The sequence below is a fragment of the Bradyrhizobium sp. CER78 genome (genome assembly GCF_029846235.1).
Taxonomy (GTDB): domain Bacteria; phylum Pseudomonadota; class Alphaproteobacteria; order Rhizobiales; family Xanthobacteraceae; genus Bradyrhizobium.
Genome location: NZ_JARVWP010000001.1, coordinates 1 through 697,006, shown reverse-complemented (window position 1 = coordinate 697,006; position 697,006 = coordinate 1). Strand labels below are relative to the sequence as shown.

Below are 697,006 nucleotides of genomic sequence, written 5' to 3'. Positions count from 1 at the left end.
CTCCAGGGGAGGGTGGCATGCCTTGCCACCCGCTCGCCTCGCATCTTATATGCGTTGGGCGTGCACGAGCCGCGCCCCGCATATGGCGGGTTCAATTCGCCCTGCTTTCGTGCAAGGATGCCTGCCGAACGCTTTCCGTTCCCCTTATCCATACGCCCCCTACAAGAGGTTTCCGATGGTCAATCGTATGCAATTCTACATCGATGGCGCCTGGGTCGATCCCGTCGTCAAAGGCAAGTCCACCCCCGTCGTCAATCCGGCGACCGAAGAAGCGATGTACGAGATTGCGCTCGGCTCGAAAGCCGATGTCGACAAGGCAGTCGCCGCCGCCAAGCGCGCGTTCGAGACCTATTCCAAGACCAGCCGCGAGGAGCGCATCGCGCTGCTCACCAAGATCGTCGAGGTCTACAAGGGCCGCATGAAGGAGATCGGTGCCGCCGTCTCCGACGAGATGGGCGCGCCGCTGCCGATGGCCGAGAAGCTGCAGGCCGGCGCCGGCCTCGGCCATCTCATGAACACCCTCGAAGTGCTCAAGAAGTACGAGTTCGAGGAGACCATGGGCACCGCCGTGATCGTGCGCGAGCCGGTCGGCGTCGTCGGCATGATCACGCCCTGGAACTGGCCGCTCAACCAGATCGCCTGCAAGGTCGCGCCCGCGCTCGCCGCCGGCTGCACCATGATCCTGAAGCCGTCGGAGTTCACCCCGACCTCGGCGCTGATCTTCGCGGAAATCCTCCATGAAGCCGGCGTGCCGAAGGGCGTGTTCAATCTGCTCAATGGCCTCGGCCCCGAGGTGGGTGCCGCGATGAGCGAGCATCCGGACATCGACATGATCTCGTTCACCGGCTCGACCCGCGCCGGCGTCGACGTCGCCAAGCGCGCGGCGCCGACCGTCAAGCGTGTCAGCCAGGAGCTCGGTGGCAAGTCGCCGAACGTGATCCTCGAAGGCGCCGACCTGACCAAGGCGGTGACCGGCGGCGTGATGCACATGTTCAACAACTCTGGCCAGTCCTGCAACGCGCCGTCGCGCATGATCGTGCCGCTCTCCAAGATGAAGGAAGTGGCTGCGATCGCGAAGGGCGTCGCCGACAAGACCAAGGCCGGCGATCCGCGTGCCGACGGCACCACGATCGGCCCCGTGGTCAACCGCGGCCAGTGGGACAAGATCCAGGCGTTGATCCAGAAGGGCATCGACGAGGGCGCAACGCTCGTCGCCGGTGGCCCGGGCCTGCCCGAGGGCGTCAACAAGGGCTTCTATGTCCGTCCGACCATCTTCGCCGACGTCACCAACGACATGACGATCGCCCGCGAGGAAATCTTCGGACCGGTGCTGACGATCATCGGCGCCAAGGACGAAGCGGAAGCCGTGAAGATCGCGAACGACACGCCGTACGGTCTTGCCGGTTACGTCTCGGCCGACACCGTGGAGACCGCGCGCCGCGTCGGCCGCCAGATCCGCGCCGGCAACGTCAACCTGCAGGGCGTGCCGAACGAGCGCACCGCCCCGTTCGGTGGTTACAAGCAGTCCGGCAACGGCCGCGAGTGGGGCCGCTACGGTCTGGAAGAATATCTAGAGGCCAAGGCGGTCGCCGGCTACAACGCCGCGTAAGCCGAAGCTTGCAGAGACGACATTCTGGCGCCGGAGCGGATCACCGCTCCGGCGTCAGACGTTTTGGGATGCAAGTTTGAAAGATCTTGGGTCGTTTGGAGGTTAGGTTCGTCATTGCGAGCGAAGCGAAGCAATCCATCTCTCCTCACGTGGGGAGGGATGGATTGCTTCGTCGCTTCGCTCCTCGCAATGACCGTCGGGTCAACCGCCGGGCGCACCCTGGGTGTTGACGTAGAGCGCATAGATCGACTGGCTCGCCGCCATGAACAGGCGGTTGCGCTTCACGCCGCCGAAGCAGAGGTTGGCGCAGCGCTCCGGCAGCGCGATGCGGCCGATCATGACGCCGTCGGGCGCGAACACGACGACGCCGTCGAGCTCGGGATCGCCCATGCCCCAGCCGCACCACAGATTGCCGTCGATGTCGCAGCGCATGCCGTCCGGCGTGCCGCGACCGGCATCGATGAACACGCGCTTGTTGGAGATCGTCCTGCCGTCGGCGGACACGTCATAGGCCAGGATCTTGCGGTTCGGCTCGCCGCGGGATTCCACGACGTAGAGGATCTTCTCGTCCGGCGAGAAGCACAGCCCGTTCGGGCCGAGCACGCCCTCGGCGACGATGGTCGCCTTGCCGGTTTCGGGATCGAGCCGGTAGACATTGGGCTCGATCTCCGGATCGGCCTTGTAGCCCTCGTAATTGCCGAGCAGGCCGAAGATCGGATCGGTGAACCAGATCGAACCGTCGGACTTCACCACCACATCGTTCGGCGAGTTCAGTCGCTTGCCGCCGAACGAGTCGATCAGCACCGTGATCGATCCGTCATATTCGGTGCGCACCACGCGGCGGCCGCCGTGCTCGCAGGTGATCAGCCGGCCCTGGCGGTCACGGGTGTTGCCGTTGGCGAAGTTCGACGGCTTGCGGAAGATGCTGACCGCGCCGGTCTCTTCCTCCCATTTGAGGATGCGCTGGTTCGGGATGTCGCTGCACAACAGATAGCGGCCGTCGCCGAACCACACCGGACCTTCGGCCCAGCGCAGGCCGGTGGCGATGCGCTCAACCGCGGAGAGCTTTAGCCAGTATTTCTCGAAGCGCGGGTCGAGCGCGTGGATCGCGGGATCGGGATAACAGGTCGCGGGACGCCAGCCGGCGGAATGAACATCGGACATTTGCTGTTCTCGTTGTTGTGTTTCGATGGTGTTTCCTTGAGCGCCTGGTTTGCTATCATTGTCGGCCTGCGACCGCAATTCGATCCAGGGATTGCGCTGAGCAAACAGGAAAGACGAGGGACGGCATGCCACGCATATTGATGACCGGCGCATCGGGGGGAATCGGCACGAGCCTGCGCAAGCTGCTGCCGCCGATCTATCCGGATCTCTTGCTGAGCGATATCAAGCAGCCCTCCGATCTTCGCAGCGACGAGAAATTCAAGGCGGCCGATCTCGCCGACCTCGCGCAAGTCGAGGCGATCTGCGAGGGCGTCGACGGCATCCTGCATTTCGGCGGCTATTCGGTCGAAGGTTCCTGGGACGCGATCCTGCAGGCCAACATCATCGGCGGCTACAATTTGTTCGAGGCTGCGCGCAAGCAGGGTGTCAAGCGCGTGATCTTCGCCTCATCCAACCACGCCGTCGGCTTCTATCCACGTCATCACCGCATCGGCACCGACGTCACCGCGCGGCCGGACAGTCGTTATGGGGTGAGCAAGGTGTTCGGCGAAGGCATCGGTGCGCTCTATGCCGACAAGCACGGCATCAAGGTGACCTGCATCCGGATCGGCAATTTCGGCGAGGCGCCGCTCGATCACCGCAGGCTCTCGATCTGGCTCAAGCCGGAAGACCTGGTGCAGCTCTGCCGGATCGGGCTCGAACATCCCGACATTCATTTCGAGGTGCTGTACGGCGCGTCCTACAATGAGCGTTCGTGGTGGGACAATCACCGCGCCTACGATCTCGGCTATCGCCCGACCGGCCGCGGCGAAGACTTCCGCGAGCACGCGATGGCCGAGCAGGCCAAGCTGCCGGCGGATCCCGTCGGCGACTACTACCAAGGCGGCACGTTCTGCAGCATGGAGTTCGACGGCGACCGGACGAGGGTGATCGACTGGAAGAAGTGATCAGTCGTCGCACTGCGGCAGCTGCTTCACGGCCTCGGTGTGCTCGCGCTGCGGCTCGTTCGCGCTTTTCCCGGATGCCTTGGGCACGCTTCCGGGCCCGTCATAGGTCTGGGAGAAATGCGCAAGCGGGAAGGTGAGGCTGATCTTCTGCCCGGTCAGGTTCTTGGCTTCCACCACCATCGTCTGCGCGTGCTTCAGCCGTTGGATCAGCTCGGCATTGGCCTCCAGCGTGCCGCCGCAGCCGAGCGTGTAGCAGTGCGTCCGGGCGATCTGCATCGGTTCGTCCTGGTCGATCCGCAGGCTGATCGTGCCTTCCAGCATGGTCCGCGTTCCGACATTGGCGGTGAGCAGCGCGCGCGTAGAGCTCTGCGGCGAGATGCTGATGGTGCCGCCGGATGGCGCGCACTGGCCGCGCGCGGCAGCGGCGACGAAGCAGCTCGCCTCGGTGAGGCAAGTCTTGCTCCAGGGCTCATAGGCGAGCTCGGTCGCGCGCGGATCCGCCGCCTGAGCAAGGCTGCCAAGTGCAAGCTGCACGGCGCATGATCCGATCAACAAAGCCACATAACGCATCGTCGTCTCCTTCACGAGGAGGCCGCGTATCGTGCTATTGCGGCTTTTTGTCGTTGGAGATGCGAACGAGATAATCCGCCTTGCTGTACTGCATGTGGTCGACGCAGAGCTGTGCCAGCGCCCAGCTGTCGCGGCCTTTCAGGAGCTCGATCATCAACTCATGCTGACGGCGCGACAATGCAAGGCCCTCGCTGTCGGCGAGATTCTTGGCGCGCATCGGCAGCGTCAGGTTCATGTAGTCCTGCAGCGAGCGGACCAGATAGGGGTTGCCGCAGGCGGAAAACAGCGCGAGGTGGAACGCATCGTTGGTCTCGTGAATGCCGCGCATGTCCTGCGCGTCGGCCTTGATGCAGTAATGCCGTTGCAGCTCGTTCAACTCGTCGATCAGGCTGTCCGGCGCGGGCAGCGCGATCATCAGCGCGGCCTGCCGCGTCAGCATCTCGCGCACCTCGTAAATCTGCCGGACTTCCTCGGCCGAATAGAACCGCACAGTGGCGCCGACATTCTTCTCACGCAGCACGATGCCCTGACGCTCGAGCTGGAACAGTGCCTGGCGGACGAAATGCCGGCTCGCGCCGTAGCGCTGCATCAGGGTATCCTCGACCAGCCGCAGGCCGGGCGCCAAGCGCCCGAAGATGATGTCCTCCTCCAGCCGGCGGATCACCTCCGCCTGCTCCTCCTCGCGCGAGGGGGCCTGGAGTTCGGGCAAGGTGGGCTCGGCTTTCATGCGCTCTCGGCTTCGGGTCGATGCCGGAGGTCAGCACGGCGCCATGGTTATTGTCAATAATAGGGGTGATTTTGCCGCAGGTCAGCCACGCTCTACCTCCGGATTATCTCATATTGACAATAATTCCGGCCGCTCCTTAAGTGCGGCCGAACAACCAACGGGACGAGAAGAAAATGGCCGACGGACTTCGCAAGGGACTGACCAGCTATGGTGACGCCGGCTTCTCGCTGTTCCTGCGCAAGGCCTTCATCAAGGCGATGGGCTATTCCGACGACGCGCTCAATCGCCCGATCGTCGGCATCACCAACACCTACAGCGACTACAACCCGTGCCACGGCAACGTTCCGCAGATCATCGAGGCGGTGAAGCGCGGCGTGATGCTGTCGGGCGCGATGCCGTTCGTGTTCCCGACCATCTCGATCGCCGAGAGCTTTGCGCATCCGACCTCGATGTATCTGCGCAACCTGATGGCGATGGATACCGAGGAGATGATCCGCGCCCAGCCGATGGATGCGGTGATCGTGATCGGCGGCTGCGACAAGACCCTGCCGGCGCAGATCATGGCCGCGATCAGCGCCGATCTGCCGACGGTGGTGATTCCGGTCGGCCCGATGGTGGTCGGCCATCACAAGGGCGAGGTGCTCGGCGCCTGCACCGACTGCCGCCGGCTGTGGGGCAAATATCGCGCCGGCGAGATCGACGACAACGAGATCGAGGCGGTGAACGGGCGCCTTGCGCCTTCCGTGGGCACTTGCATGGTGATGGGCACGGCCTCCACCATGGCCTGCATCACCGAGGCGCTCGGCCTGTCGCTGCCGATGAGCGCGACGATTCCGGCACCGCATGCCGAGCGCTTCCGCTCCGCCGAGGCCAGCGGCCGAGTCGCCGCCGAGATGGCGAAGACCAAGGGACCGAAGCCGAGCGAGATACTGACGCCGTCCTCGTTCCGCAACGCCCAGGTTGTCATGCAGGCGATCGGCGGCTCGACCAACGGGCTCATTCACCTCACTGCGATCGCTAACCGCTCGCCGCACAAGATCGACCTCGAGGCGTTCGACAAATTGGGCCGTGAGGTGCCCGTGCTGGTCGATCTCAAGCCGTCGGGCGAGCACTACATGGAGCATTTCCATCATGCCGGCGGCGTGCCGAAGCTGATGGCGCAGCTCGGCGACCTCATCGACCTCGACGCCAAGACCATCACCGGCCAGACCTTGCGTGATGTCGTCGCCAACGCCGAGGATGTGCCGGGACAGGATGCGATCCGCTCCAAGGCGAACCCGATCAAGTCCGAAGGCGCGATGGCGATCCTGCACGGCAATCTCGCGCCGCGCGGCGCCGTGATCAAGCAGTCGGCGGCGAGCCCGAAGCTCTTGCAGCACACCGGCCGCGCCGTGGTGTTCGAGTCGGTCGAGGACATGACGCTGCGGGTCGATGATCCCACGCTCGATGTGACCGCCGACGACGTGCTGGTGCTGCGCAACGCCGGCCCGAAGGGCGCGCCGGGCATGCCCGAGGCGGGCTACCTGCCGATCCCGAAGAAGCTCGCGCGCGCCGGCGTGAAGGACATGGTCCGCATCTCCGATGCGCGGATGAGCGGCACCGCGTTCGGCACCATCGTGCTGCACATCACGCCGGAGTCCGCCGTCGGCGGTCCGCTCGGCCTGGTGCGGAACGGCGACATGATCCGGCTCGATGTCGCCAGGCGCAGCATCGATCTGCTGGTCGACGAGGCCGAATTGCAGAAGCGGCGCGCCGCGCTCGTTCCGGCCGGCACGCCTGATTGGGCCAGGCGCGGCTACGCGCATCTCTTCAACGAGACCATCCTGCAGGCCGACGAGGGCTGCGATTTCGACTTCATGCGCGCCAAGGGGAAGTAGCGCGCAAAGTTCGGCGCACTAGCCGAATTGTCGATAATTTCTGCGATGTAGCGCTCGTTCGCGCCTACGACGACCTGATTACCTCTGTTTTATTGACAATCCCGCGGGACTGGTGGGATGATCGCGTCAATCAAAAACAGGGGGAACGTCGCGATGGGCACTTCAGCCAGGATCGTCGGGATCGCCATGGCCGCGGCAGCGCTGCTGCTGTCCGCTGGCGCCGGCGCGCAGGAGGTCAAGCACTTCCGCTTCGCCTACGACCAGCCGCGCAACACCGGCTATTCGGTTGCCGGCGATCTGTTCGCCGACAAGCTCAAGGAATTGAGTAAGGGGACGATGATCGTCGACCAATATCCCGGCGCGCAGCTCGGCCAGGAGCCGCAACTGCTGCAGCTCGTGAAGTCGGGCGATATCGAGTTCGCAATCATCTCCTCCGCCAACACCGCAACGATCTCGCCGCAGGCCGGCGTGATGTCGCTGCACTTCCTGTTCCGTAACGACGCCCATGTGATCAAGGCGCTGGCGGATCCGCAGGTGTTCGACGCCATCAAGACGATGATCGACGACACCGCCCAGGGCCTGCATGTGATCGGCACCGGCTCGCAGGGCGTGCGCCACATCTACAGCAAGAGGGAAATTCATAACGTCGGCGACCTCAAGGGCGTCAAGGTGCGGGTGCAGGCGACCGCGACCGAGGACACCATGTTCCCGGCCTACGGCGCGCAGACGGTGCACATGCCGTTCGGCAGTGTCTACACCTCGCTGCAGACCGGCGTGGTCGACGCCGCCGAGAACAGCATCAACGTCTATCTCGTCAACAAGCACTACGAGGTCGCGCCGGTGCTCTCGATCACAGAGCACGAGGCCAACAATGCGCTGCTGTTCGTCTCCGACAAGCTCTGGCAGAGCCTCTCCGCCGAGCAGAAGCAGTGGGTGCAGGCCGCCGCCAACGAGGTCAGCGCCAAGGAGCCGCAGAAGGCGTTCGAGCTGGAGCGCAACGCGCTGACCAAGCTGAAATCGTTCGGCGTCAAGGTGATCGAGAACGTGGACAAGAAGAGCTTTACGGCGGTCGCCGATCCCTATCTCGACAAGCTCGCCAAGGAGCTCGGCCCGCATGCGGAGAAGATCAAGAACCTGATCCGCGCGATCAACTGAAGCCCGGGTCGACGGGGAGCGCGCCATGGCCATCGCCGACAGACTGGTGCTGCAACGGCAGCGGCATCTGAAATGGCGGGCGCTCGACCGGCTCGAGCTGATCCTGATGATGCTGTGCGGCCTGCTGTGCTTCGGCTTCTCGCTCTCGGTCACTGCCGACATCGTCACCCGAACCATCGGTCACCCCTGGCTGTGGCTGCAGGAGGTGACCTCGACGCTGTTCATCTACGCGATCTTCATCGGTGCCGCGGTCGCGACCAGGCGCAACGATCACCTCTATCTCACCGCACTCTCGGAGGCGATGCATGGCAGGTCGCGGACATTCGTCGAGATCGTCATTCGGTTGGTCGTGCTGGGCGTCGCCTTCTGCCTGGTCTGGTATGGCTATCAGAATTACCTGCGCGGCTTCGGCAGTTTCCGCCTGCCGTCCGGCACACCGATCGCATCGCTCTATGCGGTGATCCCGCTGTCGGGAATCCTGATCGGCCTGTTCACGACAGAGCAGCTCGTCAACGGCATCCACAACGGCTTTGACCATCCGGAGCCGCCGGACGACGATCTTGCGATACCAGCCGTCAGCACCAGCGCGACCGCGGGGGTGCAGCCGTGAGCGCACCGGTCGTGCTTGTGCTGATGTCGTTCTGCTTCCTGTTCTTCGGCTATCTCGGCGTGCCCGTGCCGTTCTCGCTGATGGCCGGCGTGTTCGTCGGCGCGGTGCTGTCGGATGTTTCGCTGGCGGCGATCATCCAGAAGATCTTCGACGGCGTCGATTCCGAGGCGCTGCTTGCGATCCCGTTCTTCCTGCTGGTCGGCGAGCTGATGAGCTCGGCGAATGTCGTGGTCCGAATCGCCAATCTGTCGGTCTCGCTGGTCGGCCACATCAGGGGCGGACTGTCGCAGGTCGTCGTCGTGTTCAGCATGTTCTTCTCGGAAATGTCGGGTTCGACCACCGCCGACGTCGCGGTCATGAGCCGGGCGCTTGGCGGGCCGATGCGGCGGGAAGGCTATGAGCCGGCGTTCATCGCCGCGATCATCGCCTCGGCCTCGACCATCGCGGCGCTGGTGCCGCCGAGCATCACGGCGGTGGTCTATGGCGCGGTCGGCAATGTCTCGATCGCCGGCCTGTTCATGGCCGGCGTGGTCCCCGGCCTGATGATCGGCTTCGGGCTGATGATCTATTGCTATTTCTTCGGCCCGTCAGGCCTGCGCAAGCCGCGCGCGCCGCTGCGCCAGGTCGTGTTCGCCGCCGGTGACGCCGCGCTGCCGCTGATGATCCCGGTGATCCTGCTCGGCGGCATCCTGACCGGCTGGTTCACGCCGACCGAGGCTGGCGTGGTTGCGGTCGCCTACATCATCATCGTGGTGATCCCGGCGCTGAACCGCGGGCACCTGAAGAAGATCCCGTACGACTTCTGCCTCGCCGGCCTGATCTTTTCGCTGCCGCTGATCACGATCGGAGCGGCGAACGCATTTGGCTGGATGCTGGCCTATCTGCGCGGCGCCCTCTACATCGCGGACTGGATCACCTCGATCGCCGGCAATGATCCGCATCTCATCATGCTCTTGATGGTGCTGCTGTTCACCGTGGTCGGCGATTTCATCGAGCCGGTGCCGACCATCATCATCTTCATGCCGCTGGTCAACGCGCTGACCCAGGCCGGCGACATTAACGGTGTCCATATGGGCGTGGTGCTGATCGCGACACTCGCCTTCGGCCTGATCACGCCGCCCTACGGCCTCGTGCTGTTGATGGCGTCGAAATTCGTCGGCATCAGCTTTGCAAAAGCGCTGCGGGCGGCGCTGCCGATCTATGTCGTGTTCCTGGTCACGATCTGCTTCACGATCTACTTTCCGAAGGTCGTGCTGTGGCTGCCGAAGCAGGTGATCCCGGAATCGGTCGGCTGCTTCAAGGCACCCGGCGGCACGGGATACATCTGTCCGAATTAGCCAGACCGCTACTTCGATTTGCTGGTGAATTTCTTCACCGCGACACGGAAATCGTCGGTGTGCATCGACGTGATGATCTTGTGCTCCTCGGCATCGAGCTGCTGCTTGGTCGGCGTGGTGGCCGCCTGGTAGACCAGTGATTTGGTCGCCGCGATCGCGGCTGGCGGATTCTTTGCCAGGCGTTCGGCGAGCTGCCGGGTGGCCGCCTTCAGCTCGGTCGCGGGGACGGTCTTGACCACCAGTCCCCATTCATAGGCCTGCTGCGCGGTGAAGCCGTCCTCGGCAAGGAAAATCTGCAGCGCGCGACGTGTCCCGACCGTGCCGACGATGCCGACCGTGCTGCCGCCATCCGGCGACACGCCGATCTTGGCATAGGCGGGCGTGAAGCGGGCATCCTCCGCGGCGATGCACAGGTCGGTCACGAAGGCGAGGCCCATGCCTGCGCCGGCCGCCGAACCGTGCACGCTGGACAGCACCATCTTCGGCATCCGCCGTACGGTCTCGATGAAGGCGTGGTAGTGGTGCAGCATCTCGCTGACCACCGGGGTGACATTGTTGGCTTCGGCGGCGGCGCCGATGGTCTGCAGATCGCCGCCGGCGCAGAAGGCGCGGCCTTCGCCCTCGATGACCAGCACGCGGACGTTCTTGTTGGCTTCGACCTCGGCGCTGAGCTGCTCGAGCTTCCTGGCGATCGTCAGGTCGATCGCATTGAACGCGGCCGGCCGGTTCAGCGTGATGGTCGCGATAGCGCCGTCGATGCGGAGCAAAGCGGGATCGTTGGGGGAGGTGGGATCGGGCATCTCTAGGGACCTTGGGCTTGTTGGTTCCGGACATTTAAAGCCTTGGCGGGAGCCGTGGCAATGCGGCCCGGCGCCCAGAGGCGGTGTTCGAGCGCCCAGATTTGCCAGAGACCCCCTTGCATCGGCGCGAGCCATGAGGCCAAATGGCCGTCAGCCTTCGGTACGCAGACACGAGCGCTGTGGGGACGGGGCAAGCAAGCTAACATCGACAAGAGGAAACGGCATGGGTCGCTCCTGCGCGCGCGTATTTGGGTTGTTCCGATGACAGGCTCGGTCATCATCGTCGGTGCCGGACATGCCGGCTTCCAGCTCGCGGCGTCGCTGCGCCAGGCGGGCTTCGCCGACCGCATCATCCTGCTCAATGACGAAGGCCATCTGCCTTATCAGCGGCCGCCATTGTCGAAGGCCTATCTGAAGGGGACCGGCGGGCCCGAGACCCTGATGTTCCGGCCCGACAAGTTCTACCACGACAACAAGATCGACCTGATCACCGATCGCGCCCATGCGGTCGACCGCAATGTGCGGAAAGTGGCGCTCGCCTCCGGCACCTCGCTCGACTACGGCCATCTGGTGCTCGCGACCGGCGCACGGAACCGGCTGCTCGATATTCCCAACGCCAAGCTCGACGGGGTCCGCTATTTGCGCATCCTCGATGAGAGCCAGGCGCTGCGCGACTTGATCGCACCCGGCATGCGCGTCGTCGTGATCGGCGCGGGCTTCATCGGGCTTGAATTCGCGGCGACGGCGCGGGCCAAGGGCCTTGAGGTCGACGTGGTCGAACTCGCCTCCCGCGTGATGGCGCGCGCGGTGACCGCGGAGATTTCCGAGTTCTCGCAGTCGCGCCACGCAGCCGCCGGCATCCGGATTCACCTCGGCGTGCAGGTCACGGCGATCGAAGCCGATGGTGCGAAGGTCACCGGCGTCAGCCTGAGCAACGGCACGCATATCCCGGCCGATCTCGTCGTGGTCGGCGTCGGCGTGCTGCCGAATGTCGAGCTCGCCGCGGAAGCCGGGCTGCCGGTCGCATCCGGCATCATCGTCGACGAGCATCTTCTGACCGCCGATCCGAATGTCTCCGCGATCGGTGATTGCGCGCTCTACACCAGCAAGCGCTTCGGCGGATCGCTGCGGCTGGAGTCGGTGCAGAATGCGACGGACCATGCGCGCTGCGTCGCGTCACGGCTGACCGGCAAGACCGAGGTCTATGACGGCCTGCCGTGGTTCTGGAGCGACCAGGGCCCCGACAAGCTGCAGATGGCAGGCCTCACCACCGGCTACGATCGCGTCGTGGTGCGCGGCGACCGCGCGCAGGGCGCATTCTCGGCGTTCTGCTATCGCGGCGACAGACTACTCGGCATCGAGTCGGTCAATCGCGCCGGCGATCACATGTTCGGCCGCCGGCTGCTCGGCGCCGGTGGTTCGATCACGCCGGAGCAGGCGGCGGATGCGAGTTTTGATTTGAAGAGTGCGCTGGCCTAACCACTCGTCGTCCCGGCAAAGGCCGGGACCCATACGCCGCGGCCTCTCGATTTGAGGCGGTGCGGGTTGATGTCAATTCAAGACAATTGCGGCCAGTGGTTATGGGTCCCGGCTTTCGCCGGGACGACTCGTGGAAAGAATCGCGGCCACCTCCTGCGTCGTCGGCATCGACGGCGCAGCGCCCATCCGTTGTGCGCAAATCGAGGCCGCGGTGTTGGCGTAGGCCAGCGCGTCGCCGAGCGGCTTGCCGATGGCAAGCTGTGAGGCGAGGGCGCCGACGAAGCAGTCGCCGGCGCCTGTGGTGTCGACGGCCTTGACCTCGCGCCCGGGCACCAGCAGCGGCTGGTCCTCGACCAGTGCCAGCACGCCGCGCTTGCCGAGCGTGACGCAGACGATCTTGCCTCGCCCCAAGGTGCGCGCCGCCTCGGCGAAGCGCGACGGGTCATCGCTGTCGCGCAGCTCGGTTCCCGTAAGGAGGCTGAGCTCGGTCTCGTTGAGGATCAGGATATCGACGAGGTCGAGGAGCGCCTTGTCGGCCGGTTTCGCCGGTGCCGGGTTGAGGATCGTGGTGACGCCGGCGGCGCGGGCGCGGCGGAAGAATGCGGCGATCGTCGGCAGCGGGATCTCGAACTGGCTGACCGCGACGTCGCCTTTCGCGAGCACGGGTGCTGCGACATCATCGGCATCGACCAGCCCGTTGGCGCCCGGTACGACCACAATCGTGTTGTCGGCATTGGCAAGCGTGATGATCGCGGTGCCCGAATGCACGCCGTCGGTGTCTTTGACGAAGCTGAGATCGACGCCCTGCGCGGCGAGAAAGGCTCTCAGCTCCTTGCCGAACGCGTCAGTGCCGAGCCGGCCGACCAGCGTGGTCGGTACGCCCTGCTTGGCCGATGCCACCGCCTGGTTGGCGCCCTTGCCGCCGGGAAAATACAGCACGGCCTCGCCGGCCACGGTCTCGCCAACCTTCGGGTGGCGCTCGGCAGTCGCCACCACGTCCATATTGATGCTGCCGGCGACGAAGATGCGCCCCATGCCCAACCCCATTCAGCCCTGTCAAACCGCGGCGCCGAACTCCTGCTTCACCGCGGCGATATCGTCGAGCGTCGGCAGGCCGGCCTCGTTACCGAGCTTCTGGATCTTGTAGGTCGACGCCGCGCGCGCGAACTCGAAATGCTCATGCCAGGCTTTGCCGGGATTGGCGAGATAGGAATAGATGTAGGCGCCGTGGAAGACGTCGCCGGCGCCGTTGGTGTCGATCACGCGCTTGCGCGGGATCGGAAACGCCGGCAGCGTCTGCACCGTACCCGTCTCGTCATACCAGAGCAGGCCGCGCTCGCCCATGGTGACGCCGCCGATCTTGCAGCCGCGGCTCTTGAGATAGTCGAGCATCTGCTCCGGCGTCTTGTCCATCTGCTCGCACAGCCGTTCGGCGACGATCGCAACGTCGATGAAGGCGAGCAGCTCATGGGTGTTGGTGCGCAGGCCACCGCCGTCGAGCGAGGTCATGATGCCGTCCTCACGGCAGAGCTTCGCATAATGGATCGCGGCGTCCGGCTGGTGGCCGTCGATGTGCAGCGCGCGGCAGCCCTTGATGTTCAGCAGCGGAAAGGGATGGATGTGCTGGTCGTCGCGGCAGCGGACGATGGCGCGCTTGCCGTCGTTGGGCATGATGAAGGACAACGAGGAGGAGTTGACCTTGCGCGGGTGGAACGAGAGGCCATACCGGTCGGCCATGTCCCAGAACATCCGCCCCAGCCAGTCATTGGCCATGGTGGCGATCAGGTCCGGCTCGACGCCGAGCTTGGCGCAGCAGAACGCAGCGGTCACCGCGTTGCCGCCGAAGGAGACGGCATAGGCGTCGGCGACGTGTTTCTCGTCGCCGACCGGCATGTGATCTGTGATGAAGGTGACGTCGATATAGGTCTGTCCAATGAAGAGAGCCTGCATTCGCTTCCCGTCGTCGCTTGGTGTGGTCCCGGCCACGGACTAGACTAGCACCGCTGATCGGCCGATATCGCTGAAATTATTCGCAACCCTGCTTGGTTTACAGGTAGAGATGATGAATGTGTCGCCCGTTCTGGTATGCGGCATAACGGCCGGCAGCAGGTCGTGGTTCCGATACGCGCAAGGAGAAGCACCATGACGGCAGATTTGGGGAGGCCAACGCCATGATTACCGGTCTTGACCACGTCGTCGTCCTGACCGGGGACATCGCCGCCGCCAGCGCCGCCTATGAGACGCTGTTCGCGCGGGCGCCGGCCTGGCGCAACAGCGGCGACGGCGCCGACCGCGTGCTGTTCACGCTCGACAACACGACGCTGGAATTGATGGCGCCGCGCGGCGATGACGATGCTGCCCAGCGAGTTCGTACTGCGCTCGCGACCCAGGGCGAGGGGCTCGCGAGCCTCTGCTTCCGCACCAGCGATATCGCCAGGACGCACCGCAGGCTCGACCGGTTGACGCTGAAGCCCGAACCTGTCGCCGAGGTCGAAAGCCGCGACGAGACCAGCGGCGCCACGCTGTCGTGGAAACGCACGCGTGCGGCGACCGATGCGACGCGCGGCGTACGCATGTTCTTCCTGGAACGGGAGCAGGAGCGGCCGCTGTCGGTCCGCACCACGCCGGCCTCGATCACCGCGATGGATCACGTCGTGGTTTCGACGGCCGACCCGGAACGCGCCGCAGCGCTCTATGGCGCGCGACTCGGGCTCGACATGGCACTCGACCGGTCGCATCCTGAGTGGGGCCGGCTGATGTTCTTCCGCTGCGGTGACCTCGTCGTCGAGGTCACGCACCGGCCGGCCAAAGGGAACGACAAGGCGGCGACCGACGCGCCGGACCGGCTGCGCGGCATCTGCTGGCGCGTCGTTGATGCCGATGCTACGCATGCGCGGCTGGTTGCCGCCGGCGTCGACGTCTCGGAGATTCGCACCGGCCGCAAGCCCGGCACGCGCGTGATGACGGTGCGCAACGGTACCTGCGGCGTGCCGACGCTCCTGGTGCAGCCCTCACAGGGAAAGCCAGACTAGGCCGCGTTCAATCCGCGCGTCGTCCCGACAGCGTGCGCGGCGGATAATAAGCCTCATCGTCATTCCCCGGTGCGCAATTGCGCACCTGAGGGCGCGCCTCTTGGCGCGAGCCCGGAATCCATTCATCCAAGGAGCACGCAGTCCGATGGATTCCGGGCTCTCGCTTCGCGAGCCCCGGAATGACGAAGGGGCACTGTGAGAAATATTCCCGCATGGCCGTCACGACAACATTCGTTCTCAAACGTCGCGCGTCATGCTACATTCATCAGCTCAGCATCACCGGGCGATCGAATTGGCGAAGGCAAAGCGGATACAGAGATGGCAGCGCGACCCCCAGGGGATGCGGCTGCGGATTCTCGAGGCGGCCAAGCAGGAATTCGCCGCCCATGGCCTCGCCGGCGCGCGGGTCGACCGCATCGCGGCCAATGCCGGCGCCAACAAGCGCATGCTGTACTACCATGTCGGCAACAAGGAGGATCTCTATCTCGAGGTGCTGGAAGGCGCCTATGAGAAGATCCGCGCCGAGGAGCGCACGCTCGACCTCGAGCATCTCGATCCGCCCGAGGCGATCGGGCGCCTGATCGACTTCACGTGGAACTATTTTCTGCGCAACCCCGAGTTCCTGGCGCTGCTGAACACGGAAAACCTCGCCAAGGCAAAGCACCTGAAGCGCTCGACCAAGGTCAAGTCGATGCACTCGCCCTTTGTCGAGATGATCCGCACCGTGGTGACGCGCGGGGTCGAGAGCGGTGACTTCCGTGTCACGGTCGATCCGGTGCAACTCTATATCTCGATCGCGGGGCTCGCGTTCTTCTATCTCTCCAATAGCGCCACCTTGAGCGTGATCTTCGGCCGCGACCTGCTCAAGAAGGACGCCCGTGACGAGCGCCTAGAGCACATGACGGCGCTGGTGCTGGCGGCGCTGACCGGCAAGTCCACGGCCGAAGTCGGTAGCGCGATGCCGCTGCTGCGCACCAGCGAACACCGGGTGGTGTGAGGGCTCGCGGTTCGTCTGTAGTCATTGCCAGGCACATAGCTCGTAGCCCGGATGAGCGAAGCGACATCCGGGACCAGACCATCCGCGGACAGATTTCCCCCGGATATCGCTTCGCTCATCCGGGCTACAGTACTCAGCGATAATTCTCGTCTGACGAAAGTTGCACATTTCAGCGCGATTTTGCCGCGTGCGAGGGGCTGGACAGTATTTATCCAACGGGTTAATTTCTAACCGAAAACAGAGAAACTGCAAGGGAGCGTGACGTGGCGGAGGCAAAGAGCCCCTCAAGCCTATCGAAGGTGCTGAATGCGGCGTGGGTCCGCCCGTTCCTGTTCCTGGTGGTCATCGTGGTGGCGTGGGACCTCTCGATCCGCCTGTTCCACATCCCGGCCTATCAGATCCCGTCGCCCGGCGACGTCGTCGCGGTGCTGTGGAGCGACTGGCCGGAGCTGCTGCGGCAGTCCTGGCCGACCACGTACGCGACGATCTGCGGCTTCCTGCTCTCGGCGCTGTTCGGCATTCCCGTCGCGATGCTGATCGCGGGCTCGAAGACGGTCGAGAGCTACGTCTATCCGCTGCTGGTGTTCTCCCAGTCCGTGCCGAAGATCGCGATCGCGCCGCTGTTCGTGGTGTGGTTCGGCTTCGGCATCATCCCCAAGGTGATCTCCGCGTTTTTGCTCGGCTTCTTTCCTGTGGTGGTCTCGGCGGTGCAGGGCTTCAAATCCGTCGATCCCGACATGGTCGACCTCGCGCGCGCGATGCAGGGCAGCCGCTTCAAGGTGTTCTGCGCGGTCAACCTGCCGCATGCGATGCCCGCGATCTTCTCGGGCCTCAAGGTGTCGGTGACGCTCGCCGTGGTCGGCGCCGTCGTCGGCGAATTCGTCGGCTCCAATTCCGGCATCGGCTACGTGATGCAGCGCTCGATCGGCACTTTCGACCTGCCGACGATGTTCGCGGCGCTGGTGATCCTGGCGCTGCTCGGCGTCATCCTGTTCTGGATCGTCGACCGCATCGAGCGGCTGGTGATCCCCTGGCACGTCAGCCAGCGCGACGACATCAGTTTCGCTTCCTAACGCAGCGACCGAACAAGCGGCCCACACAAGGGCCGCGGACAATAAAGGGAGAACAACCATGAAGCGTTTGATTGCGGTCGCCGGCGCCGCATTGGCCTGGACCGCGCTCGCGGTAGCCCCGGCATCCGCCGCCGACAAGGTTGTGCTGATGCTGAACTGGTATGTCTATGGCGAGCACGCGCCGTTCTACTACGGCAAGGCCAAGGGCATCTATGCCGCCGAAGGCATCGACCTCGAGATCCAGGAAGGCCGCGGCTCGGCCGCAACCACGCAGGCGGTGGCGGCCAAGACCGCGGATTTCGGCTATGTCGACGTGCCGACGATGATGCGCGCGGCGGTGAAGGGCGCGCCCGTGATCGCCACCGGCGTGCTGCTGCAGACCAGCCCGATGTCGGCGATGAGCCTTGCCGACAAGAACATCAGGAAGCCGGAGGACATCAAGGGCAAGACGGTTGCGATCACGCCGGCGGATTCGATGACGCAGATCTGGCCGCTGTTCCTGAAGAAGACCGGCCTGAAGGAAAGCGATTTCCAGACCGTTGCCGGCGACGGCCAGACCAAGCTCAACGCCGTCATCAACGGCCAGGCCGATCTCTTGCTCGGCTACGTCATGGACCAGTCGATGAAGATCAAGGACGCCACCGGCAAGGACGTCTATCCGATCAAGTTCGCCGACTACGGTATCAACATGGTGTCGTCGGGCATCATCGCGAACTCCGACTATGTGAAGGCTAACGCCGACCTGGTCCGCCGCTTCATGTCGGCAACGACCAAGGCGGTCGAGGCCGCGGAGAAGGACCCCAAGGCGGCCGCGCAGTCGATCCTCGACGCCAATCCGAAGGGCGGCAAGATCGACACGCTGACCCAGGGTTTTGAGCTGACGATCCCGCTCTACCGCACGCCGGAGACCAAGACCAAGCGGCCGTTCCAGGTCACCGACCAGAACATGACCGAGTCGGTCAATCTGATGGTCGAGTATGGCGGCCTCGACGCCAAGGCCAAGGCCAATCCGAAGGCGTTCTACACCAACGACTATCTGCCAAAGGGCAATTCGTGAGGGCAATTGCCGCCGTCATTCCGGGGCGATGCGAAGCATCGAACCCGGAATCTCGAGATTCCGGGCCTGGTCCTTCGGACCATCCCGGAATGACAGTGAGGATTGGGCGCCTTTCGTTGGACCAGACACCATGAAATCAGCGATGAAGACAGTTGCCGAGCAGCCCGCCGCGCACCTGCGCCTGGTGTCGGACCGCGCGGCCGGTGCCGCGCCCGGCATCAAACTATCAGGCGTGTCGAAGACCTACCGCTCGCGCGACGGCGATGTGCCGTCGCTGAGGCCGCTCGACTTTACCATCAATGAGGGCGAGTTCTTTGTCGTGGTCGGGCCGTCCGGCTGCGGCAAGTCCACACTGCTGAAGATGATCTCGGGCCTGCTGCCGCCGACGACCGGCGAGGTGCTGGTGGACGGCGAGGTGGTGACCAAGCCGCACGGCAATGTCGGCATCGTGTTCCAGAACGCGCTGCTGCTGCCATGGCGCAACATCCTCTCCAATGTGATGCTGCCGATCGACATGAAGCGGCTCGCCCGCGACAAATATCTCGCCCGCGCCAAGGCGCTGCTGAAGCTGGTCGGGCTCGAGGGTTTCGAGAAGAAGCTGCCCTGGCAATTGTCCGGCGGCATGCAGCAGCGCGCCTCGATCTGCCGCGCGCTGGTGCATGATCCCAAGATCATGCTGATGGACGAGCCGTTCGGCGCGCTTGACGCCATGACGCGGGAGCGCATGAATGTCGAGCTGATGCGGATCCAGCGCGAAACCGGCAAGACGGTGCTCCTGATCACGCACTCGATCCCCGAGGCCGTATTCCTTGCCGACCGCGTCCTCGTGATGACCGAGCGGCCCGGCGCGATTGCGGCGATCTACGATGTGCCGATGCCACGGCCGCGCTCGCTCGAGACGATGTCCGATCCGGTCTTCACCGAGCTGGTGCAGCGGATCCGCAAGCATTTCTTCACGCAGGGGTCGCTGGACTGAACCGAGCCTTCGATGACGCTTCGCCTCAAAGTCAACGATATCGCCTTCTTCGAACGGCCGCTGGCCTTCGCACGGCCGTTCCGCTTCGGTGCGGTGACGATCACCGCGTCGACGCAGCTGTTCGTGCGGGTCGAGATCGAGGTGGAGGGCAAGGGCCGGGCGACCGGCGCCAGCGCCGAAATGCTGGCGCCGAAATGGTTCGACAAGCGACCGCATCTGACCGAAGCGCAGTCGCTCGACGGCCTGCGCCGCTCGCTTGCGATCGCACGCGAGCTCTATCTGGCGAACAAGGGCTTTGAGACCGCGTTCGGCCTGCATGCCCGGTGTATCGGTTCGCAGGTCGCGGCCTGCGCTGCGGAGGACATTCCGCCACTCGCCGCCGGCTTTGGCCCGGCCGAGATCGACAAGGCGATCCTGGACGCGTTGCTGCGCGCCGCCAGCGCGAATTTCTTCGACGGCATGGCCGGCAATATCGCCGGCATCGACGCGCGGCTGACGCAGGATATCGATGATGCAGCTGTTGTGCGCTTCCTTTCGACACGCAAGCGGCTCGATCGTGTCGCCGTCAGGCATACGGTCGGGATGGACGACAAGGTTGAAGGCGAGGGCGGCGTCGCCGACGCGAACGAGAACGCGGCAGCACGCTATTTCAAGCTCAAGCTGAACGGCGACCCGGCGCATGATGCGGCGCGGCTGGCGCGGATCGGCAACGAGCTCGCCAAGCTGTCTTACGCGGTCAAGGTCACGCTCGATGCCAACGAGCAGTATGCCGATCTTGCCGCGCTGAATGCGCTGGCGGACCGGCTCGACCATGACGCCGCGTTGCGGCCGATCGCGGCCAACCTGCTCTACATCGAGCAGCCGATGCCGCGCGATATCACCAAGGCTTTGCCGCTTGGCACGCTCGCCGCGCGGAACTTCATCATCGACGAGGCCGACGATTCATATGATGCCTTCCCGCAGGCGCGGGCGCTCGGCTATCGCGGCATTTCCTCGAAATCGTGCAAGGGCATCTACAAGTCGATTATCAATGCGACGCGCGCAGCGGCATGGAGTTCGGATCGCGATCGGTACTTCATCGGTGGCGAGGATCTGACCTGCCAGGCCGGGCTCGGCGTGCAGCAGGACCTCGCGCTCGGCGCGTTGATCGGCGTCACCCATGCCGAGCGCAATGGGCACCATTACGTCGACGGCTTTGCCGACACCCCGGCCGACGAGGCCGACGCCTTCCTCACCGCGCATCCCGATCTCTACACGCGCGCCGGCGGCAAGATCCGCCTCGCCATCCATGACGGCGATCTGCTGACCGGATCGATCGCCGCCACACCGGGCTTTGCCAGTTCGATCCATCCGGACTGGTCCACCATGCAGCCGCTCAAGCGGCCCACACCACGCGTTTCGCAGGAGCAGACAGTATGACGACCAAACGCCTCGGCCTGATCATGAACGGCGTCACCGGCCGGATGGGGCTCAACCAGCATCTGATCCGCTCGATCGTTGCGATCCGCGAGCAGGGCGGCGTGCAGCTGGCGAACGGTGACCGCATCATGCCCGATCCGATCCTGGTCGGCCGCGACGCGGAGAAGGTCGCTGGCCTCGCCAAGCGCTACAACATCGACCGCCACACCACCGATCTCGATCGGGCGCTGGCCGACAAGGGCGACACCGTGTTCTTCGATGCCGCCACCACGCAGGCGCGGCCCTCGCTGCTGACCAAGGCGATCAACGCCGGCAAGCACGTCTATTGCGAGAAGCCGATCGCGACCAATCTGGAGGAAGCCGTCGCGGTCGTGAAGCTCGCCAATGCCAAGGGGTTGAAGCACGGCACGGTGCAGGACAAGCTGTTCCTGCCCGGCCTGAAGAAGCTCGCCTTCCTGCGCGATTCCGGATTCTTCGGCCGCATGCTCTCGGTGCGGGGCGAGTTCGGCTATTGGGTATTCGAGGGCGGCTGGCAGGAGGCGCAGCGGCCGTCGTGGAACTACCGCGCCGAGGATGGCGGCGGCATCATCCTGGATATGGTCTGCCACTGGCGCTATGTGCTCGACAATCTCTTCGGCGAGGTCGAGAGCGTGGTCTGTATCGGTACGACCGATATCCCCGAGCGCTATGACGAGAAGGGCGGGAAGTACCAGGCGACCGCCGACGATTCCGCTTACGCCACGTTCAAGCTGAAGGGTGGTGTGATCGTGCATATCAACATGAGCTGGGTGACGCGGGTCTACCGCGACGATCTCGTCACCTTCCAGGTCGACGGCACCCATGGCTCCGCGGTCGCGGGCCTGACCGACTGCGTGATCCAGGCGCGCCAGGCGACGCCGCGGCCGGTGTGGAATCCGGACGAGAAGCGCATGCACGATTTCTATGCCGATTGGCAGAAGCTGCCGGAGAACGTCGTCTACGACAACGGATTCAAGGAGCAGTGGGAGATGTTCATCCGCCATGTCTGCGAGGATGCGCCGTACAAATACACCCTGCTCGAAGGCGCCAAGGGCGTGCAGCTCGCCGAATGCGCGCTGCAGAGCTGGAAGGAGCGGCGCTGGATCGACGTCGCTCCGATCGTGGTCTGAGAGAGGGCTTTCGTCATGAACAAGCCAGTCCTGCCCAAGCCTAACCTGACAAAGTCGTCGCTGTCCTTGTGGCTGCCAACCACCGACGGTGGCCTTGAAATCTATCGCCTGGCGGCGTCGCGGACCTTTCCGGCGAAGCTCGAGGGCACGCTCAATCGCGTGGCGTTCTCTGCCGCCCATGTGGTCGCCGATCCCCGCGCCGACGTCGATCCCTGGCTGACGGCTGCGATCGATTGGGACAAGACGATCGCATTCCGCGAGCACATCTGGGATCTCGGCCTCGGCGTCGCCGAGGCGATGGACACCGCGCAGCGCGGCATGGGGCTGGATTGGGCGACCTCGCTGGAGTTGATCCAGCGCTCGGTGAGGGCGGCGAAGGCGAGGGGCAACGCGCTGGTCTTCTCGGGCGCCGGCACCGATCACCTCGCGGTCGAAGATGCGAAATCCATCGACGACGTCATCCGCGCCTATGAGGTGCAGCTCGCGGCGGTGGAGAAGGCCGGCGGGCGGATCATCCTGATGGCCTCGCGAGCGCTGGCAAGGCTCGGCAGGAATGCGGAGGATTACGCTGGGGTTTACGACCGCGTGCTATCGCAGGTCCGGGAGCCCGTGATCATCCACTGGCTCGGCGACATGTTCGATCCGGCGCTGGCAGGCTACTGGGGCACGGCCGATCTCGACAGAGCGATGGACACGGCGGTTGCGATCATCAACGCCAACGCGGCCAAGGTCGATGGCGTCAAGGTGTCGCTGCTCGACAAGCAGCGCGAGATCGACATGCGGCGGCGGCTCGATCCGCGGGTGAAAATGTACACCGGCGACGACTTCAATTATGCGGAGTTGATCGCCGGCGACGACAAGGGATTCTCCCACGCGCTGCTCGGCATCTTCGACGCGATCGCGCCCGCGGCGTCCTACGCGCTGTCGCTTCTGGCGACGGGCGACGAGGCCGGCTTCCACGACGTGCTCGGCCCGACAGTGCCGCTGTCGCGCCACATCTTCAAGGCGCCGACCCGCTTCTACAAGACCGGCATCGTGTTCATGGCTTATCTGAACGGTCACCAGGATCACTTCACGATGGTCGGCGGACAGGAGAGCGCGCGCTCGACCCTGCATCTCGCCGAGTTGTTCCGGCTTGCCGACCAGGCGGGGCTGCTCGCCGATCCAGAACTTGCGACACGACGGATGCAGGCCATCCTGACAACACGCGGTATCGACGCCTGATGCGCGACTTTTCCAACGATCACCGCTGGCTGTCGCTGAACACGGCGACGGTCCGCAAGCAGGGCGATCTCCTCGCCATCATCGAGGCCTGCGCGCGTCACAGCATCCGCGCCATCGATCCCTGGCGCGACCAGGTCGCAGCCGTCGGGCTCGACCGTGCCGTGCGCGCGGTCAAGGATGCCGGACTCGATCTCTCCGGCTATTGCCGTGGCGGTATGTTCTCGGCTGATGACGCGCATCGCGGCGAGGCGCGGGACGACAATCGCCGCGCGGTCGACGAGGCCGTGGCGCTCGGCGCCTCCTGCATCGTGCTCGTGGTCGGCGGGTTGCCGCAATATTCGCGGCCGGGCAGCGCGGCCTCGAAGGACATCGCCGCGGCGCGCAACCAGGTCCATGACGGCATCGCCGAGATGCTGGACTATGCAAAGCAGGCAAAGCTGCCGCTCGCGATCGAGCCGCTGCATCCGGCCTATGCCGCCGACCGCGCCTGCGTGAACACCACGAAGCACGCGCTCGACATCTGCGAGGCCCTCGATCCCGGCCGCAGCGGCGCGATCGGCGTTGCGCTCGACGTCTATCACATCTGGTGGGATCCGGAGCTGAAGAGCCAAATCGCGCGCGCCGCCAGGGATCGCCTGCTCGCATTCCATGTCTGCGACTGGCTGGTGCCGACCAAGGACATTCTCAACGACCGCGGCATGATGGGCGACGGCGTGATCGACATCAAGTCGGTGCGCGCGATGGTCGAGGCGCAGGGCTTCGCCGGCTATTCGGAGATCGAGATCTTCTCCAATGATTGGTGGGGCCGGCCGCTCGACGAGGTGCTGCGGACCTGTATCGAGCGCCACCGGACGGTGGTTTGACCCGCCAGCCTGGTCCGGTGGACAAGGCGAGGCGTGCCCGTTATTCCGGAGGCTGTGGGTTTGAACGGCAGTGAGGGCCGTTGAAATCCGCGGCCCGGACCTTCGGAGCACGACATGCGCTTGAGCGATTGCCACAATTTCCATGACTTCCGCGAGCTGGCGCGGCGGCGGCTTCCGGGGCCAATTTTCGATTATATCGACGGTGGGGCGGACGACGAGGCGACGCTTCGGCAGAACACCGCGAGCTTCGAGCGGTGCGATCTGGTGCCGAATATCTTGCGCGGGGTCGAGAACGTCGACCTCTCGGTGACCGTGATGGGCCAGAAGCTGGCAACGCCGTTCTATTGTTCGCCGACCGCGCTGCAGCGTCTGTTTCACCATCAGGGCGAACGGGCCGTCGCTGCCGCCGCGGCGAAATACGGTACGATGTTCGGCGTGTCCTCGCTCGGCACCGTGAGCCTGGAGGAATTGCGCAAGGCCTACGCGACGCCGCAGGTCTATCAGTTCTATTTTCACCGCGACCGCGGCCTGAACACGGCGATGATGCAGCGCGCCAAGCAGGCCGGCGTCGACGTGATGATGTTGACGGTCGACAGCATCACCGGCGGCAACCGCGAGCGCGACCTGAGGACAGGATTCTCGATCCCGTTCAGGCTCACGCTCGGCGGCATGCTGCAATTCGCCATCAAGCCGGCATGGGCCATCAACTATGTCACGCATGAGAGCTTCAAGCTGCCGCAACTCGACGAGCACGTCGACATGAGCGGCGGCGCGATGTCGATCGGGCGTTATTTCACCGAGATGCTCGATCCCGCCATGACTTGGGACGACGTCGCGCAAATGGTCCGGCAGTGGAATGGCCAGTTCTGCCTGAAGGGCGTCATGTCGGTCGATGATGCCAAGCGTGCGGTCGAGATCGGCTGCACCGGCATCATTCTGTCCAATCACGGCGGCCGGCAGCTCGATGGCTCGCGGGCGGCTTTCGATCAGCTGGCCGAGATCGTCGATGCCGTGGGCGACCGGATCGATGTGATGATGGACGGCGGCATCAAGCGCGGCACCCATGTGCTGAAGGCGCTGTCGCTGGGCGCCAAGGCCGTCGGTCTCGGACGTTTCTATCTCTATCCGCTGGCGGCGGCCGGTCAGGCCGGAGTCGAGCGGGCGCTTGGTTTGCTGCAGACCGAGCTGGTGCGGGACATGCGGCTGATGGGGTATTCCTCGATCAGCCAGCTCTCTCGCACAAACCTGCGGTTCAGATAGCCGCCCGAATAGAGCATGATCCGAAAAAGTGCGAAGCGGTTTTCCGAAAAGATCATGCGAAAACAAGAATCTAAAGCGCGATGGCGATTCAAGCTCATCTCATCGCGCTTTAGTCCCGCATCGCGCTCACGAATCCTGATCGCTGTGCGTGATCTCGAGCGTCACGAGCCGCGCCAGCAGCGTTGCGGGATAAAGCTGGCCGAAGATCGCCTCGAGATTGCACAGGCTGCGCGCGATCGGATGCAGCGGGGCGACGTCGCCATAGCCGGTGGTCGTCAGCGTCATGAAGCTGAAATAGATCAGCTGGTTCGCCAGCGCCGGACTGTCCTCCATCTTCATCCCGGAAAAGGCGTTCGGCAGCAGCGTGCCGATGAAGGTGTAGAGTGCCGAGAAGATCACGGCAACGGATAGATAGAGCAGGACGGCGCCGATCACGCGGTGATAGGTGACGCGGCCCGGCGCAAATGTCGCGCGTGCCACCGTCACGGCCAGGGTGATGCCGACGATCAGCCACGAGCCGGCGAACAGATTGAGGTCGATGATCGAGGGCGAACGCAGCCTCAGGACTCCGCCCGTGACGATCATGGCAAGCGCAACCAGCATCGCGGCAACCGCGATTGCGCTCCCCGACATCAGGAACACGCCGCCGACCAGGAACAGCGCGAGCAGCAGTTCGAAGATCTGGAATTCGAACAGGCCGAGGGCCTGGAGCGGCGCTATCACGAACATCATGACCATGATCAGGGCCGTGAGCACGGTCAGCAGGGAATCGCCCCAGCGCTCGCGCAGCTCACCGATGCTCGTCCAACTGCGTTTCATTCCTGCCCCGTCATTCGACACCGCATCAGGATGCCGGTGCCGAACATTGCTGTGCGGCGGCCGCAAAGGCAAGACGGGGGACCGGCGTCGCGCGCGCCGTGCGGTGAGGATTGCAGGCCGGAGGCCTCAAGGGCTCGCGACCTGCTGCAGCGTGTTGAAGCGCGCCTTCTGCTCGCTGCTCAGCAACGCATAGAACTTGTCCAGCGCAGGCTCGATCAGCGTCGCCGCCTTCTGCATGGCCTCGAGCCGGCGCTGCATCGCTTCCAGCCGGCCGACCGGGGTCAGCGGCACATCGTTCGGGCAGGCCGCCTGCAGGTCCGCGATGGCCTTTGTGGTCGCATCGCTCAGGCGATCGAGCGCTTCCTTCTGCTTGCCCGCCGGATGCAGCGAGGCCTCTATCCGGTTGATCGGCAGTTGCGCCAGGTCGGATTTCGAATCGCCGCAATTGCCGGATTGCGCGGTCGTTTCCTGCTGTTGCGGCGAACGCTCGCCGACATGCGGACCGAGCGCATTGAAGCGGGCCTGCTGCTCGTCGCTGAGCGAGCTGTAGAAATTCTCGAGCGCAGGCCGCACGATCTTGATCGCCTCGAGCGTCGCGGCGATGCGGTTTTGCATCGACCGCAAGCGGCCGGTCGGCGTCATGGCATAGCTGTCGCTGCAAGTGTCCTTGAAGACGTTGGCGGCCTCCGTTGCGGCAGTCTTCAGATCGTCGAGCAGGACGCGCTGCTGCTGGCTCGGCCGCACTACTCGCGCGATGTCGGCAAGCGGCCAGGCCGTGACGCCCTTGTCGGGTTCACCGCACAGCTGCTTGATGGCCTGCGGGCTCGTATCGGCCCGTTGACGGGATCGCGTGCGGCCTGCGGTCGCCGGATAATCGCCAGGTTCGATGCTGGCATAGGCGGAGTAGGGACTGTTGGTGTCCCAGAACACGGTGTCGACGAAGTCGTCATAGGCGTAGGCCCAATAGCCCGGTTCGTAGGCATAGGACCAGAACGTGTAATCAAAGATGTCCGAATAGGCGTAAGGCAGGAACACCGGGCCAAGCCACGCCACGAACGCCGCGCGGTGGCCGCGCCGCCAGGCATTGCGGGGCGCCCAGCCACCTTGGCGCATCGCAAGCGCCGCCTGGCTTTGCGCGCCCGCCTGCTCGCGGAAGCGCGCGGCAAATCGCTCGCGTTGGGCGGCCTGCGTCGCGGCCGTCGTCGCGGCTGCAGCCGCTGTGGCGGCACCAACGGTCGCTGTCGGCGCCAATCGCTGCTGGCGGGCAAGGTCGGCTTGCTGTGAGCGCTGCTCGCGCTGCAGCAGGCGGTTCTGCGCCTGCAGCGCGCGGTCGTGGACGCGTTGCGCGCGTGCGCCTTGAACCTTCTGCGACTGCAATTGCTGCACACGTTGCTGCAGGCGATCGATCCGGGTCTGCCGCTCCGCGGTCTGACGCGAGAGCGTGTCACGCTGCCGCTGCTGCGTGGCCTGCTGGCGTTGCTGGACGAGCTGCTGCCGCTGCTGCGCACGCTGTTGAATTCGCTCCGTCGGCGACGGCCGTGCGCTCAAGCGCGACGGTGGGCTCGGGCGCGATGGCGTGGCCACATGAGGAGCAGGGCGCTGCGGTGCCCCACGACGGAATTCGGGCCGATGCGTTGCGACGCGCGGCGCGGTGATCCGCGGAGCCTGGCGCACTGATGGGGCGGCGAAATGCGGCGCCGGGCGCGGCGCCATCGCCGGTCGCTGCGGGGCATGGAACGCAGGTGCGGCCGGCCGAGCCATCGCGGGTGGCCGAGCCATTGCAGGCGGTCGCGCCATTGCGGGCGGGGCGGCGTGAACCATCGGCGCGGCAGGACGCGCCATCGCCGGTGGCGCGGCTGGACGTGCCGCTGGTCCACCCTTTTCGTGCGGCTGGGCGGACGCGCCGCCGCTCGCCACGAGCATTGAGGCACTCATCAAGAAGACAATAAATCCAGCGCGACGGGAAGGCATGACGTAGCTCTCCGTCCATACCCGCCCGCAGAGCTTCAACGCGCGGATGTTGAAATCGTTCTTGTTCGCTGTGGCCGGCCGTGCGGTCTTCCGACGCAGGGAACCGTCAGGAGACATCCTGCGTCAGAGCGGCAGCGATCCGCTCCAGAGCCCAGTCGACCTGGTCGGCGGTGATCACCAGCGGTGGGGCGATGCGGATGGCGTGCTCGTGGGTGTCCTTGGCGAGGATGCCACGGGCCTGCAGCGCGAGGCAGTAGCGGCGGGCGCCGCCGGCTTCCGGGTGCAGTTCGATCGCCAGCATCAGGCCGCGCCCGCGCACCTCGCGGATGACGTTGGCGCGGATGTCATGCAGTCCGGCGAGAAAGCGCGCCCCCTGTTGCGCTGCGTTCTCGATCATCCCTTCCTCGACCAGCACCCGCAGCGCGGCGCGCGCCACCGCGCAGGCCAGCGGGTTGCCGCCGAAGGTCGAGCCGTGCTGGCCCGGCCGCAGCGTACCGAGCACGGCGTTGTTGGAGAGCACCGCCGACACCGGATAGAAGCCGCCCGAGAGCGCCTTGCCGAGCAGCGTCACGTCGGCCTCGATGCCCTCGTGCTGCTCGGCGAGCAGCTTGCCGGTGCGGCCGAGCCCGGTCTGGATCTCGTCGAGCACCAGCATCACGTTGCGCGCGGTGCACAGCTCGCGTACGCGCGCGAAATAGCCGGGCGGGGGAATGATGACGCCGGCTTCACCCTGCACCGGCTCGACCAGGAAGGCCGCAGTGTTCGGCGTGATCGCCTGCTCGAGTGCCGCGGCATCGCCGAACGGGATGATCTTGAAGCCCGGCGCGAACGGGCCGAAATGGTCGCGCGACCCGGCGTCGGTCGAAAACCCGACGATGCCGAGCGTGCGTCCATGAAAATTATTGGCGCAGACGATGATCTCGGCCTGCCCGTCCGGCACGCCCTTGACCTCATAGGCCCATTTGCGCACCGACTTGATCGCGCTCTCCACCGCCTCGGCGCCGCTGTTCATCGGTAGCACCTTGTGCGAGCCGGTCAGCTCCGCGAGCTCGCGGTAGAACGGAGCGAGCTGGTCGTTGTGGAAGGCACGCGAGGTCAGCGTCAGCCGGTGCGCCTGCTCGATCATTGCTGCCAGGATCTTCGGATGACAGTGGCCCTGGCTCACCGCCGAATAGGCGGAGAGACAGTCGAGATACCGGTTGCCATCGGTGTCCCAGACCCAGACGCCTTCGCCGCGGGACAGCACGACCCCGATCGGCTCGTAATTGTAGGTGCCGAACTGCGCTTCGGTTGCGAGGAGATCAGTGACCGATGGACTCATCCTGTGTCACTCCCGCTGTCGCGCACCAGATTACATCAATGCGCGCCTGCAGCTGATTTGGGCATCAGTTCCTCCACAGGGAAGTGGGGTCACCGGCCAAATTCGCGGGGGACAATGCGCTCTATGCGTTGATGCTGCATGGCACGCTGAGGAAGCCGCGGAAGCGGACTCGGCCGCCGCGCACGGGCTCGCCGTCGAGCACATAGTTCGGGAAGCGTTTGAGGAAGCGCGAGATCGCGATCGCGCCTTCGAGGCGCGCCAGCGCCATCCCGGCGCATTGATGCGCGCCGGTGCCGAAGGCGAGGTGACGGTTCGGCGTGCGCGCAACGTCGAAGCCTTCGGGGTTGGGGAATTGCGCGCCGTCGCGGTTGGCGGCACCGATGCACAGCGTGACCAGCGTGCCGGCCGGCAGCGTGATGCCGCCGAGCTCGGTCTCCTCCACGATCATGCGGTTGCCGAGCTGGTTCGAGCTCTCGTAGCGCAGCATCTCCTCGACCCCGGTCTTGATCAGCTCGGGTTGCGCGAGCAGCCGCTGCTTCTCGTCGGGATATTGGGTGAGCGTCACCAGCCCGTTGCCGATCAGATTGGTCGTGGTCTCGTGGCCGGCGTTGAGCAGGAAGATGCAGTTGTGCAGCAATTCCTTCGCGGTCAGCCGCTCGCCATTGTCCTCACCCTGGATTAGCCGGGTCAGCACATCGCGTTCGGGATTGCCGGGCTTGGCGCGACGCCGTTCGACCAGGGTTTCGAGATAGGCGAGGAAATCCTTCACCGCGTCGTTGCCGCGATCGAACGCGTCCTTGCCGATCACCGGCTCCAGTGCACCCAAAATCGCCAGCGACCAGTCGCGCAGCGGCTCGCGTTCGTCGTGCGGCACGTCGAGCAGATTGCCGATCACCTCGACGGGGATCGCAGAAGCGAAGTCGCCGATCAGCTCGAAGCGGTCTTTGCTCTCGATCCGGTCGAGCAGGCTGTCGACCAGCGCGATCAGGTCCGGCTCCATGCCGGCGATCGCGCGCGGCGACAAGGCGCCCATGATCAGCCGACGCACGCGGGTGTGCGCCGGCGGATCGTTGAAGACGAGGCTGGTGGTGTGGTGCTCGTAGAGCAGCGAGTTGCCGTATTTCGGCAGGAACTCCTTCTTCTTGTCGGAGGAGAACGCCTTGGTGTTCTTGTAGGCGGCGATCAGGTCGTCGTAGCGGGTGAGAAAATAGCAGCCGTTCGGCAGCCGCTTGACCGGCGCATGCTCGCGCAGCGCGCGATAGGTCGGGTAGGGGTTGGCGTAGAACTCAGCCGTCAGCTTTTCCAGGTCGAACCCGTCAGCCAGCTCTCGCGCGTGCCCGTCCATGGCGATTCCAACCCAATTAGTTTCATTTGCAACTATCGTAGGCCGCGGGCGGCGGTCGCGCAACACAATTTGCGGGGAGTTGGGACCGGCACGGGCGCGCTGCGCGGTGCGAGTAAATCGCAGAGCCATATGCGGTATTGCGCTTTGATGAAGCGCGCGCGGCCCTCTACAGTTGCAGCCAAACAAAGAGAGAGCCGGAAACGCCAATGCATGCCCGTGCCGACACCGCGGCCTCCTGGCCCGAGGAGATTTTTTCGATATTGCAGCGCTTCGAGGTGCGCCAGGTGCCCTACGTGCCGGACGCCGGGCATTCCGAGCTGATCGAGCGGGTGCTGGGTTCGTCATCGATGCGCGGTATTGCGCTGACGACGGAGGAGGAGGGCGTAGCGCTGCTCGCGGGCGCCTGGGCCGGCGGCCAGCGCGGCGTGTTGCTGATGCAGTCGAGCGGGGTCGGCAATTGCATCAACATGCTGTCGCTGGTGCAGATCTTCCGCCTGCCGTTCCTCACGCTGGTGACGATGCGCGGCGAATGGGGCGAGTTCAATCCTTGGCAGGTGCCGATGGGCTCGAACACGCAAGGCATTCTCGAATTGTCGGGGATCAAGGTGTTGCGCGCTGCGCATCCTGATGAGGTGCGCGAGGTCGTCGAGGCCGGCGCGGCGCAAGCCTACAACGCCTGCACGCCAACCGCCGTCCTGCTGTCGCAGCGCCTGATCGGGGCAAAGGTCTTCACCAAATGAGCAAAGCCAATCTTCTCGACCGCCGCGCCGTGGTTGCCGAACTGCTGAGGGATCGCAAGGGCGCCTTCGCCGTCGGCGGCCTCGGCGCCTCGACCTACGACATCGCCGCGGCCGGCGACCACGACCGCAACTTCTATCTCTGGGGCGGCATGGGCGGCGCGGTGATGATCGGGCTCGGCCTCGCGCTGGCCCAGCCGAGCTTGCCGGTCGTCGTGATCACCGGCGATGGCGAGATGCTGATGGGAATCGGGAGTCTCGCGACCGTCGCGCTGCAGCAGCCCAGGAACCTCTCGATCATCGTGCTGGACAATGAGGCCTATGGCGAGACCGGCGGCCAGGCCAGCCATACCGGTGGAACCGCCGACCTCGTCGGTGTTGCCAAGGCCTGCGGAATCGCCGATAGCCGCTCGATCAGCACGATGGCCGAGGTCGAGGCTTTTGCTTCGTCTTTGCAAGACGTTACGGCAGGGCCGAGGTTCGCCAGCGCGAAGATCGACGGGGCCAATCTGGAACGCGTGCTGTCGAGCCGCGACGGCACCTACATCGTCAACCGCATCCGCGGGTCGATCGGACACACTCCGATATAAAGTGACTTTCGCGGTGCAATAGAACCTTGACTTTCGGTAAGGTGAGTGATTACTCACGACCCAAATGTCTACCTTACGCATGACGAGTGACTTGCGGCGTCAGTTGATCCTGAGCGCCGCAAAGCGGTGTTTCGCCCGCAACGGCTTTGCCGGCACCACGACAAAGAGCGTGGCGGCCGCGGCTGCCATTTCGGAAGGGCTTTTGTTCAAGCACTTCCCGTCGAAGGCCGCGCTCTACGCCGAGATCCTTGCCGAAGAGTGCGAGGCGGATCCCGATCTCGCGCATCTGCTCGGCCAGGAGCCGTCGACCGCGACGCTGGTCGAGCTGGTGCAGGGTATGGTCGGCCACTTCATGCAGCTGCGCGATGCGCCGGACCAGGAAGAGGCGCAGCGGATGCGGCTGATGGTGACGAGCCATCTCGACGACGGCGAGTTCGCGCGCCTGCTCTACGACAAGGTCGGCAAGCTGATCGGTCCGACCTTCGCCGCTTCGCTCGAGCGGGCGATCGCCGCCGGCGAAGCGACGCGGATCGGCGACGAGCCGCTCAACCTGTTCTGGTTTGCGCATCATACCGTGCTTATGGGCGCGCTGACGCAGCTGCCTGCGACACCATGTCTCCCCTATGGCGATGCCGCCGCGGCAGAGCAGCAGCTTTGCCAGTTCATTCTTCGCGGCATCGGACTTACCGAAGCCGCAATTTCAACTCATTTGGGCCGCCAGCCGTCGCCGAGCGCAGGACCGTCGGTAACTGCAGAAAGTGCATGACATGAATATTCAGACCGAAAGCCACATCTCGGGGCAACCGATCAAGGAGAAGCAAGCCAAGCGTCCCGTCCGTTTGGTGCGCTGGTTCATCATCGTAGGCCTGTTGCTGGCCCTGCTGGTCGGCGCGCTGGTCGGCTTCAACGCCTTCCGCAGCCACATGATCGCGCAGTTCTTCGCCAACAATAAGCCGCCGCCGTCGAACGTCTCGGCCGCCGAGGCGAAGACGGAAGTGATTCCGAACCTACTGACCGCTGTCGGCGATCTCGTCGCAGTGCACCAGGTCAACGTCACGACCGACGTGCCGGGCCGCATCACCGAGATCATGTTCACCGCAGGCAGCCATGTGAAGGCGGGCACGCCGCTGGTGCAGCTGTTCGACGCACCGGAGCAGGGCGACCTCGCCAGCTTCAAGGCGCAGGCGACCGTGGGCGAGCAGCAGCTCGATCGTGCCAAGCAGCTCGCGTCGCGCCAGTTCGGACCGCAGTCGACCGTCGATACGGCGCAGGCGACCTACGACCAGGCCAAGGCAGGCATCGCCAAGACCGAAGCGCTGATCTCGCAGAAGCTGGTGCGTGCGCCGTTCGAAGGCGATCTCGGCGTTCGCCAGGTCGAAGTCGGCCAGTATCTGACGGCCGGCACGCAGATCGTGTCGCTGACCGATCTGTCGGTGCTGTACGCCAACATGACGGTGACCGAGAAGCAGAGCTCGCAGATCAAGGTCGGCCAGACCGTGCGGATCGCGGTCGACGCCTATCCAGGTCGCACCTTCGACGGCAAGATCACGACCATCGAGCCGCAGATCGCGACCGATACCCGCAACATCCGGGTCCAGGCGACGATCCAGAATCCGGACAGCATCCTCAAGCCCGGCATGTTCGCGACCGCCACGATCGTGCTGCCTGAGACGTCGCCGGTCGTGACCATTCCGGAGACCGCGGTCGACTACACGCTGTACGGCGACTCCGTGTTCCTGATCACCGAGAAGAAGGGTGACGACGGCAAGACCACCCTGACTGCCGACCGCACCTTCGTGAAGACCGGCAAGCGCGTCGAAGGCCGCGTCGAGATCCTCAAGGGCCTGAAGGCCGGCGACAAGGTCGTGGCCGTCGGCCAGATCAAGCTGCAATCTGGCATGGCTGTCGCGATCTCGAACGATCCGCCGCCGCCGGTTCCGGCCGAGCCGCCGCGCTACTGATCTCCGCTATCTGAACTCGGAGGGCCGACTGGCCCTCCGCCACATGTTGCCGCAAACGGCAGACAACACGAATCGAGTTGGCGATGGCCTTCACTGATATTTTCATCAAGCGCCCGGTGCTGTCGGTCGTCGTCAGCCTGCTGATCCTCCTGATCGGCTTGCGCGCGGCGATGGTGCTGCCGATCCGGCAATATCCGAACCTGTCGAACACCGTCGTGACGATCACGACGTCCTATCCCGGCGCGTCGCCCGAGCTGATCAACGGCTTCATCACCACGCCGATCGAACAGGCGGTCGCCTCGGCCGAAGGCGTCGACTACATGACGTCGAACTCGGTGCTCGGCACCTCGACGATCCAGGTCTACGTCAAGCTCAATCACGATCCGAACCAGGCGCTCACCGAAGTGCTCGCCAAGGTCAACTCGGTCAAATATTTGATCCCGAAGGAAGCCTTCGATCCGGTCGTAACCAAGGCGACCGGTGACACCATCGCCGTGATGTATCTCGGCTTCTCCAGCGAAGAGCTGACCGGATCGGCGATCTCCGACTACCTGACCCGCGTCGTGCAGCCGGTGCTGTCGACGGTCGACGGCGTCGCTTCGGCCGACATCTTGGGTGGCCAGACCTTTGCGATGCGCGTCTGGCTCGATCCGACCCGGATGGCCGGACGCGGCGTGTCGCCCAACGACGTCGCCGCCGCGATCGCCGCCAACAACTTCCAGGCGGCCGCCGGCCAGACCAAGGGCTTCTTCATCGTCTCCAACGTCTCGGCCAATACCGACCTTCAGAACATCGATCAGTTCAAGCGGATGATCGTGAAGGCGAAGGACGGCGGCTTCGTGCGCATCGAGGACATCGCAACGGTGGAGCTCGCGGCGCAGTCGACCGACGCCAGCGTCGCCTTCAACGGCGAGCACGCGATCTTCATCGGCATCAAGGCGACGCCGCAAGGCAACCCGCTGAGTCTTGTGAAGGGCGTGCGCGCGCTATTCCCCGACCTCGAGCGCAATCTCCCGCCGTCGATGAAGATGAAGGTGGCCTACGATTCCACCAAGTTCATCCAATCGTCGATCGACGAAGTGGAGAAGACGCTCGGTGAAGCGGTCCTGATCGTCGTTGTCGTGATCTTCCTGTTCCTGGCCTCGTTCCGGTCGGTGATCATCCCGGTCGTCACCATTCCGCTGTCGCTGGTCGGTGTCTGCATCCTGATGCTCGCCGCAGGCTTCAGCTTCAACCTGCTGACGCTGCTGGCGATGGTGCTGGCGATCGGCCTTGTCGTCGACGACGCCATCGTGGTGGTGGAGAACATCCATCGGCATCTCGAGGAGGGGATGCCACCCGTGCAAGCATCGCTGAAGGGTGCGCGCGAAATCGTCGGCCCCGTGATCTCGATGACGATCACGCTGGCGGCGGTATACGCACCGATCGGCTTCCTCGGCGGCGTGACCGGCACGCTATTCCGCGAATTCGCCTTCACGCTCGCCGGCTCGGTGATCGTGTCGGGCGTGATCGCGCTGACGCTGTCGCCGATGATGTGCTCCGTGTTCCTCAAGAGTACGGAGGAGGGGCGATTTGCCAAGCTGGTCAATCGCGTGTTTGGCGCAATGACCCGCGGCTACGGCCGCATGCTCGACCGTTCGCTCGACTACCGGCCGATCACGGCGCTGTTCGCCCTGACCATCCTCGGCCTGGTCGGCTTCCTCTACATGCACATCCAGAAGGAGCTGGCGCCGCAGGAGGACCAGGGCATCGTGTTCGCGGTGACCAAGGCACCGAAATACGCCAACATCGACTACATCGATTTCTACGGCGACAAGATGGACAAGGAGTTCCAGAAGTTTCCCGAGACCGACCTGCGGTTCATCCTGAACGGCATCACCGGTCCGCAGGGCGGCTTCGCCGGGGCGCTGTTGAAGCCGTGGGACGAGCGCAAGCGTACCGCGCAGCAGTTGCAGCCGCTGATGCAGGCGGAACTGTCGAAGCTCGAAGGCATCAGCGCGTTCGCGTTCAGCTTGCCGCCGCTGCCCGGCGGCCCCGGCGGCCTGCCGGTGCAAATGGTGATCTCGTCGACGGCCGGCTTCCAGCAGGTGTTCGAGCAGATGAACAAGCTGAAGGATGCCGCGCGCAAGAGCGGCCTGTTCATCGTCACCGACAGCGACCTCGACTTCAACCAGCCGGTGGTGCGCGTGAAGGTCGATCGCTCCAAGGCGAGCGACCTCGGCATCACCATGCAGTCGATCGGCGGCGCGCTGGCGACGCTGCTCGGCGGCAACTACGTCAACCGCTTCAACCTCGAAGGGCGCTCCTATCAGGTCATCCCGCAGGTGCCGCGCGCCAGCCGGCTCGCGCCTGAGTCGTTCGACAACTACTACGTCCCGACCGCGACCGGGCAGCTGGTGCGGCTGTCGACGGTGGTGTCGGTCGAGACCGGCGTCGATCCGAACGCGCTGACCCACTACAACCAGCTCAACTCGTCGACCTTCCAGGCCGTGCCGATGCCGGGCGTCTCGATGGGCCAGGCGGTCGAGTTCCTGCAGGGTGAAGCCAAGAAGCTGCCGTCCGGCTTCAGCTACGACTTCCTGGCCGACTCCCGGCAGTACGTCCACGAAGGCAATCAGCTGCTGGTTACCTTCGCGTTCGCCATCATCATCATCTTCTTGGTGCTGGCGGCGCAGTTCGAGAGCCTGCGCGATCCGTTCGTGATCATGATCTCGGTGCCGATGGCGATCGTCGGCGCCCTGATCCCGCTGTTCTTCGGCGTCGCCACCATGAACATCTACACCCAGGTGGGCCTGCTGACGCTGGTGGGACTGATCACCAAGCACGGCATCCTGATGGTGGAGTTCGCCAACGAATTGCAGCTCAACGAGGGACTGGACCGCCGCTCGGCGATCGAGATGTCGGCCCGGATTCGTCTGCGGCCGATCCTGATGACGACGGCGGCTATGGTCACCGGCCTGCTGCCGCTGCTCACCGCCACCGGCGCCGGCGCCGCCAGCCGCTTCTCGATCGGGCTCGTGGTCGTCACCGGCATGACGATCGGCACGCTGTTCACGCTGTTCGTGCTGCCGATGGTCTACACGGTGATCGCGACCGACCACCAGGCCGCGGCGCGTTCGGACCGCGCCAAGCAGATCGCCGATTACGAACTCGAAGGCCGCGGCGGCGTGCTGAAACCGACCTGAGCCCTCCAGGCTCATGCTCACGGAGAAGGCGGCACTGGCGAAAGCCACTGCCGCCTTTTTCTTTGTCTCGTGATAGCCTCTGCCGGTGGGCGGGGCCGAATGTCCTCGCCATCTGGAGGAACAGGGCATGGCGAGTGAGTTTGCGACTGGCAATTACCGGTTCATCCCGGCCGTGTTCCAATATTCGAGCGGCGCGCAGGCGAACGCCGGCTATGAAATCGAGCGGGTACGTTTCGATCGGCTGCTGCCGCTTGCGGAAGGCTTTGCGCGGATCGCGGCCTACATCAAGGACGCCGGCCGGCCGCTGACTTCGTTCTGTGCCTGCGAACTGCGCTCGCCGGCTGCCTTCACCGAGGACGGTTTCCGTGCCTTCAACCAGCACTACGTCAAGACGCTTGCCGAATGGGGGCTGTTCGACGGCACCATCAATCCGGTAGCGCGCAGCAATGTCTGTCCCGAGATCGATCCGCCGGCGGAGCCGTCGTTCTATGCGTTCTCGTTCACGCAGCCGAGCACGAGCACGTCGCCGTCCTTCGTGATCGCGGGCGGCGCCGAGGCCCGGGGCGGCACGGCCAGCTATCCCGACCGCATCGTCTGCTATCGCGATCTCAGCCCCGGCGCGTGGCGCGAGAAGGTCCGCTTCACCGCCGGCGAGATGGAGCGGCGCCTCGCGGAGTTCAGCTTTGGCTGGCAGGACACGACCGCGGTGCAGGCGTACACCGTGCACGACATCCATCCCGTGGTCGTCGACGAGCTGGTCCGCCGCGGCGCCACGCGCTCCGGCCTGACCTGGCACTTCTGCCGCCCGCCGGTGGTCGATCTCGAATACGAGATGGACTGCCGGCGCGTGTTGCGAGAGGTGGTGATTTAGCGGAGCAGGTTAGGGTACGCACACTACCAGTTCCCCGTCATCCTGAGGAGCGCGTAGCGCGTCTCGAAGGATGCACGGCCCGGCCGGTGGCCGTCGATCCTTCGAGACGCCGCTTCGCGGCTCCTCAGGATGACGGGTAGGGATGGGCGCTCGCTGCGGCAGCGACGGCGCCGTGTCACCGCGCCTTCGGATCGAGCGCGTCGCGCAGGCCGTCGCCGACCAAATTGAAGGACAACACGACCAGGAAGATTGCAAGCCCCGGCCAGACCGCCATCCAAGGCGCGGTGGTCAGGAAGCGTTGCGCGGCGTTGAGCATGCTGCCCCAGGATGGTGCGGGCGGCTGCTGGCCGAGGCCGAGGAAGGACAAAGCAGCCTCGGCGATGATCGCGGCCGCGATCGACAGCGTGGCCTGCACCAGCAGCGCCGGCAGGATGTTCGGCAGGATGTGGACCAGCGCGATGCGCCAGCGCGGATTGCCCATCGCGCGCGCCGCCTCGACATAGTCCTCGACCTTGACGCTCATCACCTGGCCGCGGGTCAGGCGGATGAAGATCGGGGTGGCCGAGACGCCGATCGCGATCATCGCATTGCCGAGGCTCGGGCCGAGGAAGGCGGCGAGCGCGATCGCCAGGATCAGGAACGGGCAGGCCAGCATCGCATCGGTGATGCGGCTGATCAGCGCGTCGATGAAGCCGCCGCGATAGCCGGCGAGTAGGCCGAGCGGCACGCCGATCGCAAGCGCGATACCGACCGAGATGACGCCGGCGAGCAGCGAGGCGCGGGCGCCGAACACAACGCGGGCGAGCACGTCGCGGCCGAGCTCATCGGTGCCGAACCAGTGCTGCAGCGACGGCGCCTTGCGCACCAGCGACCAGCTGGTCGCGATCGGATCATAGGGCACGATCAGCGGAGCGAAGACGGCGAGCAGGATGAACAGCGCGATCACGACGAGGCCGAGCACCGCGCCCTTGCGCCGGATCAGCCGCCGCCAGGCGCGCCGCGCCGGGCTCTCCAGCGTCTCGGCCACGGCAAGCGAGGCTGATGTCCCGAGTGCAGTGTCCGTCATCCGGTCAGCCCCTCAGCCGCGGGTTGACCAGGATATTGGCGATGTCGGCGATCAGGTTCAGCGTGATGTAGATCGTTGCGGTCGTCAGCACCACGCCCTGCACGACGGCATAGTCGCGGTTGAACACGGCATCGACGATCAGCTTGCCGAAGCCCGGGATCGAGAAAATCTGCTCGGTGAGCACCGCGCCCGATAGCAGCGTGCCGAGCTCGAGCGCGCCGAGCGTGATGATCGGCGTCAGCGCGTTGCGCATCGCGTGCTTGAGGATCACGGTGCGCTCGGACAGGCCCTTGGCGCGCGCGGTGCGGACATAGTCGCTCTCCAGCACTTGCAACATCGCGCTTCGCGTATGCCGCATCAGGATCGCGGCGATCGCATTGCCGAGCACGAAGGCGGGCATGACGGATGCGGCGAGGCTGGCGCGCCAGTTTTCGCTGAGCGGTACGTAGCCGGAGGCCGGCAGCCAGCCCAGTTCGACCGAGAACAGGAAGATCAGCATGATGCCGAGCCAGAAGTTCGGCGTCGAGATCCCCCACAGCGCGAACAGATTGGCGCCATAGTCCCACGCCGTGCCCCTCTTCACCGCCGAGACGATGCCGGCGGGAATGCCGATCAGGAAGGCGACCACGATCGCCATGCCGGCGATTTGCATCGTCACCGGCAGCTTCTGCGCGATCAGGCTCGACACCGGCATCTTGTTGCGCAGCGACTCGCCCAGGTCGCCCATCAGCACTCCCTTGACCCAATAGGCGTACTGCACCGGAATCGGTTGATCCAGGTGGTATTGCTGGCGAATCTGCTCGATGACGGCCGGATCGCGCTCCTCGCCGGCCATCACGAGGGCCGGATCGCCGGGCAGCAGGTGTTGCAGCGAGAAGATCAGCAGCGAGACGAAGAACAGCGTCGGGACCAGCTGAGCCAGCCGCTTGGCGAGGAAGTTCAGCATTGTCGGCCCCGCGTGTCCTGCGCCGTGGCGATCATTTCAACTTCAGCCCGACCACGCGCACCAATCCATCCGGCATCTGCCGGTAACCCTCGACCTTGGTGGAGTGCGCGATCAGCAGCGTGCGGTGATAGAGATAGATGATCGGCTCGTCATTGAGCACGATCCTGGTCATCTTCTCGTAGATCGCCTTGCGCTGAGCGGGATCGTTGATCAGCCGCGCATCTTCCATCAGCTTGTCGGCTTCCGCATTGGAATAGCCACCGTCGTTCTGCGGCGCCTTGGTGTGCAGGAAGACATAGGAATTGCCGTCAGGATCGATCCGGCCGCTCCAGTTGATCTGAAACACCTGAAATTCGCCGGCCTGGGCCTGCTTGAACGTCGTCGCGAATTCGACCACGCGGATCTTGATGTCAAAGCCTGCCTCGGCCGCCATCGACTGCACGACCTGGGCCACGGCTTCGTTCTCGGCCCCCTTGGGGACCATGTAGTCGATGGCGACGGGCAGCGTGACACCGGCCTCCTTCAGTAGTGCCTTGGCCTTGGCAACGTCGCGTCCCCGAACCGGAAACGCCTTTTGATAGTAAGGATGCGTCGGAGAGACCCACTGATTGCCCGGCGTGAACTCGCCGTTGAAGACGACCTGGTTGAGCGCCTCGCGGTCGATCGACAGATCGAGCGCCTGGCGCACCTTTTCCGATTGGCTGAGCGGCCCTTTGTTCTTGTCGTTGCCGATGTTGATGGTGAGGCCGAGATAGCCGAGTTCAGGTGCGGTCGACAGCACGAGCCGCTTGTCGGCGCGGACGTCCTTGATATCGGTGGCGAGCACGCGCTCGATCAGATCTAGGCCGCCGGATTTCAGGTTGGCGAGCCGCACCGTGGCATCGACGATCGGAAGGAACACGATGCGATCGATGAAGACGTTGTCCTTGTTCCAGTAATCCTGAAATTTCTCGAACACCATGCGATCCTGCTGCACGCGTTCGACGAACTTGTAGGGGCCGGCGCAGACTGGATGCAGGCCGAATTTGTCGCCTGCTTCCTTCACGGCCTTCGGCGAGACCATCATGCCGGCGCGGTCGGTCAACTGGGCGATCAGCGGCGAGTAGGGCGTCTTGAGCACCAGCTTGATGGTCAGGGGATCGACGACGTCGACATGGTCGAGCGCGGCCAATTCCGGTTTGCGAAACGAGGTCGGCAGCGTGAGATGGCGCTCCAGCGAGAATTTGGCGGCTTCGGCGCCGAACGGCTCACCGTCGTGGAACTTGACGCCCGGCCGGAGCTTGATCGTCATCTCCTTGCCGTCGGCCGAATTCTCGTAGGACAGCGCGAGCTGCGGAACGATGTTCAGCTTCTCGTCAATGTCGAACAGCTTGTCGCAAAAGGCCGAAAAGACGATGCGGCCGACATAGGTGCGTCCGACTGAAGGATCGAGGATGTCGGGGTCTTCGGCGAGCCCGATGCGAAGCGTCGTCTCGGCACGCGCGCTCGTTCCGCACCAGGTCACGAGGGCTGCCATCAGGACCGCCAAGCGCCAAAATCTCATCGTCAACCCCTTATCTCTTGCGCCTTTAACCCTTGCGCCTTTGTTCCTACGAACTAACCCCGGGCCGCCCCGAGGCTTCCGCCGCATTGAACGCCGCCACCAGCTTTTCCAGTGTCGGCGAGAACCCGCCATCGGACGGCACGATCGCCTCCGCGCCGGGCAGCTCGCTTGTCCGGTGACAGGCCGTTGCATATCCGGTGCCATCTTCGCGCAACTGCGGCACTTCGCTGCGGCAGCGCGCGATCACATAGGGGCAACGGGTGTGGAAGCGGCAGCCGGAGGGTGGATTGAGCGCGCTCGGCAGCTCGCCCTCCAGCACGATTCGGCTGCGCTTGGCGCGCGGCTTCGGCACCGGGATCGCCGATAGCAATGCGCGGCTGTAGGGATGGCGCGGAGCGGCGAACAGCGCATGCACCTCGGCCGTCTCGACGACGGTGCCGAGATTCATCACGGCGACGCGGTCGGCGATGTGCTTCACCACGGCCAGGTCGTGCGAGACGAAGATGTAGGCGAGCTTCAGCCGATCTTGCAGGTCGCGCAGCAGATTCAGGATTTGCGAGCGGATCGAGACGTCGAGCGCCGACACCGGCTCGTCGCAGATGATCAGCTTCGGCTCGACCGCGAGCGCGCGGGCGATCGCGATGCGCTGGCGCTGGCCGCCGGAGAATTCGTGCGGATAGCGGCGCGCGAAACGCGGCTCGAGCCCGACCAGCCGCAGCAACTCATCGACCCGCTCGCGGCGTCGCGCCGCCGGAACGAGATTGTGCAGCGCCAGCGGCTCGGTCAGGATCTGGCTCACCGTCATGCGCGGGTTGAGCGAGGCGTAAGGGTCCTGGAAGATCAGTTGCGCGTCGCGGCGGAACGCGCGCAACTGCCCGGCATCGAGGGTGCCGAGGTCGCGGCCCTCGAAGCGGATGCGGCCGGCGTCCGGCTCGATCAGCCGCAGTACCAGCCGGCTGACGGTCGATTTGCCGCAGCCGGATTCGCCGACCAGCGCCAGCGTCTTGCCGGCCTCGACGGTGAAACTGACGCCATCGACCGCCTTCACATGGGCGGTCGGCCGGCCGAACACCGAGCGCTCGGCGACGAAATGCTTCACCAGCCCGTCGACCTCGAGCAGCGCGGTCATGACACCAGCCGTTCCAGCGGCGCGCGGATGCAGCGCGAGGCGTGGGTCGCGCTCAGCATCGCGAGCGGCGGAGGGGATTTTACGCAAGCGTCCTCCACGAACGGGCAGCGCGCGGCGAAGCGGCAGCCCACGGGCGGGTTCGCCATGTTCGGCACCATGCCCTCGATGGTGGCGAGGTGGCTGGTGCGACGGTCGAGCCGCGGGATCGAGCCGAGCAGGCCGACCGTGTAGGGATGCTGCGGATTGGCAAATAGCTCGTCCACGGGCGCCCGCTCGACGATCTCGCCGGCATACATCACCGCGACCTCGTCGCAGACCTCGGCGACGACGCCGAGATCGTGGGTGATCAGGATGATCGCCGCGCCACTCGCGGCCTTCAGCTCGCGCATCAGGTCGAGGATCTGCGCCTGCAGCGTGACGTCGAGCGCGGTGGTCGGCTCGTCGGCGATCAGAAGCTGCGGATCGCAGGCCAGCGCCATCGCGATCATCACGCGCTGGCGCATGCCGCCGGACAGCTTGTGCGGAAACTCGTCGATGCGCTTCTCGGGCGAGGGGATATGCACGCGGCGCAGCAGCTCGATGGTGCGCTCGCGCGCCGCGCGCCGGGATCCGCCGCGGTGGCGCAAAATCGTCTCGGTGATCTGGTCGCCGATGGTGAAGCTCGGGTTGAGCGAGGTCATCGGCTCCTGGAAGATCATGGCGAGGCGATTGCCGCGCAGGTCGCGCAGCGTCGCATCAGGCACGTCGAGCAGGTCGAAGCCGTCGAAGCGGATCGCGCCGGACACCGCGGCGGATTGCTTCGGCAGCAGCCCCATGATCGCGAGCGACGTCACGCTCTTGCCGCAACCGGACTCGCCGACCAGGCCGAGCGTGGCGCCGTTGGCGACCGAGAGATCGACACTGTCGACGGCATGCGTGATGCGGCCGTCGTCACCCTGGAAGGTGACGCGCAGGCCCTCGATCTCGATCAGCGGGCCGGCGGTCATTCGCGGCACTTGGATGCCGCTGCGATGCCGGCGTCGATCGTGGCGCGGTCGCTGGTTCCGGCCGGGTTGGCGCGGGTCGGCATGAAGCTCCGGAACGGCACCCAGTGCTCGCGGCTGACCGCTTCCAGCCGCTCCAGCTCGCGCAGGGGATCGGCGTGGTCGTCGACCCGCAGGTCGAGCAACGGCCATTCTTCAGTGCCGTGGATCAGAAGCGCCGCCGACTGCTTGCCGCGCTTGTCGCCGCCGGCTGCCTCGCCGGCGAACATCGCCTTGATCAGCCGCTCCGCGAACGGAAGCCCTTCATTCGCGGCATAGACGCGCGCAGTCTCATCGAGCACCGCAGGCCCGGCCAGCATGTTGCCGGCGACCGAGAAGCCGTCGCCCGCGATATGGCCGAACCAATCGATGCAATCCTTGCCGGAATGCGCGGCGATGCGGCCGTTGGCGTCGATGACATGCACCTGCCGGCTTTCGCGGCCGCCGTCGGGCGCGATGAGCGCCGCGATCACGTCATGCGGGCTCTTGCCGCCGCGCAACAGCGCAAGACCGTCGATGCCGTAGTAGGGATTGACCAGCGCCTGCGTCGCGATGGCGCCGATCCCGAGTGCGATGTGCGGTACCAGCGCGCCGACCGCAAAGAACCGCGTCGCGACGGCGATGCCGAGCTGGCCGGTGGCGCTGTCGCGGGCGATGATCGACCAGGTCATCTCATGTCTCTTCTCCCTCTCCCCGCTCTTCGCGGGGAGAGGATTGGGGTGAGGGGCTGGTTCCGCGAAGACGGTGCAAGTCGAGTACGCGGAGATTCCCCCTCACCCGGAATTCAAGCTGTGCTTGAATTCCGACCTCTCCCCGCAAGCGGGGCGAGGTGGAGTTGGGAGCTCGCTCTGCGATCCGGCCCGACGTCATCATGCTGCGGCGATCACCTTGTCTTAACGGCCTGCGGCGTAACCCTGCATGCCGCGCGGGTTGGCGGCGGCGCGGCGGCGGGGGCCGACCTTCGAGGCCGCGGTGAGACGGCCTTCCGACCAATCGGGGCCAATCTCCACCACATGGCCGCGGCGCTTCAATTCGTCGATGGTCGATTTCGGCACACGATTTTCCAGCACCAGCACGCCGGGGCGCGAGGTGCGCGGCCAGAACGAGATCGGGAAGTGCTCGGAGTGCCAGGCCGGCGCGTCGATCGCCTCCTGCAAATTCAGTTTCGCGTGGACGTGGCGCAGGAAGAATTGCGTGATCCACTGATCCTGCTGGTCGCCGCCCGGCGAGCCCCAGGAGAGATACGGCTCGCCGTCGCGCAGGGCCATGGTCGGCGACAGCGTGGTGCGCGGCCGCTTGCCGGGCGCCAGCGAGGCCGGGTGGTTTTCTTCCAGCCAGAACATCTGGGCGCGGCTGCCGAGGCAGAAGCCGATCTCGGGAATGACAGGCGAGGATTGCAGCCAGCCGCCGGACGGCGTCGCCGAGATCATGTTGCCGGCCTTGTCGATGATGTCGAAATGCACGGTATCGCCGCGCACCTCGCCGAACCGGCCGACGGTCGGCTCGCCCGCGCCCATGGCGCCGACCGCTTCGCGATGCCCTTCGGCGTGGCGCAGCTTCACGACACCGCCGAATCCTGCGACCGAGCCGGGGCGGAAGTCGAGCGAGGCTTTGTCCTTCGAGATCAGCTTACGCCGCTCGTTGTTGTAGGCGTCGGATAATAGCGTTTCGATCGGGATATCGGTGAACTTGGGGTCGCCATAGAACGTCTCGCGATCGGCATAGGCGAGCTTGGCGGCTTCGATCTGCAGATGGATGAAGTCGGGGCCGGCGGGATCGAGCCCGTCGAGCTCGAAACCCTTGAGCAGCGCGAGCTGCTGCAGCATCACCGGACCCTGGCTCCAGACCCCGGCCTTCTGCACGGTGTAGCGGCCGTAATCGTAAGTGAGCGGCGCCTCAATGGTCGGCTGCCAGCGCGCCATGTCGTCGGCCGAGAGCACGCCGCGATGCGGCGAGCCGGAGACGTCCATCACCTCCTGGGTGCGGCAGAATTTGTCGATCGCCTCGGCGACGAAACCCTTCGACCAGGCCTGCCGGGCGCGCTCGATCTGCGCCACGCGGTCGCCGCCTGCGCTCTCCGCCTCGGTCAGGATACGCGCGTAGGTCTCCGCGAGCTTCTTGTTGGTGAAGAGCGTGCCGGGCTTCGGCACCTCGCCGTTCGGCAGATAGACGTCGGCCGACGTGGTCCAGTATTTCCGGAACAGCTGCTCGACGGTCTTGATGGTGGCGGAGGCGCGCTCGACCAGCGGATGGCCGTCGCGGGCATAGCCGATCGCGGGCTCCAGCACGTCGCGCAGCTTCAATGTGCCGTAGTCGCGCAGCAGCAGCATCCAGGTTTCGAATGTGCCGGGCACGCAGGCGGCGAGCAGGCCGGTGCCGGGCACCATTTCGAGGCCTTCGCTGCGGTAATGCGCAATCGTCGCCTTCGCCGGCGCCGGGCCCTGGCCGCAGATCACTTCGCTTTTGCCGCGCTTGACGTCGTGCACGATGATCGGGACGTCGCCGCCGGGGCCGTTCAGATGCGGCTCGACCACCTGCAGGGTGAAGGCGGCCGCCACTCCCGCATCAAAGGCGTTGCCGCCTTTTTCCAGCGTCGCCATGCCGACCGCGGTGGCGATCCAGTGCGTCGAGGTGACGACGCCGAAGGTACCTTCGATCTCCGGTCTTGTGGTGAATGGATCGGGGTTGACGTTGCTCATGGCTATTCACCGTTCGGCGGCTTGTTGGGCTTTTTGCGCGCGCACTTGATCACAGCCGGGCTGGTATGCCAACCGCTTGGTGGACATGGCCGCTCCCATCCGCGTGATCATGCCGGGACGGCGGCGGCAGGGCTGTTGACGGCGTGGCAGGCGACGCCGTCGATCAGTTCCGGCGTCTTCTCGCGGCAGAGATCGAAGGCGAGAGGACAGCGCGGATTGAACGCGCAGCCCCGCGGCGGATCGATCGGATTGGGAATCTCGCCCTTGACCGGGATGCGCTGGCGGCCGGACATCGCAAGATCCGGAACCGCGCCGAGCAGCATCTTGGTGTAGGGCATCCGCGGGTTCTCGAACAGTTTTCGGCCCTCGGCGATCTCGACGATGCGGCCGAGATACATCACGCCGATCCGGCTCGCCATGTGGCGGACCACCGCGAGATTGTGGCTGATGAACAGATAGGTCAGGCCGAACTTGTCCTGCAGGTCGCGCATCAGATTGAGGATCTGCGCCTGCACCGAGACGTCGAGCGCCGAGGTCGGCTCGTCGCAGACGATGAACTCGGCCTCGGAGGCCAGTGCGCGGGCGATCGCGATGCGCTGGCGCTGGCCGCCGGAAAATTCGTGCGGGAATTTCTGGCCGTCGTCGGGGTGCAGGCCGACCAGCGAGAGCAATTCGCCGACCCGGGCCTTGATGTCGCGTTCGCCCTGGATCAGGTCGAAGGCGCGGATCGGCTCGGCGACGATGGCGGCGACCCGGTAGCGCGGGTTGAGGCTCGCATAGGGGTCCTGGAAAACCATCTGGATGCGCCGGCGCAGCCGGCGGCGCGCCTGGCCCTGCCGCGGATCGGTCATCGAGACGCCGTCGATGACGACTTCGCCCGAGCTCGGCGGCAGCAGGCCGACGACCATGCGCGCAACCGTGGTCTTGCCCGAGCCGGATTCGCCGACCAGCGCAAAGGTCTCGCCGCGCTTGATGTCGAAAGAGACGCCGTCGACGGCTTTGAGGAGTTCGGGATGACCGCCCTCGATCACGCGGTTGAGCCACGGCTTCGAGACGTCGAAGACGCGGCGCAAATTCCTGACTTCGATCAATGTCCCGCTCATGCCGCGGTCTCCTTCGCCGGCTCGAACAGGTGGCAGGCGACGGATTGCGTGCCCTGCCGGATCGGCTCGGGGCGTTCGACGCGGCAGCGATCGAACGCGAATGCGCAGCGCGGGTTGAACGGGCAGCCCGGCGGGATCGCCGACAGCCGCGGCATCGAGCCCGGGATCTGCACCAGGCGCTTGTCCTCGCCCGCGAGGGTCGGGATCGCGCCCATCAGGCCGCGGGCGTAGGGATGCAGCGGGTTGCGCACCACCTCCTGCACCGGGCCGATCTCGGCGATGCGGCCCGAATACATCACCGCGACGCGGTCGCAGGTCTCGGCGATCACGCCCATGTCGTGGGTCACCAGCATCACCGCCGTGCCGTGGTCGCGGCCGAGCCGCTTGATCAGCGCGATGATCTGCGCCTGCACAGAGACGTCGAGCGCGGTGGTCGGTTCGTCGGCGATGATCAACTCGGGCTCGGCGCAGATCGCGAGCGCGATCACGACGCGCTGGCGCATGCCGCCGGAGAATTCGTGCGGGTAGCCGTCGATGCGCTTCTCGGGTGCCGGGATGCCGACCTCGGCCAATAGATCGATGGCGCGCCTGCGCGCGGCACTTTCGCTTAAGCTGGTGTGGGTGCGGATGGTCTCGATGATCTGGTCGCCGATCCGGTACAGCGGATTGAGGCTGGTCAGCGGATCCTGGAAGATCATGCCGATCCGCTTGCCCCTGACGCGGCGGATCTCCTCCAGCGGAAGATGGTCGATCCGCGTGCCCGACAGCTCGATCTCGCCGGCCGAGATGCGGCCGGGCGGATCGATCAGCCTGATCACGGCAAGGCCGGTGACCGACTTGCCGGCGCCGGACTCGCCGACCACGCCGAGCACCTCGCCCTTGGCAATGTCGAACGACACGCCGTTGATGGCACGCAACGTCGCGCGGCGGGTGACGAATTCCACCTCGAGATTACGCACGGAGAGAACGGGCTGGGTCATCGGAGCTTTGGGTTAAGTGCGTCGCGCAGCCAGTCGCCGAGCAGGTTGATGGACAGGATCAGGCCGGCCAGGGCGATGCCCGGGAAGGCGACGATCCACCATTCGCCGGCAAACAGATAGTTGTTGCCGATCCGGATCAGGGTGCCGAGCGAAGGCATGGTGTCGGGCATGCCGGCGCCGAGGAACGACAGCGTCGCCTCGGTGATGATCGCGAGCGCGAGGTTGATGGTGGCGATGACGAGGATCGGGCCCATCGTGTTCGGCAGCACGTGCCGCAGCAGGATCTTCGGCGCCGGCAGGCCGATCAGCTGCGCCGCCGCCACGTAATCCTTGTTCTTCTCGACCATCACCGAGCCGCGCACGGTGCGGGCATATTGCACCCAGAAACTGAGGCCGATCGCGATGATCAGCACGCCGAGCGTGCTCATCTCGTCGAGCCGGTTGCCGAGCAGCGATTTGGCGACGCCGTTGACCAAAAGCGCGATCAGGATCGCGGGGAAGGTGAGCTGCACGTCGGCGATCCGCATGATCACGCTGTCCACCGCGCCGCCGAAATAGCCGGCGACCAGCCCGAGCGCGATGCCGAGCGCGCCGGCGAAGACGACGCCCGCCAGGCCGACCGCAAGCGAGATGCGCAGCCCGAAAAGGATCGCCGAGAGCACGTCGCGGCCCTGCTCGTCGGTGCCGAGCAGGAACGGGCTCTGGCCGTCGGCGGTCCACAGCGGCGCGATCCGCGAGTTCATCAGCTGCAGCTGCGCCGGATCGAACGGATTCTGCACCGCAAGCCATGAGGCGAAGATTGCCAGCAGGAAGAACAGCAGCGTGATCACGGCGGCGACCATCGTCAGGCGGGATCGGCGGAACGAATAGAAGATGTCGCTGTCGAGCGCGCGTTTGAACCAGCCGGCAGGTGCCTGCGGGTGATCTTCGGAGCGATGGGGGACGACGGCGTCGGACATCGGTTGCTCCCTCACGCCGCGCGGCTGACGGTCGAGCGCAAGCGCGGATCGACCACGGTGTAGAGAATGTCGACCACCAGATTGATGGTGACGAAGATCAGCGAGACCATCAGGAGATACGCGGCCATGATCGGGATATCGACGTTCTGCACGGCCTGCACGAACAGAAGCCCCATGCCCGGCCACTGGAACACGGTTTCGGTGATGATCGAGAAAGCAATAACCGAGCCAAACTGCAGGCCGGCCACCGTGATCACCGGAACCAGGGTGTTCTTCAGCGCATGGCCGAAATGGATCGCGCGCGTGGTCAGGCCGCGGGCGCGGGCGAAGCGGATATAATCGGTCCGCAGCACTTCCAGCATTTCGGCGCGCACCAGCCGCATGATCAGGGTCATCTGGAACAGTCCGAGCGTGATCGCCGGCATGATGATCGCCTTCCAGCCGGAGACGGTGAGCAGCCCCGTCGACCACCAGCCGAGCTTCACCACCTCGCCACGGCCGAAGGAGGGCAGCCAGCCTAGGGTCACCGCGAACAGATAGATCAGCAGGATGCCGATCAGGAAGGTCGGCAGCGAAATGCCGATCAGCGATATCGCCTGGAATAATCTGGCGAGGATGGTGTCGCGGCGCAGCGCCGAATAGACCCCCATCAGGATGCCGGCGACCATCGCGAGCACCGTCGCGCAGATCGAAAGCTCCAGCGTCGCCGGCAGGCGCTCCGCCAGCAGCGAGGAGACCGGCAGACGGAACTGGTAGGACACGCCGAACTTGAATTGCAGCGCATTGATGAAGTAGCGGCCGAACTGCACCAGCACGGGATCGTCGAGGCCGAGCGAGTGCCGGATCTCAGCGCGCTGCGCGGCCGAGGTGTCGATCGAGACCATCTGGTTCACCGGATCGCCGGCGAAGCGGAACATCGCGAACGCAATGACGCCTACGGCGAGCATCACGCCGATCGCCTGCAGGAGGCGGCGAAGAGTGAAAGCGAGCATCTCTACCTTTCACTGCTTTGACATTTGGCGCGCAGCTTTGCGCGGCCGGAAACCGCGAGGTCCCGGAAGCCTGCGCTTCCGGGACCCAATTCGCCGAAACCATTATTCACCCTGCTTGGTCGCCCAGTAGAGCAGCACCTGGTTGTCCGCACGCTGGGTCAATTTGACCTTTTTCGACACGCCCCACACCAGCGGTTGCTGATGCAGCGGAATGTAGCCGTAATCCTTGATGACGATCTCGTAGGCCTGCTTGATCAACTGGTCGCGCTTGGCCGTGTCGCTCTCGACCAGGACCTTGTCGGTGAGCGCGTCGACTTCCTTGTTGCAATAGCCGCCGAGATTGGCCTCGCCCCGTGTTGCATCCGTCGGATCGTCGCGGCAGCCGAGGATGTCGTGCAGCACGTTGTGCGAGTCTGATGTCGCGGGCGTCCAGCCCAGCATGAAGAACGAGGTCTGGTAGCCGCCGGGCTTCAGCACCTTGGCGAAATACTGCGCCTTCGGCTGCGCCAGCAGGTTCACCTTGACGCCGATACGGGCCAGCATGCCGACCACGGCCTGGCAGATCGCGGCGTCGTTGACGTAGCGGTCGTTCGGGCAATCCATCGTGACTTCGAAGCCGTTCGGATAGCCGGCATCGGCCAGCAGCTTCTTGGCACCATCAGGATCGAGTTTCGGCCGGGTGAATTCCTTCGACAGCGGATAGAGCTCGGGCGCGATCATCAGCGTCGAGGGCGTCGACATGCCGCGCATCACGCGGGTCTTGATCAGATCGACGTCGATCGTCTTGTAGAAGGCTTCGCGGACGCGGATGTCCTTGAAGGGATTCTTGCCCTTGACGTTGGAGTACAAAAGCTCGTCGCGCGCCATATCCATGCCGATGAAGATGGTGCGGATCTCCGGCGCGGTCATGACGGTGGCGATGCCGCTGGAATTGACGCGCTGGATGTCCTGCAGCGGAACCGGTTCGATGACATCGACCTCGCCTGAGAGCAGCGCGGCAACGCGGGTGGCGTCGGAGCCGATCGGGGTAAAGATGATCTCCTTGAGATTATGCTCGGGCTTGCGCCAATAGCCTGGAAACGCCTTGAACACGGTCTTCACGCCGGGCTGATGGCTCTCGATCGTGAACGGACCGGTGCCGTTCTCGTGCAGCGCAGCGTAGCTCGGTGTGGTTGCGGAGGCCGGCGTCGGTGCGACCGAGTTGTTCTCCTCGCACCACTTCTTGTCCATGATGTACCAGCTATCCCATTGCGAGGTCAGGATGGGATTGGGCGAGTCCAGCGTCACGTCGACGGTGTAGTCGTCGACCTTGGTGAACTTGGCGTCGGCCGGGACGTTGCTGAGGAAATTGGAGCCCTTGGCGCGGACGCGGTCGGCGGAGAACAGCACGTCGTCGGCGGTGAAGGGATCGCCATTGTGGAATTTCACGCCCTTGCGCAGATGGAAGCGCCATTTGGTCGGGCTCAGCGTCTCCCAGCTTTCCGCGAGTGCCGGAATGATCTTGAGGTCCTTGTCGCGCGCGGTGAGGCCTTCATAGACATGGGCGTGGTGCGCGATCGTCGTGGTTTCCTTCAGCGTGTAGGGATCCAGCGACTTCAGCTCGCCCTGGTTGGCATATTTCAGCGTCTGGGCCGATGCCGGCAAGGCAAGGGCAACAAGCGCGACGGCAGTCGCCGCAAACAAACTCCAACGTACCGACATGTGATCCCGCGTCCCCGTTTTTGTCCGCCGGTTGCTTTGTCCGGCTGGTATTATTGATGCATGTTGCCAGAGTTTACCGGCCGCGCAAGCGCGATTTCCCAAAGGGTTAATCGCCTCGCGCAGGTGCAGCGCAATGAATGCGATATGAGAGTAGGCGGTCGGCGAGGGCGCGTGACATTCGACTTTCGGAGTGCCGCTTGCTGGTCCCGGAATGACCGCCGGCGAGCCCCGTTCGCGCCGGTCGCTCGAAACGGTTCGGTTGACCATAACGGATGATTGAGGCCGACTGTCCACTATGGCGGGAATGGCTCGCTTGCGCGACGGACCCCGTCCCGGCGATACTGAGCTCGGCCAGGCAGAGCTGGGTCATGGCGCATTTGAGGAGGCGGATATGAAAGTCAACGTCGAGATAGATTGCACGCCCCTCGAAGCGCGGCAGTTCTTCGGCCTGCCCGATGTTCAGCCGATGCAGACCGCTGTGATGGACAAGCTGCAGCAGCAGATGCTGTCCAACATCGAGAAGATCTCGCCGGAATCGCTGATGCAGAGCTGGTTCACCTTCGATCCCAAGCTCGCCGAGCGCTTCCAGGACATGTTCGTCGCGATGGCCGGCTTCGGCGGCGCGAGCAAGAAGAAATAGTGGCCGGTATGGACAGGAGCATTGACGGGACCGAACGCCGGTTGCGCCCACCCAGCCTGTTCCTGATGCTGGCGGAAGCGCGCGGCGTGCTGGAGCTCAATTCGAGCCTCTTGCTGTCGCCGTTGCTGATGCAGGCGCCGAAGGGCGACGGTCATCCGGTGCTGGCGCTGCCGGGCTTCCTCGCCAGCGACCTTTCGATGGCGCCGATGCGGCGCTATCTGAAGGAGCTCGGCTACGACGCCTATGCCTGGAACATGGGCCGCAATTTCGGCGGGATCTCCGGCAGGAGGAGTGCGCTGCGCGACCTGCTGAAGCGGGTCCATGAGGCGTCGGGGCGCAAGGTCTCGATCATCGGCTGGAGCCTCGGCGGCGTCTATGCGCGCGACCTGGCGTCGCAGATGCCCGAGCTGGTGCGCTCGATCATCACGCTGGGCAGTCCGTTCGCCGACGACATCCGGGCGACCAACGCGACGCGGCTCTATGAGCTGCTGTCCGGCGAGGCGGTGGACGACATTCCCGAAATCCGCGCCGCGATTGCCGGCGACATGCCGGTGCCGGCCACCTCGATCTATTCCCGCACCGACGGCATCGTGAACTGGCGGACCTCGCGGGTGCGCCCGTCGGAGAGCGCCGAGAACATCGAGGTGCATCTCGCGAGCCATCTCGGCCTCGGCGTCAACCCCGCAGCTTTGTGGGCGATCGCGGACCGGCTGGCACAGCCGGAAGGCGAGTTCCGGCATTTTAACCGGTCGGGCCCCTTTGCCATTGCCTACGGGCCGGCAGAACAGGCACTATCCTAACGACGAGAAGCGCCGCCAAGGCGCCCGCGTGAGTTGGCTCTCGGGAGGAGATCATGAGCGACGCCAAGAAGCTGTCCTCGCTGGACGCATCGTTTCTGTATCTGGAAACGCCGGAAATGCCGATGCATGTCGGCAGCATGGCGATCTTCCGGCTGCCCGACGGCTACAAGGGCGACTTCTTCGAGGAGTTCAAGGCGATGATCGCCTCGCGGCTGCACATCGCGCCGATCCTCAAGGCGCGGCTGCAGAAGGCGCCGCTCGACATCGACCATCCGTCCTGGGTCGAGGACGACCAGTTCGACATCGACCGTCACATCTTCCGCGCCAGCCTGCCTGCGCCGCGCGATCGCGCCACGCTGGAGCGTATCGTCGGCTGGATGCACGCCAAGCTGTTGAACCGCGCCCGTCCGCTCTGGGAGTTCTACGTCTTCGAGGGCATGAAGGACAACGAGATCGGGCTCTATTCCAAGATGCACCACGCCTGCATCGACGGCGGCGCCGGCGCTGCGCTGACCAGCATGATCTACGACCTGACGCCGGTGCCGCGCGAGATCGAGCCGCCGGGCGCGAAAAAGGTCGCGCAGGAGCCGCGCGACATCGCGGCCAATTTGATCGACGCCTACCAACAGCTGTGGACCCAGCCGTTCGAGGCGGCCGCCGCGGCACAGAAGAGCCTCGAACTGCCGCGTTCCGGCAAGAGCGACCTCGGCTCGATCCTGTTCGACAACGCCATGTTCCAGATCGAGAGCGCCGTGAAGTTCGCGGGCTCGATGCCGACCGTCATGAAGAGCCTGTCCGACGTCGTCGCCAAGGTCGCCGATCCCCGGTCGCGCGAGAGCCTGCAGGCGATGGCCTCGCCGCCGACCATCCTCAACAAGGCGATCTCGTCGGAGCGCAGCTTTGCCGGCACCTCGATCTCGCTGTCGCGCGCCAAGGCGCTGGCGAAAGCTTCCGGCGGCAAGCTCAACGACGTCGTGCTGGCGCTCGCCTCCGGCGTCGTGCGGCGCTATCTGATCAGCCAGGGCGCGCTGCCGAACAAGTCGCTGACCGCCGGCGTGCCGATCTCGCTGCGCGAGGAGGGCAACGCCGAATCCAACAACCAGGTGTTCGGCATGATCTGCTCGATCGCGACCGATGTCGAAGATCCCAAGAAGCGGCTCGAGACGATCATCGCGCAGTCCACCAAGTCCAAGGAGATGTCGCATCCGCTGCGCGCTTTGGTGCCGCAGGTCTCCAACATCTCGCTGCTGGGCGCGCCGATCCTGGTGCAGATCCTGGCGCTGCTGTACAGCCGCTCCGATCTCTCCAACGTGCTGCCGCCGGCGACGAACATCACGGTCTCGAACGTGCCGGGGCCGCGGCAGACGCTGTATGCGGCCGGCGCCGAGCTGCTGCACATCTTCCCGGTTTCGATCTCGACCCACGGCGTTGCGCTCAACATCACCGTGCAGAGCTACCGCGATCAGCTCGATTTCGGTTTCATCGTGGGTGCCAACATCATTCCCCACGTGCAGGTGATGTGTGACATGCTGCCGCTCGAATTCGATGCACTCGAGGCGGCGTTCGCTCCCCCGCCTGCCGACATCAAGGGCGCGGCCGAATAGGAATTCCGTCGATGATAGAAATGCCACCGCTGCAGTTCGCCGAGACGAACGGCATCCGCATGGGGTTCTACGAAGCTGGCCCCAAGACCGACACGCCGCCCGTGGTGCTGTGCCACGGATGGCCCGAACTGGCGTTCTCTTGGCGTCATCAAATCAAGGCGCTGGGCGAGGCCGGCATCCGGGTGATTGCACCGGATCAGCGCGGCTATGGCGCGACCGACCGGCCCGAGCCGGTCGAGGCCTACGACATGGAGCAGCTGACCGGCGATCTGGTCGGCTTGCTCGATCACCTCAAGATCGACAAGGCGATCTTCGTCGGTCACGACTGGGGCGGCTTTGTCGTCTGGCAGATGCCGCTCAGGCACTCGTCGCGGGTCGCCGGCGTCGTCGGCGTCAACACGCCGCATTGGGACCGTGCGCCAATGGATCCGATCGCGCTGTTCCGCCAGCGCTTCGGCGACCACATGTACATCGTCCAGTTCCAGGATCCGGCGCGCGAGCCGGACCGGATTTTTGGCAGCCGGGTCGAGCAGACCTTCGATGCCTTCATGCGCAAGCCGGCGCCGCGTCCCGCGGATGCGCCGCCCGAACAGCCGATCGCGGGCGTCGGGGCGTCGGCCCGGCTCAATCTGGCGTTCCCGCAGATGATCGCGAATTACGACGCCAAGCACGATCCGCGCACCCCGATCCTGTCCGCCGAGGAGAAGAAGGTGTTCGTCGACACCTTCACCAAAACCGGCTTCACCGGCGGCATCAACTGGTATCGCAATTTCACCCGCAACTGGGAACGCTCGGCGGGGCTGGACCACAATGTGCGGGTGCCGTCGCTGATGATCATGGCCGAGAACGACGCGGTGCTGCCGCCCTCGGCCGCCGACGGCATGGAGAGACTGGTGCCGGATCTCGAAAAATATCTGGTCAAGGACAGCGGCCATTGGACGCAGCAGGAAAAGCCTGACGAGGTCAGCGCAAAGCTGATCGAATGGCGCAGGAAACGGTTTGGCTGACGACCAAGTCGTCATTCCGGGGCGATGCGCAGCATCGAACCCGGAATCTCGAGATTCCGGGTCTGGTCCTTCGGACCATCCCGGAATGACGGGGGTTCTACACAGGGGGCAATCTCAACATGGCGTCCGGCAACAGACTGAGTCCGATCCCGCATCCGCCGACGAAGCCGGTGGTCGGCAACATGCTGTCGCTGGATTCGACCGCGCCGGTGCAGCATCTGGTCAAGCTCTCCAAGGAGCTCGGGCCGATCTTCTGGCTCGACATGATGGGCGCGCCGCTCGTGATCGTGTCCGGCCATGACCTGGTCGACGAATTGTCCGACGAGAAGCGCTTCGACAAGGCGGTGCGCGGCTCGCTGCGCCGGGTGCGCGCGGTCGGCGGCGACGGGCTGTTCACCGCCGACACCAGGGAGCCGAACTGGAGCAAGGCGCACAACATCCTGATGCAGCCGTTCGGCAACCGCGCCATGCAGTCGTACCACCCGAGCATGGTCGATATCGCCGAGCAGCTGGTCAAGAAATGGGAGCGCCTCAACGCTGACGAGGAGATCGAGGTCGTCCACGACATGACGGCGCTGACCCTCGACACCATCGGGCTGTGCGGCTTCGACTATCGCTTCAATTCGTTCTACCGCCGCGACTACCACCCCTTCGTGGAATCGCTGGTGCGCTCGCTCGAAACCATCATGATGACCCGCGGCCTGCCGCTCGAGGGTCTGTGGATGCAGAAGCGGCGCAAGACGCTCGCCGACGACGTCGCCTTCATGAACAAGATGGTCGACGAGATCATCGCCGAACGCCGCGGCAACACCGACGTGACCGACGACAAGAAGGACATGCTGGCCGCGATGATGACCGGCGTCGACCGCGCCACCGGCGAGCAGCTCGACGACGTCAACATCCGCTACCAGATCAACACGTTTTTGATCGCGGGACACGAGACCACCTCTGGCCTGTTGTCGTGCACGATCTATGCGCTGCTGAAGCATCCCGAGGTGCTGAAGAAAGCCTACGAGGAGGTCGATCGCGTCCTCGGTCCGGACGTCAACGCGCGGCCGACCTATCAGCAGGTGACGCAACTCACCTACATCACCCAATGCCTGAAGGAGGCGCTGCGGCTGTGGCCGCCGGCACCGGCTTACGGCATCGCGCCGCTCAACGACGAGACGATCGGCGGCAAGTACAAGCTGAAGAAGAACACCTTCATCACCATCCTGGTGATGGCGCTGCATCGTGACCCGAGCGTCTGGGGGCCGAACCCCGATGTGTTCGATCCCGAGAATTTCAGCCGCGAGGCCGAGGCCAAGCGCCCGATCAATGCCTGGAAGCCGTTCGGCAACGGCCAGCGCGCCTGCATCGGCCGCGGCTTTGCCATGCACGAGGCCGCGCTTGCGATCGGGATGATCCTGCAGCGCTTCAAGCTGCTCGACGTGCATCGCTACCAGATGCATCTGAAGGAGACGTTGACGGTCAAGCCCGACGGCTTCAGGATCAAGGTGCGGCCGCGCGACGACAAAGATCGCGGCGCGTTCGCCGGTGCTACGGGCGCCGTTGCGGCTGCGCCGAAGCCGCAGCGCGCGCCGACCACGCGGCCCGGCCACAACACGCCGATGCTGGTGCTCTACGGCTCCAATCTCGGCTCGGCCGAGGAGCTGGCGACCCGCATGGCCGATTTGTCGGAGATCAATGGCTTCGCCACCCGGCTTGGCCCGCTGGACGATTATGTCGGCAAGCTGCCGGAGGAGGGCGGCGTCCTGATCATCTGCGCCTCCTACAATGGCGCAGCGCCCGACAATGCGACGCAGTTCGTCAGATGGCTGGAGAGCGACCTGCCGAAGGACGCCTTCGCCAAGGTGCGCTACGCCGTGTTCGGCTGCGGCAACAGCGATTGGGCGGCGACCTACCAGTCGGTGCCGCGCTTCATCGACGAGCAGTTGACCAAGCATGGCGCGCGCGCGGTCTATCCGCGCGGCGAGGGCGATGCGCGCAGCGATCTCGACGGCCAGTTCCAGAAATGGTTCCCGGAGGCGGCCAAGGTCGCGACCAAGGAATTCGGCATCGACTGGAATTTCACCCGTACCGCCGAGGACGAGCCGCTTTATGCGATCGAGCCGGTGGCGCAGGGCGCGGTCAACACCATCGTGACGCAGGGCGGCGCGGTGCCGATGAAGGTGCTCGCCAACAACGAGCTGCAGACCAAGGACGGCGCCCATCCGTCTGAGCGCTCGACCCGGCATATCGAGGTCGAGCTGCCCGCCAGCCTGAAGTATCGCGTCGGCGATCATCTCAGCGTGGTGCCGCGCAACGATCCGACCCTGGTCGATTCCGTTGCGCGCCGGTTCGGCTTCCTGCCGGCCGACCAGATCCGCCTGCAGGTCTCGGAAGGCCGCCGCGCGCAACTGCCGGTCGGCAACGCCGTGTCGGTCGGCCGGCTGCTCACCGAGTTCGTCGAACTGCAGCAGGTCGCGACCCGCAAGCAGATACAGATCATGGCCGAGCACACGCGCTGCCCGGTGACCAAGCCGAAGCTGATGGCCTATGTCGGCGACGACGACGCCTCGGCCGGGCGCTATCGCACCGAGGTGTTGGCCAAGCGCAAATCGGTGTTCGACCTGCTTGAGGAATATCCGGCCTGCGAACTGCCGTTCCATCTCTATCTCGAAATGCTGTCGCTGCTGGCGCCGCGCTACTACTCGATCTCGTCGTCTCCGGCCGGCGAGGCGCAGCGCTGCAGCGTCACCGTCGGCGTCGTGGAGGCGCCCGCCAGTTCGGGCCGCGGCATCTACAAGGGCATCTGCTCAAACTATCTGGCGCGCCGCAGAGCCGGCGACACCGTCCACGCCACCATCAAGGAAACCAAGGCCGGCTTCCGCCTGCCGGACGACAATGCCGTGCCGATCATCATGATCGGGCCGGGCACGGGCTTAGCACCGTTCCGCGGCTTCCTGCAGGAGCGCGCCGCGCGCAAGGCGCAGGGCGCGACGCTCGGCCCCGCGATGCTGTTCTTCGGCTGCCGCCATCCGGAGCAGGACTTCATCTATGCGGACGAGCTGAAGGCATTCGCCGCCGACGGCGTCAGTGAGCTCTTCACCGCGTTCTCGCGCGCCGATGGTCCGAAGACCTATGTGCAGCATCTCGTCGCCGCGCAGAAGGACCGGGTCTGGGAGCTGATCCAGAAGGGCGCGATCGTCTATGTCTGCGGCGACGGCAGCAAGATGGAGCCCGACGTCAAGGCGGTGTTGATGTCGATCTATCGCGAGCGCACCGGCACTGATGCCGATGCCGCCGCTCGCTGGATCGAAGAGATGGGCACCAGGAACCGCTACGTGCTCGACGTCTGGGCCGGCGGCTAGCCTTGCGCCTTCGTAGCCCGGATGGAGCGGAGCGAAATCCGGGGCCTTGCGAGTGGCGGGAGATTTCCCGGATTGCGCGGAGCCTGTCATCGGGCGCGCGTTTGCGCGACCCGTTGGCTCCATCCGGGCTACGGCCACGGTGCCGGCCATGCTACAAGCCGCCGCATGATTCCATGGGAAAAGATCGATACCGCGCGCATTCCCGGCACTGAGGGTGAATTGCGTCTGATGCGGCGCGGCTCCGAATTCTCGATCATGCTCGGCACCAACGAGCTGATGAACAGCCGCCTGTCGGGCTCGGAAGAGGCGCTGGCGACGCTCGCTGCGAAGAGGATCGAGAAGGTCGCACGGCCGCATTTCCTCATCGGCGGCCTCGGCATGGGCTTTACGCTGCGGGCGGCGCTCGCCGTGCTCGGATCCGATGCGCAGATCACGGTGGCCGAGCTGGTCCCGGCCGTGGTCGCCTGGGCGCGAGGCCCGATGGCCGAGATTTTCGGCGACAGCCTGAACGATCCGCGCGTCAGCATCCACGAGGTGGACGTTGCCGACGTCATCGAGCGCCACCCGCACAGCTTCGATGCCATTCTCCTCGATGTCGATAACGGGCCGGAGGGCCTGACCCGCAAGGCCAACGACGCGCTGTATGACGTCTCCGGGCTCAAAGCCGCGCACACCGCGTTGCGCCGCGGCGGCGTGCTCGCCGTCTGGTCATCGGGCCCGAATGCCAGGTTCCCGAAATCCCTGTCCCGGGCCGGGTTCGCCGTCAACGAGATTGCGGTCCGTGCCACGGGTCGTGGCCGCGGTGTCCGCCACGTGATCTGGCTTGCGGTCAAGGAATAGAGGCCCCGGCTATTGCGACGCAGCAAGGTCGCCGCGGGGAGCCGTCGGTTCGATTGTGTTGAAAATCCATGGCCGTTGGGTTTCACTCGACCGGCACGTGAGGCCTCGAGCCCTTGGACTGCCGGATGCAGGCGACGTCGAATTTTGGGGTGCAGGAGACGCACGGGATCCTGAACCGCTTCCAGGCCGATTTCCGCGGCTCGAGCGAAGGGCTCGGCTGGTCGTCGGCGTTTGCCTCGGTTCAGCGCGAACGGCCGTTTGACGGGCATTTCCACGCGCTGTCGGACAATCTGATGGTGCTGCACCGGGGCGGTCCGGTCGACATCACCTATGTGATGGACGGCAAGTCGGTGGCCCGGCAGATCCCGCGCGGCGGCGTGTTCTTCCTGCCGGCCGGGCACACCTGCAACGTGGTCTTGCGTGAGGCGCTGGAATCCACCCACATCTATCTGCGGTCCGACCTGTTTGCGGGCCGGGACGGGGCGTCCAGCCTGATCGGCGGGCTGGCGCCGATGCTCGGCGATCAGGATGCCGTGCTGGAGCATCTCGCCGCGGCGATCGGCGAGACCATCACCGGCGGCCTGCCGGCCTCGTCGCTGTTCGTCGATCCGATCGCGCAGGCGATCGCCAACCGCTTTGTCGCGATCAATTTCCACAAGCCGAGCGTGGAGGCCGGCAAGCATCCGAACCTGCTCAGCAACAGGCAGATGGCGCGGATCCGCGAATTCGTCGACGCCAATCTCGATACCGATATCCGGCTCGACCAGCTGGCCGAGCTGTGCGGCCGCAGCACCGAATATTTCGTGCGCCTGTTCAAGGCGACCAGCGGTGTCTCGCCCTACCAATACGTGCTAAACCTCCGCATCGAGCGGGCCAGGGCGATGCTCGCCGACGAGACGCAGAGTCTCGCCGACATCGCGCTGGCCTGCGGCTTCTCGCATCAGGAGCATTTTACGCGGATGTTCCGCCGCTTCACCGGCGTGACGCCGGGGCGCTACCGGCGCAGCCATTAGCGTGCAGCTGGCGGGGTCAGGCGAGGGGCGCTGCGCGCCGCATCCGGGCTGACGATTTTTCCGGTTTTGTGCAGATTCTCTCCGGTTTCGTGCAGGCCCGCGACCGCCGCCCGCCGCTAGCTTTCTCCCAACAAAGTGAAATTTGCCGGTCCGCCGGCTGGGAGAAATGCCATGAGCATCGCAGCGTCCGATGCCGTACGTCCGCCGATCGCGGCGGCTGGAGATGCCGGTCAGGGCGCCTTTGCCTATTGCTCGCAGCAATATCGCGTGGTGTTCGGCGCCGGCACCACGGCGCGGCTTGGCGAGGAGACCGAGCGCCTCGGCATCAAGCGGGCGCTGGTGCTGACCACGCCCGAGCAGCAGGATCTTGGACAAAGGCTCGGCGCAGGCCTCGGTGACCGGCTCGCAGGAACGTTTGCCGGCGCGCGCATGCATACGCCGGTCGAGGTCACCAACGAAGCGCTTCGCATCGTTGAATCCCGCGACATCGACGGGCTGGTCGCGATCGGCGGCGGCTCGACGGTCGGGCTCGGCAAGGCGCTGTCGCTGCGCACCGGGCTGCCGCATATCGCGATGCCGACCACCTATGCCGGCTCGGAGATGACGCCGATCTTGGGCGAAACCAGCAACGGCATCAAGACCACGCAGCACTCCCACGATCTGGTGCCGGACGCCGTCATCTACGACGTCGATCTCACCGTCAGCCTGCCGCCGCATGTCTCCGCCGCCAGCGGCCTCAACGCGATCGCTCACGCCGTCGAGGCGCTGTATGCGCCCGACGCCAATCCATTGACCTCGCTGATGGCGGAGGACGGCATCGCCGCGCTCGCCCGCGCACTGCCACGCATTATGACAGCGCCGGCCGATGCCGAAGCGCGGCGCGATGCGCTCTACGGTGCCTGGCTCTGCGGTGTCTGTCTCGGCGCGGTCGGGATGTCGCTGCACCACAAGCTCTGCCACGTGCTGGGCGGCATGTTCAACCTGCCGCACGCCGAAACCCACGCGATCGTGCTGCCGCATGCGGCCGCCTACAACGCCGCCGCCGCGCCTGACGCGATGACCCGGATTGCGCGCGCATTGCGCGCGAGTGACGCGCCGCAAGGGCTGTTCGACCTCGCGCGCCGGCTCGCGCTGCCGCGCCGGCTGGCCGACATCGGCATGCCCGAGGACGGCATCGCGCGCGCTGCCGAGATGGCGGTGCGCAGCCCCTATGCCAATCCAAGACCTGTGGAGCGCGTCGCGATCCAGGACCTGATCGCGGCGGCCTGGCGCGGCGATGCACCCGCGCAGCACTGACATCTCGAGATCAAGGGACAACATGATGGCCAATTTCAACGAGCACGATCTCACCGATGAGGTGATCCGCAGCTTCGCCAACACGCCGAACAAGCGGCTGAAATTCCTCATCGAGGAGACGGTCAAGTCGCTGCACGATCTGGTGCGCCGCACCGAGCTCACCTTCGAGGAATGGAGTCAGGCGATCAAATTCCTGACCCGCACCGGGCAGACCTGCACGCCGCTGCGCCAGGAGTTCATCCTGCTCTCTGACGTGCTCGGCGTCTCGATGCTAGTCGACGCCGTCAATCACCGCGAGCGTGAGGGCGCGACCGAGACCACGGTGCTCGGCCCGTTCTATGTCGGCGAGCACCGCGTCACGCCGCACGGCGCCAACATCTCCGAGGGCATCGACGGTGAAGTGATGTTCGTGCAGAGCCGCGTCACCGACCTTGCCGGCAAGCCGCTCGCCGGTGCCGAGATCGATGTCTGGCATGCCGATGATGACGGTTTCTACGATTCGCAGAAGGCGAACTACGCGGCGCACGGTCCGTCGCTGCGCGCGCGCTTCGTTACCGATGCCGACGGCCGCTTTTCGTTCCGAACCATCCTGCCGTGCAGCTATCCGATCCCGACCGATGGCCCGGTCGGCGGTCTGATCACCGCGACGAAACGTCATCCGATGCGGCCGGCGCATGTGCACTTCCTGGTCAAAGCCGAAGGCTTTGAGCCGCTGATCACCCACGTGTTCCTCGATGGCGACGAATATCTGCGCAGCGACGTGGTGTTCGGCGTCAAGGACGAACTCATCGCCCGCGTCGAGCCGAAGAGCGAGCCGGTGCTGCCGAACGGCGAGCGGGTTTCCGGCCCGTGGCACCTGATGACCTACGACTTCCAGATGCGGCCGGGCGCGGGCTTGGTGCCGCAGCCGATGATGGCCGCCGAATGACGATCACAACCAACGACACGACCAAGGAGAGGACCATGACCAGCAAAACTGTTGAGACCGACGTGCTTGTCGTCGGCAGTGGCCCGGCCGGCGCGACGGCGGCGGCACTGCTCGGCATGTATGGCGTCAAGCATATCCTGGTGACCAAATATGGCTGGCTCGCCGACACGCCGCGCGCCCACATCACCAACCAGCGTGCCATGGAGGTGCTGCGCGATCTCGGCCTCGAGGAGAAGGCAGTGGCGCAGGCGGTGCCGCAGCATCTGATGGCCAACAACGTGTTCTGCGAGAGCCTCGCCGGCGAGGAGTTCGGCCGGCTGTATTCCTGGGGCAACCATCCCTCGCGCAAGGCGGATTACGACCTCGCCAGTCCGGCGCGGATCTGCGACCTGCCGCAGAATTTCCTCGAGCCGATCCTGATCGAGGCCGCCGGCCAGCGCGGCACCTCGCTGTGCTTCAACACCGAGTTCGTCGATCTGGTGCAGGATGCCGACGGCGTCACCGCGACGGTGAAGGACCGCCTGTCCGGCGAGACCTATCAGATCCGCGCCAAATATCTGATCGGCGCCGACGGCGGCCGCAGCCGGGTCGCCGAAGTGATCGGGCTGCCGATGGAAGGCCAGATGGGCCGCGCCGGCAGCATGAACATCATCGTGCAGGCGGATTTGAGCAAATACGTCGCGCACCGTCCGAGCGTGCTGTATTGGGTGCTGCAGCCCGGCGCCGAGATCGGCGGCATCGGCGCCGGCCTGATCCGCATGGTACGGCCGTGGAACGAATGGCTGATCATCTGGGGCTACGACATCGAGCAGGGCGAGCGCAAGCTCTCCAACGATGAGGCGATCTCGATCGTCCGCAACCTGGTCGGCGACGAGACGCTCGAGGTCAAGGTTCGCTCGACCTCGACCTGGACCGTGAACGAGATGTATGCCGGCCATTACTCGTCCGGCCGCGTGTTCTGCGTCGGCGATGCCGTGCATCGCCACCCGCCGACCAACGGCCTCGGCTCCAACACCTCAATCCAGGATGCCTACAATCTCTGCTGGAAGCTCAAGCTGGTGCTCGAGGGCCACGCGGCGCCGTCGCTGCTCGAGACCTATTCGGCCGAGCGGCAGCCGGTCGGCAAGCAGATCGTGACCCGCGCCAACAAGAGCATCGGCGACTTCCCGCCGATCTTCGAGGCGGTCGGGCTCGTCGCCTCGACCGATCCGGCCGAGGCGCGCAAGGCGATCGCCGCGCGCAAGGCGCCGACTGCGGAAGGCAAGGCGCGCCGCAAGAAGCTCTATGACGCGATCGCCAACAAGAGCTACGAGTTCAACTGCCACGGCGTCGAGCTGAACCAGCGCTACGGCTCGACCGCGGTGGTCTCCGATGGCACGCCGATGCCGGCGTTCACCAGGGATCACGAGCTGTATTATCAGGCGACCACCTGGCCCGGCGCGCATTTGCCGCATGTCTGGGTCGAGCATCACGGCCAGCGCAAATCGACGCTCGATCTCACCGGCAAGGGCCGCTTCACGCTGCTCACCGGGATCGGCGGCGAGGGCTGGAAGACGGCCGCAGCCGCAGTCGAGAAGGCTTACGGTCTGCCGGTCGATGTGGTGACGATCGGACCGCAAGGCTGCGATGCGCTCGACATCTATGCCGACTGGTATCGCCAGAGCGAGGTGGACGAGGACGGCTGCGTGCTGGTGCGTCCCGACATGTACGTCGCCTGGCGCGCCAAGGAGGCGGCGGCCAATGCCACCGATGTGCTGCTGGACGTGTTCGGCCAGATCCTCGGCCGCAGCGCGCAAGCGAAGTCCGTCGCCGCCGCGTGATTGCGGCACAACGCCGGCAATTGTTTTCAGAACGAAATGAACGGCAGCCGGCGTGCATTCGGCTCGCCACAAGGAGGGGAAAATGACCAAGGACCATTTGAACGTCATGTCTTTCGATCGCCGCCGCGTGCTGCAGGGCATCGCCGGTGGTTTCGCGGCCGCAGGTAGCACGACGTTGTTCGCACCGACCGTGCGCGCGGCCAACAAGCCGATCAAGATCGGCTATATCTCGCCGAAAAGCGGCCCGCTCGCGGCCTTCGCCGAAGCCGATGATTTCGTGCTCGGCGAATTCCGCAAATTCATCAAGGACGGCGTCAAGGCCGGATCGCAGACCTATCCGGTCGAAGTCGTCACCAAGGATAGCCAGTCGAATCCGAACCGCGCCGCCGAAGTCGCCAAGGAGTTGATCACCCGCGACAATGTCAGCTTGATCGTGGTCGGCGCGACTCCCGAGACCAACAATCCAGTGGCGACGCAGTGCGAGCTCGAGCAGGTGCCGTGCATCTCCTCCGTGGCGCCGTGGCAGACCAATTTCATCGGCCGCCAGGCCAATCCCGGCGATCCCAAGAGCTGGAAGCCGTTCGACTACACCTTCCACTACTTCTGGGGCCTGGAGGACGTGATCGGCGTCTTCACCAGCATGTGGAGCCAGGTCGCGACCAACAAATCGGTCGGCGCGCTGTTCCCGAACGATGCCGACGGCAATGCCTGGGGTGACACCACGATCGGCTTCCCGCCCGTGATGGCCAAGCAGGGCTTCAAGCTCACCGATCCCGGCCGCTTCCAGAATCTCACCGACGATTTCTCTTCGCAGATCGCCGCGTTCCGCGGCGCCGATGCCGAGATCATCACCGGCGTGATCATCCCGCCCGACTTCACCACGTTCTGGAATCAGTCGCGGCAGAAGGGGCTGAAGCCGAAAGTAGTCTCGGTCGCCAAGGCGCTGCTGTTTCCGGCGTCGGTGCAGGCGCTCGGCAAGGGCGGCAACAACATCTCGACCGAGGTGTGGTGGACGCCGACGCATCCCTACAAGTCGAGCCTGAGCGGCGTCAGCGCCGCCGATCTCGCCAAGGGCTATGCGCAGGCCTCCGGCAAGCAATGGACCCAGCCGATCGGCTTCGTGCATTCGCTGTTCGAGGTCGCGATCGACGCGATCAAGCGCTCCGGCGATCCGAGCGACGGCGCGGCGCTGGCGAAGGCGATCGGCGCCACCAAGCTCGACACCATCGTGGGCCAGGTCGCGTTCGGCTCCAGCGCGGTGCCGCCATTCGCGGCGAAGAACATCGCCAAGACGCCGCTGGTCGGCGGCCAATGGCGGCTCAACGGCGACACATACGACATGGTGATCACCGACAACAGACTGGCGCCGCAGATCCCGCTCGGCGGCGACATGCAGGCGTTGAGCTAGCGAACCGCTGGAGGTTGTTGATCGGAGACGCGCATCGTCAGCGCATCTCCTCGAAGCAAATTCATGTGGTGAGCGAAACATGCTCGAACTCCATTCCGTCTCGAAAAGGTTCGGTGCCATCGTCGTCGCCGATGCCATCGACCTGACCCTTACGTCCGGCGAGGCGCTCGGCGTGATCGGTCCGAACGGCGCCGGCAAGTCGACGCTGTTCAACCTGATCACGGGGCTGCTCCGGCCGGATGCCGGCCGCATCGTCCTCGATGGCGTCGACATCACAGGGCTGTCTCCCGAGGCACGCTGCCGCGCCGGCATCGGGCGTTCATTCCAGATTCCGCAGCCGTTCGACCACCTCTCGGTGTTCGAGAATCTAGCCGTCGCTGCCCAGTTCGGCGGCGGACTGTCGGAGGCCGACGCGGTCCAGCATTGCGGCCGCATGCTTGATCTCACTGGCCTCGAAGCCAAGGCCAACCGGCTTGCGGGCAGTCTGCCGCTGCTCGATCGCAAGCGGCTCGAGCTGGCGCGGGCGCTCGCCACCAAGCCGCGCACGCTGCTGCTTGACGAGATCGCAGGCGGCCTCACCGACGCCGAATGCCATCAGCTGGTCGAAACCATCCGCACCATCCACGCCGAAGGTGTCGGCATCATCTGGATCGAGCATGTGGTGCACGCGCTGCTCGCGGTGGTGCAGCGGCTGGTCGTGCTGAATTTCGGCAAGGTGGTCGCGCAGGGGCTACCCGCCGAGGTGATGCGCTCGCGCGAGGTCGAGACCATCTACATGGGAGTGCCGGCATGACCGCGCTGCTGAACGTCACAGCGCTCGATGCGTTCTATGGCGACTTCCAGGCGCTGTTCGGCATCGATTTCGAATTGGCCGAGGGCGAGGCGGTCGCGGTGATCGGCGCCAATGGCGCCGGCAAGTCGACCATGCTGAAGTCGCTCGCGGGTCTCGTGAAGAACCGCCCGGATGCCATCCGCCTCGCTGGCCGGGCGATCGGCGATGCGTCAGCCGCCAGCATCGTGCGGCTTGGGCTTGCGCTGGTGCCGGAAGGCCGCCAGCTGTTTCCCTCGCTCAGCGTCGAGGAGAATCTCTTGATCGGCGCCTATGGCGGCGAGCGCAGCGCGCCGTGGGATCTCGCCGCGGTCTACCGGATGTTTCCGGTGCTGAAAGAGCGCCGGCGCGGCGCAGTCACGGCGCTGTCCGGCGGTCAGCAGCAGATGGTGGCGATCGGCCGCGCGCTGATGTCGAATCCCTCGGTGCTGCTGTGCGACGAGATCAGCCTCGGCCTCGCGCCGATCGTGGTCGAGGACATCTACCGCATGCTGCCGCAGATCCGCGCCGGCGGCACCGCGGTCGTGCTGGTCGAGCAGGACATCGCCCGCGCGCTGCGCGCCGCGGATCGCTTCTACTGTTTGCAGGAGGGACGGGTGACGCTGAGCGGACGGCCAAAGGATGTGGATCAGGGCACGATCCGCGCGGCCTATTTCGGAGCATGAGGGAGCGATGAGCGGATTCGACACCATCATCGAAGGCGTGCTGCTCGGCGGCGTCTATGCGCTGTTCGCGCTCGGCCTGTCGCTGATCTTCGGCATCATGCGCCTGGTCAATCTGGCGCACGGCGATCTGATCCTGCTCGCCGCCTATCTGGTGCTCAGCGCCACCACCGCGCTCGGCCTGCCGCTGGCGGCGGCATCCTTGCTGGTCGTCGCGGCAATGTTCGTGCTCGGCTTCGTGCTGCAGCGGCTGGTGCTGGAGCGGGTGCTCGGCGACGACATCCTGCCGCCGCTGCTCGTCACCTTCGGCCTGTCGATCGTGATCCAGAACGGGCTGCTGCTCGGTTATGGCGCGGACAGCCGCCGCCTGCAGGCCGGCGCCTTCGAATCCTCGTCGGTGACGCTGGCATCCGGCCTCAGCGTTGGCCTCGCGCCGCTGACGGCGCTGGTGACGGCGATCGCCGCCGTCGCGCTGCTCCAGCTCATCTTCTATCGCACCTCGCTCGGCCGCGCCTTCCGCGCCACCGCCGATAATCCCGCGATCGCGCAATTGATGGGCGTCAACGAGCGCAATGTCTATGCGATCGCGGTCGGGCTCTCGCTCGCGGTCTCGGTGATCGCCGCTGTTGTGTTCGGCATCCGCGCCAGTTTCGATCCGTCGATCGGCCCGGCGCGGCTGCTCTATGCGTTCGAGGCCGTGATCATCGGCGGCCTCGGCAGCCTGTGGGGCACGCTGGCGGGCGGCATCGTGCTCGGGCTGGCGCAGGCGATCGGCGGGCGGATCAATCCGGAGTGGCAGATTCTCGCCGGTCATCTCACCTTCCTTGCCGTGCTGATGGTGCGGCCGCGCGGTCTCTTCCCGGCGAGGCGGACATGAGCGTCGAGAGCATCGATATGCCGGCTGGCCGGGAGGAGTGCGCGACAGATCTGCCGGTGTGGCAAATCCGGGTCGGCACGCGCCTGTCGCGCATCGCCGCCGTGGCCGGCATCGTGCTGGTGGTTGCGCTTGCCGCGCTGCCCGCGATCGCATCGCGCAACCTGATTCAGGACCTGATCTTCGTCCTCACCATGTTGACGCTGGCGCAGCTCTGGAACGTGCTGGCCGGGTGGGGCGGGCTGGTGTCGGTGGGGCAGCAGGCGTTTGTCGGGCTCGGCGCCTATGCGCTGTTTGCCGGCATCGTGATGGCCGGGCTCGATCCCGTTGCGGCGATCCCGCTGGCCGGCCTGTTCGCGGCGCTGATCGCGGCGCTGCTCGGGCCGCTGCTGTTCCGGCTGGAGGGGCCGTATTTCGCGATCGGCAGCTGGGTCGCCGCCGAAGCGCTGCGGCTGATCTGCGCCCAGTTCAAGTCGCTCGGCGGCGGCACCGGGATGTCGATCTCGCCCGGCGAATTGTCGCAGATGTTCGGGCTGAAGGCGGTGCAGACGCTGCTCGGGCTGCGCCCGGCGGCGGCGCGCGACGTCCTGGTCTACTGGCTGGCGCTGCTGCTCGCCGTGCTGGTCACGCTCGGCATCTACGCCTTCATCCGCTCGCGCCACGGCCTTGCGCTGGCAGCGAGCCGTGACAATGCGGCGGCGGCGCGCAGCGTCGGCGTCCGCACCGGGCGGATCCGCCATCTGCTGTGGATCGCGGTTGCCTTCGCCACCGGCATGGTCGGCGCGGTGGTCTATCTGCAGAAGGCGCGCATCTCGCCCGACGCCGCCTTCAGCGTCACCGACTGGACCGCCTATGTGATCTTCATCGTCGTGATCGGCGGCGTGCGCACCATCGAAGGCCCGATGGTCGGCGTGCTCCTGCTCTGGGGGCTCGTCACCTGGCTCGCCCAGTATGGCAGCCTCTATCTCGTCGTGCTCGGCACGCTCGCCATCCTGATCATGCTGTTCATGCCGCGAGGGGTGTGGGGCGCGGCGGCGCGGCGCTGGCAGGTGCAGCTGTTTCCGACGCAGCGCTGGCTCGGCCGCAGCGCTAGAGCATGATGCGTTAGGCTTGAACGGTGCTGCGAAGGAGTTGTGCTCCCTCTCCCGCTTGCGGGGGAGGGTCGGGGTGGGGGCTTTCTCCACGAGTCACATCGTTGAGAGAGCCCCCACCCGCATCGCATCTTCGATGCGATGCGACCTCCCCCGCAAGCGGGAGAGGTGAGCCGCTCTGCGGCCCGACCGGTTCAACCTGATCGCATCGCGCTTTGGTGCTCAGAACATCGTGTTGTTGTTCGCCGGATTTTCCGGAATCGGCTGCACCACGTCCCAATGCTCGACGATCTTGCCGTCCTCGAGCTTGAAGATGTCGACGATCGCGTTGCCGCGGGTGCCGGGCTCGCGCACGGCGTGGACGTGCAGGATCACGTAGTCGCCGTCGACGAACGAGCGCTTGATCTCGCTGTGCGAGTTCGGAAACTTCTCGCGCAGGAAGCCGATGAACTTGCGGAAACCTTCGGGGCCGTCGGCCGCACCGGGATTGTGCTGCACATAGCGGTTGCCGACATAGGCGAGCGCAGCATCGGCGTCCTTCTGGTTCAGCCCCTTGTCGTAGAACGCCAGCACGGCTTTCCGGTTGGCTTCCTGCTGCGCTTCGCTGGTGGCGGCCATCGCGGTGGAAGACGCAAGCGCGAGGAAGAGAGCGGCGACGGCTGTCCGTGGCCGGAGAAGGGTCTTCATCTGGTGGCTCCCGAGGCTGATGCCGCGCGATGTGCGCGGTGCATCGCGCTCTCTACAGTGTCCATGCCGCGCCCGGAAGAACGCACTCCTGGCTCACATGGTTACCCGCAGATACCGGCTTTATGCCGCCTTCGCCGCGGCGCCATGCGCGTGCTTGTCGATGGCGTCGATAATCTGCGGCCACATCGGGATCGGCAGCGCGTGGCCCATGCCCTCGATCATCAGAAGCTTCGCGCCCGGGATCGAGGCCGCGGTGTCTTTGCCGCCTTCGGGATGCACCAGCGGATCGATGGTGCCGTGGATCACCAGCGTCGGCGCCTTGACGCTGCGCAGGCGCTCCTTCCGGCTGCCGGAGGCGAGGATGGCGCGCAGCTGGCGGCCGACGCCCTCCGGATTGAGGCCACGCTCAAAGGTGCGCCGCGCGCGTTCAGGATCGAGCGCCTCATCCTCCGGGAACGAGCCGTTGCGCAACACCTTCCAGGTCTGGCCGTAGCGGACGAAATACTCTTCCTTGCTCTTCGGCGGCGGCGCCATCAGCACCGCGGTCGCCTCGCGGGTCGGTCCCGGGATCTTCGGATTGCCCGTGGTCGACATGATCGAGGTCAGCGAACGGACGCGCTCGGGGAAGGTGATCGCAACCTCCTGCGCGATCATGCCGCCCATCGAGGCGCCGACCAGATGTGCTTTGCGGATGCCGAGCGCGTCCATCAGCCCGATCGTGTCCCGTGCCATGTCGGCCAGTCTGTAGGGCGCCGCGACCGGGATCTTCAGGAAGCGCAGCTTGATGAGCTCGAGCGCAGTCAGCCGCTTGCCGCCGCTCAGTCGGGACGACTTGCCGATATCCCTGTTGTCGAATCGGATCACGCGAAAACCGCGCGCGGCGAGCCGGCGGCAGAACTCGTCGTCCCAATGGATCATCTGGGCGCCGAGGCCCATGATCAGCAGCAGCGGCTCCGCATTGGCATCGCCAAAGATCTCGTAGCAGATGTCGATGCCGTTCGCGCGGGTTATTTGCGGCAACTGATGGGCGAGCGTGGTCACGGGCGTGCTCTCCGGGATTCGCGGTCAGGAACCTGCATGCTGCCATGGATTGACGCAGCGCAGAAGAGCTTCGACGTCGCTGGGCGCGCCGCGCAGTTGACCGATCAATGGCAACAGTGTCGTATGGCACAAACAAATCGAAGCGCGACAAGCGCTCGAGATTGCTGTGGAGGAGGGCCACATGGCCGACAAGGGCAACGACCCTGCCGTGATCTGGCAGGCGATGATTGGCGAGATGGAGAAGGGGTTCAACTCCTTCGGCAACCAGTTGATGAGCTCGCCTGAATTCTCGAAGGTGATGAATCAAGCCGGCGGCGCTGCGGCGGGTGCGCAGAAGCAGCTCGGCGAGCTGATGGAGAAATATCTGCTGGCGATGAACCTGCCGAGCCGCGCGCAGCTGGTCGGCATGGCTGAACGCCTGCAGTCGATGGAGAACCAGCTCAACGAGATCAAGACGCTGCTGCAGCAGGTGCATCACAATTCGCTGGCGCCGGACGACGGCCATGGCGCGTCGCCACGGCCGCCGCGCACCAGGCGTCCGCCATCGGAGGGAGACAGCAAATGAATGCTCCCACCCCGTTTGATTTCGCCTCGATCTCCGAGCGGGTCCAGTCCGAGGTGCAGCGCGCGATCCAGCGCAGCATCAAGGGCGTCGAGTATTTCTCGAGCTCGGGCCCCACGCTCGGCGAGACACCGAAGGACGTGCTGTACTCGCGCGGCACCATGAACCTCTATCACTACCGCCCGCTGTCCGATGAAGTCTATCGCGTGCCGGTGCTGATCGTGATGGCGACCACCAACCGGGGCTACATCCTCGATCTGGTGCCGGGGCAGAGCTTCATCGAATTCCTGCTCAAGCGCGGCTTCGACGTCTACATGCTGGACTGGACCGCGCCGAAGCCCGAGGAGAAATCGCTGCGCATGGAGGACTACGTCCTCGACTTCATTCCGGAATCGGTTCGCCGAGTGCAGCAGGATTCCGGCGAGAAGGACGTCTCGGTGATCGGCTATTGCTTCGGCGGCGTATTGTCGCTGCTCTATGGCTCGATCTTCAACGACGGGCCGATGAAGAATTTGATCTGCTTCACCACGCCGATCGATTTCCGCGAGATGAAGCTGTTCTCGAATTTCGCCGACCGCCGCTACTTCGATGTCGATCGCCTGATCGACAGCACCGGCAACATGCCGCCCGAGCTGATCCTGCAGTCGTTCGACATGCTGCGGCCGGCCGCCCGCGTCGTCGGCCAGATCCAGCTCTGGGACAACATCTGGAACGACGAGTTCGTCAAATCGTACCGGATGTTCGACCGCTGGGCGACCGACACGCTGCCGCTCGCCGGCGAGTATTTCCGCGCCATCACCAAGGACCTGATGTGGGACAACAAGCTCTACAACGACACCATGACGGTGGGCGGCCGCGAGGCCAAGCTTGCGAACATCAAGGTGCCGATCCTGCATGCGGTCGCCGAGCACGACCACATCGTGCCGTATGACGCGGCAAAGCACCTCATCACCAAGATCGGCTCCGAGGACAAGGAGGAGGTGATGCTGAAAGGCGGTCACGTCTCGCTGGTCGCCGGCGCCAATGCAATCAAGCGGCTGTGGCCGAAACTGGACTCCTGGTTGGGCAAGAGATCGACATGACCGAACAACGTTCCTATCCGCGCCACGTCAAGACCGAGGCCGGCGACATCGAATTCCGGCTGATGAAGCGGGCCGACGAGGCCGCGGTGCTGGCCTTCGCACAGAAACTGCCGACGCATGATCTGCTGTTCCTGCCGCGCAACATCAGCCAGCCGAAGGTGCTGTCGGCCTGGATCAACGAGATCGAGCGCGGCGACATCACGAGCCTGCTCGCGGTCAAGGACGGCACGGTGGTCGGTTGCGGCACCCTGGTGCGCGATCCGCATTCCTGGTCGCCGCATGTCGGCGAGATCCGGATGGTGGTGTCGCTCGACGTGCGCGGGCAGGGCGTCGGCCGGGCGCTGTCGCAGGAGACGTTCGCTATTGCCCTAGGCGCCGGGCTGGAGAAGTTCTCGGTGCAGATGACGGTCGACCAGCGGGCGGCGATCGCGCTGTTCGAAAGCCTCGGCTTCAAGGCGGAGGCCCTGCTGCGCGACCATGTCCGCGACGTCGAGGGCAAGACCCACGACATCGTCGTGCTCGGGCACAATGTGGCGCAGGTCCGGGCGCAGATGGAGGCCTACGGGCTACCCGGGGCGGTTGGCGGTGGTTAAATACCTCTAGTTGCTGGTCCCGCAGGCAATCTGCCGGTTATTCATGCTATTCACGAGTTCGTGATATCGCGCTGCAACATAGATGTTGCGGCGCACCATGGATTGTGACATAACACTTTTGCCCCGGGCCAATCCGGACGGGGTGAGCCCATAGCTCAAACCTGAGGATGGAGAGACCCCAATGACCACCGAAACCAATTCCGTGCTGAACAGCGTCAAGGAAGCCTTCGCGCCCGTCACCGAGGCGTTCACCAAGCTCCAGAACCTGGAAGTTCCGGAAGCCGCCCGTGAGTTCGTGAAGAAGCAGGCCGAGGCCGCCAAGACCCGCGCTGCCGATGCGTATGCCGGCTCCGAGAAGGTGACCAACGTGATCGAGACCGCTGTTGCCGGTTCGGTGACCGAAGCCGCCAAGATCAGCCGCAACATCCAGCAGGCGATCTACCAGGACGCCGAGGCGTTCTTCGCCGGCATCGACAAGCTCGCTTCCGCCAAGTCGCTGAGCGAAGCTGCCCAGATCCAGTCGGACCTGGTCCGTGCGCGTGGCGAACTGCTCGTCTCGCGGGCGAAGGCCACCACCGAGTATCTCGGCAAGCTCGTCACCGACGGTGCGAAGACCGCGCAGGACAACTTCGCCAAGGTCTACGGCAAGACCGCCTGATCGCGCTTGCATTGACCGACTGCCCTTTTCGAAGGCCCGCCATTTCGCGGGCCTTCTTTTTTGGCGGTGCTTCTCATACGTCTTCGTATCCCACCGTCATTCCGGACGACGCGAAACGGCGATCCGGAATCTCGAGATTCCGGGTTCGTGCTTCGCACGCCCCAGAATGACAGCGATGGGGACGTGCTATGGTTTGTTCGTCACTCCCGCGAAAGTCCCATGACCCTTCCCGCCGCCCTCATCGCAACCCCCGTTGATGCCGAACGCGCCGCCGAATTGCGGCGCGTGAAGTGGCTGGCGACCGGGGTGCTGGCGGCAACCCTGATCATCTTCATTGCAGCGAAGGCGCTGCTGCCGGTGCACCCCGCTTTCGGCTTCGTCGCGGCATTTGCCGAAGCCGCGACCATCGGCGGGCTGGCCGACTGGTATGCCGTCGTCGCGCTGTTCAAGCGGCCGCTGGGCTTGCCGATCCCGCACACCGCGATCATCCAGAGCAATCAGGAACGCATCGCCGAGAAGCTCGGCGAATTCATCGAGAACAATTTTCTGGAATCCGGACCGGTCGAGGCCAAGCTGCGCGAGATCGATTTCGGTTCGTTCATCGCCGACTGGCTGCGCGACCGCAAGCGTTCGGAGGATCTCGCCCGCTTCGTGCTGCGGATGCTGCCTGAAGCGTTCGCGGCGACCGAGAGCTCGGGGTTGATGCAGTTCATCAGCCGCCGCATCACGACGCAGGTGCTCGCGATCGATCTCGCGCCGCTCGCGGCCGGCGCGCTGCGCGGCTTCGTGCAGGAGGGCAAGCATGGCGGCCTGCTCGACGACATCCTGCGCGTGCTGCACCAGACGCTGACGCAGCAGGAGACCATGACCGTGATCCGCGACAAGGTTCGCGCGGAGATGCCGACGCTGTTGAGACTTTATCGCGCCGACAAGTTCGTGGTGAACCGGATCATCGCCTCGGCCACGAAGTTCTTCGAGGAGGTGCGCAACGATCCGCAGCATCCGTTCCGCGGCGAGTTCGACCGCATGCTGCTGTCGTTCGTCGACCGGCTCGGCAGCGACAAGGCGTTCGCCGATCGCATCGACGGTCTGAAGCGCGATCTGATGGCGCGGCCGGAGCTTGCCAATCTCGGGCGCACGATCTGGGCCAACGTCAAGGACTTCATCGAGCGCAGCGCCTCGGGCGAGTCGCAGGTGCTGCAGCATCAACTGGCGAGAATGTTCGTCGAGGCCGGCGAGGCGCTCCACGGCGACGCCGAGCTGCGCGGTGAAATCAACCAGGGCCTGGTCGCGATCCTGCGCACCGTCGTCGCCGAGCAGAAGAGCGGCGTCTCGAGCTTCATCGCCGATCAGATGAAGAGCTGGGACATGGAGCAATTGATCTCGCTGATCGAGGTCAATGTCGGCAAGGACCTGCAATACATCCGCTTCAACGGCTCGCTGATCGGCGGACTTGCCGGGCTCGCGCTTTACACGCTGGAATACGTGCTGCGGCTGCTGTGACCGATTGGGCACGGACATCACAATAGTTGTGGCAAGTGTGACCTGGACCGCTTGCACCAAAGTATCCGGTTCCCTAGCTTTTCAGGATTGATTGTTGCGTTGCGGAACGATTCCGCCGGGTTTGAGTCAACTCCGTTGACCTATTCCTGTTGATTCCATTGCCGGCCGCCGAGACGTCAGGGGCCGTCCGAAGAGGAGTTGAAATGTCCGTTGCTGCGCAGACGCTACGCCCGCCGTCCAGGACGCTGATGTTCCTGGAAGGCCGCGCCATTCATGAGCTCGGTGCCTTCCTTGGTGCATTGCCGCTGCTGAGCCTCGCGCCGCGCGGCGACGGGCATCCGGTGCTGGTGCTGCCCGGGCTGATTGCCTCCGATATGTCCACGCGTCCACTGCGCGACTTCCTCAAGAGCAAGGGTTACGCCGTCAGCGGCTGGCGCCAGGGCCGCAACCTCGGGCTGCGCTCAGGCGTGCAGGACGGGATGGTCGATCTGCTGCAGGAGATGAACGAGACCAGCGGCCGCAAGGTCTCGCTGGTCGGCTGGAGCCTCGGCGGTCTCTATGCGCGCCAGCTCGCCAAGATGATGCCGGAGCGCGTGCGCCAGGTGATCACGCTCGGCAGCCCGTTCGCCGCCGGCCCGAAATCGACCAACGCCTGGCGCGTCTACGAGATGGCCAGCGGCCGCCGCGCTGACGAAGAGGATTCGCGTTTCGGCGGCTCGCTCGCCAGCGCGCCGCCGGTGCCGACCACCGCGATCTTCAGCCGCACCGACGGCGTCTGCGCCTGGCAGGGTTGCCGCGAAGAGAGCTCGTCGATGACCGACAGCATCGAGGTCGAGAGCAGCCATTGCGGCATGGGTCATCACCCGGCCGTGGTCTATGCGGTGGCTGATCGCCTCGCCCAGAAGGACGGCGAATGGGCGCCGTTCGATCGCAGCGGCTGGCGCAGCCTCGTCTATCCGAATCCCAATCGCTGAGTCTTGCGAGCTCTCTCTTCACCTCGCCCCGCTTGCGGGGAGAGGTCGGATCGCATCGTGAGATGCGATCCGGGTGAGGGGGAGTCACCGCGAGTTGTCTCTCACGGCAGAGTGCATAGCCCGGATAGAGCCAACGGGTCGCGCGAACGCGCGCCCGATGACAGGCTCCGCGCAATCCGGGACGGATCCAGCCGCGAAACACCCGGATTTCGCTGCGCTCCATCCGGTCTACGTTTGCGGCGACATTGTCGTGAATCGACAAAACGCGCTATGCGTTGAGGCATGCCGCAGCCGCTAGCCCGCATCGTCGATCAGCTGAAGCGCGAGCCGTCACGCACCGGCTCGATCATCATCACCGTGTTCGGCGATTCCATCGTGCCGCGCGGCGGCGCGGTGTGGCTCGGCACGCTGCTCGAATTCTTCAAGTCGCTCGACATCGACGGCAATGTGGTGCGCACCGCGATGTCGCGGCTCGCCGCCGACGGTTGGCTGGAGCGCAGCAAGGTCGGCCGCAACAGCTTCTATCGGCTGAACGCCAAGGGCCGGCAGACCTTCGATACCGCGACCCGGCACATCTACGATCCGCCGCCGTCGGACTGGACCGGCCGCTTCGAGCTGCTCTTGATCGGCAATGCCGAGGACCGAGACGCCGCGCGCGAGGCGCTGAAGAACGCCGGCTTCGGCAGCCCGCTGCCCGGCGTGTGGCTCGCACCGTCAGGCGTGCCGATCCCCGATGAAGCGTCGCGCGCGATCCGTCTGGAAGTGTCGGCGGAGGACGACAGCGGGCGCCGGCTGCTCAGCGAAAGCTGGCCGCTCGATCGCACCGCGGACGCCTATCTGAAGTTCATGAAGACGTTCGAGCCGCTGCACGGCTGGATCGTGCGCGGCGAGAAGCTGAGCGACGCCGACGCCTTCACCGCGCGCATCCTCTTGATCCACCATTACCGCCGGGTCGTGCTGCGCGATCCGCTGCTGCCGTATCAGCTGCTGCCGAAGGATTGGCCGGGCAGGGCCGCGCGCAAACTCTGCGGCGAGATCTATCGCGGGCTGCTTTCGCCGTCGGAACAATGGCTTGACGACCACGCAACCAATGAGGACGGGCCGCTGCCGAAGCCCAACGGGGCGGTGGCGCGTCGTTTCGAGGGTATCTGAACATATTACAAAAACATCTTGCATTTGGAAAATTATGTTATATATTCCTGCCTAACAACACACCGGGAGGTCGGCCATGTATACGCAGGCGCTCAATTCATCCGACGGCGACGATCGCGGCGTCGAGGATGTTGCCCGTGCCAGTCAGTTCCAGGCCCGCATCGATGCCGATGAGCGTATCGAGCCCAACGACTGGATGCCGGCCGCCTACCGCAAGACGCTGACCCGGCAGATTTCCCAGCACGCCCATTCCGAAATCGTCGGCATGCTGCCCGAGGGCAACTGGATCACCCGCGCGCCGTCGCTGCGCCGCAAGGCCGCGCTGCTCGCAAAGGTGCAGGACGAATGCGGCCACGGGCTCTATCTCTATGCCGCCGCCGAGACGCTCGGCACCTCGCGCGAAGAGCTCGTCGACGCGATGCTCTCGGGCAAGGCGAAATATTCCTCGATCTTCAACTACCCGACGCTGACCTGGGCCGACATCGGCACCATCGGCTGGCTGGTCGACGGCGCGGCGATCATGAACCAGATCCCGCTGTGCCGCTGCTCCTACGGCCCGTATGCGCGCGCGATGATCCGCGTCTGCAAGGAAGAGTCGTTCCACCAGCGCCAGGGTTTCGAGATCATGGTGACGCTGTGCCGCGGCACCGCGGAGCAAAAGGCGATGGCGCAGAACGCGCTCGATCGCTGGTGGTGGCCGGTGCTGATGATGTTCGGCCCGCCCGACCAGGTCAGCCAGCACAGCGACACCTCGACCAAGTGGAAGATCAAGCGCTTCTCCAACGACGAGCTGCGGCAGAAATTCATCGACGCCACGGTGCCGCAGGCCGAGTTTCTCGGGCTGACGATTCCCGATCCCGGCATGAAGCAGAACGAGAACGGCAATTGGGTACACAGCCCGATCGACTGGGACGAGTTCAAGCAGGTGCTAGCCGGCAACGGTCCCTGCAACCGCGATCGTCTCGCCGCGCGCCGCAAGGCGCATGAGGAAGGCGCCTGGGTGCGCGAGGCCGCGATGGCCTATGCCGAGAAGCGCAAGAGCCGCCAGCTCGCGCAAGCCGCAGAATAAGGGAGCGCTCAAGATGGCCACGCCGAACGTTCCGCTCTGGGAAGTCTTCATCCGCAGCCGCAATGGCCTCGCGCACAAGCATGTCGGCTCGCTGCACGCGGCGGACGCGACACTGGCGCTGCAGGCCGCGCGCGACATCTACACCCGTCGCGGCGAGGGACTGTCGATCTGGGTCGTGCCGTCGAATGCGATCACCGCGTCCGATCCCACAGAGAAGGGCATGATGTTCGAGCCGGCGGAATCCAAGATCTACCGTCACCCGACCTTCTACGACGTCCCCGACGAAGTCGGGCATATGTGAATTTCACCCGTCATGGTGAGGAGGCGCGCAGCGCCGTCTCGAACCATGACGCCTTGATCGTAACCGCGGCCATCCTTCGAGGCGCCTGCTGCGCAGGCTCCTCAGGATGACGTCGAGCAAGTGGATGCAGGTGGATCAAATGGCAGTTGCCAATATCGAAGTCTCCGAAACGCCGCTGGTACTCTACGCACTGCGCCGCGCCGACGATGCGTTGATCCTCGGCCACCGGCTGTCCGAATGGTGTGGCCATGCGCCGGCGATGGAAGAGGACATGGCGCTCGCCAATATGGGGCTCGACCTGCTCGGCCAGGCCCGCGAGCTCTATACCTATGCGGCGAAAGTCGAGGGCCGAGGCAACGACGAGGACAAGTTCGCCTATCTGCGCGACGTCCGCCAGTATCGCAATCTGCTGCTGGTCGAGCAGCCGAACGGCGACTTTGCCCGCACCATGGTGCGGCAGTTCTTCTACGCGGCATTCGCCGATCTCTATTGGCGCGCGATGATGGCATCCTCCGACCCGACGTTTGCTGCGATCGCGGCGAAATCGGAGAAGGAGAGCGCCTATCATCTGCGGCATTCGTCGGAATGGATCGTCCGTCTCGGCGACGGCACCGAGGAGAGCCATCGCCGCGCGCAGAATGCGATCGACGACCTCTGGGCCTATACCGGCGAGATGTTCGCGGTCGACGACGGCGAGCGCGGCCTGATCGACGCCGGCATCGCGATCGATCCGGCGACGCTCAAGTCGCGCTGGCTGAAGACCATCACCGGCATCGTCGACGAGGCGACGCTGGCGTTGCCGAAGAGCGATTGGATGCAGCAGGGCGGCCGCGTCGGCAGCCACAGCGAGCATCTCGGCCATCTGCTCAGCGAATTGCAGTCCCTGCAGCGAACCTTCCCGGGGGCGACATGGTGACGGTTGCGCTCAGCGATGCCGACCTGCGCCGCCGCGCCTGGAGCGCCGCTGCGCAGGTGGTCGATCCTGAAATTCCCGTGCTGACCATCGCCGACCTCGGCGTGCTGCGCGATGTTGCGGTCCATGACGGCCATGTCGAGGTCGCGATCACGCCGACCTATTCCGGCTGTCCCGCTATGAACATGATCGCGCTCGAGATCGAGCTCGCGCTGGAGCGCGAAGGCATTCGCCGGCCGAAGGTCCGCACCGTGCTGTCGCCGGCCTGGACCACCGACTGGATGAGCGAGGACGGCCGCCGCAAATTAAAAGAGTACGGCATCGCGCCGCCGCTGCCGGGCTCCTCGCGCCGCGCGCTGTTCGGCGAGCAACAGATCACGTGCCCGCAATGCGGGTCAGGCGATACCGAGCTGCTGTCCGAATTCGGCTCGACCTCCTGCAAGGCGCTGTGGCGTTGCAAGAGCTGCCGTGAACCCTTCGATTACTTCAAGTGTCATTGACCATGTCGACACCACGATTCCACCGTCTGTCCGTCAGCGATCTGCGCCGCGAGGCGTCGGACGCCGTCTCGATGACCTTTGCGATCCCCGACGATCTGCAAGGCGACTATCGTTTCACGCCCGGCCAGTACCTGACGCTGCGCACCACGATGGACGGCGAGGAAGTCCGCCGCTCCTATTCGATCTGCTCGGGTCCCGACGACGGCGAGCTGCGCATCGCGGTGAAGAAGGTCGATGGTGGCGCATTCTCGAACTGGGCTGCCGACGAGTTGAAGGCCGGCGATGAGCTCGACGTGATGACGCCGACCGGCCGCTTCGGCGTCGCGCATGCGCCCGGCGAAGCGCGGACCTATGTCGGCTTCGCCGCCGGCAGCGGCATCACGCCGATCCTCTCGATCATCAAGGGCGTGCTGGCGCGCGAGCCGGACAGCCGCTTCTTCCTGTTCTACGGCAACCGCTCGACCGAAGGCGTCATGTTCCGCGAGGCGCTGGAGGAGCTGAAGGACCGCTTCATGCAGCGGCTGTCGGTGTTCCACGTCATCTCCGGCGAGGAGCAGGACATTCCGATCCTGCACGGCCGGCTCGACGGCGAGAAGGTGCGGGTGCTGCTGCGTTCGCTGGTGCCGGCCGCAACCGTCGATCATGTGTTCGTCTGCGGCCCGGCCGCGATGAGCGAGACCATCGAGGCCACCTGCCGCGAGATCGGCATTGCCGATGAGCGCATCCATGTCGAACGCTTCGTCTCGGAATTCGGCGGCAAGCCGCGTCCGAAAGTCGTCGTTCCCGCCGGCGCGCCGCCGAAGGCGATCGCCGGGCTGATCATCGACGGCAAGCGCCGTGAGGTGCCGGTGGCCGACGGCGAGTCGATCCTCGACGCCGCGCTCCGCGCCGGCATGGACTTGCCCTTCGCCTGCAAGGGCGGCATGTGCTCGACCTGCCGCGCCAAGCTCGTCGAAGGCGAGGCGCCGATGGATCTGAATTATTCGCTGGAGCCGTGGGAGCTGAAGGCGGGGTTCATCCTCACCTGCCAGGCCAAGCCGTGCTCGGAAAAGGTCGTGGTCGATTATGACCACGTCTAGGATTGATCGTCATTCCGGGGCGCGAAGCGAACCCTCAGGTGCGCAATTGCGCACCGAGAATCTCGAGATTCCGGGTCTGGTGCTGGCGCACCATCCCGGAATGACGGAAGCAGTGTTGACGTTGTAATCGCCGCACTGAAGACTTGACACCAAGAGGCCCGTCGCAATGGGCCCGTGCACAGGAAGTTCGATGTGAACGTGAAGGCCACGCTATCGCCTGAGGATGTCGCCCGCGCCTGCGCGGATGCGATGTGGAAGGAAGACGACGCCAGCAAGGGTCTCGGCATGGAGCTCGTCGAGATCAAGCCGGGGCACGCGACGATGGCGATGACCGTGCAGCCGCACATGGTCAACGGCCAGCGCATCTGCCATGGCGGCTACATCTTCACGCTTGCCGATTCCGCCTTCGCCTTTGCCTGCAACAGCCACAACGATCGCGCGGTGGCGGCGCAGGGCAGCGTCACGTTCATTCGGCCCGGCAAGCTCGGCGATCGCCTGGTGGCGACCGCGCGCGAGGTCTCGCGCAGCGGTCGCTCGGGAATTTACGACGTGCGCGTCACCGCCGGCGACAGCGTGATCGCCGAATTCCGCGGGCATTCGCGGGTGATACCGGGCACCTGGCTGCCGGACACGGACATCAAGGCATAAGGCTTCAGAGGAAACGTCGATGGCAACGGCAAAGCTTAGGGTTAGTGACAGCGGCTATCGCGCCGAGCTCGATGCGGCTGAACGCGCCTCGCGCGACGAGATCATGGCGTTGCAGACCAGGCGGCTCGCCTGGTCGCTCAAGCATGCCTACGACAATGTCGCGCACTACAAGAAAAGCTTCGACGCCGCGGGCGTGCACCCCACGGACTTCAAGCAGCTCTCTGATCTCGCCAAATTTCCCTTCACGGTGAAGACCGACCTGCGCGACAATTATCCCTTCAACATGTTCGCGGTGCCGCGCGAGCAGCTGGTGCGGGTCCATGCCTCCTCGGGCACCACAGGCAAGCCGATCGTGGTGGGCTACACCAGGGCCGACATCGACACCTGGGCTGATGTGATGGCGCGCTCGATCCGTGCCGCCGGCGGCCGCAAGGGCATGCTGATGCACAATGCCTATGGCTATGGCCTGTTCACCGGCGGTCTCGGCGCGCATTACGGCGCCGAGCGGCTCGGCTGCACGGTGATCCCGATCTCCGGCGGCATGACCGAGCGGCAGGTGCAGATCATCAACGACTTCCGGCCCGACATCATCACGGTGACGCCGAGCTACATGCTGGCGATCCTCGACGAGTTCAAGCGGCAGGGCCTCGACCCGCGCAAATCGTCGCTTAAGTTCGGCATCTTCGGCGCCGAGCCCTGGACCAACGCGATGCGCGTCGAGATCGAGCAGGCCTTCGATATGGACGCGACCGACATCTACGGCCTGTCGGAGGTGATCGGCCCCGGCGTCGCGCAGGAATGCGTGGAGACCAAGGACGGCCTGCACATCTGGGAGGATCATTTCTATCCCGAGGTGATCGATCCCCTGACCGGCAAGGTGCTCGGTGATGGCGAGAAGGGTGAGCTGGTGTTCACCTCGCTGACCAAGGAAGGTTTCCCGATCATCCGCTACCGCACCCGCGACCTGACGCGGCTGTTGCCCGGCACGGCGCGGCCGGGCATGCGGCGGATGGAGAAGGTGACCGGCCGCTCCGACGACATGATCATCCTGCGCGGCGTCAACGTGTTCCCGACCCAGATCGAGGAAGCGCTGCTGGCGACCGACTGGTGCGGCGGCCACTTCGTCATCGAGCTCACCCGCGAAGGCCGCATGGACGAGATGACGGTGCTCGCCGAAGCCCGTCCCGAGAGCTGGGACGGTGCAGGGTTGACCGCGCACGCCGAGAAGGTCGCAGCCTTCATCAAGAACACGATCGGCATCTCCACCCGCGTCCGCGTCGTCGCGCCCGAGACGCTGGAGCGTTCGCTCGGCAAGGCGAAACGGGTTTACGACAAGCGGCCGAAAGAATAGCCTTTCGCCCGGAATCCAAGAGGGCGCAGGCATGGCCGATACCAGTGAGATAACCGCTGCGGAGATCGTGGCCGATATCCGCAACGGCAAGGTGACGGCAGTCAGCGTCGTCGAAGCGGCGCTCGATCGTGCCGAGCGGCTCAAGCACCTCAACGCCTTCATCCTCATGAACCGCGACGGTGCGCTGGCCACGGCGCGTGAGGTCGATGCCGGAAAGCGGACCGGCGCGCTGGCCGGGCTTCCGATCGTCGTCAAGGACAACATCAACACGTCGGATCTGCCGACATCGGGCGGCACGCCGGCGCTGCAACACGCCCGGCCCGCGCGCAATGCGCCGTCGCTGCAAAAGCTGCTCGACGCCGGCGCCGTTGTCATCGGCAAGACCAATCTGCATGAGTTCGCCTTCGGCATCACCAGCACCAATCTTGCGCCGTTCGCGGGACCTGTGCGGAATCCCTATGACACGAACAGGATCCCGGGCGGGTCGTCCGGCGGAACGTCGGCGGCGATCGCCGCGCGGATCGCCACCTGCGGCCTCGGATCGGACACCGGCGGCTCGACCCGCGTGCCCGCCGCGCTGACCGGGACGGTCGGGCTCCGGCCTTCGGTCGGCAATGGCGGCGCCGAGCGGCGCTATCACGACGACAACCAGGTCGTTCCGATCAGCCACACCCGCGACACCGTCGGCCCGATGGGCCGCACCGTCGCCGACGTCGCGTTGCTCGATGCCGTGATATTAGGCACGCCACTAGCCACCGCGATTCCGTTACGCGGCGTGCGCCTCGGCATTCCCGCCTGTTTCTGGAGCGGCCTCGATCGCGATGTCGAGGCCGTCGCCCGCGCGGCCTGCGCACGGCTCACCGCTGCCGGCGCGGTGCTGGTCGATGTCGATATGCCCGACCTGTTCGAGCAGAACGGCAAGGTGTCGTTCGTGGTCGCGCTGCATGAACCGATCGCCGACATCCCGGCCTGGCTCACCGCATCCGGGATCGAGGGGATCACGCTGTCCGACATCGCGGCCGGTGTCGCCAGTCCCGATGTCGTCGGCGCCTTCGGCGCCATCACCGCGGACGCCTTCGGTGCCGCCTATGACGATGCCATCAAGGTGCAGCGGCCGGCGCTGCAGGCGATCTATGCCGCGTACATTAGGGACAACAGGCTGGACGCCATCCTGTTTCCGACCACGATCGCGCCGGCACCGCTCATCGACGAGAAGACCGGGTCCGGCGAGATGTCGGTCAATGGCGGCGAGCCGGTGCCGACCTTCGGCACCATGATCCGCAACACCGATCCCGGCAGCAATGCCGGCTTGCCCGGGCTGTCGCTTTATGCCGGCATGACGCCTGATGGCCTGCCGGTCGGGCTCGAGCTCGACGGTCCGGTCGGCAGCGATGCCAGACTGCTTGGGCTTGGCCTGTCGATCGAGGCGATCCTGGGCACGGCCCCGCCGCCGAAACTCTGAGGCCGCCTGTCGCAACAAGCCCCTTGAATTGATCGGTCAGTCCATTAGTCATGGCCTGAGGCCGTCAGGCCGCCACTTCATGATCAACACTGGACTCCTCATGCCGTCGGCCCCGCAAGCAAACCGTCAACCCGTCGACGCCCGCTGCGTCCGCCTGCTGACGAAGGCGGAGAATGCCGCCGCGGTGGCGCCGGTGGTCGAGACCCATGCACTCTTGCGCGGCGACAATGATGTCCTGATCTCGGTGAAGGCGGCGGCGGTCAATCCGTCCGACGTCAAGGCGGCGACCGGGCTGATGCCATATGCCGTCTTCCCGCGCACCTCCGGCCGCGACTATGCGGGTGTCGTGATCGACGGTCCGTCGGACATGATCGGGCGCGAGGTGTTCGGCTCGTCCGGCGATCTCGGCATCCGTCGCGACGGCACGCACGCCACGCATCTGGTGGTCGAGCGTGACGCCGTAGTGGAAAAGCCCGCCGGCATCTCCTGGGACGAAGCCGCCGGAATCGGCGTGCCGTTCGTCACCGCGATGGAGGGGCTGCGCCGCGCAGGCATTCCGAAGGCGGGCGAGACCGTGCTCGTGATGGGCGTCAACGGCAAGGTCGGGCAAGCCGCGGTGCAGATCGCGAGCTGGCACGGCGCGCGCGTGATCGGCGTGGTGCGCAAGAGCGAGCCGTACGAGGGCCACAGCAATGCGCCGGTCGAGGTGATCGATGCTTCCGCCGTCGATGTCGCAAGCCGGGTGCGCGAGCTGACCGGCGGCAGGGGCGCGGACGTCGTCTACAACACGGTCGGCGATCCCTATTTCCAGGCCGCGCACAAGTCGCTGGCGTTGCGCGGCCGCCAGATCCTGATCGCGGCGGTCGACCGCATCGTGCAGTTCAACATCCTCGAATTCTATCGGGGCCAGCACACCTATGTCGGCATCGACACGCTCGCATTCTCGTCGGTTGCGACCGGCGAGGTGTTGCGCGAGCTCGCGCCGGGCTTTGCCAGCGGGCATCTGAAGCCGTTTCCGATCCAGCCGGGCGCGATCTATCCGCTGGAACAGGCCAAGGCGGCGTTTGTTGCCGTGGCAGGCTCGTCGCGCGACCGCGTGATCCTACGACCATGACATGCCGTCATTGCGAGCGAAGCGAAGCAATCCATCGTTCCTCGGGCGCGGATGCTATGGAATGGATTGCTTCGTCGCGGAGTTTATCATCGGGCCGGCCGAAGGCCGGACCCGTTGGCTCCTCGCAATGACGAGAACTCTTGAGGATCTAGCATGGACCCAGCCACAACAGTCATCCTCGCCGCCCTCATCATCGGCTTGATCTACGGCTCGGTCGGGCTGCTCAGCGGCTTCTGCATGATGAGCGGGCTGCGCGGCTGGTGGGCGGAGGGCGATGGCCGCCTGGTGCGCACCTACGCGCTGGCGATGGGGGTTGCGATCGCGGCCTCCCAACTGCTGGCAGCCGCCGGCCTCGTCGATCTCGGCAAGTCGATCTATCTGCAACCTTCCTTCTCGGCGCCGGTGATGTTCCTCGGCGGGCTCTTGTTCGGCTACGGCATGGTGCTGTCGAACGGCTGCGGTTCGCGGGCGCTGGTGCTGCTCGGGCGCGGCAACCTACGTTCCTTCGTGGTCGTGATCGTGCTCGGCATCTTCGCTGAGATGACGCTGAAGGGCCTGATCGCCCCGGCCCGGATCGCGATGGTGCAGGCTTCGCAGGCCACGGTATCGGCCAATTCGGTGCCGGCGCTGCTGGCAGGCAGCGGCCTCGGCGCGGTGCCGGCGCGGATGGTTGCGGCCGCGATGCTCGCGGCCATTCTGATCATCTTCGCCTTTGCCCATGCCCCGTTCCGCAAGTCGCCCGGCCAGATCGCGGCCGGCCTGATCGTCGGGCTGCTGGTGGCCGGCGGCTGGTACGCGACCGGTTATCTCGGCGCCGATGATTTCAATCCGGTGCCGGTGACCTCGCTGACCTTCATCGCGCCGATCGCCGATGCGCTGCAATACGTCATGCTGTCGACCGGCTCGACGCTCAATTTCGGCATCGTCACCGTGTTCGGCGTGTTTGCCGGCAGCCTGGTCACCGCGATCGCCACCGGGCGTTTCAAGCTCGAAGGCTACCGCTCGCCGCAGCACATGCTGCGCTCGGCCAGCGGCGCCGCGCTGATGGGCGCGGGCGGCGTGATGGCATTCGGCTGCTCGGTCGGGCAGGGGCTGACCGGATTGTCGACGCTCTCGCTGTCGTCCTTCATCGCGATTGCCGGCATCATGCTCGGCACCGGCGCCGGCCTGCGCGGCGCGCTCCGGGTCAGGCCGCTCGCGACGGCATGAAGCCAAAAGAGCGATGATCTCCGCGCAAACGCGTTCGCGTTTGTCGCGAGGGAAAACCGCTTCGACTTTTCCGGATCATGCTTCGGAGCATGATGAGATTAGGACGTGTACGCATCGGGTACCCGCATGCGGGGATTGCGAGATACCGGATTGCCGTCAAAAAGCTGACATTGAAGATGCCCAAGTGAATGTCCGCTAAGGGCCACGGAAGTCGACCGCCCACGGATGGCTTCACTCGACCTGAGCGCCTTCTCCTGGTTCATTTCAGATTGTGTTAATTCGCATCCACTATCAAGGAGAGCAAAGCTCAATACCGATGTACGATGGAGTACGCCTTGCGGTTATTGTTGCCTTCGCTCTTCTGCCTTGTCGCCACCGCCGCGGCTGCTAAAGGCACGTTCATACCGCCCGGCGCGAAACCGCCCGACTATGCCATAACAATGGCTACCGGAGGATCCTTCTACAAATCCGGCAGTCAGATTGTGGTCCATCATGGCGACTGGACCAAGGTTGCCATTAATGCGGACTCACCGAACGTGACGTACTACCACGAGGACGCAAGAATATCGGTGAACGGTAGCTCCCTAGTGGTCATACGCGGCCCGGAGTTCGAGGAACTCATCGAATATGCGCCGCGCAACATCGGCGAACGACAGATCCACCTTGGCGAAAGCTGCACGGTGTGGGAAGTGTCGCGGAGTAGGCCGTCGAGCATATCGCGCGATTCGGGCACTATCGCTTTGAGCTGTGTCACCGACGACGGCATCGAGCTTTCGCAGAAGCTGTTAGGCCCCTCAAAAGACGTCATCTTTTCGGCCGAGGCAACGCGGATCGAGCGCCGACCTGTGTCGCCGGAAGAAGTGCAGCCGCCGGCCTCTGCCTTTGCGTTGGATTGGCCGGGCCGCGATACACTACCGCCAATCCCGCCGGAGAAGCCGGACCACGAGGTTGTCATGCAGGAGGCGCTTCCGCCTGAGAAGCTCGGAGCAATCCGCATCGTGCGCCGGCATGGCCCTTGGCAGTTTACGGAGGAAACCGCGGGCAAACTTAGGACGATCCGGGTCATTAGCGATCACGCACGAACATGGTTCGAGTATGCGAGCGATGCTTCGGGCGCGCCCAAACGTCTGATTATCAATAGATACACGCCTCCCCCCGAAGAGCAGGCACAGGTTCGTGCTCTACGTCCTCAACCAAAACGAGATGGTGGGACCGACACGGTGCTCGGTGAGACCTGTAGCTGGTTCAACATGACGCCGGAAATATTCGATAACAATACCCAATCATGCCTTACGGAAGATGGGATCTCGCTCAAGGAGCAATACTTATCGAGGAGCTCCCATCGCGCGTGGACCGCGATCCGGGTTGTGCGACGTCCCATCGCGATTGACGAGATAAAACTGGCTCCCGAGCTGCTTTCGCCGCAATTGTGGGGCGTCGAGTAGGTCAGGCGTGCCTGAGGCGATCCGCGAGCAGGCTGGCGCTGACGAAGAGCAGGCGGCTGGCGCTGGTGGGTACGAAACGTCCGGAGGTCCGCGTTGGACCGAATCCGTGGTCAAACCATTTCAACTTAACTTCATCCTGCTCTAGGCCCGCGCCGGCGCATCCGCGAGCGAGCTCAGCGCGATGCCGCCGACGATCAGGGCGGCGGCAATCGCCAGCGAGAGATCGATCGGCTCGCCGAGCAGCAGCGCAGCGCTCAGGATGCCGACGATCGGCGTCCCCGTCGTGCCGAGCGAGGTGGTCAGCGCCGGCAGGCTCTTGTTGACAACAGACATCGCCCAATAGGCCAGCGCCGTGCCAATGAAGCCGGAATAGAGGAACAGCAGCACGAGGTGTGATGACCATGTCACTGTGGGCACGCCCTCGGTGACCAGCGCGCTCATGGTCAACACCAGCGTCGCGACCAGCACCTGCCACAGCAGGAGTTGCAGCGGCGTTGCGATCCAGCGGTGCGAGCGGATATAGATGATGTTGCCAGCCCAACAGATCGCGGCGAGGATGATCATGCCGGCACCGGCGATCACGTGCAAATTGCTCCAGTCCAGCGATGCCGGGTTGAGGATCACGCAGAGGCCGGCGAGCCCCGACGCGACGCCGACGAGTTTCAGCGCGCCGAGCCGTTCAGTCCGCGCGGCGCCCGCGGCGAGCGCGACCCACAATGGCGTGGTGTAGCCCAGCACGATGCCCTTGCTGGCTGGCAGATAGCGCAAGCCGGCGGCGACCAGTGTCGAGAAGAACGTCATATGCAGCAGCGCCACGCTGAGCACGACCGGGACATCGGCGAGCCGCGGAATGATCAGATTGCCGCTGGCGCGCAGGATCACCAGCAGCGCGATCAGGGCCACCCAGCTGCGGATCGACGCGGTCCATAGCGGCGGCACCGCTTCGACCAGCGTTTTCGTCACCGACCAGTTGATGCCCCAGGCCAGCACCACGACGATGAACAGGGCAGCGGCCTTGGCGGGCGAGAGTGACTGGTTCACGACAGAATCCTTGCGGGCGATACCCCCTGTGAATAGGATCAGACTGGCTCTCTCGAAAGAGCCAGATTGTACAGAACAAAGGAGCCAGATTGATCCTCGCCGAATTGCTCACGCTGAAGCGGGCTGACGATGCCGCGTTGACCGCGCAACTGACCCAGCAGCTGCGCGCGCTGATGGCGAGCGGCCGGATCAGGAGCGGGACTGTGCTGCCGTCGAGCCGCACGCTGTCGGCCGAGCTCGACGTGTCGCGCAACACGGTGACGCATGCCTATGAGCAACTCGCGGCCGAAGGCTATCTGCGCGTCGTTGCGCGGCGGCGGCCGGTGGTCACCGACGACATCGAGGCGCGCTTCGCCAAACCGGCGCCGGCGCCAAGGCGGGAGGCGCCCCGCAAACCGCTGTTGTCGCCCTGGGCTTTGCAGCTCTCCGATACGGATTGGCCGCTGTCCTACCAGGCGAAGTTCCGGCCGCTGCGCTCCGGGCTGGCGGATGCGCGCGAGTTTCCGCACGAGATCTGGGCGCGCTGCCTGCGCCGCAGCGCGCTGCGCCGCCGCTTCAACGACCAAACCGTGGTCAACCGGCCGAGCCTGCGCGAGGCCTTGCGCGATTACCTCGAGGTCAGCCGTGGCGTGCATGCCGAGGCCGATCAGATCCTGATCCTGCCGGCCGCGCAGGCGGCGCTGACGCTGATCGCCGCGACCGTCATCGCGCCCGGCGACGCGGTGTGGACCGAGGATCCCGGTTATCCCGGCGCCGCGGCGGCGTTTCGCGCGGCCGGTGCCGACGTCGTCGGCGTCAGGCTCGATCAATGGGGCATGATGCGGATGCGCGCGGTGCGCGCGCCCAGGCTCATGTTCACGACGCCCTCGCATCAACATCCGACCGGACGGGTGATGCCGGTTGCGCGCCGCACCGAGCTGCTGGCGGCGGCCACGCCTGGCAAGACCTGGATCGTCGAGGACGATTACGACGGCGAGTTTCACTATGACAGCCGTCCGATGCCGGCGCTGCAGGGGCTCGATCGCGAGGGGCGCGTGCTCTATCTCGGCACGTTTGCAAAAGCGATGACCGCCGACATCCGGATCGGCTATCTGGTTGTGCCGCCATCACTGGCGCAGACGATGGAGATCGCGCAGCGTCACCTCGGACTGATCGCGTCCGTCCACGTCCAGGAGGCACTGACCGACTTCATGGCCGACGGGCACTTCCTGGCGCATGTCCGGCGGATGCGGCGCGTCTACCGCGTGCGCCGCGACCATCTCGCCGCGGCGCTGGCGCGGCACCTTGCGCCGGTGCTCACCGCCGAGGTCCCGCCCGGCGGCATGCAGCTGATCGCCCGCTTCAAGGATGGCGCTGCGGACCAGAATGCGGTCGCGCGGCTGGTGGCGGCCGGTGTCGAGGTGCGCGCGCTGTCGAGCCTCGCGCTGCAGCGGCCACGCGACCACGGCCTGTTGCTCGGCTTCGCCGCCTGGCGCGAGAACGAGATCGGCGCCGCGGTGCGGACCATGGCGAACTGCCTGACCGGCAAGCGCGCCGCGCGCGGGTAGACGGTGAGGGGGCTCGCATGATTTCGGAATATTAGAAATATATCCCTGAGTTGCCCGACGTGTCAAGTTGCTTGGTCGAACGCCGGCAGCCGCCGACTCCTTTGCATGGGGTTGTTTTCGATATTTTGGCGGCGCCCGCCTGCGGAGGGCCGCAAGCGGGAAAGGAACGCAGCTCCGATGCCGGTACCAGTCGACCAAGTTCCACTACGCCAATAGCTACTCCGCCGCCTTGGTGACGATGCGGACCTCCGATGTCAGCGTCTTGTGCACCGGACATTTGTCGGCGATCTCCATCAGCCGTTTGCGCTGGTCGGCATCGAGCTCGCCCTCGATCCTGATGACGCGCTCGATCTGGTCGAGCATGCCCTCGCGCGTCTCGCACTCCTCGCAATCCCTGGCGTAGATCTTGTTGTGCTGGAGCGTCACGGTGATGCGATCGACCGGCAGCGACTTGCGGTCGGCATACATCCGCATCGTCATCGAGGTGCAGGCGCCGAGGCCGGTGAGCAGGAAATCGTACGGTCCGGGGCCGGTGTCATCGCCGCCGACGGCGACCGGTTCGTCGGCGATCAGCCGGTGCTGACCGGTGGTGACGATCTGCTGGAACTTGCCATTGCGGGTCTCCTGCACCACGACGTTGCGCGGGGCGCCGCCGGTGTCGGCAGCCGGCTGCGGCGTGAGATCGACGTAGCGCTCGGCCCAGGCGCCGATCACATCGGCGACATAGGCGGCATCCTGCTTGCCGCTCAGAAGATGATCGGCGCCGGCGAGCGAAACGAAGCTCTTGGGGTGCTTGGCCGCGATGAAGATGTTGGTGGCGTTGTCGATGCCGACGGTGTCGTCGGTCGGCGAGTGCATGATCAGCAGCGCCTTGTGCAGCTGCTTGACCTGCGCCATCAAGTTCTGCTCGGCGACGTCGTCGAGGAATTCGCGCTTGATGCGGAACGGGCGACCGGCGAGCGATACCTCGCCTTCGCCCTGCGCGCGGATGTCCTCGATCCGGTCCTTGAAGAAATGCGTCACATGAACGGGATCGGACGGTGCGGCGATGGTGACGACCGCCTTTGCCTCGGGGATCCGGCCCGCTGCCGCGAGGATCGCGGCACCGCCGAGGCTATGGCCGATCAGGATTGCCGGCGCCTTGCGCGTCTCGCGCAGATGGTCCGCGGCGCGCACCAGGTCGGCGACGTTCGAGGAGAAGGTCGAGTTGGCGAAGTCGCCTTCGCTGGAGCCGAGGCCGGTGAAGTCGAAGCGCAGCGTGGCGATGCCTTTGGCCGCGAGCGCGACCGCGATGCGCTTTGCCGCCAGCACATCCTTGCCGCAGGTGAAGCAGTGCGCAAACAGCGCATAGGCCTTCATCGGTCCGTCGGGCGTATCAAGGGCGGCGGCAAGCTGATGGCCGCCCACACCGGTGAATTGAAAACGTTCGTGCGGCACGGGCGGGCTCCATCATTGCGTTGGTTTATCAGTCGCCAGAATAGCGCTGTTCGGTCCAGGGATCACCGCGATTGTGATAGCCGCGCACCTCCCAGAAGCCCGGCGCATCGTCGGTGAGGAATTCGATGCGCTGCAGCCATTTTGCGCTCTTCCAGAAATACAGATGCGGCACCACCAGCCGCACCGGGCCGCCGTGCTCCTGCTCGAGCGGCGTGCCCGACCAGCTGTGGGCGAGCAGCGCGTCCTCGGCGGCAAAATCCTCGAGCGGCAGGTTCGTCGTATAGCCGTCATACGAATGCAGCACGACGAACCGCGCGTCCTCGCGCGGCTGGCAGGCGGCGAGCAGGTCGCGCGTCGCGAGCCCCTCCCACTGATTGTCGTAGCGCGACCATGTGGTGACGCAGTGAATGTCGGAGACGAATTGGGTCTGCGGCTGCGCCGTGAATTGCGGCCAGTCCCAGTAGATCGTCTGCTCGACCGCGCCGTAGACGTCGAGCCGCCAGCGCTCCCGCGTCACGTTCGGCAGCATCCCGAGATCGAGCACAGGCCAGTCCGCGGTCAGGTGCTGGCCGGGCGGCAGGCGCTGCTCCTCCGGCCGGGTGATCTTGCCGGTCAGGAATTTGCCTTCGCGCGCCCAGCGCTGCTTGCTGCGCGTCAGCTTGCTCTGGGGCGGCTCCTGGTCGTCGGTCATCGGCGTTGCACTATCATTCGTGGCGATGCATCGCGGAGTCGTGCTTGGTGTCGCGCATGGTCGAGTAGATCAAGAGCGACAGGAAAATCATGCCGCTGAGATAATAATAGAACCAGTCCTCGTGCCCGATGCTCTTGAAATAGAGCGCGACCGCGGGCGCGGTGCCGCCGAAGATCGACACCGTGATGGCGTAGGGCAGGCCGACGCCGAGTGCGCGGACATTGGTCGGGAACAGCTCGGCCTTCACGATCGCATTGATCGAGGTGTAGCCGGCGACGAAGATCCAGGCGCCGCAGATCAAAAGGAAGGCGATGAAGGGCGACTTGGTCTCCTTCAGTGCGGTCAGGATCGGGATCGTCGCCAGCGTGCCAACGACGCCGAAGAAGATCAAGAGCGGCTTGCGGCCGATGCGGTCGGACAGCGCGCCATAGATCGGCTGCAGGAAGGTCGCGAAGATCAGCGAGCCGAAGATCACGAAGGTGGTCTGGTCTTCGGTGAGGCCGACCGACAGCTTCACGAAGGTCTGCATGTAGGTGGTGAAGGTGTAGAACGCCGCGGTGCCGCCGGCGGTGAGGCCGACCACCAGCAGCAATTCGCGGGGATAGTTCAGGAGGCCGACGATCGAGCCGGTCGGCTTGGAGACCTTCTTGGCCTCCTCGAACGCCTCGGTCTCGTGCAGGCCGCGCCGCATCACCGCGGCGAAGATCGCGAGCATTGCGCCGATCACGAACGGAATCCGCCAGCCCCAGGCCTTCAGCTCATCGGGCGTCAGGAACACCTTCTGCAGCAACAGCAGCACGATGATCGCGGTGAGCTGGCCGCCGATCAGCGTGACGTATTGGAAGCTGGAGTAGAAGCCGCGGTGCTTGGGATCGGCGACCTCGCTGAGATAGGTGGCGCTTGCCCCATATTCGCCACCGAGGCTGAGGCCCTCGATGATGCGGGCCAGCGCCAGGATCGCCGGGGCCGCAAAGCCGATCGTGGCATAGGTCGGCGTCACCGCGATGATCAGCGAGCCGAAGCACATGCAGACCACCGACAAGGTCAACGACAGCCGCCGGCCGTAGCGGTCGGCGATGAAGCCGAACAGCCAGCCGCCGAGCGGGCGCATCAGGAAGGTCGCGGCGAACAGCACCGCGGCATTGAGCTGCTGCACCACCGGATCGCTGTGCGGGAAGAACGCCGGCGCGAAATACAGCGCGAATGCGGTGTAGGCGTAGAAATCGTACCACTCGACGAGATTTCCGACCGAGCCGATGAAGATCGCCTTCACCCGCCGCTCGACGTCATGGATGTCGAGATGATCGCTCGCGGGTTGAGCGGTTTGTTCGGACATTGGCAGGCCTCCCCGGATTCTCTGGCACGATTCCGGGGCAACCTAACTCATTTGCGTGGTGCGATGTAACTGCTGTCCTGTTCTTCAGGCGTTCTTGCCGAACAGGACCGGCAGTTGACGCGGGCCGCGCACCGTGCCTTCGGACCAGGTGACCTTGCCGGCCGGGTCGAGGCGGAAATCCGGGATCCGCTTCAGCCATTCCTCGATCGCCACCTGCATCTCCATCCGCGCCAAATTGGAACCGACGCAGCGGTGGATGCCGAGGCCGAAGGCGGCGTGGCGGTTCTCCTTGCGGTCGATCACCACCTTGTCCGCATCGGGGAACATGGCGGGATCGCGGTTGGCCGCGGGGAAGGACAACAGCACCATGTTGCCCGCCTTGACCGGGCAGCCGGAGATCGTGGTCTCCTTCATCACCTCGCGCGCCATCGTCACCGGCGAATAGGCGCGGAGGAATTCCTCGATCGCGGTCGGGATCAGCGCCGGCTCCGCAATCAGGCGCTGGCGATCGGCCGGTGTCCTGGCGAGGTGCCAGAGCGAGGAGCCGATCGCGCTCCAGGTGGTATCGATGCCGGCAATCAAAAGCAGCCGCAGCGAGCCGAGCACGTGCTCGTCGGTGAGCGGCTGGCCGCCGGGGCCTTTGGCGCGCAGCAGTTGCGAGATCAGATCATCGCCCGGCTCGAGCTTGCGCTGTTCGAGATGGGTCATGAAATAGCCGGTCATCTCGCGCACGCCGCTCATCATCTCGTTCTCGTCCTTGATGCCGAGCTCGAGGATCTGATGGATCCACTTGATGAAGAGGTCGCCGTCCTTCTCCGGAATGCCCAGCATATGCGCGATAGCGCGCACCGGGATGTGCTTGGTGTAGCGCGCCGCGGCGTCGCAATGGCCGTCGGCGATGAACTCGTCGATCAGCTCGTTGCAGATCGCGCGCACCCGCGGCTCCAGCCGCTTCATCGCGTCGGGTGTGAACGGCGGCAGCAGCACCTGCTTGGCGGCCTTGTGCTCCGGCGGGTCGGAGGTGATCGGTGGTGCGCGGGCGGAGATCTCGGGGCGGACGTCGCGTACGATGACGCGGCGCGAGGAAAAATGCTCGGTGTCGTAGGCGATCTCCTTCACCGCCTGATAGGTGGTCGGCATGTAGCAGCCGAGGAAACGCTCGGTATGCACGATGGGCGAGGCCGCGCGCAGCGTCTCCCAGATCGGGAACGGGTCGTCGGTCCAGACCGGATCGGTATGGTCGAAATCATGGACCCAGTCGGTCACCGGGGGATGTTCGGGCAGATAGCTTGCGGACGGGGAATCGGACATCGGCTCGTTTCCTTCTCGTTCGATCAGACGTTGGTGGCGGAGCGGGAGGCGCGCGGCCATCCCCTGCCGGCCGCTATTCCTCGGTGACTTCGATCGCGATTTCCGGGCAATTGGTCTGCGCGAGCCAGGCCTTGTCCTCGAGTCCGGCCGGGACGGTCCCGTCGCCGACCTCATGGGCGTTGCCGTATTCGTCGAGCTCGAACAGTTCGGGGGCGAGCGATTTGCAACGGGCGTGACCCTGGCATTTGTCCTGGTCGACGCGGATCTTGAGCTTGGACATGCAAGCACTCTCCCTCGGCTCAGGCGCGCTGAAGCGCGCCGGGTTCCTCGTTTTTCACGATGCAAGTTCTAGCTTGCTTGGGCGGCCGGCCTGAATGGCCGGCTCACCAAGTTATAGCATATTACATTATTGTCTCGCTTTCCCGTCAAGCGAAAATTCGGGGTAGGTCACGGGTATCCGGCGACGGCCGCGCGACGCGATCGCCGATGCCTCCAGGGAGAGGCGGTTCCTCTAATGCTAATGCGCCGTCGGCGTTGGCGCAGTGAGCGGGCCCCAGGCGGCGAGGGCGGCTGCGGCGATCTGTTCGAGCTGCTTGCGGGTGGCACCGTCACGCGCCTGGATCGACATGCCCTGCTGCACGGTGATGTAATATTTGGCGATCGCGTCGAGATCGGCCGCGGGCGAGATCTCGCCGCGCTCGACGCCCCGGCGCAACCGTTCGCGCAGCTCCGTCACCGCCTGCGCGCGCCGCTGCACGAGTTCGCGCCGTACGGTTTCGGAATGCTCGTTCGGATGCAGCGCCGACAATACCACGAGGCAGCCCGGCGGGCGTGAGCGGCGGGTGAAGACACGCGCGGTCTGCATGAGGAAGGTTTCCACGGCCTGATGGGCCGTGTGCGTCTCGGTCACGGCACCCCAGATCAGACCACCCTCGCTCGCAACGTAATAGTCGAGCGCCTTGCGGAACAGATCCTCCTTGCTGCCGAAGGCGGCGTACAGGCTGGGCGAGGCAATACCCATCGCCGAGGTGAGGTCGGCCATCGAGGCGCCCTCGTAACCCTTCAGCCAGAACACCTCCATCGCGCGCGCCAGCGCGGCGTCCTTGTCGAAGTTCCGGGGGCGGCCACGCTCAGCCATCAGTGCGTCCATTTCTGTGTCGATCACTAAATAATTGGCTTGACGCTCCGGTGCAAGCTTCCTAATTTTGTGTCGATCGTTACATATATCGTCCCAACGAATGAGTTGAACATGACCCAGTCCCTGCAAGGAAAACGCGCCCTCGTCACCGGCGGCAGCCGCGGCATCGGTGCAGCCATCGCCAGGCGTCTTGCCGCCGAAGGCGCCGACGTCGCCATCACCTATGAACATTCGGCCGATCGCGCCGAAACCATCGGAGCAGAGATCAGGAAACAGGGCCGCCGCGCGCTGGCGCTGCAGGCGGATAGCGCGGACGCGAGCGCCGTGCGCGGCGCGGTGAACGCAGCCGCCAAGGCGTTTGGCGGCCTAGATATCCTCGTCAACAATGCCGGCATCTTCCGTGGCGGCGGCCCGATCGACGCCGTCACGCTGGAGGATATCGACACCACGCTGGCCGTGAATGTGCGGGCGGTGGTGGTCGCATCGCAAGCCGCGGTCGCCCATATGGGCGAGGGCGGCCGCATCATCAACATCGGCAGCAATCTTTCCAGCCGGGTGCCCGATGCCGGCATGAGCCTCTATTCGATGAGCAAGTCGGCGTTGATCGCCTGGACCCAGGGCCTCGCCCGCGACCTCGGCGGCCGCGGCATCACGGTCAATATCGTCCATCCCGGCTCCACCAACACCGACATGAACCCGGCCGATGGCGAGCAGGCCGAGGCGCAGCGCGCGCGCATGGCCATCAAACGCTACGGCAAGGCCGATGACGTCGCTGCCCTGGTCGCGTTTGTTGCCGGTCCCGAAGCCGGCTCGATTAATGGCGCCGGTCTCACCGTCGACGGCGGCGCCAACGCCTGACGACGTGGCTCGCCACAGCGTGGCGCGGCATTCCCTGCCTTTGGCCAGCCCGGGCCAAGGCAGGGAACCCGTTAAGCAAATCAGAATCCGCGACTGATTTGCTAGACTTTCCAATGGACGCGCTTGCCGGTTTCGCGGTTAATAGCCCAGCGGATGTCGTGTTCGGAAAGTGACCGAAGCGGCCGATGTCGCTATTGTGGCGGTCTCCGCCATGGCCTGACCGACCGGTGATCAGCATCTCGATGGGACAAATCGTACGTAAGCCGTTCAAGACCTACCACCATGGCGACCTCCGCGAAGCCCTGATTCAGGCCGCGTTGCGCGAGGTCGAGCTCGGCGGTCCCGAGGCGATCAGCATCAAGGCGCTGGCCAAGCAGCTCGGCGTCTCGCAGCCGGCGCCGTACCGGCATTTCGCCGACCGCGAGGCGCTGCTGGAGGCGGTGACCGCGGAAGCATTCCGGCAGTTCAACGTGATCATGCGCGAGGCGATCGAGCTGCCCGGCAAGGGCTCGAAACTGTCGCGCTTTGCCCAGGCTGCGCTCGCCTTCGGGCTCGAGCGCCACGGCATCTACCGGCTGATGTTCGCGTCCCGAACGATGGCCTGCGCGCCTGTCGGCAGCGAACTGCACGTTGCGGCGATGGAAACGCTGGCGCTTTTGATCGAGTCGTTCGAGGCACCGGCGGTCGGGCTGCTGCGCGAACGGCAGGCGCTGAAGATCTGGGCCGGACTACACGGCATCGTGATGCTCGCCGAGCAGGGCCTGCTCACCGGCGAGGTCGCCCAGATCAGCCGCGAGGAGCTGATGGACGAGATCGTCGAGCAGACCAAGCTCGCACTGTCAGTCGCGCTGCAGGCGACGGAAGACCAGGCGTAGGCCGCCTTATCGCGGCGGCCGCGGATCGATCGGGGTGGTGCCGCGCACGCCGAGAATATCCTCCAGCACTTTCGCGCCGGCCAGCAGCTGCGCCTCGGCGCGGGGCCTCGCCACCATCTGCAGGCCGACCGGCAGGCCCGACGCGGTGAAGCCGCAGGGCAGCGACAGCGCCGGGCAGCAGGCCAGCGTGATCGCATAGACGATGCCGAGCCATTCGACGTAGTTGTCGAATGTCTTGCCGTCGCATTCGGCGACATAGCGGTGCTCGACCGGGAACGGCGGCACGATGGTCGCGGGTGCCAGCAGCAGGTCATATTTGTCGAAGAATTCGAGCGCGCGCTGCGTTATAGCGACGCGCTGCGCCTCGGCGCGTTCGAGCTTCTCGACCGTGAGCTTCAATCCTTCCTCGATGTTCCAGATCACCTCGGGCTTCAGCAGATCGCGCTTGGTGCGCAGCAGTTCGGCCTTGGTGATCGCGAAGTCGAAGGCGCGCAGCACGTGGAAGCATTCATGGGCTTCGCTGAAATCGGGAGATGCCTCTTCGACGATCGCGCCGGCTTCCGCGAAACGCTCGGCCGCCTTGCGGGTCACGGCCTTGACCTCGGGATCGACAGGCGTGATGCCGAAATCGGGCGAATAGGCGATGCGCTTCGGCTTACCGCCCGCGCGCGCCGCCGACAGGAACGAGGTCGGCAGCGCGGGCAGCGAGAGCGGATCAGCGGCGTGCTCGCCGCTCATCGCGTCGAGCAGCAGCGCGAGGTCCTCGACATTGCGCGCCATCGGTCCCTGCTGGCCGAGCGTGCGGTCGACGCCGAATTTCGGCGTCTGCGCGACGCGGCCGATCGACGGCCGCAGGCCGACGATGCCGCAAAAGCTCGCCGGGTTGCGCAAGCTGCCGCCCATGTCGGAGCCATGGGCGAGCCACGCGGTGCCGCTCGCCAATGCTGCTGCTGCGCCGCCGGAGGAGCCTGCCGCCGAGCGGGAGGTGTCCCAGGGATTGCGGGTCGGGCCGAACACTTCATTGAAGGTGTTGGCGCCGGCGCCGAATTCCGGCGTGTTGGATTTGGCGTAGATCACGCCGCCGTTCTGCTCGATGCGCTCGACCAGGATGTCGGACTTCGCCGGGACGTTGTCCTTGAAGATCGGCGAGCCCAGCGTGGTCAGCACGCCGGAGACGGCGGTGAGGTCCTTGATCGGAACGGGAAGGCCCGCGAGCAGGCCGCGCTCGCCGGCCGGTTTCTGCATCAGGGCCTTGGCGTGGGTGCGGGCGCGGTCGAAGCAGAGGATTGGCAGCGCGTTGACCTTGCCGTCGACCTCGGCGATGCGCTGTTCCAGCACGTCGAGCAGATCAAGCGGCGTGACGTCGCCGGCTTTCAGTTTCTCGACGACGGCACACGCCGTTTCCTTCACCAAGCCCTGATCAGCCATGCGCCGTTGCTCCTATGTCTGCTGTTTCCTTGTGCTGTAGAACATTTCCTGCCGTCGTGGCAATGCGACGAGAACCGAAGGGGCAGGGATGGCAGCGTTGTTTTCCGCGCTGGACTGGCGCGCGATGAGCCAGCAGGAGCGCGACCTCGGCTTGAACAACGGCGTTGCCGTCAAGGGCAGCGCCGAGATCGCTGCCGGCTGGGAGCAGCGCTCGGCGGCATTGCGGCAGAAGCATCCCGATTATCTCGACCTCCGGTATGGCTCGCGCGAGCGCAACCGGATCGATTTCCTCAAAGTCCGCGACGGCGCGCCGACGCTGCTGTTCATTCACGGCGGCTATTGGCAGACCCGCGCCAAGGAAGTGTTCACGATCTTTGCCGAGGGGCCGATGGCGCATGGCATCAATGTCGCGTTGATCGGCTACACGCTGGCGCCCGATGCGACGCTCGACGACATCGTCGCGGAGATTCATGCCGGCATCGATTTTCTTGCCGGCCAGTTGCCCACGCTCGGTGCCGCTACTGACGGCGTCGTCGTGTCCGGCTGGTCGGCCGGCGGCCATCTGACATCGATGGCGCTGTCGAATGCCCATGTCCGGGCTGGCATGGCGATCTCGGGCATCTATGACCTCGAGCCCATCAGGCATTCCTACCTCAACGAGAAGCTCCGGCTCGACGAAGCCGCCTCGCGGCGCAATTCACCCATGATGCAGCAGGGCGGCACGGCAAAACCGCTGTCGCTGGTGGTCGGCAGCGCCGAACTGCCGCTGCTGCGCAAGCAGACCGCCGATTTCGCCGGCCACCGCGCCCGCTACGGCTTGCCGGTGACCTATGAGGAGATCGCCGGGGCCGATCATTTCTCGATCATGCACGAGATGCTGGCGCCGCAAGGGCGGATCACGACGCTGATCCGGCAGTTGTTCGAGCGGACGGCCACCTAAGCCGTCATTGCGAGGAGCGAAGCGACGAAGCAATCCATCTCTCCACAAGCGGCTAGATGGATTGCTTCGCGGAGCCTGTCATCCGGCGGCGCTTCGCGCCGACCGGGTGGCTCGCAATGACTAGGAGAGGGTCTAACCCCACCCTGACGTCAGCCCGCCGTCCACTGTGTAGATCACACCCGACGTGTACCCCGCGCGATCGGACGCCAGGAACGCCATCAGGTCACCGATCTCGCGCGCATGCGCGGGGCGGCCGAGCGGCAGGCCTTTCTGGAATTCCTTGTAGCGGTTCTCGTCGCCGAACTGGTTCTTGGCACGGGTCTTGAGCAGCGTGACGTGGCGGTCGGTACCAACAGGGCCCGGATTGATTCCGACGACGCGGATATTGTCGGCGAGGCTTTTTCCCCCGAGCGCGCGGGTGAACGACATCAACGCCGCATTGCCGGCGCTGCCGCAGATGTAGTTGGCGTCGAACTTCTCGCCGGCCGCGCCGATGTCGTTGACGATCACCCCGCCGCCGCGCGCCTTCATCTGGGCATAGATTGCGCGCGTCAGATTGACATAACCGAACACCTTGAGCTCCCAGGCATGCCGCCAGGTCGCCTCGTCGATCTTGTCGATCGAGCCGCCCGGGATGTCGCCGGCATTGTTGACGAGGATGTCGATGTCGGCGGCCTCTCTGGCCAGACGCGCGAGGTCCTCGGATTTGCGCAGGTCCACCACGCTGATCGCGGCATCGATCTGGTGCGCGGAGCGCAGCCGCTCGGCGAGCGCCTTGAGCTGGTCGCCGTTGCGGGCGGCGAGCAGCAGATTGGCGCCTTCCTCGGCAAAGGCTTCGGCGGCGGCCGCGCCAATGCCCTTGGAGGCGCCGGTGATCAGGACACGCTTGCCGCGCAGATGTAGATCCATGGGATGTCTCGCTGGTTGAGAGGAAAGAATGTCGGCGAATTTGGTGGGGCAGGGCCGCGCGGCGGTCAACACTGCACTGCAGCGTTGCGCTGGCGCGAAGTTTGGTCCATTGCAGGGCGATCAGGATAGGCGGCATTGCCGGCCGGGCAAATCACAAGGGTGTTCTCGATGAGCAAGAAGCAATATCGGATTGCGGTCATTCCCGGCGACGGCATCGGCAAGGAAGTGATGCCGGAGGGCCTGCGCGTCATCGAGGCGGCGGCGAAGAAGCACGGCGTCGACGTCAAGTTCGACCATTTCGACTTCGCCTCCTACGACTATTACGAGAAGCACGGCGAGATGATGCCGGCCGACTGGAAGGACAAGATCGGCAAGCATGACGCGATCTATTTCGGCGCGGTCGGCTGGCCGGCCAAGATCCCGGATCACGTCTCGCTGTGGGGCTCGCTGATCAAGTTCCGCCGCGAGTTCGACCAGTACGTCAACCTCCGCCCGGTGCGGCTGATGCCCGGCGTGCCGTCGCCACTCGCGAACCGCAAGCCCGGCGACATCGATTTCTGGGTGGTGCGCGAGAACACCGAGGGTGAGTATTCCTCGGTCGGCGGCCGCATGTTCCCGGACACTGACCGCGAATTCGTCACCCAGCAGACGGTGATGACCCGCACCGGCGTCGACCGCATCCTGAAGTTCGCCTTTGATCTCGCGCAGTCGCGGCCGAAGAAGCATTTGACCTCGGCGACCAAGTCGAACGGCATCTCCATCACCATGCCCTATTGGGACGAGCGGGTGGAGGCGATGGCCAAGAAGTATCCCGGCGTGAAGTGGGACAAGTACCACATCGATATCCTCACCGCGAACTTCGTGCTGCATCCGGACTGGTTCGACGTCGTGGTGGGCTCCAACCTGTTCGGGGACATCCTCTCTGATCTCGGCCCGGCCTGCACCGGCACCATCGGCATCGCGCCGTCGGGCAATATCAATCCGGAAGGCGATTTCCCCTCGGTGTTCGAGCCGGTGCACGGCTCGGCGCCCGACATTGCAGGGCAGGGCATCGCCAACCCGATCGGCATGATCTGGTCGGGCGCGATGATGCTGGAGCATCTCGGCGAGAAGCAGGCTGCGGATGCGATCGTCGGCGCGATCGAGCGCACGCTCGGCGAACGCACGCTGCGCACCCGCGATCTCGGCGGCAATGCCGACACCACGGCGTGCGGCAAGGCTGTCGCGGAGATGGTGGATTAAAGTCGCCTGCGTAGGGTGGGTTAGCGAAGCGTAACCCACCATTGCCTCCGCGGTCACAGAAGCGGTGGGTTACGCCTTCGGCTAACCCACCCTACGATCCCTGTCGTCCCTGCGAAAGCAGGGACCCATAACCACAGGGGCTTGTTGTCATAGCTCGCTGTGGCCCCAGCCATCGCTACAATGTGGAGCGGTGGTAATGGGTCCTGGATCGCGCTCGCTACGCTCGCTTGTCCAGGACGACGTCGAAAACTATCCCTTCACGATCCGTCGGCAATGCTCCCATGCTGCGTGGATCAAATTCTCGCTCGCTTCCGGCGTGCGGAACGCCGAATGCGCCGACAGCGTCACGTTCGGGATCCTGGTCAGTGGATGATCCTTCGGCAGCGGCTCGATGTTGTAGACGTCGAGGCCGGCGTGGCGGATGTGGCCGGAATTGAGCGCATCGATCATCGCCTGCTCGTCGACGATCGCGCCGCGCGCGGTGTTGATCAGCACGACGCCCTTTTTCATCTTCGCGATCTTCTCGCGGGTGATCATCCCGCGGGTCTCGTCGTTGAGCAGCAGATGGAGCGAGACCACGTCGCTGTTCGCCAGCACGGTGTCGAGATCGACGAATTCGACGCCCGGATGGCTCTTGGCCGACCGGTTCCAGGCGATCACCTTCATGCCGCTGCCGAGCGCGATGCGGGCGACCTCGGCCGCGATGCCGCCAAAGCCGACGAGGCCAAGCGTCTTGCCGGTGAGCTGCATGCCGTCCTCGCGCAGCCAGTTGCCGGCGCGCATCTCGCGGTCCATCTGCGCGATCACCCGCGCCGACGACCACATCAGCGCGATCGCGGACTCCGCCACCGCGGTGTCGCCATAGCCCTTGATCAGATGCACGGCGATGCCGAGTTCGGCGAGCTCCTCCGGGTTCATGTAGCTGCGCGCGCCGGTGCCGAGGAACACGACGTGCTTCAGGCCGGCGCACTTCTTTGCGATGTCGGTCGGCAACGCGGTGTGATCGACCACCGCGATCTCGGCGCCGTCGAGCACCGCCGGATAGTCCTCGGGCTTGATGTCCGGGTTGCGGTTGATCCGCATCTTGGGATCGCCGGGTTTCTCCAGGCGCTCGGTGATGACAGCGAGCGATTCATTGGCGTCGACAAACACTGCGCGCACGAAAGCCTCCATCGAAGGGGAGATATGAAGATCAGGATGCGACGCCGGCGAGCGCCAGCACCGTATGCAGCAGGACGTTGGCGCCGGCGGCGCAATCGGTCTGCGTGGCATCTTCCAGCTCGTTATGGCTGATGCCGTCCTTGCAGGGCACGAACACCATCGCCGCCGGCATCACCGTGTTGAGGTTGCAGGCGTCGTGGCCGGCGCCGGAGGTGATGCGGCGGTGCGAATAGCCGAGCTGATCGGCCGCGTTCTCGACCGCGTCGACCAGCTTCGGATCGAAATGCGTCGGCGCCTTGCGCCAGACGAGATCAAGCTGAACCTCGACCTTGCGCTTTGCTGCGATCTCAACGATGGCTGCACGCAGGTCACGGTCCAGCGCATCCATGATCGCGGCATCGGCGCTGCGGCAATCCACCGTGAAGGCGATCTCGCCGGGGATCACGTTGCGCGAGGGGCTTGCGATGACGGCCTCGCCGATGGTGCCGACCGCCTTCGGGCCATGCTTCCTGGCGATGCTTTCCATCGCCAGCACGATTTCCGACAGCGTCGCCAGCGCGTCGCGGCGCAGCGGCATCGGGGTCGAGCCTGCGTGGCTCTCGAAGCCCACGATCTTGCCGTCGTACCAAAGCACGCCCTGGCCGGAATCGACCACGCCGATGGTCTTGCCCTCGGCCTCCAGGATCGGGCCCTGCTCGATATGCAGCTCGACGAAGCCCGAGAATTTCTGCCGGCCGACCGGGGCGTCGCCGCGATAGCCGATCGAGTCCAGCGCCTGCGCCACCGTGACGCCTTCGGCGTCCTTGCGCGACAGGATGTCGTCGGTGGTGAAATCGCCGACATAGGCGGCCGAGGCCATCATCGCCGGCGCAAAGCGCGAGCCTTCCTCATTGGTCCAGTTGCAGATGCAGATCGGCAGCTCGGTCTCGATCCCCGCATCGTTCAAGGTGCGCACCAGCTCGAGCCCGGCGAGGGTGCCGAGGATGCCGTCATACTTGCCGCCGGTCGGCTGGGTGTCGAGATGCGAGCCGACGCCGATCGGCGGTTTCGACATGTCCCGGCCCTTGCGCAGGCCGAACATCGAGCCGAGCGCATCGACATGCACGTCCAGGCCGGCGTCCTCGCAGGCCTTGCGGAACCAGTCGCGCACCTGCTTGTCCTCGGCACTGAGGGTCAGCCGCCGCACGCCGCCCTTTGGCGTCGCACCGAACTGCGCGGTTTCATGGATGGTACCCCAGAGGCGGGCGGAATCGATCTGCAGGTTGGTTGCGGCTCGGCTCATGTCGTCAGTCCATTCCAGCTGTCATTCGGGGGCGATGCGTGAGCATCGAACTATGATGCGCAATTGCGCATCTGAGAATCTCGAGATTCCGGGTTCGGCTCTTCGAGCCGCCCCGGAATGACGGTTGATTGTCCGGCAATCGTCAATGACGCGCCACTCTCGCGCCGTCAACCGCCACGCTGGTCTGCGCGATCTGCCTGGCGAGATTGGCGACGCGCTCGATGGCGACCGCATCGGGGGAGGCGAGCCAGCTCGCAGTGAAGGTGAGGGGCGGCAGCTTGAGGTCGGTATCGAGCAGTTGCAAGCGCCCGTCAGCAAGCTCGTTCTCGACGATCGCCGACGGGATCACCGCGATGCCAAGCCCTTCATTGGCCATGTGGATCACGGTCGCGAGCGAGGTCGAGGCGTGCAGCCGGATTGGCGGCAGATCGGGGGCATTGAACAAGGCGCGTACGGTCTCGTAGGGCTGGGTCTTGCGCGGAAAGGTGATGATCGGAAACCGCGCCAGATCCTGCCGCGCCACCGGGCCAGAGCCGAGGCCGAGCGACGGGCTCGCCAGGAAACCGATCGGGTAATCGCACAGCACATGGTTGTGCGCGCCGGACGCGGAGACCGGTCCGAGCACGAAGGCGAGTTCGATCTCCTGCGCCAGCAGCCGCGGCGTCAGATTGGGTGTGATGTCGACCTCGATCTCGAGCGACAGGTTCGGGTAGATCTCGTTGACGCTCTTCACCAGCCGCGGCAGCCAGGTGTGCACGATGGTCTCCGCGACACCGAGCCGCAGCGCGCCGCGCATCGCCGAGCGGTCGCCGACCTCGGCCATCATCTCCGAGCGCAGGCCGATCAGCTTCTCGGCATAGATCAGCATCAGCCGCCCGCTCGGCGTCGGCGAGGCTACCCGGTGGTCGCGGTTGAGCAGCTTGACGCCCATCTCGCGCTCGAGCTGGGCAATGCGCTGAGAGATCGCCGGCTGGGTGGTGTTGAGCCGCTGGGCGGCACCGCGGAAGCTGCCGAGCTTGACGACCCAGAGAAATGTTTCGATCGAGCGGAAGTCCGTCATGGAAGCATTTTCCCGATCGATAAATTTGCTTTATCGATTTTGATTAGAAAGGACGATTAGACATTATATCACGCTTGGTGTTGGCTTGTCCTTGTCGAGATTATGGGCAGGAGAATCCCATGACTGTTTTTGCGGCAGTGCAGCGATCTCACGGGGAACCGGTGCTGGCGAGCGCTGAAGCGCGGCGCGCCTGCCGTGACGGCGAGGCGTCGGCGACGACCGCGGGTCTCGCCAACGGCTTCGTCCAGGGCAATCTGGCGATCCTGCCGGAGCAGCTCGCCGGCGCCTTCCACCGGTTCTGCCAGCTCAATCCGAAGCCGTGCCCGATCATCGGCATGTCCGAGGTCGGCGATTTCCGCATCCCGGCGCTCGGTCCCGACCTCGACGTCCGCACCGACGTGCCGCGCTACCGGGTCTGGCGCGACGGCGAGGTGGCGGACGAGCCGACCGATATCACAAAGTACTGGCGCGACGATCTCGTCACCTTCGTGCTCGGCTGCTCCTATTCGTTCGAGGAGGCGCTGCTGGAAGAGGGGCTGCCGATCCGTCACATTGAGCGCAATCTGCGTGTGCCAATGTACCGGACCAATATCGCCTGCCAGCCGTCGGGGCCGTTTGCGGGACCGATGGTGGTGTCGATGCGCCCGTTCAAGCCGGCGGATGCGATCCGCGCGGTGCAGATCACCTCGCGCTTCCCGTCGGTGCACGGCGCACCGGTGCATCTCGGCCATCCGCATGCGATCGGCATCAAGGATATCGCCAAGCCCGATTATGGCGATGCGGTGCCGGTGGCCGATGACGAGATCCCGGTGTTCTGGGCCTGTGGCGTGACGCCGCAATCGGTGATCGCAGCTGCGAAGCTGCCGTTCGCCATCACGCATGCGCCGGGGCTGATGCTGGTGACCGATCTCAGGAACAAGCAGCTCGCTGTGCTCTGAATAGGCAATTCGTGCAATTCATTGAGGCTTTACTGCGCGCTACAAGCGTCACATCGATAAGAACAAAGCTGAAGGGGAAATTTCGATGACGATCTCTCGCCGTAACGTATTGCTGGGTGCCACTGCCGCCGCTGCGCTCGGTCCGATGGCCGCACGCGCACAGACAAGCGAAGTGGCCATCGGCGTGATCTATCCGCTGTCCGGCTCCAGTGCCGCGATCGGCGTCGACGCGCAGCATGCCTTCAACACCGCGGCCGACATCATCAACAAGAACTACGATTTCGCGCTGCCGCTCGCCAAGGGCGAAGGCCTGTCCGGCCTCGGCGGCGCCAAGGTCAAGCTGGTGTTCGCCGACCACCAGGCCGATCCGCAGAAGGGCCGCGCCGAGACCGAGCGCCTGATCACCCAGGAGAAGGTCTGCGCCGTCGTCGGCACCTATCAGAGCGCGGTCGCCGTCACCGTCAGCCAGACCTGCGAGCGCTACGGCGTTCCGTTCATCTCGGCCGACAATTCCTCGCCGAGCCTGCATCGCCGCGGCCTGAAATACTATTTCCGCGCCTCGCCGCATGACGAGATGTTCTCGGCCGCGATGTTCGACTTCTTCGATGCGATGAAGAAGAAGGGCCAGAAGATCGAGACGCTGGCGCTGTTCCACGAGGACACCATCTTCGGTACCGATTCGGCGAACGCGCAAACCAAGCTCGCCGCCGAGCGGGGCTACAAGATCGTGGCCGACATCAAGTATCGCGCCAACTCGCCGTCGCTCACCGCCGAGGTGCAGCAGCTCAAGGCGGCTAATGCCGACGTGCTGATGCCGTCGAGCTACACCACGGACGCGATCCTCTTGGTCAAGACCATGGCCGAGCTCGGCTACAAGCCGAAGAACATCATGGCGCAGGACGCCGGCTTCTCGGAGAAGGCGACCTATGACGCGGTCGGCGACAAGCTCGAGGGCGTGATCTCGCGCGGCAGCTTCTCGCTCGACCTGGCGCAGAAGCGGCCGATGGTCGGTCTCATCAACGAGATGTACCGCGCCAAGTCCGGCAAGGACTTCAACGACTATACGTCGCGCCAGTTCATGGGCCTCATCATCATGGCTGATGCCATCAACCGCGCCAAGTCGACCGACGGCGAAAAGATCCGCGAGGCGCTGGTCGCCACCGACATGCCGGGCGACGTCACCATCATGCCGTGGCGGCGCGTCAAGTTCGACGAGATGGGGCAGAACAATTTCGCCGATCCGGTGCTGCTGCAATATTCCGCGAAGAACTTCGTGACGATCTTCCCGGAACAGGCCGCCGTCTCCGAGGCGATCTGGCCGATGAACAGCTGATCGGTCGGACGCTAGAGGGGGGGCAGAGGGCGGTGAGAGCCGAAGACATCACACGGAGTCTCGCATGTTCCGTCATTGCGAGCGAAGCGAAGCAATCCATCTCTCCGCAAAAAGGAAGCATGAATTGCTTCGTCGCTTCGCTCCTCGCAATGACGGGGGCTAACGACAACGCCTGGAACATGGAGCGTCAACGGTGACAGCCGAGACCATTATCCAGAGTTTGGCGAGCGGCCTGCTGATGGGGCTGCTCTACGGGCTGATCGCCGCGGGCCTCGCATTGATCTTCGGATTGATGGACGTTGTGAATTTCGCGCACGGCGAGTTCCTGATGATCGCGATGTATGCGACCTTCTTCCTGTTCGCGTTCTTCGCGATCGATCCCTTGCTGGCGGCGCCACTGGTCGCCGCGGCCTTGTTCGTGTTCGGCGCGGTGGTCTATCTGTTGGTGGTCCGCTTCGCGATGCGCGCCAAGGCCAATGCCGGCATGGTGCAGATCTTCTCCACCTTCGGCCTTGCGATCGTGATGCGGGGCCTCGCCCAGTTCTTCTTCACGCCCGACTACCGCAGCGTCACCAACTCCTGGCTCGGCGGCAAGACGGTGTCGATCGCCGGCATCTATCTGCCGGAGCCGCAGCTGATCGGCGCGATGCTGTCGATCGCGGCCTTCGTCGCACTCTACTTCTTCATCAACCGCACCGATTTCGGCCGTGCGCTCGAAGCGACCCGCGAGGACGCCGGCGCGGTGGCCCTCGTCGGCATCGACAAGAACCGGGTGTTCGCACTGGGCTGGGGGCTCGGCGCGGCTTTGGTCGGACTTGCCGGCGCCATCATGGCGATCTTCTTCTATATCTATCCCGACGTCGGCGCCTCCTTTGCGCTGATCGCCTATGTCACGGTGGCGCTCGGCGGCTTCGGCAGCGTGTTCGGCGCCTTTGCCGGCGGCATCATCGTCGGCCTGGTGGAGGCGACCACCGCGCTGATCCTGCCGCCGTCGCTGAAATCGGTCGGCATCTACGCCGTCTATCTGCTGGTCGTCTTCATCCGCCCGCGCGGCCTGTTCGGATCGATGTGATGGACACCCATTTCGCCCAACGCCGCAGGCGTGACCTGATCGTGGCGGCCTGCCTCGCGGTGATCGCTGCGCTGGTGCCGCTGTTCGTCAAGGACGTCTACGTCCAGAACATCATGGTGCTGACCCTGATGTATGCGGCGCTGTCGCAGAGCTGGAACATCCTGTCCGGCTATTGCGGGCAGATCTCGCTCGGCCATGCGCTGTATTTCGGGCTCGGTGCCTACACCACCGCGCTGCTGTTCACCAAGTTCGGCGTGCTGCCGTGGTTCGGCATGCTGGCGGGCGGGGCGATCTCGGCCGTGATCGCGATGGCGCTCGGCTATCCCTGCTTCCGCCTGCGCGGGCATTACTTCGTGATCGCGACCATCGTGATCGCCGAGATTGCGCTGGTTTTGATCCAGAACTGGGATTGGGCGGGCGCAGCGCTCGGCATCGACATCCCGGTGCGCGGCGACAGCTGGCTGAAATTCCAGTTCACCCGCTCGAAGCTGCCGTACTTCTATTTTGCGCTGGCGCTGGCCTGCATCGCCTGGTTCGTCACCTGGTGGCTGGAGGATTCCAAATGGGGCTATTGGTGGCGCGCGGTGAAGGACAATCCGGACGCCGCCGAAAGCCTCGGGGTGGTCGTGTTCAACTCCAAAATGGGCGCGGCCGCGGTCTCGGCCTTCCTGGTCGCGGTAGGCGGCAGCTTCTACGCCCAGTTCGTGTCCTATATCGATCCTGAGAGCGTGATGGGCTTCCAGTTCTCGCTGTTGATGGCGCTGCCTGCCGTGCTCGGGGGCATCGGCACCTTGTGGGGCCCGGTCCTGGGTGCGGTGATCCTGATCCCGCTCACCGAGCTGACGCGCTCGTTCATCGGCGGGTCCGGCCGCGGCGTCGACCTGATCGTCTATGGCGCGCTGATCGTCGCGATCTCGCTGGCGCTGCCGCGCGGTCTGGTCAGCGTGTTCAGCATGCTCACCGGGCGCAAGGAGGCCGCACGATGACGGCGCTTCTTGAAACGCGTGGCGTCTGGCAGCGCTTCGGCGGCCTCGTCGCCAACAGCGACGTCTCGATCTCGGTCGGGCGCGGCGAGATCGTCGGCCTGATCGGCCCGAACGGCGCCGGCAAGTCGACGCTGTTCAACCTGATCGCGGGCGTGCTGCCGCCGACCCAGGGCTCGATCATCTTCGATGGCGAGGACGTCACAAGGCTGCCGGCGGCGGAACGCTGTCAGCGCGGCGTCGGGCGCACGTTCCAGGTGGTCAAGAGCTTCGAGACCATGACCGTGATCGACAACGTCATCGTCGGCGCGCTGATCCGCAACACCAAGATGCGGATCGCGCGGCAGAAGGCCTATGAGGTGCTGGAGTTCTGCGGCCTTGCGGCGCGCGCCGACAAGCTTGCCGCCGACCTCGTGCCGTCGGAGAAGCGCCGGCTCGAAGTCGCGCGTGCGCTGGCGACCGAGCCGAAATTGCTGCTGCTCGACGAAGTCCTCACCGGCCTCACGCCAGTCGAGGCGCAGACCGGCGTCGAGTTGGTGCGCAAGGTGCGCGCCACCGGCGTCACCGTGCTGATGGTCGAGCACGTGATGGAGATCGTGATGCCGCTGGTCGACCGCGCCATCGTGCTCAATCTCGGCAAGGTGCTGGTCGAGGGCAAGCCCGCCGAGGTCGTCCGCAATCCGGAAGTCATTTCCGCCTATCTCGGGGATCGTCATGCTGTCGGTGCGTGAAGTCACCACCGCCTATCAGGGCCTGGTTGCGATCTCCTCGGTGTCAATCGACGTCACCAAGGGCGAGATCGTCTGCGTCGCCGGCGCCAACGGCGCCGGCAAATCGACGCTTTTGAAATCGATCGCCGGCGCCGAGCGTCCGCGCGCCGGCACCGTCACCTTCGACGGCAAGCGCATCGACGGCCAGCCGCAGCACGTTATCACGGCTGAAGGCATCGCCTTCGTGCCGGAGAACCGGCGGCTGTTTCCGCGGCTGTCGGTGAGCGACAATCTGCGGCTCGGCAGCTATCTTTATCGCAGCAAGGCTGACCGCGATGCGCCGCTCGATCTGGTGTTCAATCTGTTCCCGCGACTTGGCGAACGGCTCGAGCAGCGCGCCGAGACCCTGTCCGGCGGCGAGCAGCAGATGCTTGCGATCGGCCGCGCGCTGATGACGCGGCCGCGGCTCCTGATGCTCGACGAGCCGTCGCAGGGCATCATGCCTAAACTCGTCGATGAGATCTTCCAGGCCGTGAAGCGCATCCGCGACGCCGGCATGACGGTCCTGATCGTCGAGCAGCGCATGGCCGAGTGCCTCGAGATCGCCGACCGCGCCTACATCCTGCAAACCGGCCGCGTGCTGATGCAGGGCACCGCGGCCGAGATCAGCGGCAATCCCGACGTGCGCAAGGCGTATCTGGGGCTTTAGCGGCAATCTCCACGAACTCCGACGTCATCCTGAGGTGCGCGCCTCTTCGGCGCGCCTCGAAGGATGGGACGCGAGCGCTTGTGGCCCATCCTTCGAGGCTCGCTTCGCTCGCACCTCAGGATGACGGCGGTGCTTGCGGCGACCAGCTTGTAGCCCGGATGAGCGGAAGCGACATCCGGGAGCGGTGATCCCGCATATCGCTGCGCCCATGCGGGCTACGAGTCCAGCCTCCACTGCCTACTTGCCCTGTTCCTTGCCGTCTTCCACCTTCTCGACCTTCGCCGCAAGATCCGGCACGCGGCTGACGCGGTAGGTCGCGTTGCTGCAGGTCAGCGTCCAGGCCTCATTGTCGGGCTTCGAGAGCTTGTCGTCCCGTTCGGCCTTGAGCGGCTTGTCGCAGGCATAACCCTGCGCGCGCAGTTGCACCGCCAGCAGGTCCTGCAAAGTCTGCTCGGCCCGTGCGGTTGAGCCGGCAAGCTGGCCGGCGAACAGAACAGCGAGCGCCAAACTCGTGAACCTCATCATGACTGTCTTCCGCATATCTCACCTTTCCTTGATCTAGTGACGGTGATTCGGCAGTACGAGCCCGAATGTCCTGGTCAAATCCGCCACCTGTTCGGGCGAGAGATAACGCGGGTTGAGCCCGCGCAGCAGCAGATAGAGTTTGGCGGTCTCTTCAAGCTCCTCGGTCGCGAACACGGCCGCCTCCAGCGTGTCGCCGGAGACAACGGGGCCGTGATTGGCGAGCAGCACCGATGAATATTTCCCGGCCAGCCCCCTGATCGCATCGGCGACGGCGGGATCGCCGGGGCGATAGTAGGGTACCAGCGCGGTCTGGCCGCATTTCATCACATAGTAAGCCGTCATCGCCGGCAGCACCGCGCGCGGGTCGATCTCGGGCAGCATCGACAGCGCGACCGAATGGGTCGAGTGCAGATGCACCACGGCGCCGGCACTTGTGCGCGTCTGGTAGAGCGCGGTGTGCAACGGCACTTCCTTGGTCGGGGCATCGCCGGAGACCAGACGGCCGTTGCCGTCGAGCCGCGACATTTTCGCCGGATCGAGGAAGCCGAGCGACGCATTGGTCGGCGTCACCAGCCAGCCGCCGTCGTCGAGCCGGACGCTGATGTTGCCCGAGGAGCCCGGCGTCAGCCCGCGCTCGAACAGCGAGCGGCCGAAGCGGCAGATGTCTTCACGAAGCTTTGTTTCGCTCATCCGGTTCGCTCTTCCGGTCGCTCTTGGCGCCAACTTTGCCGCCATCCGTTTCCAGCTTTGTCTCATGCTTTGGCAGCGCGGCCAAGCCGTGATAGGCAGGCAGCAACGCGCATGATCGGGAAGGGTGAAAGCCGGTTTTCCGAAAATGCTCAAACAACCAAAAATCTTCAGGGATCGCCTTATGTCCAGTTCCGCAACACCGCACGTCGCCGTCATCGGGCTGGGCTCGATGGGATATGGCATGGCGACCTCGCTCAAGCGCGCCGGCCTCACAGTGACCGGCTGCGACGTCTCGGCCGATGCCGTCGCGCGCTTCGTGGCCGACGGCGGCAAGGGCGCGAAAACGCCGGCCGAGGCCGCCAAGGATGCCGACATCGTCGTCAGCGTCGTCGTCAATGCGGCGCAGACCGAGGCCATCCTGTTCGGCAAGGACGGCGCCGCCGAGACCCTCGCCAAGGACGCGGTCTTCATCTCCTCGGCGACGATGGATCCCGATATCGCGCGGCGTCTCGCAAAGCAGCTTGAGGCGACCGGCCGGCACTATCTCGATGCCCCGATCTCCGGCGGTGCCCAGCGCGCGGCGCAGGGTGAATTGACGATCCTCGCCTCCGGCAGCGCTGCGGCGTTCGCGAAGGCACGGCCGGCGCTGGATGCGATGGCGGCAAAACTCTACGAGCTCGGCGATGCCGCCGGGCAGGGCGCCGCGTTCAAGATGATCAACCAGCTGCTGGCCGGCGTACATATTGCGGCCGCCTCGGAGGCGATCGCCTTCGCGGCCAAGCAGGGCCTCGACATCCGCAAGGTCTATGAGGTGATCACGGCCTCCGCCGGCAATTCCTGGATGTTCGAGAACCGCATGCCGCACGTGCTCGACGGCGACTACGCGCCGCGCAGCGCGGTGGAGATCTTCGTGAAAGACCTCGGCATCATCCAGGACATGGCGCGCAATGCGCGTTTTCCCGTGCCGGTGTCGGCCGCGGCGTTGCAGATGTTCCTGATGACCGCGGCGGCCGGCATGGGCCGCGACGACGATGCGTCGGTGGCGCGGATGTATGCGCAAGTCACCGGCACCAAGCTTCCCGGCGCGAAATAAGAGGATTTTGCAATGCCCCGCTTTGCCGCCAACCTCACCATGATGTTCAACGAGGTCCCGTTCCTCGACCGCTTCGATGCGGCGGCGAAGGCGGGCTTCACCGCGGTCGAATTCCTGTTTCCCTACGACCATCCGGCCGAGGAGGTCGGCAAGCGGCTGAAGGCTGCCGGGCTGACGCAGGCGCTGTTCAACCTGCCGCCGGGCGACTGGAACGCCGGCGAGAAGGGCTTTGCCGCGCTGCCGGATCGCTTCGCCGATTTGCAAGCGAGCCTGAACACCGCGCTGCCCTATGCGCAGGCGACCGGCGTCAAGCGGGTGCACCTGATGGCCGGGATTGCCGACCGCAGCGACGCCAAAGCGGTCGCGGCGTTTCGCAAATCGGTCGCCCATGCCGCCGAGTTCTTCGCGCCGCACGGCCTCGACGTCGTGATCGAGCCGATCAATCCGCGCAACGTGCCGGGCTACTTCCTCAACGACTTCATCTTCGCGCGCGATGTCATCAATGAGCTTGGCATCCCGAACCTCAAGCTGCAATTCGACATCTATCACTGCCAGATCATCCATGGCGACGTCACCATGCGGTTGCGCGAGATGATGCCGATCATCGGCCACATCCAGATCGCCTCGATCCCGTCGCGCAACGAGCCTGACGGCGAGGAGCTGAATTATCCGTTCCTGTTCGGCGAGCTCGACCGGCTCGGCTATGGCGGCTTCGTCGGCTGCGAATACAATCCGCGCGGCAAGACCACCGACGGTCTTGCCTGGTTCAAGCCCTATGCCGGAGCAAAATCGTGACGCTCGCACTAGGTTGCATCGCCGACGACTATACCGGCGCCTCGGACCTCGCCAACACACTGACTCGCGCCGGTCTGCGCACGGTGCAGACCATCGGCGTCCCTGCTGATGATCTCGCGCTGCCTGAGGTCGACGCGGTCGTGGTGTCGCTGAAGAGCCGCTCGATCGAGGCGGGGCTTGCGGTCTCGCGCTCGCGCGCCGCGGAGACCTGGCTGCGTGGCCGCGGCGCCTCTCACATCCTGTTCAAGATCTGCTCGACCTTCGATTCCACCGACGCCGGCAATATCGGTCCGGTGATGGACGCGTTGCGCGCCGACTCCGCGGACAGCATCGTGCTGGTGACGCCGGCTTTCCCGGAAACCGGCCGCACCGTCTATCAGGGCAATCTGTTCGTAGGCTCCGTGCCGCTGAACGAGAGTCCGCTGAAGGACCATCCGCTCAACCCGATGCATGATTCCAACTTGGTCCGCGTGCTGGCGCGCCAGAGCAAGACCAAGGTCGGCCTGGTCGATCTGGCGACGCTCGCGCGCGGCACCGAAGCCGTGCGGGCGAAGCTCGCCGACCTCGCGGGTAGCGGCATCGGCGCTGCGATCGTCGACGCGGTGTTCGACCGTGACCTCGAGACCATCGGGCAGGTGGCGCTGGATCACCGTCTGTCGGTCGGCGCCTCCGGTATCGGGCTTGGATTGGCACGGGCGCTGGTCGCCGCTGGCAAGGCCAGATCGGCGGCTGAAAATGCAACGTCCAAGGCTGCGGTCGGCGGCCCGGCCGCCTGCCTCGCCGGCAGTTGCTCGCAAGCGACCCTGCGCCAGATCGCCAACGCCGAGAAGGTGATGCCGGTGCTGCACCTCGACCCCGAGCGGGCGATCGCGGGCAAGGACGAGGCGCAGCGCGCGCTCGCCTGGACCAGGGAGCGGCTTGGGAAGGGGCCAGTCCTGATCGCGAGCAGCTCGACCCCGGACCAGGTCGCGGCTCTGCAATCGCGTCATGGCCGCGATGCGGCTGGACATGCCATCGAGCAGGCCATGGCCGACATCGCGGAGGGGCTGGTGCAGTCGGGCGTGCACCGGCTGGTGGTCGCCGGTGGTGAAACGTCAGGCGCCGTGGTCGATCGCCTGGGCATCCCCGGATTCCTGGTCGGTGCGGAAATCGCCGCAGGCGTGCCGGTTCTGCGCGCGGTCGGTGCCAGGACTGGCGAGATGGTGCTTGCCCTGAAATCGGGCAATTTCGGCGGGCCGGAGTTCTTCTCGGATGCGCTGGCATTGATGCCCTGATGCGCCTCTTGCGCATCATGTCGCGGGAATGACGGGAGTCTCCGTAGTTCAACGGGTACGCAAATTAACCCTACTTAAGGAGGGGGGCTGGCTTTGATGTCTGTGGCGCACCGCCGCGCCCCCAGCCATTCGATTGGGCTTCGCGAGCCCGATACTCAAGAGACCCCACGATGTTCGCCAAATTCTCGATCCGCGCCAAGATCATTGCCGCGGTTGCGTTCCTGCTCGTCGCGCTGACGGGCATGGGCCTGCTTGCCGTGTGGAATATGCGGGCGATCAACGCCAGCACAGTCGACATCACGACCAACTGGTTGCCGAGCGTGCGCGTGCTGGGTGAGCTGCGCGCCGGGGTCATCACCTATCGCAACGTGATCCGCGAGCACATGCTTTCGGAGACGCTCGAAGAGAAGCTGGCGGCGGAAAAGACACTCGCAAGTGTCGTCGAGATGAACACAAAGGCCCGCGCCAAGTATGAGCCGATGATCGCCTCCGCGGAGGAGCGGGCGCTCTACCGGCAGTGGTCCGAGACCTGGGACAAGTACAGGAAGGGCACCGAGGAGGTGATGGCCATCTCGCGCAAGGAAGCGGGCAAGCTTCCGCATGAGGCGCACGAGCTCAACACCAAGGTTGTCAACAAGATCGGTCTCGAAGCGGACGAGATCCTGAACAAGGACATCGAGCTCAACAACGTCGGTGCTGAAAAGGCCGGCCAGGATTCCGCCAGCAATTACAGCTCGGCCCTGATGATGGTGGCGGTGATCCTCGGCCTCGCGATCCTGATCAGTGTCGGCGTCAGCTTCTACACCGTTCGCGACATCTCGGCCGGCATCGCCTCGATCGTGAGCCCGATGCAGGCGCTGGGCCGTGGCGATCTGACCGCCGTCGTGCCGCATCAGGGCGAGAAGACCGAGATCGGCGCGATGGCCGATACGCTGCAGGTGTTCAAGGAAGCCCTGGTCGCCAAGAAGGCGGCCGATGAAGCCGCGGCTGCCGATGCCGAAGCCAAGATCGAGCGCGGCCGCCGGGTCGACACCATCACCCGCAATTTCGAACAGATGATCGGCGAGATCGTGCAGACGGTGTCGTCGGCCTCGACCCAGCTCGAAGCTTCCGCCTCTACGCTGTCGTCGACGGCGCGGCGTTCGCAGGAACTGACCACCTCGGTTGCCGCGGCGTCCGAGGAGGCTTCGACCAACGTGCAGTCGGTGGCATCGGCGACCGAAGAGCTGTCGTCGTCGGTCACCGAGATCAGCCGCCAGGTGCAGGAATCGGCACGGATGGCGGGCGACGCCGTCGGCCAGGCGCGCACCACCAACGATCGCGTCAGCGAGCTGTCGAAGGCCGCCGCGCGCATCGGCGACGTCGTCGAGCTGATCAACACCATCGCCGGGCAGACCAATCTCCTGGCGCTGAACGCGACGATCGAGGCGGCGCGCGCCGGCGAGGCCGGCCGCGGCTTTGCGGTCGTCGCGTCCGAGGTGAAGGCGCTGGCCGAGCAGACCGCCAAGGCGACCGGCGAGATCGGCCAGCAGATCGCCGGCATCCAGACCGCGACCCAGGAGTCGGTCGGCGCAATCAAGGAAATCTCGTCGACCATCGAGCGGCTGTCGGAGATCTCGTCCACCATCGCCGCCGCGGTCGAGGAGCAGGGCGCGGCGACGCAGGAAATATCCCGTAACGTTCAGCAGGCGGCACAGGGCACCCAGCAGGTCTCGGCCAACATCACCGACGTGCAGCACGGTGCCAACGAAACCGGCTCGGCCTCGAGCCAGGTGTTGTCGGCGGCACAATCGCTCTCGGGTGACAGCAACCGTCTCAAGCTCGAGGTCGGCAAGTTCCTCGACGCTGTCCGCGCGGCCTGACCCGCGGCGGTCGGGGATCGCCCCGTCCGCACGGGCTGACTGATCCAAGCGTGGTGGGCTGACCGGCTCACCACGTTTTGCATTTTTGCAGGGCAGCGATGCGTTAGCCTTGCGGCGGCCGAAACCGCATCCTCAACCGGCTCGCTTTTGCAGCAGGGCTGTCTCTTTTTGATGACGATGTGATCGCGATTGGCCGCACGGCATCCCGGCGCGCCCGGCCCGCGCACGCAGCCTCACGAAGGATGCCAAGGAAGTGAAGGCCGACGCGGCTCCGCGGGTTGGCGTTTCGCACGGCATCGGGTAAATCGGCCGCTGCGGAATGGCTTTTGCAATGTCGATTCCTCTGCCTGGGCGGGCTTCATTTCGGGAATGCTGGTTTTATGATCGCACTGGTCCGTATCGCGCTGAGCCGGCCGTATACTTTCGTCGTGCTCGCGATCCTGCTCCTGATTATCGGACCGCTGGCGGCGCTGCGCACGCCGACCGACATCTTTCCCGAAATCCGCATCCCCGTGATCGGCGTGGCCTGGTCGTACACCGGTTTGCCTCCCGACCAGATGTCGGGGCGTATCACGACGCCGTTCGAGCGTACGCTGACCACGACGGTCAACGACATCGAGCACATCGTTGCGAACTCCTACAACGGCATCGGCATCGTCAAGATCTTCTTCCAGCCGAACGTCGACATCCGCACCGCCAACGCCCAGGTCACGGCGATCGCGCAGACCCTGCTCAAGCAGTTGCCGCCGGGCGCGACGCCGCCGCTGATCCTCAACTACAGCGCCTCGACGGTTCCGATCGTCCAGGTCGCGCTGTCGGGTGACGGCCTCACGGAGCAGAACCTCGCCGACATCGGCATCAACCAATTGCGCACGCCGCTGGTCACGGTGCCCGGCGCCGCGATCCCCTATCCGTATGGCGGCAAGCAGCGCCAGGTCCAGATCGACCTCAATTCGACCGCGCTGCAGGCGCGCGGCCTGTCGGGGCAGGACGTCGCCAATGCGCTCGCCGCGCAGAACCTGATCACGCCGGTCGGTACCCAGAAAATCGGCAACTTCGAATACACCATCAATCTGAACAACTCGCCGCTCAAGATCGAGGAGCTCGGCGACCTGCCGATCAAGACCGTCAACGGCGCGATGGTCTATGTGCGCGATGTCGCCACCGTCCGCGACGGCAACCCGCCGCAAACCAACATCGTCCATGTCGACGGCAATCGCTCGGTGCTGATGATGGTGCTGAAGGCCGGCGCGGTCTCGACGCTCGATATCATCGCCGGCATCAAGCAGAAGGTGATCGACGTCAAGGACCAGATGCCGGACGCGCTGAAGATCGGCTTCGTCGGCGACCAGTCGGTGTTCGTCCGCGGCGCGATCACCGGCGTCGCCTTCGAGGGCGTGATCGCGGCGCTGCTGACCAGCGTGATGATCCTGCTGTTCCTCGGCAGCTGGCGTTCGACCGTGATCATCGCGGTGTCGATCCCGCTGTCGGTGCTCGGGGCCATCATCATGCTGTCCCTGATCGGCGAGACGCTCAACATCATGACGCTCGGCGGCCTTGCGCTCGCGGTCGGCATCCTGGTCGACGACGCCACGGTGACGATCGAGAACATCAACTACCATCTCGAGCAGGGCAAGCCGGTCGAGCAGTCGATCCTCGACGGCGCCAACCAGATCGTGACGCCGGCCTTCGTCTCGCTGCTCTGTATCTGCATCGTGTTCGTGCCGATGTTCTTGCTCACCGGCGTCGCGCGCTTCCTGTTCGTGCCGATGGCCGAAGCTGTCATGTTCGCGATGATTTGGTCGTTCATCCTGTCGCGCACTTTGGTGCCGACGATGGCGAACTATCTGTTGCAGCCGCACGTGCATCACGAAGGTGCGCCGCCGAAGTCGCGCAATCCCTTCGTCTTGTTCCAGCGCGGCTTCGAAGCGCGGTTCGAACGCATCCGCGGCGGCTACCATGGCCTGCTTGCGATGGCGCTCGGCCATCGCAAGGTGTTCGTCGGCGGCTTCCTCGCGGTGGTGGCCGCGTCGTTCCTGCTGGTGCCGTTCCTCGGCCGCAACTTCTTCCCGGCGGTCGACGCCGGCAACATCCTGATGCATGTCCGCACCCAGGTCGGCACCCGCGTCGAGGAGACCGCCAACCAGATGGCGGATGTCCAGAAGGCGATCCGCAAGCTGATCCCGGGCGAGATCGAGACCATGACCGACAACATCGGCATGCCGATCTCCAGCATCAATTTGACCTACAACAACACCGGCGTGATCGGCCCGCAGGATGCCGACATCCAGATCAAACTGAGGGAAGGTCACAAGCCGACCGAGGAGCATGTGCGCGCGCTGCGTGAGCAGTTGCCGCGGCTGTTCCCGGGCACCAGCTTCTCCTTCCTGCCGGCCGACATCGTCAGCCAGATCCTGAACTTCGGCGCGCCCGCGCCGATCGATTTGCAGATCCGCGGCGCCAATCTCGAGGCCAACTACGCCTATGCCAACAAGCTGCTGGCGAAGATCAAGCGCATTCCCGGCATCGCCGATGCGCGGATCCAGCAGTCGCCGAACAATCCGACCTTCAACATCGATGTCGACCGCACCCGCGCGCAATATGTCGGCCTGACCGAGCGCGACGTCACCAATTCGCTGGTCGTCAACCTCGCCGGCTCCTCGCAGGTGGCGCCGACGTATTTTCTCAATCCCGATAACGGCGTGTCCTATTCGATCGTGATGCAGACGCCGCAATATCAGATCGACTCGCTGAGCGCGTTGCAGACCTTGCCGATCACCGCGACCGGCAACACCCAGGCGCCGATCCTCGGCGGCATCGCCGACATCAAGCGCGCGACCTCCAGCGCAGTGGTCTCGCAATACGACATCCAGTCGCTGGTGCAGATCTATGCCACGACGCAAGGCCGCGATCTTGGCGGCGTCGCCACCGACGTGCGCCAGCTGATCGCAGACACCGCGAAGGAAGTGCCGAAGGGCTCGTCCGTGGTGCTGCTCGGCCAGGTGCAGACCATGAACTCGGCCTTCACCGGCCTGCTGTTCGGCCTGCTCGGCGCGGTCGTCTTGATCTATTTCCTGATCGTGGTGAACTTCCAGTCCTGGTCGGACCCGTTCGTGATCATCACGGCGCTGCCGGCAGCGCTTGCCGGCATCGTCTGGATGTTGTTCACGACCCAGACCACGCTGTCGGTTCCGGCGCTGACCGGCGCCATCATGTGCATGGGCGTCGCGACCGCGAATAGCGTGCTGGTGATCAGCTTCGCGCGCGAGCGCTATGAGGAGCTCGGCGACCCCGTCGCGGCGGCGCTGGAGGCCGGCTTCGTCCGGTTCCGCCCGGTGCTGATGACCGCGCTCGCCATGATCATCGGCATGGCGCCGATGGCGCTTGGGCTGGGCGAGGGCGGCGAGCAGAACGCGCCGCTTGGCCGGGCCGTGATCGGCGGCCTGATCTTCGCCACCTTCGCGACCCTGATGTTTGTTCCCGTGGTATTCAGTATGGTACACAAGAAGCAAGGCGCCAAAGCCGCCGCCTCATCGGAGATTCCGCATGCAGCCCACTGAACAGCGCCCACCGGTGTCCGGCCGGAGGTTGGGCATATTCGGCGTGGTTGCACTGGTCGGCGCGGGGCTGATCGTCGGCACCGGCATCCGCGCCCGCGAGGAGCAGGACAACCGGCTGAAGGAATGGACCGACGACCAGGCCATTCCGACCGTCGCGGTAGCGCTGCCCAACGCCAAGGCGCTGAGCCCCACGATCGACCTGCCGGGCCGGCTCGAGGCCTATTCCCGCGCGCCGATCTATGCCCGGGTGTCCGGCTATCTGAAGAACTGGGACGCCGACATCGGCGCCCGCGTCAAGGCCGGCCAGGTGATCGCCGAGATCGAGGCGCCCGACCTCGATCAGCAATTGCTGCAGGCGCGCGCCGATCTCGCCAGCGCCCAGGCCTCGGCCAAGCTCTCCGAGGCGACGCTCGCCCGGCGCAAGACGCTGGTGGCCTCGAACTTCGTCTCGGCGCAGGAGATCGACGAGCGCACCGCCGACCTCTCCAACAAGAACGGTGCGGTCAAGGCCGGCCAAGCCAATGTCGAGCGGCTGGAAGCGCTCGCCGGTTACAAGAAGATCACGGCGCCGTTCGACGGCGTGGTGACCTCGCGCGATACCGACGTCGGCGCGCTGATCAATGCGGGCGGCAACTCGGGTCCGGCGATGTTCACGGTCTCCGACATCACCAAGCTGCGCGTCTATGTCAACGTGCCGCAGAACTACGTGCCGGCGATCAAGATCGGCGCCAAGGCCACGCTGTCGCTGCCGGATTACCCGAACCGCAGCTTCCAGGCGACCGTGGAAGCCTCCTCGCAGGCAGTCGATGTCGCCTCCGGCACGACGCGGATGCAGCTCGGGCTCGACAATTCCTCCGGCGAATTGATGCCGGGCAGCTACGCCAGCGTGAAGCTGAACCTGCAGCGCGACGCAACGCCGCTCAGCATTCCCGCCAGCGCGCTGATCTTCAACGGCAACGGCCTGCGGGTCGCAACCGTGACCCCGGACGACAAGGTGCTGTTCAAGACCGTGAAGATCGGCCGCGACCTCGGCAAGGAGATCGAGCTCGCCTCGGGCCTCGCGCCTGATGACCGCATCATCACCGCCCCGCCGGACGGTCTAGCCGACGGCGATCATGTCCGCGTCACCGGCGCCGGCGCCACCAAGGGCAAGCCGACCACGGCGTCCGAAAAGCAGGACGTGAAGGGGTAGGGCGCGCGGCGTCCTTCTCTTACCTCGCCCCGCTTGCGGGGAGAGGCATAGGCCGCCTTCGGCGGCCGTGTCTTTAAGAACGCTGAAGCTAGGCTTCAGCTGCGTCGCATGACAATGCGATCCGGGTGAGGGGGTACAGGTCCCACAGCGGTCACGGCTCGCGGTGAGAGCCCCTCACCCCAACCCTCTCCCCGCATCCGCCTTGGCCCGAAGGCGGGCTTCGGCGGACAAGAGAGCGGGGCGAGGGAGCTTAGAGAGCTAGCCCACCCGCCATTCCAGCATGCCGTCAGCGGCGGTGACGATGTTGCCCGTGCTGCCGACCGGCGTACGGTCGAGATTCTGCAGATACGCCAGTGTCGCCGCGTCGCTTGCCGGGATGCGGCCGAGCGTGCGGCGGCCGTCCTCGGTACGCAGCATGGTGACGCCGTGCTCGACCTCGCCATTGGCGCGATAGATCACGGTGAAGGCCTCGACCTTGCCCTTGCCACCGGCCTTGTCGGTGAACTCGGGCACATCGCGCCGGTTGCGATCAGCTTCCGCCTGTACGGATGTGTCCTGCTTGAGCGCCGTCGTCGGCGCGGCGCGCGACAGCACGAGGCCGTGATGCTTGGTGACGAAGCCGCCCTGGCCGTAGAGCAGGCCGAGCGTGCCGCCGCTGCGCAGCTTGCGCACCATCGCGCAAGCCGAATGCGTCATGTAGGTGTTGAGCGGCGCGCCGAAGAACGTCAGGCCACCGGTCACGGTCGGCTGCACGTCGGCGCCCAGGCCGAGCGTCCGGCGCGCCATCTTCGGCACGCAGGGGAAGCAGCTATAGAGCTCGATCGCGTCGAACTTCCGGCCGTCACCGCCGACGAGATCCATCACGGCCTTCAGCACCGCGGTCTGCGCGTGGCTCTCGACGAACTGGTCGCGGGTCAGATAGTCGCGCGGCTCTTCCGCCGAGGCGCCGCCGAGCGGATAGATCAGCTTGTCCTCCGGCACGCCGGCCGCGCGCGCTTTGGCGAGGCTGGTCAGGATCAGCGCGCCGCCCATGTTCACCGTCGGGTTCGCCACCATCAGCTTTGTATACGGCCAGGCGATCATCCGGTTGTCGGGTGTTGCCGTCGTGATCTCGTTGCCGGTGAACTTCTTCTTCAGCCAGGAGTTCGGATTGTCGGCCGCAATCTGCGCATAGGTCGACCACAGGTCGCCGGATTCCTCCAGCGCCTCGCGCGGTGTCTGGCCCCAATGCGCCGAGGTTGCGGACTCATAGAGCGGATAGACCGTGATCGGCCTGAATACGCCGAGCGTCACCGCCATCGGCTTCTGGAATGCGGCGCCGCGCTTCGGCTCCTCCACGTCATGCGCGAACGGCGTCCACGGCAACTCGACGCCGGCGCGCTGTGCCTTGGTCGCGGTCGACTGCGCCTCCGCACCGCACACCGCCGCCACGCTGCATTCGCCGCGCGCGATGCGCTGCGCCGCCTCGTGCAGATAGCGGATCGGGCTCTCGCCGCCGACCGGGCCGTAATAGAGATGCGCCGGCGCAATGCGGAGCCGCTGCGCCAGTTGCTTCTCGGGGTCGCGGTAACGCCAGCTCAGGAAGTTGACGACGTCGAGCGACTGCACATCGGCGAGCAGCTTTGCGCCGCTGTCGGCCTCGGCGCGCTTCAGCGCCTCCTCGAGCAAAGTGAGCGGCTCGAGGCCGGCGGCGATGTCCTTCGGACGATCGACGATTTCGCCGACGCCGACGATGACGGGAATGCGGTCTTCGGGGATACTGTTCGACATTCTTGCTGCTTCACTCTGGGGTATTGGACTCGATGGCTATTTGGTCGTCATTGCGAGGAGCGAAGCGACGAAGCAATCCATGCCTCCGCCGAGGCGAGATGGATTGCTTCGCTTCGCTCGCAATGACGGCGGGAACGGCTCGTCACTCCGCCACCAGCGCGTTCATGTGCTCGACGGCTTCGACAAAGTCTTCCTTGAACTCCTGCACCACGGCGCCCGCAGACTTCACGCTGTCGACCAGGCCGACACCCTGGCCGACGAAGTAGCTGACGAGATCGCGCGCCTTTTCGTTGCCGGCCGCGGCGGCGCGGTCGATGGCGTTGAAGGCGTCGCGGCTGATGATGCTTTGCAGCGGCATCGGCAGCGCGCCGGGGCTGTCCGGCGAGCGGTCCCAGGCGTCGGTCCATACTGAGCGCAATTGCCGCGCGGGCTTGCCGGTGCGGCCCTTGGAGCGGATCGCATCGCGCGAGGAGGCCGCGATCATCTTCTCGCGGAAGATCTCCGAGGTCTCCGACTCCACCGTGGCAAGCCACACCGAGCCGGTCCAGGCGCCGGCCGCGCCCATCGCCATGCACGCCGCCATCTGGCTTCCGGTCATGATGCCGCCGGCGGCGAGCACCGGCACGTCGCGGATTTTTTTGACCGCCTTGATCACCTCGGGCACCAGCACCATGGTCGAGACCTCGCCGCAATGGCCGCCGGCCTCGGTGCCTTGCGCGACCAGGATGTCGACGCCGGCCGCGACCTGGCGCAGCGCGTGTTCCTTGGAGCCGACCAGCGCCGCCACCGGCACGCCGTGCTGGCGGCCCATCTCGATCATCGCCTTCGGCGGCACGCCGAGCGCGTTGGCGATCAGCCGGATCGGATGGCGGAAGGAGACTTCCAGCAATTGCAGCGCGGTCTCGGCATCGAATGGCTGTGGCTGGTTGTCGGCGACGCTCTGTGCCGTGAGCTCGATGTTGTATTTCTTCAGCAGGTCGCGGGTGAAATCGCGATGCTCTTGCGAGACGCGTTTCTCGAGGCTCTTCCAGGTGACGTTCTTCTCACCTGCTGTCGAGATGTTTTCGGGGATCAGCACGTCGATGCCGTAGGGCTTGCCGTCGACATGCGCGTCGATCCATTTCAGCTCCTGCTCCAGCGTTTCCGGCAGATACCGGGTGGCGCCGAACACGCCGAAGCCTCCGGCGCGGCTGACCGCCGCCACCACGTCGCGGCAATGGCTGAAGGCGAGCAGGGGGAATTCGATCCCCAGCATGTCGCAGATCGGTGATTTCATGGGTTGGTTTTCTCCCGGCGGCCGCTTCTTGTGCTTGTTGGCATCAGCCCCTGCAACGCTAGCGCATCACGGTCAGCGAAGCCAAGCGGGTTTCGGCCGCGGCGATCTTGCGTGCAGACGCTGCTTGGCAGCATCGCTCGCAGTGCATTCCGCTGGATAGAAAATGCGATCCAGCGGGGTGGGCAAAGCATAGTGTGCCCACCATCTAGTGCGGATATGCGGATCGGCACGGCGGTTGCCGCGCCACGGAAAAACGTAAAACCGGGAGCCAACGACGTGACTGACGACACCTCTGCCTACGAGCCGCCGAAAGTCTGGACCTGGAACAAGGAGAGCGGCGGGCGCTTCGCCAGCATCAACCGGCCGATCGCGGGTCCCACCCATGACAAGGAATTGCCCGTCGGCCGTCATCCGCTGCAACTCTATTCGCTGGCGACGCCAAACGGCGTGAAGGTCACCGTGATGCTGGAAGAGCTGCTCGCGGCGGGCCACAAGGGCGCCGAGTACGACGCCTGGCTGATCAAGATCGACGGCAACCAGTTCGGCAGCGGCTTTGTCGCGGTCAATCCGAACTCCAAGATCCCGGCGCTGATGGACCGTAGCGGGAAGGAGCCGATCCGGGTGTTCGAGTCGGGCTCGATCCTGGTTTACCTGGCGGAAAAATTCGGCGCGTTCCTGCCGACCGACGTCAAGACCCGTGCCGAGACCTTCTCCTGGCTGTTCTGGCAGATGGGCTCGGCGCCGTATCTCGGCGGCGGCTTCGGGCACTTCTATGCCTATGCGCCGACCAAGATCGAATACGCCATCGACCGCTTTGCGATGGAGGTGAAGCGCCAGCTCGACGTGCTCGACCGCCGGCTCGCCGACAACGAATATCTCGCGGGCGACGTCTATACCATCGCCGACATGGCGGTGTGGCCCTGGTACGGCAGCTTGGCCAAGGGCCTGCTTTACGGTGGCGGCGAATTCCTCTCGGTGCAGGACTACAAGAACGTGCAGCGCTGGACCGATGCGATCGCGGCCCGGCCCGCGGTGAAGCGCGGCCGCATGGTCAACCGCACCTGGGGCGAGCCGTCGAGCCAGCTCCACGAGCGGCACGAGGCCAGCGATTTCGAGACCAGGACGCAGGACAAGATCGGGGAAGCGGCGGCGTCGTGATTGCGTAGGGCGGATTAGCGAAGCGTAATCCGCCGTCGTACGCGGGAGAAATTGGCGGGTTACGCCTTCGGCTAACCCGCCCTACGGACCAAGCCTAGCCCAGCAAATCATCATACTCCGGGTGCTTCTTCATGAAGCCCTGAATGAACTCGCATGTCACGACGAGCTTGATCTTCTGTGCGCGCACCGCGTCGAGCGTGGCGCGGGCGAGCTTGCAGCCGATGCCGCGGCCGCCAAGCTCCGGCGGCACCTCGGTGTGGACCAGCGTGATCGTGTCCGGCGTCTTGCGGTAGACCACGAAGGCGGTGTGGCCGTCGACGGTGAGCTCGAACCGGCTCTGCGCGGCGTTGTCGCGGAATGCTTCACTCATTGTCTGGTCCTCGGTTATTTTTGCTTCGCGCCTTCAGCCGCGGGAAACACCACGCGGTCGTCGGTGCGGCAATAGCGATCGGCGAACATGCGGCCGATCGGGTGATAGCGCTCCATATGAACGCGCATCGCCTCGCGGTCCCACAATTCGTCGCGGATGTGGAAATGGATGCCTTCGCCCATGATCAGCTGCCGGTCGCCGTTGACGTCGATCAGCTTCCAGGTCCGGCACTCCATCGCGAATGGCGCATCCGCGAGCCTGGGTACCGCGATCTTGCGTGAGGGCGCAAGCTTCAAACCGAGATAATCGGGCTCGCCGATCTCGGGCGGGAAGTCGCCCGAGCTCTCGTGCATCGCGCGCGCCAGCGGCTCGTCGGTGAGATTGACCACGAATTCACCGAGGCGCTGGATGTTGGCCAGCGTATCCTTTTCGCGGCCGTCGGGCCGTCGGTTGACCGCGAACATGCAGAGCGGCGGGTCCTCGCAGAACACGTTGAAGAAGGAGAACGGCGCCGCATTGACCACGCCGTCCGCACTCGTGCTCGTCACCCAGGCGATCGGCCGCGGCAGCACGAAGGAGGTCAGCACCTTGTAGCGTTCGCGCTGGCTGAGGTCGCTTGGGGCGTATTCCATGGGGCTGTCCGGAATTTCGGTGTGCGGGTGAACGAAGCGTAACCCGCCGCCGGCGGTTCGAAAAGCAAAAGGCGGGTTACGCTTGCGCGAACCCGCCTTGCAGACCTGCTCTTGCTTTCTTACCTCGCCCCGCTTGCGGGGAGAGGTCATATCGCATCGTTGGATGCGATATGGGTGAGGGGGAGTTTCCGCGAGTGCGTTTTTTACCGTCCTTGTGGAGACTCCCCCTCATCCCGACCTTCTCCCCGCAAGCGAGGAGAAGGGGAAGATAGGTTACGGCATGCTCAGCTCGTGACGGCCGACGACCATCCAGTGCACCTCGTCCGGACCGTCGGCGAAGCGGAGGTGGCGGACGTCCTGGTACATTTCGCCGAGCGGCGACCATTGCGAGATGCCGGTGGCACCGTGCATCTGGATCGCCTGGTCGATCACCTTGCAGGCGCGCTCGGGCACCATGGCCTTGACCATCGAAACCCAGACGCGGGCTTCCTTGTTGCCGAGCACGTCCATCGCCTTGGCGGCCTTCAGCACCATCAGACGCATTGCCTCGATCTCGCAGCGCGCTTGGGCGATGATCTGCATGTTGCCGCCGAGATGGGCGATCTTCTTGCCGAACGCTTCGCGGGTCAGACCACGCTGCACCATCATGTCGAGCGCCTTCTCGGCCTTGCCGATGGTGCGCATGCAGTGATGGATGCGACCCGGTCCGAGGCGCACCTGGGAGATCTCGAAGCCGCGGCCTTCGCCGAGCAGCATGTTCTCCTTCGGCACCTTGCAATTGTTGAAGCGCAGATGCATGTGGCCGCGCGGCGCGTGGTCATGGCCGAACACGTGCATGGGCCCAAGGATCTCGACGCCGGGAGTGTCGATGGGAACCAGGATCTGCGACTGCTGCTTGCTCGGCGCAGCGTCCGGATTGGTCTTCACCATCACGATCATGATCTTGCAGCGCGGATCGCCGGCGCCGGAGATGTAATACTTCTCGCCGTTGATCACCCACTCGTCGCCGACCAGCTTTGCGGTGGTCGAGATGTTCTTGGCGTCGGAGGAGGCGACGTTCGGCTCGGTCATCGCGTAGGCCGAGCGGATCTCGCCGTTGAGCAGCGGCTTCAGCCACTTCTCCTTCTGCGCCTTGGTGCCGACCCGCTCCAGCACTTCCATGTTGCCGGTGTCGGGCGCCGAGCAGTTCATGGTCTCGGAGGCTAGCGGGCTCTTGCCGAGCTCGGCGGCGATATAGGCGTAGTCGAGGTTGTTGAGGCCTTCGCCGGTCTCGGCGTCGGGCAGGAAGAAGTTCCAGAGGCCGACTTCCTTGGCCTTGTCCTTGGCCTTCTGCAGGATCGCGAGCTGCTCGTCGGTGAAGCTCCAGCGGTTGGTCTTCTTCTCGCCGGCGCGATAGAACTCGACCGACATCGGGTCGACGGTGTCGCGGATGAACTGCTTCACATGGTCGTAGAGCGGGCGGACCTTGTCCGACATGCGGAGGTCGTTGAGGTCGTCGCCCGGATTGAGTGTGTAGTTCGTGGTGCGCGGCACATAGGCATGTTTCATTGTCTTTTCTCCCTCGCGAAGGCGCGTTTCGCGGCGGACAATAGACGCGTGCGGCGCGAAGCGCGAGCACCGATTTTCGCAGGATCTCTACCGCATCGCGGAATTTAGCGACGGCGTTTCAAACGTTGTTTGAACGCCGCCGCGCACGATGCGTGCCCGATCGTTAGGTCATCCGATGCATTGCGCAGATCTTGTTGCCGTCGAGATCGCGTAAGTAAGCGAGGTAGAGCTTGATGCCGCCTCCTTCGCGCACGCCCGGCGGATCCTCGATAGGCTTGCCGCCATTGGCGACGCCGGCGGCGTGCCAGGCCTCGACCTGCTCCGGCGAGGAGCAGGCAAAGCCGATCGTGCCGCCATTGGCGTGCGTCGCCGGTTCACCGTCGATCGGCTTGGAAACCATGAAAATGCCGGCCTTGGTGAGGTACATAATGCGGTGACCGTCGACCCGGGCCGGCCGGACGTCGAGCGTGCCGAGCAGCGCATCATAGAACGCCTTGGCCTTGTCCAGATCGTTGGTGCCAACCATCACGTGTGAAAACATCTGAAATATCCTCCCTCTTGGTTACGAAAGCCGCCTTGTTGCGCCCTTGCAGCCGGAACGCTTAGCAGCAGTTTTGTCGCGACGGAAGCGACGCTGCGTCGCGCGTCGATGACGCGCTCTCAGAAGCCAACACCGTCATCCTGAGGTGCGAGCGGAGCGAGCCTCGAAGGATGCACGGCCACCGGCCGGGCCGTTCATCCTTCGAGACGCGCTACGCGCTCCTCAGGATGACGGGTCGGCCTGCGGGCCAGTGCTCAGAACGCCGTGTACCCGCCGTCGATCACAAAACAATCCGCCGTATGATAGGACGACGCCTTGCTCATGAGGTAGACGGCGATGCCGCCGAAATCGCTCGGCTCGCCGAAGCGGCGCACCGGGATGCGCGGCATCACGTTGGCGACGAACTTGTCGTTGGCCATGATGCCGGCGGTCATGTCGCTCTTGATCCAGCCGGGCAGGATCGCATTCGCGGTGACGCCGTGGCGGGCGAGCTCGACGCCGAGCGCGCGGCACAGCGCGTTCAGCGCGGCCTTGGTGCCGGCATAGTGCTCGTTGCGGGCGGTGCCGAACAGCGAGGCGAGGCTCGAGGTCGCGACCAGCCGGCCGAACTTGTCGCCGGCTTCGGAGCGTTCGGTCATGTGGCGTGCCGCAGCCTGGAATACGTGAAACACGCCGTCGAGATTGGTGGCGAACATCTTGCGCCATTCCTCCTCGGTGCGGTCGATGAAGGAGCGGCGTCCGCCGCCGCCGATGCCGGCATTGGCGAAGCAGCCGTCAACGCGGCCGAAGGTGTCGAGCGTCGCCTTCATCGCGGTCTTGACCGAGCCGGGATCGCTGACGTCGCAGAATTGGGTTGCGACCTTGCCGGGGCCGGCCTTCATCGAGGCGGCGGCGTTGGCGTTTTTTTCCGCGTTGCGGCCCCAGATCGCGACGTTGCAGCCGGCAGCGTTGAGCGCCTGCGCGATGCCGAGGCCGATGCCGCCATTGCCGCCGGTGATGACAGCGACGCGGCCGGTGAGATCGAAGATGGCACTCATTGGGGTTTCCATTTGGTTTGGTGCGCGCTAATCACGCGTTCACGGATGGGCTTGCCGCCGACCATGGACAAGCCCGGCACAAAAATCAAATATGGGTCCAAACATAGGTCGACCCATCGACCTACCGCGGTACCAAATGCCGCAACAACGTAAAGAGGAAACCATGCAGTTCAAACACGTCACGCTCGACTTCGACGGATCGGTCGCGATCCTCAAACTCGACCACCAGGAAGTCATGAACGCGGTCTCGATCGACATGCTGGGCGGCCTTGCCGAGGCGCTCGATGCGATCGACGACAAGCGCGACGAGGTGCGCTGCCTGGTCATCACGGGCGCGGGCCGCGCCTTCTGCACCGGTGCCAATCTGCAGGGCCGCAACCAGCAGCAGAAGCCCGGCAGGAGCAATGCCGGCGCGGCGCTGGAGACTGCGTTCCATCCGTTCCTGCGCCGATTGCGTAAGCTGCACTGTCCGATCGTCACGGCGGTGAACGGTCCGGCTGCGGGTGCCGGGATGAGTTTTGCATTGATGGGCGACCTGATCCTGTGCGCGCGCTCGTCCTATTTCCTGCAGGCGTTCCGCCGCATCGGTCTGGTGCCGGATTGCGGCTCGACCTGGCTGTTGCCGCGGCTGATCGGCAAGGCGCGCTCGGTCGAGCTGTCGCTGCTCGGCGAGCGGCTGCCGGCCGAGAAGGCGCTGGAATGGGGCCTCGTCAACCGCGTCTATGACGACGGTGCGCTGATGGAGGAGACGATGAAGATGGCGCACGATCTCGCCAACGGCCCGACGGTCGCGCTGTCGCTGATCCGCAAGCTCTATTGGGACAGCCCGGAGAATACGCTCGAGGATCAGCTCAATCTGGAATTCGAGTCGCAGCGGATCGCGGGCCGCGCGGAGGATTTCAAGGAGGGCGTTACCGCGTTCCTCGAGAAGCGGCCGGCGAAGTTCAAGGGCAAATGATCGAGACCGAACTCTCCCGCTGCGTCGCGGCGTTTCATCCAGGTGCGACGGGCGTCACCGGCGCCGCCAAGCTCTCCGGCGGCGCCAGCCAGGAGACCTGGACGTTCGACATCGTGCACCCGAACGGCAATATCGGCGCGATCCTGCGCCGCGCGCCGCCGGGCTACGGTGCCGCGCCCGGCCGCGCCGCCGGCCTCGATGCCGAGGCGACGCTGATGCAGCTCGCGCATGATGCGGGCCTGCCGTCGCCGAAGGTGATGCACGTCTTGAGGCCGGAGGACGGGCTTGGCCGCGGCTTCATCATGGCGCGGGTCGAGGGCGAGACCATCGCGCGGAAAATTTTGCGCGACGAGGAATTTGCCAAGGCGCGGCCGATCCTCGCTCGTCAGCTCGGCCGCGTCATCGCCGGCATTCATGGTCTGCCGCAGGCCAAGCTGCCGAAGCTGCGTGGTCTGACGGCGACCAAGGAGATCGAAGATCTCTCCCGCGAGTATCACAGCTTCAACTGGCCGCGACCGGTGTTCGAGCTGGCGCTGCGCTGGCTGCGCGATCACGATCCCGGGCCGTCGTCCGAGGTGACGCTCGTGCATGGCGATTTCCGCCACGGCAATCTGATCATCGGCCCCGACGGGGTGCGTGCGGTGCTCGACTGGGAGCTCGCGCATTTCGGCGATCCGATGGAAGACCTCGGCTGGATCTGCGTCAACTCCTGGCGCTTCGGCGAGATCGACAAGCCGGTCGGCGGCTTCGGCACACGCGAAGATCTGTTCGCGGGCTATGCGGAAGCCGGCCGCAAGGCCGATCCGGACCGCGTGATGTTCTGGGAAGTGATGGGCACGCTGCGCTGGGGCGTGATGTGCTGCGGCATGATGCAGCGCTTCCGCGCCGGCCCGGATCATTCGATGGAGCGTGCGATGATCGGGCGCCGTGCGTCCGAAACCGAGATCGATCTGTTGAGGCTGCTGGCACCGCGCGCGTGATCCCGAAAAGTGGTGTCCGGTTTTCGGAATCGATCACGCGCAAGAAGAGAGCAAATGAGATGCAGGACGAACCAACGCCCACCGAACTGATCAAGGCCGTCGCCGATTTCCTGCGCACCGAGATCGCGCCCGCGATCAAGGGCCACAACGGCTTCAAGCTGCGCGTCGGCATCAACGCGCTCGACCTGGTGACGCGGCAGCTCGCGCTGGCCGAGGCCGGTGATGCCACCGAGGCCGCGCGGCTGAAGGCGCTGCTCGGTGCGGACGGCACGCTGATGGAGCTGAACCGTGCGCTGTCGGAGAAGATCGCCAATGGCGAGGTCGATCTGAGAACGCCTGGCCTGCCGGAGCATCTCTGGCAGACCACGATGGACAAGCTCGCCGTCGATCAGCCGAACTACGCGTCCTACAAGAGGGAACTCGGAAAGTAAGATGGGTATCGCTGCGCTCCACCCATCCTACACCGTCATTGCGAGGAGCCACCCGGTCCCGCCTTCGGCGGGCCGGATGACAAACTCCGCGACGAAGCAATCCATATCTCCACAAGCCGTGAGATGGATTGCTTCGTTTCGCTCGCAATGACGAATGAGGCTTTACCGCCCCAGCCACTTCGGCGGCCGCTTCTCCGAAAAAGCCTTCGGGCCCTCGATGTAATCCTGCGAGGCGGCCATCGCCTTCACCGCCGGATATTCGCGCTGCTCGGTCATCGCCTGCTCGAGCGAGACTTCGAGGCCCTTCTGGATCGCCTGCTTGGAGGCGCGGATCGACATCGGCGAGTTCTTGGTGATGGTCTCGGCCCAGCGCTCGGCGGCCGCCAGCGCCTCGCCCTGCGGCACCACCTCGTTGACGAAGCCGAGCTCGAGGCCTTCCTTGGCGCTGACATGGCGCGCGGTCAGGATCATGCCCATCGCGCGCTTCAGCCCAATCTGGCGCGGCAGCCGCTGCAGGCCGCCGGCGAGCGCGGCGAGGCCGACGCGCGGCTCGGGCAGGGCGAAGGTCGCATTCTCCGCGGCGATGATCAGGTCGCAGGCCAGCGCGACCTCGAACCCGCCGCCCATCGCGACGCCGTTGACGGCGGCGATGATCGGCTTGTCGCAATCGAAGCGGGTGGTCAGGCCGGCGAAGCCGCCCTTGTCCCAGCCACGCTTGCCGCCTGCCGCCTGCCACTTCAGGTCGTTGCCGGCGCAGAACGCCTTGTCGCCGGCGCCGGTGACGATCGCCACCCACTGCTCGGGATCGGCGGAGAAATCGTCGAACACCTTGTTGAGCTCGAAATGCGCGTCGATGTGCAGCGCATTGTAAACCTCGGGCCGCGACAGCGTCACGATGGTGATGGGACCCTTGCGGGTCACCTTGGAGAATTTCAGATCCATGTTTGCTCCCGTCGATTTTCTGCGGCGAAGAATATTGCCGATATCCTAGCGCCTGCGCGCCGTTCCGTGCCATCCAATTACGCAACGCGACCGCGCGCGCAAGCCTCACTGGCCTGCTTGACTTGGCGGCGCGCTTCTCACCTTAATCGATCCGAACGCGGATGCGCGATAGCGTCTAAACGCAAAACCAGAATCAACAAGATCTTCGGGAGAGACCGCCTTGGATTTCAATCTGCCGGCTGACCTGACAGCCTATCTCGCCGAGCTCGACCAATTTATCGAACGCGCGATCAAGCCGCTGGAAGCGGCTGACGACAACATCCGCTTCTTCGATCATCGCCGCGAATGGGCGCGCACCGATTTCGACAAGGGCGGCCTGCCGCGTCATGAGTGGGAGCTGTTGCTGCGCAAGGCCAAGAACCTGGCCGACGCCGCCGGTCATCTGCGCTTCGCGATCCCGAAGCGCTACGGCGGCAAGGACGGCTCCAACCTCTGGATGGCGGTGATCCGCGAGCATTTTGCCTCGAAGGGGCTCGGCCTCCACAACGATCTGCAGAACGAGCATTCGATCGTCGGCAATCTGCCGATCGTGACCATGCTCGACCGCTATGGCACCGACGAGCAGAAGGCGATGATCGACGGCTCGATCACCGGAAAGTACCGCATCACGTTTGGCCTCACGGAGCCGGAACATGGCTCCGACGCCACGCATATGGAAACCCGGGCCGTCCCGGCCACCCGCGACAACGTCAAGGGCTGGATCATCAACGGCGAGAAGATGTGGACGACAGGCATGCATGTCGCCACGCACTGCGCGCTGTTCGCCCGTACCTCGGGCAATGACGGCGACGCGCGCGGCATCAGCTGCTTCCTCGTGCCGGCGAAGTCGCCGGGCGTGAAGGTCGAGGAATATATGTGGACCTTCAACATGCCGACCGATCATCCACGGGTCAGCTTCACCGACGTGTTCGTGCCTGAGGATGCTCAGTTCGGCGAAGTCGGCCGCGGCCTGTCGCTGGCGCAATGCTTCGTGCACGAGAACCGCATCCGCCAGGCGGCGAGCTCGCTTGGTGCCGCGGTCTACTGCATCAATGAGAGCGTGAAATATGCCCGCGAGCGCAAGCCGTTCGGCAAGGCGCTGGCGGAGAACCAGGCGATCCAGTGGCCGCTGGTCGAGCTCGCGACCCAGGCCGAGATGCTGCGGCTGCTGATCCGCAAGACCGCTTGGGAGATGGACCAGCTGACCCAGGCGCAGGTCGAGCACACGCTGTCGGACCGGGTCTCGATGTGCAATTACTGGGCAAACCGGCTGTGCTGCGAAGCCGCCGACCGCGCCATGCAGGTCCATGGCGGCATGGGTTATTCGCGCCACAAGCCGTTCGAGCACATCTACCGCCATCACCGCCGCTATCGCATCACCGAGGGCAGCGAGGAGATCCAGAAGCGCAAGGTGGCGGGCTTCCTGTTCGGCTACATGGGAGCCGGCAAGCACTGACTTATCTGCAAGAGGAGGCGGTACGACATGGAAGGTGGATGCACTTGCAGAAACGTCCGCTACCGCCTCACCGGCAGGCCGATGATCGTGCATGCCTGCCACTGCACCTGGTGCCAGCGCGAGACCGGCACCGTGCACGCGCTCAACGCGATGTACGAGGCCGAGCGGGTCGAGCACGTCGCGGCCGAGCCGGAGATCGTGGAAACGCCGTCGGCGAGCGGCAAGGGCCAGAAGATCGCCCGCTGCCCAGTCTGCAAGGTCGCGGTCTGGAGCAACTATCCGGGCTCGGGCCCCGCGGTGCGCTTCGTCCGCGTCGGCACGCTGGATGATCCGAGCCGGTGCCCGCCTGATGTCCACATCTTCACGTCGTCGAAGCAGCCCTGGGTGACATTCCCGCCGGGCGCCAAGGTGTTCGCGGAGTATTACGACCGGAGAGCGGTCTGGCCGCAGGAGGCGCAGGAGCGCTGGCGGGTACTGCGGGAGAAGATGAAGAAGGGGTGATAACTCTCTCCACCGTCGTCCCGGCGAAGGCCGGGACCCATAACCACAGTCGGATATTGGTGGAGCGAGCTGTGGCCCCGGCATTGTGCCGCAACGAACAGCGGTGGTTATGGGTCCCGGCTCGCGCGGAGCCTGTCATCGGGCGGCGCTTTGCGCCGACCCGTTGGCTTGGCCGGGACGACTGAGAGGGTTAATTCACCTGTCGGTCCTTGCCGACCCAATACGGTTCACGCAAGCTTCGCCGCAGGATCTTGCCCGACGGGTTGCGCGGCAGCGCGGGGATGAAGTCGACCGACTTCGGCGTCTTGTAGCCCGCGATGCGTTCGCGGGTGAAGTTGATGATGTCGGTCGCGCTAGCCGTCTTGCCGGGCTTCATCACGACGACGGCCTTCACCGCCTCGCCCCATTTGTCGTCGGGGATGCCGATCACGGCGGCCTCCGCTACGTCAGGGTGGTCGCACAGCGCGCTCTCGACCTCGGCCGGATAGATGTTCTCGCCGCCGGAGATGATCATGTCCTTGATACGGTCGTGAATGTAGAGATAGCCATCCTTGTCCATGTAACCGGCATCGCCGGTGCGCAGCCAGCCGTCGGCGTCGATCGTCTTCGCGGTGGCCTCAGGCAGATTCCAGTAGCCCGCCATGTTGGAGCCGGAGCGGGTGGCGATCTCTCCGACCTCGCCCGGTGGCAACGGCTTGCCGTTCTCGTCGAGGATGGCGAGCTCGACGCCGGGCAGCGCCTTGCCGGCCGAGCGCATCCGCTCGAGGCCCTCGACGTGATCTTCCGGCGGCAGCGCGACGATGGTGCCGGTGGTCTCGGTCATGCCGTACATCTGCACGAAGCCGCATTTGAAGACCTCGATGCACTCCTTCAGCAGCGCCGCCGGGATCGGGGAGGCGCCATAGAGCATGTATTTCAGGCGGGAGAAGTCGACCTGCCGCGCGCGCGGCTGCCGCACCACGAACTGCATCGCGGCCGGCACCATGAACAGTTTGGTGATGCCGGACTGCTCGAAGAAGTCGAGCACCTTGGTCGGATCGAACTCGCGGGCGATCACGCCGCGGGCGCCGTGATAGAGCCCCATCACGCCCCAGCCGGAGCCGCCGATATGGAAGATCGGCATTGCGACCAGCGAGACGTCGTCGGTGGTCCACCGGTTCCATTCCGGCTTCTCGGCCTCATTGCCGCTCTGCACCAGATTGAGGAAGTTGGCGTGCGACAGCATCGCGCCCTTCGGCTTGCCTGTGGTGCCCGAGGTGTAGAGCTGGATCGCGATGTCCTTCGGCTCGATCGCAACCCGCGGGTCGTCGCCGCTCTGCGCGTCGCGCCAGGCGAGAAAATCAGGCCATTCCGGCGCGCCGCCCTCGGTCGTGATGATGGTGCGGACGCTGGGCAGTTTGTCAGCGATGTTGCGCGCCTGGGTGATGAATTCGGGGCCGACGAACAGGACGGGTGCCTTGCAGTCGTCGACGATGAAGGCGACCTCGGGGCCTGCGAGGCGCCAGTTCACCGGCGCCATCACCACGCCGGCCTTCATCGCGCCCATCAATAATTCGAAATAGAAATCGCTGTTCTTGCCGAGATAGGCGATGCGCTCGCCCTTCTTGATGCCCATCGCGATCAGCGCGTTGGCGACGCGGTTGGTCTTGATGTCGAACTCGGCGAAGCTGGTTTGGCGGCCCTCGAACTCATAGGCCAGCGCAGCGCCGCGGCTCTTCGCGCGGTCGCGCACCATGTCGGCAAGGTTGTTCAGTTTCGGCGCGTCGGACATGTTTCCCCCGTGATGTTTTTTGTTGGCGCGGAGTGTGACGGCATCGCGCGCGAAAAACAATACGGGGTTGACGGGCACGATGGTTCAACGTCGTCCTGGCGAAAGCCAGGACCCATTGCCACGAATGCAAGTGAGGCGCGACGTTGCGGCCACAGCGTGCGCAATCGCGCACAGCGGTGGTTATGGGTCCTGGCTTTCGCCATGACGACGGCAGTGGTTGAGGCGCCTGCGCGGGCTTCAGCCCCGCGCCGCGCGATCCTTTTCGTTCTGGGCCTTGATCGACTCGCGCGCCTTGCTCCAGTCGTCGTCGCTCCAGTCGCGGAGCTGGTAGAAATTACCGCCCATTGCGAGCGCCTGCGCGCCGTCCATGGCGATGGTCTCGCCGTTGATCCAGTCGCAGCCGCCGGAGATCAGGAACACCGCGAGGTTCTGCAACTCTTCCATGGTGCCGACACGGCCCATCGGGTTCATCGCCTTGGTGCGCGCACCGGCCTCGTCGCCGGGCTTGATCCGCTTGCTCATGCCCTCGGTCGGAATCTCGCCGGGCGCGATGGTGTTGAGGCGGATGCCGTGGCGGCCCCATTCGATCGCAAGCGACATGGTCATGGCGTGGATCGCCGACTTGCTCATCGCCGACGGCACCACGTAGGGCGAGCCGTTGCGCACCCAGGTCACCGTGATCGACACCACGTTGCCACGATGCCCACCGGCAATCCAGCGTCGGCCGACCGCGTGCGTCACGTAGAAGGTGCCGTGCATCACGATGTTGGCCACCGCGTCAAAGCCTCGCGCGGACAGCTCTTCCGAGCGCGAGATGAAATTGCCGGCTGCGTTGTTGATCAGATCGGTGAGGGGACCGCTGGTGGTCCAGATCGCGTCGATCATCTCGTCGACCGCCATGGCATTGCGGATGTCGACGCCATGGCTGACCACGCGTCCGCCATGCTCGGCCATCAACTCGGTGGCGGTTTCGTCGCAGACGCTCTTGCGGCGGCCGCAGATGTGCACCTCGGCGCCGAGCTGGAGGAACCGCGAGGCCATGGCCTTGCCAAGGCCGGTGCCACCACCGGTTACCAGGATGCGCCGCCCGGCAAGAAGCTGATCAGAGAACATCGTTTCCTCCACGGGGGTTGTCAGTTAATTGGTCGATTGACTAAAAGCGGACAACGGCCTTTCTGTAAAGCGCCAACTCAAGGAACAAAGCGGAGGGAATGATGGAAGATCGCGTTTCGATATCGATTTCAGACGGTATCGCCGATGTCCGACTGGTGCGGGCCGACAAGATGAACGCGCTCGATGCCGCGATGTTCGAGGCATTGGTCGCCGCAACCGACCGTCTTTCCAAGGAAAAATCCATTCGGGTGGTCGTGCTGTCCGGCGAGGGTCGGGCGTTTTGCGCCGGCCTCGACATGGGCCGGTTCGCCGCCATGAAGGACGGCGGTAACGGGGTGCCGGGCGGCGCGAAGCGCGATCTCACGATCCGCACCCACGGCAAGGCCAATTTTCCGCAGCAGGCGGTGTGGGGCTGGCGCCAGCTCCCGGTGCCTGTCATCGCCGCGGTCCATGGTGTCGCGTTCGGCGGCGGCTTCCAGCTCGCGCTCGGCGCCGACATGCGCTTCCTCTCGGCCGATGCGCGGATGTCGATCATGGAGATCAAGTGGGGTCTCATCCCCGACATGGCGGGCACGCCGATCCTCGCGAGCCTGGTGCGCGACGACATCCTGCGCGAGCTCACCTACACCGGCCGCATCTTCTCGGCGCAGGAAGCCCAGAGCTATGGCCTTGCCACCCGCGTCTGTGACGACCCGCGCGCCGCCGCGCTCGAAGTCGCGCGCGAGATCGCCGGCAAGAGCCCGGATGCGATCCGTGCCGCGAAGCGGATGCTGAACAATCTGTCGGTCGATCCGGCGGCCGCGCTGCTCGCGGAATCCGTCGAGCAGCAGAAGTTGCTCGGCAGCCCAAACCAGACTGAGTCTGTGCGCGCCAATCTGGAGAAGCGCGCGCCGAAGTTTGCGGATGTGTGAGCGGCTTGCCGTCATTCCGGGATGGTCCGAAGGACCAGACCCGGAATCTCGAGATTCCGGGTTCGATGCTGCGCATCGCCCCGGAATGACGATCTAACTCCGAACCGACAAAAGATCGGACAACGACAATGGAAACGTCCAAACCCTTTCTCGGCATCATCTCCGGCGAGCGCCGGCGCGATCACGCTGCCGTCGCTGAGCGCACCGAGCGTATCGCCAGCGGCCTGAACAAGCTCGGCGTCAGGCCGGGCGACAGTGTCTGCATGCTGATGCGCAACGACATCGCCTTCATCGAGGCCGCCTACGCCGCGATGCGGCTCGGTGCTTATGGCGTGCCGATCAATTGGCATTTCAAGCCGGAGGAGATCAATTACGTGCTGACGGATTCCGGCACGCGCGTCCTGATCGGCCACGCCGACATGCTGCATCCGCTGCGCGGCGCGATCCCCGCCGACGTCACCGTGCTCAGCGTGCCGACGCCGCCGGAAATCCTCGCGAGCTACAAGATCAATCCCGATCATCTCGCGACACCCGATTTCGCAATCGATTTCGAATCCTGGCTGGCGCAATTCCCGCGCTATGACGGCCCTGTCGTGCCGCAGCCGCAGAACATGATCTACACTTCGGGCACCACGGGTCATCCGAAGGGCGTGCGCCGCTTCGCGCCGACGCCGGAGCAGACCGCGAATGCGGAAGCGATGCGCGCGATGATCTACGGCCTGAAGCCGGGAGCGCGCGCGATCCTGCCCGGACCGCTCTACCATTCGGCGCCGAATTCCTTCGGGCTGCGCTCGGGCAAGCTCGGCGGCGCGCTGGTGCTGATGCCGCGGTTCGACGCGGAGGAGTTTTTGGCGCTGATCGAGCGCGAGAGGATCGACACCATCTTCATGGTGCCGACGATGTTCATCCGCCTGATGAAACTGCCCGAGGACGTGCGCAGGAAGTACGACATGTCGTCGTTGCGCCACATCATCCACGCTGCTGCGCCGTGCCCGGCCGATGTCAAACGCGCCATGATCGAATGGTGGGGGCCGGTGATCTACGAATTCTATGGCTCGACCGAGTCGGGTGCGGTGACGTTTGCGACGTCGGAAGATGCGCTGAAGAAGCCGGGTACGGTCGGGAAAATCTCGCCCGGCGCCGAGCTTCGCTTCATCGGCGACGACGGCAAGGAGGTGGCGCAAGGCCAGATCGGCGAGATCTATTCGCGGATCGCGGGCAATCCCGATTTCACCTATCACAACAAGTCCGAGAAGCGCGCCGAGATCGACCGGCAGGGATTCATCACCTCGGGCGATGTCGGCTATATCGACGCCGACGGCTACGTCTTCATCTGCGACCGCAAGCGCGACATGGTGATCTCGGGCGGCGTCAACATCTATCCGGCCGAGATTGAGGCAGTGCTGCATGCGGTGCCCGGCGTGCATGATTGCGCGGTGTTCGGCATCCCCGATGCGGAGTTCGGCGAGGCGCTGATGGCGGTGGTCGAGCCGCAACCGGGCGTCACGCTCGACATCGCCTCGGTCCGCGCCCAGCTCAAGACTGCGCTCGCCGACTACAAGGTGCCCAAGCACATCGAGATCCAGACCAACCTGCCGCGCGAGGATTCCGGAAAAATCTTCAAGCGCCGGCTCCGCGATCCCTATTGGGAGCGGGCGGGAAGGCGGATTTAGGGGCCACAAAGAAACCCGTCGTCCCGGGCAAGCGAAGCGCGACCCGGAACCCATAACCACAAATCTCCGAGCTGCCCACGGCTGTGGCCCCAGTTCGCTTCAACCGCAGCCGTCTGTGGTCATGGGTCCCTGCTTTCGCGGGACGACGGCGGTGGTGCACCGCCCCCAAGATCATCTTGCGCTGCGGCAAAAAAAGCGCACACTCGGGAGGAGCCGGGCAGCCTCTGGAGTAGCCACGCCATGTCTCCCCAGACTTTGCCTCCCCAAACCATGCCCTCCGAGACCGAAATCCGTGCCAAGCGCGCTGCGGAGGCGCAAGCACAGGAGGAGGATGCACGGCTCCGGAACGACATCCGCCTCCTGGGGCGCGTCCTCGGCGACACCGTGCGCGACCAGGAAGGGGCCGGCGTGTTCGACCTGGTCGAGCGCATTCGCCAGACCTCGGTCCGGTTCCATCGTGACGAGGACAAGCTGGCGCGGCGGGAGCTGGAGGGCATCCTCGACGGCATGTCGATCGCCGAGACGCTGCGGATCGTCCGCGCGTTCAGCTATTTCTCCCACCTCGCCAACATTGCCGAGGACCAGAACAACATCCGCCAGATGCGCAGCTGCGGCCCGAGCGGGGCGCCGCGGCCGAGCACGCTGGAGCAGACGCTGGTGCACGCCCGGCAGGCCGGCATCAGCCCGGCCGATTTGCGCAGCTTCTTCAAGAGCGCGCTGGTCAGCCCGGTATTGACCGCACATCCGACCGAGGTCCGCCGCAAGAGCACGATGGACCGCGAGATGGAGATCGCGCACCTGCTCGACCGCCGCGAGCGGTTGCAGATGACGCCGGACGAGAGCGAAGCCAGCGACGAGCAGCTTCGTCGCGCGGTCGTGACGCTGTGGCAGACCAATCTGCTGCGCCGGACCAAGCTGACCGTGCTCGACGAGGTCGCCAACGGCCTGTCGTTCTACGACTACACCTTCCTGCAGGAGGTGCCGCGGCTGCATTGCGCGCTGGAGGACCGGCTGAACAAGGAGGGCGGCGAGGCCGGCGATCTCGCCTCGTTCCTGACGATGGGAAGCTGGATCGGCGGTGATCGCGACGGCAATCCGTTCGTCACCGCAGAGGTGATGCGCGGCACGCTGCGGCTGCAGTCAAGCCGGGTGCTCAGCTTCTATCTCGAGGAACTGCACACGCTCGGCGCCGAGCTGTCGCTGGCAGCGCACCTCGCTGACGTCTCAGAGGAGCTGCGGATCCTTGCCGAGCGTTCGCCCGACACCTCGCCGCATCGGAGCGGCGAGCCGTATCGCCTGGCGGTCTCCGGCATCTATGCGCGGCTCGCAGCCACCGCGACGCGGCTCGAGGTCGAGACCACCCGGCCGCCGGTCGGCAAGGCCGAGCCCTATGCGACCGTCAGGGAATTCCAGGCCGATCTCGATGTGCTCAACCGCTCGCTGATCGCGAACAATTCCGGCGTCATCGCGCGCGGCCGGCTGCGCCAATTGCGGCGCGCCGTGGATTGCTTCGGGTTCCATCTGGCGCGGCTCGACATCCGCCAGAACTCGGCGGTGCACGAGCGCACCGTCGCCGAGCTGCTCGACACCGCCAATCCCGGCATGTCCTATCTGGCGCTCGGCGAGGATGCGCGCGTCAGCCTGCTGCTCGGCGAGCTGCGCAATGCGCGGCCACTGGCCTCGCCCTTCGTCAAATATTCCGAGGAGACCCAAAGCGAGCTCGCGGTGTTCCGCGCCGCGGCCGAGGCGCACGCCAAATTCGGGCCCGAGGTGATCTCCCAATGCATCATCTCGATGTGCAAGGGCATGTCCGACATGCTCGAGGTCGCGGTGCTGCTCAAGGAGGTCGGGCTGGTCAATCCGTCCGGCCGCAGCGCCGTCAACATCGTGCCGCTGTTCGAGACCATCGAGGACCTGCAGGCCTCGAGCAGCATCATGGACCGCATGCTGGTGCTGCACGACTATCGCAAGCTGGTCGACAGTCTCGGCAGCGTGCAGGAGGTGATGCTCGGCTATTCCGACAGCAACAAGGATGGCGGCTTCGTCACCTCGGGCTGGGAGCTCTACAAGGCCGAGATCGGGCTCGTCGACGTGTTCGAGCGCCACGGCGTGCGGCTGCGCCTGTTCCACGGCCGCGGCGGCTCGGTCGGCCGCGGCGGCGGCCCGAGCTATGATGCGATCATCGCGCAGCCCGGCGGCGCGGTGAACGGCCAGATCCGCATCACCGAGCAGGGCGAGATCATCTCGTCGAAATATTCCAATGCCGAGGTCGGCCGCAGCAATCTGGAGATCCTCGCTGCGGCGACGCTGGAAACCAGCCTGCTGCAGCCGCGGCAGAGCGCACCGCGCCCCGAATATCTCAAGGCGATGGAGGAGATCTCCGCGCTCGCTTTCAAGGCCTATCGCGGGCTCGTCTACGAGACACCGGGTTTCGCCGACTACTTCTGGGGCTCGACCGTCATCAACGAGATCGCGACGTTGAACATCGGCAGTCGTCCGGCCTCGCGCAAGAAGACCCGCGAGATCGAGGACCTGCGCGCGATTCCCTGGGTGTTCTCCTGGGCGCAATGCCGGCTGATGTTGCCGGGCTGGTATGGCTTCGGCGCTGCGGTCGAGAGCTGGATCGCTGAGCATCCGGAGCAGGGCATGCCGTTCCTGCAGGAGCTCTACCGGGAATGGCCGTTCTTCCGCACGCTGCTGTCCAACATGGACATGGTGCTGGCGAAGAGCTCGATCGCGATCGCGTCACGCTATGCCGAACTGGTGCCCGACGTCGCGCTGCGCGAGAAGATCTTCGGCGAGATCCGCCGCGAGTGGCATCTGTCGATCGAGACGCTGCTCGACATCATGGGGCACGACCGGCTGTTGCAGGGCAACCCGCTGCTGGAGCGCGGCATCCGCAACCGCTTCCCTTACATGGATCCGCTCAACCATGTGCAGGTCGAGCTGTTGAAGGAACATCGCGCGCAGAACCCGGACGAGCAGGTGCTGCGCGGAATTCAGATCACGATCAACGGGATTTCGGCGGGGCTGCGAAACAGCGGCTAAGGTGGTGATGCTAACGCTGTCATTGCGAGCGCAGCGAAGCAATCCATTGGGCCGCAAGCGGTGAGATGGATTGCTTCGTCGCTTCGCTCCTCGCAATGACGAACGGAAGGCAAGTCCTTCAGCAGTTGTGCGCGCCCCGCGTCTCCACATACACCGCATACAGCGACTGGCTTGCGGTCATGAACAGGCGGTTGCGCTTCTTGCCGCCGAAGGTGAGGTTGGCACAGGTCTCCGGCAGCAGGATCTGGCCGATGCGCTGGCCGTCGGGTGCGAACACCTGGACGCCGTCATAGCCCGGTCCGACCCAGCCGGCGCCGACCCAGATATTGCCGTCGATGTCGACACGCATGCCGTCCGGGAAGCCCGACTTGCCGTCCAGCGTCATGTCGATCAGCGTGCGTGGGTTGGAGAGCTTGTCGCCGTTGAGGTCGTACTGCCAGACGATGTTCTTGGCGTTCGGATAATGCGTGATGCCGGTATCGCAGACATAGACCTTCTTGTAGTCGTGGCTGAAGGCGATGCCGTTCGGCTTGAACGGTTCGTCGCAGACCTTGGTGATCTGTCCGGTGGTGGCGTCGATCCGATAGACGGCTTCTTTCTGGTAGGGCTGGTTCGAGCCGGTGTTGGCGCGCTGACCTTCATAGATCGAGACCGCGCCGTAGCCGGGATCGGTGAACCAGATCGACTTGTCGTTCGGATGCACGACCATGTCGTTGGGCCCGTTGAGCTGCTTGCCGTTGGCCTGCTCCGCCAATGAGGTGACGGTTCCGTCGTGCTCGTAGCGCACCAGCCGCGTGCGCTCGGCGGTGATCTGTCGTCCCTCGAAATCGAAGGTCGAGCCGTTGGCTTCGTTCGACGGCTTGTGGAACTGCTCGGAGATGTGGCCGTCATCGTCGAGATAGCGCAACTGCCGGTTGGCCGGGATGTCGCTCCACACCAGATACTGACCCTGCGCATTCCAGGCCGGGCCTTCCGCCCACAGGCAGCCGGTGTACAGCCGCTTGATCGCGGTGTTGCCGACCTTGGCCTTGAAGCGCTTGTCGTCGATCACGACGATGTCTGGATCGGGATAACGCTGCGGTTCCGCGTTGCGGCCGTAATCGCGAGCGGATGCATCGGACGTGGCCATCGCGGTTGCAGCAAGCGCGGTTGCGCCGCGCAAGATGGTCCGACGGTCGAACGCCTTCGTTCCGTCGCTCTCGTGTTGCTCTGTGTTGCTTGGATTTGTCACGAAAGTCCTCCCAGTCTTTTTGTTATCGGGAGGAGGATCATACCCCCGCAATTCTGGCACAATGCGGGCACGCTATGAAGAAACAACCAAAGAGTGTGTCGCCCCCGCGGCTTCGCGGAGGCGACTTTTTCATAAAACTGTCAGATCGAAGTTCAGATCGGATCCCAGGTGAAGACATCGGCCGAGCGGTCGAGCTTGGCGAACGATCCCTTCAACGCCGGCATGCCGTGCTCGGCAATGGTCTCGGGCGTCCAGCCTTCGCCGCGATGCACCGAGCGCACCGGACGGTGTTGGCCGAACAGGAAGATCTCGTTCATGCGTACGCCGAAGATCTGGCCGGTGACGTCCTTGGCGGCGTCCGAGAGCAGATAGGCGCAGACCGGCGCGATCTTCTCGGGGCCCATCTGCTTGATCTTCTCGACGCGCGCCTTCTCGGCATCGGTCTCGGTCGGGATGGTGCCGATCATGCGGGTCCAGGCGAACGGCGACACGCAGTTCGAGCGCACGTTGAAGCGGCCCATGTCGAGCGCGATCGACTTCGACAGGCCGACGATGCCGAGCTTGGCGGCGGCGTAGTTGGCCTGGCCGTAATTGCCGATCAGGCCGGAGGTCGAGGTGAAGTGCACGAACGAGCCCGACTCCTGCTCACGGTAGATCCGCGCCGCGGCGTGGCTGACATAGAACGAGCCCATCAGATGCACCTTGATGACGGCCTCGAAGGCTTCCACGCTCATCTTGTGGAAGATCATGTCGCGCAGGATGCCGGCATTGTTGACGACACCGTCGAGCCGGCCGAAATGATCGGTCGCGGTCTTCACGATCTTGCTGGCAGGGATGGCTTCGGCGACCGACTCGAAATTGGCAACCGCCGTTCCGCCGCGCTTCTTGATCTCCTCGACCACCTCCTCGGCGGGCGCCGCGCTCGAGCCGCCACCGTCGGCCGCGCCGCCGGGATCGTTGACCACGACCTTGGCGCCTTCCGCCGCGCAAAGCAGCGCGATCTCGCGGCCGATGCCGCGGCCCGCGCCGGTGACGATGATGACTTTGTCCTGCAGTGATTTTGCCATGTGGGTTCTCCTTGGTTCTGTCCGTCGGGGCGCACGAAGTGCGAACTATGGTGCGCAATTGCGCACCTGAGAATCTCGAGATTCCGGGTCTGGTCCTTCGGACCATCCCGGAATGACGGAGGTTGCTACTTCTCGTTCGTAAAGATGATCGTGCCACTAGCGGCGAACATGCCGCCGACGCCGTGGCAGACCGAGATCTTGGCGTTCGGCACCTGCGCCGGCGCGATGCCGCGCATCTGCCGCACGCTCTCCTGCAACGCATACATTCCGTACATGCCGGAGTGCATGTAGCTCAGGCCGCCGCCATTGGTGTTGAGCGGCAGCTTGCCGCCGGGGCGGGTGTTGCCGTCGGCGATGAACTTGCCGGTTTCCTCATAGGGCATGAAGCCGAGGTCGCCGAGGCCGTACAGCGGCAGATGCGCGAAGGCGTCGTAGATCATCAGGTGATCGACGTCCTTGTGGGTGATGCCGGCTTCCTTGAACGCCAGGGGGCCCGCCACCTTGAAGGCGCGTGATGAATCGAACGTCTTCATCTGGCTGACCATCGGCGTTTCCACGCTCTCGCCGGTGCCGAGGATGTAGACCGGCTTGCGCGGAAAATCCTTGGCGCGGTCGGCCGAGGTCAGGATCAGCGCGCCGCCGCCGTCGGTGACGAGGCAGCATTGCAGCAGCCGGAACGGATAGGCGATCATCCGCGAGTTCAGGACGTCGGCGACCGTGATCGGATCCTTCATGGTCGCGCGCGGATTCTTCGCCGCCCATTCGCGCTGCACCACCGCGACCATTGCCAGTTGTTCGTGCGTGATGCCGTGCGTCTTCATGAAGCGCAGCACCGGAATCGGGAACATGCTCGGCGGCCCGTAGACGCCGAACGGCGATTCGAACTGGCCGTTGAGGCTGTCGGGCGCGGTGAAGCGCGGCTGCTTGCCGATCATCGACTTGCCGCTCTCGGCGTGCGTGATCAGCACGGTCTTGCAAAGCCCGGCCTCGATCGCGGCGGCGGCGTGGCGGACATGCAGCATGAAGGAGCAGCCGCCGACCGAGGTGCCGTCGACCCAGGTCGGCGTGATGCCGAGATAGTGCGCCATCTGCTGCGGGGTCTCGACCGCGGTGGCGAAGCCGTCGATGTCGGACAGCTTCAGACCGGCATCCGCGATCGCGTTCAGCGCCGCGTCCGCGTGCAGCTGGATCTGCGACATGTTCGGGATCACGCCGAGTTCGGTGGTTTCGGCCGCACCGACGACGGCAACCTGGTTCCTGCGCATCGCGTTACCCCTTCGCCGGACGGAACAGAGGAAGGGTGATCTTGTCGTCGAGTGCCTCGAAGGCGACCTCGAGCGGCATGTCGAGCTCGAGCGCTTCCGGCGTCTGCGGACAATCGATGATGTTGCTCATCATGCGCGGACCTTCGTCGAGCTCGACCACCGCGATCGCATAAGGCGGGGTGAAGCCGGGCGCGGCGGGACGGTGGTTGATGACGTAGCTGTAGAGCTTGCCCTTGCCGCTCGCCTTGAACACCGAGACCTTGCGCGAGGCGCAGGAGGGGCAGAACGGCCGCGGCGGAAAGTAGACATTGGCGCAGGCGTCGCAGCGCTGCAGGCGCAGCTCGCCGGCCTTGGTGCCGTCCCAGAAATGCTGGGTCTCAGGTGTCGGTTTTGGTTTCGCGCGCGCGGGCTCGGCCATGGCTGATGTCTCCTCCCGAAATCATTACAGTCTTGATGCGCCATCGGACCAACGGCCGTCAACGGTCCATCCACACCGCGCGCAGCGGCCTGTGTCCGGCGCATGCCGCATATTCCGCCCCTCGCACAATTGCTAAGGCCGCGATGCTTGTGTCGCTTCGATCCGGCGCGTAGAAGGGCCGCGTCCAAGACAGGCTCAAGACACGCCCAGACACGTCAGAAATACCCGGGAGGATAATATCATGCTGAGGATCATCGGCGCGGCACTCGCTGCCAGCCTCGCATTGGCCACGCAGGCCAGCGTTACGAAGGCTGTGGCCGCCGACGCACCGTCGGAGATCAAGATCGGCACGCTCTATGCGTCCTCGGGGCGCTATGCCTCGATCTCGATGCCGGTCTACAGCTCATTGAAATTGTGGGTCGAGCAGAAGAACGCCGAGGGCGGCGTCTTCGTGAAGGCGTTCGACAAGAAGATCCCGATCAAGCTCGTCTCCTATGACGACCAGAGCAACACCGCGACCGCCTCGACGCTTTATAACCAGCTCATCACCCAGGATAAGGTCGACCTGCTGGTCGCCGATTCCGGATCGGTGCTGACGGCGCCCGCGGTCGCGATCGCGCGCGATCACAAGATGTTCCTGTTCGACCAGACCGGCACCGGCGCGAGCTTCTTCTCCAAGGACAATCCCTACATCGCGCTGATGGCCGACCCGGTGTCGACGGTGTGGCCGAAGCCGGTCGCCGACTTCATCAGCCATGACGGACCCGGCCTCGGCATCAAGAAGGTTGCGATCCTCTATGCGACCAACGAGTTCACCGGCACCCAGGCCAACGCGTTCCGCAAATTCGTCAAGGAGTCCGGGGCGCCGATCGAGATCGTCTATGACCAGGGCGTTCCGACCGAGACCACCAACTACAACGTCATCATCAACAACATCAGCAACGCCAATCCCGACGCGGTGATCCATTTCGGCTACGCGCCGAACGACATCGCCTTCCTGCGCAACGTCCAGGACGTCGGCACCAAGTTCAAGATGCTGTTCGCGATCTATGCCGGCCTCGAGACCGAGCTGCTCGAGAAGAACGTCGGCGCCAAGGGCCTCGAGCACATCTGGACCTACGTGCCGCCGTCCGAGCTGGACTATCCCGTCAATTTCGGGATGAACATGAAGGATTTCCGCGCCGCCTGGACCAAGAAGTACAACGACGGCAAGATGGAGTTCGGCTTCAACGCGGTGGCCGGATACACCACAGCGCTGGTGATCGAGAAGACGCTGTCGGTTGCGACCAGCCTCGACCAGATGGAGCTGCGCCGCGCGGTGTTCTCGCTCAGCGGCCAGCTCAAGACGCTGGACGGCACCTTCGCGCTGGACGAGACCGGCGGCCAGATCGGCGAACTGACGCCGCTTGGCCAGCTCGCGGTCGACGAGCACGATCACATCAAGTTCGTCTCGATCTATCCGCATGAGACCGCCACCGGCAAGCCGATCTATCCGGCGCCGTGATGCAGGTGAGGGTGGCAGGCGTAACCTTCGGCGGCGAGCGATAGCATGACCTATGCGCTCGTTGCCGGCGTGCTGTTCGGGCTGTATTTCAGCCTGGTCGGCATCGGCCTCAATCTCGTGTTCGGCGTCATGCGCATCGTCAACCTTGCGCATGGCGACATCCTGATGCTGGGCGCATTCATTGCGCTGGGCGTGGTCGGCATCGCCGGCATCGACCCGCTGTTCGCGGTGCCGCTGGCCTTCGTGGTGTTCGTGCTGGCGGGCGTGCTGCTGTACTGGGTGCTGGTGCCGCGGCTGCAGGGCTCGGCCAATCCGGAAATGCTGTCGATCATCCTGTTCTTCGGCCTGTCGCAGGTGATCGAAGCTGTCACCACGATCTTCGCCGGCACCAGCGAACGCTCCATCCAGAGCCGGCTGCTCGGCACCGTGTTCACGACCATCAAGGTCAAATGGTTCGGCGGCAAGGCCGGTGGGGCAGGGCCGATCCAGATCTTCGGGCAGGGCTTTCCCGCGCCCTGGGTGATCGCAGCGATCACCAGCCTGATCGCGATCGGGCTGGTCTACCTCTATCTCTACCATACGCGGCTCGGCACCCTGACCCGCGCAGTGATGTCACGCCGTGACGAGGCGCTGGCGACCGGCATCGATGTCGACCGCGTCTCGGCGGCGGCGTTCGGCATCGGGCTCGGAATTGCGGCGGTCGCCGGCGTGTTCGCGCCCTTCATGTTCGGCTCGGTGACGCCGGCGTTCGGCGCCGATGCGACGGTGACGTCGTTTGCCATCGTCGTGCTGGGCTCGCTCGGCAATCCCCTCGGCACCGCGCTCGGCGGTGTCGTCTATGGTCTCTGCTACATGCTGGTGCAGACCTATCTCAGTTCCTGGGCCGATCTTTTGCCCTATGTGTTGTTGATCGTGATCCTGTTGCTGCGCCCGAGCGGTCTGCTCGGAAGGCGGGTGCGCGTTGCATAACGCCTCGAAACACCTGCTGTTCATCCTGGCGCCGCTGGTGGTGGTGTTCGCACTGCTGCCCGGCGTCTATCAAAACCATCTGCTGCTGTTCAACTTCGTGATCTTCCTGATCCTCGCGCAAGGCGTGAACATCATCTATGGCTTCACCGGCTATCTGCCGTTCGGCTATGTCGGCTTCTTCGGCGCCGGCGCCTATGGCTTTGCCATCATGGTGATGCATCTGCAGACCCCGGCGCCGTTGGCGGTGCTGGTCGGCGGCGTGGTCGCGATTTTGCTTGGCCTGTTGCTGACGCCGCTGCTGCGGCTGTCGGGCGCGTATTTCGCGATCGCTAACCTCGCGGCCTCGCTCGCGGTGCTGCACTTCGTCGCCAACCCGGCGCTGGAGGGGATCACCAAGGGGCCCTACGGCGTCTCGCTCACCGGCACCTTCAACCCGACTCATGCTTACTACGCCGCGGTCGTGGTGATGGCGCTGACCGTCGGCGCGGTGGTGTATCTGAAGAACTCGCCATTCGGCCTTGCTTTGCAGGCCGTGCGCGAGGATGCGGTGTCGGCCTCGATGGCCGGCGTCAACATCATCAAGATGCGCGTGATCGCCTGGCTGGCGTCGGCTTTGGTCGCAGGCCTCGCGGGCGGCATCTACGCCTGGTATGTCTCGGTGTTCTATCCTGACAACGTGTTCTCCGGCGAGTTTAGCATCTTCGCGATCGTGTTCGCGCTGTTCGGCGGCGTCGCCACCATCACCGGACCGATCGTCGGCGTGCTCATCCTCTACGGCATCTACAATCTGATCGGCTTCACCACGCCGCAATATTTCCAGCTGATCTATGGCCTGCTGATCATGGGCCTCGTACTGTTCCTGCCCGCAGGCCTGGTGTCGCTGGCAACCCGCAGGGGGTGGCATGTCCCCTGAGAAAACCCCCATCCTCGAGGTCTCGAAGCTGGTCAAGCGCTTCGGCGGCTTCCACGCGCTCGACGGCTTGAGCTTCCACGTCGTGCCGGGCGAGATCCTCGGCCTCGTCGGTCCGAACGGCTCCGGCAAGACCACCGCGATCAACGTGATCTCGGGCCTCTATGCGCCCGATGGCGGCGAGGTCGTGTTCGACGGCGCGTCATCCGGCGGCGTCGCCTCACACAAGCTCGTTCACCGCGGTATCAACCGCACCTTCCAGGTGCCGAAACCATTCCTGTCGCTCACGGTGCGCGAGAACATCCAGGTGGCGCTGGCCTATGGCGGTGCCACCGGCGCGCCGTCGATTGCTGAATTGCTTGCAGAGTACCGGCTGAAGGAGGTCGCCGACCGTCCCGCCGCCGACCTCAACAGCGCGCAGCAGAAGATGCTCGATCTCACCCGCGCGCTCGCGACGCGGCCGCGACTGCTATTGCTCGACGAACTCGCGGCCGGTCTCAACCCGGCGGAGCTCGATTGGATCGCCGGCCGCATCAAGGCGCTGGCCGCGACCGGCATGGCGATCATCGTGGTGGAGCATTTGATGGGCTTCATCGAGCAGATCACCGACCGCGTCATCGTGCTCAATGCGGGCAAGGAGATCTTTGAAGGCACGCTTGCCACCGCGGTGCGCGAGCCGCAGGTGATCGAGGTGTTCCTGGGAGGCGAGCATGCCCACTGATGCAGCTTCGCTTCTCGACGCCAGGGGCGTCGATGCCGGCTACGGCACTATGCAGGTGTTGTGGGGCGTCGATCTCGACGTTCGCCCCGGCGAGACCGTGCTGCTGCTCGGCGCCAACGGCGCGGGCAAGACCACCTTCCTGAAATCGCTGGTCGGCCTGATCGAAGCCCGCAGCGGCCACATCAGGCTCGGCGGCGAGGACATCACCAAAATGCGGTCTTCGGACCGCATGAAGCGCGGCATGACCTACATGTCGGAGCTTGCGGTGTTTCCCGACCTGTCGATCGAGGAGAACATCCGGGTCGGCGCGCAGGCGCTGGGCCATGCCAATCCGGGCGGGCGGGTCGACGAGCTCTACGGCCTGTTTCCGGTGCTGCGCGACAAGCGCCGCGATCCGGCCTCCAGCCTGTCCGGCGGCCAGCGCAAGATGCTCGGCATCGCCAAGGCGCTGTCGGCCGAGCCGAAGCTGCTTGTCATGGACGAGCCCTCGGCCGGGCTGTCGCCGCTGTTCGTCAAGGAGGTGCTGCGCGCGCTGTCGAGCCTGCAGGGCCGCGGACTGGCGCTCCTGATCGCCGAGCAGAATATCGGCTTCCTCGAGATTGCCACCCGCGTGTTCGTGCTGGAAGGCGGACGGATCCGCTTCTCCGGCACGGTTGCCGAGATGAGCGGCAATGAAGAGCTGCACCGCGCCTATTTCGGGCTGAAGTGATAGTGATGCGAGGCTTGGGGCCGGCGCACTGGAAATCGGCCCCGGTTCGCGCGACAATCAGCTGAAGCCATCAAGTGCAAGCCGTGAAGTGAAAACCATGCCGAACAATCCGACACTCGCCTCCCTTGCCGCCGATCTCGCCAGCGGCAAGACCTCTGCCCGCAAGCTCGTTGAGCAATGCATCGCCAGGATCGCCGATCCCGCAGGCGAGGGCCAGCGCACCTTCATCCATGTCGACCGCGACGCCGCGCTCGAAGCCGCCGACGCGATGGACCGGCTGCGCAAGGCCAACGCCGCGCCGTCGCCGTTTGCCGGCATTCCGGTCTCGATCAAGGATCTGTTCGACATCAAGGGGCAGGTGACCCGCGCGGGCTCCCGGGCGCTGGAGGATTCCGCGCCGGCGGAGGCCGATGCGCCGGTCGTGGCGCGGCTCAAGCGCGCCGGATTCATCGTGATCGGCCGTACCAATATGACCGAGTTCGCCTATTCCGGCATCGGCATCAATCCGCATTTCGGCACGCCGAAGAGCGCCTGGAACCGGAGCGTCGGCCATGTGCCCGGCGGCTCGTCCTCGGGCGCAGCGGTCTCGATCGCCGACGGCATGGCGTTCGGCGCGCTCGGCACCGACACCGGCGGCTCCTGCCGGATCCCGGCCGCCTTCAACGGCATCGTCGGCTACAAGCCGACGCAGCGCCGGATTCCGCTCGACGGCGGCGTGCCGCTGTCGTTCACGCTCGACAGCTACGGTCCGCTCGCGAATTCGGTGGCCTGCTGCGCCGCGCTCGATGCGGTGCTGGCTGACGAACCGGTGACGCCGATCGCGCCGCGCCCGGTCAAGGGCATGCGGCTGGCGGTGCCGACCACGGTCGCGCTCGATGATCTCGATGATGCCGTCGCAAAGACCTTCGAGCGCGCGCTGGCTTCGCTGTCGCGCGCCGGCGCCTTGATCGAGCGGATCGAGGTGCCTGAATTGCTCGATGTCGGCGTGATGAACACCAAGGGCGGTTTTTCCGCAGCCGAGAGCTATGCCTGGCACCGCTTCCTGCTCGCGAGCAAGGGCGATATCTACGACCCGCGCGTCGCCGTGCGCATCCAGCGCGGCGAGGGCTTTCTCGCGGCCGACTATATCGACCTCATCAACGCGCGGCGGTCGTTCATCGCCCGCACCGAGGCGCGCATCGCGCCCTACGACGCGCTGGTGCTGCCGACCACCGCGAACCTGCCGCCGACCATCGCCAGCCTCGCCGACGACAAGGCGTTCGCGACTGAGAACCTGCGCGCGCTGCGCAACCCTTCGCTGATCAACGTGCTCGATGGCTGCGCCATCTCGCTGCCCGCGCATCGCGAGGGCGAGGCGCCCGTCGGGCTGATGCTCGCAGCCGCAGGCGGCTCGGATCGCCGCATCTTCGAGCTCGCGGCCGGAATGGAGGCCGTCATCCGTGTTTGATCTCACCTTCAATGTCGACGACAAGGGCGTCGCGACGCCGCTGACGCTCGAAATCCGCCAGGCCGTGATCGCCGGCTGGACCGGCCGCGACCCGGTGGCGCGCGACAAGCACATCGCCGAGCTCGAGGCGCTCGGCATCGCGCGGCCCGCGACGACGCCGATCTATTACCGCTGCTCGGCGCGCCGGCTGACCTTTGCCGACACGATCGAGGTCTGCGGCGAGGATTCGAGCGGCGAGGTCGAGTTCGTGCTGATCGGCTGGCAGGGCCGCATCTTCGTCGGTTGCGGCTCCGACCATACCGACCGCAAGGTCGAGAGCTACAGCGTCACCGTCTCGAAGCAGATGTGCGACAAGCCGGTCGCCTCCGAGCTTTGGGAGCTCGAGGACGTCATCGGCCACTGGGACCAGCTGATCCTGCGCTCCTGGGCCACAATCGGCGGCCAGCGCGTGCTCTACCAGGAAGGCACGCTCGATCACATGCTGCCGGTCAAGGACCTGATCGCCCGCGGCTTCGATGGCGGCAAACTGCCTGACGGCTGCGCCATGTTCGGCGGCACCTTCGCCGCCAAAGGCGGCATCCGCCCCGCCAGCCGGTTCGAGTTCGAGCTGGAAGACCCGGTGCTGAAGCGCAAGATCAGCCATGGATATGATGTGATCACGCTGCCGGTGCGGGGCTGATTTCCTTCCGCGCGTGATCCTGTCGGGGATCGGCCGACACTTTCTCCACCTGTCGTCCCTGCGAAAGCAGCGACCCATAACCACAGGATTTTGTGGTTGGCACGCTGTGGCCGCAGCCTTCTCAAACAATTGCCGACGGTGGCTATGGGTCCCTGCTTTCGCAGGACGACAGCGAGATTGGGGCGCTGGTCGCGGATGCTCGCCGCCAGAAATCGGGTGGCGCGGGCCGCGATCATGGGCGAGATTCCGCCCCATGACAGCAACAGCCAAGACCCTCATTCGCCCCACCTCCGACATCCCGGCCCGCGTCGACGCCCTCGCCTGGGACCAGATCACGGCCGACCTCGACGGGCAGGGTTGCGCCGTCCTGGGCGGCCTGCTGACTCCCGAGGAATGCGACGCCATCGCCGCGCTCTATCCCGACGACAGCCGGTTTCGCAGCAAGGTCGTGATGGGCCGCCACGGCTTCGGCCGCGGCGAGTACAAGTACTTTTCCTATCCGCTGCCGGATTTGATCGCGGAGCTGCGGCCGGCGCTGTATGCGCGGCTCACTGCCACGGCCAATCGCTGGAACCAGACGATGGGAATCGAGATCAGCTATCCCTCGTCGCACGCGGCATTCCTGAAGCGCTGCCACGATGCCGGGCAGACGCGACCGACGCCGTTGCTGCTGCAATACGGCGAGGGCGACTACAACTGCCTGCACCAGGATCTCTATGGCGAGCACGTGTTCCCGATCCAGGTCGCGATCCTGCTGTCGCAGCCGGGGCGTGATTTCACCGGCGGCGAGTTCGTGCTGACCGAGCAGCGGCCGCGGATGCAGTCGCGGCCCGAGGTGGTGCCGCTGACCAAGGGCGATGCGGTGGCCTTTGCCGTGCATCATCGTCCGGTGCAGGGGACGCGCGGGCCGTATCGTGTCAATCTGCGCCACGGCGTCAGCCGGATTCATACCGGTCATCGCCACACCGTTGGTGTGATCTTCCACGACGCGAAGTGAGTGCGAGAGAGGCGTGGCCGCTGACCTTTTCGAGACAATTGGCGATGCACGGCCGCCGCGCGAGATAATCGCGGATGGTGCGGTGCTGCTGCGCGGCTTTGTCCGGCCGTTCGAGGCCGAGCTGATCCCGGCTTTGCGCGTGATCGTCAAGCAGGCGCCGTTCCGGCATCTGATCACGCCGGGCGGCCACCGCATGTCGGTCGCGATGACCAATTGCGGCAACGTCGGCTGGGTCTCCGATCCCAGCGGCTATCGCTATGATCCGATCGATCCTGACTCGGGACGGAACTGGCCTGTCATGCCGGAGGTGTTGCGCAGGCTCGCCGCCGATGCCGCAGATGAAGCGGGCTTCCACGGCTTTGCGCCAGAAGCCTGCCTGATCAATCGCTATGTCCCCGGCGCAAAACTGTCGTTGCATCAGGACAAGGACGAGCTCGATTACAGTGCGCCGATCGTCTCGATTTCGCTCGGGCTGCCGGCGATCTTCCTGTTCGGCGGCTTGAAGCGCAGCGACACGCCGCGCCGCTATCGGCTCGAACATGGCGATGTTGCGGTGTGGGGCGGGCCGTCACGGTTATTTTATCACGGCGTGGCGCCGCTAGCCGATGGCGAGCACAGCGTGCTCGGCCGGCAGCGCATCAATCTGACCTTCCGCAAGGTGCGCTAGCTATTGCGCGGCCGCGGGCCGGTTGCGCCATTTCGGAATAATGGAAATATGCTACTGAGTTGCCCGATGCGTCAAGCGCTTTTTTGAGTGCCGGCGGAACGCCTGCTGCTTTGCATGGGGTTGTTTTCGATATTTTTGGCAGCTCGTACCTTTGCTTCGTCGCGTCAGTCAGGCTAAAGGCCTCCCGCAAATGGCACAGCTGGTCTAGACTTCGCGGATGACCACCAAGGCCGACCGCGCGGTCAACCGCACCGGCGTCTATCTCGCCGTGCTGCAGCTTGTCTTCACGCTGGGCTGGACCACCTACCTGATCTACCTGCCGAAGCTGTGCGCTGAAGTCGGCATCGCGCCATCAACTGTTATCCTGATCCTGATGATGGACCAGGCCATCTTCACCGTCACGGATACGGCGATGGGCATGGCAGCTGATCGGATCTCGATCCTGGTCGGTCGTCTCGGCGTGTTCGTCGGCATTCTCGCCGCGATGTCTTGCGCCGCCTTTGTCGCACTGCCTTACGTCGCCGGCACCGGGCCGGGCGCAAGGGTCTGGCTGATCGTGTTGATCGTGATCTGGGCCGTGACGTCGTCGGCTTTGCGCGCGCCGCCGCTGACGCTGCTCGGCAAGTATCGCGCGCAACCGTCGGTCCCGTTCCTCGCCGCGCTGGCGCTGCTGGGCTACGGCATCGCCGGCGCGCTCTCGCCCTATCTCGCCGTCGTGCTGCGCGATCATGATGCGCGGCTGCCGTTCGTGCTGTCCGGCGCCGTGCTGCTGCTGACTGCGCTGGCCTTCTCAGGGATCGAGCGCCGCGTCGCCGAGGAGGTGCAGCCCGAGCGGCTTGCGCCGCCGGCAAGGCGGCTCGGAACGGTGCCGATGTTCCTGATCGCGTCGATGGTGCTGCTCTCGCTCGGCTATCAGCTACACTTCAACATCAACAGCGCCCCGTTCTATCTTCGCTTCGCCAAGTCAAGCGATCTGCAATGGCTGATGCCGGTGTTCTGGATCGGCTTCAACATTGCGATGTTTCCGGCGAGCATCGTCGTCAAGCATCGCGGCGGCCTGATCGTGATGGGCGCGGCAGGGCTGCTCGGCGCCTTCGCGATTGTTGCGGCGGAGATCGCCGGCAGTCTCAACGTGCTGATCGTGGCGCAGTTCATGGCGGGCGCCGCCTGGGGCTGCATGTTGATGAGCGCGGTGTCGGCCGCGCTCGCGATCGGCGAGACCGGCGCCGAGGGCAAGGTCACCGGCCTCGTGTTCTCGGCGCTGGCGCTTGCGACCTTTGCGCGGATGGCGGCGGTCGCGGGCGGCCTGCAGAAGCTGCCGGACTATGCGCCGCTGGTGCACTGGGCGCCGGTTGCCTGCTGGTCGGTCGCCGGCGCCGGCCTGCTCGTGATCGCCGCGTCGCGGCTGCAACGCGGCGTGAGAGCAGCCTAGTTGTTTCGCGCCGGGTGAATGAACGCCCAGGGCGAGACTTCCGAATCGGTCGGCACTTCCACCGAGATCACATACGGCCCGCCATCGGCCAGCGCCTTCTCCAGCACCGGGCGGAAGTGATCTGGCGAGGTGACGCGCGCGGCGCCGACGGCGAAGGATTCCGCGAGCTTGACGAAGTCGGGATTAACCAGATCGGAGGCGACGACGCGGCCGTCGAAGCGTTCGCGCTGGTCGCGGCGCACATTGCCATAGGCATTGTTGTTGAACACCAGCGTCACGACGCCGATCTTGAACTGTACCGCGGTGGCGAGCTCCTGTACGCCGAACATGAAGCCGCCGTCGCCCGTGATTGCGACCACCGGCTTGTTCGGGTTGGCGACCTTGGCGCCGAGCGCGGTCGGGAAGCCCGAGCCGAGCGTGCCCTGATAGCCCGAGGTGACGAAGGTGCGCGGCTCGTAGATCGGAAAACCGTACCAGGACGCGAAGCCGACCTGCGACAGTTCGTCGGTGACGATGGCGTTGGCCGGCAGCACCTCGCGCAGGATCTTCAGATAGGCCATTTGCGGCTGGATGCGCTGGATCTCCTGCTCGGTGGCCGCGGTCGCCTCGCGGATCGCGGCGCGGCGGCCTGAGGTCTTGCTGTAGCCGGCCTTGCGGACGGCTGCGACGAGGTCGGCGGTGCCGGCCTTGGCGTCGGCGATCACGCCGGCGTCGGCCGGCCAGCGGCGCAGCTCGACCGGATCGATGTCGATACGCACGCATTTGAGCCCGGTCGGCTGATAGGGCCAGCGCGACATCGTCGGCAGCTCCATGCGGGTGCCGATGCCGATCATCAGGTCGGTTTTCGGCCAGAGCTTGTAGGCGGACGCCATGGTGAGGCCGAGCTCATGCGCATTGGAGACGATGCCGCGGCCGCTGCGGAATGCGACGACCGGCGCGTCGATCATCTCGGCCAGTTCGAGGATCTCCTCGCGCGCCTCGATGGCGCCGCTGCCGACGAAGATCATCGGCGCCTTGCTGCCGGCGATCAGATCGGCCGCCGCCTTGATGCGGTCAGGATCGGGCCGCGGCGCCGGCAACGGATCGAACGGCTTGACGGAAGCGACCTGGGTGCGCTGGGTGAACACGTCCCACGGCATTTCCAGCGAGGCGGGGCCGCGGCGGCCCGACATCATCTCCTGGAATGCGCGCGACACCATCGCGGGCGCATTGTCAGGGTATTCGATCCGCTCCGCCCATTTCACGAAAGTGCGCAGCGTCGCGAGCTGATCCGGCATCTCGTGCAGATGGCCGCGACCCTTGCCCAGAAATTGCGTCGGCACCTGGCCGGTCAGGCACAGCACCGGCTCGTTGCAGCCGAATGCGGTCAGCAGCGCGGCCGAGGCGTTGAGCACGCCGGGGCCGGGCACCACGCTGAACACGCCGGGCCTGCCAGAGGAGCGGGCGTAGCCGAACGCCATGTAGCCGCAGGCCTGCTCATGCCGGGCACCGATCACCTTGAGCTGCGCCTGGTGGAACGCGTCGAACAGGCCGTAGATCTGCGCGCCGGGCAGGCCGAACACGGTGTCGACGCCGTGGGCGACGAGGCCGTTGACGATCGCTTCGCCGCCGGATGTTGAGGTCATGGCACTGTCCACTTGCTTGCGGGGTTAGTTAGCTTCGTCGACGACGCCGTTGCGCAGGATGCCGACGCCTTCGGCCTCGACCTCGACGACATCGCCGGGCTTCAGATAGCGCGGCGGATCGAACCGCGCACCTGCGCCGGTCGGGGTGCCCGTGACGATGATGTCGCCGGGAACCAGCGTCGTGAAGGTCGAGATGTAGTTGATGAGGTAGCGGAAGCCGAAGATCAAGCGCGAGGTGCGGTCGTCCTGCCTGACCTCGCCGTTGACCCGCGTGGTTAGGCGGATGTCGGCGATCTGCGCCTCGCTGGTGTAGGGCACGATCCACGGGCCGAGACTGCCGGTGGAATCGAAGTTCTTGCCCTGGGTGACGTTGAACTTGGCGTGGCGCACCCAGTCGCGGATGGTGCCTTCATTGCAGAGCGTGATCGCGGCGATGTGATCGAGCGCGGCGCTCTCGGCAATGTGCCGGCCGGCCTTGCCGATCACCAGCACCAGCTCGCCCTCATAATCGAGCTGCGGCGAGATGCGCGGTCGCACCACCGGCGTGTTGTGGCCGACGAAGGAGCGCGGCACCCGCAGGAACATGCTGGGGTACTTCGGCGCGTCCGAGCCGTCCTTGTACTCGGCATTGCGGTCCGGATAGTTGACGCCGATGCAGATGATCTTGTCCGGCGCCGGGATCGGCGGCTGCCAGGTGACCGCGTCGAGCGCGTGGTCGGGCGATCGCTTGGCAGCGTCCTCGACAAGCCTGGTCAGCGCACCGGCGGCGATCGCTTCGCGCAGGGTCGGATAGTCCTTGGCGAAGCGCGACGAGAGGTCGACGATGCCGGTGTCGGTGACCGCGCCATAGCTGGTGGCGCCGTTGACGGAATAGGTGGCGAGGCGAGGGGCTGACATCGGAAATCCCTTAGTCCGCAACCAGCACGTCGGCGACGAAGCGCGGCTCGCGCACCGCTTGGCCTGCGAAGGTCGAGCCTTCCTCGAACCAGGAGCGCGGCGCCGGCGCGCCCCACAGCGTCTGGCGGCGCGGATCGCGCAACGACCAGCGCAGCGGCTCGTGGTCGTGATCCCCGGTGAAATAGTCGCTGGTGTAGAGCTCGATGCGATGTCCGTCGGGATCGCGGATGTAGAGGAAGAAGGCGTTGGAGATGCCGTGCCGGCCCGGGCCGCGCTCGATATTCTTGAGATAGCCGGAGGAGGCCATCACGTCGCAGAGATGCACGATGTTCATCGCGGTCGGCACCCAATAGGCGATGTGGTGCAGGCGCGGGCCACGGCCGTTGGTGATGGCGAAGTCGTGGACATTGCCCTTGCGGTGCATCCAGGCGGCCGCGATGCGGCCGTTGTCGCCATCCTCCTCGGCATATTCGGTGAGGCGGAAGCCGAGCCGCGCGTAGAAATCGACGGTGTCCTGCACCTCGGCGGCGAACACGTTGAAATGGTCGAGCCGCTGCGGATGGCAGCCCTTGTAGAGATCGTAGCGCCGCAACAGATGCGGACGCTTCTCCATCGTGGCGTAGAGCTCGATCTGGAAGCCGAACGGATCGGTGAATTGCAGCGTGCGGCCCTGGAACGGCTGGTCGACGAAGGCATAGGTGATGCCGTTCTCGGAACAGAAGGCGGCGGCCTTGTCGAGGTCGCCGTCATTGCCGACCTTGAAGCCGAGCCGGTTGCAGGCGGCCTTCGCCGCCTTGCGCAGCACCACCGAGTGATGCTGGTGCTCCTCGCTGGCGCGCAGATACACCGACTTGTCGTCGCGGTCCTCGATGTGGAGGCCGACCGTCTTCTCGTAGAAGGTGGCGCTCTTGTCGAGATCCGTGACATCGAGCACGGCGTGGCTGCAGCGGATGATGTTGAACGGCGGATCGAAAACGTGCGTCGGAACGGGCATCGGTGTTTCCTCAGATTTGTTATCCGTCATTCCGGGTCGATGCGCAGCATCGAACCCGGAATCTCGAGGTTCCGGGTTCGCTGCGCGCCCCGGAACGACGGCTTCAAATTCCCAGTTTCTGAATCTTGTGCGTCCCGCGCGCGAGCGAGACGTGCTTGGTTTCCATGTAGAAGTCGAATGAGTAGTCGCCGCCGTCCCGGCCGATGCCTGACGACTTCATGCCGCCGAACGGGGTCGGCAGATGGCGGACGTTTTCCGAGTTGAGCCAGATCATGCCGGCTTCCAGCGCATCCGCGACGCGCAGCGCGCGGCCCATCTCGCCGGTCCAGACATAGCCGGTCAGGCCATATTGCACGCCATTGGCGATCTCGATGGCGTCAGCTTCGTCCCTGAACGGGATCACAGTCAGGAACGGGCCGAACACCTCTTCCTGCGCGACGCGCATGTTTGCGTTGGCGCCGGTGACCAGCGTCGGCTGCACATAGTGGCCGCCGCCGGGACCGTCATGCGGCTTGCCGCCGACTGCGATCGTGGCGCCGTCCTTTTTTGCGACGTCGAAATAGCTGCAGACCTTGGCGAGGTGCCGCTCATGGATCAGCGGCCCGATCTCGGTTGCGGGATCGAGCGGGTGACCGACCTTAAGCGCCCTGACGCGCGCGGTCAGCTTATCGATGAACGTGCCGGCAATGCTCTCCTGAACCAGCAGCCGGCTCGACGACGTGCAGCGCTCGCCATTGAGCGAGTAGATCATGAACACGACGGCATCGAGCGCGCGGTCGAGATCGGCGTCGTCGAACACGATCACCGGGTTCTTGCCGCCGAGCTCGAAATGCACCCGCTTCAGGGTCGGTGCGCCCTGCGCCATGATCGCCGATCCGGTCGAACTCTCACCGACGAAGCCGATCGCCTTGATGGCGGGGTGCTCGGTCAGCGCCTTGCCGGCCTCTTCGCCGAAGCCGTGCACGGTGTTGAGCACGCCGTCGGGAAGCCCGGCCTGCTTGGCGAGCTTGACCAGCATGTCGGCGGTCACCGGCGACCATTCCGCCGGCTTGTGCACGACGGTGCAGCCGGCGGCCAGCGCCGGCGCGATCTTCCAGGTCGAGAGCATGAACGGCGTGTTCCACGGCGTGATCACGCCGACCGGCCCGATCGGCACGCGGGTCGAGATGTTCCAATGCTCGTCCGAAGGCGTGTTGAGACCGTCGCGGGCTTCGCCGCATTTGTCGGCGAAGAAGCGGAAATTCTCCGCGGCGCGGATCGCGGCCTTGGCCATGAAGCGGTGCGCCTGGCCGGTGTCGATGCATTCGAGCACGGCGATGTCGTCGGCGCGCTCCTCGATCGCATCGGCGACACGATGCAAGAGCTTGCGGCGCTGCGCCGCCGGCATGTCGCGCCAGGCCTTGAAGGCCTTCGCCGCGGCCGTTGCGGCGCGGTCGATATCCTCGGCATTGCCGCGCGCCACCGTCGCCAGCACCGTGCCGTCGACCGGCGATTTGGTCTCGAAGGTCTGGCCGGAGGCTGCCGGCACGACCTTGCCGTCGATCACATTGCCGATGCCTTCGGCCTTCAACTTCGCGAGCAGGGGACCGGCGCGATCGCGGTTGGCCTGGAATACGTCGGCTGATGATTTCGCTGTCGCTTTATCCATTGACCGTCTCCACCTTCAGTGCGTCGTGGATGTTGTTGCGTTTCCAGCTGGTTTCTTTGTCGTTGATCTGCATGTCGAACGACAGAGCGAACTTGCTGTTGGCGAATACCGGATCGAGATGGGCCGATAGCGCCTTGAAGATATGCTCCCCGGCCTTCTTGCGGGTGGCGAGGTCGCGGCCCTCGCCGAGCCGCAGCACCATGTCGAGGAACCCGTAAGTCTTGCGGCCGTCGGCGATCGCGTAATGCTCGCACCTGACGGCGCGGACGCGGATGCCGCCGAGCGGGAAGATGCCGGTCTCGACCGCGGCCTTGCGGACCAGCTCGACCGTCGCGCCCATGTCGACGAGATCGTCGAGATTGGCGGAATATTCAATCGTGAAATGCGGCATGCAGCGCTCCTGCTGAGTGCGTCAGGCGAAGTAGCAGCTCACGGAACCGTACGGTCCGTAGTCGGCCTGGATGGTGTCGCCTTTGCGGGTCTCGATCGGACGGATGAAGGAGCCCGCCAGCACCACCTGACCGGCCTCCAGCGCAAGCCCGTTCGGCGCGATCTTGTTGGCGAGCCACGCCACCGCCGTCGCCGGATGATTCAACACGCCGGCGGCGAGACCGGTTTCCTCGAGCTGGCCGTTGCGGAAGCACAGCGCGCCGATCCAGCGCAGATCGGCCTCCAGTGGACGGATCGGCCGGCCGCCGAGCACGATGCCGGCATTGGCGGCGTTGTCGGCGATGGTGTCGAAGATCTTGCGCGTCGCCTTGGTCTCGGGATCGACGCGCTCGACCCGCGTATCCAGAATCTCCAGCGCCGGCACCACGAAGTCGGTGGCGTTGAGCACGTCGAACAGCGTGCAGTTCGGCCCCGCAAGGCGATGCTTCATCACGAAGGCGAGCTCGGCCTCGACGCGGGTTGCAATGAAGCGGTCGGTCGGGACCAGGCCGCCATCGGCAAAGAACATGTCGTCGAGCAGGATGCCGGAGTCAGGCTCGTCGATATTGAGCGCGCTCTGCATCGCCTTCGAGGTCAGGCCGATCTTGTGGCCCTTGACGACGCGCCCCTGCGCCACCTTCATCTCGACCCAGGCCTTCTGAATCGCGTAGGCGTCTTCGAGGGTGATGCGGGGGTATTCCAGCGAGAGCTGGCGGATTTGTTTGCGGGTCTTTTCCGCATTGTCGAGCCGCTCGGCGGCAGCGCGGATATCGTCCTTGGAGAGGGCCATGCGTGCTACACAAAAAGTGGATGTCGGGAGATGATTAACATGTTAAGTTCTTTCCCGCAAACTGAATCAGGGCATGCTGCAATGCAAAAGTTTTTTTGCCATGATGCATGATCCGGAAAAGTGGGCACCGGTTTTCCGATCAGGATCATGCTCGAACAGGGAGATAGATCGTGATGGCGGCTCGAAGAGCCACCATCACGATCGGGATTAAGTGATGGCGCGCAAGAAGCTGGACGAGATCCGACCGGAGCAGGGTGACGACGCGGCGGCGCGGCGCACCCCGATGCGCGAATTCTCGCGCTCGCTGCCGATGTCGCTGCTCCGTGCGCGCGAAGCGGTGATGCGGCAATTCCGTCCGTCGCTGCGCAATCACGGGCTGACCGAGCAACAGTGGCGAATCCTGCGTGCGCTCACCGCAGTCGACGAGATCGAGGTCACCGAGCTTGCCCGCGTCGCGTTCCTGCTCGGCCCGAGCCTGTCGCGCATCCTGCGCGATCTCGAGGGGCGTGCGTTGATCGAGCGCAAGGCGGCGGAGAACGACGCGCGCCGTGCGGTGGTTTCGATCTCCGCCAAGGGCTTGAAGCTGATCGAGGCGGTGGCCCCGACGTCGGAGGCGATCTACGCCGAGATCACACGACGATATGGCGCGCGCAAGCTTGCCGAGCTGCACGAAATGTTGGGTGTGCTGGAGGCAAGCCTCGCCGGAATGGGCTCGGCCGAGGACGCAGAAGTCGAGGCTGACGAGTAGCGTCAGGCCATGTAGGGCACGCGCGAAATCACGTTGATGGCGCGGAATTCGGTGATCCAGCCCGCGACCTTCGAGTGCGACCACTCGATATGCCGGCGTAGGATCTCGGCCGCCGCATCGCCGTCGCGGGCACGCAAGGCTTCGATGATCACCAGATGCTCGTCCATGAAGGAATCGATCTGCGGCGCGGTCAGCGCCACCTGAATGTGCTTGCCGATCACGAATGCGCAATGGGTGCGCTTGAGCGCTTCGATCATCTCGCGATTGACGCCGTAGCCCAGGCAGCGGATGTGCAGGTCGCCCTCGATCTCGTCGAGCTCGCCGACGCCGACGCGGCTGCGGAATTGAATCCCCTCGCGCAGCCGCTCCGCCATCTGGTCGAGCAGTGCGGTGGGAATCTTCGCCGTCGCGGATTTGAGCAGCAGCGGCTCGAGCGTTGCGCGCACCTCGAAGATGTCGCGCAGGCGATCCTCATCCAGCGGCACCACGTACCAATGCGCCTTGGCGCCTTTCTCCAGGATTCCGATCGCCTGCGCGCGCAGCAGCAGATTGCGCGCCACCGTGCGTCCGACCCGGAAATGCCGCGCCAGTGCCAGCTCGCTGACGCGGAAGCGTCCGAACAGCGAGCGGTAGATGATCTCGCGTTCGAGCTTGTAATAGAGCGCGTCCCAGGCATCGCTGCGCACCGCATCGACGGGGCCGTCGGTCAGTCCGAACATTTCCGGTGTGATCGGAACGCGTCGTGGTTCGACCTTGCGCTTGCCGGCGATGACGCCGCGGCCGTCGAACCGGCGCACCAGGCCGACGTGCTCCAGCTGTTCGAAGGCCTGCCGCACCGGGGAGCGGCTGGAGCCGAACAAGGTCGCGATCGCCGATTCGGAAAGCACCGTGCCCGGAGGCACGTCACCCGCCCGGATGTGCTTTGCCAATGCGCTCTTGATCAGCGCGTAGGCCGGTTGTTTCCGTCTGGTCTGCGATTTCGCTCTTGGAATCGACATCGATGGCTGCCCGCCGGTCACATTATCACGTGATCGCGTCATGGTCGCTCGTAGCAGGCATTTACGCACCGTTACCAGCGAACTTTTGGCTATTGCGTGCAATGTGCAATCATGTTTAGCTACGGCAAACGCCGGCCGCTGTTGCGCGTCTTGTGCCCTGCAGCGGCGCTCACGTTTGTTCGTCGCGCCGCTCGATGGCTGCGGATTGGGCAACAGATCGACGCGTCAGCTCGTCGCAACGCAGCCGACATCAAGTTCGGCGGATGACAGGGAGGATTGAATGAAACTGACGAGGCGTGAGTTTTCCGCCGGCTTGGCGGCAGGTCTCGCTGCTCCTGCGCTGGTGCGCAGCGCCTGGGCGCAGGGAGCGACCATCAAGATCGGCATGTGCGTGCCGGTGACCGGGCCGGCCGCGGAGCAGGGCCTGTGGGCCCAGAACGGCGCCAAGCTGGCGCTGGCCGCGGTCAACAAGGCCGGCGGCGTGCTGGGCAAGCAGGTCGAGCTCGTCATCGAGGACGACCAGACCACCAATCCGGGCATCGTGCTGGCGTTCTCCAAGCTTGCCGCGCAATCCGACATCGTCGCCTTCCTCGGCTCGATCCGCTCGACCCAGGTGCAGGCGATGGCGCCCGACGTGATCAAGGTCGGCAAGCCTGTCATGATCGGCGGCACCAATCCCGATCTCACCCATTCCGGCAATCCGTGGCTGTTCCGCTTCCGCCCGAACGACAATTATTCCGGCCGCGTGATCGCCGATTTCGGCGTCAATACGCTCGGCAAGAAGAAATGGGCGATCGTGCATTCCACCGATGCCTTCGGCACCGCGGGCGGCAAGGCGCTCACCGAGGCGCTGACCAAGCTCGGCGCGCCGCCGGTGCTCGACCAGGGCTACGCCAACCAGAGCCAGGACTTCACCCCGGTCGTGCTGGCCGTGAAGCAGTCCGGGGCCGACGTGCTCGGCACCTACTTCACCTTCGAGAACGATCTCGGCATCTTTGCCCGGCAGCTCCGCCAGCTCGGCGTCAACATCCCCTGGGTCGGCTCGCCCTCAGTGGTGGCGGTCTCCTCGACCAAGCTCGCCGGCCCGGCGCTGTTCGGCACCTACGGGGTCGCCGACTTCGCCGAAGATTCGAGCGATGCTGCGAAGGCGTTCGGCAAGGCCTATCGCGATGCCTACAAGACCGCGCCCGACAACCAGAGCGCCTGGCCGTATGACGCGATCACCATTCTGTCGGCGGCGATCAACAAGGCCGGCTCGACCGATCCGAACAAGATCCGCGACGCCATCCTGGCGACGCAGAAATTCGCCGGCGCGGAAGGCGAGTATAACTTCGACAAGAACGGTGACGGTCTGCACGGCTACAATGTCGTGAAGAACGACAAGGGCAAGATCGTCTACGACAAGCACATCGACTTCAACGATTGATCGCGGCTCGGCCTCGCCGCCCGACGCGGCGAGGCCGGTCTTCTGCGCACACTGTTCCGATCGAGCGCTGTCATGGATCTGGTTCTACAACTGCTGTTCACCGGCATCGGCATCGGCGCGGTCTACGCGCTGGTCGCGCTCGGTTTCGTGCTGATCTTCCGCGCCACCAATGTGGTGAACTTCGCGCAAGGCGAGTTCTCGATGGTCGCCGCCTATCTGATGGTGGTCTGCGTCGAGCTCGGCCTGCCTTACTGGCTGTCCTTTGTGATCGCGCTGGCCGGCATGGCGCTGCTCGGCGTCATCTTCAATCTCGGCGTCTACTATCCGCTGCGCCACCGCACCTATCTGCCCGTGATCATCGCCACCATCGGCGCCTCGATCCTGCTGTCGAACTCGGTGCTCGCGATCTACGGTCCGCAGCCGCAGGTGCTGCAGGGTTGGTTCGATACGCCCGGCATCCAGCTCGGCCCGGTCTATCTCGACAGCCAGTATCTGTTGATCATCGGCGTCACGATCTTCTTGGTGCTGTTCAACTTCTGGTTCTTCGAGAAGACGCTGCTTGGCAAGAAGCTGCAGGCGACCTCGCAGGACAAGGAAATGGCCTCGCTGCTCGGCATTTCCGTCTCCACCATGATCATGATCACCTTCATCTATTCAGCCGTGCTCGGCGGTCTTGCCGGCATCCTGGTGGCGCCGGTGCTGTTCGTCTCGATCCAGATGGGGTCGACCATCGCGCTGAAGGCGTTTGCCGCGACCATCATCGGCGGCTTCGGCGATGTCGCCGGCGCGATCGTCGGCGGCCTCGCGCTCGGCGTCATCGAGACGTTCGGTGCCGCCTACATCTCGGTGCCGTACAAGGACGGCTTCGCCTTTCTGGTGCTGATCGCCTTCCTGGTGTTCCGGCCGCAGGGCATCTTCGGTGAACGTGTCGCGGAGAAAGCATGAGCGCCAGCGACAACATGATTCCGGCGCCCGCCGTGCGCTCGAAGCCGCTGATCATCCGTCATCTGCCGTATTTCATCGGCGCTGCGGTGCTGGTGGCGCTCGCCGCCGGCATGCAGTTCGACGGCTACATCCTCAACATCCTGCTGCAGGCCACGACCTTCTCGATCGCGGTGTTCGGGCTCTCGGTCGTGCTCGGCCTGTGCGGCCAGATCAACCTGGCGCAGGCCGCGTTCTTCGGCTTCGGCGCCTACGCCGTCGGCCTCGGGACCGCCGACCTGCATCTGAACTTCTGGCTCTGCCTGGTTGGCGCCTGCGCGATCACGTTGGTTGCCGGCGCATTCCTCGGCATGTCGACGCTGCGTCTCGGCGGGCATTACCTTGCGATGGTGACGATCTCGTTCCAGCAGATCGTGACCCTGGTGATGATCAACGCGGTCGGCGTGACTCACGGACCGGACGGCGTCGCGAACATTCGCCGCCCCGAGCTGTTCCAGTCCTCGCAGAGCTATCTGGCCTTCTGCGTCGCGATGCTTGCGATCGTCGGCTACCTGGTCTGGCATCTGCCTGACACCAAGCTCGGCCGTGCCATGCGCGCAGTGCGCGACAACGAGCTCGCGGCGGGTGTCAACGGCATCGACGTGTTCCGCACCAAGGTCTACGCCTTTGCGGTGTGCGCGGTGCTCGGCGGTCTCGCCGGCGGCCTGTTCGCCGGCGGCTTCGCCTATGTCAGCCCGGACCAGTTCTCGTTCGCGGAATCGATCCAGTTCCTGACCATGTCGCTGCTCGGCGGCGTGGCCTCGCCGATCGGCTCGGTGATCGGCACTGGTCTGCTGATCCTGATCCCGGAATGGCTGCGCTTCCTGAAGAGCGTGCCGGGTCTCTACCTTGCGATCTACGGCCTGTCGGTGATCCTGATCATCCGCTTCATGCCGGATGGCATCTGGGGCTTCGTGTCCGATGCGTTCACGCGTTGGCGTGCGCACACCAAGGCGCCGCCTGTCGCCGGAGCGCTGCAGCTCAGGCCCGCGACGACTGGCGGCGACATCGTGCTCGAAGTCACCGGGCTCTCGAAGCATTTCGGCGGCCTCAAGGCGGTCGACGGCGTCGACATCGCGGTGAAGCGCGGCGGCGTGCATGCGCTGATCGGACCGAACGGCTCCGGCAAGACCACGACGCTGAACGTGCTGTCCGGCCTCTACAAGGCCACATCAGGCAAGATCGTGCTCGACGGCACCGACATCACCAACATGGCGCCGCATCAGCGCACCGCCGCGGGCCTTGGACGTACCTTCCAGAACATCCGTCTGTTCCGCTCGATGACGGCGCTGGAGAATGTCGAGATCGGCGCCGAGCGTCCCGGCAACACCATGATCGGGAAGGGCGACGACGCGCTGACCGAGCGGGCGATGGAGGCGCTGACCTTCGTCGGCCTCGGCAGCCGCGCCAATGAGCTGATCTCGAGCTTCTCCTACGGCCATCAGCGCCTGATCGAGATCGCGCGGGCGCTGGCGTCGAACCCGACGCTGCTGCTGCTCGACGAGCCGGCCGCCGGCCTCAACTCGACCGAGAAGCTCGAGCTGCATGAGCTGCTCAAGCGCATCGCGGCCCAGGGCCTCACCATCCTGATCATCGATCACGACATGACGCTGGTCTCGGAAGCCGCCCAGCACATCACCGTGCTGAACTTCGGACGCCGCATCGCGGACGGCGAGTCGATGGCGGTGCTGCGCCATCCCGACGTCGTCTCCGCCTATCTCGGGAGCGAATGATGCCGCTGCTCGAAATCCGCAATCTCGTGGTCCGCTACGGCGAGATCGAAGCGCTGCGCGGCGTCACCATCGCCGTGGAGCAGGGGCAGGTGGTCACGCTGCTCGGTGCCAACGGCGCCGGCAAGTCGACCACGCTGCGCGCGATCTCCGGCCTCGCCAAGCCGGCCTCCGGCGACATCCTGTTCGACGGTCACTCGATCGCGGGCCTCGGCCCGGAAGCGATCGTCCGGCTCGGCATCTCGCATGTGCCGGAAGGCCGCCGCGTGTTTCCGGGCCTCACCGTGAAAGAGAACATCATGCTCGGCGCGTCGAACCGGAAGGTTTCGGCGTCGCAGATCTCGCGCGAGGCCGACGCGATGTTCGATTTGTTTCCGGATATTCGCGCCTTCTCCAATGCGCTCGGCTGGACGCTGTCCGGCGGACAGCTGCAGATGGTCGCGGTGGCGCGCGGCCTGATGGCCAAGCCGCGGCTGTTGCTGCTCGACGAGCCGTCGCTCGGTCTCGCACCTGTGATCGTGCAGGCGGTGTTCCGCATCATTTCGCAGATCAGGAAGGACACCACGGTCTTGCTCGTCGAGCAAAATGCGCGCATGGGACTCTCGGTCGCCGATCACGGTTTCGTCCTCGAAACCGGGCGGATCGTGCTCGGAGGCAAGCCCGACGAATTGTGGGGCAATGAAGCCATCGCCGCGGCCTATCTCGGCGGCCACGCCAAGACCCACGCCTGACAACGCACTGTGTTTATCGAGCGAGCTAGTAGTTCATGGTCACCATCAAGGTCGATAACCTCATCAACTTCGTGTCCGAGGTGTTTTCCCATTCGGAGTCGTCTCCGGAAGAGGCGAGCCGCATCGCGACCTATCTGACGACGGCGAACCTCACCGGGCATGACAGCCACGGCGTGATCCGCGTGCCGGTTTATGTCAGGTGGAAGAAGATGGGCTCGATCGTGCCGAACCAGACCCCCGAGGTCGTGGTCGACACGCCGTCGCTCGCGGTGGTCGACGGCAAGTTCGGCTATGGCCAGACCGTCACCCCGGTTGCGGTCAAGCTCGGCATCGAGAAGTGCAAGAAGGCGGGGCTTGCCGCGGTCGCGCTGCGCAACTCCGGCCATCTCGGCCGCGTCGGCGACTGGGCCGAAATGGCCGCCGCCGAAGGTCTTGTTTCGATTCATTTCGTGACCGCGGCGGGCTCGCTGCTGGTCGCGCCTTATGGCGGCGTCGAGAAGCGGCTGTCGACCGCACCATACTGCGTTGGCATTCCGCGTCAGGGCCAAGATCCGATCGTGCTCGATTTCGCGACCTCGGTTGTGGCCGAAGGCAAGTGCCTGGTCGCGAGCCGCGGCGGCAAGAAGCTGCCGATCGGCGCGCTGGTCGATGCCGACGGCACGCTGAGCGAGGATCCGCACGTGCTGTATGGCCCGTACACGCCCGACGGACCGCGCGACCACACCAAGGGAACCGGCGCGATCCGCGCCTTCGGCGATCACAAGGGCTCGGGCCTTGCCTTCATCTGCGAGCTGCTCGGCGGCGCGCTGACGGGCACCGGTGCGACGTCGTCGGACCGTCGCTTCGCCAACGGCATGATGGCGTTCTACATCGATCCCAAGGTGATCGACACCAGCAACTTCTTCGACGGCGAAATCACCCGCTACACCGATTTCATCCGCGCCACCAAGCCGATCGCGGGCATGGATTCCGTGCTGGTTCCGGGCGATCCCGAGCGCAAAACCCGCGCCGATCGCACCAAGAACGGCATCCCCTTGCCTGACGACACCTGGGCGGCGATAGTGAATACCGCGCGCGAAGTCGGCGTCAGCGAAGTCTCGATCCAGCGGGCGACCAGCTGAGGTCAGCCCCCCAAAAACACAAAAGGAAACGCGATCAATGGCAAACAAGGTCAAGCAAGTCTGGGCATCGGGCAAGGCGGTGGTGAACGCATGGCTCGCGATCCCCTCCGGGTTTTCGGCCGAAGTGATCGCGCAATGCGGCTTCGACAGCGTCACCGTCGACATGCAGCACGGCGTGCAGGATTATCAGTCGATGGTGCAATGCTTCCAGTCGATGCATGCCCATCCGGTCACGCCGATGGTCCGCGTGCCCTGGAATGAGCCCGGCATCATCGGCAAGGTGCTCGATGGCGGCGCCTATGGCGTGATCTGCCCGATGGTCAACACGCCGCAGGAAGCCAAGAACCTCGTCTCCTACGCGAAGTATCCGCCGAAGGGCGTGCGCTCCAACGGTCCGATCCGCTCCGGCATGTACGGCTCGGCCGGCACCTATCAGCAGACCGCCAACGACGAGATCGTGCTGCTGCCGATGATGGAGACCAAGACCGCGGTCGAGAACATGGAAGCGATCCTCGACGTCGAGGGCATCGACGGCGTCTATATCGGTCCGTCCGATCTCGGCTTCTCCTACGGCCTCGTGCCAAAGCTCGATCGCGACGAGCCGGAGATCCTCAAGATCTACGAGAAGATCATCAAGGAATGCGGCAAGCGCGGCCTCAACCCGGGCATCCACTGCTCGGGCGCTGAAGGCGCGGTGCGCGCGATCAACATGGGCTTCAAGCTCGTGACACTGTCGAACGAAGTCGGCCTGATGCAGGTCTACGCCAGGATGCAGGTCAACCAGACCCGCGAGAAGTCCGGCGGCAAGGCGTAAGCATGATCCTCGCCCTCTCCCCGTTCTTTTGCGGGGAGAGGGTTGGGGTGAGGGGCCTCTATCCGGCGAGCACCTTTGTCGAAGTTGGCACTGTGCCTCGCCCCTCACCCGAATTCTCGCTGTGCGAGAGTTCGACCTCTCCCCGTGAAGGACGGGGAGAGGTGAAGAAAACACCAAGGAGAACTCTCATGGCCTCGGCACAAGTGATCCGCCTGCACGCCGACGACAGCGTTTTGATCGCGCGCGCGAGCCTGCCGCCGGGGTTGGAAGTGAGCGACGGTGTCACCACGGTCGATCGCATTCCGGCCGGCCACAAGGTCGCGATCAGGCCGATTGCGCAGGGCGAGCCGATCCGGCGGTACGGCCAGATCATCGGCTTTGCGACGCAGCCGATCGCGCCGGGCCAGCACGTGCATACCCAGAACTGCGGCATGGGCGATTTCGCCAAGGACTATGCCTATGGCGTCGACGTCAAGCCGGTGCCGAACTTCGATTTGCCGGCGACCTTCGAGGGCATCCGCCGCGCCGACGGCCGCGTCGCCACGCGCAACTATATCGGCATCCTCACCTCGGTGAATTGCAGCGCCCATGTTGCGGGCATTGTCGCCGACATGTTCAAGAAGAACCCGTTCACCGGCGACAATCCGCTCGCCGATTTCCCGAATGTCGATGGTGTCGTCGCGCTGACCCACAAGACCGGCTGCGGCATGACCCAGGACGAGCCGCTGGCGCTGCTTCGCCGCACGCTCGGCGGCTATGCGCGGCACGTCAATTTCTCCAACGTGATCGTGCTTGGCCTCGGCTGCGAGGTGAACCAGATCGGCGGTCTGATGCAGGAGCAGAAGCTCGCCGGCCGTTTGCGCGCGATGGACATCCAGGAGGTCGGCGGCACGCGCAAGACCGTGGAGGCCGGCGTTGCCTTTGTGAAGGAAGCGCTCGCTGACGCCAACAAGGTCAAGCGCGAGGCGGTGCCGGCGAGCGAACTCACCGTGGCGCTGCAATGCGGCGGCTCGGACGGTTACTCCGGCGTGTCGGCCAACCCTGCGCTCGGCGCGGCGAGCGATCTCTTGGTCCGTCACGGCGGCACGGTGATCCTGTCGGAGACGCCGGAGACCTACGGCGCCGAGCATCTGTTGACCCGCCGCGCCGTCAGCCGCGAGGTCGGCGAGAAGCTGGTCGGTCTGATGCGCTGGTGGGAGGAATACACTCAGCGCGAAGGCGCCGAAATGAACGCCAATCCGAGCCCCGGCAACAAGGCCGGCGGTCTCACCACGATCCTTGAGAAGTCGCTCGGCGCGATGGCCAAGGCCGGCAGCACCAATCTCGTCGACGTGCTGCGCTACGCCGAGCCCGTCACCAAGAAGGGCTTCGTGTTCATGGACACGCCCGGCTACGACCCGGTCGCCGCCACCGGGCAGGTCGCTGGCGGCGCCAACCTCGTCTGCTTCACCACCGGCCGCGGCAGCGTGTTCGGCTGCAAGCCGGCGCCGTCGATCAAGCTCGCCACCAACACGCCGATGTACAAGCGGATGGAAGACGACATGGACGTCAATTGCGGCACCATCCTCGACGGCGAGGAGAGCGTGCAGGAATGCGGCCAGCGCATCTTCGACCTCATCCTCAAGACCGCCTCGGGCCAGCCGACCAAGAGCGAGAGCTTTGACTTCGGCGGCGCCGAGTTCGCGCCGTGGGTCTTGGGCGCGACGATGTAGCACTCGGGGGCGGCAGCCTTGGCGCGGTCATTGCGAAGCAGTCCGCATCACAGCCTGCGGAGCGATGGATTGCCTCGTCGCTGTCGCCCGTCGCAATGACGGCTGCTAAATCGGCTTGATCACTGATTGGCCGACGCCACCGTGATCTCGCCGACCTTGGTCCAGGTCTCGCCGCCGCACAGCACCGCCAGTACGCAGCCGCGCACCTCGAGCTTCTTCGTGCCGGCGAGTTGCAGATCGCTGGAATAGGTCTTGCCGTCGTCGGCATTGTAGATCGTACCCGACCATTTCTTGTCGGCGACCGATCGCATAGCGTTGAAGATGTTGATGCCGACGATCGGCCGCTGCGCCAGTGCCTTGTTGGTGTTCTTGTCGTCGATCTGCGGCTTGCCGGTCGCGGGATCGATCGGCGCCTTCAGCCAGACGATGATGCCGCACAACGCCTTGCCGCAGGCGCTGATGCGGATCTTGGCGTCGCCGGCCGCGGTCAGCCAGATTCCCTCGACCTCGTCTGCGCGTGCGGCTCGATTCAGCCCGAGCAGCAGCATTGCGGTGGTCAGCAGGATGGTGAATTTCTGCACGGCGCTACTCCATACTCAACATGCGTCAGTGCCGTTATGGTGAACGGACTTGGTTAAGTTTGGGTTCAGCCCGGCCGCCAATCGGCGAAATCCGCTCTCCGGATAGGCACTTACTGCCCGTTGTTAGTGCTTGATGTCGGCCGGAACCGGTGTTCTGCTCAAAAAAGCTGCTGGAGTCCCCCGTCCGTGTCGATCTTCGTCGCACTGCATCACGTCACGCACTACAAATACGACCGGCCGATCGATCTCGGGCCCCAGACCATTCGGCTCCGGCCCGCGCCGCACACCCGCACGCCGATCCTGAGCTATTCGCTCAAGGTCACGCCATCAAATCATTTCGTGAACTGGCAGCAGGACCCGCAGGGCAACTGGCTGGCGCGCTATGTGTTTCCGGAGAAGGCGACCGAGCTCAAGGTCGAGGTCGACTTCACCGCTGAGATGACGGTGGTCAACCCGTTCGACTTCTTCGTCGAGCCCTATGCCAACAGTTTTCCATTCGCATATCCCGGCGATCTCAAGACCGAGCTCGCGCCGTATCTCGAGACCGAGGAGCCCGGGCCGTTGCTCGCGGCCTACCTGAAGGACATTCCGCGCCAGGCCGACAGCACCGTCAATTTCCTGGTCGAGCTGAACGCGCAGCTGCAAAAGAAGATCAGCTACGTGATCCGCATGGAGGCCGGCATCCAGACGCCGGAGGAGACGCTCGCCGCGTGCTCCGGCTCGTGCCGCGACTCGGCATGGCTCTTGATCCAGACGCTGCGGCATCTCGGGCTCGCCGCGCGTTTCGTCTCCGGATATCTCATTCAGTTGCGGCCCGATATCGATCCGCTCGAGGGGCCGCGCGAGGTCGAGAGCGATTTCACCGATCTGCACGCCTGGGCCGAGGTCTATCTGCCGGGCGCGGGCTGGATCGGCTTCGACGTCACCTCCGGCATGCTGAGCGGCGAGGGGCACATTCCGGTCTGCGCCACGCCTCACTACCGCTCCGCCGCGCCGGTGACCGGGACCGCAGGTGCCGCCAATGTCGAGTTCGGCTTCGAGATGAGCGTCAAGCGGATCCGCGAGGCACCGCGGATCACGAGACCGTTTTCGGATGCATCCTGGGCGCGGCTCGACCGGCTCGGCGAGCAGATCGATGCCGACTTGGTGAAGGGCGACGTGCGGCTCACCATGGGCGGCGAGCCGACCTTCGTTTCGGTCGACGATCTGGAATCGCCGGAGTGGAATGTCGCCGCGGTCGGCCCGACCAAGCGCGCGCTGGCCGACGAATTGATCCGCAAGCTGCGCACACGGTTCGCGCCGGGCGGCCTGCTGCATTACGGCCAGGGTAAATGGTATCCGGGCGAGAGCCTGCCGCGCTGGGCGTTCGGCCTCTATTGGCGCAAGGACGGCAAGCCGATCTGGAAGAATGCCGATCTGATCGCGTCGATCGGGAATCCGCGCAAGGCCGAGGTTGCCGATGCTGAGCGCTTTGCCGTCGGCACCGCCGAGAAGCTCGGACTCGGCGCCGACTATGTCATGCCGGCCTATGAAGACCCGGCGTTCTGGCTGCAGCGTGAAGCCGGGCTGCCGGCCAATGTCACGCCCGATAACTCCAAGCTGACGGATGCCGAAGAGCGCGCGCGCCTGGCGCGGGTGTTCGACGAGGGATTGACGACGCCGAAAGGCTTTGTGCTGCCGATCCAGCGTTGGACGCCGCTTGCCGATAAAATCCCTGCGCGCTGGCGCAGCGAGCGCTGGAAGATCCGCCGCAGCCATCTGTTCGCATCACCCGGCGATTCGCCGCTCGGCCTGCGGCTGCCGATCGGCTCGCTCGAACATGTCGCGCCGGAGGACTATCCTTACATCGTCGAGCAGGATCCGATGGCGCCGCGCGAGGCGCTTGCCGACGCGGAGCTGAAGCAGGCGCTGAAGGACATCCCCGAGCCGCTGCCGGTGCGCACCGCAATGGCGATCGAAGTCCGCGACGGCGTGCTTTGCGTCTTCATGCCGCCGGTCGAGAAGGTCGACGACTATCTCGAACTGATCACGGCAATCGAGGCGACCGCCGAGGAAACGCAGCTCGCGGTGCATGTCGAAGGCTATTCGCCGCCGTTCGACCCGCGCGTCGAGGTGATCAAGGTGACGCCCGATCCCGGCGTGATCGAGATCAACGTGCAGCCTGCGCAGAGCTGGCGTGAAGCCGTCGACATCACCCTTGGCCTCTATGAGGACTCCGCGAAGACGCGGTTAGGGGCCAACCGCTTCCTGATCGACGGCCGCCACACCGGCACCGGCGGCGGCAACCATATCGTTGTCGGCGGCAGCAAGCCGGAGGATTCACCGTTCCTGCGCCGGCCTGATCTGCTGAAGAGCCTCGTGCTGTACTGGCAGCGGCATCCGTCGCTGTCGTATCTGTTCTCCGGCATGTTCATCGGCCCGACCAGCCAGGCGCCGCGCATCGATGAGGCACGGCATGACGGGCTCTATGAGCTCGAGATCGCGCTGTCGCACGTGCCGCCGCCGGGCATGGACGCGCCGCTATGGCTGGTCGACCGGCTGTTCCGGCACATCCTGGTCGACATCACCGGCAACACCCATCGCGCCGAGATCTGCATTGATAAGCTCTATTCACCCGATGGCCCGACCGGCCGGCTCGGCCTGGTCGAATTCCGCGCGCTCGAAATGCCGCCTGATCCCAGGATGTCGCTGGCGCAACAGCTCTTGATCCGTGCACTGATCGCAAAGCTGTGGCGCGAGCCGCAGCAGGGCAAGTTCGTGCGCTGGGGCACCGCGCTGCATGACCGCTTCATGCTGCCGCATTTCCTCTGGGAGGATTTTCTGGGTGTGCTCGCCGAGCTCAAGCAGTTCGGCTACGACGTCGAGCCGGAATGGTATCAGGCCCAGCTTGAATTTCGTTTCCCCGCCTTCGGCCGGGTCCATCACGGCGGCGTCGGCCTCGAGCTGCGCCAGGCGCTCGAGCCTTGGCATGTGCTGGGCGAGGAGGGCACCTCGGGCGGCACCGTGCGTTACGTCGATTCCTCGGTCGAGCGGCTGCAGGTGAAGGCGACCGGCTTCGTCGAGGGCCGCCATGTCGTCACCTGCAACGGCAGGCGGATGCCGATGACCGAGACCGGCCGCTCGGGCGAGGCAGTCGCCGGCGTCCGTTTCAAGGCCTGGCAGCCGGCCTCCGGCCTGCATCCGACCATTCCCGTGCATGCGCCGCTGACGTTCGACCTGATCGACACCTGGAACGGCCGCTCGCTCGGCGGCTGCGTCTATCACGTCGCCCATCCTGGCGGCCGCAACTACGAGACCAAACCGGTCAATTCCTACGAGGCCGAGGCGCGGCGGCTAGCGCGCTTCCAGGAACACGGCCACACCCCCGGCAAGATCGAAACGCCGCCGGAGGAACGCACAATTGAGTTTCCCTTGACCCTCGACTTGCGGACGCCGCTCCTGCACTAATTGGAGCGTTCTCCAGCGAACTGGGGTGCAGGGGAAGTGCAATGACCGTGTCGGGTGGCCGGGGCAACAGTCAAGGCAGTAGTCAGGAGAGCCGGGCCCGTCCCGGTCAGCGCCGGATGGCGCAATGGACCCGCGACTATGTCCGCCTTCCGGGCATTCCCGATGAATATATCGCCGAGAACGGCGCGCCACGACCGGTCTGGGCTCGTTTCTTCGATGCCTTTGCCGGGCTGTCACCGGCCGACATCGAGCGCCGCTTCGCCAACGCGGATCGTCATCTGCGCGAGGCCGGCGTCACCTATCGTGCGCCGGGCGATACATCGGACCGGATCTGGCCGCTCAGCCATCTGCCGCTGATCATCGACGCCGCCGACTGGCGCCAGCTCGCCGCCGGTGTCGCGCAGCGGGCGCAGCTTCTCGAAATGGTGCTGGCCGATCTCTACGGCGACGGCCGTCTCGTTGCCGACGGTGCCATCCCGGCCGCGGCGATCGCCGGCAGCAGCGAATATCTGCGCGCGGTCAGCGGCATCAAGCCGCCGGGCGGGCGTTATCTGCATCTCTATGCCGCCGATATCGGCCGCGGGCCTGACGGCCGCTGGTGGGTGCTCGGCGATCGCACGCAGGCGCCGTCGGGCGCGGGCTATGCGCTGGAAAACCGCCTCGTGCTGTCGCGCGCCTTTTCCAATCTCTACAAATCGATGAACGTCGAGCGCGTCGCACCGTTCTTCGAAGCGTTCCGCGATTCACTGCGCGCCAGCGCCGACCGCGACGAGCCGCGGATCGGTCTGCTGACGCCCGGCGCATTCAGCGAGACCTATTTCGAGCACGCCACGCTGGCGCGCTATCTCGGCTTCCTCCTGGTCGAGGGCGACGATCTCGCGGTCTCCGGCGACCGCATCCACATCCGCACCGTCGCCGGATTGAAGCGGCTCGACGTGCTGCTGCGCCGGGTTGATTCCAACATGCTCGATCCGCTCGAGCTCGATGCGTCGTCCTATCTAGGCGTGCCCGGTCTCGTCGAGGTGCTGCGCAAGAGCGGCGTCGTGGTCGCCAACATGCCGGGCTCGGGCGTCATGGAGGCGAGGGCGCTGCTCGGCTTCCTGCCCAATCTCTGCCGGCGCCTGCTCTCCGAAGACCTGATGATGCCGCATATCGCGACCTGGTGGTGCGGCCAGAAATCCGCCCGCGAGCAGGTGCTGTCGCGGCTCGACGAGTTCGCGATCGAAGGCGCCTATGGCCGCGGCGTTGCGGATTTTCCGGGCAACGGGCCGGTGCTACCGGGCGAGCTCTCGGCGGCGGAGCGCGACCGTCTGAAGGATGCGATCAGCCATCGCGGCATCGATTATGTCGGACAGGAACTGGTGCGGCTGTCGACCACGCCGGTGTGGGAGAACGGCCGCATCGCGCCGCGTCCGTTCGTGCTGCGCGTGTTCGCGGCGGCGACGCCGAACGGCTGGACCGTGCTGCCCGGCGGCTTCTGCCGGATCGCCGATCGGGCCGATGCGCGCGCGGTGTCGATGGGCGATGGCGCGGTGTCCGCCGACGTCTGGGTGGTGTCCGACAAGGCGGTCGCGACCTCGACCTTGCTGCCGGCGGTCGACACGGTCCGCATCCGCCGCATCGCCGGCGTGCTGCCGAGTCGTGCGGCCGATAATCTGTTCTGGCTCGGCCGCTATCTCGAGCGCGCCGAGGCCACCATTCGCCTGATCCGCGCGCTGTGCACGCCGCTGCGCGATCCCGCGCGGGCGAATGCGAACGGCAACGCGCCGGCGATGCATTCGGCCGAGCGCATCCAGCGCTTGCTGGTCACATGGGGCGCGGCCTCGCAGACGGCGCGCGCCAATCCTGCCAAGGTCGCCCTCGAAGCGTTGCAGAGCGAGGAGAAGTTCGGCTCGGCGCTGTCGCTGGTGCGATCGGCGCAGCGTACCGCGACGTCGCTGCGCGAGCGGCTGTCGCCGGACGCCTGGCAGGTCATCACCGAGATGGCCGACCGCCTCGCGATCGAGGTTCACGACGATGACGGCGTCGTCAGCGCCGCCGAGCTGACCTTGCAGGAGCTCGCAAGCTTCGCCGGCCTCGCGCAGGAGAACATGAACCGCGCCGCCGGCTGGCGCTTCCTCGAGATGGGCCGCCGCGCCGAGCGTGCCATCAACACCACGCGCTTTGCCCGCCAGTTCGCCTATGACGAAGCCGGCGACGAGGATCTCGATGTCCTGCTCACGCTGGTCGACTGTCAGATCACCTATCGCTCGCGCTATCTGGTGCAACCGCTGTTGACGCCGGTGCGCGATCTCGCGGTGCTCGATCCCTACAATCCGCGCTCGGTTGCATTCCAGGTTGCGGCGCTGAATGAGCATATCGCCGCGCTGCCGAGCCTGAAGGAACACGGCCTGATCGAGCGGCCACAGCGGCTCGCGGTCTCGGTCGAGGCGATGTTGACGACGGCCGAAGCATCGAGCCTCGACGTCAAGACGCTGTTCGCGCTTGAGCAAGATCTGCTCAACCTCGCCGACGCGGTCGGGCTGCATTATTTCCCGCACGGACCGAATGCCAGCCGGCCGGAGAAGCTCACGGGGCTGGCGTGATCTACGACATCCGTCACGTCACAACCTACAGCTACGAGACCCAGGTCAGCTTCGCCCGCTGCTCGCTGCGGCTGGAGCCGATCAGCGGCGACGGGCAGGAGCTGATCTCCCATTCGGTCGAGATCCGCCCGAGGCCCTCGGAGCGCACCGCGCGGCGCGATTTCTTCGGCACGCTGACCGAAAGTGTCCTGATCGAGAGCGCGCATCGCAGCCTTCGGATCGATTCCCGCTCGCGGGTCTCCGTGGCGCGGCAGCCGCCGGCGCGTGACGCCGTCAGCCCGCCCTGGGAGAGCGTACGCGACCATGCGTTCGAGGCGCTGAGCCTCGATGCGGCCTCGCCGGTCGGCTATGTCTTTGCCAGTGCGCTGGTGCCGGTGCTGCGGCCGGTGACGGCCTACGCTTCTGCGAGCTTCTCGCCTGACGGTGGTGTCCTTGCCGGTGCGGCCGATCTGATGCGCCGCATCCGCAGCGACTTCAAATACGATCCCAAGGCGACCGTGATCTCGACGCCGCTTCGCGACGTGTTCGAGAAGCGCCATGGCGTCTGCCAGGATTTTGCCCATGTGATGATCGCCGGGCTTCGTGGGCTCGGTTTGCCCGCCGCCTATGTCAGCGGCTATCTGCGCACCATCCCGCCGCCGGGTCAGCCGCGGCTGCAGGGCGCCGACGCAACCCACGCCTGGGTTTCGGTCTGGTGCGGCGGCGAGCTCGGCTGGGTCGGATTCGATCCGACCAATGATCTGATGGTCGCCAATGATCACATCATTCTCGCCGTCGGCCGCGACTTCGCCGACGTCTCGCCGGTCGACGGTGTCATCGTCGGCGCGCGCAAGCAGAAGCTTGCCGTCGCGGTCGACGTGCTGCCGGTGGAGTGAGTGGAAAGAGGCAAGACCTCGGGTCAGGCCGCGTGCCGCTTGCCCGATTTGTCCCATCCGATCGGGCTGACGATGATGCGGTCGCGGCCTTCATGCTTGGCTTGATACAGCGCCAGGTCCGCGGCCTTGAGCAGATCGCGCGAGGTGCGCTCGTGATCCGGGACGAGGCAGGCCAATCCGATGCTGACGGTCGGCAACTCATTTTGGGACGCGCGCTCGGCCGTCAGCTTCTCGCGAATGCGTTCGGCAACCTCCAAGGCGCCCGCCTTGCCGATGCCGGGCAGCAGCACCGAAAATTCCTCGCCGCCATAGCGGGCGCCGAGATCCGTTGCGCGCTTGGTGCTGGTTGCGATGCACCGTCCCACAGTGGCGAGCACGGCGTCACCGGCCTGGTGGCCGTAGGTATCGTTGAAGGCCTTGAAATGATCGACGTCGATCATCAGCAGCGACACCGGCGCCTTGGCGCGCATGCCGCGACGCCATTCCGCCTCAAGGGTATCGTCGAGACGGCGGCGGTTGGCGAGGCCGGTCAGCGCATCCGTGCTTGCAAGGTGCGCGAGCCGGCCTTCGGCGGCGGCGCGCCGTTTGAGGGCGGCGAGCAAGTAGAACATCAGGATGATCGAGAAGCCGCAGAGCGCGGCTACCACGCTGCCGATCAGCCAGACCTGTTGCCACCAGTCGGCATAGATGCCGTCGAGCGCGAGACCTTCGGCGATGATCAGGGGATGGTGTCCGACCGCCTGGAAAACATAAAGCCGGCTGACATGGTCGACGATCGATTTCGTCGTGTAGAAGCCGGATTGCCGTGCCGGATACTGCTTGAAGACCTGTGAGTCCCTGATGCTCTGCCCGATCTTGCCGATGTCGAACGGCGCCCGCATCAGCATGACGCCGTTGGTGTCGAACAGCGCCATGCTGTCGCCGAAGCCGAAGTTCAGCTTGCGAAACAGATTGTGGAAATAGCTGAGCCGCATGCTGCCCGCGACCACGCCGGCAAACGATCCGTCGTCGTTGCTGATGCGGCGGCTCAGGCTGACCAGATATTCGCCGTCTGGCGTAACCCAGGGCGCGCTGATGAACAATCCGCTGTTCGCTCGCGTCCGATGCACCTGGAAGAAGTCGCGGTCGGCGTAGTTTGCGGTGCGGGGCGTCAACGTCCGGGAATCGAGCGTGACATCTCCCGCCGTATTCAGCACGAGGATTGAGCCGAGATCCTTGGCGGTGGCGGCGCGGTCGAACAGCACGACCTGGCGAAGCTCCGGGCTGATCTTGCCGAGCTCCGGCAGCTTGACGCCGTCGGCGACGGCTTGCAGCGAGAGATCATAGAGTTCGATGTTGCGGTCGATCTCGCTTGCGATGGAGGCGACGAGGTTGGTCGCGCCTTCCTTTGCATGCTGATAGTCCTTGCCGGCCATCTCCCAGAGAATGGACGCGCAGATCGCCGAAAAGCACAAGACGAGGCTGATCCCGAGCGCAAGGAGCCGTTTGGTCGGCACCGCCTTCGGCCTTGGCAACAGCCCGTTCATTGCTCGCTTCCACTACCCCGCGCCCCCGCGCTTTGACGCTTTCTATGGGGGTATCAAATTGAAAAAGGCGACCTGAAGCGCAGGCAATTTGCACGCGTGCGTTGGGGCACTGTTAACCATCCGGATTGCGTCGTGGGCCCCGGCACAGCGTGCGATCCGTTCAGGTCCCGGTCGGACGCAGGCCGTCGGCGACATCGCTGCGCAGATTGCGGAAGAACTGTTCGACCTCGCGCGACAACGTCTCAGCGGTTGCGGTCAGATCGTTCGATGCCGCGAGCACCGATTCCGCCGCCTTGCTGGTCTGGTCCATGTCGTCGCGGAGCGAGCCGACATTCGCCACCAGGGTTTCGTTGCCCTGGGCAGCCATCTGCGCGTTGGCGGAGATTTCGCGCGTGGCGGCGTCCTGCTGGCCGATCGCGCTGGCGATGTTGGCGGTGACGTTGCTGATCTCGCGCACCGCCTGGCCGATCTCGCGCACGGCGGCCACCGAGTTGCGGGTCGAGGCCTGGATCAGGCCGACATTCTCGCTGATCTCGGCGGTTGCCTTTGCAGTCTGCCCGGCCAGCGCCTTGACCTCGTGCGCAACGACCGCGAAGCCGCGGCCGGCATCGCCGGCGCGGGCGGCTTCGATGGTGGCGTTGAGCGCGAGCAAATTGGTCTGCTCGGCGATCGCCTGGATCAGGCTCAACACGCCGTCGATGCGCTGCGTGGTGGCGGCAAGGCTCTCGATCTCGGTGATCGACCGGTCGGTGCGCGCACCGGCCTGATCGACGGCGCCGGAGGACTGCTTGACCTGGCGGCCGATCTCCTCGACCGAGGCGGAGAGCTGTTCGGCCGCCCCCGCCACCGCTGAGACGTTGCTCGAGGCCTGTTCGGTCGCGCCGGCCGCCGCAACCGCCCGGCCATTGGCGTCGGACGCGACGGTCGCGATGGTCTGCGCGGTTTGACGCATCGTCGCAGCGTTGTCGTGCACTGCGCGGAGCACATCACCGATCGTGCCGCGGAACGTCTCGACAAAGCTTTCGATATGGCGGCCGCGGGCGTCGCGAGCCTCGGAGTCCTGCACGACTTGCGCGTTCAGGCTGCGATTGCGATCCATCGCCTCCTGGAACACCTTGATGGCGCGCGCCAGCGCGCCGATCTCGTCGCCGCGATCGACATGCGGCACGTCGACATGGTCGGCGCCCTCGGCGACGTGCTTGATAGTCGTGGTGATCTGCGACAGCGGCCGCGCCACCGAGCGGGCGATAATCAGCACGCCGAGCACCACCACGATGAGGGCCGCGGCGCCGAGCCCGGTCAGCAATAGCGCCAGCTCACGGTTGGTGTCGGTCTGTTGCGCCAGCTTCTTGCTGCGCTCGGCATAGACCTTGGAAAGCGCTTCGAGGTCCTTGTTCAGCGCGGTGCGCACGTCGCGGTTGGCGTCGTTGTCGCCCCACTCCCGGCCGGCCGCCGCGCCGATCTCGATGCCGCGCCGAACCAGCTCCTTGCGGAACTCGATGAACTGCTCGATGCGCTTCTTGAACACCGCGAACTCGGTGGCGTCGTCGGCCTGCACCAGGGTTTCCCAGTTCTTGACCACGCCGCGGATGCGTTCGTTGAACGCCAGCAGCCCGTCGCCGTATTTCTTCACCGCAGCCGGGTCGGTCGACATGTAAATGCCGCGGGATTCCATCACCACGGCATAGACCAACGAGTTGACCCGCTCGACGTTGAGCGCGGCACGGCTCGCGAGGTCGACGGCCGCGGTCAGCTCGGCGTTGCGCCGGGCGTTGTAGTCGGACAGGACGGTGATGGCCGCGGTCAGCGCCGCAATCAGCGCAAACGTCGAGTACAGCCTGGCAGCAAGCGAGAATCGGGATGCCATTGGAGCCCGGGACATGGAGATGGGGGATGTGGTGGGGGCGGGCATTGAGGGCACTCCAAGGGGCCGGGGAGCACCTTCGGCCGATTAAAGCTTATGCAAAATCTTCATGGATAATTTCTTAACGCGCGAGCCTCGCACGGCTCCGACCGTCGAAATCCCTAAATAATCACAATGTCTTATCGGGGGCTCTGAGTCCGCCGGGTTCCAGCGGCAGGCCGCCGTGTTGAATGACGCGCCGCCATCATCATCACTCATCAACATCCGCGGGCGCACAGCGCGAAGCTGATGGCACGACTTTCGCAAAGAGGTGCTAGGTTGCGCTGCCCCAGCCTCACGCGACTCCCCCATGCTCTATCGTCACACCATCGACGCCACCAATTACGCATTCGACGATCTGCGCATCCTGCTTGCCAAGGCCTCGCCGCCGCGGTCGGGCGACCGGCTGGCCGGCATCGCGGCCGACAGTGCCGCGGAGATGATCGCCGCGCGGCTCGCGCTGGCCAACGTTCCGCTCAAGCAATTCCTCGAAGAGCCGGTCATTCCCTACGAGGACGACGAGGTCACTCGCCTGATCCTCGACAGCCACGACGTCGCCGGCTTCCTGCCGGTGTCGTCGCTCACCGTCGGCGGTTTCCGCGACTGGCTGCTGTCGGATGCCGCCACCACGGATGCGATCAGGAAGATTTCGCGCGGCGTCACGCCGGAGATGGTGGCCGCGGTGTCGAAGCTGATGCGCAACCAGGATCTGATCCTGGTCGCGAAGAAGTGCGAGGTGATCACCCGCTTCCGCAACACCGTCGGCCAGCGCGGGCGCATGAGCACGCGGCTGCAGCCGAACCATCCTTTCGACGATGCCAAGGGCATCACCGCCTCGATCCTTGACGGGCTGCTGCTGGGATCGGGCGATGCCTGCATCGGCATCAATCCGGCAAGCGACGATCCGAAAGTCATCGGCACCCTGCTGCGGCTGCTGGACGATGTCATCACGCGGCTCGCGATTCCGACCCAGGGCTGTGTGCTCACCCACGTCACGACCACGCTCGGACTGATCGGGCAGGGGTTGCCGGTCGATCTCGTGTTCCAGTCGATCGCCGGCACCGAGGCGGCCAATCGCAGTTTCGGTGTCGACCTCTCGCTGTTGCGGGAGGCGCGGGAAGCCGGGCTGTCGCTCCGGCGCGGCACGGTCGGTGACAATGTGATGTATTTCGAGACCGGGCAGGGCTCGGCACTGTCGGCCAACGCCCATCACCAGGTCGACCAGCAGACCTGCGAGGCGCGGGCCTATGCGGTGGCGCGCGCGTTCGATCCGCTGCTGGTCAACAGCGTGGTCGGCTTCATCGGTCCCGAATACCTCTATGACGGCAAGGAAATCATCCGCGCCGGGCTCGAGGATCATTTCTGCGGCAAGCTGCTCGGCCTGCCGCTCGGGATCGACGTCTGCTACACCAACCACGCCGAGGCCGATCAGGATGACATGGACAATCTCCTGACCCTGCTTGCGGCCGCCGGCGTGAACTTCATCATGGGGGTGCCGGGCGCCGATGACGTGATGCTGAACTATCAGTCGACATCGTTCCACGATGCGCTCTACGTCCGCGACCTGTTCGGCCTGAAGCGGGCGCCCGAATTCGACGACTGGCTGGTGCGCGCGGGCCTTGCCGGGCAGGATTTCCGCCTCGCCGGCGATGCAGGGCGGCTACCCGACCTCGCTGCCCGGCTCCTGACCTGACGGGATAGCAAAATTCTGCAGAGCAACTATCTCGCCGTTGTGACGTTGGTAAGTGCCACAATGTTGAAGAATTTCTGGCCCAGCGTTCCACGCCATGGTTAGATTTGCGGGTGCTTCGGGGTCGATTGATGAGAGCTGAGGGCATAAAGACAGCACGGCGTATCCTCTGCGTCTTTCCGCGCTATACGTCGTCGTTTGGGACCTTCGAGCACGCCTACCCCCTCACCGACGGCGTCAAGGCGTTCATGCCGCCGCAGGGGCTGCTGTTGATTGCTGCATACCTCCCTGAGAACTGGCCGGTCCGTTTCGTCGACGAGAACCTGCGTCCGGCGACGGTGGAGGATTTCGAGTGGGCGGACGCGGTGTTCGTCAGCGGTATGCACATCCAGCGCCAGCAGATGAATGACATCTGTCGCCGCGCGCATGACCACGACCTGGTGGTCGCGATCGGTGGCCCGTCGGTCAGTGCGTGCCCGGACTACTATCCCTCATTCGACTACCTTCATGTCGGCGAGCTCGGCGATGCGACCAACGAGCTGATCAGGCGCCTGGCCGATGACACCAGCCGCCCCGACAAGCAGGTGGTGCTGAAGACCATCGACCGCCTGCCGATGACGGATTTTCCGCTGCCGGCCTATGAGCTCGCCGAAACCAAGAAGTACTTCCTCGGCAGCATCCAGTTCTCCTCGGGCTGCCCCTATCAGTGCGAGTTCTGCGACATCCCCGGACTCTATGGCCGCAATCCGCGGCTGAAGTCGCCGCAGCAGATCATCGCGGAGCTCGACAAGCTGCGCGCCTGTGGCGCGACCGACACCGTCTATTTCGTCGATGACAATTTCATCGGCAATCGCAAGGCGGCGAGCGAGCTGCTGCCGCATCTGATCGAATGGCAGAAGCGGACCGGTTATGTCACGCGGCTCGCCTGCGAGGCGACGCTCAACATCGCCAAGCGGCCCGAGATCCTGGAGAAGATGCGCGAGGCCTTCTTCGTGACGATCTTCGTCGGCATCGAGACGCCCGATCCCGACGCGCTGAAGGCCATGCACAAGGATCAGAACATGATGGTTCCGATCCTGGAGGGCGTGCGCACCATCAACTCGTTCGGCATGGAGGTCGTCTCCGGCATCATCATGGGGCTCGACACCGACAAGCCCCAGACCGGTGACGCGCTCATCTCCTTCGTCGAGGAGTCCCGGATTCCACTGCTCACGATCAATCTGCTGCAGGCGTTGCCGAAGACGCCGCTGTGGGACCGGCTCGAAAAGGCGGGGCGGCTGATCGATGACGAGGGGCGCGACTCCAATGTCGAGTTCCTGCTGCCCTATGAGGACGTGGTGAGTTCCTGGCGCAAATGCATGGAGATCGCCTACGAGCCGAAGAAGCTGTTCGATCGCTATCTGCATCAATGCAACTACACCTATGCCAACCGCATCAAGGTGCCGGTCAGCCCGGAGATGAAGAGCTGGGCGAACATCCGGCGCGGCCTGATCATGCTGCGCAACATCTTCTGGAAGGTCGGCGTGCTCGGCGACTACAGGCGCGTGTTCTGGAAGTTTGCGCTTGGCCGGCTCAAGCGCGGCGATATCGAAGGGCTGATCTCGGCGACGCTGGTTGCGCACCATCTGATCACGTTTGCGCGCGCAGCCTCCAGCGGCCGGCAGAACGCCTCGAACTACTCGATCCGGCTGCGCGAGGCTTCCGTTCCCGCCGAATGACAGCATGACGACACCGCCGGCGCCATCGTCTCCTTCGCTGCCCGATTTGCGTGACCTGACGCCGGCGCGCGTCGGGCTCGGCCGGTCGGGGGCCAGCCTGCCGACCGATGCGTTGCTCTCGTTTACGCTCGACCACGCCCGCGCGCGCGACGCCGTTCACGCGACATTCGAGATCAGCAACATTACGGCCGGACTTGCCGGCCTCGGCATCACGCCGCGCGAGGTGTCGAGCCAGGCGCACGACCGGCGCGACTATCTGCGCCGGCCGGATCTCGGTCGCATGCTGGATTCCGGATCGCGGCGGTCGCTGGAAAGCAGCGGCATCGCCGCGTGCTCCTGCGCCATCGTGATCGGAGACGGCCTGTCGCCGACGGCGGTCAATGTGCACGCCGTCGACTTGATCAAGCATCTCCTGCCGCGGCTTGCGGCCGACGGGATCGACACCGGTGCGGTGGTCGTCGCGTCCGGCGCGCGCGTCGCGCTCGGTGACGAGATCGGCGCCATCCTCGGCGCGCGCATGCTGGTGATGCTGATCGGCGAACGGCCCGGCCTGTCCGCGCCCGACAGCCTTGGCGCCTATCTCACCTTTGCACCGCGGATCGGCCTCACCGATGCAGATCGCAACTGCATCTCCAACATCCACCGTGCCGGCCTGAGCTATGCGGAAGCCGCCTTCAGGATCGCGTGGCTTGTGCGCGAAGGGCTGGCGCGCCAGATCACAGGGGTCGCGTTGAAGGACGAAAGCGGCGGTGGATCATCACAGAATACGCTCCCAGGGTGTGGCAAATCAGATACTTAATGGTGGGGATCAGCGGTTCCCCGCTGATTTGGCTCGACCCTCGCGCTTGCGAGCAAGAGGGCAGACAGGTAAAACCGGCGCCGGTCAATATTCGCGTGTTTTCAAGGACTAGCGCCGAAAAGCCGCGCTCACCCGCCTCATTCGCGCCCCTAGACCCAAGCTAGACAGATTGAGCCGTTTTCAGAACTGGACAGGGCATGCTCGAAAAGAACTCCGAAAGTCAGGTCCACGTCGAGAAGGTCGAAGAGCCGCGGTCGGGCCCCAGCATCGCGTTCGGGATCGAGCGTCTCGGCCTGATCCCGATGCGGGCGCCGATCCTGTCCTGCATCGTGCTCGTTCTGCTGCTGGTCGGCGCCGTGTTCGGCGTGCATCGGATCAAGATCGACGATTCGCTGTCGCAATTGTTCCGCTCCGAATCCAAGGACTACAAGCAGTATGAGGCCGTGACCAAGCGCTTCCCGGCGACCGAGTTCGACGTCCTCGTCGTGGTCGAAGGCAAGACGCTGCTCGAGCGCGACAATCTCGGCAAGCTCCGCGACATGGTCACTGACCTGCAACTCGTCGAGGGCGTGCGCGGCCTGGTGTCGCTGTTCTCCGCGCGCCAGGCGCCGGAGCCCGGCAAGCTGCCGGCGGCGCTGTTCCCGAACGAGCTCCCCGAGGGCGCGGCCTACGACAAGTTCGTCGAGACCGTCAAAAGCAACGAGATCATCCGCGGCAAGCTGCTGTCGGAGGACGGCACGCTCGCGCTGGTCGTGCTGTCGCTCGAGCCGGAGGTGGTCGGCAGCAACAAGCTCGGCAAGGTGGTCGGCGACATCAGGAAGATCATGGCCGACGATCTCGGTGGCAGCGGGCTCAATGCCCAGCTCTCCGGCGTGCCGGTCATGCAGCTCGAGATCCGCAACGCGGTCGAGCGCGACGGCCTGACCTACAACATCCTCGGCATCCTCGCCGGCTGCGTCATCGCCATCATCTTCTTCCGCAAGATATCCTTCATGGTGGCGGCGGCATTCCCGCCGATGATCGCGATCCTGCTCGCGCTCGGCGGCCTCGGCTGGGCCAATTTCAATCTCAACATGTTCCTCAACGTGATGACGCCGCTCATCATGGTGATCAGCTTCTCGGACTCGATGCAGCTGACATTCGCGGCGCGCGACCGGCTGATTGCGGGGCAGGACAAGTTCACCGCGTTCAAGAACGCGGTGCTGGTGGTCGGGCCGGCCTGCGTGCTGACGCACGGCACGGCGGGCATTTCCTTCATCGCGCTGCAGTTCTCGGACTCCGACCTGATCCGCAAATTCGGCGAGGCCGGGCTTGCGGCGACCATCATCGCGCTGGTCGCGGTGCTCTCGCTGGTGCCGGTGTTCGGCATCCTGCTGGTACGCAACGAGAAAGTCTTTGCGGTCAAGTTCCAGAGCGCGGATGCCGGCGTACAGGCGCTGCGCAATTTCTGCTACTGGATCGCGGTGCGCATGGTCGGTCGTCCCGGGCTGTTCAGCCTGCTCGCGCTGATCGTCGTCGGCGGCCTCGGCATTATCTACGCCAATCTCGAGCCGCGCTACCGGCTTGCCGACCAGGTGCCCGACAAGCGGCAGGCGGTGGCGGCGTCGAGCCGGCTCGACGCCAAGCTGACCGGTGCCAATCCGGTCGATGTGCTGATCGAATTCCCCAAGGGGCAATCGCTCTACTCGCCGGAGACGCTGAAGACGATCGCCGACGTTCACGCGATGGTCGAGGACAGTGCCGGTGTCGGCAACGTCTGGTCGCTCGAGACCTTGCGGCGCTGGCTCGCCGAAAAGGCCGGCAGCAACGATATCGCGACGCTGAAGGAATATGTCGGCGTGATTCCCGAACATCTCGTGCGCCGCTTCATCTCGAAGGATCAGGATGCGGTCGTGGTGTCGGGCCGGGTTCCGGATCTCGATTCGAGCCAGCTGCTTCCGGTGGTGAACAAGCTCGACCACTCGCTGGACAAGGTGCGCGCCGAGCATCCCGGCTATGAGATCGCCGTCACCGGCCTGTCGGTGATTGCCGCGCGCAACAGCGCCAACATGATCGAGAAGCTCAACCGCGGCCTCACGGTCGAGTTCGCGCTGGTCGCGATCTTCATCGGGCTGGCGTTCCGCTCGATCGTGGTGATGTTCTCCTGCATCCTGCCCGGCATCTTCCCCGTGGTGCTGTCAGGCACCGTGCTGTGGCTGCTCGGGGAGGGGCTGCAATTCGCCAGCGTCGTGGCGTTGACCGTGTCGTTCGGCCTCGGGCTGAGCGCCACCATCCACTTCCTCAACCGCCTGCGGCTCGAGACCAAGCCCGGTGTCACGCCGGAACTTGCGGTGGAGCGCGCCACCGTCCTGGTCGGTCCTGCGCTGATCCTGACCACGGTGGTGCTGGCCTGCGGCCTCGTCGTCACCGTGTTTTCCGACCTGCCGTCACTGCGCCTGTTCGGCTGGCTCAGCGCATTCTCGATGGTCGCAGCGCTGGTCGCGGACCTCTTCATCCTGCGGCCGACCTCGATGTTCCTGATCAACCTGTCGCAGAAGCTCCGCGGCAGGGGCGGGCAGCCGGCGCCGATCGAAAAGGCCTGATCGGCCGACAATAAAAAGGCCCGGTTCCGAGGCGCTCGGAACCGGGCCTTTTTGTTTGTCGGCGAAATCGATCGGGACGTCAGGTCTTCGTCATGGTGATCGTGACGCCGCGGATCTCGCCCTTGGAGTCGATCTGCACCACCTGCTTGGAGCCGTTGGTCTGCAGGTTCAGGTTGGCGGCAAAGCCGGACGCCTCGACGAACACGTCGATCCGGCCGCCGCCTGCGGTGCCCTGCAAATTGCCGAAAATGTTGCGGCTCGCCTCGCTCCAGTTGCCGGAGATCCGGTCACCCTGGCTGGTGACGTCGCTGGAGAGGTCGAACTTGTAGCTGTCGCTGGCGCAGTGCAGGGTCTGCTTCAGGTTCAGACCCGATGGCGCGACCTTGTAATCCGCCTTGCAACGAATGCGTTCGGTCGTGCCGTTGGACAACGCCACCGTGCCCGTGCCGGTCCACGAACCGGCAAAACCGGCAAACGGCCCGCTGGCCTGGGCATGGACCGCGGAGGCAGACAGCATCAGTGCGGCGCCGACGCCCACAGCTCTGAGGGCCTGGCCATAAAGGCTGGAACCAAACAGTTTCATTGTGAATTTCCCATCAAAATCAACGCCTCTTTCGCAAGAAAGCGTCTCGCCGCATCGAAGGTTTAGTGTCACCCAAGAATGTTAGGTTCAAACGACAGAGGCGGCGTGCGCGCCGCCTTATCGTCATCGAACAGAATCAGAAACCGTTGGCCTCATCATGGCATCTAGCTTTGCGCGAGTACCATCCGCAATAGCCAAGCGCGACAAAGTGATGGCGTGAATCGACGTTGTGAATCAATGGCTTAAGTGGGGGTTTACAGCGCCGCAAATTTAGCCGCATTTAGCAGTGCTTGTCGTCAATCCGTTGCCGCGTTACGTGGCGTCTGCAATCCCCAAAATCCGTCCCGGCCCTGCCGAAACGCTTTCGGGAACAGATTTTCTGCTGTCGGAAATGAAGGAATACGATGCGTAAATTTCTCTTGGCCCTTGCCGTGTTGTCGATCCCGCTCGCGTCCAGCGCCGTCGCCCAGCAGCAGCAGGGACGCGGTACACCCGATGAGCAGAAGGCCTGCACGCGCGACGTGCAGCGTCACTGCCGCTCAGTCATCGATCAGGGCGACTTCACCATTCTCGCCTGCCTGCAGCAGAACCGCAGCAAGATCAGCGCCGCCTGCGATCAGGTGCTGAAGACCCACGGCCAATAAGACCGAATTCAGGTCTCAAGGGACCGCTATCGACACCGCGGCTGGCTCCATGCCGGCCGCGGCTGCATATGCTGGCGGTCACAGATAGCATTGGTTTTGGTGGCGTATTCCCCTATATGGGGCTCGCAAATCCCCCGCATGCGCCTGACGGTTCGCGCCTGCGTCGTGCCATGACCAGTGTAGCCCAAATTTCCCATGACCACCGCGAGCGACCTGCGATCCGGAAAGACCCACCGCGACGAGAATTTTCCGGTCGCGTCGTGGATCATTCATCCGCGGCATCGTGCCCTGATCCTGGCCTTCTATAATTTCGTCCGCACCGCCGACGATATCGCCGATCACGCCACGCTGCCGGCCGACGAGAAGCTGCGCTATCTCGACCTCATGGAGGCCGAGCTGCTCGGCAACGGCGAGACCCAGAAGGAAGCGGTGAATCTGCGCCGGGCCTTCGCCGAGCGTGGCATGGCGCCGCGGCATGCGCTCGACGTGCTCGTGGCGTTCCGCCTCGACGTCACCAAGCTGCGCTACGAAACCTGGGACGACGTGATCGACTATTGCCGCTACTCGGCGATGCCGGTCGGGCGGTTCATGCTCGACGTCCATGGCGAGGATACCTCGACCTGGGCGGCGTCGGATGCGCTCTGTGCGGCCTTGCAGATCAACAATCATCTGCAGGACTGCGGCAAGGACTACCGGAACCTGAACCGCGTCTACCTGCCGCGCGATGCGCTCGCCGCCGCGGGGGCGAGCGTCGAGATGCTCGGCGAGACGAAGTCGCAGCCGGCCCTGCTCAAATGCCTGCAGGCGCTGGCGGTGCGCACCGCCGTGCTGCTCGACCAGAGCAAGTCGCTCGCCGCCGAGGTGAAGGACTTCCGGCTCGGGCTCGAGATCTCCGTGATCCAGGCGTTCGCCGACAAGATCGTCAACATGCTGAAGGTGCGGGATCCGCTCAGCGAGCGCGTGCATTTGAGCAAGGTCGAACTGCTGCTGCAGAGCCTCGGCGGCGTCGCCGGCGAGACCGCGCAGCGCGCGACCGGACGGCGTGCGGTCTCCAAGTCGGCGGCAGGCGCATGAGTGCAGAGGCGGCGGCCAACGCGAATTACGGAAGCACCGCTTCGGGCAGCTCGTTCTATGCCGCGATGCGCATCCTGCCGCGCGCGCAGCGCGAGGCGATGTTCCAGATCTACAGCTTCTGCCGTCAGGTCGACGACATCGCCGATTCCGACGGGCCGCGGCCGGAGCGCCTGGCCGCGCTGCAGCAGTGGCGCGACGACATCGACGCGCTCTATGCCGGCCATCCGCCGGAGCGGCTGAAGGACTATGTCGCGTCGGTGAAGACCTTCGGCCTGAAGCGCGAGGATTTCGTCGCGATCGTCGACGGCATGGAGATGGACGTGCCGCAGGACATCCGCGCGCCGGATCTTGCGACGCTCGATCTGTATTGCGATCGCGTCGCGAGCGCGGTCGGCCGGCTGTCGGTGCGCGTGTTCGGCCTGCCCGAGGACGATGGTATCCAGCTCGCGCATCACCTCGGCCGTGCGCTGCAGCTGACGAACATCCTGCGCGACATCGACGAGGATGCCGGTCTCGGCCGGCTCTATCTGCCGCGCGAATGGCTCTGGCATGCCGGCATCACCAACAACGACCCGGCCCGCGTCACCGCCGATCGCGCACTGCCGAAGGTGTGCGCGCCGCTCGCCGAGCGCGCCAAGATGCATTTCCAGAAGTCCGACGAGATCATGAAGCGCAATTCGCGCCGTGCCGTGCGCGCGCCGCGGATCATGTCGAAATACTACCGCGCGATCCTCGATCTGTTGATCGCGCGCGGTTTTGCGGCTCCGCGTGAGCCGGTGCGTGTGTCCAAGGCGGCCAAGATCGGCATTCTTCTTCGTTACGCGATCATCTGATGCAAAAGACCGTTCATATCATCGGTGCCGGTATTTCCGGCCTCTCCGCCGCCGTGCGGCTCGCCAATGGCGGCTACAAGGTCGCCGTCCACGAGGCGACGCAGCAGGCCGGCGGCCGCTGCCGCTCCTATTTCGACGCCGCCACCAATCTCACCATCGACAACGGCAACCATCTCCTGCTGTCGGGCAACCGTCATGCGCTGAGCTACGCGCGTTCGATCGGTACCGAGGCCGGCCTCGTGGGGCCTGCGCGCGCGCAGTTTCCGTTTGTCGATCTTGCCTCCGGTCAGCGTTGGCAGCTCGACCTCGGCGACTCCCGCCTGCCGCTCTGGGTGTTCGACGAGGCGCGCCGCGTCCCGGACACGACCTTGCGCGACTATCTCGCATTGGCGCCGCTGGCCTGGGCCGGCACCGAGGCGCTGGTCGGCAACACCATTCCCTGCAAGGGCACGCTGTACGACCGCCTGGTGCAGCCGCTGCTGCTCGCCGCACTGAACGTCGATCCGCCGGAGGGCTCGGCCGGGCTTGCCGGCGCCATCGTGCGCGAGACGCTGCTCGCGGGCGGGCAGGCCTGCCGCCCGCTGATTGCGCGCGACGGCCTGAGCTCGGTCCTGATCGAGCCCGCCGTGAAGCTGCTGCAGGAGCGTGGCCACAGCGTCCAGTTCAGTCACGAATTGCGTACGCTTGGCATGTCCGGTGATCGCGTCACCGAGCTCGATTTTGGCGGCGGCGACAAGATCACGATGGCGGCCGGCGATGCGGTCGTGCTCGCGGTGCCGCCGCGCGCTGCGGCCGCGCTGCTGCCCGGCGTGAAAACCCCGACCAAATTCCGCGCCATCGTGAACGCGCATTTCCGCGTCGATCCGCCGCGCGACGCCGCGCCCATTCTCGGCGTGGTCGGCGGCCTCGTGGAGTGGCTGTTCGCGTTCCCGCAACGGCTGTCGATCACGATCAGCAACGGCGATCGCCTGGTCGACATGCCGCGCGAGGAGCTCGCGCAGGCGATCTGGCGGGATATCTGCAAGGCGTCGGGCGTTTCCGGCGACTTGCCGCCGTGGCAGATCGTGCGCGAGCGCCGTGCCACATTTGAGGCGACGCCTGAGCAGAACGCCCTGCGTCCAGGGGCCGCAACGGCGCAAAAAAACCTGTTCCTTGCCGGCGATTGGACTGCTACCGGATTGCCGGCAACCATCGAGGGATCGGTGCGGTCGGGTGATCGCGCCGCCGATCTGGTTCTGGCCACGCGCTAGATTCGACCTGCTGGAGCATTTTCGAGCGAAGTGGTCATCGGTTCGCGTCAAGAAAATGCGACCGACAAATGAATGAGAACATGATCCGATTTGATCGGATCATGTTCGGAAGCGGCCGCGGCTTTCGATCAGCCGGGCCGCGATGAAGAGGATATCGAACGAAATGCTTTCGAGAGATCACGGCATTGCAGTCGATCCGGTCGCGCTGGAGAAGAGCATCTCCAAGGCAACCGAAGCGCTGCTCGGCTATCGCCAGTCCGACGGACATTGGGTGTTCGAGCTCGAGGCCGACAGCACCATTCCGGCCGAGTACATCCTGCTGCGTCACTATCTGGCCGAGCCCATCGATGCCGCCCTCGAGGCCAAGCTCGGCAACTATCTGCGCCGCGTCCAGGGCGCGCATGGCGGCTGGCCGCTGGTGCATGACGGCCCGTTCGACATGAGCGCCAGCGTGAAGTCGTACTTCGCGCTGAAGATGATCGGCGATTCCGTCGACGCGCCGCACATGGTGCGGGCGCGCGAAGCGATCCTTTCGCGCGGCGGCGCTTCGGGCAGCAACGTGTTCACGCGCTTCCTGCTCGCGCTCTATGGCGTCGTGACCTGGCGTGCAACGCCGGTGTTGCCGATCGAGATCATGCTGCTGCCGATGTGGTCGCCGTTCCACATCAACAAGATTTCCTACTGGGCGCGCACCACCATGGTGCCGCTGATGGTGCTCGCCGCGCTGAAGCCGCGCGCGAAGAATCCGAAGGGCGTCGGCATCGACGAGTTGTTCCTGGAGGATCCGAAATCGGTCCGCATGGCGCCGAAGGCGCCGCATCAGAGCGCGAGCTGGTTCTACCTGTTCCGCTCGCTCGATGCCGTGCTGCGCGTGATCGAGCCGCTGTTTCCGAAAAGCCTGCGCCAACGCGCGATAGATGCCGCGCTCGCCTTCACCGAAGAGCGGCTCAACGGCGAAGACGGCATGGGCGCGATCTATCCGCCGATGGCCAACATCGTCATGATGTACGAGGCGCTCGGCAAGGACGAGAATTTCCCGCCGCGCGCGACCACCCGCCGCGGCATCGACAAGCTGCTCGTGATCCGCGACGACGAGGCCTATTGCCAGCCCTGCGTCTCGCCGGTGTGGGACACCGCGCTGACCTGCCACGCGCTGCAGGAAGCGGGCGGCGACGACACCCTCGCCAAGGCCAAGCAGGGTCTCGACTGGCTGAAGCCGCGCCAGGTGCTGGAGCTGAAGGGCGACTGGGCGGTCAAGGCGCCGGACGTCCGTCCCGGCGGCTGGGCGTTCCAGTACAACAACGACCATTATCCCGATCTCGACGACACCGCCGTGGTCGTGATGGCGATGGATCGCGTGCGGCGTCATACCGGAACCCGGGAATATGACGAGGCGATCGCGCGCGGCCGCGAATGGATCGAGGGGCTGCAGAGCCGCGACGGCGGCTGGGCCGCGTTCGACGTCAACAACCTCGAATACTACCTCAACAACATCCCGTTTTCCGATCACGGCGCATTGCTCGATCCGCCGACCGAGGATGTCACCGCGCGCTGCATCTCGATGCTGGGCCAGCTCGGCGAGACCGCCGAGAGCAGCAAGGCGATGGCGGACGGCGTTGCCTATCTGCGCCGCACCCAGCTGGCCGAGGGCTCCTGGTACGGCCGCTGGGGCCTGAATTACATCTACGGCACCTGGTCGGTGCTCTCGGCGCTAAATGTCGCAGGGGTCGATCGCAACGACCCGATGGTCCGGAAGGCGGTCGATTGGCTGGCCTCCGTCCAGAATCAGGACGGCGGCTGGGGCGAGGACGCCGTCAGCTACCGGCTGGACTACAAGGGTTACGAAGTTGCGCCGTCGACCTCCTCACAAACGGCATGGGCCTTGCTTGGATTGATGGCGGCCGGAGAGGTCGAAAACCCTGCCGTTGCGCGGGGCGTGGAGTACCTAAAGGCAACACAGACGGAAAAAGGGCTGTGGGACGAGCAGCGATACACCGCAACGGGGTTTCCGCGGGTATTTTACTTGCGATATCATGGCTACTCGAAGTTCTTTCCGCTCTGGGCGCTGGCGCGGTATCGGAATCTGAGAAGCACCAATAGCAGGGTGGTAGGGGTCGGGATGTGATTGCTGAGGCGGGGGCCGCCGAGACCGTGGGCAGTAGAATTGATCCTCGGCCGGTATTAATCGTGACTGGATTGGTGCAGGAGGCCCGTATCGCAGCGGGTCCCGGCATGATCGTGATTTGCAGTTCGAGCGATCCGCAGCAGCTGCGTGCATTGCTGGCGACGCTGGATCCGACGACCTTCCGTGGCGTGATTTCGTTCGGCGTGGCCGGCGGGCTCGACCCGTCACTCAAGTCGGGCGACGTCGTGGTCGCGACCGAGGTGATGTCCGGCGATACGCGTTTCCTGGCGGCATCCGCCCTGAACGAAGAGATGATCGCGAGCGCCGCGCTGAAGCGCCGCAGGATCGTCCGCGGCGGGCTCGCAGGCGTGGAAGAGGTGATCGCGGCGAAGGCCTGCAAGGCCGCGCTGCGCTCGATGACGGGCGCAGCCGCAGTCGACATGGAGAGCCATATCGCGGCAGCCTACGCCGCCAAGGCAGGCGTTCCGTTCGCCGCGCTGCGCGTGATCAGCGATCCCGCACACCGGGCGCTGCCGGAGCTTGCGAAATCCGCGGTGAAGCCGAATGGCGACATCGACCTGCGCAAGGTGCTGCGCGGCATCGTGCGCAATCCGCGGACGCTGCGGGCGCTGGTGTCGACCGGTATCGACTTCAACCGCGCGCTGCGCTCGCTGCGCAGCTGCCGCGGCTTCCTGCTCGGCAACGACGTGCTGATGCCGGCGGCGGAAGACGTGCTGATCACGGCGAAGGCGGCCTGATCCGCTGTCCCGGGCGGGGACGGGGCCCTCGCCGCGCCAGGCTCAAAGCAAAGCACTTGGCTCAATTGGCTCAAAAACAAAGGCCCGATCGCATCGCGATCGGGCCTTTTGCTTTGCCTGTGCCTGGCGGCGCGGATTACGCGGCCGTGGAAGCCTTGGCTTGCTGCTTGGCGGCTGCGGCGGCCGCCTCGTCGCGGCGGATCTCCGAGAGCTTCTTCTGCACCTGCTCGGCGAAGATGTACTGCGCCGGGCGCTGCTTCGACATGTCGATCTCCGGCGCCATCGGGCCAGTGGTCTTGATACCGCGCAGCGCGACCCACATCGCCTTCAGCGGATTGTTGATCGCAGCGGTGGCCGCGGTCGGCTCGTAGCCGCAATGGGCCATACAGTCGGCGCACTTCTCGTACTTGCCGGTGCCGTAGGTATCCCAATCGGTGGTGTCCATCAGCTCCTTGAAGGTCTTGGCGTAGCCTTCACCGAGCAGATAGCAGGGCTTCTGCCAGCCGAAGATGTTGCGCGCCGGCATGCCCCAGGGCGTGCACTCGTATTCCTGGTTGCCGGCGAGGAAGTCCAAAAAGAGCCCGGAATGCATGAAGTTCCACTTCTTGCCCTTGCCGAGCGCAAAGACGTCGCGGAACAGCTTCTTGGTCTTGGTGCGGTTGAGGAAGTGCTCCTGGTCCGGCGCACGCTCATAGGCGTAACCCGGCGACATCGAGACGCCGACGCCGAGCTCGGTGGTGAAGTCGAGGAACTTGGCGATCTCCTCGGCCGGATGGCCGTCGAAGATGGTGGCGTTGACGTTGACCGTGAAGCCGCGCGCCTTCGCCGCCTTGATCGCGGAGACGGCGCGATCGAACACGCCCTTCTGCGACACCGCCTTGTCGTGATGGTCCTTCAGGCCGTCGAGATGAACCGAAAAGAACAGGTACGGCGACGGCTCGAACAGATCGAGCTTCTTCTCGAGCAGCAGCGCATTGGTGCACAGCGACACGAACTTCTTGCGCGCCACGAGGCCGCGCACGATCTCGCCGATCTCCTTGTGGATCAGCGGCTCGCCGCCGGGGATCGCCACCATCGGCGCGCCGCATTCATCGGCCGCGTCCCAGCATTCCTGCGCGGTCATGCGGCGATTGAGGATCGCATCGGGATAGTCGATCTTGCCGCAGCCGACGCAGGCGAGGTTGCAGCGGAACAAGGGTTCGAGCATCAGCACGAGCGGATAGCGTTTGCGGCCAAGCAGCTTCTGCTTGATCAGATAACCGCCGATACGCATTTCCTTGAAGAACGGTATAGCCATTAGACGATTTTCTTTCTGCACTTATCAAAGGGAAGTGGGTTCAGATCAGCCCGCAGTCAGTTCGGCCGGCAGCCGGAATTCGATATTCTCTTCACGGCCCGGAACGACCGAGACCGAAACAGGTCCGATGCGCCGCAGGGCCTCGATCACATCGTCGACCAAAACTTCGGGTGCCGACGCACCCGCCGTGATGCCGACAGCCTTGGCATCCTTCAGCCAGTCTGGGTTGAGCTCGCTCCCATCGGCAATGAGATAACTCGCGACGCCGACCTCGGTGCCGATTTCGCGAAGCCTGTTCGAGTTGGAACTATTGGCGGCCCCCACCACCAAAATGACGTCCACCAGCTTACTTAGGTCCCTTACCGCAGATTGGCGGTTCTGTGTCGCATAGCAGATATCCCTGATGTCCGGGCCTTGAATATCTGTAAATTTCGCCTGAAGGGCCGCGATGATGTCCCTGGTGTCGTCCACGGACAGGGTGGTCTGGGTGATATAGGCGACCGGGGTGTCGGTCGGCAGCCGCAATTCCGCCACATCCTGGACGCTCTGGACCAGCAGGACCGGCCCCGGAACCTGGCCCATGGTTCCCTCGACCTCGGGGTGGCCGGCATGCCCGATCAGGATCAGGGCGCGGCCCTTCGAGATATAGCGTTTGCCCTGGTTGTGGACCTTGGTGACGAGCGGGCAGGTGGCATTGAGTACGGGCAGGTCGCGGGCTTCCGCCTCCTCCTCGACGCTCCTGGCGACGCCATGGGCACTGAAGACTGTCACCGCCTTGGCCGGCACTTCCGACAGGTCCTCGACGAAGATCGCGCCCTTCTTTTTCAGGCTTTCGACCACGTGCTTGTTGTGAACGATCTCGTGGCGGACGTAGACCGGCGGGCCATACTTTGCGAGCGCGCGTTCGACGATTTCGATCGCGCGCACGACGCCCGCGCAGAAGCCGCGCGGCTGAGCAAGAAACACTTCCATCGGTCGTCCGTTACGCAAATTGCACCAGCCTCATTCCAAGCCTTGCTTCCAGGCCCTGCGGCCTTTTCGGCAACGCACTCCGCCAGGTCGGACCTCGCAACGTCAGTTGCAAGGTCCGCACCATCTCAGGTCCTGCACGTGATCCGCGCCCTCAAGGGCATGGAAATACAGGGATTTGTGGCAAAAAGGTAGCGCTTCGAGTGGGTGGGCGACCGGCAGGGAGTCGGATTTGAGGTAATATAGTGTGGATTTCGGGTCCTGCGACCGTCCGTCTCCCTCACTTGTTCGTCACTTTATCGCCCACTGATGCGGTTTATACCGGCCACTCGTGGCCGTTCCTGTGGTTTGGAACCTCCTCACCATCTCGACGAGGAAGATAACCAAAACAACATTAGATCGGTCCCGGGAACTCCGCTACAGAGCGGGCGTTTTCGGCCATGCTTCCCCGAGATTAGAAAGAAACGAAGTGCTGACAAATATTGTCGTCTCCGTTGTTAGGACCTGTACGCGTTTTGCCCTTCCGGTTGTCATTATCGCTGTGCTGCTGTCGATCGGCGCCGGCTTCTACACGGCCCGCAACTTCTCGATCAACACCGACATCAACAAGCTGATCTCGCCGGATCTGGATTGGCGCAAGCGCGACAATCAGTTCGAGGAAGCCTTTGATCGCGAGCGGCTGATCCTGGCGGTCGTCGAGGGAGCAACGCCGGAGCTGACCAGCTCGGCCGCCAAGGCGCTCACCGCGAAGCTGCAAGCCGACAAGAAGAACTTCGAGGCCATCACCGCGCTCGGCTCCGGTGAGTTCTTCGAGAAGAATGGTCTGCTGTTCCTGCCGACCGAAGAGGTCGGCAAGGTCACGGGCCAGCTCGAATCAGCCGCGCCGCTGATCGAGATCATGGCCGGCGACCCTTCGATCCGCGGCCTGACCGGTGCGCTCGAGACCGGCCTTGCCGGCGTCAAGCGCGGACAGGTCAAGCTCGACAATGCCGCGCCGCCTTTCAACCTGATCTCCGAGACCGTCGAGACCGTCCTCGCCAAGGGCAACGCGACCTTCTCGTGGCGCGAGCTCACCAGCGACAAGCCGCTGACCGATTCGGACAAGCGCGCCTTCATCGAGATCAAGCCGATCATCGACTATTCGGCGCTGGAGCCCGGCAAGGCTGCGACCGACGCGATCCGGCAGGCGGCCGCCGACCTGAAATTCCCGACCGAGTATCACGCGCGCGTGCGCCTGACCGGACCGGTGCCGATCGCCAACGAGGAATACGCCACCGTGCAGGACGGTGCGATCACCAACGGCATCGGCACCGTGATGATCGTGCTGATCATCCTCTGGCTGGCGCTGCACTCCGGCAAGATCATCTTCGCCGTGTTCGTCAACCTGTTCATCGGCCTTGCGCTCACCACCGCGGTCGGCCTGATGATGGTCGGGTCGTTGAACCTGCTTTCGATCGCCTTCGCGGTGCTGTTCGTCGGCCTCGGTGTCGACTTCGGCATCCAGTTCAGCGTGCGCTACCGCTCCGAGCGTTTCAAGAACGACAATCTGACGCTCGCGCTCGAGAACGCAGCACGCCGCTCGGCGGTGCCGCTGTCGCTCGCGGCGATGGCGACCGCCGCCGGTTTCCTGTGCTTCCTGCCGACCGACTACAAGGGCATCTCCGAGCTCGGCAAGATTGCCGGCGCCGGCATGCTGGTGGCCTTCATCACCAGCATCACGGTGCTGCCGGCGTTGCTCGACCTGCTCAATCCGCCGGGCGAAAAGGAGCCGGTCGGCTACGCCTTCCTGGCGCCGCTCGACCATTTCCTGGAGAAGCACCGCGTTCCGATCATCGTCGGTACGCTGCTGGTCACGGTTGCGGGCCTGCCGCTGCTGCACTACATGAAGTTCGACTTCAACCCGATCAATCTGCGCAACAAGCAGGCGGAATCGATCGCGACCTTCCTCGACCTGCGGAAGGATCCGAACACCGGCGCCAACGCCATCGACGTGATGACGCGCTCGGAGGCCGACGCCAAGAAGATCGAGGCCAAGCTCGAGAAGCTGCCGGAAGTGTCGCGCGTGATGTCGCTCGACAGCTTCGTGCCCGCGGACCAGCCGGCCAAGCTGAAGCTGATCGCGCAGGCGGCCAAGACGCTCGGCCCTGCGCTCAACCCGGACTCGGTCGATCCGGCACCGTCGGATCAGGAGAATGTCGAGTCGCTGAAGAGCTCGGTCGACAGCCTGCGCAAGACCGCGGGCGACGGCAAGGGGCCGGGTGCAGTTGCCGCGCGCCGGCTCGCCGACGCCCTGCAGAAGCTTGCCGATTCGACCCAGGCGACCCGCGACAAGGCGCAGGACGTGTTCGTGGCGCCGATGAAGATCGTGTTCGATCAGCTCCGCAACACTTTGCAGGCCCAGACCGTCACTCTGCAGAACCTGCCGCCCGAACTGGTCGCGAGCTGGAAGACCAAGGACGGCCTGATGCGTGTCGAGGCGGAGCCGAAGGGCGATCCGAACGACAACGACAATCTGCGCCGCTTTGCCGACGCCGTGCTCGCCGCCGAGCCGACCGCGATCGGCGGACCGGTGTCGATCCTGAAGTCGGGCGACGTCATCGTGAATGCGTTCATCCATGCCGGCATTCTGGCGCTGGTCACGATCAGCCTGTTGCTGTGGCTGACGCTGCGCCGCGTCGTCGACGTGCTGATGACGCTGGTGCCGCTCTTGGTCGCCGGCATCGTCACGCTGGAGATCTGCGTCTTGATCGGGCTGCCGCTCAACTTCGCCAACATCGTCGCGTTGCCGCTGCTGCTCGGCGTCGGCGTGGCGTTCAAGATCTACTATGTCACGGCATGGCGGCAGGGCAGAACGAATCTGCTGCAATCGAGCCTGACGCGCGCGATCTTTTTCAGCGCGCTGACCACGGCGACGGCGTTCGGCAGCCTGTGGCTATCCAGTCATCCCGGCACCGCGAGCATGGGCAAGCTGCTTGCGCTCTCGCTCGTCACGACGCTCGCGGCGGTGCTGCTGTTCCAGCCGGCGCTGATGGGCAAGCCGCGCGAAACCCTCAAGGACGAGGATATCGCCAACGACGTCACCTGACGCGCAGGCGATCCGGCTTGGCGGCAGGCGCCGCCGAGCCGGACTGGTGCGTCGGTATCAGTGCGTCGGTCGCGCGATGTCCGGGAGCAGGCAGATATCGCCCACGGTGTCCGCCGGCGCCGCGCCTGGAGCACCGGCTGCCTGCTTCTGACCTGGCTTGGTGGCAGGCGCCACGGCGCCGGTGGTCTTCTGCGGCGCAGCCGATTTGGGAGCGGCGCCCTTCGCAGCCGGGCTGCCCGCAGCAGCCGGGTTGCCGGCGGCGCTCACCGGGATCGGCGGACCGACGCGGGTCCAGGTCTCGCCGCCACACAGGAAGCCGAGCACGCAGCCCTGGATCTCGAGCTGATCGGTGCCGACCGGCTTGATGGTCGAGCTGTAGAGCTGGCCGTCCTTCGCGTTGTAGACTTGGCCTTCCCACGCGTCGGCGCCGGCCTTCTTCTTCATGTCGATCAGGATCGGCATGCCGAGTGTAGGCCTGCTCTGCTTAGCAGGATCGGGATTGTTCTTATCCTTGCCGCCGGGGGTTTTTTCCCAGGACACCGCACCCCACATGTTGCCATTACACTGGGCGACGCGGATGGTGGCGACACCGTCTGCGACCTTCCAGTCGCCGGTCGGGTCCGCTGCAAGTGCCGGTGATAATACGGTGGCCAAAAATAAACCTGAAAAGGCTATTGTACGCGCGAAAGTTCTTGGGCAGTGCAACATGGTCCAAACCTGTGCTTAACTAGACGATCCGAGCGGGGGTCAAAACGCCGCTAGCGAGCGTTTTAAGTTGACGAGATGGCCATCAACCGACGTATGTAACGAATGGTAAGTTCCAATTTAGACGTTTCCGAGATTTTTGTGGAGCGCGAGGGGCAGCGCGGTGCCATGCACACGCGTCACCTCAACGAGCAGCTCGTTCGCGTCCTCAAGACCATCGGCTACGACGTCGGCTTCCAGAAGGGGCAAGGCCAATACCTCTTCGATCGTCAGGGGGCTCGTTACCTCGATCTATTGAGCGGATTTGGCGTTTTTGCGATTGGCCGCAATCATCCGGACCTGCGCAAGGCGCTGAAGAGCGTGCTCGACGCCGATCTGCCCAATCTCGTGCAGCTCGACGTCTCGACCCTCGCCGGCGTGCTCGCGGAACGGCTTCTGGAACATGTTCCATATCTGGACAAGGTGTTTTTCGCCAATTCCGGCGCCGAAACCGTCGAAGCTGCGATCAAGTTCGCGCGCGGCGCGACCGGCCGGCCGGGCATCGTCTATTGCGGGCATTCGTTCCACGGCCTGTCCTACGGCGCCCTGTCGCTGACCGATGATACGAATTTTCGCAGCGGCTTCGAGCCGCTGCTGCCGGGTTGCACCCCGATCCCCTACAACGATCTCGAGGCGCTGGAGAAGGCGCTGTCGTCGCGGCAGGTCGGTGCGTTCATCGTCGAGCCGATCCAGGGCAAGGGCGTCAACATGCCCACCGACGAGTTCCTGCCCGGCGCGCTGGCGCTGTGCCGCAAATACGGCACGCTGTTCATCGCCGACGAGATCCAGACCGGCATCGGCCGCACCGGAAAATTCCTCGCGATCGAGCATTGGGGCATCGAGCCCGACATGGTGCTGCTGGCGAAGGCGCTGTCCGGCGGTCACGTGCCGATCGGCGCGCTGCTGACGCGCAAGCACATCTTCGACAAGATCTTCAACCAGATGGACCGCGCGGTCGTGCACGGCTCGACCTTCGCCAAGAACGATCTGGCGATGGCCGCCGGCATCGCGACGCTCGATGTCATCAAGGCCGAGAAGCTGGTCGAGAACGCCGCCAAGCGCGGCGCCGAGCTCCGTCTTGCGCTGACGCGCATGGTGCCGGGCTATGAGTTGATGAAGGAAGTCCGCGGCAAGGGCCTGATGATCGGCGTCGAGTTCGGCCCGCCCAAATCGCTGCGGCTGAAGGCATCGTGGAACCTGCTGGAGACCGCCAACAAGGGCCTGTTCTGCCAGCTCATCACGGTACCGCTGTTCAAGGATCACAAGATCCTCACGCAAGTCGCCGGCCACGGCCTCCACACCATCAAGCTGCTGCCGCCGCTGATGATCACCGAGGAAGACTGCAGCTGGATCGAGAAGTCGTTCGACGACGTGATCGCCGGCAGCCACAAGGTGCCCGGTGCGATCTGGTCGCTCGGCAAGACGCTGGTCGACAACGCGGTGCGCAAGTCGGCTTAAGCCTGAAGATTCTGTAGGGCGGGTTAGGCGAAGCCGCAACCCGCCGCAGGTCAGCGTGAGATTGGCGGATTACGCCTTCGGCTAATCCGCCCTACGGCTCTACAATCACCCTTCCTTGTTCGCGTGCATCGCGCTCTCGAACTTGTCGCCGAACTCGCTGAGCTCGTCGGCGCCGAGATCGCTGACGGCCCAATAGTTCAGGCCACGGTCGCTCCAGCGCCGGATGTTGAAGCCCTGCAACGTCGAGACCTTCGCGGTCTTGCGTTCGGTATTGGCCGTCTGCGCCACGAACAGATTGATCACGTGCTGGCGCCGCTTGTAGACCACGGCGCCGATCTCGCGGGCGTTGACATAGTCGAGCCGGCCGCCGATCAGCGTAAAGCCCTGCGCGGTGAGGTCGATCACCGGCGGCGAGACGTCGAGCTTGCCGTTGAACCAGGGCTTGACCGTATGCTGATCGGTCGAGACCACGTCGATCAGATGGCCGGCCTGCAGCGAGCGCAGATGCGCCGACACCACCTCGTTCTCGATGCGCTGCTCGTCGTCGTTGCGCAGCACGATCGCGACGAGGCCCGTCGCCGCCATCGCCGATACCGCCGAGCCCATAGCAAAGCCGCGCAGCACCGAGCGCCGGCTCGGCGCCGCCTGCGGCTGCGGCAGGGCCTTCTCGATCTTGCGGCGCAGCTCGAGCGGTGCCTTGTAACGCAGGTCGCTCTCGGCGATCGCCTGGCGGATCTCCTGATATTCCTTCATCATGGCGGCGCAATGCGCGCACCCCTTGATATGGGCTTCCACTTCGCGTGCATGGCCGGCGTCGAGTTCGCCGTCGATCAGCGCGTGGATCAGCACTTCGGCTTCCTCGCAGGTCATTTCGCTTGCTCCTGTTCCGCGAGCCAGGCTGATCGCAGCATGGCGCGGGCGCGCGCGAGACGGGACATCACGGTGCCGACCGGCACGGCGGCGACATCGGCGATCTCGCGGTATGAAAGATTCTGGATTTCCCTGAGCACAAAGGTCTCGCGGAACGGCTCGGCGAGCGCCGCGACCAGCTTGCGCACGGTGTCGCCGTCGAAGCGGCGCAGCATCTGTTTTTCCGGTGTCTCCGGGGCTTCGTTCCACATCGGGGTCTGGTCGCCGCCCTCGGGCAGTTCCTCGACCGCGGTCGGGGCGGTCTTGCGGCGAGCATATTCGGCGCGGCAGACATTGCGCAGGATCGCGAACAGCCACGGCTTCATCGCAGGTCCGCGGTAGCTGTCGAAATGCTTGTAGGCGCGCAGATAGCATTCCTGCACCGCGTCCTCGGCGTCGGCGGCATCGCGCAGCAAATAGCGCGCCAGGGTATAGGCGTCGTCAAGGTAGGGCAGCGCGGCTTCGCGGAAGCGCCGTGCCTTTTCGGGATCGTCTTGCGACGCGTTGACAACCATCGTGTCCTGCCCGGCTTGTCGAGAGACGGCTTGTGCCCGGCCGGGGGCTGAGGGCCACCGGCCGGGCATGGTTGTGATTGTATGGCTGGTCACGTTACCCAACCTTGATACTGCCTGTCATGTGCGGATGCAGCGAGCAGAAATACTTGTATTCGCCGGGCTCCGTGAAGGTGAACGAGAAGGTGCCGTCGGTATCCATGGTCTTGGAGCGGAATTTGCCCGCGCACACCACGGTGTGCGGGATGTCGTCGCGGTTGGTCCAGGTCACTGTCGTGCCGACCTTCACGTCGAGCGGGTTCGGCGCGAACGAGAAGTTGTCGATGTGGACCGCGATATCTTCGGCGCGGGCCGCCGTGACCGGCAGCAGCATGGCCGCGACCACGGCGATCCCGAAGTCGCGTCGATTGATCGTACTCATCGTCTCTTTCCTCAGCCCTGTCCGTCAGCCCTGCAGCGGCGTGTCGATGATCGCCAGCGGTTGGCTGTTCTGCTTGAAGTTGATGCTGGCGACGCCGAGCATGCTGCGCAGCTTGGCATCCTCGACCTTCATCGGGCCGGGCGAGGGGGCTGCACCCGGCGCCGGCTGCGGGAACGCAGTCGAGCGCGCGGTGTGGAAGGTGACGTTGCCCTCGACCTTCTGCATCACCTGGTGGATGTGGCCGTTGAGCACCGTGACCGAGCCGAAGCCCTTGACGTATTCCAGCGCGCGGGCGCCGTCCTCGGTGCCCCAGCCCCATTGCGGATAGACCGTCCACAGCGGGATGTGGGCGAACAGCACGATCGGCGTCGACTTGGAGCGGCCCTTGAGGTCGTTCTCGAGCCATTCCAGCTGCTCGTTGCCGAGATTGCCGAGGCCGCCGCCCTTGAGGTCGACGACGTTGACGAGGCCGACGAAATGCACGCCGCCGGCGTCGAAGGAATAGTAGCCCGGGCCCTTGGTGCCCTTGCCGTAGCGTTCCTTGTAGAGCTTGACCTCCTCGTCGATGAAGTCGTGCTCGCCCGGCACGTAATGCACGTCGAGCTTGGCCTGCGAGATGATGCGATCGGCGTCATCGAATTCGGACGCCTTCGACAGATGGGTGATGTCGCCGGTGTGGATCATGAAGGACGGCTTGACCTGCATCGCCTTGACCTTGTTGATGGCCTCCTCCAGCGTACCGATGGCGTTCGGGTTGGCCGGCTTGTCGAAGCCGACATGGCTGTCGCTGATCTGCATGAAGGTCATGCCGGTGGTGGCTTCGGCCGCGGCGGCCGAGCCGACGATGCCGAGCGAATGCGGCACGCCGCCGGTGACGGTCCAGAGTACGCCGGTGCCGGCCCAGGTCATGCATTCCAGCACCTTGCGTCGGCTGACGCCTTTTTCCTCATCGTGGTGATTGTGATCGTGTCCGCTCATGACAAGTCTCCCATGGGCCCAGGGATTGGGTTTCCGGGGAGGTGATCGGAGGGGCCGGGGCTTTATTCCCGCGGCTTTGGAGGGGGGTGAGGGCACGGATGACGATTTCGTGAGAACCGGGCGGCCGGCCGCGTGATCGGCGCGCCCATACGGGCCGCGCGAAAGCTGGCCGCAAGGGCAGGATGCGTCATTGAAGGCCCCGGGCCTGCAACGCTATCGACCGGCCAAACCACTGATTGGTCGGAGGAAAACATGGGCAACGTCACCGGAGGCTGTCACTGCGGCGAGGTTCGTTACGAGGTGACCGGGAACCGGTCGTCCACGCGCTGTGCCACTGCACCGATTGCCGGCGGCATGCCGGCGCGCCGATGGTCGGCTGGGTGATGGTTGCCGAGGACGCCCTCAAGGTGACCAAGGGCGAGCCCAGGACCTACCGATCCTCGCAGCACGGCCGGCGGCATTTCTGCGCGAATTGCGGCAGCGGACTTTTCTACATCAACGGCAACATGTTGCCCGGGTTCATCGACATCCAGAACGGCACCTATGTCGATCCCGGCGCGGTGCCGGCCACGATGCATATCCAGGTCGCGGAGCGGCTGCGCTGGATGGAAACGGCGCACGAGCTGCCGGCCTTCGATCGCTTTCCGCCGACGCAATGACCGGCGATGATGCGCTCCGCATCATGACGATGCCGCGCAACGTAGATGAACGGCCGCAACACAGCTGTCTTGCGGCCGTCAGCATAATGTCAGCGCTCCTGCTTAAAGATGGCAGACTTCATTCGCCACACCGGGAGATCATCATGAGCGACCACGCAGGCGTTGAGCATCATCACAAGGCAGCCGAGCATCACGAGCACGCGGCGCGTCATCACCGCGAAGCCGCCAAGCACCACCAAGAGGGCAATCACGAGAAGGCGGCGCATCACGCCCACAGCGCCCATGGTCACGCCAGCCATGCCCAGCACCACCACACCGAAGCGAGCCGGCATCACGCCGAGCACCACGGCAAGCACTAACTCTTGCTTTGACGCGTTTTCTTCACGCGAATCGGCACCCACTTCGCTCGAAAACGCTATGTGTTCCAGTACTGCGTGAGTGGCTTCCGCCGTCCCCGCAAGGGGACGGCGATTTCTTCTTACGGTGCCGCGCGTGACGACTGCGTTAGTCCGCGCCGGCCGCGAACGTCCTGAGCGCGGCAACCATCAACTCCGGCGCTTCCTGCGCGACGCAATGCCCGGCGCCATCGAAGGTCCATCTGCTCGCGTGCGGGATCAGGGCTGCGGCGCGCTTGGCCATCTCCTTGTAAATCGGCCATGACTGTTCGGCGGTGGCGATTCGGACAGGGCAGGCGATCTCGGAGAACCACGGGAACGGATTGCCACGAGCGTCGCCGGTGTAAATCTGCTCCATGGCCTGGAAGATCGGCTTGAGCATCGCCTGTTCGATGTCGGGCGTGCAGCGCAGTTGCATGCGGCCGTCATCGAGCCGCGCAAAGCCGTGATGCACATAGGCCCACAGCGACGGCTCAGTCCACGTCGCGAAGGTCGGCGCGGCGCGCAATCGCCGGAACACATCGTCGGCATTGTCAAATTCGGCGCGGCGGCGCAGCACGCCTTGCACGGACGCGTTCGAGATGTCGCTCAGGTCGTCGCCGCGCAGCGCGTGCGGGTCCATCGCGGTCGGCTCCGTCACGAACAGCCGCGCGAAGCGGTCCGGCATCAGCTTCGCCGCAAGCAGCAGGTCGGTCGCGCCGGCGCTGTGGCCGATGCCGTAGATGTTCTTCAGGTCGAGGCATTCGACCACCTTGCAAACGTCACCGGCGAAATCCTGGAAGTGATAGCGGCCGGCGGCCGGCTTGTGGCTCAGGCCGTGGCCGCGGCGGTCGTGCGCATAGACGGTGTAGTCAGCGGCCAGCGCCTCCGCGACCTCGGTCCAGACCTCGGCGACAAAGCCGGTGCCGTGCAGCAGCAGCGCCACAGGTTTGCCCGAGGCGGGATCGCCCCATCGCGCCACCGCGATCTGCGTGCCGGCATCGCCAACCAGAATTCGCTGCGGCTGCGTCATGGGTTGCTATCTTGCATCCTGCAAGATCATCGCCGCGGCCTTCTCGGCGATCATCGCGGTCGGCGTATTGGTGTTGCCGGAGGTGATGGTCGGCATCACGGATGCATCCGCGATGCGGAGGCCATGCAGGCCGTAGAAGCGCAGCCGCTCGTCGACCACGGCCATCGGATCGTTCGCCGTTCCCATCTTCGCGGTGCCGACGGGGTGGAAGATCGTGGTGCCGATGTCGCCCGCGGCCTTGGCGAGCGAGGCGTCGTCGTCGCCGACCGAGGGACCGGGCAGGAATTCCTCGGGACGATATTTCTCCAGCGCCTTCTGCTTCATCAGTCTGCGCGTGGTGCGGATCGCGTCGGCTGCGACCTGGCGATCGTCCTCGGTCGAGAGATAGTTCGGCGCGATCGACGGCTTGTCGTCGGGCGCGGTCGAGCGGATGCGCACGGTGCCGCGCGAAGTCGGTTGCAGATTGCAGGCGCTCACGGTGATCGCGGGGAAGCGGTGCAAGGGATCGCCGAATTTGTCGAGTGACAGCGGCTGTACATGGAACTGGATATTGGCGCGCGAGCGCGTCGTATCCGAGCGCGTGAAGATGCCGAGCTGCGACGGCGCCATGGTCAGTGGCCCGCGGCGGCGGAACGCATAATCGAGGCCCATCAGGCCGCGGCGCACGAGGTTGTAATAGGTCTCGTTCAGCGTGCGCACGCCCGACACCTTGTAGATCGCGCGCTGCTGCAGATGGTCCTGCAGATTATGGCCGATGCCCTGCACGTCAGCCACGATGTCGACGCCGAGCGGCGACAGCCATTCGGCCGGGCCGATGCCGGAGCGATGCAGCACCTGCGTGGTTCCGATCGAGCCGGCGCAGAGGATCACCTCGCCCTTGGCGCGCGCCTCGACCACCTCATTGCCTTGCCGGAACAGCACGCCAGCGGCGCGGCCGCTCTCGATGATCAGGCGGTCGACCAGCACCTCGGTCTCGAGCCTGAGATTGCTGCGATTCAGCACCGGCTTCAAAAAGCCGCGTGCCGACGACCAGCGCCGGCCGCGCTTCTGGTTGACGTGGAAGTAGCTGGTGCCTTCGTTGTCGCCGGTGTTGAAATCCGGAATGCGCTTGATGCCCATCTCCTCGGCGGCATCGCCGACCGCATCGAGGATCTGCCACGACAGCCGCGGCGCTTCGATGCGCCAGCCGCCGCCGACGCCGTGACGCTCGCTTGCACCGAGGAAATGATCCTCCAGCTTCTTGAACGCCGGCAGCACGTCCTCGTAGCTCCAGCCGGTGAGGCCGAGCTGGCGCCAGTGATCGTAGTCCGCAGCCTGGCCGCGCATCGAGATCATGGCGTTGATCGCCGACGAGCCACCGATCACCTTGCCGCGCGGATAGGCGAGCGCACGGCCGTTGAGACCGGGCTCGGCCTCGGTCTTGAACATCCAGTCCGAGCGCGGATTGCCGATCGCAAAGAGATAGCCGACCGGGATGTGAAACCAGATCCAGTTATCCTTGCCGCCGGCTTCCAGCAGCAGCACGCGCTTGTTCGGATCGGCCGACAGGCGGTTGGCCATGATGCAGCCCGCCGTGCCCGCGCCGACGATAATGTAGTCGAAATCACCCTCGAGCCTTCGCGGCATGTCCTCGTTCCCGGCAAGCGTCTCTTGTTGACCTCTATTAGTCAGACGCAGCCGGTCGAGACAAGCCCGACCCATGGATGCCGGGCGTACGCTAGATGATCAGGGACGGCTCGGCTCGGCCAATGTGACCTGATGTCTCGTTCGCGGAACGCAGACGATCAGCGTCAGCATGCCGATCGCCAGCAGCGCGCCGACGAGGGCGAGCGGTGCATAGATGCTTCCGGTCGCGACATTCATCCAGCCGATCAGGGCAGGGCAGACCGCGCCGCCGAACGAGCCGATCGCGCTGATCAGCGCGATGCCGCCCGCCGCCGCGCTGCCCTCCAGCATCGCATTCGGAATGGTCCAGAACAGCGACAGGATCGCGAAGATGCCGACCGAGGCAATGGCGAGCAGTGTCACGGTGAGCAAGATGCTGCCCTGCGCAGCCTGCAAGGCGATGAAGCAGGCCGCTGCGACGAGGCCGCAACCGACCACGTGCCAGCGCCGCTCGCGGGTGCGATCGGAACTGTAGCCGATCGCGACCATGCCGATCGCCGACGCGACCGAGATCGCGCCGCTCAGCCAGCCGATCTCGGTGGTGGTCGCGACGCCAACGCGCTTCAGCAGCGTCGGCGTCCACAGCAGGATGGTGTTGAGCGAGCAGAAGAACGCGAAATAGATGAAGGAGAGCAAATAGACGCGCGGCTCGCGCAGCGCCGCCGCGAAGCTGCGGGTGGTGCCAGGGGTGGCGGCGCGATCGCGGGCGAGATCGCTTGCGACCTGCCGTCGCTCGTCGGCGCTGAGCCATGTTGCGGCCTGCGGTCCATCGGCGAGATAGAGATAGGCGGCGATGCCGAGCAGCACCGCGGGAACGCCTTCGAGGACGAACAGCCACTGCCAGCCGTGCAGGCCGTGGATGCCCTGCATGTGGTCCATGATCACGCCCGACAACGGGCCTGCGATGACGCCGCCGAGCGGCACCGCCATCACAAACAGGCTCGTCATGCGGCCGCGCACGCGGTCCGGAAACCACAGCGTCAGGTAATACAGGATGCCGGGGAAGAATCCGCCCTCGGCGGCGCCGAGCAGGAAGCGCAGCAGATAGAGATGATACTGGTTCTGCACCAGCGCCAGCAGCACGGTCACGGTGCCCCACAGCACCATGATCCGCAGCAGCGTCTTGCGCACGCCGATCTTGACCAGCAGCAAATTGCTCGGCACTTCGAGCGCGACATAGCCGACCGAGAAGATGCCGGCGGCGAGCCCGAACACCGCGTCATCGATGTTCAGATCGTGCAGGAATTGCAGCTTGGCAAAGCCGATATTGAAGCGATCGATGATCGCAACCGTGTAGCACGCCAGCAGGAACGGGATCAGGCGCCAGGCGATCCGTCCATAGAGCCGCGAATGGGCCGCATCCTGCATCGAAACCTCCAAGTATTTCTTTTGATTTGTTGAGTGGGGTGGCGCCGCGACGGCGCTACGATCCCTCGCCCCGCTCTTGCGGGGAGAGGGTTGGGGTGAGGGGCTGCTTCCGCATAGACGGAGAGAACTGGGTCCGCGGAGGCTCCCCCTCACCCGGAACGCATCTGGCGATGCGTTCCGGCCTCTCCCCGCAGGCGGGGCGAAGCGAAGCGGAGCTCGCTGCGCGATGTGAGCGCCCTTCGCTAGCTCGCCTTGGCGCTCGCCGGAAATTCCAGCATGGCTTCACCGGCGGCGACCGTTTCGCCGCGCTGGTTCTGCACGGCGACGTCGACCAGCACCCAGCGCGATTTCGCGGTGGTCTGTTTGGCCTTGATGGTGCCGGCGGGACGGATGGTGTCGCCGGGCTTCACCGGCTTCAGCCAGCGCGTCTCGAGCCTGCGATGGATCGCGCCGGCAGGAAGAGCCCAGTCGGTCAGCATGCGCGAGATCAGGCCGAAATTGTTCATGCCGTGCATGATGATGCCGCCGAAATTGGTCTTGCCGAAATCGCCCTTCATGTAGTCGTCGTCGAGATGCAGCGGGTTGTAGTCGAGCGAAGCATCGCAGAACAGGCGGATCGATTCGCGTGAGACCGCGAAGGCGGGGCCGTCGATGGTGTCGCCGGCCTTGAGAGCATCGAAATTCGCTGAGGTCATCGTGATCCCCTTACATCGGACGGATGGTCTGGCCGCGACCCGAGCAGATCACGTCGCCATGCTGGTTGAAGAAGACGTTGTCGTGCACCACGAACAGCCGCTCGCGCTTGATGAATTTGTCGAGCGCGCGGGCCTGCAGGGTGATGGTATCGCCGGGGCGGGCAGGGATGTTGTAGCTCCAGGACTGCCCGGCATTGACGGTGCCCGGCGAGCGCATCCAGTCGTCGGCCGGCGTGCAGGCGAACATCAGAAGGATATGGATCGCGGGCGGTGCGATCAGCCCGCCATAGGGCCCGGCCTTCGCGGCCGCTTCGTCAAGATAGAGCGGATTGGTCTCGCCGACCGCACGGCAGTACAGCGCGATTGCCTCCTGCGTCAGCTTGTAGGGCAGCGTCTTGCGCGGCTCGCCGGGGACGATGTCGTCCCACATCTTGCGCAGCTTCGCGTCCTTCCAGAAATCGGTCTCGAACGGGGTGGCCGCAGAACTTTCTGCTTGCGCCATCGTGTATCCTCCTGCTATTCAGTTCGCCAGGCGAACATTTCATTCGCTGTATGAATTGACGCTAGCGCGGTCATGAGCCCCTGACAAGCGGACAGCGCCGCGTCATGTGCAGGCAGCCATGCGGTCTGCGATGTCGTGAGCAGAACCAAAATCTCCCGCAGAGCCTTGAGCAAAACGCGATGAGCAAAGAGAGTGACGGCTTCGTGCGCGCGATCGCGCGCGGCTTCTCGATCATCGAGGCGCTCGGCAAGCCGCCGGGCCGGCACACGCTGGCGGAGGCCGCCGACACCGCCGGCCTCAACCGCGCCACCGCGCGCCGCATTCTCGCGACCCTGGTGGCGCTGAAATACTGCGCTTCCGACGGACGCTATTTCAGCCTGCGGCCGCGCGCGCTCGGGCTCGGCCTGTCCTATCTCAATGCGCTGCCCTATTGGGGCCATGCGCAGCGCGCGCTGGAAAATCTGCGCAACGAGATCGGCGAATCCTGTGCGATGGCGGTGCTCGACGAGGACGAGATCGTCTATGCGCTACGCCTGCCGGCGCGGCGGATTCTTTCCGCCAATCTCGGCGTCGGCAGCCGGTTGCCGGCGCATCTGGTGTCGCTCGGCCGCGTCATGCTCGCGGCGCTGCCGCCCGGCACCCGCGAGGCCTATCTTGCGACCGGCGGCTTCAAGCAGGTCACGCCGCGCACCGTGACCGATCCGGAGCGGCTCGGTGAACTGCTGCTGCGGGTCGAGAGCGACGGCTATGCCTGGGTCGATGGTGAGCTCGATCCCGCGATCTGCGGCATCGCGGTGCCGCTGCGCGATCCCGCAGGCTCCGTGGTCGCGGCGCTCAGCGTCAACACGATCTCGGGCACGGTCAGTGAGGCCGGCGCGCGCAAGAAATTCCTGCTGCCGCTGCGCCGCACCGCGCAGGAGATCCGCAGCCAGATGCTGACGTCGGGCTAACTCGCCAGGCCGTTGTTTCCGATCGCGTTGCCTGTTTAGATCAGGCCGCCGAGCCCGGCCTGGTGATGGAGTGGGGTATTCGGAACGCCGTGTCCGGATTTCAGCTGGAGCGATTGCCATGACCAAAATGGTTCTCACGCTGCTTGCGTCCGCCGCGCTCTGCGCGTCACTGCCGCACCGGGCGAATGCCGAGCTTGATGTCGCAAGGCTGAAGAGCGCGATCGAGAGATCGGTCGCGGCCGACTATCCGAAGCTCGACGCGCTCTACAAGGATATTCACGCCCATCCTGAAATCGCCTTTCAGGAGGAGAAGACCGCGGCCAAGCTCGCTGCCGAAATGCGGGCGCTTGGCTTCGACGTGACGGAGCATGTCGGCAAGACCGGGCTGGTCGCGATCTACAGGAATGGCGAGGGCCCCACCATCATGGTGCGCACCGAGCTCGATGCGCTGCCGATGGAGGAAAAGACCGGACTTCCCTATGCCAGTCACGACAAGACGACCTGGCAGGGACGCGAGACCTTCGTGGCCCACAGCTGCGGCCACGACGTCCACATGGCAAGCTGGGTGGGGACGGCGAAGACGCTTGTCGGCCTGAAAGACCAATGGCACGGCACGCTGATGTTCATCGCGCAGCCGGCTGAGGAAATCGTCTCGGGCGCCAAGGCCATGCTGGCGGATGGTCTGTTCACGCGATTTCCAAAGCCGAATGTCGGTTTTGCCTTGCACGATGGCCCGTTCGCCTATGGAACGGTGCGCTATCGCGTCGGCATCGGCTCATCCGCCGCCGATGGCCTCTCCATCAAATTCCGTGGTCGCGGCGGACACGGTGCGGTGCCGCAGGCGACGATCGACCCCGTGATGATGGCTGCGCGCTTTGTCGTCGATGTCCAGAGCGTGATCAGCCGCGAAAAGGACCCGACTGAATTCGGCGTCGTCAGCGTCGGTGCAATTCACGGCGGCACCGCGTCGAACATCATTCCCGACGATGTGGTGCTGTTCGGCACCATTCGTACCTTCAAGCCTGAGGTGCGCGCCAAGATGCTTGCCGGCATCGAGCGGACGGCAAGGGCGGTCGCGGCCATGTCGAACGCGCCGGAGCCGGAGATCTCGATCACCGAGGGAACCAAGGCCGTGATCAACGATCCCAACGTGGTCGGCACCGCGGAAAAGGTGCTCAAGGCGGCGTTTGGCGACAAGTTCGAACCGTCACCGCCGGGCACGCCCAGCGAGGATTATTCGGAATTCGTCAGCGCCGGAGTGCCCTCGATGTTCTTCAATATCGGTATCTACGAGCCGGAGCGCGTCGCCGCTGCCCGCGAAGGCCGCAGCCCATCATTGCCGTCCAACCACTCGCCGTTGTTCGCGCCGGTGCCGGAGCCGACGATCAAGACCGGTGTCGAGGCGATGACGCTTGCGGTGCTGAGCGCGTTCGACCGGCAGGCCCCGGAAAAATAGCGGTCTGCGGCGGCCGGGCGCACGCAGGACATCGCGCCAGAACTCGCAGATCAATTGCTAACCTTGCTGGAGGAGTCCCGTGGAAGATCCGATCCGCGCCCCTTTTTACCACGACGGAATGCGCGAGTTGCAGGACCGCTTCGACGGTCGTCGCGTCGCCGACGGCCTCGAGAAGCATCGCCTCCACTTCGACTTCTGGGAGCAGGATCGCAAGCTCATCGAAGAGACGCGCTTCTTTTTCGTTGCGACGAGCTATCAGGACAACGTCGATTGTTCGATGCGATCCGGTGATCCCGGTTTCGTGAAGATCACCGGGCCCGACACGCTCGAGTACCCCGAGTACGACGGCAACAACATGTACCGCACGCTCGGCAATATTCACCGCAACCCGAATGTCGGCCTGCTGTTCGTCCGTCTCGATGGCAAGACGTTTCGCACGCGGATCAGAGGTAAGGCAACGATCGACGACAGCGCTGAAGCGCTTGGCCGGCATCACGGCGCGAAGGTCGTCGTCCGCGTCAAATGCGAGATCTTTCCGAATTGCCCGCGCTACATTCCGGACCTGATGGGCGCTTCAGCTGACGTGCCGGCGAATCCGTTCGTTCCTCGGCCCGGATACGAGCCGCCCGCGCCGGAATGGAAGAGCCGGGATTATCTCAAGGACGTGCTCTCGAAATACGATCCGCATCGGAAAGGCGAGGTCTAGCGATTAGGGCAGCGGTGCCATGTAGGGGATGCTGGCGACCAGCGCGAACACCTGGATTGCATTGCACAGCATGCCGCCCCAATGCAGCCGGCGCAGCCGCCGCACGGCAGTGGGATCACCGAGATCTCTCGCATCCGCCTCGGCGTCGAGCCGGCGCAGAAACCAGCGGCGTGCCAGCACCGCGAATGCCGCGATCAAGGCGATGCCGAGCGCTGTAGCCGGCCGGCCAGCGGCGGCAAAGGCGAGCGTTCCGATCACGCCGGCTGTCGCGAGCACCAGGAAGTAGGCGTTGAACATGCCGCGCAGCAGGCGCGTGACCGGCGGGATATCGAGCTTCACAAGCAGGAATGCCGGCGCCGCCAGCAGGAAGTAGCCCATCGGCACCAGCAGGATGATGGTGGAAAACAGGACCGCCTGATCCGGCGTCATGCAGCCGCCCCCTTGTTGGCAGGCGAGAGGATTTCGGTGCGGATAACCTGCGGTAGTATCCGCACAGGATATTTGCCACACCATTAGGCTTTGGTCGGATGCGATCGTTTCCGTCGGGTCAATCAGCGACAACGATCCTGACGGTGGACCGGTCCGGCAAATCCTTGGTCTTTGAGTACATCATTGCCGTAAAGGCGATCCAGTCTCGACAGGAGCACATCCATACATTGTCGACGGTGTACTCGCCCCCGAATAGGGGCAGCGTCGTAAAGGCGTAGCACTGGGAGGGGCCAAGGATCAGTCCTGCCGAGCGGCACCGGTCGACCGACGCGCGCAGCAGCCAACCGTCTGCATCTTCCACGCAACGTTCGCGGAACGCTCCCTCGGATGCAGCAATTCTCTCGATCGAGCCCGCCGACACCTCCAGCATGTAAACCGCTCCCGTCGCGTCCGCCAGGAACACGTCTGCGAACAGGCTGGCTCCCAAGACGCGGCTCCCGGCAGGCAGAATGTCCGACCAGGCAGCGAGTTCGCTGAGCGTGATTTCAACCGGAAGGAAGTCTGAGCGGTCCTGTTCCATCCTGCGAGCATGAATGCCCGGTCGCGCTGCGGCAAGCCGGAAGTCATCACGCGGGTGATGTTCGGCCACACGGCCGGCGCTTTTCGGTCGGTTGGCTCTGCATTTGCCGCGCCGCGGGACCCAATCTGGAGCATGCCACATCTGTTTGGGTGGACCGCCTCTTGCATGCTAGAGGTGACTTACGTTCAACCTCCGAGGCCAGAATTCTCATGCCCATCGTCAACCGCGTCGCCGATCTGCAACCCGATATCCAGGCCTGGCGCCGCAACATCCATGAAAACCCCGAGCTACTCTATGATGTGCACCGCACTGCATCATTCGTGGCCGACCGGCTGCGCGAATTCGGCTGCGACGAGGTCGTGACCGGGCTCGGCCAGACCGGCGTGGTCGGGGTCATCAAGGGCAAGAAGGGCGCGGCCAAGGGCGACGTCAAGGTGATCGGCCTGCGCGCCGACATGGATGCGCTGCCGATCCACGAGGAAACCAACCTGCCTTACGCCTCGAAGACGCCGGGCAAGATGCACGCCTGCGGCCATGACGGCCACACCGCAATGCTGCTCGGCGCGGCGCGCTATCTCGCCGAGACGCGCAATTTCGCCGGCGATGCGGTCGTGATCTTTCAGCCGGCCGAGGAGGGTGGGGCTGGCGCTGCCGCCATGATCAAGGACGGCTTGATGGACCGCTTCGGCGTCCAGCAGGTCTACGGCATGCACAACGGTCCGGGGATTCCGATCGGCTCGTTCGCGATCCGCTCCGGCCCGATCATGGCGTCCACCGACGAGGTCAACATCAACATCGAGGGGCTCGGCGGCCACGCCGCGCGGCCGCACAAATGCATCGATTCGGTGATGGTCGGTGCGCAGCTGATCACCGCGCTGCAGTCGATCGTGTCGCGCAGCGTCGATCCGCTGGATTCCGCCGTGATCTCGATCTGCGAATTCCACGCCGGCCATGCCCGCAACGTGATTCCGCAGACCGCGGTATTGCGCGGCACCGTGCGCACGCTGACCCCGGAGGTCCGGCAATTGATCGAGAAGCGCATCGGCGAAGTGGTCAAGGGCGTCGCCCAGCTGACCGGCGCGCGGATCGAGCTCGACTACAAGCGCGGCTATCCGGTCACCGTCAACCACGCGCCGCAGACCGAATTCGCGACTCGTATCGCCAAGGAAGTGGCCGGCGACGGCAACGTGCATACGATGCCGCCGCTGATGGGTGGCGAGGATTTCTCGTATATGCTGGAAGCGCGGCCGGGCGCCTTCATCTTCTGCGGCAACGGCGACAGCGCCGGCCTGCATCACCCCGCCTACAATTTCAACGACGAGGCGATCGTTTTCGGCACCTCGTACTTCGTGAAGATTGTGGAGGACGCGCTGGCGGCGTGAGCCTCACGCATCCCAGCGCACCGGCAGCGTGACAGGGCCGCGGAACACCCAGCCGCGAACGACGGGCGGCGCCTCCTCGCGGAGGCGCAGATTGCGCAGCCGATCGAACAGCATCGGCACCACGATCTTGCCGACGGTGAGCCGCGACACCCAGGTGCCGGCGCAGAAATGCGGCCCGGCGCCGAACGCCAGATGCGATTGCTTCGGCCGCGTCACGTCAAAACGGTCGGGCTCGGCGAAGCGATAGCCGTCGCGGTTCGCCGCACCGACGCAAAGGCCGATCTGAAGGCCCTCGGGCAGCGTCGTGCCGGAAAGATCGACATCGCGGGTGACGCGGCGCGGATACATGCCGATCGGCGAGATCCAGCGCACCGCTTCCTCCAGCGCGGCCGGCCATAGCTCCGGCTTCGCCAGCACGCTGTGCTTCTGCGCCGGGTTTTGCAGCAGGCCGAGCACCAGGGTCAGGATCGCGTCGCGCGGCTCGTTCAGTCCGCCGCCGATGATCACCTTGATGTTGGCGCGGATGCCCTCGATCGGCATCGGCGGATCGGCGTTGACCATCGAGGACAGGATCGAGGGGTTCGGGTTGCTGCGGTGATCGTCGAGCACCGCGTCGATCGCGGCATCGACATCGGCACTCGCCTGCATCGCCTTGCGCTCGATCTCGGCGTCGGCGGCGTAGTTGCCGGCGCCGTCGATCAGTGCCTGCGACCAGTCGGCCAATGTCTGCCACGGCATCTCGCGAAACCCGATCATCGCCATCAGGCTGAGCGAGGCCATCGGCGCGGCCAGCCTGGCGAACAGGTCGGCCTCACCGGCCGCGGACAAATCATCGATCAGCGCTTGCGCGATCGCGGTGAATTTCGGCGCCCAATGGTCCTTGATCGTGGCCGGGCGGAACGACGGCTCGATCGCCTTGCGGCCGATCGCATGTTCGGCGCCGTCCTTGCGCATGAAGGTCGGTCCCATCACCTTGTTGACCAGCGAGGCCGGATTGTCGGCCGAGTAGGTCGCGGGATCGCGCTCGATTCGCACGATGTCGTCGAAGCGCGTCACCAGCGTCAGCTTCGCGGGCTCGACATAGACCGCAGGGGCCAGCTCTCGCAGGCGGCGGAAGATCGGATAGGGGTCGTCGAGCAGATCCTGATACGCGATGTCGGTGACGACTGGCACGGCGCTGGTCATTGGTCCTCCCGGAGCGCTTTTTTGCGAAAGCTAGCGCCAATGGGCGTAATCGCTCAATTCGATGGGGTCGATATAGGCCATCGAAATATTCGATGATCCTGTGCTAGGCTGGGCACCGGCAATGCGGGAGGTGCAGCGTGGCGGCCAATTCCACCATCGATCCGATCGACATCGGGACCTTGCGGACGATGGTGCTGGTCTACGACCTGCAGTCGTTCTCCGCCGTCGCCAAGCGCCTCGACGTCAACCAGTCCACCATCAGCTATGCGATCGAGCGGCTGCGCGGCGCGCTCGGGGATCCGCTGTTCGTCCGCAACGGCAATGGCGTGATGGCCACCGAGCGCTGCGCGGCGCTGGTCGGCTGGGCGCGGGACATGATCGGCGAGATCGACGGGCTCGCCTCGCCGGTCGAATTCGACCCAGTGACGGCGCAGGGCAGCGTGACGATCTCCTGCAACTATCACGAACGCCAGACCTTGATGCCGCAGTTCAGTGCGCGGCTGCGCGCCGGCGCGCCACAGGTCCGCCTCGTGCTGCTCGATGCCGCGGGCCATGGCAACGTCCATCTCAAGCAGAACCAGTGCGACATCGTGCTGGGTCCAGTCGGGGTCGTCGGCGAAAGCGTGTTCAGGCGCCATATCCTCACCGATCACTACGTCTGCGTGATGGACCCCGCCAATCCGCTGGCGCGGGGCCGGATTGGGCTGTCGGCCTATGCCAAGGCCGAGCATGTCTTCATCACCCATAGCGGTGAGTGGCAGCCGCTTTATCTGGAGGCGCTGAAGGCAAAGGAGATCGAGATCGAGCCGGCGGTCAGCCTGCCCAACCACGACAGCCTTGAGCGCATCGTCGCCGGCACGAGGCTGGTCGCGACCATCCCGCATCATCTGGCGCGGGCGATGCGCGGCGGCCTGCATGTCGCTGCGCTGCCGTTCCGCGTGCCGATCTCGATCGACATGTACTGGAGCGCAAGGACGGCCAAGTCGGGCCTGCACAAATGGGCGCGCGGCCTGCTCGCCGAGGTCGCCAGGGCTTATGCAGCTTGAGCCACGCGCTTCGCGCCGCGACGGTCAGAAACGCGAAAGGCCCGCACCTGAGGTGCGGGCCCTTCTGTCCGTCGCGGTCGCGCCGAAAGCAGGGGGCATCAGAACACGTGGTAGAACACGTAATAGAGCACGCCCGAGAGGATCATCGCGGCCGGCAGGGTCAGCACCCAGGCCATCGCGATGTTCCGGATCGTCGCCCATTGCAGGCCGGAGCCGTTGGCGGCCATGGTGCCGGCAATGCCTGACGACAGCACGTGGGTGGTCGAGACCGGCAGGCCGTAGCCGTCGGCCGCCGCGATCGTCGCGGCTGCCGTGATCTCGGCGCAGGCGCCCTGCGCGTAGGTCAGGTGGGTCTTGCCGATCTTCTCGCCGACGGTGACGACGATGCGCTTCCAGCCGACCATGGTGCCGAGGCCGAGCGCGATGGCGACGGCGAACTTCACCCAGCTCGGGATGAACTTCGTCGCGGCATCGAGCGAGCCCTTGTACTGGTTCAGCGTGGCGACGTCGGCGGCGGTCAGTTCGGCTTCCTTGTCCTTCATCAGGAGGCGGATCGCTTCCGAGGCGAGGTACATGTCGTTACGGGTGTTGCCGACCACGTCAGCCGGGAACTTGGCCAGCGTGCCGTACTGGGCGACCTGTTGGCCGATATCGCGGACCAGCACTGCCAGTGACGGGAAGGTGCCTTCATTGATCTGGTGCTGCGAGACGTAGTTGGTCACCGCCGGGCGCGGGTTGCCGATCACGTTGTAACCGGCGGCCTTGCCTTCGATGACCTTGCTGGCGGCGGTCGAATGCGCAGCGAACTGCTCGATCTGGCTTGCGGGCAGCGCGCGGTTCAGCGCATAGGCGGTCGGCACGGTGCCGATCAGGATCAGCATGATCAAGCCCATGCCCTTCTGGCCGTCATTGGAGCCGTGGAAGAAGCTGACCAAGGTGCAGGTCAGGATCAGGATGCCGCGGATCCACCACGGCGGCGGCTGGTCGCCGACCGGCTCGCCGAACAAAGCGGGCGTGGCGCGCACGAGCACGGCCTTGAGGATGTAGAGCAGGCCGGCCGCGAGCACGAAGCCGAACAGCGGCGACAGCAGCAGCGCCTTGGCGATGTTGGCCGCCTGCGACCAGTCAACGCCCGAGGTGCCGTCGCGGCCGCGCAGCAGCGCGTTCATGATGCCGACGCCCATGATCGAGCCGATCAAAGTGTGCGAGCTCGAGGCCGGCAGGCCGAGCCACCAGGTGCCGAGATTCCAGATGATGGCGGCGATCAGGAGCGCGAACACCATCGCAAAGCCGGCGCTGGAGCCGACCTGCAGGATCAGTTCGACCGGAAGCAGCGACACGATGCCGAACGCGACGGCGCCGCTCGAGAGCAGCACGCCGAACAGGTTGAACATGCCCGACCAGACCACGGCGACATGCGCCGGCAGCGAGCGGGTGTAGATCACGGTGGCGACCGCGTTGGCGGTGTCGTGGAAGCCGTTGACGAATTCGAAGCCGAGCGCGATCAGCAGCGCAACGAACAGCATGATGTAGGGCAGGAACGACGTGACGCGCGTGCCGGTGGCGTCGACGTCGGCATAGATGCTGTAGGCAACGAACAGCAGCGCGGCCGCGACCACGCCCAAATAAATGATCCCCGTCATGGGGTGGAAGCCTTTGTCGAGATCCGGACCCTTTTTCAAGGCGGGCTCGATCGAGCCGGGTAACGCCATATCGCTCATGGTAAACTCCTGTCCCAATGCCCCCGATTTTGATCGATGCATATGACAGGCAATTGAAATCCGCCTCGCGAAATGAGGCGGCCGGCCGTGACGGTGGACATCGCGCCGAATTGTTGTGGAACGCGTTGAAGGCCCATGCGCCTTCACGGCCTCGTGGCAATCTCCAGCAACAAAAGGTCAGCGATGACGACGGAGATGCCTTGCACTCGTTTCGCAGGGCAAGACTTTGCGCCGTGAGGTCACACTGAGTGCAGCGAGATCACACTGACCGCGGGCCGGTGAGGTCACAGCGGCGGCGAGACCACGACGGCAGGGCCTGGACAATATTTCTGTTAATCGGAAATCTGGCGGCGTCGCGGGTGAGGAGCGTCGCGGGTCAGGAAGGTGCAGTGAGGAGGTGCGGGTGAGGGGAGGGATAGAAGGCAGGATGGAAAGATGAGGTGGCGCGCCGCACGATCGGGGCTAGCAAACCGCGCAGCGCGCCCGCCTCGGGGTACGTCATGGCGTGAACATGACGCCCGATACCTGCGGAACACGTCACAGTACCACGGATCAATTCAAGGTTGTAGGTATTTATCAGCGTTGAGAACAATTTCACGTTGACGTGTGGTTGCTTCGGTTCCGCCGGTTTGTGGAACTCAAGCAGCGTGATCCGAACGGCGGAGGTGGCCCGCAGCGATCTTCAGGTCGTCGATAAAGCGCTGAAATTCCAGCGCCTTGGCTTTTTCGTCGGGCAGCCGCAACAGATAGGATGGGTGCACGGTGACGAGCACCTTGGTTCCGTCGTGGTCGATCAGGTGGCCGCGGTTCTTGTTGATCGGGGTGATCTTGCCGAGCACGCTCTGCGCTGCGGTGGCGCCGAGCGCCACCACGAGCTCCGGCTTGATGGCGGCGAGCTCGCGCTCGTACCACTGCCGGCAGGCGCGGATTTCCGGCGTGCCCGGCTTCTGGTGCAGCCGGACCTTGCCGCGCGGCACGAATTTGAAGTGCTTCACTGCGTTGGTGATGTAGACCGTGGCGCGATCGATGCCGGCGTCCTCAAGCGCGCGATCGAGCATCTGCCCGGCCGGTCCGACGAAGGGATGGCCGGCGAGATCTTCCTTGTCGCCGGGCTGCTCGCCGACCAGCATCAGCGTCGCGCTCTGCGGTCCCTCGCCGAACACGGTCTGGGTTGCGTCCTGCCACAGCGGGCAGGCGCGGCAATTGGCGGCCTCGTCGCGCAGGGCAGCGATCGTGTCGCGCACCTGTGCATCCTGAGTTTGCTTGCGGGCCATCGGCGGATCCTGCGGCTGCTGCGGCTCCGCCGCCTTGCGGGCGATGAAGGGGCCGCTGGTCATGCGCATGGCGTCTTCGATCAGCGGCTTAATGATCGAGTCCTCGGGCAGGTTCCTCCAATAGGCCTGCGGCATCTCCATCACCTTCAGCCGCGCGGGATTGAAGAGGCCGTTGTCATGACGCCGCCAGGCCTCCTCGAGCCGGTCCTCGGACGGCACCTCGGATTTGGCGACGCCCGGCGTGATCGAGATCGCGTGCCCATCCCAATGTGCGCAGACATCGGGAGTGAGGATCGACCACGGCATGTCGGCGAAGCGGCCGGCGAAGAAAGGTGCGGCGAGCTCGACGATGCGATGCTCCGGCTCGAACCAGGCGACGTAATGCGCCATCCGCTCGCGGCCGATTTCGCGGAAACGCAGATGCGCGTGCATCCTGTCGATGTCGACATAGACCGCGCGCGCCATCGCGTGGACCTCGGCGACGTCAGGGTCATCAGTTGCGCCGAGCAGATCGTGACGACTGCGCAGCCGCCACAGCAGGCGATAGAGCAGGGCGAAGCGCTCGTCACTGCGATGCAGGATCGCGGCCTTTGCGAGCTCGACGAATTTGGCAGGGACGTTGAACTGCGCCTGCGGCACGTCAGGCAAGTCATTCATGCAGGATGCGGACGACAATTCGTCATCGCGGCGGATGGTCCAGGTGACCTCCGCGGGCTTCACGTCATTGATCGCCAATCGCCGCGCGGCCCTGCGCCAGCCTTCGAAATCGGTGTCGTTGTCGAGCACGATGATACGCATGCGATTGCTCCGTTTCCGTCACGCCGCCATTTTCGGGGCCTGCGTGCTGACACTGCGGAAGATCACGGGCCTGCCCGGTTCGGCGGCTGCTGAATCTCATTGATTCAACTCATGAATCACTGAGCTCACCAATCCGATTGACTCTGTGGGCCCTGTTAGCTTTATATTAGAACATAACATGAACAAATGAGCCAGTCCCTGGTTCTCTGTTCTGGTCAGTGACGGCCTCAAATTTTGACGAGAAGGAGCGGCGCATCATGAACGGCGCACGCACGGGTACGCTTGCGTCTCTGCGCGGCAGCATCGCGCGCATCGAGGCGCCGTCGGATGCGGCGATGCCGAACCGCATCGCGCTCGGTCATGCCGGCGCGGACGCGATGCTGCGCGGCGGACTTGCCCCGGCCGCGCTGCACGAGGTGTTCGCGGCCGGCCATCAAGGCGGCGCTGCGACCGGCTTCATCGCGGGGCTCGCCGGGCTGATATCGGCGCGCAAGCCATTGGTCTGGGTGCGGCAGGATTTTTCCGATCGCGAGAACGGCGCGCTGTCGATGCGCGGGCTCGCCGAACTCGGTCTCGATCCGCGCCTCCTGGTCACGGTGCGCGCCGCCGATGTCGACAGCGGCCTGCGCACTGCGGCCGATGCGCTCGCCTGCGATGCGCTCGGCGCCGTCGTGCTCGAAATCTGGGGCCAGGCGCGCCAGCTCGATCTCGTCGCCAGCCGCAAATTGACGCTCGCCGCGCAAGCCTCCGGCGTCACCGCGTTGGTGCTGCGGATCGCGGCGACGCCAATCCCCTCGACCGCGGAGACGCGCTGGATCGTGCGCGCGGCACATTCGCCGCCCGGCAATGCCGCGAGCCCTTGGGGCGCGCCGCGCGTCGAGGCCGAGCTCGTGCGCAATCGTCATGGCCCGGTCGGGCGATGGATCATGGAATGGAAATGTGATGAGTGCCAATTCAGTGAACCGTCGGCGTATCCTCAGCCTGTGGCTGCCACGCCTGCCCATCGACCGCATCAAGCGCAAGCTCGCGCAGGACACCGCCTCGCAAGCTGATGGGCGCAACGTTGTGCCAATCGACACACGGGAGGTGGCAGAGCTTTCAAGTGAGGTGAGCACATCGGCAGGGCTCTCTCCCCCCTTGCGGGGGAGAGTTGGAGAGAGGGGTACCACGGACGCCGGCGTATGTGGCTCACCCCTCTCCCTAACCCTCCCCCGCAAGGGGGGAGGGAACCCGTCCGCCCATGCGTCCCTCACGAACGAAGTGAAGCAAGCGGACCTCCCCAGCGTCGTGGTCGCAAAAGACCACAACGCGATCCTGCTGCACGCGATCGACGAGGCCGCGGTGCGGGCCGGGCTGTCGATCGGGTTGCCGCTCGCCAATGCGCGGGCGATCTGCCCCGAGCTTACGGTCTACGACGCCGACCCCGCCGCCGACCTGAAGACGTTGAACGACATCGCCGACTGGTGCGACCGCTTCACGCCGCTGGTCGCGCTCGACGCACCTTACGGCCTGTTCCTCGACATCACCGGCTGCGCGCACCTGTTCGGCGGCGAGCGTGCGCTGCTGCAGATCGTGACCAATGCGCTGAGCCGTCGCGGCTTTGCGGTCAGCGCGGCGATTGCCGGCACCTCGATCGCGGCGCGCACGCTGACGCGCACCATTTCGGGCAAGATTGTCGCCGATGGCGAGGAAGCGCAGGCCGTTAGCCCGCTGCCGGTGTCGGCGCTCGGTGCAGATAGCTCTGTGACCACCGGCCTGCGCCGCGCCGGCTTGAAGACCATCGGCGATGTCGCCGCGCGCGCACCGCATGAGATCTCGGCGCGGTTCGGCGCGGCCTTCACCACCTTGCTCAGCCACGCGCTCGGGCAGGGCGATGCCCCGATCAGCCCGCGCAAGCCGCTGCCCGATTACATCGTCGAGAAGCGTTTCCCCGAACCGATTGCGACCGACACCGTGATCGCGCTGACGCTGTCGAGCCTCGCCAAGATGCTGGTTGCGGCGATGGACAAGCAGGGCAAGGGCGCGCGGCAACTGGAAGCGAGCTTCTTCCGCACTGACGGTGCGGTGCGCACGATCATGGTCGAGACCGGGCGTCCGGTGACGCGGCCCGAGATGATCGACCGTCTGTTCCGCGAGCGGCTCGATGCGCTCAACGATCCGCTCGATCCCGGCTTCGGCTTCGATCTCATTCGCCTTGCCGCCGGGCGTACCGAGATCGTAGTGCAGCAGCAGCGCGATCTCGACACCACTGTGCACGACAATGACGAGATCTCGGCGCTGATCGATCGCATCGCCGCCCGCATCGGCGGCAAACGCGTCGTCGTGCATCTGCCGCTGGAAAGCCATATCCCCGAGCGCGCGGCGCTCGCGCTGCCGGCGCAGCATCATCTGGCCGCCGCCAGTGCCGCCGCCTGGCCGGAGCGCGTCACCGGCGAGCCGCCGCTGCGGCCGCTCAGGCTGTTCGAGCGGCCCGAGCCGATCAAGGTGCCGTTCGCGAGCGTGCCGGACGGTCCGCCGCACCAATTCACCTGGCGGCGCGCCCTGCACGCGGTGGTGCGGGTCGAAGGCCCCGAGCGTATCGCGATGGAATGGTGGAAGCAGGACGGCGCGGCGCTGACGCGCGACTATTTCCGCGTCGAAGATGCCGAGGGCCAGCGCTTCTGGATCTTTCGCGACGGTCTTTACGAGAGTGAACTGCGCGACGAGGAAGACAAGCCCGTTCCGGCCAACTGGTATGTGCACGGGCTGTTCGCATGACAACACCGCTGCTCGACTATGCCGAGATCGGCATCACCAGCAACTTCTCCTTCCTGCGCGGCGGCTCCGATCCGCGCGCCTATGTGCATCAGGCGAGCGAACTCGGGATCCCCGTGATCGGAATCGCCGATCACAACACGCTGGCCGGCGTGGTGCGCGCCTGGAAGGAGCTCGACAGCGAGAAGGTCGCCCATCCGCCCAAGTTCCTGGTCGGCGCCCGCATCGTCTTCATCGACGGCACGCCCGATATCCTGGTCTATCCGCGCGACCGCGCCGCCTATGGCCGGCTGTGCCAATTGCTGACCCGCGGCAAGCGCGGTGTTGGCGTCGAGCGGGTCGAGAAGGGCGACTGCCGGCTCACTTTGCCTGATCTGATCGATTTCGCGGAAGGCCAGCTGCTGGTGCTGGCGCTGCCGCATCGATACGAGACGGCTGACGCGCTCGACGTGCTCGCGCGATTGAAGGCCAGCGCCGCCGACGGCGTCTGGCTCGCCGCAAGCCTGCTCTATCGCGGCGACGACAAGCGCCGTCTCGCGCGGCTGCATGGCCTCGCTACCGATGCCGGTGTGCCGCTGCTCGCCACCAACGAGGTGCTCTATCATCATCCCGCGCGCCGCCCGTTGCAGGACGTGCTGACCTGCATCCGCGAAAAGACCACGATCGAGGCTGTCGGCCGTAGGCTCGAGGCCAATGCCGAGCGGCATCTCAAGCCGGCGCATGAGATGATCAGGCTGTTCCGCGATCTGCCGGACGCGATCGCGGAAACCATGCGCTTCGCCGGGCGTATCTCGTTCTCGCTCGACCAGCTCAAATACCAGTATCCCGATGAGCCGGTGCCGCCGGGCAAGACCGCGCAGCAGCATCTGGAGGACCTGACCTGGGCCGGCGTCGACAAATATTTCGGCGGCGAGATCGACGAAAAACTTCGCGCCACCCTGAACAAGGAGCTCGCGCTGATCGCCGAGCTGAAATACGCGCATTACTTCCTCACCGTGCACGACATCGTGCGCTATGCGCGCAGCCAGAACATCCTGTGCCAGGGGCGCGGTTCGGCGGCGAATTCGGCGGTCTGCTACGTGCTCGGTGTCACCTCGGTCGATCCGACCAAGGTCGATCTGTTGTTCGAGCGCTTCATCTCCAAGGAGCGGCTGGAGCCGCCCGACATCGACGTCGATTTCGAGCATTCGCGGCGCGAGGAGGTGATGCAATATGTCTATCGCCGCTACGGCCGCCACCGCGCTGCGATCATCGCCACCATCATCCATTATCGTCCGCGCAGCGCGATCCGCGATGTCGGCAAGGCGCTCGGGCTGACCGAGGACGTCACCGCGGCGCTCGCCGACACCGTGTGGGGCAGCTGGGGCAAGGGCCTCAACGACATGCAGGTGCGGCAGGCCGGGCTGGATCCTGCGAACGCGATGATCAATCTTGCGGTCGAGCTCGCCACCGAGCTGATCGAGTTTCCACGCCATCTCTCGCAGCATGTCGGCGGCTATGTGCTGACCCAGGACCGGCTCGACACCTATGTGCCGATCGGCAACGCCGCGATGGACGACCGCACCTTCATCGAATGGGACAAGGACGACGTCGACGCGTTGCATATGATGAAGGTCGACGTGCTCGCGCTGGGCATGCTGACCTGCATCCGCAAATGCTTCGACCTGATCTCAGACCACAAGGGCGAGCACTGGGAGCTCGCCTCGGTCCCGCAGGACGACCCAGAGGTCTACGACATGCTGTGCCGTGGCGAGTCGCTCGGCGTGTTCCAGGTCGAGAGCCGGGCGCAAATGAACATGTTGCCGCGCTTGAAGCCGCGCACCTTCTACGATCTCGTCATCGAGGTCGCGATCGTGCGCCCCGGGCCGATCCAGGGCGACATGGTGCATCCGTATTTGCGGCGGCGGAACGGCGTCGAGAAGGAAAGCTATCCATCGCCGGCGCCCGAGCACGGCCCGCCGGACGAACTCCATAATGTCCTGCACAAGACGCTCGGCGTGCCGCTGTTCCAGGAGCAGGCGATGCGGATCGCGATCGAGGCGGCAAAGTTCACCTCCGAAGAGGCCAACGGCCTGCGCCGCTCGATGGCGACCTTCCGGAACGTCGGCACCATCGGCACCTATGAGGAGAAGCTGGTCGGCAACATGGTGGTGCGCGGCTACGATCCGGATTTCGCCCGCAGCTGCTTCGACCAGATCAAGGGTTTTGGCAGCTACGGCTTCCCGGAAAGCCACGCCGCGAGCTTCGCACAGCTCGTCTACATCTCCTCATGGCTGAAGCATTATCATCCCGATGCGTTCTGCTGCGGCCTGCTCAACTCGCAGCCGATGGGCTTCTACGCTCCGGCGCAGATCGTCGGCGACGCCCGCAAGAACAGCGTCACGGTGCGCGAGGTCGATGTCTCCTTCAGCTTTGCGCAGAACACGCTGGAGGAGAAGGTCGGCGAGCACTGCGCGGTGCGGCTCGGCTTCCGCCAGATCGACGGCTTTCGTTGGCTGGATGAGGATGAGGAGCGGTTGAAAGCTCTCCAATCGTCATTCTCCGATGCGCAATTGCGCATCGGAGGCACGCGAAGCGTAGATGTTAATGAGTCAGGAAGGCACGAACGGATGGGCTCTCTCCCCCCTTGTGGGGGAGAGTTGGAGAGAGGGGTAAGCCACGACCACCGTCCTTGCGGCTTACCCCTCTCCCTAACCCTCTCCCGCAAGGGGGGAGGGAACCCGCCCACCTCCCGCGCGGCCTTGGACGGAGAGTTGGACTGGGCCGACCGCATCGTCGCGGCGCGCAACCGCCGGCCGTTCACCTCGCTGGAGGATTTCGCCCGCGATACCGCTCTGCCCAAGCGCGCGCTGATCCTGCTCGCCGATGCCGATGCGTTCCGCTCGCTCGGGCTCGACCGCCGCGAGGCGCTGTGGGCGGTGCGGCGGCTGCCCGACGATGTGCCGCTGCCGCTGTTCGAGGCCGCGACTGCGCGCGAGCAGCCGGATGAGGGCGCAGAGCCGCTGCCGGAGATGCCTCGTCCCGAGCAGGTGGTCGCCGACTATCAGACCATCCGCCTGTCGCTGAAGGGCCACCCGATGGAATTCCTGCGCGAGATGTTCACCAGGGAACGCGTCGTCGCCTGCCACACCATCAATCGCAGCAACGACCGCCGCCGCGTCCGTTGCGCCGGCGTGGTGCTGGTGCGGCAGCGGCCGGGCAGCGCCAAGGGCGTCGTGTTCATGACGCTGGAGGACGAGACCGGCATCGCCAACATCGTGGTGTGGCCGAAGGTGATGGAGCAGTACCGCAAGGAAGTGATGGGCGCGCGCCTGATCCTGGTCGAGGGCTATATCCAGAGCAGCCCCGAGGGCGTCACGCATCTGGTGGCGCAGCGCATGACCGACCGCTCCCACGATCTGATCGGCCTCGCCAACGAATCCCCTGTCAGCAAGCATCCGGTGCCGGCCGGCCCGGCCTTGATCGAGCCGCTCAACGACGACCGCCGCGATCACGGCGACAACTCGCCGCAAAGGATCCGCCACCCCCGCAACGTCCGCATCCTGCCGCCGTCACGGGATTTTCATTGAGGGGATACGCGAATCGTAGGGCGGATTAGCCGAAGGCGTAATCCGCCGCTCAGTTCAACCAACGTGAAGCTCATGCCGAATTATCGTCGCGCATTCATCCCCGGTGGCTGTTGGTTCTTCACGGTAAACCTGCTGGACCGACGACAAACCCTGCTCGTTGACTATATTGCGGAATTGCGCAACGCCGTTGAGGCGACGCATCGGGACTATTCCTTTACAATCGACGCATTCGTTGTCCTGCCCGATCATCTGCATGCGGTCTGGACCTTGCCGTCAGGCGATACCGATTTCTCCACGCGCTGGCGGCTGGTCAAGAACCGTTTCGCAAGAGCGCTGCCAAAGCATGAACAGCTCAGCGACGTTCGTATCGCTCGCAACGAACGTGGAATCTGGCAACGTCGGTTCTGGGAACATCTGATCCGCGGCGAAACTGATTACGCGCGTCACGTCGAATATTGCTACATCAATCCGCTAAAGCATGGGCATGCCGCACGGGTGCGCGATCGGCCCTACTCCTCGTTTCATCGCGACGTCCGCGCAGGATTGTTCCCGGACGACTGGGGTGGTGACGTCGCGATGAGCGGCGACTTCGGCGAACGACGATGATCCCCGAGGGAATGGCGGATTACGCCTTCGGCTAATCCGCCCTACGATCTGATGCGCGCGGATTGTAGCGTCCATCGCGGCATTGCGCGACCTCGCTGTCGTCCCTGCGAAAGCAGGGACCCATAACCACCGATGGTTATTGCTGTGCGATGGCGGAACGACGCGTTCCGTTCACGACACGGGCCCGCGGAGTATGGGTCCCTGCTTTCGCAGGGACGACAGCGGAGCGAGCTCGAAGCAACTACTCCACCGCAGCCCCCACCGGCGGTCCGCCCGGCGGGCGGTGCAGGAAGGTGATCGATGCATAGGCGCCGACCCACGAGCCGGCTGCCGCGAAGGCGACATAGAGCCAGTTCTCGGTGTAGCTGATCACCGCATAGGAGGAGAGCACGTACCAGACGCTGCTCCAGGTCGCCGCCGGCACGCGCTTGCGCGCGACGACCGCCGAGGTGAACATGACGTAGACCGCGTCGGTCGCTGCGGTCGCGAGGAAGACACCGCCGGCGGTGATGGGATCGATGGCAGCCATTGCAACTCCTGTTCGGGTCGGCCAGAAGGCATGATCCGGAAAAGTGTGAAGCGGTTTTCGGAGAAGGTCATGCCCAAACAAGGCATGATCCGCAAAAGTGTGAAAACGGTTTTCCGAAAAGATCATGCCAAATAAGGGTTTGGATCGGGCATTGCCGTTTTGTCATCATGCTCGGGCATAGATTAATCGCAAAGAGGAATGCGATGCAGGACATCCGTGAAATCCTTGCCGATGTCTGGACCGGCGCCGGCGGTGCGCCGTCCGCGCTCCATGCGGTCAGGCTGACCGGCAGCGAGCCGCAACTGCCGTCGTCGTTTCGTGTCGCAGCGGCCGCGCAGGCGCCGATCGCGGCGGCCGGCCTTGCGGCGGCCGAGATATGGAAGGCTCGTAGCGGCGAGGCGCAGGACGTCGCGGTCGACATGCTTCATGCCGTGGTCGAATGCCGCAGCGAGCGTTATTTGCGGGTCGACGACAAGCCGCCGCCGCCGGCCTGGGACAAGATCGCCGGCGTCTACCGTGTCCGCGACGGCCGCTTCGTTCGTCTCCACACCAATTTCCCGCGTCACCGCGACGCCGTCTGCAAGGTGCTGGGCTGCAATGCCGAGCGCGACGACGTCCAGGCCGCACTGTTGCAATGGGACGGCGAAGCGTTCGAGACCGCGGCCTATGCCGCCGGCGGCGTCGTCGCCCTGATGCGCTCCTATGATGAATGGTCCGCGACGCCGCATGCCAAAGAACTGGCAAAACTGCCGCTGATCTCGATCGAGAAGATCGGAGAGGCCGCGCCAAAGCCATGGCCGGCCGGCGACCGGCCGCTGGCCGGCATCCGTGTGCTCGATCTGTCGCGCGTGATCGCAGGTCCCGTCGCAGGTCGCACGCTCGCGGCGCATGGCGCCGACGTGCTCTTGATCTCCGGTCCCGATCTGCCGGCGATTCCCTGGCTGACCATCGATACCGGCCGCGGCAAGCTGACGGCGTTCCTCGAGCTGCGCAGCGAGGAGGGGCGCGGCGTGATGCGCGATCTCGTGGCGCAGGCCGATATTCTCTCGCAGGGCTATCGTCCGCAGGCGATTGCGCGGCTCGGCTTCTCGCCGGAGGAGGCGGCCCGCATCAATCCCGGGATCGTCTATGTGACGCTCTCGGCCTATGGCCATGCTGGTCCGTGGGCGGAGCGGCGCGGCTTCGATTCGCTGGTGCAGACCACGACCGGCTTCAATCACGCCGAGGGGCAGGCGGCCGGCGTCGATGGGCCGAAGGAATTGCCGGCCCAGATGCTCGACCACGCCACCGGATATTTCATGGCCTTCGGCGCCATGATGGCCAGGGCTCGCCAGGCGCGGGAGGGCGGCAGCTGGCATGTCCGGGTGTCGCTGGCGCAAACCGGGCGCTGGCTGTGGAATCTCGGCCGCCTCGATGGGGGCCTCGCGACCGAGGACCTCAAGGCGGAAGCGGTGCTGCCCTTCATCGAGCAGTTGCCGTCCGGTTTTGGCATGCTGAGTTCGGTCCGGCACGCGGCTGTGCTGTCGCGGACCCCAGCCCATTGGTTCCGCCCGGCCATGCCGCTCGGCAGCAATCCCCCGGAGTTTCCCGGATGAGACATTCAGCCGCTGTTCACGCTACCCGAACTTTAGCCACAGGCGTCATCGAAGTGCGATTTATAGGTTGTTTAGAGCGCCAATTCGGCACTATTAGCGCACCGCTGGGGTTGTCCCGCCGGAAGCTGCAACGAACGACCCTGCGGACCGCATGCTGAAAGAGTTCCCCAACAAAATGAAGAGCTTTGGCCGCCCGCGCCTGGTCGTGACCGCGGCGCTGCTGGTGGTCGCCTGCGCGGGTGCCTATGGCTACACGCGTCTCGGCGCAGAAAAGCCAAGGCCTTCGGAAGTCTCCAGCCAGTCCCGCAAGGGGGGCACGCGCTATACGCCGTCGGCCGCCGAGTGGGCCAGCCTGACCTTCCAGACCGTCACCGAACATACGTTCCGCTCCGAGCTGGTGACCGAGGGCAAGATCGGGATCGATGAGGACCGCTCCACCCCGGTCTACTCGCCCTATACCGGGCGGGTGACCCGCCTCCTGGTGCGGCCGGGCGATGCCGTGGTGAAGGGGCAGCCGCTATTCGTGATCGAAGCGGCCGACACCGTGCAGGCGCAGAACGACTACGTCGCCGCGATGACCGGTCTCAACAAGGCCCAGTCGGCGCTCGACCTCGCTGAGATCCAGGAAAAGCGCGCCAAGGACCTGTCCGAGGGCAAGGCGATCCCGCTGAAGGATTACCAGACTGCGCAGGCCGCGCTGGTGCAGGCGCAGAACGATGCGCGCTCGGCGCAGACGCTGCTGGAAGCCGCGCAGAACAAGCTGCACATCCTCGGCTTCGGCGACGAAGCCATCACGACCTTGCAGCAGAAGGGCCGCCTTAATCCGGAGACGACGGTGTTCGCGCCGATCGGCGGCACCGTGGTCCAGCGCAAGGCCGGCCCCGGCCAATATGTCTCGACCGGCGCCAGCGACCCGGTCTACGTGATCGGCGATCTCTCGACGGTCTGGCTGATCGCCTTTGTCCGCGAATCCGATGCCGACAATGTTGCGATTGGGCAGGACCTCAGCTTCAGCGTGATGGCGCTGCCCGGCAAGGTGCTGAACGCCCGGGTCAACTATGTCGCCGCCGCGATCGATGCGACCTCGCGCCGGCTGCTGGTCCGCGCCACCATCGACAACGCGGACAACCGGTTGAAGCCGGAAATGTTCGCCAATGTGACCCTGTATTCGAAGGGCGATCACCCGGCGGTCGGCGTGCCGAAGCAGGCGCTGATCTACGAGGGCGATCAGGTTCGCGTCTGGGTCGCGAGAGCCGATGACAAGACCATCGAGCTGCGCCAGATCAAGCCCGGCCTCATCAATGGCGACCTCGTCGAGGTGGCCGGCAATCTCAAGCCGGGCGAGCAGATCGTGACGAAGGGAAGCCTCTTCATCGACCGCGCCGCGTCCGGCACCTAAACCCATCAAGTATCCCTTCCAGTTGAAAGCGCCGATCTGAATGGATCGCCTCGTCGCCCTTGCCGTCAATCGCCGCTACTTGATGGTGGCCATGTTCGCCGCCGTCTTCATCGGCGGCCTGCTTGCGTTCCAGCAGCTCAATATCGAGGCCTATCCCGATCCGACCCCGCCGATGGTTGACATTGTGACGCAGAGCCCGGGCCTCTCGGCCGAGGAGATCGAGCGCTACATCACGATCCCGATCGAGACCCAGGTCGCCGGCATCAAGAACCTCAAGACCATCCGCACCATCTCCCTGTACGGCCTGTCCGACGTCAAGCTGCAGTTCTCCTTCGACTATACCTATGACCAGGCGCTGCAGCAGGTGCTCAACCGCCTGTCGCAGCTCGCGCCGTTGCCGGGCAACGTGCAGCCCGGCATCTCGCCGACAAGCCCGATCGGAGAAATCTTCCGCTATCGCCTCAAGGGGCCGCCGAACTACAGCGTGCTCGACCTCAAGACGTTGCAGGACTGGGTGCTGCAACGCCGCTTCCGCGCGGTGCCCGGCGTGATCGACGTCACCGGCTGGGGCGGCAAGACCAAGACCTATGAGATCCAGGTCGACTTCAACAAGCTGGTCGCCAACGGCCTGACCTTGCCGCAGGTGCTGCAGGCGGTCTCCAACGCCAACATCAATGTCGGCGGCAACACCGTGAACATCGGCTCGCAATCGGCCGTGGTGCGCGGCGTCGGCCTGATCCGCTCGGTCGACGATCTCGCCAACACCATGATCTCGCAATCCGGCGGCAATCCGGTGCTGGTCAGGGACGTCGGCGCCGTCACGATCGGCGAGAAGCCGCGGCTCGGCATCGCCGGCATCGACAGTGACGACGACATCGTGCAGGGCATCGTGCTGATGCGCCGCGGCGAGCAGAGCTCGCCGACGATTGCCCGCGTCGAGCAACTGGTCAACCAGATCAACAGTTCCTCGATCCTGCCGCCGGGCGTGAAGATCGAACGCATCTACGACCGCAAGGACCTGATCGAACTCACCACCCACACCGTGCTGCACAACATGGTGGTCGGCATCCTCTTGATCGTGCTGTTGCAGTGGATCTTCCTCGGCGATCTCCGCAGCGCGCTGATTGTCGGCGCGACGATCCCGTTCGCGCTGTTCTTCGCCGTGATCATCCTCGTGCTGCGCGGCGAATCCGCCAATCTGCTCTCGGTCGGCGCGATCGATTTCGGCCTGATCGTCGACGCCACCGTGATCATGGTGGAAGCGATCTTCCGCCGGCTGTCACAGACCACGGCACTGTCGGACGAGGAGCGAAGCCACATCTCCGAGGACACGGTGATGGGGATGAAGAGCCACGCCATCTTCTCTGCCGCCGCCGACGTGTCGCGTTCGATCTTCTTCGCCGCCACCATCATCGTCGCCGCGTTCCTGCCGCTGTTCACGCTGGGCGGCGTTGAGGGCAACATCTTCGGGCCGATGGCGCGAACCTATGCCTATGCATTGGCGGGTGGATTGCTGGCGACCTTCACCATCACGCCGGCACTGAGCGCGATCATCCTGCCGGCACATATCCACGAAACCGAGACCTGGATCGTCAAGAAGCTCGACGGGATCTACCTGCCGGTGCTGAACTGGGCGATCGGCAACCGCAAGATCGTGATGGCTGGCGCGGCCGGCCTCGTGGTCATGACCATCATCTTCGTGCGCTTCCTCGGCCTCGAATTCCTGCCCAAGCTGGAAGAGGGCAATCTGTGGATCCGCGCCACGCTGCCGCCGACGATCTCGCTGCAGGAAGGCAATGCCTATGTCAACGAGATGCGGAAGCTGATCCGCAGCCGTCCCGAGGTGGTGTCGGTGGTGTCGCAGCACGGCCGTCCCGACGACGGCACTGACGCCGCAGGATTCTTCAACGCTGAATTCTTCGCACCGCTGAAGCCGGCCGGCGAATGGCCTGATACCCACGACAAGGACGTGCTCACCGCGCAATTGCTGGCGCAGTTGCAGGAGAAATTTCCGGGCGTCGAATTCAACTTCTCGCAATACCTGCAGGACAACGTCTCGGAGGCGGTGTCAGGCGTGAAGGGCGAGAACTCGATCAAGCTCTACGGCAACGATCTGCAGGCGTTGAGCGACACTGCCAACAAGATCAAGTCTGTGCTGTCGACCGTGCAGGGCGTCACTGACCTTGCAGTGTTCACCTCGCTCGGCCAGCCGACGATCCAGATCGACGTCGACCGTGCGCGGGCGGCGCGCTACGGCCTGTCCCCGGGCGACATCAATGCCACGATCAAGGTCGCGGTCGGCGGCGACACCGCGGGCGATCTCTACGAACCCGGCAGCGACCGGCACTTCCCGATCATCGTTCGCCTCGCGCCCGAATATCGCAAGAGCGCGGAGGCGATCCATAATCTGAGGATCGGAGTGGCGAGCACGAATGGCGGCATCACGCAGATCCCGCTCTCTGAAGTCGCCTCGATCAACCTGATCTCCGGCGCGGCCTACATCTATCGCGAGCAGCAGGAGCGCTATCTGCCGATCAAGTTCTCGGTGCGTGACCGTGACCTCGGCAGCGCGATCCTGGAGGCGCAGCAAAAGGTCAACGAGCAGGTCCAGCTGCCGCCCGGCTCGCGTCTCGAATGGGTCGGCGAGTTCGGCAATCTGCAGGACGCGATCAAGCGGCTGTCGATCGTGGTGCCGATCAGCCTCGTGCTGATCGCGGTGCTGCTGTTCTTCAATTTCGGCTCGATGGTCGACACCATGCTCGCGATGAGCGTGATCCCGATGGCGATCTTCGGCGGCGTGCTCGGGCTTTTGATCTCCGGCATTCCGTTCAGCGTGTCGGCGGCGATCGGCTTCATCGCGCTGTTCGGCATCGCCGTGATGGACGGCATCATCATCCTGTCGCAGTTCAACCAACTGATCGACGAAGGCTACGACCGGATGCGCGCGGTGATCCGCACCGGCGAATTGCAGCTTCGTCCGGTGCTGATGACCTGCGTGGTCGCGGGCATCGGCCTGCTGCCGGCGGCGGTGTCGGAGGGCATCGGCTCGCAGGTGCAGAAGCCGCTCGCCATCGTCGTCGTCACCGGCATGATGCTGGCGCCGCTGGTGATCCTGATCACGCTGCCGGTGCTGATTTCCTATTTCTCGCGCCGGCCGAAAGATAGCGTCAGGTAAAGCCGTAGAGCTGCGCCGGGTTGTCGACCAGGATGGTCTTGCGCACCGCGGCGTCCGGCGCCCAGACCGGAAGCTGGTTGAGGAGGCGGCCGTCGTCGATCTGGTACAGCGGCGTCACGTCGGTGACCTTCTTGCCCGCCGGCGTCACCGAATCCGGGTGCGGCCAGTCGGTGCCCCAGACGATGCGCTCGGCATTGGCCGCGATCAGCGCCTGCGCCAGCGGCGTGGCATCGGCATAGTCGGGGGCAAGCTTGGAGGCGCGGTAGGCGCCGGAGATCTTGACGTAGGTTTTGCCGGATTTGACCAGCGCCAGCAGGTCGTCAAAGCCCGGCTGACCGGTACCCAGCGCGGCCTCGGCGCCGCCGAAATGGTCGAACACCACAGGTACCGGCGCTGCCGCGACGAGGTCCTTGATCGCAGTGATCATCGCGAGGCTGGTGAACAACTGGACATGCCAGCCGCGCGCCTTCATCCGCTCGATCGCAGCCGAGAAGCGCTGCCGGCCGACATTGGGATCGTTGACACCGCCGGTCGCAAGGTTGAGGCGGATGCCGCGGAAGCCGACCTTCTGCATGGCATCGAGATCGCTCTCGCTGGTCTTGTCGTCGATCACCGCGACGCCGCGCGCCGTCGGCCCGCGCGCCGTCATGCCGAACAGCGTCGACGAATTGTCGGGGCCGTAGACGCTCGGCGTCACGATCACCACGCGCTCGACATGCAGCGCCTTGTGCAGCGCGCTCATCTCCTCCGGCGAGGCCGGTTCCGGCGTATAAACGCGGCCGGCGAAGAACGGGAATTTCTCGGGGTCGCCATGGATGTGGGTGTGGCAGTCGCATGCACCGGCAGGCACGTCGAAATTCACCGGCGTCGATGGTTGGGCGGCCTTGGAAAATGCGTTGCTGCTGGTCATGGTCACTCCGGCTGCGATGGAAGCCAGCATCATATCGCGTCGCGTCAGCATTGGACGTCTCCCTGCGTGCTCGGCTGTTATGCGCTTAGTCCGCGCACCGGCATTATTGGTTGCCGGCGGGCGCGGAGACTATCGGCGGTGAGAGCGGGCGGAAAGGGCCGGTTCGCGCTGCGACCGGTTCCACGAGGCCTATTGTCCCGACGGCGTGCGCAGGCCGTGCCAGGCGTCGCGCACCTGATGGTAGTGCACCTCGGGCAGGTAGTCGGGCGTCTTGAGATTGAGCGTCTTGACGTCGAGGCGTCCGATCGCGCTGAGCAATGTGTAGGAGGCGATTACGCGGTCGCGCTGCGCGCCGATCAGACGGGCCCGTGCCGTGATCAAATCCTGCTGGGCGTTGAGCACGTCGACCGTGGTGCGTTGGCCGCCGGCGGCTTCCTTCTGCACGCCGGCTAGCGCGACCTCGGCGGCCTTCACCTCGGACTCGGAGGCCGACACCGCGATCTTGGCGCCTTCATTGGCGACCCATGCACTGACCACGGCGGTCTTGGCCTGATTGCGGACCTGGTCGAGCACGAGGCGGCTCTGCGCCGCCACTTCCTTGGCCTGCCGGGTCTGCGAGGCTGCAGTGCCGCCGTCATAGATCGGTTGCGTGATCTGTCCGATCACCGAGGCCTGATCGGTTCCGAACGTGCTGAGCGACGTGTCGGAATCTCGATTTTTGCTGACGCTGCCCTGTACGGTGATGTTCGGCATCAGGCTGCTCTCGGCGACGCGGATCGAGGTCGAGGCGACGTCGACATCGAAGCCGGCCGCGGTCACAGCCGGGTGCTCGCGCAGCGCAAGCGCGATCGCATCCTCGCGGCTGCGCGGCAACAGCCGGTCGGTGGTGTCGGCTGGCCGCAATTGCGACGGCGGGTTGCCGACCACCTGCGCATAGGTCGCCTGGCTGACCGCGTAGTTGACCTCGGCGGCGTTGAGATCGGCGAGACCGCGGTTGAGCCGGGCCTCGGCCTGGGCGGTATCGGTCGGGGTGACATCGCCGGCATTGAGGCGGCGCTGCGTGATCGCCTGGGTCTCCTTCAGGAAGGCGACGTTGGACCGCTGCGCCTCCACCAGGGTCTGGTTGGCCAGCACGTTGGTGTAGGCGGTGACGGCGTCGAGCAGCACGCCCTGGCCGACATTGCGCAGCGCCTCGCGGCCGGACTGGACCTGCAACTCGGCGACGCGGACACTGTTGGCGGTCTTAAAACCGTTGAACAGAGTCTGGGTGACGGTCAAGCCGATCTGCCAGGGCCGTAGCGTCGCGGTCTGGAGGACGTTTCCGGGCAATTGGTCGCGCACCGCCTGCAAGCCGGCCGACAGGCTGGCCGCGACCTGGGGACGGTAGCCGGCCAGCGCCTGTGGCACGTTCTCGTCGGTCGCACGCTGGCGCGCCCGCTCGGCGTTGAGCTGCGGATTAGTCTGATAGGCCTTGACCAGCGCGTCCGGCAGGCTCTCGGCGCGGGCAGGGGAGTCAGCCAGCAGCGCGCATACCAAGGCGCCAAGGCCGATGCCCGACAAAAGCACGCGCCTCGCTACGTCGCCAATATCAGCGGCACGCTCAACCATGTGATCCCGCACACCAAACCCCGGCAGTCCGCCTCCGCCGACGCCGCCGACACATCTACCTGTTTACGGGGCGGCGCGGCCACAGGCAAACCGCCGCACGACATCTGCACATCATTTCGGCTGTTGTCTGTTGCCGGTTCGTCACAGGCGAACGTAGCTGTCATATGAAGTATAGATTCGATTGGCCGGGCGCCGATTCCGCGGCGCCGGTTATCCACTGTCTCCGCCGGGTCCATTGCTGATGCCCATATTGTTCTCCGACCCCGAGGCGATCGCGGAGCACATCATTCGTGACGTCGGAACCGAACTGGTGGTCGGGCTGCCGCTCGGCCTCGGCAAGGCCAACCACATAGTCAACGCGCTGTATGCGCGGGCGGTGGCCGACCGCTCCATCAACTTGACGCTGTTCTCCGCGTTGACGCTGGAAAAGCCGAAGCCGAAGAGCCTGCTCGAACAACGCTTCATCGGTCCGGTGATCGATCGCCTGTTCGGCGGTTACCCCGATCTCGCTTATGCCGATGCGCTGCATCGCGGCGCGCTTCCGCCCAACATCAAGGTGATCGAGTTCTTCTTCCTCGCGGGGCAGTGGCTGTATCAGCCCTTTGCGCAGCAGCACTACATTTCCGCGAATTACACCCACGCCGCGTCGTACCTGCTGTCGCGCGGACTGAATGTCGTTCCCCAGTTGGTCGCCAAGCGCGTCGTCGACGGCGTGCCGCGCTATAGCCTGAGCTGCAACACCGACACGACGCTCGACGTGCTGCGCGCTCGTGCGCAGGGACGGGCGTCATTCAAGCTGGTCGGCCAGGTCAATTCCGAGCTTCCGTTCATGCCCGGACCCGGCGATCTGCCGGCGGATGAATTCGCCGCGGTGCTCGATAGTCCCGACACCGATTTCCCGCTGTTCGCGCCGCCGTCCGAGCCGATCAGCGACACCAAATATGCGATCGGATTGCATGCCGCCGGTCTGGTGCGCGATGGCGGCACGCTGCAGATCGGCATCGGGCAGGTCGGCGATGCGCTGGCACAGGGCCTCGTGGTCCGCCACCGCGACAACGCCCAATTCCACGGCATCATGCAGCGCCTTGCGCCCGGCACCGCACAGTCCGCGGCGGCCAAGACCGGGCCGTTCGAGAAGGGCCTCTATGGCGTCAGCGAGATGTTGTTCGAGGCGTTCCTCGGGCTGATCGACGCCGGCATCCTCACGCGCGACATTGGCGGCGTGGTCCTGCACGGCGCATTCTTCCTCGGACCGCAATCGTTCTATCGGGCGCTGCGCGAGATGGGGCCCGAGCAGCTGGCACAAATCCAGATGATGCCTGTGTCCTTCACCAACGAGATCTTCGGCGACGAGGAAGGCAAGCGCCGCGCCCGTGTCGATGCGCGCTTCGTCAACAATGCGATGATGGCGACGCTGCTGGGCGCTGCAATCTCCGACGGGCTCGACAACGGCCAGGTCGTGAGCGGTGTCGGCGGCCAGTACAATTTCGTGGCGCAGGCGTTCGCGCTCGAGGGCGCACGTTCGGTGCTGGCACTGGAGGCAACCCATCAATCCGGCAGGCAGGCGCAGTCGAACATCCGTTGGTCCTATGGCCACGAGACCATCCCGCGTCACCTGCGCGATATCTTCGTCACCGAGTATGGGGTCGCGGATACGCGTGGAAAATCCGATGCGGGCGTGATCGCCGCGATGCTGGAGGTGTCGGACTCGCGTTTCCAAAGCGAGCTGATGCGGCAGGCCAAGGATGCCGGCAAGCTGCCGCGTGATCACGAAATCCCGGCCGCTCACCGCGAGAACTATCCGGAGCGGATCAGCGCTGCGCTGAAGCCCGCGCGCGAAGCGGGCCTGCTGCCGTCATTCCCGTTCGGCAGTGATTTCACCGACGTCGAGCAACGGCTGATTCCGGCGCTGCAGATCTTGCAGCAGGCGCAGCGCACGCCGCTGCAACTCGCCGGCCTGCTGTGGCAGGGGATGCGGCATCCGCCCGATGCCGCCGACGGCGAATGCCTGGCGCGGCTCGGTCTCGACAAGCCGACGCATTTTGCCGAGCGCGCCTATCGCGCGCTCGTCACCGCGGCACTGCAACGGAGCCGGGGAGCAACACATGATCCGGAAAAGTGCGAAGCGGTTTTCCAATGAGGTCATGCGCAAACAAAAAGCTAAAGCGCGATGACGTTTCAACCTGATCTCATCGCGCTTTAGCGGTTCTTGTTGACCGGCTTGCGCTTCTCGATGAAGGCCGCCATGCCCTCGGAGCGATCCTCGAGCGCGAAGGTCGAGTGGAACAGGTTGCGCTCGACATTCATGCCCTCCGAAAGCGGCGTCTCGAACGCGCGGTTGATGGCTTCCTTGGCCATCGCGGCGGCCGGACGCGACATCGAGGCGATCTTCTCGGCGGCGGCGAGTGCTTCTTCCTGCAACTTGTCGGCCGGAACGATCCGCGACACCAGGCCCGAGCGCTCGGCTTCCGCCGCATCCATCATCCGTCCGGTGAGACAGAGGTCCATTGCCTTCGACTTGCCGATCGCGCGGGTCAGGCGCTGCGTGCCGCCGATGCCCGGGATGGTGCCGAGGGTGATTTCCGGCTGGCCGAACTTGGCGGTGTCGGCGGCGATGATGATGTCGCACATCATCGCGAGCTCGCAGCCGCCGCCGAGCGCGTAACCCGCGACCGCCGCGATGGTCGGCTTGCGGCAACGGGCGACGCGGTCGCCGCCGATGGCGGTGAAGTCGCTGTTGAACATGTCGATGAAGCCCTTCGGCTGCATCTCCTTGATGTCGGCGCCGGCTGCGAAGGCCTTCTCGCTGCCGGTGATCAGGATGCAGCCGATCTTGTCGTCGGCCTCGAGATCGTCGACCGCCGCGGCGATCTCGCGGAACACGCCGAACGACAGCGCATTCAGCATTTTCGGCCGGTTCAGCGTGATGACGCCAACCGGTCCCTTGCTTTCGACGATGATGAATTCGAACGTAGCCATGACGCAAACCCCGTGCCTGATTTGGCGGGCAATGTGCCTGCTGGCGGGATGCGCTTCAAGTGGCTGAAGCGAGGCTTTGGGCCGCGGTGCGGCGCTACCCAGCGCCGCAAGCCGCAGGCGCCTCGGCTAGGCCATGAACATCCGCGCGGCGGAGGCCACCGTGAGCAGGGCGCCGAAGCCGATGAAGATCTTGCCGATCAGCGAGGTCTGGTCCCAGCTCGCGCTGTCGCTGCTGGCCAGAACCGGCGCCGGCTTGGGTGCCGCTGCAGCGGCAGGTAGCGGCTGCACAGCCGGCGCCTCCTGCTGGGCGGTCTGTGGCTGAACCGGTTGCGCTTGTTCCGCCGGCTGCTCCTGCTGCAGGGCCCGGTCGAGGTCGTTGAGCTGGTCGGATGCGACCACGCTGCCGTCGGGTTGCGTGTCGGTGGGCTTGTCGGAGGCGGCCAGCACCGGATTGACGCTGGCGGGTGGGGTACTCGCATTGCCGTCTCCGGATGTCAGCTCCGCATTGGCATTGGCGACCGTGGCCGGCATGCCGGCCGACGTCACGCTTCCGGCATCCTTGCTGGCCGTCTTCTTGCTCTCGGATTTGTCGGCCGACTTGTCAGCGGTCTTGGAGGAGCTGTGGCGCGCATGGCGCCGGACATGCCGCGAACTCTGTTGCGCGGACTTATCGGTCGTTGCGTTGTCGGATTTCGTTGCCGATGCGTCCGAACCGGCCGCATGCGCCGGCAACGGAACAGCGAGACACATGGCAAGCCCGGTCAGCCCTGTCGCGACCATCAAGGCCAAGCGCCCATTGGCTTTGATCTTCATTCTGATGATCTCCCCATTTCGCCCGTCCCAAAGCCGAAATGAGACCCCGCTGCGTGTCCACACCGGGGCAAAAAAAGGGAATCTTCGGGCCTCAGGGGGCAAAAGCTGGGCAATTTCGTCCCAGCGGGTGATCGGCTACGGCACCCCGATGCTTGTGGGACCGATCGGTGTTATGAGCCGTGGTGTCTGGAAACCCGCCGGAGCGATTCTTTGCGCCCGATCTCCGGCGCGGCCTGACCGGAGGATCGCGATCACGAATTCGTGATATTCTTGGCTGGCCGCGTAACGAACTGAAAGATCGGCCGAATTGCAATTCAGGAGCCTGCGTGCGCGAACGTGAGGATGAATGGACCGACCTGATGCGGTCGGCCATTTCTGGCGATGACGCGGCGTATCATCGCCTGCTCAAGGCCATCACGCCGGTACTCCGTGCCGCGGCGCGACGTGGCCTGGCGCGCGCGGGACAACCGGTCGATCAGTCCGAGGACATCGTGCAGGACATCTTGTTGGCGGTGCATTTGAAGCGACAGACCTGGGATGCGAACGCCCCGTTCGCGCCGTGGCTGTTCGCGATCGCACGCAACAAGCTGATCGACGCGCTGCGCCGCCGCGGCAAGCGCATCTTCGTCAACATCGATGACTTCGCCGAGACGCTGCCGGGGGAAACGCCGGAGCCGACAGCATCGCCCAGCGAGGTCACCGCCCAGCTGCAGGCCTTGCCGGCGCGGCAGCGCGACGTGCTGCAATCGATTGCGGTCGACAGCGCCTCGATCAAGGATACTGCGGCGAAATTCTCGATGACCGAGGGCGCGGTGCGGGTCGCGCTGCATCGCGGGCTTGCGAGTCTCACTACGAAATTACGGGACCGATGAGCATGGATACCGATCAACTCATTCGAACCCTTGCCGCCGACAATGCGTATCGTGCGCGCCCGATCGGTCTTGCGCTGATGCTGGCGCTGCTGGCGGCGGCGCCGGTCTCGCTCTTGATCTTCTTTGCCGAGCTCGGCGTGCGGCCCGACGTGATGACCGCGATGCATAATCCGTTCTTCGACCTGAAGTTTGCGGTGACGCTGGCGCTCGCCGCTTCGGCCATCGCGGTCAGCCTGCATCTGTCACGGCCGGAAGCCTCGCTGCGCAGCTTCGGCTGGTGGCTGTTGATTCCCGCCGGCATCCTCGTTGCCGCGATCAGCGGCGAGATGATGATGCCGCAGCGCACGCCGATGATGACGCGGCTGATCGGCAAGAACTCGATGGCGTGCATGACCGCGATCCCCGCGATGTCGCTGCCGCTGCTGGTCGGCGCGCTGTATGGGCTGCGGCAGGGCGCGCCGGCGCGGCCGGCGGTCGCCGGCGCGGTGGCGGGCCTGCTCTGCGCAGGCCTCGCGGCCACCGTCTATGCGTCGCACTGCACCGATGACTCGCCGCTGTTCGTTGCCACCTGGTACACGCTGGCGACCGCGATCGTCGCGAGCGTCGGCGCGTTGATGGGGAAACGGGCGCTGAGATATTAGGCCGCGGGCGCGGATTGCTGCATGCGATGGAAGCGCAGCACCTGCTGCGCGGTCGATGGCCGCAGCCGCTCATAGGTGTCCTTGCAGGCCTGCAAATCGGTCGGCTCACCGCCCGAGATGTCGTCGCGCAGATTGATGATCGATCTCACCGTCGACCATGACAGGCCCGACACCTTCGCCAGTATCATCACGCCCTCGGCGCGGGTTTCGATCATCATGTTCTCGGCGACGCTGACCGAGACATTGGCGAGCGCGGCAAGCGAGGCATTGGTCTCGTCGAACTTGCCGGCCTCGGCGAAGGCCGCAAGCTGGAATTCGTCGAGCCGGCCGTCCTGGTAGAGCGACTTGACCAGCGCATGCGCGATCGTGGTGTCCGGCGTCACGGCGGCGGGTGCCGAGCGCGCGCGTCGCGTCGCTTCCTTCACCGCGATCGGGATCTCCTTGGCTTGCTGCGGGTTGGCAGCCTCGAGCCGCTGCCTGACGGCGTCGGAGGCCTTCGCGACCAGCTTGAGATAGAGATGCCGCGGGATGTTCGGGCGCAGGCCGACACAGGTCGACAGGTTGTCGTCGCCCTCGGCGCGGCCGACCAGGCGGGTGAAGCCGCGCTCGGTGAACTCCGCGCCGGGATTGTTGACCGCGCTCTGGATCACCTCGTCATTGCCGCGCAGCACCAGCACGTCGGTGACGGCGCCGCTCAGCGTTTTGCGGTTGGAGATCGCGAGCAGATGCGCCTGGCTCTTGCTGCGCGCCGTCTCGATCAGGGTGTCGTCGTCGAGCCGCGGCGACAGCGTCAGCACCGGGCCTGCGACCTCGATCAGATCGTCGAATGCGAGGGTGCGGATGGTCTGCGGCGGCGCGGTGTCGATCGGGGCGAGGCGGTTGGCGAGCAGCGCCTTGGCCGAATTTTCGATGTGCTCGAGCAGGCATTGGAAGACGTCGTCGAACAGCACGATCTGCTCGTTGGAATAGTTGACCGAGCCGTTGATGAAGAGGTCTGTCACGCGGCGCAGCGTCTCGACACGGCGTGCGACGGTGCCGTGCGCAAGCGTCGTCTGCAGCTCGTCGAGCAGACTTTCGGGGGCGGTCTCGGGCTTCAAACTCATGACTCTGTCCTGGAGCGATGGCGACGGATTCTCCGGCGCCGAATAGGAAATGAAAGGATTTCAGGCGCTGGCGATGCGGTTGCGCCCCCTGGCCTTGGCTGCGTAAAGCGCGCCGTCGGCGCGGGCAAGTAATGTGTCGGAGTTTTCGTTCGGCTTGAGCGTCGTGACGCCTGCGGAGATCGTTACCCGCATGCCGGGCGAGAATGCGCCCCAGTCGAGATCGGCGATGATGGCGCGCAGCCGCTCGAGCGCGCGCATCGCCTGATCCTGCGACAGGTCGGGCAGCACCAGCAGGAATTCCTCGCCGCCGTAGCGGCCGAAGCGGTCGATGCTGCGGAGATTGGCGAACATGCCGATCGCGAAGGTGCGCAGTGCCTCGTCGCCGATGGGATGGCCGTAGACGTCGTTGATGCGCTTGAAATGGTCGAGGTCGATCAGTGCCACGGCGCAGGAGCTGCCGTTGCGGGCGCACCGCGCGATCTCGTCCTCGAGCGTCCGCATGATGCTGCGGCGATTGGAGGTGCCGGTCAACTCGTCGAGCTCGGCGAGCTCCTCGATGCGCCGGTAGGCCTCCTTCAGCTTCTTTCCGCTCTGATACAGCGATTGCTGCATCGAGCTCGAGAAGATGCCGAGATACATGCAGCGCCCGATCGTCAGCGCGAATACCAGCATGGTGGCGAGGCGGTCGATCCGGGTGCCGGTCGGCATCCCGATCGCCTTGTCGGTTCCGAGAAACAGCGCAGCGAGGCCCAGCACCATGATGGTCCAGACAACAGCGGTCTGGCGCGCCGAGGTCCGCAGCGCGCCGAAGCCGAACACCACGAACAGGTTGCACAGGAACAGCACGCCGACTTCCGGCGCGATGTAGGTGAACACCAGCAGGTTCACCATGTTGACGGCCGATTGCGGCGCGACCAGGTAGTGGTCGCGGAAGCGCTCGTGAAAGCCGCGCTCCGAGAGCAGCACATAGACCGCGACGAGAAAGAGGCCGGTCAGGGCATAGCTCGCCGCGACCAGGACCGACGTGGTGCCGGTATGCGCGTAGATCAGCAGCACGGCGGCATCGAGCACGAAGCAGGCGGCGATCATCGATTGGATCTGGCGGCGCTGCCTGGCCCGCCGCGCCAGGCGCTCGATGGTCAGCCTGGGACGACCGCTTTCCGATGCGCCCGCGATCGGGCTGGGAAGTGACGACGCAGCGCTGCCCATGGTCTCGCCATTGGTGAAATCCGGCGAAAATCTAAGTGGGAAAGCCTTTAGGTTTGGTATCTTTCGGAACCGAATCTACTCCGGTGGAACCCGGTCATCACCCTTGTTTCATAAGGGGAATCCGTTCACCGGGAGGGATCGGGAGCGCGCCTGCCGCGAGCTCGCGCCGATGCAGCCTTCGCAACGGCGCTGGCTTGCCGGCCTAGGCTTGATATGGTCCGGCCGGACGGTGGGCGTCCGCGAGAGTTTTTGGTGTTATGATACCGCTTGTCGAGTCTCTGGCGATTTTTCCTCATTCGGATCGTCGACTGTGTCATAGATCACACATGCGGTCTGGACATTGCCGTAATGTGAAGAATCTTGGCTCTCGCGTCGAACCACGCGCCACCCCCCTCAGACCAACTTTGCGAGACGGCCATTGAGCGCGACACAGGCGGCTTCAGACGAGGTTCTGATCGCTCGGATCGCTCAAGGCGACCGGCTCGCCATGCAGGTGCTGTACGGACGGCATCATGTCAGGGTGTACCGCTTCGGGCTTCGGCTCGTGCGGGACGAACAGGTGGCGGAGGACCTCATCAGCGAGGTCTTTCTGGACGTGTGGCGTCAGGCGGGCAAGTTTGAGGGACGATCCGCCGTTTCAACCTGGCTTCTGGCGATTACCCGGTTCAAGGCGTTGTCTTCGCTGCGGCGAAGGAAGGACGCCGAACTGGACGATGAGGCCGCGAACGCGATCGAGGATACGTCCGACGATCCGGAAACGGTAGTGCAGAAGAAGGACACCGGCGCGACGCTGCGTAAGTGCCTGACGGGACTGTCAGCGGAACACCGGGAGATCGTCGATCTTGTCTACTATCACGAGAAATCCGTGGAAGACGTCGCTGAGATCGTCGGGATTCCGGAGAACACCGTGAAGACGCGCCTGTTCTATGCGCGCAAGAAACTTGCCGAGTTGCTGAAGGCAGCCGGTGTCGAGCGAGGTTGGCCATGATGGCTGCGAGCAACAAGAAGGTGCGGGGTCAAGAACCTGACGATGTCGAGATGCTGCTGCCCTGGCACGCGGCCGGCACGCTGAATGCGCGTGACGCGCGCCGCGTCGAGGACGCGCTCGCCTCCGACCCGGAGCTCGCCCGGCAGTACGCCGTCATCCGCGAGGAATATGCCGAGACCATCGGCCTCAACGAGAGCCTCGGTGCGCCCTCCGCGCGCGCCATGCAGAAGCTGTTTGCCGCGATCGATGCCGAGCCGGAGCGCAAGCCGTCGGCGGGCGCGCGCATGTCGGCCGGGATCTCGGAGTTCTTTTCGAAATTGTCGCCGCGGACGCTAGCGTGGTCGTCGAGCCTCGGCGCGCTCGTGGTGCTGTTGCAGGCCGCCGTGATCGGCGCGGTGCTGATGCGCAGCCAGCCGGCCTCGTTCCAGACCGCCTCGCTCGATGTCGCCGAACAGCGCAGCGCGCCGAGCGCGGCCATTGCGCCTAGCGCAGCCCCGAGTGCGCCGATCACCCGCGACCTCGCTGCCAGCGTGGCAGCCACGCCGACGCGGCTGTTGGTGCGCTTCACGCCGGATGCCAGGATCGCCGACATCACGTCGCTGCTGGAGAATTACCAGGGCTCGATCGTCGACGGGAAGGGCGGCATGTTCCGGCTGCAGTTCCGCGCGATGGACAAGGACAGCGTCGCGTCGCTGATTGCCCGTTTGCAGAAAGAGAAGATCGTCAGCCTCGCGGTGGAGACGCCGTAGACTGCGGCTGACGGTTCTGCGCCGACTTGAGGTCACGATGACCGCCAACGGCCGGACCAGATCGACGAACAGAGCGGCCGTCGCGGCCGCGGCGTTGCTGCTGGTTTGCCTGTCCCCTTCGGCCTACGCCCAGAATTTCATGCGATCGCCTGTTGGCGGCGGGCCACAAATGTCGCTCGGCGCGCGGGTCAATCCCGGCATCAGCAGGGCCGGGGGCAACACCATAGGCGGGTTCGGCGGCATGGCCGGCCGCACACCGCTGTCGGCCGACCGCGGCCCGGTTGGGTCCTGGACCGACGAGGGGCCGCGATCGGGAATGCGGTCGCCACACTACACACCCCGTTTCTCCGCCGGCTGCAACGACGGCGACCGCGGCCAATGCTCCGACCGGACGGTCGCCGGCAACGGTGGCGGCAAGGGCGCGGCGAGGAAGGGCAGGCCCGGCGGTGGCGGCACGCGCGCACAGGACGTGGCGGGCAAGCGAACCGTGCCGAACGAGCTCGTGGCGGAGATCGACGGCGCCTTGACCGAGGCCCAGACCGATGCGCTCGCGCGCCGCCATGGCCTAAGGCGGATCGCCTCGCAGAATATCCCGTTGCTGGGGGCGACCATCGGCCTGTTCCGCATGGCCGGCGATCGCTCGGCCGATGCCGTGAGCCGCGAATTCGCAAACGATAGCAGCGTCCGCTCGGTGCAACCGAACTACCGTTACGCGCTCCAGGACCAGAAGCCATCGGGCGGCAATGATCCGGCGCAATACGCGCAGACGCAGCTGCATCTGCCCGAGGCGCACAGGCTGGCGCGCGGAATGAATGTCACCATCGCCGTCATCGATTCCGGAATTGACGCCGCCCATCCGGAGCTGGCGAACACGGTCGCGGACACCTTCGATGCGCTCGGCAGCAAGGATGGCCCGCATGCCCACGGCACCGCCATCGCCGGCGCAATCGCCGCGCGCATAAGGCTGACGGGGAGCGCGCCGGAAGTGCGGATCCTGGCGATCCGCGCCTTCGGTGCAGTTGCCGGCGGCGCCGAGAGCACCTCCTATGTCATCCTCAGGAGCTTCGACTACGCGGTGGCGCACGGCGCGCAGATCGTGAACATGAGCTTTGCCGGACCGAAGGACGCACTTGTCGAGCGCGCGGTGGCCGCCACTGCGGCGAGGGACGTCGTGCTGGTCGCCGCGGCCGGCAATGCCGGCGCGAAATCGCCGCCGCTGTATCCGGCCGCCTATCCCGACGTGATCGCGGTAAGCGGCATCGATGCCAGCGACCGGCTGATGGCGGCATCGAACCGCGGCAGCTATGTCGCGCTGGCGGCACCGGGCGCCGACCTCCTCGTGCCGGTGCCGGACGGCAAGTACCAGCTGATGTCGGGCACCTCGTTTTCGGCCGCGTTCGTCAGCGGTATCGCGGCGCTGGTGCTGGAGCGCGGTCCGGCGTTGAAGCCCGCCGACGTGCGGAAGGTCCTGACCAGCACAGCCCGCGATCTCGGGACACTTGGGCGCGACGATCTGTTCGGGGCCGGGGAGGCGGACGCACTTGCCGCGGTGATCGCGGCGACCAGCGCACCGGTCGCGTCGGCGGTGGACAAACCGCCGCAGCCCGCGCCGACGCCGGACGGCAATAACACTTCCGTGAGCCGCGCGTTGAATGACGCCGCGCCGTCGGTCGCATCTGATGATTCCGCTGCAAATCACCGGGCGGCGCAGTGATTTTCGGCGCCGGACGCCTGCAGCGGTGCGATGGAACCGGGCGGCGAAAAGGTTAAAAAAATCGCCGACGATTTGAACGTCCGCCTTCCTCTCACGACTTATGTGTGTGGGAGCGGTTTATCCCTCCCCGGCTATATCAGGCGCGAGCGCCCATCCACCCCAAGCGCCCATATGGCTTTGACCCGTCCGGTTGTCCCCCCGGACGGGTCTTTCATTTTAGGGGGTACCTTGCACGACCGACTGACCGAACGCGGCTAACGCATCCGACGCTGCACGGCGTGATCGCGAGGGCATCACGGGGCGCGATGGCCGCACCGATTTGCTGTGGATCATCTGGCTGCGCCGCGTCGGCAAGCGACGCGCATCGCCATCATGCAAGTCGATGACTTGACGAAGGTTCGCTCAAGAAACTCCGTAGTAGAGCGGACTTCTTTGATCGCCCGCCGCCGATTAAGAATTTAGTTAGACTTTATTTACCTTTTCCACAGAATATCAGTGTCACGTCCAGTTGATTCGGTTCGGTTGCGTCTGCGTCCGTTTCTTTCCCTGCGGGCAAATTCAATGACACATCGGACCGACGTGGCCAGAGGCCAGGAGATCGTTGCGCGCTGGTGCAACCTCGCCGAGCAAAGGCTGGAGCACCTCAACGAGCTGTTCGAGACCGGACGCTGGCGCCGCTATCACAGCGAGCAGGCCTTTCTCGAGAACATCAGGGAAGCGCGAGCGGCGGTCGACATCTGGCGGGAATTGCTGACCCGCGAAGCCTCGCTCGAAAATTCGCCGATCGACCTGTCCTGGCTCGGTCGTGGCAAGTCGAAGCTGCCGCCGCCCGATATCTCGCCGATGCCGGAGCGCCGCGCGGAGGCCGCGACCCTGGCGGAGGCTGCGATGACCGCGGTTGCTGCCGCGTTTGAGACGGCGGCCGAGGTGCTTGAGCAGCCGCCCGTGGTCGCCGACGCGCCGCCGCTGGAGATGCCCCCTCCGGTGATGCCGCCGCCGGTGCTTGACCTCGACACCATCCAGCGACGCTATCCGCTGCTGCGCAACGCGCTGTAGGCGGACGCACTGTTCCGGATCGACCTCTAGCGCCGCACCGCGTTGGCGCCGACCACGAGCTGCGCATATTGCTGGGCGCCGGCCGCCGACAGGTCTGACGTAACGGGGCGGGCGTGGTCGAGCCCGACTACTGCGCCGCGCGGGGTTTCCGAGATCATGTTGTTGTTGATCAGCGCGGAGCCTGCGCCCGGCACCACCGAGACGCCGATTCCGATCGGCGTGTTGCGGACGACATTGCCCGATATCGCGACGTCGCGCAGGTACTTGCCCCAGCCGGCGACGATGCCGAAGGTCGGCGCGTTCTCGATCACATTGCCGGTGACGGTGCTGTCGGCCTCGACATAGATGCCGATGCCGGCCCCGTCGTTCGGATCGGTGCCAACGGGGCGCTTCGGCAACAGATTGCGGATGATGTTGCCCTGGACCACTGCGATGCGGCCGCCTTCGTTGAAATTGCACACCGAGACGCCGATCGCGGCGCCGTCGACCGTGTTGTTGGCGATCACAGCGGCCTCGAACGAGAACTCCGAGTAGAGCGCGACCTCGCGGACATTGCTGACGCTGTTGTCGGTGATGTGGATGTTGGAGGCGGAGTTGCCGCGCACCGCCGAGAAGTCGCAATTGCTGATGCGGTTGCCGCGCACGATCACGTTGCCGGCGCGGAAGGCGTTGATGGCGTTGCCGTACTGACCGGAGCCGCCGGGGCCGGCCTTGATGTCCTCGATGCGGTTGTCGGCGACGATCGAGCCGTCGTCGCCGATCGCGGTGCGCAGGATCTCGATGCCGTTGTCGCTGGTGCCCTTGATGGTGTTGCGCGAGACGATCAGGCCGAGCGCGTCGAACGACACCAATGCCGTCGATGCGATGCCGATGAAGACGTTGTTGCTGACGTCGCCCGACATCTGCTCGAACCAGATGCCGCTGCCGCCGCTGCCGGTGACCTGGCAATCGGTGATGCGGATGTCGCGGCCGGCCAGGCAATGCACAAGGCCGCGCCGCGCCGGCAGCGGGACGTTGCCGCCGTCGAAGGTGAGGCCCATGAGGACAATGCCGCCGGCGCCTTCGGCCTCCAGCAGCGAGGCACCGCCGTTGAACACCAGCCGGCTCGCGCCGCGCACGCCAATCAGCTGGCTGCCGGGCGCCAGCCGCAATAGCCCGCTGCGGTAGACGCCGGGCGGGAACGCCAGCGGCACCTGCGCGCGCGCGGCATCATCGATCGCGCGTTGCAGGTTGCGGGTCTGATCGTCGGGGCTGCCGGGTCGGACGCCATACTGCGTGACGTCGCGGCCGAGCGAGCCGGCAGATTGCGCGGCGCGCACCGCATCCGGCGACATCGCCAGCGCGCCGGCTGCGCCGGCGGCGGATGCTCCGATCAGATGGCGGCGGTTGACGTCCATGGGCATGGCCCTCGCAAACATTCGCGAGCGGTGACGTTCGCGAGTCGAGTGGTAGCGCGAAATGCGGAGCGGCATGGTGAACACGCCGCCGCAGCCGGGCGATAGTTGGCGGTAGGGTTAATCGCGGGTGGAACTGATGGCTCTCCGCCGTCGTTGCGGGGAGGGATAGCGACGAAGCGATCGATTTCTCCGCTTGTGGCAAAATGGATTGCTTCGCCAGGACGACAGCGAGTATGTTGCGCGAGCTGCGGATCATCCGCTGCATTCTCGCGACACTTACATCGTCCAATCCATCTAGCTCACGCGCGCACGGCCTGCCGCGTCAGTTTCACGAACTCCAGGAGCATGGCTTCGCCGGCATCGACCAGCGCTTCCAGCGTGATGGACGATTTGCCCGCTGCAGCCGTTCCGTCGTGGGCAAGCGGCGGAACGTGGACGAATTGCGCAAGGTGCAAGCCGTTATCGCCGTTCACAGCCTCGATCGCGCGCCAGCTCAGGTAGTTGCAGAGATAGCTGCCGGCATCGCGCGATGCGCGTGCATCGATGCCCGTCGCCAGCGCCGCCCGCAGCAACCTTTCGCTGTGCGACCCGAACATCATCGCATCGGCACCGCCTGCGATCGATCCCTTGCGCGCATGCTGGCGGCCGGCGTCGGGAAACCGCGTCGTCACCGCGTTGCGGGCGCGGCTTTCGATCCGCAGATGAGCGCTGCGACCGGCGAGGCCGAACATCAATAGCGCCTGCGGGCGATGGCTTGCGATCAGCTCCGGCAATTCGCGATCGACGGCCGCGTAGGTGACGTCGAAGATGTGGCTCGACAGCGTAACGTCGTCGAAGGCCGGGCGGCGCAGAGCGATCAGCCGCTTTACCAGCGGCATGGTCGGATTGAACGGCGCACCCGGGAACGGCCCGAAGCCGGTGACGAGGATGCGCAGCTTCCCGCTCAATGCAGCATCTCCGCGATTTGCTCGGCGGCGACCGCGGGCGAGATGCGGCCGCCGGCGACCTCGGCCTCCATCTTCTTCACCTTGGCGCGGATCGCCGTGTCCGAGCGCAGCCGCGCCATCATCCGGCTCTCCAGCATCGACCACATCCACTTAACCTGCTGCTCCCGGCGGCGGCTTGCGAACTCGCCCGAGGCGTTCATCGCGGTGCGGTGGTCGAGGATCTTCTGCCAGAGCTTGTCGAGCCCGGCGCCGGTCAGCGCGGAATAAGTCTCGACCGGCGGATGCCAGTGCTCGGAGCGCGGCGCCAGGATGTGCAGCGCGCTGCGATAGTCGGCGGCGGCGAGATTGGCGCGCTTGAGGTTGTCGCCGTCGGCCTTGTTGATCGCGATCATGTCGGCGAGCTCTACGAGGCCCTTCTTGATGCCCTGCAACTCGTCGCCGGCGCCCGGCAGCATCAGCGCCAGGAAGAAATCGGTCATGTCGCAGACTGCGGTCTCGGACTGGCCGATGCCGACGGTCTCGACCAGCACGACGTCGAAGCCGGCGGCTTCGCACAACAGCATCGCTTCGCGGGTTTTCGCCGCGACGCCGCCGAGCGTGCCTGACGAAGGCGAGGGGCGGATAAACGCGGCGTCGGACATGGCGAGCCGCGCCATCCGGGTCTTGTCGCCGAGGATCGAGCCGCCGGTGCGCGCGGAGGAGGGATCGACCGCGAGCACCGCGACCTTGTGGCCGCCCTCGATCAGGAACATGCCGAGCGCATCGATGGTGGTCGATTTGCCGACGCCGGGCGAGCCGGTGATGCCGACCCGCACCGCCTTGCCGGTGTCGGGCAATAGCGCCTGCACCAGCTCGCGCGCTGCGGCCTGGTGGTCGGCACGCCGGCTCTCGACCAGCGTGATCGCCCGCGCCAGCGCGGCGCGGTGGCCGGCGCGGAGCTGCTGGGCGAGGGCGTGGATGTCGGGGGAGGCAGTCTTCGGCGCAGTCATGGCCATGGTTTACAACGGCCGCCTGTTGCAGGCGAGAGCCGAGTGCCCCGTCATCCCGGATCGATTGTTGGGATCGGAAATCGGGTGGGTGAACCCGACGTTCGTTCGCTAGATCAGGCTGATGTTCCGCCACGACCGCGGATCAAGCTTCCGGAGCTTGCCATGACCAGAGCCTATTACAGCACCGTCCTCGATCACCCGCTCGATACGGTGTGGTCGCTGATCCGCGACTTCAACAACTATCCGGCCTATATCGACGGCGTCAGCGAAAGCGTGATCGAGGACGACAGGAGCGGTGACGAGATCGGTGCGATCAGGCGCTTCTGCTATCTCGGGCTGTGGGTCAGGCAACGCCTTGCCGGTCACTCGGACACCCAGCATTCGCTGACCTATGCCAGCATCGAGCCACTGCCGTTCCCGCAGGATACCGGGGCGGACGCACCGAAACCGACCGGCTATGAGGGCACAATGCACCTGCTCCCGATCATCGAGGGCAACCGCACCTTCATCGAATGGTCGGTCAAGCTCGATACGGCGCCCGGCGATGCCGATCGCTGGCACAGCCAGTTCCAAGCCTGGATTCCGGGCTGGACAGACTCGCTGATCCGGGCGCTGGCGCGCCGCGAGGTCGCGATCCCCTGAAGGGCGCTATTGCTGATCGTCCGCGTCGTCCTTCGGCCGCGCGCCGGCGAAGGTTTTTGCACCTTCCGGCGTCAGGTATGGCTTCAGCGTCTGCCACGGCACGAAGATCACATACTGGCCTTCGGCGTAGGGGCCGACCGCGTAAGGCGGGTAGTGGAAGGTGAGGCCGGAGCTCTTGCCGGCCTCGCTCGACGGCGCCAGCGTCACGGCGCCGATCTTGAGCAGGGTCGGCCTGAGCTCCTTGTACCACTCGGCGGTCGCGGACTCGCCGGCGCCGCGCCGTTTCTTCTCGGCGTTCAAGGCGCTGACGACGGCCTTGCGCATCGCCGTCAGGGTGGGTCCGTTGTCTGCTGTCTCGGCAAAGAACGGACGGATGCTGATGCGCTTCTTCTCGGCCGTGTCCCACAGGATGGTGTTGACGTCGGAGTTCGGATGCGCGCCCAGAGTGTTCATGTAGTCATCGCGCAGCACGCTGACATAGCGGCCATCGACGACGGAGCGCACCGAATATTTGCGCTCGAAAGAATAGCCGCCGCGTTCCTTGAAGAGATCTGGCTCCTGCTTGCGGTCGGTCGCAGCCTCGGCGGCGTTCTTGTCGATCCACTTCTTGCCTTCGGCGAGGCAATCCGCCGCCAGCGTACTATCGGCCTTGATCTTGTCGTCGAGATAGACGCTCGCCTCGATGCTCGCATTCTTGATGCTGGCGTCGGGCTTCTGATCGGCGGCGCGCGCCGGAAGGCAGAGACAGGCCATCAGGCCGGCGAGGCCCATGATGCGGACAGGCGTCATCAAGCGAGCGGCGCGCATGGGAAACTCCAGATGGGAGAGGGGATACGGCAGCGTTACTCCGCCGCCGCCTCGCTGTGGCCGAGCCGGGCGTTGAGCTTGTGGATCAACTCCTCGGCGGCATCCGAGATCACGGTGCCCGGCGGGTAGATCGCCTCGGCGCCGGCCTTGTACAGCGCATCGTAATCCTGCGGCGGCACCACGCCGCCGATGATGATCATGATGTCCTCGCGGCCGTGCTTCTTCAGCGCGGCCTTCAATTCGGGCACCGCGGTCAGATGCGCCGCGGCGAGCGAGGAGACGCCGAGGATGTGGACGTCGTTCTCGACCGCCTGGCGCGCAGCCTCGTCGGCGGTTGCGAACAGCGGCCCGATATCGACGTCGAAGCCGACATCGGCGAACGCTGATGCGATCACCTTCTGGCCGCGGTCATGGCCGTCCTGGCCGATCTTCGCGACCAGGATGCGCGGACGGCGGCCTTCGGCCTCCTCGAAGGCGTCGATCAGCGCCTGCACCTTCTCGACCTTGTTGGACATCGCCGCTGCCTCTCGCTTGTAGACGCCGGTGATGGACTTGATCTCGGCACGGTGGCGGCCGAACACCTTTTCCATCGCGTCCGAAATCTCGCCGACGGTTGCCTTGGCGCGCGCGGCATCGATGGCGAGCGCCAGCAGATTGCCGTTGCCTTCGCCCGCCGAGCGGGTGAGCGCGGCGAGCGCCGCATCGACGTCCTTCTGGTTGCGCTCCTTCTTGAGCCGCGCCAGCTTGTCGATCTGCAACCGCCGCACGGTGGAGTTCTCCACCTTGAGCACGTCGATCGGTCTCTCATTCTCGGGCTTGAACTTGTTGACGCCGATCACCGCCTGCCGGCCGGCATCGATCCGCGCCTGGGTCTTGGCGGAGGCTTCCTCGATGCGCAGCTTCGGCACGCCGGCCTCGATCGCCTTGGCCATGCCGCCGAGCGCCTCGACCTCCTGGATGTGACCCCAGGCCTTTTCCGCAAGATCCTGCGTCAGCCGCTCGACATAGTAGGAGCCGCCCCAGGGATCGATGATGCGGTTGGTGCCGCTCTCCTGCTGCAGGAACAATTGCGTGTTGCGGGCGATGCGCGCCGAGAAATCGGTCGGCAGCGCCAGCGCCTCGTCGAGCGCATTGGTGTGCAGCGACTGGGTGTGGCCTTGCGTCGCCGCCATCGCCTCGATGGTGGTGCGCATCACATTGTTGAACACGTCCTGCGCGGTCAGCGACCAGCCCGAGGTCTGGCAATGCGTGCGCAGACTGAGCGAGCGCGGGTCTTTCGGATTGAACTGCTTCAGCAGCTTGGCCCATAGCAGCCGCGCCGCGCGCATCTTGGCGACTTCCATGAAGAAGTTCATGCCGATCGCCCAAAAGAAAGAGAGGCGGGGCGCAAAACGGTCGACGTCGAGGCCCGCGGCAAGGCCGGCGCGCAGATATTCGACGCCATCGGCGAGCGTATAGGCGAGCTCGAGGTCCTGCGTCGCGCCGGCCTCCTGCATGTGATAGCCGGAGATCGAGATCGAATTGTATTTCGGCATCCGCTGCGAGGTGTAGGCGAAGATGTCGGAGATGATCCGCATCGATGGCGCCGGCGGATAGATGTAGGTGTTGCGCACCATGAACTCTTTCAGAATGTCATTCTGAATGGTGCCCGACAGTTTCTCCGGCGGCACGCCCTGTTCCTCGGCGGCGGCGACGAACAGCGCGAGGATCGGCAGCACCGCGCCGTTCATGGTCATCGACACGCTCATCTGGTCGAGCGGGATGCCGGCGAACAGCGTGCGCATGTCGTAGATGGAATCGATCGCGACACCGGCCATGCCGACGTCGCCGGAGACGCGCGGATGATCGGAGTCATAGCCGCGGTGAGTGGCGAGGTCGAACGCCACCGACAGGCCCTTCTGGCCCGCCGCGAGGTTGCGGCGATAGAACGCGTTGGAATCCTCCGCCGTGGAGAACCCGGCATATTGCCGGATGGTCCAGGGCTGGTTGACATACATGGTCGGGTAGGGGCCGCGCAGATAGGGCGCGATCCCCGGCCAGGTCTCGAGGAAGTCGATGCCTGCGAGATCGGCCTCGCCGTAGACGGACTTCACCGGAATGCCCTCGGGCGTCAGCCACGGCTCGGCGCTCGCGGTCGGCATCGCGGTGGCGACGGGCTGGAAGGCGACATCGGCGAAATTGGGAATGCGGGTCATTCCTTGGCTTCCTTAGTCATGGTCCGGATGCTGATGGCTGACGATGGTCGCCATCTTGTCCGGTCCGTAATTCTGCATCGTGGTCTGGCTCGGCAGGTTGGCGATGCCGACCACCCAGCCGTGGCGGGACTCGGTTCCGAACTGCTGCGTCGGGATCACCCGGTCGGGCCGGTCGAAGGCGCCGGTCATGATCTCGATGCGGGGGCCGTCGATCCGCCGGAAGCTGAGCGGCGTGCCGCAGGCAGCGCAGAAATCGCGCTCGGCGATCGAGGATGATTTGAACGCCGCCGGCTTGCCCCGGGTCCAGGCGAAATCCTCCTTGTTGATGTCGGCGAAGGAGGCGAACGGCGCACCGGAGGCCTTCTGGCACATCCGGCAATGGCAGATGCTGACCCGGTTCGGTGCCGCCGACACCGCAAAGCGCACGGCGCCACACTGGCAGCCGCCGGTCAGAACGGGTTTCGCTGGTGCCTCTGCCGTCATGCCTGCTCCATCCGCCGATAGGCGTCGCGCAATGTCGCCAGCGCATCACCGCCGGCGAAGACGAACTCACCGATGCCGGCTGCCCGCAGCGCCGCTTCCTGGTCGCCGGGCCGCCCTGCCAGATAGATATGCCTTGCTCCGCCGCCGTGAAGGGCCTTGGCGGCCTCCGCGGCGCTGGCGGCATAGACCTTGTCGGAGGAACAAATGCACGCCATCGCGGCGCCCGAGGCCTTGAAGGCCGCGGCCAGCGCCGCCGGGTCGGCAAAGCCCTCGCTGTCGATCGCCTCGATCCCGCCGGTCTCGAAAAAGCTCTTTGCGAAAGTGGCGCGGGCCGTGAAATCCGCCGGCGTGCCGAGATTGGCGAGGAAGATCTTCGGCCGCGCGCCGCGCGCCTTCAGCGCGGCGTCGGACTTGTCGCGCAACGCCTCGAACGGCTCGGCGAGCCGCATCGGCGCGAGGGCATCGAAGGTGACCTTGGCACCGGCTGTTGACACCGGCGCGGCCGGTTTGACGTCCAGCACCGCGAGGACGTCTTCGTGCAGGTTCGGGAATTCGCTGGCTCCGGTCAGCACGTCGCGGCGCTTCGCCACATTGGTTTCGCGCTGCGCCCGCGTCGCGGCAACTTTCTTCTGTACCAGCCCCTGCTCGAGTGCGGAGAAGATGCCGCCGGCCTTCTCGATCTCCTGGAACAGCGCCCACGCCGCCTCGCAAAGCTGCGAGGTCAAGGTTTCGATGCCGCCGGCGCCTGCGGCGGGATCGGACACCTTGGCGAGATTGGACTCGTCGAGCAGCACGAGCTGCGTGTTGCGGGCCACGCGCCGCGCGAAATCATCCGGCAGGCCGAGCGCCAGCGTATGCGGCAGCACGGTGATCGCATTGGCGCCGCCGAGCCCGGCGGCAAAGGTCGCGATCGTCGCACGCAGCATGTTCACGTTGGGGTCGCGCTGGGTCAGCATCCGCCAGGCGGTCTGCGCGTTGACGAAGATCGGCTTCGGCGCAAGGCCGCAGCCCTGCTCGACCCGCGCCCACAACAGCCGCAGCGCGCGGAATTTCGCCATGGTCAGGAACTGGTCGGCATCGGCGCTGAGCCGGAACGAGATCGCCGCACGCGCCGCATCGAGGTCGATGCCGGCAGCTTCCAGCATGCGCAGATAGGCAAGGCCGAGCGCGAGCGTGAAGGCGAGCTCCTGTACCTCGGAGCCGCCGGCATCGTGCACCGGCCGGCCGTCAGCCAGCACGAACGGCCCCTTGAAGCCGCGCTTGATCAGGCCGTTGACCACCTGGCCGAACGACTTTTCGTAATTCGGCCAAGCGATGGCCGCGGCACCGCGCACCGCCATGGTGCTGAGCGCCTGGTAATTGAAATGCAGGTCGAGCTTGGCGGGATCGAGCTTGCGGGCCTCGACCATGTCGGCGAACGTCTCGCCGGCGTTCTCGCGGCCGATCACCGGGTTGAGCGCGATCATGATTCCGGCATCGAGATGGATGCCGCCGCAGGCTCGCGCCAGCGTCTTCTTGCTGGCATCGGCAAGTCCGAAGCCGCGGGTGCCAGGGCCGCCGGCGAATTCGAATTCGAGGCCGGTCGCGCCGTTATCGAGATCATGCAGCGCCTGTGCATTGGCCTGCGCGGCATCGGGGTGATCGACCCGCTGCAGGATATGCCAGGGCATCGCGGCGGCGCGGCCCGGAAGCGGACAGGCGTTGGTGGCGCGGCGGTAGATCGGATCGATCTTGAGGCCATCATAGGTCTTGCCGACCAGCTTCTCGAACGGGGCGCCCTTCAGCACGCCGTCGACCAGCTTGCGCCAGTCGTCATAGGTCGCAGCCGGAAAATCCGAAGCAAGAGGCAAGTCGTCAGTCGAGGTCGTCATCCGCCCAAATCGTCCTTCACCGGCCCAGCGAGAGGGCCCCTTGATTTGGCCGGAAATTGCCACGGGCGGGCGGCCAAGCCAAACTTTTGTTTGCGGCCATTCGACTTTTAATCGGGGTCCGCAAGACGGAAAATACCATCCGTGGAGACGTTTGCCAGCGCATCCGCGACGCGGCGCCCGGCGATGACGCGGTCCGGAACGATCTCGGCCAGCGGCACCAGCACGAAGGCACGCTCGAACAGACGCGGGTGCGGCAGCGTCAGTTCCGGCTTGTCGAGTGTGACGTCGTCATAGGCGATCAGGTCGAGGTCGAGGGTGCGTGGCCCCCAGCGCTGCTCGTTCTTGCGGTCGCGGCCGAACTTGGTTTCGATCTTGTGCAGCGTGAACAGCAGCGCATGCGGATCGAGGCTGGTGTCGATCTCGATGCAGGCATTGATAAAGCTGTCCTGCTGCTGATCGCCCCAGGGCGGCGTCGAATAATCCGACGAGCGTGCCAGGAGCGCCGCCTGCGTCATGCCGCAGATATTGGCGATCGCCTTGCGAAACGTCGTACGGACATCGCCGACATTGCCGCCAAGTGCGATCAGGACATCGGCCATCAGGTCAACCGTGCGCCGGCGGATGGCGCGAGCGGGTCAGCACCACGCCGACATCGTCGAAGATCGCCGCGATCGGTGCATGCGGCTTGTGCACCGTGACCTTGACCGCCCTGACGCGCGGGAAGGTGGCCAGGATGTCCTCGGCCACCGCACCGGCGGCGCGCTCGAGCAGCTTGTAGTTGGTGTTCTTGAATGCCGACGTCGCGGTCGCCACCACGTTGGAATAGGACACCGTGTCGGAGAGACGGTCGGTGCGCGAGGATTCCGAGAGGTCGGTGTAGAGCTCGAGGTCGATGACGAAGCGCTGTCCGACCTCGGTCTCGTGTTCCATCACGCCATGACGGGCATGGATGACGATCCCGGTGATGAAGATCGTGTCGGTCATTGCTGTCCCTCGATTGCCGCGGCCACCCGCAGCGCCTGAACGGTTTCCGCGACGTCATGTGCGCGGATGATGCGGGCACCGTTTCGTGCCGCGATCAGGTGCGCGGCGAGCGAGCCGCCGATCCGCTGTTGCGGTTCTGACGGCACGACCGTGCTGATGAAGCGCTTGCGCGAGGCGCCGACCAGCACCGGCAGGCGGAACGCGTCGAGCTCGGAAAGCCGCGCCAGCGCGATCATGCTCTGCTCCGGCGTCTTGCCGAAGCCGATGCCGGGATCGAGCACGATCCGGTCGGAGGCAATGCCGGCGCGCGCCGCGATATCGAGCGAGCGTTCGAAGAACGCCGTGATGTCCTGCATGATGTCGATCGAAGGATCGGCACTCTCGCGATTGTGCATTACGATCATGGGCGCGCCGCGCGCGGCGACGACGGCGGCCATGCCGGCGTCGCGCTGCAGGCCCCAGACATCGTTGGCGATCACAGCGCCCTGGTCGAGCGCCCAGGCCACCACCTCGGACTTCATGCTGTCGATCGAGACCGGCACGCCGAGCGCGATCACCTCGGCTAGGACCGGCTGCAGCCGCGCCAGTTCGGCCTCGGCGGTGACCGGCTGCGAGCCATAGGGGCGGGTCGATTCAGCGCCGATGTCGATGATGTCGGCGCCCTCGGCAACCAGCCTGCGGGCCTGCGCCAACGCCTGTTTGGGCGCGATGAACTGGCCGCCATCGGAGAACGAGTCCGGCGTCACGTTCAGGATGCCCATGACAGCCGGATATGGCCGCGACAGCAGCGCCGGCAGCACCGCTGATACGGCCTGGCCGGTCACGACAGATGCTATGGGCTTGGTCGCCATCATGCGCAGGCTTTGCGCTGACCGCCGCGGCAAGTCAAGGTGTCGCGGACGCGCGTGGCGCCGGCGGCGCCGAATGCCGTCAAGACAGGCTAATAGGTGATGCTAATAGGTGATTTTGGGTGGCAGCTTGCGTGCCTCTTCAATCAGCAGCTCGACTGACTTCTCGGAAGGCATCACGCGGACCAGCTTACGCCGCACGTTGGCGTCCTTCATGCTCTGCGCCAGTCGCGACGGGTTGCGGTGGGCGAGCTCGCGCACCGTGGTGACGCCGGCGGCGCGGACCAGGCCGACCTTCGCCTTGCCCATCCCGGGAATCCGCATGTAGTCGGAGATGTTGGCCCATTCGAGCAATTGCTGTTCGCTGATTCCGGTCTTGGCGGCGAGCGCCTTGCGTCCCTTGACGGTGCGGGCGGCTTCAAGCAGCGCGTCGGTCGTGCGGATACCCTGTGATTTCAGTTTGGTGGCGCAATAGGCGGACAGGCCTTCGATCTCGGAGAGGGGGTATGTCATGATACTCGTATGCAGGTAGAAGGGAGCGCACGTGCAAAGGGCGTGGGGAGGTGCTTCAGGCAAACTGGCTGAGGCCCGGCGTCCCCGAGATGATCTCGCCCATTTGATCCGCTCCGATTTTGTCGCGGCCGAACTTGAAAAGTTCACGTGCGACGTTCTGAATTTCACCCATGCTCAAGCCAAGCGACATGAGACGGGTGCCGACAGCCATCAGCCCGCCACCCATCAACCGCGACAGACCGCCGCTGTTGTTGGAGGCGGCAATAGCCGCTTCGGCGCCGGGGATTTGGTCGATCAGAGCCTGGACTTTGTCGGAAGGTCCCTCGTTACGGAGGAAACCCAGAACGATGCCGATGGTTTTCTCAGCGACAGCGCTATCGATGCCGGCCTTCGCGGCCAGCTGTCCAACCAGTTCGTCCATCTTGCCCCGCCTCAACCGGACTTTACCGGATCGTTCTTGATGATTTATCTTGAGCGCCTGTGTCACGAAATTCAAGCGATCCGCGCATTTCAGTTCGTTTTCTTTTTCGATCGCGTTGTGACTGTTGCCTCGCTGCAAGAGTGAGCGGCGGATTCACACCATCTTGTCGCAATGCGCAATGCCTTTCGTCACTTTGCCGGGAATAAAGTATGAGGAACTAGTGCAGCGACAATTGACGTCGGCATCGGCTGACGGTTTTCAATCGCCCCGCAAGATGCAATATGATGGATGGCAGCAGTTCGGTACCGACCGGGCGCGACATCGAACCGGGTGCGATGATCGAAACGATCTAAATCTGCGCGAAGAGGCGATGCGATGGCGACCCCCGACAACAAGCTGGCCGATACGGACCAGAAGATTTTTATCGGCAAGGGTGAAGAGACTGCCTGGCTGACGCTGGCGCTGGCCAACCGGCATGGCCTTGTTACCGGCGCGACCGGAACCGGCAAGACTGTCTCGCTTCAGGTGATGGCCGAGGGATTTGCGCGCGCCGGCGTTCCGGTTTTCGCAGCCGACATCAAGGGCGATCTCTCTGGTATCTCCGAAGTCGGCGAGGCCAAGGACTTTATTGTGAAGCGCGCCCAGGAAATGGGCTTGACCTTCCAGCCCGATCAATTCTCGACCGTGTTCTGGGACGTGTTCGGCGAGCAGGGCCATCCGGTGCGCGCCACCGTCACCGAGATGGGGCCGCTGCTGCTGTCGCGGATGCTCGATCTGAACGACGTGCAGGAGGGCGTGCTCAACGTCGCCTTCCGTGTCGCCGACGAGAATGGACTCGCGCTGATCGACATGAAGGATCTGCGTGCCCTGCTTGATGCGATCGCGCCCGACGGCAGCAAGAAAGGGGCTGACGACAGGGAAGATCCGCTGGCGTCGATCCGCAAGGCCGCGCAGAGCTATGGCAACGTGTCCAAGGCGACGGTCGGAACGATCCAGCGCCAGCTGCTGGTGCTCGAGAACCAGGGCGGCGCAAAGTTTTTCGGCGAGCCGGCGCTGACGCTGAAGGATTTCATGCGGACCGACCGTGACGGTCGCGGCATGGTTAATATTCTCGTCGCCGACAAGCTGATGCAGAGCCCGCGGCTTTACGCCACGTTCCTGCTCTGGATGCTGTCGGAACTGTTCGAGGAATTGCCGGAGGCCGGCGACCTGCCGAAGCCGAAGCTGGTGTTCTTCTTTGACGAGGCGCATCTGTTGTTCACCGATGCGCCGAAGGCGCTGATGGACAAGATCGAGCAGGTGGTGCGGCTGATCCGCTCCAAGGGCGTCGGCGTCTATTTCGTCACGCAGAATCCCATCGACGTGCCGGACAAGGTGCTGGCGCAGCTCGGCAACCGCGTGCAGCACGCGCTGCGCGCCTTCACGCCGCGCGACCAGAAGGCGGTTGCCGCGGCCGCACAGACCTTCCGGCCTAATCCGAAGCTCGATACCGCACGGGTGATCATGGAGCTCGGCAAGGGCGAGGCGCTGGTCTCGTTCCTCGAGGGGGCTGGCACACCGTCGATGGTCGAGCGCGTCATGGTGCGGCCGCCGTCAGCGCGGATCGGGCCGATCACACCGGAAGAACGCAAGGCGATCATGGATGCGAGCCCGGTGAAGGGCAAATACGATACCGCGATCGACGCCGAATCCGCCTACGAGATCATCCAGAAGCGCCTGTCGGGCGCGGCGGCGCAGGCCGATGGCGGCGCTGGTGGTGGGGGGGGCGGCATCCTCGGCCAGATCGGCGCGATCGCCGCCACGATCTTCGGCACCAACGTCAAACGCGGCCGGCTCTCGACCGGGCAGGTGATCGCGCGCAACGTCACGCGCTCGGTGACCGACAAGGTGGTCGGCGGCGTGGTCGCAGATCTCGGCAAGTCGGTCGGCGGTTCGGTTGGCGGCTCGATCGGCCGCGCATTGGTGCGCGGCGCGCTCGGCGGAATCCTGCGCAGGTAGCATCGCGACGATCCGGCTGGACGGGTAACCGGCTTTGCCTCCGGCGGCCGGCGCGCTACAACGTCGGCAATGTCCAAACAAAAAGGATATCCGCGATGTCCAACGCCAAGCTGCAGCCCGTCCTCGATCGCATCGATGCCGATTTCGACAACAGTCTCGAGCGGCTGTTCACGCTGCTGCAGATCAAATCGATCTCGGCCGATCCGGCCTTCGCTAATGACTGCAAGGCGGCTGCCGATCATCTCGCCAAGGATATCGCAACCCTCGGTTTCAAGACCGAGGTGCGTCCGACCGCCGGCCATCCGGCCGTGGTCGGCAAGCTGAACGATTCGACTGACGGACGCCCGCACGTGCTGTTCTACGGGCACTATGATGTGCAGCCGGTCGATCCCTTGAATCTCTGGCATCGTCCGCCGTTCGAGCCCGTGGTGACCGATCATGCCGACGGGCGCAAGATCATCGTCGCGCGCGGGGCCGAAGACGACAAGGGACAGTTGATGACCTTCATCGAGGCCTGCCGCGCCTGGAAGAACGTGACGGGATCGCTGCCGGTCGACATCACCATCATCATCGAGGGCGAGGAGGAGATCGGCTCGAAGAACTTCGTGCCGTTCCTCGAGGCCAACAAGGCCGAGCTCAAGGCCGACTTCGCGCTGGTCTGCGACACCGGCATGTGGGACCCCAACACGCCGGCGATCACGACCTCGCTGCGCGGCCTGGTCTATGACGAGGTCAAGATCAAGGCTGCCAATCGCGACCTGCATTCGGGTGTGTTCGGCGGCGGCGCGCAGAACCCGATCCGCGTGTTGACGCGAATTCTCGGCGGCCTGCATGACGACAACGGCCACATCACCATCCCCGGTTTCTATGATGGCGTGAAGGATCTGCCGCCGGACATCCTGGCGCAGTGGAAGCAGCTCAATCTGACGCCGGAAAGCTTCCTCAAGCCGATCGGCCTCTCGGTGCCCGCCGGCGAGAAGGATCGTCTGCTGATCGAGCAGGTCTCCTCGCGGCCGACCTGCGACATCAACGGCATCATCGGCGGCTACACTGGCGAGGGCTCGAAGACGGTGATCGCGGCCGAGGCGTCGGCGAAGGTCTCGTTCCGCCTGGTCGAGGGACAGGATCCGGAGAAGATCCGAAACGCATTCCGCGATTATGTGAAGGCGCGCGTGCCTGCGGACTGCAAGGCCGAGTTCACCGATCATTCCTCAGCGCCGGCGATCGCGCTCGACTGGAACATGAAGCCACTGGCCGCCGCCCGCCGCGCGCTGACCGACGAATGGGGCAAGGAGGCGCTCTTGATCGGCTCCGGCGCCTCGATCCCGATCGTCGCCGACTTCAAGCGCACGCTCGGCCTCGACAGTGTGCTGGTCGGCTTCGGGCTCGACGACGACAATATCCATTCGCCGAACGAGAAGTACGACCTCAAGAGCTACCACAAGGGCATCCGCTCCTGGGCGCGGATTTTGGCGGCCTTCGCCGACACCAAGTAAAGCGAGGCACCGAACGTAAAAACGCCGCCCGGAATTGGGCGGCGTTTTGATTCAGGTAGTGCAGAGGGTGTTGGCGGTTAGCCTACCCGAAGATTGTGAAATTTCAATCACGGTAGCCGGGATTGACCCGGTCGAGCTTGCGCAGCAGCGGCGGCCAGACCAGCTGGGTCGAGCGCAGCTCGGCGCGGTCGGGGTTGGACAGCAGCTCGGTGTTCTTGTCGATCGCGAGCTGGTCGACCGGATAGGCGATCGGTCCGAGCGCGCGGGTCGCCACCTGCATCGAGCAGGCGCGCTCCAGATGGTACATCCGCTCGAACGCGGAGGCGACCGAGCGGCCGACCGTCAGCGTGCCGTGATTGCGTAGCAGCATGTGGTTCTTGGTGCCGAGATCGCGCTGCAGGCGCGGGCGCTCGTCATGATCGAGCGCGATGCCTTCATAGTCGTGATAGGCGAGATCGTGGGTGACGAGCTGCGCGGTCTGGTTCAGCGGCAGCAGCCCGTCGGGGCCGCTCGACACCGCGGTGCCGTCGATCGTGTGCAGGTGGAGCACGCAGCCGGCGTCCTCGCGCACTTCGTGGATCGCCGAATGAATGGTGAAGCCGGCCGGGTTGATGCTGTACTGGCTCTCCGAGAGCTGGTTGCCGTCGAGGTCGACCTTGACCAGGCTCGACGCGGTGATCTCGTCGAACATCAGCCCGTAGGGGTTGATCAGGAAGTGATGCTCGGGGCCGGGCACGCGGGCCGAGATGTGGGTATCGACCAGATCGTCCCAACCATAGAGCGCGACCAGGCGGTAGCAGGCGGCAAGATTGATCCGCTGCTCCCATTCCGCCGCACTCATGTTCGACGGCACTTCCTTCAGGCGTGCTTCCGCTGGCGACATGGCCGATTGCTCCGTTGATGGCTGTTTCCTGCGTCGAACCTAGCGTCGGCGCCGGATCGCGGCAAGGCAGCGTAACGGCGTGACAGTCATGTCAGCATGCGACGGCTGGCCCACGATCAGGGAGATCATGCTCCGGAAGTGGGCAGCAGCGTAACGGACGTGCTGCGCGCTACGGCGCCGGGATCGCCAGCAGGCTCGAGATGCTGCGGCCGCGGATGTCGTAGACGCGGGCGAACACGACGTCGTCGCGCTTGATCTCGACCATCACGGGCGCGGCCAGGCCCTTGCAGTAGAATTCGCCGAGCGTCATCGCGAAGTCGGCGGCATTGCTGTCCCAGCCGATCGTGAAGTCGGGCCCGAGCGCGACCTGCGCGGGCCGCTGCGGTCCGCACACGGCGACCTTCCACTTGCGGTTCTGCGGCGGCACTTCCTGCCGCTCCGCCAGCTGCTCGCGCAGCCCGTCGGAGGCCTGCTTCAGCGCCAGGCCCCAATAGTCCAGCATGAAGAAATTGTCGGCGGTCCGCACCGTGCCGGCGATGTGGTTGAAGTGCGTGTACTGGTACGGATGCAGGCGGATCATTTCGCTGAGCGGCAGCAGCAGGCCGAACGCGAACACCGCGAGCGCCGCGGGTTGCCAGGCGCGGCGGTTTTCGCCGAGCCAGTCCATGCCGCGGGCGAACGCGACGCCGGCGAGCACCGCCATCGGCGGGATCACGAAGATGAAGTGGCGGATGCCGTTGTAGAGCGCCGGCCGCTTCACCATTGCGATCACCAGCGGCAAGGTTGCCGCGAGCGTCAGCATCAGCATGATCGACTTGCGCTTCGCGGTCACATCGATGCGCGACAGCGACATGAAGGTGGTGATGACCGCCGCGGTCAGCAGCACCAGCATCACTTCGGGAAGCTGCAACGCGAACAGCGTGGGCAGATAGGACCACGGCATGTCCGGCACCGACACCAGCGCGCCGTCGAACATCTCCTTCCACGGTTTCTCGAAGAAGTGCGAGAAATAGGTCACCGCTTCCAGCGGATGCCCGGGCTCCATGATCGACCACGGCCAGATCAGGCCCATCACGAGATAGCCGAGAACAAGCCCCGGCAGCAGCACATAGACGACGTGGGCAAAGCGGTGGGTCGCCTCGCGCGCGCCCTGCTTGCGGAATTCCTCGATAAAGAGCGGGATGAAGCCGACCACGGCGTAGATCAGAGCGAGCCCGCCAAGGACGCGGCAGCCGATCGACAGGCCAGCCCCGAGGCCCACGATCAGGATCGTGCGCGGCGAGGGCGCCGGATATTCCTCGATCAGGCGGACGAGACCCAGGATCAGGAAGATCATCGCCACGGCGAACGGCGCATCCTTCGGGTTCATGAACATGTGGCCGTAGAAGGTCGGGCACAGCGCCAGCAGCAGCAGCGCCGCCAGTCCCGCCAGCGGGCCGCCGACGCGGCGCGCCAGCCGCCAGGTTACGGCGAGGCCGATGACGCCGACGATCGCGCCGAGCAGGCGGCGCGTCTCGAACAATTCGAGAGGAATGACCTTGTGCAGCAGGGCCGCAGCCATATCGAAGCCGCCGCCATACATATAGAGGTTGGCAAATGACAGCGCGCCGGTGTCCTTGAACCCGGACCCGTACATGCGCAGCAGGAGGTCGGCATATTCAGCGTGGGTGTAATCGTCCCAGCCGAGGCCGTAATCGCGGAAAGTGAGGCCGGCGACCACGGCGACCACGCCGAGGACGAGGAATGCGAGATCGTCGCAGGTCTTCTCCACGGAGCGCCGCGCAGGCGCCTCGATGGCAGACGTCGTAATCGATGACATAGCTAGTGGTACCGGCGTGCCTGTGGCCCAGTTTGGCGCTTTAGGGCCTCATTCCCCGGCATCCATAGCGCAGTTCCGTTTCCGAGTAATTGGTAATTGTGGCGTAATTTCCCAGATGCGTTGCAATAAATTGGCAGCAATTCGTAGCCAGTAAATCTACGGGAGCAGGCGCCCGACGCCGTCTGGTGTGACCGCGAGAAAGACGCGCGCGTCCGCGCGGTTAAGCGGGATTTTAGGGAACTCTGCCTACAATTGGCGGTTGGCGGTGTGGGTAATATGACGGTATCGTGGCGTTGGTGGCCCACACCCATTTTTGGTCGGGTCTCCCGGGGGTTAGTTCGATGAAGGTTGGTCTGTTGGTCGTCGGCGCGGGCCTGGTCGTGGCGGGCTTGGCGGCGGTCGGCTTGGGAATCCCCTACAAGGAATTCAGCGTCGGCGGCACCTTGATCATGACAGGCGTGACCGGCGTGTGCACAGGTGCGATCGTGCTGGCGCTTGCCGCCGTGGTTGGGGAACTCCAGATCATCGCCGCGCGGCTCGAGCCCGGTGCCGCGGGCGCCAGGGTGGAGGTTCCGCCTGCAACTTCCCCGCGCAATGCCCCTGACGATGCGGTATTCCCGCCGCCGCGTGAGCCGAAGGTCGCTGCACCCCCGCCGGTCCCGCCGGCCGCGCCAGCGGCTGCAAGCCCGCCGCCCTGGCACGACGAACTTGCCCCGCGCGGCGCGTCCGCCGAGGCCCCGCCGCCCACGCCGGGTGCAGCGCCCGCGGATGGGAGCGCGCCGCCGAAGCGGCGCAACCTGCTGTTCTCCTCTTCGCGCAAGGAGCGTGAGCGGTCCGAGACACGGGCTGCCGAGCCGCTGACGCCGGATCTGCTGTCGCCGGAGCTGCGTCCGGGCCCGGCCGCGGCGGCCGACCCCGCGCCGGCAACATTCGACGATGCGTGGCCGAAGGCCGATCGGCCGAGGTCGGTCGATGTCGCCCCGCGGCGTGGCCCACGGGCGCCGTCGACCTTCGGCGAGGCGCAGTCAGCGGCCGCGTCGCCGTCGTCAGGCCATCCGCCGCCGCCCCAGGAGCAGCCCCCGGTGACCGTGCTCAAATCGGGCGTCGTCGACGGCATGGCCTATTCGCTCTATTCGGACGGATCGATCGAGGCGCAAATGCCCGAGGGCATGATGCGATTTGCCTCGATCGACGAGCTCCGCTCGCATCTGGAGCAAAGGCCGTAGATCTACGGCAATACTTGCGAACGGCTGGCGCGAAGTCTAAAACACGGCAGTTCTTGTCAGATTTCCTGTAATCCGCTCATATTCGCGAAGTAGTGCGCGATTCTGTTGATGTATTGTCGCGCGCGGATACTGCCCGAACGGCGTGCGGCGCCGCGCCGTCGAGAGCACGGGGAAGGTTGAGCCATGTCCGATACGTCAGGCAAAACGCCGGTCGAACTGACCGCTAACATCGTTTCGGCCTATCTCAGCAACAATCCGACGCCGGCCTCGGATATTCCGAACCTGATCGGCCAGGTCCATGCCGCACTGCTGCGCGTGTCGAGCGGGCGCAGCGACACGCCGAGCGAGCCGGCCAAGCCTGCGGTGTCGATGAAGAAGTCGATCACGCCGGAATATCTGGTGTGTCTCGAGGACGGCAAGCGCTTCAAGTCGCTCAAGCGCCATCTGCGCACCCAGTACAACATGACCCCGGAACAGTATCGCGACAAATGGGGGTTGCCGGCCGACTATCCGATGGTGGCGCCGAACTACGCAGTGGCGCGCTCCCAGCTCGCCAAGAAGATGGGCCTCGGCCAGCAGGCGCGGAAGCGGAAATAGCACCTTACGCGGCGGAGGCCAGCGCCTCGCGCGCATCGTTGCGGATGCGATCGACCATCGAGCGCAGGCCGTTGGAACGCTGCGGCGTCAGATGGTCGCGGAAGCCGAATTCGTCGAACAGCGCCAGCGCGTCGGTGGCGAGGATATGCTTCGGCGTCTGCCCGGAAAACAGCGTCAGCACGATCGCGACCAGGCCGCGCACGATGTGGGCGTCGCTGTCGCCGATATAGATCAGGCGCGGTTCGCCATTGGCATCGCGCTCGACCCGCTTCGACAGCCAGACCTGGCTGACGCAGCCCTGCACCTTGTTCTCGGCCGAGTGCTCCGCCTCCGACAACGGTTCGAGGGTGCGGCCGAGCTCGATGACGTAGCGGTAACGGTCGTCCCACTCGTCCAGCAGCGCAAAATTGTCCCTGATTTCGTCGATCGTCGTCATCGTGGCCCACGTCCTGTCCTTAACGGCTTATATAGGAAGGCGCGCCGCGAAAGCGATGAAAATGGAACCGGTTCCCTGCGGTTTTGACGTGTTTTCTTCACGCGAACCGGCGCCCACTTTGTTCGAAAGCGCGCTGGTTTGCGCTCACGGCATCGGCGGCAGGCGGAATTCGATGGTCTGGTCGTCCGCGGTCAGCGTGTCGCGGGACGCGGAGGCAGAATCGGTATCGTCCTTGCCGATCGAGCCGGTGTGATCGGGAGGCTTCTTGTCGGTGATCATCTGGTAGAGCTTGCGCGCACCGTCGGTCGCCCGCTGGCCGATCGCGGTCGCGGCCTGGCCGCCGACTTCGCAGGCCGATGGCTGACGCTTGCAGAACTGACCCATGTCGCTGATCGTCGCGGTCGCGGCCGACACCGCGTCCGATGCGCTGATCTGCGGCGTCTTGTCCGCTTCAGGAGTTTTGTCTCTCGGCAGCAGCACGAGCACAAGCCCGAGCCAGAATGCCAAACGCAGCAGGAAGAACATGGCGCGATCCCGGTCGTCTATCTTGTCTTGCTTCTTGCGCGGTCGATGCCGCTATTGCCCTCACGGTTAGCATCGGTCGATAAATCGGAAGTATCTGCATTGAAGTAAATCCGCCGAAAAATCGCGGAAAATTCGCCTGAATTGATTCGCCGTAAATTTTCGATTGATAGCGGCTTTCGGCTGCCGGAGATGCCGGCTACGCCGTGTCCACCATTTCGAAACCATAGATCGTCGCATCCGGAAACCAGCCGTTCACCATCCCCGACAAATGACCGGTGAATGGCAGCCTCGCAGCCTCGTCAATGCACGGTGTTTGGCAGCGGGCCACCGCGCCTTAGCGTTCGCTTAAGTTCGCTCTGACACGTTGACCTGCAATCACGAAGGAGGCGTTCCGGCGCGTCTGTCTTGACGATTGAGCCGAAGCGCGAGTGCTGTGAGTAGTTTGAGTCTGATCCGCGATTGCCTGGATGCGCTGCTGCATCCGTCGGCGCAATATGATGCGCTGACGCGTGCGCGCCACCGTGCCTTCATGGCGCCTCGGCTGCTCGGCAGCCTGGCGGCGCTGGCTTCGTTCCCTGCCTTTCTGGCGATGCGCGGCGCGCCGACGGCGATCGAGGTCGCGGCGTTCGCCTGGCTGATCGCGCCGATCCTGCTGTCCTGGTTCCTGTCGCGCACCGGCCGCTACGAGGGCGCCCATGTGCTGTCGTCGCTTGCGCTGGCCGGTCTCGTGATGATGATCGCCGCGACCACCGGCGGCATCGCGTCGTTCGCCGCGGTGTGGCTCGTCGTGATTCCGATCGAGGCCGCGCTGTCGGCCTCGCGGCGCGTGGTCGCGTTTGCATTTGCGCTGGCGATGATCTGCGCGGCGCTGCTGAGCGTGCTGGCACATTACCATGTGCTGCCGGCGGCCGATCCCGCGGTGGCGTCGAACGGCACGCTGGTCGGTTTCGGCGTCGTGTCGGCGATCTTCTATGCGGCCGGGCTCGCCTTCGGCGCGGAGTCGCTGGCGCGCACCAGCGTGGCGCTGCTTTATGTCGAGGAAGAGCGCTACCGCCTGCTCGCGCATAACATGAGCGACGTCTTGTCGCGGCACAGCCGCAACGGCGCGGTGCGCTTCATTTCACCCGCGGTCGAGATCATGCTCGGTGTGCCGGCGTCGCGGCTGTCGGGCCACGGCCTGTTCGACCGCGTTCATGTCGCCGATCGGCCGGCCTATCTCACCGCGCTGTCGGACGCCGCGCGCGGCGAGTCCCGCAGCGTCGAGTTCCGGGTGCGCCGCGACGGTGCGCGCGGCGAGGCTGCCGGCGAATTCATCTGGGTCGAGATGCGCTGCCGCGCGCTCGACCAGACCTCGGCCGACGCGGAAGTTGTCGCCGTGATGCGCGACGTGACCGATCGCAAGGTGCAGGAGCAGGCGCTCGAACAGGCGCGCAACGCGGCCGAGCAGGCCGATGCGTCGAAGACGCGCTTCCTCGCCACCATGAGCCACGAGCTGCGCACCCCGCTCAACGCCATCATCGGCTTCTCCGAGATGATCGCGCAGGAAGACGTGCTCGGGCTCGACGCGGCCCGCCGCAAGGAATACGCCCAGCTCATCAACGACTCCGGGCAGCATCTGCTCTCGGTCGTCAACGGTATCCTCGACATGTCGAAGATGGAGTCCGGCAATTTCGAGATTTCGCCGGAGCCGTTCGCGCCGCGGCCGGCGCTGCTCAATTGCTGCAACCTGGTGGCGTTGAAGGCGCGCGAGAGCGGCGTCGACCTCGTCACCCGCGTGGGCGACGACCTGCCGGTCGTGAATGGCGATCCACGCGCGTTCAAGCAGATCGTGCTCAATCTGGTTTCCAACGCCATCAAGTTCACCGAGCGCGGCGGCAAGGTGACCGTGTCGGCCGGCGTCGAGGGATCGCGGCTCATGCTGCGGGTCTCGGACACCGGTGTCGGCATCGCCGCCGACGATCTCAAGCGGATCGGCGATCCGTTCTTCCAGGCCGGCAAGACCTATCAGCGCCGCCACGAGGGCACCGGCCTTGGCCTGTCGATCGTCAAGGGGCTGGTCGGCCTGCATCACGGCGAGATGAATGTGGAGAGCAAGGTGGGCGAGGGCACCATCGTGTCGGTCGCGCTGCCGCTGGCGTTCACCCCGCCCGCCGCCGTCGAGCCGACCAGCAATGTCTCGACGCTGAAGCCCGCATTGCGATCCGGTCTCCAAGAGCAAACCCATCAGGTGAAGAAGAGTGCCTAGACAGACTTTGGATGATGACGAAACGCCGCGCCGTCGCCGCGGCGCCAAGGCAGTGGCCATCGCGGCCGAGGAAGAGCGTGGCCTCGTCCTGCGCCTGCTGCTGCACAGTCCGAAGGATCTCGTCGCCGGCGTACTGGCAACGTCTGCCATTGTGGCTATCCTGATCAACGCGCTGTTCCTGCAGGCTGGCCGTCATCCGTCCCCGATGTTCGGCGGCTCGGTGGTGACGCTGCCGCCGCCGCCACCGGCTGTCGCTGCCGCCAGCCCGATGCCGCGCCCGCGTCCTGCCGAGGCTGCCGCCCGATCGGTCGAGCCGGCCGCCGTGGAGCCGCCGAGACCGGTCGATGTGAAGCCGGTGGAGACCAGGCCGGCCGAGACCAGGTCCGTTGAAGCCAAGCCGGAACCGAAGCCGGTTGAAGCCAAGCCGGTCGATCCGATGGCCAACCTGGTGCTGAAGTCGACCGCTGCGCCGCCGGCGGCCGCACCGTCCCCGGCCGCCGCGCCGTCCAGCGTCATTCGTCCGCCGGCGCCGATCCCGACCCAGCATCTGAGCCCGGCCGGCAAACGCATCGCCGCGGTCCAGCGCACGCTGACCGAATATGGCTACGGCCAGCTCAAGCCGACCGGCACGATCGGCGCCGACACCCAGCACGCGATCGCGAAGTTCGAGCGCGCCCGCAAGCTGCCGGTGACCGGGCAGATGTCCGATCGTCTGGTGCGCGAGCTCGGCACCATGATCGGGCATTCGATCGACTAGGCCGCGAGCCCATAAATCTGCCGTTCGGAGGGCTTAACGGAGTCCACTATGCGCGGGTGGCAACCAAAGTTGCAGCGCAGCCAAATGACGCGATGGGCCATGAGCAGAAGGTCATCCGCCCCAAAGGTTCGTTTACCAGCACCTCGACGCTTGTCGGTGAGCGGATCAAGGATAGGCTCAACCGGCTATCGGTGTGAATGTTGAGATCGATAGTGCTCAAGGTTTTTCGAGGCGTGGGCCTGCTTTGCTTATGCATCGTGGCAATTGCCGTTGTCATAGTCCCGTTGGAGCTTGTCGCATATCCTATGCTGAAATCCATCGGATGCAGTTTGACCGAGGAACAGCAAAGCTTCACCTGTGGAGACGGTTGGGTCGGTCAACTCATCTCGACCGTTCTCAACCTGCCGATACAGTTCTCTGACGCGCGAGAATTTTCGTTCGGGGCGACCCGAGCGTCGTTCGGTCGAGGTTTCAAGATCTACTTGTTCGACGCGATCTTTGTTCTCGCGCTGGCATATCTCCTAACGATACTCTTTGCGCGGAAAGCCGGTCGACGAAGCAGCTAACTTCCGCAACGGGTCATTCGCGACCGGATCAACCCAGTCGCAAGTCTGGCCAAGTCCACTATGCCGCCGAAAGCGGAAGTAAATTCAGAGCATTGGTGGCACGGCCATGCACCCGTCGGCGCGTGACATCCGTGACAATTGGACGTGGCCGCGCTGCTGGCCTATAGGTCGGCGCATGCGATTGAAAACCAGTATTTGGGTTGCGGCCTATCTGCGCCGCTGCCAGACCGAAGGCGTGTTCGGCGCGGTCCGCAAGAAGGGCGCCGAAGAGGCCGGCGCCGTGTTCGTCAAGGTGGCGCTGATGGACGGCAACGCGATGCTGTACGCGCCGGCGCCGCAGACGGTCTATGACGACAGCCGTCCGGTCGAACGGCTGTTCGTGCCAACGGCGCCGCAGCCGGTGACCGAGCCGACAGTCGAGGAGCGATTGACCAAGGAACTGCGCTTCGATCCCGATGCCTGGATCGTCGAGACCGAGGATCGCGCTGGGCGGCACTTCCTCGATCTGGCGAAGAGCTAGGGCGCAACCTCGGCTGCTTGGGAAGCAAGCGCATTTGTCCGCTTGCACCACAACGGCCGCGCAGATCCCGACATTCAACGACTTCGCGGTCGGACCAGATCCGGACACGACCGCCGAGCTCCCCGAGACGGCGCGGCGTGGCCGGGCGAAGCGCGGTCGGTCGGAGTGGTGCGCCGATGCACAGCCGTTGTCGCGCATTGCGCAGTCCCGTTCGGCAGTCCGCGACCCCAGGTACGCTGCCAACGGCCGAGCTGGTGAGCGCATCCGCGTGAGTCGGCCGGCGCATCCCTGATAACCAAACTAGCGAAACGCCTGACGACGGCTTGCATCAATGCACTCTGGTCGACTGTCTCTCGCGCGCCGGAACATCTCATGTCCAGTCTTGACGTCCTGTTCAGATCCTACCGCCTGAACGCCCTCGACCTGCCGAACCGCGTCGTGATGGCTCCGATGACGCGGTCCATGTCGCCGGGCGGCGTACCCACCGCCGAGGTCGCCGCCTATTATCGCCGCCGCGCAGAGAGCGGCGTCGGTCTCATCATCACTGAGGCGACAGGGGTCGGTCGCCCGGCCGCGCTCAACGAGCCCAATATGCCCCGCTTCCACGGCGAGACGGCGCTCGCCGGCTGGAAGAAGGTGGTGGACGAGGTTCACGCGGCAGGTGGGCGCATCGCGCCGCAGTTGGTTCATGTGGGGCATAAGCTCTCGAACGCGGTACCGGACTGGACACCGCCGGCGCCCTATGAAAGTCCCTCGGGGCTTTCAGTGACAGGCGAGCGCGTCAATCAGCCGATGAGCGAGGCCGATGTGGCCGACATCATCGACGCGTTCGCGAGGGCAGCAATGGATGCCGAGCGGCTCGGCTTCGACGGCATAGAGGTGATGGGGGCGCACGGCTATCTCATCAATCAGTTCTTCTACGACCATCTCAACTTGCGCGACGACGAATACGGTGGCTCGACGCTCGTCGAGCGTTCTCGCTTCGTGGTCGAGATTCTGAACGCAATTCGGTCGGTGGTGACCTCGGGCTTCCCGGTGATTCTCCGCCTTTCACAATGGAAGCCGAAAGACTTCAGTGCACGGCTGGCCGCGACGCCGAAGGCGCTGGAACAATGGCTTTCCGTCCTTGTCGACGCTGGAGCGGATGCCTTCCACCTCTCGCAGCCAAAGTTCTGGCAGCCCGCTTTCCCTGAGATCGATCGGGAGCTGAATCTTGCCGGCTGGGCGAAGAAGCTCACGGGGGTCACCGCGATAACCGTTGGCGCTGTCGGCCTGTCTGGCGACGTCTACGCATCCTTGGCGGGCGAGACCGCCCAATCCACGCCGCTGGATGGACTGCTCAGGCGGCTGGAGCGCGGCGAGTTCGACCTGGTCGCGGTCGGACGCGCGTTGCTGCAGGATGCCGCCTGGCTTGAGAAAGTACGGCAAGGTCGCGAGATCGCCGAGTTCACGCCGGCTGCGTTCGCCACCCTGAGTTAATCGGCGGGGCGGGTGGCAGGGCGCCACGACGAGCTTGCCGTGCCAACGAGTCCACGTATGCCCCGAATAAAGCTAGAACGCGATGGTCGCGCCTTAGCTTCCGGATTTCTGGTTGCGAATGGCGGGCGCGCTGCCGGGCTGCACTGCCGGTCGCGTTTGCGGCGACGCGGCGCGCACGTGATGACGCTCATCGTCATACAGCGACGAGCGATACTTGGCGCGGGCCACCGCCATCGTCGAGCCGCGCCAGGCCGCCAGCATCACCAGCGCGGAGCGTTCGCTCAGGCGATCGTAGAGCCGCGACAGCCGGTAGACATAGTTGACCGACGAGCCGGCTTCCGGATTGAGGAACATCAGGATGCGCTGGAAGGCGGCGCTCGACACGTCGAGCGCTCGCATCGCGCAGGCGAGCGGCTCGCCGCCGGGATCGTTGACGACGTCGGCGGCGATCCGCGACGGCAGGATCAGCGCTTCGCCGAGTTCGAGTGTGAAGTTGTCGAGGTCCTCGGCAAACGCGGCCATCTCCAGGATATGGATCGCGCGCGCGGCGCGGGCTGCCGGAATCCGTGCCGCGGCCTTGAGCGGCGTTTCCTGCAGATTGTGCAGGATTTGCGCGCGTTCCTTGGCAGTGGCGGCGAAGAACATGTCGGAGATTTCGGCGGCATCGTTCGGCCGCATCGCAAGGCTCGCCGCCATCCGCTGCTCGGCCTCGGTCGGAATCCTCGCCTGCGGCGTTGACGCTGCGGGCGGGGCAATCGGCGCAGCAGCCGGCATCGGCTGGTCCGGACCGGCGCGCCGCAGGCCGAGCTTCTCCATGATCCGGGCGGGCGTTGCCGGATAGATTGCAAGCCGCGCGCGGACCGCGGCGCGGGTCGCGTCGTCGACCTCGTCGATCAGGCGCGACGTCAACTCGACGAATTGGCGCTCTTCATCGGCGGAGTGTGCGCTGGCCTGCACATAGAGGTCGGTCAGGACGCGCAGCAAAGTGGGGCGGATGTCGACGCCCTCACGACGGGAGAGCGTCATCAGCCCATCGAAACCAGGAAATAGCGGAGCTGCGCTCATCTCGGCGTACGCGACTTGCCAGTAAGATTCGGTTTGAAAAACCCTGTGACAGCGAGCCTACGCAGGCTGTTTTAAGACGCAGTTAAGGAAAACAAGCCGTGAAGGCGAACGCTCGGATTTGCGCGTGTCTATTAAGGCACAGCGCCATATCCGTAACCGTCCGTATCGGTAGTTTAAGATGTCATTAACCATGCCCGTTCTTAACTCGGCGTGCGCGGGGCAAATCATGTCCGTGCGGGGCCAGAGAGAACGGAACATGGGCACCATCGTTGAGTTTCCGGCGGATGCGGCTGCACGGCGGCCGAGCATGGCCGGTGCTGCCGGCGAAGGCATGGGGACCGTGCTGATCCTTCCCGTCGTCCGGATCGAGCGAACGACGGAGGAGACCGGCGGTGGTCGCGGACCGGAGCAGGGCACTGCGCAGGGCCGCCGGCGCCGACGCCGCTCCTGATCGCGGACAGCGTGCAATGCTCGAGCCTGTGCAGCGGACTGTCGTTCGGCGGTCACTCCCGGCGCTGATCCTGCTGGTGGCGGGCTCAGCGCTCGCGGGCTGTAGCGGCGGCGATTTCGGCCGCACCCGCGCTGATTTCCGCAACGACGACATGCATCGCTGGATGGGCGCCGAGGCGACCGGCAGCATCGGCAAGAACGCCTCGCAATTCCAGCTCACCGAACACGAACGCCAGCTGCGCGATCTCGCCTATCAGTTCGTCGAGCCGCCGTTGTCGCGGCCGGCATGGAAGAGCGTGTTCGGCGATTACCAGCCGCTGCCTTCGCCGTGGCGGCAGAAGGCGGTGTTCGATCGCACCGCGTATGGCCGCAACCTGATCGACGAGCCGCATCGCTCGTTCGCCTCGCGCTATTCGCTGCTGATCGACCAGGTACGCGACGACATCACGCGGTTCGAGCCGTTCTTCGCGACGGCGATCCAGGTGATCGAGCTCGACCGCAAGCGCAGTGCCAGCCTCAACATGATTGCCGACGTGTCGCCGCGCGAGCGGGCCGATGCGGTCGCGCGGATGGAGGAGAACACGCTGATCGTGCAGTGGGTCCAGCAGGCCCTGGAGCGGCGGATCTCGTCCTATCGCTGGGCGCTGGAGCGGCTGGTGATCCAGGCGCCAGACGGCATGGCCGCGGATGCCGAACGTCAGATCAACGAACTCGCCCGGCTCTCCGCCAATGCGCCGCTGGTCTCCGGGCCGGTCACGGGCCAGGCCGTGGTGACGAAGGGCTAGGCCGATTTCACCTTCTTGATTGCGGACCTGACGCGGCGGCTGTTGGCTTGCCGCGGCAGGCTTGCAATGAACTCCTTCAGCGCATCGGAGGGCGGATGGGCCGAGGGGTAGGCGAGGCCGACCTGGCGCGTCACGTCGATCTCGATCGCACGCACCGCGACGTCCGGATTGCCGCAGGCCACGCCTTCGGGGACGATCGCGATGCCGACCCCGGCCGCGACCAGCGCCATCGCCCACTCCTCCGATTCCGCGATCGCCACCGGCTTGCGCGGCGGCGCGGTGCGCTTGAAGAATTCCTGCTGCTCGCAATGGCAGCGATCGATCATCGGAACGCCGGCGAAGTCGCTGGTCCGCAGCGTCTCCTTCAGCGTCAGGGGATGCGACGGCGGCAGTGCCGCGACATAGCGCTCGCTCCAGAGCGGGATGAAGCGCTCGTCGGGGCCGATCATCGTTCTTGCGACGATCCGTGCGTCGGCCTGCTGGTTGGCGCCGACCAACCGAAGCGCGAGATCGGCGTTGCCGGTCAGCGGCTTCAGCAGGGCGATCGTTCGCGCCTGATCGAGCGTGCGCAACAGACCGAGCGTCAGCGGCTGCCTTGTCGCCGGTTTGCGAAACAGGTTTCGCGCCGCGTCCGCCTCGTCGATGATCCTGCGGGCGATGCCGTGAAACTGCGCGGCAGATTCCGTCGGCGCCATGCCCTTCTTGTGCCGGATGAACAGCGTGGTGCCGAGCTCGGCCTCGAGATTGGTGATCGCCGCGGAGATCGAGGGTTGCGAGATGAAGCAGCGCTTCGCCGCAGCGGTCAGATTGCGCTCGCGGTAGACCGCGGCAAAATAACGGAGTTCGCGGATATCCATAGGCCTGTCCTATCGTATCGATAGAAAGACAATATTTTACCTATGGAAATGCGAGTGGCAAGCCTACGCCGGCGTCAGCGGAGGATATGTCATGCGCATCCATCATCTCAATACTGGCACGATGTGCCCGATCGGAAAGCGGCTCGTGAACGGCAGCGGCAGCATCTTCCAGCGGGCGCGGATGGTCTGTCATTGCCTGCTCGTCGAGAGCAATGACGGCCTCGTGCTGGTCGACACAGGCATCGGGCTCGACGACATCGGTGACCCGCCGCGGCTCGGGCGCAAATGGGTGCGGCAGACCACGCCGCGACTCGATCCGGCCGAGACCGCCGTCCGTCAGGTGAAGGCACTGGGCTTCTCGGCTGATGATGTGCGCCATCTGTTGCTGACGCATCTCGATCGCGATCACGCCGGCGGCGTGCCGGACTTTCCGAAAGCCAAGGTGCACGTCCATCGCAAGGAATACGATATGGCGGTGACGCATCAGGTCACACCGCCGGAAGGACGCTACATCATGGCGCAATGGAAGCATGGGCCGGACTGGACGTTCTATGGCGCTGATGGCGAGGACTGGTTCGGATTCAAAGGCGTGCGCGCGCTTGGTAACCGCGAACCGGACATTCTGATGATCCCGCTGCCGGGCCACACGCTCGGCCATTGCGGCATCGCGGTGCGCGACAAGGGCAGATGGCTGCTGCATGCCGGTGATGCCTACTTCCATCACGCGCAGCTCGATGTGAGGCCGCGGATCCCGCTGGTGCTCGGCCTGTTCCAGCGCCGAGCGGATATGGATCGCGCGACGCGGATCCAGAACCAGGAGCGCTTGCGCCAGCTGAAGGCGGCGCATGGCTCCGATGTCACGATCGTCAACAGCCACGATCCCATCGACTACGAGAGCTGCCGTTGCGGTCGACACGCGCTCGCTCTTTGATTTGACCGCGCGGTCCGCATTTGACCTTCGTCGCAGAGTTTGCCAGCGATTCTGGCGCGGTCGTTGCATCCACCTTACCATTTGAAATTCGGGCAATGGAAATGCCAGTATTTGCGCGGGGTTGCGCCGGCTGCTTGTTTGACGTCGATTGTCTTGGGGCTAATAGGGGTGGCAATGACGGACATTGACTTCGAGCGCATCGTGGATCGGATCCATGAGGCTGCTGTCGTTCCAGACCTGTGGCCGGACGTTCTGGAAGACATCGCGCATGCCGGCGGCGCCCACGGCATGGTGATGATCAGCTCGGGCAGCGATCGGTGGAGCGGCGTCTGGAATGGCGTGGTGATGTCACCATCGATCCAGGAGGCATTCTCGGCCTTCATCAGCGAGGGCCTGGCCAGTCGTACCGAGACGACCCCGAGGCTGCTGGCACGGGATCACCCTGGTTTCGTCAGCGAACAAGACGTCTTCACGCTGGAGGAATGGGAACGCGATCCGTATCGGACGGAGTGGAACAAGAAGTGGGGTTTCGAGCACGCCTGCGCCACGGCCGTCCATAGTCCCTCCGGCGAGCTCGTCGTGTTTCATATGGAAAGACTCGCAGGCGAGCCGGCTTTTTCGCGGCAGGATCTCGATTTTCTCGACCGGTTTCGCCCCCATCTCGCGCGGGCGAGCCTGCTGGCGACGCGCTGGCGTCTGGCGCGGATGCAGGCGGCGACCGAGGCTCTGGCGCTCGTCGATCTGCCGGCGTTGGCGATTGAACGATCCGGACGTGTCCTGGTGGCGAACGCCTTGATCGAAGGGATGACGGACGTCCTGCGCTGGCTCCCCGGGGACCGTATCGCGATGAGGGACGCGGCCGCTGACACCCTCCTGCGTGCCGGTTTGTCCCAGCTCGGGTCGCCGCTTGAGAAGGCCGTGCGCTCGTTTGCGGCGTGCCGCGCCGACAATCAGGACCGTGTGGTTGTTCATCTGGTGTCGATGCCCGGCGAAGCGCGCGATCTTTTCGATGGGGCGGTGGGCATCCTGATCGTGACGCCGGTTACGGCGCCTCAGGCGCCGAGCCTTGCGCTCATTCGCGGGCTCTTCGACCTCTCTCCCAGCGAAGCGCGGGTTGCCCGCGGCATCGTGCAGGGACAGACGATCGGTGATATCGCGGCGCTTCACGGGCTAAGCCGCGAAACGATCCGCAACCAGGTCAAGGCGGTGTTTGCCAAGACGGGAACGCACAGCCAACGTGATGTCGTCGCGCTGCTCGGCGCTATCCCGAAACTGACGGTCGCCGGCTAGCGTTTGCGAGCCGCCGGCGGCGGGGCCGGAACGGGCAGCGGCGGCGGCGCTTCCTGCTTGGCCGCGACCGGCTCGGTCTGCAGCTTGCAGGATGAAGCCGCGAGCGAGGCCTGTGCCTGCGGCATCAGGCCGGGCTCCGGCGCCAGCGCCTTCAAGAGGATCAGGCCGGTCGAGGTCGGCGAGTCGATGATCAGCCGGTCGGCAGCGGTGACTTCCTCGTCCTCCGGCAGCTCGTTGTGCTGCGCTTCCGTCATCAGGTCGAGCTCGATCACCTTCTTGCCGGCGGAGCGGTCGTTGATCGCGTAATAGGCGACCTCGTTGCGGGTGTAGAACGACACCGAGGTATAGGCCTGGCTGACCGGCACGGTGAGCTTGAGCGGCCCGGTCGAGAGATCGTAGCGGCAGATCGCGACCGCGAAGGCCGGATCCATCAGCGGCATCGGCGAGTGGCTCGGGTCGGCCAGCGGCAGCTGCGTCACCTCGTTGAGCTTGGTCATCGGCGTGAGGCGCGAATAGGCGTCCTGCGAGGCGATGCGCGGCAGCGCCAGCACGCTGACGAGGTGCACCACGCCGCCGAGCAGCACGCCTGCGAGGATGGTGAACAGCACGCGGATCATGGGCAGCCCGTCGTCGTGATCGAGGGCATCGGCGCATCGCGCTGGGTGCGGGTCGCGACCCCGACCGGCGTGTCGTAGAGCCGCAGCATCAGCGCGTAGCGCTCGATGCCGCCGGTCGGCAGCCAGTTGCCGGCGCGCGAGCGCGAGGCGATGTGGATCTCGAACGTGCCGTCGGAGGCGCGCATGATCTCCTGGCTGGTGAAGCCGTAGCGCTGCAGCGAGTTGGCGACGAGGTGACCCTTGCGGTCGAACAGCGTCAGCGTCCAGAACCGCGCCGCCGGCGTCACGCCGCTGACCACGATGTCGCAGCGGCCGTCGAGCGGCTTGTTCTTGTCGTCAGTGGTTGCCGAGAACGCGATGCCGTCGCCGGTGCCGATCGGCAACTCGCCGCTGCGCGCGATGGTGGCGCGCGAATAGGGGTCGACGTCGGAGGTGCCGTTCTTCGGCCGCGCGGTCCAGGCGCCGATCTTCAGCGTACCGAGATCGGTGCCGCGCGTCGCCGTCGCGTAGGTCAGGCCGAGGCCGACGGCGGTGGCGATGACGAGAGCCAGCAGGGTGGTGAGGAGGAGCCGCACGTCAGTTCTTGCGTGGCACTGCAGGTGTCGCGCCGTCCGGCCCGGCCGCGGCAACATAGTTTTCGGGGAACGCCAGCGCGCTCGAGGACTCCGCCTTGCCGGTCTTCGAGGGCTCGTTCAGCGTGGTCTTGCCGGTCGTCTTGGCTGCATCGTCGAGCAGCTTCTCGACCCGCACCAGAATATCCGCGCCGCGCTTGGTCAAGACCGGTGGCGGACCCGGCTTGGTTTCCAGCACGCGCGGCGCCGCGTTGGCCTGGGCATTGGCCTGTGCCGGCTGCGGCGGCAGCTTCTGGCCCATGCCGACGCCGACGAGTTCCTTCACTTCCACGCCCTGATGCGCAGCGACCATGATGTCGTGCCAGGTCTGCGCCGGCAGCGAGCCGCCGGTCATGCGGTTGGTCGGCGAATAGTCGTCATTGCCGTACCACACCGCACAGGTGAAGTTGCCGGTGTAGCCGACGAACCAGGCGTCGCGATAGGCATTGGTGGTGCCGGTCTTGCCCGCGGTCGGAATGCCGTCCAGTGCGGCGCGGCGCGCGGTGCCTTCGCTGACCACGTGGCTCATCATGCCGGCCATGTCGGCGGCTATGTTCGGCGGAATCGCCTGCCGCGGTTTCGGCCCGTCGCGGTCCCAGCGCCACACCAGGTCGCCGGCGCCGGTGCGCACCTCGAGCACCGAATGCGGCGTCACCGACTTGCCGCGGTTCGGGAAGGTCGCATACGCAACTGCGTGCTCCAGCACCGTGACTTCGTCGGAGCCGATTGGCAGCGACGGCGTATCGGGCAGCGGCGCCTTGAGGCCGAAGCGGCGCGCCACCTCGACGATCTTGGCGCGGCCGGCCTTCGGGCCTTCCTTGCCGCCCAGCATGATCGAGAGCTTGACCGGCACGACGTTGATCGAGCGCGTGATCGCCTGGGTCAGCGTCACCTGACCCGAATAGGAATGGCCATAGTTCTGCGGGCACCAATTGCCGATACAGACCGGGCCGTCGACGATCTTCGAGTTCGGCGTGAAGCCGTTCAGCAGCGCCGTGGTGTAGACGTAGGGCTTGAACGACGAGCCCGGTTGCCGGTAGGCGTCGGTGGCGCGGTTGAACTGGCTGGCGCCATAGTCGCGGCCGCCGACCATGGCGCGGATGCCGCCGTCGAGATCGGACACCACGGTCGAGGCCTGCGTCGCGTGATAGTCGCGTCCGAACTGCCGGAGCTGGTTCTCGATCGCTTCCTCGGCCGCCTTCTGCACGTTCATGTCGATCGCGGTGCGGACCACGAAGACGCGCTCGGTGTAGGATTTCGGGAAGGTGTCGACCAGCTTGCGCATCTCGTCGAAGGCGTAGTCGAGATAGTAGTTCGGCGAATTCTCGTCGCGCCGATCGACCGCGACCGCCGGATTGCGCCGGGCGCCGAACACCTGGCCCTCGGTCATGAAGCCGGCATCCACCAAATTGTCGAGCACGACGTTGGCGCGGGCGCGTGCCGCCGGCAGGTTGATGTGCGGGGCGTATTTGGTCGGCGCCTTGAACAGGCCGGCGAGCATCGCGGCTTCCGCGAGGTTCACGTCGCGCACCGACTTGTTGAAGTAGAAATGCGCCGCGCCGTCGACGCCGAAGGTGCCACCGCCCATATAGGCGCGGTCGAGATAGAGCTTCAGGATCTCGTTCTTGGTGAGGCGCGTCTCGAGCCAGATCGCAAGGAAGGCTTCCTTCACCTTGCGCTCGATGGTGCGCTCGTTGTTCAGGAACAGGTTCTTGGCGAGCTGCTGGGTGATCGACGAACCGCCCTGGCGGACGCCGCCGGCCTGCGCGTTGGTGACGAGCGCGCGGGCAAGGCCCGGAACGTCGATGCCGAAATGGTCGTAGAAGCGGCGGTCTTCGGTCGCGAGCGTCGCCTTGATCAGATTGTCCGGAAAGTCTTCCAGCGGGATCGAGTCATTATGCTTGATGCCGCGGCTGCCGATCGGGTTGCCGTAGCGGTCGAGGAAGGTCACAGCGAGGTCGGATTTCTTCAGCCAGTCCTCGTCGGCGGTCTCGCGGAACGCCGGGATCGCGAGCGTCAGCAGCAGGATCATGCCGCCGAGCCCAAGGGTTGCGGCTTCCGACAGCGGCTCGATGAACACCCAGCGCTTCCAGCGACCGACATAGAAGCGGTCCATGAAGGTGGAATAGCGCTCGTAGAGCTCGCGCAGGCCCTTGCCCGACGAAAACAGCGTCGAGTCGATACGCGCATCGAGGTCCAGGAAGAAGTTCCGGACCTTCTGTTTCCAATGCGACGGCATGATCTGAAAGGACCGGACCCTTGATCAGTTCGACAGCGCTGCGGGCGCCCAAATCGGGCACAGGCCAGTGTCTTGCTTCGATGTTGCGGCAATCCCAAGGCGCTTTTGCGTCGTTGGGGACTCGTTCCACGTTCTATCCGAGCGGCTGCCATAAACCAATGGCGCGGCTGGTGAATTTAATGAAAGCCCTAACGCTGCCCACTGGCTTTTTCGACCCCGCAATATCACCCCCTTGCGGAGGGGCCGGTGGCGTCCCAAGAAGAGCCTATAGCCATTTCAGGGATATCATGACCGCACCGCCCAAGCGCCCGTCGGGCCAGGAGGGATTCTTCTGGAAAAACAAGACGTTGGAGGAGATGTCCAACGCCGAATGGGAGAGCCTGTGTGACGGCTGCGCACGCTGCTGCCTGGAGAAGCTCGAGGACGAGGACACCGGGAAGATCTACTTCACCCATATCTCCTGCAAGCTGCTCGATGCCGGCCTGTGCGCCTGCAAGGACTATTCGAACCGCTCCGAGCAGGTTCCGGACTGCGTCCGGCTCACGCCCGAAAACGTCCGCACCCTGAACTGGCTGCCGCCGAGCTGCGGCTACCGGCTCGTGGCCGAGGGGCGCGACCTCTACTGGTGGCATCCCCTGATCTCAGGCGATCCCAACACCGTTCATGAGGCCGGGGTCTCGGTGCGCGGGCGGGTGGAGGGCACCGAGATCGATGTCAACGACGCCGATCTCGAGGATCACATCGTGCGCTGGCCGGCCTTGCTGCCGAAACGGGCACAATTGAAGAAGCGGCCGAAGGTCTCCAAGTAGATTTCCGAGACGTAAGGCCGACGTCGCGAGAGCCGGCGCCGGCGCTTCCGCGATCACGTCATCGCGAGAACTCTGCTGCGGGATGCACCCATGCGCTGAGGTGCCTGCCTCAGCAGCGAAATGCTGCATAAATTGCGAAGCAGAGAATGATTCCATCGCGGGACGCGCCCGCGCAGCAGCATTACGCCCCAAATGAACAAGTATGAACGGCAGAGCCGTTTTCCTGCCGACCAATCTACATTGCCTGAAGACATTGCCGAAGAGCTGTCTCACCTCCCGAGCGAGGTGATCGAACTCAGCGACGCGCCGCCCCTGGCGCCGCCGGCACCGCTCAATCCGGATGAAGTCCGCACCATCGTGATCAGCCTGATGCTGACGATGTTCCTGGCCGCGCTCGACCAGACCATCGTCGCGACCGCGCTGCCGACGATCGGACGCCAGTTTCACGACGTCACGAATCTCTCCTGGGTGATCACAGCCTATCTGCTCGCTTCGACCGCGGTGGCGCCGGTGTTCGGCACGCTGAGCGACATCTATGGCCGCCGCGTCATGATCATCACCTCGCTCAGCCTGTTCGTGGTCGGCTCGGTGCTGTGCGCGGTCGCGCCCAGCATGACCATGCTGATCATTGCCCGCGGCCTGCAGGGGCTCGGCGGCGGCGGCATCATGCCGGTGGTCCAGACCGTGATCTCCGACGTCGTCACCCCGCGCGAGCGTGGACGCTATCAGGCCTATTTCTCCAGTGTCTGGATGGCCGGCGGCATTCTCGGCCCGGTGGTCGGCGGCGTGTTCGCCGAGCATCTGCATTGGTCGATGATCTTCTGGATCAATTTGCCGCTCGCGGCTGCGGCGCTGGCGCTGCTGCTGCCGAAGATGAGCAAGATCCCGGTGTTCCATCGCAAGCGCAAGGTCGACTGGCTGGGCGGCGTGCTGCTGATGGCCTCCGCCGTCGTGCTGATGCTGGTCTTGACCTGGGGCGGCACCCGTCTGTCCTGGCTGTCGCCGACCATCACCGCGATGATCGGCGCCTCGATTGCGCTCGCCGGCGCCTTCGTCTGGCATGCGCGCCGTGCCGACGAGCCGTTCCTGCCGCTGTCGCTGCTCGGCGGCTCGGTGGTGCCGTTCGCGATGGGGGCGGGCGGCTGTGCGCTCGGCGCCATGGTCGGGCTCACCGTGCACCTGCCGCTCTACTACGAGGTGGTCTATCACCTCACTGCCAGCGAGGCCGGCCTTGCGCTGATCCCGCTCGCGGCGATCTCGACCTTTGGTGCGGCGATCGCCGGCCGGACCATGGCGAAGGCCAAGCACTACAAGCGTGTCGCGATCGTCGGCACCTCGGTGGCCGCGATCTGTGCGGTCGGCATGGCGGTGACGACGCTGCCGCTGTGGGGCTTGCTGACGCTGATGAGCGTGTTCGCGCTCGGGCTCGGCACCACGTTCCCGATCAGCGTGGTGTCGCTGCAGAACGCCGTGGCGCGGCCGCAGGTCGGCACAGTGACCGGCGCGATGAACTTCTTCCGTGCGATGATGGCGTCCTTCACGGTGGCCGCCTTCACCACGATCCTGCTGATGACGCTCGGCACCGACATCTCGCTCGCCGGCGAGCATCACGCTGCCGCGGCCAGCACCGTCAGCGCGATACCGATGGCCGACATGATCACCGCGTTCCGCTACGTGTTCGGCGCCGCCGCCGTGCTGCTGACCACCGCTTCGATCTGTATGATCACGATGGAAGAGCGCCCGCTCGCCGGTCCCGCCGCACGGTCTCCGGCTGAGATGGCGGAGTAGGGGCGGGGTCCTCCCGAGCGTTGTCCTGGCGAAAGCCAGGACCCATTACCCCGAATGCGAATTGTTGCGCGACGCGGGTGATCCGGTATTCCAGAGACAGCAGTGCTTGAGCCGAGAAGCCGCGGCGTACTGGATCGCCCGGTCGAGCCGGGCGATGACAGCTGAGGATGGGGATGCATTTTCGCATCCCTCCACCCGTCATTCCCCGGTGCGCAATTGCGCACCTGAGGGGCGCGGAGCGCGAGCCCGGAATCCATTTATCCACGAGTTATGCGGCTCAATGGATTCCGGGCTCTCGCTTCGCGCGCCCCGGGATGACGCGTTGAGAGATATTGGCCCCGCGCACTTATTCCCGTCTGCCTCAAATTTATTCAGCCCGCCGGCGCCGACCCACTACTTTAGTTGCCGTCCGCGCATGGCGATCTGCGCGCAGTTTCACTTGCTGCGCATTTTGTCGCGGCTATAGTCCGGCCCCAAGAGCTCGAAGCAGCCGAAAAACAACAAGAGGAGAGAAACAGAGTGACAAGAACATCGCGACTGCCATTTCATGCGATGCAGCAATTCGCCGGAGCAGCCGCTTTGGGACTTGTCGCGCTCGCGCCCGGTGGGGCGCAGGCCGCCGACACCCTCAAGATCGGCGTGATTGCCGAAGCGCAGGCGATTGCCGGTGCGTCGATCCCGCAGGCGGCGCAGCTGGCCGCCGACGAGATCAACGCCAAGGGCGGCATCGACGGCCGCAAGATCGAGGTCGTCTCCTACGACAATCACTCATCCTCGGCGGATTCGGTGCGTGCGTTCCAGCGCGCGGTCAACGAGGACAAGGTCAACGTCGTTATCTCGAGCTACATCAGCGAGGTGGTGCTGGCGCTCGAGCCCTGGGCCTCGCGCCTGAAGACGCCGTTCGTCACGCCCGGCGCTGCCTCCAACGAAATCAGCAAGAGCGTCCACGCCGATTACGAGAAGAACAAGTACACCTTCCACGGCTACCTGACCTCGGCGGCGCTGGCGCTGTCGGTCTGCGATGCCGCCAAGGAGCTTTTGGTCGATCAGAAGCACATGAAGACCGCGGTCATCATGAGCGAGGACGCCGCCTGGACCAAGCCGCTCGACGTCGGCTACGAGGAGTGCCTGCCGAAGATCGGGCTCAAGGTGGTCGACCATATCCGCTTCTCGCCTGACACCACCGACTTCACGCCGATCTTCAACAAGGTCGAAGCAGCCAAGCCGGACGTGATCATCACCGGCATCTCGCATGTCGGCGTGCAGCCGACGGTGCAGTGGAAGAACCAGCAGGTGCCGATCCCGATGTTCGGCATTTCCTCGCAGGCGACCAACGAGACCTTCGGCAAGGACACCAACGATGCGGCGGAAGGCGTGCTGTATCAGGGTGTCTCGGGCCCGAACGTCGCGGTGACGCCGAAGTCGGTGCCGTTCGCGGAAGGCTTCAAGAAGCGCTACGGCAACTATCCGTCCTACGCGGGCTACACCGCCTATGATGAGGTCTACTACATCGCGGATGCGGTGAAGCGCGCCGGCTCGGTCGAGGCCGACAAGATGGTCGATGCGCTGGAGAAGACCGATTGGGAAGGCACCATCGGACGCGTCCAGTTCTACGGCAAGGACGATCCCTTCACCCATTCGATCAAGTACGGCAAGGGCCTGATCACCGGATTGATGCTGCAGTGGCAGGGCGGCAAGCAGGTCGCGGTCTGGCCGAAGGAGGTCGCCAAGAGTGACCTCAAGTTCCCGAGCTTCATCAAGCTCACCACGAACTGACTGATGATCATGCTCCCGGGTCGCTCCCGGGAGCATCCCTATTCAGTTCCGCGTCCTCCACAACAGGCAGCCCTGCTGCCGCGGCCGATATGAGATGCTTGCCCTACAAATCCTGATCGATGGCTTTGCCATCAGTGCGCTCTATGCGCTCGGTGCCACCGGCTTCACCCTGATCTTCGGTGTCTCCGGCGTTCTCAACCTCTCCCACGGTGCCATCATGGTGGCCGCAGCAGTCGCGGCCTGGGCCGCGGCCAGCGTGCTGCATCTCGACATCTACACAGGTGCGCTGTTTGGTGTCGGCGTGGCGCTGATCGTGTCGTTCGCGACCTATTTCGCGGTCGTGAAGCCGATCCAGAATTCGACGCGGATCCCCAATGAGGAGAAGGAAATCTTCGTCCTCACCGGCACCCTGCTGTGGGGCATCATGATCCAGGAGCTGATCGCCTATTTCTTCACCAACAACGCCAAGACCGTGCTGCCGATCGTCGAGGGCGTCGTCGACATCTTCGGCAACCGCACGCCGCGCAACAACATCTTCACCGCGCTGGTGTGCTGCCTCGTGATCGGCCTGCTATGGCTGCTGGTGAACCGCACCCGGACCGGCAAGGCTGTGCTGGCGGCCTCGATGAACCCGCGCGGCGTCACGCTGCTCGGGCTCGAGCTCACCCAGATCTACATCGTGGTGTGGGGCATTTACGGCATCCTGGCCGGCATCGCCGGCGTGCTGCTCGGCATGTTCCTCGGCGTCAGCTCCTACAGCGTCGGGCCGCTGACCGCGAGCGCGTTCTCGATCGTGGTGCTTGGCGGCCTCGGCAGCGTCTCGGGCTCGCTGATCGCCGCCTTCGTCGTCGGCTATCTCGAGACCATCACCGCCTACATGATCTCGCCGGCCTACCGCACCATTCCGGCGCTGCTGCTGCTTGTCTTCGTGATGTATATCCGGCCTCAAGGCCTGCTCGGGAGGCGCTGAGATGGCCAATTTCTTCACGTCGCGCCTGTTCTTCATTTCGCTGGTCTGCGTGGTGGTTGCCGCGACGCTGCCGTTCTATGTCTCGGGCTACATCCTCGGGCTGCTCACCGTCGCGTTCTATTTCGGCGTGTTCGCGATGGCCTGGGATCTCCTGTTCGGCTTCGCCGGCGAGGTCAATTTCGGGCCGACCTTCCTGATCGGCACCGGCGCCTACACGGCGGGCATCCTCAACAACCAGTTCGGCTGGTCGGTCTATGTCTGCATCCTGCTCGGCGCGGTGGCGTCTGTCGTTGCGGGCTTCGTGCTGGCGCTGCCGGCGCTGCGGGTGAGGGGACCGTATTTCGGTCTCACCACGCTGGTCGCGGTCTTGATGCTGCAGAACTTCGTCGTGGTGTTCGCTGACCTGACCGGTGGCGAGATCGGGCTGACGATCCCCGATGTCATCACCATCAATGCGGGCGCCAACTACTGGATCGCGCTCGGCTTCATGACCATCAGTGCGGCCATCCTGTATGGTCTGTCGCAATCGCCTGTTGGACTCGTGCTGCAGGCGAGCGGGCAGGACCCGGTGCAGGCCGGCGCGCTCGGCTTCAACATCGTCAAGCACAAGCTAGCAGCCTTCATCGTCAGCGCGTTCTTCTCGGGCCTGTCGGGTGCGCTGCTGGTGTTCTACTTCGGCACCGCCTCGGTCGGCACCGTGGTCGACGTCGCGGTCGGCGTGAACGTGATCGTGTCCGCGGTGCTCGGCGGCCGGCGTACCGTGCTGGGCGCAGCGCTGGGTGCGATCTTCCTGATCGTGGCCGGCGAATTCCTGCGCCCGACCGGCGAGCTTGCGACCTTCATCGTCTCGGCGGTGGCGCTGCTCGTCGTCCTGTTCTTTCCCGGCGGTTTCCTCGGAGCGGCCCTGTCACGCGAGGCGCGCTCCTGATGGACCAGACTTTGACCAAAACTCCGACGCTCGCCGTCCGCGGCCTGACCAAGCGGTTCGGCGGCTTGACCGCGGTGAAGAACCTGAACTTCGAGCTGCGCCCCGGCGAGATCCTCGGCCTGATCGGGCCGAACGGATCCGGCAAGTCGACCGCGATGAAGAGCGTAATGGGCATCGAGCGCCCGACCGCGGGCGAGGTGCTGTTCGAGGGCGAGAACGTCGCCGGCCTGCCGGCGCACAAGATCGCGCGCAAGGGCTTTGGCATGGTGTTCCAGCACTCGCGGCCGCTGAACCGGCAGACCGTGCTGGAAAACATCATGGTCGCGCTGCTGCCCGACAGCCTGTTCATGCTGTTTCCCGACAAGGCGCTGACCGAGCGCGCCAAATGGATCGCCGAGCGCGTCGGCCTGGGGGCGGTGATGGACCGCCGCCCGCCGACATTGCCATTCGCCGATCTGCGCCGGCTTGAGCTCGCGAAGGCGATCGCGCGCGATCCGAAGGTGGTGCTGGTCGACGAGCCGTTTGCCGGCCTGACCAGCGCAGAGGTCGGCACGTTCTCCGCATTGATCCGCAGCTTCCGCGACGAGGGGCGCGCGGTGATGCTGGTCGACCACAACGTCAAGAGCGTCGCGGCGCTGGTCGACCGCGTGCTCGCGATGTATCTCGGCGAGGAGATCACGACCGGCCGCGCCGAGGACGTGATGAAGAACGAGACCGTGCGACGGGTCTATCTCGGCGGCGCGATCGAGACCCATGCGCGGCCCGAGACCTCGTTCAAGGACAAGGTGCCGCTGCTCCAGGTCGAGAATGTCAGTGTGCATTACGGCAAGGCGCAGGCGCTCGAGAACGTCTCGATCCACGTCCATGAGGGCGAGTTCGTCTCCATCGTCGGCCTCAACGGCGCCGGCAAGACCACGCTGTTCAACACCATCTCGGGCTTCCTGCCGTATAGCGGCGAGATCCTGCGCGGCGGCGAGAAGTTGCGCGGTACGGGACCTGCGAAGATCGCCCGCTCGGGCCTCGTGCAATGCCCGGAATCGCGCGAGCTGTTCGGCGAGATGACGGTGCGCGAGAACCTCGATCTCGGCGGCCAGCATCTCGACGACGCGGCGCGGGCCAAGCAGCTCGCCTGGCTGTTCGAGCTGTTTCCGATCCTGAAGGAGCGCCAGGGCCAGATGGCGCAGACGCTGTCCGGCGGCGAGCAGCAGATGCTGGCGATCGGCCGCGCGCTGATGATGCAGCCGCAGATCCTGATCCTGGACGAGCCGACGCTCGGATTGGCGCCCGTCATCCTCGAATTGTTGTCGAAGGCGCTGGAGAAACTGCGCCAGACCACCAAGATTACCGTGCTGCTCGGCGAGCAGAACGTGACCTTCGCGCTTCCGCATGCCGATCGCGTCTATGTGCTGGAGCACGCGCGGATCGTCTGGGAGGGTGATCCGGGCCGGTTCGCCGCGGAGGCCGGCAAAGACTTTCTCTGACGTTCGCAGATCAAAAAAAGACAAAACAAGGGAGATCATGATGTCACGCACTTCGATCACTGCACGCGCAGCGCTGTTGCCGCTGGCCTCCGCGCTGGCGCTGTGCCTCGCGGCGCCCGCCTATGCGCAGTCCAAGGATCCGATCAAGATCGGCATCATCGCCGAGGTGCAGTCGATCGCCGGTGCCGCGACCCCGGGCGGCGCGCAAATCGCGGCCGACGAGATCAACGCCAAGGGCGGCGTGATGGGCCGCAAGATCGAGATCGTCACCTACGACAACAAGAGCTCGTCGGCCGATTCCGTGCGCGCGTTCCAGCGCGCGGTGAGCGAGGACAAGGTCTCTGCCGTGATCGCGAGCTACATCAGCGAGGTCGTGCTGGCGCTCGAGCCGTGGGCGTCCCGGCTGAAGATGCCGCTGATCACGCCCGGCGCCGCCTCGAACGAGATCACCAAGGCGGTTCACAACGACTATGAGAAGAACAAGTACACCTTCCACGGCTACCTGACCTCGGCCGCGCAGGCGCAGCTGGTCTGCGACGCGGCCAAGGAGCTTTTGGTCGACCAGCTCAAGTTCAAGTCGGTGGCGATCATGAGCGAGGACGCGGCGTGGACCAAGCCGCTCGACGTCGGCTATGAGGCCTGCCTGCCGAAGGCCGGGCTGAAGGTGGTCGAGCACATCCGCTTCTCGCCTGACACCACCGACTTCACGCCGATCTTCAACAAGATGGAAGCGGCCAAGCCCGACGTGATCGTCACCGGCATCTCCCATGTCGGCGTGCAGCCGACGGTGCAGTGGAAGAACCAGCAGGTGCCGATCCCGATGTTCGGCATCAGCGCGCAGGCGCTGAGCCCGACGTTCTGGGGCGACACCAACGGCGCCGCCGAAGGCGTGCCGTCGCTCGCGGTGGCGACGCCCGATGTCGCGGTGACGCCAAAGACCAAACCGTTCGCAGCCGCCTTCAAGGGCAAGTTCGGCACGCCGCCGGCCTATACCGGCTACACCGCCTATGACGAGGTCTACATCATCGCGGAAGCGATCCAGCGCGCCGGCTCGACCGATCCGGACAAGATGGTCACCGAACTCGAGAAGACCGACTTCGAGGGCACGATCGGCAAGATCCAGTTCTACGGCAAGAACGACGAGTTCACCCACGGCATCAAGTCCGGCCCGGGTGCCGTCACCGGCCTCGTGTTCCAGTGGCAGAACGGCAAGCAGATCACGGTCTGGCCGAAGGCGATCGCGGAAGGGAAGCTGAAATTTCCCGATTTCGTGAAGCTGTCGCAGTAACTGACGTACTCGCCGTCATTGCGAGGAGCGAAGCGACGAAGCAATCCATCCATCCGAATGAGTGGAGAGATGGATTGCTTCGCTTCGCTCGCAATGACGGTAGTGAGGAGAGCTACTTCCGCGTCGGCGGGGCCGCCTGGATCGTCGGCGCCGCGGCCGCAAGCAACGCGGCGCGATCGCCGTTGCGCGGCGGATAGATGCGCTGCCGGTTGATGGTCTGTTTAGTAAGCTTGGCGGCGGCGCCTGTGGTGTGCACCTCGCGGTCCCAGCCGGTGGTGTAGAGCGCGCCCCAGGCGCCGAGATCGAGCACCGTCACATACCAGTCGATGTTGAGAGGCCGCAGTTTTTCGCCGAGCAGGTCCGCCACCACATTGTGGCCGGCAAACCGCCCCATCGGCCGCGCGAATTGGCAGGACATCACGGTCGGATGCTCGCCATCGATCAGGCAGGCGGCGACGTCGCCGGCGGCGAACACGCCGGGAAGACCTTCGACGCGCATGCAATGATCCACCGCGAGGCGGCCGAGCTTGTCGCGCTCGGCCGGAAGCGTTGCGGTGAGCGGGCTGGCGCGCATCCCGGCGCACCACACCACGGTCGCGGCCGGAATGGTTTCGCCCGAGCTTAACGTGATGCTGTCGGCTCCGACCGCACTGACTCTGACGTTCAGCCGTGTCTCGACGCCGAGCGCGGCGAGCGCCTCGTTGATGACGGGGCGGCCATGCGCGCCAAACGTCGCGCCGACCACCGGATTGGGATCGATCAGGATGATGCGATGATCGCCGGTGATGCCGGCGCCTGCCAGCTTGGCCGGCATCTCGGCTGCGACTTCGATCCCGGTGAACCCGGCGCCGACGACCGCCACCGTCGAACGTGCCGGCGACGGCGGCTGCTTGCCGAGTGCCGCCAGATGCGCGTCGAGCCGCATCGCCGCCTGATAGGTGTCGACGTCGAAGCCATGCGCGGCAAGGCCAGGAATGGCGGGGCGGACCAGCTCGCTGCCGGTGGTCAGCACCAGCCGGTCGTAAGTCAACGTCTCCGCGCCGGAGCCTGTCTTGACCACGACCTCGCGCTTCGCCGGATCGATCGCCTCGACTTCAGCCACCCTGTGCCTGACGCCGACCGGATCGAGCAGCTCGTCGAACGGCAGCGCGACGTCGCCGAGATCGACCTCGTAATTGCGCACCCGGATGTTGTGATAGGCGTTGCGATCGACGACGAGAATCTCGACATCAGCCGCCCGCGCGCCGATCTCGTCACGCTTGCGCGCCGCCCCGAGCGCGGCCCACAGGCCGGCAAAGCCGGCTCCCAGCACCAGGATGCGCGCCATCTCTCCCTCCGACTTTTGGCCGGAGGGAGCTTGCCCGCGCAGGTGTAGTCAAATCAAGTGAGTGAGGGCGTGTGAGGCGCCGTCACGTCCCCGGCCGCGACACCTCGGTCTCCTTGCTGGTGATGAACTCCAGCAGCACCGGCACGCCTTCCCTCGTCTTCTGGATGCCGCGCTTGATTGCGGGGATGATGTCCTCGGGCTTGGTCACCCGCTCGCCATAGCCGCCGAAGGCGCGAGCCATCGCGGCGTAATCGCCGGAGATGTCGGTCGAGCGATACTTCTCGGTCGAGATCGGCATCACCTTCAGTTCGATCGCCATCGAGAAATTGTTCAAGAGGATCGACATGATCGGAATCCGCTCGCGCACCGCGGTCTCGAAATCCATGCCTGTGAACCCGATCGCGGCGTCGCCCCAGACGTTGATGCAGAGTTTGTCGGGCTTTGCCAGTTTGGCGCCCATCGCAAGGCCGAGGCCATAGCCGAGCTGCGTGGTCTTGCCCCAACCGATATAGGACAACGGCTCGACCGACTTCCAGAACGGCGACAGCTGGTCGCGCGGGCTGCCGGCGTCGTGGGTGATGATGGTGTTGTGGATGTCGACGGTGTGCTGCAAGTCCCACAGCACGCGGTAGGGATTGAGCGGCGCGTCGTTGTGCGTCAGCTTCGGCATCCACTTGGCGAGCCATTCCTTGTGGGACGCGGCGATCTCTTCGGCAACCGCGCTCGCGTTGCGGTCGGACGTGACGGTCTTGCCGATCTCCTCCAGCAGCGCGTCGAGCACGAGGCCGGCGTCGCCGACGAGGCCGATCTTGGCCTCGACATCCTTGTTGATGTGGTTCGGATCGAGCGTCGAATGGATGATGGTCTTGCCCTTCGGCATCGCGATGCCGAACGAGGTTTCGGTGAAGGAGCAGCCGATGCCGAAGATCACGTCGGCCTCGGCGAGGAATTTCGGCACCGCGCGTGGCACCGCAAGGCCGCCGGAGCCGAGCGACAGCGCATGCGCCTCCGGGAATGACGACTTGCCACCGAGACTGGTGGTGACCGGGATCGCGAGCCGCTCGGCGAGGCGCTTCAGCTGTGGCCAGGCTTTTGCGTAATGCACGCCCTGGCCGGCATAGATCACCGGACGCTTGGCGTTGACGAGCAGGGCGGCGGCTTCCTTGATGTGAACGGGATCGGCGCCGTAGCGGGTGCGTAGCACCGGCGTGTAGTTCAGCGGCTCCGGCACTTCCTCGTTCCACATGTCGGCGGGGATCTCGACGATCACAGGCCCGCCGCGGCCGTTCTTCAGCTTGGTAAACGCGCGGCGGAAAATGTTACAGACCTCCGGAGCGAGATTGATCGGCTCCGAGGATTTGGAAAACGCCTTCATCGCCTGGCTGGAATTGAAATTCGGGTCGATGTTGGCGAGGCGGCGCGCATAGCCCATCGGCAGCACCAGCACGGGCACGGATTCGCCGTAGCATTGCGCGACGCCGCCCATCGCGTTTTCGGCGCCCGGGCCGTGCTGCATGCAGAATGCGCCGATCTTCTCGCCCGAGGTGACGCGGGAGATCGCATCCGCCATGTGCACGCCGATGCGCTCCTGGCGCACCATCACGGGGCGGATATCGGCGGCGGCGGCGTATTCGATCAAATGGTTGACCGGGTAGCCCGTGAGGATCTCGATCCCCTCGCGCTTCATGATTTCCGCGATCGCGGTGCCGAGCTTCATGACGGTCACTCCCTTTGGATGCGGCCGGTTCGCTCCGGCCTCGTTGTCGTCCTGTCCGATAAAGGAACAGGATTCCGCTGGCCGGTAAAGCCGAGCTGCGGGCCGGATCAGGTAGTCCTGATATGCGTTTACGCCCAATCGCGGCCGGCCGCCTCGCGGGGCGAGGTCGGGATGCAGGCAAAACTAGCGCCGAGTTTCTCTGCAACCCTTAAGCGATCGTTCATCCTGTCCTTCAATGGGCCGTCAACCAATGTGGCCTAGTTTTGCTGGAATTTTACTACGGCGCGGGAGAAAAAGCCGCGGGCGTCGGACAGGAGCTTTTCATGCGCGCGTTGCTTGCAAGATTTCTGCGTGACGATGTCGGCGCTACGGCGATCGAATACGCCATCATTGCCGGCGGCATCAGCATCGTCATCGTCGCCGGCGTCAAAGGCATCGGCACCAGCGTGAGCGGCCAGTTCAGCGCCGTCGGTGCGGCATTCAAGTAAGCGCCGCCGGGACACGCTTCGCACTTTCCTGTTCAGCCGCCCTCCGCGGTCTCCGATCAACGCGCGCAGCATCGCGATGCGCGCGAACATCAGCCAGCCGGCGCCTTGTTGCGCAGCGTTGATGAGATGCTCAACCGCAACCTGCCAGCGTGTCCTGCTGGTATCTTCGGATAGCTTCATGATGTAATCGGCGGCTTGCTGCGGCGTCACCAGTGTGCCGCCGCGTCTACGCCTGTCAGCCCGCCTTCTTGCGCGCCGTGGTGCCTTGCGCACGCGTTGCCTTCTCGGCCTTCTTCGGCTCGGGCTTGGCGACTTCCTTGGGCTCGCGCTTGCCGCTGCCCGAAATCGGCAGCAACATCTCGCGCTGGCCTTCGATACGCTTCTTCGGCTTCTTGCCCTTCGCAGCCTTTGCTTCGGCCTTGGCGGGGGCTGCCTGCTTCTCGTTGGCGAGGCTCTTCTTCAGCGCGTCCATCAGGTTGATGACGTTGCCGCTGGCCTTCGCCGCGGGCTTGGCGATCTTGATGCCGTTGCGCTTCTGGTTGATCAGGTCGATCAGCGCCTGCTCGTAGCGATCCTCGAACTCCTCCGGATCGAACTCGGCGGACTTCTGCTCGACGATGTGCTTGGCGAGATCGAGCATGTCCTTGGTGATCTTCACATCCTGGATGTCGTCGAAATATTCCTTCTCGCTGCGCACCTCATAGGGGTAGCGCAGCAGCGTGCCCATCAGCCCGTTGTCGAGCGGCTCGAGCGCGATGATGTGCTCGCGGTTGGTCAGCACGACGCGGCCGATCGCGACCTTGTCCATGCTGCGGATGGTCTCGCGGATCACCGCAAAGGCGTCGTGGCCGACCTTGCCGTCGGGGACGAGGTAATAGGGGCGGATCAAATAGCGGCTGTCGATCTCGCTGCGCGGCACGAACTCGTCGATCTCGATGGTGCGGGTCGAATCCAGCGCGATGTCGTCGAGTTCTTCCTTGGTGACCTCGATATAGGTGTCGGTGTCGACCTTGTAGCCCTTCATGATGTCGTCGGTTGAGACTTCCTCGCCGGTCTCCGCGTCGACCTTGGCATATTTGATGCGGTGGCCGGTCTTGCGGTTGATCTGGTTGAAGGAAACCTTCTCGGTATCCGACGTCGCCGGGTACAGGGCAACCGGGCAAGTCACGAGCGAAAGGCGCAAAAAGCCCTTCCAGTTGGCACGGGGGGCCATAGGGAAAACTCCGATTACGCAACCGACGGAACGGTCAAGGATAACACCGGCAACCCCAGTTTGAAACAACACGGCCCGGTGAATCTGGCAACGGCGTTAACCGTAGCTTCAGCCTGCGCCGGTTTGACGCGGTCGCCGCAACGGCTGCCGGACCGCCGCCAAGCGGCTCGGAACATCACTCCGGATCCCGCGTTGGCCTTTCGAGGGGGCGCGGCAATCGCCGGAATTACAGGCACTTAAGCAAAGAGGTCGCGATGCCCAGGGAACGACACGGTCAGATCATCGAAACCCCGACCGAGGCGCGCCAGGCCGAGCCCGGACCTTCGGTTCTCGCGCTGCTCACGGCCTCGACCGGGCTGGCGGTGCTGATCCTCGGCATCATCTGGTTTGCCTTCTTCCGGGTGTAGGCGCTGCTGACGATCGTCTCCCGCGTGCGAGGATTGTTAAATTGAGATGCAGTAGGAGCAGGGGGCCATGCGTGTGCGCGGAGGCGTGCGGCAGATCACGCTCGCTTCCGGCCTCGGTCACTTGAGCAATGGCTCCTGTCAGGCTGCGCGACCGTCTTGACACGCGGCGCGCCGCAGACCGCAACAATATGCAAGCGCAAATTCCGGCACGCGGGTTGCCGTAATCGCCGCAGTCAAATCATACGTGACCATCTCGCACAGAGAATTGAGCCAGGAAAATTTGAGCCAGGATTTTTCTGAGCGAAGGCCCACGCCTTCACGAGATTTTGCACGGGAGATCTGTGATGCGCGCTGCCGTGACGCGTCACGAGATCATCGAAATTGGCTGCTAGCTGATTTGAATCAGATGCGTCTTGAGCTTGAGATGTTCTATCCGCAAGAAGAAAAAAACTCGTTGCTGGCGCGCTTCAAGGAGAAAAGCGTTTCAGGTGTCTTTGTCGGGCTGACGGTGCTGGCGATGGCGGGATGGATCTATCTCCTCAGCTCGATGTTCCTGAAATTCATGCTGTGGTGGTTCTCCTGAGACGTTGATCTCTCGAGAACAACCGGTGTTGGCGCCTGATCATTGTTGCGCCGGTTGATTGCACAAAAATTCCAGCGGCCGAACATTCTTTCGGCGCGCGCAATCATGATGTCGTCACAACTTCGAATGTTAATAACATCGGGGCTAACGTGGACGATTGTTATGCTTTCTCCTGTTCTCATTCTTGCCGCGGCGTTCGTCGCCGGCTTCCTCTCCGGCTTCGCCGCCCGCTCGTGGCGGTCGCACAAGCGCCGCGCGCAATATCGGATCTATGCGCCCTATGTGGCGCCGTTGGCCGCTCGATCGTCGAGGCGGGAACAGCCGGTCTCCGCGTTCGGCCACATGCGCCGCGCGTTCTAGCGGGGCTAGCTCCACAGAGGTAGCGCGACAGTGTGGTGAGTTGGGGTTGGCGGGCGATATGCAATCGGTCATCTTTGTCTTCGTTGCGGCAGCCGGGCCGTGTTCGCGTCCGGCCTGGTCTTGTCGTCGGCCTGTGCGGATCGCGAGGGAACTTGCACAACATGAGTGATTTCAGAGGGCATTCGCCGAGGCGGTATGTCGTCGACGTCAGTGGCCGGCGCGTGCTGGTCGGTCTCACGCTTGAAGAGACGTCGGAATTCGAGGGATTGGACACTTCCCTGCCGGTGCTGGATGGGGAAGGCCGGGGCGGGGAAGCCCAAGACCGGGAAGCCCAAGACCGGGAAGCCCAAGACCGGGAAGCCTCGGGCGCCGAGCCGATGCCGTCGGCCGTCGAGGGACGGTGGCTCGAACTCTATCACAAGCACGATAAGGCCTGGATCAAGTGGAAGGCCGACCTGAGGGCCGGGCAAGAGCGCGATTCACCCTTTTTTAACTAAGACCGGGCGATTTTTGAGCGATACTGCCTGAATGGCCCGAACCGGATACTGACAGATGTTTCAGCTGTTTTTGCGGGCTCGCGCGCATGACCTGATCGGGTCGCGGCGTAGCGAGGAAGGTTTCAAGGCACGCTCGGCCGAGCGCGATGCCGAGACCGATCGCGCCCGGATCGGATCGATCATGGCCGCGATCGAGGCCGCGTTGCAGGCGGCCGAAAGCGAGCAATCCGGCCTTGGCCGCCGCGTCGACGATGTTCTGGCCCGCGCCGCGGTAACACTGGGCAATGGCACCGACGAATATCTGGAACGCGAGGCGCTTGACAATTATCATCAAGACCTGTTTGACGCCGAGATCTCCAATGGCCAGCGTCGGCTGAAGGAACTGGCGACCGAGATTGCGCACTTCAAGTTCATGAAGGCCGCGGTACTGAGCCGCTTTCCGGATTACAAACCTGCGGCCGCCAGCATCTGACGCACCCCGCGGCCGGAACGCGAAGGCAGAAGCTGCGGCCCGCGCCTGACGGCGTGTGCGGCCCGGTCCGGCGCAAGGCGAAAGGCACAGGCGGAACGTGGTGATCGCAGGCAATCTACTCGTCACGGGCTGCGCCGGCTTCATCGGCTTTCATCTGGCGGAGCATTTGCTGCGGGCAGGGCAGCCGGTCATCGGCATCGACAACCTGAATCAGTATTACGACCCGGCGCTCAAGCGCGCGCGGCTCGATCTGCTCAAGCAGCACCGGGGTTTCACCTTCCTCGAGCTCGATCTTGCCGACCGCGCCGGGATGAAGGCGCTGTTCGAGCGCTATCGCTTCGAGGTCGTGGTGCATCTCGCGGCCCAGGCCGGCGTGCGCTACTCCCTGCAGAACCCGCATGCCTATGTGGATTCCAACCTGGAGGGCTTCCTCAATATCCTCGAGGGCTGCCGGCACACTGCGTGCAAGCATCTGCTGTTTGCGTCCTCATCGTCGGTCTACGGCGCCAACACCAAGTTGCCGTTCTCGATCCACGACAATGTCGATCATCCGGTCAGCCTGTATGCCGCGACGAAAAAGGCCAACGAGTTGCTCGCCCATTCCTATAGCCATCTCTATCGTATCCCGACGACGGGGCTGCGGTTCTTCACCGTATACGGGACCTGGTATCGGCCGGACATGGCACTTTACGCGTTTGCGGACGCGATCACCAAGGGGAAGCCGATCCAGCTGTTCAACAACGGCAACATGCGGCGCGACTTCACCTATGTCGATGACGTGGTCGAGGCGATGGTGCGGCTTATCGGCCGCGCGCCCGCGGGCGACGTCAACTGGTCAGGAGCGCATCCCGATCCGGGGTCGAGCAAGGCGCCGTGGCGCGTCTACAATATCGGCAACAGCAGGCCCGAAGAACTGATGCACGTGGTGGCTCTGCTCGAGCAGGGCTTCGGCCGCCAGGCCGAAAAGCAGTTGCTGCCGATGCAACCTGGAGATGTACTTGAGACATCGGCCGATGTCTCCGATCTGGAGCGCGACATCGGATTCCGGCCGCAGACGCGGATCGAAGACGGCATCGCCAGATTTGTCGACTGGTATCAGGCCTATCACGACGTCGATCGGAAATAAGACGCTCCTCGCAGATCCAGGCTCGAGAAAAATTTGCGCGGCGTGGAACGGGGTGTGGCGATGAGAGTTATCAGTGGTTTTGCCGTTGCTTCCGCCGTGACCATGTCAGGCGCGATCGCTCCGGCGCACGCGATCGATGTCCAGGTCGCGCGCGCCTGCGATGCTCTGGTCGCGCGGGCATTTCCACCGCGACAACCCGGCAATCCCGCTTCCGGCAGCGCGAGGGGCGGCGCGAAGGATCAGCGCGACTATTTCAACAAGTGCGTCGCCAATGGTGGCAAAATGGACGAGGACACGCCTCCCAAATCGAAATAGCGTGGGATCACGACGCGCGTTGCCAATTAGCGATGCTTATGGCGATTGATGGTACGACGGGCTGTTCGCTGCGATGATCGTGCAGAGCGCATGCGAGAGCAGCGCGAAGCGGTTTGCTCCTTCTATTGAAGCCGAAACGCGTCGGTGTCGTCCGTTTTCAATTAGAATAGCATCGTCGTGTTTGGCCGAGGTCGAGGCGAATCTTTTGCACGATCGAGCGTGGAGCGTTGAAGCTTTCCGTCTCACCGTCAGGGCCGATCAGAGCGCCGATGTCCGTGGCGTCTCGGTGTCAGTAACCGTTCGAAACATTTTGCGATCGGCGCAGATGGCCGAGTCAGTCGCTGCATCCATGCCGTTCGGTTCACCCTGTTATGCGCTGCGCGAATCCGATTGATCGCGAGCAGCAGATTTAGTGTGTGCATGCCGTCGCTGGTGGAATATCTGGTTCGAGCGGGGAACATCGCTTGAAGCTGCAGGTCTTTGACGCGGCGACATTGTGATCGCCCGCAGATGTTCCGCCGGTTTCACCCGCGATTGCTGCGATCAATGATCGTCAAATGATTTCATGCTCTTGGTCGCGCGCTGCGGTCCGCACGACCTGCGCTGTTTGGCCGCGTGTCGCATCGCTGCCGCCGACGTCCCATCGCAGCGACACAATACGGCCATCGATTAAACCTTTCGCGATCAGGTTGTGGAACCAAATTGGAAAAATTTCAGTCAGCGCAACGTTGGTCGCAAACCTGCCCCATTAACCGCCTTCCATGTGCGCCATCTAACTCTGTCATCGAAACTTCAATCACATCGCTCATACCCTTAACCGCAGAGCGAGGGCGCGCCATGAAGCAGCACAAGATCCAACATTTGCATCAGCCGACCGAAGAGGCGTTGCTCGCGACCAACCAATCGCTGCGCAACGAGGTCGTTGCGCTGATGTTGGATATCGCTGAGCTGCGTGAAATTCACGAGCGCCCCGTTGCGTCGCGTTCGTTCGGCGTATCGCGCGAGCAGACCACCTCGCGCGCTGCGTTGCGCCGGGTTCATCGCTGACGTTCGTCCGCGAATTTCTCATCGCGCAATTGCCACCACTTTCCGCGCCGGCGCGGCGAGGATGGTGGCTCGCCCATGCTCGCGGATAGCTAGCTCAATTTAAGATTGAGGTATGGATCGGCGGCCGATTGCGCTGCGGGCCGCCTGTCGGCTTCCGCGTCGCGTCTGCGTTGGGATTCGTGTGCGGGTCAGTGCTCTTGCCGCATCCGTTTGTGCGCCACGACATCGGACAGGCGCTCGCGCAGGATCCAAGTCTGCAGGACCAGCTCGACGGCGGTATGCCGGAGCTCGGAATTCTCCGCGACGAGCCGTTCCAGGGCGTCGGTCGCCTCGCTCGACGCGGATTGCTTCCCCTCGAAGACCTTGAGACGCGCCATAGTGTCGATCCTCGTAAAAAGTGTTGATCAGAGGCTGGCTCTGACAAGCCGTCAGCACAGAATAGTTCGCAGATGATCCGGCGGTCGTGGTTCCGCCTGATAGCCTCGGGTGGGAAAGCGCTTAATTGATAATTTGCGGATCGAGCTATGAGTGTTAGGTCTCGTGAAAATAATCCTCAAATATGTTGAAACTCTCATGACACCTAACGTCTTAGCAACTACCGCTGGGCGAGCGCGCCCGCAAGCTACCGGACGCAAAGGTCGCGGGATTAATTTGTTATAACTCTGTGAAACTCTCGCTTGACCGGTGGGGTAACTATCGCGGAGAGGCATGACGCACTCACAATCTGTCGAGGGACCGATTGGATGTTCTCGTTTGCTTCTCATTCGGGAATGCAAACGGTGCGCCAGTTATCCAGATCAAATTCTCATACACAGAAAGTCGTATAACTTTTTCTGTGAGGTCGGTCCGGCGCGGGGATATTGCTCATTTATTTCGGTAAATACCTTGCGGCTTCGGCATTTCTTCGCAAAATGCAGCACTATCGACGGCAAGTTCGAGGCTCCCGAAAGACCCCCGGGAAATCCTTAATTTGAATTTCCTGTTGCATTTACATAGCTTATAGGCCATGCGATGATTGCTAATCTAGGGGGCAATGAGATGACCAATGAGGCGTCATTCAACTGACGAGATCAGTTCCAAGGTCAAGCAGGCCGAGGAACTCATGGCGCGGGGGCAGTCACAAGCCCAAGCGTGCAAGGTGCTGGGCGTTAGCGTGATGACATTTCACCGTTGGCGCAAGCAGGAGGCCGCGCGCGGCCACCAGGCGAATGGTACTGTAACCGAACTCGCCGCTCGCACCGATGATCGAGATGGGATCCCCCACGTCCATAACCGTATTGACGAATTGCGGCTGGAAAATGAACGGCTGCGCCGGATCGTGACCGATCTACTGCTCGAGAAAATGAAGATCGAGGAGAAGCTTGCGCTCAGGTCCGGCGGCGGGAATGGTTTACCCCGCCGTGGTGAAGTCCAGAGCTGACGAAAGCTGATCCGTTAATGGATACGTGAGGGCCTGGGCGCCAGCAGCAGCTGGTCGCTCAGATGCGCTTTCTCTGATCGTGCGCGCAGCTCCTCGAGGATCGGACGTAGCCTCGCCTCGGCGAGGTCCAGACCTTTGACAACGTCCTGATTCGGCATTTCGGCCGGAAAGCGGGCCGATCGCAGCTTTGTTTCGACCGCCTTGACCAGTACCTCGACGTCGTCGCGGTGCTTGCCTGCGACGAGCTCAGCGCCCATCAGGCGGATCAAGTGGAGGAGGGCCACCAGCGCGGCCTCGGTTTCGCCAGCCGATGAACTCATGGACGCTCTCTGCCTGATATTGCCGGCAGGTCTTGCGAGCTCACGACCTGCCTGATATTAAACATATGAATTGTTAACACTAATGTTAATTCCCGATGACCGACCTTTCGGACGCTCGATTAGCGAAGGTACCGGTTAACTTCGGCGCCCTCTCGTTCGCGTTTGCCTCGCTCGAAGCGTTTGCCATCGCCTTCGAGATGATCATCGTCGTGCTCTCCAGCATCATCGGCGGCGCGGCCTATCATCTGTTCTACTACCACACGGTTTATAGCAACAGCTTCGAGGGTTTTCTAGGGATCGGGGTCCTCGCCGCCATCCTTCACATGTTCGTGGCGAAGTCGCAGGGCCTCTACAATGCGCAGGTGCTGGCCGGCCTCGACCGGCGCTGGAGCAGCCTGCTCGGCGGATGGCTGCTGGTCGTCCTGCTGATGACCCTGATCATCTTCCTCCTGAAGGTCGGCTCCGGCGTCTCCCGCGGATCGGTCATCTCATTCGGCCTGATCGGTGGCCTCGGGCTGGTGGCCGGGCGGATGCTGTTGCAGGCGCCGCTGCAACGCGCGATCGATCGCGGCATGCTGGCGACCCGCCGCGCGGTCGTGGTCGGGATGGCGGACGAATTGTCTCGGGTACGGCAATCGAGCCTGCTGCGCGATTTCGGCCTCAGCGAGGTGCGGCGGATCCAGCTGTCCGGCCAGTCCGACGACGAAGGCGATCGCGCGGCCGTCGCGTCGGCCATTCGTGCGGCACGGGAGTGCGGCGCCGACGAGATCATCCTGGCCATGCCCTGGCAGCAGGAGCCGCGCATCCAGTTCGTCTGCGATCAGTTGCGGGCGTCACCGCTGCCGGTGCGACTGCTGCCGGATCGGACCGCGGAGCGGTTCCTCGCGCTGCGGATGGTGGCGAGCGGCCCGATACCGACGCTGGAAATGCAGCGCTCGCCGCTCACCTCGGTTGAGCGTGCGGGCAAGCGGCTGTTCGACATCGTGGCGTCGAGCGGCCTGCTGGTGCTGTTCGCGCCGCTTCTGATCGGAACGGCGATTGCGATCAAGCTCGATTCCAGGGGCCCGGTGCTGTTCCGGCAGCGCCGTAACGGGTTCGACGGCAAGCCATTCACGATCCTCAAATTCCGCTCGATGCACGTGCTCGAGGATGGCGATGTCATCGTGCAGGCGCGTCCGAACGATTCACGGCTGACCGGGATCGGCGCGACGCTGCGCCGCCGCAGCATCGACGAGCTGCCGCAGCTGGTGAACGTGCTGCGCGGCGACATGTCGCTGGTCGGGCCGCGGCCGCACGCGCTGGCCCATGACGACAAATATTCGAAACTGATCGCGAGCTACGCGCAGCGTCAGCACGTCAAGCCGGGCATCACCGGTCTCGCGCAGGTGCAGGGATTGCGCGGTGCGACGCCCGCGATCGAGGACATGCAGTTGCGCGTCGCGCACGACCTGATCTACATCAAGAGCTGGAGCTTCGCGCTCGACCTGCGCATCCTGCTGCGCACGGTCGGCGCGGTGCTGCGGCACAAGGGTGTCTGACGGCCGGACGTCGTAACGGCTTGGCATCCGGCGGCCGCCCGCGGCCGACGCGCCTTATTCCGGAAGGCTTTGGTTGGCGTCCTTGAATTCCGCCTCGATGATGCGCCGGTTGGTGTCGGTCGCCACGCGATAGGCCTGGCCGATCGCGCCCTTCAGCTCCGGCGCGCGGGTCAGGATCAGGCGGATCTGCCGCTGCAGCAGATCGACCAGCTCCACATCGCGCGTGGTATCGACCTGCGCCAGCAGGATCAGGCGCGGCGCGATCAGGTCGCTGCGGTTGAAGGCGGTGTAGTACGACATCTTCAACGCCTTCGATGCGGTCGGGTTCAGCCAGTCGAACCGCCCGGTCGCCGAGGCGAGGCCGAACCAGGCGCCGGCGTCCATCGGCGAGAGCCGGAGCGCGCGCGTGAAGGCGGCTTCGGCCGTCTCGGGCGAGGTCTGCAATTCGTTCCAGCCGTCACGCAGCCACAGCTCGCTTCTAACCACGCCGAGACCGGCTGCGAGCGAAGGCTTGAAGCGCAATGCGTCGGCCGCGAGCCACCAAGCCGACAACGCTAACGTCGCGGCACCGATCGCGGCCGCGGCCGGCGTGAAGGCCGGCGACAGCCGTCGCGCGCATCGCCGGATCGTGTCAGCCATCGTGCTAGCCACGGCGTGCGGCCCGGTTGCCGGTCATCAGCAGGGTTCGCCGCGCGCCCTCCAGCTTGACGCAGGTCAAGCGGCCGGTCGCATACGCGCCGGTGTCGACATTGATGCGGTTGCGCAGCAGCTCGGGCTCTTGCACCGGCGTGTGGCCGTGGACCACGACCTTGCCGAAATCATCTTCCGACATCAGGAAGTCGTCGCGGATCCAGAGCAGGTCTTCCCTGCGCTGCTGGTTGAGCGCGACGCCGGGCCGGACGCCGGCATGCACGAAGAAGTAGCGGCTGTGCACGTAACAGATCGGCAGCGAGCGCAGGAAGGCAAGATGGGCCGGCGGCATCTGGCGGACCAGTTGCCGGGCGAGCGCCCTGCGTTCCTCCGCATCGGGATTGGGCGAGGGCGTCAGTCCATAGGACATCAGCGTTTGCAGGCCGCCGAACTGCCGCCACTGCGCGAGCATGTCGGGATTGACGAGAAACTCCAGCAGGCAGGCTTCGTGATTGCCGAGCAGGCAGACCATGCTTCGGGTGCGGCGGCGCTGATCGAGCATCGCGATCACGTCGCGCGAATCCGGTCCGCGATCGATGTAGTCGCCGAGGAACACCTGTAGCGGCCGCGCCGGCCGGAATTCACGGATATCGGCATCGATGCGCGCGCAGATCTCGTGCAGCAGGTCGGCGTGGCCGTGGATGTCGCCGACGGCATAGATGCAGGTCTCGTCGCCCTCGTCATGTTCGAGGTCGCCGGTCTGGCCGACAATACGCCGGAGGAGCTTGCGCATCTGCCGTTTAGCCCGCCTGCAACCGTGAACGGCTGATCCGCTGTGCCAGTCCTGTTCCGATCACGGCTCCCAACACGATCACTCCGGGCAGCGCCGGCAATTCCGGCAAGGTGAAGGCGGCGAGCAGCAGCGTCAGCAGCACGGCCGCTGCCGCCGCGGGATAGGACCAGTCACGGCCGCGATTGCGTGCACCGGCCGTGAACGCCGCGATGCCTACGATGGTAACCGCGAGTAGAGTCCAGAACATGGCGGAACCGAACTGCGCGATCAAGGCGGCGGCACTGGTCGCCACCACAGGCCGCGTGGTTGCGCCTTGCCAGTCCATGTAGGTCGATGCCAGCATTGCGGTGGTGCCGGCGCCGCTGCCGAGCGCGGGCAGGTCGGCAAGCAGATTGTGGGTCGATTGCACGAGGTCGGCCGGCGCGTCGGCGAAGGCTGCGGCAAGCGCCACATCGGGATGACGGTTCGCGATCGCAGTCGCCAGCGCGATCAGGGCGATCGTCGCGGCAGCGCCGGCGCTGCTCCAGCGGTGCAGATGAAGCTTTCGCGCGGCGAAGGTCATCACGACGAGCGCGATGCCAGCAGTGATTGCGATCGCGGCGCCGCGCCGCCCGTACCAGCAGGCGCTGGCGGCGCAGAACAGCGCGCTTGTGGCGAGCAGCCAGCGCAATCGCGCCAGTTGCGCCGCCGTGCGGCCATCGGCATGCCCGCCGCCATCGAGCGCGCGCGCCAGGCTGAGCGGAACGCCAACGAGAACGACGACCAGGAAGCCGTTTGCGGTCTCATCGTGCGCAGCGTCGGCGGCACCAAGCCAGGTTTTGATCGGACCGCTGTACAGCAGCAAGATCAGGGCAGCGACGGCCGCCGTCGCTGCAATGCTGCGGGCCACGATGTCGGCACGGCGGGCATCGATCGCGATCGCTGCGGCCGATATCATGACCGAGATGAGCGAGAGCCAGAGCAGCAGCGTGCCGAGGCTTGCGCCGGTGTCGATCGTGATGCTGCCGCTGAGCGGCGTTCCCAGCGTTTCGCCGGCGAATTTCCACACCGGATGCGCCAGGAACGGCAGTGGCAAGATCTGCAGGATGATCCAGAGCATCGGCACCAGCGCCGCTGCAACGGCGGGCCCGGCGACCGACTTCAGGAACGACAGTTCACCGGGACGGATCACCATCAAGCCCGCCAGCAGCCCAAGCGAAGTTGCGGCGCCGACGAGACCGGTGGCGAGCGAGGCGTCGAACAGACCCAGCGGAATCGACGCACCGATCAGGATGCAGATGAAAGCCGTGACGTTCCACACGAGAGGGACAAGTCCTGAGGAGGGGTTCCTGCGGAAGATGAGAACGCAAGGTAGCGGGATGCCCCGCGCTCGCGTCGAGGTCAATGGAAAATCGGGCGCGTCAGATGGGGCAGCGTGGTGCCGCATCAATGCGGGCGGCGCAGGACGAGCAGCGGCGTCGAGGAGCGGGACCAGAACCGCGGCGCGAATGCGCTCGCGAGATATCCGCCCTGCAGCGAGACGATCGCGGTGATCATGAGCAGCACGGTCTCAGACCACGCGAGGCGCGCGCCGCCGACCGCGGCCAGCAGCGTGAGTTCCGCAAGCGTAACAGGCACCAGCACCAGACACTGCTGGCGCAGCCCGAGAACGCCGCCGCCGATGAAATTGCCAAGGAAAACAAATAACATAACCAAACCCTGCGCCCGCATCCTAGCGGGCCGGGTCCTAAGCCGGGGTTAAGCCGATCGTCACAAACGCTCCGGCATGCGAGACGCCGGCGGCTGTGTTAGTCGATTAACATTCAGAACGGGCGCAGATCGCCGTAGCTATAGGCGGCCCAGTAGTCACGGCCGCCATAGGGGCCATAGGCTCCGTAGAGCGGCGCGCAGGAGTAGCGATCGGGGCAGCCGTGCCAGCAGACCCGTTTCCACTGGCAAACGTCGCCGTGGCAATATTGCAGCCGCTGGCAGTTGCCGCCGACGCGCTGCACGGCGCGCGGGGTGGGGGAAATGCTCAGTTCCGCGGCAAAAACCCCGGAATTGCCGATGCCGAGCAGCGAGGCGACGGTTCCCAACGCGATCGCCAGTGGCTTCATGCGAACCATCGAACCCTCAATCGTTTAACTCAAACCATCTCATTCACCGATAACTGGAACATCACGCGAAATCAAAGCCGGAGTGATGTCGCGCGGGCCGTTTGCCTCACGGCACCGCGCCGGTGTCGCCGAATTGCCTCACCTTGCTAACATTATTTATCAATTGTACCGCACTATATCGCGGAATCTTGTGATTGTGATAGTCGGCGTGTTAGGGCACGGCCGGAGTATTTCAATGTCGCGTGCGAATTTCATTCGAGTGATGTTATTGCTTGCGGCCGCCTGCTGGGTCGGCGGTTGTCATTATATGCCGACCAACGGTCCGACCAGTTCGGATGTCGTTGCCGGGCAGAGGGATCCGGAAAGCCTGCCCTATGCGATGGTCAAGATCACGCCGCAGGTCGAGAACGTGCTGGCGTCGTTCGCGCCGCAGCTCGCCGGAGGAATCCAGGGCCCGCCGCCCAAGGACATCCATTTCGGCATCGGCGACGTCGTCAGCGTCACGATCTTCGAGGCCGCCGCCGGCGGTCTGTTCATTCCGGTAGAGGCGGGCGTGCGCCCCGGCAACTACATCACGCTGCCGAACCAGAACGTCGATACCGACGGCAACATCTCGGTGCCCTATGCCGGCGCGATCCGTGCCAAGAACCGCACCCCGACCGAGGTGCAGCGCTCGATCGTCGACGCGCTGAAGAACCGTGCGATCGAGCCGCAGGCCGTGGTCGCGCTGATCGAGCAGCGCACCTCGCTGATCTCCGTGCTCGGCGAGGTCAATTCGCCGAACCGTTTCCCCGCCAACGCCGCGGGCGAGCGCGTGCTCGACTCGATCACGCGCGCCGGCGGGCCGAAGGGGCAAGGCTTCGATACCTGGGTGATGCTGGAGCGCGACGGCAAGCGCACCACGGTGCCGTTCGGCCAGCTGGTCTACGAGCCCAAGAGCAACATCTACGCGCATCCCGGCGACACCATCTATGTCTACCGCGAGCCGCAGACCTTCGTCGCCTTCGGCGCGTCGGGCGCGCAGGGCCAGTTCAATTTCGAGGCCTGGCGCATCTCGCTCGCCGAAGCGGTCGCGAAAGCGGGTGGCCTGAACGATTCCTCGGCCGATCCGGCCTCGGTATTCGTCTATCGCGGCGAGTTGCCGGAAGTGGCGGCCAAGCTCGGGATCGACGTCAGCAAATATGCCGGGCCGATCATTCCGGTTGTCTACAACATCAATTTCCGCGATCCGGCCGGCTATTTCCTGGCCACGCGTTTCCAGTTGCGCAACAAGGACGTGCTCTATGCGTCGAACGCGGCATCCGTCGAGGACGCCAAGCTCATGCAGCAGATCCGCCTCGTGACGGCAACGGTGAACGATCCGATCGTGGCCGCCTACAACGCAACATTACTTCGTAATTCGATCAAGCTTGCGCCCTGATACCGGGGCGTGAGCCGGCCCGGCCGGCTTCATGACACGCTTACGATTACCCACCGGCTCAAGCGGGGTCACGGCATTGCCGTGGCCGGTGCGATGGTCGTCGTGGCTGTTCTGCGCCGTCATTGCACTGGCGCCGCTGCCGCTCGGCTCGGTCGGCGACGTCGCGTCCGCAATCTGGTCGATCCTGCTCGGCATAGCGCTGCTCGGCGTGCTGCCGATGCGCGTGCGCGGCAGCCAGCTCGCAATTCTCGCGGTGACGGCGCTGCTGACGGCGCTCGCCGTGCTGGTGCTGCACGAGCAATCGGCACAGCGGCCCTGGCTTGGGGTGACGCCGAATGCGCTGTGGGCCGAGGCCGGCAAATTACTGCCGGCCGACCTTCCGCCGGCGGTGTCGATCGCAACCAATCCGCCGTTCTATTTCGCCGGTGTCGGGATCGTCTGCCTGCTGAGCCTTGCGATCGGCGTCGTGCTCGGCGCCAACCGCGCCTTGGCGTGCGGATTGTTGCGCGTGGTGGCGGTGGCCGGTCTTGCCTATGCGATCACCGGTATCGCCACCTTCGCGATCGATCCCGCCCGGATCTATTTGCTTCACGAGAAGCAGGCGCACTGGAGTGGCTGACGCCTCCCTTCGTCAACCGCAACACGGCGGGCATCTATTATGGCTGCTGTGCGCTGATCTGGCTGTTGTTCGGCTGCGAGCTGATCGAGCGGCATTGGCCGTCGCGCCGGGCCAGCCTGCCACGCCTGCTCGCGCGCCTCGAAATGCCGGCGCGGCGCCGGCTCGCGGGCCTTGGGTCCGGCTGGCTCACGTGCCTGCTCGCGATGTTCCTGACCGGATCGCGCGGCGGTGTCGGGATCTCGCTGCTCGCCGCGGTCGCCGCGGCCGCGATCTTCCTTCGCAACCGGATGCCGCGCCGCTACGGCCTGATCATGGCGCTCAGTGTCGGCGGCCTGGTCGCGCTGGCGCTGTTGCAACTGCTCGGCGGCGGCGTCGGCGCGCGCTTCAGCACGATCGGCCTGTCGGATGAGGGGCGGTTCTCGACCTATCGCGCGACGTTGCGGATGATCTGGGATCATCCCTGGTTGGGCAACGGTTTCGGGTCCTTCGAATGGGTCTATCCGGCCTATCGCACCGACGACATCTCGTTGCGCGGGACCTGGAACCGGGCGCACAACAGCTGGCTCGAACTGGCGTCGTTATCGCGGCCCTGCTTGGGGCAGGCCTGTCACAATCGTTCCGCTCCAGCGGAGCCGCCGGCCGCGGCGGCGATGACGCCGATGTTACATCGGGTCCGCCGGTTAACGTTGATTTCGCGGGCGAGCCCGGGCGCGCGGCCGGGCAGGGGTTTTAATTGGCGCGATAACTCCGACTATGCTAACGAACTGTTAGTATTCGTTAGGGAGATAGCAGTGTTCACATTTGAGCGATCCGGCGATTTTTCCGCCCTGGCGGTGGTGGTGATGTTAGCGCCGGCGGCGCCCGGTGGCGCCGCCGTGGCGGAAACGCAGGGCGGGCTGATCCAGCTCTCGCAGGCGGTCACGAATTTCAAAGCCAATCCGGAGCAGTTGCTGACCCAATTTCCGAACGCGGGCGTGGAATTGACCTCGCGGGCGCGCGACTTCGCCCTCAACGATCCGACATCGCTCGATCCACTCATTGCGTTGCTGGCCAGGGCGAGCAAGGGCCAGAAGACGGCGATCGCCGCCGGTCTCGCCCAGGCCGCGCGCATCGTGGTGCGCAGCAACCAGCCCTTTGCGACGCGCATCCAGCAGGCGATCGCCGACACCAAGGATCTCGACACCGTAATGGCGTTTGCCGCAGCGTCAGGTGACAGCGGCACCGCTGCGACCGGCGCCGGCGGCGCGGGCAGCGCCGGCGCATCCGGCGGCCAGACCAGCGCGATCGGCACCACCGGCGCCCGAGGCGGCGCGCTCGAGGCCATCGACGGCAACAGCGTGAACACCGGCATATTCAGCTTCACCTCGTCGGTCAGCAGTTCGGGCAACACGACGACGGGGACGATCACGGGCACCGGCACCACGCTGATTTCAACAGTGACTCCCTGAGCGGGCTTCCGGTCGCCAATGGAGAACTCTCGGCAGCAATGCACTTCGATGTCGGCGGCGGGACGCTACCCGATGCCATTGGAGGGCGCGCGGGCAGGCATCAGCCTGCCGGCGCGGCGATAGGGCGAGATGCTTCAGCGCAACCAGATTCCGCCGTCTGTCGATCTGAGAAATCGTCCGACCGAACTGCCGTCGCTGGCGGAAACCTTCGACGCCTTCGTCACCTATCTGCTCCGGCAGTACTGGGTGATCCTCGGGACAGCCGGGCTCTGTTTGTTCGGCGGCATCTGCTATTTGATGACCGCGGCGCCGAGCTATACCGCGCTTGCCACGATGATCATCGACACGCGCAAATTCCAGGCCTTCCAGCAGCAATCGCCGGCAAATGACGTCCCGGTGGATTCCTCCGCGGTCGAGAGCCAGGTCGAAATCCTCAAGTCTGAGAACGTGGCGCTCGCGGTGATCCGCGATCTCAAGCTCAACGAAGATCCGGAATTCATCGGCTCCAGGGCCGGCGCGGCGGGCGCGGTGCTGGATTTCGTGTCAGGCCTGTTTGCCGGCAGCGCGCCGTCCAACGAATTCGACCGGACCCGGCGTGCGGTGCGCGCCTTCCAGAAGCAGCTCGACGTCCGCCGCCGCGGCATGACCTATGTGATCGAGGTCAGCTTCCGCTCGCTCGATCCGGAGCGCGCGGCGCAGATCGCCAACGCCGTCGCGGACGCCTACATCGTCGACCAGCTCGATTCCAAGTACCAGGCGACGCGCCGCGCCAGCGCCTGGCTGCAAGACCGCATCAAGGAGCTACGCACGCAGGCATCCAATGCCGAACGCGCGGTGCTCGACTACAAGAAGACCAACAACATCGTCACCTCCAGCGGCAAGCTGCTCAACGAACAGCAGCTCGGCGAGCTCAATACGCAGCTGGTTCACGTGAAGTCGCAGGTCACCGACGCCAAGGCCAAGCTCGACCGCATCGAGGCTGTCGTGAAGGGCGGCGTCCCCGATGCCACGGTGGCTGATACCCTGAACAACCAGGTCATCACCAAGCTGCGTTCGCAATATCTCGAGCTGGCCAACCGCGAGGCCGACTGGTCGTCGCGCTATGGCTACAATCACCTGGCCGCCGTCAATCTGCGCAACCAGATGCGCGAGATCCAGTCGTCGATCATCGACGAATTGAAGCGGCTCGCCGAGAGCTACAAGAGCGACTATGCGATCGCCGTGCAGCGCCAGAACGAGATCGAGCGCGCCGTGAACGATTCGGTGTCGCAGTCGCAGTCCACCAACCAGGCGCAGGTCACGCTGCGCGAGCTCGAGAGCTCCGCACAAACCTATCGCTCGCTCTACGACAATTTCCTGCAGCGCTACATGGAAAATGTGCAGCAGCAGTCGTTCCCGGTCAGCGAGGCGCGGGTGATCACCCGTGCCTCGCGCCCCCTGAGCAAGAGCCATCCGCAGACCCTGGTCGTGCTGGCGCTCTCGACGCTCGGTGGCCTGATCGCCGGGCTCGGGCTCGGCGTGCTACGCGACCTCTATGACCGGGTGTTCCGCACCGCTGAAATGGTCGAGACCATCCTCGATGCCGATTGCGTCGCCATCGTTCCCCGCGTCTCGCCAAGCCAGCTCAAGGCGCCGGTGGTCGGGCGTCCCAACCTGCCGGTCGGGCCGCGCACGATCCGGCGTGGCGACGAGCCGGTGCTATGGGCGGCGATCGATGCGCCATTCTCGCGCTTCTCGGAAGCGATCCGCTCGATCAAGGTCAATGCCGACCTCAACGTCACCAAGCCGTCGAAGATCCTTGGCCTGACCTCGGCGCTGCCCAACGAGGGCAAGTCGACGCTGGCCTTCGTGTTCGCGCAACTGGTCGCTCAGAGCGGGGCGCGCGTGCTGCTGGTCGATTGCGACCTGCGCAATCCCTCGCTCAGCCGCAAGGTCGCCGCGAGCGCCGAGCGCGGCATCCTCGACGTGCTGTCGAACAATGCGACCTTGCACGACGTGCTGTGGCGCGATCCGGAGACCGGCCTTGCCTTCCTGCCCGGCGCCACGCGGTCGCGCATCGCGCATTCGCACGAGGTGCTGGCCTCCGACCAGATGAAGGATTTCATCGACGCGGCCCGCGGCCATTATGACTACGTGATCGTCGATTTCCCGCCGCTCACGCCGGTGGTCGATGTCCGCATCACCGCGCACTTCGTCGATTCCTTCGTCTTCATCGTGGAGTGGGGCAAGACCCAGGTGCAGGTAGTCGAGCGCGCGCTGCGCAGTGCGCGCGCGGTCAACGAGAACCTGCTCGGCGTCGTGCTCAACAAGGCCGATATTGCGGCGATGAGCCGCTACAGCGGCTACGGCGGCAAGAATTACTATTGCAACTCGCACTATGGGCGATATGGCTACACCGAGTGAGACGCGAGGCGAGATGCCGCGGCGCGCCGCCGCCTGGCTGGCGCGCGGCTTCCTGGCTGCGGTCGCGTGCTCGTCGGTCGCCTGGGGCTCTGTCACCTTGCCGGTCTTTGTCGAGCAGACCCGGCTGGATGGTGCCAGGGACCTGATCCTGCGCAACGTACCGGTCAGCGACGCCGAGCTCGGTGATCTCGCGCCCTTGCTGTCGCGCGCCGCGGCGCGATCGGACTGCATGCCGGCCATCGATCGTAGCGCGGCGGTGATCCGGCTGCGGCTCGCCGAGAACGCACTCGCATCGGGCGATCAGGTGGATGCCCGGATGGGGGAGCTCGACACGGCGGTCCGCAAATCGCTCGGCTGCGCACCGGCCGATCCCTATCTCTGGGTCGTGCTGTTCCAGCTTCGCAACACAAGACAGGGCTTGAGCGATGCCAATTTCAACGTGTTGCGGATGTCGTATCGGCTCGGACCTAATGAGGGCTGGATCGTGGTCAAGCGCAGCGCCATGGCGCTCGCCATGCTCGATGCGCTGCCACCCGACCTGTCGGACGCGGTGGTCGCCGAGTTCGCATGCCTCGTGAAGACCGAATTGTACACCGAGGCGATCGATCTGCTGAAAGGACCAGGCTGGATGCATCGGGACAGGCTGCTGGCCGGCCTTGCAGCCGTCCCGCAACGGAACGTCGACATTCTGACCAAGACCATGGCCGACATCGGATACGATCTCGACCGCCGCTCGCCGGCGGAACGGCGCGATCTGGAGCGCAAATCGAACGACCGCCTCGACGAGCTTGCCCGAATTCCGCCGGAGGCGAGGGCCAGGCCATGACCATGGAATTCAGCGTCGGACAGCACAACGCGCACTATGAAGGCGTCTATTCGGCGCAAGAGCGCGACTGGCGCCGCGTCTGCGCAGTCGACAAGGCCGATCATATCGCCGGCCTGCTCGGAGCTGCCGCGGCCAGCGTCGGCAATGTGCTCGAGGTCGGTTGCGGCACCGGCGCCGTGCTGGCGCGGCTGTCTGCGATCGGCATCGGCCGCGACTTCACCGGCATCGACGTCATCGATCCCGCGACCAACCTGGAGATCGACGGCGCCGCAGCGGCGCCGTTTGGCTGGTCGAGCTATGACGGTGCGACAATCCCGTTCGCTGACGGATCGTTCGACCTCGTCTATGCCAGCCATGTGCTGGAGCATGTGCCCGAACCGCGCGCATTGCTGTACGAGCTTGCCCGCGTTGCGCGGACTTTCATCTACGTTGAAGTGCCGTGCGAGCTGCACGCGCGGACCAATCGCCGGGCACTACAATCGACGCTCGACATCGGCCACATCAATTTCTACACGCCCGACACCTTCCGCCTGGTGCTGGAGACCGCCGGACTCGATGTCATCGGCTTCGGCACCTACGACCACAGCCTGCCGGTGCACGCATTCCATTCGTCGCGGGTGAAGGGGCTCGCAAAGAGCATTGTGCGGAAGTCGCTGCTGGCGGTCAGCCCGGCGTTCGCCACCCGGCTTGCGACCTATCATTGCGGGGCGCTTTGCCGGCGCAGCGAGGCGCACACGCCGCCGCGGGACCGCTGAGCCATGACGCCGCGCGTGGTCGTCTTCAACAACATGATCACCCCCTACACCAACCGGCTCTACAACGAGCTGGTCGATCGTGGACTGGATCTCGCGGTGCTGTCCTGCACTGCGCAGGAAGCCGATCGCTCCTGGGCCGGATCGTTCACGCCGCGCTACACGACGCGCACGGTGCCGGGCGTTTCGATCTCGCTGTCGCGGTCGCGTCACACCCATCTCAACATCGGGATCGGCCGCGCGTTGAACGCGCTCTTGCCCGACCTGCTGTTTGTCAACGGGCTTTATCCCTCGATGCTGACAGGCGCGGCGTGGGCGCGCGCCAACGGCAAGGCGCTTGCGCTGACGATCGATGGCTGGCGCGAGACGATGCCCAACACGGCGTATCATCGTCTGGCGCGGCCGTGGCTGTTGCGCCAATGCGCCGCGGTCGTGTGCTGCAGCGACAAGGGCAGGGCGTACTTCCGTGGCGAGGGCGTCGGCGACGACGATCTGTTCGTGGTGCCGCTGGTGCCGGCCTGGGATCCGCCGCCGTCTGTGCCGGGTTTCCACGATCGTCCCTATCACCTGCTCTGGTGCGCCCGCATCAACGACGACGCCAAGAATGCGATCTTCTTCGAGAACGTCGCCATCGCGCTCGGCCGGGCGTTGCCCGGGCTCAGGGTTCGCGTGGTCGGGTCCGGCGCCGCGGAGGCGCGGATGCTGGCTCGGCTTGATGGCGCCGGCATCGATGTCAACCACGACAGCCACGTGCCGTGGCAGGCGATATCGGAAGTCTATCTGCAATCCCGCTTGCTGTTGCTGCCCTCGTTGCTGGAACCGTGGGGTCTGGTGTGCAACGAAGCTTTGCAATGCGGGGTTCCCTGCCTGGTGTCGCCGCATGTCGGAGCGGGCGGCGAGTTGGTGCGCGACCGTGTGAACGGCCATGTTTGCGCACTTGATGAGCTGGCGTGGGTCGACGCGGCGCGTGGTCTGCTCGAGAATCCCGCGCGTTGGGAGGCGATGTCGCAGCAGGCCCGGCACAGCGTGCGAAAGGGTGCGCTTGCCGACGCCGCGGCGCGTTTCATGGCCGCGGTCGATCATCTCGCGAGGACGCCCCCCCGGCAGGAGGCCGTTCAATGATCGGCCGATGGTGGTGGCGAACCGATGTCTTTCTGCACGCCTATCTGGTGATGGTGCTCGGCTGCATCTATTTCCTGTTCAATTTCATCGAAGGCATCTCGTTCGCGGAACGGGCCGGCGAATCCTCGCTGTTCCGTGCCGCATGGCTGCTGCTCTACATCCTCCTGATGCTGCACATCGCGGTTGATCGGAAGCGCTTCGGCCTGCTGATGCTGCAATCGCATCTCTATCTGACATTCGTGGCCTTCGCGGGCGTGTCGCTGGCATTGAGTGCGGATCCTGCCGGTGCGTCGGTCAAGTTTGCGATGTATCTGCTCACCACAATGTTCTCGGCATGGGTCGTGGTCAGCGGCCCGGTCGACCGCCTGATCGACACCTTGTTCCGGATCGGGATCGTGGTCTTGATCGTCCACGTCCTGTTGTTTCCGGTGATCGGCTCGCAATGGGACTATGACCCGCTGCATCGGCCGACGGTGCTCGGGACCCAGGCCTATGCTGGCGTGTTCGGCCACAAGAACCTCGCCGGCGCTTTCTTCGGCCTCATGGTGCTGATCTGCTTCGTGCGCATGCTGGCGGGGCCGCGCAAGCAGTTCGGCTGGTCGCTCCTGCTGCTGGGGTGCCATCTTTTTGCGCTCGCCGCAGCCGGTGCCGCCGGACCGCTGATCAGCATGCTGACGGCGCTCGCCGTGACCTTCGGGCTGCTGCTGGTGGTGCTCGGGCACAGAGGCGCTGCTTCGATCTACTGGCTTTGCCTTGCTTTCGTTGCGCTCGTGGTGTTCGCCGTGCCGAGCGACGAGTTGTACGGGCTGGTCGGCCGCAGCGGAAACCTGACCGGCCGCTCGTTCCTCTGGTCTGTCTGGCCCTACTTCTTCTGGCAACATCCCTGGCTCGGCTACGGCTTTTCCGGGTTCTTCAACGAGCTGCCGAATTCGCCGGCGAACGAGCTGACCAGCATGGCGCCGTGGAATACCGAGTTCGGCTCGTTCGAGAATTCCTATCTCGACGCCTTTCTCCAGTTCGGCCTGCTCGGCGGTGCGCTTTATATGCTGCTGCTGGCGCGCGCGTTGTGGAACACCATCGTCTTCACGTTCGAGCGGAAAGGAATGTACTGGCTGGCGCCGTTCGCGATGCTGCTGTTTGTCGTGATCGCGTCGGCCAACGACTCGAGCCAGCTGCTGCACAATTACTTCGGCTGCGTGCTGGTGTTCTGGTGTTATTTCGGCCCGGAAGCGAAGCTGCAAGTGGCGCCGCGGCGGGCGTTCACCAGACTGCGTGTGAGTGAGGCGTGAGTGCGTTGACTGAAAGGTTGGATCGCGTCGCGGCCCAGACAGGGGTCGCCGGCGCCGTTGGCGGAGCACTCCGCCGGCTGCGCCGCGCCGGGGGCAATATTGCGCTCGGGCTGATCGACCAGGCGCTGCTCAGCAGCTCCGCCTTTGTGCTGACGATCGTGCTCGCCAACGTGCTTGATATCAATTCGTTCGGCCAATTCAGTATCGCCTGGTCGTTCTCGATCCTGATCGAGGCGGTGTTCTTGCGCGGCCTGTTCGACGACGGCCTGCCGGCGACGGCGCATCGCATTCCGAAATCGCTGTGGCCGCAGCTGCGGCTCGGCCTCTATCTGTCGTCGCTCGCCGTTTCGGCTGCGCTTGGCCTGCTGCTGGTGATTGCGGGTTCGGTGATCGTCGCGCTTGGCGGCGATGCAGGCGGGCTCGTGATCGCAACCGGGCTCGCGATCCCCGCCGTTCGTCTGCAAAGCATGTTCCGCCGCATTTGCTATCTCGACGGGCGATTGCCGCGCGCGGCGGCATCGTCGCTGACCTATTGCGTGGCGCTGGTCGCCTCGGCCGGGCTGCTGATCGCGCTCAAGCTCACCGGCGCTGCCGCTGCGATGGCCTGCATCGCGATCTCGGCGTTGGCGGCCGCCAGCCTGGTCCTGGTCCACACCAGTGAGCTGGCCCGGCCGCACGCCAGAATCTTCCGCGGCTCGTTGCGGCGCCTGTTCAGGAATGGCCGCTGGTTCGTCGGGACCTCGCTCACTTATTGGATCGGCAGCATCGGGCTGATCCCGGTTTGCGGCCTTCTGATCGGATTGGACGCGAGCGCATCGCTGCGGATCCTGCTGTTGGTGTTCGCGCCGCTCAGCCAGTTCTGCGCGACGATGTTCTCGGTGCGCCTGCCGGAGATCGCGGCCGAGCTGCGCGCCGGAAGGCGCCGCGCGGTCGCCGCTGCGGCGCGTGAAAATGCCCTGCTGCTCGGCTCGATCGCGGCCGTCTATGGCGCGGCGGTCGTGCTGTTCGGCCAGCGCATTCTCGCCGTTGTCATCCACGGCCAGACCTATGACATCGGCAGGGGCGGCCTTGCCTTGATGGGCATAGCGATGGGACTCGACGCGGTGTGGCTCGGGCTTGCGCTGCCGTTGTTTGCGACCGGCAAGCCGCAGCGGTTCATGCTGAGCCGCCTGGCCGGCCTCGTCGCGCTGTGCTGCGTGCTGCCGTTCGCGGCGGTGGCTTGGCAAGTGACGGGCGCGGTTGCGGCGATGGTGGCCTCCAGCGCCGCGTCGGTGATCACGGTCGTGCTGACCAATCAGGCGCGGGAGCAGGCATGACCGACGACGCACCCGGCCGCGCGCTCCGGAGGCTGCATATCGGCGCCTTCAATTGCGGCATCGAAGGCTGGATCAACACCGACATCACGATGCATCTGTGGATCGCGCGGCTGCCGTTCGCGGCGAAAGCGCTGCATCTCGCCGGCCTGCTGAGCGACGCCCGCTACGCCGAGCATCGCCAGGGGAAGTTTGCCGGGCTCCGCTACATGGACCTGACCAAGCCGCTGCCGTTCGCCGATGGCAGCCTCTCGGCTGTGTTCAGCGCGCATGTCTTCGAGCATCTGTTTCCCGACGAGGTCGAGCGGCTGGCGCGCGAGATTGCCCGGGTGCTGGCGCCGGGCGGGGTGTGCCGCATCGTCGTCCCGGACATGGAACGGATCGTCGCGCTTTATGATCCGTCTGCGCCGCAAGCCTTTCTCAAGGGCGTGTTCGAGATCGAGCGGCGGAGCGAGGCCGCCTTCGCGCATCACTGGGGCTATACCCGTGCTTCGCTGGCGGCATTGTTCCGCGATGTGGGGTGTTCGGAGACCCACACAAGGGCGTATCGCGAGGGCGTGTGTCCCGATATCGACCGGCTCGACAACCGGCCGGATGAGTCGATCTTCTTCGAGGCCATCAAGTAGCAGGAGACGGACATTGCTGGGCGCCATCCAGGCCCGATTTTCCAGCGCAGCGCGCCAGCGGCGCGGCGAGTTCCTCGTGCGCACCGTAAATCTGCCGCTCAATGCGAGGATTCTCGATCTCGGCGGCGGCACCGGCCGGCACATCCGCGCAATCCTGCCGTTTCATACCGACATCACGGTCTGCGACATCTCGACCGACGATCTGAAGGCCGCGCGCGAGCGCTTCGGCTTCAAGACCGTGCAGCTGCAGGAGACCGAGCGTCTGCCGTTTGACGATCACGCGTTCGATTTCTGCTTCTGCTCGTCGGTGATCGAACATGTCACCGGGCCGAAGCAGGACGTCGTGACGATCGCGAGCGACGCGGACTTTCTGAACGTCGCGCGCGAACACCAGAACCGCTTTGCCGGCGAGATCTCGCGGGTAGCAAAATCCTTCTACGTGCAGACGCCGTATCGCTACTTTCCGATCGAGAGCCATACCTGGCTGCCCGGAGTCATCGTGCTGTTGCCAAGGCGGCTGCAGATCGCACTGATCGAATTGTTCAACCGCTTCTGGTTCAAGCGGACCGCGCCCGACTGGCATCTGTTCGACTGGCGCGAGATGACGGAAACGTTTCCGGACGCGAAGATCTATCGCGAACGATATCTCGGCATGACCAAGTCGCTGATGGCGATCAAGGCCTGAGGCCGGCGTCTGCCCGCCGCATCAGCCGTCGCGGCGGGCCAGGATATTGATCAGCGTGCCCACCGTCGGTCGGCGATCGAGCGCCGGCGGGAGCGGGGAGCCGGCAAAGCCGGTCGCCAGCATCGTGAGGTGATGCTGTCGCAGCAGGCCCTGCATCGCAGCCGGCGAGGCTTCGAATTTGGAGAAGGCGAGGTAGCGGAACAGCGGCCGCGCCGACACGCGCGAGGAGACCTCATGCGCGAGCTTGTAGCTCTGGCGCAGCATCGATCCGCGGTTTGGAACCGAGACCAGCAGCAGTCCGCCGGGCCTGAGCACGCGATGGATCTGGGCGAGGCACTGCGCCACGTCGGGGACATATTCCAGCACGCTCGCGCACAGCACGCCGTCGAAGGATCGATCCGCAAACGGCAGATTTGCGATGGTCGGGATCTGCCGGAATGTGAGCCGTTCCGCCGGCGTGCCGTCGGCGGGGCCGCGGCGTGCCGCCGCGATCATCTCCGGCGAGGCGTCGACGCCGGTGACGTCGCAGCCGCGCGCGGCGAGCAGGCGTGACAGCGTGCCGGTGCCGCAACCTGCATCCAGCCAGCGCTGCCCGTCGAGGTCCGCGTTTCCGAGCAGATCGAACATCGCGGCGGTGCGCGCCCTGAAGGTGCGGCTCTGATGCAGCGTCTCCCATCCCGACGAAATCTCGTCGTGGAAGCGGATTTCGGGACGGTCTCGGGCCATGGTGGCCATGATGTTCCCTACCAGTGGAAGCCGCTCACTCTGGCGCTGACTTCATCGGGCAGTCCGATGTCCGACAGTTCGAGCACGGTCTGGTCGGGGCGGCTTGCCTTCAGCGCCGCGACGAAGCGCGGATCGGCCGTCGTCAGCACGATGATGTCGGCCCATTCGATCGTCTCCGCCACATCGTCATGCAGCAGGCCGACCAGGTCCGGGTTGCGCATCATGAAGTCCCGGTTGGCGCCGATCAGCTGCGACAGCTGCACATTGGGGTCGTAGATCCGGATCTCGCGCTGTTCGCCGCGCAAGCCTTTGACCAGCTCGATGAACGGGCTGTCGCGCACATCGTCGGTGCCGGCCTTGAAGCTGATGCCGAGGAAGGCGATGCGGCGGCCCTCATGCGACAGGATCCAGTCGGCGCCGCGCGACATGATCATATCGTTGCTCGGCAGGATGCTTTCGAGCACCGGGGTCGACAGCCCGCGGCTGTGCGCCAGATGCTTCAACGCCTTGACGTCCTTGGGCAGGCAGGAGCCGCCGAAGGCAAAACCAGGTCGTAGGTAAGCCGGTGAGATGTTGAGCCGCGTGTCCTGCAGGAAGATGTTCATGACGTCGCGGCCGTCGATACCGAGGGTCTTTGCGATCGTGCCGATCTCATTGGCGAAGCTGACCTTCAGCGCATGCCAGCTGTTGTCGACATATTTGGCGAGTTCCGCGGCCTCGACCGGCGGCGTGATCTTGGCGCCGGGCAGGTCCTTGTAGAGCGCCATGACGCGGTCGGCGGTTTCCTGGTTGAAGGCGCCGACCACGGTCTTGGACGGCGCATTGAAATCCGCAATGGCGCTGCCTTCGCGCAGGAACTCGGGATTGAAGGCGAGATCGAAGTCGCGCCCGATCTTGTTGCCGGAGGCTTCCTCGATCAACGGCCCGACGGTGCCGCGGGTGGTGCCGGGCAGCACGGTGGAGCGGATCGTCACGGTGTGCGGCGCGTTCTTCGCGCGCAAACCGCGGCCGATCTCGATTGCGACCTGCCGGATGGCGGTCAGGTCGAGGTTGCCATTGCCGGATGACGGCGTGCCGACGCAGACCATCGATATGTCGCTGTTGACGATCGCCTCGGTGGCGTCGGTGGTCGCGGTTAACTGACCGGTTGCCACCGCGCGCGCCACCTTGTCCGAGATGCCGGGCTCGACGACCGGCGATCGGCCATCGCGGATCAGGTCGACCTTCGCGACGCTCTTGTCGACGCCGATGATCTGGTGGCCGAGCTCGGTGAAGCAGGCGGCGCAGACCGTCCCGACATAGCCAAGGCCGAAAATGCTGACGTTCATGCTTCGACCTTCAATAACGCAGGGACTTGCAACAACGCAGGGACTTGCGCGCGGCCGTGGCCGCGTCGTGTTTGACGTGAGTGAGGCGGCAGGGCATTCAACGCGAGACCCGTCCGGCGGCCGCATTGGCGTTGACACCGGAGGCTTGTGACGGAGGCCGCTCACCGACCGCGCTCGTGCGTGGCGCGCGGCTCTGCCAGGGGATTTTCCTGGCGAACAGCGCCTCATAGGCGGCGAGCAGCTTCGGCTCCTCATGGGTCCAGGACAATTCGCGCTCGACGCGGCTGCGACCAAACGTCCCCATCGACTGCCGCAGCGACGGATCATCGATCAGCGTGATGATCTTGCCGGCGAAATCCTGCGGGTCGTTTTTCGCGGCGTAGAGCGAGCCATCGAGCGCCGAGCGTCGGCCTTCGCGGACGTCGAACTGAACGATCGGCCGTCCGAGCGCCATGTATTCCATGATCTTGTTCATGGTGGAGATGTCGTTCATCGGCGTGACGCGGTCCGGATTGACGCAGACGTCAGCGGTCGAGAGCATCGTGAACAGCGCGTCGTCGGCGATGGCGCCGGTGAAGTTCACATAGTCGGAGAGCCGCATCTCTTCGCAGAGCTTGACAACCGCATTCCACTCCGGCCCGGTGCCGGCGATGTTGAACTGGATGTCGGTGCGTCCAAGATCGTGCACGATATGGCCGATCGACTGCAGCAGCAGATCGATACCTTCGGATTGGCCGATCACACCGACATAGCCGACGCTGTAGCGCCGGCCACGGCGCCAGGCCGGATCGGGCGGGCGGGAGCGCACGCGGTCGAGATTGGGGCCGGAGCGCACCACGAAGACTCGATTAGCCGGCATCCGGCCGCGCGTGATCGCGATCTCGCGATAGGATTCGTTGGTCGCGATCGAGATGCTGGCGGTCTTGAAGGTGAGAAATTCGACCAGCCGCAGCAGCTGCCAGAAGAAGTCCCTGCGGCCGAATTTGGCCTCATAGAGCTCGGGATTGACGTCGTGATGATCGAACACGAAGCGCTTGCCGCCGAGCTTGAACAACAGGCCGATCAGGAAGATCAGGTCAGGCGGATTGCAGCCCTGGATCACGTCGAAGCCGTGCTTCCACGCCACCTTGATCGCGAGCCACGTTTCCCAGAACAGCGCGACCGGATATTCGACGAGATAGGCGGCGATCCCGCGCGCCTCCACCGGCATCGGATGGCGGTAGATGTGAATGCCCTCGAGGCATTCGTAAGCTTCGTCATGACCGCGCCCCATCGGGCAGATCACCGAAACTTCATAGCCTGCTTTGCGCAGCGACGTTGCCTCGCACCACACTCTGCGATCGAAAGGAACCGGAAGGTTCTCGACGATGATCAGGATCCGCCGCGGTGATGGTTCAGCTCTCGACATCTGCGATGATCTATACCATTGACCTAACAACATCACAATCCGACTAACATCGGCATTAACATGCACGGCTTGCATGATGCAATCCCGGCACCGATGTGACAGCGACGAGACAGGGACATGGCAGGCAGAGTGAGGGATTGGGGTCAAAGGGCGTTGATTGCACTGGTTTTGAGCATGGCGCTGCCGCTTGCCCATAAATGGCCGTTGCAGTGGAGCGGCGCGGCCGCAAACGATGCGCTCAATGTGAGCCGTGTGAATGCCGTGATCCCGCCGTCGCTTTTCGGCATGACGATCAACGCGATCGGACAGTCGCAGCCATGGCCCGAGCTCAAATTCGACGGCGTTCGGCTGTGGGGCGCGATCTATTGGGCGCAGATAAATCCGGCGCCCGGCATCTACAACTGGGCGCGCTTCGACGCCATCCTGGCGGCGGCCGAGCGCGAGCATGTCGAGATCGTGCTCAATCTCGCCTACACGCCGCGATGGGCCGCGTCGATGAAGGATGCGCCGCCGGCGTTCACGCCCGGCGCAAGCTCGCCGCCTGCCGATCTCGCGTCATGGGATGAATGGGTGCGCGCCGCGGTCACCCGCGCCGCCGGCCGCATCAAATACTGGGAGATCTGGAACGAGCCCGAGGATCCCAAATATTACTCGGGCGATATCCCGACCATGGTCCAGATGCAGAAGCGGGCCTATCAGATCATCAAGGCCAGCGATCCCAGCCTGACCGTGCTGACGCCGCCGTCCAATGGCACGTCCGACGGCTATCGCTGGCAAAAGGCTTTCATGGCGCAAGGCGGCGGACAATATGCCGATGTGTTCGCGTTCCATGGTTATACGAGCGAACCCGAAGCCGTGCTCGGAATCATCGCGCGCTTCAGGCAGATTCTTGCCGCGCACGATCTGTCCGCGCGGCCGATCTGGGACACCGAGGCCGGCTGGTCGTCCTATGAAGACAATCCGGACGGGTGCCTGGCGCGCGCCTACATCCTGAAATGGATCAGCGGCGTCGACCGGTTCTACTGGTACGAGTTCGCCGGCGGGGGCAGCGACTTCGGTAAATTATGGGATCCGGTGCGCGGGCTGCTCCCGAGCGGAATTGCCTACCGCACGGTGCAGAAATGGTTGGTCGGCGCCAGCGTCGTGGCCGCAGGCAAAACATCGGCGTTGATCTGGCGCGTCGAGCTTCGCATGCCGGATGGCCGCAACGGCTTGATCCTCTGGACCACCAAGGGGCGGTCCTCCTATCGGGTCGATCCGCGTTTCAGCCGTTACCAGGGCCTCGACGGTGGCGAAGGAGCCGTCGCCAATGGCGAGGTCGAAATCTCGCCCAAACCGGTCCTGCTGCTGGAATGATAAGAATGTTAAGCCGCAGGTCATGAGGCAGTTTTGATGATATTCCCGGCTTCATTGCGGGTGGCGGGCGCGATACAAGGGCGCTGTTAACGCGAGGCGATTGACCGACTGTGAAGCAGATCGCGCAGAACTATAAGAGCGGCGAGCTCAAGCTGATCGACGTGCCGGCGCCGCGCTGCCGACCTGGCGGGGTCCTGGTGCGCACGGCGTTCTCGGCGGTCTCGACCGGCACCGAGATGATGAAGTTCACCGAAGGCCGGCTGTCGCTGCTCGGCAAGGCGCGTGCGCGACCCGACCAGGTGGCCAAGGTGATGCGCTCGGTCCGCCAGCAGGGACTGGTTGCGACCTATCAGAAGGTGATGAACCGGCTCGATTCCTACACGCCGCTCGGCTACTCGCTGTCGGGCACCGTCGTGGAGGTCGGCGAGGGCGTCGGCGGCTTCTCGATCGGACAGCGCGTGTGCTGCGGCGGCAATCAATATGCAACCCATGCTGAATATAATTGGGTGCCGGTGAACCTCTGCGTGCCGCTGCCGGACGGTGCCGCGCTCGACCAGGCCGCATTCGCCACGATCGCCTCGATCGCGCTGCAGGCGATGCGCCAGTCGGAAATCCGCTTCGGTGAAACCGCCTGCGTGATCGGCCTCGGCCTGATCGGGCAGATCATGGTGCGGCTGCTGCGCAGCGCGGGTGTGGTGGTTACAGGGCTCGACAGGCTGGAGGCGCGCTGTCGTCAGGCGGAGGCGGCGGGCGCTGCGGTCTGCGCGGTGGCATCGGACGATGCCGCGGCCGGGTTTCGCGCGCGGATCGATCAGCTGACCGCAGGAAACGGTGTCGACTGCGTGTTCATCACCGCTGGCAGCGATGATCCCGATCTCGCATCGCGCGCGGCAGCACTGCTGCGCGACCGCGGCCGCATCGTCGATATCGGCAAATGCACGCTGAACCTGCCGTGGAACGAGTTCTACGACAAGGAGCTCGACGTCCGTTTCTCGCGCTCCTACGGCCCCGGCCGCTACGACCCGCTCTACGAGGAGGGCGGCATCGACTATCCGATCGGCCATGTGCGCTGGACCGAGAAGCGCAACATGGAGGCGATCGTCGCGCTGCTCGCCGACGGCCGGCTCGACTTTTCTTCGCTGATTTCCGAAGCCGTGCCGCTGGAGCAGGCGACGTCGGCGTTCGAGCGCATGAGCCGGGGCGAGGTCGGCCTCGGCATGGTGTTCGCCTATCCCGACGCCGCTCCGCGCGCGATGCAGATGATTTATCGTCCGGCCGTTGCCCTGCGCAGCGGCCGGGTGCGGCTCGGCGTCATCGGCGCGGGCAGTTATGCCTCCAGCATGTTGTTGCCGCAGCTTGCCAATCACGCGCGCGTCGATCTTGTCGAGGTCGCCACCAATACCGGCCTGAGCGGCGCCACCGCGGTGCGCAAGTTCGGCTTTGCGCGCGCCTCGACGGATGCGGCCTCGGTGCTCGAGGCCGACGACATCGATGCCGTGCTGATCGCAACGCGTCATGCCTCCCATGCCGACCTCGCGGTGCGAGCGCTGCGTGCCGGCAAGGCGGTGTTCGTCGAAAAGCCGCTGGCGATCGATGCAGACGCGCTCGATCAATTGGAGCAGGTGGTCCGCGAGACCGGCAACAACCGGCTTATGGTCGGCTTCAACCGCCGCTTCTCGCCGCTGTTGTTGGGCATGCGCGCGGCGTTCGCGCCCGCCGGGCCGCAGACGCTGCAATATCGCGTCATCGCCGGCCCGCTGGAGAAATCATCCTGGTATCTGCAGGCCGAGAGCGAAGGCAGCCGCTTCGTCGGTGAGGGCGGGCATTTCATCGACGTGTTGTCATGGTGGCTCGGCGCCGGGCCGGTGCGTGTTTCGGCGAGTTCCGCGGCCAAGGACGTCGACAATCTCGTCGCCACCTTCGACTTTGCCGACGGGTCGGTCGCGAGCCTCAGCTATCTCACCGGCGGTGATCCGCGGGTGCCGAAGGAGGCGCTCGAAATCTCGGCAAGCACCGGCTTTGCCGCCTTCGACAATTTCTCCGCCTTCGAGGTCTGGCACGCCGGACAGCGCACGGCGAAGACGGCGCGGCTCGACAAGGGGCAGCGGCCGATGCTGGATGCCTTCGTCACGGCGGTCGCATCGGGGGCCGCGATGCCGATCGCGCTGGAATCGCTGCTCGCGACCACCCGCGCGACGCTCGCGGTGCAGGAGAGCGCGGCCGCGGGGATGCCGGTCGACCTGACGATCGGCGCGACAGAGCAGGGCGTCGTGCGCGCCTCGACTGCATTGAGATGAATCCGGCCTGGTATTTGCGCCGGCTGCAGCGCATGGAGCCGTCCGAGCTTGCCGGACGGGTGAACGATCAGGTGCTGCGTCTGCTCTGGCGCATCACGCCGCCCGACATCGCGCGACATGCCAGCACTGGGCTCGCGCCTGGCCCGCGGCAGCCGCGGTTGAAGCCGTTGCCGTTGCCGGCGGGCGCGCCGCGGCAAGCCGCCGAGCGGCTGATCCAGAGCGCGGAGCGGATTCTTGCCGGCCACTGGCGGATCTTTGCCAGGGATCATGCTGCGCTCGGCGAAAGGCCCGACTGGTTCGTCGATGTCCGCAGCGGCAAGCGGGCGCCCGCGGATATGTACGCGTTTGCGGTTCCCTATCGCGACGAAGCCGCGGTCGGAAACATCAAATACATCTGGGAGCCGTCGCGTCACCACCATCTCACGGTGCTGGCATCAGCGTATTACCTGACCGCGGACGAGCGCTATGCCAGGCGCGTGGCCGAGCATCTCACAAGCTGGTGGCGTGAAAATCCGTTCCCGCGCGGCCCGCACTGGATCAGCGGCATCGAGCTTGGCGTGCGGCTGATCTCGTGGGCCTGGGTGCGCCAGTTGCTGCAGAGCTGGCCCGGCGCCCCCGCGTTGTTCGAGGACAACGAGCTGTTCCTGACGCAGCTCTATGCGCATCAATTCTGGCTGTCGCAATTCCCGAGCCGTGGCTCCTCCGCCAACAACCACGTCATCGCGGAGGCGGCCGGGCAGTTCGTGGCGGCCTGTGTGTTTCCTTTCTTCCGCGACAGCGCGCGATGGCGCGAGCAATCCGCCGGATCGCTCGCACACGAAGCCGTTGCGCAAACCCTCGCCTGCGGCAGCAACAGCGAGCTTGCGACCGACTATCACGGCTTTGTCCTCGAACTCCTGCTTGCCGCGGCAGTGCAGGGCGAGTCGTCCGGATATCCGCTTGGCGATGCGGTCTGGACCACGATGTGCCGCATGAGCGACGTCATCGCCGCGATGCTGGACGAGCGCGCCCATCCGCCGCGTCAGGGCGACGGTGACGATGGCATCGGCCTGTTGCTCGACGATCACGCCGGCAATCGCTGGCTCGGTCTGCTCGCCACCGGCGCGCGCCTGTTCGGCGAATTGCCGTGGTGGCCGGGATTGCCGGAGCCCGATCTGCGCACGTTCCTTCTGACTGACGCCATCAAGGCGCGTGCGATCGCGACGAGGCCCGCGCGCCGCCCGCATTTGCTCGATGCGGCGGGGCAGACATTTCTGGTCGATGCCGACAGGGCGGTGTGGTGCCGCTGCGATCATGGTCCGCACGGCTTCGGCCGTATCGCGGCGCATGCCCATGCGGACGCGTTGTCGCTCGAATGCAGGATCGGCGGGGTCGAGATCCTCGCCGACCCCGGCACCTATTGCTACCACGGCGATCCGCGCTGGCGCGCCTATTTCCGCTCCACGCGGGCGCACAACACACTCTGCCTGTTCGCGCGCGACCAGTCGGTATCGGGTGGGCCGTTTCTCTGGACGCGGCATGCGCAGAGCCGGCTGATCGCCTTAAACGGCCTGGATGATCGTGATGCGGACGCAAGCTGGGTCGCGGAGCATTCGGGATATCAGGACGAAGCCGGTCTCGTGCATCGGCGCTCGGTGCGATTGCAGCGTCAAGCGATGCGGCTCGTCGTGTCAGATATTGTGCTTGGCGATGAAGGGCTTGCGGTGCCGGCGAGCCTTAGCTGGCATCTCGGTCCAGACGTCGAATGCAAGCTCGACGGACGCAGGGCGCTGCTCGCATGGCCCGGCGGACGCGGCGAACTCGATCTTCCGGCGGCGCTCGACTGGACATCGTATCGCGGTGACGAGGCCATGCCGGCCGGCTGGTATTCGCCGTCCTTCGATCTCAAGGTGCCGGCGACGACGCTGATCGGCTCCGGTCCGCTCGCTACCGGCCAAGATCTGGTGACGGAGTTGCGCTGGTTTCCCGATCAGGCGCGCCGGTCATGAAGATCCTGGTCGCGCACAACAGGTATCAGGGACGCGGCGGCGAGGACGTCGTGTTCGAAGCGGAAGTCGATCTGTTGCGCGGCGCGGGACACAGCGTTGAAACGCTCACGGTCAGCAACGAAGCGATCAACTCGCTCGCCGCGCGGATCGCGACGACGCTGTCGATCGTCGACAATATCCGGGGAAAACAGGCCATGGCGGAGGCAATCGAGCGCTTCCGCCCCGACATCGTGCACGTCCACAATTTCTTCCCGCTGCTTTCGCCCGCCGTGTTCGATGTCTGCCGGCACAAGCGCGTGCCCGCGGTGGTGACGCTGCACAATTATCGCACCATCTGCGCCGGCGGCATGCTGCTGCGCGACGGCCATATCTGCCACAAGTGTCTCGACCGCGGCCATCTCTGGGGCGTTGCCCATCGCTGCTACCGCGGATCGCTGCCGGGTTCGCTGGCCTCGGCCTACATGATCGCGCAGCATCAGCGCCGCGGCACCTGGACGCGTCCCGGCTTGCGCCTGATCGCGCTGACGCAGTTCGCCCGCACCCTGTTCGCGCAGGCAGGCTTCGACGCCGGCCGGATCGATGTGAAGCCGAACTTTATGGCCGATCGGGGGGCGCCGGATTCAGCCGCGCCGCGCGCCGGGCTGCTCTATGTCGGACGGCTGAGCCGCGAGAAGGGCGTCGGCGTGCTGCTCGACGCCGTTGCGGCGACCGGCGTGCCGTTGCGGATCGTAGGCCTGGGGCCGGAACGCGCTGCGCTCGAGGCGCGGGCATCAGGCAATGTCACGTTCCTTGGTGCGCGCTCGCGCGCGGAGGTGCTTCGGGAAATGGCCAATGCCCAGGCATTGGTCGTGCCGTCGTTATGGTACGAGGGCTTTCCCATGGTGGTGGTCGAGGCCTTCGCCCAGGGCACACCGGTGATCGCATCCGAGATCGGCGGACTTGCCGAGGTGGTGAGCGCCGGCAAGACCGGCGCGCTGGCGCCGCCGGGCGACGCGGCCGCGCTGAGCAACCGGATTGCCGAGCTTCTGGCCGTCCCCGATCGCGCCGCGGCATGGGGGCAGGCCGCACGGTCCGTCTATCTCGCGCGCTATGCGCCGGACGAGAATCTCCGGCTGCTCGAGGCCATCTACGCGCGCGCCGCCGCGGAATGACCGATGCAGGCGGTTGCTCCGCCTGCATCGTGCGCGGTCCTGCGCGTTTCCTGCGTAGCGGTCCCTAACGGATTGCGGCAAATCTGATGTTAATTTGTTATATCAGCGCTTGCGCTGACGCCGCGAGCGCCGACGAGGCGGCCGGATTGCTTCCAATTCTGCGATCGATTCCCCGATTCTGGCTCGCCCGAAGCCCTGGTTTGAAACCGAAACCAGCCATAACACCGGTCAGGCAGTCGGCCGGTTGTGAAGTTTGACGCTTTTTTGCAAAAACTCTCACGCGGCGCAGAAATATTTTTTCAGAGCAGAAAATCGCTTCGGAGCACGCACAACATCCGTGAAATTCCGGGCTTTTGCACGATCCCGCGGGCCGATGAAACCCCGTATAATCACTACCCTTTTTTGCGTCGCGGCTAACATTTGGAATTCGCCTGCGCTGAACGTTAGCGTGGATGCGAAGTGGTGCTAAGTCTCACATAAATCACATGGAACCAGTCGTTAATGGCGCATTGCTGATTGACACTCCGGTATTGCGGACTTAACAATGGACTTAACAAGTTCGTAACGTGTGTCCACATTTGAGCTGCGTCGCAACAAACCAGTTGTGATTCAACGGCTTAGGTGCGGACGAGCGGCTTGAATCCTCGTATCCCAAAGCAGGGGCTACATCGATGGCGACTTACAATCTCGACCAGACTGACCTGAAGCATGCGATCCACTCGATCGATCACGCGACCCAGCAACAGATTCTCGACTATCTCATCAACGCGGGCATCGGCTACACCAGCCCGGATGACGGCACCAAGATTCCGGTGCAGGAAGGGGCTGGGATCAGCAACCCGGATCCGAACACCAATGTTCTGATCGAAACCAACCCAAATAACACTGTTACCACCGACGCCAACCTGAAGGCGATCATCGAAGCCACCAACAAGGACGTGACGCTGACGGTGAACGGCAGCACCCCGGTGTTGGTCGCGACCGGCAACGGCAACGATCAGATCTTCCTCAACAACACCGGTGACACGACGGTTCTCGCTGGCAACGGCAACGACACCATCTTCGGTGGTGCGGGTCACGACTCGCTCAGCGGTGGCAACGGCAACGACGTGCTGATCGACAACGTCTCCGGTCACAGCACGCTGGACGGCGGCAAGGGCAACGATCTGCTGTTCGGTACCGGTGCCGACACCCTGATTGGTGGCGCCGGCAACGATACGCTGTACGGCGGCAGCTCGTCGACCCTGGAAGGCGGCAAGGGCAACGACGTGCTGGTGTCCGGCAGCACGGCCGGCAATTCCAGCACGCTCGATGGCGGTACCGGCAACGATGTGCTGTACGGTGGTGCGGGCAACGATCGTCTGTTTGGTGGCGACGGCAATGACACGCTGTATGGCGGCTCGGGCGACCAGGTCCTCGAAGGCGGCAAGGGCAATGACGTCCTGGTCGGCGGCGCGGGCAACAACCAGCTTTACGGTGGCGCCGGCAACGACGCGCTCTACTCGAACTCGGATGCGTCGCACGCCTCGATCCTGTCCGGTGGCGCGGGCAACGACTCGCTCTATGGCGGTGCCGGCAACGACACGCTGTATGGCGGCTCTGGCCACGACACGATGATCGCCGGCTCGGGCCATCAGACGCTGATCGGCGGCAACGACGGTTCGTCGTTCGTCGGCTCCGACACCGGTACGGCCTCGATGGTGGGCGGCTCTGGTCAGGACTACTTCTACCTGTCCAACCTCCACAGCAACGACACCATTGACGGTGGTGGCGGCAGCAAGGACTCCCTGACCTTCCTGGATCACTCTTCGACCGACGTGACCGGCATCACCGCCGGAAAGGATGGCTCTCTGGACGTCAACTTCAGCAACGGCCAGACGACCCAGATCAGCAACATCGAATACCTGATCTTCAACGATGGTCACTCGACCAAGCTGTAAGATCCCAGGTCTGCACGACTAGGTCTTCACTAAGCGAAGGCGCCGCCTCAACCAAGGTTGAGGCGGCGCTTTTTGCAATTGAAGATGGTGCTCTGAAATATTGTCTGATAATCTTGCAGTGTTGCAGCCTGCTCCAATTGCCAGTCATCGAGATAGTTTGAGTATTTGCCTAGCGATTATGTAGCGCGTGGCGCAAGGCCTGAACCAGACGCAGCTTAAGGTCGTGATCAGCTCCACGATCGATCACGCAAGCCGGCAACGGATTCTCGACTATCTGATCAGCGCGGGGATCGGTTACACCAGCCCGGATGACGGCGCGACGATCCCGGTGCAGCAAGGGGCCGGGATCGGCAACCCGGATCCCGGCGCCAATGTTCCGATCGAAACCAACGCCAACAATACGATCAAGCTTGACGCCAAGCTGAAGGCGATCATCGAAGCCACTGGACCAAGCTGTAGGACCTGAGGTCCGTGCCAGGCGAAGATATCCCCCTCGACCCTCGTTGGGCGGTGTTGGGTGCGAACGTGACGGTCGGAACTTGTCGCCCGCTCCGCGTCGCATGCGGCCGTCTCCTGATAAGTTCCACTCCGATCGAAGAATGTTAGAAGTTAGTTCGTCACATTCGGACCACGTAGCTTTTGTAAAGGCGTGTAACTCGCTTGATACAACGCGTTGTGATGGCTTGCTGCAGCCTCGGCAACCTTTGGACAAGACGAACGATCGCTGCAGAAACCAGCTGCATCATGTGCGAACCGCGGAGCTCTCGAATTGGCCAAGAAAAAAATGCTGAATGCCGGCGCTGGATCGACGGTTGCCAAGCGGATCCAGCCGCTGCTGTCATCGCATGATTGGGAGGAGATTCGCCTCGATGTCGACGGAAGCGTGAAACCGGACATCGTCGGCTCGATCACCGATCTCGCCAAATTGTGCCGGCCGGCCTCGTTCGACGCGATCTGGTGTTCGCATCTGATGGAGCATCTCTATGCCCATGAGATACATCCCACATTCGTCCAGTTCCGCGAGGTTCTCAAGCCGGACGGCTTCGCGTTGATCATGTCGCCCGACCTTGAGGCGGTGGCCCAGCACATGCTGACCCAGGGCCTCGGCGCGGTCGCCTATGTCTCGCCGGCCGGTCCGATACGGCCGCTCGATATGATCTACGGGCATTCCGGCGCGATCGAGCAGGGCCGCCATCACATGGCGCACAAGACCGGCTTTTCGTGCGACCGGATGGGAAACCTGCTGCTCAGCGCCGGGTTTCCGACCGTCTCGGTTCGCAGCGCGAATTTCGAGGTCTGCGCGCTGGCGCTCATGCCGGAGGCCGAGGACAGGCGGATCCAGCCGCAGCTCGAGGCCTGCGGCTTCGACTTCCGGGAGACGGTGACCGCCGCCCCGTGATTGTCGATGTTAAATAATGTTACAAGGTTCAGTGGTTAAACCAACGGCTGCAAGTGCCGGAACCGGCTTCGTTGCCTGTTCCGACGCATATATCTTTTCGGAACCGTGTGCTGAAAATGCTGCGTTAGCGAACTAACAGTGATAAGTTATATCTCGCTAACGACCCGATCTTGCGCAGTCGAAACTTCGAGGCATCCATGACCAAACACCTCTCGCTCGTCGGCGCACCTTCGGTGGAGGGACTGCCACCCTCGGGCCTCGCCTGTCTGGTCATCGTGGCAAGACAGCATGGTCTGCATCTGACCCCGACCCAGCTCATCCAGGACAATCTCCTGGGTGACCAGGAGGTCACACTCCCCGAGCTTCTGAAATGCGCGAATACCTCGGGCATGACGGCAAAGGCCGTCACGCTGGACTGGAAGGGGCTGAGCCATCTCAAGCGGGCGCTGCCGGTGATCGTTCGCCTGCGCGACGGCAGCCACATGGTGCTGCTGCGCCTCGAGGGCGATGAAGACAGCACCCGGGTGGTCCTGCAGGATCCGAACGCAAGCGAGGACGCGCTGCTCGTGATCGATCAGCCGCGCTTCGAGGACATCTGGTCGGGCGACGTCGTCATGGCCAAGCGCGACTACGAGATATCGGACGAAACCCAGCCGTTCAGCTTCGGCTTCGTCACCGCATTGTTGTTCCGCGAACGGCGTATCCTGCGTGACGTCGCGATCGCGGCGCTGATCCTGGGCCTCATGGGCCTCGGACCGATCATGTTCTGGCGGCTGCTCTCGGACAAGGTCATCTTCTACAAGGCCTACAACACGTTCTACGTGCTGTGTATCGCGATGTTCGTGCTGATCATGTTCGAGTCGGCGTTCACGTTCCTGCGGCAGTATCTGGTCCAGCGTCTGACGGCACGGCTCGACGTCAAGCTGTCGACCTATGTGTTCGAGAAGGTGCTCAATCTGCCGATCGATTACTTCGAGCAGAATCCGGTCGGCCTGATTTCGCGGGATATTCGCGAAGTGTTCCGAATTCGCGGCTTTCTGACCGGACAGCTGTTCGGGACCATCCTCGATTCGACGACGTTGTTCTTCTTCCTGCCCGTCATGTTCTTCTTCAGCCCGATCATGACGCTGATGGTTCTTGCCTTTGCCGGAATAATCGTAACCTGGCTGATCCTGATGCTGCCCGCCTACCGGAAGAAATCCTCGGCGACTCTGGCCGCTGAAGGCGTGCAGGGAGCGTTTCTGATCCAGAGCCTGAACGGCATGCGGACCATCAAGTCGCTGGCGCTCGACACGCGGCAGCGCCACATGTGGGATGTGCTTGTGGCGCGCGTCGCCAAGGCTCGCCTTGCGGAAGGCCTGACCGGAACCGCCATCCAGACGGTGGTGAAGCCGTTGGAACGGCTGGCGGTGAGTGCTCCCTATGCGTTCGGTGTCTACCTCGCCGTGTCGAGCGGCGATCCAGTCTACGTTGGCGCGCTGTTCGCGTTTCTGATGCTGTCGCAACGCGTTGCCGGCCCGCTGATGCAGATGGCCCAGCTCATCAACCAGTATGACGAGGCGCGCACCGCGGTCACGATCGTCGGCAGGCTGGTCAATCAGCCGCCCGAGGAGGGACGTTCCGGCCATGGCGTTCGGGTCCCGCTGAAGGGGCATATCGAATTCTCCGGCGTCACGTTCAAGTACAAGGGCGCGGTGTCGCCGGCGCTGAACAGCATCTCCTTCGAGATTCCGCTCGGCACGACGCTGGGCGTGATGGGCAAGAGCGGCTCCGGCAAGACCACGATCACGCGGCTGTTGCAGCGCCTGCACTCCGACTACGGTGGTCTGATCAAGGTCGACGGTGTCGATGTTCGCGAATACGATGTCGACCATCTCCGGCGCAATGTGGGCGTGGTGCTGCAGGAGAACTTCCTGTTCAGCGGTACGATCCGCGAGAATATTGCGGCCGCCAAGCCCGATGCGACCTTCGACGATGTCGTCAGGGCGGCGCGACTGGCCGGCGCCGAGGAGTTCATCGACAAGCTGCCGCGAGGCTACGAGACCTATATCTACGAGGGATCGACCAATCTCTCCGGCGGCCAGCGTCAGCGCCTCGCGATCGCGCGGGCACTGATCGTCAATCCGCCGATCCTGATCCTGGACGAGGCGACCAGCGCGCTCGATGCGGAGAGCGAGACGATCGTCAACGCGAACATTTCGCGGATCGCACAGGGGCGCACGCTGATCATCATTTCGCATCGCCTGTCGTCGCTGACCAAGGCCGATGCGATCCTCGTGCTCAATCGTGGCGTGGTCAACGATATCGGTCGCCACGAGGAGCTTCTGGAACGCAACGACATCTATAGCTCGCTCTGGTACCAGCAGAACACGCATCTGGTGCCGGCGGGCCGCACCGAAAAGAACTTCAGGAGCCCGACCCTTGTCTCCTAATCAAGCTTCGCTCGCGACCGTCCGCCAGTTCCAGTCCGAAACCGATGCGATCCGCGAGGCGCCGGAGCCGTTGCTGGCCCGCGCGACGCTGTTCGTCCTGTCGGCGTTCATGGTAGCCGTCGTGGCGATCATGTGCTTCACGCGCGTCGATCGGGTGATCACGAGCGTGGGCGGCAGGATCGTCCCGGTCGATCAGATCAACGTGCTGCAGGCGCTGGACGCATCGATCATCAAGACGATCGATGTTCGGGAGGGTGAGCAGGTCGAGACGGGGCAGCAGCTTGCGACCCTCGACTCGACATTCACCGCTGCCGACGTCACGCAGTACAAGCTGCAGATTGCAAGCCTCGAGGCGCAGGTCGCGCGGGACGAGGCCGAATTGTCCGGAAAGCAGTTGTCGTTCGGGCAATCCAAGGACCCCGAGGTCACCAGATACAACGCCTTGCAAAAGGCGCTCTACGATCAGCGCGTCGCGCAGTACCACGCCCAGGTGAACAGCTACGATTCCAAGATCAGTCAGACCGAAGCGACGATCCAGAAGGCGAAGAAGGACGACGAGCGCTACAGCCAGCGTGCAGATATCGCCGGCAAGATCGAGGACATGCGCTCGACGCTGGCCGAAAGCGGCAGCGGATCCAAGCTGAACCTGTATCTGTCGCAGGACAATCGCCTGGAGCTGCTGCGTCAGATCGACAACACGCACAACACCCTGCTGGAAGCGCAACACCAGCTGGAGTCGCTGAAGGCGGATCGCAACGCCTTCACCGAGCAGTGGAACGCGCAGCTCAGCCAGGATCTGGTGACGACGCGCAATAATTTGGATACGGCCCGCTCGCAGTACGACAAGGCGATCAAGCACCAGGACCTCGTCCGCTGGACGGCGGCCGAACCTTCGGTCGTGCTGACCCTCGCCAAGCTCTCGGTCGGATCGGTGCTGAAGCCGGGCGATCCCTTCATCACGCTGATGCCGCTCAAGACCCGGCTCGAGGCCGAGATCCAGATCCTGTCCCGCGACGTCGGCTTCGTCCGGCCGAACGATCCCTGCACGATGAAGATCGATGCGTTCAACGCGGCGGAGCACGGCACGGCGCAGGGCAGGATTCGCTGGATCAGCGAAGGTGCCTTCACCACCGATGATGACGGAAAGCCCGTCGATGCTTACTACAAGGCGCGATGTTCGGTCGACGAGACCAACTTCAAGGATGTTCCGAAAAACTTCCGCCTCATCCCCGGCATGACGCTGCAGGGCGATGTCAATGTCGGCACCCGTTCGGTGGCGATGTATCTGCTCGGCGGCATGCTGCGCAGCGCAAAAGAAGCGATGCGCGAGCCATGACGGTGTTGACGCGATCCCTTCTCGACCTGCTCAAGCCCGGGTCGTCCCGTTCGGAAGCAACGCAGTTCGAACGGGGACTGGAGGCTTACGAGAACCGGCAGTATCTGGAGGCGTTGCGCCTCTGGAGGCTGGCGTCGCGGGCCGGCAATCCGGAGGCGGATTACCGGATCGGGTTGCTCTATGCGAGGAACGAGGGCGTCATCGGCAACATTCCGGACGCGGTCGCGTGGTACGAACGCGCCGCCCTGAATGGACATATCGAAGCGCAATTCCAGCTCGGCTTGATCTACTTGCACGGGGTCAAGGCGTCTGTCGGACCGAACAAGCCCGAGATGTGGCGGCAATCCACTGCTGCGCGTCTCGGCGACAAGGCGACCAATCTCCACGACCTGGTCTTCCCGAACGGAATCGGCGTGGCGAGAGACCTCGACGCCGCCTTCCTCTGGATGTCGGTGGCGGCGGAGGCCGGCAAGGCGGACGCGCAGGCAATCCTGGGCGACATGTACGCCAACGGGCAAGGCTGCACCAAGGATCACGCCGTTGCCCTGCGCTGGTACGAGGCCGCGGCCGAGCAGAAGGCGGCGGCCGGCGAATTCGCGCTCGGCGACGTGCATTATCAGGGACGCGGCGTTCCCGTCGACTTCGCGCAGGCCGCGATCTGGTATCACAAGGCAGCGGAGCAGGGCCATGTCCGCGCGCAGGTTGCGCTCGCATTCATGTGCCTCAAGGGCACCGGGCTTCCCGCAAATGTCGCGGAAGCCGCGCGGCTATTCCAGAGCGCGGCGGCGCATGACGACGCCATCGCGCTGTACAACATCGCCCTGTTGCGGCTGAGCGGCAAAGGGGCTGCCAAGGATCTCGACAAGGCCGAGACCGCCTTGCGCAAGGCGGCACGCAAGGACTACCTGCCGGCGATCCAGGCGCTGGCCGAGTTCTATGCACTCGGCACGGCTGCCGAGCCGGATCTGCGCGAGGCGGCGTATTGGTACGAGAAGGCAGCCGAGCGCGGTGACGTGCAGGCGCAGTTTTTTACCGGACGCTTCTATGCCACCGGCACCGGCGTGCCGCCCAGCGTCCGCCAGGCGGCGAAATGGTTCGAGCGTGCGGCCGAGAGCGGTCACGCGACCGCGGCCCACAACATCGCGGTGTTCTATCTCAACGGCAACGGCGTGACGCGCGATGTCGCGACCGCCATCAAGTGGTTCGAGCGCGCATCCGAGGGAGGCATCAGCGCAGCAGGCGTGCAGCTGGGCCGGCTCTACTCGGCGGGCAACGGCGTGCCGCGCGATCAGGTGCGTGCAGCGGAATGGCTCAGCAAGGCGGCCAATGGCGGCGACGCCGATGCCAAGACCGCCTATGCCATGTTTCTGATCCAGGAGGAGCCGTCCGAAGCGCGCCTTGCGCAAGCACGCACGTTGCTGACCGATGCCGCCGAGGGCGGTCATTCGGCGGCGGCATTTCAACTCGGCGGGCTTCACATGGGAAGGTCCGGTGGCACCGTCGATCTTCCGGCTGCGGCGCAATGGTTCAAGCGCGCGGCAAGCGCCGGCCATGTCGAGGCGCAGCACACCTTGGCGCTGCTGTATTCGGATCCGAAGAGCGGCCTCAAGGATCCGCAGGCCGCCGCGAGCTGGATCGTCAAGGCTGCCGATGGCGGCAATGCCGCAGCACAATTCAAGCTTGCCGTTATGTATTGCACCGGGCAGGGCGTCGCGCAGGACCTTGCGCAGGGCGTGACATGGTACGAGGCCGCGGCGCGCCAGGGCCATACGACGGCGCAATACAACCTTGCGGTGATGCTCGGGCGCGGCCAGGGCCGCGAGGCTGATCCGGCGAAGGCGGCCGAGTGGTTCGCGGCAGCTGCGGAGCAAGGCATGGTCGAGGCCCAGCTCGCCATCGGCGACGCACTGCGTGCCGGCAACGGCGTCGCGCAGGATCGCGACCAGGCGCTGCGTTGGTATCGAAAGGCGGCGCAGCAGAACAACGAAGGCGCGCTACGTCGTTTGCAGGCGATGGGCGAGAGCGTCGGCTGAGATTGTTGGAGGCGGACATCTCGTCGCACGCAATGGCAGAGACGGTGAACGGCTTTGTTTTTGGGCGCGAAGGCACGGAAGCGCGCACCTCTGCGTGACAATCTAGGCAGAACTAACAATGGCTTTCATATCGACGATAGAGAGATTGCGTTAATGTGGGTTCGCGGAATAAATGCTCATTGCACCTCTGGTTGTGTGAAGATGATCGATAAGAACCAAGAGGTCATGATCAGAGGCGTGTCAGGCGGCGTGATGTCGGCATCGAACGTCCGCGTGACCGGGAAAGAAACTGGAGCCGGCGTTAAACGTTGGCAGGAGATCGAGTGGCAATGAACAAGATGGTCGAACGGAGCGTCAGGGATACGAAGGATATGTTGCCCGTTGCCAGTCCGGTTCAGCAGGACGACCATCCGCAGAGCCTGTTCCTGGATCCCGATATCAGCGATCTCCAGTCAGGATCACGGTTGCGCGGCGCGATCCTCGAATATTCGGGGCGGGGAATCTCGGGCTGGATCGTCGATGCCCAGTCGCCCGCGGCAACGGTTTCGATAGCGCTCTTCGTCGGCTCCCACTGTGTCGAAGAGGGACGCACCGGTCGATCCATGCCGGCCCGCATCGGTCCGCGCAGCGTGATCGGGCGTCCCGGATTTCGGATCGATCTGTCGACGCCGGGCGTACGCCGCCGTCTGGCGCGTGCCCTGAGAAACACGCTGGTGGAGCCCAAGCATGCGCAGATCTATCTGCGCATCAGCCTGAGCGACGGGGAATATTACGAGATCCCGCTGTTCGAGAACTTCGCGCCGAGCGAAGTGGTCGTTGCGCTCGGCTTCTCGCTCGAAGACTACGACGATCTGCTGTTTCCCGGCGTCGATAACCGAAGCGTTGCGGGACCGGCGAACGCCTCCACCAAGGAGGTGCGCTATATTTGTTTCTACCTGCCGCAATTCCATTCGTTTGAAGAAAATGACAGGTGGTGGGGACCGGGGTTCACCGAGTGGACCAATGTCGCGCGCATGCGCGCCCAGTTTCCGTCTCATGAATCACCGTGGCTGCCGGCCGATCTTGGATTCTACGATGTCCGGCTGCCGGAGACGCGCCGCCAGCAGGGCGACCTCGCGCGCAAGTACGGCATCGATGGATTCTGCTACTACGTGTATTGGTTCCAGGGTCGCAGGTTGCTGGAAAAGCCGCTTCAGCTCTTGCTCGAGGACGGCGAGCCGAACCTACCTTTCTGCATCTGCTGGGCCAACGAGAACTGGTCGCGCCGGTGGGACGGCTCGGATGCCGAGCTGCTGCTCGGACAAAATCACTCGCTGGACGACGATGTCCGCTTTATCGACGACATGGCCGACCTGCTGCTCGACGAGCGCTACATCACGGTGGATGGTCGAAAGGTCATCGTCATCTACCGGCCGTCATTGTTGCCGGACAAGCAGCGTCTGTTCGAGATCTGGCGCGAGCGAGCCCGGGAGCTCGGCATTGGCGAGATTCTCATCTGCAATGCGATGACCTTCGGCGAGTTCGATCCGCGCGACGTCAATTGTGATGCGGCCATCGAGTTTCCGCCGCACACGGTCACGACGCGGGAAGTGCCGCCGACCGAAGTCGATGCTCCGGCGACCTTCGCCGGGAAGGTGTACGATTATGTCGACGCCATGCGATCGTCGATCGGCAAGACCTACGACTTCCCGTTCTTCCCTGCTGTGATGCCGCGTTGGGACAATACGCCGCGTAAGGGACCGCGCGGTCACGTCTTCACGAGGTCCAGCCCGGAAGCGTTCGAGGTCTGGCTTCGCGACGCCACCCTGCGGGCCAAGGGCAACAGCTTCTCCGAGTCACTGGTGTTTATCAATTCCTGGAACGAATGGGCCGAAGGGGCTCATCTCGAGCCGGATTCGCGTCATGGCCGCGCCTTCCTCGAGGTTGTGCGGAGGGTTGCATCGGCTGAGCCTATTTCGGCGCAGATCAGGAATAGTCCGGATCTGCTGGATTGCCTGAGCAGGCAGGAGCTTGAATGGGCGGTGAAGGAAGCCTCGACGCATGTCGAAGTGCTCGCAAATCTGCACCGGTCGGGTCTCACTCATTCGGGGGTGCAGCGCTTGAGGAGCGGTACTCCGGTTGAGGCGGACGGCGCGTCCGACGATCCGGCAGGTTCGTTGCTGGTCATCGAGAACATCAATTCCCAGACCGGCGAACGGGTGATCGTTGATCCGCGCTTTGAGATCTTGGTGCGGGGATGGATTTGCGCGGGCAGCGCCTTCGAAGCAAGCAGGCAGCGAACGGGATTCCTGGTCTTGTCGGGGCTTGCCGCGGAAGGGGCAATCAACGGCGGCTATTGCCTGATCGTCGATTGGCACGAGCGCGTCGACGTGAAGGAATACATGAAGGCCGAAAGCAAGGATTGCTATTTCGGCTTCCAGCTGTCGTTCTCGATTCGAGACTTGCCGGATGGTGAATACCAACTCGCGGTCCTGGAGGTCGGCGACGGCGCCAGTGCGCTGGTGAGGTCGCGCCATTCGATCATCGTGAGACGTTGAGGTCGCCGCCGATGCTCGCAAGTGTGGTCATCGCGTGCTACAAGCACGAGCAGTATCTCGAGGAATGCCTCGAGACCGTCTATCAGCAGACGTTTGCCGACATCGAGCTCGTCATCGTCGACGACAATTCGCCGGACAGGAGTTTTGAAGTCGCGCAGCGGGTCATCAAGAGGCGGTCGTTCGGAAAGCGCTTCGTGTCCTGCAAGCTGCTCAAGAACCCCCAGAATCTTGGCGCCCACTACACCTGGAACAGGGCGTTGTCGCTGACGAAAGGCGACACGATCTTCCTCCTGAATTCGGACGATGCCTTTTCCAGGGAGCGGGTCCAGCTGTTCGCGGACAAGCATGGCGACGAGCGGCTGTTCTTCGGCTTCTCGGCCGTCGAGCCGATCGACGAACATGGCAAGTCGATCAGCAACTACCAGTTTCCGACGCGCCTGCGTTATGCGATCGACCGAGCCCAGATTGCAGGCGCGCCGTTGTCATGGACATTCCTGGATTCGCAGATTGCCGCGTCGACCGGAAACTTCGTGTTCAGCCGCGAACTGCTGCGGCAGGTGGGCTGGCTTGCCGACCTGAAATACTGCCACGACTGGGAATTCGCCTTGCGCGCCGTCACCAAGGTCGAGCCGACTTACCTGGAGGCCGACCGCTATCTGTACCGGCTGCACTCCACCAACAGCTTCCGAACTCTGAGCAAGGTGGCGGAGAGCGAGACCAAGGCTTGCATGGTGTCGTATTGCCTGAATGCCATCTCGTCGCGGCCTCAGAACAAGACCTGCCTCAGCCCGTCCAATTTCGGCGATTCATTCTACGACTTCGTGAAGCTGCACCCGAACTTCAATTATTGGGTGAAGCAGATCTACGCGCCCTATCATCTCGAACACCGGACGGTGGAATCGAACGACCGGACCAGGCCGCTTCGCTGGCGCTGATCGGGAGTCGAGCCGATCTTGAGTTCGGCGCGGCTTTAGGCAAGCCGCGCCGCACCTTACTTGAATCGGCCTAGCAAAGGTTCTTCGTCGCCGCGCGTGTCGTCGTCTTGAGAACCTCGCGTAGCGCTTCAAGGCGCTCCGTTTGACATGGCAGCGTCGGCACCAGCCAGCCACCCTCGTCATTCTCATTCCAGGCGTAGATCAGCACCGCGGGCGCGCGGCGATCAGGTGCTTGGCTGTTCACCCAGCGGATCGATTGCGCGAGGTGGCTCGCCAGTTCCTGCTTCGTCGGAGCCGTGTAGAAATTGGTGATGCCGTCGCCGGGACGCTGCGACGTTTCCCAGGGCACGGGATGCTCGATGCGAGGGCGCCTGTCCCATCCTGTCATCACCGTGGGCACGACAGGGACCCGGCTGGCGGCCAAGGCATTCCAGCCTTTCTCGGCATACTTCGCGAGATCTGCAAAGCTCCCGCGGCCGTTGCCGGTTGTAATCGCATACGACCCGACCGCATCGGCGCCCAGATTGGCGGCCTCCTGGCTCAGGAATTTCGTATCGCCCGCCAGCACGATGTACGGCTCCGCGACGCCGGTTGCGGTCGCATCGGATTTGAACTTGCTCAGTTGGGTGCGAAGACCTTGCACACCTCCCCAGCTTCGCTGCACGTCGGCGCCCTTGATGAAGCCGAGGAAGTAGAGCGGCCGATCGCCTTCCACCCTCAGATAATTCTTGTCCGCCATCAGGCCGATGTGCTCGTGGGGGAGCGGCGACAGCTTCGCTGCCGATCCCCATCGACCGAGCTCGGTGAACATGCAGTACTTCAGCTGGGCCGCCTTCGGACGGGTTCTGAATGCGTACAGCGCTTTCGACATCGGGTGGTTGGCCCCGTAGCCGGCGAATGCCCAATAGTCCAGTCCGGCAAAGATGGCTTGGTCGATTTCCTTGTCGATCTCGGCCTCGACCGAGCTCGAAAAATCAAGCGCGTTTGGATCGCGGTTGATCTGGGCGCCGAAGAAGGGAGCCCGCCAACGATATTTCTGCGGACCGAGCGATTGCTTCATGGCTTCCGTCGGCTGCGAGCCCGGCGAATACCATGCGTCCCATCGGATGGCGCCGACGAGAGGCCGTGAAGCTGCCGCGGCCGCAGCAGGGTGACTGGAACCCAGGACGCTGAGCGAGCCGGGCAGCAGGCTTGCGGATAACGATGTCAAAAACATCCGTCTCGTAAGGGCAAACGGCTTGCGGATTGCTTCGTTCCCATTGTCCATTGGCGATCTCCGGTCGTTCTCGTCCTGTGCGACGGTTTCGTGCAAATGACAGCGAGCCCTGTACTCCATTGTATTGATTTTCATCGAAATAACCTTACAACAGTTAAATGTGAGCGCTACGTGTTATAGCCTTATTCTTGTAGGATAAGTGCGCTAATACGGAATTCGTGGTGCGAACCAATGGTAATTGCTTGTTGATCTCGTGGGGAGCGGCTCAGGTTGGACATGGAAATTCCTGCATTGTCTAGTTTCAGCTCAGGCGTGAATCTCGATACGCTTCCAGCAAGTGAGATCGAGACAAGGCTTCGAGATTTCTTTTCCGGGCGGATCGCAAATCCGAAGCCCGACGAGCTCATCCAGTCGGTCGAGCAGTTGGAACAGCAATTCGGCGATTACAAGGAATTCCAGTTTGCAAAGGCGGCAGCGCTTGTGCAGGCCTGTGATTTCGCCGGAGCGCGTGGAATCCTTCTCGATCTCGTCAAGCAGATGCCATCCGACTCGCGGGTGTTGCATCGCCTTGCGATCGCGGATCTCAACATGGGGGCTGGTGAGGAAGCACAGGATGTCTATTTGTCCGCGCTCGCAGCAGCTCCACAAAGTGAAAATCTGCGGCGCGAGTTTGCCGGCCTCCTGCGCGTGATGGAGGCGAAGAAGCTCTATGTCGGGGTCGATCGGAAGAAGCACGGCCTCGCCGCGGTGTGCGCCATCAAGAATGAGGGCGACGATCTCCTGGAATGGCTGCACTTCCACCGACTGGTCGGCGTCGATCACTTCTACCTGTACGACAACGGCAGCACCGACAATACGCGCGCCGTGATCGAGTCCTTCCCGTGGCCCGAGATGATCACCTATCATTTCGTGGAGGGCGAATTCGGCCAGATGCGCGCCTTCTCGCATGCGATCGACACCTATCGCAATTGTGCGGAATGGTGCGCCTTCATTGATGCCGACGAGTATCTGTTTCCGACGCAGGCCGGCAACATCAAGGACGTCCTGGCCGAACTCGGCCCGGCGCCGGCGGTCGCGGTGCATTGGTTGAACTTCGGATCGAACGGTCACGACACGAGGCCGGACGGCCTGTGCATCGAGTCCTTCACGCACCGCGCCCCGGACGACTTCCCGGATCATTTCATCATGAAGTCGATCGTGCGGCCGGACACCATCGTGTCCTACCTGCATCCGCATCAATCGCTCGTTCTCGGCTGCTACGTCGCGGAAGACGGCACGCCGATTTTCCCGATCGACGGCCGCTGGACCGCTCCGAAGCGGAGCAAGCTCGTGATCAATCACTACTACACGAAGTCACGCGAGCAATTGCTGAAGAAGCGCGAGCGCGGCCGGCCGCTCGCCGATGGAGATCCCGAGAAGATCCGCGCGATGGAGTTCTTCACATTGCGGGATCGCAACGATGTGGAAGACGCCACGATCCAGCGGTTTCTTCCGGAGCTGAAGAAGTTGGTCCAAAGCTAGATCCAGCCGACAGCGATTTCGTCGCCGCAGAAGGGCGCGCCAGGCGGCGCGCCCGGTCAATCATGCAGCTTGCGTGATCTTTGACCGCAGCAGCGATCGACGGCAGAAGCTTCTGGCTACGGCTGCAGGCTACAGCGGCTCCAGCCGGTATTTCGCAAGCAGGGCTTGCGCGGCATCGACGTCGATCCTGGCAGGCCTCTGGAAGATCGACATGTTGTTGGCGCGCGCGATTTCCTGTGCGACCGTCCGAACCGAATGGTAGTGGGGGCGGTTCTCGAAGTCGTGAATTGCGATGAAGGCTCCCGGTGCGCCGTGCAGTACGCACTGCACGAAGCTCGCCACGCGAAACCGGCCGTCGATGAAATAGAGGTCGGCCGTCTTGCTTTCCGGACGATCCCAGACACGCTCGTGATATTCCGGCCAGGAGCTCTCCTTCTCCTTCTCGATCGGATAACCCCATTCGCGCAGCTTGCCGATATCGACGTGCAGCAGCAGCGGCTTGGTGCTCGCATCGCGCGTGGCGTCGCCGACATTGTTGAGCCATTCCAGGGAGGAATCGATCGAGATGACCCATTCCTTCTTGGTTTGACAGGCGAGCCAGGTGCTCCCGCCCGAGCCGAATTCCAGGTAACGCTTCGAGAGATCCACGAAGCTTTTGAACAGTGTCAGTTCCTGGCCGTCCATTGCGATTTTCATGGCGGGACCCCGTGGCTTCTCGATTTGTTGTCTGTCGGATGGCTGCCAATCCACCGTCGGAAGGCGGTCGCGGCTGGCCAAGTCGCGATGTGATCCGGTTGAATCATCATCGCGCTTCTCGGTTTCCTGCTGGCTGTCCACGCCGGTGGCTTGGCGAGACGGCAGCTACTGGTTCAGGCCGACGCGCTCCACCTTGTAGCCGCGCTCCAGGATCGCGCGCCACCAGGGTTGCTCGTCGACATACCAGCGCACTGTCTTGGCGATGCCGGTCTCGAAATTCTCCTCGGCACGCCAGCCGAGCTCGGTTTCGAGCTTGGTGGCGTCGATGGCATAGCGGCGGTCGTGGCCGGGACGGTCGGCGACGAAGTTGATCAGCTTGCGCCGCGGGCCTGCCGCAGCCGGCACGACCTCGTCGAGCAGGTCGCAGATGCTTTCCACGACGTGGAGATTGGTGCGCTCGTTGCGGCCGCCGACATTATAGGTCTCGCCGATCTCGCCGCGCTCCAGCACCAAGGTCAGCGCCTTGGCGTGATCCTCGACGAACAGCCAGTCGCGGACGTTCTGGCCGTCGCCATAGACCGGCAGCGGCTCGCCGGCGAGCCCCTTGATGATCATGTGCGGGATCAGCTTCTCCGGGAAGTGATAGGGACCGTAATTGTTGGAGCAGTTGGTCACCAGGGTCGGCAGGTCATAGGTCTCGCGCCAGGCACGCACCAGATGATCTGACGATGCCTTGCTGGCCGAATAGGGCGAGTTCGGCGCATAGGCCGTGGTCTCGGTGAACAGCCCTTCGTCGCCGAGCGAGCCGAACACCTCGTCGGTCGAGATATGCAGGAAGCGGAACTGATCGCGCTTCTCGGGCGAGAGCGTACGCCAGTGACGCAGCGCCTCTTGCAGGATCGTGAAGGTGCCGACGATGTTGGTCTGGATGAATTCGCCGGGGCCGTCGATCGAGCGGTCGACGTGGCTTTCCGCGGCAAGATTCATCACCGCATCGGGCTGATATTTCTCGAACAGGCGGCGCAGCACCGGTCCCTCGCAGATGCAGGCCTTCTCGAAGGTGTAGTTCAGGCTCTCGCTCGAGCCGGGCAGGGAGGCCAGGTTCGCCGCATAGGTCAGCTTGTCGATGTTGACGACGCGGGCGTGGGTGTCGCGCAGCAGGTGACGGACCACGGCGGAGCCGATGAAGCCGGCGCCGCCGGTGACGAAAATCGTCGATCCCTTAAACCGCATGTTTGAATACCTCGGCTGTGCGGGGCTGACCCTGGAACGAACGGTAGACCGACAGCAGATACTCGCCGTAGCTGCTCTTTGCGGTCTTCTGCGCCACCCGCGCGAAGGCTTCGAGCGAGATGTAGCCCTGGCGCAGCGCGATCTCCTCGGGGCAGGCGATGCGCAGGCCCTGGCGCTGCTCGAGGATCTGGACGAAGTGACTGGCCTCGACCAGCGAGGAATGCGTGCCGGTGTCGAGCCAGGCGAAGCCGCGGCCGAGCACCTCGACATAGAGGTCGCCGCGTTCGAGATAGGCCTTGTTCACGTCGGTGATCTCGATCTCGCCGCGCGGCGACGGCTTGATGCCGGCCGCGATGTCGACCACGTCATTGTCGTAGAAATAGAGGCCGGTGACGGCGACGTTGGACTTCGGCCGCTTCGGCTTCTCCTCGATCGACAGCGCCCGGCCGATGCCGTCGAGCTCGATCACGCCATACTGCTCCGGCGCGTTCACGACGTAGCCGAACACCGTGGCGCCCTTCTTGCGGACCGAGGCGGCCGACAGCATGCTCGGCAGGCCGTGGCCGTAGAAAATGTTATCGCCTAACACAAGGGCGACGGAGTCATCACCGATGAACTCGCGGCCGACGATGAAGGCGTCGGCAAGACCCCGCGGGGTCTCCTGCGTGGCATAGACGAAGCGGACGCCCATCTCGCTGCCGTCGCCGAGCAGCCGCTGGAACAGCGGCTTGTCCTGCGGCGTCGAGATGATCAGAATATCGCGGATTCCGCCGAGCATCAGCGTCGACAGCGGATAATAGATCATCGGCTTGTCGAAGACAGGCAGCAGCTGCTTGGAGACGACGGTAGTCACGGGGTAGAGGCGCGAGCCGGTTCCACCGGCGAGGATGATGCCCTTCATGGTCCCTCACAGTTTGACTATCAAAACATAACAGATAGCGTGCGCCGCACAAGTTTGTTATGAGTAGCAAATTAACATTTCGGGCCTGCCCAAAACTGGAACCCTTGTTAAATGAACGTCATCAAGACCGAACTTCCGGAAGTCCTGATCGTCGAACCGAAGCTGTTTGGCGACCAGCGCGGCTTCTTCCTCGAGACCTACCAGGCGCCCCGTTATGTCGAGCACGGCATCACGCGCCCCTTCGTGCAGGACAACATGTCCCGCTCGGCCTATGGGGTGCTGCGGGGCTTGCATCTGCAAAACCCGATCACCCAGGGCAAGCTCGTGACCGTGCTGCGCGGCAAGGTGCTGGACGTCGCCGTCGACGTGCGTGTCGGCAGTCCGAATTTCGGCAAGCATGTCGCGGTCGAATTGAGCGAGGACAACCGCCGGCAATTATGGGTGCCGCGCGGCTTTGCCCACGGCTTCGTGGTGCTCTCGGAAACCGCCGACTTCTTCTACAAATGCGACGACTTCTACAGCCCCAAGGACGAGCTCTCGATCCGCTGGAACGATCCCGCGATCGGGATCAAATGGGGCGTCGATAAGCCACAGCTGTCGGCAAAGGATGCGGATGCGCCGTTGCTCGCCGACGCCAGCAACCTTCCCACCTATGGACAAATCTGATGCGGATTCTTTTGACGGGAACGCGCGGCCAGGTTGGCAGTGCGCTGAAGCCTCTGCTGGAAAGCCACGCCACCATCATCTCGCCGCCGACCGCGGAGTTCGATCTGTCGAAGCCGGAAATGGTGACGGCCCAGCTCGAGGGCCTGAAGCCGGATCTCATCATCAATCCGGCTGCCTACACGGCGGTCGATCGCGCCGAGGACGAGCGCGAGCTGGCCTTCCTGGTCAACGCCAGGGGACCGGAAGCGCTCGCGAAATGGGCGGCTGCGAACCGCGTGCCGCTGGTGCATTTCTCCACCGACTATGTTTTCAACGGTTCAGGCGATCGGTCATGGCGCGAGGACAGCCCGACCGAACCGTTGTCGGCCTACGGCGCGAGCAAGCTTGCCGGCGACGTCGCGATCCAGGCGGCGGGCGGAGCGCATCTGATCGCGCGCACCTCATGGGTCTATGCCGCAAAAGGCACCAATTTCCTGCGCACCATCGCGCGGCTTGCCGGCGAGCGTAAGGAGCTGCGGATCGTGGCCGATCAGATCGGCGCGCCGACGACCGCACAAGCGATCGCCAGTGCGGTCGCCGGCATCGTCCTGCCGAACATGACCACGCTATACGATCAACTCGAGCGCAGGGGCGGCGTCGTCAATCTCGTTTGCGCCGGCGAAACCAGCTGGCATGGCTTTGCCACCGCCATCGTCGGCGGGCTGCGGTCGCGTGGCGTCACGCTCGCCGTCGACGATATCGTTCCGATCGCGACGGCCGATTTCCCGACCAAGGCGGTGCGACCCGGCAATTCGCGGCTGGATCTGACGCGGCTGAAGGCGCAGTTCGGCGTCACGATGCCGACCTGGCAGGAAGCGCTCGCACGCGAGCTGGATGCGTTCGTCCAGCTCGGCGTGCCCGCCCACGCCTAAGCCTGATGAGATTCGGTTGAGCTAGAACGGCGTCGAAGGTTCACCTCTCCCTTGGGAGAGGTCGATTTGCGCAGCAAATCGGGTGAGGAGTTACGGTCTATCGAGAGAGCAAGAGCCCTCACCCGGATTGCACTGGACGATGCTTCGCATCGCCAGGCGCAATCCGACCTCTCCCCGACGGGGAGAGGTGAACCGAGATCGCGCCCAGCCGATTCAACCAAAACTCGTCCGCTTAAGAGCAAAGTGGATACCGGAACGCGTGAGGAAAACGCGTCAGCACAAAAACAGAGCCCCGCTCCGATTACTCGGAGCGGGGCTTCAGGATCGAACTGCGGCTATCGATGCCGGTCCGTTGCGGCCGCTCAGCGCGGCCGGCCGATGCTCTCGTAAGTGAAGCCGTGCGCGGCCATCTCGTCGGGGCGATAGATGTTGCGCAGGTCGACGACGACAGGATGCTTCATCTCCTGCTTGATGCGCTTGAGATCGAGCGCGCGGAACTGGCGCCACTCGGTCACGATGACCAGCGCATCGGCCTGGCGCGCGCATTCATAGGCGTCCGTGCAGTACTCGATCTCCGGCAATTCCTTGCGCGCCTGCTCCATGCCGACCGGGTCATAGGCGCGAACCTTGGCACCGAAATCAATCAGGCCGTTGATCAGCGGGATCGAGGGCGCCTCGCGCATGTCGTCGGTATCGGGCTTGAAGGTCAGGCCAAGCACGCCGATCGTCTTGCCGCGCAGCTCGCCGCCGAGCACGTTGGCGACCTTGCGCGCCATCGCGCGCTTGCGATTGTCGTTCGCGGTCAGCGTGGCTTCGACGATTTTCAGCTGCACGTCGTGATCGAGCGCCGTCTTGAACAAGGCGCGGGTGTCCTTCGGGAAGCAGGAGCCGCCATAGCCCGCGCCGGCATGCAGGAACTTGGTTCCAATCCGGTTGTCGAGCCCGATGCCGCGCGCGACCTCCTGCACGTTCGCACCGACCCTTTCAGAGAGATCGGCGATCTCGTTGATGAAGGTGATCTTGGTAGCGAGGAAGGCATTTGCGGCGTATTTGATCAGTTCCGCCGTGCGCCGCGCGGTATAGAGGATCGGCGCCTGGTTCAAGTAGAGCGGACGATAGACTTCGCCCATCACCTTCTTGGCCCGCTCGTCCTCGGTGCCGACGACGATCCGGTCGGGATGGCGGAAATCCTGGATCGCGGCGCCTTCGCGCAGGAATTCGGGGTTCGAAGCCACCGCGAAATCGGCGTCGGGACTGGTCTCGCGGATCAGGCGTTCGACCTCGTCGCCGGTGCCCACGGGCACGGTCGATTTCGTGACCACCACGGTGAACTTCTTGAGCGCGGCGCCGATCTCCTTGGCGGCTGCATAGACGTAGCTCAGATCTGCATGGCCATCGCCGCGCCGCGAGGGCGTTCCGACCGCGATGAACACTGCATCGGCGTCGCCGACGGCGCCCGCGAGCTCCGTCGTGAAGGTCAGCCGTCCGGCGGCGGTGTTGGTCTCGACGAGCTTATCGAGGTCAGTTTCGTAGATCGGGATCTTGCCGCGCTTCAGGGCTTCGATCTTGCCGGCGTCCTTGTCGACGCAAACGACCTGATGGCCGAAGTCGGCAAAACAAGCTCCGGATACGAGACCTACATATCCCGTTCCAACCATTGCAATCTTCATGAATCCGCTCGTCGATCAGTGTGGAGAGGAGGAGTTAGCACTAGCACAATTGGCGCCGATAACGCCAAGTCTTATACGTATAGTTTGTGTTGGAGCTCGGCGGCTTTTTGTGCAAACGGTGATGGCCTCAGTGCAGTTGAGTGCGCGCTAGTCACCTTTGACGCGCCATGGACATATTCTCAACTTGAAATCGACCGACAATCGAGCCGCCGTTTGAGGGTTGGACATGAGCACGAAAACGATTGGCAAGCAGAGGCCCTCAGGAGCTGAACACGCGTCATTGCAAACGCAATTCTCCAGATACGATCGCACGACGTTTTCTGGATTTGTTTACGACCGCGCCGATCTCGGCCGGCGCTACACCGTCGAGCTGCTCGTCGATGGCGAGCCATACATGTCATCATTGTGTGACGAGTTTGTAACAGAGCTGGCCGATGCCGGAATCGGCGACGGGCGATTTGGCTTTACCTTCAACGTGCAGGATGAGGTCGGCGCGAACGCCGGGATCGTCGAGGCGCGACTGGCCAATATCGGAGGTGCTGTCGGTGTGCCGATTCGCTGCGATGTCGCAGCTCCGGACGCGCAGTGGCACCGGATCGGCGAAATCAAATGGGCCGGAGGTCTGCGCTTCGAGGGCTGGCTTTCGCAGGACGTCGACGAAGACATCGAGATTCTGATCGCGCAGCGGCCGGTGATGACCGTGAAGCCGACCGGGTGGACCAACGTTGCGCGGGGCGGCGAGTTCGGCGTCGGTCGCCGGATCGATTTTCATCTGCCCGAGCATTTTGCCGACGGCCGCGTGCGCGGGCTGTCCGCACGGACAGTTTCGGGACGGAGCGTGATCTCGGAGCCGATCGCATTCGTCGCTTTCGAGCGCGGCCTGGAGCAGACCATCGCGGAGCTCGGACGCTGGGATAGCGAGCGGTTGCGCGGACAATTGTTCGATCAGCTGTTGCCCGCTTCGGTGCCGTTTCACACTTATCGCAGCTGGAAGGAGCGTTTCGCGCCGGCGATCGAGTCTGACGTTCCATCCGAGGCCGCGGTCGTCCTGATCGGCGAAGCCAGGGTGGACGAGAGCATCGAGAGCCTCGAGGCCCAACGGCATGCGGCGTGGTCGGCGGTGTGCCTGCCGGCGCGCGGGTTCAGCCGGTTCGATCCGGCGGCTGCGCGCGAGTTTATCGACGGCGATGCCGCGAGCAGCGCGTTCTTCGTCTTCTGCCTGAGCGGGACGATCCTCGCCGAGGATGCCTTGCAGCGCTTCGCCGACGTGTTCGCTTCCGAAGCCGGCTGCGATCTCGCCTATGGCGACGTCGAGGTCGCCGCGGGTGCCGGTGCGGTCTGGCCGCTGGCGTTTCCAGCATTCGATCTCGAACGTGCGCTCGAGCAGGGCTATGGCGCGTATTGCTTTGCAGTGCGCCGGGAGCGCGCCGTGGAGGCGCTGCGATCGGCGGCGTCGCTTTACGACATCTTCCTGTCCTGCGCTGAACCCGAGCGAACCTATCATCTGCCGGGGGCGGTTGCGGCGTTGCCGGGGATTGATGCGCCCACTGCAACCACCGAGCTTGTCGCCGCAAGCGAGGCGTATTTCGCGCGGGCTCGCGTCAAGGCGCATGTCGAGCCGCGGACAGCGGGTCTGCTTCCGGCCGTGCGGGTCAAGCGCGTCGTCGATTGGAATGAGCGCACCACGATCATCATCCCGACCAGGAATCGCGCCGAGCTTCTCAAGCGATGCATCGAGACGGTCTTGCCCGCCGCACATGAGACCAACGCCAGGATTCTCGTCGTCGACAACAGCTCGAGCGAGCCGGACGCGCTGGATTATCTGGAGGGCCTGTCCGACGACGAAATCGATGTGATTTCGGTCGAGGGGCCGTTCAACTTCGCAGCCATCAACAACGCTGCCGTCGATTGCGTCGATACGGATAACATCTGCTTTCTCAACAACGACATCGAGGCGCTCGATGACGGCTGGCTGGCGGAGATGCTGTGGCGGCTCGCGGCTCCCGATGTCGGAGCCGTCGGCGCCAAGCTGCTGTGGCCGAGCAGCGTCGTGCAGCATGGTGGGGTGGTGCTTGGCGCCAATTTCTCGGCTGCGCACGCCTTCAACGATCGGATGGATGGTGATCCCGGTTACGGCGATCTGCTCCAGGTCGCGCACGAATGCTCGGCGCTGACGGCGGCCTGCCTCTTGATGCGCAAGCGCGATTTCCTGGCGGTCGGCGGCATGGACGAGATCCGCTTCCCGATCAGCTTCAACGATATCGATCTGTGCCTGAAGCTGCGCCAACTCGGAAAGCGGATTGTGTTCACGCCGGACGCAAAACTCGTGCATCTGGAATCGGCCAGCCGGGGCCGCGATTCCGCGCCGGATCGCAAGGCACGCTTCGGGCGCGAGCTGGCGATGCTGCGCGCGAAGTGGGGCGCGGTGCTGCTGGACGATCCCTATTACAGCCCGCTGCTGGGGCTGGACTCGACGCCGTTCTCGTCGCTCGCATGGCCGCCGCGGTCATGGAAGCCGCGCGCCAACCTCCCGCCTCAACCGACCATGCCTCCGATCGGGATGTAGCGGCACGTCCTCGGCCACCCAGTCGAGGACGGCGGCAATCGCGTCGTCGGTATCAAGCCCTGGCTGCAGCTTCAGGTCGGTGTTTCGGCTGCGTCCCGGTGGTGCCGGACTCCATTCGATCGCGGCAGTGGGCAATCCGGTTGCCAGCAGCGCGTCCACCAGCGGATGCCCGAATGCCGGTTCGCCGATGTCGAGAACCAGTTTCGTGATGCCGTGACCATCGATCAGCGTCGCGACGTCGTCGACGCCGATTGCGCCGGCGACCGTGACGTTCGCGCGCTGCATCAGCTTGAGATCGTCGAGGGTGGTACCCAGCACGATGATCGCGGCGTCTTCGTCGGCTTCGGCCATTTGATCGCTCAACGCTCTCACGAAACGAAATTCCGCTGCGCTAGCGTGCAGGGCCAGCAGACCGAGACGCGCCGGGCCGTTCACGGCGCGCGGTGGCACCGGCTGTGCCGCTGGGGCGCTCAGCCTGGTCGCCTGCAGGCCGAGCACCGCGTCGGAGAACTCGGCCCCGTTTTCGCCGATCACCATCACGCGCCGGGCCCGTTCGACGAGACCTGTCCAGTCCGGATGCACGCCAGATCCAGTCACGGCGCGCGTTGCAAATGCGGTGTCGGTGACCAGGAGGTCGTAGGCGAAATGTTGCGTGAGCTGTGCCAGGCAGGCGCCGGGGATGCGGTTTGGTTCCGCGATCACGAGCGATTCGATTCGGAGATCGACGAGACACTTCAGCAAGGCCTCGCGGCCCTCGGGCGTCGCAACGTCGAGTGTGATCGACTGCGGGGCCCCGCCATCCGGATCGAAGATCGCGGCCATCCGGCGTTCTCCGGCGGTGCGGAAGTGAACGACCAGGCCGCGCTTGTCGTCCGCCGCCAGTTGCCTGCATCGCCTGACGGCGATCTCGCGGCCGATCGAGGAGCCGCAGAGGATGACGTGCGGGTCGTCGGCGCGCCGTTCGTTCGAGAGTAGCTTGAGCTCAAGCGCCGCGCGGCAATCGCGCAGCGGATCGGCAATCAGGAACGCCGCGCATTCCGTCGCATAGCGCTGGTATCGGTGCTCGAGGACGCGAAGATTGCGCAGCACCAGGGAACGCTTCTCGCCGAGAAACGAGCGAGAACCCTCGTGTCCGACAAAGACTGACGGGATGCAAACGTTGCGGAAACCGGCCTCGGTGGCGCGCAGACAGAAGTCGACGTCTTCGAGATAGCCGCGATAGAAGTCGTCGGAGAGCTCGTGCACGGCGTCGAGGCATTCGCGGGTGATGTAGAGGCAGAACCCGATGCCGTTGGGGATGTCGATGGCCATCCCGGAATTCGCCGTGCCGGCTAATTCGTCGAGCAATTCCAGCTCGCCGGGCGAGGGCAGGGGATTCGACCGGTTCGGGACCGGAAAGCTGGTATATTCGCCGTTGTTCGAGAGCGGGGTCGCCGTGCCCACGCGCGGCGTCGATCGCACCGCGCTTCGCAAGCGTTGCAGCGCATATTTCGGCACGATCGTGTCCGAGTTCAGCAGCACGACGTCGCCCGCACCCGTCTCGCCGAGGGCCCGGTTGATCGCGCCGACAAAGCCGAGATTGTGCGCGTTGGTCAGCAGCCGGATGCGCAACTCCGCAGCCAGTTCGCCGAGCAGATGCTTGATGGCGGGTTCGGGCGAGGCATCATCGACGACGACGATGGTCGAGCCGGGCGTGCAGGCGACGGCCGACAATGCGCTCTCGATGCAGGCACGCGTTGCGTCCAGATCCCGGTAGACCGGGATGATGATGGTGAGCGGGGGCGTTTCGCCATTGCGCGCGCGAGGCGGGCGCTGGGGTGTATTGCGGCGATCCGGTGCACGGTTGGCCGGGAGTTGAATGCTTGCGATGACGTGGTCCGCCTGTGCGATCTCGAGGCGTTGCGAGCTCGCGGACGCCGGCCGCATCAGGCGGAAGCTCGCAGCGCGTCGCCCGTTGAGCGCGAATCTGTGACGGGGGTCGGCGGGAAGCTGGATGGTGCTGGATTGGTCGGCCTGCGCCAGTGAAAGATATGGATCGTCCGACCCTCGCCACGTCACCCATCCCTTCACCTCCTCGTCGAGGAAGTCGACGCGGGCGCAGCTGTCCTGGCCGTTCTGCTCGAGCAGCAGCAGCGCGCTCCTGACTGAATCCGCATCGTCATCGCGCCGCGCGATGCTTCGTGCGGCTTCGAGCTGCGGGAGGCCGTCGCCCCACGCCATCATCCGCCGAGCGGCGACAAGATCGTCCGGTTCGAGCTCGAGCGCCCGGGCTACGCTCGCGACAGCCGCATCCCTGAGATCGAGGCGAAACAGCGCCTCCGCGCGCAGCAGATGGGCGCGGGCGCCGGGATGCGGCAGGATCCGGCAGCGGCGGTCGGCAAGCGCGAATGCGCGCCGGAAATCACGTGCCTCGAGCGCGCCGACAGCGGCCCGCTCGAGATCGACGTGATGCAGCGTTTTGGACGTAAAGGCGATCCTGCGCGCGTCGGCGGTCAAATGTCGCCCTTGTCTGCGCGCATGGTCAGCCCGCCGTCTTGACGGCGTTCTGCCGGCTCCGGAACACGCGCACCCGTCCCTCGAGGCGCGGCGCCTCCTGGCGGGGCATCGGGGCGACGGGTTCAGCGCGCCTCGGCTGCCGCGGCGCCAGCGGCGCTGCCTGCACCCGGTGCTCTTCGACACTGAGCTTGAGGCCCACCAGCGGCTCCCGGCCTGAAGGCCCGGCCACCACGATCCGGTTCCCGGTCACGCGCAGGGCCGGAGCGCCCAGGAAGATGGTTTCGGCTGCGATGGTGTAGCGATCCGCGCCGGGGCCCGTGGCTTCCAGCGAGAACCCCGTGATGGCCAGCGCGCGTCCCCGGGTTCCGGCAAAGGTTCCAAGCGGAACGAACTGGTTGTCGCCCCGCTGCGGTCTCGCGAACTTGACCGCATATTGCAGGTTGAGATCGTAGGGCTTGTTCGGCCAATCGAGGGAAATTCCCTCGATCCGGGCCGGAGCAGCCGGTCCGGCAATCCAGGTATTCGGGCCGACCGTAACGTCGCCCAGACCCGCGACATGCGCCAACAGCTTGAGATCGCTCGGCTCGCCACGGTCAAGGCCAGGGTCGGGCTCGTGCGTATCGAACGGCTGGCTGGCGGGCTGCGCGGCCGGCTGTCCCTGGGTCAGCGGTTCGATCTTGATATTGGCGGCGGTCGACCCGCCGGCGCGCCCTGCCGTGACCTCGACGATCAGGCGGCTTGGCCGGGCGACCGACACGACCAGCGCGGTCTCGGGCGCGAACAGGGTTCCATTAGCCCCGTCGGGCCCGGTAATAATGTTACAATTGTTAGTGCTGGCGCGATCCGCATATACCCGCACCACCGGAGGTGATGTCTTGTCTTCCGCGCCATTGTAGCGAACAAGGAAAAGCCCTCGTGCCAGGTCAATGGTTTTTTGCTGAATCTGTTCGTTCATGGTCGCCTGCGAGCCTAACGGATGGGTCGATATGTTTCTCACACAGTGTGCCCCAAAAATCTGTGTGATAGAAGGGGGCTTAATGTTAATCCGGTGAGATAGTTTCGCACGTGCATATCGAAGACACCCTGCCGGTCATGGTATCGACCCTGACCCCAATCGAAGACCGCGCGGCCGGGGGGCGCGCTCGCCCGCCAATGAACGTCCTCTTCGTCCACAACAACTTTCCAGCCCAGTACCGCCACATTGCGCGTGCGCTCGCCGAGCGGCCCGGAAACAAGGTCGTCGCGGTCGGCTCATCGACCGCGAGCACGACGCGGGATATCCGGCTGCTCAAATATTCGACGACCAAGTCGGACTCCGCGATGGTGCATCCGTTTGCGCGCCGCTTCGACGTCGAAGCACGGCGTGCCGAAGAGGTGCTGTATGCGCTGTCGTCGCTGTCGGGGCAGGGCTTCGTCCCCGACCTGATCTTCGCGCATCCCGGCTGGGGCGAGACGCTGCCGCTGCGCACGATGTTTCCGAAGGCGCGGATCATCCTCTATTGCGAGTTCTACTACGGTGCCGAGGGCAGGGACGTCGGCTTCGATCCCGAATTTCCCATGACGGGCCTCGACGGCAATGTCGCGCTCCATCTGAAGAATGCGACCACGCTGCTGGCGCTCACCGAATGCGACACGGGTGTTTCGCCGACGCCATGGCAGAGGTCGACCTTTCCCCGCGAGTTTCAAGGCAAGATCGAAGTGATCCACGAGGGCGTCGACACCGACGAGGTGAAGCCCAACCCCGTCGCGCGGTTTCAGCTTCCGAACGGCGCGACACTCTCCGCGGACGACGAAGTGATCACCTACGTCTCGCGGAACCTCGAGCCGGTGCGCGGATTCCATGTCTTCATGCGAGCCCTGCCGAGGATCATGGCCGCGCGGCCCAATGCGCAGGTGGTGATCGTCGGCGGCACCGGCACGTCGTATGGCGCGAATCCGCCGGAGGGTTCGAGCTGGAAGTCGATGTTCCTGGGCGAAGTCAGGTCGGACATTGATCTTCGCCGCGTGCATTTCCTCGGCCGGATTCCCCGGGGACCGTATCTCGAACTGCTGCAGATCTCATCGGTGCACGTCTACCTGACCTATCCATTCGTGCTGTCATGGTCGCTGCTGGAAGCCATGAGCGCGGGATGCGCGGTGGTGGCATCAGATACGGCGCCGCTGCGCGACATCATCTCGGACGGCAACGGCCTGCTGACGCCGTTTTTTGATATTGATGCGCTGTCGGATCAGGTAATCTCGGTGCTGTCACGGCCCAAGGCCTTCAAGAAGATGCGGATGAAGGCGCGGAGCTTCGTGAGGGACAATTACGACGCAAAGCGGGTCTGTCTGCCCCGGATGCTGACGCTCGTTGATGAAGGTGTCCTCCCGCGCACGCACGGGGGATAACGCCAGGAGCTAGCGATGCCGCTTGTCATCTCGGTTGCCCAGCGCAAGGGCGGGGTCGGAAAGACGACTCTTGCGGTTCTGCTGGCCGCAGAATTGGACCGGCGCACGGGCGTGGTGGGACTGGTCGACGCCGACTCCCAGGCGTCGGCCTGCCACTGGGCGGAGCCCGGCAATCTGACGTTTCCCGTCTACCAGCTTGATCCGGAAACCCGCCCCGTGGCCGAATGGGCCAAGCTGATGCGCCAGATTCCGCATCAGATCATCGTGGTGGACTCCGCGCCCAACGACCGGGTGCTCGGCGCCGTGCTCGCCGTCGCCAACATCGTGCTAATGCCGTGCACGCCGTCGGGCCTCGACATCGAGGCGACCGCGCGGACGATCGACATCGTGCGCGAGGTGCGCGCAGCGCGGCGAACGGCGCTCCGCGCCATGATCGTGCCCAACCGCGTCGACCAACGCACGCTCGAAGGCCAGCAGCTGATCGAGGAGCTGGATACGCTCGACGAAGAGATCGGACCGATGATCGGAAGCCGCTCAGCCTATGTTCGCGCCGTGGCGCTCGGACAATCGGTGGCCGATTTCGCCGGCGGCACGCCCGCGGATCTCGAGATCAAGATGCTCGCCGATCTCGTCATGAGCTGGTGCGGGATCGCGCCCCGGCAACGCGTGACGGTCTAACAGAGCGCGCCGGCTGCTTCACGTCAGGCTGACCATGCCTGTATGGGAATAAGAAATCCTGCGCTGCAACCAATCCTGCATCTGACGGCGGCGGCCGCAGAAATCGCGGGAAAAGAGCCCCAAAAGACAAAAACGCCATGATCTGTTGAGTCTCACGCGCGTTATCATTCGGCAGCTGAAAGGCTTGCCGGCGCGGGAACCCGGCTTGGTTAATGGACTGCTCTGGCGCTTCTGAGCATTTGAAGCAAATGCCGCCGCGCGCCTGAGCCTTAACTCAAGACATTTCCCGTACTTGCTTCCCGTCACTTTGGGGAGTGAAGAGTGTACAGCGTCAAGAGAGTGATGGCCTTGCTTCTGGCCATCGTCGCGCTCGGGACAAGCGCGCAGCACACCCAGGCCGGAATGATCGGATTCCCGCTGCCGCTCGGCGGCGTGGTCGAGAAAATCCGCTTCAGCGAGCCGACGCTGGCGCCGATGGCCTACACCATGTTCTGCATGCGCTATGCCGACGAATGCAAGCCGAAACCCCGCGCTCGCATGGTGTTCCGCGGCGGCGCCACACATCTGACCAAGCAGCGCATCGCCGACCTGATCGAGGTCAACGCCTCGGTCAACCGTCGCATCGTGCCACAGCGCAACGAACGCGGCCTCGCCGGCGAGGAATGGCTGATCAATCCGGCGCGCGGCGATTGCAACGATTACGCCGTCAGCAAGCGCCATGAACTCCTGGCGCGCCGCTGGCCGATGCGCAATCTGCTGCTGAGCGAGGTGGTGACCTCCTGGGGCGAGCATCATCTCGTGCTGGTGGTCCGCGTCGAGGGCGGCGACGTCGTGCTCGACAATCTGAACGCGCAGATCCGCACCTGGTCGCAGGTGCGCTATCGCTGGGTCAGGATGCAGACCCCGGCAAACCCCGATCACTGGGCCGCGATCGCGCAGGCCGGCGCCTGAATTTCCTGGGTTGACCCGATCGATTGAACGTGGCGCGGCGAGACATTTCGCCGCGCCACGTTGCATGTGAGGAAGGCGGAAGATCGCGAAGGCCGCGACGGCGCGCGGAACGATCGGAGGCGTGACCGGTTGATCCCGATCCAACCCATCGAGGCATCGATATGAAGCTGGCCGGCCTTGTCACGATTGCGACGCTGGTCGTCGCCACAGCCGGTCCGGTGCTCGCGCAAGGCACCGGGCAGACCACGCAGGGCGGACAGCGCTATTCGATCGATGGACCGGGCGGCGGCGTTCCGACATCGCGGCCGCAGGCGACCCGGCCGGTCCCGCCGGCAACACCGGTTTACCCTTACGGCAGGCCGTCACGCCACAGGCCGCCGGTCGGGCAGCGGACCAACGTTCCGCTGGGCTCGCGTTAACCGTCACTGTTGAAGCAAATCCGTTCGGTCTTAACGCTATTCCCATCTGCATTTTGCCGCGCGGGATGGAATGTCGTACCCATGCGACCATTGCATGTGTTGAGGCGCGGGATTGGCCCGCGCAGGGACGGCATCTTCAATGGCGAGCAGGGGTTCGATCCTCATCACGGGCGGCGCGGGATATATCGGGTCCCATTGCGCCAAGGCCGTTGCCGAGGCCGGGTTTCTCCCGGTCGTCTATGACAATCTGTCCACCGGCCACCGCAACTTCGTGCAATGGGGCCCGCTCGTCATCGGCGATGTCGCCGATCACGGCAAGATCGCCGCCACCATCCGCGAGCACAATGCGCTCGCGGTGATGCATTTCGCCGCGTTCAGCGCGGTCGGCGAGTCCGTCGCGGATCCGCAGAAATACTACGGCAATAACGTTGCCGGCACACTTGGCCTGCTGCGCGGCATGCGGGAGGCGGGCTGCGACCGCCTGGTGTTTTCCTCGACCGGCGCCGTCTATGGCAACGCCGGGCGCGATCCCATTCCCGAGAGCGCCGCAGGGCCGACCGTCAATCCCTACGGCCGCTCCAAATACATGATCGAGCAGATGTTGGCCGATTATCGCGCGGCCTATCAGTTCAATTCGGTCTGCCTGCGCTATTTCAACGCCTGCGGCGCCGATGCCTCCGGCACCATCGGCGAGCTGCGCGATCCCGAGACGCATCTCATTCCGCGCGCGCTGATGGCGCTGCTCGGGCACGTGCCTGACTTCGCGATCTTCGGCGAGGATTACGAGACGCCTGATGGCACCGCGGTGCGCGACTATATCCATGTCGACGATCTCGCCGCCGCCCATATCGCAGCGCTCGAGCTGCTGCTGAGGGGCGACGCCGGCGGCGTGTTCAACCTCGGCACCGGCACCGGCTATTCGGTGCGCGAGGTGCTCGACGCGATCCGCGCCGAGACCGGCGAAGCGGTGCCATGCGTGGTGCGCGAGCGCCGGGCCGGCGATCCGCCGATCCTGGTGGCCGACCCCTCCAAGTCGGAAAGCGGTCTCGGCTTCAAGGCGAGCCGGTCCGATCTCGGCCACATCATTCGCTCGGCCTGGGCCTGGCACCAGAAGGCGCATCCGCGCCGGCGTTAAAGCGCGAGGAGATCAGGTTGAATCGTCATCGCGCTTTAGCTTGCGGAGTTCTCCGCGCGCGATTTCAGCCGGCCGAACTGGCTGCGCAGCACCAGCAGGATGAAGTGACCCGCGCCGATGCCGGCAAAACCTCCCGCGACCTTGACGATCGCGTCGAGCAGCCGGCCGTGACGGTCCGGTGTCAGCAACTGCATCGCCTCGAGCGTGAACGCGCTGAACACGACAAACAGCACGATCAGCGCGGTACGCCGCGGGTACCCCAGCACAAAGGCCAGTCCCATCACGGCATAGGCGGCGAAGCGCTCGGCCTGCGGATGCAAGAACGACGGACGGTCCTGGATTGGAGATAAGGTGACGAACGCGATGAAGACCAGCGCAAGCCAGCCGGCAACCACCGCAAACGTCTTGATCTTCGAAACAAGCAAAAAACTATTCCCGATCCCTGTGCCACGCCGCGCCCGCGCTGGAATTAGCGCATCGCCTGTGCCCGCGATAATTAAATGCCCGCCGAAGGTTAATCTCGCCGCCGTCTGTGACATTGCTCACGGTGCCGGCGCGTTGGGACCGTGATGATGGGCGAGCAGGCGCGCATCCAATTTAGGTATTTAAATACCTTGATCTGAAGCTCGCTCTCATTCCATCTGCATCTGATCGATGGAACCTGCGGCGCTTGCGCGGGTTCCCGGGATGGTGCACCTGACGAAAAAATAAGCTTTGCGTCGCGGATCCATTCATAGGCCGTTCACGGCGCGAAGCCTCATTTGATGCCGGACTATCGCAACGCTCACTCTCGGAGGCCAAAGTGCGTCTGCTCGTCGTTGAGGATGACCCGGATCTGAACCGCCAGCTCACCACCGCGCTGACGGACGCCGGCTATGTGGTCGATCGCGCGTTCGACGGTGAGGAGGGGCATTTCCTTGGCGACAGCGAGCCCTATGACGCCGTCGTGCTCGATATCGGCCTGCCGAAGATGGACGGTATCTCGGTGCTCGAGGCCTGGCGGCGGAACAAGCGGGTGATGCCGGTGCTGATTCTCACCGCGCGCGACCGCTGGAGCGACAAGGTTCAGGGCTTCGATGCCGGCGCCGACGATTACGTCGCAAAACCCTTCCATCTCGAGGAGGTGCTGGCGCGGATCCGCGCGCTGCTGCGCCGCGCCACCGGGCATGCCCAGGTCGAGCTGAACTGCGGGCCGGTGGCGCTCAATACCCGTACCAAGCGGGTCACCGTCAACGGTAACCCGATCAAGCTGACCTCGCACGAATACAATCTGCTCGATTATCTGATGCATCACACCGGGCGCGTGGTCTCGCGCACCGAGCTGGTCGAACATCTCTATGACCAGGACTTCGACCGCGACTCCAACACGATCGAGGTGTTCGTCGGCCGCATCCGCAAGAAGCTGGAAGTCGATATCATCCAGACCGTTCGCGGCTTGGGCTACATGCTGTCGCCGCCGACCTAGGGCATGATCCGGACCCGGAGGGCCGCGTCAGCGCAAAGTGCGCAGCGGTTTTCCCTCGCGACAAACGCGTAGCGTTTGCGCGGAGATCATGCTCTTAAAGCGTTTTCGAGCGAAGCGGGTACCGGTTCGCTCGCGTGAAGAAAACGCGACCAAACAAAAGGATGAGAGCAGATCCTATTCCATAGGATCATGCTCTTAGAGCGCTTGATCGGCGTACACGGGCATTGTCATGATCCGCGCCGGGAGGACTGGATTCGCTGATGTCGCCGCCCGCTGACACGACGTTCGAGCTCGTCCCCTGATGGGCGGCAGCTCACTTGCGACCCGCCTGTTCGTCTCGGCGACCGCCTGGGTGGTGGTGATCCTGGCGATCACCGGCGTCATCCTGTCGTCGGTCTATCGCGACGCGACCGAGCGCGCCTTCGACCGCAGGCTCAATCTCTATCTGCGCACCCTAATCGCCGAGGTGGCGACGCCGGACGAGCCGGCCGACCGCCAGTTCCAGTCGCTCGGCGAACCGCTGTTCGACCTGCCGCTGTCGGGCTGGTACTGGCAGATCACCCGCACCGATACCGAGAAGGGCGAGACCCGCGCCTCGCGCTCGCTGTGGGACAAGAAGCTGCCCAAGCTCGAGGAGCACGGCGCCGAGCTGACCGCCGCCGGTGTCCGCCTCGGCTATGTCGACGGGCCCGAAGGCCAGAGCCTGCGCGTGGTGGAGCGGCCGGTCGATCTCGGCGTCGACGGCAAGTTCCTTGTCAGCGTCGCCGGTGACGCCACCGAGATCTTCGATGAGACGCGCAGCTTCGACTATTACCTCGGCGGCACCTTCGCCGCCCTCGGTATTGTGCTGCTGCTGACCACGATCTTCCAGGTGCGCTATGGCCTGGCGCCGCTCAAGCGGATTTCGGATGCGATCGCCGATATCCGCTCCGGCCGTGCCGAGCGGCTGGAGGGCCGCTTCCCCGTCGAGATCGCGCCGCTGGCGCGCGAGACCAACGCGCTGATCGACGCCAACCGGGAGATCGTCGAGCGCTCGCGCACCCATGTCGGCAATCTCGCCCATGCGATCAAGACACCGCTATCGGTGATCGTGAACGAGGCCGCTTCGCATGGCACAGATCCCTTTGCCAGCAAGGTGCTGGAGCAGGCCGATGTGATGCGGGATCAGGTCGCGCACCATCTCGAGCGCGCGCGGATCGCCGCCCGCGCCACCATCGTCAGCACCATCACCGACGTCGCGCCTGCCATCGAGGCGCTGCGCCGGACCATGGAGAAGATCCATCGCGACCGCGACCTCTCGATCGAGGCGAAGGCCGATCCGGCGGCGCGGTTCCGCGGCGAGCGGCAGGATCTGGAGGAGATGGTCGGCAATCTCGTCGACAACGCCTGCAAATGGGCGGCCTCGCAGGTGTTCATCGAGGTCAGCGTGATCCCGCCGGAGGCGTCGGGCGCCGGGCCCAGGCTGCGCATCGTGGTCGACGACGATGGACGCGGCCTGTCGGAGGACGAACGCGCCAAGGTCGCCCGGCGCGGCCAGCGGCTCGACGAATCGAAGCCCGGCTCGGGGCTCGGCCTGTCGATCGTGACCGATCTTGCCGGCCTCTATGGCGGCAAGCTCACCCTGAGCGACGCGCCGATCGGCGGCCTGCGGGCCGAGCTGGTGTTGCCGGCGGTGTAGGACAGGATGAGTTTGGATCGAATCGGTTCGGCCACGGACTTGCTTCACCTCTCCCCAACGGGAGAGGTCGAAGCAAAGCGGGTGAGGGGCCGCAGCGCTAACGAGAGACCGTAATCCCTCACCCGGCGCTACGCGCCGACCTCTCCCAAGGGAGAGGTAAACCTCCGCTGCCGATCCAGCTCAACTCAATCCCATTAGGCTTGAGACCCGTGCGAGACCGGCCTCGGGACCGCATTATTCCTAAACGGCTTCTTAACGCGCGCCCCTCTATCATCGCGGGCGGACGGGCTGCGGCGTTTGCCGGGCACCAAGCTTTCACGACCGGGCGCATGAGCCAGAAATCGACAGAGCGGCTGAGGGATTATCTCGCGCAGCTTCCGCCGCAATCGCAGGCGCTGCTGATGCGGGAGCTGGAGCGCGCCGTCGAACGTGGCGATGATGTGGCCGTCGCCAATCTGGTGCTGGAGCAGCTGCGCAAGATCGTGCGCGGGGCCGAGGAGGACGAGCGGATCGAGCCGCGCAGCGACGATCCGGCGCGGCTCCTGTTCCGGCCGCTCGAGCCGTTCCTCGCCGAGACCAATTTCCCGACCCGGCCCGGCCAGCTCCGGCGCGCCTCGCTGCTGCCGATCTGGCAGTGGCTGGCCCGCGAGGGCGCGCCTGAGGCTGCCCGCGCATTCGAGGCGGCGCTGGCGACGGCCACCGAGAGCGGTCCGATGGAGATCGCCGCGCGCAAGTTCCAGCTCGCCGCGGCGGAAGCCATCCTCAAGATCGCCGGTCCCGCACAGGATGATCGTCAGCGCGCGCTGTCGCGTGTCGGCCCGCCGAGCGTGGTCGAGGATCTGCTGCCGATCGGCCTGGTGCTGCAGGCCCGCGAGGCCCTGGAAACCCTGGGCAGCCGGCTGCCGAGCCAGATCCGCGTGTTTGCCGATTCCCAGATCGCTTCCGCAATGGATGCGCTCAAACTGCCGTCGCTGCAGACGCCGCAGCTGTTGCCCTTCGCGCTGTCATTGATTGCACAGCGGCTCGCCGCGCCATGGCAGATCATCCGCCTCGCCATCAAGATGGCGGCCTCCGACGACGAGCTGCGGGTTGCGGCAACGCCCTACGGCATCGCCGTCACCATCGCGCTGCATGACCTGTCCTTCGTCGCCGCCTGCCTGCGCACCGACATCCGGCGCGGCCATTTCGATTATGTCGGCGAGCAGCTCAAGACCCTGCATGACGGGGTCCGCGGCCTGCGCACCGAGCTCGACCTGCGCAACGATTCCACCTGGGGGCGTCAGCTGACATCGGTCCGCGCCGACACCTCCAACGCGCTGCAATCGGAGATCGACAGCGTGCCGGGCCGGGTCCGCCGCATCCTGCGTCAGCGCGCCGACAAGGACATCACCGCCGGCGCCAAGATCGACCAGTCCGAGGTCGAGGACGCCGCCGCCCTGATCGATTTCGTCGCGGTGTGCCGCACCTATGCCAGCGAACTCGCCATCAACGAGGTGACGCTGCGGACCTTCTCCGACCTGCAACATTATGTCGAGCAGTCGACCGAGGGGCTGGTGCAGTCGCTGCGCGGCGGCGACGCCCGGGTCCGCGCCTTCCGCCAGCAGCAAGTCAAGGCCGCGATCCGCTTCTGCGAGGTGCTGTTCGGCCACGACTACGCGTCGCTGATGAACCGGGCGGCGGAGAACGCGGTGACCGGCGAGCGGAAGTCGACGCGCGCGGGATAGAGTAGCCGTCACCTCAATTTCTGGTGTTCTTCGCGATATTGATTCAGGCTGAGCCGATTTGCGCCGCCTGAGTAGTCAGGGTTGTCCCGCTGCTCAGGGTCGTCTTCCCAGCCACATCCGTCGCAAATCTCATACGCCCCTACCTCCGTCAGAACTTCGGAAGCGCAGCAAGGGCAAGGAAAGAGAGTTTTGTCGGTGTTGTCGGCCATCGCTTGCTTCAATAGCATGGCACCGTCATGCGCGAGCCTGTTCGACGGCAAACCGATGAGCCCGCCAGGCGGGACGACGAGCATTTGCGCAATTTCGGAATAATGGAAGTGTGGCGCTGATTTGCCCGACGTGTCAAGTCGGCATTCGAGCGCCGTCGGCGCCTTTGCATGGGGTTGTTTTCGATATTTTGGTGGTGCGCGCCTTCGCCCGGTAACGCCGTTGCAACGGCGCCGGAAGCCGCCCGATTCCGACCTTCGGCCGATCCAGCAATTGTCAATTGCCGGGCTCGCCGCACGTAGTGTAAAGCGATTCTAAGGCGGCTTGCCGGAAGCCGCCGTTCCATCCGGGAACCGCTTGATGACGCTGTGGTTTGTGTTCGCGCTGATGACGGTCGCGGCGATCTTTGCCGTGCTATGGCCGCTCAGCCGCCGCGGGCGGGCGGACAGTGGCGGCAGCGAGGTCGTGGTCTACCGCGACCAGCTCGCCGAAATCGACCGCGACATGGCCGCAGGGATCATCGGCGCCGCCGAGGCCGATGCCGCGCGGATCGAGATCAGCCGCCGGCTGCTTGCCGCCGCCGATCAGAGCGGACGCGAAGAACCGGTGCAGGGCAGTCTCAGCCTGCGGCGCACTGCTGCGATCGTCGCCCTGGTCGGATTGCCGGTGATTGCTTCGAGCTTCTATCTCGCGCTTGGCTCGCCGCGCCTCGGCGACTTTCCGCTCGCCGAGCGCAGCCGGGTGGCCGATGCCAACCAGCCGCTCGCCAATCTCGTCGCGCAGGTCGAGGCCCATCTGGAGAAGAACCCGACCGACGGCCGCGGCTGGACGGTGCTGGCGCCGGTGTTGTCGCGCCTTGGCCGCTACGATGACGCCGTCCGCGCCTATCGCAATGCCATCACCTATGCCGGCGACAGTGCCGATCGCCGCGCCGATCTCGGCGAGGCGCTCATGGGGAGCGCTGGCGGCGTCGTCACCGCGGACGCCAAGGCGGAGTTCGAGCGCGCCGTCGCGCTGAATGGCGACGACGCCAAGGCGAACTATTTCCTCGGTCTTGCCGCCGAGCAGGACGGCCGCAAGGCCGACGCCGCGGCGCTCTGGCAGAAGATGCTGGCGAAGGGGCCATCCGACGCGCCGTGGCGGCCGCTGGTGCAGGCTGCGCTGGTCCGGGTCGGCGGCAGTGTGCCCGGTGGCGTCAGCGCACCCGCGCTGCCGGATGGCGCGGTGGCCGCGGCCCAGGACATGAGCGAGGCCGATCGCGGCACCATGATCAAGGGCATGGTCGATCGGCTGGCGACGCGGCTGAAGACCAACGGCGACGATGTCGAGGGCTGGCTGCGGCTGGTCCGTGCCTATCTCGTGATGGGCGAGCGCGACAAGGCGATGAGCGCGCGCGCGGATGCCCGTCAGGCGGTCGCCAACGATGCGGATCGGTTGCGTCAGCTCAATGAAGGGCTGAAGACTCTCGGGCTTGATGGATAGAGCATGACGCCGAAAAGTGCACTGCGGTTTTCGGGAAACGTCATGCGCAGGGATAGACCATGACCAGGAAGCAACGGCGTTTGACACTGATCGGCTGCGCGCTTGTCGTGCTCGCGATCGCCGCGGGCCTGGTGCTGAACGCGCTGCGCGATTCCATCGTGTTCTTCTCGACGCCGTCGATGGTGGCCGAAAAGCATCTCGGCCCCGGCAAGCGCTTCCGCCTCGGCGGCCTCGTTGAGCAGGGCTCGCTCAAGCGCGGCGACAACCTCGCTGTGACCTTTACTGTCGGCGATGGCGGCGCGACGCTGCCGGTTGCGTACAAAGGCATCCTGCCGGATCTGTTCCGCGAGGGGCAGGGCGTCGTTGCCGAAGGCGCGCTCGACGCTGATGGCGTGTTCCGTGCCGACACCGTGCTCGCCAAGCATGACGAGACCTACATGCCGAAGGACGTCGCCGACGCCCTGAAGAAGCAGGGACACTGGAAGGACGATTACGCCAAACCAGGCAACATGCCGAGCGCCTCCGCGGCGCCGACCCAGGGAGCCATGCGGTGATCGCCGAAAGCGGACATTATGCCCTGGTGCTTGCGCTCGCGCTCGCGCTGATCCAGTCGATCGTGCCGATCGTCGGCGCGCGCTGGCGCGATGCCGCGTTGATGAACGTCGCGCGCTCGACCGCGCTCGCCCAGTTGCTGTTCGTCGCGGCGTCGTTCGCGGCGCTGGTGACGCTGCACGTCACCTCGGATTTCTCGGTCGCCAATGTCTACGAGAATTCGCATTCGCTGAAGCCGCTGCTCTACAAGATCACCGGCGTGTGGGGAAACCATGAAGGATCGATGCTGCTGTGGGTGTCGATCCTGGCGCTGTTCGGCGGCCTCGTCGCGGCGTTCGGCAACAATCTGCCGCTGTCGCTGCGCGCGCATGTGCTGGCGGTGCAGGCCTGGGTCGCCAGCGCGTTCTATCTGTTCATCCTCATCACCTCGAATCCGTTCCTGCGCATCGCCAATCCGCCGATCGAGGGGCGCGACCTCAATCCGGTGCTGCAGGACATCGGCCTCGCGGTGCATCCGCCGATGCTCTATCTCGGCTATGTCGGCTTCTCGATCTCGTTCTCGTTCGCGGTGGCGGCGCTGCTCGAGGGGCGGATCGACGCCGCCTGGGCACGCTGGGTGCGGCCGTGGACGCTGATGGCGTGGATCTTCCTGACGCTCGGCATCGCGATGGGCTCGTACTGGGCCTATTACGAGCTCGGCTGGGGCGGCTGGTGGTTCTGGGATCCGGTCGAGAACGCCTCGCTGATGCCGTGGCTTGCCGGCACCGCGCTGCTGCACTCGGCGCTGGTGATGGAAAAGCGCAACGCGCTCAAGGTCTGGACCGTGCTGCTGTCGATCCTGACCTTCTCGCTGTCGCTGCTCGGCACCTTCCTGGTGCGCTCCGGCGTGCTCACATCGGTTCACGCATTCGCCACCGATCCGACCCGCGGCGTGTTCATCCTGCTGATCCTGTTCGTCTTCATCGGCGGCAGCCTGTCGCTCTATGCCTGGCGCGCACCGGCGCTGAAGCAGGGCGGGCTGTTCGCGCCGATCTCCCGCGAAGGCGCGCTGGTGCTCAACAATCTCCTGCTCACCACCGCATGCGCGACGGTGTTCATCGGCACGCTGTATCCGCTGGCGCTCGAGGTGCTGACCGGCGAGAAGATCTCGGTCGGCGCGCCGTTCTTCAATTTCACCTTCGCGCCGCTGTTCGTGCCGCTGCTGCTCGCGGTGCCGTTCGGGCCGCTGCTGGCCTGGAAGCGCGGCGACCTGCTCGGCGCGGCGCAGCGGCTGATGGTCGCCGGCATCGTGGCGCTGGTGGCAATGGCCCTGGTGTTTGCGTGGACCTATGGCGGCGCGACCTTGGCGCCGCTCGCGATCGGGCTTGCGGCCTTCGTCATCATGGGGGCGCTGTGCGATCTCGCCGAACGGATCGCGCTGTTCCGGATTCCGTTCTCGCTCTCGCTGCGCCGGGCGCGTGGCCTGCCGCGTGCGACCTGGGGCACGGCGTTTGCGCATGCCGGCCTCGGCGTCGCGCTGATCGGGATCGTTTGCGAGACCACCTGGAACACCGAATATATCGGCTCCATGAAGCCGGACGACGTCGCCCGCGTCGCGGGCTACCAGCTGCGGCTCGACGGCCTGAATCCGCGGCAGGGGCCGAACTACCGCGAGATGGTCGCGCAATTCACCGTGACGCGTGACGGCGAGAAAATCAGCGTGATGACGCCGTCGAAGCGCAACTTCACGACCCGTGGCGCCTCGACGACCGAGGCCGCGCTGCTGACGCGCGGCGCAAGCCAGCTCTACATCTCGCTCGGTGATGCCTCGGCCGACGGCGCGATCGCGGTGCGCATCTATCACAAGCCGCTGGTGCTCATGATCTGGTGGGGGCCGGTGCTGATGGCGTTCGGCGGCTTGCTGTCGCTGTCCGACCGCCGCTTGCGGGTCGGCGCGCCGAAGCCGGCCAAAGCAGCCGCGCGCGCATTGCAGGCGGCCGAGTGATGCGGTCGCGCGCGCTTGCAGCCGCTCTTCTTACGGCGAGCCTGATGCTCGGCGCGATGCCCGCGCGGGCGGTGCTGCCCGACGAGATCATGGCGGATCCGGCCAAGGAGGCGAGGGCGCGCGAGCTCTCCAAAGAGCTGCGCTGCATGGTCTGCCAGAACCAGTCGATCGACGATTCGGAGGCGCCGCTGGCGCGCGACCTCCGCCTGCTGGTGCGCGAACGCATCTCGGCTGGCGACAGCGACCGCCAGGTGATCGATTTCCTGGTCGCCCGCTACGGCGAATTCGTGCTGCTGAAGCCGCGTCTCAACGAGCATACGCTGGTGCTGTGGCTGACGCCGCCGCTGGCGCTTCTGCTGGGCGGTCTTGCGCTCTGGCGCCTCGGCCGGCGCAAGGGCAACCCGGTCGCCGCCGGGGGCGATTCCGGCCCCGGACTGACGTCCGACGAGCAGGCGCGCCTCGAACGGCTGCTGGCGGCCGAATCCGCGCCGGACAAGCCGCTTTAGTTCCTTTCTAAGCCCTTAATTCGGCTGCGCTATTCTGCCGCAGCGCTGATCTGCTCGATTACAAAAGTTTAATTCCGCAGCCAGCGCGCCGTAAGGCTGATGACCCCATGTTCAGCTGCATCAGGTGCCCGCCCCCGCACCGGTGATTCTGGCCTTGGAGATTTCAACACATGACCGAACGTCCCGACCTCTCGTCCCTTCCGTCCTATAAGGCGCCGAAGCGCTCGCTGTTCTCTGCCCGCAAACTTGCGCTGATGGCCTCGGTCGTGGCCGGCCTCGGCGCCGCCACCTATGGCTTCAGCCCCACCCACAACCCCGCTGACCTGTTCACGACGCCTGCGCATGCGCAGGTCAATAACGAGGTCAAGAAGGTCCAGCAGCCGGTCGGATTTGCCGACATAGTCGAGCGCGTGAAGCCGTCGGTGATCTCGGTCAAGGTCAACATTCGCGAGAAGGTCGCGAAGGATGACAGCAACAATGACGATTCGCCGTTCCAGCCGGGTTCGCCGATGGAGCGCTTCTTCCGCCGCTTTGGCGGTCCGGATGGCTTGCCCCCCGGCCTGCGCGGTGGACCGCGTGGCGGTGGCGTGGTGACGGGCCAGGGCTCCGGCTTCTTCATCTCGGCTGACGGCTACGCCGTCACCAACAATCACGTCGTCGACGGCGCCGACAAGGTCGAAGTCACGACCGATGACGGCAAGACCTATTCCGCCAAGGTGATCGGCACCGATCCGCGCACCGATCTCGCGCTGATCAAGGTCGAGGGCGGCTCCAACTTCCAGTTCGCCAAGCTCTCCGATAGCAAGCCGCGCATCGGCGACTGGGTGCTGGCGGTCGGCAATCCCTTCGGTCTCGGCGGCACCGTGACTGCGGGCATCGTCTCCGCCTCCGGCCGCGACATCGGCAACGGTCCGTATGACGACTTCATCCAGATCGATGCGCCCGTGAACAAGGGCAATTCGGGTGGCCCGGCGTTCGACGTGTCGGGTGAGGTGATGGGCGTCAACACCGCGATCTACTCGCCGTCCGGCGGCAGCGTCGGCATCGCGTTCTCGATCCCGGCCCAGACCGTCAAGAGCGTCGTTGCCCAGCTGAAGGACAAGGGCTCGGTCAGCCGCGGCTGGATCGGCGTCCAGATCCAGCCGGTGACCTCCGACATCGCCGACAGCCTTGGCATGAAGAAGGCCGAAGGCGCGCTGGTCGCCGAACCGCAGGCCAACGGCCCCGCGGCCAAGGCGGGCATCGAGTCCGGTGACGTCATCACCGCCGTCAATGGCGAGCCGGTGAAGGATGCGCGCGAACTCGCCCGCACCATCGGCGGGCTGGCGCCCGGCAATGCCGTGAAGCTGAACGTGCTGCACAAGGGTCAGGACAAGACCGTCAGCATCACGCTCGGCCAGCTGCCGAACAACCTGGAAGCCAAGGCTGACACCAACAACGACGGCGACAAGGGCAATTCGTCCCGCGGCACCGACGTGCCGAAGCTGGGTCTGACGGTGGCGCCCGCCAACAGCGTCGCCGGCGCCGGCAAGGAAGGCGTGGTCGTGACCGAAGTCGATCCCAAGAGTGCTGCCGCTGAGCGGGGCTTCAAGGAAGGCGACGTGATCCTCGAGGTCGCCGGCAAGTCCGTCGGCACCGCCGGTGAGGTGCGTGATGCGATCACCGCAGCGCGCAATGACAACAAAAACAGCGTTCTCATGCGCGTGAAGAGCGGCGGTTCGTCGCGCTTTGTGGCAGTGCCGTTGGCCAAGGGATAACTATCTATGAGTTGGAAAGCGTCGCCGGCATTCGTCGCCCCCGCCGACGGCGCTTTCCGGGGGGTGGGCCCCTTGCTCGCTCCCTATGTTGCCTTTCGATGGAATATGCCCCCCTCCGTCGGAAGGTCTCAGGGCGGTGGAGTCCCCCAGCTTCACCGCCCACTTTTTCCCAACCCGCATGATCCGGAAAAGTGGAAACCGGTTTTCCGGTCAGATCATGCGGCAGCTCAAATTACAGAATATGCGCGGTCGTCTTGCATGTGCAGGCCGGCCGCGCCATGCTGACAGAGGGCCCATTCCCGTGACCGCCACCGCTCCGCAAATGCGCATCCTGATCATCGAAGACGACCGCGAGTCAGCCGACTATCTGGTCAAGGCATTCCGTGAAGTCGGCTACATCGCCGATCTCGCCTCCGACGGCGAGGAAGGCCTGTCGATGGCCGAAACCGGCGACTACGACGTGCTGGTGGTGGATCGCATGCTGCCGAAGCGTGACGGCCTGTCGCTGATCGGCAGCCTGCGCGACAAGGGCAACCGGACGCCGGTGCTGATCCTCTCGGCGCTCGGCCAGGTCGATGACCGCATCAAGGGCCTGCGCGCCGGCGGCGACGACTATCTGCCGAAACCCTATTCCTTCGCCGAGCTGCTCGCGCGCGTCGAGGTGCTGTCGCGGCGCAATGTCGGGCCGGCCGAGGAGACCACCTACAAGGTCGGCGACCTCGAGCTCGATCGGTTGTCGCATCGCGTCGCCCGCGGCAAGGACGAGCTGACCTTGCAGCCGCGCGAGTTCCGCCTGCTCGAATATCTGATGAAGCATGCAGGGCAGGTGGTGACGCGCACGATGCTGCTCGAGAATGTCTGGGACTATCATTTCGATCCGCAGACCAACGTCATCGACGTGCACATCTCGCGGCTGCGCTCCAAGATCGACAAGGGTTTTGAGCGGCCGCTGCTGCATACCATCCGCGGCGCGGGGTATATGATCCGTGACGGCATTCGGTAAACTGATCCGGACCACGGCGTTTCGGCTGACGCTGGTCTATCTGTTCCTGTTCGCGCTGTTCGCCGCTTCGCTGCTGGCTTACTTCGCCTGGAACACGCGGCGGCTGATCACCGAGCAGATCACGACCACCGTCAACGTCGAGATCGGCGAGATCACCTCCATCTATAACCGCCGCGGCCTGCACGGCCTGCTGACCACCATGGGCAATCGGGCGCTGCGGCCGGGCGCCAACCTCTATCTCCTGACCGCGCCGAACGGCCAGGCGCTGGCCGGCAATGTCGGCTCCCTCGCGCCGGGCGTGATGAGCGTGCAGGGCTGGAGCGAGACCGCCTATCGCCGAATCGACGACCAGGACAAGACTGATCATCGCGCGCTGGTGCGGGTCGCCGAGATGGACAACGGCTTCCGCCTCCTGGTCGGGCGCGACCTCGAGGAGCGGCGGCGGCTGTTCGGCATCGTCGCCAAGGCCGCGCAATGGTCGATCCTCGTCGTGGTCGTGCTCGGCATCGGCGGCGGCATCTTCGTCGCCCGCCGCGTGCTGCACCGGATCGACGCCATGACCGGCACCACCAGGCGCATCATGGCGGGCGATCTGTCCGGCCGGCTGCCGGTCGGCCGCAGCGGCGACGAGCTCGACCGCCTCGCGGAAAATCTCAACGTCATGCTGGAGCGCATCGAGGCGCTGATGACGGGGCTGAAGGAGGTCTCCGACAACATCGCCCACGACCTCAAGACGCCGCTGACGCGGCTGCGCAACCGCGCCGAGGAGGCACTGGCGCGGTCCGGCAGCGAGGCCGACTATCGCGCGGCGTTGGAGCGGACGATCGAGGAATCCGACGGGCTGATCCGCACCTTCAACGCGCTGCTGATGATCGCGCGCGCCGAGTCCGGCCAGGCGCGCGGCAACATGGACGATTTCGACGGTGCCGACGTCGCCAACGGCATCCACGAATTGTACGAGCCGCTGGCCGAGGACGACGGCATGACGCTGCAGGTGAAGACCGCGCCGGCGCCGATTCACGGCAACCGCGAATTGATCAGCCAGGCGGTCGCCAACCTGGTCGAGAACGCCATCAAATATGGCAAGCCCGACGCCGGCGTCGAGCCGATGAAGGCCGATGCACGGGAGATCCTGATCGAGGCGCGGCGCGAGGGCGATCAGGTCCTGCTCAGCGTCTCCGACCACGGTCCGGGTATCCCGGAGGGCGATCGCAAGCACGCGGTGGAGCGCTTCGTCCGGCTCGAGGCGAGCCGCACCTTACCCGGTTCCGGTCTCGGCCTCAGCCTGGCCTCGGCGGTCGCCACGCTCCATGGCGGCGAGCTGCGGCTCGGCGATGCCCATCCCGGGCTCGTGGCCACCCTGGTGCTGCCCGCGCGGGCGGGCGGCAGTGACAGGCTTGCGGCTCAAACGCAGGATGTGCCACAGAAGGCGGCATGAATGCCGCCGCGCCGGGAAACGCGGATCGACACTGTCTGGCCGCGCGGTTCGCGGATGGACCGCGTGTCGCCGCGCCCGAATCCGCCGATCAGCGCCTGACTGACTGGTTCGCCGAGCTCGAGCCGGCGCAATCGGCCGCGCTCGCAGCCTTGCTGGAGCATCCGTTCGCACGCGACATCCTGCGCGGTATCGCCGAGTTCTCGCCCTATCTGTTCGAGCTCGCGCGCGCCGATGCCGGCCGGCTGATCCGGATTCTGTCATGCGACCCGGAACAGCATCTGGCCGGCCTGATCGAGACCACCTCGCGCGACGTGCTCGCCGCCGGCAGCGAGGCCGACGTGATGGTGCTGCTTCGCCGCATGAAGGCGGAGGCCGCGCTGATGATCGCGCTGTGCGACATCGGCGGCGTCTGGCCGGTGATGCGGGTAACGGCGGCGCTGACCGACATCGCGGTGAATTCGGTGCAGTCGGCGCTGCGCTATTTGTTCCGGCAGGAAGTCGCCCGCGGCCGCATGACCTCCGTCGATGCCGAGCATCCGGAAGTCGGCTCGGGCCTGATCGTGCTTGCCATGGGCAAGATGGGCGCGGGCGAGCTGAACTATTCCAGCGACATCGACCTGATCGTGTTCTTCGATCGCGCGGCGACCTCGCTTGCCGAGGATATCGAGCCGCAGCCGTTCTTCGTCCGCGTCACCCAGGCGATGGCGCGGATGCTGCAGCAGCGCTCGGGCGAGGGCTATGTGTTTCGGGTCGATCTCAGGCTGCGCCCGGACCCGGCGTCGACTCAGGTCGCGATCTCGACCGACGCGGCCTTGCACTATTACGAGCGCGAGGGGCGGACCTGGGAGCGCGCCGCGATGATCAAGGCGCGGCCGTGCGCCGGCGATCCCAGGGCGGGAGAGGCGCTGATCGCCGAGCTCGCGCCCTTCGTCTGGCGCAAGCACCTGGATTTTGCCGCGCTCGCCGACGTCCACGACATGAAGCGGCAGATGCAGACCTATCGCGGCCAGAGCGAGATCTCGGTCGAGGGGCACAACGTCAAGGTCGGCCGCGGCGGCATCCGCGAGATCGAGTTCTTCGCCCAGACCCAGCAGCTGATCGCCGGCGGCCGTCATCCCGAGCTGCGGGTGCGGCCGACGCTGGAGGCGCTCAACGTGCTCGCCAACAGCAACTGGATCACTTTTGAAGCGCGCGACGAGCTGACGACGGCCTACGAATTCCTGCGCCGGGTCGAGCACCGGCTGCAGATGATCGCCGACGAGCAGACCCATTCGCTGCCCGAAGCGCCCGAGGACGTCGAGCGCTTCGCGCATTTCTTCGGCTACGAGAATCGCGAGGCCTTCGCCAGGGATCTGCTCGGTCAGCTCAAGATCGTGCAGAACCACTACGGCAAGCTGTTCGAGGGCGACGATCCGACCGGCACTGCGAAGCTGCCGGATGTCGATTACGGCGCCGGGCCTGAAGACGGCCGCCTGATCGAACATCTCGCCCAACTCGGTTTCAAGAAGCCCGTTGCGGTGGCCGGCACGGTGCAGCAGTGGATCGAGGGCGATTATCGCGCGCTGCGCGTCGAGGCGACGCGAGCGGCGTTCCTCGAATTCATTCCCGGCCTGATCGACGGCCTCGCGCATGCCGAGGAGCCGGACGACGCGGTGGCGGCATTCGACCGTTTCCTCGGCGCGCTGCAGCGGGGCGGAAGGCTGATCTCGCTGCTCAGCCAGAACCGCGATTTCGTTGCGCTGGTCGCGCTGATCCTCGGCGCTGCGCCGCGGCTCGGCGACATGCTGGCGCGGCAGCCGCAGATCATGGACGGTCTGGTCGATCCGCGCTTCTTCGGCGCGATGCCCGACAAGAAAGAGCTGTCGGAGCGGCTTGCCGCCACCCTGCAGGATGCCTCGTCGTACGAGGACTTCCTCGATCGTCTGAGGTTGTTCGGCCAGGAGAGCCTGTTCCTGATCGGCACGCGGATCCTGTCCGGCACGGTGTCGGCGCAGCACGCCAGCACGGCCTTTGCCGACGTCGCCGAGGGGATCGTGCACACCGTGCACGGCCTCGTCACCGATCAGTTCGCCGCGCAATACGGCCGGATCAAGGGGCAGGAGACCGCGATCATCGCGATGGGCCGGCTCGGCAGCCGCGAGATGACGGCGTCCTCCGACCTCGATCTGATCACGCTCTACGATTTCGACAGCGAGGCGCCGGATTCAGACGGCGAGCGCTCGCTGCATGGTGCGCAGTATTTTGCCCGCTTCACCCAACGCCTGATCAGCGCCTTCACGACCCGGACCAATTACGGCGTGCTTTATGAGGTCGACATGCGGCTGCGCCCGTCCGGCCGTGCCGGCCCGGTCGCCTCGCGCATCGATTCGTTCGCCGACTATCAGGAGCGCGAGGCCTGGACCTGGGAGCACATGGCGCTGACGCGCGCCCGCGTGATCTCGTCGTCAGCGGAATTCCGCGAGAGGATCGAGGCGATCATCCGCAGCGTGCTGACGAGGCCGCGCGATGCCGCATCGACCGCGGCCGACGTTGCCGACATGCGGCGGGCGATCGCGCTGGAGAAGGGCGAGGATGATGTCTGGGACCTCAAGCTTGCCGCCGGCGGGCTCGTCGACATCGATTTCATCGCGCAATATCTCCAGCTCGCGCATGCTTCGGCGAAGCCGGAGATCCTCAGCGTCTCGACGCTTCAGGTGCTTGACAATGCCGCCAAGCTCGGCCTGCTCGGCCAGTCCGAGGCCGAGATATTGCGCTCGGCGGTGCGGCTCTATCATGACCTGACGCAGATCCTGCGGCTGTGCGTCACCGGCAAGTTCAATCCGGAGACCGCGGGCGAAGACCTGCTGCGCGTGATGGCGCGGGCCGGCGACACGCCGGATTTCTCAGCGCTGGAGGCGCGCCTGCGCGAGACGCAGAGCGAAGTGCGCCGCGTCTTCAATACGATCGTGGGCTAAAGCCTGATGAGATTAGGTTGAGCTGGAACGGCGTCGAAGGTTCACCTCTCCTTTGGGAGAGGTCGATTTGCGCAGCAAATCGGGTGAGGGGTTATGGTCTATCGAGAGGGCAAGAGCCCTCACCCGGATTGCTTCGCAATCCGACCTCTCCCCAACGGGGAGAGGTGAACCGAGACCGCGCCAAACCGATTCAACCAAAACTCATCCCGCCTTAGCGACAATCTCCGGCCTGAATCCCGTCATCCTGAGGAGCGCGTAGCGCGTCTCGAAGGATGCACGGCCACCAGCGGGGCCGTCGACCCTTCGAGACGCGCGCAAGGGCGCGCTCTTCAGGGTGACGGTGCAAGAGCGGAGCAAGCTTCCAATGGCCGGCTACGCCTGCAGCTTCAGCTTGAGCAGTGCGTCGCGGACGTCGGGCTCGAGGCCAGCGCCGCCGGCGTCGAGATGGGCGAAGATCTGCTTGCGCATCCGCGGGTCCCAGAACTTCCAGATGTGCTCGGAAATGCCCTGCACGGCGCGGTCGCGCCCCTGGCTCTGGAAGAACTTTCCGATCTGGTTCGCCATATAGACCAGTTTGTCAGGCGACGACGACATAGGCGGACTCCTTGCCGGGCACCGCGCCTGTAACGCGTTCCGGATGCGTAAAGATCTCAAATCCATCGGCGCGGGCGATCGCAGCGAGCGTGATGCCGGCGGCATCCGCCATCCGCACCGCAAGCGCTGTCGGCGCCGACACCGCTGATATCAGCGGCGCGCCGATTGCGGCGGTCTTCTGCACCATTTCGACCGAGACGCGGCTGGTCAGCAACACGATGCCGTCGCTCGCGACGACCTTGTCGCGGGCCAGCGCGCCGGCGAGCTTGTCCAGCGCATTGTGGCGGCCGACATCCTCGCGCAGCGCCACGATGTCGCGCGTGGCGGTCCAGAACGCGGCGGCGTGCACGGCGCGGGTCTGGTGGTTGATCTCCTGCAGCGGCGCGACCGCCGCCATCGCAGTCATGATCTCGCGCGGCGAGAAGACGCGGCCCGTCGACACCACCGCGGCCGGACGAACCGCCTCGCTGATCGAATCGAGGCCGCACAGGCCGCAGCCGGTTGGGCCGGCGATGTTGCGCCGCCGCTCGGCGATCCGCTCCGCCTTGTCGGGCTTGAGCCACATCCGAAGCTCGATGCCGTCGTCAAGCTCGACGATGTCGAGGGTCTCGATTTCGTCCGCGGATTGCACGATGCCTTCGCTCAGGCTGAATCCAACCGCGAAGTCGCCGAGGTCCTCGGGCGAGCCCATCATGACCGCATAGGTGCCGCCATTATAGGTCAGCGCCAGCGGCGTCTCCTCCGGGATCAGGCGCGCGCCGTCGCTGAAGACGCCGTCGCGCCAGACTTTTCGGATCGCCTTGTGGACGGGCTCGCGCATCGCTACTCCGCGGCTTCCACGACAGGCGCGATGCGGCGGGAGTTGCGTGCCTGTTCGTCATAGGCCTTCTGCCAGTCGGACGGACCGTTCGACGGCGAGATCTGCACGGCAGTGACCTTGTACTCCGGACAGTTGGTCGCCCAGTCCGAGAAGTCGGTCGTGATGACGTTGGCCTGGGTGTCCGGATGGTGGAACGTGGTGTAGACCACACCCGGCGCCACGCGGTCGGTGATCTCCGCGCGCAGCGTGGTCTCGCCGGCACGGCTTGCCAGCCGCACCCAGTCGCCATCGCGCACGCCGCGCTGCTCGGCGTCGTGCGGATGGATCTCGAGGCGGTCCTCGGCGTGCCACACCACGTTCTCGGTGCGGCGGGTCTGCGCGCCGACATTGTACTGGCTGAGGATGCGCCCCGTCGTGAGCAGTAGCGGATAGCGCGGGCCGGTGCGCTCGTCGGTCGCGATATATTCGGTGAGGATGAACTTGCCCTTGCCGCGCACGAAGCCGCCGATATGCATCACCGGGGTGCCTTCCGGCGCCTTCTCGTTGCAGGGCCACTGCACCGAGCCGAGCTCGTCGAGCTTGGCATAGGAGACGCCCGCGAAGGTCGGCGTCAACGCGGCGATCTCGTCCATGATCTCGGACGGATGGCTGTATTTCATTTCGAAGCCCATCGCCTTGCCAAGCATGATCGTCACTTCCCAGTCGGCATAGCCGTTGAGCGGCGTCATCACCTTGCGGACGCGCTGGATGCGGCGTTCGGCATTGGTGAAGGTACCGTCTTTCTCGAGGAAGGTCGAGCCGGGCAGGAAGACATGGGCGTAGTTCGCGGTCTCGTTCAGGAAGAGGTCATGGACGATGACGCATTCCATCGCCGACAGCGCTGCCACCACATGCTTGGTGTTCGGATCGGACTGCAGGATGTCCTCGCCCTGCACGTAGAGCCCCATGAAGGAGCCCTCGATCGCGGCATCGAACATGTTGGGGATGCGCAGGCCGGGCTCGTTGTTGAGCTTGACGTTCCACATCGCCTCGAACTGCTCGCGCACCGCGTCGCCGGCGATGTGGCGGTAGCCGGGCAGCTCGTGCGGGAACGAGCCCATGTCGCAGGAGCCCTGCACGTTGTTCTGGCCGCGCAGCGGGTTCACGCCGACGCCGGGCCGGCCGATATTGCCGGTCACCATCGCGAGGTTGGCGATCGCGATCACCGTGGTCGAGCCCTGGCTGTGCTCGGTGACGCCAAGCCCGTAATAGATCGCGCCGTTGCCGCCGGTGGCATAGATCCGCGCCGCCTCGCGCAGCGCCTTCGGATCGACGCCGGTCATGATCGCGGTGGCTTCCGGACTGTGCTTGTCCTGGGCGACGAAGGCGGCCCAGTCCTCGAACTCGCTCCAGTCGCAGCGCTCGCTCACGAAGGCCTCGTCGGCGAGCCCTTCAGTGACGATGACATGCGCAAGCGCGGTCAGCACGGCGACGTTGGTGCCGGGCATCAGCGGCAGGTGCAGCGCCTTCACATGCGGCGATTCCACCATCTCGGTACGGCGCGGATCGATCACGATCAGCTTGGCGCCCTGGCGCAACCGCTTCTTCAGCCGCGAGGCGAACACCGGATGGGCCGAGGCCGGATTGGCACCGATGACCAGCACGACGTCGGTGTCTTCCACCGAGTCGAAGTCCTGGGTGCCGGCCGAGGTGCCGTAGGTCTGCGACAGGCCGTAGCCGGTCGGCGAATGGCAGACGCGGGCGCAGGTGTCGACATTGTTGTTGCCGAAGCCGGCGCGGATCAGCTTCTGGACCAGGTAGGTCTCTTCATTGGTGCAGCGCGACGAGGTGATGCCGCCGACCGCGTCGCGGCCGTATTTCTGCTGAATGCCCTTGAACTTCGCGGCGGCGAAATTCAGCGCCTCGTCCCACGACACTTCCTGCCAGGGATCCTCGATCCGCTCGCGGATCATCGGCTTCAGGATGCGCTCCTTGTGGGTGGTGTAGCCCCAGGCGAAGCGGCCCTTGACGCAGGAATGGCCGCGATTGGCCTTGCCGTCCTTCCACGGCACCATGCGCACCACTTCCTCGCCGCGCATCTCGGCCTTGAAGGCGCAGCCGACGCCGCAATAGGCGCAGGTGGTGACGACCGAGTGCTCGGGCTGGCCGATCTCGATCACGGATTTCTCGGTCAGCGTCGCGGTCGGGCAGGCCTGTACGCAAGCGCCGCAGGACACGCATTCGGAGCCGAGGAAGCTCTCGTTCATGCCGGGCGAGACGCGGCTGTCGAAGCCGCGGCCGGAGATCGTCAGCGCGAAGGTGCCTTGCACCTCCTCGCAGGCGCGCACGCAGCGCGAGCAGACGATGCACTTCGAGGGATCGTAGGTGAAGTACGGATTGGACTCGTCCTTCGGCATCCAATTGTCGTTTTCGCAGCCGTGCGATTTGGCGAACACGTGGTTCTCGCCCTCATAGCCGTAGCGCACGTCGCGCAGGCCGACGGCGCCCGCCATGTCCTGCAATTCGCAGTCGCCGTTCGCGGCGCAGGTCAGGCAGTCCAGCGGATGGTCGGAGATGTAGAGCTCCATCACGCCCTTGCGCAGCTTCTTCAGCCGCTCGCTCTGGGTGTGCACCACGAGGCCGGGCATGACCGGCGTGGTGCAGGAGGCGGGCGTGCCGGCGCGGCCCTCGATCTCGACCAGGCAGAGCCGGCAGGAGCCGAAGGCGTCGACCATGTCGGTCGCGCAGAGCTTTGGAATCTGGGTCCCGGCTTCCATCGCCGCGCGCATGATCGAGGTGCCCTCGGGCACGGTGATCTGATTGCCGTCGATGGTCAGCGTGACCATCGCCTCGGATTTGGATTTGGGCGTGCCGAAATCGGTTTCCTGGATCAGCGACATCGTGATCTCCTGTTATTCCGCGGCCTGCAGCCGGGCCGGTGCGGGACCGAAATCTTCCCGGAAGTGTTTCAGGGCGCTCATCACGGGGTAGGGCGTGAAGCCGCCGAGCGCGCAGAGCGAGCCGAATTTCATGGTGTTGCAGAGGTCTTCGATCACGGCGAGGTTTTCCGCGACGCGCTCGCCGTTGATGATCTTGTTGATGGTCTCGACGCCGCGGGTCGAGCCGATCCGGCACGGCGTGCACTTGCCGCAGGATTCGATCGCGCAGAACTCCATCGCAAAGCGCGCCTGCTTGACCATGTCGACGGTGTCGTCGAACACCACGATGCCGCCATGGCCGATCAGGCCGTCGCGCGCCGCGAAGGCCTCATAGTCGAACGGCGTATCGAACAGCGCGCGGGGGAAGTAGGCCCCGAGCGGACCGCCGACCTGCACCGCGCGAACCTCGCGTCCGGTGAAGGTGCCGCCGCCGATCTCGTCGACGAGCTCGCCGAGCGTGACGCCGAACGCGGTCTCGAACAGCCCGCCGTATTTTATGTTGCCGGCGAGCTGGATCGGCATCGTGCCGCGCGAACGGCCCATGCCGAAATCGGCGTAGGCCTTGGCGCCGTTGTCGAGGATGAAGGGGATCGCCGCGAACGACAGCACGTTGTTGATCACGCTCGGACGGCCGAACAGGCCCTTGTGCGCCGGCAGCGGCGGCTTGGCCCGCACGATGCCGCGGCGGCCCTCGAGGCTTTCCAAGAGCGAGGTCTCTTCGCCGCAGACATAGGCGCCGGCGCCGACCCGCACTTCGAGATCGAACTCGTGCGCGGAGCCGCCGATCCGCTTGCCAAGCAGGCCGGCGCGGCGCGCGGCCACGATCGCCGCGTTCATCGCCTCGACCGCGTGCGGATATTCCGAGCGGATATAGATGTAGCCCTTGGCGGCTCCGACCGTGATACCCGCGATCGTCATGCCTTCGATCACGACGAAGGGGTCGCCTTCCATGATCATGCGGTCGGCGAAGGTGCCGCTGTCGCCTTCGTCGGCGTTGCAGACGATGTATTTGCGGTCGGCGCTGGCCTGCGCCACGGTCTTCCATTTGATGCCGGTGGGAAAGCCGGCGCCGCCGCGGCCGCGCAGGCCCGACGTCGTGACATAGGCAAGGATCTGATCGGAGCTCAGCGTCAGCGCCCGCTCCAGCCCCTTGTAGCCGCCATGGGCGCGGTAGTCGTCGACCGAGCGCGGATCGATCACGCCGCAGCGTGCGAAGGTCAGCCGGGTCTGGCGCTTCAGCCAGGGGATCTCGTCCGTGACACCAAGCCGCAGGGCATGCTGGCCGTTGCCGGCCATCGCATCGAGCAGGGAGGGAACGTCGGCCGGCGTCACCGGGCCGAATGCGATGCGGCCCTGCGCGGTCGAAAGCTCAACCATTGGCTCCAGCCAGCACAGCCCGCGCGAGCCGTTCCTGACAATCTCAATTGCTGCGCCACGCGCCGCTGCGGCCTGCGCGAAGGCGAGGGCGACATCGTCGGCGCCGACGGCGACGGCCGCGGCATCGCGAGGAACGTAGATTCGCATCGTCATCGCTGTGCCTCCGCGACCAGCGCGTCGATCCGCGCTTCATCGAGCCGGCCGACCACGCGGCCGTCCAGCATCGCCGACGGCGCGGTGGCGCAGAGCCCGAGGCAGTAGATTGGCTCCAAGGTCACGCGCTCGTCCGCCGTGGTATTGCCCAGGGAAACGCCGAGTTTGGCCTCCGCCCGGGCCGCCAGCGCGTCGCCGCCGGCAGCCTGGCAGGCCTCGGCGCGGCAGAGCTTGAGGACGTGGCGTCCGGCGGGTGCCTTGCGGAAGTCGTGGTAGAAGGTGAACACGCCGTGCACCTCGGCGCGGGACAGATTGAGCGCCTCCGCGACCATCGGGATCGCCGGCTCCGGCACGTAGCCGAAGGCTTTCTGCAGCGCGTGCAGGATCACCAGTGTGGCGCCTTCAAGCCCGGCATGCTCGGCGATGATTTCAGCGCCGCGCGCCTCTTCCCAAGGTTCGTATCCCACCGTCATCCGCGCTTCTCACGATCCATTTTTTGCTGCGCGCATCAGAGTTGGAATCGTTCGAAACATCAATAAAGCTGTCTCATGCGGCGATTGCGAAACGCGATTAATAGCGTTGCCGAATGGGTCGATCCGGGATCGCAATAATGTTCTGGAATCACGTACTTCCGGGACGCTTTGGATTTCGGGATCGCACCCTGATCGTGCTACCTATGGCCGCATCGGGCAGCCATCTGGGGCACCGTTTTTCCGAGGGGATTTGAACCTTGATCGACAAGCTGGAACTTCTGCTGGCGCTGGCCAAGGAGCGGCATTTTGGCCGGGCTGCGGAGGCCTGCGGCGTCACCCAGCCGACCATGTCGACCAGCCTCAAGCAGCTCGAGGAGATCCTCGGCGTCATGCTGGTGCAGCGCGGATCGCGGTTCCAGGGCTTCACGCCGGAGGGCGAAAGGACGCTCGACTGGGCGCGGCGCATCGTCGGCGACGCGCGGGCGATGAAGCAGGAGATCAACAGCCTCAAGGACAAGTTGTCGGGCGAGATCCGGATCGCGGCGATCCCGACCGCGCTCGGCATGGTGGCCTCGTTGACCACGCCGTTCCGGGCGCGCCATCCCGATGTGCGTTTTCGCATCCAGTCCTGCACGTCGGCCGACGTGCTCGGCCTGCTTGAAAATCTCGAGGTCGATGCCGGGCTGACCTATATCGAGAACGAGCCGATCGGCAAGGTCCGTACCATCCCGCTCTACAATGAGAGCTATCGTCTGCTGACGGCGCCGGATGCGATGTTCGGCGACCGCAAGCAGGTGACGTGGAAGGAAGTCGGCACCGTGCCGCTCTGCCTGCTCACGCCCGACATGCAGAACCGCCGCATCATCGATCGCGCGCTGACCTCGGTCGGTGCGGAGGCGACGCCGACGCTGACGTCGAACTCGCTGCTCGTGCTCTACACCCATGTGAAGACGGGGCGCTGGGCCAGCGTGATGCCGGCCAAGCTCGCCGAGACGCTCGGGCTTGCCGATGCCGTGCGCAGCATTCCGATCGTCGACCCGGTGGTGGACTACAGCATCGGCCTCGTGATCCCGCAGCGCGATCCGATGACGCCGCTGATCGCCGCCCTCGTGCAGGTCGCGCGCGAGGTCGCTCCCAAGCTGGAGAGCGCGTAGCGCCCGGCGATCAGCCGAGCTCTCTCACGACGGTTCCGCTTCAGGCGCGCCGGGCCAGGCGCTGAACGCAATCTTCTGCTTCACGCAGCAATCGTGGAACTCACGGACGGTTGAACGGTTTCATTGCGGCGTCCCGATTAGCCAGCAGGAGCCGCTTTGAATCGCCGCCAGTTACTCCACGGATCGGCCGTGTTGCCGACACTATTGCTGTTGCCGCAGCGAGAAGCCGCAGCCGCTGGGAACAATTCGGACGCACCTTTCGATCCGGCGATGGTGAGGGACCTCGCCCGCAACCTCGCAGCCAAGTCGTTCGAGGCGCCGGACGAGAAGCTGCCGAATGGCCTAACCGACCTGAATTACGACCAGTACCGCTCGATCCGCTTCGTGCCCGACCGCGCGCTGTGGCGCGGCCAGAAGCTGCCGTTCGAGGCGCAGTTCTTCCATCGCGGCTTCTTCTACAAGAACAAGGTCCAGATCTTCGAGGTCGCGGACGGCAAGGTCAGCGAAGTCAAATACAGCAAGGACATGTTTTCGTTCGGTGAGACCGTCCCTCCGTTCACCGAGACCGACATCGGTTTTGCCGGATTTCGCATCCACGCGCCGATCAACAAGCCGGATTATTACGACGAGGTCTGCGTCTTCCTCGGCGCAAGCTATTTCCGCGCCGTCGCCAAGGACGAGACCTATGGCTTGTCGGCGCGGGGCCTATCGATCGATACCGGCGAGGCGAAGGGTGAGGAGTTTCCGTTCTTCAAGGCGTTCTGGCTCGAGCGTCCCGTACCCAACGCGACCTCGCTGGTTATTCATGCCTTGCTCGACAGCAAGAGCTGTGCGGCAAGCTATCGGTTCACGATCAGGCCTGGGAAGACCACGGTGTTCGATGTCGAGGCATCGCTCTATCCGCGTGCCGATCTCGAGCATGCCGGCGTTGCGCCGATGACGAGCATGTTCTTCTTCGGGCCCAATGATCGCAAAGAGGTCGATGACTTCAGGCCGTCGGTGCATGATTCCGACGGGCTTGCGATCTACAACGGCAAGGGCGAGGCCCTGTGGCGTTCGCTGAGCAATCCGCGCGATCTCCAGATCAGCACCTTCCAGGACATCAATCCGCACGGCTTCGGCCTGATGCAGAGGGAGAAGAACTTCTTCGCCTATCAGGACATCGAGTCGCGCTTCGAGAAGCGTCCGAGCCTGTGGGTCGAGCCGATCGGCGACTGGGGCGAGGGCGCGGTGATCCTGTTCGAGATTCCGACCAAGGAGGAGATCCACGACAACATCGCCGCGTTCTGGCGTCCGAAGGCGCCGCTCAAGGCCAAGAGCGAGACCAATTTGACCTATCGGCTGCATTGGGGGCCCGACGCGCCGAAGCCGCACTCGCTGGCGCGGGTCACACGCACCGGCATCGGCGCGCATGGCGAGAACAGCAAGCTGTTCGTGCTCGACCTGTTCGGTGATAATCTGAAAGGGATCGATCCGAGCGCCATCAAGGGCGTCGTGTCGGCCGAGAAGGCCGAGATCACCAACATCGTCACGCAGCCGAACCCGAATACGGGTGGATGGCGGCTCAGCTTCCAATGTGCCGTCAAGAAGGATCCGGTCGAGCTGCGCGCTCACCTGGCGCAGGATGACAAGCCGCTTTCGGAGATCTGGGTTTATCGATGGGCGCCATAGTCACGTCGCCTCATGCCGTCATCGCGCCAGCGGCCGACGGCTTCCTGCCGCAAGAGAGCCCGCTTGCGATGTCGGCGGCCGATCTCGGCGAGCCGCCGCGCGCGGTGAGCAAGCCGGTGTCGGTCGGTGCGGGCATGTTCATGCGCCGCGCGTTCATTCTGGTGCTGACGGCGGCGCTGACCGGCGCCGGCGCCTACGAGATGTACATGGTGGTCCAGGTCGGCGGCGTGACGATCATGGAATGGATGGTGCTGGTGCTGTTCGTGGCGCTGCTCGCCTGGATCGCGTTTTCGTTCGCTTCGGCGCTGGCCGGCTTCTTCGTGCTGCTTCGACGCGAGGGCAACGCCTTGCCGATCCGCGTCGACGGTCCGTTGCCGCAGCTCGCGAGCCGGACTGCGGTGCTGCTCCCGACCTATAACGAGAATCCGCATCAATTGATGGCGCGTCTGCGCGCCATCTATGAATCCATTGAGGCCACCGGACAGGCCGAGCGCTTCGACTGGTTCGTGCTGAGCGACACGCGCGATCCCGATATCTGGATCGCCGAGGAACGGGCGTTCGTCGCGCTCAGTGATGCCTGCGGCGGCGGACGGCTCTATTATCGGCATCGCGCCGATAACACCGCGCGGAAGTCCGGCAATGTCGGCGAGTGGATCACGCGGTTCGGCGGCGCCTACCAGTTCATGATCGTGCTCGACGCCGACAGCCTGATGTCGGGCGACACCATGGTGCGGATGGTTCACGCCATGGAGACCAACCCGCAGGCGGCGCTGCTGCAGACGCTGCCGGTCATCGTCAATGCGCGCAGCCTGTTCAGCCGTTTGCAGCAGTTTGCCGGCCGGCTGTATGGGCCGATGGTCGCGGCCGGTGTCGCGTGGTGGCACGGTTCCGAGGGCAATTACTGGGGACACAATGCAATCATCAGGATCCAGGCGTTCGCGGAGCAGGCGGGTCTGCCCGAGCTCTCCGGACGCAAGCCGTTCGGCGGCCATATCCTGAGCCACGATTTCGTCGAGGCGGCGCTGATGCGGCGCGCCGGCTGGGGCATCTACATGGCGCCGACGCTTGGCGGCAGCTTCGAGGAGGTGCCGCCCTCGCTCTTGGATTTCGCCGCGCGCGACCGGCGCTGGTGCCAGGGCAATCTGCAGCATCTCGCGGTGCTGACCACGCGCCGCCTGCACTGGATCTCGCGGCTGCATTTCATGACCGGGATCGGCTCCTACATCACCGCGCCGATGTGGCTGTCGTTCCTGCTGCTCGGAATCCTGATCTCGTTGCAGGCGCGCTTCATTCGCCCGGAGTATTTTCCGAAGGGCTTTTCGCTGTTTCCGAACTGGCCGGCGCAGGATCCCGTGCTCGCCGCCTGGGTGTTCGGTCTCACCATGGCGCTGCTGATCGTGCCGAAGCTGCTCGGCTTCATCCTGTTGCTGACGCGCTCGGACATGCGCCGGCAATTCGGCGGCGGCTTTCGGACCTTTACCGGCGTCATCGCCGAGGTGCTGATCTCGGCGATGATCGCGCCCGTGATGATGGTGTTCCAGTCGATCGCGGTCGTCGAGATCCTGCTCGGCCGCGACGCGGGCTGGCAGACGCAGCGGCGCGACGACGGCGAGGTCGAGCGGCGCGAACTCTATCGCAAGTACGGCGTCCCAACCGCCTGCGGCGTCGCGATGGCGGCGAGCGCCTATGCGGTGTCGTTGCCGCTGCTGCTGTGGATGTCGCCGGTGATTGTTGGCCTCCTGTTTGCGATCCCGATCGGAGCCTGGACGGCCAAGCCCGCGATGCGGGCGCTGTTCGTGACGCCGGAAGAGAGCGGGCCACCGAGCGTGCTGGTCCGCGCCAACGAACTGGCGTCGCAGCCTGCCCACGCATCGGCCCCTGCGCTCGCGACCTTGCGGCAGGATACCGGCCTGCTGCATCGGCATCTGTCGTCGCTTCCGCCGGCGCGGCGTGGCGGTCCGGGCGAGATCGATCTTCACCGCGCGGTGGCCCGCGCGCGGATCGAGGCAAGCGCCAGCTTCGACGAGGCAGTCGATCATCTGACGCCGCGCGAGACGCTGGCCGTCCTTGGCGATCCGGCGCTGCTGGAAGCGGCACTCGCGAAGTAGTTGAGGCTCAGGCCGCTTCCGGCAGCCTGATCTGCAGCGAGCGGGGATCGCGGGGCAGGGTGACGCGGACGACGGTGCCGACGCCGAGCTTGGAGCGCAGCTTCATCGAGCCGCCGTGCAGGTTGGTGAGCGAGCGCGCGATCGCAAGTCCGAGGCCCGAGCCCTGGTAGCTCTTGGTGAGCTGGCTCTCGACCTGCTCGAACGGCTTGCCGAGCCGCCGTAGCGATTCCGGCGCGATGCCGATGCCGCTGTCGGCGATCAGCAGCACAATCGAGTCGTCGAGCATCTGGCCGCGCACCAGCACGCGGCCGTTGTCGGGCGTGAACTTCACGGCATTGGAGAGCAGGTTGACGATGATCTGCTTGACCGAGCGGCGGTCGGCGACAACCGAGATCGTGCTTTCGATATCGGATTCCAGCGACAGGCCCTTGTGCTCGGCGCGGCCTGAGACCACCCGCAGCGACTCGGCGAGGATGCCGGAGAGGTCGAGCGGCTCCATGTCGAACTTCATGCGGCCGGCCTCGATCTTCGACATGTCGAGAATGTCGTTGATGACCTCGAGCAGATATTTCCCCGACGTCAGGATGTCGTGGCAGTACTCCTCGTACTTGTCCGAGCCGAGCGTGCCGAACAGGCCGCTGCCCATGATCTCGGAGAAGCCGATGATGGCGTTGAGCGGCGTGCGCAACTCATGGCTCATATTGGCGAGGAATTTCGACTTCGCGGCGTTGGCGTCCTCGGCGCGGGTCTTTTCCTGCGAATATTTCTCGGCGAGGTCGGCGAGCTCGACCGCCTGCCGCTCCAGCTCGGATTGCGAGCGCTGGAGGTCGATCACGGTGGCGCGCAGGCGCAGATCGTTGTCGACCAGCTTCTGCTCGTGCGCCTTGATGCGGGTGATGTCGGTGCCGACCGAGACGTAGCCGCCGTCCTTGGTGCGGCGCTCGCTGATGTGCAGCCAGCTGCCGTCGTCGAGCTGGGCCTCGAAGGTGCGGGCGCCCGGCGCCGGCACGCCGCTCTCGTGCAGGCGGGTGCGCACCTCGGGCATGCTGCCGACCTCGATCACGGTCTCGTAGGAGGTGCCGGGGCTGACGGCGGTGTCGGGCAGCTTGTGCAGCCGCTGGAAGTGCGAGTTGCAGAGCACGAGGCGGTCGTCGGCATCCCAGAGCACGAAGGCCTCCGGGATGGTCTCGATCGCGTCGCGCAGCCGCAGGTCGGCTTCCACCGACTTCTCGGCGAGGCTCTTCTGCTCGGTAATGTCGACCGCGATGCCGATCAGGTGCAGGCCGCCGTCGGCTGCGGCGTGGCTGAGCTCGCAGCGCACGCGCAGCCAGATCCAGTGACCGCCGACATGGCGCATGCGGAAGCTCTGGTCGATGTGATCGATCTTGTTCGAGATCAGCTGGTCGGCGATGTCGAACAGGTTGATGTCGTCGGAATTCACCAGCGCGTTGACTTCGCCGAAGGTGAGGAGGTCGTTGCGGCTGTCGAGCCCGAGCAGGGTAAACATCGACTGCGACCAGAAGATCCTGCCGCGCGACAGGTCCCAGTCCCACAATCCGCAGCGGCCGCGATTGAGCGCGGTGTCGATCCGGCCGCGCACGGCGTCGTTGATCAGGTCGCCCTCGCGGGCGCGGGTCGATTGCCAGTGGAACGCGAAACCGAGGATCAGCACCACGAAGCTCGTGGTCGCCGACAGCGTCACCGAGAGCGCGGCGTCCGATCCCCAGATCGGCTCGTTCATCTCCTGGATGACGACGACCTGGCCGGGCAGCGACTTGACGAGTTGCGAGATCGCCAGCGCGCCGGTGCCGTTCGGCAGCGTCATGTCGCTGACCGCGCCCTGCTGGCCTGGTGCGATCAGCAGCTGCGCGGTGGAGACGATGTCGAGGACGCGGTCGCTCTCGCCGGCGCCGTCGATCGGCACGCGCGCCAGCACGCGGTGATCGGCGCTGGTGATGATGACGTGGCGGCCATAGGCGATGCCCCAGGACGGGATCAGGTCCGGCAGCAGCTCCTGCATCTTCTCGATGTTGGCGAGCCGCTCGCGGCGCACCGAGGTCAGGCGGTCGAGACGCTCGGCGAGGATGTCGGAGAGCGCGGCAAGGTCGCGCTTCATCGCGCCGCGCTTCTGCCGGTTCTGGTCGATCACCTGGACGAAGGCGCCGAGGCAGATCGTGATGAGGAAGGCGATGATGAGCATCGGGACAGCGCGGCGCAGTGCAGGCTCGGCCGTCAAGAGCCTGTGATAGGCCGGTTTTGCGATCGACTGCGCCAATCCTTTGATCGAATCGGATTGGACGCACGCGTTCGCTGCATGCGCGCGCGCCATGCCTTAGACCCCCGCTCTAAGCTGATTTTTACCCGGCTCGGATGCTCCCCACGATGCATCCGAATCATGATCATTTGAATCCAGATTTCCGGGACTGTCGAGAGTCAACGATTCGTTAATGCGAAATAATTCTTGTCAAAAACAGAATCGGTCGTCGCAAAGTGAGTCCGAAAGGAGAACGGCTCCGTAGAATTACGCGCGCGCCGGTTCAGCGTGACTGATCACACGCTTCACGGTCGGGAACGCGCGGCGCAGTTTGCGTTCAATCTCGTCGACGCTTTCGTGCACCTTGATCACACTCATCGAAGGCGCGGCGCGGCAATGGAAGTTGACGATCTCGCCGGCGTCGGTGTTGCGGACCCGCACATTGTGAATGTCATGGATCGCGCCGCCATCGGCAAATCCGGTCAGCGCGGCCTTGATGGCCTCGACGCGGTCGGGCGCGGCGTCGGTTCCCCATGGCAGTTCCGGCTGCAGCGGCTCGATATGGGTGTCGACTTCGACGTCCTCGCCGAAATCCTCGCGGATCGCGCGCTCGAGCTCGTGGGCGATGTCGTGTGCGGCGTCCAGCGCCATGTCGCTGTCGAGCTCGAGGTCGATGCCGACGATCAGCTTGCCGTCGATGTCGTGGACGGTGACGTGGTGGATGGCAAGGCCTGAATTGCGCGCGATCACCATGATGCGTTCGCGCACGCTCTCATTGTCGCGCGCCACCGGAACCGCGGTGAAGGTGAGGTCGGCATCGCCGAATGCCTTGCTCATGGCCTCCTGCGCCCGGCGCTTGATATCCTCGACGCGGTCGATCGGGTAGGTGCGCGGCACCTTGGCGATGGCGTCGATGAAATGCGTCGCGCCGACCATGCGGACCCGCAGGCGATCGACGTCGACGACCCCAGGCACGGCCTTGATGGCCGCGGTGGCCTTTTCCAGCGCGCCTTCGGGCGCGCGGTCGAGCAGGGTCTCGACCGTCTCCCGCGCCATGCGCAGGCCGAGCAGGGCGATCATCACGGCGACCGCGATCGCCGCGGCGGCGTCGCCCCACCAGAAGCCGAAGCCCGCCAGCACCAGGCCGACGATGACGGCGGCCGAGCCCATCACGTCGGAGGCGAAATGCAGCGCGTCGGCGGCCAGCGCCTGGCTCTTGGTGTCGCGCGCGGCGCGATGCAGCGCGCGGGCGCGCCACAGATTGACGCCAATATCGAGGAGGAGAACGATGAAGGGAATCGCCGAGATCGACGGCGGCGGGGCGCCCTCGCGCAAATGGCTGTAGGCCTGCACCAGGATGCCGCCGGCCAGCACATAGAGCATGGCGATGATGCCGAGCGCCGAGACGCTCTCGAACTTGCCATGGCCGTAATGATGCTCGGCGTCGGCCGGCTGATCCGATACGCGCACCACCGCCCAGGTGATGATGGTGGCGACTAGGTCGATCGAGGAGTGCAGCGCCTCCGAGATCAAGGCCAGCGATCCGATGGCGATGCCGACGACGAATTTCGCGACGGCCATGCTGCCGCTGGCAAGGATCGAGATCGCGGCGACGGATGTCTTGGTCGAGGATGTGCTGGTGTTTGAAGAGGTCATGGGCGGCGGTGTAGCAGGGAGTCCGTGAACATCAAGTGTCAGTCGTCGTTCGTCATGCGCAATCGCAACTCACTTGCAAGAGCGCGTCTCGGTCGTGGAGTTGTTGCGAACTATTCCGAATCTCAAGACGGCACCGCAGTTCATCGGCCGCACGTGCTTGCGCCAAAAATCAGGCCGTCGTCCTGGCGAAAGCCACGACCCATAACCACAGGGTCGTGTTGTTGGAGTGAGCTGTAGCAACTGCATCGCGTCATGATTCGCATTCGGGGCAATGGGTCCTTGCTTTCGCCAGGACGACACCGAGGATGGTTCTCGCGCGATACCGCGCGCCATCATACGTCCTGTCTCCGGCGTCATCGCCCGCGAAAGCGGGCGATCCAGTATTCCAGAGGCAGTCGTTACCGAACCGAGAAGCCGCAGCGTACCGGATCACCCGTATTCGCGGGGGCGAGGGATTGACGGATTTTTCTGAGTTGCCCGTCGTGTCGAATTGGCAACAAACCTCATCGCCGCAAGAGTGCGATCCTGCTTATCATGAGACATCAAGCACGCTATCATCCGATTGTTGGACAAGACTGAACGGGGTGCTGGGCGTTGGTCGACCATGACGGATAACCGAGGCGGCAGTCTTGGATGACATTGGACGGAAGAGGGACACGCCAATGAACTCCACACCCACTCCGAATGCAGGTGAACCTGGTGAGGGCCCGGCCGCGAGCGCCGATGAACGGCTGGCGGAAGCACACAAGCAGATCGTCCGCGCTGATGAGGAGCTCACGCGCCTGAGCGAGCAGCTTGCAAGGATGGAGCGCGACGCTGCGCCGCCACCGTCGCCGTCGTCGGCTGCACCTGTCCCGCCCTCGGTCGGACCTGCAGCTTCGTCCGGTCCTGGTGCTTCGGCCGGACCTGCTTCGTCCGGACCGGTCTCGCAATCATCGTCCGGGAGGCCGGTTTTCCGAGCCCTTGCTGCCTTGTCGATGGCGGCGTGCGTCGTTGTCGCTGTGCTGGCTTCGCAGTCGTCCTATGGTGCGAAAGCCAAGCTGGCGGTCGCCCGCTGGGTGCCGCAGCTCGCGTCAGCGCCATCAGCGCCGCCGGATGATCGGCCGCTTCCCGCGCAGCGCGCTCCAGATGCCGTTCAAGTTGCCGCGGCTGAGCCTGCGCCACCGCAACCGACGCCCGCGCCGCCGGCCGCAACGCAGGACACCGCGCCGAAAGCAACGCCGGACACCGGGCCGCCGGCTCCTGCGGCGCTTCCGGATCAAACCGAGCTGCTGCAAACCATTGCGCGCGATCTCGCGACCGCGCAGCGAAACATCGAGCAGCTCAAGGCGGAGCAGCAGCAATCGGCCCGCGAGAGCTCCAAAGCCATCGAGGAGCTCAAGGCAAGCCAGGAGGAATTGAAACGGACGCTCGCGAAGGTTTCCGAGCAGAAGGCGTCAGCGCCGCCGGCGCAGCCGCCGCCGACGCACCCGGCTCCGAGCCCCCGCAAGCCGCAGCGGACATATGAGCCGCCCTACGCGAGAGGGCCGCCTCGGATGCCGCCAAGGGAGTGGCTCTACGACGATTGGTAGCCGTCGATGCGATGATCATCGAATCCCACCGCAGCGCCCGTGATGATCGGGAAGACCAGGCACATCATGAGCGTTGCGACGGCGATGCCTGGTCCGGTGTTTGGAAGGCGGCGTCGGGCGGCGTCCCCGGGGATGATCGACGGGCTGATGTTGCCGGCAGCACGATCACCTTCGCTCCGATCTTCACCCGCTCGTAAAGATCCATGACGTCGTCATTGGTCAGCCGGATGCAGCCGGACGAGACCCGCTTCCCGATCGTGTCGGGTTTGTTGGTGCCGTGAATTCGATATTCGGTCTCGCCCAGATACATCGCACGAGCGCCGAGCGGATTTCCGGGACCGCCTGCCATGAACCGCGGCAGATAAGGTTGACGCGAAATCATCTCCGAAGGCGGACGCCAATCCGGCCATGCTGTCTTGCGGGCCACGGTCTGTTCACCGGACCACGTGAAACCTTCGCGGCCGACACCGATGCCGTAGCGCAGCGCTTGCCCGTCGTTCAGAACGAGATAGAGGAACGTGTTTTCGGTATCGATGACGACGGTGCCCGGCGTCTGGTGGCTGACATAGTCAACCACCTGCCGATCAAGTCTTGCAGGTGCGACAGCGGCTTTTGGTGTTTCGATCCGAGGCGTCGGCGTCGAGATAGGAGCCGGGACTGGCACTGGTACGTGAACTTGAGTTGGCGTGCGGACTGGAGCTGGAACTGACAGCGCGACGACTTGATGCGCGGTCGATTTTTTCGTCGGTTGAATGCTCGCCGGGCGAGACAGCAAACCGTAGCCCAATGCGGCAGCGGCCATGGCGCCGATTGCAACTCTTCCGGCCACCGGTAGTGCGAGCGTCTCCGTCTTCGCACGCTTTGCCCGCTTTGCCATGTCTTTCCCCAGGTCCCTGTGCCTGGACGAGGTAGCGAGCAAATTCTAACAAACTGCGAAGCGATCTCGCTCAGGCCGGAAGTCGTTAAGCATCGTTAACGCCGGCTCGGCTGCGGCTTGCGCGCTTCGACGGCAGGCCAGATGTCCTTGCGCACCTCCTCGAAGATCCCGCGGATCTCTGCGATCGAGCGGGTGCGGAAGGGGGCGCCGATACACTGTTCACGCGCCGTCGAAGACGTTCTGTTCAGTCATGTTGCTGACGCATTCTCTGTCTTAGTCGGCGACAACTAAAAACACTGTGTGGGACCCGCTGCGGTTCCCACAATGGTTCCGTCGCCGGAATTGGCACGAATCCGCAAAGAACTGGCCCCGGGTTAACGTCTCCACGTTCACTCGGCCATGTTTTGCGAAATCGGGAACCGAACGATCGAGAAAAATCAGTCAAGGAGTTATGATGCTGTTCGGCTCGAGCGCCGCAGTTTGCGGCGCCGTAGTTGCGCTCACCATTTTTGGCCGAGCTGCTGGAAGTGAAATCGGTACGGTTCATTCAAGCGATGTCGTCGATGCTGCTTGTGGGGATGCGATCGTTGGCGCAGCCTCCATGTACAATCCGTTCAAGCCCGGCAAGGAGGAAGGCGGTCCGAGCACTGCTTCCGGCGAGCGCTATGATCGCTCGGCCTGGGCGGCTGCCATCAAGACAAGTCTGCGTCGGAAGTTTGGTGGGGTTGAGTTCGGCGCGAGGCCGAAATATGCCCTGGTCGAGGCTGCAGGCAAGAAGGTCATCGTCAAGATAAATGATGTGGGGCCGCTCAGGCCTGGCCGCATCATTGATCTCAATGAGCGGACGATGCGTTATTTCGATCCAAGCCTGGAGCTCGGAGTCATCAGCGACGTAAAAGTTAGTCCGCTTGCAGGGGACTATTGGGTTCCCGGACCGGTCGGCTGAACGTCGCGCGCGGAAGAGCCGGGCTGAACGGCGGCTGCAACGCCGCCGGACTGCGCTTCGCCAACTGATCCGCCTTGCGCACCTGCCGCTACAGCGTCACCACGATCTTGCCGAGGTGCTTGTTGGCTTCCATGTGCTCGAACGCCTTGCCGATGTCGGCGAATTTGTAGATCTGGTCGATCGGCAGCTGCAGCTTGCGCGCTTCGACGGCGGGCCAGATGTCCTTGCGCACCTCGTCGAAGATCTCGCGGATCTCCTCGATCGAGCGGGTGCGGAAGGTGACGCCGATATACTGGATGCGGCGCGCCGCGTGCAGGTCGAAGTTGAAGTCGGCATGCGTGCCGCCGAGCCGGCCGACATTGACGATGCGGCCCTTGACCTTGGTCGCCTTGAGATTCTGGTTGGCGACCGATCCGGAGACCTGGTCGACGATCAGATCGACGCCTTCGCCACCGGTTGCCTGCAGCACCTGATCGACCCAAGCGGGATCCTTGGAGTCGACCGCGAGATCGGCGCCGAATTCCGTCAAGCGGCCGCGGCGCATCGGATCGGTCGAGGAGCCCACCACGAGCTTCGCGCCCTTCAGCTTTGCGATCTGCATCGCCATCAGGCCGACGCCGGAGCTCGCGCCCTGAATCATTACGGTCTGGCCGGGCTGCAACGCGCCGTTGGTGACGACGGCATTGTGCATGGTGGTGAGCGCGACGGGCAGGGTGGCGGCCTCGTCGAAGTTCACGTTCGACGGTGAGCGAAACAGCCTGCCGTGATCGGCGAGCGTGTACTCGGCGAACGCGGCGCCGCCGGAGCCCATGATCTTGTCGCCGATCTTGACGCCTTTGGCGTCGGGGCCGAGCTCGGCAACCTCGCCGGCCCATTCCATGCCGAGCACAGTGCCGACGCCGCCGGCCGCGCCATGGGCGTGGCCCTTGGTCATGCCGAGATCGGCGCGGTTCAGCCCGCAGGCGTGAACCTTGACCAGCACCTGCGTCCCCTTCGGAGTCGGCTTGGCGACATCGGTGATTTCAGGGCCGTTGGCTCCGTATACATAGGCTTTCATGGGCTTGTTCTCTTTTGTGTCGTCTAACGCGGGATGACGCTGAAGTATCGTCACCCCCGCGCAAAGGCTCCGCCCTTGTCGCTGGAGGTGCGAGCCTTGCGGCGCAACTGCGCCGCTGGGCGAGCCTCGAAGGATGAGCGGTCCGGCTGGTGGCCGTCGACCCTTCGAGACGCGCTTCGCGCTCCTCAGGGTGACGGATCACTAGCGGATGTCTATTCGGCGGCCTGGCGCTTGCCGCCAGACATCATCGCTTCCAGCCGTTCGCGGATGATCGCTTCCGCCTCGTGGACGATGCGCGAGATCAGCTCGGCGCAGGACGGGATGTCGTGGATCAGGCCCTGCACCTGGCCGGCCGACCAGATGCCCTCGTCGGCATCGCCGGTGGCGTAGACCATCTTGCCGCGGGCGCCGGCGACCAGCTCGCGGACGTCCTCGAACTTGGCGCCTTCCTTCTCCATCGCAACGACCTTGGTCGAGATCGCATTCTTGGCGACGCGCGAGGTGTTGCGCATGGTGCGGAAGATCAGCTCGGTCTCGCGCTCGTCATTGGCGACGATGCGTTCCTTGACGAGCTGATGGATCGGGCTCTCCTTGGTGCACATGAAACGCGTGCCCATGTTGATGCCCTCGGCGCCGAGCGCGAGCGCAGCGACGAGGCCGCGGGCATCGCCGAAGCCGCCGGAGGCGATCATCGGAATCTTCACCTTGTCGGCGGCGGCGGGAATCAGGATCAGGCCGGGCGTGTCGTCCTCGCCGGGATGGCCGGCGCATTCAAAGCCGTCGATCGAGATCGCGTCGGCGCCCATCCGCTCGGCGGAGAGCGCGTGGCGCACGCTGGTGCATTTGTGCAGCACCTTGACGCCGTGCTTCTTGAACTCGTCGACATGCTCCTGCGGCTTGTTGCCGGCGGTCTCGACGATCTTGATGCCGCTTTCGATGATGGCTTGGCGATACTCGGCGTAAGGCGGCGGCTTGATCGCAGGCAGGATGGTCAGGTTCACACCGAACGGCTTGTCGGTCAGCTCGCGGCAGCGCGCAATCTCCTTGCGCAAATCGTCCGGCGTCGGCTGCGTCAGCGCGGTGATCATGCCGAGCGCGCCGGCATTGGCGACGGCGGCAACCAGCTCCGCGCGGCCGACCCATTGCATGCCGCCCTGCACGATCGGGTGGTCGACGCCGAACATTTCGGTGAAGCGTGTCTTGATCATTCTGCCCTCGTTTCCATCGGAATTTTCCGCGACGCGGACGGCCGCGCACGGTGTTGTTTTTGGATGTCGAGGGAAGGATGCAGTCCTGTCCGGCAAATGTCTACCGGTGACCTGCGGCGCGCCCATGCGGAAATGACGGGGCGCGGAGGTAAGGCGAGGGTCAGAGAGTTTTGGTCAACTGCTCAGGAGCGCGGACCCGGTGCGCACTGTTTCATCCGCGTCATTGCGAGCGAAGCGAAGCAGTCCATTTCGCCACTTGCGGAGCGATGGATTGCTTCGTCGCTGTCGCTCCTCGCAATGACGGTGGTTGGCGCTACGCCGGCACGGCGTCCTTCTTCGAGGCGGCGGTTTCCTCGTCGAACGCGGCGGCGATGTCGCGCATGCTGACGACGCCGATCAGGCTGTAATTGTCGATCACAGGCACGTGGCGAATGTGGTGCTTGGTCATCAGATGACGGATGTGCTCGAGTGTGTCGCTCGAGGTGCACGACACCAGCTGCTGCACCGAGACCAGTTGCGAAACCTTCATGCTGGCGCCGGCCGCACCGTGCTCGGCGATCGCGCGCACCACGTCGCGCTCGGTGAACATGCCGACGGCGGTGTTGCCCTCGGTGCGAACGACATCCTTGACCACGAGCGCGCTGATATTGCTGGCGCGCATCAGTTGCGCGGCGATCGCCACCGTCTCGTTCATGCGGACCGTGGCGACGCGAGGGGTCTTCTTGCGCAGGATATCTCCGACTTGCATGGCAACCTCCTTGGTTATCGTTGACAGGATTCTGGTATACAAAATACCAATTGTCAACGCCGCCGTCGCAGAAATCTACCACCTGGAAACAGCCGAAATAGGCAGAATAGCTGACGTTTCAGACGATTGTGACCGCGAGTGAGCGGGCAGGCCGTCGGCCGCTCTAAGCGCTTCTGGTATCTGGCATCCCTGTTCCTGCCAACGAAAGAGGCGCACCGAAGTGCGCCTTTCACCAGTTCAGTGCCGAAATCCGGCAGTCAATTCAGGCCGGCATCTCAGGCCGTTTTGGCGTTGGTCGCGGTCTCGGCTGCGGCCGCAGCCGCCTCGTTGCCGTTGATGAACGCGCGGCGCAGCGGCTTGATCACGAACAGCGCCATCAGCGCCGCGGTGGCATTGAGGGCGACCGCGATCACGAACACCGCCTGCCAGCCAAAGTTGGCAGCAACGATGCTGGCAGCCGGCACCAGCAGCGCTGCGGTGCCCTTCGCGGTGTAGAGCATGCCGTTGTTGGTGGTCGCGAATTTCGAGCCGAAGGTGTCGCCGCAGGTCGCCGGGAACAGCGAGTAGATCTCGCCGAACACGCCGAAATAGACTGCGGTGGCCAGCACGAACACCAACGGGTTGTGGCCCCACGTCGACAGCGTCAGCAGCATCAGCGCGCCGGTGCCGAACGCGATGAACATGGTGTGTTCGCGTCCGATATTGTCGGAGACCCAGCCGAAGAACGGCCGTCCGAAGCCGTCGAAGATGCGGTCGAGCGAGATCGCGAAGGTCAGCGCGGCCATCTGGAAGCCGGCGAGCGAGACCGGCGTCGTGGCGATCTTGTAGTCGTGCGCGATCGGCGCGATCTGCGCCGCCGCCATCAGGCCGCCGGAGGCGACCATCACGAATACCAGATACATCACCCAGAAGATCGGGCTGCGCAGCACCTGCGGCGGCGTGAAGTCGATCTTGGTCTGCGGCAGGTTGAGCTGCTTCTTCTTCGGCGGGATCGAGACCGCGGGCTTCTGGATGAAGAAAGCGAGCAGGAACACGATCAGGCCTTGCCCGATGCCGAAATCGAAGAACGCGGTCTGGTAACCGCTCGAGGCGATCATGTTGGCGATCGGCACCACGGTCAGCGCAGCGCCTGCGCCGAAGCCCGCCGCCGTTGCGCCGGCGGCGAGGCCGCGGCGATCGGGAAACCATTTCAGGGCATTGCCGACGCAGGTGCCGTAGACCGAGCCGGCGCCGATGCCGCCGATCACAGCCGCGGCGTAGAGCAGGGTGAGTGAATCCGCGTAGGAGTTCAGCACCCAGGACAGCATGATCATCACGCCGCCGAACATGATGACGATCCGCGGGCCGTATTTGTCGACGAACCAGGCCTCGACCGGCACCAGCCAGGTCTCGGTCACCACGAAGATCGTGAAGGCGAACTGGATTGACGCGCGGCCCCAGTGATGCGCGCCGTCGATCGGATCGACGAACAGCGTCCAGCCATATTGCAGGTTGGCGATCATCGCCATGCAGATGATGCCCATGACGAGTTGCAGCCAGCGGAAGCCGCTGAACGAAGGTTGAGCTTGTGTTGCGGCAGTATTGCTGGAAACCATCAAATCCTCCCGAGCGCGCTGGTGTTCTTGTGACCCAGTGTCGCAATTATTGTGGCGTATCGTCGCAAGCACTTGGCTGGAGGTTGGTATACTATATTCCAGAAAGCAAGCCCATCTTTCTGCTGCGTCGCAGCAAAACTGGCATACTTTGGGCTGATTTGGACTCGCGATCGGTGCCGCAAAATGAAAAACGCCCGGCGGTGGCCGGGCGTTTTCGTCGGCAGAAGTGGCGCGTTGCCTAAGCCATCGCCGTCGATTTCTCGACCACGATTTTCCGCCATGGCTTGAGCACGGATATCGCGAGCAGCGAGGCCAGGATGTTGGCGCCGGCTGCGATGATGAACACGTTGTCCCAATTGCCTGACGATTGCTGCATGTAGTTGGCGATCGGCACCAGCAGCGCGGCGGTGCCTTTCGCGGTGTACAGCAGGCCCGCATTCGTCGTCGCGAATTTGGCGCCGAACGTGTCGGTGCAGGTCGAGGGGAACAGCGAGTAGATCTCTCCCCAGGCAAAGAACACGAAGCCCGAGAGCAGCACGAACCACACCGGATCGTGGCCCCAGAGATAAAGCATCCAGATGCCGAAGCCTTCCATGCCGAAGGCGATGAACATCGTGTTCTCGCGGCCGATCATGTCGGAGATCCAGCCGAAGAACGGACGCGTCAGACCGTTGAGGACGCGGTCGATTGTGGCCGCGAAGGTCACGGCCGTCATCGTCACCGCCATCAGCGTCACCGGCACGCTGTCGACCTTCCAGTCGACGGCGATCGGCTTCAAGTTCGCCGTCACCATCAACCCGCCGGCGCCGACGATCACGAACATGAAGTACATCAGCCAGAAGATCGGCTGCCGCAGCACTTCGGTCGGCTGATAGTTGCGCCGGGTCTGGATGATGTTGGCGTTCTGCACGACGGCCGGGACCTGTCCGGCCTTCGGCGCGAGCAGGAAGAAGGCGAGCAGCACGATGATGATGCCCTGGCCGAGACCGAAATAGAGGAAGGTGGTCTGGAAGCCGGAGTCCTTGATCATCGCCTGGATCGGCGCGACCGTGAGCGCGGAGCCCGCGCCGAAGCCCGCTGCGGTGATGCCCGCCGCAAGCCCGCGCTTGTCGGGAAACCATTTCAGCGCGTTGCCGACGCAGGTGCCGTAGACGCCGCCGGCGCCGATGCCGGCAATGATCATGCCGAGATAGTAGCCGTTCAGCGAGGTCGCCTGCGCGTTGATCGCCCAGCCGATCGCGCAGAGGATGCCGCCGATCAGCACGACGAGGCGCGGACCGTATTTATCGACGAACCAGCCTTCGACCGGCACCAGCCAGGTCTCGAACAGCACGAACAGCGTAAAGGCCCACTGGATCGATGCGCGATCCCATCCAAACTTCTTCTGGATGTCGGGCACGAAGAACGTCCACCCGTATTGATAGTTTGCGATCATCACCATTGCGGCGACGCCGATCGCAAGTTGCGTCCAGCGATAGGTGTCGCTGACACGCGCGGCCGCGGGGGCCGCAGTTGCCTGAACCATGTCCGACATTCATCCTCCCAGTGCGCGCTTTGTCATTCTGCTTGTGGCGCGGCGCGATCATCTTGGTATCCGATATGCCAAGGTTCAAGCTGTCGCAGAGGCAGCGTGCGCATATGCCGCAGAAGACTCAGGTGCGCGCGAACACTAGTTCAGCGCGCAAAAAAATGGCCCCGGAAATCGGGGCCATTGGTCGAAGGTTCAATGTCAGGTCGTATCTTGCAGCGAGACACGCGCGGCGAAGAGCGCCGGGAAATTGCCGTGCCTCAGAGCCCGAAGCGCGGCAGATCGCCGTTGCGGTTGGAGATCTCCGCGCTCTTCATCAGCAGGCGGTCGATCGAGGCCAGCAGGCGGCCGAGCAGGGTGGAGGAGGGCGCGAGCGCGATGGCAGTTGCAGTCGTCTTGGACATTGGTGTCCCCTTTCACTGGAGGCCAGCAATGGGCCGGCATCATCTGCAGCCAAACTATGTATACCAGATACCAGATACAACGGACTTGTTTGCATAGCAGCATTCGCCACTGTGCATTGCAACATAATTGCCCACCTGGCATCCCAGATCCGAGGGAAAGTGGCGCGAAACCAGAGCCTTGGATCAGGCGTTCCCGGCGGCCGGATGTTCGGCCGCGGCTCGTCGAGCCGGGGTGCGCAGCCGCTTCCGGCCAAGCGAAACTGCGGCCATCGCGCCCGCGCGGTGCGGCCGTCATAAAGAAAGGCCGCCCCGGTGGGCGGCCTTGAGTGACTGGGTTTGCTTTTCTTCTTGGCCGGTTGAAGGGTCGGGGCCAGATCCCTTCACCGCGTCCAGTCTTCGCCCGCGCACAGCGTTCCCATGCAGCCGCGTACGTTCAGCGTGCCCGACGACACCAGCGTCACCGAGCTCTCATAGGTCTTGCCGTCATCGGCGTTGTAGATCCGGCCCGCCCATTTGTTCGGGCCTGCGGGCTGCATGTTGATGAACAGCGACATGCCCATCACAGGCCGGGTGCGCTGCGCGGGATCGGCATTCTTGTCGTCGAGCTGCGGCTTGCCGGTCGACTTGTCGGTCGGCTCCCTCAGCCAGACGACACGGCCGCACAGCGCGGCGCCGCAGCGGTGGACCTTGATCCTGGCGTCGCCGGACTGGGTCAGCCAGACGCCGGCCGGATCATTGGCCTTGTCGGTGGCTTTGGCGGCGTCGGCGGTACCGCTGAGGAGCGGGATGTGGAACGCCGCCACGATCAAGCGGCGGGTAAGGTGAGCGTGGAGCAGCTGCTTTAAGGCCTTGAGCCGGCCGTCACTATCTGCGGGTAAAGTCATCATCCACCTTCCTCATGAAAAATTTCATGATAAACATGAAATAAATCACGTTTTAGGTTGAGTCAACAACATTACCAAGGCATGATGCATCCCAACCGTAATGGCCTGTTTGGCAAAAATTTTTTCGGGTGGGTGCGATGGGGAAATCGGTTCGCGAGCAGCGCCAGCTTTGGTTTCGAAGGCTCGATCGGGCGTTCTGGGTGATCTGGGCCGCGCTACCGGTGGTGCTGTGGCTCGCCTACTACCGCACCACCACGGCCTCGGCCACGATCGCCGAAAGCCTCACCGGCGAGCAGGCCAAATGCGCCGCCATCGTTGCCAACCCGCTCACCATGTCGGCTAAGGGCCAGGTGCTGTTCTGGTCGCTGTTCGCGCTTGGGGTATCGTTTTACGCCGTGTTGATCGGCATCCTTCATCGCATGGTCAATCGATTCGCCAACGGGCGGATCTTCGTGTCCGAAACGCTGCAAGGTGTCTGGTGGATGGGGATCTTCCTGGTGGTCTGGCCGTTTGTGGATACGATCACGACTGTTGCGGTGAGCTACGCCCTGTATCAACTCGGCGACGTCAAATTTTTCCTGCCGAGCTACGGCGTCGATGTCAGCACCGTCGCCGGCGGTGTCTTCCTGATGGCGCTGAAGTTCGTGATCGAGCACGCTATCCTGTTGCAGTCCGAAAACGAGCTGACGATCTGAGGTGATGCCGGTGCCCATCGTGGTGAACCTCGATGTCATGCTCGCAAAGCGTAAGCGCCGCCTCGGAGACCTCGCGGACGCGATCGGTATTTCGATTCAGAACCTGTCGATCCTGAAGACCGGCAAGGCCAAGGCGATGCGCTTCTCGACGCTGTCGGCGATCTGCCGCGAGCTGGACTGCCGGCCGGGGGACATATTGGAGTATGTGCCGGGCGATGAGGGTGGCGATGCCGAGAGCGGCGAGGGCGGTTGACCGGACGCGAGATTGATCGCGAAGTACCGCCGTCATACCGGCGCGATAACGGCCGCAGCCAAAAGCAATAACTCCACGCGTGTTTTCATTTCGTCTCATTTGCTTCGTGGGCTGACACGCAATCCATGGCGCCCAGACCGTGTTGCCGGCGCATCGAGCGGCGACGAAGCGGCTGCCGTCGCCCGGCGGCATGAGTCCGATCGACCTCGGCAATGACATTGGCGGCTCTCTGCGAAATCCGGTCAATGCCGGCGGCGTCGGCTCGATCCGCCTTTCGCTTGGGCGTGTGCGGACGCCGATTGTGATCCTGCGGGGTGGAAGCAATAAGCAAGATTGCTTCCGCACGTCGTTGTGACGTGGATCACGGCAATACATCCTTGGCGTGCATTACGGTCCAGAGCAAGCGGGATCGCCTGGCGAACTCTTGCGATATCAGCTGGCGCCACGACAGCTTCGCGGCCCGCCAGTTTCCAACTGGAGAAACTCTCTCCGAGGAGAACAGCGTGATGACAGACATCTGGATTCGTTCCGCGAGCAACTTCTTCGCATTCCTGCGCATGGACACCTCCGCGGTGACCAGCCCTAACGGCGCCGGCAGCGGCACCGTCAATGGTCAGTTCTACGGCCCGGGAAGCGAGCCGATCACCGCGACCGGCAATGACGAGGTCTTCTTCGTTCCAGTCTCCGACACGGCTTTCGCGCTCCGATCGATCGTTTCCGCGAATGCGTATCTGCGCATGGACGGCTCGAGCGTCACTGAATTCAACGTCGACGGAAGCGGAACGGTCAACTGTCAGTACTATCCCCAAGGCGCGCAGCCGCAAGCTGTGCCTGGAAACGATGAGGTGTTCCGGTTCGTCTCGATCCCCAACAGTCCCGTCGTTGCGATCCGATCCTTTAACTATCCGAATGCCTATCTGCGGATGAATGCCGCCCGAGTCACGTCGCGGCAGGGCAATGGAAGCGGCATCGTCAACTGCCAGTACTATGCCCCGGGATCCCTGCCGCAATGGACGCCCGGCAACCTCGAGGTGTTCCACGTCTCCGCCATTCCGATCAGAACTTCCTGAGAGGGCGAAAGCGCGAAGGAGAGACGTCGTCGGCGTTGCTTGTTGCAGCGTCGGCGCGCTCGCCAAGCAGCGACGAACCGCTCTTGACCAGGAGCGCCCGGCTCAACTCATCCAGCGCGGCAGCGGCAGATTTTTCTTGCGCAGGAAATCCGGATTGAACAGCTTAGACTGGTAGCGCTGGCCGCCGTCGGCGAGGATGGTGACGATGGTCTTGCCGGGGCCGAGGTCGCGCGCAAGGCGCATTGCCCCGACGATGTTGATCGCGCTCGAGCCGCCCAGCACCAACCCCTCATGTTCGATCAGGTCGAACAGGACCGGTAGCGCCTCCTCATCCGTGATCTGGTAGGCCATGTCGATCGGCGCGCCTTCGAGGTTCTTCGTCACGCGGACCTGGCCGATGCCCTCCGTGATCGAGTCGCCTTCTGTCGTCAGCTTGCCCGTGGTGAACCAGTTGTAGAGCGCGGCGCCCATCGGATCGCTGAGCGCAATCTTCACGTTCGGATTGCGTTCCTTGAGGGCGCGTGCCACGCCGCCCAGGGTGCCGCCGCTGCCGACGGCACAGGTGAAGCCGTCGATCTTGCCGTCCGTCTGCTGCCAGATCTCGCGGCCGGTCGTGCGATAGTGGCCTTCACTGTTGGCGACGTTGTCGAACTGGTTCGCCCAAAATGCTCCCAGCTCCGCGGCGAGGCGCGCGGAATAGCGCGCATAGTGGCTCGGGTCGGAATAGGGCACCGCTGGTATCAGGCGCAGATCGGCGCCGTAGAGCCGCAGCAGGTCCTGCTTCTCCTGACTTTGCGTGTCGGGCATCACGATCACGGAACGATAGCCGCGGGCATTGGCCACGAGCGCAATGCCGATGCCGACATTGCCGGCCGTGCCTTCGACGATGGTGCCGCCCGGCTCGAGCAGGCCGCGCTGCTCGGCGTCGTTGATGATCGCGAGGGCCGCCCGATCCTTGATCGAGCCGCCCGGATTGAGGAATTCCGCCTTGCCGTAGATGTCGCAGCCGGTGGCTTCCGATGGCCCTCGGAGCCTGATCAATGGCGTGTTGCCGATCGCATCCAACAGACCCGAGCGAACAGTCATGGTGCCCCACCTTCCTCTTGTTCCGCCATCTTACGCCGGGCTCCTCAGCGCGTTGGTGCTGTTCTCGACATGATTTGGGAAGGATCGCTATCGCTTGTGGTGCGATCGCAGAGATTTCATTCTCTTGAGCGATCAAAAGGCAGTAGCTGAATCCGTGCAGAGCGCGCCGCGGTGCTTCATGCAAACAAAAATGGCCGCGGTTGCCCGCGGCCATTTGGCGTGTTGCTTGAGCGTGCGGCTTACTCGGCGGCCTGCTTGCGCGGCGGATCGAGCGCGCCGGAGTCGTGGATCTCGGCGACCTGATGATCGCTGAAGCCGAGCACCTCGCGCAGGATCTCGTCGGTGTGCTCGCCGAGCAGCGGCGAGCGCTGCACATCGCTCGGCGAATCCGACAGCTTGATCGGGTTGCCGACCGAGATGTACTTGCCGCGGGTCGGGTGATCGACCTCGACCACGGTGCCGGTCGCGCGCAGCGACTGGTCTTCCGCGATCTCCTTCATCGACAGGATCGGGCCGCAGGGGATGTCGTCCTTGTTGAGGATCTCCATCGCCTCGAATTTTGTCTTCGTCATCGTCCACTTTTCGATGCGGGCGAAGATCTCGTTGAGGCGCGGCAGGCGGGCCGGCGGCTTGGCGTAGTTCGGATCGGTCTTCCAGGTCGGCTCGCCGATCACGTCGCAGATCTTCTCCCAGACCGGGGCCTGGGTGATGAAGTAGATGTAGGCGTTCGGGTCGGTCTCCCAGCCCTTGCACTTCAGGATGCGGCCGGGCTGGCCGCCGCCGGAATCGTTGCCGGCGCGCGGCACGGCATCGCCGAACGGAATGCCTTCGCCGAACTGGCTGTATTCCTTGAGCGGGCCGTGGGCGAGGCGCTGCTGGTCGCGCAGCTTGACGCGGGCGAGGTTGAGCACGCCGTCCTGCATCGCCGCGGTGACGCGCTGGCCCTGGCCCGAATGGGTGCGCTGATAGAGCGCGGTGACGATGCCCAGCGCGAGGTGGAGGCCGGTGCCCGAGTCGCCGATCTGCGCGCCGGTGACCAGCGGCAGGCCGTCGCGGAAGCCGGTGGTCGAGGCGGCGCCGCCGGTGCACTGCGCGACGTTCTCGTAGACCTTGCAATCCTCATACGGGCCCGGGCCGAAACCCTTGATCGAGGCGACGATCATCTTCGGGTTGATGGCGTGGATCTTCTCCCAGGGGAAGCCCATGCGATCGAGCACGCCGGGGCCGAAATTCTCGACCAGCACGTCGCACTGCTTGATCAGCGCGGTCAACACTTCCTTGCCCTTCGGGTTCTTGGTGTCGAGCGTGATCGAGCGCTTGTTGTGGTTCAGCATGGTGAAATACAGGCTGTCCACGTTCGGGATGTCCTGCAGCTGGCCACGTGTGATGTCGCCGACGCCGGGACGCTCGACCTTGATCACGTCGGCGCCGAACCAGGCCAGCAATTGCGTGCAGGTCGGACCCGACTGGACGTGGGTGAAATCGAGAATGCGAACGCCCTTGAGCGCCTTGGTCATATCTATTGCTCCGTACTCTGTCTGCCCCTGCACCCGCAGGGAGTGATGTGGGTTTGAGGGGTTACTTCTTCTTCAAAACGCTCTGCGGATTGAGGTTGCCGATGCGGCCGCTCTCCGAGCCCGCCGCCGGATCGATCACCGCGTTGATCAGGGTCGGCTTGCCGCTATCCAGCGCCGCATTGACCGCGCGCTTCAGCTCGTCCGGCGAGGTGGCGTTGACGCCGACGCCGCCGAAGGCTTCCATCATCTTGTCGTAGCGCGAGCCCTTGACGAACACGGTGGTCGCCGGATCGTCGCCGGCGCTGTTGACGTCGGTGCCGCGATAGATGCCGTCATTGTTGAAGATCACGACGCAGATCGGCAGCTTGTAGCGGCAGATGGTCTCGACCTCCATGCCCGAGAAACCGAACGCGCTGTCGCCCTCGACCGCGAGCACGGGCAGGCCGGTCTCGACCGCAGCCGCGATCGAATAGCCCATGCCGATGCCCATCACGCCCCAGGTGCCGACGTCGAGCCGCTTGCGCGGCTTGTGCATGTCGACCACGCCGCGGGCGAGGTCGAGCGTGTTGGCGCCTTCGTTGACGAAGATGGTGTCGGGGCGTTCCGCGATGATCGCGCGCAGCGCGCCGAGCGCACCGTGATAATCCATCGGCGAAGCGTTGCTCATCAGCTTCGGCGCCATCTTGGCGACGTTGTCGTCGCGCTTCTTTGCGACAGTTGCGAGCCAATCGCTCGGTGCGGCCGACCAGTTCGCGCCCATCGCGTCGAGGAACGCGGAGACGCAGGAGCCGATATCGCCGACCACGGGGGCGACGATCTCGACGTTGGAATCCATTTCCTTCGGCTCGATGTCGACCTGGATGAACTTCTTCGGGCCTTCGCCCCAGGTCTTGCCCTTGCCGTGCGACAGCAGCCAGTTGAGGCGGGCGCCGATCAGCATCACGACGTCGGCTTCCTTCAGCACCGTCGAGCGCGCTGCACCCGCGCATTGCGGATGCAGGTCGGGCAAGAGGCCCTTCGCCATGCTCATCGGCAGGAACGGCACGCCGCTCTTCTCGACGAAATTCTTGATTGCCTCGTCGGCCTGCGCATAGGCCGCGCCCTTGCCGAGGATGATCAGCGGACGCTTTGCGCTCTTCAACACGTCGAGCGCGCGCTTCACCGAAGACGGGGAGGGGATCTGCTCGGGCGCCGCGTCGATCACCTTGACCAGGGACTTCTCGCCGGCCGCAGCGTCCATCACCTGGCCGAATAGCTTTGCCGGCAGGTCGAGATAGACGCCTCCTGGACGGCCCGATACCGCGGCGCGGATCGCGCGCGCAAGGCCGATGCCGATGTCCTGGGCGTGCAGCACGCGGAACGCCGCCTTGCACAGCGGCTTGGCGATCGCGAGCTGATCCATCTCCTCATAGTCGCCCTGCTGCAGGTCGACGATCTCGCGCTCGGACGAGCCGGAGATCAGGATCATCGGGAAGCAGTTGGTGGTGGCGTGGGCCAGCGCGGTGAGGCCGTTGAGGAAGCCGGGCGCCGACACCGTCAGGCAGACGCCGGGACGCTTGGTCAGGAAGCCGGCGATCGAGGCCGCATAGCCGGCATTCTGCTCGTGGCGGAACGAGAGCACGCGAATGCCCGCCGCCTGGGCCATGCGGCCCAGGTCCGTGATCGGGATACCCGGCACACCATAGACGGTGTCGATGCCGTTGAGCTTGAGCGCATCGATGACGAGGTGGAAGCCATCAGTGAGCTCTTGGGTCAGTTCCTGCTCGGTGCCCGGTGCCTCGGACTTCGTAGCGGTATTCAGCATCGGCATCGTCTCCCTGATCGTTCTTTGTTCGGACGATCTGATTGTCGTCTGAAGGGTGTGTGGATTCTCAAACTTACGTGAACGGTTCTCTACGTGAACAACTCTTGGCCATGCGCCTCGACATAGGCGGCAAGGCCGAGCGTGTGATCGCGTGCGCGCTTCTCGGCGAGCTCGGTGTCGCGCGCTTCCAGCGCCTCGATGATCCCGAGATGCTCCGGCAGCGAGGTTGCGGTGCGGTCCTTGCGGCCGATCGTGAGCTGGCGATAGCCGCGCACATGCAGCAGCAGGTCGTTGGTGAGGTCGACCAGCACAGGCGATTCCGACAGCGAGATCAGCGCCTGGTGGAAGGCGATGTTGGCCTTGGAGTATTCCTCGACGTGATCCTGCGGCAGCCGGTCGTCGCTGAAGTCCTTGAAGAAGTCGCGCAGCGCCGAGATGTCCTTCTTGCGCGCGGTGGTCGTGATCAGGCGCGCCGCCATGCTCTCCAGCGCCGCCCAGGCGCGGATCATGTCGACGATCTCCGCCTTGGTGCGGCGGACCACGACGATGCCGCGGCGCGGCACGGTCTTCACGAAGCCGTCCTGCTCGAGCATCGCGATCGCTTCGCGGATCGGCGTGCGGCTGACGCCGAGGCGTTCGGACAATGCGCGCTCGTCGAGCATCACGGGCTCCGGCGTCGCGTAGATGTCCATCTTCAGAATGGCTTCCTTCAAGGCTTCATAGGCCTTGTTCTTGAAGCTCGTCTCCGGCGCGATCCGGACGATGGCGATATCTGTGTCAGCCATGGTGGGCGACGCCTTGGTCTGTTTCGGTTCTGGCACGACTCGTCTCCTCCTCTTGGAGACGTCTTCTTAGCAGAAGAAATCACCCTAGATTTTTGGCATGCCAAATACCAGAATGTCAAGCTGCCCTTATTTTTCGGACTTTTTGATCGTCGACCGACCTTGACAATTACGTTTTTGGCATACCAAATGCCACAAAATTTGTCCCAGGAGGAAGCCGATGTCAAATTCTAAGGATGCGGTCCGCAAGATTCTCGATGCGGTCAGGGCCGACAAACGTACGAGCCTCACCGCGCCCGAAGGCAAGGTGGTTTGCGACGCCTACGGCATTCCGGTGCCGAAGGAGGGCGTTGCCAAGTCGGCGGCCGAGGCCGCCCGGATCGCCTCCGACATGGGCTTCCCGGTCGTGATGAAGATCGTCTCGCCCGATATTCTGCATAAGACCGAGGCCGGCGGCGTCGTGGTGGGCGTCAAGAGCGCCGCGGACGCCGAGAAGAGCTACGAAACCATCCTCGCTAACGCCAAGAAATATAAGGCCGATGCCAAGATCGAGGGCATTCAGGTCCAGCAGATGCTGGGCGGCGGCACCGAAGTGATCGTCGGTTCGATCACCGACGGCTCGTTCGGCAAGCTGGTCGCCTTCGGCCTCGGCGGCGTGCTGGTCGAAATCCTCAAGGACATCACCTTCCGCCTCGCGCCCGCGACCAAGGACGATGCGCTGTCGATGCTCGACGGCATCCAGGCCCATGAGATGCTGAAGGGCGTGCGCGGCGGCGACCCCGTCAATCGCGAGGCGCTCGCCGACGTCATCGTCAAGGTGTCGCAGTTGGTCAGCGATTTCCCGGAGATCGTCGAGCTCGACCTCAACCCGGTGTTCGCTACCAGCAAGAACGCGATCGCCGCCGACGTCCGCATCGTCGTCGACTTCAACTACAAGCCACGCCCGGCGCCGCGTCCGACCGAAGAGATCGTCGCCGCGATGAGCCGCATCATGCAGCCGAAGGGCGTTGCGGTGATCGGCGCCTCCGCCGAGGACGGCAAGATCGGCAATTCGGTGATGAAGAACCTCATCAACGGCGGCTACAAGGGCGAGATCTATCCGATCCACCCGAAGGCGGGAGAGATCTTGGGCTACAAGGCCTACAAGAGCGTCAAGGACGTGCCCGGCGTGATCGACACGGCTGTTTTCGCGATCCCCGCGAAATTCGTCGCCGGCGCGCTCGCCGAATGCGGCGAGAAGAAAATCCCGGGTGCGGTGCTGATTCCCTCGGGCTTTGCTGAAGCCGGCGCGCCGGAATTGCAGGCCGAGATCGTCGAGGTCGGCAAGAAGTACAACATCCGCCTGATGGGGCCGAACATCTACGGGTTCTACTATACGCCGGCCAATTTGTGCGCGACGTTCTGCACCGCCTATGACGTCAAGGGCCACGCGGCGCTGTCGTCGCAGTCGGGCGGCATCGGCATGGCGATCATCGGCTTCTCGCGCTCGGCCAAGATGGGCGTGTCGGCGATCGTCGGCCTCGGCAACAAGTCCGATATCGACGAGGACGATCTGCTCGCCTTCTTCGAGCAGGACCCAAACACCAACCTGATCGCGCAGCACTGCGAGGACCTCAAGGACGGCCGCGCCTTCGCGGAGGCCGCCAAGCGCGTCTCCAAGAAGAAGCCGGTGGTCGTGCTCAAGGCCGGCCGCACCTCTGCGGGCGCGAAGGCGGCGTCGTCGCATACCGGCGCGCTCGCCGGCAATGACAAGATCTATGAGGACGTGTTCAAGCAGTCCGGCGTGATCCGCGCCCGCTCGCTCCGGCAACTGCTGGAATTCGCCCGCGGCGTGCCGGTGTTGCCGACGCCGAAGGGCGAGAACGTGCTAATCATCACCGGTGCCGGCGGCTCCGGCGTGCTGCTCTCCGACTCCGTGGTCGACAACGGCCTGTCGCTGATGCAGATGCCGCCGGACCTCGATGCGGCGTTCCGCAAGTTCATCCCGCCGTTTGGCGCGGCCGGAAATCCTGTGGATATCACCGGCGGCGAGCCGCCGATCACCTACGTCAACACCGTGAAGCTCGGCCTGTCGGACGAGCGCATCCATGCGCTGATCCTCGGCTACTGGCACACCATCGTGACGCCGCCGATGGTGTTCGCGCGCAACATGGTCGAGGTGAAGAAGGAGATGGAGGCCAAGGGCTTCGTCAAGCCGATAGTGGCCTCGCTCGCCGGCGACGTCGAGGTCGAGGAAGCTGCCGAGTACCTGTATCAGAACGGCATTCCGGCCTACGCCTATTCGACCGAATTGCCGGTCGAGGTGCTGGGCGCCAAGTACAAGTGGGCGCGCGGCGCGGGCTTGCTCTGAGATCGACAATTGATGCCGCTTCGGACAGGTTCCGAAGCGGCATCAAGACCCGGTTAACGGCATCCGAGAAATCGGGGGCTAACCGATAATCCGGCTTTAATGGGGAGCCGACTAAACGTCTCTTGGTTGCATGGAGGCGTTTTCCCCATCATGTCAATTCAGGTCGATTCGGATTTTGCGAGCGACGATCGCGCCAGGGCGCAGATCGGCGCGGCGGTGAGCTATCTGCTCAGGGACGTGACCGGCGTCGCGCGTGAGCACGCCGTCGAGACGATTGTCGAGATGGTGCGCGAGATCGCGAGCCGTCCGGCTGGTGCCGAGATGGCAACGCTTCAGCCGCTGATGAGCGGCGTCGCCTACCGGGACTTTGTCATCGATGCCTACCGCCGCGATGTCGATCGCTGGCGCGCGACCATCCGCCGCTCGAACGGCAAGAAGATCCGAATCGCCTCGCCGCCGTCGGTGCGCGACGAGGCCACGACCACAGCGGATGCGATCACCGCCGAGAAGGCCATCGAGTTCGCCAGGCGAGCAATCGACCTCGGCGAGGTGATCTGACCCGCACCGCGGGCAGTTGCCGTGGCGGCGAACGTCCGTCCGGCGGCCACTTGGTCTATGCCTGTCGTCTATGCTTGGGACGGGCGATGTGCGAATCTTGATCCATCGCGTCCCAGCTGAGACATCCCATGCCGTCCGAACTTCGCTCGCCCCGTCTCGCCGTCCTGATCGACGCCGACAATGCATCCGCAAAGATCGCCGATGGATTGTTCGAGGAGATCGCCAAGATCGGCGAGGCCAGCGTGCGCCGCATCTATGGCGACTTCTCCAATCCGAGGTCCAAGGGCTGGGCCGAAATCCTGTCCAAGCACGCCATCATCCCGCAGCAGCAATTCGCCTATACGACGGGCAAGAATGCATCGGACATCACGCTGGTGATCGACGCGATGGACCTGCTGCACAGCGGCCGGTTCGATGGTTTCTGCCTGGTGTCGTCGGACAGCGATTTCACCCGGCTTGCCGCCCGCATCCGCGAGCACGGCATCGACGTATTCGGGTTCGGCGAGCAGAAGACGCCGGAAAGTTTCCGGCAGGCCTGCCGCAGGTTCGTCTACACCGAGAATTTGCGCGGCGGCGCGGTGAGCAACCAGGACTCGGCCGCGCGGGCCCAGCCGTTGCAGCCGCCCGAGGCCGCGACGCCGATCATCAAGAAGGTGCTCGGCCAGATCGCCAGTGAGGACGGCTGGGTGACGCTTGGCGAGGTCGGACGCCAGCTCGCCAATGTCGCATCGGATTTCGATCAACGGACTTACGGCTTCCGCACCCTGGGCGAGTTGGTGCGCAGGACCAACGCCTTCGAGATCGATCATCCGAAGGGCGGCGCGATGCGGATCCGCATCAAGCCGGCCGCTGCGCCGCAGCCGAGACGGCGAGCGCCAAGACGGCGAGCCGGTCAGAATCCGCCGGAATGAAAAGCGCGCGGCGCTGGGCCGCTCTGAACATCTTCTGAATCTGAACCAACGATGAATGCCGCTTCGGACGCTATCCGGAGCGGCTATTTCATTTGTGCTGGAACCAAAGCGGGTTGCGAGGGAACTGGAATTTGCGTGCAAGTTGCGGCGCTGGAACTGGAACGTCTCGTTCGCTGCGATGTTGAGGTGCGTCGATCAACTCGGAGGAGGAGAATCATGAACAAGCGTTTTGCTGTTTCCCTTGTCGTTGCTGCGTCGCTGCTCGCGTCCGGTTCGGCCTTCGCGCAGTCCACGACTGCTGCGGGCGCCGCCAACGGTGCGCGGGCCGGCGGCGAGATTGCGGGCCCGGTTGGCGAGATCGTCGGCGGCACGGTTGGTGCTGCGGTCGGCGCCGGCCTCGAGATTCCGAATGCGGTGATTACCTCGATCCCGCGTGGCGAGCCGTCGGTCGTGGTGCGTGAACGCGTGGTGGTCGGCGAGCCGCTGCCAGACACCGTCGTGCTGCGCCCGGTGCCGCGCTACACCGAATATCGCTATGCGGTCGTCAATGATCGCCGCGTGATCGTGGACGCCCGCAGCCACCGGGTCGTCAGGATCATCGACTGATCGCGCCTAGCTTCATCTGACTGCGGACATCCTCGCGGGCACATCGCCCGCGGGGATTTTCTTCGGTCCCATGAATACCGGCATGGCACAGGCTCGGTTTTTTCATGAAGCCACCGGTTGGCCTGACCGCCCGATCCCCTAGACTGCTCGGCAACGGACGCAGCAAGCGTCTGCCCTCGGACAAAAGCAGGGGATGGAAACATGGGTCGGAAGATCGCGATCGTCGGCGCGGGTGCGGTCGGCGGCTATGCCGGTGCGCATATGGCGCAGGCGGGTGAGGACATCACCTTCATCGATCCCTGGCCCGAGCATGTCGAGCATATGCGCAAGCACGGACTGCGTGTCACCCATGCGATGGATGTTGCCGAGTTCTCGGTGCCGGTGCGTGCGCTGCACATCACAGACGCGCAGCAGCTGGCCAAGGAAAAGCCGGTCGACATCGCCTTCGTCTGCATGAAGTCCTACGACACGGCCTGGGCCACCATGCTGATCCGGCAATATCTGGCGGCGGACGGCTACGTCGTCTCGCTGCAAAACTGCATGAACGAGGAGACGATCGCCGGCATCGTCGGCTGGGGCAAGACGCTCGGCTGCATCGCCAGCGGCATCACCGTCAATCTGCCTGAGCCCGGCCATATCCACCGCGGCGCCGGCAAGGGCGGCGCCGCGCATACCGTGTTTCGCGCCGGCGAGGTGCATGGCCGCATCACCGCGCGGGCGGAGGAGGTGTGCCGGCTGGTCGGCTATTCCGATAGCGCCAAGGTGACCGGCAATCTCTGGGGCGAGCGCTGGTCCAAGCTCGTCGCCAATGTGATGGGCAACGGGCTGTCGGCCTGCACTGGTCTAGCGGGCGGCGAGGTGCTGCAAAGCGAACCGCTGCGCCGGTTCTCGACCCGGCTCGGCAGCGAGGCGATCCGGGTCGGCCAGGCGCAGGGCTATCAGCTCGAGGAGATCCTGCAGCTTCCGCCCGAGACGATCGCCCGCGCCGGCGAGGGCGACGAGGCCGCGATACGCACTTGCGACGAGCAGCGCTTCAAGGATGCCAAGCGCACTTCATCTGCGCAGCGTCCCTCGATGGGCCAGGACATGCAGAAGGGCCGCCGCACCGAGATCGAGTTCCTCAACGGCTTTGTGGTGCGCGAGGGCGAGAAGCTCGGCCTTGCCTGCAACGCCAACGCCGCGCTGACCGACATCGTCAAGCGCGTCGAACGCGGCGAGCTGAAGCCGGATCAAAGGCATATCACGGAGCTGCGGATGAATTAGTTCAGGTTCCCCGCGACGTAACATGACGCTAATAAATTCAAATAGATAAGCATATTGCGTTAGAACAAATAAAGAACATTTAGGGTTGATTTACCATCCGATGTCAGGATATTTTTCACATAGGAGAAGCGCATGGCCGAGACCACAATTGAGTGGACCGACGCGACTTGGAATCCTGTCGCCGGGTGCACGATCCTTTCACCGGGGTGTACCAATTGCTACGCCATGCGGATGGCCGCCCGTCTCGAGGCTATGGGTGTTGAAAAATACCGCGACCTCACGCGAAAGACCGGCGGCCGGGCCAAATGGACCGGCAAGGTATACTTGGACCGGAAGTCCCTCGAAGTACCCAAGACTTGGCGAAAGCCGCGCCAAATCTTCGTCAACTCGATGTCGGACCTGTTCCACACGCACGTGCCCGCGTCATTCGTGGCCGACGTCTGGTCGACGATGCGGGAGACGCCGCATCACACTTACCAAATCTTGACTAAACGGCCTGACCAAATGGCCGAGTTAACCGCGGCGCTGCCAGTCCTGCGCAATGTTTGGCTCGGCACTAGTGTTGAAAGTGCGGACTATCTCAATCGCATTGATGATCTGCGCCGTGTGCGTGCTGCTGTGAGATTCATCTCGTTTGAGCCGTTGATAGGCTCGGTTGCTCGTGCAGATCTCAGAGGCATTCACTGGGCAATTGTCGGCGGCGAGAGTGGGCCTGGCGCACGTCTGATGAAACCTGCATGGGTTGACGAAATCGAGGCTGCTTGTCGGAGACATGGCACTGCATTTTTCTTCAAGCAATGGGGCGGAAGAAACAAGAAGGCGGCAGGGCGCGAATTGAACGGTAGAACTTATGATGAGATGCCTGTTCTAGAGGAGGCTGCGCTGTCCTGAACTGTTAGAGGCGTCCTTCCAGAATTTGTGCGCCAAAACATGTTTGGCGACGAGAGTCAGCCAGTACAGGTGCTGACCACCTTCTCCGGTAATCAATTGCATGTCTGCTGAAGTGGAAATGCCGAGTTCGGCGACTTTTCTGCGCCAATATTCGAACACCTCACGACGGATCGCCGGATGACGCTGATTTAGGTTGACAGCGGACCGCCAGCCGGGAGCAAAACTGTCAAAGGCTGATTGTTGAGCCTTGACGTTCATTCCGGTGTTGCGCTGAAGATCCATCTTGCTGATGTGCACAAGCATGTCGATGTAGCGAAGGCCCGCGAATGCCTTCATCACATCGAATTCAAATGCGCCGAGATTGTAGGGATCAACGAACACAAAGTTGAGTCCATTCAGGCCGAGCAAGGAGCGAGCTTCGCGGGCAGCTTGGACGGCACTTCCGTGCAACTCTACGACAGGCGCGCCGGCTCTTCTCAAGCGTTCGATGGCGATCGACCTTCGGTGCTCATCCGCGTCGCCAACATAGACTGTGCTGAATGGAGCTTTAGATGCGACGCTCGCCTTCCAAGCGGCCACGCAACTGCCATCGATGTATTCGTTCGTTCGCCTTACCTTGGATCGTCCGGGGCCGCAAAAAAGCTCGACGTAGGCGGCGCCACCTTTTCCCGGGCCCAGCCACTTCTTGCGCACGGCGCGCGAAATCTCGATGTAGCGACATAGAGAAGCGATTTTGTCTTTTGCCCATCGCCCGACTTCCTCTACGTGGAGGCCATCGTCTCCCTCGACGAGTTCACCCATGATGTCGGCCACCATTGTGAATAGCTGCGATCGACAGCCAACCCTGAGGCTTGTGTTCGAGCTGTGGTAATTGCTGCCGCGTGATGCCGCAAAAATTGGTCGCGGCGAATGCCGCGCTGAACAAATCGATCATAAAAAAGCCCCAGCTACACAGCGAGCTAATCGCAACCAGAGCGCGAGTGCAAGTATCCTTTAGCGAGTTAAATGGTCGCGCGATTGCGCTGCGACTTTGGTACTCGCCTTGCCCTACAAAGGCTGCCGTACCCCCATGCCATGCATGAACCGCTCGCGGATCTGCGCGGGGTCGCGGCGGGTGGTGCCGGTGCCGGGCTTGTCGTCGATACGGACGCCGATCAGGGTCGGGCCTGCGGCCTGCTTCGACTGCGCGATCAGGCGCTCAAAATCGTCCTCGTCGGCGGCCCATGAGCTGTTGGCGATGCCGCTGGCGACCGCGACTGCGACGAGATCGGCATGGCCGGCGGCCGGGGTCGGCTGGCTGCCGGTGATCTGGTAGATGCCGTTGTCCATCACCACCATGGTGAGATTCTTCGGCGCCAGCGTCGCGATGGTCGAGAGGCAGCCGAGCTGCATCAGGAGCGAGCCGTCGCCTTCGAGCGCGAACACGCGCCGCTTGGGCTGCGCGAGGGCAACGCCTAGCGCGATCGGGAAGGCGAGGCCCATGCTGCCGAGCATGTAGAAATTCTCGGGGCGGTGGCCGGCGGCCCAGAGATCGAAATTGGTGTTGCCGATGCCGCCGATCACGGCTTCATCCTTCAGTCCGGCGACGAGGCGCCGGGTGAGCTCGAAGCGGTTCATCACCTTGGTGTTGCGCGCGGGTATGTTGGTCATGGCTGATCTCACTTGTCGAAGGTCTTGCCACCGGTCAATAGCGGCGAGAGGATCAGCGCCACCGGCGCCTGGGTGGTGACGGCCTGCTTGATCGAGCGGTCGGCGATGAATTCGAGCTCGTCGAGTCTTGTGATGGTGTGGTGCTCCATCGCCAGCGAATCCAGCACCGGGCGCATCGTGCGGCAGACCAGCGCCTGGCCGTAATTGAACTCACCGAGCGTGCCGCGCTCGGAGACGAACATGATCAGCGGAATCTGATAGGGCACCGCGAGCGAGGCCAGCACGTTGGCGAGCGTGGCAAAGCCTGAGGTCTGCATCAGCACCGCGCCGCGCATGCCAGCCATCCAGGCGCCCGAGATGATGCCGACCGCCTCTTCCTCGCGCGCGGTTGGAAATGTCGTGAAATACGGATCGGCGTGCAGGTCCTTGATTAGCGTGGTCAGCACTCGGTCAGGCACGTAGGGCACCAGCTTGATCTCGTTCCGCTTCAGGGTCTGCAGCACGATGCCGTGCCAGGTGGTCGCCGTCTTCTGGGACGAGGCTTGTTCCGCGGCCGCCATCCTGTTCTCCCTGCTCGTGCGACGCTGGAGCTCTTTCCGTTCTGATTGGATCAGAACGGAGCTCCAGCTTTCTTACTGACGCGTTTTCTTGACGCGAACCGGTATCCACATCGCTCGAAAACGCTCTAGTAGCCGCTTGCGGATCGAAACTTGACGCGGTGCCTGTGATTGTCAACATGCCGCCGCCGCAACGCGACCTGCGGAATTCGGCCATCGCTGTGCCGAACCGGCGTGCGATACAGACGGTAACGACAAAGGGACGGAACGGGACGGGAGGCGTCGATGGCCGGATGGGTCTGGCGGACCGCCATTGCGGCAGCGGCCATGGTTGTGGCCGGTCTTGCGTCCGCGCAGCCATACCCGGCCAAGGCCGTTCACATCCTCGTTCCGTATCCGCCCGGCGGCGGCGTCGACGTGCTGACGCGGACGCTGGCCGAAACGGTATCGAAGAGCTGGACGCAGTCGATCGTGGTCGAGAACCGGCCCGGCGCCGGCGGGGTGATCGCCTCGCAGGCGATCGCAAGCTCCGCGCCCGACGGCTACAATTTGATCATGGTGGCGAGCGGCCACGCCACCAACCCATTCCTGTATCCGAAGCTGCCCTACGACACGTTCAAGGATTTCTCGCCGATCTCGCTGCTCGCGTCGTCGCCCAACGTGTTGCTGGTGCGCGCGGACTCCGCGTTCAAGTCGGTCGGCGACGTCATCGCCGTGGCAAAGGCGAAGCCGGGTACTCTCTCCTTCGCCCATGCCGGCAACGGCACCTCGACCCATCTCGCCGGTGAGCTGCTTAACAACCTCGCAAAAATCGAGATCAGTGCGATCCCTTACAAGGGCGGCGCGCCCGCGATCAACGATCTGCTCGGCGGACAAGTTCCGATGCCGTTCAACAACGGACCGGAATCGGTCGGGCAGTTGCAAGCCGACACGGTCCGCGCGTTGGCGGTGACGACCGCCTCGCGGGCGCCGTTCCTGCCCGATGTGTCCAGCATGTCGGAGACCGTGCCGGGCTACGACACCGAGGTGTGGTGGGGGCTGCTCGGTCCCGGCAACATGTCGCCCGATCTCGTTACAAAAATCTCCCATGATTTCGTCGCGGCGGTGAATACCGATGACGTGAAGCAGCGGCTCGGCAAGCTCGGCGCGATCCCGATCGGGAGTACACCCGATCAATTCGCCGCCAAGATCAAGGCCGACTATGACAAATGGGGGCCGATCATCAAGGCCGCCGGCATGAAGGCGGAATAGCGATGGCCGCATCAGAGATTCCCGCCTGCCTGCCGCCGCGACCCGTCACGCCGCCGCGCGAGAAGCTGCCGGCGAAGGCCTGCGACACGCATGCGCATGTGTTCGGCCCGGCCGACCGCTTCCCCTATGCCAATGATCGCAGCTACACCCCGCCGGATGCGCCGCTGCAAAAATACCTCGATATGCTCGATGCGCTCGGCTTCACCCGTGGCGTGCTTGTGCAGGGCAGTGCGCATGGCCGCGACAATTCGGCGATGCTGGATGCGTTGCAGCGCGAGCCGGCGCGGCTGCGCGGCGTCGCGGTGGCCGATGCCGAGGTCGCGGCCGGCACGCTGCGGCAATGGCATGTGCTCGGCGTGCGCGCGTTGCGCTTCAACCATTTCTTCCGCGGCGGGCGATTGCACTATCGCGGCGGCATTCCGCTCGGCGTCGCTGAGACGCACGCGGCCGTGATGTCCGAGCTCGGCTGGCATCTGCAGCTTTGGATCGACGTCAAGGATCTGCCCGACACGATCCCGACGCTGAAGGCGTTGGGTCTGCCGGTCGTGGTCGATCACATGGGCCGCACCGATGCTGCCGCCGGCATCAACACCGCGGGCTTCCAGAGTCTGCTGCGCGCGATCGGCGAAGGCTGGTGCTGGGCCAAGCTCTCGGGTGCCCATCGCCTGAGCCAGCGGGCGCCGGATTATCCGGATGCACGGCCGTTCCATGAGGCGCTGGTATCCGCCAATCCAGAGCGGCTGGTGTGGGGCGGCGACTGGCCCCATCCGCGGGTCGAGGGCGAGATGCCCGACGCCGGCCATCTGCTGACGCTGTTCCAGGACTGGACGCCGGATACGGCGACCCGGCACCGCATCCTCGTCGACAATCCTGCACGACTCTATGGCTTCCCAAACTGAAAGCTGCTCGAAGACATGACCGTCAACAACAAGCGCGTGTTCTACGTCAAATACCTCGCCCACGAGATCTACGTCGATATCCTGAAGAAGCGGCCGGATGTCCGGCTCGATCGTCTTGAGAACGAGACCCCGGAGCCAGTGTTCGCGCCCGTGCTCGCCGACGCGCATGCCTACCAGATCGGCGCGGCCCGCGATGAGCTGGCGCCGCATTTCCATGCCCATGCCGAGCTGTTGCAGCGCGCGCCGAACCTCCTGATCGTCTCCTCGAACGGCGCCGGCTTCGATCCCGTCGACGTCGAGGCCTGCACCGCCGCGGGTGTGCTGGTCGTCAACCAATCGGGCGGCAACGCCAACTCGGTCGCCGAGCACGCGCTCGGCATGATGCTGACGCTGTCGAAGCGGATCATCCAGTCCGACCGCAGGCTGCGGCGCGAGGCCAACGTCAACCGCAACGATTTGATCGGCAACGAGCTGAACGAAAAGACCGTCGGCATCGTCGGCCTCGGCAATGTCGGCCGCCGCATCGCCGAGCTGTGCAAGGGCCTCTTGCACATGAAGGTGATCGCCTACGATCCGTATCTGACGGCAGAGGAGATGGCGAAGCGGGGCGGGGAGAAGGTCGAGCTCGACGATCTGCTGCGCCGGGCGGACTTCGTCTCGATCTCCTGTCCGCTGGACAGCAAGAGCCGGGGCATGATCGGCGCGCGTGAATTCGCGCTGATGCAGCCGCACGCCCACTTCGTCACCACCGCGCGCGGCTTCATCCATGACGAGAAGGCGCTGGAGGAGGCACTGCGGGAGAAACGCATCGCCGGTGCCGGCCTCGACGTCTGGGCCAAGGAACCGCCGCCGCCGGACCACCCGCTACTGCAGTTCGACAATGTGCTGGCGAGTCCGCACACCGCCGGCGTCACCCGCGAAGCGCGCATCAACATGGGCCGGATCGCGGCCGAGCAGATCCTCGACGCGCTCGACGGCAAACGCCCGCCGCGCATCATCAACCCCGAGGTCTGGCCGGTCTATGCGAAGCGGTTCGAGAAGGCGTTCGGGTTTATGCCGGGTAGGGGTGCGGGTTAGACCGATCGCGCGGCTTGCACTGACCGTCGGCTCCCTCTTCCGCTTGCGGGGGAGGGCGGGGTGGGCCGTGCGGCGAAATGCAGGTCAAAACGCCGAAGAAAATCTCTTTCGTCCCCGCTGCGATTGAGGCAACAAACCTACTGCCAAACGATCGTCGCGCAGTGCCTGTGTTGTTATTTTCCCTGAGATATCGACGACTTAGCCCGAAATCGCCATTTTCCTGATGTGCCGGACCATTCCGGGCACGGAAGGAAGCTGCGTCATGCGACAGGTCCAGTCATTGCTCCGCAACGCGCCCGCCAAGATCGGTCGCCGCATTGCGCAGATCGTCGCGATCGCGGCCGCCAGCCTGCCGCAGGCCGGCGCGTAGTTTTCCCGCTGCGAACGGTCGCACGCGACCCCTCCGAATTAACTCAACCCCATTTCGCGTTAGTGCTAGCGTGGTACCTCTCCGGCTCTCTGCCGGTCCAGCAGGGAGGGTTCCATGTCACGTTTCGTCGTTCATTTCATGAAGGACGTGCTCGGCGGCAATGGCCGCGAGCGCGAGGTTTGCCAGGGCGCGCTCGAGATCGACGCCGCGAGCGAAGGCCAGGCCACCGAGATGGCCAAGCTCAAATTTTGTCAGGAACAGTCGCTGTGCGACTGGTCACTGCATGCCGACCGCATCCGGATCGAGGCGGCCGATTTGCACGTGAGCTGACGTCAGGTCGAGTGGCAGCCACATCCGCCATGTGCTCCCTCTCCCGCAAGCGGGAGAGGTGCAGCTGCCGTGAGACTAGCCAAAAGCGGCCCAGGTCGCGCATATTACTCCGGTAGGATGCGAACCGCGCCCTTCGCTGCGCTGCTGGCGAACGCCGCATAGGCCTTCAGCGCGGTCGAGACCGCGCGCTTGCGCGGCGCCGCCGGCTTCCATGCCGCGTTGCCCTTGGCTTCCATCGCCGCACGCCGGCGCTTGAGCTCGGCATCGTCGACCTTGAGGTTGACCTTGCGGTTCGGGATGTCGAACTCGATGATGTCGCCTTCCTCGACGAGGCCGATCAGGCCGCCTTCGGCGGCTTCCGGCGAGACGTGGCCGATCGACAGGCCCGACGATCCGCCGGAGAAGCGGCCGTCGGTGATCAGCGCACAGGCCTTTCCGAGCCCCTTCGATTTCAGATAGCTGGTCGGGTAGAGCATTTCCTGCATGCCCGGGCCGCCGCGCGGACCTTCATAGCGGATCAGCACGACATCGCCGGCCTTCACCTTGTTGGTGAGGATGGCTTCGACCGAGGCGTCCTGGCTCTCGAAGATGCGGGCGGGACCTGAGAACTTCAGAATGCTCTGATCGACGCCGGCGGTCTTCACGATGCAGCCGTCCTCCGCAAGGTTGCCGAACAGCACGGCGAGACCGCCGTCCTTGGAATAGGCATGCGCGGCGCCGCGGATGACGCCCTTCTCGCGATCGAGGTCGACCTCGTCGAAGCGGCGGTCCTGGCTGAAGGCTTCCTGGGTCGGCACGCCGCCGGGAGCTGCGCGATAGAAGTTGCGCACCTTGTCGCTTGTGGTCCGCACCACGTCCCAGCGGTTCAGCGCGTCGTCCAGCGTCGCGGCGTGCACGGTCGGGCCGTCGGTCGTGAGCAGCTTGGCGCGGTCGAGCTCGCCGAGAATCGCCATGATGCCGCCGGCGTGATGCACGTCCTCCATGTGGACGTCCTGCACCGAGGGCGCGACCTTGCACAGCACCGGCACTTTTCGGGAAAGACGGTCGATGTCGGCCATCGTGAACGGCACCTCGCCCTCGCGGGCGGCGGCGAGCAGATGCAGCACGGTGTTGGTCGAGCCGCCCATCGCGATGTCGAGCGTCATCGCGTTCTCGAACGACTTGAAGTTCGCGATGTTGCGCGGCAGCACCTTTTCGTCGTCCTGCTCGTAATAGCGGCGGGCGAGATCGACGATCAGGTGGCCGGCCTCGACGAACAGGCTCTTGCGGTCGGCATGGGTCGCCAGCACCGAGCCGTTGCCGGGCAGCGCGAGGCCGAGCGCCTCGGTCAGGCAGTTCATCGAGTTCGCGGTGAACATGCCGGAGCAGGAGCCGCAGGTCGGGCAGGCCGAGCGCTCGATCACCTCGACCTCGTCGTCTGACACGTTGGAGTCGGCGGCGGCGACCATCGCGTCGATCAGGTCGACCGCGCGCTTCTTGCCCTTGAGCAGGATCTTGCCCGATTCCATCGGGCCGCCCGAGACGAACACGGTCGGGATGTTGAGGCGCAGCGTCGCCATCAGCATGCCGGGGGTGATCTTGTCGCAGTTGGAGATGCAGACCATCGCGTCGGCGCAATGTGCGTTGACCATGTATTCGACGCTGTCGGCGATCAGCTCGCGCGACGGCAGGCTGTAGAGCATGCCGTCATGACCCATCGCGATGCCGTCATCGACCGCGATGGTGTTGAACTCTTTTGCCACCCCGCCGGCCTTCTCGATTTCCCGCGCCACGAGCTGGCCGAGATTCTGCAAATGGACGTGGCCGGGCACGAACTGGGTGAAGGAATTGACTACCGCGATGATCGGCTTGCCGAAGTCCTCGTTCTTCATGCCGGTGGCGCGCCAGAGGCCGCGAGCACCCGCCATATTGCGGCCGTGGGTGGTGGTGCGGGAGCGATAGGCGGGCATCATAAATCCTTGGGCTAAGGTCATTTTTTCGGGGAGATGGCGACCCTTATGCCCGCCCGCGGATATGGATTCAAGCGCGGAACCGCATGGCAGAACCCCGCAATTCGGGCAATCCGGCACGGTCGGCTTGATCTCGGTCCGCCCGCAGCATTAGGTGGACGCACGGACCGCAACAACAACGAACAAACGAAGATTGGGAGAGGCGCGTGGCAAGGCTGCCTTTGATTGATCCGGATACCACGAGCGGCGACATCCGCATGGCGTTCGACCGCATGCCGGTCAAGCTCAACATCTTCCGCATGATGGCCCATGCCGAGACCAATGCGATGCCCCTGATGCGGCTCGCCAACTCGATCCTGCACAAGCAGAAGCTCTCCGCGGTCAATCGCGAACTGCTGATCCTGCAGGCCGCGCAGCTCGAGGGCGGCGCCTACGAGTGGCGCCAGCACGTGCCGATCGCGCTCGGCGTCGGCGTGACGCAAGCGCAGATCGATGCCGTCGAGCGCGGCCATTACGACGATGCTTCGCTGAACGCTGCCGAGCGTGCGCTGCTCGGCTTCGGCCGCGAGGTGGTCGAGAAGGTCCGGGTCGGCGATGCGGCCTTCGCCGCCATGCGTAAGCATTTCAGCGATCAGGAGATCGTCGAGACGATCGTCGCGCTCGGTTTCTACATGATGATGGCGCGGCTGACCGAGGCGACCGAGACCGATCTCGATCCGGCCGCCGGCATGGTGGTCTACGAGAGCGGCAAGAAGCGTGGGTGATCGGATGCCGGAGATCTCGCAAGACCCCAAGCCGGAGCGCCATGTCCGTCCCTTGAGCGCGGAATCGTCCGGCACGGCGCCGGGCAGGGGACGCCTCAACGGCCGCCGCATCCTGGTGGTCGGCGGCGGCCAGCGCGTGTTCAATGCCGCAACCGATCCGATCGGCAACGGCCGCGCCATGAGCCTGCTGTTCGCGCGCGAGGGCGCGCAGGTCGCGGTCGCCGACCTCAACCGCGCCTCCGCGGAGGACACGGTCGCGCGCATCGCGGCCGAGGGCGGCCGTGGTTTCGCGATCGCTGCCGATGTCACCAAAGAGGCCGACGTCATCAGGATGATCGATGAAGCTCATCACGCGATGGGCGGGCTCGACGGCATGGTGCTGAACATCGGCACCTTCGGCAAGACCGGGCTCGACAATGTCAGCGCCGAGGAATGGAACAGGATCTACGACGTCAATGTCCGCGGCCCGATGCTGTGCTGCCGCGCCGCTCTGCCGAAATTCGCGGACGGCGGCTCGATCGTCTTCATCTCCTCGATCGCGGCGCTGAAGGCGGGATCGCAGATGGCGGTGTATGATTCCTCCAAGGCCGCGCTCGGCGGTCTGATGCGCAACATCGCCCATACCGGCGCACGGCGCGGCATCCGCGCCAATTTGGTCTATCCGGGGCTGGTCGATACGCCGAACGGCCGCGAGGCCGGCGCCGGCCGGCCGTCGCGCGGCAAGAGCCAGGTCCCGTTCGGCCGCCAGGCGACAGCATGGGAGATTGCCTATGCCGTGCTGTTCTTCATGTCGGATGAAAGCGTCTACGTCACCGCACAGACGCTGGCGGTGGATAGCGGGCTGAGCGGGATGTAGCGGACTGCTGCACCTCTCCCGCCTGCGGGGGAGGTCGCATCGCATCGAAGATGCGATGCGGGTGGCTCGCGCCAGCGCGTCGCTATTCGGCGGCGATGCTGGTCGGAATCGGAAGCGCCACCTTCGGGCCCGTCTTTGCGGCGCGGCGGCTCTTCTTGCTGAAACGGCTGCCCGCCAGCAGCGCGGCGGCGGCGCGCAGCTGCTCGCGCAGCCATTGATTGGTGGTGTCGCCCTCGGCGGTGGCATGCCAGTAGAGATAGTTGACGTGCGGGCTGATCGGGAACGGGCAGGGGAAGCACTGCAGCAACCCGGGATCCTCCAGCACCGAGGCGGCGCTTTCGGATGCCGTGAGCAGCATGTTGCTGCGGCTCACGACATGGCAGGCGGTTGCAAAATTCTGGCAGGTCAGGCGGACAGTGCGCGTCAGGCCGAGGCGCTGCAACTGAAAATCCTCAAACGACACGCCGCTGCGCCGCGACGTCACGCAGACATGCTCCATGCGCAAGTAAGCCTTCTTGTCGAGCCGCGCGCGTAGCTCGGGATGGCTGCGCCGGGCGAACACCGCGATATGCTCGGTCAGGATCTGCTCGCGCCGCACCTCGGTCGAGAGCGGCAGCAGCGTATCGATCGCGACGTCGAGCGTGCCGGCGGCCAGCTCACGCTCCAGATTGTTGCGCTCGCTGCGCACCGTGGCGATCTCGACCAGCGGTGCGACGCTGCTGATCCGGTTGATCAGCGCGCTCAGCATCGGCGCCTCGAGATTGTTGCGCAGGCCGATCACGAACCGCTTCGGCGTCTTGGCCGGATCGAAGCGGTTGGTGTGGGTCAGCGTCGTCTCGAGGCCATTGAGCGCCTGGCGCACGGTGGTGATGATCTGACGCGCCAGCGGCGTCGGCGTCATCACGTGATGGCGGCGCACGAACAGGGGATCGTTGAACATCGCGCGCAGCCGGCTCAGCGCGTGGCTCACTGCGGGCTGCGTCAGGTTGAGACGGAAGCAGGCGCGGCTGACGCCGCCCTCGGAATAGATCGCGTCGAACACCACGAACAGGTTCAGATCGATATCGCGCACATGCATGGAAATAATCAATCCGTATCCGTCGAATGCATTTGACGAATATGAGTTGCCACTCTTAAAGTCTCAAGCAAAATAATACCTGGAGGAAACGATGAGCGTGCAATCGCCATCGCGCGGCGTTGCTGTCCCTGCGGCATCATCTCGCTCGGGCTCAATGTTCGCCAAGCCGAGCCAGGAGCAGATCGTGCTCCTGATCACGATCGCGCTTCTGGTGGTGTTCGGCCTGACGCTGAACGGCTTTGCCACCGTCTCCAACCTGCTCAATCTGTTGCGCAGTATATCCATCCTCGGCGTGCTCGGCCTCGGCATGGGCCTGATCGTGATCAGCCGCGGCATCGACCTCTCCGAGGTCGCGATCATGGCGGGTTCCTGGGCCATCGCGCTGATCTACATGCAGAACGGCATGCCCGTTTTCACGGCAGTGCTGCTCGCGCTGGCAATTGCGGTCCTGATCGGCGTCGTCAACGGCGTGATGGTCGCCTTCGTCGAGGCGCCGGCGCTGTTCGTGACGCTGGCCGCCGGCTTCGTGATCTATGGTCTCGCGTTCTGGATCGCGCCGGCCTGGGTGGTCTACGCGCCGAAGGACGCGCCGGGCCTGATGTATCTCGGCGCCGGACGGCTGTTCGGCGTCCCGGTTCCGATCCTGGTGTTCGCGGCCTGTGCGATCGCGATGCACCTGTTCCTGTCGCGCACCTCGATCGGCCGCTTCATCTACGCGCAAGGCGACAATCCGGAGGCCGCGCGGCTGACCGGCATTCCGCTGCGGCCGCTGATTGTGCTGGAGCACGTGCTGGTTGCGCTGCTCGCCTGGATTGCAGGCCTGGTCTGGGTCGGCACCACGGGCAGCATGCAGATGGCGATCACGCAAGGCACCATGATCTTCGACGTCGTGCTGGTCGTCGTGATCGGCGGCATCAGCCTGATCGGTGGCCGCGGCAGCGTGTTCAGCGTCGTGGTCGGCTGCGTCCTGATCGGCACGCTGCTCAACGCCTTCACCATCATGGACGTCAACAGCGAGGTGCAGAACATCATCAAGGGCGTGGTGCTGCTGGCCGCGATCGTGCTCGACAATTGGCTGCATCCCCGCGACGAGGAGACCGCGCGGCAAGGGGACTAGTCTTTCGCGCCAATCAATCAAAACAATCCCAAATCAATCAAAAGAATTTCTTGTGGAGGAGACGATGAAGACGACGAAGTTCTGGACGATCCTGCTCGCCGGTGTGGCGGTTGCCGCAATGCCGTTCGCGGCATCGGCGCAGGAGGAGGGCACCAAGGCCGGGCGCGAGTTGCGCGCCGCCTACGACAAGTCGCTGCAAGGCAAGACCATCGCCTATCTGCCGATCGCGCTCGGCGTGCCATTGTCCGATGAATGGGGCCGCGTGGTGCAGGAAGAGGCCGAGTGGCGCGGCATGAAATACGTCGTGCGCGATCCCAACAACAATCCATCCGCCATGCAGCAGGCACTGACCGCGCTCGTCGACCAGAAGCCTGATGTGCTGATCGTGCAGAACCCGAGCGTGACGCTGCTGATGAAGGACCTCAAGCGCGCCGAGGCCCAGGGCACGCATGTCATCCAGGTCAACATGGCCTCGAACTACAAGTCCGGCGCCTTCGTCGGCGTCGACTGGCGCGAGATCGGCAGGTTGCTCGCCAACGAAGCCGTCAAGGCGTGCGGCACCGGCTCCGGCAAGTCGGGCAAGGTGCAGATCGTGCAGGGCGAGTTGACCGCGGCCGCCAGCGTTGACCAGGTCGGCGCCATCATGGACGTCCTGAACAGGGATCCCAACATCAAGGTGGTGTCGAACCAGGCGGCGAACTGGGACGCCAACACCGCGCTCAACATCACCGCGACCGTGATCCAGCAGCATCCCGACCTCTGCGCCTCGATCGGCTTCTGGGGCATCATGGAGTCGGGCGCGGCACAAGCGATCCGCAATGCCGGCAAGATCGACGACGTCAAGGTGTTCGCCTCGGGCGAGGGCTCGCAGCTCGATTGCGACCAGGTCACGTCGGGCAATTTCAGCAAGTTCCTTAGCTACAAGGCGACAGAACAGGGCCACGATCTGATGTTCGCGGCCGAGACGCTGCTGATGTCCGGCGATAAGCCCGGCACCAAGAACCTGTCCTACTACACGCGGCCGATCTGGATCGATAAGTCGAACGCTTCGCTCGGCGGCACCTGTTTCGCGCTACCCAAGAAAAACTAACAAGGCGCGGGGCAGCCGGCGCGGGGGGCATTCCCGCGCCGGCTGTGACAAGGATCAGAATCCGGACACGTGAAACCGGATCGAGGGAGTGCTTTGATGTCGATGGCCGTTGATTCCTTTGCCGCGTCGGTGCGGCGGTTCTCACCCCGGCTCCTGCTGTCGGAGCTGTTGCTGAAACAGTGGTTCGAGCCGGTCGTTCCATTCACCGTGATGATCGGGCTGTGGGCGTATTTCGCGCTCACCATTCCCGACTACGCTTCGGTGCAGAACTCGGTGTCGCTGCTGCGGCTGTTCGCCGAATTCGGCTTCGTTGCGCTCGCGATGGGCTTCTGCCTCGTCACCGGCGGCATCGATCTTTCGGTCGGCGCGATCTTCGCGCTGTGCAATTTCGCGGCGCTGTATTTCCTGCTGGTGCGCGAATGGCCGGTCGGCCTCGCGGTGCCGGCGACGCTCTTGGTCGGCGCGCTGCTCGGCAGCATCAACGGCTTCCTGATCGGCTTCCTCAAGACGCGGCCGTTCCTGACCACGCTGGTGACGCTGATCATCCTGCGCGCCTCGGTCAATCTGCTCAACACCAGCTATGCCCAGGTGTTCGCGACCAACTCGATCGACAGCGACGCCTGGGATTTCATCGGCGGCGGCAGCGTGCTCGGCATTCCCGTCAATGCGGCGACGCTGTTCGTGGTGCTGTTGATCTGCCACATCTTCCTGTCGCGCTCGCGCTATGGCTGGCATCTCACCGCGATCGGCGCCAGCCGCAAGGCGGCGCGCCACGCCGGCATCCGCGTCCGCCTGATGCTGTTCATGACCTATGTGCTGTCGGGCACGCTGTGCGCGGCGAGCGGCGTCTTCTACGCCGCACGGCAGGCCTCGACGGATTCCACCACCGGTGTCGGCTGGGAATTCCAGGCGCTCACCGCCGTGGTGCTCGGCGGCGTGTCGCTGGCCGGCGGCAAGGGCACGGTGTGGCGGGCGATGATCGGCGCGCTGATCATCTTCCTCTTGATCAACGGCCTCGTGCGCATGGGCATCCCGGGCTACGTCACCTCGGCGGTGACGGGCATGATCCTGCTCGCGGCCGTCGGCATCGACGTCAAATGGTCGAAGAACCGCGGCAAGGCGATCCAGAAGATCTATGTCAATCCGGCCTTCGTGCCGTTGGCCTCGGCGCCCGCGGTGCAGCCCGGCGCGGCATCGCCCTACGCGCAGAACGATCGGCTGATCAAGGCGCAGGCGATCGGCGTCGATCAGGTCGAGGGTCCCGAGGACGTCATCCTCGACCGCCAGGGCCGGCTCTACGGCTCGACCCGCGACGGCAATGTGATCCGCTTCTCCGGGCCTGACTTCAAGACCCGCGAGGTGTTCGCCCATATCGGCGGCCGGCCGCTCGGCATGCAGTTCGATCGCGACGAGAACCTGATCGTCGCGGTCGCCGGCATGGGCGTCTACGGCGTCGCGCCCGACGGACGCATCTTCAAGGTCACCGACGAGACCAACCGCACCTGGTACAAGCTGAACGACGACAGCCGCCTGCGCATGGCCGACGATCTCGACATCGCGCCCGACGGCAAGATCTATTTCAGCGACTGCACCACGCGCTACGAGATGACCACCAACACCCTCGACATCCTCGAGGGCCGGCCGAACGGCCGCGTGGTCTGCTACGACCCGGCGACCAAGACCACCCGCACGGTGATCAACCACTTCTATTTCCCGAACGGGATCTGCGTCTCCCATGACGGCAAGTCGATCCTGATTGCGTCGACCTCGCTGTGCAAGGTGTTCCGCCACTGGATCGACGGGCCGAACAAGGGCAAGACCGAGGTGCTGATGGATGAGTTGCCGGGCAATCCCGACAACATCAACCGCGCTTCCGACGGCACCTACTGGCTGGCCCTGGTCGGGATCCGCACCCCGACCTTCGACCTCGCCGCGCGAAAGCCCGGATTCCGGCTGCGCATGGTCAAGCAGGTGCCGACCGACGAATGGCTGGCGCCCGCGCTCAATCATGGCTGCGTGCTCAAGTTCAACGAGAAGGGCGAGGCGCTGGAGTCGTGGTGGGATCCGACCGGAATCTCGCATTCGACCCTGACCTCGATGCGCGAGCATCAGGGCTATCTCTATCTCGGCGGGCTCGAGAACAACCGGATCGGCCGCATCAAGCTCGACGGCGTCGACGACAGCTGGACAGGCTACGATGCCTATTGGGGCGCAAAGAGCAGGGTGACGAAATAATGGGATTCTTCGATCATCTGCTGCGCGACATCCGCAGCGTCGTCGACCGCGACGGCGGCCAGAACGCGATCCCGCCGCTCGACGGTGCGCTGAGCCCGAACGACCGGCTCGACACCGCCGTGCCGATCGTCGAGCCCTTGCCCGGCGTCGACGACGTCATCGCCGCCGGCGACGGCGCGATCTATGTCTCCGCCGGCCGCCAGGTGCTGAAGCTGAGCGGTGCGGATTTCTCGACCCGCACCGTCATCGTCGAGTTCGAGGACGATGCCGGCGGGCTGGCGCTGCATCCGGACGGTCGCCTCCTGGTCTGCGTCGCGGGCAGGGGGCTTGCCGCGATCGATCCCGCAAGGCCTGCGCCGCGCTGGCTGGACGCTGTCGGCGGCAGCGCGCTCACAGGATTGTTGTCGGTCACGGCAGCGCCCGATGGCCGCATCTATGCGGTCGAAGGCAGCATCGGCCGCCGACCCGGCGAGTGGCGGCACGATCTGATGGAAAAGCGCGCCAATGGCCGCTTGATCAGCTGCGGTGCCGGCCTCGACAATCCGCAGGTGCTGCTGCGCGACCTGCCATATCCCTATGGCGTGATGGTTTCGGCCGACGGCAACAGCCTGTGGCTCACCGAGAGCTGGGCGCATCGCCTGAGCCGGTTTGCTCTCACCGCCAACGGGCTTGGCCCGCGGGAGACCATCGCCGCCAACATGCCGGGTTATCCGGCGCGGCTGCATCCGGATGGCCATGGCGGCCTTCTGCTCGGCATGTTCGCGCGCCGCACCCATCTGATCGAGTTCGTGCTCAAGGAAGACGATTTCCGCGAGGAGATGATGGCGACGATGCCGCCCGAATACTGGGTGGCGCCGGCGCTGGTCGGCGGCAGCGATTGCCTGGAGCCGATGCAGATCGGCAGCGTCAAGGCGCTCGGCATCCAGAAGCCATGGGCGCCGCCGCGCTCCTATGGCCTGCTGGTGCATCTCGACGCCGAAGGCGATGCGACCGACAGCCTGCACAGCCGTGCCGGCGGCCGTTTCCACGGCATCACCGCCGCTTGCGCCATGCCATCGGGGATCGTCATCGCGGCGCGCGGCGCCGGTCGATTGCTGCGCTATACGGGAGACCTGCGATGAATGACGGCGTGATGCAGGCTGCGACCGCGACACCCTCCGCTACCCGCGAGCCGGTGCTGCGGATCAGCAACGGCTCCAAGATTTATGGCGGCGTCCACGCCATCGAGGGCGTCAATTTCGACCTTTATCCCGGCGAGGTGCACGCCCTGGTCGGCGAGAACGGTGCCGGCAAGTCGACGCTGTGCAAGGCGATCGCGGGCGCGATCAATCTTACCTCCGGCGACTACCTGCTCGACGGCAAGCCTGCCAATTTCGAGCAGCCGCGCGATGCGCTCGATGCCGGTATCTGCATGGTCTATCAGGAGACCAGCCTGGTGCCGACCATGACCGCGGCGCAGAACATCGAGCTCGGCAACGAAAAGCTGCTGACGCGCTTCCGCACGCTGAACATCCAGGCGCAGCAGCTGTTGCAGTCGCTCAACTTCCACGTCGATCCGGCAACCCCGGTGGCGCTGCTCGGCACCGCCAAGAAGCAGATGGTGGAGATCGCGCGCGCGATCTACAACAAGGCGCGCATCATCATCTTCGACGAGCCGACTGCGTCGCTGACGCCGGAGGAGATCGTCCACTTCTTCCATCTGGTGCGCGACCTGCGCGCCCGCGGCGTCTCGATCATCTACATCTCGCATGCGCTGGAGGAATCGCTGCAGATCGCCGACCGCATCACCGTGCTGCGCGACGGCAAGCTGGTGATCACGGCGCCCGCCAAGCAGCTCACCCGCGATGCGCTGGTGCAGCACATGGTCGGGCGCGAGGTGGCGCAGGCGGTCTATGGCGGCAAGGCCAAGACTCATCAGCGCCGCGAGAAGGTGCTGACGGTCGAGAACGTCACCATGGGCATGGCTGTCAAGAACATGTCGTTCTCGGTCTATGCCGGCGAGGTGGTCGGCATCGCCGGTCTGATCGGCTCCGGCCGTACCGAGATCGCAAAAATCATCTACGGCGCGCTGAAGCGCAACCTGGTCAATGGCGGCACGATCCGGCTGCGCGGCAAACCGATCCGCTACCGCGTGCCGCGGCAGGCGATCAATGACGGCATCGCCTACATCACCGAGGACCGCAAGGCGAACGGCTTCTTCGAAACCATGGTGGTCGACGACAACGTCTATATCGGCAGCCTCGCTACAAAGAAGGGATGGAGCTTCCTGTTGTCGCGCGCCAAGCGCAGCAAGCTCGCCAACTACTGGGTCGACCGGTTGAAGATCAGCGCGTTGCAGCGCAAGGCGCGGATCATCGAACTGTCCGGCGGCAACCAGCAGAAGGTGGTGCTGGCCAAGACCCTGGTGCAGGAGCCGTCGATCATCTTCTTCGACGAGCCGACGCGCGGCGTCGACGTCGGCACCATCCCGCACATCCATGGCGAAATCCGCCGGCTCGCCGACGAGGGCAAGGCGGTGGTGGTGATCTCGTCCTACCTGCCGGAGATCCTCGCCGTCTCCGACCGCATCCTGGTCGCCCGCACCGGCCGCATCGTCGCCGAGTTCGACGCCGCGGATGCGACCCAGGACAAGATCCTGTATGCCGCGGTGCATTGAGGGCGGCCGGCGCGAACTCTTCCCCATCGTCATTCCCCGGTGCGCAATTGCGCACCTGAGGGCTCGCGAAGCGAGAGCCCGGAATCCATTCGGCCGCGCATGATGCGGCCTGATGGATTCCGGGCTCGGCCCTTCGGGCCGCCCCGGAATGACAGAAACAAGCCGTACTCCACGCTGGATCGCCCGCGAAAGCGGGCGATCCAGTACGCCGCGGCCTATCGGTACAAGCACAACTGCCTCTGGAATACTGGATCGTCCGGTCAAGCCGGGCGATGACGGAGTGGATCGGTAGTGCTCCGCAAGCGCGCTCATCCTCCCCTGGAGGGGGAGGATCGGTGCGCATGGAGCGAAGCGGAATGCGGACCGAGGTGGGGTGATCTCTCAACACGAGTACCGTTGGATGCGGAGAGGACCGTCACCCCACCCCGGATCGTGTCTCGCTTAGCTCAACGCGATCCGACCCTCCCCCTCCAGGGGAGGGTGGTGAACCCGCCCTTGACAATTATTTTAAGTATAAAATATTATCCCCTGCGTCGGCCCCTGGGAACAGGCCGCGTCCATACCCCGGCCGCCGAAGCCAGAGCATGATCCGAAAAAGTGGCAACCGGTTTTTCGAGAAGATCATGCTCAAACCGAAAGGCGAGAACGCCATGCGCATCGTTTGCATTGGAGGCGGGCCGGCCGGGCTCTACTTCGGCATCCTGATGAAGATGCTGGATCCCACGCACGTGATCTCCGTGGTCGAGCGCAACCGGCCCTATGACACGTTCGGCTTCGGCGTGGTGTTCTCGGATGCGACCATGGACAACATGCGCAAATGGGACCCGGCCACCGCTGACACCATCGAGCAGGCCTTCAATCACTGGGACGACATCGAGGTCCTGATCAAGGGCCGCCGGATGCGCACCACCGGGCACGGCTTCGTCGGCATCGGCCGCAAACGGCTGCTCAACATCCTGCAGGCGCGGGCCGAGGAGCTCGGCGTCGAGCTGATCTTCGAGCGCGAGGTGAATTCCGACCTCGAGTTCCCCGATGCCGACTTGATCGTGGCGTGCGACGGCGTGAATTCGAAGGTTCGCGTCAAGTTCGCCGAGACCTTCCAGCCCGACATGCTGATGCGGCCGAACCGCTACATCTGGCTGGGTACCGTCAGGCCCTTCGACGCCTTCACCTTCGACTTCCGCAAGACGGAGCACGGCTGGTTCCAGGCGCACATCTACAAGTTCGAGGAGGGCGCGGCGACCTTTATCGTCGAGACCACCGAAGAGGCGTATCTCGCGCACGGCCTCGACAAGATGGGGCAGGGCGATTCCATCGCGTTCTGCGAGAACGTGTTCAGTGAGATCCTCGAGGGTCATCATCTGGTCTCCAATGCGCGGCATCTGCGCGGCTCGGCCTGGCTGTCGTTCCCGCGGCTGATCTGCGGCAAATGGACCGCGTTCAACGGCAACAGCCATGTCGTGCTGATGGGCGATGCCGCCCACACCGCGCATTTCGCGATCGGCTCGGGCACCAAGCTCGCGCTGGAAGATGCGATCGAGCTCACCAACCAGTTCAAGATCCACGGCGCAACGCGCGAGAGCATTCCCGCCGTGCTGAAGGCGTACGAGGAACTGCGGCGCGTCGACGTGGCGCGGATCCAGAACGCCGCGCGCAACGCGATGGAATGGTTCGAGGTGGTCGGCTCGCGCTATGCCGACACGCTCGAGCCCGAGCAGTTCATGTATTCGCTGCTGACCCGCTCGCAGCGCATCAGCCACGAGAACTTAAGGCTGCGCGACAAGACCTGGCTCGAAGGCTATGAGCGCTGGTTCGCGGAGCGCAACGGCGTCCCCGCCACCAATGACCGGGTCACGCCGCCGATGCTGACGCCGTTCCGTATCCGTGGCCTGTCGCTGCACAACCGGATCATCGTCTCGCCGATGGCGATGTATTCGGCGGAGGAGGGCGTGCCGAACGACTTCCATTTGGTGCATTTCGGCTCCCGCGCGCTCGGCGGCGCCGGCCTGTTGTTCACCGAGATGACCTGCGTCTCGCCCGAGGCGCGGATCACGCCCGGCTGCTGCGGACTGTGGAATGACGCGCAGGCGGCGGCGTATAAGCGGATCGTCGACTTCGTGCATCGCAATTCGGACGCGAAGATCGGCATCCAGCTCGGCCATGCCGGCCGCAAGGGTTCGACGCGTGTTGCCTGGGAGGGCATGGACGAGCCGTTGCCCGACCATAACTGGCCGCTGGTGTCGGCCTCTCCGGTGCCTTATCTGCCCGACGGCCAGATCCCGGAGCCGATGAGCCGCGCCGAGATGGACGAGGTGCGCGACCAGTTCGTTGCCGCGGCACGGCGCGCTGCAAGCGCAGGCTTCGATATTCTGGAGTTGCACTGCGCCCACGGCTATCTGCTGTCGAGCTTCCTGTCGCCGCTGACCAACCGCCGCACCGATGACTATGGCGGATCGATCGAGAACCGCGCGCGTTATCCGCTGGAGGTGTTCCGCGCCATCCGTGCGGTGTGGCCGGAGGACAAGCCGATGTCGGTCCGCCTGTCCTGTCACGACTGGGCCGAGGGCGGCAACACGCCCGAGGACGCGCTGGCTTTCGCGAAACTGTTCAAGCAGTCCGGCGCGGACCTGATCGATTGCTCGTCCGGTCAGGTCTGGGCCGACGACCTTCCGATCTATGGCCGGCTCTACCAGACGCCGTTCGCCGACAAGATCCGTAACGAGGTCGGCATCGCCACCATTGCGGTCGGCGCGATCTCGGAGGCTGATCACGCCAATTCGATCATCGCCGCAGGCCGCGCCGATCTCTGCGCCATCGCCCGGCCGCATCTCGCCGATCCGGCCTGGACACTGCACGAGGCGGCGAAGATCGGCGTCAAGCAGATCGCCTGGCCGAAGCAGTATCTGTCAGGCAAGTCGCAATATGAGGCCAATCTCGAACGCGCCGCAGCGGGAGGGAAGGCATGACACGCTTCTGGCCCAACGCACATGCGCTGGTGACCGGCGCCGGTTCCGGTATCGGCGCTGCCACGGCGATCGCGCTGGCGAATGCCGGCGTGCGCGTCAGCATCGCCGGGCGCCGGATCGAGGCGCTGAAGGCGACGGCAGCGTCGCTCGGCAAGCAGGCGGGCGCCGTCGTGTCGATCGACGTGACTGACGAAGCCGCGGTGACCAAAGGTGTCGCGCAGATTGAGGCCGCGGCCGGGCCGATCGATATCCTCGTCAACAATGCCGGCAAGGCCGGCAGCGCGCCGTTCGACAAGACGAATGCTGCGCTGTGGGCCGACATGCTGGCGAGCAATCTCTCGAGCGTGTTCCTGGTGACGCAAGCCGTGCTGCCTGGGATGGCGCAGCGCGGCCGCGGGCGCGTGATCAATGTCGCGTCGACCGCGGGCCTCACCGGCTACGCTTATGTTTCCGCCTATGTCGCGGCCAAGCACGGCGTCGTCGGGCTGACGCGCTCGCTCGCCTTGGAATACGCGCGGCGTGGCGTCACGGTGAATGCGGTTTGCCCCGGCTACACCGATACGCCGCTGGTGGCGGATGCCGCCGCGAACATCGTCGCCAAGACCGGACGCAGCGAGCAAGAAGCGCGCGCGGCGCTGGCAAAGGTCAATCCGATGCAGCGGCTGGTCACGCCTGAGGAGGTCGCCGACAGCATCCTCTGGCTTGCCTCCGAGGGCGCATCGTCAATCAACGGACAAGCCGTCGCGATCGCCGGCGGCGAAGTCTTTACCGGGTGAAGGAAAAATCATGTCCGAGATGAAAACAAAGCTCCGGCCGTTCAAGGATTATCCCGCAAAGCATTTCCGCTGGCAGGTCGACGCGAGCGGCCGCGTCGCGACGATCACGCTGAACCGGCCGGATAAGAAGAACCCGCTGACCTTCGAGTCGTACGAGGAGCTGCGCGACCTCTTCACCAGCCTCAAATACGCCTCCGACGTCCGCGCCATTGTGTTGACCGGTGCCGAGGGCAATTTCTGCTCCGGCGGCGACGTGTTCGAGATCATCGAGCCGTTGACGCGGATGGCGATGCCGGACCTGCTCGCCTTCACCCGAATGACCGGCGAGGTGGTGCGCGCGATGCGCAAGTGCCCGCAGATCATCGTCGCCGCGATCGACGGCATCTGCGCCGGGGCCGGCGCGATGCTGGCGCTGGCGTCCGACCTCAGGTTGGCAACACCGCAGGCCAAGACCGCTTTCCTGTTCACCCGCGTCGGCCTTGCCGGCGCCGACATGGGCGCGTGCGGATTGCTGCCGCGGGTGATCGGGCAGGGCCATGCGGCCGATCTGCTCTACACCGGCCGCGCGATGAGCGCCGACGAGGGCTTTGCGTGGGGCTTCCACAACCGCCTGGTGCCGGCGGCGGAGCTCGCTGGAGCCGCGCACGACATGGCGCGCTCGCTCGCGGATGGGCCGTGGTTCGCGCATGGAGTGACCAAGACGATGTTCAACCAGGAATGGGCGATGGGCGTCGACGAGATGATCGAGTCCGAAGCGCAGGCGCAGGCGATCTGCATGGTGACCGGCGATTTCCGCCGCGCCTTCGAGGCCTTCGCCGCCAAGCAGAAACCCGCCTTCGAGGGCAATTGAGATGATCGAGATCCTGCAACCGGACGAATGGGCGAAGCCGGTCGGCTACGCCAACGGCATGGCCGCGCGCGGCAAACAGATCTTCATCGCGGGCCAGATCGGCTGGAACGGGCAATGCGTGTTCGAGACCGACGATCTCGTGGCGCAGATCGGGCAAACCTTGCGCAATATCGTCGCGGTCGCCGCCGCGGGCGGGGCCGGTCCGGAGCACATCGTGTCGATGACCTGGTTCCTACTCGACCGTAAGGAATATTCCGCGCGGCTGAAGGAGATCGGCGCCGTCTATCGCGACGTGATCGGCCGGCGCTTTCCGGCAATGACCGCGATCCAGGTTGCCGGCCTGATCGAGGACCGCGCCAAGGTGGAAATCCAGGCCATCGCGGTGGTGCCGGATTAACGACGATGTACCGCCAAACCCGTCATCCTGAGGAGCGCGTAGCGCGTCTCGAAGGATGCACGGCCCGGCTGGTGGCCGTCGACCCTTCGAGACGCGCGTTCCGCGCTCCTCAGGGTGACGGGGACAGATGGGAAAGCGCTGTGAGAACGTTAATCCTAAGCCCAAGCAAGGCAGGTCGGTCCTAGCCGCGGCCGACAAACCCGCTTGCAGCCGGACAAGCGGGCGTGCGACCCTAGGCGAAAGCGTAAACGCGTCCTGTTGTGAGTGGAGTAAGGGACGATGAAGGCGATTATCGTCGGAGGCGGAATTGGAGGCCTCACCACTGCGCTGATGCTGCGCTCCCGCGGCATCAGCTGCGAGCTGTACGAACAGTCCGAGACGATCCGCGAGCTCGGCGTCGGCATCAACACATTGCCGCATGCGATCCGCGAGCTGGCGGGGCTTGGCCTGCTCGACAGGCTCGACGACGTCGCGATCCGCACCTATGAGCTGTTCTACCTGACGCGGCATGGCCAGCAGGTCTGGCACGAGAAGCGCGGGCTCGATGCCGGCCATGACGTGCCGCAATTCTCGATCCATCGCGGCCGCCTGCAAGGCGTGATCCATCAGGCGGTGATCGACCGGCTCGGCGCGGATGCGATCCGCACCGGCTGCCGGCTCGGCTCCTTCACGCAGGACGAGGGCGGCGTCTCGGCGTATTTCTTCGATCGCAGCGGAGCCCACGTGCACACCGCGCGCGGCGACATCCTGATCGGCGCCGACGGCATTCACTCCAAGGTGCGCGAGACGCTGTTTCCGGGCGAGGGCGGGCCGTGCTGGAACGGGCTGATGCTGTGGCGCGGCGCCACCGACTGGCCGGCCTTCCTGACCGGACGCTCGATGATCATCGCCGGCGGGCTGAACGCCAAGGCCGTGATCTATCCGATCGCGCCGGGTTCGAGCCCGGCAAGCCGGCTCACCAATTGGGCGGTGCTGGTGCGGATCGGGGATGGCACTTCGCCGCCGCCGCGCCGCGAGGGCTGGTCCAATCTCGGCCGGCGCGACGAGATGATGCCCTATGTCACGAGCTTCACGATTCCGCAGGTCGACTTCACCGGCCTGATCAACGCGACGCCGGAGTTCTGGGAGTATCCGTGCTGCGACCGCGATCCGCTGCCGTATTGGTCGAGCGGCCGCGTCACGCTGCTCGGCGACGCCGCGCATCCGATGTATCCGGTCGGCTCGAACGGCGCCTCGCAGGCGATTCTCGATGCGCGCTGCCTCGCCGACATGCTGGCGCGCGCAGAGCATCCGCGCCAGGCGCTGGCGGCCTATGAGCGGCAGCGGCTGCCGATGACCGCCGACATTGTCGCCTCCAACCGCCGCGGCGGCCCGGAGGGCGTGATCGACGCCGTCGAGCAGCTTGCGCCGCAGGGCTTTACCGACGTCGACACCATCCTCAATTACGAAGCGCGCGAAGCGATCGTGCGCGGCTATGCCGCCAAGGCCGGCTTCGCCGCGCGCGTGGTGGCGCGGCAGTAGGTCGAGCCGACATGACTGCTCCTCATGATGAGGAGACAACGTTCAATCCGTCACCCTGAGGAGCGCGAAGCGCGTCTCGAAGGGTCGACGGCCACCAGCGGGGCCGTGCATCCTTCGAGACGCGCGCAAGGGCGCGCTCCTCAGGATGACGGAGAGAAGCCGGCTTTGCGGCGCGCGCGTGTGGTGGCGCCGCAAAGCCAAGGAGGCGATTACGCCGGAGGCGGCGGCAGGAAGTGGATGTTGTGCTCGGCGGCGAGCCGCACCACGTCATCCGGGTTCTGTTCCTTCATGTTGTGGATCGCCCAGAACAGGTCGTAGAGCCGGCGCGTCGGCGACACCCAGAACAGCGTCTTGGCCGTCTGCTGCGACTTGTTGAAGATGCCGTGCGGCTTGCCCATCGGCAGGCGCACCAGGTCGCCGGGCGTCGCGGATTCGTCGGCACCGTCGAGCATGAAGTCGAGCTTGCCTTCGAGGATATAGAGATACTCGTCCTGGTCGGGATGGATGTGCGGCGGCACGAAGGTGCCGGGCGGGAAGGTGGCGTGCCAGGAGAACGAGTGTTCGGTGCGGCTCTTCGGCACGTAGGTCTGGCCGAGGATGCCCCAGGAAATGCCCTGGATGCCTTCATTGGCGCGGGTGATGCCGGCGATCTCGTCTTTCATCGTCATGTTTCCCTCTCTTTTGTTTGACGCGTTTGCTTCACGCGAACCGGTGTCCACTTTGCTTGAAAACGCTTTGTGACTTACTTGGCGGCGCAGTCCCTGGCGTAGCGGTCGCCGTAGTTCGAAAACACCTTTTCGACGATCTCGGTCTGGAATTTGCCGTCCGGCCGCTTCGCGACCTTGGTGAGGTAGAAATCCTGGATCGGATAGCCGTTGTTGTTGAACTTGAAGTTACCGCGCAGCGAGGTGAAGTCGGCCTTCTTCAGCGCCGCGGCGACCGCGTCCTTGTTGGAGAGATCACCCTTCACGGCCTTCACCGCGCTGTCGATCAACAGCGCCGCGTCATAGGCCTGCATGGCATAGGTGCCGGGCACGCCGTTATAGGCCGCCTCATAGGCCGCGACGAATTTCTTGCTCTGGGGGTTGTCGAGGTTCGGCGCCCAGTTGGCGCCGCCGAACATGCCGACGGCGGCGTCCTGCTGCGCGGGCAGCGTGGATTCGTCGACGGTGAAGGCGGAAAGAACCGGCACGGTGGCGCCGGCCTGCTTGTATTGCTTGACGAGGTTCACGCCCATGCCGCCCGGCATGAAGGTGAACAGCGCGTCCGGCTTCTGCGCGGCGATCTTGGACAGCTCGGGCTGGAAATCCAGCGTGTTGAGCGGCGTATAGGATTCCTCCGTTATCTCGCCCTTGTAGTCGAGCTTGAAGCCGGCGACGGAATCGCGGCCGGCCTGATAGTTCGGCACCAGGAGATAGACGCGCTTGTAGCCGCGGTCCTGCGCCACCTTGCCGAGGATCTCGTGCACCTGGTCGTTCTGGTACGACGTCACATAGAAGAACGGATTGCACTCCTTGCCGGCATAGCTGGAGGGGCCGGCATTCGGGCTGATCAGGAAGGTCTTGCTGTCGGTCACCGGGCGATGGATCGCCAGCAGGATGTTGGAGAAGATCGGGCCGACTACGAAATCGACCTTGTCGCGCTCGAGCAGGCCGCGCACCTTGACCACGGCCGCGTCGGGCTTCAGCTCGTCGTCGGCGTTGACGATCTCGACGTCGCGACCGGCCATCTTGCCGCCGAGGTCCTTGACCGCGAGCGCAAAGCCGTCGCGGACCTGCTGGCCCAGCGCCGCGGCAGGTCCCGAGGTCGTCACCAGCACGCCGATCTTGATCTTGTCCTGCGCGGCCGCCGGGGTCGCCGCGATCCCCAGCAGCGCCGCCAATCCCATGAGTTTTGTCAGTTGCTTCATGTCACTCCCCCAAAGCATTGTCTTGATGCCTTTCCAGCTTGGCCGCAGCTTAGTCTGACGCGCGCGACCGCTGCAAGCGATGTGGCATTGCGTCAGGCCGCCGGTTGCGCAATTTGCAAGTGCCGTCGCACGCCATGCAAGCGCCGCGCCAATTGCTTGAAGTTTAAAGAAATTGCAGGATCGCGCCGGCATTCCCCGCAAGATTCGCAATTGTCCTTGCGGGACGCCGCGAATTGCTTGAAGCTCAAAGCAATCGGTCCAACCGAAACCCGCCGCGGAGGCACGATCGCCGCATGATCCTCGATTCCGAAACCAAAGCCGTCGAACTGCCCGACGATCACGGCACCGAGCTCCGGCTGTGGCTGCGTCTGTTGACCTGCACCACGCTGATCGAAGGCGAGGTCCGCAGCCGGCTGCGCGAGAAATTCGACGTCACGCTACCGCGCTTCGACCTGATGGCCCAGCTCGACAAGGTGTCCGACGGCATGACGCTGTCGGACCTGTCGAAGCGGATGATGGTGTCGAACGGCAATGTCACCGGGCTGGTCGAGCGCCTGGTTGAATCAGGCCATCTCGATCGCCGCACCTCGGAAACCGACCGCCGCGTGCAATTCATCCGGCTGACAAAGACCGGCCGCGCCGAGTTCCGCAAGATGGCGGCCGAGCACGAGAAATGGATCGCCGATGTCTTCAGCGACCTGTCGCCGAAGGATATCCGCGAACTGATGCGGCTGCTTGCCAAGGCGAAGGGCTCGGCCCAGCGCTCGGCCAAGGCGCGGACCGCCTAAGCCGTGAGCGGGATCGATTACGAGGTCGAGTACAACAACCGGGCGCGGGTGCCGGAGAACCCGGCGATCATGGCGGGCTGGGCGAGGGACTCTGCGGCCTATCGCGAGCAGCATCCGCCACGGCGCCTGACCTATGGCCCGGGCAGCCGCAACGTCATCGATCTGTTCGAGGGTAACAGCGACGGGCAGCTCGTGGTCTTCATCCATGGCGGTTACTGGCAGGCGCTGGACGGCTCGTCCTCGAGCCATTGTGCGCGCGGCCTCAACGGCCACGGCGTCAGCGTCGCGGTGCCTAGCTACGATTTGTGCCCCACCGTCTCGGTCGCTGACATCATCGGCGAGATGCGCGCGGCGTGCCGCGAGCTGGCGAAGCTCGGCCGGCCGCTGGTCGTGTCGGGGCACTCCGCCGGCGGGCATCTTGCCGCATGCATGCTGGCGACCGATTGGCCGGCCTATGATGCGTCGCTGCCTAACAATCTGGTCAGGGCTGCTTACGCGATATCAGGCCTGTTCGAGCTCGAGCCGCTGGTCGGCACCACCATCAACAAGGCGCTCGGCCTCGACCGCGACGCAGCAAGGGCGGCGAGCCCGCTGCTCTGGAAAGCACCCATCGGCGCCACGCTTGATGCGGTGGTTGGTGGCGCCGAGAGCGCCGAATATCACCGGCAGAGCCGGACCATCGTCGATGTCTGGGGCGGCGCGGGCGTTGCAACGCGGTTTGGCATCGTGCCCGACGCCAATCATTTCACCGCGATCGCACCGCTCGCCGACCCGGGCTCGGCGATGGTCGCGCGGCTGAAGCAGCTCACACAGATCTAAGTTCGGAGGGGTGCCGGCGCTTTCCATGCGACATCTACCCTTGCGCCAAATTATTTTAAGTATAAAATGATTGATGATTGGAACGCTGCCGGGCGTCCTCGATATCAGTCGTCTCGACGTTGGTCTTTGGCCTTTCTGGATGGAAAGCGAGGGCAATCGAATGTCAGGTGAATTTCCCGGGCTCGGCCCATCCGGGCATGTCGACGATTTCGCGCGGCGCAACCTGCCGCCGTCAGAGCAATGGCCGCAGCTGCTGCTCGACCGTCCGGAATTCAAATATCCCGACTATCTCAACGCCGCGGTCGAATTGACCGATCGGATCGTCGAGCAGGGGATGGGTGATCGCATCGCGCTGATCGGCAACGGCCGCCAGCGCACCTACAAGGAGTTGACCGACTGGTCGAACCGCCTGGCGCATGCGCTGGTGGAGAATTACGGCGTCAAGCCCGGCAATCGCGTCCTGATCCGCTCGGGCAACAACCCGGCGCTGGTCGCGGCCTGGCTCGCGGCGACCAAGGCGGGCGCCGTCGTCGTCAACACCATGCCGATGCTGCGCGCGGGCGAGCTGGCCAAGATCGTCGACAAGGCCGAGATCGCGCTGGCGCTGACCGACAGCCGCATCGCCGACGAACTGGTGGCCTGCGCCAAGACCAGCAAATTCCTCAAGCAGGTGGTCAATTTCGACGGCACGCAAAACCACGATGCCGAGCTCGACCGGATCGCATTGAACAAGCCGGTCAAGTTCGATGCGGTGAAGACCGGCCGCGACGACATCGCGCTGCTCGGCTTCACGTCGGGCACAACAGGCGAGCCCAAGGCGACGATGCACTTCCACCGCGATCTCCTGATCGTCGCGGATGGCTATGCCAGGGAAGTGCTCAAGGTGACGCCGGACGATGTGTTCGTCGGCTCGCCGCCGCTCGCGTTCACGTTCGGTCTCGGCGGGCTCGCGATCTTCCCGCTGCGCTTCGGCGCCACCGCGACATTGCTGGAGAATGCGGCGCCGAGCGAGATGATCCGGATCATCGAGACCTACAAGGCGACGATCTGCTTCACCGCGCCGACCGCCTATCGGGCGATGATGGCCGCGATGGACAAGGGCGCCGATCTGTCGTCGCTGCGGCTCGCGGTCTCGGCCGGCGAGACGCTGCCCGCGCCGGTGTTCGAGAGCTGGACCAAGAAGACCGGCAAGCCGATCCTCGACGGCATCGGCAGCACCGAGCTGCTGCACATCTTCATCACCAACCGCACCGGCAGCGCCGTCGGTGGCACCACCGGCACGCCGGTGACCGGCTACCAGGCAAAAATCGTCGACGAAGACATGAACGAGTTGCCGCCGGGGCAGGTCGGCAAGCTGGCGGTTCGCGGCCCGACCGGTTGCCGCTATCTCGCGGACTCCAGACAGACGAAGTATGTCCGCGATGGCTGGAACATCACCGGCGATGCCTTCGTCAGCGACGAGAACGGCCGGCTGTCCTTCGTGGCGCGCGCCGACGACATGATCATCTCGGCGGGCTACAACATCGCCGGTCCCGAGGTCGAGGCGGCGCTGCTCGGACATCCCGATGTCGCGGAATGCGCCGTGATCGGTGCACCTGACGAGGAGCGGGGACAGATCGTCTCGGCGTTCATCGTGCTGAAGGAGGGCGCGCGCAGCGACGATGTCGAGGTCAAGCTGTTGCAAGATCACGTCAAGGCGACGATCGCACCCTACAAATATCCTCGCGCGATCGCCTTCGTCGAGGCGCTGCCGAAAACCCAGACCGGGAAGATCCAGCGCTTCAAGCTGCGCGAGGCTAGCTGAGAGGCGGTGGGCCTATTCATCCCGTCATTGCGAGGAGCGATAGCGACGAAGCAATCCATACTTCCGCGTATGCGGTGAGATGGATTGCTTCGCTTCGCTCGCAATGACGAGGATAGTTCTGTCATTCTGAGTGGACGGCGGCTTACGGCCGTCGCCCCCGGGGATTAGTGAGCCGCACCGCCGCCGGCCGTGTTCTTCGGCTTGCCGGTCAACACGATCGCAATTGCAGCGAGCACCAGCACCATGCCGATGACGGCGAAGGCGTCGCTGAAGCCCAGCACCAGCGCCTGGCGCTTCACGATGTTGCCGATTGCCACGATCGCCTGGTTGTGCGCGGTGGCCGGGTCGGAGATGCCGTGGCTCAGGAAGTAGTTGGTGACCTCGGCGATCCGCGTGCGCACTTCTTCACGCCCGAGGTGAACCGACTGGCCGATGATGTTGGAGTGGAACTGCTCGCGCTTGGTGACGATGGTCGACAGCAGTGCCGTTCCGATCGCGCCGCCGAGGTTGCGCATCATGTTGGAGATGCCGGACGCTGCCGGCGCGTCCTGCGGTGCGACGCTGCCGAGGCTGATGGCGGACAGCGGCGCCAGCGTGATCGCCTGACCGACGGCGCGAACAATGTTTGGATAGAAGAACTGGTCGCCGGAATAGTCGAGCGACATCTGGATATTCATGAAGGAGGAGACTGCGAACAGCGCCATGCCGGTGAACGCGATGTAGCGGGCATCGAAGCGCTGCATCAGCTTCGGCACCAGCGGGATCAGGATCAGCTGCGGCAGGCCGGTCCAGGCCAGCACCTGGCCGATCTGCTCGGCATTGTAGCGCTGCACCTGGCCGAGATAGGCCGGCAGCAGGTACACCGAGCCGAACAGCGCGAAGCCGACGAACACCGCCGAGATCGTGCCGAATCCGAAGCTGCGCTGGGTCAAGAGGCGCAGCCGGAGCAGCGGCTTCTCGACGACCAGCTCGATCCAGACGAACAAAGTGAGGCTGACCGCTGCGATCACCGCGAGCTTGACGATGAAGGGCGAGCCGAACCAGTCATCTTTGTTGCCTTCCTCGAGCACGGCCTGCAGCGCCGACAGGCCGATCGCCATCGTGACGATGCCGAGCCAGTCGCCCTCGCGGAGCAGATGCAGCTGCATCGGCTGCCGTTCAAGCGTGAGATAGAGGGTGCCGACCATCACCACGGTCGGGACTACGTTGACGAAGAAGATGGTCTGCCAGCCGTAATTCTCGGTCAGGTAGCCGCCGATGGTCGGACCGATCGCGGGCGCAAACGTCACGGCAAGCGCGAACATCGCAAGTCCGATCGGTTGCTGCGCCTTCGGCAGCTTGGTGAAGACGAGCGTGAACGCCATCGGGATCAGCACGCCGCCGAAGAAGCCCTGCAGGCCGCGCATCGCGATCATCGAGGGCAGGTCGTGGGTGAAGGCACAGGCGACCGAGAAGATCGCGAACAACGTGGCGAAGGAGATGATGATCTTGCGGAACGAGAACACCCGGCTGAGATAGTCGGTCAGCGGGATCACCACGATCTCGCCAATCAGATAGGACGTCGAGATCCAGGAGCCGTTGTCGACGCCGGTGCCGATACCGCCCTCGATGTTGAGCAGCGAGGCGTTGGTGATCTGGATGTTGAGGATCGCCATGAAGGCGCCGATCATCGCGGCGACGATGGAGATCCAGACGGCCATGCTGGCGCGGTTGGGATCGACCGCTGCGGCTGCTGCGCGGGGCGCCGCAGCCGGCGAGGAGAGCGCGAGGTCGGACATGACATCACCTATTTGAAGGAGGCGACAGCGAGCTTGGGAGAGGCGCTGGAGCGCGGGGCTTCAGCGGTGTACGAAGTGGTCGCGATGGACGGGATCACGGACATGCCGGGTCGCAGCTCGACGGAAGTCGCGTCGAGCACGATCTTCACCGGGATGCGCTGCACGACCTTGGTGAAATTGCCGGTGGCATTGTCCGGCGGCAGCAGCGCGAACTCCTGGCCGCTCGCCGGCGCCAGGCTGTCGACATGGCCGCGTACGACCTGGCCGGGGAACATGTCGACCTCGATCTCGACCGGCTGGCCCTTGCGGACGTTGGTGAGCTGAGTCTCCTTGTAATTCGCGATCACATAGGCGCCGGTGGCCGGCACCAGCGACATCAACTGCGTGCCGGCCTGGACGTACTGCCCGGTACGCAGCGTGCGGTTGCCGACGACGCCGTCGATCGGCGCGGTGATCGTGGTGTAGCTGAGATTGAGCTCGGCCTGGTTTTGCAGGGCAGTGGCTCGTCCCAATGCCGCAACCGCTTGTGCGATCTCGGCCTTGAGCAGTTCCACCTGCCGCTCGGCGGAAGCGAGGTTTGCAGTGTCGCGGGCGATGGCGGCCTGCGCGCTGGCGTAGCGCGACTGCGCCTGCTGCGCGTTCTGCACGCTGCCGTAGCCGGTGCCGGCGAGGTCGGTGTAGCGCTTGTTCTCTTGCTCGGCGAAGGTCTGCGTCGCAGTATCCACCGCGAGCGTCGCGCGCGCCGCCTCGATTACCGAGTGCTGCACGTCGAGTTGCGCGCGCTTGCTGGTGATCGCGGCTTCGGCGGCGGCGACGTCAGCCTTCGACTGATCAAGCGCGACCTTGAAATCGCGCTCGTCGATCCGCGCCAGCTCCTGGCCGGCACGCACATGCTCGTTGTCCCCCACCAGCACCGCGCTCAGATAGCCGGAGACCTTCGGTGCGATGGTCGTGTTGTCGGCCTTTACATAGGCGTCGTCGGTCGAGATCTGAAAACGGCCGACCGTCCAGTAGTCCCAGCCGTACCAGGCACCGCCCGCGAGGACGGCGACGGCGGCGGTGGCGAGAAGCAGGCGGCGGAGCTTGCCCTTCGCAGCGGCCGGGGCCGGCGTGGCGGCCTCCGAATTGGCGATCAATTGCTTGGCGGTTTCGGCCGGAACCTGGCTCTCGGCCTTGAAAGAGGTTTCATGCTGGCTCATGGCAGGCGCTCCTGGAAGCTTTCTATCCCTCTGGGAAACCTTGCGAATTCTGGCCTTGGTCGCCCGGGATAATTAGGAAACTTGATGTTTTCCAAAATAGAGCCCATATTTGGACTGTCAATAGAATGACAGTCATCATCTAAAAGCATGGCTCGCCGATGAACCGGAATGACAAATCCCAGACGGAGCAGACTGCGCCGGCAGCCGAACGGCGCGGTCGCGGGCGGCCGCAGCTTCGTTCCGACGACGAGACGCGCGCGCTGATCTATGAGGCCGCGCGGCGCGAGTTCTCCGAGCGCGGCTTCGCTGCGGCGAGCATCGCCGACGTGGCCTGCCGTGCCGGCGTCTCCACCAAGACGCTCTATCGTTTGATCCCGACCAAACTGGCGCTGTTCGAAGGCATGGTGACCGACCGGGTCGACCGCTTCGTGTCCATCGTGAATCTCGGTGCCTGCGACGGCCGCAATGTTGCGGCGGCGCTGGAGGCCGCGTTGCAGACGTGCGCCGAGCTCATCCTCGACGCCGAGGTGATCGCCCTGCAACGGATCATCTTGGCCGAGAGCGACAAGTTCCCCGACATTGCCGAGACGTTCTACGAAAAGGCCATGCAGCGGACCATCGCCGCGTTGGCGAGCTGGCTCGGCGTGCAGCAGCGGCGAGGGCGGATCGTGCTCGATGATGCCGGAGCGGCCGCCGGCATGCTGCTCGGCATGCTCGTGTTCAAGCCGCAACGCGACGTGATGTTCGGGCACAAGCCGGTGCTGACGCACAGCGAGATCGAAGCGCGCGCCAAGGCGTGCGCGGCGCTGTTCCTGTCGGGATGCGCCGTGCCGGCCGACCAGGTCAAGAAACAGAGCGGAGACGTGTGATGCCGGAGCCGGCCGCGACCTACACCGTCGAGGCGCAGATCTCGCGCGACGACGAGGCCAGATGCGACGATGTGCTGACGCGCTGGATGGCCGCGCTCAATCGTTATGACGCCGCGGCCATGGATGCGCTGATGCACTTCCCGCATGTGCGGATCGCGGGCGGGGCGGTCACCGTCTATCAGCAGAGCGGCAACAATCCGATGGACCTGTTCGAGCGGCTGCGCAAACAGGACGACTGGCACCACAACGCGTGGAATGAGACCAGGCTGGTCCAGTCCTCACCAGCCAAGGCGCACTACGCCGTCCGCTACACTCGTTATCGCGAGGACGGATCGGTTATCGGGGTCTACGATTCGCTCTATGTGTTGAGCCTGCTCGACGGCGCCTGGAAGATCCAGAGCCGCTCGAGCTTTGGTCCCTAGAGCCTGACGAGATTACGCTGAGCTGGAACGGCGTCGATAGTTCACCTCTCCCCAACGGGGAGAGGTGAAGCGGGACCGCGCTAGGCCGATTCAGCCAAAACTTATCGCGCTTAGGTGTTACTTGGCCGCCACCGCCGATGCGGGAGGCTGCGTCAGCACCTGCCGGATCATCCGCGCCAGATCGGCCTTGCGATAGGGTTTCGGCAACAGCGTCACGTCGGGATCGAGACGGCCGTGGTGGATGATCGCGTCCTCGGTATAGCCCGACGTAAAGAGCACGCGCACCGAGGGCAGCCTGGCGGTCACGGCATCGGCCACCTGCCGGCCGTTCATGCCGCCGGACATGATGACGTCGGTGAACAGCACGTCGCAGACGAACCCGTTGTCGACGGCAGCCAGTGCTTCCGGGCCGTTGGCGGTGACCATGGTGCGGTAGCCAAGCTGCTCGAGCTGGGCGCTGACGTAGTTGCGCACCAGCGGATCGTCCTCGACGACCAGGATGGATTCATGGCCGCCGCGCGTGTCGACCGGGGCAGGCGGCTCGACGTCGACCATGTCGCCTATGCTGCGCGGCAGATAGAGCTTGATCGACGTGCCGTGGCCTTCTTCGGAATAGATCTTGAGGTGGCCGTCGGACTGCTTGATGAAGCCGTAGACCATGCTCAGCCCGAGGCCGGTGCCCTTGCCGGTGTCCTTGGTGGTGAAGAACGGCTCGAACACCTTGTCGCGGATCGCCGCGGGGATGCCGCCGCCGGTGTCGCTGACCGCGACCATCACATACTCACCCGCGCGCACGTCGGGGTTGGCTGCGGCATAGACCTCGTCGAGGATGACGTTGCTGGTCTCCAGCATCAGCTTGCCGCCGTCGGGCATCGCATCGCGGGCATTGACGGCGAGATTGAGCAGCGCGGTCGCCATGTGGTTGGGATCGATGAACGCCGGCCAGGCGTCGGGCTCGAGCGCGGTATCGATCTCGATCTGCTCGCCGAGCGAGGGCCGCAGCAGCCGTGCGGTGTCCTGCACCAGCGTGTTGAGGTTCGCTTCACGCGGTTGCAGCGGCTGCTGCCGCGAGAACGCCAGCAGATGCTTGGTCACCTCGGCGCCGCGAAAGGCGGCGTCGCTGATCATTTTTGTCACCGACGACAGCGCGGCATCGTGCTCGACGGCCTCGGCGAGGATGTCGATCAGGCCGGTGATGACGGTCAGGATGTTGTTAAAGTCGTGCGCGATGCCGCCGGTGAGGTGTCCGACGGCCTCCATCTTCTGCACCTGGCGCAGCTTCTGCTCGGCTTCGAGCTGCTCGCGCGCGGCCTCGACCTCGCGGGCGCGCATGAAGATCTCGGCTTCCATCTGCTCAGTGCGCTCGCGCAGCCGGTCCGTCAGCTTGTCCTGCTCGGCGCCGCGCTGCTTCAGCTGGATGAAGCCGGTGACGTCTTCCACCCGGTGGATGATGTAGATGAACTGACCGCTCGGCCCGAACACCGGCGTATTGCGCGGGCTCCAGTACTTTTCCTCGAATCCGCCGCCCTCCGACTCGGGCTTGCGGATGTCGTATTTCTGCACCGACATGGTGTCGGGGCGGCGGAACTGGACCACGCGCTCGAGCGAGGCGCGCAGGTTCCGCACCCCGTCAGCGGCCGGATCGTCCGGATTATCGGGAAAGATCTCGAATAGCACGCGCCCAAGGATCGCGGCGCGCTCGGTCTTGGTGGCGCGCAGATAGGCGTCGCTTGCTGCCACGATACGGAAGTCGGGCTGGGTCAGCACCAGATAGAGGCCGGGCGCCGCCTCGAATAACGCCTTGAAGTCAGGCATCGGCGGGGACTGATTTTGCAGTTCATCCTCCCTCGCAGGGATACGGTCCGCCACTGACCGTACTGAAGATGTGACATGCGTTCGCCGGAACTTCAATGGTTAACATACGGTACCGGCTCGATTTTCTCGATCGTGCGCGCGTTCTTGCTAGTGCGAATTCGGCAGATAGCGCCAGCCCTCCTTGCCGAGGAAGTCCAGCATCGCCTGCGCGGGTGGCAGCAGGATCTTGTCGGCCCGCCTGATCGCGTGCCACTGCCGGACGATCGGCAGACCCTTCACCCTGAGCACCACCAGCCGGCCGTCCTCCAGCTCGTGGAACACGGTGTGCTGGGAAATGAAGGCGATGCCGAGCCCGGCCATGACGGCCTGCTTGATGGTCTCGTTGCTGTCCATTGCCATGCCGAGCTTCGGCTCAAGTCCCACGCGCTCGAAATATTGCTGCATCAGCATCCGCGTGCCTGATCCCTGCTCGCGGGTGATGAAGGTTTCGTTGGCGAGCTCAGGCGGGGAGACGTGCCGGCGCCGCGCCAGCCGATGATCGGGCGCGGCGATGATGAAGTGCGGATGGCGGCCGAGCGGCTTCATCTCGACCTCGACATCGGCCGGCGGCCGGCCCATGACAGCGATGTCGAGATCGTAGCCGCGCAGCGCGTCGCGGATTTCCTCGCGGTTGCCGATCCGCAGCGTCACCTCGATCTTGGGAAAGCGGCGCGAGAACGCCGCGATCGCGAACGGCACGAAGTATTTCGCGGTCGAGACCGCGCCCATCGCAACGCGGCCGCCGCTGCGGCCTGCGATCATGTCGAGCGACTGCTCGCAATCCTTCAGCGCCGCCTCGATCCGCTCGACCAGCGTCAGCACATGCGCGCCGGCATCCGTCAGCGCCATGCCGTCGCCGGTGCGCTGGATCAGCGGCAGTCCCGCGAGCGTTTGCAGGTTGCGGAGCTGCAGTGTCACCGCGGGCTGCGTCAGGTTCAACCGGTTGGCTGCCGATGTGATCGAGCCTGCCTCGTGCAGGGTGGAGAGTGCGCGCAGCTGGCGAATGGTGAGATCCCGCGTGAAGTTGCCGGCCATGCCGAGCTCCATAAGAAATACTTTGCCCGGACCAAAGATAATAAAATTTCCCTAATTGGGCAATTCGCGCGTTGATACGGCGAAGGCGACTCCCCTGAGGTCGCCTCTCGACACCTCGGCACAGAGGGCGCGATCAAAGGGAGAGGCCGGTGGAGATTCGTCCTGCATTGCATGCCCATCTGGAGTGGCCGACGCAGCATAGCCCGTTGCGCGTCGCGACCGTTGCGGTGATCGAAGCGCTTGCCGTTGCCGCGATCGAGCTGTCCCGCATCATTGCCGCCGGGCCGCTCGCCGGCATCGTCGGCGAGAGCGGCGGTGTCAATCCCGACGGCGATCGCCAGAAGACCATCGACATCGTCGCCGACCGCCTGATGCGCGACGCACTGCGCGCCGCGCCGGTCGCCGCCGTTCTCTCGGAGGAGGTCGAGCTACCCGAGACGCTCGATCCGGATGCGCCGCTCTGTGTCGCGATCGATCCGCTCGATGGATCCGCCAATCTCGAAAACAATATCTCGATCGGCACGATCTTCTCGATCCGGCCGAAGGGCAACGACATCATCTCGACCTTCTTCGAGCCCGGCACGGCGCAATGCGCCGCAGGTTGCTTCATCTACGGTCCGCAGACCGTGCTGGTGCTGGCGCTCGACCAGCGCGTCGACTGCTTTACGCTGGATCCGCGAACCGGGGAGTTCGTCCTGACCGCGCGCGACCTGCGGGTGGCGCAGGATACGCCAGAATTCGCCATCAATGCCTCGAACCGGCGGCACTGGAGCGGCCAGGTGCGCAACTATATCGACGAGTGCCTGGCCGGCGTGAACGGCGAGCGTGGGCAGGACTTCAACATGCGCTGGATCGGCTCGCTGGTGGCGGAAGCCTACCGCATCCTGATGCGCGGCGGTGTGTTCCTGTATCCGGCGGATGCGCGCCAGGGCTACCGCGAAGGCCGGTTGCGGCTGCTGTATGAAGCGCATCCCATCGCGCTGATCATGGAATGGGCGGGCGGCGCGGCATCCAGCGGCCGGTCGCGGATCCTCGAACTCTCGGCACGCACACCGCACCAGCGCGTGCCGCTGATCATGGGATCGGCGCGCGCCGTGCGCGACGTCGATGCGATCCACCTGACCGTCGAGCCGTTGTTCGAGAGCAGCGATGCCCCGCTGTTCGCGCGGCGCGGCCTGTTCCGCTGAAGGGGGACCGTATGTCTCGCAGACATCCCATCATCTCGATCACCGGCTCGTCCGGCGCCGGCACCACCTCGGTGAAGAAGACGTTCGAGAACATCTTCCGCCGCGAGAATGTGGTCGCGGCCTATATCGAGGGCGACGCCTTCCACCGCTACGACCGCGCCGAGATGCGCAGCCTGATGGCGGAGCGGGCCGAGCACGGCAACAAGCACTTCAGCCATTTCAGCCCCGAGACCAATTTGTTCGAGGAGCTGGAAAAGCTGTTCCGCGACTATGCCGAGACCGGCACCGGAACGACGCGGCACTATGTGCACGACGAGGAGGAATCGCGGCTCTATGGTGCCAAGCCCGGCACCTTCACCGCCTGGGAAGCGCTGCCGGAGAATTCCGACCTCTTGTTCTACGAGGGCCTGCACGGCGCCGTGGTCACCGACAAGGTGAACGTCGCGCAGCATGCCGACCTCAAGATCGGGGTCGTGCCGGTCATCAACCTCGAATGGATACAGAAGCTGCACCGCGACCGCAGCCATCGCGGCTATTCCACCGAGGCGGTGACCGACACAATCTTGCGCCGCATGCCGGACTACGTGAATTACATCTGCCCGCAATTCACCGAGACCGACATCAACTTCCAGCGCGTGCCGACGGTCGATACGTCGAACCCGTTCATCGCGCGCTGGATCCCGACCCCTGACGAATCGATGGTCGTGATCCGGTTGAAGAACCCGCGCGGCATCGATTTTCCCTATCTGCTCTCGATGATTCCGAACAGCTTCATGTCGCGCGCCAATTCGATCGTGGTGCACGGCGCCAAGCTCGATCTCGCGATGCAGCTCATCCTGACCCCGCTGATCCTGCAATTGATCGAACGAAAGAGGCGAACGATATGACCGCACTTGCGTCCGTTGCCAGCCGCCCCGAAGTCAGCCACGACGAGATGGCGAACGCCATCCGCTTCCTCGCCATCGACGCCGTTGAGCAGGCGAAGTCCGGTCATCCCGGCATGCCGATGGGCATGGCCGATGTCGCTACCGTGCTGTTCACCGACTTCCTGAAGTTCGATCCTGCCGATCCGGCCTGGCCCGACCGCGACCGTTTCGTGCTGTCGGCGGGGCACGGCTCGATGCTGCTCTACGCGCTGCTCTATCTGACCGGCTACGAGAGCATGACGCTCGATCAGCTCAAGGCGTTCCGGCAGTGGGGATCGCAGACCCCGGGACATCCCGAATACGGGCATACGCCGGGTGTCGAGACCACGACCGGGCCGCTCGGGCAGGGGATCGCGACCGCGGTCGGCATGGCGCTCGCCGAGCGCTTGATGAACGCCCGCTTCGGCGACGACCTGGTCGACCACTACACCTATGTGATCGCCGGCGATGGCTGCCTGATGGAAGGCCTCAGCCATGAGTCGATCTCGCTGGCCGGCCATTTGCGGCTGAACCGGCTGATCGTGCTGTTCGACGACAACCATATCTCGATCGACGGCGCGACCTCGCTGTCCTGCTCGGACGACCAGACGGCGCGGTTTGCGGCTAGCGGCTGGAACGTCTGCCGCATCGACGGCCACGATCCGCAGGCGATCGCCGCGGCGCTCAGGCAGGCACGCGCGAGCGATCGGCCGGCGCTGATCGCCTGCCGCACGGTGATCGGGTTCGGTGCGCCGAACCGGCAGGGTAGCGAGAAGGTGCATGGCGCGCCGCTCGGCGCCGACGAGGTGGCGAAGACCCGTAGCGCGCTGCGCTGGCCGTATCCGGCCTTCGAAATCCCCGATGCGGTGCTGGCCGAATGGCGTGAGCTCGGCGGCCGCGGCCGCGATGCACGACGCGCCTGGATCGAGCGTTCGCGTGCCGCGTGCAAGACGGACAAGGGCGAACGGTCGCTGTTCCACGACGCGCTGAACCGGAAATTGCCCTGTGCCTATACCAAGGCTATGGCGGCGCTCGTGGAGCGCTTTGCGACTGAGCAGCCGAAACTCGCCACGCGGCAGGCGTCGCAGCAGGTCATCGACGTGATCGCGGAAGCGTTGCCCAATCTGCTCGGCGGCTCGGCCGACCTCACGCACTCCAACCTGACGCAGGCGAAGTCGCAGGTTTCGGTGCGGCCGGAAACGCTGGACGGCAGCTATATCCACTATGGCATCCGTGAGCACGGCATGGCTGCGGCGATGAACGGCATCGCCTTGCATGGCGGCTTCATTCCCTATGGCGGCACCTTCCTCAGCTTTGCGGATTACAGCCGCCCGGCGATCCGTCTCGCGGCGCTGATGGGCATCCGCGTCATTCACGTGATGACCCACGACTCGATCGGGCTTGGTGAGGATGGGCCGACGCACCAGCCGGTCGAGCATCTGGCCGCGCTGCGGGCGATCCCGAACCTGCTGGTGTTCCGCCCGGCCGATGCGGTCGAGACCGCGGAAGCCTGGGACTGCGCGCTGAAGGCGGAGACCTCGCCGTCGATCCTCTGTCTGTCGCGGCAGGCGCTGCCGACGGTGCGCGACGACAGCAAGGACAACCAGGTCGCGCTCGGCGCCTACGTTCTCGTCGAGCCGGCCTTCGGGCGTGACGTCACCCTGATTGCAACGGGTTCGGAGGTGGCGATCGCGCTCGAAGCCGCAAAGCTGCTGGCGGAAGCAGGGGTACAGGCCGCGGTCGTTTCGGCCCCGTGCTTCGACCTGCTCCGCCAGCAGCCGAGCGACTATCGCGCAAAGGTTCTGGGCAGCGCGCCGCGCGTCGGCGTCGAAGCCGCAGTCGAAGGCGACTGGGCCCGCTGGCTCGGCGACAACGGAGCCTTCGTCGGCATGACCGGCTTCGGCGCGTCGGCGCCGGCCGATGTGCTGTACCGCGAGTTCGGCATCACACCTGCGGCGGTTGCCGGGGCAGCACAACAGCTCATGCAACGAGCGAATTGAAAGGAGGACGCCACGATGGCGCGGATCACACTGAGGCAATTGCTGGACCACGCCGCCGAACGCGGCTACGGCGTGCCGGCCTTCAACATCAACAATATGGAGCAGGGCCTCGCCATCATGGAGGCGGCGGCGGCCTGCGACGCGCCGGTCATCATTCAGGCTTCGCGCGGCGCGCGGTCCTATGCCAACGACATCATGTTGGCGAAGATGATCGACGCGCTGGAGGAGATGCATCCGCAGATCCCGCTCTGCCTGCATCTCGACCACGGCAACGAGGAGGCGACCTGCGCCACCGCGATCCGCTACGGTTTCACCTCCGTGATGATGGACGGTTCGCTCAAGGCGGACGCCAAGACCGCGGCCGACTATGACTACAATGTCGACATCACCCGCCGGGTCGTCGAGATGGCGCACTGGGTCGGCGCCTCGGTCGAAGGCGAACTCGGCGTGCTCGGCTCGCTCGAGCATGGCGGCGGCGAGCAGGAGGACGGTCACGGGGTTGAAGGCCAGATCAGCCACGACCAGCTGCTCACCGATCCCGACCAGGCGGTCGATTTCGTCCGCGCCACCAAGGTCGATGCGCTCGCGATCGCAATGGGCACCTCGCACGGCGCCTACAAATTCACCCGCAAGCCTGACGGTGAGATCCTGGCGATGCGCGTGGTCGAGGAGATCCACACCCGCCTGCCCAATACGCATCTGGTGATGCACGGCTCGTCCTCGGTGCCGCAGGCGCTGCAGGACGTGTTCAACCAGTTCGGCGGCGAGATGCCGCAGACCTGGGGCGTACCGGTCGAGGAGATCGTCCGCGGCATCAAGCATGGCGTGCGCAAGGTCAACATCGACACCGATTGCCGCCTGGCGATGGCCGCGGCCTTCCGCAAGGTCGCCATGCAGTCGAAGAGCGAATTCGATCCGCGCAAATTCCTGAAGCCTGCGATGGATGCGCTGCGCGAACTCTGCCGCGATCGCTTCGAGCAGTTCGGCACCGCCGGCAATGCCGCTCGGATCAAGGTGGTTGCGCTGCCCGAGATGGCCCGCCGCTATCGCGCCGGTGCGCTCGATCCGCAGATTGGAAAAATGACCCAGGCCGCCTGAGCAAATGGCCAGCGAAACACAGGAGATTCTGATGAACGTGCAGCAGTCGATCACCGTGCGCGGGAAGGAACGCTACAAGTCCGGCGTGATGGAATACAAGCGGATGGGCTATTGGGAGCCGAACTACGAGCCCAAGGACACCGACGTCATCGCCTTGTTCCGCGTCACCCCGCAGGACGGCGTCGATCCGACCGAGGCTTGCGCCGCGGTGGCGGGCGAATCCTCGACCGCGACCTGGACCGTGGTGTGGACCGACCGGCTGACGGCTGCGGAGAAGTACCGGGCGAAATGCTATCGCGTCGATCCGGTGCCGAACTCGCCCGGCAGCTATTTCGCCTATATCGCCTATGACCTCGACCTGTTCGAGCCGGGATCGATCTCAAACCTGACGGCGTCGATCATCGGCAACGTGTTCGGTTTCAAGCCGCTGAAGGCGTTGCGGCTCGAGGACATGCGGTTGCCGACCGCCTATGTGAAAACCTTCCAGGGCCCGGCCACCGGGATCGTGGTGGAGCGCGAGCGGCTCGACAAGTTCGGCCGTCCCTTGCTCGGCGCCACCGTGAAGCCGAAGCTCGGCCTGTCCGGCCGCAACTATGGCCGCGTCGTCTACGAGGCGCTGAAAGGCGGGCTCGACTTCACCAAGGACGACGAGAACATCAACTCGCAGCCCTTCATGCACTGGCGCGAGCGCTTCCTTTACTGCATGGAGGCGGTCAACCGCGCGCAGGCTGCGACCGGCGAGATCAAGGGCACCTACCTTAACGTCACCGCGGCGACCATGGAGGACATGTACGAGCGCGCCGAATTCGCCCATGAGCTCGGCTCCAACATCGTCATGATCGACCTCGTGATCGGCTACACCGCGATCCAGTCGATGGCGAAGTGGGCGCGCCGGAACAACATGATCCTGCATCTGCACCGCGCCGGTCATTCGACCTACACGCGGCAGCGCAACCACGGCGTCTCGTTCCGCGTGATCGCGAAGTGGATGCGACTCGCCGGCGTCGATCACATCCACGCCGGCACCGTGGTCGGCAAGCTCGAGGGCGACCCGAACACCACGCGCGGCTACTACGACATCTGCCGCGAGGACTTCAACCCGATGAAGCTCGAGCACGGCGTGTTCTTCGACCAGAACTGGGCAAGCCTCAACAAGCTGATGCCGGTGGCCTCCGGCGGTATCCATGCCGGCCAGATGCATCAGCTGCTCGACCTACTCGGCGAGGACGTCGTGCTGCAGTTCGGCGGCGGCACCATCGGCCATCCTCGCGGCATCCAGGCCGGCGCCACCGCCAACCGCGTCGCGCTGGAGGCCATGATCCTCGCCCGCAACGAGGGGCGCGACTATGTCCATGAAGGCCCGGAGATCCTAGCCAAGGCGGCGCAGACCTGCACGCCGCTGCGCGAGGCGCTCGACGTCTGGAAGGACGTCACCTTCAACTACGAATCGACTGACGCCCCCGATTTCGTTCCCACGCCGAGCATGGCGGTCTGACAGGAGTTTCTCATGCGCGTGACCCAAGGCTGCTTCTCGTTCCTGCCCGATCTCACCGATGAACAGATCGCCGCGCAGGCGCAATACTGCCTCGACAAGGGCTGGGCGGTGAACATCGAGTTCACCGACGATCCGCACCCCCGCAACACCTATTGGGACATGTGGGGCCTGCCGATGTTCGACCTGCGCGATGCGGCCGGCATCATGAAGGAGCTCGCCGATTGCCGGCGAGTCTATGGCGACCGCTACATCCGGATCTCCGGCTTCGATTCCAGCCACGGCTGGGAGTCGGTTCGGATCTCCTTCATCGTCAACCGGCCGCGCGAGGAGCCCGGCTTCCGGCTCGACCGCCAGGAGGCTGCCGGCCGCAACGTCCGCTACGCGACGTATTCCTATGCGGCTGTTCGCCCCGAGGGCGAACGCTACGCCGATCAGTGACCGCGTCCGGTTGGCAAACCAGGCGGGTTGCTCCCTCGACCGCCTGGTCCGGATGCACTTCTCCGTCGTCGCCCGCCGCGGCGACGGAGCTTTTTTCGAAGCGAGAGGAAGATGACGCCACCGCAAGAACAAATCAGCCAACAAATCCGCGAGAGGCCGCTCGAGACCATCGACCTTCGGCATGAATTCGCCGACCTCGGCATCGGCGACGTGCTCGACCAGCTCGATTCCGAATTGATCGGCCTGAAGCCGGTGAAGACCCGCATCCGTGAGATCGCATCGCTCCTGCTGGTCGAACGCATCAGGCAGAAGATGGCGCTGGCGACGACATTTCCGACGCTGCACATGTCGTTCACCGGCAATCCCGGCACCGGCAAGACCACGGTCGCGCTGCGGATGGCCGGCATCCTGCACAAGCTCGGCTTCGTGCGCCGCGGCCATGTCATCAGCGTCACGCGCGATGACCTCGTCGGGCAATATATCGGCCACACCGCGCCGAAGACGAAAGAGATCCTGAAGAAGGCGATGGGCGGCGTCTTGTTCATCGACGAGGCCTATTACCTGTATCGTCCCGAGAACGAGCGCGACTACGGTCAGGAAGCGATCGAGATCCTGCTGCAGATCATGGAAGCGCAGCGTGAGGATCTGGTGGTGATCCTGGCCGGCTATGGCGACCGGATGGAGAAGTTCTTCCAGAGCAATCCGGGCTTCCGCTCCCGCATCGCGCATCACATCGATTTCCCGGACTATTCGGACGGGGAGCTGCTCTGGATCGCCGAGCTGATGTTGCAGCAGCAGAATTATCGTTTCTCCCCGGACGCCCGCGAGGCCTTCACCCGGTACATCGGCATCCGCAAGGAACAGCCGCTGTTCTCCAATGCGCGCTCGATCCGCAACGCGCTCGACCGCATCCGGCTGCGCCAGGCCAACCGGATCGTGGCGAAGCTCGACCGCACGCTCACGGCTGACGACGTGATGTCGATCGAGGCCGGCGACGTGCTGGCGAGCCGGGTGTTCGCGAAGGGCACCGGCGCTGTCGGCGAGGGGCGATGAACCGGGCGCTCGCAGCGATCCGGACCGCGGGGATGCGCGATATCATTGCGGGAGCGCGCGCCTTGATCTTCGATGTTGACGGCACGCTCGCCGAAACCGAGGAGGTGCATCGCCGCGCCTTCAACGAGGCGTTCGCCGAGGCCGGCCTCGACTGGTTCTGGGACCAGGTCACCTACGGGCGGCTGCTTCGGGTCGCCGGCGGCAAGGAGCGCATCCGCGCCTTCGACGAGCGCAACGCGGTGCCTATGCTGACATTCGCCGATATCGCCGACCTGCACAGGATCAAGACCGCGCACTACGCAGCGCTGATCGCGGCGGGCGGCTGTCCGTTGCGGCCGGGCGTCAGGGTCTGGCTCGCCGGTGCGCACCGCCGCGGCCAGCGGCTGGCGATCGCCACCACGACCTCGCATGGCAATATCGATGCCTTGCTTTCGGTCGCGCTCGGCCTCGGCTGGTCCGATCTGTTCGAGGCGATCGTCGCCGGCGACGACGTGCCGCGGAAGAAGCCGGCTCCGGACGTCTATCTCGAGGTCCTGGCGCGGCTCGGGCTCGGGCCGGCGGATTGCATTGCGGTCGAGGATTCCGGTAACGGCCTCGCCGCCGCGGCGCGGGCCGGCATCCCCGTGGTCATCACCCGCAGCACCTATTTCAGCGATGACGATTTCGCCGAGGCGCTTCTGGTCGTCGATGATCTCTCAGAGATCGACGACTAGAGGCCGCTGCAGCCGCCGGGCAGCCGTTTCGAATAATTTCTTCGGTAGGTTAAATAAATCGCGCTTGCTTCCGTAGCACAGTAGGGGCATCTTTGGCCGGAACGAGCGCCGGACCGCCGGAAATTCTGGCTGGTGGTGATGGCTGCCAATAATTTCGGGAGAAAGCGCCTCGTGACCCTCCGTGTCTTCAATCAATTTATTCGGTTTGTTGAATAAATGGTGCTTGCATCCGGAGAACGGCAAGGGCACCATCCACCAAAGGTTGCCAGAGGCCGTACAGAGCCACCAGAGGTTCTGGAGGATGCTGGCGCTCGCCAGCAATTCCGGAAGACAGCGCCTCATGATCCTCCGCTTCATTGCCACGGCTCATTCGTCCCACGGCATGACTTGCGGGTGACCCCGGCATAGCAGGATCGATATGGTTGATCGTGCGGAGCGAGCATGGCGCTGTTGACGGGTCCAACCGACATTGCGCGATTTCGGTTCGTGCCGGCCCCGGCTCCGATCCGGGGTCGCCTAGAGCTGCGACCAGCCAAAGAACGATAGCCGTCGATTGATGCCGTCCAAGGCAACGGTACCCAACTCAAAAAGCCAAGGGAGTGACGCATGTTCAAATTGAAGGTCTCGTTGATTGCACTGGCGTTGGCAGGTCTCACCGCGGCCGCACCGGACGCGCTGGCCCAGAGCAAGCCGACCATCGGCATCGCGATGCCGACCAAATCCTCGGCACGCTGGATCGATGACGGCAACAACATGGTCAAGGTGCTGAAGGAGCGCGGCTACGGCACCGACCTGCAATATGCCGACGACGATATCCCGAACCAGCTGTCCCAGGTCGAGAACATGGTGACCAAGGGCGCCAAGGTGCTGGTGATCGCGGCGATCGACGGCACCACGCTGTCCGACGCGCTGAAGCAGGCCAAGGCTCAGGGCATCACCGTCATCGCCTATGACCGCCTGATCCGCGACACGCCGAACGTGGACTATTACGCGACCTTCGACAATTTCCAGGTCGGCGTGCTGCAGGCGAGCTCGCTCGTGAACGCGCTCGGGCTGAAGGACGGCAAGGGTCCCTTCAACATCGAGCTGTTCGGCGGCTCGCCCGACGACAACAACGCCTATTTCTTCTACGACGGCGCGATGTCGGTGCTGAAGCCGTACATCGACAGCGGCAAGCTGGTGGTCGCAAGCGGCCAGATGGGCATGGACAAGGTCGCGACCCTGCGCTGGGACGGCGCCACTGCGCAGGCGCGGATGGACAATCTGCTCAGCGCCTTCTATGGCAAGAAGCGGGTCGATGCGGTGCTGTCGCCCTATGACGGTCTGTCGATCGGCATCATCTCCTCCCTGAAGGGTGTCGGCTACGGCAGCAAGGACCAGCCGATGCCGTATATCAGCGGCCAGGATGCCGAGGTGCCGTCGATCAAGGCGATGCTGCGTGGCGAGCAATACTCGACCATCTTCAAGGACACCCGCGATCTCGCCAAGGTCACCGCCGACATGGTCGATGCGGTGCTGAGCAAGAAGGAGGTCAGCGTCAACGACACCAAGACTTACAACAACGGGGTCAAGGTGGTTCCGTCCTATCTGCTCAAGCCGGTGGTGGTGGACAAGACCAATTGGGAGAAAGTCCTGATTGACAGCGGCTACTATAAGCGTTCGCAATTCGACTAAGGCGGGTGAGCTGGACGCACCCGCCGAAGCCGATCGACGCTGCGAGACATGATCCGATGACGGCAATGCTTGAGATGCGCGGCGTCAGCAAGAGCTTTGCCGGCGTGCAGGCGCTGCGCGACGTCAGCTTCACCGTGGAAGCCGGCCAGATCCACGCTCTGGTCGGCGAGAACGGCGCCGGCAAGTCGACCCTAATGAAGGTGCTGAGCGGGGTCTACCCCGCCGGCAGCTACGAGGGGTCGATCCTGTTCGACGGCGACGAGCGCCGGTTCCGCGACATCAACGACTCCGAGGACCTGGGGATCATCATCATCCACCAGGAACTGGCGCTGATCCCGTTGATGTCGATCGCCGAGAATATTTTTCTCTCGCGCGCGCCGTCGCGGTATGGGGTGATCGACCGTAATGCGGTGTACCGGCGGACCGCGGAGCTGCTGGCGCAAGTCGGCCTGCGCGAATCGCCGGACACCCTGGTCACCGACCTCGGCGTCGGCAAGCAGCAACTGGTGGAGATCGCGAAGGCGCTGTCGAAGCAGGTGCGCCTCCTGATCCTGGACGAGCCGACCGCGAGCCTCAACGAGGCCGACAGCGCCGCGCTGCTCGACCGGCTGCTGGCCTTCCGCGAGCAGGGTATCGCCTCGATCCTGATCTCGCACAAGCTGAACGAAGTCGCACGCGTCGCCGACCGCATCACGGTGCTGCGCGACGGCCGCACCGTCGACAGCATCGATTGCCGGACCGAAGCGGTCGACGAGGACCGGATCATCCGCAGCATGGTCAACCGCGATCTCGCGCATCGCTTCCCGGAGCGCAACGTCGCGATCGGCGATCCCGTGATGAATGTGGAGAACTGGTCGGTGTATCACCCGCTGCACACCGCCCGGCAGGTGATCAAGAACGTCGACTTCAAGGTGCGCCGCGGCGAGGTGGTCGGCATCGCCGGCCTGATGGGCGCCGGCCGCACCGAGTTCGCCATGAGTCTGTTCGGCAGGGCATGGGGCTACAACATCACCGGCAAGGTCAGCCTTGACGGACGCGAGGCGAGCCTTACCAGCGTGCCGGCTGCGATCCAGGCAGGCCTTGCCTATGTCACCGAGGACCGCAAGCAACTCGGGCTCGTGCTCGCCGACGACGTCCGCAAGAACGTGACACTGGCGAGCCTTCGCCAGGTCGCCGATCGCGGTGTGATCGACGATGTCGTCGAGCTGAAGGCGGCGAGCGACTACCGCAACCGGATGCGGATCCGCTGTGCCGATGTCTATCAGGAGGCCGGGCAGCTCTCGGGCGGCAACCAGCAGAAGGTGGTGCTGTCGAAATGGCTGATGACCGATCCGCAGGTGCTGCTGCTGGATGAACCGACCCGCGGCATCGACGTCGGGGCAAAATACGAGATTTATTGTATCATCAACGAGCTCGCGGCGGCCGGCAAGGGCGTCGTGGTGATCTCATCGGAGATGCCGGAATTGCTCGGGATCTGCGACCGGATCTGCGTGATGAATGACGGCGCCTTCGTCGGCGAGTTCGCCAAGGACGACGCGACGCAGGAGAAGATCATGCGCGCCATCATGCGCAATGTCAGGATGTCCGGAAGCGGCGCCCCTGTCAGTGAGGCGTTAGCGGGAGGCGGAGCACAATGACCGACAAGACGGTGTCACTTCCCGAGGCCCCCAAGCATTCCGGCTTCATCAAGAACAATCTGCGCAACTACGGCATGCTGCTGTCGCTGCTCGCGATCATGCTGTTCTTCGAGATCGTGACCGACGGCACGCTGTTGCAGCCGGTCAATCTCACCAACCTCGTGCTGCAGAACAGCTACATCGTGATCATGGCGCTCGGCATGCTGCTGGTGATCGTCACCGGGCATATCGACCTGTCGGTCGGCTCGGTCGCGGGGTTCGTCGGCGCGGTCGCGGCGGTGCTGATGGTGACCTACCACGTCAGCTACCCGATCGCGTTCGTCGCCTGTCTCTTGATCGGTGCCGCGATCGGCGCAGCGCAGGGCTACTGGGTCGCCTATTTCAAGATTCCGTCCTTCATCGTGACCTTGGCGGGCATGCTGGTGTTCAAGGGCCTTGCGCTCGCGGTGCTGCAGGGCCGGTCGGTGGGGCCGTTTCCGCCGACCTTCCAGAAGCTCTCGTCGGGCTTCATTCCCGAACTGTTTCCGAGCGCCGGCACGCTCTATCCGACCTCGCTGCTGATCGGCGTCGTGCTTGCGTTCGCGCTGGTGCTGGCGAGCGCCAAGAGCCGGGCGCGCGAGCAGTCGCACGGCATCGAGGTCGAGCCCTACGCATTCTTCATCGCCAAGAGCATCGCGCTGGCGGGCGCGGTGCTCTATTTCACCTATCTGATCGCCTCGCATCGCGGCCTGCCGAACGTGCTCGTCATCATGACGGTGCTGATCGCGGCCTATGGCTTTGTCACGCGGCGGACCGTGATCGGCCGGCAGATCTACGCGGTCGGCGGCAATGCCAAGGCCGCGAAGCTGTCGGGCGTCAAGACCGAGCGGCTGACCTTCTTCACCTTCGTCAACATGGGCGTGCTGGCCGCGCTCGCCGGGCTGGTGTTCGCCGCGCGGCTCAACACCGCAACGCCGAAGGCGGGCCTCGGCTTCGAGCTCGACGTGATCGCCGCCTGCTTCATCGGCGGCGCCTCGGCCTATGGCGGCGTCGGCCGGGTCGGCGGCGCGGTGGTCGGCGCCATGATCATGGGTGTGATGAACAACGGCATGTCGATCCTCGGCATCGGCATCGACTATCAGCAGGTGATCAAGGGCCTCGTGCTGCTCGGCGCCGTCTGCATCGATGTCTACAACCAGCGCCGATGATTGCCGCGCGGTCATGATTCCGCGATATGATGCCTGCGCAACGCAGGAGAATGCCGCGTGAAACTGTCCCATGCCGATGCGCTGACCATCGGGAACATCCTCGCTGAAGTCGGCCGCAGCGAGATCATGCCGCGGTTCCGCCGCGTCCGCGAGATCGAGGTCCGCACCAAGACGTCGGCATTCGACGTCGTCACCGAAGCCGATGAGCTGGCCGAACAGGCGATCTCGGCCGCACTGCTCCGGGCGTTTCCAAATGCGACCGTCATCGGCGAGGAAGCGACATCGCGCGATCCGGCCGCGCTCGATCAGGTCGGGACCGCGGAGCTTGCCTTCATCATCGATCCGATCGACGGCACGCGGAACTTCACCTCGAGCCTGCCGCTGTTCGGCACCATGGTGGCCGCCACGATGCGCGGCGAGATCGTGTTCGGTGCGATCCATGATCCCGTCTGCAACGACACCGCGTTCGCGCTGCGCGGTGAGGGCGCCTGGCTCGAGCTGCTGGACGGCAAGCGTCACGATTTGAAGGTCGCCGCGCCCGTGCCGGTCAAGCAGATGGATGCGGTGATTGGCGTCAATTTCCTGCCCGAGGCGCTGCGCCCGATCGTCGCCGGCAATCTGTCCAAGCTTGGCGTCAGCGCCTGGCTCCGCTGCGCCGCGCATGAGTATCGGATGGCGGCGTCGGGCCATTGCCATCTCCTGTTCTACAACAAGCTGATGCCGTGGGATCATGCCGCGGGCTGGCTGCTGCATCGCGAGGCCGGCGGCTACAGCGCGCATTTCGATGGATCACCCTACAAGCCGGTCAATCTGACCGGCGGCCTGCTCTGCGCGCCCGACGAGGCGAGCTGGCATGCGGCGCAGCAGGCGATCCTGACGCCGGCCGGGTAGTTTTGTCGCAACTCTCGAACAGCTTGCTCGATGTCATCACCCGCGCAAGGCGATGACACCGGAGACAGGACGGAATGATGGCGCGTGGTATCGCGCGAGAACCTTCCTCGGTGTCGTCCTGGCGAAAGCCAGGACCCATAACCACCGAAGCAAGTTGTGAGAAGGTCGCCGCCCCAGCGTCGTGCAACAATCGGGGTAATGGGTCCTGTCTTTCGCCAGGACGACGATGAGGATGGTTCTCGATTCAAATGTCAAACACGCGGTACACCGAGTGTGTTGCGCGGAGCGGCGGGCCGCAGCTCTCCATTCTCGCGACATGCCTGGCTGACTGAGGGATGCGTGCGTCATGCCCGGAGGCCCGGGCATGACGCACGGAAGCGCTACTCGCTGCCGACCTCTCCGGTGATGATGTTGCCGAACAGCGTCCAGCTCTCGCCTTCGAACCGCATCAGCTGCGACTGCTCGATCGGACGGAAGTCGGTCGCGCTGGTGTTGATCCTGATCCCGGGCAGGATCATCTTCGGCGCAAAGTCCTTCAGGCTGGCGGCCTGCTTCATCACGTTCTCGCGCGTCAGGTCGTCGCCGCACTGCTTGAGCACCTGCGCGAGCGTCTGCGCGGCGGCGTAGCCATAGACGTGGTTGCCGTTGGTCTTGTCGCCGTCGGGCAGGTACTTGTCCATGAAGGCCCGCCATTCGGTGGTCTCGGCATCACCGTTCCAGATCTTGTCGGTCGGGTCCTTCAGGTAGGCGACCGAGATGATGCCTTGCGAGTTTTCGACGCCCGCGGCGCGCATCGCCGAAGCGACCGAGGTTGCGGTCGAGGTCAGGAAGAAGGTCGGCTTCCAGCCGAGCTCGGCGACCTTCTTGATGGTCTGCGCCGCGCCCTTCGGGGCAGCCCAGGTGAACAGAATGTCGGCGCCCGAGGCGCGCAGCGCCACGATCTGCGAATCCAGCGTCGGATCGGTGAGTTCGTAGGACTTGTCGGCGACGATCATGCTGCTGGCCTTGTCGCCGAGGCCGTCGCGCAGCCCCTTGAGCGCATCCTTGCCGGCATCGTCGTTCTGCCAGAGCACGGCGATCTTGCCGTTCGGGAATTTGTCGAGGATGTATTTGGCGTAGATCCGCCCTTCGCTCTGGTAGTTGGGTTGCCAGCCCATCGTCCACGGAAAGCCCTGGGGATCGCCGAAGCGCGTCGCGCCTGATGCGATGAAGAGGTGAGGGACCTTCTTGCCGTTCAGATATTTCTGGATCGCGACATTGGGCGCGGTGCCGAGCGGCTGGAACACCAGCAGCACCTCGTCGCCCTCGACCAGCTTGCGTGCCTGCTCGACCGATTTCGGCGGCGAGAAGCCGTCGTCATAGCTGATGAAATTGATCTTGCGCCCGTTGATGCCGCCCTGATCGTTGATCATCCTGAAATAGGCCGCCTCGGTCCGGCCGATCGCGCCGTAGGCGGAAGCGGGACCGCTATAGGGCATGATATTGCCGATCTTGATCTCGGTGTCCGAGACCCCAGGGCCGTAGTTCTTCTGCGCGAGCGCCGGCGACAGCGCACCGATCGTTGCCGCGACCGCAAGCCACCCGCGAAGACAAAAACCGTCCAACATCCCTCGTTCACTCCCTGATGATCCATCGATCGCCTTGTGACGTGCGCGGGCCTGAGGGCCTGCGCGTTGACGCCCGGCGACAATTATCGTATGCGCTTCCGGTCTGGAAACGTTTCCAGAATAGCGCGTGTTCCCACCGATGGCAATATTCCCTGCGGCCGGAGAGATGTGACAAATGAGCAGACTGGAGCAGACAAGCCCGGACCATGGCGCGAGGCCGCCGCTGGTCGCCGAATGCGATGCCGTCGTGGTCGGTGCCGGCTTCGGCGGGCTGTATGCGATCTATCGGCTGCGCGAGCTCGGGCTGAAGGTGATCGGCATCGAGGCGGCGTCCGACGTCGGCGGCACCTGGTACTGGAATCGCTATCCCGGCGCGCGCTGCGACATACCGAGCCTGTTCTATTCCTACACCTGGTCGGAGGAACTGCGGCAGGAATGGCGCTGGAGCGAGAAATATGCCGCGCAGCCGGAGATCCTGCGCTATGCGCAGCGCGTCGCCGACCGCTTCGATCTGCGCTCCTTGATCCGCTTCGATACGCGTGTGACCAGCGCCGACTGGGACGAAGCCGGCGAGAGCTGGACCGTGCGCACCGATCGCGGCGATTGCATCGTCGCATCCATTTGCGTGATGGCGACCGGCAATCTCTCGGTGCCCAACAAGCCGAAGCTGCCGGGGCTGGAGCGCTTCGGCGGGCGGATCTATCACACCGGGCAGTGGCCGCATGAGCAGGTCGATTTTTCGGGCTTGCGTGTCGCGGTGATCGGCACCGGCTCGTCGGGCGTGCAGACGATCCCGATGGTCGCCAAGGCGGCAAGCCGCCTGACCGTGTTCCAGCGCACGCCCAACTACTCGGTGCCGGCACGCAACGCGCCGCTGTCCGACACCGATATCGCGGCCGCCGAGCCGTTGATCGCGAAATATCGCGAAAGCCTCGAGACGCCGGAATTCGGGCGGGTGCCCGCCAACGCATTCGACGCTGCGGTGCCCGACCGCGACGTGCAATGGGCGCGCTATGAACAGCTGTGGGAGCAGGGCGGCGGCGGCATCCTGACCGCGTTCCCGAACATCCTGACCGACGAGGCTGTCAACGACGTCGCCTGTGACTTCGTGCGTGACAAGATCCGCGGCATCGTCAACGACGCGGCGACGGCGGAGGCGCTGTCGCCGAAGGATTATCCGCTCGGCGTCAAACGCATCTGCATCGATACCGGTTATTTTGCCACCTACAATCTGCCGCATGTCGAACTGGTCGACCTGCGCGCCGAACCGCTGACGGCGGTCACCGAGACCGGCCTCGAGACCGCGACGCGGTCCTTCGTGCTCGATGCGCTGGTGCTGGCGACCGGCTATGACGCGATGACCGGCGCGCTCGCCGCGATGCAAATCCGCGGCCGTGACGGCACGACATTGAACGAGGCCTGGGCCGACGGACCCAGCGCCTATCTCGGCCTGATGGTGTCGGGCTTTCCGAACCTGTTCGTCGTGACCGGGCCGGGTAGCCCGTCCGTCATCGGCAACGTGATCCACGCCTGCGAGAACCATGTCGAGTGGATCGCGGCCTGCCTCGGCAGCATGCGCGCCAAGGGGCAGACGCGGATCGAGCCGGATCGCGATGCCGAGCGCGCCTGGATGGCACATGTCGCGGATGCTGCCAGCCGCACGCTCTATCCGAAGGCCAATTCCTGGTATCAGGGCGCCAACATCGCGGGCAAGCCGCGAGTGTTCATGCCCTATGTCGGCCAGGGCTATCGCCACCGCATCGCGCAGATCGCGCAGCGTGGCTACGAGGGGTTTGAGTTGCGCTGAGGCTGGCGCCTTGCTCTCCGTCATTGCGAGGAGCTCGCGACAAAATTGCAAAGCAATTTTGCGCTGAAGCGACGAAGCAATCCATCGGGAGGCAGATGCGGGACAATGGATTGCTTCGCTTGGGTCGCAAAGACGAAAGATGGAACCGTTTCCAGATTCCAGCAAACAGGAGGATCACAGATGGAGATCAAGCGATCAGGATCGGTCGCAAGCCGCCGCGGTAACGCCGAGTGGTTCAGCGGCACCGTATGGGCTGACTCGATCGTCAATGCACCCGCACCGGCGCGGGTGCAGGCCGCCCGGGTCACGTTCGAGCCGGGTGCACGCACGGCTTGGCACACTCACCCGCTCGGCCAGACGCTCTACGTCACCGCCGGCGCGGGATATGTGCAGAGCTGGGACGGCCCGATCCGCGTGATCCGTCCGGGCGATGTGGTATGGATTCCACCGGGCGAGAAGCACTGGCACGGTGCGGCGCCAACCACGGGCATGAGCCACATCGCGATCCACGAAGCGCTCGACGGCGACTATGCGACCTGGATGGAGCATGTCTCCGACGCGCAATACGCGGCGGCGCCGCAGGCCGATTGACCGGCGTTACTTCCGCCCGCGCGTCGCCGGCGCGGCGCAGGAGTGGCGCAGGATCAGGCGCGTCGGCAGGAATACCGGTGCGCTGTCCGCGGCCTTGTCGCTGTCGCGGATCCGCTCCAGCAACAGCCGCGCGGCGGTGCGGCCGACCTCGTTCATGTCCCAGCTCAAGGCCGAGATCGCGGGCGTCGCATGGCGGGCGAGGTCGGTGTCGCCGCTGCACACGATCGAGACGTCCTGCGGGTAGCGCAGGCCGTTGCTGGTGATCGCCTCCAGCACCTCGGCCAGCATGCTGGTACCGAGCGAGATGATCGCGGTCGGCGGTTTTGTCATTTGCAAGAGCTGGCACACCGAGCTGAACGCGGTATTGGCGCCCTGCATGTGCGGGCGGATCAGGCCGGGATCGACCTCGATCTTGGCTTCCTGATGCGCCTGCCGGTAGCCCGCGAGCCGCTCCGAGCTCGGCAGCACCGCGGCGCTGCCGGTCAGCAGGGCGATCCGGCGATGGCCGAGCCCGATCAGATAGCGCGTCGCCTCCAGCGCACCGCCGCGGTGATCGACGCGAACCGGGATGCTATCAGGTACGTCGCGGTCGACGGTGACGCAGGGCAGATCGAGCGTCGCCAGCCCCTTCATGAAATCCTTGTGCGAATTGTCGCCGGCGAACAGCAGCAAGCCGTCCATCTGGCGCCGCCGCACCGCCGACAGGAACGCCGCCTCGCGCGCCTCCTCGTGCTTGGTCGCGGCCAGCATCAGGAGGAAACCGGCGCGCTGGAATTCCTCCTCCGCGGCGCTCACCATGCCGGTGTAGTGCGGATTGGAGAAGTCGGCGACCATGCAGCCGATCGTGTTGGAGGCCCGCGAGCGCAGCGCCTGCGCTGCAGAGTCAGGCTCGAAGCCGAGACGCTTCACCGCGCGCATGATGCGAGCATGCAGTTCCGCGCTGGTGTAGATGCCGCCGTTGAGCGTGCGGCTGACGCTTGAGACGGACACGCCGGCCTCGGCCGCGACGTCACGAATCGTCGGTCGTGTCCGTCGCGCCTTTGCCATTCGTGGTCGGGTCCTGTCGGTTCGGCGTTGCCGTCGTCAGGTGCGCCACTTGCGGCGCGGAGCGGACGGCATGACCGAACCTAATCAGGCTCCGCCACGAATCTCAAATGATTCCTGTGGCTGCGGTTGCGGGCGCTTAAGCCGACGCGGGCCGGTCGAAATAGGCGAACGCGGCGCTGGTCAGGCTGCCCAGCAGCGACCAGAACACCAGGCTGGTCAGCGTGACGGCGACCACGAACTGATGCGATAATGACGACGGCACGTTGGTCTTGACATGCTCGAGCTCCGGCGCGCCGATCAGATGCGGCAGCATGATCAGGACGACGCCGGCGACGGCGGCCGGCATCGAGCGGCGGAACACGATCAGCCCGAGGCCGGCTGCTGTCGCCAGCACCGCAATCGTCCACCAGATCTGGCGCGACAGCAGCGGGGCGGCGGGCACGCCCGGCAGTTCAGGCGGCAGCCCAAGGCCCGGCGCAATTGTGAAGACGGCAAAGCCTGCGAGGCCCCACATCAGGCCCTCGTGCCACGAGATCGGCTCGCCGGTTGCGCCGCTGCGGACCGCAAGGAAGCCGCAGAGTAGAAGCGCAAAACCGATCGCGGTCAGGATGTTGGCGCCGGCCGTATAGAGATTGCGCTCCAGCCCGTCCTTCGGCTCCCAGGCCTCGGCGCCGTGATCATGGTCGGCATGATCGTGGACGAGGATGGCCCGCGGCTGCGCTGAGGCTTCGTGCCTGTGCTCGGCGGCCTTCTCATAGACCTCGGCCCTGAGGATCAGGGGAACGGTGCCGAACTGCTGGGCCGCGGTGACGATCAGGCCGACGATGAATCCCGCGATGACCGACGAGAAGACGATCGAGCGAAACGTGCTCATGCCGACGAGGTCAGTGGCAGGGGAATGCGTTGGAGTGGCGCACATCGTGCGCGGCGTTGTGGATCACGTCGATGTGCGAGAAGCCGACCACGCCGACGATGAACAGGCCGAGCGTCATCGCCATCAGGGACTGGGCGAGCCGGCCGACCTGTCGGGTGGCAACCGGCAGATGCTGGGCTTGCGCGGTCTGGGACTGGCTCATGATCGTTCTCCACGTTCGATTTGGTCGGCTTCTAGCAGCTTTCGGGCGATGTCGCGACTGGTAAGATGCAGATTTGTTCCAACAGGGATGCGCTTGCGCAAGATCTTGGCGCGGGCCGCGGCCCTGAATGCGTCTGTATGGCGCTCGAAATAGCCGAGGCAGGCCTCCGGTACCGGCTCCGCGCCGAGCAGAGTCCGGAATGCGCCCCGATGTACCGCGCAGATCGCGCCGTGCTCCGGGACGGGAAACGCCAGGGAGGCGATGTCGGCGCGCCAGTGGGCGGCGGTGTTGGCGGCGCCGCTGCCGGTCGGAGATTCGTCAGCGCCGGATGGTGAATTCACCGGGACCTCGCCGCGTTTCCCACTTGGCCTGCTCGAGCTCGGGACGGTCGCATTCTGCCTGGGGGTAGCCGATGCAGAGGTAGCCGATAAATTTCCAGCCGTCCGGTATCTCCAGGATCTCACGAACGCGGCCCGGATTGAGGATCGATACCCAGCCGAGCCCAATGCCTTCGGCACGCGCAGCAAGCCACATCGAGCAGATCGCGGCCACCACGGAATATTCAGACGTCTCCGGCATCGTCGCGCGGCCGAGACCGGAGCCGATCTGGTCGCTCTTCTCGGCGAACACGGCGAGGTGGCCCGGCGCTTCCTCGAGGCCCGATAGTTTCAGTGCTGCATATTTTGCGGCACGCTCGCCGGAATAGGAGCGCAGTGCATCGGCGTTGCAGGCCTTGAAGTCGTCGATCACGGCGCGGCGTCGTGCCGCATCGTCGACGATGACGAACCGCCAGGGCTGGCTTAGGCCCACCGATGGCGACAGGCAAGCGATCTCGATCAGCCGCTCGATTGACCCATCCGGCAGCGGATCGGTCCGGAAGCGCCGCACGTCGCGCCGCCACACGAAAAGCTCGTGCAGTTGCCGGCGAAACGCATCGTCGAATGAGATCATCGCAGGGCCTTTGGCAGCATCGATCTCGGAGTTCATTTAAGCTTCATCGGCAGGCCTGCAACGACGAACTCGACCTCGTCTGCTGCAGCGGCGATGGTCTGGTTCATCAGGCCTGCTGCGTCGCGGAAGGTCCGCGCCAGTGCGTTGTCGGGCACGATGCCGAGGCCGACCTCGTTGGTGACCAGGATGACCGGGCTGTGCTGGCGCGGCAACGCCTGCGCAAGGCGCGTCACTTCCTGCGACCAGTCGCGCTCCGCATGCAGCAGGTTGGACAACCACAGCGTCAGGCAATCGACCAGCCTGGCGCCGGCGCGATCGGTCTCGGACAGCGCGTCAACCAGATCGAGCGGCACCTCGCGTTCGATCCAGTCGCCGCCGCGCCGCGCGCGATGCCCGGCGATGCGTTCGTCCATTTCAGCATCCAGCGCCTCGGCGGTCGCAACATAGACCGGCTGACCTGGAAAGCTGCGCGCGCGAAGTTCGGCGCGCCGGCTCTTTCCGGACCGGGCTCCGCCGGTGATCAGAATGACGGTCATATGGTCTCCTGCTGCGAACCGGGACCCGCTTCGCTCGAAAACGCTCTAACCACCAATCGCGGTAAAACACAAAGCCGAAATCCGCCCGCGGAGGGCTTGCGCTCGCTCGATGTCTTGCGCATCAGGGGGATCGCGGCGAGGAGAGGGTTAAGTGGGATTTGCGGGAGCGATGGCGGTGGCGATGGCCGTGGATGCCTTGATCGGCTGGCCGGCGTGGCTGTTTGCCCGCATCGGCCATCCCGTGACCTGGCTCGGCCGCTTGATCCATTTCCTCGATACCAGCTGGAACCGGGCCTCCGATCCGCCGGTGCTGCGTCGCGCCGCCGGTGTTGCGGCGGCCGTGCTGGTGATCGCGCCGGCGACGGCGCTGGGCTGGGCCGTTCAGTCCGCGCTGGCGTCCGGATGGCTGCATGTCGTTGTTGTCGGTGTGCTGGCGTGGCCGCTGGTGGCGCTGCGTTCGCTGCACGACCATGTCGCAGCGGTGGCCCATCCGCTTGTCTCCGGCGACATCGCGGCCGCGCGTTCAGCCGTCGCGCAGATCGTTGGACGCGATCCGGCCACGCTCGACGATGCCGGCATCGCGCGCGCAACCATCGAGAGCCTTGCCGAGAATGCATCCGACGGCATCGTGGCGCCGGTGTTCTGGGGCGCGCTGTTCGGGCTGCCGGGAATCCTCGGCTACAAGGCGATCAACACGCTGGACTCCATGATCGGTCATCGCACCGAGCGGCACGAAGCCTTCGGCTGGGCCGCGGCGCGGATCGACGATGTTGCCAATCTCATTCCGGCGCGGCTGACCGGTGTTTTGTTCGTGCTGCTCGCGCCAAACCGCTCGCAGGCGTGGTCATGCATGCTGCGCGATGCGCAACGGCATCGCTCGCCGAATGCCGGATGGCCGGAAGCGGCGATTGCCGGCGCGCTCGGGGTGCGCCTCAGCGGGCCGCGCATCTATCACGGCAGTATCGCGGACGAGCCCTGGCTGAACGAGGGCGCGCGCGATCCGGCCGCCGCTGATGTCCTCACCGGGCTGAAACTCTATCGTTACGCCATGATGCTGTTGGCCGCGGCCTTCGTGGCCCTGGCGCTGGTGTGAAGGAGCGGCGCATGCGTGAGCATGGCGGGAATCTCGACGTCGCCCAGCAACGCTACGGCGGCACTGCGGAAGACTGGATCGACCTGTCGACCGGGATCAATCGCGTGCCCTATCCTGACGTCGGCGTGGAGCCGCGGCAATGGAGCGCGTTGCCGTCGCGATCCGAAATCGAATCCCTGCACGACGCTGCGCGGCAGGCCTACGCTACCACTGCGCCGATCATGGCGATCGGCGGTGCGCAAGCCGCCATTCAGTTGCTGCCTAGTCTGGCGTCGCGCGGGCGGGCGCGCATCCTGGCGCCGACATATAACGAGTATGCCGGCGTGTTGTCGGCGGCAGGCTGGGACGTTGCCGAAGTGTCCGAGCTTGCGGCGCTTGCGGGAGCTGATGTTGCCATCGTCGTCAATCCGAACAACCCCGACGGAAGACGCCATGATCGGGACGAACTGCTTGCGCTGTTGCCACGCGTTGGCCGGCTCGTGATCGATGAGAGTTTTGCGGACGCCGTACCCGGCATCTCGCTTGCAGCAGAAGCAGGACGCGCGGGGCTCCTGATCCTGCGCTCATTCGGCAAGTTTTACGGGCTTGCCGGCTTGCGGCTTGGTTTCGTTGTTGGCGGCGAAGCTGATATCGCCGCGCTTGCCGCAATGACCGGGCCATGGCCGGTTTCGGGGGCCGCGATCGCGATCGGGCGGCGGGCCTTGCTCGACCACGACTGGGCGAGGACAACGACCGTACGGCTGGCGGACGACTGCGTTAAGCTCGACGCAGCGGCGCAATCGTGGGGCTGGACGCTGGTCGGCGGCACGCCGCTGTTCCGGCTCTACGAGACCGGCGATGCGCTCGCCGCGCAGGAGACGCTTGCCCGCGCGCGGATCTGGTCGCGCGTCTTCGAGCAAAGGCCGGGATGGCTGCGCCTCGGTCTGCCCGGCAACGAGGCCGAATGGTCCCGGCTTTCAGCCGTGTTGTCGCGCTGATTTTTTGACGCGTTCTCTTCACGCGAACCGGTGTCCACGTCGCTCGAAAGCGCTTTAGCGCGCGAGCGCGAGCAGGCCGTCGACATCAAGATGGGCTTCGATGTGCTCGGCAAGCGCGTCGAGCGCGCTCTCGACCCTCGCGCCATAAGGCTGATCCGCCGCAGGGATATCGAGCTGCGCAAAGAAGGCCTTGCGAAATTCGTCCGACGTGAACAGGCCGTGGAGATAGCTGCCGTGAACGCGCCTATCGCTCGACATGGCACCTTCCGGCGAGCCGTCAAGCATTGAGAAAGGCCGGACGCGATCCGGGCCGTCGGTGCGCCCGATATGGATTTCGTAGGCGCTGATCGGCTGGCCGGTCGCAGCATGCACGGCGCTGACGCGGGTCAGCGTCTTCTGCTCGGTCATGGTGGTGGTGACATCGAGCAGCCCGAGGCCGCGCGTCTCGCCGGCAGGACCTTCGATCCCATCGGGATCGGCGACGGACTGTCCGAGCATTTGGTATCCGCCGCACAGGCCGAGGACATGGCCGCCGCGGCGATGATGCGCCAGCAGATCGATGTCCCAGCCTTGCGCGCGCAGGAAGGCGAGGTCGCCACGGGTCGATTTCGAGCCGGGCAGGATGACGAGCCTGGCATCACCCGGGACGGCTTCGCCTGGGCGGACCATCACGAGATCGACGCCGGGCTCGAGCTTCAACGGATCGAGGTCGTCGAAATTGGCGATCCGCGACAGTGCCAGAAACGCGATCTTGCACTGGCCGGGCTTGCGCGCGTCGCCGAGCCCGAGCGCATCTTCGGCAGGTAATTCGCCGGCGCGGCCGAACCAGGGCAGCACGCCGAAGCCGCGCCACGCAGTGCGGACCTCGATCAGGCGGTAGCCGTCGTCGAACAGCGAGGGATCACCGCGGAATTTGTTGATGACAAAGCCCTGGATCATCGCGGCATCGTCGGGATCGATCACCGTCTTGATGCCGACGAGCTGCGCGATCACGCCGCCACGGTCGATGTCGCCGACCAGCACCACGGGCACGTCAGCCCGGCGCGCAAAGCCCATATTGGCGATATCGGACTTGCGCAGGTTGACCTCGGCGGGGCTGCCGGCGCCTTCGACCAGCACCAGGTCGGCGCGCGCTTTCAGGCGCGCAAAGCTCTCCAGCACCGCGCCCATCAGCTGTGGCTTCATGCCGGCATATTCCCGCGCGCGGGCGGTCGCGATCCGCTTGCCGTGCACGATGATCTGCGCGCCGACATCGGTTTCGGGCTTGAGCAGCACCGGGTTCATGTCGGTGTGCGGCTCGACGCCGGCGGCGAGCGCCTGCAACGCCTGCGCGCGCCCGATTTCGCCGCCGTCGACGGTCACCGCCGCATTGTTCGACATGTTCTGCGGCTTGAAGGGCAGCACGCGCAGGCCGCGCCGCCTGGCGGCGCGCGCCAGCCCCGCGACGATGAGCGACTTGCCCACGTCCGAGCCGGCACCCTGGATCATCAATGCGCGCGCCATGGCGATGTCTGTCAGAATTCGACGCCCGGCTGGGCCTTGATGCCGGAGCGGAACGGATGCTTGACCAATGTCATCTCGGTGACGAGATCGGCGATCTCGATCAACTCCTCCTTGGCGTTGCGACCGGTGAGCACGACATGGGTCATCGGCGGCTTCGACGTCGTCAGGAATTCCACCACATCGGCGATTGCGAGATAGTCGTAGCGCAGTGCGATGTTGATCTCGTCGAGCACGACCATGCGCAAGCTTGGGTCGGCGATCAGCTGCTTGGCCTTTTCCCAGCCGGCTTGCGCTGCCGCGATATCGCGGGCGCGATCCTGGGTTTCCCAGGTAAAGCCTTCGCCCATTGCGTGGAATTGACAGAGCTCGCCGAAATGCCCGGTGAGCAGGCGGCGCTCGCCGGTATCCCAGGCCCCCTTGATGAACTGCACGACAGCGCACGGAAAGCCGTGCGCCACGCAGCGGACGATCATGCCGAAGGCGGAGGACGATTTTCCTTTGCCGGCGCCGGTATGAACGATGATCAGACCCTTTTCGCCGCTCTTGGTCGCCATGATGCGATCCCGGGCGGCCTTCTTTTTCGCCATCTTGTCGGCATGGCGCGCGTCCAGCGATGGGTCGGTGCCGACAGCGCCGCCCTCAGCGTCGTTTCCATCAGAAATCATCACGTTCCTTCGGCTTGACAAGTGCGAGGCTTGGACGAATGGTGGGCCCGCGTTGGTTCCTGTCCTACGACAGGCGAACAGGGAATGCGATAGGGCTGAGACCGCAAGGTCGGCCCGAAACGCAGCCGCCCCCGCGACCGTGACCGGAGAGATGCCCAAGCCACTGATTCCGTAAGGAGCCGGGAAGGTGGGCATCAAAGGAAAAATCCTACTCCGCAAGCCGGGAGACCTGCCAGCGCAGCATGTTGTGAGACCGGCGGACGGGGTGTTCCGCGACGGGGAACGAACCGATCCACCATCGGCTCGTGTGCCTCATCGCTTCCCGCTGTCAATCCAGGAAGGCCGATGAGCGTTACCCTTCATGTCTGTATCACCTGCCGCGCCGGCCAAACGCTGGCGGAAGGTGAAGTTGCGCCCGGTGCGCGCCTGCATGCCGCTCTTGTCGAGGCCGGCGTGCCCGATGGCGTCGATCTGGTTCCCGTCGAATGCCTGTCGGCTTGCAGCCAGGGGTGTTCGGTCGCGCTCAGCGCGCCCGGCCGGTGGTCCTATGTCTATGGACGCCTGTCCGAAGCCAATGCCGGGGATGTGATCGCAGGCGCCTCCGCCTATGCGGCGGCACCTGACGGCATCGTGCCGTGGCGCAGCCGTCCTGAAATCTTCCGCAAGCAATCGCTTGCCCGCATCCCACCTCTTCCCGTCGTGCCGGAGGCCGCAGAATGACTACACTCGCCAAGGTTCCGGTTACCGTCGTGACCGGCTTTCTCGGGTCCGGCAAGACGACGCTGATTCAGCACCTGATCCGCAATGCCAATGGCAAGAAGCTCGCGGTGTTGGTGAACGAATTCGGCAGCGAAGGCGTCGACGGCGACATCTTGAAGTCCTGCGCCGACGCCAATTGTCCGACCGAGAACATCGTCGAGCTCGCCAATGGCTGCATCTGCTGCACCGTCGCCGACGATTTCATCCCGGCGATGGAGCAGTTGCTCGCGCGCCCGGTGAAGCCCGATCACATCGTGATCGAGACCTCGGGGCTCGCGCTGCCGAAGCCGCTGCTCAAGGCGTTCGACTGGCCGGAGATTCGCTCGCGGATCACCGTCGACGGCGTGATCGCGCTGGCTGATGCCGAGGCGGTTGCTGCCGGGCGCTTCGCGCCTGATCCGGTTGCAGTCGATGCGCAGCGCGCCGCGGACGACAATCTCGACCACGAGACGCCGTTGTCCGAAGTGTTCGAGGACCAGATCGCATGCGCCGACATCGTGCTGCTGACCAAGGCCGATCTCGCAGGGGCAGAGGGGATCAAGGCGGCCAAGGAAGTGATCGCGGCCGAAATGCCGCGCGAGGTGCCGATGTTGCCCATCGTCGACGGCACCATCGACGCGCGCGTGATCCTGGGGCTCGGCGCCGCGGCAGAGGATGACCTCGCGTCGCGGCCGTCGCATCATGACGGCGAAGAGGAGCACGAGCACGACGATTTCAATTCGGTGGTGATCGATCTTCCCGAGATTGTCGACATCGATGCGCTGGTCGCCTCGATCAAGGGTCTGGCGCGCGAGCAGAACGTGCTGCGCGCCAAGGGCTATATTGCGGTCGAAGGCAAGCCGATGCGCTTGCTGGTGCAATCGGTCGGCGAGCGGGTCCGGCACCAGTTCGACATGCCCTGGGGCGCGCGGCCGCGGCAGTCGAAGCTCGTCGTGATCGGCGAACACGGCGATATCGATGAAGCCGCCATCAGGGCACGGCTTGGTGTCTGATGCACGTCGTTTTCCGCGAGAGCCGCGGCCTCGAGGAGACCGCGACACCTAGGGACCTCGGCCAGGATCCGGCCGATCTCGTGGTGTTGTCGTTTTCCGACAGCGATCTCGCGGCCTTCGCGGCCGGCTGGCGGCGCGGCCGTGCCGCATTGCCGTCGCTGCGGCTCGCCAATCTCGCGGAGCTGCGCCATCCGCTGTCGGTCGATACCTATATCGAGCGGACGCTGTCGCACGCGCGCGGCATTTTGGTGCGGCTGATCGGCGGCGAACCCTATTGGTCATACGGGCTTGCCGCGGTGCATCGGCTGGCGAAGGAGCGCGGCATCGCTCTCGTTGTGCTGCCGGCTGATGGCCGTGACGATCTGCGGCTCGATGAGTTCTCGACCTTGCCGGTCTCGACGCTGCGCCGTCTGAAAGTGCTATGCGACAAGGGCGGCCCGGTTGCCGCGCAGGCCGTGATCGCGCAATTGGCACTGGCGTCCGGGCTCTATGCCGGGCCTGTGGTCGGCGAGATCGATCTTCCCGAGATCGGCGTCTACGATTCCCGGCGCGGTGCCGTCGCATCGCTGCCGGCACCGGATGGCCGGCCGCGGGCGCTGGTGACGTTCTATCGTTCCTATCTCGCGGCCGGCGACACCGCGCCAGTCGATGCATTGATCGATGCGTTGCGCGCGAAGGGGTTTGATGCCCACGGCGTCTTCGTCACCTCGTTGAAGGCGGCGGGCGTTGCCGACTGGTTGCGCGTTCAGTTCGAGCAATGCCCGCCTGCCGCCATCGTCAACGCGACCGCGTTCTCTGCGGCCGGCGACGACGGCACGACACCCTTCGATGCCGTGTCGTGTCCGGTTTTCCAGGTCGCGCTGTCCACGGCGCGCCGTGAGGATTGGGCGGAGTCGCTGCGCGGGCTGTCGCCCGGCGACCTCGCGATGCATGTGGTGTTGCCGGAGGTCGATGGCCGCCTGTTCGCAGGTGTCGTGAGCTTCAAGTCGGCAGGCGAGCGCGATCCGGATCTGCAGTTCGCGCATCTTGCGCACCGGCCGGATGCCGAGCGCGTCGCGGCGATTGCCGCGCGGGTGGCGGCCTGGCATCGGCTTGCCGGCAAGCCCGCGCATGAGAAGCAGCTCGTGCTCGTGCTCTCGAACTATCCGGGCCGTCCGCACCAGATCGCGCATGCCGTCGGCCTCGATGCACTTGCTTCGGTCGAGGCTTTGCTGGCCGATCTTGCGGCCGCAGGATTTGACCTTGAGCCGGTGGCGTCGCTGGGCGATGTGCTCCTGCGCAGGAAACTGACATGGGACGTGGCCGAATATCGCGCGGTGCTCGCCAGCCTCCCGCAGCAGCTTCAGGGCGATCTCGCGCGCGCATGGGGCGCGCCGGAGGATGATCCCGATTGCCGCGACGGCGCATTTCATTTCGCGGCGATCCAGTGCGGCAAATCGATCATCGCGGTTCAGCCGGAGCGCGGTGAGGCCGGTCATCGCGACGCTGATTATCACGATCTGTCGCGCACGCCGCGCCATGCCTATGTCGCGTTCTACCTGTGGCTCCGGCATCAGGGCGTCGACGCCGTCGTCCACATGGGAGCGCATGGCACGCTGGAATGGTTGCCCGGCAAATCGGTTGCGCTGTCATCGGCGTGCTGGCCGGAAGCGCTGATCGGCGACCTGCCTGTTGTCTATCCCTTCATCGTCAATGACCCCGGCGAGGCGGCGCAGGCCAAGCGCCGGATCGGCGCCGTGACGATCGGCCATCTGCCGCCGCCGCTGGCGCAGTCTGCGGTGCCGGAAAGCTTGCGCGCTCTCGAGCGCTTGCTCGACGAGTATTCGACCGCCGATGGTCTCGATCCGGCGCGGCGACAGCGCCTGATTGCTGCGATCCGCGAGGAAGCGCGCGTCGCCGGGTTGGAGGACGATCTCGGTCTCGCCGCGTCGGTCTCCGCGGCCGAGGCCATTCCGCAGATTGATCGCTTCGTCTGCGATCTCAAGGAAAGCCAGTTCGGCGATGGCCTGCATGTGTTCGGGCAGGGCGACTGCGGCGATGCGGAGAAGGCAGCCTTGCGAGACGCACTCGCCGGCCGGCGCGTGGCACCGGGGCCGTCGGGCTCACCCTATCGCGGGCGCCGCGACGTGCTGCCGTCCGGGCGCAACCTGTTCGCAGTCGACCCGCGGGCGGTGCCGACGCCGTCGGCGCATGCGCAGGGCGTGAAGCTCGCCGAGGAGCTGCTGCGCCGTCATTTGCAGGATCACGGCGATTGGCCGAAAGGGCTCGTCGTCGATCTCTGGGGATCGTCGACGATGCGCAGCGCCGGCGAAGACTTTGCGATGGCCCTGCATCTTGCCGGTATCGCGCCGCGCTGGGATCACGGGTCGGGCCGGGTGTCGGGCTACGACATCATCGCGCCGGCGGAACTCGGCCGTCCCCGCATCGACGTGACGCTGCGGGTGTCGGGATTGTTCCGCGACGTCTTTTCGGGACTGGCGCAGCTGTTCGAAGCTGCGACGGAGGCGCTGTCCGAACGCAGCGACGAGGCGGACGAGAATCCCTATCGGCTGCGCATCGCGCGCGTGTTCGGTCCGCGCCCCGGGCATTATGGCGCCGGCATTGCATCGATTCCGGATGTCTTCACAGCGGAGGCGCGCGAGGCGGCCGGCGAAGCCTGGCTGTCGGCGTCATCCTGGGCCATTGCGTCCGACGGCGAGATCCGGTCCGATCGCGCCGGTGTCGAAGCCAGGCTCACTGCTGCCGACAGTTTTGTTCATACCCAGGATTTGCCGGAGACTGATCTGCTGCTGGCGGCGGACTACGCCGCGCATGAAGCGGGCATTGCCGCGGCGGCCCAGCACCTCGGCGCAAAAGTCCCAGCGCTCTATCACCTCGATGCGACGCGGCCGGATCAGCCGCATGCGCGATCGCTGACGGAGGAGATCTCGCGCGTGGTGCGGGCGCGCGCCGCCAACCCGGCATGGATCGCCGGCATGATGCGGCATGGCTTCCGCGGAGCTGCCGAGATCACCGCGACGCTGGAGCACATGGCAGCATTTGCGCATCTCGCCGGTGCGGTGCCGCCGCATCTGTTCGACCTCTATTACGACGCGACGCTCGGCAATGACGAGGTTCGTGGCTTCATGCTGCGTGAGAATCCGGCGGCGCTGGCTGCGATCGAGACCTGCTTCACCCGGCTGCATGAGGCCTCGCTCTGGCAGACGCGGCGCAATTCGATTGCGGCGGCGTTGCAGGAGGCGTCATGAGCGCAGTTGCGATCAAGGGCTGGTGTCCCGGCGCGCTGCGGCCGATGCAGTCGGGCGATGGCCTCGTGGTGCGCATTCGCCCGCGCGGCGGGCGGCTGGACGCGATACAGGCGGCAGGAATCGCCGAGCTATCCGCGCGACACGGCAACGGCCTGATCGATCTGACCAGCCGCGCCAATCTCCAGATCCGCGGCGTTAGCGAAGAAGGTTATCCGTTCTTGATCGAAGGGCTTGCGGGGCTCGGGTTGCTGGACGCGGATTCCGATACCGAGGCGCAGCGCAACGTGCTGGTGACGCCGTTCTGGACCGGCGCTGACGACACGCAATCGCTCGCGGCCGAGCTTGAGCGGGCGCTCGCCACCGCGTCACTCGATCTTCCGACCAAGTTCGGCTTCGCAATCGATGACGGCAGCGAGCGGGTGTTGGCTGGCGCATCCGCGGACATCAGGATCGAGCGTGATCGCAAAGGTGCGCTGCTGGTGCGTGCCGATGGCGCACTGCTCGGGCGTCCGGTCACGAGGAGCGACGCCGTGCCGGTCGCGTTGGCCATGGCCGAATGGTTCATGGCCTCCGGCGGAGCCACCAATGAGAAGCGACGAATGGCGGCGCATCTGGCCGGCGGCGCGAGCCTGCCGCTATCGCTTCGCGGCGATGCCGAGCCGGTGGCCCAATCGGCAGACCCTGGTCCCGGACTCTACCTGGCCGGCGCGATGGTTGGCGTGGCCTTCGGGCAAATGCCGCACCAGACGCTCAGCCATCTCGCTGCGAGCACGCAGGCGCTTCGCATGACGCCTTGGCGGATGGTGTTGGTGGAGGGAATGCATGAGATGCCTCGTGGGGCGGACCTCGTCACCGAGGCCGACGATCCGGCGCTCCGCGTGATCGCCTGCAGCGGCGCGCCGCGCTGTCGCGAGGCGCATGCCGATACGCGCAAGCTGGCAACGGCGCTCGCACCGCATATCCCAGCCGATGCCCGGCTTCACGTCTCCGGCTGCGCCAAGGGTTGCGCCCATTCCGGTCCTGCTGATGTCACCCTCGTGGCTACGCACGAAGGCTTTGACCTGATCCGTCACGGCACGGTGCGTGATGCGCTCGTTCTGCGCGGGCTGACCGGTGCCGGCATCATCGCAAATCCCTCCGTGCTGACGGGAGGTCATTGATGCCGCATGTCTATGAGACCGACGGCGCGGCGATCTACCGCCAATCCTTTGCCACCATCCGGACCGAGGCTGATCTTGCCCGCTTCACGCGCGACGAGGAGCCGGTGGTGGTGCGCATGATCCATGCTGCGGGCATGGTGGGTCTGGAGGCCCATATTCGCTTCACGCCCGGCATGGCCGCGTGCGCACGCGCAGCCTTGCAGGAGGGCGCGCCGATCCTCTGCGACGCGCGCATGGTGTCGGAGGGAATTACGCGCGCGCGGCTGCCGGCCCGCAACGAAGTCATCTGCACGCTCGGTGACGCCAGGGTTCCCGCGCTCGCGCAATCGATGCGCAACACGCGCTCGGCCGCTGCGCTGGAGCTGTGGCGGCCGCATCTGGCCGGGGCGATCGTCGCGATCGGCAACGCGCCGACGGCGCTGTTTCACCTTCTCAACATGCTGGAGGATGCCGACTGCCCGAGGCCGGCGGCGATCATCGGCTGTCCGGTCGGCTTCGTCGGCGCAGCCGAGTCCAAGGCGGCATTGATCGCCGAGCCGCCGGTGCCGGCGCTGACGGTCGAGGGACGTCTCGGCGGTTCGGCGATCACGGTTGCCGCCGTCAATGCGCTGGCGAGCTGGAGCGAATAGCGATGGGGCGCATCATTTGCTGCGGGCTTGGCCCTGGCGATCCCGATCTGATGAGTGTGCGCGCCGACCGCATGGTGCGTGCCGCGAAGCACGTCGCCTTCTTCCGCAAGAAGGGGCAACTCGGGCAGGCGCGCCGCATCGTCGAAGGCATGCTCGCGGATGACGTCAGCGAATATCCGATGGAATACCCGGTCACCACAGAGATCGCGTTCGACAATCCCGAATACGCGCGGCTGCTGGCCGATTTCTACGATGCATGGGCCGAGCGGCTGGCGCGGCTTGCGCGCGAAAGCGACGTCGTCGTGCTATGCGAGGGCGATCCCTATTTTTATGGCTCGTTCATGCATCTGCATGCGCGCTTGCAGGGCCGGGTCGAGATCGAGGTGATCGCCGGCATTCCCGGTATGGTCGGCTGCTGGAATGCGGTCGGCCAACCGATTGCACTTGCCGACGATGTCACCACCGTCCTGATGGGCACGCTGCCGGAGCCTGAACTCGCGCAGCGGATGCGCAGCTCCGACGCGCTGGTCGTGATGAAGACCGGCCGCAATCTTCCGAAGATCCGCCGCGCGCTCGCGTCCGCCGGTCGTCTCGACGATGCGTGGCTGGTCGAGCGCGGCACCATGCCGGATCAACGGGTCGCGCGGCTCGCTGATATCGCCGAGGCCGACTGTCCGTATTTTGCGATCGTGCTGGTGCACGGGCAGAGGCGGCGCAGGGAGGCGGTGCAATGACCGGCACGGTGACCATTGCGGGATTGGGGCCGGGCGACGAGGCGCTGATCACGCCGGAAGTCACGGCTGCGCTCGCGGCGGCGACCGATATCATCGGCTATGCCCCCTATGTTTCGCGTGTGCCGCCGCGCGCCGGCCTGACGCTGCACCCGTCCGACAATCGCGTGGAATTGCAGCGCGCCGGCGAGGCGCTGCGGCTCGCGTCCGAGGGGCGACAGGTCGTCGTGGTGTCGTCGGGCGATCCCGGCGTATTCGCGATGGCATCCGCCGTGTTCGAGGCGCTTGAGGATGCGCCGCAATGGCACGACCTGCCGATTCGCGTGCTGCCCGGCGTGACGGCGATGCTGGCGGCGGCGGCGAGCGCCGGCGCGCCGCTCGGCCATGACTTCTGCGCGATCAACCTGTCCGACAATCTCAAGCCGTGGTCGCTGATCGAGAAGCGCTTGCGGCTCGCCGCCGAAGCCGACTTTGCGATCGCGATGTACAATCCGCGCTCGGCCAGCCGGCCGGAAGGCTTTGCGCGAACACTCGAGATATTGAAGGAGGCGGGCTGTGGCGAGCGGATCGTGATTTTCGCGCGCGCCGTCTCTACATCAGACCAGCGAATCGAGACGGTCGAACTGCGCGACGCGCGGCCCGAGATGGCCGACATGCGGACGCTCGTGATCGTCGGCAATTCGGCGACGCGGCGGGTCGGCCGCTGGGTCTATGCGCCGAGGCAGGTCCGATGACCAAGCCATTCCATCACGTCGCCGACACTTTCCACCCGCGGCCTGTCGGGCAGCAGCGGCCGCGTGATCATGATGACGGGAAGGCCAAGCGCGCGAGCGGCGTCGATTTTGGCGCGCGCGCCGGCGCCCCCGGAGTTACGGGCGACGATCCACGCGATACGACGTGTGCGCATCATCTCGAGCTCACCCTCGAGCGTGAACGGTCCGCGCGAGACGATGACATCCGCCTCCGGCAATGGCAGCGCTTCCCCGGGCGGGTCGACGAAACGCAACGTATAGGCATGCTGCGGCCGGGCGCCGAAGGGCGCGATATGCTGGCGGCCGATCGCGAGGAACACATTGGCGCGGCCGTCCGGCAACGCCGCGGCCGCGGCCACGACGTCCGCCACCTCGATCCAATGATCGCCGGAGGTTTTATCCCACGGCGCGCGTTCAAGCGCGAGCAACGGCGTTGCGGTCTGCGCGCAGGCGGCGATCGCATTGCGGCTCATCTCGGCCGCGAACGGATGCGTCGCATCGATCACATGCGTGATGCGTTCCCGACGAAGATAGTCGGCAAGACCGCTGACGCCGCCGAAGCCGCCGATCCGCGTCGGCAGAGGTTGTTCGGCCGGAGCAGCGGTGCGTCCGCCATAGGAATAGACCGCGTCGATCCCCGCGCGGGCAACCGCAGCGGCAAGCGAATTGGCGTCGGCCGTTCCGCCCAGGATCAGGGCGCGTATCATGGGTAATCCCTGGTTGACCATCATTGGCATCGGCGAAGATGGCCTTGCGGGACTGTCAGACGCAAGCCGAAAGGCGCTTGATGACGCCGAAACTGTTTTCGGCGGCGAACGCCACCTTGCACTGGCCGGGATCACCGATCGTGGTCGCGCCTGGCCGGTGCCGTTCGATGCAGGCATCGTGCTTGAACGCCGGGGACGTCCGACCGTTGTGCTCGCCTCCGGCGATCCGTTCTGGCATGGCGCCGGCGGCAGCCTTGTCGGGACATTGCGGACAGGCGAGTGGGTCGCGCATTCCGCGCCGTCGACGTTCTCGCTGGCCGTTGCACGTCTGGGCTGGCGGCTGGAGAATACTGTTTGCCTCGGCCTTCATGCCGCGCCGTTCGAACGGCTGTTGCCGCATCTTTCGCGCGATGCACGGATCATCTGTCTGGTGCGCGACGGCAGAGCGGCTTCCGATCTCGCGCGCTGGCTCACGGAGCGTGGCTGGGGACCGTCGGCGATGTGGACGCTGTCCGCGCTGGGCGGCCCGCGGGAATCGATCACGCAGCATCGCGCCGACAGCTACGCCGGTGATTCAGGTGACAGCCTGGTCGCGGTTGCGCTGGAGGCGAGGGGAGGGCAAGGACTCGCGCGCAGTTCGGGCCTTCCCGACGCATTGTTTGTGCATGACGGGCAGCTCACAAAGCGGCCGGTCCGTGCGCTTGCGCTGTCGGCGCTGTCGCCGCGGCCCGGCGAGCGACTGTGGGATATCGGCGCCGGCTCCGGCTCGATCTCGATCGAATGGGCGCTCTGCGGCGGCACGGCGGTCGCGGTCGAGGCGCGCGGCGAACGCGCCGCCAACATCCGCGGCAATGCGACGAGCTTCGGCCTGAGCCACCGGATCACAATCGTCGAAGGCGAGGCGCCCGGCATCCTGCCGGACCTCGCGGCGCCCGATGCGGTGTTCATCGGGGGCGGCCTCGATGCTGATATGTTCGCCGCGATCTGGTCGCAGATCGCTCCGGGCACGCGGCTGGTCGCACATGCGGTGACGCTGGAAACCGAGGCGCTGCTCTCCGATCTGCACCAGCGCCATGGCGGCGAACTGATGCGCGTCGAGATCGCGCAGGCCGAGCCGCTTGGCCGGTATCGTTCCTGGAAGGCCGCGCGGCCGATCGTGCAATGGAGCGTGATCAGATGAAGGTCGCCGGTCTGGGATTCAGGCGCGATGCCAGCGTCGCATCCTTGCGCGAAGCGCTCAATGCCGCCGGCGGCTCCGAGGGCCTTGCGGCGGTTGCCACGGTGAGTGACAAGGCCGATGCGGTGGCATTGAAGGCGCTGGCACTGGAATTGGGGTTGCCGATTCGCGGGATTCCCGCCGAGACGTTGGCGGAGATCGAAACGATGACGCAGTCAGAACAAATCGCTGTCAGGTTCGGCACGGGCTCTGTTGCTGAAGCCGCGGCGCTCGCGGCAGTGGGACGAGGTGCGCGCCTGACCTCAGCTCGACGCGTCTCGCAGGATCGGATGGCGACCGCGGCGATTGCGGAAGGAGACGGCGAATGACGGTGCATTTCATCGGCGCAGGGCCAGGCGCCGCCGATCTTCTGACCTTGCGCGGGCGCGATCTCATCGCCTCTTGCCCGGTCTGTCTCTATGCCGGATCGCTGGTGCCTGCAGGCGTGCTGGCGCATTGCCCGAAGGATGCGCGTATCGTCAACACCGCGCCGCTGTCACTCGACGAGATCATCGCCGAGATCGCCGCGGCGCATGCCGAGGGCAAGGACGTCGCGCGGCTGCATTCGGGCGATCTCTCGATCTGGTCGGCGATGGGCGAACAGCTGCGCCGGTTGCGCGCGTTGCAGATTCCGTATTCGGTGACGCCCGGCGTGCCGGCCTTCTCCGCGGCCGCGGCGGCACTGGAGGCCGAGCTCACGCTGCCCGGCCTTGCGCAATCGGTGGTGCTGACGCGCACGCCGGGCCGGGCGAGCGCGATGCCTGATGGTGAGACACTCGCGGCGTTTGCTGCGACCGGTGCGGTGCTCGCGATCCACCTCTCGATCCATCTGCTCGACAAGGTCATCGCCGAGCTGACGCCGCATTACGGCGCGGACTGCCCGGTGGCGATCGTCTGGCGCGCGAGCTGGCCGGACCAGCGGATCGTGCGCGCCACGCTCGCGACGCTCGATGCGGCAATCGGCCCCGAACTGGAACGGACCGCGCTGATCCTGGTCGGCAAGACGCTCGGCGCCGGCGATTTCGCCGAAAGCCGTCTCTACGCCGCCGACTATGACCGCCGCTACCGCCCGGTCGGTGCGGCGCCGCGCTTTCCGGGATCATCTCAATGACCGCGGGCCTCGTGATCTCGGCCCCGGCCTCCGGCGTCGGCAAGACGACGCTGACCCTGGCGCTGGCGCGCGCCTGGCGCAATCGCGGCCTCAAGATACAATGCCTCAAGAGCGGCCCTGATTACATCGATCCGGCGTTCCATGCGGTCGCGACCGGTCGCGCATCCGTCAATCTCGATAGCTGGGCGATGGCATCGGATGCGATCGCATCTCTGGCCAGCCGCGGCGCGGACGCCGATCTCGTGCTGGCCGAAGGCTCGATGGGCTTGTTCGACGGCGTCGCCGCGCGCGGCGTCTCGGGCACCGGGGCCACGGCCGATATTGCCGCGATGATGGGATGGCCGGTGCTGCTGGTGATCGATCCCTCCGGCCAGGCCCAGACGGCGGCGGCGATCGCCGCCGGGCTGCGCGACTTCCGCGCCGACGTTCGGCTTGCTGGTGTCGTTCTGAACCGTGTCGCTAGTGCGCGCCACGAAGCCTTGGTGCGCGATGCGATGACTGGCGCAGGCATACCGGTGTTGGGTGCGCTGCCCCGTCACGCCGAGATCGCCTTGCCGAAGCGGCATCTCGGCCTGGTGCAGGCCGAAGAGCAGGCTCAGATCGACAGCCTGATCGACGAAGCCGCCCGTTTCGTGATCGAGCATGTCGATCTCGACGCTGTGCTGCGATCGGCCCGGGTGTCGCCGCCGCAAGCTGCTGCGCTCGGCCTGGGCATCACACCGCCCGGCCAGCGCATCGCGCTCGCGCGCGACGCTGCATTCTCGTTCGTCTATCCGCATATGCTGGAAGCCTGGCGAGCGGCCGGCGCAGACATCGTGACGTTCTCGCCGCTTGCCGACGAAGGCCCTGACGCGGGTGCCGATGTGTGCTGGCTGCCCGGTGGCTACCCTGAACTGCATGCCGGCCGTCTTGCCGCCAACAGGCGATTTCTCGCTGGGCTGCGCGCCTTCGCCGAGATGAAGCCGGTGCATGGCGAGTGCGGGGGCTACATGGTGCTGGGCGCCGCGCTGACCGATGCCGAAGGCGTGCGCCATGAGATGGCGGGGCTGCTCGGCCTCGAGACGAGCTATGCCAAGCGTCGCATGCATCTCGGCTACCGGCTCGCCGAGCTTGCCGCGCCGATGCCAGGACACGGTCCAGGCGCGCGGCTGCGCGGCCACGAATTTCACTATTCGACGATCATCGCGCAGCCCGATACGCCGCTTGCGGTGGTACGCGATGCGACCGGCGCGATCGTTGCGGAAACCGGATCGCGGCGCGGTAACGCAACGGGGACATTCTTCCATCTGATTGCGGAGGACCGATGAGCGCCTTCGTCTCCTTCGTCTCGGCCGGTCCCGGCGACCCCGATCTCCTGACCATCAAGGGAGCGGCGCGGCTGCGCGAGGCCGACGTGGTGCTGTACGACGATCTCGCTTCGGGCGCGATCCTCGATCTCGCGCGCTCCGGCGCCAACCTCGTCGCGGTCGGCAAACGCGCCGGCCGCCTCTCGGCGAAGCAGCATCATGTCAGCCGGCTGCTGGTCGATTACGCGGCGGCGGGCGTGCGGGTGGTGCGGCTGAAATCCGGCGATGCCGGCATCTTTGGGCGCCTCGAGGAGGAGATCGAGGCGCTGCGCAATGCAGGCATCGGCTACGAGATCATTCCCGGCGTGACCTCGGCCTCGGTTGCCGCCGCGCAAGCCGGCATTCCGCTGACGCGACGGCTGACCTCGCGCCGGGTTCAGTTCGTGACCGGCGCCGATGTCACCGGCGGATTGCCGGCGGATTTGAATTGGGCGGCGCTGGCCGATCCGGAAGCGACCACGGTCGTCTATATGGGGCGGCGCACGTTCCCGGCTCTGGCCGCAGGGCTGATCGCACATGGTCTCGCCCCCGACACGCCGGCGCTGCTGGCGGAGTCCCTCGGCCATGCCGACGAGCAGCTTCATCGGACCACGATCGCAGGGCTGGCCGAACAGCTCGCGCATGCCGGCGCTGCCACGGCAGCTTCCATTATTCTATTCGGCGCGCTGGCACCGGAAGAAAAGTGATGCGGCCATGCTGATGCTGTCCCTGATCGGTATCGGATGCGGCGACCCGCAGCAGCTCACCCTCGCTGCGATCGACGCGATCAACGCCGCCGATTTGATCATGATCCCGCGCAAGGGCACCGCGAAGTCGGACCTCGCCGAATTGCGCCGAACGATCTGCGCGGAGGCGTTGAGCAACGACCGCACGCGCATTGCCGAGTTCGACCTGCCGGTGCGCGACGCCGGTGAGGACGACTATCGCAAGGGCGTGGACGATTGGCACGATGCGGTCGCTGCTAGTTGGTCGGAGCAAATCGCGCGGCATCTCGGCGGCGAGGGACGCGTCGCTCTGCTGATCTGGGGCGATCCCTCGCTCTACGATTCAAGCCTGCGGATTGCGCAACGGCTCGATCCGCTGCCGTCGATCGCAATGATCCCGGGCATCACGTCGATCCAGGCGCTGTGCGCCGCGCATGCGCTGCCGCTCAACGAGATCGGCGAGCCGTTCCTGGTCACGACCGGCCGGCGGCTGCGTGAGGGCGGCTGGCCTGTTGGTGTCGATACCGTCGTCGTGATGCTCGACGGCGGCGCCGCCTTCCAGACGCTCGATCCTGCCGGCTTAAGGATCTGGTGGGGCGCCTATCTTGGCATGCCCGATAAGATCATCATGGCGGGGGAGCTCGCGGAGGTCGGCCCGCGCATCGTCGCCGTGCGCCGGGATGCGCGTGAACAGCACGGCTGGATCATGGACAGCTATGTCCTGAAGCGCAGGCAGTAATCCGGAGATGGCGAGGATGCTAGGTCTTCAACCCGCGAATCGAGGGTTGGATGGTCAGGCGGTAGGCGACGAGCTTGTCACCGTCAAACTGCTCGAGTGTCGTCTCGCAGACCGGGCAGCGATACTCGCCCTCGCTTCCTGATCCGGTTGCCAGCTCAAGGCGTCGGAATCCGGCCCCGCAGCGCGGACACGTGACGTCGTTCTTCTTCATCAACTCACTCCAGAACAACACCGGCGGTCCTTCTTTAGCGCAGACTGCGCGGCGGAACTATGTTCACAGGCGGAGAACTGCGGATCATTGCTGCATGGGAATAACGGATGCGTCCGCGTCGAGCGGGAGGCCGCGCGAGCGAACGCGCTGAACGGGTGGTCGATTTCAAGGCATTCCGCAAATTCGGCAATGGGTTACGACGCGGCCTTAAAGGGAGATAGGGAAACGGATTTGCGCCGCGATATTGGCAGCCATGTTGCAGCGCTCGTGGCGGATGTTGCGTCTGCTCAGTCGTTCGGCAACGCGGGATCGCCGGCGAACGCAGGGTTCGCCGGCGATCCATCATTATCGGCGCATGCCACCTATTGCCGCGTCATGCGACGGCGGGGAAGTCGATGTCGGTGTCGTTGATGCGGTTGAAGACGTTGGTGAAGACGATGGTCGCAAACGCCAGGCTGATCTCGACCAGCTGCGCATCGGTGTAGCCGGCGGCTTTGATCGCGGCGAAATCTTCGTCGCTGACGGTGCCGCTCGACTGCGCGAGCTTGCGAACGAAATCGATCAGCACATCGTACTTGGCATCGCCGGTCGGCTCGCCGTCGCGGATCTGCTTCAGCGCGTCGGCCTTCACGCCGGCGAGCTTGGCGAGGTGAGAATGCGCGGCGACACAGTAATCGCAACCGCCGGCAGCGCTGACCACGATCTTGATGATCTCCCGATCACGCTTGGACAGGCTGCCGCCGGCGAGCACCGCATCGGCGGCGACCATCGCCTTGAGCGCGGCCGGTCCGTGGGCGGCGATCGCCGCATAGGCATTCGGGACGCTGCCGGCCGCCTTCTTGATCTGGGCGTAGATCTGGCCCGACGGGCCGGTGTCGGTTTCGAGATTGGGGACTGAAAGACGAGACATGGTGGCACTCCTTGTTGGGGTTGGTGAACGATTGCGGAGTGACAATAGGATCGATAATTGAGACATTGAATGTTCATATAGCTCGATTATATGCTCAATCGTCTCATGCGATGCTTCGGGGGATTGGCCATGGATTGGCTCAGCCGGCTATTCGAGATGATGCCGGTGCGGGGGCGGCTCGATATTCGCTGCAGTTACAGCGTCCCCTGGCGTATCGAGCAGGGCCCGGGTCTGACCAACGAAATCCCCTATCATGCGGTGCTTGCCGGCTCGGCGATCCTGGACGATCCCGCGGGCGGACGGTCATTGCTGCTGAAGCCCGGCGACATCCTTCTGCTTCCCGGCAACCCGCGACACGTGATGCATGACGGAAGCGGGGCGACACCGCTGCCGGCGCGCAACCGGGCGGCGCAGAATTTCACGATCAGCGAAAACCTCGGGTCGGATGAGCGGCTTGACCTGCTGTGCGGGCACTTCGCGATTGCACCTCCGCACGACCGTCTGTTGAGCAGCTATCTTCCGCCGCGTCTTGTCGTGCATGCCGGCGCTCGGACCGGAAAGGGGACGGCCGCGCAGCTCGCCGGACTCGTGTCCCTGATGCGCAGCGAAACGGCCGACGATCATCTGGGCGGCCACGCCATGCTCAATGCGCTGTCCACGGCGATGTTCGCGCTTGTGCTGCGGCTTGCGAGCGAGACCGATGCAACGTCACACGGACTGCTCGCTCTGGTCGGCGATCCTCGGCTCGCGCCGGCGGTGGCCGCCATGTTCAACGCGCCTGCGCGCGCGTGGTCGCTGCCGGAGCTCGCACGGCTTTGCAACATGTCGCGCGCCACGCTAGCGCGGCAGTTCCAGGAGAAGCTTGGGCGATCGGCCAGCGATCTGCTCACCGATATCAGGATGACGCTTGCGGCCAACGAGTTGAAGAGAGCATCGCTTTCGACCGGCGCCGTTGCCGAGATGGTCGGTTATCAGTCGGAGGCCGCCTTTCAGCGCGCCTTCAAGAGCCATATGGGCGTGACCCCGGCGCAGTGGCGAAAGGCGCAGCATTCTGTAGCGGACGAGCCGGTCGGCTCCGCCGCAGCGGCCGATCCGAAAAGCTAGCGGCATTACATCAAGACTTGCGATGCCTTGCGTTGACCGCGATCGCGGCGGCGGCGGTGCGGTTCTCGACGCCGAGCTTGGCGTAGATCTGCTCGAGATGCTTGTCGACGGTGCGCGGGCTGAGGCCCAGGATCTGCGCGATGTCGCGGTTGGTCTTGCCTTTGGAGAGCCAGGACAGCACCTCGCCCTCGCGGGTGGTCAGGCCGAGCTCGCTGGAGAATTCGGCCGGCATGTCGCCGCTGGTGTCCTTGGCGAGCCGCAGCAGGAACTCGTTGGGGCCGAGCTTGCCCATATATTGCAGCCGAAGCTGCTCGTTGCCGGGGAATGACGCGACCGTCGCGGTCTTCTTTCCCGCCGCACCTTTCTGCGCCTGTTCGAGCCATTGCGGCATCGGCTCCGGCAGCACGAAATTGTCCGCGGCATCGGCGAGCGTATCCGACAGCAGCCGCTGCGCCTGTGGGGTCGCCCACAGCAGCGCGCCTGAACTGTTGACCGCGAGCAGGTAGCGGCCGGAGACGTCAAGCGCCGCGCGGGCACTCTGCGTCATCCGCGCATTGGCGAGATGGACCCGGATCCGCGCCAGCATTTCCTCGACCACGATCGGCTTGGTGACATAGTCGACGCCGCCGGCCTCCAGCCCGCGCACGATGTGCTCGGTCTCGGCGAGCCCCGTCATGAAGATGATCGGCACGCCATCGAGCCCGGCATCGCGCTTCAGTCGCTTGCAGGTCTCGAACCCGTCCATGCCGGGCATCACGGCGTCGAGCAGCACGATATCGGGCGTGATCTGGTCGACGATACGCATCGCGGAGGCGCCGTCGAGCGCGACCATCACGGTCATCCCGGCGCCGTCGAGCGCGTCGGTGAGGAGGCGCAACGTCTCCGGCGAGTCGTCGACGACGAGCGCGACGTCGCGCTTCTTCTGTTCAATGGTCATAGCTGTGCAATATTTTCAACATCGCCATATACTGATCGAGATCGAACCTGTCGATCAGCGTGCGCATCTGGCCGACGAAATCGGCATGTTCGGGACACTCATTGCCGATTTCGTCGAGCTTGAGCTGGATCGCCCTGACATAACCGAGCTGGCCGAGGCTGATCAGCTCTTCGACATACTTCACCGGCGGACGCGAGCCGCTGTCCGGCTTCCATTGTGGAGGCGGCGCCTGCTCGGCCTCATACTGCCACTCGATCTTGAGCAGCTGGCGGATGGTCTCCAGCAGCCGCGGAATGTCGATCGGCTTCATCAGATAGCCGTCGTGGAACGGTTGCGCCAGCGGAGCACCATGGGCTTCCAGCGCGCTGGCGGAGATCATCAGGATTCGCGCCTGGTGATGGCCTTCGGAGCGCAGGGTTTCGGCGACCGTCCAGCCGTCCATCCCAGCCATCGAGATGTCGAGCAGGAACATGTCCGGCCGGCAATGCTGGGCGAGGGCAAGGCAGCCCGGTCCGTCCGGCGCGCTGAGCAGGATGAAGCCGAGTGGCGCCAGAATCTCGCGCAGCAGGTCGCGCTGGGTCGGGTCGTCGTCGGTGATCAGGATGGTCTTGCGCGGGCCGTGATAGCCGTAGACGGGAGCGTCGACCGGCGCATCGCGGCGCGGGTTGGTGACTTCGGACAGCAGCAGCTTGACCTTGAACGTGCTGCCGGTGCCGACCGTGCTCAACACCTTGATGTCGCCGCCCATCACGCCCGCGAGCAGGCGGCTGATGGTGAGGCCAAGCCCGGTGCCGGTCTGCGGCTGGGTGACGCCGAGCGCGCCGCGCTCGAACGGCGCGAAGATCCGCTCGAGGTCGTCGGGCTGGATGCCCGGTCCAGTATCGATCACCTCGAACTCAGCGACGGGGCTGCGGTAGTGCACCACGAACTGCACCTGGCCAGATTGGGTGAACTTGATCGCATTCGAGAGCAGGTTGATCAGGATCTGTCGCAGCCGCTTCTCGTCGGTATAGACCACGACTGGCAGCACGGCCGGCCGCCTGAACACGAAGTCGATGCCTTTTGCTGCGGCTTGCAGGCGGAACATGCCGACCAACTGCTCGAGGAAATCGTTCAGCCGCACCTCGTCGCGCGACAGATAGAGACGGCCGGCCTCGATCTTGGAGATATCGAGGATGCCGTCGATCAATCCCGACAAATGATCGGCGCTGCGGCGGACCACGCGCACCTGCTCGCGCGGCCGCACCTGCAGGCTGTCGTCCTGCTCCAGCAGCTGCGCGTAGCCGGAGATTGCATTCAGCGGCGAGCGGAGTTCGTGGCTGAGGCCCACGACATAGCGGCTCTTGGCGAGATTGGCGGACTCGGCAACCTCCTTCGCGCGCTGCAGTTCGGCATCGGTGCGTTTGTGGGCGTCGATTTCCTGGATCAGCAGCGTGGTCTGACGCTTGGTCTCGTCTTCTGCGGCGCGGCGGCTCTGCTGCGCCAGCACGAACAGCCAGGCGACGACGCCGATGATCAGGGTCAGCGCAAAGAACACCTTCCACAGCACGTCGGCCAACAATTCGTTGGCATGCACGGCCGCCGTGGTCTGCAGATAGATCAGGCCGAGCACCAGTGCGACGAGGCCGGCCGAGACTGCGAACACGCCGAGGTAATGGCCGAGCTGCGAGTTGATGCGGGCGTAGATCGGCTGCGGCATCACCTTGCCGAGCGCATCCGAGACCTGTGCGCCGATCCTACCATGCGGCTTGCAGAGATCGTGGCAGCGGGCGTCGAGCGAGCAGCATAAGGAACAGATCGGGCCGGCATAGGCCGGGCAGGCGGCCATGTCTTCGGGCTCGAACGCGTGCTCGCAGATACAGCACTGGATCGATTCAATGTTCTGCCAGCTCCGTTTCGGCTTGCGCGCGATGTAGTACTTGCCGTCGGTCGCCCAGGCAATCAGGGGAGCGGTGATGAACGCGACCGCAAGCGCAACGAAGGCAGACAGCGCCTTCGCGGTCGGGCCGAACAGGCCGTAGAACGCGCTGATCGAGACCACGGTCGCGATCGTCATCGCGCCGACGCCGACCGGATTGATGTCGCAGAGATGGGCGCGCTTGAACTCGATGTGCTGCGGCCGCAGGCCCAGCGGCTTGTTGATGACGAGATCGGCCACCAGCGCGCCGACCCAGGCGATTGCGACATTGGAGTAGAGCGCCAGCGTCTGCTCCAGCGCCTTGTAGACGCCGATCTCCATCAATAGCAGCGCGACCACGACGTTGAACACCAGCCACACCACGCGGCCGGGATGCGAGTGGGTGAGGCGGGAGAAAAAGTTCGACCAGGCGATCGAGCCGGCATAGGCGTTGGTGACGTTGATCTTGACCTGCGACAGGATCACGAAGGTGCCGGTCAGCGCCATGGCAAGGTCGGGCTGCGACAGCACATAGCGGAAGGCTTCGAGATACATGTTGGCAGGCTCGGCCGCGTGCTCGGCCGAGACGCCGTGGCTGAGCGCGAAGAACGCCAGGAACGAACCGGCCAGCAGCTTGAGCGCGCCGAGCACGATCCAGCCGGGGCCAGCCCCCAGCAGCGCGATCCACCAGGCCTTGCGCGAGGTGCGGCGGTCGCGCGGCAGGAAGCGCAGGAAGTCAACCTGCTCGCCGATCTGCGCCACCAGCGCGAACACGACCGAGGCCGCGGTGCCGAACAGCAGAAGATCGAGATTTCCTGCGGGATCGCCGTGATCGCCGGCGAATTTGCGCCATTCGGTGAACGAGTGCGGATTGGCCCAGGCGATCGCCGCGAACGGCATGATGTGGAGGATCACCCACAGCGGCTGGGTCCAGAGCTGGAAACGGCTGATCAGCGTGATGCCGTAGATGACCAGCGGAATGATCACGACCGCGCTGATCAGATAGCCGATCGGCCGCGGGATGCCGAAGCACATGTCGAGCGCGCTGGCCAGGATCACCGCCTCGATCGCGAAGAAGATGAAGGTGAAGGAGGCGTAGATCAGCGAGGTGATGGTCGAGCCGATATAGCCGAAGCCGGCGCCGCGGGTCAGCAGGTCGATGTCGATGCCGCTTTTTGCGGCATGGTAGGCGATCGGCAGTCCGCACAGGAAGATGATGACGCTGACGACCAGGATCGCCGCGGAGGCGTTGATCGCGCCATAGTTCAGCGTGATGGTGCCGCCGATCGCCTCCAGCGCCAGGAAGGAGATCGCGCCGAGCGCGGTGTTGGCGACGCGGGCGGCGGACCAGCGCCGCGCGCTCTTTGCGGTGAAGCGCAGCGCGTAGTCTTCCAGCGTCTGGTTGGCGACCCATTGATTGTATTGGCGCCTGACGCGGTCTATCCGCTGCCGCCCTGCCACTCGCTCAAACTCCTGATCCACGATGCGTTGATCGCGGGCAAAGCCCCTACCAAAAACCTACGTCGCTATTTTGCGGTGCAGTATACGCGATCTCACGTATCAGTGCGCTGCACAAAAGTGAGCAATCCTCGCCTCATCAATCAGCGTTCTCGAACCAGATGGGGTGCTCATGTCAGACGAAACAAAACCAGGCCTGAAGTCTCCGCTCCGGCGTAAGCTCTTGATGGGAATGGCCGCATTGCCGGCCATGTCGATGCTGGGCCGTCCGGCATTTGCTGACGTCCCTGCAACCTCCGCGGTTAACACCACGGGTCTTGCAGTCACCGATAGCGAAGTCACCGTCGGCATCCTGCATTCCGTGACCGGCACCATGGCGATCTCCGAGACCGGATCGGTCGAGGCCGAGAAGCTGGCGATCGAGCAGATCAACGCCGCCGGCGGCGTGCTCGGCCGCAAGATCAAGTTCATCCAGGAGGACGGCGCCAGCGACTGGCCGACCTTCGCGGAAAAGGCCAAGAAGCTCCTGGTCAACGACAAATGCGCGGCCGTGATGGGCTGCTGGACCTCGGCTTCACGCAAGGCGGTGCTGCCGGTGTTCGAGCAGTACAACGGCATGCTGTACTACCCGACCTTCTATGAAGGCCTCGAGCAGTCGAAGAACGTGATCTACACCGGTCAGGAGGCGACGCAGCAGATCATCGCCGGCCTCGACTGGGTCAACAAGACCAAGGGCGCGAAGAGCTTCTATCTGCTCGGCTCGGACTACATCTGGCCGCGCACCTCGAACAAGATCGCGCGCAAGCACATTGAGAACCACCTGCCGGGCTGCAAGGTGGTCGGCGAGGAATACTTCCCGCTCGGCTCGACCCAGTTCAACTCGGTCATCAACAAGATCAAGCTGACCAAGCCGGACGTGATCTACGCCATCATCGTCGGCGGCTCGAACGTCGCGTTCTACAAGCAGCTGAAGGCGGCCGGCATCGACCTGTCGAAGCAGACGCTGCTGACGATCTCGGTGACCGAGGACGAGATCGACGGCATCGGCGGTGAGAACATCGCGGGCGCCTATGCCTGCATGAAGTACTTCCAGTCGCTCGACAATGCGAACAACAAGGCCTTCGTGCCCGCGTTCAAGAAGATGTGGGGCGAGAAGACCGTGATCGGCGACGTCACGCAGGCCGCCTATCTCGGCCCGTGGCTGTGGAAATTGACGGTCGAGAAGGCGCAGAGCTTCGACATCGACAAGATCGCGGCGGCTTCCCCGGGCGTCGAGTTCAAGGGCGCGCCGGAAGGCTACGTCCGCATCCACGAGAACCATCATTTGTGGTCGAAGACCCGCGTCGGTCGCGCCAAGGCCGACGGTCAGTATGAACTGATCTACGAGACCGCCGATCTCGTCGAGCCGGATCCGTTCCCCAAGGGCTACCAGTGAGGCCGGGCGGGTAAACCCGCGCAACCTCTCTCTCAATGCATCGCGGCGTGGACGTCATCGCCCACGCCGCCGATCGGGCGCCGCTCGCGTCGCGGTGCATGCCCTTAGACTGGAGGACGATAGATGTTCGGCGACTATTCGATCAGCGATCTCGGCGCCATCCTCGCGATGCAGGGATTTGCCGGGCTCATCCTGTTCTCCGTCTACGTGCTGATGGCGCTCGGGCTCGCCATCATCTTCGGCCAGATGGGCGTCATCAACATGGCCCATGGCGAGTTCATGATCCTGGGTGCCTACGTCACCTGGATGACGTCGAACGCCGTGCAGCACACAGCGCCATGGCTGTTCCCCGGTTACTTCTTCATCGCGATGATCCTGGCGTTCATCGCCTCCGGCGCGCTCGGCATGCTGGTCGAATGGGCGCTGATCCGCCATCTCTACAAACGTCCGCTCGACACGCTGCTCGCGACCTGGGGCCTCAGCCTGATCCTGCAGCAGGCCTATCGCTCGATCTTCGGCGCGCGCGAGGTCGGCGTCGAACTGCCGGAATGGATGATGGGCTCCTGGCAGGCGACCGACTCGATCCAGATCCCGATCAACGGCATGTTCGTGATGGGGTTGACGATCCTGATCACGATCGTCGTGTTCTACATCCTGTTCTGGTCGAGCTGGGGCAAGCAGGTGCGGGCCGTGGTGCAGAACCGCGTGATGGCGGGCGCCGTCGGCATCAACACCGAGAAGGTCGACCGCTACACCTTCGGCCTCGGCTGTGGCATCGCCGGCATTGCGGGCTCGGCCTTCACCATGATCGGCTCGACCGGGCCGACCGCCGGCCAGCTCTATATTGTCGACACCTTCCTGGTCGTCGTGTTCGGCGGCGCCGCCTCGCTGTTCGGCACCATCGCCTCCGCCTTCTCGATCTCGCAGACCCAGTCGACGCTGGAGTTCTTCCTGTCGGGATCGATGGCCAAGGTGATCACGCTGCTCACCATCGTCGCGATCCTGATGGTGCGTCCGCAGGGGCTCTTCGCGCTCAAGGTCCGCAAATAAGAACAAGCAGGCTGGTCATGATCAACTCGCGCTTTTTCAATCGCTCCGAACTGCTCGGCTTCCTTGCGCTCGCGGTGCTGCTGATTGTCATCCTGCCGCTGTCGCTGGATATCTTCCGCCTCAACCTGGTCGCCAAATATCTGACCTACGCCTTCGTCGGCATCGGCCTCGTGCTGTGCTGGGGCTATGGCGGCATCCTGAGTCTGGGGCAGGGCGTGTTCTTCGGCCTCGGCGGCTACTGCATGGCGATGTACCTCAAGCTCGAGGCGTCATCGGTCGCGAACACCAAGATCCAGTCGACGCCGGGAATCCCCGACTTCATGGACTGGAACCAGCTCACCGCGCTTCCCTTCTTCTGGAAACCGTTCCACAGTTTCCCGATCACGCTGCTCGCGATCCTGCTGGTTCCCGCGTTCTTCGCGCTGATCATCGGCGCCGCGATGTTCAAGCGCCGGGTCGGCGGCGTGTACTTTGCGATCATCACGCAAGCGATCGCCGCGATCCTCACCATCCTGATCGTGGGGCAGCAGGGCTACACCGGCGGCATCAACGGCATTACCGACTTGCGCACGCTGCACGGCTGGGACATCCGCACCGATCACGCCAAGTTCATTCTGTATTTCGTCGAGGTTGTGCTGCTGTTCGGATGCATCGTCGCCGCGCAATTCATCCGGCTGACAAAACTCGGGCGCATCCTGGTGGCGATGCGGGAGCAGGAGGATCGTGTGCGCTTCTCCGGTTACAGCGTCGCCAATTTCAAGATCTTCGCGTTCTGTGCCGCGGCGGTGTTCGCCGCGATCGGCGGCGCCATGTTCACGCTCGAAGTCGGCTTCATGTCGCCGTCCTTCGTCGGCATCGTGCCGTCGATCGAGATGGTGATCTACACCGCGGTCGGCGGCCGGATGTCGATCTTCGGCGCAGTCTGGGGCGCGCTCCTCGTCAACTTCGCCAAGACCAGCCTCTCGGAATCCTTCCCGCAGCTCTGGCTGTTCGGCCTCGGCGCGCTGTTCATCGCGGTGGTGCTCGCGTTCCCGAACGGGCTCTCCGGCATCTGGGCGGACCACGTCCAGCCCCGCATCGATCGCCTGTTGTCGTCACGCAAATCGAAATCGGTGGCCGGCATGATCGCCGACGGCGCACCGGCCGAGTAAGGAGGGACCATCATGCTCGTCGGCCATCAGCCAAAAGACTTCCTGCTCGCGGTTTCCGGCCTCACCGTGTCCTTTGACGGCTTCAAGGCGGTCAATGATCTCTCCTTCTATGTCGAGGAGAACGAGATCCGCGTCATCATCGGCCCGAACGGCGCCGGCAAGACCACGGTGCTTGACCTGATCTGCGGCAAGACCCGCGCCACGTCCGGCTCGATCCAGTTCCGCGGCCAGGAGCTGACCAAGCTGCGCGAGAACGAGATCGTACAGGCCGGTGTTGGCCGCAAGTTCCAGACGCCGTCGGTGTTCGAGGACCTCACCGTGTTCGAGAACCTCGAGATTTCCTTTCCGCGCGGCCGCACCGTGTTCGGCTCGCTGACCTTCCAGCGTGACGACACCGTCAAGCAGCGGGTCGAGGAGGTCGCCGAAATGATCTTCCTGAAGGACCGGCTCAACACCTATGCCGACCAGCTCAGCCATGGCCAGAAGCAGTGGCTCGAGATCGGCATGCTGCTGATCCAGGATCCGGACCTCTTGATGCTGGACGAGCCGGTCGCCGGCATGAGCGTCTCCGAGCGCGCCAAGACCGCCGAGCTGCTCAACCGCATCATCAAGGACCGTTCGGTGCTGGTGATCGAGCACGACATGAAGTTCGTCGAAGACATCGCGCACAAGGTCACCGTGCTGCACCAGGGGCAGATCCTGTCCGAGGGAACGATGGAGCACGTCAAGAACGATCCCAAGGTGATCGAAGTCTATCTGGGGCACTGATCGATGATCGCAACGCTGCGAGCGGCAGCCGCACACTCGGTTCACCTCTCCCCTTGTGGGAGAGGCATAGGCCGCCTATGGCGGCCGTACTTAGCGACGCCGAAGCAACGCTTCGGCTATGTCGCATCGTCAGATGCGATCCGGGTGAGGGGTTCTGCTCTCTCGTGGGACCGAACCCCCTCACCCGAATTGCTGCGCAATTCGACCTCTCCCCGTTGGGGAGAGGTGAAGTAAACGATTCGGCAATAGAGGACGCACATGCTGGCAATCAATGATCTTCACGTCGCCTATGGCCAGAGCGAGGTGCTGCACGGCCTCAACGTCTCGGTCGCGCCCAACGAGATCGTCGCGATCATGGGCCGCAACGGCATGGGCAAGACCACGCTGATGAAGTCGCTGATGGGTATCCTGCCGGCCAAGAGCGGCAAGGTGACCATGGACGGCACCGAGCTCGGTGCAATGAAGAGCTACGAGCGGGTTGCAAAGGGCCTCGCCTATGTGCCGCAGGGCCGCATGATCTTCTCCACCATGACGGTCAAGGAGAACATCGAGACCGGGCTCGTCGTCTCAGGCGGCTCCGAGGTGCCCGGCGATATCTACGAGCTGTTCCCGGTGCTGCTCGAGATGAAGGGCCGCCGCGGCGGCAATCTCTCGGGCGGGCAGCAGCAGCAGCTCGCGATCGCCCGCGCGCTCGCGACCAAGCCGAAGGTGCTGTTGCTGGACGAGCCGACCGAAGGCATCCAGCCGTCGATCATCAAGGACATGGCGCGCACTTTGAAGCGGATCCGCGACGAGCGGGGGCTGTCGATCGTCGTCTCCGAGCAGGTGCTGAGCTTCGCGCTCGACATCGCCGACCGCGTGCTGGTCATCGAGAACGGCGAGATCGTCCGCGACGATCCGCGCGACAGCGTCGATGCCGCGCAGATCTCGAAATATCTGTCTGTGTAACTACAGAGCGTGATCCGGAAAAGTGTGAAGCGGTTTTCCGACAAGATCACGTTCAACTTTCAACCTAGTAAACCAAGGGGAGCAATGCGATGCCAGATACACTGATCAAGGTCGATCTCAGCAAGTCGGCTTATGAAAACGACAAGATCCACAACCGCTGGCATCCCGAAGTTCCGATCGTCGAGTGGGTCAGTCCCGGCGACGACTTCATCATCGAGACGGTCGACTGGACCGGCGGCTTCATCAAGAACAATGACTCGGCCGACGACGTGCGCGACATCGATCTGTCGATCGTGCACTTCCTGTCCGGCCCGATCGGCGTCAAGGGCGCCGAGCCGGGTGACCTCCTGGTCGTCGACCTGCTCGACGTCGGTCCGCTGAAGGAGAGCCTGTGGGGCTTCAACGGCTTCTTCTCCAAGCAGAATGGCGGCGGCTTCCTCACCGATCACTTCCCGCTGGCGCAGAAGTCGATCTGGGACATCAAGGGCCTCTACACCTCGTCGCGCCACGTGCCCGGCGTCAACTTCGCCGGCCTGATCCATCCCGGCCTGATCGGCTGTCTGCCCGATGCCAAGATGCTGGCGGCGTGGAATGCGCGCGAGGCCGAGCTGATTGCGACCAATCCGACCCGTGTGCCGGGCCTCGCCAATCCGCCGTTCGCGCCGACCGCGCATGCCGGCCAGGCCAAGGGCGACGTCAAGGCCAAGATCGGCCTCGAAGGCGCCCGCACCGTGCCGCCGCGCGAGCACGGCGGCAATTGCGACATCAAGGATCTGTCGCGCGGCTCGAAGATCTATTTCCCGGTCTATGTGCCTGGCGGTGGTCTCTCGATGGGCGATTTGCATTTCAGCCAGGGCGACGGCGAGATCACCTTCTGCGGTGCCATCGAAATGGCCGGTTGGCTGCACATCAAGGTCGACGTCATCAAGGACGGCGTCTCGAAATACGGCATCAAGAACCCCGTGTTCAAGCCGTCGCCGATCACGCCGAACTACAAGGACTATCTGATCTTCGAGGGTATCTCGGTCGACGAGGCCGGCAAGCAGCACTATCTCGACGTCCACATCGCCTATCGCCAGGCCTGTTTGAACGCGATCGAGTATCTGAAGAAGTTCGGCTACTCCGGCGCCCAGGCCTACTCGATCCTCGGCACGGCGCCGTGCCAGGGCCACATCTCCGGCGTTGTCGATGTGCCCAACGCCTGCGCCACGCTATGGCTGCCGACGGAGATCTTCGACTTCGACATCATGCCGTCGTCGGTAGGACCGATCAAGCACATCAAGGGTGACGTCCAGATGCCGATCTCGCAAGACAAGTAATCCCTGCGCGAAGGGTGCGGGACGGCTGCGTATTGGCCGCCCCGCATCCATCGCCGGATGTTACACGACTGCGCAAGGATCAAGACAATGCCGATCTACGAATATCTCTGCAACGACTGCGGCCCGTTCACCGACATGCGGCCGATGGCGGAATGCGACCTGCCGCAGGACTGTCCGCAATGCGAGACGACGTCGCCGCGCGTGATCCTGACCGCCCCGGCGTTCTTCTGCATGCCCTCGGACAAGCGCAAGGCGCACGCTACCAACGAGCAGAGCCGGCACGCGCCGAAGACGCTCGATCAATACAAGGCCGCACACGGCCCGGGCTGCGGTTGCTGCTCTTCCTCCTCTGGAAAGAAGAAGCCGGCGCGGCTGATGACCAAGACGAAGAGCGGCGCCAAGGGCTTTCCGACTGCGCGCCCCTGGATGATCAGCCACTGATCATCAGGCCTGTTCGGCAACCTTCAGGGCCTCGGTGCGGATCTCCTCGACCAGCCGCTCTTTCAGGGCGACGAATTCAGGCGTGGTCTTGATCTTGTAGGAGCGGGGATGCGGCAGGTCGACCGCGATCTCCGCCTTGATGCGGCCGGGACGGGCGCTCATGACGATGACGCGGCTGCCGAGGAAGATCGCTTCCTCGATGTCGTGGGTGACGAACAGCACCGTCTTCTGGTCGCGCTCCCAGATCCCGAGCAGCATTTCCTGCATCAAGGCCCGGGTCTGATTGTCGAGCGCGCCGAACGGCTCGTCGAGCAGCAGGATCTTCGGATCGTTGGCCAGCGCCCGGGCGATCGCAGTGCGCTGCTGCATGCCGCCCGACAGCTGCTTGGGCCAGTGATTTTCGAAGCCCGACAGGCCGACACGGCGAATGAAGGCATCGGCGATCTCGTGGCGCTTCTTCTCCGGCACGCCGCGCTCGCGCAGCCCGAAGGCGATGTTCTCGCGCACCGTCAGCCAGGGAAACAGGGTGTAGGACTGAAACACCATGCCGCGGTCGGCGCCGGGGCCGGTGACCTTGCGGCCGTCGAGCGTGACCCGTCCGCTGGTCGGCCGGTCGAGTCCTGCGATGATCCGGAGCAAAGTCGACTTTCCGCAGCCGGAGGGGCCGAGGATGGTGACGAAGTCGTTGTCGCCGACGTCGAGCGTGGTCGGCTCGAGTGCTCTCGTCGGCGCGTTGCCGGCGCGGGCCGGGAAGGTCCGCGAGACCTGATCGATCCGAAGCAGGGTCATGCGAGCTTCCACGGGAACAGCCAGGCGTTGAACGCCTTGAACAGGAAATCGGAGATCAGGCCGATCAGCCCGATCACGATGATGCCGAAGATGATCTGGCCGGTGTTGAGCAGCGCCTGGCTGTCGGTGATCATGTGCCCGATGCCTGACGATGAGCCGATCAGCTCGGCGACGATGACGTAGGTCCAGGCCCAGCCCAGCACCAGGCGGAGGATCTCTGCGATCTCGGGCGCGGCGGAGGGCAGCAGCACGCGGCGGATGATGCCGCTGTCGCAGGCGCCGAGCGTGTAGGCGGCCTCGACCAGGTCCCGCCGCGTGGCGCCGACGGTGACGGCGACCATCAGGATGATCTGGAACACCGCACCGATGAAGATCACCAGCAGCTTCTGCAGCTCGCCGATGCCCGCCCACAGGATCAGCAGCGGGATGAAGGCGGACGCCGGCAGATAGCGCGCAAAGGACACGAAGGGTTCAAGAAAGGCTTCGACCGGCTTGTAGGCTCCCATCAGCACGCCGATCGGCACCGCGATGACGGCGGCAAGAGCAAAGCCGCCGATGACGCGCCAGATCGTCATTCCGATGTCGAACAGGAATCCCTGCTTGGCGAGCAACTCATAGCCTTCCTGCACCATGGTCAAAGGGTTGGCGAGGAATGTCTTCGACACATGGCCGCCGAACGTCGCCCAGGACCACAGGGCGACGAACAGCGCGAAGAACACGAGGCCATAGGCCACGCGCTGCTTCGATGTGGTGGGCTCGAGAGGACGCATTACTTGATGAAGCTTGCGTCGTAGATGTCCTCGACCTTCGGCGCGGCCTTGATGATGCCGACCTCGAGCAGCAGCTCCGCAGCATCCTTGTTGAAGCTGAGGAAGTCACCGGCGAAGAATTTCTGGTTGGCTGCCTTGTCCTGCCAGCGCAGGTACTTGGCCGAATTGCCGAACTGCTCGCCGGACTGCTTCACGTCAGCGCCCATGATCTCGTAGGCCTTGGCCTGATCCTTGGCGATCATGTCGAGCGCCTCGAAATAGCTGTTGGCCAACGCCTGCGCCGCCGTCGGATTGTCGGTGAGGAATTTAGGGGTGCAGCCGAACGTGTCCATCACGATCGGATAGTCGAGCGTGGTGGCGATGATCTTGCCCTTGTCGGGGGCGGCGCGCACCGTCGACAGATAGGGCTCGTAGGTCATCGCGGCATCGTTCTGGCCGGAGACGAAGGCCTGCGCCGCGGCGGCGGGCTCCAGATTGACCACGGTGACGTCCTTCACCGAGAGGCCGTTCTTCTTCAGCATCCAGGCCAGCGCGAAATAGGGCGAAGTGCCCGGCGCCGACGCCGCGACCGTCTTGCCCTTGAGGTCCTTGATCGCGGCGACGTCGTTGCGCACGGCCATGCCGTCGGCGCCATAGCTCTTGTCGAGCTGGAAGATCTGCTTGGTCGCAACGCCATTGGCGTTCCAGGAGATCCAGGTCTCGACCGTGGTCGCCGCGCATTGAATATCGCCCGAGGCGATCGCGAGATGCCGGTCCTTCTGCGGGATCTTCTTCAAGGTCACGTCGAGGCCGTTCTTCTTGAAGATGCCGGCCTCCTTCGCGAGCGTCAGCGGCGCGAAGCCGGTCCATCCGGAGATGCCGACGCCGACCTTGATGTCATCCGCGAACGCGGCGGTGGACGCGAGCAACGCGACCATTGCGGGCAATAGCTTGAAGGAACGCATGATTGTTGACCCCTTGAACGATGGATTGAACCCTGTTGATTGCTTTCACGTCAGTCGCGGCGGATTGCCGCATCAAGAACGTTGGTGGATGCTGGCCTATGATGCATTGCATGAATTATGCCGCGCAAGACATCCTCAACCTCCCTTGAAGCGCGCCACCAGGCGGTGCGTCTCGCCCGGATAATGCAGCCGCACCGCGGTCACCGTGCGCGCACTGCGCCAGGTGTAGCGATCGATCACGAGGCAGGGCGCGCCGATTGCGATGTCGAGCGCCTTCGCCGTGCGATCATCAGCGACAACGGCGCTGATCGTATGTTCAGCCTCGGTCCATGGCACGTGATGCAGCAGCCATGATCCCGGCGGTTCGCGCGCAAAATCCGCGGTTGCGGCCTCCGGAACGGTCGAGAGATCGATCAGCCTGTCCTCGACGGCAAACGGCACATCGTCCGCGCTGTGGCGGCAGGCGATCGCGATCACCTTGCCGGCCGTGCTCACGCCGAGCCGGGCGCGATCGGCCGATGTCGCGGTGCGCCGCCGGCAATCGATCAGCTGATAGCCGTAAGCGCGGCCGAGCGCGGTGATCTCGGCCCTGATGTCGGCGATCTTGAGCACCGCGGACATATGCTGCGGACGGCGCACGAATGAGCCGGCCCGCCGTCGCCGCTCGATCAGGTCGGCCTGCGCCAGTTCCGACAGCGCCTTGTTCACGGTCATGCGCGAGCAGCGATAGCGTGACATCAGCTGGTGCTCGAACGGGATGCGGTGGCCCGGCGGCCATTCGCCGGTCAGGATCCGCGTCTCGATATCGAGCCTGATCCGCTTGTAGAGCGTCGGCTTTTCGGCTGCGCGCGGCTTGGCGCGATCGGAAGCGAGGCTCATGCGACGAGCCTCCGGACGCTGGCATTGAACCGCTCCCGCGCCTTGTCGCGCAGCCGGTGCCGTCCACCCGCGACCAGTTTGTCGCCGCCGGCCCACACGCAATCGATCGCGTCGGTGCCGGTAGCAAACAGCCAGCCGTCGAGAACCGCATCGCCCGACCGTCCCGCCAGGGATGGATGCGCGGTGTCGAGCGTGACGATGTCGGCGCGTGCGCCAGGCATCAGCCCAACCTTGGTTTGTGCCAGAGCCTGCGCGCCGCCGGCCAACGCATGATCGAACAAGGCGCGGCCGGTCGATGCACCCGGGCGCCCCGAGAGCACGTTGCGTTCGCGGTGCTTGAGCCGCTGACCGTATTCGAGTTGACGGAGCTCGTCGGCGACGCCGACCAGCACGTTGGAATCGGTTCCGATGCCGAACCGGCCGCCTGCTCCCAGGAACTCGCGCGCGGAAAAGATGCCGTCGCCGAGGCTTGCTTCGGTGACGGGGCAGAGGCCGGCAACTGCTCCGCTGCCGGCGAGTGCCGCGACTTCCTGCTCCGTCATGTGAGTTGCGTGAATGAGGCACCAGCGCCGGTCGACGGGCGCGTGTTCGAGCAGCCATTGCACCGGCCGCTGGCCCGACCAGGCGAGGCAATCTTCCACCTCGCGCACCTGTTCGGCGGCGTGGATATGGATCGGATCGACCCCGGCAAGCGGGATGATTGCCGCAAGCTCATCTGGCGCCACTGCGCGGAGACTGTGCGGGGCGATGCCGATATTGGCGCCGGGGAGTGTTCGGATCGCCTCGCGCGAGGCTGCCATCAGCGCGGCGAACTGATCGACCGTGCAGATGAAGCGACGCTGCCCGGCGTGCGGCGCCGCGCCGCCGAAGGTGCCATGGGCATAAAAGCTCGGCAGCAGCGTGAGTCCGATGCCGGAGGCTTCAGCTGCCTCCGCAATGCGCACGGCCATCTCGGCCGGATTGCCGTAAGGCGAGCCGTCGCGATCATGATGCAGATAGTGAAACTCGCCGACGCGGGTAAAGCCGCGCTCGAGCATCTCGACATAAAGCAGCGTCGCAACCGCGGCGACGTCGTCCGGCGTCATGGTCAGCGCGAAGCGATACATCGTCTCGCGCCAGGTCCAGAACGTGTCGGTCGTATCGCCACGCAGTTCGGCAAGGCCGGCCATGCCGCGCTGGAACGCGTGGCTGTGCAGGCTCGCCAGTCCCGGAACCGCCAATTGGTGACGTTCATCGCCGGCGGCGGGCGCAACGCCTGCCGTCACCGACGCAATCGCGCCGCCGGTGAGCTCGACCCGCACGTCATTGGCCCAGCCCGAGGGCAGCAGCGCGAATGCGAAATGCAGTCGGGTCATTTTTCCATGCCGGCTGGACAGAACCCGGACACGATTATATGTCTAGACATATAAGTCAAGCATCCCACCTCGAGGGGACGATCGCATGGCAGAGCGCTTCGACCGCATCTGGTACAACGTCCGGCTCGCCACGATGCGCGGCGATCGCGCCGGTCTCGGCGAAGTCGAGCAGGGCTTGATCGCGGCGCGCGACGGCCGCATCGTCTATGCAGGCTCGCACGCGGATTTTCCTGTGGATGCGGACGCCGTCGAACGGATCGATTGCGCTGGCCGCTGGATCACGCCCGGGCTGGTCGATTGCCACACCCATCTGGTCTTCGGCGGCAATCGCGCACACGAGTTCGAGCTTCGCCTGAAGGGCGCGAGCTATGAGGAGATCGCGCGCGCAGGCGGCGGCATCGTCTCCACCGTTGCGGCCACGCGCAAGGCGACCGAGGCTGACCTCGTTGCCGCCGCGCGGCCGCGGCTCGACGCGCTGATCGGCGAGGGCGCCACCACCGTCGAGATCAAATCCGGCTATGGACTCGATGTCGAGACCGAGATGCGGCAGCTTGCGGCGGCACGCAGCCTCGGCCGCCTGCGCCAGGTCGCGGTCCGCACGTCGTTTCTCGGTGCCCATGCGCTGCCGCCAGAGGCCAATGGCGACAAGGACCGCTATATCGATCTGGTCTGCAACGAGATGCTTCCGGCTGTGGCCAAGGCCGGCCTCGCCGATGCCGTCGATGCCTTCATGGAGGGCATCGCATTCTCGGGCGAGCAGACGGCGCGGGTCTTCGCGGCGGCGCGCGCGCTTGGACTGCCGGTCAAGCTGCATGCCGATCAGTTGTCGAATCTTGGCGGCGCGGCGCTCGCCGCAAAATTCTCTGCGCTGTCGGCCGATCATCTTGAACATACCGATGAAGCCGGTGCCGCTGAAATGGCGAAGGCGGGAACGGTGGCCGTGTTGCTGCCCGGCGCGTTCTATTTCATTCGCGAAACGCAGAAGCCGCCGGTCGAGCTGTTCCGCAAGCACGGCGTACACATGGCGCTCGCGACCGACTGCAATCCCGGCAGCTCGCCGCTGACCTCGCTGTTGCTCACGATGAACATGGGCGCAACGCTGTTCCGGATGACGGTCGACGAATGCCTTACTGGCGTGACGCGTGAGGGCGCCCGCGCGCTCGGCATGCTCGAGGAGACCGGGACACTCGAGGCCGGCAAATGGTGCGATCTAGCGATCTGGGACATCGAGCGCCCCGCCGAACTGGTTTACCGGATCGGCTTCAATCCGCTGCACCGCCGGGTGTGGAGGGGACAATGAGCGCTTCCAACGCGCCTGATATCGTCACGCCCGGCTCTGTCGGCCTCGACGTGCTGGCGCGAGTGCTCGCCGGAGCGACGATCGAGCTCGATCCATCATTCTGGCCGCGGGTCGAGGCTGCTGCGGCGATCGTGGCGAAGGCGGCACAGACTGACATTCCTGCCTACGGCATCAATACCGGTTTCGGGAAGCTGGCATCGACGCGCATCGCGCCCGACCAGACGGCGCTGCTTCAACGCAACCTCATCCTGTCGCATTGCTGCGGGGTCGGCCCGGCCACGCCGGAGCCGATCGTGCGCCTGATGATGGCGTTGAAAGTGATCTCGCTCGGGCGCGGCGCGTCCGGCGTGCGGCGCGACGTGATCGAGCAGTTGCAGGGCATGCTGGCGCGCGGTGTCTGTCCGCTCGTGCCGCAGCAGGGCTCGGTCGGTGCCTCCGGCGATCTTGCGCCGCTCGCGCATATGACCGCGGTCATGATCGGGGAAGGGCAGGCATTGCTTGATGGCAAGATCGTGCCGGGCGGCGAAGCGCTGGCGGCTGCCGGCCTCGCGCCGTTGACGCTCGGTCCCAAGGAGGGGCTCGCGCTGATCAACGGCACGCAGTTTTCGACCGCCTATGCGATTTCCGGCCTGCTCCGCGCGCATCGGCTGGCGTGTTCCGCACTGGTGACCGGTGCGCTTTCGGTCGACGCGGCGATGGCTTCCACGGTGCCGTTCCGTCCGGAGATACAGGCCTTGCGCGGCCATGACGGACAGATTGCGGCGGCCGCGACCTTGATGGCACTGCTTGACGGCAGCGATATCAGGCAGTCGCATCTCGAAGGCGACGAGCGCGTGCAGGACCCTTATTGCCTGCGCTGCCAGCCGCAGGTCGCGGGCGCCGTGCTCGACCTGCTCGCGCAGGCCGCGCGCGGGCTGACCATTGAGGCCAATGCCGTCACCGATAACCCGCTGGTGCTGGTCGAGACCGGCGAGATCGTGTCCGGCGGCAACTTCCACGCCGAGCCGGTCGCGTTCGCCGCCGATCAGATCGCGCTGGCGCTCTCGGAGATCGGCGCGACCAGCGAGCGACGGATCGCGACCCTCGTCGATCCCGCCTTGAATTTCGGCTTGCCGCCGTTCCTGACGCCCGACCCCGGCATCAATTCCGGGTTCATGATCGCCGAGGTCACGGCGGCTGCGCTCTATGCCGAGAACAAGCAGCGCGCGATGCCGTGCTCGATCGATTCCACGCCGACCAGCGCCAACCAGGAGGATCACGTCTCGATGGCCGCGCATGCCGCGCGACGGCTGTCCGACATGGCCGATAACCTCGCCGCCATCCTCGGCATAGAGCTCCTGGTCGCAGCGCAGGGCATCACGCTGCGCGCACCACATGCGACCAGCGCGCCGCTTGCAGCGGTGATTGCCGCGTTGCGCGAGCATGTTCCGGCGCTCGCCGCCGACCGCTACATGGCCGACGATCTCGCGCGGGCGGCGAGGCTGATCGAAGCCGACGCGTTACCCGCCGCCGCGATCGCAGCCCTTCCGACTGATCCGTTTCCAAAACTTGCTTAGCCGACAGGGACATCCGTCATGAACCGCCGACTGGACAACGAACGTATCATCCGTGCACCCCGAGGCAGCGACATCAGCGCGAAGAGCTGGCTTACGGAGGCGCCGCTGCGCATGCTGATGAACAATCTGGATCCCGATGTCGCCGAGCGTCCGAGCGAGCTCGTGGTCTATGGCGGCATCGGGCGTGCGGCGCGCGACTGGGAAAGTTTTGACCGGATCGCCGCTTCGTTGCGCAAGCTGGAAGGCGACCAGACGCTGCTGGTTCAGTCCGGCAAGCCGGTCGGCGTGTTCCGCACCCATGCGGACGCGCCGCGCGTCCTGATCGCGAACTCGAACCTGGTGCCGCATTGGGCGACCCTCGATCATTTCAACGAGCTCGACCGCCAGGGCTTGATGATGTTCGGCCAGATGACGGCGGGCTCCTGGATCTATATCGGCAGCCAGGGCATCGTGCAGGGGACCTACGAGACGTTCGTTGAGGTCGGCCGCCGGCACTATGGCGGCAGCCTCGCCGGCAAATGGATTCTCACGGCCGGCCTCGGCGGCATGGGCGGCGCGCAGCCGCTGGCCGCGACCATGGCCGGCGCCTCGATGCTTGCCGTCGAGTGCCAGCCGAGCCGCATCGAGATGCGGCTGCGCACGGGCTATCTCGACCGTCAGGCGACGACGCTCGATGACGCGCTGGCGATCATTGCCGACGCGACCAAGAGCGGGAAGCCTGTATCGGTCGGCCTGCTCGGCAATGCGGCTGAGATCTTTCCCGAGCTGGTGCGCCGCGGCGTGCGGCCTGATATCGTCACCGACCAGACCAGCGCGCATGATCCGATCAACGGCTATTTGCCGAGGGGGTGGACGCTCGTCGACTGGGAAACACGGCGCGCCGCCGATCCGAAGGCGGTCGAGACCGCGGCCAAGACCTCGATGGTCGATCACGTCCAGGCCATGCTGGATTTCCACGCGCAGGGAATCCCGACGCTCGACTACGGCAACAACATCCGCCAGATGGCCAAGGACATGGGCCTGAAGCAGGCGTTCGATTTTCCGGGCTTCGTTCCGGCCTATATCCGTCCGCTGTTTTGCCGCGGCGTGGGCCCGTTCCGCTGGGCGGCGCTATCGGGCGATCCGGAGGACATCTTCAAGACCGATGCCAAGGTCAAGGAGCTGATGCCGAACGATGGCCACCTGCACAATTGGCTCGACATGGCGAAGGCGCGCATCAAGTTTCAGGGGCTGCCGGCGCGGATCTGCTGGGTCGGTCTCGGCGACCGCCATCGGCTCGGCCTTGCCTTCAACGAGATGGTGGCGCGGGGCGAGCTCAAGGCGCCGATCGTGATCGGCCGCGATCATCTCGACAGCGGCTCGGTGGCGAGCCCGAACCGCGAGACCGAGGCGATGCGGGACGGCTCCGATGCGGTGTCCGATTGGCCGTTGCTCAACGCGCTGCTCAACTGTGCGAGCGGCGCCACCTGGGTGTCGCTGCATCACGGCGGCGGCGTCGGCATCGGCTATTCGCAGCACGCCGGCATGGTGATCGTCGCGGACGGCACGCCGGAGGCGGCGCGCCGGCTCGAACGCGTGCTGTGGAACGATCCTGCGACCGGCGTCATGCGCCACGCCGACGCCGGCTATGAGACCGCGATCGAATGCGCCCGTGCCAATGGGCTCGATCTGCCGAGCTTGCGCGCGTGAGGTGACGTTGGCGAGAGCCACAGAAGACGGTTCTTGCCAACCGGCCTAGTCGGCCGACAGCGGTTCGCCGGTCAGCGACCAGCTTTCGCCGTCGAACGTCGCGATCCGCAAGGTTCGGAACGGCGTGTAGTCGCCGGGCCGGGTGCCGATCGAGACGCCCGGCAGCATCATCGGCAGCCGCTCGCCGCTCAGCGAGGTCGCCTGTTTGATCAGGTTCTCGCGGGTCAGGTCGTCGCCGCATTTGCGTAGCGCCAGCTCCAGGGCGTGCACGTTCATGTAGGCAACGAGCACGGAGTAGTCGTCCGGATTGGCTGAAGGTGCGTACGTCTTGAGAAACTCCTTGTAGGCCTTGACCTCATCGTCATTGGCCCAGGCCGGGTCGCCCGGTTGCTTGAGGAATTGCGTGGTGACCAGCCCCTTCGATGCTTCGAGGCCTGCCGGCTTCAGGATGGTTTCGACCGATGCCGTCGAGCCGCCGATCACGTGCAGCGGCTTCCAGCCGAGCTCGAACACCTTGCGGATCGATTGCGCGGCGGCCTTGGACGACGACTGCTCGACCAGCGTGTCAACGCCGGCGGCCTTCAGCTGCACGATCTGCGAGTCGATCGTCGGGTCGGCGAGCTCATAGGAGGCCTGGGCGACGATCAGCTCGGCCTTCGGGCCGAGACCGGCGCGCAGACCCTTGAGATAGTCCTTGCCGTAGTCGTCATTCTGATAGAGCACGCCGATCCTGGCGTCGGGCTTCGCGGTCAGGATGTACTTGGCGACAACGCGGCCCTCGGTCTCGAAGTCCGGATAGAGCGGGATCGTCCACGGAAAGGTTTTGGGATCGTTGAAGCGGCGTCCGCCGGCGGTGATGAAGAGCTGCGGCACCTGCTTGGCGTTGAGATATTTCTGGATAGCGACGTTCGGCGCGGTGCCGATCGTGCCGACTTCGGCCAGGACGCCGACGTCCTCGATCAGCTTGCGGGACTGCTCGACGGCCTTCGGCGCGCTGTAGGCGTTGTCGAGCTGGGTGAAGTTGATCTTGCGGCCGTTGATGCCGCCTTTCGCGTTCAGCATCTCGAAATAGCCGACCACGGCGCGCCCGGCGCCCGCGCCGAAGGCAGAGGCCGGGCCGCTGAGCGGCGTCGACTGGCCGAGCTTGATCTCGGTATCGCTGACGCCGGGACCATAGGCTTTCTGCGCGTAGGCGGGCGCCGCCAGCAGGGCCGACAGCGCGACGGCCGCCAACGCCCGGTCGATGAGGTGGTTCAAGGTCGTTCTCCCTGTAATTCGTTTCTTGTTGAAATCTGCCCTAGCGCAGCAGCTCGCGGGCGATCACCACGCGCTGGATCTGGTTGGTGCCTTCGAAAATCTGGGTCAGCTTGGCGTCGCGCATCATGCGCTCGACCGGGTAGTCCATGGTGTAGCCATAGCCACCGAAGATCTGCACCGCGTCGGTCGTGACCTTCATCGCCATGTCGCTGCCGACGCATTTCGCCATGCTGGCAAGCACGTTGAGCCGCTTCCAGTCGCCCGCATCGCCGGCGCGCGCACATTCATAGACCAGGGCGCGGGCCGCCTCGATCTGCATGGCCATGTCGGCGAGCATGAACTGCACGCCCTGGAACTCGGCGATCGGCTGCTTGAACTGCTTGCGCTCCTTGGCGTAGGCGATGCAGGCATCGAGCGCGCCTTGCGCGAGGCCGACGGACTGCGCGCCGATGGTCGGGCGGTTGAGGTCGAGCGCGCGCATCGACGCGCGAAAACCCTTGCCTTCCTCGCCGACGAGGTTTTCCGCCGGGACCCGCACATTGTCGAAGAAGATCGGGGTATTGGGGGCGCCGCGAAAGCCCATCTTGCGCTCATGGCGGCCGAACGTGATGCCCGGCATGGTCTTCGGCTCGACGATGAAGGCGCTGATGCCATCCGCGCCGGCGCCGTCACTGGTTCGCGCCATCACCACGATGTAGTCGGCGACGACACCGTAGCTGCACCATTGCTTGCGGCCGTTGAGGATATAGCTGTCGCCGTCTTTCCGGGCGCGGGTGTTGAGCGCGGCGACGTCGGAGCCGGCTTGCGGCTCCGAGATCGCGATCGCTGTGACCACGCCGCCCTGGGCGATGATCGGCAAGTATTTCTGGCGCTGCTCTTCCGAGCCGAAATGCAGCAGCGGCATGATGAACATGGTGTTGAGCGCCGCGATCGATGCGCAGGCGGGCGAGACCTTCGAGATCTCCTCGCGCGCGATGCAGGCCATCGTCAGGTTGCCGTTCGGGCCGCCATAGCGCTCCGGCACCCAGAGCTGCATCAGCCCCATCTCGCCGAACAGCTTGACCAGCTCGAGCGGGAAGCGGTCGGTTTCGTCGATCTCGGCGGCGATCGGCGCCACATGCCTCGCGACCATCCTGCGCACGTTGTCGCGGAACGCGACCTGCTCCTCGGAAAAACTCATGCGGACTCCCGTCTGTTTTATTTTGCCGGAAGCCAAAAAGGGGCTTCCATTGAATGGGTGATCCATTTAATAATTCACCGCATGAGCACCAAGTCAAGCCCTCGCGCGTCGCAGCGCTCCCGCACCGCCTCGCCGAACCGGCGGGAGCGGGCCACCGATCACCGGGCGGCCGGCGCCGCCGCCGCGCCGACGTTCAAGCCGATCCACACCCGGCGGACGTTCGAGGAAATCTGCGAGCGGATTCGCGAGCAACTGGCGCTCGGCGTGCTGAAGCCCGGCGACAAATTGCCGGCCGAGCGCGAACTCGCGCAGCAGCTCGGCGTCAGCCGCAATGTGCTGCGCGAGGCGTTGCGCAGCCTGGAGATGGCCGGCGTGCTGCGATTGCAGAAGGGCGTCAAGGGTGGCGCCTTCATCCAGCAGGGCGACACCCGCCGCATGAACGAGGTTATGCGCGACATGCTGAGCCTTGGGACGATTTCCGTGCGGGAATTGTCGGAGGCGCGCGTTCACGTGCTCGACCTCGTGGTGCAGCTCGCCTGCGCGAATGCGCGCCGGGCCGACCTCGATGCGCTGGAAGCCAATATCGAGCGGACGGAGCTCGCGACCAAGGAGGGGCGGCTGCTCGACCGGGTCGAATGCTCGCGCGAGTTCTACAAGCTGCTCGCGGCCTCGACCGGCAACAAGGTGATTGCGATGATCGTGGACTCGGTCACCGAGATCCACATGCGCTTCGTCTACGCCAAGGTCGCCTCGAGCGGGGTCGCGATGGCGCGGCTGGCGGAGAAGCGGCGGCAATTCCTGGCGGCGCTCAGTGAGCGAAATGTGGAGCTGGCAAGCCGGCTGCTGCGGTCGCACCTGGAATCCGTGCAGCGGATGCTGGAACAGGATCCGGGTGCGATGTCGCTGCATGTCGCGTTGGCGGACGTACAGCCGGGAATGCGCCGGTAGCGCGCAGATCTCGCAGACAAATCAACACTCAAAACAGCAATGACAATGGAGGCAAACGTGTCCAATTACGCCAAGTATGAATGTCTGACGGTCGAGGTCGCGGACAAGGTCGCGACCGTGACCTTGAACCGCCCGCAGGCGCGCAATGCGATCAATCAGAAGCTGATTCGCGAGTTGCGGACGATCTGGGACGATCTCGCCGACGATCACGCCGTCAATGCGGTGGTGCTGACCGGCGCCGGAGACTTCTTCAGTGTCGGTGGCGACGTGAAGGCGATGTCGGAGCGGCCGGGCGGCGATGTGCTGGAAGAGGGCGAGGTGCACGATCCCATGATCAGCCGGCGCGGCGTCACCCGCCAGCTCGAGCTCGACAAGCCGATCATCGCGGCGATCAACGGCGACGCCATCGGCCTTGCGGCGACCCACGCGCTGCTCTGTGACATCACCGTGATGGCCGAAGATGCGCGGATCGGCGACACCCATGTCTCGCGCGTCGGCCTGGTCGCGGGCGATGGCGGCACGGTGATCTGGCCGCTCTTGATCGGCATCAACAAGGCCAAGGAATTCCTGATCCGTGGCACGCTGCTGAAGGGCAACGAGGCGGAGCGGATCGGGCTGGTCAACCATGTCGCGCCGCGCGCGGAGGTGCTGGCCAAGGCCCGCGCGATCGCGGTCGAGCTCGCCAACGGTCCGACCTGGGCCATTCGCTGGACCAAGCTGTCGATCAACCAGATCGTCAAGGAGCGGGTCAACATGCTGCTGGAGGCCTCGATGGCGCTGGAGCAGGTGACGTTCGAGACGGCCGACCACAAGGAGGCGACCATGTCGTTCAAGGAGAAGCGCAAGCCGAGGTTCGGCCAGGCATAGGCCGGGCTCATGGCGGCGACCGAATTGTCGAGTGACGACGTCACGGGAATGCTGCGCGACTCCTTGCGCGGATTCCTCGACGAGCATTGGCGTCCGCGTGGCGCAACCGCGGCGTCCTCGCCGGACGAGGTGTCGGCGATCTGGCGTAAGCTGGTCGGGCAGGGCGTTGCCGCGCTCGGTGCTGATGGTGGCGAAGGCGGCCTCGCCGAGATTCTTGTCGTCATGGCGGAGCTTGGCCGGGCCGGCTGCCCGGCGCCGATGTGGTCGGCGGCGCTCGCCAACCTTGCGGTCGCCGGATCGCAGGTCGACGTCGTGGCGGATCTCGTTGAGCGGTTGCACTCCGGGAAGGCGATCGTCGCCTTCTCGTTCGGCGCTCTGGATCCCGATGTCGGCAAGGGCTCGGTTGAGGTCACCGACTTCGCGGCAACAGGCGTACTTCGCTTTGTCGAGGCTGCGAGGAGCGCGACGCACCTTCTGGTCGCGCTCGATCGCGTCCATCTTGCGCTGATCGATCTCGGCGGTCCCGGTATCGAATGCGTCGCGTCGCGCGCGATGGGGGCGTGGGGGCTCTATGAGGTCCGGCTGAACGCAGCACCGCTCACACGTATTCCCGTAGGCACGATCGATCTCGATGATCTCCGCATCAAGGGTAGGGCGATGTTGACCGCGCGCGCTCACGGCGCGGCGCGGCGTGCGTTTGAACTTGCCGTTGACTACGCGAAGGAACGGCACCAGTTCGGGCAACCGATCGGCAAGTTCCAGGCGATCCAGCACAAGCTCGCCAACTGCCTGATCGCGCTCGAAGGCGTCAGGCTGATCCTCGCGCATGCCGCCAGACTACATGACCGCGGCGACGCCGACTGGCGCTATTTCGCCGGTTGCGCATCGGCGTTCTCCAGTCATGCGCTGCGCCAGGTTTCGCTGGAGATCCAGCATACGTTCGGGGCGATCGGCTATGCCGAGGAGCACGAAGCGCCGATCCACTTCAAGCGCGTACACCTTGACACCATCGCGCTCGGCGGTGCGTCGGATGCAAAACGCAGGTTGGCCGCGCGGCTGCTGGATGCCGGCGGCGCCGGGCTGCCGCAATACGACCTCGGGTCCGCCGGGAATGCGTTTCGAGAGCAGGTCCGGCTCTGGCTCGCGCAGAACTGGACCGGAGACACGAAGCAGGCGTTCGACCAGAGGCCATTCGCCAAGCGCGAATTCGATGCCGGCTTCGCCCGTGATATCGGCGAGACCGGGTGGATCGGCCTCGGCTGGCCGGAGCAGTTCGGCGGCCAGTCCCGCTCTCCGCTGGAGCAGATCGCGTTCATGGAGACGATGGAGCAAGGCGAGGCGCCGCGGATCGGCGCTGCGATCCAGGCCAACGCGCTGATGATGTTCGGCACGGCAGAGCAGCAGCGAAAATATCTTCCGGAGATCCTGCGCGGCGAAGCCATGCACGGCATGGGCTACAGCGAGCCGCAAGCGGGCTCGGACCTCGCGGCGCTGCGCACCAGTGCCGTCAGGGACGGCGATCACTGGGTGATCAACGGCCAGAAGATCTGGACCACCACCTGGTGGGGCAAATACATGTTCCTCGCCGCGCGCACCGACAAGGACGCGAAGCCGTCGCACGCCGGCATCAGCATGTTCATCGTGCCGATGGATGCGCCGGGCATCACGATCCGGCCGTCCGCCACGATGTATGACGGCACGTTCGCCAATATCTTCTACGACGACGTCCGCATTCCCGCCGAGAACCTGGTCGGCGAGGTCAATGGCGGCTGGAAGGTGCTGACCGGCGCGCTGGCCTTCGAGCGAGGGCTGGTTGGCGGCGGGATCGTCCTGAAGGTCGCACACGCCTTCGAGCAACTGCGCTCGCACGTGATGGCGAAGCAAGGTGATCAGTCTCTCGCCGATGACCCGATCGTCCGCGACAGGATGGCGACCCTGGCATCGGAGATCGAGATCGGCCGTCTCCTGATGATGCATTGTGCCGAGCTTGCCGCCGATGGCGCGACGCCGCCCGAGTATGGCGCGATCAGCAAGGTGTTTTCCGGCGAGCTGATGGAACGCTTCGGCGAGGCCGCGCTCGACATTCTCGGGATGCGCGCCGCGCTGTCGGAGCAGATGCCGGGCGCGATCGACAACGGACGCTTCGAGCAAAACCTGCGGCATTCGCTGATGTGGGTCATCAGCATCGGGACCAACGAGATTCAGCGCAGCCTGATCGCGCAACGCGCGCTCGGGCTGCCGAGATAGGAGAGATCGGATGCAGAAGGATGGCGACAGGGCGCCGCTCGCCGGGGTGCGGGTGCTGGATTTTTCCATCATGGTGGCGGGACCATATTGCGCGCGGCTGCTCGCCGATGTCGGCGCCGAGGTCATCAAGATCGAGCCGCCGGAGGGTGACGACATGCGGCTGCGCACGCCGCTGCGCGACGGCCACAGCACCTATTTCGGCCAGCTCAATGCCGGCAAGCGCAGCCTGGCGCTCGATCTGAAGAACGCCGACGCCATCAAGCTGGTGCATCGCATGGTCGCGGAAGCGGATATTGTCGTCGAGAATTTCCGCCCCGGTGTCATGGACCGGCTCGGCCTTGGCTATGACGCGTTGCGCGAGATCAACCCGCGGCTGATCTATTGTTCGATCTCGGGCTATGGCCAGTCGGGCCCCGCCGCTGAACGCGCGGCTTATGCGATGATCGTGCATGCCGAGAGCGGATTCGATACCTCGCTGATGCGCTATGCCGGCGACCGCGAGCGTCCCGCGGCAGGAGCGATCTTCGTCGCCGACATTCTTGGCGGCATCTTCGGCTACTCCGCGATCCAGACCGCGATGGTCCAGCGTGAACGCACCGGGAAGGGGCAGCGCGTCGATGTGGCCTTGATGGACTGCATGCTCAACCTGTTGGTCTATGAGCTTCAGGAAGCGCAATTCCCGATCCGCGCGCCGCGTCCGACCTATGGGCCGATCCGCACCCGCGACGGCGATATCCTGATCGCCCCGGTGACGCCGCGCAATTTTGCCGCGCTGTGCGAGGTGACCGGACAGGAAGAGCTGGCGAACGATCCGCGCTTTACGACCATTCCGGCGCGCGGTGCCAATTGGACCGCCATGATGCAGGTGATCGAGCAATGGACCGAACGCCACACCGTCGCCGAATGCGTCGCGGCGCTGGATCGCGCCGGCGTTCCCTGCGCCGAATACCGGACGCCGGGCGCGGCGCTGACCGATGCCCATTTGCGCGAGCGTGGTGTGTTTGCGACGGTGTCGGATGGCGCCGGCGACTTCGTCGGCGTCAATGCACCATGGCAAATGTCCGGGGCCGATACGCCGATGGGAGGTCAGGTTCCCGGGATCGGCGCGCAGCGGGACGATGTGCTGTCGCGGCTCCTCGGATTGTCGCCGGACGCAATCGCGGCGCTCGCGGCGGCGGGCACGTTTGGCAGAGCCCAGGCCTAGCCGCGATCTCAGGTATCGGACGGCGCGTCCGGCGACGGAGCCTTCGCGATCGCCAGCAGGCATTTCAGGAAATGCGCGCGATCTTCCTTGCGCAGCGGCGCCAGCATGATCTCTTGCAACTGAGCGGCCGCCGGGATCACGGCCAGCAGCGCTTCCTCGCCCTTCGCGGTGATCTGCACCTGAAGCGAGCGGCGGTCGTCGGGATTGTCCTTCTTCGCGACCAGTTTGCGCGCGACCATCCGCTTCAGCATCTCGCTGAGCGTATTGCGGTCGCAACTGATCCGGTCGGCCAACACGGAGGGGGTGAGTGGGCCCAACTGATACAGCGCCATCAGCACGCCGAACTGCCGCGGCGTGATATCGCTCTGGCGCGTCATGCTTTGATAGAGCCCGTCGTAGCGGGCCTCCAGCAGCCGCAGCAGAAATCCGACGCCGCCTTCCAGTTGCCAGTCGCGCGCAACGTCTGCGGCCGAGCTGGTCTTCTTTGCCTTGTCGGCTGCCATGCCGTCGTTGGACTCCGGTTTCACGAATTCGCGTTAGCCGTTAGCAGCTTGGCCTGTCGTCCTCAACCCTGCGGTCAATCGCACCCCAGCCTGTTCCCCGCACCATGCGACTGCTTTCGGTCTTGTCACGCATTTGGCGATGTAGTACGTATACGTATCAAATGGCGATGCGAAGACGTCGTTCGGGGAGGTTGAACTTGGACCTGCGTGAGCTGCTGTCGATTCCCTATCTGCTGGAGGCCGAGGCGGTCGAAACCGAGCCGGGGCAGTGGCGGGTTCGGCTTGCCTATCCGGAGCTGCCGGGATGCACGGCGGAAGCCGCCGTCGTCGAGGACGCATTGCGCGATCTCGAGCGGCGCCGCATCGAATTGATCGTCAAGCTGGTGGAGGAGGGCAAGCAGCCACCGATTCCACGCAAGCCGCTCGCCGCATCCGACCCGCTTTGGACCGCAAGGGATCTCGGACTGTCCGACCGTATCGCCGCGCTTCTCGGCGCGGCAGCTCCGACTGCACGCAATTGAAGGAGACAACCCATGCTCTCGCGCGAAGACAATGAACGCCTGGTGAGGGTCGGCAAGGGCACGCCGCTCGGCGATCTCTTTCGGTTGTACTGGATTCCCTTCCTGCCGTCGGCGGACCTTGCCAAGGACGGACAGCCGAAGCGCATCCGGCTGCTTGGCGAGGATCTGGTCGCGTTCCGCGACACCGAGGGGCGCATCGGGCTGGTCGATCAGGCCTGCCCGCATCGCGGTGCGCCGCTGATCTTTGCACGAAACGAGGATTGCGGGCTGCGCTGCGTTTATCACGGCTGGAAATTCGACGTCAGCGGCGCGGTGACGGATATGCCGGCCGAGCCGGTGCGCAGCCGCCTCAAGGAGCGGGTGCGGATCAAGGCCTATCCCTGCAAGGAACGCAACGGGATGATCTGGACCTATATGGGTCCCGACCAGGCCGAGCTGCCGCCGCTGCCGAACCTCGAATGGAATCTGGTGCCGGCGGAGCAGGTGCACATCTCGGTTCGCGTCCAGGAGTGCAACTGGCTGCAGGCGGTGGAGGGCGAGATCGACTCGGCGCATGCGCCGCTGCTGCACGGGCGGCTCGACGCGCAGGGCACGACGAGCGCCTGGATCCAGAAGCGCGACTTGCGGCCGACCTTCGAATGCATCAAGCAGGACTTCGGCATGAGCATCGCCGCGCGGCGCAACTACGATGCCAACACGCTGTATTGGCGGGTCAACCAGTTCCTGCTGCCGTTCTATACGCTGGTGCCCCCGCTGTCGCCGTTTCCGGATTTGAGCGGGCATGCCTGGGTGCCGATCGATGACGAGAACACGCTCTGCATCATGTTCTCCTATCATCCGTCGGAGCCGCTGCTGGAGAAGACGCGGCAGGTCTTCGCCGAAGGCCACAAGGGCCGCGAGAGCGGCCATGCCAGCCGCCACGCGCTGGTGCAGCACCCGCCGACGGTGCCGTATGCGGGCTACTGGACCAAATACAATCCGCAGAACGGTTTCCAGTTCGACTACGAGGCGCAGCGGACCACCTGGTTCTCGGGCCTGCCGGGGCTCTGGGTGCAGGACGGCGCCTGCCAGAGCGGAGTCTCGCCGATCTTCGATCGCACCAAGGAGACACTCTGCTCGAGCGATACCGGCATCGCGATGACGCGGCGCTTCATCCTGGAGGCGCTCGGCGCCTATCGCGATCACGCGATCAGGCCGAAGGGCGTGTCCGACCCCGACGTGTTCATGGTGCGGGCGGTGTCGCTGCGTCTGCCGCCGGAAGATTCCTGGGTCGATGTCGGCGCACCGTTCATGCGGGCAAAGCTCGGCGCCGATTTCGGGTACGAGCTGTGAACGCAGCTAGCCAGCAGGTACTGGTCAAGCGTATCGGCTACGAGGCCGAGCGGATCAATTCCTATGAACTGATCGCGCGGACGGGCAATGAACTGGCCCCGTTCACGGCAGGCAGTCATATCGACATGCATCTGTCGAACGGCATGATCCGCAGCTACTCGCTGGTCAACGACCAGCGCGAGCGGCATCGGTATGTCATCGCGGTCAACAAGGACGCCGAGAGCCGCGGCGGCTCCAGCTTTGTTCACGACACCGTCAGGGTCGGGGACGTCATGACGATCTCGGTGCCGCGCAATAACTTCGCACTTCATGAAGAGGCCGAGCATTCGGTCCTGATCGCCGGGGGCATCGGCATCACGCCGCTGCTGTCCATGATCCGGCGCCTGCAAGCGCTCGAACGCCGCTGGGACCTGTTCTACGCCACAAGGACGCGGGCCGCGGCCGCATTTCTCGACGAGCTCGGCTCGTATCGATCGAGGGTACATCTCGATTTCGACGACGAGCGATCGGGACGTATTTTCGATCTTGCGGCTATCGTCAACAACGCGCCGGCTCGCGCGCACCTTTACTGCTGCGGTCCGGTGCCCATGCTTGCGGCATTCGAGGCGGCGACGGCTGGTCGCCCGGCCGATCGCATGCATGTCGAATATTTCAAGGCGCGGGAAGCTCCGGCGACTGAAGGCGGCTTCGAGGTCAAGCTCGCGCGAAGCAATCGCACCATTGCGGTCGAGGCCGGCAAGACCATCCTCGACGCGTTGCTGGATGCCGGGATTGCCGCGAACTACGCCTGCACCGAAGGGGTCTGCGGCACCTGCGAGACGCGCGTGCTCGAGGGCATACCCGATCATCGCGACCAGTTTCTGAGCGAGGACGAGCAGGCGGCGAACAAGAGTGTGATGATCTGCTGCTCGGGCGCCAGGTCCCGCACGCTCGTGCTCGATCTCTAAGAATAATATCCACGGGTGGAACCAATGAAGTATCTTTCACGTGTTGTCGGAATATCCCTTCTGGTCCTTTGCGTCACCTCGCCGGCATCGGCGGACGCTGCGCGCAGCTTGAAGATCGGCGTGCTCAACGACGCGTCCGGCCCGTATTCGGACAACGCCGGCGAAGGTTCGGTGACGGCAGCCAGGATGGCTGCCGAGGACTTCATGCGGCTTCATCCCGACTTCAAGGTCGAGATCGTCTCGGCCGATCACCAGAACAAGGCCGACGTCGGCGCCGCAATCGCCCGCCGCTGGATCGATCAGGAGAAGGTTGATGCCGTCGCCGACGTTCCGAACTCCGCTGTCGGGCTCGCCGTCAACGAAGTCGTGCGCGGCACCAAGGCGGCGCTGATCGCATCGAGCGCGGCATCTTCCGACCTGACCGGGAAATACTGCTCGCCCAACACGATTCAATGGACCTTCGACACCTGGGCGGCGTCGCACACCATCGGTGCCTATCTCGTGCGTCATGGCGGCAAGAAATGGTACTTCGTCGCCACCGACAATGCGCTCGGCAAGTCGATGGTGCGCGACGGCACGGCAGTGATCGGCGCGGGCGGCGGCACCGTTCTGGGATCGGTCAATGTGCCGATCAACAATGCGGACTATGCTTCGTTCATCCTGCAGGCCGAAGGTTCGGGCGCCGATGTGATCGCGTTCGCGACCGCCGGTGGCGACACCGTCAGCCTGATCAAGCAATCCGCCGAATTCGGGCTGAAGCAGAGCGGCCGCACCTTCGCGGCGCTGCTGACCACCACCAATGATGTCGAATCGAGCGGGCTTGCGGTCGGCGAGGGGCTGATCATCACCCAGCCGTTTTACTGGGATCTCAACGATGCCAGCCGCGCCTGGTCCGCCAAATTCAGCGAACGGCAGCATGGGCAATCCCCGACTGCATTTCATGCCGGCGTCTATTCCTCGGTGCTGGCCTATCTGAACGCAGCGTTGGCGGCAGGAACCAACGACGCACCGGCCGTGATCCAGAAGCTGAAGGAGGCGCCGATCGACGACGCCTTGTTCGGGCCGGTCGTGGTGCGCGCCGACGGCCGCGCCATTCACAACATGTACATCTTCAAGGTGAAGAGCCCGAATGCGTCGAAGAGCAAGTGGGATCTTATGGAGCAGGTCGGCGTGCTCACAGGGCCGGAAGCGTTCCGGCCGCTCGACCAGGGCGGCTGCTCGCTCGTTGAGTCATCGAAGAGCAATTGACGACGACGGCCGCAGCCCTCGGATCAACACCCTCGAACTGACGGATCTCCCAATGCTGGAACAGCTTGAAGCCGACTTCCCCGAGCACACGCCGCGCCCCGTCGATGCGCCAAGGGCGCTCGAGGGTGTCCGCGTGATCGATTTCTCGCATTTCATCGCCGGACCGTTTGCGACCATGATCCTCGCCGACATGGGCGCCGAGGTGATCAAGATCGAAGCGCCCGGCCGCGGTGACGATTTGCGCCGCTATCCGCCGGTGCATCCCGATCTCAGGCACGGAGCGCCGTTCCTCTGGACCAACCGCAACAAGCGCAGCGTTGCCCTCGATCTCAAGTCGCCCGAGGGCTTGAAGGTCGCGCGTGAGCTGATCGCGACGGCTGATGTTCTCGTCGAGAACTTTTCGGCCAGCGTGATGGCGCGGCTCGGGCTCGACTACGAGAGCTGCCGCAAGATCAAGCCCGAGATCATCTACTGCTCGGTGTCGGCCTATGGCCGCGACGGGGCGTTCTCCGATCGGCTCGGCTTCGATCCGATCGCCCAGGTCGAGAGCGGCTTCGTGTCGATGAACGGCTATGCCGACCGGGAGGGCGTGCGGGCTTTGTCGCCTGTCATGGACATCAGCACCGCGATGATGGCCAGCAATGCGATCCTCGGCGCGTTGTTCGCGCGTGAGCGCAGCGGGCAGGGCCAGGCCATCGAGGTGTCGCTGTTCGAGAATGCCGTCCTGATGACCGGCTACGCGACGATGCAGTCGCTGTTCAACAATGCTAATCCGAAGCGAAGCGGCAACACCAGCCCGGACACCTGTCCGTCGGGCGTGTTCCTGGCGAGCGATTGCTCGTTCTATATCAACTGCGGCAATGACAAGATCTTTCAACGCTTGACGGCGCAGGTTCTCGAGCGCGAGGATCTTGCGGCGGCCGAGATCTACGCAACCGGCCCCGATCGAATTCGTCGGCGCGAGGAATTGTTCGCGATTCTCGGCGATGCCTTTGCCCGGCAGCCCTGGTCGCACTGGCAGTCGCGCATGCGCGCAGCCGGTGTTCCCTGCGGCCAGGTGCGCAGCGTCGGCGAGGCGATTCGCTCCCCGGAGGCAAGGGAGCGCGGGATCGTCACAAGGATCCCGCACGACACCGTGGGCTGGGTGCCGAACGTGAACCTGCCGATCCGCTATTCGCGGACACCGATCGCCGATCCCGTTGCGGCGCCGGCCGTCGGGCAGCACACCGAAAATGTGCTGCGCGAGTTGCTCAGCTACGATGAGGCGCAGATCGCGCGGCTTGCCAAGGGCGGGGCGTTCGGCAGCCAGCCCTCGCGACAGGATGCCAAGCCGTGACCGGGCGCGACGAGCGGACGCTGCGGGGCCGTGTGGCGGTCATCGGGATTGGTGAAACCGAATATTATCGCCACGGCGCTTCGCCCGATCCGGAATTCAAGCTCGCGCTGAAGGCCATTCTGGCGGCGTGCGAGGATGCCGGACTCGATCCGCGCGAGATCGATGGGTTCGCGTCCTACAGCGACGATCGCAGCGAGGCCTCACGGCTGGCCGCGGCACTGGGGACGCATCGCTTGCGCTCCGCCACCATGCAATGGGGCGGAGGCGGCGGAGGTTGTTGCGCTGCGGTTGCCAATGCGGCGGCCGCGATCGTCGCGGGCCTCGCCGATTGCGTCGTGGTGTTCCGCTCGCTGGCGCAGGGCCAGTATGGCCGCTTCGGACAGGCGGGCGGTATCCACACCGTTTCAGGCGAACGGTCCTACCTGATGCCTTATGGCGTGCTGGCGCCGCCGCAGCGTTTTGCCATGCGGGTGCAGCGCTACATGCATGAGCACGGCGTGCGGCAGGAGGCATTGCGCGCAATTGCGCTCGCGTCCTACCACCATGCCCAGGCCAACCCGCGCGCGGTGATGCAAGGCAAGCCGCTGGACGTCGAGAAGTACGATGCCTCGCGCTGGATCGTGGAGCCGTTCCATCTCTACGATTGCTGCATGGAAAATGACGGCGCAGCGGCATTGGTGCTGGTATCGGCGGAGCGCGCCGCGGAATTCCGACGCAAGCCGGCCTATCTGCTCGGTGCCGCGTTCGGATCCGGACATCGCGCGGCGGCGACGGCGCACAACGCGCCGCTCTACGCCACCGCGAGCTTCGACACCGTCGCCCCCGATCTCTATCGGATGGCCGGGGTCGGGCCGTCGGATGTCGGCGTGGTCCAGGCCTACGAGAATTTCACCGGCGGTGTCGTGATGGCGCTGGCGGAGCACGGCTTCTTCAAGCCGGAGGAGGCCAACGACTTCCTGACCTTCGAGAACCTGATCGCGCCGTCCGGACGGCTGCCGCTCAACACCAGCGGCGGCAATCTCGCCGAATGCTACATGCACGGCTTCGAACTCGTCCTTGAAGCAGTGCGCCAGGTGCGCGGCACGTCGACCAGCCAGGCTCCGCGCAGCGACGTCGCGTTGGTCATCGGAGGTCCGATGGTCTCTCCCGCGAGCAATCTCATTCTGGGGTCGGAGGCCACGTTATGAGCAATCCGAGCACGCGCTATCTCCCGGCAGGCCTGCCGATCCCGGTTGCAGAACCTGACGGCCTGTCTGCGCCTTACTGGGAAGGATTGCGTCAGGGCAAGCTCCTGGTGCAACGCTGCGGTCGCTGCAACACGTGGCAGTTCGGACCCGAATGGCTCTGCCATCGCTGCCACGCCTTCGACCCGGCCTGGATCGAAGTCGAGCCACGCGGCCGGATCTACAGCTGGGAACGCGCGTGGCATCCGTCGCATGCGGCGCTCAGAGGGCATGGACCTTACATCGCGGTGCTTGTCGAGCTGCCGCATGCCGACGGCATTCGCATGGTCGGCAATCTGCTCGGCGATCCCGAACAGACGGTTGCGATCGGCGCCGATGTCGAGGGGGTCTTCGAGCATCACCCGGAGCAGGATCCGACTTACTCCCTGCTGCAATGGCGCCGGCTCTAGGTTTCCCCGGAGTGACTATCCATCCCTGCGCCTGATACGGGCAATCGATCGCGCGTCTACCGGAGATAGCTGGCCCAAGGTCCGCTGCGCCTGTGATCCGTCGCGCGCGCGACATCCGGTTTGCCTGCTTTCGCGTCAGCGTCGCTGACAGGATGAGCTGCGAGGGTCCTTGTCTCGCGGCAGATGACATGCAATCTTCCGCTCCCGGCAATGCTGTTCGAGAGCAACAAGAACAATAATCCCTCTCGTCCCTCCAATTCTGTCGAGGGCCTGATCATGTCGAATCCTACCCAAGCGACCTCCGCTCCGTGGCGGATAGGAGTCCTGTTTTCGCGAACCGGCTTCATGTCGGTGATCGAGGAAACCCAGTATCAGGGCACGCAACTTGCGATCGAGGAGGTGAACGAGGCGGGCGGGGTCTGCGGCCGCGAACTGGTTCCCGTCGCCTATGATCCTGGCTCGGACTCGGCCGCCTATGGCCACTACGCCAAACGGTTGATGGTCGAAGATCAGGTCAGCACTATATTCGGCTGCTACACCTCGTCGAGCCGCAAGGCGGTGCTGCCGGTCGTCGAACGGCTGAACGGTCTGCTTTGGTACCCGACGCTCTATGAGGGGTTCGAGGCGTCGCCGAACGTCATCTACACCGGCGCCTCGCCGAATCAGAACAGCCTCGCGCTGTGTCGCTATCTGATGGATACGTTCGGAACACGATTCTATTTCGTGGGTTCGGACTACATCTATCCGCGCGAGTCCAACCGGGTGATGCGGGAGCTGCTCAAGAGCAACGGCGGCTCGGTCGTCGGCGAGCGCTACGTCAATGTCTACGCGCGCTGGCAGGACTTCGTCCCGATCATCCAGGACATCAAGCGTGTCAGGCCCGACGTGATCTTCTCGACCGTCGTCGGCGAGGGCACTGTGTTTCTCTATCAGGCCTATGCCAATGTCGGGCTCGATCCGAAACAGGTCCCGATCGCCAGCCTGACCACGACGGAAGCCGAAATCGCCGCGATGGGCTTCGACGTCGGCGAAGGACACGTCACGGCGGCATCCTATTTCCAGGGCGTCGAAGGCAGCGCCAACAACGCGTTTGTGCAGCGCTTCAAGAAGCGGTTCGGTGCCGACATCTCGACCAACATGTGCGCCGAGGCGTCCTATTTCCAGCTGCATCTGTTTGCGAAAGCGCTCGAGCAGGTCAATTCGCTCGACACCGAAGTGCTCCGCTCCATGGTGTTCGGCACCAGCTTCGATGCACCGCAAGGTGCTGTCACCGTCAACCCGATGTCGGGGCATACCGATCTGTGGACCCGGATCGGACGCGCCAACCGCCAGGGACAGTTCGATGTCGTCAGCCAATCAAAAGAGCCGGTGCATGCGGATCCGTTCCTGATCGGATATGGTCGTGCAACGCAAACAGGAAGCGTCCAATGAACGAAATGTCGCGTAAGCCGCAGCTCAGCCGAGACGTCGGCGGACGCAAGACCATGGTTCAGGAACTCGCCGACCTCTCGGCGGTCGTGGTCGCACCGGTCGACGATCAGGTCGGCATGCTGCTGCGCGAATTGCAGCGATTCCGGATGCGGGTGCGTCAGGTCTGGCCGATGCCGGAAAGCGTGCCGGCCGACGCCGACGTGGTCTATTGCGAATATTCTCCTGACCTGGCGCGGCGTCTGCCGTGGATTCCCGGCGATGCGCGTTCGGCGCTGGTCGTAATCCTGCCGGCGACGGAAGCCGTTCACGCCGATGCGCTGTGTCATGCGACGCCCAACGCCGTGCTGCCGCGGCCGTTCACGCCAAATGCGGTGCTGTCGAGCCTCGTGCTGGCGCGCAGCCAGTTTGGTTACGAGCGGCGGCTGCGCAGCAAGATCGAGAAGCTCGACGACAATCTGCGCTCGATGCGCACGGTGGAGCGCGCCAAGGCCATCCTGATGGCGACGCGGCAGATGCCGGAAACCGAAGCCTATGGCTTCATCAGACGGCAGGCGATGGATCGTCGCGTGTCGGCAAGCGCAGTCGCCGCGGCGATTGTTGACTCGTTCGAACTGCTTGGCTACGATCATCAACAGTAAGCCCCAATAGCGGGGCCGGCGGCGACAGCGCCGCCTTCGACACAACCGGCAACAAAGCCCTCCCAATGCTCGCGTAAGCGCGCATCGGGAGGGCTTTTTGTTTTTTCAGTCCTGAAGGGAGCTAGGGATGAGCATTTCACGGCGGACTTTGCTGAGGAATACCGCGGCGCTTGGCGCATTTGCCGGCGCCGGACTGCCGCATATCTGGATCAAGAACGCCGACCTCGCTTACGCCGCGGGCGGCGAGATCAAGGTCGGCGTGCTGTTCTCGCTGACCGGAACGACCGCGATCATCGAGGAATCGCTCAACAAGGCGACGCTGCTCGCGATCGAGGAAATCAACGCCGCCGGCGGCATCAAGGGCAGCAAGATCGTCCCGATCGTCGAGGATCCTGCATCCGATCCGGCGACCTTCTCGGAGAAGGCGCGCAAGCTCGTCGTCGGCGACAAATGCGTCAGCGTGTTCGGCTCCTACACCTCGGCGAGCCGCAAGGCGGTGCTCCCGGTGTTCGAGCGGCAGAACAATCTCTATTGGTATCCGACGCTCTATGAGGGCCGCGAGTGCTCGAAGAACGTCATCTACACCGGCGCGGTGCCGAACCAGCAGCAGGACGAGTTCGTGCCCTGGCTGGTCAAGAAATTCGGCAAGAAGTTCTATCTGATCGGCTCCAACTACATCTATCCGAAGGAAGAGAACAACTACTGCAAGAAGCTGCTCGAGAAGCTCGGCGGCGAGGTCGTGGCGGAAGAATATGTGCCGCTGGGCCATTCCGAATTCTCCTCCGTCATCAACAAGATCCGCTCGACCCAGCCGAACGTGATCTTCTCCACCGTGGTCGGCGATTCCGTGGTCGCGCTGCATCGTCAGTACAAGGCCGCCGGGCTCGATCCCGAGAAGATGCCGATGGCGAGTCTGACGACGTCGGAGAACGAGGTCGCGGCGATGGGCGGCGAGGCCGCCGCCGGTCACTTCACCTCGGCGCCGTACTTCATGGTGCACAAGTCGCCTGAGAACGAGAAATTCGTCGAGGCCTACAAGAAGCGCTGGGGCGCCGACAAGGTGACGCATTTCGTCTCGGAGGCCTGCTACTTCCAGACCTATCTGTTCAAGCAGGCGGTCGAGAAGCTTGCGACCAGCGACCTCACGCCGCCCAACATCCGCGACGCGGTCAAGGGCCAGAGCATGATTGCGCCGCAGGGCAAGGTCCAGATCGAGCCGGAGAACCTGCACACCTGGCTGTGGCCCAAGATCGCGCAGGCCAAGTCGAACGGCCAGTTCGAGATTCTCGTCGAGGCCAAGGACTGGCTGAAGCCGGTGCCATACGCGGCCTATCCCGGGCAGTCCTGCACCGAGAAGGGCCTGGTCGAGAAGAGCTGACGGCGGGGCTGACGAAGGCCGTCGGCGTGCGGCGCCGGCGGCCGGCTTCCCGCAACGAATGCTGCTTCTCGCACACATCGTGCGAGGGGCAGGGCGCATCAAACGAACACTGAGGAGCGGATCCCGACGTGGACCAATTCATCGAACAAATCGTCACGGGCCTCAGCATCGGGTCGATCCTGCTGCTGGTCGCGCTCGGCCTGTCGATCATCTACGGCTCGATGGGCATCATCAATCTCGCCCATGGCGAGTTCGTGATGCTCGGCGCCTATGCCGCCTGGGTGTTTCACACCTATCTTGGGCTCGGCCTGCTGGCGAGCCTGGTTCCGATCTTCCTCGTGGTAGCCGCGTTCGGCTGGGTCATCGAGCGCTATGTCTTGAGCCTGCTCAACAACCGGCCGCTGGATACGATCCTCGCGACCTGGGGCGTCGGCATCATGCTGCAGCAGGCGGTGCGGCTATCGGTCGGCAGCGAGCTGCGCTACGTGCAGCTGCCGCCGGCGCTGTCCGACAGCATGGACGTGTTCGGCATCTCGGTGTCGTCGTATCGGGTGTTCCTGTTCGTGGTGTCGATCGCGCTGTTCGGGGCAACCTGGTTGCTGATGAACCGCACCCCGGTCGGGATGAAGCTGCGTGCGATCATCCAGGACCGCTCGGTCGCCGCCTCGTTCGGCATCAACGCCAAGCGGGTCTACGCGTTGACCTTCGCCTATGGTGCAGGCCTTGCTGGTCTTGCCGGCGCGTTGGTGTCGCCGCTCAAGAGCGTGTCGCCCGATATGGGCACCGGCTATGTGGTCGACGCCTTCATGGTGGTCGTGCTCGGCGGCGTGCAGAGCCTTGCCGGCACCGTGGCGAGCGCCTTCATCCTCGGCGAGCTCTCCGGCGGCATCGCGTTCCTGCAGAACGACACGGTGGCCAAGGCGATCGTGCTGCTCGCTATCGTCGTCCTCATCCGTTTCCGCCCCGAGGGGCTTTTCACCGCACGCGTGCGGGCCTGAGACAGATCGCTCATCTATGCCGTCGCATGTTCCTAACTCCAGCGGATTGCAGCGCCTGATCGCGCAGCTTGCACCTCTGCTGATCGTCTGCGCGATCGTGTTCGCGCTGCCGGTGCTGCTCAACAACGACTTCCTGCTCAACAAGGTCGCGCGCTATCTGGTGCTCGGCATCCTCACCGTGTCGCTGGGGCTATCCTGGGGATTCGGCGGGATCCTGAACCTCGGCCAGGCGATGAGCTTCGGGCTCGGCTCCTACGCGATGGCGATGGCGCTGAAGCTCAAGACCGTGCCGGTGCATACGGGCGCGAGCGGGTTGCCGGACTTCATGGTCTGGAACAACGTCCAGCATCTGCCGTGGTTCTGGGAGCCGTTCCGCTCGCTGACCTTCGCCATCGCCGCGGGACTGATCGTGCCGGCGCTGGTTGCTGCGGCGCTCGGCTGGTTCATGTTCCGCGGACGTGTGACCGGCGTCTATGTCTCGATCATCACGCTCGCCACCATGGTGGTGATCAATCTCGTGATCATCGACCAGCAGAGCTACACCGGCGGCTTCAACGGCATCACCGATCTCGCCCAGCTCGAGATCTTCGGCGTCGCCTTCGATGCCTATGGCCGCGCCACCTATTATCTCGTCGCCTGTTGCGTGTTGCTCAGCCTGCTGGTCGCCTTCGCCTTCACGAAGTCCAAGGCCGGCCTGATCGTGCAGGCGATCCGCGATCACGAGAGCCGGGTGCGCTACTTCGGCTACGACGTCGCGCTCTACCAGATCTTCGTGTTCGCGCTGTCGGCCGCGATCGCAGGCCTCGCCGGCATGCTCTACACGGTGGTGATGGAGTTTGCCTCGCCGACCTTCCTCGGCGTGCAGCTGTCGCTCTCGGTGGTGGTGTGGTGCGCCGTCGGCGGCCGCCAGAGCCTGGTCGGCGCGTTCCTCGGCGCGGTGCTGGTCGCGGGCATGCAGGGCGCGCTGTCGGAATCCGCGGCGTTCCTGGAAACCTGGACGCTGGTGATGGGCGCGCTGTTCGTGCTCGTCGTGCTGTTCCTGCCGAAGGGGCTCGCCGGCCTCGCACAGGTCGTTTGGCGCTGGATCGTGCAGCGCCGGCAGGCCGCCAGTGGCCGCGTCGCGCAAGGCGTCGGCCAGACGGAGGGCAGCACATGAGCTCGCATCTCGATCTCCGTGACGTCTCGGTCAGCTTCAATGGCTTCAAGGCGCTGAACGCGCTCAACATGAGCGTGCGCAAGGGCGAGCTGCGCTGCCTGATCGGGCCGAACGGCGCCGGCAAGACCACGGCGCTGGACATCATCTGCGGCAAGGTCAAGCCGAGCGCCGGCACCGTCAGCTTTGATGGCACCGCGCTGCAGGATCTCGAGGAATTTGAGATCGCGCGCGCGGGCGTCGGCCGCAAGTTCCAGGTGCCGAGCGTGTTCCGCGAGCTTTCGGTCAGCGAGAATCTCGACGTGGCACGGGCGCGCCGCACCTCGGTGCTCGGCAATCTACGCTGGAATATCGGCAACTCCGGGCGCGAAGACATCGAGCGTCTCGCCGAGCTGGTCGGGCTCACCGAGCAGCTCGATCGGCCGGCTGCCTATCTGTCGCACGGCCAGACCCAATGGCTGGAGATCGGCATGCTGGTCGCCCAGGACGCTGAATTGATCCTGATGGACGAGCCTACCGCGGGCATGACCGCGCAGGAGACCCGGAAGACCGCCGAACTGTTCGCGCGGCTCAAGGGCAAGCACACGCTGATCGTGGTCGAGCACGACATGGGTTTTGTGAAAGCGATCGGCGACATCATTTCCGTCATGCATATGGGCCAGATGCTGGCCGAGGGCACCGCCGCAGAAGTCGAGGCGCATCCCGAAGTCCGCCGCGCCTATTTGGGATCGGGAGGCATCAGCCATGCTTGAGCTGACCGACGTCGACGCGTTCTATGGCAACAGCCGCGCTTTGCAGGGCATCAATCTGATGGTCGGCAATGGCGAGTTCCTCTCGGTGCTCGGCCGCAACGGGGTCGGCAAGACCACGCTGATGCGCAGCATCCTCGGCCTGATGGACCGGGTCACCGGGCGCCTGTCGCTTGACGGCGCCGACATCTCGCCGCTGCGGACTTATCAGCGCGCCAAGGCGGGCATCGCCTATGTGCCGCAGGGCCGCGGCATCCTGCCGAAGTTCACCGTGCGGGAGAACCTGACGCTCGGGACCTTCGCCGCGAAATCCGCTGGCGGCATCGAGGAATGGGTGCTCGAGCTGTTTCCGGTGCTCAAGGATTTCCTCAATCGCTACGGCGGCAATCTCTCCGGCGGCCAGCAGCAGCAGCTCGCAATCGCGCGTGCGCTGCTCGCCCAGCCCAAGGTCATCCTGCTGGACGAGCCGACCGAGGGCATCCAGCCGAACATCGTCGAGCAGATCGAGGACGTGATCACGCGGCTCAACCGCGAGCGCGGGATCACGGTCGTGCTGGTCGAACAGAATGTCGCGTTCGCGCGGCGCGCGTCGCACCGGTTCGCGCTGCTCGAAAAGGGACGCGTCGTCGCCAAGGGCGCGATCGGTGAACTCACCGATGATCTCATCCAGCTGCACATGGCCGTGTAGCGGGAATTATCGTTCAGGAAAGGGAGTCGAGACATGTTGCATGGAGATATATCGAGCAGCAAGGACACGGTCGGCGTTGCCGTGGTCAATTACAAGATGCCGCGTCTGCACACCAAGGCCGAGGTGCTGGATAACGCGCGCAACATCGCCAAGATGGTCGAGGGCATGAAGCTCGGCCTGCCGGGCATGGATCTCGTGATCTTCCCGGAATACTCGACCCACGGCATCATGTACGACTCCAAGGAGATGTACGAGACGGCGTCGTCGGTGCCGGGCGAGGAAACCCGCATCTTCGCCGACGCCTGCCGCAAGGCCAAGGTCTGGGGCGTGTTCTCGCTGACCGGCGAGCGCCATGAGGAGCATCCCAACAAGGCGCCGTACAACACGCTGATCCTGATGAACGACAAGGGCGAGATCGTCCAGAAATATCGCAAGATCATGCCTTGGGTGCCGATCGAGGGCTGGTATCCCGGCGATTGCACCTACGTCTCGGAAGGGCCGAAGGGGCTGAAGATCAGCCTGATCATCTGCGACGACGGCAACTACCCGGAGATCTGGCGTGACTGCGCGATGCGCGGCGCCGAGCTGATCGTGCGCTGCCAGGGCTACATGTATCCAGCCAAGGAGCAGCAGATCCAGATCTCGAAATCGATGGCCTGGGCCAACAATTGCTACGTCGCGGTCGCCAACGCGTCGGGCTTCGACGGCGTCTATTCCTACTTCGGCCATTCGGCGCTGATCGGCTTCGACGGAAGGACGCTCGGCGAGTGCGGCACCGAGGAGAACGGCATCCAGTACGCCCAGCTCTCGGTGTCGCTGATCCGTGACGCCCGCCGCAACATGCAGTCGCAGAACCATCTCTTCAAGCTGATGCACCGCGGCTACACCGGCCTGATCAACTCCGGAGACGGCGATCGCGGCCACGCGGTCTGCCCGTACACCTTCTACAAGAACTGGATCACGGATCCCGAAGGCACGCGGGAGATGGTCGAGGCCATGACCCGTCCGACCGTCGGGACCGACGAGTGTCCGATCGAGGGCATTCCGAACCAGAAAGTCGCACATCGCTAGGCGACACCGATGATCGGCGCCGGCGCGACCGTTCGCGCCGGCGTGCTTCGAGGCAACGCGGTCATTTTTCCTCGCGGGGGAAACAGGGGGGTATCATGAGCGGTCAATCGAATAGCGGAGTGGTTCAGCAGGCCGAAGGACAGATCGACGACCTTCTCGGCCATGAATTCGAGCACGAACCGGTGCCGATCAGCGCGCGGCGCAGCGCCTTCTCGGTCACCATGGTTTGGCTGGGCTTTCCGATGATCATCACCGGCGCGATGACCGGATCGCTGCTGGTGCTGGGCATGGGCTTCAAGAATGCGCTGGTGGCGATGATCGTCGGCAATCTGATCATGTTCGCCTATGTCGGCGCGCTCGGCCTGATCGGCACCCGGCGCGGCATGAACTTCGCGCTGATCGCGAGCATCGTATTCGGCAAGAAGGGCTATGTGCTGGCGTCGGGCCTGCTGTCGACCCTGCTGCTCGGCTGGTATGCGGTGCAGACCGGCATCACCGGCGCATTGATCTCCTCGACCTACGGCCTCAACTATGTGGCGATGACCATCGTCGCCGGCGTGCTCTATATCGGGATCACCTTCGTCGGGGTGAAGGGATTGCACTATATCGGGCTGGCGTCGGTACCGCTGTTCGTCGTGCTCGGCCTCTGGGTCGCCGCCGATGCTGCGTCGACCACGACCGCAGCCGCGATATTCAGCTATGCCGGCAATAATGGCGTGGCCAGCATGTCGATGGGCGTCGGCCTCACCGTGGTGCTGGCGCTGTTCATCGACGCCGGCACGGTGACCGCGGACTTCAACCGCTGGGCGCCGAGCCCGCGGGCGTCGCTGTTCGCCACGTTCAGCGCGTTTCCCTTCGCCAATCTGGTGGCGATGCTGGTTGGCGGCGTGATGACGGCGGCGCTCGCCGTGCCGAACGCCAATCCATTCGGTGTCGACAACATGTTCGGCTTCATGAACGGCAAGCAGCTCACCTGGCTCAGCATTCTCGCGTTCATCTTCCTCTACACCAATCTCGGTTCGGTCTGCTCGCACTGCCTGTACAATGCGGCGACCGGCTGGTCGCGGATCCTCGGCACCAACATGCGGCTGATGGCCGTGATTCTCGGCGCCATCGGCATCGTCGTCGCCGCGGGCAATGTCTGGGCGTTCTTCATCCAGTGGCTGTCGCTGCTCGGCATCCTGGTGCCGCCGATCGGCGCGATCATTCTGGTCGATCAGTATCTGCTGCGGACCGAGGCGCGCGCGGACACCGACTGGCGTGCGAAGCCGTTCATCGCCTGGGGCATCGGGTCGCTGTGCGCCTTTGCAGTTGAAAACCTGATGCCGGGGCTCTCCACTGCGATATCAGCCGCGCTGGTCGCCGGCATCATGTACGGGGCGATCGCGCGGGTGGAGTCTTCGACCGAAAAGGTGGCGCGTCCCGCCTAAGCGATCAGCTCAGTCAAGCAAGAAGGGTACATCAATGAGCGTCGACTATCAGATCTATGATCTCGGCAATCTGACCTTGCAGCGCGGCGCGACCCTCCGTGACTGCAAGCTCGCCTACAAGACGTTTGGCCAACTCAACGCGGCCAAGGACAATGTGATCGTCTATCCGACCTGGTACTCCGGCCAGCATTACGACAATGAGTGGCTGATCGGGCCGGGCATGGCGCTCGATCCGGCAAAGTACTTCATCATCATCCCCAATATGCTGGGCAACGGCCTGTCGTCGTCGCCGAGCAACACGCCGGAGCCGTATAACGGGCCGCGGTTTCCGCAGGTGACGGCCTATGACAATGTGCGCGCCCAGCACCGGCTGGTGACCGAGAAGTTCGGCATCAAGCACATCCGCCTGGTGGTCGGCTGGTCGATGGGCGCGTTGCAGACGTTCCATTGGGGTGCGCTCTATCCCGACATGATGGATCTGTTGGCGCCGTTCTGCGGCTCGGCGAAATGCTCGCGGCACAATTATGTATTCCTCGAAGGCGTCAAGGCCGCGCTCACTGCGGATGCCGCCTGGAAGGAGGGCTGGTACACCGACAAGCCCGCCCGCGGCCTGCGCGCCGCCGCGCGGGTCTATGCCGGCTGGGGCTTCTCCCAGGCCTTCTATCGCGAACAGCTCGACATCAAGACACTCGGCTATTCGTCGCTGGAGGATTTCCTGGTGGCGTTCTGGGAAGGCTTCTTCCTGCCGAAGGATCCCAACAATCTGCTGACCATGCTGTGGACCTGGCAGAACGGCGACATCAGCGCCAACGAGATCTACAACGGCGACTTCAAGGCCGCGCTGAGGGCGATCAAGGCCAAGACCTATGTCATGCCGGGACAGACCGATCTCTACTTCCCGCCTGAAGACAGCGAGAACGAGGTCGCGAACATGCCGAACGCCAAGTTCGTGCCGGTGCCGTCGATCTGGGGCCACTTCGCGGGCGGGCCGGGGACCAACCCCGTCGATGTCGCCTTCATCGATACCAAGCTCAAGGAACTGCTCGCATCGTGAGTTCGAACGATTGCGAACGGCTGCCTGCGCGATCATGGGAGGCGTGAGCTTGTCCAATCCCGCTTTGCTGCTCGACCAGTACCGCATCCGCCAGGAGCCTTATTACCGGCCGCTCAAGGATGAGGTCGAACTGTTCGGCGCGGCCTATGCGAACCGCATGCCGGTGATGCTGAAAGGCCCCACCGGCTGCGGCAAGACCCGCTTCATCGAATACATGGCCTGGCGGCTCGGCCGCCCGCTCATCACGGTCGCCTGTCACGAGGACATGACGGCGGCGGATCTGGTCGGGCGCTGGCTGCTCGATGCGGAGGGAACGGTGTGGAGCGACGGGCCGCTGACGACGGCGGTGCGTCTCGGCGCGATCTGCTACCTCGACGAGATCGTCGAGGCGCGTCAGGACACCACCGTCGTGATCCACCCCTTGACCGACGATCGGCGCGTGCTGCCGCTGGAGAAGCGTGGCGAGCTGATCCACGCGCATTCGGACTTCCAGCTCGTGATCTCCTACAATCCGGGCTACCAGAGCGCGATCAAGGACCTCAAGGAGTCGACCAAGCAGCGTTTTGCCGCGCTGGATTTCGGCTACCCGGATCGGTCGGCGGAAACCGAGGTGGTGTCGCGCGAGGCCGGCATCGAACCGAACCTTGCCGATCTCCTGGTGAAGATCGCCCAGCACAGCCGCAACCTGAAGGGTCAGGGGCTCGACGAAGGCGCGTCGACGCGGATGCTGGTCAATGCCGGCCGCCTGATCGGCTGCGGCATCAGCCTCGAAAAGGCCTGCGAGACCACGATCGTGGTCCCGCTGACCGACGATGCAGACACCAGGAACACGTTGCGCGACGTGATCTCGGCCTCTGCGTGAATGGACGCTCGCAGGTGGCGGTCGCGCAAATCAGTTCGCTCGATAGCTTCCGATCCGGACGCCGGCTTGCGGCACTCCTGCGCGGCCATGATGAGATCGGCTCGGCCGTGCAGGCGGCGCGGGCCGCATTGCAGCGCGCAGGATCAATCGATCACCTCGCGGCCTGGGATGAGGCTGTCCACGACCTGTTCGGGGCCAATCTTGGCCATGCCGTGGTGTTAGGTTTTCTGAGGCTGTCGGAGCATTGGCCCGCGCAGCGATCGACCGATGATCTGATCGCGATCGGGCGCGCCGCCGGGGATATCGGCCGCGGCGCCGGAAGCCGTGCTGCTCATGCGTTGCTGATCGAACTGTCCAAGGTACTGCCGCGGCTTGCCGGTGCTGGAGAACTCACCGCCGTGCTTGCCGCGCTTGGCCAACTCGCAGATGCAGGCCCGGAATCGGTCGGCCTTGCGATCGGCCGGCTGGAGCCGCTGTTGGCGCATGCCGGTGGCGCGGACTTTTCCGCCTGGGTTTCCGCAGGCCTGCGCGCGAGCGGCGGCCGCGCATCGCGCCGGCGCGCCTATTTCGCGCTCGATGATCCGCTTTCGGTGCGGCTGTTCGCGGTGGGGCGGACCGGCGATGATTTTGCACGGCTGGAGAAACGCCTCGCTGCAACGACGATCGCCCTTTGGAACAGAAAGCCTCGCTTCCGCAAGCTTGCCATCGCACCGACGCCGGTGCCGCGGCGCACCTCGCTCGCTGCCGGCTTCATCGGGCTCCCCGAGACCTTTCCCGGCTTTGCGGGCGAGGCGGCGGACAGCATCTATCTCGCGGCGGTCGCGCATGCCGGAGCCCATCTCGTGCATTCCGCCGTCCGCTTTCCCGTGGGGCGGCTGAAGGCATTGCAGATCGCGCTGGTCTCGCTGATCGAGGATGCCAGGGTCGAGACGCTGGCGCTTCGCGAGATGCCGGGGCTGCGCCGGCTGTGGCTGCCGTTTCACAGCGCGACGCCATCCGGCCAGGCAACCGCGGCCGGACTGATGATGCGATTGGCGCGGGCACTGATCGATCCGGACTATCGGGATCCGGATGCGTGGGTGACCAAAGGACGTCGGCTGTTTGCCGATGCCGCCGGCCGCTCGACGGATCCCGCCATCAGCCGCGAGATCGGCGGGCTGCTCGGTAACGACATCGGCCAGATGCGGCTGCAATTCAATTCCAAGAGCTACGTCGTCGAGCCCGCTTACCGCGACGATAATCTGGCGCTGTGGGATTTTGGCGATCAGCCGGACAGTCCGACCGAGACGATCGAACTTGCGGTGGATTCCGTACGTATGGAGCGTCGCGAGGACGCCGATGGACAGTCCACCGACGACAACGCAAGGCCGGACGAGACGCTGCGCGCGAAGGCCAGCGTGGTCACGTTGCTGGACGGATTTCCGGTCGCGACCTATCCGGAATGGGACTACGCCGCGCGGACCGAGCGAGCGGACTGGACGACGATCCTGGAGGCTGATGCCGCCGTCTCCGCGCAGCCGTTCGATCTGCCTGCGGACACCGAGACGACCCGTTGGATCACGCGGTTAACTCGCGACGCCTCGATCGGCCGCCGGATCAGGCACAAGGGCCAGCGCGACGGCGAGGCGCTCGATATCGACGCGGCGATCGCGCTGACGATCGAGCGGCGCGCCGGCAGCGTCAGCGAGCCCAGGGTGTATCAGCGCGATGCGCCGGGACCGCGCGATCTTGCCATTCTGCTGCTGCTTGACCTGTCGCAATCGACCGCCGACCGTGACCGTCGCGGCCGGACGGTTCTCGACGTCGAGCGCAAGGCGGCCGCGATCATGGCGGCGGCTGTCGAGGCCGCCAATGACGCGATCGCGGTGCATGGTTTCAGCTCAGACGGCCGCGAGCGCGTGCGTTATCTGCGCATCAAGGGTTTTGACGAGCCGATGGATGCCGTCGTGCGTTCGCGCCTCGCGGGTCTTAGCAGCAGCCATTCCACCCGGCTTGGCGCGGCCTTGCGCCATGCCGGGGGCTACCTCGCGGAACGACGCGCGTTCCGCAAGGTGCTGTTGGTCCTCACCGATGGCGAGCCGTCCGATGTCGATGTGCCCGATCCGCAATACCTGGTGGAGGACGCGCGCCGGGCCGCGCAGCAATTGCGGCGCCGCGGCACCGATATTTTTGCCTTCGGTGTCGGAGAACACAGGTTTCCCCAGCTCGATCGCATTTTCGGCGAGCGCTACGCGCTCCGGGTGCCGCGCATCGAGGTGTTGCCGCACCGGGTGATGCAGCTCTACGCTGAACTGAAGAAATAAAGGGTCCTGCCGTCACGGAGCCCGGCCGACATCGTCGTCCGCACGCCTACGCACCGCTGTCACACTTCGACGCTAACGTTGCAGATTGGACACAGCGGCCCGCCTGGGAACAATCGACGCGGACACGATGAGCATTGGATATCTTTCGAGGGGCCGGGCAGGGCGCCCCTCAGACGCTTGTCGATTGTGCGTTTTGATCTGCCTCTGCATGCTGGGCGCCGGCGCCGACTACGCGATGGGACAAGAGAGCCCGAACGCTTCGGCGGCGCGCATCACCTTCGATATTCCGTCTCAAGCCCTGACATCCGCGCTGGAAAGCTACGGCGCCACGGCGCGGCGCGAGGTGCTTTATGACGCGCGGCTTGCGACCGGCCGGCGCTCGAGCGAGGTGAGGGGCGTGTTCGCGCCGTCCGAAGCCTTGCAGATCCTGCTCGATGGCACCGGCCTGGTCGGCCGGCTGACGTCGGAGAATGCGCTGGTGGTGGTGCCCTCGTCTCCGGCCGCCGGCCAGCCGCCGACGTCTGACGTCGATGCGAAGAAAGGCGATCCGGTCATTCGGGCTCGCTACTATGCGCAGGTGCAGGAGCGCATTCGGGACGCCTTCTGCAGGGACAGCCTGTTGCGGCCGGGGCGGTACCGGATCGCCGTGCAGTTCTGGATCGCTCCGACGGGATCCGTGCAACAGACCAGGCTTTTGAGCAAGACGGGTGATGACCGCATCGATGGAGCGATCGAGACGACGCTTCGTGGATTGAGGATCACGGAGGCGCCGCCGCCGGGCATCGCGCAACCCCTCACGATGGTTGTTGCGCCGCGTCCGCCGGAACAGACGCAGGACTGCGCCGGGACTGACGCAATCCGCACCAGCGGCGGGGCGAACTGAGCGTGCCGGGATGAGCGACGCAAACCGGACCATGCTCCGCAGCTTCCTGGCTGCCCGCTACGATGACCTCAAGCTGCGGCTGAGCCGTCGCCTGGGCTCGGCGGAGCTTGCCAGCGACGCGTTGCAGGACACCTATGTGCGCCTCGACCGGGCCGAAGTGGCGGGGGCGGTGCAAAGCCCGGCCGCGTATCTGTTCCGGATGGCCTTCAACGTCGCAATGGACCGGCAGCGGGCCGAGAAGCGGCGCCTCGCGCACAACGAGGTTCAGGATCTGCTCCATATTGTGGACGATGCGCCGGGGCCGGGTCAGATTGCGGAGGCTCGCTTCGAGATCGAGGCCCTGGAGAAGGCGATCGCGGAGCTGACGCCGCGCCGCCGGGTCATCCTGCTGGCCGCACGGCTCCAGGGCATGCCGCAGCGGGAAATTGCCCGCCGGCTCGGGGTCTCGCTGCGCTTGGTCGAGAAGGAACTCCGCCTCGCCCAGGAACATTGCGCGCTGAAGCTCGGAAAATAGTTGTGCGGTTGATGGCTATGGCGAACGTCAAATGGACAAGCGGACGACCCGGCTGCGGAGGCGGGGGGCGCTGCGAGGCAAGCCTGCATGACCAGCAAAGGCGGTAGATCGACGATGGGGCTCGGCGCAATGGAGCGGGAAGCACATGCCTGGGTCAGGCGCTTGACGTCCGGCGACGCGACGGTCGAGGACGCCGATGCATTCCAGATGTGGCGCGAGCAGAGCGCAGCCCATGCGACTGCGTTTGCGAAGGCAAGCAAGCTTTGGGAGACGGTCGGCAGCGCCGGCCATAATCTCCGCTATGACCCTGCATCGCTTGGCGCGCTGCTCGATGGCGAAGCAAGGCGCGTGATGACCCGCAGGCTGGTGCTCGGCGGTGGACTTGCGACCGCCGCCGCGGCCGTCGGAGCGGTGACGCTGCGTCCTCCGCTCGAGCTCTGGCCGTCATGGTCCGAGCTTGCTGCGGACTACCGGACGGGAACGGGAGAGCAGCGCAAGCTTGCGCTGAACGACAGCGTGTCGATCAACCTGGACACAAGGACCAGCATCGCGCTGCGCCCGGACCATGGCGACAGCAGCCGGATCGAGTTGATCACCGGGCAGGCGTCGATTGCGACGAGCCCGCAACAGTCGAGACCGGTGACCGTGATTGCGTCGAGTGGTCAAACGGTTGCAACGCAAGCCTCGTTCGACGTGCGCTATCTCGGAGCCGAGGTGCGCGTCACCTGTCTCGGCGGCGAGGTCTGCGTCGAGCATCAGGGAAATGCCCGCACCGTTCGTGAGCGGCAGCAGATCGCCTACGACGAGCGGCGCATGAGCGATCTCGTTGCGATCGATCCGGCCGTCGAAGCGGCCTGGCAAGAGGGCTTGCTCGTCTTCCGCTACACGCCGCTGCCCAAGGTGGTGGAAGAGGTGAACAGGTACCGATCGGGCCGGATCTTCATCGTCAATGCCGGGCTGAACGCCCATTTGATCAATGGCCGCTTCCATATCGACCGGATCGACGAGGTTCTCGTGCAGCTCGAGCAAGCCTTTGGTGTCAAGGCGAAAACGCTTCCCGGCGGCATTGTGCTGCTGAGCTGAGGAGGCTTCGGGCGGGACGGCAAAAAAATTCCGATCCGGCGTGCGGGTCGCGCCGTTCGGGATCGTCTCAGCCGCGAGGGTCTCGGTGCTGGCGCTGAGACGCAAAATGTTCGGCTGTCGTCGCCCGGCGCAAGAAAGCGATCCCATGGTTCCCCGCCTCTCCAGGTCCCTATCCCGCGCGACGGTTCGCACCGCTTTGTTTGGCAGCGTCAGCGTCGTGGCGCTGCTGGCCAGCACGCCGGTGGTCGCGCGCCCGTTTGGGTCGAGCTGGACGGTGTCACCGTCGGCCGCAGCGATGGCAGCGTCGCAGTCGGCAGCGCAGGATGCTGCGGCGGCTGCCAAGCAGGGCCAGGACGCGATGGCGCGGGCCACGCGCGCCATTCAGGCGATCCAGGGCTTGCAGAACGCGGCACGCAGCGCGGCGCAGACCTCGCAGCGTTCGGTGACGCTGCCGCAGGTTGCCGTACCCAATGGCCTTGCCCTCGGCGGCCTGCAGGCGGCGCCGGGTTGGCAGGGTGCGAACGCGCCGACGCAGGCGGTCGATGCCGCCGGCCAGACCCAGGTCGGCATCGCGCAGACCAGCGCGCAGGCGATCCTCAACTGGAACTCGTTCAACGTCGGCGCGCGGACCACGCTGACCTTCGACCAGCAGGGCAATGCGAACTGGGTGGCGCTCAACCGCGTGGTCGGCAGTACGGCGCCGAGCCAGATCCTCGGCAATATCAAGGCCGACGGCGCGGTCTATGTGATCAACCAGAACGGCATCATCTTCGGCGGTGCGAGCCAGGTGAATGTCGGCGCGCTGATCGCCTCGACCGCCGGCATTACGGACACCCAGTTCCTCAGAAGCGGCATCTACGCGCAACAGGCCAGCGGCCAATACGTGCCGAGCTTCACCGATGCCCGCGGTGCGGTCAGGGTCGAGGCCGGCGCGCTGATCTCGACCAACCCGCCGTCCTCGGTGACGCAGGGCGGCGGATTCGTCCTGCTGATGGGGACCGAGGTCAGCAATGCCGGCTCGATCACCGCGCCGCGAGGCCAGGTGCAGCTCGCGGCCGGCAACGACTTTCTGCTGCGGCCGGGTTACAGCACGGACGTCAACCCGGGCTCGACCACGCGCGGCAATGAGATCGCGCCGATCGTGCGCGACGCGATCGCGGCCGTCGGCAACTCCGGCCTGATCTTCGCCCAGCAGGGCGACATCACGCTCGCGGGCCGCAGCGTCAGCCAGGAGGGGGCGCTTGTCGCCACCACCTCGGTCAACACCCGCGGCACGATCCATTTGCTGAACGCGGCCTCCGATGCTGCGGGCAGCATCACGCTCGCCAGCGGCAGCCTGACCGCGATCCTGCCCGAGCTCAACAGCAGCGATACCGCGCTCGACAGCCAACGCAGCCAACTGGTCGCCGATTCCAAGGCCTTCACCCACGCCCCGGTCGCCAACGCCCAGTTCGACAATCTTTCGCAGCTATCCGACCGGCTCGATCAGGGGCGTATCGAGATCGTCAGCGGCGGCACCGTCAACTTCAAGGCCGGCTCGACCACGCAGGCGCAGGGCGGCCAGGTCGCGGTGAGCGCCAGCCACCGCGTGTTCGCCGAGAGCGGATCGGTTATCGACGTCTCGGGCGTGCGCGGCGTGCTGCTGCCGATGTCGACCAACAACCTCCTGATCAACGTGCAGGGCAACGAGCTGCGCGACTCGCCCGTCAACCGCGACCAGGACAATCTGAAGAATGCGGATGTCTGGATCGACGCCCGCGACCTCGTGCGGGTGCCGGCGGGCACCGGCGGCTATGCGACCGACCGCTATTACACGCCGGGTGGGCTGCTCGAGGTTTCCGGCTATCTCGCCAATACCGCCCACCGGATCGGTGAATGGGCCGCGGTTGGCGGCACCGTCACGCTGTCGGCGCAGGAAGTCGTGGCGCAGAAGGGGGCGGTGTTCGACGTCTCCGGCGGCTCCGTCAGTTACCAGGGCGGTTATATCAGGACCACCAATTTCCTTGGCGCGGACGGTCGTCTCTACAGCGTCGGGCAGGCCCGCGCCGACATGCAGTTCTACGGTCTTGGCGCCGGCTTCATTCGCGAGCACAAGCTCGGCGGCAACGTTGCACCGAACCTGACCGAGGTCTGGACCAGCCCGTTCGGCAAGGCCCGCGTGACGACCCGCTGGGAGGACGGCTACACCGTCGGCCGCGACGCCGGCTCTCTCATCCTGTCGACGCCGACGGCGGTCTTCGAGGCTGATATCGTCGCTGACGTCGTCACCAGCTCACGCCAGACGACGGCTCGGCCTGATGGCACGACCGACGGCTACAAGCTGTCGCAGAATGTCGCCCCGCTCCAGGGCAAGCTCGCGCTCGGTGGCTATTCGGGACTGGGCCTCACCGATGCATCCGCGGCGCGGGTCGCCTTCGGCCGGACCCCCGCGATATCCGACGCGCTGAACGTCACGTCGGTCTTGCCCGACGATCGCATCGGGACCGCGTTCTTCAACTCGGACGCGCTCAGTGCCGCCAAACTGGGCGGGCTCAATGTTGCGAGCAGCAAGCAGATCCTGGTCGAGGCGCCGCTTGAGCTTGCGCCCGGCGCGCAGGTGATCTTCGCAGCACCACATGTCGATATCGGCGCCAACGTCACGGCGCATGGCGGCAGCGTGACGCTGACCAATCTCATGCATGCGCTGCTCGGCCAGAACCAGAACGAGCAATGGTGGGCGCTCAGCGACACGAACGGCAAGGCGCAGGTCACGATCGGCCAGAACGTCGCCGTTGATCTCAGCGGATTGTGGAGCAACGGATTGACCGGGGCCGATGTATCCGGTCAGGCGCATGTCGATGGCGGCAACTTCACCGTTTCGACGACCGGCGGCATCACGCTTGCGAGCGGGTCACTGATCGATGTGTCCTCGGGTGGTGCGATCCTGACGACCGGCAAGACGATTGGCGGCAAGGGCGGCAATGTCAACCTGGTCGCCAACGACTATTCGCATCTGGCCTGGACGCAATTCTTCACCAATTCGCTCATCCTCGACGGCACCATTCGTGCCTATGGCTTCACCGGCGGCGGCACGCTGACGCTGAACGCCGGCCAGCAGATCGCGATCGGCGAAGCCATGGCCGATGCGCTGGTGCTCGATCCCGCGCTCTTCCAGTCCGGCTTCACGGCCTACAACATCAGCAGCAACACCGGCATCCGGATCGGCGAAGGCACGCGCGTGGACGCCGAGGTGCCGGTCTATCGCTTCACCCAGGGCAGCTTCGGCGCGCCGAGCGGCAGCCTCGTCGCGGATGCCGCGACGCTCTGGACGCCGCCGACATTCGCGGTGAATTCCTTCACGCATGGCGCCACGCAGCGCGTCGGCGCCGACGTGACGTTCTGGAGCCTGCATGATTTCACGCTGGCGAAGGGCGCATCGATCAACGTCGATCCGGGGCGTTCGGTTTCGATCTACGCCAATCGTCAGACGGTGATCGACGGCACGATCAAGGCGCCCGCCGGCAACATCCTGATCACGAGCCTGCAGGACGCCCCCGGCGACAACAGGTACAATTCCGGTTACGGCGAATTCGGGCTGACGCGTTCGTTCTGGATCGGCGACGACGCGGTGCTGGATGTCTCGGCGCGCGACGCGGTCGGGCGCGACGAGCGCGGGGTTTCCTACGCAGCGGTGCCGGCTGGTGGAACGATCAGCATAGGCGGCACTGGAGGGCTCGACGCGGACGGTTATCCGGTTAGCAGCGATGCCTTCGTGATCGTTCGCCCGGGCGCGCTGATCGATGCGTCGGGTACCTCAGCGGTGGTGCCGGTCCAGAACGGCAGGACCTATGTCTCGACATTTGCTGCGAGCGATGGCGGGACGATCTCGCTGTATTCCAGCTTCGGCATGGCGCTGGACGGCACCATGCGCGCCGCGGCCGGCGGCAGAGGCGCGTCCGGTGGTTCGCTGAACCTGACCATGTCGAGCCGTGGTTATGCAACGGGGCAGCCGAATGCGAACGCGCCGTATGCCGTGGGCGATCTGCCCGCGGCTTTCCAGCGGTCGCGCGACATCACGCTGGTGCAGAGCGCCCCAGGCAGTGGCCTGAGCGCCGATCTGTTGCCCGGCGAGGCCGATCCGGCCATGCAATACGGGCGGGCGGTCATCGGCGTCGACCAGATCCAGAAGGGCGGCTTTGGATCGCTTTCGCTCTACACGCGCGATCTTCTCGTCTTTGACGGCAATGTCGATCTCAGCCTGTCGCGCAGCCTGCACCTGTCCAGCGGCGTCATTGCCGCCGTGCCCGATACACCAAACAGCACAATACGTCTGTCCGCATCCTATGTTCGCCTCGATGGCGTCTACGACGCGGCAAAGGCGCAAGCGCAGGTGGGTTATTCCCCGGGGATCAACGATCTTCACGTCCGCAATCCGTCGGACGGCGGCAGTTTCACGATCTCCGGCGATCTGATCGACGTCTATGGCAAGGTCCAGTTCGGAGCCACCGGCAGTCAGGGCAGCGGAGACGTGAATTTTGGACGTCCCGTCAGTCTCCCCGTCGATGCGCGCGGCTTTCACCAGGTCACCTTGCAGAGCACGGGCGACATCCGGTTCGGCAATGGCGGTCTCGATGTCGAGAACCTCGCGCTGACTGCGGACCAGATCTATCCCTTGAGCGGCGCAGTCGCGACCATCATTGTTGGGCTTCGTCCGGACGGGTTGGCTACCGGCTACGATCCGGATGCCCGTCTCGTCATCCGCCGCAATGACGACACGACGCCGGCGGTGCCGGCTTCGGTCTTTGGCGAACTGGTCTTCATTGCCTCGAACATCGACCAGGGTGGAGTCGTTCGCGCGCCGCTGGGGCGCATCTGGTTCGACAATTACGTTCAAGCGTATGCCAATGGTTTACCCGATCCACATGTCACGTTCCGCAGCAGCAGCATCACTTCCGCGAGCGCTGCCGGCCTGATCATGCCGTTCGGCGGGACTTCGGACGGCATCACCTATCAAGGCGCGGACGGCACGTTGCTCAATCTGGCGAGCGCCTCCATTGTTGATATTTCGGGGAATACGAAGGTCGCGAGCGGCATTTCGATCGGTGCCACATCGTTCGTGGGTGAGGCCGGAGCCGTGATCGATCTGACCGGCGGCGGGACGCTGACCGGCGCGGGGTTCATCTCCGGCCGGGGCGGCTCGGTCGACGTGCTGAAGACAGCGCTCGTCAACGCCAACCCGATCAACAATTACAGCGCGACCGGCAACAAGGTCTACGCAATTCTGCCCGGTTACGCGGCGAACTATGCGGCGGCGATCACGAGCAATGGCGCCGGCGATCCCGCGATCGGCCAGCAGATCACGCTTTCCACGGGGGTGCTGGGGTTGCCTGCGGGCACCTACACGCTGCTGCCCTCGAGCTATGCGCTGCTGCCGGGCGGTTATCGCGTCGAGCTCGGCGCGACCGGAACAACCATGGTGGCTCCGGTGGCGGCAGGCAACGGCTCCGTCGTCACGTCGGGCTATCTCGGAGTTGCCAATACGGCGATTCTGGACACGTTCCCGACGCGGGTGATCCTCACCGCTGGCCAGACTATGCGGTCTTATTCGCAGTACAACGAGACCAGCTATGCCGATTTCGCACGTGCGCAGGCGGCCAAGTTCGGCGGCTTCCGGCCTCGCCTGCCGGACGATGGCAAGGTGCTCGAAATCGGTCTTCGCACGCCGCTCGATGGCAGCAAATCGCTGTCCTTCGCCGGCACCGCGTTGTTCGAGGGCGCCAACGGCGGCATTGACGGTGCATTGATCGTCAGGCCGTTGCTCGGCTCGTCGGGTCCCGCCGTGCTCGACATCACGGCGTCAGGGGCTGCGCCGATTGCCGGGCATACGTCCGTATCGAGCGACGACATCAATGCCTTCAAGGCTCCGACGCTGCTGTTGGGCGGCACGAGTACATTCTACAAGGAGGACAATCCGGGAACCGGCGCCAAGATCTATTTTGACGCAGGGGGAACCGCGGCTGTCAATCTGCTCGACGGCGCCACCATCCGTGCCGGCCAGGTTTTCCTGGTCGCCAAGGCCATCAGCATGTCGGGCGGCGCGACGATCGATGCGCGCGGACTTGGCAATGGGATCGTGGATTCGACGCTCGGCTACGTCTATTCGAACATCGGTCCTTATTCGTCCGCAGATCCCGCCGACAGTCCGGCCGTGCTCGCGGTCGCCAATGGCTGGTTCCAATTCCTGGATGCTGTCGGACCCGGCAAGATCAGCATCGCCAGCGGTGCCTCGCTGCTCACCGACGGCAGTGTGGTGCTCGCCGCGCCGGGCGGGCTCACCATGGGCGACGTCAATTTCGGCGCACGTTACCTCAACGTCACGCAGGAGCAGGTCAATGTCGGCACCGAGGCCGCGCTTGCTGCGGCGCAGGCGGCAGGCCAACTGCCAACGGGCTGGAATCTCACCCAAGGCGTGCTCGACAAGCTGCTGCGGCCCTCTACGACTGCGGGCACGCCCGCGCTCGAGCAACTCATCATCACGGCAAGTGGCTCCTTCAATCTGATCGGAAGCGTCGACCTCGACACCACGCGCCAGGGCGGGTCTTCGTCCGATTCTCTCAAATTCGTTCTCAATACGCCGGCCATCTATGGTCTCGGCTCCGCGAGCGACACGGCCCGCATCACCGCCGACACGCTGGTCTGGAACGGCATCCGCACGGGCAGCGGCACTGTCGCGAGCCCATACGGAAACCAGGTGCCCGGCGCCGTCCTGCCCGGCGGGCCCGGCACCGGATCGGGGCATCTCGCCATCACGGCCAACGAAATCTTGTTCGGCTTCGACGCATCTTTGAGCAAGCCGACCGACGGCGCAACGCTGGGCCGCCTGGCGCTAGGCTTCTCCGATGTCACGCTCACGGCGGCGAAGCGCATCACCTCGAACAGCGATGGCACGCTCAAGGTGGGGCTCACCCAGGACAGCACCGGCGCCGTGCAGGGTGGCGCGCTGACCATCGCGACCCCGCTGATCACGGCGAGCAATGGGTCCAAGCTCGATGTCAGCGCGGGCGCTGCCTTGCGCCTGATCGCGCCGGCGGGGGCGGCTTCCGCCGATACGCACGGCGTGACGGATCTCGGCGGCACGCTCTCCTTCACCGGCGACAGCGTCTTTGTCGACACCGCATTCGCCTTGCCCTCCGGCAAGCTGACGCTGAATGCGACACACGATGTCGTGCTCGGTGCCAACGCGACCGTCGACCTCTCCGGTCGCGGCATCGCTTTCTTCGACGTCACCAAGTTCAGCTGGGGCGGTGATCTCATCCTGAGCTCGACCAACGGCAATATCATCCAGAACGCGGGCTCGGTGATCGATGTCTCGGCCGTGAACAACGCGGCGGGCTCGATCTCGGCCAAGGCCATCGACGCCGCCCATGGGCAGGTTTCGTTCGCCGGTACGCTCAAGGGATCATCGACGGGCGATTTCGATAGCGGCCAGTTCACGGTAGCGGCACAGAGTTTCGGCGATTTCGCCGCGCTGAACGCCAAGCTCAACGATGGAGGTTTCTTCTACGCCCGCAGCTTTGATCTCCGCCAGGGCAGCCTCGTCATCGGTGATGGCGTCAAGGCTCGCTATGTCACGGTCTCGGTCGATCAGGGCAGCCTCGCGGTGAACGGCAGGATCGACGCCAGCGGGGCGAAGCCCGGCACCATCCGCCTGTCCGCGAGTGGCGATCTCAGTCTCGCGTCGAATGCCGTGCTCGATGTCCACGGCAACGTGCTCCAGACCGACAGCTACGGCGCGGCGATCGAACCCAACAACATGGCGCGTGTCGAACTCACCACCACGCAAGGCACCATGACGCTGGCCGCGGGCGCGACCATCGACATGACGTCGCCGGACGGCGTCGCGCGCGGCAAGTTGGAGCTCAGCGCGCCGCGCCGCGGCGGCGTCGGCGGAGATGGCGCAGGCGCCAACGATATCGCAATCGACGCGCGCGGCCCGCTCAACGTCCGCGGTGCGAGCGGCATCGCGCTGAACGGTTTCCGCACCTACGACCTTCCGGGCGGCAGCACCATCGACCAGGGCTATCTCGACGGTCTGCATGTCGACAGCACGCAGTTCATCAACTCCGCGCTTCAGAACAGCGACTTGCAGAACCGCCTTTCCGGGCTCGCGGCCTATGGCTCCGCCTTCCATCTGCGGCCGGGCGTCGCCATCACGTCCGATGGCAGCCTGTCGACCAAGGGCGATCTGGATTTCTCCGGTTATCGCTACGGGCCGAATGCCGATCCGGCGGTGCGCGGCTCCGGCGAGCCGGGCGTGCTCGTGGTGCGCGCCGCGAGCGATCTCAAGATCAACGGCAGCATCAATGATGGTTTCGCGCCACCGCCCGCTTCGCCAGATGCGGTGACGGTGATTGCCACCGGCACGTTGACGTCCCCCTACACCGTTACGACGGATGGTGTGATCATCGGCAGTGGATCGACCATACCGACCAGTGCCACAGTCAACATGGAGCTCGATCTCGCTGACGGCACGGTCAAGCTGAGCCCGAGTGCCGCACATCCACTGCCCGCCACGGTCACCTTGGCGGAGGACTTCACCGTCAGAGGACCCAATGTTCAGACCAGGAAGCTGAACGGCGGGCATATCATCACGCCGGATAGGACCTACAATCCAGGTGATACGCTGCTGACTAACACGGAATTTCCGGCCGGCACCGTGTTCGAAAAAGGCGTTTATTTTACCGGGCCGGCCTTCATCAATACGTTCAACAGTCTGGTTCTCCAGCCGCTGAGGCTGCCGGCGGGTGCCAGCCTTTATGTATTCGGGGGGTACACATTCGCTGCCGATACGCCGCTTCCCAAAGGCACGGTGTTGCCGGCCAACATGTCGAACGTCAATCTGATCGGGCCCGGCGATCGCCAAGTCTGGGCGATCGCCCCGATGCTCGCACCTGGCACGCAATCCTGGTCGTTCCGGCTGGTGGGTGGCGCCGATCTTGCGAGCGCCGACAGTCGATCGCTGCAGACCGCCGACGCGCTCGCCGGATCTGGCAATGTCGTGTTGAACGATCCGTTCAACGTCACGATCAACAAGCCGACGACGGTCGGCGTCAGCGTCCTGCGTACCGGCACCGGTGATCTCGAAATTCTTGCTGGCGGCAATTACGACCAGCAATCCTCGTTCGGCGTCTACACGGCCGGCACCGCGGTCAGGGAGACCGGGACGGCGCAGAACGATCCCTACAACCTCGGCCGGGGCCGATTGACCGACGGCACCCTGCTTGGCTCCGCCAACGCCAACTACGAACCGACACTTGGCCCGGAGCGGATGTACTACCCCGAACACGGCGGCGATTTCCTGCTCGTGACGCAGGGCGACGTCAAGGGGACGCTGAGGCTGGGATCGACCGAGATCGGATCCTGGCTATGGCGCCAGGGTGGCTCGGAGATCGGCCAGCGGACCGCCTGGGGCATCAATTTCGGCAGCTATACCGTCGATCAAATCAGGGACCCAAGCATCTTGTCTTTGGGGCTGTCCGCCTTCTCCGGCCTCGGCACGCTCGGCGGCGGCAATGTCACGGTGCAAGCGGGGGGCACCATGGGTGACACAGGCCGCGGCGTCGTCGTTGCCGTCGGCGGCAGCGGCCGTGTGATGGCCGATGGCAGCCTTGTGCAGACCGGCGGCGGTACGCTCTCGGTGAAGACCGGCAATATCGGCACCGGCGGCAATCAATTCGTCGATCTGCGCGGGCGCATGGATATCGCGACCGGGGACTTCGGCAGCCTGACCGCGACAAATGTTCGCAACACGGCTGATCCGCGACCGATCAATCCGCTGACGTCCTACTCGATGATCAAGCTCAGTGGCGGCGATTTCGCACCCGGCGACAGCGTCATTGACCTTCGTGCGCGTGGAGATCTGGCGGTTGGGACTATTCTCGATCCGGGGCGTGTCGGCGTCACAGGCTTGACTGCCGCCAGTGACGGCAACGAGGCTGCAAGCTGGTTCACCCTGTGGACCGGCACGACCGCCGTCAACATGCTCGCCGCGGGCGGTTCGCTTGCACCGGGCAGCAGCCCGGCAACCTCGCGCTTCCTGCCCTCGATCATGCGGGCGGTCGCCATGAACGGCACCATCTATAACCCCGGCGGAGGACTGCTGCTGCCGTCACCGGGCGGGACGCTCGAGGTGCTGGCGCAAGGATCGATCTTGGGCGACTCGTACGAGACCGGTCTCTTGATGACACCGATGTCGGCTCTGGCGACGCCGTTCAGGCCGGCCTGGGCGACCCTGGGCGATGGAATGACGATCACCGCGTCCAATTATTGGGCCGATTATACGTCCGTGGACGATCAACCGGGCGGCGGGCTGCCCGTTTACTCCTACGGCAGCGGCGGGCAGCCCTTCGTCTTCGATGCAAACACGGTGAAGGATAGGGCGGTGCCGGTCCAAAGCGATCTGTCGCGCATCTATGCGGTGAACGGCGACGTCACGGGCATCACGTATGGTTGGATCCTCAACAAGAGCCAGACCAACGCCAACGGCACCGTTAACAGCGTGTATTACCAGGCCGCGCGGCCGCTGCGGATGCTTGCCGGCGGCGATATCGTCGATATCAAGGGCCTGATCCTGCACAGCGACGCCAACGATGTGTCCACGATCGCGGCCGGTGGCAGCATCATCTATGCAGGCGTGCCGGCGAGCTCTCCCGGGGAGAAGGGGGGCCTGACGATTGCCGGCCCGGGCACGCTCGAAATCACGGCAGGCAAGAACATCTATCAGGGGTCGACCGCGACGGTTGAAAGCATCGGAGCATTGGCCGCCGGCGACAAGCGGCCCGGTGCTGGTGTCGTCATGCAGGCCGGCGTCGGCGCGGGCGAAGTCGGTGTTGGACAAGTCGACTGGGCTGGATTCGCGAAGCTCTATCTCGACCCGAACAATCTCGCTGGTGCGGGACCGCTTGCTGAGCAGCACGGCAAGGTGGCGAAGACCTACGCCGACGAGCTTTATGACTGGCTCACGGAGCGTTTCGGCTATGGCGGCACCAAGGCGGATTCGCTCGGCTATTTCCTTGCACTGCCGGACGCGCAGCAGCGCATCTTCCTGCGCCAGGTCTACTATGCCGAGTTGACCGCGGGCGGGCGCGAATACAACCAGACTGGTGGTCCGCGCGCCGGCTCCTATCTGCGTGGGCGCGAGGCGATCGCCGCGCTGTTCCCGAATCCGTCCGCCTATCGTGGCGACATCACGATGATCACCGCCGCAACCGGCACGCCGGGCAAGCCGAACTACGCCATTCAAAGCGGCTTCGTTCACACCGATTTCGGTGGCGACATCCAGTTCCTCACCCCGGGTGGTGGTGTCACGATCGGGACCGAGGGGCTGCTGCCGGGCGCCGACGCGGGCCTCATCACGCAGGGCGCGGGTAACATCCAGATCTATTCGCAGAGCAGCGTGCTGATGGGCTTGTCGCGCATCATGACCACGTTCGGCGGCAATATCGTGATCTGGTCGGCGGAGGGCGACATCAACGCCGGCCGCGGCGCCAAGACCACGGTGATCTACACGCCGCCCAAGCGGGCCTATGACAGCTATGGCAACGTCACGATATCGCCGGTGGTGCCGTCGAGCGGCGCCGGCATCGCGACGCTGCAGCCGATCCCGGAGGTGCCGCGCGGCACGGTCGATCTGATCGCGCCGCTCGGCACCGTCGATGCGGGCGAGGCCGGCATCCGCGCCTCGAGCTTCGTCAACATCGCAGCGCTGCATATCGTCAACGCCGCCAACATTCAGGCGCAGGGTGGCGTGATCGGCGTGCCGCAGGTCCAGGCACCCAACATGGGCGCCCTGAGCGAAGCCTCGAACACGGCGGGAGCCGCTGCCAAGCAAGCCGCCGTGCCGCCGCCGAGCACCAACGAGCAGCCCTCCGTCATCATCGTCGAAGTGCTCGGCTATGGCGGCGGTGACGGCAGCGATGAACCGAAGCGGCGCGGCAACGACAAGCAAAGCCAGTACGATCCGAACAGCGCCTTTCAGGTGATCGGCGACGGCCAGTTGAGCGCGGAGCAGATGAAGAAGCTGACGCCGGAAGAGCGGCGGCAGGTTGTGAACTAAAACATGATCCGGAAAAGTGCGAAGCGGTTTTCCCTCGCGACAAACGCCAAAGGCGTTTGCGCGGAGATCATGCTCAAACAAAGAGCTGACGTGCGATGACCTGACCTTGAATCGACCAGGCTCCGCTTCATCTCGCGGCGAGCGGCGCTTGCACGATTTCGGAATATTAGAAATATACCCCTGAGTTGCCCGACGTGTCAAGTTGCCCTGTCGAACGCCCGCAGCGGCCGGCTCCTTTGCATGGGGTTGTTTTCGATATTTTGGCAGCGCGCACCTGCGGCGGCTAACCGGCCGCTCGGGGCAGCGAGCCGTTGGCCGTGATCTCGGCCGAGAGCTCCTCGATGGTCTTGCGCTGCTCCATCGCGGCGCGCCGGATCAGCGCGAAGGCGGCCGGCTCGGCCAGCGCATGGGTGTGCATGATCTGCAGGACCGCGGCGAGCACGACGCGGCGCGATCGAAGCCGCTGTTCGAGTTTGACGACCTGCTGCTTGAGCTCGTTGGTGCGCTCGCGGCGTTCGAAGGCCAGCACGAGCGCGGCATAGATCCCGGCCGAGCGCAGCGGCTTGACCAGGAACGAGGCCGGATCGAGGTCGAGCACCAGCTTCAGGCGGCTCGGCGTCTCGGTGCCGAGCAGGGCGATGACCGGGCTTCGTCCAAGCGAGGCGCGCTGCGCCGGTGAGGTGAGCGGCAGGAACTCGTCGTCGATCAATGTCACGTCCGGCCGGCAGTCGATATCGGCGCCGGGCTCCCATGTGACGATGTCGATCCCGAGACGCTCGAACTGGCGCCTGACGATCGTGGCGTCGCGCTCGTCCTTGATGGCGACGAGCGCCTTGCGTCCGCGCAGCGAAAACGACGACGGCTTGCTCATTTCACCACCCGCAAATGCGGCGCATTCGGCAGCGTTCCGTCCCTTGCAGGGCTGGCGGCGATGTCGAGCTGCGTCAGATAGGGATCCGGCTTAACTGGAGCTTCAGCTTCCCAGAAGATGTCGAACTGTCCATCGGCGTTGGAGACGGCGAGCCGCGGCGTCAGGACGCAGTGGTTGTTGCTGCCGTCGATCCAGACCGGACCTTGCGGCGAGTTGTAGCGATGGCCGGCCGCGGCGCGCCGCACCTCGCCGATGTCGGATGTGCCGGCGCGTTGCAGCGCCCGGGCCAGCAGATAGACCGCGACATAGGCGGATTGCCCGTCCACGGACGGGCTAGAGTGCTCGCCGTGACGCGCCTTCCAGCGCGCGACGAAGGCCTGGTTTTCGGGCAGGCGGATGCTCTCGAAATAGGCCGACGACGTGATGCAGCCGGCCGATGCGGGGCCTGCGATCTTCAGCTCCGGCTCGCACAGGCTGCAGCTCAGCATCGGGATGTCGAGACCGGCCGCAAGGGTCGCCGCATGGAAGGCGCGGATGAAATCATAGCTCGAGCTGCCGACCAGCGTGTTGAAGACGACCGGGGGCCGGCGCCGCACGATCTCGTCGACGATGTGCGTGACCGCGCTCTCACCGAGTTCAAGCAGGCGTTCCGCGAGGATCTTTCCCCGCGCCGCCGTCACCAGCTCGCGGGTGACGCGATTGGTTTCCCAGGTCCAGACATAGTTGGAGCCGACACAGAAGATCTCGCGCGACAGATTGTCGAGCACATAACGCACCAGCGGCAGCACGTTGTGATTGGGCGAGGCGCCGACATAGATCACGTTGTCGGAACATTCGAACCCCTCGTAGCGCGCCGGATACCAGAGCAGGCGATCGGTGCGTTCGACGATCGGCAGCACCTGCTTGCGCGAGGCCGAAGTGTAGCAGCCGATGATGTGCTCGACCCCGACATTGCGAATGAGGTCGTCGCAGACCGTATGGTATTCCGAAATGATGCCGCGGGGATCGCGGACATGCGCCGATATCGCGAAGTCGAACTCGTCCTGCTCGTTGATCTCGTCGACCGCCATCATGGCGCTCTTCAGGATCTCGCGCCCCATGGCCTGATAGGGCCCGTGCTGCGAGCAGATAATGCCAACGGGAATGGACGGCTTTGTCATCGACGACTTTCAGTGCAACTTGCGAAGGAAATCATCTTCGCAGAGGTCGGTGCAAGAGGTCATGCCGTTTTGCTGCGCATGCACCTTGCGAAATTTGTGCAGCCAGCCTCGTTGACAACGCGCTGCACACCTCCTTAGAATTTTCTCCTACAGGGCTTCCTGTCGAACCTTGCGTGCGTCGATCTGGCCGATGACGTCCCGATCGCCGCGCAGAGTGCTCCGTTCGATCACGGTCCCTTGCGATAGATCATAGCCGCGGCATTTGGGCCATTCGTCACCTTCGTTTCGGAGGGGCGGGTGGCTTTTTGCTTTTGCCGCCAAACAAATTGGCGACACGTCCGTGTCGCCAAGCCGGAGGCGTATGCGCGGTGATGGGCAGTGCTGCGCTTGCGTCGTGCCAAATGCGGTGCCAAGTGCGGGGATGAGAAACGATGCCGACGACGGATCTTCACTATCTCGGACTGATTGAGATCGGACAGCAAGTCCAGGCCAGGAAGCTCTCGCCGGTCGAGGTGACCAAGGCGATGCTCGGGCGGATCGAGCAACTCGACGGCAAGCTCAAGAGCTACGCTCATGTGATGGGCGAGGCAGCGCTTGCCGATGCTGCAGCAGCCGAGAAGGAGATCTCGTCCGGCAAGATCAAGGGGCCGCTGCACGGCGTGCCGATCGCGGTGAAGGATCTGTGCTGGGCCAAGGGCGCGCCGGCGGCACACGGTATGACCATTCACCGCGACTTTCGGCCGAACGAGGACGCCACGGTCGTCGCGCGGCTGAAGAATGCCGGCGCGATCATTCTCGGCAAGTTGCAGCAGACCGAGGGCGCCTATGCGGACCATCACCCGAAGATCGATCCGCCGAAGAATCCCTGGAATGCCGATCTGTGGTCCGGCGCGTCCTCGAGCGGTTCCGGCGTCGCCACCGCCGCGGGGCTTTGCTTCGGTTCGCTTGGAACCGATACCGGTGGGTCGATCCGCTTTCCGTCGGCAGCCAACGGCATCACCGGACTAAAGCCGACCTGGGGCCGTGTCAGCCGTTACGGCGCGTTCGAACTCGCAGCCACGCTTGACCATATCGGTCCGATGGCGCGCAACGCAGCGGATTGCGGCGCGATGCTCGCCGTGATCGCGGGGCAGGATCCTAAGGACACCACCTCCGTGCCGCTGCCCGTGCCGGACTATCTCGCAGGCCTGACGGGGGATTTGCGCGGCGTGTCGATCGGGGTCGATCGGCGCTGGACCAGCGAGGGCACCGACGAGGCTGCGGGCAAGGTGCTCAGCGAAGGCCTGCGCGTCGCGGCCGACCTCGGCGCCAAGATCAAGGAGATCACGTTCCCCGATCCGAAGGCCGTCATCGAGGATTGGTTCCCGCTGTGCGGCATCGAAGTGGCCGTTGCCCACGAGGAGACCTATCCCGCGCGCAAGGACGAATACGGTCCGGCGCTTGCTGGCCTGCTCGATCTCGGCCGGGCGCAATCCGGCATGGACTATCAGAAGATCGTGCTGCGGCGCGAGGCGTTCCGCGGCGCGGTGCGGATGCTGTTCGAGACGGTCGATCTGATCGCGGTTCCAGCGCAGGCATTCGCTGCGCCGACATTGGCCAAGATGGCGGCGCTCGGTGAAGACCCGTCGCTGATCACCGGGCTGCTGCGCTTCACCTGTCCGTTCGACATGACCGGCAGCCCGACCGTGACGCTTCCCGGCGGCTTCGCGCCGAACGGCGGCCCGGTCGCCTTCCAGTTCGTCGGCCGTCACTTCGACGAAGCAAGCCTCGTCCGTGCGGGCGATGCCTTCCAGCGCGTCACCGACTGGCACAAGCGCCATCCCGCGATCTGAGCCTAAGGAGCCGTTCGCATGACCGAAGATTGGTTGAAGAATTCCATCATGGCCAAGCGCGCTGTCGCCAAGGGCGCGACCGGCACGACCCATAGTCTGACGATCGAGCAGCAGGGCGGCTTCCACTACGTCTATGGACCCTATGCCAAGCCGACTTTGTCGATCGACCCCGGCGGAGTGGTCGTCGTCGAGACCGAAGACGCCTTCGGCGGCGTGCTGACCAGCGAAAGCGACAGCCCTACGGCGAAGCTGAATTTCCCTTACCTGAACCCGCAATGCGGGCCGATCGCGGTGAAGGGCGCCAAGAAGGGCGATTGCCTCGCGGTCTATATCCGCGACGTCGAGACCCGCGGCGCGCAGCCGGCCGGCACCACCTGCATCATTCCGGAGTTCGGTGGTCTGGTCGGCACCGCATCGACGGCACTGCTCAATCCGCCGCTGCCCGAACGGGTCAAGAAGCTGCATGTCGACCGCAACGGCGTGCGCTGGAACGACAAGATCACGCTGCCCTATGAGCCGTTCATCGGCACGATCGGCGTGTCGCCCGAGATCGAGGCGATCTCCTCGCTGCAACCCGACTATCACGGCGGCAACATGGACCTGCCCGACGTCGCACCCGGCGCAATCATCTATTTTCCGGTGCATGCCGAAGGCGGGCTGCTCTATGTCGGCGATTGCCACGCGACGCAAGGCGACGGCGAGCTCTCAGGCGTCGCACTCGAACAGCGCGCGACCGTGACGCTGCAGATCGACCTGATCAAGAACTGGAGCTTTGCCTGGCCGCGGCTGGAGACGCGCGACTTCATCATGACGATCGGCAGTGCGCGTCCGCTCGAGGACGCAGCGCGGATCGCCTATCGCGAGCTGGTGCGCTGGATGAGCGCCGATTACGGCTTCGATGAAATCGACGCCTACATGCTGCTCAGCCAGGCCGGCCGCATGCGGCTCGGCAACATGGTCGACCCCAAATATACGATGGGGGCGTCGATCCTGAAGAATTACCTCAAGGCGTGACTTCCAACATCATTCAACGACAGGAAACATCGCGATGAATTCGGGGCGAATAGTCGGAATGGCTTTGCTTGGTGCAATGCTTGGGACCGCGGCGATTGGTGCCACTCGGGCGGCAGAACCGCCGCTGAAGGTCGGCTTGCTGGAGGACGTCTCCGGCGACCTCGCCTTCATGGGCATGCCGAAGCTGCACGGATCGCAGTTGGCGGTCGAGGAGATCAACAAGAGCGGCGGCATCCTCGGCCGGCAGATCGAGCTGATCCACCTTGATCCGCAGGGCGACAACGCCCGCTATCAGGAGTTCGGCCGCCGGCTGCTCAATCGCGACAAGGTCGACGTGCTGATCGGCGGCATCACCTCGGCCTCGCGCGAGGCGTTGCGTCCGATCGTCGATCGAACCACCACGCCGTACTTCTATACGAACCAGTATGAAGGCGGCGTCTGCGACGCCAGCATGGTCAGCATGGGCGCGGTGCCGGAGCAGCAGTTCTCCACCCTGATCCCTTGGATGGTCGAGAAGTTCGGCAAGAAGGTCTACGTGATCGCGGCCGATTACAATTTCGGCCAGATCTCCGCGGAGTGGAACCGGAAGATCATGAAGGACCTCGGCGGCGAGGTCGTGGGCGAGGAGTTCATCCCGCTCGGCGTCTCGCAATTCGCGCAGACGATCCAGAACATCCAGAAGGCGAAGCCGGACTGGCTGCTGACGATCAACGTCGGCGCCGCGCAGGACTCGTTCTTCGAGCAGGCGGCCGCGGCCAATCTCAACCTGCCGATGGGGTCCTCGATCAAGATCATGCTCGGCTTCGAGCACAAGCGCTTCAAGCCGCCGGCGCTCAACAACATGCATGCGACCGCGAACTGGTTCGAGGAGATCGACACCCCCGAAGCCAACGACTTCAAAAAGCGCTGGCACGCCAAGTTCCCCGATGAGCTCTACATCAACGACATGGGCTACAACGCTTATAACGCGCTCTACATGTACAAAGCGCTGGTCGAGAAGGCGAAGTCGACCAAGCTCGAAGATATGCGCAAGGTGATCGCGTCCGGCGATGCCTGCATCGACGCTCCCGAAGGCAAGGTCTGCATCGATCCGAAGAGCCAGCATACGTCGCACCGCATGCGCTTGATCTCGGTCGGGCCCAAGCATGAGGTGACCGTCGAGAAGGACTACGGAACGATCCAGCCGTATTGGTTGGGCGAGATCGGCTGCGATCTCACCAAGAAGAACGACAAGGATCAGTACACGCCGAGTCATCTTCCCAGCAAATCGTGATGCGGCGGGCACGAATCTTGCTCGTGTTGATCACGACTTCGAACCGAGACGGCGCCGCAATGATGCGGCGTCGTGATCACGGAGAGCGGAATGTCGGCTGAACTCTTCTCGGTATTCTATCAGTTCGCCGACGTCTTCGCGTTCCTGATCTTGTCCGCGGCGGGGCTTGCCATCGTGTTCGGCATGATGGGCGTCATCAACATGGCGCATGGCGAGTTCATCATGTGCGGGGCCTACGTCACCGTCGGCCTCGTAAATCTGGGTGTGCCGCTCCCGATCGCCCAGATCCTGGCCGCGCTGACCGCGGGGATCATCGGCATGATCGTCGAGTTTCTGATCGTGCGGCGCTTCTACAAGCGTCCGCTCGACTCGCTGCTTGCCACCTGGGGCCTCAGCCTGATCGTGACCCAGTCGATGCTGCTGATCGTCGGCTCCGCCGTGCGCGGGATCGGTACGCCCGAGGGAAGCTTCGCGATCGGCGGCTACACGTTCTCGACCTACCGCCTGGTGCTGTTCTTCTGTGCAGTGGCCGTGCTGGCGGGGCTCTACATCATCTTCATGAAGACGCGCTTTGGCGTGATCGCACGGGCGACGATGCAGAACGCCGCGATGGCGAAGGCGCTCGGCGCGCGCACGGGACGGATCTATTCCATCAGCTTCGGGATCGGCACCGCGCTCGCGGGACTCTGCGGCGCGCTCTATGCGCCGACCATGACGCTGATCCCGACGATGGGGGCAACCTTCGTGGTCGAGAGCTTTGTCACCGTGGTGATCGGCGGCGCCAACGTCCTGCTCGGGACTGCGCCGGCCGCGGTGTTCCTGGCGATGATCCGGATGGCGCTGAATGCGAGCTACGGCCAGATCATCGGCCAGATCGGCATGCTGTTTGCTGTGATCCTGATCATACGTGTGCTGCCTGAAGGGCTATCCAGCGTGCTGGTGCGTCGTGGGCGCTAGACGGGAATTTCTGATGTTGAAGCTGCTCGACGGTCCACAAACGCTCGGACGTGGAAGGATCTTCTGGTCCGGCTTCCTTGCCGTACTGGCGGGCGCGCTGATCTATCCGTTGTTTGCCGATTCCTATGACGTCGGCAATTTCGCCTACTTCCTGATCTGGATCTTCATGGCGCTCGGGCTCTGCCTGATGTGGGGTTATGGCGGCATGCTGTCGTTCGGCCAGACCTTCTTCTTCGGCATTGCCGGCTATGGTTACGGCGTGCTCGCCATCAACATGGGCGGAGGCACGGCGACGATCGCGGCGCTCGTCCTCTCGGTAGTCATCGCGATGATCGCGGCCGGGATCCTCGGCTACTTCATGATCTGGGGCGGCATCAGTGGGATCTTCTTCGGCATCGTGACGCTCTCGGCGACGCTGGTGCTTGCCTTCTTCCTTGGACAGACCGCGGGACCCGAATGGCATATCGGTCCGGCGCGGCTGAACGGCTTCAACGGCATGAAGGGAATGGACCCGCTCACCGTCGGCGACTTCGACATCGAGGGATCGGCGCTCTATTACGTCATGATCGCGTTGATCGTTGTCGTCTACATCGCGCTGCGCATGCTGATGAACTCGAGCGTCGGCAACGTGATCGTGGCGACGCGGGAAAATCCGCAGCGCGCCGAGATGCTCGGCTACGACGTCCGCAAGTATCAGCTCCTGACCTTCGTGATCGGCAGCGGCCTCGCGGGCCTCAGCGGCGCGCTGTACACATCGTGGGGGCAGTTCATCACGCCGTCCAGTATCGGCCTGCCGGCGGCGGCGATGCCGATCGTGTGGGTCGCGTTCTCCGGCCGCAACGATCTCACCGCGACCCTGGTCGGCTCGTTCCTGCTGCTGTTCGGCTTCCAGACCATCACGGTCTACAGCCAGCAGGCGGCGCTGGTGCTGATGGGAGCGTTGCTGCTCGCGACCGTGATGCTGGCGCCGCAGGGATTTGTGCTGGGGATCGGCAAACTCGTTGTCGGTTGGTGGGGCAGGCGTCGACGGCGCGACGAGGCAGCTGCGTTGGCCGACACGGCCCGTCTGCAATCGGATGAGACTTGATCCATGGCACTGGTCGATGTGAAGGGTGTCTCGAAGCGCTTCGGTGGATTGACCGCGGTCTCCGACGTCGACCTGACGGTCAATGCCGGCGAGGTCCACTGCCTGATCGGGCCCAACGGCGCAGGCAAGAGCACGCTGTTCAAGCTGATCGTCGGGCTCTATCCGCCGACCAAGGGCAGCATTTTTTTCGACTCCGTCGATATCACCGCCGAGCGGCCCTACGCGCGGGTGCAGCGTGGCATGAGCATCAAGATGCAGGCGCCGAGCGTGTTCAAGGAATTGCCGGTACGGCAGAATATCCAGATCGCTCTCCAGGAGCGGCTTTCGGGCGCCGAGCGCATGGAGGAAGAGGATCGGCTGCTGGCGCTGCTCGATCTGGCCGACGACAGCGGCAAGCTCGCCGGCGCGCTGTCGCACGGCCAGCAGCAATGGCTCGAGATCGGGATGGCGCTGGCATTGCAGCCGCAACTCCTGCTGCTGGACGAGCCGACCGCCGGCATGTCGCCGGAGGAGACCCACAAGACCGGCGAACTGATCAAATCGTTCAATGCCGGGGGCATGACCGTGCTGGTGGTCGAGCATGACATGGCGTTCGTGCGTCAGGTCGCGCAACGCGTCACCGTTCTGCATCTTGGCAAGATCTTCGCACGCGGCAGCCTCGAGGCCATCCTGGCAGACGAGAAGGTCGCGGAAATCTATCTGGGTAAGACCCATGCCCACTGATCGCATTCTGGATGTTTCGGGGCTTTGGGCGGGCTACGGCGCGACGCCGATCCTGCAGGGCGTCAGCATGCAGGTCTCGCGCGGCGAGATCGTCGGCGTAATCGGCCGCAACGGCGTCGGCAAGTCGACGCTGATGCGTTGCCTGATGGGCCTGCTGCAGAGCTGGCGCGGCACCATCGCCTTCATGGACCAGGACGTCACGCAGCTCGAGGCCGACGCGCGGGCGCGCGCCGGCTTCGGCTACATCCCACAGGGCCGTGACGTATTTCCGCAGATGACCGTCGAGGAGAATTTGCAGGTCGGCGAGCTGATCGGCGGCCCGGACGGAAAGAAGCTGCCGGAACTCGTCTACGCGTATTTTCCGCGTCTGAAGGAGCGCCGGCGGCAGATCGCGGGCACTATGTCGGGCGGCGAGCAGCAGCAGCTTGCGATCGGCCGCGCACTGATCGGCAATCCGTCCTTGATGATCCTCGACGAGCCGTCCGAGGGCATCCAGCCCTCGATCGTGCAGCACATCTGCGACGCACTGAAATCGTTCCGTACGGAGCTTGGGACGACCATCATTATCGTCGAGCAGAATCTCGACACCATCCTCGCTGTCGCGCAGCGCTGCTACATCATGGAGAAGGGCAAGATCACGCGGTCGCTGGCCGGTGAGGAGGTCAACGAGGACAATGTTCGTGCGCAGCTGCTGCTCTAATTGGCTGCGCCGCGTGGTGAATAACGGTTGTCATAATCGACAATAACGGAGGGAATGGACATGGATCTGGGACTCAAGGGAGCAAAGGTTCTCGTCACCGGCAGCACCAAGGGCATCGGCAGGGCAATCGCCGACACGTTCGCCGCCGAGGGTGCCAATGTCGGCATCTGCGCGCGCAACCAGGCGGATGTCGAGAGCGTCGTTGCCGCGATCAAGGCCAAGGGCGTTGCGGCGTTCGGTAGCGCGGTCGACGTTTCGAACGGACCGGCGCTGAAGGCCTGGGTCGCCGACATGGCGTCCAAGCTCGGCGGCATCGATATCGTGGTTGCCAATGTCAGTGCGCTCTCGATCGGGCAGGACGAGGAGAGCTGGGAGAAGGAATTCTCCACCGACATGATGGGCACGGTGCGGCTCGTCAACGCCGCGATGCCCCATCTCGAGAAGAGCAAGGCGGCAGCGATCGTCACCATCTCCAGCGTGTCGGGCCGCGAGGTCGATTTTGCCAGCGGTCCGTATGGGACGTTCAAGGCCGCGATCATCCACTATACGCAGGGGCTTGCCTACCAGCTCGCCGCCAAGGGCATTCGGGCCAATTCGGTGTCGCCGGGCAATACCTATTTCGAGGGCGGCGTCTGGAACATGATCAAGGACGGCAATCCCGAACTGTACAAGTCCGCGCTGGCACTCAACCCGACCGGCCGCATGGGCACGCCGCAGGAGATGGCGAATGCCGCGGTGTTCCTTGCGAGTAGGGCGGCGAGCTTCATCACGGGGACCAACCTCGTGGTGGACGGCGCGTTGACGCGCGGCGTCCAGTTCTAGGCGCAGCACGCCGTCAGTACAGGTGATGAGACCGCCGCCCGGAGCGGCGGTCCGGGCAGGCATTTTCCGAAAACAGCAGGGCGTCAGATGTCAGCGGATCCATTGCACTACAAGTCGATCACCGAGGTCTCCGGGCTCATCCGCCGCGGCGAGGCGAAGTCGTCGGAGATCACGGAGGCGATCCTCGGCCGGATCGCCAAGCTGGATGGGCAGTTTCACGGCTACGCGCACGTCCTTGCGGAGCGCGCCATGGCCCAGGCGAAACAGCGCGATGCGGAGATCGCCAGGGGTATCTGGCGCGGCCCGCTGCACGGCGTTCCAATCGCCCTGAAGGATCTCTGCTACACGACGTTTGCGCCGACCACGGGCGGCACCACGATCCACGCGACGTTCGTGCCGTCCTTCAACGCCACGATCGTGGACCGGCTCGAAGTCGCCGGCGCGGTGACACTCGGCAAGCTCAAGATGACGGAGGGCGCCTACACGAGCCACCATCCGGCCGTCGAGGCCCCGCTCAATCCGTGGAACGTGAATTATTGGGTCGGCTCGTCATCGAGCGGATCTGGCGTCGCGACCGCGGCGGGGCTCTGTTACGGCTCGATCGGCAGCGACACCGGCGGCTCGATCAGGTTTCCGTCGGCGACCTGCGGCCTGACCGGGATCAAGCCGACCTGGGGCCGGGTCAGCCGGCACGGCATCTTCCCATTGGCTGACTCGCTCGATCACGTCGGGCCGATGTGCCGCAGCGCTGCCGACGCCGCGGCGATGCTGGGCGTCATCGCCGGTGCCGATGCCAACGATCCGACCGCGTTGCGGGCGGTAGTGCCGAACTATCTCGCCGGGGCAGGCGAGGGCATCAGGGGCCTGCGGATCGGCGTCGATCGCAGGTATACCCAGGAGGGAATCGACCGGCAGGTCGTGACCGCCCTGGTGCAAGCCGAGCGCACGCTCGCCGATCTCGGCGCCGACATCCGCGAAGTGCATGTCCCGCCCTACCAGAAGCTCGTCAGCCAGTGGATCGCGATGTGCTCGGTGGAGACGGCGGAGGCGCATCTGGACACTTACCCGTCGCGGAAGTCGGAATACGGACCGGACCTCGCCCAGTTGATCGAGCAGGGCAGGGCGATGAGCGGCGTCGACATTGCCGCGATCCATCACGAGCGGCTGAAGTTCAGCGGCAGCCTTGCTGCGATGTTCGAGGATATCGATCTGCTCTTGATCCCAACGATGCCGGTGCCGATCCCGACGCTGACCAAGATGAGCGAGTACGGGGCCGACCCCAACGTGCTCTTGAGCATTCTGCGCTTCACCGCGGTGTTCGACTTCTCAGGCAGTCCGACCATCACGCTGCCGATGGGCATGGCCTCGGACCAGATGCCGCTCAGCATGCAACTGGTCGGCCCGCATCTGTCCGAGGACGTGCTGGTCCGTGCCGGCGCCGCGTTCCAGTCGGTGACCGACTGGCATACGCGGCGGCCTCCTGTCGAATGAGGTCTCCGTCGACCGGTCAGGCCTTGCCGGCAAGCCTGGCTGCGATCGCGCGATAGCCGCGCATCCACATGTGGTCGAGATCGAGGTCCATCGGCAGCGGCTGCGAGGACACGCGCGCGATCACGGTCTCGTTGGCCGGATCGATGTAGATCCACTGGCCGTGGATGCCGACGGCGGCAAACGGCGTTTCGCCGCGGTCGAGCGTGTACCACTTGTTGCGGTAATTGCCGTTCGGAAACACCTTGGTCAGGTCGCCGCGCGACCACGCCTCGGCATTGCCGTTCTGCCTGATGTCGTCGACCCACCAGCCTGGGACGACCTGCCGTCCGTTGCTGATGCCTTGATTGCGCATCATCTCGCCGAAGCGGACGAGGTCGCGCAGTGTCGCGCAGACGCCGCCGGCGACACGCGCCGCGCCGCGCGAATCGACGGTGATGTAGGCGTCGTGCTCGGCGCCCATCGGCTGCCACAGATAGTGCGAGAGGATCTTCGCATAGGACATGCCGCAGGCGCGCTCATAGACCCAGCCGAGCACGTCGGTGTTGGTCGAGACGTAGTGGAAGGTCTCGCCATGCGGCGCGCCGTTCGGCCGCAGCGTGCGCAGATAGTCGCGCAGATTGCTCGGCGGAATCGCCGGATCCGGCGGCTCCCAGCCGGTCGAGCGGCGGTAGTTGATGATGTCGCCGTCGCGCGCCATGTAGTCTTCGTCGAAGCGGATGCCGACGCTCATGTCGAGCAGGTGGCGCACCGTGCAGCTGCCGCCATAGACCGATCCCTCCATCTCCGGGATGTAGCGCGTCACCGGCGCGTCGGGATCGAGCTTGCCGCGATCGGCCAGGATGCCGCCAAGCGTTCCGGCGACCGACTTGCTGACGGAGAAGATCAGGTGCGGCGTATCCGGTGCCAGACCGTGGGCATACCATTCGAACGCGATCTGGCCGCGATGCGACACCACGATGCCGTCGGTGTGGCTGGCGCGCAGTGCCTGGCCGACGCCGACCGTCTCGCCGCGCGGATCGGCGAAGCTGACGTCGTCGAGATAGCGCGGCGCAAACGACAGCGGCGCCGGCGCCGATGCGCGTGCGATGTTCGCAGTGGGCAGCAGCTCGCGGACATTGCGGAATGCCCACTCGTTGAAGGGATGCTGACGCCAGTTGGCGAGCGTGACTTGTTCGTCGGCCGCCGACGGGAAGGCGGCCATGATGCGACGCGAATTCATTCTTGATCCAATGATGACATGGGGAGGTGCGAAAGTTCCGCATGGGTCGCGCCGTCCGCAATCAACCGGATGGTGGAGGGGGGCCTGAGGTTACTCCGGCGTAACTGTTGCCAGGATGTGCGCTTGGCCCGCAAATTGCTTGACTACGCCCTGCGTCTGCCCCAGCGTGCCAGGTATGCGACGCACAGACGTTCGCCATCGGGAAACATCGGGAGGTAGGTCATGATTGCGCTTCTGGGCCGACCGGATCCGGCAACCACGCAGGCCATTCAGTTCGCGCGCGGGATTCTCGAGGGTTCCGCGACCGCGTTCTACGAGGTCGACGGCAATCTGACCCTCAACCGCTTCGTGCTCTCCAGCAACGTCCCGCCGAGTTTCCACGACCAGTATCTTGCCGGCATGAACCGGCTCGATCCGCTGCATCCGCGCTCGGCGAGCAACCGGTCGATTGCCCGGCTGAGCACAGCGCTCGCCCAATGCGCGTCCCAGGAGGCGGCGACCTACCGCGCCTTCGCGGGCCAATGCGGCGTCGCCGACATGATCGAGTTCTTTTTCCGCCGCAACGACCGGATCGTCGCCGGCATGAGCGTGCTCTGGGCGCCGGGCTGCGCGATCCCCGAAGGCAGCATGCACATCGCCGAGAAGATCCACGACTATCTCGAGTTCAACCTGACCAGCCGCCTGTCGTCGAATCCCGACGAGCCGGCGCGCTACGGCCTGACCTCGCGCGAGATGGAGGTGGTCGAGCTGTTGTGCTGCGGCCGCACCAACCGCGAGATCGGCGAATGCCTGAACATCGGCCTCGCGACGGTGAAGACGCACCTGATTCATATCTTCGAGAAGCTCGGCGTCGAGACGCGGTCGGCCGTGGTGGCGATGATGTCGCGGCCGCACTGAGTGGCGTGAAGCCGCGGCTCTCTCCACATGTCGTCCCTGCGAAAGCAGGGACCCATACTCCGTGGCGGCGATGTGATCGGGACTCGTCGTTCCGCCGTCGCGCATCAATCTGCATTTGTGGTTATGGGTCCCTGCTTTCGCAGGGACGACAGGGGCACGCTCGCAAAGCTCGTTCGGTGTCATCACCCGCGAAAGCGAAAGCGGGTGATCCGGTATTCCAGAGACAGTCGTTATTGAACCGATGGGCCGCGGCGTACTGGATCGCCCGGTCGAGCCGGGCGATGACACGGGAGAGTGGGTGAGTGCACAAATCTTTTCCCGGGCGTCGTCGCTGCGAAAGCAGGGACCCATACTGCGGCACAGTTCCTTCCGGGCGGCAAGGTGCCTGACATTGGCGACATCCGCACCCAACCTGCGCTCGGCCGCACCCTGCGCCGGATCGCACGGCACGGGCGCGAGGCTTTTTACACGGGCGAGGCTGCCGATGAGATGGTGAGCATCTTGCGCGGGCTGGGCGGCGCCCACAGCACCGACGATTTTGCCGCGCACAGCTCGGATTATGTGTGCAGCCGATCTCGGCGCAATACCATGATCACGACGTGGTCGAGTGTCCGCCGAACGGGCAGGGCCTGGCCGCGCTGATGACCCTGCGCACGCTGGCCGGCTACGACGTCGGTTCACTCGCGCAGGCCGATCGCATCCATCTGCTCGCCGAAGCGACCAAGGCCGCTTACCGCGCCCGCGATGCCTTCTCCTGCGATCCGGCGACCAGCAAGGTCGATCCGGCCGCCTTCCTGGCCGACGACTATATCGGAAGGATCCGCAGCAAGATCGACATGGGCCGCGCGTCCGCGCCCGCGACCTGGGACGATATCGAGCACCGCGACACCGTCTATGTCACGGTGGTCGACCGCGACCTCAATGCGGGCGGCAGCGGAGGCACCGCGCTCCTTTGCCTTCGACGGCGCGTTGTCGCTGGAGACGACGATATCGCCTGATATCCGCGACGAGCTGCGCGCCCGCGGTCACGCGGCCCGCTTCTCCGAGGAGCCGATCGGCGGCTGCCAGGCGATCCGCATCGACCATGCGCGCGGCGTTCTGCTCGGCGCCTCCGACCACCGCAAGGACGGCCTGGCGCTGCGGTTTTAAGCTGCTGCCGCTTGCCCGCATTGCGGGAGGCAACGGAGCATCCACCGGACGGTGGATTGTTCCAAATGCCGACATGCCGAACGTTTGGCGCCATGCTGGTGTCGTGCGCGGTTCGGCCGCTGTGCACCGCACAGCGAGCGCTCCAGGCTCTCCCAATCGAGAAGTTGATCCGCATGAACAGGACATTCGCCGACACGGTCTTCCGCAACGGCCGGATCTACACGTCGAACCGCGGGCAGCCCTGGGCGACATCGGCGGCGGTCAAGGCCGGCCGGTTCATCGCCGTCGGCGAGGAGCACGACGTCGCGTCGCTCATCGGCGAGGGGACGGAGACCGTCGATCTCGGCGGGCGGATGGCGATGCCGGGGATCGTCGACATCCACAATCACATCATGATGGGCGGGCAGGCCGATCTCTACGAGCTGCGCTTCTCCAACGCCGACAGCGTGCCGAGGATCGCCGAGACCTTGCACAAGGCGGCCTCGGCGGCTGCGCCGGGCGCCTGGATCGTCGGCGGGCAGTTCGGCAACCATCTGCTGAACGAGATGAACACCGCGGAGTCCTGCGCGCTCCTCGACGCGGCATGCCTCGGGCACCCCGTCGTGCTGCGCGACGACACCTATCACAATCGCTGGGCAAGCTCGGCGGCGCTGCGGGCCGCCGGCGTGCAGGCCGACACCCCTGATCCGACCGACGGCGAGATCGGTCGCGATCTCAAGACCGGGACCTTGACCGGGATCATGATCGAGGCCGCCTCGGGTTTGGTGGAGCGGGCGCTCGCGGCCTCCGGTCACTACACGGCCGAGATGGACCGCGCGGCGGTGGCGCGCTCGATCTCGGTCCTCAATACCTATGGCGTTACCGCCTTCATCGACGCTGCCAGCATGCAGCCGATCATGGCGGCGCTGAAGGGGCTCGACGACCGCGGCGAACTCACCGCCTGGGCGGTCTGCGCGATGCCGGTGGTCGAGCCGGGCTTCATGTTCGGCAAGGCCGGCGAGGAGCTGTTTGCGCTGCGTGAGCAGTATCGCGGCGCCCATGTGAAGCCCGACTATGTGAAGGTGTTCCTCGACGGCGTGCCCGGCGCCAAGACTGCGGCCTTCCATGAGCCTTACGTCGCCGATCCCGTGCGCGGCTGCTGCTTCCGCGGCGCGACCATGCTGACGGTGCCGGACCTGATCCGCTGGCTCGGGCGCTGCGAGAAGCTGGGCCTGGCCGCGAAGATCCATTGCGCCGGCGATGCCGCGGTGACGCAGGCGCTCGATGCCATCGACGTCGTGCGCAGCTTCAACGGGGCGACCCACCTGATTCATCAGATCGCGCATGCGAGCTACATCGCGCCGGATGACATCAAGCGCTTCGCCGAGCTCGGCGTCGCGGCCGACCTGTCGCCGATCATCTGGTATCCGACCATCTTCCTCGAGGCGCACAAGGCCGCGATGGGCGAGGAGCGCGCGCAGCGCTTCTGGCCGAACCGGGATTTGAAGGAGGCGGGCGCGCTGATGGCCGGCGGCTCGGACTGGCCTGTCATTCCGATCCCCGATCCCTGGCAGGGCATCGAGGGCATGGTGACGCGGCAAAATCCGACCGGGGATTTTCCCGGCAAGTCGCTGTGGGCGGAGCAGGCGCTCGACCTTGCGACCGTGATCGACATCTACACCATCGACGCCGCGCGCGCGGCCGGGCTCGGCCAGTCGATCGGCTCGATCGAGGTGGGGAAATCCGCCGACCTGATCGTGCTGGACCAGATGATCTTCGACATCCCGTCGGATCAATTGGCCGACACGCGGGTCGAGATGACTTTCTTCGAGGGTCGCAAGGTCTACCAGCGGGGCGCATGATGGCGGCAGTGGACCAGATCCCGGTCACGGTGTTGACCGGCTTCCTCGGCAGCGGCAAGACCACGGTGCTGAACCATCTGCTGCGCCAGGAGGAGCTCAACGGCGTCGTCGCCATCATCAATGAGTTCGGTGAGGTCGCGCTGGATCACCTGCTGGTCGAGAGCAGCGAGGATCGCCTGGCGCTGCTCGACAATGGCTGCATCTGCTGCTCGGTGCGCGAGGATCTGATCGAGACGCTGGCCGATCTTGCCGCTCGCCGCGCCGCCGGCACGATCCCGCCGTTCCACCGCGTGCTGATCGAGACCACCGGGCTAGCCGATCCCGTGCCGGTACTGCACACGCTGATGACCGCGCCCGATATCCTCAGTCGCTACCGGATCGATGGCGTGGTCGCGACCGTCGATGCCGTCAATGGCGCGCGCACGCTTGCGGCGCATGACGAAGCCGTCAGGCAGGTCGCGGTCGCCGACCGGCTGCTGGTGACCAAGACTGACCTTACCGCTGACGATGTGCTGGCGCGGCTCGATGCGCAGCTGGCAGCGATCAATCCGGTGGCGACGCGCGCGCATGTGCGGAACGGAATGGTCGAACCGGCCAAGGTCCTCGATGCCGGGCTGTTCGATCCGGCGGCGCGGTCCGCCGATGTCGTGCGCTGGTTCGATCTGGCATCGCAGGCGGCGAACGAACCGCACCATCACGAAGATCACCATTGCGATGGCGAGGCGTGCGACCACCACAGTCACCACGCGCACGACACTGACGTATCGTCCTACAGCCTGATCATCGACGAGCCGATCCAGCGCGACGCATTCGCGCGCTGGCTCGACTATGTCGCGGCGCTCAAAGGCGAAGACCTGCTGCGCTTCAAGGCGATCGTGCATGTCGCCGAGCAGCCGGAGGCGCCAATGGTGGTGCACGGCGTGCAGCACGTGTTCCATCCGCCGATCACGCTTGCCGGCTGGCCATCTGCGGACCGCCGCTCGCGTCTCGTCTTCATCGCGCGCGGCATCCCGCGCCAGATCATCGAGAACACCTTGTGCAAATTTGCCGCGGTGAGCCGTGCGGCGATCCAGCGATCCGCGGCCTAGGCGGAATTTACTTCAGACAATTGTTTCAGGGAGAGGGACATGACTGAGAATTCAAAGACGAACCCGTCGTCCGGCCGGCTCGACCGGCGCACGCTGCTGAAGGCGGCCGGTGCCACCGGTCTCGCATCGGCCATGAACGTGCCGCTGGTCAATATCGCACGCGCGGCCGGCAACACCATCAAGATCGGCTGGGTCGGTTGCCTCTCCGGCGTCCGCGCGCCGTTTGCCGAACCCGACACCTGGATTCACGAACGCATCAAGGCCCGCCTCAAGGATGGCCTCAAGATCGGCGGCAAGACCTGGCAGGTCGAGTTTGTCTTCAAGGACAATCAGTCCGATCCGAACCGCTCGTCGGTGGTTGCGAGCGAGCTGGTGCTACGGGAGAAATGCGACCTGATCCTGATCGAGGACGGCGACGCGCAGGCGCCGGTGCAAGAGCTCGCCGATGCCCGCGGCATTCCTTCGATCTCGACCATGGTGCCGTGGCAGGGCTGGATGTTTCCGCGCAAGTCGACCCCCGACAAGGGCTTCCCCTACAGCTATCACTTCTTCTGGGGCGCCGATGATGTCGTGAAGAACTTCCTCGGCATGTGGCAGTCGGTCGAGACCAACAAGAAGGTCGGCACGCTTTATATCGACAATCCCGCCGGCCAGGCGTTCTCCGACCCGAAGGTCGGTTTGCCCGGCGGCATTACGCAGGCGGGCTATCAGGAATTCTCTGCCGGAAAATTCCAGATTGCGACCGATGACTTCACCAATCAGGTGTCGTCGTTCAAGAACAACGGCGTCGACATCGTCTCCGGCTTCACTTACGGCAATCACTGGGTGACGCTCTGGAACCAGGCCGCCCAGGCCGGTTTCAAGCCGCAGATCTGCACCGTTGCCGCGGCGTTCCTGTTTCCAAGTGCGGTGAACGCGCTCGGCGATCGGGGCGACGGCATGTCCACCGAAGTGTGGTGGACGCCGGCCTATCCGTTCAAGTCGTCGCTGACCGGGCAGACCGCCGCCGAACTCGCCGCGGAATGGGAGAAGACGACCGGCAAGCAATGGACTCAGCCGATCGGTTACGCCCATGCCTTGTGGGAGGTTGCGCTCGCCGCATTGCAGAACAGCGATCCAAAGGACAAGAACTCGCTGCGCGATGCCATCGCGGGTCTCGACATGGAGACGGTGGTCGGGCCGGTGAAGTTCAAGGGAACGCCGATCAAGAACGTCGCTGTGACCTCGCTGTCCGGCGGGCAATGGCGCAAGAGCAAGGGCGGAAAGTCGAAATACGAGCTCCTGATCGTGCACAACGGCACCGCGCCGTTCATCCCGAAGCAGGCCGATCTCCAGCTGCTCTCCAAGCTGGCCTGAGATGGCTCCGCTTCTGCGCGTCAGCGGGCTCTCGAAGCGCTTCGGCGAGATCGTGGTCGCCGACGCCGTCAGCTTCGAGCTGGCGCGCGGCGAGTGTCTCGGCGTGATCGGCCCGAACGGCGCCGGCAAGAGCTCGCTGCTCAACCTGATCGTCGGCCTGCTCGTGGCCGACGGCGGTTCGATCATGCTCGACGACAAGGAGATCACCGGCCTGCCACCGCATCGCCGGGCGCGGATGGGGCTTGGGCGGGCGTTCCAGATCCCGCAGCCGTTTCCGCATCTGTCGGTCTACGAGAACGCGCTGGTCGCGGCGTCCTACGGTGCCGGACTGTTCGGCGAGGCGGCCTCGCACTGGACCATGGAAGTGTTGCAGCGGACCGGGCTCGACGCCAAGGCGGACAAGCTCGCGGGCGCGTTGCCGCTGATCGACCGCAAGCGGCTGGAATTCGCCAAGGCGCTGGCCTCGAAGCCCAAGCTGATCCTGCTCGACGAGATCGCCGCCGGGCTGACCGAGCCCGAGGTCGAGCGCCTGGTTGCCATCATCAAGGGCGTGAAAGCCGATCACGCCATGATCTGGATCGAGCACATTCCGCACGCGCTGCGCGCGGTGTCGGATCGCATCCTGGTGCTCGATTTCGGCCGCAAGGTGCTGGAGGGGCCGCCGGCTGACGTCATGGACAGCGCCGTGGTGCGTGAAATCTATATGGGATTGAAGGCCGATGGCGTTGCTTGATGTGAACGGCCTGCAGATCTTCTACGGCGATCTCCAGGCCGTGTTCGACATGAATTTCACCGTCGCCGACGGCGAGGCGGTGGCGCTGGTCGGCGCCAATGGCGCCGGCAAGTCGACGTTCCTGAAGGCGCTGGTCGGGCTCAACGAGGAGCGGCGCGGGGCGGTGCGCTTCGACGGCGTCGACATCTCTCAGATGCCGGCCGAGCAGGTGTCGCGGCTCGGTCTCATCATGGTGCCCGAGGGGCGGTTGCTGTTCGACTCGCTGACCATTGAGGAAAACCTGCTGATGGGCAGCGTCAACCGGCGCAAGGGCAGCTGGACCTTGCGGCGAGTGTTCGACCTGTTTCCGATCCTGGAAGAGCGGCGGCGGATGTTTCCCGGCCAGCTCTCCGGCGGCCAGCAGCAGATGGCGGCGATCGGCCGCGCGCTGATGTCGAACCCGCGTCTGCTGCTCTGCGACGAGATCTCGCTCGGGCTCGCGCCCGTCGTGGTCGAGCAGATCTATCGCTCGTTCGCCGACATCCGCCGCGAGGGCACCGCCGTCGTGCTGGTCGAGCAGGACGTCAAGCGCGCGCTCGCGACCTCCGAGCGAATTTATTGCCTGTTGAAGGGGCGGGTGTCGCTGACCGGCCCGGCGCAAGGGTTGCAGCCGGAGCAGCTGACGCACGCTTATTTCGGAAACTAGCCAGGATTGGCAACGAACATGATCTGGGTTGAGACATTGATCAACGGGGCCCTGCTGGGCGGGCTCTACGCGCTGCTCGGCATTGGGCTCGCGCTGGTGTTTGGCGTGATGCGCGTCGTCAACATTGCGCATGGCGAGTTCATGGTGCTGAGCGCATTCTGCGCCGTGCTGCTGTCCAACCTGTTTCCGCAGGTCTCGCCGCTGCTGATGCTGATCCCCGTGATCGCTTTGTCCTTTGCGGTCGGATGGCTCTACCAGGCCGTGATCGTCAACCGCGTCGTGACGTCGCCCGATCCGCTGTCGCCGCTGCTCCTGACCTTCGGCGTCTCGGTGATCCTGCGCAATGTCATGGTCGAGATGTTCGGCGCCGATGTGCGCAGCGTGCAGGTCGGCGAACTGTCGCGCGCCAGCCTCGAAATCGCCGGCCTCAACATCGGGATCATGCCGCTGCTGACGCTGGTGCTCGCCGCGCTGCTGTTCATGGCGCTGCAGCTGGTGCTGCGCCGTACCGAGTTCGGCCGGATCGTGCGCGCCACCGCCGATCGCCGCGACATCGTCCGGCTGTCCGGGGTCAAGCCGGACCGGGTCTATAATTATGTGATGGGCCTGTCGCTGGCGCTCGGCGCGATCGGCGGCGTGCTGCTTGCGGTGCGGTCGAGCTTCACGCCGTTCTCGGGCGCGGAGCGGCTCCTGATCGCGTTCGAGGTCGTGGTGCTCGGCGGGCTCGGCTCGTTCTGGGGCGCGTTGCTCGGCGGCATCGCGCTCGGCATGGCGCAATTGATCGGGCTCAAGATCGATCCGAATGCGGGGCTGCTCTACGCGCACCTGCTGTTCTTCATCATGCTGTTGATCCGCCCGTCGGGTCTCGTGTCGAGCAGGGTGTGACGCCGATGCCGACGCGGACATTTCTCCTGGCCTCTACTATCGTGCTCGTCGCGGTGATTGCTGGCGCGCCCTTCGTGCTGAACGAGGGTTTCCTGCGGCTCGCGACCGAATGCCTGCTGCTGCTGACGATGGCGCAGATGTGGAACCTGCTGGCGGGCTATGCCGGGCTGGTGTCGCTCGGTCACCAGGTCTTCATCGCCTTCGGCGCCTATGCGCTGTTTCTGACCTCGGGCTGGCTCGAGGTCACCCCGATCTGGGTGCTGCCGGTCGCGCCGCTGGTGGCCGGCGCAGTCGCTGCGATCATCGCGTTTCCGTTGTTTCGGTTGCGCGACGCCTATTTCTCGATCGCGATGTGGGTATTCGCCGAGATCATCGGCGCGTTCACGATGAAGTCGCAGGAGGTCGGCGGCACCTCGGGCATGCCGCTGGCGACAAGCAAGCTGATCGATTTCGACTGGTTCGAGCCGACGATGTTCTGGCTGGCGGGCGGCCTGACGCTGGTCACGATCGCGGCGCTCTACAAGATGATGACCTCGAGCTTCGGCCTCGGCCTGATGAGTGTGCGCGACAACGATCTTGCCGCGATGAGCGTCGGCGTCGATGTCCGGCATAATCGCTTCATCGCCTTCGTGCTGTCGGCGGCGGGATGCGGGCTGGCCGGTGCGCTGAGCTTCATGGGCAATCTGTTCATCGCGCCGCTCGCGGCATTCGACGTCAACTGGTCGGTCTACATGATGTTCATCGTGATCATCGGCGGTATCGGCACGCTCGAAGGCCCGATCCTGGGCGTCATCATCTTCTTTGGCTTGCGCGAATTGATGACCGGCCCGCTCGGCCTGTCCGGCGGCTGGTATCTGGTCGGGCTCGGCATCATCGCCGTCGTCGTGATGATCGTGGCGCCGCGCGGCATCTGGCCGGCGCTGCGCGATCGCCTCGGCGTGCGGCTGCTCGACGTGCACCGTGCCGCACCGCGTCCGGCCACCGCCGCGATCCCGCCGGGTGCGTCGGAACGGGTTACCGGATGAGGCGGGCCTTCACGCCGTCACCATTGCTTGTATTCTGACCGTTCTGGCTTTGAGTGGAGGGCGTGATGGCTCGGATATTTCGGGGATGCGGATGGGCAGCGGCGGGCCTGGTTGCGGCGACACTGACGGCGCCGACGGCCGCGCAGGCCGAGCGCAGGATGTGGCCGCAGGCGGCCGCGACGCACCCGATGGACGGGCTGACCACCGACGAGATCCGTTCGGTCTCCGAAATCCTCCGTGGCGCCGGCAAGCTCGACGACGCGGCGCGGGTCGTCTCCATGACGGTCGAGGAGGATCCCAAGGACGAGGTGCGGGCGTGGAAGCCCGGACAGCCCTTCGTACGCCGCGCCAGCGCGACGTTGCTGAGCGGCGGGCATCTCTACGAAGCCCATATCGATCTGGCCGCGCGCAACCTCGTCGGCTGGAACGAGGTCAGCGATCGTGAGGCCGCGCTGACGATCGACGAATTAATGTCCGCCGGCGATCTGCCGAAGCAGGATCCGCGCTGGATCGCGGCGATGGCCAAGCGTGGCATCACCGACTTCAAGAATGTGCTGTGCCTGCCGTTGACGGTCGGGCCGGTGAGCGACCCGGCCCTGAAGGGCCGCCGCCTGCTCAACGTGCCCTGCGTCGACACCACGGGCGCCGGCAACAATCTCTGGGGCAAGCCGATCGAGAATCTGGTCGCCCAGGTCGATCTCAAGAGCAGGACGGTGCTGTCGGTGACCGATCTCGGCGTGGTGCCGCCGCCGCCGCAGTCGCCCTCGCACGCCTATGCCGACTCCGGAAAATACCGCAAGCCGCCGAAGCCGATCGAGATCACTGCGCCCGAGGGCAGCAACGTGAAGGTGGAGGGCGGCCAGGTCCGCTGGGACAATTGGTCGTTCCATGTTCGCCTCGAGCCGCGCGTCGGCGCGGTGCTGTCGCTGATCCGCTACGACGACCACGGCACGTTCCGCGACATCGCTTATCAGATCTCCGCGAGCGAGATGTTCGTGCCTTATATGGACCCGGCGCCGACCTGGTCGTTCCGCGCCTATATGGATATCGGCGAGTATGGCTTTGGCGTGCTCTCCAGCGAATTGCAGCGCGGCATCGATTGTCCGGAAGGCGCGCATTTCCTCGATCTGACGATCTCTGACACCAAGGGCAATCCGGTCGTCTCCAAGGGCGCGGTCTGCATCTTCGAGCGTCCGACCGGCGATCCGATCTGGCGCCACAGCGAACTGATCAACAACACCGCCGAGGTGCGGCCGAACAACGAGCTGGTGGTGCGGATGGCGCCGGTGGTCGGCAATTACGACTACCTCGTGGACTACGTGTTCGACCGTGCCGGCAATATCGATGTCCGGCTCGGCGCCTACGGCATCGATGCGACCAAGGGCGTCGCCAGCAAGACACTGAGCGACCCCACGGCGAAGCAGGATACGGCCTATGGGACCCTGGTCGACGAGCGGCTGCTCGCCGTCAATCACGATCACTACATGACGTTCCGGATCGACATGGACGTCGACGGCACCTCGAACCGGCTGGTCGAGGATCGCTTCAGCGTCCGCCGGCTGGAGCAGGGCCAGCGCAAGAGCCTGTGGCAGGTCGACACCGAGCCGGTCGCGACCGAAGGGCCGGTCACGACGCCGCTGAGCGCCGCGCAGTTCAGGATCGAGAGTGCAGGCAAGACCAACAAGCAGGGCTATCGGACGAGCTATCAGATCATGCCCGGCCATTCCGACGTCTCGCTGCTCGCCAAGGACGATCCGATCCAGTTGCGCGCAGGCTTCAGCGCCTACACGCTGTGGACCTCGGCTTACGCCAAGGACGAGCGCTACGCCGCGGGCATGTATCCGAACGAAAACCCTGACATCGACGGCTTGCCGAAATGGACGGCGGCGAAGCGGCCGATCGAGGATCGCGACCTCGTGCTGTGGTACACCGTGGGCTTCCGCCACGTGCCCCGCGCAGAGGATTGGCCTGTGATGCCCGGCCTGTGGCACGGCTTCCGGCTGCGTCCGTTCAACTTCTTCGACCGCAATCCCGCGCTCGACGTGCCGCCGATGGTGAACGCCAGGGAGAGCAAATGAGTGGCCGCGCGCATCGCCTGGGCGCGATGGCCGGCGCGCTGCTGGGGCTGTTGGCCGCGCAGCCAGCCGCGCGTGGCGCTGCCGCCGAAAGCAGCACTGACGATGCGTCCTTGCTCTATCTGAGCAGCGGCGAATGGGAACGCCAATCCGCGCCGCGCAAGCTCGCGCTCGCGGCCGACTTCATGCGGATTTTCTGCACCGATCAGAGGATGTCGGCCGCATTGCTGGCCGATTGCCTCGATCGCGACAAGGCGGATGGTGCGCCGTTCGAGCGCGCCATGGCCTGCGTCAGTGCGCTGTCAGCCCGCCGCTGAGAGGCCGGCGTCGATCCCTTCGGCGATCGCCTTCACATCGAGTGAGGTGAGGATGAGGGGCGGGGACAGGATGAGGTTGTTGCCGGAGACGCGCAGCATCACGCCGGCCTCGTAGGCGGCATCTGCGACCTTCGCCATGGTCTTCTTGTCGGCGGGCTTCTTGCTGTCGCGATCGGCGACCAGCTCAAGCGCGGCCATCAGGCCCTTGCCCCTGACATCGCCGACCAGCGGATGCTTCGCCTTGAGCGCAGCCAGCGCCTGGGCAAGGTCCTTGCCGCGCGCGGCGGCATTCTCGTCGAGCTTGAGGCGGCGGGTTTCGGCGAGCGCCGCAATGCCCGCGGCGCAGCCGACCGGATGGCCCGAATAGGTGTAGCCATGGCCGATCGAGCCGAACGTCGTCGCATCGGCTTCGAAGGCTTCGGTGACCTGCTCGCCGATCAGCGTCGCGCCGAGCGGGAAATAGCCTGAGGTGATCGCCTTGGCCATCGTCATCATGTCGGGCTTCACGCCCCACAGCCGCGAGCCCGACCATGCGCCGGTGCGCCCGAAGCCGGTGACGACCTCGTCCGCGATCATCAGGATGCCGTGGCGGTCGCAGATCTCGCGCGCCAGCTTCATGAAGCTGTCCGGCGGCACGATCACGCCGCCGGCGCCCAGCACCGGCTCCATGATGAAGGCGGCGATGGTGTCGGCGCCCTGGAACGCGATCTCTTCCTCCATCGCTGCCGCGCAAAGCTGCGCGAGCTTGGCGGGATCGGTCTCGTTGAAGGGGTTGCGATAGGTCGACGGCGCGGGGATGTGGAAGACACCCGGCAGCATCGGCTCATAGTTGCGGCGGAAGTTGGCGTTGCCGTTGACGGAGGCGCCACCGAAATGGGTGCCGTGATAGCCCTTCTTCAGCGCCAGGAACTTGGTGCGGTCGGCCTGGCCCTTGATCTTCCAGTACTGCCGCGCCAGCCGCAGCGCGGTCTCGACCGAGTCCGATCCACCCGAGGTGAAGAAGGCGCGGACCATGCCTTCGGGCTTGAACCATTCGGTGAGCTCGTAGGCGAGCTCGATCGAGGGACCGGATGAGGTGCCGCGGAAGCCCGAGTAGTACGGCAAGGCGCTGAGCTGGTCCGCGATCGCCTGCTTGATCGGATCGCAGCTGTAGCCGAGGTTGACGTTCCACAGGCCGCCGACCGCATCGATCACGGTCTTGCCGTCGATGTCGGTGACGTGGACGCCTTCGCCCTTCATCACGATCCGCGGCGGCTGTGCCCGCATCTCGGCGGGATGGGCCATCGGGTGCCAGATCGGCTTGGCGTTGTTCTCAGCCAGGAAGTTTCTGTCGCGCATGATCGTTCTCTGTTACTCGAATTGCAGCCCGAAATGCCGCAGCGCCTCGCTGTAGGACGTGGCCGGGTTGCGCACGTCAAACAGCACCGTGCGCATGTTGCATGCGGCGGCGCCTGTGATGTTGCGGCGCTGGTCGTCGACGAAGACGCAATTGTCTGCCTCCAGCGCCAGTTCGTCCAGCACGCTTTGATAGGCGCGCGGGTCAGGTTTCAGGATCCCGGTATGGGTTGCATCGACGATGGTATCGAAGCGCTTGAGGATGGACAGGCGGGTGCGGAAATCCGCGCCGTAAAACAGGTCGAGCTCGTTCGAGAGGATGGCGAGCCGGAACCCGGCGTCGGCGGCGAGGGTGATCGCGCGCGCCGCCTCCGGGCGGATCACGGTGTCGGGATCGGCGCCTCGCGCCCGTTTCACGAAGGTTTCCATGTCGTGCCAGTCCTCGCCGACCATGCGCCCGACTTCGCGGCTGCGGGTCAGCCAGTAGTCGCGTTCGGAAATCTCGCCGCGCTGCATCGCCGCCCAGAGCGGATCGCTGTCGGGCGCGAACGGGCCGAGCCATTTCAGCGTGCACGGCGCGAGCCCGAGTGCGCGCTCGGTCAAATCATGGGTCTCGAACAGGGTCTTCGAGATCACGCCGCCGAAGTCGAGCACCAGCGCCTTTGCGAGCGGCCGCGTCATGCGGCGACCGTCGCCCGGCCGGGGCGGATAATGCCGGCGGCGACCCAGCGGTCGAAGATGCCGAGCACGGTTTCATTGAACGTCGTGCTGTTGATGTGGTCCTTGATCTCGTGCAGCTCGACCGGTGGCTGGACCGCCGAGCGCATCGCATCCACAAAGGCGGCGAGGGCAAAGGGGTCGTGCAGAGCCTCGCCTTCGCGATCCCATTGCTGGATACCGCCGGCGGGCAGCACGAAGGCGACCGGCGCGCTGGCGCGGGCCAGCTTCTCGGCAATCGCGCCTGCGATCCTGCGGCGATCGTTTGCCCCCGACGTCGCCGACGCGAGCAGCCGGTTGTGCGCGTGGAACGGGCGATCCGACAATTCGTTTGGCACCCCAAGCCACGCCGGGAAATCCACCATGTCGATCGCGCCGGGAGCGACGATCTGCGGAATGCCTGCTTTGCCTGCATTCTCCAGCCGGTCTGCGCCGGAATTGACCACCGAGCCGGTGAGCTGATTGGCGACTTCCTGCAGGCTGAGATCGAGCACGGCGGCGAAACCGCCTTGCGCGGCGATCGATTCCATCGCGCGGCCGCCCATGCCGGTGGTGTGGAAGACGACCACCTCATAGCCGCGTTGCTCGAGCTGCGGCTTCAGCTCCACCATGTAGCGCAGGCAGCTCTTGCCAAGCGAGGTGATCGCAACCACCGGCCGGTCCTTGCGCGGCTTGATCGCGCTCCTGGCGGCGCCGACGATCGCGCCGCAGGCCTGCGACAGCACGGCGGTGCAGGTGCCGTTGAGGCCGTAGAGGCCGCCGGCCCACAGGATCATCATCAGATCGGCGGCGACGCGCTCCGGCGGGATCAGATGCGAGAATGCGACGGTCGAGACGATCAGCTTCGGCAGGCCGAGCGGCAGCGCCTGCGCGACGTCGAGCGCAAGGTCGGTGCCCATCGTGCCGCCGATCGCGATCACGCCGTCGATGGCATCGTCTGCCGCGAGTTCGCGGGCCAGATTGGCGGCGCCAATCGCCATCAGCGACATCGCGGAGTTCTCGTCGCCGCTCGATGCAATCGCCGCGATCGTGGTTTGCGCGGCGGCCGCTACCGCATGCTTGTCATGCGCCGCCTGGTAGGGCGGATCGCCGAGCACGCTGATGTCCATCATGATGGTTCTGCCGCCGGCGCGTGCGATGCACTCGCTCATGAACAGCAGTTCGTCGGCCTTGGTATCTCCCGTTCCGATCAGGAGAATGCGGGGCTGCGTAATCTCAGGCATGACCTTGTCAGTGCTCGCCGGCAGGCGTGAATGATCGTGGGCGACGGGTTTGCACCGAGCGTGCAGAGCGTTCGGCCATCGTGCAATCACGCTATGAGGGGAGTAGCCGCGGTGACATCCACCTATCGGTTGATTGCTGCCAAAGCCTTGATTTGGCGAGGATTGCGCCTGCCAGCGGCCTCCGGTCGGGAGCCGCATTTTGTCATCGTCACAATGATCCCACATGCAGCAAGCCCAGATCGATCAACTCCGATCGGCCGCAATTCCGGCCCAGCAGCTCTTCATCGGCGGCAGACCTGCGCAGTCGGTCAGTGAGGCGCGGCTCGACGTCGTATCGCCGATCGACGGTCAGCTGCTGACGACCATCGAGGATGGCAATGCGGCCGATGTCGACCGTGCGGTGAAACAGGCGCGGCAGGCCTTCGAGCAGGGCAGCTGGTCGCGCGCGGCGCCGGCGCAGCGCAAGAAGGTGCTGCTGCGGTTCGCCGATCTCATCGAGCAGCACGCGCTCGAGACCGCGGTGCTCGGTGTGCGCGACAACGGCACCGAGATCGGCATGGCCTACAAGGCCGAACCGCTGTCGGCGGCCGGCACGATCCGCTATTACGCCGAGGCGATCGACAAGGTGTATGGCGAGATCGCGCCGACCTCAGGCGACGTGCTCGGGCTGGTGCATCGCGAGCCGCTCGGCGTCGTCGGCGTGATCGTGCCGTGGAATTTCCCGCTGATGATCGGCGCCTGGAAGATCGCTCCTGCGCTCGCCGCCGGCAATTCGGTCGTGGTCAAGCCGCCGGAGCTGGCCTCGCTCACGCTGCTGCGGCTTGCCGAGCTCGCAACCGAAGCGGGCCTGCCGGACGGCGTGCTTAATGTCGTCACCGGGCGCGGCGCATCGGCCGGCGAGGCGCTCGCGCTGCATATGGATGTCGATGTGCTGGCCTTCACCGGCTCGGGCGCGGTCGGCCGGCGGCTGCTGGAATGCTCGGCGCGGTCGAACCTGAAGCGGGTTCATCTCGAGCTCGGCGGCAAGTCGCCCAACATCGTGTTCGCCGATGTGCCCGACATCAAGCAGGCGGCCAAGGTCTCGGCGAACGGCATCTTCCGCAACTCCGGCCAGGTCTGCGTCGCCGGCTCGCGGCTGCTGGTGCAGTCGCAGGTCTATGATCGCTTCATGGATGCGTTGCTCGACGCCACCGTAAAACTCAGGGTCGGGGATCCCCTCGACCTGACTTCCGATATAGGCGCGATTTCGAGCCAGGTGCAGTTGCGCAAGAACCTCGACGCCGTTGCCCGCGCGGAAGCGCAGGGCGCGAAGCGGCTGATCGGCGGCGAGCAGATCCGGGTCGAGAGCGGCGGCAACTTCATGGCGCCGGCGATCCTCGCCGAGGTGACGCCGTCGATGGAGGTCTGGCGCGAGGAGGTGTTCGGCCCGGTGCTGTCGGTTACGCGGTTCGATAGCGAGGACGAGGCCGTCATGCTCGCCAATGCGACGCCCTATGGACTTGCATCGGCGGTGTGGACCGGAAGTTTGTCGACTGCGCACCGCATGGTGCGCGCCATCAGGGCCGGCGTCGTGCACGTCAACGCCTATGGCGGCGCCGACATCACGGTGCCGCTCGGCGGCTTCAAGCAATCCGGCTTCGGACGCGACAAGTCGCTGCACGCGCTCGACGCCTATACCGACCTCAAGACCGCCTGGATCGCGCTATGACAACTTTGGCCGCTGAACGCGCGGGCGTTCTGAACCGATTGCTCGATGCCGAGCAGGAGCGCTTTCGTACCCTGCATCCGCGATCGGCCGCAGCTTGGCAGGAAGGCAGGCAGCATTACCTCTATGGCGGTCCGTCGCACTGGATGCGGCGCTGGGCCGGTGGCTTCCCGGTTTATGTCGAGGAGGCGCAGGGCGCGCATATCAGAGATATCGATGGCCGCGACTATATCGATTTCTGCCTCGGCGACACCGGCGGCATGTGTGGGCATGCGCCCGAGGCGGTGACGGAGGCCGCGCTCGCGCAGCTCAAGCGCGGTGCGACCATGATGCTGCCGACCGAGGACAGTCTCTGGGTCGGCGCCGAGCTGTCGCGCCGCTTCGGTCCGAAATACTGGACGCTGACGACATCGGCGACCGATGCCAACCGCGCCGCGATCCGCATTTCGCGCATGATCACCGGCCGGCGCAGGGTGCTGGTGTTCTCCGGCTGCTATCATGGCGGCGTCGAGGAGGCGCATGTCGAGATCCGCGACGGCCGCGTCGGCCTGCGCAACATGATCCATCCCAACGGCATCGATCATGACGCGGTGAGCCGGGTGGTCGAGTTCAACGATGTCGCGGCACTCGAGGCGGCGCTGGCGCAGGGGGACGTCGCCTGCGTGCTGACCGAGCCGCTGATGACGAATTTCGGCATGATCCCGGTCGATCCTGGTTTTCACCGAGCCTTGCGCGATCTCACTCGCCGCGTCGGCACCGTCCTCATCATCGATGAGACGCATACGCTGTCCTGCGGACCGGGCGGCTACACGGCAAGCCACGGGCTCGAGCCCGACATCTTCGTCGCGGGCAAGGCGATCGCGGGCGGAATCCCCGCCGGCGTGTTCGGGCTGAGCCAGGAGATTGCGGAACGGCTGTGGAAGCTCGTGCCTCACGTCAATCCGCGCGAGCGGCAGTCGGCGCATCTCGGCTTCGGCGGCACGCTCGCCGGCAACGCGCTGACGGTCGCGACCATGCGCGCGGTGCTGGAGCAGGTGCTGACGTCGGCGAATTACGAGCGGATGATCGGAACGGCGACCTGTCTCGCGCAGGAGGCGCGCCGGCTGATCGCGGCGGCCGGTCTGCCCTGGCACGTCACGCAGATCGGCGCGCGCGCCGAGATCATGTTCATGCCGCACCCGCCACGCAGCGGCGCCGACGTGATTGCGGGCCGGCAACCAGATATCGAGACCCTGCTGCATGCGTTCTACATGAACGAGGGCATTCTGGTGACGCCGTTCCACACCATGCTGCTGATGTGTCCGGCGACCTCGGCGCAGGATGTCGACAAGCATACGGCGGTGTTCGCGCAGTTCATCGATCTGCTGCGCGGAGCGGGAGCAATCTGATGCAGGCGCTTCCATTCAAGCTTGACGGCCGGGTCGCGATCGTCACCGGCGGAGGCAGGGGGATCGGCGCCGCCATCGTGACACGGCTCGCGCAGGCCGGTGCGACCGTGGTGATCGCCAACCGCACGCCTGATGTGGCCGAGGCGCTGGCGCGCGAACTGGTGGCTGATGGACGGGTGGCGAGCTGTGTCCCGTTCGACAGGCTCGATCGTGGTAGCCTGCGTGCAATGGTTGACGATATCGCCGCTCAATACGGCCGGCTCGATATCGTCGTGCACAATGCCGGCGGTTGTCCTTGGTCTTCGCTGGAAGAGCTCGATGAGGCCAAGCTCGACCAGACGTTGGCGCTGAACCTGAACGCCAGCATCTGGCTTGCACAGGCGGCAATTCCGCACATGCGTGCCAACAAGTTTGGGCGCATCCTCGTGACATCCTCGGTGTCCGCGCGCGTTGCGATGGGCGGCGGCGCGCATTACTCGGCGGCGAAAGCCGGTGCGAACGCGTTCATCCGCGGTGCCGCCTTCGAGCTCGCCCGCGACGGCATCACGGTCAACGGCGTCGAGGCCGGCTTCATCGAGAAGCCGGGCCGCGGCACCATGAGCGCGCCGGAGAACAAGGCCAAACTCGAACGCTTCATTCCGATGGGGCACATGGGAAGCGCCGACGACATCGCCTGCGCGATGCTCTACCTCGCCTCCGTTGAGGCCGGATACGTCACCGGGCAGACAATCGTCGTCGACGGCGGCTCGACCTTGCCGGAGACCGGATTTGCCGTCGAACGGCAGTGGGGAGTCTAGATGCCGCGGCTCGACGGAAAGACCGCGTTGGTGACGGGCGCAGCCACGGGGATCGGCCGGGCCACCGCCGTGCTGCTGGCGTTGAGCGGCGCGCGCGTCGTGCTGTTCGGCTTGGGTGATGCCGAGCTTCAGGAAGCTGCGGCGGAGTGCGGCGGGCAGGCGGTCCTTGGCGATGTCACGCGTGCGGACGACATTGCCAAAGCCGTCGCTGCCTGTGGCGCGTGGCTCGACATCGTCGTCAACGCCGCCGGCCTGATCGTGCCGGATCAGCCCGCAAGCGTCTCCGACGAGGTCTGGGCCAAAACGCTTGATGTCAACCTCACCGGGACGATGCGGGTCTGCCGGGCATCCTTGCCCCTGCTGCGGCAGCGCGGCGGCGCGATCGTCAACATCGCCTCCGTGGCTGCGTTCAACGCCAGCCCGGGCAGCGCAAGCTACGCCGCCAGCAAGGCGGCCGTCGTCGCCTATACACGTTCGCTGGCCTACGCCCACGGCACCGACGGCGTCAGAGCCAATGCAGTGGCGCCCGGCTGGGTGCGGACGCCGATGAGCGCCTATGAAATGCAGTTGCTCGCGGACCAGAACGGCACCACCGCCGAGACCGAGTTTCGCAGTGTCGAACGGCGGATCGCTTTGGGACGGATGGCCGAGCCGGCCGAGATCGCGGCATGCTGCCTGTTCCTGGCGTCCGACGAGGCGTCGTTCGTGACGGGGGCGGTGCTGGTCGCCGATGGCGGCGGCCGCTCGCCGACGCAGAATCGCGCGGTCTAGAGCCTCGTTCCGATTAAATCGGAACGAGGCTCTGGATCTTTGTTTGACGCGCATTCTTCACGCGAACCGGTATCCACTTCGCTCGACAACGCTCCAGAGCGGCCGATTGGCGTCGGAGTGTGGCGGCCGGCACCTTGATAAGGCCCGGTGGATTTGGCACTCTCGCGCCGTCACGTCATTCGATCGAGGGGCGTTATGAACAAGTCATTTTCTGTGATCATTGCGGCGGCCGCTTCCATCGTCGTCCTGTCATCGACGGCGGCGAAGTGCGGCGAGTATCCGTTTGGCGATCCGCCGTACCGGCTGGACTACGTGCAGGAGCCGCAGATTGAATCGGGCTGCTGGAAATGGAATTGGCAGCTGTACCAGTGGCAGGATTACTGCCCGGTCTACGTCCATCCGAAGGCGTATATGTTCTCGCGATCGTCGCGCGTGGTGCTCCGCACCAAGGGGTGAAGAGCGGCTTAGCTGCTCTGCATCACGCCCATTGGAGCGACGCAGAGCGCGCACTCATGAGTGCGCGATGGTGCAGGCCACCTGATGGTGCTTGCCGAAGTTGAGCAGCGCGTTTTCCCGGAAGCCGTCCAGCCAGATGCCGCGGCCCGCGTAGCGGTAGCCGACGCCCATCGGAACGTGCCGCACATGGATGCCGCCATGGCCGGTGAGCAGGGAGGCCGTGACCACCTCGCCCTCGACCGACACAGCGCGCGGGCACAGCGGATACTGATGGCCGTTCTCGCAGGTGAACACGATCTCGGTGCAGGTGCCGACCGCTGCTTTCGTGACCAGGCCGAGATCCGCGGCCGCCGCCGGCCTGGAAGTGCCCGAGAGTGCTGCGCCCAAAGCCAAAATGCCGGCGACCATGTAGCCAATTCGAATACGCATCAGTGCCCCCTCGTGCAGCGATAGGCTAAGTAATTGAGGAAAAATAACTCGCGCTAAATGAGCAAAAAAAGGCTTCAAGGTCAAACCTGCGGCAGAGGTAGACACAGGGTTCGAGCGCCGGGTGTTGCAAGTTTGCTGCAGTGGAACGGAATTGAGCTGGAGATTGTCCAGCTGCGACAACGTGCCTTTACCGGCCACAATTGGCTTGCAAGTGGTGGGGGGTATTTGAGTCGTTGCGCAGCGACAGCTTCAAGCGCCAGACCGGTTCGCATCGCGACGGGTCGTGGGCGAACATCGGGGGTGGGAATGAACTTCCGTGGTGCCATTGCAGGTTCGGTACTGACCTTGATGATCGTCCCGGTGTTGTCGTCGGCCGCGCACGCGCAGACGCCATCTCCTCAACCGGTGAATGGCCGGACAGCGGCGGCGCAGCCCCCGCAAGGCGATCACTCGTTTTCCGGCCCGAGCTTCCGCAAAGGCTTGTGGCGCTTCATCCGAACGCTCGACGTCGGCAGGAGCGCGAACAAGAATTTCAAGTACCGGGTGGTCAACGCGGAGACCACGCGCTGCGTCGACCCGACCTTCGCCATGAAGGCCACGTTCTCGCCAGAACCGGTCGGAAGCTGCGTCTCGGACAAACCGGAGAAGGTCGGCAATCGCTACACCTTCGGGCACCGGTGCGACTACATGGGCACGGTCAGCACCGTCATCACGGTACGCAGCGACGAGGCCTATACCGAGCTCAACGAGGTCAGCACCGGAGAGAATCCGAGGACCGACACGGTCGTCGCCACCAGGATCGGCGACTGCGACGATGCCGGTGCCGCCAATTCCGAAAAGTCCGCCGCGGCGCGTTTGCAGCACTAGCTCGCGATCGGCCGAGGTCGCTTGCCGGCGTCAGCCTGCCAGGGGCTGGGGCATGGGCCGGGTTTTGCGGCGGGTTCGTCCCGGACCTTAATTTCTCGCGGAGCGGGTTTTCCGCGGTCGGCCTTGATCCTGCCTCGCGCCGGGTCGAGCACTTGACGGCGGAGAACCTCAACCAAAAGGGCGAGTATTTACTCGACCTTAACGCGAAGTGTTCTGGAATGAAGTGAGGTTGGGCGTGCTTCAAGTGAAGTCACGCGATGCGCACCGTGCAGCCGATAAGGATTCATCAAATGACTTCGCGTGAGGGCTTCGGGCAGTCGAAGGTCTTCGCCTGCGCGCTTGGCGCCGTGATCGCGCTTTCCGTGTCCTTGTTCGCTTCCCACGGCGCGGTGGCCGAGGAGAGCTTCAACGGGCCGACCTTCCGGAAAGGGATGTGGCGGTTCGTGCGGACGCTGGAGCTCGTGTCGCCCTCGAATATCCGGCAAAAGCTGCTTGAGCGCGAGATGCTGCGCTGTGTCGACCCGACCCAGGCGATGAAGGCGACGTTCTCGTCGCCGTCGATCGGAAACTGCCATTCCTCAAGGCCGGAGAAGGTGAACAACAGGTACGTCTTCTCCAACCGCTGCGACTACATGGGGCCGGTCAGCACCGTCATCACGGTTCTGAGCGACGAGGCCTATACCGAGGTCAATGAAGTCCATGGCCAGGCGCCGCGGACGGACCGGGTGGTCGCCCGTCGGATCAGCGATTGCCACGAGGAGCGGGCGCAGCTTGGCCAGCCGGCCGCAGCGCCGAGCGAAGTCTCGCGTGATTTGGACCAGGAGACGGCAGAGGGCGAGCCGCTCTAGGGCGGCGTTCAGGCCCGGCGCGGCTTTGTGCCGATGCACCCGTCAGATCGGCGGGGCCAAGATCGCCTGCGGCGCCGTCAGATCTTTTGCTGGCCGCCGGGCCCGCTGACCTTGACGGTGATCTTCTGAATCTCGGTGCGGCCGCCCTGGTACTTGACCTCGATGGTCAAGACATCGTCGCCGAGGAATTCGGGCGGCGCCTTGTAGAAGGCGACATAGGCGGGCACCTCGAGCGCCAGGCAGGCCTTGTAGTTGGTCGCCTTGGCCTTCGCTGTCTTCACCACAACCTTGCCGGCAGTAGGTGGACTGACCAGCCGGATGGTCGGCAGCGGCCCCGACGTACAATCGGGCAATACGTTGAGGTAGATGCCGATTTGGGTGTCCCGGTTGGCGAGCGCCCGATACTGGCGTTCGACCGTGGTCTCGGAGGGGACTGGTTGTTGTGGGGCTTGCGCGGCCGCCGCACCGAAAGAGCCGCAAATCAAAATGGCGGCACACGCCTGAAGAATCACACGCATCGACCGCTCCAAATCGCCGATCAGGACGAGCAGGGCCGGGCAAATACTGCCTTTCGACCAAGTTAAACGGGCTAAGCCGTTGTTCTTGCAGCTCCCGCCTGTCGGATCTTTACCACACTTCCACGGAAAGCATTGATTAACCAAATACATTCCTTGACCGGGGGGAGGGTTAACAATAGCCTAAAACTAAATTTTTCTACAACTTTTCCTCTAATCGCATTTTTGCGGAGTTGATAATGCAGGGTTCGTTTCAGGTCGCTCAGGCTACCGGCACCGGCAATTCCACCAATTCGGCTCCCGTAAGAATCTACACACTGACGAAGCCGCTGACCGATCAGGCGGTGGTCGTCAATCTCGGATACGACCAGAAGGTGAAGGTCGACTTCTCGGCGATCGCCAAGGAGAAGATCACGCTGGTTCATATCGGCGAAAAGCTGATCATCCTGTTCGACAACCAGTCGACCGTCACGGTTGAGCCTTTCTTCGACTCCCGCGCGGACGGGCAGCACAACATCACCATCGAGATGGCGCCGGGGCGCGACGTCTCGGTGCAGGAGTTTGCAAGCCTGTTTCCGATCAGCACGGACTCGTCCGTGTTGCCGGCGGCCGACAATGGCGGCAACGCGCAGGCGAGCGGTGCGAACTTCAGCCCGTTTGCGGTTGATCCGCTGGATCCCGTGCCCACCAACGTGTTGGCTGGACCGGAGGGACTGCCGCCTATCAACGATACGGGCCCGACCGGCCCCGCGCTTCCGCAGGGCTCGACACCTGCCGCACCCACCATTTCCCTGGGCGCCGCGCCAAACTTGGCGGTGGACGAGAGCTTCCTGACCGTTGCGACCAACGGCATCGCCGGCTCCGGGCTTGGCCCCGCAGGATCGACCGTGGCGACCGGGCTGATGCCGTTCACCATCACGGCGCCGGGTGGCGAGAAGTCGGTAGCCTTTGCGCTGTCGATCAGCGCGCAAGGCGTCGACTCCGGCCTGATCGATTCGCAGACCGGCAATCACGTGTTCCTGTTCCTGGAGAACGGGCAGGTCGTCGGCCGCGAAGGAGGTCAGAACGGGCACGCTGACTTCACGATCTCGGTTGATGCTACCGGCCACATCACGCTGACCGATCTTCGCTCGATGAAGGAAGGTACCGGCGAGGTTGGCGGTGACATCAACGAAGGTGTGCATCTGCCGGCCGGGCTGGTCACGCTGACGGCGACGGTGACCGACGTCTTCAACCAGACGGGCAGCGCGACCGCCGATGTCGGTCCGCATCTGACGTTCCTCGACGACGGCCCGGCGATCTCGCTGAGCGGGACGTCGAGCTCGCTGAACACGTTCGAGGCCTATCTGTCGGCCGCGACCAATGCGGGCGTCAACGGCTCGACACCGGATGCGTCGCCGACCCAGGGGCATGCGCTCGACAAGGAGAGCTTTGCCGGCGCGTTCACGATCGTGACCGGCGCCGACGGCGGCACCACGGCTTATGCGCTGAGCATCGCAGCCAACGGCACCGCGACCAACCTGATCGACAGCGCCTCCGGTCTCGGCGTTGTGCTCGACCAGAGCGGCAACACGATCTCCGGCTATGTGGCCGGCCATGAGGGCCAGGCGGCCTGGCTGGTGTTCACGCTGACCGTGAACACCGCGACCGGCGACGTGACGCTGACGCAGGACCGCGCGATCCACGAGAACATCGCCTCGAGCCCGGACACCCATGAGGGCATCAGCCTGACCGGCGGCCTGGTGACGCTGACCGCTACGGTGATTGACAATGACGGTGACAGCGTCAGCCAGAAGTTCGACCTCGGCACCCACGTCACATTCCACGATGACGGTCCGTCGATCGCGCTGACCGGAAAAGTTGGCTCGCTGAACACCTTTGAAGCGTTTCTGTCGGCCGCGACCAATGCGGGCGTCAATGGCTCCACGCCGGATCTGGTGCCGACCCAGGGCCATGCGCTCGACACCGAGAGCTTCGCCGGCGCGTTCACGGTGGTGACCGGCGCCGACGGCGGCACCACGGCGTACGCGCTGAGCATTGCCGGCAACGGCACGGCGACCAACCTGATCGACAGCGCCTCTGGTCTCGGCGTTGTGCTCGACCAGAGCGGTAACACGATCTCCGGCTATGTGGCCGGCCATGAGGGCCAGGCGGCCTGGCTGGTGTTCACGCTGACGGTGAACACGGCGACCGGCGACGTGACGCTGACGCAGGACCGCGCGGTGCACGAGAACATCGCCTCGAGCCCGGACACCCATGAGGGCATCAGCCTGAACGATGGCTTGGTGACACTGACCGCGACGGTCACCGACAAGGACGGCGACAGCGCCGCCCAGAAGCTCGACCTCAGCTCGCATATCACGTTCCACGACGATGGTCCGTCGATCTCGCTGAGCGGGAACGTCAACTCGCTGAACACCTTTGAGGCCTATCTGTCGGCCGCGACCAACGCGGGCGTCAACGGCTCGACGCCCGATGCGGTGCCGACCCAGGGCCATGCGCTCGACAAGGAGAGCTTCGCCGGCGCGTTCACGGTGGTGACTGGTGCCGACGGCGGCACCACGGCCTATGCGCTGAGCATTGCCGCCAACGGCACCGCGACCAACCTGATCGACAGCGCCTCCGGTCTCGGCGTCGTGCTCGACCAGACCGGCAACACGATCTCCGGCTATGTGACCGGTCATGAAGGTGATGCGGCCTGGCTGGTGTTCACGCTATCGGTGAACACTGCGACCGGCGACGTGACGCTGACGCAAGACCGTGCGGTGCACGAGCCCACCGCCTCCAGCCCGGACACCGGCGAGGGCATCAGCCTGACCGGCGGCCTGGTGACGCTGACCGCGACGGTGACCGACAAGGACGGCGACAGCGCGAGCCAGAAGCTCGACCTCAGCTCGCATGTCACGTTCCACGATGATGGTCCGTCGATCTCGCTGAGCGGGAACGTCAACTCGCTAAACACCTACGAGGCCTATCTGTCGGCTGCGACCAATGCCGGCATCAACGGCTCCTCGCCGGATCTGGTGCCGACCCAGGGCCATGCGCTCGACAAGGAGAGCTTCGCCGGCGCGTTCACGGTTGTGACCGGCGCTGACAACGCGACCACGGCGTATGCGCTGAGCATCTCGGCCAACGGGGTCGCAACCAACCTGATCGACAGTGCTTCCGGTCTCGGCGTTGTGCTCGACCAGAGCGGTAACACGATCTCCGGCTATGTGGCCGGCCATGAGGGCCAGGCGGCCTGGCTGGTGTTCACCCTGTCGGTCAACACCGCGACCGGCGATGTGACGCTGACGCAGGATCGCGCGGTCCACGAGCCCACCGCCTCCAGCCCGGATACCGGCGAAGGCATCAGCCTGACCGGTGGCCTGGTGACGCTGACCGCGACGGTCACCGACAAGGACGGTGACAGTGCCAGCCAGAACCTCGATCTGAGCAGCCACGTCACGTTCCATGATGATGGTCCGTCGATCTCGCTGAGCGGCACGGTCGGTTCGCTGAACACCTTTGAGGCATACCTCTCGGCTTCGACCAACGCCGGCATCAATGGCTCGACGCCGGATGCGGTGCCGACCCAGGGTCATACGCTGGACAAGGAGAACTTCGCTGGCGCGTTCACGGTGGTGACCGGCGCTGATAATGCGACTACGGCGTACACGCTGAGCATTGCCGGCAACGGCACCGCGACCAATCTGATCGACAGTGCCTCCGGTCTCGGCGTGGTGCTGGACCAGACCGGCAACACGATCTCCGGCTATGTGACCGGTCATGAAGGTGACGCGGCGTGGCTGGTGTTCACGCTGACGGTCAACACCGCGACCGGCGACGTGACGCTGACGCAGGATCGCGCGGTCCACGAGCCCACCGCCTCCAGCCCGGACACCGGCGAGGGTATCAGCCTGACCGGCGGCCTGGTGACGCTGACCGCGACCGTGACCGACAAGGACGGCGACAGCGCCGCGCAGAAGCTCGACCTCAGCTCGCATATCACGTTCCACGACGATGGTCCGTCGATCACGCTGAGCGGGACGGTCGGTTCGCTGAACACCTACGAAGCGTACCTCTCGGCCGCGACCAATGCCGGCATCAACGGCTCGACGCCGGACGCGGTGCCGACGCAAGGTCACGCGCTCGACAGGGAGAACTTCGCCGGTGCCTTCACGGTGGTGACCGGCGCAGACGGCGCGACCACCGCCTATACGTTGAGCATCTCGGCCAACGGGGTCGCGACCAATCTGGTCGACAGCGCCTCCGGCCTCGCAGTCGTGCTCGATCAGACCGGCAACACGATCTCCGGCTATGTCACCGGCCATGAGAACCAGGCCGCCTGGTTGGTGTTCACGCTGACGGTCGATCCGGCGACAGGCAATGTGACCCTGACACAGGATCGCGCGGTGCATGAGCCCACCGCCTCCAGCCCGGACGCTGGCGAAGGCATCAGCCTGACCGGTGGTCTGGTGACGCTGACCGCGACGGTGACCGACAAGGACGGCGACAGCGCCAGCCAGAAGCTCGATCTGAGCAGTCACGTCACGTTCCACGATGATGGTCCGTCGATCTCGCTGAGCGGGACGGTTGCGTCGCTGAACACCTACGAGGCGTACCTCTCGGCTTCGACGAATGCGGGCATCAACGGCTCGACGCCGGATGCGGTTCCGACCCAGGGTCATGCGCTGGACAAGGAAAACTTCGCCGGTGCGTTCACGGTGGTGACGGGTGCCGACGGCGCGACCACGGCGTATGCGCTGAGCATCGCGGGCAATGGCACCGCAACCAACCTGATCGACAGCGCCTCTGGTCTTGGCGTCGTGCTCGACCAGACCGGCAACACGATCTCTGGCTATGTCACCGGCCATGAAAATCAGGCCGCCTGGCTGGTGTTCACGCTGACCGTCAATCCCGCGACCGGCGACGTGACACTGACGCAGGATCGCGCGGTCCACGAGCCGACCGCCTCCAGCCCTGACACCGGTGAGGGCATCAGCCTGACCGGTGGCCTGGTGACGCTGACGGCGACGGTGACCGACAAGGATGGCGACAGCGCCGCCCAGAACCTTGATCTGAGCAGCCACGTCACGTTCCACGACGACGGTCCGTCGATCAAGCTGAGCGGAACGGTTGCGTCGCTGAACACTTATGAAGCCTATCTCTCGGCCTCGACGAATGCCGGCATCAACGGCTCGACGCCGGACGCGGTGCCGACCCAGGGCCATACCCTCGACAAGGAGAGCTTCGCCGGCGCGTTCACGGTTGTGACCGGCGCCGACGGCGCGACCACGGCCTATGCGCTGAGCATCGCGGGCAACGGCACCGCGACCAACCTGATCGACAGCGCCTCCGGTCTTGCGGTGGTGCTCGATCAGACGGGCAATACGATCTCCGGCTATGTCACCGGCCATGAGGGCCAGGCGGCCTGGCTGGTGTTCACGCTGTCGGTCGATCCTGCGACAGGCAATGTGACCCTGACACAGGATCGCGCGGTGCATGAGCCCACCGCCTCCAGCCCGGACACTGGCGAAGGCATCAGCCTGACCGGTGGTCTGGTGACGCTGACCGCGACGGTGACCGACAAGGACGGCGACAGCGCCAGCCAGAAGCTCGATCTGAGCACGCATGTCACGTTCCACGACGACGGTCCGTCTTGGACGTCGGCAGAGCACGGCGTGCTTGCCAATCAGGCAGGCTTCAGCGTCACGGGAGATCTGCAATACATAACGGGCGCGGACGGTCTCGCGTCCCTCTACTTCACGGGCGTATCCCTGGATCCGCTACATCCGACGGCAACGACGATCCAGTCGGGTGGATTTGCGGTTTCGGAATATGTCGATGCAAGCGGCGTCCTGCATGGCGTTGCCAATGGGGTGGACGTCTTCACCGTAACCCTTAATTCGGCAACATCGACCTACTCGTTCGACCTCTTACATACCCTCGATTCATATACGCCGCTGTCCGTCAATCCGGCCAATCTGGGTGGTTCCGGCCCGGTTGTGTTTGCCACATTGGCAGACACGACCGGCAACCCCGTCACCAATTTGACGGGCTACCACACAACCGGATTGTTCAATGTTAATGCCTGGTTCAACGAAACCCACGACACGCTGACGCCTTTCCAGGTGACCCAGGATTTCGTCAACGCAAGTGCGTCGGGCGAAGGCGTCAGCAGCAACAACTTCAACGCCGGCGATCTCATGCGCTTTGATTTTGGGGCTGTCGGCGACAACAGCAACGGCGATACTTGGACTTACGGCATAGCGCCTGGTGCTTCTTCCGTTGCAACGGGAAATCAGATCACATTCTCGGTCAAAGCGACCGGTGGTACGGCAATCATCGACTATGTCGTGCACAGTGTCGACGGCACTGTGACCCACGGCGTCTATGATTCATCGGTCAATGGAACCACGCTTACGGCCAACGGACACGGAAATATCGACTACGTGGAATTGTATGAGGTTTCCGGCAAGTCCAAGATCCTGTTGGCCGGAATTACGGAGCTCGTGAACAATGGTCAAACTGACGTCCCCTTTACCGTGGGTGTAAAGGACGGCGACGGAGACACGACTTCGGGCTCGTTTGATGTCAACGTCAATGGCGGAACGACCCTTACGGGCACTGCCGGAAATGACGTCATTGTCGCCGGAGCAAGCGCTGAAACGCTTACTGGTAATGGTGGGAACGACAAGTTTGTTCTCAATCTCTCCGCCCACTTTACCATTAGTGATTTCAACAGCGGCGACTTGGTCCTTCTCCACGTGGGCGGTCTAAACCTCCCGGCGGGCGCTTCAAATCCGCTCGCGGCGAACCAGTTCACGTCATCGGCGGCCACGGGCGGGACTGAGAACAACGCGACCGCCTGGAACGAGGCTGGAAACGCCGCGAACAAGTTCTTTTTCAATAATAATACGCATGAGCTCTGGTACTCGGCAAATGGCACCGGCTCCGACAAGGTGGACCTCGCACATCTGAGCACCGGCGTGCCGGCGGCCACGAACATTCATATTTACTAGGCCTGGCTTGCAGCAAACGAAAATCCGCGGAGGCGACTCCGCGGATTTTTTTATTCGATCTGGCCTTGCTCACGCAGTGCTACATGAGCACGGGCAGGAAGCCCGGCAGCGGGTCTGCGGCCTCGAGTTGCTCCACACCGCTCCATTCGGAGTCGGCCGCATTGGCGGCGGCCGGTGCGGCGTCGAGCTCGTCGCCAAGCGGCAGCCGCTTGGCGTAGGGCGCGGCAAACAGCTGCACACCGCGCTCGTTGATCGCAAACATCGGCGTGAAGTTGGCGAGTTCGCCGTCGTCGATCAGCTCGGAGCGGCGGCTGTCCAGGATCAGCCAATGGCCATCCAGCCGCGCCGCCAGCACGGCATGATCCTGGCGGACGGCGCGGTCGCGGCCCAGCACCAGGCGCAGCTCCCCGCGCGGGAAGCCGGCTTCGCTGAGCGCGATGTATTTCGCGATCGCATAGTCCTCACAATCGCCCTTGCCGGTGGCAAAGGTGGCGAGCGGCGCAGTCCAGCGGTCGGCCTCGCCGTACTGGGCGAAGTCGCTCACATAGCGGATCGCCTGGTTGACGGCGCGGTTGGCCTCATCGAGCCGGTCGCGTCCGGATTTGGCCTTGACCGCATTGATCAGGCGAAGGAACTGCGCGGCATTGGGCGGGCAGCCGGTCGCGTTCTCGCGGCACTGCTCGAGGACAGTCCGCTCCCTCGCGAGATCGGATTCGAGGCTGCGCCATTTGCGCCACAGGCCGTTCTCCGGCGCGCGAAAGGTGAACAGGCCGAACGGCTCGGTGCCTTCGGGCGGAAGCGGCTTCGCGGCCGGCAAGGCGTCGGTCGCCGTATTCAGCGGCGTCAGCGAGGCGGTGCGCATGGCGTTCGGCCCGCGGCCGCGCTGGCGGTCGAGCTTGGCCAGGACGTCGGTGATGGTGAAGAAGGTGGCGGGCGGGCGGTTCGACGCGGCATCCGACGCCGGCGCAAGCTCGCCGGCGGGAGTGCCGAAAGAGGGTTCGTCCGCGGCAAACGCGGACGGCGCAACGCAAAGACTTATTGAAAATGCAGCCACGGCCATGACGGCCGACGAAGCAAACTTCAGCGACTTCATATGACGTCCCCAATGCCGGGGACCGTCAACGTCTGTGCGTCGATCTGCGTCCCCGCTGTTATCGGGACGCAGACTGGCGCCTTGGCCGCTTAAGCGGGGTTAAGTGGAGGGGGCCGCCGACTGGATTGTCGGGAAGGCGGTCAATCCGGGGTTTGCCGGTTCGTTCGAAGTTGAACGACCTGACGTCATGATCGGTTAACCATGGACTTTGTGGCCCCGATCAGCGTTCGCGCAGGGCCTCGTCACGCAGCAGGCGGGCGGGCTTCATGATGTAGTCCAGCACGGACTTGTGGCCGGTCTGGATCTCGACCGTGGTCACCATGCCCGGAATGATCGGCAGCGGATGCTGCTCGGTGCCGAGATGGTTCTTATCGGTGCGCACCATTACCCGATAGAAGGTTTCCTGACGCTCGGTCCTCTCCGCCTTGTCGTCGACGATGGTGTCGGCGCTGATGCGTTCGACTTTGCCCTTCAGCGATCCGTAGACCGAGGAATCATAGGCGCTGATCTTCACCACCGCGTCTTGGTCGGGACGGATGAACGCGATGTCCTGGGGGCGGATCCGGCCCTCGACCAGCAGCGTGTCGTCGAGCGGCACGATATCCATGAGGTTGGCGCCGGGCGCCACGACGGCCCCGATAGTGCTGACATTCAGCTTGTTGACGATGCCGTGGACCGGTGCCTTCAGGTCAGTGCGGCGCACCCGGTCCTGGGCCGACTTGATGTTCTCGTCGAGCACGGCAAGGTCGCCGCGCGATTTGGCGAGATCCTCGTCGGCCTGCGAACGGAACGACGCGGTGATGTTTGCGATCTTCGACTGCGCTTCGGCCAGCTGGCCCTTCATCTCGGTGGCCTGCCGGTCGAGCCGCAGCATCTCGATCTCGGGCACCACCTTCTGCTCATAGAGCTTGCGGGTCAGGGTCTGCTCGCGTTCCAGAAGCTTCAGCGAGCCGGTGAGGCGGGTGACCTGCTGATTGAGCACGTCGATATCCTGCGCGACCTTCTGACCCCGCATCTTGAACACGCTGCTCTCGGTCGCAACGGCTGCGGGAACCATCTTGTCGAGATCGTCCGGGAAGGTGATCTCGCTTCGCCCGCGCGCCTCGGCGTCGAGGCGGGCCACGCGCGCCGCCATCGCCGCGCGGCGCTCGCGGATCTCGCCGAACTCGGAGGCGAACTTGGTATCGTCGATGCGCATCAGGGACTGGCCCTGCTGAACGATGTCGCCTTCGTGCACCAGGATGTCGCCGACGATACCGCCTTCGAGTGATTGCACCACCTGCATCTGCCGCGACGGCACGACGCGGCCGCTGCCGCGCTTGACCTCGTCCAGCACGGCAAAATGCGCCCAGATCAGGAACATCGCGAGCAGCGCGCAGGACGTCCACAGCAGCATGCGGGAGGTGCGGGGCGTGCGCAGCAGCGCCGCGGACCGGATATCGTTTGCAAACGCAAAATCGGAAGACGCCATAATATTCGCTCGTTATGCAGATTTCGGCTGGATCGTGTTCTCGGGCGCGGGTGCCGCGGATGCGGGCTTGCCCTGGAGCAGGGCGAGCACCTTGTCGCGCGGGCCGTCGGCCACCAGGCGGCCGTTGTCGAACAGCAGCAGGCGATCGACCATGTTCAGCAATGACAGGCGGTGGGTCGAAATGATGATGGTCATGCGGTCGTCGCGCAGCCCCTTGAGCCGCTCGAGGAATTCCTGCTCGCTGCGAATATCGAAATGCGCGGTCGGCTCGTCGAGGAACAGCACGCGCGGCTTGCGGATCAGGACGCGCGCCAGTCCGATCGCCTGCTTCTGGCCGCCCGACAGGCTGCGGCCGCCTTCCGAGATGGGCATGTCATAGCCCATCGGGTGGCCGGCGATGAAGCTCTCGACGCCGGAGAGCCGCGCGGCAAGCAGGATTTCCTCGTCGGTCGCCTCCGGCTTGCCGAGGGCGATGTTGTCGCGCAGCTTGCCGTAGAACAGGTCGGTATCCTGCATCGCAAAGCCGATGCCGGCGCGCAGGTCCGAAGGATCGTATTGCCGCGAGTCGACGCCGTCGACCAGGATACGGCCTTCCTTCGGCTCGTAGAATCCGAGCAGCAACCGGCCGACCGTGGTCTTGCCGGATCCCACCCGTCCGATGATGCCGACCCTTTCTCCGCCCTCGATCTTGAAGCTGACTTTTTCGAGCGCGTTGCCCGGCGCGTTGGGGTAGGCGAACGACACGTTCTCGAAGGCGATCTTGCCGTCGTCGATCCGTCTTGCGACATAGGACCGGGTCGGCGAGCGTTCCCGCTCGATCGACATGATGCGGTCGATCGCCTTGAGGGACGACAGCGTCTGCGTTCCCTTGGTGATCACGGACGCGATGCCGGCGATCGGCGCCAGGATGCGGCCGGCGAGCATGTTAGCGGCGACCAGCGCGCCGACGCTCAGCTTGCCGTCGAGGATCAGGAAGATGCCGACGACGACGAGGAGCAGGCTCGTGATCTGCTGGGCAGTGCTCGCGCTGGTGAGCGACATCGACGACCAGAAGTGAACGTCCTCGCCGGATCGGGCGGTCGCCGCGACCGAGCGTTCCCACAAGGTCTGCATCCGTGCCTCGGCACCGGTCGCGCGGACGGTCTCGAGGCTGGACAAGGACTCGACGAGCACGCCGTGCCGGGCGGCGGATTCGGCCTGCAGGCGCTTCATCGCGCGATCGAGCGGGCGCTGCAGCAGGAAGCCGATCAGCATCACCAGCGGGAGCATGACCAGCGGGATCCAGGCCAGCGGCCCGGCGATGATGAACAGCACGCCGACGAACAGGATGGCGAACAGCAGGTCCGTCGCCGAAACCACGCTTCCGGACGTGAAGAAGTCGCGCACCGAGTCGAACTCGCGGAGCTGGTTGGCAATGATGCCGACCGAGGTCGGCCGCTGCGCCATCTTCACCGACATCACGTGCTCGAAGATGTTGGCGGCGAGCACGACGTCGATGGTCTTGCCGGTCACGTCGATCATGCGACTGCGGACCATGCGGAAGATGAAATCGAAGACGATGCCGAGGCCCATGCCGATCGAGAGCGCGATCAGGGAGGGGATCGCCCCGTTGGGGATGACGCGGTCGTAGACGCTCATCGTGAACAGCGGCGTCGCCAGCGCGAGGATGTTGGTCAGGAAGGCGGCGATCGCGATGTGTCCGTAGCTGCGCCAGTGCGTCTTCACCACCGACCAGAACCAGTGGTTGCTGGGAATGTCTCCTGCGGCGACGGTGCGTGCGTCAGCCTGCGCGGCGCTTCTCACCAGAAACGCGTAGCCGGTATAGTCCGAGGCAAGCGAAGCGATATCCGCGATGCGCGGGGCATTCGGCGTGGCCGGATCGACGATCTTGATCGTCCTGCCCGCTGCGTCCGTGCCGAGCAGGATGAGCGCAGAGCCGTTCTTCATGATCAGGACGGCCGGCAAGACCAGCGCGGGAATGTCCGAAATGTCGCGCTTGATCGCCTCGGTCTCCAGACCCGCGCGCCTTGCCGCGCGATCGTAGAGCGAAACGGACAGCCGCCCGTCGATGATCGGAAGTCCGCCGAGGAGCGCTTCGCGGCTGACGGCGCGGCCGTGATGAGCCGCGAGAAAAGTCAGCGATGCGGTGAGGGGATCGTCGCCCAAGGCGCGCGGCCGGGCGGGCGCGGCAGGCTTCGAAGTTGCATCATCCGGCGAAGTGCGAACGGCGTCAGCCGCCGCGCTGGGGGTTCGAAACAACAACTGAAACCTCGACAACCAAAAATGGAAATGCAGAAATCGCATTCGATGATTTCGGGCAGGCTACAACAAATGGCGAACAAAATCAGCGAAACTTGCTTTAAGTATTAATACGGGAATCGAAAGGGCCCCATTTGGGGCCCTTCCGGAAGTCCTGATTTTTGATTGGCCGCTGTTATTGAGCGGAACTCGGGAAGGCCGACAGCAGCCAGTGGGGCTTCGTCGAGGCATAAGAACTCGCATTCGCCGTGACCGTCGGATCCGCGTAGATCACGTTCGGGGCGTCCGCAGCGCTCTTCTGCTGCTGCATCCATTCGGTGGAGCCGGGCACGGAAGCGGTCGTGGTCGATCCGCTGAACCGGTCAGCAAACCCGACATCCTTCGCCGGCTGGGCCGACGCATAGCCACCCTTGTAACCCTTGGCGGGGCGGACCGTGGCGGTCGGGCCCGGAACGGCGACGTGCAGCGGCTCGGAGCCGGTTTGCGGCAGGTTCACGCGAAGGGTGGGGAACGAATAGCGCGGCAGGCCGATCGACAGCATGTCGGTGGGCGCGGCGTCGACCGGCGGAGGAGCCTTCAGATATTCGATCAGGGTGCCCATCGCGGCCAGCAGCTGGTAGTCGGCGAAAACGACGACGCTGCGGGCGGAGGTGAGCGAGACCGATGCGTTGAAGAACTGGTTCTGCGCGTTGAGCAGGTCGATCAGCGAGCGTTGACCAAGCTCGTATTCCTTCTGGAAGGCCGCGATGGTCTTGCGGTCGGCTTCGAGCTGACGCGTCAGCGCCGCGATGCGCGTGGCCGTAATCGTACGTGCGTTCCACGCCTTGTCGATCGATTCATAGGCATCACGCTGCAGGCGCGCGTGGCGCATGGTGGCTTCGGTATAGCGCTCGGCCTTCTCCGACCTGTTCCAGGCGTCCTGGCCGCCGCGGAAGATGTCCCAGGACATCACCACCTTGCCGCTGTAATCCTCATGGGTCACGGCGGGATTTCCCGGTGCGGTCACGTACGGGAAGGAGTTGTCGTAGTGGGTCGCGCGTCCCTCAAGATAGAACTTGGGGCCGAACGTACCGTCCGTCGCCTTGAACGCATGCTTGGCGGCGTCGGCGTCGGACTGGGCCGCCGCAATCGTCGAATTGAACCGCAGCGTGGTCGCCAACGCTTCGTCGCGGCTGTGCGGCAATCCGCCGAGCGGGGCAGGGAAGCGGACATTGATCGGCTCGAGGCCGACGACTTTGCGGTACTTCGCCCTCGCGTCGTCGAGGCTGCGCTGGAATTCGGCGAGTGCCGCACGGGCGCTCTCGACGCGCTCCCGCGCTTGCTCCAGATCGCCTTCGCCGGCCCGGCCGCCCGAGAAGCGGGAGTTCACGTTCGCAAAGATCTTTTCGTGGTTGGCGACGTTCTGCTGTGCGAGGCTCACCAGCCGGATGTAGCGCACGACGTCCATGTAGCCTTCGGCGGCGTCGAGGGCCAGCAGCTCGGTTCGTTCCTTGACGCGGGAGGCCGCAGCATTCACGCGCGCGGTCTGGCGCCACACGTCATAGATCGAGGAGAAGCCGTCCCACAGCAGCTGGCGCACAACCACCGATTCCTGGCTGCCATTGCGCCAAGGTCCTGAGCCAACCGTCGGTGTCTGCACGGTGTTGATAACGCCCGGAGGTTGATCGAATTTTTCCGGTCCGTAGCTGGCGTCGATGCGCACCTGGGGCAGCAGCGTGCTCTGCGTCTGTCTCAGCTCGCTTTCCGTCGCTCGCCGATTCGCGGAGGCCTCACCCACGCCGGGGTTTGTCAGCATCGCCTGGCGTAACGCATCGTTAATGGAAAAAACCTCGGCACGCGCTGACGTTGCCGCCAGGCAAAGGCACGCGATGACCGTGTATGCCGATTTCATAATCCCGCCCCTAACTCACAAAAATTATTACGTAGAATCTGGCGAAGGCTAACAGCGGACAGTTCCGTAACCTATGACATTTCCGCCACACAGCGGTCCTAAGTGGGGTTGGCGGATTGTGCGCTGGCGGATAAAGGAATTGAGATTTTTATTAAAATTCAATGCGTTGGTTGCTGTTCCGTGACCGTTGGGGCTGGTGCCCGCCGGCAACACCGGCGATCGGAACCGGAGAGGTCAGTTAAGGTTGCCTTAACGCGCGCCGAGCAGCCGCCTACTGCTTACTGCAGGTCGCCAGATAGGTTGCAACCAAGGGCGTCGCCTTGGCGTCTGGCGAGGGGCCGGCCAATTGGCTGGTCAGCTTGTAGAGCGACTTGCTGGCGAAATAGAACCGGAAGATCTCGGTCGTGGACTCGTCCACGCGGGTCGCAAAGACCGATGCAGCGGTGCGGTGGGCGGCCGCAAAGACATAGGTGGTGAGCTTGGCTCCCTTGCCTTCCGTCGCCACAGAGGTCCCCCAGGTGACCGAGAAGGTTTCGCCATCGATCACCACCGACGGCCGGACCGTATCGAGATCGTCGTCGATCCACTGAACGTCGCCAGCCTTGCCTGAGGGGCCAACCTCAACCCGTTTGCCTCGCGGCGTGTCACAGGTGAACCTGGAAGGCTGAGCTATCGCTGCGCCCGTCGTCGCCAGCAACAACAAGACGCAGCCAACCAACCTCCACATTGGTTTTCCCCTCTGCAGTTGCGTTGGCTGGAATCATACCGGTGTCTCAGCTCGGCCGGCAGCTCGGTGATGTACGGACATGGCCGGTCAGGCTGCGCGCCCGTTTCGGACGGCGCGCCGTCACTCCGGCGCGATCGGATGCGCCGGGCGTTCGATCGATGGCCTGAGGTTGTCGAGCTCGACGAACACGTCAGCATGCCTGCGCAGCTCATCGGCGATCATCGGAGGCTTCGTTCGAATGCTGGAAACGACGGTGACGCGCACGCCCATCCGCCTGACGGCTTCGACAACGGCGCGCAAGTCGCCATCGCCAGAGAACAGGAACGCATGATCGATTCGGTGCGCGATCTCCAACGCGTCGACCGCGAGCTCGATACCGATGCTGCGCTTCATGCGTCGTCGTCCATCGCCGTCGTCGTGCGGCTTGGCCGCCTTTCTCCTGACCGCATACCCGTTGTAATCGAGCCAATCCACCAGCGGCCGGAGACTGCTGAACTCGTCGTCGTCCCTCACCACCGTGTAGAAATATGCACGGACGATTTGCCCATGTTTTCCGAACTCGGCGAGCAGTCGCCGGAAGTCGACCTCGAAACCGAGACTCTTGACGGTGGTGTGCAGATTCGCACCGTCGATGAAGAGTGCAATACGATCGGTCATCTCAAGTCCCCATGAGCCCCGGATCAGTCGCTGTACGCTTTGGTTCTAAAATTCCTCGAGCGCCGGGTGGGGGAGCGCCCTCATTGAAATGGCTAATCCTAGAACATGGAACCCGCTGGGAAGAAGCGGAAAGTTTCAACATCGCCGATGCGATTCTATTATCCGGCGGGTGCTGATCCGATCGCGGGCCGGAGCGACGCGGGCCGATTTTCATAACGGGGCCAACCTGATCGTGCGCGTATTGATAAGGCGCCGGTCGAGCGACCGGACCGAACATCACCTGCGGCCGTAGCTCAGCAAGAGTGCTGCCATCCGCGCGCCGGCGATGCCTGCGTCGTCGGGGCGCTTGCCGGCATCAGGCAATGGTGCGGCGCAATCGCAATGACGAGCAGCCGCCTGCAAGGTCATCATTGCGCCGCCAATGAAACTACATCTAAAATGATTGCAGTGTACCGACGCTGTTTCGCGCCGATGCGATATTTCGAGATACCACTTTTTTGCAGACACGATTTTTTACCAATACGAGCTTCGGATCGCTCGGTTTGGAGCACCATCAACAGCAGCAGGCGCCAACGGCGCAGCCGTCATGCTGCGCGCGCGGCTCGGCTCGCGCTGGCCGGCTTGCAACGACCGATGCGAAAACGCGAGGCACGGTCGAGGAGCGGGGCGGCGAGACTTGGCCAAAGCGCGCCAGATGCCTGGCCTTTCTCTCGCTCTGCATTCTACTGTCCTGTTGCGGGGCGGCTCGCCAGGCTGTCGAAGGGGAGGTGGATCCGGCGACGGCGAGCGCAACGGAGCCGACGCCGGACACGTCAACCGCGCCTGCAGCGGCCAAGGTTGCGGAAACCGTCAACCTCAACGGCGCGCTCGCGGAATGCCGCAGCGCGTTTCCGGATCAGATCGCGCAGGCGGTGGCGCGGACGTCATGCGTGATCAAGGCGACCGATCTTGTCCGGCCGCTGCTGCCGTTTCCTGAACTGCTCGATCGGGAGAACGCGCTACGCAAGGCACTGGCCGAGCAGGTTCAGGCAAGGACAATGTCCCTGCTCGAGCGAAACATTCAGATCCAGAAGCTCCACGCACAACTGCTCGACGAAGAGCACAGCAGGCTACCAGCGGCGCCGTCCGACGCGAGCAAGCCGCCGGCGGCGGTCACGCAATGGCGACAATCCAACCCGGAGGGTTGTGGCCGGCTCGGAGGCGACGCTGCGACCTGTTTTTGAAAAGAGCGATTTTCAGGGGATTGCTGGGTTGCGCCCAGCGGTCCGAGTCGACGATGATCGGCGGCGAGGGACAGAAAGCATGCAGTCAAGCAGTAACTCACTTCAGGTGAGTAGCGAGACGGGGCTGGGCGTGAATTCTGGGCGCAGCGATTACCTTCGGCCCTGGTTACCGCTCTTGCTCGCGGCGACTGCCTATCTCTCGATCATCGCCAGGGGCACTTTCCTGCTGAAGGATGCCGACATCTATTGGCATATCCTGGTCGGCCAGTGGATCGTTGATCATCGTGCTGTGCCTCACGTCGATATGTTCTCGTTCACGATGCGCGGTGCACCCTGGATAACCAGTGAGTGGCTGTCCGAAGTCCTTTATTTTGCTGCCTACAAACTGGCCGGATGGACGGGGCCGGTGATGCTGGCGGCGCTGTCAGCGTCGGCGGCGTACTACCTGCTTGCGCTCCTGCTCCTGAAAAGACTGCCGAACGTACCGGCCGCGATCTTGGCGTCGGCAGCAATCGTTATGACGTCGTTCCACGTGTTCACCCGTCCGCATGTCCTGGTCTTTCCCCTGATGGTGGTGTGGGCTGATGCGCTGGTCAGGGCCAGCGAAGAGCGGCGGGCGCCTTCCTTGGTCTATCTCCCGCTCGTCACGCTTTGGGCCAACCTCCACGGAAGCTTCGTGCTGGCCTTGGCGCTGATCGGGCCGTTCGCCCTGGAGGCGATCTGGATGTCGGATCAATCGGACCGCATCAGGATTGCAGTCCAATGGATTCGATTTGGGGTGCTGGCGCTTGTGGCCGCTTGCATTACCCCGTATGGGCCGGAATCGATGCTGGTCATCGGGCGCATTATGCACCTTGGAGGCGCGCTCTCGCATATTGGCGAGTGGCAACCCCTGGACTTCGGTACCTTAAGTACTGTCACACCATGTCTGATCGCGGGCCTTGCCTACATCCTTTTTAGCGGACTCAAGCTCCCTCCGATCCGGATCGCGACGCTGCTGGCGGTGGTTTATCAGATGCTCGTCCACGTGCGGTATGTCGACGTTTTTGCGCTGGTTGCGCCATTCTTCATTGCCACTCCGTTGGCGCAACACCTGTCATGGGCCCAGTTGCAGCACGATCGGAAAGTGGTCGCCCCAAAGCGCTCAACGGTGATCGCAACGATTGCCGCTCTCGTCATCGCCAGTGGGGTGATGGTCGCGGTCAAGGACCTGACGCCACCGCTGGTGCCGCGCGCCGCGGTTGAGAAGCTGAAGGAGCGGGGGGCGGAACGCGTCCTCAACGCCTACTTCTTCTGCGGATATCTGATGTTCCAGAACATTCCGGTGTTCATTGATTCGCGCGCTGAATTGTACGGAGGGGCCTTTCTCGATCGCTACGTGAATGCCATCTCGCTGTTCGATGTGGCGGACTTCGTCAAACTGCTCGATGAATACAAGATCGACGCGACGCTCCTGTCTCCGTCGACTCCGGCGGTGGGGCTGCTCGATCGGCTGCCGGAGTGGCAGCGGGCCTATGCCGATGATCTCGCCGTCGTCCACGTTCGGCGGCAGCCGCGGCACGATACCGAATCCCGGAAGTAGCTTGATACTCCACGACGACCGGGCAGGCTCCCATCGGCTGGTCGGGACCGCAAAATACCGGGTGCTGCGGTCGGCCTTGGGGGCCGCATAGGCGGTAGTGCCGCGCGGCGGGCGCCCGGACCGTATTCGCACGGGGCGACCGCATGTAGATGTCACGAAATGCGGAAATCCCTATAATTTAAGGGGCTTCCCGTTGTTGCTTCTCGGTCGCCGCGGTCGACGAGCATGTCGGCCGCCTACGCCGGTAGGGTTAATAAACGATTACCAAGTGACAGATTTCTCGCGACGCATTATAAGAAAATCCTAGTTGGCCTTGGATTTGCCCGCCAACATATTGCGTAAATTCATCCTGCGTAAATTCATCGTAAAAGGGATATTTTCCTATGTTGAACCTCTTTATCCAGACCACCGAAGCCTTCAAGCGTCTCGCCTCGGATAAGGACGGCGTTGTGTCGTTCGAATACGTGATCGTCGCCGCTTGCGTCGTCGCTGCCGTCGCCGCGGCATTCGGAACTGGCACCTCGACCGGCATCGGCTCGGCGCTGAGCTCCGCGATCAGCACGATCACCGCAGCCGTCACTACTGCGGTCTCGGCCTGATCCGAACATCGACGGCGTTGGCAGAGTCGTTCTGCCAACAGTCGTCGACCGGATTGCGATGTCGGCAAGGTAGAGGAGGCTATCTCCATGTTGCATTACATCAAGGCCAAAGAAGCGTTGCTGCGTCTGCGCACGGACAAGGACGGCGTCGTGTCGTTCGAATACGTGATCGTGGCCGCTTGCATCGTCGCCGCGGTTGCTGCCGCATTCGGAACAGATGCCACGACCGGTATCGGTTCTGCGCTGGCCAGTGCGATTAGCACCATCTCGACCGCAGTTACCACTGCGGCCTCTGCTTAAGCAGAGAAGATCCCGCTTCGGCGGCGGGCATTATTCTATGCCCCCGCTACTTCTGAGGCGTATATTTTATGAATTGGATTGCGTCCACGACCTCGTGTCTGGAAATCGCATTGTTGTTCTATGTCGCAACGATCGATATCGCGACACGGTTGATCCGAAACGAAGTTTGTCTGGCACTGGCGTTCCTTGGGATCGTTGGTCAAATGGCCGGTCCGATGCAGATTGGGCAATCGCTGGTCGTTGCTGCAATCCTGTTTCTGGTGCTCTTTGTGACGTACCAGCGCGGAATGATCGGCGGCGGCGATGTCAAGCTGCTGGTTGCCTTGGCGATCGGTCTCCCGCTCGCCGGCGTGATTGAGTTGCTGACCGTAACTGCATTGGCCGGTGGCGCTCTGGCCGCAGTGCATTTGATGATGCGCCGTCTGCCATATCCGAGGATGGCGCCCGCCGGATCCTCGCTTGCGCGAAGGGTCTACGCGGTCGAGCGTTGGCGTCATTTGAGACATGCTCCGCTGCCCTATGGGGTGGCCATCGCATGCGGCGGTATCTGGGCTATTTTGAGCAAAGGATTTTGACATGTCGTCCGCTTTGCGCGTCTCGATCATCATGGTGCTGCTGCTCGCGGCTACGGCACTCGGGATCATTGCCTATAACGCGAACCACAAGGACCCGGTTGCGGAGATGGTCGCCGAAAAGCCGGCGCCAGCGCCCGCGGCGGGGCCGGCGACCGTCGGCTACTTTGTTGCGACCCGTCCGCTGCCGAAAGGAACGCTGGCGCGCGACGAGGATTTCTCCGTGCGCCAGGCGGCGCCGAACCGTGTCCCGACAGGCGCGATCCTCGAAACGCCTGACAGCAAGGCCGGACTTCCCGGTTCTCTGGTTCGCAAGTTCGTTGACGCCGGCAGCGCCATCACCCTGGATGACATCCTGCGTCCGAAGGATCGGGGCTTCCTCGCCAGCGTTCTGGCGCCGGACAGCCGCGCGATCAGCATCAAGGTTGACGAGGAGACCGGCGTCTCGGGTCTGATCAGGCCGGGCGATAATGTCGATGTGGTGTTGACCCAGGTCTTCGAGAAGGCAGACCCGGTGAAGCGCGCCGTCAGCGAAACCGTTCTGTCCAATGTGCGCGTCATCGCGATCGATCAGGAGATCGCACAGGGTGGGCGCCCCGTCAGCAACACGGTCGTGGGCAAGACCGCGCAAACCGTATCGCTGGAGCTCAAGCCGGATCAGGTCAAGAAGGTCGCCGTCGCAAAGCAGCTTGGAACGCTGTCGCTCGTCGTCCGCGCTGCGGCCGAGCAGTGGGACAAGGCCGATACCGGTGCGACATCGAGCTGCGATGTCTCGCCCGAGCTGGCGCGCCAGAGTGCGGTTGCCGGCCAGAGCACCACGGTGGCGATCTATTCCGCCAGCGGCATGAAGCAATACTCGGTCAGGAAGCAGGATGCGGACGACGACTACCGTGCAGGCTGTGACGGGCCGTCCCCGCTCGAGGCTCAGACGACGGCCAGTGACACCGGCAAAGCGGCGGAGAAGCGGTGATGAGTGTGAACATGGCAGTGGTTGATCCCCCCGAAGAGACGACGGCGTCCCTTGTTGCGCGTAACCGCATCGTCTGCTTCGTGAACGACGAGCTGAGCGCTGCGGCCCTGCGCAAGGGTCTGGACGGCAGCAATCTGGTGATCCGGCGTGGCACCATCCGACATGCGACACGCATGCTCGAGACCGACACCGATCTGTACGCGCTGGTGACCGACATCAGCGGGCTGGATGATCCCTTCACCGAGTTGGAACGCCTCGCTAGCGTCTGTCCGCCCGACGTGAAGGTGGCCCTGATCGGCGATAACAGGGAGATCACCTTCTACCGCGAACTGATGGAGATCGGCCTTACCGAGTATCTTCCGACGCCGATCACCCGGGATATCGTGCTGGACCAGCTGCGTCCGAAGCTGGTCGGCGATGCCGCGCCTGTCCAGAACGACCGTGGCGGGCACGTGGTCTCGATCTGCGGTGCGCAGGGCGGCGCCGGCGCGACCAGCATCGCGATCAACCTCGCGATACAACTGGCAGAGACCACCAAGGCCAAGGTGGCGCTGCTCGACCTGCATCTGCAGAATGGCGAAACTGCGGTGATGCTGGGTGTCCGTCCGGGACCCGGCCTGCGCATTGCCCTTGAAAATCCGATGCGGGCCGACACGCTGTTTCTGGAGCGGGCGGCAATCGAGGTGAACGATCGGGTTTGCTTGATCGCCGGCGACGAAGATCTCGATGCCAAGCTCGACATCACCGAGGCGGGCGTGCGGCACGTGCTGGGCTTGCTGCGCCAGCGCTTCAACTACGTCGTGGTCGACGTGCCGGTGCCGTTCCCGGCATCGATCTATCCGGTGATTCAGATGTCGCGGCACGTGATGGTGCTGCTGGAAGCCGAGGTCACCGGCCTGCGCAACGCGCACGCGCTCCGCAACGCCGTCACCAACATCGCCGGCAAGGACCGCGTCTTCACGTTGCTCAACCGTGCCGGCCGGCCTGGCGGCCTGCCCAGGGCCACGATCGTCAAGGCGCTTGGCGCCGAGCCCGACATGGTGATCCCCGATCTCGGCAAGGGAATGACCCAGGCGGTCAACCTCGGCGTTCCCGCGCTCAAGCACGTATCCGGGTTGCGGCGTCACCTGGCTCCGATCGTACGGGAGATCACCGGCGTCGGCGCCAACAAGAAGGCCGGGTGGAAGAGGTGGCTTGGGCTATGAAAAAGTTCGGCAGGCGCGCAGACGAAATGCCGGTGCGGATGCCCGGTGCGGTGCTTGTCCCGCCGCCGGCGTCGCCAAGCGTGCAGCCGGTCCCGCCACCCTTGCCGGCGGCGGAACCCAGTGTGGCGCCGGTGGCGACCAGCCTGTTTGCGTCCGCGCCGAAGCACGACGGGCCTTCGCAGCACCCGGTGATGCCGGCATCGCTGCGCGAGCGGGTCATCGAGCAGATCGAGCCGTCGGTGGCCACGACCGTGTCCCGCGACGTCCTGCGCCGGCAGATCGAGGAAATCATCCACGGCATCGCCAACCAGGAGCGGCTGGAGCTGTCGGGCCGCGAGCAGCTCTTCCTGGCGGAGGAAATCGCCGACGACATGACCGGCTACGGGCCGCTTCGTCCGCTGCTGCTCGACGAGACGATCAACGACATCATGATCAACGGGCCGAGCAACGTCTATGTCGAGCGGGCGGGCAAGCTGGAGCGGGTGGCGGTCCGGTTTCGCGACAATGACCACATCGCCTCCGTGGCGCAGAAGATCGCCTCGCAGGTCGGCCGCCGTGTCGACGAGTCAAGTCCGATGGTGGACTGTCGTCTGCCTGACGGCAGCCGCGTCAACATCATCCTGCCGCCGCTGGCCATCCATAGCCCGTGCATCTCGATCCGAAAGTTTCCGAGCCGGCGTTACAACATCGCCGCGATGATCGAGAACGGAACGATGAACGCGGCGCTTGGCCAGCTGCTGGAGATCGCCTCGCGCTGCCGGCTCAACGTTCTGGTCTCCGGCGGCACCGGCTCGGGCAAGACGACCCTGCTGAACGCCTTGAGCCAGTTCATCGACCACAGCGAGCGCATCGTCACGATCGAGGACGCGGCCGAGCTCCAGCTGCAGCAGCCGCATGTGATCAGCCTGGAGACCCGGCCTCCGAGCCTCGAAGGCACCGGACAGGTCAATCAGCGCGATCTGTTGTGGAACGCGCTGCGTATGCGGCCGGACCGCATCGTCGTGGGCGAAGTGCGCGGCGCCGAGGCATTCGACATGCTGCAGGCGATGAACACCGGCCATGACGGCTCGATCTCGACGGTGCACGCCAACAGCACGCGCGATGCCCTGACCCGCGTGGAAAACATGGTGCAGATGGGGCAGGTCAATCTGCCGTCGCGCGCCATTCGCTCCCAGATCGTCGCCGCGCTGGACCTCATCGTGCAAGTCGAGCGCATGCGGGACGGCCAGCGCCGCATCGTCCAGGTCAGCGAGGTGATCGGCCTCGAAGGCGAAGTGATCACCACCAACGACATTGCGCTGTTCGAGTACAAGGACGAGGACATCCACGGGCGCATATCGGGCACCTACAGGTCCACCAACGCAGTCCCAAAATTCAAGAGCCGCCTCGTCTATTACGGGCTTGATAAGGCCTGGGCCGAGGCGATGAGGCAGATCTGATGTCGATCCCCCTGGTCATCGTTCTGGTGCTTCTGCTGTGTGCGACGCTCAACACGCTGTGGCTCGACTCGCGGCAGCGGCGATTGGACCGGCAGCTCGAGATTGCTCTGCCGACGGCTCAGGCGGCAACGCTGGTATCCATTCGTCGCGCGGCGAAGGCTTCGCGTTGGAATTTGATCAATCGCGTGGCCAACTACCGCGCCGAGATGGTATACGCCGTGCGCCCGGTCTATGTGCTGCTTGCCGCGGCATTCGCGGCGGCCGGGGTCCTTTATGCCAACGAGTTCTTGAAATTCTCCGGCCCGAAGGCGGGTATCGCGGCTGCGATCGTCGCCTTGCTGGTCGTGCGCGGTCTGTTCGGATGGCAGCAGCGGCGGGTCGCAAATCAACTGTTCCAGCAGCTTCCCGACGCGATCCAGCTGGTGACGAGCACCGTCCGGTCGGGCTTGCCTGTCAACGAAGCGTTCCGCACCATCGCGCGCGAGATGCCGCAACCGACATCCGGGCAATTCGCCATCGTCTGTAGCGAATTGAACCTGGGCAGGTCGCCTGAGGAGGCCGTGGAAGACGTCTATCGGCGGACGCAAGTGCCGGAATATGCGATGTTCGCAGTGACCCTTGCGGTGCAATTGAAGACCGGGGGCAGTCTGGCAGAAACGCTGCAGACGCTGGGCGAGACGGTCAGTCAGCGGGTTGCGCTGGCGGCCCGTGCGAAGGCGCTGGCGGGAGAGGTGATTTTCTCCTCGCGCGCCCTCACGGCTGCTCCCGCGCTGATCGGCGGGCTGCTCTACTGGATCAATCCGCGGACGGTCGACCTGCTGTTTTCCGATCCGCAAGGAAACATGCTGCTTGCGTACGCGGTGTGTTCGGTCGTGATGGGGCACTTCGTCATCCGCTGGATGGTGAGAAGGGAAACGTCGCTATGACGGCCGGTGTCGGTCTCGCAGCTCTCGCCGTCGCAGTCGCGGCTGCGACCTTTCTGTTGATCATCCGCGAGGTCCATCTCCGCGCCCTGGACACGCGTGTGTCGAACGCGGTGCTGGGCATCCCCGGCCGATCGGGCTCGAAGGACCTGATCGGCTGGCTTTCATCGGTCGGCGAGCGCTACAGGCGCTTCTACGCACAGGAAAATCTCTCCGAGTTGCGATTGGTCCTGCAATCCGCGGGCTTCAATCACTACCGCGTGTTGCCGATCTGGATCGGCTTCAAGATGGTGAGCTCGTTCCTGCTTCCGATCGCGGCCTTCGTCATCTCGGAGATTCTGGGAAGGCCGTTCAGCGACGTGATGATCTTCACGTTCATGGGCCTGGCGATCGGAATCATGGCCCCACGCTTGATTCTCATGGTCATGAAGCGGCGCTTCGATTCGGCGATTCGAGCGGGCACGCCCGATATGATCGACCTGCTCGTCGTCTGCAGCGAAGCGGGCATGGGCCTGGAGAGCGCGCTGGAACGCGTGGCGGACGAAATGCGCGAGACCAATTCTGCTATCGCGCAGGTGTTGCATGGCCTTCTTGACGATCTCCGGGTCCTGCCGAGCCGCACAGAGGCATTCGAGAAGCTTGCTGTCACGTCGGAGGGGCTCCGTCGTTTCGGCACCATGGTCAGCCAAAGCCTGCAATACGGCACGCCGCTGAGCCAGGCCCTGCGCAGCATCGCGACCGACTTGCGCCGAGAGCGCATCACCAAGCTGGAGGAGAGGGCGCACAAGCTGGGCGCCAAGCTCACCGTTCCGATGGTGCTGTTCCTGCTGCCGGCGATGTTCGTCATCCTGGGCGGAAGCCCGTTCCTCCACCTGATCCGCACGTTCACCAACCTCGGTCACTAGGCCAAGAGCGCAAGTACCATGAGTGCAAGTACAATGACATTGCCGGCAAGCCTGGCCTACGATCGGATTACGCGGGTCCTGGGCAGCGCGTGGTTTCTCCTTCTGGGACTGGTCGTCACGCTCAAGCTCGGGGCGATGGGCGGCGAGCCCTGGCCATCGATCGTGTCGAGCCTCTGCGTGGCGGTGTTCTACCTGCTGCTGGCACTGCTGATCCTCACCCGGGGGCCTGCCAAGGCGCAGGCGGAAGGCCTGCTGCCGCGGATCGCGGCATTCGTCGGCACCTACTGGCCCTGGACGATCACCTTCTTCGAGAAGACCGAAGGGACGCTGGCCAACCTGGCATCGACGGTTTGCGTGCTGACCGGCATGATCATGATCCTCGTCACGGTCCGGCACCTGGGGCGGTCGTTCAGCCTGGTACCGCAGGCGCGTTCGGTGGTGCAGACCGGTCCGTACAAATGGATCAAGCATCCTCTCTATCTGTCGGAAGAGATCGTGTTCCTCGGGGTCGTGCTGCAGCATCTGAGCTGGATGACGGTCGCCTTGCTGATCCTGCACATCGGCATCCAGGTCAGCCGGATCCACTACGAAGAGGACGTGCTTCGGCGCACGCTTCCTGAATATTCCAGCTACGAGGCATCGCGCTGGAGATTGATTCCCTACGTCTGGTGAGCGGCCATGTCTTGCAGGGAAAGTGACAGGAGCCTCAAGCGTTTGCTGATCGCGGATCAGCGCGGCGCCGTCGCGTTGGAAACGCCGATCGTCTACATTTTCGTGCTCCTGATCGTTCTTCTGCCGCTCGCGGATCTCGCGGCCGCGGGCTTCCAGTACATATCGGCATTTGCGGCTTTGCGCGGGTTCGGGCAAGCCATTCTGTATTCTCCGCCGCCCGACGTCACCAATGCGACCGCCTGGCAGAATACCGCGACCGCCAAGGCCGATAGCCGATTTCCGATCACCAACTTTCAGCTCATTTGCGGCGACAGCAATGCTGCCTGCGCGTCGGGAAATTCCGATCCGACCTTGGCGAAATGGTACGTGTACTCAACGTCGATCACGCTGGCGCCGTTGGTGCTGAGGTCGGTGCTGTGCACGAGCACCAATACCAATCCGTGTACGTACACGCTGACTTACTCCGAGCGGTTTCAATAGGGTGTTTCATGCGTAACATGCTCCATTGCCGTCGAGGCTCGGCCGCGTTCGCAACCGTAGTCGCGTTGGTGCCGTTGATCGGGACGATGGCGCTCGGTGGAGAGGCCGCAATGTGGTACGTCACCCAGCAGCGCGCCCAGGGGACGGCTGATGCGGCCGCCTATTCGGCCGCCTTGCGGCTGGCATGCGACGCTTCTGGTCAGGCTGGCACAAGCTGCAATAACACGCAGACATACGACTATCGCGGCAAGGAGGTTGCAGCTCAGAACGCGTTCTGCAATGCTTCGGGCGACCCGACCTATCCCGGCTCCAAATGCGTCACCCTGCCAAGCGGGATGTCACAGAGCGTCACGATCGCCCAGCTCACGGCCTGGAATGGCACCAACTGCGCAGGCGGTGCCAACTGCTTCGTGCAAGCCACGATTACCCAGACGCAGCCGGCATATCTGGCCAGGATGCTCGGTATGTCGACGATCAATCTGGGCGCGACCGCGGTAGCTCAGGTTGACGGTGCATTGTCGCAGCCCCCATGCGTGTTGGCCTTGACGGGCTCGGTCACCTTTCAGGGAGCTGCTACCGTATCGTCGCCGACCTGCGGCATTTCGTCGAACAGCAGCGCGGCCAACGCGATCGGCTTCATCGGCAATGCAGGCATCCAGGTGAATGCGCCGAGCTACACGGTCGGCGGCTGCTCCCAGACCGGCGGAAGCCAATGCACGGGCGTGAAAACCTATCAACAGCCGATCCCCGATCCGTTGAGCGCGGTGAACACGGCGCTGGCCGCGTTGAAGACAACGGCTTTTGCGAACAGGAATTCCAGCACGACGCCCAAACCGTATGAGACGTGCTCCTGCTATAACAGCAGTAACAATGTGACGTTGAGTTCCCCGCCCGCATTGAGTGGGACGTATTATTTTTCGGGAAACGTCAGAATCAACGGCACCCCGACCATAACTGGTCAGGCGACTTTGATACTTTTTGCAGGAGCAACGCTTACCATCACCGGAAACCCGACGATACAGCTTACGGGAATGGGCGCGCCTTCGGGGCCTCTTGCGGCAACGGTGCTGGCCAAGATGGCCAAGATCGTCATCTATGATGGTGAGACGACGCCCGGCAATCAGTCCGTGAACATCAGCGGCAGCGCGACAAGCTACTTCAACGGCATCGTCTATGCACCCAACGCTAACCTCACTTATGCCGGCAACAGCAGCAATGTTGCCCCGGCAACGGGTTGCTACGAGGTCATCGCCGCCGCGGTGAAATTTCAAGGCAACACGACGCTGGACAACTCCAAGTGTCCTAGCTCCACGACTAACCCTGGCTCGGGAGCAGAGCCCAATGTTCAGACCGTGCGTTTGGTGCAGTGATGAAACGGCTTGACCAGCGCGGTGTGGCGGCCCTGGAATTCTGCCTCATCGCCGTGCCCTTGTTCACCCTGTTCTTCGCCGTCGTCGATTTCGGACGATATGCGATTACGATGCAGTCGTTGCGCGCCCTTGCTGATGCCGGCGCGCGGGCGAACATCATCCAGTGCTACACTCCCGCTGTCATCGCGGGCACAACACCGTCCGCTTGTACCACTGACTATCTATCGGCCACACAGAAGCAAGCGGTTGCCCCCTTCCTGTTCAATTCCAGCTTGGGTCTCTCGCCGACGGTGACCACCACCGCTGGCACCTCTGCGCTTACCGTGACGGCATCTTCGCCCAACTTCCAGATGATGATGTCGGTCTGGGGCACCTCGTTCAATGCCCCGAGCGCGTCCACCCAGATTCCATTCTGAGAAGCCCGATTCGGGGCTGGCTGGAATCGGATCGTTCGGGCAGGCGTCCGCCTGGACGCCCGCGCCATTGGGCGCGCCGCAAATAACCCAACCGGACTACGGAAGTGGTGCACCCTGGCAACATCGGGCAGTTTTCTCAGGGATTGGCGCGGCCCGGCCGGGCTCTTTCCTTGCAATCAGGGCGCGCGGCGGGGGATTATCCAGAGCCGCCATTAGCGGCCTGGCGGGTGGGGATCACGGAGCGAACCGCGTCTTGGTTCAGCTCGACACGCCAGGGAATGGGAATTTCGCAAGTAACTATTTGTAGTCGGACAGACTGTAAGCTCTACGGCGTGGTGCACGAACTGGAGTGATCGGGACGTCGAGGCCGTAGGTTTACGGGGGATCGTCGCGGAGACGCGGCGAAGGGGATTGGCATGATGGGAAGTCGCGTTTCGGTTGATGCGGGACTTGGGCTGGTCGCCTTGAGCGCGATGGCGTTCGGCGCTGCGGTTGCCCTGTTTCATTTCACCGATCCTGCTGCCGCCGCGGAGCGGCAGACTCAATCATCCGGCGGTGTCTTCGTCAGCGAGGTGAGCGACGTCCAGCGCGTCCGGGTGACCGTCAACAAGTCTCGCACCTTCAGGCTCGACACGGCATTTTCGACGATCGTGGCCGGTTCGCCTGACATCGCCGACGTCAAGTCGCTGAGCGACCATTTGGTCTATGTGCAGGGCAAGAAGACCGGCACGACCAACGTCATCCTGTTCGACAGCTCGATGAAGCAGATCGGCATCCTCGATGTCGAGGTGACGCTCGACATCAGCAATCTGCAGCAGAACATTCAGTCCGGCACGGGAACGCGCGGCATTCGCGTGTCCGCGTCCGAAGGTCAGGTGGTGCTGAGTGGAATAGCCGCCGACGCGGTCGCCGCGGAGAAGGCGCTGGCGATTGCCAAGGGCAGCGTTCCCGAGGGCGGCATCGTCGTCAACGCGATGAGCGTCGCTGCGCCGCAGCAGGTGATGCTCGAGGTGCGCTTCCTCGAGGTCAACCGCCAGGCGGGGCGCGACCTCGGTGTGAACCTGATGGCGGCCAACGCCAACGGAACCAACATCGGTCTCTCGGGGCAGGGTGGCGTTGTCGCCGCCGGCCGAAATCCCATTGGGGGTATCAACACCAACAATGGAGCCTTCGGTGCCGGGGGCGGTCAAGTCGGCGCCGCTCCCACAGGCAGCCTTCCAGTGCTGAGCACGATCGGAACACTGGTCGGCTCCGCCGGCGGCGTGTCTCCGGCCCCGTTCGGAAGCCTGCTGACCAGCATTCTTCGGACCAGCAACGGCAGTTCGGTCGACCTTCTGATCACGGCGCTGGAAACCAAGGGACTGGCGCGCCGGCTGGCAGAGCCTAACCTGACCACGCTTTCCGGCGATGCCGCGCGCTTCCTGGCGGGCGGCGAATTTCCGGTGCCGATCCCGAGCCAGTCGACATCCGGCTTTCCGACCGTGTCGATCGAATACAAGAAGTTCGGCGTCGAGCTGGCCTTCGTCCCGACCGTGCTCTCGCGCGGCTTGATCAACCTCCGCGTCGAGCCCTCGGTCAGCGAGCTCGACTTCGCCAATTCGATCACGATCCAGGGCACCAGCGTGCCGTCGTTGACCCGCCGCGACGCGCGCACCACGGTCGAATTGCGTGACGGCCAGAGCTTCGCCATCGCCGGCCTGCTGCAGACCCGCAACCAGCAGGACGTGTCGCAATTGCCCTGGATCGGCTCGGTGCCCGTGCTCGGAGCCTTGTTCAGCAGCAAGTCCTACCAGCAGCAGGAAACCGACTTGGTCATCATCGTGACGCCGCGCCTGGTCGCGCCGGCGGTGCCCGGCCAGCAACTGGCATCGCCGCTTGACTCCCGCCTGCCGGCCAACGACGTCGATTTCTTCCTCAATGGCCAGATGGAAGTCCGCAAGCGCTACGACGACTACGTCAATTCCGGCGGCGACGTGAAGGGGCCCTATGGCCACATCATCGCGCCCAGTGCGGTCGTCCGCGCTCCGCCACCGGCTGCCGCTGTAGAGCAGCCGGTCGTGAAAACCCTGAACTAGAGGAGGCGGGAGATGACCATGCGATATCTGGCTTTGCTCGCCCCCTTGCTGCTCGGCGGCTGCTACGGCATCTACGGGCATGACGAGATGGATCGCTACGTGCAGCGCTCCGACACCATCACGATGAGCGCCGGTAACGCCAAAGAGGTCAACGCCGCCACCCACACGATCCATCCATGGCCGGCCTATGTCGGCGATCGCCGGATCGCGTATGACGGGCGGCGCGCGACCGAGACTATAAAGCGCTACGGCACCACGTCGCGGCCGGTCGATCAGCTGCCCGATATGGGCGATCCGACCAAGGCGATGGGCCAGCCGCCGCCGGTCACCACAATTCAGAATGTCAACACGACCGGATTGGGAGCGGGGACCGGAGGTTCGGTGGCCGTCGGGGTTGGGGGCAAGTAGCCGTGAGCTGACGGGTCTCAACCGCCTGGCGTTTGCCGTGGGGATATCGATTGCTCGATCAATCCTTACGACGTGGGCCAGATGCCGGGGCGGAGACTCGAAAGGGAAGTGCGACGTTGGTTTCTGGCGCTGGCCTCAGTGTTTCGGTCGCGCGGTCTGTTTCTCGTAGGTAGTTTCGCGATGATGTTTCGAATGGGGCAAGAGGTGCGCTGGACTTGGGGAGCGGGACGAGGGTTGCATCGTCTTGCGCCGGCGTTGATCTGCTGCTGCTTGGCGACCGGCCTTGCCGGCTGTGACTACACGACGCGGGAAGCTGCGATCGTCGCGCCCGTGGATCCGCCGGGCGGTGATCCCGTGCAGGAGCCGACCGACGTCAAATACTATCCCTCCGACGAGCCGGTGCGGATGGGCCTCGAGCACTACAACCGCGGCAATTACGGTATAGCGCAGCGCTATTTCAAGGATGCGGTCGAGAAATCGCCAAAGGACGTCACCGCCTGGGTCGGGCTCGCCGCGAGCTATGACAAGATCCGCCGCTTCGATCTTGCCGATCAGGCCTATGCGCAGGCGATCCGGCTTGGCGGCGAAACCGTGCAGATCCTGAACGACCAGGGATATTCCCTCATGCTGCGCGGCAATCTGGGCGGCGCGCGGCGCAAGTTCGAGAAGGCGTATTCGCTCGATCCGGGCAACCCGATCATCGCCAACAACCTCGAGCTGCTCAACGGCAGCCGGAAGTTCATCGAGCGGCCGCCGAACAATCAGCCGTAGGTCTGATCGACCCCGAGGCGGCAAATGACGCCGTAGCGCTGGGCTAAAGCGCGATGAACCTAGATCGAATCGCTTTGGCCGCGCGCTCGCTTCACCTCTCCCCACCGGGGAGAGGTCGGATTGGGCCTGGCGATGCGAAGCATCGTCCAGGCAATCCGGGTGAGGGCTCTTGCTCCCTCGATAGACCGCAGCCCCTCACCGGATTTGCTGCGCAAATCGACCTCTCCCAAGGGAGAGGTGAACTTTCGACGCCGATGCAGCTGAACCTAATCTCATGATACGCTAGTTCGGCATCAGCACGGCATCGATCCGGCGGCTGTTTCGCGTGCTGATGATGATGGTGCCATTGCGGGTCGCAAATCGCGCGCCGATGAGCCGCGGAACTTTCTGCATCAGCGCCGACGGCAGCGGAATCATTCCGCCGGTGATGGGATCGCCGACATTGACGGCCGGTGCTCCCGCGCCGGCCGAAGGGGCAGCCTTGATGTATTCCCTGACCAGCTGAATCTCTTCGCGCGAGAGGTTGAGCGCAGCTTGTTCGCTGGCATCCGCAGTCTTCCTCTCCGCTTCGGCCTTGTCCCGCGCTTCGTCCTGCTCCGCGGCTTCGCGTTTCGCAGCTTCCTGTTCGAGCCTTGCAAGACGTTCCCTGAGCGGGACCAACTCCCGACGCAGCGCGGCATTGTCCGACTTCAGCGAGGAGATCTGGCCGAGTGCGATCGCTACGGCAACGCATGCAACGACCGAAATCAGGCTGAGGCATGCAACGGCCAGCCCCGTCATTCCGCCGCGGCCTTCGGCGCGTCGATCCGGTCCGTCGTCCGCGGATCGCCGTTTCCGCGCGCGGCCGAGCTTGGGCATTCTGGCGCCGAGCCACCCGGCAAGTTGCGACAGCCGGGAATCGTTTCGATCCGCCCGATGAATCGAGCCAAATGCCGGCTCGGGGACAATCGGAGCGCGTGCGGGCAGGGCGGGTGCTGCAGTTAGGCGGCTTGTGTTCGAGGCCGCGCGATCGGCAAGCTCTTCCATCAGGCGCGGCAATTGGCGGGCAACATCGTCGGGCTGCTCGATCACGGCATCGCCGGTCGCATCGCGCGTATCGGCCGCAGCAATCTCCAATCGCTCCGCCTGCGGTTCGGCGAGCTCCTGCTCGGCGGCTTCCTGCTCGGCGAGTTCCTGTTCGGCGCGGGACGCTTCGAGCGAGCGCCACAGCGCGAGGCCGGAGTCCGTGATCTGCAGCCCGGTCTCATTGATCGATGCCCATCCGGATTGGAACACGTCGGCGTCGCCAAGCTCGGACGATCGCTTCAACTTCGTGGCTGCATCGCCCGCGGCGATCATGCGTTTGACTTCGCGGCTGACCTCTTCGAGCGGGATCCGTTGCTCGGGTCTTGCGGCCAGCACGCTCAGGATCGCCAGATTGAATCTCATGTGGCGCCCCTCGATGTCCCATCAAGCGGTCGTGCAGCCGTTGCTCTGCCGCGCGGGCGACGTGCGAACCTCAGCGGAGGTCGAAGCAGATCAAACATGCCGTCGTGGACGCCCGTCAGTCGGAGAGCCAGGCGACTGTAGCGGTTGCCCCGCGGGCAAACAATCCGCCTTCAGGCGCACGACGGATGGATAAGTCCGCGTGCGGACGAGATTGCCGGGATCAAGTCCACCGCCGCAGCTCAGAGAAATTCCCGAAGCCTGGAGAGCTCGATCACGTGCTCAGGCGACAGCACATCGGGGACGAGGGGAGGCTGCGACTTGGTCCGGATCTCGTAGAGATGCCGGGTCTTCTCGGGCTTGCCCATGAAGTCCCGAATGCATTGGTCGAGCGTTCCGTTGACGATCATATACGGCGCGCGATCCTCTCGCCTGGAATTGCCGAGAGAAGGCCATTTGTATAGGTAGGCCGCAGCCTGGAAGTCCACCTGATGAGAGTGGTCGGTCATTCAGGATGTCTACCCGAAAAAGCCCGTCCGTCAAAGCTGCCGGCCCGCGCGCATCAGCGCAGCGGGGGTGCGAGAGCGGTGCGTCGTCGCGCGCGTCTTTGGCCAAGTGTGCGATCGTGGATATCTCGCTTCGATATCGCGCGAGCCAAGATGAGCGTCGACGCGCAGCGCACGCCAACGCTCGCGGGACGAAGACGGGCATCGCTCGCGGCGCGTGCGCCTGCGACAATTCCGGGTCGACCGGGTTTGAATATGTTCTTGATTTGTTCTTTTGACCGTCGTAGCGTCCAGGGACGGGCGGTCTTGCTCAGGTCAAGGATGAACGGGCCGAGATGGCAGCCGCAGCCACCATCCTTCACGCGGACCTGGATGCGTTTTACGCGTCGGTCGAGCAACTGCTCGAGCCGTCGCTGCAAGGCAAGCCAGTCGCCGTCGGGGGCGGCGTTGTGCTTGCAGCGTCCTATGAGGCCAAGGCGTTCGGGGTGCACGGTGGCATGTCGGGACGGGAAGCTCGCCGGCTTTGCCCGCAGCTCATCTTCGTCGGCGGCCATTTCAGCGATTACCAACGGCTGGGTGACGCGGCCATCAAGGTGATCGGCGACTTCACGCCGCTGGTCGAGCGCATCTCGATCGACGAGGCGTTTGCCGACGTTGCCGGCTGTACTCATCTGTTCGGGGCGCCCGCCGAAATTGCCGCGGCGATCCGACGACGCGTGCGCACCGAGCTCGGCCTTGCGATCTCGGTCGGCGTCGCCCGCACCAAGCACCTCGCGAAGATCGCCTCGCAGGTTGCCAAGCCCGATGGACTTGTCGTCGTCGATCCCGACACCGAACTCGGCTTCCTTCATGAATTGCCGGTTGAATTGATGTGGGGCGTGGGACCGGTCACCCGGACACGACTGGATGCGATCGGCGTCTCGACGATCGGTCAACTCGCCAAATTGTCGGAGCGGTCGTTGACGCGGTTGCTGGGTCCCGCGGCGGGCGAGAAGCTCGCGGCGCTGTCCTGGAATCGCGATCCGCGACAACTCAAGCCGCATCGGCGCGCGCGCTCGGCGGGAGCACAATCGGCGCTCGGCCGAAAGCCCGCGATCGAGCAAGTCATTCGGCCGACGCTGCTTCATCTCGCCGATCGCGTCGCCACGCGCCTGCGGGCGAAGTCCCGGCCCGGGCGAACCGTGACGGTGCGCGTTCGTTTCGCCGACCTGAAATCGGTGACGCGCTCGATGACGCTCGATGCGCCGATCTGCACGACGACGATCCTCGCCCGGCTCGCCGAGAATCTGGTGCGCGCCGCGCTTATCGATCACCCCAGCGAGAAGTTCATTTCGCTGCTGGCGATTTCGGTGTCGCACCTCGAGGAGCATTGGGATCTCGCGCTCGAGCTTCCGCTTGGACTGGCCGATGAAGCGCTGCGCGCCGGGAGCCCGGCAGGGCTGGCGCGCTGGGCGGCGGACCGTGCCATCGACAAGGTCCGCGATCGGTTTGGCTGGGATGCGATCGGATACGGTTCGGCGGCGCTTGAGGTCGTTCGCTCGGTGCCCGACGATTTCCGCAAGCTGGCCGAGAAAGATCTCTAGCTCTGCGCCGGTTCACCGGTCTGTCATCGCATTAAGAAAAGGCAATTTGGAATCGCGGGCTTGTGAGTAGTGGCCTGGCGCGCTCGGTCTATCCTGCGCGCGCGGAGGATAGCCATGAAGTTCAGCGCCGAACTGATCCAGACGATGCGCGATGCGCTAGAGACGGTGATGGCAAGCGTCCCGGCCGATCAATCCGTGTTCGGTCTCAAGGCGGCCGTTGCCGAATGCATCTTGCGGGCGGCCGCCCACGGCCAGACGTCGTTCGACGGGCTCGTAACGTCAGCATCCGATCAGTTGCAATCGATCATCTCGATGCTGACCTAAGAGATCGGATCGCTCGCGGTCCTGTTTGCCTGCCGCACGAATTGCGGCAGGCGATCGCTGTCAGCGGAGCCTTGACGCAGCGCTTGCTGGCGCCTCGTTACCGCGCAGCCGCGCTGAACGCCTATGATGAACCGATGCCGTCCCTGGCGATCCTGGTCAGAGCTTCGTATCCGGATGGCGTCAGGTGCAGGAGATCGCTCTTGTAGTTCGCGCACGGCGTGGTCCGTCCGCATGCGATGTTCGAGGCGTCGATCGTCCTGATTCCGAGTTCCCGGCTTCTTCGGCTGAGTTCGGAATTGACCGATCCAATGTTCTCGGCCGCCCCCTTCATTTGCTCGCCTCGCGGAAGAATCTGGATCGAGTAGATCTTGCCGTTCGGCCAAAGCGCCCGGATCTCTTCGAACAGCTTTTGATAGGATTCCATCACGCCGCACGGCTTGTCGAGGTAGATGTTGTTGGTCCCGACCAGCACGATGACGGACCTCGGCTTGATCTTACGCAACCGCTCGCGCTCGTGCTCGATGAACCAGAGCGTGTTCTGAATCCTGTCGCGTCCGACACCGAGGTTGGCCACCGGCCCGGCACCGAGCGAGGCTGACAACTCCTTCGGCCACGCCTCGACAAGCGAGTCGCCGAGCATGACCGTCGAAACGTCGCTGGTTAAGCCCGACACATTTCGCTCATATTTGCGTAGAGCATCGGCATTGTCCGGCATAGCCGGTGTCACGGCGAATTGCGCATCGGTCTTGTCGCATGCAGCGCGCGCACTCTGCGCTCGTCCCACCGACGGTAGACAGAGTGTCGCGACCATTGCTAACGTCGCCGCGGCATAGACGATTGATGTCGTTGACGCGGTGTGGCGGAGCGTTCCATCAGGCGTTGTCGATGTCATTGCGCGGTTCCATCTGAAGGCAGTCAATCCGATGTCGCTGAGCATTTCGATCCTGGGACAGTCAAACAGCATCTTGAAGGCAGGCTTTTTCCAGAAGTTTCTGGATGCCGATGACACGATTGAAGTGAAATCAGCAGGAAGGATCGGGGCATCTCCGTCCTTGCTCGGCCCTTACTTTGCCCAGGGCGATTTCTTCAAGGGCTCGGAGTTCTGCATTGTCGACACGTGCGTCATCGATTTTTCGCTCCTTTCGGCCAATGCGATCGATTACTACGATGTTGTGAAGTGGGTTGAGTGGATTGGGCATTCTGCCAAACGCGCCAATTGCGAGCCGGTTTTCGTTTGCATACCGGTAAGCGACATCAACGCATCGAGGACGATCATCTCCGCCTGCATTTCAGTCTGCCAGAAGCAGGACTGGTACTACCTTGACGTCAGGGACGTCATCGCCGCCGTCGTCAAATCCAGGAACGTGGACGCGAAGGAACTATATGCAGACGGCAGTCATCCGGCCGAGTTCCTGTCAGGGGTGATAGCCACGCACCTTGGCAATTTCTTGACTAAGATACGAAGCGCGGCGAGCGCAAAGTGCAAACGCACATTTGCATTCACGGCCTACGAACGCGTCCCGCTCAGGGATCAAATACCGAGTACTCCGCTCGAATATTCATCGAGGCTGATAACGTTCTCGGGTGTCAGGCTGGAACGCGGAGAGACGTATCCGATCCACATCGGCTCGGATTCATCGGTCCGCGGCCTGTTGGTGAATTCAGCTGCCTGCAAGAGCGTGCTGTCGATCGAGGGAGACCGAACCTTCTACAAGAACTTGCGTCTCAAGCCCTATCACCCGACCAATTTTGAGGCGAGGCTGATTCCGATTTGCAGGCCAATTCGCGATCATCAGGGAATGGTCAGGCTGTCCCTGACGAACCAGGATGTTCCCCTGAGCGATGTCACGCTGCATAGCTCGAAGGAAGAGAATGGCGAAGGCTTCGTCGAAGTTGCCGATCTCGTCGTCGAGCGAGGATACGACCTCGTGACCTACACCACCACGCGGCCCGCCGATCCGGCTTCCATCAGATGGATGCCTGATTGAAGGGGGGCGCGACGGAGGGGCCGTAGGGGCCTCGCGTAGCCCGTTATACGGGCTGGGTCCTGCGCATGAGACGTTCTTGCGGCTCGACCGGATCCCGGATTCCGACCCGCTACGCAGCCCCGTCGATTATATCCTCCGCATCGCGCTCAATGTCGCGAAAGATTGCTGGCGGGCGCAACGTCGCCGCGCCGGCACGTCCGATATTGCCGAGCTATTGGATATCAGCGACGAAACCGCCGATACCGTCCGAATTGTCGAAGCCCGTTCTGAAATCGCCGCCTTCAAACGCGCGCTTGCCGAGTTGCCGCTGCGGTCTCGCGAGGTCCTGCATCATATCTCGCTCGAGGGACGAACAACGCAGCAGGTTGCAGCCAGCTCGATGTCAGCGCACGAACGGTTGAGAGCGACCTGAAGCGAGCACTGCGCCACTGCGCCGATCGCCTCGACTACGCGCTGCCGCAACGCCTCGGCGGACCGCGCCCGCGCGCGTGAGCAATCCTGCGTGTGTTCGCTTCGACACCCCAAATGCGACTGGACGGCAACCCGCCCGATCGTGCCGTTGCCGAAGCCGATATGGCGAGCGGAACCTGAACCCGAGATCCGGTCCGAATAACAGCCCGCACAGGGTTTTCCGCCTTTCCCTCAAAAGGGGTGCCCACAATGGGATAGTTGTGCGTCCTCCTGCCAGGGGTCACGATAGTCAGGTGTTTGCTTGTCGTAGTGCCGCATTTGGCGCCACGGTCGCGTACGGCGATGTGGCCGCCAGCATTGAACGCGAAAGCCGCGTGCATGGTTGTCGAACAAAAGTCTGAGCCCGCAAAGTCTGCGCCCGCTCGGTCCACGCCACCCCGCTCTCGACGGGGAAGAACAAGTGCCCTCCTTGTTGTCGCCAGCCTCGCCGTGCTGGTCGTGGCCGCGGGTAGGAACTGGGGAGCCGTCGAGATATTCTCGCGCGCGACGGCGCAGAAGGCGTTTGCTGCGCTCGGCACCCGGTCCGACAAGCCGTCTCCGGCCGCAGCGCAAGTGGCCGCGGTGACGGCGCAGGATTCGCCAAGCGGGCCGCCGACGGCGACGGTTGCGCCAAGCGCCTCTCCTGTTCTTACGATCGCCGAACGCTCCAAGATCGCCACCCCGGTGCGCGATACGCCGGCCGCAGATTTGTGCGGGGTCGGCGACAAATTGACAATCGCCTTCTACGAACGCGTCGACGTCGAGGAGGACAAGTGGGGACGCTCGTCGAACTCGGCCTTGCGCGGTCTCGTGCAGCGTCCGGAGCTGAGCGTCCCGTACACCGTGCAGGAGGACGGCACGATTTCGGTGCCGTTGCTTGGCACCATTCAGGTTGCCGGCCGGTCAACCCAACAGGTTCGTACCGATCTGGCGGAGAGCTTCGATCGTCTGCTCGGCCGCAAGGGAGTGGTCAACATTCTATCGATCGAGCGCTCACCCATCTACGTGCTGGGGCCCGTCAAGACTCCCGGCTCGTACAAGTTCGTGTCCGGCATGACCGTGCTGCACGCAATGGCGCTGGCCGGTGGGCTCGATCGCGGCACCTCCGAGCCATGGCAGAAGATCGAGGCGGTGCGGGAAGTCCTGAAGCGGAGCGGGACGGCGGATGCCATGCTGAAGCTGCTGGCGCGCGCAGCCGTGCTGAAGGCCGAGCGCGACGGCGTCGAGCCCAAGATTCCGCTTCGATTGATCGAACTGGTGGGAGCGAATGAGGCCTCCAACCTTGTCCACGAACAGGGCGAGCGGCGCAAGGCGATCGCCACCGCCCGCGCGAACCGTGAGCGCGCGCTTCAGACTGCGCTGGAGGCGGCCAAGCAGGATGTTGTTGTGTATGGCCGCATGGAGGCGCTCGACGACCTCGTCAAGCTGCGCCAGGACCGCGCCAACAGCATGCGCGCGCTCGCGGAACGCAATGTGATCAGCGCGACGGTGCTGAATCAGGTTCAGAGCGAGCTCACCGACGCCGAGCAGCGTAAGCGAGAAGCCCTCAATCAGTACGCGACGGCGAAGCAGCGCCTTGCCACGCTCGAGGCCGAAGGATTCCGTATCCAGTCCGACGTCAGGAGCGACCTCGAGCTCGAGATCGAGACCATCGAGCGCCAGATCAGCGACAATGAGCGCGAGTACAATATCAGCGAGGGGGTTCTCAGCACATTACCCGCGACCCGCGCGCAATTCACCAAAGAAGCAGAACGGATCACTTACCAGGTGGTGCGGCAAACGCCGACCGGACCGGTCGCTATCGAATCCAGCGGGATGACCGTGCTGCAGCCCGGCGATCTCCTGAACGTCATCTTGAGTGACGGCGATGCGAAGAGCCAGGCAAATGCGACCGAGGTGAACTCGAGCCAGGTCAATTCGAACCAGGTCAATTCGAACCACGCCAATTCGCCGGCCCCGACGACATCACCGGCCGATCGATCGTCGGTTGGGCGGGCCACCAACCGGCAGGAGATTGGCCGGGCGGTTGCGGATCAGGCGTCCGGTCCAAAGTGATGCCCGGCGGCACGGCGTGCCGCTTGGAATGCCCGCCGGATATCCCGGAGAGCTACCCCAATTGAGGCGCAACCCGCCGCCATGGGTAGCCAGGGATAACGCCTTCACATCCCGCACCTGGAAGATGAAAATTTCGCCGTGGGAACCATCCCGGCCGCTCTTCGGGATCGCCGCCATAGCCGCTGGAGTTTCAGGATCGACATATGGCAGCAGGTCACGTTGTCTCGGTCATCGAACCGGAACCCGATCGCGCGGCTTCGGTCGAGCAAGCCAGGCGCCATGATGCGCCCATCGACGTCCGCATCGAGCCCTTGCAGGACATTGCGAAACTCGAAACCTGCTGGAGGGAGCTCGAAGCGCGCGCGACGCGCTCATTCTATCTGTCCTGGCTCTGGATCGGCACTTGGCTGAACCATCTCCCGCGCGGTGCGCATCCGCACGTCCTGATCGCGCAGACATCGGGGCGGACCGTCGGATTGGCGATCGTCTGCCGGCGGACGGTATGGAGCCTCGGAGCGCATGGCCGGGCGCGCTGGCTGCTCAGCGAAACCGGAGACGCGCGCTTCGACCGATTGTTCATCGAGTATAACGGCATCCTTGCCGAGCGGGGTCTGGCGGCTCCCGTCATGGCGGCATGTCTCGACGCCCTGGCGCACAGCTTGAGCGCTTCCGACGAGCTTGTCCTGTCCGGAATTGATCCGGATCTCGAGGCCACAGCTATACGCGTGGCGGATAGGAGCGGGCTCTTGACCGATGTGCGGGAGGCCGACGTTGCGCGGTGGGTCGACTTCACCAAGATCGATGCCAAGATCGGGAGTTACCGGGCCTCGTTGGGCCGCAGCACCCGGCAAGCGATCAATCGTGCCATGAGGCTGTACGCCGAACGCGGCGCCGTCGAGTTTCGTGTCATGGAGACGACATCGGAGGCGCTTGCCGCGTTCGACGTGCTGGCCGGCTTTCATCAATCGCGCTGGGGATCCAAGGGATCCTTTGTCAATCCGGGCTTCCGTCCGTTTCATGAGGATCTGATTGCACGCGGAATTCCCAGCGGCGCCGTCCGCATGTCTCGGACGCTGGTCGCAGGACAGACGATCGGCGTGTTGTACAATTTCGTGCACGAGGGCCATGTCCTGAATTATCAGAGCGGCTTCCTCTATGAGCCGGACGGCCGGCTGAAGCCCGGCCTGGTTAGCCATGTGCTGTCGATCGAGGACAGCATGTCGCGCGGGGAGCGCGGCTACGATTTCCTGGCGGGCTTTGCCCGGCACAAGTCCCAGCTTGCCAATGCCGAGCACGCGATGATGTGGATCGTGCTGGGCGCCGATACCCTGGAGCGCCGCATCGAGGAGCGGCTTCGGCGCGCGAGGCAGGTCCTGGGCCGATTTCTGCGAAGGCAAGCGAGCGGCCCGACAGCGCTGGTCTCGACCGCAAATGACGATGGCTGCCCGGCCGAGGCCGTTCAACGGCCGTGAACGGCCTCGCCAGAGCCCTGGAGCAGGGGATCGGCGCCGGCAACCAGCTTCGTAGCGGACATCAACCAGAGCGCCGCGCAGGCGCCCTCGATGCTGACGGCGAGCGTCCAACCCAGGACCAGGTCCTGAAGTCCACCGAGATGCGCTCCAAGGGCGGCAAAGCAGAGCTCCAATAGCCCGCCGAGCGCAAACCAGGGAGCTGCGTTGCGCATCCTGTCCGTCAGCCGCGCGAGCGCGCAGGCATGGAATTTCAGGGTTGATCCAAGCAGGCTGAATCCGAGCAGGCGCAGGTCCGAGCCGGCGATCCCGGGATAGGCCGGATTGAAGACTGCCAGGATCTGCCGCGAATAGGTGAAGATGAAGACGCCGCACACCAGCGAGAACAGCAGGGATACCGAGAGCGACACGAGGATGTTGTGCCTCGACTGCTTCGGGCTTGCCCTGACGACGGGAAACAGCACCATCGCCATGGCCGATGGAATCAAGGATGCGACGGAGACCAGCATCCATACCGCCACGAACGCGGCATTGGTGGTCGGCGACAGCAGCACCAGCACGAGATAGGGCATGACAAGGGCCGGCGCCAGCAATGCGACGTCGAGTGCATAATGCCCGAAGACGCGGCGACGATGCGCGTGGAGCAGTTTGAAGTCGGGGGTACCGACGAGGCGGCGCGCGCCTCCTTTGGTCAAGAGATCGACCCCGATCCATGACACCAGCAATCCGGCCACCCAGGTCCAGAGAAGCGCAGTAGCAGAGGTGAAGCCGAGGGCGGTCACACCAGCAAGCAGCATCAGTTTGAAGATTGAGAACAGCACCAGGCGGATCATCTTGCTGCTGCTGCGGAGAATGCCGACGAATGCCTGATCGCCCAGGACGGTGAGATTGGTCAGGCCGCAGCCGACGATGAAGGCCAATCCTGCGAACCAATCATCGAGCGACCCGGCCGGCCCCATCAGGAACGTCTGCCCGACGACAAACAGCAAGGCCAGACCTACCGACAGCGCCGCGCCAAGCGAAGCTGCTGCCGCGACGAGCCCGGGCTCCTTGCCGGGATGCCGAACCAGTTCACCCGTGAGCAGGGTCGCGAGCCCACACTCGCCGAACAGGGTGACGAGGCTCATCATGGACAACAGACCGGAAGCAACTCCCATCACATTAGGCGCAAGCAGCCGGGCTGCGAGCCACCAATAGGCAAAGCCAAGGGCAGCCGTCGCCACCGTTCCGGTCGCCAGCGCGCCGGAATTCATGATCAGAGCGGCGCTCTTTTGCAGCGCCTGGCGCAGTCGTGTGATGGCCATCCGGACGAAGTCTATCGGCATGATGGCTCTCCCGAATCCCGGTATGCGGTCATTGCGACATCAGCGGGCGCCGCGTGCAGGACATCCCGGTAGACCTGTTCGATCTGCGACACCACGGTTCCGGCCTTCAGGCGTCCCACCCGGGCCAGGCTTGCCGTCCCGAGGCGCGCCAGCAAGGCGCGATCATCCAGCAGCGCCTGCATCGCGTCGGCCAGCGCCGGCGCGTCGCCGGGCGGTACGAGAAATCCTGTCTCGCCGTGATCGACCAGATCCGGCATGCCGCCGATATCGGTTGCGACGATGGCCTTGCCGCACGCCATCGCTTCCATGATGACGGTGGCACACGCCTCCGGGCCGGTCGACGGCAGCACACCGAACAGGGATCGCCGCCAGGCATGCATGATGGCGGAGTGCGGCCATGCGCTGAAGGTGCGAACGTTCTGCGGGAATTCGGCCGGCGTATCGGCGAGGCGGCGTCCGATCAAGACGAGCGGCGGCGGCCGGTCCAGAGCGGCATAGGCCTTCAGAAGGACATCGATGCCCTTGAGACGCATCATGTCGCCGACGAACAGGATGAAGCCGTCCTCAGGCAGCCCGCGCAGGCAGGCATCCTCCGGACCGGGCACCTCGACATCGTCGGGCACGAAGTTGGGGATCACCTCATATGGCGCAGTGCCGTGGGTGAGCCCGGTGTGATCTGCCACGGCGTGGCTCACGGCGATGAAGCGGTCCACGATGCGCCGGGCCGCGAAGCTCGATGCCCAGTTGCCGACGGTGGTCGCGGTCGCCTTCGCGGCGCCATAGTGCCGGGCCGCGCACGGCAGGCACTTCGCCGGCGCCGGTCCGCTGCACAGCCGGGCTCCGAGATGCATGAGATTCTTCTTGGCGCACACCAGGCCATAATCATGCAGCGTGACCACGAAGCGGGCCCCGGTCAGCGCCCTGAGCGGCAGCAAGGAGGCATAGATCCAGTTGTGGGCGTGGACGACATCCGGTTTCTCGCGATCGATCAGCCGCTTCAGGCCGAGCGCCAGTTCGGGATCCGGGAAGGGCGGTGCGTGCCGCCGCTCGGGATCGGCGTGGAGTCCCGTCAGGCGCTGCAGCGTGCCGCGCAATCGATGGACCCGGACCGCGCCGTCCAGTTCGGTCTCCGGTGATCCGGGCCGCATCAATGTCCCGACGCTTACGTCATGGCCGCGCTGCGCCAGCGCGGCGCCGAGATTGCGGACATGGCGTTCCTCACCCCCGATTACGGGGGGATAGAACTGAGACAGCAGCAAGATGCGCATCGCCGAGCCTCCGTCTCAGCTACCCGGCACCAGCGCCGAGACCCTGCGATAGAGCTTGTCGTCGGCCGGCCGGTAGAGCCGGGCCTCGGCCTTCTGCTGGACCGCCAGGATGGGCACAGGGACCTTCCGCACCCAGGTGTCGCCTGGCGCAATCGTCAGCGAGCGGATGACCGCGATCGGTTTCCCCTCGAGGGTGACTTCCAGGTCGTATTGCTGCGCCTGGGCTTCTGCGCTGCGTACGCCAATGACGAGTTGGCCCGGATCGCCCTTGGCCGGGGGCAGCATCCAGAATTCGGTGTAGTTGAACTGCCGCTCGACCGCCTGATCGTGGATCGCGAGCGCATAAGCTCCCGTCGTCACGAGCATCGCCAACGCGACCGCCGTGGCCTGCCGGCGCTGCATTCGCAGCGGACCCGGCCAGGCTCTCGGGATCGAGACGTTGCTGTCGCTGGGAGCGAGCAGCATCGCGGCTGTGGTCGCCGCCAGGTACCAGAATGCCCAGCCAACCGGCACGAGCAATCCGATGGCATCCAGCACAAAGCCTCCGGCGATGGTGACAGCGAGGCTCACGCCAATCGAACAGACGATGTGTTCCGTCAGCGACGCGGTCCTTACGCCGATCGCGCGCAACACCGCATGGCCGGAGATAAGGAGGACCATGGGCACGCCCAGGATGACCCGCAGCAGCATGCTGTCGCTGACCGCAACTGCAGCCACGATCGCTCCTGCCCATATGCAGGCGCCGAGCAGGTCCCGCTTGTCAGGGCTCGCCATGCAGTCCTCTCAAATCATAGATGATGAGATAGCCGTTGTCGAAAGTGCGGGTGACACCTTTGACGTCATTGAACTTCAGCAGCTCGTCGGCCGAGAGCTGCGTTCCCTGTTGCGGTTCCCATGGCTCGAAGTAGAAACCAAGGACTGGCGGCGCAGTGGTCAGACGGAGATCCGCCAGCAGGAAATCAAGGTCGCTCCTGGCGAGAGCGTAGAAATCGTCTGGTCCGAGTTTGTCACGCCTGAACACGCGAGCAGCGTAGATGGCCGGGTTGATCTTGGTTCTCACGTCCTGCCGGCCGTAGCTTGCAAGCAGCAGACGATTGACCCGATCGCTGGTGAAGCGATTGCCTGGCCCAAGCCATTCCTTGGCCCAGAGCGACGTCTCGATTCCCATGCGCTCGATTGACTGCGCATCCGATGCCACCTTGTAAGGTCCACGGATCGGTTCGAGTGAGCCCGCCGTGACCCCGCCCATGACGATGACCGAGATCGCTGCGGGCGGTACGATCCGGCGCCATCCGCGTGCCGCGCGGCCCTGCCAGAAATGGATGATACCGACTGCAACGACCAATCCGACGCCGATGAAGACGAACGTTCCCATCCGGTTGCCGATTTGCCACCCGTTCACGGTCAAGCGGAATGCAACCGAGATAGGAAAGCCGCAGGCCAGCAAGGTGAGCAGCACGACGCGGCTGTCGCGCCAGCGTCGTTTGAGGATGGCTTGAATCGGACGCCAGCCTGACCGCAGGTTGGCCGGTGCTGTCATGGCCAGCGATCGAAAGAAGCCCGTCGCCAGCCCGACAGAAATGAGCAGGATAGCGAGCAAGGTGGTCAGGCGCACCAAGACGGGCTGGGACGGCGGGCTGACGTGCTCTGATTGTGGGGTGCTGGTGCCTGTGATCTTCGCCAGCAGCGCCTTGAACCCGGTTTCGACCACGGGGCCGATGTAACCGGTGAAAGGATTGCCGTGCGCCAGCACCCATAGCAGCGGGATGACGACGGCAAGTACCGCGGTGGCGCCCATGGCGATCCTGGCCTGGACCCGGAGCGAGACGTCTCGCCGCGAGGCCTCCAAGGCCGCCAGCATGCCAAGGTAGAAGGCGACAAAGGCTGCCGTAAGGTGATGTGCGACCGCAAGGCTCGCCACGAGCAGTGCGATCAGAACGAGTGCGCTCAACCTTGATCGCCCGACGAGATCCTTCGATGCAGCCTCGACCGCGAGAATCAAGATGCACAGCACGAAGGCGATGCTCTCGTAGGAGAAGATCGACTCGAACACCACGAAGGTCGAGCAACCCATGTAGGTCAGGCAGGCGATGGCCGCGATGCGCGCAGACCCCGTAATCCTCTCGTAGAACAGAAACAGGGCGGTGATGAGGGTACCTTTCAGGACTGCCAACAGGAGGGTCGCAGTCGCAAATAGAGGCAAGCCGGTGAGATTCGTGATTGCCGTCGTCACGATCTCGAGTGCGGGATACGCCGAAGCGATCGGCAAGAGCGGATTGGACAGGAAGAGCCGGCGGGCGGTCGTCAGATCTTCAGCCGCGATCCAATGCAGGTATTCGTCATGGTGCGCGAAACCCGTCGGCGAATACATGGTCTTGTGGAAGAACAGGGCAACGGCAAGGAGAACCAGGAGGAAGAGACGCTCGCCCCGGGCCACACTCGGCCAAGCGATGCGAAGGCTGGTCGGAACGACCACAAGCAGGGTACCGGACCAGAACAGCAGCGGCGCCACGTCATTGCCGCGACGACCGGCTCCCTGTCCGGCCGCAACCAGCAGCAGGGCCACGGCGACGACCAGGCACAGCGCCGCAATCCAATTCGAGTTCGCGGAATCCGGCGCTGTCTCGGTGTCGCCACCGCGCAGGTCAGGGCCGATAATGCCAAGGATGGAATGCATCCAGGCTCGCGCCGGCGCGATCGCGGTTTCGGCGTTGAAATAGGCCCGTATCATCCGCCGCGTGCCCTCATGGCGGATCGCAAGCCCAGCGCGCCGTCGTGCGGGAAACTGACCGTCGACGGGTTGCCCGCCACGTCACGATAAACGTCACTCAGCGCCTCTGCGCAGGCGTCCCAATCCGGCAAGGCCAGATCGGGGATTTCTCGCTGTGCCTCGAGCTCTTCGGCCATCGCGCCAGCGATCTCATCCGGACCCGCGTCACGCGGAAGCGCGCGGCACAGGCCGTTGGTTGCGAGCTCCCGCAGTCCCGACGTGTCGCTGACAAGGACCGGCCGGCGCAGCGACAGCGCCTCCATCACGGCAACGGGATGAGCCTCGTAGTCGCTCAGCAGCACGAACAGGCCGGCGCTCGCCAGCAGGTCGGCCATTCTCTGCCGCTCGGAGCCCGGGATGCCCGCAATGGTGACCCGATCCTCAAGACTGAGCGCACTGACGAGACGGCGCAGTTCGCCCTCGTAAGGCCCCGTTCCGACGATGTGCAGGCGCGCATTCGGCATCCTGCGGCTCAAGCCCGGCATCGCCGCGATCAGGCGGTGATGGCCCTTGTAACGCTCCAGTCTGCCGCTCGAGACGATCAGGCACGGATCGACCTTGACGCCGGGGCTGGCGGCCGGCATCGCGGCGCCATTCGGGACCACCACAAATCGTTCCCGAGGGATGCCCATCTTCGTGCTGAAGAAGCTGGCCTCGAATTCGGAGACGCCGATCAGCCGTGCGGCTTTCGCCACCAGCGGGCGGAGCAGCGCGCGCTGTGTGCTGCGCACGGCATTCCGCAACCGCGAGGAATGCCCGCCGCTGTGGAAGGTCAGGACGAACGGGACGCCGGTGCGGACGGCCGCGAGCAGGCCGATCGGACTCACGAAAGTGTTGTAGCCTTGGAAGTGGATCAGGTCCCAGGATCCGCGCCGGATCGCGGAATAGACTTGTGGTGCAACATAGAGATCCAACTCCCTTGGCCAGGCCGGCACGCGCCGCACGCACATGCCGCGGACGTTCTCTTCAACCGGCAGCTTTCCCGAAGGATCGGTCGTGAGCACGTCGACCGAGTAGCCACGCGCCACAAGACGGGGACCCACCTCCTGGATGTGGGTTTCGATACCGCCGACGAACGGGTAGCAGCGGGCGGCAACCATCAGGATACGCATGCGGCTCACCCACCGTCATCGTGGACTTGCGTCCCGCTCGTACCGGCTATGGATAACCATAGGCGACGAGCGAAACCGGAGAACGCACCTTCTCGCGCAGGATCGTCTTGAGGACGCGCCAGCCGTCGGGAATGGCGCGCAGATTGCTCAAGCCGCTGATACGCGGAGCTTCGAAGCTCGCGACTTCGACGATGTTCAGCTCATTCTTCAGAGCCCGCACATTGATGAGGGTCTCGATCTCGAAGCCGTCGCAGTCGCAATTGAGGGTGGGGACGTGCTTGGTCCAGAATGCCATGTATCCGTAGCACAGGTCGGAGAACGAGCCGCCATAGAGCATGCGCACCATCATGGTGAGCCCCCAATTGCCCAGCATCCGGAACGTCGACATGTCGTCGGTCCCTGCGCCCTGGAGGAAGCGCGAGCCCTTGACCAGATCGGCGCCGGCGATCAGCGCGCCGACAAAGACGATCGCTTCCTCGGGGACCATCGAGCCGTCGGCGTCGATCATGACGATGATATCGCCGGTGGCGGCGCGGAATCCGGCCTGCAGCGCGGCGCCCTTGCCGCGGCGCGGCTCCATCACGACCTTCACGTCCTCGCGCAGGCCGCGCGCTACGGCGACCGTGTCGTCTGTCGAACGTCCGTCCACGATGATGACTTCATGCGCCCATGTCGGGATGCGCGGCAGCAGCCAGGGGAGGTTCTTGGCTTCATTGAGGGTCGGGACGACGAAGCTCACGCGCGGCATCATCAGCGGCCGTCCTAGCGCGAGATTGATCGCGTCTGGTGCTGGTACTTTGCTGATGTAGGACAGGCTATTGGCGACAGGAGCGTTCATGGCAACACCGTGCGATCAAAAGGCCGGACCTGGAGCGCAGGTCGCGCGCGTACAAGTATGCTTGACAAGTATTGTGCGAGAGCCCGAGCGGGGTGATAGGTCCCGTAGACGAACCGACACACCGGGCCGAAGCTGTTTGCCGCGGCGGGACCGATAAAATGCAGGCCCGGGACCGAGGTCTCGTAATGCGATGAAAGCTGCGGCGCCCCCTCGACCTGGCGGATGCGGCGCAGCAGCGTTTGGTTCAGAAAGCTCAGCCGGCTTAGGTCGGTCTTGTATCCGGTCGCGAAGATCACATGGTCGGTCTGCAGCGCAGGCCGGCCGGCGTTGACCACGTTGAGCTGCACCTTGCCGTTGCGGATCTCGATGCCTTGGATCGAGGTGCCGAGCCACATGGGCACCTTTCCGACGACGCGGTCCTTCACGAAGGCACCGCCCAGGGGCCCCAGCGCCTTGGGATTGGCGAGCTGGATGCGACGCTCCTCCGGCAGCAGCTGGATGAGCTGAGGATACTTCGCGCAGGCCGAGAGCGCCCAGCCCGGGCCGATACCGCTCAACGGCGCGACCACCCGCTCGATGGAAGAGCGATTGCGGGGCCGGTTGGCGAAACGCAGCTGCTGTGCGCGCGCAACGAGTGAAACCGAGATTCCGCGTTCGTGGAGCAGCGCGGCCAGGTCCGTCGCCGACGATCCGGATCCGACCACGATAACGTCCTTTCCGTCCAATGGGTCGAGCGGGCCATAGTCGCCGCTGTGCGAGCACAGCTCGGCAGGGAAATGCGCGACGTCCTGCGGCAGGCGCTTGAACGGATGCAGGCCGACTGCAACCACGACGCGCCGCGCGTTGACCGTCTCGCCGTCGTCAAAGCTGGCACGAAGGCCGTCGCCTGCGGCCTCCAACGCGGTGAGTGCCTTGCTCTCCACCGCCGGCACGTACCGCATACGGAAGGCTTCGGCGTACTCGATGAACCGCTCGAGCGTCAACGGTGTCAGCGCGTCATGATAGGGCAGGGCGCGTTCGGTGCAGAACGACTTCACGGTGAATTCCGACGCGGGATCGGAGAGACACGTTGCCCAGGGATAGGATTTCAGCAGCATGCCGCGGGGCATGTTGTGCTTCCAGGGGCCCATCGGCTCACCGAAGATCCGGTGCTCCACACCGCGTGCGCGCAAATGCGCGGCAAGCGACAAGCCGTAGGGGCCGGCTCCTATGACGGCCACATCCACGGATGTGCTCGATCGGCCCATATGCGCACCTCCCGCACGTGAACAAAAATCAAGACGCAACTAAAAAGAGATCGGGAGATAAACACGCTAAACTCTCTCCGGGCGGCCCTCTTCCAGCTAGCCTGAGACGAGGAGGATTGCTGATGCCGCTTCGCAGTGGAAGCGCGATAGATGATTAGCTCTTTGTAGTTATTCGTCTTGTGCCTTCGCGGAAATGTCTCCGCATCACCGACGCAGCCCTGCAATGATTTCCGTCTAGCCGAAACCGGCCGATACCGAAGACCAGGCGGGTTGCCGTTCGACAGAGGCTGAAACCGCAGCCGAGAACGGCTCATAGGTGGCCGTGACCTCTCGCAATTGCCCGACGCGACCGAACACGTCGATCACCTCAAGGCCGGACCCGCGGTTGTAGGTGTGGCAGCCGAAGCCTGTGGCTCGAATGACACCGACCGGGGCTTGGGCGAATTCCGAAGGCCCGAGCGCATCGATCCGGCAGAGCGTTACCGCATCGCCGTAACCGCGCGAGCAATTCTGGACCGGGCGCAGGATCTGCCCGCGGTGCTCGATGAAGGCGCCTGCAGGACGACTGAGCGAGGCGTCGATCAGGATGGGGTTTGCGGCATGGGGGACCCAGGCCCCGGTCAGGCTTTCCGCGCGGTAGATGTCGAGGATGTCCCATGACGAGGATCGCCACCGTCTGGGGCTGACGAAGAACCACGGCTGGCCGTCGCGAAACAATGGCGTGCAGTCGTAGGCCTCGACGCGGTCGATCAGGCACGCTTCCCGGGCCCAACGGTAGGGGAATTCGATTGCACGATAGAGGCTGACATTTCTCGCCGCCCCGGATTCCGGGATCATCCAGATCTGTCCGTCATGTTCGAACACAAAGGGATAGGAGAGATGGTGCGCTTCCTCCAGGACGATCCGCGGCTCGCCCGCAGTGCCGTCGCGGTTTGCCGTGACGACGGCAATGCATCCGCGCTTTTTCCTGTAGGAGTACTGCTCGACAAAGATGAACGTCTGCCCTCGATGGTTGAACGGAAACGGGTCGGCCAGATAGTTGTCGGCATCCGCAGCGAGCATCTTGAAGACGGCTTTGCCCCTGTCGAGCAGGCTTTTCCCTTCGTCGAGGCGCCAGCCGACGCCCCACATCCGGCCGCCTTTCGCAATGATATTCAGGAGACGGGCGGCCTTCGATGCGATCGTGCCACTGGCCCATTTGAGGGCCGCAGGGCCGCCGTGAAGCCCGCTTGTCCGTGGACGGGCGGCCTCGGATGCAACTGACCGCTTGTCCCCGCGCACGGCCTTGAGGATCAAGAGGACGGCGCATGAGAGGGTGCCATCAAGGGTCACCGCGAGCACGTCGCGGTCTGCGCTGGCGGGGCGGGCGACCCACGGGCTCCAGGGGCACGTTGTATCGTGCAGTTCGACAAGCAGATCCTCGCCGTTCGCCAGCGCAACCATCGCTCCGATTTCGCCGGGGCTTCCGTTGAAATGTGGTGTGAGCACGCGCCGTGCATTGGTGACTGGTTTCTCGCCGCTGAGATTGATGACAACATCCGGCGTGGTGGACGAGGGCGCCAGTGCCCGGAGCGCGGCCGGGATGGAATCGGTGGCGCCATCTCCGCGAACGCCGTAGACCAGCCGCTCGAGTTCGAGCAGCAAGCGGCAAATCGGCGGCATCGGGTGGCGATCGGACCCGAACGTGCAGGAGACGTCGTTGCCGGGCACTTCGGCAAGCGCCTCCGCCAGCCATAGATGCCAGCGCAGCAGCCGCGACGGATCAAGATGCAGGCAAACGCGCATTCACGCCCCGTTCAGTTCGTTGCCCGCCGTGACCGCGGGGCTTTGCGGGAAGGCAGCGCCGATCGATCCGTCGGCACGTGGCCACGCCATGGCGATCGGCCGCAAAACTATGCCCAAACAGCGCCCGGATGTGTGATGTCAGGCGGGGTAATCCCTCGGGGAGGTTGCGCCTGGCCGGTCAGGAAGGTCATTTGGGCGCATGAATGTGGGCTGGCAGCCGTCAAGACATGGATCGATTTCCGCGTATCGGTGCTCACCGAGCGCCGAACTCGTTGGGCCGTGGGACGAGTTGATTGCGCGCGTCGATGGCAATGCATTCATGCATCCTGCGGCGTTGCTTGCCGCCGCCGATACCGGATTTGCCGACATCCACGTCCTGATCGCGTGGGACGAGGGGGTGAACCCTCGCTGTCCGGTTGGCTTTTGGGCCCTCTGCGAAAGGCGCAATTTGCCTGCGACGCCCGCATTCCTGGAAGCCATCCCCATTTACGCGTCCACCTCCAATGCTGTGATCGACCGTGCCCGTGCCGACGAAGTGATGGCCGCGTTTTTTGACGTGATCAGGCACGATATCCTCCTGCCCAAAATCATCCGGTTGCGGTCTTTCGAAGCCGATCCGGTTGTCTATCCGGCGATGCTGCGCCAGCTCGAGGGCGTGGGTCAGCACCGGGAGCTTGTTCGCGTCGAACGCCCGTTCGCCGATCGGTGCTCAGGGATCAAGAAATCGGGTGCGACCCGCAAGAAGCTGCGCCAGGACTGGAATCGGCTGTCTGCGACAGGACAGGTGGAGATCGTGAACGGCCGGACGGCCCCCGAAGCGGAAGCGGCGTTCGAGGTCTTTCTCGCGCTCGAGGCGGCGAGCTGGAAAGGCAAGCAAGGTACCGCGCTGTTGTGCGACGCCGGCGATGCACAGTTTGCCCGCCGGCTGATCCAAAACCTCGCTGCACACAACCTCGCCTCGGTCGCCTTGTTGTGCGTCGATGGCGTTGCGATCACCGGGCAAGTTCTGATCTACAGCGGTCGCAAAGCCTATACGTGGAAGACCGCATTTGATGCGTCCTATGCGCGCTTTTCCCCGGGGGCGCTGCTGATCAGCAAGATCACGGAGGCCCTGCTTGAATCCGGTCAGGTCGCCGCGATCGACTCATGTGCGTCGGCGGATGGGATCATGGCGCAGCTGTGGACTGGCCGACGCACCATGGTCGATGCACTGATCGATGTTCACATGTGCAGCTCACCGGCGTTCGCGATGGAGGTGGTGCGGCATATCGACTGCCTGCAATTCGGCAGCGTAGGTAGCCGAATGTGGCATGCAATCCAGCAATCCGGCTAACTCGCGCGCAACGCGTCATGGCCTCCGAACCCTTCGGAGCGTGGCACCGAAGGGAGTAACCCTTCGGGGAGGTTGCGCTCCGACGCGCGCGATAGTCACGTGGAGGGCATGATTGTTGGATGGAAATGGGTGAAAGACAGGCTACGCGACACCGGACTGCGCGTACTGGTGTTTGCCTTGCTGTCCGCCCCCACGATCGTCAGCGCGGCCGACGGTCAAGCAGCAGACAATCCACCGTCAACGCCGTTCATCAAGACTGAGGGAACGCGCTTCACGGCCAACGGGAAGCCGTTCTACGTGACCGGCGTGAACAACCACTACCTCACCTTCGGTTCGCAGAACGAAGTCACTCGCGTTCTCGACGACGCGGTGGCGATGGGCGCCAATGTGGTCCGCACCTTCCTCCAGCCCGTCATCGGATCGCTTGATGGCAGCATGGCGACGATCTGGCAGTGGCAGATGAAGGCCGACGCCAGCGATCTCGGCGTCAAGGGGACCTATCTGATCTATTGGGACGATCGCGAGGGCGGGATGGCCTTCAACGATGGTGCCAACGGAATGCAGAAGGTCGATTTCCTGATCGCCGAAGCCAGCAAGCGACATCTGAGACTGATCATCGCCTTCCTCGACTTCTGGGATTATACCGGCGGTGCTCAGCAGATGCGGGCCTGGTATGGCAGCCAGGACAAGTCCGGGTTCTTCTTTCGCGACCGACGCACGCGGCGCGACTACATGAGCTGGGTTCGCCACGTCGTGCAGCGCGTCAACCCCATCACCGGGACCGCCTACCGCGACGATCCGGTCATCATGGCTTGGGAGTTGATGAACGAAGGCAATGCCAGCCCGGATAGCCTGCGGCTCGCCTGGACCGCCGAGATGTCGGCCTACGTCAAGTTCCTCGATCCCAATCATCTCGTCAGTTCGGGAAACGCTGGCAATGCCGCCGTTGCCGACAAGCTGTCTGATCTGACGGTCGCCACCCTGGATTACGGGACCTGGCATGGTTACCCGCTCTACTACAATCTGACGGTCCAGCAATTCGGCGACACCGTCACCGAGTTCTGCCAGATCGCGGTGCGCGCCAACAAGCCCGTCCTGCTCGAGGAGTTCGGCTACGCCCGCTCCAACGCGGATTCCGCTTCAGCCTACACCATGTGGCTCGACAAGCTCGAGCGCGATCCCAATTGTGCCGGCTGGCTGGTCTGGCGCCTCGTGTCACGTCAGGACAGCGGGCGTTTTCCCGTCGACGAGCATGACCAGTTCGACATCCGCAATGACGGAGGCGCGATCTGGAACGTTTTCAAGGCGGCGGCAGCGCGGGCGGCGCAGTCCCGGCAAACCAGCCGGGCTTCGGACAGTGGGCGGGCAGTGCAATGACCGATGCATCCGTGGTGATCTGCGCGCACACGCTCGACCGCTGGGGCGAATTGCAACGGGCAGTCGCCTCGGTCCGCGCCCAGACGCGCGCACCTCGGGAAATCATCCTGGTGATCGACAACAACGAAGCCCTGCGCGCGCGTGCCGCGCGGGAGATCGGCGGCGTCACCGTTCTCGCCAATGCCGGACAACCCGGTCTGTCCGGTGGACGCATGACAGGGGCCGGGCACGCAACGACGCCGGTCATCGTTTTCCTGGATGACGATGCCGCTGCCGACCCGTGCTGGCTCGAGGATCTGCTGGAGGCCTATCAGGATCCAGCGGTGCTGGGGGCGGGGGGACCGGTGCTGCCACTGTGGCAAGCACCGCCGCCTTCCTGGTTTCCTGCCGAGTTCGGCTGGGTCATCGGCTGCACCTATGCCGGCATGGACGTGCAGGACGGGCACATCCGCAATCCGATCGGCGCCAACATGTCGGTGCGTGCCGACGTGTTGCGCAGCGCCGGCGGCTTCACGTCGGACCTTGGACGCCGCAAGTCCGGATTTTCGGTCAGCGGCCGCGCGAGGTTCGGCGGCAAGGCCGAGAGCTGCGAAGAGACCGAATTGTGCATCCGGGCCGCGCGCCTCTACCCCGGCGGTTACTTCGCCTATCGCGAGCGTGCGCGGGTGCACCATGTGGTGCCGGCGCAGCGCACCACGTGGAGGTACTTCGTCCACCGCTGCCTGATCGAGGGCACCGCCAAGGCGGTGCTCAGGAATATCGCGGGGTCCGGCGACGGGCTCAAGAGCGAGCAGCGCTACGTGCGCGAAGTGCTGCCGCGCGCCGTGGCGAGCGAACTCATGGCGGCGATGCGCGGCAAATTCGGCTCGGCGCGGCGGGCCGGGGCGATCATGGCTGGCCTTGGCCTTACCGCGTTTGCCTACACCACGACACGGCTCGGCGGGATGGCTGACGCCTTGTCACAGCAATTGTCGTCGCGCGCCGAAGTCCGGAGATCCTAGCTCGAGGACGGCATTTGCATGGAGAGCCTGTTCGACCGACACGGTGACTGACATGATCTTGTTGACTGGAGGCGCCGGCTATATCGGGACGCACGTCTGCATCGCGCTGCTGGACGCGGGCTTCGATGTCGTGGTGATGGATAATCTCTGCAACAGCAACCGCGCCTCACTCGAGCGCGTCGAAGCGATATGCGGACGACCGCTTGTGTTTTGCTGCGACGACATCCGGAACGAAGACGCGATCTACCATGTCCTTCGCACCTATGGCGTGACCGCGGTCATCCATCTTGCGGGCCTGAAGGCCGTTGGCGATTCCAACGTTCACCCGATGACCTACTACGACAACAACGTCGTGGGAACGATGCGGCTGGTGTCGGCAATGAAACGGGCTGACGTCAAGACGCTGGTCTTCAGCTCGTCCGCCACCGTCTACGGCGCGCCGGCCTACTTGCCGCTCGACGAACGGCATCCGCTGGCGCCGACCAACCCCTACGGCCGCACCAAGCTCTTCATCGAAGAGATGCTCAAGGACCTGCATCGCTCCGAGGACGATTGGCGCATCGGCATCCTGCGCTATTTCAATCCGGCCGGTGCGCATGAAAGCGGCCTGATCGGCGAAGACCCGATCGGCGTTCCGAACAATCTGGTGCCGCTGGTTGCGCAAGTCGCGATCGGCAAGCGCGCGAAGCTCAGGATCTGGGGCGACGACTACGACACGCCTGACGGCACCGGCATCCGCGATTTCATTCATGTCGTCGACCTTGCAGCCGGTCATCTCAGTGTGTTGCGCCACCTCGAGCAGCCCGGCGTATTCACGGTCAACCTGGGGACGGGAAGCGGCAGCAGTGTTCTTGAGGTCGTTCGCGCCTTCGAGGCCGCGAGCGGCAGACCCATTCCGTATGAGATCGCCGAACGCCGGACCGGCGATGTCGCGATCTGCTGTGCCGATCCGACATTTGCGCAGCGGACGCTGGATTGGAAATCAGCCCGGTCACTGGCGCAGATGTGCGCCGATCATTGGCACTGGCAGTTGATGAATCCTGACGGATATCGTCACGTCTAGCTTCGCGAGCGGCCGGACCCGCGGCCGCCCGGCGCGACTCGGGGCCGCGGCCACGATGTCGATGATCTCGTCGCGCGCGCGGTCGAGAAAAAAATCCCAATCGAACTAAGGCCTCAGCGCCAAAATATCGTGTGAATAAGGCGAGCTACGACCGCAAACGCCTGTGTGAAAGCTCATTCGAAGCCATTTTTCGCCATACTTGATTATTAACCAATCGCCCAGCAGTCGAAGGGGCGTACCTCAAAATCGCTACTGCATTGGAATGTGCTCGCGGCCATTGCGCGCGGCGAGCATGTGGTATGTCGCGCGGTTCGCGGCAGTGGAATTCTTCGTTCAATCTTTGGAAGGAACATGGAATGGCCTTGGCCGCGCCAGCAGGATTCACGTCGAGCAATCTCGTCTTCGAGGAGAGCTTCTCCGGGACGACACTGGACAATTATTGGCACAACTACATCACGAGCAACGCCGCCAATGGCTGGGCGTGGAATAGCAACGGATCGGGGGGTAGCGGGCCGGGCGGCCCGTACGATGCCGACTATGACATGCCGAGCCAGGTGACCGTGACCAATGGTCTCCTCAATCTCACGGCGATCCAGCAGCAGGTCAGCGGCATCAATCAGGGCAGCGCACAAACGTTTCCGATCACGTCCGGTGCCGTCAGCAGCTATGGCAATTTCGAATTCGATGGCGGCTACCTTCAGATCAGCATGAAGGCACCGAGCGGCGACGGTGCATGGCCGGGACTCTGGTTGATGCCCGGCGCAGGCTCGAGCGCCGGCGACAATTTCGAGATCGATATCCAGGAGGGGGGATATACCGGCAACGGGCCGGCCAACCAGGCCTTCACCTGGCATCTTCACACGCCCTCAGGGACGGTTGGCGGCACGGTCGACACCGGCATCGACCTCACGGCCGGCTTCCATACCTACGGCATCAACTGGGTGCCCGGCCAATCGCTCACCTGGTATCTCGACGGCAAGCAGATTGCGACCGTGACCAGCGCGCAGGTCCCGATTCCGAACGAGCCGATGCAGCTGATCATGAGCAATCAGGTCGCGAACTCAAACGCGGCCGGATGGCACACGGCACTCGATAGCTCGACCCCCTCGTCGATGCAGATGCAGATCGCCGAGGTCCAACTATATCAAGCCGCCGGCAGCGGCGACACGGTCACCGGCGCGAACGTCACTCCTACGACTCCACCGACTCAGCCGACCACGCCGTCGGTCGTGCCGACGGTCACTCAGGTTGCGGCGTCACCGGGGACGGGCGTCGAACATATCGGCGATGCCGTGACATTGACGCTCGGGTTCAATGAGGCCGTGAACGTCGCCGGCACGCCGACGCTGAAGCTCAACGACGGCAGCACCGCCACCTATGTCGGCGGTTCGGGGACCAGCACGCTCACCTTCCAAACGACCGTTGCGTCGACCAACACGGCGACGTCGGCCCTTGCCGTCACCGGGGTCACCCTTGCGGGCGGCGCGAGCATCAGTGACGCAAGCGGCGTTGCCGCAAATCTTGCCGGCGCGGCGAAGACCTTCGCGGGTCTCCAGATCGATCCGACGAACCCCACGCCACCGACCCAGCCGACCACACCACCGGTCCTGCCGGTGGTGAGCCAGGTTACCGCTTCGCCGGGGACGGGGACCGAGCATTTGGGCGCCACCGTTACATTGACGCTCGGCTTCAACGAAGTGGTGAACGTCGTCGGCACGCCGACGCTGTCGCTCAATGACGGAAACACCGCCACCTATGTTGGCGGTTCGGGAACCGGCACGCTCACTTTCCAAACGAAGGTCGCGTCGACCGATACCGCGACGTCGGCACTCGCGATCACCGGGGTCAACCTTCCGGGCGGCGCGAGCATCAGCGATGCCAGCGGCGCCGCCGCCAATCTTGCCGGCGCGGTGAAGACCTTCGCGGGTCTCCAGATCGATCCGACGAACCCCGTGCCACCCACCCAGCCGACCACGCCACCGGTCCTTCCGGTGGTGAGCCAGGTTACCGCTTCGCCGGGGACCGGGACCGAGCATTTGGGCGCCACCGTTACATTGTCGCTCGGCTTCAACGAAGTGGTGAACGTCGTCGGCACGCCGACGCTGTCGCTCAATGACGGAAACACCGCCACCTATGTTGGCGGCTCAGGAACCGGCACGCTCACCTTCCAAACGAAGGTCGCGTCGACCGATACCGCGACGTCGGCACTCGCGATCACCGGGGTCAACCTTCCGGGCGGCGCGAGCATCAGCGATGCCAGCGGCGCCGCCGCCAATCTTGCCGGCGCCGTGAAGAGCTTTGCCGGTCTCCAGATCGATCCGACCAGTGGCGCGGCATCAAATCCGACGCCGCCAGTCGCGCCGGTGCTCGCGATCGCGGATACTTCGCTGACGGTGAACGGTAGGGGCGGGACAGTCGACCTGGGCGTCAGCGTGACGACCGCCGATCCCAATGACGCCGTGAGCGTGAATATCACCGGGCTGCCGAGATACGAGTCCATCACGGACAACCTCGACGGCCGCACCTACCGGGGGAGCAACATCACGCTGACCGCTGCGCAGGTCGACAGCGGCTTGACGTTGCAGTCGTACTATCGGGGGGGCGGCCATCCGGTCTCCACGCTCACGTTCACGGCGAGCGGAAAAGACCCCACAACGGGCTCCGTCACGACGTCGACCTCGCAGAGCATCACGGTGACGGATCCTCGGCCGGCGACGACCACGCACACGGCATCGGCGGCGGATCGGAGTTTCGCGCTGCTGAACCAATACCTGGCGGGCCACAACGGCACCGGCGGGCAGGTTGTTGCGACCAATGCGCAGGGAGGGCGCTGGGGCGAAGAGGCGTGTCTGACCAGGCCGCAGCATTGATGCGGCTGTTCGCCCGGCTTGCCGCGCCGCCGATCTGCGGCGCGGCTTCGAGCTCCGAGCTCGATCGCTGGGTAACGAGGCTGCCTCGTTCTTTGTGAATGCATGAAAGGGAATTAGTCGAAGCCGGTCGCGTGACCGCAGAACGATTGAGTTGATTGATGGCGATCCAGAATGGAAATGCCGATGCCGCAGAGCTCGGGCTCAGAGCCCTGGCCTTGTTCCTGCGACTTCATGGTGTGAATGCCGATTCCGACAAGATCCGCGATCTTTGCGGGAGCAGGGCGACCAGCATCCGCGGAATGCTTCGCTGCGCCGGCGAGTTCGGCCTCAAGGCGGGCTCGTGGACGACGGATTGGACCCAGCTTGCGAAGATCCGGCTGCCCGGAATCGCTGCCTTGCAGGATGGCGGATTTTTGCTGCTCGGAAAGGTCGATGGCAACGAAGCGCTGGTGCTGCATCCCGCTTCGTCGCAACCGAAGCGCCTCACGCGCGCCGAGTTCGAGGCGATCTGGGACGGTCGCCTGATCTCGACCGAGTCGCGGCACGTCGCGCGCCGGGCGCTTCATCTCTTCACCGGTTTGGGCGTCCGCGGGCGCAATGCGGTGCAGCATCTGCGCGAAGGGTTGGCGAGGTACGCCAGCAAGCTTTCGCTGCGGGCGCGTCGGTCCGAACGACGCGAAGCCGCCGCTGCGACGACCACGATCGAACAGGGCGACGGCGATGAATCCGGCGCAATGGCGCTTGCGGTCTTGCTGCGTTGTCACGGGATCGCGGCCGATCCGGATCAGATTCGACACCGGGTTGGCACCGACCGCCTTGGCGTGACTGACATCATACGCTGCGCCAGGAATTTCGGGCTGAAGGCCCGGATGCAACGAACGGACTGGAACCGGCTTGCGGTAACGCCGCTCCCGGGGATCGCCGTGTTGCGCGACGGCGGCTTCCTGATTCTCGGCAAGATCGTCGACGACAAGCTGCTTGTTCAGCGCCCGTTGGTTCCCCAGCCCGAGATGATGGGGCAAGCCGAGCTCGAGGCCATCTGGGGCGGCGACATCATTCTGATGACGCGTCGTGCTGCCCTGACCGATACCTCCCGGCGCTTCGACATCAGCTGGTTCGTCGGGGCCGTCCACAAGTATCGGCGCCTGCTCAGCGAGGTGCTGGTCGCTTCCTTCTTCCTTCAGATATTTGCGCTGGTATCGCCGCTGTTCTTCCAGGTGGTGATCGACAAGGTGCTGGTGCACCGCGGCATGAGCACACTCGACGTGCTGGTCACCGGCCTTGTCGTACTGACCGTGCTGGAGACCGTTCTCGGCACGCTGCGTGTGCATCTGTTCGCGCATACGACCAACCGCATCGACGTCGAGCTTGGCGCGCGGCTGTTCCATCACTTGATGGCGTTGCCGATCGCCTATTTCCAGACGCGCCGCGTCGGCGATTCAGTCGCGCGGGTTCGCGAGCTCGAGAATATCCGTCAGTTCCTGACCAGCTCCGCGCTCACGCTGGTGATCGACCTGGTGTTCACCTTCGTGTTCGTGGCGGTGATGTTCTACTACGCGCCGTCGCTGACGTTCATCGTGCTCGCGTCATTTCCGTTCTATATCGGTATCTCAGCCTGTGCTGCGCCGCTGTTCCGTCGACGTCTCGACGAGAAATTCGATCGCGGCTCGGAGAACCAGGCGTTCCTGGTCGAGAGCGTCGCCGGCGTGGAAACGCTGAAGGCGATGGCGGTCGAGCCGCAAATGCAACGCCGTTGGGAGGAGCAACTCGCCGCCTATGTGGCTGCGAGCTTCCGCGTGTTGAGCCTGAACAACACGGCGAGCCAGTCGGTCCAGATGATCAACAAGCTGGTGGCCGCCGCAACCCTCTACTTCGGCGCTCGCCTCGTGGTCGACGGCGCGTTGACGGTCGGCGAGCTCGTCGCATTCAACATGCTGGCGACGCGCGTGAGCATGCCGGTGCTTCGGCTTGCCCAGCTCTGGCAGGATTTCCATCAGGCCCGCCTGTCGATCGATCGTCTCGGCGACATCCTCAACACCATTCCCGAGCCAGGCTCCGGTCCCGGCCGGGCCGCGCTGCCGGAGATCCGCGGTCACGTCACATTCGAGCATGCGACGTTCCGCTATCGTATCGACGGTCCCGAAGTGCTGCATGACGTATCGTTCAGCGTCGATCCCGGCCAGGTGGTCGGCATCGTGGGCTCCTCCGGCTCGGGCAAGAGCACCATCACGAAGCTGATCCAGCGTCTCTACGTGCCGGAAAGCGGACGTGTGCTGGTCGATGGCGTCGATCTTGCGATGGTCGATCTGGCCTGGCTGCGGCGTCAGATCGGCGTCGTGTTGCAGGAGAACGTGCTCTTCAACCGCTCGATTCGCGACAATATCGCGCTCGCCGATCCGGCGATGCCGATCGAGCGCATCATCGCGGCGGCTTCGCTCGCCGGCGCTCACGACTTCATCCTGGAGCTGCCCGAGGGGTATGACACCGTGGTTGGAGAGCGCGGCAGCAGTCTTTCCGGCGGACAGCGCCAGCGGATCGCGATTGCCCGCGCGCTTGTCACCGATCCGCGCATCCTGATTTTCGACGAGGCCACCAGCGCCCTCGACTACGAAAGCGAGCGTGCGATCCAGCAGAACATGAAGCGGATTTCCGCCGGCCGCACGGTCTTCGTGATCGCGCATCGACTCTCCACCGTACGTCACGCAAACCGCATCATCTCGGTCGAGCATGGCCGCATCGTCGAGGACGGCAACCATGATGAGTTGATCCGCTCGAATGGACGGTACGCGAGGCTGCACCAACTGCAGGCAGGGCTCCATGACGCTCGCTAGCCGAAACATCATCCCGTTTCCGAAGGCGGAGGTTCGCCGCCGCCAGCACGAGATCGCGTTTCTTCCCGCGGCCCTCGAAATCACCGAATCGCCGCCGTCACCGATCGGCCGCGCGATCGGGGCGAGCATCATCGCTGCATTCTGCCTCGCGCTGGTCTGGTCGTGGTTTGGTCACGTCGATATCGTCGCGACGGCGAGCGGCAAGATCGTGCCTGGTGGGCGCACCAAGCTGATCCAGCCGTTCGAGATGGGCGTCGTGCGCGCCATCCATGTCCGCGACGGCCAGAGCGTCAAGGCCGGCGAGGTCCTGATCGAGCTGGACCCCACGATGACCGGAGCCGACCAGGAGCGCTACCGGAGCGATCTGCTGGCTGCGGAGCTCGAAGTGGCGCGGCTTCGGGCCGCGCTCGCGAGCGATCCGCTCGCGGCATTCCAGCCGCCGCAGGGCGCAACTGCGGCCGATATCGAGCTGCATCGCCAGTTTCTGATCAGCCAGCGCGCGGAGCAGCAAGCCAAGCTTTCCGAGATCGAACGCCAGCAAGGCCAGAAGGAGGCGGAACGGTCGACCATTGCGGTCAATGTCGCGAAGATCCAGGCCACCATACCCGTGCTCACGGAACGGGTCGAAATCCGGAAGACTCTCCTCGACAAGGCGCTCGGCTCGAAGGTCACCTATCTGTCGGAGTATCAGGACCTGGTTGGCCTCCAGCAGGATCTCATCGTGCAGCAGAGCCGGCTGCGCGAAGCCGACGCCGCCATGGCCTTGCTGAAGGAAACGCGGGACAGGGCGGATGCTGAATATCGACGGTCCACCTATGACGCGCTCGCAAAGGCGGAGCAGAAGGCCAAGAGTGCCGCGCAGGAGGTGGTGAAGGCCGAGCAGCGGACCAAGTTTCAGCAGTTGACCGCGCCGGTCGATGGCGTCGTGCAGCAACTTGCCGTTCATACGGTGGGGGGCGTGGTTTCGCCTGCGCAGGCATTGGCGGTCGTGGTCCCGAGCGATAGCCACCTCGAGATCGAAGCCATGCTCTCCAATCGCGATATCGGATTTGTTCATCCGGGACAGCGGGCAGCGATCAAGGTCGATACGTTCAATTTCACGCGCTACGGGCTGCTCGATGGCGAGGTTCTCAGCGTATCGTCGGACGCCATTACCCGCGACAAACCCCAGGGCGCGCCGAATGACCGGACGCCGGGAGGCGGGCAGGGCAGCAGCGAGCCCAGAGGGCAGGAGCTGGAATACGCTGCGCGCGTTTCTCTCGACCGCACGCAGATGCAGGTGGAGGACAAGCTGGTCAAGCTCGGTCCCGGCATGGCGGTGACGGTCGAAATCAAGACAGGCAGGCGCAGGATCATCAGCTATTTGCTCTCGCCGCTCGCCAGTCACCAGCAGGAAGCGTTGCGGGAACGGTAGATCGCGTCGCCTTGGCTACGCTCCCACTTCACCTCTCCCCGTTGGGGAGAGGTCGATTTGCGAAGCAAATCGGGTAAGGGATGCAGCTCCAACGAGGGACCGTAAACCCTCACTCCGCCGCCGATCCAGTTCAACCTGGTCTCACCACGCTCCAGGGAAGGCGGCTGCCCGCATCCACCATCGCGCGTCGCATGCGTCTATCCGGCACGGCTCAACATCCCGCCGGGATTACCCGGCAGGATGTCAGAGAACACGGCGTCGGCTATTTCCGAAGCCGGATCCCCCCGTCGATCTTTGAGCTCATGCCCGTGCGGGCGTGGCCGTTGGTGAGGGGCACCTCAAAATAGTTCGTCCCGTGGTCGATCGTGCAGAGGGGCGACTGCCGGCCCGCTCTCGCGAGCTTGGGTAGCTCTCGCTTCGGCGGCAGGGGCCGCTCGGCGTCGGGTGGCTGATGCGCAGAGCCATTGGTTTTCGGCCAGGCCGCAGGGCGATGATTGAGGCCCCAGATCGCTGCCTGCGTTCTGTTCTGAACCCGAATCTTGCGTAGGATCGCCTTGATGTGAACCTTCACCGTGGCTTCGGCAATATTGATCTTGCGGGCAATACACTTGTTGGAATCGCCCTCGATCAGACACTGCAGGATCGAGATCTCCCGCGGCGAAAGCTGCCGCGTGAGCCTGTCATCCGCCTCTGCGGCGGCGGGATCGTCATCGGTGGGTGTTGCAACATCGTCCGTGTCGTGTTCTTCCGCGTCGAGCGTGGACGTCAGGAACGCCGGCGGGAACACCGTCCCACCCATCATGACAAGTTCGATGGACTTGATGAACGCATCGCAGTTCATCACGTCGATGAAGTATCCGGTGGCTCCGGCCCGGAGTGCGGCAGCCAGGTCGCTCACACGATATTGATCTGCGACGACGGCCACGCGTCCATCGGCGTGACGACGCTTGAAGGACTCGATCTGCTCGATCGTCGGGCGAAAATCATCGCCGGTGTGAACGATGAGGAGCAGCAATGCCGAAGTGGTTGAGGTCTTCTGGGGCGCATCGTCGCCGAGCAAATCATCGGCATCGGATATCGAAGTCAGGACTTGAAAACTCTCCGAGTCCAGAATTCTAGCAAGACCTTCCTTACGAAGACTGCTTTCACCAACAAGCACAATAGCGAAGGAATATCGTCGTCTCATGGAAACTCTCCCGGACGCTACAATGAAACAATGGGCGGGTCGGTTGAATCCGGCGCATTTTGTTGAGCCACCCAGCTAAAAAAAGAAGGCGTATAAAAAAGCTTTCTCAGATTTGGCCGATCGAACTAACCAAGCCTGAGGTCGAAAGGCTTCGAGCCCACTCATAAATATTTAGGAATGTTAGATGCTAATCCCCAATATCCCTATATACCGTTGGTTATAGACATTGCTTCGGATGGTGCGCGTCATGAGAAGCGGGCGAGGTCACGGGTGCGAGCCGGGACGCCTGTTGATTGACGCTCGCTTGGGGTGAGTCGGAGCGGCGCTGCGATCACCCGTTGCTGGAAATGCGCCTGTCGGCACGCCCAGGCAGTAAATTCACGGGGTGTCCGCGACAACAAATCCTTACGAAAAGCTTCATATTGGAGTAGTTTATTATTCAATTGGGCGCCGAGCTGAACTGGAGGGACTGAGGGTTGGTCTTAAATGCATTTCAGTCGTGTGGTGATTGCTAGCAGATATCCTGTAGTTTTATTGGGTCTCAACTGCCTGCTCGAAGCAGAACGTGATTTCAAGGTTGTTGCTCGCTGCAATGATGGTCCGAGCTGTTTCGAGGCAATACGGCGTCTTGCGCCCGATATAGCCATTTTGGACATGTCGACGCCTGACATTTTTGAGCAGGCAATGCTCGACATCGAAAATGGCGAGACATCTGCCGTGCGCCTCGTCTTTCTGGCTACCTCCGTTGAGGATCGCGATCTTGCGATGCTGGCGGCAGCGGGGGCCTACGGCGTCATGCTCCATGACGATGAGCCTGAGACCCTCATGCAAACTTTGCGGCAGGTCGCGGACGGCCAGAAGATGCTGCCGCCGCCCCCGGGGGAGGAGGCCATCTCCTGCTCGCAAACCGTGATGCCGGAGAAATATCTCGCGATGCTGACGGAGCGCGAGCGTCAGATCATGAACCTGGTGTCGGAAGGCCTGTCGAACAAGGAGATCGGCCGCCGTCTGAAAGTGGCCGACGGGACCATCAAGGTTCACCTGCATCACATCTTCCGCAAGCTCGAGATCAGCAACCGGACCGTTCTGGCGACGCTCGCGGTCTCGTATGCCGGGCCGGGCGGGACGTAGCGATCGCACGTCGCTGTAGCTGAAGCGTGCGCCGCGAGGTCATTGCTCGCGCGCAAACCGGTGATGCATCGGTGGCGATGGCTTTCGATCGCCGACGATGTCGGCTGCTTGCACAATCCCACAGACGTCGCGAGCTGAACCCAATCGGGGCAGCCGTGCGCCTGCGTCGTGCGGATCTCACATCTTCCTACGCAGGGATCGAAGGCGTCTAGCGCGCCGAAATGGACTGCGCGCTCGCTCGCCGCGGAAAAGCCGCGCCGGCTGGGGCGCGGGCCTTCGTTGGCGGCCTCGGGCGTCCCGTCGCTTCGACGATTGACAGACAATTATTACATGTATAAAAATATGCAAATTCATATAATATGAGATGCCCGAATGGACGCGCATCCGCTCAAGCTCAGAGTGCAGTCGGTCGTTGCGGAGACGCCAGTCATTCGCAGCGTTGTGTTCGGTGTGGAGGGCGGCGCTGTGCCGGAATGGCAAGCGGGCGCGCATATTCGCGTGTTGCTGCCGGGCGGGGGCGACCGGCCGTATTCGCTGATGGCGCTGCCGGACCTGCCCGAAGGCACGGTTGCGCTGGGGGTGCTGCGCGAGCAGGCGTCGACCGGCGGTTCGCAGTTCATGCATGGCCTTCAGGTCGGCGACATCGTCCGGGCGAGCACGCCGGTCAACAACTTCAGTCTTCACGAGGGCGCCGCGCCGGCGTTGCTGTTTGCCGGCGGCATCGGCGTCACGCCGATCCTGTCGATGGCGGCCGTCCTGAACGCGCAGGGAATTCCGTATCGCCTGCACTATGCCGGGCGAATGCCGGGGCTGCTGGCGTTCCTGCCGCAGCTGCAGACAATCTGTTCCGAGAGTTTGGCGGTTCATTACGACAGCGATGAATCCCGCCTCGATATCGCGGCAGTGCTTGGCGATGCGCCGGCAGGCGCCCACGTCTATGTCTGTGGGCCTGCCGGCATGATCGACGCGGTGAAGGCGGGGACGCTCGCCAAGGGCATCCCGGCAGACCGCATCCATTTCGAGCTGTTCAAGGCGGAGCAGCCTACTTCGCCGAACAAGCCGTTCGAGGTCGAGCTCAAGTCGACGGGACAGGTCATCACGGTTGCGACCGATCAGAGCATCATCCAGGCGCTGGAAGCGGCGGGGCTCGACGTGCTGTACGACTGTCAACGCGGCGACTGCGGCATCTGCCAGTGCGGCGTGATCGCAGGCGTGCCCGACCATCGTGACGTCATTCTCAGCGATGAGGAGAAGGCGTCCAACAAGGTCATGCAGATTTGTGTGTCGCGTGCGAAGTCCGAGCGGCTGGTATTGGATCTCTGAGCGGAGGCAAGAGGCGCCATGGCGAAATACGGAAAGAATCCCCGCGCGATCGGCGGGCTGGTGCGCGACGCCGAGGTGCATCGCGACGTCTATGTCGATCCCGAGATCTTCGATCTCGAGATGGAGCATCTGTTTCCCAACAGCTGGATCTATGTCGGACATGCCAGCCAGCTGGCGAAGCCCGGCGATTTCATCACCGCAAATATCGGCCGGCAGCCGGTGGTGGCGAGCCGCCATACCGACGGCTCGATCCACCTGTTCTACAACCGCTGTCCGCACAAGGGCGTCAAGATCGCTTCTGAACCGTGCGGCAACACCGGAAAATTCTTCCGCTGTCCCTACCATGCCTGGTCGTTCAAGACCGACGGCACGCTGCTGGCGATCCCGCTGAAGAAGGGCTACGAGGGCACCGGATTCACCGACACAAAGGCGAACGACGGGCTGTCGCGGATCAGGAACGTCGTCGTCTACCGCGATTTCATTTTCGCGCGCCTGAGCGAAACCGGCGTCGGCTTCGAAGATTATTTCGGCGAAAGCCTCTCGACGATCGACAACATGGTCGACCGCTCGCCGGAGGGGAAGCTCGCCGTCGTGGCCACGCCGATCCGCTATATGCACACCTGCAATTGGAAGATGCTGGTCGAGAACCAGACCGACACTTGTCATCCGATGGTGGCGCATGAGAGCTCGGCCGGCACCGCCATCAAGGTCTGGCAGCGCGAGCAGGGCGACTCCAAGGAAACGCCGATGGCAGTGCAGCTCTATGGGCCGTTCATGAGCCCGTACGAGTTCTACGAGCAGAGCGGCATCCGGATCTGGCCCAACGGCCACGGCCATACCGGCGTCGCCAATTCCATCCATTCGAACTATTCTGATATCGAGGGCTATCTCGGCCAGATGGTCGCCGCCTATGGCGAGAAGCGGGCGCACGAGATCCTCGGCGAGGTCCGGCACAACACGGTCTATTTCCCGAACATCATGGTCAAGGGCGCGGTGCAGATCCTGCGCAACTTCATCCCGATCGCGGTGGACCGGACGCTGGTGGAGAGCTGGGTCTATCGTCTGGTCGGCGCGCCCGACAAGCTCTACGAGCGGGCGCTGATGTACAACCGCTTCATCAACGCGCCGACCTCGATCGTCGGGCACGACGATCTCGAAATGTACGAGCGGGCGCAGGAAGGGTTGAAAACCAACGGCAACCAATGGGTCAATCTGCGCCGGCTCTATGAGAGCGGCGAGGAGGCGGATGTCACCGCGGTCATCAACGGCACGTCGGAGCGCCAGATGCGGAACCAGTTTCATGCCTGGGCCAAATTCATGACCCTGGACATGGTCGAGCCGGTCGAGGCCGCGGAATGATCAGCGAGAAAACCATCACCGATTTCGTCTATCGCGAGGCCGACCTGCTCGACACGATGCAGTGGCAGGCCTGGCTCGACCTGTTTCACCCGGAGGGACGCTACTGGATGCCGCTGGAATGGCAGCAGCAGGATCCGGTGCTGCAGCCGTCGCTGATGTACGAAGACCTGCTGCTGATGAAAGTGCGTATCGAGCGACTGGCCGGCGAACGCACCTTCAGCCAGAAGCCGAAGAGCCGCTGCCATCATTTGCTGCAGGCGCCGCAGATCGTCGCCTGCGATCCGGCAGCCGGCATCTTCAAGGCGCGGACATCTTTTCTCTACACCGAGACGCGCGGCGACATGCTGGAGCGTTTCTCGGGATGGGCGTCGCACGATCTCGTTCAGGTCGGCGACGGCCTCAAGATCAAGCTCAAGCGCATCGATCTCGTGAATTTCGACGCGCCGTTCGGCAATATTCAGCTTTTCATGTGAGTGCGTCTTGACCGCAGCGACCACAGTCTATGCCCGCTTCCGCGACACCGCGCTCCACCGGGGCGACGCCGGCTTTCTCAACGTGCTGCCCGAGACAGCCGAGATCTACGGCATCGCGGCCGGGGAGATCTCGTACCGGGCCATGCTCGAGCGGGTGGAGCGCTGGCGCGCGGCGTTTGCGAGCCGCGGCTATGGCCAAGGCCATCGGGTCGGGCTTCTATTGCAGAACAGGCCGGTCTTCATCGAGCTATGGTTCGCGCTGAACGCGCTCGGCGTCTCCGTGGTGCCGATCAACCCGGATCTGCGGGTCAGCGAGCTCGAATACATCATCGCGCATTCCGAGATGAATGCCGCCTTCGTGCTCGCCAAACGGCGCGACGAGGTCGAGACGGCGGCGCGCCAGGCCGGCCGGCCGATTCCGGTTGTGACCGACGGCGGCGATGTTCCGGCCCTGTTCGGCGGCGCGCGGCCGGCGAACGCCGGTGACGGTGCGAGCGAATGCGCGCTGCTCTATACGTCGGGGACAACAGGCCAGCCCAAGGGCTGCGTGCTCACCAACACCTACTTCCTGTATTCGGGAGACTGGTATCGCGACGTCGGCGGGTTGATCGATCTCAGCAGCGACGGCGAGCGCATGATCACGCCGCTGCCGCTGTTCCACATGAACGCGATGGCGGTGTCGCTGATGGCGATGATGTCGGTCGGCGGCAGCCTGACGATGCTCGATCGCTTTCACCCGCGCAGCTGGTGGACATCGGTGCGCGACAGCCGCGCGACCTGCCTGCATTATCTCGGCGTGATGCCCTCGATGCTGATGAGCGCGCCGCCGTCGGATGAGGACCGTGCGCATAGTGTGCGGTTCGGCTTCGGCGCCGGCGTCGACAAGCTGCTGCACGCGCCGTTCGAGGAGCGCTTCGGCTTTCCGCTGCTCGAGGCCTGGGCGATGACCGAGACCGGCAGCGGCGGCGTCATCGCGGCCAATGTCGAGCCGCGCAAGGTCGGCACCAGCTGTTTCGGTCGTCCGGCGCCCGAGGTCGAGGTTCGGATCGTCGACGACGGCGGCAACGATGCGCCCTTGGGAATGCCGGGCGAGCTCCTGGTGCGGCGGGCGGGGGATGACCCCCGCTACGGCTTCTTCAGGGAGTATCTGAAGAACCCGGAAGCGACCGCAGAGGCCTGGAAGGACGGCTGGCTGCATACCGGTGATATCGTGTCGCGCGATGCCGATGGTGATCTTCATTTCGTCGACCGCAAGAAGAACGTGATCCGCCGCTCCGGCGAGAACATCGCCGCGGTCGAGGTCGAGTCCGTTCTCAACCGTCATCCCGCGATCCGGCAGGCCGCGGTCGCGGCAACGCCCGATCAGGTGCGCGGCGACGAGGTCGCGGCGGTCATCATCGCGGAGCAGCCGGGCGCGGACCGCGCGCTCGCCGAGGAGATCGTGCGCTGGAGCCTGGAGCAGATGGCCTATTACAAGGCGCCGGGCTGGATCTGCTTCGTCGAAAAGCTGCCGCTGACCGCGACAGAGAAGATCCAGCGCGCCGGCTTGAAGGATTTCGTCGCCAAGCTGATGCGCGAGGGTGCGTTCTTCGATTGTCGCGACCTCAAGCGGCGGCAGGAGTGACAATTGGCAGGGAGCCGATCATGAGCCAGACCCGCACCACACTGATCACCGGAGGCAATTCCGGGATCGGCGAGGCATTGGCGAAGCAGCTCGTTGGCGAAGGGCAGCGGGTCGTCTCGGTCGGGCTTGAGAAGCCGGTGTGGACCCATGAGCTGCTCACCGCCTATCGCGCGGATCTGACCAGCCTGGCGGAGACGCGGGCCATTGCCGAGAAGATCTGCCGCGATCACGCGGTCGATTGCCTCGTGCACAATGCCGGCATGATCCTGCCGAACCCGCTGCCCGATGCGAAGCCGGAGGACATCCTGACGCTGGCGCAGCTGCATCTCGGCGCACCGATGCTGCTGACCCAGGCGGCGATGGAGGGGATGCGGTCGCGGCGGTTCGGTCGGATCGTGTTCGTGAGCTCGCGCGCCGCGATGGGCGCGGCGACGCGCTCGGCCTATTCCGCGACCAAGGCCGGCGTGCACGGCATGGCGCGGACCTGGGCGCTGGAGCTGGCATCGAGCGGGATCACGGTGAACGTGGTGGCGCCAGGTCCAATCCTGACCGACAATTTCTGGGGCATCGTCCCGAAAGGCTCCGAGCAGCAGGACAAGATGGCGCGCAACGTTCCGGTCGGGCGGCTCGGCACGCGCGAGGACGTGGCGCACGCGATCGGCTTCTTCCTCGACGAGCGCTCGGATTTCGTGACCGGACAGGTGCTCTATGTCTGCGGCGGCACCAGCCTCGTCGGCCTCGGTCCCTGATCACTTCAAATCAGGTCAGATCTGGTTCTGGCGGATGTTCTCGACCATCTTGGCCAGCACGCGGGCGCAGACCTCGATCTCGTCGGGGTCGATGCCGACGGTCAGCCGGTCGTAATTGTTCTCCATGATCGGCCAGATCTTGCGCAGCAGCGCCTCGCCATCCGACGTCAATCCGACCACCCGGCGACGCTGATCTTCTTCCGCGATCTCGCGCTTGACGAGGCCAGCTGTCACCATCGACTCCACCATACGGCTCGCGGTCGACTGCTCGGTGACGGCCAGCACGGCGATCTCGTTGACGGTCAGGGTCTTGTAGATGAACAGCACCGACAACGTCCGGAACACGACGTTGTTGATGTTGTGCTCGCTGAGATCGCGGTTCTGATCCAGGTTCCAGCGATTGGCGAGCCGGTTGAACAGATAGGGAATGTAGCTTTGCAGCTGGTCCCGCGTCCGCGGTGGACCGGATTTCCATCTGCTCCTGGAGTCTTTGGCCATTACTTCCTGCGACCCTGCTTCTTGCTTTCGCTGCCAAGTTTCGAGGAGAGCGACCGCAGCATCGACAGTGCCGTCTCCAGCTCCCGTGCGGGGATGCTTTCGAGCCGTTCGCTCAGATGCTTCTTATGCACGTCGGCGGCCTTCCTGAACAGGGCCTCGCCCTTCGGCGTCAGGCGCACGATGAACGAGCGGCGGTCCTCGCTCGACATCTCCTTGCTGATGAGATCATCGGCCAGCAGGCGCTGCACCAGGCCCGAGACGTTGCCGCCGGATACTTTCAGGTTCTGCGACAACTGCCCGAGCGCCATTCCGTCCTTGTAACGATCGAGTTGCGCCAGCACGTCGAATTTTGCCAGCGACAAGCCGAACTCCGAGCTCAGCATCGAATTCAGCGAGGCAAACAGCTCGCCATGCAGCGACAGCAGTTGCAGCCAGAGCCGGGTTTCGATCTGCCCGAAGACAGGAGCCGTGCTCTCCTTGAGGGCTGACGACGTCATGCGAAGCTCTTGATGGTCTGGATCACGCCGTCGAGTTCCTTGCCCGCGCTGTCCTTCAGCGCGGCTTCCCGCAGCCGGCGCGCCCAGTCGGCAGCATCTTCGCGCGGCGCGACCAGCTTGATCGCGGCCAGCGTCTTGTCGAATTTCGACAGGCCGCGGCTGTGGGTGTCGGAATAGCCTTTGACCAGGCGCCGGCATTGCAGGATCTCGACGCCCAACTGGTAGTTCGTTCGGACGGCCCCCGTTGCGGCCTTGAGCCATTCATCCCGGTGCGCCGTCTCGATCGCGTGGCGCAGCGAGCGGCGACGGATGCCGCGCAGTCCGCCGACGACATAGAGCGCGACGAACCATGGCAGCGAGTAGGTCTTGACCCGTCGTCCCTTGTTGACGCGGCGGTCGAGCCAGCCGACGAGGCGCGGCTTTCCACCAAGCCAGCGGCCAAATCCCGCCGGCAGCATGCCCATGACCTCCTCCATGCGGGGATGCATGAATTCGGTGGTCTGCAGCACCTGGCCGTCGAACAGTTCGAGCTCACCCTCGATCCGCGTGCGGCGGGCCGATCGGGTCTTGAGGTCGGCAACGCGGATGACGTCATCATAGGTCATCGCGTTGGCGAGATATTTTGCGGCGGTCTGAGTGAAAGCAAAATTCCGCTCGGCGCCGTCGGAGCTGCGATCGGCGGCGTGGAGCCTGCCGAGGATATCGAGATATTCGCCGCCATAGGCGACGTCCTGGAAATCGACCACCTTCTTCAGCCCGGCGCGGCCGATGGCGTGTGCGGCCTCGGGCAATTCCTGCGTCAGCCGGGCGGCGAGGCCGGCAAGACGGGGATCCAAAACAGCCGGAGAAGAGGGCGTCTTGGCAGCCTCCGATTGCGCGGGTGCCGCTACCTCCGGAGACTTCGACTGCACGCGGTCAAACGCAGCCTCGAACGCGCGGACGCTGGCCTGCGCGCCTTTCTCGCCGGCGCGGATCACGTCGAGATAGCTCTCGCGGCTGAAGCTCAGTACGCCGGCGCCTGCGAGGGCGCCGAACATCGCGGCCGAGATCACGCTGCCGTTGGCGATCGCCAGCGCGTTCATGTCGAAGATGATCTCGGTCTTGGCGGCAATTCCGATGGCGCCGGTCACCGCGCCCTGGTCGGCGATGCCGTTGCCCGGCGCGATCTTCTCGCCGATCGCAAAGGTCCGGTGATTGGATGCGATCAGCGTGGTGCGATCCGGCGTCACCAGGCCGCGCAGGATCGAGCGGCCGGCTTCCATGAATTCCGCCGCCATCACCACGTCGACATCGCCGGGCGTCGGCATCAGCGACAGGATCGGCTTGCGGCCATCGAGCGGCGGCATCGCCTCGATGTAGTATATCGTGGCGCCGGTGCGCTGGGCGACGCCGGGCACCGAGGTCGACTGCGCGACCCAGCCATGGTTTTCGGCGAGCTGGACGATCCAGTCGGTGAGGACGCCGCCGCCCTGGCCGCCCATCGCGACGATCGCAATCGAGATCGGCCGCTCGGTTGCATCACCCGCGGCAGGAAGCGCCAGCTTGACCGTTTCGTCTCTCATGCCGAAATTCTCATGCCAAAGCCTCTAGCCCCGGACGCCGGCGATCGCGCCGCCGTTGCAGCCAGCCGATCACGGTCATCGCGATCTTCGACTTGAACTTGTCCCAGCCGGTCGGATTGTGAATGACGTCGGCGCGGTAGAACGAGGGACACAGCACGGCCGCATCCGCGACTTCGCCGCAATTGCCGCAGCCGACGCAGGAATTGTCGATCGCCGCGACGGGATCGTCGCGCAGGGGATCGTCGAGCTGCTTGACCGAGAGCGACGGGCAGCCGGAGAGGCGGATGCAGGCGTGGTCGCCGGTGCAGACATCCTCGTCGACGCCGAACCGTTCCTTGACGGTGCGAACGCCGTCCTTGATCGCCTGGCTGATCTGCGGCTTCACGCGGCGCTGCTTGTTCAGCATGCATTCGGAGGAGGCGACGATGACCTTCGGGCCTTGCTCCTTGGTCGTCAGCGCTTCCTTCAGCGTGTCGCGCATCCGGCCGACATCGTAGGTGCGGTCGATCTGCCGGACCCATTGCCCGCCGATGCCCTTCACGGCCTGCACGATCGAGTTGTTGGTGTTGCGCCGCTTGCTCACCGCGCGCGACGACAGGATGTCCTGACCGCCGGTCGCCGAGGTGTAGTAATTGTCGACGATGACGAACACGCCGTCATGCTTGTTGAAGACCGCGTTGCCGATGCCGCTGGTCAACCCGTTGTGCCAGAACCCGCCGTCGCCCATCACGGCGATCGAGCGCTTGTCGGCCTTGACGTTGAAGGCCGAGGTCGAGGCGGGGCCGAGGCCGAAGCCCATCGTCGTCGCGCCGATGTTGAAGGGCGGCAGGATCGAGAACAAATGACAGCCGATGTCGGCGGAGACGTGGTGCTCGCCGAGCTCGCTCTCGACCAGCTTCATGGCGGCGAAGATCGGCCGCTCCGGACAGCCGGTGCAAAGGCCGGGCGGACGTGCCGGCACGACCTGCTTCAGCTTCTCGACCTCGGGATGGCTCAGCACGGAGCTCGCATCCGGCGCCGGCGGCCGGTTGCCGAGCAGCCGCGGCTCGGTCTTCTCGAGGAACTCGCGCACACCGCCGAGCAGCACCTGCGCCGTGTAGTCGCCGCCCATCGGCAGCACGTCCTTCCCGTGGACGCGCGCCTGGATATCCCGGCGGCGCAGCACCGTGTTGATCGCCTGCTCCAGATATTCCGGCTGGCCTTCCTCGACGATCAGGACCGCGTCCTTGTCGAGGCAGAACTCCGCGACCTCGGTGTCGATCACGGGGTAGGTGACGTTCATGACGTAAAGCGGGATCTGGGTATTGCCATAGGCATCCGACAGCCCGAGATATTGCAGCGCGCGGATGACGTTGTTGTACATCCCGCCCTGCATGATGATGCCGACCTTGCCCTGCTTCGGCCCCATCCATTCATTCAGCCGGTTGTCCCTGACGAAGTTGATGGCCGCGGGCAGCCGCGTCTTGATCTTCTCCTGCTCATGCTCGTAGGCCGCCGGCGGCAGCACGATACGGCCGACGTCGCGCTTCGGATTGTTCAGGGCGTCCTTGATGGTGTGGGCCGGCTTGACATTGTCCTTGCAGGCAAAGCTTCCATGCATGTGACAGGCGCGGACGCGCACCTCCAGCATCACAGGGGTGTTCGAGGCTTCCGAGAGCTCAAAGCCCTTCTCGATCAGATTGACGATGCATTCATGGTCAGGCCGCGGATCGAGCAGCCAGATCTGCGATTTCATCGCAAAGGCATGGGTGCGCTCCTGCATGATCGAGGAGCCTTCGCCGTAATCCTCGCCGACGATGATCATCGTGCCGCCGGTGACGCCGCCGGAGGCGAGATTGGCGAGCGCGTCGGAGGCGACATTGGTGCCGACCGTCGACTTCCACGCCACCGCGCCGCGCAGCGGATACATCACCGAGGCCGACAGCATCGCCGCGGCCGCCGCTTCATTGGCGGAGCTCTGGAACACAACGCCGAGATCGTCGAGCACGTCCTTGGCGTCGGCCAGCACGTCCATCAGATGCGAGATCGGCGAGCCCTGATAGCCGCCGACATAGGCGACACCGGATTGCAGCAGCGCCTTGGTGATGGCGAGGATGCCTTCGCCGCGGAAGGTGTCGCCGTCGCCGAGCCGGAGATCCTCGACTTCACGAGCAAAAGACCGTTCAGCCATTGCACCCTCCAGAAATATGCGATAGCATACGTTTACATGTAAAGTAAGTCAACGCTGCGCCATGCCGTCAGACTTCGCGGATCTCTGCTCCGGACGGCGATCATGAGCCAGCGACAGGGTAGGGCCAATGCTGAAGCTGCCGCGCTTTAGAGCCGCCGCCGTTCAGGCTTCACCTGTATATCTCAATGCAAGCGCGACCGCCGACAAGGCCGCCTCACTGGTGCGTGAGGCCGCGGCGAACGGCGCGCGGCTGGTCGCTTTCCCCGAAGTGTTCGTGCCCGGCTATCCCTATTGGAACTGGATCACCGATCCCGTCACCGGAAGCGCCTGGTTCGAGAAGCTGGTCAAGGCATCGGTGCTGGTACCGGGTCCCGAGATCGACATCGTCCGCAAGGCCGCGCGCGACACCGCCTGCTACGTCGTCCTTGGCGTGAACGAGCGCAGCCCGGTGTCGCTCGGCGCCATCTACAACACGCTGGTCTTCATCGGACCGGACGGAACGCTGCTCGGCAAGCACCGCAAGCTGGTGCCGACCTGGGCAGAGAAGTTGACCTGGACCGGCGGCGACGGATCGAGCCTGCGCGTCTATGAGAGCGAGATCGGGCGCCTCGGCGGGCTCGCCTGCGGTGAGAACACCAACACGCTCGCGCGCTTTGCGCTGCTCGGGCAGGGTGAGCTGGTTCACATTGCGAGCTACATCTCGCTGCCCGTCGCGCCGCCGGACTACGACATGGCGGAGGCGATCAAGCTGCGCGCCATTGCGCATTCCTTCGAGGGAAAGATCTTCACGATCGTGTCCTGCTCGACCGTGTCGGAGGAGATCATCGCGGCGATGCAGACCGTCGTTCCCGATGCGCGGGCGCGCCTGCAGCGCAAGTCGAGCGCATTCTCCGGCGTGATCGGGCCGGACGGCCGTCTCGTCGGCGAGCCGCTGATCGACGATGAAGGCATCGTCTATGCCGATATCGACCTCGAGCGCTGCATCCAGCCGAAGCAGATGCACGACATCGTCGGGCACTATAACCGGTTCGACATTTTCGATTTGCGGGTCAATCGCCGTCCGCAAACGCCGCTGGGCCTTGGGGAAGGCGAAGGCATGGCGGCGGATGAGGCGGAGCAGACGAACTTCGCATCAATTCCCGGCAGGACGGAGTGATCCGACGTGCCGATCCAACGACGCCACGAATCGCCAACTCTCCTCACCGTCGTCCTGGCGAAAGCCAGGACCCATTACCCCGAATGGCCATTGTCGCGCGATCTGCGGCCGCGATCCTTTTCACAATCGAATGCGGTGGTTATGGGTCCTGGCTTTCGCCAGGACGACAGCGGGGATGTGGCGACGGGACTGCATGAGACAGGACGTCACGAGATAGGAGTCGGACAGCATGGGCGAGAACATCATCGGCCGGGCCAATGTCGAGGATACTCCGGAGCTCAAGGCCTACTACAAGGACCTCGAGAAGTTCGAAGCCGGCGCACTGTGGACCGTCGCCAACAAGATCGAGCCGTGGCAGCCGCAGTCGGCGTCCGTTCCCGTGCTCTGGCGCTACAGCGATCTGCGTGAGCATGTGCTGCGCTCGGTGGAGCTCGTCTCGCCCGAGAAGGCGGGCCGGCGGGTGATCTACCTCAACAATCCCGGTCGCCGCGACGTGTCGGCCGCGGTCGGCTGGCTCTATTCGGGCTTGCAGGTCATGCACCCCGGCGAGGTGGCCTCCGCCCATGCGCATTCGGCCTCCGCGCTGCGCTTCATCATGGAAGGAGCGGGCGCCTACACCATTGTCGATGGCCACAAGATGACGCTCGGCGCGCGCGATTTCGTGCTGACGCCGAACGGCACCTGGCATGAGCATGGCGTCGAGGCGAACGGCTCGGTCTGCATCTGGCAGGATGGGCTCGACATTCCGCTCGTGAATGCGCTGGAGGCCAATTTCTTCGTCGTGCACCCGAAGATCCAGCAGGAGGAGTCCGGCTACCCCGTCGACGACATGACCAAGACCTGGGGCAATCCCGGCCTTCGGCCGGCCGGCTCGCGCTGGTCGAACGGCTATTCGCCGATGTTCAAATATGAGTGGGAGCCGACCTACGAGTCGCTGCTGAAATATGCCGCCGCGACCGACGGATCGCCCTATGACGGCATCCTGATGAACTACGTCAATCCGATCACCGGCGGCCATGTGATGCAGACCATCGGCGCCAGCATGCAGATGCTGCAGCCGGGCGAGAAGACCAGGTCGCATCGCCACACCGGAAGCTTCGTCTACCAGGTCGCCAAGGGGCGCGGCTATTCGGTGATCGGCGGCCAGCGGTTCGAGTGGCAGGAGCGCGACATCTTCTGCGTTCCGTCCTGGGCCTGGCATGAGCATGGCAACGCCTCGGAAAGCGAGGACGCCTGCCTGTTCTGCTTCAACGATCTGCCGGTCATCGAGGGGCTCGGCCTCTACCGGGAAGAGGCCTATGGCGACAATGCCGGCCATCAGCCGGTCGCGGCCTGACACTTCTCCGCAGAACTCAACCCGCATAACCGGATCAAGCTTTCATGCGTCTTGTCACCTACACCTTGGGCTCTAGCGGCGCCCGCCTCGGGGTCGTCGTCAACGGATTGGTCGTCGATGTCGAGCGCCTCGGCGCGTCACGCGGCGTTGCCTGGCCGGCCGACATGCTGTCCTTCATCGATAACGCCGTCACCTTGCTGCCGGCGTTGAAGCAGGCCCTGGACAACGCCAACGGCAGCCTGCCGGCCGGTGCAGCCGTTCCGATCGAGGATGTGAAGCTGCAGGCGCCGATCCCGCGCCCGCGGAAGAATATCTTCGGCATCGGGCTGAACTACCGTGCGCATGTCGCGGAGTCCGCTAAGAGCCTGGACACCGACAAGGACCTGCCGAAGCAGCCGGTCGTGTTCTCCAAGCCGCCGACCGCCGTGATCGGGCCGGGCGCCGCGATCCAGCACAATGCCGGCATGACCCAGCAGCTCGACTGGGAGGTCGAACTCGCCGTCATCATCGGCAAGACCGCGACCCGCATCCCGGTCGAGAAGGCGATGGATCACGTGTTCGGATATTCGGTCATGATCGACATTTCCGCGCGCGACAATCGCCGTGCCGGGCAGTGGATCTTCTCCAAGGGCATGGACACCTACGCGCCGTTCGGCCCCTGCATCGTGACCGCGGATGAGATTCCCGATCCGCATGATCTGAGACTCTGGCTGACCAAGAACGGCGTCACGAAGCAGGACTCCAACACCAAATACATGATCTTCGATATTCCAACCCTGATCGCCGACATCTCGTCCGGCATGACGCTCGAACCGGGCGACATCATCGCGACCGGAACGCCCGAAGGCGTCGGCGCCGGCATGAGCCCGCAGGAATGGCTGTGGCCCGGCGACGTCGTCGAGGCCGGAGTCGATGGCGTCGGCGTTATCCGCCACCCGGTCGTCGCGATCTGATGACGTCGTTCTCGTTCGATCGCGAGCTGCGGTTCGGCGACTGCGATCCCTCGGGCATCGCCTATTTTCCGTCCTATCTGAACATCCTCAACGGCGTGGTCGAGGAGTTCTGGTCGACCATCGGGTTCTGCTGGCCGAACCTGATCGCGATCCGGAAGATCGGGACCCCGACGGTGCATCTGACCTGCGACTTCTCACGGCCATCGAAGTTCGGCGACCGCCTGACATTCGGCCTGCGGGTCGTCAAGATCGGCCGTGCGTCGCTGCATCTGTCGCATGTGGTCACGGGCGCAGATGGCCTGCGCTGGCGCGCCCGCCAGATCCTTGCGGGGACCTCGCTGGTCGACCATCATGCAATTCCGTGGCCCGACGACGTTCGCGCGGCGCTCATGTTGCATCTGCAAGCCGGCGAGGAGGCGGCGGCATCATGATCTCGCTGTTCATGACGTTCTCCGATCCGACAGGCGTACGGCGAATTGAACCGGATGATGTTACGGCTGCGGCTGCCATGGTCGGGTCGATTCCGGGGATGGCCGAGGGCCTGCTGTTTATGCCGCTGGAGCAATCGGTCGATCATCCCTACAAGGCCGACGGGGCCGGGCCGGTCTTTGCGCTCCTGCTGCGCTTTCCGAACCTGTTTGCGTGCGAGGCCGCGATCGATCGCGGCGGTGTGCTCGCTGCTCTTGCAGCAGGTCGCGGGTTGCCGAGCCTTGCCGGATTGGACGTGACGCACCAGGCGATGGTGACGCGCGCCTTTTCGATCGACGACGCCATGCATGCCAACGGCACGGTCACGCCGTGCAGCTATCTCGTGCACTATCCCGGACCGGCCGAGGACATGAACGCCTGGAATTTGCATTATTTGGAGCATCATCCGTCGATCATGCGGACCTTTCCCGGCGTCCGCCAGATCGAGATCTATACGCGCATCGATTGGGTCGACCGGCTGCCGTCGCAGCGGGTCGAGTACATGCAGCGCAACAGGCTGATGTTCGACAGCCCGCAGGCCCTTGCGCGCGCGCTGGGCTCCGACGTGATCAAGCGCATGCGCGCCGACTTCGTCCAGTTTCCGCCGTTCGCGGGCGGCAACAAGCATTTTCCGATGCTGACAAGGGTGGTGCGGCCCATAGCATGATGGGATCAAAGCTGGTTGCGGGCCGCGCTGGACAAGAGACTTATGCGACGTAACGGAAGGTGTTCAGGGCATGCACGCGCGGCGCATGCACTCATAGTCGCCCGGCTCGCGAAGGTAGGTTGTTAAAGCTTCTATTTTGTTTTTTCGAACACAAGGAGGCTCCTCTGCATCCCCTTATCTGCCCAGCTTGGCATTATTCGCCACGTCGAAGTGACTTGAAGGCGATCCCCGTCTAGGCCGTGAACCCATAGAGCTGCTGGGCGAGGGCTTGCCAGAGTCCGCTATGCACCGATAGCGATTAAATTCCGCATCGCAGCGAAATGACGCGATGGGCCAAGGGCGACGTTGCCATCAATCGATACGATTTGAACTGAGCCTCTAAGAAACGCGAAAGGAAAGCGACCTATGGGTTATAAGCCGCGAATTAATGCACATGAGACATGTCATGAGATGGCTCCCGTCATATCTAGCGCGCGGTGATATCAAGGGCATCCTATTCGTTTTTCGTTCTCTTGGGTCTTATGGCTTTGAGCTTCTATTGGTTTCCGAACTCTAGGCCGCACAACAATGGCTTCGGCCCGGACTGGGATTGCACCCCGATCCCGAATGGCCAACCGATCTGTATAAAAAGGCTAGGCCGGTGACCGCCAGAGGCTGCCGGGATGAGACATGGCGAGAAAGCGTTATAGCTAGAATTTGGGGCGGTGCCTGCTCCGGGCCAACAGGCGACATCGCAAGTTCGTCATGATAAGAGGAGGCCGCGCCAACCGCCTTAGTCGTGAGGTTCGTATGATAACCGACCGAAACGCGCTGTCCGTTGATGTCGAATATGTCATCGACGCAAATGGCTCGAAGACGGTTCTGGTGGTCGAGACCGACTTACAGCTAGACCCTCCCGAGATCGATTTTGATAAGGCGGCAGTGGACGCGCTTCGCTCTGATCTAGAGCGGCATCGTGCGTCAAATCCTTACATCGACACAATTCGGCTCGTGCGAAGGCGGCTTGGGCCAGCCGAGCCGATAACGGTAACCGGAACGCTTGGCGAGCACCGAATTAGGACCACCCCTAACTCAACCTAGCGGAACGGCTCATTCCACCGGATGCGCGCGATGGGTCAAATGCAGCCCATCCTGATCGGGTGAGATTGAGTCCGCTCCACATCAACAAGTCGACGTGAACTTCTGTTACGGACCAGAAGCGGGCTTGCCACCTTACCGAGTGTCTGACGCACTGGAACGAAGAGGCAGGTTATGCACACTCACGCCCGCCACGAGAATTCCAGCGCTTGCGATCCAGAGCCAATAACCGCTCCCGTATGAAATAATCTCCAACTCGCCGAACTTATCACTGAGTGGCACGGTAGCTACTCCCAGAAACGTCAGGGTCAGTCCCAACGCAAGGAACGCAGAAATCCACGCTGCGGATCGCTTGTCGGCAAGATATAAGAACCAGGCGGCTACAATGATTGGGTTGGCAAGCCAAGCAGCATAGCCAGCATTGGGAAGCACCTCTTCGCGAAAACTAGCGACCATAGCGATGGAAGAGAAAGCGCAGATCAAGGCGGCAAGGTACCATCTTGCGCAGGCGCACAACCATCCTGCGAGTATTAGGACGAAAAGCGGCGGGTGAAGCCAACTACCGAGCACCCCACCCCATCCTATAAGCAATAGGCCAAGACCGGGCTCGCTTCTTCTCTCTCCCACAACGTAGCAACATTCGGTTACAAATGCTGTTTGGGTAAGACAAGCGATGAACATAGTTGCACTTGCGACCAGGACGGCAGTACGCCAAGTCCTCAAGTTGGGGTCGCCATGAAGAAGCCCAAAGAGAATGTTTAGTGCGCTGCTCACGCCCGAATGACCTATCTTAATGAAACACGACCGTGGGCATCGTAGCCCATAGACCGGCTTCTGTTTTTGCAGATTTCTAGGAGAGTTTGCGTACCCAAGTCAGCTTCGGGTCAAAATCGCCCCTCCCATCGCTAGAGGTGGACGCGGGTACGTCTCCAATCGTCTGAAAGCGGAAAAGGGATCGGAAGGGCTCCGAGCTGAAAATGACCAGCCTCACAAGTTGAGGAGGTCAACATGACCGATGTTCTGAGCGTTACCCATGCCGTCTCGAAACGCACTCCTTGGAACAAGGGAAAGATCGTCGGTGCGAAGCCGCCGCTCCGGCCAAAGCATGTCTGGTCAATCCGCACCAAGCTCCAGGTGGAAGGCAGGATGCGTGATCTGGCGCTTTTCAACGTTGCAATCGACAGCAAGCTTCGCGGCTGCGACGTCGTAGCATTGAAAGTCGATGATGTTGCCCCGGGTGGATATGCGGCCGATCGCGCGAGCGTCCGACAGAGGAAGACCGGCCGGCCGGTCAAATTTGAACTGACGGAATCCACCCGCCAGGCGATCGATGATTACCTCCGGTCTACCGGTAAGAAGTCAGGCGCGTACCTGTTCGCTGGTTGGCGGCAGTCTGGACACATGACAACCCGACAGTACGCCCGCCTCCTATCTCGCTGGATCGCTGACATCGGATTGGACCCGCACCTGTTCGGGACGCATTCTCTTCGCCGAACCAAAGCGACCCTGATCTACCGCCGAACCGGCAACCTGCGAGCCGTGCAGCTCCTGTTGGGGCACACCAAGATCGAGAGTACTGTCCGGTATCTCGGCATCGAGGTCGATGACGCCCTCGCGATAGCGGAACAAGTCGACGTCTGATTTCGGGGGCAGAGCAGACGGCCTCTGCTTTGCCCTCACGACCGGCTTCGGGCCATTTGCGGAAGTCCACTCATTTAATTAATCTGACCATCTGCATGAAACCCATTACCATCCTTGTCCTATCTCTATCGTTTCTAACCTACCATCGCGTGGCGCTGGGGCAGCCTTTCCGGTGTCCGGTCTGCCGCGCGGTGCTTCCTTACGGACATTGCCCCGAAGGTGGCATCGGCACTGTGCTGCAGCACGGCATCGCATTCTCGGGCACGGTTGTTGCAGCCAAGCCTATTGATTGTGGCGTTCAGATCACAGCAGAGGTGACACGTTCAAGCCCGCCTTCATTGTCCGCCGTAATCAAAATTGATGTTGGTCCATGTTCGATCTGGGCAGGAAAGATCGGCGATCCGATTAACGCCGTAGTCTCGACAGAGCCCGAGCCAAGCGGTGCTTACTTAGCCTTCGGCTACTGCGGCGAAAGCAGATAATTTACGAGGAGCTGCAAGTCTGTCGGCTTCGGGTCAAACTCGGAAGTCGGATCGCGCAACCGAGGAGTTCCGTACGCAGATGCCCTCTACCAATTGACGTCCCAAGCCACATCCTTGACGAACAGGAATGACCAAGTTGTTCAGCTGCTGAAGCGGAACGTACGTCATGCTGCCCGGACTGAGGCGAATACCTCAGTCCCGTTTGAGGAAGCTACAGCCGCAGCTTTGCTGCCTCTGCATCCTCTTCGTCGAGCGGGTCATTTTTCTGGGCTGCAGTGGAGCCAGCGACAAGCCTCAATAGCAGGGCGGATAGGGATGGTATCCACACGCCCTGCGGTAGCCATACGCTCCATAAGCCGCAGCTCCCGCCGCTGCCGCACCATAGTAAGCTCGACGATGAACCCTGCGATTAACGCCTGCTACGCTCATCGGTGTGAGTGGTCGCCCAACTCGCGCTTCCGCACGGTCAAGGGATACGGATAGCACCTTCGCAGGCGAGTAATGGGGCGACAACGGAGCTGTCGCAAAGAGCGCAGCAGTCACGATCAATCCAAGAACCTTGGCATTTCTTGTCATGTTGCTCTCTCCCCTCTAGGGCGGTGATCAAACATGAGCCTGACATGGCGCCTTGCGTCTCGCCGTTGATCTGGATCAATAGGAACCAACTTCGAATGCGCCGCCCAGAATGCGGACGAGGCTTTTACGGCCGTGGGACGGCAGATCTGACACCGCGATGACCGCTCCGGGTCACATGCGGGCGTGGCGGCACTATCCGTCCTTGATCCGCTCGTACCCCGTGAGCAGACGTCAAAGTGTAGCAGCAGAGAGGCAGGTTCGGGACAACTACGGACTCATGCATGCCGCAAAGAGGCTCCCGCTTGGCAAGATTATGCGTTGGCTTCAACGACCGCGAGTGATCATGGGCAAAAGAGTTGGATCGTAATCTGGTTCTTGGGGTGCTTCAAAGTCTCGGACGGCGACTCTCCGAACGCGGCGCGATAGTTCACCGCAAAGCGGCCAAGCTCCCAAAAGCCATGGTCGGTAGCTATGCGAGTGACCGTTGACGTCGATGGAAGCGCGCTCAGCAATGCGCGACGCACGAGGTGCATTCGACGCAGGGTGAGAAAACGGATCGGTCCCATGCCCAGATGCTCTTTGCAGGACGCGCGGAGCGTTCGCTCCGAGACGCCGATAGCTCCGCAGATTTCGGCGAGGTAAAGCGGCCGGTCCGGATTTGCCTCGAGAAACGCTTTGAACCGCGCAATGACCGCATCGTGGCGTCGGCCACGAGTGCTAGTGGTCGTGGGAAGTACTTCAATGTCGGAATACGGGAAAGCTGGTTGGCACGCCAGCGGATCGGTAAAGCAAAGAGCTCGACTCCAGAACATTCCCCGCTCTCCAAAAAACAAAACTGCGATTGGCCACCAGCGAGCACAATGCGGCAATGATCTCGGTTGTATCCTGCTTATGTCAATACCTTTGATTGATGTGCCTTTGATTGATGTACCTTTGAAACCTTTAGTTGATTTACGTATTTTGACGGTGGCGATATGACCGAGGGACATTCGGTGGCATCGTCACTCTTGGCATGCCAGCGCTTTCAAATTTGGGCTCACCCCGGCGATATTCGAGAGCGGATAGCCATGGCCTCGGACGTCGAGGAGCGCTTCCGGTCAAAAGCGGCGGTCAGCCCAACGATCTTGTGGCGTCTGATTTTCGTCAGCCGACATGGCAGTGGCTGTTGCGTTGTTCAGCTCAGGGTCCAAGGGAGCAGACACGCCGAACATTATGATGTGACTGAAGCTACCCGACTATGTCGGAGATCTGTCAATCCTGCATGTGTTTGGCTACTTCAGAGCCATGGAGCATGGAGCTTGCAGCCGGTTGCTTGATGTCCGTAGTGGGTCACTAGCAGACTTGTGGCTACGGCATTGCCCTGCGCAAATTTCTGTCACCGAGTAGTTGCTACTGAGTGCGAGTGGCAAACAGCACTGTGCTCTCAATAGATAACACCACGCGCTTTCGGTCATTGATCAATTCGATGAGGTTCTTGACGATGCCTCGACCCGGCTTGCTCGACAAGCGCTTGTCTAGAATTGTGATGCGTTCATGCAGCCGGTCACCTGAACGAACGGGTTCCAGGAATTTGACGTGCCAGTCAAAGCCCCCCAAAAAGGCCCACGTTCGATCCGGCCGGTTCACTATTTCATGGGATAGCCGGTACATCAGGCTGATTGTATAGCCGCCACTGGCGACCAATCCGCCAAACGGCGATCTAGTGGCTGCCTCTGGATCAACGTGAATTGGCCACGGATCGTTTGTGCGACCGTAGGCAAGCATTTCCTCGTGATCGACGGCGGACTCGGCCGACGTCCAACTATCTCCAACATTCAAGTCCTCGAAGTACGTCATATCCATGAACGAACTCCATGTGTCGGCTGACGGGGTGAAAACGGAAGAGCGGCAAAGCCCGGCCATTGTCGCGAAAATCTCGTGGAGCGCAATCACACAAATGCTCTGAGCAGCCGGGCTAGGGCTGCGCGGCACGGAGGTCCGCAAC

The 697,006-nt window shown here is 64.6% G+C and carries 601 protein-coding genes, 3 pseudogenes and 1 riboswitch; of the genes and pseudogenes, 384 read left to right on the top strand and 220 right to left on the bottom strand.

From position 1 onward, the window contains the following. Positions 1-175: 175 nt before the first annotated feature. Positions 176-1,609 carry an aldehyde dehydrogenase family protein gene (locus QDT69_RS03025; protein WP_279705163.1) on the top strand — a complete coding sequence of 478 codons (1,434 nt, stop codon included), beginning with the start codon at positions 176-178 and terminating at the stop codon, positions 1,607-1,609. Between the two features lie 201 nt (positions 1,610-1,810). On the opposite strand, the gene QDT69_RS03020 is transcribed toward QDT69_RS03025, so the two are convergent. Continuing rightward, complete coding sequence (locus QDT69_RS03020) at positions 1,811-2,773, bottom strand: SMP-30/gluconolactonase/LRE family protein (protein WP_279705162.1); 963 nt, start codon at positions 2,771-2,773, stop codon at positions 1,811-1,813. Between the two features lie 125 nt (positions 2,774-2,898). Here QDT69_RS03020 and QDT69_RS03015 point away from each other — a divergent pair, with 125 nt between their 5' ends. Beyond that, positions 2,899-3,720, top strand: coding sequence for an NAD(P)-dependent oxidoreductase (locus QDT69_RS03015; protein WP_279705161.1), 822 nt, complete (start codon positions 2,899-2,901; stop codon positions 3,718-3,720). Here the strand turns inward: QDT69_RS03015 and QDT69_RS03010 are convergent, their stop codons facing one another. Both QDT69_RS03010 and QDT69_RS03005 read right to left on the bottom strand, forming a co-directional pair. Further along, the gene (locus tag QDT69_RS03010; RefSeq protein ID WP_279705160.1) at positions 3,721-4,290 is read right to left on the bottom strand and encodes an invasion associated locus B family protein; all 570 of its coding nucleotides are present in this window, start codon (positions 4,288-4,290) and stop codon (positions 3,721-3,723) included. A gap of 34 nt (positions 4,291-4,324) precedes the next feature. Then, positions 4,325-5,017: a GntR family transcriptional regulator gene (locus QDT69_RS03005; RefSeq protein WP_279705159.1), complete on the bottom strand. Its 693-nt coding sequence runs from the start codon at positions 5,015-5,017 to the stop codon at positions 4,325-4,327. Positions 5,018-5,190: 173 nt separating this feature from the next. On the opposite strand from QDT69_RS03005, the gene QDT69_RS03000 reads away from it, so the two are divergent. The 4 genes from QDT69_RS03000 to QDT69_RS02985 all read left to right on the top strand — a co-directional run bounded on the left by QDT69_RS03000 (position 5,191) and on the right by QDT69_RS02985 (position 9,996). Next, positions 5,191-6,894 (top strand): dihydroxy-acid dehydratase, encoded by a 1,704-nt coding sequence (locus QDT69_RS03000; RefSeq protein ID WP_279705158.1) that lies wholly within the window; start codon positions 5,191-5,193, stop codon positions 6,892-6,894. A 186-nt stretch (positions 6,895-7,080) separates the two neighbouring features. Continuing rightward, on the top strand, positions 7,081-8,049 hold the full coding sequence (locus QDT69_RS02995) for a TRAP transporter substrate-binding protein (protein ID WP_279705185.1): 969 nt from the start codon (positions 7,081-7,083) through the stop codon (positions 8,047-8,049). Positions 8,050-8,074: 25 nt separating this feature from the next. Then, positions 8,075-8,659: a TRAP transporter small permease gene (locus QDT69_RS02990; protein WP_279705157.1), complete on the top strand. Its 585-nt coding sequence runs from the start codon at positions 8,075-8,077 to the stop codon at positions 8,657-8,659. After that, positions 8,656-9,996, top strand: coding sequence for a TRAP transporter large permease (locus QDT69_RS02985; RefSeq protein ID WP_279705156.1), 1,341 nt, complete (start codon positions 8,656-8,658; stop codon positions 9,994-9,996). The genes QDT69_RS02990 and QDT69_RS02985 overlap by 4 nt, the downstream gene beginning before the upstream one ends. Positions 9,997-10,004: 8 nt before the next feature. On the opposite strand, the gene QDT69_RS02980 is transcribed toward QDT69_RS02985, so the two are convergent. Further along, on the bottom strand, positions 10,005-10,796 hold the full coding sequence (locus tag QDT69_RS02980; protein ID WP_279705155.1) for an enoyl-CoA hydratase/isomerase family protein: 792 nt from the start codon (positions 10,794-10,796) through the stop codon (positions 10,005-10,007). Positions 10,797-11,057: 261 nt separating this feature from the next. Between QDT69_RS02980 and QDT69_RS02975 the strand changes: the two genes are divergently transcribed. Further along, positions 11,058-12,275, top strand: coding sequence for an FAD-dependent oxidoreductase (locus QDT69_RS02975; RefSeq protein WP_279705154.1), 1,218 nt, complete (start codon positions 11,058-11,060; stop codon positions 12,273-12,275). Positions 12,276-12,374: 99 nt separating this feature from the next. On the opposite strand, the gene rbsK is transcribed toward QDT69_RS02975, so the two are convergent. Together rbsK and QDT69_RS02965 are read right to left on the bottom strand one after the other, a co-directional pair. Beyond that, entirely contained in the window at positions 12,375-13,310 is a 936-nt protein-coding gene (gene rbsK / locus QDT69_RS02970) for a ribokinase (protein ID WP_279705153.1), read from the bottom strand. 21 nt (positions 13,311-13,331) lie between these two features. After that, on the bottom strand, positions 13,332-14,225 hold the full coding sequence (locus tag QDT69_RS02965; protein ID WP_279705152.1) for a sugar kinase: 894 nt from the start codon (positions 14,223-14,225) through the stop codon (positions 13,332-13,334). A 221-nt stretch (positions 14,226-14,446) separates the two neighbouring features. Between QDT69_RS02965 and QDT69_RS02960 the strand changes: the two genes are divergently transcribed. The 10 genes from QDT69_RS02960 to QDT69_RS02915 all read left to right on the top strand — a co-directional run bounded on the left by QDT69_RS02960 (position 14,447) and on the right by QDT69_RS02915 (position 25,324). After that, positions 14,447-15,307 carry a VOC family protein gene (locus tag QDT69_RS02960; protein WP_279705151.1) on the top strand — a complete coding sequence of 287 codons (861 nt, stop codon included), beginning with the start codon at positions 14,447-14,449 and terminating at the stop codon, positions 15,305-15,307. A 340-nt stretch (positions 15,308-15,647) separates the two neighbouring features. Continuing rightward, complete coding sequence (locus QDT69_RS02955) at positions 15,648-16,304, top strand: TetR/AcrR family transcriptional regulator (protein WP_279705150.1); 657 nt, start codon at positions 15,648-15,650, stop codon at positions 16,302-16,304. Between the two features lie 263 nt (positions 16,305-16,567). Then, entirely contained in the window at positions 16,568-17,377 is an 810-nt protein-coding gene (locus tag QDT69_RS02950; RefSeq protein WP_279705149.1) for an ABC transporter permease, read from the top strand. Between the two features lie 58 nt (positions 17,378-17,435). Then, complete coding sequence (locus QDT69_RS02945; RefSeq protein WP_279705148.1) at positions 17,436-18,434, top strand: ABC transporter substrate-binding protein; 999 nt, start codon at positions 17,436-17,438, stop codon at positions 18,432-18,434. 130 nt (positions 18,435-18,564) lie between these two features. Further along, complete coding sequence (locus QDT69_RS02940) at positions 18,565-19,410, top strand: ABC transporter ATP-binding protein (protein ID WP_279705147.1); 846 nt, start codon at positions 18,565-18,567, stop codon at positions 19,408-19,410. Between the two features lie 12 nt (positions 19,411-19,422). Next, positions 19,423-20,829 carry a hypothetical protein gene (locus tag QDT69_RS02935; RefSeq protein WP_279705146.1) on the top strand — a complete coding sequence of 469 codons (1,407 nt, stop codon included), beginning with the start codon at positions 19,423-19,425 and terminating at the stop codon, positions 20,827-20,829. Further along, positions 20,826-21,977, top strand: coding sequence for a Gfo/Idh/MocA family oxidoreductase (locus QDT69_RS02930; RefSeq protein WP_279705145.1), 1,152 nt, complete (start codon positions 20,826-20,828; stop codon positions 21,975-21,977). Before QDT69_RS02935 ends, QDT69_RS02930 begins: the two co-directional genes overlap by 4 nt. A 15-nt stretch (positions 21,978-21,992) precedes the next feature. After that, on the top strand, positions 21,993-23,201 hold the full coding sequence (locus tag QDT69_RS02925) for a dihydrodipicolinate synthase family protein (protein WP_279705144.1): 1,209 nt from the start codon (positions 21,993-21,995) through the stop codon (positions 23,199-23,201). Next, positions 23,201-24,064 carry a sugar phosphate isomerase/epimerase gene (locus QDT69_RS02920; RefSeq protein WP_279705143.1) on the top strand — a complete coding sequence of 288 codons (864 nt, stop codon included), beginning with the start codon at positions 23,201-23,203 and terminating at the stop codon, positions 24,062-24,064. The genes QDT69_RS02925 and QDT69_RS02920 overlap by 1 nt, the downstream gene beginning before the upstream one ends. Before the next feature lie 114 nt (positions 24,065-24,178). Next, entirely contained in the window at positions 24,179-25,324 is a 1,146-nt protein-coding gene (locus QDT69_RS02915; RefSeq protein WP_279705142.1) for an alpha-hydroxy acid oxidase, read from the top strand. A 126-nt stretch (positions 25,325-25,450) separates the two neighbouring features. Here QDT69_RS02915 and QDT69_RS02910 read toward each other — a convergent pair whose 3' ends face one another. The 4 genes from QDT69_RS02910 to QDT69_RS02895 all read right to left on the bottom strand — a co-directional run bounded on the left by QDT69_RS02910 (position 25,451) and on the right by QDT69_RS02895 (position 30,780). Further along, a complete protein-coding gene (locus QDT69_RS02910) occupies positions 25,451-26,143 on the bottom strand; it encodes a potassium channel family protein (protein WP_279705141.1) in 693 nt (230 codons plus the stop codon). A gap of 126 nt (positions 26,144-26,269) precedes the next feature. Then, positions 26,270-27,691, bottom strand: coding sequence for a Spy/CpxP family protein refolding chaperone (locus tag QDT69_RS02905; RefSeq protein WP_279705140.1), 1,422 nt, complete (start codon positions 27,689-27,691; stop codon positions 26,270-26,272). A gap of 529 nt (positions 27,692-28,220) precedes the next feature. Further along, on the bottom strand, positions 28,221-29,435 hold the full coding sequence (gene rocD / locus QDT69_RS02900) for an ornithine--oxo-acid transaminase (RefSeq protein ID WP_279705139.1): 1,215 nt from the start codon (positions 29,433-29,435) through the stop codon (positions 28,221-28,223). Positions 29,436-29,556: 121 nt separating this feature from the next. Further along, a complete protein-coding gene (locus tag QDT69_RS02895) occupies positions 29,557-30,780 on the bottom strand; it encodes a cytochrome P450 (RefSeq protein WP_279705138.1) in 1,224 nt (407 codons plus the stop codon). Positions 30,781-30,986: 206 nt separating this feature from the next. On the opposite strand from QDT69_RS02895, the gene QDT69_RS02890 reads away from it, so the two are divergent. From QDT69_RS02890 to QDT69_RS02865, 6 genes are all read left to right on the top strand, one after another. Then, complete coding sequence (locus tag QDT69_RS02890; RefSeq protein WP_279705137.1) at positions 30,987-31,520, top strand: thiamine pyrophosphate-binding protein; 534 nt, start codon at positions 30,987-30,989, stop codon at positions 31,518-31,520. Beyond that, on the top strand, positions 31,517-32,107 hold the full coding sequence (locus tag QDT69_RS02885; protein WP_279705136.1) for a thiamine pyrophosphate-dependent enzyme: 591 nt from the start codon (positions 31,517-31,519) through the stop codon (positions 32,105-32,107). The genes QDT69_RS02890 and QDT69_RS02885 overlap by 4 nt, the downstream gene beginning before the upstream one ends. Positions 32,108-32,171: 64 nt before the next feature. Then, on the top strand, positions 32,172-32,873 hold the full coding sequence (locus tag QDT69_RS02880) for a TetR/AcrR family transcriptional regulator (RefSeq protein WP_050424826.1): 702 nt from the start codon (positions 32,172-32,174) through the stop codon (positions 32,871-32,873). A gap of 1 nt (position 32,874) precedes the next feature. Continuing rightward, on the top strand, positions 32,875-34,068 hold the full coding sequence (locus QDT69_RS02875; protein ID WP_279705135.1) for an efflux RND transporter periplasmic adaptor subunit: 1,194 nt from the start codon (positions 32,875-32,877) through the stop codon (positions 34,066-34,068). Between the two features lie 83 nt (positions 34,069-34,151). Next, positions 34,152-37,253: a multidrug efflux RND transporter permease subunit gene (locus QDT69_RS02870; RefSeq protein WP_279705134.1), complete on the top strand. Its 3,102-nt coding sequence runs from the start codon at positions 34,152-34,154 to the stop codon at positions 37,251-37,253. Between the two features lie 127 nt (positions 37,254-37,380). Next, on the top strand, positions 37,381-38,124 hold the full coding sequence (locus QDT69_RS02865) for a hypothetical protein (RefSeq protein ID WP_279705133.1): 744 nt from the start codon (positions 37,381-37,383) through the stop codon (positions 38,122-38,124). A gap of 175 nt (positions 38,125-38,299) precedes the next feature. Here the strand turns inward: QDT69_RS02865 and QDT69_RS02860 are convergent, their stop codons facing one another. The 12 genes from QDT69_RS02860 to QDT69_RS02805 all read right to left on the bottom strand — a co-directional run bounded on the left by QDT69_RS02860 (position 38,300) and on the right by QDT69_RS02805 (position 52,264). After that, positions 38,300-39,190 carry an ABC transporter permease gene (locus QDT69_RS02860; RefSeq protein WP_279705132.1) on the bottom strand — a complete coding sequence of 297 codons (891 nt, stop codon included), beginning with the start codon at positions 39,188-39,190 and terminating at the stop codon, positions 38,300-38,302. Positions 39,191-39,194: 4 nt separating this feature from the next. Next, positions 39,195-40,136 (bottom strand): ABC transporter permease, encoded by a 942-nt coding sequence (locus QDT69_RS02855; protein WP_279705131.1) that lies wholly within the window; start codon positions 40,134-40,136, stop codon positions 39,195-39,197. Positions 40,137-40,167: 31 nt separating this feature from the next. Continuing rightward, the gene (locus QDT69_RS02850; protein ID WP_279705130.1) at positions 40,168-41,679 is read right to left on the bottom strand and encodes an ABC transporter substrate-binding protein; all 1,512 of its coding nucleotides are present in this window, start codon (positions 41,677-41,679) and stop codon (positions 40,168-40,170) included. Positions 41,680-41,725: 46 nt separating this feature from the next. Beyond that, positions 41,726-42,808, bottom strand: a complete 1,083-nt coding sequence (locus QDT69_RS02845) for a dipeptide ABC transporter ATP-binding protein (protein ID WP_279705129.1) — start codon at positions 42,806-42,808, stop codon at positions 41,726-41,728. Then, positions 42,805-43,794 (bottom strand): ABC transporter ATP-binding protein, encoded by a 990-nt coding sequence (locus tag QDT69_RS02840; protein WP_279705128.1) that lies wholly within the window; start codon positions 43,792-43,794, stop codon positions 42,805-42,807. The genes QDT69_RS02845 and QDT69_RS02840 overlap by 4 nt, the downstream gene beginning before the upstream one ends. Further along, a complete protein-coding gene (locus QDT69_RS02835) occupies positions 43,791-44,501 on the bottom strand; it encodes a DUF1028 domain-containing protein (protein ID WP_279705127.1) in 711 nt (236 codons plus the stop codon). The genes QDT69_RS02840 and QDT69_RS02835 overlap by 4 nt, the downstream gene beginning before the upstream one ends. Before the next feature lie 222 nt (positions 44,502-44,723). Then, positions 44,724-46,529 carry a gamma-glutamyltransferase family protein gene (locus QDT69_RS02830; protein ID WP_279705126.1) on the bottom strand — a complete coding sequence of 602 codons (1,806 nt, stop codon included), beginning with the start codon at positions 46,527-46,529 and terminating at the stop codon, positions 44,724-44,726. A 107-nt stretch (positions 46,530-46,636) separates the two neighbouring features. Further along, on the bottom strand, positions 46,637-47,632 hold the full coding sequence (locus QDT69_RS02825) for an ABC transporter ATP-binding protein (protein ID WP_279705125.1): 996 nt from the start codon (positions 47,630-47,632) through the stop codon (positions 46,637-46,639). Then, positions 47,629-48,612, bottom strand: coding sequence for an ABC transporter ATP-binding protein (locus QDT69_RS02820; RefSeq protein WP_279705124.1), 984 nt, complete (start codon positions 48,610-48,612; stop codon positions 47,629-47,631). Before QDT69_RS02820 ends, QDT69_RS02825 begins: the two co-directional genes overlap by 4 nt. Further along, on the bottom strand, positions 48,609-49,571 hold the full coding sequence (locus tag QDT69_RS02815; RefSeq protein WP_279705123.1) for an ABC transporter permease: 963 nt from the start codon (positions 49,569-49,571) through the stop codon (positions 48,609-48,611). Before QDT69_RS02815 ends, QDT69_RS02820 begins: the two co-directional genes overlap by 4 nt. A gap of 11 nt (positions 49,572-49,582) precedes the next feature. Further along, on the bottom strand, positions 49,583-50,563 hold the full coding sequence (locus tag QDT69_RS02810; protein WP_279705122.1) for an ABC transporter permease: 981 nt from the start codon (positions 50,561-50,563) through the stop codon (positions 49,583-49,585). A 102-nt stretch (positions 50,564-50,665) separates the two neighbouring features. Beyond that, positions 50,666-52,264, bottom strand: a complete 1,599-nt coding sequence (locus QDT69_RS02805; RefSeq protein WP_279705121.1) for an ABC transporter substrate-binding protein — start codon at positions 52,262-52,264, stop codon at positions 50,666-50,668. Positions 52,265-52,655: 391 nt separating this feature from the next. On the opposite strand from QDT69_RS02805, the gene QDT69_RS02800 reads away from it, so the two are divergent. The 15 genes from QDT69_RS02800 (at position 52,656) to QDT69_RS02730 (ending at position 70,438) form a co-directional block, all read left to right on the top strand. Then, entirely contained in the window at positions 52,656-52,904 is a 249-nt protein-coding gene (locus QDT69_RS02800; protein WP_279705120.1) for a DUF6489 family protein, read from the top strand. 8 nt (positions 52,905-52,912) lie between these two features. After that, positions 52,913-53,704 carry an alpha/beta fold hydrolase gene (locus QDT69_RS02795; RefSeq protein WP_279705119.1) on the top strand — a complete coding sequence of 264 codons (792 nt, stop codon included), beginning with the start codon at positions 52,913-52,915 and terminating at the stop codon, positions 53,702-53,704. 53 nt (positions 53,705-53,757) lie between these two features. Beyond that, positions 53,758-55,308 carry a wax ester/triacylglycerol synthase family O-acyltransferase gene (locus QDT69_RS02790; RefSeq protein ID WP_279705118.1) on the top strand — a complete coding sequence of 517 codons (1,551 nt, stop codon included), beginning with the start codon at positions 53,758-53,760 and terminating at the stop codon, positions 55,306-55,308. Between the two features lie 11 nt (positions 55,309-55,319). Further along, complete coding sequence (locus tag QDT69_RS02785; RefSeq protein WP_279705117.1) at positions 55,320-56,315, top strand: alpha/beta hydrolase; 996 nt, start codon at positions 55,320-55,322, stop codon at positions 56,313-56,315. Between the two features lie 119 nt (positions 56,316-56,434). Beyond that, on the top strand, positions 56,435-59,668 hold the full coding sequence (locus tag QDT69_RS02780) for a cytochrome P450 (protein WP_279705116.1): 3,234 nt from the start codon (positions 56,435-56,437) through the stop codon (positions 59,666-59,668). A 165-nt stretch (positions 59,669-59,833) separates the two neighbouring features. Then, on the top strand, positions 59,834-60,508 hold the full coding sequence (locus tag QDT69_RS02775; protein WP_279705115.1) for a spermidine synthase: 675 nt from the start codon (positions 59,834-59,836) through the stop codon (positions 60,506-60,508). Between the two features lie 125 nt (positions 60,509-60,633). After that, positions 60,634-61,521, top strand: coding sequence for an AraC family transcriptional regulator (locus tag QDT69_RS02770; protein WP_279705114.1), 888 nt, complete (start codon positions 60,634-60,636; stop codon positions 61,519-61,521). 171 nt (positions 61,522-61,692) lie between these two features. Further along, positions 61,693-62,817, top strand: a complete 1,125-nt coding sequence (locus tag QDT69_RS02765; RefSeq protein ID WP_279705113.1) for a maleylacetate reductase — start codon at positions 61,693-61,695, stop codon at positions 62,815-62,817. 25 nt (positions 62,818-62,842) lie between these two features. Further along, positions 62,843-63,745, top strand: coding sequence for an intradiol ring-cleavage dioxygenase (locus QDT69_RS02760; protein WP_279705112.1), 903 nt, complete (start codon positions 62,843-62,845; stop codon positions 63,743-63,745). 35 nt (positions 63,746-63,780) lie between these two features. Further along, a complete protein-coding gene (locus QDT69_RS02755; RefSeq protein WP_279705111.1) occupies positions 63,781-65,565 on the top strand; it encodes an FAD-dependent monooxygenase in 1,785 nt (594 codons plus the stop codon). Positions 65,566-65,671: 106 nt separating this feature from the next. Then, positions 65,672-66,973, top strand: coding sequence for an ABC transporter substrate-binding protein (locus tag QDT69_RS02750; RefSeq protein ID WP_279705184.1), 1,302 nt, complete (start codon positions 65,672-65,674; stop codon positions 66,971-66,973). Between the two features lie 79 nt (positions 66,974-67,052). Then, a complete protein-coding gene (locus QDT69_RS02745; protein ID WP_279705110.1) occupies positions 67,053-67,766 on the top strand; it encodes an ABC transporter ATP-binding protein in 714 nt (237 codons plus the stop codon). Then, positions 67,763-68,467: an ABC transporter ATP-binding protein gene (locus QDT69_RS02740; RefSeq protein ID WP_279705109.1), complete on the top strand. Its 705-nt coding sequence runs from the start codon at positions 67,763-67,765 to the stop codon at positions 68,465-68,467. Before QDT69_RS02745 ends, QDT69_RS02740 begins: the two co-directional genes overlap by 4 nt. A gap of 7 nt (positions 68,468-68,474) precedes the next feature. Further along, complete coding sequence (locus QDT69_RS02735) at positions 68,475-69,341, top strand: branched-chain amino acid ABC transporter permease (RefSeq protein ID WP_279705108.1); 867 nt, start codon at positions 68,475-68,477, stop codon at positions 69,339-69,341. Then, the gene (locus QDT69_RS02730) at positions 69,338-70,438 is read left to right on the top strand and encodes a branched-chain amino acid ABC transporter permease (RefSeq protein ID WP_279705107.1); all 1,101 of its coding nucleotides are present in this window, start codon (positions 69,338-69,340) and stop codon (positions 70,436-70,438) included. The genes QDT69_RS02735 and QDT69_RS02730 overlap by 4 nt, the downstream gene beginning before the upstream one ends. Positions 70,439-70,651: 213 nt before the next feature. Here the strand turns inward: QDT69_RS02730 and QDT69_RS02725 are convergent, their stop codons facing one another. Both QDT69_RS02725 and QDT69_RS02720 read right to left on the bottom strand, forming a co-directional pair. Continuing rightward, positions 70,652-71,116 (bottom strand): nuclear transport factor 2 family protein, encoded by a 465-nt coding sequence (locus QDT69_RS02725; protein ID WP_279705106.1) that lies wholly within the window; start codon positions 71,114-71,116, stop codon positions 70,652-70,654. Positions 71,117-71,236: 120 nt separating this feature from the next. Beyond that, on the bottom strand, positions 71,237-72,157 hold the full coding sequence (locus QDT69_RS02720) for an alpha/beta hydrolase (RefSeq protein WP_279705105.1): 921 nt from the start codon (positions 72,155-72,157) through the stop codon (positions 71,237-71,239). A gap of 181 nt (positions 72,158-72,338) precedes the next feature. Here QDT69_RS02720 and QDT69_RS02715 point away from each other — a divergent pair, with 181 nt between their 5' ends. The 18 genes from QDT69_RS02715 (at position 72,339) to QDT69_RS02630 (ending at position 89,772) form a co-directional block, all read left to right on the top strand. Beyond that, the gene (locus tag QDT69_RS02715; RefSeq protein WP_279705104.1) at positions 72,339-72,722 is read left to right on the top strand and encodes a hypothetical protein; all 384 of its coding nucleotides are present in this window, start codon (positions 72,339-72,341) and stop codon (positions 72,720-72,722) included. Further along, positions 72,719-73,801 carry an alpha/beta fold hydrolase gene (locus QDT69_RS02710; RefSeq protein WP_279705103.1) on the top strand — a complete coding sequence of 361 codons (1,083 nt, stop codon included), beginning with the start codon at positions 72,719-72,721 and terminating at the stop codon, positions 73,799-73,801. The genes QDT69_RS02715 and QDT69_RS02710 overlap by 4 nt, the downstream gene beginning before the upstream one ends. Continuing rightward, entirely contained in the window at positions 73,798-74,394 is a 597-nt protein-coding gene (locus QDT69_RS02705; protein WP_074130324.1) for a GNAT family N-acetyltransferase, read from the top strand. The genes QDT69_RS02710 and QDT69_RS02705 overlap by 4 nt, the downstream gene beginning before the upstream one ends. A 181-nt stretch (positions 74,395-74,575) precedes the next feature. Next, on the top strand, positions 74,576-75,052 hold the full coding sequence (locus QDT69_RS02700) for a phasin (RefSeq protein WP_279705102.1): 477 nt from the start codon (positions 74,576-74,578) through the stop codon (positions 75,050-75,052). A 219-nt stretch (positions 75,053-75,271) separates the two neighbouring features. Next, positions 75,272-76,555, top strand: a complete 1,284-nt coding sequence (locus QDT69_RS02695) for a DUF445 family protein (RefSeq protein ID WP_279705101.1) — start codon at positions 75,272-75,274, stop codon at positions 76,553-76,555. A gap of 203 nt (positions 76,556-76,758) precedes the next feature. Continuing rightward, the gene (locus QDT69_RS02690; protein ID WP_279705100.1) at positions 76,759-77,529 is read left to right on the top strand and encodes an alpha/beta hydrolase; all 771 of its coding nucleotides are present in this window, start codon (positions 76,759-76,761) and stop codon (positions 77,527-77,529) included. A gap of 282 nt (positions 77,530-77,811) precedes the next feature. Then, positions 77,812-78,681, top strand: coding sequence for a phenylacetic acid degradation operon negative regulatory protein PaaX (paaX, locus tag QDT69_RS02685; RefSeq protein ID WP_279705099.1), 870 nt, complete (start codon positions 77,812-77,814; stop codon positions 78,679-78,681). 76 nt (positions 78,682-78,757) lie between these two features. Further along, the gene (gene paaA, locus QDT69_RS02680) at positions 78,758-79,750 is read left to right on the top strand and encodes a 1,2-phenylacetyl-CoA epoxidase subunit PaaA (RefSeq protein ID WP_050626131.1); all 993 of its coding nucleotides are present in this window, start codon (positions 78,758-78,760) and stop codon (positions 79,748-79,750) included. A 13-nt stretch (positions 79,751-79,763) separates the two neighbouring features. Next, positions 79,764-80,051: a 1,2-phenylacetyl-CoA epoxidase subunit PaaB gene (paaB, locus tag QDT69_RS02675; protein ID WP_279705098.1), complete on the top strand. Its 288-nt coding sequence runs from the start codon at positions 79,764-79,766 to the stop codon at positions 80,049-80,051. 139 nt (positions 80,052-80,190) lie between these two features. Beyond that, on the top strand, positions 80,191-80,967 hold the full coding sequence (gene paaC / locus QDT69_RS02670; protein WP_279705097.1) for a 1,2-phenylacetyl-CoA epoxidase subunit PaaC: 777 nt from the start codon (positions 80,191-80,193) through the stop codon (positions 80,965-80,967). Next, positions 80,961-81,464 carry a 1,2-phenylacetyl-CoA epoxidase subunit PaaD gene (paaD, locus tag QDT69_RS02665; protein WP_279705096.1) on the top strand — a complete coding sequence of 168 codons (504 nt, stop codon included), beginning with the start codon at positions 80,961-80,963 and terminating at the stop codon, positions 81,462-81,464. Before paaC ends, paaD begins: the two co-directional genes overlap by 7 nt. Positions 81,465-81,466: 2 nt before the next feature. After that, positions 81,467-82,543 (top strand): 1,2-phenylacetyl-CoA epoxidase subunit PaaE, encoded by a 1,077-nt coding sequence (gene paaE, locus QDT69_RS02660; protein WP_279705095.1) that lies wholly within the window; start codon positions 81,467-81,469, stop codon positions 82,541-82,543. A gap of 192 nt (positions 82,544-82,735) precedes the next feature. Then, positions 82,736-83,191, top strand: a complete 456-nt coding sequence (paaI, locus tag QDT69_RS02655; RefSeq protein ID WP_279705094.1) for a hydroxyphenylacetyl-CoA thioesterase PaaI — start codon at positions 82,736-82,738, stop codon at positions 83,189-83,191. 19 nt (positions 83,192-83,210) lie between these two features. Further along, positions 83,211-84,542 (top strand): phenylacetate--CoA ligase PaaK, encoded by a 1,332-nt coding sequence (gene paaK / locus QDT69_RS02650; RefSeq protein WP_279705093.1) that lies wholly within the window; start codon positions 83,211-83,213, stop codon positions 84,540-84,542. 31 nt (positions 84,543-84,573) lie between these two features. Further along, positions 84,574-86,004, top strand: a complete 1,431-nt coding sequence (gene iaaH, locus QDT69_RS02645) for an indoleacetamide hydrolase (protein WP_279705092.1) — start codon at positions 84,574-84,576, stop codon at positions 86,002-86,004. Between the two features lie 100 nt (positions 86,005-86,104). After that, positions 86,105-87,118 carry a zinc-binding alcohol dehydrogenase family protein gene (locus tag QDT69_RS02640; protein ID WP_279705091.1) on the top strand — a complete coding sequence of 338 codons (1,014 nt, stop codon included), beginning with the start codon at positions 86,105-86,107 and terminating at the stop codon, positions 87,116-87,118. A gap of 153 nt (positions 87,119-87,271) precedes the next feature. Further along, positions 87,272-88,327: a YeeE/YedE family protein gene (locus QDT69_RS02635; RefSeq protein WP_279705090.1), complete on the top strand. Its 1,056-nt coding sequence runs from the start codon at positions 87,272-87,274 to the stop codon at positions 88,325-88,327. A 323-nt stretch (positions 88,328-88,650) separates the two neighbouring features. Next, complete coding sequence (locus tag QDT69_RS02630) at positions 88,651-89,772, top strand: hypothetical protein (RefSeq protein WP_279705089.1); 1,122 nt, start codon at positions 88,651-88,653, stop codon at positions 89,770-89,772. 141 nt (positions 89,773-89,913) lie between these two features. Here the strand turns inward: QDT69_RS02630 and QDT69_RS02625 are convergent, their stop codons facing one another. After that, complete coding sequence (locus QDT69_RS02625; RefSeq protein WP_279705088.1) at positions 89,914-90,813, bottom strand: DMT family transporter; 900 nt, start codon at positions 90,811-90,813, stop codon at positions 89,914-89,916. A gap of 89 nt (positions 90,814-90,902) precedes the next feature. On the opposite strand from QDT69_RS02625, the gene QDT69_RS02620 reads away from it, so the two are divergent. Further along, on the top strand, positions 90,903-92,360 hold the full coding sequence (locus QDT69_RS02620; protein WP_279705087.1) for a PLP-dependent aminotransferase family protein: 1,458 nt from the start codon (positions 90,903-90,905) through the stop codon (positions 92,358-92,360). Between the two features lie 216 nt (positions 92,361-92,576). On the opposite strand, the gene QDT69_RS02615 is transcribed toward QDT69_RS02620, so the two are convergent. From QDT69_RS02615 to QDT69_RS02590, 6 genes are all read right to left on the bottom strand, one after another. Then, positions 92,577-93,797, bottom strand: a complete 1,221-nt coding sequence (locus tag QDT69_RS02615) for a bifunctional alpha/beta hydrolase/OsmC family protein (RefSeq protein WP_279705086.1) — start codon at positions 93,795-93,797, stop codon at positions 92,577-92,579. Between the two features lie 28 nt (positions 93,798-93,825). Then, positions 93,826-94,488, bottom strand: coding sequence for a sulfite oxidase-like oxidoreductase (locus QDT69_RS02610; RefSeq protein WP_279705085.1), 663 nt, complete (start codon positions 94,486-94,488; stop codon positions 93,826-93,828). Positions 94,489-94,501: 13 nt separating this feature from the next. Further along, positions 94,502-95,824 (bottom strand): MFS transporter, encoded by a 1,323-nt coding sequence (locus QDT69_RS02605; RefSeq protein ID WP_279705084.1) that lies wholly within the window; start codon positions 95,822-95,824, stop codon positions 94,502-94,504. An 84-nt stretch (positions 95,825-95,908) separates the two neighbouring features. Next, complete coding sequence (locus tag QDT69_RS02600) at positions 95,909-97,135, bottom strand: cytochrome P450 (protein ID WP_279705083.1); 1,227 nt, start codon at positions 97,133-97,135, stop codon at positions 95,909-95,911. A 73-nt stretch (positions 97,136-97,208) separates the two neighbouring features. Further along, positions 97,209-97,415, bottom strand: a complete 207-nt coding sequence (locus QDT69_RS02595) for a ferredoxin (protein WP_038387982.1) — start codon at positions 97,413-97,415, stop codon at positions 97,209-97,211. A 237-nt stretch (positions 97,416-97,652) separates the two neighbouring features. Beyond that, positions 97,653-98,273 (bottom strand): TetR/AcrR family transcriptional regulator, encoded by a 621-nt coding sequence (locus QDT69_RS02590; RefSeq protein ID WP_279705082.1) that lies wholly within the window; start codon positions 98,271-98,273, stop codon positions 97,653-97,655. Between the two features lie 111 nt (positions 98,274-98,384). Between QDT69_RS02590 and QDT69_RS02585 the strand changes: the two genes are divergently transcribed. After that, positions 98,385-99,131, top strand: a complete 747-nt coding sequence (locus tag QDT69_RS02585) for an SDR family oxidoreductase (protein WP_279705081.1) — start codon at positions 98,385-98,387, stop codon at positions 99,129-99,131. Between the two features lie 242 nt (positions 99,132-99,373). Then, positions 99,374-100,006: a TetR/AcrR family transcriptional regulator gene (locus QDT69_RS02580; protein WP_074125527.1), complete on the top strand. Its 633-nt coding sequence runs from the start codon at positions 99,374-99,376 to the stop codon at positions 100,004-100,006. Between the two features lie 6 nt (positions 100,007-100,012). On the opposite strand, the gene QDT69_RS02575 is transcribed toward QDT69_RS02580, so the two are convergent. After that, positions 100,013-101,434, bottom strand: a complete 1,422-nt coding sequence (locus tag QDT69_RS02575) for an amidase family protein (RefSeq protein WP_279705080.1) — start codon at positions 101,432-101,434, stop codon at positions 100,013-100,015. Between the two features lie 88 nt (positions 101,435-101,522). Between QDT69_RS02575 and QDT69_RS02570 the strand changes: the two genes are divergently transcribed. Beyond that, positions 101,523-102,374: an alpha/beta hydrolase gene (locus tag QDT69_RS02570; RefSeq protein WP_279705079.1), complete on the top strand. Its 852-nt coding sequence runs from the start codon at positions 101,523-101,525 to the stop codon at positions 102,372-102,374. A 132-nt stretch (positions 102,375-102,506) separates the two neighbouring features. Here QDT69_RS02570 and QDT69_RS02565 read toward each other — a convergent pair whose 3' ends face one another. Beyond that, positions 102,507-103,283 (bottom strand): SDR family oxidoreductase, encoded by a 777-nt coding sequence (locus tag QDT69_RS02565; RefSeq protein ID WP_279705078.1) that lies wholly within the window; start codon positions 103,281-103,283, stop codon positions 102,507-102,509. Between the two features lie 168 nt (positions 103,284-103,451). Between QDT69_RS02565 and QDT69_RS02560 the strand changes: the two genes are divergently transcribed. Next, positions 103,452-104,525: a tartrate dehydrogenase gene (locus tag QDT69_RS02560; RefSeq protein ID WP_279705077.1), complete on the top strand. Its 1,074-nt coding sequence runs from the start codon at positions 103,452-103,454 to the stop codon at positions 104,523-104,525. Between the two features lie 249 nt (positions 104,526-104,774). Here the strand turns inward: QDT69_RS02560 and QDT69_RS02555 are convergent, their stop codons facing one another. The 3 genes from QDT69_RS02555 to QDT69_RS02545 form a co-directional block, all read right to left on the bottom strand. Next, complete coding sequence (locus QDT69_RS02555; protein ID WP_279705076.1) at positions 104,775-105,686, bottom strand: NAD(P)-dependent oxidoreductase; 912 nt, start codon at positions 105,684-105,686, stop codon at positions 104,775-104,777. A gap of 31 nt (positions 105,687-105,717) precedes the next feature. After that, the gene (locus tag QDT69_RS02550) at positions 105,718-106,968 is read right to left on the bottom strand and encodes a Zn-dependent hydrolase (RefSeq protein ID WP_279705075.1); all 1,251 of its coding nucleotides are present in this window, start codon (positions 106,966-106,968) and stop codon (positions 105,718-105,720) included. Between the two features lie 142 nt (positions 106,969-107,110). Next, complete coding sequence (locus tag QDT69_RS02545; protein ID WP_095733565.1) at positions 107,111-108,028, bottom strand: LysR family transcriptional regulator; 918 nt, start codon at positions 108,026-108,028, stop codon at positions 107,111-107,113. A 119-nt stretch (positions 108,029-108,147) separates the two neighbouring features. Here QDT69_RS02545 and QDT69_RS02540 point away from each other — a divergent pair, with 119 nt between their 5' ends. From QDT69_RS02540 to QDT69_RS02515, 6 genes are all read left to right on the top strand, one after another. Next, positions 108,148-108,966: a putative hydro-lyase gene (locus tag QDT69_RS02540; RefSeq protein WP_279705074.1), complete on the top strand. Its 819-nt coding sequence runs from the start codon at positions 108,148-108,150 to the stop codon at positions 108,964-108,966. A gap of 85 nt (positions 108,967-109,051) precedes the next feature. Continuing rightward, positions 109,052-110,299, top strand: coding sequence for an ABC transporter substrate-binding protein (locus QDT69_RS02535; RefSeq protein WP_279705073.1), 1,248 nt, complete (start codon positions 109,052-109,054; stop codon positions 110,297-110,299). 193 nt (positions 110,300-110,492) lie between these two features. Continuing rightward, on the top strand, positions 110,493-111,371 hold the full coding sequence (locus tag QDT69_RS02530) for a branched-chain amino acid ABC transporter permease (RefSeq protein WP_095733566.1): 879 nt from the start codon (positions 110,493-110,495) through the stop codon (positions 111,369-111,371). Further along, positions 111,371-112,357: a branched-chain amino acid ABC transporter permease gene (locus QDT69_RS02525; protein ID WP_279705072.1), complete on the top strand. Its 987-nt coding sequence runs from the start codon at positions 111,371-111,373 to the stop codon at positions 112,355-112,357. Before QDT69_RS02530 ends, QDT69_RS02525 begins: the two co-directional genes overlap by 1 nt. Next, positions 112,354-113,085 carry an ABC transporter ATP-binding protein gene (locus QDT69_RS02520; protein ID WP_021076195.1) on the top strand — a complete coding sequence of 244 codons (732 nt, stop codon included), beginning with the start codon at positions 112,354-112,356 and terminating at the stop codon, positions 113,083-113,085. Before QDT69_RS02525 ends, QDT69_RS02520 begins: the two co-directional genes overlap by 4 nt. Continuing rightward, the gene (locus tag QDT69_RS02515) at positions 113,069-113,773 is read left to right on the top strand and encodes an ABC transporter ATP-binding protein (protein WP_279705070.1); all 705 of its coding nucleotides are present in this window, start codon (positions 113,069-113,071) and stop codon (positions 113,771-113,773) included. The genes QDT69_RS02520 and QDT69_RS02515 overlap by 17 nt, the downstream gene beginning before the upstream one ends. A 237-nt stretch (positions 113,774-114,010) precedes the next feature. Here QDT69_RS02515 and QDT69_RS02510 read toward each other — a convergent pair whose 3' ends face one another. Then, complete coding sequence (locus tag QDT69_RS02510) at positions 114,011-114,298, bottom strand: hypothetical protein (RefSeq protein WP_279705069.1); 288 nt, start codon at positions 114,296-114,298, stop codon at positions 114,011-114,013. A gap of 33 nt (positions 114,299-114,331) precedes the next feature. Continuing rightward, complete coding sequence (locus QDT69_RS02505; RefSeq protein ID WP_279705068.1) at positions 114,332-114,988, bottom strand: aldolase; 657 nt, start codon at positions 114,986-114,988, stop codon at positions 114,332-114,334. A gap of 181 nt (positions 114,989-115,169) precedes the next feature. Here QDT69_RS02505 and ltnD point away from each other — a divergent pair, with 181 nt between their 5' ends. The 6 genes from ltnD (at position 115,170) to QDT69_RS02475 (ending at position 124,764) form a co-directional block, all read left to right on the top strand. Next, positions 115,170-116,081: an L-threonate dehydrogenase gene (gene ltnD / locus QDT69_RS02500; RefSeq protein WP_279705067.1), complete on the top strand. Its 912-nt coding sequence runs from the start codon at positions 115,170-115,172 to the stop codon at positions 116,079-116,081. Positions 116,082-116,093: 12 nt separating this feature from the next. Beyond that, positions 116,094-116,876 (top strand): 2-oxo-tetronate isomerase, encoded by a 783-nt coding sequence (otnI, locus tag QDT69_RS02495; protein ID WP_279705066.1) that lies wholly within the window; start codon positions 116,094-116,096, stop codon positions 116,874-116,876. Beyond that, positions 116,873-118,150, top strand: coding sequence for a 3-oxo-tetronate kinase (gene otnK / locus QDT69_RS02490; protein WP_279705065.1), 1,278 nt, complete (start codon positions 116,873-116,875; stop codon positions 118,148-118,150). Before otnI ends, otnK begins: the two co-directional genes overlap by 4 nt. 170 nt (positions 118,151-118,320) lie before the next feature. Next, entirely contained in the window at positions 118,321-120,012 is a 1,692-nt protein-coding gene (locus QDT69_RS02485; protein WP_279705064.1) for a methyl-accepting chemotaxis protein, read from the top strand. Between the two features lie 380 nt (positions 120,013-120,392). Next, positions 120,393-123,572 (top strand): efflux RND transporter permease subunit, encoded by a 3,180-nt coding sequence (locus tag QDT69_RS02480; protein WP_279705063.1) that lies wholly within the window; start codon positions 120,393-120,395, stop codon positions 123,570-123,572. Beyond that, on the top strand, positions 123,559-124,764 hold the full coding sequence (locus tag QDT69_RS02475; RefSeq protein WP_279705062.1) for an efflux RND transporter periplasmic adaptor subunit: 1,206 nt from the start codon (positions 123,559-123,561) through the stop codon (positions 124,762-124,764). Before QDT69_RS02480 ends, QDT69_RS02475 begins: the two co-directional genes overlap by 14 nt. A gap of 258 nt (positions 124,765-125,022) precedes the next feature. Here QDT69_RS02475 and QDT69_RS02470 read toward each other — a convergent pair whose 3' ends face one another. Together QDT69_RS02470 and QDT69_RS02465 are read right to left on the bottom strand one after the other, a co-directional pair. Further along, positions 125,023-126,534 (bottom strand): acetyl-CoA acetyltransferase, encoded by a 1,512-nt coding sequence (locus QDT69_RS02470; protein WP_279705061.1) that lies wholly within the window; start codon positions 126,532-126,534, stop codon positions 125,023-125,025. A gap of 142 nt (positions 126,535-126,676) precedes the next feature. Continuing rightward, the gene (locus QDT69_RS02465; protein ID WP_279705060.1) at positions 126,677-127,810 is read right to left on the bottom strand and encodes a nitronate monooxygenase; all 1,134 of its coding nucleotides are present in this window, start codon (positions 127,808-127,810) and stop codon (positions 126,677-126,679) included. Between the two features lie 276 nt (positions 127,811-128,086). On the opposite strand from QDT69_RS02465, the gene yghU reads away from it, so the two are divergent. Then, positions 128,087-128,968: a glutathione-dependent disulfide-bond oxidoreductase gene (yghU, locus tag QDT69_RS02460; RefSeq protein WP_279705059.1), complete on the top strand. Its 882-nt coding sequence runs from the start codon at positions 128,087-128,089 to the stop codon at positions 128,966-128,968. 94 nt (positions 128,969-129,062) lie between these two features. On the opposite strand, the gene QDT69_RS02455 is transcribed toward yghU, so the two are convergent. The 5 genes from QDT69_RS02455 to QDT69_RS02435 all read right to left on the bottom strand — a co-directional run bounded on the left by QDT69_RS02455 (position 129,063) and on the right by QDT69_RS02435 (position 133,096). Then, the gene (locus QDT69_RS02455) at positions 129,063-129,338 is read right to left on the bottom strand and encodes a GNAT family N-acetyltransferase (RefSeq protein ID WP_279705058.1); all 276 of its coding nucleotides are present in this window, start codon (positions 129,336-129,338) and stop codon (positions 129,063-129,065) included. 14 nt (positions 129,339-129,352) lie between these two features. Next, positions 129,353-129,970, bottom strand: coding sequence for a flavin reductase family protein (locus QDT69_RS02450; protein ID WP_279705057.1), 618 nt, complete (start codon positions 129,968-129,970; stop codon positions 129,353-129,355). A 273-nt stretch (positions 129,971-130,243) separates the two neighbouring features. Next, a complete protein-coding gene (locus QDT69_RS02445; protein ID WP_279705056.1) occupies positions 130,244-131,518 on the bottom strand; it encodes an acyl-CoA dehydrogenase family protein in 1,275 nt (424 codons plus the stop codon). A gap of 163 nt (positions 131,519-131,681) precedes the next feature. Then, on the bottom strand, positions 131,682-132,059 hold the full coding sequence (locus tag QDT69_RS02440) for a VOC family protein (protein WP_279705055.1): 378 nt from the start codon (positions 132,057-132,059) through the stop codon (positions 131,682-131,684). Positions 132,060-132,313: 254 nt separating this feature from the next. Then, a complete protein-coding gene (locus tag QDT69_RS02435) occupies positions 132,314-133,096 on the bottom strand; it encodes an SDR family oxidoreductase (protein WP_279705054.1) in 783 nt (260 codons plus the stop codon). A gap of 163 nt (positions 133,097-133,259) precedes the next feature. Between QDT69_RS02435 and QDT69_RS02430 the strand changes: the two genes are divergently transcribed. From QDT69_RS02430 to QDT69_RS02420, 3 genes are read left to right on the top strand one after another with little or no spacing between them, the layout of a single operon-like run. Beyond that, positions 133,260-134,054, top strand: a complete 795-nt coding sequence (locus QDT69_RS02430; RefSeq protein WP_279705052.1) for an enoyl-CoA hydratase/isomerase — start codon at positions 133,260-133,262, stop codon at positions 134,052-134,054. Beyond that, complete coding sequence (locus tag QDT69_RS02425) at positions 134,051-135,034, top strand: phosphotransferase family protein (RefSeq protein WP_279705051.1); 984 nt, start codon at positions 134,051-134,053, stop codon at positions 135,032-135,034. The genes QDT69_RS02430 and QDT69_RS02425 overlap by 4 nt, the downstream gene beginning before the upstream one ends. 59 nt (positions 135,035-135,093) lie before the next feature. Continuing rightward, positions 135,094-135,465, top strand: coding sequence for a DUF6285 domain-containing protein (locus QDT69_RS02420; RefSeq protein WP_279705050.1), 372 nt, complete (start codon positions 135,094-135,096; stop codon positions 135,463-135,465). Positions 135,466-135,627: 162 nt separating this feature from the next. Here the strand turns inward: QDT69_RS02420 and QDT69_RS02415 are convergent, their stop codons facing one another. Next, positions 135,628-136,407 (bottom strand): enoyl-CoA hydratase-related protein, encoded by a 780-nt coding sequence (locus QDT69_RS02415; RefSeq protein ID WP_050420077.1) that lies wholly within the window; start codon positions 136,405-136,407, stop codon positions 135,628-135,630. A gap of 220 nt (positions 136,408-136,627) precedes the next feature. Here QDT69_RS02415 and QDT69_RS02410 point away from each other — a divergent pair, with 220 nt between their 5' ends. Beyond that, a complete protein-coding gene (locus QDT69_RS02410; protein ID WP_279705049.1) occupies positions 136,628-137,902 on the top strand; it encodes an acyl-CoA dehydrogenase family protein in 1,275 nt (424 codons plus the stop codon). A gap of 27 nt (positions 137,903-137,929) precedes the next feature. Next, complete coding sequence (locus QDT69_RS02405) at positions 137,930-138,403, top strand: GFA family protein (protein WP_279705048.1); 474 nt, start codon at positions 137,930-137,932, stop codon at positions 138,401-138,403. 190 nt (positions 138,404-138,593) lie between these two features. On the opposite strand, the gene QDT69_RS02400 is transcribed toward QDT69_RS02405, so the two are convergent. Then, positions 138,594-140,174: a fatty acid--CoA ligase gene (locus QDT69_RS02400; protein ID WP_279705047.1), complete on the bottom strand. Its 1,581-nt coding sequence runs from the start codon at positions 140,172-140,174 to the stop codon at positions 138,594-138,596. A 237-nt stretch (positions 140,175-140,411) separates the two neighbouring features. After that, positions 140,412-141,287: an SDR family oxidoreductase gene (locus QDT69_RS02395; RefSeq protein WP_279705046.1), complete on the bottom strand. Its 876-nt coding sequence runs from the start codon at positions 141,285-141,287 to the stop codon at positions 140,412-140,414. A 101-nt stretch (positions 141,288-141,388) separates the two neighbouring features. Here QDT69_RS02395 and QDT69_RS02390 point away from each other — a divergent pair, with 101 nt between their 5' ends. The 3 genes from QDT69_RS02390 to ppc all read left to right on the top strand — a co-directional run bounded on the left by QDT69_RS02390 (position 141,389) and on the right by ppc (position 146,919). Further along, positions 141,389-142,198: a crotonase/enoyl-CoA hydratase family protein gene (locus tag QDT69_RS02390; RefSeq protein ID WP_279705045.1), complete on the top strand. Its 810-nt coding sequence runs from the start codon at positions 141,389-141,391 to the stop codon at positions 142,196-142,198. Positions 142,199-142,326: 128 nt separating this feature from the next. Then, complete coding sequence (locus tag QDT69_RS02385) at positions 142,327-143,871, top strand: acyl-CoA synthetase (protein ID WP_279705044.1); 1,545 nt, start codon at positions 142,327-142,329, stop codon at positions 143,869-143,871. 240 nt (positions 143,872-144,111) lie between these two features. Further along, complete coding sequence (ppc, locus tag QDT69_RS02380; RefSeq protein ID WP_279705043.1) at positions 144,112-146,919, top strand: phosphoenolpyruvate carboxylase; 2,808 nt, start codon at positions 144,112-144,114, stop codon at positions 146,917-146,919. A 118-nt stretch (positions 146,920-147,037) separates the two neighbouring features. Here ppc and QDT69_RS02375 read toward each other — a convergent pair whose 3' ends face one another. From QDT69_RS02375 to QDT69_RS02360, 4 genes are all read right to left on the bottom strand, one after another. Continuing rightward, positions 147,038-148,150, bottom strand: a complete 1,113-nt coding sequence (locus QDT69_RS02375; RefSeq protein WP_279705042.1) for an SMP-30/gluconolactonase/LRE family protein — start codon at positions 148,148-148,150, stop codon at positions 147,038-147,040. 152 nt (positions 148,151-148,302) lie between these two features. Next, positions 148,303-149,217, bottom strand: coding sequence for an SDR family oxidoreductase (locus QDT69_RS02370; RefSeq protein ID WP_028338734.1), 915 nt, complete (start codon positions 149,215-149,217; stop codon positions 148,303-148,305). A 125-nt stretch (positions 149,218-149,342) separates the two neighbouring features. Further along, positions 149,343-150,482, bottom strand: coding sequence for a thiolase (locus QDT69_RS02365; protein ID WP_050420085.1), 1,140 nt, complete (start codon positions 150,480-150,482; stop codon positions 149,343-149,345). 4 nt (positions 150,483-150,486) lie between these two features. After that, the gene (locus QDT69_RS02360) at positions 150,487-150,900 is read right to left on the bottom strand and encodes a Zn-ribbon domain-containing OB-fold protein (RefSeq protein WP_050420086.1); all 414 of its coding nucleotides are present in this window, start codon (positions 150,898-150,900) and stop codon (positions 150,487-150,489) included. Between the two features lie 241 nt (positions 150,901-151,141). Here QDT69_RS02360 and QDT69_RS02355 point away from each other — a divergent pair, with 241 nt between their 5' ends. The 10 genes from QDT69_RS02355 to QDT69_RS02310 all read left to right on the top strand — a co-directional run bounded on the left by QDT69_RS02355 (position 151,142) and on the right by QDT69_RS02310 (position 160,935). Continuing rightward, on the top strand, positions 151,142-152,404 hold the full coding sequence (locus tag QDT69_RS02355) for an amino acid ABC transporter substrate-binding protein (RefSeq protein ID WP_279705040.1): 1,263 nt from the start codon (positions 151,142-151,144) through the stop codon (positions 152,402-152,404). Between the two features lie 45 nt (positions 152,405-152,449). Then, entirely contained in the window at positions 152,450-153,373 is a 924-nt protein-coding gene (locus QDT69_RS02350; RefSeq protein WP_074129057.1) for a branched-chain amino acid ABC transporter permease, read from the top strand. Then, positions 153,366-154,286, top strand: coding sequence for a branched-chain amino acid ABC transporter permease (locus QDT69_RS02345; RefSeq protein WP_279705039.1), 921 nt, complete (start codon positions 153,366-153,368; stop codon positions 154,284-154,286). Before QDT69_RS02350 ends, QDT69_RS02345 begins: the two co-directional genes overlap by 8 nt. After that, a complete protein-coding gene (locus QDT69_RS02340) occupies positions 154,276-155,004 on the top strand; it encodes an ABC transporter ATP-binding protein (protein WP_279705038.1) in 729 nt (242 codons plus the stop codon). The genes QDT69_RS02345 and QDT69_RS02340 overlap by 11 nt, the downstream gene beginning before the upstream one ends. Further along, entirely contained in the window at positions 154,994-155,713 is a 720-nt protein-coding gene (locus QDT69_RS02335; protein WP_279705037.1) for an ABC transporter ATP-binding protein, read from the top strand. The genes QDT69_RS02340 and QDT69_RS02335 overlap by 11 nt, the downstream gene beginning before the upstream one ends. A gap of 97 nt (positions 155,714-155,810) precedes the next feature. Beyond that, a complete protein-coding gene (locus QDT69_RS02330) occupies positions 155,811-157,160 on the top strand; it encodes an amidase (RefSeq protein ID WP_279705036.1) in 1,350 nt (449 codons plus the stop codon). Next, the gene (locus QDT69_RS02325; protein WP_279705035.1) at positions 157,153-157,839 is read left to right on the top strand and encodes a DUF2848 domain-containing protein; all 687 of its coding nucleotides are present in this window, start codon (positions 157,153-157,155) and stop codon (positions 157,837-157,839) included. Before QDT69_RS02330 ends, QDT69_RS02325 begins: the two co-directional genes overlap by 8 nt. A gap of 253 nt (positions 157,840-158,092) precedes the next feature. Next, positions 158,093-158,836, top strand: a complete 744-nt coding sequence (locus QDT69_RS02320) for a 2OG-Fe(II) oxygenase (RefSeq protein ID WP_279705034.1) — start codon at positions 158,093-158,095, stop codon at positions 158,834-158,836. A gap of 13 nt (positions 158,837-158,849) precedes the next feature. Then, on the top strand, positions 158,850-159,503 hold the full coding sequence (gene alkB / locus QDT69_RS02315) for a DNA oxidative demethylase AlkB (RefSeq protein ID WP_279705033.1): 654 nt from the start codon (positions 158,850-158,852) through the stop codon (positions 159,501-159,503). A gap of 217 nt (positions 159,504-159,720) precedes the next feature. Then, positions 159,721-160,935 carry an MFS transporter gene (locus tag QDT69_RS02310; protein ID WP_279705032.1) on the top strand — a complete coding sequence of 405 codons (1,215 nt, stop codon included), beginning with the start codon at positions 159,721-159,723 and terminating at the stop codon, positions 160,933-160,935. Here QDT69_RS02310 and QDT69_RS02305 read toward each other — a convergent pair. From QDT69_RS02305 to hpaH, 6 genes are all read right to left on the bottom strand, one after another. Continuing rightward, positions 160,932-162,560 (bottom strand): thiamine pyrophosphate-dependent enzyme, encoded by a 1,629-nt coding sequence (locus QDT69_RS02305; protein WP_279705031.1) that lies wholly within the window; start codon positions 162,558-162,560, stop codon positions 160,932-160,934. The genes QDT69_RS02310 and QDT69_RS02305 overlap by 4 nt on opposite strands. 24 nt (positions 162,561-162,584) lie before the next feature. Next, the gene (locus QDT69_RS02300; protein WP_279705030.1) at positions 162,585-163,457 is read right to left on the bottom strand and encodes a fumarylacetoacetate hydrolase family protein; all 873 of its coding nucleotides are present in this window, start codon (positions 163,455-163,457) and stop codon (positions 162,585-162,587) included. Between the two features lie 10 nt (positions 163,458-163,467). Next, positions 163,468-164,451, bottom strand: coding sequence for a 3,4-dihydroxyphenylacetate 2,3-dioxygenase (gene hpaD / locus QDT69_RS02295; RefSeq protein WP_279705029.1), 984 nt, complete (start codon positions 164,449-164,451; stop codon positions 163,468-163,470). Positions 164,452-164,554: 103 nt separating this feature from the next. Continuing rightward, a complete protein-coding gene (gene hpaE, locus QDT69_RS02290) occupies positions 164,555-166,099 on the bottom strand; it encodes a 5-carboxymethyl-2-hydroxymuconate semialdehyde dehydrogenase (protein ID WP_279705028.1) in 1,545 nt (514 codons plus the stop codon). Further along, positions 166,092-166,490: a 5-carboxymethyl-2-hydroxymuconate Delta-isomerase gene (locus QDT69_RS02285; protein ID WP_279705027.1), complete on the bottom strand. Its 399-nt coding sequence runs from the start codon at positions 166,488-166,490 to the stop codon at positions 166,092-166,094. The genes hpaE and QDT69_RS02285 overlap by 8 nt, the downstream gene beginning before the upstream one ends. 21 nt (positions 166,491-166,511) lie before the next feature. Further along, complete coding sequence (gene hpaH / locus QDT69_RS02280) at positions 166,512-167,318, bottom strand: 2-oxo-hept-4-ene-1,7-dioate hydratase (RefSeq protein ID WP_279705026.1); 807 nt, start codon at positions 167,316-167,318, stop codon at positions 166,512-166,514. 214 nt (positions 167,319-167,532) lie between these two features. On the opposite strand from hpaH, the gene hpaR reads away from it, so the two are divergent. Then, positions 167,533-168,066 (top strand): homoprotocatechuate degradation operon regulator HpaR, encoded by a 534-nt coding sequence (hpaR, locus tag QDT69_RS02275; RefSeq protein ID WP_279705025.1) that lies wholly within the window; start codon positions 167,533-167,535, stop codon positions 168,064-168,066. Between the two features lie 2 nt (positions 168,067-168,068). Here the strand turns inward: hpaR and QDT69_RS02270 are convergent, their stop codons facing one another. Next, positions 168,069-169,106, bottom strand: a complete 1,038-nt coding sequence (locus tag QDT69_RS02270; RefSeq protein WP_279705024.1) for a GntR family transcriptional regulator — start codon at positions 169,104-169,106, stop codon at positions 168,069-168,071. A gap of 238 nt (positions 169,107-169,344) precedes the next feature. Between QDT69_RS02270 and QDT69_RS02265 the strand changes: the two genes are divergently transcribed. The 7 genes from QDT69_RS02265 (at position 169,345) to QDT69_RS02235 (ending at position 177,579) form a co-directional block, all read left to right on the top strand. Next, positions 169,345-170,490 carry an ABC transporter substrate-binding protein gene (locus QDT69_RS02265; RefSeq protein WP_279705023.1) on the top strand — a complete coding sequence of 382 codons (1,146 nt, stop codon included), beginning with the start codon at positions 169,345-169,347 and terminating at the stop codon, positions 170,488-170,490. Between the two features lie 72 nt (positions 170,491-170,562). After that, positions 170,563-171,435, top strand: coding sequence for a branched-chain amino acid ABC transporter permease (locus QDT69_RS02260; protein WP_024579420.1), 873 nt, complete (start codon positions 170,563-170,565; stop codon positions 171,433-171,435). Then, complete coding sequence (locus QDT69_RS02255) at positions 171,432-173,204, top strand: branched-chain amino acid ABC transporter ATP-binding protein/permease (RefSeq protein ID WP_279705022.1); 1,773 nt, start codon at positions 171,432-171,434, stop codon at positions 173,202-173,204. Before QDT69_RS02260 ends, QDT69_RS02255 begins: the two co-directional genes overlap by 4 nt. Further along, complete coding sequence (locus QDT69_RS02250) at positions 173,204-173,932, top strand: ABC transporter ATP-binding protein (RefSeq protein WP_021079917.1); 729 nt, start codon at positions 173,204-173,206, stop codon at positions 173,930-173,932. Before QDT69_RS02255 ends, QDT69_RS02250 begins: the two co-directional genes overlap by 1 nt. 35 nt (positions 173,933-173,967) lie before the next feature. Beyond that, the gene (locus QDT69_RS02245; protein ID WP_279705021.1) at positions 173,968-175,053 is read left to right on the top strand and encodes a malate/lactate/ureidoglycolate dehydrogenase; all 1,086 of its coding nucleotides are present in this window, start codon (positions 173,968-173,970) and stop codon (positions 175,051-175,053) included. Between the two features lie 37 nt (positions 175,054-175,090). Continuing rightward, positions 175,091-175,867 (top strand): aldolase/citrate lyase family protein, encoded by a 777-nt coding sequence (locus QDT69_RS02240; protein ID WP_279705020.1) that lies wholly within the window; start codon positions 175,091-175,093, stop codon positions 175,865-175,867. Between the two features lie 188 nt (positions 175,868-176,055). Continuing rightward, positions 176,056-177,579, top strand: a complete 1,524-nt coding sequence (locus QDT69_RS02235) for an altronate dehydratase family protein (RefSeq protein ID WP_279705019.1) — start codon at positions 176,056-176,058, stop codon at positions 177,577-177,579. A gap of 119 nt (positions 177,580-177,698) precedes the next feature. Here QDT69_RS02235 and QDT69_RS02230 read toward each other — a convergent pair whose 3' ends face one another. Beyond that, positions 177,699-178,160, bottom strand: coding sequence for a DUF2147 domain-containing protein (locus QDT69_RS02230; protein ID WP_347952017.1), 462 nt, complete (start codon positions 178,158-178,160; stop codon positions 177,699-177,701). Between the two features lie 186 nt (positions 178,161-178,346). Here QDT69_RS02230 and QDT69_RS02225 point away from each other — a divergent pair, with 186 nt between their 5' ends. From QDT69_RS02225 to QDT69_RS02215, 3 genes are read left to right on the top strand one after another with little or no spacing between them, the layout of a single operon-like run. Then, complete coding sequence (locus QDT69_RS02225; protein WP_279705018.1) at positions 178,347-181,607, top strand: transglutaminase family protein; 3,261 nt, start codon at positions 178,347-178,349, stop codon at positions 181,605-181,607. 41 nt (positions 181,608-181,648) lie between these two features. Continuing rightward, the gene (locus QDT69_RS02220) at positions 181,649-184,192 is read left to right on the top strand and encodes a circularly permuted type 2 ATP-grasp protein (protein WP_279705017.1); all 2,544 of its coding nucleotides are present in this window, start codon (positions 181,649-181,651) and stop codon (positions 184,190-184,192) included. After that, complete coding sequence (locus tag QDT69_RS02215; RefSeq protein WP_279705016.1) at positions 184,189-185,067, top strand: transglutaminase family protein; 879 nt, start codon at positions 184,189-184,191, stop codon at positions 185,065-185,067. The genes QDT69_RS02220 and QDT69_RS02215 overlap by 4 nt, the downstream gene beginning before the upstream one ends. Positions 185,068-185,090: 23 nt before the next feature. Here the strand turns inward: QDT69_RS02215 and QDT69_RS02210 are convergent, their stop codons facing one another. After that, positions 185,091-186,593 (bottom strand): sensor domain-containing diguanylate cyclase, encoded by a 1,503-nt coding sequence (locus QDT69_RS02210; RefSeq protein ID WP_279705015.1) that lies wholly within the window; start codon positions 186,591-186,593, stop codon positions 185,091-185,093. A gap of 160 nt (positions 186,594-186,753) precedes the next feature. Further along, the gene (locus QDT69_RS02205) at positions 186,754-188,460 is read right to left on the bottom strand and encodes a HAMP domain-containing methyl-accepting chemotaxis protein (RefSeq protein ID WP_279705014.1); all 1,707 of its coding nucleotides are present in this window, start codon (positions 188,458-188,460) and stop codon (positions 186,754-186,756) included. Between the two features lie 346 nt (positions 188,461-188,806). Here QDT69_RS02205 and QDT69_RS02200 point away from each other — a divergent pair, with 346 nt between their 5' ends. The 4 genes from QDT69_RS02200 (at position 188,807) to QDT69_RS02185 (ending at position 195,285) form a co-directional block, all read left to right on the top strand. Beyond that, on the top strand, positions 188,807-190,189 hold the full coding sequence (locus QDT69_RS02200) for an ethanolamine ammonia-lyase subunit EutB (protein WP_279705013.1): 1,383 nt from the start codon (positions 188,807-188,809) through the stop codon (positions 190,187-190,189). 128 nt (positions 190,190-190,317) lie between these two features. Then, positions 190,318-191,904, top strand: coding sequence for a B12-binding domain-containing radical SAM protein (locus tag QDT69_RS02195; RefSeq protein WP_279705012.1), 1,587 nt, complete (start codon positions 190,318-190,320; stop codon positions 191,902-191,904). A 4-nt stretch (positions 191,905-191,908) separates the two neighbouring features. Next, positions 191,909-192,703 (top strand): ethanolamine ammonia-lyase subunit EutC, encoded by a 795-nt coding sequence (gene eutC, locus QDT69_RS02190; RefSeq protein ID WP_279705011.1) that lies wholly within the window; start codon positions 191,909-191,911, stop codon positions 192,701-192,703. A 197-nt stretch (positions 192,704-192,900) separates the two neighbouring features. Beyond that, positions 192,901-195,285, top strand: coding sequence for an MMPL family transporter (locus tag QDT69_RS02185; protein ID WP_279705010.1), 2,385 nt, complete (start codon positions 192,901-192,903; stop codon positions 195,283-195,285). Between the two features lie 79 nt (positions 195,286-195,364). Here QDT69_RS02185 and QDT69_RS02180 read toward each other — a convergent pair whose 3' ends face one another. After that, entirely contained in the window at positions 195,365-195,868 is a 504-nt protein-coding gene (locus QDT69_RS02180; RefSeq protein WP_146984964.1) for a hypothetical protein, read from the bottom strand. A 404-nt stretch (positions 195,869-196,272) separates the two neighbouring features. On the opposite strand from QDT69_RS02180, the gene QDT69_RS02175 reads away from it, so the two are divergent. From QDT69_RS02175 to QDT69_RS02150, 6 genes are all read left to right on the top strand, one after another. Further along, positions 196,273-196,512, top strand: coding sequence for a hypothetical protein (locus QDT69_RS02175; protein ID WP_279705009.1), 240 nt, complete (start codon positions 196,273-196,275; stop codon positions 196,510-196,512). Between the two features lie 195 nt (positions 196,513-196,707). Next, complete coding sequence (gene hpnC, locus QDT69_RS02170; RefSeq protein WP_279705008.1) at positions 196,708-197,586, top strand: squalene synthase HpnC; 879 nt, start codon at positions 196,708-196,710, stop codon at positions 197,584-197,586. Further along, positions 197,583-198,419 carry a presqualene diphosphate synthase HpnD gene (gene hpnD / locus QDT69_RS02165; protein ID WP_279705007.1) on the top strand — a complete coding sequence of 279 codons (837 nt, stop codon included), beginning with the start codon at positions 197,583-197,585 and terminating at the stop codon, positions 198,417-198,419. The genes hpnC and hpnD overlap by 4 nt, the downstream gene beginning before the upstream one ends. Then, the gene (gene hpnE / locus QDT69_RS02160; RefSeq protein WP_279705006.1) at positions 198,419-199,669 is read left to right on the top strand and encodes a hydroxysqualene dehydroxylase HpnE; all 1,251 of its coding nucleotides are present in this window, start codon (positions 198,419-198,421) and stop codon (positions 199,667-199,669) included. Before hpnD ends, hpnE begins: the two co-directional genes overlap by 1 nt. Positions 199,670-199,832: 163 nt before the next feature. Then, a complete protein-coding gene (gene shc, locus QDT69_RS02155) occupies positions 199,833-201,794 on the top strand; it encodes a squalene--hopene cyclase (RefSeq protein WP_279705005.1) in 1,962 nt (653 codons plus the stop codon). Between the two features lie 26 nt (positions 201,795-201,820). Further along, the gene (locus QDT69_RS02150; RefSeq protein ID WP_279705004.1) at positions 201,821-202,552 is read left to right on the top strand and encodes a phosphorylase; all 732 of its coding nucleotides are present in this window, start codon (positions 201,821-201,823) and stop codon (positions 202,550-202,552) included. 136 nt (positions 202,553-202,688) lie between these two features. Here QDT69_RS02150 and hpnH read toward each other — a convergent pair whose 3' ends face one another. Beyond that, entirely contained in the window at positions 202,689-203,849 is a 1,161-nt protein-coding gene (gene hpnH / locus QDT69_RS02145; RefSeq protein ID WP_279705003.1) for an adenosyl-hopene transferase HpnH, read from the bottom strand. 45 nt (positions 203,850-203,894) lie between these two features. Then, positions 203,895-204,821, bottom strand: a complete 927-nt coding sequence (gene ispH, locus QDT69_RS02140; RefSeq protein WP_050626212.1) for a 4-hydroxy-3-methylbut-2-enyl diphosphate reductase — start codon at positions 204,819-204,821, stop codon at positions 203,895-203,897. Positions 204,822-205,287: 466 nt separating this feature from the next. Here ispH and QDT69_RS02135 point away from each other — a divergent pair, with 466 nt between their 5' ends. Continuing rightward, entirely contained in the window at positions 205,288-207,903 is a 2,616-nt protein-coding gene (locus QDT69_RS02135) for an MMPL family transporter (RefSeq protein ID WP_279705002.1), read from the top strand. A gap of 57 nt (positions 207,904-207,960) precedes the next feature. Here the strand turns inward: QDT69_RS02135 and QDT69_RS02130 are convergent, their stop codons facing one another. Beyond that, positions 207,961-208,611: a DUF2147 domain-containing protein gene (locus tag QDT69_RS02130; RefSeq protein WP_279705001.1), complete on the bottom strand. Its 651-nt coding sequence runs from the start codon at positions 208,609-208,611 to the stop codon at positions 207,961-207,963. 102 nt (positions 208,612-208,713) lie between these two features. Between QDT69_RS02130 and hpnO the strand changes: the two genes are divergently transcribed. Continuing rightward, a complete protein-coding gene (gene hpnO, locus QDT69_RS02125) occupies positions 208,714-210,105 on the top strand; it encodes an aminobacteriohopanetriol synthase HpnO (protein WP_050420129.1) in 1,392 nt (463 codons plus the stop codon). A 105-nt stretch (positions 210,106-210,210) separates the two neighbouring features. Here the strand turns inward: hpnO and QDT69_RS02120 are convergent, their stop codons facing one another. The 4 genes from QDT69_RS02120 to QDT69_RS02105 form a co-directional block, all read right to left on the bottom strand. Continuing rightward, entirely contained in the window at positions 210,211-210,975 is a 765-nt protein-coding gene (locus tag QDT69_RS02120) for an anti-sigma factor (RefSeq protein WP_279705000.1), read from the bottom strand. After that, positions 210,972-211,529 (bottom strand): sigma-70 family RNA polymerase sigma factor, encoded by a 558-nt coding sequence (locus QDT69_RS02115; protein ID WP_021079949.1) that lies wholly within the window; start codon positions 211,527-211,529, stop codon positions 210,972-210,974. The genes QDT69_RS02120 and QDT69_RS02115 overlap by 4 nt, the downstream gene beginning before the upstream one ends. A gap of 94 nt (positions 211,530-211,623) precedes the next feature. Then, positions 211,624-211,947 carry a cupredoxin family copper-binding protein gene (locus QDT69_RS02110; RefSeq protein WP_074129153.1) on the bottom strand — a complete coding sequence of 108 codons (324 nt, stop codon included), beginning with the start codon at positions 211,945-211,947 and terminating at the stop codon, positions 211,624-211,626. Between the two features lie 24 nt (positions 211,948-211,971). After that, on the bottom strand, positions 211,972-212,925 hold the full coding sequence (locus QDT69_RS02105) for a metallophosphoesterase (RefSeq protein ID WP_074129154.1): 954 nt from the start codon (positions 212,923-212,925) through the stop codon (positions 211,972-211,974). A gap of 368 nt (positions 212,926-213,293) precedes the next feature. Between QDT69_RS02105 and QDT69_RS02100 the strand changes: the two genes are divergently transcribed. Then, positions 213,294-213,584, top strand: coding sequence for a GFA family protein (locus QDT69_RS02100; RefSeq protein ID WP_279704999.1), 291 nt, complete (start codon positions 213,294-213,296; stop codon positions 213,582-213,584). A gap of 89 nt (positions 213,585-213,673) precedes the next feature. On the opposite strand, the gene QDT69_RS02095 is transcribed toward QDT69_RS02100, so the two are convergent. From QDT69_RS02095 to QDT69_RS02070, 6 genes are all read right to left on the bottom strand, one after another. Continuing rightward, a complete protein-coding gene (locus QDT69_RS02095; RefSeq protein WP_279704998.1) occupies positions 213,674-213,985 on the bottom strand; it encodes a hypothetical protein in 312 nt (103 codons plus the stop codon). A gap of 103 nt (positions 213,986-214,088) precedes the next feature. Further along, entirely contained in the window at positions 214,089-214,991 is a 903-nt protein-coding gene (locus tag QDT69_RS02090; protein ID WP_279704997.1) for an alpha/beta hydrolase, read from the bottom strand. A gap of 6 nt (positions 214,992-214,997) precedes the next feature. Beyond that, on the bottom strand, positions 214,998-216,617 hold the full coding sequence (locus QDT69_RS02085; RefSeq protein WP_279704996.1) for a GMC family oxidoreductase N-terminal domain-containing protein: 1,620 nt from the start codon (positions 216,615-216,617) through the stop codon (positions 214,998-215,000). A gap of 99 nt (positions 216,618-216,716) precedes the next feature. After that, a complete protein-coding gene (locus QDT69_RS02080; protein WP_279704995.1) occupies positions 216,717-218,024 on the bottom strand; it encodes an MFS transporter in 1,308 nt (435 codons plus the stop codon). A gap of 242 nt (positions 218,025-218,266) precedes the next feature. Next, a complete protein-coding gene (locus tag QDT69_RS02075) occupies positions 218,267-218,719 on the bottom strand; it encodes a MaoC family dehydratase (RefSeq protein ID WP_279704994.1) in 453 nt (150 codons plus the stop codon). A 10-nt stretch (positions 218,720-218,729) separates the two neighbouring features. Continuing rightward, a complete protein-coding gene (locus QDT69_RS02070) occupies positions 218,730-219,221 on the bottom strand; it encodes a MaoC family dehydratase (protein ID WP_050626224.1) in 492 nt (163 codons plus the stop codon). A 179-nt stretch (positions 219,222-219,400) separates the two neighbouring features. Here QDT69_RS02070 and QDT69_RS02065 point away from each other — a divergent pair, with 179 nt between their 5' ends. The 3 genes from QDT69_RS02065 (at position 219,401) to QDT69_RS02055 (ending at position 222,333) form a co-directional block, all read left to right on the top strand. Then, positions 219,401-220,171 carry an IclR family transcriptional regulator C-terminal domain-containing protein gene (locus QDT69_RS02065; RefSeq protein WP_050420144.1) on the top strand — a complete coding sequence of 257 codons (771 nt, stop codon included), beginning with the start codon at positions 219,401-219,403 and terminating at the stop codon, positions 220,169-220,171. A 118-nt stretch (positions 220,172-220,289) separates the two neighbouring features. Next, entirely contained in the window at positions 220,290-221,627 is a 1,338-nt protein-coding gene (locus QDT69_RS02060; protein WP_279704993.1) for an amidohydrolase, read from the top strand. A gap of 79 nt (positions 221,628-221,706) precedes the next feature. Beyond that, entirely contained in the window at positions 221,707-222,333 is a 627-nt protein-coding gene (locus QDT69_RS02055) for a pyridoxamine 5'-phosphate oxidase family protein (protein WP_279704992.1), read from the top strand. 3 nt (positions 222,334-222,336) lie between these two features. Here QDT69_RS02055 and QDT69_RS02050 read toward each other — a convergent pair whose 3' ends face one another. Then, a complete protein-coding gene (locus QDT69_RS02050; RefSeq protein ID WP_279704991.1) occupies positions 222,337-222,762 on the bottom strand; it encodes a hypothetical protein in 426 nt (141 codons plus the stop codon). A 118-nt stretch (positions 222,763-222,880) separates the two neighbouring features. Next, positions 222,881-223,411 (bottom strand): T6SS immunity protein Tdi1 domain-containing protein, encoded by a 531-nt coding sequence (locus tag QDT69_RS02045; protein ID WP_279704990.1) that lies wholly within the window; start codon positions 223,409-223,411, stop codon positions 222,881-222,883. Positions 223,412-223,551: 140 nt separating this feature from the next. Between QDT69_RS02045 and QDT69_RS02040 the strand changes: the two genes are divergently transcribed. Next, complete coding sequence (locus QDT69_RS02040) at positions 223,552-224,724, top strand: M20 family metallopeptidase (RefSeq protein ID WP_279704989.1); 1,173 nt, start codon at positions 223,552-223,554, stop codon at positions 224,722-224,724. A gap of 3 nt (positions 224,725-224,727) precedes the next feature. Here the strand turns inward: QDT69_RS02040 and QDT69_RS02035 are convergent, their stop codons facing one another. Further along, positions 224,728-225,909, bottom strand: a complete 1,182-nt coding sequence (locus QDT69_RS02035; RefSeq protein ID WP_279704988.1) for a cytochrome P450 — start codon at positions 225,907-225,909, stop codon at positions 224,728-224,730. Positions 225,910-226,046: 137 nt separating this feature from the next. Here QDT69_RS02035 and QDT69_RS02030 point away from each other — a divergent pair, with 137 nt between their 5' ends. Continuing rightward, positions 226,047-226,955: a LysR family transcriptional regulator gene (locus tag QDT69_RS02030; protein ID WP_279704987.1), complete on the top strand. Its 909-nt coding sequence runs from the start codon at positions 226,047-226,049 to the stop codon at positions 226,953-226,955. A gap of 98 nt (positions 226,956-227,053) precedes the next feature. Here QDT69_RS02030 and QDT69_RS02025 read toward each other — a convergent pair whose 3' ends face one another. Together QDT69_RS02025 and QDT69_RS02020 are read right to left on the bottom strand one after the other, a co-directional pair. Continuing rightward, on the bottom strand, positions 227,054-228,676 hold the full coding sequence (locus QDT69_RS02025) for an inorganic phosphate transporter (RefSeq protein ID WP_279704986.1): 1,623 nt from the start codon (positions 228,674-228,676) through the stop codon (positions 227,054-227,056). Positions 228,677-229,314: 638 nt separating this feature from the next. Further along, on the bottom strand, positions 229,315-230,748 hold the full coding sequence (locus QDT69_RS02020) for a UdgX family uracil-DNA binding protein (protein WP_279704984.1): 1,434 nt from the start codon (positions 230,746-230,748) through the stop codon (positions 229,315-229,317). Positions 230,749-231,005: 257 nt separating this feature from the next. Here QDT69_RS02020 and QDT69_RS02015 point away from each other — a divergent pair, with 257 nt between their 5' ends. The 4 genes from QDT69_RS02015 to QDT69_RS02000 all read left to right on the top strand — a co-directional run bounded on the left by QDT69_RS02015 (position 231,006) and on the right by QDT69_RS02000 (position 237,677). Then, positions 231,006-231,800, top strand: a complete 795-nt coding sequence (locus QDT69_RS02015) for a DNA repair protein (RefSeq protein ID WP_279704983.1) — start codon at positions 231,006-231,008, stop codon at positions 231,798-231,800. A 208-nt stretch (positions 231,801-232,008) separates the two neighbouring features. Continuing rightward, positions 232,009-233,505, top strand: coding sequence for a DNA polymerase Y family protein (locus tag QDT69_RS02010; protein WP_279704982.1), 1,497 nt, complete (start codon positions 232,009-232,011; stop codon positions 233,503-233,505). Beyond that, on the top strand, positions 233,502-237,071 hold the full coding sequence (locus QDT69_RS02005) for an error-prone DNA polymerase (RefSeq protein WP_279704981.1): 3,570 nt from the start codon (positions 233,502-233,504) through the stop codon (positions 237,069-237,071). Before QDT69_RS02010 ends, QDT69_RS02005 begins: the two co-directional genes overlap by 4 nt. A gap of 72 nt (positions 237,072-237,143) precedes the next feature. Next, positions 237,144-237,677, top strand: a complete 534-nt coding sequence (locus QDT69_RS02000; protein ID WP_279704980.1) for a transposase — start codon at positions 237,144-237,146, stop codon at positions 237,675-237,677. A 241-nt stretch (positions 237,678-237,918) separates the two neighbouring features. Here QDT69_RS02000 and QDT69_RS01995 read toward each other — a convergent pair whose 3' ends face one another. Further along, the gene (locus QDT69_RS01995) at positions 237,919-238,206 is read right to left on the bottom strand and encodes a hypothetical protein (protein ID WP_050420153.1); all 288 of its coding nucleotides are present in this window, start codon (positions 238,204-238,206) and stop codon (positions 237,919-237,921) included. Between the two features lie 203 nt (positions 238,207-238,409). On the opposite strand from QDT69_RS01995, the gene QDT69_RS01990 reads away from it, so the two are divergent. The 3 genes from QDT69_RS01990 (at position 238,410) to QDT69_RS01980 (ending at position 244,375) form a co-directional block, all read left to right on the top strand. Beyond that, positions 238,410-239,801 (top strand): CoA transferase, encoded by a 1,392-nt coding sequence (locus QDT69_RS01990; RefSeq protein WP_279704979.1) that lies wholly within the window; start codon positions 238,410-238,412, stop codon positions 239,799-239,801. A 151-nt stretch (positions 239,802-239,952) separates the two neighbouring features. After that, positions 239,953-241,200: an efflux RND transporter periplasmic adaptor subunit gene (locus QDT69_RS01985; protein WP_279704978.1), complete on the top strand. Its 1,248-nt coding sequence runs from the start codon at positions 239,953-239,955 to the stop codon at positions 241,198-241,200. A 40-nt stretch (positions 241,201-241,240) separates the two neighbouring features. After that, positions 241,241-244,375 (top strand): CusA/CzcA family heavy metal efflux RND transporter, encoded by a 3,135-nt coding sequence (locus QDT69_RS01980; protein ID WP_279704977.1) that lies wholly within the window; start codon positions 241,241-241,243, stop codon positions 244,373-244,375. Here QDT69_RS01980 and QDT69_RS01975 read toward each other — a convergent pair. Continuing rightward, the gene (locus tag QDT69_RS01975; protein ID WP_279704976.1) at positions 244,368-245,336 is read right to left on the bottom strand and encodes an amidohydrolase family protein; all 969 of its coding nucleotides are present in this window, start codon (positions 245,334-245,336) and stop codon (positions 244,368-244,370) included. The two genes, QDT69_RS01980 and QDT69_RS01975, sit on opposite strands and share 8 nt — an antisense overlap. Before the next feature lie 138 nt (positions 245,337-245,474). Continuing rightward, a complete protein-coding gene (locus tag QDT69_RS01970) occupies positions 245,475-246,893 on the bottom strand; it encodes a TolC family outer membrane protein (RefSeq protein ID WP_279704975.1) in 1,419 nt (472 codons plus the stop codon). Between the two features lie 241 nt (positions 246,894-247,134). Between QDT69_RS01970 and QDT69_RS01965 the strand changes: the two genes are divergently transcribed. Then, positions 247,135-249,033, top strand: a complete 1,899-nt coding sequence (locus tag QDT69_RS01965) for an acetyl-CoA hydrolase/transferase C-terminal domain-containing protein (RefSeq protein WP_279704974.1) — start codon at positions 247,135-247,137, stop codon at positions 249,031-249,033. Between the two features lie 59 nt (positions 249,034-249,092). Here the strand turns inward: QDT69_RS01965 and QDT69_RS01960 are convergent, their stop codons facing one another. Both QDT69_RS01960 and QDT69_RS01955 read right to left on the bottom strand, forming a co-directional pair. Continuing rightward, positions 249,093-249,872, bottom strand: coding sequence for an enoyl-CoA hydratase (locus QDT69_RS01960; RefSeq protein WP_074131641.1), 780 nt, complete (start codon positions 249,870-249,872; stop codon positions 249,093-249,095). Positions 249,873-249,998: 126 nt separating this feature from the next. Next, positions 249,999-250,685, bottom strand: coding sequence for a hypothetical protein (locus QDT69_RS01955; protein WP_279704973.1), 687 nt, complete (start codon positions 250,683-250,685; stop codon positions 249,999-250,001). Between the two features lie 326 nt (positions 250,686-251,011). On the opposite strand from QDT69_RS01955, the gene QDT69_RS01950 reads away from it, so the two are divergent. Beyond that, positions 251,012-251,557, top strand: a complete 546-nt coding sequence (locus QDT69_RS01950; RefSeq protein ID WP_279704972.1) for a sigma-70 family RNA polymerase sigma factor — start codon at positions 251,012-251,014, stop codon at positions 251,555-251,557. Between the two features lie 2 nt (positions 251,558-251,559). Beyond that, positions 251,560-252,198, top strand: coding sequence for a DUF1109 domain-containing protein (locus tag QDT69_RS01945; RefSeq protein ID WP_050420163.1), 639 nt, complete (start codon positions 251,560-251,562; stop codon positions 252,196-252,198). Here the strand turns inward: QDT69_RS01945 and QDT69_RS01940 are convergent. Then, on the bottom strand, positions 252,195-253,301 hold the full coding sequence (locus tag QDT69_RS01940; RefSeq protein WP_279704971.1) for a DUF2336 domain-containing protein: 1,107 nt from the start codon (positions 253,299-253,301) through the stop codon (positions 252,195-252,197). The two genes, QDT69_RS01945 and QDT69_RS01940, sit on opposite strands and share 4 nt — an antisense overlap. Positions 253,302-253,361: 60 nt before the next feature. Continuing rightward, complete coding sequence (locus tag QDT69_RS01935; protein ID WP_279704970.1) at positions 253,362-254,510, bottom strand: GGDEF domain-containing protein; 1,149 nt, start codon at positions 254,508-254,510, stop codon at positions 253,362-253,364. Between the two features lie 418 nt (positions 254,511-254,928). Here QDT69_RS01935 and QDT69_RS01930 point away from each other — a divergent pair, with 418 nt between their 5' ends. The 4 genes from QDT69_RS01930 to QDT69_RS01915 all read left to right on the top strand — a co-directional run bounded on the left by QDT69_RS01930 (position 254,929) and on the right by QDT69_RS01915 (position 259,017). Beyond that, the gene (locus tag QDT69_RS01930; protein WP_035652535.1) at positions 254,929-255,498 is read left to right on the top strand and encodes a sigma-70 family RNA polymerase sigma factor; all 570 of its coding nucleotides are present in this window, start codon (positions 254,929-254,931) and stop codon (positions 255,496-255,498) included. Continuing rightward, positions 255,498-256,247: a hypothetical protein gene (locus QDT69_RS01925; protein ID WP_279705181.1), complete on the top strand. Its 750-nt coding sequence runs from the start codon at positions 255,498-255,500 to the stop codon at positions 256,245-256,247. The genes QDT69_RS01930 and QDT69_RS01925 overlap by 1 nt, the downstream gene beginning before the upstream one ends. A gap of 37 nt (positions 256,248-256,284) precedes the next feature. Then, complete coding sequence (locus QDT69_RS01920) at positions 256,285-257,961, top strand: S8 family serine peptidase (protein ID WP_279704969.1); 1,677 nt, start codon at positions 256,285-256,287, stop codon at positions 257,959-257,961. A 561-nt stretch (positions 257,962-258,522) separates the two neighbouring features. Further along, on the top strand, positions 258,523-259,017 hold the full coding sequence (locus QDT69_RS01915; RefSeq protein ID WP_279704968.1) for a TIGR03809 family protein: 495 nt from the start codon (positions 258,523-258,525) through the stop codon (positions 259,015-259,017). Between the two features lie 26 nt (positions 259,018-259,043). Here the strand turns inward: QDT69_RS01915 and QDT69_RS01910 are convergent, their stop codons facing one another. From QDT69_RS01910 to meaB, 3 genes are all read right to left on the bottom strand, one after another. Further along, positions 259,044-260,414 carry a TIGR03808 family TAT-translocated repetitive protein gene (locus QDT69_RS01910; protein ID WP_279705179.1) on the bottom strand — a complete coding sequence of 457 codons (1,371 nt, stop codon included), beginning with the start codon at positions 260,412-260,414 and terminating at the stop codon, positions 259,044-259,046. A 299-nt stretch (positions 260,415-260,713) separates the two neighbouring features. Next, complete coding sequence (locus QDT69_RS01905) at positions 260,714-261,361, bottom strand: pyroglutamyl-peptidase I (protein WP_279704967.1); 648 nt, start codon at positions 261,359-261,361, stop codon at positions 260,714-260,716. Next, positions 261,358-262,350 carry a methylmalonyl Co-A mutase-associated GTPase MeaB gene (gene meaB / locus QDT69_RS01900; RefSeq protein WP_279705178.1) on the bottom strand — a complete coding sequence of 331 codons (993 nt, stop codon included), beginning with the start codon at positions 262,348-262,350 and terminating at the stop codon, positions 261,358-261,360. Before meaB ends, QDT69_RS01905 begins: the two co-directional genes overlap by 4 nt. Positions 262,351-262,512: 162 nt before the next feature. Between meaB and QDT69_RS01895 the strand changes: the two genes are divergently transcribed. After that, a complete protein-coding gene (locus QDT69_RS01895) occupies positions 262,513-262,992 on the top strand; it encodes an SRPBCC family protein (protein WP_279704966.1) in 480 nt (159 codons plus the stop codon). Between the two features lie 6 nt (positions 262,993-262,998). Here QDT69_RS01895 and QDT69_RS01890 read toward each other — a convergent pair whose 3' ends face one another. The 9 genes from QDT69_RS01890 to QDT69_RS01850 form a co-directional block, all read right to left on the bottom strand. Then, positions 262,999-263,763 (bottom strand): DUF3298 and DUF4163 domain-containing protein, encoded by a 765-nt coding sequence (locus QDT69_RS01890; RefSeq protein ID WP_279705177.1) that lies wholly within the window; start codon positions 263,761-263,763, stop codon positions 262,999-263,001. Between the two features lie 71 nt (positions 263,764-263,834). Continuing rightward, on the bottom strand, positions 263,835-265,994 hold the full coding sequence (gene scpA, locus QDT69_RS01885; protein ID WP_279704965.1) for a methylmalonyl-CoA mutase: 2,160 nt from the start codon (positions 265,992-265,994) through the stop codon (positions 263,835-263,837). 12 nt (positions 265,995-266,006) lie between these two features. Beyond that, the gene (locus QDT69_RS01880) at positions 266,007-266,477 is read right to left on the bottom strand and encodes a GFA family protein (protein ID WP_050420173.1); all 471 of its coding nucleotides are present in this window, start codon (positions 266,475-266,477) and stop codon (positions 266,007-266,009) included. Continuing rightward, positions 266,474-268,348, bottom strand: a complete 1,875-nt coding sequence (locus QDT69_RS01875) for a methylmalonyl-CoA mutase family protein (protein WP_279704964.1) — start codon at positions 268,346-268,348, stop codon at positions 266,474-266,476. The genes QDT69_RS01880 and QDT69_RS01875 overlap by 4 nt, the downstream gene beginning before the upstream one ends. A gap of 107 nt (positions 268,349-268,455) precedes the next feature. Beyond that, positions 268,456-268,947, bottom strand: coding sequence for a 2-amino-4-hydroxy-6-hydroxymethyldihydropteridine diphosphokinase (folK, locus tag QDT69_RS01870; RefSeq protein ID WP_279704963.1), 492 nt, complete (start codon positions 268,945-268,947; stop codon positions 268,456-268,458). 4 nt (positions 268,948-268,951) lie between these two features. After that, positions 268,952-269,332: a dihydroneopterin aldolase gene (gene folB / locus QDT69_RS01865; RefSeq protein WP_074131305.1), complete on the bottom strand. Its 381-nt coding sequence runs from the start codon at positions 269,330-269,332 to the stop codon at positions 268,952-268,954. Continuing rightward, positions 269,329-270,183, bottom strand: a complete 855-nt coding sequence (gene folP / locus QDT69_RS01860) for a dihydropteroate synthase (RefSeq protein WP_279705176.1) — start codon at positions 270,181-270,183, stop codon at positions 269,329-269,331. Before folP ends, folB begins: the two co-directional genes overlap by 4 nt. 102 nt (positions 270,184-270,285) lie before the next feature. Further along, a complete protein-coding gene (locus QDT69_RS01855) occupies positions 270,286-270,693 on the bottom strand; it encodes a DUF4332 domain-containing protein (protein ID WP_018270650.1) in 408 nt (135 codons plus the stop codon). A 55-nt stretch (positions 270,694-270,748) separates the two neighbouring features. Continuing rightward, positions 270,749-271,114 (bottom strand): hypothetical protein, encoded by a 366-nt coding sequence (locus tag QDT69_RS01850; RefSeq protein ID WP_074131304.1) that lies wholly within the window; start codon positions 271,112-271,114, stop codon positions 270,749-270,751. A gap of 375 nt (positions 271,115-271,489) precedes the next feature. On the opposite strand from QDT69_RS01850, the gene QDT69_RS01845 reads away from it, so the two are divergent. Together QDT69_RS01845 and QDT69_RS01840 are read left to right on the top strand one after the other, a co-directional pair. Further along, positions 271,490-273,112, top strand: coding sequence for a helicase HerA-like domain-containing protein (locus QDT69_RS01845; RefSeq protein ID WP_279704962.1), 1,623 nt, complete (start codon positions 271,490-271,492; stop codon positions 273,110-273,112). 95 nt (positions 273,113-273,207) lie between these two features. After that, complete coding sequence (locus QDT69_RS01840; RefSeq protein ID WP_279704961.1) at positions 273,208-274,608, top strand: M20/M25/M40 family metallo-hydrolase; 1,401 nt, start codon at positions 273,208-273,210, stop codon at positions 274,606-274,608. Positions 274,609-274,711: 103 nt separating this feature from the next. On the opposite strand, the gene QDT69_RS01835 is transcribed toward QDT69_RS01840, so the two are convergent. Together QDT69_RS01835 and QDT69_RS01830 are read right to left on the bottom strand one after the other, a co-directional pair. Continuing rightward, a complete protein-coding gene (locus tag QDT69_RS01835) occupies positions 274,712-275,491 on the bottom strand; it encodes a class II aldolase/adducin family protein (RefSeq protein WP_279704960.1) in 780 nt (259 codons plus the stop codon). A gap of 169 nt (positions 275,492-275,660) precedes the next feature. Continuing rightward, positions 275,661-277,310 carry a glycosyltransferase family 39 protein gene (locus QDT69_RS01830; RefSeq protein WP_279704959.1) on the bottom strand — a complete coding sequence of 550 codons (1,650 nt, stop codon included), beginning with the start codon at positions 277,308-277,310 and terminating at the stop codon, positions 275,661-275,663. A 341-nt stretch (positions 277,311-277,651) separates the two neighbouring features. Here QDT69_RS01830 and QDT69_RS01825 point away from each other — a divergent pair, with 341 nt between their 5' ends. Beyond that, a complete protein-coding gene (locus tag QDT69_RS01825; protein WP_279704958.1) occupies positions 277,652-278,536 on the top strand; it encodes a DUF308 domain-containing protein in 885 nt (294 codons plus the stop codon). Positions 278,537-278,719: 183 nt separating this feature from the next. Beyond that, positions 278,720-279,133, top strand: coding sequence for a MucR family transcriptional regulator (locus tag QDT69_RS01820; RefSeq protein ID WP_021080787.1), 414 nt, complete (start codon positions 278,720-278,722; stop codon positions 279,131-279,133). Positions 279,134-279,137: 4 nt separating this feature from the next. On the opposite strand, the gene QDT69_RS01815 is transcribed toward QDT69_RS01820, so the two are convergent. Together QDT69_RS01815 and QDT69_RS01810 are read right to left on the bottom strand one after the other, a co-directional pair. Continuing rightward, on the bottom strand, positions 279,138-279,569 hold the full coding sequence (locus QDT69_RS01815; RefSeq protein ID WP_279704957.1) for a SufE family protein: 432 nt from the start codon (positions 279,567-279,569) through the stop codon (positions 279,138-279,140). Between the two features lie 144 nt (positions 279,570-279,713). Next, the gene (locus QDT69_RS01810; protein ID WP_279704956.1) at positions 279,714-280,094 is read right to left on the bottom strand and encodes a DUF5330 domain-containing protein; all 381 of its coding nucleotides are present in this window, start codon (positions 280,092-280,094) and stop codon (positions 279,714-279,716) included. 433 nt (positions 280,095-280,527) lie between these two features. Between QDT69_RS01810 and QDT69_RS01805 the strand changes: the two genes are divergently transcribed. The 4 genes from QDT69_RS01805 to QDT69_RS01790 all read left to right on the top strand — a co-directional run bounded on the left by QDT69_RS01805 (position 280,528) and on the right by QDT69_RS01790 (position 285,661). Next, on the top strand, positions 280,528-282,339 hold the full coding sequence (locus QDT69_RS01805; protein WP_279704955.1) for an ATP-binding protein: 1,812 nt from the start codon (positions 280,528-280,530) through the stop codon (positions 282,337-282,339). Beyond that, the gene (locus tag QDT69_RS01800; protein ID WP_279704954.1) at positions 282,332-283,096 is read left to right on the top strand and encodes a peptidoglycan-binding domain-containing protein; all 765 of its coding nucleotides are present in this window, start codon (positions 282,332-282,334) and stop codon (positions 283,094-283,096) included. Before QDT69_RS01805 ends, QDT69_RS01800 begins: the two co-directional genes overlap by 8 nt. Positions 283,097-283,837: 741 nt before the next feature. Beyond that, positions 283,838-284,182 carry a DUF1491 family protein gene (locus QDT69_RS01795; RefSeq protein WP_279704953.1) on the top strand — a complete coding sequence of 115 codons (345 nt, stop codon included), beginning with the start codon at positions 283,838-283,840 and terminating at the stop codon, positions 284,180-284,182. Between the two features lie 372 nt (positions 284,183-284,554). Continuing rightward, the gene (locus tag QDT69_RS01790; RefSeq protein WP_279704952.1) at positions 284,555-285,661 is read left to right on the top strand and encodes an NADH:flavin oxidoreductase; all 1,107 of its coding nucleotides are present in this window, start codon (positions 284,555-284,557) and stop codon (positions 285,659-285,661) included. A 93-nt stretch (positions 285,662-285,754) separates the two neighbouring features. On the opposite strand, the gene QDT69_RS01785 is transcribed toward QDT69_RS01790, so the two are convergent. After that, a complete protein-coding gene (locus QDT69_RS01785; RefSeq protein ID WP_279704951.1) occupies positions 285,755-286,687 on the bottom strand; it encodes a DUF2336 domain-containing protein in 933 nt (310 codons plus the stop codon). Between the two features lie 295 nt (positions 286,688-286,982). On the opposite strand from QDT69_RS01785, the gene QDT69_RS01780 reads away from it, so the two are divergent. Beyond that, positions 286,983-287,177 carry a hypothetical protein gene (locus QDT69_RS01780; RefSeq protein ID WP_024579523.1) on the top strand — a complete coding sequence of 65 codons (195 nt, stop codon included), beginning with the start codon at positions 286,983-286,985 and terminating at the stop codon, positions 287,175-287,177. A 16-nt stretch (positions 287,178-287,193) separates the two neighbouring features. After that, on the top strand, positions 287,194-287,961 hold the full coding sequence (locus tag QDT69_RS01775) for a hypothetical protein (RefSeq protein ID WP_279704950.1): 768 nt from the start codon (positions 287,194-287,196) through the stop codon (positions 287,959-287,961). Here QDT69_RS01775 and QDT69_RS01770 read toward each other — a convergent pair. Then, a complete protein-coding gene (locus tag QDT69_RS01770; protein WP_279704949.1) occupies positions 287,958-288,818 on the bottom strand; it encodes a LysR family transcriptional regulator in 861 nt (286 codons plus the stop codon). The genes QDT69_RS01775 and QDT69_RS01770 overlap by 4 nt on opposite strands. Before the next feature lie 91 nt (positions 288,819-288,909). Between QDT69_RS01770 and QDT69_RS01765 the strand changes: the two genes are divergently transcribed. Together QDT69_RS01765 and QDT69_RS01760 are read left to right on the top strand one after the other, a co-directional pair. After that, positions 288,910-289,749 (top strand): MBL fold metallo-hydrolase, encoded by an 840-nt coding sequence (locus QDT69_RS01765; protein WP_279704948.1) that lies wholly within the window; start codon positions 288,910-288,912, stop codon positions 289,747-289,749. Between the two features lie 174 nt (positions 289,750-289,923). Beyond that, positions 289,924-291,039, top strand: coding sequence for a LuxR C-terminal-related transcriptional regulator (locus QDT69_RS01760; RefSeq protein WP_279704947.1), 1,116 nt, complete (start codon positions 289,924-289,926; stop codon positions 291,037-291,039). Here the strand turns inward: QDT69_RS01760 and QDT69_RS01755 are convergent. From QDT69_RS01755 to QDT69_RS01745, 3 genes are read right to left on the bottom strand one after another with little or no spacing between them, the layout of a single operon-like run. Then, positions 291,036-291,656, bottom strand: coding sequence for a DUF1254 domain-containing protein (locus QDT69_RS01755; RefSeq protein WP_279704946.1), 621 nt, complete (start codon positions 291,654-291,656; stop codon positions 291,036-291,038). The genes QDT69_RS01760 and QDT69_RS01755 overlap by 4 nt on opposite strands. Beyond that, positions 291,653-292,231 carry a DUF1214 domain-containing protein gene (locus tag QDT69_RS01750; RefSeq protein WP_279704945.1) on the bottom strand — a complete coding sequence of 193 codons (579 nt, stop codon included), beginning with the start codon at positions 292,229-292,231 and terminating at the stop codon, positions 291,653-291,655. The genes QDT69_RS01755 and QDT69_RS01750 overlap by 4 nt, the downstream gene beginning before the upstream one ends. 1 nt (position 292,232) lies before the next feature. Further along, positions 292,233-294,506, bottom strand: a complete 2,274-nt coding sequence (locus QDT69_RS01745) for a PBP1A family penicillin-binding protein (RefSeq protein ID WP_279704944.1) — start codon at positions 294,504-294,506, stop codon at positions 292,233-292,235. 287 nt (positions 294,507-294,793) lie between these two features. Here QDT69_RS01745 and QDT69_RS01740 point away from each other — a divergent pair, with 287 nt between their 5' ends. The 7 genes from QDT69_RS01740 to QDT69_RS01710 all read left to right on the top strand — a co-directional run bounded on the left by QDT69_RS01740 (position 294,794) and on the right by QDT69_RS01710 (position 303,546). Further along, complete coding sequence (locus QDT69_RS01740; RefSeq protein ID WP_279704943.1) at positions 294,794-295,315, top strand: YcgN family cysteine cluster protein; 522 nt, start codon at positions 294,794-294,796, stop codon at positions 295,313-295,315. 192 nt (positions 295,316-295,507) lie between these two features. Further along, a complete protein-coding gene (locus tag QDT69_RS01735) occupies positions 295,508-297,103 on the top strand; it encodes an MDR family MFS transporter (RefSeq protein ID WP_279704942.1) in 1,596 nt (531 codons plus the stop codon). A gap of 552 nt (positions 297,104-297,655) precedes the next feature. Continuing rightward, complete coding sequence (locus tag QDT69_RS01730) at positions 297,656-298,879, top strand: ABC transporter substrate-binding protein (RefSeq protein ID WP_279705175.1); 1,224 nt, start codon at positions 297,656-297,658, stop codon at positions 298,877-298,879. Between the two features lie 94 nt (positions 298,880-298,973). Continuing rightward, complete coding sequence (locus tag QDT69_RS01725; protein ID WP_050424320.1) at positions 298,974-299,849, top strand: branched-chain amino acid ABC transporter permease; 876 nt, start codon at positions 298,974-298,976, stop codon at positions 299,847-299,849. Position 299,850: 1 nt separating this feature from the next. Then, on the top strand, positions 299,851-300,777 hold the full coding sequence (locus QDT69_RS01720; RefSeq protein WP_279704941.1) for a branched-chain amino acid ABC transporter permease: 927 nt from the start codon (positions 299,851-299,853) through the stop codon (positions 300,775-300,777). Continuing rightward, positions 300,777-302,258 (top strand): ATP-binding cassette domain-containing protein, encoded by a 1,482-nt coding sequence (locus QDT69_RS01715; protein WP_279704940.1) that lies wholly within the window; start codon positions 300,777-300,779, stop codon positions 302,256-302,258. The genes QDT69_RS01720 and QDT69_RS01715 overlap by 1 nt, the downstream gene beginning before the upstream one ends. A 37-nt stretch (positions 302,259-302,295) precedes the next feature. After that, positions 302,296-303,546 (top strand): ABC transporter substrate-binding protein, encoded by a 1,251-nt coding sequence (locus tag QDT69_RS01710; protein WP_279704939.1) that lies wholly within the window; start codon positions 302,296-302,298, stop codon positions 303,544-303,546. Between the two features lie 112 nt (positions 303,547-303,658). Here the strand turns inward: QDT69_RS01710 and QDT69_RS01705 are convergent, their stop codons facing one another. Then, entirely contained in the window at positions 303,659-304,873 is a 1,215-nt protein-coding gene (locus QDT69_RS01705; protein WP_279704938.1) for an NAD(P)/FAD-dependent oxidoreductase, read from the bottom strand. A gap of 82 nt (positions 304,874-304,955) precedes the next feature. Beyond that, on the bottom strand, positions 304,956-306,590 hold the full coding sequence (locus tag QDT69_RS01700; protein WP_279704937.1) for a thiamine pyrophosphate-requiring protein: 1,635 nt from the start codon (positions 306,588-306,590) through the stop codon (positions 304,956-304,958). 323 nt (positions 306,591-306,913) lie between these two features. On the opposite strand from QDT69_RS01700, the gene QDT69_RS01695 reads away from it, so the two are divergent. Further along, on the top strand, positions 306,914-307,078 hold the full coding sequence (locus QDT69_RS01695; protein WP_050424338.1) for a Flp family type IVb pilin: 165 nt from the start codon (positions 306,914-306,916) through the stop codon (positions 307,076-307,078). 57 nt (positions 307,079-307,135) lie between these two features. On the opposite strand, the pseudogene QDT69_RS01690 reads toward QDT69_RS01695, so the two are convergent. Both QDT69_RS01690 and QDT69_RS01685 read right to left on the bottom strand, forming a co-directional pair. Further along, positions 307,136-307,351: pseudogene (locus QDT69_RS01690) on the bottom strand (hypothetical protein); the annotation flags it as partial. Then, positions 307,314-308,291 carry a Ku protein gene (locus QDT69_RS01685; RefSeq protein WP_279704936.1) on the bottom strand — a complete coding sequence of 326 codons (978 nt, stop codon included), beginning with the start codon at positions 308,289-308,291 and terminating at the stop codon, positions 307,314-307,316. The gene QDT69_RS01685 and the pseudogene QDT69_RS01690, both read right to left, overlap by 38 nt. A gap of 254 nt (positions 308,292-308,545) precedes the next feature. Here QDT69_RS01685 and QDT69_RS01680 point away from each other — a divergent pair, with 254 nt between their 5' ends. The 8 genes from QDT69_RS01680 to QDT69_RS01645 all read left to right on the top strand — a co-directional run bounded on the left by QDT69_RS01680 (position 308,546) and on the right by QDT69_RS01645 (position 313,098). Beyond that, on the top strand, positions 308,546-308,698 hold the full coding sequence (locus QDT69_RS01680; protein WP_167351887.1) for a hypothetical protein: 153 nt from the start codon (positions 308,546-308,548) through the stop codon (positions 308,696-308,698). A gap of 244 nt (positions 308,699-308,942) precedes the next feature. Further along, positions 308,943-309,281 (top strand): hypothetical protein, encoded by a 339-nt coding sequence (locus QDT69_RS01675; RefSeq protein ID WP_279704935.1) that lies wholly within the window; start codon positions 308,943-308,945, stop codon positions 309,279-309,281. A gap of 162 nt (positions 309,282-309,443) precedes the next feature. Continuing rightward, positions 309,444-309,641, top strand: a complete 198-nt coding sequence (locus QDT69_RS01670; RefSeq protein WP_279704934.1) for a hypothetical protein — start codon at positions 309,444-309,446, stop codon at positions 309,639-309,641. Between the two features lie 161 nt (positions 309,642-309,802). Further along, complete coding sequence (locus QDT69_RS01665) at positions 309,803-310,138, top strand: hypothetical protein (RefSeq protein ID WP_279704933.1); 336 nt, start codon at positions 309,803-309,805, stop codon at positions 310,136-310,138. 55 nt (positions 310,139-310,193) lie between these two features. Next, positions 310,194-310,610, top strand: coding sequence for a hypothetical protein (locus tag QDT69_RS01660; protein WP_279704932.1), 417 nt, complete (start codon positions 310,194-310,196; stop codon positions 310,608-310,610). A 103-nt stretch (positions 310,611-310,713) separates the two neighbouring features. Beyond that, positions 310,714-311,736 (top strand): NAD-dependent epimerase, encoded by a 1,023-nt coding sequence (locus QDT69_RS01655; protein WP_279705174.1) that lies wholly within the window; start codon positions 310,714-310,716, stop codon positions 311,734-311,736. A gap of 42 nt (positions 311,737-311,778) precedes the next feature. Next, the gene (locus tag QDT69_RS01650) at positions 311,779-312,051 is read left to right on the top strand and encodes a hypothetical protein (protein ID WP_279705173.1); all 273 of its coding nucleotides are present in this window, start codon (positions 311,779-311,781) and stop codon (positions 312,049-312,051) included. An 837-nt stretch (positions 312,052-312,888) separates the two neighbouring features. Then, positions 312,889-313,098 (top strand): hypothetical protein, encoded by a 210-nt coding sequence (locus QDT69_RS01645; RefSeq protein WP_279704931.1) that lies wholly within the window; start codon positions 312,889-312,891, stop codon positions 313,096-313,098. Positions 313,099-313,286: 188 nt separating this feature from the next. Here QDT69_RS01645 and QDT69_RS01640 read toward each other — a convergent pair whose 3' ends face one another. Further along, positions 313,287-313,475, bottom strand: coding sequence for a hypothetical protein (locus QDT69_RS01640; RefSeq protein WP_279704930.1), 189 nt, complete (start codon positions 313,473-313,475; stop codon positions 313,287-313,289). A 668-nt stretch (positions 313,476-314,143) separates the two neighbouring features. Between QDT69_RS01640 and QDT69_RS01635 the strand changes: the two genes are divergently transcribed. Then, complete coding sequence (locus QDT69_RS01635; RefSeq protein ID WP_279704929.1) at positions 314,144-314,518, top strand: helix-turn-helix domain-containing protein; 375 nt, start codon at positions 314,144-314,146, stop codon at positions 314,516-314,518. 14 nt (positions 314,519-314,532) lie between these two features. Here the strand turns inward: QDT69_RS01635 and QDT69_RS01630 are convergent, their stop codons facing one another. Further along, positions 314,533-314,838, bottom strand: coding sequence for a hypothetical protein (locus tag QDT69_RS01630; protein ID WP_279704928.1), 306 nt, complete (start codon positions 314,836-314,838; stop codon positions 314,533-314,535). 95 nt (positions 314,839-314,933) lie between these two features. On the opposite strand from QDT69_RS01630, the gene QDT69_RS01625 reads away from it, so the two are divergent. Continuing rightward, entirely contained in the window at positions 314,934-316,376 is a 1,443-nt protein-coding gene (locus QDT69_RS01625; protein ID WP_279704927.1) for an undecaprenyl-phosphate glucose phosphotransferase, read from the top strand. Positions 316,377-316,430: 54 nt separating this feature from the next. Here the strand turns inward: QDT69_RS01625 and QDT69_RS01620 are convergent, their stop codons facing one another. The 5 genes from QDT69_RS01620 to QDT69_RS01600 all read right to left on the bottom strand — a co-directional run bounded on the left by QDT69_RS01620 (position 316,431) and on the right by QDT69_RS01600 (position 319,904). Next, complete coding sequence (locus QDT69_RS01620) at positions 316,431-317,015, bottom strand: hypothetical protein (RefSeq protein ID WP_279704926.1); 585 nt, start codon at positions 317,013-317,015, stop codon at positions 316,431-316,433. A gap of 4 nt (positions 317,016-317,019) precedes the next feature. After that, on the bottom strand, positions 317,020-317,799 hold the full coding sequence (locus QDT69_RS01615) for a metallophosphoesterase family protein (RefSeq protein WP_279704925.1): 780 nt from the start codon (positions 317,797-317,799) through the stop codon (positions 317,020-317,022). A 7-nt stretch (positions 317,800-317,806) separates the two neighbouring features. Next, positions 317,807-319,099 (bottom strand): hypothetical protein, encoded by a 1,293-nt coding sequence (locus QDT69_RS01610; protein ID WP_279704924.1) that lies wholly within the window; start codon positions 319,097-319,099, stop codon positions 317,807-317,809. Between the two features lie 125 nt (positions 319,100-319,224). Next, positions 319,225-319,488 (bottom strand): hypothetical protein, encoded by a 264-nt coding sequence (locus QDT69_RS01605; protein ID WP_279704923.1) that lies wholly within the window; start codon positions 319,486-319,488, stop codon positions 319,225-319,227. A 113-nt stretch (positions 319,489-319,601) separates the two neighbouring features. Continuing rightward, on the bottom strand, positions 319,602-319,904 hold the full coding sequence (locus QDT69_RS01600; protein WP_279704922.1) for a hypothetical protein: 303 nt from the start codon (positions 319,902-319,904) through the stop codon (positions 319,602-319,604). Positions 319,905-320,130: 226 nt separating this feature from the next. Between QDT69_RS01600 and QDT69_RS01595 the strand changes: the two genes are divergently transcribed. The 11 genes from QDT69_RS01595 to QDT69_RS01545 all read left to right on the top strand — a co-directional run bounded on the left by QDT69_RS01595 (position 320,131) and on the right by QDT69_RS01545 (position 332,398). Beyond that, positions 320,131-321,315 (top strand): polysaccharide biosynthesis/export family protein, encoded by a 1,185-nt coding sequence (locus tag QDT69_RS01595; RefSeq protein WP_347952016.1) that lies wholly within the window; start codon positions 320,131-320,133, stop codon positions 321,313-321,315. Positions 321,316-321,346: 31 nt separating this feature from the next. Next, positions 321,347-321,934 carry a hypothetical protein gene (locus QDT69_RS01590; protein ID WP_279704921.1) on the top strand — a complete coding sequence of 196 codons (588 nt, stop codon included), beginning with the start codon at positions 321,347-321,349 and terminating at the stop codon, positions 321,932-321,934. Positions 321,935-322,077: 143 nt separating this feature from the next. After that, entirely contained in the window at positions 322,078-323,382 is a 1,305-nt protein-coding gene (locus QDT69_RS01585; protein WP_347952018.1) for an O-antigen ligase family protein, read from the top strand. Positions 323,383-323,511: 129 nt separating this feature from the next. Continuing rightward, complete coding sequence (locus QDT69_RS01580) at positions 323,512-325,785, top strand: polysaccharide biosynthesis tyrosine autokinase (protein ID WP_279704920.1); 2,274 nt, start codon at positions 323,512-323,514, stop codon at positions 325,783-325,785. 13 nt (positions 325,786-325,798) lie between these two features. Continuing rightward, the gene (locus QDT69_RS01575) at positions 325,799-326,611 is read left to right on the top strand and encodes a hypothetical protein (RefSeq protein WP_279704919.1); all 813 of its coding nucleotides are present in this window, start codon (positions 325,799-325,801) and stop codon (positions 326,609-326,611) included. Further along, positions 326,608-327,366, top strand: a complete 759-nt coding sequence (locus tag QDT69_RS01570) for a class I SAM-dependent methyltransferase (protein ID WP_279704918.1) — start codon at positions 326,608-326,610, stop codon at positions 327,364-327,366. Before QDT69_RS01575 ends, QDT69_RS01570 begins: the two co-directional genes overlap by 4 nt. Before the next feature lie 3 nt (positions 327,367-327,369). Then, a complete protein-coding gene (locus tag QDT69_RS01565) occupies positions 327,370-328,485 on the top strand; it encodes a glycosyltransferase family 4 protein (protein ID WP_279704917.1) in 1,116 nt (371 codons plus the stop codon). Next, the gene (locus QDT69_RS01560; protein ID WP_279704916.1) at positions 328,482-329,774 is read left to right on the top strand and encodes an O-antigen ligase family protein; all 1,293 of its coding nucleotides are present in this window, start codon (positions 328,482-328,484) and stop codon (positions 329,772-329,774) included. The genes QDT69_RS01565 and QDT69_RS01560 overlap by 4 nt, the downstream gene beginning before the upstream one ends. Further along, on the top strand, positions 329,771-331,090 hold the full coding sequence (locus QDT69_RS01555; protein ID WP_279704915.1) for a polysaccharide transporter: 1,320 nt from the start codon (positions 329,771-329,773) through the stop codon (positions 331,088-331,090). The genes QDT69_RS01560 and QDT69_RS01555 overlap by 4 nt, the downstream gene beginning before the upstream one ends. Continuing rightward, positions 331,087-331,713, top strand: a complete 627-nt coding sequence (locus QDT69_RS01550; protein WP_279704914.1) for a methyltransferase domain-containing protein — start codon at positions 331,087-331,089, stop codon at positions 331,711-331,713. The genes QDT69_RS01555 and QDT69_RS01550 overlap by 4 nt, the downstream gene beginning before the upstream one ends. Positions 331,714-331,726: 13 nt before the next feature. Beyond that, positions 331,727-332,398 (top strand): class I SAM-dependent methyltransferase, encoded by a 672-nt coding sequence (locus QDT69_RS01545; RefSeq protein WP_279704913.1) that lies wholly within the window; start codon positions 331,727-331,729, stop codon positions 332,396-332,398. A 21-nt stretch (positions 332,399-332,419) separates the two neighbouring features. On the opposite strand, the gene QDT69_RS01540 is transcribed toward QDT69_RS01545, so the two are convergent. From QDT69_RS01540 to QDT69_RS01530, 3 genes are all read right to left on the bottom strand, one after another. Continuing rightward, positions 332,420-333,133, bottom strand: a complete 714-nt coding sequence (locus QDT69_RS01540; protein ID WP_279704912.1) for a class I SAM-dependent methyltransferase — start codon at positions 333,131-333,133, stop codon at positions 332,420-332,422. An 8-nt stretch (positions 333,134-333,141) separates the two neighbouring features. Continuing rightward, complete coding sequence (locus QDT69_RS01535; RefSeq protein ID WP_279704911.1) at positions 333,142-334,452, bottom strand: nucleotide sugar dehydrogenase; 1,311 nt, start codon at positions 334,450-334,452, stop codon at positions 333,142-333,144. Positions 334,453-334,549: 97 nt separating this feature from the next. Next, the gene (locus QDT69_RS01530) at positions 334,550-335,860 is read right to left on the bottom strand and encodes a glycosyltransferase family 4 protein (RefSeq protein WP_279704910.1); all 1,311 of its coding nucleotides are present in this window, start codon (positions 335,858-335,860) and stop codon (positions 334,550-334,552) included. A 174-nt stretch (positions 335,861-336,034) separates the two neighbouring features. Between QDT69_RS01530 and QDT69_RS01525 the strand changes: the two genes are divergently transcribed. The 13 genes from QDT69_RS01525 to QDT69_RS01465 all read left to right on the top strand — a co-directional run bounded on the left by QDT69_RS01525 (position 336,035) and on the right by QDT69_RS01465 (position 355,264). Further along, positions 336,035-337,216 (top strand): glycosyl hydrolase, encoded by a 1,182-nt coding sequence (locus QDT69_RS01525; protein ID WP_279704909.1) that lies wholly within the window; start codon positions 336,035-336,037, stop codon positions 337,214-337,216. Positions 337,217-337,326: 110 nt separating this feature from the next. Then, the gene (locus QDT69_RS01520) at positions 337,327-339,513 is read left to right on the top strand and encodes a bi-domain-containing oxidoreductase (protein ID WP_279704908.1); all 2,187 of its coding nucleotides are present in this window, start codon (positions 337,327-337,329) and stop codon (positions 339,511-339,513) included. Then, on the top strand, positions 339,510-341,501 hold the full coding sequence (locus QDT69_RS01515) for an alginate lyase family protein (protein WP_279704907.1): 1,992 nt from the start codon (positions 339,510-339,512) through the stop codon (positions 341,499-341,501). Before QDT69_RS01520 ends, QDT69_RS01515 begins: the two co-directional genes overlap by 4 nt. Next, a complete protein-coding gene (locus QDT69_RS01510) occupies positions 341,498-342,652 on the top strand; it encodes a glycosyltransferase (RefSeq protein ID WP_279704906.1) in 1,155 nt (384 codons plus the stop codon). Before QDT69_RS01515 ends, QDT69_RS01510 begins: the two co-directional genes overlap by 4 nt. A gap of 671 nt (positions 342,653-343,323) precedes the next feature. Continuing rightward, positions 343,324-344,592 carry a calcium-binding protein gene (locus QDT69_RS01505; protein WP_279704905.1) on the top strand — a complete coding sequence of 423 codons (1,269 nt, stop codon included), beginning with the start codon at positions 343,324-343,326 and terminating at the stop codon, positions 344,590-344,592. A 187-nt stretch (positions 344,593-344,779) separates the two neighbouring features. Next, entirely contained in the window at positions 344,780-345,058 is a 279-nt protein-coding gene (locus QDT69_RS01500) for a hypothetical protein (protein ID WP_279704904.1), read from the top strand. A gap of 318 nt (positions 345,059-345,376) precedes the next feature. Then, on the top strand, positions 345,377-345,991 hold the full coding sequence (locus QDT69_RS01495; RefSeq protein ID WP_279705171.1) for a methyltransferase domain-containing protein: 615 nt from the start codon (positions 345,377-345,379) through the stop codon (positions 345,989-345,991). A 197-nt stretch (positions 345,992-346,188) separates the two neighbouring features. Continuing rightward, a complete protein-coding gene (locus tag QDT69_RS01490; protein ID WP_279704903.1) occupies positions 346,189-348,423 on the top strand; it encodes a peptidase domain-containing ABC transporter in 2,235 nt (744 codons plus the stop codon). Next, positions 348,413-349,759: an HlyD family type I secretion periplasmic adaptor subunit gene (locus QDT69_RS01485; protein WP_279704902.1), complete on the top strand. Its 1,347-nt coding sequence runs from the start codon at positions 348,413-348,415 to the stop codon at positions 349,757-349,759. The genes QDT69_RS01490 and QDT69_RS01485 overlap by 11 nt, the downstream gene beginning before the upstream one ends. After that, positions 349,756-351,792: an SEL1-like repeat protein gene (locus QDT69_RS01480; protein ID WP_279704901.1), complete on the top strand. Its 2,037-nt coding sequence runs from the start codon at positions 349,756-349,758 to the stop codon at positions 351,790-351,792. The genes QDT69_RS01485 and QDT69_RS01480 overlap by 4 nt, the downstream gene beginning before the upstream one ends. 201 nt (positions 351,793-351,993) lie before the next feature. Further along, positions 351,994-352,125: a hypothetical protein gene (locus QDT69_RS01475; protein ID WP_279704900.1), complete on the top strand. Its 132-nt coding sequence runs from the start codon at positions 351,994-351,996 to the stop codon at positions 352,123-352,125. Further along, positions 352,122-354,329, top strand: coding sequence for a glycoside hydrolase family 99-like domain-containing protein (locus QDT69_RS01470; protein ID WP_279704898.1), 2,208 nt, complete (start codon positions 352,122-352,124; stop codon positions 354,327-354,329). Before QDT69_RS01475 ends, QDT69_RS01470 begins: the two co-directional genes overlap by 4 nt. An 11-nt stretch (positions 354,330-354,340) precedes the next feature. Then, on the top strand, positions 354,341-355,264 hold the full coding sequence (locus QDT69_RS01465) for a glycosyltransferase family 2 protein (RefSeq protein WP_279704897.1): 924 nt from the start codon (positions 354,341-354,343) through the stop codon (positions 355,262-355,264). Positions 355,265-355,334: 70 nt separating this feature from the next. On the opposite strand, the gene QDT69_RS01460 is transcribed toward QDT69_RS01465, so the two are convergent. Next, positions 355,335-356,531: a hypothetical protein gene (locus tag QDT69_RS01460; RefSeq protein WP_279704896.1), complete on the bottom strand. Its 1,197-nt coding sequence runs from the start codon at positions 356,529-356,531 to the stop codon at positions 355,335-355,337. Positions 356,532-356,771: 240 nt separating this feature from the next. On the opposite strand from QDT69_RS01460, the gene QDT69_RS01455 reads away from it, so the two are divergent. Next, positions 356,772-358,001, top strand: a complete 1,230-nt coding sequence (locus QDT69_RS01455; RefSeq protein WP_279704895.1) for a glycosyltransferase family 92 protein — start codon at positions 356,772-356,774, stop codon at positions 357,999-358,001. Between the two features lie 129 nt (positions 358,002-358,130). Here the strand turns inward: QDT69_RS01455 and QDT69_RS01450 are convergent, their stop codons facing one another. The 3 genes from QDT69_RS01450 to rfbA are packed head-to-tail and all read right to left on the bottom strand — an operon-like array spanning position 358,131 to position 360,831. Further along, positions 358,131-358,838, bottom strand: coding sequence for a hypothetical protein (locus QDT69_RS01450; RefSeq protein WP_279704894.1), 708 nt, complete (start codon positions 358,836-358,838; stop codon positions 358,131-358,133). 24 nt (positions 358,839-358,862) lie between these two features. Then, a complete protein-coding gene (rfbB, locus tag QDT69_RS01445; protein WP_279704893.1) occupies positions 358,863-359,930 on the bottom strand; it encodes a dTDP-glucose 4,6-dehydratase in 1,068 nt (355 codons plus the stop codon). Then, a complete protein-coding gene (gene rfbA / locus QDT69_RS01440) occupies positions 359,920-360,831 on the bottom strand; it encodes a glucose-1-phosphate thymidylyltransferase RfbA (RefSeq protein ID WP_279704892.1) in 912 nt (303 codons plus the stop codon). Before rfbA ends, rfbB begins: the two co-directional genes overlap by 11 nt. A 111-nt stretch (positions 360,832-360,942) precedes the next feature. On the opposite strand from rfbA, the gene rfbC reads away from it, so the two are divergent. Both rfbC and rfbD read left to right on the top strand, forming a co-directional pair. Further along, positions 360,943-361,497 carry a dTDP-4-dehydrorhamnose 3,5-epimerase gene (gene rfbC, locus QDT69_RS01435; protein WP_279704891.1) on the top strand — a complete coding sequence of 185 codons (555 nt, stop codon included), beginning with the start codon at positions 360,943-360,945 and terminating at the stop codon, positions 361,495-361,497. Next, a complete protein-coding gene (gene rfbD, locus QDT69_RS01430) occupies positions 361,497-362,408 on the top strand; it encodes a dTDP-4-dehydrorhamnose reductase (RefSeq protein WP_279704890.1) in 912 nt (303 codons plus the stop codon). Before rfbC ends, rfbD begins: the two co-directional genes overlap by 1 nt. 362 nt (positions 362,409-362,770) lie before the next feature. On the opposite strand, the gene QDT69_RS01425 is transcribed toward rfbD, so the two are convergent. Continuing rightward, positions 362,771-364,078, bottom strand: a complete 1,308-nt coding sequence (locus tag QDT69_RS01425) for a UDP-glucose/GDP-mannose dehydrogenase family protein (protein ID WP_279704889.1) — start codon at positions 364,076-364,078, stop codon at positions 362,771-362,773. Positions 364,079-364,358: 280 nt separating this feature from the next. On the opposite strand from QDT69_RS01425, the gene QDT69_RS01420 reads away from it, so the two are divergent. Then, positions 364,359-366,644 carry a glycosyltransferase family 2 protein gene (locus tag QDT69_RS01420; RefSeq protein ID WP_279704888.1) on the top strand — a complete coding sequence of 762 codons (2,286 nt, stop codon included), beginning with the start codon at positions 364,359-364,361 and terminating at the stop codon, positions 366,642-366,644. Here QDT69_RS01420 and QDT69_RS01415 read toward each other — a convergent pair. Further along, positions 366,585-369,140: a glycosyltransferase gene (locus tag QDT69_RS01415; RefSeq protein WP_279704887.1), complete on the bottom strand. Its 2,556-nt coding sequence runs from the start codon at positions 369,138-369,140 to the stop codon at positions 366,585-366,587. The genes QDT69_RS01420 and QDT69_RS01415 overlap by 60 nt on opposite strands. Positions 369,141-369,165: 25 nt before the next feature. Then, positions 369,166-370,095, bottom strand: a complete 930-nt coding sequence (locus tag QDT69_RS01410) for a hypothetical protein (protein WP_279704886.1) — start codon at positions 370,093-370,095, stop codon at positions 369,166-369,168. Between the two features lie 197 nt (positions 370,096-370,292). On the opposite strand from QDT69_RS01410, the gene QDT69_RS01405 reads away from it, so the two are divergent. From QDT69_RS01405 to galE (QDT69_RS01385), 5 genes are all read left to right on the top strand, one after another. Further along, positions 370,293-371,528, top strand: coding sequence for a glycosyltransferase family 4 protein (locus QDT69_RS01405; protein WP_279704885.1), 1,236 nt, complete (start codon positions 370,293-370,295; stop codon positions 371,526-371,528). A 15-nt stretch (positions 371,529-371,543) separates the two neighbouring features. Further along, the gene (locus QDT69_RS01400) at positions 371,544-372,206 is read left to right on the top strand and encodes a ParA family protein (protein ID WP_279704884.1); all 663 of its coding nucleotides are present in this window, start codon (positions 371,544-371,546) and stop codon (positions 372,204-372,206) included. A 342-nt stretch (positions 372,207-372,548) separates the two neighbouring features. After that, a complete protein-coding gene (locus tag QDT69_RS01395) occupies positions 372,549-373,157 on the top strand; it encodes a transglutaminase-like cysteine peptidase (RefSeq protein WP_279704883.1) in 609 nt (202 codons plus the stop codon). Positions 373,158-373,318: 161 nt separating this feature from the next. Next, the gene (locus QDT69_RS01390) at positions 373,319-373,576 is read left to right on the top strand and encodes a hypothetical protein (RefSeq protein ID WP_279704882.1); all 258 of its coding nucleotides are present in this window, start codon (positions 373,319-373,321) and stop codon (positions 373,574-373,576) included. A gap of 139 nt (positions 373,577-373,715) precedes the next feature. Further along, the gene (gene galE / locus QDT69_RS01385; protein WP_279704881.1) at positions 373,716-374,711 is read left to right on the top strand and encodes a UDP-glucose 4-epimerase GalE; all 996 of its coding nucleotides are present in this window, start codon (positions 373,716-373,718) and stop codon (positions 374,709-374,711) included. Positions 374,712-374,746: 35 nt separating this feature from the next. Here the strand turns inward: galE (QDT69_RS01385) and QDT69_RS01380 are convergent, their stop codons facing one another. Then, positions 374,747-375,136, bottom strand: coding sequence for a VanZ family protein (locus QDT69_RS01380; protein WP_279704880.1), 390 nt, complete (start codon positions 375,134-375,136; stop codon positions 374,747-374,749). A 377-nt stretch (positions 375,137-375,513) separates the two neighbouring features. Between QDT69_RS01380 and QDT69_RS01375 the strand changes: the two genes are divergently transcribed. The 3 genes from QDT69_RS01375 to QDT69_RS01365 all read left to right on the top strand — a co-directional run bounded on the left by QDT69_RS01375 (position 375,514) and on the right by QDT69_RS01365 (position 379,578). Continuing rightward, positions 375,514-376,176: a response regulator transcription factor gene (locus tag QDT69_RS01375; protein ID WP_016841655.1), complete on the top strand. Its 663-nt coding sequence runs from the start codon at positions 375,514-375,516 to the stop codon at positions 376,174-376,176. Positions 376,177-376,477: 301 nt separating this feature from the next. After that, positions 376,478-377,854, top strand: coding sequence for a sensor histidine kinase (locus QDT69_RS01370; protein WP_279704879.1), 1,377 nt, complete (start codon positions 376,478-376,480; stop codon positions 377,852-377,854). Between the two features lie 329 nt (positions 377,855-378,183). Further along, positions 378,184-379,578, top strand: coding sequence for a hypothetical protein (locus tag QDT69_RS01365; protein ID WP_279704878.1), 1,395 nt, complete (start codon positions 378,184-378,186; stop codon positions 379,576-379,578). An 8-nt stretch (positions 379,579-379,586) separates the two neighbouring features. Here the strand turns inward: QDT69_RS01365 and QDT69_RS01360 are convergent, their stop codons facing one another. Continuing rightward, on the bottom strand, positions 379,587-379,787 hold the full coding sequence (locus tag QDT69_RS01360; RefSeq protein WP_279704877.1) for a CPCC family cysteine-rich protein: 201 nt from the start codon (positions 379,785-379,787) through the stop codon (positions 379,587-379,589). Between the two features lie 358 nt (positions 379,788-380,145). Here QDT69_RS01360 and ccmI point away from each other — a divergent pair, with 358 nt between their 5' ends. The 8 genes from ccmI to QDT69_RS01320 all read left to right on the top strand — a co-directional run bounded on the left by ccmI (position 380,146) and on the right by QDT69_RS01320 (position 391,461). Further along, entirely contained in the window at positions 380,146-381,267 is a 1,122-nt protein-coding gene (gene ccmI / locus QDT69_RS01355) for a c-type cytochrome biogenesis protein CcmI (RefSeq protein WP_279704876.1), read from the top strand. Between the two features lie 59 nt (positions 381,268-381,326). Further along, entirely contained in the window at positions 381,327-381,821 is a 495-nt protein-coding gene (gene ccmE / locus QDT69_RS01350; protein ID WP_279704875.1) for a cytochrome c maturation protein CcmE, read from the top strand. Continuing rightward, on the top strand, positions 381,818-383,803 hold the full coding sequence (locus QDT69_RS01345; RefSeq protein ID WP_279704874.1) for a heme lyase CcmF/NrfE family subunit: 1,986 nt from the start codon (positions 381,818-381,820) through the stop codon (positions 383,801-383,803). Before ccmE ends, QDT69_RS01345 begins: the two co-directional genes overlap by 4 nt. Next, positions 383,803-384,309, top strand: a complete 507-nt coding sequence (locus QDT69_RS01340) for a cytochrome c-type biogenesis protein CcmH (RefSeq protein ID WP_279704873.1) — start codon at positions 383,803-383,805, stop codon at positions 384,307-384,309. The genes QDT69_RS01345 and QDT69_RS01340 overlap by 1 nt, the downstream gene beginning before the upstream one ends. Before the next feature lie 170 nt (positions 384,310-384,479). Beyond that, positions 384,480-386,066, top strand: a complete 1,587-nt coding sequence (locus QDT69_RS01335) for a Do family serine endopeptidase (protein ID WP_279704872.1) — start codon at positions 384,480-384,482, stop codon at positions 386,064-386,066. A 322-nt stretch (positions 386,067-386,388) separates the two neighbouring features. After that, positions 386,389-387,069 (top strand): response regulator transcription factor, encoded by a 681-nt coding sequence (locus QDT69_RS01330; protein WP_029878846.1) that lies wholly within the window; start codon positions 386,389-386,391, stop codon positions 387,067-387,069. Next, entirely contained in the window at positions 387,053-388,507 is a 1,455-nt protein-coding gene (locus tag QDT69_RS01325) for a HAMP domain-containing sensor histidine kinase (RefSeq protein ID WP_279704871.1), read from the top strand. The genes QDT69_RS01330 and QDT69_RS01325 overlap by 17 nt, the downstream gene beginning before the upstream one ends. Next, a complete protein-coding gene (locus tag QDT69_RS01320) occupies positions 388,504-391,461 on the top strand; it encodes a bifunctional [glutamine synthetase] adenylyltransferase/[glutamine synthetase]-adenylyl-L-tyrosine phosphorylase (RefSeq protein ID WP_279704870.1) in 2,958 nt (985 codons plus the stop codon). Before QDT69_RS01325 ends, QDT69_RS01320 begins: the two co-directional genes overlap by 4 nt. A gap of 372 nt (positions 391,462-391,833) precedes the next feature. On the opposite strand, the gene QDT69_RS01315 is transcribed toward QDT69_RS01320, so the two are convergent. Genes QDT69_RS01315 through QDT69_RS01295 form a run of 5 tightly spaced genes read right to left on the bottom strand, consistent with a single transcriptional unit; the run spans position 391,834 to position 397,796 of the window. After that, positions 391,834-392,055 carry a formate dehydrogenase subunit delta gene (locus tag QDT69_RS01315; protein ID WP_279704869.1) on the bottom strand — a complete coding sequence of 74 codons (222 nt, stop codon included), beginning with the start codon at positions 392,053-392,055 and terminating at the stop codon, positions 391,834-391,836. Further along, complete coding sequence (gene fdhD, locus QDT69_RS01310; protein WP_279704868.1) at positions 392,039-392,875, bottom strand: formate dehydrogenase accessory sulfurtransferase FdhD; 837 nt, start codon at positions 392,873-392,875, stop codon at positions 392,039-392,041. The genes QDT69_RS01315 and fdhD overlap by 17 nt, the downstream gene beginning before the upstream one ends. 2 nt (positions 392,876-392,877) lie before the next feature. Next, the gene (gene fdhF, locus QDT69_RS01305; RefSeq protein ID WP_279704867.1) at positions 392,878-395,754 is read right to left on the bottom strand and encodes a formate dehydrogenase subunit alpha; all 2,877 of its coding nucleotides are present in this window, start codon (positions 395,752-395,754) and stop codon (positions 392,878-392,880) included. 12 nt (positions 395,755-395,766) lie between these two features. Beyond that, on the bottom strand, positions 395,767-397,323 hold the full coding sequence (locus QDT69_RS01300) for an NADH-ubiquinone oxidoreductase-F iron-sulfur binding region domain-containing protein (protein WP_279704866.1): 1,557 nt from the start codon (positions 397,321-397,323) through the stop codon (positions 395,767-395,769). Continuing rightward, positions 397,320-397,796 carry a formate dehydrogenase subunit gamma gene (locus tag QDT69_RS01295; protein WP_279704865.1) on the bottom strand — a complete coding sequence of 159 codons (477 nt, stop codon included), beginning with the start codon at positions 397,794-397,796 and terminating at the stop codon, positions 397,320-397,322. Before QDT69_RS01295 ends, QDT69_RS01300 begins: the two co-directional genes overlap by 4 nt. Positions 397,797-398,053: 257 nt before the next feature. On the opposite strand from QDT69_RS01295, the gene QDT69_RS01290 reads away from it, so the two are divergent. The 3 genes from QDT69_RS01290 to mdoH all read left to right on the top strand — a co-directional run bounded on the left by QDT69_RS01290 (position 398,054) and on the right by mdoH (position 402,729). Further along, entirely contained in the window at positions 398,054-398,950 is an 897-nt protein-coding gene (locus tag QDT69_RS01290; protein ID WP_021082045.1) for a LysR family transcriptional regulator, read from the top strand. A 156-nt stretch (positions 398,951-399,106) separates the two neighbouring features. Further along, positions 399,107-400,621 carry a glucan biosynthesis protein G gene (locus QDT69_RS01285; RefSeq protein WP_279704864.1) on the top strand — a complete coding sequence of 505 codons (1,515 nt, stop codon included), beginning with the start codon at positions 399,107-399,109 and terminating at the stop codon, positions 400,619-400,621. After that, entirely contained in the window at positions 400,609-402,729 is a 2,121-nt protein-coding gene (gene mdoH, locus QDT69_RS01280) for a glucans biosynthesis glucosyltransferase MdoH (protein ID WP_279704863.1), read from the top strand. The genes QDT69_RS01285 and mdoH overlap by 13 nt, the downstream gene beginning before the upstream one ends. 7 nt (positions 402,730-402,736) lie before the next feature. On the opposite strand, the gene QDT69_RS01275 is transcribed toward mdoH, so the two are convergent. Together QDT69_RS01275 and QDT69_RS01270 are read right to left on the bottom strand one after the other, a co-directional pair. After that, positions 402,737-405,058 (bottom strand): PAS domain-containing sensor histidine kinase, encoded by a 2,322-nt coding sequence (locus QDT69_RS01275; RefSeq protein ID WP_279704862.1) that lies wholly within the window; start codon positions 405,056-405,058, stop codon positions 402,737-402,739. 192 nt (positions 405,059-405,250) lie between these two features. Next, complete coding sequence (locus QDT69_RS01270) at positions 405,251-406,639, bottom strand: cation-efflux pump (RefSeq protein WP_279704861.1); 1,389 nt, start codon at positions 406,637-406,639, stop codon at positions 405,251-405,253. Between the two features lie 971 nt (positions 406,640-407,610). Between QDT69_RS01270 and QDT69_RS01265 the strand changes: the two genes are divergently transcribed. Beyond that, a complete protein-coding gene (locus QDT69_RS01265; protein WP_279704860.1) occupies positions 407,611-408,210 on the top strand; it encodes a hypothetical protein in 600 nt (199 codons plus the stop codon). A gap of 64 nt (positions 408,211-408,274) precedes the next feature. Here QDT69_RS01265 and QDT69_RS01260 read toward each other — a convergent pair whose 3' ends face one another. Then, positions 408,275-409,087, bottom strand: a complete 813-nt coding sequence (locus QDT69_RS01260) for a L,D-transpeptidase family protein (RefSeq protein WP_279704859.1) — start codon at positions 409,085-409,087, stop codon at positions 408,275-408,277. Between the two features lie 110 nt (positions 409,088-409,197). Beyond that, positions 409,198-409,299: pseudogene (locus tag QDT69_RS37180) on the bottom strand (quinone oxidoreductase); the annotation flags it as partial. 239 nt (positions 409,300-409,538) lie between these two features. On the opposite strand from QDT69_RS37180, the gene QDT69_RS01255 reads away from it, so the two are divergent. Then, entirely contained in the window at positions 409,539-410,033 is a 495-nt protein-coding gene (locus QDT69_RS01255) for a septal ring lytic transglycosylase RlpA family protein (protein ID WP_347952015.1), read from the top strand. Positions 410,034-410,121: 88 nt separating this feature from the next. On the opposite strand, the gene QDT69_RS01250 is transcribed toward QDT69_RS01255, so the two are convergent. The 7 genes from QDT69_RS01250 to QDT69_RS01220 all read right to left on the bottom strand — a co-directional run bounded on the left by QDT69_RS01250 (position 410,122) and on the right by QDT69_RS01220 (position 417,457). Beyond that, positions 410,122-411,090, bottom strand: a complete 969-nt coding sequence (locus tag QDT69_RS01250; RefSeq protein WP_279704857.1) for a zinc-binding dehydrogenase — start codon at positions 411,088-411,090, stop codon at positions 410,122-410,124. A 212-nt stretch (positions 411,091-411,302) separates the two neighbouring features. Beyond that, complete coding sequence (locus QDT69_RS01245; RefSeq protein WP_146984813.1) at positions 411,303-412,298, bottom strand: nitronate monooxygenase family protein; 996 nt, start codon at positions 412,296-412,298, stop codon at positions 411,303-411,305. Positions 412,299-412,611: 313 nt separating this feature from the next. After that, positions 412,612-413,046: a CBS domain-containing protein gene (locus QDT69_RS01240; protein WP_050423996.1), complete on the bottom strand. Its 435-nt coding sequence runs from the start codon at positions 413,044-413,046 to the stop codon at positions 412,612-412,614. Between the two features lie 275 nt (positions 413,047-413,321). Then, positions 413,322-414,641, bottom strand: a complete 1,320-nt coding sequence (oxlT, locus tag QDT69_RS01235; protein ID WP_279704855.1) for an oxalate/formate MFS antiporter — start codon at positions 414,639-414,641, stop codon at positions 413,322-413,324. Between the two features lie 238 nt (positions 414,642-414,879). Further along, complete coding sequence (gene oxlT / locus QDT69_RS01230) at positions 414,880-416,175, bottom strand: oxalate/formate MFS antiporter (protein WP_050423972.1); 1,296 nt, start codon at positions 416,173-416,175, stop codon at positions 414,880-414,882. Positions 416,176-416,429: 254 nt separating this feature from the next. Then, positions 416,430-416,573 carry a hypothetical protein gene (locus QDT69_RS01225; RefSeq protein WP_279704854.1) on the bottom strand — a complete coding sequence of 48 codons (144 nt, stop codon included), beginning with the start codon at positions 416,571-416,573 and terminating at the stop codon, positions 416,430-416,432. 380 nt (positions 416,574-416,953) lie between these two features. Continuing rightward, positions 416,954-417,457 (bottom strand): DUF2147 domain-containing protein, encoded by a 504-nt coding sequence (locus QDT69_RS01220; protein WP_279704853.1) that lies wholly within the window; start codon positions 417,455-417,457, stop codon positions 416,954-416,956. Positions 417,458-417,594: 137 nt separating this feature from the next. On the opposite strand from QDT69_RS01220, the gene QDT69_RS01215 reads away from it, so the two are divergent. From QDT69_RS01215 to QDT69_RS01205, 3 genes are all read left to right on the top strand, one after another. After that, complete coding sequence (locus tag QDT69_RS01215; RefSeq protein WP_050423973.1) at positions 417,595-418,152, top strand: DUF2975 domain-containing protein; 558 nt, start codon at positions 417,595-417,597, stop codon at positions 418,150-418,152. Between the two features lie 10 nt (positions 418,153-418,162). Further along, on the top strand, positions 418,163-418,405 hold the full coding sequence (locus QDT69_RS01210; RefSeq protein ID WP_024579626.1) for a helix-turn-helix transcriptional regulator: 243 nt from the start codon (positions 418,163-418,165) through the stop codon (positions 418,403-418,405). Positions 418,406-418,719: 314 nt separating this feature from the next. Next, positions 418,720-419,475, top strand: coding sequence for a hypothetical protein (locus QDT69_RS01205; protein ID WP_279704852.1), 756 nt, complete (start codon positions 418,720-418,722; stop codon positions 419,473-419,475). A gap of 102 nt (positions 419,476-419,577) precedes the next feature. Here QDT69_RS01205 and QDT69_RS01200 read toward each other — a convergent pair whose 3' ends face one another. From QDT69_RS01200 to QDT69_RS01185, 4 genes are all read right to left on the bottom strand, one after another. Continuing rightward, positions 419,578-420,561: a cysteine synthase A gene (locus QDT69_RS01200; protein ID WP_279704851.1), complete on the bottom strand. Its 984-nt coding sequence runs from the start codon at positions 420,559-420,561 to the stop codon at positions 419,578-419,580. A gap of 239 nt (positions 420,562-420,800) precedes the next feature. Continuing rightward, a complete protein-coding gene (gene frc / locus QDT69_RS01195; RefSeq protein WP_279704850.1) occupies positions 420,801-422,078 on the bottom strand; it encodes a formyl-CoA transferase in 1,278 nt (425 codons plus the stop codon). Between the two features lie 61 nt (positions 422,079-422,139). After that, entirely contained in the window at positions 422,140-423,882 is a 1,743-nt protein-coding gene (gene oxc, locus QDT69_RS01190; protein ID WP_279704849.1) for an oxalyl-CoA decarboxylase, read from the bottom strand. Positions 423,883-423,971: 89 nt separating this feature from the next. Next, the gene (locus QDT69_RS01185; RefSeq protein ID WP_050387017.1) at positions 423,972-424,667 is read right to left on the bottom strand and encodes a GntR family transcriptional regulator; all 696 of its coding nucleotides are present in this window, start codon (positions 424,665-424,667) and stop codon (positions 423,972-423,974) included. 217 nt (positions 424,668-424,884) lie between these two features. On the opposite strand from QDT69_RS01185, the gene QDT69_RS01180 reads away from it, so the two are divergent. The 6 genes from QDT69_RS01180 (at position 424,885) to QDT69_RS01155 (ending at position 431,243) form a co-directional block, all read left to right on the top strand. Then, the gene (locus QDT69_RS01180) at positions 424,885-427,014 is read left to right on the top strand and encodes an acetate--CoA ligase family protein (RefSeq protein WP_279704848.1); all 2,130 of its coding nucleotides are present in this window, start codon (positions 424,885-424,887) and stop codon (positions 427,012-427,014) included. Positions 427,015-427,164: 150 nt separating this feature from the next. Continuing rightward, a complete protein-coding gene (locus QDT69_RS01175) occupies positions 427,165-427,572 on the top strand; it encodes a hypothetical protein (protein WP_146984792.1) in 408 nt (135 codons plus the stop codon). Between the two features lie 128 nt (positions 427,573-427,700). Next, a complete protein-coding gene (locus QDT69_RS01170) occupies positions 427,701-428,483 on the top strand; it encodes an NYN domain-containing protein (protein ID WP_279704847.1) in 783 nt (260 codons plus the stop codon). A gap of 216 nt (positions 428,484-428,699) precedes the next feature. Then, the gene (locus QDT69_RS01165) at positions 428,700-429,089 is read left to right on the top strand and encodes a DUF1236 domain-containing protein (protein WP_279704846.1); all 390 of its coding nucleotides are present in this window, start codon (positions 428,700-428,702) and stop codon (positions 429,087-429,089) included. A gap of 201 nt (positions 429,090-429,290) precedes the next feature. Beyond that, positions 429,291-430,352: a 2-dehydropantoate 2-reductase gene (locus tag QDT69_RS01160; RefSeq protein WP_279704845.1), complete on the top strand. Its 1,062-nt coding sequence runs from the start codon at positions 429,291-429,293 to the stop codon at positions 430,350-430,352. Between the two features lie 132 nt (positions 430,353-430,484). Further along, positions 430,485-431,243, top strand: a complete 759-nt coding sequence (locus tag QDT69_RS01155; protein ID WP_279704844.1) for a DUF5131 family protein — start codon at positions 430,485-430,487, stop codon at positions 431,241-431,243. Here the strand turns inward: QDT69_RS01155 and QDT69_RS01150 are convergent. The 4 genes from QDT69_RS01150 to QDT69_RS01135 all read right to left on the bottom strand — a co-directional run bounded on the left by QDT69_RS01150 (position 431,220) and on the right by QDT69_RS01135 (position 433,453). Next, a complete protein-coding gene (locus QDT69_RS01150; protein ID WP_279704843.1) occupies positions 431,220-432,044 on the bottom strand; it encodes a three-Cys-motif partner protein TcmP in 825 nt (274 codons plus the stop codon). The genes QDT69_RS01155 and QDT69_RS01150 overlap by 24 nt on opposite strands. Further along, on the bottom strand, positions 432,037-432,177 hold the full coding sequence (locus QDT69_RS01145; protein WP_279704842.1) for a hypothetical protein: 141 nt from the start codon (positions 432,175-432,177) through the stop codon (positions 432,037-432,039). The genes QDT69_RS01150 and QDT69_RS01145 overlap by 8 nt, the downstream gene beginning before the upstream one ends. A 113-nt stretch (positions 432,178-432,290) precedes the next feature. Beyond that, positions 432,291-432,893, bottom strand: coding sequence for a thiamine pyrophosphate-dependent enzyme (locus QDT69_RS01140; protein WP_279704841.1), 603 nt, complete (start codon positions 432,891-432,893; stop codon positions 432,291-432,293). Between the two features lie 8 nt (positions 432,894-432,901). Beyond that, positions 432,902-433,453, bottom strand: a complete 552-nt coding sequence (locus tag QDT69_RS01135) for a thiamine pyrophosphate-binding protein (protein WP_050423987.1) — start codon at positions 433,451-433,453, stop codon at positions 432,902-432,904. Between the two features lie 282 nt (positions 433,454-433,735). Between QDT69_RS01135 and QDT69_RS01130 the strand changes: the two genes are divergently transcribed. From QDT69_RS01130 to QDT69_RS01115, 4 genes are all read left to right on the top strand, one after another. Beyond that, positions 433,736-434,701, top strand: coding sequence for a tripartite tricarboxylate transporter substrate binding protein (locus tag QDT69_RS01130; protein WP_279704840.1), 966 nt, complete (start codon positions 433,736-433,738; stop codon positions 434,699-434,701). A gap of 2 nt (positions 434,702-434,703) precedes the next feature. After that, positions 434,704-435,600, top strand: coding sequence for an amidohydrolase family protein (locus QDT69_RS01125; RefSeq protein ID WP_279704839.1), 897 nt, complete (start codon positions 434,704-434,706; stop codon positions 435,598-435,600). Between the two features lie 15 nt (positions 435,601-435,615). Continuing rightward, entirely contained in the window at positions 435,616-436,677 is a 1,062-nt protein-coding gene (locus QDT69_RS01120; protein ID WP_279704838.1) for a hydroxyacid dehydrogenase, read from the top strand. 484 nt (positions 436,678-437,161) lie between these two features. Next, complete coding sequence (locus QDT69_RS01115) at positions 437,162-437,377, top strand: hypothetical protein (protein WP_279704837.1); 216 nt, start codon at positions 437,162-437,164, stop codon at positions 437,375-437,377. 104 nt (positions 437,378-437,481) lie between these two features. On the opposite strand, the gene ilvD is transcribed toward QDT69_RS01115, so the two are convergent. Further along, positions 437,482-439,326 carry a dihydroxy-acid dehydratase gene (gene ilvD / locus QDT69_RS01110; protein WP_279704836.1) on the bottom strand — a complete coding sequence of 615 codons (1,845 nt, stop codon included), beginning with the start codon at positions 439,324-439,326 and terminating at the stop codon, positions 437,482-437,484. A 206-nt stretch (positions 439,327-439,532) separates the two neighbouring features. Here ilvD and QDT69_RS01105 point away from each other — a divergent pair, with 206 nt between their 5' ends. Next, a complete protein-coding gene (locus QDT69_RS01105) occupies positions 439,533-440,090 on the top strand; it encodes a carboxymuconolactone decarboxylase family protein (protein WP_074131100.1) in 558 nt (185 codons plus the stop codon). A 4-nt stretch (positions 440,091-440,094) separates the two neighbouring features. Next, a complete protein-coding gene (locus tag QDT69_RS01100) occupies positions 440,095-440,946 on the top strand; it encodes an SDR family oxidoreductase (protein WP_279704835.1) in 852 nt (283 codons plus the stop codon). Positions 440,947-441,028: 82 nt separating this feature from the next. Here QDT69_RS01100 and QDT69_RS01095 read toward each other — a convergent pair whose 3' ends face one another. Beyond that, positions 441,029-442,024, bottom strand: coding sequence for a LysR family transcriptional regulator (locus QDT69_RS01095; RefSeq protein WP_279704834.1), 996 nt, complete (start codon positions 442,022-442,024; stop codon positions 441,029-441,031). A gap of 91 nt (positions 442,025-442,115) precedes the next feature. On the opposite strand from QDT69_RS01095, the gene QDT69_RS01090 reads away from it, so the two are divergent. The 10 genes from QDT69_RS01090 (at position 442,116) to QDT69_RS01045 (ending at position 455,632) form a co-directional block, all read left to right on the top strand. Continuing rightward, positions 442,116-443,141: an ABC transporter permease gene (locus tag QDT69_RS01090; RefSeq protein ID WP_245321139.1), complete on the top strand. Its 1,026-nt coding sequence runs from the start codon at positions 442,116-442,118 to the stop codon at positions 443,139-443,141. A gap of 64 nt (positions 443,142-443,205) precedes the next feature. Further along, positions 443,206-444,231 (top strand): sugar ABC transporter substrate-binding protein, encoded by a 1,026-nt coding sequence (locus QDT69_RS01085; RefSeq protein WP_279704832.1) that lies wholly within the window; start codon positions 443,206-443,208, stop codon positions 444,229-444,231. A 96-nt stretch (positions 444,232-444,327) separates the two neighbouring features. Next, entirely contained in the window at positions 444,328-446,466 is a 2,139-nt protein-coding gene (locus QDT69_RS01080; protein WP_279704831.1) for an SMP-30/gluconolactonase/LRE family protein, read from the top strand. Then, a complete protein-coding gene (locus QDT69_RS01075) occupies positions 446,466-447,587 on the top strand; it encodes an SMP-30/gluconolactonase/LRE family protein (RefSeq protein WP_279704830.1) in 1,122 nt (373 codons plus the stop codon). Before QDT69_RS01080 ends, QDT69_RS01075 begins: the two co-directional genes overlap by 1 nt. Beyond that, positions 447,584-449,122, top strand: coding sequence for a sugar ABC transporter ATP-binding protein (locus QDT69_RS01070; RefSeq protein ID WP_279704829.1), 1,539 nt, complete (start codon positions 447,584-447,586; stop codon positions 449,120-449,122). The genes QDT69_RS01075 and QDT69_RS01070 overlap by 4 nt, the downstream gene beginning before the upstream one ends. A 650-nt stretch (positions 449,123-449,772) precedes the next feature. Beyond that, positions 449,773-452,088, top strand: coding sequence for a bifunctional salicylyl-CoA 5-hydroxylase/oxidoreductase (locus tag QDT69_RS01065; RefSeq protein WP_279705170.1), 2,316 nt, complete (start codon positions 449,773-449,775; stop codon positions 452,086-452,088). After that, a complete protein-coding gene (locus tag QDT69_RS01060; RefSeq protein ID WP_279704828.1) occupies positions 452,085-452,864 on the top strand; it encodes an SDR family NAD(P)-dependent oxidoreductase in 780 nt (259 codons plus the stop codon). Before QDT69_RS01065 ends, QDT69_RS01060 begins: the two co-directional genes overlap by 4 nt. 10 nt (positions 452,865-452,874) lie before the next feature. Beyond that, positions 452,875-453,714 (top strand): enoyl-CoA hydratase family protein, encoded by an 840-nt coding sequence (locus tag QDT69_RS01055; protein WP_279704827.1) that lies wholly within the window; start codon positions 452,875-452,877, stop codon positions 453,712-453,714. Between the two features lies 1 nt (position 453,715). Next, positions 453,716-454,111: a RidA family protein gene (locus QDT69_RS01050; protein ID WP_279704826.1), complete on the top strand. Its 396-nt coding sequence runs from the start codon at positions 453,716-453,718 to the stop codon at positions 454,109-454,111. Positions 454,112-454,390: 279 nt separating this feature from the next. After that, the gene (locus QDT69_RS01045; protein ID WP_279704825.1) at positions 454,391-455,632 is read left to right on the top strand and encodes a flavin-dependent oxidoreductase; all 1,242 of its coding nucleotides are present in this window, start codon (positions 454,391-454,393) and stop codon (positions 455,630-455,632) included. 209 nt (positions 455,633-455,841) lie between these two features. Here the strand turns inward: QDT69_RS01045 and QDT69_RS01040 are convergent, their stop codons facing one another. Further along, the gene (locus QDT69_RS01040; RefSeq protein ID WP_050421918.1) at positions 455,842-456,294 is read right to left on the bottom strand and encodes a cupin domain-containing protein; all 453 of its coding nucleotides are present in this window, start codon (positions 456,292-456,294) and stop codon (positions 455,842-455,844) included. Positions 456,295-456,374: 80 nt separating this feature from the next. Continuing rightward, positions 456,375-457,541 (bottom strand): ABC transporter substrate-binding protein, encoded by a 1,167-nt coding sequence (locus tag QDT69_RS01035; protein ID WP_279704824.1) that lies wholly within the window; start codon positions 457,539-457,541, stop codon positions 456,375-456,377. Positions 457,542-457,834: 293 nt separating this feature from the next. Here QDT69_RS01035 and QDT69_RS01030 point away from each other — a divergent pair, with 293 nt between their 5' ends. The 3 genes from QDT69_RS01030 to QDT69_RS01020 all read left to right on the top strand — a co-directional run bounded on the left by QDT69_RS01030 (position 457,835) and on the right by QDT69_RS01020 (position 460,952). Next, on the top strand, positions 457,835-458,329 hold the full coding sequence (locus QDT69_RS01030) for a MarR family transcriptional regulator (RefSeq protein WP_279704823.1): 495 nt from the start codon (positions 457,835-457,837) through the stop codon (positions 458,327-458,329). A gap of 3 nt (positions 458,330-458,332) precedes the next feature. Next, positions 458,333-459,148, top strand: a complete 816-nt coding sequence (locus QDT69_RS01025; RefSeq protein ID WP_279704821.1) for an alpha/beta hydrolase — start codon at positions 458,333-458,335, stop codon at positions 459,146-459,148. Between the two features lie 160 nt (positions 459,149-459,308). Next, a complete protein-coding gene (locus QDT69_RS01020) occupies positions 459,309-460,952 on the top strand; it encodes a benzoate-CoA ligase family protein (RefSeq protein ID WP_279704820.1) in 1,644 nt (547 codons plus the stop codon). 164 nt (positions 460,953-461,116) lie between these two features. Here the strand turns inward: QDT69_RS01020 and QDT69_RS01015 are convergent, their stop codons facing one another. Continuing rightward, positions 461,117-462,730: an MDR family MFS transporter gene (locus QDT69_RS01015; RefSeq protein WP_279704819.1), complete on the bottom strand. Its 1,614-nt coding sequence runs from the start codon at positions 462,728-462,730 to the stop codon at positions 461,117-461,119. Between the two features lie 8 nt (positions 462,731-462,738). Then, complete coding sequence (locus tag QDT69_RS01010) at positions 462,739-463,929, bottom strand: HlyD family secretion protein (protein ID WP_279704816.1); 1,191 nt, start codon at positions 463,927-463,929, stop codon at positions 462,739-462,741. A 158-nt stretch (positions 463,930-464,087) separates the two neighbouring features. Between QDT69_RS01010 and QDT69_RS01005 the strand changes: the two genes are divergently transcribed. Both QDT69_RS01005 and QDT69_RS01000 read left to right on the top strand, forming a co-directional pair. Continuing rightward, a complete protein-coding gene (locus QDT69_RS01005) occupies positions 464,088-464,798 on the top strand; it encodes a TetR/AcrR family transcriptional regulator (protein ID WP_279704815.1) in 711 nt (236 codons plus the stop codon). Next, on the top strand, positions 464,798-465,220 hold the full coding sequence (locus QDT69_RS01000; protein WP_279704814.1) for a hypothetical protein: 423 nt from the start codon (positions 464,798-464,800) through the stop codon (positions 465,218-465,220). Before QDT69_RS01005 ends, QDT69_RS01000 begins: the two co-directional genes overlap by 1 nt. A gap of 117 nt (positions 465,221-465,337) precedes the next feature. Here the strand turns inward: QDT69_RS01000 and QDT69_RS00995 are convergent, their stop codons facing one another. Then, complete coding sequence (locus QDT69_RS00995) at positions 465,338-467,035, bottom strand: ATP-binding protein (RefSeq protein WP_279704813.1); 1,698 nt, start codon at positions 467,033-467,035, stop codon at positions 465,338-465,340. A 147-nt stretch (positions 467,036-467,182) separates the two neighbouring features. Continuing rightward, on the bottom strand, positions 467,183-468,109 hold the full coding sequence (locus tag QDT69_RS00990; RefSeq protein ID WP_279704812.1) for a LysR family transcriptional regulator: 927 nt from the start codon (positions 468,107-468,109) through the stop codon (positions 467,183-467,185). 167 nt (positions 468,110-468,276) lie between these two features. On the opposite strand from QDT69_RS00990, the gene QDT69_RS00985 reads away from it, so the two are divergent. The 8 genes from QDT69_RS00985 (at position 468,277) to QDT69_RS00950 (ending at position 476,998) form a co-directional block, all read left to right on the top strand. Further along, on the top strand, positions 468,277-469,296 hold the full coding sequence (locus QDT69_RS00985) for a class 1 fructose-bisphosphatase (RefSeq protein WP_279705169.1): 1,020 nt from the start codon (positions 468,277-468,279) through the stop codon (positions 469,294-469,296). 11 nt (positions 469,297-469,307) lie between these two features. Further along, positions 469,308-470,183 (top strand): phosphoribulokinase, encoded by an 876-nt coding sequence (locus QDT69_RS00980; protein WP_279704811.1) that lies wholly within the window; start codon positions 469,308-469,310, stop codon positions 470,181-470,183. Then, positions 470,180-472,201 carry a transketolase gene (tkt, locus tag QDT69_RS00975; RefSeq protein ID WP_279704810.1) on the top strand — a complete coding sequence of 674 codons (2,022 nt, stop codon included), beginning with the start codon at positions 470,180-470,182 and terminating at the stop codon, positions 472,199-472,201. The genes QDT69_RS00980 and tkt overlap by 4 nt, the downstream gene beginning before the upstream one ends. Before the next feature lie 15 nt (positions 472,202-472,216). After that, a complete protein-coding gene (fba, locus tag QDT69_RS00970; protein WP_279704809.1) occupies positions 472,217-473,299 on the top strand; it encodes a class II fructose-bisphosphate aldolase in 1,083 nt (360 codons plus the stop codon). Positions 473,300-473,330: 31 nt separating this feature from the next. After that, positions 473,331-474,794: a form I ribulose bisphosphate carboxylase large subunit gene (locus tag QDT69_RS00965; protein ID WP_279704808.1), complete on the top strand. Its 1,464-nt coding sequence runs from the start codon at positions 473,331-473,333 to the stop codon at positions 474,792-474,794. A gap of 12 nt (positions 474,795-474,806) precedes the next feature. Further along, positions 474,807-475,232 carry a ribulose bisphosphate carboxylase small subunit gene (locus tag QDT69_RS00960; protein ID WP_279704807.1) on the top strand — a complete coding sequence of 142 codons (426 nt, stop codon included), beginning with the start codon at positions 474,807-474,809 and terminating at the stop codon, positions 475,230-475,232. Between the two features lie 111 nt (positions 475,233-475,343). Continuing rightward, positions 475,344-476,285, top strand: coding sequence for a CbbX protein (gene cbbX, locus QDT69_RS00955; protein ID WP_279704806.1), 942 nt, complete (start codon positions 475,344-475,346; stop codon positions 476,283-476,285). After that, positions 476,282-476,998: an HAD family hydrolase gene (locus QDT69_RS00950; RefSeq protein WP_279704805.1), complete on the top strand. Its 717-nt coding sequence runs from the start codon at positions 476,282-476,284 to the stop codon at positions 476,996-476,998. The genes cbbX and QDT69_RS00950 overlap by 4 nt, the downstream gene beginning before the upstream one ends. Here QDT69_RS00950 and QDT69_RS00945 read toward each other — a convergent pair. Continuing rightward, positions 476,981-477,355, bottom strand: a complete 375-nt coding sequence (locus QDT69_RS00945; protein ID WP_279704804.1) for a hypothetical protein — start codon at positions 477,353-477,355, stop codon at positions 476,981-476,983. The two genes, QDT69_RS00950 and QDT69_RS00945, sit on opposite strands and share 18 nt — an antisense overlap. A gap of 249 nt (positions 477,356-477,604) precedes the next feature. On the opposite strand from QDT69_RS00945, the gene chvE reads away from it, so the two are divergent. Genes chvE through QDT69_RS00925 form a run of 4 tightly spaced genes read left to right on the top strand, consistent with a single transcriptional unit; the run spans position 477,605 to position 482,387 of the window. Then, the gene (gene chvE, locus QDT69_RS00940; RefSeq protein ID WP_279704803.1) at positions 477,605-478,672 is read left to right on the top strand and encodes a multiple monosaccharide ABC transporter substrate-binding protein; all 1,068 of its coding nucleotides are present in this window, start codon (positions 477,605-477,607) and stop codon (positions 478,670-478,672) included. A 56-nt stretch (positions 478,673-478,728) separates the two neighbouring features. Then, positions 478,729-480,309 carry a multiple monosaccharide ABC transporter ATP-binding protein gene (mmsA, locus tag QDT69_RS00935; protein ID WP_279704802.1) on the top strand — a complete coding sequence of 527 codons (1,581 nt, stop codon included), beginning with the start codon at positions 478,729-478,731 and terminating at the stop codon, positions 480,307-480,309. Next, the gene (mmsB, locus tag QDT69_RS00930; protein WP_279704801.1) at positions 480,306-481,496 is read left to right on the top strand and encodes a multiple monosaccharide ABC transporter permease; all 1,191 of its coding nucleotides are present in this window, start codon (positions 480,306-480,308) and stop codon (positions 481,494-481,496) included. Before mmsA ends, mmsB begins: the two co-directional genes overlap by 4 nt. 57 nt (positions 481,497-481,553) lie before the next feature. After that, positions 481,554-482,387, top strand: a complete 834-nt coding sequence (locus QDT69_RS00925; RefSeq protein ID WP_279704800.1) for an inositol monophosphatase — start codon at positions 481,554-481,556, stop codon at positions 482,385-482,387. Positions 482,388-482,767: 380 nt separating this feature from the next. Here the strand turns inward: QDT69_RS00925 and QDT69_RS00920 are convergent, their stop codons facing one another. Continuing rightward, positions 482,768-483,994 (bottom strand): ABC transporter substrate-binding protein, encoded by a 1,227-nt coding sequence (locus QDT69_RS00920; protein ID WP_279704799.1) that lies wholly within the window; start codon positions 483,992-483,994, stop codon positions 482,768-482,770. Between the two features lie 175 nt (positions 483,995-484,169). Between QDT69_RS00920 and QDT69_RS00915 the strand changes: the two genes are divergently transcribed. Further along, complete coding sequence (locus QDT69_RS00915; RefSeq protein ID WP_279704798.1) at positions 484,170-485,801, top strand: NAD(P)/FAD-dependent oxidoreductase; 1,632 nt, start codon at positions 484,170-484,172, stop codon at positions 485,799-485,801. Between the two features lie 180 nt (positions 485,802-485,981). Further along, the gene (locus QDT69_RS00910) at positions 485,982-486,392 is read left to right on the top strand and encodes a cupin domain-containing protein (protein WP_279704797.1); all 411 of its coding nucleotides are present in this window, start codon (positions 485,982-485,984) and stop codon (positions 486,390-486,392) included. 6 nt (positions 486,393-486,398) lie between these two features. Here the strand turns inward: QDT69_RS00910 and QDT69_RS00905 are convergent, their stop codons facing one another. The 6 genes from QDT69_RS00905 to cobU all read right to left on the bottom strand — a co-directional run bounded on the left by QDT69_RS00905 (position 486,399) and on the right by cobU (position 490,002). Continuing rightward, complete coding sequence (locus QDT69_RS00905) at positions 486,399-487,439, bottom strand: LacI family DNA-binding transcriptional regulator (RefSeq protein WP_279704796.1); 1,041 nt, start codon at positions 487,437-487,439, stop codon at positions 486,399-486,401. A gap of 136 nt (positions 487,440-487,575) precedes the next feature. After that, a complete protein-coding gene (locus QDT69_RS00900; protein WP_279704795.1) occupies positions 487,576-488,313 on the bottom strand; it encodes a CbtA family protein in 738 nt (245 codons plus the stop codon). 10 nt (positions 488,314-488,323) lie between these two features. Beyond that, positions 488,324-488,515 (bottom strand): CbtB-domain containing protein, encoded by a 192-nt coding sequence (locus QDT69_RS00895; RefSeq protein WP_021082128.1) that lies wholly within the window; start codon positions 488,513-488,515, stop codon positions 488,324-488,326. After that, complete coding sequence (locus QDT69_RS00890) at positions 488,512-488,856, bottom strand: DUF1488 family protein (RefSeq protein WP_279704793.1); 345 nt, start codon at positions 488,854-488,856, stop codon at positions 488,512-488,514. The genes QDT69_RS00895 and QDT69_RS00890 overlap by 4 nt, the downstream gene beginning before the upstream one ends. Next, complete coding sequence (gene bluB, locus QDT69_RS00885; protein ID WP_279705168.1) at positions 488,834-489,466, bottom strand: 5,6-dimethylbenzimidazole synthase; 633 nt, start codon at positions 489,464-489,466, stop codon at positions 488,834-488,836. Before bluB ends, QDT69_RS00890 begins: the two co-directional genes overlap by 23 nt. Positions 489,467-489,498: 32 nt before the next feature. Then, on the bottom strand, positions 489,499-490,002 hold the full coding sequence (gene cobU, locus QDT69_RS00880) for a bifunctional adenosylcobinamide kinase/adenosylcobinamide-phosphate guanylyltransferase (RefSeq protein WP_279704792.1): 504 nt from the start codon (positions 490,000-490,002) through the stop codon (positions 489,499-489,501). 169 nt (positions 490,003-490,171) lie between these two features. Between cobU and cbiB the strand changes: the two genes are divergently transcribed. Next, the gene (gene cbiB, locus QDT69_RS00875; RefSeq protein WP_279705167.1) at positions 490,172-491,095 is read left to right on the top strand and encodes an adenosylcobinamide-phosphate synthase CbiB; all 924 of its coding nucleotides are present in this window, start codon (positions 490,172-490,174) and stop codon (positions 491,093-491,095) included. Between the two features lie 11 nt (positions 491,096-491,106). After that, on the top strand, positions 491,107-492,072 hold the full coding sequence (cobD, locus tag QDT69_RS00870) for a threonine-phosphate decarboxylase CobD (RefSeq protein WP_279704791.1): 966 nt from the start codon (positions 491,107-491,109) through the stop codon (positions 492,070-492,072). Between the two features lie 54 nt (positions 492,073-492,126). Here the strand turns inward: cobD and QDT69_RS00865 are convergent, their stop codons facing one another. Next, a complete protein-coding gene (locus tag QDT69_RS00865) occupies positions 492,127-493,575 on the bottom strand; it encodes a cobyric acid synthase (RefSeq protein ID WP_279704790.1) in 1,449 nt (482 codons plus the stop codon). 11 nt (positions 493,576-493,586) lie between these two features. Beyond that, positions 493,587-494,240: a cob(I)yrinic acid a,c-diamide adenosyltransferase gene (gene cobO, locus QDT69_RS00860; RefSeq protein ID WP_279704789.1), complete on the bottom strand. Its 654-nt coding sequence runs from the start codon at positions 494,238-494,240 to the stop codon at positions 493,587-493,589. A 36-nt stretch (positions 494,241-494,276) separates the two neighbouring features. Beyond that, positions 494,277-494,492, top strand: a riboswitch (cobalamin riboswitch). Positions 494,493-494,585: 93 nt separating this feature from the next. Here cobO and QDT69_RS00855 point away from each other — a divergent pair. Genes QDT69_RS00855 through cobJ form a run of 7 tightly spaced genes read left to right on the top strand, consistent with a single transcriptional unit; the run spans position 494,586 to position 502,493 of the window. Then, a complete protein-coding gene (locus tag QDT69_RS00855) occupies positions 494,586-494,960 on the top strand; it encodes a DUF1636 domain-containing protein (RefSeq protein ID WP_279704788.1) in 375 nt (124 codons plus the stop codon). Beyond that, positions 494,957-495,991 (top strand): cobalamin biosynthesis protein CobW, encoded by a 1,035-nt coding sequence (gene cobW, locus QDT69_RS00850; RefSeq protein WP_279704787.1) that lies wholly within the window; start codon positions 494,957-494,959, stop codon positions 495,989-495,991. Before QDT69_RS00855 ends, cobW begins: the two co-directional genes overlap by 4 nt. Further along, positions 495,991-499,239, top strand: a complete 3,249-nt coding sequence (gene cobN / locus QDT69_RS00845) for a cobaltochelatase subunit CobN (RefSeq protein WP_279704786.1) — start codon at positions 495,991-495,993, stop codon at positions 499,237-499,239. The genes cobW and cobN overlap by 1 nt, the downstream gene beginning before the upstream one ends. Beyond that, complete coding sequence (gene cobG, locus QDT69_RS00840) at positions 499,236-500,399, top strand: precorrin-3B synthase (protein WP_279704785.1); 1,164 nt, start codon at positions 499,236-499,238, stop codon at positions 500,397-500,399. The genes cobN and cobG overlap by 4 nt, the downstream gene beginning before the upstream one ends. After that, complete coding sequence (locus tag QDT69_RS00835) at positions 500,399-501,028, top strand: precorrin-8X methylmutase (RefSeq protein WP_279704784.1); 630 nt, start codon at positions 500,399-500,401, stop codon at positions 501,026-501,028. The genes cobG and QDT69_RS00835 overlap by 1 nt, the downstream gene beginning before the upstream one ends. Before the next feature lie 2 nt (positions 501,029-501,030). Beyond that, positions 501,031-501,762 (top strand): precorrin-2 C(20)-methyltransferase, encoded by a 732-nt coding sequence (locus tag QDT69_RS00830; RefSeq protein ID WP_279704783.1) that lies wholly within the window; start codon positions 501,031-501,033, stop codon positions 501,760-501,762. Continuing rightward, positions 501,759-502,493: a precorrin-3B C(17)-methyltransferase gene (gene cobJ / locus QDT69_RS00825; RefSeq protein ID WP_279704782.1), complete on the top strand. Its 735-nt coding sequence runs from the start codon at positions 501,759-501,761 to the stop codon at positions 502,491-502,493. The genes QDT69_RS00830 and cobJ overlap by 4 nt, the downstream gene beginning before the upstream one ends. On the opposite strand, the gene QDT69_RS00820 is transcribed toward cobJ, so the two are convergent. Then, positions 502,469-503,218 carry a cobalt-precorrin-6A reductase gene (locus QDT69_RS00820; protein ID WP_279704781.1) on the bottom strand — a complete coding sequence of 250 codons (750 nt, stop codon included), beginning with the start codon at positions 503,216-503,218 and terminating at the stop codon, positions 502,469-502,471. The genes cobJ and QDT69_RS00820 overlap by 25 nt on opposite strands. Here QDT69_RS00820 and cbiE point away from each other — a divergent pair. Genes cbiE through cobF form a run of 6 tightly spaced genes read left to right on the top strand, consistent with a single transcriptional unit; the run spans position 503,217 to position 508,334 of the window. Next, positions 503,217-504,398, top strand: coding sequence for a precorrin-6y C5,15-methyltransferase (decarboxylating) subunit CbiE (gene cbiE, locus QDT69_RS00815; protein ID WP_279704780.1), 1,182 nt, complete (start codon positions 503,217-503,219; stop codon positions 504,396-504,398). The two genes, QDT69_RS00820 and cbiE, sit on opposite strands and share 2 nt — an antisense overlap. Beyond that, positions 504,395-504,763 (top strand): cobalamin biosynthesis protein, encoded by a 369-nt coding sequence (locus QDT69_RS00810; RefSeq protein ID WP_279704779.1) that lies wholly within the window; start codon positions 504,395-504,397, stop codon positions 504,761-504,763. Before cbiE ends, QDT69_RS00810 begins: the two co-directional genes overlap by 4 nt. Beyond that, positions 504,760-505,545, top strand: coding sequence for a precorrin-4 C(11)-methyltransferase (cobM, locus tag QDT69_RS00805; RefSeq protein ID WP_279704778.1), 786 nt, complete (start codon positions 504,760-504,762; stop codon positions 505,543-505,545). The genes QDT69_RS00810 and cobM overlap by 4 nt, the downstream gene beginning before the upstream one ends. Continuing rightward, entirely contained in the window at positions 505,542-506,852 is a 1,311-nt protein-coding gene (locus QDT69_RS00800) for a cobyrinate a,c-diamide synthase (RefSeq protein WP_279704777.1), read from the top strand. Before cobM ends, QDT69_RS00800 begins: the two co-directional genes overlap by 4 nt. Then, positions 506,849-507,577, top strand: a complete 729-nt coding sequence (gene cobA, locus QDT69_RS00795) for a uroporphyrinogen-III C-methyltransferase (RefSeq protein ID WP_279704776.1) — start codon at positions 506,849-506,851, stop codon at positions 507,575-507,577. The genes QDT69_RS00800 and cobA overlap by 4 nt, the downstream gene beginning before the upstream one ends. A 7-nt stretch (positions 507,578-507,584) precedes the next feature. After that, positions 507,585-508,334: a precorrin-6A synthase (deacetylating) gene (cobF, locus tag QDT69_RS00790; protein ID WP_279704775.1), complete on the top strand. Its 750-nt coding sequence runs from the start codon at positions 507,585-507,587 to the stop codon at positions 508,332-508,334. Between the two features lie 19 nt (positions 508,335-508,353). Here cobF and QDT69_RS00785 read toward each other — a convergent pair whose 3' ends face one another. Together QDT69_RS00785 and QDT69_RS00780 are read right to left on the bottom strand one after the other, a co-directional pair. Further along, positions 508,354-508,545 (bottom strand): hypothetical protein, encoded by a 192-nt coding sequence (locus QDT69_RS00785; protein ID WP_279704774.1) that lies wholly within the window; start codon positions 508,543-508,545, stop codon positions 508,354-508,356. Positions 508,546-508,918: 373 nt separating this feature from the next. After that, positions 508,919-509,455: a peroxidase-related enzyme gene (locus QDT69_RS00780; protein WP_279704773.1), complete on the bottom strand. Its 537-nt coding sequence runs from the start codon at positions 509,453-509,455 to the stop codon at positions 508,919-508,921. 129 nt (positions 509,456-509,584) lie between these two features. Between QDT69_RS00780 and QDT69_RS00775 the strand changes: the two genes are divergently transcribed. After that, positions 509,585-510,559 carry an AraC family transcriptional regulator gene (locus tag QDT69_RS00775; RefSeq protein ID WP_279704772.1) on the top strand — a complete coding sequence of 325 codons (975 nt, stop codon included), beginning with the start codon at positions 509,585-509,587 and terminating at the stop codon, positions 510,557-510,559. A 10-nt stretch (positions 510,560-510,569) separates the two neighbouring features. Here the strand turns inward: QDT69_RS00775 and QDT69_RS00770 are convergent, their stop codons facing one another. Then, positions 510,570-511,496, bottom strand: a complete 927-nt coding sequence (locus QDT69_RS00770) for a response regulator (RefSeq protein WP_279704771.1) — start codon at positions 511,494-511,496, stop codon at positions 510,570-510,572. After that, positions 511,486-514,854 (bottom strand): ATP-binding protein, encoded by a 3,369-nt coding sequence (locus tag QDT69_RS00765; RefSeq protein WP_279704770.1) that lies wholly within the window; start codon positions 514,852-514,854, stop codon positions 511,486-511,488. Before QDT69_RS00765 ends, QDT69_RS00770 begins: the two co-directional genes overlap by 11 nt. A 169-nt stretch (positions 514,855-515,023) precedes the next feature. Between QDT69_RS00765 and urtA the strand changes: the two genes are divergently transcribed. From urtA to QDT69_RS00730, 7 genes are all read left to right on the top strand, one after another. Continuing rightward, positions 515,024-516,286, top strand: coding sequence for an urea ABC transporter substrate-binding protein (urtA, locus tag QDT69_RS00760; protein ID WP_279704768.1), 1,263 nt, complete (start codon positions 515,024-515,026; stop codon positions 516,284-516,286). 123 nt (positions 516,287-516,409) lie between these two features. Next, the gene (urtB, locus tag QDT69_RS00755) at positions 516,410-517,336 is read left to right on the top strand and encodes an urea ABC transporter permease subunit UrtB (RefSeq protein ID WP_050421883.1); all 927 of its coding nucleotides are present in this window, start codon (positions 516,410-516,412) and stop codon (positions 517,334-517,336) included. A 17-nt stretch (positions 517,337-517,353) separates the two neighbouring features. Beyond that, positions 517,354-518,487 (top strand): urea ABC transporter permease subunit UrtC, encoded by a 1,134-nt coding sequence (gene urtC / locus QDT69_RS00750; protein ID WP_279704767.1) that lies wholly within the window; start codon positions 517,354-517,356, stop codon positions 518,485-518,487. Between the two features lie 12 nt (positions 518,488-518,499). After that, positions 518,500-519,255 (top strand): urea ABC transporter ATP-binding protein UrtD, encoded by a 756-nt coding sequence (gene urtD / locus QDT69_RS00745; RefSeq protein WP_024579726.1) that lies wholly within the window; start codon positions 518,500-518,502, stop codon positions 519,253-519,255. 258 nt (positions 519,256-519,513) lie between these two features. Next, positions 519,514-520,203, top strand: coding sequence for an urea ABC transporter ATP-binding subunit UrtE (gene urtE / locus QDT69_RS00740; protein WP_166294056.1), 690 nt, complete (start codon positions 519,514-519,516; stop codon positions 520,201-520,203). 89 nt (positions 520,204-520,292) lie between these two features. Then, on the top strand, positions 520,293-521,522 hold the full coding sequence (gene fmdA, locus QDT69_RS00735) for a formamidase (RefSeq protein ID WP_279704766.1): 1,230 nt from the start codon (positions 520,293-520,295) through the stop codon (positions 521,520-521,522). Positions 521,523-521,609: 87 nt separating this feature from the next. Further along, the gene (locus QDT69_RS00730; protein ID WP_024579728.1) at positions 521,610-521,963 is read left to right on the top strand and encodes a zinc ribbon domain-containing protein; all 354 of its coding nucleotides are present in this window, start codon (positions 521,610-521,612) and stop codon (positions 521,961-521,963) included. A 3-nt stretch (positions 521,964-521,966) separates the two neighbouring features. Here the strand turns inward: QDT69_RS00730 and QDT69_RS00725 are convergent, their stop codons facing one another. The 5 genes from QDT69_RS00725 to QDT69_RS00705 form a co-directional block, all read right to left on the bottom strand. Next, positions 521,967-522,752 carry an ABC transporter ATP-binding protein gene (locus QDT69_RS00725; protein WP_279704765.1) on the bottom strand — a complete coding sequence of 262 codons (786 nt, stop codon included), beginning with the start codon at positions 522,750-522,752 and terminating at the stop codon, positions 521,967-521,969. Then, positions 522,749-523,522 carry an ABC transporter permease gene (locus QDT69_RS00720; protein WP_279704764.1) on the bottom strand — a complete coding sequence of 258 codons (774 nt, stop codon included), beginning with the start codon at positions 523,520-523,522 and terminating at the stop codon, positions 522,749-522,751. The genes QDT69_RS00725 and QDT69_RS00720 overlap by 4 nt, the downstream gene beginning before the upstream one ends. Then, positions 523,522-524,466 (bottom strand): ABC transporter substrate-binding protein, encoded by a 945-nt coding sequence (locus tag QDT69_RS00715; protein ID WP_279704763.1) that lies wholly within the window; start codon positions 524,464-524,466, stop codon positions 523,522-523,524. The genes QDT69_RS00720 and QDT69_RS00715 overlap by 1 nt, the downstream gene beginning before the upstream one ends. Positions 524,467-524,601: 135 nt before the next feature. Next, a complete protein-coding gene (gene hutC, locus QDT69_RS00710; RefSeq protein WP_279704762.1) occupies positions 524,602-525,345 on the bottom strand; it encodes a histidine utilization repressor in 744 nt (247 codons plus the stop codon). After that, positions 525,342-526,700 carry a formimidoylglutamate deiminase gene (locus QDT69_RS00705; protein ID WP_279704760.1) on the bottom strand — a complete coding sequence of 453 codons (1,359 nt, stop codon included), beginning with the start codon at positions 526,698-526,700 and terminating at the stop codon, positions 525,342-525,344. Before QDT69_RS00705 ends, hutC begins: the two co-directional genes overlap by 4 nt. Positions 526,701-526,785: 85 nt before the next feature. Here QDT69_RS00705 and hutI point away from each other — a divergent pair, with 85 nt between their 5' ends. From hutI to hutU, 3 genes are read left to right on the top strand one after another with little or no spacing between them, the layout of a single operon-like run. Next, the gene (gene hutI, locus QDT69_RS00700) at positions 526,786-528,000 is read left to right on the top strand and encodes an imidazolonepropionase (RefSeq protein WP_279704759.1); all 1,215 of its coding nucleotides are present in this window, start codon (positions 526,786-526,788) and stop codon (positions 527,998-528,000) included. After that, on the top strand, positions 527,997-529,556 hold the full coding sequence (gene hutH / locus QDT69_RS00695) for a histidine ammonia-lyase (RefSeq protein ID WP_279704758.1): 1,560 nt from the start codon (positions 527,997-527,999) through the stop codon (positions 529,554-529,556). Before hutI ends, hutH begins: the two co-directional genes overlap by 4 nt. An 18-nt stretch (positions 529,557-529,574) precedes the next feature. Continuing rightward, positions 529,575-531,245: a urocanate hydratase gene (gene hutU / locus QDT69_RS00690; protein WP_279704757.1), complete on the top strand. Its 1,671-nt coding sequence runs from the start codon at positions 529,575-529,577 to the stop codon at positions 531,243-531,245. A gap of 45 nt (positions 531,246-531,290) precedes the next feature. Here hutU and QDT69_RS00685 read toward each other — a convergent pair whose 3' ends face one another. Together QDT69_RS00685 and QDT69_RS00680 are read right to left on the bottom strand one after the other, a co-directional pair. After that, on the bottom strand, positions 531,291-532,490 hold the full coding sequence (locus tag QDT69_RS00685) for an ABC transporter substrate-binding protein (protein ID WP_279705166.1): 1,200 nt from the start codon (positions 532,488-532,490) through the stop codon (positions 531,291-531,293). 52 nt (positions 532,491-532,542) lie between these two features. Further along, on the bottom strand, positions 532,543-533,682 hold the full coding sequence (locus QDT69_RS00680) for an acyl-CoA dehydrogenase family protein (RefSeq protein WP_279704756.1): 1,140 nt from the start codon (positions 533,680-533,682) through the stop codon (positions 532,543-532,545). Between the two features lie 81 nt (positions 533,683-533,763). Between QDT69_RS00680 and QDT69_RS00675 the strand changes: the two genes are divergently transcribed. From QDT69_RS00675 to QDT69_RS00660, 4 genes are read left to right on the top strand one after another with little or no spacing between them, the layout of a single operon-like run. After that, positions 533,764-534,630 (top strand): GntR family transcriptional regulator, encoded by an 867-nt coding sequence (locus QDT69_RS00675; protein ID WP_279704755.1) that lies wholly within the window; start codon positions 533,764-533,766, stop codon positions 534,628-534,630. Between the two features lie 57 nt (positions 534,631-534,687). Continuing rightward, entirely contained in the window at positions 534,688-535,497 is an 810-nt protein-coding gene (locus QDT69_RS00670; RefSeq protein WP_244482432.1) for an enoyl-CoA hydratase-related protein, read from the top strand. Positions 535,498-535,506: 9 nt separating this feature from the next. Next, complete coding sequence (locus tag QDT69_RS00665) at positions 535,507-537,744, top strand: acyl-CoA dehydrogenase (RefSeq protein ID WP_279704754.1); 2,238 nt, start codon at positions 535,507-535,509, stop codon at positions 537,742-537,744. 10 nt (positions 537,745-537,754) lie between these two features. Then, positions 537,755-538,948: a CoA transferase gene (locus tag QDT69_RS00660; protein WP_279704753.1), complete on the top strand. Its 1,194-nt coding sequence runs from the start codon at positions 537,755-537,757 to the stop codon at positions 538,946-538,948. An 8-nt stretch (positions 538,949-538,956) separates the two neighbouring features. On the opposite strand, the gene QDT69_RS00655 is transcribed toward QDT69_RS00660, so the two are convergent. Beyond that, complete coding sequence (locus QDT69_RS00655) at positions 538,957-539,451, bottom strand: MarR family winged helix-turn-helix transcriptional regulator (protein ID WP_279704752.1); 495 nt, start codon at positions 539,449-539,451, stop codon at positions 538,957-538,959. Between the two features lie 197 nt (positions 539,452-539,648). Between QDT69_RS00655 and QDT69_RS00650 the strand changes: the two genes are divergently transcribed. The 23 genes from QDT69_RS00650 to QDT69_RS00540 all read left to right on the top strand — a co-directional run bounded on the left by QDT69_RS00650 (position 539,649) and on the right by QDT69_RS00540 (position 574,797). Beyond that, complete coding sequence (locus tag QDT69_RS00650; RefSeq protein WP_279704751.1) at positions 539,649-539,972, top strand: hypothetical protein; 324 nt, start codon at positions 539,649-539,651, stop codon at positions 539,970-539,972. Positions 539,973-539,984: 12 nt separating this feature from the next. Beyond that, on the top strand, positions 539,985-541,304 hold the full coding sequence (locus QDT69_RS00645) for a Rieske 2Fe-2S domain-containing protein (protein WP_279704750.1): 1,320 nt from the start codon (positions 539,985-539,987) through the stop codon (positions 541,302-541,304). Beyond that, positions 541,301-542,251, top strand: a complete 951-nt coding sequence (locus tag QDT69_RS00640) for a PDR/VanB family oxidoreductase (RefSeq protein ID WP_279704749.1) — start codon at positions 541,301-541,303, stop codon at positions 542,249-542,251. The genes QDT69_RS00645 and QDT69_RS00640 overlap by 4 nt, the downstream gene beginning before the upstream one ends. A 24-nt stretch (positions 542,252-542,275) precedes the next feature. After that, a complete protein-coding gene (locus tag QDT69_RS00635) occupies positions 542,276-543,499 on the top strand; it encodes an ABC transporter substrate-binding protein (protein WP_279704748.1) in 1,224 nt (407 codons plus the stop codon). 52 nt (positions 543,500-543,551) lie between these two features. Further along, a complete protein-coding gene (locus QDT69_RS00630) occupies positions 543,552-544,835 on the top strand; it encodes a CoA transferase (protein WP_279704747.1) in 1,284 nt (427 codons plus the stop codon). After that, entirely contained in the window at positions 544,832-546,022 is a 1,191-nt protein-coding gene (locus tag QDT69_RS00625; RefSeq protein WP_279704746.1) for an acetyl-CoA acetyltransferase, read from the top strand. Before QDT69_RS00630 ends, QDT69_RS00625 begins: the two co-directional genes overlap by 4 nt. Beyond that, positions 546,019-546,468 (top strand): OB-fold domain-containing protein, encoded by a 450-nt coding sequence (locus tag QDT69_RS00620; RefSeq protein ID WP_279704745.1) that lies wholly within the window; start codon positions 546,019-546,021, stop codon positions 546,466-546,468. The genes QDT69_RS00625 and QDT69_RS00620 overlap by 4 nt, the downstream gene beginning before the upstream one ends. Positions 546,469-546,744: 276 nt before the next feature. Continuing rightward, complete coding sequence (locus QDT69_RS00615; RefSeq protein ID WP_198961004.1) at positions 546,745-547,899, top strand: transporter substrate-binding domain-containing protein; 1,155 nt, start codon at positions 546,745-546,747, stop codon at positions 547,897-547,899. Next, complete coding sequence (locus QDT69_RS00610) at positions 547,896-548,537, top strand: ANTAR domain-containing protein (RefSeq protein WP_279704744.1); 642 nt, start codon at positions 547,896-547,898, stop codon at positions 548,535-548,537. Before QDT69_RS00615 ends, QDT69_RS00610 begins: the two co-directional genes overlap by 4 nt. 127 nt (positions 548,538-548,664) lie before the next feature. Further along, positions 548,665-549,915 (top strand): transporter substrate-binding domain-containing protein, encoded by a 1,251-nt coding sequence (locus tag QDT69_RS00605; protein ID WP_245453048.1) that lies wholly within the window; start codon positions 548,665-548,667, stop codon positions 549,913-549,915. A 128-nt stretch (positions 549,916-550,043) separates the two neighbouring features. Continuing rightward, positions 550,044-550,913, top strand: coding sequence for an urea ABC transporter permease subunit UrtB (urtB, locus tag QDT69_RS00600; protein ID WP_279704743.1), 870 nt, complete (start codon positions 550,044-550,046; stop codon positions 550,911-550,913). A gap of 16 nt (positions 550,914-550,929) precedes the next feature. Continuing rightward, positions 550,930-552,069, top strand: coding sequence for an urea ABC transporter permease subunit UrtC (urtC, locus tag QDT69_RS00595; protein WP_279704742.1), 1,140 nt, complete (start codon positions 550,930-550,932; stop codon positions 552,067-552,069). Further along, complete coding sequence (gene urtD, locus QDT69_RS00590; protein WP_279704741.1) at positions 552,066-552,818, top strand: urea ABC transporter ATP-binding protein UrtD; 753 nt, start codon at positions 552,066-552,068, stop codon at positions 552,816-552,818. Before urtC (QDT69_RS00595) ends, urtD (QDT69_RS00590) begins: the two co-directional genes overlap by 4 nt. Beyond that, complete coding sequence (gene urtE, locus QDT69_RS00585; RefSeq protein WP_279704740.1) at positions 552,811-553,503, top strand: urea ABC transporter ATP-binding subunit UrtE; 693 nt, start codon at positions 552,811-552,813, stop codon at positions 553,501-553,503. Before urtD (QDT69_RS00590) ends, urtE (QDT69_RS00585) begins: the two co-directional genes overlap by 8 nt. A 33-nt stretch (positions 553,504-553,536) precedes the next feature. Beyond that, positions 553,537-554,574, top strand: a complete 1,038-nt coding sequence (locus tag QDT69_RS00580; protein ID WP_016845713.1) for an aliphatic amidase — start codon at positions 553,537-553,539, stop codon at positions 554,572-554,574. Positions 554,575-554,669: 95 nt separating this feature from the next. Beyond that, on the top strand, positions 554,670-556,004 hold the full coding sequence (locus tag QDT69_RS00575; protein WP_279704739.1) for a cytosine permease: 1,335 nt from the start codon (positions 554,670-554,672) through the stop codon (positions 556,002-556,004). Between the two features lie 34 nt (positions 556,005-556,038). Beyond that, positions 556,039-557,058 carry an alpha/beta fold hydrolase gene (locus QDT69_RS00570; protein ID WP_279704738.1) on the top strand — a complete coding sequence of 340 codons (1,020 nt, stop codon included), beginning with the start codon at positions 556,039-556,041 and terminating at the stop codon, positions 557,056-557,058. 49 nt (positions 557,059-557,107) lie between these two features. Further along, positions 557,108-557,920 carry a CbbQ/NirQ/NorQ/GpvN family protein gene (locus QDT69_RS00565; protein WP_275945287.1) on the top strand — a complete coding sequence of 271 codons (813 nt, stop codon included), beginning with the start codon at positions 557,108-557,110 and terminating at the stop codon, positions 557,918-557,920. Between the two features lie 14 nt (positions 557,921-557,934). Next, entirely contained in the window at positions 557,935-560,223 is a 2,289-nt protein-coding gene (locus tag QDT69_RS00560) for a VWA domain-containing protein (protein ID WP_279704737.1), read from the top strand. Between the two features lie 208 nt (positions 560,224-560,431). Further along, complete coding sequence (locus QDT69_RS00555) at positions 560,432-561,106, top strand: secretin and TonB N-terminal domain-containing protein (protein ID WP_279704736.1); 675 nt, start codon at positions 560,432-560,434, stop codon at positions 561,104-561,106. Between the two features lie 10 nt (positions 561,107-561,116). Then, positions 561,117-561,620 carry an RNA polymerase sigma factor gene (locus QDT69_RS00550; RefSeq protein WP_279704735.1) on the top strand — a complete coding sequence of 168 codons (504 nt, stop codon included), beginning with the start codon at positions 561,117-561,119 and terminating at the stop codon, positions 561,618-561,620. Between the two features lie 87 nt (positions 561,621-561,707). Then, positions 561,708-562,703 carry a FecR domain-containing protein gene (locus QDT69_RS00545; RefSeq protein WP_279704734.1) on the top strand — a complete coding sequence of 332 codons (996 nt, stop codon included), beginning with the start codon at positions 561,708-561,710 and terminating at the stop codon, positions 562,701-562,703. Between the two features lie 145 nt (positions 562,704-562,848). Then, positions 562,849-574,797: a filamentous haemagglutinin family protein gene (locus QDT69_RS00540; RefSeq protein ID WP_279704733.1), complete on the top strand. Its 11,949-nt coding sequence runs from the start codon at positions 562,849-562,851 to the stop codon at positions 574,795-574,797. A 283-nt stretch (positions 574,798-575,080) separates the two neighbouring features. Here QDT69_RS00540 and QDT69_RS00535 read toward each other — a convergent pair whose 3' ends face one another. Together QDT69_RS00535 and QDT69_RS00530 are read right to left on the bottom strand one after the other, a co-directional pair. Next, complete coding sequence (locus tag QDT69_RS00535; RefSeq protein WP_279704732.1) at positions 575,081-575,668, bottom strand: ANTAR domain-containing protein; 588 nt, start codon at positions 575,666-575,668, stop codon at positions 575,081-575,083. Further along, a complete protein-coding gene (locus QDT69_RS00530) occupies positions 575,665-576,828 on the bottom strand; it encodes a transporter substrate-binding domain-containing protein (RefSeq protein WP_279704731.1) in 1,164 nt (387 codons plus the stop codon). Before QDT69_RS00530 ends, QDT69_RS00535 begins: the two co-directional genes overlap by 4 nt. Before the next feature lie 431 nt (positions 576,829-577,259). On the opposite strand from QDT69_RS00530, the gene QDT69_RS00525 reads away from it, so the two are divergent. The 9 genes from QDT69_RS00525 to QDT69_RS00485 all read left to right on the top strand — a co-directional run bounded on the left by QDT69_RS00525 (position 577,260) and on the right by QDT69_RS00485 (position 586,727). Then, positions 577,260-578,660 (top strand): amidase, encoded by a 1,401-nt coding sequence (locus QDT69_RS00525; protein WP_279704730.1) that lies wholly within the window; start codon positions 577,260-577,262, stop codon positions 578,658-578,660. A gap of 18 nt (positions 578,661-578,678) precedes the next feature. Further along, positions 578,679-579,674, top strand: coding sequence for an acetamidase/formamidase family protein (locus QDT69_RS00520; RefSeq protein ID WP_279704729.1), 996 nt, complete (start codon positions 578,679-578,681; stop codon positions 579,672-579,674). A gap of 58 nt (positions 579,675-579,732) precedes the next feature. After that, positions 579,733-580,947 carry an urea ABC transporter substrate-binding protein gene (locus tag QDT69_RS00515; RefSeq protein WP_279704728.1) on the top strand — a complete coding sequence of 405 codons (1,215 nt, stop codon included), beginning with the start codon at positions 579,733-579,735 and terminating at the stop codon, positions 580,945-580,947. 90 nt (positions 580,948-581,037) lie between these two features. Beyond that, the gene (locus QDT69_RS00510; RefSeq protein ID WP_279704727.1) at positions 581,038-581,904 is read left to right on the top strand and encodes a branched-chain amino acid ABC transporter permease; all 867 of its coding nucleotides are present in this window, start codon (positions 581,038-581,040) and stop codon (positions 581,902-581,904) included. Positions 581,905-581,917: 13 nt separating this feature from the next. Further along, on the top strand, positions 581,918-582,991 hold the full coding sequence (locus QDT69_RS00505; protein WP_279704726.1) for a branched-chain amino acid ABC transporter permease: 1,074 nt from the start codon (positions 581,918-581,920) through the stop codon (positions 582,989-582,991). A gap of 3 nt (positions 582,992-582,994) precedes the next feature. Then, on the top strand, positions 582,995-583,714 hold the full coding sequence (locus QDT69_RS00500; protein ID WP_279704725.1) for an ABC transporter ATP-binding protein: 720 nt from the start codon (positions 582,995-582,997) through the stop codon (positions 583,712-583,714). Further along, complete coding sequence (locus QDT69_RS00495; RefSeq protein WP_279704724.1) at positions 583,704-584,414, top strand: ABC transporter ATP-binding protein; 711 nt, start codon at positions 583,704-583,706, stop codon at positions 584,412-584,414. The genes QDT69_RS00500 and QDT69_RS00495 overlap by 11 nt, the downstream gene beginning before the upstream one ends. 60 nt (positions 584,415-584,474) lie before the next feature. Further along, positions 584,475-585,236, top strand: a complete 762-nt coding sequence (locus QDT69_RS00490; protein WP_279704723.1) for an SDR family NAD(P)-dependent oxidoreductase — start codon at positions 584,475-584,477, stop codon at positions 585,234-585,236. 87 nt (positions 585,237-585,323) lie between these two features. Continuing rightward, complete coding sequence (locus QDT69_RS00485; protein WP_279704722.1) at positions 585,324-586,727, top strand: amidase; 1,404 nt, start codon at positions 585,324-585,326, stop codon at positions 586,725-586,727. A gap of 16 nt (positions 586,728-586,743) precedes the next feature. On the opposite strand, the gene QDT69_RS00480 is transcribed toward QDT69_RS00485, so the two are convergent. Continuing rightward, positions 586,744-587,946, bottom strand: a complete 1,203-nt coding sequence (locus QDT69_RS00480) for a serine hydrolase (RefSeq protein ID WP_279704721.1) — start codon at positions 587,944-587,946, stop codon at positions 586,744-586,746. Positions 587,947-588,168: 222 nt separating this feature from the next. Between QDT69_RS00480 and QDT69_RS00475 the strand changes: the two genes are divergently transcribed. The 12 genes and pseudogenes from QDT69_RS00475 to QDT69_RS00415 all read left to right on the top strand — a co-directional run bounded on the left by QDT69_RS00475 (position 588,169) and on the right by QDT69_RS00415 (position 599,997). Next, a complete protein-coding gene (locus tag QDT69_RS00475; RefSeq protein WP_279704720.1) occupies positions 588,169-588,843 on the top strand; it encodes a LuxR C-terminal-related transcriptional regulator in 675 nt (224 codons plus the stop codon). Positions 588,844-589,137: 294 nt separating this feature from the next. After that, a complete protein-coding gene (locus QDT69_RS00470; protein WP_347952014.1) occupies positions 589,138-589,485 on the top strand; it encodes a gamma-glutamyltransferase in 348 nt (115 codons plus the stop codon). After that, positions 589,407-589,992 (top strand): annotated as a pseudogene (locus tag QDT69_RS00465) (gamma-glutamyltransferase). The gene QDT69_RS00470 and the pseudogene QDT69_RS00465 overlap by 79 nt, the downstream one beginning before the upstream one ends. A gap of 173 nt (positions 589,993-590,165) precedes the next feature. Then, on the top strand, positions 590,166-591,833 hold the full coding sequence (locus tag QDT69_RS00455; RefSeq protein WP_279704716.1) for an amidohydrolase: 1,668 nt from the start codon (positions 590,166-590,168) through the stop codon (positions 591,831-591,833). Beyond that, the gene (locus QDT69_RS00450; RefSeq protein ID WP_279704715.1) at positions 591,833-592,921 is read left to right on the top strand and encodes a GTP-binding protein; all 1,089 of its coding nucleotides are present in this window, start codon (positions 591,833-591,835) and stop codon (positions 592,919-592,921) included. Before QDT69_RS00455 ends, QDT69_RS00450 begins: the two co-directional genes overlap by 1 nt. A gap of 39 nt (positions 592,922-592,960) precedes the next feature. Then, a complete protein-coding gene (locus QDT69_RS00445; RefSeq protein ID WP_279704714.1) occupies positions 592,961-594,277 on the top strand; it encodes an ABC transporter substrate-binding protein in 1,317 nt (438 codons plus the stop codon). 1 nt (position 594,278) lies between these two features. Beyond that, on the top strand, positions 594,279-595,010 hold the full coding sequence (locus QDT69_RS00440; protein ID WP_279704713.1) for an ABC transporter ATP-binding protein: 732 nt from the start codon (positions 594,279-594,281) through the stop codon (positions 595,008-595,010). Continuing rightward, positions 594,997-595,695, top strand: a complete 699-nt coding sequence (locus QDT69_RS00435) for an ABC transporter ATP-binding protein (protein WP_279704711.1) — start codon at positions 594,997-594,999, stop codon at positions 595,693-595,695. The genes QDT69_RS00440 and QDT69_RS00435 overlap by 14 nt, the downstream gene beginning before the upstream one ends. Before the next feature lie 18 nt (positions 595,696-595,713). Further along, complete coding sequence (locus QDT69_RS00430) at positions 595,714-596,580, top strand: branched-chain amino acid ABC transporter permease (protein WP_279704710.1); 867 nt, start codon at positions 595,714-595,716, stop codon at positions 596,578-596,580. A 5-nt stretch (positions 596,581-596,585) separates the two neighbouring features. Further along, the gene (locus QDT69_RS00425; RefSeq protein WP_279704709.1) at positions 596,586-597,605 is read left to right on the top strand and encodes a branched-chain amino acid ABC transporter permease; all 1,020 of its coding nucleotides are present in this window, start codon (positions 596,586-596,588) and stop codon (positions 597,603-597,605) included. A gap of 65 nt (positions 597,606-597,670) precedes the next feature. Further along, a complete protein-coding gene (locus QDT69_RS00420; RefSeq protein ID WP_279704708.1) occupies positions 597,671-599,683 on the top strand; it encodes a tyramine oxidase in 2,013 nt (670 codons plus the stop codon). Further along, a complete protein-coding gene (locus tag QDT69_RS00415; protein WP_279704707.1) occupies positions 599,680-599,997 on the top strand; it encodes a hypothetical protein in 318 nt (105 codons plus the stop codon). Before QDT69_RS00420 ends, QDT69_RS00415 begins: the two co-directional genes overlap by 4 nt. Here the strand turns inward: QDT69_RS00415 and QDT69_RS00410 are convergent. The 3 genes from QDT69_RS00410 to QDT69_RS00400 are packed head-to-tail and all read right to left on the bottom strand — an operon-like array spanning position 599,983 to position 603,272. After that, the gene (locus QDT69_RS00410; RefSeq protein ID WP_279704706.1) at positions 599,983-601,335 is read right to left on the bottom strand and encodes an aminotransferase class III-fold pyridoxal phosphate-dependent enzyme; all 1,353 of its coding nucleotides are present in this window, start codon (positions 601,333-601,335) and stop codon (positions 599,983-599,985) included. The two genes, QDT69_RS00415 and QDT69_RS00410, sit on opposite strands and share 15 nt — an antisense overlap. Positions 601,336-601,347: 12 nt before the next feature. Further along, entirely contained in the window at positions 601,348-602,013 is a 666-nt protein-coding gene (locus QDT69_RS00405; protein ID WP_279704705.1) for an HAD-IA family hydrolase, read from the bottom strand. Further along, a complete protein-coding gene (locus QDT69_RS00400) occupies positions 602,010-603,272 on the bottom strand; it encodes a Tm-1-like ATP-binding domain-containing protein (protein WP_279704704.1) in 1,263 nt (420 codons plus the stop codon). The genes QDT69_RS00405 and QDT69_RS00400 overlap by 4 nt, the downstream gene beginning before the upstream one ends. Before the next feature lie 223 nt (positions 603,273-603,495). Between QDT69_RS00400 and QDT69_RS00395 the strand changes: the two genes are divergently transcribed. The 5 genes from QDT69_RS00395 (at position 603,496) to QDT69_RS00375 (ending at position 608,389) form a co-directional block, all read left to right on the top strand. Beyond that, the gene (locus QDT69_RS00395) at positions 603,496-604,980 is read left to right on the top strand and encodes an aldehyde dehydrogenase (RefSeq protein WP_279704703.1); all 1,485 of its coding nucleotides are present in this window, start codon (positions 603,496-603,498) and stop codon (positions 604,978-604,980) included. Further along, positions 604,977-606,365 carry a transaminase gene (locus QDT69_RS00390; protein ID WP_279704702.1) on the top strand — a complete coding sequence of 463 codons (1,389 nt, stop codon included), beginning with the start codon at positions 604,977-604,979 and terminating at the stop codon, positions 606,363-606,365. Before QDT69_RS00395 ends, QDT69_RS00390 begins: the two co-directional genes overlap by 4 nt. Continuing rightward, on the top strand, positions 606,365-607,162 hold the full coding sequence (locus QDT69_RS00385; protein ID WP_279704701.1) for an SDR family oxidoreductase: 798 nt from the start codon (positions 606,365-606,367) through the stop codon (positions 607,160-607,162). The genes QDT69_RS00390 and QDT69_RS00385 overlap by 1 nt, the downstream gene beginning before the upstream one ends. Continuing rightward, positions 607,163-607,933: an SDR family oxidoreductase gene (locus tag QDT69_RS00380; protein ID WP_279704700.1), complete on the top strand. Its 771-nt coding sequence runs from the start codon at positions 607,163-607,165 to the stop codon at positions 607,931-607,933. Between the two features lie 195 nt (positions 607,934-608,128). Next, on the top strand, positions 608,129-608,389 hold the full coding sequence (locus tag QDT69_RS00375) for a hypothetical protein (RefSeq protein ID WP_279704699.1): 261 nt from the start codon (positions 608,129-608,131) through the stop codon (positions 608,387-608,389). 54 nt (positions 608,390-608,443) lie between these two features. Here the strand turns inward: QDT69_RS00375 and QDT69_RS00370 are convergent, their stop codons facing one another. Further along, entirely contained in the window at positions 608,444-608,818 is a 375-nt protein-coding gene (locus tag QDT69_RS00370) for a hypothetical protein (protein ID WP_279704698.1), read from the bottom strand. A gap of 306 nt (positions 608,819-609,124) precedes the next feature. Here QDT69_RS00370 and QDT69_RS00365 point away from each other — a divergent pair, with 306 nt between their 5' ends. Continuing rightward, positions 609,125-609,685, top strand: a complete 561-nt coding sequence (locus QDT69_RS00365; protein ID WP_279704697.1) for a DUF3617 family protein — start codon at positions 609,125-609,127, stop codon at positions 609,683-609,685. Positions 609,686-609,942: 257 nt separating this feature from the next. Further along, positions 609,943-610,533 (top strand): hypothetical protein, encoded by a 591-nt coding sequence (locus tag QDT69_RS00360; protein WP_279704696.1) that lies wholly within the window; start codon positions 609,943-609,945, stop codon positions 610,531-610,533. A gap of 77 nt (positions 610,534-610,610) precedes the next feature. On the opposite strand, the gene QDT69_RS00355 is transcribed toward QDT69_RS00360, so the two are convergent. Then, positions 610,611-611,051 carry a hypothetical protein gene (locus QDT69_RS00355; protein ID WP_279704694.1) on the bottom strand — a complete coding sequence of 147 codons (441 nt, stop codon included), beginning with the start codon at positions 611,049-611,051 and terminating at the stop codon, positions 610,611-610,613. A gap of 236 nt (positions 611,052-611,287) precedes the next feature. On the opposite strand from QDT69_RS00355, the gene QDT69_RS00350 reads away from it, so the two are divergent. Further along, positions 611,288-618,052 (top strand): DUF5801 repeats-in-toxin domain-containing protein, encoded by a 6,765-nt coding sequence (locus QDT69_RS00350; RefSeq protein ID WP_279704693.1) that lies wholly within the window; start codon positions 611,288-611,290, stop codon positions 618,050-618,052. A 79-nt stretch (positions 618,053-618,131) separates the two neighbouring features. Here QDT69_RS00350 and QDT69_RS00345 read toward each other — a convergent pair whose 3' ends face one another. The 7 genes from QDT69_RS00345 to QDT69_RS00315 all read right to left on the bottom strand — a co-directional run bounded on the left by QDT69_RS00345 (position 618,132) and on the right by QDT69_RS00315 (position 626,657). Beyond that, positions 618,132-619,145 (bottom strand): transglutaminase-like cysteine peptidase, encoded by a 1,014-nt coding sequence (locus QDT69_RS00345; RefSeq protein WP_279704692.1) that lies wholly within the window; start codon positions 619,143-619,145, stop codon positions 618,132-618,134. A 220-nt stretch (positions 619,146-619,365) separates the two neighbouring features. Then, positions 619,366-620,616, bottom strand: a complete 1,251-nt coding sequence (locus QDT69_RS00340; protein ID WP_279704691.1) for an HlyD family type I secretion periplasmic adaptor subunit — start codon at positions 620,614-620,616, stop codon at positions 619,366-619,368. Between the two features lie 12 nt (positions 620,617-620,628). Beyond that, positions 620,629-622,782, bottom strand: coding sequence for a type I secretion system permease/ATPase (locus QDT69_RS00335; RefSeq protein ID WP_279704690.1), 2,154 nt, complete (start codon positions 622,780-622,782; stop codon positions 620,629-620,631). Positions 622,783-623,050: 268 nt separating this feature from the next. Beyond that, positions 623,051-624,766 carry a TolC family outer membrane protein gene (locus QDT69_RS00330; protein WP_279704689.1) on the bottom strand — a complete coding sequence of 572 codons (1,716 nt, stop codon included), beginning with the start codon at positions 624,764-624,766 and terminating at the stop codon, positions 623,051-623,053. 271 nt (positions 624,767-625,037) lie between these two features. After that, on the bottom strand, positions 625,038-625,493 hold the full coding sequence (locus tag QDT69_RS00325) for a hypothetical protein (RefSeq protein WP_279704688.1): 456 nt from the start codon (positions 625,491-625,493) through the stop codon (positions 625,038-625,040). Positions 625,494-625,613: 120 nt separating this feature from the next. After that, complete coding sequence (locus QDT69_RS00320; protein WP_279704687.1) at positions 625,614-626,150, bottom strand: NYN domain-containing protein; 537 nt, start codon at positions 626,148-626,150, stop codon at positions 625,614-625,616. A gap of 276 nt (positions 626,151-626,426) precedes the next feature. Next, positions 626,427-626,657, bottom strand: coding sequence for a hypothetical protein (locus tag QDT69_RS00315; RefSeq protein ID WP_279704686.1), 231 nt, complete (start codon positions 626,655-626,657; stop codon positions 626,427-626,429). Between the two features lie 260 nt (positions 626,658-626,917). Between QDT69_RS00315 and QDT69_RS00310 the strand changes: the two genes are divergently transcribed. The 17 genes from QDT69_RS00310 to QDT69_RS00230 all read left to right on the top strand — a co-directional run bounded on the left by QDT69_RS00310 (position 626,918) and on the right by QDT69_RS00230 (position 642,060). Then, positions 626,918-627,373, top strand: a complete 456-nt coding sequence (locus QDT69_RS00310) for a hypothetical protein (RefSeq protein ID WP_279704685.1) — start codon at positions 626,918-626,920, stop codon at positions 627,371-627,373. A gap of 79 nt (positions 627,374-627,452) precedes the next feature. Then, entirely contained in the window at positions 627,453-628,955 is a 1,503-nt protein-coding gene (locus tag QDT69_RS00305; RefSeq protein WP_279704684.1) for a hypothetical protein, read from the top strand. A gap of 383 nt (positions 628,956-629,338) precedes the next feature. Continuing rightward, the gene (locus QDT69_RS00300; protein WP_279704683.1) at positions 629,339-629,554 is read left to right on the top strand and encodes a hypothetical protein; all 216 of its coding nucleotides are present in this window, start codon (positions 629,339-629,341) and stop codon (positions 629,552-629,554) included. A gap of 87 nt (positions 629,555-629,641) precedes the next feature. Beyond that, positions 629,642-629,854: a hypothetical protein gene (locus QDT69_RS00295; protein ID WP_279704682.1), complete on the top strand. Its 213-nt coding sequence runs from the start codon at positions 629,642-629,644 to the stop codon at positions 629,852-629,854. Positions 629,855-629,922: 68 nt separating this feature from the next. Further along, the gene (locus QDT69_RS00290; RefSeq protein ID WP_279704681.1) at positions 629,923-630,429 is read left to right on the top strand and encodes an A24 family peptidase; all 507 of its coding nucleotides are present in this window, start codon (positions 629,923-629,925) and stop codon (positions 630,427-630,429) included. A 1-nt stretch (position 630,430) separates the two neighbouring features. Next, positions 630,431-631,396 carry a Flp pilus assembly protein CpaB gene (gene cpaB / locus QDT69_RS00285; RefSeq protein WP_279704680.1) on the top strand — a complete coding sequence of 322 codons (966 nt, stop codon included), beginning with the start codon at positions 630,431-630,433 and terminating at the stop codon, positions 631,394-631,396. After that, a complete protein-coding gene (locus QDT69_RS00280) occupies positions 631,396-632,601 on the top strand; it encodes a pilus assembly protein CpaE (protein WP_279705165.1) in 1,206 nt (401 codons plus the stop codon). The genes cpaB and QDT69_RS00280 overlap by 1 nt, the downstream gene beginning before the upstream one ends. Next, positions 632,598-634,040 carry a CpaF family protein gene (locus tag QDT69_RS00275; protein WP_279704679.1) on the top strand — a complete coding sequence of 481 codons (1,443 nt, stop codon included), beginning with the start codon at positions 632,598-632,600 and terminating at the stop codon, positions 634,038-634,040. Before QDT69_RS00280 ends, QDT69_RS00275 begins: the two co-directional genes overlap by 4 nt. Further along, positions 634,040-634,966 (top strand): type II secretion system F family protein, encoded by a 927-nt coding sequence (locus tag QDT69_RS00270; protein WP_279704678.1) that lies wholly within the window; start codon positions 634,040-634,042, stop codon positions 634,964-634,966. The genes QDT69_RS00275 and QDT69_RS00270 overlap by 1 nt, the downstream gene beginning before the upstream one ends. Then, a complete protein-coding gene (locus QDT69_RS00265; RefSeq protein ID WP_279704677.1) occupies positions 634,963-635,868 on the top strand; it encodes a type II secretion system F family protein in 906 nt (301 codons plus the stop codon). Before QDT69_RS00270 ends, QDT69_RS00265 begins: the two co-directional genes overlap by 4 nt. A gap of 18 nt (positions 635,869-635,886) precedes the next feature. Beyond that, on the top strand, positions 635,887-636,540 hold the full coding sequence (locus QDT69_RS00260; RefSeq protein WP_279704676.1) for a methyltransferase: 654 nt from the start codon (positions 635,887-635,889) through the stop codon (positions 636,538-636,540). Between the two features lie 42 nt (positions 636,541-636,582). Then, entirely contained in the window at positions 636,583-637,020 is a 438-nt protein-coding gene (locus QDT69_RS00255) for a hypothetical protein (protein ID WP_279704675.1), read from the top strand. A gap of 8 nt (positions 637,021-637,028) precedes the next feature. Further along, complete coding sequence (locus QDT69_RS00250) at positions 637,029-638,390, top strand: pilus assembly protein TadG-related protein (RefSeq protein WP_347952013.1); 1,362 nt, start codon at positions 637,029-637,031, stop codon at positions 638,388-638,390. Then, positions 638,390-638,806: a TadE/TadG family type IV pilus assembly protein gene (locus QDT69_RS00245; protein ID WP_279704674.1), complete on the top strand. Its 417-nt coding sequence runs from the start codon at positions 638,390-638,392 to the stop codon at positions 638,804-638,806. Before QDT69_RS00250 ends, QDT69_RS00245 begins: the two co-directional genes overlap by 1 nt. Before the next feature lie 416 nt (positions 638,807-639,222). Then, positions 639,223-640,881, top strand: coding sequence for a type II and III secretion system protein family protein (locus QDT69_RS00240; RefSeq protein ID WP_279704673.1), 1,659 nt, complete (start codon positions 639,223-639,225; stop codon positions 640,879-640,881). A 12-nt stretch (positions 640,882-640,893) separates the two neighbouring features. Next, positions 640,894-641,289 (top strand): hypothetical protein, encoded by a 396-nt coding sequence (locus QDT69_RS00235; RefSeq protein ID WP_279704672.1) that lies wholly within the window; start codon positions 640,894-640,896, stop codon positions 641,287-641,289. A 234-nt stretch (positions 641,290-641,523) separates the two neighbouring features. Continuing rightward, complete coding sequence (locus QDT69_RS00230) at positions 641,524-642,060, top strand: tetratricopeptide repeat protein (protein ID WP_279704671.1); 537 nt, start codon at positions 641,524-641,526, stop codon at positions 642,058-642,060. 282 nt (positions 642,061-642,342) lie between these two features. Here the strand turns inward: QDT69_RS00230 and QDT69_RS00225 are convergent, their stop codons facing one another. Beyond that, a complete protein-coding gene (locus tag QDT69_RS00225; RefSeq protein ID WP_279704670.1) occupies positions 642,343-643,488 on the bottom strand; it encodes a hypothetical protein in 1,146 nt (381 codons plus the stop codon). Positions 643,489-643,727: 239 nt separating this feature from the next. After that, a complete protein-coding gene (locus tag QDT69_RS00220; RefSeq protein WP_074126508.1) occupies positions 643,728-643,994 on the bottom strand; it encodes a hypothetical protein in 267 nt (88 codons plus the stop codon). 332 nt (positions 643,995-644,326) lie between these two features. Here QDT69_RS00220 and dinB point away from each other — a divergent pair, with 332 nt between their 5' ends. After that, positions 644,327-645,574, top strand: a complete 1,248-nt coding sequence (dinB, locus tag QDT69_RS00215; protein WP_279704669.1) for a DNA polymerase IV — start codon at positions 644,327-644,329, stop codon at positions 645,572-645,574. Positions 645,575-645,688: 114 nt separating this feature from the next. Beyond that, a complete protein-coding gene (locus tag QDT69_RS00210; RefSeq protein ID WP_050424668.1) occupies positions 645,689-645,898 on the top strand; it encodes a hypothetical protein in 210 nt (69 codons plus the stop codon). A 121-nt stretch (positions 645,899-646,019) separates the two neighbouring features. Here QDT69_RS00210 and QDT69_RS00205 read toward each other — a convergent pair whose 3' ends face one another. Next, on the bottom strand, positions 646,020-646,790 hold the full coding sequence (locus QDT69_RS00205; RefSeq protein WP_279704667.1) for a GDSL-type esterase/lipase family protein: 771 nt from the start codon (positions 646,788-646,790) through the stop codon (positions 646,020-646,022). Between the two features lie 31 nt (positions 646,791-646,821). Here QDT69_RS00205 and QDT69_RS00200 point away from each other — a divergent pair, with 31 nt between their 5' ends. The 4 genes from QDT69_RS00200 to QDT69_RS00185 all read left to right on the top strand — a co-directional run bounded on the left by QDT69_RS00200 (position 646,822) and on the right by QDT69_RS00185 (position 651,863). Beyond that, a complete protein-coding gene (locus tag QDT69_RS00200; RefSeq protein WP_279704666.1) occupies positions 646,822-647,886 on the top strand; it encodes a hypothetical protein in 1,065 nt (354 codons plus the stop codon). Positions 647,887-647,962: 76 nt separating this feature from the next. Further along, positions 647,963-648,298 carry a hypothetical protein gene (locus QDT69_RS00195; RefSeq protein ID WP_279704664.1) on the top strand — a complete coding sequence of 112 codons (336 nt, stop codon included), beginning with the start codon at positions 647,963-647,965 and terminating at the stop codon, positions 648,296-648,298. Between the two features lie 257 nt (positions 648,299-648,555). After that, the gene (locus QDT69_RS00190; protein WP_279704662.1) at positions 648,556-650,391 is read left to right on the top strand and encodes a polysaccharide biosynthesis/export family protein; all 1,836 of its coding nucleotides are present in this window, start codon (positions 648,556-648,558) and stop codon (positions 650,389-650,391) included. 203 nt (positions 650,392-650,594) lie between these two features. Then, positions 650,595-651,863 carry a GNAT family N-acetyltransferase gene (locus QDT69_RS00185; protein ID WP_279704661.1) on the top strand — a complete coding sequence of 423 codons (1,269 nt, stop codon included), beginning with the start codon at positions 650,595-650,597 and terminating at the stop codon, positions 651,861-651,863. On the opposite strand, the gene QDT69_RS00180 is transcribed toward QDT69_RS00185, so the two are convergent. The 8 genes from QDT69_RS00180 to QDT69_RS00145 form a co-directional block, all read right to left on the bottom strand. Then, the gene (locus tag QDT69_RS00180) at positions 651,851-653,185 is read right to left on the bottom strand and encodes a hypothetical protein (RefSeq protein ID WP_279704660.1); all 1,335 of its coding nucleotides are present in this window, start codon (positions 653,183-653,185) and stop codon (positions 651,851-651,853) included. The genes QDT69_RS00185 and QDT69_RS00180 overlap by 13 nt on opposite strands. Then, positions 653,176-654,453 carry a glycosyltransferase family 4 protein gene (locus QDT69_RS00175; protein WP_279704659.1) on the bottom strand — a complete coding sequence of 426 codons (1,278 nt, stop codon included), beginning with the start codon at positions 654,451-654,453 and terminating at the stop codon, positions 653,176-653,178. Before QDT69_RS00175 ends, QDT69_RS00180 begins: the two co-directional genes overlap by 10 nt. A 15-nt stretch (positions 654,454-654,468) precedes the next feature. Then, a complete protein-coding gene (locus QDT69_RS00170; protein ID WP_279704658.1) occupies positions 654,469-655,227 on the bottom strand; it encodes a hypothetical protein in 759 nt (252 codons plus the stop codon). After that, positions 655,214-657,184 carry a hypothetical protein gene (locus QDT69_RS00165; protein ID WP_279704657.1) on the bottom strand — a complete coding sequence of 657 codons (1,971 nt, stop codon included), beginning with the start codon at positions 657,182-657,184 and terminating at the stop codon, positions 655,214-655,216. The genes QDT69_RS00170 and QDT69_RS00165 overlap by 14 nt, the downstream gene beginning before the upstream one ends. Next, positions 657,181-658,335, bottom strand: coding sequence for a glycosyltransferase family 4 protein (locus tag QDT69_RS00160; RefSeq protein WP_279704656.1), 1,155 nt, complete (start codon positions 658,333-658,335; stop codon positions 657,181-657,183). Before QDT69_RS00160 ends, QDT69_RS00165 begins: the two co-directional genes overlap by 4 nt. 46 nt (positions 658,336-658,381) lie before the next feature. After that, complete coding sequence (locus QDT69_RS00155) at positions 658,382-659,173, bottom strand: glycosyltransferase family 2 protein (RefSeq protein WP_279704655.1); 792 nt, start codon at positions 659,171-659,173, stop codon at positions 658,382-658,384. Next, the gene (locus QDT69_RS00150; protein WP_279704654.1) at positions 659,170-660,399 is read right to left on the bottom strand and encodes an NAD(P)-binding domain-containing protein; all 1,230 of its coding nucleotides are present in this window, start codon (positions 660,397-660,399) and stop codon (positions 659,170-659,172) included. Before QDT69_RS00150 ends, QDT69_RS00155 begins: the two co-directional genes overlap by 4 nt. Before the next feature lie 255 nt (positions 660,400-660,654). Next, complete coding sequence (locus QDT69_RS00145) at positions 660,655-662,205, bottom strand: hypothetical protein (RefSeq protein ID WP_279704653.1); 1,551 nt, start codon at positions 662,203-662,205, stop codon at positions 660,655-660,657. 199 nt (positions 662,206-662,404) lie between these two features. Here QDT69_RS00145 and QDT69_RS00140 point away from each other — a divergent pair, with 199 nt between their 5' ends. The 7 genes from QDT69_RS00140 (at position 662,405) to QDT69_RS00110 (ending at position 674,094) form a co-directional block, all read left to right on the top strand. Then, entirely contained in the window at positions 662,405-663,538 is a 1,134-nt protein-coding gene (locus QDT69_RS00140; protein WP_279704652.1) for a GNAT family N-acetyltransferase, read from the top strand. Between the two features lie 72 nt (positions 663,539-663,610). Further along, a complete protein-coding gene (locus tag QDT69_RS00135) occupies positions 663,611-664,915 on the top strand; it encodes a cellulase family glycosylhydrolase (protein ID WP_279704651.1) in 1,305 nt (434 codons plus the stop codon). After that, a complete protein-coding gene (locus QDT69_RS00130; protein WP_279704650.1) occupies positions 664,912-665,916 on the top strand; it encodes a glycosyltransferase family 2 protein in 1,005 nt (334 codons plus the stop codon). The genes QDT69_RS00135 and QDT69_RS00130 overlap by 4 nt, the downstream gene beginning before the upstream one ends. A 52-nt stretch (positions 665,917-665,968) precedes the next feature. Then, on the top strand, positions 665,969-666,979 hold the full coding sequence (gene galE, locus QDT69_RS00125; RefSeq protein ID WP_279704649.1) for a UDP-glucose 4-epimerase GalE: 1,011 nt from the start codon (positions 665,969-665,971) through the stop codon (positions 666,977-666,979). Positions 666,980-667,335: 356 nt separating this feature from the next. Beyond that, a complete protein-coding gene (locus QDT69_RS00120; RefSeq protein ID WP_279704648.1) occupies positions 667,336-669,849 on the top strand; it encodes a glycoside hydrolase family 16 protein in 2,514 nt (837 codons plus the stop codon). A 158-nt stretch (positions 669,850-670,007) separates the two neighbouring features. Then, positions 670,008-672,680, top strand: coding sequence for a type I secretion system permease/ATPase (locus QDT69_RS00115; protein ID WP_279704647.1), 2,673 nt, complete (start codon positions 670,008-670,010; stop codon positions 672,678-672,680). Next, entirely contained in the window at positions 672,667-674,094 is a 1,428-nt protein-coding gene (locus QDT69_RS00110) for an HlyD family type I secretion periplasmic adaptor subunit (RefSeq protein WP_279704646.1), read from the top strand. Before QDT69_RS00115 ends, QDT69_RS00110 begins: the two co-directional genes overlap by 14 nt. A gap of 262 nt (positions 674,095-674,356) precedes the next feature. Here the strand turns inward: QDT69_RS00110 and QDT69_RS00105 are convergent, their stop codons facing one another. Continuing rightward, entirely contained in the window at positions 674,357-675,280 is a 924-nt protein-coding gene (locus tag QDT69_RS00105; protein ID WP_279704645.1) for a response regulator transcription factor, read from the bottom strand. A 486-nt stretch (positions 675,281-675,766) separates the two neighbouring features. On the opposite strand from QDT69_RS00105, the gene QDT69_RS00100 reads away from it, so the two are divergent. From QDT69_RS00100 to QDT69_RS00075, 6 genes are all read left to right on the top strand, one after another. Next, the gene (locus QDT69_RS00100; RefSeq protein ID WP_279704644.1) at positions 675,767-676,411 is read left to right on the top strand and encodes a response regulator transcription factor; all 645 of its coding nucleotides are present in this window, start codon (positions 675,767-675,769) and stop codon (positions 676,409-676,411) included. 372 nt (positions 676,412-676,783) lie between these two features. Continuing rightward, positions 676,784-677,734, top strand: a complete 951-nt coding sequence (locus QDT69_RS00095; protein WP_279704643.1) for a PDR/VanB family oxidoreductase — start codon at positions 676,784-676,786, stop codon at positions 677,732-677,734. Between the two features lie 18 nt (positions 677,735-677,752). Beyond that, positions 677,753-679,093, top strand: coding sequence for a Rieske 2Fe-2S domain-containing protein (locus QDT69_RS00090; RefSeq protein WP_279704642.1), 1,341 nt, complete (start codon positions 677,753-677,755; stop codon positions 679,091-679,093). Then, positions 679,090-679,566, top strand: coding sequence for an aromatic-ring-hydroxylating dioxygenase subunit beta (locus QDT69_RS00085; RefSeq protein ID WP_279704641.1), 477 nt, complete (start codon positions 679,090-679,092; stop codon positions 679,564-679,566). Before QDT69_RS00090 ends, QDT69_RS00085 begins: the two co-directional genes overlap by 4 nt. A 7-nt stretch (positions 679,567-679,573) precedes the next feature. Then, the gene (locus QDT69_RS00080; protein WP_279704640.1) at positions 679,574-681,190 is read left to right on the top strand and encodes an ATP-dependent acyl-CoA ligase; all 1,617 of its coding nucleotides are present in this window, start codon (positions 679,574-679,576) and stop codon (positions 681,188-681,190) included. A gap of 20 nt (positions 681,191-681,210) precedes the next feature. Next, on the top strand, positions 681,211-681,939 hold the full coding sequence (locus tag QDT69_RS00075; RefSeq protein WP_279704639.1) for an SDR family NAD(P)-dependent oxidoreductase: 729 nt from the start codon (positions 681,211-681,213) through the stop codon (positions 681,937-681,939). 15 nt (positions 681,940-681,954) lie between these two features. On the opposite strand, the gene QDT69_RS00070 is transcribed toward QDT69_RS00075, so the two are convergent. The 4 genes from QDT69_RS00070 to QDT69_RS00055 are packed head-to-tail and all read right to left on the bottom strand — an operon-like array spanning position 681,955 to position 686,666. Continuing rightward, the gene (locus tag QDT69_RS00070; protein WP_279704638.1) at positions 681,955-682,437 is read right to left on the bottom strand and encodes a MarR family winged helix-turn-helix transcriptional regulator; all 483 of its coding nucleotides are present in this window, start codon (positions 682,435-682,437) and stop codon (positions 681,955-681,957) included. After that, positions 682,437-682,934, bottom strand: a complete 498-nt coding sequence (locus QDT69_RS00065; RefSeq protein WP_074127411.1) for a MarR family transcriptional regulator — start codon at positions 682,932-682,934, stop codon at positions 682,437-682,439. Before QDT69_RS00065 ends, QDT69_RS00070 begins: the two co-directional genes overlap by 1 nt. Then, positions 682,931-684,496, bottom strand: a complete 1,566-nt coding sequence (locus QDT69_RS00060) for an indolepyruvate oxidoreductase subunit beta family protein (RefSeq protein WP_279704637.1) — start codon at positions 684,494-684,496, stop codon at positions 682,931-682,933. Before QDT69_RS00060 ends, QDT69_RS00065 begins: the two co-directional genes overlap by 4 nt. A gap of 10 nt (positions 684,497-684,506) precedes the next feature. Next, on the bottom strand, positions 684,507-686,666 hold the full coding sequence (locus QDT69_RS00055) for an indolepyruvate ferredoxin oxidoreductase subunit alpha (RefSeq protein WP_279704636.1): 2,160 nt from the start codon (positions 686,664-686,666) through the stop codon (positions 684,507-684,509). Between the two features lie 127 nt (positions 686,667-686,793). Here QDT69_RS00055 and QDT69_RS00050 point away from each other — a divergent pair, with 127 nt between their 5' ends. The 7 genes from QDT69_RS00050 (at position 686,794) to QDT69_RS00020 (ending at position 694,446) form a co-directional block, all read left to right on the top strand. Beyond that, entirely contained in the window at positions 686,794-687,822 is a 1,029-nt protein-coding gene (locus tag QDT69_RS00050) for a carbon-nitrogen hydrolase family protein (protein WP_279704635.1), read from the top strand. A gap of 229 nt (positions 687,823-688,051) precedes the next feature. Beyond that, positions 688,052-689,158 carry a cupin domain-containing protein gene (locus tag QDT69_RS00045; RefSeq protein WP_279704634.1) on the top strand — a complete coding sequence of 369 codons (1,107 nt, stop codon included), beginning with the start codon at positions 688,052-688,054 and terminating at the stop codon, positions 689,156-689,158. Between the two features lie 44 nt (positions 689,159-689,202). Continuing rightward, positions 689,203-690,111: a fumarylacetoacetate hydrolase family protein gene (locus QDT69_RS00040; protein ID WP_279704633.1), complete on the top strand. Its 909-nt coding sequence runs from the start codon at positions 689,203-689,205 to the stop codon at positions 690,109-690,111. Then, entirely contained in the window at positions 690,111-690,542 is a 432-nt protein-coding gene (locus QDT69_RS00035; RefSeq protein ID WP_279704632.1) for a thioesterase family protein, read from the top strand. The genes QDT69_RS00040 and QDT69_RS00035 overlap by 1 nt, the downstream gene beginning before the upstream one ends. Beyond that, positions 690,539-691,246, top strand: coding sequence for an EthD family reductase (locus QDT69_RS00030; protein WP_279704631.1), 708 nt, complete (start codon positions 690,539-690,541; stop codon positions 691,244-691,246). The genes QDT69_RS00035 and QDT69_RS00030 overlap by 4 nt, the downstream gene beginning before the upstream one ends. Before the next feature lie 2,085 nt (positions 691,247-693,331). Beyond that, the gene (locus tag QDT69_RS00025; protein ID WP_279704630.1) at positions 693,332-693,964 is read left to right on the top strand and encodes a tyrosine-type recombinase/integrase; all 633 of its coding nucleotides are present in this window, start codon (positions 693,332-693,334) and stop codon (positions 693,962-693,964) included. Between the two features lie 95 nt (positions 693,965-694,059). Continuing rightward, positions 694,060-694,446 carry a hypothetical protein gene (locus QDT69_RS00020; protein WP_279704629.1) on the top strand — a complete coding sequence of 129 codons (387 nt, stop codon included), beginning with the start codon at positions 694,060-694,062 and terminating at the stop codon, positions 694,444-694,446. A gap of 917 nt (positions 694,447-695,363) precedes the next feature. Here the strand turns inward: QDT69_RS00020 and QDT69_RS00010 are convergent. Beyond that, positions 695,364-696,011 (bottom strand): helix-turn-helix domain-containing protein, encoded by a 648-nt coding sequence (locus QDT69_RS00010; protein WP_279704627.1) that lies wholly within the window; start codon positions 696,009-696,011, stop codon positions 695,364-695,366. Positions 696,012-696,411: 400 nt separating this feature from the next. Continuing rightward, positions 696,412-697,006: MaoC/PaaZ C-terminal domain-containing protein (locus QDT69_RS00005; RefSeq protein WP_279704626.1), on the bottom strand; the 595-nt coding region annotated here is incomplete at its 5' end.

Bases quoted from the DNA above. Each gene is read 5' to 3' on its own strand.
- QDT69_RS01525 (WP_279704909.1), top strand. From the start codon at position 336,035: ATGGCGCTGCCGCTTGCCCATAAATGGCCGTTGCAGTGGAGCGGCGCG.
- cobA (WP_279704776.1), top strand. From the start codon at position 506,849: ATGAGCGCCTTCGTCTCCTTCGTCTCGGCCGGTCCCGGCGACCCCGAT.
- QDT69_RS01460 (WP_279704896.1), bottom strand. From the start codon at position 356,531: ATGGACAATGGGAACGAAGCAATCCGCAAGCCGTTTGCCCTTACGAGA.
- QDT69_RS01295 (WP_279704865.1), bottom strand. From the start codon at position 397,796: ATGACGGTGGGATACGAACCTTGGGAAGAGGCGCGCGGCGCTGAAATC.
- QDT69_RS01975 (WP_279704976.1), bottom strand. From the start codon at position 245,336: ATGCTGACGCGACGCGATATGATGCTGGCTTCCATCGCAGCCGGAGTG.
- QDT69_RS02405 (WP_279705048.1), top strand. From the start codon at position 137,930: ATGGAAGGTGGATGCACTTGCAGAAACGTCCGCTACCGCCTCACCGGC.
- cobN (WP_279704786.1), top strand. From the start codon at position 495,991: ATGCACGTCGTTTTCCGCGAGAGCCGCGGCCTCGAGGAGACCGCGACA.
- QDT69_RS02925 (WP_279705144.1), top strand. From the start codon at position 21,993: ATGAACAAGCCAGTCCTGCCCAAGCCTAACCTGACAAAGTCGTCGCTG.
- QDT69_RS00570 (WP_279704738.1), top strand. From the start codon at position 556,039: ATGAGCGTCGACTATCAGATCTATGATCTCGGCAATCTGACCTTGCAG.
- QDT69_RS00300 (WP_279704683.1), top strand. From the start codon at position 629,339: ATGTTGAACCTCTTTATCCAGACCACCGAAGCCTTCAAGCGTCTCGCC.
- QDT69_RS00050 (WP_279704635.1), top strand. From the start codon at position 686,794: ATGCTGAAGCTGCCGCGCTTTAGAGCCGCCGCCGTTCAGGCTTCACCT.
- ltnD (WP_279705067.1), top strand. From the start codon at position 115,170: ATGTCCAGTTCCGCAACACCGCACGTCGCCGTCATCGGGCTGGGCTCG.
- hutC (WP_279704762.1), bottom strand. From the start codon at position 525,345: ATGAGCCTCGCTTCCGATCGCGCCAAGCCGCGCGCAGCCGAAAAGCCG.
- QDT69_RS00240 (WP_279704673.1), top strand. From the start codon at position 639,223: ATGATGGGAAGTCGCGTTTCGGTTGATGCGGGACTTGGGCTGGTCGCC.
- QDT69_RS03020 (WP_279705162.1), bottom strand. From the start codon at position 2,773: ATGTCCGATGTTCATTCCGCCGGCTGGCGTCCCGCGACCTGTTATCCC.
- oxlT (WP_050423972.1), bottom strand. From the start codon at position 416,175: ATGTCGGACATGGTTCAGGCAACTGCGGCCCCCGCGGCCGCGCGTGTC.
- QDT69_RS01055 (WP_279704827.1), top strand. From the start codon at position 452,875: ATGTCCGAGATGAAAACAAAGCTCCGGCCGTTCAAGGATTATCCCGCA.
- QDT69_RS02775 (WP_279705115.1), top strand. From the start codon at position 59,834: ATGATTCCATGGGAAAAGATCGATACCGCGCGCATTCCCGGCACTGAG.
- QDT69_RS01320 (WP_279704870.1), top strand. From the start codon at position 388,504: ATGAATGCCGCCGCGCCGGGAAACGCGGATCGACACTGTCTGGCCGCG.
- QDT69_RS01395 (WP_279704883.1), top strand. From the start codon at position 372,549: ATGGCCTTGCTTCTGGCCATCGTCGCGCTCGGGACAAGCGCGCAGCAC.
- QDT69_RS00035 (WP_279704632.1), top strand. From the start codon at position 690,111: ATGACGTCGTTCTCGTTCGATCGCGAGCTGCGGTTCGGCGACTGCGAT.
- QDT69_RS00830 (WP_279704783.1), top strand. From the start codon at position 501,031: ATGGGGCGCATCATTTGCTGCGGGCTTGGCCCTGGCGATCCCGATCTG.
- QDT69_RS01605 (WP_279704923.1), bottom strand. From the start codon at position 319,488: ATGTTATTTGTTTTCCTTGGCAATTTCATCGGCGGCGGCGTTCTCGGG.
- QDT69_RS02185 (WP_279705010.1), top strand. From the start codon at position 192,901: ATGCTCGAAAAGAACTCCGAAAGTCAGGTCCACGTCGAGAAGGTCGAA.
- QDT69_RS02005 (WP_279704981.1), top strand. From the start codon at position 233,502: ATGACAACACCGCTGCTCGACTATGCCGAGATCGGCATCACCAGCAAC.
- QDT69_RS02860 (WP_279705132.1), bottom strand. From the start codon at position 39,190: ATGACGGACACTGCACTCGGGACATCAGCCTCGCTTGCCGTGGCCGAG.
- QDT69_RS00170 (WP_279704658.1), bottom strand. From the start codon at position 655,227: ATGGCGAGCCCTGACAAGCGGGACCTGCTCGGCGCCTGCATATGGGCA.
- QDT69_RS00500 (WP_279704725.1), top strand. From the start codon at position 582,995: ATGGCACTGGTCGATGTGAAGGGTGTCTCGAAGCGCTTCGGTGGATTG.
- QDT69_RS01180 (WP_279704848.1), top strand. From the start codon at position 424,885: ATGTCAAATTCTAAGGATGCGGTCCGCAAGATTCTCGATGCGGTCAGG.
- QDT69_RS02350 (WP_074129057.1), top strand. From the start codon at position 152,450: ATGACCTATGCGCTCGTTGCCGGCGTGCTGTTCGGGCTGTATTTCAGC.
- QDT69_RS00725 (WP_279704765.1), bottom strand. From the start codon at position 522,752: ATGACCCTGCTTCGGATCGATCAGGTCTCGCGGACCTTCCCGGCCCGC.
- QDT69_RS02300 (WP_279705030.1), bottom strand. From the start codon at position 163,457: ATGTCAGCCCCTCGCCTCGCCACCTATTCCGTCAACGGCGCCACCAGC.
- hpaH (WP_279705026.1), bottom strand. From the start codon at position 167,318: ATGGCCCTCTCCAAGGACGATATCCGCGCTGCCGCCGAGCGGCTCGAC.
- QDT69_RS02090 (WP_279704997.1), bottom strand. From the start codon at position 214,991: ATGACGCAGCCGCAGCGAATTCTGGTTGGCGATGCCGGCACGCAGATC.
- QDT69_RS00305 (WP_279704684.1), top strand. From the start codon at position 627,453: ATGCAGTCAAGCAGTAACTCACTTCAGGTGAGTAGCGAGACGGGGCTG.
- QDT69_RS02910 (WP_279705141.1), bottom strand. From the start codon at position 26,143: ATGAAACGCAGTTGGACGAGCATCGGTGAGCTGCGCGAGCGCTGGGGC.
- QDT69_RS01760 (WP_279704947.1), top strand. From the start codon at position 289,924: ATGACGGACATTGACTTCGAGCGCATCGTGGATCGGATCCATGAGGCT.
- QDT69_RS00430 (WP_279704710.1), top strand. From the start codon at position 595,714: ATGATCTGGGTTGAGACATTGATCAACGGGGCCCTGCTGGGCGGGCTC.
- QDT69_RS01255 (WP_347952015.1), top strand. From the start codon at position 409,539: ATGATGCTGTTCGGCTCGAGCGCCGCAGTTTGCGGCGCCGTAGTTGCG.
- QDT69_RS01400 (WP_279704884.1), top strand. From the start codon at position 371,544: ATGCCGCTTGTCATCTCGGTTGCCCAGCGCAAGGGCGGGGTCGGAAAG.
- QDT69_RS02285 (WP_279705027.1), bottom strand. From the start codon at position 166,490: ATGCCGCATTTCACGATTGAATATTCCGCCAATCTCGACGATCTCGTC.
- QDT69_RS00210 (WP_050424668.1), top strand. From the start codon at position 645,689: ATGAAGTTCAGCGCCGAACTGATCCAGACGATGCGCGATGCGCTAGAG.
- QDT69_RS00370 (WP_279704698.1), bottom strand. From the start codon at position 608,818: ATGCGTATTCGAATTGGCTACATGGTCGCCGGCATTTTGGCTTTGGGC.
- QDT69_RS02440 (WP_279705055.1), bottom strand. From the start codon at position 132,059: ATGTTTTCACACGTGATGGTTGGCACCAACGATCTGGACAAGGCCAAG.
- QDT69_RS01595 (WP_347952016.1), top strand. From the start codon at position 320,131: ATGTCGCGTGCGAATTTCATTCGAGTGATGTTATTGCTTGCGGCCGCC.
- QDT69_RS02730 (WP_279705107.1), top strand. From the start codon at position 69,338: ATGAGCGTCGAGAGCATCGATATGCCGGCTGGCCGGGAGGAGTGCGCG.
- QDT69_RS01335 (WP_279704872.1), top strand. From the start codon at position 384,480: ATGACCGAACGTCCCGACCTCTCGTCCCTTCCGTCCTATAAGGCGCCG.
- QDT69_RS01515 (WP_279704907.1), top strand. From the start codon at position 339,510: ATGAATCCGGCCTGGTATTTGCGCCGGCTGCAGCGCATGGAGCCGTCC.
- QDT69_RS02595 (WP_038387982.1), bottom strand. From the start codon at position 97,415: ATGTCCAAGCTCAAGATCCGCGTCGACCAGGACAAATGCCAGGGTCAC.
- QDT69_RS01260 (WP_279704859.1), bottom strand. From the start codon at position 409,087: ATGGCAAAGCGGGCAAAGCGTGCGAAGACGGAGACGCTCGCACTACCG.
- QDT69_RS01790 (WP_279704952.1), top strand. From the start codon at position 284,555: ATGTCCAGTCTTGACGTCCTGTTCAGATCCTACCGCCTGAACGCCCTC.
- QDT69_RS00665 (WP_279704754.1), top strand. From the start codon at position 535,507: ATGGCGGCGACCGAATTGTCGAGTGACGACGTCACGGGAATGCTGCGC.
- hpaE (WP_279705028.1), bottom strand. From the start codon at position 166,099: ATGGATAAAGCGACAGCGAAATCATCAGCCGACGTATTCCAGGCCAAC.
- QDT69_RS01370 (WP_279704879.1), top strand. From the start codon at position 376,478: ATGGGCGGCAGCTCACTTGCGACCCGCCTGTTCGTCTCGGCGACCGCC.
- QDT69_RS00390 (WP_279704702.1), top strand. From the start codon at position 604,977: ATGACAACTTTGGCCGCTGAACGCGCGGGCGTTCTGAACCGATTGCTC.
- ispH (WP_050626212.1), bottom strand. From the start codon at position 204,821: ATGGAAGTGTTTCTTGCTCAGCCGCGCGGCTTCTGCGCGGGCGTCGTG.
- QDT69_RS01725 (WP_050424320.1), top strand. From the start codon at position 298,974: ATGCTTGCCCTACAAATCCTGATCGATGGCTTTGCCATCAGTGCGCTC.
- QDT69_RS01080 (WP_279704831.1), top strand. From the start codon at position 444,328: ATGTCGATGGCCGTTGATTCCTTTGCCGCGTCGGTGCGGCGGTTCTCA.
- QDT69_RS01980 (WP_279704977.1), top strand. From the start codon at position 241,241: ATGGATCGCCTCGTCGCCCTTGCCGTCAATCGCCGCTACTTGATGGTG.
- QDT69_RS00275 (WP_279704679.1), top strand. From the start codon at position 632,598: ATGAAAAAGTTCGGCAGGCGCGCAGACGAAATGCCGGTGCGGATGCCC.
- QDT69_RS02585 (WP_279705081.1), top strand. From the start codon at position 98,385: ATGACCCAGTCCCTGCAAGGAAAACGCGCCCTCGTCACCGGCGGCAGC.
- QDT69_RS01060 (WP_279704828.1), top strand. From the start codon at position 452,085: ATGACACGCTTCTGGCCCAACGCACATGCGCTGGTGACCGGCGCCGGT.
- QDT69_RS01270 (WP_279704861.1), bottom strand. From the start codon at position 406,639: ATGACCTCTTCAAACACCAGCACATCCTCGACCAAGACATCCGTCGCC.
- QDT69_RS01155 (WP_279704844.1), top strand. From the start codon at position 430,485: ATGGCCGAGACCACAATTGAGTGGACCGACGCGACTTGGAATCCTGTC.
- QDT69_RS00855 (WP_279704788.1), top strand. From the start codon at position 494,586: ATGAGCGTTACCCTTCATGTCTGTATCACCTGCCGCGCCGGCCAAACG.
- QDT69_RS02025 (WP_279704986.1), bottom strand. From the start codon at position 228,676: ATGAGCGATATGGCGTTACCCGGCTCGATCGAGCCCGCCTTGAAAAAG.
- QDT69_RS00200 (WP_279704666.1), top strand. From the start codon at position 646,822: ATGTCGCTGAGCATTTCGATCCTGGGACAGTCAAACAGCATCTTGAAG.
- QDT69_RS01965 (WP_279704974.1), top strand. From the start codon at position 247,135: ATGCCCATATTGTTCTCCGACCCCGAGGCGATCGCGGAGCACATCATT.
- QDT69_RS00070 (WP_279704638.1), bottom strand. From the start codon at position 682,437: ATGGCCAAAGACTCCAGGAGCAGATGGAAATCCGGTCCACCGCGGACG.
- QDT69_RS02365 (WP_050420085.1), bottom strand. From the start codon at position 150,482: ATGCGCAGGAACCAGGTTGCCGTCGTCGGTGCGGCCGAAACCACCGAA.
- QDT69_RS01540 (WP_279704912.1), bottom strand. From the start codon at position 333,133: ATGGCCACCATGGCCCGAGACCGTCCCGAAATCCGCTTCCACGACGAG.
- QDT69_RS02835 (WP_279705127.1), bottom strand. From the start codon at position 44,501: ATGACCTGGTCGATCATCGCCCGCGACAGCGCCACCGGCCAGCTCGGC.
- paaD (WP_279705096.1), top strand. From the start codon at position 80,961: ATGGTGACGGTTGCGCTCAGCGATGCCGACCTGCGCCGCCGCGCCTGG.
- QDT69_RS00655 (WP_279704752.1), bottom strand. From the start codon at position 539,451: ATGGCAGCCGACAAGGCAAAGAAGACCAGCTCGGCCGCAGACGTTGCG.
- QDT69_RS01070 (WP_279704829.1), top strand. From the start codon at position 447,584: ATGAATGACGGCGTGATGCAGGCTGCGACCGCGACACCCTCCGCTACC.
- QDT69_RS00490 (WP_279704723.1), top strand. From the start codon at position 584,475: ATGGATCTGGGACTCAAGGGAGCAAAGGTTCTCGTCACCGGCAGCACC.
- QDT69_RS01145 (WP_279704842.1), bottom strand. From the start codon at position 432,177: ATGATCGATTTGTTCAGCGCGGCATTCGCCGCGACCAATTTTTGCGGC.
- QDT69_RS01670 (WP_279704934.1), top strand. From the start codon at position 309,444: ATGCTTTCTCCTGTTCTCATTCTTGCCGCGGCGTTCGTCGCCGGCTTC.
- QDT69_RS00180 (WP_279704660.1), bottom strand. From the start codon at position 653,185: ATGCCGATAGACTTCGTCCGGATGGCCATCACACGACTGCGCCAGGCG.
- QDT69_RS00165 (WP_279704657.1), bottom strand. From the start codon at position 657,184: ATGATACGGGCCTATTTCAACGCCGAAACCGCGATCGCGCCGGCGCGA.
- QDT69_RS00175 (WP_279704659.1), bottom strand. From the start codon at position 654,453: ATGCGCATCTTGCTGCTGTCTCAGTTCTATCCCCCCGTAATCGGGGGT.
- QDT69_RS02930 (WP_279705145.1), top strand. From the start codon at position 20,826: ATGACGACCAAACGCCTCGGCCTGATCATGAACGGCGTCACCGGCCGG.
- QDT69_RS01150 (WP_279704843.1), bottom strand. From the start codon at position 432,044: ATGGGTGAACTCGTCGAGGGAGACGATGGCCTCCACGTAGAGGAAGTC.
- rfbA (WP_279704892.1), bottom strand. From the start codon at position 360,831: ATGAAGGGCATCATCCTCGCCGGTGGAACCGGCTCGCGCCTCTACCCC.
- QDT69_RS00540 (WP_279704733.1), top strand. From the start codon at position 562,849: ATGGTTCCCCGCCTCTCCAGGTCCCTATCCCGCGCGACGGTTCGCACC.
- QDT69_RS02435 (WP_279705054.1), bottom strand. From the start codon at position 133,096: ATGAGTGCCATCTTCGATCTCACCGGCCGCGTCGCTGTCATCACCGGC.
- QDT69_RS00995 (WP_279704813.1), bottom strand. From the start codon at position 467,035: ATGCCTGACTTCAAGGCGTTATTCGAGGCGGCGCCCGGCCTCTATCTG.
- cobO (WP_279704789.1), bottom strand. From the start codon at position 494,240: ATGATTTCTGATGGAAACGACGCTGAGGGCGGCGCTGTCGGCACCGAC.
- QDT69_RS01705 (WP_279704938.1), bottom strand. From the start codon at position 304,873: ATGGCGCGCATCCTGGTGCTGGGAGCCGGCTTTGCCGGCCTGTGGGCC.
- hpaD (WP_279705029.1), bottom strand. From the start codon at position 164,451: ATGCCCGTTCCGACGCACGTTTTCGATCCGCCGTTCAACATCATCCGC.
- urtB (WP_050421883.1), top strand. From the start codon at position 516,410: ATGTTCGGCGACTATTCGATCAGCGATCTCGGCGCCATCCTCGCGATG.
- QDT69_RS00730 (WP_024579728.1), top strand. From the start codon at position 521,610: ATGCCGATCTACGAATATCTCTGCAACGACTGCGGCCCGTTCACCGAC.
- QDT69_RS02890 (WP_279705137.1), top strand. From the start codon at position 30,987: ATGCATGCCCGTGCCGACACCGCGGCCTCCTGGCCCGAGGAGATTTTT.
- QDT69_RS00515 (WP_279704728.1), top strand. From the start codon at position 579,733: ATGGCTTTGCTTGGTGCAATGCTTGGGACCGCGGCGATTGGTGCCACT.
- QDT69_RS02260 (WP_024579420.1), top strand. From the start codon at position 170,563: ATGGATCTGGTTCTACAACTGCTGTTCACCGGCATCGGCATCGGCGCG.
- QDT69_RS01005 (WP_279704815.1), top strand. From the start codon at position 464,088: ATGAACCGGAATGACAAATCCCAGACGGAGCAGACTGCGCCGGCAGCC.
- hpnH (WP_279705003.1), bottom strand. From the start codon at position 203,849: ATGGCTATACCGTTCTTCAAGGAAATGCGTATCGGCGGTTATCTGATC.
- QDT69_RS02630 (WP_279705089.1), top strand. From the start codon at position 88,651: ATGGAGTACGCCTTGCGGTTATTGTTGCCTTCGCTCTTCTGCCTTGTC.
- QDT69_RS01940 (WP_279704971.1), bottom strand. From the start codon at position 253,301: ATGAGTTTGAAGCCCGAGACCGCCCCCGAAAGTCTGCTCGACGAGCTG.
- QDT69_RS02995 (WP_279705185.1), top strand. From the start codon at position 7,081: ATGGCCGCGGCAGCGCTGCTGCTGTCCGCTGGCGCCGGCGCGCAGGAG.
- QDT69_RS02175 (WP_279705009.1), top strand. From the start codon at position 196,273: ATGCGTAAATTTCTCTTGGCCCTTGCCGTGTTGTCGATCCCGCTCGCG.
- urtA (WP_279704768.1), top strand. From the start codon at position 515,024: ATGTCAGACGAAACAAAACCAGGCCTGAAGTCTCCGCTCCGGCGTAAG.
- QDT69_RS02990 (WP_279705157.1), top strand. From the start codon at position 8,075: ATGGCCATCGCCGACAGACTGGTGCTGCAACGGCAGCGGCATCTGAAA.
- QDT69_RS02740 (WP_279705109.1), top strand. From the start codon at position 67,763: ATGACCGCGCTGCTGAACGTCACAGCGCTCGATGCGTTCTATGGCGAC.
- QDT69_RS00645 (WP_279704750.1), top strand. From the start codon at position 539,985: ATGCTCTCGCGCGAAGACAATGAACGCCTGGTGAGGGTCGGCAAGGGC.
- QDT69_RS01100 (WP_279704835.1), top strand. From the start codon at position 440,095: ATGCCGGAGATCTCGCAAGACCCCAAGCCGGAGCGCCATGTCCGTCCC.
- QDT69_RS00915 (WP_279704798.1), top strand. From the start codon at position 484,170: ATGAGCAGACTGGAGCAGACAAGCCCGGACCATGGCGCGAGGCCGCCG.
- fdhF (WP_279704867.1), bottom strand. From the start codon at position 395,754: ATGTCGCTGATCCAGGAAACCGATTTCGGCACGCCCAAATCCAAATCC.
- QDT69_RS01225 (WP_279704854.1), bottom strand. From the start codon at position 416,573: ATGTCCAAGACGACTGCAACTGCCATCGCGCTCGCGCCCTCCTCCACC.
- QDT69_RS01795 (WP_279704953.1), top strand. From the start codon at position 283,838: ATGCGATTGAAAACCAGTATTTGGGTTGCGGCCTATCTGCGCCGCTGC.
- QDT69_RS01645 (WP_279704931.1), top strand. From the start codon at position 312,889: ATGAAGCAGCACAAGATCCAACATTTGCATCAGCCGACCGAAGAGGCG.
- QDT69_RS02080 (WP_279704995.1), bottom strand. From the start codon at position 218,024: ATGCAGGATGCGGCCCATTCGCGGCTCTATGGACGGATCGCCTGGCGC.
- QDT69_RS02245 (WP_279705021.1), top strand. From the start codon at position 173,968: ATGGTCACCATCAAGGTCGATAACCTCATCAACTTCGTGTCCGAGGTG.
- QDT69_RS02945 (WP_279705148.1), top strand. From the start codon at position 17,436: ATGAAGCGTTTGATTGCGGTCGCCGGCGCCGCATTGGCCTGGACCGCG.
- QDT69_RS02785 (WP_279705117.1), top strand. From the start codon at position 55,320: ATGATAGAAATGCCACCGCTGCAGTTCGCCGAGACGAACGGCATCCGC.
- QDT69_RS01630 (WP_279704928.1), bottom strand. From the start codon at position 314,838: ATGAGTTCATCGGCTGGCGAAACCGAGGCCGCGCTGGTGGCCCTCCTC.
- QDT69_RS00245 (WP_279704674.1), top strand. From the start codon at position 638,390: ATGAAACGGCTTGACCAGCGCGGTGTGGCGGCCCTGGAATTCTGCCTC.
- QDT69_RS00160 (WP_279704656.1), bottom strand. From the start codon at position 658,335: ATGCGTATCCTGATGGTTGCCGCCCGCTGCTACCCGTTCGTCGGCGGT.
- ccmI (WP_279704876.1), top strand. From the start codon at position 380,146: ATGACGCTGTGGTTTGTGTTCGCGCTGATGACGGTCGCGGCGATCTTT.
- QDT69_RS00480 (WP_279704721.1), bottom strand. From the start codon at position 587,946: ATGAATTCGCGTCGCATCATGGCCGCCTTCCCGTCGGCGGCCGACGAA.
- QDT69_RS02425 (WP_279705051.1), top strand. From the start codon at position 134,051: ATGATCGAGACCGAACTCTCCCGCTGCGTCGCGGCGTTTCATCCAGGT.
- QDT69_RS00355 (WP_279704694.1), bottom strand. From the start codon at position 611,051: ATGCGTGTGATTCTTCAGGCGTGTGCCGCCATTTTGATTTGCGGCTCT.
- meaB (WP_279705178.1), bottom strand. From the start codon at position 262,350: ATGACTGCGCCGAAGACTGCCTCCCCCGACATCCACGCCCTCGCCCAG.
- otnI (WP_279705066.1), top strand. From the start codon at position 116,094: ATGCCCCGCTTTGCCGCCAACCTCACCATGATGTTCAACGAGGTCCCG.
- QDT69_RS00680 (WP_279704756.1), bottom strand. From the start codon at position 533,682: ATGAGTTTTTCCGAGGAGCAGGTCGCGTTCCGCGACAACGTGCGCAGG.
- QDT69_RS00075 (WP_279704639.1), top strand. From the start codon at position 681,211: ATGAGCCAGACCCGCACCACACTGATCACCGGAGGCAATTCCGGGATC.
- QDT69_RS03005 (WP_279705159.1), bottom strand. From the start codon at position 5,017: ATGAAAGCCGAGCCCACCTTGCCCGAACTCCAGGCCCCCTCGCGCGAG.
- QDT69_RS01985 (WP_279704978.1), top strand. From the start codon at position 239,953: ATGCTGAAAGAGTTCCCCAACAAAATGAAGAGCTTTGGCCGCCCGCGC.
- rfbD (WP_279704890.1), top strand. From the start codon at position 361,497: ATGCGGATTCTTTTGACGGGAACGCGCGGCCAGGTTGGCAGTGCGCTG.
- QDT69_RS02975 (WP_279705154.1), top strand. From the start codon at position 11,058: ATGACAGGCTCGGTCATCATCGTCGGTGCCGGACATGCCGGCTTCCAG.
- QDT69_RS00910 (WP_279704797.1), top strand. From the start codon at position 485,982: ATGGAGATCAAGCGATCAGGATCGGTCGCAAGCCGCCGCGGTAACGCC.
- QDT69_RS01330 (WP_029878846.1), top strand. From the start codon at position 386,389: ATGCGCATCCTGATCATCGAAGACGACCGCGAGTCAGCCGACTATCTG.
- QDT69_RS00290 (WP_279704681.1), top strand. From the start codon at position 629,923: ATGAATTGGATTGCGTCCACGACCTCGTGTCTGGAAATCGCATTGTTG.
- QDT69_RS02735 (WP_279705108.1), top strand. From the start codon at position 68,475: ATGAGCGGATTCGACACCATCATCGAAGGCGTGCTGCTCGGCGGCGTC.
- QDT69_RS02885 (WP_279705136.1), top strand. From the start codon at position 31,517: ATGAGCAAAGCCAATCTTCTCGACCGCCGCGCCGTGGTTGCCGAACTG.
- QDT69_RS01615 (WP_279704925.1), bottom strand. From the start codon at position 317,799: ATGCGCAAGCTCCTCCGGCGTATTGTCGGCCAGACCGGCGACCTCGAA.
- QDT69_RS02505 (WP_279705068.1), bottom strand. From the start codon at position 114,988: ATGAGCGAAACAAAGCTTCGTGAAGACATCTGCCGCTTCGGCCGCTCG.
- QDT69_RS02590 (WP_279705082.1), bottom strand. From the start codon at position 98,273: ATGGCTGAGCGTGGCCGCCCCCGGAACTTCGACAAGGACGCCGCGCTG.
- QDT69_RS00510 (WP_279704727.1), top strand. From the start codon at position 581,038: ATGTCGGCTGAACTCTTCTCGGTATTCTATCAGTTCGCCGACGTCTTC.
- fdhD (WP_279704868.1), bottom strand. From the start codon at position 392,875: ATGCGCGAGCCCGTCCACAAGGCGATCCGAAAAGTCTGGCGCGACGGC.
- QDT69_RS01740 (WP_279704943.1), top strand. From the start codon at position 294,794: ATGACCGCACCGCCCAAGCGCCCGTCGGGCCAGGAGGGATTCTTCTGG.
- QDT69_RS02465 (WP_279705060.1), bottom strand. From the start codon at position 127,810: ATGAAATCACCGATCTGCGACATGCTGGGGATCGAATTCCCCCTGCTC.
- cobD (WP_279704791.1), top strand. From the start codon at position 491,107: ATGCGTGAGCATGGCGGGAATCTCGACGTCGCCCAGCAACGCTACGGC.
- QDT69_RS00425 (WP_279704709.1), top strand. From the start codon at position 596,586: ATGCCGACGCGGACATTTCTCCTGGCCTCTACTATCGTGCTCGTCGCG.
- galE (WP_279704881.1), top strand. From the start codon at position 373,716: ATGGCGAGCAGGGGTTCGATCCTCATCACGGGCGGCGCGGGATATATC.
- rfbB (WP_279704893.1), bottom strand. From the start codon at position 359,930: ATGCGGTTTAAGGGATCGACGATTTTCGTCACCGGCGGCGCCGGCTTC.
- hutU (WP_279704757.1), top strand. From the start codon at position 529,575: ATGAACCGCCGACTGGACAACGAACGTATCATCCGTGCACCCCGAGGC.
- QDT69_RS00145 (WP_279704653.1), bottom strand. From the start codon at position 662,205: ATGCGCGTTTGCCTGCATCTTGATCCGTCGCGGCTGCTGCGCTGGCAT.
- iaaH (WP_279705092.1), top strand. From the start codon at position 84,574: ATGGCCGATACCAGTGAGATAACCGCTGCGGAGATCGTGGCCGATATC.
- QDT69_RS02840 (WP_279705128.1), bottom strand. From the start codon at position 43,794: ATGACCGCCGGCCCGCTGATCGAGATCGAGGGCCTGCGCGTCACCTTC.
- QDT69_RS02105 (WP_074129154.1), bottom strand. From the start codon at position 212,925: ATGAGCGGACACGATCACAATCACCACGATGAGGAAAAAGGCGTCAGC.
- QDT69_RS01780 (WP_024579523.1), top strand. From the start codon at position 286,983: ATGGGCACCATCGTTGAGTTTCCGGCGGATGCGGCTGCACGGCGGCCG.
- QDT69_RS00810 (WP_279704779.1), top strand. From the start codon at position 504,395: ATGAAGGTCGCCGGTCTGGGATTCAGGCGCGATGCCAGCGTCGCATCC.
- QDT69_RS00835 (WP_279704784.1), top strand. From the start codon at position 500,399: ATGCCGCATGTCTATGAGACCGACGGCGCGGCGATCTACCGCCAATCC.
- QDT69_RS00965 (WP_279704808.1), top strand. From the start codon at position 473,331: ATGAACGTGCAGCAGTCGATCACCGTGCGCGGGAAGGAACGCTACAAG.
- paaX (WP_279705099.1), top strand. From the start codon at position 77,812: ATGCCGCAGCCGCTAGCCCGCATCGTCGATCAGCTGAAGCGCGAGCCG.
- QDT69_RS00085 (WP_279704641.1), top strand. From the start codon at position 679,090: ATGATCAGCGAGAAAACCATCACCGATTTCGTCTATCGCGAGGCCGAC.
- QDT69_RS00045 (WP_279704634.1), top strand. From the start codon at position 688,052: ATGGGCGAGAACATCATCGGCCGGGCCAATGTCGAGGATACTCCGGAG.
- folK (WP_279704963.1), bottom strand. From the start codon at position 268,947: ATGGCCGATGTCCTGATCGCACTTGGCGGCAATGTCGGCGATGTCCGT.
- QDT69_RS01960 (WP_074131641.1), bottom strand. From the start codon at position 249,872: ATGGCTACGTTCGAATTCATCATCGTCGAAAGCAAGGGACCGGTTGGC.
- QDT69_RS02120 (WP_279705000.1), bottom strand. From the start codon at position 210,975: ATGACCTGCGAGGAAGCCGAAGTGCTGATCCACGCGCTGATCGACGGC.
- QDT69_RS02195 (WP_279705012.1), top strand. From the start codon at position 190,318: ATGAGAGCTGAGGGCATAAAGACAGCACGGCGTATCCTCTGCGTCTTT.
- QDT69_RS02560 (WP_279705077.1), top strand. From the start codon at position 103,452: ATGAGCAAGAAGCAATATCGGATTGCGGTCATTCCCGGCGACGGCATC.
- QDT69_RS01095 (WP_279704834.1), bottom strand. From the start codon at position 442,024: ATGCATGTGCGCGATATCGATCTGAACCTGTTCGTGGTGTTCGACGCG.
- QDT69_RS01160 (WP_279704845.1), top strand. From the start codon at position 429,291: ATGGGTCGGAAGATCGCGATCGTCGGCGCGGGTGCGGTCGGCGGCTAT.
- QDT69_RS00205 (WP_279704667.1), bottom strand. From the start codon at position 646,790: ATGACATCGACAACGCCTGATGGAACGCTCCGCCACACCGCGTCAACG.
- QDT69_RS00010 (WP_279704627.1), bottom strand. From the start codon at position 696,011: ATGTCCCTCGGTCATATCGCCACCGTCAAAATACGTAAATCAACTAAA.
- QDT69_RS01845 (WP_279704962.1), top strand. From the start codon at position 271,490: ATGGCGACCCCCGACAACAAGCTGGCCGATACGGACCAGAAGATTTTT.
- QDT69_RS02385 (WP_279705044.1), top strand. From the start codon at position 142,327: ATGGAAACGTCCAAACCCTTTCTCGGCATCATCTCCGGCGAGCGCCGG.
- QDT69_RS01970 (WP_279704975.1), bottom strand. From the start codon at position 246,893: ATGGTTGAGCGTGCCGCTGATATTGGCGACGTAGCGAGGCGCGTGCTT.
- QDT69_RS01480 (WP_279704901.1), top strand. From the start codon at position 349,756: ATGACGGTGTTGACGCGATCCCTTCTCGACCTGCTCAAGCCCGGGTCG.
- oxlT (WP_279704855.1), bottom strand. From the start codon at position 414,641: ATGGTTTCCAGCAATACTGCCGCAACACAAGCTCAACCTTCGTTCAGC.
- QDT69_RS02540 (WP_279705074.1), top strand. From the start codon at position 108,148: ATGACTGTTTTTGCGGCAGTGCAGCGATCTCACGGGGAACCGGTGCTG.
- paaE (WP_279705095.1), top strand. From the start codon at position 81,467: ATGTCGACACCACGATTCCACCGTCTGTCCGTCAGCGATCTGCGCCGC.
- QDT69_RS00415 (WP_279704707.1), top strand. From the start codon at position 599,680: ATGAGTGGCCGCGCGCATCGCCTGGGCGCGATGGCCGGCGCGCTGCTG.
- QDT69_RS00095 (WP_279704643.1), top strand. From the start codon at position 676,784: ATGGACGCGCATCCGCTCAAGCTCAGAGTGCAGTCGGTCGTTGCGGAG.
- QDT69_RS01640 (WP_279704930.1), bottom strand. From the start codon at position 313,475: ATGGCGCGTCTCAAGGTCTTCGAGGGGAAGCAATCCGCGTCGAGCGAG.
- folP (WP_279705176.1), bottom strand. From the start codon at position 270,183: ATGGCGACCAAGCCCATAGCATCTGTCGTGACCGGCCAGGCCGTATCA.
- QDT69_RS00280 (WP_279705165.1), top strand. From the start codon at position 631,396: ATGAGTGTGAACATGGCAGTGGTTGATCCCCCCGAAGAGACGACGGCG.
- QDT69_RS02415 (WP_050420077.1), bottom strand. From the start codon at position 136,407: ATGGATCTGAAATTCTCCAAGGTGACCCGCAAGGGTCCCATCACCATC.
- QDT69_RS00575 (WP_279704739.1), top strand. From the start codon at position 554,670: ATGAGCGGTCAATCGAATAGCGGAGTGGTTCAGCAGGCCGAAGGACAG.
- QDT69_RS02480 (WP_279705063.1), top strand. From the start codon at position 120,393: ATGATCGCACTGGTCCGTATCGCGCTGAGCCGGCCGTATACTTTCGTC.
- QDT69_RS00675 (WP_279704755.1), top strand. From the start codon at position 533,764: ATGAGCACCAAGTCAAGCCCTCGCGCGTCGCAGCGCTCCCGCACCGCC.
- QDT69_RS02940 (WP_279705147.1), top strand. From the start codon at position 18,565: ATGAAATCAGCGATGAAGACAGTTGCCGAGCAGCCCGCCGCGCACCTG.
- QDT69_RS00120 (WP_279704648.1), top strand. From the start codon at position 667,336: ATGGCCTTGGCCGCGCCAGCAGGATTCACGTCGAGCAATCTCGTCTTC.
- QDT69_RS00945 (WP_279704804.1), bottom strand. From the start codon at position 477,355: ATGAAGCGGAGGATCATGAGGCGCTGTCTTCCGGAATTGCTGGCGAGC.
- QDT69_RS02955 (WP_279705150.1), top strand. From the start codon at position 15,648: ATGCGGCTGCGGATTCTCGAGGCGGCCAAGCAGGAATTCGCCGCCCAT.
- QDT69_RS01775 (WP_279704950.1), top strand. From the start codon at position 287,194: ATGCTCGAGCCTGTGCAGCGGACTGTCGTTCGGCGGTCACTCCCGGCG.
- QDT69_RS02445 (WP_279705056.1), bottom strand. From the start codon at position 131,518: ATGAAACATGCCTATGTGCCGCGCACCACGAACTACACACTCAATCCG.
- QDT69_RS01560 (WP_279704916.1), top strand. From the start codon at position 328,482: ATGATCGGCCGATGGTGGTGGCGAACCGATGTCTTTCTGCACGCCTAT.
- QDT69_RS00320 (WP_279704687.1), bottom strand. From the start codon at position 626,150: ATGACCGATCGTATTGCACTCTTCATCGACGGTGCGAATCTGCACACC.
- QDT69_RS02915 (WP_279705142.1), top strand. From the start codon at position 24,179: ATGCGCTTGAGCGATTGCCACAATTTCCATGACTTCCGCGAGCTGGCG.
- QDT69_RS01115 (WP_279704837.1), top strand. From the start codon at position 437,162: ATGTCACGTTTCGTCGTTCATTTCATGAAGGACGTGCTCGGCGGCAAT.
- QDT69_RS00485 (WP_279704722.1), top strand. From the start codon at position 585,324: ATGTCAGCGGATCCATTGCACTACAAGTCGATCACCGAGGTCTCCGGG.
- QDT69_RS03025 (WP_279705163.1), top strand. From the start codon at position 176: ATGGTCAATCGTATGCAATTCTACATCGATGGCGCCTGGGTCGATCCC.
- urtD (WP_024579726.1), top strand. From the start codon at position 518,500: ATGCTCGTCGGCCATCAGCCAAAAGACTTCCTGCTCGCGGTTTCCGGC.
- QDT69_RS00340 (WP_279704691.1), bottom strand. From the start codon at position 620,616: ATGGCGTCTTCCGATTTTGCGTTTGCAAACGATATCCGGTCCGCGGCG.
- QDT69_RS02370 (WP_028338734.1), bottom strand. From the start codon at position 149,217: ATGGCAAAATCACTGCAGGACAAAGTCATCATCGTCACCGGCGCGGGC.
- QDT69_RS00505 (WP_279704726.1), top strand. From the start codon at position 581,918: ATGTTGAAGCTGCTCGACGGTCCACAAACGCTCGGACGTGGAAGGATC.
- QDT69_RS01175 (WP_146984792.1), top strand. From the start codon at position 427,165: ATGTCAATTCAGGTCGATTCGGATTTTGCGAGCGACGATCGCGCCAGG.
- hpaR (WP_279705025.1), top strand. From the start codon at position 167,533: ATGGCGCGCAAGAAGCTGGACGAGATCCGACCGGAGCAGGGTGACGAC.
- QDT69_RS00770 (WP_279704771.1), bottom strand. From the start codon at position 511,496: ATGACCATTGAACAGAAGAAGCGCGACGTCGCGCTCGTCGTCGACGAC.
- QDT69_RS00960 (WP_279704807.1), top strand. From the start codon at position 474,807: ATGCGCGTGACCCAAGGCTGCTTCTCGTTCCTGCCCGATCTCACCGAT.
- QDT69_RS01405 (WP_279704885.1), top strand. From the start codon at position 370,293: ATGAACGTCCTCTTCGTCCACAACAACTTTCCAGCCCAGTACCGCCAC.
- QDT69_RS02075 (WP_279704994.1), bottom strand. From the start codon at position 218,719: ATGACCTCAGCGAATTTCGATGCTCTCAAGGCCGGCGACACCATCGAC.
- ppc (WP_279705043.1), top strand. From the start codon at position 144,112: ATGTCTCCCCAGACTTTGCCTCCCCAAACCATGCCCTCCGAGACCGAA.
- QDT69_RS01530 (WP_279704910.1), bottom strand. From the start codon at position 335,860: ATGTCGAGAGCTGAACCATCACCGCGGCGGATCCTGATCATCGTCGAG.
- cbbX (WP_279704806.1), top strand. From the start codon at position 475,344: ATGACGCCACCGCAAGAACAAATCAGCCAACAAATCCGCGAGAGGCCG.
- rbsK (WP_279705153.1), bottom strand. From the start codon at position 13,310: ATGGGGCGCATCTTCGTCGCCGGCAGCATCAATATGGACGTGGTGGCG.
- QDT69_RS01880 (WP_050420173.1), bottom strand. From the start codon at position 266,477: ATGACGGCAGAGGCACCAGCGAAACCCGTTCTGACCGGCGGCTGCCAG.
- QDT69_RS01850 (WP_074131304.1), bottom strand. From the start codon at position 271,114: ATGGACGAACTGGTTGGACAGCTGGCCGCGAAGGCCGGCATCGATAGC.
- QDT69_RS00905 (WP_279704796.1), bottom strand. From the start codon at position 487,439: ATGGCAAAGGCGCGACGGACACGACCGACGATTCGTGACGTCGCGGCC.
- bluB (WP_279705168.1), bottom strand. From the start codon at position 489,466: ATGATCTCATTCGACGATGCGTTTCGCCGGCAACTGCACGAGCTTTTC.
- QDT69_RS02565 (WP_279705078.1), bottom strand. From the start codon at position 103,283: ATGGATCTACATCTGCGCGGCAAGCGTGTCCTGATCACCGGCGCCTCC.
- urtC (WP_279704742.1), top strand. From the start codon at position 550,930: ATGCCGTCGCATGTTCCTAACTCCAGCGGATTGCAGCGCCTGATCGCG.
- QDT69_RS00025 (WP_279704630.1), top strand. From the start codon at position 693,332: ATGACCGATGTTCTGAGCGTTACCCATGCCGTCTCGAAACGCACTCCT.
- QDT69_RS02240 (WP_279705020.1), top strand. From the start codon at position 175,091: ATGGCAAACAAGGTCAAGCAAGTCTGGGCATCGGGCAAGGCGGTGGTG.
- QDT69_RS01830 (WP_279704959.1), bottom strand. From the start codon at position 277,310: ATGTCATCGATTACGACGTCTGCCATCGAGGCGCCTGCGCGGCGCTCC.
- QDT69_RS03010 (WP_279705160.1), bottom strand. From the start codon at position 4,290: ATGCGTTATGTGGCTTTGTTGATCGGATCATGCGCCGTGCAGCTTGCA.
- QDT69_RS01505 (WP_279704905.1), top strand. From the start codon at position 343,324: ATGGCGACTTACAATCTCGACCAGACTGACCTGAAGCATGCGATCCAC.
- QDT69_RS01755 (WP_279704946.1), bottom strand. From the start codon at position 291,656: ATGATCCGCGTGCTGTTCACCATCCTCGCAGGCGTGCTGCTCGGCGGC.
- QDT69_RS01185 (WP_050387017.1), bottom strand. From the start codon at position 424,667: ATGGCTGACACAGATATCGCCATCGTCCGGATCGCGCCGGAGACGAGC.
- QDT69_RS01995 (WP_050420153.1), bottom strand. From the start codon at position 238,206: ATGGCTGCCATCGATCCCATCACCGCCGGCGGTGTCTTCCTCGCGACC.
- QDT69_RS01835 (WP_279704960.1), bottom strand. From the start codon at position 275,491: ATGTCGCCAGCGGAAGCACGCCTGAAGGAAGTGCCGTCGAACATGAGT.
- cobG (WP_279704785.1), top strand. From the start codon at position 499,236: ATGAGCGCAGTTGCGATCAAGGGCTGGTGTCCCGGCGCGCTGCGGCCG.
- QDT69_RS00555 (WP_279704736.1), top strand. From the start codon at position 560,432: ATGCTGGGCGCCGGCGCCGACTACGCGATGGGACAAGAGAGCCCGAAC.
- QDT69_RS02115 (WP_021079949.1), bottom strand. From the start codon at position 211,529: ATGGTTGTCAACGCGTCGCAAGACGATCCCGAAAAGGCACGGCGCTTC.
- QDT69_RS02965 (WP_279705152.1), bottom strand. From the start codon at position 14,225: ATGCAGGCTCTCTTCATTGGACAGACCTATATCGACGTCACCTTCATC.
- QDT69_RS02200 (WP_279705013.1), top strand. From the start codon at position 188,807: ATGCTCTATCGTCACACCATCGACGCCACCAATTACGCATTCGACGAT.
- paaB (WP_279705098.1), top strand. From the start codon at position 79,764: ATGGCCACGCCGAACGTTCCGCTCTGGGAAGTCTTCATCCGCAGCCGC.
- QDT69_RS02745 (WP_279705110.1), top strand. From the start codon at position 67,053: ATGCTCGAACTCCATTCCGTCTCGAAAAGGTTCGGTGCCATCGTCGTC.
- QDT69_RS00980 (WP_279704811.1), top strand. From the start codon at position 469,308: ATGTCTCGCAGACATCCCATCATCTCGATCACCGGCTCGTCCGGCGCC.
- QDT69_RS00895 (WP_021082128.1), bottom strand. From the start codon at position 488,515: ATGAGCCAGTCCCAGACCGCGCAAGCCCAGCATCTGCCGGTTGCCACC.
- cpaB (WP_279704680.1), top strand. From the start codon at position 630,431: ATGTCGTCCGCTTTGCGCGTCTCGATCATCATGGTGCTGCTGCTCGCG.
- QDT69_RS01245 (WP_146984813.1), bottom strand. From the start codon at position 412,298: ATGATCAAGACACGCTTCACCGAAATGTTCGGCGTCGACCACCCGATC.
- QDT69_RS01550 (WP_279704914.1), top strand. From the start codon at position 331,087: ATGACCGACGACGCACCCGGCCGCGCGCTCCGGAGGCTGCATATCGGC.
- QDT69_RS00865 (WP_279704790.1), bottom strand. From the start codon at position 493,575: ATGGCGCGCGCATTGATGATCCAGGGTGCCGGCTCGGACGTGGGCAAG.
- mdoH (WP_279704863.1), top strand. From the start codon at position 400,609: ATGGGCGCCATAGTCACGTCGCCTCATGCCGTCATCGCGCCAGCGGCC.
- QDT69_RS02725 (WP_279705106.1), bottom strand. From the start codon at position 71,116: ATGAAGACCCTTCTCCGGCCACGGACAGCCGTCGCCGCTCTCTTCCTC.
- QDT69_RS00225 (WP_279704670.1), bottom strand. From the start codon at position 643,488: ATGAGATTCAATCTGGCGATCCTGAGCGTGCTGGCCGCAAGACCCGAG.
- QDT69_RS02255 (WP_279705022.1), top strand. From the start codon at position 171,432: ATGAGCGCCAGCGACAACATGATTCCGGCGCCCGCCGTGCGCTCGAAG.
- hpnE (WP_279705006.1), top strand. From the start codon at position 198,419: ATGCAAAAGACCGTTCATATCATCGGTGCCGGTATTTCCGGCCTCTCC.
- QDT69_RS02070 (WP_050626224.1), bottom strand. From the start codon at position 219,221: ATGGCGCAAGCAGAAAGTTCTGCGGCCACCCCGTTCGAGACCGATTTC.
- shc (WP_279705005.1), top strand. From the start codon at position 199,833: ATGCTTTCGAGAGATCACGGCATTGCAGTCGATCCGGTCGCGCTGGAG.
- QDT69_RS01010 (WP_279704816.1), bottom strand. From the start codon at position 463,929: ATGAGCCAGCATGAAACCTCTTTCAAGGCCGAGAGCCAGGTTCCGGCC.
- QDT69_RS02015 (WP_279704983.1), top strand. From the start codon at position 231,006: ATGAACGGCGCACGCACGGGTACGCTTGCGTCTCTGCGCGGCAGCATC.
- QDT69_RS02820 (WP_279705124.1), bottom strand. From the start codon at position 48,612: ATGACCCAGCCCGTTCTCTCCGTGCGTAATCTCGAGGTGGAATTCGTC.
- QDT69_RS02700 (WP_279705102.1), top strand. From the start codon at position 74,576: ATGACCACCGAAACCAATTCCGTGCTGAACAGCGTCAAGGAAGCCTTC.
- QDT69_RS01340 (WP_279704873.1), top strand. From the start codon at position 383,803: ATGCGGTCGCGCGCGCTTGCAGCCGCTCTTCTTACGGCGAGCCTGATG.
- QDT69_RS02250 (WP_021079917.1), top strand. From the start codon at position 173,204: ATGCCGCTGCTCGAAATCCGCAATCTCGTGGTCCGCTACGGCGAGATC.
- QDT69_RS02875 (WP_279705135.1), top strand. From the start codon at position 32,875: ATGAATATTCAGACCGAAAGCCACATCTCGGGGCAACCGATCAAGGAG.
- cobU (WP_279704792.1), bottom strand. From the start codon at position 490,002: ATGACCGTCATTCTGATCACCGGCGGAGCCCGGTCCGGAAAGAGCCGG.
- QDT69_RS01470 (WP_279704898.1), top strand. From the start codon at position 352,122: ATGAACAAGATGGTCGAACGGAGCGTCAGGGATACGAAGGATATGTTG.
- urtD (WP_279704741.1), top strand. From the start codon at position 552,066: ATGAGCTCGCATCTCGATCTCCGTGACGTCTCGGTCAGCTTCAATGGC.
- QDT69_RS02180 (WP_146984964.1), bottom strand. From the start codon at position 195,868: ATGAAACTGTTTGGTTCCAGCCTTTATGGCCAGGCCCTCAGAGCTGTG.
- QDT69_RS02810 (WP_279705122.1), bottom strand. From the start codon at position 50,563: ATGCTCGCTTTCACTCTTCGCCGCCTCCTGCAGGCGATCGGCGTGATG.
- QDT69_RS00100 (WP_279704644.1), top strand. From the start codon at position 675,767: ATGCATTTCAGTCGTGTGGTGATTGCTAGCAGATATCCTGTAGTTTTA.
- QDT69_RS01140 (WP_279704841.1), bottom strand. From the start codon at position 432,893: ATGACCAACATACCCGCGCGCAACACCAAGGTGATGAACCGCTTCGAG.
- folB (WP_074131305.1), bottom strand. From the start codon at position 269,332: ATGACCGACACGATCTTCATCACCGGGATCGTCATCCATGCCCGTCAT.
- QDT69_RS00185 (WP_279704661.1), top strand. From the start codon at position 650,595: ATGGCAGCAGGTCACGTTGTCTCGGTCATCGAACCGGAACCCGATCGC.
- QDT69_RS01200 (WP_279704851.1), bottom strand. From the start codon at position 420,561: ATGACTGTTCGCTCGGGTCTGTTGGATGCGATCGGCAACACGCCATTG.
- QDT69_RS00060 (WP_279704637.1), bottom strand. From the start codon at position 684,496: ATGAGAGACGAAACGGTCAAGCTGGCGCTTCCTGCCGCGGGTGATGCA.
- QDT69_RS01475 (WP_279704900.1), top strand. From the start codon at position 351,994: ATGATCGATAAGAACCAAGAGGTCATGATCAGAGGCGTGTCAGGCGGC.
- QDT69_RS01685 (WP_279704936.1), bottom strand. From the start codon at position 308,291: ATGGCCCCCCGTGCCAACTGGAAGGGCTTTTTGCGCCTTTCGCTCGTG.
- QDT69_RS02265 (WP_279705023.1), top strand. From the start codon at position 169,345: ATGAAACTGACGAGGCGTGAGTTTTCCGCCGGCTTGGCGGCAGGTCTC.
- QDT69_RS00140 (WP_279704652.1), top strand. From the start codon at position 662,405: ATGAATGTGGGCTGGCAGCCGTCAAGACATGGATCGATTTCCGCGTAT.
- QDT69_RS02130 (WP_279705001.1), bottom strand. From the start codon at position 208,611: ATGTTGCACTGCCCAAGAACTTTCGCGCGTACAATAGCCTTTTCAGGT.
- QDT69_RS02765 (WP_279705113.1), top strand. From the start codon at position 61,693: ATGAGCATCGCAGCGTCCGATGCCGTACGTCCGCCGATCGCGGCGGCT.
- QDT69_RS01360 (WP_279704877.1), bottom strand. From the start codon at position 379,787: ATGGCCGACAACACCGACAAAACTCTCTTTCCTTGCCCTTGCTGCGCT.
- QDT69_RS02855 (WP_279705131.1), bottom strand. From the start codon at position 40,136: ATGCTGAACTTCCTCGCCAAGCGGCTGGCTCAGCTGGTCCCGACGCTG.
- QDT69_RS01315 (WP_279704869.1), bottom strand. From the start codon at position 392,055: ATGTCGTCGTCGCCTGACAAACTGGTCTATATGGCGAACCAGATCGGA.
- QDT69_RS00130 (WP_279704650.1), top strand. From the start codon at position 664,912: ATGACCGATGCATCCGTGGTGATCTGCGCGCACACGCTCGACCGCTGG.
- QDT69_RS02000 (WP_279704980.1), top strand. From the start codon at position 237,144: ATGCCGAATTATCGTCGCGCATTCATCCCCGGTGGCTGTTGGTTCTTC.
- QDT69_RS01620 (WP_279704926.1), bottom strand. From the start codon at position 317,015: ATGGCTGACACGATCCGGCGATGCGCGCGACGGCTGTCGCCGGCCTTC.
- QDT69_RS02570 (WP_279705079.1), top strand. From the start codon at position 101,523: ATGGCAGCGTTGTTTTCCGCGCTGGACTGGCGCGCGATGAGCCAGCAG.
- QDT69_RS01535 (WP_279704911.1), bottom strand. From the start codon at position 334,452: ATGAACGTCAGCATTTTCGGCCTTGGCTATGTCGGGACGGTCTGCGCC.
- QDT69_RS00950 (WP_279704805.1), top strand. From the start codon at position 476,282: ATGAACCGGGCGCTCGCAGCGATCCGGACCGCGGGGATGCGCGATATC.
- QDT69_RS00325 (WP_279704688.1), bottom strand. From the start codon at position 625,493: ATGTGGAGGTTGGTTGGCTGCGTCTTGTTGTTGCTGGCGACGACGGGC.
- QDT69_RS02510 (WP_279705069.1), bottom strand. From the start codon at position 114,298: ATGATGAGGTTCACGAGTTTGGCGCTCGCTGTTCTGTTCGCCGGCCAG.
- QDT69_RS00990 (WP_279704812.1), bottom strand. From the start codon at position 468,109: ATGGCCGGCAACTTCACGCGGGATCTCACCATTCGCCAGCTGCGCGCA.
- QDT69_RS02340 (WP_279705038.1), top strand. From the start codon at position 154,276: ATGTCCCCTGAGAAAACCCCCATCCTCGAGGTCTCGAAGCTGGTCAAG.
- QDT69_RS02880 (WP_050424826.1), top strand. From the start codon at position 32,172: ATGTCTACCTTACGCATGACGAGTGACTTGCGGCGTCAGTTGATCCTG.
- QDT69_RS00345 (WP_279704692.1), bottom strand. From the start codon at position 619,145: ATGAAGTCGCTGAAGTTTGCTTCGTCGGCCGTCATGGCCGTGGCTGCA.
- QDT69_RS01220 (WP_279704853.1), bottom strand. From the start codon at position 417,457: ATGACTTTACCCGCAGATAGTGACGGCCGGCTCAAGGCCTTAAAGCAG.
- QDT69_RS02825 (WP_279705125.1), bottom strand. From the start codon at position 47,632: ATGAGCGGGACATTGATCGAAGTCAGGAATTTGCGCCGCGTCTTCGAC.
- QDT69_RS01635 (WP_279704929.1), top strand. From the start codon at position 314,144: ATGAGGCGTCATTCAACTGACGAGATCAGTTCCAAGGTCAAGCAGGCC.
- QDT69_RS01495 (WP_279705171.1), top strand. From the start codon at position 345,377: ATGCTGAATGCCGGCGCTGGATCGACGGTTGCCAAGCGGATCCAGCCG.
- QDT69_RS02310 (WP_279705032.1), top strand. From the start codon at position 159,721: ATGACCACCAAGGCCGACCGCGCGGTCAACCGCACCGGCGTCTATCTC.
- QDT69_RS01135 (WP_050423987.1), bottom strand. From the start codon at position 433,453: ATGGCGGCCGCGGAACAAGCCTCGTCCCAGAAGACGGCGACCACCTGG.
- QDT69_RS00455 (WP_279704716.1), top strand. From the start codon at position 590,166: ATGAACAGGACATTCGCCGACACGGTCTTCCGCAACGGCCGGATCTAC.
- QDT69_RS02895 (WP_279705138.1), bottom strand. From the start codon at position 30,780: ATGGACGGGCACGCGCGAGAGCTGGCTGACGGGTTCGACCTGGAAAAG.
- QDT69_RS02360 (WP_050420086.1), bottom strand. From the start codon at position 150,900: ATGGCCGAGCCCGCGCGCGCGAAACCAAAACCGACACCTGAGACCCAG.
- QDT69_RS00605 (WP_245453048.1), top strand. From the start codon at position 548,665: ATGAGCATTTCACGGCGGACTTTGCTGAGGAATACCGCGGCGCTTGGC.
- QDT69_RS02485 (WP_279705064.1), top strand. From the start codon at position 118,321: ATGTTCGCCAAATTCTCGATCCGCGCCAAGATCATTGCCGCGGTTGCG.
- QDT69_RS02040 (WP_279704989.1), top strand. From the start codon at position 223,552: ATGCCCATCGTCAACCGCGTCGCCGATCTGCAACCCGATATCCAGGCC.
- ccmE (WP_279704875.1), top strand. From the start codon at position 381,327: ATGACCAGGAAGCAACGGCGTTTGACACTGATCGGCTGCGCGCTTGTC.
- QDT69_RS01855 (WP_018270650.1), bottom strand. From the start codon at position 270,693: ATGACATACCCCCTCTCCGAGATCGAAGGCCTGTCCGCCTATTGCGCC.
- QDT69_RS01825 (WP_279704958.1), top strand. From the start codon at position 277,652: ATGAAGGTTGGTCTGTTGGTCGTCGGCGCGGGCCTGGTCGTGGCGGGC.
- QDT69_RS01815 (WP_279704957.1), bottom strand. From the start codon at position 279,569: ATGACGACGATCGACGAAATCAGGGACAATTTTGCGCTGCTGGACGAG.
- QDT69_RS02330 (WP_279705036.1), top strand. From the start codon at position 155,811: ATGCCGAACAATCCGACACTCGCCTCCCTTGCCGCCGATCTCGCCAGC.
- QDT69_RS02550 (WP_279705075.1), bottom strand. From the start codon at position 106,968: ATGAGCCGAGCCGCAACCAACCTGCAGATCGATTCCGCCCGCCTCTGG.
- QDT69_RS01720 (WP_279704941.1), top strand. From the start codon at position 299,851: ATGGCCAATTTCTTCACGTCGCGCCTGTTCTTCATTTCGCTGGTCTGC.
- cobW (WP_279704787.1), top strand. From the start codon at position 494,957: ATGACTACACTCGCCAAGGTTCCGGTTACCGTCGTGACCGGCTTTCTC.
- QDT69_RS01935 (WP_279704970.1), bottom strand. From the start codon at position 254,510: ATGGGCAGCGCTGCGTCGTCACTTCCCAGCCCGATCGCGGGCGCATCG.
- urtC (WP_279704767.1), top strand. From the start codon at position 517,354: ATGATCAACTCGCGCTTTTTCAATCGCTCCGAACTGCTCGGCTTCCTT.
- QDT69_RS02110 (WP_074129153.1), bottom strand. From the start codon at position 211,947: ATGAGTACGATCAATCGACGCGACTTCGGGATCGCCGTGGTCGCGGCC.
- QDT69_RS01040 (WP_050421918.1), bottom strand. From the start codon at position 456,294: ATGAAAGACGAGATCGCCGGCATCACCCGCGCCAATGAAGGCATCCAG.
- QDT69_RS02210 (WP_279705015.1), bottom strand. From the start codon at position 186,593: ATGAACGGGCTGTTGCCAAGGCCGAAGGCGGTGCCGACCAAACGGCTC.
- QDT69_RS02235 (WP_279705019.1), top strand. From the start codon at position 176,056: ATGGCCTCGGCACAAGTGATCCGCCTGCACGCCGACGACAGCGTTTTG.
- QDT69_RS01820 (WP_021080787.1), top strand. From the start codon at position 278,720: ATGTCCGATACGTCAGGCAAAACGCCGGTCGAACTGACCGCTAACATC.
- hutI (WP_279704759.1), top strand. From the start codon at position 526,786: ATGGCAGAGCGCTTCGACCGCATCTGGTACAACGTCCGGCTCGCCACG.
- QDT69_RS00040 (WP_279704633.1), top strand. From the start codon at position 689,203: ATGCGTCTTGTCACCTACACCTTGGGCTCTAGCGGCGCCCGCCTCGGG.
- QDT69_RS01075 (WP_279704830.1), top strand. From the start codon at position 446,466: ATGGGATTCTTCGATCATCTGCTGCGCGACATCCGCAGCGTCGTCGAC.
- QDT69_RS01715 (WP_279704940.1), top strand. From the start codon at position 300,777: ATGGACCAGACTTTGACCAAAACTCCGACGCTCGCCGTCCGCGGCCTG.
- QDT69_RS01660 (WP_279704932.1), top strand. From the start codon at position 310,194: ATGTTTCAGCTGTTTTTGCGGGCTCGCGCGCATGACCTGATCGGGTCG.
- QDT69_RS02695 (WP_279705101.1), top strand. From the start codon at position 75,272: ATGACCCTTCCCGCCGCCCTCATCGCAACCCCCGTTGATGCCGAACGC.
- QDT69_RS02715 (WP_279705104.1), top strand. From the start codon at position 72,339: ATGGCCGACAAGGGCAACGACCCTGCCGTGATCTGGCAGGCGATGATT.
- QDT69_RS02865 (WP_279705133.1), top strand. From the start codon at position 37,381: ATGGCGAGTGAGTTTGCGACTGGCAATTACCGGTTCATCCCGGCCGTG.
- QDT69_RS02610 (WP_279705085.1), bottom strand. From the start codon at position 94,488: ATGACCGACGACCAGGAGCCGCCCCAGAGCAAGCTGACGCGCAGCAAG.
- QDT69_RS00820 (WP_279704781.1), bottom strand. From the start codon at position 503,218: ATGATACGCGCCCTGATCCTGGGCGGAACGGCCGACGCCAATTCGCTT.
- paaA (WP_050626131.1), top strand. From the start codon at position 78,758: ATGTATACGCAGGCGCTCAATTCATCCGACGGCGACGATCGCGGCGTC.
- QDT69_RS02455 (WP_279705058.1), bottom strand. From the start codon at position 129,338: ATGAGTGAAGCATTCCGCGACAACGCCGCGCAGAGCCGGTTCGAGCTC.
- QDT69_RS00610 (WP_279704744.1), top strand. From the start codon at position 547,896: ATGAACGAAATGTCGCGTAAGCCGCAGCTCAGCCGAGACGTCGGCGGA.
- QDT69_RS02035 (WP_279704988.1), bottom strand. From the start codon at position 225,909: ATGACCAGCGCCGTGCCAGTCGTCACCGACATCGCGTATCAGGATCTG.
- QDT69_RS00800 (WP_279704777.1), top strand. From the start codon at position 505,542: ATGACCGCGGGCCTCGTGATCTCGGCCCCGGCCTCCGGCGTCGGCAAG.
- QDT69_RS00785 (WP_279704774.1), bottom strand. From the start codon at position 508,545: ATGAAGAAGAACGACGTCACGTGTCCGCGCTGCGGGGCCGGATTCCGA.
- QDT69_RS01920 (WP_279704969.1), top strand. From the start codon at position 256,285: ATGACCGCCAACGGCCGGACCAGATCGACGAACAGAGCGGCCGTCGCG.
- QDT69_RS00530 (WP_279704731.1), bottom strand. From the start codon at position 576,828: ATGACAAAGCCGTCCATTCCCGTTGGCATTATCTGCTCGCAGCACGGG.
- mmsA (WP_279704802.1), top strand. From the start codon at position 478,729: ATGACGGCAATGCTTGAGATGCGCGGCGTCAGCAAGAGCTTTGCCGGC.
- QDT69_RS02320 (WP_279705034.1), top strand. From the start codon at position 158,093: ATGACAGCAACAGCCAAGACCCTCATTCGCCCCACCTCCGACATCCCG.
- QDT69_RS00780 (WP_279704773.1), bottom strand. From the start codon at position 509,455: ATGTCTCGTCTTTCAGTCCCCAATCTCGAAACCGACACCGGCCCGTCG.
- QDT69_RS02305 (WP_279705031.1), bottom strand. From the start codon at position 162,560: ATGACCTCAACATCCGGCGGCGAAGCGATCGTCAACGGCCTCGTCGCC.
- rocD (WP_279705139.1), bottom strand. From the start codon at position 29,435: ATGAGTCCATCGGTCACTGATCTCCTCGCAACCGAAGCGCAGTTCGGC.
- QDT69_RS02545 (WP_095733565.1), bottom strand. From the start codon at position 108,028: ATGACGGACTTCCGCTCGATCGAAACATTTCTCTGGGTCGTCAAGCTC.
- hpnO (WP_050420129.1), top strand. From the start codon at position 208,714: ATGGTAAGTTCCAATTTAGACGTTTCCGAGATTTTTGTGGAGCGCGAG.
- QDT69_RS01125 (WP_279704839.1), top strand. From the start codon at position 434,704: ATGGCCGCATCAGAGATTCCCGCCTGCCTGCCGCCGCGACCCGTCACG.
- QDT69_RS01390 (WP_279704882.1), top strand. From the start codon at position 373,319: ATGAAGCTGGCCGGCCTTGTCACGATTGCGACGCTGGTCGTCGCCACA.
- QDT69_RS00090 (WP_279704642.1), top strand. From the start codon at position 677,753: ATGGCGAAATACGGAAAGAATCCCCGCGCGATCGGCGGGCTGGTGCGC.
- QDT69_RS02355 (WP_279705040.1), top strand. From the start codon at position 151,142: ATGCTGAGGATCATCGGCGCGGCACTCGCTGCCAGCCTCGCATTGGCC.
- cbiE (WP_279704780.1), top strand. From the start codon at position 503,217: ATGGGTAATCCCTGGTTGACCATCATTGGCATCGGCGAAGATGGCCTT.
- QDT69_RS00260 (WP_279704676.1), top strand. From the start codon at position 635,887: ATGAGTGCAAGTACAATGACATTGCCGGCAAGCCTGGCCTACGATCGG.
- QDT69_RS01945 (WP_050420163.1), top strand. From the start codon at position 251,560: ATGGATACCGATCAACTCATTCGAACCCTTGCCGCCGACAATGCGTAT.
- QDT69_RS01085 (WP_279704832.1), top strand. From the start codon at position 443,206: ATGAAGACGACGAAGTTCTGGACGATCCTGCTCGCCGGTGTGGCGGTT.
- QDT69_RS02770 (WP_279705114.1), top strand. From the start codon at position 60,634: ATGCAGGCGACGTCGAATTTTGGGGTGCAGGAGACGCACGGGATCCTG.
- QDT69_RS02065 (WP_050420144.1), top strand. From the start codon at position 219,401: ATGAGCAAAGAGAGTGACGGCTTCGTGCGCGCGATCGCGCGCGGCTTC.
- dinB (WP_279704669.1), top strand. From the start codon at position 644,327: ATGGCAGCCGCAGCCACCATCCTTCACGCGGACCTGGATGCGTTTTAC.
- QDT69_RS03015 (WP_279705161.1), top strand. From the start codon at position 2,899: ATGCCACGCATATTGATGACCGGCGCATCGGGGGGAATCGGCACGAGC.
- QDT69_RS01910 (WP_279705179.1), bottom strand. From the start codon at position 260,414: ATGGACGTCAACCGCCGCCATCTGATCGGAGCATCCGCCGCCGGCGCA.
- scpA (WP_279704965.1), bottom strand. From the start codon at position 265,994: ATGACCCGCATTCCCAATTTCGCCGATGTCGCCTTCCAGCCCGTCGCC.
- QDT69_RS02085 (WP_279704996.1), bottom strand. From the start codon at position 216,617: ATGCCGCGAAGGCTCGAGGGTGATTTCGACTACATTATCGTCGGCGCG.
- QDT69_RS00630 (WP_279704747.1), top strand. From the start codon at position 543,552: ATGCTGGAACAGCTTGAAGCCGACTTCCCCGAGCACACGCCGCGCCCC.
- QDT69_RS01600 (WP_279704922.1), bottom strand. From the start codon at position 319,904: ATGGTTCGCATGAAGCCACTGGCGATCGCGTTGGGAACCGTCGCCTCG.
- QDT69_RS00420 (WP_279704708.1), top strand. From the start codon at position 597,671: ATGGCTCGGATATTTCGGGGATGCGGATGGGCAGCGGCGGGCCTGGTT.
- QDT69_RS01710 (WP_279704939.1), top strand. From the start codon at position 302,296: ATGATGTCACGCACTTCGATCACTGCACGCGCAGCGCTGTTGCCGCTG.
- QDT69_RS02390 (WP_279705045.1), top strand. From the start codon at position 141,389: ATGGAAGATCGCGTTTCGATATCGATTTCAGACGGTATCGCCGATGTC.
- QDT69_RS00635 (WP_279704748.1), top strand. From the start codon at position 542,276: ATGAAGTATCTTTCACGTGTTGTCGGAATATCCCTTCTGGTCCTTTGC.
- QDT69_RS00020 (WP_279704629.1), top strand. From the start codon at position 694,060: ATGAAACCCATTACCATCCTTGTCCTATCTCTATCGTTTCTAACCTAC.
- QDT69_RS02470 (WP_279705061.1), bottom strand. From the start codon at position 126,534: ATGTCGAACAGTATCCCCGAAGACCGCATTCCCGTCATCGTCGGCGTC.
- QDT69_RS01130 (WP_279704840.1), top strand. From the start codon at position 433,736: ATGGCCGGATGGGTCTGGCGGACCGCCATTGCGGCAGCGGCCATGGTT.
- QDT69_RS00265 (WP_279704677.1), top strand. From the start codon at position 634,963: ATGACGGCCGGTGTCGGTCTCGCAGCTCTCGCCGTCGCAGTCGCGGCT.
- QDT69_RS00365 (WP_279704697.1), top strand. From the start codon at position 609,125: ATGAACTTCCGTGGTGCCATTGCAGGTTCGGTACTGACCTTGATGATC.
- QDT69_RS02100 (WP_279704999.1), top strand. From the start codon at position 213,294: ATGGTCGGCTGGGTGATGGTTGCCGAGGACGCCCTCAAGGTGACCAAG.
- QDT69_RS01410 (WP_279704886.1), bottom strand. From the start codon at position 370,095: ATGAACGAACAGATTCAGCAAAAAACCATTGACCTGGCACGAGGGCTT.
- QDT69_RS02800 (WP_279705120.1), top strand. From the start codon at position 52,656: ATGAAAGTCAACGTCGAGATAGATTGCACGCCCCTCGAAGCGCGGCAG.
- QDT69_RS01840 (WP_279704961.1), top strand. From the start codon at position 273,208: ATGTCCAACGCCAAGCTGCAGCCCGTCCTCGATCGCATCGATGCCGAT.
- hpnC (WP_279705008.1), top strand. From the start codon at position 196,708: ATGACCACCGCGAGCGACCTGCGATCCGGAAAGACCCACCGCGACGAG.
- QDT69_RS01050 (WP_279704826.1), top strand. From the start codon at position 453,716: ATGATCGAGATCCTGCAACCGGACGAATGGGCGAAGCCGGTCGGCTAC.
- QDT69_RS02795 (WP_279705119.1), top strand. From the start codon at position 52,913: ATGGACAGGAGCATTGACGGGACCGAACGCCGGTTGCGCCCACCCAGC.
- QDT69_RS00580 (WP_016845713.1), top strand. From the start codon at position 553,537: ATGTTGCATGGAGATATATCGAGCAGCAAGGACACGGTCGGCGTTGCC.
- QDT69_RS01665 (WP_279704933.1), top strand. From the start codon at position 309,803: ATGAGTGATTTCAGAGGGCATTCGCCGAGGCGGTATGTCGTCGACGTC.
- QDT69_RS00295 (WP_279704682.1), top strand. From the start codon at position 629,642: ATGTTGCATTACATCAAGGCCAAAGAAGCGTTGCTGCGTCTGCGCACG.
- QDT69_RS02635 (WP_279705090.1), top strand. From the start codon at position 87,272: ATGGACCCAGCCACAACAGTCATCCTCGCCGCCCTCATCATCGGCTTG.
- QDT69_RS02705 (WP_074130324.1), top strand. From the start codon at position 73,798: ATGACCGAACAACGTTCCTATCCGCGCCACGTCAAGACCGAGGCCGGC.
- eutC (WP_279705011.1), top strand. From the start codon at position 191,909: ATGACGACACCGCCGGCGCCATCGTCTCCTTCGCTGCCCGATTTGCGT.
- fmdA (WP_279704766.1), top strand. From the start codon at position 520,293: ATGCCAGATACACTGATCAAGGTCGATCTCAGCAAGTCGGCTTATGAA.
- QDT69_RS01565 (WP_279704917.1), top strand. From the start codon at position 327,370: ATGACGCCGCGCGTGGTCGTCTTCAACAACATGATCACCCCCTACACC.
- ilvD (WP_279704836.1), bottom strand. From the start codon at position 439,326: ATGCCCGCCTATCGCTCCCGCACCACCACCCACGGCCGCAATATGGCG.
- QDT69_RS00660 (WP_279704753.1), top strand. From the start codon at position 537,755: ATGCAGAAGGATGGCGACAGGGCGCCGCTCGCCGGGGTGCGGGTGCTG.
- QDT69_RS00450 (WP_279704715.1), top strand. From the start codon at position 591,833: ATGGCGGCAGTGGACCAGATCCCGGTCACGGTGTTGACCGGCTTCCTC.
- QDT69_RS02850 (WP_279705130.1), bottom strand. From the start codon at position 41,679: ATGAGATTTTGGCGCTTGGCGGTCCTGATGGCAGCCCTCGTGACCTGG.
- QDT69_RS01165 (WP_279704846.1), top strand. From the start codon at position 428,700: ATGAACAAGCGTTTTGCTGTTTCCCTTGTCGTTGCTGCGTCGCTGCTC.
- QDT69_RS00720 (WP_279704764.1), bottom strand. From the start codon at position 523,522: ATGCGTCCTCTCGAGCCCACCACATCGAAGCAGCGCGTGGCCTATGGC.
- QDT69_RS02205 (WP_279705014.1), bottom strand. From the start codon at position 188,460: ATGGCATCCCGATTCTCGCTTGCTGCCAGGCTGTACTCGACGTTTGCG.
- QDT69_RS00545 (WP_279704734.1), top strand. From the start codon at position 561,708: ATGACCAGCAAAGGCGGTAGATCGACGATGGGGCTCGGCGCAATGGAG.
- urtE (WP_166294056.1), top strand. From the start codon at position 519,514: ATGCTGGCAATCAATGATCTTCACGTCGCCTATGGCCAGAGCGAGGTG.
- QDT69_RS01625 (WP_279704927.1), top strand. From the start codon at position 314,934: ATGACCGACCTTTCGGACGCTCGATTAGCGAAGGTACCGGTTAACTTC.
- QDT69_RS02420 (WP_279705050.1), top strand. From the start codon at position 135,094: ATGCAGGACGAACCAACGCCCACCGAACTGATCAAGGCCGTCGCCGAT.
- QDT69_RS02525 (WP_279705072.1), top strand. From the start codon at position 111,371: ATGGACACCCATTTCGCCCAACGCCGCAGGCGTGACCTGATCGTGGCG.
- QDT69_RS02605 (WP_279705084.1), bottom strand. From the start codon at position 95,824: ATGTCCGAACAAACCGCTCAACCCGCGAGCGATCATCTCGACATCCAT.
- QDT69_RS00620 (WP_279704745.1), top strand. From the start codon at position 546,019: ATGAGCAATCCGAGCACGCGCTATCTCCCGGCAGGCCTGCCGATCCCG.
- QDT69_RS00380 (WP_279704700.1), top strand. From the start codon at position 607,163: ATGCCGCGGCTCGACGGAAAGACCGCGTTGGTGACGGGCGCAGCCACG.
- QDT69_RS02750 (WP_279705184.1), top strand. From the start codon at position 65,672: ATGTCTTTCGATCGCCGCCGCGTGCTGCAGGGCATCGCCGGTGGTTTC.
- cobM (WP_279704778.1), top strand. From the start codon at position 504,760: ATGACGGTGCATTTCATCGGCGCAGGGCCAGGCGCCGCCGATCTTCTG.
- QDT69_RS01745 (WP_279704944.1), bottom strand. From the start codon at position 294,506: ATGCCGTCGCATTGGAAACAGAAGGTCCGGAACTTCTTCCTGGACCTC.
- QDT69_RS00775 (WP_279704772.1), top strand. From the start codon at position 509,585: ATGGATTGGCTCAGCCGGCTATTCGAGATGATGCCGGTGCGGGGGCGG.
- QDT69_RS00475 (WP_279704720.1), top strand. From the start codon at position 588,169: ATGATTGCGCTTCTGGGCCGACCGGATCCGGCAACCACGCAGGCCATT.
- QDT69_RS01585 (WP_347952018.1), top strand. From the start codon at position 322,078: ATGCCGGCGCGGCGCCGGCTCGCGGGCCTTGGGTCCGGCTGGCTCACG.
- QDT69_RS00715 (WP_279704763.1), bottom strand. From the start codon at position 524,466: ATGCGTTCCTTCAAGCTATTGCCCGCAATGGTCGCGTTGCTCGCGTCC.
- QDT69_RS01020 (WP_279704820.1), top strand. From the start codon at position 459,309: ATGTCAGGTGAATTTCCCGGGCTCGGCCCATCCGGGCATGTCGACGAT.
- QDT69_RS02430 (WP_279705052.1), top strand. From the start codon at position 133,260: ATGCAGTTCAAACACGTCACGCTCGACTTCGACGGATCGGTCGCGATC.
- QDT69_RS02640 (WP_279705091.1), top strand. From the start codon at position 86,105: ATGCCGTCGGCCCCGCAAGCAAACCGTCAACCCGTCGACGCCCGCTGC.
- QDT69_RS01000 (WP_279704814.1), top strand. From the start codon at position 464,798: ATGCCGGAGCCGGCCGCGACCTACACCGTCGAGGCGCAGATCTCGCGC.
- oxc (WP_279704849.1), bottom strand. From the start codon at position 423,882: ATGCTGAATACCGCTACGAAGTCCGAGGCACCGGGCACCGAGCAGGAA.
- QDT69_RS00520 (WP_279704729.1), top strand. From the start codon at position 578,679: ATGACCGAAGATTGGTTGAAGAATTCCATCATGGCCAAGCGCGCTGTC.
- QDT69_RS00435 (WP_279704711.1), top strand. From the start codon at position 594,997: ATGGCGTTGCTTGATGTGAACGGCCTGCAGATCTTCTACGGCGATCTC.
- QDT69_RS01735 (WP_279704942.1), top strand. From the start codon at position 295,508: ATGAACAAGTATGAACGGCAGAGCCGTTTTCCTGCCGACCAATCTACA.
- QDT69_RS02780 (WP_279705116.1), top strand. From the start codon at position 56,435: ATGGCGTCCGGCAACAGACTGAGTCCGATCCCGCATCCGCCGACGAAG.
- QDT69_RS00705 (WP_279704760.1), bottom strand. From the start codon at position 526,700: ATGACCCGACTGCATTTCGCATTCGCGCTGCTGCCCTCGGGCTGGGCC.
- QDT69_RS00155 (WP_279704655.1), bottom strand. From the start codon at position 659,173: ATGAACGCTCCTGTCGCCAATAGCCTGTCCTACATCAGCAAAGTACCA.
- QDT69_RS00375 (WP_279704699.1), top strand. From the start codon at position 608,129: ATGAACAAGTCATTTTCTGTGATCATTGCGGCGGCCGCTTCCATCGTC.
- QDT69_RS00110 (WP_279704646.1), top strand. From the start codon at position 672,667: ATGACGCTCGCTAGCCGAAACATCATCCCGTTTCCGAAGGCGGAGGTT.
- frc (WP_279704850.1), bottom strand. From the start codon at position 422,078: ATGACCAAGGCGCTCAAGGGCGTTCGCATTCTCGATTTCACCCACGTC.
- QDT69_RS01810 (WP_279704956.1), bottom strand. From the start codon at position 280,094: ATGTTCTTCCTGCTGCGTTTGGCATTCTGGCTCGGGCTTGTGCTCGTG.
- QDT69_RS00030 (WP_279704631.1), top strand. From the start codon at position 690,539: ATGATCTCGCTGTTCATGACGTTCTCCGATCCGACAGGCGTACGGCGA.
- QDT69_RS00900 (WP_279704795.1), bottom strand. From the start codon at position 488,313: ATGAGCACGTTTCGCTCGATCGTCTTCTCGTCGGTCATCGCGGGATTC.
- QDT69_RS02515 (WP_279705070.1), top strand. From the start codon at position 113,069: ATGCTGTCGGTGCGTGAAGTCACCACCGCCTATCAGGGCCTGGTTGCG.
- QDT69_RS02960 (WP_279705151.1), top strand. From the start codon at position 14,447: ATGATTACCGGTCTTGACCACGTCGTCGTCCTGACCGGGGACATCGCC.
- QDT69_RS01465 (WP_279704897.1), top strand. From the start codon at position 354,341: ATGCTCGCAAGTGTGGTCATCGCGTGCTACAAGCACGAGCAGTATCTC.
- QDT69_RS02335 (WP_279705037.1), top strand. From the start codon at position 154,994: ATGCCCACTGATGCAGCTTCGCTTCTCGACGCCAGGGGCGTCGATGCC.
- QDT69_RS00550 (WP_279704735.1), top strand. From the start codon at position 561,117: ATGAGCGACGCAAACCGGACCATGCTCCGCAGCTTCCTGGCTGCCCGC.
- QDT69_RS01580 (WP_279704920.1), top strand. From the start codon at position 323,512: ATGCTTCAGCGCAACCAGATTCCGCCGTCTGTCGATCTGAGAAATCGT.
- QDT69_RS02870 (WP_279705134.1), top strand. From the start codon at position 34,152: ATGGCCTTCACTGATATTTTCATCAAGCGCCCGGTGCTGTCGGTCGTC.
- paaC (WP_279705097.1), top strand. From the start codon at position 80,191: ATGGCAGTTGCCAATATCGAAGTCTCCGAAACGCCGCTGGTACTCTAC.
- QDT69_RS01875 (WP_279704964.1), bottom strand. From the start codon at position 268,348: ATGACGACCTCGACTGACGACTTGCCTCTTGCTTCGGATTTTCCGGCT.
- QDT69_RS01700 (WP_279704937.1), bottom strand. From the start codon at position 306,590: ATGAAGCTCGGCACCGCGATCGCGGAAATCATGAAGCGCGAGGGGATC.
- QDT69_RS02575 (WP_279705080.1), bottom strand. From the start codon at position 101,434: ATGGCTGATCAGGGCTTGGTGAAGGAAACGGCGTGTGCCGTCGTCGAG.
- QDT69_RS00495 (WP_279704724.1), top strand. From the start codon at position 583,704: ATGCCCACTGATCGCATTCTGGATGTTTCGGGGCTTTGGGCGGGCTAC.
- QDT69_RS00270 (WP_279704678.1), top strand. From the start codon at position 634,040: ATGTCGATCCCCCTGGTCATCGTTCTGGTGCTTCTGCTGTGTGCGACG.
- QDT69_RS00525 (WP_279704730.1), top strand. From the start codon at position 577,260: ATGCCGACGACGGATCTTCACTATCTCGGACTGATTGAGATCGGACAG.
- QDT69_RS00330 (WP_279704689.1), bottom strand. From the start codon at position 624,766: ATGAAATCGGCATACACGGTCATCGCGTGCCTTTGCCTGGCGGCAACG.
- QDT69_RS00410 (WP_279704706.1), bottom strand. From the start codon at position 601,335: ATGCGCGACAGAAACTTCCTGGCTGAGAACAACGCCAAGCCGATCTGG.
- QDT69_RS00400 (WP_279704704.1), bottom strand. From the start codon at position 603,272: ATGCCTGAGATTACGCAGCCCCGCATTCTCCTGATCGGAACGGGAGAT.
- QDT69_RS01300 (WP_279704866.1), bottom strand. From the start codon at position 397,323: ATGACGATGCGAATCTACGTTCCTCGCGATGCCGCGGCCGTCGCCGTC.
- QDT69_RS01770 (WP_279704949.1), bottom strand. From the start codon at position 288,818: ATGGATATCCGCGAACTCCGTTATTTTGCCGCGGTCTACCGCGAGCGC.
- QDT69_RS01035 (WP_279704824.1), bottom strand. From the start codon at position 457,541: ATGAAGCAACTGACAAAACTCATGGGATTGGCGGCGCTGCTGGGGATC.
- QDT69_RS00395 (WP_279704703.1), top strand. From the start codon at position 603,496: ATGCAGCAAGCCCAGATCGATCAACTCCGATCGGCCGCAATTCCGGCC.
- QDT69_RS01990 (WP_279704979.1), top strand. From the start codon at position 238,410: ATGCAGGACATCCGTGAAATCCTTGCCGATGTCTGGACCGGCGCCGGC.
- chvE (WP_279704803.1), top strand. From the start codon at position 477,605: ATGTTCAAATTGAAGGTCTCGTTGATTGCACTGGCGTTGGCAGGTCTC.
- QDT69_RS01215 (WP_050423973.1), top strand. From the start codon at position 417,595: ATGGGGAAATCGGTTCGCGAGCAGCGCCAGCTTTGGTTTCGAAGGCTC.
- QDT69_RS01730 (WP_279705175.1), top strand. From the start codon at position 297,656: ATGCAGCAATTCGCCGGAGCAGCCGCTTTGGGACTTGTCGCGCTCGCG.
- QDT69_RS00235 (WP_279704672.1), top strand. From the start codon at position 640,894: ATGACCATGCGATATCTGGCTTTGCTCGCCCCCTTGCTGCTCGGCGGC.
- QDT69_RS00535 (WP_279704732.1), bottom strand. From the start codon at position 575,668: ATGAGCAAGCCGTCGTCGTTTTCGCTGCGCGGACGCAAGGCGCTCGTC.
- QDT69_RS00220 (WP_074126508.1), bottom strand. From the start codon at position 643,994: ATGACCGACCACTCTCATCAGGTGGACTTCCAGGCTGCGGCCTACCTA.
- QDT69_RS02805 (WP_279705121.1), bottom strand. From the start codon at position 52,264: ATGTCGGTACGTTGGAGTTTGTTTGCGGCGACTGCCGTCGCGCTTGTT.
- QDT69_RS01250 (WP_279704857.1), bottom strand. From the start codon at position 411,090: ATGAAAGCCTATGTATACGGAGCCAACGGCCCTGAAATCACCGATGTC.
- QDT69_RS02710 (WP_279705103.1), top strand. From the start codon at position 72,719: ATGAATGCTCCCACCCCGTTTGATTTCGCCTCGATCTCCGAGCGGGTC.
- hutH (WP_279704758.1), top strand. From the start codon at position 527,997: ATGAGCGCTTCCAACGCGCCTGATATCGTCACGCCCGGCTCTGTCGGC.
- QDT69_RS01120 (WP_279704838.1), top strand. From the start codon at position 435,616: ATGACCGTCAACAACAAGCGCGTGTTCTACGTCAAATACCTCGCCCAC.
- QDT69_RS00055 (WP_279704636.1), bottom strand. From the start codon at position 686,666: ATGGCTGAACGGTCTTTTGCTCGTGAAGTCGAGGATCTCCGGCTCGGC.
- QDT69_RS02755 (WP_279705111.1), top strand. From the start codon at position 63,781: ATGACCAGCAAAACTGTTGAGACCGACGTGCTTGTCGTCGGCAGTGGC.
- QDT69_RS01570 (WP_279704918.1), top strand. From the start codon at position 326,608: ATGACCATGGAATTCAGCGTCGGACAGCACAACGCGCACTATGAAGGC.
- QDT69_RS00615 (WP_198961004.1), top strand. From the start codon at position 546,745: ATGTCGAATCCTACCCAAGCGACCTCCGCTCCGTGGCGGATAGGAGTC.
- QDT69_RS02980 (WP_279705155.1), bottom strand. From the start codon at position 10,796: ATGCCCGATCCCACCTCCCCCAACGATCCCGCTTTGCTCCGCATCGAC.
- QDT69_RS01065 (WP_279705170.1), top strand. From the start codon at position 449,773: ATGCGCATCGTTTGCATTGGAGGCGGGCCGGCCGGGCTCTACTTCGGC.
- QDT69_RS02580 (WP_074125527.1), top strand. From the start codon at position 99,374: ATGGGACAAATCGTACGTAAGCCGTTCAAGACCTACCACCATGGCGAC.
- urtE (WP_279704740.1), top strand. From the start codon at position 552,811: ATGCTTGAGCTGACCGACGTCGACGCGTTCTATGGCAACAGCCGCGCT.
- paaK (WP_279705093.1), top strand. From the start codon at position 83,211: ATGGCAACGGCAAAGCTTAGGGTTAGTGACAGCGGCTATCGCGCCGAG.
- mmsB (WP_279704801.1), top strand. From the start codon at position 480,306: ATGACCGACAAGACGGTGTCACTTCCCGAGGCCCCCAAGCATTCCGGC.
- QDT69_RS00115 (WP_279704647.1), top strand. From the start codon at position 670,008: ATGGCGATCCAGAATGGAAATGCCGATGCCGCAGAGCTCGGGCTCAGA.
- QDT69_RS01680 (WP_167351887.1), top strand. From the start codon at position 308,546: ATGCCCAGGGAACGACACGGTCAGATCATCGAAACCCCGACCGAGGCG.
- QDT69_RS01510 (WP_279704906.1), top strand. From the start codon at position 341,498: ATGAAGATCCTGGTCGCGCACAACAGGTATCAGGGACGCGGCGGCGAG.
- QDT69_RS01030 (WP_279704823.1), top strand. From the start codon at position 457,835: ATGATCCTCGATTCCGAAACCAAAGCCGTCGAACTGCCCGACGATCAC.
- QDT69_RS02935 (WP_279705146.1), top strand. From the start codon at position 19,423: ATGACGCTTCGCCTCAAAGTCAACGATATCGCCTTCTTCGAACGGCCG.
- QDT69_RS01425 (WP_279704889.1), bottom strand. From the start codon at position 364,078: ATGAAGATTGCAATGGTTGGAACGGGATATGTAGGTCTCGTATCCGGA.
- QDT69_RS02475 (WP_279705062.1), top strand. From the start codon at position 123,559: ATGCAGCCCACTGAACAGCGCCCACCGGTGTCCGGCCGGAGGTTGGGC.
- QDT69_RS02920 (WP_279705143.1), top strand. From the start codon at position 23,201: ATGCGCGACTTTTCCAACGATCACCGCTGGCTGTCGCTGAACACGGCG.
- QDT69_RS02815 (WP_279705123.1), bottom strand. From the start codon at position 49,571: ATGTCCGACGCCGTCGTCCCCCATCGCTCCGAAGATCACCCGCAGGCA.
- QDT69_RS01955 (WP_279704973.1), bottom strand. From the start codon at position 250,685: ATGAAGATCAAAGCCAATGGGCGCTTGGCCTTGATGGTCGCGACAGGG.
- QDT69_RS01275 (WP_279704862.1), bottom strand. From the start codon at position 405,058: ATGGCGCGCGCGCATGCAGCGAACGCGTGCGTCCAATCCGATTCGATC.
- QDT69_RS02050 (WP_279704991.1), bottom strand. From the start codon at position 222,762: ATGACGCCGGATCAGGCGGTCCTGTTTTCCACCATCATCCTGCTGGTG.
- QDT69_RS02520 (WP_021076195.1), top strand. From the start codon at position 112,354: ATGACGGCGCTTCTTGAAACGCGTGGCGTCTGGCAGCGCTTCGGCGGC.
- rfbC (WP_279704891.1), top strand. From the start codon at position 360,943: ATGAACGTCATCAAGACCGAACTTCCGGAAGTCCTGATCGTCGAACCG.
- QDT69_RS01915 (WP_279704968.1), top strand. From the start codon at position 258,523: ATGACACATCGGACCGACGTGGCCAGAGGCCAGGAGATCGTTGCGCGC.
- QDT69_RS02270 (WP_279705024.1), bottom strand. From the start codon at position 169,106: ATGACGCGATCACGTGATAATGTGACCGGCGGGCAGCCATCGATGTCG.
- QDT69_RS01090 (WP_245321139.1), top strand. From the start codon at position 442,116: ATGAGCGTGCAATCGCCATCGCGCGGCGTTGCTGTCCCTGCGGCATCA.
- tkt (WP_279704810.1), top strand. From the start codon at position 470,180: ATGACCGCACTTGCGTCCGTTGCCAGCCGCCCCGAAGTCAGCCACGAC.
- QDT69_RS00350 (WP_279704693.1), top strand. From the start codon at position 611,288: ATGCAGGGTTCGTTTCAGGTCGCTCAGGCTACCGGCACCGGCAATTCC.
- cobJ (WP_279704782.1), top strand. From the start codon at position 501,759: ATGACCGGCACGGTGACCATTGCGGGATTGGGGCCGGGCGACGAGGCG.
- QDT69_RS01890 (WP_279705177.1), bottom strand. From the start codon at position 263,763: ATGGGCCTCGCCGGCCTGATGGCCTGTCTCTGCCTTCCGGCGCGCGCC.
- fba (WP_279704809.1), top strand. From the start codon at position 472,217: ATGGCGCGGATCACACTGAGGCAATTGCTGGACCACGCCGCCGAACGC.
- QDT69_RS01170 (WP_279704847.1), top strand. From the start codon at position 427,701: ATGCCGTCCGAACTTCGCTCGCCCCGTCTCGCCGTCCTGATCGACGCC.
- QDT69_RS01490 (WP_279704903.1), top strand. From the start codon at position 346,189: ATGACCAAACACCTCTCGCTCGTCGGCGCACCTTCGGTGGAGGGACTG.
- QDT69_RS01240 (WP_050423996.1), bottom strand. From the start codon at position 413,046: ATGCAAGTCGGAGATATCCTGCGCAAGAAGACCCCTCGCGTCGCCACG.
- QDT69_RS02790 (WP_279705118.1), top strand. From the start codon at position 53,758: ATGAGCGACGCCAAGAAGCTGTCCTCGCTGGACGCATCGTTTCTGTAT.
- QDT69_RS01925 (WP_279705181.1), top strand. From the start codon at position 255,498: ATGGCTGCGAGCAACAAGAAGGTGCGGGGTCAAGAACCTGACGATGTC.
- QDT69_RS02690 (WP_279705100.1), top strand. From the start codon at position 76,759: ATGTCCGTTGCTGCGCAGACGCTACGCCCGCCGTCCAGGACGCTGATG.
- QDT69_RS01895 (WP_279704966.1), top strand. From the start codon at position 262,513: ATGACCAGAGCCTATTACAGCACCGTCCTCGATCACCCGCTCGATACG.
- QDT69_RS02020 (WP_279704984.1), bottom strand. From the start codon at position 230,748: ATGCGTATCATCGTGCTCGACAACGACACCGATTTCGAAGGCTGGCGC.
- QDT69_RS01590 (WP_279704921.1), top strand. From the start codon at position 321,347: ATGACACGCTTACGATTACCCACCGGCTCAAGCGGGGTCACGGCATTG.
- QDT69_RS00385 (WP_279704701.1), top strand. From the start codon at position 606,365: ATGCAGGCGCTTCCATTCAAGCTTGACGGCCGGGTCGCGATCGTCACC.
- QDT69_RS02600 (WP_279705083.1), bottom strand. From the start codon at position 97,135: ATGTCCGATTCCCCGTCCGCAAGCTATCTGCCCGAACATCCCCCGGTG.
- QDT69_RS02395 (WP_279705046.1), bottom strand. From the start codon at position 141,287: ATGTTCTCTGATCAGCTTCTTGCCGGGCGGCGCATCCTGGTAACCGGT.
- QDT69_RS00445 (WP_279704714.1), top strand. From the start codon at position 592,961: ATGACTGAGAATTCAAAGACGAACCCGTCGTCCGGCCGGCTCGACCGG.
- QDT69_RS03000 (WP_279705158.1), top strand. From the start codon at position 5,191: ATGGCCGACGGACTTCGCAAGGGACTGACCAGCTATGGTGACGCCGGC.
- hpnD (WP_279705007.1), top strand. From the start codon at position 197,583: ATGAGTGCAGAGGCGGCGGCCAACGCGAATTACGGAAGCACCGCTTCG.
- QDT69_RS01785 (WP_279704951.1), bottom strand. From the start codon at position 286,687: ATGACGCTCTCCCGTCGTGAGGGCGTCGACATCCGCCCCACTTTGCTG.
- cbiB (WP_279705167.1), top strand. From the start codon at position 490,172: ATGGCGGTGGCGATGGCCGTGGATGCCTTGATCGGCTGGCCGGCGTGG.
- QDT69_RS02535 (WP_279705073.1), top strand. From the start codon at position 109,052: ATGACGATCTCTCGCCGTAACGTATTGCTGGGTGCCACTGCCGCCGCT.
- QDT69_RS01575 (WP_279704919.1), top strand. From the start codon at position 325,799: ATGCCGCGGCGCGCCGCCGCCTGGCTGGCGCGCGGCTTCCTGGCTGCG.
- QDT69_RS01695 (WP_050424338.1), top strand. From the start codon at position 306,914: ATGCGCGCGTTGCTTGCAAGATTTCTGCGTGACGATGTCGGCGCTACG.
- QDT69_RS00405 (WP_279704705.1), bottom strand. From the start codon at position 602,013: ATGACGCGGCCGCTCGCAAAGGCGCTGGTGCTCGACTTCGGCGGCGTG.
- QDT69_RS00250 (WP_347952013.1), top strand. From the start codon at position 637,029: ATGCGTAACATGCTCCATTGCCGTCGAGGCTCGGCCGCGTTCGCAACC.
- QDT69_RS01365 (WP_279704878.1), top strand. From the start codon at position 378,184: ATGAGCCAGAAATCGACAGAGCGGCTGAGGGATTATCTCGCGCAGCTT.
- QDT69_RS02220 (WP_279705017.1), top strand. From the start codon at position 181,649: ATGACCGTGTCGGGTGGCCGGGGCAACAGTCAAGGCAGTAGTCAGGAG.
- QDT69_RS00105 (WP_279704645.1), bottom strand. From the start codon at position 675,280: ATGAGACGACGATATTCCTTCGCTATTGTGCTTGTTGGTGAAAGCAGT.
- QDT69_RS01765 (WP_279704948.1), top strand. From the start codon at position 288,910: ATGCGCATCCATCATCTCAATACTGGCACGATGTGCCCGATCGGAAAG.
- QDT69_RS01015 (WP_279704819.1), bottom strand. From the start codon at position 462,730: ATGTCCGACCTCGCGCTCTCCTCGCCGGCTGCGGCGCCCCGCGCAGCA.
- QDT69_RS00920 (WP_279704799.1), bottom strand. From the start codon at position 483,994: ATGTTGGACGGTTTTTGTCTTCGCGGGTGGCTTGCGGTCGCGGCAACG.
- cobF (WP_279704775.1), top strand. From the start codon at position 507,585: ATGCTGATGCTGTCCCTGATCGGTATCGGATGCGGCGACCCGCAGCAG.
- QDT69_RS00065 (WP_074127411.1), bottom strand. From the start codon at position 682,934: ATGACGTCGTCAGCCCTCAAGGAGAGCACGGCTCCTGTCTTCGGGCAG.
- QDT69_RS00360 (WP_279704696.1), top strand. From the start codon at position 609,943: ATGCGCACCGTGCAGCCGATAAGGATTCATCAAATGACTTCGCGTGAG.
- QDT69_RS02450 (WP_279705057.1), bottom strand. From the start codon at position 129,970: ATGGAATACGCCCCAAGCGACCTCAGCCAGCGCGAACGCTACAAGGTG.
- QDT69_RS02830 (WP_279705126.1), bottom strand. From the start codon at position 46,529: ATGAGCAACGTCAACCCCGATCCATTCACCACAAGACCGGAGATCGAA.
- QDT69_RS01045 (WP_279704825.1), top strand. From the start codon at position 454,391: ATGAAGGCGATTATCGTCGGAGGCGGAATTGGAGGCCTCACCACTGCG.
- QDT69_RS02400 (WP_279705047.1), bottom strand. From the start codon at position 140,174: ATGTCCGACGCGCCGAAACTGAACAACCTTGCCGACATGGTGCGCGAC.
- QDT69_RS02845 (WP_279705129.1), bottom strand. From the start codon at position 42,808: ATGACCGCGCTGCTCGAGGTCGACGGGCTGGTGAAGCATTTCGTCGCC.
- QDT69_RS00440 (WP_279704713.1), top strand. From the start codon at position 594,279: ATGGCTCCGCTTCTGCGCGTCAGCGGGCTCTCGAAGCGCTTCGGCGAG.
- QDT69_RS02760 (WP_279705112.1), top strand. From the start codon at position 62,843: ATGGCCAATTTCAACGAGCACGATCTCACCGATGAGGTGATCCGCAGC.
- galE (WP_279704649.1), top strand. From the start codon at position 665,969: ATGATCTTGTTGACTGGAGGCGCCGGCTATATCGGGACGCACGTCTGC.
- QDT69_RS02060 (WP_279704993.1), top strand. From the start codon at position 220,290: ATGACCAAAATGGTTCTCACGCTGCTTGCGTCCGCCGCGCTCTGCGCG.